Consider the following 903,210-nt stretch of genomic DNA (forward strand, 5'->3'; position numbering starts at 1 on the left):
GCTACATTCCGCTGGAGCCGGAGCTGCCGAAGATCACCGCACCGACCCTGCTGCTCTGGGGCGACCGCGACCGCATCCTGGACGTCTCCAGCATCGACGTCATGAAGCCGCTCCTGCGCCAGCCGAGCGTGGTCATCCTGCGCGACTGTGGCCACGTGCCGATGATCGAGCGCCCCGAAGAAAGCGCCAAGGACTACCTGACGTTCCTCGACCAGGCGCAGGCCGCGCGCCACTGAAACGAAAAAGCCCGCTTCGCAGCGGGCTTTTTCTTGGGGCGGGATCGGGCTTAGACGGCCTTTTCCAGCTCCGGTACCAGTTCGAACAGATCGCCAACCAGGCCGTAGTCGGCAACCTGGAAGATCGGCGCCTCTTCGTCCTTGTTGATGGCCACGATGACTTTGGAGTCCTTCATGCCCGCCAGGTGCTGGATGGCACCGGAGATGCCCACGGCGATGTACAGCTGCGGAGCGACGATCTTGCCGGTCTGGCCGACCTGCATGTCGTTCGGCACGAAGCCGGCGTCGACAGCAGCGCGGGAAGCGCCGACGGCAGCGCCCAGCTTGTCGGCCAGGGCGTAGAGGATCTTGAAGTTGTCGCCATTGCCCATGCCGCGGCCACCGGAGACCACGATCTTGGCAGCGGTCAGTTCCGGACGGTCGGACTTGGCCAGCTCTTCGCCGACGAAGGCGGACTTGCCGGCATCGGCCGGGCCGGAAACGGCTTCAACGGCAGCGGAACCGCCTTCGGCCGCAACGGCGTCGAAACCGGTGGTACGCACGGTGATCACCTTCACGGCGGCCGAGGACTGCACGGTGGCGATGGCGTTGCCGGCATAGATCGGACGCTTGAAGGTATCGGCGCTGACTACGTCGATGATCTCGGAGATCTGGTCGACGTCCAGCAGGGCGGCTACGCGCGGCAGGAAGTTCTTGCCATTGGTGGTAGCCGGGGCCAGCACGTGGCTGTAGCCCTTACCCAGTTCAGCGATCAGCGGAGCGACGTTCTCCGGCAGCTGGTGGGCGTAAGCGGCGTTGTCGGCGACCAGCACCTTGGCAACACCTGCGATCTTGGCAGCGGCTTCGGCCACGCCACCGACGTTCTGGCCGGCGACCAGGACGACGACGTCACCGCCGATCTTCTGTGCGGCAGCGACGGTGTTCAGGGTGGCAGCGCCCAGGACGCCGTTGTTGTGCTCAGCGATTACCAGGATAGCCATCAGATTACTTTCGCCTCGTTCTTCAGTTTCTCGACCAGTTCAGCAACAGACTTGACCTTGATGCCGGCGCTGCGGGCAGCCGGAGCTTCCACTTTCAGGGTCTTGACGGTGGAAGCGGTAGAAACGCCCAGGGCGTCCGGGGTAACAACGTCCAGCGGCTTCTTCTTCGCTTTCATGATGTTCGGCAGCGAGGCGTAGCGCGGCTCGTTCAGGCGCAGGTCGGTGGTGACGATGGCCGGCAGGTTCAGCGCAACGGTCTGCAGACCGCCGTCGATTTCACGGGTGACGTTGACCTTGTCGCCAGCGACTTCGACCTTGGAGGCGAAAGTGCCCTGGGCGTAGCCAGTCAGCGCAGCCAGCATCTGGCCGGTCTGGTTGTTGTCGCTGTCGATGGCCTGCTTGCCGAGGATGACCAGCTGCGGCTGCTCTTTGTCGACAACGGCTTTCAGGGCCTTGGCGATGGCCAGGGAGCTCAGGTCGTCGTTGGATTCGACCAGGATGGCGCGGTCGGCGCCCAGGGCCAGGGCGGTGCGCAGTTGTTCCTGGGCAGCGTTCGGGCCGACGGAGACGGCGATGATTTCAGTGGCGACGCCCTTCTCTTTCAGACGTACGGCCTCTTCCACGGCGATTTCGCAGAAGGGGTTCATGGACATTTTCACGTTGGCGAGATCGACGCCGGAGTTGTCCGCCTTGACGCGGACCTTGACGTTATAGTCAACCACTCGTTTGACAGCTACAAGAACCTTCATGGATTCCTCGTTTTTCTCCGGTGAATAGGAATGTCGCCAGACAGGCCTGGCCGGTAGTGCACGCCATCTGCAACTACATGCAGCAAGACCGCGACCGCAAAACCGTGGCTATCTTGACCGGATCGCCTTGTCGGGTCAATACACCAAAATACCCCTCCATAAGCTCCGGACCCCGATTCTATCAGGGCTCCATGCATTTCAAACAAACGTTTGTATTGCTCAAAATGGGGGGTATAACTATGCTGGGCCCTGTCGCTATAATTGCGCCCCGCTCTGTCCGGGGTAGTGCCCCCGGCCCATACCAACAAATAGCCGTAGAGCCCTGAGTTAGGAGAGATCGAGAAGTGGAACGCGAATACATGGAATTCGACGTCGTCATCGTCGGCGCCGGCCCTGCCGGTCTGTCCGCCGCCTGCCGACTGAAGCAGAAGGCCGCCGAGGCTGGTCAGGAGATCAGCGTCTGCGTGGTCGAGAAGGGTTCCGAGGTAGGCGCCCACATCCTCTCCGGCGCCGTGTTCGAACCGCGCGCGCTGAACGAGCTGTTCCCCAACTGGAAAGAGCTCGAAGCCCCGCTGAACACTCCGGTCAAGCGCGACGACATCTATGTCCTGAAGAACGACACCGCCGCTGCGAAGGTGCCGAACTTCTTCGTGCCCAAGACCATGCACAACGAAGGCAACTACATCATCTCCCTGGGCAACCTGTGCCGCTGGCTGGCCCAGCAGGCCGAAGGCCTGGGCGTGGAGATCTACCCGGGCTTCGCCGCTCAGGAAGCGCTGATCGACGAGAACGGCGTGGTTCGCGGCATCGTCACCGGTGACCTGGGTGTCGACCGTGAAGGCAACCCGAAAGAGGGTTACTACACCCCCGGCATGGAACTGCGCGCCAAGTACACCCTGTTCGCCGAAGGCTGCCGTGGCCACATCGGCAAGCAGCTGATCAAGAAGTACAAGCTCGACAGCGAGTCCGACGCCCAGCACTACGGCATCGGCATCAAGGAAATCTGGGACATCGACCCGGCCAAGCACGAGCAGGGCCTGGTGGTGCACACCGCCGGCTGGCCGCTGAACGACGAGAACCCGGGCGGCTCCTTCCTTTATCACCTGGAGAACAACCAGGTGGTGGTCGGCCTGATCATCGACCTGTCCTACAGCAACCCGCACCTGTCGCCGTTCGACGAGTTCCAGCGCTACAAGCACCACCCGGTGATCAAGCAGTACCTGGAAGGCGGCAAGCGCGTGGCCTACGGTGCCCGCGCCATCTGCAAGGGCGGCCTGAACTCGCTGCCGAAGATGGTCTTCCCCGGCGGCGCGCTGATCGGTTGCGACCTGGGCACCCTGAACTTCGCCAAGATCAAGGGCAGCCACACCGCCATGAAGTCCGGCATGCTGGCTGCCGAAGCCGTTGCCGAAGCCCTGGCCGCCGGCCGCGAAGGCGGCGACCAGCTGACCAACTACGTCGACGCGTTCAAGGCCAGCTGGCTGTACGACGAACTGTTCCGCAGCCGCAACTTCGGCGCCGCGATGCACAAGTTCGGCGCCATCGGTGGCGGTGCGTTCAACTTCATCGACCAGAACATCTTCGGCGGCAAGATTCCGTTCACCCTGCACGATACGACTCCGGACTACGCAACCCTGAAGAAGGCCAGCGAAGCGCCGAAGATCGACTACCCGAAACCCGACGGCAAGATCAGCTTCGACAAGCTGTCCTCGGTGTTCCTCTCCAACACCAACCACGAAGAAGACCAGCCGATCCACCTCAAGCTCACCGACCCGAGCGTACCGGTTGGCAAGAACCTGCCGCTGTACGACGAGCCGGCGCAGCGCTACTGCCCGGCCGGCGTGTACGAAGTGGTCAGCAACGACGACGGCAGCAAGCGCTTCCAGATCAACGCGCAGAACTGCGTGCACTGCAAGACCTGCGACATCAAGGACCCGGCGCAGAACATCACCTGGGTTGCCCCGGAAGGCACCGGCGGTCCGAACTACCCCAACATGTAATTCCCGCTCCAACGAAAAAGGCTCCCCTCGGGGAGCCTTTTTCATTTCCGTACCAGTCGCCGTAGTAAAACTTCGAAAAAACTACCGGCCACCTTTCGACCCACAGGTCATGGCTGCGGGCCGATGGCGAAAAACTCCCCGCAGCTCCATACCCCCAGCCACTCTTCGCCGTCGATCAGCCTCGGCACAGCCAGCTCCACCAGTTGATAGAACACGTTGCGATGGATCAGCGCTTCCAGATTGCTGCGCACCAGTACATAAGGCGCCGGCTCCTGGGTCCGCGGATCGATGAGCACGCGAATGGGATGCTCGGGGCCGGCAACGAACTCGTCCTCGACGTTGCTGGTAAAGCGCAGCAGTTGCTGCTCGCCCTCCCCTTCGACAGCCAGGGTCACAGCGACGAACGGCGCATCGTCGACACGAATGCCGCACTTCTCCACCGGAGTGACCAGGAAATAGTCATCGCCATCGCGGCGGATGATGGTCGAGAACAGCTTGACCATCGGCTTGCGGCCGATCGGCGTGCCCAGGTAGTACCAGGTGCCATCGCGGGCGATGCGCATGTCGATATCGCCGCAGCACGGCGGGTTCCACAGGTGCACCGGCGGCAGGCCCTTGCCCGGAGTCGAGGGAATCTGCGCCAGCAGGTCGCCGGCCTTGCCTGGATCGGTCATTGGAACTCCTCTGTCGCCTTCACCCCCAGCAGGCTGCGGGCATACTCTTCCAGCGGTGCGCCGAGCAGGTCCTCGGGCTTGGCATCATAGAATGTCAGGAATCCGCCGCGGCTGCGGATCGTCGCACTGTCCACCAGATAGCGATTACCGGTTTCGATCAGCATTACCTGAATCACGCTGCGGTCGCGACCGACAGCGTTGTCGGTGTCTTCGTACTCTTCCCAGTTGCCCGCGTTGTCTTCGGCACGAGCGAAGCGCGTGTAGAGGAGATAGTCGGCGCCGGCTGCGCGCGCCTCCTGCATGGCGCCATCCAGGCCGAGCGGCATCTTGGCACGGCGCACCTGAGGGAAGTATTCGACGAAGCCGTTGAAGGCCTCCTCGGCGACCACATTGGGGCGCGCATAGGGGTGGCCGGCAGGGACGAACGGCCCCTGGGCGATATAGATGAAGGAGTCCGACTGGATTCGCCGGTTGGCGATGCGGCGCATCTGGCTGTGGTCCAGGAAGCCGGCGTCACCCATGTAGTAACCGGTGCGGTCGACCATGTCGCTGGGTTTCATACAGCCACTCAGTGCGACAAGGGCCAGGGTCAGAATCAGGTAGCGCATGCAGTTTCTCCACCGCCGGCGACAGAAAGCCGGCGCTGGGCGCACAGATGCAGCTTCCGCGCCATCATAAGCCGCGCTGCCATTCCTGGCGCAGACCGGCCTGCTGCGGACGCTCGATGGCTTCGCGAACCTGGGCCAGCAGGCGCGACTTGTCAGCACCGAGCACGCCTTTGAGCACCAGGTAGTTGGACGCATGGTCGCTGCGGAATACGGTATCGCGCAGTTCGAGCCCCTGCAGCAGACGCTCGACCTCGACGAACAACTGGCCCTGCTCCAGCGGCTGGAAGTCCGGGAAACCTTCGCGATAGCGCTGTTCGCCCGTCGGGAAGCTGACGACCAGCGTGGACAGGAACTCTGGCTGCGCATCGTTCATCAGGCGCGCCGAATTGTCCGCATGCTGCTCGCTCAAGGTCTTACCGCCCAGGCCATTGAGAATCATCACCGAACGCTTGATACCCGCCTGACCGAGCTTGTCCAGCGCGTCCAGCGTCGATGCGTAGGTTTCGCCCTTGTTTACCCGCGCCAGGACCTCGTCGTCACCGGACTCGGCGCCAACATAGGCCATGCGCAATCCGGCGTCGGCCAGCTCCTTGAGCTCGTCGACCGACTTCTTGCGCAGGTTGCGCGGCAGGCAGTAGCTGGATACGCGATCCACCTCAGGCATGTGGTCGCGGATCGCGCGCAGGATGTTCAGTAGTCGTCGAGTCGGCAAGACCAGGGCATCGCCGTCGGCGAGGAACACGCGCTGAACGATCAGCTGTTCGCCGCAGCGGCGAATCTCCTCGAGCACCTCAGCTTCATCGCGGGCGCGGAATTTCTTCTGCGGCTGCGTATACATCTCGCAGAACCCGCACTGGTTCCAGGAACAGCCATTGGTCACCGGCAGGATCAGCGAATGCGCCTCGCTCGGCGGACGGAACACCGGTTCGATGTAGGAAATCGGGAAATCTTGCATGAAGGGAATGATCCGGAATACGCGGTCAGCCGCCGATGATCTTCATCACCGTGACACCGCCGGAGAACGCCAGCTCCTGCTTGTCCGCCAGCGCCTTGACCAGCAACCGCTGCAATGCGGGTAGCGCCTGGTGGCGAGGTTTGTCGAGAAGATCGCCGACGTAGTGACGATTGCTCGACGACAGGCAGCCGTGCAGCCAGCCAGTGGAAGAAAGGCGCAGGCGCGAGCAGGTGCGGCAGAAAGGTACGCTTTCGTTGGCGATGATGCCGAAGTGGCCCTGCCCCGGCACTTCGTAACGCAGTGCAGTGGCATCTACCGGCGCGTCAGCCTGAAGATAGGCATGGTTCTGGCCGATCAATTCCAGCAGTTCGTTCAGGCCAACGAATTGGCTGGCGAAGGCATTGCCGTCGCGGGCCAGGTGGCCCATGCGCATCAGCTCGATGAAACGCAACTCGAAACCGCGCTCCAGGCAGTAATCCAACAACGGCACCACCTGGTCGAGGTTCTTCCCGCGCAGCGGCACCATGTTGATCTTGATTTTCAGACCGGCAGCGTGAGCCTCGTCGAGCCCCTTGAGCACCGTGGCCAGGTCACCGCCGCGGGCGATGGTGCGGAAGGACTCGGCGTCCAGGGTATCGAGCGAAACGTTCAACCGGCGAATGCCACATTCCAGCAGCAGCGGGAGCTTGCGCGAGAGCAACTGGCCGTTGGTGGTGAGGCTGATGTCCTTGAGGTCCAGCTTGCTGACCGCATGCAGGAAGGAGTCGAGCTTGGGACTGACAAGCGGCTCGCCGCCGGTGATGCGCAGACGCTCGATGCCGGCCGCTTCGATCAGGTAGGCCACACCGCGCGCCAGGTTCTCGGCGGAAAGTTCGTCCTGCGCCGCGACCAGCCGCTTGCCGTCCGGCACACAGTAGGTGCAGGCGTAGTTGCAGGCAGCGGTAAGGCTGACGCGCAGGTTACGAAAGCGTCTGCCCTGGCGGTCGACGATCATCCATCGGCTCCGGCGGAGAGTGTCTGTTCAGTATATCCCCGCCCGGGCCGGCGGACTTACCCTGGAACGACCTATCCAGGGGCCGAATGACGACTCAGGCGGAAGGCGAATCACCGTCGCGCTTGCGCTTGTTGCCCATGCGCACGCCGATGTCCATGAGGAATTGGAAGAAGCCTTCCTGATCTTCCAGCACGTCACGCCAGAACGGCGAGTGGTACAGCGCCACGGCGCCATGCACCAACGCCCAGGCCGCGCAGTAGTGGAAGTACGGCGGTACGTCTTCCAGCTTGCCGGCGGCGATGCGCTCCTTGATCAACTGGCTCAGGCGCTCGAAGTTGGATTCGCGGATCTTGTGCAGTTCCTCGACCATCTCCGGCACCTGGCTGTTCTTCACCACCTTCTCTTCCAGGCGGTCGAACAGACGGTAGCGCTGCGGGTCGCGCATGCGGAACTCGAAGTAGGCGCGCGAGAGACGCTCCTTGTCCCGTGCGACGTCCTCGGAGTGGAACAGCGCAGCCAGGTCGCGCTCGTAGTCGAGCATCAGGCGCAGGTAGATCTCCGCCTTCGACTTGAAATGCTTGTAGATGGTGCCTTTGCCGATGCCCACGGCATCGGCGATCATCTCGACCGTGACACTGTCTTCACCCTGTTCGAGGAACAGTTTGAGGGCGGTATCGAGAATCTCCTGTTCGCGACGTCGGAATTCGCGAACCTTGCGCGGCTCTTTCTGCATAAAAAGACTGTCAGGTCAAAAATAGTCAAATTGCGGAGCCGCGTATTATGCCTATTCAGCGCCAAATTGCACGGAACATCCGCCATGAATCTGCTTTCCCATGAGTTTCCCCTGGAACCCGGACTGCGCTACCTGAACCACGCGGCGGTAGCGCCGTGGCCGCGGCGCAGCGCCGACGCGGTAGCGGCCTTCGCTCGCGAGAACATCCACCTGGGCGCGCGCGATTATCCGCGCTGGCTGGAGATCGAAAAGCGCCTGCGCGAACGCCTGGCGCGTCTACTCAATGCCGCTACCACCGGCGATATCGCGCTGGTAAAGAACACTTCCGAAGCACTGTCCTTCGTCGCCTTCGGCCTGGACTGGCGCCCCGGCGACCAGGTGGTGATCAGCAACCAGGAGTTCCCCTCCAATCGCGTGGTCTGGGAAGCACTGAAGCCGCGTGGAGTAGAAGTCATCCAGGTAAGCCTCGACGGCACCGATCCAGAGGCCGATCTGCTCGCCGCCTGCGGACCGCGTACCCGCCTGCTGTCGATCAGCGCCGTGCAGTACGCCAGTGGCCTGCGCATGGACCTTGAGCGCCTCGGCGTCGGCTGTCGCCAGCGCGGCGTGCTGTTCTGCATCGACGCCATCCAGCAGATCGGCGCCCTGCCCTTCGACGTGCAAGCCTATGACTGCGCGTTCGCCATGGCCGACGGGCACAAATGGATGCTCGGCCCCGAAGGCCTTGGTGTTTTCTATTGTCGGGCCGCCGAGCGCGAGCAACTGGCGCTGCAGGAATATGGCTGGCACATGCTGGAGAGCGCCGGCAATTACAACCAGACCGACTGGCAACCGGCTCGTAGCGCAAAACGATTCGAATGCGGCAGTCCGAACATGCTCGGCGCCGTAGCCCTGGAGGCAAGCCTGAGCCTGCTGGAAGAAACCGGCATGGCTGCAGTCGGGGCAGCAGTGGCAGCCCGTGTGCAGCAACTGCAAGACGGCCTGTCACGAATCGCCGGGGCGACCCTCCACAGTCCGCTGCAGGTCGAACGCCGCGCAGGCATCCTGACCTTCAGCCTGGACGGATGGGACAATGCCGCCTTGCACGAGCGCCTCAAAGCCGAACAGGTGGTGTGCATCCAGCGTGGAGCCGGTGTACGCCTGTCTCCACACTTCTACACATCGGAAAGTGTGATAGACGACACATTGGCGATCATCGCCGCGCTGAGTCGGGAATAAGCCGGCGGCATGCTGGGCATGGGTACTTGACGGGCATGGCGGAGGACCTAAAGCCGGGGAGCTATCTGCAGTATTCCAAATCCGTTTAAAAAACCGCCGGGCGGCGGTGGAAGCCCTGCAAAGTTGGCCAATACTTGAAATTACTGGTGTGCGGCATCTCCCCCCAAGTGTCCCACCAGTGAAGGTACCGAGGATCGCGTACCTTATTGTTACACTCCTAATGGTCTTGACCCGGATTCATCCCCCAGAACCCGGGTTTTTTTTATGCGCGCGAAAAAGCCTTGCCGAGCATTACGCTCAAGCGGCCAGCGGGAACAGGCGTTTGAAGTTGGCAGTGGTCTGCTCGGCCAATGTTTCGAAGCTCACACCACGTAACACCGCCAGATACTCGGCAACCTCGCGCACGTACTCCGGAAGGTTCGGCTTGCCGCGATGCGGCACCGGCGCAAGGTAAGGCGAGTCGGTTTCCACCAACAGACGATCAGCCGGCACCTGGCGTGCGACTTCGCGCAACGCTTCGGCATTGCGGAAAGTGACGATGCCCGACAGCGAGATATAGAAGCCGATATCCAGGGCTGCCTTGGCCATCTCCCAGTCTTCAGTGAAGCAGTGCAGCACACCCGCCTGCGGCAGCGCCGCTTCGCGCAGCAGCGCCAACGTATCGGCGCGCGCCTCGCGGGTATGCACGATCACCGGCTTGCCGGTGATCTTGGCGGCCTCGAGATGGAGGCGGAAGGCTTCCTGCTGCAGTTCGGCGGCTTCCGGCTCGTAGTGGTAGTCCAGGCCGGTCTCGCCTATGGCCACCACGCGAGGGTGATTCAGCTCCGCCAACAGCCAGTCCAGCGCCGGCGCGGCCCCCGGCTCCAGGTCGAGCGGATGGACGCCCACCGAGCAGTGCACATCGTCGTAACGCTCGGCCAGATCCTTCACCGCCTTGGCGTTGTCGGCGCTGACGCCGATGCAGAGGAACTGCCCGACGCCCCGGGCGCGGGCGGCATCCAGCGCGGCATCGAGCGAACCGCCGTGGGCGGCCAGGTCCAGACGATCAAGGTGGCAATGGGAATCGACCAGCATGGAAAAGGTACTCCGAAAATGACGAAGCGCCCCTTCGGGCGCTTCCTGCTTGCAGCCAGCAGCAAATTACATGGTGTGGGTCGGCCGGTCCGACTTCAGCGCCCCGGCCAGGTATGTCTCGATCTTGTTGCGCGCGGTGTTGTCGCCGTCGTTGAACTGCACGCCGATACCCGCAGCGCGGTTGCCCTGAGCACCCTTCGGCGTGATCCAGACCACCTTACCGGCGACCGGGATCTTCTCCGGCTCGTCCATCAGGTTGAGCAACATGAAGACTTCGTCGCCCAGCTTGTAGGTCTTGTTGGTCGGGATGAACAGCCCGCCGTTGCGAATGAACGGCATATAGGCGGCATAGAGTACGGACTTGTCCTTGATGGTCAGGGACAGGATACCGTTACGCGGTCCCAGGTTCGGTGGCAAGCTCATGCGGCTGTCCTAGCGATGATCCGATTGCGCCGATTCTAGCCCGGCCCCGGCAGGCTTGCCCACTGTGCCAACAAGGCTTCGAGAAGCAGGGCACGGTTGAGGTTGGCCTTGTTCAGCACTTTCTGCCGATGCTCGAGCAGCCAGTCCTGGATCGCCAGCACCTTGGGCTGAGCTGACTTCTCTGCAAGGTACTGCACCACCTTGCGCATGTCCGCCAACCCGAGCCCGCTTTCGTCACGGGTCAGTTGGTAGCGCAGGATGCCCAGCGCCCAATCGCAGAACCAGTCGAACAGCAGGGGCAAGGGCAGCGCATTCCAGCTTTCCGCCAACTGGCCGGGAGCGATCTGTTGCTTGAGCAATTTCTTCACGCCCTCGACCACCAGGGCGCGCTGTTCGCGCACACCTTGGCCATGCAGGCGCTGCGCCGTCAGCGGCGAACCGCCGGCCAGGACCAGCAACTCATCCAGCGACTCGACCGGCTCCTCCGGGATGGCAGCAGCCAGCCACGCACGGCTCTGCTCGGCGTTCGGCTGCGGACATGCCTGCTGTACGCAGCGGCTCTTGATGGTCGGCAGCAAGCGGCTGGGCTGGTGGCTGATGAGGATCAGCACGGTGTCGCCGGAAGGTTCTTCGAGGCTTTTTAACAGGGCGTTGGCAGAGTTCAGGTTCATGGCCTCCGCCGGCTCGAGCAGCACCACCTTGCGCCCGCCCAGCTGCGCTGTCTGCACCACGAACCCCACCAGCTCACGGACCTGGTCGACACGGATGGGTTTCTCAGGCTCCTCCGGCTCCAGCTGGAAATAATCCGGATGGGTGCCGGCCGCCAGTAGCTGACAGGCTTTGCACTGGCCGCAGGCGTACCCTGCCGTCGGTTGCTGGCAGAGCAGGAAAGCAACCAGGTTGTCGGCCAGCGCGCGCTTGCCGATACCGGCCGGCCCGTGCAGCAGATACGCATGCGCGTGCCGAGCGCGACCGCTCAGTTGCTGCCACAGCACAGACTGCCAGGGGTAGATCTCAGCCATGCAGGCGCTCCAGCAGCATGGGCAGCAGCGAATCCAGATCGGCCTGCACCTGCGCCAGCGATTGCGCGGCGTCCAGCACGTGATAGCGCTGCGGCTCGGCGGATGCGCGGCGCAGATAGGTCTGGCGTACGGCCTCGAAGAACTCGCGCCCCTCCTGCTCGAAGCGATCCAGACGACCGCGCGCCGCCGCACGAGAAAGGCCGACTTCCACCGGAAGATCGAAGACAAGCGTCAGATCCGGACGCAGGTCGCCCTGGACGAAGCGCTCCAGCTCGGCGATGCGTGCCTCTGGCAGCCCGCGACCACCGCCCTGGTAGGCGTAGGTGGCGTCGGTAAAACGATCGCAAAGAACCACCGCGCCACGTGCCAGCGCCGGGCGAATGACCTGGGCGATGTGCTGGGCGCGAGCGGCGAACATCAGCAACAGCTCGGTATCCACCGCCATGGGCTCGTCGCTCGGGGTCAGCAGCAGGTCGCGAATGCGCTCGGCCAGCGGCGTACCGCCCGGCTCGCGAGTAAGTTGCACTTCGATGCCGCGCTCGCGCAGACGCTCGGCGAGGTATTCGCGGTTGGTGCTCTTGCCCGCGCCTTCGGGGCCTTCCAGGGTGACGAACAGGCCGCTCACTCGGCTCTCCTTCTGTCTTACTGCTGCTGTGCCGGGGCCTGCTCGGAGGCCTCCGCCGGTGCGTTCGCCGCAGCCGGCGCGGGGCTGGACCTGTAGTCCGCACGCCGCTTGAGCTGGAACTCCTGCACCGCCTTGTTGTGATCGTCCAAGTTGTCGGAGAACACGTGGCTGCCATCGCCGCGGGCGACAAAGTAAAGGCTTTGCCCGTCAGCGGGATTGAGCGCCGCATGGATGGCGTCGCGCCCGGGCATGGCAATCGGTGTCGGCGGCAGCCCGGCGACTACGTAGGTGTTGTAAGGGGTCGGCTCGCGCAGGTCGGCCCGGCTGATCTTGCCGGTGTAGCGCTCGCCCATGCCGTAGATCACCGTCGGGTCGGTCTGCAGCAGCATGTTCTTTTCCAGGCGCCGCACGAAGACCCCGGCGATCTGCGCACGCTCCTGCGGCACACCGGTTTCCTTCTCGATCAGCGAGGCCATGATCAGAGCCTGGTACGAATTCGCGTAGGGCAAATCCTGCCCTCGGCCGTCCCACTCTTCCTTGAGGATCTTGTCCATGCGCTGGTAGGCCTGCTTGAGCAGGTCGATATCGCGCATACCGCGCACATAGCGGTAGGTGTCCGGGAAGAAATGTCCTTCGGGGGCGATGTCGGCCTTGCCCAGGCGCTTCATCACCTCGGCGTCGCTGAGACCGGCCAGGGTCGCCTCCAGCTTGGGCTGGCGCGCGAGCAGCTCGCGGAATTGATGGAAGGTCCAGCCCTCGACCAGGGTCAGGCTGTATTGCACGACATCGCCTTCGCGCCACAGGGCTAGCAGATCAGCTCCATCCATGCCCGGCTTGAGGCGATACTCGCCACTGTGCAGGGCCTGGCCAGAGAGGTTGAATCGCCAGTAAAGACGCAGCCAGAAGGCACCGTGCAGCACCTCCTCATCCTGCAGGCGGGCCAGCAAGGCGCCCGGCGTGGCACCCGAAGGGACGTCGAGCAGGCGCTCCTCGGTGAGCTGCAGCGGCTGCTGCAGGGCGCGGTGCTGCTCCCAGCCTGCCAGGCCCAGCAATAGCCCGGCCAGCAGCAGGCCGCCTTCCAGCAGCACCAGCAATTTGCGCATCACAGGTCAGGAATCCAGAAGTTCGCGGAAATGGGTTTGCAGTTTACGGGTGATCGGTCCGACCGGCCAGGCATGCGCCTCCAGCTGTCGCACCGGCCAGATGCCGTAAAGGCTGTTGCAAAGAAAGACCTCGTCGGCACGCAGCAGTTCGGCATATTCGACGTCGCGCACGACAGTCGCGATGCCCTGCCCTGCCGCCCACTCGAGCATTTCGGCGCGCATCACGCCGGCCACACCGCAGCGGCTCAGCGCCGGCGTCAGTAGCTGACCGTCGAGGACCAGGAAAAGGTTGCTGAACACGCCCTCGACAACACGGCCACTCTGGTCACGCATCAATCCTTCCGCGCAGGCGGGATCGCTCCACTCGCTGCGAGCAAGCACCTGCTCCAGACGGTTGAGATGTTTGAGGCCGGCCAGCAGGGGCTGTTCCGCAAGGCGGGTGGCGCAGGGGAACAGACTCACACCCTGCTCGAAGTTGGCCACCGGATAAGCCGGCGCTGGGTAGCCAAGGAGAATACGGCGGACCTTGGCATCGGCCGGGGCTGCGTATCCGCGCAGGGCATCGCCACGGGTGAGCATGAGCTTGGCCACGCCCTCGCCCAGTTGAGCGCAAAACGTCAGCAGCTCCTGTTCGACCTGATCGAGCGAAAGCGGCAGATGGAGACGACGCGATCCTTCTTCCAGGCGCGCCAGATGCCGCGCCAAAAGTCGCGGTCGACCGGCTGAAACGGCGATGGTCTCGAACAGACCATCACCGTAGGCCAGTCCGCGATCGCGCACGGACAGGGCCTCGGCGGGCCGACCGTCGACCCAGGCGAGCATCAGTCGCGGAACCGGCGGAACACCAGGGAGCCGTTGGTACCGCCGAAACCGAAGGAGTTCGAAAGCACCACGTCGATGCTGCGCTCTTTGGCTACGTGCGCTACCAGGTCGAGGTCGCAGCCTTCGTCCGGGTTGTCCAGGTTGATGGTCGGCGGAGCGACGTTATCGCGAATGGCCAACACGCTGAAGATGGCCTCGACGGCACCGGCGGCGCCGAGCAGGTGGCCGGTCATCGACTTGGTCGAGCTCATCGACAGTCGATAGGCGTGATCGCCGAAGACCGACTTCACCGCCGATGCTTCGGCAATGTCGCCGGCCGGGGTGGAGGTGCCGTGGGCGTTGATGTAGTCGACCTGATCAGGATTCAGGCCGGCATCACGCAGGGCATTCTTCATGCAGCGAGCAGCACCGGCACCGTCTTCCGGCGGGGAAGTCATGTGGAAGGCGTCGCCGCTCATGCCAAAGCCAACCAGCTCGGCGTAGATACGCGCGCCGCGAGCTTTCGCGTGCTCCAGCTCTTCCAGGACGACAGCACCGGCGCCATCGGACAGCACGAAACCGTCGCGATCCTTGTCCCACGGACGACTGGCCCTGGCCGGATCGTCGTTGCGGGTGGAGAGCGCACGAGCCGCACCGAAGCCGCCCATGCCCAGGCCGCAGGCGGCCATCTCGGAACCGCCGGCAACCATCACGTCAGCTTCGCCATAGGCGATGTTGCGTGCGGCCATGCCGATATTGTGGGTGCCTGTGGTGCAGGCCGTGGTGATGGCGTAGTTGGGTCCCTGTAGACCAAGGTTGATCGACAGGAATCCGGAAACCATGTTGATGACCGAGCCGGGCACGAAGAACGGCGAAATGCGCCGCGGCCCCTGCTCGAACAGCGAGCGGCAGGTGTTCTCGATATTGGTCAGGCCGCCGATGCCGGAGCCGATGGCCACGCCAATGCGCTCGCGGTTGGCGTCGGTGACTTCCAGACCGGAGTCGCGCACCGCCTGGTAGCTGGCAGCCAGGCCGTACTGGATAAACAGGTCGAGTTTGCGGGCTTCCTTGGCGGACATGTATTGCTCGACGTCGAAGCCCTTCACCGAACCACCGAAACGGGTGGTATAGGCGGAAAGGTCCATGTGTTCGATCGGAGCGATACCACTACGCCCGGCGAGAATTCCCTGCCAGGTGCTCGGAACGTCCACGCCCAGCGGCGAGAGCATACCCAGGCCAGTGATGACGACGCGTCTGCGCGACACTGCGACTTCCTCTTGTGTATTTCACGGCATATGCGCCAGACGGCTCGCGTCGGCGGTAAAGAAAAGCCGCACGCCTTTGCAGGCGTGCGGCTTCTTCCGTCGGAAAACGGCTACTTATTGCTGGTGAGCAACGATGTAGTCGATAGCTTCCTGAACGGTGGTGATCTTTTCGGCTTGCTCGTCGGGGATTTCGGTCTCGAATTCCTCTTCCAGAGCCATCACCAGCTCAACGGTGTCAAGGGAGTCGGCGCCCAGGTCTTCGACGAAGGAAGCGCTGTTGGTGACTTCTTCTTCCTTAACGCCGAGTTGCTCAGCAACGATTTTCTTGACGCGTTCTTCGATGGTGCTCATACCTTGTTTTCACTCCTATGGACAATCCGTACAGCTGGGCTGCGGGTAAGTGTATAGAAAGGGTTTTCAGCATTTCAAGCCGAATGCCCACGCCCTTCCGCGGCTACCCAAATGTTCTGTCTATAACCCAGTTGCAGCTTTATAACGGATTTTAGACAGCCCATATGACATATCCGCGAAAGGTTACGTCACATTCAGCTCATATACATTCCGCCGTTGACCGGAATGGTCGCGCCAGTGACATAGGCCGCGCCTTCCGAGGCGAGGAATCCTACCACCTTGGCAATCTCTTCGGCCTGCCCCAGGCGACCCAGGGGAATCTGACCGAGCAGGGCCTCACGCTGCACTTCCGGCAGTTCGCGAGTCATGTCGGTGTCGATGAAACCCGGCGCGACCGCATTGACAGTGATAGCACGAGAACCCACTTCGCGCGCCAGGGCGCGAGTAAAGCCCTCTAGGCCGGCCTTCGCCGCGGCGTAGTTGGTCTGCCCGGCGTTACCCATGGCGCCGACCACCGAGCCGATGTTGATGATGCGACCCCAGCGAGCCTTGGTCATACCGCGCAGTACGGCTTTCGACAGACGGTAGAGGCTGTTGAGGTTGGTGTTGACCACATCGAACCACTCGTCGTCTTTCATCCGCATCAGCAGATTATCGCGGGTGATGCCGGCATTGTTGACCACGATCAGCGGCTGACCGAGGTGCTGCTGGATGTGCTCGAGAGTCGAAGCAACGGACTCGTCGTTGGAGACGTCCAGTACTAGACCGGCACCTTCGACACCGTTGGCCTTCAGGTATTCGGCGATTTTCTCGGCGCCCGAAGCGGTGGTGGCGGTACCGATGACGACAGCACCCAGACGACCCAGCTCCAGCGCGATGGCCTGGCCGATGCCACGGCTAGCGCCGGTGACCAGGGCAACCTTACCTTGCAAACTCATGCTTCTATCTCCTGTTCAAGCCAGAGTCGCACGAGCCGCCGCAAAGGCGTCCGCGGAGTCCAGATTGTGGGTATTCACACCCTTGGCGCAGCGCTTGTTCAGGCCCGCCAGGACTTTGCCGGGGCCGCACTCTACCAGATCAGTGACGCCCTTGGCGGCCAGCAGTTGCACAGTCTCTACCCAGCGAACCGGGCTATAGAGCTGCGCCAACAGGTCGCGCTTGAGGACGGCCAGGTCGGCAGGAACCTGTGCACTGACGTTCTGCACCAGGGCGATCTGCGGCATTTGCCAATCGATGGCCTCGACCGCTCCGGCGAAGCGTTCGGCAGCCGGGCGCATCAGCTCGCAGTGCGACGGCACGCTGACCGGCAGCGCGACGGCGCGCTTGGCACCACGAGCCTTGCAAGCCTCGATGGCGCGCTCGACCGCAGCAGCGGAACCGGCAACAACCACCTGCCCCGGAGCGTTGAAATTGACTGCACTGACCACTTCACCCTGCGCAGCTTCTGCGCAGGCTGCCAGCACATCGGCATCTTCCAGGCCGAGAATTGCAGCCATACCACCGGTACCGGCCGGAACGGCTTCCTGCATCAGCTGACCACGACGCTCCACCAGCTTCACCGCCGAAGCGAACGGCAGGCTTCCGGCAGCGACAAGTGCCGAGTACTCGCCCAGGCTATGGCCGGCAACGTAGGCCGGCAGCACGCCACCTTGACTCTGCCACAGACGCCAGAGGGCGATGGAGGCGGTGAGGATGCCAGGCTGGGTCTTGTCGGTCTGATTCAGACGCTCTTCCGGACCTTCCTGTACCAGCGCCCAGAGGTCGTAACCTAGAGCGTCGGACGCCTCGGCGAAGGTCTCGCGCACCAGCGCGTGCTGCGCGCCCAGTTCGCCGAGCATGCCGAGCGATTGCGAGCCCTGACCGGGGAAAACGAATGCGAGGGATGCGGACATTGCAACGGGTCCCTTGTGTCTGTTTCGTCGAAGAGGAAACGCCAGCAGCAGCCTGGCGCATGGAACTGACAGTTGGATGACGGCCTGTCCGGCGCGGTCACATCCAAATTGCGATTCTTCTTCAGCCCGCCGAGGCCAGCTCCGAACGGGTGGCGAAGCATAACCGCTTTCGCCGCGAAAAATCTCTATTTCCTTTACCGTCAGTCACTTAGAGAAGATCTTCAAGCCGCCCATGGAGCCGCTGCGGCAGGTTCTCGCGAATCTCTATCAGAGCTCGGCGCAAGGCACTCTTGATGCCCTCCTCGCCAGCACTGCCATGACTTTTCACCACTATGCCCTGCAGGCCAAGGAAACTCGCACCATTGTAACGGGAAGGCGTCAGCTCGCTGCGCAGACGGCGCAGCAGCGGCATGGCCACCAGGCCGATGGCCTTGGCCGACAGACTGGACGCGAACAATTCCTCCAGCCGACTGACCACCATGGCCGCCAGCCCTTCGCTGGACTTGAGCAGGATGTTGCCGACGAAACCATCGCAGACCACGACATCGGCGAGACCGCGATACAGGCCGTCGCCCTCTATATAACCGATGTAATTGATGCCGCGAGCCTGCTCCAGAAGCGTGGAGGCCAGTTTGACCTGCTGGTTGCCCTTGATGTCCTCGGTACCGACGTTGAGCAATGCGACCCTCGGCTGCGGCTTACCCAACGCCTCCGCGGCAACTGCGCCCATGACGGCAAATTGGTACAAGTGCTCGGCGCTGCAGTCGACATTCGCCCCAAGATCGAGAAGATGGCAGTACCCGCCTTGCGTCGGCACAGCCGTCACCATCGCCGGCCGATCGATTCCAGGCAGCGTCTTGAGCAGGTAGCGCGAAAGCGCCATCAATGCCCCTGTATTGCCAGCGCTGACGCAGGCGTGCGCCGTACCACCCCGAACCAGTTCGAGAGCTACGCGCATGGAAGCATCAGGTTTGCCGCGCAAGGCCTGGGATGGACGCTCGTCCATGCCAATGACTTCACTGGCGTGCTGGATATGCAGACGAGAACGATCGGACGCTGGCACACGTGCGCAGAGCTGTTCGATCAGGGGAGCCTGGCCGACAAGGACCAGTTGTAGAGCGGGATTCTCGGCCAGGAAGGAAATGCAGGCCGGAACAATGCAGTGGGGACCGTAGTCCCCACCCATTGCGTCAATCGCGATGATTGGCGCGGACAAAGATTACTCGTCGGAACCTTTGTCTACGACCTTACGGCCGCGATAGAAACCGTCCGGGGAGACGTGGTGACGCAGGTGAACTTCACCGGTGCTCTTTTCTACGGACAGGGCGTTCGCTTCGAGAGCATCGTGGGAACGACGCATGTCACGAGCGGAACGGGATTTTTTGTTCTGCTGAACAGCCATGATTGATTAACTCCTAAACGTTTGGGTCACGCTTCAACTGCGCCAGTACGCTGAACGGGTTGGGACGCTCTTCCACGTTCTCGCTCGGTTCGGGCGCTGCTGCAAAACCCGCCGGATGCTGGCATTTCTCAGGGTCATGGGCCGGAACGATGGGCAAGGCGAGCAACAGCTCATCCTCAACCAGAGGTGGCAGGTCGAGGGGTTCCTCCCCCACTTCCAGCGCATCGTACCCCTTCGGCAGCCCCTCGGCAGACTTGCCCTCCCAGAGGATGGCGAAGTCAGACTCACCGACAACCCGGAAGGTCGCCGGCTCAAGGCAACGTTGGCATACCATGCTCACCTGCGCGTCGACTTCGACATGCATGACCGACAGCTTCTGCTCGTCACGGAAGAAGGAAAACTTCGCCCGGACGTTGCCTTCGCTGCTGGTCAGCTGCTCGCATACCCGCGGCATACTGGCGAGTGGAAGCACACCTTCGAGGGTGACTTCGCGCTCTACCAATTTGCGCGGATCGACGTGAGGTGGTATCGGCCCATTCAACATAAGCGCGCCATTATAGGGATGCACCCGCCCCTGTCAAAGGAAATTAGCCATAAACCGCTGTATGGACAGCCCTTTTCGCTAGAATCGGCGCCCTCACCCAGGAGACATCCGATGCGAACACTGGTTCTCGCCTCCAGCTCGCCGTACCGCCGCGAACTGCTGCAACGCCTGCGCCTGCCCTTCGACTGCGCGAGCCCGGATATAGATGAAAGCACCCTGCCCGGCGAAAGCGCCGAACAACTGGTACGCCGACTCGCAGAAGCCAAGGCGCGCGCCCTTGCCGAACGCTTCCCGAACCACCTGATCATCGGTTCGGACCAGGCAGCCGTCCAGGGCCCGGCAATTCTAGGCAAACCCCACACACTCGAGCGCGCCGTCGAGCAACTGAAAGCCTCAAGCGGCGCCAGCGTCACCTTCCTCACAGGACTAGCCCTACTGGACAGCAATAGCGGCCGCTGCCAGGTCGACTGCGTTCCATTCAAGGTGCACTTCCGTGAACTCGACGAAGCCCGCATTCGCCGTTATCTGGAAGCAGAACAACCCTTCGACTGCGCCGGCAGCTTCAAGGCCGAAGGCCTGGGCATCAGCCTTTTCCGCAGCACCGAGGGCAGCGACAACACCAGCCTGATCGGCCTGCCGCTGATCCGCCTGGTCGACATGCTTCTTGCCGAAGGCGTGCAGATCCCCTGAAACGAAAAAGCCCGGCCAAAGCCGGGCTTTTCGCATGGGACTGTCCCGTCCTGAATAAGGTTTACACCTTCGCCCTTATTTCAGGAGAGCCCCCGATGGCAGAAGGTGTTCGTCGCAGCCAGCGTGATTACACGCTGGCTTTTAAACTGGCGGTGGTCGACCAGGTCGAAAAAGGAGAAATGAGCTACAAGGAGGCTCAGGCCCGCTATGGCATCCAGGGCCGCTCGACGGTGCTGGTGTGGTTACGCAAGCATGGCCGGCAGGACTGGAACCAGGGCGCCTCCCTTCGAAAGGCTCGGAGCCCGGATATGAATACCCCGAAATTGCCATTGACCCCGGAACAACGCATCAAGGAACTCGAGCAGCAGCTTGAGGTGATGAGCCAGAAGGCGCAGTTCTTCGAGGCCGTGGTGAATGTGCTGAAGAATGACTACGGCGTTTCGATCGTAAAAAAGCGTCCCGGCAAGTCCTCACGCAAAGGCAAGTCCAAGCGCTGAGTGTTAGCAGGGCTTGCCAGTTCATGGGCATCAGCCGCCAGGCGTACTACCAGCGCAACCGGGCGGCGGATCAGCGCAGCCAGCAGGATCGACAGATCGCCCAGTTCGTGCGGCAGGTACGGATGCGTCAGCCGCGCCTGGGAGCACGCAAGCTGCATTATCTGTTGCAGCAGCAAGCGGAAGCCGCGTTGCGAGTTGGGCGCGATCGCCTGTTCCGGGTGCTGGCCGAGCACCGCCTGCTGGTTCGACCCAAGCGGGCGTACCACAAGACCACCCACAGTTTTCACCGGTTCCATCGCCATCCCAATCTGCTCAAGCCAGGGCCGCAACAGGTCTTGCCCGATGCGCCGGAGCGCGTCTGGGTTGCCGACATCACCTATCTGCCCAGCCAGAGCGGCCCGCTGTACCTGAGCCTGGTCACCGACGCCTATTCGCGCAAGATCGTCGGCCATCACGTCCACGACAGCCTGCACGCCGAGTCGGTGGCCCATGCCTACAGCCAGGCCCTGCGGCGCCGCACGACGCAGGAACCCCTGGTGCATCACTCCGACCGAGGAATTCAGTACTGCTCGGGGCTTTACCAACGCCTGCACGCGCAGCACGGAGCAATCTGCTCGATGACCGACGGCTACGACTGTTACCAGAATGCGCTGGCTGAGCGCGTCAACGGCATCCTGAAGAACGAGTTGCTGGAGCATCCTCCCGCCGACCTCGCGCAGGCGCGCCGCATGGTGCGTGAAGCCGTCGACATCTATAACCGCGAGCGCCCTCACCTGGCCCTGAAATACAAAACGCCCGATGCGGTGCATCGGGCGTTCTGAGGTCTGGAGCATGGCCTGAGAGGTGTAAACCTATTTCAGGACTAGACAGACGGGATCAGCGCAAAGCCGGCCCCTGCCACCCCATCCACATGGCCATGCGCTCGGCGACGCTGGCGCCGATTTTCTTGGCGAAGCGGTCGAACGGCGTGTCCTGGATGGTGTAGTCGACGATGTCTTTTTCCTTGATCACTTCGCGAGCCACGTAGCTACTGCTACCCAGGCCATCGATCAGTCCCAGCTGCAGCGCCTGCTCGCCGGACCAGATGAGCCCGGAGAACAGCTCGGGATGATCCTTGTCCTTCAGACGATCACCACGCCCCTTCTTCACGCTGTCGATGAACTGTTTGTGAGTGGTATCCAGCACACCCTGCCAGAACTGGGTTTCATCCGTCTTCGGCGGCTGGAAGGGATCGAGGAAAGCCTTGTGCTCGCCGGAGGTATAGACACGCCGATCCACACCCAGCTTCTCCATGGTGCCGACGAAACCGAAGGACGCAGCCGTAACGCCGATGGAGCCAACGAGACTGGCCTTGTCCGCATAGATCTGATCAGCCGCGCTGGCGATGTAGTAGGCACCGGAAGCACCCAGATCGCTTATCACCGCATAGACCTTGATATCCGGGTGCTTATCGCGCAGCCGGTGAATCTCGTCATATATATAGCCGGACTGCACCGGACTCCCGCCCGGGCTATTGATGCGCAGGATAATGCCCTTGGTGCCAGCGTCTTCGAAGGCTGCCTTCAGCGCCCCGACGACATTGTCGGCGCTTGCAGGCTCGTCGTCGGCGATCATGCCCTTCACTTCAACCAGCGCCGTGTGGCTACCGCTGCGCGAGGCCGATTTGGACAGACCGCTAATGGGCGTGAACAGCGCCAGCGCAACGAACAGATAAAAGAGCGTCAGCAACTTGAAGAAAATACCCCAGCGCCTGGCCCGACGTTGCTCCTGCACCCCTGCCAGCACCGCCTTCTCGAGCAGCTTCCAGCTCTTGGCATCTACCGAACCGGACTCTTCGGCCTTCCACTCATCCGACATGCTTGCTCACCTCGATCCGTGGGTTCTGCACCCGGCCATCCAGCCAGGCGCGCAATTCGTTGAAATGCCCGATCTCCAGGCGCGGACCATATTGACGCAGCACCGAGATGGGCTGCGCACCGTAAGAGACCGCCACCGAATCCATGCCAGCGCGACGCGCCATCTCGAGATCGAAAGGCGCATCACCAACCATGAGCGCCCCCTGTGCAGGAACCCGGCAGTGCGCGAGGATCTCGTTGAGCATGCGCGGATCTGGCTTGCTGGCCGACTCGTCGGCAGCCCGCGTTATATCGAAGAAGCCTTCCCAACCCCGCCCCTTCAGCACGCGATCGAGACCGCGACGGCTCTTGCCGGTCGCCACCGCCAGGCGATAACCCGCTTGACGAAAATACTCCAAAGCCTCGGCCACGCCCGGGAACAGAGGCGATGGCTCGACCTCCAGCAACAGATAATGCTCGGCGTAGTCACTTCGAAAAATCGCCAGTGCCGCCTCATCGTCAACTTCCGGATAGAGCGTCTGAATCGCCTCAGGCAGCCCCAGCCCAATGATGCCTTTGATTGCCTCGTCACTGCGCCAGGACAACCCCGAACGCTCGGCGGCCACTCGCATGGACTCGACTATGCGATCGACGGAATCGACCAGCGTGCCGTCCCAATCGAAGATGAGCAGCGAGTAATCAGGCATCCAGGCGCTCCAGCGTGGCACGCCAGATGTCGTCGACCTCAGCCACCAACTCCAGGGTAGAGCCATCAGGCATCGGCACGAACAACTGCGCCGAATGCAGGAACAGACGCTTACCACCCAACCCGCGGATCTCGCGGGAAAACTCGTCGTCGCCGTATTTCGGGTCGCCAGCGATGGCATGACCGGCGTGCTTGGCGTGCACACGAATCTGATGGGTACGCCCGGTGATCGGCCGCGCCTCGACCAGAGTGGCGAAGTCACCGAAGCGGCGCAGCACCTTGAACTCGGTGAGCGCATCCTTACCCTCGACATTGACCTCGACCATGCGCTCGCCGGAACGCAAGTTACTCTTGAGCAATGGCGCGCGAACCTGCTTCTTGGCTGCAGGCCAGCTGCCACGGACCAGCGCGTGATAGCGCTTGTCCACCGCATGCTCGTTGCGCAGCGCTTCGTGCAGATGACGCAGCATGCTGCGCTTCTTGGCGATCATCAGCAGCCCGGAAGTATCGCGATCCAGGCGATGCACCAACTCAAGGTCCTTGGCATCAGGGCGCAACTGGCGGAACGCTTCGATCACGCCGTAATTGAGGCCACTGCCGCCATGCACGGCAATACCGGCCGGCTTGTTAATAACGATAAGCGCCTTGTCTTCATAAACGATGGCGGCTTCCAGGCGCTCGAGCAGACCCTGAGCCAGCGGCGCAGGCTCATCGCGCTCAGCGAGGCGCAGCGGCGGAACGCGCACGATGTCGCCAGCCTGCAGCTTGTACTCGGGCTTTATGCGCCCCTTGTTAACCCGCACCTCGCCTTTGCGAAGAATGCGGTAGATCAGGGTCTTGGGTACGCCTTTGAGCTGGGTGCGTAGGAAATTATCGATGCGTTGGCCGGCATATTCCGGCGCGACTTCCAGAAGCTGAACGCCGGAAGTCGGAGAGGGAGGAGTCGTCATGGCGGCAATAATAGCAATTTTTCATTCAATTGAAGCACTTAATCATTGCTGCTATATTCGGGAAGCCGCCAAAAGTGGCCTGGCCTGCGGATGCTGACGAAAGCCTTATCCCCACCGCCTGCAAACACATTGAACGGACATGAGGCAGTCCTGCGAAGCGTTGCCATGAGGGAACCGCGATTTCCTCCACAACGATTCGGAACCCAAGCCTTCGGAAATGACGCACAGCTGCTTCGGTAGCCGTGAAAAAGCCAACCCGCTCCCGGATTCTGCGAGCGGCACCCGCTTCTTAAGGGAAACGTGCAGGGTGGAGATGCACAACTGTCGGATCGCGTAGTGGCTTAGAGCACTGATCCAAAGACGCACGTTCTCGTCCGCCTCCGACTGTTGATTCCTCCTCCTGTTGATTGCTTGTTCGAACATGACAAGCAGGAGACGTAGTCGCGACTCGGCCCGCTTAACGCCGATTGTCGCTGGACACGGGAATGGCTTGCCGTTCCTGAGTACGCGCCTGAGCACCGACCATGAGAGTCGTGGGTGCCGATTGCCGTTTCCGGCAGCCCCGGAAACCATTGGTACTACATGAAAAGAATGCTGATCAACGCAACTCAACCCGAAGAGTTGCGTGTAGCGCTGGTAGACGGCCAGCGCCTGTTCGACCTGGACATCGAGTCCGGCGCGCGCGAACAGAAAAAGGCCAACATCTATAAAGGCCGCATCACCCGCGTCGAACCGAGCCTCGAGGCCGCCTTCGTCGACTTCGGCGCCGAGCGCCACGGCTTCCTGCCGCTCAAGGAAATCTCCCGCGAGTACTTCAAGAAGAACCCCGAAGGGCGCATCAACATCAAGGATGTGCTGAGCGAGGGCCAGGAAGTCATCGTCCAGGTCGAGAAAGAAGAGCGCGGCAACAAGGGCGCGGCCCTGACCACCTTCATCAGCCTGGCCGGCCGCTACCTCGTCCTGATGCCGAACAACCCCCGTGCCGGCGGCATTTCCCGTCGCATCGAGGGCGAAGAGCGCAACGAACTGCGTGAAGCGCTGAACGGCCTGAACGCACCGGGCGACATGGGCCTGATCGTCCGCACCGCGGGCCTGGGCCGCAGCTCCGAAGAGCTGCAATGGGACCTGGACTACCTGCTGCAACTGTGGGGCGCCATCAAGGAAGCCTCCGGCGAGCGCGGCGCGCCTTTCCTGATCTACCAGGAAAGCAACGTCATCATCCGCGCCATCCGCGACTACCTGCGCCAGGACATCGGCGAAGTGCTGATCGACAGCATCGACGCCCAGGAAGAAGCACTGAACTTCATCCGCCAGGTAATGCCGCAGTACGCCAGCAAGGTGAAGCTCTATCAGGACAGCGTTCCGCTGTTCAATCGCTTCCAGATCGAAAGCCAGATCGAAACTGCCTTCCAGCGCGAAGTGAAGCTGCCGTCGGGCGGCTCCATCGTCATCGACCCGACCGAAGCCCTGGTGTCCATCGACATCAACTCGGCGCGCGCCACCAAAGGCGGCGACATCGAAGAAACCGCGCTGCAGACCAACCTGGAAGCGGCCGAAGAGATCGCCCGCCAGCTGCGTCTGCGTGACATCGGCGGCCTGATCGTCATCGACTTCATCGACATGACCCCGGCGAAGAACCAGCGCGCCGTCGAAGAACGCGTTCGCGAAGCCCTCGAGGCCGACCGTGCGCGCGTCCAGGTCGGCCGCATCTCGCGCTTCGGCCTGCTGGAAATGTCCCGTCAGCGCCTGCGTCCGTCCCTCGGCGAGACCAGCGGCATCGTCTGCCCGCGCTGCAACGGCCAAGGCATCATCCGTGACGTCGAGTCCCTGTCGCTGGCCATCCTGCGCCTGATCGAAGAGGAAGCCCTGAAGGACCGCACCGCGGAAGTCCGCGCTCGCGTTCCGTTCCAGGTCGCCGCCTTCCTGCTCAACGAGAAGCGCAACGCCATCACCAAGATCGAGCTGCGCACCCGCGCGCGCATCTTCATCCTCCCGGACGACCATCTGGAAACTCCGCACTTCGAAGTGCAGCGTCTGCGTGACGACAGCCCCGAGCTGGCCGCCGGCCACTCCAGCTACGAAATGGCCCACGTCGAGCACGAGGAAGTCCAACCGGTCAGCTCCACCCGCACCCTGGTTCGTCAGGAAGCCGCGGTGAAGACCGTTGCTCCGCAGACCCCGGTCCCGCAGCAAGTCGAAGCCGCGCAGCCGGTTGCCGAACCCGCCAAGCCGATGCCCGAGCCGAGCCTGTTCCAGGGCCTGGTGAAGTCGCTGGTCAGCCTGTTCGCCGGCAAGCAGGAAGAGCCCAAGGTTGCCGCCACTCCGGAGAAGCCGGCTGCTGAGCGCAGCAACCAGGAAGAACGTCGCAACGGTCGCCAGCAGAACCGTCGTCGCGACGGTGGCCGCCGCGATGAAGAACGCAAACCGCGCGAAGAGCGTGGCGAGCGCCGTCGTGACGAGCGCGGTGAGCGCCCGGGCCGCGAAGAGCGCGCCGAACGTCAACCGCGTGAAGAGCGTCAGCCCCGTGAAGAACGCGCCGAGCGACAACCGCGTGAAGAGCGTCAGCCGCGTGAAGAGCGCGCCGAACGTCAACCGCGCGAAGACCGTCAGCCCCGCGAAGAACGCGCCGAGCGTCAACCGCGTGAAGAGCGTCAGCCCCGCGAAGAGCGCGCCGAACGTCAACCGCGCGAAGACCGCCAGCCCCGCGAAGAGCGTGCCGAGCGTCAACCGCGCGAAGACCGCCAGCCGCGTGAAGAGCGCGCCGAGCGTCAGCCCCGTGAAGAGCGTCAACCCCGCGAAGAGCGTGGCGAGCGTCCGCCACGTGAAGACCGCCAGGCCCGCGATGCCGCCAGCCTGGAGGCCGAAGAGCTGCCGAACGAGGAACTGCTGGACCAGCAGGATGACCAGGAAGGTGGCGATGACGAGCGTCCGCGCCGTCGTTCCCGTGGCCAGCGCCGCCGCAGCAACCGCCGCGAGCGTCAGCGTGAAGCCGGTGCCGATGGCATGGAAGCCGGTGAGCAGCAGGAAGGCGGCGAAGCCCCGTCCGCTCCTGCCCTGACCGCTGCCGGTGTCGCAGCCGTTGCCGTGGTTGCCGAGCAGGTTGTTGAAGCAGCCACCTCGCACGCCACCGAGACCGCCACCAGCGAAGCCACCACTGAAGTCGCGGCCGTCAGCGAAGCTCACGTGGAAAGCACCGTCGAGCAGGTGGCCGAGTCCAGCCAGCCGAGCGAAGCTGCACCGATCAGCGACGAAGTTGCCGTGACCGAGCCGGTCGCCGAAGCAACGGTTGTCGAAGCTCCGGCCGTCGCCGCCGAAGTCGAGGCCCCCGCCACTCCGGAGCCTGCACAAGCCGAAGCCGCTGTTGCCGCCAACGCCACGGGCCGTGCGCTGAACGACCCGCGCGAGCGTCGTCGCCTGCAGCGTGAAGCCGAGCGCCTGGCTCGCGAAGCCGCCGAGGCCGCTGCTGCCGCTCCTGCGGTAGTCGAAGCTCCTGCTGCAACCGAGGAAAGCGCGGTTGCGGTAGAAGCCGCTGCCGAAGAAAGCGTGCTGGAAGTGGTCAGCGAAGCCGTTGAGGCTCCGACTGAAGCCCCGGCCGCCGAAGCGGCACAAGCCAGCGAAGGCGAGCAGGCCGAGCAAGCGCTCGAGCAGCACGCCCATCATGAAGCCGTGGAAAAGCACCACAGCTGATTGGCTGAGCGATGAAAAAGGGGATGCCTAGGCATCCCCTTTTTCATGTCCGGACTTTTTTACCCCCAGACCAACTCCGCTTCGCGAGCAAGCTTGCCCCCAAAGAACTGCGGACAACAAAAAAGGCGCTGCCATTGGCGAGCGCCTTTCCTCGGGATCGAAGCCCTCAGTAGAGATTCGGCTCCATCTCCAGCTCGACACCGAAGCGCTGGCGGATATCCGCGCGGATCCGCTCGGCCAGAGCGTGAATCTCACTACCGGTAGCACCGCCGTAGTTCACCAGCACCAGCGCCTGCTGCGCGTGCACACCAGCTGCGCCTAAGCGGAAGCCTTTCCAGCCAGCCTTGTCGATCAGCCAGCCGGCGGCCAGCTTCACCTGACCATCGGCCTGTGGGTAGGCAACCAGATCGGAATGCTCACTGCGCAGGCGCTCGGCCAAGGCAGCAGGCACCAACGGATTCTTGAAGAAACTGCCGGCATTACCAAGCACGGCCGGATCCGGAAGCTTCTCGCGGCGGATAGCACAGATCACTCGCGCCACGTCCGCCGGAGTCGGCTCAGCTACGCCCTCTTCCGCCAAGCGCTGACGCACCGGGCCGTAATCCAGGTGCAGCGCAGCGTTGTGCGACAGATTGAACCGCACGCGCAGGATCACCCAACGCCCCGGCTCGCGCTTGAACAGGCTGTCGCGGTAGGCGAAGGCACAGTCGGCCAAGCCGAACTCGCGCACCTCACCGTTTTGTCGATCCAGCGCTACCAGGCTATCGAACACGTCCTTCAGCTCGACGCCATAGGCTCCGATGTTCTGCATGGGCGCGGCACCGACGGTGCCCGGGATCAGACTGAGGTTTTCCAGGCCACCGAGCCCCTGAGCCAGGCTCCAGCGCACCAGCTCATCCCAGACCTCCCCCGCTTCGGCCTCGATGCGCACCCGCTCGCCGTCATCGGCGAGAACTCGAATGCCGCGACTGGCCATGCGCAGCACCAGAGCCTCGATGTCGCCAGTCAGCAGCAGGTTGCTACCGCCACCGATCACCAGCAGCGGCAGGCCACGCTCGGCCGACAAGGCGATGCCCTGGCGCACCTCGTCGTCATTGCGCGCCTCGGCGAACAGACGGGCACGCACTTCGACGCCGAAGGTGTTGAAGGGCTTGAGGGAAACTTCGTTTTGCAGAACCAGGCTCACAGACGCCCCTTCACTTCCAGCAGCAAGGCGTCGCAAGCGCGCTCGATCAGGTCCAGCACCTGCTCGAAACCGGCCTCGCCGCCGTAATAGGGATCGGGCACCTCGTCCAGCTCGCCGGCATAGCGGCGCAGGAACAGGTCCAGCTCAGCTGCGCCCGCACCCTGCCCCAGGCGCTTGAGTTCGGCCAGGTTGGCCAGGTCCATCGCCAGGATCAGGTCGAATTCGCCGAAGTCCGCCTTGCACACCTGACGGGCGCGCAGGGCAGAGAGATCGTAGCCCCGACGCAACGCAGCGACGCGGGTACGTGCATCCGGCGCCTTGCCTACGTGCCAGTCACCGGTGCCGGCGGAATCGACGGTAACCAACGATTCCAGCCCGGCCTCGCGCAACTTGTAGCGAAATACGCCCTCGGCGGTAGGCGAGCGGCAGATGTTGCCTAGGCAGACGAACAGGACGCGCATCAGGCCCCCAGGATGCGCCTTACGCGCTCCAGGTCCTCGGCGGTATCCACGCCGGCTTGCGGCGCTTCCAGAGCATCGGCGACATGGATACGCACGCCGTGGTGGAGCGCACGCAGCTGCTCGAGACGCTCGGTGTTTTCCAGCCAGCACGGGCCCCAGGCGACGAAATCGCGGAGGAAGCGCGCACGATAGGCGTAGATGCCGATGTGCCTGCGATAAGGAATGCCTTCCGGCAGGGTTTCGCGGTCGATAGCGAAGGCATCGCGCGCCCAGGGCAGCGGTGCACGACTGAAGGTCAGCGCCAGGCCGTCGAGGTCACTGACAACCTTGACCACGTTGGGATTGAACAGCGAGCCCACCTCATGGATCGGCTCGGCGAGGGTGGCGATCCCCGCCTCCGGGTGCGCCGCGAGATTGGCCGCCACCTGGTCGATGATCGACGGCGGAATAAGGGGTTCATCACCCTGCACGTTGACCACGATGGCGTCGTCCGCCAGCCCCAGGGCATCGGCGACTTCAGCCAGGCGGTCGGTGCCCGATTCGTGGTCGGCGCGGGTGAGCAGCGCCTCGGCGCCGAAAGCCTGGCAGGCTTCGAGGATGCGCGCGTCGTCGGTGGCTACAACTACGCGTGTCGCAGCGCTCTTGCTCGCTTGCTCCCAGACGTGCTGGACCATGGGCTTGCCGGCGATATCCTGCAGCGGCTTGCCGGGCAGGCGGGTGGACGCGAAGCGGGCCGGAATGACGACAGTGAAGGCATGGCTCATCGAATGATCTCGGCTCGCGGTCACTTGTCGAGGCGTTCGTCGACGTTCAGGGTGCGGGCCTCGCCCTCGAGCATCACCGGAATGCCGTCACGCACCGGATAGGCCAGGCCATCGGCCTTGCAGATCAGTTCGGACTTGTCGTCGGTGAGCTTCAGCGGCCCCTTGCACAGCGGGCAGGCGAGGATGTCGAGGAGTTTCGGGTCCATGGCGGGAATCCTTGGGAAAGCAATGGGGGCAGCGCTGCTGCCCATCAGCGCGCGATCAGACGCTCGAGGCGGGCGTCGAACCAGGCGACGAAGGCCGGGGAAGGCTGCGCGTCGACCGCGAGGTACCACCAGTCGGCGGCGGCGAAGGCCCGGCATTTCACCGCGTCCTTCTCGGTCATCAGCAGCGGCAGTGCCGGGCTGAAATTCAGTTGCTCGGCGCTGTAGGCCGCGTGGTCCGGGAAGGCATGCGGAACAGGCCGCAAGTGTAGCGCCTCGAGCGTCGCGAAGAAACGCTGCGGATTGCCGATGCCGGCCAGCGCGTGGACCTGTTGATCCTGAGCAAAATGCTCGAGTCCGACGGCCTCGTTGCTGCGCAGATTGACCAGCGCGCTTGGCTGCAGGACGAACGAGAAGGCACCGGCGGGATCACTGCTGGCGCCGTTGTAGAGCACCGCATCCACCTCATCGAGGCGCTCGGCAGGTTCGCGCAGCGGGCCGGCCGGCAGACAGCGGCGATTACCCAGGCCGCGGGCAGCATCGATGAGCACCAGCTCCAGATCGCGCTGCAGGCGGTAGTGCTGCATGCCGTCATCGCAGAGGATCAGGTCGAGCTCTTCCTCCGCCAGCAGGGCGCGCACTGCTGCCGGGCGATCAGGGTCGATCATCAGCGGTACGCCGCAGCGCTGCACGATCATCAGCGGCTCATCGCCCGCCTCGCTGGCGGACTGCTCGGCGCGCACGCGCCAGGGCAGGCTTGGAGGCTTGGCGCCATAGCCGCGACTGACCACGCCGACCTTCAAGCCGCGGGCACGGCAGTGCTCGATCAACCAGAGGATCATCGGTGTCTTGCCGGTGCCGCCTACGGTGATGTTGCCGACCACTATGACCGGCACAGGCGCACGATAGGACTCGCTGCGCCCTTCGAGATAGGCATCACGCTTGCGCTGCGCGACGCGCCGGTAGAGAGCTTCGAGTGGACGCAGCAGGCCGAGCGCCGGGTGCCCTTGGTACCAGGCCTGCAGCAGGCGATCGGAAAACGCCATCAGGGTTTGGCCGAGCCTTGCGCCTCGACGGTGGTGATGCGCAGGTGGCTGAGGCCCAGCTTGCCGGCGGCGTCCATCGCGGTAACCACCGACTGGTGGGTGGTCTTGCCATCGGCGGTGATCACCAGTGGCAGGTTGACGTCGCCGCCGGCTTCCTTCTGCAGGGCTGCCATCAGCGTTTCGAGATCGTTCTTGACCAGGTTCTGCCCGTTCAAGGCGTAGTGCCCGCTGGCATCGATGGCCAGTTCCAGCTGCTTGGTCTCGGTGGCTTCCGGCGGCGTGCCGCTGACCGCCTCGGGCAGCTCGACCTTTAGCTGGGTCGGCCGGCTGAAGGTGGTGGTGACCACGAAGAACAGCAGCAGGACGAAGATCACGTCGATCAGCGACGCCAGGTTGATGAACACATCGTCGCGGGCGGCGCTGCGGTTTCTACGCCGGAATTTCACGCTTTGCCATCCTCGGACAGATCGACTTCGCGATCACCCTGGACCATCTCCACCAGCTTGATGGCGTCCTGCTCCATGGCCACCACCAATTCGTCGACTCGGCGCAGCAGGTAGCGATGGAAGAACACTGCGGGGATGGCCACGATCAGGCCGGAAGCGGTGGTGACCAGGGCCTTGGAGATACCGCCGGCGAGCACCGGCGCGTTGGCCATGCCCTCGCCCATGAAGGCGCTGAATATCTGGATCATGCCGAACACGGTGCCGAGCAGGCCAAGCAACGGGGCCATGGCGGCGATGGTGCCGAGGGCGTTGAGGTAGCGCTCCAGCTCGTGGATCACCCGCCCGGCGGACTCCTCGATGCACTCCTTCATGATCTCGCGGCCATGCTTGGAGTTGACCAGGCCGGCGGCGAGGACCTCGCCCAGCGGCGAATTGGCCTTGAGTTCCTTCAAGGCCTGGCTGTTCATCTTCTTGTCCTTGATCTGCTTCCACACCTGGCCCAGCAGTTGGGGCGGCGCGACGCGACTGCGGCGCAGGGTCCAGAGTCGTTCGGCGACGATGGCGGTGGCGGCGATGGAACTCAGAATGATCGGCAGCATCATCCAGCCGCCAGCTTGAACCAGTTCCCACACAGTGGCGAATCCCCTGAAAAAAAGTGGCCACACTCTAGCACAGGGGTTGTTGCTCGCCGACCGCCGCCGTTCTCATTTTTCCGTCCAGAAGCGTGCGTTTGCGCGCACTCCGCGCATCGGCTGGCGGGCCCCGAGCAAGATGTGCATGGCACCCTCCTCCGCCGTGTCATGAACGCGTGTGCCGAGACTCGCAAAACGCGCCAGAACCTGCGGATGGGGATGGCCATAGGAGTTGTGCCGAGCCCGGGACACCAGCGCCGAATGCGGTTCGAGCGCACGCAGGAACGCCTCTCCGGACGAAGTGCGGCTGCCATGATGGCCAGCGAGTAGCCAGTCGGCATAAGGGCGCGGCTGAGCCTTTAGCCAAGCAGCCTCCCCGGCTACAGGCAGGTCGCCAGTCAGCAGCAGGCTTTCGCCAAGGGCCTCGACCCGCAGGACACAAGACAGCGCGTTGCTTTCATCGGCGCGCGGCCACTGCCAGGTGGAAAAGCGCACGCCGTCGATCAGCCATTCGTTCTCTTCGCAGGGCACTGCGCGCAAGCGCGCGGGCAAGCGCCCAGGCTCGCCGCTGATCACCTTGGCCACCGAAACACCCTTGCTGACGGCAATAGCGCCGCCGGCATGATCGTTGTCGGCGTGACTGAGCAGCATGACGTCCAGCTTGTCGATGCCCAGTCCCCGCAGGGTCGGCAATACCGCGACCTCCCCGAGGTCGAAATCGCCCCGCCGCGGTCCTGCGTCATAGAGCCAGGCCTGACTCTGCGTGCGGATCAGTACCGAGAGCCCCTGCCCCACGTCGAGCACCCGAACCTCGGCGTACCCGTGCTCTGGCGCCTTCGGCTGAGGCCAGAGCATCGGCAGCAACATTGCCAGCCCCAGCACTCTCGACGGCACCCCAGCTGGCGCCAGACATAACACGGCGCCCGCAGCGGCTATTGCAATGGCCCAGGCCGGCGGAAGCATCGGACTCCAGGCTGGAGACCATAGGGAAAGCTGTTCGAGCACACGCATCAACCCTTCGAGTACGGCACCGGCGCACCACAACAGCCAATCGCCCACCGGCGGCAGCACCAGGAACAGGCTGCCCAGCAAGGCCAGCGGCACCACTAGCAGTTCCACGCAAGGCACCGCCAGAAGGTTGGCCAGGGCGCCGGTGAAACTCAGCGGCAGCGCCAGCGCGATAAGCATCGGCGCCAGTCCCAGGCTCATCAGCCATTGCGCCCGCACCCAGGTCAGCCACCAGCGCCCACGACCCAGGCGGCCGGCGAAGCCGAAGATCAGCCAGGCCACGGCGGCGAACGACAGCCAGAAGCCCGGGGGATCGATCAGCAATACCAGCACCAGCGCCGCCAACACCGGCAGCCATACGCCCTGACGGCGAAAGCGCAGGCGCCAGAGCAACACCAGGCTGAGCATCACGCAGGCGCGCAAGGCCGGGACTTCGAGTCCGGCGACCCAACCATAACCCCAGGCTCCGGCCAAAGCTGCCGCGCAAGCGCACGGCATCCAAGGCAGTCGCGCAGGCCAGAACCCGATTCGCGCCAGGCCAGCGACCAGGCCATAGAGCAAGCCGCCAAGCAGTGAGATATGCGAGCCGGATATCACCATCAGATGCAGGGTTCCGGTGTTCTGCAGGACCTTCCAGTCCGCCGCGCCCAGCCCACTACCATCGCCTAGCACCAAGGCCACCAGGTACGCATTGCGGCCGCAGGCATCGGCCGTCAACAGGCGCGTCCGCCAAGCCTCGCGCCAGGCGTTGGGGCCAGTTGCCGGCTGTAGGCGCTCGCCGGCCTTGATGCTGCCGGTCGCGCCAATCCGATCGACGGTCAGCCAGGCTTCGTAGTCGAAGCCGAACCCGTTGGCCAGGCCATGGGAACGCTTCAGGGTCACGGCGAAGCGCCAGCGCTCGCCCGCCTGCACCGGTTGGCCTTCGTACCAGGAAAGGCGCAGGCGCGAAGGAAGCGGCAAGCGCGCACTGACCTCTTCCAGGTCGAAACGCAGGGTCGAGCCGCGGGTAGCTGGCAAGCCGACCACCCGTCCTTCCAACCACAAGGTGCGACCATCCAGTTCTGGCGCCAGGCGCTGATCCAGTGCCCAGTGCGCGTTGCAGCAGGCCCAGGCGAAGCCCAGCAGTACCAGGGCGATGGGATAACAGCGCGTATATAGAAGTGGCAGGGCGAGCAGCGCCATCAATAACAGCAGCCAGGTCGGCGGCAACTCGGGCAGCAGGCGCAGGAGCAACATGCCGACGGCAAGCGAGAACATCCCTGTACGCATGGACAGACTCCGCAGCAGCGATGACCACACGTAAAATGCGGTTACACGTGGTCATACTTGAGACGCAAAGGCTGTCATCTAGCTGGGCATAATGGGACGTTGTCCGTCTGCCAGAGATTTCCCCATGCCGCGCCGACTTTTCCAGCGCTACATGCCCGCCCCCGAGCTGATCAGGGGACAGAAGTGCCTACGCTTCCTGGGGCCGCTACTGCACTCGCCGAACCTCTGGCACCTGAATCGCCGCTCCGTTTCACGCGCCATGGGCATGGGGCTTTTCGCCGCCTTCGTGCCCATACCGTTGCAGATGGTGCTCGCCGCTACCCTGGCGATCTGGGTACGGGCCAACCTGCCGATCTCGGTGGGGCTGGTCTGGCTGACCAACCCAATCACCATGCCACCGGTGTTCTACTGCACCTACAAGATGGGCGCATGGATGATGGGCATTCCGGCACGCAGCCTGCCCGAGCACATCACCTGGGAATGGATCAGCGGCGAGCTGACGCTGCTGTGGCAGCCCTTCCTGCTCGGCTCGATACTCTGCGGACTGATTGTCGGCGCGCTTGGCTACCTGATCACCGAAGGCTACTGGCGCTGGTGGATCGGCCGCAGCTGGCGCCGCCGCCAGGCGCTGCGCAATCTGCGCGCCGGTCTCTGACCGCATAACGAAAAACCGCCCCGAAGGGCGGTTTTTTCATTCGTAGCGCAGCGCTTCCGCCGGCTGGGTGTTGGCCGCTCGCCAGGCCGGATAGAGCGTGGCGAGGAAGCTCATCAGCAGCGCCGCGCAACACACCAGCACCACGTCCGCCGCCTGCACGTCGGTGGGCAGGTAATTGATGAAGTAGACGTCGGAACTGAAGATGTGGGTCCCTGCCGCCTTCTCCAGCGCCGAGACGATCGCCGTGACGTTGAACGCGGCGATGACGCCAAGGGTGCCGCCGACAACGGTGCCGATCACGCCGATCACCGTGCCCTGCACCATGAAGATGGTCATGATTTCGCGCGGTGTCATGCCGAGCGTGCGCAGGATGGCGATATCGGTGCGCTTGTCGGCGACCACCATGATCAGCGTGGCGATGATGTTGAAGGCGGCCACCGCAACGATTAGCAGCAGCAGCAGGCCGATCATGGTCTTTTCCATCTTCATCGCGCCGAACAGGCTGCCCTGGGTGTGGGTCCAGTCCACGGAGCGATATCCCGAGCCCAGGTCACTCGCGATGCTCGCGCCGACGGCCGGGGCCTTGAACAGGTCCTTCAAGGCGATGCGCACGCTCTGCACCTGACCCGGCTGCCAACGCAGCAGCTGCGCCGCGTCATCGACGTGGATCAGCGCCAGGGTGCCATCCAGCTCGGCACCGACCTTGAACACGCCGACCACATTAAGGCGCTGCATACGCGGGGTGATGCCGCCCGGCGCGGAGCTCGACTCGGGAACGATCAACAGCAGGCTGTCACCGACGTTGACCCGGAAACGCCGCGCGGTGATCTCGCCGATCACCACCCCGGATTCACCGGCCTTGAGCGCTTCCAGGCTGCCTTGGGTCATGTGCGAGCCGATGATCGAGACCTTGGACTCTTGCTGCGGGTCGACGCCATCGATCTCGATCGGCTGCATCTGCCCCTTGAACGAGAGCATGCCGTCCAGCTCGGTATAGGGCACCGCACCTACAACCTCGCGGCGCTTCAGCGCAGCCGCCGCCACCGCCTGCCAGTTCTCCAGCGGCTTGCCGTCGACGTTCTGCAGCACCGCGTGCGGCACCATGCCGAGGATGCGCGAGCGCATTTCCTTCTGGAATCCGTTCATCACCGAGAGCACCACGATCATCGCCAGCACCCCGAGGGTCAGGCCGATCATCGAGGTCAGGGAGATGAAGGAGATGTAGTGATTGCGCTTCTTGGCCCGGGTGTAGCGGGTGCCGATGAAGATCGATAGGGGTCTGAACATGGTGTCAGGCGGCGACCAGGCGGCCGTCCTCGAGGCTCAGCACGCGGTCCATCTGCTGTGCCAGGTTGCGATCGTGGGTCACCACCAGGAAAGCCGTCTGCAGCGACTGCGAGAGTTCGAGCATCAGCTCCTGGATGGAATGCGCGGTGTGCTGGTCGAGGTTACCGGTAGGTTCGTCGAGCAGTACCAGCTGCGGACGGTTGACCAGGGCACGGGCGATGGCTACGCGCTGGCGCTCACCGCCAGAGAGCTCAGCCGGCTTGTGCTGCAGGCGGTGCTTCAGGCCGACGCGCTCGAGCAGTGCAGCAGCACGCTCGCGGGCCTCGGCGATCGGCGTGCGGCCGATCAGCAGCGGCATGCAGACGTTCTCCAGCGCGGTGAACTCCGGCAGCAGGTGGTGGAACTGGTAGACGAAGCCCAGCGCCCGGTTGCGCAGCAGGCCGCGCTGCTTCTCGTTGAGCGCGGACAACTCCTCGCCGGCCAGCCAGACGCTGCCCTGGCTGGGCGTGTCGAGGCCACCGAGCATGTTCAGCAGGGTGCTCTTGCCCGAGCCGGAACTACCGACGATGGCCACGCGCTCGCCGGGCAACAGCTCCAGCTGCACGTCGACCAGCACCTCGACCGACTGCGGGCCCTCGTCGTAGCTCTTGCGCAGGTTGCGGCAGCTCAGGACGGTTCTGTCACTCATAACGCAGGGCCTCCGCGGGCTGGGTGCGCGCGGCACGCCAGGCCGGATACAGGGTGGCGAAGAAACTCAGGATCAGCGCGGCGGTGCACACCAGGATCACGTCCTCGCGCATCAGCTGCGAGGGCAGGTAATCGATGAAGTAAACGTCCGAGCTGAGGAATTTGTGGCCGATCAGGCGCTCCAGCAGGGCGATGGCGTCGCTCACCTTGAGCGCCGCGAGCACGCCCAGCACGCCGCCGACCAGGGTACCGATCACGCCGATCACGCAGCCCTGGACCATGAAGATGCCCAGGATCTGTCCGGGCGTGGCGCCCAGAGTGCGGAGGATGGCGATGTCCGATTTCTTGTCGGTCACCACCATCACCAGGGTGGAAATGATGTTGAACGCGGCCACCGCGACTATCAGCAGCAGCAACAGGCCGATCATGGATTTCTCCATCTGGATCGCCTGGTAGAGGTTGCCGTGGGTGCGTGTCCAGTCGCGGGCGTAGAGGTCGTGGTCGCGGAAGGTCTGCGCGATTTCCCAGGCGGTCTGCGGCGCCTGGAACAGGTCGTCGAGCTTCAGGCGCAGGCCCTGGACCTGGCCTTCCTTGAAGCGCTGCATGCGCGCCGCATCCTCGATGTGCGCCAGGGCGACGTAGCCGTCGAGCTCGCCGGCGCCGACATGGAAGATGCCAGCCACGGTGAAGCGCTTCATGCGCGGGAAGATGCCGGCCGGGGTCACCGAGACCTCAGGCGCGACGAAGGTGACCTTGTCGCCGACCTTGACCCCGAGGTTCTTGGCCGCCTTGTCGCCGATGATGATGCCGAACTCGCCCGGCTGCAGGCTGGTCAGGCTGCCCTGCTGGAAGAACTGGCCGATGATCGAGACCTTGCCTTCCTCGGCCGGGTCGACGGCGTCGATCAGGATCTTCTGCACCACGCCGTTGCTGCTCAGCAGGCCCTGCATCTGGATGAAGGGCGCGACCTGCAGGACGTTCGCGTGTTGCGTCTTGATCTGCCCGGCCATGCCGCGCCAGTCGTCGATCGGCTGGTAGGACTCGACCGTGGCGTGCGGCACCATGCCCAGCACCCGCTCGCGCATCTCGCGGTCGAAGCCGTTCATCACCGACAGCACGACGATCATCACCATGACCCCGAGGGCCAGGCCGATCATGGAAGTGAGGGAGATGAAGGAGACGAAATGGCTGCGGCGTTTGGCGCGGGTGTAGCGCGTCCCGATATAGACGGAAAGTGGTCTGAACATGTGGGGCCGATGGTTGGGGAATTGGGCGTCTGCTCGTTGCAGGTGGTCTTTCCGGTGACCTTTGTGGCGAGGTACGGCGGGCGGCTTTACACTCAGACCATCTCTGCCGCCGTGGGTTCGCCATGTCCACTCCAGACGCGGATAACCGCCGCGAATACTACCGTATCGAAGACCACCTCGCACTGGAATTTCGCCCGCTGCCGAGCGATCCGGCGCAGGCGGAACAGGCGCTGCACGACGATTCCCCGCTGTTCAATCTGCTCGGCGACCTGCACCTGCTGGAGTTCGAAGGACAGCACCTGCTGCGCCAGATCGCCGAGCGCGACCGCGCCCTGGCCGGCTACCTGAAACTGGTCGACAAACGCATCGACCTGATCGCCGACGCCCTCTCCCAAAGCCTGCTCCGCGAGGTCGGGCCGGCGCAGCCGGTGGTGCTCTCCGAGGGCGGCATCGCCTTCCGCACGCCCGAGCCGCTGGAAGTCGGCCAGCTGCTGGCACTGCGCCTGGTGCTGCTGCCCCGCGCCCTCGGCCTGCAACTGCGCGCCAGGGTCCACCACTGCCACGCGCGGGGGCTGGGCGAGTACGAGATAGGTACGCTCTTCGAGGACCTGGAAGAGCCGCAGCGCCAGCTTCTGGCACGTCACATCCTGCAGAAGCAGGCCGCCGAGCGCCGCCTGGCGAAAGCCCGCGACGCCGAATGAACAAGGAACATCATCGCCCCATGCGTACCCTGCTCTTCCTGCTTACCCTGCTTGCGACCCCGCCGCTGCTGGCCGACAACCTGGAAATCCCCGTCGGTGCCCAGGGTGACAGCCACATCAGCCTGCCTACCCGCGGCGAAAGCCGGCGCACGGTGCTGGAGCGCTTCGGCCTGCCCGACGTCGAGCACCCCGCCATCGGCCAGCCGCCTATCACTCGCTGGGATTACCGCGAGTTCAGCGTCTACTTCGAATACGACCACGTGGTGGACGCCGTCCGCGCACACCATCCGCAGAATCCGATCACGCCCTCTTCCAAGGAGCCCCAGTGACTCTCATCTATGGCCATCGCGGCGCCAAAGGCGAAGCGCCGGAAAACACCCTGAACAGCTTCAAGCGCTGCCTCGAACATGGCGTCAAACGTTGCGAACTGGACCTGCATCTCTCGCGCGACGGCGAGCTGATGGTGATCCACGACCCGACCCTCAAGCGCACCACCGGCCGTGGCGGCAAGGTCTCCGAGCAGTTGGCGGAGGACCTGGTGACCTACGACGCGCGCCAGGGCGGCCCCGGCTGGCTGCGGCCCTGCCCGATCCCGCGGCTGGCCGAGCTGTTCGAGCATTGCGAGTTCGAGCACTGGCAGCTGGAGGTGAAAAGCGCCTCGCGTGATCGCGCCGCGCGCACCGTCCAGGCCATCGACCAGTTGGTGGAGCGCTTCGGCCTGCGCGACCGCGTCACCGTGACTTCGAGCTCACGCACTGTGTTGCGCGCGCTGCAGGAGCTTGCCCCGGACCTGTCTCGCGGACTGGTCGCCGAATACGCCTGGCTCGACCCGCTGAAGGTCGCGGCGAACTACGGCTGCGAGTTGCTGGCGCTGAACTGGATGCTGTGCACGCCCGAACGCCTGCTGAAGGCGCAGAAGCAGGGGCTGCATGTGTCGGTGTGGACGGTCAACGAGCCGGCGCTGATGCGCCGACTCGCCGACTTTGGTGTGGATAGCCTGATTACAGACTTTCCCGGTTTGGCCACTGCCACGCTCGGGAATCGCTGAGCGGGTCGCCCCCGGCCGGCTCAGGCCGCCGGTCGGGGTACTTCAGAAAAGCCGGTTCAGGCCGTCGAACGCCGCTACGCGGTAGGCTTCGGCCATGGTCGGATAGTTGAAGGTGGTGTTGACGAAATACTTCAGGGTGTTCAGCTCGCCCGGCTGGTTCATGATCGCCTGGCCGATATGCACGATCTCCGAAGCCTGGTCGCCGAAGCAGTGCACGCCGAGCACTTCCAGCGTCTCGCGATGGAAGAGGATCTTCAGCATCCCCACCGGCTCGTTGGAGATTTGCGCGCGGGCCATGCCCTTGAAGAAGGCCTTGCCCACTTCGTAAGGGATCTTCGCCGCGGTCAGCTCGTGCTCGTTCTTGCCGATAGAGCTGATTTCCGGAATGGTGTAGATGCCGGTCGGCACGTCGTTGACGAAGCGCCAGCTGTCATGCTCGACGATGTTGCCGGCAGCCGAACGGCCCTGGTCGTAGGCGGCGCTGGCCAGGCTCGGCCAGCCGATCACGTCGCCGGCGGCGTAGATGTTCGACACCGAGGTGCGATAGTTCTCGTCCACCTCGATCTGGCCGCGGCTGTTGACCTTGATGCCGATGTTCTCCAGGCCCAGGCGGTCGGTGTTGCCGGTACGGCCGTTGCACCACAGCAGGGCGTCGGCCTTGATCTTCTTGCCCGACTTCAGGTGCAGGATCACGCCGTTGTCCAGACCCTCGACGCGCTCGTATTCCTCGTTGTGGCGCACCAGCACGTTGTTGTTGCGCAGGTGGTAGCTCAGGGCGTCGGAGATTTCGTCGTCGAGGAAGCTCAGCAACTGGTCACGGGTGTCGATCAGGTCGACCAGCACGCCCAGGCCACTGAAGATCGAGGCGTACTCGCAGCCGATCACGCCGGCTCCGTAGATGATCAGGCGACGCGGGGTGTGGCTCAGCGAGAGGATGGTGTCGCTGTCGTAGACGCGCGGGTGATTGAAGTTGATGTCCGAGGGGCGATACGGACGCGAACCGGTGGCGATGACGAACTGGTCGGCGACCAGGCGCTCGACAGCGCCGCTGGGGGTGACCACCTCGACGGTGCGCTCATCGACGAAGCTGGCGGTGCCGTTGAACATGTCGATGCGGTTGCGCGCGTAGTAGCCGGTGCGCGAGGAGACCTGCTTGGAGATCACCTTCTCGGCGCTCTTGAGCACGTCGGGGAAGGAGAACCAGCGCGGCTCGCCGATCAGACGGAACATCGGGTTGGTGTTGAACTCGATGATCTGCTTTACCGAGTGGCGCAGTGCCTTGGACGGGATGGTGCCCAGGTGCGTGCAGTTGCCGCCGACCACGCGACGGCTGTCCACCACCGCCAGCTTGCGCCCGTACTTGGAGGCGTTCATCGCCGCCCCCTCGCCCGCCGGGCCCGTGCCGAGAATCACCACGTCGTAGTTGTAGACAGCCATGCGTACTCCTTCAGAACAGGCCGGGGCGCCCCTGTGGCGCTCCCGGCAAAGCCCCGGCGCGCCTGGCGCCGGGTACTAGCGAATCGTTGTTGGCAGCTTAGCCGCGCGACAAATTGCTGCACATTAGCGCTTGGTCGTGCGGTAGGCGAATTTTGCCATCACTACATTTCGTGCGGCTTTCAGCGCCTCTGCGCGTCCGGGAACAGCTCGGCGAAGCGCGGCGTCACGCGCGTCGAAAAGGCCTGTCCCTCGTGCATGACGAAATAGGCGGCCAACCCTTGCTGCTCGGCGTAGCGGAAGCCCTCGTCGGGACCTAGCACCATGAGCAGGGTCGACAAGCCGTCGGCATGCAGCGTCGAGCGGTCGACTACGGTCACCGCGGCCAGTTTGTGCCGCACGGGCGTGCCGGTGCGGGCATCGAAGGTGTGCGAATAGCGCTGCCCACCTTCCTCGAAATAGTTGCGGTAATCGCCCGAGGTTGAGACGCCGTAGCCGTCCACATCCAGCGAGCGCTCGACGGTACGTTCGCGTTCGCCGCTGGGCACCTCCAGGGCGACCCTCCAGGGCGAACCGTCAGCCTTGTGCCCGACCGCCTTGAGCTCGCCGGTGATCTCCACGAGGTAGTCCTTCAGGCCCAATTCGCCCAGGCGCTGGCTGACGCGGTCCACCGCGTAGCCGGCGACGATACTGTCGAAATCGAGCTGCGCCGCGACGTCCTTGCATACCAGGCTGCCGTCCACCCGCACATGCCGGTAGCCAACGCGCGCACGCTCACGGATCAGGTCCGTCTCGGCCGGCACGCGCTCTTCACGCGACTGCGGGCCGAAGCCCCAGAGGTTCATCAGCGGCTCGACGGTCAGGTCGAAGGCGCCATCGCTGGCGGAGGAAAGCTCATCGCCGTACTGCAGGAGTGCGATCAGGTCGGCCGGCATCGCCTGGCAGGCGCCGGCCGGCAGGTCGTTGAAGCGGGAGACTTCGGAATCGTCGCGGTAGGTGGAGAACTGCCGGTCGAGCTCGCCGAGGATGGTTTCGACTTCGGCCTGCAGGCGCTGCGGAGAGGGGCTTTTCGCGGTGGGCAGGTACTGCACCGAATAACTGCTACCCATGGTCGGCCCGCCGAAACGCTCGACGCGCTCACCGCAGCCGGCCAAAGCCAACAGCGCCATGCACAGCCAGATACCCCGCAACGCACACCTCCGCTCCCCTGCCCCGGTTCGGGCGCCGCACATTCTACCCGAAGCGCGGCGACTTACTGTTGCCCAGGCGGTAAAGGTTCGTTGCTCATTGCACCTCGCTGGCAGCGCTCACCGGCGCCCCGCCGCCCAGTGCCTTGTACAGCGCGACCAGGTCCAGGCGCAGTTGGCTTTCGCTGTCGACCCAATCGCGGCGGGCCTGCAGGTAATTGCGCTGGGCATCCAGCTCGACGAGGAAATCGGTGAGGCCCCCTGCATAGCGCGCCTTGGCCATGTCGTAGGCCTGCCCGGCGCTGCCCAATCGCGCCTGCAGCTGGGCATTGCGCTGGCGTTCGGCGCCGTAGCCGCTGAGGGCGTCGTCGACTTCCTGCCAGGCCTTGAGCACGGTCTGCTGGTAATTCACCGCCGCCTGCTGCTGTTCCAGCTTGCGCAGGGTGACCTGGGAGCGCCGCCGGCCATTGTCGAAGATCGGCAGGCTCAGGCTCGGCCCCACCGCCCACTGGCGACTGCCCCAATCGGAAACCTTGCCGCTCTCGAAGGACGAATAGCCAAAGCTGGCACCCAGGCGAATGCTCGGGTAGAGCTCGGCAACAGCGACGCCAACGCTGGCTGTGGCTGCATGCAGTTGCGCTTCGGCGGCGCGAATGTCCGGGCGCCGCCGCGCTACTTCGGAAGGCAGCCCTGGGCTGAGATCGGGCAAGGCGGAAGGCTTGACCGAAGGCGCCGCCAATTGTGCCGACAACTCGCCCGGCTGCGCGCCGACCAGCACGCCGAGCTGGTTGATCGCCTGGGTCTGCGCCGCCAGCAGCGACGGCAGGCGCGAGCGCAAGTCCTCCAACTGGCTGCGCTGGCGCACCAGGTCGAAGTCATCGACCAACCCGCCATCTGCACGCGCCTGCACCAGTTCCAGCGACTCCTCGGTGGCGCGCAGGTCGTCGCGGGTCACGGCGATCTGCTGTTGCACGCGGCGCAGCTCGAAGTAGCCACGCGCCACTTCGCTGGCGACCAGCAGGCGTGCCTGTTCGAGCAAGGCGCGCTGCTGCTCGACTTGTGCATCGGCGGCCTCGATCGACCGCCGTACACGGCCCCAGAAGTCGATCTCCCAGGAAGCGTCGAAGCCGGCTTCGTAGAGGGTGAAAGGCTCGGCCAGGGTCTTCACCAACTCGTCGCTGTTCACCGGGGCGATGCTGGAGATCATCCGCGCGCTGGCACCGCGCTCGCTCTGCCGCTGGCGCTGGATGTCGCCTTTGGCATCGACGTTCGGCCCGCGCTGGGCGGCGACCATCTGCCGCTGCATGCGCGCCTGGGCGAAGCGCAGGGCGGCACTCTGCAGGTCCGGGCTGGCTTTGCTGGCGCGCTGCTGCAGGGCATCGAGCGTCGGGTCAGCGAACTGCGTCCACCATTGCGCCGGCAGCGCCTGGCCACCCTGGCCCGCCGGCAGCAGCGCGGGGTCGCCGGCATGCGCGGCGCTCCAGCTCGCCGGAACCTGCGGCTGGGGCGCCCGGTAATCCGGGCCCACTGCGCTGCAGGCGCCCAGCGTCAGCAACAGCGGCCAGAACAGGTGGGAAGTACGGGGCGATGACATGGCGGCCTCTCCGTTCAGGCGAGTCGATTGCGAAACAGCCACGCCGACAGCGGCAGCGTCACGACCGCCATTGCCAGCATCGGCCAGAGATCGTGGGCCACGTCGAAGAGGCCGACGCCTTCGAGATAGATGCGCTGGATCAGGTCGATGGCGAAGCGCAGCGGGTTCAGGTAGGTCGCCATCTGCAGCGCCTCGGGCATGTTGCGCACCGGCGTCGAGAGCCCCGAGAGCAGCATGATCGGCATGATCAGCACGAAGGTGTAGAGCATGGCCTGCTGCATGTTCAACGACACCGCCGAGATCGACAGGCCCAGCCCGACGCAGGACACCATGAACACCAGCAGCCCGCCGTAGAGGTCGAGCAGCGAGCCGGCCAGCGGAATGCGGAACCAGAACAGCGCCAGCAGCAGTACCAGCGTTGCCTGCACCAGCCCGATGAGGATCGGCGGCAGGGCCTTGCCGAGCATGATTTCCAGTGGCGCATAGGGCGTCACCAGGAGCTGGTCGAAAGTGCCCTGCTCGCGCTCCCGGGCTACCGAAAGCGCCGACAGCATCAGCGTCTGCAGCATGCTCAGCGAGGCGATCAGCGCCGGGATCAGCGGCCAGCGTGTCTCCAGGTTGGGGTTGTGCCAGGCACGGGTCACCACGCTCAGCGGCGCCGCGACCAGCCCCCGCTCGCGGTTGAAGTCCGCGACCACATTGGCCACCCCGGCGGCCGCGGCACTTGCGGTGGTGGAGTTGCGCCCATCGAGGATCAGTTGCAGCGGCGCCGGTTCGCCGCGGGTCAGGCGGGTCTGGAAGTCGGCGGGGATCTGCACCACCAGCAGTGCCTTCTGCGTGTCGATGACGCCGGAGATATCGCCCGGTGCGCGCAAGGTCGCCACGCGGTGGAAGATGCCGCTGCCGTCGAGGCGCGAGGCCAGTTGCTCGGACATTTCGCTGTGGCTCTGGTCGAGCAATGCGTACGGGGCATCGTTGAGGTCGAACGTCACTGCATAGCCGAACAGCAGCCCCTGCACCAGCACCGGCGAAACCAGCACGATGCGGTTGGCCGGGTCCTTGAGAATCACCAGCAGTTCCTTGCGCCAGAGGTTGGCCAGGCGCCGGAAGAACTCGATCAGCGCAGCCATGGCTCAGCCCAGCCTCTTTTGCGTGGCCAGTCGCGCCAGGCCCAGCAACAGCGCGGCGTAGCCGGCGAGCACGGCGCAATCGCGAAGGATCAGCGGCCAGAAATCGCCGGCGAGGAACAGCGACTTCACCAGTTCCATGAAGTAGGTCGCCGGCAGCAGCTGGCCGACCACACGGATCGCCAGCGGCACGTTGCGCAGGTCGAAGATGAAGCCGGACAGCATCAGTGCCGGCAGGAAGCTGGCGATCAGGGCGATCTGGCTGGCAATGAACTGGTTCTTGGTCGCCGAGGAAATGAGCAGGCCGATACCCAGGGCGACGAACAGGTAGAGCATGCTGCTGAACAGCAGCACCAGCAGCGAGCCGTACATCGGCACATGGAACAGGAAGCGTGCTGCCAGCAGGCACATGGCGAGGCCCAGCAGGCCGACCATGAAGCAGGGGATCATCTTCGCCAGCAGGATCTCCACCGGCCGCACCGGGGTGACGAACAACGCCTCCAGGGTGCCGCGCTCCCATTCGCGTGCCATCACCAGCGCGGTGAGGAAGGCACCGACCAGCGTCATGATCAGCACGATCAGCCCCGGCACCAGGTACCAGGTGCTGGTGTTGGCGGCGTTGAACCACATGCGCTGTTCGATGCGCACGCCGCCCTGGACCTGCCCGGCATTGCGCGCGGCCTGCTTCTCGCCCCATAGCGCCAGGGCCTGGTTGAGGTAGTTGCTCACGCCCGAGGCGCGGGTGGCGTCAGCGCCCTGCACCAACACGAGAATCTGCGCGTCGCCGTCCTGCAGGCGCCGGCTGAAGTCGGACGGCAGGTAGACCAGGGCATCGGCTTCACGGCTGAGCATCAGGCGCCGCCCTTCCTCGAAGGAGCCTACGCGTAGCGGGCGCAGGTATTCGGAGCGGCTGATGCTGGCCAGCAGATCGCGAGCCATGGGCGCCGGATCATCCTGTACGACAGCCACCAGGCTGCGCTTCACGTCCAGCGACAGGCCGTAGCCGAAGATGAGGATCAGCACGATCGGCAAGCCGATGCCGATCAGCAGGTTGCTGCGGTCGCGCAGCATCTGGCGAAATTCCTTGCGCGTGAGCGACACCAGGCGCCGCCAGAAACCCCGTCGCAGCCATACGCCGCTCATGCCTGAACCTCCCGCGCCTGCTCGACGATGGCGATGAATGCCTGCTCCATGTTCAGCGCGCTGCCCTTGCCGCCGGCCTGTTCGCGAACCTGCTGCGGCGTGCCCATGGCGAGGATGCGTCCGGCGTCCTGGATGACGATGCGGTCGCAGTACTCGGCCTCTTCCATGAAATGGGTGGTGATGATGATGGTGGTGCCACCGGCCGCCAGCGCCGTGATGCGCTGCCAAAAGCCGCGCCGGGCCAGAGGATCGGCGCCGCTGGTGGGCTCGTCGAGAAAGAGGATTTCCGGTTCGTGGAGCAGGCCGACCGCCATCGCCAGACGCTGCCGGTAACCGCCGGGCAGTTGGCCGCTGGGCTCGCCCTCGTGGCCGGACAGGTCGAACTGCCGCGACACCTCTTCCATGCGCCGCCCCAACTGTTTGCCGGACAGCCCGTAAGCGCCGCCGAAGAACTGCAGGTTCTCGCGCACCGAGAGGTTGCCGTACAGCGAGAACTTCTGCGACACGTAGCCGATGCGCCGGCGTGCCTGGGCGCGGGCATGGCGCAAGTTGACCCCGGCCACCTGCAGGCTGCCGGAGGACGCCGGCAACAGGCCGCAGAGCATGCGGAAGGTAGTGGTCTTGCCGGCGCCGTTGGGGCCGAGCAGACCGAAGATTTCACCACGGGCCACGCTGAAGCTGGTGCGGTCGACTGCAGTGAAGTCGCCGAACTTGCGCACCAGATCCTTCACCTCGATCACCGCGTCGCCATTACCTGAAGCGCCGACCGGCGCGGCGACCCGGAGCGATTCGGTGTCCACCTTCTCGGCGCCGCTCTTGGCCCGCAGCAGGACCATGAAGCCGTCTTCCAGGCGCGCCTCTACTTCGCGTACCGGTGCACCTTCCAGGAGCGATTCCAGGCGCTGCTCGTCGGCTTCGCGCTGGCGGATGAAACGCACCTCGCCGCCCTGGGGCACGGCATCGATGACGTTGTGCGGCTCATCCAGCAAACGCGCCTGCAGGGTGCGCGCGGGCTGTCCCGCCGGCGGCACGGCAATGCGGCAGAGGCCCTCGGCATGGCGGCGGATTTCCTCGGGCACGCCCTGGGCGAGCAACTGGCCCTGGTGCAGCAGGTAGACCTCGCTGCAGCGTTCGGCTTCGTCCATGTAGGAAGTGGTCAGCAGCACGCTGAGGCGCTCTTCTTCCACTAACTGCTGGACGATCTCCCAGAGCTCGCGGCGCGACAGCGGATCGACACCCACCGTCGGTTCGTCGAGCAGCAGCAGCCGCGGCGAGCGCACCAGGGTGCAGGCCAGGCCGAGCTTCTGCTTCATTCCGCCGGACAGCTTGCCCGCCGGCCTTGCGGTGAAGCGGCCGAGGTCGGTCATCTCCAGCAGGCGAGCGAAACGCCGGCTGCGCTCCTCCGCGCCGACGCCATGCAGGTCGGCGTAGAGGTCGAGGTTCTCCTGCACGCTCAGGTCTTCATACAGGCCGAAGCGCTGCGGCATGTAGCTGATGAGGTCCTGCACCTTCTGCGGCTGCGCGGCGACGTCCACATCAAGCACCCGCAACTGCCCGGCGTCGGCTTTCAGCAGGCCGGCGACCAGGCGCAGGAAGGTGGTCTTGCCGGCGCCATCGGGGCCGACCAACGCGGTGAGCGCACCTTCGCGCACGCGCAGATCGAGGCCATGCAGGGCCCGCACGACCTGCCCGGATTCCTTGATCAGGAATTGCCTTGCGACGCCCTGGGCATCTATCACCAGGCCCTTGTCCATCAGTGCGCCTGCCCGTCCCGGGCGATGCGCACCGTGGCCGGCATGCCCAGGCGCAGGCGATTGCCCTTGTCCTCGACCAGCACGCGCACTTCGTAGACCAGCGCGGTGCGCAGCTCCTCGGTCTGCACCGCCTTGGGCGTGAACTCGGCGACGTCGGAGATGTAGCCGACATGCCCCTCGACAGGCTGCTGCGGGTGACTATCGGTGACTACGCTGGCGTTCTGGCCGGGCTTGATCAGCCCGAGCTGGGTCTCGTTGACGTAGACCCGCACCCATTTCGGATCGGTAATGGCCAGCGCATAGACCGCGCGCTGCGGCGAGGCCATGTCGCCCGGCTCGAGCAGGCGCGAGCGCACCACGGCGTTCTGCGGCGCACGCAATTCGGTTTCATCGAGGTTGTGCTGCAGCAGCGCCAGTTGCGCGCGAGCCACTTGCAGCTGTGCGTCGGCCTGGGCGATGTCTTCCGCGCGTGGGCCGATCTTCGCCAGGCGCAGGGCCTTCTGGCGGTCGTCCAGTTGCGCCTGGTCGACCTTCAGCTGGGCGTTGGCGTTGTCCAGGTCCTGCTGGCTGATCGCCCGGCCACCGGGGCTGTTGGCGCGGATACCCTGCAGACGGCGCAGCTGGATATTCGCCAGGTCGAGCTGGGCCTTGGCCGCGTCCACCTGGGCCTTGGCGCGGTCGATGTCTTCCGGGCGGCTGCCGTTACGCAAGCGCAGCAGCGCCTGTTCCTGCACGCCGATCTGGGCCCTGGCCTGGTCGATCTGCAGCTTCAGCGCGCGGCTGTCGAGGGTCGCCAGGATTTGCCCGGCCTTGACGCTGTCGCCCTCCTCCACGCGCATCTCGGCGATCCGCTCGCTACCGGTGAATGCCAGCGACACCTGGCGAATATCGACGTTGCCATACAGCACCAGGTCGCTGCCCTGGTCCATCGTCGAGCGGTGGTAGTACCAGGCGCCCAGGCCGATCAGGAGCAGCAACGAAGGGATGACGACGAGCTTCTTGGGCATGGTGGTGACTCGCGGATCGGGGCGACATCCGGGAAGCATAGACAACAAATTCAAATTTGAATTTGATCTAGCTCGGTTCTAGGCTGCATTCACTCCATCGAGCAGGATGTCGCCATGCCGGAATCCCCACGCCAAAGCCCGCCGCGCGCGCCGCGCCAGGACGGCGAGGCCACTCGCGGGCGGATTCTCCTGGCGGCCGGCCAGCTGTTCGCCGAGCGCGGTTATGCCGATACCACCAGCAAGGCGATCTGCGAGCAGGCGCAATGCAACATGGCCGCGGTGAACTACCACTTCGGCAGCCGCGAAAACCTCTACCGCGCCCTGCTGCAGGAGATGCACAAGCACCTGATCAGCTACGACCAGCTGGAACAACTCACGCGCAGCGAACAGGACAGCCGCGACAAGCTGGCCCTGCTGATCGACGCCCTGACCCTCAACGTCGCCAGCGGCCAGCGCTGGCAGGCGCGGCTGTGGGCCCGCGAGCTGCTGGCGCCGTCGGCCTTCCTCGCCGAGCTCATCGACCAGGAGGCGATGCCCAAGGTGCGCCTGGTGATGGGATTGCTCAGCGAGGTCACTGGCATCCCGCTGCAGGCCCCAGCGCTGCTGCGCTGCCTGTTCAGCGTGATGGCGCCCTACCTGACGCTGCAGGTGGTCAGCCGCGAGATACCCACGCCGCTGACCGACCTCTTCGAGCAACCCACCGAAGACCTCGCACGCCACCTCAAGCTGTTCGCGCAAGCAGGGCTCGAAGCGGTGGCACGGGATTACCACGCGCAAGCGCTGTAGCGCGGGCTTTTCCTGACTACCGGGCCTGTTTTTCGTAGGAGCGAGCTTGCTCGCGAACCTGCCGCAATGAAGCCCCCCCCCCCCCCCGCCACACGATCAGGCAGCGGCCTGAGTACCGCTCTTGCGCTTGAACAAGTAGCAGACGCCCATCAGCACGACCCACACCGGGATCGCGTAGACCGACACGTCGATGCCCGGGATCTGCAGCATGATGCCGAGGATGAACACCACGAAGGCCAGGCAAAGCCAGTTGCCGAAGGGGTACATCAGCGCGCGGAACGAGGTCTTGGAGCCTTCGCGGTCCTTGGCGCGGCGGAACATCAGGTGCGCCAGGCTGATCATCGCCCAGTTGATCACCAGGGCCGCCACCACCAGGGACATCAGCAGCTCAAGGGCGCGCGCCGGGATCAGGTAGTTGACCGCCACGCAGGCCAGGGTGATGAACGCCGAAACGCCGATGGCCAGCAACGGTACGCCACGGTCGTCGATCTTGGCGAAGGCGCGCGGTGCGTCGCCCTGCTCGGCCAGGCCGAAGAGCATGCGGCTGTTGCAGTACACGCAGCTGTTGTAGACCGACAGAGCCGCGGTCAGTACCACGAAGTTCAGCACGTGGGCAGCGTTACCACTGCCCATCAGCGAGAAGACCTTCACGAACGGGCTGCCGCTGTAGGGGTCGCCGGCGCTGTTGATGCTTTGCACCAAGGCGTCCCACGGGTACAGCGAGAGCAGCACGGCCAGGGCGCCGATGTAGAAGATCAGGATCCGGTAGATGACCTGGTTGATCGCCTTGGGGATCACCTTCTTCGGTTCCGCGGCCTCGGCGGCAGTGATGCCGACCAGCTCCAGGCCACCGAAGGAGAACATGATGATCGCCAGGACCATCACCAGGCCCTTCAGGCCATTGGGGAAGAAGCCGCCGTGGCTCCACAGGTTGCTCACCGCCGCCTGCGGGCCGCCGGTGCCGGTGGCCAGCAGCCAGCAACCAAGGACGATCATGCCGATGATCGCCGCGACCTTGATGATCGCGAACCAGAACTCGGCCTCGCCGAAGGCCTTCACGTTGAACAGGTTGAGCGCGTTGATCAGGACGAAGAACACCGCCGCGGTGACCCAGGTCGGGATGTCCGGCCACCAGAACTGCACGTACTTGCCGACGGCCGTCAGCTCCGACATGCCCACCAGGATGTACAGCACCCAATAGTTCCAGCCCGACATGAAGCCGGCAAAGCCACCCCAGTATTTGTGCGCGAAGTGGCTGAAGGAACCGGCGACCGGCTCCTCGACGATCATCTCGCCGAGCTGGCGCATGATCAGGAATGCGATGAAGCCGCCGATGGCGTAGCCGAGGATCATCGACGGGCCGGCGGATTGCAGGACACCGGCCGAGCCCAGGAACAGTCCGGTACCGATGGCGCCACCCAGGGCGATGAGCTGGATGTGGCGATTCTTCAGGCCGCGCTTGAGCGAGCCTTCATGCAGATGGGGATGTCCATCCATTGCGGGGTTCCTCGGTAGAGGGGTTGGCTTTTTATCGTTATGCGTTGTGCGCAGCGGACGCCTTGTCGGCCCGGGTCAGGGCCTTCGAATGAAAAACGGGAGCCCGAAAGCTCCCGTTTTCCCTTACACCTGGATCAGCGCGGGAAGGCCGGCGGGGTGACCCCAGCCATCTCTTCCATCACGCGAACGACCTGGCAGCTGTAGCCGAACTCGTTGTCGTACCACACGTACAGCACGACACGGTTGTCGTTGCAGATGGTGGCTTCGGCATCGACCACGCCGGCGTGACGGGAGCCGACGAAGTCGGTGGACACCACTTCCTGCGAGGACACGAAGTCGATCTGCTTCTGCAGGTCCGAGTGCATGGCCATCTGGCGCAGGTACTCGTTGATCTCTTCGCGGTTGGTGGCCTTCTCGAGGTTCAGGTTGAGGATGGCCATGGAGACGTTCGGCGTCGGAACGCGGATCGCGTTGCCGGTCAGCTTGCCTTTCAGAACCGGCAGAGCCTTGGCGGCAGCGGTAGCGGCGCCAGTCTCGGTGATCACCATGTTCAGCGGCGCGGCGCGGCCACGACGGCTGCCCTTGTGGAAGTTGTCGATCAGGTTCTGGTCGTTGGTGAACGAGTGAACGGTTTCGACGTGGCCGTTGACGATGCCGTACTGGTCGTTGACAGCCTTCAGCACCGGCACGATGGCGTTGGTGGTGCAGGAAGCGGCGGAAACGATCTTGTCGTCAGCGGTGATGTCGCCATGGTTGATGCCATGCACGATGTTCTTCAGCGCGCCTTTGCCCGGAGCGGTCAGGATCACGCGGTCGACGCCCGGGCACTTCAGGTGCTGGGCGAGGCCGTCGGCGTCACGCCATTTGCCGGTGTTGTCGACCAGCAGGGCGTTCTTGATGCCGTACTGGGTGTAGTCGATCGACGCCGGGTCGTTGGAGTAGATCACCTGGATCAGGTTGCCGTTGGCGGTGATGGTGTTGTTGGCTTCATCGATGGTGATGGTGCCGTTGAACTTGCCATGCACGGAGTCGCGACGCAGCAGGCTGGCGCGCTTGACCAGGTCGTTGTCGGCGCCCTTGCGGACGACGATGGCGCGCAGGCGCAGGCCGTCGCCGCCGCCGGTTTTCTCGATCAGGATGCGCGCCAGCAGGCGGCCGATACGACCGAAGCCGTAGAGGACGACGTCGGTGCCTTCGCGGCTGCCGCCGTTCTGCTTGCCAACCACGTCGGCCAGCTCGTCCTTGACGAACTGCTCGATGGCACGGCCGTTACCTTCGGCCTTGAACTTGGCGACCATCTTGCCGAGGTCGACCGAAGCGGCGCCGAGTTTCAGCTCGCTCATGGTCTTGAGGATGGGGAAGGTGTCGTGGACCGACAGCTCGGCCTCGCCAGCCAGGCGGTGACGGGCGAAACGGTGGGCCTTGAGGATGTCGATCACCGAACGGTTGATCAGGCCACGGCCATAGATAGAAGTCACCACGTTGTTGTTGCGGTAGAGCTGGCCGATCAGCGGAATCATGGCTTCCGCGAGGGCTTCACGATCGATCCACTCACCGAGACACTGGTCGGGCTTCTGAGTCACGGGCAATACCTTCCACATGTAGGAGAAGAAAAAAGGGGCTACATTATGACGGCGCCGGCAGGCGGCGGCAATCTGCAACGCTGCAAAGACTGACAGCCGTCAATCCGGATAGTTACAATCCGGCCGGTCAACTTTCCGACCGGAGCCCGCTACGCCCGTGTCCGTCCTGCGCATACCCACCCTGCCCACGGCAGCCGGCAAACAAACCTGGGGCAGCCTTCCCGGCGCGGCCCTGAGCCTTGCCATCGCCGAAGCCGCCGCCCCGGCGAAACGATTCACCTTGCTGCTGACCGCCGACAGCCAGAGCGCCGAGCGCCTGGAGCAGGAACTGCAGTTCTTCGCTCCCGACCTGCCCGTGCTGCAGCTGCCGGACTGGGAAACCCTGCCCTACGACGTTTTCTCGCCGCACCAGGACATCATTTCCCAGCGCGTCGCCGCCCTCTATCAGCTCCCGGAACTGAAACGCGGCGTGCTGGTGGTGCCGATCATCACCGCCCTGCACCGCATGGCCCCGGCCAAGTTCCTGCTCGGTAGCAGCCTGGTGCTGGACGTCGGCCAGAAGCTCGACGTCGAGCAGATGCGCCTGCGCCTGGAGGCCGCCGGCTACCGCTGCGTGGACACCGTCTACGAACACGGCGAGTTCGCCGTGCGCGGCGCGCTCATCGACCTCTATCCGATGGGCAGCGAGCTGCCCTACCGCATCGACCTGTTCGACGACGAGATCGAGACGCTGCGCACCTTCGACCCGGAGAACCAGCGCTCCATCGACAAGGTGCAGAGCATCCGCCTGTTGCCGGCGCGCGAATTCCCCCTGCGCAAGGAAGCGGTGACCGGCTTCCGCGGCCGCTTCCGCGAGCGCTTCGACGTCGACTACCGGCGCTGCCCGATCTACCAGGACCTGGCCAGCGGCCTGACCCCGGCCGGCATCGAGTACTACCTGCCGCTGTTCTTCGAGGAAGGCGAAACCTCGACCCTCTTCGACTACCTGCCGCAGGACACCCAGGTGTTCTCCCTGCCCGGCATCGAGCAGGCCGCCGAGCAGTTCTGGAACGACGTGCGCAGCCGTTACGAAGACCGCCGCTACGACCCGGAACGCCCGCTGCTGCCGCCGGCCGAGGTATTCCTGCCGGTGGAAGACTGCTTTGCCCGCCTCAAGCAATGGCCCCGCGTAGTGGTCGGCAGCGAGGCAGTGGAGCCCGGTGTCGGCCGCGACAACTTCCCCGCCGAGGCGCTGCCGGAACTGGCCATCGAGGCCAAGGCAAGCGAGCCGCTGGCACGCCTGCGCCGCTTCATAGAGGAATTCCCCGGGCGCATCCTCTTCAGCGCCGAATCCGCCGGCCGCCGCGAGGTGCTGCTGGAACTGCTGGCGCGACTGAAGCTGCGCCCGAGCGAAGTCGACGGCTGGCCGGCCTTCCTCGCGCACCCGGAACGCCTGGCGATCACCATCGCCCCGCTGGACGACGGCCTGCTGCTGCAGGACGGCGCCAAGGGCGTGGCCCTGGTCGCCGAAAGCCCGCTGTTCGGCCAGCGCGTCATGCAGCGCCGGCGCCGCGAGAAGACCCGCGACGGCGGCGACAACGTCATCAAGAACCTCACCGAGCTGCGCGAAGGCGCGCCGGTGGTGCACATCGACCACGGCGTCGGCCGCTACATCGGATTGATCACCCTGGATATCGACGGCCAGACCGCGGAATTCCTCGCCCTTCAGTACGCCGACGAAGCCAAGCTTTACGTGCCGGTGGCCAACCTGCACCTGATTGCCCGCTACACCGGCAGCGACGACGCCCTGGCGCCGCTGCACAAGCTCGGCTCGGAAACCTGGCAGAAGGCCAAGCGCAAGGCGGCAGAGCAGGTCCGCGACGTCGCTGCCGAACTGCTCGACATCTACGCCCGCCGCGCCGCGCGCAAGGGCTACGCATTCAAGGACCCGCAGGCCGACTACGCGACCTTCTCCGCCGGTTTCCCCTTCGAGGAAACCCCGGACCAGCAGGCCGCCATCGACTCGGTGATCGCCGACATGCTCGCGGAAAAGCCGATGGACCGCCTGGTCTGCGGCGACGTCGGCTTCGGCAAGACCGAAGTGGCCATGCGCGCGGCCTTCGTCGCCGTGCACAGCGGCCGTCAGGTGGCGGTGCTCGTGCCCACCACCCTGCTCGCCCAGCAACACTACAACAGCTTCCGCGACCGCTTCGCCGACTGGCCAGTGACCGTCGAGGTAATGAGCCGATTCAAGACCGCCAAGGAAGTCGAAGGCGCTGCGGCGCAACTGGCAGAGGGCAAGGTCGACATCGTCATCGGCACCCACAAGCTGCTGCAGGAAGATGTGCGCTTCAAGAACCTCGGCCTGGTGATCATCGACGAGGAACACCGCTTCGGCGTGCGCCAGAAGGAACAGCTCAAGGCCCTGCGCAGCGAGGTGGACATCCTCACCCTCACCGCCACGCCGATCCCGCGCACCCTGAACATGGCGGTCGCCGGTATGCGCGACCTGTCGATCATCGCCACGCCTCCAGCACGCCGTCTGTCGGTGCGCACCTTCGTCATGGAAGAGCAGAAGTCGGTGATCAAGGAAGCGCTGCTGCGCGAGCTGCTGCGCGGCGGCCAGGTCTACTACCTGCACAACGAGGTGAAGACCATCGAGAAATGCGCCCGCGACCTGGCCGAGCTGGTCCCGGAAGCGCGCATCGGCATTGGCCACGGGCAGATGCACGAACGCGATCTCGAGCGGGTGATGAGCGACTTCTACCACAAGCGCTTCAACGTGCTGGTGGCCTCGACCATCATCGAGACCGGCATCGACGTGCCCAGCGCCAACACCATCCTCATCGAGCGCGCCGACAAGTTCGGCCTGGCCCAGCTGCACCAGCTGCGCGGCCGCGTCGGCCGTAGCCACCACCAGGCCTACGCCTACCTGCTGACGCCGCCGCGCAAGCAGATGACCCCGGACGCCGAGAAGCGGCTGGAGGCCATCGCCAACGCCCAGGACCTCGGCGCCGGCTTCGTCCTGGCGACCCACGACCTGGAAATCCGCGGCGCCGGCGAGCTGCTCGGCGAAGGCCAAAGCGGGCAGATCCAGGCGGTCGGCTTCACCCTCTACATGGAAATGCTCGAGCGCGCGGTCAAGGCCATTCGCAAGGGCGAGCAGCCGAACCTCGAGCAGCCATTGGGCGGCGGCCCGGACATCAACCTGCGCGTGCCGGCGCTGATCCCCGAGGACTACCTGCCCGACGTGCACGGCCGGCTGATCCTCTACAAGCGCATCGCCAACGCCGCCGACGAGGACGGCCTGCGCGAGCTGCAGGTGGAAATGATCGACCGCTTCGGCCTGCTCCCCGAGCCGACCAAGAGCCTCATACGCCTGACGCTGCTGAAACTGCAGGCGGAAAAGCTCGGCATCGTCAAAGTGGATGCCGGCCCGCAGGGAGGACGGGTAGAATTCGCCGCCGATACCTGCGTCGACCCGCTGGTGCTGATCAAGCTGATCCAGAGCCAGCCGAACCGCTACAAGTTCGAAGGCGCGACCCTGTTCAAGTTCCAGGTGCCGATGGAGCGCCCGGAAGAACGCTTCAACACCCTGGAGGCGCTGTTCGAGCGCCTAGCCCCCACAGCCTCCTAAAGGACCGGTATGTTCCGCTACCTGCTGCTCTCGCTTGCCCTGCTCGCCCCCGCGAGCTTCGCCGACGACCTCTACCAGGTCGAACTGATCCTGTTCCAGCAGGAAGGCGACGTCGTCTATTCCAGCCAACCGGCGCCTGACGACTGGGCCAAGGGAGCCCAGCCGCCGGCACCCGACAGCCGCCGTCCAACCGCAATGGACGCCCAGGCCAACAAGCTGGCCCAGGCCCAGGGCTACCACGTGCTGATGCACAAGGCGTGGAAGCAGGCGATCACCGACCAGCCGGTGAAGATCTCGCTGAGCGAAGGCCAGGAGCAGGACGGTCACTTCCCTGTGGAAGGCACCTTGACCCTGCGCCAGCAGCGCTTCGTCGACACCCAGGTGGACTTCTGGATCAACCAGTTCGGCGGCGACGGCCTGCTCGAGCACAGCCAGCACATGGTCCAGGACGTCAGCCTGAAGAACGGCGTACTGGCCTACCTCGACCATCCGAGCCTCGGCATGCTGGTCAAGGTCAGCCCGCTCAACGCCAAGCCGGCCACCCCGCCGCCGGCGGAGATGGAGGAAGACGCCCCGGCCGGCCAACCGCAGCAAGCACCGCAACAGGCGCCGCAAGCGCCGGCCAATGGCGGCTTCGACGCCCCGCCGGCAAGCGAGCCCACGCAGCAGTAACCCCGTACCGAAGGCGGCGCCATGCCCCAGTTCGCAGAACACCTGCAACGCATCCCCTGGCGCCGCCTGTTCCCCGCCATCACCCTGGTCCGTGGCGAAGCCTATGCCCGCGAGGGCCGCATTCAGATCGTTCGCCTCACCGAACGCTCTCTGGAGAGCACTTGCATAGGCTCGGGCAACAATCGCTACCGCCAGCGCATCCGCCTGTCCCAAAGCGGCGACACCCTCGACTGCCAGTGCGATTGCCCGGTCTCCTTCGATTGCAAGCATTGCGCAGCTGCGTTGCTGCACTTGCTGGATGAGCAGGCCGCCCTTACTCCGGCCACCCCGACGCCAGTGCCAGTTGCCCGCCCGGCGCCCGCCCCAAGCAATCGGCTTTCCACCGATCTGCAAAGCTGGCTGAAAAAACTGCCCGCCACGCTCAAGCCTCCGCCGAAGAAAGCAGCGCCATGCACCGAGCTGCTGCATTACCGGCTGACGAAGAACGGCCGGATATTCATCCACAGGGCGGCGCACAGCGACAGCGGCCAACTCCTGGGCTACCCACGCCTGGGATCCATTTCCGTGGCGCTGGGCCAGGGCGTTGCGGAACCGGATCAGCGCATCCTGCTGCGCGCCCTCGGCTGCGAAGGCGTCCAGCCACACCACAACGAGGTGCTTCTACTCGGTCGCGATGGCGCGGAACTGCTGGAACTGATCCTGCGCAGCGGGCAACTGTTCCTGGATGCCCAGGACCTCGCCAGCCAGTTGCAGCCGGGACCGGGGCTGCCTGCCAGACTCGCCTGGCAGGCCCGTCCGGACGGCTGCTACACCGCCGGGTGGCAAGTCGAAAGCAATCCTTGCCCGCAACTGCTGACCCAATTGGCGCCTCCCTGGTATGTCGATCACCAGAGCCTGCGCGCGGGACCATTGCTCCACGACCTGCCCGACGCCCTGGCCAACCACCTGTTGAGCGTCCCTCCGGTGCCCCCGGCAGAGGCCATCCTGTTCAGTCTGCAGCTCAAGGAGCTGGCACCCGAAGCGCCCTTGCCGGTCTCCACCGATGAGCGTCGGCTGGATGATGTGCAGCCGGTGCCGCACCTGCGACTGAGCACCGTGCACGAAAGCTTCCATCGCCAGGACAAGCACCAGGCATGCCTCTCATTCGCCTACGGCAAAGAACAGGTCCACGGCCCCGCGCGCGGCGACCAGCCCATCCGCTGCCTGGAAGACGGCGCCTTTGTCGTCATCGAACGCCAACCCAAGGCCGAGCAGGCCGCGCGCAAGGCTCTGCAACGCCTGGGCCTGCAGAAACTCCACAAGTACTCCACACCCTACGAATTGAGCGAGCGCTACGAATGCTTCCGGCCCGCAGGCGACGAGCACTGGGCCGAAATCGTCCGCCGCCTGCCGGAGCTGCGCGCCAAGGGCTGGGTGGTCGAGATCGACGAGGACTTCCCCTTCGACTTCAGCGAAGTCGAGGACTGGTATGCCCGACTCGACGAGGAACCCGGCAACGCCTGGTTCGACCTGGAGCTGGGCATCGTGGTGGACGGCCAGCAGATCAGCCTGCTGCAGCCGCTGCTGGAACTGCTTAGGCATCGCCCCTCGGCCCTGCGCGACAGCTCCGCCAAAGGCGAACTGCCGATTCGCCTCGACGCGCGGCGCCAGGCGGACGGCAAGCCACTGACCGTGAGCCTCCCTCTGGAGCGTGTGCGGGCCATGCTCCAGTTGCTGGAGGAACTGCTGCTGGCCAGCCCGCAGCACAACGACAACAGCTTGCGCCTGTCGAGCGCAGACGCCGGCCTGCTCGCCCCGCTCGACGACCAGCCCCTGCAATGGCAAGGCGGCGAACGCTTGCTGCAATTCGGTCGAAGCCTGCGCGATCACCGGCAGCAACCCTGCCCGCCCCCCGCGGGCCTGCAGGCCGAGTTACGCCCCTATCAGCTGCAGGGGCTGGCCTGGATGCAGGCACTACGCGAGCTGGAAGTCGGTGGCATCCTCGGCGACGACATGGGCCTGGGCAAGACCCTGCAGGTCCTGGCGCACATCCTTGCCGAGAAGCACGCCGGACGCCTGGAACGCCCAGCCCTGGTGCTGATGCCCACCAGCCTGGTGGCCAACTGGCAGGACGAAGCCGCGCGCTTCGCCCCGGAGCTGCGCGTACTCACCCTGCACGGCGGCGACCGCCACAAAGGCTTCGACGAACTCGGAAAATACGACCTGCTGCTCAGCACCTATGCCCTGCTGCCGCGGGATATCGCAGTGCTCAGCAAGCAGCCGCTGCACCTCGCCATCTTCGACGAAGCGCAGTACCTGAAGAATGCCAGCAGCAAATCGGCCCAGGCTGCAGCGAAGCTCGACGCCCGCCAGCGCCTGTGCCTGAGCGGCACGCCGCTGGAAAACCACCTGGGCGAACTCTGGTCGCTGTTCAACCTGGTGATGCCCGGCTGGCTGGGCGACCTGCGCAGCTTCACCCGCCTGTACCGCAACCCCATCGAAAAGGCCGGCGACAGCAAGCGGCTGGCCCATCTCAATGCGCGGATAAAGCCCTTCCTGCTGCGCCGCCGCAAGGACCAGGTGGCCGGCGAACTGCCGCCCAAGAGCGAGATCACCCACTGGGTGGAGCTCAGCGACGCACAGCGCGACCTCTACGAAACCGTACGCCTGGCCGTGGACCGCAAGGTGCGCGAGGAAATCAGCCAGAAGGGCCTGGCACGCAGCCACATCGTGGTTCTCGACGCGCTGCTGAAGCTCCGCCAGGTCTGCTGCGATCCTCGCCTGCTGGGCAGCGACCTGCCGACTTCGCAGTCGGGCAAGTTGGCCAGCCTGCTGGAAATGCTCGAGGAACTGCTCGCGGAAGGCCGTCGCATCCTGCTCTTCTCGCAGTTCACCTCGATGCTCGACCTGATTCGCGCCGAACTGGACGCCCGCGCCACTCCCTACGCCCTGCTCACCGGCAGCACCCTTGACCGCCGCGGCCCGGTGGAAGACTTCCAGCGCGGACGGGTGCCGCTGTTCCTGATCAGCCTCAAGGCTGGCGGCACCGGCCTGAACCTCACCGCAGCGGACACGGTGATCCACTACGATCCCTGGTGGAACCCGGCAGTGGAGCAGCAGGCGACCGACCGCGCCTATCGCATAGGCCAGGACAAGCCGGTGTTCGTCTACAAACTGATCGCCCGCGGCACGCTGGAAGAGAAGATCCAGCAACTCCAGGCCAGGAAGGCGGCGCTGGCCGCCGGCGTGCTGGAAGAAGGCAAGGATAGCGGCCTGCTATTGCAGCAGAGCGACTTGGACGCCCTCTTCGCTCCGCTGCCCGCTTCGTAGGGCGCATCACCGTTCGCGGTTATGCGCCGCCCCGATCAGCTCACCAGAACGCGCGCCAGCACCGCACGCACCTTGCCGATGCCGTCGTGCAGCGCCTGCTCGATCTCGGCCATGGTGATGATGCCGCTAGACTTGCCGGCGGCCGGATTGACCACCAGCGACAGGCAGGCATAGGGCAGCTCCAGCTCGCGCGCCAGTGCCGCTTCCGGCATGCCAGTCATGCCGACGATGTCGCAGCCGTCGCGCTCCAGCTTGGCAATCTCCGCCACAGTCTCCAGGCGCGGGCCCTGGGTCGCGGCGTAGACGCCGTGACTGCTGTGCGGATGCCCCAGCGCCTGCAGCGCCGCCACCAGTTTCTGGCGCAGCACCTCGTCATACGGATGGCTGAAGTCGATGTGGGTGACGTGGTCGATGTCACCGGCAAAGTAGGTGTGCTCGCGGCCCCAGGTGTAATCGACGATCTGGTGCGGCACGCACAGGTGGCCGCTACCCATGGCCGCGTGAATGCCGCCGACAGCGTTCACTGCCAGCACCGCCTCGGCGCCGGCCTGCTTGAGCGCCCAGAGGTTGGCGCGGTAGTTGACCTGGTGCGGCGGGAAGCGATGCGGATGGCCATGGCGAGCCAGGAACAGCACTTCACGACCGGCAAACTCGCCGCGCTGGATCGGCGCCGAAGGCGCACCGTAAGGCGTATCCAGGCTCAGTGAATCCTTCAGGGTCAGGCCTTCCAGCTGGGTCAGCCCGGTGCCGCCGATGATGGCGTAGACAGTCATTGCGAATCCTCAGTCGATCAGTTGCGCGGCGCGCAGTTCGCCCACGGCCTGCTGCCAGCGCGGCAGCTGCTTGTATTCGATGCCCGGCCAGGCCTTGGCGCGCATCCGCGCCAGGCGCTCGGGCGCCTGCACTTTCAGGCGTTGCAGGGCACCGAGAGCCAGCTCGGCGGAGCCACGGTCGTTGCACACCAGGCCCATGTCGCAGCCGGCGCCGAGCGCGGCCTGGATACGGCTGGCGGCATCGCCTACCACGTGAGCACCGGCCATCGACAGGTCGTCGCTGAAGATCACCCCATCGAAGCCCAGCTCGCCACGCAAGATGTCCTGCAGCCAGCGGCGCGAGAAACCGGCGGGACCGGCATCCACCTTCGGATAGATCACATGCGCGGGCATCACGGCGTCGATCTGTCCGGCCAGGCGCTGGAATGGAATCAGGTCGCTGCGGCGCAGTTCATCCAGGCTGCGCTCGTCTTCGGGGATCGCCACATGGGAGTCGGCCTCCGCCCAGCCGTGGCCGGGGAAGTGCTTGCCGGTCGCCGCCATGCCCGCCGCATGCATGCCGCGAATGAAGGCGCCGGCGAGTTGCGCAGCGCGTTCCGGGTCGCCTTCGAAGGCACGGCTACCGACCACGGCGCTGCGCTGGTGATCGAGGTCCAAAACGGGCGCGAAGCTCAGGTCCAGGCCGACCGCCAGCACTTCGGTCGCCATCAGCCAGCCGCACTGCTCGGCCAGGCGCTCGGCATTCTCGTTATCGGCAATGGCGCGCATAGCCGGCAAGCGCAGGAAGCCCTGGCGCAGGCGCTGCACGCGGCCGCCCTCCTGGTCCACCGCCAGCAGCAGATCGGGACGCACCGCGCGAATGGCTGCGGACAGCTCACGCACCTGGCGCGGGCTTTCGATATTGCGGGCGAAGATGATCAGCCCGCCCACTTCAGGGTGGCGCAGGATCTGGCGGTCCTCGGTGGTCAGCCAGGTGCCGCCGATATCGAGCATCAGGGAGCCTTGCATTGGGAATTCCTTAGCAGAGTTCAGCGGTGCGCCACTGCGGCTGCGGCGCTTCGTCGAGGCGCACGCGGCAGTGCAGGGGCACACGCGGGAAAAGTTGCAGCAAGTCGGCATTGCGCAAGCGCACGCAGCCATGGGACAGCGGAATGCCCATGGGTTCGCAATCCGGCGTGCCGTGCAGATAGATGTAGCGACGGAAGGTGTCGACAGGCCCGAGACGATTGACGCCCGGCTCGCAGCCGCTCAGCCAGAGGATACGGGTGAGGATCCAGTCGCGCCCGGGGAACTGCTCATGCAATTCGGCACTCCAGACCTCGCCCGTCCAGCGCCGCCCGCGCAATACAGCGCCATCGGGAAGACCTTCGCCAATCTTCGCCCGCACCTGGTGCAGGCCACGCGGAGTACAGCCCGAACCCTCCCGCTCGCCAGCGCCGTTGCGCGCGGTGGAAACCGGCAAACGCAACACCAGACGCTCCGCAGCGAAGCCGTAGAGCATCTGGTCGGGAAGGGAAATGTGCAGCAGATCGAGGTCAGGCATTGTCCGCCAGCGACAACCGGAATGGCCCGCTAGCTTAGCCGATCGGCACGGTCAGGCCCAGCGCACTCAGGCCTTGGCCGGTGTGGCCGACTTGCTGCGCGGCTTGAGCTGGGCGCCGGCCAGCGACGGATCGCTGACTCCGCTGTCGGCACGCATGCCGGCAGCCAGGAACGGCACCATCAGGCGCATCACCTGCTCGATCGAGGTGTTCACGCCGAAGTCGGTCTCAGCCATGGCGCGCAGGGCCTTGATGCCGGACATGCTGAAAGCCGCAGCGCCGAGCATGAAATGCACACGCCAGAACAGCTCGATGGGAGGCAGACGCGGCGCAGCTTCGTTGACCAACAACATGAAGCGACGGAACACCTTGCCGTAGACCTCTTCGAGGTACTTGCGCAGGTGCCCCTGGCTCTGGCTGAAGGCCAGCCCGAGCAGACGCATGAAGATCGACAGGTCGTTGCCACTGCGCGGTTTCACCGCCATGGCTTGCACCACCAGCAGCTCCAGCAGTTCCTCGAGGGAAGCGCGCGGCGCGTCGGTCTTGGCCTGGCGGCGGTCGAGTTCCTTTTCCAGGCTGGCGCAGAACGGCCCGAGGAAGCGCGAGAAAACCGCTTGAATGAGCGCCTTCTTCGAACCGAAGTGATAGTTCACCGCAGCCAGGTTCACACCCGCCTTGCTGGTGATCAGACGCAACGAGGTTTCGGCGAAGCCTTTTTCCGCGAACAGCTGCTCCGCAGCATCGAGGATACGTTCGACGGTTTCGGACTGGGCCATGGATCAACTCACCTGACAAACACTTGTTTGAAACTTACGTTTCACCCCGAGACATTGTCAAGCTTGGCGCGGAGGATTGTTGCAGAAAACAACGGATAGCGACGAACGATATCAGCAAGACGCCTCCCGTAGCCGACGAGTAACAGGAACGCAACCTGAAATAATTCGTTGCCAGTCGCCAACCACTGTATATAATCCCAGCAACTGTACAAAAAGACAGAGTAGGGATATGCAGAAGCTGACGCCGCGCCAAGCCGAGATCCTCGCCTTCATCAAGCGCTGCCTGGAGGACAACGGCTACCCGCCGACCCGCGCCGAGATCGCCCAGGAACTGGGCTTCAAGTCGCCCAACGCCGCCGAAGAACACCTCAAGGCACTGGCCCGCAAAGGCGCCATCGAGATGACCCCGGGCGCATCGCGAGGTATCCGCATCCCGGGCTTCGAGCCAAGCGCCGCAGCGAATGAAGACGAACTGCCGATCATCGGCCGCGTCGCCGCTGGCGCCCCGATCCTCGCTGAGCAGAACGTCGAAGACGCCTGCCGTATCAACCCGGCCTTCTTCAATCCGCGCGCCGACTACCTGCTGCGAGTTCGCGGACAGAGCATGAAGGACGTCGGCATCCTCGATGGCGACCTCCTTGCCGTGCATGTCACCCGCGAGGCGCGCAACGGCCAGATCGTCGTCGCCCGCCTGGGCGAGGAAGTCACCGTGAAACGCTTCAAGCGTGAAGGCAGCAAGGTCTGGCTGATCGCCGAGAACCCCGAGTTCGCCCCCATCGAGGTCGATCTCCAGGAACAGGAACTGATCATCGAAGGCTTGAGCGTCGGCGTCATCCGCCGCTAACAGGAGAGGCACCATGCAGTACCCGCAACCGCTGGACCTTCCGCAACTGCCGCTGTTCCAGGAAGCCCTCTGGGCCAACGCCAACGAACCGCTGCTGGTGCAGATGGCAGAGCCTGACGCGCCCGAAGACGGGGCTTTCAGCGAGCTGTCGCTGCGCGGACTACCGGGTAACTGCCTGACCCTCCTCGCCCCCATCCTGCGCGAACTCAGCGAAGAACAGGATGCACGCTGGCTGACGCTGGTTGCCCCGCCGGCCAGCCTGACTCACGACTGGCTGCGCAAGGCCGGGCTCAACCGCGAACGCATTCTGCTGCTCCCAGCGCGAGATCAAGCCTCCGCACAAAGCATCGCCTGCGAAGCCCTGCGCCTGGGCCACAGCCATACCGTCGTGAGCTGGCTACCGGCGCTCGGCACCCAGGCGCGCGCGCAGCTGTCCCGCGCCGCTGTCATCGGACGGGCGCAGAGCCTGAACATTCGTCTGGGTTAATTAAAGCGAGAGCGTCTCAGTGCAGGACGCGCGGGCCGTCCTGTTCGACATCGCCACCTTCGGCGAGGCGACCGGCCATCTGCACACCGATGTTGAACATCGCCTTGGCGACCTCGATGTGCTGGCCTTGCAGGAACCCTTTGGCATCGCTGGAGAACTCCAGCGTCACCAATGCCTCCTCATCATCCGCGCGACGCAACACAATGCGTCCGTCAGGCAGTTCTACGATTTCCAGAAATGAGGTTGGCATGGCTAGGTTCTCTCACAGCAGACCGGCCATTGTACCAGCCATGACCGGGCTACCCTAGCCCATCGGACTTACGGGGCTCGATTCAGCCCCTTAGAGTTCGGTCAGCGCGCCACGGAAACGCAGCACCATTTCCTTGATCGACTTGCGCCAGGCTTCCACATCCGCATTGCTCAAGGGCTGCAGCTCTTCTGCGTCAAGGCTGATGGCCTGAATCAACGGCTGGGTCGGATCGACCTTGGCCTTGCGCGGCTCGCGCGGTGGCTGGAACAGTTCGGCATAGGCCGCCAGCAGTTGAGCCAACCAGGTCTCAGGCTGCAGTGCCAGCTCCACGAGCTCGGCCAGTTCAGGGCTCGGAGCAGCGGCGAGCACCTCGGCATTGAGCAGCATTTCGACGCGAGGGGCGCCCGCCTGGGGCAAACGGTAGTAGCCCGCAATCTCGTGAGCCACACCCAGAACTGCGCCGTACAGATGGAACAGCGCCGATTCGCGCTCCGCTTGAACCAGCGCCTGTGCGTTCATCGGGCGCGCTTCTTCGGCCTTGCGCCAGGCTTCCAGGGCCAGGCCGGCGAAGTACAGTTTCTGGTTGGTGCGGGTGTAGAGTTCCTGAGCCATCGACGCGCCCTCAAACAGTCATTCGGCAGTATATGCGCGCCAACTTGCGCGGGGCGCGCCGCCCATCAGCGCTTGTCTTCGACCTTCCACTTGCCGCCGTCGTAGAAGGCGCGCCAGCCGGTGGGCTTGCCCTCGACCTCGGACTGCACGTACTGCTCCTTGGTCTTGCGGCTGAAGCGGATCACCGCCGGGCGGCCATCCGGGTCCTTCTGCGGCGCGGCGAGCAGGAAGTGGTACTTCGGATCCAGCTCATCCTTGTGCGGCACCAACTCGCTGACCAGAGGGGCACGGGTCTCACGGTTCTTCGGGAACTGGCTGGCGGCCAGGAACAGGCCGGAAGCGCCGTCGCGCAGAACGTAGACGTCGTCCACCTTCTCGCACTTGAGCTCCGGCATGCGGATCGCATCCATCTTCGGCGGCGCAGGCTCACCGTTCTTCAGCAGCTTGCGGGTGTTCTTGCAGGTTGCGTTGGTGCAGCCGAAGAACTTGCCGAAACGGCCGGTCTTGAGCTGCATTTCGCTGCCGCACTTGTCGCATTCCAGGCTCGGACCTTCGTAGCCCTTGATGCGGTACTGACCTTCTTCGATCTCGTAGCCGGCGCAGTCCGGGTTGTTGCCGCAGATATGCAGCTTGCGCTTCTCGTCCAGCAGGTAGGCATCCATCGCCGTGCTGCAGATCGGGCAACGGTGCTTGCTGCGCAGCACGCGGGATTCGGACTCGCCCTCGTCATCCGCGGCGATTTCGTCGCCCGGAATCAGGTTGATGGTCGCCTTGCAGCGCTCTTTCGGCGGCAGGCTGTAGCCCGAGCAGCCGAGGAACACGCCGGTGGAGGCGGTACGAATCATCATCGGACGGCCGCACTCGCGGCAGGCAATATTGGTCAGCGTCGGCTGGTTGGCACGCATGCCGTCATTGGAGGCTTCAGCCAGATCCAGCTTCTTGCGGAAATCACCATAGAACTCGTCGAGCAGGTGCTTCCAGTCGCGCTCGCCCTGGGCCACATCATCGAGGTGCTCTTCCATGCCGGCGGTGAAGCCATAGTCCATCAGGTTGGAGAAGCTCTCGTTGAGACGGTCGGTGACGATGTCACCCATTTTCTCCGCATAGAAGCGGCGATTATGGGTGGCGACGTAGCCGCGCTCCTGGATGGTGGAGATGATCGCCGCGTAGGTCGACGGACGGCCGATGCCGCGCTTCTCCAGCTCCTTGACCAGGCTTGCTTCGGAGAAGCGCGCCGGCGGCTTGGTGAAGTGCTGGCTCGGGTCGAGCTTGAGCAGCTTCATCGCTTCGCCCTGAGCCATGTTCGGCAGCACGTCGTCTTCGCCCGGTTTGCTCTGCTGCGGCAGCACCTTGGTGTAGCCGTCGAACTTGAGGATGCGGCCCTTGGCGCGCAGCTCGAAGTCGCCGGCGGCAACGCTGACGGTGGTCGACAGGTATTCGGCCGGCGGCATCTGGCAGGCGACGAACTGGCGCCAGATCAGGTCGTACAGGCGCTCGGCGTCGCGCTCCATGCCCGACAGCTGGGTCGGACGCAGGTTGACGTCGGACGGACGGATCGCTTCGTGCGCTTCCTGGGCGCCTTCCTTGCTCGAATAGAAGTTCGGCTTGACCGGCAGGTATTTCTGACCGAACTCGCTGTCGATGAAGCCGCGCACCATTTCGATGGCGTCGGCCGACAGGTTGGTGGAGTCGGTACGCATATAAGTGATGTAGCCGGCCTCGTAGAGACGCTGGGCCATCATCATGGTCTTCTTCACGCCGAAGCCCAGGCGGTTGCTCGCGGCCTGCTGCAGGGTCGAGGTGATGAAGGGCGCCGAAGGCTTGCTCGAAGTCGGCTTGTCCTCGCGCTTGGCGACGCTGTAGCTGGAGGCCTTGAGCTTCTCCAGCGCAGCCATGGCCTGGGCCTCGTTGAGCGGCTTGAAGGCTTCGCCTTTCTCGCGCACCACCTCGAAACGGGCCTTCTCGCCGCGCGGGCTGTTCAGGTCGGCGTGGACTTCCCAGTATTCCTCGGGGACGAAGGCACGGATCTCGCGCTCACGCTCGACCACCAGTTTCACCGCCACCGACTGCACGCGGCCGGCGGACAGGCCACGGGCGATCTTCGACCAGAGCAGCGGCGAAACCATGTAGCCGACCACGCGGTCGAGGAAACGGCGCGCCTGCTGGGCATTCACGCGGTTGATATCCAGCTCGCCCGGATGCGAGAACGCTTCCTGGATGGCCTTTTTGGTGATTTCGTTGAACACCACGCGCTTGTAGCGGCTGTCATCGCCACCGATGGCCTCGCGCAGGTGCCAGGCGATAGCCTCCCCTTCGCGGTCCAAGTCGGTTGCGAGATAGATGGTGTCGGCGTCCTTGGCCAGGCGACGCAGTTCGTCGATGACCTTTTCCTTGCCGGGCAGGATTTCGTACTTGGCCTTCCAGCCGTGCTCCGGGTCGACGCCCATGCGCGTGAACAGCTGGCGCTTGGCCTTTTCCTTCGGCGACAGCGCTGGCGCTTCTGCAGCGCTCTTGCGTGTCTTGGCCGCAGCCGGATCCTTCGCACTGGCCGAACCGCTGGTGGGCAGGTCGCGAATGTGGCCGATGCTCGACTTCACCACGTACTGGTTGCCCAGGTACTTGTTGATGGTCTTGGCCTTGGCCGGTGATTCCACGATGACCAGCGATTTACCCATGGATCGGAAGATTCCTGCTTCGAGAAGGTGAATATAAGGAGGGAGGCGCCCGGAACGGCACCGCTATATATAGTGGCGGTCCGCCCAAGGTCAAGCTCAGGATTCGCCCGAGTTGGCCTGGGTCAATTTCAGCGGATCGCTCTCCGGGGTTACCAGAGCAAAGCGTGGAACCCGCTCGCCGTCCACTTCCACCGCTTCGGTGAACATGCTCAGCGGACGCACCCAGAGGCCGAACTCGCCATACAGCGCCTGGTAGATCACCAGCACTTCCTCGGTCTCCGAATGGCGGGCAACACCGAGCACCCGATAGCTCTGCCCCTTGTAGTGGCGATACAGACCGGCCTGCAATTCCATCGTTGCCCTCCTCGGCGAAAAAAGCGGCGATTCTCCGGGGCGCAGTGGCCCAAGGCAATCCCCGCCCCGAAAAAACGAAAGCCGGGGCACGAGGCCCCGGCTTTCACCCTCGTCGAGAGCTTAGACGCGCTCGAAGATGGTGGTGATGCCCTGGCCGAGGCCAACGCACATGGTGGAGACACCCAGGGTGCCGCCGTTCTGCTTCATCACGTTCAGCAGGGTGCCGGAGATACGCGCACCGGAGCAGCCGAACGGGTGCCCCAGGGCGATGGCACCGCCGTGCAGGTTGACCTTCTCGTCCATCTTGTCGAGCACCTTGAGGTCCTTCAGCACCGGCAGGGCCTGGGCGGCGAAGGCTTCGTTGAGCTCGAAGAAGTCGATGTCGTTGATGGTCAGACCAGCGCGCTTGAGCGCCTTGTTGGTCGCCGGAACTGGACCGTAGCCCATGATCGCCGGATCGACACCGGCCACCGCCATGGCGCGAACCACGGCCATCGGCTGGATGCCCAGGTCCTGGGCGCGCTGGGCGCTCATGACGATCATGCAGGATGCGCCGTCGGTGATCTGCGAGGAAGTACCCGCAGTCACGGTGCCGCCTTTGGGGTTGAACGCCGGCTTCAGCGAGGCCAGGCCTTCCAGGGTGGTTTCCGGACGAATGGTCTCGTCGAAGTCGAAGACCTTCAGGAAGCCGTTCTCGTCATACCCTTCCATCGGGATGATTTCGTCCTTGAACTTGCCTTCCTGGGTGGCCTTCCACGCCAGCTGGTGCGAACGCAGGCCGAACTTGTCCTGGGCCTCGCGGGTGATGCCGTGCATCTTGCCCAGCATCTCGGCGGTCAGGCCCATCATGCCGGACGCCTTGGCGGCGTACAGCGACAGGTGCGGGTTCGGATCGACGCCGTGCATCATGCCAACGTGGCCCATGTGCTCCACGCCGCCGACGACGAAGACGTCACCGTTGCCGGTCTGGATCGCCTGCACGGCAGTGTGCAGGGCGCTCATGGACGAACCGCACAGACGGCTGACGGTCTGGCCGGCGCTGGTGTGCGGGATCTGGGTCATCAGCGACGCCATGCGCGCGATGTTCCAGCCTTGCTCCAGGGTCTGGTTGACGCAGCCCCAGATCACGTCCTCGACTTCCGCCGGGTCGAGTTTCGGGTTGCGTGCAAGCACGCCGCTGATCAGGTTCGCGGACAGGGTCTCCGCGCGGGTGTTGCGGTGCATGCCACCCTTGGAACGGCCCATCGGGGTGCGGCCGAAGTCGACAATGACGGCGTCTCTCGGATTCAGGCTCATAAATTCACTCTCGCTCTATTCGTTGCGCACTCAACCGAAGAACTTCTGGCCGTTCTTGGCCATTTCACGCAGCTTCGCGGTCGGGTGGTACAGCGGACCCAGATCGGCGTACTTGTCGGCCAGGGCGACGAATTCGGCTACACCGATGGAATCGATGTAACGCAGGGCACCCCCACGGAAGGGCGGGAAGCCGATGCCGTAGATCAGGCCCATGTCGGCCTCGGCAGCGGTTTCGACGATGCCGTCTTCCAGGCAGCGCACGGTTTCCAGGCACAGCGGGATCATCATGTAGTTGATGATGTCCTCGTCGGTCAGCTCGCGCTGCTCGACGACGATGGCCTTCAGCAGCTCGTAGGCCTGCGGATCGGAAACCTTCTTCGGCTTGCCGCGCTTGTCGGTCTCGTAGGCGTAGAAGCCCTTGCCGTTCTTCTGGCCCAGACGGTTGGCGTCGTACATGACGTCGACAGCGGTCTTGCCTTCAACGGCCATGCGATCCGGGAAGCCTTCGGCCATCACGTCGCGGCCGTGGTGGCCGGTGTCGATGCCGACGACGTCGGAGAGGTAGGCCGGGCCCATGGGCCAGCCGAATTTCTCCATGATCTTGTCGATGCGCACGAAGTCGACGCCGAAGCCCAGCAGCTTGGAGAAGCCGCCGAAGTACGGGAACAGCACGCGGTTGACCAGGAAGCCGGGGCAGTCGTTGACCACGATCGGGTTCTTGCCCATTTTCTTGGCGTAGGCAACGGTGGTGGCCACGGCCACGTCGCTGGACTTCTCGCCACGGATCACTTCCACCAGCGGCATCATGTGCACCGGGTTGAAGAAGTGCATGCCGACGAAGTTTTCCGGACGCTTCAGCGCTTTTGCCAGCAGGTTGATGGAGATGGTCGAAGTGTTCGACGCGAGAACCGCATCTTCCTTCACCACGCCTTCAACTTCGGCCAGCACGATCTGCTTGACCTTCGGGTTCTCGACCACGGCTTCGACGACGATGTCGACGTTGCCGAAGTCGCCGTAGGACATGGTCGGGCGAATGGCGTTCAGCGCCTCGGCCATCTTGGCCGGGGTCATGCGGCCCTTCTCGACGCGCTTGCCGAGCAGCTTGGACGCCTCGTTCAGACCCATCTGGATACCCTCTTCGCGGATATCCTTCATCAGGATCGGAGTGCCCTTGGAGGCGGACTGGTAGGCGATACCGCCGCCCATGATGCCGGCGCCCAGTACGGCGGCCAGTTTCACGTCCTTGGCGATCTCGTCGTACTGCTTGGCCTTCTTCTTCAGGTCCTGGTCGTTCAGGAACAGACCGATCAGGCTCTCGGCGACCGAGGTCTTGGCCAGTTTCACGAAGCCCTGGGCTTCGATTTCCAGCGCCTTGTCACGACCGAAGTTGGCGGCTTTCTGGATCGACTTGATGGCTTCGACCGGAGCCGGGTAGTTCGGGCCGGCCTGGCCTGCGACGAAGCCCTTGGCGGTCTCGAAGGCCATCATCTGCTCGATGGCGTTCAGCTTCAGCTTCTCGAGCTTCGGCTGGCGGCGGGCCTTGTGATCCAGCTCGCCGGAGATGGCGCGCTTGACCAGGTCCAGCGCGGCGGCTTGCAGCTGCTCCGGAGCGACCACGGCGTCGACGGCGCCGACTTTCAGTGCGTCTTCAGCCTTGTTTTCCTTGCCCGAGGCGATCCACTCGACAGCATTGTCGCAGCCGATGATGCGCGGCAGACGAACGGTACCGCCGAAGCCCGGGTAGATGCCCAGCTTGACTTCCGGCAGGCCGATCTTGGCGGTGGCGCTCATGACGCGGAAGTCCGCTGCCAGGCACATTTCCAGACCGCCGCCCAGGGCGATGCCGTTGATCGCGGCAACGGTGGGGACGTTCAGGTCTTCGAAATCGCTGAAGATCTTGTTGGCTTCGAGGTTGCCGGCCAGCAGTTCTTCGTCCGGCAGCTTGAAGTTGTCGACGAATTCGGTGATGTCGGCGCCGACGATGAACACCGCCTTGGCGCTGCTCACGATCACGCCCTTGACGGACGCATCGGCCTTGATGGTGTCGACTGCTTGGCGCAGTTCGTTCAGGGTGAGCCGGTTGAACTTGTTGACGGACTCGCCCTTGAGGTCGAACTTCAGCTCGACGATGCCGCTCTCAAGAGCCTTAACCGTGATGGCTTTACCTTCGTAAATCATCAACTGATCTCCACGCTAGGGAAGCTTGAAATCACACACCGGTCGCCGTGTATCGGGGTTGCTCGGCAGTCGCCGATCATAGTCCCAAAGCCTGCGGCACACCCGCCGGTGCGATAGCCGGGGCCATGTAATCGAAACATCACTTAGGGCAAACGCTCGATTCATACGCCCGTTTGATTCGGGTGCGCCCACCTTCTCGGAAAAGCGCAGAATTGTCAATCGCGCAGTCTTACAGAGAAGTCAGACAAAGCCTCTGGCGCGCAGCATTCGGCCGATTGCTTCCAGAACATTCAGCAAACCCATGACGTGCGCCCGACCAATGGAACGGTGGTACCAGCAGTCGCTGGCCAAAGCCCCGGACGCGGGGTAGAGTCCGCCGAACCGGTCGCGCAACGCGTGCCGGTACAACAAGAAGCCGAACGGCACAAGGAGATGGATTCATGTCGCGCCGACCGCTGACTCTGCTGCTGTCCACCCTGCTATTTATCGCAACGCCCCTTCTCGCCCGCGCCGACGCCCCCAGCGACCTGCTGAACCTGCACCAGATGCGCCTTGCCGCGCAGCGCAGCATCAGCGACTTCTTCCTGCTCACCTCCACCGAAGGCGATGCGCGCTATGCCGGCCTGGTCGACAGTTCGACCGCCGATGCCAGCAATGCCGCCGGCCGCCTGGGCGCCATGCCTGGCGGTGCCTCGACCCAGCTCAAGAGCCAGCTCGACCAGCAATGGCTGGCCTATCGGCAGAACCTGACCCAGCAGATCCAGGCGCAGAAGCAGAACGGCTACAACGACTTCAAGGCGCTCGGCGACCTGGCGGAACAGAATCGCCAGTTGCTGGATACCGCCGAGCAGCTGTACGGCAAGATCCAGGAGGAAAGCGGCGTCCAGGTGCCGCCACTGACCCAGCAGAGCCGCGAGCAGAGCCTGCTGATGCAGGCCATTACCTGGAACTACGTGGCGCGCAACATCTCCGTCGGCGCCAATCCGGTGAAGAGCGAGGACCAGCAGTCGCTGGACGACCTGAGCAACCGCTTCGCCATCAACCTGCTCCGCCTGCAGCAGGCGCCGCAGACATCGCCCGAGATCGGCCGCGAACTACGGGCGATCTCCACCAAGTGGCACTTCATCGAGAAGTCGCTGCAGAGTGCGGCGCAAAGCAACGTGCCCATCCTCATCGACAAGTACTCGGACGGCATCATCGCCGATCTGGAGCAGGTTTCCGGGCTATACGCCGCCGCGCAGCAATGAGCGCGGCTCAGGCGCGACGCGTGAGGAAATCGGCGACCCGTTGCAGGTCGGCGCTGTCGCCCCGCTCGCCCCAGTACAGCGCGATGAACTGGGCCGATGCCTCGACCATGAACACATCTCCCGGCAAGGTCGCCAGTTCGGCGGCCAGCTCGGCATCGGTACAGGGCTCGCGCCAACGGTCCAACCACTGCCCGGGACTGCTTTGCCAATAGCACCAGGCGTCCGCACGGCCTCGGCTGCGGCCCCGGTGGTATTGCGCGCAGCTCTGCGGCGGCTTGGCGCTCCAGCCAGTGCGGCCACTCCTGGCGCGCCATCTGCATGGCCAGGCCCAGGCGCCGCGCCTGCATGCGCATATCCATCTGCCCACGCTGGCCCCGCGACGGGAGTAGCCAGGACAGCGGGCTGAGCACCAGCGCGAGCAGCAATATCAACCACCAGTTGTTCATAACAGGTAGACCCCGGCCCGAAGGGCCATACTTGTATTCAACGAGCCCCCCGGAGGAGACGTTCATGCCCTACCAACACATCCTGGTCGCCGTGGATCTGACCGACGAATGCGATCCGGTGATGAAGCGCGCCGTGGCGCTGGCTGCCAGCACCCAGGCGAAGCTGTCCACCGTGCACGTGGTCGAGCCCATGGCCATGGCCTTCGGCGGTGACGTGCCGATGGACCTGTCGATGCTGCAACAGCAGCAATTCGACCAGGCCAAGGAGCGCATGCACCAATTCACCCTCAGCTATCCGCAGGTTTCCGTCTCGGAAAACCATCTGGTCTACGGCCAGCCACGCCAGGAGATCCACCGCCTGGCCAACGAGCAGGGTTGCGACCTGATCATCGTCGGCAGCCATGGCCGACATGGCCTGGCCCTTCTGCTCGGTTCCACCGCCAACGATGTGCTGCACGGAGCGCCCTGCGACGTGCTGGCGGTACGCCTGCAGAAAACCGAGTGAGGCACGCGGCGCCCGCTCAACGCGGGCGCCGCTCGTTCAACCCAGATCGCCGCCGCTCATCAGCACCGGCCGCACCTTCTGCAGCTGCGCTTCCAGCGAATAGCTCATGCTCGAGGACATCGAGAAGAAGCTGAGGAAAGCCTTCAGGTTGGAATCGCCGACGCAGGTTTCGTGGATGCGCTGCCAGAACGCCTGGTTGACCAGCTGCAACTGCTGGTAGAGCCGCACCAGCCCCTTGAGCTCCCAGTCCGCGTGTCGCCCCTCGCGGTAGTTGAAGTACTGCCGCATGAGGTAGAGCGATACCGCGCGGGTGATGAACTCCTGGTTGCTGGCGAACGGCAGGTGCTGCGTGGCCATCGGCTTGAGCTTGCCCAGCAGCGGGCAGGCGCTGGTCGCCATGATGACCCCAAGCAGCGCGCGCAATCCCTCTTCCAGGCCGACATTCTTGCGGTACTCGCGCTCTGGCGTGCGTACCTGCACTTCCGCCCGCTTGATCGCCGGCAGCCCGCGGAAATCCTCGATCACCCGATGCAGGTCGACCGCCGCCGGGCAATGGCGGAACTGCTCGCGCGACAGCGGGCAGTTGCTGCACTGGTTGTAATCCAGGCGCGTCCACTTCGGCGCGTCATCCGCCGACGCAGCATCGAAGCTGCGATCGGTTTCGATGCGATAACTGAACGCGTGCTCGTCATCCAGATTGATGCGGTACTCGATTGCCATTGGCCGTCCTTAGAAGGGCCGCACTCGTCCACCCGGACGAACGCGGCCCGCGTCATTCTTCAGCGACTCTCACTTACGGCGCCGGGCACGCGACCCGGTCGCTTCACTCTTCCAGCTCGGCCCAGCGCTCGATCAGGCGGTCCAGCTCAGCCTGCAGGCTTTCCATGCGCTCCAGCACCCCGCGGGTTTCTTCCGCCGGGCGCTGATAGAAACTGGGCGACGCGACTTCCGCCTGCATCGCGGCCAGGTCCGACTCCAGGGCTTCGATCTGCCCGGGAATAGCCTCCAGCTCGCGTTGCAGTTTGTAGCTGAGCTTCTTCTTCGCCGCCGGCGCCTCGACCGCAGCAGCTACCGCTGGCGGCACGGCCGGGACCGTTTCCTCTACAGCGGGCTTTCCGGCCTTTTCTTCACCGACACCCAGCAAGCGCGGCGAGCCGCCCTGGCGCAGCCAGTCCTGGTAGCCGCCGACGAATTCGCGCACGCGCCCTTCGCCTTCGAAGACCAGGGTGCTGGTCACCACGTTGTCGAGGAACTCCCGGTCGTGGCTGACCATCAGCACGGTGCCGTCGAAACCGAGCAGCACTTCTTCCAGCAGCTCCAGGGTTTCCACGTCGAGGTCGTTGGTCGGTTCGTCCAGCACCAGCAGGTTCGCCGGCTTGCTGAACAGCTTCGCCAGCAACAGGCGTGCCCGCTCGCCGCCGGACAGCGCCTTGACCGGCGTGCGGGCGCGTTGCGGGGTGAACAGGAAGTCGCCCAGGTAGCTCAACACATGGCGGTTCTGGCCATTGATGGTGATGAACTCGCGGCCTTCGGAAATGTTGTCGATGACGGTCTTTTCCGGCTCCAGCTGGTGACGCAGTTGGTCGAAATAGGCCACTTCCAGGCGCGTGCCTTCCTTGATGCTGCCGGAAGTCGGCTGCAGGTCGCCGAGCAGCAGCTTGAGCAGGGTCGTCTTGCCGGTGCCGTTGGCGCCGAGCAGGCCGATGCGGTCGCCACGCTGCAGCACCAGGGAGAAATCGCGGATCAGGGTCGGGCCTTCGGGATGAGCGAAGCCGACCTTGTCGGCGACTATCACCTGCTTGCCGGACTTCTCCGCCGTCTCCAGTTGGAAGCTGGCCTTGCCGGTACGCTCGCGGCGCTCGGCACGCTCGAAACGCATGGCCTTGAGCGCCCGCACGCGGCCTTCGTTACGGGTACGGCGCGCCTTGATGCCCTGGCGGATCCAGACCTCTTCCTGGGCCAGGCGCTTGTCGAACAGCGCGTTGGCTGCTTCTTCCGCCGCCAGTTCCTGCTCTTTATGCACGAGGAAGCTGGCGTAGTCGCCGTTCCAGTCGATCAGGTTACCGCGGTCCAGTTCGAGGATGCGGTTGGCCACCGCCTGCAGGAAGGCGCGGTCGTGGGTGATGAACAGCACCGCGCCGGGGAAGTCGGCCAGGGCGTTTTCCAGCCAGGCGATGGCCCCGATGTCCAGGTGGTTGGTCGGCTCGTCGAGCAGCAGCAGGTCGGGCTCGGCGACCAGCGCCTGGGCCAGCAGCACGCGACGGCGCCAGCCGCCGGACAGCTCGGCGAGGGTCTTGTCGGCCGGCAGTTGCAGGCGGGTCAGAGTGGTGTCCACCAGCTGCCCCAGGCGCCAGCCGTCACGGGCCTCCAGCTCCTGCTGGACGCGCGCCAGCTTGTTCAGGTCGTCCTCGGTTTCGATGTGCATGCTCAGGTGGTGATAGCGCGCGAGCAGTTCGCCCACCTCGGCCAGGCCTTCGGCGACCACGTCGTAGACGGTCCGGTCGTCGGCGCGCGGCAATTCCTGCGGCAGTTCACCGATCTTCAGCGACGGTGCACGCCAGATGTCGCCGTCATCGGGCTTCTGCTCGCCCTTGACCAGCTTGAGCATGCTCGACTTGCCGGTGCCGTTGCGGCCGATGACGCACACCCGTTCGCCCCGCGCGATCTGCCAGGAAACCTTGTCCAGCAATGGCGTGGTGCCAAAGGCGAGGGACACGTCGGTAAACTTCAGCAGGGTCATGGGCGATCTCCGGAAACAGGGCGCGCAGTGTAAGGGAAAGTCGGCAAAAGTCAGAGCCTTGCGCGCATCCGCCGGCGCCATCGGAAGTCGTCGATAGAGCCCGGCGGTGCTTCCGCCGCGCTCGCGCAACAGGCTAAGCTTGTGCTTATCGGCGCCAGCCAGACTGCGCCACGAATCATCAGCCCGGAAGAGTCATGCGCGGTCGCCTTTCCCTAGTTTTTTCCTGCCTGTTCCTTGCCTTGACCAGCGTCAGCTCGGTACAGGCCGCGTCGCTGACTCAACAGCGGCAGATGTACGACGAAGCCAAGGCCGCCCTCGCGCGCAACGATAACGGCCCCTACCTGCGCTACCGCCAGGCCCTGGCCGATTATCCGCTGGAGCCGTACCTGGGCTACGACGACCTGACCAACCGTCTGAAAAGCGCCAGCGACACCGAGATCGAAGCCTTCCTCACCGAGCATGGCGACCTTCCGCAGATCAACTGGATGAAGCTGCGCTGGCTGCGCCAGCTGGCCGATAGCGGCGACTGGAAGACCTTCCTCGACTACTACGACCCGAAGATGAACTTCACCGAGCTGGACTGCCTCTACGGCCAGTACCAGCTCACCCATGGCCAGAAAGCCGCCGGCAACGAGACCACGCGCAAGCTGTGGCTGGTCGGCAAGTCCCAGCCGGACGCCTGCGACGCGCTGTTCAGCGTCTGGGAAGCCGACGGCCAGCTCACCGAAGACATGATCTGGAAGCGCCTGAAGCTCGCCGCCGAGAAAGGCAACTACGGCCTGGCCAGTACCTTGTCGAAGCGCCTGGCGGGCCTGGGCAGCCTCGGCGAGTTGATGATCAAGGTCGCGCAGAGCCCGGCGCAGCTTAGCCAGACCGCCCGCTTCGACCAGCGCACCCACGCCATGGCCGATGTCGTCGGCCTCGGTCTGCGCCGCCTGGGCAAGCAGGACCCCGAGCGCGCGCTCGACCTGCTCGACCATTACGAGAACAGCCTACCCTTCTCCACCGAGGAGAAGGTCAACATCGCCCGGCAGATCGGCCTGGGCCTGGCGCGCAGCTACGATCCCCGCGCCCTGCCGCTGATGACCAAGTACGACCCGGAGCTGCGCGACAACACCGTCAGCGAATGGCGCCTGCGCCTGCTGATGCGCCTGGGCCGCTGGGAAGACGCCTACCAGCTGACCCGCCAATTGCCCAAGGACCTCGCCGAGACCAACCGCTGGCGCTACTGGCAGGGGGGGACCCTGCAGCTGGCGCAGCCGCAGAACCCGGCAGCGATGAGCCTCTACCAGCCGCTGGCACGCGAGCGTGATTTCTACGGTTTCCTCGCCGCCGACCGGATCAACGCCCCTTATCAGTTGAACAACCGCCCGGCGCCGATCAGCCCGCAGGTGATGCAGCGTGTGCGCAATGCCGCCAGCACCCGGCGCGCCCTGGAGTTCTACGCCCGTGGCGACATCATCAGCGCCCGCCGCGAGTGGTACTACGCAGCCCGCGTATTCAACCGCGACGAACTGCTGGCGCAGGCGAAGATGGCCTACGACATGCAGTGGTACTTCCCGGCGATTCGCGCCATCAGCCAGGCGCAGTACTGGGACGACCTCGACATCCGCTTCCCCATTGCGCACCGCGACAGCCTGCTGCGCGAGGCGCGCAACCGTGGATTGCACTCCAGCTGGGTGTTCGCCATCACCCGCCAGGAGAGTGCGTTCATGTCCGATGCCCGCTCCGGCGTCGGCGCCACCGGCCTGATGCAGCTGATGCCGGCCACCGCCAAGGAAACCGCGCGCAAGTTCGGCATTCCCTTCGGCTCGCCGCAGCAGCTGATCGTCCCCGAGGTCAACATCCAGCTCGGCGCCGCGTATCTCAGCCAGGTCGAGGGACAGTTCAACGGCAACCGCGTACTAGCGACCGCCGCCTACAACGCAGGCCCCGGCCGCGTGCGCCAGTGGCTGAAGAATGCACGCCACCTGTCGTTCGACGTCTGGGTGGAGAGCATTCCCTTCGACGAAACCCGCCAGTACGTGCAGAACGTGCTGTCCTATGCGGTGATCTACGGGCAAAAACTCAACGCCCCGCAGCCACTGGTTGACTGGCACGAGCGCTTCTTCGACGAGCTCTGAATCACGCCCTCGCGCACGCATCTCCCACATTCGCCAGGGCCGCCTATGCTTGCATGGGCGTCCAAGCTTCACGCTCCGGCCAATGATTTCCGCTGCCTCGCGGGAGATGCGCCATGCGCCCAGTCCATCGCTGCTCTGCCCTGATCCTCGCCCTGCTGGCCCTGGCCATCCTGTCGTCTCAATCGGCGCTCGCCGCCAACGAGCCTGCCCCTGCTCCCGCTGCCGCGCCAGCAGCTCCGGCAGACGCTGCCGCAGCGCAGCCAGCCGCAGCCGAACCGCCAGCGGCGGCACCAACGGTGGCGCCTCCGCCTGCCCCGCCGCCGCCCGCCCCGCCAGAGACCGTCTTCACCGCTGAACAGCTGGACCAGATGCTCGCGCCCATCGCGCTGTATCCGGACTCGCTGCTCGCTCAGGTGCTGATGGCGGCGACCTATCCGGGCAACGTCTCCGATGCCGTGGCCTGGTCCAAGGCCCATCCCGATGCCAAGGGTGACGACGCGGTGCGCCAGGTGGCCGAAATGCCCTGGGACCCGAGCGTGCAATCGCTGGTGGCCTTCCCCGACGTGCTGTACCTGATGGGGCAGGACCCGACCTGGGTGCAGCGCGTCGGCGACGCCTTCCTTGCCCAGCCCGACGCCGTGATGCAAAGCGTGCAGAAGCTGCGCCAGCGCGCCCAGGCAGCCGGCACCCTGAAGTCCAACCAGCAGCAGAAGGTCACGGTGAAGGAAGCCCCGCCGAGCAACACGACGGTGGTCGAGTCCGCGCCAGCGCAGACCATCGTCATCGAGCCGGCGGACCCACAGGTGGTCTACGTCCCCAGCTACAACCCGAACGTGGTCTACGGCACCTGGCCCGCACCGTCCTACCCGCCGACCTACTACCCACCACCGCCCTCGTATCCAATCGCCACCGGCCTGGCCACTGGGCTGGCGTTCGGCGTGGGCGTCGCTGCCATCGCCTCGTTGTGGGGCGATTGCGATTGGGACAACGGCGACGTGGATGTCGACGTCAACCGCTACAACAACATCAACGTCAATCGCCAGAAGCTCGACGCCAGCCAGCGGACCTGGCAGCACAACCCGACCTATCGCCAGGGCGTGCCCTACCGTGGCCAGGCCACCCAGCAGCGCTTCGACCGCCGCCTCGCCGGCGCCGATCAGCGCACCGCCCTGCGCGGCCAGGACCCGCGCGCCGCCGATCGCGCCCGGGCGCGGCAGAGCCTGAACCAGCGGGGCATCGCTGCACCGGCGACTACCAATCGCCAGGCGCAGGAACGCGCCCAAAGCGCATCGAGAGAACTGCGCCAGCAAGGCAAGCTCGATCAGAACGGCAGGATCCGCCAGGACGGCCAAGCGGGTCAGGGCGGCAAGCTGAACCAGGACAACAAGTTGCGGCAACGCGAGCAGGCCAGCACGCGGCAACGCGAACGCGCGCCGAGCAATGTGCAGAACCAGCGCCAGGCACGCGAGCGCTTCGCCGGCAGCCAGGGGCCGCGCAACAACGCCTTCGCCGACGCGCGCAATCCACGCCAGGCTCGCGCCAGCAGCGACCGCGGCCAGCTCAGCCGGGCCAGCTCCCGGAACAGCATCGGTGCAGGTCGGGCGCAGGCCGAACGCGCCGGCCGCCCCGTCCAACGCTCCGCCCCGTCGCTGTCGCGCGGCGGTGGCCGTGGCAGACGTTGAGAGGAGACTCGCCATGCCCCTGATCCCACGCATAGCCCTGTTCTCGCTGCTGCCGCTGCTCATTCCTCCGGCCCAGGCGCAGGAGGTATTCAAGAGCCCGGACGAAGCCGCCGCGGCCTTCGTCGCCGCGCTCGGCACCGAACACGCCGACGCCGATCGCCTGGCCAAGTTGCTCGGCGACGACTGGCATAACTACATCCCGGTCAAGAACATCGAGCGCAAGGACGTCGATGCCTTCCTGGACCTGTACAAGCAACATCACGAAATCCGTGACGACGGCAAAGGTCGCGCTCACCTGGTGGCCGGCAATGAAGGTTGGACCCTGCCGATCCTGCTGCGCCAGGGCAAGGACGGCTGGGCCTTCGACGCCAAGGACAGCGTCGACGAGATTCGCGACCGCCGCATCGGCCGTAACGAACTGGCAACCATCCAGGCAGTGAAGGCCTATCACGACGCGCAACTGGACTACGCCACGAAGGATCGCAACGGCGACGGGCTGCTCGAATACGCGCAGAAGTTCGAGAGCGCCGACGGCAAGTTCGACGGTCTCTACTGGGCCGACCAGCCTGGCGTCGAGGAGAGTCCGCTGGGCCCGCTGTTCGGCGATGCCAAGCCCGAAGGCGAATGGCACGGCTACCACTACCGCATCCTCACCGCCCAGGGCCCGTCCGCTCCCGGCGGCGCCTACGACTACCGGATCGGCAAACACATGACCCGCGGCTTCGCCCTGGTCGCCTGGCCTGCTCGCTATGGCGACAGCGGCGTGATGACCTTCATGATCAGCCACGACGGCGAGGTGTTCGAGAAGGACATGGGCCCGGACAGCGCCAAGCTGGCACTGGCGATGAAGAACTTCGACCCGGACAGCAGCTGGACCGAGGTGAAGGACGACGACACTGCCTCGAACTGATACAGGAATTGCCTTGCAAGGGGCGTACGACCGCGAACGCAGGTACGCCCCGTTCGGCCCTACTCGAGGATTTCCACCGGCATGCCGAGGCGCAGTTCGCCGCGCCCTTCGGCGATCAGGTTCTGTCCGAACATCGCCTCGCCGTCGACGTTGCGGTACTGCATCAGCGTGGCCAGCGGCTCGCGTTGCGCGTCGCGCTCGCCGGTGTGCGGGTCGATGGTGGTGAGGATGCAGCGGCTGCAAGGCTTGGCCACGCGGAACTCCACTTCGCCGATGCGGATGCGCTTCCAGCTGTCCTCGGCGAAAGCCGCGGCGCCCTCCACCACCAGGTTCGGGCGGAAGCGCAGCATGTCCAGCGGACGACCGACCCGCGCGGAAAGGTCGTCCAGCGAGCCCTGGCCGATCAGCAGCAGCGGGAAGCCATCGCCGAAGTGCACCTTCTCGCCGGCATTGGCGTAGGCGGTGTCGACCTGGCGCGCGCGCTGTTCGGGAATCATCACCAGGCGGCAGGGCCGGCCCAGGAAGCGGCTGAGCCAGTCCGCGGCGGCGTCACCGGCGTCCGGCACCTGCAGGATGTCGCGCCAGATGGTCACACCGCGCAGCGCGTCGTCGGTTGCGGGCACGACCACCGAGAGATCCTCCATGCCCGGCGCGCGCAGGCGCAGGGCGCCGAAGCCCTCTTCCCAGCGCGCCTCGATGCGGCCCATCTGCGGCAGCAGGCGCTGGGTGAGGAAACGGCCGTTAGCCTCCTCGACGACCATCCAGCGGCGGTCGCCCTCCAGGCCGAGGGCATCCAGGCGGATGTTGTCCAGGGGCTCGACCTGTCCGGACTTGAGCGGATAACGGTAGAGGGCGCTGAGGCTTGGCATGGCGGCGGCTTCCTTGTACGGGCGAAACGCCCTTATACGGCGCCGCCGGGCGCCCCGCAATCGCTGTGTCAGGCGGGGACTTTTTCCAGACGCCGGCGGATCACTTCAACCAGTTTGTCGGGCTGGAACTTGGAGAGGAAATCGTCGCAGCCGACCTTGCGCACCATCGCCTCGTTGAAGCTGCCGGACAGCGAGGTGTGCAGCACCACGTAGAGATCGCTCAGGCGCGGATCGTTACGGATCTCGGTGGTCAGCCGGTAGCCGTCCATCTCAGGCATCTCGGCATCGGTGAAGACCATCAGCAGCTTCTCGTTGACGTCCACGCCGCTGTCGGCCCAGGCCTTGAGCTGGCGCAGCGCGCGCAGCCCGTCGGTGGCCACGTGCATCTTCAGGCCGAGCTGGCTGAAGGTGTCGCGCAACTGGGAGACGGCCACGCTGGAGTCGTCCACCACCAGCACTTCGCGGTCGCTGGTCTGCATCAGCAGCTCGTTGTCCAGGCGCTCGGGGGAAACGCGGGTGTTCATCGGCACGATTTCGGCGAGCACCTTCTCCACGTCGATGATCTCCACCAGGCGATCGTCGATGCGGGTGATCGCGGTCAGGTAGTGCTGGCGCCCCGCGCCACCGGGCGGCGGCTGCACCGCTTCCCAGTTGAGATTGAGGATGCGCTCCACGCCACCAACCAGGAACGCCTGCACCGAGCGGTTGTACTCGGTGACGATGATGGTGCTGCGCTCTTCCGGGCGCAGCGGGCGCATGCCGATGGCGTGCGACAGGTCGATCACCGGCAGCGTCTGGCCGCGCAGGTTGATCACCCCGCAGATCATCGGGTGGCGCTGCGGAATCAGGGTCAGGCGCGGCAGCTGCAGCACTTCCTGGACCTTGAACACGTTGATGGCGAACTGCTGCCGACCAGCCAGGCGGAACACCAGGATTTCCAGGCGGTTCTGGCCCACCAGTTGGGTGCGTTGATCGACGCTGTCGAGAATGCCGGCCATGCCTGCTCCTGATATCGGAATGAATCGCGCGAAAGCTATCGGCCGGAATACTGGCGGCAACATACTGGCGCCGCGCCATCATGCCTCAGTTGGACGAGCAGGCCAATCCCGCACACTGCCGGCCGTCAGCTGGCCGCGTTCGTTCGCAGCAAGGGCGAGTCCGCCGGCAGGTGCAGACGAATGGCCGCGGGACGCACCTCGAAGCGCGCCCGACGGGCCTCCAATGGCTCGCCATCGAGATTGATCGCCAGGCCTTCGCCGGCATCCAGCTCAACCCACGGCAGGCGTGCGCGGACCAGCAGCTCGCGGAGGCCACCACCACTGCCGAGCAGGCTGCCCAGGGTCGTGAGCAGGTCGCCCGGCTTCGGCAGGATGCTCAGGTCGAGCAGACCGTCGTCGGCCAACGCATCGGCGCAAAGCGGGTGCCCGCCCCCCGCCTGGCGGCCGTTGCCGATGCCCAGGGCGAGGAATTCGCCGCGCCACTCGAATCCCGGTCCACGGAAATGCCCCTGCGCCGAATGCACCTCGCTGAAGCGGCTTAGCCCGGTCAGCAGGTAGGCGGCGCCGCCGAGCAACTTCTTGAGGTCCTCGGAGGTGTTGGCGGTGACGGTGGAACCAAACCCGCCGGTCGCCATGTTGAGGAACAGCTGGCCCTCTACCTCGCCCAGGTCGATTGGGCGCGCCGGTTGCTCCAGCAAGGCCAGCGCCGCATCCGGTTCGAGGGGAATGCCGGCGGCACGGGCGAAGTCGTTGGCCGTGCCGAGCGGCAGCAGGGCCAGGCTGGCGTCGGCCTCGGCGCGCGCCAGGGCATCGGCCACGGCGCGCGCGGTGCCATCGCCGCCGCCGGCGATCAGCGTCGGGTAACCGTCTGCAAGAGCCTCATCGACCAGGCGCTCGGCATCGCCCTCCTCCCAGGTCACCCGCACATCCAGTTGCCAGCCCGCCTCGCGACAGGCCAGCACGGCGGCGCGCACGCCCTCGTTGGTGGCCTGCTTGCCGTGCAGTATCAGCAGTGCATGCGGTTTCGTCATGGTCCTTCCCCCTCTGGCGATCCGTACCACTATGGACCATGCCAGGCGCGGGGAAGGTTCACGCCGGGTAGCCGGTGATCTCGCGGATGCTCTGGTACAGCGGCTTGAGCTGCCGGTACATGCGCTGGTAGACCTCGCGGTAGAGCCGCTCGTAGGTGCGCTGCGCCTCCGCGCGCGGCTGGAACACCTGGCCGACGCGGGTCATGGCGGCGATGGCACTAGCGAAGTCCGGGAACAGCCCCAGCCCCACCGCGCAGTCGATGGCCGCGCCCAGGCCGGAGGCTTCATAGACGTGCGGGCGCTCCGCCGGCAGGCCGAAGATGTCCGCAGTCAGCTGCATGGCCGCATCGCTCTGCGAACCGCCGCCGGCCACGCGCAGGCGTTCGATGCGCGTGCCGGAGCGTTTCTCGATGCGCTCCTTGCCTTGGCGCAGTGCGTAGGCGAGGCCTTCGAGAATGGCGCGGTACAAGTGCGCGCGGGTATGCACGTCGCCGAAGCCGATCACCGCGCCCTTGGCCTCCAGGCCCGGCTCGCGGATGCCCGGTGTCCAGTAAGGCTGCAGCATCAGACCCATGGAGCCGGGCGGCACTTGGTTCACCAGTTCGTCGAACAGCGCTTCCGGCTCCACGCCCAGCTCGCTGGCGCGCTGCATCTCGCGCAGGCCGAACTCGCGCTTGAACCAGCTGACCATCCAGAAGCCGCGGTAGATCATCACCTCGGTGTTGAAGTGGTCGGGAATCGCCGCCGGGTACGGCGGGATCAGCGGAATGGTTTCCAGGTAGCGCGAGCGGGTGGTGTTGATGGTCGCCGTGGTGCCATAGGAAAGGCACGCCACACTTGGCTCGATGGCGCCGGCGCCGAGCGCCTCGCAGGCCTTGTCGGCACCCGCGGCGATCAGTGGCAGGCCCTCGGGAATACCCGTGTGACGACTGGCCTCGGCACTGATCGCTCCGAGCTTCTCGCCAGGCTTGAACAGCTCGGGCAACTGCTCGGGGCGGACCTCCACCGCCTGCCATTTCCAGTCGCGCGGCGCGGCCCACTTCAGGCGTTTGTAGTCGAACGGCAGGTAGGCGACGCTGCAGGCCAGCGAGTCGACGAAGCGCCCGCACAGGCGATGGGTCAGGAAGCCCGAAAGCAGCAGCACCTTGTGCGTCGCAGCGTGCAATTCCGGTTGCTGCTGGGCGACCCAGTTGACCTCGGCCTGGCTGCGGAAGTAGTCCACTGCACCCTCGGCGCCAGCGAGCTTGAACAGCCAGCCCCAAGGCCCCTTGATGTGCCCTTCGACCTCCGCGCGGCGCTGGTCCAGCCAGAGGATCGCCGGGCGCAGCGGGCGGCCTTCTGCGTCAACGTGGATCACGGTGCCGCGCTGGGTGGTCAGCGACACGCCACGGATCAGGCTGCGGTCGATGCCCGTCTGCGCCCAGAGCTGCTGGCAGGCCTCGCCGAGCTTGGCCCAGTAGTACTCCGGGTCCTGCTCGGCCCAACCAGGCTGGGTGGAGTAATACGCCTCCAGCTCGACCTTGCCCTTGCCCACCAGATTGCCGGCGAGGTCGAAGAGCAGTACGCGCACGCTCTGGGTGCCGTTGTCGATGGCCAGCAGGTAGCTCTGTTCGCTCAAGGTGTGGTCCTTCTTGTTATCGAACCGACTCGGGCAGGCTGTAGCAACGCCGCCAGAGATCCAGGTAATCGCTTTCTTCACGCTGCCATCGCTGGTCGTCCCAACCCAGGCGCGGCTGGCAGAGCGCACGGATCGCCGGCAACTCAGCCGCGCCACCGTCGGCCAGCAACAGGCCCAGGCGCGTGCGGCGCAGCAGCAGATCGTCCAGGTGCAGCACCAGTTCGCCCTCCGCCGCCCAGGCCAGCTCGGCCCACAGGCAATCGCTGCCGCCGATTCGCTCGCTGCCGATTTCGCCGATCAGCCGCGCCAGCTGTGTCAGGTTGCGGCCGTGGCGACCGGCCAGGCGCCGCTTCTGCTGCGGACCGAGGCCAGGTAGTTCGGTGGCAGGCGGCTCGGCGAAGACGGTGCCCTGCTCTTCCTGAAGTTCTCGGCCGAGCATGGGGGCGCAGGCGCGCAACACCTCCAGCGCCAGAAGGCGGAAGGTGGTGAGCTTGCCGCCAGCCAGGGTCACACAGCCCGGCTCGACCCAGAGCGCGTGCTCGCGTTTCTCGTCCGAAGGTTTCTTCTCCCCGGTGCCCGAGGCGACCACCGGGCGCACACCGGACCAGGTCGAACGCACGTCGGCGCGCTCGATGCGGGCCGAGGGAAACTGCTGGGCGCAGGCGGCCAGCAGGTAGTCCACTTCCTCGTCGCTGATGCGTGCGTCGCGGTCGAGGCTCTCGCGATGGTCGAGGTCGGTGGTGCCAACCACGATCGCACCTTCCCAGGGGAAGACGAACACCGGGCGCTTGTCCGCCGCGTGCATGAAGCTGAAGGCATGCGCGACCGGCAGCCGCCAGGCCGGCAGCAGCAGGTGGCTGCCGCGCAACGGACGGATGTGCTCGCCACCCTGGATGCGCCGCAGCTGGTCCGCCCAAGCACCAGTGGCCAACGCCACGGCACGCGCGCGGAACTGGAACGTGCCAGCGCCTTCACTGTCTTCGGCGAGCAGGCCGGTCACGCGGCCGCCCTGGCGCGTCAGTTCGCGTACGCGCAGCCCATTGAGCGCTTCGCCAGCGTCGGCGCGCGCTTCGTCGAGCACGCGCATGACCAGCCGCGCATCGTCCACCACGGCATCGCTGAACTGGGTGCCGCCAAGCAAACCGTCCTCTTTCAGGCCGGGGGCCAGATAGCGGAGTTGCTGCAGCGGGTAATAAAGATGATTGCGTCGCCCGGCCAGGGCGTCGTACAGCGCCAGCAGGCCGCCGAACACCTTCGGCCCGGGGAAGCCGCCGCGATAGTGCGGCATCACGAAGCTCAGCGGCTCCACCAGACCCGGCGCTTCGCCGAGCAGGCGCTGGCGTTCGCGCACCGAATCGCGAGTCAAGCCGAGCTGGCCCTTGGCGATGTAGCGCAGGCCGCCGTGGACCATCTTCGACGAGCGACTGGAGGTGCCCCAGGCGAAGTCGCGCTGCTCGACCAGCAGGCAACGCCAGCCGCGCCGCGCGGCCTCGCGCAGGATGCCGGCACCGGTGATGCCGCCACCGACCACGATCAGGTCCCAGTCTTGCGCCGCCAGCTCGGCGAGCGCTTCCCGGCGCCAGTCGGCGTTCCAGGCCGGCATGCCGTCAGTCCTGCAACAGGGTGCCGGGGTTGAGGCGCCCGGCCGGGTCGAAATGCGCGGCCAGGGTGCGCAGCGTGGCCATGCCCAGCTCGCCCTTCTCGGTCGGCAGGTAGGGCGCGTGGTCCTTGCCCACGCCGTGCTGGTGGCTGATGGTGCCGCGGTTCTCGACGATCACCCGGCTGGTGCTTTCCTTCAGCCGGCGCCAGCGTTCGTGGGTCTTCGCATAGCTGGATGCCGGGCGGAATACATAGGTGGTGTAGATGCTCGAACCTTCGCCATAGACGTGCGACAGGTGGGTGAACACGTGGACGCGCTCGCCCTCCGCCGCCAGGCCGCCGCGCAGGTTGGACTCGATGCGGTTGAGCAGGTTGTCGACGTTGCTCCAGTCGGTGGCCGTCTCCAGGGTGTCGACCACATAGCCGGCCTGCCAGAGGGTTTCGCGCAGGTACGGCGAGCGGAAGCGGCTGGCTTCCCACTTGCGCCCCAGCAGCGTGCCGGTGAACACCCCGCCGAAGTCCTTGAGCATCCGTCGCGCGGCCTTCAGCGAAGCGGCGTTCTGCGCCCGCGAGCCGGTGACCCCGAAAGTCAGCATGCACTTGTCCTCGCCCGCGCCGCGCCAATTCAGGTAGCGCTCCAGCCAGGCGATCTGCCCGGGGTGCCCGGCCAGGGTCAGCTGGGTGCGGGTTTCCACGGCATTAGACAGGCGCAGCATGGACAGCTGGACGCGCGCCTGCGCCAGGCTGCGCATGGCCGCCAAGCCCCGCTCCCAGGAGGGCAGGAAGACCACGTAGAAACTCTCCTGCTCGGCTAGCCGCGAGATGCGCACCTTGACCGAGGAAATCACCCCGAAGCGCCCTTCCGAACCGAGCACCAGCTCGCGCAGGTCGGGACCGGCGGAGGATGCCGGGAAGGTCGGAATCTCCAGCGATCCGGCGAAGGTTTCCAGGGTGCCGCCGGCGAACAGTTGCTCGATCCGGCCATAACGCAGCGACTGCTGGCCGCTGGACCGGCTGGCGACCCAGCCGCCGAGGGTGGACAGCTCCCAGGACTGCGGGAAGTGCCCGAGCGTGTAGCCGCGGGCGCGCAGTTGACTCTCCACCTGCGGGCCATTGGCGCCGGGGCCGAAGGTGGCGACCAGGCTCTCTTCATCCAGCTCGAGAAGGCGATTCATGTGCGCCAGCGATACGGTCAGCACAGGCTTGTCCGAAGCCGGCGGATTGATGTGGCCGGCCACCGAGGTGCCGCCGCCGTATGGGATGAGCAGGCAGTCCTGGGCTTCGGCGTAGCGCATCAACTCGCGGATCTGCTCGGCGCTCTGCGGATAGGCGACGCCATCGGGGAACAGGCCGAACTCGCCTTCGCGCATCGCCAGCCAGTCGGCCAGGCTCTGGCCGCGGGCGTGCATGAGGCGGTCGTGCGCTTCGCGGATCACCAGCGGATGCTCAGCCAGACGCGACGCGGGCACCTTGGCCAGCACCGCTTCGAGGCTGGCGTCGGCGAGCGCCATGCCCGGCCCGATCGCCTCGGCGAGGAACTCGCGGCCCGCCGCGGGCAGCTCCATGGCCGTCGTTTCCTCACCCCATCCGTTCCAGCGTCGCATGCCTGCCGTGCTCCTATTCCGGTCGCTCGCAATGGCTGCCTATACTAGTCGGCCGCCTGGCCCTGTCACTGTCGGATCGGGACAGCGCCAGTCGCCGATAGAGCCACCAGAACAAGAGCGACGCCATGCACGCCCTCGGCTACACATCCGTACCCGCCCTGCTCAAATACCTGCGCCAGGCCGAACACCTCGGCCTGGACATCGATGCCGCGCTGCAAGCCGCCGGCCTCACCCGCGCGCAACTGGCCGACAACGGCCAACGCCTGCCCAGCGAGGCGCACGAACGCCTGCTCGGGTACTTCTGCGAACATGCCAACGACCCGCTTTTCGGCCTGCATTCGGCGCGTTTCGTCCAGCCCGGGTCCTGGAGCGTGCTGGGCTACATCACCATGAACTGCGCCAACCTCGGCGAGGCGATGAACCGCATCATGCCCTACGAGAAACTCGTCGGAGACATGGGCACCAGCCGCCTCGAACCGGGCGAAGGCCATGTGCGGCTGATCTGGAACTGCCGCCACCAGACCGCGGAAATCCGCCGGCACATGGTGGAAAACGTGCTCGCCTCCTGGCTGCTGTACGCGCGCTGGATCGCCGACTTCGAGGGCTCGCCGCAGGAGGTGTGGTTCGAGCACGAACAGCCGGCGGGCACCGACCTCGCGGAATACGAAAGCCTGTTCGGCGCGCCGGTGCGCTTCGGCCAACCCTGCAGCGCCCTGCTGGTGCCGCTGCAATTGCTCGCCTTCCCCCTGCGCCAGGCCGACGCCAACCTGCTGCGCACCCTGGAAGAACACGCATTGGCGATGATGGCCGAGCTGGACGACGACGAGCCGCTGCCACTTCGGGTGCGGAACGCCCTGCGCCTATTGATGAAGGACGGTCTGCCACGCAAGGAACGCGTCGCCGAACGCTTCGAGATGACAGTGCGCACGCTGCAGCGCCACCTGCAGCAGGCCGGCACCAGCTACCAGCAGATCCTCGACGCCCTGCGCCAGGAACTCGCCGAGCACTACCTGCTGCACAGCGACCTGCCAATCCAGGACATCGCCCAGTACCTGGGCTTCACCGAATCGCGCTCGTTCCACCGCAGCTTCAAGGGCTGGACCGGCGAAACGCCCGGCGAGTACCGCTTGCGGCATCGGCAAGCGGCGGGCTGAAAGGCGATTTTTCGTAGGAACGAGCTTGCTCGCGAACCCGCTCCACAGCGGAGTCTGTTCGCGAGCAAGCTCGCTCCTACAAGAGCATCAGTTCAGCACTTCGCTCAGCGGAATGAAGGGCAGCATCTCGCCCTCTTCCAGCGTCCGCCCTTCGCGCACCTCCACCAGACCGTCTGCCCAAGCCGCGCTGCGCAGCACGCCGGAGCTCTGGTTCGGGTAGAGCAGCGCGCGGCCATTCTCCAGGCGCGCGCGCAGGTACTCGCGGCGGTTTCCAGCGTGTTTCCAGGCGAACCCGGCGGGTACTTCGAAGCGCAACGGCGCTACCTCCTCCACACCCAGACGGCGCAGCAGGTAGGGGCGCGCCAGCAGCGCGAAAGTCACCAGGGTCGAAGCCGGGTTGCCCGGCAGGCCGATCACCGGCACGCCCTGATAGTGGCCGACGGTCAACGGCTTGCCCGGCTTGATCGCCAGCTTCCACAGCGACAGCTCGCCGGCTTCGCGCAGCGCCGCGCCCAGGAAGTCCGCCTCGCCCACCGATACGCCACCGGTCGAAAGAATGAGATCGACGCCAGCCAGCGAGCCCAGCACTTCGCAGGTCTTCGCCAGGTCGTCGGGCAGGATGCCGGCGTCCACCACTTCGCAACCACTGCGCAGCAACCAGGCCTTCAGCAGCGCGCGGTTGCTGTTGTAGATCTGCCCTAGCGCCAGCGGCTTGCCCGGCTCGACCAGTTCGTCGCCGGTGGACAGCAAGGCCACGCGCGGTTTGCGTCGCACCGACAGTTCGGCCTGGCCGAGCGAGGCGGCCAGGCCCAGCTCGATGGCACCCAGGCGCGTACCGGCGGGCAGCACGCATTCGCCCTTGAGGGTTTCCTGGCCTTGCGGGCGCACATGCTGACCGAACTTCAACGGCTGGAGGAAGCGCACGCGGCCATCGGCCAGGACCTCGACGTTCTCCTGCATCTCCACGCAATCGGCGCCTTGCGGCAGCGGAGCGCCAGTGAAAATGCGCGCGCAGGTACCGAGTTGAAGAGCTTCAGGCGCCACACCGGCGAAGATTTTCTGGCTCACGGCCATGGGCTCGCCCTGCCAGTCGGCAAGGCGCAGCGCGTAACCGTCCATGGCGCTGTTGTCCCACGGCGGCAGATCGAGACCGGAAAGCAGCGGCTCGGCCAGCACGCGGCCATCGGCCTCGCCCAGCGACACGCGTTCGACTTCGTTGATCGGCGTCTGCCGCGCCAGGTCGAGCAGACGCTCCAGCGCCTCCTCGACCGGCAGCAGGCCGGGCTTGTCGCAGCCGCTCATCCGCGGCTCTCGCAGGGCGCGGCTTTCTTCAGGTGGATGACGAAATTGCACGGCCGATGACGCGCATCCAGCTGCTCGGCGAGGATGCCGTCCCAGGCGGTGCGGCAGGCGTTGGTCGAACCCGGCAGGCAACACACCAGGGTGCCGTTGGCCAGGCCCGCCAGGGCGCGCGATTGCACGGTAGAGGTGCCGATATCGGCCACCGAAATCTGCCGGAACAGCTCGCCGAAACCGTCCACCACCTTATCCAGCAGGCAGGTCACCGCCTCGGGGGTGCTGTCGCGGCCGGTGAAACCGGTGCCGCCAGTAATCAGCACCACCTGCACGTCATCTTCGGCGATCCACTGCGCGACCTGCGCACGGATGCGGTAAAGGTCGTCCTTCAGCAGCACGCGAGCAGCCAGGTTATGACCCGCAGCAGTGAGGCGGTCGACGAAGAGTTGCCCGGAGGTGTCGGTTTCCAGGGTTCGGGTGTCACTGACGGTGAGAACGGCGATATTGAGCGGCACGAACGCCGGCGCGGCCTGATGGCTCATGGGAGGGGAACCTTGCTTGTGAGACGGGGTGCCCGGTGTTATATCACAGGCCCACCCCGGAGACCGCGCCATGCCCGAAACCCCCTTGCTCCCCTGCTCCGTGCTGCTGCTCGCTGGTGGTCGCGGCCAACGCCTGGGCGGTCGCGACAAGGGGTTGGTGGAGTGGCACGGACGCCCGCTGATCGAGCACCTCCACCAGTTGGTGCGGCCGCTGACAGACGACCTGATCGTCTCCTGCAATCGCAACGCCGATCGCTACGGCGCCTACGCCGATCGCCTGGTACAGGACGACACGCCGGATTACCCCGGCCCCCTAGCCGGCATTCGCGCCGGGTTGGCCGTCGCCCGCCATCCCTGGTTGCTGGTGCTGCCTTGTGATGCGCCCTGCATCGACGGGGCACTGATCGATGATCTGCGCCGTGCGGCGCAAGCCGATCCTGCTCATCCGCATATGCTGCATGACGGCGAGCACTGGGAGCCGCTGTTCTGCATCATTCCCCGCGCGCTTGCCGCGGCGGTGGAGCAAGCCTGGCAACGCGGCGAACGCAGCCCGCGGCATGTGCTGCTGCCGCTGGGAGCCCAGCCCGTGCATTGCGCACCGAACGACCCGCGACTCGCCAACCTGAACACGCCCGACCTGTTGCAGGAAGATTCTCAAGCAGAGAATTTCTCGCCATAGATCGAGCTTTCGCGGGGAACCTTACTGATAGCATCCCGGTCCGAACGCTTGTATCCCTTTGCAAATGGCTTCGTACAGGAGAAACACCAATGATCAAACGGACCCTTCCCGCTTTCCTGCTGGCACTCGGCATGGGTGCACTGGCCGGCTGCTCGAGTCCGAGCGTCATTACCATGAACGACGGTCGCGAAATCCAGTCCGTCGACACTCCGGAATACGACAGCAGCACCGGCTTCTATGAATTCGAGCAACTGGATGGCAAGCGCGTGCAGGTGAACAAGGACCAGGTGCGTAGCGTGAAGGATCTCTGATCCGCTTGCGCCCAACGCGAAAGACGCCCCGCCGGACCCCGAGTCCCGCGGGGCGTCTGCGTTTTCGTGAAGGGGAAAAAATATTTTCAGAAATTTTTCGCTAACCCCTTGTGCGTCAAAAGTTTTTCGGTAGAATGCGCGCCATCAAACGGAGCGTAGCGCAGCTTGGTAGCGCGTCTCGTTCGGGACGAGAAGGTCGCTGGTTCGAATCCAGTCGCTCCGACCAAACCCGAAAAACCCGCCTTAACAGGCGGGTTTTTTATTGCCTGCAGTTTTCCAGGCAACAAGAAAGCCCGCCCCTTCGGCGGGCTTTTTCATGCCCGGTGAATCAGTCCTGCCCCGAGCGCCGCATGGCGACCTGAGCCAGCGCCGCCCAATCGCGCTCACCATCTCCCTGGGCAATCGCCTCGAGCAGGTTGTCGCGCAGCACGCTGGCGAAGGGCAAGGGCACATGGCGGCTCTGCCCCGCCGCGAGCGCCAGGCCGACATCCTTCAGCCCGAGCACCAGGCGGAAGCCCGCCGGCTCGTAGCGCCGCTCGGCAATCTGCGCGCCGTAGTTGCGATACACCGGCGCGTTGAACAGCGTGTTGCCCATGATCTCCAGAAACTGCGCCGGCGCCACGCCATAGCTCTGGGTCAGGGCAGCCGCTTCGCCCATGGCCTCGATGGCACTGGCGATCATGAAATTGCCGGCGATCTTCACCGCAACAGCACTCAGCGGGTCCTCGCCGAGCGGCCAGGTCTTCTGCCCCATCGCATCGAGCAACGGCTGGACCTTGTCGATGGCCTCCAGCGGACCGGCAGCGAGAATGTTCAGCTTGCCGGCCGCCGCGACTTCGACGCGACCGAACACCGGAGCCGCAATGTAGGTAGCGCCACACTCACGGTGCCGCTCGACCAGCTCCGTCACGAAGGCCGCGGACAGGGTCGCCATGCCGAGGTGGATCAGACCGGGCTTGGCCGAAGCCAGTGCGCCGCTGTCGAGCACAACGCTGCGAGTCGCCGCGTCATCGGCGAGCATGGTGACGACCACGTCGGCATCGAAGGCTTGCTGCGGTTCCGCCGCCAGCGTCGCGCCCTGGGCGAGAAGCGGCTCGGCGAGCGCCGGCGAACGGTTCCACACGCACAGTTGATGGCCGGCCTTGAGCAGGTTGGCCGCCATGCCGGCGCCCATGCCACCCAGACCGAGGAATCCGATTTTCATGCTGCTGTCTCCGAGAGGAAGGTAAGACAGCGGAAGACTGACACAGCGCAGCGGGCTTTGTAGGGCGCCCGCGCGCAAAAGTCATTTGCGCAGGAAAGTGGCCACCTGCTCAGCATCGAACGGCCAGTTCAACTCGGCGCCATTGTCGCAGCGGCGCAGCACCGGAATGAGCAGGCCGTAGCGTTCGACCCATTCCTCACGCTCGGCGATGTCCACCAGTTCGACCAGCAGACCGTGCTCGACGAAGGGCATCATCACCTGCTCGGCCACCTCGCAGAGATGGCAGCCTAGGGTTCCCAGCAACTGGCATTCGGGACTCATCCCGCCCTCCTCCGTCATAGTCCTGCGCTCCGCAGCAGGATTTCCGCCGCCTCGCGGGCCTCCAGGGCCTGGTCGGCCGGACCGTGCATGTGCGCCATGACCAACACGCCTTCCATCAAATATTGCAGCTGTCGCGCCAGCTTGCCTGGCTCGGCGAGCCCAAGCCGCTGCAGTTGCTCATGGAAGAAGCGCTCGATGAAGTCCTTGTGCTCGGCGGCCTGCCGGTGGATCGGATGCTCGCGATCATGAAACTCCGCTGCCGCATGGATGAACGCACAACCGCGGAAATCGCTCTGCTGCAGATAGCCATGCAACGAGTCGAACACCGCCAGTATCGCCTCGCGCGGCGGCAGGCGCGCGCCTGCGCGGAAGTATTCGAGGCTGCGCGCATGGCGTGCCTCCAGCGCCGCCAGGATCAGCTCGTCCTTGGACTTGAAGTGCTTGTACAGGGTCATCTTCGCCACCCCGGACTCGGCGAGGATGCGATCGATACCGGTGGCGTGATAGCCCTCCCGGTAGAACAGCACGAGGGCGGTATTGAGCAATTGCTCGCGCTTGCTGGATGACGGGTTGCTGGACGACATGGGCACCTCCTGGCCCGCCATTATGCGCGAGCCTCGCCAAGGCTTGAACCGCCGGACGAGGACCGTTCCCGCACTGCCGGGGAATTTTCGCTTGAAATAGACAGACCTGTCTGTCTAATATCCAACACAAGCGTTCCGATAACAACCCGCAAACAGGGGAACACCGCGATGAAACTCCATGACGTCCCGCTTTCCGGCAATTCGTACAAGGTCCGCCTATTCCTCAATCTGCTCGGCCTGCAAGCCGAACAGATCAACGTCGACCTGCGCAGTGGCGAACAGAAACGCCCGGCCTTCCTCGCCATCAACCCCCGCGGCCAGGTCCCGGCGCTGGAGGACGGCGACTATCGCCTGGGCGACTCCCAGGCCATCCTGGTCTACCTGGCACGCCGCTACGCCCCGTCCTACTGGTACCCGCTGGATGCCGAGACCCAAGGCCGCATCGCCCATTGGCTGAGCTTCGCCGCCAACGAGATCCAGCACGGCGTGGCAAGCGCACGAATCATCCAGGTGTTCAAGGGGCCGGGCGACCTCGCCAGTGCACAGTCCAAGGGGCGCCAGTCACTGGAGTTGCTCGACGGCGTGCTGCGCGAGCAGACCTGGCTGGCGGCTACCAACGAGCCGACCATCGCAGACGTGGCGGTTTATCCCTACGTAGCCCTGGCCGGCGAAGGCGGCGTGGATCCCTCGGCCTATCCCTGGGTTCAGACCTGGCTGGATCGCGTGCGCGCCCTGCCCCGTTACTTGCCGTTGCCTGTGCTCTAGGCCAGCCCCCTGAAATGACGGCGAATCGGGGCGCGAGCCCCTTCGCCTTAACTGCCTGTAAATGGAGATTGAAAGGATGCGCCTGTCTCACCTGCTGCTTGCCCTGTCGCTTGGGCTGTCCAGCCTGCCCGCCCTTGCCGACGGCCTGCGCTTCGCCGTGGTGCGCACGTCCGGGGTCACCACCCTCGATGCCTTGACCGTGGCCGATGGCTCCTGGACCGAGAAGGTCCGGATGAACCACATGGCGGTGCTGATCCAGCATCACGCCGCCACCCTGCTGTTCGATACGGGGCTGGGTAGCCAGGCCGAAGCCCAGTTCCGCCAGGACATGCCCTGGTGGGACAAGCCGTTGTTCCGCTTCGGCCAGGTTTCGCCCGTGCGCGACCAGCTCGCCGGCAGCGGCATTCGCATCGACAGAATCCTGCTGTCCCATGCGCACTGGGACCACGCTTCCGGCCTGTCGGACTTCCCCGACGTACCGGTCTGGGCGCCCTACGCGGAAATCGACTACGCGCACATTGCCACGCCACCGGCGGTCTTCCCCAGCGAGTTCAGCGCCAGCACACGCTGGCACCCTTATGCCTTCTCCCCGACGCCCTTCCTGGCCTTCGACGAAAGCCTCGACCTGTTCGGCGACGGTAGCCTGGTGCTGGTGCCCATGCCCGGCCATACGCCTGGCTCGGTGGGATTGTTCATCACCCTGGAGAACGGTCGCCGCTACTTCTTCAGTGGCGATACCAGTTGGCGCCTCAAGGGTTTCAGCGGCCCGCGACAGAAGTTCTGGGCCAGCAGCCGACTGGTCGACCAGAACCGCGAGCAGACCCTGGCGCAATTGGCGAAGGTCCACGAGATGCTCATCGCCCACCCGGAAATCACCGTGATTCCGGCCCACGACGCCGACGCGCAGGACCGCCTCGGCTACTACCCGCAGTGGGTGCAATAAACCCTGAACTCCTCGCAAACCCACGGAACACGGGATATCCCAGCAAATCAGGAGGATATCCCGGCAATCAGCGACTAAGGTCTAAGGGTCGGAAAAAGCCTGTAATGATTTAGTAGGCAGGCTGTAACAGATCGACGTGCCGGCGTGGTTCCGGCATCACCGAACTGACCAAAGCGCTCGAGGAGACAATAACAATGAGCAAGACTCCGATCGCCCGCGCCGTGGCCATGGCCACGCTGGGTTCCAGCTGCATCATCCCCGCCCTGGCCCACGCCGACTTCATCTCGGACAGCAAGGCCAACATCGAACTGCGCAACTTCTACTTCAACCGCGACTTCCGCACCTCCACCCCGGCCCAGCAGAACAAGGCCGAGGAATGGGCGCAGGGCTTCATCCTGAAATACGAATCGGGCTACACCGAGGGCACCATTGGCGTGGGTGTGGACGCCATCGGCATGCTCGGCCTGAAGCTCGACTCTAGCCCAAGCCGCACCGGAACTGGCCTGCTGCCCAAGCAGGCGGACGGTTCGGCCCCGGACGACTACAGCAAGTTGGGCGCCACCGCCAAACTGCGCTACGAGAAGAACGTGGTGAAGGCCGGCACCCTGATTCCCAAACTGCCGGTGATTGTCGCCAACGACACTCGCCTGCTGCCACAGGTGTTCCTGGGCAGCTCGCTCAACTCCACCCAGCTCGACGGCCTGACCTTCGATGCCGGTCGGCTCAACCAGACCAACCTGCGTGATGGCTCCGACTACCAGGAAATGGGTATCACCAAAGGCGGCAAACGGAATATCACGCCGGGCAGCAAAACGTTTACCAACGAGTTCGACTACGCTGGCGGCACCTACAGCTGGACCAAGAACTTCAGTACCGGCTATCACTACGGCCAGTTGGAAGACTTCTACAAGCAGCACTTCCTGACCGCACTCTGGACCCTGCCGATCACCGACGGCCAGTCACTGAAGACCGACCTGCGCTGGGCCAAGTCGACCGACGATGGCGGCAGCAACGTCGATAACAAGGCGATCAACGCCATGGTGACCTACAGCCTGGGCTACAACGCCTTCGGCCTGGGTTACCAGAAGATGAGTGGCGACACCGGCTTCGCCTACATCAACGGCGCAGACCCCTACCTGGTGAACTACGTCCAGATCAACGACTTCGCCAACAAGGACGAGAAGTCCTGGCAGGCCCGCTATGACTACAACTTCGCCGGCCTCGGCATTCCCGGCCTGACCTTCATGACTCGCTACATCAAGGGTGACAACATCGACACCAACCCGCTGGTTAGCAATGCCGAGGAAGGCAAGGAATGGGAACGCGATACAGACATCGCCTACGTGTTCCAGGACGGCTACCTCAAGGGCTTCGGCGTCAAGTGGCGCAACGCGACCACCCGCAGCAACTTCTCCGACAACACAGCCTCGGCCAACGCTGCGGACGAGAATCGTCTGATCCTGAGCTACACCACGCCCCTGTGGTAATCGGCATCCGGGAGGCCGCCCTGGCGGCCCCCGGTGACTACGCTCCCTTGGTTTCAGCCCCGTTGCGACGGGGCTTTTTTCTGGTTCTTCGCAGACTCTGGGGAAACAGGCTGCGCGCCGGCCCTGCACCGACGCGCCGGCGGCTCAGTCGTGGCTCAGGGCACCGATCTTGTGGATCGACAGGTCGGCGCCGTAGTACTCCTCCTCCTGGCTCAGGCGAATGCCCATGACGCTCTTGATCACGCCATACACCAGGAGTCCACCCGCGAAGGCGATGAGCACACCGAGCAGGGTGCCGAGCGTCTGGCTGGCCAGGCTGACGCCGCCCAACCCGCCTAGCGCCGGCTGCGCAAACACCCCGCAGGCGATGCCGCCCCAGGCGCCGCACAGGCCGTGCAGCGGCCACACGCCCAGTACGTCGTCGAGATGCCAGCGTGTTTGCGCCGCAGTGAACGCCCAGACGAACAAGGCACCAGCGACCAAGCCGGTGGCGAGCGCGCCAATCGGGTGCATCAGGTCGGAACCGGCACACACCGCCACCAGCCCCGCCAGCGGGCCGTTGTGCAGGAAGCCCGGGTCATTGCGACCGACCAGCAGCGCCGCCATGGTGCCGCCGACCATCGCCAGTAGCGAGTTGACCGCCACCAGGCCGCTGGCGTGATCCAGGGTCTGCGCGCTCATCACGTTGAAGCCGAACCAGCCGACGATGAGAATCCACGAGCCCAAAGCCAGGAACGGGATGTTCGAAGGCGCGAAGGCCACCAGCCGCCCCTCGCGATAGCGGCCGTTGCGCGGCCCCAGCAACAGCACGGCGGCCAGCGCCAGCCAACCACCGAAGGCGTGGACCACCACCGAGCCGGCGAAATCATGGAAGGACGCACCGAACTCCAGCTTCAGCCATTCCTGCAAGCCATGGTTGCCGTTCCATACCAGGCCCTCGAAGAAGGGATAGACCAGGCCGACGATCAGCGCCGTGGCGCACAGCTGCGGGACGAACTTGGCGCGCTCGGCGATGCCACCGGAAATGATCGCCGGGATGGCCGCGGCGAAGGTCAGCAGGAAGAAGAACTTGACCAGCGCATAGCCGTTCTCCGCGCTCAGCTCGGCAGCCGGCTTGAAGAAGTCCACGCCATAGGCCACCCAGTAGCCGACGAAGAAGTACGCCAGGGCGGAAATGGCGAAGTCCGAAAGGATCTTCGAGAGCGCATTGACCTGGTTCTTCAGACGCACCGTGCCCACCTCGAGGAAGGCAAACCCGGCGTGCATGGCCAGCACCATCACGGCGCCCATCAGGATGAACAGGGTGTTGGAACCGTGGATCAGGGTTGCCACGGCGCTATTGAGGTTTTCCATGGATATCGGCAGTCCCGGCTTCGACTGAAAAAGCACCAAAAAAGCTCACTGCCCGAACCCAATGCACCAGCTTGCAGCGCCAGCGCACCGAGATGGCTCCACAGGTTGCCCCAGAAGGCGTCATGGGAACTTGTGACAGTGTTTGGTTTTTTTGATTTTTCTCTTGTCTTTCAGCTATTTGATTGGTTTTTTCGCGCCAGCAGGACATCCCTGAACGCCCCTCGATAGGGCACTCCGCCCGACTCGCGCACCACGACACTGCAAGCGGCATACCACGCAACAATGAAAGCGCCCCAGCGCAGACTGGTCTTCACTGAGCAGGCACATGCGTCGCCGCTTTGCCGTACAGTGCGAGGAAACTTCCTACGGTCGCGCCGGCTCGAAACTTCTGACATCTGGCCAATAAACAAGGAGACACCCCATGCCTCGCAAATCCAATGCGAATGCCACCACGGACGCGCTGCTGGCCGAGTTCCAGGCGCTGGTAGCCGACACCGAGAAACTGCTGCAGACCTCCACCGAGCTCGCCGGCGAAGAAGCCGATCGCCTGCGCGACCAGCTGCGCAGCGGCCTCCACCGTGCACGCGAACGCATCGATGCCGCGCAAGAAAGCGTCCGCGAGCACGGCAAGGCCGCCGTCGACGCGACCGAGGACTATGTAGGCGAACACCCCTGGCAGGCCGTTGGCCTGGCAGCCGGCGTCGGCTTCCTGCTCGGTCTGCTGGTGGGACGGCGCTGATCCATGAGCGACGCACCGCACGCCACGGACGCCAACCGCGGCCCTTCCCTGCGGCGCTCCGGCACCGCCTTCCTCGGCCTGCTGCAGGGCCACGTCGAACTCTTCGGCCTGGAGCTGCAAGAGCAGAAAGCCCGCACCCTGGCCCTGCTGCTGTTCGCCGGCCTGGCTCTGGTCTTCGCCCTGCTCTTGCTGATGGGGCTGTCGCTGCTGGTGCTCGTACTGTTCTGGGACGACCACCGGCTGGCCGCCGTGCTCGGGCTTTGCCTGTTCTATTGCGCCGGCGGCGCACTCTGCGCCCTGCGCCTGCGCAGCCTGATGGAAGACGACAGCTCGCCGTTCAGCGCGACCCTGGAAGAACTGGCGCGGGACAAGGAGCATCTGCTGCGATGAGCGAACAACCACGACTCTCCGCGCGCCCTTCGCGCCAGGAGTTGCGCAAGGCCATCGTGCGCCTGCGCCTGGAGGTGCAGCGTCAGGAGCTTCGCCAGGAAATGCACCAGCTGATGCAGCCGCTACAGCACGTGCGCGAGATGGGTGAGGGTCTGCGCCGACAGCTCCCGGCCAGCGCGCCGCTATGGGCAGCCGGTGGCGCCGGGCTCCTCGCGCTGGTGTTGGGGCGCAATCGACGCCTGCGACGAATGCTGCGTCTGGGCCTTCTGTTGATCCCGCTGCTGCTCGAAGCGCGATCGCGAAATCGCTCCGAATCCGGCGACGAAAAAGCCCCTTGAGGCACCCTGGCTACATTCTTGCTTCAAAAGAGGGCTAACGGGAGGTGCGCGCCACCTCCTCCGCCACCTACCACTAAGGATGTGTCCCTTGATCGACGGGCAACCGATCGCCTACTTCCAGCCCTTCATCGACACCGCGACCGGCCTGATCGCCGGCGTCGAGGCCCTCGGCAGGCTGCGCCTGGATGATGGCCGGCTGGTTTCCGTAGGACCGCTGTTCGTCGACCCAAAAGTCTCCCCCGCCGCCCTGCGCCGCCTCGACCGGCAGATCCGCGACGATGCCCTGGCACGACTGCACCAGGCGCCGAAGGACTGGTTCCTCAGCCTGAATATCTCGCCGCGCTGGGTCGGCCGCCTGCGTCCCAACCAGCCGCTGCCAAGCCTGCGTCAACTGCAGCAACACGGTGTCGATCCGCGCCGCGTGGTGTTCGAGATCACCGAACTCAGCGGCGGCTACCTGCGCCTGCCGGAAGTGGTCGCACGTTATCGCCAGGCCGGCGCGCGCGTCGCCATCGACGATTTCGGCGCGGGCTATTCGCAGCTCGACCGCGTGCTCACCCTGCAACCGGACATCCTCAAGCTGGACATGCGCCTGTTCCAGCAGGCTGCACGCGGCGGCCCCAGCGGCGAAGTGGTCAAGGCCCTGGCACAGATGGCGGAAAAGACCGGCTGCTGGATCATCGCCGAGGGCGTCGAAACCGAAGACGAAATGGACTTCGCCCTGGAGTGCGGCGCGCGCTTCGTGCAGGGATTCCTGTTCGCCAAGCCCGCCCTGGAGTTCCCGGCCAGCGATGCCTACCTGGAGACGTTCGGCAAGCTGCGCGACCGCTATGTGCGGCGCAAACTGCAGGAGCGCGCCGGGCTGATCCAGCTGCGCCGCCAACTCGCCGAGCTGATCAGCAACCTGCGCCCCTGGGCCGAAAGTGGCGCGATGCTCAGCAGCCTTCCCGCTCCGGAAGGCTTCCCGCGTCTGCTGCGCATCTACCAGTGCGACCGCCACGGCACGCAGATCTCGCCAAACCTGGAGTGGAACGGCTTGTTCTGGAAAGAGGACCGCCGCTACCTCGGCCACAACTGGTCATGGCGCCCGTACTTCTACCAACTGCTTGCCGAAGGCTGGGAAGAACGCCGCCTGACCCTGTCGAACACCTACCGCGATGCGACCTCGAACCAGTACTGCATGACTGCCGGGCTGTTCATCGAACACAACCGCCTGCTGCTGATCGACATAGACGCCGAAGGCCTCTGACGCAACGATTGAGATTGCCGCGCGCAGGGGGTAGCGTGGCCGCATCCCTCGAGCAACCGGACGAGCGAATGGACTGGCATACCCTGCTTCCCCGCGAGCGCCTCGGCAAATCCGTGCACAGCAGCGCGGAACTTGGCCGCAGCGCCTTCCACAAGGACCACGACCGCATCATCTTCTCCGGCGCCTTCCGGCGCCTGGGACGCAAGACCCAGGTCCACCCCGTATCCAGCAACGATCACATCCATACGCGCCTGACGCATTCCCTGGAGGTAGGCTGCGTCGGCCGCTCGCTCGGCATGCGCGTGGGCGAGATGCTCCGCGACGAGCTCCCGGAATGGTGCGACCCGAGCGACCTAGGGGTGATCGTGCAGTCGGCGTGCCTGGCCCACGACATCGGCAACCCGCCTTTCGGCCACTCCGGCGAAGACGCCATCCGTCACTGGTTCCAGCAAGCCGCCGGGCGCGGCTGGCTGGACGACATGGACAGCGACGAGCGCGCCGACTTCCTGCACTTCGAAGGTAACGCCCAGGGCTTCCGCGTACTCACCCAACTGGAATACCACCAGTTCGACGGCGGCATGCGCCTGACCTACGCGACCCTCGGCTGCTACCTGAAATATCCCTGGACGGCTCGCCACGCAGAATCGCTCGGCTACAAAAAGCACAAATTCGGCTGCTACCAGAGCGAGCTGCCGCTGCTCGAGCAGATCACCGCGAAACTGGGCATGCCGAAGCTGGAGAACGAGCGTTGGGCGCGGCATCCCCTGGTCTACCTGATGGAGGCCGCCGACGACATCTGCTACGGCCTGATCGACCTCGAAGACGGTCTGGAAATGGAGCTGCTCGATTACCCGGAGGTGGAAGCGCTGCTGCTCGACCTGGTCGGCGACGACCTGCCGGAAACCTACCGCCAGCTCGGCCCCAGCGACTCGCGCCGGCGCAAGCTGGCGATCCTTCGCGGCAAAGCCATCGAGCACCTGAGCAACGCCGCCGCGCGGGCCTTCGTCGAGCAGAAGCAACGTTTGCTCGCCGGCAGCCTCGAAGGCGACCTGGTCGAGCACATGAGCAGCCCGGCCAAGCGTTGTGTGCAAAGGGCCAAGGCTTTGGCGCGGGAAAAGATCTTCCAGGACAAGCGCAAGACGCTGCACGAGATAGGCGCGTACACCACCCTGGAAATCCTCCTCAATTCGTTCTGCGGCGCTGCCCTGGAACAACACGGCGGACGCACGCCTTCGTTCAAGAATCAGCGCATCCTCGACCTGCTCGGGCACAACGCACCCGATCCGCAGTGGCCGCTATACAGGTCCTTCCTGCGGGTGATCGATTTCATCGCCGGAATGACCGACAGCTACGCCACTGAAATGGCAAGGGAGATGACCGGGCGTTCAAGCCCGGTCTGACGACGACCTCACTCCTTGGACGCTTCGTCGTCGATGGTGCTCGCGGTACGACCCGTGAACCGCTGGCGATGATCGAGCAGGCGCTCCTGCAGAAGCTCGAGCGCCTGTACCACCCGCTGCACGTTGTGCTTCAGCAGGTCCTGCTCCGCGCAGCCGGAGCAGGACTCCTCCAGCGTGACGCAACACTCCCGCAGGTCATCCGCCTCGACCATCCTCGCCGCGCCCTTGATGCGATGCGCCAACTCGCCCAGCTGCAGGCGATCACCAGCGAGCAACGCGAGTTCCAGCTGCTCCGCATCGGCAGCGTTGCTGGCGATCAGCTCGTCGACCAGCTTGCGAATGAGCACGGGGTCGTCCCCCGACAATTTACTCAGGCACTGGATCTCCGCGGGTTCCCAAGCTGTTGGGGACACTTCATCCACAAGCTGGCTCCGCAGGGCTAGCTGCAACCGCTGCAGATGCTGACGCAGTTGATCGAGACCGATCGGCTTGAACAGGCAGTCGTCCATGCCGGCGGCTTTGCAGCGGGCAACCTCGTCTGGCTGTGCGTTGGCCGTGAAACCCAGGATCGCCATGCGTTCCACACCGGCCTCGTGCTCCAGCTCACGAATTCGCCGGGACAGGTCGTAACCATTGAGCTTCGGCATGTTGCAGTCCGTGACGATCAGGTCGAACCCGCTCGGACGCCAAAGCCGCAGCGCCTCTTCGCCATCGGCCGCCATCGCTACGTGATGGCCGAGATGCTGCAACTGCTGAACCAGCAACATGCGATTGGGCGCATGGTCATCGACGATCAGAACGCGCAGCGGCACTTGCGCAAGACGCTCCGGCGGTGCGAACAGTTCCTTCTGCACCTCAATAGGCTCGAGCACCTGCACCGCCAATCTGACCCACACCTGCGTTCCAACGCCAGGCGTACTGACCAGCCGCAGCGTTCCCCCCATCATCTCGGTCAGCTTGAGACAGATGTTCAGGCCAAGACCGGTTCCGCCGGCGCTCGCCCCGGCGCTTCCAGGCACCTGACTGAACGGCTCGAACAATAGCTTCTGGTCACTACCGGAAATTCCGATGCCGCTGTCTTCCACGCAAAGATTCAAGTCCATCCGACGCCCCGGCAGTTGCTCGCCGGTTACATGAATGCGGACGTAACCACGCTCGGTGAACTTGATCGCATTGCTTACCAGGTTGGAGAGAATCTGCTTGAAGCGCAGCGGATCTAGCAGCACCTCGCAGGCAGCCTCCTCTTCCAGCTCAAGCTTGAGCAGCAGCCCCTTCTGCCGCGCCAGGCCATCGAAGACGCGCACGACCGACTCGATCAGCTCACCTAGTCTGGCCCGCTCAGGCAAAAGACTCAGCCGACCAGACTCGATCTTCGCCACGTCGAGGATGTCGCCGATAAGCAGCAGCAACGATCGGGCCGAATCGTACGCGACGCGGATGGGGTCCTGCTCACCACAGTCGCCACAATTCGAACGGACCAACGCCAGCTCCAGCATGCCGATCACCGCATTCATCGGCGTACGGATCTCATGGCTCATGGTCGCCAGGAACGTACTTTTCGCCCGGCTGGCGGCCTCGGCCTGTTCCTTGGCAATTGCTAACTGCTGGTTGAGCCGTTCGCGATCAGTGACGTCGACCCAGCCACAAACCAGACCCTTTACCTTGCCCGTGCGTAACTTGTACGGCGTGACCCAGTGAAAGATCCGCCGCAATTCGCCATTGATCTGTACCACCCGGTCGCCTGCATGGGGTTGTCCATCCGCCATGACCTGGAGGTATTCCTGATGCAGTTGCTCCGACTGCCCTGCCGGCATCCAGCCGCACTCGGTCAATCGCGTGTTCTGCACTTCTTCGCGCGCAATGCCTATGGCCTGGAGGAACGCCCGGTTGCACGTCAGCAGGCGCCCATCGGCATCTCTAACCGAAACAGGCTGAGGGATCGCATCAATTAGAACGCGTTTGAACTCGAGGCGATCCTCGAGCTCCAGCTTGGCGCGCTCGCGGTAGCGCACCTTGGCCACTAGATAACGGTTCCATAACAGGAACAGCAGCAGCAAGGTCAGCGCTCCCCAGAGCAGCCAGTAGAACTGCTCGCGGTAGCCGCCCCAAATGCTCTCGGGTGCGGCACCAGTCGCCGACCAGCGGCTTATGATCGCCGCCATATCCTCGGGTGAGATCGCCAGGATCGCCTTGTTGAGGATGCTTAGTAGTTCGGGTTGTCCACGTGCTACCGCGAAGGAAAACGAGATGGGCTCCAGGTCCAACGTGGCAGCAAGGCGCAGGTCTCGATAGTAGCGACCGACCTGATAGGTGGCGGTCAGCATGGGTTGCAGCGCCACATCCACCCGACCGTCCTGAAGCATGGGCAGCGTCTCACCGATGCTGTCGAGTGGGACCAGGTGCGCCCGCGGGTATTTGGCCCGCATGTAGGGTGCCACGACACTACCGTTGACGATGGCCACACGCTTGCCATCCAGGTCGTCGGTGGTGTGCAGCCAATCACTGACTTTGTGCGATACCACAACGACCGACGTACTCAGGTATGGGCGAGTGAATTCCATCTGTGCTTCTCGCCCTCGGGAAAGCGGCATCGCCACCAAGGCATCCACCTCTCCTCGATGCAGCTCAGTCTCCAGGTCGCTCAGAGAACGATTGGGTCGCACTTCGAAATGCAGCCCGGTTCGGGCCTCGATCAGCTCAAGCAGGTCGGCCGCAATCCCGCGGAAGTTTCCCTGCTCATCGAGGAACGTCAAGGGCGCCAGGGATGGGTCGACTCCCAGTCGCAGCCGCGGGTTTCTTTCCAGCCAGCGCTGCTCTTGAGGGGTGAGTGCGAGACGATGCTGCGACATCGCGAAGACACCGCCGGCACTCCAGCGTTTCTGCAGCGCCACTTGCTGCTGGGGATTGATGCTGTCCAGAGCCTTGTTGATGATCTCGAGGAGCGGACCCGCTTCATCCCTTGCCGCAAAGCTGAACCCGGCTCTATCGAAGTCCGCGAAGTTGAGCAGCCTGAGGTTTACCAGATAGTTCTGGCTGATCAGGTACTGGGCACTCAAGGCATCGCCGACATAAGCGTCCGCCTGCCCCAGAGCGACGGACTCCAGGGCTCGCCGCGCGGAGTCGAACTGCACGACTTCAGCGTGCGCGTAGTGCTGGTCGAGCTCATCCGGCGACAGGTAATCGGCTGCGACCGCCACGCGCTTGCCGGCCAGTGGGTCATCACCCTGCAGACGCAGTCGCTGCGGCCCGACAATGATCGGCTGATTGCTGAGATAGGGGTTCGACAACAGCAGGCCTGGCGTTTCCATCTCGAAATTACTGGCTCGGCCAAGCAGGTCGATCTCTCGGCTACGCAGTGCCTCGATCGCCAGGGTGCGAGATGCAAACCTGCGAACCTCGACTCTGATGTTCAGCGCATCGCTCAGCATCCCGAGCACGTCTGCCGTCACGCCCTCCAGATCGATACCGCTGCGGGTGATGTCCAACGGCGGATAGTCTGGCGCGATGACACCTACAACCAGCACCCGCTTTTGCCGCAACCATTGCCAATTGGATTCGGGAAGGTCGACCTGGACCCTTTCGGTACCAGCCCGCGCCAAAAGGCTCAACACCTGCGCGGGCCGATCCACTGCCAGATCGTCAGCGTGGCCCGATGCCCAGGGCACACTTGTTAAGGCAATGGCGGCCAGCAGATGCTTGAGCCAAGCGCTCATTCCAGGCATCAGACCAGGGCGTTGCGCTTGGCGAAGTCGATCAGGTCCACCAAGCTGTGCGCATTCAACTTGAGCAAGAGACGTGTCTTGTACGTACTGACGGTCTTGTTGCTGATGAACATCTGCTCCGCGATGTCCTTGTTCGTGAAGCCATTGGCCAGATATTGCAGAACAGACATTTCGCGGTCGGACAGCCGGCGTATGAGTTCAGCGTCATCCACCGCCCCCATGTTCTTCCGCGAGGGACGCACCGCGATGCTCGGGAAGTAGCTATACCCTGCCGCCACCGCATTTACCGCGTTGACCAGTTCACCCAGGCCACCTTGTTTGCAGACGAAGCCGGAGGCTCCGGCCTGCATGCAGCGCATGGCGAAGAGAGAGGCGTTCTGCCCGGTCAGCACGAGAATCTTCATCGACAATCCAAGCGCAGTCAGGCGACTGATGACCTCCAGACCATCAAGTTTGGGAATTCCGATATCCAGAACTACCAGTTCCGGCAACAACTCCCTGGCAACGGACAAGGCATCGACGCCATTGTCGGTCTCGCCGAGGATGGTATGTCCGTCCTTCTCCAGCAGTACGCGCATCGCCATGCGGATAACGGGATGATCATCGACAATCAGCACCTTGCTCATACTTACGTTCCTGCTCCGATTGTGGGGCTGGCGTAAGATATCGCCCTAGGATGGGCTGTCGAGATCAGGAACGGCGCATTTCCGCGCATTAAGTAGTTTCCTACAAATGCACTATCAAATTCCTACGCAACATACAGAATCCACTCTCAGAAGGCCTCTACAGCTCACTCAATGACTTCAATTGGTACCCAGGCTGCCCATTGCAAGCCGCGCTGAAAAGGTACTCATTGATAACGAATCAGCAGACATTCCAATCGGCCACCAGTCTCTCGAGAGATTACGTGCGGAATGTCCTACACCTTATGCATTTCCCCAGTAGAGAAGACTCGGACGATAAGAAGAGTTCCGGGAGGGGACAGTGCTCTTCAGGGCGCGCGGTTCATTGCCTGACAGCAACCCGCGCCAGAGACGCCGGGCCATGGAAAGCGCCCGGCGAGGTAAGATCAGGATGGCGAATGAATGGGCTGATCCGGGTACCAGGCATCCTGCAGCGGACTGACCGAGAATCCGCTCAATTCGGAACTCTTCGCCAGCCACCCCTCTACCGCACCGCGCTGCTCCTCGCTAACCGAGCCACGACGCGCCAGGCAGACAAAACCGAAATCCTCCACACCAGTGAAAGCCAGGCCATTGCCGGTGATCGCCTGTTGGAGGAACTGCCCCAGGAACGCCTGCTTCGCCGGTGCGTCCAACTCGTCGCGATACTGCAGGCTCAGCTCGAATCCAAGCTCCTGGAATTCATCGACACAGAGTTTCTTGCGCAAGCGACGTGAACGATTGCTGGCCATTTGACGGTTCTCCTCGGATCGAATGCTGCCCCGCGCACTCATTTGCGCTGCAGGGAATAAGAAAGGCACTTTAGCAACAACCCAGCGCCGCTCCCATGACATCCAGGAAAGAAAGCCCAGCGCATCCGGAAGCGGCTTACGGCATAATGCGCCAGCGCTTCCCTCGCCTCTTCGCGGAATCGCATTTTCAGCGTTTGTTTTTATCTTCACCCATTCAGTTCAATGCCCAGACCCGGGATTTCACCCTTGATCATGTTCAAATCCGTGCGTGTTCTTGCCCTCGCCGCTCTGCTGCCATTCGCCGTGCCGACCCTGGCCGCTCCGATCAACACCAGCCTGCCGCCGCGAGTCGAAAAAGCCCTCAAGGCCAGCAAGCTCGATAACAATTCCCTGTCCCTGGTGAAGATTCCGCTGGACGGACCGGGCGTTCCCACCTATTTCAATGCCGACGTCTCGGTGAATCCGGCTTCGACCATGAAGCTCTTCACCACCTACGCGGCACTTGAGCTACTCGGCCCGACGTACCAGTGGAAGACCGAGTTTCTCACCGACGGCAAACTCAGCGACGGTGTGCTCAACGGCAACCTCTACCTCAAGGGCGGCGGCGATCCGAAACTGAACCTGGAGAAGCTCTGGCTGATGATGCGCGACCTGCGCGCCAACGGCGTGCTCAAGGTCACCGGCGATCTGATCGTCGACAACAGCTACTTCGTCCAGCCGCAGCTGCCGGTGTTCAACGACGACGGCAACGACGACAACAAGCCGTTCCTGGTCGGCCCCGACGCGGCCATGGTCAACCTGAAGAGCGTGCGCCTGGTGGTCCGTGGCGAAAGCAACCAAGCGACTGTGACGATGGACCCACCGCTGGCCAACGTTCGCATCGAGAACACGATCAAGATCACCGCCCCGGCCAATTGCCCGGCCTGGCCGAAGCTGCGCTTCATCCCGGAAACGCGCCCGGACGGCACCGTACTCGCCGCCGGCGGCGAGATTCCGCGCGGTTGCAGCGCACAGACCTACATGTCGCTGCTCGACCACCCGGCCTTCACCGCCGGCGCCGTGCGAGGCATCTGGCAGGAGCTGGGCGGCAGCATTGCCGGTCGCGACCGCCAGGGCAGCGTGCCGAAGAACGCTACCGTTCTGTCCCGAGCCATGTCGCCGGACACCGTCGAGATCATTCGCGACATCAACAAGTACAGCAACAACACCATGGCGCGGCAGGTCTTCCTGAGCATTGGCGCGCAGAACCGCACCAGCGCCGACGGTGACGATGGCAAGGCAGCGCAACGCGTAATCCGCCAATGGCTGGCGCGTAAAGGCATCACCGCCACTCACCTGGTGATGGAGAACGGCTCCGGCCTGTCGCGTGACGAGCGGGTCAGTGCCCGCGAGATGGCCGCCATGCTGCAGGCGGCCTGGCATAGCCCCTACGCGGCGGAATACATCTCCTCGCTACCGATCGTTGGCGTCGACGGCACCATGCACAAGCGCCTGAAACACACGCCCATGACCGGCGAGGCCCACGTCAAGACCGGCACCCTCAACACGGTGCGCGCCCTGGCTGGCTTCAGCCGCGACGCCAAGGGCAATAACTGGGTGGTGGTGGCGATCCTCAACAGCAACCGTCCCTGGGGCGCTTCGTCGATCCTCGACCAGGTGCTGCTCGACCTCTACGCCTCTACCCGCGACCAATGACGGCCGCGGGTTTCGGGCGCATCAGCGGGCGCTGATGCGCCAGGCGCGGTGGATCTTCTGATTGCGCGCGAAGTCCTGGTCCAGGGTCTGCGCGCTGATGTCCTCGACCTGGTAACGGGCGACCAGCCCGGCATCCAGCTCGAACTTGCGGAAGTTGTTGGAGAAATACAGCACACCGCCCTTGGCCAGGCGAGTCATCGCCAGGTCTATCAGCTCGACATGATCGCGCTGCACGTCGAACACCCCCTCCATGCGTTTGGAGTTGGAGAAGGTCGGCGGGTCGATGAAGATCAGCTCGTACTCGCCCCGATCCTCACGCAGCCACTCCATCACATCGCTCTGCACCAGCTTCTGCTTGTCGGAGAAACCGTTCAGCGACAGATTGCGTCGCGCCCAGTCCAGATAAGTCTTCGACAGGTCGACGCTGGTGGTGCTACGCGCACCGCCCTTGGCCGCATGCACTGTAGCCGTCGCGGTGTAGCAGAACAGGTTGAGGAAACGCTTGCCCGCCGACTCGCGCTGGATGCGCAGGCGCATCGGGCGGTGATCGAGGAACAGGCCGGTATCGAGGTAATCAGTCAGGTTGACCAGCAACTTGACGCCACCCTCTTCCACTTCCATGAAGCGGCCTTCGGCATTCTGCCGCTCGTACTGCTTCTTGCCGGCCTGGCGCTCACGCCGCTTGATGACGATGCGCTCGCTGGGAATCGCCAGCGCCTGTGGCAGCGCCGCCAGCGCGTCGAGCAGGCGGGCCTGAGCCTTGGCCGGGTCTATGGACTTTGGCGCTGCGTATTCCTGCACGTGGGCCCAGTCGCGGTAGAGGTCGACGGCCAGTGCGTACTCGGGCATGTCGGCGTCATACAGGCGATAGCACTCGATCTTCTCGCGCTTGGCCCACTTGCCCAGTTGCTTGAGGTTCTTCTGCAGGCGATTGGCGAACATCTGGCCGCCTTCGCTCAGGCGCGCCTGCTCGATCACTGCGGTGCCCTGGGGCGCCGCCGGCTCGCTGCGTTCGCTCCGGTCGCCGGTCACGAACTGGCGCGGGTCGACGTCCAGCATGATCAGCTTGCAGGGCAAGGCGCCGTTGAAGAACGCGTACTGCTTGTGACTGCGGATGCCCATGCGCTTGCCCAGTTCCGGCGCGCCGGTGAACACCCCGGCACTCCAGCCCATGCAGCTCTGGCGCAGGCGTTCGCCCAGGTGCTGATAGAGATAGAGCAGGCTGGCTTCGTCGCCCAGGCGCTCGCCGTAGGGCGGGTTGCAGATGATCAGGCCCTTCTGGCCCTTGTCCGGGCGCGGCTCGAAGGTAGCCAGTTCGCCCTGGTAGATCTTCACCCACTCGCCCAGTCCGGCGCGCTCGATGTTGTTGCGTGCGGGCTGGATCAGTCGCGGATCGGCCTCGTAGCCGCGAATCCACAGCGGCGTGCGGGCCAGGCCGGCCGCGGCGCGCGCCTCGGCATCGCTCATCAGCTTGCGCCAGATCGCCGGGACATGGCCCAGCCAACGGTCGAAGCCCCAGCGCTCGCGCTTGAGGTTTGGCGCGACGTCCGCCGCCATCAGTCCGGCCTCGATCAGGAAGGTGCCGACACCGCACATAGGGTCGGACAATGCACCGCCTTCTGCAGCGATCTTCGGCCAACCGGCACGGATCAGGACAGCCGCGGCGAGGTTTTCCTTCAGCGGCGCGGCGCCCTGCTGCAGACGGTAACCGCGCTGGTGCAGGCTGTGCCCGGAGAGGTCGAGGGACAGCACCGCCTGGCCGCGATCCAGGTGCAGGTGGACGCGGATGTCCGGGTTGACCTTGTCTACCGTCGGCCGCTTGCCGAACTCGGCGCGCAGGTTGTCGACAATGGCATCTTTCACCTTGAGCGCGCCGAAGTGGGTGTTGTCGATACCCGAGCCCTTGCCGCTGAACTCCACGGCAAGGCTGCCGCCGGCATCCAGATGCTCCTTCCAGTCGACCGCGCGCACGCCGAAGTAGAGGTCCTCGGCATTCGCCACCGGGAAGCGCGAAAGCACCAGCAGCACCCGGTTGGCCAGGCGCGACCAGAGACACAGCCGGTAGGCCGTTTCCAGGTCGCCGCTGCCGCGCACGGCGGACACCTGCGCACGTGCGTCCTGCAGGCCCAGCGCCTGTGCCTCGTCGAGCAGCAGACCGTCGAGCCCCTTGGGACAGGTAAGGAAGAGTTCGTATTGTTCCGCCATAAGATTTCCCGAGCCGAAGCCCTTTTCAGCGGGACCGCCTGCGGCCCCTCGCATCCGTGGTCGCACCACGGACACCCTAAATACCAAAGCCTTCCACAACGCTGCGACCCAAGGCCGCAACACGAGGCCCATTCGTCGGGATGAGAGTTTCTCTCAACTACCGACATATTCATTTACCACTCCGAGCAAACCCGCAGCCTGGCAGGCCTGCCGTCCGGCGAACGGTTTTCAGGCCGGGAAAACTTATGGCCTGAACCCCAGAAGAGTTACGTCCTTATGACAAAACGGTTGTTCACAGTGCCTGACGCCTTGGTTTAGAACTCAGCTTAACCCGTCGCCGCAAAGGTGTCGGGCGGGGTCAGTCACGCCGGCAACAGACCCCATAGGCGGAAACCTTCCGCCTGGCCTCCCTGGGGGGCCAACGGGACATAACAGTCAACAAGTGAGGGCAACACCCTATGAGAAGACTTAAGCGTGATCCGTTGGAAAGAGCCTTTTTACGCGGTTATCAGTACGGCATCAGCGGCAAATCCCGCGACCTCTGTCCGTTTACCCATCCCACCACCCGTCAATCCTGGCTCAATGGCTGGCGAGAAGGGCGCGGTGACAACTGGGATGGCCTCACCGGCACTGCCGGTCTTCAACGTCTGAATCAAATTCAACACGCCGGCAGCTGACCAAGGATCACACCGATTTCCTCAAGGCCGTCCCATCCGGGCGGCAGGGCGAAAGCCCAAGGGCTCCGAAAGGAGCCCTTTTTATTTATTGGCCCGCGCGACGCGCCTCGGCAATGGCGTCCACTGCCTCGCGGATCAGCGCCGGCCCCTTGTAGATGAACCCCGAATAGATCTGCACCAGGCTCGCCCCCGCAGCGATCTTCTCTGCCGCGTGAGCGCCTTCGGTGATACCGCCGGCAGCGATGATCGGCAGGCGCCCGCCCAGCTCACCCGCCAGCACCTTGACCACGTGAGTGCTCTTCTCGCGCACCGGCGCGCCCGAAAGTCCGCCCGCTTCGTTGCCAAACGGCAGCGACTCAACGCCTTCGCGGCCAAGGGTGGTGTTGGTCGCGATAACCGCATCCATGCCCGCCTCCAGCAACGCCGCGGCGACCATCGCGGTTTCCTCGTCGGTCATGTCCGGCGCGATCTTGATTGCCAGCGGCACGCGGCGACCGTGCTGGCCGGTCAGGGCCTCCTGGCGCTGGCGCAGGGCATCGAGCAGCTGCTTCAGCGAATCGCCAAACTGCAGGCTGCGTAGCCCCGGGGTATTGGGCGAGCTGACGTTGACGGTGATGTAGCTGGCATGGGCGTAAACCTTGTCCAGGCAGATCAGGTAGTCGTCCACGGCGCGCTCGACCGGCGTATCGAAGTTCTTGCCGATATTGATGCCCAGAACGCCGCTGTACTTGGCCGCCTTCACCCGCTCGATCAGATGATCGACGCCGTGGTTGTTGAAACCCATGCGGTTGATGATCGCCGTGGCTTGCGGCAGGCGGAACAGACGCGGTTTGGGATTGCCCGGCTGCGGACGTGGCGTGACAGTGCCGATCTCGATGAAACCGAAGCCCAGTTGGCCGAATCCGTCGATGGCGTCGCCGTTCTTGTCCAGGCCGGCGGCCAGCCCGACCGGATTGGGGAAGCGCAGCCCCATGACCTCCACCGGCAAGCTGGCCGGCGCCTTGCACAGCAGGCTATTCAGGCCGAGGCGGCCGCCAGCGCCGATCAGGTCGATGGAAAGCTCGTGAGAGGTTTCCGGGGACAGTTTGAACAGCAGTTCGCGGGCCAGGCTATACATGGTCGGGCATCGGTCGGCAAAATGGGGCCGTAGTATAGCCGGCCAGCCTTGTTCGGCGCGAGGCGCCAGCACGCCACACGGCCGGCCAAGGAGCAGTTCCATCAGGGAGGAAGCAAAATTGTCGCGGTCCGCCAGCGCAACCCTCGCGGGTTTACCTATGCTTAGGGCTGTTTGCCAGGCACCAGGAACTTCAAGCCGCACATGAGCCAGAGCCGCAGTATGAGCCAGCGCCTCGCCGCCATAGCCCAACGTCTGGGGCTGGGCGCCGCCGATGCGCACAAGGTGCCGGAACGCACCAGGGCCCTGGCGCTTTGTTTCGAAGCTCCGCAACGCTCCGCCGGCGGAATCGGCTGGCAATCGGGAGCACCGCTCTATCGCCTGATCGACCTTCCACGCGGCGCACTCTCCGGTCCGGTGCAGGAGGACAAGGCGCGAGTCCATGCGGTCCTGAAGAAACTTGTTGGCCGCCGCAGCGAGAGCCTGCCCAGCCTGGACTTGCGACTGATCGATGGCCTCTGCGTGCGCGGTGTGCTTGCCGACAGCCAATTGCCGGACTTCGAAGCGCTCGCGGCCAGCGATGCCTGCAAGCGCGTACGGATCATCAGCTACAACGACTTCAGCCGGGTGCTCGGCCTGGCGTTGCCGGGCTACGAGCGCAAGAGCGAAACGCTTCGCCTGCGCCAGGCTGACTGGCATGGCGCGAGGCTGTTCTGGGAAGATGACAACCAAGCCTGTGAACTGGCCAGCGCCATCGTCTATGCGCGGCGACGCGGGCTGGAGATCACCCTGCCGGCGAAGATCGAACATTTCAGCCTGCTGCCGGATGCGCTGCGCGACCTCGACGAGCGCTTCCACATGCTCGCCATCCCCACCCAGGCGTGGAGCGACGCCGGCTTCATGGGCCTGCTGCTCGACACCGGTCTCCCCTACGCCCGCTTCGGCCTGTTCAACAGCGAGACTCCGGAAAGCCTGCTGCTACCCAAGGATCACCCGCAAGCCAGGATTTTCGGTGAAGGATTGCGCGAAATAGGCGCACCGGACATGGTCGCCTATCTGCGACAGCACGCTGCGGGTTAGGCCTCGTCTTCTTCGGACGCCTGCCCCTCTTCGTCCAGATGCGCCAGAACGTCGCGATGGCGCTCACGCCATTCCTCCAGGCTTATTTCGCTGTTCTGCAGCAGCTCGGGGTTCTGCTGCACGAGGTAGACGGCCGCGCGCTGTGCCGAATCGGCAATCTTCCAGTCCACCACTGGGGTGTCGAGCGGCCCCTCATAGGCGATCCAGCGGACGAACTGCGGATAGACGCTGCAGATCTTCTGGAAGTCCTCGTCATGCATGCGTTGCAGGCCGAGTTCGATGTTCTCGATGCTTTTCGCCTTCATCCCGACGGCTTCGGCCAGTTCCCGCCGACTCAGCCCCATCAGTTCACGCAGGCCACGCAGCCGCTGAGCGGGGGTAAAGAGGAAGTTTTTCATCATCTGTCATCCATGTCCGGCTAATCGATATCGCCAAAACCCTATGGATTAGGGCGTTTTTGCTAATCAAATCAACGTTTTGACGCGGATCTGAAAGCGGCGGACATGGTGCAGGATGCTACCGGCCGGGGGAAACTTCCTGATTTCCCAAGCTTAAGGAGGAAAAGGACTACATCCGCCTGGATGAGCCGCCCGGCCGTGAGCAGCGATGGATGTGGTAGCGGGCAGATCGGCCGATCAGTCTTCCTGCTCGGCGTTCTTCAGGCTTTCGTACGCAGGCTCGGCCGGAATGCCGATTTCCACGCACAGTTGCATGACCCGCTCCAGGTCGTTGCGGTAGACGAGCACCGCCTGAAGTTCGTCGTCCAGCGGCTCACTGAAGTCCAGCAGGACGTAGCCGCCCTTTTCCGGATAGAGCGCGCTCAGTTGTACCTGGATACGATTGAGCGCCGTCAGCGCATCGGCCTTTTGCAGCTGCTTGGGCTGCAGCACGAAGTTGACGCTCTTGTCGAACGAGGCGCGGATGTTCTCGAACAGTTCCATATAGCTGTCTGCCTGGAACAGCACGATGTCCGGCAGGCTGCCGACCACCACCCATTCGCCCAGCGGGATGGGGAAGCTGTCGTCGTAGTTGATGTCCGGATTGGCTGCCAGGAAAGCCTGCGGATCGGCGTAGGCCTGCGCTGCCTCGTCGGCGATCTGCCCGATTTCCTCCTCGCCCATGCAACCGGAGCTGATGAGGGTGAGAAGTTCGGCGAGTTGCTCTTTCATGGACGCGGTCCTGTTGCAGATGACGAGGGCGCGGAGCATAGCCGGATTCGCGGCGTTTTTCCGCTCAGAAACTTCTGTAGGAAATGACTGTCGGAATCGCTCGAACGATAACGACTATTGACCGGGATGATTTCTCAGGATGCGGCACCGCCTTTAGCCTTTCCACATCCCCGCTCCCACAGCCCCGGGTGAACCCATCATGCGCAAATCCGTTTACAGCCTGTTGCTGGCCGTGCCCGTACTTCTCATGGGATGTGCCGAACGCCCCGCCAGCAGCGAACCGCAGCACGTCTACAGCGAAGCCGAAGTCAAAGCCTTCGCGCTCAAGGCGCTCAGCGCCAGCGACATGAACAGCGACCTCTATGCTCGCTATCGCCGCGCGCTGACCGAGCAACATCACAGCGATGGCGCCGGCAGCTGACGCACGAACCTCGCTTTCCGGCCTGACCACCAGGCCGTCAGACCAGCCCGTCAGGCTTGGTCTTGCGCCGGAGCCGTTGCGTGAGGCCTTAACGCCCCAGCCTCCTCGGTACCGCCAGACTTTTCCCTCTCGTTAAAAAAAGGCCCCGCTACAAGCGGGGCCAGTGGTTCATGCTCGGTTCAGCCTGCAGGCATCAGGAATTACCTGCGCCGTGCTGGCTGCTCTGGGCAAGATCGAGCAGCTCGCGATTGGCGACCGCGTACATGGCGTAGTCGGTACCGGTCGAGGCGCGAAGTTCGACCAGCATGGCGCGCCAGCGCTCGACCAGCGGTCGATGCTGCGCAATCCACAGGTCCACCCGCTCAGCCATGTCCGCCGGGCCGTCCTGCATCTGCAGGACCGACACGGTGATCGCCCGCTGCTGCCAGTCCAGATCGTCGCGGAAAGCCTCGCGGGCCAGCGCCTGCCAGTTGTTCTCCACCGGCAGGTTGCTGATCTGCTGCAGGTACCAGGTCAGCTCCAGCTCGCTGCCGATGGCGAAGTAGGCGCGCGCCACGTCGGCCGGGTCGCGGCCGGTGACGTCCGCCGCCTCGATGATCGGCAGCAGGGTGTAGAGATGGCTGGTGCCAGCGACCATGCGTGCCAGAAGCTCCGGCACGCCGGCATCGACATAGGCCTGATAGCGGGCCTGCCACAGCTCGCGGGTCGGCCCTTCGAGCAACTCGTCGAGCTTGAGCCCCAGGGCAGCGATCCGCGGGCCAAAGTGAGCGACGTCGCGAGCCGCGTCCTGCTCGTTGCGGCGGCTGCGCAGGAACCAGCGGGTGGCGCGGCGGCCCAGGCGCATCAGTTCATCCATCAGGGTCAGCTGGACTTCGGCCGGCACCTGGTAGTCGAGTTGTTCGATCTGGCGGAACCAGTGCGGCAGGTGGAACACGTCGCGGACGATCACATAGGCGCCGGCGACGTTCGCCGGGGTCATGCCGGTGGACTCCTTCAGGCGCTGCACGAAGGTGATGCCCATGTGGTTGATCAGGTCGTTGGCGATCTGGGTGCTGACGATCTCGCGTTTCAGGCGGTGCTTGCGCATGGCCTGGCCGAACTTGTCGACCAGGGTCTGCGGGAAGGCAGTCTCCATGTCGCGGGTGAGGTAATCGTCGTCCGGTACTAGCGAACCCAGCAGCTGTTCCTTCAGGTCGATCTTGCTCCAGGAGATCAGCACGGAAAGCTCCGCACGGGTCAGCCCCTGTCCGGCGGCGATACGCTCGGCCAGGGCCTCGTCGGTAGGCAGGAACTCCAGCGCGCGGTCGAGCTTGCCGCGGCCTTCCAGGTCGTTCATCAGCCGTTTGTACTCGGCGATGCGCTCGCGGGCGCGGCGCTCGGCCAGGGACAGCGCCTGGGTCTGCTTGTAGTTGTTGCCCAGCACAAGGTCGCCGACCTGCTCGGTCATCTCGGCGAGCAGGCTGTTGCGCTGCTTGCCGGTCATGTCGCCGGCGGCCACCACTTCGTTGAGCAGGATCTTGATGTTGACCTCATGGTCGGAGCAGTCCACACCACCGGCGTTGTCGATGAAGTCGGTGTTGCAGGCGCCGCCGTTCAAGCCGAACTCGACACGGCCGAGCTGGGTGATGCCCAGGTTGCCGCCCTCGCCCACTACCTTCACGCGCAGCTCGCGACCGTCCACGCGCAGGGCGTCGTTGGCCTTGTCACCGACATCGGCGTGGCTTTCCTTGCTCGACTTCACGTAGGTGCCGATGCCGCCGTTCCACAGCAGGTCGACTGGCGCCTTGAGCAGTGCGTTGATCAGCTCGGTGGGAGTCAGGCGTTCGGCCTGGATGTCGAAGCGCTCGCGCACTTCCGGGCTCAGCGTGATGCTCTTGGCGCTGCGCGGGAAGATGCCGCCGCCGGCGGAGATCAGCTTGGCGTCATAGTCCGACCAGGCCGAGCGCGGCAGGTTGAACAGGCGCTGGCGCTCGGCGAAGCTGGCTGCCGGGTCCGGGTTCGGGTCGAGGAAGATGTGCAGGTGGTTGAAGGCTGCCACCAGTTGCAGCTTGTCGGACATCAGCAGGCCGTTGCCGAACACGTCGCCGGCCATGTCGCCAATGCCGATGACGGTGATGCTGTCTTTCTGCACGTCGATGCCGCGCTCGCGGAAGTGCCGCTGCACCGATACCCAGCCGCCACGGGCAGTGATGCCCATGCCCTTGTGGTCGTAGCCGGCCGAACCACCGGAGGCGAAGGCGTCGCCCAGCCAGAAGTTGTATTCGGCGGAGATGCCGTTGGCGATGTCGGAGAAGGTCGCGGTGCCCTTGTCCGCCGCCACCACCAGGTAGGGATCGTCCGGATCGTGGCGTACCACGTTGGCCGGCGGGACGATCTGGCCTTCCTTGATGTTGTCGGTGACGTCCAGCAGGCCGGAAATGAAGATGCGGTAGCAGGCGATCGCCTCGTTCTGGATCTCATCGCGACTGCCACCCAGCGGCAGCCGGCGCGGGATGAAGCCGCCCTTGGCGCCCGTGGGCACGATCACTGCGTTCTTCACCTGCTGCGCCTTCACCAGGCCCAGCACTTCGGTGCGGTAGTCTTCCTCGCGGTCGGACCAGCGCAGGCCGCCACGGGCCACGTCGCCGAAGCGCAGGTGCACGCCTTCCACCCGCGGGCAGTAGACGAAGATTTCGAACTTCGGCGTCGGCCGGGGGATTTCCGGAATGGCCTTGGGATTGAACTTGAAGCTGAAGTAGCTCTTGTTCTGCCCGGCTGCATCCGGCTGGTAGAAGTTGGTACGCAGGGTCGCCTTGATCAGGTCCAGGTAGCGCCGCAGGATGCGGTCTTCGTTGAGCACCTGGACGTTGTCCAGCGCCGCGAGGATCGCTTGTTCCAGCTTCTGCTGCTTGTCTTCGAGGTCCTCGGTGGTGAGCTTGCGCGCCAGGTAGAAGCGGGTCTTGAACAGGCGCACCAGTTCGCGGGCGATGTCCACGTGGGCGTTCAGGGCGCTGGCGATGTAGCCGAGGTCGAAGCCCAGGCGGATCTGCTTGAGGTAGCGGGCGTAGGCACGCAGCAGCGCTACGTCGCGCCACGGCAGGCCGGCGGTCAGTACCAGGCGGTTGAACGCATCGTTCTCGGCGTCGCCGTTGACGATGTGGACGAAGGCATCCTGCAGGGTCTCGTTGAGCTCCTGGATGTTCACGTCCAGGCCTTCGGCGTAGGTGAAGGCGAAGTCGTGGATCCAGTACTCGCGGCCATTGGCATGGCGCAGGTGATAGGGGAACTCGCCGAGCACGCGCAGGCCGAGGTTCTCCAGGATCGGCAGGACGTCGGACAGCGCCAGCGGAGCGTCGGCGTGGTAGAGCTTGCAGTGCAGCTGCTGTTCGCTCTGCGCCAGCGGCTGGTAGAAGCTCATCACCAGCGGACGGCTATCCGACAGGCTGAGCAGGTGCTGCAGGTCGACCACCGCGAAATGCGCGGCGAAGCGCTCGCGGTAACCAGCCGGGAAGCCTTTCGGGAAGTCCTCGAGGATGTTGGTGCCCTGGCCTTCGCCGAAGTTCTCCACCACCAGCGCGGCGTAGTCGTCCTGCCAGGAACGGCAGGCCTGGATGGCTTCCTCTTCGAGCCGCTTGGGATCGAGGTCGATGCGGGTCTTCGGGTCGACGCGCAGGATGAACTGCACGCGGGCCAAGGTCGACTCGGAGAAGAAGGTCCAGAACTCCGCGTCGCTGGCCTTCAGGCGGTCGCGCAGGACCTGCTCGATCTTGATCCGCGTCTCGGTGGAATAGATGTCGCGCGGCACGTAAGCCAGGCAGTAGCAGAAGCGGCCGTACGGGTCCTTGCGCAGGAACAGGCGAATCTTGTTGCGTTCCTGGATCTGCACGATGGACATGGCGGTGCTGAACAGTTCATCCACCGGTGTCTGGAACAGGTCGTCGCGCGGCAGCACTTCGAGCACCTGGGCCAGTTCCTTGCCGAGGTGGCCGTTGGCGTCGAAGCCGGAACGACGCTCGACTTCGGCGACCTTGCCACGGATCGACGGGATCTGGCTGACGCTTTCGTTGTACACCGATGAGGTGAACAGGCCCATGAAGCGGAACTCGCGCAGGACCTTGCCCTTGGCGTCGATCTCGCGGATCGACACGTAGTCCGGGTAGGCCGGGCGATGCACGCGACTGGGGTGCGAGGCCTTGGCGAAGGACAGCAGCAGCGGCTCGCGCAGGTAGGCCACCGCGTAGTCCTCGATGTGTAGTTCTTCCTTGCTCAGGCCCGCACGCTGCAGCTTGGTCACGCCGAGTAAGGACTTCTCGTCGTAGACGACGTAGCCGCCGTCCTCGTCTTCCTCGACGGTGAATTCTTCATAGCCGAGGAAGGTGAAATGGTTGTCCAGCAGCCATTCGAGGAAGGCGCGGACTTCGGCGGTTTCTTCGGCGCGCGCCTTGGACTTCGACTTGCCGAGCCAGGCCAGGACTTCCTGGGCCTTGCCGCGCATGGCGGGGAAGTCGGCGACCGCCAGGCGCACTTCGCTGAGCACTTCCAGCAGCGACTTCTCCAGGGTGCGCAGCTCGCCGACGTGGGAGGCACGGTCGATCTCCAGGTACATCAGCGACTCATGGAGCACGTCCTTGCCGGAGGTGCCCTTGGGCAGCAGCTCCTGCAGCTCGCCCTTGGCGTTGCGGCGCACGCTGACCACGGTGGTCTGCAGGTTGTGGATGCTATAGCCGCGGCGGTTCAGTTCCATGCGCACCGAGTCGACCAGGAACGGCTGGTCCGGGTGCAGCACCTGCACGGCGGTGTGGGTGGACTGCCAGCCATGCTTTTCGTAATCGGGGTTGTATACCTGCACTTCCGGCGCGGCGGCGTCGAAGCGCTCCAGCAGGCGCCAGGAAGACAGGGTGCAACCGACCAGGTCGGACAACCGGCGCTGGGTCAATTCGTCGAGGGAGATGAGACCGAAGAACTGTTCAGCGAACAGGGCTACTTGTGGCAGCACCTTGTCGCTGACGTGCTGAGCCAGGGCCGATTGCAGTTGCTGCTGGAAATCGGCTTTGCTGGCCGCGGTGAAGAACGCCATGGTTGTACTCCGCTTGGCTCGTTTTGTTGGCTTTCAGCGTAGATCGCTTATTCGCACTAGGGAGGTCACAGGACAGTTGGGCAGTGTGACGCCAGCAGACGACCGCGACCGGCCGGTCAGCGTGGCCCGTCGAGCTTAACGAGGTCGATGGCGGAAGGGCTTATCGGGGTGCGACATATTCGTTCAACGCCATGCAGGTGAGTGGAACTACCGTGCAAGATGGCCAGGCGCTATCATCACACCTTGTCACCACGGAACGGACTCCATGGACATCGCTCCACCGCTGCGGCGGCCGTTGCTGCCACGCTTGCCCCACCTGCTGGTTACCCTGCTCGGTATCGTCCTGCTGGCGCTCGCCTGGCGCTTCCAGCCCGAACTGCTTGGCTTCCTGGGCGTCGCAGCCTTGCCGGTCTACCTGGGAGTAGCCCTGCCGCACTGGGTGGGTCGTTGCGAACGCCTGCAGCGCATCCGCAAGGCGCGCCAGCAGTCGGTCGATCATTGGGGCTTCTGCGGCCGCGACCGGCCTGGCCCCTGGGTGAACTACATCGACTATCCGCTGACGGTGGAATGCGCCGAGCTTCGCGAGCGCTTCTTCTATAGCGAGTGGCTGGTGATCCACGACGGGCGGATCATCGTCAATCCGGGTCATTCCAGCGTTGCCCCGGAGCGCGGCGAGGTCAGCTATCACTTCGACCGTCCGCGCACCTACGCCTGGGACGGCTGCTCGCCGAAGATTCCCTTCTATTGGCTGGCGATCATCGGCACGCCGGACTGGTGGGAACACCGGGAGAACGTGCAGTTCATCCGCAATGGCCGGGTGGAGTCGAAAGAGGTGTTCTGGCCGGTGGCGCACCACGCGAGCCTGGTGCACGACGCGCTCTACCAGTTCCTGAATGTCGCGCCGGTGCGCAAGGAACTGGCGGACCGCCTGTTCCACCGCATGCTGCTGGAATCGGGCATACCGCGCCCGCTGGCCTGGCTGTATTTCCTCGCCGTGGTGCACGGCGGCGCCAGGGAAACCCGTGGGCTGGATAACCCCGACAGCACGCTGAACTGCCTGACGGCGATCCCTTGCAAGCAGGACGGCGCCCTGAAGGCGCCGCCGCTATTCACTTTGACCTAGAGTTCGACGCGCTCACGCCGTCCGGGCAGACCGAAAATCTCCCCGCCGTCGTTATCCAGCTGCCCCACGTTCAGGTAGACCCGTTCGTGGCTCCCCAGCACGCCACGATTGACCAGGCTCCCTGCACTGAGCCACAGCTCGCCCCAGGCGGTCAGCGTGCCCTGGTTGCTCAGTTCGCCACGTACGTCGATGAGCGTGGTCGAACCGCCGTCGAGGATCGCGCCCTGGTTCAGCGCCAGGGAGCCCGCGCTCAGCTCGAAACGCTCCTGGCTCATCAGCCGGCCGAAGCCGCTGTAGTGCCCATCCAGGCGCAACTCGAAGTTGCCGTCGCTGACGATCTGTCCGTCATTGCGCCAATCGCCGCCGCGCCCCTGCAGGTTGCCTGTGGCGATGAGCTTGCCGGCCTTGCCCTGCTCCAGACGACCGACATCCAGGTACAGATCACGCGCCTGCAACTGGCTGTGGTTGACCCAATGGTCGCGCTTCACCGTCAGGCTGGAGCGAGTGACGAAACGCCCGCCGGCCAGCCCCAGTTGCACCAGGTCGATGCCGAAGGCGCCGGTGCCACCATGGCTGATCGTGCCGCCGGCGTTGAGCAGTTGGCCGCTGCGCAGGTCGAGGTCGCGGGCCGCGCTTTCGATGTAGCCGGAGCTGTTGTCCAGCAGCCCGCCAACATGAATTTCGCTGACGCCCTCGCGGCCACGGACGCGAATCTGCCCGCCGCGGTTGTCCAGGCTTCCGCCTACCCGCATCGACAGGCGACCGTCGCTCTCCAGGCTGCCGCCATTGCGCAGGTCGCTCGCTACGTTCAGCTCCGTATAACCTGCGGCACGCAGGCGGGCCAGCTCCAGGCGGCCGTTGCTGTCGATACGAATGTCGCCGGCACTGGCTGCCAGTTCACCGGCCAGTTTTACCCCGACGCCCTGTTCGGTGCCGACCAGGCGGATGCTGTTGGCGTACATGCCGCCCAGTGCCGAGCTGTCGATGGCCAGCCGAGGCTGCGCGCTGCCATCGGACTCCTTGGCGCGGGTCGACAGGCTGTCGGCATCCACGCGGTTGCGTCCGACCACGACGTCGAGTTGCCGGGCATGCAGTGCGGCATTCAGGGTCGCGCTGCGCGTGATCAGCTCGAACTGCTCGACGCCACGCGCGTCGAGCCCGGCGCCCTCGACGAGGATGTCGCCCGCGTCGACGTCGTACCCCTGCAGGCGCTCGCCATCGAACAGCGGCTTGCCGGTGGTCAAGGTCGCGCGCGGCGTGTTGATGAAGCCACAGCCGTTACAAGTGATGCCGTTGGGGTTGGCCACGATCACCTGGGCGCCCTGCCCGGCCACTTCGGTGTAGCCGCGCAGTTGCGAGCGGCTGCCGCCAGTGACTTCGTTGAGAATCCGCCGCGCAGCCCCGCCAGCGAGGTTGGGATTGCCGCCGATGACGCCGCCGAGCTGGGTTTGCACCGCGCCACCGGCGTTATTGAGGATCAGGCCTTCGCGGCCGACGTTGTACTGGCTGAACCTGTTGTGCGAAAGGCCATTGGCGTCGGGTGTGGCGATGTTGACCACGGGGACGCCGTTCCCCGCCTGGCCAAGCCCGGCGTTGCTGCCGGAATCGAGGCCGAGCGCCGCAGCGTCGGCGGCGGATTGGAGCAGGAACAGCAGGCTGCAGACGACGGCAGGATGAGTGGGACGGAAGCAAGGCATGGGGTTGGCTCCTTGGGTTTGAGGAGCTATCCAAGCTAGTGCCGGGGTTCCTCGGAAGTGCGCCTTCGCCCCATCGGATCGATCTCGTTCCTTCGCCAGGAAACAGCTCACGACGCTGTAGGCGCCTTACTGCCGCATACCCTGCACGGCCGCCCACCGATGCAGTAAAGTATGGGCCCCGAGGCGGCCGGTCCCGCGCCGCCCTTGCCAGTCCAGGAACCCTCCTTCAATGGAACATCGTGAGGCGCTCGCCGCGCTGCGAACTTACCTTTCCAGTCAGATCCTCGGCCAGGAAAAGCTTATCGAGCGCCTGCTCATCGCCCTGCTCGCCGACGGCCACCTGTTGGTGGAGGGCGCACCCGGACTGGCCAAGACCAAGGCCATCAAGGACCTCGCGGAAGGCCTGGAAGCCGAATTCCACCGTATCCAGTTCACCCCCGACCTGCTGCCCGCGGACATCACCGGCACCGAGATCTATCGCCCGGAAAACGGCACCTTCGAGTTCCAGCAGGGGCCGATCTTTCACCACCTGGTGCTGGCCGACGAAATCAACCGCGCGCCGGCGAAAGTGCAGTCGGCGCTGCTCGAGGCCATGGCCGAACGCCAGGTCAGCGTGGGTCGCAGCACCTATGATCTGCCGCCGCTGTTCCTGGTGATGGCGACGCAGAACCCGATCGAGCAGGAAGGCACCTACCCGCTGCCCGAGGCCCAGCTCGACCGCTTCCTGATGCACGTGAAGATCGGCTACCCGGAAGCCTCGGTGGAGCGCCGCATCCTCCAGCAGGCGCGTGGCGAGGCGCTCAACGGCGAGACCAAGCCGGAGCGCCAGGTCACCCAGGAGTCCATCTTCGCCGCCCGCCACGAGATTCTCGGCCTGTACATGGCCGACGCCGTGGAGGAATACCTGGTGCAGCTGATCATGGCCACGCGCCAGGCCGCCAAGTACGACCCCGAGCTGGCCGAGTGGATCGCCTACGGTGCCAGCCCGCGCGGCTCCATCGCCCTCGACCGTTGCGCGCGCGCCCATGCCTGGCTGGCCGGGCGGGATTTCGTCAGCCCCGAAGACATCCAGGCCGTGCTGTTCGACGTGCTGCGCCACCGCCTGATCCTGTCGTTCGAGGCCGAGGCCGCGGGCATTGACCAGGACCGCGTGGTCCAGCGCATTCTCGACGTGGTCGCAGTCGCCTGATGCACACCGACGCTGGCGAACGCAGGACGCCGGAACACGCAGGAGTGGCCATCGATCTGCAGGAGCTGATCGATATCCGCCACCGCCTGCGCGAAGTCCAGCTGTTCTCCACGCCTGCCCGCCGCAGCCCGCTGATCGGCCTGCACCACTCGCGCCTGCGCGGCCGCGGCGTGGACTTCGACCAGGTGCGCGTTTACCAGGCCGGCGACGACGTGCGCACCATCGACTGGCGCGTCACCGCACGCACCCGCGAGCCGCACACCAAGCTGTTCCACGAGGAGCGCGAGCGCCCGGTGTTCGTCCTGGTGGAGCAGAGCCAGCGGCTGTTCTTCGGCTCCGGCCTGTGCCTGAAGTCGGTACTGGCCGCGCGCGCCGCCGCCCTCCTCGGCTGGGCAGCGCTGGCGCACAACGACCGCATCGGCGGCCTGGTGCTGAGCGACCAGGACACCCACGAGATCAAGCCGCGGCGCAGCAAGCAGAGCCAATTGCGTCTGCTCAACCTGATCGTCCGCGCCAATCACGCGCTGCTTTCCGGCAAGCCCTCGGCGAACAGCGGCGACTGTTTCGGCCTGGCCCTGCGCCGCGCCCGCGAGGTGCTGCGGCCGGGCAGCCTGGTGATGATCGTCTGCGACGAGCGCGCCCTCGGCGCGAACCCGCAGGGCGACCTGGCCGAGCAGCAGCTGAGCCTGCTCGCCCGGCATACCGACCTGGTGTTGCTGCCGGTTTCCGACCCCCTCGACCACGCCCTGCCCGCGGCCGGCCTGATGCGCTTCAGCGAAGGCAGGGCAATGCTCGAAGTGGACACCCTCGTCGACGAGCAACGCCTGGCCTACCGAGCCCTCGGCGAAGCGCGCCGCGAACGCTGGCGCCGGCTCAGCCAGCGCCTGGGCGTGCCCTTGCTGCCGCTGAGCACGCAGATCGAGCTGATCGAGCAGTTGCGTGACCAGCTCGAACAACATCAGTCGGGGCGCCGCGCATGAACCCGCTCGCCGACCTGCAACCGCTCATCGATCCGCCGCCAGTTCCCGGCTGGCCGCCGGCGCCGGGCTGGTGGCTGCTCGCCGCGCTACTGCCGTTGCTGGCCTGGGCACTCTGGCACTGGCGGCATCGTTGGCTGCCGCGCCGGCGTGTGGTCGAGCCGCAGGAAACCCAGCTCGACCCGCTGCGCCTCGCGGCCCTGGAGGCCTTGGCGCAACTGCCCCGCCCCTACGACGGCGCTCCCGCAGGCCCCTGGCTGCAGGCGATCAACGCACTGCTCAAGCGCCTTTGCCGGGCGCGCTGGCCGAACGACAACAGCCACACCCTGAGCGGCCGGGCCTGGCTGGCATTCCTCGACAATCGCTGCCCGGCCGCGGGCCTGACACGCTGGATGATCCTCGTCGAGGGTGGCTACCGCTCCGAATGCAAGCTCGACGACAAGGCCATCGAAGGCCTCGCCGCGTCGGTGGAAACCTGGGTGCGCAAGCATGTTTGAGTTCGCCTGGCCGTGGATCTTCCTGCTTGCCCCGCTGCCCTGGCTGCTGCGCCTGGTGCTGCCGGTGGCCGACAGCGGCGAAGCTGCGCTGAAGGTGAGCTTCCTCGCTGAGCTGGAAGGACTGGCCGGTCGCCGTGCCCGCGCCCGCCTGCCGTCCTGGCGGCTGCAGGCGCCCTTCGTGCTGATCTGGATCCTGCTGTTGCTCGCCGCCGCGCGCCCGCAGTGGGTCGGCGAACCGCTGCCGATTCCCGCCAGCGGCCGCGACCTGCTGCTGGCAGTGGACGTCTCGGGTTCCATGGACACCACCGACCTCAAATGGCAGGACGCGGACATCAGCCGCCTCGGCCTGATCCAGAAGCTCTTCGGCAACTTCATCGAGGAGCGCCACGGCGACCGCGTCGGGCTGATCCTGTTCGGCAGCCGCGCCTACCTGCAGGCACCGCTGACCTTCGACCGCCATACCGTGCGGATCTGGCTCGACGAGGCGCGCATCGGCATCGCCGGCAAGGACACCGCCCTGGGCGACGCCATTGGCCTCGCGGTGAAACGCCTGCGCCAGCGTCCGGCGGAAAGCCGCGTGCTGGTGCTGATCACCGACGGCGCCAACACCGCCGGCGAGGTACCGCCGCTGACCGCTGCGCGGCTGGCCGCCGAGGAACACGTGAAGATCTACACCATCGGCATCGGCGCCGACCCGCAACCCGGCGGCGTGCTGGGCATGCTCGGCCTCGCGCCGGGCATGGACCTGGACGAGCCGACACTCAAGTCCATTGCCGCAACGACCGGCGGCGAGTACTTCCGCGCCCGCACCGGCGAGGAGCTGCAGCGCATCTCCACGACCCTCGACAGCCTCGAACCGGTCAGCCAGAAGCCGACCCAGGCGCGTCCGGCCGTGGCGCTTTATCACTGGCCGCTGGCCCTGGCGATGCTGTTCAGCATGCTGCTGGTGGCCGCCGAGCTGTTCCCGCGCGAAGACTGGCGCTGGCCGTGGAGGCGCTCATGAGCCTGTGGCCGCACCTGCTGCACCCCTGGTGGCTGTTGCTGCTGCCGCCGCTCGCCTGGTTGCTGTGGAAGATCCTGCATCGCCAGCGCCGCGCCGGGCGCTGGCAACTGCTGCTGCCGGCCGCCTTCCATCCCTGGCTGCTGGCCGGTGGCAGCGGCCGCGCCGACCGCCGCCCGTGGATCTACCTCGGGCTGGCCTGGCTGCTGGGCGTACTGGCCCTGATCGGCCCGAGCTGGCAGCGCATCGAGCAACCGGCCACGCAGCGCATCGACCCGCTGGTGGTGGTGCTCGAACTGACGCCGCAGATGCTCGCCACCGACCTCACCCCCAGTCGACTCGAACAGGCGCGGCGCAAGATCCTCGACCTGCTGCGCGCACGCAGCGATGCGCAGACCGCCATCGTCGTCTACGCCGGCAGCGCGCACACCCTGGTACCGCTTTCCAACGACATGCTGACCGCACGCAACCTGCTCGACGCCCTCAAGCCGTCGATCATGCCCGAGCCCGGGGAGCGCGCCGACCTCGCCGTGCTGCTCGGCCGGCAACTGCTCGACCATGGCGCCCAGGGCGCAGGGCGCCTGCTGCTGATCACCGATGGCCTGACCACGGAAGAACAGCAAGGCATCCGCAAGGCCCTGCACGGCAAAGGTTCGAGCTTCTCGCTGCTCGCGGTCGGCAGTGCCAGCGGCGCGCCCATCCTGCAGGAGGACGGCACCTACCTGAAGGACGCCCAGGGCAGCATTCTCCTGCCGCGCCTGGACGAAGCCTCGCTGCGCCGCTTCGCCGATAGCCTGGATGGCCGCTACCAACGCATGGGCCACAGCGACCGCGACCTGCGCGCGCTCGGCCTGCTGAACGCCAACCACGGCGTGAACATCACCAATGAAGACGCCATGCTGCGCCTGCAGCGCTGGGCGGACCAGGGCTACTGGCTGCTGCTGCCGCTGTTGCTGCTGGCTGCCTGCGCCGGCCGCCGCGGCTGGTTGTTCTGCCTGCCGCTGCTGATGCTCTGCGCGTCGCCACGGCCGGCCATGGCCTTCGAATTCCGCGACCTCTGGCTGCGCCCCGACCAGCAGGGCCAGCTCCTGCTCGAAGAACAGCGTCCGGCCGAAGCCGCGCAACGCTTCGCCGACTTCCGCTGGCGTGGAGTGGCGCTGTACCAGGCTGGCGAGTACGCCGCCGCTGCCCAGGCCTTCGCCCAGGGCGGCCAGGCCAGCGATCACTACAACCGCGGCAACGCCCTGGCCCAGCTGGGCCAATACGAGGCCGCCATCGACGCTTACGACCAGGCCCTCGAACTGCAAGCGGACCTGAAGCCGGCGCAACACAACAAGGAATTGCTGGAGAACCTGCTGCGCCAGCGCGAAGCCGAGTCCTCGGCCGCCAACAACACCCAGGAGTCTGCGCAAAACAATCCCGCACAGAGCACCAGCGAGAACGCGCAGGCTGCGCCGCAGCACGATGCCGAGCATGATGGGCATGTGGACAGCTCGCGCCCCGGCAATCCCGATTCGACGCTGCAGAACCGCCAGCCGCAGGACCAGCAGCCATCCGACGCGCAAGCGCAATCGACGACGGCGCAGAACGACTCCACGGAACTTGGCGATACGCCCGCGGCCGAAGATGGGCTCAGCGACGAGCGCCGCCAGGCCTTGGAACAATGGCTGCGGCAGATACCCGACGAACCCTCCGAACTGCTGCGCCGCAAGTTCTGGTACCAGCAACAGCAGCGCCAGGAAAACCCTCGATGAAAAGGCTGATCTGCCTGATCCTCCTAAGTCTCGTGGCCCTGCAGGCCGAAGCGAGCTTCACTGCCAGCGTCGACCGCACGCGTCTCTCCGAAGGAGAAAGCGTCGATCTGACCCTCGAGTCCGACGACCCGACCCTGTTCGGAAAACCGGACCTGGCGCCGCTGGACGCCCAGTTCCAGGTGCTCGCCACGCGCCAGGTGAACCACTTGACCACCTTCAATGGCAAGTCGCAGGCCACCACGCGCTGGATCATCACCCTGCAGCCACGGCAGAGCGGCACGGTCAGCATTCCCGCCCTTCATCTGGGCAACGGCGAGACCCAGCCGATCAGCCTGGAAGTGCTCAAGGCCGACGGCGAAGCAGCCGCACAACAGCTCTCGCCGGTGTTCATGGACGCCAGCGTCGACCACGAGCAGGTCTACGTGCAGGCCCAGGCGGTGCTCACCCTGCGCATCTATCACTCGGTCTCGCTGTACGACGACAGCAACCTGAGCCCGCTACAGATCACCGATGCCCGCGTCGAACAACTCGGCCAGCCGCGCACCTACGAGAAGGAAATCAACGGCGTGCGCCACGGCGTGATCGAGGTGCGCTACGCGATCTTCCCGCAGCGCAGCGGCGAGCTGACGATTCCCGGCCAGAGCTTCACCGCTACCCAGGTGGCGCGCGGCGGCAGCGACCCGCAGACCCTCGGCAGCCGCCCGGGCAAGCTGGTCAAGGTGACCTCGCCGGACATCCCGCTGCAGGTCAAGGCCAAGCCCGCCGATTACCCGGCCAACGCGCCCTGGCTGCCGGCGCGCTCGCTCAGCTTGAGCGAAAGCTGGACGCCGCAGCCGGAACAGGCCAAGGCCGGCGAGTCGCTGACACGCAACCTGATGCTGCGCGCCGAGGGCCTTTCCAGCGCGCAGTTGCCGCCCCTGCCGCAAACCCTGCCGGCGGGCCTGCGGCACTATCCCGACCAGGCGCAACTCGCTCAGCAGGCGGATGACCAGGGCGTAGTCGGCAGCCGCGAGGAGCGCGACGCACTGGTGCCGGACCAGGCCGGGCAACTGGTGCTGCCGGCCATCGATGTAGTCTGGTGGAACACCCAGGAAGATCGCCTGGAACACACCAACCTGCCCGGTCGCACCCTGACGGTCGCTGCCAATCCGGAGCTGGACGCGCAGAATGCCGTCGCCCCGGCGGCGGACGGCACCCCGGTCGACGGCTATTCGCTCCTTTGGCCCTGGCAGTTGGCGACCCTGTTGCTGAGCCTGACCACCCTGCTCGGCTTCGGCCTCTGGTGGCGCGCCCGCCAACTACCGGCAGTGGCCCGCGCAGCGAGCACCGGCCCGAGCAGCCGCACCCTGCAGGACGAACTGCGCCGCACCTGCCAGGCCAACGATCCCCACGCCACCCGCCAGGCCCTGGATGCCTGGGCGCGGCAGCAGCCGGAAACCCTTGCCGACATGGCAGCGCGCTTCGTGCCGCTGTCCGACGCACTGGACGGCCTCAACGGCGCGCTCTACAGCGACAGCGAAGGCGGAAACAACTGGCAGGGTGAAGAGCTCTGGCGAGCCATTCGCGCCTTGCCGCCGCTCGAAGGCGCCAGCACCGCACCGCAGGAAGGCGCCAGCCTGCCTCCGCTGTATCCACGCTGAAGCCAGCCAGCGCCGGTTGCTGCACCTGATCGAGGTACGCCTGCGCAAACGCGCCAGAGCCCAAGCGCTCTCGTAGGTGCAGGCCTGCTCGGGAACGGCGCCTGGCAATGGCCGGGCCTCCTCAGGTCATTTCGTCCCCGCTCCCCGATGGGAGACAAAGCCGTTCGGCGCCATCCTGTTGGAACGGATTCATCCGCGAAGCCCCGTGCCGCGCCCACCCTGCAGGAGCGCGCCATGCGCGCGAATCGCGCAAAAGGTCTGCTGCTACGTTGCTTACTGGGTGACTCGCTCCGCTCGACCTTCGGGCCGCGCTAAAGCGCGTTCAGCGCAAGCGCTGTCCCGCGTTCGCGAGGATGACGCGGGAGAGATCGAATCCTGATTCTGTCACTCCCGCGAACGCGGACGCGGCTCCATCGCGAATGGCGCTTGCGCTGGCCCGAAAGGGAATAGTCCAGAAGACAGTCGCTTCTACCTGAAAGCTGGCGGGGTTCGCGATCAAGCTCGCTCCTTCAGGGGGACGGCTGCGCACTACCGATTCCCCATAAAAAACCGCGGGCGGCCCGAGGGCCGCGGTTTCTTCTTGCGGGGAACGCCTTTCGATCAGTGCACCAGGATCGATGCCTTCTTGGTCCGCACCTTCTCCGGATTGATCAGGAAGCGGGCCAGGGCCGGCAGCAGCCAGAGCGCGCCGAACATGTTCCAGAGGAGCATGAAGGTCAGCATCAGCCCCATGTCGGCCTGGAACTTGATCGCCGAGAAGATCCAGGTAGCCACGCCGATGGCCAGGCACAGACCGGTGAACAGTACCGCCTTGCCGGTGGACTTCAGGGTCTCGTAGTAGGCCTCCTGCAGGCTCAGGCCCATGCGCAGGAAGGACTCCAGGCGGGTGTAGATGTAGATCCCGTAGTCCACGCCGATCCCCACGCCGAGGGCGATCACCGGCAGAGTCGCGACCTTCACGCCGATGCCCAGGGTCGCCATCAGCGCGTTGCCCAGCACCGAGGTGAGGATCAGCGGCAGGACGATGCACAGGGTCGCGGCGAAGGAGCGGAAGGTGATCAGGCACATCACCGCCACGCAGATGTACACCAGGATCAGGATGGTCAGCTCGGACTGCTTGATCACCTCGTTGGTGGCCGCCTCGATACCGGCGTTACCCGCAGCGAGCTTGAACTTCAGGTCGTCCTTCTCGTGGTCCTTGGCGAAGTCCTGCACCGCCTTGACCGCGCGGTCGAGGGTCTCGGCCTTGTGGTCGTTGAGGAACACCAGCAGGGGCGCCAGCGAGCAGCTGCTGTTGTACAGGCCGTCGGCACGGCTGATCGAGTTGTTCAGCACGTCCTTGTTGCGGGACAGGGTTTCCCACTTCAGGTTGCCTTCGTTCATGCCCTTGATCACCTGCTTGGAGACGGTGACCAGGGAAATCGCCGACTGCACGCCTTCGGTGTTTTCCAGCTTCCACGACAGGGCGTCGATGGCATTCAGGGTCTGGTACGACGAGCAGCCTTCAGCCGCGGATTCGACCATCACCACCAGCACGTCGGAGCTGGTCGAGTAGTTGCGGATGATGAAGTCGTTGTCCTGGTTGTAGCGCGAGTCCGGACGCAGCTCCGGCGCGCCCTGGTCGAGGTCGCCGATCTTCAGGTGATGGCCTTGCCACATGCCGCCGGCGAACATGGCCAGGGCGATGAGGATGGAGACCGGGGCCACTTTGGAGTTGGCGAAGTTCGACAGCAGGCGCCAGAACGGATGGTCGCGGACCGCGTCGCGCTTGCTGCGGTCGACGGCGCGCTTGCTGATGCCGATGTAGGAGATCGCGACCGGCAGCAGGATCAGGTTGGTGAAGACGATCACCGCCACGCCGATGGACGCGCCGATGGCCAGCTCGCGGATCACGCCGATGTCGATCACCAGCAGGGTGATGAAGCCCACGGCGTCCGCCAGGATGGCGATCATGCCGGGCAGGAACAGCTGGCGGAAGGTGCGGCGCGCGGCCAGCAGCGGGGTTTCCGCGTCACTGGACTGCAGGGCGATACCGTTGATCTTCTGCACCCCGTGGGAGATGCCGATGGCGAAGATCAGGAACGGCACCAGCATCGAGTACGGGTCCAGCCCGAAGCCGATGGTGTGCAGCAGGCCGAGCTGCCAGATCACCGCCACCAGCGTGGTCGAGAGCACCGCGATGGTCGAGCGCATGCACTTGGTGAACCACAGCAGCAGCACCAGGGTGATGACGAAGCAGATGCCGAAGAAGCCCACCACCATCACCAGGCCGTCGATCAGATCGCCGACCTTCTTGGCGAAGCCGGTGATGTGGATCTTCACGTTGGGGTTCTGCACCTGGTACTTGTCGCGGATCTTCTCTTCCAGTTCATGGGAGAACTGGCGGTAGTCCAGCTTGAGCAGCTTGGACTGGTCCTTCGGATCCGGGTAGACCTCCAGCAGCGGCACGTCGACGATGCTCGACTTGAAGTTGTTCGCCACCAGGCGGCCGATCTGCCCGGACTTGAGCACGTTGTCGCGCAGCTTTTCCAGGGCCTTGGCCGAACCGTCATAGGTCTGCGGGATCACCTCGCCACCGGCGAAGCCTTCCTCGGTCACCTCGGTCCAGCGCACGCTCGGGCTCCACAGCGACTTCAGGCCGGAGCGGTCGACGCCAGGAATGTAGAACACCTCGTCGTGGATCTGACGCAGGGTGTCCATGTACTCCTTGGTGAAGATGTCGCCGTTCACCGCCTCGACGGAGATGCGCACGGTGTTGCCGAGGTTCGACAGGTCGTTGATGTGCGCCAGCATGTTCTGGATGAACGGGTGCTTGAGCGGAATCATCTTCTCGAAGCTGGTGGACGGACGCACCTGAGTCGCCTGGAAGGCGAGGAACAGGGTCACCAGCATGCAGAGTGCGATCACGATCGGGCGGTTGTTGAAGATCAGGCGTTCGAGCAGAGTCGCCTTGTCTTGATGATGTGAGTTCACAGCGTTCATTTCCGCTCCCCGGCTTATTGTTGTTCTGTCAGCTCGGCGCCGGTCGCCGAAGCCAGGTGGATACCGCCCTGCCCGCCCAGTACCAGGTTGCCGTTACCGGCAGCGACGACGCCGGACAGCGCCAGTCGGTCAGGACGGTTGAAGATGCTGAAGGTCTGGCCGTCGTCCTTGCTCAGCAGCACGCTGCCGCCATTGCCGACGACGGCGATGCTGCCATCGGGCAGGAGCGATCCTTCGGAAAGACCGAACTCGAGGTTGCCGTCACCGGAGACCGGCAGCGCGACCTGTTGCCAGTGCTCGCCGAAATCGGCGGAGCGGAACAGGTGGCCGCGCAGGCCGTAGACCAGCACGGTGCCAGCCTGGTTGGTGCCCACGGCGCCGAACAGCGAACCCTCGTAGGGGCCCTGGACTTTCTCCCAGGTGGTGCCCCAGTCCTTGGAACGGAAGATCACCCCGGACTCGCCGACTACCAGCAGGCCGGAATCCTTCACCGCGGTGATGCCGTTGAGGTGCAGTTGGTCCTCGTTGCTCACGCGCTCGCTGATGTCTTCCCAGCTCTTGCCGCCGTCGTGGGTTTCCAGCATGGCGCCATAGGCGCCCACGGCCACGCCGTGGCTCGCGTCCTGGAACCAGACATCCAGCAGCGGAGCCTGACGATTGAGGTCTTCGAACTGACGGGTCCAGGTGCTGCCGCCGTCTTCGGTGGCGAGGATCTGCGAGTCGTGGCCGACCGCCCAGCCCTTCTTCTCGTCGATGAAGAACACCGCGGTCAGCATCTGCTGGGTCGGCACCTTGGCCTGGGTCCAGCTCTGACCGTTGTCATCGGAATAGAGGATGTGCCCGCGATCGCCGACGGCAACGAGCCGCTTGCCGGCATGCGCCAGGCTGAGGATCAGCGAGCTGGAGGCTTTGGCCGAAGCGATGGCGTAGCCGTCGGAAGGATTTTCCGTCGCCGCATTGGCATGCAGCGGGGCGTTGGCGATCAGCATCAGGGAGAGAGCGCCGAGCATCGACAAGGTCGTGCGCAGCGACGAGGGAGAACGCTTGGCCGCGCACGCGGACCCTTCGCTCATGGCGTGCCACAGGGGCTCACGCATATGCCTATACCTCTTCTTTTTATTACAGGCGGATATGGAGTGATCGCTATATAGCCAGCCTTTCCCCAGGCTGACAATTAACCGCGCGTTATCTTTTGTTAAGCATGGGCACGCTCATCCCAAAGCATGAGAAATGCCTACAGGCCACGTGCTACGCGGGTTACAACGAATCGCAAAAAGCTACTGACGGTAACACTCGAGGCGTTTTCAATGACCGTTGCGGGGCGGGAAGACACAGAAGAGGTCCGGCCGATTGTTGCCTGCCAGGCAATGGTCGGCGGAAGGATGCACAGCGGCCCCGCGTGTGCGGGACCGCTGGCGGAGGATCAGAAGGAGTACTTGACGCTGACACCGACGTTGTCGCGGTCGCGGGTGGCGTTGTTCTGTCCGGCACCGTAGAAGTCGGTGTACTGGATCTCCCCTTCCAGGCTGTTCAGGTAGGTCGCCTTCAGGCCCAGGGTGTAGGCCTGGCGGCCTTCGATGAAGTTGCCGGTCTGGTAGGAGTTGCCCTGGAAGTCGTCGCGGTAGACCACGTAGGGCGAGACGTTGATGCCGGCGTACACGTCGTTCCAGGTGCCCGACATGAGCAGGGTGTAGCCGTAGGCGTTGCGGTCGACCTGGTCGCCACGGTCGTAGCCGGAAACGTAGGCGGAGTTGGCGCGGCTGGAGTAGTAGCGCACCGAGCCGTCGTAGGCGGTGTACTTCAGGCTGCTGCCGCGCAGCTGCTCGGCGGCGATCTCGGCAACGCCCATCAGCGAGTCGAAGCTCAGCCCCGGGCCGAAGTTGTAGATGGTGCCCAGCGAGCTGTTGAACGCCTCGACCCGCTCGTAGTTGTGGATCTCGCTGTTGAGCGCCACCGGCTTGCCACCGATGTTGACGGTCTTGCCGCTGGCCAGGGCGGCGGCCTGGTTGAGCAGGTCGCCGAGCAGGTCGTTGGTGGTGGCGATGCCGATCGGCAGGTTCGGCCGATAGGCGACTTCACCGAACAGCGAGGCGTTGCCCACCGTGGTGTTGAAGCTCAGGCCGTACATGCGGATGTTTTCCAGGTACTCGCGCTGCGCTTCGACCTGGTTGGCCACGTCGACTGCCGCGGCACCGTTCACGAGCCCCAGCACTTGCTGCGCGCCAGCGTTGCCGCCGTTGGCTGCGGCCATCAGTTGGTCATAGGAACTGAACCCGCCGAGCCCGGCTAACTGGTCGACGTTCAGCCCGGCGTAGGACGGGTTCAGGTGCGCCGAGATGCTTGGCTCCTTGGCGTGGTAGTTGACGAAATAGAAGCCGAATTCGGTGGAGTTGAGTTGCTCGGCCAGGTAGCGGAAGGCAACGCCGAACTGGCCGTCGTCCTTGGCGTTGATGTCCTTGCCGATGCTGGCAACCTTGAAGATGCCGTTGGAGTCCAGGTAGGAGGTACCCTGCAGGCCGCCGACGTGGGCCGCCGAGAGTTGCGGATAGAGGCTCTGGAACAGCGGGTTCGACAGCGCGGAAACCGTGGTGTAAGCGGTGTTGCCGCCGTCGGCGAAGAGGTCGGTCTCGGAGAAGAAGGTGCCGGCCGGGTCGAGCTTGGTTTCCTTCCAGTTCCATTGATAGAAGGTGTCCATCGACAGGTTGTCGGTGAGGCCGAGGTTGAAGCTCACCGCCTCCACTGGCATCAGCACTTCCTTCAGCTCGGAACCGGGCAGGTGGAAGGCCGAGGCGTTCACCGGGTTGGTGGTGTTCACGCCGCCCCGGTAGAACAGGCCCTCGCCCCAGTTGAACACCTGGCGACCCAGGCGCGCGGAGAGCGGCATCTCGCCCAGGTCCCAGCTGCCGGACACATAGGCGTCGAGGATTTCCATGCCGTTGCCGGCGTTGTCGCGGGTATCGCCGGTGAAGCGGTCGTTGTAGGGGTAGCTCTGGCTCGGCTGCGGCGGCTGGTTGTTGTCGAAGTAGTCGTTGCGCTTGTCCATGATCTGCGTGTCGTAGAACGCCAGACCGCGCACGAACAGGCCGTAGTTGTTGTAGTTGGCCTGCAGGTCGGAGGTGATCTTGTACACCTCCGAGACCAGCCCGGTGTCGAAGTTGCGGTTACCGTCGTTGCTGTTGATGTCGTTGTTGTTCTTGTCCTGCCCCTGCACCCGCCATAGCGTGCCGTAGGACAGCGTGGTGTCCAGCGAGCCGCTGACCTGGTTGTCGAGCACTTTGAATTCCATGGCGGAGGCCTGTCCGGCCAGCAGCAGCGGCATCATGCCGGCCAGGGCGAAGCCGGCGCGCACGGCGGCGAAACGCAGCAACGCAGGGCGGGAAGAAACACGCATCGAACACACTCCATGACTGATCATCGTTGGCGGCGGCGTCACGGCGGACGCCTGGCGACCGTTTGCTCCACGGCCTTGTTGTCGTCGATCGGCCGCGCCCTTTTCCCCCGTGCGGCGATCCGGCAGGCGCGTTGCAACCCCGATGCCAGAGCGGCGCGTTCGGGGCTACAGGGGAGTTCTCGAGAGGAGCACGGAGCGTGACTGATCAGCCATTGACCAGTTGCCGGTTTTCTTGCCCGATCGGTGCATCGGCATGGCGCGAGCGGACTTTCCCCCAGGCACGCTCTCGCGCTGGGGTTATTCCATCAGGTGCTGGAAAGAGTGGCCTGTAATTTCCACAGGTAACAAAAAAGGTGTTACCAGCTGGGCTGGTAACACCTTTGGCAAGGCTCGCCGAGGGTCAGGCGAGGCTCTTGCTGACCACCTCGTAGACGTCGCTGGACAGCTCGCCGGACGCCAGGATGCGTTCCAGCTCGCCGCGCATCTGCGCCTGCCGGGCCGGCGCGTACTTGCGCCAGCGGGTCAGCGGGCCGAGCAGGCGCGAGGCGATCTGCGGGTTGAGCGCGTTGAGGGTGATCACCTGGTCGGCCAGGAAGCGGTAGCCCGCCCCGTCGGCACGGTGGAAGTTGACCAGGTTCTGGTTGGCGAAGGCGCCGATCAGTGCACGGATCTTGTTCGGGTTCTTCAGGGTGAAGGCCGGATGCGCCATCAGCGCCTGCACGCGCTCCAGGCCGCCCGGCAGGGTGCAACCGGCCTGCACGCTGAACCACTGGTCCATGACCAGCGGATCGTCCTTGAAGTAGTCGGCGAACATCTCCAGGCCCTTGGCCTTCTCCGACTCGAACTGCGAGTTGACCAGCACCGCCAGGGCGGTAAGACGCTCGGTCATGTTGTCGCAGGATTCGTACTGCTCCAGGCACGCGGCCAGCACTTCCTGCTTGCCGCTGAGCATCAGGTAGGACAGCGCGATGTTCTGCAGGCTGCGGCGGGCGATCTGCTCGGCCTCGGCCACGTACGGGGTCTTGCGCGAGGCTTCGCGGTTGGCCTGGTAACGCTGCCACAGCGGCTCGTGCAGGGTCTCGGCGATGCGCTGGCGGGCGAACTCGCGGGCGGCGTGGATGGCCTCGACGTCGGCCTCCTCGCTCAGCTCGGTGAGGTACGCCTCGCTGGGCAGCGAGAGCATCTCGGCGACCATCGCCTGGTCCAGCGCGTTGTCCTGCAGCAGGGTGCGGAAGGCCGCGATGAGGCGCTCGTCGAGGACCAACTGCTCACCGCGCTGGTGCTGGCCGATCATTTCCTGGAGCACCTGCACCGAGAGCTGCTGGCCGGCTTCCCAACGGTTGAAGCCGTCCTCGTCGTGCTGCATGAGGAACATCAGCTGGTCGCGGTCGTAGGGGAAGCTCAGCTTCACCGGCGCGGAGAAACCACGCAGCAGCGACGGCAGCGGCTTTTCGGCGAGGCCGACGAAGGTGAAGGACTGCTCGGCCTCGGTCACCTGCAGCACACGGTTGCTGCCGTGGGCGTGTTCCTCGCCCTGCAGGCGCAGCGGCAGCGGGTTGCCCAGCTTGTCCAGCAGGCCCATTTCCACCGGGATGACGAAGGGTTGCTTGTCCTTCTGCCCCGGGGTCGGCGGGCAGCTCTGGCGGAAGGTCAGGGTGTAGGTCTGCGCGGCCGCGTCGAAGGCCTCTTCCACCGCCAGGCGCGGGGTGCCGGACTGGCTGTACCAGCGCTTGAACTGGGTCAGGTCGACGCCGTTGGCGTCTTCCATGGCCTTGACGAAGTCGTCGCAGGTCACGGCCTGGCCGTCATGGCGCTCGAAGTACAGGTCGCTGCCCTTGCGGAAGCCTTCGGCGCCCAGCAGGGTGTGGATCATCCGCACCACTTCCGAGCCCTTCTCGTAGACGGTCAGGGTGTAGAAGTTGGAGATCTCGATGAAGGAATCCGGGCGCACCGGGTGCGCCATGGGGCCGGCGTCCTCGGCGAACTGGTTGGTGCGCAGGAAGGCCACGTCCTCGACGCGCTTGACGGTGCGCGAGTTCATGTCGGCGGAGAACTCGGCGTCGCGGTAGACGGTGAAGCCTTCCTTGAGCGACAGCTGGAACCAGTCGCGGCAGGTCACGCGGTTGCCCGACCAGTTGTGGAAGTACTCGTGGGCCACCACGCCTTCGACGCGCTGGTGCGCGGCGTCGGTGGCGGTCTCGGCCTTGGCCAGCACGCAGCTGGAGTTGAAGATGTTGAGCCCCTTGTTCTCCATGGCGCCCATGTTGAAGTCGTTGACCGCGACGATCATGAAGATGTCCAGGTCGTATTCGCGGCCGTAGACCTTCTCGTCCCAGCGCATGGACTTCTTCAGGCTGTCCATGGCGTGCTGGCACTTGTCGATGTTTTCCGGCTCGACGTAGATGCGCAGGGCGACTTCGCGATCGCTCATGGTGGTGAAGCTGTCTTCCACCGCCCAGAGGTCGCCCGCGACCAGGGCGAACAGGTAGGCCGGCTTCTTGAACGGGTCCTGCCAGGTCGCCCAGTGGCGGCCGCCCTCTTCCGATCCGCTGGCCACCGGGTTGCCGTTGGAGAGCAGCACCGGGTACTTGTGCTGTTCGGCCGAGACGGTGGTGGTGAAGCTGCTCATCACGTCCGGGCGGTCGAGGTAGTAGGTGATCTTGCGGAAGCCCTCGGCCTCGCACTGGGTGCAGAACATCTTGCCGGACTTGTACAGGCCTTCCAGCGCGGTGTTGCTTTCCGGATGGATGCGCACGGTGCTGTCGACGGTGAACTGCTTGGCGGTCGGCTGCAGGGTCAGGTGGCTGTCGTCCAGCTGGTAGTCGCCCGGCTGCAGGGCGCGGTCGTCCAGCGCCAGCGACAGCAGCTCCAGCTGCTGGCCATCGAGCACCAGCGGCGGCAGGCCCTCGCCGCGTTCCGGGTTGCGGCGCATGACCAGCTGGGCGTGGACCAGGGTGTGGTCCTCGTACAGCTCGAAGGTCAGGTTGGTCTCGTCGATCAGGTACTCGGGCGCCTGATAATCCTTGAGGTAGATGACTTTCGGTTGCTCGGTACGCATGGCTCGTGGCCCCTTGGCAGGCGGCCGGCGGATCGCGCCGGCCGGGAGAACAAGTTAAGCACTCACGGCGAGCTGGTAGGCCGTGTATTTGCGGATGTTGATGACGCCGGTGTCGAGGATCAGGTACTGGCCCTTGATGCCTTGCAGGGTACCCTCCACCACCGGCGTCTTGTCCAGATCGAGGCTGGCGATCTTCGCCGGATAGGCCTGCACCGGGTAGGCGATCTCGATGGGCTCGATGTCGCTAACCGGCTGGATGGCCTGCAGCCCGAAGCGCTGCTGCAGCGCCATCAGGCCCTCGGCGCACTGGTCGAAGAGCTGCTCGCGGATCGCCACCAGGTCCAGCGCCTCGGCTTCGCCCTTGAGCAGGGCGCGCCAGTTGGTGCGATCGGTCACCTGGCTGCGCAGCACGTCCTCGACGAAGCCGGACTGCTGCCGGGTAGCCACGCGCATGATCGGCAGGGCCTGGCGCGCGCCCTGGTCGATCCAGCGGGTCGGCACCTGGCTGGCGCGGGTGATGCCCACCTTCACGCCCGAGGAGTTGGCCAGGTAGACCACGTGGTCGGTCATGCAGAAGCGTTCGCCCCACTCCGGCTCACGGCAGGTGCCTTCGTCGTAGTGGCACTTCTCCGGGCTCATGATGCAGCTGTCGCACTGCGCCAGCTTGGTGAAGCACGGGTAGCAGTAGCCCTGGCTGAAGCTCTTCTTGGTCTTGCGTCCGCAATGGCAGCAGTTGATCTCGCCGAGGAACTCCAGGCGAATCGTCTTGCCGAGCAGGGGGTTGACCGGAACTTCCGCCTCGCCGAGGCGGAAGGCGTACTGCACGGGGCTTTCAAGGCGCGCCGACATCTTGCTCAGGGCGCCGCGTCCAAGCTCCTGCATCAGTGCAGGGTGTTGGTCGAGAAGAGGATGTTCGGGATCGGCTCGTCGTGCGAGGCGCACTCCTGCGGGCCCATGTAGCCGGTGCGCTGGTCTTCCGGGAGGTTCTTCAGCTCCCAGGCGATCACCGCCTGCAGCGACAGCTCCTTCTGCTCCTGGGTCAGCTTGCGGCCGTCAGGCCACTTGCCGATCTCCACGGCGAGCTTGAGGCTCTCGTAGAGCTCGGGAGTGATGTTCTGGATCATTTCGGCGAAGGACGACATGGGCCGACTCCTGCTGTAGGGCAAAGCCGGCATTCTACCGGGCCGGGCGCTTCGGCGCACGGGCGCAGGTCAGACGGTGCTCTCGGATATTCGTAGAATGGGTTTCGCTTCGCTCAACGCCATCCTACGCCGCCCCGTCACATCCCCTTGCGGCGAGCCAGCAGCCCGCCCAGTGCGCCGGTCGCGCAGCCGACCACCAGTCCGCCCACGTGCGCGCCATTGGCGATGGAGCCGAAGCCGAGCAGGTCGATGACGCCCGACAGGCACACCAGCAGCCAGATCAGCATCATCCCCACCACCCCCTTGGGCAGGCGGTAGGCCGGGGTCGGCGCCAGCAGCTGGAAGATCCAGCAGTGCCCGAGCAGGCCGTAGAGCACGCCGGACAATCCGCCGAACAGGCTCGGCCCGGAGACCATGTACTGCACGACGTTGGACACCAGGCCGACACCCAGGCTCAGGCCCAGCAGCATCAGGCCGCCCTGGCGGTACTCGATGCGCCGGCCCAGCTCCCAGTACCACATGGCGTTCATCGCCAGGTGCAGCCAGCCGAAGTGCAACAGCATCGGCGTCAGCAGGCGCCACCACTGCCCTGCGGCCAGGCCGTCGGCCAGCGGAATGAACATCACGTGGTCGCTGCCGACCAGTTGGAAGTCCTGGAAGGTGAACCAGCGCAGGGTCGTCGGGTTGGCGCCCAGCAGCGTCACTGCGGCGACCACGAAGGTCACCAGCAGCACGGCTGCGGTCATCTTGCTCAGGCGCAGCTGTTCGAGGAAACCGGGGCCGCGCTGCGGCTTCCAGGCCGGCGCCGTCAACTCGGGATCGCCCTGGGGATAGCGCTGGTAGAGGCTGCGCACCTGCTCGGCGAGCTCCTCATTGGGTACCCAGAGCACCTGCTCGCCGGATTCCTCGCTAACTCGGAAGGGCACATTCAAGCGCTGCAGCAGGCCGACGAAACCGGCCAGGTCCTCGCTCAACGGCAGACGCATGGCTACCACTGCGGTCACTGGTCCTCCTCAGGACGTTTCACATCCACCCAGACGAATTTGTCGCGCTGCAGGCGCGTTTCCTGGTCCAGCCGATAGGCCACCAGCTTGCCGTACATGACCGCGCTGTAGTCCAGGCAGGCCAGGTTCGGCCGGATCGGCGCCGGCGTGCCGCGGCGCCAGTAGTGGCCGACGAACAGCAGCGGCTGGTCGGCGCCGTAGCTCAGCAGCGAGGACTTCTGCTCTGCGCTCAGGCGCTCGCTGGCCACTTCGTCGGGCAGCGCGTCGGGCTGGAAGACGATGTCGCCATAGGTTTCGGGCTCGCGATCCTCTTCCCAGAACTTGGTGCGGAAGAAGGCACGGGTGTAGCCGTCGCTGCTGGTCAGCGTAAGACCCTTGGGCAGGCGCATGTCGGTGCCGCGCAGCAGGCGGTTGCAGGCCTGGTAGGCGAAGCTGCCATGCTCGGCGGAGGCCTGCAGGAACGCCTCGTCGATGCGACCGTCGGGGAATTGCTCGCGTAGCGCCTCGATCAACTCGCCATCCCAGCAGGCGTGGACCATGCGGAAGCGCCCGGCGTCGAGGAACAGCGGCAGGTCCTGGAACCAGGCGAGGAAGTCGCGCCAGTCGCCGGGATGCTGCTCGAACTGGTCGAGGGTTTCCTGGATCAGCCGGGCGTGCCGCGGCGTGTGCTCGCGCACGTACTGGCGACCGCTGCCGGGCGCTGCCGGCGTGGCCCAGCCGAGCAGGTTGAACTCGTGGTTGCCCATGATGCACAGGGCTTCGCCGGCGGTGACCATATCGTGCACCCGGTGCAGCGCCTCGCGGATGCGCGGACCGCGGTCGACGAGGTCACCGAGGAACAGTGCCTGGCGTCGCGGATGCCGCCACACGCCGCCCTGCAGGCGGTAGCCCATCTGCTCCAGCAGGCGGTCGAGGGTATGTGCACAGCCGTGGACGTCGCCGATCAGGTCGTAGCCACGGCCCGGGTCGAGTTCGCTCACTCGTTGCTCCCGAGGCGGCTGCCCCAGCCCAGCTTGGTCCGGCAGACCTCGTAGTAGTTGTGGTCGATCGGGTGGATCAGGCGCAGCTTGTGCGGCTTCTTGCTGACCGTGACGATGTCGCCGGGCGCGCAGGTGAAGTGGTTCTGCCCGTCGCAGGACACCTGCGGGTAGATCTGCATGTTCGGCGACACCACGATCTTCAGCTCGCTGTTGCCGTCGACCACGATCGGGCGGCCGGAGAGGGTGTGCGGGTACATGGGGACGATGACGATGGCATCGAGCTTGGGATGCATGATCGGCCCGCCGGCGGACAGCGAATAGGCGGTGGAGCCCGTCGGGGTGGCGACGATCAGGCCGTCGGCCTTCTGGCTGCAGACGAACTGGCCGTCGATGTGCAGCTCGAACTCGATCATCCGCGTCGATTTGCCCGGGTGCAGGACCACATCGTTGAGCGCGTCGCCCTGGCCGATGGACTCGCCGTGGCGGCGCACCTGGGCATCGAGCAGGAAGCGGCTCTCGACGATGTACTGGCCGCCGAGGACCTCGGCTACCTTGGTCTCCAGTTCGTCCGGGCGGATGTCGGTGAGGAAGCCGAGGCTGCCGCGGTTGATGCCCAGCACCGGCACCTTGTGCCGGGCCAGTGCGCGCGCCGCGCCAAGCATGCTACCGTCGCCGCCGACCACGATGACCAGGTCGCAGATCTCGCCCATGATCTTCCGCGAGCAGGTCTGCAGGCCATGGCCGGGAAGCACTTCGGCGATGGTGTCCTCGAGGATCACATGCAGGTGCCGCTCGGTGAGGAAGCGCTTCAGGCGGCGGATGGTTTCCAGCACCTGGGTGCTGCCAAGGCGGCCGATGATGCCGATATTGCGAAAGGGTTCCATGAGACTTCCTGACGGCGGTGCAAGGCGGGAATGCATGGAATTATGGGGGAAACCCCCGAACAGCGGCAAACCCGCGCGGTTGCTGCACCCAGGGGCTAGGCTGCACAGATGACCTCGACCACCGACCTGCTTGACGAATTGCTCGCGGAACTGCGCCACCCGCAGGTTCGCGACCTTGCCTGGACACTCCTCTCCCCGCCCCTGCTGGCCCGGACCGATCGCCCGCAGCGCCATCCGCTGGCGGCCAGTCGCTGGCTGGCCCAGCCGCAACACCTGGCCGACTGGCTGCGCCAGCAGGATCGCGCGCCCGAAGCATTGGTCAACCAGCTGCAGGCCGCTCCGCAACAGCGCCTGGGCCGTTACTACGAGCGGCTCTGGCAATTCGCCCTGGAGCAAGCGCCGGACCTGCGCCTGCTCGGCGCCAACCTGGCGGTGCGTGACGACGGCCACACCCTGGGCGAGCTGGACCTGCTGCTGCAGGACGACGACGGCCTGCACCACCTGGAGCTGGCCATCAAGCTCTACCTCGGACCGGCACGCCAAGGGCCGCACGAATGGCTCGGCCCGGGCGCGGAAGACCGCCTGTCCAACAAGCTGCGGCACCTCTACGAGCACCAGTTGCCGTTGTCTTCCAGCGAGCAGGGACGGGCCGTGGTGCGCACCTTGAGCCCGGAGCCGGTGCAGTCCGCCCTCTGGCTCGGCGGCTACCTTTTCTATCCCTGGCCCGGCGAATGCGACGAGCCGGACGGCGCCAACCCGGAGCACCTGCGCGGCAGCTGGCTGCATCGCCGAAACTGGCCGCTGTATCGCGCCCAGGGCAGCGGCCGCTGGCAACCCCTGCCCCGCACCGAATGGCTGGCGCCGGCGCGCAAGGAAGCGGCGGATTGCTGGTCGGAGTCAGCCTTCGACGCCTGGCTGGAAACGCTCGCGGAGGATGCCTTCCCGCAGCTGCTGGTGCGCCTGGAGGAACGCGCGGGTGTCTGGCACGAGGCGGAACGGTTGTTCCTCGTAGGCGACGAGTGGCCCAGGGTGCACAACGGCTACAACCGCTAACGCTGCCATTGCGTTGTAGGAGCGAGTTTGCTCGCGAAGCGCCGCCGCAGGCACATCGTTCGCGAGCAAGCTCGCTCCTACGAAAGCAGTGGTCGCAGACGTTCTTCCATGGCGCGCCGCCCCTGCAAGCCGCCGCTGTGCACGGCGATCAGGCGACTGCCTCGCGGCACCCGCCCGGCGACAACTTCGTCATGCAGCGCAAGCAGCAGCTTGCCTGTGTAGAGAGGGTCCAGCGGCACGCCGCAGCCTTTCTCGAAGTCAGCCATGAAGCGCGCCAGAGGCGCATCGACCTTGCCGAACCCACCACGACTGGCATCCAGCAACCGGTAGCCGATATCGCCGTGCCCGGACTCCGTCAGCAGCCGCGGCAGCATGGCCTCGACGCCATGCCCAGGCGGCACCGCGAGCGCACCGACGACGGGATGCGCACCCGCCTCGCCCAACACCAGCCCGGCCAAGGTGGTGCCAGTGCCGCACGCTGCCCAAAGCTGGTCGTAATCGGGCCAGCCCAGCTCCGACAGCTGCTCGCGCAGCGCAGTCAGCAGATCGGCACATCCCAGCGCACCGGGCAGCCCGCCCCCGCCTTCGTCTACTGGCAGCAGCTGCGGATAGCGCTCCCGCCAAGGCAGCCAGAAGCCCTCGGCATGACGTTCGCGATAGCCGGCGTAACCGAGCCAGTGCAGTTGGATGCCGAACTCGCGCAGGTCGCGCACGGTCGGGGTGTCCTGCTCGTTACCGCGCAGCAGGCCGACCGTTTCGAAGCCGAATCGCGCACCGGCGGCTGCCAGCGCGTGCAAATGATTGGAATGGGCGCCGCCCAGGCTCATCAATCCGGACAGGCCCTGCTCGGCTGCCTGACGCAGATAGGGCGCGAGCTTGAACCACTTGTTGCCCGAAACCAGCGCATCGACTTGATCCAGACGCAGAAGCGCCAGCTCGACGCCCGCGCCTTCGAGCCAGTCCAGATGAACGGGGTGCAGCGGCGGACGCGGCCGCCAGTCGGGGAACAGCAGGCCAGCCATCTACCGCGAAGTCACTCCGCGCAGACGACCGACATTCTTGTGCCGGCTGCAGCAGTTGCTTTCGCCTTCGACGAAGCGCCCGGGGGTATCCACGCGGTCGATCGGCAATGCACAGCGCTCGCCGTTGGACAGCCGACCGTCGCAGGTCGGTTGCTGGTAGTGGGCCAGCCACTGGCAGTACTGGCTTTCCGAGACGAAGCACTTGGCCGCGGCGTAGGCCATGGGATTTTCCTGGTAGCGGGCGATGTCCTGCAGCGCAATGGTCAGGTGCCCGGCGCCGGGATGGTAGACGACGAAGATCACGCCCAGCTCGGAGAGGCGCGCCAGCGCCGCGTTGTCATCTGCCTTGGCGGCCTGCGCGGCAAGCTCCTGGCGCAGTGACTCGTTATCCCGCTGCAGCTGTTTGTCCAGCTCGTTGCGATAGCTCAGCTCGGCATCGCGAATGGCCAACTGCTCCTTGTAGTGCGCAGTGACCGACGCGACCTTGGCATCGGCTTCGGCCGCGAACTGGGCACGCAGTTCGTCCAGCTCGGCGCGACCTTGTTGCTCGATACTGCGTAGCTGCGCAGTGAGCTCTTCGCGCCCACGCTGGAAGCCGCTGAGGCGCTCGTCGAGCTCCTTGCGCAGCTCCGCATTGATCTCTTCTTCACGCGAAAGTCCCAGGCGCAGCGCCGAAAGCTCGGCCTGCAGGACCTGCAATTGCTCCTCGGCGCTCAGGCGCAGGCGCTGGACCTCGTCCTGGTGCTGCTGGCTGAGGCTGGACAGCCGCGACTCCTGCTGGCTGAGCAACTCGGCGGTCTTCTGCTGGTGTTCCTCGAGCATCGCCTGGGCCAGCTTCTCGGCCTCCTCGCGAGCCGCTTCGGCCGGGGCGTACCACTGGTGCTCGGCGGCCATCTGCAGGCGCTCCGGCGCCACCACGGCCGGCTCCTCCTCGGCCAGGATGCCGAGCTGGTTGCGCTTGATGGCGTCGCGCATCATCACCAGGTGGTTGCTGCCCGCTACCAGGCTCGGGTCCCACAGGTGCATCTGGTGCCAGGACACCGGGCATTGGCTGCGGCAGGCCAGGCGGATCGGCCCTGCGCCCATGTCCGGCCCGCGCCCGGCGCGCTCGGCGAGCTTGCGCAGCGGCAGGTTCCAGCCCCGGTCGGCCTCGCCCTTCTCGTCGAAGTCCAGGTAGAAGAACACGGTGGCCTTGACCAGCAGGCGCGGGTTGATCAACACGTAGGCCAGGCGCATCTGCTGGTCGGCGTATTCGGGGATGTGCACCACGTTGTCCAGCAGAGCCTCGAACTCCGGGTAGAGCATTTGCTTGCAGACCCCGTGATCATTGAAGAAGACCACGGCCTCTACCATTTGCGGCTTCTTCTGAATGCTCATGCATGGACCTCTGGCCAGTACGGAGAACGCAGTGGAGGACGCCTTGCGGCGGCGTCTGACAGGGGGCTGGAGCCCGGCTGGAGGCAAGTCTAGGGGAAATACGGCGGCCGGCAATGTGACTGGGTTGGCACTCGACCCGCCGGCAGTAGGAAGGGGATGTACGACACGACCAAAAGTGTGAAGCGGTCGCCGCTTCGCTCATGCGGCGGCCGCCAACCCCCGGGACGAGGGCCGCAGCCCTCGCCCCTCCGGAATCAGAGCTCGGCCGCCAGGCGCGAGCCCTGGTTGATGGCGCGCTTGGCATCCAGCTCGGCAGCAACGTCGGCGCCACCGATCAGGTGCACGCTCTGCCCGGCGGCGACCAGGCCGTCATGCAGCTCGCGCAGCGGCTCCTGGCCGGCGCAGACGATCACGGTATCCACCGGCAGCACCTGCGCTTCGCCACCGGCGACGCTGATGTGGAGGCCGGCATCGTCGACCTTCAGGTATTCGACGCTGTTGAGCATCTGCACCTGCTTGTTCTTCAGGCCGGTGCGGTGGATCCAGCCGGTGGTCTTGCCCAGGCCGTCGCCGACCTTGGACTTCTTGCGCTGCAGCAGGAATACCTGGCGCGCCGCGGCGTGCGGCTGCGGCTTGATGCCGGCGATGCCGCCGCGGGCTTCCAGGCCCTCGTCGATGCCCCACTCCTTCCAGAAGGCGTGGCGATCCAGGCTGGTGGATTCGCTGCCGTGGGTGATGAACTCGGAGACGTCGAAACCGATGCCGCCGGCGCCGATCACCGCGACCTTCTGCCCGACCGGCTTGCGTTCGAGGATGGCGTCCAGGTAGCTGATCACCTTGGCGTTATCGATGCCGGGGATCGCCGGGGTACGCGGGACGATGCCGGTGGCCAGGATGATCTCGTCGAAGCCGCCCTTGGCCAGGTCGTCCGCCGACACGCGGGTGTTCAGGCGCACGTCGACGCCGGTGGTTTCCAGCTTGCGCTTGAAGTAGCGCAGGGTCTCGTAGAACTCTTCCTTGCCCGGCACACGCTTGGCCACGTTGAACTGCCCGCCGATCTCGCCGGCAGCGTCGAACAGGGTCACGGCATGGCCACGCTCGGCAGCCACGGTGGCAGCGGCCAGGCCGGCCGGGCCGGCGCCGACCACGGCGATCTTCTTCACCTGGGTGGTCGGGATGTAGTTCAGCTCGGTCTCGTGGCAGGCACGCGGGTTCACCAGGCAGCTGGTGAGCTTGCCGCCGAAGGTGTGGTCCAGGCACGCCTGGTTGCAGCCGATGCAGGTGTTGATCTCGTCGGCGCGGCCTTCGGCGGCCTTGTTGACGAAGTCCGGATCGGCGAGGAACGGACGGGCCATGGAAACCATGTCGGCGTCGCCCTCGGCCAGCACCTGCTCGGCCACTTCCGGGGTGTTGATGCGGTTGGTGGTGATCAGCGGGATGCCCACCTCGCCGCGCAACTTGGCGGTGACCTTGGTAAAGGCCGCGCGCGGCACCTTGGTGGCGATGGTCGGGATGCGCGCTTCGTGCCAGCCGATACCGGTGTTGATGAGGGTGGCGCCGGCCTTCTCGATGGCCTTGGCCAGCAGGACGATCTCGTCCCAGGTGCTGCCGCCCTCGACCAGGTCGAGCATCGACAGGCGATAGATGATGATGAAGTTCGGGCCGACGGCCTCACGCACGCGGCGGACAATCGCCACCGGCAGGCGCATGCGGTTCTCGTAACTGCCACCCCAGCGATCGGTGCGCTGGTTGGTGTGGGCGACCAGGAACTGGTTGATGAAGTAGCCTTCCGAACCCATGATCTCGACGCCGTCGTAGCCGGCCTCCTGGGCCAGGGACGAGCAGGTGACGAAGTCCTGGATCTGCTTCTCGATGCCCTCCTCGTCCAGCTCGCGCGGCTTGAAGGGGTTGATCGGCGCCTGGATGGCCGAAGGCGCGACGGATTTCGGGCTGTAGGCATAACGACCGGCGTGGAGGATCTGCATGCAGATCTTGCCGCCCGCTTCATGCACCGCCTGGGTGACGACCTTGTGCTTCTCGGCTTCCTCGCGAGTGGTCAGCTTGGCCGCGCCAGCGTAGACGCCACCTTCCTCGTTCGGACCGATGCCGCCGGTGACCATCAGGCCAACGCCGCCGCGGGCGCGCTCGGCGAAGTACGCCGCCATGCGCTCGAAGCCGTTCGGGCGCTCTTCCAGGCCGGTGTGCATCGAGCCCATCAGGGTGCGGTTGCGCAGGGTGGTGAAACCCAGGTCCAGGGGGGCGAGCAGGTGCGGGTAAAGGGCGGTCATAGATCCTCCACAACAGGCATGGCGATTCACGGATGCCGGAGCCTCGGACGGGCCACGGTCGGTATGCGGCAGACTCTAAGCAGCACCCGAGCCCCACTCAATGATCGAAAATGACAAGTTACTGATCCTAGATGACACCCCGACTTGGCAAGTGCCGGCGTCTCCCCTACCCTGACGGACAGTCCCGGAGCAACGCATGCGCAAGCTGATCTTCCTCGTCCTGATCACCCTCTTCGCCGGTTACGCCGGCTGGGCCGAACGGCGTCCGGTCGGCCACTACCTTTCCGACCTGCGCAGCCAGGTGGTGCTGAACGTCGGCGCACCCTCCGAACGCGGCAACCTGCTGGGCATCCAGCCCGAACTCTTCAACGGCGACTACCAGAGCGCCGCGCGCCTGCGCCTGAAACTCGCCGCCTATCTGCAGAAGGCCCGCGAAGCGAACCTGCTCGGCCCGCGCACCGTGGTGGTGTTTCCCGAGCACATCGGCACCTGGCTGGTCGCCGCCGGCGAGAAGCCCGAGGTCTACAGCGCCACGAACCTGAACGACGCCATGCGCTGGATGGCCATCAGCAACCCGCTGAAGGTGGCGCGCGGCTGGCTCTCCGCCAAGGGCCAGGACCGCCTCGCCGACGCCCTGTTCCGCATGAAGGCGGTGGACATGGCGCACGACTACCAGAGCATCTTCGGCAGCCTCGCCCGGGAATTCGGCGTGACCCTGGTGGCCGGCTCCATCGTCCTGCCCAACCCCTGGGTCGAGGACGGCGTGCTGCGCACCGGCAACGGCCGCCTGTACAACGTCAGCCTGGTGTTCGGCGCCGACGGCCAGCCCCTCGGCGAGCCACAGCGCAAGGTCTACCCTATCGACTCCGAGAAAGGCTTCATCCGCGCCGGCCACAGCGACAACCTGCAAGTACTGGAAACCCCTGCCGGTCGCCTCGGCGTGCTGATCTGCGCCGACAGCTGGTATCCGATCAACTACGCGGTGCTCGCCACTTCCAAGGTAGAGCTGATCGCGGTGCCGGCCTTCCTTTCCGGCAACGATCAGTGGCGCCAGCCGTGGCACGGCTACAACGGCGCGGCGACACCCGCCGACGTGCAGCTCAAGCCCGGCGAGCTCAGCGAAGGCGAGGCCTGGGAGCGTCTGTCCCTGCCCGGCCGCCTCGGCACCAGCGGCGCCCATGCCGGCATCACGGTATTCCTCCGCGGCCAGCTCTGGGACCTGGGCAGCTCCGGCCCCGGCATGGTGGTCGGCGGCAGCTCGCACCAACTGGCCGAAGACGGCCCGGGCGCGCGCCTGATCAACCTGTGGCTGTGAGCATGAAGCCAAGCGGCATGCGCCTCGGCGACCTGTCCGTGGGCTTCGTCCATGGCCTGGCCGACGCCTTGCGCGACTGCGGCCTGCAACCCCAGGCACTGCTCGAACAATACGGCCTTGATGCCGCGCGCTTCGCCGAGCCCGGCGGACGCCTGTCGATTCCACGCTACATGCGCTTGGGCCACGCCGCCATCCAGCTCAGCGGCGACCCCGCGCTAGGGCTGCGCATGGGCCAGTTCAGCCGCATCCAGCAAGTCGGCCTGGCTGGCGTAACCGCCGCCCTGGCGCCCGACCTGCGTGCCGCCAGCCGCGCCCTGATCCACTTCGAGCCGCTCTATGCGCAGAACTATCGCGGCCGCTCCAGCCTGCACGAAGATTCCGGCGGCGCCTGGCTGAGCTTCTACTCGATCAGCCCCTACAACGCCTACAACCGCTTCGTGGTGGATTCGGTGCTAGCCGGCTGGCTCAGCTACCTGAGCCACGTCGCCGGCCAGTCCGTACGTGCGCAGAAGGTGGAAATCGAATACCCAGCGCCCGAGTACGCTGCGCGCTACGAGGAGTTCTTTGGCTGCCCGGTGGAGTTTTCCGCCGGCGCCAACCGGCTACGCCTCGACCAGCCGACGCTGGCACTGGGCAACCGCGAGCATTGCCCGAGCACCTGGCGGCAAATGCTGGAAATCTGCGAGAAGGAGCTCGACCAGCTGACCCGCACACGCACCCTTCGCGAACGCGTGGTGCAACTGCTGGGGCCGCTGCTGAATGGCCGCGAGCCGGACCTGGAGGAAGTCGCCGCGCGACTCAAGCTGCCGACCTGGACATTGCGTCGCAAGTTGGCCGAAGAGGGCACGCAGTTCCGCACCCTGCTCAACGAGACTCGCCGCGACCTGGCGATGATTTACATCCGCGACACCGACCTGGCCTTCGGCGAGATCGCCTACCTGCTTGGCTTCGCTTCGGCCGAGGCTTTCCAGCGCGCCTTCAAGCGCTGGAGCGGACTGCCGCCGGGCGAGTACCGGCGCTCCCAGCGCCAGGGCGCCTGATCACATCTCGGTGGCGTCGTCGGCCGGCTCCGGCGCATCCGCTTCGGCGCGGTGTTCTTCGAGCAGTTCTTCCTGATAGTCGTCCATTTCCGATTCTCCTGACCGTTTGATCCGGTTTTAGCAGAGCATCGGCTAAAAGCCTAGACAGCTTCGGTAACGATCATGTGACAGGAAGACGCACTCTCCCGCAGGCAAGACGAAAGGATTTTTCCGGGGCCAATGAAAAAGCCCCCAGGTATTTCTACCTGAGGGCTTCGAATATGGCGCAGCGGACGGGACTCGAACCCGCGACCCCCGGCGTGACAGGCCGGTATTCTAACCGACTGAACTACCGCTGCGCGTCGGCTGGACATGACGTCCAAAGGGTGTTGCAGCCTTCCAACTTCCTGTTGCCACGGAGCTTTCACTCAACGTTGCTTGAGTTCGGGGCAGTGAACTCCAGGAGGGGGAAGATGGCGCAGCGGACGGGACTCGAACCCGCGACCCCCGGCGTGACAGGCCGGTATTCTAACCGACTGAACTACCGCTGCGCGTAACTTGCGAGATTGGTGGGTGATGACGGGATCGAACCGCCGACCCTCTGCTTGTAAGGCAGATGCTCTCCCAGCTGAGCTAATCACCCTTCGTCTCGAAGTGGGGCGCATTCTACCGACGGCAGATCCTAAGTCAATGCCATGATTGAATTTTTTTTGAAAAAACTGCGATTGGCGATTTTTCCACCAAAGCAAAAGCAGCGCAGCGGAAAAGAAAAAGGGCGACCCTTGGGCCGCCCTCCTTCACCATCACCTCGACCTCAGTCGAGGTAGATCATCTTGCGTGTCATGCCGCCGTCGACGACGAACTCCTGCCCGGTGACGAAGCCGGCGTTCTCGCCCAACAACCAGGACACCAGCGAGGCTACATCCTCCACAGTGCCAACGCGCCCGACCGGATGCTGGTCGTGATCCAGCTCGGTGAGCGGCACAGCTGCGCGCTCGCTCGGGTCGCGTGCGTCGATCCAGCCCGGGCTGACCGCGTTGACGCGAATCTCCGGACCAAGGCTCACGGCCAATGCGTGGGTCAGTGCCAATAGACCACCCTTGCTCGCCGCGTAGGCCTCCGAACTGCGTTCGGACTGGTGCGCACGAGTCGAGGCGATATTGACGATGCTGCCCTGGTGCGCGCGCAGATACGGCGCACAGTGCTTGGCCAGCAACATGGGCCCGCTGAGGTTGACCGCCAGGGTGCGGTTCCACTCGTTCAGCGTGAGGCTTTCCAGCGGCGTTACGCCCGGGCGCGCGATGGCGGCATTGCAGACCACCGCGTCGAGCCGGCCGAACTGGCCGAGCACTTCCGCCACGGCCTGCGCCACCTGGCTTTCCTGGGATACGTCGAGGCCAATGAACCAGGCCTTGTCGCCCAGGGCCTCGGCAACCTTCGAGCCGCGTTCGCGGTCCTGGTCGACCAGCACCACCTGCCAGCCCTCGGCGATCAGCCAGGCGCAGATGCCCAGGCCGATGCCCCGCGCTGCGCCGGTTACCAGCGCGACCTTGCCGTTGCCAATGATGGTTGCGAGATCGCTCACAGTGCCGCCAGGCCTCGTGCCAGGTCCTTCTTGATGTCTTCCAGGTCTTCCAGACCGACCGCGACGCGGATCAGGTTGTCGCGGATGCCGGCGTTCGAACGCTCCTGCGGCGACAGGCGGCCGTGGGAGGTGGTCGCCGGGTGGGCGATGGTGGTCTTGGTGTCACCCAGGTTGGTGGTGATGGAGATCATCCGGGTGGCATCGATGAAGCGCCAGGCTGCGGCCTTGTCGCCCTTCACCTCGAAGCTGACTACCGCGCCGAAGCCCTTCTGCTGCCGCTTGGCCAGCTCGTGCTGCGGGTGGCTGGCGAGGCCCGAGTAGTAGACATGCTCGATGCCCGCCTGCTGCTCCAGCCACTCGGCCACCGCCTGGGCGCTGGCGCAATGCGCCTGCATGCGCACGCGCAGGGTTTCCAAGCCCTTGAGGAATATCCAGGCATTGAACGGGCTGAGGGTCGGGCCGGCCGTGCGGAGGAAGCCGACAACGCCTTCCATCAGCTTGCGGCTGCCAGCAACCACGCCGCCCATGGTGCGCCCCTGGCCGTCGATGTACTTGGTCGCCGAGTGGATCACCACGTCCGCACCGAGCTTCAGCGGCTGCTGCAGCGCCGGGGTGCAGAAGCAGTTGTCCACAGCCAGCAGAGCGCCCTTGGCGTGGGCGATTTCGGCCAGCGCGGCGATGTCCACCAGCTCGGCCAGCGGGTTGGACGGCGACTCGACGAAGAGCAGCTTGGTGTTGGGCTTGATCGCCGCTTCCCAGGCCTTGAGGTCGCTCAGCGGCGGGTAATCGACTTCCACGCCGAAGCGCTTGAAGTACTTCTCGAACAGGCTGATGGTCGAGCCGAACACGCTGCGCGAGACCAGCACGTGGTCGCCGGCGCTGCAATGGGTCATCACCAGCGAGAGGATGGCCGACATGCCGGTGGAAGTGGCGACCGCCTGCTCGGCGCCTTCAAGGGCGGCGATGCGCTCCTCGAAGGTGCGAACGGTCGGGTTGGTGTAGCGCGAGTAGACGTTGCCCGGCACTTCGCCGGCGAAACGCGCGGCGGCGTCGGCGGCGCTGCGGAACACATAGCTGGAGGTAGGGAACAGGGCTTCGCCGTGTTCCCCTTCCGGAGTGCGCTGCTGCCCGGCGCGTACCGCCAGGGTGTCGAAGGCTGCATCGTCCAGGTCGCTATCGAGGCGACCGGCTTCCCATTCCCTTGCCATGCCCTGGCCTCCCTCAGTCGTTGTACAGGTCGATGATGGCGCTGACCGCCTGAGCCTTGACCTTGCTGGCGTCGTTGCGCGCCTGCTCGATCTTGTTCAGGTAGGCCTCGTTGACGTCACCGGTCACGTAGTTGCCGTCGAACACCGCGCAGTCGAAGTGCTCGATCTTGATCTTGCCGCCGCCGACCGCATCGATCAGGTCCGGCAGGTCCTGGTAGCCCAGCCAGTCGGTGCCGAGCAGCTCGGCGACTTCCTCGGTGCTGCGATCATGGGCGATCAGTTCGTGGGCGCTCGGCATGTCGATGCCGTAGACGTTGGGGTAGCGCACCGCCGGGGCGGCGGAGCAGAAGTAGACCTTCTTCGCGCCGGCCTCGCGGGCCATCTGGATGATCTGCTTGCTGGTGGTGCCGCGGACGATGGAGTCGTCGACCAGCATCACGTTCTTGCCGCGGAATTCCAGCTCGATGGCGTTGAGCTTCTGGCGCACGGATTTCTTGCGCGCGGCCTGGCCCGGCATGATGAAGGTCCGGCCGATGTAGCGGTTCTTCACGAAGCCTTCGCGGAACTTCACGCCCAGGCGGTTGGCCAGTTCCAGCGCGGAGGTGCGGCTGGTGTCCGGAATCGGAATGACCACGTCGATGTCGTGGTCCGGACGCTCGCGGAGGATCTTCTCGGCCAGCTTCTCGCCCATGCGCAGGCGCGCCTTGTAGACCGAGATGCCATCCATGATCGAATCCGGACGGGCCAGGTAGACGTGCTCGAAGATGCACGGCGCGTATTTCGGGTTGGCCGCGCACTGGCGGGTGAACAGCTTGCCTTCCTCGGTGATGTACACCGCTTCGCCCGGAGCCAGGTCGCGGATCAGGGTGAAGCCGAGGACGTCCAGGGCCACGCTTTCCGAGGCGATCATGTACTCGACGCCGTTCTCGGTGTGGCGCTGGCCGTAGACGATCGGGCGGATCGCGTTCGGATCGCGGAAACCGACGATGCCGTAACCGGTGATCATCGCCACCACGGCGTAGCCGCCGACGCAGCGGGCGTGCACGCCGGCAACGGCGGCGAAGACGTCTTCCTCGGTGGGCTGCAGCTTGTTACGCACCGCCAGCTCGTGGGCGAAGACGTTCAGCAGCACTTCCGAGTCGGAGTTGGTGTTGACGTGGCGCAGGTCGGACTCGTAGATCTCGCGCGACAGCTGCTCGACGTTGGTCAGGTTGCCGTTGTGCGCCAGGGTGATGCCGTAGGGCGAGTTGACGTAGAACGGCTGGGCCTCGGCCGAGCTGGAGCTGCCAGCGGTCGGGTAGCGCACATGGCCGATGCCGACCTTGCCTACCAGGCGCTGCATGTGACGCTGCTGGAAGACGTCACGGACCAGGCCGTTGTCCTTGCGCAGGTACAGCCGGTCATCCTGACAGGTAACGATGCCGGCAGCGTCCTGGCCGCGATGCTGGAGAACGGTGAGTGCGTCGTACAACGACTGATTGACGTTCGACTTGCCCACGATACCGACGATGCCACACATGCGACGCAACCCCTAGTTGGTGTTTCAGGCTAAACAGACCGACGCAGCGGGCGTGCACGCCGGCAACGGCGGCGAAGACGGCTTTCTCGGTGGGCTGCAGCTTGTTACGCACCGCCAGCTCGTGGGCGAAGACGTTCAGCAGCACTTCCGAGTCGGAGTTGGTGTTGACGTGGCGCAGGTCGGACTCGTAGATCTCGCGCGACAGCTGCTCGACGTTGGTCAGGTTGCCGTTGTGCGCCAGGGTGATGCCGTAGGGCGAGTTGACGTAGAACGGCTGGGCCTCGGCCGAGCTGGAGCTGCCAGCGGTCGGGTAGCGCACATGGCCGATGCCGACCTTGCCTACCAGGCGCTGCATGTGACGCTGCTGGAAGACGTCACGGACCAGGCCGTTGTCCTTGCGCAGGTACAGCCGGTCATCCTGACAGGTAACGATGCCGGCAGCGTCCTGGCCGCGATGCTGGAGAACGGTGAGTGCGTCGTACAACGACTGATTGACGTTCGACTTGCCCACGATACCGACGATGCCACACATGCGACGCAACCCCTAGTTGGTGTTTCAGGCTAAACAGAATTCCGTTGTTGCCGGACCCGCGGGACCGGCTCCGGGCGGCGACCTCGCCGCCCACCCCTGCCATCACTGGCCGGGGATCAAGCTCCCCATGCCGACGGGCGGGGCCAGATGACCACTGGCGAACCATTGCCCGGCGAATTTGAGAACGATGTTCTTCGACCAGTCGGCCACCAGCAGGAAATGCGGCAGCAACACCGACTGCTGCCACCATGGGTCCTGCTGGACAGGCGCGAGGCTCAGCAGACCGACCAGCAGCACCACCAGCAACACGCCACGGGCGCCGCCGAAGGCCATGCCGAGCACCCGATCGGTGCCGGACATGCCGGTGACCCGGACCAGTTCGCTGATGAGGTAATTGACCAGCGCCCCCAGCATCAGAGTGGCGAGGAACAGCAGCGCGCACGCCGCGATCACGCGGCCCGACGGCAGTTGGATGTAGGGAGCCAGGTGTTCGGCGAGCGCACCGCCGAACATCCACGCGACCGCGCCCGCGACAATCCAGGTGAGCAGGGACAGGGCTTCCTTGACGAAGCCTCGGCTCAGACTGATCAGGCTGGAAACGACGATGATGCCGATCATCGTCCAATCGACCCAGGTAAATGCCACGTTGCGGCCCAGAAACGAAAAAGGCCCCGCATTTTAGCAGAGCCCTAGGGTTTAGCGGAGCCCCCGATGCAACGGGAGCCATTTATCGGTGATCAGCCGCGCTCCGGCTGGAAGCGCACCACGAATCCATTGAGTTTCTGCTGCTTGCTCAACTGCTCTTTCAGGCGATCCGCCTCGGCGCGCTCGACCAACGGACCGACGAACACCCGGTTCATGCCGTCGGCGCTGCGCACGTAGGCGTTGTAGCCCTGGCTGCGCAAGGTTTTCTGCAATTCTTCGGCGCGCGCGCGATTGGACAGGCTGGCCAGTTGCACCGACCAGCTCACCGGCAGGTTGTCGCCATCCAGGTGCTGAGCCGGGGCCGGCGCAGCTGCCTGCTGCTGGACCGGCGCCGCCGGGCGCGGTGCCGGAGCGACCTGTTGCGGCGCAGGCGCCTGCGGCAAGGTGGCGATAGGTGCGCTGGGCTGAGCGACGGGCGCGCTGGGCACCGGCAAGGCGGCTTGGGCCGGCGCCTGCTCGGTGGCCGGAGCCTGCGGCTGGGCCGCTTCGGCATCGACGGCCTGGGGTTCGGGAACCGCGGTCGGCTGGACGGCCACCGCCGGCATTTCCGGCGCCTTGGGCATGCTCGGGGCGTCGACCACCACCTGGCGCATCTCGTCCTGGCGGCTGAACAGCATCGGCAGGAAGATCACCGCCAGCGCCAGCAACACCAGCGCACCGACGATCCGCTGCTTGAGCCCCTTATCCAGCATTGCCATTGCCACTCCCCCTTTCTTGACTACTTATCAGGCCTGGTCGTCCAACCAGCCCAGGGCATCCGCCACGCTGTAGAAGGAACCGAATACCAGGATTTCGTCATCCGCCGTTGCCTTGGCGCATTGCACCTCGAGCGCGGCTGCGATGTCGGCATGCACACTGACCTGCGCCCCCCGCGCAGACAATGCCGATTGCAGCTCCTCTGCCGGCCGCGAACGCGGCGTCGGCAAGGGCGCGACCGCCCAATCCTGCACCAAGCCGAGCAAGGGTTCCAGCACTCCGCCCAGATCCTTGTCCGCCAGCAGGCCGAAAACCGCCAGGCGCCGACCGCTGAGCGGCCGCGTGGCCAGTCGGCGCGCGAGGTATTCGGCAGCATGCGGGTTGTGGCCGACATCCAGCAGAAGATGACGCGGCTCACCCTTCCAGTTCGCCACGCGACTATCCAGACGCCCGGTCACGCGAGTACGCAGCAGCGCAGCCAGCAACCGCTCGGGTTGCCACGGCAGTTCAAGCAAGGCGTAGACCTGCAGGGCCAGCGCGGCGTTTTCCATGGGCAGGTCGAGCAGGCTCAGGTGATGCAGGCGTAGCGGCGTGCGATCAGCGCCGCGGCCGTGCCAATGCCAGTCGTGCTCGCCAATCGCCAGGTCGAAATCGCGACCGCGCAGCAGCAGCGGCGCACCCAGGGCGCGAGCCTGATCCAGCAGGGGTTGCGGCGGCTCAAGATCACCGCACACGGCAGGCTTGCCGGCGCGGAAGATGCCCGCCTTCTCGAAGGCCACGCTTTCACGGGTATCGCCCAGCCATTCGGCATGGTCGACGCCAATGCTGGTGACCACCGCGACATCGGCATCGATCAGATTGACTGCATCGAGTCGGCCGCCGAGGCCCACTTCCAGAACCACCGCGTCCAGCGCAGCGCGCTCGAACAGCCAGAAGGCCGCAAGGGTGCCCATCTCGAAGTAGGTCAGGGAGATTTCGCCACGCGCAGCCTCGACGGCCGCGAAGGCTTCACAGAGCGCCTCATCGGAAGCCTCGCGACCCTCGATCTGCACGCGTTCGTTGTAACGCAGCAGGTGCGGCGAGCTGTAGACGCCGACCTTCAAGCCCTGGTCGCCGAGCAGTTCGGCGAGGAAGGCACAGGTAGAACCCTTGCCGTTGGTGCCGGTGACCGTGATCACCCGCGGCGCAGGGCGTCCCAGGCCGAGGCGGACAGCCACCTCGCGGGAGCGCTCCAGCCCCATGTCGATTGCGCTGGGGTGGAGCTGTTCGAGGTAGCCGAGCCAGTCGGCGAGGGAACGCTGACTCATCCTGCGAGGGCGGCGCTGGGGGTGTTGGTGAACTTGGCCAGCAGACTGGCCAGGCGCGAACGCATTTCCGAGCGGTGCACGATCATGTCGATGGCACCGTGGGCCAGCAGGAACTCGCTGCGCTGGAAGCCTTCCGGCAGCTTCTCGCGCACGGTCTGCTCGATCACGCGCGGACCGGCGAAGCCGACCAGCGCCTTGGGCTCGCCGACGATGACGTCACCCAGCATCGCCAGGCTGGCAGAAACACCACCGTAAACCGGGTCGGTCAGCACGGAGATGAAGGGAATGCCTTCCTCGCGCAGACGTGCCAGCGCCGCGGAAGTCTTGGCCATCTGCATCAGCGAGATCAGCGCTTCCTGCATGCGCGCACCGCCCGAGGCGGAGAAGCAGATCATCGGGCAACGCTTTTCCAGGGCGACGTTGGCCGCACGTACGAAGCGCTCGCCAACGATGGAACCCATGGAGCCCCCCATGAAGGAGAACTCGAAGGCGCACGCCACGACAGGCATACCCTGCAGCTTGCCGCTCATGGAGATCAGCGCGTCTTTCTCGCCGGTGTCCTTCTGCGCGGAGACCAGGCGATCCTTGTACTTCTTGGTGTCACGGAACTTCAGGCGATCCACCGGCTCGAGGTCGGCGCCGAGCTCTTCGCGGCCTTCGGCATCGAGGAAGATGTCCAGCCGGGTGCGCGCACCGATACGCATGTGGTGGTCGCACTTGGGGCAGACGTCCAGGGTCTTCTCCAGCTCCGGGCGATACAGCACCGCGTCGCAGGACGGGCACTTGTGCCACAGGCCTTCCGGAACCGAGCTCTTCTTAGCCTCGGAACGCATGATGGAGGGGATCAGCTTGTCTACCAACCAGTTGCTCATGCTCTGTTCTCCAATACGGGGACAGTGCGCTTAGCGGCCTGTTGCCTCGCGCTTGTCCGTGAGCAGAAAAAATCACTTTTGGAACCGCGGCCAGGCCACGGTGCCTCGAAATCTCGGCGCGCCCTGGGCTGCGCCTCGCCAAACCGGCCCTCGGGCCGTCGCTGCCATGCAGCGGCTCGCTAGTGGACGGCGCCCGGCCGCCCGCCGTCACATGTCTCAGCGTTCGCTGTCGGCCAGGCGGCATTGCTGGATGAACGCGCGAATCTTCGCGGCATCCTTGATGCCCTTGCTCGCCTCCACCCCGCCGCTGACATCCACCGCATAGGGACGTACTTGGCGAATGGCGTCGGCAACGTTCTCCGCAGTCAGCCCCCCCGCCAATACCAGCGGTCGCGGCATCTGCTCGGGAATCAGGGACCAGTCGAAAGCCGCGCCGGTTCCACCGGGAACGCCTTCGACATAGGTGTCCAGGAGGATACCGGAGGCACCTGGATACTCGGCCGCCTTCGCCGCGATGTCGTCGCCAGCCTTGACCCGCAACGCCTTCAGGTACGGCTTGTGGTAGCCCGAGCAATCGGCGGCGCTCTCGTCGCCGTGGAACTGCAGCATGTCCAGCGGCACGGCATCGAGGATCTCGCCCAGTTCGCAGCGGCTGGCGTTGACGAACAATCCCACGCTGCTGACGAACGGCGGCAACGCAGCCAGAATCTGCCGCGCCTGCTGCACGCTGACCGCGCGCGGGCTCTTCGGGTAGAACACCAGACCGATGGCGTCGGCACCGGCCTCGGCCGCCGCAAGTGCGTCTTCGACCCGGGTAATGCCACAGATTTTGATGCGAACAGCGGTCAAGATGCAGGATCCTTGCAGAAATCAATCAAACGATGGTAGCAAAAGCCCCCAGCCTCGTCAGCCGAGGGTATCGGGCAAAGATGAAAGGAAATGCGGCCCCAGGTAACGCTCCGGCAAATCGAATTCCTCGGGGTATTCCACGCGCACCAGATAGAGCCCGAACGGGTGCGCGGTGACGCCGCCGGCGCGCCGATCGCGCGCTTCCAACACCTCGCTCACCCATTCCGGCGAGCGCTCACCCGCCCCGACCGTCATCAGCACGCCGGCGAAATTGCGCACCATGTGATGCAGGAAGGCGTTGGCGCGAACATCCAGCACGATGAAGCGACCGTGCTCGAGGACCTGCAGGTGATGGACAGTCTTCACCGGTGACTTGGCCTGGCACTGCACCGCGCGGAAGGAGGTGAAGTCGTGGGTGCCGACCAGCGCCGTTGCAGCCTCGCGCATGCGCTCGATATCCAGCGGGCGGTGATTCCAGGTGACTTCCTCGGCCATGTGCGCCGGGCGGATCGGGTCGTTGTAGATGACGTAGCGATAACGCCGGGCCATGGCAGAGAAGCGCGCGTGGAAATGCGCCGGCATGACCTTCGCCCAGGTGACGCTGATATCGGCCGGCAGGTTGGCGTTGCCGCCCATCACCCAGGCCTTCAGGGGCCGCTCTACACGTGTGTCGAAATGCACGACCTGACCACTGCCATGCACCGAAGCATCGGTACGTCCTGCGCACATCACGCTGACGGGCTCGGCCGCCACCTCGGACAGCGCCTTCTCCAGAGAAGCCTGGACCGAAGGCACGCCGCTCTCCTGGCGCTGCCAGCCACGGTAGCGCGCGCCTTTGTACTCGATGCCCAGGGCGATTCTGCTGACATCCGCGGCAGCTACTTCGCCCACCGCGCTCTCGAATTCGTTCAAGACCACCATCCATCCGCCTTGCGGAAAAATCAGCCGGCTATTTTGCCTGGATTGAAGGCCCGCCGCGATCCTCAGCGCTGGCGCCAGCGCGGCACCGCCATGCGCAGGATCTTCAGGCAGAACGCCAGCGAACCCAGGCCGACCAGCAACGCCAGGCCGCGGCGCTCGACGGCGAGTTGCTCGTCCAGACAAGCCTGTAGCTCGACCAGGCTCAGGCCTAGCAGCGCCAGCACGAACAAGGCACCGGCGACATAGACCTTGATGATCAGCAACAACCAGAACCCACGCAGACGCCGCCTCGGCGCCGCAACCAGAGGTTCGACTCCCACCCCTTCCAACCTGCCCCTCCCTGGGAAACCCCGCTTGCAACAGACAACGCTGCGCACCTCGGATGCGCAGGCGCTCACCCTAGCGACAACTTCGGCGCTGACCAATGCAGGCGTGCCGCGTGGGGACGAACGGCGCCGGCGCCAGAAATGACAATGGCAGCCCTAGGGCTGCCATTGTGCTTGCCGCACGCGCCTCAGACGAGGCTTTCGAGCAGCTGGCGAGCTTCCTGCTGTTGCTGGTCGCTGCCCTCGCTGAGCACCTCGTCGAGGATGTCGCGAGCACCTTCGGTGTCGCCCATGTCGATGTAGGCGCGCGCCAGATCGAGCTTGGTCGCCGCCTCATCGGCGCCGGAGAGGAAGTCGAACTCGTCGTCCGCCTCACCCTCGTCCAGCGACGAAGCCTCGTCGCTCGCCGCTTCGGCGAACAGCGGCGCGGCGGCGCTTTCCGGCTCTTGCAGATTGCCCGCGAGCTTATCCAGCTCGGCGTTCACTTCGTCCAGCTGAGCGGCGAAGCTGTCGCTGGACGGCACGGCGACAGGCGCCTCGTCCGGCAGGGACAGGTCGAAGTCATCCGCCAGCGTTTCCGCAGCGGGCGCAGCGTCTTCGGACAGATCGAAGGAGAAGTCATCAGCCGACGCGGCCGACAGCTCGCTTCCCTTTTCGCTCAGGTCGAGCAGGAAGTCCTCATCCTTGTCGAGCGCGGGCGTTTCTGCAGCCGGCAGGTCGAAGGCGAACTCGTCCAGGCTGCTGACTGCAGGCGCGCTTTCGGCCTTGGCCAGGTCGGCGTCCAGATCCAGGTCGAAGGCGAAATCATCGCTCGCCTTCGCAGGCTGCACAGCTTCGTCCAGCTTCAGGTCGGCATCCAGGTCGAAGTCTTCCAGCGACAGTTCGTCAGCCTTGGCTTCGGCGGCCGCCACCGGAGCAGCAGGAATTTCGTCACCCAGATGCAGATCATCCAGACCGAGGTCGAAGGCTTCATCCAGGTCGGAAGCAGCGGCCGGCGCAGGCTCGGCAGCGGCGACCGGCTCATGGTCGAGACCGATATCGTCGAGGTTGAAGTCGTCCAGCTCGTCCGACATGGCTGCAGCACCGGCAGCCGCCAGGCCCAGGCCACCGGCGACGGCGGCCACGGTCGCCATGCTCGGGTAACGGGACTTCAGCTGCTCGACTTGCGGCTCGGCGCCGCCGATTTCACGCAGCTCTTTCTCTTGGCGAGCAAAGCCGTCGCGATCACCGATTTCGGCATAGACCTCCATCAGTTTCAGGCGCAGGTCGTTGCGCTGCGGCTCGTCGTAGATCGCACCCTGCAGCAGCTCTGCTGCCTGGTTGAAACGACCGTAGGCGATATAGATATCGGCCTCGCCCAGCGGATCGCTGGTCTGCGCAGCCACTTTTTCCGGCGCGGCAGCAGCGGTCGGCGCGGAGACGCTTTCTTCGTCGGCCAGGCTCAGGCTGTCGAATTCGCCAGCAGACACGTCCAGCGGCTGCTCGTCGAACGACGGTTCGGCAGCGAACTGCTCGGCAGCGGCACTCTCCTTCTGTGCCGCGCGGCGGCGCATCAGCAGGAGAACCACCAGCAGCGCCAGGATCAAGCTGCCGCCGACGGCGGCCAGCAGGGTCGGGTTGGCCAGCAGTTGCTCGATCAGGCCCGGTTCGCTTTCGACCGGCGCTGGCTTGACCGCGGGCTTGGGCGCCGCCGGCTTGACCTCGGCAGGCTTGGCTTCGGCGGGCTTCGCAGCTTCAGGCTGAGCAGCAGGAGCCGGCGCGGCGGCAGAAGCCGGTGCAGATGGTTGAGCAGCAGGCGCGGTTGCAGCCGGGGTGCCCGGTGCGGCGGCCGGCGCTTGGCCATTAGCCGGAGTGCCCGGCGGAGCAGCCAGTTCGCCTTGCAGGCGGGCGAGTTGCGCATCCTTCAGCTCGATCAGTTTCTGCAGCTTGTCCAGCTGGCTCTGCAGGTCGGTCATGCGGCCCTGCAGGTCGTCGTTCTCGCGACGGGTGCTGTCCAGGCTCTCCTGGGTCACCGCGAGCTTCTCGGAGAGCGCCTTGCCGTCCTTCGCCCCCTTGTCGCCGCCTTTGCCCTTGCCGGATTGACCGGAAACCAGGCGCAGATTGTCCTTTTCCTCGACCTGCGCCGGCGCAGCGCCAGCATTGGCGCGCTGGGTGGCATCCAGCTGACGGCTGCCGGCAGGCAGGCTGCGCCCTTCACGCCAGGCGGCGCGCTGCTGATGAACCTGGTCGTCGGCTTGCGCCGCAGTACGGCTGCGAACCTGCTCTGCGTCGGGCAGGCGCAGGACCTGGCCGCTCTTCAGGCGATTGATATTGCCGCCAATGAAGGCATCCGGGTTCATATCCTGGATTGCCAGCATGGTCTGGTTCACCGTGACGCTGCCGTCAGGACGCGCGCGGGAGGCGATTTCCCAAAGCGTGTCGCGGGAACCGGTGCGGTACTCGTTGCCTTCCAGGCGACGCTGCGGCGCAGCAACCGGAGCGGCTTCGACGGAGCGGGGCGCGGCGGGCGCTACCGGCTGGCGAGCGATCGGCGCCGGGGTCGCAATCGGCGCGCGCGGTGCGGCGGCTTCAGCCACTTGCGGGGAATACAGCGGCGGATCGAGCAGCACGGTGTACTCGCGAAGCACACGGCCGTTCGGCCAGAGCACTTCGACGAGGAAATTCAGGTAGGGCTCCTGCACCGCCTTGTCGGAGGTCACGTGAATGACGCTCTTGCCGTTGGGCTGGACCACGGCGGTGAACTTGAGTCCGGTGAGGAAGTAACTGCGGTCGACCCCGGACTTGTTGAAGTCCTCCGGCGAAGCCAGCTTGGGAATGATCTCGCCTGCGGACAGGTCGCGAATGTCCGACAGGTCGATATCGGCGTTCAAGGGCTGGTTGAGAGCCGAGTGAAGGTGAATCTCCCCCAACCCGAGCGCATGAGCCATGCCCGTGGTCAACGCCGAAGCGGCCGCGATTGCCTGCACCAGTTTACGAAGCCGGACCATATATTAATCCCTTGTTTTAATAGCTTTTTCTGGATTTTCGCGATCTGAATCAGGTAGCTGCTGCCCGTAATTCCCAGCATCAAAACACTGGGAGTTCCCCCGATCAGCCGCCCATCAAGCCAGTTCTATCAAGCTAGAATACTTCTTCAAATATTCGGTAAGTATCTTTTACAGATAGTGTTTTATCAATAATGCGCCCAGCTTCACAGCATTGAGCCCGAAACCTTTTCGCACATTATCAGAAGCAATCCACAAATTAAGCTCGCAGGGATCGAGGAATCCGCTACGGACACGACCGACCTTGATCTCGTCCTGCCCCAGCGCATCGCCGATCACCGTCGGATAATCGTCCTCGATCAGCTCGATGCCATCAGCCGCATCGAGGGCCTGGCGCACTGCCGCCAGATCGACCGGTTCGGCCGTACGCAGGCTCAGACTCAGCGCATCGCCGAAGAACACCGGCGCCAGCAGGCAGCTCACCTGCAGCTGGCCGGAGAGGCCCGGGAACAGCTCGACCAGCTCGTCATGGATGCGTCGCTCGATGGCGCTATGGCCGCAGGCATCCACGCTGCCGACCTGGCCCAGCATATTGAAGGCATATTGCCGATCGACGAGACGCGGCTCCAGCGGACGCGCGTTCAGCAGCTCGGCGGTCTGCCGCGCCAGCTCCTGCACACCTTCACGCCCCAGTTGGGACGCCGACAGGCAAGCAGTCAGGGAAAGGCTGCGCAGCTCAACACACGACGCCAGCGCGACCAGCACTTCGCCGACCTCAGCCGCCGCAGCAGCGGGAGCGCGCAGCAGAACCGGCAGTTGCGCGAGTTCGGCACTCTCGGCGTTCAACACCGGCAGCACCAGCGAACCTTCACCGCTGCCGCTCAGGTCGATCACGCTGCAACCCGACGCCAGCGCGCGCGGCGCGTATTCGGCGACTACTTCGGCGGTGGTTGCGAAAAACGCCAGCTTGACCTTGGCAAAATCGAAAGCGGCCAGGTCGCGCACCCGAAGGTTGCGGCCGCGGAACGGCATCGACTTGCCGGCGGATTCGCCACTGGCCAGCAGATGAATGTCGGCGGCCGGAAAATCTCCCTCGTCCAGCAATTCGACCAAGGCTTCGCCAACCAGACCGGTGGCCCCTACTACGGCAATGTCGACGGACATCGAAAATCCCATGCGCTAGATGGACAACAAGCGCAGCACTTTAATGCGCCCTTCCCCGTCCAGGCAATCGGACGCGAGACTTAACATCGCCGCGGCCGTGGCTATTGCTGCGTCACTTGCTTGGGATCAGTCGGAACCGCGCTCACGGCGACCGGCTCGGCCTTCGCTGCCGGCGCGCTTGCGGCCTGCCGACTACGCTCGGCCAGGCGCGCCACCAGCTCCGCCATTTGCGCGTCCTTGAGCGTCACCAGCTGGTTCAGCTTGTCCACCTGCCCCTGCATGTCGGCGATACGGCTTTTCAGCTCATCACCCTGGCGACGCGCGCTATCAATTCCCTCCTGGGCCAACGCCAGGTGCTCGGCAGTGGCTGCATCAGGTGCCTTGGACGAAGCCTTTGCCTGACCGGAGACCAGGTGCAGGCTGTCGCCTTTTGCAGCGACGGCGGGTGCGGCGGCGGGAACGCTTTTGCGCGCCGCATTCAATTGCGGCTTCCGCTCGCGGTGAGACGCGGCGCGAGACTGCGCTTTGCCGGCCTGGCGCGACACGGTTGGCTGACGTATCACGGCTGAGGAGGCGCTGCCCTGCGGAACATCGAGAGCCGGGCCACTGCTGACGGCAGTCGATATAGGCATCGTCGGCGCAGCCGACGTCGCGACGTAGCTTGGCGGGGCCAGCAGCAAGGGGTACTCGCGCAGCACCTGCCCCTGCGGCCAAGCCACCTGCACCAGGAAATCCAGATACGGCTCGCGCATCGGCCTGGAGGATTTCACGCGGATCACCCCACGACCATTGCGACCGACCTCGGCACTGAAGCTCAGGCCAGTCGCGACGACGCTACGATCCAGACCAAGCCGATCGAACGCCTGCTGTGGCGCCAATGCCACCTTGATCTCGTCAGCGGACAGGTCGCCCAGGCTGCGCAGTTCGATCTGCGCGTCTAGCGACTGACCGAGCGCGGTGCGCGAAGAAATCTCGCCCAGCTCGAGGGCGCCGGCACTGGCCGGGAAGAAGGCCGCCGCGATGGCGCCGGCCAGAACGAAGTGCGAAAAGCGGAACATCCCCATCCCCTGCTGTCGATGACTCCTTCCGGCGACCCCAGCTCGCCGGCCCAGCCCACCAGGGCCGGGGCTGCGAGGATAGCTACAGGCCCGCATCGGCCAGGCCGCGCTCCGTCACAGAAAGCGCGTGCGGCGACGGCGAGTTCTCCGTTCTGTCGAGTGATCGACCTTTTCGACTTGCACAAAGCAAGACGGCCGGCACAGGGCCGGCGTCTTCGAGGGTGTCGCTATCAGCGCTCCAGGAGGATGCGCAGCATGCGCCGCAGCGGCTCGGCCGCACCCCACAGCAGCTGGTCGCCGACGGTGAAGGCACCGAGGTACTGCGAGCCCATGTTCAGCTTGCGCAGACGGCCGACCGGCACGCTCAGGGTGCCGGTGACGGCAGCCGGGGTCAGTTCGCGCATGCTGATCTCGCGCTGGTTGGGGATCAGCTTGACCCAGGGGTTGTGCTGGCTGATCAGGCCTTCGATGTCGGCCATCGGCACGTCCTTGTTCAGCTTGATGGTCAGCGCCTGGCTGTGGCAGCGCATGGCGCCGATGCGCACGCAGATGCCGTCCACCGGGATCGGGCTCTTGAAGCGACCGAGGATCTTGTTGGTCTCGGCCTGGCCTTTCCACTCTTCGCGGCTCTGGCCGTTGGGCAGTTCCTTGTCGATCCAGGGGATCAGGCTGCCGGCCAGCGGCGCGCCGAAGTGCTCGGTCGGCAGGGCGTCGCTGCGGATGATCTCGGCGACCTTGCGGTCGATGTCGAGGATGGCGCTGGACGGGTTGGCCAGGTCATCGGCGACCGAAGCGTTGATCGCGCCCATCTGCTTGATCAGCTCGCGCATGTTCTGCGCGCCAGCGCCGGAGGCGGCCTGGTAGGTCATCGCGCTCATCCACTCGACGAGGCCGGCTTCGAACAGGCCGCCCAGGGCCATCAACATCAGGCTGACGGTGCAGTTGCCGCCGATGTAGTTCTTGGTGCCGGCATCCAGCGACTGGTCGATGACCTTGCGGTTCACCGGGTCGAGGACGATCACCGCGTCATCCTGCATGCGCAGGCTGGAGGCGGCGTCGATCCAGTAGCCCTGCCAGCCGGCTTCGCGCAGCTTGGGGAAGACTTCATTGGTGTAGTCGCCGCCCTGGCAGGTCAGGATGACGTCGAGGCTCTTCAGCTCTTCGATGCTGTAGGCGTCCTTCAGCGGGGCGATTTCCTTGCCAACGGACGGACCTTCGCCACCGACATTGGAGGTGGTGAAGAACACCGGCTCGATCAGGTCGAAGTCCCGCTCTTCCAGCATCCGCTGCATGAGCACCGAACCCACCATGCCACGCCAACCGATCAGACCTACACGCTTCATCGCAACTACACCTTCGAATAAGTAGTGGAACGCCGCTCCAGCCTGTCACTTGTATGGCCTGGAGCGGGCGAACCGGGGAGATTACAGATTCCGCAGCGCGGCGACTACCGCATCGCCCATTTCGCGGGTACCGACTTTCTTGCAGCCTTCGGACCAGATGTCGCCGGTGCGCAGGCCCTGGTCGAGGACCAGGCTGACCGCCTTCTCGATGGCGTCCGCGGCGGCGGTCTGGTTGAAGCTGTAACGCAGCATCATCGACACCGAGAGGATGGTCGCCAGCGGGTTGGCGATGCCCTGGCCGGCGATGTCCGGCGCCGAACCGTGGCACGGCTCGTACATGCCCTTGTTGTGCGCATCCAGCGAAGCGGACGGCAGCATGCCGATGGAGCCGGTGAGCATGGAAGCTTCATCCGACAGGATGTCGCCGAACATGTTGTCGGTGACCATCACGTCGAACTGCTTGGGCGCGCGGACCAGCTGCATGGCGGCGTTGTCGACGTACATGTGGCTCAGTTCGACGTCCGGGTAATCCTTGGCCACTTCCTCGACGATCTCACGCCACAGCTGGCTGGAAGCCAGGACGTTGGCCTTGTCCACCGAGCACAGCTTCTTGTTGCGCACGCGGGCCATGTCGAAGCCGACACGGGCGATGCGGCGGATTTCACTTTCGCTGTACGGCAGGGTGTCGTAGGACTGGCGCTCGCCGTTTTCCAGCTCGCGGGTGCCGCGCGGGGCACCGAAATAGATGCCGCCGGTCAGCTCGCGGACGATAAGGATGTCCAGGCCGGCGACGATCTCCGGCTTCAGGCTGGAGGCACCGGCCAGTTGCGGATAGAGGATGGCCGGACGCAGGTTGCCGAACAGGCCGAGCTGCGAACGGATTTTCAGCAGGCCGCGTTCCGGACGGATGTCGCGCTCGATCTTGTCCCACTTCGGACCGCCGACCGCGCCCAGCAGCACGGCGTCGGCCTTGCGCGCACGCTCCAGGGTCTCGTCGGCCAGCGGCACGCCGTGCTTGTCGATGGCAGCGCCGCCGATCACGTCGTGGGTCAGCTCGAAGCCGAGCTGGAACTTGTCGTTGGCCAGCTCCAGCACCTTGACCGCTTCGGCCATGATTTCCGGGCCGATGCCGTCGCCGGGGAGAACCAGAATCTGTTTGCTCATCACTTCATTCCTTCGGAAATGGTCAAGGCCGCAGGCGCCTTGGGATCGCCTGCAGCCCTTTGCTTGTAGCGGTTATTTGGTAGCCCAGAGCACCAGCACGTCTGTGCTGAAGGAGCCCTCGGCGTCGATCTCGAAATATTCCCGCACCTCGTCACCTACGGAAAGCTGCAGGGCGCGAATGGCCTGGCGCATCACCTCGGGGGTGCGCATGCGCTCGACCCATGAAGTGAACTCCAGGCGCAGACGCTGGCGGCTGCATCCAGTGACTGCCAGCCCCGCTTCGCCGACCAGGCGCGTCCACTCGGACGGCGAATAGTCGCGCACGTGGCTGGTATCGCGCAGCACTTCCACCGCTTGCAGGTGCGTATCGAGCAGCGGCAAACCGGGCGCCGCCACGTCGATGAAGCAGACCACGCCGCACGGCTTCAGCACCCGGCGCACTTCGCGCAGCGCCTGGCCGACATCACGCCAGTGGTGCGCGGAATAGCGGCTGAAGACGAAATCGAATGCGCCGTCCTCGAAAGGCAGGCTCTCGGCGACGCCCTGTTCGGTGCGGATGTTGTCCAGGCCGCGCTCGGCGGCGGCCGAGGCCACCACGTCGAGCATCTGCTGGGAAAGATCGTATGCGACGACCTCACCGGCCAGCGAGGCGATCTGGAAGCTGACATGCCCCGCCCCACAACCCAGGTCCAGCACGCGCGCACCAGTGGTCGCCGACAGTCGCTCGCGCAGCTGGGCAAATTCCTCGCCCTGGGCATGTACGGCGCTGTTCAGGTAAGCGTTGGCCTGAGCGCCGAACTGGCGCTCGACCACGGCTTCGTGGTGACTCTGGGTCATGGCTTTCTCCGTTTGCGGGATGGCGCGACGCTTATCAGGCGTCGCGGAACAACCAGGGTTGGCGCTGTTTGTGGCCGACTTCGAAGTCGCGGATGGCATCAGCGGCTTGCAGGGTCAGGCCGATGTCGTCCAGGCCGTTGAGCAGGCAGTGCTTGCGGAAGGCGTCGACCTCGAAGCTGTACTGCTTGCCGTCCGGACGGGTCACGGTCTGCGCAGCGAGGTCGACGGTCAGCTGGTAACCCTCGTTGGCCTCGCACTGCTGGAACAGTTCGTCGACTTCCTCGTCTTTCAGGATGATCGGCAGCAGGCCGTTCTTGAAGCTGTTGTTGAAGAAGATGTCGGCGAAGCTCGGCGCGATCACGGTGCGGAAACCGTACTCGTCCAGCGCCCACGGAGCATGCTCGCGGGAAGAACCGCAGCCGAAGTTCTCGCGGGCCAGGAGCACGCTGGCGCCCTGGTAGCGAGGGAAGTTCAGGACGAAATCCTTGTTCACCGGACGCTTGGAGTTGTCCTGGTTCGGCTGGCCGACGTCCAGGTAGCGCCACTCGTCGAACAGGTTCGGACCGAAGCCGGTGCGCTTGATCGACTTGAGGAATTGCTTGGGAATGATCTGGTCGGTGTCGACGTTGGCGCGGTCGAGCGGCGCGACGAGACCGGTGTGCTGGGTAAAGGCTTTCATGTTCGGTCTCCTCAGGCCTGCAGCAATTCACGAACGTCGATGAAGCGACCGGTCACCGCGGCGGCGGCGGCCATCGCCGGGCTCACCAGGTGGGTACGACCACCGGCGCCCTGGCGGCCTTCGAAGTTGCGGTTGGAGGTCGACGCGCAGTGCTCGCCGCTCTCCAGGCGGTCCGGGTTCATCGCCAGGCACATGGAGCAGCCCGGTTCACGCCACTCGAAGCCGGCTTCGATGAAGATCTTGTCCAGGCCTTCCTTCTCGGCCTGCGCCTTGACCAGGCCCGAGCCCGGCACCACCAGCGCCTGCTTGACGGTGGCAGCGACCTTGCGGCCCTTGGCCACGGCGGCGGCGGCGCGCAGGTCTTCGATGCGCGAGTTGGTGCAGGAGCCGATGAATACGCGGTCCAGCTGGATATCGGTGATCGCCTGGTTGGCGTTCAAGCCCATGTACTTGAGCGCGCGGACGATGGAGTCGCGCTTGACCGGGTCGGCTTCGACGGCCGGGTCCGGCACGTTCTGGTCGACAGCCAGGACCATCTCCGGCGAAGTGCCCCAGCTGACCTGCGGCTTGATGTCCTCGGCACGCAGCTCGACGATGGTGTCGAAGTGCGCGTCGGCATCGGAAACCAGGTCCTTCCAGGCTTCGACGGCCTTGTCCCAGTCGCTGCCCTGCGGTGCGAACGGACGGCCCTTCACGTACTCGATGGTCTTCTCGTCGCAAGCCACCATGCCCACGCGCGCACCGGCTTCGATGGACATGTTGCAGATGGTCATGCGGCCTTCCATGGACAGGTCGCGGATGGCGCTGCCGGCGAACTCCAGGGCATGGCCATTGCCGCCAGCGGTGCCGATCTTGCCGATCACCGCGAGGACGATGTCCTTGGCGGTCACGCCGAAGGGCAGCTTGCCCTCCACGCGAACCTGCATGTTCTTCATCTTCTTGGCGACCAGGCACTGAGTGGCGAGCACGTGCTCGACCTCGGAAGTGCCGATGCCGTGGGCCAGCGCGCCGAAGGCACCGTGGGTGGAGGTGTGCGAGTCGCCGCAGACCACGGTCATGCCCGGCAGGGTCGCGCCCTGCTCCGGGCCGACCACGTGAACGATGCCCTGGCGCACGTCGTTCATCTTGAATTCGAGGATGCCGAAGTCATCGCAGTTCTCGTCCAGGGTCTGGACCTGAATGCGCGAGACTTCGTCGGCGATGGCTTCGAGGCCGCCCTTGCGCTCGGCCTGGGTGGTCGGCACGTTGTGGTCCGGGGTGGCGATGTTGGCGTCGATGCGCCACGGCTTGCGGCCGGCCAGGCGCAGGCCTTCGAAGGCTTGCGGCGAGGTCACTTCGTGGAGGATGTGGCGATCGATGTAGATCAGCGACGAACCATCATCGCGGCGCTTCACCTCGTGCAGTTCCCAGAGTTTGTCGTAGAGCGTCTTGCCGGCCATCAGAGAATCCTCATCAGCGTCTTTCTATGCCCCTAGGGCTTGTGGGGGAGATGCTATTAGCCCCCGCCGAATAACTCAAATTCATATTTTTTATTCAAAGGATTCCCACACGGAATACGAGTAGGTTATGGTTCCAGCGCCGCTCATGGCCCTCCCGGAGTCACCGACGACATGGATCTCACGAGCCTCAATACCTTCCTCGCCATCGCCGAGTCCGGCAGCTTCTCCGAAGCCGGTGAACGCCTGCACCTGACCCAGCCGGCGGTGAGCAAGCGCATCGCGGCCCTGGAAAACCAGCTCGGCGTGCGCCTGTTCGACCGCGTTGGCCGCGAGGTGACGCTGACCGAATCCGGCCGCGCCCTGCTGCCGCGCGCCTACCAGATCCTCAATGTACTGGACGACACCCGCCGCGCCCTGACCAACCTCAATGGCGAAGTCAGCGGCCGCCTGGTCCTGGCTACCAGCCACCACATCGGCCTGCATCGCCTGCCGCCGCTGCTGCGCGCCTTCACCAAGGCGCACCCGCAGGTCGCGCTGGATATCCAGTTCTGCGACTCGGAAGTGGCCTATGAAGAGATCCTGCACGGCCGCGCCGAACTGGCGGTGATCACCCTCGCACCGGAAACGGCGGAGCCCGTACGCGCCGTGCCGGTATGGGACGATCCGCTGGACTTCGTTGCCGCGCCAGAGCACCCGCTGGCCATGCAGGGCACGGTGTTCCTCGCCGATGTGGCGCGGCACCCGGCGGTATTCCCAGGTGGCAACACATTCACCCACCACATCGTGCGACGGATGTTCGAGGCCGAGGGGCTGACGCCGAACATCGGCATGAGCACCAACTACATGGAGACCATCAAGATGATGGTTTCCATCGGCCTCGCCTGGAGCGTGCTGCCGCGCACCATGCTCGACGAAACCGTGGTGCGCCTGCCGCTACAGGACATCCAGCTCAGCCGCCAGCTCGGCTACATCCTGCACACCGAGCGCACTTTGTCGAACGCCGCGCGAGCCTTCATGGCTTTGCTCGACGCCCAGGCGGTGAAGCCCATGGCCTGCCTGGTCTGACTAAAACGCGAGCAAAGAAAAAGGCGCCTTGCGGCGCCTTTTTCGTTCACGGGGCTATCAGCCTTCCAGCGCCGGGCGCTGGCCGTTGATGGCGATCCGCTTGGGCTTGGCCTCTTCCGGAATGATGCGCACCAGCTCGATGCTCAGCAGGCCGTTCTTCAGCGACGCGCCGCGGACCTCGATGTGGTCGGCAAGGCGGAACGACAGCTTGAAGGCGCGCTGGGCGATGCCCTGGTGCAGGTAGGTGACATCCTCGGAAGCCCTTTCGCGCTTGCCGCCGGTAACGGTCAACACGTCGCGCTCAACTTGCAGCTCCAGATCCTCTTCCTGCAGGCCAGCCGCAGCGACAACGATGCGGTACTGGTCATCGCCGTGTTTCTCGACGTTGTAGGGCGGGTAGGAACTGCCGTTCTCGCTGCGCAGGGCAGACTCGAACAGGTCGTTGAAGCGGTCGAAACCGATGGACTGGCGGAACAGCGGGGCGAGAGAAAGGACGTTGCTCATGGCGGATCTCCTGAATAATCAGCAAGTTATCTGGATGGAGCCTGTCAGCAGAACTCCGGCGCGGGACCCGTTCGGCCTCCCGCACGGATACAGATAAGGTCGCCAAGGAGCATTTCAAGCCCTTTCTGAAACATGCTTTTCGCAGGTGAAATCCCCTCAGGCGGCTTCTTCGATCTCAACCTGCAGCAACCGGTCGATCAGCTCGCAATCGTGCTCGCGGCGAATCTGCGCGAACAGCTCCACCGCTTCGGGATAACTGCGGGTCAGCATGCCCAGCCACTGTTTCAGGCGCCCCGGCGCATAGCGCGGCGCGAGCTTGCGCCGGGCCTGACGCCAGAAGTCGTCGAGCAGCACGCGCACCTCGTCCCAGGCCATCGGCCGCACTTCACGGCCGTCGCGCCAGGCGGCGATCTGCCGGGCCAGGTCGGGACGGGAAACCAGGCCACGGCCGAGCATGATGTCGTCGACGCCGCTGATGGAGCGGCAGCGCAGGTAATCGTCGAGGGTCCAGACCTCGCCATTGGCGAAAACCGGCACCTTGACCGCATCGGCGACGCGGGCGACCCATTCCCAGTGCGCCGGTGGCTTGTAGCCATCGACCTTGGTTCGCGCGTGCACCACGACATGGGCAGAACCCCCATCGGCCAGCGCTCGCGCGCAATCCAGCGCACCATCGGGCGTCTCGTAGCCCAGGCGCATCTTCGAGGTCACAGGGATGTGCGCCGGCACCGCGCGGCGCACGGCCTCGACGATGGAGAACATCAGCTCCGGCTCCTTGAGCAGAACCGCGCCACCTCGGGACTTGTTCACCGTCTTCGCCGGGCAGCCGAAGTTCAGGTCGATCACCGGAGCACCCAGCTCGCAGGCATAGGCGGCGTTTTCCGCCAGGCATTGCGGGTCGGAGCCTAGGAACTGCACGCGCATCGACGTACCGGCGCGGGTCCGGCTGCCGTGCAGCAGTTCGGGCGCCAGCTTCTCGTAGGTAGCGAGCGGATGCAGGCGATCGGTGACGCGGATGAATTCGGTGACGCACCAGTCGATGCCGCCGACACGGGTCAGTACATCGCGGAGAATTTCGTCGACCAACCCCTCCATCGGGGCCAGGGCAATTTGCACGGGGAACAACCTTTACGGGCGAAGGCCGCGGATTCTAGGGACTCGCGCGGCCCAGGCAAAGCCTCGTCAGACCGGCGCGGCGCCGAGTAGCGCGCGACCGTAGCCCTCGATGAACTCCGCCGGCATGCGCTTGGGCTTGCCGCTGGACAGCTCGATGCAGACGAAAGTGGTGCGAGCGCGCAGCAGGGTGACGCCATCGGCCGGACGCACCAACTGGAATTGCCGGTCCATGCGCAGCTTCTGGTCGGACTCGACGATCCAGGTGCCCATCTGCAGTTCTTCGCCTTCGTAAGCGGCAGCCAGGTAGTCGATCTCGTGGCGCACCACCGCCATGGCACGATCCAGGCGGCGGTACTCAGCCAGGTCCAGCCCCAGGCGCTGCGAGTGGCGCCAGGCGCAGCGCTCGAGCCAGCTGACATAAACGGCGTTGTTGGCGTGACCGAGGCCATCGATGTCCTCGGCGTTGACCGCGATGTCGATGACGAAGGGTTCGGGCAGGTCCCAGGCCATGTGCTTGCTCCAGGCTGAGGCCGGGCCCCTGGGACCCGGCCGCTTGATCGGAGCGCGCAGTTTACAGGCTCGACAGCCTTACGTCTCAGGAGGCCAGTGCCAGCGGCAGCACGCGTGGCGCTTCCTGACCTTCAAGCAGGGCGAGTACCGCATCGCTCAACGCCGCGTCGGCCAGCACGCGCTGATGCCCGCCGCCACTCAGGCGCAGCAGGCGACTGCCAGGCCAGGCAGCGTGGATGGCATCGGCATCGGCCACCGGCACCTGCGGATCGTCTTCGGCATGCACTACCAAGCCAGGGATGGTGAGGTTGTAGCGTTTCACGTCGAGCTGCGCTGCTGGCACACCGGTGTAACGCTCGACCTGGCGGATGAAGCGATGACGCGCCTCGGCCGGCAGGCCGACGAAGCCGGCGAAGCGGCGCAGGACCGAGAGAATTCGGCTCGGCGCAGAGATGGTCACCAACGCCTCGGTCTTCAGGCCCAACTGAGTCGCAAGCAGAGCACTGGCGCCACCCATCGAATGACCAATGACCGCGCGCAACGGCGGCAGTTCGCTGGCGGCTTCAAGCAAGGCCCGGGCGAAGAGCATCGGGTTGGCTTCCCGACCGGGCGAGCGACCATGGGCCGGCCCATCCAGAGCCACTACGGCATAGCCGGCACCGACAAGCTCGCGAATCAGGTGAGCGAACTGCGTAGGCCGCCCTTCCCAACCATGCATCAGCAGCACCGCCGGCCCTTCCCCCCAACGCAGCGCGGAGAGACCAAAGCGCAGGGTGATGCGCTCGGAACTGGCGAGTAACGGCAACTCCCAGTCGCGCGGCGGCAGTGGCCGCGGGGTCATGAAGACTTCACGCATGCGCCCTGCCGCCCATTCCGGCGCCAGGCGCCCGAGGGTAGCGTTAACGCCACGGATCCAGTTCATGCTGTTCATTACCAGTACCTCCGTCGAGGCTCAGTTCACCGCCTTTTTGGCGGCACGCAGGACACGGTCGGACAGATCGCTCGAACCCAGGGTCCGGGCCAACGCCAGTCCACCCACCATCAACGCAAGGTCGGCGAGTACGGTGTCAGCGTCCTCGGGACGCTCGGCCAACTCGGCGACCATCAGTTCGATATGTTCGGCCAGCACTTCGCGGAAGCCTTCCGGCAGGTGCCCGGCCTCGGCCAACGTGCTTGGGATCGGACAACCCAGCTCCTCGTCGCTGTCACGATGCTTGCGCGACAGATAGAAAGCGGCGGCCAGTTGCCGACGCTCGCTGAAAGGCATCTGAGGTTCGAATTGCTTGAGCTTCGCCCGACGCCGCTCCAACAGATGGCGGAAGGCTTCGAGCATCAGCGCGTCTTTGCTCTCGAAGTGCGCGTAGAAACCACCGACGGTCAGCCCGGCCGCGCCCATCACCTCGCTGACGCTGGGCTCGACCGGCCCGCGACGCACCAGCGCATTGGCGGCGGCGCCGAGGATGCGCTCGCGGGTCTGGGCCTTCTTCTCACCAATCCCTTTCGGGCTAGCGGCTGTCTTGCGGCTCATGGCGCTCTCCAAAAATATTATGGAGAGAATATTATTCTCATAATAATTTTCGGCAAGCGCCAAGCGCGACCATTGGTCGGGCGGAGAATTTTCGGGAGCTGGAAAAACAAAAGGGCCACTCGAAAATTGAGTGACCCTATAGGCCCCGCAAACGCGGGAAAATTGGCGTCCCCTAGGGGACTCGAACCCCTGTTACCGCCGTGAAAGGGCGGTGTCCTAGGCCACTAGACGAAGGGGACGCAAAACCTTCGATTTCAGTTCCGTTCGGACCAACGAAACTTACGGACTTAACCTTCGAAGAAATCCGCCTGATGCGGATTCTGGCAATTTGGTGGAGCTAGACGGGATCGAACCGTCGACCTCTTGCATGCCATGCAAGCGCTCTCCCAGCTGAGCTATAGCCCCAGATGACTCTGGCTGACGACGCGAACGCATCGTCGCTGGATAAGTGGCGTCCCCTAGGGGACTCGAACCCCTGTTACCGCCGTGAAAGGGCGGTGTCCTAGGCCACTAGACGAAGGGGACGCAAAACCTTCGATTTCAGTTCCGTTCGGACCAACGAAACTTACTGGTAATTTGGTGGAGCTAGACGGGATCGAACCGTCGACCTCTTGCATGCCATGCAAGCGCTCTCCCAGCTGAGCTATAGCCCCAAAGTACCGCTACATCTACTGTTCCGCTTCGCTCTGTCGTTCAGTTCGTCGCTGGAACGGGGCGCATCTTAGGGGCGAGGCGAACCCCTGTCAACAACAATTTTCCAGTTTTTTAATTTTTTTCTCCCAAAGAACAATCACTTAGGTCGCCACCCCTATTACAGCCCAGGCCTGGCGAGCATGCTCGACCGGCCGTCACGCCCTGTCCGCCTGGCTTTGCCGGCGTCTTGCAGGCATGAAAAAGGCCAGGCACCCATAGGTGGCTGGCCTCTTTCGAAGAAGCGTCCGTCAGCCGGCGATGGCGTCGCGGATCTTCTCCCACTCCTTGGCTTCTTTCTTCGAAGCGCCGCCCAGCAGTTCCAGCGCCTGGCGCAGGCGGAAGCGGGACAGGTCGGCACCCAGGATTTCCATCGCATCGAGCACCGACACCGAGCTGGCATGGCCCGTGATGGCTGGGAACATGAGCGGCATGACGTCGCGCAGCTTCAGCCCCAGATGCTCTGCAACGGCCTGGATGGTCGCGGTGATCTTGTCCTTCTCCCACTGGCGCAGCGCTTCCAGCTTCCACAGCACCAGCTGCAGCACCTGGCGCACCTGGGTGGCGTCGAGCTTCTTGTGCTCGAACAGCTTGGCGTCCAGTTCGACACCGCCGCTGAAGAAGAAACTGGCCAACGGAGCGATCTGGCTGAAGTTCTCCACACGCCCCTGGACGTGCGGGGCGATCTTCATCAGGTACTCAGGATTGAGCGCCCATTTCTGCACTTCCTTGGCGAAGTCCTCGACGGAGAGATCGCGAATCCATTGGCCGTTCAGCCAGGACAGCTTCTCCATGTCGAAGATCGGACCGCCGAGGGACACGCGGGACAGGTCGAAGTGCTCGATCATCTCCTGCAGGCTGAACTTCTCGCGCTCGTCTGGCATCGACCAGCCCATCCGCCCGAGGTAGTTCAGCAGCGCCTGCGGCAGGAAGCCCATGCGCTCGTAGAAGGTGATGGAAGTCGGGTTCTTGCGCTTGGACAGCTTGCTCTTGTCCGGGTTACGCAGCAGCGGCATGTAGCAGAGGATCGGCTGCTCCCAGCCGAAGTACTCGTACAGCTTGATCAGCTTCGGCGCCGACGGCAGCCATTCCTCACCGCGCAGCACGTGGGTGATGCCCATCAGGTGGTCGTCGACCACGTTGGCCAGGAAGTAGGTGGGCAGGCCGTCGGCCTTCATCAGCACCTGCATGTCCATGCGATCCCACGGGATCTCGACGTCGCCACGGAGCATGTCGGGGACCACGCAGACACCCTCGGTCGGCACCTTCATGCGCACGACATGGGACTCGCCCGCCGCGATGCGCTTGGCCGACTCTTCTTTGGAGAGGTGCATGCAGTGGCCGTCGTAGCGCGGGGTTTCCTTGCGCGCCTGCTGTTCGGCACGAATGGCGTCCAGGCGCTCGGCGGAGCAGAAGCAGGGGAAGGCATGGCCTTTCTCTACCAGCTCGTCGCTGTACTGCTTGTAGATGGCGCCACGCTCGCTCTGACGGTACGGGCCGTGCGGACCGCCGACATCCGGGCCTTCATCCCACTCGACACCCAGCCAGCGCAGCGCGTCGAAGATCTGCTGTTCCGACTCACGGGTGGAACGCACCTGGTCGGTGTCCTCGATGCGCAGGATGAACTGGCCGCCGTGCTGACGGGCGAAGCAGAGGTTGAACAGCGCGATGTAGGCGGTGCCGACGTGCGGGTCGCCGGTGGGAGACGGCGCGATACGGGTGCGGACAGTGGTCATGAAAGCTCTCATGTGAAGCGGTGAGGACAGCGCGGGCCGTGGCGCGCGCTCATGGACGCGATGTTATCAGGCGGGCCGCCCCCGGCTCCAGCCGATGGCGCTCATCGATGGGCAGCCGGTGGATGAGGTAGTCGAGGAAGGTCTTCACCTTCATCGCCTGGAATCGCCGTGACGGGTAGACCGCGTAGAGTTCGCCGATAGGCAGTTGCACCTCTGGCAGCAAGCGCTCCAGGCGCCCGCTTTCCAGGGCTTCCTCGACTATCAGCTCCGGCAGCGTGGCTATTCCGGCGCCGGCCAGCGCGGCCTCGCGGGCAAAGGAAATGTTGTTGCATGACAGCACGCGCTGGCAGGGCACGCTTTCGTTGGACAGCGGCCAGTAGCGCTGCGAATCCTGCATCAGGAGCACTGCCCGATGCAGGGCCAGGTCCTCGACTCGCTGCGGCCGGCCGTGCAGGCGCAGGTATTCGGGGCTGGCGCACAGGCAGCGGTTGGTCACCAGCAGGCGCCGGGCGATCAGCGTGGAGTCCTCGGGTTGGCCAACGGTAATGGCGATATCCACACCCTCCTCCAGCGGATCGACCGTGCGCGAGCTGAGCTCGACCTCGGCGGTGATCTGCGGATAGAGGCGCATGAAGTCACCCAGCACGCTGGCCAGGTACATCTGGCCGAACTCGATGGGCGCGGTGATCTTCAGCAGGCCCGACGGCTCCTGCTGCAACTGCATGACCGCCTGCTCGGCCTCGGCGAAGTCGAGCATGATCTGCCGGCAACGGTCGTAGTACGCCTGGCCCACTTCGGTCAGGCGCAATTTGCGCGTCGTGCGATTGAGCAGACGCACGCCGAGGCGCTCCTCGAGCAGCGCGATACGCCGACTTACAGTGGACTTCTGCATGCCCAGGCTGCTGGCGGCCTGGGTGAAACTGTGGAACTCCACGACACGGGTAAAGATCAGCGCATCATCCAGCCCCATTATTGTTCCCTATACACAACAAAGTTTCCGAATTGTAGCGACTGCGCCTCGCGCGGGAACACTGTAAATTGCCGAAAATTCCTACCTAGCAAACGCTCGTTTCTCATGCCCGCACAACTACAAAGACGTCTGAGCGTCTTCCTCGTCATTCTCAGCCTGGTCGCCCTCGCCCTCCTCGCCCGCTGGTATTTCATCGGCCGTTTTGTCGAAAACACCGACAACGCCTATGTACAGGGAGAGATCACGCGCATTTCCAGCCAGCTCTCGGCGCGCATCGACCAAGTGCTGGTAAATGACAACCAGCACGTCGAGAAGGGCCAACTGCTGGTCAAGCTCGAAGACCAGGACTTCCGCCTGGCGCTGGATCGTGCCAAGGCCACCCTCGCTACCCACGAGGCAGAACTGGCGCAGACGCGCAGCAAGCTGAAAGGCCAGGGCAGCATGATCGCCGCCAGCGAAGCCGACCTGAACGCCAGCCAGGCGACCTTCGGCCGCGCGCAGATCGACCTGAACCGCGCACAGACCCTGCGCAAACCTGGCTACGTTTCCGAAGAGCGCGTCACCACCCTGACCGCCGACTCCCACGTCGCTCGCTCCCAAGTGGCCAAGGCCCAGGCCGACTTGCAGGCGCAACGCATCCAGGTCGAAGCCATCAATGCCGACATCAAGCGCCTCCAGGCCTTGATCGATGCGTCCCACGCGGAAATCGCCCAGGCCGAGATCAACCTGGCGCGCACCGAAATCCGCGCGCCCGTCGCCGGTCTCGTCGGCCAGCGCAGCGCCCGTGTCGGCCAGTACGTGCAGACCAATAGCCAGCTGCTGGCGCTGGTGCCGGACGAGGGTATCTGGGTCCAGGCCAACTTCAAGGAAACCCAGGTCGGCCACATGCGCCCCGGGCAGAAGGCGCGCCTGACCCTCGACAGCTTCCCCGACCAGCCCATCGAGGGCCAGGTCGACAGCCTGTTCGCCGCCTCCGGCGCGCAGTTCAGCCTGCTGCCGCCAGACAACGCCACCGGCAACTTCACCAAGGTGGTGCAGCGCATTCCGGTCAAGATCACCTTCGCCGCCGACAACCCGCTCAAGAACCTGATTCGCCCGGGCATGTCGGTCGAGGCCGAGGTGCAGATCGGTGAGCGCTGATCCACTGCTCCGGCCGGTTGGCGAACCGACCCGGCGCGACTGGATCGCCGTGCTCTCGGCGATGCTCGGCGCCTTCATGGCGGTGCTCGACATCCAGATCACCAACTCTTCGCTGAAAGACATCCAGGGCGCGCTGGCCGCGACCCTGGAGGAAGGTTCCTGGATCTCCACCTCCTACCTGGTGGCCGAGATCATCATGATCCCGCTCACCGCCTGGCTGGTGCAGCTGCTCTCGGCGCGGCGCCTGGCGGTGATCATCTCCATCGGTTTCCTGTTTTCCTCCCTGCTCTGCTCGTTCGCCTGGAACCTGGAGAGCATGATCGTGTTCCGCGCCATGCAGGGCTTCACCGGCGGCGCGCTGATCCCCCTGGCCTTCACCCTGAGCCTGATCAAGCTGCCGGACCACCACCGCCCCAAGGGCATGGCGCTGTTCGCCATCACGGCCACCTTCGCCCCCTCCATCGGCCCGACCCTCGGCGGCTGGCTGACCGAGAACTTCGGCTGGGAATACATCTTCTACATCAACGTCCCGCCGGGCCTGCTGATGATCGCCGGCCTGCTCTATGGCCTGGAAAAGAAGCCACCGCACTGGGAGCTGCTCAAGAGCACCGACTACGCCGGCATCGTCACCATGGCCATCGGCCTCGGCTGCCTGCAGGTGTTCCTCGAAGAGGGCCACCGCAAGGACTGGCTGGAGTCGAACATGATCGTGGCGCTGGGTAGCATCGCCCTGGTCAGCCTGATCCTCTTCGTCATCCTGCAGACGTCACGCCCCAACCCGCTGATCAACCTGGGCATCCTGCGCAATCGCAACTTCGGCCTGTCGAGCATTTCCAGCATCGGCCTGGGCATGGGGCTTTACGGCTCGATCTACGTGCTGCCGCTGTACCTGGCGCAGATCCAGGGCTACAACGCCATGCAGATTGGCGAAGTGATCATGTGGATGGGTGTGCCGCAGCTGTTCCTGATCCCGTTGATCCCCAAGCTGATGAAGTTCATCCAGCCGCGCCTGCTGTGCGCCATGGGCTTCGGGCTGTTCGGCCTGGCGAGCTTCTGCTCCGGCGTGCTCAACCCGGACTTCGCCGGCCCGCAGTTCAACCAGATCCAGCTGCTGCGCGCACTCGGTCAGCCGATGGTGATGGTCACCATCTCGCTGATCGCCACCGTCTACCTGCAGCCGCAGGACGCCGGTTCCGCCTCCAGCCTGTTCAACATCCTGCGCAACCTCGGCGGCGCCATCGGCATCGCCCTGCTGGCCACGCTGCTGGATAGCCGCGCCAAGGTCTATTACGACTACCTGCGCGAAGCCGTGGTGCCGGTGAACGCTGCGGTGGACGAGCGCCTTGCGCAACTGGCCGAGCAGCTCGGCAGCCAACAGGCAGCGCTCGGGGAAATCGGCCTGATCGTCCACCGCCAGGCGGCGATCATGGCCTATAACGATGCCTTCCACGCCATAGGCATCGTGCTCGCTATCAGCATGCTGGCGGTGCTGCTGACCCGTCCGCTGCCGGCCGGCTTCGGCGCCCAGGCGGGCGCCGGCGCGCATTGATCGCGCGGGTGGAGGTCAGCCGACCTCCACCAGGCGCTCGCGCAGCTTGTGGATTTCGTCGCGCACCGCCGCGGCGGATTCGAACTCCAGATCGCGAGCCAACTGGTACATCTTCTCCTCCAACTGGCGGATGCGCTTGGTGATCTCGCTCGGCGAGCGCAGTTCGCCCTCGTAGCGACCACTCTCCTCCGCCACCTTGGCCACGCCGCGACGCTTGCCCTTGGCACCTGGGACTGTGGCGCCTTCGAGGATGTCCTTGATGTCCTTCTTCACGCCCTTGGGCACGATGCCGTGCTTCTCGTTGAAGGCGATCTGCTTGTTGCGGCGCCGCTCGGTTTCACCCATGGCGCGTTGCATCGAACCCGTGATGTTGTCGGCGTAGAGGATCGCCTTGCCATTGAGGTTGCGCGCCGCGCGGCCGATGGTCTGGATCAGCGAGCGCTCCGAACGCAGGAACCCTTCCTTGTCCGCGTCGAGGATCGCCACCAGCGACACCTCGGGCATGTCCAGCCCCTCGCGCAGCAGGTTGATGCCGACCAGCACGTCGAAGGCGCCGGTGCGCAGGTCGCGGATGATCTCCATGCGCTCGACGGTGTCGATGTCCGAGTGCAGGTAACGCACGCGCACGTCGTGGTCGCCCAGGTAATCGGTGAGGTCCTCGGCCATGCGCTTGGTCAGGGTGGTGACCAGCACGCGCTCCTCCTGGGCCACGCGCAGGCGGATCTCCGAAAGCAGGTCGTCGACCTGAGTGGACGCGGGGCGCACCTCGATCTGCGGGTCGACCAGACCAGTCGGACGCACCACCTGCTCGATCACCCGCCCGGCATGCTGCTCTTCATAAGGGCCGGGTGTCGCCGAGACGAAGATGGTCTGCGGGCTGATCGCCTCCCACTCCTCGAAACGCAGCGGCCGGTTGTCCAGCGCCGAGGGCAGGCGGAAACCGTACTCGACCAGGGTTTCCTTGCGTGAGCGGTCGCCTTTGTACATGGCGCCGACCTGCGGAACGCTGACGTGGGATTCGTCGATCACCAGCAGCGAGTTGGCCGGCAGGTAATCGTAGAGGGTCGGCGGCGGCTCGCCGGGACCGCGCCCGGAGAGATAGCGCGAGTAGTTCTCGATGCCGTTGCAGTAGCCCAGCTCGAGAATCATCTCCAGGTCGAAGCGGGTGCGCTGCTCCAGGCGCTGCGCTTCGACCAGCTTGTTGTTGTTGCGCAGGTAGTCCAGGCGCACCTTGAGCTCTTCCTTGATCTGCTCCACCGCCTCCATCAGCGTTTCGCGCGGGGTCACGTAGTGGCTCTTGGGATAGAAGGTGAAGCGCGGCAACTTGCGGATCACTTCGCCGGTCAGCGGATCGAAGGCGGAGATGTTCTCCACCTCGTCGTCGAACAGCTCGACGCGGATGGCCTCCAGGTCGGATTCCGCCGGGAAGACGTCGATCACGTCGCCGCGCACGCGGAAACTGGCGCGGGCGAAGTCCATGTCGTTGCGGGTGTACTGCAGGCTGGTCAGGCGGCGCAGCAGCTCACGCTGGTCCATCCGATCGCCGCGATCCAGGTGCAGGACCATCTTCAGGTAGGACGCCGGGTCGCCCAGACCGTAAATGGACGACACGGTGCAAACGATGATCGCGTCCTCGCGCTCCAGCAATGCCTTGGTCGCCGACAGACGCATCTGCTCGATGTGGTCATTGATCGACGAATCCTTCTCGATATAGGTATCGGAGGACGGTACGTAGGCTTCTGGCTGGTAATAGTCGTAGTAAGAAACGAAGTACTCGACCGCATTGTTCGGGAAGAAGGTCTTGAATTCGCCGTAGAGCTGCGCAGCCAGCGTCTTGTTCGGCGCCAGGACCATGGTCGGCCGCTGCACCTGGGCAATGACGTTGGCGATGCTGAAGGTCTTGCCGGAGCCAGTCACCCCCAGCAGGGTCTGGTGCGACAGCCCCGCTTCCAGCCCTTCCACCATCTGTCGGATGGCTTCCGGCTGATCACCGGCGGGCTTGAAGCGCGAATCCAGCTGGAATGACGACATGGGGAACCTCGCTTTGGCGTGTGACGCTTCGGTCGCCAAAGCGTCATACCAGTCGAAAAGCATGCGCGACAACTCGCCGCCTGCCATAGAGGCCTATATAATACCGGCCCGTCGACGCAACCCCCAGCGCCGTGAGCGGGCGGGTTGCAATTGCACTTCACTCCCGCCTTAGAGCTGCTGCCAAAATGAGTCTGTTCTCCGCTGTCGAAATGGCCCCTCGCGACCCCATCCTGGGCCTGAACGAAGCTTTCAACGCCGATACCCGTCCGGGCAAGATCAACCTGGGCGTTGGTGTGTACTACAACGAGGAGGGTCGCCTCCCGTTGCTGCGCGCCGTGCAGGCCGCGGAGAAAGCCCGCATCGAGGCACATGCCCCGCGCGGCTACCTGCCGATCGAAGGCATCGCCGCCTACGACCAGGGCGTGCAGAAGCTGCTGTTCGGTGCTGACTCCGAACTGCTGGCCGAAGGCCGCGTGGTCACCACCCAGGCCGTCGGCGGCACTGGCGCTCTGAAAACCGGTGCCGACTTCCTCAAGCGCCTGCTCCCGAACGCCACCGTCGCCATCAGCGACCCGAGCTGGGAAAACCACCGCGCCCTGTTCGAATCCGCCGGCTTCCCGGTGAAGAACTACCGCTACTACGACGCCGCCACCCACGGCGTGAACCGTGCCGGCCTGCTGGAAGACCTGAACGCCCTGCCGTCGCAGTCGATCGTGGTCCTGCACGCCTGCTGCCATAACCCGACTGGCGTCGACCTGACCATGGACGACTGGAAACAGGTCCTGGACGTGCTCAAGGCCAAAGGCCACGTGCCCTTCCTAGACATCGCCTACCAGGGCTTCGGTGACGGCATCGACGAAGACGCCGCTGCGGTGCGCCTGTTCGCCAAGTCGGGGCTGAACTTCTTCGTGTCCAGCTCCTTCTCCAAGTCGTTCTCGCTGTACGGTGAGCGCGTCGGTGCGCTGTCGGTCGTGACCAACAGCCGCGAGGAGTCCGCGCGCGTCCTGTCCCAGGTCAAGCGCGTGATCCGCACCAACTACTCCAACCCGCCGACTCACGGCGCCAGCGTCGTTGCAGCCGTGCTGAACAGCCCGGAACTGCGTGCCGACTGGGAAGCGGAACTGGGTGAAATGCGCGGCCGCATCCGCGCCATGCGTGAAGCCATGGTCCAGCAGCTGGCCAACCTGGGCGCCAAGCGCGACTTCAGCTTTGTCGCCGAGCAGCGCGGCATGTTCTCCTACTCCGGCTTGACCGCCGAGCAGGTCGAGCGCCTGAAGAACGAGTTCGGCATCTACGCCGTCAGCACCGGTCGCATCTGCGTTGCCGCGCTGAACAACGGCAACCTGGACACCGTCACCCGCGCCATCGCCCAGGTCCTGTAAAAAACTGACGGGAAGTCGCATTCAGAATGTTGACTTCCCCTTTTTAATCAGTAAGATACGCACCGTTGTTCCGCGATAGCTCAGTCGGTAGAGCAAATGACTGTTAATCATTGGGTCCCTGGTTCGAGTCCAGGTCGCGGAGCCAAATTCAAAAGCCCTCGGCACATGCCGGGGGCTTTTTCTTTTAGGGCTCCTGAACTCTCGCCAACCCCAAGGTGATCCCACGCGCCGAGCCCGCCAAAAGCAAAGCCCCCGGCACAGGCCGAGGGCTTTTCGTTTCAGGATGACTCTTCGGGTTATTCGAGACTCAGCATCGCACGGTTACGTTCCATGAGCGCCTTGCCCACGCCCTTCACTTCCAGCAGCTGATCGACCGAAGTGAACGGGCCGTTCTGTTCGCGGTAGGCCACTATCGCCTCGGCCTTCACCTTGCCAATGCCCTTGAGCTCGCGCTGCAGGGTCTCTGCGTTCGCAGTGTTGATATTCACCGCCTTCGCTACTTCGCCAATCGGCTTGACCGTCTCTCCTGTCGGTTTCACCGCAGTCGCCGCAGCAGATTGTGCGGCCTCCGTTTTAGGGGCGCTGACGGCGATACCGGAGATAGAAACAGTGGACAGCAGAACGAACAGCAGTGCTGAAATCTTGCGCATGGTCACTCTCCTAGGAGTCGAAGGGTTGAGCGAGCCTTGATCGGGCTCGCCCCAGCACCTTCGACGCCGGGAGTGCACAGGAAAAGAGTGCGAGGCGGTCCTGGAAGGTATTTAGCCGTTTCCGGTAGCCGGATCGGAAATGCGCCTACAAATCGGCGAGCGTTCCTGCAATGGGCTTACGGCTCCATCCGCCGCTGCTGATGCAGCAGGTCGACGATCTCGCCATCCGGGCTGTAACCGTTAACGGTTTCGCGCAATAGCATGCGTACCTGCGGATAATCGCCACGATCAACCGCGCCTTGCAGAGTTTCCAGAACAATCCTGAAGCTATCCCAGGTCAGCAGCTCTTCGTTGGCTTTCATGATCATCGGATGATCGGTCGCACTGACCTCATCACCGATCAGCAGCTCTTCATAGAGCTTCTCACCAGGGCGCAAGCCGCTGAACTCGATGGCGATGTCGCCATGCGGGGTCGTCTCGGAGCGAACGCTCAGCCCTGACAGGTGGATCATTCGCTGCGCCAGCTCGAGAATTTTCACTGGCTGCCCCATGTCGAGCACGAAGACATCTCCGCCGCGCCCCATGGAACCGGCCTGAATCACCAGTTGCGCCGCCTCGGGGATGGTCATGAAGTAACGGGTAATCGACGGATGCGTGACGGTCACCGGCCCGCCGCGACGGATCTGCTCGCGGAACAACGGAATGACAGAGCCCGACGAGCCCAGGACATTGCCGAAACGCACCATGGTGAATCGAGTCTTGTTGACCTGGTGCACGGCGCTTCGATCACCAAAGAGCACGGGAGCGGACTCCTGACTCAGGGCCTGCAGGATCATTTCCGCCAGGCGCTTAGTGCCGCCCATGACGTTCGTCGGACGCACCGCCTTGTCCGTAGAGATCAGTACGAAGTTCTGCACTCCAGCCTGAATCGACGCCTGGGCAGCATGCAGGGTACCGAAGACATTATTCAGCACACCTTCGGAGATGTTGTGCTCGACGATAGGCACATGCTTGTAGGCCGCCGCGTGATAGACGGTGTTGACCTTCCAACTGCGCATGACGTCGAGCAGGCGATCCGAGTTACGCACGGAGCCGAGGATTGGGACTAGTTGAGTCGCCAGTGACTCGCGCTTGATGCGCAGCTCGAGCTCCTGGTGAATGGCGTAGAGGTTGAATTCGCTGTGCTCGAAGAGGACCAATGCAGTCGGGCTGCAGGACAGGATCTGCCGGCAAAGCTCCGAACCGATCGAGCCCCCCGCACCGGTCACCATCACCGCTTGACCGCGAATGCAGTGCTCCAGCAGCTCCTTGCGCGGCGCGACCGGGTCGCGGCCCAGCAAGTCGGCAATGTCCACCTCCTGGATGTCGTCGACCTTCACACGTCCGTTGGCGAGATCGATGAACCCCGGAACGCTACGCACATGCAATGGATACGGCTCGAGCAGACCGAGAATCTCCCGCCGCCGCGCACGGGAGGCGGAGGGAATGGCGAGGAGAATCTCCTGCGCACCGGTTTCTTCGATCAGTTGCTGGATGTGCTTGGGCTTGTAGACGCGCAAGCCGGCGATTACTCGATTGATGATTTCGTCGTCGTCATCGATGAAGGCAACAGGGCGCATGGCCCGCCCCAGCCGCAGCGCTGCCACCAGCTGGTTGCCAGCCGAGCCGGCACCATAGATCGCAACCTTGGTCAGACCATCATCTTGCTTGCTGAAGAAAGGCACCGCCTGCACGGCGCTGTACCAGTCCCCCATGAAGTACTGACGCATGGCCAGGCGAAGACCGCCGACCATCAGCAGGCTCAACCACCAGTAGTTGAACACCAGCGAGCGCGGCACCATGACGGTCACCGCACGATTCCAGTAAACGACCAGCGAAAGCACCAGAGCCGCGATGGTTACCGCCTTTCCGATGGCGATGAGGGCATCATTCCCCAGATAACGCATGACCGCCCGATACATGCCGAAGCGGATGAATAGCGGAATGGCAATGAGGGGCGCCGCGAAGAAAAGCCAGCTGTGCTCCCTGAAGGCGTAGGTCAGGTCATCGGTGCCCAGACGCACCACGAAGGCGAGCCACAGGGCAGCCCACACCAGGAAGACATCGGTGATGACTTGCAATATCCGCTTCTGACGACGCGGCAACCTGAGCAGGCGCTCTCGCAACATAGTCCTTTCGTCCTTACCCAACTGCGGAATAGGTTTCCGCATCAATTGACCACCATTTCCAATGGAGTTCAGCGCGCAGTGCTGTTTTCCGGCCGACCGGCACCCAGATAGACAGCGAGCAGCACCAGTGGAGCATAGGCAACAATCAGTCCAATCACCCCGTCTACTCGCTCAAGACTGACCAGAATTGCAATCGGCAGAAGCCAGAAGAGATTGATCGCGGCCACCGAAAGACTGACACCACGATGCGCCCCAATCAGCCTGGCTGCCCGCTGATAACCGTGGCTTCGATGGGCCTCGTAGAGGCGCTCGCCACGCAGCAGGCGCTGGAAAAGCGTCCAGGTGGCATCGACCACGAAGACTCCCAGCAGGATCAGCCAGCACCAGAACAGCTGCGGCATCGCCCACGCCGCCTGCAGTGACAGACCGCCCAGCACCAGGCCTAGGAAGCCGCTACCAGCATCGCCCATGAATATTTTCGCCGGCGGGTAGTTCCAAAGTAGGAAACCCAGAGTCGCCATGCTCAGCAGCACCGGCAGCCAACTCGCCGCCACCTGCCCCGCCAGCCAGCTGCAGAGCGCCGCGCCGAAACAGACAGTAATCGCCTCCAGGCTGGCGATCCCATCGATGCCATCCATGAAGTTGTACAGATTGAGCAGCCAGACCAGATAGAACAGCGCCAACAGGTGCCCCAGCAGACCGAGATTCCAGCTAGTGCCGGCAAAGGGCAGCGGAGGCAGGCCATTGAAGGCCCAGAGAAGCGCAGCAGCAGCGGCGAAATGCCCCAGCAAGCGCCAACGCGCCGGAATATGCCGATGGTCATCAACGAAACCGACGACGGCGACCAATCCTCCAGCCACCAGGAACCCTAGCGTCTGCCAGCCCCCAAGCAATCCGAGGCACCATGAAAGAAGCAGTCCGAGCAGGAAGCTCAGCACAATGGCCACACCGCCACCCCGCGGAGTAGGCGCTGTGTGCGAGCTGCGCTCGTTCGGCACATCCATCAGATTTCCGGCCAGCGCATAGCCGCGAACCATGCGGGTCAACACGTAAGACAGGCAGAACACCGCCAACAACAGCAGAAGCGACGAGGGCCGCAACAGAATACTAATATCTTGCATTTTCCATTTTCGCGTATGAGGCGCCTGCTCGACGCAGCCCCTCGTGAATACCCAGCGAAGGGTGCCAACCCAGCATTTGCGCAGCCTTGCGCGTGTCTATCCAAAGATCTTCGCAAAGCTGCTCATACATCTTGCGACGTCCAAGCAGGCTCGCTGCGAGCCTCAACAGCGCTACAGGCACTGGCAATAGACGAGCCTTGAAGCCCATTCCCCGAGCCAGCTCCCTCACCATGTCGCGGGTTGAAATGGACTCTTCGTCCGCAATGACGAAAGACTCGCCCGCCGCAGCGGGATGCTCAACGCAAGCAGCAATGAACTCGGCCAGGCTCTCGACAGCGATCAGACTGCGCTTGTTGTCGACGCGACCGAAAGGCAACGGCACGCGACTCCTGACCAGGCGCAGCAGCAGGGCGAAATTACCCGGCGCATCCGCTGCGTACACCAGCGATGGGCGAATGATCACTAGCTCCATCCCGGTACGAGCGGCCAACTCGCGCAAGCCCTCTTCAGCCTCGAACTTGGAGATCGCATAAGGCGTGACCGGCTCGACTGCCCTCTGCTCATCGAATGCACGAGCACCAGAAAGGTTGCCGCAGACACCAATGGAGCTGATGAAAACGAAGCGCTTTACGCCCCGTCGAGCCGACTCGGCGGCAAGGGCGAGCGTCGCGTCTCGATTGACGCGGCGGAAGGTTTCCAGGACCTGTTCGGGGCTTTCCGATTCGGAAAGTACATGGGCGCGGGCCGCCATGTGCACCACAACCTGCTTGTCGTTCAGCGCAGCAGCCCACTGATCCAATCGTTCGAGCTCGCCAGGCAGCACCTCGACATATCCGGGCAGCGCGCGCGGCATCCTGGCAATGCCTGTGGCGACATGGCCGCGAAGGGCCAGCGCTGGCGCCAGATATCCACCGACAAATCCGCTGGCGCCCGTTACCAGGACATTCACCAAGCACTCTCCATACAACCAGCGATCAACGCGATGGCATCCATTTCAGATCGTTATAAACAATCAACGTAAACCAGCGATGATATCAGCTAAGCAGCGGCGCCTGGATTGGCATTATGCTGTTCCAGGCATGGCATCCAGGGCATTGCCAATGCATTTCCCGGCCAGCGAAACCGCAATTGCCGCAGCGATAGTGCGGCATCGCGCCATATAGCCCCAACAGAAGTGGCCGCGTCCGCGAGAACGACTCGACATCGTCCTTGTCCGCCCCAAGCGCCGCAACGAAATCCATGAGCCCTTGCCACGAGGGCTGCTGCTGCAAGCGAGCCTGCATTCGCTCTCGCCAGCGCATGGAATCGGCATCGTTTTCCGCGAGCATCGCCAACACGGAAGATGGGACTTCCTGCTCGTCTGCCAGCGCTCGCAAGCCCGCCAAAACCTCAGGCGTAGCGAAGCTGTTGTGGCGGCGCAGAATCGGTAGCAACTCACCGGCGAAGCCCTGATGCGCCACTAGCAGCTCCCGCATGGACGAAATTGCAGCGGCAAGATCACCCCGCCAGAGCTCGCAGTCCAGCCGCATCAACAGCGCGCGGACGCAATTCCTGTCAATTCTCAGCGCCTCGCGAAGCAACTCGTGCGTCGCGGACTGTTCACCGAGGCGCGTCTTTTCCTGCGCAAGCTCACAGAAGTAGTTCGCAAGGCCAGTCTTCAGCTGCGGACGCTGCGGTAGCAGCCGAGAAGCAAGCTCAATCGCTCGAGACCAGTTCTTTTCGCGCTCGGCGATACGCCGCAGCTCATCCAAGGCCTCGACAGAAGCGGCAGGCTCATCGCGCTGCAGCAATTCATCCAGCAATTGCTCTGCATGCCCCAGCAGGCCGCCGGCAATGAAGTCGCGAGCCAGCTCCAGACTGATCCGCGCCGCCAGGCCATCACCTTCAGGAACACGGGACAGCAGCTCTTGGTGAATCTGGATAGCCTTCTCGATATCGCCACGGCGACGGAACAGATTGCCGACGTGGACGTGGCTCTCCAGCGTATCGACATTCAATGCCAAACCCTGGGAGAGATGCTCCAGAGCATCGTCGGAGTGTCGGTCCAGGAGACTATGGATCGAGCGCACCCGCTCTTGCAGTGATTGCTCGGCAGGGGCACCAGGCGCGCCTGAACGCAAGGATCTACGGCCCAGCACCCAGCCGATCGCTATGGCCAGTACAAACAGCAGAACCGCGACAACGCTGGACATCCAAGATCACGGTGTCTTCGGCGACTGCTCGCGAAGCGCTTCATTTTCCTTGCGGAAGCGGGTCACTTCGGAGCGCAGGCCGGAAAGGTGCATGCGCGTGCGCGCACGGAAGGGAATGCTCAACAACAGGCCGATGGCACCACCGATGACAAACGCCAAGCTGACGACCAACACCAGCGGCCACTCAGGGGTTTGCCAACCGAGGAAAGTGAGGCGGATGGGCTGCAGGTTCTCCAGGGCGAACACGATGACGATGGCGAACAGCAGAATGGCTGCCAGGAAAACCATGAAGCGCTTAACCCGAAGCATGAAATCTCCTCGACACCTTCATCCAGCGCCCGTTACTCGGGCTCGTTGACCCGATCACGCAGCTCCTTGCCGGGCTTGAAATGCGGCACGAACTTGCCATCCAGGCGTACGGATTCGCCTGTCTTGGGGTTACGGCCAACGCGCGGGGCGCGGTAATGAAGAGAGAAGCTGCCAAACCCACGAATCTCGATGCGATCCCCTGTCGCCAAAGCCTGGGACATCTGCTCGAGCATGGTCTTGATCGCCAGTTCCACATCCTTTGCGGAAAGCTGCCCCTGATGGGTGACGATTCTCTCGATCAACTCCGACTTGGTCATGGTTTTCCCTTCTTTTTCAAGCGGCTAGATCAGCTCTAGGTTCTTTTAGCATGCTGATCATGCTTTGAACAGCCTGAGCAAGGGAAAACAAAAAAGGGCGACCGAAGTCGCCCTTTTTCTTGGAGGAATCAGGACTTAGCCCTGGTTCTCCATTTGCGCGCGGATCAGATCACCAATGGTGGTCGGACCGGTGCTTTCTACGTCTTGCTTGTTACGCAGTTCTTTCATCGCATCTTTCTCTTCGTCGACGTCCTTGGACTTGACGGAGAGGCTGATGACGCGGCTCTTACGGTCGATGCTGATGATCTTGGCTTCGACTTCTTCGCCTTCTTTCAGCACGTTGCGGGCGTCTTCGACGCGGTCGCGGCTGATTTCGGACGCTTTCAGGATGCCTTCGATCTCGCCACCGAGGCTGATGACGGCGCCTTTGGCGTCGACTTCTTTCACGGTGCCACGAACGATGCTGCCTTTCTCGTGCATCGAGGCGTAGTTGGAGAACGGATCGTCTTCCAGCTGCTTGATGCCCAGGGAAATGCGCTCACGCTCCGGATCAACGGAGAGGATGACGGTTTCCAGCTCGTCGCCCTTCTTGAAGCGACGCACGGCTTCTTCGCCGACTTCGTTCCAGGAGATGTCGGACAGGTGAACCAGACCGTCGATGCCACCTTCCAGGCCGATGAAGATACCGAAATCGGTGATCGACTTGATGGTGCCGGATATCTTGTCGCCCTTGTTGAAGCGGCTGGAGAAATCTTCCCACGGGTTGGACTTGCACTGCTTGATGCCCAGGGAGATACGACGACGCTCTTCGTCGATGTCCAGAACCTGAACTTCCACTTCGTCGCCAACCTGAACGACTTTCGACGGGTGGATGTTCTTGTTGGTCCAGTCCATTTCGGAGACGTGTACCAGGCCTTCCACGCCCTCTTCCAGCTCGGCGAAGCAGCCGTAGTCGGTGAGGTTGGTGACGCGGGCCATGACGCGGGTGCCTTCCGGGTAACGAGCCTTGATGGCAACCCATGGGTCTTCGCCCAGTTGCTTCAGGCCCAGGGATACGCGGTTGCGCTCGCGGTCGAACTTCAGAACCTTGACGTCGATCTCGTCGCCAACGTTGACGATCTCCGACGGGTGCTTGATGCGCTTCCAAGCCATGTCGGTGATGTGCAGCAGGCCGTCTACGCCGCCCAGGTCCACGAATGCGCCGTAGTCGGTGAGGTTCTTGACGATACCTTTGACTTGCTGGCCTTCCTGCAGGGATTCCAGCAGGGCTTCGCGCTCGGCGCTGTTCTCGGCTTCCAGGACGCTACGACGGGAAACGACAACGTTGTTGCGCTTCTGGTCCAGCTTGATGACCTTGAACTCGAGCTCTTTGCCTTCCAGGTGAGTGGTATCACGCACCGGACGTACATCGACCAGGGAGCCCGGCAGGAACGCGCGGATGCCGCTGACGTCGACGGTGAAGCCGCCTTTGACCTTGCCGTTGATAACGCCCTTGACCACTTCATCAGCGTTGAAGGCAGCTTCCAGAACCAGCCAGGATTCTGCACGCTTGGCTTTCTCGCGGGACAGCTTGGTTTCACCGAAGCCATCTTCAACCGCGTCCAGCGCAACGTGGACTTCGTCACCCACCTTGATGGTCAGTTCGCCTTGTTCGTTGTAGAACTGCTCGACCGGGATGACGCCCTCGGATTTCAGGCCGGCATGAACGGTAACCCAGTCACCGTCGATGTCGACCACCAGGCCGGTGATGATCGCACCGGGCTGCATGTCGAGGGATTTCAGACTTTCTTCAAAGAGTTCTGCGAAGCTTTCGCTCATGTTTATACCTGTAGTCAAAGGCCTGTAGGCCCGGTTCCGCGCCACCAGCAGACACGGTCAAGTCATGAAAAAGAAGCCAGCAGGATCGAGACTGGTATCCTGCCGGCCCCCGGCCGCGCCCGTTCGAAAACGGACGCTCCACATTTCGGTTTTTACGGAATGACTCGCCAGATTTGGGCAAAGTCCTTCCAATACAAGGTCTGGAATGTTAGCAACCGCCGCCGCATGCGTCAAACGGCAGCACGCACTCACTCCCCTGTCAGATCTCGGCGGGCAGCCTCGGAGAGAATGCTGTCGACCACTGCTTCGATGCTCATGTGCGTTGAGTCGAGCACTATCGCGCCCTCCGCCGGCTTGAGCGGAGCGACGCTGCGCTGGCTGTCCCGCTCGTCGCGAGCCCTGATTTCCTCGGTCAGCGCCACCATGTCGCAGTCCATGCCCTTCGCCTTGAGCTGCAGGTAACGACGACGAGCGCGCTCCTCGGCGGATGCGGTGAGAAACACCTTCAGCGGCGCATCGGGGAACACGACAGTGCCCATGTCCCGACCATCGGCCACCAGGCCCGGCGCCTCGAGGAAGGCACGCTGGCGCTGCAGCAGCGCATCGCGCACCGCCGGCAGAGCGGCGACCTGGGAGGCCCCGGCGCCGACCTGTTCGGTACGGATGGTATCGGTAACGTCTTCGCCTTCGAGGATGATGTGCTGGCCTTCACCACCCTTGGCGTGGGTGAACTGCACGTCGAGATGCGCGGCCAGGACCTTGAGGGCTTCCTCGTTGGTCAGGTCGATGCCGTGGTTGCCAGCAGCAAATGCCAGCAGGCGATAGAGCGCCCCCGAGTCCAGCAGGTTCCAGCCCAGGCGCTTGGCCAGGATGCCGGCCACGGTACCCTTGCCCGAGCCGCTAGGCCCATCGATGGCAAGCACCGGCCAGGCAGTGAGGTTCGAGGCGGACATCAGTTACCCTCCGCAGCCACGCGAATGCCGGCGCCTGCGGCCAGGCCGAGGAAGTCCGGGAAGGAAGTGGCGACGTTGGCGCAGTCATGGATGCGGATCGAGCCCGAAGCGCGCAGCGAAGCCACGCTGAAGGACATGGCGATACGGTGGTCGCCATGGCTCCAGACTTCGCCGCCGCCGTAGGCGCCGCCGTCGATGATGATGCCGTCCGGGGTCGGTTCGCACTTCACGCCCAGGGTCAGCAGGCCGTCGGCCATCACCTGGATGCGGTCGGATTCCTTCACGCGCAGCTCTTCCGCGCCACGCAGGACGGTACGACCTTCGGCGTTGGCAGCGGCGACGAACAGCACCGGGAACTCGTCGATGGCCAGTGGCACCAGGTCTTCGGGGATGTCGATGCCCTTCAGCTTGGCCGAACGCACGCGCAGGTCGGCCACCGGCTCGCCGCCCACTTCACGCTGGTTTTCCAGGGTGATGTCGGCGCCCATCAGTTTGAGGATGTCGATCACGCCGGTACGGGTCGGGTTGATACCGACGTGTTCGAGGACGATGTCCGAACCTTCGGCGATGCTCGCTGCAACCAGGAAGAAGGCGGCGGACGAGATGTCTGCCGGCACTTCGATGTGGGTGGCAGTCAGCTTGTGGCCAGACTCGACCTTGGCAGTGGCGCCCTGCACCTCTACCGGATAGCCGAAGCCGCGCAGCATGCGCTCGGTGTGGTCGCGGGTCGGTGCCGGCTCGGTGGTCGAGGTTTCGCCGGCGGCATAGAGGCCGGCGAGCAACAGGCAGGATTTCACCTGGGCGCTGGCCATCGGCATGTCGTAGTGCATGCCGGTCAGCTTCTGGCCACCCTTGATGGTCAGCGGCGGACGGCCTTCCGGACCGGTCTCGATCACTGCGCCCATCTCGCGAAGCGGCTTGGCCACGCGATTCATCGGGCGCTTGGAGAGCGAGGCGTCGCCCGTCAGCACGCTGTCGAACGGTTGCGCCGCCAGCAGGCCGCTGAGCAGGCGCATGGAGGTGCCGGAGTTACCCAGGTAGATGGGGCCCGGAGCCGGCTTCAGGCCGTGCAGGCCGACACCATGGACGGTCACGCGGCCGTGGTGCGGGCCTTCGATGACCACACCCATGTCGCGGAATGCCTGAATGGTGGCCAGGGCATCTTCGCCCTCGAGGAAGCCTTCCACCTCGGTGGTGCCTTCGGCCAGCGAGCCGAGCATGATCGAGCGGTGGGAGATGGACTTGTCGCCCGGTACGCGTACGCGCCCGGACAGGCGGCCACCCGGCTGGGCCAGGTAAATCAGGTCGTTGTTGTGCATGGCGTCCACATAGGCCCGACGGGCCAGGATTTTGCTGAAATGTTCACGGGCAACGCGGGCGCGGGTAAACACGCCCAGCAGCTGGTGCCCGTCCCTGGAGTCGACGGCGTCGCGCAGGGCGTCGAGGTCGTCGCGGAAGACGTCGAGGATGCGCAGCACCGCCTCGCGGTTGGCGAGGAAGATGTCATGCCACATCACCGGATCGCTGCCGGCGATCCGCGTGAAATCGCGGAAGCCGCCGGCGGCATAACGGAAGATTTCCAGATTTTCGCTGCGCTTGGCCAGCGAGTCGACCAGCGTGAAAGCCAGCAGGTGCGGCAGATGGCTGGTGGCGGCGAGCACTTCATCGTGGTGCTCGACTTCCATGTGCTCGACGTCCGCGCCCAGCTCGCGCCAGAGGCGGTCGACCAGCATCAGGGCCTCGTCGTCGGTGCTGTCGACCGGCGTGAGGATCACCTTGTGACGGCGGAACAGCGTCGGATTGGCCGCCTCCACTCCGCTCTGCTCGGAACCGGCGATCGGATGGCCCGGCACGAAGCGCGCCGGCATGCCTCCGAAAACGGCCTTTGCCGCGCGTACCACGTTGCCTTTGGCGCTGCCGACGTCGGTCAGCACTGCATTGCCCAGGTCGTAGCCCGCCAGCTCGGCAAGCACCTTTTCCATAGCCAGGATCGGCACCGCCAGCTGGATGACGTCGGCGTCGCGGCAGGCGACCTCGAGGGACTCCTCGCAACGGTCGACCACGCCCAGCTCCACGGCCAGGCGACGGGATTGCGGATCACGGTCCACGCCGACCACTTCCTCGAACAGCGCCTTCTCGCGCAGGCCCTTGGCAAAGGACCCGCCGATCAGGCCGAGCCCCACCACCACCAGGCGACGAAGCTTGGCCGAAGGCTGTTGCAGGGAAGTGACATCAACCACGGGCGAGCACCTTGGCCAGCGCCTCGAGGAAGCGGGCGTTCTCCTGCGGCAGGCCGATGGAGATGCGCAGGTGCTGAGGCATGCCGTAGCCGCCTACCGGGCGAACGATCACGCCTTCGGCGAGCAGGGCCTGGTAGATCGGGGCGGCTTCACGCTGCATGTCGACGGCGAGGAAGTTGCCTTTCGACGGGATCCAGTTCAAGTCCAGCGCACGCAGGCCGTCCTGCAGCTGCTGCATGCCGGCGTCGTTGACGCGCTTGCCTTCGGCCAGGTACTCGGCGTCGTCCAGCGCGGCGCAGGCGGCAGCCAGGGCCAGGCTGTTGACGTTGAATGGCTGGCGCACGCGGTTCAGCACCTCGGCGACCTGCGCCGAGGAGATCGCATAGCCGACGCGCAGCGACGCCAGGCCATAGGCCTTGGAGAAGGTGCGCGAAACCAGCAGGTTCGGGTAGCGGGCCAGGTATTTCAGGCCGTCGGGCAGTTCGTCACCCTCGGCGTATTCGATGTAGGCCTCGTCCAGGACGACCAGGACGTTTTCCGGAACGCGAGACAGGAAGCGCTCCAGGGCGTCCGGACCGAACCAGGTGCCGGTCGGGTTGTTCGGGTTGGCGACGAAGACCACGCGGGTATTGGCGTCGATTGCCGCCAGCATGGCTTCCAGGTCATGCCCCCAGTCCTTGGCCGGTACCGCCCTGCCCTCGGCGCCGACGGCCTGGGTGGAGATCGGGTAGACGGCGAAGGCGTACTGGCTGAACACGGCGTTCAGGCCCGGTGCCAGGTAGGCGCGGGCAACCAGGTCGAGGATGTCGTTGGAGCCATTGCCCAGGGTCACTTGAGCAGTGGTGACACCGCAGCGCTCGGCCAGCTTGCTCTTCAGCTCGAAGCCGTTGCCGTCGGGATAGCGGGTCATTTCCACCAGTTCGCCGCGGATCGCTTCGATCACCTTGGCGCTGGGGCCCAACGGGTTCTCATTGCTGGCCAGCTTGACGATCTTCGCCGGGTCCAGGTTCAGCTCGCGGGCCAGTTCGTCCACCGGTTTGCCCGGAACGTAGGGCGAAAGTTTCTGTACGCCCGGCTGGGCCAGGGCGAGGAAGTCACACGACATAGCTACAAGCCTCAAGCTGTATGCCGCAAGCCGGGCGCCGGATCACCGGCAGCCCGAGGCTTGCCGCTTCGACAGACGGTTCAGAGAACCGCTTTCGGGTAGGAGCCCAGCACCTTCAGCGCCACGGCTTCGCTGTTGATCTTTTCCAGCACGTCCTTGATCAGCGGGTCCTTGTGGTGGCCGACGAAGTCGATGAAGAACACGTAGGTCCACTTGCCGCTGCGCGACGGGCGGGTTTCGATGCGGGTCAGGTCGATGCCATTGGTGTGGAACGGCACCAGCAGTTCATGCAGCGCGCCGGGCTTGTTGCGCATGGAGACGATGATCGAGGTCTTGTCGTCGCCGGTCGGCGGCACTTCCTGGTTGCCGATGATGAGGAAGCGCGTGGAGTTGTCCGGGCGGTCCTCGATCTTCTCGTGGAGCTTGTCCAGGCCGTACAGGTTGGCGGCCATGTCGCCGGCGATGGCGGCGCTGTTCCACTCGCTCTTCACGCGCTTGGCGGCGTCGGCGTTGCTCGGCACTGCCACGCGCTCGACGTTCGGGTAGTGCGCGTCCAGCCACTTGCGGCACTGGGCCAGGGACTGGGCGTGGGAATAGATACGGGTGATGTTGTCGGTCTTGGTGTTCTCGCCCACCAGCAGGTGGTGGTGAATGCGCAGCTCGACCTCACCGCAGATCACCATGTCGTGCTCGAGGAAGCTGTCGAGGGTGTGGTTGACCGCGCCCTCGGTGGAGTTTTCCACCGGCACCACGCCGAAGTTCACCGCGCCGGCGACCACTTCGCGGAACACCTCGTCGATCGCCGCCATCGGCGTGCTGATCACCGCGTGGCCGAAGTGCTTGAGCGCCGCGGCCTGGGTGAAGGTGCCTTCCGGACCGAGGTAGGCGACCTTAAGCGGCTGCTCCAGGGCCAGGCAGGAGGACATGATCTCGCGGAACAGACGAGCGACTTCCTCGTTGTCCAGCGGGCCCTTGTTCAACTCCATGATGTGCTTGAGCACCCAGGCCTCGCGCTCGGGCCGGTAGAACACCGGCTTCTCGCCTTCGGCCAGGGATGCCATCTTCACGCGCGCCACGTCGGTGGCGCAGCGGGCGCGCTCGCTGATCAGCTCGAGGATCTTCTCGTCGAGGCTGTCGATGCGTACGCGCAAAGCCTTGAGCTGGTCAGCGTCGCTCATCAGCCGTGCTCCTTCTCGAACTCGGCCATGTAGGCGACCAGCGCCTCGATGGCGTCCAGACCCAGGGCGTTATAGATGGAGGCACGCATGCCGCCCACCGAACGGTGGCCTTTCAGGTTGAGCAGGCCGCGCGCGTCGGCGCCTTCGAGGAAGGCCTTGTCGAGCTTCTCGTCGGCCAGGCGGAACGGCACGTTCATCCAGGAGCGGGCGCTCGGCTGGATCGGGTTGGTGTAGAAGTCGCTGTTGTCGATGAAGCCGTACAGCATGTCCTTCTTGGCGCGGTTGCGCTTCTCCATGGCCTCGACGCCGCCCTGCTCCTTCAGCCACTGGAAGACCAGGCCGGAGAGGTACCAGGAATAGGTAGCCGGGGTGTTGTACATGGAGCCGTTATCGGCAGCGACCTTGTAGTTGAGCATGGTCGGGCAGATGCTGCGGGCGCGGCCCAGCAGGTCTTCGCGAACGATGACGACCACCAGGCCGGACGGACCGATGTTCTTCTGCGCGCCGGCGTAGATCAGGCCGAACTTGGACACGTCGATCGGACGCGAGAGGATGTCCGAGGACATATCCACAACCAGCGGCACGTCGCCGACTTCCGGAATCCAGTCGAACTCCAGGCCGCCGATGGTCTCGTTGGACGCGTAGTGCAGGTAGGCGGCGTTCGGAGTGAGGTTCCACTCGTTCTGCCCCGGAATGGCGAAGTAGTCGTACTTGGACGCGCTGGCGACCACGTTGACGTTGCCGAAGCGGCGAGCCTCTTCGATGGCCTTCTTCGACCAGATGCCGGTTTCCACGTAGTCCGCCACGCCGTCTTCGGGCAGCAGGTTCAGCGGGATCTCGGCGAACTGCTGGCTGGCACCGCCCTGCAGGAACAGCACCTTGTAGTTCGACGGCACGCCCATCAGGTCACGCAGGTCCTGCTCGGCCTTCTCGGCGATGGCCACGTAGTCGTCGCTACGGTGGCTCATCTCCATGACCGACAGGCCCTTGCCTTGCCAGTCGAGCAGTTCGGCGCGGGCGCGCTCCAGCACCTCGGTGGGAAGCGCAGCGGGACCTGCGCAGAAGTTAAAGGCTCGCTTGCTCACATCCACTCTCGCTATCAGTCTTCGCTGGCCTGCGGGGCTTCTTCAGCCGCGACTTCGCCTGCTTCTTGGTTCTCGTCCGCCACTTCGCCCTCGACGATCTCGCCGTCAATGACGTCGTCTTCGACGACGGTCGGTTCCTGCACCCGCTCCAGGCCCACCAGCGTTTCGTCGGCGGCCAGCTTGATGAGGATCACGCCCTGGGTGTTACGGCCTGCGCCACGGACTTCGTCGACGCGGGTACGGACCAGGGTGCCCTGGTCGGAAATCAGCATGATCTCCTCGCCATCCAGCACCTGAACGGCGCCCACCAGGTTGCCGTTGCGCTCGTTGATCACCATGGCGATCACGCCCTGGCCACCACGACCGCGGCGCGGGTAGTCGGCCAGCGGGGTGCGCTTGCCGTAACCGCGTGCGGAAGCCGAGAGGATCTGCGCTTCGCGGCACTCGGGGATCAGCATGGAGATGATGCGCTGGCCTTCCGCCAGGCGCATGCCGCGCACGCCACGGGCGTTACGGCCCATGATGCGCACCTTGCTTTCCTTGAAGCGGATCACCTTGCCGGCGTCTGAGAACATCATCACGTCCTTCGAACCGTCGGTGATGGCGGCGGCGATCAGCGAATCGCCCTCTTCCAGCTTCAGCGCGATCAGGCCGTTGGAGCGCGGCTTGGTGAACTGGATCAGCGGGGTCTTCTTCACGGTGCCTTTCATGGTGGCCATGAAGATGTAGGCGCCGGTCGGCTCGTCCTGGCTGAAGTCGGCGTCGTCGCCTTCTTCGGCCTCTTCAGCTTCCACCACCTCGGCGACCTGCTCGGCAACCACGTCGTCGTCATCGCCCTCGTCACCGGCGAACTGCGCCCGCACGGCTTCCAGGTCGATCTGCAGCATGGCGGTGATGCGCTCGCCTTCGTCCAGCGGCAGCAGGTTCACCAGCGGACGGCCACGCGCAGCGCGCGAGGCTTCCGGAATCTCGAAGGTACGCAGCCAGTAGACCTTGCCCTTGCTGGAGAACAACAGCAGGGTGGCGTGGCTGTTGGCGACCAGCAGGTGCTCGATGTAGTCCTCGTCCTTCACGCCGCTCGCCGACTTGCCCTTGCCGCCGCGGCGCTGGGCCTCGTAGGCCGCCAGCGGTTGCGACTTGGCGTAGCCGCCGTGGGAGATGGTGACGACACGCTCTTCCTCGGTGATCAGGTCGGCGATGGTCAGGTCGACCTGCGACGCGACGATCTCGGTGCGGCGGGCGTCGCCGAACTCGGCCTTGACCTTCTCCAGCTCCTCGCGGATGACTTCCATCAGGCGCTGCGGGTTGGTCAGGATGCGGATCAGCTCGCCGATCAGGGTAAGGATTTCCTGGTATTCGGACAGGAGCTTCTCGTGTTCCAGGCCGGTCAGGCGGTGCAGGCGCAGTTCCAGGATGGCCTGGGCCTGTTCCGGCGACAGGTAGTACTTGCCATCGCGCAGGCCGTATTGCGGGTCCAGGTCTTCAGGACGGCAGGCATCGGCGCCGGCGCGCTCGACCATGGCTTCCACGGCACTGGATTCCCAGGCGGTGGAGACCAGGCGCTCCTTGGCTTCGGCCGGGGTCGGCGAGGCCTTGATCAGCTCGATCACCGGGTCGATGTTCGACAAGGCGACCGCCTGGCCTTCGAGGATGTGGCCGCGCTCGCGAGCCTTGCGCAGCTCGTAGACGGTCCGCCGGGTCACCACTTCGCGGCGGTGGCGGATGAAGACTTCGAGCATGTCCTTCAGGTTCAGCGTGCGCGGCTGGCCGTCGACCAGGGCTACCACGTTGATGCCGAAGACGCTCTGCAGCTGGGTCTGGGCGTAGAGGTTGTTCAGCACGACCTCGCCGACTTCGCCGCGGCGCAGCTCGATGACCACGCGCATGCCGTCCTTGTCGGACTCGTCGCGCAGTTCGGTGATGCCTTCGATCTTCTTCTCTTTCACCAGCTCGGCGATCTTCTCGATCAGGCGAGCCTTGTTCAGCTGGTAGGGCAGCTCGGTGATGATGATCTGCTGGCGGTTGCCGCCCTTCTCCATGTCCTCGATTTCGGCGCGGGCACGGATATAGATGCGGCCACGACCGGTGCGGTAGGCCTCGATGATGCCGGCACGGCCGTTGATGATGCCCGCGGTCGGGAAGTCGGGACCGGGGATGTACTGCATCAGGTCATCGACGGACAGTTCGGGGTTGTCCATCAGCGCCAGGCAACCGTCGACCACTTCGCTCAGGTTGTGCGGCGGGATGTTGGTCGCCATGCCCACGGCGATACCGCTGGAACCGTTGACCAGCAGGTTGGGGATCTTGGTCGGCATGACCGCCGGGATCTGCTCGGTGCCGTCGTAGTTGGGCACCCAGTCGACGGTTTCCTTGTCGAGGTCGGCGAGAAGCTCGTGGGCCAGCTTCGCCATGCGCACTTCGGTGTATCGCATGGCCGCGGCGTTGTCGCCGTCGACCGAACCGAAGTTGCCCTGGCCGTCGACCAGCATGTAGCGCAGCGAGAAGGGCTGGGCCATACGCACGATGGTGTCGTAGACCGCGGTATCACCGTGCGGGTGGTACTTACCGATCACGTCACCGACCACACGGGCGGATTTCTTGTAGGGCTTGTTCCAGTCGTTGCCCAGTTCGCTCATGGCGTACAGGACGCGGCGGTGCACCGGTTTCAGGCCGTCGCGCGCATCGGGCAGGGCACGACCGACGATCACGCTCATCGCGTAATCGAGGTAGGACTGTCGGAGTTCGTCTTCGATGTTGACCGGGAGGATTTCTTTGGCCAGTTCGCCCATGAGAAGCCTGGTTCCTTTTTCAGGTGGACCTCCGCCTCGCCCATCCCGAGCCCGGCGGAGTGCGGCGGCGCTATCAGAACGCCACCGACTCACAACAAATCAACGACTTAGGTCAGTGATCCGCGCTACTGCGAGGGTGCAAAATATGCCCCCCGAAGAACCGTCGGAGCTTACCACAAGCCAGGTCGAACACCTACCGCCTCAGTGCAGCCGCTTGCGGCTCATCAACTCGGCCATGCGCGCGGCATCCGGACGCTCTACCACGCCCCGCTCGGTCACGATGGCGTCGATCAGGTCGGCCGGGGTCACGTCGAAGACCGGATTGAAGGCCTCCACTTCCGCAGCCACGCGCTTGCCACCGATTTCCAGCAGCTCGCGACCGTCACGCTCCTCGATCGGGATGTCGTCGCCGCTTTCCAGGCTCATGTCGATGGTCGAGCTGGGCGCCACCACCATGAAGCGCACGCCGTGGTGCATGGCGTTCACCGCGAGCTGGTAGGTGCCGATCTTGTTGGCCACGTCACCATTGGCGGTGATGCGGTCGGCGCCGACGATGACCCAGGTGATGCTTTCGGTCTTCATCAGGTGCGCGGCGGCGGCATCGGCGTTCAGGGTCACCGGCACGCCTTCGTTGGCCAATTCCCAGGCGGTCAGGCGTGCGCCCTGCAGCCACGGGCGGGTTTCGTCGGCGTAGATGCGTTCGACCAACCCTTCCAGGTGCGCCGCGCGGATCACGCCCAGCGCGGTGCCGAAGCCGCCGGTGGCCAGCGCACCGGTGTTGCAGTGGGTGAGGATCTTCTGCGGACCGCTGTGCTGCTTGCGGATCAGCTCGACACCGAGCTGGGCCATGGTCAGGTTGGCTTCGCGGTCGCTTTCGTGGATGGCGATGGCCTCGGCCTCCAGGACCTGCAGCGGGTCGTCGGTCGGCTTGAGGCGATCGAGGCGCTCGCGCATGCGGTTGAGCGCCCAGAACAGGTTGACTGCGGTGGGCCGCGATTCGGCCAGCACGCGGAAGTCTTCTTCCAGCGCCGCGCGCCAGTCGCCACCGATGTCCAGCCGGGCACGCAGGCCCAGGACCACGCCATAGGCGGCGCTGATGCCGATGGCTGGCGCGCCACGCACCACCATTTCGCGGATCGCATCGGCGACCTCGGCGGCACTGTCGTAGCTCAGCCAGGTTTCCTCCAGCGGCAGCCGGCGCTGGTCGAGCAGGCGGAGGGTGCCCTTGCGCCAATCAATGGCGGTGACCCGCTCGGCCGCCAACAGTCGCTCACGCATGGAACACCTCTTCTTTCATATGCTGTTTCGGACCGCGCCGAAGCGGCGCGCACTCCCCAAATCCGTCCCGGGATCGCCCCGGGAAAACCGGCGAGTATAACGAGCCGGAGCCAGCAGCGCTCGGGTATACTGCCGAGCTCCCGATCCCGCGCCCAGGAAGCGCCCCATGCCCGACGCCAAAGCCCCTCTCGATCTGCTTCTGCTGCCGACCTGGATAGTCCCGGTGGAACCTGCCGGCGTGGTCCTTCGCGACCATGCGCTGGGCATCCGCGACGGCCGTATCGCCCTGCTCGCCCCGCGCGCCGAGGCGCTGCGCCATCCGGCGGCGGAAACCCGCGAACTTCCGGGCATGCTGCTCGCCCCCGGCCTGGTCAACGCCCATGGTCACGCGGCCATGAGCCTGTTCCGTGGCCTGGCCGACGACCTACCGCTGATGACCTGGCTGCAGGAACACATCTGGCCAGCCGAGGCCAAGTGGGTCGACGAAGGCTTCGTTCGCACCGGCACCGAGCTGGCCATCGCCGAACAGCTCAAGGGCGGGATCAGCTGCCTCTCGGACATGTACTTCCACCCCAAGATCGCCTGCGAGGTAGTCCACGAGACCGGCGTGCGCGCGCAGATCTGCGTCCCGGTGCTGGACTTCCCGATCCCCGGCGCCCGCGACGCCGAAGAGGCGATCCGCAAGGGCGTGGCGCTGCATGACGACCTCAAGCATCACCCGCGCATCCGCGTGGCGTTCGGCCCGCACGCGCCCTACACGGTGAGCGACGACAAGCTGGAGAACGTGCTGATGCTCGCCGAAGAGCTCGACGCCGGCATCCAGATGCACGTCCACGAGACCGCCTTCGAGGTCCAGCAGGCGCTGGATAAGACCGGCGAACGCCCCCTGGCCCGCCTGCACCGTCTCGGCCTGCTCGGCCCGCGCTTCCAGGCCGTGCACATGACCCAGGTGAATGACGAGGACCTGGCGCTGCTGGTGGAAACCAACAGCTCGGTGATCCACTGCCCGGAATCCAACCTCAAGCTGGCCAGCGGCTTCTGCCCGGTGGAGCGCCTCTGGCAGGCCGGCGTCAACGTGGCCATCGGCACCGACGGCGCGGCCAGCAACAACGACCTCGACCTGCTCGGAGAAACCCGCACCGCCGCCCTGCTGGCCAAGGCCGTGGCAGGCCAGGCCACCGCGCTGGACGCCCACCGCGCACTGCGAATGGCGACCCTCAACGGCGCCCGCGCCCTGGGCCTGGAGCAGGAAATCGGCTCGCTGGAGCTGGGCAAGTCCGCCGACCTGGTGGCCTTCGACCTCTCCGGCCTGGCCCAGCAGCCGGTCTACGAGCCGGTCTCGCAACTGATCTACGCCACCGGCCGCGACTGCGTGCGCCACCTTTGGGTGGCCGGCAAGCAACTGCTCGACAGTGGCCGCCTGACGCGCCTGGACGAAGGCCGCCTGGCCGCCGCCGCCGGCGACTGGGGGCGACGCATCGCCAAGGGCTGACCGGCCCCGGCCCGGCTGCGACAATCTGTCATGCCGCGCCCAACCCCGGCGGGAAGCTGGCATCATAGTCAGCCTCCGCGCTCCGAATTCCCACGAAAGTTTCTGAACGAAGGTAAGCCATGAGCAACGTCGACCACGCCGAGATCGCCAAATTCGAGGCCCTTGCCCATCGCTGGTGGGACCGCGAAAGCGAGTTCAAGCCGCTGCACGACATCAACCCGCTGCGCGTCAACTGGATCGACGAGCGCGTCGGCCTGGCCGGCAAGAAGGTGCTCGACGTCGGCTGCGGCGGCGGCATCCTCAGCGAAGCCATGGCCCAGCGCGGCGCCACCGTTACCGGCATCGACATGGGCGAGGCGCCGCTGGCGGTCGCCCAGCTGCACCAGCTGGAATCCGGCGTGGCAGTTGAATACCGACGCATCACCGCCGAGCAGCTGGCCGAGGAAATGCCCGAGCAGTTCGACGTGGTGACCTGCCTGGAAATGCTCGAGCACGTGCCCGATCCGTCCTCGGTCATCCGCGCCTGCTACCGCATGGTCAAGCCCGGCGGCCAGGTGTTCTTCTCGACCATCAACCGCAATCCCAAGGCCTACCTGTTCGCCATCGTCGGCGCCGAGTACGTCATGCGCCTGCTGCCGCGCGGCACCCACGACTTCAAGAAGTTCATCCGCCCCTCCGAACTCGGCGCCTGGTCGCGCGACGCCGGCCTCGCGGTCAAGGACATCATCGGCCTGACCTACAACCCGCTGACCAAGCACTACAAGCTGGCCAACGACGTCGACGTCAACTACATGATCCAGACCCTGCGCGAGGAATGAGGCCGATGCCGATCAAAGCGGTTCTCTTCGACATGGACGGCACCCTGCTGGATACCGCGCCGGACTTCATCGCCGTCTGCCAGGCCATGCTCGCCGACCACGGCCTGCCGCCGGTGCCCGACCAGCGCATCGCCGACGTGGTTTCCGGCGGCGCCCGCGCCATGGTCGCCGCGACCTTCGATATGGACCCGGAAGCCGAAGGCTTCGAACCGCTGCGCCTGGAGTTCCTCGATCGCTACCAGGACCACTGCGCAGTGCTCACGCGTCCCTACGACGGCATTCCCGAGCTGCTCGAAAGCATCGAGAGAGCCCGCCTGGTCTGGGGTGTGGTAACCAACAAGCCGGTGCGCTTCGCCGAGCCGGTGATGCAGCAACTGGGCCTGGCCGAGCGCTCGGCAGTGCTGATATGCCCCGACCACGTGACCCGCAGCAAGCCCGATCCGGAAATGCTGCTGCTGGCCTGCGAGCGCATCGGCGTCGACCCGCAGCATGTGCTGTTCATCGGTGACGACCTGCGTGACATCGAGTCCGGCCGCGCCGCCGGGACCAAGACCGCGGCCGTGCGCTACGGCTACATCCACCCCGAGGACAACCCCGCGCACTGGGGCGCCGACGTGATCGTCGACCACCCGCGCGAACTGCTGGCCGTCCTCGAACGGGCAATGTGCGGCTGCTGAGGCGGCCGCCACACCTTCCGGCAACGTCCGCCCTCCCCTCGCTGCGCCAACCGCGCGCAGCGCTCCGAAGGAGCTTCCGATGTTCGAATATTCCGCACGCCCCGACCTGCTCAAGGATCGGGTGATCCTGGTCACCGGCGCCGGTCGCGGCATCGGCGCCGCCGCTGCGCGCAGCTACGCCGCCCATGGCGCCACCGTGCTGCTGCTGGGCAAGAGCGAAGAAAACCTCAATGAGACCTACGACCTCATCGAGGCCGCCGGGCATCCGCAGCCGGTGGTGATCCCGTTCAACCTGGAAACCGCCCTGCCGCACCAGTTCGACGAACTGGCGGCAACCGTGGAGAGCGAGTTCGGCCGCCTCGACGGACTGCTGCACAACGCCTCCATCCTCGGCCCGCGCTCGCCCATCGAGCAGATCTCCGGGGAGAACTTCATGCGCGTCATGCAGGTGAACGTCAACGCGATGTTCATGCTGACCCACGCGATGCTGCCGCTGCTCAAGCTCTCCGACGACGCCTCGGTGATCTTCACCTCCAGCAGCGTCGGCCGTAAGGGCCGGGCCTACTGGGGCGCCTACGCGGTCTCCAAGTTCGCCACCGAGGGCCTGATGCAGGTGATGGCCGACGAGTGCGACGGCACCCACCCGATCCGCGCCAACAGCGTCAACCCCGGCGCCACCCGCACCAGCATGCGTGCCATGGCTTATCCCGGCGAAAACCCGGCCAATAACCCTACGCCCGAGGAGATCATGCCGGTCTACCTCTACCTGATGGGGCCGGACAGCCAGGGAGTCAACGGCCAGGCCTTCGACGCCCAGGGCTGAGAATCCTCCGGGGCGGCGCCATTGCCGCCCCGTCGAAATCCCGGCAATTCGTTGCCGCTGACCTGTTTTACCCCTGCACCTCCCCGCCGCCTCGCCATCATTTTGACATCCCGCCTTCCGTCGCCTGCCACCCACTTTCGGAACAAACCCAGCAACCATGGGTCTTTAGGACCGATCCGACACAACTTTCCGCGGGTTGGCACGAAAGTCGCTAAGCCCATAGTGTCGCCGTTCTCGCGCCAGAGGTTGCCAAGCGTCATGGCCCCACCCAAGCAGTCCAACACCATCGATTTCGATACCGCCAAGATGCAGCGCCTGGCGCTTGGCGAATTGCGCTCGCGCAAGCGCCAGGTCAGCCTGGCCGACGTGCGCCGGCAGCTTGCCCTGCACCTGCAGACCAGCCTGGAAGCAGATCGCGTGCTCGACATCTTCTTCCGCGAGAGCCAGCAACTGCTGCCGCTGGACTACCTGAGCTACCAGCACAGCGGAGCCGATCTACGCCTGGAATTTGGCGACGCCGCCAGCCATGCCGCCAGCTACCGACTGACCCACGCTGGCGAGTACCTGGGCGAGCTCTGCTTCCGCCGCCGCCTGCCGTTCAGCGAGACCGAACTGGGCCAGTTGGAAAGCCTGATCGCCAGCCTGCTCTACCCGCTGCGCAACGCCCTGCTCTACCGCGCCGCGATCCAGACAGCCCTGCGCGATTCGCTGACCGGCACCGGCAATCGCATCGCCATGGACCAGGCGCTGGGCCGCGAAGTCGAACTGGCCCGGCGCAACCTGATGCCGCTGTCGATCCTCATGCTCGACCTGGACCACTTCAAGCGCATCAACGACCAGTACGGCCATAGCCACGGCGACGAAGCCCTGCGCACCGTCACCATGGCGATCAAGGGCAGCCTGCGCAACGTCGACATGGTGTTCCGCTTCGGCGGCGAAGAGTTCCTTGCGCTGCTCTCCAACACCAGCAGCGCCGGCGCTATCCAGGTCGGCGAACGGCTGCGCCATGCCGTCGAAGACCTGCAATTCACCGTCGACGGCCAACCGGTGCCGCTGTCGATCAGCCTGGGCTGCGCCTCGCTAGCCGCCGGCGAAGGTGTCGACGATCTGCTGCGCCGCGCCGATGCGGCGCTCTATGCAGCCAAGCGCGACGGCCGCAATCGCCTGGCCTGCGCCGGCTGACAGCAAAATCCAGGCAATGAAAAAGGGCTCCGAGGAGCCCTTTTTCATTACCGCTACGCCTTAGCGCTTGAAGCCCGGGCGCATGCCATCGCCAGACGGCTGCGGACGACGCTTGTTCAGCGGCTTGCGCACGACCGGCTTGGACGGACGCTCGGCGTGCTCGCCGCTCGGCTTGGCCGGACGCTTGCGGTTCACGTCGCTCGGACGCTCGGCCAGCGGGGCACCCTTGCTGCGATCGTCCTGACGCGGACCACGAGCCGGACGACCACCGTCCTGACGCGGCGCACGGCCTTCGCCCTCGCCACGCGGAGCGCGGGCCGGACGACCACCGGCGGAATCCGGACGCGGCGCGCGCGGGGCGCGACCTTCGCCCTCGCCGCGCGGACCACGGGCCGGACGGCCACTGTCCTGACGCGGCGCACGGCCTTCGCCTTCGCCACGCGGCGCGCGGACCGGACGACCTTCGCCTGCGTCGCGACGCGGAGTGCGGCTTTCACCAGCATCGCCGCGCGGCGCACGACGCGGACGCTCGCCTTCGGCGGCTTCCTTGCGGTTGCGGGAGCCGCGACCGGCATCCGGACGCTCGCTCCGCGACAGCGGCTTGGAAAGCTTGCGCTGCTGGCGATCGAGCTTCTCGCGCTGCTTGACGGTGATTTCCGGCAGGGCGACCGGCGTGAGGCCGACCTCTTCGCTAAGGATGTCCACCTCGCGCTGCTCCATCTCGCGGTAGCGACCCATGGTCAGCTCGGAGGTGAGGAACACCGGGCCGAAGCGCACGCGCTTCAGGCGGCTGACCACCACGCCCTGGGATTCCCACAGGCGACGCACTTCGCGGTTACGGCCTTCCATCACCACCACGTGGTACCAGTGGTTGAAGCCTTCGCCGCCGGGCGCCTGCTGGATGTCGCTGAACTTGGCCGGGCCGTCTTCCAGCATCACGCCGCTCTTCAGGCGTTCGATCATCTCTTCGTCGACTTCGCCACGTACGCGCACGGCGTATTCGCGGTCCATCTCGTAGGACGGGTGCATCAGGCGGTTCGCCAGCTCACCGTCGGTGGTGAACAGCAGCAGGCCGGTGGTGTTGATGTCCAGGCGGCCGATGTTGATCCAGCGGCCACTGCGCAGGCGCGGCAGGCGGTCGAACACGGTCGGACGGCCTTCCGGATCGTCGCGGGTGCAGACTTCGCCTTCGGGCTTGTTGTAGATCAGGACGCGACGGACGTGCTCTTCGAGCTTCTCGCGCTTGAGCAGGCGATCGTCGACGGCGATGGCGTCATGGTCGCCGACGCGCTGGCCGAGGCTGGCTACGGCGCCGTTGACCTTGACCCGGCCTTCCTCGATCCAGGCTTCGACGTCGCGGCGCGAGCCGACGCCCATGCGTGCGAGGACTTTCTGCAGCTTTTCGCCAGCAGGGGCTGGGGTCAGTTCTGGGTTTTCGTGCGTGTCGTTCATCTGGGCACCTCCCGGTGTGGCATGCAACGAAGAAAAAGGTCGCGCATCATACGCGCTTGGACACGGCAGCGCACCGTCCGTGATCGGGAAAGCCTAGCCGTTTTTCCCCGCGCCGCCGCCGATTGCCAGGAGAACCGCACCGTGCACGACGAATCCGCCTTCACCGGCGCCAAGCTGGCGCTATTCCACGCCGGACGCCTGGTGGTCTACCGCCGCGACGACAAGCCCGAAATCCCCTACCCCAACTGCTGGGACTTCCCCGGCGGCGGCCGCGAGGGCGAAGAGACGCCAGTCGAATGCGCGCTGCGCGAGCTGGAAGAAGAATTCGCCGTGCGCCTGGATGCCGACCGCATCGAATGGCAGCGCCGCTATCGCGCTACCCACGGCCCGGCGCCCTGGGCCTGGCTGCTGGTCGCACGGATCGACGAGGCGGAGTTCGCCGCCATCCGCTTCGGCGACGAAGGCCAGTACTGGCAATTGATGGATGTCGACGATTACCTGGCCCACGAAGAAGCAGTGCCTTACCTGCAGGAGCGCCTGCGGCATTACCTCGAAGAAACGAACCTGTAGGAGCGGCCCATGGCCGCGATTCGCGCGCATGGCGCGCTCCTACACGGGCACCATAAAAAAGCCCGGCACCAGGCCGGGCATGTCCAATCAGGGACAGCTCAGTGTGTATCGAGCAACGCCAGCGCCTCGCGGGAGAGGCGCTCGACGGCCTTCCAGTCACCGCTGGACACCGCGGCCTTGGGCAGCATCCAGCTGCCGCCCACGCACATGACGTTTTCCAGGCGGTAGTAGTCGTTCAGGTTGTCCGGGCCGACACCGCCGGTGGGGCAGAAACGCACCTCGGGGAACGGGCCGCCGAACGCCTTGAGCGCTTCCACGCCGCCGCAGACCTTGGCCGGGAACAGCTTGAAGCGGCGCAGGCCATAGCGATAGGCAGCCATGATCTCCGACGCGGTCGCCACGCCCGGCAGCAGCGGCAACGGGCGGCTCACCGCGTACTGCAGCAGTTCGTCGGTGCAACCGGGGGTGACGACGAACTGCGCGCCGGCTTCCTCGGCCTGGCGGAAAGTCTCGCCATCCAGCACGGTGCCGGCACCGATGCACAGCTCCGGGCGCTTTTCGGCCAGGGTGCGGATGGCGGTCAGGCCGAGACTGGTACGCAGGGTCACTTCCAGCACCGTGATACCGCCGGCGGCCAGGGCATCGGCCATCGGCAGGATGTCCTGCTCGCGATCGATGGTGATCACCGGCAGGATGCGCGCGCGCTCGGCGAGGGCGTCGATGCGCTGGATGTGTTGATCAAGGCTCATGTTGCAAGGCTCCGCGCCTCAAGGGCACCAGTGGATCGACAGCGGCGCGCGCAGGAAGGCGCTCACCGGCATGCGTTGTTCATCGTTCTCGGCCAGCGCCGCACGCAGGGTGGCGAGCTTGGCCTGGCCCTGGATCGCCAGCAGTTGCACGCGGGCGCCGGCCAGCACGGCGCGACTGAGGGTCAGGCGCTGATGCGGCACGCTCGGCGCCCAGGCCGGCAGGCAGCGACGCACACCCGCCGGGTCGAGCGCCTCGACCAGACCCGGACTACCCGGGAACAGCGAGGCCGTGTGGCCGTCGTCGCCCATGCCGAGCACCAGCACATCGATCGGCAGCGCCAGCTCGGCGACCTGCCGCTCGGCGTTTTGCGCAGCTTCTTCCAGGCTCGCAGCCGCCTGGTAAAGGCCGCAGAACAGCGCCTTGGCCGCCGCGCCCTTGAGCAGGTGGCGACGCACCAGACCTGCGTTGCTGTCCGGATGTGATTCGGGCACCCAGCGTTCGTCGGCCAGGGTCACGGTGACCTTCGACCAGTCCAGCTGCTCGGCGCTCAGCGCCTCGAGGAAGGCTACCGGGCTGCGCCCGCCAGACACCGCCAGTACAGCGCGGCCGCGCGCGGCAATCGCGCCACGCAGCGCTTCAGCCACCTTGGCAGCCAGGCCGCTCGCCTGCGCCGCGGCGTTTTCCCAGGTCGTCCAGCCCACGTTGGCCGGCAGATTAAGATCAATGGTCGCCATACCAGTCCTTCCCGTCTCTCGCGATCAATGCCACGGCCGCCTGCGGCCCCCAGGTGCCCGCCGGATAAGGCTTGGGCGCTTCGCCCAGGCGCTCCCAGCCGGCGATCAGGTGGTCGCACCACTTCCAGGCGAACTCCACTTCGTCCTTGCGCACGAAGAGGTACTGGTTGCCTTGCATCACTTCCAGCAGCAGTCGCTCGTAGGCGTCCGGCACGCGCGCGGCCTGGAAGGTCTCGGAGAAGCTCAGTTGCAGCGGGCCGGTGCGCAGCTGCATGCCCTTGCCCAGCCCCTGGTCCTTGGTCATCACCTGCAGGGAGATACCCTCGTCCGGCTGCAGGCGGATGATCAGGCGGTTGCTGATCAGCGAACGCTGCTCGGGGGCGAAGATGTAGTGCGGCGGTTCCTTGAAGTGGATGACGATCTGCGACAGCTTCTGCGGCATGCGTTTGCCGGTGCGCAGATAGAAAGGCACGCCGGACCAGCGCCAGTTGCGGATGTCCACGCGCAGCGAGACGAAGGTCTCGGCGCCGCTGCGGCGGTTGGCGTGCTCCTCTTCGAGGTAGCCGGGCACCGCCTTGCCGTCGATGAAGCCGGCGGTGTACTGGCCGCGCACCACGCGGGTGGCCAGTTGCTCCGGCGGGATCGGCTCCAGCGCGCGCAGCACCTTCACCTTCTCGTCGCGGATGCTGTCGGCGGAGAGGTCGCTCGGCGGGTCCATGGCGATCAGGCAGAGCAGCTGCAGCAGGTGGTTCTGCACCATGTCGCGCAGCTGGCCGGCCTGGTCGAAGTAGCCCCAGCGGCCTTCGATGCCGACCTTCTCGGCCACGGTGATCTCCACGTGGGAGATGTGGTTCTGGTTCCACTGGGTTTCGAACAGGCTGTTGGCGAAGCGCAGTGCGATCAGGTTCTGCACCGTCTCCTTGCCCAGGTAGTGGTCGATCCGGTAGATGCGGTTTTCCGGGAAGAAGCGCGCCACGGCGTCGTTGACCTCGCGGGAGGACGCCAGGTCATGGCCGATCGGCTTCTCCAGCACGACGCGGGTGCGCTCGGCCACGCCGATCGCCGCCAGGTTCTCGCAGATGCCGCCGTACACCGAGGCCGGCGTGGCGAAGTAGGCAACCACCGGCAGGCCGCCGGGCAGTGCGTCGCGCAGTGTCGGGTAGGACTGCGGATCGAGGAAATCCATGCTCAGGTAGCCCAGGCGCTCACGGAAGCGCGCCCACACGGCGTCGTCCCATTCGCGCGCCGGTACGGCCAGGCGCAGGCGCTTCTCGATGGCCGGCAGGTGGGCGGCGGTATCGCCCTCCTCACGGGCCAGGCCGAGGATGCGGGTGTCCGCGTGCAGCAGACCCTCGCGGTCGAGTTGGTACAGCGCCGGAATCAGCTTGCGCAGGGCAAGATCGCCCAGCGCGCCGAACAGCGCGAGGGTACAAGGCAGAACACGGACATCGGGCATTTGTTGTTACCAACCAGATATTCAGGTGAAATTGCGCTACCAATGGCGCCATTAAGGCAAAAATGTAGTAATTAAACAACATATTTTTCCCTTGAACGGGGCGCTGTTGGTCGCCTGTCGTGCTGACGTTAGGATAGCGCCGCTGGCCGGAGGCAGAGCCCCGCCAATTGACGCAGCCAAGGAGCTCGGATGAAGAACCTGCTGGAGCAGATCCAGTCCCGCCTGGAAGACCTGAACAAGGCGGAACGCAAAGTCGCCGAAGTGATCCTCGCCAGCCCGCAGCAGGCCACGCGCTTCAGCATCGCCGCGCTGGCCCAGGCCGCCGGCGTAAGCGAGCCGACGGTGAACCGCTTCTGCCGCTCGTTCGACATGAGCGGCTATCCGGAGCTGAAGATCCAGCTGGCACAGAGCCTGGCCAGCGGCGCGGCCTTCGTCGCCCAGGCGGTCACCGAAGACGATGGCCCCGAGGCTTACACGCGGAAGATCTTCAGCAGCACCATCGCCTCGCTGGACAGCGCCTACAAGGCGCTCGACACGAAGGTGATCGACCGCGCCGTCGACCTGCTGATCCAGGCCCGGCAGATCCACTTCTTCGGCCTCGGCGCCTCCAGCTCGGTGGCGCTGGACGCCCAGCACAAGTTCTTCCGCTTCAACCTCGCGGTGTCGGCGCAGAGCGATGTGCTGATGCAGCGGATGATCGCCTCGGTGGCGCACACCGGCGACCTGTTCGTGGTGATTTCCTATACGGGCCGTACCCGCGAACTGGTGGACGTGGCTCGCCTGGCCCGCGACAACGGTGCCTCGGTGCTGGGCCTGACCGCCGCCGACTCGCCGCTGGCGCGCGCCTGTACGCTGAGCCTGGACGTCCCGCTGCCCGAAGACACCGACATCTATATGCCGATGACCTCGCGGATCATCCAGCTGACCGTTCTCGACGTGCTGGCCACGGGCGTGACCCTGCGCCGCGGCGTGGATTTCCAGCCGCATCTGCGCAAGATCAAGGAAAGCCTGCTGCCGACCCGCTACCAGCTGGACGAGGAAGGCTGAGGCGGCGCACAGCCACATACGCATGCGCGTGAGGCGCCATTCGTAGGAGCGAGCTTGCTCGCGAATGGCGCTTCACCGTTGCGACGGCGTGCAGGCTGATTTCGTTCGCGAGCAAGCTCGCTCCTACAGCAACAGCCCCTGCGGGTCAGACCAACCCGGCGTGCAGGCGCAGGCGCATGCGCTCGCCCTGGGCGAGGATCAACCCTCCCGGGCGGTAGCCGGCGGCGCCGACGCAGAGGAAGCGGTCCGCTTCGCCCGGCTCGACCTGCTCCACCGCGCGGCTGCCCGGGTGCCAGATCACACTGCCGGCGGAGGCGTTCTTGTCGATGCGCAGGCGGCGCTGCCAGCCGGCGTCCTCGATGACCAGGGAACCCGTGTTGTACAGCACCTGCTTGACCGCGCCGCGTGGAGTCCAGGTATTGGGCAGCGGCGAAGCCGGGCGCTGGCCGCCCTCAAGCTCCATGCCGTGGACCACGGCGCGGCGCAGCGAGCCAAGGCGCCAGTACGGCTGCAGGGCGAAGCTGAACAGACAGTCGCTGTCGTCTTCGTGGTAGCTGGAAAGCTCCATCTCCAGCTCGCGGCCCAGGCGGGCATCGAGGCGCACGTGCCAATCCTCGATGTCGAGCTGCCAGCTGACCTGCACCAGGTTTTCGTCGGCATGCGCGTCGAGCAGGCGCCATTCGCGCTGGCGCGCCCAACCGTGCGGCGGCCACTCGGGCTCGCTGGGGTGACTGCCGAACCACGGCCAGCAGACCGGGATCCCGCCGCGAATGGGCGCCGTGCTAAGCGCCGGCCACTGGCTGGAACACCACAACATGGAACGCTCGCCCTGCGGGCGGAAGTGCAGCAATTGCGCACCCTGGCGGCTGAAAACCGCCTGGCACAGCGGGTGATCGATCAGCAGCAGGTCGCGGCGCTGGAAGCGCACCCAGTCGAACGGTCGCTTGGCCCGCATGGAATGAAAGAAGCGCTGCAGCGGATGCTCGAGCATTGTCCGGAGGTCCTGACCCAATCCCTTTCCCCCGACACTCCGGGGCATGACGTCTGTGTAGTTTTACTACGTACGGTGCAAAAAAGGCGCAGATTCTACCCTGAAACCTGGAAAGCATAGAGCCCCCGCGAGCGACCCGGACTTTTTCGGCGTTCGCGGCTCTGGGTCCACGCGCTCGCGGGGACCCAGTGGACAGTCCAGGCTCGCGAGCAAGCTCGCTCCTACGAAGGGCCAAAAGAAAGGCCCGCCCCGTGAACCGCGGGCGGGCCAAGTACTTCAGCACCTCAGGAGAGCATCAGAAGGTCGACTGGATCTTCAGGCCGGCGACCAGCGCGTTGTCCACTTCGTCCACGCCGCCCGGATGCTTGATGTACTGCAGGTTCGGACGCACGGTCAGCCAGTTGGTGACATGCACGCCGTAGTAGAGCTCGGCGTCGTACTCGGTGTCCTGCACGGGCTGGAACAGCGGGTTGTCGTAGTCGCTGACGCCGTTGACCGCGTTCAGCTGCTCCTGCCGCTTGGTCACGTCGTCGTTGATGTGGATGCGCGCGAAGCCCAGGCCGATGTCATCTTTCGGACGACCGTCGAACAGGCCTTTGTAGACCAGGCCGACCTGCTGGTAGTCCTGCACGGTGTTGGTCGCTTCGTCATGCACGGTGAAGTTGGCGAACAGGCTCAGGCCGCGCGAGGCGTCGCCGTTGTGCGCAGTGACCTGCTGCTGCGCCACCACCCACCAGCCGTGCTTGCTGTCGTGGGACTTGAAGGGCTCGCCGGTCAGCGCTTGCGGCTGGCCATTCACGTCCTCGTAGACGTCGTCGGCCTTGGCGGTGCTGTAGTAGTAGCCCAGGCGGTATTCGCCCGGCAGCTGCTGCGGACCGACCTTCGGCGACCACACCACTTCCACCGGCAGGATCGCCCCCTGGGTGCCGCTGCCACTGAGCTTGAAGCCGTTGCCGGTCTCCAGGTACGAGGGGTTCTGCTCGTAGGCGCCGACCTGGACGAACCATTCCGGGTTGATGTTGTACTTCACGCGCATCGCCCACTGGCTGACCGGCCAGTTGTACCAGATGCCGCCGACCCAGTTGCCCACTTGCGAGCCGCAGAAGGCCAGGTTCTGGAAGTCGCAGGGGAAGCTGTTGAAGTCCTCGCCTTCGCCGAAGCGGCCGACCTTCACGTCCAGCGCGCCATCGAAGAACTGCTGCTTGTACCACATCTGGGTGAGGCGCCAGGTCTGGCCACGGCCCCAGACTTCCTGCACCGAGCTGAGCTGGCCGGCGCGCGGGTCGCTGATGCGGTCGTTGGACAGGTTGCGGCCGCTACGCTCGGTCACCGTCAGCTGGAACTCGGCGGCCTGCCAGCCGAGGATCTTCTGCAGATCGAGATGGGTGCCCAGCGCCCACTGGTCGCTGTAGCGCGCGGTCTTGTCGTCGTCGTAGCCGCCGTGCAGGTTGCCGGCCGCCTCGCCAACGTAGTCGAGCTTGAAGTCGTAGCCCTTTTCCAGCAGCTCGGTGCGGGTGCCGCCCCAGTCACCCAGCCCCCACTTCGAATCGGCAGAGAAGGCGTCGTCGGCCTGCGCCAGGCCGGTCATGCCCGCCGCGCCCAGGGCGAGCAGGCAGCCCAGTGCCGGGCGAATCTTGTTGTTCTTATGCATTGCAATCGTCCTCGTTGGTGATGTGCCAGTCAGGCGGTTAATGCTTGTGCCGAGCCAACGGCGTGACCTTGGTCTCGCCGGCGGCCGGCGCCTTGCGCAGGCGTTCGCCGCTCTGCGCGTCGAAGAGCAGCACGCGGGCCGGGTCCAGGCGCAGCTGCAGGGTCGCGCCGAGGGCCGGCGCGGCGTCCGGCGCCAGGCGGCAGCAGACCTTGGTGCCGTTGACGGTGACGAAGGCCAGGGTGTCCGGCCCGGTGGGCTCCAGTACTTCGACTTCCGCGCGCAGGTCGGTCGGGCCATTGGTGCCGGGCTCGACCACGCCGATCTGCTCCGGGCGTACGCCGAGGATCAGTTCGCGCCCCTCGCCCACTTCCGCATCCAGCGGCAGTTCGCAGCGGTCCTGGCCACTGTCCAGCAGGCCGACCAATTGCCCGCCCTGGCGCTGCACGCGCAGCGGGATGAAGTTCATCGGCGGCGAACCGATGAAGCTGGCGACGAAGAGATTCGCCGGGTCGTTGTAGATCTGCTGGGGCGTGCCGAACTGCTGGACGATGCCGTCCTTCATCACCGCCACCTTGTCGCCCAGGGTCATGGCCTCGATCTGGTCGTGGGTGACGTAGACCGTGGTGGTCTTCAGGCGCTGGTGCATCAGCTTGATCTCGGTGCGCATCTCCACGCGCAGCTTGGCGTCGAGGTTCGACAGCGGTTCGTCGAACAGGTAGATCTTCGGCCGCCGCGCCAGCGCCCGGCCCATGGCCACGCGCTGCTGCTGGCCGCCGGAGAGCTGCGAGGGCTTGCGCTCGAGCAGGTGCTCGATCTGCAGCAGCTTGGATACCCGCGCCACCTCCTCGTCGATGGCCGCCTGCGGCATCTTGCGGATCTTCAGGCCGAAGGCGATGTTCTCGCGCACGCTCATGGTCGGGTACAGCGCGTAGGACTGGAACACCATGGCGATGTCGCGGTCCTTCGGGCTCATGCCGCTGATGTCCTGGCCATCGACCAGGATGGCGCCGCCGGTGACGCTCTCCAGGCCCGCGATGCAGTTCATCAGGGTGGATTTGCCGCAGCCGGAGGGGCCGACCAGGATCAGGAATTCGCCGGAGTCGATCGACAGGTCGATGGACTTCAGGGTGTCCGCCAGGCCACTGCCGTAGGACTTGTGCAGGTTGCGCAGTTCGAGTGTTGCCATCTTCGATTACCCCTTTACCGCGCCGGCAGTCAGCCCGCGCACGAAGTACTTGCCGGCCAGTACGTAGACCACCAGCGTGGGCAGCGCGGCGATCATCGCCGCGGCCATGTCGACGTTGTATTCCTTGACCCCGGTGCTGATGTTCACCAGGTTGTTCAGCGCCACCGTGATCGGCTGCGCGTCGCCACTGGCGAACACCACGCCGAACAGGAAGTCGTTCCAGATCTGGGTGAATTGCCAGATCAGGCAGACCATCACGATGGGCGTGGACATCGGCATCAGGATGCGCGTGAAGATGGTGAAGAAGCCGGCGCCGTCGAGGCGCGCGGCCTTCACCAGGGCATCCGGGATGGTCACGAAGTAGTTGCGGAAGAACAGCGTGGTGAAGGCCAGGCCGTAGATGCAGTGGACGATCACCAGGCCGGCGGTGGTGTTGGCCAGGCCGAGCTTGCCGAGGGTGAAGGACATCGGCAGGAGGATCACCTGGAACGGCAGGAAGCAGCCGAACAGCAGCGCGCCGAAGAACAGCTGCGAGCCGCGGAAGCGCCACATCGACAGCACGTAGCCGTTCATGGCGCCGATGAAGGTGGAGATCAGCACGCCGGGTACCGTGATCTTCACCGAGTTCCAGAAGAAGTCGCCCACCGCACCCCAGGCCTTGACCCAGCCGATCACGGTGAACACGTCCGGCAGCGCCAGCAGGTTGCTGTTGCGGATGTCCTCGGGGGTCTTGAAGCTGGTCAGCAGCATGACCAGCAGCGGGATCACGTACAGCGCCACCGCGCCCCACAGGGTGGCGTGAACGGCCAGGCGATTGAGGCTGAAGGCAGGCTTGAGGGTCGCTTCACGCATGGCGCTTGCCTCGCAGTTCGGAATACAGGTACGGCACGACGATGGCGAGCACGGCGCCGAGCATGAGCATCGCGCTGGCCGCGCCCAGGCCCATCTGGCCGCGGGTGAAGGTGTGGGCGTACATGAACATCGCCGGTAGGTCCGAGGAGTAGCCGGGGCCGCCGGCGGTCATCGCGGCGACCAGGTCGAAAGCCTTGATGGCGATGTGCGCGAGGATCATCAGCGCGCTGAAGAACACCGGGCGCAGGCTCGGCAGGATGATCCGCAGGTAGATGGTCGGCAGGCTCGCCCCATCCACCTGGGCGGCACGCACGATGGACGGATCGACCCCGCGCAGGCCGGCGAGGAACAACGCCATGACGAAGCCGGAGGCCTGCCACACGGCGGCGATCACCAGGCAGTAGACGACGCGGTCGGGGTTCACCAGCCAGTCGAAGCGAAAGCCGGTCCAGCCCCAGTCGCGCAGCAGCTTGTCCAGCCCGAGGCCGGGGTTGAGCAGCCATTTCCAGGCGGTGCCGGTGACGATCATCGACAGCGCCATCGGGTACAGGTAGACGGTGCGGATGAAGCCTTCGCGGCGGATGCGCTGGTCGAGCAGCACGGCCAGGAACACTCCGATCAGCAGGCAGACGAGGATGAACAGGCCGCCGAACAGCAGCAGGTTCTTGCTCGCCACCCACCAGCGGTCGTTGTCCCACAGGCGCTGGTACTGGCTCAAGCCAGCCCAGGAATAGCTGGGCATGAAGCGCGAGTTGGTGAACGACAGCAGCAGCGTCCAGCCGATGTAGCCGTACACGCAGACCAGCACCACGAGCATGCTCGGGGCCAGCACCAGTTTCGGCAGCCAGCGTTGCAGGCCGTCGAGCAGCGACGCACGTGCCGGCGCCGCGGGGGTATAGGTCGGAGTCTGGGTCGCCATGGGGTTTCTCACGTGCGAGGGAAGCCAGCCGGGCCATGGCGATGGCCCGGAACGGTCGTCGGGGGAATCAGGCGGCGCCGCGCGGAGGGCGCCGCTCGCGGCTTACTGCGCCGCTGCCTCGATTGCCGCGTAGAGCTGCTGGGCAGCCTTCTGCGGGTCCGCGGAGGGGTCGTTGAAGAAGTTGGTCACCACATCGAAGATGGCGCCCTGCACGTAGCTGGAGGCCGCCATGCTGTGGGCCATGCTCGGCACCAGGTTGCCGGCCGCCGAGGCCGCCTTGAAGTCCTTCATCGACTGCTGGGCGCAGGCGTCGAAGGGCGACATGTCGGCGTCGAGGCGAACCGGGATGGAGCCCTTGGCGAGGTTGAAGTCCTTCTGGAACGCCGGGTCGAGCACCGCGCGGGCCAGGTCTTCCTGGGCCTTGCGGTTGTCCGCGTTGCTCAGCTTGAACATCACTAGGGAGTCGATGTTGTAGTCGAAGTCCTTCTGCGTGCCGGGGAACGGCAGGCACTGGTAGTCCTTGCCGGCGACCTTGTTGGCCGCGGTGAACTCGCTCTTGGCCCAGTCGCCCATGATCTGCATGCCGGCCTTGCCGTTGATGACCATGCTGGTGGCGACGTTCCATTCGCGGCCGGCGGCGTCGGCGTCGACATAGCCGCGCAGCTTCTTCAGCGCGGTGAATACCTCGACCATCTGCGGCCCGGTGAGGGTCGCCTTGTCCTGCTCGACGAAGGCCTTGCGGTAGCCTTCCGGGCCCATCTTGCTGAGCACCAGGTTCTCGAACAGGGTGCCGTCCTGCCACGGCTGGCTACCGTGGGCCAGGGCGACGAAGCCGGCGGCCTTGAGCTTGTCGGCGGCGGCGAAGAACTCGTCGAGGGTGGTCGGCGGGGTAGCGCCGGCCTTCTTGAACACTTCCGGGTTGATGTACAGCCAGTTGACGCGGTGCACGTTGACCGGCACGGCGACGTAGTCGCCCTTGTACTTCATGACCTCGGCGACCTGCTTGGGCAGCAGTTGGTCCCACTTGCCCTCGGCGGCGACCTGGTTGAGGTCGGCGAGCAGGCCGAGCTGGCCCCACTCCTGGATGTCCGGCCCCTTGATCTGCGCGGCGGCCGGCGGATTGCCGGAAACGGCGCGGGTCTTCAGCACGGTCATGGCGGCCTCGCCACCGCCACCGGCGACAGCGAAGTCCTTCCACGTGTGGCCCTTGGCCTGGACGAGTTTCTTCAGGGTTTCGGCGGCGCGCGCTTCACCGGGGGAAGTCCACCAGTGCAGGACTTCGACTTCGCCGGCGTGGGCCTGCAGGGAGAGGCAGAACGAGGACAGACAGACAGCAACGGAAAGGCGACGGAGCGCATTCATGGAGGAGGACCTGTTCTTGTTATTCGGGGCAAGTCTTCGCTTGCGGTGTTCCGAGTCTATCCAAGGCATTTCCTTCTCCGGGTAACGAAGCGATCTTCGATTGTCACGAGGTGGTGACATGCACGATCTCCTGCAGACAAGAACGCGCAAGGCTACCAGTACGGGGATATCCCCTGCAGAACCCTAGCACCGCCACAGGCGCTTGATGACGATCGGGACCGCCTGGTTCGCCGCTGCGCCAGGCACGTGGCAACTTGAGCTCGCGTGTAGCGGAATTCCAGATCGTCCGTCCTTGCCTGGCCGAGCACCTGACCGACCGCCAGGAGACGCCGGACCCCAGCGACGAATGAGCACCGTCGCCGTCATCGACTCCTTTGCAGCAATGACCGCAACTGCGCCAGGCTGCGCGTGTTGAGGACGTCGCCACGCTCGAGCCAGCCGCGCCGGGCCTGGCCGACGCCATAGTCGAGCAGGGCGAAGTCGAACACCCGATGCGCGTCCGAGGCGATGCTGACCAGCACGCCCTCCTCCTTGGCGAGCCGGCAGTAGTGCTCATCCAGGTCCAGGCGCTGGGGTTGCGCGTTCAGCTCCAGGAAGCAGCCGCGCTGCCGCGCATGGCGGATCACCGCGCGCATGTCCACGGCAAAGGCGTCGCGCTCCAACAGCAGGCGTCCGGTCGGGTGCGCCAGCACGGTGAACCAGGGCGAGTCCATCGCCCGCAGGATGCGTCGGGTATGCTGCGCAGCGGACAGCCGGAAATAGCCATGCACGGCGCCCACCACGATATCGAGGCGCTCCAGCAGGCTGTCGGGGAGGTCCAGGCTGCCGTCGGCGAGGATGTCCACCTCGCACCCCTTGAGCAGGGTCAGGCCGTCCAGTTCCTCGTTGACCCGGTCGATCTCGTCCAGCTGCCGCGCCAGCCGCTCCGCATCCATACCGTGGGCGATATTCAGATGCTGCGAGTGATCGGTGATGGCCAGGTACTCCCAGCCCAGGCGCTGCGCCGCCAGCGCCATGTCACGGAGGCTGTTGCTGCCGTCGCTGTCGCGTGTGTGGCAATGCAGGTCGCCGCGCAGGTCGCGCAGTTCCACCAGATGCGGCAGCGCACCGCGTTCGGCGGCGTCGATCTCGCCGCTGTCCTCCCGCAGCTCGGGGACGATCCAGGGCAGGCCGAGCGCACGGTAGACGCCCTCCTCGGTTTCCCCGGCGAGCCGCTCGTCGCCGCGAAACAGGCCGTACTCGTTGAGCTTGCAGCCGCGCTCGCGGGCACGTCGGCGCAGGGCTATGCCGTGGGCCTTGCTGCCGGTGAAGTACTGCAGCGCCGCGCCGAAGCTTTGCCGCCCGACGATGCGAAAATCCACCTGCAGGCCGCTGTCCAGGCGCACGCTGCTGCGTGTTTCCCCGGATGCCATGACTTCGCTGATCGGCGGGTAGTCCAGCACCGTCGCCATGACACGCGAGGCATCTTCGGCACACAGGACGATATCCAGGTCGCCGATGGTATCCCGCCGTCGGCGCAGGCTGCCGGCGACCTGGGCATCCGTCACGCCCTCGAGCCCGCGGACGAACCGCAGCAAGGGCTCGGCCTGGGCGCGAGCGTCCGGTTGCAGGTGCCGGCGCTCGCTGGCGCTCCTGGCCTTCAGGGCCGTGGCGAGCTGCGTCAGCAGGCGCGGCCCGAAACCGTGCAGGCGCGCCAGGCGGCCATTGCCCAGGGCAGCCTGGAGGTCCTGCAACGAATCGATGCCCAGCTCCTGATGCAGCAGGCGCACCCGCTTCGGCCCGATGGACGGCAGGTGCAGCAGCTCGGTCTGCCCGGCCGGCACCTCGCCATGCAGGCGCTCGAGCAGCGGGCAGGTGCCGGTGCGGCTGATGACCTGGATCTTCTCGGCCAGGTCTTCGCCGATGCCGGGCAGCTTCGGCAAGGGCTCGCCGGCGAGTACGAGTGCGGCGAGCGACGACTCCGCGCCGCGCACGCTGCGCGCCGCATTTCGATAGGCGCGAATGCGGAACGGGTTGGCCACCTCCAGCTCCAGCAGGTCGGCGATTTCCTCGAACACTCGGGCGATGCGCTCGTTATCCACCGCCGGCAGGCCGGCGCTTGCGCGCGGAGAGCCAGGCATGGCGGCTGGCCTACAGATCGTCCTCGGCGCGCTCGTGTTCCTCGCGCAGGTTCTGGTAGCCGACCAGCCGCGAGAGGTCGCGCAGGTTGTCGGCAAGGACACCCAGCAGGTCGTCGGCCGAGACGATCCCCACCAGCAGTCCCTGGGCGTCAACCACCGGCATGCGGCGGACGCCGAATTCGCGCATGCGGCCGATGACGTCGAAGAGGTCTTCGCTGTCCTTCGCGGTGATCAGGTTGCGCAGCTGGATGTCGCCAACCGGGATGCGTTCCGGCTCGGTCTCGTCGTTGGCGACTATCTCCAGAACGATGTCGCGGTCGGTGACTATGCCCACCGGGCGATAACGGTCGTGCTCGATCTGTTCGGCGAGCACCAGGTCGCCGACGTGGTAGTCCCTCATCAGTTGGGCAGCGGTGAGGATGGATTCGGTGGGTGCCGCGATGACGACGTCGCGGTTGCAGTATTCGCCGATGGCCATGATTCGTCTCCTGTTCAGGAAAGCGGGGATCGCTCGCCTTGCACGATGGGCGCGACGGATGGCAGCCATTTTGATCTTGATCAGCCCGTGCCCCCGATCACCCGGCGGGCCGGAAAAAGCGGACGAACGGAGCGCTCACCCTACTCCACCGCCAGCCGCGGCAGTCGCAGGGTTACCCGCAAACCGCCCTCGCGGCGGTTCTGCAGGCTCACCTCACCGCCGTGGGTGTGCGCGATGTTGCGTGCGATACCCAGGCCCAAGCCATAACCCTGCCCTTTCTGGGACAGGCGCACGCGTGGCTCGAAGACCTGCTCCAGGCGCTGTTCGGGCACGCCCGGGCCGTTGTCGTCGACGTGCAGGACCAGGGCTTCGGCGCTGTCGTCGACATGCACGCAGGCGCGTTCGCCGTACTTCAGCGCGTTGTCCAGCAGGTTGCCTATGCAGCGCTTGAGCGCCAGCGGTTTGCCGGGATAGGACTCGCGCGCCGAGCCGAGCAGTTCGACGCGGCCGTCCGCCAGATACGGACCGGTGATGTGCTGCAGCAGCTGGTTGATGTCCACCGGCTCGATGTTCTCGTGGATGTCGGTGTCCTTCACGCATTGCAGCGCACCCTTGACCAGCAGCTCCAGCTCGTCGAGGTCCTGGCTGAACTTGTCGCGCTGCTGGTCGTCGTCCAGCAGCTCGACGCGCAGGCGCAGGCGCGTGATCGGCGTGCGCAGGTCGTGGGAGATGGCGCTGAACAGCTGGCCACGCTCGCTCAGGTAGCGGTCGATGCTCTCGCGCATGGTGTTGAAGGCGCGACTCACCTCGACCAGTTCCCGCGCGCCGGCCTCTTCCAGCGGCTGCGCCGGACTGCCCAGGGCAAGGTCGCGGGCGGCGCGGGCCAGGCGTTTGAGCGGGCGGCTCTGCTGGTGCACCAGCAGGCCGGCGAACAGCAGCAGCAACAGGCTGGTGATGACGATGGAAAGCAGCTGCTGCGGTTGCAGCGTCTCCGGTTCGAGGCTGACGTAGGGCGCCGGCATCAGGCTGGCGATGTACAGCCACTCCTTCTCGCCAATGCGGATCTGCGTCACCAGCACCGGTGGCTTCACCGGCTCCAGGGTCAGCGCGTAGTGCGCCCAGGAACGCGGCAGCTCATCGAGCTTCAGCTCGCTGTTGAACAGGCGCAGGTCATCCGGGGCGACGAACTCGACCTCCTGCTCCACGTCTTTACCCAGCTTCTGGCGGAACACCTCGCGAACGATGTCGAGCACCGCCTGCTTGTTCGGCGTGTCCGGCAGCGCCTGCATTTGCAGCGGGCGTTCGTTGAGCGAGACGAAGAAGCGCGTGCCGCCCATGCTGCGAAGCTGGTCGAGCACCAGCGGGCGGTAACCCAGCGGCAACGAACGGAAGTAACTGACGCTCGCGGCCATCGAATAAGCCAGGCTGCGCGAGCTGGTGAGCAGGCCGTCGCGCTGGCTGGAGCGCAGGTGGGAAATCCAGAACAGGCTCGACAGCCCCTGGGCGACGAGGATCGCCAGCAGGGTCAGCAGCAGCATGCGCCCGAGCAGCGAGCGCGGGATCGGCGACCAGCGCCGCCGCTCAGCCATGGCTGACGAGGTGCGGGCGAACGTGCGCCGCCAGCAGGTAGCCGCTGCCGCGCACGGTCTGGATCAGCCGCGCCGGCTTGCCGGTGTCGCGCAGGCGCTGGCGCAGGCGGCTGACCGCCATGTCGACGATGCGCTCCAGCGGCATCACCTCGCGGCCACGGGTGGCGTTGGCGATGGTGTCGCGGTCGAGAATCTGCCGCGGGTGGTCGAGGAAAAGCTTGAGCAGGGCGAAGTCGGCGCCGCTGAGGAAGCATTCCTCGCCGTCTTCGTGGAACAGCCGGTGGCTCACCGTGTCCAGGCGCCAGTCATCGAACGCCAGCACCTCGCCGCCGCGCACCTGGGTGAATTGCGCGCGGCGCAGCAGGGCCTTGATCCGCGCCAGCAACTCGCGCGGGCTGAACGGCTTGCCGAGGTAGTCGTCGGCACCCAGTTCCAGGCCGATCACCCGGTCGGCCTCGTCGGAGCTGGCAGTCAGCATCATCACCGGCATGCAGGCCAGGCGCTGGTGAGAGCGAATCCAGCGGCAGAGGCTGAAGCCGTCTTCGTCGGGCAGCATCACATCGAGGATCGCCAGGGCCGATTCCTCGGCCAGCAGCGCGGCGCGGAAGGCAGCGCCGTCGGCGACGGCGCGCACCTGGAAGCCGGCGCGGCTCAGGTAGGCTTCCAGCAGTTCGCGGATTTCCTGGTCGTCGTCCACCAGCAGGATGGACTTGGCGGCTTGGCTCACGTTCGGTCCTTTCTTGTTGTTATTCGCCGTGCGGCATTCAAGCCTCGGCCAGCAACGCCTGCTCCAGGGCTACACCGGCACCGAACAGGCCCGGATGCTTGGCGGTCATCACCCAGACCGGCACCTGGCTCAGGTACGGGCCGCTAGTCTTGCCGCGCGTGCAGAAGGCTTCGGCGAAACCACTGCGCTGGAAACGTTCGAGGAAGCGCGGAACGATGCCGCCGGTGATGTACACGCCGCCCAGGGCGCCGACGGTCATTACGGCGTTGCCGGCGACCCGCGCCAGCCACAGGAAGAAGTGTTCCAGCACAGCATCGCAGTATTCGTCGCCGGCCAGCGCGCGCTCACCGATCTGCGCCGCACTCAGCGCCAGCGGCTCGATGCCGTCGACCTGGCAGCTCAGGCGGTAGAGGTTCTCCAGGCCGCTGCCGGAGAGCACGCGCTCGGCGGAAACGTGGCCGTACTTCTCGCGCAGCAGTTGCCAGATGGCGAAGTCGCGCTCGCCGGTCACCGGCAGGTCGACATGGCCGCCCTCGCAGGGCAGGACTTCCCAGCCGCCGCCGGGCAACGGCATCAGGCTGCCGACACCCAGGCCGGTTCCAGGGCCGATGATCAGCTTGGCGCGGCCTTCGAGGGCAGTGCCCTCACGTACCTGCACCAGCTCTTCGCCGGCGAGCCGCGAAGCGGCCCAGGCCATGGTGCTGAAGTCGTTGACCAGCAGCAGGTGGCTCAGGCCGAGCTCGGCGCGGAAGGCCGCGCGGTCGATCACCCAATGGTTGTTGGTGAAGCGGAAGTCGCCGTCGCCAACCGGCCCGGCGCAGGCCAGGCAGACGTTCTCGACGGCACTGAGCGGCTGGCCGACACGGTGCAGGTATTCGCGCACGGCGTCTTCCGGACGCGGGTAGTCGGCGCAGGCCAGGACTTCGACGGACTCCAGGCGCGCTTCACGCCAGAGGGCGAAGCGGGCGTTGGTCCCGCCGATGTCGCCCGCCCCCCGGACGCTGGTCGGCTCTTGGAGCATGTTGTTGGAATTCATTGCGTGCTCGGGCAGCTGAAAGGTTTGAGCGGTGAACAACAGGCGAATCGTCCGCCAAGCGTCCTGCTACCGCAAGGCATTCAGCTCGGCGGTGAAGGCGCAGGCGCCCTCCTCTGCCGAGCTGAAGGACTGCCGCATGAAGGCGAACAGCTCGCGACCCATGCCACTGCCATCGTCCTGCGGCAGAGGCGCCAGCGGACGCGCCTGCCATTCAGCCTCATCGACCAGCACACGCAGCTCGCCGGTGGTGCCGTCTACCCGCACGACATCGCCATCGCGCAGACGCGCCAGCGGACCGCCGGCACTCGCTTCGGGCGACACGTGGATAGCCGCCGGCACCTTGCCGGAGGCGCCGGACATGCGCCCGTCGGTGACCAGCGCCACCTTGAAGCCGCGGTCCTGGAGCACGCCGAGGAAAGGCGTCAGCTTGTGCAGCTCGGGCATGCCGTTGAAGCGCGGGCCCTGGAAGCGCACCACGGCGACCAGGTCGCGCTCCAGCTCACCGGCCTTGAAGGCGGCGGCCAGGCTGGCCTGGTCGTGGAAGATGCGCACCGGCGCCTCGACCACCTGGTGCTCGCGGGCCACCGCGGAAACTTTCATCACGCCACGCCCGAGGTTGCCTTCCATCAGGCGCAGGCCGCCTTCCTTGGAGAAGGGGCGGTCGATCGGACGCAGCACGTCTTCGTCGAGGCTCTTGGTCGGGCCTTCGCGCCAGACCAGCTTGCCGCCGTCGAGGAAGGGCTCCTGCACATAACGGCGCAGGCCATGGCCGGCAACGGTATGAACGTCTTCGTGGAGCAGTCCGCCGTCGAGCAGCTGGCGGATCAGGAAGGACATGCCGCCCGCCGCCTGGAAGTGGTTGATGTCGGCCTGGCCGTTGGGGTAGATGCGCGCCAGCAGCGGCACTACTTCGGAGAGTTCGGCCATGTCCTGCCAGGTCAGCTGGACGCCGGCGGCCTGGGCGATGGCCAGCAGGTGCAACGTATGGTTGGTCGAGCCGCCGGTGGCCAGCAACGCCACCACCGAGTTGACGATGGCGCGCTCGTCGATGATCTCGGCCATGGGCACGTAGCTGCCGTTCTGCGGCGTCAGGCGACTGGCCTGGCGAGCGGCCTCGCGGGTCAGCTCGTCGCGCAGCGGGGTATTCGGGTTGACGAAGGAGGCACCCGGCAGGTGCAGGCCCATCACCTCGACCAGCAGCTGGTTGGTGTTGGCGGTGCCATAGAAGGTGCAGGTGCCCGGCGCGTGGTAGGAGGCCATCTCCGAGGCCAGCAGCTCCTCGCGGGTGGCCTTGCCCTCGGCGTACAGCTGGCGCACCGCGGCCTTTTCCTTGTTGGAGATGCCGGTGGGCATCGGCCCGGCCGGGACGAACACCACCGGCAGGTGGCCGAAGCGCAGCGCGCCGATCAACAGGCCGGGGACGATCTTGTCGCACACGCCCAGGCAGAGCGCGGCGTCGAACATGTTGTGCGACAGGGCGATGGCGGTGCCCATGGCGATCACGTCGCGGCTGGCCAGGGACAGTTCCATGCCCGGCTCGCCCTGGGTCACGCCGTCGCACATGGCCGGCACGCCGCCGGCGAACTGGCCGACCGAGCCGATCTCGCGCAGGGCCTCCTTGATCAGCGCCGGGAAGACTTCCAGCGGCTGGTGCGCGGAAAGCATGTCGTTGTAGGCGGAGACGATGCCGACGTTGGCCTGGTTCATCAGGCGCAGCGCCTGCTTGTCACTTTCGCCGCAGGCGGCCACGCCGTGGGCGAGGTTGCCGCAAGGCAGCGTGCCGCGGTGCGGGCCCTTGCTGGCAGCGGCCTGGACCATGGCGAAATAGCGCTGGCGGGTGGCGGCGCTGCGTTCCTGGATGCGGCGGGTGACTTCGAGCACACGGGGGTGCATGGCAGCATTCTCCTGGAGACTAACGATTGTTGTTTTTACAACATAATCATCGTTGAAAGGATGTTTACTTTTGAATCGAGAAAAAATTTAATGGTTTTTACCACAAAAACAACAGTGAGACGACCTCATGACCCTCCGCCTGGCGATCAACGGATTCGGCCGCATCGGCCGCAACGTACTCCGTGCCCTGTACACCTCCGACTACCGCCAACACCTCGAAGTGGTGGCGATCAACGACCTCGGCGACGCCGCCATCAACGCCCACCTGCTGCAGTACGACAGCGTCCACGGACGCTTTCCCGGCCAGGTCGAGCACGACGACAACAGCCTCACGGTGAATGGCGACCGCATCGCCGTCAGCGCCCTGCGCGATCCGGCGCAACTGCCCTGGAAAGGCCTCGACGTGGATATCGTCCTCGAATGCAGCGGGCATTTCACCAGCCGCGACAAGGCCGCAGCGCATCTGCAGGCCGGCGCGCGCAAGGTGATCGTCTCGGCGCCCGGCAAGGGTGTCGATGCCACCGTGGTCTACGGGGTCAATCACGAGCTGCTGCGCGCCTCCCACCAGATCATCTCCAACGCTTCCTGCACCACCAACTGCCTGGCGCCGGTGGCCCAGGTGCTGCACCGCGAACTGGGCATCGAACACGGCCTGATGACCACCATCCACGCCTACACCAATGACCAGAACCTCTCCGACGTCTACCACGAGGACATCTACCGCGCGCGCTCGGCGACCCAGTCGATGATCCCCACCCGCACCGGCGCCGCCGAGGCGGTGGGCCTGGTGCTGCCGGAGCTGGCCGGCAAGCTGACCGGCCTTGCCGTGCGCGTGCCGCTGATCAACGTCTCGCTGGTCGACCTCACGGTGCAGGTCGGCCGCGACTGCAGCGTCGAGGAGATCAACCAGCTGTTCAGGATAGCCAGCCAGGGCTCGCCCATCCTCGGCTACAACACCAAACCGCTGGTCTCGGTGGACTTCAACCACGACCCGCGCTCGGCGATCTTCGACGCCAACCACACCCGGGTCGCCGGCCGCCTGGTCAAGGTGATGGCCTGGTATGACAACGAGTGGGGCTTCTCCAACCGCATGCTCGACAACGCCCTGGCACTGTCGCGCGCGCCGGCCTGAGGCGCCTCAGAGGAAGAACTCCACCTCGCCGCCGTTGAGGTGGTAGAGCGAGCCGACCAACTTGATCCGCCCTTCTCGCTCCAGCCCGGCCAGCAGCGGGCTGGACTGGCGGATGTGATCGACGGTGAGCTGCACGTGGGTACGCGCCACCGCATCGACGAACGCAGGGTTCTTTGCAGTGCGCGCGCCCTCGTAGCGGGTCGCGTCCACCGCCGGGCGAATCTTCTCCAGCAACCCGGTCAGGTGGCCCAGTTGCGCTCCGTCAATGGCGCCCTTGATGGCGCCGCAGGCGGTATGCCCCATCACCAGGACCAGCTTGGCCCCGGCCACCGCACAGGCGAATTCGAGGCTGCCCAGCAGATCGTCATTGGCGACATTGCCGGCCACGCGGGCATTGAAGGTGTCGGCGATGCCGACGTCGAAGAGGATTTCCGCCGGCGCCCGTGAATCGATGCAACTGAGGATCGCCGCAGCCGGGTACTGGCCTTCGCGACTCGCGCGCTTCTGCGCCAGGTAGTCGTGCTGCTGCATGCGCCCGCTGCGGAAGCGCTGGTTGCCGGCCTTCAGCCGCTCGATGACCTGCTCGGGCGTCAGTCCATCACGTTCGGCACGGCCCAATGCCGCGGCCTGGACCTGGGCCGGCGCGCCGAGCCAGGTGCCGGCACCGATCAGTCCGAGAGCAGCCAGGCCGGCACCGGCCTTGAGCAGCGAGCGGCGTTGCGGATCGGGTTCGGCGTGCAGCGAACAGCAGGGTTTGGCGTCCAAGAAAACCTCCGGAGGCGGTCGGAAAATGGGGCGCGATGTTTAGCACACGCCCTGCCGCCTGCTGGGGCAACACCAGGATTCAGGATGTTTCCCACGCGGGAATGAGCCCATTCCCACAAGAGAAACCGAAGATCGAAGGAATTGTCGTCAGACGACAACGCGATCAGGAGTCGCGGCGCAGGTCCGGCGGGATCGGCACGTCCGGCATCGGCCCCGGGCGCTTGCCCTTGCCGGCGCGGAACTGCTTGAGCTGGTAGACGTAGGCCAGCACCTGGGCCACCGCCAGGTAGAGGCCGGCGGGGATTTCCTGGTCCAGCTCGGTGGAGTAGTAGACCGCCCGCGCCAGCGCCGGCGACTCCAGCACCGTGACCTTGTGCTCCTGGGCCACCTCGCGGATTTTCAGGGCCAGGAAATCGTTGCCCTTGGCCAGCAGCTTGGGCGCACCACCGGCAGCGGCGTCGTATTTCAGCGCCACGGCGAAGTGCGTCGGGTTGGTGATGACCACGTCGGCCTCGGGCACCGCCTGCATCATCCGTCGCTGCGCCATCTCGCGCTGCAGGCGGCGGACCTTGGCCTTGACCTCCGGCTTGCCCTCGGAGTCCTTGTACTCGTCGCGGATTTCCTGCTTGGTCATCAGCAGCTTCTGGCGGTTGTCCCAGAGCTGGTAAGGCACGTCCACCGCGGCGATCAGCAGCAGGCTGCAGGCCATCCAGAAGGCGCTCCAGCCGACCACCTTGACGCTCTGCACGATGGCCACTTCCAGCGGCTGGTGGAGCAAGGCGAGCAACGCGTCCTTGTCCGACTGCAGCACCAGGACCGCCACCGTCAGCACCACGATGAACTTCACCAGCGCCTTGAACAACTCGAGCACCGACTTGGCGGAGAACATCCGCTTGATCCCTTCCAGCGGGTTCATCCGGCTGAACTTGGGCGCCAGCGCCTCGCCGGAGAACAGCCAGCCGCCGAGGGCGATGGGGCCGATGATCGACGCCAGCAGCAACACGACCAGAATCGGCCAGAGCCCCTCCCCGGCCGTGCGCACGGCCGCACCGACCAGCTGCAGCATGCTGTCGCTGTTCATCACCGTCTCGCGCGGCAGGTCGAAGCTGCCGCGCATGATGCGCATCAGGTCGCCGGCCAGGCCCGCGCCATAGACCATAAGCGCGCCCGCACCGGCGATCAGCACGGCCAGCGTATTGAGCTCCTTGGAGCGCGGCAGCTGGCCTTTCTCTCTGGCCTCTCGTCGACGTTTCTCTGTGGGTTCTTCCGTCTTGTCCTGACCGCTCTCGCTTTCCGCCATCAGCGCACCCCCGCCAATTCACGGAGCAATTGCAGGCCCTCGCGGGCGAGGTCCTGGTATTGTGAGAGGATCTCGGCCGTGCCGATCCAGACGATGACGAAGCCCATCACCAGGGTCAGCGGGAAGCCGATGGAGAAGATGTTCAGTTGCGGCGCGGCGCGGGTCATGGCGCCGAACGCGAGGTTGATCACCAGCAGCGCGGTGACCGCCGGCAGGGCGATCAGCAGGCCGGCGCCGAGCACCCAGCCGAGCTTGCCGGCGACCGTGTACAGGTGGTCGGCGCTCAGCGCCTGGCCCACCGGCAGGGTGACGAAGCTCTCGGCGATCACCTCGAAGACCACCAGGTGGCCGTTCATGGCGAGGAACAGCAGGGTCACCAGCATGCTGAAGAACTGCCCCATCACCGGCACCGAGATGCCGTTGACCGGGTCCATGGTCGAGGCGAAGCCCAGGCCCATCTGCATCGACAGCAGCTGCCCGGCGACCACGAAGGCATGGAACATCAGCTGCAGGACGAAGCCGAGCATCACGCCGATGACGATCTGTTCGGCCACCAGCACCATTGCCTTCAGGCTCAGCGCATCGACCTGCGGCATCGGCGGCAGGTTCGGCGCCAGCACCACGCAGATGGCCAGCGCCAGGTACATGCGGATGCGCGCCGGGACCATGTGCGTGCTGAAGATCGGCATGCTCATCAGCAGCGCGCCGATGCGGAACAGCGGCAGCATGAAGCTGGACACCCAGCTGCCGATCTGCGCGTTGCTCAGCTCGAACATCAGCCGATCAGCGTCGGGATGCTGGTGATCAGGTTCTGGGTGAACTCCATGAGCTGCCGCAGCAGCCAGGGGCCCAGGACGATCAGGGTGAGCAGCGAGACGAGCAGGCGCGGCAGGAAGCTCAGGGTCTGTTCGTTGATCTGCGTGGCGGCCTGGAACATGGCCACCACCAGGCCGACCAGCAGGCTCGGCACCACCAGCACCGCGACCAGCATGGCGGTCAGCCAGAGCGCCTGGCGGAACAGGTCGACGGCAACTTCCGGAGTCATGGCGGCCCTCCTATCGGGTCAAACGGTGCCGAAGCTGCCGGCCAGGGTGCCGATGATCAGCGCCCAGCCGTCCACCAGGACGAACAGCATCAGCTTGAACGGCAGCGAGATGATCAACGGCGAGAGCATCATCATGCCCATCGCCATGAGCACGCTGGACACCACCAGGTCGATGATCAGGAACGGGATGAAGATCATGAAGCCGATCTGGAACGCGGTCTTCAGCTCCGAGGTGACGAAGGCCGGGACCAGGATGGTCAGCGGCGTGGCGTCGGCGCTGGCGATGTCCTTGCGCTTGGACAGGCGGACGAACAGGTCGAGGTCCGATTGCCGGGTCTGCGCCAGCATGAAGGCCTTCAGCGGCACCTCGGCGCGGCTCAGCGCCTCCGGCGCCTGGATCTGCTGGTTCAGGTAGGGCTGCAGCGCGGTGGTGTTGATCTTGTCGAACACCGGCGCCATCACGAACAGGGTGAGGAACAGCGCGAGGCCGATCATCACCTGGTTCGACGGCGTGCTCTGCAGGCCCAGCGCCTGGCGCAGGATGGAGAAGACGATGATGATCCGCGTGAAGCTGGTCATCAGCATGACGAACGCCGGGATGAAGCTCAGCGCGGTCATGATCAGCAGGATCTGCAGGCTGACCGAATACTCCTGCTGGCCCTGGGCGTTGGTGCTCAGGGTGATCGCCGGGACCGACAGCGGGTCCGGCGCGGCGGCGAAAGCCTGCGGCGCGAACAGCGCCAGCAGGCCGAAGAGCAGCGGCAGGCAGCGGCGCAGCACCGCTGCTACGACACGGGGACTCATTGCGGGCGGCCCTTGTCCTTGTTCAGCAGTTCCAGCAGGCGCTGGGCGAACTCCGGCGTGGCCGGCTCGGCGGGCTCGACGCTGCGCACCGGCTCCTTGAGCACGTGCAGCGGGGTGATGCGCCCGGGGGTCAGGCCGAGGAGGATCTGTTCCTCGCCGACCTGCACCAGCAACAGGCGGTCGCGCGGGCTCAGCGCCTGGCTGGCCACCAGCTTGATCGCCTGGTTGCTGCGCGGGCCGAAGTGCTGCATGCGCCGCACCAGCCAGGCGAGCAGGAAGATCAGGCCGACCACCAGCACCAGGCCGACCAGCAGCTGCAGCAGCTGCGCGCCGGCGCTGCCGGTGATCAGGCTCGGCGAGGTGCTCGCATGGACGATGGCCGGCGCCGGGGCGACGGCCGCATCGTCCTCGGCGGCCGACGCCAGGCCAGCGAGGCCGAGCAGCGGCAGGGTGAGGAGAAACGCGTACAGGCGGCCCATGGTCAGCGCAGCTTCTTGATGCGTTCGCTGGGGCTGATCACGTCGGTCAGGCGGATGCCGAACTTCTCGTTGACCACCACCACTTCGCCGTGGGCGATCAGGGTGCCGTTGACCAGCACGTCCAGCGGCTCGCCGGCCAGGCGGTCGAGTTCGATCACCGAGCCCTGGTTCAGCTGCAGCAGGTTGCGGATGGTGATGTCGGTGTGCCCGACCTCCATGGAAATGGTCACCGGGATGTCCAGGATCACGTCCAGGTTCGGCCCTTCCAGGCCGGCGATGGCCGGCGGGCGCGGGGCCATGCCGAACTCTTCCATGGGCGCGCGCGGCGCCGTCGGAACGGCCGGGGTGCCCTGGGCCATCAGCGCGTCGATGTCGTCCTGGTTGGCGTCACCGGCTTCGGACAGGGCCGCGGCCCACTCGTCCGCCAGTGCCTGTTCCTCGGCGCTTACTTTGTCTTCATCTGTCATTGTCGGGTCCTCGGAGGGGATTCGCTCAGCGCGGGCGCTCGAGCGGATCGAGAATCTGGAAGGCCAGGTTGCCCTTGTGCGAACCCAGCTTGACCTTGAACGAAGGCACGCCGTTGGCGCGCATGATCATGTGTTCGGGCAGTTCCACCGGGATCACGTCGCCCGGCTGCATGTGCAGGATGTCGCGCAGGCGCAGCTGGCGGCGCACCACGGTCGCGTCGATCGGCACGTTGACGTCGAGGATGTCCTCGCGCAGGGCGTTGATCCAGCGCTCGTCCTGGTCGTCGACGTCGGACTGGAAGCCGGCGTCGAGCATCTCGCGGATCGGCTCGATCATCGAATACGGCAGGGTCACATGGAGGTCGCCGCCGCCGCCGTCGAGCTCGATGTGGAAGGTCGATACCACCACCACTTCGCTGGGGCTGACGATGTTGGCCATCGCCGGGTTCACTTCCGAGTTGACGTACTCGAAGGTGATCGGCAGCACTGCGCTCCAGGCCTCGGCGAGGTCGACGAAGGCCTGCTCGATGACCATGCGCACTACGCGCAGCTCGGTGGGGGTGAACTCGCGGCCCTCGATCTTGGCGTGACGGCCATCGCCGCCGAAGAAGTTGTCCACCAGCTTGAACACCAGCTTGGCGTCGAGGATGAACAGGCCGGTGCCGCGCAGCGGCTTCATCTTCACCAGGTTGAGGCTGGTCGGCACGTACAGCGAGTGCACGTACTCGCCGAACTTCATCACCTGCACGCCGCCGACGGCGACATCCGCCGAACGGCGCAGCAGGTTGAACATGCTGATGCGGGTATAGCGGGCGAAGCGCTCGTTGATCATCTCCAGGGTCGGCATGCGTCCGCGGACGATGCGGTCCTGGCTGGTGAGGTCATAGGACTTGACCGCCGTCGGGTCCGACTCGGCTTCGGTTTCCACCAGGCCGTCGTCGACACCGTGCAACAGCGCGTCGATTTCGTCCTGGGAAAGCAGATCTTGCACGGCCATCGCGGCTACCTACTGGAGTACGAAATTGGTGAAAAGCACCTGCTCGACGGTCAGTTGACCGGTGGCCTTCTTCGCCACTTCCTGAATGCTGGCGGTGGCCTGCTGGCGCAACATCTCCTTGCCCACCGGAGTGGTCAGGGAATCGAAATTCTGACTGGAAAACAGCATCACCAGCTGGTTACGGACCAGCGGCATCTGTTCCTGCAGGGCATCGAGCTGGGCCTGGTCGCGGCCCATCAGCGCCACCGACACCTGCAGGTAGCGCTGCCGCCCGTTCTGGTTGAAGTTCACCACGAAGGAAGGCGCCAGCACTTCATAGAGCGCCGGTTTCTTGCCACTGCTGGCTTCGGCAGGCGGAGGCTCGGCCGGCTTGGCGCCACGGCTGAGGAAGAACCAGGTGCCGCCCACGGAGGCGCCAACCGCCAGCAGGAAGGCCACGGCGATGATGATGATGAGCTTGAGCCGGCCCTTGCCGGCGCCGCCTTCGGCGGGAGGGGTCTGCTGATCGTTCTTAGCCATGCCAGAAATCCGTCACTTGCGCGTTCCGTTGCCTGTTCCCAAGGACAGGAGCAAGGGCTGTGCCAGGTCGCGATGCCTGGCTGCCGCGGCGGATATTACAGGGTGGCGGTGGCGGGAGCGAGGGGCCGCGCGAGGCTTTCGCGTTGAGCTCCCGTAGGAGCGGATCTCATCCGCGAAGGCTCCACACCGAACCCCGGTAGGCGCGGGCTTTGCCCGCGATTCGCGAACAAGGTTCGCTCCTACAGGGTGCCGCGAACTCCGCCGGGATCAGGCGTAGTAGTCGACCATGCCCAACCCGCCGAGCTGCGGTCGGGCGCGGATCTCGCTGACGCCGCTGAGCATCGGCTCGTCGTCGCCTTCGGTGCTCGCCGTCGACGAACCGCCGCGACCGTTGCCGCCGCCCTGCTGCTGACCCTGCCAGCCGCGCGCCAGCGACTGGTCGGAGACGTTGACGTTCACCTGGGTCATGCCCTGCTGGTTGAACAGGTCGCGCAGGCGGTGCTGCTGGCTGTCCAGCGCCTCGCGCACGCCGGCGTTGGCGCTGGCGAAGGTGACCTGGGTCTGGTCGCTGGTCATGTGGATGCGCACTTCCAGGCGACCGAGGTCGGCCGGCTCCATCTGGATATCCGCCGACTTCAGGTTCTGGCTGGACATCCACATCACCCGGTCGACCACCTGGTCGGTCCAGCCGTTCTGCTGCATGGCCACCGGCTGGCCGGGCACCTGCGGGTTGACCGGTCGGGCGGTCAGCGCCTGCGGCGTGCCGTTGAGCGCCTGGGTCAGGGCTTCGAGCTTGCCGGCGAAGGCGTCCTTGTTCGTCTCGGTCTTGGTTTCGCGGGCGTTCTCCGGCAGTTGCGCGGTCAGCGCCTGCAGGTCACCGTCCGCCACCTTGTTGTCTTCGGTCTTGGCCGCCTGGCCGGTCAGCCCGGCGAGCAGCGACTGCATGTCGAACTTGCCCTTGCCGTCTTCAGCCTTGTCCGTGCCTGCGCCCTTGACGTCGGTATCGACCTTGGCCTGGCCTTGCAACTGCGCCTGCAGGTTCTGGGCGACGCTGGCCGAATCGGTCGCAGCGGTGGCGTCGGCACCCGGCAGCAGGTTGACGCCCTGCGCCTGGTTGAGTTTCTGCAGGTCGCCGTCGCTGTTCGCCGCATTCAGCTGTGCCTGACCGGCCAGCGGAGTCGCGTCGGGCGTCGCCGGAGCTGGCAGCTGAGCTCCCAGGCCTAGCGCCAGCAACGGGTCGAGGCTGGCTTCGTCGGGCTTGTCGTCGCCGCTCGCGGTCTTGTCCTGGGCGTCGGCCGGCAAGGCCTTGCCGTCATCGGCAACCTTCGGCTGATCGCTGCCGCTGTCGGCCGCCTTGGCGCTGTCGTCCGAAGAGGAATCGTCCGCCGCCTTGGCCTTGTCGCGGCTGGGCCTGGCATGCGCAGCCGGGCGCTCCGGCGGCGCCGCGCGGTTCTCCTGGGCGTAGACGTCGGCGAAGCTGGAACCCTTGTCGTTGGTGGTCGCCGTCGAGTCCTGCGCGGCCCTGGACGCGGTGGTCCGGGCGCTGGGCGCGGAAGGTGGCGAGAGCAAAATATCCGGGGCGACAGCCATCGGAAATCTCCGTTCGTGCTGAATGAGTGAAACGGAGATTGCAAGGGACGGGCCAGGTCTCTGGCCGATCCGCGAGGTATCGCTCAGGAGGCCGTAGGGCCAAGCGCTTCGAGCAAGCGGCGGACGCTGGCGAACTCGCTCTCCACCTCGGCGACCAGCGGTACAGCGGCGCTCAGGTTGCCGTGCCGGGCGAGGTCTTCCAGCTGTTTGCACAGGGAGGTGAGGCGCAGCGCCCCCATGTTGCCGCAGCTGCCCTTGAAGCTGTGCGCGGTGTGCCGCAGGGCGTGGGCATCGGCGTGCTGCAGCGCCTCGCGCAGGCCGCGCAGGCGCTCTTCGGAGTCGCCGATGAAAGTCTCCAACAGCAGCGGAAACTCTTCAGCCATCACATCCTGCAATGCGCTGAGCACGGCATCGTCGAGATGCGCTTCGGACATTCGCTCACTCCCTGGCCGGCGGCGCCAGGGCTGGCGCGCGGGAACGCCGGATTATGCCTGAGCGGGCCAGAAAAACTCCACGCAGACCGATTTGCCATCCGCCGACCACTGGCAGCGGTCGGCGAGCTGGCGCACCAGGGTCAGGCCGCGGCCGCTGAAACCGCCGGGTTGGCATTGCGTCTGGGCCTGCAGCACGGCGTTGACGTCGAAGCCCTCGCCACTGTCCTCGACCCGCACCAGCAGGCGCCCGCCCTGGTCCAGCGGCGCCAGGTCCAGGTGAAAGCGCACGTAGCCGCGCTCCAGCGCGGCCAGGCGCCGGCGCCGTTCCTCGTAATAGCCGGCAAAGCCGCGGGCGTCGCACTTGAGGCGCGAGTCAAGGCCCATCACGCCGTGCTCCAGGGCATTGGAGTAGAGCTCGGCGAGCACGGTGTAGAGCGCGCCGCCGCGCGGGCGCAGGTCCTGCACTTCCATCAGCAGCTGCAGCAGGAACGGCAGCGGATTGAAGTGGCGCAGGGTCGGCGCGCGGAATTCGAAGCTGGCGGACCAGTCCTGCGAGCCGTTCAGCCCGCTGTCGGAGAAGGCCAGCGGCGGGCGCTGCAGGCTGGCCCCCGGGACCAGGGCCACCTCGAGCATGCTCAGGTCGTCCTGCGCCTCGCCACGGAAGCGCGACAGGGCCGCCTGCACGCCATCGAACAGCCGCGTGACGTCAGGCTGGGAGGCGAAGACCTCGAGCAGGCGCTGTTCGCCGAACATCTCGCCCTGGGGATTGCGCGCTTCCAGCACGCCGTCGGAGAACAGCAGCACACGGTCGCCGTCCTCCATCGGGAAGACCTCGCAACTCTCGTCGAACGCGGCCACGTCGAGGATACCCAGCGGCAGGGGGCGCGATACCAGCGGCACAAGGCCATTGCCCCGGCGCACCAGGTAGCCGTCGGGCAAGCCGCCGTTCCACACCTCCACCAGGCCGCGCTGGAAGCTCAGGTTGAGCATGGTCGCGCAGCAGAACACCCCGACCGGGAGGATGCGCTTCAGCTTGGCGTTCATCTCGCGAAGGATGTCGGTGATCGGGTAGCCCTTGGCCGTCATGCCATAGAAGACTTCGGCCAGCGGCATGGCGCCGATCGCCGCCGGCAGCCCGTGGCCGGTGAAGTCGCCAAGCAACACGTGCATGCCGCCGGAAGGCTTGAAGGCGGCCAGCAGCAGGTCGCCGTTGAACAGCGCGAAGGGCGATTGCAGGTAGCGGATGTTCGGCGCATTGAGGCAGCCCGAGTGCGCCACCTTGTCGAACACCGCCTTGGCCACGCGCTGCTCGTTGAGCAGGTGCTCGTTGTGCCGGGCGATCAGGTCGCGCTGTTCGAGCACCTCGCGCTGCAGGTGGTGCAGGCGCCCCATGGCGCGGATCTTCGCCTCGAGGATGAAGCGGTTGTAGGGCTTGGAGAGGAAGTCGTCGCCGCCGGCTTCCAGGCTTTGCACCAGCGCTTCAGTCTCGCTCAGCGAAGTGAGGAAGATGATCGGCACCAGCGCCTCGCCGGCCAGCTGGCGAATCCGCTTGGCCGCCTCGAAGCCGTCCATCACCGGCATCAGGGCGTCCATCAGCACCAGCTGCGGCCGCTCCTGGTCGAACAGCGCCAGCGCCTCCAGGCCGTTGGCGGCGGTGAGAACGCGGTGGCCCTGGCGGCTGACGATGGTCGACAGCAGCAGGCGATCGGCGGCGTTGTCGTCGGCGATGAGGATCGTCAGGAAGTTCGACATGGCTGGCACGCCGCGTCGCTCAGCTGATCTGGAACAACTGCTCGAAGTTGGAGATGGAAAGGATCTTGCGCACATCCGGGCTGCACTGGGTCAGGCGGATTTGCGCATGCTCGCCGCCGGCGTGGTCGCGCAGCAGCAGGAGCATGCCCAGGGCGGAGCTGTCCAGGTAGGTTGCGCCCTTGAGATCGATCACATAGCGCTTGGGGGTGATCTCGATGCGCTCGTAGGCATCGCGGAATTCCTGGTGCGCGCCGAAATCGAATCGGCCCTGTACCACGATGGTCAGCTCCTGCCCGTCGGCCGATGGAACGGAAGTGATGGCCATGGTGATCTCCCTGCTGAAATGGCTACGCGTCGTGAGTGGGAACATTTAGCAGCTTGTCCGGGCCCCGGCAACTTACCGGGTGGCCCGCTGCCATTGTGCGCCGGGCCGGTTACAAGCTGGCGTCAGGGTTTAGTCTGCCCTTTCGTGATCCCGCGCCCGCATACCTCCGTCATCCTCGCGAACGCGGGGATCCAATTGATTGGTTTAGCGCGCCGCTTTGGCGCGTTCGGATGTTTCTTGTTTCGCCCCCTCGGGCGACCTACTTTGGCAAACGACCCAAAGTAGGCAAAGGTCTTGCCCCGACATACGGGTCCGGCGGAGCCGGACTTCCCTCGCACATCCCCACGCACCCGGAGGCCCGCCCCGACAGTACGTCCCTGTACTGGTCGGGGCTTTTGCGACATCCATGTCGCGCAACCTCCTCTGCGTGGGCTTTGCTCGGCCTTCTGTAAGGGGCGTTCGGCGCGTGTGGATGTCTCGCTGGAAATCCCAAGAGCGAAGCGCGCTTGCGCTTTTCGTAGGAGCGGATTTATCCGCGAATCGCGGGCATGGCCCGCTCCTACAGGCGACATTGTCGTGGGGATTTTCGCGGATGAATCTCCTACCGCGCGCCTCGCTCGCGGTATTCGCCTGGCGTCACGCCGAACCAGCGGCGAAAGGCGCGGAAGAAGTTGCTGGGTTCGGAGAAGCCGAGCAGGTAGGCGATTTCCAGCAGGGTCATGTGCGGTGTCGCCAGGTATTGCTGGGCGAGTTCGCGGCGGGTGTCGTCGAGCAGTTGCTGGTAGCTGCTGCCCTCCTCCTGAAGGCGCCGCTGCAGGGTGCGTTCGGACAGGTGCAGCGCCTCGGCCACCGCCTCGCGCTTGGGCTCGCCTTGCGGCAGCAGGCGGCACAGCACCTGGCGGGTCTGGTGGCTGAAGCGGCTGCTTTCGAAGCGCGCCAGGTACTCACCGGCGAAACGGTCGTGCAGGCGCGCCAGCTCCGCGTTGGCGGTGGGCAGCGGGGCATCCATGTCGGCGTGGGAGAAGAGCATCGCGCAGTGCGTCTGGCCGAATTTCAGCGGCGCCTCGAACAGCGCCGCATAGGGCGTGACATCCCGCGGCGGCTCGCCGGCCAGCTGCACTTCCAGCGGCCGGATCTGCCGGCCGGTGATCCAGCGCACCAGGCCGATCAGGCTGGCCAGCGAGCATTCGGCACTCTGCCTCGCCGGCTGCAGGCGGTCGCCGTGGACCTGCACGCTGAACAGGCAGCCCTCGGGCTGGCGGCGGAAGCTCAGGTCGGCGCCCTCGGCGATGATCCGCTGGTAGCGTTCCAGGCGCTCGAAGCCCTCGGCGAGGTTGCGGCTGGACATCAGCGCATAGCCCACCACCGGAAACGCCGGGGTATGCACACGGGCGATGTTGAGGGCGATGGCCGGGTTGCCGCTACGCTGCACGGCGAGCTGCCACAGACGCGTCATGTCGTCCTGCGGGAAGCGCGCATCGGGGTCGTCCAGCGCCGCGTAGTCCAGCCCCAGCTCGGCGAACAGGGCGCGCCCGTCCAGGCCTTCCAGCTCGATGGCGAGGACCATGCCGCGCACCCAGCTGGACAGTGTCGTACGCTCAGGCATCTCGATTCTTCTTGTACTCGGCCGCGCCAGGGCGGCCAGGGGAATGGCGGGGTTGGATACTAAACTGGCTGCATGGGTCATCCGCAAGTAGCGGCGCCGTCCCTACACTGGGCCGACCACGACAACAGGAGGTGCGCCATGGCCACCGACACCGCCGAGCGTTTCCGCAGTTTCGCCGAGTTCTACCCCTACTACCTGCAGGAGCACAGCAACGCGACCTGCCGCCGCCTGCACTACGTCGGCAGCCTGCTGGTGCTGACGATCCTCGCCTACGCCGTGATCGGCGGCCACTGGGCCTGGCTGTTCGCCCTGCCCTTCGCCGGCTACGGCTTCGCCTGGGTGGGCCATTTCGTCTTCGAGAAGAACCGCCCCGCCACCTTCCAGTACCCGCTGTGGTCGTTCATGGGCGATTGGGTGATGCTCAAGGATGCCTTTACCGGGCGGATTCGGTTCTGAGGTTGGATGTTGGGTCCCCGCGAGCGCGGGGGCCCAATTAAATCCGGCGGATCAACAGCTCCCGCACCCGCGCCTCTTCTTCTCTCGGCAACTCCACCCAGAGCACCGGCTTGCCGGCGATGAGCGCACCCAGCGCTACACCATCCTTGTAGATCACCCGGTTACCCAGCACCGTCGGCACCTTGCTGCCGGGCAACAGCGTACCAGCCAGGTTCAGCGGATCGACCGCCGAAAGCACCACGTACTCGCCATCCTTCTCGCGCCGGCGCACTTCGCGCAGCAGGCCGACCGCTTCCGGCAGGGCGAACTGCTCGCCGGTCAGCCCGGCGACGAAGCGCCCGCCGCGAATCTCGCCGCGCGCCTCCAGGCGATGGTAGACGCGCAGCAGGTCGCGCCACGGCGGCAGCCAGTCGGCCTCGCGCGCCAGCAGGCGCCAACAGACCACGCCGTAGCGACGCAGTAGCGTCATCGCTACGTGCTCCAGCACTTCGGAGGCCAGGCGCTGCGGCTGGCCTGCAGCCAGCTCCACCGAGGGTTTTCGAAGCAAGGCCCAGCGCCCGGCATCGGCCATGCCGAACAGCGGCGTGCGCGCCCTGCGCTCCTGGCGGCTGCGCTTGGCAGCAGGAAGCAGCAATGCGCGCAAGCCGGCGAAGCTGTCGGCATTCACTCGACCGACCGCCACCAGCTCACCCAAGGCCATCTCCAGTTCACTGCGCAGCAGGTGCGCCTCGCTGGAAAGCTCGTCGAAGAACAGCGCACCGTGCGTCTGCAGCGCCTGCAGCACCTTCTGCGCCTTCGAGGACAGCTCCGCCTCCGGCGCATCGGCGCAGAGCGCGCTCCACAGCGGCAGCTCGCGGCGCGGCAGCAGGACGATGGGCGTGCTACGCAACGGTCCGCCGCCACTGCGACCGCGCAGCGTGGCGCGGCTCGGCAGGCGCGCCCAGACCAAGCGGCCCGCGCGGCACAGGTCGTCCAGCCAATTGATCCCGTAATCGGCCACCCGCGCCGGCAGCAGCTCGCTTTCCCAGGCTCCGGCGGCGGCCTGGAAGCCCTCCAGCTGGCTGAGCACACCGGCCAGCGCCTCGGCGCCGCGCACTTGCGAGCTCTTCGAAACGCGCTGCCAGTCGAACAGGAAGCGCATGAAGTCGGCCCGCTCCACCGGCTCGATCTCGCGGCGCAGGCGGCGCACCGTGTAGCGGTGGATGCGCGCCAGCAGGTGGCGCTCGCACCACTCCTCCTCGCCGGCATCCGGGCTGAAGCGGCCGCGCAGTACGTAGCCCTCGCGCTCCAGTCCCGCCAAGGCAAAGGCAATATCGGCGGCAGGCAAGGCGAGGTCTTCCACCATCTGGCGTTGCGTGCGCGGACCGAAGCCGGTCAATCGCGCACGCAGCAGTTCGAGCAACGCGTCTTCCGCTGACCAGCCTTCCTGCAGCGCCATCGGCAATTGCAGTTCGGGCGTCAGCCGCGCCTGTGGATAGACAGCCAGCACCTGGCAGAGGCGTTCGGCGGCTACCCACAGATCAGCCTCGCCACTGCGCAGGCGCGTCGCCCGGCCGGACTTGGCCAGGCGCCCAAGCAGCAGTTCCCAGCCTTGGTTCTCGCACGCCTCATCGGCACGAATGCAACCCAGGCCGCTCAGCGCCTCGTGCATCTCGTCGGGGTCGCGCGCTTCCGGCCAGGCCTCGGCACGCACCGCCGTTATGGCTTCCGGATCGAGCGCGCCGAGATCGTCGGAGGATTCTGGATCGCTCCAGCGCCGGCTGAGCACCGCCTGGGTGCGGCGCTCTTCCAACGGCGCATCGTCGAGGAAGGCATAGGGGCTGGCACTGAGCACTTCTGCCGCCAGCGGCGAAGGCGCCGGCAGGTCGCGGGCATACAGCGCCACCTCGCCGTGCTCCATGCGCCGCAGCAGGGCCAGCCAGGCCTCCGTGTCCATCGCCTCGTGGAGGCAATCGTCGAGGGTCTGCGCCACCAGCGGATGGTCGGGAATCTGCCGCTCGCCGACGATGTTCTCCAGGCACGCCACCTGGTCGGGGAAAACTGACGCGAGCAAGTCCTCGCTGCGCATGCGCTGCAGTTGCGGCGCCACCTTGCGCCCGCCGCGGTAGCGCGGCAGGGCCAGCGAGGTGGTGGCGTTCCAACGCCAGCGCACGCCGAACAGCGGTGCATCGAGCAGCGCCTGGACCAGCACCTGCTCGGCGGTATTGGCATTCAGGTAGCGCCACACCTCATCCAACGGAAAGCTGTGGCTGGTGGATAGCGAGAGGATGATCGCGTCCTCGGTGGCCGCCGCCTGCAGCTCGAAGTTGAATGTGCGGCAGAAGCGCTTGCGCAGGGCCAGCCCCCACGCGCGGTTGACCCGGCTGCCATAGGGCGAATGGATCACCAGCTGCATGCCGCCGGACTCGTCGAAGAAACGTTCCAGCACCAGCGCCGACTGGCTCGGCAGCACGCCGAGGGCGGCGCGGGCGCGGGCCAGGTATTCCACCAGTTGGCGCGCGGCGGCTTCGTTCAGCCCAAGCTCGTTTTCCAGCCAGGCCATCGCCGGCTGCAACGGCTCGGCGCCGCCCAGCGCTTCCGCCAGCAACCCATCCAGCCGCTCGCGCAGGCGCGACACGCTGGCCGACAGCTCGTCGCTGCGCCCCGGCGCCTCGCCGAGCCAGAACGGGATGTTCGGCGGCTGGCCCTGGGCGTCCTCGACGCGCACCTTGCCCGGCTCGATGCGCAGGATGCGGTAGGACTGGTTGCCGAGCTGGAAGACATCGCCGGCCAGGCTTTCCACGGCGAAGTCCTCGTTCACCGTACCGACGGTCAGGCCTTGCGGCTCCAGCAGCACCTGGTAATCGCCGGTGTCGGGAATGGTGCCGCCGGAGGTCACCGCGGTCAGACGCGCGCCACGCCTTCCGCGCAGCAGCCCATGCACGCCATCGCGATGCAGGTAGGCGCCGCGCTGGCCGTTGCGGCTGGTGTAGCCGTCGACCAGCATCCGCAGCAATGCGTCGAAACGTTCGCGCGACAAATCGGCGTAGGGCTGGGCGCGGGTCAGCAGCTGGAAGAGTTCGTCCTCGCGCCATTCGCGGCAGGCCACTTCCGCGACTATCTGCTGGGCCAGCACGTCGAGCGGTGCGTGCGGAATCGACAATGCATCCAGCTCGCCGCGCCGCACGCTGTCGAGCAGCGCCACGCACTCGATCAGCTCATCCCTTGAAGTTGGGAACAACCGCCCCTTGGGCGTGCCGCCGACGCTGTGCCCGGAGCGCCCGACGCGCTGCAGGAAGGAGGCGATGGAGCGCGGCGAGGCGATCTGGCAGACCAGCTCGACGTCGCCGATGTCGATGCCCAGCTCCAGCGAAGCGGTGGCTACAAGCACCTTGAGGCGACCAGCCTTGAGCCGCTGCTCGGCGCCCAGGCGCTGTTCCTTGGACAGGCTGCCGTGGTGCGCGGCCACTTTTTCGATCCCCAGGCGCTCGCCCAGGTGACGGGTGATGCGTTCGGCCAGCCTCCGGGTATTCACGAACACCAAGGTGGTGCGGTGCTCCTCGGCCAGCGCGGCGAGGCGGTCGTAGACGCTGTCCCAGACCTCGTGGGACATCACCGCCTCCAGTGGCGCCGGCGGCACCTCGATGGCGAGATCGCGCGCGCGGCTGTAGCCGATATCGACGATGCGGCAATCGGCCATGCCGCAGAGGAATTCCGCCACCGCCTCGATGGGCTTCTGCGTGGCCGACAGCCCGATGCGCACCAACGGTTCGGCGCACAGCGCCTGCAGGCGCTCAAGCGACAACGCCAGGTGGCTGCCGCGCTTGCTGCCGGCCAGGGCGTGGATCTCGTCGACTATGACGCTGCGCGCGCCGCCCAGCATCTGCCGCCCGGATTCCGAGCCGAGCAGCACGTAGAGCGACTCCGGCGTGGTCACCAGGATGTGCGGCGGGCGCCGGCGCATGGCCTCGCGTTCGCCCTGGCTGGTGTCGCCGGTGCGCACCGCCGTACGGATATCCACAGCCGGCAGGCCCATGCGTTCAAGCTCCTCGCGGATGCCGGCCAGCGGTTCCTCGAGGTTGATGCGGATGTCGTTGGACAGCGCCTTGAGCGGCGAGACGTAGACCACGCTGGTTCTGTCCGGCAGCTCGCCGCCATTGGCCAGGCCTTCGCGCACCAGCTGGTCGATGGCCGAGAGGAAGGCGGTGAGCGTCTTGCCCGAACCGGTGGGCGCTGCCACCAGGGTCGAGCGCCCGGCGCGGATCGACGGCCAGGCCTGGACCTGGGCGGCGGTCGGCGCGGCGAAATGGCGGATGAACCAGGCCGCGACCGCGGGGTGGAAACCCTGCAGCACCTCGGCGGGTGTGGAAGCGGCGGCGAGTCGAGTCATGCAGGCAAATATGGTGGCGGTGCACAAAGTGCTCAAGGACCGCCGATCACTCCTCGCCGCTGAACAATGCAAGCGCTACCCTGCGCGAATCTTCCTGCGGACCCGCCCGAATGAGCCTGAAAGACCGCGATTGGTACTGGCAGAACGTCAACAACCCCGGCAAGAACGGCGAACCGCCGCCGGGCCGCGAGCGCAACTGGCGCCGCGCGCTCAAGCACGTGCTGCAACTGGCGCTGCTGATCGCCCTGGGCGTGGGCGCCTGGCAGCTCTGGCACGACCCGGCCGGTCGCCAATGGACCGATGCGCGCTGGCATGCCCTGCTCGGCCGCCTCGGCATGGAGCAGCAGGCGGCGGGCAGCCCGGCCCGCCCCGACAAGTACGGCGACAGCCCGCGGACCATGGCCGAGTGCATCAAGCCCGGCAACCTGATCGACGACGAAGTTCGCGCCTGCGTGAAGGGCTACCGGGTGAAGACCTGGTAACCCTCCCCCGCCCTAGAACTTGGCCAGGTTGAGCACGTCGATGATCGCCGTGCCGCCCAGGCCGGTCAGCGACAGCAGCAAGGCGCGCACCAACGGCTCCTCCGTGTAGCGCGAGAAGGCGCCGGTCTTCAGGTTGACGATGCGTTCGCGAATCAGCGGGAGCTTGGCGTAGAGCGGTTCGCTGCCGTTCTGCTTCAGCAACTGCGCGTCTATGTGCTGCAAGGCCAGGGCCCGGGCCTTTTCCGCCGCGCGACGCAAGGACAGCGCAGAGCAGAACAGGATCAGGCCGGTGATGCCGAAGGAAATCACCAGCCCCGGCGGGGTCGGCCAGTTGTCGAACAGGCTGCTGCGCGAAACGATGAGGATCAGCAGCACCAGCGTCGGCGCGTAGATCAACCGGCTCACCGCCGCGGTGCGCTGGGCGATCAGGGTGACGTCGACCCAGTCGTCGATGCAGGCATGCTGGTCGATGCCGAACATGGCGCGGTGTTCGTCGCGCAGTTTCTTCGGCCAGATCCCGTGGTGGCCGATCAGCTGGCGAATGAAGCGGATCAGCAGGAAGTTGGCGTCGACCACCCAGAACACCAGCAGCTGGAACGCGAGTGTCGGCAGCATCCAGATGGCCTTGCCCCATAGCAGATCGCCGCGCACCGGGCTGGCGTCCATGGGCCAGAGGATGTAGAGCACGCCGCTGAGCAGGGCGAAGGTCCAGGTCGCCAGGATCGCGCGCAGCAACCGCGCACCGAAGGCGCCGCCCAGGCAATGCTCCTGCCAGAACGCCGCGATATCGAGCTTCGGACGGCCGTCGCTGCCCGCGTAGGGCACATCGCAACCCGCGTCGGCCATCTTCTCGACGCTGTTTCGCGACAAGGGGAACAGGATCAGCGCGAGGTAATTGCCCAGTTCACGCGCCCAGGAGTTCTCGCCTGCCGACTTGGCAGCACTGCCAGTGGCCGCCTGGTCCTTTTCCGCCGGCGCAAGACCGCGCCAGCGGGGGAAACGGCCCATCAACGTGGCCGGTTTGACCTGCAGGCTGAACTCCCTTTCGATCTGCTGCCGGTTCAGGCGCAGGCAACGCCAGCCCCAGGCCAGCGCCGAGATCGAGATGAGCAGCGCCAGCAGGCGCAGGGCGATGGTCGGCCAGGCGCTGATGCCCTCGAAGAGGAACATCGGTTCGCCCAATCCATACTCGGTGAGCGCGCGCCGCGACTGGTAGCCCCAGAGCAGCGCGAGGACGAAGACCACGGCCGGCAGTACCAGGTAGTAGGCCGAGGAATCGAACAGGCTGGGCGGCAGGGCCGTCTCCTGCTTCGTCTCCGCGCCCTCTTCCTGTTGCCGGCAGCGCTGCAGCTCGCGGTTGCGCCTAATCAACTGGGCCGCCAGCACGCCGAGGACGATCAGCACGAAGGTCCCCCAGATCAGTTGCACGCGCCATAGCAGCGCCGACACCCAGGCGAACAGGCCAGCGACCACGTAGAAGGCCAGCGGCAACCGGCGCACCCACAACGGCAGCTCGCCCTGCTGGGTTGCCGGGGCCTGGCGGTCATCCACCCACCACCAGCCGAGGAACAGCAGCAAGGCCGAGACCAGCACGATCAACCAATCGCCCTGCCACATGGCGAGCACGCCATCGAGCTTGCCGCGCAGCGCCTCGGTGATCTGCGGATAGGGCGGTGGCGGCGGGTCCTGCAGGCAGCTCAGGGTCATGATGTCCTGGGTCATGGCCGGGCGCCCGGCCGCCCAGGAGCGCTGGGTCCTGGGCGTCACGCAGAATTTGCCGCGATCGCCGCGCTGCTCGCTGGCCAGCGGAATGAAACCGCTGATGCCGATCTCGTAGATGCCCGGCGCCAGCAGGCTGTCGCCATCGGGGTCGAACTTCGCCTGCTTGAAGGCGAAATCGCGGGGCGACTGTGCCGCCAGCACGGCGACGAACACGGCGCTCTGCAGGCTGTCGCGGAAAGGCGGCACGTCCTGTTGCAAGGCGCGAGTCAGGGACAGGCCGAAGGGCGAGGCCAGCACCAGGTTGCGAGTGGTCTCCGCCTGCCCGCGCTGCAGCATGCGCGCATCGAGGTCGGTGGAGAAATACAGCTTGTTCGGCAGGCGAGCCTTGAGCGCCTGCAGCACCAGCAGCTTGTCGTAGGCGTCGGTGCCCAGCACGCCGATGGCGGCGATGCCGCTGTCACCGCCCTGCCGGTAGCTGTCGTCCAGCTCGGCGATGCGGTCGGCGAGGCGGCGCAGGTAGTCCAGCTGCGAATCGCCGTCGGAGCGCTCCAGCGGGCTGCGGTCGCTCAGCGGGTCCTTGGCGTCTTTCGGGGCGGCGGACGGGTCGCTCTTCGCCGCCTGATCCGGCAGGCGCCCGTCGACGCCCCGCAGGTAGCTGAAGCGCAGCACCCAGTCGTCGACCATGTCGCGATTCCCCGGCTCCAGGCGCGCCCGCTCGGCGACCTTGGCCTTGAACGATTCGGCCAGGGCGCGCGAGTAGAAGCTGTCCCATTCGGAAATCAGCGCGATGCGCCCATAGCGCGGCCAGACATCGGTGGCGGCGCAGTCATTGCCGACCCGCTGCGCCATGCCGCGCATGCATTGCATGCCCTTGACCGGGTCGACCCGGCGCAGCATCAGCTCGTCCAACAGCATGGAGGCCAGCCAGCCGTCGTCGGCGACGGTGCGCAGGAGTTTCATCGGCTTGAGAGGCGCGGCAGGCTTCTCCCCCGGCACATAACAGTTCGAGCCCGGCGCGGCGGTCCGGTCGCCGGGCATGCCACAGGTCAGCATCTTCTTCTCGGCCGTCGCCATCGGCGAATAGATCTCGACGGTGGACGTGGCATTGCCCGCCTGTTCGTCGCGATACATCTCGCGCAGCAGGGTCGAGCGGGACGGGCCCAGGACTTTCAGGACGAAGGTGTCGTCGGTTTCGCTACGACCGACCATCGGCGCCAGCTGCTTGCGCAGTTCGCTCAAGCGCATCAGCGGGTGGTCCATCAGGTAATCGTCCTTGACCCAGAACAGCAGCGTCCTGGCCTCCGGTTGTGCCTGGTGCTCGGCGTCGCGCGGCGGATCGAGCGGGTTGGCCACCAGCTCTTCGTAAGGCAACTCGGGCTGGTCCTTAGCGGGCGTGCTCAACACCGGGGTCTTGAAGCAGCGCATGTGCTGCTCGTCGTCCGGCACCATGTGACTGTTCTTGAAACCGGCGAGGATGGCGTAACGCGTGCGCCTGCGCAGTTCCACCTCGTCGGCGTAAGGGCCGCCTTCAATCACCGCCAGCATCACGTCGGCCTTGTGCACTGCGCCAGGCTTGTCACCGGCGATCGAGAGAACGTCGAGGCAGGGGTCTTCCTTCGCGGTCTCGGGCGTTTCCTTGAGCTTGCGCCGGTAGCGCTCCAGGGCATCGAAGGGGTCTTGCCAGAGGCGCGCCTCGATGGGCTGTTCGGCGCGGAACTGGCCGCCCAGCGGGCGCGGTTCGAGGAAGGGTGCGCGGGTCAGTGCGAATGTCGAGACGACCAGGCTGAGAATGACCGCTCCGCCGGGTATCCAGAGCGCGAGACTGCTCCCTGAGTCCTTGCTGTCCATGGTCCCTCCCGAGGCGTCGGGTCGACCGTTGACGCTGCCTAGGGGCGCCGGAGGGGAGCGTCGCTGGGTCCGCCGGGCCCGGTCCTTCGCCTCGCCTACGGCGACCGGAGCGCCGCGCGGGGCCGGAGGTTATTTCCTCTCCCTTGCCGGACAAGCGTGCGGGTGAACGACTCGCCGCTGGCCGGCCGACCTGAAGCGCCGGGCTGTGCGTAACCGCCTACGCGGGCCCTTGCGGACCGCAGCCCTGTCCGGTCGATGGAACCTCCAAGGTCAACATAGTCCAGCGCCAGAAAATTGTACAAATTTCAACCAACCCAGGCTTTCGCTACGGCTCGTCGATTCTCTGACGCGCCCTACGCCCGATGATCGACTGGGCGTGGACCGTATGACGCTCCGCGTCATGTCCCGTCCGACTCGCCGCCCTGCCCCAGGCCGTGCTGGCGCAGCTTGTTGGCGATGGTGGTGTGCGACACCCCCAGGCGCTTGCCGAGCAGGCGGCTGCTCGGGTGTTCGCGGTAGAGGCGCTCCAGCACCGCCCGCTCGAAGCGGCCGACGATGGCGTCGAGTCCGCCTTCCAGGGAGAAGTCGCCCAGCGGGTGCGGCGCGCCGTAATCCGGCAGGCGGATGTGCTCGGCCTTGATGGTGCCGCCTTCGCACAGCGAGACCGCCTGGAACAGCACGTTTTCCAGCTGCCGTACGTTGCCCGGCCAGTGGTAGCGACTGAGGCGGTCCATGGCCTGCGGCGCCAGCACCGGTAGCGGGCAGCCGATCTGCCGGCTGGCCGAGTCGAGGAAGTGCTCGACCAGCGGGTTCAGGCCGTCGAGGCATTCGCGCAGCGGCGGGATGTGCAGCGACAACACGTTGAGGCGGTGATAGAGGTCCTGGCGGAATTCGCCCTTGGCGCACAGTTCGGACAGATCGACCTGGGTGGCGCAGATCACCCGCACGTCGAGGTAGACCTCCTCGTCGCTACCGACCCGACGGAAGCAGCCGTCCTGCAGGAAGCGCAGCAGCTTCACCTGCAGGCGCGGGCTCATCTCGCCGACGCCGTCGAGGAACAGGGTGCCGCCGGCGGTGAGTTCGAGCAGGCCGAGCTTGCCTTCCGGGCGCGCGCCCTCGAATGCGCCGGGGCCGTAGCCGAACAGCTCGGTCTCGGCCATGGATTCGGGCAGGCCGGCGCAGTTCAGCGCCATGAATGGCGCCTGGCCGCGCGGGCTGGCCAGGTGGCAGGCGCGGGCCAGCAGTTCCTTGCCGGTGCCGGTCTCGCCCTCGATCAGCAGCGGCGCGTCCAGCGGCGCCATGCGCCGGGCTTCGCGAACTACCGCGGCCATCACCTTCGAGCTCTGGAAGATGCTGTCGAAACCGCGCAGCTCGACCTTGCGCACGTTATAGATGCGCTCGCCAACGCGGTCGGCGCGGTGCAGGGTGATGACCGCGCCGGCCAGCGCCTCGCTGTCGTCGTGTTCGGATTTCAGCGGGGCGATGTCGGCGAGGAACACGTCGCCCTTCACCTTCACCCGCAGGCCGTTGATCCGCGCCTTGTTGGCGCGCACCAGCTCGGGCAGGTCGAGCTCTTCGACGTAACGCGCCAGCGGAATCCCCGGCACCTCGTCGACGCGCACGCCGAGCAGCTGCGCGGCCGCGCGGTTGCCGGCGACGATCTGCCCGGCCATGTCGATGGACAGCACCGGGAAGTCCAGCGCCGCCAGCAGCGCGTTGAGCTCCAGGTGGCGGCGCTCGCTGGGCATCAGGCCGACGCGCTTGACCCCGAAGACGCCGGGGATCGCCTCGAGCTTGGGCTTGAGCGACTGGAACTGCAGGTTGATCAGGTTCGGGCAGAGCAGGTAGATGGCATTGCCCTGCTCGCCGCCGACCTCGCCGCGGTTGACGTTGATGCCGTAGTCGACCAGCAGGTTGAGGATGTCGCGCAGGATGCCGACGCGGTTCTGGCAGTGGACTTTGATACGCATGGAAAGGCCCGCTCTCTTGTACTTGCCGGGGTCCCGAGGCAGGCATTTTTCGCCTGTCGGCCGGAATTTTCCGTCAAGAATATGTGACAGATTCCGAGCGCATCAAGCCGAATTCTCGGCAACTCGCTCATGTCGTAACGTTTTCTTTACGAAAAGCCGCGATCTCAGCCACGTGAAGCGGGAAGCGAGGGGCTGCATCGGCACGCGAACACAGCTATCTGTGGAGCTATCACAACAACAAAGGCCTGACCCGGAGGCCCCATGAAGACAACGCAGTACGTGGCCCGCCAGCCTGACGAGAACGGTTTCATCCACTACCCGGAAACCGAGCACCAGGTGTGGAACACCCTGATCACCCGCCAGCTCAAGGTGATCGAAGGCCGCGCCTGCCAGGAATACCTGGACGGCATCGAGCAGCTCGCCCTGCCCCACGACCGCATCCCGCAACTGGGCGAGATCAACCAGGTGCTCCAGGCCACCACCGGCTGGCGCGTCGCCCGCGTCCCGGCACTGATCCCGTTCCAGACCTTCTTCGAATTGCTGGCCAGCCAGCAATTCCCCGTAGCCACCTTCATCCGCACCCCGGAAGAGCTGGACTACCTGCAGGAGCCGGACATCTTCCACGAGATCTTCGGCCACTGCCCGCTGCTGACCAACCCCTGGTTCGCCGAGTTCACCCACACCTACGGCAAGCTCGGCCTGGCTGCGAGCAAGGAAGAGCGCGTGTACCTGGCGCGGCTGTACTGGATGACCATCGAGTTCGGCCTGCTCGACACCCCGCAAGGCCGGCGCATCTACGGCGGCGGCATCCTCTCCTCGCCGAAGGAAACGGTCTACAGCCTGTCCGAGGTCCCCGAGCACCAGGCCTTCGACCCGATCGAGGCGATGCGCACGCCCTACCGCATCGACATCCTGCAACCGCTGTACTTCGTCCTGCCGGAGCTCAAGCGCCTGTTCGAGCTGGCCCACCAGGACATCATGGCGATGGTCCGCCAGGCCATGCAGCTGGGCCTGCATGCACCCAAGTTCCCGCCGAAGCAGGCTGCCTGACCCCCTCCCCGTATGGGTGAGTTTGCTCGCGAGGCCTTCTGGGTCCCTGCGTTCGCGGGGATGACGCAGAGGGGTCGTTCGCGAGCAACGCCCCGGCGTCCTTCTCGCTCCTACAATCAAATACCTTGCATAACGAAACCAACAAGGAGAACCCCATGAGCACCCTCAGCCAAGCCCAATGCGAAGCCTGCCGCGCCGACGCCCCGCACGTCTCCGACGATGAACTGGCCGCGCTGATCAAGCAGATTCCGGACTGGAACATCGAGGTCCGCGACGGCCACATGGAGCTGGAGCGCGTGTTCCTGTTCAAGAACTTCCGCCATGCCCTGGCCTTCACCAACGCAGTCGGCGGCATCGCCGAGGAAGTCGGCCACCACCCTGACCTGCTGACCCAGTGGGGCAAGGTCACCGTGACCTGGTGGAGCCACGAGATGAACGGCCTGCACCGCAACGACTTCATCATGGCCGCGCGCACCGACGAGCTGGCCAAGGTCGCCGAAGGCCGCAAATGAACCACTTCGCCCCCATTCCGCGCGTGCCGGGCGACCCGATCCTCGGCCTGATCGACGCCTTCCGCGCCGATCCGAACCCGGCCAAGCTCGACCTCGGCGTGGGCGTCTACAAGGATGCCCAGGGCCTGACGCCGATCCCGCGCGCCGTGAAGCTGGCCGAACAGCACCTGGTGGAACACGAGACCACCAAGAGCTACGTCGGCGGCCACGGCGACGCGCTCTTCGCCGCCCGCCTGAGCGAGCTGGTGCTGGGCAGCGACTCGCGCCTGCTGGCCAGCCAGCGCGCCGACGCCACCCAGGCTCCCGGCGGCACCGGCGCCCTGCGCCTGGCCGGCGAGTTCATCGCGCGCTGCCTGCCGGGGCGCAGCATCTGGGTCAGCGACCCGACCTGGCCGATCCACGAGACGCTGTTCGCCGCCGCCGGCCTCAAGGTCAATCACTACCCCTACGTGGGTGCCGACAATCACCTCGACGTCGACGGCATGCTCGCCGCGCTGAACCACGTGCCTCATGGCGACGTGGTGCTGTTGCACGCCTGCTGCCACAACCCGAGCGGCTTCGACCTGGCCTACAACGACTGGCAGAAGGTCCTGGAAGTGGTGCGTCGCCGCGAGCTGCTGCCGCTGATCGACTTCGCCTACCAGGGCTTCGGCGACGGCCTGGAGGAGGACGCCCGCGCCGCGCGGCTGTTCGCCGAAAGCCTGCCGGAAGTGCTGATCACCAGCTCCTGCTCGAAGAACTTCGGCCTCTACCGCGACCGCGTCGGCGCGCTCATCGTCAGCGCCGCCAACGCCGAGCAACTGGGCAACGTACGCAGCCAGCTGGCGAGCATCGCGCGCAACCTCTGGTCCACCCCGCCGGCGCATGGGGCCGAAGTGGTGGCGACCATCCTTGGCGACCGCGACCTCAAGCAGGTCTGGCTGGACGAAGTGACCGCAATGCGCACCCGCATCGCCAGCTTGCGCCTGGGCCTGGTCGAGGCCCTGCGCCCGCACGGGCTGGCCGAGCGCTTCGCGCACATCGCCATCCAGCGCGGCATGTTCTCCTACACCGGCCTGACGCCGGAGCAGGTCCGCCGCCTGCGCGAGGAGCACAGCGTGTACATGGTTGGCAGCGGCCGCGCCAACATCGCCGGCATCGACGCCACGCGCCTGGGCGACCTGGCCCGCGCCATCGCGGCGGTTTGCGAGTAACGGTTCTTCCCTCGATTCGACCGGCCAATGGCCGGTTTTTTTTTGCCTTTGGGAAGCCCGGCAGGAGCGGATCTCATCCGCGAATGGCTATGCACGGCGCCTCCCTGTAGGAGCGGCCCATGGCCGCGATTCGCGCGCATGGCGCGCTCCTACAGGTTGGCATCGGCGCAGGGATTTTCGCGGATGAATCCGCTCCTACAGAGGAGCCAGCGGCGGCCCCGCCTGGCATTTCCAGCGGCCGGGCGTGGTGCCGGTCCAGCGCTGGAAGGCGCGCGAGAAGCTGGCCGCTTCGGCGTAGCCCAGGCACTGGGCGATGCCGTTCAGGTCGAGCCTGGATTCGCGCAATAGGCGCTCGGCCAGGCGTTGGCGGATGCCGTCGCTGAGCGCCTGGAAGCTGTGGCCTTCGGCGGCCAGGCGGCGTTGCAGGGTGCGTTCGGCGAGGCCCAGGCGGCGGGCGACTTCGCGGCTGCCGGGGAGGTTCGCCGACTCGCGGATCAGCAGTTGCTGCACCGCCCGCGCCGTGGGCGTGCCGGCCAGGGTGAGCTGCAGCTCCGCACAGGCTCGTTCGCAGAGCGCCTCGCCGCTGGCGCGGGCGTCGAGGTGGGCCTGCGGCAGGCTGGCCGCGAGGTCGGCATGGGCGAACAGCACGGCATTGCGCGCGGCGCCGAAGCGCACTGGGCCGGGCCAGTCACGGGCGTATGGCATCGGGTCTTCCGGCGCGGCGCTGCGCAATTCCAGCGCCAGTGGCTCGACCGGTCGCTGCAGCAGCTCGCTGGCCAGTTGCACGCAGCCGGCCACACCGCGCTCGACCACGAAGGCGCGGGCGTCGGGCGGCAGCACGCTGTCGTCGAAGATCATCCACACCCCTTGCCCGTCCTGCGCGTGGCTCACTGGGCAGAGGGTCAAGGCCAGGCTCTGGTAGCGGCCGAAGGTCTCGAAGGCCTCGAGCAGGTTGCGGCAGGCGAGCATGGTGAAGCCGAGCAGGCCCAGCGAAGTGAGGTGGTAGCGCCGTCCGGCGCTGAAGCCCAGGCCCGGGCGCCCCAGGTGCTGCAGCAGGTTGCGGATCACCGCCAGCTCTTGCCAGGCCTGGATTTGCGCGTTGCGTCCGGCCAGTTCGCGCGCATCTATGGCGCTACCCACCAGGCAGGCCTCCTCGCCCAGGCCTTCGGCGCGGGCGCAGTCGAGCAGGTAGCGAACTCCAGTGATCTCGCGAAGTTGGCGCCAATCCATGTGGGGCTCCCGGGCAGTGGCGGAAATCATCAATTTCTGGCGCCGATCATCATGGCGCATCCCCTGTCCGCGGACCATGCTGAGTACGCCAACAACACCGACAAGAGGCCCGCCCATGTTCGAGTTCTTCTACGCCCTGCCCAGCCAGAACCGCGCCGCCAGCTACCGGCACTTCCAGATCGTCCCGGCCACCGGGGCCATCGGTGCCGACGTCAGCGAGATCGACCTGAAGACCCTCGGCGAGGAAGGCTACGCCGAGCTGCGCCAGGCCCTGCTGGCGCACAAGGTGCTGTTCATCCGCGGGCAGTCGCTGGGCATCGAGGACCTGGAGGCGGTAACCCTGCGCTTCGGCGAGTTCGGCCGCGAACCCTACGTCGAAGGCCTGCCGGACCATCCCCACGTGGTGCGGGTGGTCAAGGAAGCCAACGAGAAGACCCCGGTGGTGTTCGGCGGCGCCTGGCACAGCGACTGGTCGTTCCAGGAGCGCCCGCCGGCCTTCACCCTGCTCTACGGCCACGACATCCCGCCGTTCGGCGGCGACACCCTCTACGCGAACATGGCACTGGCCTACGAATGGCTGTCGCCGAAGCTGCGCGCCCAGCTGGAGACCCTGGACGCCATCCACAGCCCCGAACGCGCCTATGGTGCCGAGGCCAAGCACAACGACCTGATGGAAAACATGGCGGTGCGCTACGGCAACGCCGACGGCGAAACCCGCTCGCACCCGCTGGTGACCCGCCACCCGGAAACCGGCAAGAAGATCCTCTACATCAACCCGGCCTACACCAGCGGCATCAAGGGCATGCGCCCGGCCGAAGCGCAGCCGCTGCTCGACTACCTCTACGGCATCGCGACCCAGCCGGCCTTCACCTGCCGCATGCGCTGGACGGCGGGCACCCTGGCGATCTGGGACAACCGCAGCACCTGGCATTACCCGGTCTCGGACTACCACGGCATGCGCCGGGAGATGTACCGCACCACGGTGGTGGGGGAAGTGCCGAGTCGCTGAGCAGCCGCCCTGCATAGGGCGGTGATTTTCGCGGATGAGATCCGCTCCTACAGCGGTGTGCGCGGGCTCGATTGCATGGCTTTCGTAGGAGCGGACCTTGTCCGCGAATCGCGGGCATGGCCCGCTCCTACAGGACGAACCGCGCCGCGTGCTCGCGCAGCATGTCCCGCAGCAACTGCGCCGCCGGCGACAGGTAGGCACCGTCGCGCACGGCCAGGCCGATGCTGCGGTCGAGGGTGGTTTCCGCCAGGGGCACCTCGCGCAACTGGTCCACACCGTGACCGCCGCCCAGGGTTTCCCGGGCCATGAAGCTGAGCAGGCGGGTGCGCGCGATCAGCCGCGGCAGCATGGGAATGGCGTTGGTCTCGATCTGCACCTGCGGCGACGGCAGCCCGTGCCCTTGGAAGGTGGCATCGATCCAGCGCCGCGAGGACACCGCCGTCGACGGCAGTACCCAGCGGTAGCGGCACAGGTCGGCGATGCCGATGGGGCTGTCGAACAGCGGGTGCTCGCGGCTGGCGACCACCACCACCTGGTCCTGCAGCAGCGGTTCGCTCAGCAGCTGCGGGTCGTCGAGGATGCGCGAACAGATCGCCATGTCCAGGCGGCCGCCACGCAGGGACTCGCGCAGCAGGTCGTCCTGGCCGAGGACCAGGCTGATGGTCACGTCCGGCGCCCGCGCCAGCAACTCTTCCACCAGGCGCGGCAACAGGTATTCGGCCATGGTCGCGGCGCAGCCCAGGCGGATGTTGCCGACCACGCCGCTGGCGAAGTCGCGCACCTCGCGGCGGGTTTCCTCGACGCTCTGGCGCAGCTGGCGGGCGCGCTGCAGCATCAGCTCGCCCGCCGGGGTCAGGCGGATGCGCCGGCCGTCGCGCTGGAACAGGCTGGCGCCGAGCGATTGCTCCAGGCGCTGGATGCTCTTGGTCAGCGCCGGCTGGCTGCGCCCCAGGCGGTCGGCGGCGCGGCCGAGGTGACCGAGTTCGGCGATGGTTTCGAAGTAGGCGAGATCGCGCAGGTCCATGGCGGCCATCCGATAAATTTCAGGAATGAATCCATGACTATTAGAAAATGGACTTGATGGATTGCGCTATCGATAATTTTCCCCGTCGTCCGTAGTCGGGAGCTTCGCGTGTCCAGCCTTCCAGCCCAGCGTTTCAGCCGTTTGCCCGCCAGCCTGCAGTGGCTCGCTCTGATTCTCGCGGCGGGGCTCGGCGGACAGGCGCTCAGCGAACTGGGTCTGCCGGCCGCGCGCTTCCTCGGCCCGATGCTGGTTGCCATCGCCTTCGGCATCGCCGGCACGACCATCCGCCTGCCGCGCCTGAGCTTCCGCCTCAGCCAGGGTTGCATCGGCCTGCTCGTGGCCCACGCCATCAACGGGTCGGTACTGCAGGCGATGGCCGAATCCTGGCCGCTGATGCTCGTCGGCACCCTGCTGACCCTCGTGCTCAGTGCCCTGGTCAGCTACCTGATGGTGCGCTTCGGCGGCATTCCCGGCAGCACGGCTGCCTGGGGCACCGCGCCGGGTGGCGCTTCGGCCATGGTGGCGATGGCCGAAGCGCATGGCGGCGACCCACGGGTGGTGGCGACCATGCAGTACGTGCGGGTCGTCTGCGTGGTTGGCGCCGGCGCGCTGGTCGGCCGCCTGTTCGGCATCGACGGCAGTGGCGCGGCGGCGCACAGTTCACCCCTCAGCAATCCCGAGGACCTGCCCGCGCTCGTCAACTGCCTGCTGCTGATCTTTGTCGGCGTCAGTATCGGCTCGCGCCTGCCTGCCGGCCGGGCCGCTGCTGGTGCCGCTGGTGGCCGGCGCCGCGCTGCAGCTGGGAGGCCTGCTACAGATCACCCTGCCCTACTGGCTGCTGGCCCTGGCCTACGGGGTGATCGGCTGCTACATCGGCCTGCGCTTCGATCGCGCCAGCCTGGTCTACGTCGGCCGCCACCTGCCGGCCATGCTGCTCAGTGCGCTGCTGCTGATCGCCAGTTGCGCGAGCTTCGCCTGGGGCCTGGCGGCCCTCACCGGCATCGATTTCCTGTCGATGTACCTGGCGACCAGCCCCGGCGGCCTGGACGCCATGGCGATCATCGCCGTGGACACCCACTCCGATGTCGGCCTGGTCCTGGCGATGCAGACCCTGCGGTTGATCGTGGTGCTGCTCAGCGGCGTGTCCATCGCCCGCCTGGTGATCCGCCTGAGCGAAGCTCGCACTCAAGCAGCCGGCGTCGCCCGGAGGTAGTCGTACAGCTCACGCACCGCGGGCTTCTCCAGCGACTGGGCGGCGTAACAGAGGCCAATGCGCCGCACCGGCAGCGGCACCTGCAGCTTGCCCTGGCGCACGCCGGCAACGCCCTCCAGCAGAGACGCCGGCAACAGCGCCGCACCTATGCCGGCGCGAACCAGATGCAACGCCAGCTTCAGCGAGTCCGCCTGGGCCACCACCCGCTCGTTGCCATAGGCGCTCATCAGCCGCTGGTGCGAGGGGTGCGCCGGGCAGGTGATCCACCCCTTGTCGCTGGTCTCGCGCACATCGGCGGGCAACGCGAGCACGTAGGGATCGTCCCACACCGGCAGGAACAGTTCTTCCTCGCAGCAGAACTCCTCCACCGCCAGCCGCGCATCGCCGACGCAGCCTTCCTGCAAGTGCAGCAGCAGGTTGGGCACGCCGGCGTAGGCCATGGCGACGAATCGCTCGATCTGCGCTGAGCTGATATCGCCTTCCACGCCCAGGTGCAGCGGACGCCGGGTTTCGGCATGGCGGAACATGCCGCGCAATGCCTCGGCATCGGCCAGCAATGCGCGCGCTCGCGGATAGAGCGCGCGGGCCGCTTCGCTGACCTCGACGCCGCGCGCCTGGCGGACGAAAAGCGTGGCGCCGAGGGCTTCTTCCAGTTGCCGGATGGTCACCGAAAGCGTTGGCTGGCTGACGAAAAGGCGCTGCGCCGCGGCGGTGATGTTGCGCTCTTCGAAGACGGCGACGAAGGCAGCGAGCTGACGAATATCCATAGACACAACCGATACCAGACAGAGGAATAAGCCATATTTCAGGCTGAATTGCCGCAAATATACTCCTCAACATCCTCAAGGCATCCATATTTTCGATAGCAGGAGAATCCCATGAGCAAGCCCCTGATCATCGTCACCGGCGCCAGTTCCGGTATCGGCGAAGCCACCGCCCGCCTGTTCGCCGCACAGGGCCATCCACTGCTGCTGCTCGCGCGGCGCATCGATCGCCTGGAAGCCCTGAAGTTGCCGAACGCGCTGTGCCGCGCCGTCGACGTCACCGACCGTGCAACTCTGCTGGCCGCAGTAAAGGAAGCCGAGGAACGCTTCGGCCCGGCCGACGCCCTGGTGAACAACGCCGGCGTGATGCTGCTGGGGAACATGGCCGAGCAGGACCCAGCCGAGTGGGAGCGCATGCTCGACGTCAACGTGAAGGGCCTGCTCAACGGCGTGCATGCAGTGCTGCAGGGAATGATCGCGCGGCGCCAGGGCACGGTTATCAACGTCAGCTCGGTGGCCGGGCGCAAGACCTTCCCCAACCACGTCGCCTACGTCGGCACCAAGTTCGCCGTGCACGCGATTTCCGAGAACCTGCGCGAGGAAGTGGCGCCGCACAACGTGCGGGTCGTGACCATCGCCCCCGGCGCGGTGGAGACCGAATTGCTCGGCCACACCACCGACGAAGCCATCAAGGCCGGCTACCAGGCCTGGAAGCAGGACATGGGCGGCCAGGTGCTCAGCGCCGAGGACGTCGCCGGGGCCATCGGCTTCGCCTACAACCAGCCCCAGGGCGTGTGCATCCGCGAGATCGTCCTCGCCGCCACTCGCCAGCAGGCTTAACCGGCCAGCTTGTCCATCCAGCGCCGGTACTGGCGGGTGCGTCGCGCGCTGCGCAGCTGTTCGATGATCAGCGCGCGCAGCGGCGAGGCTTCCGGCTGTGGTTGGCGGCCGGCGCCGAGGCGGCGGATCTGCAGCTTGACCAGGGCCATGTAGGCCAGCGCGGCCAGGGGCTTAGAGCGCCAGCGGATCGCCGGCAGCTCGGCGCTGCGCTCGCGGCCGCCGCGCCAGTGCTCCGGCAGGCGCGGGTCGATGGCCAGGGCGGTGCCCATGCCGACCATCGCCAGGCCGCTGTCCAGCACTTGCTCGGCGACCGCCAGGCGGCGGATGCCGCCGGTGACCATCAGCGGCATGCGCGCGGCGCCGAGCATCTCGCGGGCGAATTCAAGGAAGTAGGCTTCACGCGCCAAGGTGCGGCCATCGCGGGCATCACCCTGCATCGCCGGCGCCTCATAGCTGCCGCCGGAAAGCTCGACCAGATCGACCGCTTCATCGTTCAGCCAGCTGATCACCTGGCGCGCATCGCTGGCGTCGAACCCGCCACGCTGGAAGTCCGCCGAGTTGATCTTGACCGCCACGCTGAAGCCCGGCGACACCTTCGCACGCACCGCGCGAACCACCTCAAGCAGCAGGCGGGCGCGGTTCTCCAGGGAGCCGCCCCAGCGGTCCTGGCGCTTGTTGCTGATCGGCGAGAGGAACTGGCTGAGCAGGTAGCCGTGCGCCGCGTGCACCTGCACGCCGCTGAATCCGGCCTTCTCGGCGAGCACGGCGGTGCGGGCGAAGCGGGAGATGACGTCCGCGATGTCCGCCTCGGTCATCTCCCGCGGTACGGCGAACATCTTCGAGAAGCGGCCCATCTCCAGCGGCACCGCCGAGGGTCCCCAGGCGCCCTGCCCGAGGTTGACCTGCACCTGGCGGCCCGGGTGGTTGATCTGCAACCAGAACTGCGCGCCGCGCGAACGCCCGACCGCGGCCCAGCGACGGAATTTCTCCAGCTGCCGCTCGTCCTCCAGCACCACCCCGCCCGGCCCGGTCATGGCGCGGCGGTCGACCATCACGTTGCCGCTGAGCAGCAGCCCGGCGCCGCCGTCGGCCCAGGCCTGGTAGAGGCGCAGCAGTTCGGCGGAAGGCCCCTGGTCGGCATCGGCGAGGTTCTCCTCCATGGCGGCCTTGGCCAGGCGGTTGGGGATTTCGCTGCCGTTGGGCAGTTGCAGCGGCTGGAACGGGGACATGGCGCGGCTCCGAGGTTGTGGTGCCGGCGAGGTTAAGATTAAAGTTAACTTTAATGTCAATCCCCCCGGAGTCCCTCCATGAAGATCGGCGAACTGGCCAAGCGCAGCGGGCTCGCGGCCTCGCGCATCCGCTTCTACGAAGCTGCCGGCCTGCTCGAAACGGTGCAGCGGCAGGCCAATGGTTATCGCGAATACCCGCCGCAGGCGCTGCGCCAGCTGGACCTCATCCGCAGCGCGCAGCAGGCCGGCTTCAGCCTGGAGGAAATCCGCCAGCTGCAACCGCCGGGCGGCGCCATCGACGGCGACCACACGCGCCTGCTCGAAGGGCTGAAGCGCAAGGTGGCGGAAATCGAGCAGCTTCAGGAGCGCCTGGCGCGCAACCGCGAGCAGTTGCTGACCTTCATCGACGGTATCGAGAACAAGCCCGATGGCATGGGCTGCGAGGCCAACGCCGAGCGGCTGCTGGCCGGCATCCGCGAGCGTGCGGCGCTGGAGTGATACCTCACCCTTCGCCGCTCGCCATTGCGGCGATGCCCCACGCCTTGTAGGAGCGCGCCATGCGCGCGATTCGCGGCCATGGGCCGCTCCTACAAGGGATTTCTACCTTCAGTAATCCACCTTCCCCCGCCCCGCCTTGATCGCCCCGCGCTTGCTCTTGCCCTCCAGGCGGCGGGTCTTGGAGCCCAGGGTCGGGCGGGTCGCCTTGCGCTTCTTCTCGACCTTGGCCACCGAGCGGATCAGCTCGGCCAGGCGATTCAGGGCGTCCTCGCGGTTCTGCTCCTGGGTGCGGTACTGCTGGGCCTTTATCACCACCACGCCATCGCTGCTGATGCGCTGGTCGCTCAGCGCCAGCAAGCGTTCCTTGTAGAACTCCGGCAGCGAAGAGGCGCGGATGTCAAAGCGCAGGTGAACGGCGCTGGACACCTTGTTGACGTTCTGCCCGCCGGCGCCCTGGGCGCGGATGGCGTTCAACTCGATCTCGGCATCGGGGATCTGCACGGTGTTGGAAATCTGCAGCATGGCGTCGCTTCGCTGGAAAAGGCCGACAGCATATCGCACCCATGAAAAAGCCCGGCAGATGCCGGGCTTCTTGCAGGTGCTGGATCAGCGCTCCCGACAGGCTAAGCCGTCGGCCGGCTCGCCGCCCTTCCAGTCCTTGTACAGGGTGGCTTCCTGGCCCTTGGTCCACCACACGTACTGTGCCGCGGCGTACTTGGCGCCGGAGCCGGAGATGACGTTGGCGAAGACCAGGCTGGAGCTGTCGCTCACCGGCACCACTGCCAGGTGGTTATCACCCTTGTTCAGGTAGCGAACGCTGATGGTGCGGCCGTCGTCGCACTTGTAGTCGACGCTGCGCGTGTCCAGCTTGGCGTCGCCGGGCAAGACCAGGGCGTCGGTCGGCGCGACGGGTTTCTCTCCACCGCCACCACAGGCGGCCAGCAACACGGGAACGGCGGCAGCCAGCAGCCAGAATGCTTTTTTCATGAATGTCCCTCTGACGAAAAATGGCTCGGACACTCTAGACAACCCGACCGCTCCCCGGCAACGCCGCGCGCCCCGGCGCAAAGTCGGGGCGCGCTTGCATTCACTCGGCCAGGGCCATGCTCGGGCGAGCAGCCGGCGAACGCTTCAGGCGATAGCAGGCGAACATCACCAGCAGCCAGACCGGAATCGCGTACACCGACACCTGGATGCCCGGGGTGAGCAGCATCACCACCAGGATGAAGGCGACGAAGGCCAGGCACAGCCAGTTGCCGAACGGATACCAGAGGGCGCGGAAGAGGGTCTGCACGCCCCGGCGCTGCATGTGCGCGCGGAACTTCAGGTGCGCCAGGCTGATCATCGCCCAGTTGATCACCAGCGCCGCCACCACCAGGGACATCAGCAGTTCCAGGGCGCGTGCCGGCATCAGGTAGTTCACCAGCACGGCGAGGAAGGTCACCGCCGCCGACACCAGCAGCGCCCGCACCGGCACGCCACGTCCATCGACCCGCGCCAGGCTGCACGGCGCATCGCCCTGCTCGGCCAGGCCGACCAGCATGCGGCCGTTGCAGTAGGTGCCGCTGTTGTAGACCGACAGCGCCGCGGTCAGCACCACGAAGTTGAGGATGTGCGCCGCGGTGCCGCTGCCCAGCAGCGAGAAGATCTGCACGAAGGGGCTGCTGCTGTAGGGATCGCCGGCACTGCTGAGGGTCTGCAGCAGGGTGTCCCACGGGGTCAGCGAGAGCAGCACGCCGAGGGCGCCGACGTAGAAGATCAGGATGCGCCAGATCACCTGGTTGATCGCCTTGGGGATCACCGTCTTCGGCTGGTCGGCCTCGGCAGCGGTGAAGCCGAGCATTTCCAGGCCGCCGAAGGAGAACATGATGATCGCCATGGCCATCACCAGGCCGGAAATGCCGTTGGGGAAGAAGCCGCCGTGGCTCCACAGGTTGCTCACCGTGGCCTGCTCGCCGCCGTGGCCGCTGACCAGCAGCCAGCTGCCGAGGGCGATCATGCCGACGATGGCGACGACCTTGATGATGGCGAACCAGAATTCCGCCTCGCCGAAGGCCTTCACGTTGAACAGGTTGATGGCATTGACCAGCACGAAGAACAGCGCCGCGCTGACCCAGGTGGGCACGTCCGGCCACCAGTAGTGGATGTACTTGCCGACCGCGGTGAGCTCCGACATGCCGACCAGGATGTACAGCACCCAGCAGTTCCAGCCGGAGAGGAAGCCGGCGAAGCCGCCCCAGTACTTGTGCGCGAAGTGGCTGAAGGAGCCGGCCACCGGCTCCTCGACGATCATCTCGCCGAGCTGGCGCATGATCAGGAAGGCGATCAGCCCGGCGATGGCATAGCCGAGCAGCATGGACGGGCCGGCCGACTTGAGCACCCCGGCCGAGCCGAGGAACAGGCCGGTGCCGATGGCGCCGCCGAGCGCGATCAGCTGGATGTGGCGATTCTTCAGGCCGCGCTGTAGCTGGCCTGCGTGCTGGGTATCACGCGACATTGCGTCACCTTTTGTTTTTATCTGTGACGGATCGGACCGCGCGGCTCGTGACCGCTCGGCATGCAAGGCTGGAGCGCTGCGACAGGCGACTGCAGGCGTTCGGGCAGGCGCCATATCAGCCGCTCGCCCGCGCCCGGACAAGCCTGCCCAACCGCGCCCTGCCGGCCTTTGGAGCCGCTCCGGTGGCAGCTTTTCGTTACAGCCACGGCCACGCGCCAGTTCCGCCGGCCATTGCGTAAAACCTTCGTTACAGAGCGGTGCGCGCGCTTTCCACGGCAGATGCATCCAGCCCCGGCCGCCGCTACCATTCGCCGCATCTCCCGACTGCCTCCGGTGATCCATGGCCCGCGCCACCCCGCCCGACCTCAGCGATACCCAGGTACCCCTGCGCGGCCTGGCCCGCAGCTACCCGCGCGGGCTGTACATCGAGCCGCACGAGCACGAGTGGGGGCAGGTGCTCTACGCCATGTCCGGGTTGATGTGGCTGGAAACCCCGCAGGAAGCGCTGCTGCTGCCGCCGCAGCGGGCGGTCTGGCTGCCGCCGGGCGTGCCCCACGGCATCCGCGTGGTCAGCGAGTTGCAGATGCGCAACATCTACCTGCGGCCCAGCCTGTCCGGGGTGCTGGAGGAGCGCGTGCAGGTGTTCGAGGTCGACGCCCTGCTGCGCGAGCTGATCCTGCGTCTGGTGGAGCAGGAAAAGCAGACCGATCCGGAGTATTACCGCGCCCTCTCCGATCTCTGCGTGCTGGAACTGCGCCGCGCCCGCAGCAGCCTGCCGCGCATTGCGCTCCCCGAAGACGACGACCGCCGCCTGCTCGCCCTGTGCCAGGCGGTAATGGCCAACCCCAGCGCGGAAATCCCCTTCGAGCAACACGCCGCCGACGCCGGCGCCAGCGTGCGCACCCTCGCCCGCCTGTTCCAGCGCAGCCTGGGCATGGGCTTCGCCGCCTGGCGCCGCCAGGTGCAGTTGGCCACGGCCGTAGCTGCGCTATCCGCGGGTACGCCGATCAGCCGCATCGCCCACGACCTGGGCTACACCCCGGGCGCCTTCAGCGAGATGTTCCGCCGCGAACTGGGGGTGGCGCCTTCGGAGTATCTGGCGGCTCCGTAGGAGCGGACCTTGTCCGCGAATCGCGCGCATGGCGCGCTCTTGTAGGAGCGGCCCATGGCCGCGATTCGACGTTTCCGGCGCGCCTTTTCGCGGATGAGATCCGCTCCTACGGCATCGCCCTCGGGCCGCGCGTTGCCGCCTGGCCGCGCAATCTGTCCGAAACTCCGAAGTCCTTGGCCGATGCCACTTCGTCGGCAGACCTAGACTCATCGGCATTCCGCCACTTGCCCCGGAGTCGCCATGAACTACCTGATCTCGCTGGCCATCGGCATTGCCGTTGGCCTGCTCTATCACCTGCTCGACTTCCGCTCGCCGGCGCCGCCGCTGGTGGCGCTGGTCGGTCTGCTGGGCATGCAGCTCGGCGAAAACCTGCTGCCGCTGGGCCGCTCGCTGCTGCCCAACTGGTTCCACTGAATCCCTGCTCACGGAGTACGCCATGCAAGCCCTGCAATTCACCAAGACCGGCGACCTCGCCTCCCTGCAACACGTCGAGCTGCCCGACCCGGTCCCTGCCGCCGATGAAGTGCTGGTTGAGGTTCGCGCCGCCGGCCTCAACCCCAGCGACGTGAAGAACGTCCTTGGCCGCTTCCCCTACACCACCCTGCCGCGGGTGCCTGGCCGCGACTTCGCCGGCGTCGTGGTGAAGGGTCCGCAAGCGCTGCTCGGCCAGTCCGTATGGGGCACCGGCAAGGACCTGGGCTTCGACCACAACGGCAGCCACGCCAGCCTCTTGACCCTGCCGGCCCGCGGCGTGGCGCTGATGCCCAAGAGCCTGAGCTTCGCCCAGGCCGCCAGTTGCGGCGTGCCCTACACCACCGCCTGGGATGCGCTGGAACGTAGCGGCGTGAAAGCTGGCACCCGTCTGCTGGTGATCGGCGCCGGTGCGGTCGGCTCCGCCGCGCTGGACCTGGCCAAGGCCCGTGGCGCCGAGGTGCTGGCTGGCGTACGGCGTGCCGAGCAGGCCGCCGAGCTGAGCGCCCATGGCATCCCCAGCCTGCTGCTGGACCAGCAGGAAACCCTGGGCGAACAGGTCAATGCGGTATTCCCCGGCGGCGCCGAGGTGATCTTCGATACCACCGGTTTCTGGCTGCCTGCCGCAGTCGCCGCGTTGGCCACCTTCGGGCGCATCGCGATCATCGCCGCGCCGGTGGATGGCCACGTGCAACTGCCGGCCCTGGCGCTGTATCGCCGCGGCGGTTCGGTGGTCGGGGTGAATTCGCTGCTCTATGGCAGCGAGGCCTGCGCACGCATGCTGGAGCAGTTCGGCCAGTGGTTCGACGACGGCCTGCTGCCGCGCCCCGACGGCCTGCGCGAGTCGCCGCTGAGCGAGGGCCTGCTGCGTTACCGCGAGGTCAACGAGGGCAGCACGGACAAGAACATCCTGCTGCCCTGACCCGCCTCAGCCGACGACCAGCCGCCGCTCCGGCCGGCGGCTGGCGGCAGCGTCTTCCATGGCGAGGCAGCTGTCGAGGAACACCCGCATGTAGCCGTAGCTCTTGCAGATGGCGTCGCGCAGCTGGGTCCAGCGCGCCTGGGTGATCTCCGTACCGATCAGGGTGCAGATGATCTCCAGGGCCTCCCAGGGATGGTCGTCGTCGTAGCGCGCATGCAGGCGCAGCCAGCGCATGGCCGGCTTGCGCAGGTCGGCCGGCAGCGAGTGCTCGTAGGTGTCGCTGGAGCACACTACGCCCGACCAGTCGCCAGTGACGCCTTCCACCGCGTAGTGGGTAGCCGCCATCGATATCGCCAGGTCGTCCGCCGAGCAGGTATGCCAGCACCAGTGGCCGAGGGCGTGCATTTCAGGTGGCACGGCCTGGGCCTGCAGGTCTTCCAGGGTCACGCCGTAGGCGCTGGCCCAGTGCAGCCAGTGGTCGGCGTGATTGAGTTCGACGCGGATGTTGCGCATCAGCCAGCGACGCGCCATGTCTTCCCCGGCCGAGCGGCCGAAGCGCGTCTTCAGCAGGTTGTGCGCCATGTACTGGGGGAACTGCTCGACCACCGGCCAGCCGCCGATGAGGTAGGTCCGCAACGTGCTTGCGGAGAGTTGCGCATCGCGCATGCGCTGGTAGACCTCATGCCCACGCACCGCTTCGCGGGCGCTCGAACAGGCCTGAACCAGGTCCTGGGTCCACTGCGGATAACTTTCCACGTCCTTCAGCGGACCGATGCGTACGAAACTTTCGTTCATGCCTTTTCATCCCTGTGCATAGACGATGACGAGCACAGAGTAGAGGCCTGACCGAAAGATGTCACCGTCCGGAGGTTGTGTCTGACTTTTCCGTGAATTGCGTCAAAAGTGCGGAAGGTTGGCCGACGAAAGGCTGCGGCCTTCCCAGGTGATAGCCCTGGGCGTAGTCGATGCCGATTTCCCGCAGCACCTCGAGGATCTCCGCCGATTCGACGAACTCGGCCACCGTGCGCTTGCCCATGACGTGGCCGATCTGGTTGATGACCTGGACCATGGCGCGGTCGATCGGGTCGGCGAGCATGTCCTTGATGAAGCTGCCGTCGATCTTCAGGTAGTCCACCGGCAGGTGCTTGAGGTAGACGAAGGACGACATCCCGGCGCAGAAGTCGTCCAGCGAGAAGCGGTAGCCCAGGCCCTTGAGGTCGTGGATGAACTGGGTGGCGCTGACCAGGTTGGCGATGGCGCTGGTCTCGGTGACTTCGAAGCAGATGCTCTGCGGATCCAGGCCATAGAGCGGCTGCAGCTCGCGCAGGTACTCGATGAAGCCGGCATCGCCGATGGTCGCGCCGGACAGGTTGATCGCACAGGTGGCGATCGGCTCGCACCCCGCCTCGCGGCGCACAGCCAGGGTCCTGAAGGCCTGGTTGACCACCCAGCGGTCGATCTGCGGCATCAGCCCGTAGCGCTCGGCCGCTGGAATGAAGTTGCTCGGCGCCACCAGCCGGCCGTTCTCGTCGTTCAGGCGCAGCAGCAGCTCGACGTGCTCGCCCTCCTCCCGGCCCGGATCGACCGCCCGGATCGGTTGCGCGTAGAGGCAGAAGCGATCCTCGTCGAGGGCCTGGCGAATGCGCTGCACCCAGGCCATCTCGCCGAAGCGCATGGACAGCTCGGTGTCGTCCGGGCTGAACACCTGGACGCGGTTGCGGCCCTTCTCCTTGGCCAGGTAGCAGGCCATGTCGGCGCAGCGCAGGGCCTCTTCCACCGACACCAGCATGGCCGAGACGTGCACCACTCCGATGCTGACGGTGATGTTGAAGGGGCGCTGGTCCCACACGAAGTACAGGGCTTCGACGGTATTGCGCAGGTTTTCCGCGATCTTTTCCGAGACGTCCGGCGGGCAGTTCTCCAGCAAGACTCCGAATTCGTCACCGCCCAGCCGCGCCAGGGTGTCGCTGTCGCGCAGGCACCCCTCGAGCAAGCTGCAGACCTGGCGCAGAAGTTCGTCGCCGGCGGCATGCCCGCAGGTGTCGTTGACCAGCTTGAACTGGTCGAGGTCGAGGTACATCAGGCTGTGCCGGTCGTCCATGTGCGCGCTGCGCTCCAGCGCCTGCTGCAGGCGGAACTCGAACTCGCGGCGGTTGCTCAGCCCAGTGAGCGCGTCGTGGGTCGCCTGCCAGGACAGGCTTTCCATGTACTGCCGCTCGCGGGTCATGTCGTGCAGCACCAGGGCCGCGCCGACGATGCGGCCGCCGACGCGGATCGGCGTCCCCACCACGGTAACGGCCACGCTGCTGCCATCCAGGCGCTGCAGCACCTTGCTCGACTCGCTGCCGGCTTCGACTTCGCCGCGCAGGATCTGCCCGACCAGCGCGAAGTCTTCCACCTCGGAGCCCTCGTCCAGCATCCGCAGCAGCGATTTCAGCGGCAGGCCGATGGCCATGCCGCTCTCCCAGCCGATCATGCGCTCGGCGGCCGGGTTCATGGAGGCGATGCAGGCGAACTCGTCGATGGTCACCACCGCGTCGCCGATCGCCGCCAGGGTGGTCTGGGCCTGCTCGCGTTCGCGGTCCAGGGCGCTGCGGAACGCACGCTGCTCGGCCAGCAGCTTGCGGGTGCGCCAGACCGCCAGGAGGATCAGGGACAGGCCACTGAGCACGTTGGCCACCAGCAGCAGCTTGGCGACCGAGCGCGACCCCTGCCCCAGTGCGGCGGAGAAGGCGTTGGAGGCCGGCGCGATGGCTTCGCTGATGCGCAGGATGCCCTGGTTCCAGTAGTCGAGGTCGCCTGGGCTGACCTTTCCGCCTTCGATGCGTGCGTGCATGTCGCGGGCGATGGCATCCAGCTCGTCGAGGTAGCGGTCGCCCACCTCCCAGTAGTGCACCGCATCCTTGAAGTAGCTGAAGTCGTGGAAGTAGCGGTACAGCCAGGTGATCGCCTCGACATCGTCCGGGTGGTTGCCGCCGGCGAGAATGCCGCGGCGTGCGAGATCGAGGTCCGGCTGCGGGCGGTCCAGGGCGATGCGTAGCTGGCGGTCGCCCAGCGGCACCGCGATGGATTGCTGGTAGCGCTGGTAGTCGAGCGGGTCGCGGGTTTCGCCGTAGCGCTTCAGGTATTCGATGGCGCGCATCTGGCCCTTGGACCAGAGGCTCTCGCCGCCCACATAGGCGCGCACCCCGGAGAGCAGGTAAAGGCTGCCGACGCCGAGCAGTCCCTGCAGCAGGACGACGACTATGAATGGCCACACCAGTTTCAGCAGTTGCGAGTTCTGGCGACTGCGACTCAGTCCTGATTCACCCATGGATCTTGTTGGATTCCTTTCGTTGCGCTGCAGATTCGGCCGAGCGAGTTCCTTCGACGCCGCGAGACCGATGCCAAAGGGCTTCCGGCTCTCCCTTACTCATAGTCGATGGGGCCGATAGCACAAGTGCCTTGAGCCCTGCTCCCTCCCAACGGTTAGGACGGACTGCCCTGCGCGCGGGGCACATGCGCGAAGGAGGACGAGCGGCCCGATCGGCAGCAGACATCCTGCTTTTCAGTTCCTTGCGACAGTTAAGGCCATGTGCCATATCTCTGCACGGTGGAAAGCCGCCCCGGACGGGAGGTGCACGTGCACGAAAAGGACATCGCCAATCGCTACGAGCGCCTGGTCGGCCTGAGCTACGAATGCGTGCTGGACCAGGATGCCTGGCTGCCGCTGCTGCGCGCCCTGGTCGACGACTGTGGCCGGCAGATGGGCGCGCTGCTGTTCTGGGACCAGCGCGAGAATGGCCCGCGGGCCAGCGAGCTCAACCTCTGCGACCCCGCCGTCATCAGCGGGTACAACCGCGAGTTCCATGCCATCGACCCCTCGCGCGGCTTCATGCTCAACCGCCCGGTCGGTGACTGGTATCACGACGCCCGCGACTACGGGCTGGCGCAGATCGCGCGCGATCCTTACTACCAGGAGTTCCACCGCCCCCACGGCATGCTCAATGTGTCCTGCCTGAAGCTGCACGAGCAGGCCGAGTCGGGCATCTACCTCTCGGTGCTGACCAGCCTCGATGCGCCCTACCCCGGCCAGAACGAGCAGCGCCTGCTGCAGCGCCTGAGCCCGCACCTGCTGCGCGCGGCGCGCATGTTCGAGCAGGTCAACGGCCTGCGCCGCGAACTGGCCACCCGCGACCTGCTGCTCGACCTGCACCCCGCCCCGCTGTGGCTGCTCGACGGCGACGCTCGCGTGCTGTTCTGCAACCAGGCCGCCCAGGCGCTGCTGGCGCAACCCAGGGCACCGCTGCTGGAACGCTTCGGCCGCTTGCTTGGCCGCGCCTGCAACACCGGCCTGCAGGCCCTGATCCGCCAGGCCGCCGGCCAAGACGGCAAGCGCCGCGCCGGCTGGCTGCGCCTGGACGCCGCCGAGGGTGAGCTGCTGGTCGCCCCGGTCGCCGCCGAAGCGGCCTACAACCGAGCATTCCAGCGTCCCCTGGTGTTGTTGACCTTGCCTCGGCAGGCCGCATCGGGCTCCCTGCTGGCGGAGCTGTTCGGCCTGACGCCGGCTGAGCGGCGACTGAGCGAACTGCTCGTCCAGGGGCTGACCGTCGATGAATGCGCGCAGCACCTGCAGGTGTCGATCAACACCATACGCACGCAGCTGCGAGCCCTCTTCCGCAAAACCCACACCCGCCGCCAGAGCGAGCTAGTCAACCTGCTGGCGCGCCTGGGCAAGGCCTGAGGCGCCACTCGTCCGCCACCGTAGCGGCTTCATTCGTTCGAATGATGGCACCGGGCCCTGCGCCGGCTAGGTTCAGACCTGGAATGCCATGGAAACGACAGAGGCTGCACATGGACAAGTCGAGCGAACCCAGCCCTTCGCTGGAAACCCTCATCGGTCATCTGGAACAGCACGCCGGCGAACGGCCAGGCGATGACGCCGAGCTGCTCGAACTGGCTCGCCAGGCATTGACCCGCTATACCCGGCAATCGCGGGTCATCCCCTTCCCCTCGCGCGGCCAAGCAACCCCCGCACCGACGCCGCGCCACGGCAATACCTACCTGCTCGACTACCTGTATGGCATCGGCGATGGGTCGGCCAACCAGCTGGGCAGCGGCAACCGGGGCGAACTGCAGCGCTATGCCCGCGAGGGCCTGGCGCCCAGGGCACTGCGCACGCGGCGCCTGCGCCTGGCACAGGCGATCGACAGCACCTGCGAGCAGCACGAAGGCCGCGCGCGCATTCTCTGCATCGGCGCCGGCCACCTGCGTGAGGCGGAGCTTTCCAGCGCGCTCTGCCACAAGCGTTTCCAGCGTTTCGTCGCCCTCGACAGCAGCCCGGAGCATCTGCAGCAGGTAGAGCGCAATTACGCCTGGCTGGGCGTCGAGACACTTTATGCGTCGGTAGGACAGTTGCTGGCCGGTGTCGCCGAACTGGATGAGTTCGACCTGATCTACAGCGCCGGCCTGGTCGAACAGCTGGACGACTCCAGCGCCGAGCAGCTGATTCGACAGCTGTTCCGCCACCTGGCGGTCGGCGGCCGCCTGCTGCTGGCGAACTTCCAACCCGGCGTGCCGAACATCGCGTATCTGGAGGCCTTGCTGGACTGGCGCCCGCGCTACCGCGACGACCAGGCGCTGCTGAACCTGCTGCTGGGCGTCCCCTACAACAGCATCGCCAGCGCCCGCGTGAGCCACGACAACGGCAAGTGCATCGGTTTTCTCGAGGCGATCCGCTACGGCTGAGCGGCGCTCGGCTCAGCCCTGGCGGCCGCGCTCCAGCCAGCGATCGAGCATTGGCGCCAGCTCTTCCAGCGGCTGGTAGCCGTTGGTCAGCAGCGCCAGCTGGCCGTTACGCTCGGCGAGCAGGGTCGGAAAGCCGGCGATGCCCAGGTCGCGCGCCCAGGAGAAGTCGGCCTGGGTGGCCAGGTGGTTTTCCTGGCTGTCGAACAGCTCGGCGAACTCGCTGCGCGGCAGGTCAACGCTTTCCGCCAGCTGCAGCAGCGCCGGTGCCTCGGTGACATCGAGCCCCTCGACATAGAACGCCTGCTGGATGGCGCCGGCCAGGGCCAGGGCACTGGGTTCGTGCAGGCTGCGGGCGGCGACCACCGCCCGGCAGGCCGGTTCGGTGTCGTAGACGAAACCGTCGGGCAGCGCGCCCTCGAAGCGGAACGCCTGGCCGGTGGCCAGTTGCACCGCCTGCCAGTGTTCGAGGATGTAGCGCCGGGTCGCCGGGTCCAGCGCCGCGCCGTGGCCCGTACGCAGACCGCCAAGCACCAGCGCCGTCGGCACCCCGGCAACCGCCGCCTGCTCGATCAGCGCCTGCGCCACCGGGGCGAAACCCCAGCACCAGGAGCACATCGGGTCCATCACGTAGAGCAGGCGGGCGTTGGCCAAGGATCAGTCCTCCAGGACGGCCTGCCGCGGGTCGCGGCCGATGGGATGGGGCTGGTTGCGCAGCTTGGCCAGCTCGATCTGCTTCTGCCGCTCGCGGGCGCTGGCGCGGGTCTTCTCCGACAGCGAGTTCCAGCAATGCGGGCAACTGATGCCCGGGGCGTAGTGCTCGGACTGCCGATCCTCGGTGGAAATCGGGTTGCGGCAGGCGTGACATTGATCGTAGTCGCCCTCGGAGAGGTCGTGGCGCACGGTCACGCGGTTGTCGAACACGAAGCAGTCGCCGCGCCAGAGGCTGTCGGCCTCGGGCACTTCCTCCAGGTACTTGAGGATGCCGCCCTTGAGGTGGAAGACCTCCTCGAAACCTTCGCCGAGCATGTAGCTGGACGCCTTCTCGCAGCGGATGCCGCCGGTGCAGAACATGGCGACCTTCTTGTGCTTGGCCGGGTCGTAGTGCGCCTTGACGTATTCGGGGAACTCGCGGAACGACTTGGTCTTCGGGTCGACGGCGCCTTCGAAGGTACCGATGGCCACTTCGTAGTCGTTGCGGGTGTCGATCAGCAGCACTTCCGGATCGGAGATCAGCGCGTTCCAGTCCTGCGGTTCGACGTAGGTGCCGACCCGCTGGTTGGGGTCCACGCCGGGCACGCCGAGGGTGACGATCTCTTTCTTCAACTTGACCTTGGTGCGGTAGAACGGCTGCTCGTCGCAGTACGATTCCTTGTGGTCGACATCAGCCAGGCGCGGATCGGTGCGCAGCCAGGCGAGCAGCCCGTCGATGCCCTCGCGGGTGCCGGAGACGGTGCCGTTGATGCCTTCCTCGGCGAGCAGCAGGGTGCCTTTGACGCCATTGTCCAGCAGGGTCTGCAGCAGGGGTTCGCGCAGCGCGACGTAGTCCGGCAGGGAAACGAACTTGTACAGCGCCGCCACGACGATAGAGCGGGTCATGGGGTACATCCTCCAGTGGTCGCCCGCGTAAAGGGCGGACCGGTTCAGAAAAGACAACGCCGGCACTGGGTGCCGGCGTTGGCGCATTCTACCGCAACGATCGGGCAGCGTCAGTGGTCGTGCTTGCTGCCGCCGCGGCAGGTCGGCGAGTCCGGCGCCGCGCCCTGCTCCGCCCACTCCTCGGGGGTGTAGGTGTGCAGGGCCAGGGCGTGGAACTGGCCCATCAGCTCGCCGAGCGTGGCGTAGACCTTCTGATGCCGCTTGACCGCGTTCAGCCCGGCGAACAGCGGGCTGACCACCACGGCCTTGAAGTGCGTCTCCAGCCCACGGCTGTGCATGTGGCTTTCGTCGAGCACTTCCAGGTGCTGCGGCTCGAGGGCGCCCAGGGCGGTCTGGATTCGTTCACGCATGCTCATGTCAAACCGGTCCGGATCAGGGCTTCTTCGCCGGAGCGGCAGGAGCGGCCGGGGCCTTGACGCCCAGTTCCTTGTCCATGTCGGCCAGCAGCTTGTTCACCGGATCGACGGCGGTCTGCAGCTTGCCCTGGGTCAGCTGGGCGGACTCGGCGGTCAGGCGCGGCATCTTCTGCAGGACCTTCTGGCCCAGCGGAGAGGCGTAGAAGTCGTTCAGCTGCTTGAGCTCGGACTCGCTGAAGTTGTCGGTGTAGAGCTTGATCAGGTCCGGCTTGATCTTGTCCCAGCCCACCGCACGGTCCAGCTCGGCATTGGCCTTGGCCTGGTAGCGATCGAGCACCGCCTTCTTGCTGTCCGGCGCGTTGGCGCGCTGGAAGTGCTGGGCGAACATCTGCTGCACCTGGGCGTAGACCGGCACCGTCAGGCGGTCGGCGTGGACCTGCTTGAGGAATTTCTCGGCCTCGGCGGAGGAGTCGGCGAGAGCCATGGAGCTGAAGCCGACGAGAAGCGCGGCAGTGCAAAGGGAGCGAAGGGCGGTCATGGGCGATCCTTGAGTCTGAAGGTGTGTCCCTAGGGACCCGTCATTCTGCGCCTAAGTTCGGAGCCTCCTCAAGCACCAGCCGAGCGGCGCCGCGCGACCATTCGCCGCCTCATTCGGCGCGGAATGTTAACCGGTCACTTGTTCTGCTCCGGGCGACGCGGCATGCTGGCCGGCATTGTCACATGGACGTGTTCGATGACCTCCCAGGCGCACCTGCCCCCCTCCTCGCTCTGCGACCCGTTTGGACGTCTGCGCCCCGAGGCGATCGGCTGGTCGGTGCACCCACAGCTGAACTGCGACCTGCCCGGCCCGCGCGGCCGGCGCAAACGCTGGAATCACTGGTGCCTGATCGCCCCCGGCTGGATGCTCTCGCTGACCGTCGCCGACCTCGACTACCTCGGCTACGGCGCCCTCTACTTTCTCGACCTGGACAGCGGCAACGCCGTCTCGCGCACCCTTATAAGCCCGCTGGGCCAAGGCTGCCGCCTGCCCGACCGGCCGAACCAGAGCCACGCCTTTCGCCACGACCGGCTGAACCTGAGCTTCGACGACCAGGGCGGCCGCCTGCTGATCAGCGCCGACGCCTGCGACCTCGACGGCCAGTCCCTGGCCCTTGCGCTGGAAGTGCAGCGCCCGCCGCACCTGGAGTCGGTCAACCTGGTGGTGCCCATGGGCGGGCGTCATTTCCATGCCTGCAGCCGGCAGATGGGCCTGCCCTTCAGCGGCAGCCTGCAACTGGGCGGCAAAACCTACAGCACGCAACCGGGGCAGAGCTTCGCCGCGCTGGACTTCGGCCGTGGCGTCTGGCCCTTCCGCAGCGCCTGGACGCGCGCCGCGTTCGCCGCGCCGGGCGGCATCGCCGGCAACTTCGGCGCCGGCTGGACCGACCGCAGCGATGAAAAGGAAAACGCCCTGTGGTTCGGCGGCGAGCTGCAGCGCCTGGCCGGAGAAGTGGAAATCCGCCAGACGCCCCACGACCCGCTGGGCCCCTGGCTGCTGGTCAGCCCCGACCAGCGCGTCAACCTGCGTTTCACCCCGCGCAAGCTGCATCGCGCCGCGCCGCGCCTCGGGCCGCTGTACTCGGAGACCAGCCAGTGGTTCGGCCACTACGACGGCTTCCTGCGCACCGCCGACGGCGAACAGGTGCCGGTGCGCCAGGCGCTGGGCTGGATAGGCGCGACCCAGGCACGCTGGTAGGCCCGCCGGCAAGCTATCGCGGCCATTGACGACGCGCGGAACCCCGAACAGCGGGCACGGCCTAAACTCCCTCAGTCCCCTCCGAGAGAAAGCCGTCATGAAACGAACCGAAACCGACAGCCTGGGCCCCATCGAGGTCGATGCCCAGGCGTACTGGGGTGCGCAGACGCAGCGCTCGCTGGAAAACTTCGCCATCGGCGGCCAGCGCATGCCGCTGGCCGTGGTCCACGCCCTGGCGCTGATCAAGAAGGCCGCCGCGCGGGTCAACCTGCGCCTGGGCGAGCTGCCGGCGGACATCGCCGGGCTGATCGAGCAGGCCGCCGACGAGGTGCTCGCCGGCCAGCACGACGACCAGTTCCCGCTGGTGGTCTGGCAGACCGGTAGCGGCACCCAGAGCAACATGAACGTCAACGAAGTGATCGCCGGCCGCGCCAACGAAGTCGCCGGCAAGGGCCGTGGCGGCAAGGCGCCGGTGCACCCCAACGACCACGTCAACCGCGCGCAAAGCTCCAACGACAGCTTCCCCACCGCCATGCACATAGCCGCGGCGCGCGCCGTGCACGACGACCTGCTGCCCGCCATCGCCGAACTCGCCGGCGGCATTGCCGAGCAGTCGGCGCGCCACGCCGACCTGGTGAAGACCGGCCGCACCCACCTGATGGACGCCACGCCCATCACCTTCGGCCAGGAACTGTCGGCCTTCGTCGCGCAACTCGACTACGCCGAACGCGCCATCCGCGCGGCGCTGCCGGCCGTATACGAACTGGCGCAAGGCGGCACTGCCGTGGGCACCGGATTGAACGCGCCCAAGGGCTTCGCCGATGCCATCGCCGCCGAACTGGCCGACCTCAGCGGCCTGCCTTTCGTCTCGGCACCGAACAAGTTCGCCGCCCTCTCCGGCCACGAGCCGCTGGTAACCCTCGCCGGCGCACTCAAGACCCTGGCGGTGGCGCTGATGAAGATCGCCAACGACCTGCGCCTGCTCGGCTCCGGCCCGCGCGCCGGCCTCGCCGAGGTGCGCCTGCCGGCCAACGAGCCGGGCAGCTCGATCATGCCCGGCAAGGTCAACCCGACCCAGTGCGAGGCGCTGTCGATGCTGGCCTGCCAGGTGCTTGGCAACGACGCGGCCATCGCCTTCGCCGCAAGCCAGGGGCACCTGCAGCTCAACGTCTTCAAGCCGGTGATCATCCACAACCTGCTGGAGTCGATCCGCCTGCTCGCCGACGGCTGCCGCAACTTCAACACCCACTGCGTCGAGGGCATGCAGCCGGATGCCGCGCGCATGGCCGAACACCTGGAGCGCGGGCTGATGCTGGTCACCGCGCTGAATACCCATATCGGCTACGACAAGGCCGCCGAGATCGCCAAGAAGGCCTACAAGGAAGGCACTTCGCTGCGCGAGGCGGCGCTTGAGCTGGGCTACCTGACCGACCAGCAGTTCGACGAATGGGTGCGCCCGCAGGACATGCTGGAGGCCGGGCAGAATGGTTGAGGCGGCCAAATCCGGCGCCACGCCCCTGGAGGGCGATGGCAAGCGCATCCTGCTGATCCTCGGTTCACCCAAGGTCGACGGCTTCTGCCACGCCCTGGCCGACGCCTACATCCAGGGCGCGCGCAGCCGCGACCATGTGGTGCGGGTCTTGAAGCTCGGCGAGATGGCCTTCGACCCGGTGCTGCGCGGCGGCTACGAGCGCGGCCAAGACCTGGAAGCCGACCTGCTCGAGGCGCAGCGCCAGGTGCATTGGGCGCAGCACATCGTGCTGGTCTACCCGATCTGGTGGGGCGGCCTGCCGGCGCTGCTGCAGGGCTTCTTCGACCGTGTGTTCCAGCCCGGCTTCGCCTTCCGTTTCCGCACGCCACAGGATCGCGAATGGGAACCCCTGCTGGGCGGCCGCAGCGCCGATCTGCTGGTGACCCACGACCAGACCCACTGGCGCTACCGCCTGCGCCAGGGCGCCCCGGGCCTGCGCCAGATGGTGCGCTGCATCCTCGGCCCGTGCGGCATCCAGACCCGCCACCTGGAAGAGTTCAGCCCCATGCGCGGCTCCACCGAGGAGCAACGCCAGGGCTGGCTGAAGCGCGCGGAGCAGTTGGGCAGCCAGGCCTGATTCGCGCGCAAAGTAAAAAGCCAGTCGGGTTCGACTGGCTTTTTTATGTCAGGACGACAACGCCCGCCTCGCCCGATAACTGCGCAGCAGCGAAGGTGCCAGGGCGGTGAGCGCCGAGCCGGTGACCACCAGGAAGGCGCCGAGGTAGGCCAGGCCGTTGAGGCTTTCCGGGTGGACGTAATCCGGCCAGAGGCTGGCCGCCAGGGCCACCGAGACGAAGGTCACCAGCGGGGTGATCGCCAGGGTCGCGCTGACCCGCGAGGCTTCCCAGTGCGCCAGGGCCTCGGCGAAGGCGCCGTAGGCGACCAGGGTGTTCAGGCAGCAGGCGAACAGCAGCCAGGCTTGCAGCGCAGAGAGGTTCAACGCTTCCAGCGGATGCGCCCAGGGCGTCAGCAGCAGCGCGCAACCGAGGTAGATCACCATCATCACCTGGATCGAGGTCCACTGCGTCAGCAGCTGCTTCTGCGCCAGGCCGTAGGAAGTCCAGACGAAGGCCGCGAGGACGACGATGAGGATGCCCTGGGTGTAGACGCCCAGCGAGCCGAACAGCTCCTCGATGCGCTGGTTGAAGAACAGGCCGAATCCGCTGATCAGCACCAGCAAGCCCAGCCCCTGGCCGATGCTGAAGCTTTCCTTGAAGAAGAACAGGCTGCCGAGCAGCAGCAGGATGGGCGCGATCTGGATCACCAACTGGGTGGTGCCCGGCGTCAGCATCTTCAGGCCGATCAGGTAGAACACGTAGTTGCCGACCAGCCCGAGCACCGCGGCCAGCACCAGCCCGATGCCGCGCTTGCCGAGCGGGCGGAAGGCCGGCAGTTGGCGGCGGGCCGCCAGCCAGACGAGCAGCATGCCGCCGGAGACCACCAGGCGAAACCAGGTGACGGTGACCGGGTCCATGACCTTGAGCACTTCCTTGAGCTTGATCGGCAGGATGCCCCAGAGCACGGCGGTGACCAGGGACAGGAACAAGCCGAGTTGCCAGCGGCCGGTGGAAACGTGCATGGAAACCTCGGTGCGCGTGTGCGGTCCGCCATGCTATGCCATGGCCGCTGGGCCCGACAGGAACAGTTCGCCGCTGCAACTGTACTGGTCGTTTCTCGGCCACGAGCTGTTTTTGTGGGAGCGAGCTTGCTCGCGAATGGCCCGGCGCCAAAGCGGTTCGCGAGCAAGCTCGCTCCTACAGGGCGCTCCGTTGCAACAAGGAATCGGGCAACAGTTGCCCCTGGCAACACCGCACAGCTGTATCTGGTGGCCGCTGCCTGCGCTTTCCTAGACTGCAGGGGCCACTAAACGGAGAGACGCCATGCCCTTTTCCCTGCCCGCCCTGGAACAGGCCGCTGCCATCGTTCACCAAAGCCTGCCGCCTACCCCGCAGATCCGCTGGCCGCTGCTCTGCGAAGCGCTCGGCTGCGAGGCCTGGGTCAAGCACGAGAACCACTCGCCGGTGGGTGCCTTCAAGCTGCGCGGCGGGCTGGTCTATTTCCATCACCTGGCAGCGCAGTCGCCACGGCCGGTCGGGGTGATCAGCGCCACCCGTGGCAATCACGGCCAGTCCATCGCCTTCGCCGCTGCGCGCCTGGGCCTGCCGGCGACCATCGTGGTACCGCACGGCAACAGCCGCGAGAAGAATGCTGCGATGCGTGCCCTCGGTGCCGAACTGATCGAGCATGGCGAGGACTTCCAGGCTGCCCGTGAGTACGCAGGCTTACTGGCTGCGAGCGAGGGCCTGCACATGATTCCGTCGTTCCATCCGTGGCTGGTCGCGGGCGTGGCGAGCTACAGCCTGGAGCTGTTCCGCGCCCTGCCCGACCTCGACGTGGTCTACGTGCCGATCGGCATGGGTTCGGGCCTCTGCGCGATGATCGCGGCGCGCGACGCCCTGGGCCTGAAGACCCGCATCGTCGGCGTGGTGTCGGCCCATGCCCCGGCCTATGCCTTGTCGTTCGCCGCCGGTGAAGCGGTCTACCACGCCACCAGCACGCGGCTGGCCGACGGCATGGCCTGTACCACGCCCGAACCGACCGCGCTGGCGATGATCCGTGCCGGTGCCGACCGGGTGGTGCAGGTCACGGACGAGGAAATCAGCGCGGCGATGCGCCTGCTCTTCACCGCCACCCACAACGTCGCCGAAGGGGCCGGCGCGGCTTCGCTGGCGGCAGCACTGCAGGAGCGCGAGTCCTTGCGCGGCAAGCGGGTCGGGCTGGTGCTCAGCGGCGGCAATGTCGACCGTGAGGTCTATGCGGCGGAGCTGGCGCGGGCCTGATATCCGAAAAAAAGAAGGGCCGGCGAACCGGCCCGAAGTTTCCACATGGCTAAGGAAGGTGGCGCGGACGCCTCAGCGGTTGGGCTGCGGCGTCAGGCGCAGATAGGGTTTGACCGCCCGATAGCCGCGGGGGAAGCGCTGGCGGATCTCCTCCTCGTCCTGCAGCGACGGCACTATCACCACCTCGTCGCCGTCCTGCCAGTTGCCCGGCGTGGCGACCTTGTGGTTGTCGGTCAGCTGCAGCGAGTCGATCACCCGCAGGATTTCGTTGAAGTTGCGGCCGGTGCTCGCCGGGTAGGTGATGATCAGCCGCACCTTCTTCTTCGGATCGATGATGAACAGCGAGCGCACGGTCAGGGTGTCGTTGGCGTTCGGGTGGATCAGGTCGTAGCGCTCGGAAACCTTGCGATCGGCGTCAGCGATAATCGGGAAGCTGACCACGGTGTCCTGGGTCTCGTTGATGTCATCGATCCAGCGCACGTGGGACTCCACCGGGTCGACCGAGAGCGCGATCACCTTGACGCCGCGGCGGGCGAATTCGTCCTTGAGCCGGGAGGTCAGGCCCAGTTCGGTGGTGCACACCGGGGTGAAGTCCGCCGGGTGGGAGAAGAGCACACCCCAGCTGTCGCCGAGCCATTCGTGGAAACGAATGCGGCCTTCGCTGGAATCCTGTTCGAAATCGGGGGCGATATCGCCGAGACGCAGACTCATGGAAACGACTCCTTGTTGGAGATGGCGCCACTATGCCCAAGGTCGAATCCGATTAAAAAAGAATAAATTTCGATTTACTTATAACTGAAAAAGCAAAATATTGATCTTCCGGCGCCGCAGGATGCATTTGGCATGCCGTTCATCGCCTGGCCTGTGTCAGACGCTTCCGAGACTACACTGAAGTTACTAACCCGTTCGTGTGGGAGAAACCGTTATGTTCGGGCAAAGGCACGGCGACAGTACGCCGGGTACTCACTACCGCAGCGACCGCATCAGCTCGGTCAACGGCCAGTACTTCTTCTCGACCCGCGAAGGCACGCTGGAAGGCCCCTTCTTCACCCGCTTCGATGCCGAGCGCGAGGTGATGCAGTACATCAGCCGCATGCAGCAGGCGGCCGGCCTGTTTGCGCGGGTGGCGCGGTAGGCGTGCTTCGTTTGTGTTGAAGAGCCCCGGCGATGGCCGGGGTTTTCTTTTGTCCGGGGGATAACCGCGGGGGTTGTGTGCGGTGGACTCGCGAGTTAGCGGATTCGTGGGCGAGGTTCACTCATACGCCACAGCACCGCATCCCCCTTTCACGTCTTCCCCGCGAACGCGGGGATCCAGAGGCGTCTTGTGCGGTGTGGTGCGCCGCTTCGGCGTGTTCAGGTATTTCTTGTTTCGCCCCCTCGGGCGACCTACTTTGTCAAACGACACAAAGTGGGCAAAAGTCTTGCCCCGACATACGGGTCCGGCAAGCCGGACTTCCCTCGCACATCCCCACGCACCCGGAGGCCCGCCCCGACAGCACGTCCCTGTACTGGTCGGGGCTTTTGCGACATCCATGTCGCGCAACCTCCTCTGCGTGGGCTTAGCTCGGCCTTCTGTAAGGGGCGGCCCGGCGCGTGCGGATGTTTCTCTGGAAGTCCCAAGAGCGAAGCGCGTATGCGCTTTTGTAGGGCGAATAACCCCGAAGGGGTTATCCGCCAGCGTGCCGGGCTGCAAATCCGCTCTCTGGGTGACTCGCTCCGCTCGCCCTTCGGGCCGCGCTAAAGCGCGTTCAGCGCAAGCGCTGTCCCGCGTTCGCGGGGATGACGGGGAATCGTAGGAGCGGATTTATCCGCGAATCGCGCGCATGGCCGGTACCTACAGGAGACATCGATGTGGGGGATTTTCGCGGATGAGATCCGCTCCTACGCAGGGAAGCACCGCATGTGGCCGGTCTCGGATAAGACCTGCTCCCACGCTGGCCCCATGAAAAAGCCCCGGCATCGCTGCCGGGGCTTTTTCGGTCGGCCGGCCATCCTGCGTGGGGATGGCCGGGTGACTCAGCGGACCGCTTCGAACAGGCCGGTGGCGCCCATGCCGCCGCCTACGCACATGGTCACGATGCCGTAGCGCAGGTTGCGGCGCTGCAGTTCGCGGACCAGGTGGCCGACCTGGCGCGAGCCGGTCATGCCGAAGGGGTGGCCGATGGAGATCGAGCCGCCGTTGACGTTGTACTTCTCGTTGTCGATGCCCAGGCGGTCGCGGGCGTAGAGGCACTGCGAGGCGAAGGCTTCGTTGAGTTCCCAGAGGTCGATGTCGGCCACTTGCAGGCCGCGGGCCTTGAGCAGCTTGGGCACCGAGAACACCGGGCCGATGCCCATCTCGTCCGGTTCGCAACCGGCGACGGTGAAGCCACGGAAGAAGGCCTTGGGCTTGAGGCCCAGTTCCAGGGCTTTTTCCAGGCTCATCACCAGGGTCATGGAGGCGCCGTCGGAGAGCTGCGAGGCGTTGCCGGCGGTGACCGAGCCGTCTTCGGCGAAGACCGGCTTGAGCGAGTTCAGGCCTTCCAGGGTGGTGTCCGGGCGGTTGCAGTCGTCGCGGTCGACCACGCCTTCGAGCACTTTCTTCTCGCCGGTGGCCTTGTCTTCCACCAGGTACTTCACGCTCATCGGCACGATTTCGTCGTTGAACAGGCCCTCGGCCTGGGCCCGTGCGGTGCGCTGCTGGCTCTGCAGGGCGTAGAGGTCCTGCTGCTCGCGGGTCACGTTGTAGCGGCGGGCGACGATCTCGGCGGTCTGCCCCATCGGGTAGTAGATGCCGGGGAATTCGGCTTCCAGGCGCGGGTTGACGAAGTTGTCACGGTTCATCTTGCCGGCGGTGAGGGTGATCGACTCGACGCCACCGGCCACCAGGATGTCGCTGCAGCCGGAGGCCACCTGGTTGGCGGCGATGGCGATGGCCTGCAGGCCCGAGGAGCAGTAGCGGTTGAGGGTCATGCCGGCGACATGGATGCCGAGCTTGGACAGCACCGCCGCGTTACGGCCGATGTTGTGGCCCTGGGCGCCTTCGTTGGAGCCGGCCCCGACCACGCAGTCATCGACCAGCAGCGGGTCGAGGCCGTTGCGCGCCAGCAGCGCGTCGATGCAATGGGCGACCATGTCGTCCGGGCGGGTCATGTTGAACTTGCCGCGGAAGGACTTGGCCAGACCGGTGCGGACGCTATCGACGATCACCACTTCGCGCATGGGAAACCTCGCTGATTGTTGTTCGATGAATGAGGATCAAGGTCGCCGAGCATAGAGCCGAACAATCTCGCGCCGCGACGATCATTCATTAGGCGTATGCGCAGCCATCCTTTGACCGATACGCGACCGCCGCCCGGAGGCGGCGGTCTGTACGAGGTGGAGGGAGGATCAGACGGTATCGACCTTGACCGCATGGTCGTGCAGCAGGCCGTTGAGCACGGTCTGGGTGTCGCCGGCGGAGAGGATGCCGTTGCCGGCGTGCCCGGCGTACTTGGCCGCCAGGTCGACGTTGGCCAGGTCGATGGTCTGGGTCGTCGCGCCGCCCGACGCGCCGGTGGGGTTCACCGAGATGCTGGTGGTCGTGGTGGCGGCGTTCACCGAGAAGGTCAGGTAGTGCGATAGCGACGCGGCCGTGGAGGTCTCGCCCTGCAGCAGGTCGGCCAGGTTCAGCGAATCGCCTTCGCCGATGTTGAAGTCCTTGACCACGTCGTGCCCGGTCTCGCCCTTCTGCCAGACGAACTGGTCGGCGCCCGCGCCGCCGGTGAGGGTGTCGTCGCCCATGCCGCCGAAGAGGATGTCGTTGCCGTCGCCGCCCAGCAGGGTGTCGTTGCCGCCCTGGCCGAACAGCAGGTCGTCGCCCTTGCCGCCTTCGAGGATGTCGTTGCCACCACGGGTATCGCCGGCGACGTTCAGGTCCTGGGCGTGCGCGACTATGTAGTTGACCAGTTGGCCCTGGCTCGGCGCGGTGCCGCCGTTGCCCGCCGTCAGGTAATCCACCAGGCCCTGGTAGCCGGCGCCGTTGTGGGTGCCGGCGGCATGACCGGTCCAGCTCAGCGCGTCGGTGTTGATCACGTCGCCGAAGAGGATGTCGTTGCCGTCGCCACCGATCAGGTGGTCGTTGCCTACCCCCTGCGGCGCGCTCTGCTGGAAGCCTTCCTGCAGGGCAGCTTGCAGCTGGTCGGCGGTGTTGATGATCTGCGGCTGGCCGACGTTGTCGGTGATCGTCTGGCCACCCAGCTGCAGGCTGCTGGAGCCGGTCACGCTGGTGTTGTCGAAGAACTGCAGGACGGTGCTGTTGATGCCGGTTCCGATGCCGATGGCGTTCACCGCGACATGGTCGGCGCCGCTGAAGGTTCCGGTGCCGTCGAGCATCGAGGACGCAGACGCCAGGGCGTGTTGCACATCGTTGTAGTTGGTGGTCGAGCCGCTGTTGCCGTTGTCGCCGACATAGGTGGTCGGGTTGCCGTCGGTGAGGAAGAACGCCAGGTTGATGTAGTTGTGCGCGGCATTGGCGCCACCGCTCACTTCGGTGTTGAACCAGTTGCTGGCCGCCTGCAGCGCAGCGTCGTAGTTGGTGGCGCCACTGGCGCTGAGGTGGCTGATGACGTTGATCAGGGTCTGCACGTTGCTGCTGTTCAGGCCGTTCACCTGAGTCAGGGTCGAGCCGTCGCTGAAGGACACCAGTGCCAGGTTGATGGTGCCGTCGTGGGTCTTGATCTGGTTGAGCAGGTTGATCAACGCATTCTTGGCCAGGTCCATGCGGGTCAGCCCGGTGGTGCCCGAAGCGCTGTCCATGCTGCCTGAGGTGTCGACTATCAGGGCGATGTTGTAGTTCTTGCCGGGAACCGCGGTGGTGGTGACGCCTCCGGCATCGCCGACCAGCACGTCGCTGCCGAAGCTGCCGCTGATGGCGCCGTGGTCCGGGCCGAGCGGGCTGGGCACGGTGTGCAGGGGAGTCGAGCCCTCGGTATCGCCGGCATTGCTGCCCAGCACCAGGATCGGCTGGCCGTACTTCAGGCACAGGTTGAGGTTGGCCGAGGCGGTGTCGCCGTCGCCATCGACGATGGTGTAGCGGAAGGTCTCGCTGATCTGCCCGCTTTCCGGGAAGGCGGCGCCGGCCTTGACCGCATAGGTGTAGTCGCCCATGTGGTGCGTGCCGCTGTCCTTCATGTACAGCGTCAGGGTGCCGTTGTCGGTCTGCACGGTCAGCAGGCCGGTGGTCGAGTCGTAGGTGGCGGTGGCCGTCGAGGCGTTCGGGTTGGTGTCGGTGAGGTGCCCGGTGGAGTCCACCGAGAAGGTCTCGCCACCGATCTGCACCTGGGTGATGCGCACGGTACCGTCGGCACTCACCGGCAGGTCGTTGGCCAGCACGTTGCCGCTCACCGAGTCCAGCGCTACCAGGTTGCCGAGGGTGGCCGAGAGGTCGTTCGGGTTGCTGACGATGATCGGCGTGCCGTGGCTGTCGATACCCACCAGGTCGGCGTCGGTGATCGAGGTGCCGACCCCGACCGCGAAGGCTTCGACGTTATTGGTGGTGCCATTGTGCGCGGCGAGGAAGCTTTGCCAGTTGGTCAGGGCGGTGTTGGTGTTGCCCTCGTTCGGCTCGCCATCGGAGATGAAGTACACCCGGTTGATGGCCGAGGGATCGGCGCCCGGCGCGTTGATCACCGAGTTGACGGCGTTCTGCGCCTGGGTCAGCGCCGCCTGGTAGTTGGTCCCGCCGTCGGCCTGCAGGCCGTTGATGGCGTTGACCAGGCTGGTGTAGCCGCTGTCGCTGGCGCTATCGAAGCTGTAGTGGGTGATGCCGCTGGCCGCGGAGGCGAAGTTGATCAGCGAGACCTGGATCAACAGCCCCATGGCCGCGTACTCGTGGAGCATGTTGATCAGCGCGGCCTTGGCCTGGGTCAGCTTGTTGCCTTCCATGCTGCCGGAGGTGTCCAGCACCAAGGTCAGGTTCACCGCCGGCGGCGCTTGCACCAGCAGGCAACCGGGGTTGTCGTCCACCGCGGTCGGGCCGTCGTCGAGGAAGGTCAGCTTGCTGCCCAGGTCGACGCTGGCCGTGGTCTTGTCGCCGTCGCCGTCGGTCGCCGTCAGGGTCAGGCCGATCTTGCCGCTGGCCAGGCTCAGCGGATCGTTCGGGTCGCTGGCATTGGAATGCACCAGGGCGCGTTGCTGGTCGAGGGTGACGTTGCCACTGCCGTCGAGGGACACGGTGAAGGCCACCGCCCCGCCGCTGCCGCCCACCCGGCCGACCACATTGCTGCCTTCCTTGAAGAGGAAGATGCTCTGCCCGGTGGCGGTGTCCTTCAGGCCGCTGTCGGTGTTGTTGGTGGTGGTCAGCTGGTAGGTCAGCGAGTTGCTGCTGGCCGCGCCGTCGGCGCCGAAGTTGACGCTGAACAGGCTGGTGACATTGGCGCTGGCGTCGGTGCCCAGGTGCGTCTCGTCCACGGTCAGCTGCACGTTGCCGCTGCCCTGGCCGATGGTCGGGGCGTCGTCGAGGAAGCTCAGCTTGCCGCCCAGGTCGATGCCGACGCTGGCCTTGTCGCCGTCGCCATCGGTCACGGTGCCGACCAGGCTGATCTTGCCGCTACCGATGCTCAGCGAGTCGTTTGCGTCGTTCGGATCGGAGTGGTACAGCGCGCGCTGCTGGTCGAGGGTCACGACGCCATTGCTGATGGTCACGGCGAAGGCCACGGCGCCATTGACGCCGCCTACCCGCCCTTCCACGCCATTGGCGGTATTGAACAGGAAGATTTCCTGGCCCGTGGCGGTGTCCTTCAGGCCGCTGTCGGTGTTGTTGGTGGTGCTCACCTGATAGCTGACGCCGCCGGCGCCATCGGCCCCGTAGCTGCTGCTGAACAGGCTGGAGACGTTGGTGCTGCTGGCATTGATGCTCAGGTTGGTTTCGTCGACGGTCAGTGCGCCGAAGCTGCCACCGCTGAGGCTGATGCTCGGGCCGTCGTCAAGGAAGGTCAACTTACCGCCCAGGTCGAGGCTGGTCGAGGCGTGGTCGCCGTCCTTGTCGGTGATGGTCGCCACCAGGCTGACCTTGCCGCTGCCGATGCTCAGCGGGTCGTTCGAGTCATTGCCATTCGGATGCACCAAGGCGCGCTGCTGGTCGAGGGTGACCACGCCGTTGCTCACGGTGACGGCAAAGGCCACGGCACCATTGCTGCCGCCTACGCGGCCCTCCACGCCATTGGCGGTGTTGAACAGGAAGACTTCCTGGCCGGTCGCGGTGTCCTTCAGGCCGCTGTCAGTGTTGTCGGTGGTGCTGACGCTGTAGGTCGTGGTCCCCGCGCCGTCGGCACCATAGTTGCCGCTGAACAGGCTGGAGACGTTGGTGCTGTTCGCGTCGATCGTCAGATTGGTTTCGTCCACTGTCAGCCCGGCGAAGCTGCCACCGCTGAGGCTGATGCTCGGGCCGTCGTCGAGGAAGGTCAACTTACCGCCCAGGTCGAGGCTGGTCGAGGCGTGGTCGCCGTCCTTGTCGGTGATGGTCGCCACCAGGCTGACCTTGCCGCTGCCGATGCTCAGCGGGTCGTTCGAGTCATTGCCATTCGGATGCACCAAGGCGCGCTGCTGGTCGAGGGTGACCACGCCGTTGCTCACGGTGACGGCAAAGGCCACGGCACCATTGCTGCCGCCTACGCGGCCCTCCACGCCATTGGCGGTGTTGAACAGGAAGACTTCCTGGCCGGTCGCGGTGTCCTTCAGGCCGCTGTCGGTGTTGTCGGTGGTCGTGACGCTGTAAGCCGTAGTGCCTGCACCATCGGCGCCGTAGTTGCCGCTGAACAGGCTGGAGACGTTGGTGCTGTTCGCGTCGATCGTCAGATTGGTTTCGTCCACTGTCAGCCCGGCGAAGCTGCCACCGCTGAGGCTGATGCTCGGGCCGTCGTCGAGGAAGGTCAGCTTGCCGCCCAAGTCCAGACTGGTCGATGCATGGTCGCCATCCTTGTCGGTGATGGTCGCCACCAGGCCGATCTTGCCAGTGCCGATGCTCAGCGGGTCATTCGGGTCATTGGCATTGCTGTGCACCAGCGCACGTTGCTGGTCGAGGGTCACCACGCCGTTGCTCACGGTGACGGCAAAGGCCACAGCCCCACCGCTTCCGCCTACCCGCCCTTCCACGCCATTGGCAGTGTTGAACAGGAAGATTTCCTGGCCGGTCGCGGTGTCCTTCAGGCCGCTGTCAGTGTTGTCGGTGGTGCTGACGCTGTAGGTCGTGGTCCCCGCGCCGTCGGCACCATAGTTGCCGCTGAACAGGCTGGAGACGTTGGTGCTGTTCGCGTCGATCGTCAGATTGGTTTCGTCCACTGTCAGCCCGGCGAAGCTGCCACCGCTGAGGCTGATGCTCGGGCCGTCGTCAAGGAAGGTCAACTTACCGCCCAGGTCGAGGCTGGTCGAGGCGTGGTCGCCGTCCTTGTCGGTGATGGTCGCCACCAGGCTGACCTTGCCGCTGCCGATGCTCAGCGGGTCGTTCGAGTCATTGCCATTCGGATGCACCAAGGCGCGCTGCTGGTCGAGGGTGACCACGCCGTTGCTCACGGTGACGGCAAAGGCCACAGCCCCACCGCTTCCGCCTACCCGCCCTTCCACGCCATTGGCAGTGTTGAACAGGAAGATTTCCTGGCCGGTCGCGGTGTCCTTCAGGCCGCTGTCGGTGTTGTCGGTGGTCGTGACGCTGTAAGCCGTAGTGCCTGCACCATCGGCGCCGTAGTTGCCGCTGAACAGGCTGGAGACGTTGGCGCTGCTGGCGTCGACGTTGAGGTGGGTTTCATCGACCACCAGGCCAGCGAGGCTGCCGCCACTGAGGCTGATGCTCGGGCCGTCGTCGAGGAAGGTCAGCTTGCCGCCCAAGTCCAGACTGGTCGATGCATGGTCGCCATCCTTGTCGGTGATGGTCGCCACCAGGCCGATCTTGCCAGTGCCGATGCTCAGCGGGTCATTCGGGTCATACCGAGGTCGATGCTGGCGCTGGCCTTGTCGCCGTCGCCATCGACGATGCTGGCGAACAGGCTGATCTTGCCGGCGCCGATGCTCAGCGGATCGTTGGCGTCGGAGCTGTCCGGGTGAACCATCGCGCGTTGCTGGTCGAGGGTCACCACGCCATTGCTGACGGTCACGGAGAAGGCCACTGCCCCATCGCTGCCGCCTACCCGTCCTTCCACGCCATTGGCGGTGTTGAACAGGAATATTTCCTGGCCAGTCGCGGTGTCTTTCAGGCCGCTGTCGGTGTTATCCGCAGTGCTGACGCTATAGGTCGTGCTGCCCGCGCCGTCGGCGCCATAGCTGCCGCTGAACAGACCGGAAACGCTGGCGCTGCTGGCATCGACGTTCAGGTGGGTCTCGTCCACCGTCAGGTTGGCGAAGCTGCCTTCACCCACGCTGATGCTCGGGCCATCGTCGAGGAAGGTCAGCTTGCTGCCCAGGTCGAGGCTGGCGCTGCTGTGATCGCCGTCCTTGTCGGTGATGGTCGCCACCAGGCTGACCTTGCCGCTGCCGATGCTCAGCGGGTCGTTCGAGTCATTGCCATTCGGATGCACCAAGGCGCGCTGCTGGTCGAGGGTGACCACGCCGTTGCTCACGGTGACGGCAAAGGCCACAGCCCCACCGCTTCCGCCTACCCGCCCTTCCACGCCATTGGCAGTGTTGAACAGGAAGATTTCCTGGCCGGTCGCGGTGTCCTTCAGGCCGCTGTCAGTGTTGTCGGTGGTGCTGACGCTGTAGGTCGTGGTCCCCGCGCCGTCGGCACCATAGTTGCCGCTGAACAGGCTGGAGACCTTGGCGGAGCCGATGCTCAGCGGGTCGTTCGGGTCGGTGGTGATCGGATGCGATAGGGCACGTTGCTGATCGAGGGTCACCACGCCATTGCTGACGGTAACGCTGAAGGCCACTGCCCCGCCGCTGCCGCCTACTCGCCCTTCGATACCGTTGGCGGTGTTGAACAGGAAGATTTCCTGGCCGGTCGCGGTGTCTTTCAGGCCGCTGTCGGTGTTGTCGGTGGTGCTGACGCTGTAGGTGGTGCTGCCCGCGCCATCGGCACCATAGCTGCCACTGAACAGCCCGGTGACACTGGCGCTGCTGGCATCCACGCCCAGGTGAGTCTCGTCCACCGTCAGGTTGGCGAAGCTGCCTTCACCCACGCTGATGCTCGGGCCATCGTCGAGGAAGGTCAGCTTGCTGCCCAGGTCGAGGCTGGCGCTGCTGTGATCGCCGTCCTTGTCGGTGATGGTCGCCACCAGGCTGACCTTGCCGCTGCCGATGCTCAGCGGGTCGTTCGAGTCATTGCCATTCGGATGCACCAAGGCGCGCTGCTGGTCGAGGGTGACCACGCCGTTGCTCACGGTGACGGCAAAGGCCACAGCCCCACCGCTTCCGCCTACCCGCCCTTCCACGCCATTGGCAGTGTTGAACAGGAAGATTTCCTGGCCGGTCGCGGTGTCCTTCAGGCCGCTGTCGGTGTTGTCGGTGGTCGTGACGCTGTAAGCCGTAGTGCCTGCACCATCGGCGCCGTAGTTGCCGCTGAACAGGCTGGAGACGTTGGCGCTGCTGGCGTCGACGTTGAGGTGGGTTTCATCGACCACCAGGCCAGCGAGGCTGCCGCCACTGAGGCTGATGCTCGGGCCGTCGTCGAGGAAGGTCAGCTTGCCACCGAGGTCGATGCTGGCGCTGGCCTTGTCGCCGTCGCCATCGACGATGCTGGCGAACAGGCTGATCTTGCCGGCGCCGATGCTCAGCGGATCGTTGGCGTCGGAGCTGTCCGGGTGAACCATCGCGCGTTGCTGGTCGAGGGTCACCACGCCATTGCTGACGGTCACGGAGAAGGCCACTGCCCCATCGCTGCCGCCTACCCGTCCTTCCACGCCATTGGCGGTGTTGAACAGGAATATTTCCTGGCCAGTCGCGGTGTCTTTCAGGCCGCTGTCGGTGTTATCCGCAGTGCTGACGCTATAGGTCGTGCTGCCCGCGCCGTCGGCGCCATAGCTGCCGCTGAACAGACCGGAAACGCTGGCGCTGCTGGCATCGACGTTCAGGTGGGTCTCGTCCACCGTCAGGTTGGCGAAGCTGCCTTCACCCACGCTGATGCTCGGGCCATCGTCGAGGAAGGTGAGCTTGCCGCCCAGGTCGACGCTCGCGCTGCTGTGGTCGCCGTCGCGGTCGGTGATGGTGGCCGTCAGGCTGATCTTGCCGCTGCCAATGCTCAGCGGATCGTTCGGGTCGCTGGTGTCGGAGTGCACCAGAGCGCGCTGCTGGTCGAGGGTGACCACGCCGCCGTTGACTGTGACGCTGAAGGCCACGGCCCCGTTGCTATCCCCTACCCGCCCTTCGACGCCATTGGCGGTGTTGAACAGGTAAATCTTCTGCCCGGTCGCGGTATCGACCAGGCCGCTGTCGGTGTTGTTGCTGGTGCTCAGCGCATAGGTCGTGGACCCCGCGCCATCCGCGCCGTAGTCGCTACTGAACAGGCTGGCGATATTGGCGCTGTGCGCGTCCACGCCAAGCTGGGTTTCGTCGACCTGCAGGGCGATGTTCGCCTCGGTCGCCAGTTGGATGCTCGGGCCGGCGTCGGCGAAGCTCAGGTGGCCGCCCAGGTCTAGGTTCTGGGTGGCGCTGGTCGGGTCGCCATCGCGGTCGGTAACCGTCACTTGCGCCTGCAGTTGCACCAGGCCGGTACCCAGCACCGCATGCTGGCTGTCGAAGGCGCTGGTCGCGCCCGGCAGCGCGTGGTCGATGGCGGCGAACTGGGTCAGGGTGACGCTGCCGGTGTTGCCGTTCACGCTCACCGTGAACACGGTGTTGGCGCTGGAGATTTCGTCGGCGCTATCGGCGGTCGAACCGATTACCTGGCCGTTCACCGTATACAGGTGGATCGCCTGCCCGGCGCTGGTCAGGCTGGAGTCCTCGCCCTGCGCCGCCAGGTTCAGGCTGTAGTGCCAGACCGTGCTGCCGGCGCCGTCGGCACCGTACTGCAGGTTGCCGTGGAAGAGCGACGAAAAGTCCGCGGTGATGCTTTCGTGGCCGCCGTTCAGGGTTCCCGCATCGTGGGTCAGCAGGTCCGGCGCTTCGCCGCCTATGGACATGCTGGCGGTCGGGGTGTCGTCCTTTATGGAGACGTTCAGATTGCCACTGGCCGGCGTGCCGTTACCGTCGGTCACGGTATAGGGAACATTGAGCGTGAGGCTGTCCTCGACGCCGTGCACCGGGTGGTCCAGCGGCTGCTGCAGGACCAGCTGGAAGGCACCAGTGTTCACGTCGGTCAGGGTCAGGGTGAAGACCGGCTGGCCGTTCGCCGAACCGGTCAGGGTGTGCCCGTCGGGGCTGACGCTATAGGTCACCGGCTGACCGCCTGATGTGAGCGTCGGCAAGCCGGCGGTGCCCCAGGTGAAGCTGCCGGGGCCATCGGCGCCGAAGCTGTAGCCGAGGCTGCCAGTGGTGGTGGTGGACTCGCTGGCCCCGCCATCGGGAATGCCGCCCGGCAGTCCGCCTTCGCTTAGCGCTGCACTGTCGCTGGGGGCGCTCGGCGAATTATCCACGGCAACCGGCTGCTGCTGCTCGGGAAGCGGCGCGGCATCGAACTGGCGAGGGAACAGCGGACCGCTGCCTTGAGGGCCTGTGGGGAAGCCGATTTCCGGGTCGATATGGCCGCCGATTTCGGTCAGCAGCACGAAGGAGTGGCCGCCGCCGGCCTTGGCGTTGCCGCCGGCCGAGAAGCTCGGTCCGGCCGCGGTGGCTTCAGCGACCTTGGACGGGTCGACGCCTGCTGCGATGGCCGCCTGCAGCGCCTTGACGTCGGTGACGTCCTGCTGGGTCGGGGTGGTCGGGGCCTGCGCCGGGGTGTTGTCGTACTGGTGGTGCGCCGCAGCCATCAACTGGTCGCTCATCGGCATCGAGCTGTCACGGCCGAGGGTCAGTTCACCGCCACCGGCTATGGCAACCGCCACCGCGCCATTGTGCCCGGTGACCAGTTGCTCGCCGACGAACAGCTTGTCGCCCTGATGCAGGATCCGACGCGAACCATCGGAGGCTACGGCATACACCTCGCCGACCACCTTGCTGACGATACCCAGTTGCTTGGCCATGCTCCCTTCCTCCGCGCACTGCCCGGCAACGGCTCCACCGCTGCCTGAGACTCCGAATTGGCCACGACGCCTACAGCATCCGGATACATGCGAAGAAGGAAGGCAACGAGTACAGGCGTTTAAGTATCAAAATGCCAGTGACAATTTTTTGTCGAATCTGGCAGCGCCTTTTATCGCTCGCCGCTGAAATCCCCGCCCTAGCCGCTCTGAAACGTACATAGCCGAACGTATTAACCCTTTTACCTGCCCATACCCAGGAAAAATCAGGGGTTACGGAATTTACAATGTGCTGGATTTCACATGGCTCATAAGACTTTTTCCGAATAGAGCTTGTGAAAAATTCTTCTGAGGCTCGCTGAAAGTTGTTCTTAGCTCTGATGTTACAAGCGTGAAACGCTTGATATCAGAAAATAGCCAATTAATTGGCGAAATGCAGAGCATCGAAGTAAGCGAACACCAGGAGAGAGCCATGCGTAGCAGTAACGCAGCACTATGGAGCGGTGTATTTCTGGCGGCCACCTGCGCCAATGGCCACGCAATGAGCCTAACGCAAGCCATTCAGAACACCCTGCAATACCACCCCGAGATCAGCCAGAGCATGAACAGCCGGCTGACCGCCGACCAGGAACTGAAGATCGCCCGGGGAGGCTATCTTCCTACCGTCGACCTGCTGCTGGGCTACGGCCGCGAAGGCGTCGACAGTCCGACCACCCGACAGAACGGCAACCACGGCACCGTGACCCTGGACCGCGGCGACGCGGAACTCCGTCTGCAACAGATGCTGTTCGACGGCTTCGCCACTCCCAACGAAGTGGCGCGCAACGAGGCCAACGTCAACTCCAAGGCATTCCGTGTGCTCGGCACTTCGGAGAACGCCGCGCTGCGTACCGTCGAGGTCTACCTCAGCGTGCTGCAGCATCGCGAGCAGGTGGATCTGGCGCGCAACAACCTGCAGGCGCACCAGCGCATCGGCGACCAGATCGCCCTGCGCAGCAAGCAGGGCGTCGGCAGCGCCGCCGACAACGACCAGGCCACTGCCCGTCTCGCCCTGGCGCAGAACAACCTCTATACGGAGGAAGTCGACCTGCGCGATGCCGAGGCCAACTTCTTCAGCGCCGTCGGCAAACTGCCCGACGAGCTGGAAACCCCGAGCACGGTCAAGGCCCTGTTGCCGGCAGACCTGAACGGCGCCCGCCAGGAAGTCATGGCCAACAACCCGCTGCTGAAATCCGCCCAGGCCGACGTCAACGCCGCGGAGAAACAATACGAGGCCGCCAAGGCACCGTATTACCCGCGCTTCGACCTCGAACTGTCGCAGGCGGCGAACAACAACGTGGACGGCGAGGAAGGCCACTTCAACGACTGGGAAGCCCAGGTGGTGATGCGCTACAACCTGTTCAACGGCCTGCGCGACCAGGCCAAGCTGGGCGCCACCTCGCACCAGATCGACGAAGCCAAGGACATCCGCAACAACGCCCTGCGCCTGCTCAACGAGAACCTCTCGCTGGCCTGGGACGCCATGGAGAACGCCACCAAGCAGACCGCCCCGGCCCGCGAGTACGCCGACTACACCCGCAAGGTGCGTGAGGCCTACCAGCAGCAGTTCACCCTCGGCCAGCGCACCCTGCTCGACCTGCTGGACAGCGAGAACGAACTGTTCACCGCCAACCGTCGCTACACCCAGGTGCGCTACACCGAGGAATATTCTCGCTACCGCGTACTGGCCGCGATGGGCGCCCTGCTCCGCTCGCAGAACGTAGTACCGCCCCACGAAGGGGTGGCGCTTTCCGATGTGAAGAACGAGGCACGCCTGCCCACCATGCAATAAAGGGCGCTTTCGTTCGCCGCGCGCGGCGGCCGGGATGGCCGCCGAAGTGCGTTGCGAAGCGCCCCCGAGGGCCCCAGAGAGGCCCGGGAGTAAGGAGCGTGACCATGATCATCCAGGAGCGCGGCGCCACGACGCCGGACGATCCGCGCCTGAGCCACGACGATCCCCTGCTCGATGGCTTGCTCATCCTCTGCCGCCTGCACGGCTGCGCGGTCAGCCGCACCGGCCTGACCGCCGGCCTGCCCCTGCCCCAGCAACGCCTGAGCGCCGAACTGCTGCCCCGCGCGGCGGCCCGCGCCGGCCTGCAAGGGCGCTTGCTGCGCCGCGACCTCAAGGCCATCCCCGCGCTCAACCTGCCGGTGCTGCTGCTGCTCGACGGCGGCCGCAGCGCGGTGTTGCGCCAATGGGGCAACGACGGCAAGGCGCTGATCCTGCCCAGCGAGACCGAGGGCGGCGAACAGTGGGTGAGCATCGAAGAACTGGCCGCGCAATACAGCGGCCACGCACTCTTCGCCCGTCCACGGCATGAACTGGAAGCCGCGCGCCAACCGCTGGTGCCACGGGTAGAGGCCTGGTTCCGCGACACCCTCAAGCTGTCGCGCTGGCTGTACACCGACGCCCTGGTCGCCAGCCTGCTTATTAATGTGCTGAGCATGCTGGTGCCGCTGTTCGTCATGCAGACCTACGACCGCGTGGTGCCCAACCAGGCCACCTCGACCCTCTGGGTGCTGGCCAGCGGGCTGCTGCTGGGCACCCTCTTCGAGCTGCTGCTGCGGGTGCTGCGCTCGCACCTGCTCGACCTCGCCGGCAAGAAGACCGACGTGGTGCTCTCGGCGACCCTCTTCGAGCGCATCACCGGCATGGCCATGAAGTTCCGCCCGGCCACGGTCGGCGGTTTCGCCCAGAGCATCCACGACTTCCAGGGCCTGCGCGAATTCCTCACCGCGCTGACCCTGACCAGCCTGATCGACCTGCCCTTCTCGCTGCTGATGATCCTGGTCATCGGCCTGCTGGGCGGCGTGCTGGTTGCCGTGCCGCTGCTGGCCTTCCCAGTCACCATCCTGTTCGCCTACGTGATCCAGGCGCGCCTGCGCGACACCGTGCAGAAGAGCCTGACCCTCGGCGCCGAACGCCAGGCGCTGCTGATCGAAACCCTCGGCGGCCTGGAGATGCTCAAGGCCTGCGGCGCGGAAAGCGAGCGCCAATACCGCTGGGAAGCCACCCACGGCGCGCTCAGCCGCCTGGACAACCACGCGCGCTTCCTCTCCACCCTGGCCACCAACGGCACCCTGTTCATCCAGCAGTTCGCCGGCATGGCCATGATCATCTGCGGGGTCTACGCGATCCTCGACGGCCAGCTCAGCGTCGGCGCGCTGGTCGCCTGCTACATGCTCAACAGCCGCGTCCTGGCGCCGCTCGGGCAGATCGCCGGGCTGATCACCCGCCACCAGCAGGCGCGCCTGACCATGAAAAGCACCGACGCGCTCATGGCCCTGCCGCAGGAGCGCGAGGCGCGCCAGCGCCCGCTGGAGCGCACCCAGCTGCACGGTGCGCTGGAAATGCGCCAGGTGGAATTCCGCTACCCGGACCAGCCGGTGCCGGCACTCAGCCAGATCAGCCTGCGCCTGGCGCCGGGCGAAAAGGTCGGCCTGATCGGCCGCAGCGGCTCGGGCAAGAGCACCCTGGCGCGCCTGCTGCTGGGCTTCTACCAGCCGGACGAAGGCCAGATCCTCCTCGATGGCCTGGACCTGCGGCAGATAGACGTCGCCGACCTGCGCCAGCAGACCGGCTACGTCGCCCACGACCTGCCGCTGCTGGCCGGCAGCCTGCGCGACAACCTGACCCTGGGCGCGCGCTACGTCAGCGACGCACGCATGCTCGAAGTGGCCGAGCTGACCGGCGTCAGCGAACTGGCCCGGCAGCACCCGCTGGGCTTCGACCGCCCGGTGGGCGAGCGCGGCCAGCTGCTCTCCGGCGGCCAGCGGCAGGCGGTGCTGATGGCCCGCGCGCTGCTGCTCGACCCGCCGCTGCTGGTGCTCGACGAGCCGACCAGCGCCATGGACAACAGCAGCGAGGAAGTCCTGCGCCGCCGCCTGCAGGACTGCAGCCGCGGCAAGACCCTGCTGCTGGTGACCCACCGCACCTCCATGCTCAGCCTGGTCGACCGGCTGATCGTCCTGGACAACGGCCGCATCGTCGCCGACGGGCCCAAGGATGCGGTGATCGATGCATTGCGCAAGGGCCACGTCGGCCCGTCAGCGGGGTAGCGCCATGGCCAGCAGTCAGCCGTCTCCAGGTTATTTCGGTGCCCGCCGCGACATCGAGTTCATGCCCGAGGTGCAGGGCACGGTCGAGGAAGATTCTCCCCTGACCGCACGCATCACCCTCTGGGCGGTGCTCGCCCTGCTGGTGGCGGCGGTCGTCTGGGCGTACTTCGCCAAGCTCGAGGAGGTCACCAAGGGCGAAGGCAAGGCCATCCCTTCGAGCAAGGTGCAGACCATCCAGAACCTGGAAGGCGGCATCGTCTCGGAGATCTTCGTCCACGAAGGCCAGGTGGTGGAAAAGGGCCAGACCCTGCTGCGCCTGGACGACACCCGCTTCGCCTCCAACCGCGACGAGACCGACGCCGACCGCAACTCGCTGGAAGCCCGCGTCGAGCGCCTGAGCGCCGAGGCCGACGGCCGCGCGCCGAACTTCTCCGAGCAGCTGAACAAGGAAGCGCCGCAGGTGGTCGACGACCAGATGCGCCTCTACCACACCCGCCAGGCGCGCCAGGACAGCGAGGTCAACATCCTCCAGGAACAGCTGCGGCAGAAGACCCAGGAGCTCGCCGAGTTCCGCGCCAAGCAGCAGCAATACCGCTCCAGCCTGGGCCTGGTGCAGCAGGAGCTGAACATGTCCGAGCCGCTGGTGAAGAGCGGCGCCATCTCGCCGGTGGAAATGCTGCGCCTGCGCCGCAGCGCGGTGGAGATCAACGGCGAATTGAGCGCCACCACCCTGGCCATTCCCCGTGCCGAGGCGGCGGTGCAGGAAATCGCGCGCAAGGTCGACGAATCGCGCCTGGGCTTTCGCAGCGACGCGCTCAAGGAACTCAACGAAGTGCGCACCGAGCTGAACAAGCTCACCGCCAGCAGCCGCGCCATCGACGACAAGGTCAGCCGCACCACCGTGGTGTCGCCGGTACGCGGCATCGTCAAGCAACTCAAGGTCAACACCATCGGCGGCGTGGTGCAGCCGGGCAGCGACATGGTGGAAATCGTCCCGCTGGAGGACAACCTGCTGGTGGAAGCGAAGATCCGCCCGCAGGACGTCGCCTTCCTGCGCCCCGGCCAGCCGGCCACGGTGAAGTTCACCGCCTACGACTACACCATCTACGGCGGGCTGAAAGCGCAGCTGGAACTGATCAGCGCCGACACCATCACCGACGACAAGGGCAACGCCTTCTACCTGATCCAGGTGCGCACCAGCAAGAACCACCTGGGCACCGACGCCAAGCCGCTGCTGATCATCCCCGGCATGGTGGCGACGGTGGACATCATCACCGGCGAGAAGAGCGTGCTCGACTACATCCTCAAGCCGGTGCTCAAGGCGCGGTGGGAGGCCCTGCGGGAGCGCTAACGCTCGCGCGCCGCTCTTCGTAGGAGCAACTGTCTTCTAGGCTCCCGCGTTCGCGGGAGTGACGGAGTTGAGACTCGTGCTTTTGGGCGTCTTCCCCGCGAACGCGGGGATCTAGGAAACGAATTTCCAGAGAAACATCCGCACGCGCCAGACCGCCCCTTACAGCAGGCCGAGCAAAGCCCACGCAGAGGAGGTTGCGCGACATGGATGTCGCAAAAGCCTCGATCAGTACAGGGACGTACTGTCGGGGCGGGCCTCCGGGTGCGTGGGAATGTGCGAGGGAAGTCCGGCTCCGCCGGACCCGTATGTCGGGGCAAGACCTTTGCTTACTTTGGGCCGGGGTGGCGTCCCACCGCTTGCCAAAGTGAGTCGCCCGAGGGGGCGAAACAAGAAACATCCGAACACGCCGAAGCGGCGCGCTACACCCAGACAAGACGCTGGGTGACTCGCTTCAGGTCGCACTGATGCGCGTTCAGCGCAAGCGCTGCCCCGCATTCGCGAGGAAGACGAGGGAACAGGTGGCGAGCCAAGCCAGGTTCGCGAGCAAGCTCGCTCCTACGCCAGCCGGCTGGCACGTGCCCATGTAGGAGCGGCCCATGGCCGCGATTCGCGCGCATGGCGCGCTCCTACAGGGACACACTGCGCGTCAGGCCGGGCGCTGGTGATTGCGGCGGAAGGTCTCTTCGCCCATCGCGGCTATCTGCCCTTCGATCAGGGCGTCGAACGGGCGCAGCAGTTCGTCGAAGTGCTGCGGCGCATCGAGCGCATTGAGGGCGTGGACCACCGCTTCGATGGTCGACAGAGCACCCTCGGCCGGCGCCTTGCGCAGGCGGTAGCGCGAGCTCAGGCCTTCGGGCAGGACCACCCGCGGCAGTGCCGCCAGTTCCGGGTTCAGGTGCAGCAGCTTGCGCGCCTTGCGCCAGGTGCCGTCGGGGACGATCAGTTGGCACGGCAGATCGGCGCAAGCCTCGCGCACTTCCTCCAGCTCCTTGGCCTGTTCGCCAGGAAACAGCAGCCAGCTCTGGTAGTCCGCGCGCTGCCAGCTCTCCGGGGCGAAGCGCTCGCCCACCCGCAATTCGGCGTTCTGCAAGCCAAGGGCGGCCAGGCGCGCGGTGTTCAGCGCGTGGTCGGTTTCGCTGGGATGTTGCAGCAGGAGCACGCGGGTGCGACTGCCCAGGCTGGGGATAAGTACGCACAGGCAATGCCCTTCCGGCCGCAGGCAGCGCTCGCAGCGGGCGCGGCTCATGGTTTGTCGGGCTGCGTGCGCAGCAGGTCGCGGAAGTTCTGGATCAGCGGCTCGCGGGAACGGCCGCGACGCAGGATCAGCGAGAACGGCGCCTGGTAGCCGAAGGTCGCCGGCAGCAGCGCGCGCAGGCGGCCCTGGTCGACCCAGGGATGGGCGTAGTGCTCGGGCAGGTAGCCGATGTAGCCGCCGGACAGGATCAGGATCAGCTGCGCTTCCATACTTTCCACGGTCGCGGCGCTGTGCTTGAAGCCGTGCCGGGCCAGCTCCGCCTGGCTCCAGTAGCCGCGGCCGACCATGCGCTGCTGGGTGATGAGCTCGGCGGGAATCCGCCGGCCGTCGAACAGCGGGTGGCGGTCGCTGCAGTACAGCCAGTGCTGCTCTCTATACAGGGGCTGGTAGACCAGGCCGTTCATCCGGCTGAAGAAGGAGCCGATGGCCAGGTCCAGGCGGTTGTCCAGCACCGCCAGCTGCAGCTCGTAGGGGCTCTGTACCTGCAGGTGCAGGTGCACCGCCGGGTGCAGGCCGCTGAACGAGCCGATCACCTCGGCCAGCGGCAGCGCCGGGTCGCTCACCGTGGAGTCGAGCACGCCGAGGTTGAGGGTGCCGCGCAGTTCGCCCTTGAGGGTCGACGCATAGCGCTCGAAGCCTTCCAGTTCGCCGAGGATGCGCAGGGTTTCCTGGTGGAACAGCTCGCCCTTGCTGGTCAGGCCGAAGCCGCCACGGCCGCGGTGGCACAGCACGATGCCCAGGTGGTTCTCCAGCTGGCTCATGTAGGTGCTGATCGCCGAGGTCGACAGGTTCAGCTCCTGCTGGGCCGAGGCGAAGCCCTGGTTGCGCACCACGCAGGCGAAAATCCGCAAAAGCTTGATGTCAGGCAACGCGCTGGCGCTCATTTTGACTCCGGACGGCAGGGGTTGAAGGCTCCAGTTCAGCACTCCCTTGACTGGCCGTACGTCGGGGAACTTTTTCGCCGGCGGGCTGCAAGTCAGAGGCCACGGGCCTGGCAAGGCGGGGGCTGCGACAGGGGAGCGCAGTCTAGCGACTGCAGTTAGTTTAGAAAACTCTGAACTGATTTTTTGTAGCCAGCGATTCTTCCGACTACCGCCCCTGACGAGAATCCCGTTTCAGTATCAACAAGCCTGTTCCCTTAAAACAGCGAATCGCGTGAGGCCTTCCCCATGGACAAGAAACTCCACCAGCCCCTGGGCGGAAACGAAATGCCGCGCTTCGGCGGCATCGCCACCATGATGCGCCTGCCGCATATCCAGAGTGAGGAAGAGCTGAACCAGCTCGACGCCGCCTTCGTCGGCGTGCCGCTGGATATCGGCACCTCCCTGCGCTCGGGCACCCGTTTCGGGCCCCGCGAGATCCGCGCCGAATCGGTGATGATCCGCCCGTACAACATGGCTACCGGCGCCGCTCCGTTCGATTCGCTGAACATCGCCGACATCGGCGACGTGGCGATCAACACCTTCAACCTGCTCGAAGCCGTGCGCATCATCGAGGAGGCCTACGACAAGATCCTCGACCACGGAATCCTCCCGCTGACCCTCGGCGGCGACCACACCATCACCCTGCCGATCCTGCGTGCCATCCATAAAAAGCACGGCAAGGTCGGCCTGGTGCACATCGACGCCCACGCCGATGTAAACGACCACATGTTCGGCGAGAAGATCGCCCACGGCACCACCTTCCGCCGTGCCGTGGAAGAAGGCCTGCTGGATTGCGACCGCGTCGTGCAGATCGGCCTGCGTGCCCAGGGCTACACCGCCGAAGACTTCAACTGGAGCCGCAAGCAGGGCTTCCGCGTCGTGCAGGCCGAAGAGTGCTGGCACAAGTCGCTGGCCCCGCTGATGGCCGAAGTGCGCGAGAAGGTCGGCGGCGGCCCGGTCTACCTGTCCTTCGACATCGACGGCATCGACCCGGCCTGGGCGCCCGGCACCGGCACCCCTGAAATCGGCGGCCTGACCACCATCCAGGCGATGGAAATCATCCGTGGCTGCCAGGGCCTGGACATCATCGGCTGCGACGTGGTGGAAGTCTCCCCGCCCTACGACACCACCGGCAACACCTCGTTGCTCGGCGCCAACCTGCTGTACGAAATGCTCTGCATCCTCCCGGGCGTACAGCGCCGCTGAGTAACCACACATGCAAAAAGACACCTGCGTAGCACAGGTGCTCGAGGCTGCCCGCGTTCTCGTGGCAGCCTTCGCGCGCACCGATACCGAGGCCTACTTCGCGGCTTTCAGCGAAGACGCCAGCTTCATCTTCCACACCTGGCCCCAGCCGCTGCTGTCGCGCGCGGCTTACCGCGAGGTGTGGGAAGGCTGGCTGCGTGACGACGGCTTCGAGGTTCTCGAATGCCAGTCGAGCAACACCTTTGTCAGCCTGCAGGGCGAGGACGTGGCGATTTTCACCCACGACGTCGCCACGCGGCTGCGCATCCAGGGAGAGGAAAGCCTGAGCCACGAACGGGAGACCATCGTCTTCCGCCGTGAACCACAACAAGGCCGTTGGCTGGCCGTACACGAGCATCTGTCACCGGCGCCCGCGCCGTAAGACAGGCCATTCCCGGGAGGAAGTCATGGATAACAAGAAAAGCCACGCAATCACGGAAATCGAAACGTTCGGGGTCGAGCAGATCCCGGACAACGAGCGCAACGCCACGCCCACCGACCTGTTCCGCATGATCTTCGGTGGCTCGAACACCTTCGCCACCGCGGTACTGGGCAGCTTCCCGGTGCTCTTCGGGCTGTCGTTCCAGGCTGGCGCCTGGTCGATCATCCTCGGTGTGCTGATCGGTGGCCTGATCCTCGCCCCGATGGGTCTGTTCGGTCCGCTCAACGGCACCAACAACGCGGTTTCCTCGGGCGCGCACTTCGGCGTGCACGGCCGTATCGTCGGTTCCTTCCTCTCGCTGCTGACCGCCATCGCGTTCTTCTCGCTGTCGGTATGGAGCTCCGGTGACGCCCTGATCGGCGGCGCCAAGCGCCTGTTCGACCTGCCGGAAACCGACCTGACCCTGGGCCTGGCCTACGGCCTGTTCGCCGTGCTGGTGCTGGTGGTGTGCATCTATGGCTTCCGCTTCATGCTGCTGGTCAACAAGATCGCCGTATGGGCCGCGAGCCTGCTGTTCCTGCTCGGCGTGTTCGCCTTCGCCGGCCCCTTCGACGCCAATTACGCCGGCACCGTTCAGCACGGCCAGGCGGGCTTCTGGGCCGCCTTCATCGGCGCCACCCTGCTGGCCATGAGCAACCCGGTGTCCTTCGGTGCCTTCCTCGGCGACTGGGCCCGCTACATCCCGCGTGAAACGCCGAAGGGCCGCATCATGGCGGCGGTGATCTTCTCGCAGATCGCCACCCTGATCCCGTTCTTCTTCGGCCTGGTGACCGCCACCATCGTCGCTGTGAAAGCGCCTGACTACATCGCGCAGAACAACTACGTCGGCGGCCTGCTGGCCATCGCCCCGAGCTGGTACTTCCTGCCCGTGTGCCTGATCGCCACCATCGGCGGCATGTCCACCGGCACCACCTCGCTGTACGGCACCGGCCTGGACATGTCGAGCGTCTTCCCGCGTCTGCTGAACCGCGTCCAGGCGACCCTGTTCATCGGCCTGCTGTCGATCGCCTTCATCTTCATCGGTCGCTTCGCCGCCAACCTGGTGCAGAGCGTGTCCACCTTCGCCGTGCTGATCATCACCTGCACCAGCCCCTGGATGGTGATCATGATCCTCGGCCTGGTCACCCGCCGCGGCTTCTACCACGCCGACGACCTGCAAGTGTTCACCCGTGGCCAGGAAGGCGGTGCCTACTGGTTCCACAATGGCTGGAACTGGCGCGGCATGGGCGCCTGGATCCCCAGCGCGCTGGCCGGCCTGTGCTTCGTCAACCTGCCGGGTCAATTCGTCGGCCCCCTGGGCAACCTGGCCGGCGGCATCGACATCAGCCTGCCGGTGACCCTGGGCCTCGCCGCCCTGCTCTACCTGACCCTGCTGCGCACCTTCCCGGAATCGGCGGGTGTGTACGGCCCGCAAGGCCCGCGCTGGGTCGGCAGCCATGATCGTCCGGTGCGCGGCATCAGCGAACCGGCTGCCTGAGTGCCACCGCTTCACTGCCTGAAGCGAATCCCCCCGAGTTACCCGCAAGACCCCATCGGACCGGCCACCGCCGGTCCGATGATCTACCGTCCGCCAACAGCGGACGGCAACAATGACAATCCGTGTGTAAGGAGCCGAAGATGGGCTTGGATATTCTCGTTGTACTGATCTATGCCGCGTGCATGATCGCCCTGGGCTGGTACGGCATGCGCCGCGCCAAGACCCGTGACGACTACCTGGTGGCAGGTCGCAACCTCGGCCCCGGCTTCTATCTGGGAACCATGGCCGCCACCGTGCTCGGCGGCGCGTCCACCATCGGCACCGTGCGCCTGGGCTACGTCCATGGCATTTCCGGCTTCTGGCTGTGCGCCGCGCTCGGCCTGGGCATCGTCGGCATCAGCCTGTTCCTCGCCAAACCGCTGCTGAAACTGAAGATCTACACCGTCACCCAGGTACTCGAACGCCGCTACAACCCCACCGCTCGTACCGCCAGCGCGGCCATCATGCTGGTCTATGCGCTGATGATCGGCGCGACCTCCACCATCGCCATCGGCACCGTCATGCAAGTGCTGTTCGGCCTGCCGTTCTGGGTCTCGATCCTGATCGGCGGCGGCGTCGTGGTGCTCTACTCCACCATCGGCGGCATGTGGTCGCTGACCCTGACCGACATCGTGCAGTTCCTGATCATGACCGTCGGCCTGGTGTTCGTCCTGCTGCCCTCCTCGCTGACCGAAGCCGGTGGCTGGGATGCGCTGGTGGCCAAGCTGCCGGCCAGCTACTTCTCGCTGACCCAGATCGGCTGGGACACGATCATCACCTACTTCATGATCTACTTCTTCGGCATCTTCATCGGCCAGGACATCTGGCAGCGCGTGTTCACCGCGCGCAGCGAGAAGATCGCCCGCGTCGCCGGCTCCGCCGCCGGCATCTACTGCGTCCTCTACGGCCTGGCCTGCGCCGCCATCGGCATGGCCGCCAAGGTGCTGCTGCCCGACCTGGACAACGTCAACAACGCCTTCGCGGCCATCGTCCAGCACAGCCTGCCGGCCGGCGTCCGCGGCCTGGTCGTGGCTGCTGCCCTGGCTGCCCTGATGTCGACCGCCAGCGCCGGCCTGCTGGCCGCCTCCACCACCCTGGTGCAGGACCTTCTGCCGCGCCTGCGCAAGGGCCGTGGTGAAAGCGCCAACGGCGACGTCCACGAGAACCGCATCGCTACGCTGGTCCTCGGCATCGTCGTCCTGGGCATCGCCCTGGTCGTCAGCGACGTCATCAGCGCCCTGACCCTGGCCTACAACCTGCTGGTCGGCGGCATGCTGGTTCCGTTGCTGGGCGCTGTCTACTGGAAGCGCGCCACTACCGCCGCCGCCATCAGCAGCATGGCCCTGGGCAGCATCACCTCGCTGGTGTTCATGGTGATCGATGGCCTCGACGCCAATACTCCGATCTACTACAGCCTGGCCATCGGCCTGGTGAGCTTCGTCGTCGTCAGCCTGCTGTCGCCGCGCCCGGCGGTATCCGCCAGCGCCGCCTGATTTCGACCAGGCGTTAAAAAAGGGGCGCGGCGACTGAGTCACCGCGCCCCGTTTTCATTCACGACCTCACTCATTACAAGGAAGCACCCATGACCACTTGCGGCGAATTCCTCGTCAAGCAGCTCGAAGCCTGGGGCGTCGACACCGTCTTCGGCATCCCCGGCGTGCATACCGTCGAGCTGTACCGCGGCCTGCCGGGCAGCAGCATCCGTCACATCACCCCGCGCCACGAGCAAGGCGCCGGCTTCATGGCCGACGGCTACGCGCGCGTCACCGGCAAGCCGGGCGTGTGCTTCATCATCACCGGCCCGGGCATGACCAACATCCTCACCGCCATGGGCCAGGCCTACGCCGACTCCATCCCCATGCTGGTGATCAGCAGCGTCAACGAGCGCTCGCGCCTGGCCCACAGCAATGGCTACCTGCACGAGCTGCCGAACCAGCGCGCCATGACCGCCGGCGTCACCGCCTTCAGCCACACCCTGATGAGCGTCGAGGAACTGCCGGCCGTGCTGGCCCGCGCCTTCGCCGTGTTCGACAGCGAGCGCCCGCGCCCGGTGCACATCGAGCTGCCGCTGGACATCATCACCGCCCCGGCCGACCACATGCAGGTGCTGCCGCGCGTGCAACTGGCCCGCCCGGCGCCGGCGCGCTCGCCGCTGCACGAAGCCGCGGCCAAGCTGGCCAAGGCGCAGAAACCCCTGCTGCTGCTCGGCGGCGGCTGCGTAGAAGCCCAGGCCGAAGCCCGTGCCCTGGCCACCGCGCTGGACGCCCCGACCGCACTGACCATCAACGCCAAGGGCCTGCTGCAGCCGAGCCACCCGCTGCTGATCGGCAGCAACCAGTCGCTGATCCCGGTGCGTGAGCTGGCGCTGGAAGCCGACGTGGTCCTGGCCATCGGCACCGAGCTGGGCGAGACCGACTACGACGTGGTGTTCGACGGCAACTTCAAGATCGGCGGCGAGCTGATCCGCATCGACATCGACCCGCAGCAGCTGATGCGCAACTTCGCGCCGAGCATCGCCATCCAGGCCGACGCCCGCACCGCCATGCGCGCCCTGCTGGAGCTGCTGCCGGCCCGCGAATCCGACACCCAGAGCCCCGGCGCGCAGCGCGCGGCCAAGGTGCGCGCTCAACTGGCCGAGGACTTCGGCGGCTGGGCGCACTACCGCACCCTGTTCGACAAGATCCTCGAAGTGCTGCCCGAAGCCCGCTTCGTCGGCGACTCGACCCAGACCGTGTACAGCGGCAACCACCTGGTCGAGCTGGACGGCGGCCGGCGCTGGTTCAACGCCTCCACCGGCTACGGCACCCTCGGCTACGGCCTGCCGGCGGCCATCGGCGCCAAGCTCGGCGACCCGAGCCGCCCGGTCATCAGCCTGATGGGCGATGGTGGCCTGCAGTTCACCCTGACCGAACTGGCCAGCGCCGTGGAAGCCAAGGTGGGCATCGTCGTACTGCTGTGGAACAACTACGGCTACGGCGAGATCAAGCGCTACATGGAACGCCGCGACATCACCCCGCTGGGCGTGGACATCTACACCCCGGACTTCCTGGCCATCGCCAAGGGCTTCGGCTGCGCCGCCGAGCGCGCCCGCGACCACGACCACCTGCAGGAGCTGCTGCGCAACGCGCCGAGCGACCGCCCGCTGATCGTGGAAGTGATGGAAGCGGCGCCGTTCGCGCCCTGACACGCACCGCCCCCTGTAGGAGCGAGCTCGCTCGCGAACCATCCCAGCCGCGCAATTGCCGGGAAACACGTTCGCGAGCAAGCTCGCTCCTACGAAAAGCTCCCGGAACAAGGCGCCAATCATGAAAACCGTCACCCGCGACCGCTGGTTCGAAGTCCGCCACTGCTACGACGGCGTCAGCCTGATCCACGAGCCCTACGTACGGCCCTTCTACCGCTGCAACATGTGGCACATCCAGGGCCGCGACCGCGACGTGCTGGTGGACAGCGGCTCCGGCCTGGTCAGCCTGCGCGAACAATTGCCCTGGCTGACCGATCGTCCGCTGCTGGCGGTCGCCAGCCACACCCATTTCGACCACATCGCCGGCCACCACGAGTTCGACGAACGCCTGTGCCACCCGGCCGAGGCCGACATCCTCGCCAGCCCCGACGGCGAGCGCACCCTGGCAACCGCCTTCGTTGGCGACGACATGTTCGAGGCGCACCCGGACTGCCCGCTGTGCTACGCCGAGTACCAGGTGAAGGCCGCCCCGGCGACCCGCACCATCGACGAAGGCGACGTACTCGACCTCGGCGACCGCGCGCTGGAGGTGCTGCACACCCCCGGCCACTCGCCCGGCGGTATCAGCCTCTGGGAAGCGCGCACGCAGACGCTGTTCTCCGGCGACATCATCTATGACGGTCCGCTGATCGAAGACGCCTATCACTCGAACCTCGACGATTACGCGAGGAGCCTGGAACGCCTGCGCCAGCTGCCGGTGCGCACCGTGCACGGCGGGCACTTCGCCAGTTTCTCCGGCGAGCGCCTGCGGCAGATGATCGACGAGTGGCTGGTGGCCCACGGCTGAACGCCGGGCCCGAAATGCAATCTGCCCGCATCAGCGGGCAGAGTCGGTGGGGTGGGAAGGTGCAGCGTTCAGCGCTTTTCGCGGTAGCGTGCTTGCTCGTCGCTGCGGATCGGGATGGGCTGCAGGCGCGGAGGCTCGATGAGGCCAAGCATCACTCCCAGTTTCCATGCCAGGGTTTCCAGCCAGAGTTTCATGAAGTGCCTCCTGTGCGGTGGAGAAGTCGGGCGACCCGATGTTCCGGGTCGCCCTCAGAGTAGAGTAGCTCGGCGTCCCACTCTCCGCCCTCGCTACCTTCTCCTTGATTGCAAGACTACGCGCCTGCCTGGGCCCGGCGTCTGATCTGGATCAAGTTCAAGCGCGCCGCTCATCGCCACGCAACAGCCGGCGCACCCACGCCTCGCTGCTCACCAGGGTGATACCGAGCAGCACCAGCGCCGCGCCTCCGACGAAGTTCCACGCCAGCGGCTCGTGCAGCAACAGCACGCCAAAGGCGATGCCGAACACCGGGGTCATGAAGGAGAACACCGCCAGGTTCGACGCCAGGTAGCGGCGCAGCAGCCAGAACCAGCTGAAGTAGCTGGCGAAGGACACCACCACGCCCTGGAACAGCACGCTGCCCACGCTCATGGCGGTCAGCCGCACGTTGCCGAACTCGCCCAACCACAGCGCCAGCAACGGCAGCAAGAGCGCGGCGGTGAACAGCTGGTAGAACAGCGTCAGGCTGGCCGGCGCTTCCGACAGGCGGGTGCCGCGCACCACCACGGTGGTCGCGCCCCAGGAGGCGCCGGCGAGCACGCCGAAGGCATCGCCCAGCAGCATGCGGCCGTCCATGTGCTGCAGATCGAAGCCACCGCCAAAGCACAGCGCGATACCGCCGAAGCACACCGCGATCCCCAGCCACTGCAACGGCCGCAGGCGTTCGCTGGGCAGCAGGAAATGCAGCCCGAGGGCGGAGAAGATCGGCGCCGTATAGATGAACACCGCCATGTGCGAAGCCGTGGTGTACACCAGCCCCTGGGCGATGAAGAAGAACTCCGCGCAGAACAGCACGCCGGCCAGCGCCCCGCCCGGCAGGGTGCCCTGGCGCAGCCCTTCCCAGCCGCCGCGCCAGCACATCAGCGCGCCGACCAGCAGCGCGGCGATCACGTTGCGCCCGAAGGCCTGCATGATCGGTGCGATGTCGCCGGCGGCCAGCTTGACCATCACCTGCTGGATGCCCCAGATCAGGCACAGCACCAGCATCATCTGCAAGGCGAAGGCGTCGGCGCCCTTGCGTGGCGGCGTCGGTGTCATGCGCGCCCCCGCATTCCGGGCGAGCGGGAGAGGCAAGGGTGCATCGGCAGTTTCATGGCAGGGCTCGGCAGTCGAAAAAGGCGGAGGCCAAAAATGCAAGCGGCGGCCCCCGAAGGGTGCCGCCGATTATCCCAGCTGGGTGCAGCCCGGTGCCAACGGAAATCCGACGCCGCCGGCTACCGGAGCGTCATTCACTGGCCGGTCTTGACCTTGCTCCAGGTGCGGGTGCGGATGCGTTCCAGCTTGGGCGGCAGCATCTCCACCGAATACAGCTTGGCCTGCACCTCGGCCGGCGGGTAGACGTTGGGGTTGTTGCGCAGGTCCGCCGAGATCAGCTTGTCCGCCGCCTGGTTGGGGTTGGCGTAGGACACGTAGTCGGAGATCGGCGCCACCACTTCCGGGCGCAGCAGGTAGTTGAGGTAGGCATGCGCCTGCTCGACGTTCTGCGCGTCCTTGGGAATGGCCAGCACGTCGAACCAGGCCGCGGTGCCTTCCTTGGGAATGCGGTATTCGATCTTGATCCCGTTCTTCGCTTCCTTGGCGCGGCTGGCCGCCTGCATGGCGCCGCCGGACCAGGCGATGGCCACGCAGACATCGCCGTTGGCGAGGTCGGTGACGAACTTCGAGGAGCTGAAGTAGGTGACGTACGGGCGCAGGCTGGTGAGCAGCTGCTCGGCCTTGACGTAGTCGTCCGGGTTCTTGCTGTTCGGCGACAGGCCGAGGTAGCCGAGCACTTCCGGGATCACTTCGGTCGGCGAGTCGAGGAAGGCCACGCCGCACTGCTTGAGCTTGGAGAGGTTTTCCGGCTTGAACACCAGGTCCCAGGAGTCCACCGGCGCGTTCTCGCCGAGGATCGCCTTCACCTTGTCGACGTTGTAGGCGATGCCGTTGGTGCCCCACATGTACGGCATGGCGTACTGGTTGCCCGGGTCCTTCGCCTCCAGCACCTTGAGCAGCGCCGGGTTGAGGTTCTTCCAGTTCGGCAGCTTGCTCTTGTCGAGCTTCTGGAACACGCCCGCCTTGAGGTAATTCGGCAGGAAGCTGTCGCTGGGCACCACCAGGTCATAGCCCGAATGCCCGGAGAGCAGCTTGGCCTCGAGGACCTCGTTGCTGTCGTAGACGTCGTACTTGGGCGTGATACCGGTGTCCTTCTGGAAGCCCTTGAGGGTGTCGGGGCCGATGTAGTCGAACCAGTTGTAGATGCGCACCACCGGTTCGGCGCAGGCGATGCCCGCAGCCGTCAGCAGTGCGGCGCCGAGCAGGCCGCTGAGGATCGTCTTGTTCTTCTTGTTGTGCTTAAGCATGACTCGCTCCTGGAAACGGCGCGCCCTTAGCGGGCGGCGCCTTCGTAACCTTGCAGCACGTTCACGGCGTTGACGCCGATGGCTTCCACCGCATAGCCGCCTTCCATGATGAACAGGGTCGGCAGGCCGAGGGCGGCGATGCGTTCGCCCATGCGCAGGTAGTCCGGGGAGTCCAGCTTGAACTCGGAGATCGGGTCTTCCTTGTAGGTGTCGACGCCCAGGGACACCACCACCGCGTCCGGCGCGTAGGCGGCGATCTTGCGGCAGGCGTCTTCCAGGGCGGCGGACCAGCCGTCCCAGCCGGTGCCGTGGGCCAGCGGGTAGTTGTGGTTGAAGCCTTCGCCAGCACCTTCGCCGCGCTCGTCGGCATGGCCGAGGAAGTACGGGTATTCCACCAGCGGGTCGCCGTGGATGGAGGCGAAGAGCACGTCGCCACGCTTGTAGAACAGCTCCTGGGTGCCGTTGCCGTGGTGGTAGTCGACGTCGAGGATGGCCACGCGCTTGGCGCCCTGGTCGAGGAAGGCCTGGGCGACGACGGAGGCGTTGTTGATGAAGCAGTAGCCGCCCATGAAGTCGCTGCCGGCGTGGTGTCCCGGCGGACGGCAGAGGCCGAAGGCGGTGCGCGCGCCCTGGCGCATGTGGTCCTGGGCGGTCAGCGCGACCTGCGCCGAGCTATAGACGGCTTGCCAGGTGCCGGCGGTGATCGGCGCCTCGGTGTCGAAGCTGTAGTGACCCAGTTCGCCCATCAGCGCGGTGGGGATGGGGCCGTTCTGGCGCAGGCGGCGAGCCGGGAAGGTGGTGGAAACCAGGTCGCCGGTGTGGCCTTCAGCCGCCCAGCGGGCCCAGGCGCCTTTCAGGAAGGCGATGTATTTCGGGTCGTGGATGCGGTGGATCGGATCGAAGCCGAAGTCCTTCGGCGCGATGACCTCGCCCAGGTTCTGCGATTTCACCCGCGCCAGCACGGTGTCCGCGCGGCTGGGCATTTCGAAGCAGGGCTGGAGTTTGCCATCGACCAGTTCGGACTGGCCGAAATGCAGACGGTGATCGTCGCTGTAGACGGTCAACATGGTGAGAACCTCTCGGCTTTGTTGTTCTAGGTGGCAGGGATTCTGCCCATTCGCAGGCCTGGTGCTGAACAGCGGCAGCGGCCAAAAGGGGATTGAAATGGCCAATATTTATGACCCTTTACCCCAGCCCCCTCCCCCTCGCCTTCGGCTCGCTATGCTCATGGGAATCACTGCCGCCGTGGCCCGTCGAATGCCACGAGCCACGCGAAATAAGGAAGGGACCATGCCGGGGGACTGCAAGAAGCTGTTTCGCTGCCTATTGCTGCTGGGCCTGTTCTGGGGCGCGCTATGCATGGCGCAGCCGGGACCGGACAAGGCGCCGGGCGAGCTGCCCGCACTGGCCCTGGACGCCAGTCCGGCGCAGCTGAGCGAACGCCTGGAGCTGATACGCCAGGGGGTGACCGAGCAGGTCGGCGACGACGTCCTGGCGCGCCTGCGCCTGGCGACCCTGGAGGTGCAGAAACTCGCCGGCCAGCGCAACGACGAACTGCAGGAACGCAACGATCGCCTGGCCGACCAGCTCAACGTGCTCGGTCCGCCCGCGCCCGGCGAGACCGCCGCACTGACGCAGCAGCGTGCCGAGCTGGTCCGGCAGAAGACCGCGCTGCAGGCCCAGCTCAACGAAGCCGCGAGCGTCCAGCGCTCGGCCGCCGACCTCTCGGTGCAGATCGTCAACCTGCGCCGCAGCCTGTTCACCTCGCAGATCCTCACCCGTTCGCCGCCGCCCTTCAGCCCGCAGTTCTGGTCGACGCTGACCCGCCCGACGGAGGAGGACCTGGCGCGCTTGAGCGCCTTGCGCCAGGGGCTCGGCGAGCGGCTGGCGACGAACTGGGAGCAAGCGCGCTTGCCGCTGCTGGCCTGCCTGATCGCCGCCGTCCTGCTCCTGCTGCCAGGCCGGCGCCTGCTGGAGCGCCTGGTCAACCACCTGGTGAGCCACATAGTCCCCGAGGGCCGCCTGCGCCGCAGCACCCTGGCGTTGGCGGTCACCCTGGTCGGCGTGGCGACCATCGGCGGCAGTGCGGCGCTGCTGCACCAGGGGCTGGACTGGAACGAGAATCTCGACGGCGGCCTGGGCATCCTGACCGGGCAGTTGGTCACGGTGGCGATCTTCAGCGGCTTCGTCAGCGGCCTGGGGCGCGCCCTGCTGATGGTCGAACGGCCGTCCTGGCGCCTGCTGCCGATCCCCGACGACATGGCCAGGCTCCTGGCGCCCTTCCCCGGCCTGCTCGCCATCCTGGTCCTGCTGCTGGGCATCCAGACACGTATCAACAGCAGCATCGGCGCCAGCCTTGCGCTGACCGTGGCGGTCAACGGCCTGACCGCCCTGCTGCTCGCCATCCTCCTCGGCGTCGCGCTGCTGCGCCTGCGCCGCAGCCGCGTCGAACTCGACGAAGACGAGGAGCGTCCGGCCCTGGCCCGGCTGATCCGTTTCGCCGCCCTGCTGGTGGTGCTGGCCATCGTGCTCGCCCTGATCAGCGGCTACCTGTCCCTGGCCTCCTTCATCGCCAGCAAGCTGCTCTGGGTCACCGCGGTATCGCTCACCGGATACCTGCTCACCGCCTTCTTCGGCGACCTCTGCGACACCCTGCTGTCGCCCCGCCAGAGCGCCGGCAAGACGCTCGCCCGCGCCCTTGGCCTGGCGCACCAGCACCAGGCCCAGGCGGCCACCCTGCTGGCTGGCGTGGGCCGCACGCTGCTGGTGCTGCTCACCCTGATGGTGGTGCTCTCGCCCACCGCCAGCAGCCCCGACGAATTGACGGCCGGCGTCGAGCGCCTGCTGCAGCGCGGCCAGTCCCTGGGCAGCCTGAACATAGTCCCGCAGGACATCCTCCTGGCCCTTGTCACGCTGTTCGGCGGCCTCTACGTCCTGCGCCTGCTCAAGCGCTGGCTGGCGGAGAGCCTGCTGCCGGAAACCAGCATGGACACCGGCATGCGCGCCTCGCTGGTGACCCTGGTCGGCTACCTTGGCTTCGTCCTGCTCGGCCTGCTGGTGCTCTCGGCGCTGCACATCAACCTGACCAGCCTGACCTGGGTGGTCAGCGCCCTCTCGGTGGGGATCGGCTTCGGCCTGCAAGCCATCGTGCAGAACTTCATCAGCGGCCTGATCCTGCTCACCGAACGCCCGGTGAAGGTCGGCGACTGGGTCAGCCTGGGCACGGTGGAAGGCGACATCCAGCGCATCAACGTGCGCGCCACCGAGATCAAGCAAAGCGACAACTCCACGGTGATAGTGCCCAACTCCCAGCTGATCACGCAGAACGTGCGCAACGTGACCATGGGTGGCGCGCTGGGCAGCGTCGGCATCGCCCTGACCCTGCCGCTGGACACCGACGTGCACAAGGTCCGCGAGCTGCTGCTGGCCGCCTACGCCGAACACCCGGCGATCCTGGAAACGCCGAAGCCGTCGGTGAGCTTCACCCAGCTCAACGACCAGGGCCTGACCCTCTCGGTCAGCGGCAACGTCGGCAGCCCCCGCAATGTCTCCAGCACGCGCAGCGAGCTGCTGTTCGCCATCTTCGGCAAGCTGCGCGAGCAAGGCATCAGCCTGGCGACGCCGAGGAGCCTGAGGTTGGTGGCGGAGGACAAGCGGGTGTTGGAAGACGCAGTCAGCCCAGCGCCGGACGCGGATCCAACGTAGGAGCGAGCTTGCTCGCGAACCGCACGGCGCGGTGTTTCCCTGTAGGAGCGGCCCATGGCCGCGAATCGCGCGCATGGCGCGCTCCTACACGTTGGAATGGGCGCGGGGATTTTCGCGGATGAGCCCGCCCCTGCAGGACGACGCCGATATTCATCGCCCACGCCGGACAGCCCCCTCTCGCCCTACCCCCGCCGCGCCAAAAGCGCCGTCGCGCCCTGCACCTTGCGCGTGTACCAGATCACCCGGCTCACCCCACGGGTGATGGCCACGTAGGCCAGGCGCAGGCTTTCGTCCTGCATCGCCTGGTCGTAGCTGTTGCGGAAGAAGCCGCAGTGCGCGTACAGCACGTTGCGCAGCGGGTGGCGTTCGGGAGGGGCGCCGTCGTCGATGATGATTGCCACTTCCGCTTGCAGGCCCTTCGCGCGGTGGATGCTCATGGCCTTTACCGGCAGGTCGGAGCCGAGCTGGGCCTGGATCTGCTGCAGCGGTTCGTTGCGCCGGCTCAGCAGCAGCACCGCCGTGCTTTCGCGGCTGCCCCGCTCGGCGACGTGTTCGCATTGCGCGCGGACTTCCGCCACCAGCTTCGGCAGGTCGCGGGCGAGGTCGAAGCGCGCTTCCACCCGCACGCCGTGGTCGCCCGGCTGGATGGCCTTGAAGGCGCGGCAGGTCTTGGCCTGCTTGAAGTTCACCTCGGCCAGCACCGCCTCGCCGTCGCGGATCACCGGTTCGATGCTGCGGTAGTTGGTTTCCAGCAGCAGCACCGTGCTCTGGCGGTTGCGGCCCTTGCTCGGGAAGTGCTTGTCGAAGTCCATGAACAGCTCCGGCGAACTGCCGCGCCAGCCGTAGATCGACTGCCAGTCGTCGCCGATGGCCATCAGGCTCGGCGCCTGGGCGTGGCGTGCCAGGTGGCGGTGCTGGGCCTGCAGCCAGAGGACGATCTGCGGCGAGATGTCCTGGAATTCGTCGATCAGCAGGTGGGTCATGGGCGTGGCCGCCTCTTCCAGCGCCTTGGCCTCGTTGAGGCGGCGGGTGAGCTGCTGGAAGGCGGCGTTGAAGGTGGTCAGGCCCTGGCGGCGCAGCAGGGTGAGGAAGAAGCTCCAGTAGATCGCCAGGGCTTCGAGGAAGATCTTCTCCCGCGTCGAGCAGTCCAGTTCGGCGACCTTGAGGTCCTGCGGGCGCAGGCCGAGGCTTTCCATGAAGCCGGCCTGGGTGTGGAACACCTCCACCAGCGGCGCCTCGACGAATTCGCCGGGCAGGCGGAACGGCTGCAGCGGCGCCGGGCCCGGCACCTCTTCCGGTTTTTCAAGGCCGAGCAGGCGATGCACCTTGGCGCGGAAGGCGCCGTTGACCGCGTAGCACTCCTCGTAGGCTTCCAGCAGTAGGCGTTGCTGTGCCGGGCGAAGGCGGCCGCCGGTGAGCGGGTTGTCCGGCTCGCCGGGGTTCTTCTCTTCCAGCTGCTCGAACCAGCGCAGGCGGCCGAGCATCTCGCGCGCCTGCACGCCCATGGCCGAGTGGAAGGTGCGCACGCACTGGCGCGCGCGGGCCATGTCGAAGGGGTAGTTCCAGAACGCCAGGACGCGCACCAGCTGTTCGCGCAGCTGCGCGCAGGAGGCGTTGGTGAAGGAGATCACCGTGACCTTGTCGGCATCGATGCCCAGGTGGCAGAGCATGAAAACCAGGCGCAGCACCAGGGTGGTCGACTTGCCGGAGCCGGCGCCAGCAAAGATCCGCGCCAGCGGCTGGCGGCAGAGGATCATCGCCCACTGCTCGTCGGACGGCGGGCTGATCACCCCGGCGCTCACTGCCTGGCGCACGCGCTCGCGCATCGCATCGATCTGCCCCTGCTGCACGGGCAAGGCACGCGCGGCGTAGATGCCTGGGTTAGCCGGCACTTCTGCTTCCCGCGCAGGCTCGGGCTCGGCGGGCTTGGCCTTGCTGCGCGGCGCACGCGGTTTGGCGGCGGCTGCATCCTTCGGTTTGGCCTTGGCGCGGGTCTTCTTCGGCGGCGTGGCCTGCGCGCGGGCGGCTTCTTCCTGCTCGCGCAGATAGGCGCTGGTGCGCGGGAAATAGCGCGCCAGGGATTCGGACAACAGCAGTTTGTAGCGCCGTACGGCAGACAGCATCGGCAGGCTCCGGCCCTGGGGACAAGTCGCGGAATGATAAGGGGTTTCCGTGACCATCCGACAGTTGCCGGAACCTGCCGTTCGACTCAGGCGCCGGTCCAGCGGCGGAACAGCACGCTGGCGTTGACGCCGCCGAAGCCGAAGCCGTTGGACAGCGCGTAGTCGGTATCCAGCGCGCGCGGCGCACCGCGTACCAGGTCGATGCCGACTGCGGTTTCGTCCGGCTCGTGCAGGTTCAGGGTCGCCGGCGCCAGTTGGTCGCGCAGGGCCAGCAGGGTGAAGATCGCTTCCAGCCCGCCGGCGGCGCCCAGCAAGTGGCCGGTGGCCGACTTGGTCGCACTCACGGCCACCGTGCCCTTGTCGCCGAACACCGAGCGGATTGCCGCCAGCTCGCCCTTGTCGCCGACCGGCGTGGAGGTGGCGTGGGCGTTCAGGTGGCCGATCAGCGCCGGGTCGATACCCGCCTGGGCGATGGCCTGTTGCATGGCCCGCCGCGCGCCGTTGCCGTCCTCGGGGCCGGCGGTCAGGTGATAGGCGTCGGCGCTGGTGCCGTAGCCGACCAGTTCGGCCAACGGCTGCGCGCCACGCGCCAAGGCGTGTTCCAGCGATTCGATCACCAGCATCCCTGCGCCCTCGCCCATGACGAAGCCGTCGCGCTTGCGGTCGAACGGCCGCGAGGCTTCCTGCGGCCTGTCGTTGAAGCCGCTGGACAGCGCGCGTGCCGCCGCGAAACCGCCCAGCGCGACGCGGTCGATGGAGGCTTCGGCGCCGCCGCACAGGGCGATGTCCGCCTCGCCGGCACGGATCATCCGCGCCGCGTCGCCAATCGCCTGGACGCTCGCAGCGCAGGCCGTCACCGGCGCGCCGATCGGGCCCTTGAAGCCATGGCGGATGGATACGTGCCCCGCCGCCAGGTTGACCAGGAACGACGGGATGGTGAACGGCGACAGGCGCCGCGGGCCGCGCTCGTCAGTGATGCGCACGGCATCGGCAATGGCGCTGAAGCCGCCGATGCCCGAAGCGATCACCGTGGCCGTGCGGGTCTTCTCGCGCTCGTCCTGCGGCGCCCAGCCGGCCTGGACCAGCGCCTCTTCGGCGGCAGCCAGGGCGAAGAGGATGAAGCGGTGCATCTTCTTCTGTTCCTTGGCCGGTGCCGCGCGCTCGGCATCGAAGCCGGCCTCGGCGTCGTCGGCGATGTCCGGCACCTGGCCGCCGACCGCGCAGGGCAGGTCGCGAACGAATTCGTCGGCCAGCCGGTCGATCCCCGAGCGCCCTTGCAGCAGGCGCTGCCACACCTTCTCGGTGCCACATCCGAGGGGGCTGACCACCCCGGTCCCTGTTACCACTATGCGTTGCGCCGTCATCGGATCGCCTCTTCTGTCGCAGGAGTTCGGCCGCACTTATATGACGACCGAAATATAAGTGAATGATGGGGAGCTGGCCCGCCCGTCGTCAAGCGCCCTCCGACAGGCCGGGGTCGGCCAGCCTTGCTCTGAAGTCCATCCACCGAGGAACGTCGCCATGCGACTCGAAGGCTCCTGCCACTGCGGCGCGATCAGCTTCAGCGTCGAAAGCGCCCATCCCTACCCCTACCAGCGCTGCTATTGCTCGATCTGCCGCAAGACCCAGGGCGGCGGTGGCTACTCCATCAACCTCGGCGGCGCTGCCGCCAGCCTGAAGGTGCGCGGGCGCAAGCACCTGCGCATCTACCACGCGAAGATGCGCGAGCCCGGCAAGCGCACCCGGACCAGCAGCGCCGAACGCTGCTTCTGCGGCGAATGCGGCAGCGCGCTGTGGCTGTACAGCCCGGAATGGCCGGAGCTGATCCACCCCTTCGCATCGGCCATCGACACGCCACTGCCGGTGCCGCCGGAGCACACCCACCTGCTGCTCGACTCCAAGGCGAGCTGGGTGGAAGTGGAAAAGCACCCGCGCGACCAGTACTTCCAGCACTACCCGGAAGAGTCCATCGCCGACTGGCATCGGCGCCTGGACCTGGAGCGCTAGGCCTGCAAGCGGAACACCGCGAACTGCGGCTCGGCGCTGACCCAGTGCTCGCGCACCAGCCAGCCGGCGCGTTCGGCAAGCTCGGCGAAGTCGTCGAGGGCGTACTTGTAGGAGTTCTCGGTGTGCAGGCGCTCGCCGGCGGCGAAGCGGTAGTCGACGCCGGTGATGCGCACGACCTGCTCGCAGCGGCTGACCAGGTGCATCTCGATGCGGCCGAGTTCGGCGTTCCAAAAGGCCAGGTGCTCGAACTGGTCGAGCTGGAAGTCCGCCTGCAGCTCGCGGTTGATGCGTTGCAGCAGGTTGAGGTTGAAGCGCGCGGTGACGCCGCCGGCGTCGTTGTAGGCGGCCTCCAGAACATCCACGTCCTTGCGCAGGTCGACGCCGATCACGAAGGTGCTGTTCGCGCCCAGCAGTCCGTGGGCCGCATGCAGAAAGCCCAGGGCTTCGTCGGGATCGAAATTGCCGATGGTGGAGCCCGGGAAGAAGCCCAGCCGGACCCCGTCGCGCAGGCTCTCGGGCAGGGCCTCCAGGCGGGTGAAGTCAGCGTGCAGCGGTTCGATCTCCAGCGTCGGGTAATCGCGCTGCAGGCGCGCAGCGGCCTTGTCCAGTGCAGCCGGGCTGATGTCGATGGGCACATAACGGCGCAGCTGCGGTGCGGCGTCGAGCAACAGGCAGGTCTTCTCGCTGGCACCGCTGCCGAATTCCACCAGGGTGGTATCGGCGGCGACGTGTGCGGCGATACTCGGAGCGATCCGCGCCAGCAGGGCGGTTTCGCTGCGCGTGGGGTAGTACTCGCGGGTACGGCAGATGGCCTCGAACAGCTCGGAACCCGTCGCGTCGTAGAAGTACTTGGGCGACAGCTGCTTGGGTGTCAGCGAAAAGCCCGCCTCCAGGTCTTCCAGCATCTCGCGGGCCTGGGGTTCGAGGTCGGCCTGTCCGGCCAGGTCGCGCGCCAGGCGCACGCCGGCGAACATCCAGCGCTTGTCCGGGTAGAAGAAGTTGCGATAGCTCGGCCGCGAATGCCCCGGCGGCGTGATGCAGGCGCCGCCGCGCAGGACCATCTGGCTGACCATGAACTTGCCGTTGTACTCGCCCACCGCACCGGCCTTCGGGCGGAAGCCGGGGTAAGGCGCATAGGCGCTCTGCGTCCATTGCCAGGCGGCGTCGTAGAGCTGGCGCAGGCGCCCGTCGAACGCGGCGACCTCCCACTCTGCCTCGGTCGGCAGGCGTGCGCCGGCCCATTCCGCGTAGGCCGAAGCCTCGTAGTAGCTGACGTGCAGCACGGGCGCGTCGAGGTCCAGCGGCTGCAAGCCCTGCAGGCCGAACTCGTGCCAGCCGTCCGCCTGCCGCCGCCAGTACAGCGGCGCCTCCCAGCCCTCCTCGCGCACCTTCGCCCAGCCATCGGACAGCCACAGCTCGGCACGCTGGTAGCCACCATCGTCGATGAAGGCCAGCCACTCGCGGTTGCTCACCAGCGACTCGGCGATCTGGAAGGGCGCGAGGAAGCAGCGGTGCGCAGGCTCCTCGTTGTCGAAGGCGAAGCCCTCGCCGGCATGGCCGATACCCAGCAGCCCGCCCCGGATCACATGGAAACGCGGCGGACCGCAGCGCGAGGGCGCGAACCCTTCGCCATAGGCCGGCGCCAGCGGCGAGCAGCTGAACAGATGGAGGATGTCCATCAACAGCAGCTCCTGGTGCTGCTCTTCATGGGCCAGGCCGAGCAGCACCAGGTCTCGCAGGCTGTCATCGGGCGCCTCGGCGAGCAGTTGCTGCATGTGGCGGTCGACGTGATGCCGGTAGTCGAGCACGCGCTGCAGCGGCGGGCGCGTCAGCACCCCGCGCTGGGGCCTGGGCTGGCGTGGGCCGAGCGCCTCGTAATAGGAATTGAAGAGGTAAGCGAAGCTCGCGTCGAAGGGCTCGTAGCCGGCCAGATTCGGCTGCAGCAGGAAGGTCTCGAAGAACCAGGTGACGTGCCCGACATGCCACTTGGCCGGGCTGGCGTCGGGCATCGACTGCACCTGGGCGTCCTCGGCGCCTAGCGGGGCGAGCAACAGTTCGCTGGCCTCGCGCACCTGGCGGTAGCGTTCGGCGAGCGGGGTGGCCTTGCGAAGCATGGGGCGGTCCCCTCTGGTTCGGCAGGCGCAGGTCGCTTCAGTCTTCCGCGTGGATGCGCACCTGCTCGGGGTAGAAGGCGATGTGTCCGCGAATCATCGCCACCGACGCCTTGGGCGCTTCATAGGTCCAGGCGGCGTTTTCCGAAACCCGGCCCTCGTGCACCAGGTTGTAATAGCTGGCTTCGCCCTTGAACGGGCAGAAGGTGTGGTGCGGGCTGCGCACGAAGTAGCCGGGCCGGGTATCGCGCTCGGGGATGTAGAACACCGGCGGGTAGTTCGCTTCCTGCAACACCAGGGCGTCCTGGGTGCTGGCGATCAGCTCGCCGTCGTAGTGCACGTCGACGCGCCCGGAATGGGTCTTGATCTGGATGGGGTGTTCATGGGCCGGGGTGTTCATCGCCGCTCTCCGCATGCCGGGCCGCCGGAAACCGGCGGCGCGCCGACCCTGTTGAGGGTAGAAGCCTGGCCAGGGCTCGCGGGAAAAACCGATGGGCGTCACCTGCCGCGCGCATTCACCAGCGCAGCAGACGCGGGCCGAGCGCAGCGCCCAGCAGGGTCGGCAGGAGCATGCCCAGCAGATACCAGACGCCCCAGAAGGGAATGCCCATCTCCGGGCAATGCAGGCAATAGGCAAGGGTCGCGGTGGCGCCGGCGAGCAGCCCGCCGACCGCTCCGGCCAGGCGCAGGCGGGTCGGCGCCAACCCTCGCAGGGCCCAGAACACGGCAATAAAGGCCGGCACCGAGAGCAGCGCGATGTTCAGCGGGCAGGTGCGCCAGGTCTTGCCGAAGATCAGCTCGGAGCGCGCCTCCACCGGCACCCCGGCCAGCTCCAGCGCACCGCCCAGCCAGACCAGCAGGACCGGCAGCCCCAGCAGCACCCAGGCCGCTCCGCCGCTCACCCCAGGGCGCGCCAGGCGGCTGCACAGCCACAGCGCCAGCGGCGCGAGGCTCCCCGGCAGCGCGACCTTGGCCCAGAACAGCGGAGTGCGCGCGATTTCGGCGAGGTCGGGACGCACACCGAAGATCGTCGCCATCAACAGCAACGCGCCCAGGCCGCCGCCCAGCAGGGCGATAGCGAAGCGCTTGCCCAGCGCCTGCCGGTCCACTCGCGTATCGCCGGCGGCCAGCAGCTCGATCAGTTCATTGGTCTTCATCGCTTCGCAACCCTCGGATCATGTTCGCCAGGGCCTTAAGCCCGCGGTGGATGCCCACCTTCACGGCGGAACTGGAAAGCCCGGTCAGGCTGGCGGTTTCCTCCACCGACAGCCCCTCCAGCTTCACGTGGACGATCGGCAGGCGCTGCTTGTCGGGCAGCTGCTGCAACAGCTTGCCGAGGTCGCGGCTGGCTTGGGCCGGTTCGTCGTCCTCGACTGCGAACAGCTCGCCGTCGTCGTCTTCCAGCGGTTCGTGCAGCGCCTCGCGACGGGCGAAGGCGCGGAAATGGTCGGCCAGCTTGTAGCGCGCGATGGCTTGCACCCAGGCCGTCAGCGGCTGTTCGGCACGGTAGGTGTGGCGGGCGTTGTGCACCGCCAGCAGGACTTCCTGCAGCAGGTCCTCGACCTCGCCGGGGCGCTGGTTGAGGCGCCGGCGCAGGAAGGCGCGCAGGTGCGTGCCAAGAGCGGCGAGGAATTCGCGATAGGCCGCTCCGTCGCCCTCCATGCCGCGCAGCAGCAAGGCCTGCAACTGCGCCTCGCGCGCGATCAACACTTCCTGGCTGGTAGTTCGTTGCATCGGCCGTCCTGGTTACACCGCGGAAGAATATTTTTCCCCTGTCCGCCCCCAGCCTGCTGGCGGAACCTCGGCCCCTGTAAAAAACAGGCCGCAGTTCAATACGTTAGGGCCGCGTCGAATAAATCTCAAAAAAAATTTCAGGCGGCTGTAACCGGATCGCCGCCCCCGGCGAACTACTCATCGAGCCGCCGGAAAGCACTCCGCGGCCCCTCAACCGAACTGGAGACCGCACCATGAAAACCCTGACCCTCGCCACCGCCGCCCTCGCCCTCGCCGCCATCACCGGTGCCGCCCTGGCCGACGACATGAACACCAAGGCCAGCAATGGCGCGGCCATGGAGAAATGCTACGGCGTGGCCCTGGCCGGCAAGAACGACTGCAAGGCCGGCGCCGGCACCACCTGCGCGGGCAGCGCCAAGAAGGACTACGACGGCATGCACTGGAAGAACGTCCCCACCGGCACCTGCACCTCGATCAAGACGCCCCACGGCATGGGCTCGCTGACCCCGATGAAGTCCTGACCGCAGGCCGCCGACCATGAACGCATCGACTCGACTGGGCGCGGGGCTGGGGCTGAAGGCAGAACACTACGCCGACGCCCTCGCCTGCACCGCCCAAGGGCTCTGGTTCGAAGTCCACCCGGAGAACTACATGGTCGGCGGTCCACGCCTTGCCTGGCTGGAGCGGATCGCCGAACGGCATCCGCTGTCGCTGCACGGGGTTTCGCTGTCCCTGGCAGCCGACGCCCCGCCCGACGAGGCGCACCTGCAACGTCTGCGCACGCTGGTCGAGCGCGTGCAGCCGACACTGGTTTCCGAACACCTGGCCTGGTCCACCTGGCGCGGCCAGTACCTGCCGGACCTGCTGCCCTTCCCGCGCAGTCACACGGCACTGGCGCGCATCGCCGAGAACATCCAGCGCACCCAGGAAGCCCTGGGCCGGCGCATCGCCATCGAGAACCCCAGCCACTACCTGCGCCTCGACGGCCACGACTGGAACGAGATCGAATTCCTCACCGAGCTGGCGAAGCGTACCGGCTGCGGCCTGCTGCTCGACGTCAACAACGTGCACGTCAGCGCACACAACCTGGGCTTTGACGCAATGCGCTACCTGGACCGCTTCCCCGCCGAGGCGATCCTCGAAATCCACCTCGCCGGGCACAGCCACGACGAGGGCGGCGAACTACTGATCGACTCCCACGACGCGCCCATCGCCGAGACGGTCTGGGGGCTCTACGAGCACCTGATCCAGCGCATCGGCCCGCGCCCGACGCTGATCGAGCGCGACGACCACATCCCCGCCTTCGGCGAGCTGCTGGCCGAACGCGGCCTCGCGCAAGCCATCCTCAACCTCGCGGAGATAGCGCCATGAAGACCTCGCTCGGCGCCTTCCAGGACGCCTTCGTCGCAGCGCTCTACCAGCGCCCGGCAGCGGAACTGCAAGCGGTCGTCGAACAGACCGGCTTCGAGGTCTACCGCAACACCGTGCTCAAGGGTTGCGTCGACGCCCTGTGCGACAATTTCCCCAGCGTCGAACGCCTCGTCGGCACGGACTGGCTGCGCGCGGCGGCGGCCATCCACGCCCGCGAGACGCCGCCGAGCGACGCCCGCCTGGTGTTCTACGGCGAGCATTTTCCCGACTTCCTCGACGCCTTCGAGCCGGCCCGCGAACTGCCCTACCTGGGCGACGTGGCGCGTCTCGACCGCCTGTGGATAGAAGCCTTCGCCGCGCCGCAGGACGCCACGCTGGAACTCGCCAGCCTGGCCGGCATGACTGCCTCGGACCTTGCCGCCTGCCGCCTGGAACCGCGTTCCAGCGCGCGTTGGCGCTGGTTCGCCGAGCAGCCGATCTACAGCATCTGGCGCCACAACCGCGAAGAACTGCCGATGCCGGAAGAACTGCCCTGGCAGGGCGAAGGCGCGCTGCTGGTCGGCCATGCCGAGGGCGTCACCTGGCAGGCCCTGGAAATCGGCGGCTGCGCCTTCCTCGACGCCTGCGCCGCCGGCCATGACCTCGACCACGCCTCGGCTCTCGCGCTCGAAGCACAGCCCGACCTCGATTTCACAGCACTGCTCGGCCGCCTCCTCGCCGCCGCCGTGTTCCGCCCCCTGAACCTCGCCTGAGGACGCCGCCATGGACATCACCCACAGCACCACTCCCACCACCGGCCTGCGCCAACGCTGGAACCACCTGGCCGAAGGCCTGCAATGCCTGCTCGGCGACTCCTTCCTGTGCCTGGTGGCGCGCTTCGGCATAGCCTCGATCTTCTTCCTCTCCGGGCGCACCAAGGTCGAGGGCATCCTGACCATCACCCCGAGCACCTACGAGCTGTTCCAGACCGAGTACATGCTGCCGCTGGTGCCGCCGCACATAGCCGCGCACCTGGCGACCTACGCCGAGCACTTCTTCCCGATCCTGCTGGTGCTCGGCCTGTTCACCCGCCTCTCGGCCCTGGCCCTGCTGGGCATGACCACGGTGATCGAAGTGTTCGTCTACCCCGACGCCTGGCCGACGCACCTGTCCTGGGCCGGCCTGCTCCTGCTGCTGATCGGCCGTGGCGCCGGCGCCTGGTCGCTGGACCGCCTGCTGCGCATCCGCTGAGCGAAGTTGCCGTCACGCGCCAGCTGGCCGATAGTCGCCGCCTGGACAAGGAGACGACGATGCTCGGCAGACGACAGTTCACCCACATCCTGATGCTCGCCCCGCTGGCCGGCCTGCTCGCCGGCCCGGCCCGAGCGGCGGACCGCAAGGCCCTGGAAGCGCAACTCGCAAAGCTCGAACGCGGCAGCGGCGGACGCCTCGGCGTGGCGGTGCTGGATACCGGAAGCGGCAAGCGCTTCGGCCACCGCGCGGACGAGCGCTTCCCGATGTGCAGCACCTTCAAGGCGCTGCTCGCCGCCGCCGTGCTGGCGCGAGTGGATGCCGGCAAGGAAGACCTGGCGCGGCGCATCATCTACGGCCGCGAAGCACTGGTGGACTACTCGCCGGTTGCGGAAAAGCACGTCGGCGAACCCGGCCTGAGCGTCGCCGAACTCTGCAAGGCAGCAGTCACCCTCAGCGACAACGGCGCGGCCAACCTGCTCCTCGAAAGCCTTGGCGGCCCGGCCGGGCTGACCGCCTGGCTGCGCACGACGGGCGACACGGTGACGCGCCTGGACCGCAACGAGCCAGACCTCAACGAAGGCACGCCCGGCGACCCGCGCGACACCACCACGCCAACCGCCATGCTGGAAACGCTGCAGCACCTGCTGTTGGGCAACGTGCTCAAAGCCAGCTCGCGCGACCAGTTGAAAGCCTGGCTGCTGGCCAACCAGACCGGCGACGCACGCCTCCGCGCGGGCGTGCCAATGGACTGGAAAGTCGGCGACAAGACCGGCACCGGCCCGAAAGCCACCGGCACCAGCAACGACATCGCCATCCTCTACCCGCCCGGCCGCGCGCCGCTCCTGGTCACCGCCTACCTCACCCGCGCCACCGTCTCGCCGGAGCAAAGGGACAAGGTGCTGGCAGAAGTCGGCCGGCTCGCCGCGATGTTTGCGGCTGCACCGTAGGATGGGTTGAGGCACGAAACCCATACGGTCGTCGCTGGGCTCGCACCCGATACATCGTGGGGCCCTTTCGGTGCTGGACTCTGTGCAGCATGGGTTTCGCTGCGCTCAACGCCATCCTACGAATCGCGCCTTCCCGGCAACCAATGGGACCAGCGTCTGTTGCGCGTTTGCTCGGCCAGCAGCCGCGGCATGTCGCCAAAGCGCATCCACAACTCGCCCTGCCACAGCAGCACGGTCAGCGGCGCAGTCGGTCCTTGTAGGTGCATGCGCCGGGGCTGCTCGGCGCGGCTTTCGGCCTGATCGCGCAAAGTCGGCAGCACTTCGCCAGTCAGCCACTGGCGCAGGTTGCGGTGCTCCGGATGGCGATAGCGGGCGAGCAGATGGAACAGGCCGAAATCGTTGACCAGCCAGACGCACTCCTCGCCGGAGCGGCTGGCCAGCACGGCCTGGCGGCGCAAGTCATCGTCGAGACGGTGGATCACGTAGTGCTCGACCCGCTCGCGGATCAGCACGCCCTGGTCGCGGGCCACCAGCCAGGGCTGGCCATCGATGCAGACGCCGCGCAGGGAACGGTTGAAGCGTTGGAAGACAACGGGAAGGTGAACATCGTCCATGGGGAAGCTCCTAGGTATGAATAGAGCCGCCACCACCTCGTCGCCAAACGAATGGGAGGCGGAACCGCACAGGGTTGGCGAACCGGCTACCTAGCTACCGGCAGACCCGAAGGTCTCCCTATGCGGCCCGCCAGAGAAGAACACTGCACGCATAGCAATACGTCGCAGCGCCCGTAGGCAGTACCGCAGCTAGATATAAAACGAGTCGCCAAACCCGACCCTCGCCGCTTTCGCGAAGGCAGGCGGAGGGTATGAGCGGAGGATTCGGGCGTCAAGGCACCCAGGCAGATATGGAGGCGGAACCGCACGGGGTTGGCGAACCGGCTACTCAGCATCCGGCAGACCCGAAGGTCTCCCCGTACGGCCCCGCCATGGCGGGGCCATCTCTGTTACAAGCGCAACTGGAACATGCGCTCGTCGTAGAGGAAATCGAAGCTGTCCTCGACCCGCACCTGGGCCATGGCGGGGTGACGCGGGTTGAGCAGGATGTTCCATTCCAGCGGCAGCACCGCCGAGGGCACGATCAGGCCGAGCTGTTCGCCAGCCTTCAGCCAGCGGGTGCCGAAGTCCATGCTCGGGCGGTCCGCCGGCAGGCTGTTCCAGCCCTTGGGCAGCTCCTGCGGGTCGGGCCGGAGGTAGAGCTCATCGACTTCCGGCAGCTCGAATGCGGTGATCTTCATCGGGAACAGCGGCCGGCCGCTGGCGTGGACGAAGGTTTCCAGGCAGCAGATGGCCGGCGACAGGCCCAGGTAGACGACCGGCACGTCCTTGTCGTTCCAGCGACCGCCCTGGATCGCGGCGCCCTGGCCGGACAGGTCGGTGGCGCGCGAGGCCTTGGCGACTCGCCAGGCCCGCATCAGGCGACTCCGCCCCACTCCAGCGCATGCAGCACGCGGCGTACCTGGTTTGCGCCTATCTCGGTGTCGCACAGGCTCAGCGGTGTCTGCCCGCCGAGGGCTTCGTTCGGCCGTTCCAGCCATTGGGTAGCGGCATCCTTGTCCTCGAACACCGACTCGGCCAGCAGGGCCACAGCGGCCAGGCGGTCCAGGCGCTCGGAAGTCACGACGTCCAGCGGCTGGTCGGCCTTCTTCTTGCGCTCGTAGGTGGACAGGGAAATGTTGAACAGCGCGACGAAGTCCGATGTGTTGATGCGGAAGGTATCGCGCGCGGATTCGACCCAGGTCCAGCTCAGGCCGTGCCTGATCTGCTGCAGCCGCTCGTTCTCGGTGAGTCGGGCATGGTCGTACGCCAGCGCCCAGAAGCGGGGGAACTGCGCAGCACCGCGATGACCCTCGTTGGTTTTCATGGCCAGCATGCGACCTCTTCAAATGACGCAGACAACACCTTCAAATGAAGGTTACGCCTATCAGCCCTCTTTGCCCAGCCAGGAAAACGACGCGGCCAGGCGATCGAACAAAATATTGCACACCCTCATTGAGCGCCCCATGGAGTTCCATAGTGAGAAACCCAACTGAAACGGCGCATTAACGCCATTTAAACATTCCGACGCCAGGATCGATTTGCCAATTTTCGGCGTCTCAGGCAAGATAGTGTTCATTATGTTGAACAGCAAAGTTAAATCCCTCGCCACTTCTCGTCTGGTTTCTCGCGAGCGCCACTGGACCGGCGACCTCTAGCTCCCTCCCCTTCGGTCATCTTCGTGGGTGACGTTGCGCCCGAGCGTATCGCCGCTTGCGCTGTCACCTCCCGAACCGTCGTTTCGCATCGCCACGCAGCTGTTTCGCGCGGCACACGCTTGCCCATGGGAGGGCTAGACCATGCGTTCCTGGATTTATCTGTTCGCCGCCATCGGCTTCGAAGTCGCTGGCACCACCTCGATGAAATTCACCACCGATCTGGCCCCGCTGTATGGCCACCTGCTGATGTTCGCCATGATCGGTCTGTCGTATTACTGCCTGTCGCTGGCCATCCAGCGCGTACCGGTCGGCGTCGCCTACGCCCTCTGGGAAGGCATCGGCATCGTGCTGATCACCCTGATCAGCGTGGCCTGGCTGGGCGAAGACCTGGCCGTTGAGAAGGCCATCGGCCTGGCCGTAATGATCGCCGGCATCCTGCTGATCAAGTCCGGTACTCAAGCCAAGCGAGAGCCGGCTGCAGAGGAGGCCCTGGCATGCTGAATTTCGACTGGATTCCGTTCGCCTGGCTGGGCCTGGCGATCGTGCTGGAAGTGATCGCCAACCTGCTGCTGAAGTACTCCGATGGCTTCCGCAAGCGCAGCTACGGCATCCTCTCCATCCTCTGCGTGCTGGCCGCCTTCTCGGCGCTGGCACAGGCGGTGAAGGACATCGAACTGTCGGTGGCCTACGCCATCTGGGGCGGCTTCGGCATCCTCGCCACCGTGGCCATGGGCTGGGCCCTGTTCGGCCAGCGCCTGGTGTGGCGCGGGTGGTTGGGGTTGGCTCTGCTGATACTGGGGATGGGGCTGCTGAAGCTGGCTTGATGGATGAAATGAAAACGGGGCCGCCACATGGGCGCCCCGTTTCATTTGCACAACCCTGTAGGAGCGGGCCATGCCCGCGATCGCGCGCATGGCGCGCTCCTACACGGGGGCAGCGGCTTAATGTTTAGCCACGCTCAGACCCGCTGCGCTCTGCTCACTCCGCGCACGCCGACGCGTCACCAGCAGGCCCGAGCAGACGATCAGCACGCTGAGCAGCGCGGTGGCGGTCACTTCGACGCGGTGGTCCGGGCGCAGCAGCATCAGCAACAGCACGCCGGCGATGAAGGCGATCACGCCCCAGGTCAGCCAGGGGAACAGCCACATGCGGTACTCGATGGCCTTGCCCTCGGCGACCATGCGCTTGCGCATGCGCAGCTGCGACACGGCGATCACCAGGTACACCAGCAGGGCGATGGCGCCGGAGCTGGCCATGAGGAAGCCGAACACCTGCGACGGCACCAGGTAGTTGGCGACCACGGTGGCGAACGCCGCGGCGGTGGACAGCAGCACCGCGACCACCGGAGTGCCGGCGCGGCTGGTGATGCGTGCGGCTGCCGGTGCGTCACCACGGCTGCTCAGCGAATAGAGCATGCGCGAGGCGGTGTAGAGCGAGGAGTTCAGGCAGCTGGTCACCGAGGTCAGCACCACCACGTCGATCAGCGCCTTGGCGTGCGGCACGCCGAGCACTTCCAGCACTGTCACGTAGGAGCCGTCGGCGGCCAGGCGCGGGTCGGTCCAGGGCACCAGGGCGACGACGATGAAGATCGACAGGATGTAGAACAGGCTGATCCGCCAGATCACCGAGTTGGTGGCCTTGGATATCTGCTTGCCGGCGGCATCGGATTCGGCGGCGGCGATGGTCACCACTTCCGCGCCGAGGAACGAGAACATGGTGATCAGCATGGCGCTGAGCACCGCGCCGAAGCCGTTGGGCATGAAGCCGCCGTTGTCCCACAGGCGCGACACGCCGCTTACGCCGGTATTCGGCAGCAGGCCGAGGATGGCGCAGGCGCCGAGGATGATGAAGCAAGTGATCGCGATCACCTTGACCAGCGCCAGCCAGAACTCGAACTCGCCGTAGTTCTTCACGCTGAACAGGTTGGTCACGGTGAGCAGCAGGGTGATCGCCAGCGACAGCACCCAGATGTCCAGCTGCGGCACCCAGGTGTTGATGATGGTGGCGGCGATGTTCGCCTCGATCGGGATCACCAGGACCCAGAACCACCAGTACAGCCAGCCGATGGTGTAGCCGGCCCACTTGCCGATGGCCTGGTCGGCGTAGGTGGAGAAGGAGCCGGTGTCGGGCGACGCCACGGCCATCTCGGCCAGCATGCGCATGACGATCACCACCAGCGCGCCGGCCAGCAGGTACGCGAGGATCGCGGCCGGGCCGGCCTCGGCGATGGCGCGGCCGGAGCCGACGAAGAGGCCGGCGCCGATCACCCCGGCGATGGACAGCATGGTCACATGCCGCGATTTCAACCCATGGCTCAGGTTGTTCTTGTTGAGCGGTTTCATGGTTTCACCTTTGTAGAGCAGCATCCTTGCAGCAAAAACGCCCTCGCCCACCCGTGAGCGCTCACGGGCAGGGAGGGATTCAACGTGGGGTCTTGCCGGGTGGAATCGACGGACCGTCAGGCCAGTTCGTCGAAGCACTCGGCGATGATCGACAGGCCGCGCTGCAGGTCGGCGTCGCTGACGGTCAGCGGCACCAGGATGCGCAGCACGTTGTAGTAGGTACCGCAGGACAGCAGGATCAGGCCCTTGTCGCGGGCCTTGGCGACGATCTTGGCGGTCAGCTCGGCGGCCGGGGTCTGGCCGTCGGCTTCGAACAGCTCCACCGCGACCATGGCACCGAGAGTACGCACGTCGCCAACGCAGCTGTGCTTCTCGCCGATCTGGCGCAGGCCGGCGCCCAGCATTTCACCGACAGCCTTGGCGCGATCCAGCAGGTTCTCCTGCTCGAAGGCTTCGATCACGGCGAGCCCGGCGACGCAGGACAGCGGGTTGCCGGCGTAGGTGCCGCCCAGGCCGCCCGGGGCCACAGCGTCCATCAGCTCGGCCTTGCCGGCCACACCGGCCAGCGGGAAGCCGCCGGCGATGGACTTGGCGAAGGTGGTCAGGTCGGCGGCGACGCCCATCTGCTCCATGGCGAAGAAGGTGCCGGTGCGGCCGGCGCCGGTCTGCACTTCGTCGGCGATCAGGACGATGCCGTGCTCGTCGCACAGGGCGCGCAGGCGCTGCATGAAGTCCTTCGGCGCCGGGTTGAAGCCGCCCTCGCCCTGCACCGGCTCGAGGATGATCGCGGCGATGTCGCGCGGCTGCGCATCGTTCTTGAAGATGCGCTCGATGCTGGCGATGGCGTCGTCCACCGACACGCCGTGCAGCGCATTCGGGTACTGGGCGCGGAAGATGCCGCCCGGCATCAGGCCCATGCCCGCGGCGTACGGCACCACCTTGCCGGTCAGGCTCAGGGTGTAGTGGGTGCGGCCGTGGTAGGCGCCGGTGAAGGCGATCACGCCGGTGCGGCCGGTGGCGGCGCGGGCGATCTTGATGGCGTTTTCAACGGCTTCGGCGCCGGTGGTCACCAGCAGGGTCTTCTTCTCGAAGTTGCCCGGGACCAGGCCGTTGATCTTCTCGGCCAGGGCCACGTAGGGCTCGTAGCCGAAGACGTGGAAGCAGGTGTGGGTCAGCTTGGCCATCTGCTCCTGCACGGCGGCCATGATCTTCGGATGCAGGTGGCCGGTGTTCAGCACGGCGATGCCGCCGGCGAAGTCCAGGTACTCGCGGCCCTCGACGTCCCACACGGTGGCGTTCTCGGCGCGTTCGGCATAGATCTGGTGGATCTGGCCGACACCGCGCGGGATGGCGGCCATGCGGCGTTGTTGCAGGCTCTGGTTGGTGTTCATGTTCGCTCCTGATGACGCTTGATGAATGACCGCCGTGGTTACACGCCGATGCACAGGTATTTGATTTCGAGGTAGTCCTCGATGCCGTACTTGGAGCCTTCGCGGCCCAGGCCCGAGGCCTTGATGCCGCCGAAGGGAGCGACCTCGTTGGAGATGATCCCGGTGTTGATGCCGACGATGCCGTACTCCAGCGCCTCGCCGACGCGGAACACGCGGCCCAGGTCGCGGGCGTAGAAGTAGGCGGCCAGGCCGTACTCGGTGTCGTTGGAAAGCTCGATCACTTCGGCCTCGTCCTTGAAGCGGAACACCGGCGCCAGCGGGCCGAAGGTCTCGTCCTTGGAGACCAGGGCGTTCTTCGGCACGTCGACCAGGATGGTCGGCTCGAAGAAGGTGCCGCCCAGGGCGTGCGGCTTGCCGCCGGCGACGACTTTGGCGCCCTTGGCGACGGCGTCCTCGATGTGCTCCTGGACCTTGGCCACGGCCTTGGCGTCGATCAGCGGACCGGTGGTCACGCCTGCTTCCAGGCCGTTGCCCAGGCTCAGGCGCGCCACGGCGGCTTTCAGCTTGTCGACGAAGGCGTCGTACACGCCGTCCTGCACATACAGGCGGTTGGCGCACACGCAGGTCTGGCCGTTGTTGCGGAACTTGGAGATCAGCGCGCCATCGACGGCGGCGTCGAGGTCGGCGTCATCGAAGACGATGAAGGGCGCGTTGCCGCCCAGCTCCAGCGAGACCTTCTTGATGTCCTTGGCGCACTCGACCATCAGCTGGCGGCCGATTTCGGTCGAGCCGGTGAAGGTCAGCTTGCGCACGATGGGGTTGCCGGTCAGCTCGCCGCCGACGGCGCCGGCGCTGCCGGTGACCACGCTGAACACGCCTTTCGGGATGCCCGCGCGCTCGGCCAGCTCGGCCAGGGCCAGGGCGGAATACGGGGTCTGCGAAGCGGGCTTGAGGACCATGGTGCAGCCAGCGGCCAGGGCCGGGCCGGCCTTGCGGGTGATCATCGCCGAGGGGAAGTTCCACGGGGTGATCGCCGCGGTCACGCCGATCGGCTGCTTGATCACCATCAGGCGCTTGTCCGGCTGGTGGCCGGGAATCATGTCGCCGTAGACGCGCTTGGCTTCCTCGCCGAACCACTCGAGGAACGAAGCGGCGTAGGCGATCTCGCCCTTGGCTTCGGCCAGCGGCTTGCCCTGCTCGAGGGTCATCAGGCGGGCCAGGTCGTCCTGGTTCTGCATCATCAGCTCAAACCAGCGGCGCAGCTTGTTGGCGCGCTCCTTGGCGGTCAGCGCGCGCCAGGCCGGCAGGGCTCGGTCGGCGGCTTCGATGGCGCGGCGGGTTTCGGCGGCGCCCATCTTCGGCACGCTGCCGATGTGCTCGCCGGTGGCGGGATTGGTCACCGCGAGGGTCTGGCCGTTGTCGGCATCCACCCAGGCGCCATCGATGTACGCCTGTTGGCGGAACAGGCTGGAGTCTTTGAGTTGCACGCGTTTTTCCTCGTTATAGGTGTCGAGGTTTCAGGTGTCGGGCGGCTCAGCCGGCTGCCCGCAGGTTGTTCGGGGTCACGGCCTTGACGAAGTTGCCGCCCTGGGCGGCGACCTGCTCGCGGACCTTCTCGACGATGTAGGCGCCGATCGGGATGGCCGAGGTGGCCGCGGGCGACGGGGCGTTGCAGACGTTGACGCTGCGCTTGGTGTTCACGAAGAGGAAGTCGTCGATCAGCTTGCCGTCGCGCGAAACGGCCTGGGCACGGACGCCGGCCGGGTAGTCGGTGAGGTCGGCCTTGACGATGCTCGGGCAGTACTTCTGCACTTCCTTCAGGTAGCCGCCCTTGAACAGCGAGTTCTTCATCTCGATCAGGCCGGGGCGCAGGTTCTTCGCCAGCACCTTGAGGATGCCCGGGGTGGTCAGGGTCTCGAACATGTCGGAGAGGCTGATGTCGCGCTTGCGGTAGCCCTCGCGCTTCATCGCCAGCACGGCGTTCGGGCCGACGGTGACGGTGCCGTCGATCATGCGGGTCAGGTGCACGCCGAGGAACGGCATGGACGGATCCGGGATCGGGTAGATCAGGTGGTTGACGATCTGGTTGTGCTGCTTGGGCAGCAGGTAGTACTCGCCGCGGAACGGGCAGATGATGAATTCGGGCTGCAGGCCCAGCATGCGCACGATGCGGTCGGCCATCAGGCCCGAGCAGGTGACCAGGTAGCGGCCGCGGAAGGCGTTGTCAGTGGTGTGCACCACCACTTCATCGGCACGCTCGTCGAGGCCGACGACTTCGGCGTTGTAGCGGATCTCGCCGCCGGCGGCCTGGAACTCGCGGCCCATGGCGGCGGTGACTTCGGCGTAGCTGACGATGCCGCTGGAGGGCACGAAGATACCGCCCATGCCGACGATGTTCGGCTCGCGCTCGCGCAGCTCGCCGGCGCTCAGCCAGTAGCGCTCCAGGCCGTTGGCCGCGGTGCGCTCCCAGAGCGCGCCCATGCGCTGCATTTCCAGTTCGTTGGTGGCCACCAGCAGCTTGCCGCACTCGTCGTAGCGGATGCCGTGCTTGTCGCAGAAGGCCTTGGTGGCCTTGTTGCCGGCCAGGCAGAACTTCGCCTTGAGGCTGCCGGGGGTGTAGTAGACGCCGGCGTGGATCACGCCGCTGTTGTGCCCGGTCTGGTGGCGGGCCGGGCCGGATTCCTTCTCCAGCAGGAGGATCTTCGCGTCCGGGTAGACCTGGGTGAGTTGCATCGCGGTGGACATGCCGACGATGCCGCCGCCGATGATGATGAAATCGTACACAGCCATTACCTCGCGCACTGGCTCAGCTGAAAAAGAACCGCAGGAGCGAGCCACTAGCGAAGACCGTGCGCGGACCTTCGCGAGCCAGCTCGCCCCTACGGCAAGGGTGACGCTGTCGAAATTACTGGCCGCGCTGGTACAGCGGCTTCTGGTAGGCGATGTAGCCGCGCTGGCGCATCAGTTCGCGGCGCAGGCCCTCGTGCGGGGTGAAGCGGTCGCGGCCGTGCAGCCAGAACAGGTTGTTGATCAGCAGGAAGCAGCCCTGCGGCACCGGCACCGAAAGCTTGGCCGGGCTGCCTTCCAGGGACTCGGACAGGGCGTTCAGCCAGATGCCTTCCTCGAAGTCCTTCGGCTGCACGAACTGGTCGATGTAGCGCATGGTCGGGCGACCTTCGGCGTCGGTATCGAACACCGCGTGGAACACGTCCTCGCTGACCTTCTTGCTCGGCGGCGCGGTCCAGCGCATCTCGCGGCGGGCCAGCGGGTGGCGGAAGAACTCTTCGCACTCGGCCCAGTCGTCCAGGTGCAGCAGCAGGGAGTTGCCGCCCTCCATGTTCTTTTCTTCGATCTTCATCATCAGCACGTAGTCGGTGATCTGATTCACGAAGGTGCCGTCGTTGTGCAGCTCCATGACGCGATGCGGCTGGCGCAGGTAGCTGTCGGAGTTGTCGGTGTTGAGCACCACGAAGCGGGCGTAGAACTGGCCGCTCATGGCGTCGTAGTTGGAACGGCCGATCAGGTGCGCGACGGCGGTGGAGAACTTGACCATGTCCTCGGCCTGGGCCGCGTCATCCAGCCCTTCGGGCTTGATCAGCATGCCGCCGGTGCCACGGTCGAGGATGGTGTTCAGCACCACCGGACGCAGGGTGCCTTCGCACAGCTCGTCGAGGATCTGGGCGATGCGGAAGCGCAGGAACGACTTGTACTCCAGGGCCTGTACCGGCCACTGGGCCACGGCCTTGACGAAGGCCTCCACGGTGTCGCGGGCGAAGGTCAGCTCGAGCAGGCGCGGCGACTGCGCCGACGGCGCTACCGAGAAGCCGCGGGTCTCCAGCGGCAGGGGCATGACGAGGTCCTGGATGGAGGTGAAGGCGTTCATGGCGATGTCCTGGCAAAGATGGGTTGGCGCCGTCCGGCAATGACCTGGATCAGGCGGGCAGGATCAAAATATCGCCACAAATCCAAAATGTCTACATTTTTCTAAATCACAGACAAAGCAGTGCCTTGTCTATTGTTTTTCGTCCATACGACATTTGGGTATGATCGCCAGCTAAACCCTTGCAGGAGCTGGATTTGGAAGCCGTCGCCCCCCGTCAGAACTCGGCCTTCAGCGGGTACGAAAAGCTCAAGAAGGACATCATCCGCGGTGTCTTCAAACCGGGCGAAAAGCTGCTGATGAGCACCCTGAAGGAGCGCTACGACCTCGGCGTGGGTCCGCTGCGCGAGGCGCTTTCGCAGCTGGTCGCGGAGCACCTGGTCGTAGCCATCAGCCAGAAGGGCTACCGCGTCGCGCCCATGTCGCTGGAAGAGATGCGAGACATCTATGACGCCCGCGCCAACCTCGAAGCGATGATCGTCAGCCTGGCCATCCAGCGCGGCGACGACGCCTGGGAAGCGCAGGTGCTGGCGCATTCGCACACCCTGGCCAAGGTCGTCGAGGTGAAGACCCGCGAGCAGCGCCTGGATGTCTGGGACGAACGCCACAAGGCCTTCCACACCGCCATCGCCCAGGGCTGCGGCTCCAAGCACCTGCTACAGGCGCGCACCTACCTGTTCGACCAGGCCGAGCGCTACCGCCACCTGTGGCTGACGCAAACGGTGTTTTCCGAGCAGGCCCTGGAGCTCAAGCGCCAGGAGCACGCCGCGCTGGTCGAGGCGATCCTGGCCCGCGACGCGGCGAAAGCCAGCGAGATGATGCGCAGCCACCTGATGACGCCGGTGCCGATCATCGCGCAGATCATGCAGAACGGCGGCCTGAGCTAGGCCGCTCAACCGGCGCGGCGCCCATCCTGTTGCTGCTGCAGGCGGCAGATGCGGCCGTCCTGCACCTCCCCCAGCAATCCCTGCATGGCCTCGGCGGCCAGCGCCAGGCGCTGCGCATCGGCGCCGAGCATCCCCGCCAGTACCGCGTCTTCGACGAACGCCTGCGAAGTACGCATGTTGTACGAGGCCAGTTCCAGGTTGTAGACCAGGCTGCGCAGGGTCTTGCTGAGCTGCTGTTCGGCGTGGTTCATGGCGGCGCTCCGTGGCGGTTGGCTGGTGGAGTTATGGCACAGGGCCAGCCAACGCGGCAGAGCGAATTGGCGTTATACATTTCGACAGCAGTCCGGCCGGACGTCGCGCCACATGCGGCTTTCAGAGCACGGAACTAAACTCAAAGCACGCCCCGCAGAGGGGACACCTGCGCAACGGACCGGTGTGGACGCGTGAATTTCCAGCTGCCGGCACGCGCCCGACTGCCGCTACGCTGGTGCCGATCCGACGGTCCCGTCCACCGCCCCTCCCCGCCGTTCGCGCCGCGCTCCGGCAGCTTCGCAAACCCACCCCAGGCCAGCCCCACGCATGCCCGCCCACGGCTGAACGACTGGCCCCCGCAGAGGAGGAAGCGCCGTGGACGAAGCCAAACTGCAAGACTTCATGGGACGCCTGGTCACCGACATGGGCGGCGCGGCGATGCTCGCCAGCGTCATCCTCGGCGACGAGTTGGGCATCTACAAGGCGATGGCCGACAACCAGCCGGTCACCCCCGAAGCCCTCGCCGAACGCACCGGCTGCCACCCGCGCCTGCTGCGCGAATGGCTCAATGCGCAGGCGGCGGCTGGCTACCTCGAACACGACGGCGGCAAGTTCCGCCTGCCCGAAGAGCAGGCCATGGCCCTGGCCAACGAGGATTCGCCGGTCTACGTGGCCGGCGGCGCCAGCGTGCTGGCCTCGATGTACCAGGACAAGGACAAGCTGATCGCCGCCATGCGCGGTGACGGCGCCCTGGCCTGGGGCGACCACCACCCCTGCCTGTTCCACGGCACCGAGCGGTTCTTCCGCCCCGGCTACCGCGCGCACCTGGTCGATGAATGGCTGCCGGCGCTGGAAGGCGTCACCGCCAAGCTGCAGGCCGGCGCACGCGTCGCCGACGTCGGCTGCGGCCACGGCGCCTCGACCATCGTCATGGCCAAGGCCTATCCGGCCTCGCGCTTCCAGGGCTTCGACTACCACGGCCCGTCGATCGACACCGCGACCCGCCGTGCCGCCGACGCGGGCGTCGCCGAGCGGGTGAGCTTCGCCAAGGCCAGCGCCAAGGACTATCCGGGCGAGTTCGACCTGATCTGCTTCTTCGACTGCCTGCACGACATGGGCGACCCGGTGGGCGCCGCCCGCCACGCCCTGCAGCGCCTGGCCCCGGACGGCACGGTACTGCTGGTCGAGCCCTATGCGCACGACCACCTGGACGACAACAAGACACCTGTCGGGCGCCTGTACTACGCCGCCTCCACCTTCATCTGCACGCCCAACTCGCTGTCCCAGGAAGTCGGCCTCGGCCTCGGCGCGCAAGCCGGCGAGGCGCGCCTGCGCAAGGTCTTCGAGGAAGCCGGGTTCAGCAGTTTCCGCCGCGCGGCGGAAACGCCGTTCAACCTGATCCTGGAGGCAAGGCGGTAAACGCAGCGCGGAGGTGTCAGGCGCGGAAATGGCTCGGCGGCTGGCCGCTCCAGCGCTGGAAGGCATGGCGCAGGCTGGCCGTCTCGCTGAAGCCGAGCTCCTCGGCGATGCGGTAGATCGGCATGTCGCCGCCCTGCAGCAGCTCCTTGGCGCGGGCGAAGCGCAGTTCGTCGAGCAGTTGCTGGTAGCTGGTCTGCTGTTGCTGCAGGTGCCGGCGCAGGCTGCGCGAGGAGCAGTTCAGGCGCCGCGCCAGCTCTTCCAGTCCCGGCGGCGATTGCAGGCGCTCGCCGAGGATGGCGCGCACCTTGTCCAGCCAGGCGCGGCGCGCGGCCAGGTCGACGTTCTGCCGGCGGCACTGTTCGAGCATTTCGCGGTGGGTCACCGGGTCGGCCAGCGGCAGGCGCCGCTCCAGCCAGGAGGCGGGGAAACCGAAGGCACTACGCTTGGCGCCGAAGCGCAACTCGCACCCGAAACCGGCGGCATAGGCTGCCTCGCGCTCGGCGGAGCTGGCGTAGTCGAACTCGGCGTAGAGCAGTTCCAGGGGCTCGCCGAGCAGGTCGCCGCAGGTCACTTTCAGCGACCCCAGGCACAGTTCGGTATTGAACGGCCGCAACGCCTCGTCTTCGCCATAGCGGGTGGCAACCAGCCAGGCCACCTCGTCTTCGACGCTCAACTCCAAGTGGAAGTAGGTGCCCAGCAGCACCGGATAGCTCAGGCCAATGCGCAGCGCCTCGCCGAAGGTCGGCGCGGAGAGCAGCGCATAGCCCAGCAGGCCATAGGCCGAGATGCGCGTCCGCAGCCCCAGCCGCAAGCCCAGCGCCGGCTCGGCGGCCAGGCGCTCGGCGTTGGCGAACACCTGTTGCTCCTGCCAGGGGCTGACCAACCGGCGCAGATCGAGCAGGTCCGCCTGGGTGATACCGCTGCCTTCGAGGATGCTGTCGCGCCCATGCCCTTCGGCTTCCAGCAGGGAGACGGTCAGCGAGGACATGTGCAGGGAGTTGAGCCAGGTATTGCGGGAGAACGTGTTAGCGGTCATGTCTTGCCCATCGGTGCGCTACGACGCGCCCCCGATGTTACCGCCGGGAGCGAGGTCATTGGCAAGGCAAGTTGCGTGCCGGAGCGCGATCGAGAGGTAGGAGCGGATTCATCCGCGAAAATCCCCGCGCCGATGCAATCGTGTAGGAGCGGGCCATGCCCGCGATTCGCGGCCATGGGCCGCTCCTACAGGGGTACACCGTGCCGTGCGGTTCGCAGAAACAAAAGGGCCGGCTTGCTGCCGGCCCTTTTCGCGTCAACCGCGTGAGAGGAAGCGCATGCCCTCTTCCAACCCGCGCAGGGTCAGCGGGAACATCTGGTCCTTCACCAGCTCGCGCACCAGGTTGGTGGAGGCGGTGTAGTTCCAGGTTTCCTTTGGATACGGGTTGATCCAGATGAGCTTCTTGTACTTCTCCATGAAGCGCTGCATCCACACGTAGCCGGCTTCCTCGTTCCAGTGCTCGACGCTGCCGCCGGCTTGGGTGATCTCGTAGGGCGCCATCGCTGCGTCGCCGACGAACACCACCTTGTAGTCCGGCCCGTACTTGTGCAGCAGGTCGAAGGTCGCGGTGCGTTCGTTGGTGCGGCGCAGGTTGTTCTTCCACACCGACTCGTAGATGAAGTTGTGGAAGTAGAAGTACTCCAGGTGCTTGAACTCGGTCTTGCAGGCCGAGAACAGCTCCTCGCAGACCTTCACGTGGGCGTCCATGGAGCCGCCGATGTCGAGCAGCAGCAGGAGCTTCACGGTGTTGCGGCGCTCCGGGCGCATCTGGATGTTGAGCAGCCCGGCGTCCTTGGCCGTGTGGTCGATGGTGCCGTCGATGTCCAGCTCTTCCGCGGCGCCTTCGCGGGCGAACTTGCGCAGGCGGCGCAGGGCGATCTTGATGTTGCGCGTGCCCAGCTCGACCTGGTCGTCGAGGTTCTTGTACTCGCGCTGGTCCCAGACCTTGGCGGCCTTGCCCTGGCGCTTGCCGGCGTCGCCGACGCGGATGCCCTCGGGGTTGAAGCCGCCCGAACCGAACGGGCTGGTGCCGCCGGTACCGATCCACTTGTTGCCGCCGGCGTGGCGTTCCTTCTGCTCCTCGAGGCGCTTCTTGAACTCCTCGATGAGCTTGTCCAGGCCGCCCAGGGACTGGATCTGCGCCTTCTCCTCGTCGGTCAGCATGCGCTCGAACTCCTTGCGCAGCCATTCCTCGGGGATCAGGGCCTTGAGGTGGTCATCGAGCTTTTCCAGGCCCTTGAAGTAGGCGCCGAAGGCCCGGTCGAACTTATCGAAATGGCGCTCGTCCTTCACCATGATGGTGCGGGCGAGGTAGTAGAACTCGTCCATGTCGGCGTACACGACGCGGTGCTTGAGCGCATCGATCAGATCGAGCAGCTCGCGCACCGACACCGGCACCTTGGCCGCGCGCATTTCATTGAACAGGTTGAGCAGCATGGCTGCATGCCTCATGAATTCATTGATTCAGGAGCAATGCTCCTTTTGCACTCGGTGCTAGGGCTCGCGAGCTAGAGCCAGGCAAGGCGGAATCAGACGAGGAAGCGGAGTCTACGATTGTAAATGAGCATTCCGAGTCTGATTCCAACGCAGCATGGCCGACGCGCAGCAGCCCAAATTAACGACTGGCGCGGCGGCTCATGAAGGCCAGGCGCTCGAGCAACTGCACGTCCTGCTCGTTCTTCACCAGGGCGCCAGCCAGCGGCGGGATGGCCTTGGTCGGATCGCGCTCGCGCAGCACGGCTTCGCCGATGTCGTCGGCCATCAGCAGCTTCAGCCAGTCGACCAGCTCGCTGGTGGACGGCTTCTTCTTCAGGCCCGGGACCTTGCGCACGTCGAAGAACACGTCCAGCGCTTCGCTGACCAGCGATTGCTTGATGGCCGGGAAGTGCACGTCGACGATCTTCTGCAGGGTGTCGCGGTCGGGGAAGGCGATGTAGTGGAAGAAGCAGCGGCGCAGGAAGGCGTCCGGCAGTTCCTTCTCGTTGTTCGAGGTGATGATGATGATCGGGCGCTGCTTGGCCTTGATGGTCTCGTTGGTCTCGTAAACGAAGAACTCCATCTTGTCGAGTTCCTGCAACAGGTCGTTGGGGAACTCGATGTCGGCCTTGTCGATCTCGTCGATCAGCAGGATCACGCGCTCTTCGGCCTCGAAGGCCTCCCAGAGCTTGCCCTTCTTGATGTAGTTGCGCACGTCGTGGACCTTGTCCACGCCCAGCTGCGAGTCGCGCAGGCGGCTGACCGCGTCGTACTCGTAGAGGCCCTGGTGGGCCTTGGTGGTGGACTTGATGTGCCAGGTGATCAGCTTGGCGCCGAAGGCCGCGGCGAGCTGCTCGGCGAGCATGGTCTTGCCGGTGCCCGGCTCGCCCTTCACCAGCAGCGGACGCTGCAGGGTGATGGAGGCGTTGACCGCCAGCTTGAGGTCGTCGGTGGCGACGTAGGACTGGGTGCCTTCGAACTTCATCGGGAAATCCTCGAACGGGTGTCGCCGGGCGTAGGCCCGGTCTGAAGGAATTAGGGGAAACAGACTGCGACTATACCGCGCGGGTCCGCCAACTGTGAACGCAGGGCAGGCATTCAGTCATTGAATGCACGACCACTCGTCCCTTCGTCGAACCGCGCCTTTCGGCCTCCACCCTGGCACCGCCTGCGGGGCCCTGGGACCGATCTTTCCGCCGGTTTCGCGGCTTTACGGCCACTGCGCCGCGGAATAGGCTGGTGGGTCAGCATCGCCTCCACAAGGACAACCCAACATGAGTCGCATCTTCGCAGACAACGCGCAGTCCATCGGCAACACGCCGCTGGTGCAGATCAACAGCATCGCGCCGCGCGGCGTCACCATCCTGGCCAAGACCGAGGGCCGCAACCCCGGCTATTCGGTGAAGTGCCGCATCGGCGCCAGCATGATCTGGGATGCCGAATCCAGCGGCCGCCTCAAGCCGGGCATGAAGATCATCGAGCCGACCTCCGGCAACACCGGCATCGGCCTGGCCTTCGTCGCCGCCGCGCGCGGCTACAAGCTGGTGCTGACCATGCCTGCGTCGATGAGCCTGGAACGCCGCCAGGTGCTCAAGGCCCTGGGTGCCGAGCTGATCCTCACCGAGCCGGCCAAGGGCATGAAGGGCGCCATCGCCAAGGCCGAGGAGCTGGTCGCCGAACACCCCGACCAGTACTTCATGCCGCAGCAGTTCGAGAACCCGGCCAACCCGGCGATCCACGAGAAGACCACCGGCCCGGAAATCTGGAACGACACCGACGGCGCGGTCGACGTGCTGGTAGCCGGGGTCGGCACCGGCGGCACCATCAGCGGCATCTCGCGCTTCATCAAGAACACCAAGGGCAAGCCGATCCTCTCGGTGGCGGTGGAGCCGGTCAGCTCGCCGGTCATCAGCCAGACCCTCGCCGGCGAGGAAGTGAAGCCCAGCCCGCACAAGATCCAAGGCATCGGCGCCGGCTTCGTGCCGAAGAACCTCGACCTTGCGATGGTCGACCGCGTCGAGACGGTCACCGACGACGAGGCCCGCAGCATGGCTCGCCGCCTGATGCAGGAAGAAGGCATCCTCTGCGGCATTTCCAGCGGCGCCGCCATGGCGGTGGCCGTGCGCCTGGCCGAGGAACCGGCCATGCAGGGCAAGACCATCGTGGTGATCCTCCCCGACTCGGCCGAACGCTACCTGTCGAGCATGCTCTTCGAAGGCATGTTCGACGAGCAGGAAAGGGTGCAGTAAGCCCCCGCGGCCGCCCCATCACAGGGCGGCGCCCTCTCCTCCCCTGTCTGCGGGTCCGCAGACAACCGCAGCGTCTCCAAATCCGTCGGCAATCCGGTTATTTCTTCGCCAGGCCAAACCGCAACCCGGTCGGGCCCTCTCCGTTCGCCGTCAGGAAACAACAATGAAAACAACCGCACCGCTGCTCAGTGCCCTCGCGCTTTCCGTCTCCATGGTCGCCGCCGCCCAGGCCGCCGACACTGTGAAGATCTACAACTGGTCCGAGTACATCGCTCCGGAGACCGTGCCGAACTTCACCAAGGAAACCGGCATCCAGGCCACCTACGACGTCTACGACAGCAACGAGACCCTCGACGGCAAGCTGATGACCGGCAAGTCCGGCTACGACGTGGTCTTCCCGTCCAACCACTTCATGGCCAAGCAGATCCAGGCCGGCGCCCTGAAGAAGCTGGACAAGAGCCAGCTGCCCAACTGGAAGAACCTCAACCCGGTGCTGATGAAGGCCCTGGAGGTCAACGACCCGGGCAACGAGCACGGCTTCCCCTACCTGTGGGGCACCACCGGCATCGGCTACAACCCGGCCAAGATCAAGGCCGTGCTGGGCGACAACGCGCCGGTCGATTCCTGGGACCTGTTCTTCAAGCCGGAGAACATGGAAAAGCTCGCCAAGTGCGGCGTAGCGGTGCTGGACAACGGCCCCGAGCTGCTGCCGATCACCCTCAACTACCTGGGCCTGCCGCACCACAGCCAGAACCCCGAGGACTACAAGAAGGCCGAGGCGGCGCTGGTCAAGGTGCGTCCGTACATCCGCTACTTCCACTCCTCGAAGTACGTCAGCGACCTGGCCAACGGCGAGATCTGCATGGTGGTCGGCTTCTCCGGCGACGTGCTGCAGGCCGCCGCCCGCGCCAAGGAAGCCAAGAACGGCGTGGAAATCCAGTACTCGACGCCGAAGGAAGGCTCGCCGCTGTGGTTCGACATGGTCGCCATGCCGGCCGACGCGCCCGACGAGAAGGCCGGCTACGCCTTCATGAACTACCTGCTGCGTCCTGACGTGATGGCCGGCATCAGCAACTCGGTGCACTACGCCAACGGCAACCTGGCCGCCGACCCACTGGTGGACGCGGCGATCAAGGCGGACCCGGCGATCTACCCGCCGCAGGAGAAGATGGCCAAGCTGTTCGCCCTGCAGTCGATGCCGCAGAAGATCGACCGCCTGCGCACACGCGTCTGGAACACCATCAAGACCGGCAAGTAAGCCCCTCGCGCTCCCGCCCCGGCGGGAGCGCACTCCACTCGGCGAATTGCCGCCGGACTCGCGCGATTGCCGCGCGACTCTCGCCCGGCTCGCCAGCCTCGGCGGGGCTCGCTATAGTCCCCTCCGACGCATCCACCACGCAGATCCCGGCCATGCTCCTCGCCCTCGCACAGTTCGCAGCTTCCAGCGCCGCCCACGGCGATGCGGGTATTCGTCTGCGCGATGCCGTCGCCCTCCTGTCGCCTCCCCTCGCTGCAGTCGCAGCGCCTCCGCCCCCGTGCGTAGCGGCCTGCCCGCCGCCGGGCGCACGCGCCCACTGACAGCGCCCAAGCGCTTTCCCTGAACGCATTGCCGCCGCGCCTTCGCGCCGCGGTCGTTCCCCATCGCTTGCAAGACAGGTGACACCATGTCCCGAATCAACGCTTCCAGCCTGGTCGGCGTGACCAGCGCCAGCTTTTTCGTGCTGCTCTGGAGCAGCGCCGCCATCGTTTCCAAGTGGGGTCTCGCCCACGCCTCGCCCGTGGCCTTCCTGATCGGCCGCTTCGCCATCGCCCTCGGCGCCCTGCTGATCCTCGGCCCGCTGCTTGGCCTGCGCCTGCCGAAGCAGCCGCGCGAACGCCGCCGCGCCCTGCTCACCGGTCTCGTGCTGCTCGGCTTCTACCCGATCTGCTACGTCTGGGCCCTGCAACTGCAGGTCACGCCGGGGCTGATCGCCACCCTGCTCGGCGTGCAGCCGATCCTCACCGGGCTGCTCACCGAGCGGCGCTTCTCCGCGGCACGTCTGGTCGGCCTGCTGCTCGGCCTTGGCGGCCTGGTGCTGGTGGTCTGGCAAGGCATCGGCATGGCCGGCCTCACCCTCGGCGGGCTCGCCTGCGCTCTGCTGGCGCTGCTCGGCATCACCTTCGGCACCTTGCTGCAGAAGGGCCTGACCGAGAGCCCGCTGGGTAGCCTGCCGCTGCAGTACGTCGCCGGCCTGCTGCTGTGCCTGGCGCTGCTGCCGACCCAGCCGCTGCATTTCGACTGGAGCCCGGAGTTGCTGCTTAGCCTCCTGTGGATGGGCCTGCTGGTGTCGGTGGGAGCGACCCTGCTGCTCTACCGGCTGATCGCGCGCGGCAACCTGGTGCAGGTCACCAGCCTGTTCTACCTGGTGCCGGCGGTGACCGCACTGCTCGACTACCTGGCCTTCGGCAACCGACTCGGCCCGCTCAGCCTGCTCGGCATGGCGCTGATCGTGGTCGGCCTGCTGCTGGTGTTCCGCCAGCCACGCGAGCGCGGCGGCGAAGCGCAAACCGAAGGTAGCTGAGCCGCTCAGGCGCTTTGCGCGTCCCGTGCCACAGGCGCGGGACGCAGCACCAGCCAGAGCGCCAGGGCGATCAGTACGCCGCCCTGCAGATGCGCCCAGGACACCTGTTCGCCCAGGAACAGCACGCCCCAGAACACCCCGAACGGCGGGATCAGGAAGGTCACCGTCATGGTCTTCAGCGGGCCGATGTCGGCGAGCAGGCGGAAGTACACGATGTAAGCGAAGGACGTGCAGAGCAGCCCGAGCCCGGCCAGGGCCAGCCATATCGACGGCTGGGCCAGGGGCGCCAGCGGCATGTCCAGGCTGGTGGCGGCGAACACCGGCAGCAGGCAAAGGGTCGCGCCCAGTTGGTTGGCGAAGGCGGTGACGCGGCTGTCCAGCCCGCCCTGGTCGTTGACCCAGCGCTTGGTCAGGTAGCCGGCGAAACCGTAGCAGGTGGTTGCCACCAGGCAGGCGCCGGCGCCCAGCAGCAGCTTGCTGTCGAAGGGAGCGGGACCGGCGCCGCTGAGCACCGCCACGCCAGCCAGCCCCATGCCGATGCCGAGGGCCTTCGCCGGGGTCAGGCGCTCGCCGAAGAACAGGCTGCCGACCAGCACGCCCATCAGTGGCGTGGTGGCGTTGAAGATCGCCGAGTAGCCCGCCGGCAGGAAGCGCGCAGCAAGGCTGAACATCAGCACCGGAATGCCCGAGCTGATGGTGCCGATCAGCAGCATCGCCTTGAGCTTGCCGCGAAACGCCCAGGGCACGCGCATCGCACCCAGGATGGCGAACAGGCCGATGGCCGAGAGCACCACGCGCAGGAACGCGGTCGGCATCACGCCGATGGCCGGCACCAGCTGGCGCATGAACAGGAAACTGGCACCCCAGATGGCGGCCAGGCTGAAAAGGCGAAGCAGATCGGTTGGGCGCATGACGGCGGTTCGAGGCAGGAAGAAGGTGACGAGCTTAACCGCATGGGTGCGCGCGGCAACACGGAGGTGACTTTCAAACTCCGACCGCCCGGTCGGTCGGCGCGCTTTCGCCCCTCCGGGACTCTGGCTAAGCTCGCTTCACTCCCCTCAAGCGAGCCGCGTCCATGTCCCACGCCCTGATCGCACAGGCCATCCTGCAAGGATTCGACGACTACCGCGAAGGCTTCCGGCAGATCACCGACGGCGCCCCGGCGCGCTTCGAGCAGGCGCAATGGCAGGAAATCCAGCACGCCTCGGCGGCGCGCATCAACCTCTACGAGGAGAAGGTCGGCGAGACGGTGGCGCGCCTGACCCGCGAGTTCGCGGCGGCCGACCTGCAGGACGTCGAGCGCTGGCCGCTGATCAAGAGCGCCTACATCGGCCTGATCGACCCGCGCAACGACGACGAGCTGGCGGAAACCTGGTTCAACTCGATCTTCTGCGGCCTGTTCAGCCACGACAACATCAGCGACGGCACCATGTTCGTGCACACCACGCGGCCGTCGCTGCGCCCCCACGCGCGCGATCCGCACACCCGCATCTATCGTCCGCAAGGCCACCTGCGCAAGACGCTGGAACAAATCCTCGTCGACTACCGCTTCAATGTGCCCTACGAGGATGCCGAAGGCGACCTGGCGCGCCTGGAAACGCTGCTGCACAGCAACCTGCCGGACTGGGTATGCAAGGACCCGGAACTGACCCTGGAGCTGATCGGCTCGGTGTTCTACCGCAACAAGGGCGCCTACCTGGTCGGTCGCCTGTTCACCCCGGACGAGCAGTGGCCGCTGGTGTTCCCGCTGATCCACCGTGAGGGCCAGGGCATCCGTTTCGACACCGTGATCACCGACGAGGCGGAGGTGTCGATCATCTTCTCCTTCACCCGCTCCTACTTCATGGTCGACGTGCCGGTGCCGGCGGAGCTGGTGGCCTTCCTCAAGCGCCTGCTGCCGGGCAAGCACATCGCCGAGCTGTACACCTCGATCGGCTTCTACAAACAGGGCAAGAGCGAGTTCTACCGTGCGCTGATCAACCACCTGGCGACCACCGACGACCGCTTCGTCATGGCCCCCGGCGTGCGCGGGATGGTGATGAGCGTGTTCACCCTCCCCGGCTTCAACACCGTGTTCAAGATCATCAAGGACAACTTCAACCCGGCGAAGACCGTCGACCACGCCACCGTGGTGCAGAAGTACCAGCTGGTGAAGAACCACGACCGCGTCGGCCGCCTGGCCGACACCCAGCAGTTCGCCGACTTCCGCTTCCCGCTGAGCAAGTTCGACCCCGAGTGCCTGGCCGAGCTGCTGGAAGTAGCGCCCTCCACCGTGGTGCTCGAAGGCGACGTGGTGCTGATCCGCCATTGCTGGACCGAGCGCCGCATGACCCCGCTGAACCTCTACCTGGAACACGCCACCGAAACCCAGCAGCAGGAAACCCTCTACGACTACGGCCTGGCCATCAAGCAGCTGGCGGCGGCCAACATCTTCCCCGGCGACATGCTGCTGAAGAACTTCGGCGTCACCCGCCACGGCCGCGTGGTGTTCTACGACTACGACGAAATCCTCTACCTCACCGAAGTGAACTTCCGGCACATCCCGCCGCCGCGCTACGAAGAGGACGAGATGGCCTCCGAGCCCTGGTACTCGGTGGGGCCGAACGACGTCTTCCCCGAGGAGTTCCCGCGCTTCCTGTTCGCCGACCTCAAGCAGCGCCGGCTGTTCGCCAAGCTGCACGGCGACCTCTATGACGCCGACTACTGGAAGGGCCTGCAGGCGCAGATCCGCGCGGGCAAGGTGATCGACGTCTTCCCCTATCGGCGCAACGAATTGCCGGAGAAGGCGCTGGCGGAATAAGAACAGCGTCCTACGTAGGATGGGTTGAGGCACGAAACCCATGCAGCATGGGTTTCGCTGCGCTCAACCGTATCCTACGAGCCCGTGAAACCCAGGGTACGGTCCCCTTGTAGGAGCGGCCCATGGCCGCGAATCGCGCGCATGGCGCGCTCCTACAGGTGTACGCAGTGCTCCCCGGCGCTAACCCCTGAACGCCTGCCGATACGCACTCGGCGACACCCCCAGCGCCGCAGCGAAATGCTGGCGCAACGAGGCGACCGAACCGAAGCCCGACAGGCAGGCGACCTCGGGGATCGGCTGTTCGGTGGACTCCAGCAACCGCTGCGCCAGGGCCAGGCGCTCGCTGCGCAGCCAGTCGCCCAGGGTGCTGCCGGTCAACTGGCGGAAATGCCGGCTGAAGCTGCGCCGGCTCATCAACGCGCGCTCGGCCAGGCTGTCCAGGTCATGGGGCTGGTCGAGGCGCTCGCGCACCCAGTCGAGCAGGCCGGACAGCCGGTTGTCCCGCGCAGTCGCCGGCAAGGGCTGCTCGACGAACTGCGCCTGGCCACCCTGCCGGTGCGGTGCCACCACCATGTAGCGCGCCTGCTGGTTGCTCAGTTGCGCGCCGCAGCGCTCGCGCAGCAGGTGCAGGCAGCAGTCGATGCCCGCCACGGTGCCGGCGGAAGTCAGGATCGGGCCGTCGTCGACGTAGAGCACGTCCGGCGCCACGCGCACCGCCGGAAAACGCTGGGTGAACTGCTCCGCGCACAGCCAGTGGGTGGTCGCCACGCGACCGTCGAGCAGCCCGGTTTCGGCCAGGACGAAGGCCCCCAGGCACAGGCCGACCAGTTGCGCGCCGCGCTCGGCGGCGGCCACCAGGGCGTCGAGCAGCGCTTGCGGCGGGCGTTCCTCGGGATCGCGCCAGCTCGGAACTATCACGGTGTCGGCGCTGGCCAGCGCTTCCAGGCCGTGCTCCGTGACAATGCTGAAGCCGGCGCTGGTGCGCAGCGGCCCGGGTTCGGCGGCGCACACGAGCAGCTCGAAGCGCACCCGCTCGCCGCCCGGATCACCTTCGCCGAAGACCAGGCAAGGGACCGACAGGTGGAAGGGGCTGATCTGGTCGAAGGCGACCACGGCGACACGGTGCAGGTCCATGGCGGGCAATCCGGCGAGCGAAGGAGTTGGCCCAATTCTAGCGAAAGCTGTCATCCGGGCCACTCACGGCGACGCCGATCGTCGCCCCACAATGGCTCCACTTCCCACCCAAAGAGGCCTCGCCATGAGCCAGAAAGCCAAACGCGCCCTGATCGTCATCGACGTGCAGAACGAATACTTCGACGGCAACCTGCGCATCGAATACCCGCCGGTCCGGGAGTCCCTGCCCAACATCCTGCGCGCCATGGACGCCGCCCAGGCTGCCGGCATCCCGGTCGTGCGGGTGCTGCACCTGGCACCGGAGAGCGCGCCGATCTTCGCTGTCGGCAGCCACGGCGCCGCCCTGCACCCCGAAGTGGCGGCGCGGCCCTACCAGCATGAAGTGACCAAGTCCGAAGCCAGCGCCCTGTTCGGCACCGGCCTGGGCGACTGGCTGCGCGAGCGGAATATCGACACCCTGGCCATCGTCGGCTACATGACCCACAACTGCGACGACGCCACCGCGCGGCAGGCGGCCCATGAGGGCTGGGACGTGGAGTTCCTGCACGACGCCAGCGGCTCGCTGCCCTACGCCAACCGCGCTGGCGCGGCCACCGCCGAGGAGATTCACCGGGTGTTCAGCGTGGTGCTGCATTCGTCGTTCGCCGCGGTGCTGAGCACGGACGAGTGGGTAGCAGCCGTGAAGAGTGGCGAAGCGCCGGAGCGCGACAACGTCTATCTGTCGAACCAGCGGGCCATCAACGCCCGCGGATAAGAAAACGGCGGATAACGTCGAACGCTATCCGCCGCACACCTCGGCCCATCCCGGACGTAGTGCGTATAACCGTTCGCGGTTATACGCCGCCCAGCGGAGGGTTCCTTTCTATTCGCGACTCAACCGGCTCTCAATTCCAGTGCCGCCGCGCCGCCGTCTGGCGGTTGTCGCCGAAGCCGGCCAGCGCTCCGATCGACACAATGATCAGCTCGACGATCCACGACAGCAGCAGGCCGCCGCCAATCGCCCAGCCGATGGCTTCCGGCGACAGCAGCACCTGGTAGCTGTAGCCGCTCAGGGTTTCTTCCAACAGTTCGCGGTTGGGCGCACTGAACAGGTGCCAGGCGCGGGTGTACCAGGGGCCTTGAAGAATCTGCCATTCGCGGTCGAACAGCTGGGAACGGCGCAGCACGCGCTCGACGTTGTCGCCGTCGCGCTGGAACACCGGGTCGGGGCTGCCGCGGTAATGCGCCACCAGGGCATTGAGATCGCCGCTGAAGTACTGCCCCGCCGTGCTGCGGAAGCCGTCCAGGGCCTGCGCCGCTTCCGCCCGATGGGCATCCACACGCAGGGCGTAATCCTTGATGAAGCCCGGCACCTGCACCCCGACCAGCAGGCCGATGGCGAACAGCACCAGGCGAATGTAACTGCGCAGCATGGGAGTCCCCCTCTCAGACGCGGCCCTGGTCGAGAATCTCACCGCGCCACCAGAGCATCCATTCGCCACTCTGTTGCAGGGTCCAGCTCTCGTTGTCGGTCAGCGGTTCGGTGGCGACCACCGTCACCACGTCGTCGGGCGTGGTTTCCGCCTGGAAGTCGACGGTCAGGTCGGCATCCTTCAGCCGCGCCGGGCCGAAGGGCGCGCGGCGGGTAATGTACGCCAGCTTGGTCGAACAGAAGGTGAACAACCAATCACCGTCGCTCAGCAGGCAGTTGAACACGCCTTTCTGGCGGTATTCGGCGCACGCCGAGATCAGCGTCGGCAGCAGCACCTCCACCGGCACCGGCTCGGGGAAGGCCCGGCGCACGCGGTTTAGCAGGTCGCAGAAAGCCGCTTCGCTATCGGTGTCGCCCACCGGCCGGTACATCCCCGGCGGCGGGTTGAAGTCGCTCAGCTGGCCGTTGTGCGCGAAGGTCCAGTAGCGCCCGCCGAGTTCGCGCACGAAGGGGTGGGTATTGGACAGGCAGACCTTGCCGACGTTGGCCTGGCGGATGTGGCCAATCACGGTTTCGCTCTTGATCGGGTAGCGCTGCACCAGGCGCGCCACTTCCGAATCGATGCTCGCCTGCGGGTCCTGGAACAGGCGCACGCCGCGCCCTTCGTAGAAAGCGATGCCCCAGCCGTCGCGATGCGGGCCGGTGCCGCCACCGCGCTGCATCAGGCCGGTGAAGCTGAAGACGATATCGGTGGGCACGTTGGCGCTCATGCCGAGCAGTTCGCACATGGCTCAGACCTCCCGTGGCAGGCAGCCCGGCACGGGCAAGCAGGTGGAGTTGTCAGGGGCGCGCATGGAGCGCGCGCTGTACAGAAACGGCATCGGGCAGGTTCCGCAGGGACGATGCCGTCATGCTGAACGCCGATCCGGCGCCGCGCAAGGGCGGCGCCCAGGCAGGATCAGAGGCGCGGCTCGATGCGCATGCGGCGGTCGCCACGCTCGTCGGTGCGGCTGTCGACGTCGGGCATGAGCGAGGGCTGCATCATCTGCCGCATGGTCGGCTCGGCTTCCGCCTCGGCGCGCTCGCGGCGCTTCTTCGCGGCACGTTCGATCGGCCAGCGCACGGCGACGAAGATCAGGTAGACGACGAAGGCCGCCAACAGTACCAGGGCCAGATCGGAGACCGCGCGCCAGGCGTTGTTGCCGACCTTGAACAGGATGTCCAGGGCGGTGATGGCGATGGCCGGGGCGTACTCGTTGTTCGCCGGGTCGACCGGGGTCGGGGTGAACAGCAGGACCAGCACAATCACCCGCAGCGGCTCGCGCAGCCAACGCCACATCCAGTCGGTCATCAGGAACCAGACCAGCAGCAGACCTAAGCCAGCAGCCAGGTAGACGGCCCAGGCGAGTTCATAATCGTGTTGGTTCATGCGCGTGCGTGCGATGGCGGCGGAGGGGGGCTTATGATAGCCCTTTTTTACTTGCGGGTGCGCAGCCGGGCGTCACCCCTGCCCCGCCAAGGAGCCGACATGACCGACCGCCAGCCCCCCATCGCCCGCCGCGAAGCCGCCGCCGACCCTTACGCCTGGCTGGAGAACCGCGATGCCGAGGAGGTGCTCGACTACCTCAAGGCGGAGAACGCCTACCTCGACGAGCAACTGGCCGACCAGCAAGCGCTGCGCGAAAAGCTCTTCCAGGAGATCAAGGGCCGCATCCGCGAGACCGACCTCTCGCTGCCCTCGCCCTGGGGCCCCTGGATGTACTACCAGCGCACCACCGCCGGCGACGAATACCCGCGTCACTACCGCTGCCCGCGCCCGGCCGATGGCTCCCTGGTCGTGGACGAGAACGCCGAGCAGTTGCTGCTCGACCCCAATGAACTGGCCGCCGGTGGCTTCCTCTCCCTCGGCGCTTTCAGCATCAGCCAGGATCATTCGCGCCTGGCCTACAGCCTCGACACCAGCGGCGACGAGATCTACCAGCTCTACGTCAAGGACCTCGACAGCGGCGCGGTGACGGAGCTGCCCTTCGACGACTGCGACGGCAGCATGACCTGGGCCAACGACAGCCGCACGCTGTTCTTCGGCGAGCTGGACGACACCCATCGCCCGCACAAGCTGTACCGCCACACCCTCGGTGAGGAAGGCGCCGAGCTGGTCTTCGAGGAGCCCGACGGGCGCTTCTTCCTGCACTGCTACCGCGCCAGTTCCGAGCGCCAGCTGGTGCTGCTGCTCGGCAGCAAGACCACCAGCGAAGCCTGGGTGCTCGATGCGGAAACCCCGCGCGGTGAGTTCCGCTGCCTGGCGCCGCGCCAGGAAGAGCACGAGTACCACGTCGACCACGGCCTGCTCGACGGCGAGTGGACCTGGTTCGTGCGCAGCAACCAGAGCGGCATCAACTTCGCCCTCTACACCGCCAGCGAAGCGCAGCCGACCCGCGAGCACTGGCGCGAGCTGATCGCCCACCGCGACAGCGTGATGCTCGAAGACATCACCCTGAACCGCGACGCCTTCATCCTCAGCCTGCGCGAAGGCGGCCTGCCGATCATCGAAGTGCGCGCGCAAGGACAGGAGCCGCGCCGCGTCGAGCTGCCGGACGCGGCCTACAACCTGTACGTGCAGGACAGCCTGGAGTTCCACAGCCAGGTGATCCGCCTGCGCTACGAAGCGCTCAACCGCCCCGCGCAGATCCGCCAGCTGGGCCTGCTCGACGGCGAGCAGAAAGTCCTCAAGGAAACCCCGGTGGAAGGCCCGTTCGACGCCGACGCCTACGTGAGCCGCCGGCTCTGGGCAACGAGCGTGGACGGCGTGCAGGTGCCGATCAGCCTGGTAGCGCGCCGCGAGGTGCTCGACGGCATCGCCGCTGGCCGCCCTGCGCCGCTCTACCTCTACGGCTACGGCGCCTACGGCATGAGCCTCGATCCCTGGTTCTCCCACGCCCGCCTGAGCCTGCTGGAGCGCGGCTTCGTCTTCGCCATCGCCCACGTCCGCGGCGGCGGCGAACTGGGCGAGGCCTGGTACCGCGCCGGCAAGCTGGCGCACAAGCAGAACAGCTTCAGCGACTTCATCGCCTGCGCCGAACACCTCTGCGCCGAGGGCTACAGCACCCCGCAACAGACCGCGATCAGCGGCGGCAGCGCCGGCGGCCTGCTGATGGGCGCGGTGCTCAACCAGCGCCCGCAGCAGTTCGCCGCAGCCATTGCCGAAGTGCCTTTCGTGGACGTACTCAACAGCATGCTCAACCCCGACCTGCCGCTGACCGTCACCGAGTACGACGAGTGGGGCAACCCGCAGGAGCCGGAGGTGTACCAGCGCATCCGCGCCTACGCGCCCTACGAGAACGTCTGTGCCCAGGACTACCCGGCGATGCTGGTGGTGGCCGGCTACAACGACAGCCGCGTGCAGTACTGGGAAGCGGCCAAGTGGGTGGCCAAGCTGCGCGTCAGCAAGACCGACGACAAGCTGCTGCTGCTCAAGACAGAACTGGGAGCCGGCCACGGCGGCATGAGCGGCCGCTACCAGGGCCTGAAGGACGTGGCGCTGGAATACGGCTTCCTGCTGAAGGTACTGGGGCTGGAGCAGGCCTGATGCTCTACACCTGCCCCTGCTGCGGCCACTTCAGCTTCGCCGACGCGCCGGGCTCCTACGAAATCTGCCCGATCTGCTTCTGGGAAGACGATCTGCTGCAACTGTGTTTCCCCGACGCGCGCGGCGGGGCCAACGCGGTCAGCCTGATCGAGGCCCAGGTGAACTTCGTGCAATGGGGCGCCTGCGAAAGGCGCTTCCGCGACCAGGTAAGGCCGCCGACCATCGAGGACGAGAAGGACGAACGCTGGTTCGCCCTCTGGCAGCGCCGCGCCGACTACCCGAGCCTGGAGGAAGACCACGGCGGCCCGCTGGTGGCCGGCGAGGAGGCCTGCTACTGGCTGCGCCCGACGCCGGGTGGGCGCTGAGCGTTCGGCATCATCCGGTAGGAGCGGATCTTATCCGCGAAATCCCTGCGCCAACGCCCCCTGTAGGAGCGCGCCATGCGCGCGATTCGCGGCCATGGGCCGCTCCTACAGGGAAATACCGGGCCGTGCAGTTCGCGAGCAAGCTTGCTGCCACGGAAAGTCTCAACCCGCGCGGAAGATCAGGTGCTCTTCCCAGTCATCCTCGGGCACCGAACCCTCGCTGAGCATCCGCCCGGACTGCGAAATGCGCTCGTGGTGCACCGCCTCCGGATCGCCGCAGACCAGGTGGTGCCACAACGGCAGGTCCTTGCCCTCGGATACCAGGCGATAGGCGCAGGTCGGCGGCAGCCAGCGGAACTCGTCGGCTTGCGCCGGGGTGAGCTGGATGCAGTCCGGCACGCTGGCGCGGCGGTTGGCGTAGTCGGTGCAGCGGCAGGTTTTCAGGTCCAGCAGCTTGCAGGCGATGCGCGTGTAGTAGACGGCGCCGTCGTCCTCGTCCTCGAGTTTCTGCAGGCAGCACAGGCCGCAGCCGTCGCACAGCGACTCCCATTCTTCCTGATCGAGTTGGTCGAGGGTTTTGCGTTTCCAGAAGGGTTCGACTTTGGCAGCCATCTTTATTTCTAGCAGGGGTAGATCACGGGGCGCCAAGTCTATGCCCCGCGACGTCCGGGGCCAAGCGCAAGTGACCATCGGGCCCTTGCCAGGGCCAACGCGGCTGGGTAGCTTTCGCCCACCGACAGGCCCGCGACGGGCCGCCCCGCGTTATCCACAGCCTCGCGATGCCCAGCCGTCCACGGCACCATCTCCCTTTCTTCCAGGAGCCTCCATGAGCGCCAATCCCCGCGTTGCCGACTATCCCATCGACCCGCAATTCCTCGAGCGCTGGTCGCCGCGCGCCTTCAGCGGCGAAAGCATTTCCGAGGAAACCCTGCTGGGCTTCCTCGAAGCCGCGCGCTGGGCGCCCTCCTCGTTCAACTCGCAGCCCTGGCGCTTCCTCTACGCGCGCCGCGACACGCCGAACTGGCAGCGCTACCTGAACCTGCTGGGCGAGTTCAACCGCGGCTGGGCGCAGAACGCCGCGGCGCTGGTCGTGGTGCTGTCCAAGACCACCTTCGCGCCGCCCGGCTCCAGCGAAGAGAAGCCAGCGCTCTGGCACACCTTCGACACCGGCGCCGCCTGGGGCTTCCTCGCCCTGCAGACGCACCTGGCCGGTTGGCACAGCCACGGCATGGCCGGCTTCGACCGCGAAGCGACCCGCGTCGAGCTGAAGGTGCCGGACGAGTACGAGATCCACGCCGTGGTGGCGATCGGCAAGCAGGGCGACAAGGCTCAACTGTCGGAAAGCCTGCAGGCGCGCGAAGTGCCGAATGCGCGGCGGCCGCTGCAGGAGCTGGTCGCCGAGGGCGACTTCAGTCTGTAGGAAGAAAACGCCCCGGCAAGCGGGGCGTTTTTTCAGTAACCGCGGGCGAAGTCCACTTCGCCGCGCATCGCCTGCCCGGCCCAGAAGCGCGACAGGTTATCGCGGAACAGCTCGACCATCGGCCCCGGCAGGGTCGGCGCAGCAGTATGGCCGGTGAGCAGCAGGCGCGGCGTCATCCAGAACGGGTGGTGCGCGGGTAATGGCTCCTCGCGGCAAACGTCGATGATTGCGCCGGCCAGGCGGTTGTTTTCCAGCGCGGCGACCAGATCGGCATCGACCACGGCATTGCCGCGCCCGGCGTTGATGAACAACGCCGAAGGCTTCATCCGCTGGAACAGCGCCAAGTCGTAGAGATCGTGGGTGTCCGGGGTGTCGGGTAGCAGGTTGATCACGTAGTCGGCGGTTTCTACCAGGCGCGGCAGCTCGCTCAGCGCGCCCATGCGCTGGAACGGCTGCAACGACCGGGGCGTACGCGCCACGCCGGTCAGCTCGACGCCGAACGCGGCCAGCATGTGCGCCACCGCCTGACCGATCTCGCCGGCACCGACCAACAGCACGTGGCGCCCGCGCAGGCTGCCCGGCGCGCGGTCGTCCCACTGGCTGCCGACCTGGCTGGCCAGGCGGCCGAGGAACTGGCGCTCGTGGGCGAGCATGTAGGTCAGCAGGTACTCACTCATCACCTGGCCGAAAATGCCCACGGCGCGGGTCAGCGCATAGTCGCAGGGCAGATCGGTGGCCAGCAGCGGAGTAATCCCGGCCCAGGTCGATTGCACCCAGACCGGATGCACACCCTTGCGCAGCAGTTGCGCCACCAGGTCGGGCTGGCCCAGCCACACCGGGCATTCGCTGGCGGCGTCCAGAACCTTGTCCGGGCTGTCGCCGGCGACGACGTTCAGATTGGGTTCCGCCGCCATGAGCAGGGCGGCATAGAGCTTATGGTCGCGATCGAGAATGAGCACGCGCATGGTCTAGGTCGCACCGTCCGGTTGGCAGGGCATGGGCATTTGGCTGGTCATGGTCGAAACATCCCTGCCGGTTCGGCGCTGTCGGGGCTGTTGGAACGAAGGCCTTTAAGACAGGCTGGAAGGCCTGTAAGACAGGCTGGAAGGCCAGGCGTTCCGCGCCCTGTAACTACTATTTCCAGCAATAATGCGCCCGATTCCGACACTTGCCCATAGATAGAGCGGCGCGCGCGGGATTACGTCGGTTTTCCGTCACCCGCTGAATTACAGCGGGTCGTTCATCCGCAGCAGTTCTTCGGGCAGGTGCTCGATGTACTCCTCTTCCCCCGGCGGCATCTGCAGGTGGTAGCCCTGCTTCTCGATGTTCTCCAAAACCTTCTCGATATCCTCGCGCGCCAGCTTGCGCTCGGGGGTCAGCACCAGGTCGAAGGCGTGCTGCGGCGCGCCGAATGCGGCCAGCAGCGCCTCGGGCACGCGGCTGAGGGCTTCGCGCTTGTCGACGTAGAGGTACATCTCGTTCTTGCGCGGGCTTTTGTAGATGGAGCAGATGCGTTTCATGGTTTCTCCGCAGGGCTCAGGCAATCCAGCAGGGCCTGGCCCATCAATTCACGGCGCCAGCCCTGCAGGGAGTCGGGCAGGCGATAGGGGCCGTCGGGGTAGCCGGTCTTGAGCAGCGCCTCAAGGATTTTCTTGCGCAGCATGAGCTCGGGCGCCATGCCCTGGCGCTCCGCTTCGCGCTGGCCGACTTCGCGCAGTTGCTTGAGCAGCGGCGTGACTTCGCGCGGCAGCGGCTCGGGCAGCGCCTGCGGCCACTCGGACTCGGGCAGCGCGGCGGCATGGGCCATCAATTGCAGGAGGGTGTCGCCATCCTGGCGCACGGTGCGCGGATGCATGTCTTCGATGCGGGCCAGTGCCACCTTGTCGGTCGGCTGGAAGCGCGCCAGCGGCCACAGCGTCGGCTCGCGCAGCACGCGGTTGCGCGGCTGATTGCGCAGGCGTGCCTGCTCCTCCCGCCAGGCGCAGAGCTCGCGCAGCACGGCGAGTTGCCGCGGCGCCAGTTTCCAGGCCAGCTTGACCTCGCGCCAGGCTTCGCGCGGGTCGCTGACGCGGGTCTGGTTCGCCACAAGGTCCGCGCCGTCGGCCAGCAGCCAGGCCAGCTTGTGCTCGGGCAGGCGCGGCGCCAGCTTCACGTAGACCTCGGCGAGGTGCTGCACGTCCTCGGCGGCGTAGCGCACCTGCATGTCGGTCAACGGGCGCTGCAGCCAGTCCGATCGGGTCTCGTCCTTGGGCAGCTCGATGCCGAGGATTTCCAGCACCAGCTTCGAATAGCCCATGGAATGCGGCATGCCGAGGTAGGCGGCGGCCAGCTGGGTGTCGAACAGCGGTTGCGGCAGGCTGCCGGTCAGGCGCAGGAAGACCTCCAGGTCCTCGCCGCAGGCGTGGAAGACCTTGACCACCGACGGCGCTTCGAGCACGGCAGCAAATGCCGACCAGTCGCGGATCAGCAGCGGATCGATGAGCCAGGCGCAGTCGCCGTCGCCAACCTGGATCAGGCCGGCCTCGGGGTAGAAGGTATCGACGCGCATGAACTCGGTATCGAGTGCCAGGTACGGCCGTTGTTTCCAGTCCTGGCATTGCTGCGCCAGGCTGGCATCGTCGCGGATCCACCGGATATCGAGGGCGCTCACGAACATCTCCTTGCTTTCAGTGGAGCGCATTATATCGGCGCGCCGAGGTCCGGGCATTCGGCTTTTGCGGGCGAAGCTGCAGGGTTCGGACGAAATCCGTAACTTTCCGTCCCCAGGATCCCCAACAAGAAGAAGCCTTCAATGATGAAGAAACTCGCAAGCTTGCTGGTTTTGCTCGTCGCCGCCCTGGCGATCTATCTCGTCGTTACCCCCAGCCCCATCGACCCGGTCGCCTGGACCCCGCCAACGGCGCCGAAACTGACCGGCGTACTGGAACCCAACGACACCCTGATGAAGGCCGAACTGCTCGGCCAGGGCCAGGTGCATGGCCCGGAAGACACCGCCGTGGACAAGGACGGTCGCGTCTACGCTGGCCTGGCCGACGGCCGCGTGGTGCGCCTGGACGGCAACGGCCAGGTACAGACTTTCGCCGACACCGGCGGCCGCCCGCTTGGCATGGACTTCGACGCCCAGGGCAACCTGATCGTCTGCGACGCCTGGAAGGGCTTGCTGAAGATCGACCCGCAGGGCCAGATCACGGTGCTGAGCACCCAGGCCGATGGGCAGCCCTTCGGCTTCACCGACGACCTCGACATCGCCAGCGACGGGCGCATCTATTTCACCGACGCCTCCAGTCGCTTCCACCAGCCCGATTACGTCCTCGACCTGCTGGAGAGCCGTCCACACGGCCGCCTGCTGCGTTACGACCCGGCGAGCGGCAAGACCGAGACGCTGCTCAAGGACCTGTACTTCGCCAATGGCGTGGCGCTGTCCGCCCACGAGGATTTCGTGCTGGTCAACGAGACTTATCGCTACCGGATCACCCGCTACTGGCTGACGGGTCCCAAAGCCGGGCAGAACGAGGTCTTCGTCGATAACCTGCCGGGGCTGCCGGACAACCTGCAGGGCGATCGCGCCGGCACCTTCTGGGTCGCCCTGCCCTCGCCGCGCAAGGCCGATGCCGACTTCATCCTCCCGCATCCCTGGCTCAAGGCGCAGCTGGCCAAGCTGCCGCGCCCGCTGCTGCCCAAGCCGACGCCCTACGGTCTGGTCCTCGCCCTGGACGAGAGCGGCAAGGTACTGCGCAGCCTGCACGACACCAGCGGCCAGCACCTGCGCATGATCACCTCGGCCAAGCCGGTGGGCGACTACCTCTACTTCGGCAGCCTGGAGAACGACCGCATCGGTCGCCTGCAGATTCGCTGACAGCCCTCAGCTGAGCGCCAGCGGCTCTTTCGCAGGCGCTTCAACCTTGGCGGGTGCGGCTGGTTCGAGCAGATTCTGCATGCGCTCGCGCACCTCGCCGATCAGGGCATCCAGCCCCCGCTCATGAAACGCAGCGGCATCGATCGGTTGGCCCACCAGCAGGTCCACCGGCTGGCCCAGGTTGAGGTCGAAGGTGCGCGCCGGCAGCACGCGATGGATACCGCGAATGGCCACCGGGATGATCACCGCGTCGGTGTCCAGGGCCAGGCGGAAGCAGCCCTTCTTGAACGGCAGCAGGCGCCCGTCGGGGGAACGCGTGCCTTCCGGCGCCGCCCACAGGACGATGCCGCTTTCCATCATCGCGCGGGCGCGCTCCAGATCGTCACGGGCACGCTGGCCGTTGTGCCGGTCCACGGACGGGAACTCGGCGGCGCGCATGGCCCGGCCAAGCACCGGGATTCGGTACAGCTCCTTCTTCGCCAGCATGCGGATCGAGCCTGGCAGGGCGGCAAAGCTGGCGGGGATGTCGTAGTGACTGGAGTGGTTGCAGAGGATCATGTAGCGCCGACCGTCACTGAAGGTCGGCACAGTCCCGTGCACGCTCAAGCGCATGCGCACCAGGCGCAGCAAAAGCCCGGACCATTCGCGGGTGTAGCGGTCGACCTGCTCGCGGCCCAGGCGCCCGCAAGCCGCCCGGCCAAGCACCAGCAAGCTGTAATGGAGCGTCACCAGCGTAGTGGCGACGGCGACATAGACAATGCGGAAAAGGGACGCGCCCTGAACCCTCGGCTGCAGGCTGAACATGCACGAAACTCCAATCGATTGAGGAAAGCCGCCGAACCCAGCGCTTTCGCTGCACAAGCCTTATGATGCGCCGAGACATCGCTACGACACAGGAACCCGCACATGTCGCTCGCCCGCCTGCTCACCCCGCAACAACTGGCAGCCCGCCTGGACGATCCCGGCCTGCTGATCCTCGATTGCCGTTTCGCGCTGGATGACCCCGGCTACGGAGCCCGCGTCTTCGCCGAGAACCACATTCCCGGGGCGCAATACGCCGACCTCGAGCGCGACCTGTCTGCGCCGGTAATAAAGGGTGTAACCGGGCGCCATCCGCTCCCCGACGCGCAAGCCCTGCTGCAACGCCTGCGCGACTGGGGCCTGGACAACAGCGACGAAGTGGTGCTGTACGACGACGGCCCCGGCGCCTTTGCCGCCCGCGCGTGGTGGCTGCTGCTGTGGCTGGGCAAGCGTGACGGCGTCTACCTGCTCGACGGCGGCCTGAACGCCTGGCGCGCCGCCAACCTGCCGCTGACCACCGCCAAACCCGCGGTGCAGCCGGGCGCCTTCCAAGGCCGGCCAGACGCCAGCCTGCTGATCGACGCCAACGGCCTCTCGACCCTGCTCGCCGACGCCCAGCCGCCGCTGATCGATGCCCGCGCGGAGCCGCGCTTCCGTGGCGAGGTCGAGCCCATCGACCCGGTTGCCGGGCACATTCCCGGCGCGCAGTGCGCGGCCTTCACCGACAACCTCGGCAGCGACGGCCGCTTCCTCCCGCCCTCGCAGCTGCACCAGCGCTTCGCCCACCTGCTGCGTGGGCGCCCGGCGGAATCCCTGGTCGCCTACTGCGGATCTGGCGTAACCGCCTGCCACAACCTGTTCGCCCTGAGCCTCGCCGGCTACCCGCTGGGCCGACTGTACGCAGGCTCCTGGAGCGAGTGGATCACCGACCCCGCGCGCCCCGTGGCCACCGGCGCCTGAGCGCTCCAACGCAGGCGGCCGCCCGTGCCGCCTGCGCAGTCACTGGCCGCGACTAGCAGCGAGCGGCTAATCACGACGCGGAATATGCCCGCGAAGCAGCAAGTCAAAACAATTTAAAAACAGTCCTTTACAGCCGATTTGTCGCACTACACTTCAAATCGAGCGGCTAAGTTCGCTTACGGCGGGGCCCAGGAGAACATCAGAAGCTGCCAAAGCGCCCAGCCCCGCCGGCTAATGAGGGACAAGACCATGGGAATAGCCGCCAGCGACCTGCGACAGCACGTCATCCGGCCCACATTGCTGTATCTGGATCGACACAGCGATGCGGCCGAGGTGCTGTTGCTGGGAGCGGCGGCATGTCAAACAGCCCTGGGCAGCAATCTCGACTGCCGCCACGGCCACGGACTCTTCCGCATCGACGAGCGAAGGCACCAGCAGGTCTGGGACCGCTACCTGGCCACCGATCCCGATCTGGCCAGCCGCGTCCGAGGCCTGGCCAGCCAACACGCCTTCCTCAGCGCCCCGCACCTCGAATTGACCGTCAACCTGCGGTACAGCGTCGCAATCGCCTGGATGCTGGTCGAAGCGACCCACCTGCCCCTCCCCAATGCCGCCGATCACCTCGCCCTCGCTCGCATCTGGCGCCGCGTCTTTCAGCCCCACGGGCACCTGCACGACTTTCTCGACGCCTGGCAACGGCACATTGGGAACCTGGTGCAAGTGGCCTGAAGTTGAACTGACCAACCGGTCAATTCACATTTGCCTACAACGAAATCAGAAGTGACCTACTGGTCACTTTCCGTTTACCTACAGACACAAATGTAACGGCGCCGATTAGCCCGCCGCCTCGCATCCGGAAGCCCGGAATAGAGCGCCCACAAGGGCTACCCATTGCTGGGGAATCTTGCTAGTTTGCGCGCCGTTGACCACAGGAGTTGCTTTAACAATGAAAACAACATGGCTCAAAACCACTCTCGCACTGACCATCAGCGCCGCCTCTGCCCAGGCCCTGGCCAACGGCATCGCGATTAACGAACAAAGCGCGAGTGGCGCGGGCACCGCCTACGCCGGCCGCGCCTCCTCCGCACTGGACGCCAGCACCGTCTTCGGCAACCCGGCCGGCCTGAGCAAGCTCAAGCGCACCGAAGTGAGCGGCGGTCTGGCGATCGTCGACGCCAAGGACGACATCAGCGACGCCCAGGGCCCGAACAAGGGTTCCAACAAGGGTGATTCCGTACCGCTGGCCGCCGTTCCGTTCGGCTACGTCTCCACGCCGATCAACGACGACTTCACCTTCGGCTTCGGCATGTACGTGCCCTACGGCATCATCAACGACTACGAGAACGGCTTCCAGGGCAGCTACCACGGCTCTTACAGCAAGGTTCAAGTCATCACCCTGCAGCCAACCATCGCCTACAAGATCAACGACAAGGTCTCCGTTGGCTTCGGTCCGACCATCAACCGCATCGACGGCCAGCTGAAGAACGACCTGGCGACCAATGCGCTGAACGGCGGCAAGGGCGACACCCACATCGACATCAAGGGCGACGACACCGCGCTGGGCTACAACATCGGCGTGATGGTCGACCTGACCGACGACACCACCTGGGGTCTGACCTACCACTCCAAGGTCGACTACCACCTGGACGGTCGCACCAAGGTCAAGAACGCGCCTAACGGCCTGGGCCTGAACGGCAGCTACGACGCCAAGCTGGACATCACCCTGCCGGAAAACGTCGATACCTCCTTCACCCACAAGTTCGACGACAAGTGGACCGGCTACATCGGCGCCGTCTGGACCCGTTGGAGCCGCCTGGACAAGATCGAGGTGGAGAACAGCGGCGTTCCGGCCCTCGGCCAGGCCCTGGGCTTCGGCACCATCGGCGAAAACCTGAACTGGAAGGACACCTGGTCCGGCTCCATCGGCGCCTCCTACCAGCTGAACCAGGAGTGGGTGCTGCGTACCGGTTACGCCTACGACCCGTCGCCGACCAGCAACGCCGACCGCAACGTGCGCATCCCGGTAGGCGATCGCCAGATCGTCACCTTCGGTGCAGGCTGGTCGCCGAACGCCGACCTGACCGTCGACGTGGCCTATGCCTACCTCTGGGAAGACACCGCAAGCGTCAACCAGGAAGGCACTGCGCTGCAGCCGGCCTACAGCGCCAAGTACGACAACAGCGCCAACGGCCTGACCGCCCAGGTCACCTATCGCTTCTGATAGGCCGTAGCGCACAAGAAAAAGCCGGGCTTCTGCCCGGCTTTTTCGTTTCCCTTGTCCCGTCCTGAATAAGGTTTACACCTTCGCCCTTATTTCAGGAGAGCCCCCGATGGCAGAAGGTGTTCGTCGCAGCCAGCGTGATTACACGCTGGCTTTTAAACTGGCGGTGGTCGACCAGGTCGAAAAAGGAGAAATGAGCTACAAGGAGGCTCAGGCCCGCTATGGCATCCAGGGCCGCTCGACGGTGCTGGTGTGGTTACGCAAGCATGGCCGGCAGGACTGGAACCAGGGCGCCTCCCTTCGAAAGGCTCGGAGCCCGGATATGAATACCCCGAAATTGCCATTGACCCCGGAACAACGCATCAAGGAACTCGAGCAGCAGCTTGAGGTGATGAGCCAGAAGGCGCAGTTCTTCGAGGCCGTGGTGAATGTGCTGAAGAATGACTACGGCGTTTCGATCGTAAAAAAGCGTCCCGGCAAGTCCTCACGCAAAGGCAAGTCCAAGCGCTGAGTGTTAGCAGGGCTTGCCAGTTCATGGGCATCAGCCGCCAGGCGTACTACCAGCGCAACCGGGCGGCGGATCAGCGCAGCCAGCAGGATCGACAGATCGCCCAGTTCGTGCGGCAGGTACGGATGCGTCAGCCGCGCCTGGGAGCACGCAAGCTGCATTATCTGTTGCAGCAGCAAGCGGAAGCCGCGTTGCGAGTTGGGCGCGATCGCCTGTTCCGGGTGCTGGCCGAGCACCGCCTGCTGGTTCGACCCAAGCGGGCGTACCACAAGACCACCCACAGTTTTCACCGGTTCCATCGCCATCCCAATCTGCTCAAGCCAGGGCCGCAACAGGTCTTGCCCGATGCGCCGGAGCGCGTCTGGGTTGCCGACATCACCTATCTGCCCAGCCAGAGCGGCCCGCTGTACCTGAGCCTGGTCACCGACGCCTATTCGCGCAAGATCGTCGGCCATCACGTCCACGACAGCCTGCACGCCGAGTCGGTGGCCCATGCCTACAGCCAGGCCCTGCGGCGCCGCACGACGCAGGAACCCCTGGTGCATCACTCCGACCGAGGAATTCAGTACTGCTCGGGGCTTTACCAACGCCTGCACGCGCAGCACGGAGCAATCTGCTCGATGACCGACGGCTACGACTGTTACCAGAATGCGCTGGCTGAGCGCGTCAACGGCATCCTGAAGAACGAGTTGCTGGAGCATCCTCCCGCCGACCTCGCGCAGGCGCGCCGCATGGTGCGTGAAGCCGTCGACATCTATAACCGCGAGCGCCCTCACCTGGCCCTGAAATACAAAACGCCCGATGCGGTGCATCGGGCGTTCTGAGGTCTGGAGCATGGCCTGAGAGGTGTAAACCTATTTCAGGACTAGACACCTATTCAGCCCTGCGGCGGCACCGGCGGCTGCTTGTTGCGCTTGAACAGCCGGCTGAGCCAGCCGAACGCAAGCACCGGCAGCAACCACAGCTTCTTCAGCAAGACCAGCATCGAGGCGAGCAGCCCCACCTTGGCAGCCAGCTTGCCGGCCACCAGCGCGCCCAGGCCATAGGCGGCCACCTTGTCCAACTCCGGGTTGAAGTCCATGTAGCGGTTGCCCGGGTTGAACTCGGTCATGGCCAGCACGCTTGCAAGGTTCTTCTCGATCAGCGGCAACTGCTCCATGCCGGCGATGAAATTCAGCACCAGCACGCCTTTGCGCCCAAGCACGCGGATGTTGTAGTTCAGCGTGTGCTCCTTGGCGTCGCCGAACTTCAATTCCTTGGCCCAGTACAGTTTCTTGCCCTCGGCGTCGTAGTGCGGCGGCGTTGCCCAGCCGACAAGTTCGATCGGCTCGAAACCCTGCTTGATCCGTTCCGGATTGGCTTCGCGCATGTCCTGCTGCATGTCCTTGAGCATGCTCGTGTAGTCGATACGCCCGGCGTCCTCGTCGGACACATAGCCATCGGCCTCGTACTGCACGATGACAGCCCAGGCCTGCGGATCGAACGGCGAGACTCTGGCCGGCATCAGCAGGCCCAGCGGCGGCGTGGTGCGCGGCGGGTTGCCCCAGGCCTCGAGCACCGCCTCTGCGTCCTTGCCGTCGAGGAAGACGAAGCTGTCTGGCAGGTCGAAGGTGGCCAGGTTGTCGCCAACCACGATCTTGCCCTTCTGGAATTTCAGGCGGGCGACGAATTCCTCGGTGGTCTGTGGCTTGCTTTCGGCGACACCGGGCACGTCGGCTTGTGCCTGGGTAGTGATCGGCTGTGCGGCGACGGCCACACCGAGGGGAAGCGCCTGGGTGAGGAAGAGGGCCAGGCAGAGGCTCTTACCATCCATGAGAAGGCTCCTGTGAGGAATGATCGATCCTTGATGACAGGTCGCGGCGGCGCGCGACCCTCGACATTATTCCTTACAAATGCGCCCTCCTGCCAGTTGCTCAAGGCTGGCTGGCGATGGCCTTCTCGATGGCCGCCTGCAACGCTGGATCATCCGGCTTGGTGAGGCTGGGGAACTCGCCGACCACCTTGCCCTGGCGGTCCACCACGTACTTGTAGAAGTTCCAGCGCGGCGCCTGGTCGGCCTGGCGCGCCAGTTCCTTGAACAGCGGGATGGCGTCGTCGCCGCGTACCGGCTGCACCTGGGTCATGTTGAAGGTCACGCCGTAGTTGCCGTAGCAGACCTTGGCGGTCACTTCGGTGTCGGCATCTTCCTGCTTGAAGTCATCGGACGGCACGCCAAGCACTTCCAGGCCCTGTCCCTTGTAGCGCTGGTAGATCGCCTCCAGGCCCTTGAACTGAGGAGTGAAGCCGCAGTGACTGGCGGTATTGACCACCAGCAGCGGCTTGCCGGCGTAGAGCTCGCAGAGATCGAGATCGACCTTGGAGCGCAGCTTCTGCAAGTGCCCCTGCTGTGCGAGCAGCGGCGGACAGTCGGCGGCCTGCGCGGCCAGGGGTGCGAAGAAGAACAGGCTGATGAGCAGGTAGCGGGACATGTGCGGATTCCTCGAGTAATCGAGTGACGCTACTCTCCTGCCCCGCCCGCGGCAATCCTCAGAAGCAATGCCCCAGGCCGGCCTGCAGCAGCGCCAGGCCGCCATGCGCCCAGCCCCACCAGGCCAGGCCCAGCAGCAGCGCTGCCAGCAGGCCTAGCCCGAGTTGCAGGACTCGCGGACTCACGCGACCTCCGCGGCAGCCAGGCGCGCCACCGGGCGCTCGCGCACCGGCCAGTTGAGCAGGCCGGCGAGCAGCGAGAGCAGGATGGAAATCTGCCAGACCAGGTCGTAGTTGCCGGTGTGGTCATAAACGTAACCGCCCAGCCAGCCGCCGAGGAAAGCGCCGATCTGGTGGAACAGGAAGGTGATGCCACCAAGCATCGACAGGTTACGTACGCCGAACAGGGTCGCCACCGTGCCGTTGGTGAGCGGCACCGTGGACAGCCACAGCAGGCCCATGGCGATGCCGAAGGCGTAGGCCGTCCATACCGTCAGCGGCGCCCAAAGGAAGGCGAGTATCACCAGACCACGGATCAGGTAGAGCGCAGTCAGCAACTTCGGCTTGCTCCAGCGACCGCCGAGCCAGCCGGCGAGGTAGGTACCGAACACGTTGAACAGCCCGACCAGCGCCAGCACCGTGGTGCCGACCGTGGCCGGCAGGTGACGGTCCACCAGATAGGCCGGCAGGTGCACGCCGATGAACACCACCTGGAAGCCACAGACGAAGAAGCCCAGCGAAAGCAGCCAGAAGCCCGAATGCCCACAGGCCTCGCGCAGCGCCTCGCCCAGGGACTGTTCATGGGCCAGCACCGGCAGCGGCTTGTCGCGCATCAGGCCGGCCAGCGGCACGATCAGCGCCACCAGCAGGCCGAGGGCAAGCAACGCCGTCGACCAACCGAGCCAGCCGATCAGCCCGAGGGTGCCGGGCAGCATGGCGAACTGGCCGAAGGAGCCGGCGGCGGCGGAAATGCCCATCGCCATGCTGCGCTTCTCCAGCGGAACGGCGCGGCCGACCGCGCCGAGAATCACCGAGAAGGAAGTGCCCGAAAGGCCGATGCCGATCAGCAGACCGGCGCTCAGCGACAGGCTGGCAGCCGAGTCGGCATGCCCCATCAGCACCAGGCCCACGGCGTACAGCAGCCCGCCGACCAACACGGCGCGCCCTGCGCCGTAGCGGTCAGCCAGGGCGCCAGTGAACGGCTGGGCGATGCCCCAGATCAGGTTCTGCAGGGCAATGGCAAAGGCGAACACCTCACGCCCCCAGCCGAACTCGGCGCTCATTGGCGCGAGGAACAGGCCGAAGCCGTGGCGAGTGCCCAGCGACAAGGCCAGGATCAGGGCGCCGGACAAGAGGATCCAGAATCCCGTGCGCGACAGCTTGGACATTGTTCTTATCTCCAGTAGGGGTATATACCCGCTTCAATCCGTTCATTCGCCCGAACCCGTCGGTTCAGCCGAGGCTTTCCAATTCACCAAGCAATGCCATCAACTGCGCGCGATTGGCCTCGCCGAGTTGCTCATGCATGCGCTGCTGCGCCGCCTCCCAAGGCGCGGCGCCCTGCTCCAGGCGCTCGCGACCGGCCTCGGTGAGCAGCACCAGGCGGTTGCGCTGGTCGCCAGCGTCGCCCTGCAACTGCACCAGACCTTCGGCCTGCAGCGGCTTGAGGTTGCGCCCGAGGGTGCTGCGGTCCAGGCCCATGGCATCCGCGAGCGCAGAAATGCTCGGCTCGTCGAGGCGTGCCAGATGGCGCAGCAGGGAAAATTGCGCGACCGTCAGCCCGATGCCTTGCAAGGCATCGTCGTAGACACGGGTGACGCCTCGCGCAGCACGGCGCAATTGGGTGCAAAGGCATTGGGTCTTGAGCATTGCGTGTATATACCCGCGATACCTGGGAGCGTCAATCGCGCGGTGACCGATTGTCCTTTCTGCCAGATGGCGGTTGTTGCCGCTGCCAAGGGCAGGCGCGGCGGCCGGCCGTATAACTGCGCCGACAGTCCCACCGAGATCACTGCGATGCCCCTCTACAAAGCCCCGCTGCGCGACACCCGCTTCCTGCTCAACGAGGTCTTCGACTTCCCCGAGCACTATCGCAACCTGATCAACGGAGCCGACGCCACGCCGGACATGGTCGACGCCATCCTAGGCGAGTGCGCGAAGCTCTGCGAGGAAGTCGTCGCCCCGCTCTACCACTCCGGCGACGAGGAAGGCTGCCACCTGGTAAACGGCGAGGTACGCACGCCCAAGGGCTTCAAGGAAGCCTACGACGCCTACGTGGCCGGCGGCTGGCAGGGCCTCTCGCACCCGGTGGAATACGGCGGCCAGGGCCTGCCGATGAGCCTGGGCGCGCTCAAGCAGGAGATGCTCGGCACCGCCAACTGGCCGTTCTCCATGTATCCGGGCCTGTCGCTTGGCGCGATGAACACGGTTATGCAGCACGGCTCCGAGGAACAGAAGCGCACCTACCTGACACCCCTCACCGAGGGCCGCTGGGGCGGCACCATGTGCCTTACCGAACCGCAGTGCGGCACCGACCTTGGCCAGGTGAAGACTCGCGCCGAAGCCAACGCCGACGGCAGCTACGCCATCAGCGGCACCAAGATCTTCATTTCCTCGGGCGACCACGACCTCACCGAGAACATCGTGCACATCGTCCTCGCCCGCCTGCCTGACGCGCCCAAGGGCACTCGCGGCATCTCGCTGTTCATCGTGCCCAAGTTCCTGCCGAACACCGAGGGCGGCGTGGGCGAACGCAACGGCGTGAGCTGCGGCGCGCTGGAGAAGAAGATGGGCATCAAGGCCTCGGCGACCTGCGTGATGAACTTCGACGGCGCCACCGGCTACCTCATCGGCCCACCGAACAAGGGCCTGGAATGCATGTTCACCTTCATGAACAGCGCCCGCATCGGCACCGCCATCCAGGGCGTCGCTACCGCCGAGCTGGCCTACCAGGGCGCGCTAGCCTATGCCCGCGAGCGCCGCTCGATGCGCGCGCTATCCGGGACCAAGGAGCCGGAACAGGTCGCCGACAGCCTCATGCACCACGGCGACGTGCGCCGTATGCTGCTGACCCAGAAGGCCGTGGCCGAGGGCGGCCGCGCGCTGGTCTACCTGGCCACGCAGTACGCCGACAAGATGATCCAGGGCCTGCTGACCGGCGACAACGCCGAGTACGAGCGCTGGGACGACAAGCTCGGCTTCCTTACCCCGATCCTCAAGGGCTGCCTCACCGAACTGGGCCTGGAAAGCGCCAACCTGGGCATGCAGGTGTTCGGCGGCCACGGCTACATCCGCGAGCACGGCATGGAGCAGATCGTCCGCGATGCGCGCATCGCCACGCTTTATGAAGGCACCACCGGCATCCAGGCGCTGGACCTGCTCGGCCGCAAGGTCCTGCTGATGACACACGGCAAGGCCGTACGCGACTTCACCAAGGTGGTCGGCAGGTTTGCTGTCGATCTGCTCAAGCAAGAACCGGCCATGCGCGGCCGCGCCCTCACCCTGCTCAAGCTCTGCGCGCAATGGAACCTGCTGACCCTGCGCATCGCCCTCACCGCCCGCAAGGAACGCGACCTGGTGGGCACCGCCAGCCACGACTACCTGATGTTCTCCGGCTACGTCGCCCTGGCCTACTCCTGGGCGCTGCAGGAAGCCGCGGCACGCAAGCGCCTGCGCCAGGGCGGCGGCGAGTCGAGCGACTTCTACAAGGCGAAGATCGCCACCAGCGACTTCTACTTCGCCCGCCTGCTGCCGCGCGCCAAGGGCCACGCGGCGGCGATGGGCAAGCCGGTGAAGTCGGTGATGGGGCTGAAGGCGGAGCATTTCGCCTTCGAGTAATGCGAGAACCTGGTAGGAGCGGACCTTGTCCGCGAATCGCGCGCATGGCGCGCTCCTACAGTTTTTTCGCGGATGAGATCCTACAGATCAAAAGTGTGCGGCGGATGTCCGGTTCCGGTCACCCGCCCAGGCCGAGGCTTATTCCGCCGCCGGCTTCTTGCGCTTGAGCGGCGCCATGCCGTCGCTGCTGGCCAGCGGTGCCTTCGGTTTGGCTGCCGGCTTGCGCTTGGCGGCGGGCTTGGCGCCGGCCTTCTTGCCAGCGTCGGTCTTTTTCTTCTTGGTCCCGGCAGCCTTGCCCGAGGCCTTGACCTTCTTCGGCCCCTTGTAGCTGGCCTTCAGGCCCGGGATGACGCGTTGCTCGAAGCGCAGCTTGAGGTAGCGCTCGATGCTCGACATCAGGTTCCAGTCGGTGTGCGCGACCAGCGAAATGGCGACACCGGCAGCGCCCGCGCGACCGGTGCGGCCGATACGGTGCACGTACTCGTCGCCCTTGCGCGGCATGTCGTAGTTGATCACCAGGTCCAGGCCGTCGACGTCCAGGCCGCGGGCGGCGACGTCGGTGGCGACCAGGATCTTCACCGCGCCCTGCTTCAGGCGCTCGATCGCCAGCTTGCGGTCCTTCTGGTCCTTCTCGCCGTGCAGGACGAAGACCTTGTGCCCGGCGGCGATCAGCCGGCCGGTCAGGCGGTCGGCCTGGACGCGGGTGTTGGTGAAGACGATGGCCTTCTCGTAGGTCTCGTTCTGCAGCAGCCAGAACAGCACGGCTTCCTTGTGCTCGCCCTCGTCGACCAGCACGACCTGCTGGCTCACCTCTTCGTTGAGCTCGCTGACCTGGTTCAGCAGCAGGTGCTCCGGCTCGCGCAGCACGGTTTCGATCATCTCGCGCAGGCCGCTGCCGGTGGTGGCGGAGAACAGCAGGGTCTGGCGCTGCGCCGGGCATTGCGCGGCGAGCTTGAGCACGTCCTCGGAGAAGCCCATGTCGAGCATGCGGTCGGCTTCATCGAGCACCAGCACCTCGACATCGTTCAGCGGCAGGTTGCCGGCGTTGAACTGCTCGTTCAGCCGGCCAGGGGTGCCAATGATGATTTCCGGGTTCTTGCGCAGGCGCGCGCCCTGCACCTTGAAGTCCTCGCCCCCGGTGATCAGGCAGGCCTTGATGAAGGTGAACTGGGCGAAGCGCTCGACTTCCTTGAGGGTCTGCTGGGCCAGCTCGCGGGTCGGCAGCAGGATCAGCGCGCGGGCGCCGCTCTTGGGCTTTTCCTCGGCGAGCAGGCGATGCAGCAACGGCAGCAGGAAGGCGGCAGTCTTGCCGCTGCCGGTCTGCGCCGTCACGCGCAGGTCGCGGCCCTCCAGCGCCTTCGGGATGGCGGCGGCCTGCACGGCGGTCGGCTCGGTGAAGGACAGGCTGTCGAGCGCCTTGAGCAGGCGTTCATGGAGGGCGAATTGGGCGAACAAGGCAAACCTCGGCGTGACGAAAGATCAAATAGCTGCATAGCCTACCGGTTGCCGCCGGCGAACGCAGGTTTTATTCGCCTGCCGGCGCAAACGGACGGACTTCATCCGGTCGCCTGGCCGCGATGCCAGGGCAGTGCCATGCTCAGGACAGGTGCGCAACGCGCGCCCATTCCGGAGAACGACCGTGCCACCGACCCTCATCTATTACGTGGCCGCCAGCCTGGACGGCTTCATCGCCCGCCCCGACGGCAGCGTCGACTGGCTGCCCGCACTGGCCGGCAGCGACGACGATCACGGCTACGCCGCTTTCTATGCCGGCATCGATGGCCTGCTCATGGGCCGTGCCACCTACCTGCAGTGCCTGGATTTCGGCACCTGGCCCTATCCGGACAAACCGGTCCTGGTGCTGACCCGCGCCAATCACCTGCCCCGGGCGTCTGCGCAGCTGGAACTGCGCCACTGTTCGCCGGCCGAAGCCCTGGAGCATCTGCACGGCCTGGGTTGCGAGCGCATCTGGCTGGTCGGCGGCGGCAGCCTGGCCGGCAACTGCCTGGCGGCCGACTTGCTCGACGAGGTGATCGTCAGCATCATTCCGCACCTGCTCGGCGCCGGCATCCCGCTGTTCGGCATCGGCCTCGAGCGACGCCTGCAGTTGCTCGAGCAGCGCAGTTTTCCCAGCGGCATCGTGCAGATGCGCTACCAGGTGCTGAAGGAACGCCCCGAACCATGACCCAGACCGTACTCGCCATCGCCGCCGCCTGCCTGCTCGACGAAGCCGGCCGCCTATTGCTCGTGCGCAAGCGCGGCACTCGCGCCTTCATGCTGCCCGGCGGCAAGCGCGAACCCGGCGAGAACCCGCTCCAGGCGCTGCAGCGCGAACTGCAAGAAGAGCTCGGCCTGGCGTTGCCGGAAGCGGCCCTGGCGCCGCTCGGCCGTTTCCAGGCCGCAGCAGCCAACGAGCCCGACACCCAGGTCGACGCCCACATCTACCTGGCCGCCCTGCCCCATCCGGTGGCCGCCGCAGCGGAGCTGGAAGAGCTGGCCTGGCTGGAGCGCGATGCCGAACCGATGGCCAATCTGGCGCCCCTGCTACGCGAAAAAGTCCTGCCTGCGCTGAAAAATCACCACGAGTGATGACGAAAAGCAGTCAATAACCTGCACTTCGTCGGGTTTTTACCCGGGTCACCACATCGCGTTATCCCCCTCCGCGCGCCCTTTCCCGGGGCGCGACCCGGCCATTGGCCACCCCGCGAAGAACCCCATTGCATAGGGCTTCCGGCGATAAGGCCGGCCCCCGACCCACGGGTGCTGGCACATGTCATCAGCCGCTCGCGGAGTCACATTGCTCATTTTTCAATCGACGAACGGTAAAAACACTGTCACCTGAAGTCGGTCAGAATGCCGCCACTTTTCCTCACGGACCAAAGGACACCATCGCCCGCCGAAGAGCAACGGCGATCCAGCGGAGTCTGGGTTACATCAACAACCAGTAAGAAGACATGCCGAATGCGCAGTACCCTTTTGACATGCCTTTCCATAGGCTTGGCGACTAGTTTGGCCGCCTTTGTAACCGGGGTGGAAGCCTCTCCGCGGGCTGTACGAACCTACTCGCCCGCTCCACTCGAACTCCGCGTCCCGCTGCAGGGCAAGGACCTGCTGGGCGTGCCCGCGCCGACCAAGCAGGCCCCCAGTGACGCCCACCAGGTGACCCAGCGTGCCTTCAGCATGATCGGCACGCCCTACCGCTGGGGCGGCACCTCGCCCAAGGGCTTCGACTGCAGCGGCCTGGTCAAGTACGTGTACCGCGATGTCGACGACGTCGAACTGCCGCGCACAGCCCGGGCCATCTACCAGAGCAGCAACCCCAAGGTCTCGCGCGGCGACCTGCAGCCCGGCGACCTGGTGTTCTTCCGCATCCGCAGCCGCAGTGTCGACCATGTCGGCATCTATGTCGGCAACGACCGCTTCGTCCACGCACCGCGTCGTGGGCAGAAGGTCAAGGTGGCCAACCTCAACGACAAGTACTGGCAGCGCCATTACCTGGCCGCCAAGCGTGTCCTGCCGGAAACCCTGGCCAAGGCCGACCTGCCCGGACACCGTTACGAGTAAGCCGAGCCGCACAGCAAAAACCCCGGGCATGCTGCCGGGGTTTTTCGTTTTCAGCCATTCATTCCGCGCCGTGCCTGCTTGCGCAACAGGCGCACACTGTCCCAGCCGGTAAGCAGAATCGCCAGCCAGATCGGCCCGTAGGTCCACAGCTGCTCGGCCCTGAAACTCTCACCGAGGAACAGCACGGCCAAGGCGAACAGCAGCATCGGCTCGACGTAGCTGAGGATGCCGAATAGCCCCATCGGCAGCAGCCGGCTGGAGGCCATCATGGCGCCGAAGGCCAGCGCGCTGATCAGCCCGAGCACCGGCAGCAATGCCCACAGGCGCGGCGTATCGACGAACACGTGGCGATCGCCGAAGTGCCAGATGGTCCACACGGCGAAGGGCAGCAACACCAGCATCTCGAAGACGAAGCCGGAAAGCGCGTCCACGCCCATGCGCCGGCGCAGCATGAAATACGGTGGATAACCCAGCGCGGTGATCAGGCTGAACGCGGAAAAGGCACGAGTCAGCCAGAGCTCGTGGAGCACGCCAATCAGGGCGAATGCGACGGCGATGCTCTGCAGCGGCGTCAGGCGTTCGCCATAGAACAGCCGACCGCAGAGCACCATGGTCAGCGGCAACAGGAAGTACCCGAGGGACAGCTCCAGCGTCCGGCCGATCATGGGCGCGTAGATGAACACGCCCCACTGCACCAGCATCATCGCCGCGCTCAGCGGGAAGCACAGCAGCAGCCAGCGCTCGCGCAGCAAGCGTCGGGCGGCGTCGCGCAGCACTGCGGTCTGGCCTGTGAAGTAGACCAGCAGCAGAACCATGGGGATCGACCAGACCACCCGGTGCGCCACCACCTGCACGCTGTCCAGAGGCGCCAGCCAGCGCAGGTAGCCAGGCAGGGTGACGAATAGCACCGAGGCGGCCAGGGACAGCGCCACGCCCCGTCCGGAAATGTTCATGCCGGTACGCTCCGGCGCAGCCCGAGGCGATTGACCCAGAGCGACGCCACTATCACCGCGCCGCCCAGCGCCAGGCGCCCGAGGTCGGCGTGCTGGTTCCAGATCAGCAGGTTGATCAGCAAGCCGACCGGCACGTGCAGGTTGTTCATCACGGCCAGCGTGCCGCCATCGACCAGGGTGCCGCCCTTGTTCCACCAGAACTGGCCGAGCGCAGTCGCGCCGAAGCCCATGAACAGCAGCACCCACCATTGCACCTCGGTGCTCGGCAACTTCTGCGGGTTGCCCCACAGCAGCCAGCCCGGCAGCGCCACCAGCAGCGCGCCGACGAAGAAGTAGCCGAAGCGGCGGAACTGCGGGACATCCGAGGGATAGCGGGCGACCAGGTGCTTATAAAGGACCTGCCCCGCGGCGAAGGTGGCATTGGCCAGTTGCAGCAGCAGGAAGCCTTCGAAGAAGGCGCCGCTGACGCCGTCATAGCGAATGATCGCAGCGCCCAGCACGGCAACGGCAGCGGCCAGCAGCGCCCAGGGGTTGAAGCGGCGGTTCAGCGCATCGTCGATCAGCGCCACGTGCAAAGGCGTGAGCACGGTGAACAGCAGCACTTCCGGCACCGTCAGCACCCGGAAGCTCTGGTAAAGGCAGACATAGGTGATGCCGAACTGCAGCGCGCCGACCAGCATCACCCCGCCGATGAAGCGCGGCGCCACCCCGCGCCAACGGGTCAGCGGCAGGAACACCGCGCCGGCCAGCAGCACGCGGGTGAGCACGGCGAAGTAGCTGTCCACCTGGCCGGCGAGGTATTCGCCGATCAGGCTGAAGGAAAACGCCCAGAGGACGGTGACGAAAAGCAGGTAAGGCATGACCGCAGCACCAGAAAGGGGCGGGGAAAATAGCGGTTTTGGCCCGGCGAAGGAAGCGTAGCGGGTCCGCGGCGAGCGGAGCTGGAAACCTTCCCTGGCCTGGCGATCAATGACTGCGCGTATCCGTTTACTGGATCCCCGCGTTCGCGGGGACGACGGGGGACGCTGGACAGCGTCTTCTCCCCGCGCGGGCTTCAGGTTCCCTCCCCCTATTACCCATCGAGCCTCGGCGCCTTCCCCGCGCACGCGGGGCCCCAGCAGAAAGCTGGTGGTAACCATGCCGCGACCAGAAAAGAAAAAGCCCGGTCGGCATTGGCGGGGAAGCCGTCGACCGGGCATTGCGCCCAGGAGCGTGGGGGCGCGCAAGGAGAGAGTCGGGGGAGAAGGCGGTCAGGCCACCGCGGCCAGTTGCTCGCGAGCCTTGGCCAAACCCTTGTCGGCGAACTCGCCGCCCATGTTCAGGCCCTCGGCATGCACGAAGGTGACGTCATGGATGCCGATGAACGCCATGGCCTGGCGCAGGTAGGGTTCCTGGTGGTCCAGCGGGCCGCCGGCGTAGACGCCGCCACGGGTGGTCAGCACGTAGGCGCGCTTGCCGGTGAGCAGGCCCTGCGGGCCGGTCTCGGTGTACTTGAAGGTGACGCCGGCGCGCAGCACGTGGTCGAGCCAGGACTTCAGGGTGCTAGGGATGGCGAAGTTGTACATGGGGGCGGCCAGGACCAGTACGTCGGCGGCCAGCAGCTCATCGGTCAGCAGGTTGGAGCGTTGCAGCGCGGCGCGTTCGGTCTCGCTCTGCTCCGCGGCCGGCTTCATCCAGCCACCCAGCAGGTCGGCGTCCAGGTGCGGCACTTGCTCGACAGCCAGGTCACGTACCTTGATCTCGTCCGCCGGATGGGCGGCGCGCCAGTTGGCGATGAACTCGGCGGTCAGTTGGCGGGATACGGAACCTTGTTGGCGGGCGCTGCTTTCGATAACCAGGACACGGGACATTTGCTGGACCTCCATCGGTCGTTGCGTCGATGGAGGTCAGCTTATGGAGAGATTTATCGATTAAAAAGCGTAAAATTCTGCTTCAATCTATCGAACAAGTTGATTTAATTCCTGTCCGGTCCTAGGCTGAAGCCAGTGTCGGCCACATCAGGCCGGGTTGCAGGTCACCTTCACGCGCAGCTTGATGATGGAGCGGCCGAAGCTGGCGGTGAGGTTCTTGGTCTTGCCGGCGGGGATCACAGCCTTGCGCACCTTGGGATTCTCCGGGCCGTTCTGGAACGTCGCGGAGCAGGCCACGTCCTGCTTGCCGTAGTTCTGCAACAGTACCGCGCCCATGGTGTCGCCGATGTCCTGGGTCTGGACGTCGATTTCCATGCCGTTCAGGGACTTTTCCACCTCGGTCGGGTAGGCCAGGGCGGTCAGCGGCAAGCACAGCAACAGCGCACAGCAAATACGTTTCATGAGGGGGTCTCGCTGGATTCAGGCAGGCCGCCAGATTAGACAAGAGGAGGCGAGGATGAAAGCGCCCCGCGTTACCCTGGATCAATGGCGGACCCTGCAGGCGGTGGTCGATCACGGCGGCTTCGCCCAGGCCGCAGACGCCCTGCACCGCTCGCAATCGTCGATCAGCTACACGGTCGCGCGCATGCAGGAGCAGCTCGGCGTGCCGCTGCTGCGCATCGACGGCCGCAAGGCGGTGCTCACCGAGGCCGGCGAGGTGCTGCTGCGCCGCTCGCGGCAACTGGTGAAGTCCGCCAGTCAGCTGGAAGACCTCGCCCATCACATGGAGCAAGGCTGGGAGCCCGAGGTGCGCCTGGTGGTGGACGCCGCCTACCCGACCCTGCGGGTGGTCCGCGCCCTCTCCGCCTTCATGCCGCAGAGCCGCGGCTGCCGCGTGCTGCTGCGCGAAGAGGTGCTCTCCGGCGTGGAAGAAGCGCTGATCCAGGGCCACGCCGACCTCGCCATCAGCGGCCTGCACATTGCCGGCCACCTGGGCGCCGAACTGTCCATGGTGGACTTCGTCGCGGTCGCCAACCCGGACCATCCCCTGCACCGCCTGCAGCGCGAGCTGACCCACCAGGACCTGGAAACCCACATGCAGGTGGTGATCCGCGACTCCGGCCGCTTGCAGCCGCGCGACGTCGGCTGGCTCGGCGCCGAGCAGCGCTGGACGCTGGGCAGCCTCGCCACCGCCGCCACCTTCGTCAGCAACGGCCTGGGCTTTGGCTGGCTGCCACGGCACATGATCGAGCGCGAACTGCGCGACGGCCAGCTCAAGGCCTTGCCGCTGGCCCAGGGCGGCACCCGGGAGAGCCGCTTCTACCTCTACCCGAACAAGGAGAAGCCGCTGGGGCCGGCCACGCAGATCCTCGTCGAGCTGCTGAAGACCTTCGCCAGCGTGCCCCTCGACGCCCCCTTCGCCGCACCGGAAGCGCCAGCCGACTCGTCGATCCGTTGAGGAGGAAACCCGCATGCCTTACCTGCACCATGACGGCCAACGCCTGTACTACGAAGTCAGCGGCCAGGGCAGCCCGGTCCTGCTGGTCCACGGGTTGGGCTCGAGCAGCCGCGACTGGGAGTTCCAGGTCCCCGAGCTTGAGGCCCGGCACCGGGTGATCGCCGTCGACGTACGCGGCCACGGCCAGTCCGACAAGCCGCGCGAGCGCTACAGCATCGCCGGCTTCGCCGCCGACGTGGCGGCGATGATCGAGCACCTGCGCCTGGCGCCGGTGCACCTGGTGGGAATCAGCATGGGCGGTATGATCGGTTTCGAACTGGCCACCCGTCATCCGGAGCTGCTGAAGAGCCTGACCATCGTCAACAGCGCCCCGGAGGTGAAGCCACGCACCCCGCGCGAATACCTCGAAGTCGCGCGCCGGCTGTTCCTCGCCCATGTGCTGGGGCTGAACACCGTAGGCAAGGCCCTCGGCAAACTGCTCTTCCCCAAGCCGGAACAGGCCGACCTGCGCCGCAAGATCGAACAGCGCTGGCCGCAGAACGACAAGCGCGCGTACCTCTCCAGCCTGCACGCCATCATCGGCTGGGGTGTGCAGGAACGCCTCGGGCGCATAACCTGTCCAACGCTGGTGATCAGCGCCGACCGCGACTACACCCCGGTGGCACTCAAGCAGGAATACGTGCAACGCCTGCCCGACGCGCGCCTGGTGGTGATCGAGGACTCTCGCCACGCCACGCCGCTGGACCAGCCCCAAGTGTTCAACCGTACCCTGCTCGACTTCCTCGAGCAGGTCGATCACTTCCAACACCCTCAGGAAACTTCCGCAAAATGACCCTGTTCAAACGCTTGCTGCTTGCCGCCTGCTCCCTCGTCCTGGCCACCTCGGCGCTCGCCGCGGACGCGACGAAGCCGCACGTGCTGCTGTCCACCACCCTGGGCGAAATCGAAGTCGAGCTCGACGCAGCCAAGGCGCCGATCAGCGTGAACAACTTCCTCGCCTATGTGGACAAGGGCTTCTACAACGGCACCATCTTCCACCGCGTAATCCCGGGCTTCATGGTCCAGGGCGGCGGCTTCACCGAGAACATGCAGGAGAAGGACACTGCAGCGCCGATCAAGAACGAGGCCGACAACGGCCTGGTCAACGAGCGCGGCACCCTGGCCATGGCCCGCACCAGCGAGGTCGACTCGGCCACCAGCCAGTTCTTCATCAACCTGACCGGCAACGACTTCCTCGACCACGGCCAGCGCGACTTCGGTTACGCCGTATTCGGCAAGGTGGTACGCGGCATGGGCGTGGTCGACCAGATCGCCAAGGTCCCTACCACCAACAAGGGCATGTACCAGAACGTACCCAGCGAGCCGGTGGTCATCCTCTCCGCCAAGCGCCTGTAAGCCTCACCGCTACGCCCGCCTGACGGAGGCTGAACCTGCGGGTCCAGGACGGACCCGCGACACACGAGAGACATCATGCTTTACCGCCGTTTCGAAAAGCTCATCGACCCCTTCCGCAGCGCCCCCGAACACATGCCGCCGGCCGAGGTGGTGCGCTTCTACATCTTCTACCTGCGCCAGGTCTGGCCGATCTTCTCGGTGCTGCTGGTGGTCGGCCTGATAGTCGCGCTGATCGAAGTGGCGCTGTTCAGCTACCTGGGGCGCATCGTCGATCTGGCGCAGAACACCAAGCCCGCCGAGTTCTTCAGCCTGCACGGCAAGGAACTGCTGTGGATGGCCGTGGTGGCGCTGATCCTGCGCCCGCTGTTCAACGCCCTGCACGACATGCTGGTGCACCAGAGCATCAACCCCAGCATGACCAACCTGATCCGCTGGCAGAACCACCGCTACGTGCTCAAGCAAAGCCTGGGCTTCTTCCAGAACGACTTCGCCGGGCGCATCGCCCAGCGCATCATGCAGACCGGCAACTCCCTGCGCGACTCGGCGGTGCAGGTGGTGGACGCGCTCTGGCACGTGGCGATCTACACGATCAGCGCGCTGGTGCTGTTCGCCGAGGCCGACTGGCGGCTGATGATTCCGCTGACGATCTGGGTGATCGGCTACATCGGCGCCCTCGCCTACTTCGTGCCGCAGGTGAAGCGCCGCTCGGTGGCCGCCTCCGACTCGCGCTCGAAGCTCATGGGGCGCATCGTCGACGGCTACACCAACATCACCACCCTCAAGCTGTTCGCCCACACACGCCAGGAAGAGGACTACGCCCGCGAGGCGATCGACGACCAGACCCGCAAGGCCCAGGGCGCCGGCCGCGTGGTGACGTCGATGGACGTCAGCATCACCTTCATGAACGGCCTGCTCATCGCGGGCACCACGGGCCTCGCGCTGTGGCTGTGGAGCCAGGGACTGATCAGCGTCGGCGCCATCGCCCTCGCCACCAGCCTGGTGATCCGCATCAACAACATGTCCGGCTGGATCATGTGGGTGGTCGGCGGCATCTTCGAGAACGTCGGCCAGGTGCAGGACGGCATGCAGACCATCTCCATCCCTCGCCAGGTGGTGGACAAGCCTGGTGCGCAGCCGCTGCAGGTGCCCCACGGCGAAGTGAATTTCGAGCACGTCGACTTCAGCTACGGCAAGGGCAACGGCCTGATCCAGGGCCTCGACCTGGTAGTGCGCCCGGGCGAGAAGATCGGCCTGGTCGGCCCGTCCGGCGCCGGCAAGTCGACCCTGGTCAACCTGCTGCTGCGCCTCTACGACCTCGAAGGCGGCTGCATCCGCATCGACGGCCAGGACATCGCCAGCGTGACCCAGGAAAGCCTGCGCGCGCAGATCGGCATGGTCACCCAGGACACCTCGCTGCTGCACCGCTCGATCCGCGACAACCTGCTCTACGGCCGCCCCGGCGCCAGCGCGGAGGAACTGCAGGAAGCGATCCGCAAGGCCCGCGCCGACGAATTCATCCCGCAGCTGTACGACGCCCAGGGCCGCACCGGCCTCGACGCGCACGTCGGCGAACGCGGCGTGAAACTCTCCGGCGGCCAGCGCCAGCGCATCGCCATCGCCCGCGTGCTGCTCAAGGACGCACCCCTCCTGATCCTCGACGAAGCCACCTCGGCGCTCGACTCGGAAGTGGAAGCGGCAATCCAGGAAAGCCTGGAAACCCTGATGCGTGGCAAGACGGTAATCGCCATCGCCCACCGCCTCTCTACCATCGCCCGCATGGACCGCCTGGTAGTGCTGGAGCACGGCCGCATCGTCGAGAGTGGCAGCCACGCCGAGCTGCTCGAACACGGCGGCCTCTACGCCCGCCTGTGGCGGCACCAGACGGGCGGGTTCGTCGGGGTGGATTGAACAGTAGGCGTCCCTTGTAGGAGCGCGCCATGCGCGCGATCGCGGGCATGGCCCGCTCCTACAGAGATTCGGAGCCATCCCACGGAGGATAACGCTCTCATTTCGGGCGCCACTCGCGATAGTCGGTCCGTCATCTTCGAGGACCGCCGCCATGAACAAGCATCCTCTCGGCCACTCGGCCCTACGTAAGGGTCGAGTATCCGTTGACCACATGGTCTACCTGGTTACGACCACCACACTGCACCGACAGCCCCGCTTCCAGCATTTTCCTTCGGCCTGCACTGCTGCCCGCTGCTTCGAAGACCAGATCCTATTGGGCGATAGCCGCATGCTGGCCTGGGTTCTCATGCCCGATCATGTGCATTGGCTGATTCATCTGGGAGAGGGCCAACAGCTCGCTAGCATCATCAATCGTTTGAAGTCTTCCAGTGCTCGTAAGGTGAACCAACAACTGAACAGCGGGGGCACGTTATGGGCATCCGCCTACCATGATCGGGCACTGCGCCGGGATGATGACCTGCGCTCTGCTGCGCGTTACCTCGTGGCAAATCCCCTTCGTGCAGGGCTCGCCAGACGTATTGGCGAGTACCCCTTCTGGAATGCGGTGTGGTTGTAGGAGCGCGCCATGCGCGCGAATCGCGGGCATGGCCCGCTCCTACAGGTGGAAAGGTGGCCGACCTGCGACAAACCGCCACATCACCCCCGTCGATCTTCATTAGCAAGCACATCAATTTCTGTGGCCGGGCAAAGGATGGTCATATCTGTCCCACGCCCCGCTGAGCCGTGGAAGCCTGACGCATCGCCCCCTGTCCGACCCCGGACCCGACGACAGACATTGATGCCAGCGCTCCAGGCGGGGCTACCCCACTTCGCTATGAGGACATCCAGAATGAAGATTGCATCTGTCGTATCGGCGTTGATTACCAGCCTCGCTCCCATGGCCTTCGCACAGGACGTGGTGAAGGAGCCGGGCCGGGAGATTCCGACCGAGGAGTACCACTACGGCATGCAGCTGGACATCGACAAGGTCCTGCACCGCACCGACAACTCCGAGAAGGTCGGCATGGTGCCCGCCTACCTCGTATACCTGGATCACGATGGCGCGCCGCACCGCGTGCGCTTCCTCGAATGGGGCGGCAAGGCGAGCCACGCCTGAGCCCCGAACGCGCATCGGTCCCTGGCCGTTTGGCCCCCCGCGAGCCAGTTGTAGCGGCCGGGGACCGGTCTTTAATCCCGTCTACGGAACCTGCCGATACGGCAGCGCCGCCCTCGCCTCTTCGGCGTAGGCGCGAATCCCCACCCGCTCTTGGGCGAGGAAGTCACTGACCGCCACGCGCAAGCCCGGGTGGCCGAGGCGGTGCCAGGATCGCGTGATCACCGGCTCGAAGCCGCGGATCAGCTTGTGCTCGCCCTGCGCGCCCGCATCGAAGCGCCGCAATCCGGCAGCCATGGCGTATTCCAGGCCCTGGTAGAAACACGTCTCGAAATGCAGGCGGTCGAAGTCCGCCAGGCAGCCCCAGTAGCGTCCATACAGTGTCTCGCCGTCGACCAGGCTGAATGCCATGGCCACCGGCCGCCCGTTGCGCCGCGCGAACACCACGCGGATCGCTTCGGGCATGCGCTCGGCCAGCAGGCTGAAGAACGTCCGCGTCAGGTAAGGCGCCTGCCCGCGCACTTCGTAGGTGCTGGCGTAGCAGGCGTAGACGAAGTCCCAGTCCGCCTCGCTCAGCTCGGCGCCTTCCATCCAGCGGAAGTCCATGCCCTGCCCCGCGACCTGCTCGCGCTCCTTGCGCAGTTGCTTGCGCTTGCGCGAAGCCAGGGCGTCGAGGAAGTCCTGGAAATCCCGGTAGCCGCGATTGAACCAGTGGTACTGGCAGCCCAGGCGCTCCAGCCAGCCGTCCTGCGCGGCGATCAGGGCATCGGCGCGGGAATCGGTGAAGTTCACGTGGATACCCGACCAGATGCCCTCTTCGACGCCTTCGCCAAGCACGCCGAGCAGCTCTGCCAGCGCACCTTCCTCGCCGAGCAGGCGCGCACCGCCTACCGGCGAGAACGGAATGCCCACCAGCAGTTTCGGGTAGTAGCGGATGCCGGCGCGCTCGCAGGCCTCGGCCCAGCCCCAATCGAATACGTACTCGCCATAGGAATGCGCCTTCACGTAGGCCGGCACCGCTGCGAGCAGGCGACCGTCATCGCCGTGCAGCAGGTGATGCGCCGGGCGCCAGCCGGTGCGCGCGCCGACGCTGCGGCTGTCCTCCAGGCTGGAAAGGAAGGCGTGGCGCAGGAACGGCTGGGCGTCGGGCAGCAGGGCGTCCCACTGGCCGGCGTCGAGATCGCTGAGGCGGGAAAGGCGATGGATAGGCATGCGCGACAGTCTGGCGCGAGCGCTGGCGGAAGGAAAGCGGCGAACCCTTCGTCGCCCTTCCCTTGTGTATGCGACTCGCTGTTCTAAGGTGGTGGGGCGCGAAAGCACAGGCCCCGCCAAACCGCGGGACACTCCTGCCGGAGCGGCGCCAGGTGGTGCGGCTTCGGCTTCGATGCGAGGTCCACCCCATGCAAAGCCTGCAATGCACCCATCGCGACTACACCGTCATCGCCCGCGTCTTCGAGCATCCGGGGCTGCCCACGCCCTGGGCCGGCGGTTGCCAGATCATCGCCCCGGACGGCCGCATCAGCCGCCGCCAGACCCTACCTACGCAGATGGCCTATATGGCCGATCTGGATGCCGCGCAGCACGCGTCCATCGCCCACGGCAAGTGGCTGGTCGACCAGAGCTTGTCCGGAGAACGCGAGCTGTTCGGCTAGTCCGCAAGGACCGAGGCTTCGCCCCCCAGCGGAGCCTCGACCAGCGGCCGCTGCAGGGCCAGGAACTGCTGCGCCGAGTAGCGCCAGGACTGCTCCTGCGCCCAGGCCGCGCAGGCGTGGCGGTCCAGCGTCAGCGCGCGACGGCAGGCTTCGCCCAGGTCCGGGTCCATGGCGCCGGTCAGGCCTTCCACCAGCACGTCCAGCGGCCCAGGCACCGGGAAGGCAGCCACCGGCGTGCCGCAGGCCAGGGCTTCGTACATCACCAGGCCGAGTGTGTCGGTCCGCGAAGGGAACACCAGCACGCTGGCCGCGCGATAGGCTTCGGCGAGTTCTTCGCCATGGCGATAGCCGAGAAACTCGACCTGTGGATAGCGCGCCTGGAGTTCAGCGCGCTGCGGACCGTCGCCGACCACCCGCTTGCGACCCGGCAGGTCCAGGTCGAGGAAGGCTTCCAGGTTCTTCTCCGGCGCCACGCGACCGACGTAGAGGAATACCGCCTCGCCTTCGGGCGCGGCAGCTGGGCTGAACAGGCCGTTGTCCACACCCTTGCGCCACAGCGCCAGGTCGCTCACGCCCCACTGGGCAAAGACACCGCGCATGCGTTCGCTGCTGACCATCACCGCCGAGCTCGGCGCGTGGAAGCGGCGGATCACCGCATAGCCCAGCGCCAGTGGCAGCCAGGGCCAGCGGCCGTGCAGGTATTCGGGGAAACGTGTATGGATCGCCGAGGTGAAGGCCAACCCGCGACGCCGTAACCAGCGCCGCGCGGACCAGCCCAGCGGACCTTCGGTGGCCAGGTGCACGCTGTCCGGGGCGAAGGCTTCGATCTTCGCGCCGACCCGCCAGAGGTCCCAGACCAGGGGGATTTCCGGGTAAGTCGGACAAGGCCGGCTGCGGAATTCCTGTGGCGACAACACGGCCACGGTGTGCCCCATGGCCTCGAGTTCGGCGACCAGCGCACGCAGGCTGGTGACCACGCCATTGACCTGCGGTGCCCAGGCGTCGCTGACGATCAGCAGCCTCATGCTGCCGACTCGGCCACGACCGGCGCTTCGGCAAGCTGGGCCTGTTCCTCGGCCAACCGGTATAGCTGGATGCTGCCATCCCAGTGTTCGATCAGCGCCGAGCAGGACTCTACCCAGTCGCCACAGTTGAGGTACTCGACCTCGCCGATGCGGCGGATCTCGGCATGGTGGATGTGGCCGCAGACCACACCGTTAAGGCCACGCTTGTGCACCTCGTGGGCGATGGCTTCCTCGAAGTCGCTGATGAAGTTCACCGCGCTCTTGACCTTGTGCTTGAGGTACGCCGACAGCGACCAGTAGCCGTAGCCCCAGCGGCTGCGCCAGTGGTTCAGCCAGCGGTTGAGGGTCAGGGTGAACTCGTAGGCGGAGTCGCCGAGGAAGGCCAGCCACTTGTGGTAGCGGGTGATGACGTCGAACTGGTCGCCGTGGATCACCAGCAGGCGGCGGCCGTCGGCGGTGGTGTGCTCGATCTCGTCGACCAGGCGGATGTTGCCCAGCAGCAGCGTCGAGTAGCGGCGCAGGAATTCGTCGTGGTTGCCGGTGACGTAGATCACCTCGGTGCCGCGCTTGCTCATGGTCAGCAGGCGGCGGATCACGTTGGTGTGCGCCTGCGGCCAGTAGATGCCGCCGCGCAGTTTCCAGCCGTCGATGATGTCGCCGACCAGGTAGACGCGCTCGGCGTGGTAACGCTTGAGGAATGCCGCCAGGTGCTCGGCCTGGCAATCGCGCGTGCCCAGGTGGACATCGGAAATCCACAGGGTGCGCACCCGTTGTTTCTTGGTCGGGGTCAGGCGTTGGGCGCTGGTCATCGGCGGGCTCCGGCGGGGTTTCACCGATTGTCGGCCGCTGCGGTGACCCGATCATGACGACGCTGCGACAGTCCCGTGACAGCGCGCTTGGCGCTAAACTGGCCACCTGCCCCCGGAGTCCGCGATGAGCCAGATCCTCTCCCTGCGCCACTACAGCCACGAATACCTCGCCCACAGCCATGACCATGCGCAGCTGGTGCTCGGGCTGTCCGGCGACCTGGAATTCGAGGTCGGCGGCCACGGCAGTCGCGTCACCCGCCAGCGCTTCGCGGTGGTGCCGCGCGGCACGCACCACGCCTGCGCCGCGCCCACCGGCAGCCATTGCCTGGTGTTCGACCTGGAAGACGAAGACCTGCTGCTGCGCGGCCTCGGCGAGCACGCCGACAGCATCCGCCGGCTACTCGAACGCCCGGCCGCGCTGCAACTCGATCCGGCCCAGGGCCAGTTGGTCCACTGGCTCGCCAACAGCCCCCTGCAAGACCCGGTGATCGAGCGCCAGGGCGCCCTGCTGCTGCTCGCCAGCCTGGCCCGCGCCGAAGCCGTCGGCGAATCAGCGACACGCCTGCCGTTGGCCAGCCTGGACAGCTACATCGACCGGCATGCCGGGCATCCGCTGCAGGTGGCGGACCTTGCGCGGCTCGCCGGGCTGTCCGCCGCGCGCTTCCACGCCCGCTTCCTCGCCGAGACCGGGCAAACGCCCATGGACTACGTGCGCCAACGCCGCCTGCAATTGGGCCGCGAACTGCTTTGCAACACGCCGCTGGCCGTGGGCGAGATCGCTGCGCAGGTCGGCTATGCCTCGCAGAGCGCCTTCACCGCCGCGCTGGCCCGCGAGTTCGGCCTTACGCCGCGACAGATCCGCCGCGAGGCGCGCGACAATTCCCGCTAGTCCCTCGACAGACAAGCACCGCGCCAGGCCCTAGACTGCCGCTCCATCGAAAAGGAGAACAACGATGTCGGCAGACACCATCGAGTGGCAGGATTTCGAGCGCGTCGAATTGCGCGTGGGCACCATCGTCCACGCCGAAGCCAATGCGAAGGCGCGCAAGCCGGCGTACGTCCTGCAGGTCGACCTCGGCCCGCTGGGGCTGAAGACCTCCAGCGCGCAGATCACCGCGCACTACGCCATCGAGGCACTGATCGGCCGGCAGGTGCTGTGCGTCTGCAATTTCGCACCCAAGTCGATTGCCGGGGTGCGCTCCGAGGTGCTGGTCACCGGGGTCTACGACAGCGACGACAAGGTGGTGCTGGCCGGCTTCGACAAGCCGCTGCCCAACGGCGCCCGCCTGGCCTGAGGTTGCACGACGAGCAATGCGTGTTCCCCAGCTGACGCCCCGCTCGGCCCTGTTCGGCCTGCACATTGGCGCCCTGATGTTCGGCCTGACCGGCGTCTTCGGCAAACTCATCCTCGCCGGCCCGCTGGTGATCGTCTTCGGCCGCGCACTCTTCGGCGTACTGGCCCTGGGCGCAGCCTTCGCCGGGCACATGGCCGCGCAGCCGCGGCCAAGCGCGCACCAGGCGGCCATGCTCGTCGGCAGCGGCGTGTTGCTGTGCGCGCACTGGCTGACCTTCTTCCTCGCGGTGAAGGTCGGCAACGTCGCCGTGGCGACCCTCGGCTTCGCCAGCTTCCCCGCCTTCACCGTGCTGCTCGAAGGGCTGCTGTTCCGCGAGCGCATCCGCCGCAGCGAGTATCAGGTGGTCGCGCTGGTGTGCCTGGGCCTGGTGCTGGTGACGCCGAACCTGGACTTCAGCCAGGGCGCCACCGCCGGGTTGCTCTGGGGGATCGTCTCGGGTCTGCTGTTCGCCCTGCTGTCGCTGGCCAACCGCGTCAGCGTGCGTGGGCTCGACCCGGTCTTCGCGGCCTTCGCGCAGAACCTGACGATCCTCTTCTGCCTGCTACCGTTCGCCGTCGGCCAACTGCCGCAGGTGCGCGCCCTCGACTGGCTGTGGCTGGTCCTGCTCGGCGTGCTCTGCACGGGGGTGGCGCACAGCCTGTTCGTCGCCAGCCTGCGGCTGATCAAGGCGCGCACGGCGGCAGTGATCTTCGCCCTGGAGCCGGTCTATGGCATCGCCTTCGCCGCCATGCTGTTCGGCGAGCAGCCGAGCCTGCGCATGCTCGCGGGCGGCGCGCTGATCATCTTCGCCACCTTCCTCAGCGCGCGCAGCGCGACCTAGCTCCTCGCAGGAGCAACTGTCTTCTGGGTTATTCCCCTTCGGGCCAGCGCAAGCGCTGTTCGCGATGGAGCCGCGTCCCGCGTTCGCGGGAGTGACGGGATTAAGATTCGTTTTCTCCTGCGTCATCCCCGCGAACGCGGGGACCCAGCAAGCACACAGGAGCGCGCTTGCTCGCTAACGAACTGCGCGCAAAAAAGAAGGCCGCCTCGCAGCGTGCGTAACCCGAATCCTTGCCCTGGGGAGGGATTGCCAAGGACTCACCGCACGACAGCCTGCGAAGCGGCCTGTTCGGTTCCGGCGTGAAGCCGGGAAATCAGTTGACGCTATAACCGCGCCCGTTCAGGCACGCGCCCAGCGCGCGGCGGTATGTATCAGCGACCGCAGGCGGTGGCGCCTGGGTGGATGCCGCCGGATCGAAGCCGCTCTGGCCCACGGCCCAGGTGTGGCACTCGTAGCGATCGCGGCTCTGCTGATCGGGGTTCTGCCCGCGCGCCGGATAGGCGATCACGTCGTAGCTCACCCCTACCGGTGCCTGCTGCACGGCAGGCGGCGGCTGTACCACAACGTACTGACGACGGTCGGCGTTCCACAGGTAGTAGGTGCCGGCGGCAACGAAATACAGGGCGCTGCCGATCCACAGGGACCGCGCATAGTCCGGCAGACCGTGTCCGTGGCCCGGTCCCCAGCCGTGGTAATGCGGCGGCGGACCGTACCCTGGCGGCGGACCCGCCATGGCAGCAGCCGAGACACTCAGGGCCAGCACACAGCAGATCGACTTCAGCGCAGCGCGCGACGGCATCTTCGTTGACTCCTCAAGACACGGGCGCCAGCGCGCCCGCCATTCGTGAGGACAATGATCGCGCGATCGCCCTGCCTTGGTTGTCAGCGCTTGGTAAAGACTTGGTAAAAACCGCAATACAAGGCGTTCAGGCCTCCTCTTGAAGCAGCCAGCGGCAATAGCGATCGACGCCCTCTTCCACGTTCAGCATCGGTCCGCGGAAGCCCGTTTCGCGCAGGAAGGAGATGTCCGCGCAGGTGTAGCACTGGTACTTGCCGCGCAGGCTGTCGGGAAACTCGACGTATTCGAGCAGGCCCTGGCCGATGGCCTGTTCGAGGCTCAGCGGCTGTTGGTCCTGCTGTGCACGCAGGCTGTTGATGACCGCCAGCGCCACGTCGTTGAACGGCTGCGCCCGGCCACTGCCGAGGTTGAAGATGCCACTGTGGTGCGGGTTGTCGAGGAAGTGCAGGTTGACCCGGGCGACATCCTCCACCGACACGAAGTCGCGCAGATGGCCGCCGGCCGGATAGTCGCCGTACTCGCCGAAAAGCTGCACCTTGCCCCGCTCGCGGAACTGCCGGAAGCAGTGATAGGCCACCGAGGCCATGCGCCCCTTGTGCTGCTCGCGCGGGCCGTAGACGTTGAAGTAGCGCAGGCCGACCACCTGGGTGCGCACCTGCGGCAGCACGCGGCGTACGCGCTGGTCGAAGAGGAACTTGGAGTAGCCGTAGACGTTCAGCGGCTTCTCGTGATCGCGCATTTCGCGGAAGTCGCGCCCACCACCATAGACCGCAGCCGATGAGGCATACAGGAACGGGATGCCCAGCGTCAGGCTGGCCTGCAGCAGGTCGCAGCTGTAGCGGTAGTTGTTGTCCATCATGTAGCGCCCGTCGCTCTCCATGGTGCTGGAGCAGGCGCCCTGGTGGAACAGCGCGCGGACCACGCCGAAACCGCCCCTGGCGTAGCGCGTGACGAAGTCGCGCTTGTCCAGGTAATCGGTGATCTCGCAGTCCGCGAGGTTGCGGAATTTGTCGCCCTCGGTCAGGTCATCCACCGCGATGATGTCGGTCTCACCACGCAGGTTGAGCGCCTTGACCAGGTTGCTGCCAATGAAGCCGGCGGCGCCGGTGACGATGATGCTCATGTGGGAACACTCCCTTGTAGAGAATGGAGTGCACACAGGCTATTCCGAGCATCGCCATCAGGCTTTGACGCAAGGCAATAAAAGTTAGCTAGCTAACGTTATTTCCTCATGAGCGGTCGTTATGGCCGAGATCGCGCTGCGGATCGATGCGGTCGCGCACCCGCTGCTTGAGCACCTTGGCCTCGGGGAAACCGCCGTCGGCCTTGCGCTCCCAGATCTGCTCGCCGTCGCAGGTGATGCGGAACACCCCGCCGGTGCCCGGCTCCAGGGATACCCGGCCGAGGTCGTCGGCGAAGGTGCTGAGCAGCTCCTGGGCCAGCCAGGCGGCACGCAGCAGCCACTGGCACTGGGTGCAATAGGTGATGACGACTTCGGCTTTGGGCTGGCTCATGACAAGGACTTCCACTGGGAGGGGGGACCTATGATAGCGGCCCGGGATGATCGACCGGCCCCCGACATGCGCCGCATGCTGTTCGGCTGCCGCCCCAAGCAAGACAGCCAGGCACGCGGTCCGGTTGATGCCGCGGTACCGATCCTGATCGGTCTTGCCAAAGCCGATACGCTGGCAAAAAAAGCCCGGCGCTAGGCCGGGCTGGGGAACATCAAAGGGAATGCGTTCAGGCGATGCGCGCCAACAGCTCGCGCGCTTCTTCGCGTTGGTGAGAGTCGCCGTCCTCGAGCACGCGCTTGAGGATGCGGTAGGCCTGCTCCAGGTCGCCGCGATCGATGCAGGCCCGCGCCTCGTCGAGGCTGGCCAGCAGCTTGTCCTGCTCGCCGCTGACGACCGGGCGTGACGGCAGGCCGAAGGCGCCGGCGTGCTCGCCGTCGAGATCGAACTCGGTGACCTCCGGCAGCTCGCGCAGGTTGCTGCGGAAGTCTTCCAGCACCGGCTCGGCTGCCGCCTTGGCTTTGGTCGATGCGGTTTTCGGCGTCTCGAAGGGGTCCAGGGCACTCCAGTCGAGGTCCATCGGCAGATCGCCGAGGTTCAGCTCGTTGTCGCCGAGCATCGGCTGCTCTTCCTGGACCGGCTCGGCGACGATTTCGTCCAGCTCCAGCCCTTCCCAGTCGCCGAGGCTGTCGCTGATCGCCACGCTCTCCTCGCGCTCCAGCATGGCCGGGTAGCGCGTCTTCAGCTGATCGATCTGCTTCTGATCGCCGCCCATGGCCACCAGGGCCTTCTCCTGCTCATGGAAGGCGCCGACCTCGCCGAGTTCGGCCAGGACCAGCAGCAGCTTCATGCGCAGCTCGCGGCGCTCGGGTTCGGCGACGATGGCCTTGAGCAGCATGTCGCGGGCCTGGCCGAAGCGGCCGTAGGCGATGTAGATGTTCGCGCCTTCCAGGCTGTCGCTGCTGGCCGTCGGCAGCTTGGCCAGCGAAGCGTCGCTGGTGACAGGTGCGACGGGGGCGGCGACCGGAACGCTGACCGGCTTGACCACCGGCGCCGGCCGCACCGGTTGTTGCGGCGGCAGGCTGGCGGCGGCGGCCTGTACCCGCGGCGGCTCGGTGGCTTCCGGCTTGCGCCGGCGACCGTAGAGGACGCCCAGCAGCAATGCGGCGCCGAGAGCGGCTGCCCAGGGCCAGTAGCGAACCAGGCCTTCATCCGGCGCAGCGCTGGGTGCCGGAGCAGCTGCGGCAGGAGCCGGTTTGGCAACGACCGGCGCTGGTGCTGGTGCCGGCTGCGCCGCCGCTGCCGCCGCCTGACGTTGAGCCAGCTGCGCTTCCAGGGATTGCACCTGCTGGTCGCGGCTTTCCAGGGTCTGCTGCAGGGTATTTAGCTGCTTCTGCAAGTCATCCATGCGCTGGTTGAGCTTGTCGCGCTCGGCACTCATGTCGGCCAACTGGCTCTGGGCCTGGTCGACCTGTTGCTGAGTCGCTGCAGCAATGGCCGGCGCTGCAGGGGCACTCGGTGCGACCGGGGCTGCGCTGGCGGCTGGCGGCGTTCCGGCAGCGCCCGCGGTCGTGCTGGCGGGTGTCAAGCCGGCGGGCAGCACCAGTGTCTGGCCGATCCGCAGGCGATGGGGATTGCCACCGACGAAGGCCTGCGGATTCAACTGCTGCAACTGCGCCATGTAGGTGTGACGGGACACGCCTTGCCCCGCCAGGCGGCCGGAGATGCTCCACAGCGAATCGCCGCTGACCGTGGTGTAACGGCCATCGCCGGGAGTGGCCGCGACCGCAGGCTTGCTGGCCTTGCGCGGCGCGGCGTCATGCGAAACCGGGCGGGTGCTGGACGCGTAGCTGTCGGCGCGCTCGGGGCGGGTGTCCGCATAGCTGCTGTAGCTGCGCGTTTCGCTGTAGCCCGGCGGATCGAGCAGCAGCGTGTACTCGCGCATCAGGCTGCCGTTAGGGCGCTCAACCTCGACGAGGAAATTCAGATAGGGCTCGCGCACCGCCTGGGTGGAAACCACATGGATGTAGCTGCGGCCGCCACGGATCACCGGGGTGAAACGCAGGCTCTGCAGGAAGGTCGGGCGGTCGACGCCGAGTCGCTCGAAGGTGGCGGCGTTCGCCAGGTGGGCGACGAGCTCCTCGGAGGTCAGGTCGCCGACCTGAAGCAATGCGATCTCGGCATCCAGGGGCTGGTTCAGCGCGGAACGCAGGGTGATGTCACCCAGTCCCAGCGCCTGCGCCTGTGAAGCCATGACGGCCGAGAGCACGGCCATTGCCAGCGGCAAGCGGTTGATTCGAGCCATAGTCGCCACCCCAGTTCAGTCCAGGTTCCTTGGCTTCCATGCCACTTGCACGCGGTCGGTTGGCGTTCCTTGCATCCATTTGCCGCGACGAATTACCTATTCGCGCGCGGCGCCGATACCGGCCCGTTGCTATCACGATTTAGGTGCTGGTCCGGGTGCGGTCAAGACGACTCGTCGGAAAACCGACAATTAGGTAGGCCGGGCCTGCGCCTAAATGAAAGACGGCCCATAAAGGGCCGTCAGATATTTGGCTAGCTTACTCGAAATACTGTGAATGAGTGCTCAATTCTTTTCCAGGTTGCAGAGGATCTTCGAGAGGATCTTCTGACAGACCGCAATGTCCTCTTCGTCGATCCCAGCCAGCACGTCGTTGCGCACGCTGGCGGCGATGCTTTCGATATCGGCGATAAGCACATCGGCCTTGGGCGTCAGGCAGATGCGCTTTGCCCGGCGATCCTCCGCCACCGCCTGGCGGCGCACCAGGCCCTGGGCTTCGAGGCCATCGAGCAGGCGCGCCAGGGTCGGGCCTTCGACGCCGACCGACTGCGCCAGTTCGCGCTGGGTGGGAATACCGGAGTTGCGGGCCAGGTGCAGCAGCACCAGCCAGCGCGCCTGGGAAAGGCCCAGGTGACTGAGGCGACGGTCGAGCTCGGCGCGCCAGGCACGGGACGCTTGAGCCAACTGGGTACCGAAGTAGTGCTTATCTTTATCGGACATTGTGCAACGCATTTTCGGGCTAATTGATTTGGCTAATTATTAGCCGGCTAATCAAGGCCGTACAATGACATATTGTCGCAGGGACGCTTTGCCTCACCATTTGGCGTACTGGTCCTCGACAAACCCCCATAGATTGTCGATCGGCAGCACAGGCTGTCCGAACGGTCGCAGCTCGCCGCTGAAGCGTCCGAATATCTGCCGGAAATTGCTGGCAAGAATGCCAAGATTCAGGCGCTCACGGTGCAGGCCGTGGGCCTCGAAACGCAAGTCGACCTGGCCGTCGAAGGAGCGGATGGCCCAGGGCGACATGTCGCGGTCACGGTCGAATTCGAAGCGCACGCTATCGACCTTCAGCAGTTCGCCGTCGAGCCAGAAGCAGTTCTCGGTGAAGCTCGTCTCGTTCACCCCGCACGAGAGGTTCAGCCCCACCCGCCTCCCCTGCGCCTCGCCGGACAGGCAGGCCCAGTTCCAGAAGGTCTCGCGGCGCATGTAGCCGGCCGACCAGTCGTGGTGGGCGAATGCGTCGATGGCTCGCAGATCGAAGTCGCCCAGCGCGCTGCGCACCTCGCCGCTGCAGCGCACCCCGGCAACCTTGCGCGCATAGACCCAGCCGTTCACCGCGGTCGGCGTGCACAAGCTCATGGGGTTGAATACCGGGTCCTGCTCGTTGAAGCGCGCGTCTATCCGCGTGCCGTCGTCCAGCTCCACCAGCAGGCGTTTCTCCAGCGGGTTGCCGACATTCTCCAACCGCAACAGATTGCGCCCCTGGCGCAGTTCGCATACGCCTTCGTCCGGCGTCTGCGAGAAGTTCGTCCCCAGCCCCAGCGGACACTTGAACTGGCGCTCGATCATGCGCCCGCTCAGCGGGTGGTAGAGGTAGACGAAACCGATGGCCACCAGGCTCAGCTCGGCGAGCGCGCAGCCGCCGATCAGCGTCGGGCTGATCAGGCCGAAGTACTGGAACTGGTGGAAGTTGCGCCACTTGCTCAGCGCACCGAGCTTGCGGCCCATCGGCGAGCGGTAGTCGAAATCGCGGTAATTGATGTGCTGCGGGGTCTGCTCAAGGATGCCGTAGTGCGGCTGGCCGTTGGCCTGGATCAGTTGCTGCATGCTCGCGCGCTCGCTGCCGGGGTGCGGCGCATGCTAGCACCGGCCCCGCGGCCCACGCAGTCACCGCCGGCGCCAGCTGGAGGGACCGAAGGCGTCAGGCCACCACCTGGTTGCGGCCGAACGCCTTGGCCTCGTAGAGCGCGCGGTCGGCATGCGCGTAGATCGCCTGCAGGCCCACCGAAGTACCGGGCACCAGGCAGGAGATGCCGATGGACAGGGTCACCTCCGCCGCCGTGCTCGAACCCTCGTGGGGAATGCCCAGGCCCTGCACCGCCTGGCGCAGCACCTCGGCGCGCTGCCGCGCCTCGTCGCCGTCGGCACCATAGAGCAGCACGGCGAACTCCTCTCCCCCCAGGCGAACGGCCATGTCCAGCGGCCGCCGGGCGCTGTCCTGCAGGGCCCCGGCGATGCGCTGCAGCGCCTGGTCACCGGCCTGGTGGCCATAGCGGTCGTTGTATGCCTTGAAGTGGTCGACGTCGCACAGCAGCAGCGCCATCGGCGTCTCGTCGCGCTGCGACTGGCGCCACAGGCGTTCAAGCTGGCGATCGAAGCTGCGCCGGTTGCGCAGGCCGGTGAGCGGGTCGTGCTCGGCCATCACCCGCATCAGGCGGCTGACCAGGAAATGCTCGCGGGACTTGTACTCCAGCAGGTAGCAACCCACTGCGCCGACCAGGTTGCCGAGCAGCAGGAACACCAGGTTGTTGAGCAGCTTGGTCGGTGGCAGGCCGGCGTACAGCTCGCAGCCCAGGTAAGCGAGCAGGATCAGCGTGGCCGAGCCCAGCGCCTCGGAGAAGCGCAGCCCGACCAGGAAGTAGGCGGCCATGCTGACCACCAGCAGTCCCTCATAGGGATAGCCGGGGTCGACCCGATGGGCGATGCCGACCACCGCGGCCGCCCCTATCCCCACCGCGAGGATGCAGGCGATGCTCAGCGGCACCATCAGGCGGACGAAACGCCGGTGCAGGATGAGCCCGCCGCAGACGATCAGCAGCACAAGCACCACGCCGCGCACGGCCAGCATGGTCCAGTGTTCGGCACCGGGAATCAGCAGGAAGTCGACGGCGGCCAGCGCCAGCCAGGCGAACATGGCGAACCCCAGTGCGCTGCACTTGAGTTCGAAATTGTCTTCCAGCAAATAGCTGCGGTACTCGCTCTCCAGGGCGGAGGCGAAGCGCAGGCGGCGAAAGCCCCGGGAGAGCTGTTCGGCATAAGGATTGGAGCGAACGTCGTCGAGCCAGGCATGCAGTTGCATGAATACCTCTTCTTCCGGAGGTTCTCGCGCCACCTTAGCGGTTGGCGACACACGTCACAAGTTTGTCGCGAAAGGGCGTCACTTCCTTGGCAGCCATCAAATGGCCAGTAATTTCTTAAGACCTTTCTAGCCGGCACCTTCGCCAGCTTCCGTCAGGCTTCCAGCTCGGCCTGCAGCGCAGCGCGGACGCAGTACAGCACGCCCTGGGGCACACGACCGGCGAAACGCTCGGCGATCGCAGCCACCGGCGGCAGCTCGCCGTCTTCCTCGAGGAAAGCGTCCTGCACGTCGGCCAGCAGCGCCTCAGGCAGGTCGAGGGCTTCCTCCAGGCTCAGCTGCTGGGCGGTGATGGCCTCGGCCAGCAGGCTGTAGACATTTTTCTCGGTGCAATCCAGCTGGCGGGCGATCTGCGCCGGAGTCATGCCGGCGCGGGCCAGGCTGACCAGCTCGTGGCGCAGGTCCGCCGGCGGCGTGGCGGGCGCCGCCGGGGAATCGGTGAGCACGTCGAGGAAGGCCTGGCCGTAGCGCTCCAGCTTGCGCGCGCCGACGCCGCTGACCTGGGCCATGTCCGACAACGAGCGCGGCTGGCTGCGCAGCATTTCCAGCAGGGTGGCATCGGGGAAGATGACGTACGGCGGCACCGCATGCTCCTCGGCGAGCTTGCGTCGCAGGGTGCGCAGGGCCTCCCACATCTGGCGTTCCTCGGCCCGCACGAGCTGGCTGGCCGGGCTGGCGCCGCCGGAGGACGAAGACTTGCTCCGTTGCGGCTTCGGATCGCGGCGCAGGGCCAGCGTCTCCTCGCCGCGCAGCAGCGGGCGGCAAGCCTCGGTCAGGCGCAGGCTGCCGAAGCCTTCCAGGTCCACGTCGGCGAATCCACGGGCGACCAACTGGCGGAACAGGGTCCGCCATTCGTCTTCGGCGCGCGCCTTGCCGATGCCGAACACCGCCAGGTGCTGGTGGCCGAGGCTGCGCACCTTCTCGGTATCCTTGCCGAGCAGGATGTCCACCAGGTGGCCGACGCCGTAGCGCTGGCCGCTGCGGTAGATGGCCGACAGCGCCTGGCGGGCAGGCTCGGTGGCATCCCAGGTCTCGACGCCGTCGACGCAGTTGTCGCAGTGCCCGCAGGGGTTGGCCATCTGCTCGTCGAAATAGGCCAGAAGCGCCTGGCGCCGGCAGCGCGTTTCCTCGCAGAGCGCCAGCATGGCTTCGAGCTTGTGCCGCTCGATACGCTTGTGGCGTTCGTCGCCCTCGGAGTTCTGCATCATCTGCCGCAGCAACAGCACGTCCTGCAGGCCGTAGGCCATCCAGGCATCCGCCGGCAGGCCGTCACGGCCGGCGCGGCCGGTTTCCTGGTAGTACGCCTCCAGGCTCTTGGGCAGGTCGAGATGGGCGACGAAGCGAACGTTCGGCTTGTCGATGCCCATGCCGAAGGCGATGGTCGCCACCATGATCAGCCCCTCTTCGTTGAGGAAGCGTTTCTGGTGGAACGCGCGCAGCTCGTTGGACAGCCCGGCGTGGTACGGCAGCGCCGGGAAGCCCTGGCCGGAGAGGAACTCGGCGACCTCCTCGACCTTCTTGCGCGACAGGCAGTAGACGATGCCGGCGTCGCCACGGCGTTCGCTGAGGAAGCCCAGCAACTGCTTGCGCGGCTGCTCCTTGGGCACGATGCGGTAGAAGATGTTCGGCCGGTCGAAGCTGGAGAGGAACTGTTCGGCGTTCTGCAGGTGCAGGCGCTGGATCATCTCCTCGCGGGTGCGCATGTCCGCCGTGGCGGTCAGGGCGATGCGCGGCACGTCCGGGAACAGCTCGGCGAGCTGGCCCAGTTGCAGGTATTCGGGACGGAAGTCGTGGCCCCACTGCGACACGCAATGCGCTTCGTCGATGGCGAACAGGCCGATGTTAAGGCGCTGCAGGAAGGCCAGCATGCGCGGCTGCACCAGGCGTTCGGGCGCAAGGTACAGCAGCTTGATCTCGCCACGTTCCAGGCGCGCGGCGATGTCGCGCTGCGCCTCGGGGCTGAGCGAGGAGTTCAGCGCCGCCACCGGCACGCCCAGCTCGTCGAGGGTGGCGACCTGGTCTTCCATCAGCGCGATCAGCGGCGAAACCACCACCGTCAGGCCCTCGCGCAGCAGCGCCGGGACCTGGAAGCACAGCGACTTGCCGCCGCCGGTGGGCATCAGCACCAGCGCATCGCCACCGCCGGCCACGCGCTCGATGATGCGCGCCTGGTTGCCGCGGAAGGCGTCGTAGCCGAATACGTCTTTGAGAATGCGCTGTGCCTGGTCGAGCATGGGGGTCTCCGAATCGAGGCGCGCATTATACGCAAGCGGCCAGGCGCTGCCCGGTCAGCCGTCGCGGAGCGTTCGCCGAATGCCGCCACCCCGCGCTGCTGCTGGCCCGCAGGGCGCGGAAGGACTACAATCCCGCTCCTAATTCCCGCCGAGGTAGTAACCGATGTCCTTCGCCGACCAACTGGCCCGCCTGCAAGCCTTTCTCGATGCCGATGACCTGCACGAGGAAGCCTTGGACTACATCGCGGCCCACGGTTACCTGACCGCCTTGGCGATCTGCCCGGAACAGGTCCCGGAGCGCGAGTGGATCGACGCCCTGTTCGCCGAGCCGCCGCACTACCGCAGCGACGCCGAGCGCGAAGAGATCGAGGGCACCCTGCAACAGCTCGAAGCGCACATCACCCGTGTGCTGGCCAGCGACGAAGAGCTGGAGCTGCCCTGCGAACCCTACCTGGGCGACGAGCCGGACGACTCCGATATCCGCGGCTGGTGCATCGGCTTCATGGAAGGCGTGTTCCTGCGTGAAGCGGTGTGGTTCGAGCAGGCCGAGGAAGAAGTCAGCGAACTGCTGCTGCCGATCATGGTCGGTTCGGGCCTGTTCGACGAACAGCCGGAATTCGACGAGATCGCCCGCGACCGCCACCTGGTGGACGACATGGTCGCGCAGATCCCCGAACTGCTGACCAACCTGTTCCTGCTCTGCCAGGCTCCGGAAGAAAAGCCGGCGCTGCTCAAACCCCGCCAGCACTGATCCACCGTCGATGACGCGGCCCATCCGCCGTCATCGCCACGCCTGGGTGCGCTACCTGTTGCTGGCCGTTGGCTGGCTGAGCGTCGCCCTGGGCGTGGCCGGGATCTTCCTCCCTCTGCTCCCGACCACCCCTTTCCTCCTGCTCGCCGCCGCCTGCTTCATGCGCAGCTCGCAGCGTTTCTACGACTGGCTGGTGCTGCACCCGCGGCTCGGTCCGTGGATCGCCGACTACCTCGAAGGCAACGGCATCCCGCTCAAGGGCAAGCTCTATACCCTGGCGCTGATGTGGGCGAGCATCGGGCTTTCCTTCTACCTGCTGCCGCACCTCTGGGCCCGCGTGTTCATGCTGACCAGCGCGGTCCTGGTCAGCCTCTACATCCTCCTGCTCGTGAAGACCCGCCGCCTCGGCTGAGCATCGGCAGAAATGGCCGAGAGCCACTAGACTCTGCGCATCCACCGTGGAGGCGTGGCAGATGGCGCGGTACGCAGGCATCAGTAGATGGCAGAGCACCGCCCGGAGCCTCGTCGTTCTGTGGGTGGGCGCCCTGCTGCTGAGCATCGGCCAGGCCGGCTGGGACTTCGACGCCATCCTCCGCAACGCCGAACAGCAATGGGGCGACCTGGGCCCCGCACGCCAGCGCATCCGCGACTGGGGCGAGCTGCTCGAACGCAGCCAGAACCTCGACGAGTCTGCCAAGCTCAAGGCCGCCAACGACTTCTTCAACGCCAGCCTCGCCTTCCGCGACGACATGAGCGTCTGGCACCAGACCGACTACTGGGCCACGCCGATAGAAGCGCTGTACAAGGGCGCCGGCGATTGCGAGGACTATGCCATCGCCAAGTACGTGACCCTGCGCCAGCTCGGCATCCCCAGCGACAAGCTGCGCATCACCTACGTCAAGGCCCTGCGCCTGAACCAGGCGCACATGGTGCTCACCTACTACGCCACGCCCGGCGGCGAGCCGCTGGTGCTGGACAACCTGATCCCGCAGATCCGCCCCGCTTCCCAGCGCTCGGACCTGCTCCCGGTCTACGCCTTCAATGCCGAAGGCCTCTGGCTGCCGGGCCCCGGCGGCGGCAAGCGCACCGGCAGCAGCAAGCAGCTGTCGCGCTGGCAGGACCTGTTGACCAAGATGCGCGCCGAGGGCCTGATCCTCGACGAGACGCGCTAGGAGGCATGCATGTCGTTACTCAAGCAACTCTTCCTGGCCATCTGCCTGTTCCTCGTGGTGGCCTTCGCCGGTAGCTTCGCCACCAGCCTGGAGAGTTCCCGAGAGCAACTCATCAGCCAGTTGCGCTCCCATGCCCAGGACGCTGCAACCGCGCTGGGGCTGTCGCTGACCCCGCATGTCGACGACCCGGCGATGATCGAGCTGATGGTCAGCTCGATCTTCGACAGCGGCTACTTCGCCAGCATCCGCGTGGTGCGCATCCCCGACAACCAGGTGATCGTCGAGCGCAAGGCCGATCCGGGCACCGGCAGCGTGCCGGGCTGGTTCGCCCACCTGGTCAACCTCAAGGCCGAAGGCGGCGACGCCCTGATCATGCGCGGCTGGGACCAGGCCGCGCGGGTCGAGGTGGTCAGCCATCCGCAGTTCGCCCTGTCGCGGCTGTGGGACAGCGCCCTCGGCAGCCTCGGCTGGCTGCTGGCCTGCGGCGTGGTCAGCGCCCTGCTCGGCGGCTGGCTGCTGCGGGCCCAGCTGCGGCCGCTGGACCAGATGGTGCAGCAGGCACAGGCGATCACCCGCCGCGAGTTCCTCACCCTGCCGCGCGAGCCGCGCACCCCGGAACTGCGCCGGGTGGTGCAGGCGATGAACCAGATGGTCGAGAAGCTCAAGGCGCTGTTCGCCGAGGAAGCCACGCGCAGCGAGAAACTGCGCGAGGAGGCCTACCAGGACAGCCTCTCCGGCCTGGCCAACCGCCGTCTGTTCGACGCTCGCCTGGAAGCTGAGCTGACCCCCAGCGAGCAGCACCCTGGCGGCTACCTTCTGCTGCTGCGGCTCAACGACCTCGCCGGACTCAACCAGCGCCTGGGCGGCCAGCGCACCGACGCCCTGATTCGCGAAGTGGCCGGGCTGCTGCAGCGCGGCCTCGAACAGCACGGCACGCCGGACTGGCTGGCAGCACGCAGCCGCGGCGGCGAATTCACCCTGCTCGCCCCCGGCCTCGACAGCCAGGGCGCCGAGCGCCTCGCGGAAACCCTCAGCGCGCAACTGGAAAGCCTGCAGCGCACCGGCGCCAGCGACTGCAATCCGGTGGCGCACCTGGGCCTCGCGGCCTTCCAGCCGGGCGAAGCACCTGCCTCTATCCTCGGTCACGCCGACCAGGCCCTGGCCCAGGCGCAAAGCAGCGCGGAGCATCCCTGGCACCGACTGGAGCAATCCAGCGGGCAAACCACCCAGGACAGCCACGCCTGGCACCGCTGGATCGACCAGGCCCTGCAGAAGAGCCAGCTGCAGCTGTGGTTCCAGCCGGTACGCGCGTGCGCCGAGGGCGGTGGCGAATTGCACAGCAAGGTGCTGGCGCGCCTGCTCGACGAGCAAGGCCAGGCCGTGGCCGCCGGCCAGTTCCTGCCCTGGGTGGAGCGCTTCGGCTGGGCCGCGCGCTTCGACCTGGCGATGCTCGAACATGCCCTCGCCCACCTGGCCCAGCATGCCCGGCCACTGGCGCTGAGCCTGTCGGCGGCGAGCATTCGCGAACCCCAGGCCCTGCAGCGCCTGCTCGATGTGATCAAGGCCAATCCGCAACAGGCCGGCCTGCTGACCCTGGAGCTGGACGAGCGCCACCTGCCACCACCGGCCGAACTGGAACGCCTCGGCCAAGCCGTGCGCGACACCGGCGCGAACCTCGGCCTGCAGCACTTCGGCGGACGCTTCAGCCTGATCGGCAACCTCACCCGCCTCGGCCTGGCCTACCTGAAGCTGGACGGCAGCTACATCCGCTCCATCGACCAGGACGATTCCAAGCGCGTGTTCATCGAGGCGGTGTTCCGCGCAACCAACAGCATCGACCTGCCGTTGATTGCCGAGATGGTGGAAAGCGAAGGGGAACTGCGCGTGCTGCGCGAGATGGGCATCCACGGCGCCATGGGCCGGCTGATCGGCCCACCGGCGCCGTGGGGAGAGAGCACGCCGAAACCGTAGATACCGTGTCATCTACGTTGAAGCCAACAACGGGGTCAGAACAGCCGCTCGTCATCCTCATCGACCAGCGAACTCAGGCCGCCCAGGCTGGCCCGTGTGCTGGCGCGGGCCTCCAGCTTGCGCCGGGCCACCTCCGGCAGGTCTGTGTAGCGGATCACACCGCGATCGACCAGCACCGTGACCAGGTCCTCCAGCACCCGCACCAGCTCCAGGTCCGAACGCTGCAGCGACTGCAGGCGCGCATCCAGGGCCGCATCGTTGAACCAGGCAAGCACTTCCGGATCGTCGGCCGCCAGGCCCTGCGCACCTTCGAAGGGTTCGCGCTGCACGCGCACCAGGCGCCCGTTCGCATTGCGCTGCACATAGACCATCCTTCGTCCCTCCTCACTTGTCCTTCTTGTACGCCGCCTCCAGCGCATCGTTGATGGTGCGCAGCACCTTCACCCGCGCGAAGCGCTTGTCGTTGGCCTCGATCAGGGTCCAGGGCGCGATCTCGGTGCTGGTGCGGTCGACCATGTCGCCCACGGCATCGACGTACTGATCCCACTTGTCGCGGTTGCGCCAGTCCTCATCGGTGATCTTGTAGCGCTTGAACGGCACTTCCTCGCGCGTCTTGAAGCGGTGGAACTGGGTTTCCTTGTCGATCGCCAGCCAGAACTTGACCACCACGATGCCGAATTCGGTGAGCTGCTCCTCGAAATCGTTGATCTCGCCATAGGCGCGCAGCCAGTCGGCAGGCGGGCAGAAGCCCTCGACCCGCTCGACGAGCACGCGGCCGTACCAGGAGCGGTCGAAGATGGTGAACTGCCGACGCCCCGGCATGTGCCGCCAGAAGCGCCACAGATAAGGTTGCGCGCGCTCCTCCTCGGTGGGCGCGGCGATCGGCACGATGTGGTACTGCCGCGGGTCCAGCGCATCGGTGATGCGGCGGATGGCGCCACCCTTGCCGGCGGCGTCATTACCCTCGAACACAGCGACCAGCGAGTGCTGGCGGAACAGCTTGTCGCGCATAAGCGTGGCCAGGCGCGCCTGCTCCTTGGCCAGTTGGTCCCTGTACTCGTCCTTGTCCAGGGTCTGGCCAAGGTCGAGGCTGTCGATCAACCCGCGATTGTCCAGGCTGGCGACCAGCGGCGCAGTGTGCGGTTGCAGCTGCGGACGCACCTTGTGCTTCAGCGCCGCCTGCAGGCCCTCGAGGATGGTGCGCCCCACAGTGAGGCTGCGATAGCGCTCGTCGGCGCCCTCGACGATGTACCAGGGCGCGTAGTCGCGGCTGGTGCGGCGCAGCACGCGCTCGCCATAGCGCACGAACCTGTCGTAGACCTCGCTCTGCTTCCAGTCGAGCGGGCTCAGTTGCCAGGAGCGCTGCGGGTCGTTCTCCAGCGCCTTCAGGCGTTCCTTGAGCTGCTTCTTGGACAGGTGGAACCAGAACTTGAAGATCAGCGCGCCCTCGTCGCAGAGCATGCGCTCGAAGCGCTCCGCTGCGCTGATGGCGGCGTCCAGGCGAGCGCTCTTGATATCGCCGTTGACCCGCGCATGGAGCATCTGGCTGTACCAGTTGCCGAAGAAGATGGCGATCCGCCCCTTGGGCGGCAGGCGCCGCCAGAAGCGCCACTGCGGCGGCCGCGAGAGCTCTTCGTCCGAGGGCCGCAGGAAGCTCTCGACCTGGATCAGCCGTGGGTCCATCCACTCGTTGAGCAGCTTCACCGTCTCGCCCTTGCCGGCGCCTTCGATGCCGTTGATCAGCACGATCACCGGGAAGCGCGCCTGCTGCTTCAACTCGTATTGCGCCTCGAGCAACGCCTCGCGCAGCTCCGCAACTTCCTTGTCGTAGGTTTCCTTGTCGATGGAATGGCCGATCTCGGCGGACTCGAACATGCATACGCTCCTGACTGCGGGATGCATTGAAAGTAGCGGATGTGACGCAGGCTGTCTGTGCGGGGGATCGGCTAAAATGCGCCCTTCGCTTCACTGCCGGAACCCCCATGCCCGACCTCCACAGCGCCCAGCTCGACTGGGACGACAACGGCCAGCCGCTCTCGCGCGTCTACGGCGACGTGTACTTCTCCCGCGCGTCGGGCCTGGACGAGACACACCACGTGTTCCTCGACGGCAACCAGCTGCCGCGACGCTTCGCCGCGCTCCCCGCCGGCGGTTGCCTGTGCATTGGCGAAACCGGTTTTGGCACCGGGCTCAACTTCCTCTGCGCCTGGCGCCTGTTCGAAGCCCTGGCACCGGCGGATGCCCGCCTGCATTTCGTCAGCGTGGAGAAATTCCCCCTGCGCCGCGACGACCTGGTCCGCGCCCTCGCCCTCTGGGGCGACCTGCAGCCCTGGAGCGAACAGCTGCTGGCGCAGTACCACGCCATCCATCCGGGCTTCCAGCGCCTGGTGTTCGCCGGCGGCCGCGTGGTCGTCACCCTGCTGGTGGGCGACGTGCTGGATTGCCTGCCCGAGCTGGACGCAAGCATCGATGCCTGGTTCCTCGACGGTTTCTCGCCGGCGAAGAACCCGGAGATGTGGACCCAGCCGCTGTTCCAGCAACTCGCGCGGCTGTCCGCCCCCGGCGCGACCCTGGCCACCTTCACCAGCGCCGGTTTCGTCCGCCGCGGCCTGATCGAGGCCGGCTTCGCCATGCAGCGGGTCAAGGGCTTCGGGCAGAAACGCGAGATGCTGGTCGGCACCTTCGAAGGTCCCGCCGAAGGCGCGACCGTACCCTGGTATGCGCGCCCACCGCGCGCAGCAGGCGAGCGCCACGCCCTGGTGATCGGCGGCGGCCTGGCCGGTTGCGCCAGCGCCGCCAGCCTGGCCGGACGCGGCTGGCGAGTCACCCTGATCGAACGTCACGCCGAGCTGGCCATGGAAGCATCCGGCAACCCCCAGGGCGTGCTCTACCTCAAGCTCTCGGCCCACGGCACCGCGCTCTCGCGCCTGATCGTCAGCGGCTTCGGCCACACCCGTCGGCTGCTCGAACGCCTGCAACGCGGCAGCGACTGGGACGCCTGCGGCGTACTGCAACTGGCCTTCGACGAAGCCGAGGGCAAGCGCCAGGCGCAACTGGCCGACGCCTTTCCGGAAAACCTGCTGCAAACCCTGTCGCAGGAGCAGGCCGAAACCATCGCCGGCGTCACCTTGCCCGCCGGAGGGCTGTTCTTCCCCGAAGCCGGCTGGGTACATCCACCGGCCTTGTGCCGGGCGCTGGCGAGCCATCCGAACATCAGCGTGCAGACCTGCCATGAAGTGCGCGTGCAGCGCGAGGACGGGCAGTGGAGCGCCTGGAGCGGCGAGCAACGCCTGGCCATCGCGCCGGTCGCGGTGCTCGCCACCGCCGCCGAAGTGCGCGCCTTCCCCGCTGCGGCGAGCCTGCCGCTCAAGCGCATCCGCGGACAGATCAGCCGCCTGCCGGCCAACGCCGAAAGCGCAGCCCTGCGCACCGTGGTTTGCGCGGAAGGCTACGTCGCCCCGCCGCGCCTGGGTGAACACACCCTCGGCGCCAGCTTCGATTTCCACAACGACGACCTGCAGCCGACCGTCGAAGAGCACCAGGGCAACCTCGAACTTTTGCGAGAAATCTCCCCTGACCTTCTCGCGCGCCTGGGCGCTGGTAAGCTCGACCCGGCCACGCTGGAGGGCCGCGCGGCCTTCCGTTGCACCACGCCGGACTACCTGCCGCTGATCGGCCCGCTGGCCGAACGCGAAGCCTTCGCCGCCGCCTACGCGGTGCTGGGCAAGGATGCCCGCCAGGTGCCGGATGCCGCCTGCCCCTGGCTCGAAGGGCTATACCTGAACAGCGCCCACGGCTCGCGCGGACTGATCACCGCCCCGCTTTCCGGCGAACTGCTCGCGGCCTGGATCGAAGGCGAGCCATTGCCGCTGCCGCGCAAGGTCGCCGAGGCCTGCCTGCCGAACCGTTTCCTGCTGCGTGAGGTAGTGCGCGGCCAGAAGGCCTGACTCCCAACCCGCAACCGGACCATCGGAGCCCCCCACGCGAATGGATGCCCTGCTCGTCGAATCCGCTGCCATCGGCATGATCCTCGGATTGCTGCTCGGCCTCACAGGCGCCGGCGGCTCGCTGGTGGCACTGCCGCTGCTGCTCAGCCTGCACATGCCGCTGCACGACGCCATCGGCGTGAGCCTGGGCGCGGTGGCGCTGTCGGCGCTGATCGGCGCCATTCCCCGTGCGCGTCAGGGCCTGGTGGCCTGGCGCCCCCTGCTGTGGCTGACCCTCACCGGCTGGCCGGGCAACGCCCTGGGCCAGTGGCTGGGCCGGTTCATCCCCGAAGCGCTGCTGATCCTCGGCTTCTGCGCCCTGGTGCTGTGGTCGGCGTGGCGGATGTGGCGTGGTTCGAGTACGCCCAAGGTGGCCGGCACGGCGACGCGCAACGGGCCGTTGCTAGCGCTTGGTCTCGCGGTGGGCCTGCTCTCGGGGCTGATGGGCGTTGGCGGCGGCTTCCTGATAGTGCCGGGGCTGCTGTGGTTCACCCCGCTGTCGATGTTGGCGGCCACCGCGACCTCCATGGCCGGCATCGCCCTGGTCTCGGGCGGCGGCTTCCTGCTCTACCTCAGCCATGCGCAACCGCCGATGCCGCTGCTTGCCGCACTCGCAGCCGGCGGTGCGCTGGGCGTGCTGTTCGGCAACCGCCTGGCATTGCGCCTGGGTGGCGCCACCCTGCAGCGCATCTTCGCTGTAATGCTGGTAGTCGTGAGCCTCTCCCTGGCGGCGCAGAAGCTGCTGGCCTGACGTAGGAGATTCTATGTCAATGACGGCTCCTGCTTTGGAGGCTGGTAGCTGGTCTGGGATTGCATCAGGGCAAAGGCAATTCGGGCCAATTTGCGGGCGAGGATAGTCAGGGCCTCGATCTTCTTCAGGCCGCGCGCCAGGTAGCTTTGGTAAAGGGCCTGCCAGCGCTGCGTGCGCGCTGCCGCCATGGCCGCGTTGTGGAGCAGCCGACGGATTTCAGGATCCCCTTGCTTGGTCAGCTTTCGACGGCCGCTATAGCGGCCGGACTCCTTGAGCCGCACATCCAATCCGATAAAGGCGATGAAGGCATCGCTATTGCGAAAGCGTCCCCGCAGAAATGCCAGGTTCAGGGCCGCTGCCGTCAGCGGTCCGATCCCTTCGATGGCCTGACAGCGCTTGCTTTGCTCCATTAGGCCGGCCTCTCGCAGCGCCTGTTGAATCTCTTTCTCCAGGCGTGACTCCAGTGTGGCCATTTGCTTGAGAACAGGCTTCAGCGCCTTGGCCAGGGAGCGATCCTGGGAAAAGCTCTGGCGCAACGAGATGGCGCTACGGACCAGTGCAGCACGCCGATGCAGCAGTGTCTGCAGGCGGCAGTAGGCCTTGCTCGGCGGCTGCCAAGGCTCCAGTTGCGCTTGTTCGTGGGTCAGGTAACGGGCCAGCAGCAGGGCATCGCTGCGATCATCCTTGTTTCGCCCACCAATCCCCTTGCGGTAGTTGCTCAGGCGAAAGCCATTGATGACGTAGATCCGATGTCCCCGCGCATGCGCCAGGGTCGCAACATCCATGTGATAGGTGCTGGTCGCTTCGATCGCGATGGCGCAGCAGGGCGGAAGGGTTTTCAGCCAGGCCTTGATTGTGCGGACGTCATTGGCCAGTTCGAATACTTCGCCCGAGCGTGTATCGCAGAGGCTCAGCGACTCCTTGGCGACATCGATACCGATAACCGGAACTTGGCTTGTCATGGGGTTCTCCGACAGTGAAGATGGTCCAACCTGTCGGGAGCTCACATTGGCGCAGGCTTGCCGGTATTGTCGGTTTGAGCGGCTACTCAATCCGATGGATTCCTTATCGGCGCTTGTCGTGAGCGGGTGGGTGGGGGAAGTCTCCTACCGTCTGGCTTGCAGAAGCGGATCTTGTCCCTCCACACCCCGACAGGTTCCTACCCTAACGCCATACAAGCGGATCTCATCCGCGAAGGACCTGCGCGCCGATTTCGACCTGTAGGAGCGCGCCATGCGCGCGAATCGCGGACAAGGTCCGCTCCTACATCACTCCTCTTCCTCTTCCGGCAGCTCGAACAACTCGGCCGCACGCAGCAAGCCGGCCAGCACCGCATGGCGCTCCCATTCCGGCAGCTCGGCGAAACGCGCCATCACGTACTCGGGCAACAGCGGCGGTGCCGTGCGCAGCGCGTCGCGGCCGGCATCTTCGAGCAGCAGCCATTGCTTGCGGCGATCCCTTTCATCGCGCCTCCGCGCCAGTAATCCGCGGCTTTCCAGGCGGTCGAGTACCCCGGAGAGGGCCGCCTGCGAGAGGCTCACCTGCTTGGCCAGGCCGCTCGCGGTGATCTCCTGCTCCATCTGCAACACCTGCAGGATCAGCAGTTGCAATGGCGTCAGCCCACCCAGCCGGCTCAAGCGCTTGGCGTGCACTTCGCAGCCCTGCTGGAGCCGCCGCAAGGCCTGGAACATGGACAGCCTGTAGGCGTCATCCTTCGCCGAATCTCTTTCAGCCATAAGCAATCACCCGCACAGAGCCCAGAAAGGATCATTAAAAAACTTCAGAACCACTTCCACCTGAAAGTGTCAGTCAATTACCACCTAACAATTAGGCCCCGGCCTGACCCCATTCATCCCCAACGGAGAACCGGTAAGGACAATGTGCGGAATAGCAGGAGAACTTCGTTTCGATAACCAACCCGCCGACCTCGCAGCGGTCGAGCGCATCACCCACCACCTCTCCCCTCGCGGACCCGACGCCTGGGGTTTCCACAGCCAGGGCCCGATTGCCTTCGGGCACCGCCGGCTGAAGATCATGGACCTCGCCGAGCGCTCCGCTCAGCCCATGGTAGACGCCGATCTGGGCCTGTCCCTGGTGTTCAATGGCGCGCTCTACAACTACCCGGAGTTGCGCCGCGAGCTGGAAGCCCTCGGCTATCGGTTCTTTTCCAGCGGCGACACGGAAGTACTGTTAAAAGGCTATCACGCTTGGGGCAAGGATCTATTGCCGCGCCTCAATGGCATGTTCGCGTTCGCCATCTGGGAGCGTGACGCTCAGCGCCTGTTCATCGCCCGCGACCGCCTGGGCATCAAGCCTCTCTACCTGACCCGCGACGCCAAGCGCCTGCGCTTCGCCTCCAGCCTGCCGGCGCTGTTGCAGGGCGGCGGTATCGACACCCAGCTCGACCCCGAGGCGCTGAACCTCTACCTGAACTTCCATTCGGTGGTGCCGGCCCCGCGCACGCTACTGGCCGGCGTGCGCAAGCTTCCGCCGGCGACCTGGATGAGCATCGACAGCGACGGACGCGTCGAGCAGCACTGCTGGTGGCGCCTCGATTACGGCCCACATGAAGACGAGCGCGAACTGACCCAGGATGACTGGGAAGAACGCGTGCTCGACGGCTTGCGTGACGCGGTACGCCTGCGCCAGCGCGCGGCCCGGGAGGTCGGCGTACTGCTCTCGGGTGGCGTCGACTCCAGCCTGCTCGTCGCGCTGCTGCACGAGGCCGGTGTGGAGGAACTGCCGACCTTCTCCATCGGTTTCGAAGATGCCGGCGGCGAACGCGGCGACGAATTCCACTACTCCGACCTCATCGCCCGCCGCTATGGCACGCGCCACAATCGCCTGCGCATCGCCGAACACGAAGTGATCGACCAGCTGCCTGCGGCCTTCCGCGCCATGAGCGAGCCGATGGTCAGCCACGACTGCATCGCCTTCTACCTGCTCGCGCGCGAAGTCTCGAAGCACTGCAAGGTGGTGCAGAGCGGCCAGGGCGCCGACGAACTCTTCGCCGGCTACCACTGGTACCCGCGCGTCGCCGAAGCCGCCGACCCGCTGGCCGGCTATCGCGCGGCCTTCTTCGACCGCAATCATGCCGAGTACCTGGCGACAGTGCGCCCGGCGTTGCGCGTCGACGATGTGGCCCAGGCCTTCGTCGCCGAGCACTTCGCCGGACCCGGCGCGACCGATCCGGTGGACAAGGCGCTGCGCCTGGACAGCACGGTCATGCTGGTCGACGACCCGGTGAAGCGGGTCGACAACATGACCATGGCCTGGGGCCTGGAGGCCCGCGTGCCGTTCCTCGACTACCGCCTGACCGAACTCTCGGCGCGCATCCCTGCGCGCTTCAAGCTCGGCGACGGCGGCAAGCAGGTGCTCAAGGCCGCCGCGCGGCGGGTGCTGCCAGCCGAGGTGATCGACCGGCCCAAGGGCTATTTCCCGGTGCCCGGTCTCAAGCACCTGCAGGGCAGGACCCGCGCCTGGATCAGCGAGCTGCTGCTCGACCCGAGCCAGGACCGCGGCCTCTTCGAGCCGGCGCAGATCGACCGCCTGCTGGGCAGTCCGGAGGACGACCTCACCCCCTTGCGCGGCTCGAAGCTCTGGCAGCTCGCCGCCCTCAACCTCTGGCTCAACGAGCAGGGACTCTGACGCCACGCAGCCGGCAGGGCCCGGCCCATGAGCCGGCGACCTGCCCAGGGAGTTCAGCATGAAGCACCCCATCCATCCGCCGCGCCCGCACAACCAGCGCCTGCTGCGCGGCCTGGCGCCGACTTACCAGCGCCTGCAGGCGCGTTTTGCCGAAGATCACAATGAGCCTTTCGAGCCGCACATCCTGCACTGCGGCTGGGGCCGCCTGCTGGTCGGGCACACCTTCGCCGAAGCCGAAGCCCTCGCCAGCGAACTGCTCAAGGAGCGCGCCGGCGAACGCGACATCGCCCTCTACGTAGCGGCGCCGCAGCAGGTGCTGGCCCATGCGCCACAGCAGCTGTTCCTCGATCCGTCCGACACCCTGCGCCTGTGGTTCACCGACTACCGCCCGGCGCGCCGCTCGTTCCGCGGCTTCCGTATCCGCCGCGTGCACAGCGAAGCGGACTGGGCCGCGATCAATCGCCTGTACCTGGCGCGCGGCATGCAGCCGGTCGATGCGCAGCGACTCACCCCACACTTCGACGGCGGCCCCACCTACTGGTTGGCTGAGGACAGCGAAACCGGTGCGGCAGTCGGCAGCGTGATGGGTCTGAACCACGCCAAAGCCTTCGCCGACCCGGAGCGCGGCTCCAGCCTCTGGTGCCTGGCAGTCGATCCGCAGTGCGCTCGCCCGGGCGTGGGCGAAGCGCTGGTGCGGCACCTCATCGAGCACTTCATGAGCCGCGAACTGGCCTACCTCGACCTGTCGGTGCTGCACGGCAACCAGCAGGCCAAGGCGCTGTACCGCAAGCTCGGTTTCCGCGAACTGCCGACCTTCGCCATCAAGCGCAAGAACAGCATCAACCAGCCGCTGTACATCGGTCCCGGTCCGGAGCACGCGCTCAACCCCTATGCGCGGATCATCATCGACGAGGCACACAGGCGCGGTATCGAGGTCCGCGTGCTGGACGCCGACGCCGGGCTGTTCAGCCTCACCCAGGGCGGCCGGCGCATCCGCTGCCGCGAGTCGCTCTGCGACCTGACCAGCGCAGTGGCCATGACCCTCTGCCAGGACAAGCAGCTGACCCACCGCGCGCTGTCCCGCGCCGGCCTCAAGCAGCCCAGCCAGCGCCTGGCCGGCAGCGCCGCAGAGAACGCCGCCTTCCTCGCCGAGCATGGCGCGCTGGTAGTCAAGCCGGTGGACGGTGAGCAAGGCCAGGGCGTAGCGGTCAACCTGAACGATGCCGAGGAACTGGAGGCAGCCATCGAGCACGCCCGACGCTTCGACACCCGCGTGCTGCTGGAGAGCTACCACCCCGGCCTCGACCTGCGCGTACTGGTGATCGGCTACGAAGTGGTGGCCGCCGCCGTGCGCCACCCAGCCAGCGTGATCGGCGACGGCCGGCACAGCATCCGCGAGCTGATCGAAGCCCAGAGCCGCCGGCGCCAGGCCGCCACCGACGGCGAGAGCCGCATTCCTCTGGACGACGAAACCGAACGCACCCTGCGCGCCGCGGGCTACGACTACGCCGACGTACTGCCGGAGGGCACCCGCCTTGCCGTGCGCGGCACCGCCAACTTGCATACCGGCGGCACCCTGGAAGACGTCACCGCCCAGCTGCATCCGACCCTGCGCGAGGCCGCCGTGCGCGCCGCGCGGGCGCTGGAAGTGCCGGTCACCGGCCTGGACCTGCTGGTGCCGGCAGTGGACGGCGAGGACTACGTGATCATCGAGGCCAACGAACGGCCCGGGCTGGCCAACCACGAGCCGCAGCCCACCGCCGAACGCTTCATCGACCTGCTCTTCCCGCTCAGCCGCGACCCGCTGGGTCGCCAGGAGTCCGCATGACCGCCCTGCCGCAGCCAGACCTGGCCTATCTGCAACGCGTGCTCCTGGAGATGCTCGCCATCCCCAGCCCCACCGGCTTCACCGACACCATCGTGCGCTACGTCGCCGAGCGCCTCGAAGAGCTCGGCGTGCCCTTCGAGATGACCCGCCGCGGGACCATCCGCGCAACCCTCGCCGGCAAGCGCGACAGTCCGGACCGCGCGGTATCGGCGCACCTGGACACCATTGGCGCCATCGTCCGCGAGATCAAGGCCGACGGCCGCCTGGCCCTGGCGCCGGTAGGCTGCTGGTCGAGCCGCTTCGCCGAGGGCAGCCGCGTCACCGTGTTCTGCGACAACGGCGTACTGCGCGGCAGCGTGCTGCCGTTGCTGGCCTCCGGGCACGCCTTCAACACGGCGGTGGATAACCTGCCGATCAGCTGGGACAACATCGAGTTGCGCCTGGACGCCTACACCGTGAGCCACGCCGACAGCGCCGCGCTGGGGGTATCCATCGGCGACTTCGTCGCCTTCGACCCGCTGCCGGAATTCACCGAGAGCGGCCACATCAGCGCCCGTCACCTGGACGACAAGGCCGGTGTCGCGGCGCTGCTGGCGGCGCTCAAGGCCGTGGTGGAAAGCGGCCAGGTGCCGCCGATCGACTGCCACCCGCTGTTCACCATCACCGAGGAAATCGGCTCGGGCGCGGCCGGCGCGCTGCCCTGGGATGTCAGCGAGTTCGTCGGCATCGACATCGCCCCGGTGGCCGCCGGGCAGAACTCCAGCGAACACGCGGTGAGCGTGGCCCTGCAGGATTCCGGCGGGCCCTACGACTACCACCTGTCGCGGCACCTGCTGCGCCTGGCCGAGCGGCACGAGGTGAACGTGCGCCGCGACCTGTTCCGCTACTACCACAGCGATGCGCAATCGGCGATCGAGGCCGGCCACGACATCCGCACCGCGCTGCTGGCCTTCGGCTGCGACGCGACCCACGGCTACGAACGCACCCACATCGACAGCCTGGCCAACCTCGCCCGCCTGCTCTGCGCCTACCTGCTGAGCCCGCCGGTGTTCGCCAGCGACGCGGAGCCGCGCGAAGGCGCCATCGCGCGCTTCAGCAAGCAGCTGGAACACCCGGTGCATATGGAAAGCACCACCCACGTGCAGCCGGTCGGCGAACTGCTGGACCAGCACCCGGACGACGACAAGGAGCGCCGCTGAAGCACCCCGGACTCGCCGGCGGACCGGCGCGGGACTAGAATCGCCGCCTGTTCCGCCGAGTACCCATGATGCTGATCCCCCACGACCTGCTCGAAGCCGAGACCCTGGACAACCTGCTGGAAGACTTCGTCACCCGCGAAGGCACCGACAACGGCGACGACACCCCGCTCGACGTCCGCGTCGAGCGCGCCCGTCATGCGCTCAAACGCGGCGAGGCGGTGATCGTCTTCGATCCGGAAAGCCAGCAGTGCCAGCTGATGCTCAAAAGCGAAGTGCCGAAGGAATGGCTGCAGGGCTGAGCCGCCCTTGCTTCAGGCGCTTGCTCGCGAACCTCGACGTACGCTGCGCCTATATATCCCCGCTACCCTCGTCATCCCCGCGGACGCGGGGAGCCAGCTGATTTCGGGTTGGGTGTAGCGCGCCGCTTCGGCGTGTTCGGACGCTTCTTGTTTCGCCCCCTTGGGCGACCTACTTTGGCAAACGACCCAAAGTAGGCAAAGGTCTTGCCCCGACATACGGGTCCGGCGGAGCTGGACTTTCCTCGCACATTCCCACGCACCCGGAGGCCCGCCGTCGAGAGCACATCCCTGTACTCACGACGGCTCTCGCGACATCCATGTCGCATGGCCTCCTCTGCATGGGCTTAGCTCGGCCTTCTGTAAGGGGCGGTCCGGAGTGCGCGGACGTTTCTCTGGAAGTCCCAAGAGCGAAGTGGACTTTCCTCGCACATTCCCACGCACCCGGAGGCCCGCCGTCGAGAGCACATCCCTGTACTCACGACGGCTCTCGCGACATCCATGTCGCATGGCCTCCTCTGCATGGGCTTAGCTCGGCCTTCTGTAAGGGGCGGTCCGGAGTGCGCGGACGTTTCTCTGGAAGTCCCAAGAGCGAAGCCCGCTTGCGCTTTTCGTAGGAGCGAGCTTGCTCGCGAACCGCACGGCACGGCACGGCACGAATGCCGACCCTGTAGGGCCAGGTTGTTCCCCCTCAAGCCAGCGCAAGTGCTGTTCGCGGGGATGATGGGGGATTCAAGGCGCCAGCTTCGGCCCCAGCAGCACTACGCTCGCGCCGGCTATGCACAGCGCCGCGCCAAGCCAGTCGCTCCATAGCGGGCGGCTCTTCTCGATGAAGGCCAGCCAGAACAGCGAGGCCGCCACGTAGATCCCGCCGTAGGCCGCGTAGGCACGCCCGGCGTAGGCGGCTTCGACGCGGGTCAGCAGCAGGGCGAAGCAGACCAGGCTGAACAGCCCGGGAATTATCCACAGGGGCGTGCGATCCAGGCGCAGCCAGAGGAAAAAGGTGTAGCAACCGGCGATCTCGCAGAACGCGGCGAGCAGGAACCACAGGTAATTGAGCATGGGCTTTCCTTGAGCTTCAGCCGCGCAGGCCGCCTTCCCTTTCCCAGGCGCAGCGCACGCGCAGGTCGTCCTCGTGGGGGCTGTGGAAACCGCGCTCGGACTCCCAGCGGAAGGTGTGGCTGCCGTTGAGTTCGGTCTCCAGGTGGACCACCGCGCTGGCCCAGTACAGACGGCGCAGCAGGGCCTCGAACTGCTCGACCCAGAGGCTCCACTCGTATTCGATGGTCTGGTAGCTGGCACCGAAGTGGATCACTTGCGACTGGTACAGCCCGGCGCCTTCCTGCTCGCAGCGGCTGAACATGTCGCGGCCGATGAACGGCCAGTTCTCGCCCATCGGCAGGCTGTCCAGCACCTTGCGATTGGCCGCCCGGCGCATGCGCCGCTCCATGGAGTCGCCGGGCCAGTCGCGGATGCAACCATAGACGATGGATTCGGACTGCAAGACGGGACACTCCCTACCACGGAAAAACACCGCAGCCTTCTAGCACAGGCGCAAAGGAACCGAAAGCGAACTGCGGCAAAGATGCGCAACCGCGCAAACACCGGCCGGGGTTACGCAGAAAAGCAAAAGCCCCGCGAACGTGGCGGGGCTTTCACTGGGGTCCAACATACATCGGCAGGCAGGCCGGTGGGGTAAAGCTAGCGCTTTGCACCGGCCTGGGCAAGCCCTGATTGCACGAGCACCAAAGCGGTGCGGAAATCAGGCCGCGTTGCCGCGCTTGGCCTGCATCTTCGCAGCCATTTTCGCCATCTCGTCGTAGATCGCCTGCGGGTTCTGCTGCTTGATCTGCCAGGCCATGCGGCCCTGTTCGTGGGGCAGGATCATGAAGCTGTCGCGGGCCACTTCCTGGTGGATGTAGTCGGCGATGTCGGCGGCGCTGATGGGCGAGCCTTCCAGCAGCTTGCCGACCTGGCTCTTCATCTCCGGGCTCGGGCCACGGAAGGAATCGAGCAGGTTGGTCTGGAAGAACGACGGGCAGACCACGTGGACCTTCACGTCCACCAGGGTCAGCTCGGCCAGCAGGCTTTCCGAGAGCGCCACCACGCCGGCCTTGGCGACGTTGTAGTTGCTCATCGCCGGGCCCTGCATCAGTGCAGCCATGGAGGCGATGTTGATGATCCGCCCCTTGCTGCGTTCGAGCAGCGGCAGGAAGGCCTTGCAGCCCTTGACCACGCCCATCAGGTTGATCGAGATCTGCCAGTCCCAGTCCTCCAGCGACAGCTCGCCGAAGAAACCGCCGGAGGCCACGCCGGCGTTGTTGACGATGACGTCGATGCCGCCGAGCTTCTCATCGCAAGCCTGCGCCAGCGCAGTGAGCTGGCTGTAGTCGCGCACGTCGCAGCGCTGGGTGAAGCCGTCGCCGCCGGCTTCGCGAACGAGTTTGAGGGTTTCCGCCAGGCCCGCTTCGTTGACGTCGGCCAGGGCCAGTTTCCAGCCGTCACGGGCCCAGCGCAGGGCGATTTCACGACCCAGGCCGGAACCGGCGCCGGTGATCATCATGCGATTTTGCATAGGGAGGTTGCCTTGTCTTGTCCGGTGAAGTTGACCGGCAGTTTAGCCAAGGCGCATGGCGGGCTGCGCTTAAATCAGGCTGCTGAATGGCCCTGGCAAACCGCGGCCATAGCCAGGCGTGGCGGGGCCTTCAGAGCGCCGGCAGGAGCAGCCCTGTGGCCTTGCCGAGCACCAGCGCAAGCCCGGCGGAGACCAGCAGGAAGGTCACGCAGTTGGTGCGCTCGCGACGCAGGCCGGCGAAGGAATGGACGCGGTAGCGCAAGAGGAAGGCGCCCATCGCCAGCAGCAAGGCCGGCAGCAGGTAGACGAACTGCCAGTAGAGCTGCGGATTGCTCTCGCGGGCCAGCCAGCTCGCCAGCGGCAGAATCACCACGCCCAGCAGCAACTGGCTCAGCAGCCAGAGGCTCCCCAGCACGACCAGCACCATCCCGAGCATGCGCGCTCCCCTCTCCCGAAAAAGCCGACATGGTAGAGAGTTGCCCGGCTGCGGGCTGTGTGCTGGGTCACTTTGCGCCAGATACAAATACGTACGTCAGCGCAGCTCCGTGGGCAGCGACCCCTTGCGCAGGCGCAGGAACATCAGGGCCACGCTGCGCGCGTCGCCCAGGGCGGTGTGGCGCCCTTCCACCGGGATATCGAGGGTGCGCGCCAGCGTGTCGAAGCGCAGGTCCAGGTGCAGGTCCGGGTAGCGCCGCGCCATCTTGCGCTGATACAGGGCCGAGACCTCGATGCGCGGATTGTCCAGCCGCTCGCCCAGCAGCAGGCGCAGATGGCGGCTGAGGACAGCGGCATCGAAGGACAGGTAGTAGCCGAGCAGCGGTCGCTCGCCGATGAACGCCAGCAGGCGGCGCAGCGCTTCGGCCAGCGGCAATTGCCCTTCGAGGTCGGCGCGGCGCAGCTTGTGGATGCGGATGGAGTCGCCGGTCAGGCTTGCCGGCGGCTCGACCAGCAGGTCCAGGCGCTCGCCGAGGACCAACTTGCCGCCGCGGATCAGCACCGCGCCGATGCTCAGAATGTCTGCCGTGCGTGGGTCGAGGCTGGTGGTTTCGAGATCGATGGAGACGATTTCCTCGGCCTCTTCGGCCGCATGCAGGCACCAGTAAAGGCGGCGGCGCCAGCCAGACCAGGCGTGATCGGGGAGCTTCACCAGCGCGTTCATCGACTCTCCAGATGGAATTGCCAGGCCAGGCTCTGCTTGAACTTCTTCACCGCATGCAAGCCGAAGCGCAGCAGATCGCGTTCGTGGCGGCTCAGGCGCGCCACGTCCAGGCCGTGCTCGCGGCCATCGCGCGCACCGCCAAGCTGTTGCTGCAGACGCAGTTGCAGGAAGAGTTCGAAGGATTCCGCCAGGTTGTCGGCCAAGCCTTCGTCGAGGACGCCGCGCGCCTTGAGAGCTCCCAGGCGGGCCAGGGTGCCGCGCTCCTCCAGACCTTCGCGCAGGGCCAGCACACGGCAGCCGTGGACCAGCGGGAAGATGCCGCCGCGCTTGATGTCCAGATGCTCCTCGCGGGTTTTCAAGTTGCCAAGGATGGTGAGCGGCGTGTCGAACTGCAGAGCAGCGGCTGCCATGTCGGGCAACCAGCGCTCGCCCTCCTGGGCGAAACGCAGCAGTCCCTGGCGCAGCCCTTCGTAGAGCTGCCGATTTCCGGCGACAGGGCTCGCATCGGCCAGGATCGACATGCGCATCAGCTGCTCGGGCTGACCCTCCAGCTGGGTCTGGTTCAGCTCACGCTGCCAGGCCGCCAACGGCTTGCACCACGCTGGCTGGCTGGCCATGACGCCGCCCGGACAAGGTGGATAACCGAAGCTCAGCAGGGCCTCGCTGAAGCGCTGCATCAGCGCCAGCCCCTGCTCGACCGGCAGGTCTTCGGCGAGGATCAAGGCGTTGTCCTGGTCGGTCTTGAGCAACTGTTCGCCGCGGCCTTCGCTGCCCATCACCAGCAGGCAGCAGCGGCTGCGCAGTGCTGGCGGCACGAGCAGTTCGAACAGTCGCTCCAGCAGTTGCTCATTGAGCGCGCTGACCAACTGCATGATGAAGCGCAGGCGAATGCCGTTGCCGCACAACGTGGCAATCAGCGTGTGCAGGGTTTCCGCGGCGCCGCGCAGCTCCTCCTCGCTCTCTGCCCGTGCGATGCGCATCGCCAGCACGTGGGAGTGGGTCGAGAAGAGGCTGAGCACCTGGGTCAGGTGCAGAAGGCCGACGACCTCGCCGTCTTCGCGCACGGCGACCCGCTCGATGCGCTTGCGGGTCATGAGGATCATGGCATCGAAGAGGAAGTCGCCCAGCTCCACGCAGGCCAGCGGACCATGCGCCAAGGGCCCGATGGGCTCGGCCTCGCTGCGGCCGTCGCGAAAGTGCGCGGTCATCAGGTCGGTGCGGGTGACTATGCCCAGCTCGCCGTCCTGGCGAACCAGCAGCGCATCGGCGCCACGGCTCAGCTGCAGGCGCGCGGCATCGCCCAGGGCCAGGCCGGCGGAGACTTCGATCGCCGGCAGCAGGTGCTCGCGGGCGATGCGGGTGAGGATGAACTCGGCGAGGTTCTGCCCGTCGCGGCGCGCCAGCTGGCGCTTGGCCGCGAGGTCGGCCTGGAAGAAGCGGCCGAAGTCCGGATTGGCGCCGCACAGCTGATGGAAGACGCTGGCGGGCAATTCGTAGGTGATGCTCTCCTCCACTGCGCAATAGACGTGCTTGCTGCTGCCGGAGAAAAGCCCGCGGATGTCGAAGATGTCGTCGCTGGTGTACTGCGCGAACAGCTTGCCGTCCTCGCCGCGTTCCTCGATCACGCCCTTGAGCACGACGAACAGGCAAGGTACCGCGGATCCAGCGGCGATGAGGGTTTCGCCGGCGGCGTAGTAGCCAACGCTAAGCGCCTCGCTCAGCCGCTCGCGCTCGGCCGCGCGCAGCAGATCGAACGGCGGCGAGGAAAAGTTGAACTGCTCGGCCATCTCGGCCCCCGTGGCAGGGAAACAAAGACAAAGCCGGAGGCGAACCTCCGGCTTTGCATTCAACAGCCAAAAACCATCAGTGCGCTACGGCACCGCTGGCGCCAAGGCCGGTCTGCGAACGGATGAACTGCGGGAAGAAGCGTGCGCGCTCCTCGTCGGCAGCGGCGGACTTGTCGGTGATCGAGAAGAACCAGATACCGATGAAGGCCACGGCCATGGAGAACAGTGCCGGGTATTCGAACGGATAGATCGGTTTCTCGTGGCCGAGGATCTGCACCCAGATGGTCGGGCCGAGGATCATCAGCACCACCGCAGTGATCAGGCCCAGCCAGCCGCCGATCATGGCGCCGCGGGTGGTCAGCTTCTTCCAGTACATCGAGAGCAGCAGCACCGGGAAGTTGCAGCTGGCGGCGATGGAGAAGGCCAGGCCGACCATGAAGGCGATGTTCTGCTTCTCGAACAGGATGCCGAGGATGATGGCAACCACGCCCAGGGCGACGGTGGTCATCTTCGACACGCGCAGCTCATCTTTCTCGTTGGCCTTGCCGCCCTTGTAGACGCTGGCGTACAGGTCGTGGGACACCGCCGAGGCGCCGGCCAGGGTCAGCCCGGCGACCACCGCGAGGATGGTGGCGAAGGCCACCGCCGAGATGAAGCCGAGGAACAGGCTGCCGCCCACGGCGTTGGCCAGGTGCACGGCGGCCATGTTGTTGCCGCCGATCAGCGCGCCGGTGGCGTCCTTGAAGGCCGGGTTGGTGCTGACCAGCAGGATCGCGCCGAAGCCGATGATGAAGGTCAGGATGTAGAAGTAGCCGATGAAGCCGGTGGCGAAGAACACGCTTTTGCGCGCTTCCTTCGCGTCGCTGACGGTGAAGAAGCGCATCAGGATGTGCGGCAGGCCGGCGGTGCCGAACATCAGCGCGAAGCCCAGGGAGAACGCCGAGATCGGGTCCTTGACCAGGCCGCCGGGGCTCATGATCGCTTCGCCTTTGGGGTGGACCTTGATGGCTTCGGAGAACAGGGTGCTGATGTCGAAGTTGACGTGCTTGAGCACCATGATCGCCATGAAGGTGGCGCCGGAGAGCAGCAGCACGGCCTTGATGATCTGGACCCAGGTGGTGGCGAGCATGCCGCCGAACAGCACGTAGAGCACCATCAGGATGCCGACCATGACCACCGCGACGTGGTAGTTCAGGCCGAACAGCAGCTGGATCAGCTTGCCGGCGCCGACCATCTGCGCGATCAGGTAGAAGGCCACCACCACCAGCGAACCGCAGGCGGACAGGGTGCGGATGTTCTTCTGCTTCAGGCGATAGGACGCGACGTCGGCGAAGGTGTACTTGCCGAGGTTGCGCAGCCGTTCGGCGATCAGGAAGAGGATGATCGGCCAGCCCACCAGGAATCCGATGGAGTAGATCAGGCCGTCATAGCCGGAGGCGAACACCAGGGCGGAAATCCCCAGGAAGGACGCTGCGGACATGTAGTCGCCGGCGATCGCCAGGCCGTTCTGGAAACCGGTGATGCTGCCGCCAGCGGTGTAGAAGTCGGCGGCCGACTTGCTGCGCTTGGAGGCCCAGTAGGTGATGCACAGGGTCAGGCCGACGAAGGCCACGAACATCACGATGGCGGAGACGTTCATGGGTTGGCGCTGGACGTCGCCGGTCAGGGCGTCGGCCCACAGGGCAGGAGCGAAGGCGGCCAGGCCTAGGGCCGCGAGCAGGCGGGCGATCATTGCTGGATCTCCTTGAGGACTTCCTGGTTCAGGCGGTCGAACTCGCCATTCGCGCGGCGCACGTAGATGCCGGTGAGGACGAAGGCCGAAACGATCAGGCCGACGCCCAGGGGAATGCCCCAGGTCACGGACGATTCGGGGCTGACCTTGGTGCCCAGGACCTGCGGTGCGAAGGCGATCAGGAGGATGAAGCCCACGTACAGGCCCAGCATGATCACGGAGAGCAGCCAGGCGAATCGCTCGCGCTTGGCCACCAGTTCTTTGAAGCGCGGATTGCTATCAATCCGCTGGTAGATGCTGTCGTTCATTTTGTTTTTGTCCTCACAGCGGGGGATGACGCGGATGTCGTCGATCCCCACTTTAGGACTCTGGTGCAAGGCCTCCAGACGACTTTAGTCGTAGCGCTCAGCGTGCTGCCCGCCAAGCTGCGGAACAGAGCGCGCGGCATGAAAAAGCCCGCCATGCGGCGGGCTTTTTGCGGAGCTTGAACAGGTCTTACTGGGTCCACTCCTTGACCCGGTCCGGGTGGCTGTCCACCCATTTCTTCGCGGCTTCCTCGGGCTTGGCGCCGTCCTGGATGGCAAGCATGACCTCGCCGATCTCCTGGCCGTCCTTCCACTTCAGTTTCTTCAGCAGGGCCCAGACTTCCGGCGCCTTCTTCTCCAGCGCCGGGTTGGCGACGCTGTCGACGTGTTCCTCGTCGCCGTAGACCTTCTTCGGGTCCTCGAGGAACTTCAGTTTCCACTTGGCGAACATCCAGTGCGGAATCCAGCCGGTCACCGCCACCGCCTTCTTGTCGTTCTCGGCGCGGGTCAGCTCGGCGATCATGCCGCTGCCGGAACTGGCCACCAGCTTGTAGTCCAGGCCGTAGTCCTTGATCGCCTGGTCGGTCTTGAGCATCACCCCGGCGCCGGCGTCGATGCCGATGATCTGGCCGTTGAAGTCAGCCTTCTGCGCCTTGAGGTCCTCGATGCTGTTGGCCTTGACGTACTCCGGCACGATCAGGCCGATCTTCGCCCCCGGGTAGTTCACGCCCAGGTCGACCACCTTGTCCTTCATCTTCTCGAAGTAGGCGCCGTGGGTGACCGGCAGCCAGGCCGAGAGCATGGCGTCGAGTTTGCCGCGGGCCACGCCCTGCCACATGATGCCGGCCGCCACCGGCATCAGTTTCACCGGGTAGCCGAGCTCCTTGCGGATCACCTCGGCCGCCACGTGGGTGGTGGCCACGCTGTCCGACCAGCCATCGACGTAGCCGATGGTGATTTCCGGCTTGGCTGCAGCCGACACCAGGGTCGCCGCCGCCGTCAGTGCCAGCCCCGCGCCCAGGCCCAGCAGACGTCGCATCATTCGCATGTGTTTCTCCCCTTCGAATTAGGTACACCGGAGCCAATGCCCCGAGGCGGTCTTGGCCGCACCTCCATCATCGGCGTGAGAGCCGTGCGGGCTGCTCCGAGAGCGACTCCGAACGATCCCCTCCACGACACGACCTCGCCATTTGCGACTTGCACGAACCGTTTGCGACAGTGCGCCGACGCTCGGGAGAACGCTGACGCGCATGGAGGCGATTGCTAAGATCGCCTGTCCGCACCCAGGCCCTCCTTCATGCCCAATCGCTCGCCCTTCCCGCTGCTGCCCTACTGCTGCGCTCTGCTCCTGGCCCTTCTGGGCCTGCTCGGCGCCTGGTACCTGCAGGGGCGCAGCCTCGACCTGGCGGATGCCGCCGCGCCGGGGCAGCGCCTGCAATGCGCGTCCTACAGCCCGTTCGGCAAGGACCAGTCGCCCTTCGACCAGCCCTTCGTGCTGCGCCCGCAGCAGATGGACGCCGACCTGGCGCTGCTGGCCAAGCACTTCAGCTGCTTACGCACCTATTCCATGACCGGCCTGGAAGGCATTCCCGAGCTGGCCCGCAAGCACCGCCTGAAACTCATCCTCGGTGCCTGGATCAACGCCATCCCGGCAGATAGCGAGCGCGAAGTGCGCAAGCTGATCGACGCCGCCAACGCCTATCCGGACGTGGTGCAGTCGGTGATCGTCGGCAACGAGACCCTGCTGCGCCAGGAGGTCACCAGCAAATACCTGGAGGGTTTGCTGGCCCAGGTGAAGAGCCAGGTCCGGCAGCCGGTGTCGTATGCCGAGGTCTGGGAGTACTGGCTCAAGCACCCGCAACTGGCCGAGCACGTCGACTTCGTCACCCTGCATCTGCTGCCGTACTGGGACAACCAGCCCAGCGGCATCGACGGCGCCCTGCAGCATGTCGCGGAAATCCGCCAGCAGTTCGACCGCGCCTTCCCCGGCAAGAGCATCCTGATCGGCGAGACCGGCTGGCCCAGCGAAGGCCGGCAGCGGCGCACCGCCCTGCCCAGCCGGGTCAACGAAGCGCGCTACATCCTCGGTTTCGTGCGGATGGCCGAGGAGAACGGCTGGCGCTACAACCTGATCGAAGCCTTCGACCAGCCGTGGAAGCGCCGCCTGGAAGGCGCCGTGGGCGGTTACTGGGGGCTGTTCGACGCCGACCGCCAGGAGAAGGACGTGCTCGCCGGCCCGGTTTCCAATCAGCCGGATTGGCCCGCCTGGTTCGCCTTCAGCGCCCTGCTGGGCGCCGCAATGCTGCTGCTCGGCGGGCGTCCGGCCAGCGCCCGCGCAGCCCTCGCGCAACCGCTGGGCATGGCCCTGGGCGCGACCTGCCTGGGCCTCTGGTGCGCCCAGGCCTGGGTGATCTGCACCTTCCTCGACGAATGGCTGTGGGCGGCCTACCTGGCCATCCTCAACCTGCTGGTCATGGCTCACCTGGCACTGGCATTGGGCGCCCACGAAGGCTGGCGCGGTCGGCTATTCCGAGGCCTGGAAGCGCGCGGCGGCTGGTGGTTGCTGGCCAGCAGTTTCGCCGGCGCGGTATGGATGCTGGCGCTGGTATTCGATGCGCGCTACCGCAACTTCCCCAACGCCGCGCTGCTGTTCCCGGCGCTTTTCTACCTCTATCGCCCGGTAGCCACGCCGCGTCGCGAAGCGACTCTGCTCGCCGTGCTGATCGCAGCCGGCATCGTGCCGCAATTGGCCCTGGAGGGGCTGGACAATCTGCAGGCGGTCCTCTGGGCCGGCATCTGCGCGCTATTGGCCGGTGCACTGCTGCGCGGCCTGCGTCAGGAACGCTCCGCCACTGCCGAGACCCGTTCTGCCCGCACCGAGACTCGCCTGGCCTGAGCCCGCCTCAGGCGGGACGCGCCTGGCGCACGAGGCGCAAGGCGGCCAGCACCACGGCGAACACAGCCATGCTGACGCTGTAGAACACCAGTGCCGGCAAACCGATGAACAACGCCACGGCCGCCAGCCACCAGCCGATGCGGCCGGGAATCAGGAACGCCGGGATGGACGCGACCAGCGCCGCCTGGCCAAGCACGCCGAAGTGGATCAGCAGCCCCAGCCCGGAGCGAGCCTGGCAGGCCAGTTGCTGCTCGTTATCGGCGCACACGTCGACCCAGCTGCCGTTCTCCAGCAAGCCGAAGCGCACCCCATAGCACGCCGCCACCCAAAGCGCAGCGAGCAGAAGCAGGAGGATCAGCGAGAGTCGACGGGGCATCGGGCCACTCCATGAGCGAAACGGCGCCCAGCATACCCAGCGCCGGGGGCGATGCAAGGCCAGGCGCCGCTCATTACACTGGGCCGGTCCTGCGCAGGAGTTGTCCATGTCGCGCGCCACCCGCTTCTTCCTTGTCTGCCTGGCCATCAGCTTCTGGTGGCTGCTGCCATTCAAGCAACATCACCTCGCGCAGACCGCCGCCGACGGCAGCCTGCACCTGGACGGCTACCGCGTCCAGCCGCTGCAGGACTTCCAGATCGACGCCCTGGTGTTGAGTCGCGAGGACTACCGGCTCGGCTGCGAGGCACAGATCTCGCCCACCGACCTGGCGCTCGGCTGGGGCCCGCTGGGCGATGCGGCGATCGCCGCGAAGATCCACTTCAGCCAGGGCGGCCGCTGGTACCACTGGCAGGCCGAGCAACCTCCACTGCCGCCTCGCGAGATCGAGACGCACAGCGCCAACATGCACATGATCCCGGCCAGCGACACAGTGGCGCACAGCCTGGCCGCAGTAAGCGCGGGCGAACACATCCACCTGAGCGGGAAGCTGGTACAGGTGAGTGCCGCCGACGGCTGGCGCTGGACCAGCTCGCTGAGCCGCGAGGACACCGGCGCCGGGGCCTGCGAACTGGTCTGGGTCGAGCGGCTCGATATCGACAGCCAATGACGTTGCCAGGGCACGAGCCAGCGCAGCATGCTCGGCCAGCGCGACTGATGCGACGCACGGATTCGTGCGCCAAGGCACTCCAGCGCCTTGCGCTTGTCATAAAGCTCTATTTCACTCCAAGCGTGCTTTTCGCCAAGGGAACCTTCATGACAGTGCTTTCGCGCGCCGCCGTCCTGCTCGGCAGCCTCGTGCTGGGATTCGTCGGCCCCGCCCTGGCCCGCGACGTCAACCCGGCCAGCTACGGTTTTCCGCTGAGCAACCCGTTCGAAGCGACCATCGCCACCACGCCGCCAGAACTGCGCCCGGTGCTGCCGGACGATGGCGACATCCGCCAGAGCGACTACGCAGTGAAGTTGCGCCCGGAGCGCGAGTACGCCCTGCCGGACAACTTCTGGCCCGTGAAGAAGCTGCACTACCGCCTGGCCCGCCAGGATCACCCGGCGCCGCTGGTGTTCATCATCGCCGGCACCGGCGCCAGTTACGACAGCCGCACGCCGGAATACCTCAAGCGCCTGTTCTACGGCGCCGGCTACCACGTGGTGCAGATTTCCTCGCCGACCAGCTGGGACTTCATGGCCGGCGCTTCGATGCACGCCACACCCGGCTACAGCCCCGACGACGCCGACGACCTGTACCGGGTGATGCAGGCCGTACTCGCCGGGAATCCGAGCCTGCCAGTTACCGAGTACTACCTCACCGGCTACAGCCTCGGTGCGCTGCACGCGGCTTTCGTCAGCCAGCTCGACGAGTCCATGCGCACCTTCAACTTCAAGCGCGTGCTGCTGCTCAACCCGCCGGTGAATCTCTACACCTCGGTGAGCAACCTGGAAAAGCTGGTGCAGACCCGGGTCAAAGGCATCACCGACTCCAAGACCTTCTACCAACTGGTGCTGGGCAAGCTCACCCGCTACTTCCAGCAAAAGGGCTACATCGACCTGAACGATGCCTTCCTCTACGACTTCCAGAACTCCAAGCAGCACCTGACCAACGAAGAAATGGCGATGCTGATTGGCGCGACCTTCCGCTTCTCCTCGGCGGACATCGCCTTCACCTCGGACCTGATCAACCGCCGCGGGCTGATCACCCCGCCGGGTTATCCGATCCGCGAGGGCACCAGCCTCGAACCCTTCTTCTCGCGCTCGCTGCAATGCGATTTCGACTGCTACATGGTCGAGCAGCTGATTCCTGCCTGGCGCAAGCATCACAAGGGCAACAGCCTGCCGCAGCTGATCCAGCAGACCAGCCTGTACGCCCTGGAGCAGTACCTGCACGACACCCCGAAGATCGCCGTGATGCACAACGCCGACGACCTCATCCTCGGCCCCGGCGACGTCGGCTTCCTGCGGCGGACCTTTGGCGACCGGCTGACGCTGTACCCGCTGGGAGGCCATTGCGGCAACCTCAACTACCGGGTCAACGCCCAGGACATGCTGGACTTCTTCCACGGCAAGGACGCCGCGCCGCAGAGCGTGGCGCAGCAGGGAGCCACTGAATGACGCTTCGATCCACCTGGCTTCTCACCCTCGCCCTGGGCTGCGGCCTGGCCCACGCGGATGCCGCCAGCGAGGCCGGCCCGCAGCCGATCGTGCCGCCCTCCGCGGCCAAGCCGATAGCCCTGGAGCCCGACGCCGACGGCTTCAAGCACCCGCTCGACGCCCTCAAGTTCAACCCCGGCCTGGACCAGCGCGAATTCGAGCGCGCCACCTTGAGCGCGCTGAACATCTACGACCCCTGGGAGTCGTGGAACCGCCGCGTCTATCACTTCAACTACCGCTTCGATAACTGGGTGTTCCTGCCCGTCGTGCATGGCTACGAATACGTCACCCCGCGCTTCGTGCGCAGCGGTGTGAGCAACTTCTTCAGCAACCTGGGCGATGTGCCGACCCTGCTCAACAGCCTGCTGCAGTTCAAAGGCAAACGCGCCATGAACACCACCGCGCGGCTGCTGTTCAACACCACCTTCGGCGTGCTCGGCCTGTGGGACCCGGCAACCCGCATGGGCCTACCCAAGCAGAGCGAGGACTTCGGCCAGACCCTGGGCTTCTACGGCGTGCCCGCCGGGCCCTACCTGATGCTGCCGATCCTCGGGCCGTCCAACCTGCGCGACACCGGCGGGCTGGTCACCGACTACATCGCCGCCGAGCAGGTCGACTACCTGGGCGTTGCCAGCGCCAGCAGCGACTACTGGGAAATCCCCACGCTGATGGTGATCGACAAGCGCTACACCAACAGCTTCCGCTACGGGCAGATGAACACACCGTTCGAGTACGAGAAGCTGCGCTACTTCTATACCGAGTCGCGCAAGTTGCAGATCAACGAGTAAGCCTGAGCGAGGGAAATATCGACTTAATCGATATTTCCCTCGCAAAACTCGCAACCATCTATCCGTCAATCGGGACTAGGATGGCCTCCATACCTGATCGAGGAGGTCACCATGACCCAGCTGCGCAATCTGTTCGACCTGCACATCGGCCGTCCCGCCTCGGATGGCGCCGGCGTTCGCCTGACCCGCGTGATCGGCGGCCCCGGCCTCGAGCGCTTCGATCCGTTCCTGATGCTCGACCAGTTCGATACGCAGAACCCCGACGACTACATCGCCGGCTTCCCTGACCATCCCCATCGCGGTTTCGAGACAGTGACGTACATGCTCGAAGGGCGGATGCGCCACCGCGATCACCTGGGCAACGAAGGCCTGCTCAAGCCCGGCGGCGTGCAGTGGATGACCGCCGCCCACGGCATCATCCACAGCGAGATGCCGGAACAGGAAGAAGGCGCCATGCGCGGCTTCCAGCTCTGGCTGAACCTGCCGGCCAAGAGCAAGCTCGGCCCGGCCGGCTACCGCGATATAGAACCGGAAGACGTGCCGCGCACGACCACCGCGCAAGGTGTGGGCGTGACGGTCATCGCCGGTCGCTTCGACGATGGCGAAATCGCCCTCGACGGCGCCGTGCAGCGTCCGGACACCGAGCCGCACTACTACGACCTCAGCCTGCCCGCCGGTAGTAGCGTCACCCCGCACCTGCCGCGTGGTCACCAGGCCCTGCTTTATGTCTACGAAGGCAGCCTGCAGGTGGAGGCCGAGCGCGGCGGCGAAATCGGCCACAACCGTCTGGCCCGCCTGGGCGATGGCGATGCCGTGAAGTTGAGCAGTGCTGGTGGTGCGCGCGTCCTGCTGCTGGCCGGCAAGCCGCTCCAGGAGCCGATCGTGCAGTACGGGCCCTTCGTGATGAACAGCCGCGAGGAAATCGAGCAGGCCCTGCGCGACTACCGCGATGGCGTGCTGGCGGTCTGATAAGTCCTGCCTTTCGTAGGAGCGAGCTTGCTCGCGAACGGGTCACGTACCGAAGCCGTTCGCGAGCAAGCTCGCTCCTAAACATATTTGAAGCCGGAGCGGGCGATTACAGGTTGTGCTCTTCCAGCCCGAGGAAGCGCGTCAACTCCGCCCGTTGGTTCATCGCGTCCTTGTAGCCCAGGCGGATGAGCTCGTGGCAATAGCCCCGCTCGAACAGCAGGTAGCTCAGCACGCCCGCCCCGCTCGCCCGGGTAGCGCCAGGGCCACGCAGGAACAGGCGCAGCGCCCAGGGCAGCTCCTTGCGGTGCTTGGCGGCGATCTCGTCCAGCGGCACCGACGGCGACACCAGCAGTACCTCCACCTCACGCAAACCCGCCTCTTGCTGGCGGCGTTCCACGGGCACCAGCTTGCCCAGGTAGTTGATGCGCTGCAGCACCTCGATGTCGCCTTCCAGGCTGTCGATGAAGGTGCCGTTGAGCAGGTGGATGCCCATCTGCGCGAGGCTTGGTGGCCGGCCGCTGCGCGGGGTGTCGGCGCCTTCGTTGGGATCGCTGCGGGTCGGATTGCCGCTGACGCCGATCACCAGCACGCGGTTGGCCCCCAAATGCAGCGCCGGACTGATCGGCGCCTGCTGGCGTACCGCGCCGTCGCCGAAATACTCCTGCTGGATGCACACCGGAGCGAACAGCAGGGGAATCGCCGAACTGGCCAGCAGGTGCTCCAGATTCAGCCGCGTTGGCGTGCCGACCCGCCGATGACGCAGCCAGGGCTCGATGGTGGCGCGTCCTTGGTAGAAGGTCACTGCCTGGCCGGACTCGTAGCCGAACGCGGTAACCGCGACCGCGCGCAGCTTCCGCGCCTGCAAGGCGGCGGAGATGCCCGAGAAGTCCAGCTCGCGGGCCAGCAGATGGCGCAGCGGCGTGCTGTCGAGCAGCGCCACCGGCTGCCTCCGGCCGAGGCCAAGCAGGCTGTGGCTGAGGAAGCGCAACGCCTGGCCGCACACGCCGAGGAAGTCGCCGCGGTAGACCTGGCCGGTCTGGAAACCCTTCCAGACCCGCGTGAGGCTATGGATAGCCTCGCGGAACGAGAGCGCACCGCAAGCCAGCCCCACTGCATTGATGGCGCCGGCCGAGGTGCCGACGATCACAGGGAACGGATTGGCCGCACCTTCCGGCAGCAGCTCGGCGATGGCCGCGAGCACCCCGACCTGGTAGGCCGCGCGGGCGCCGCCGCCGGACAGGATCAGCCCGGTAACGGCGCGGGGAGAATGGGAAGTCGGGTGCTGCTCGGCGGATTCAGTCACGACAGGAGTCCTGGATGCGTCCTGCAATCAAGTATGTCGCTGCGCCGGGTTCGGTAAAGCCGGCGCTCAGCGCTTCGCGTAGAGCTTGGGCTCGCCTTCCGGGCGGCTCTTGAAGCGCCGATGCGCCCACAGGTACTGCTCCGGTTGCTGGCGGATCTCGGCCTCGACCCACTGGTTGACGCGCAGGCAGTCGGCCTCCTCGGTCTCGCCGGGGAAGTCCTGCAGCGGCGGATGGATCACCAGGCGGTAGCCGGAGCCATCGGCCAGGCGCGTCTGGGTGAACGGGCAGACCAGCGCGCGGCCCAGGCGGGCGAACTTGGTGGTAGCGGTGACGGTGGCCGCCTGGATGCCGAACAGCGGCACGAACAGGCTCTGCTTGGCGCCGTAGTCCTGGTCCGGTGCGTACCAGATGGCCCGGCCGGCGCGCAGCACCTTGAGCATGGCGCGCACGTCCTCGCGCTCGATGGCGCTGGCGTCGGCGTTGTGCCGCTCACGGCCACGGCGCTGCACGAAGTCGAACAGCGGGTTGTCGTGCTCGCGGTACATGCCGTCGATGGTCTGCACCTGGCCAAGCAGCGCCGCGCCGATCTCCAGGGTGGTGAAGTGCATGGCCATGAGGATCACGCCCTGCCCCTCGGCCTGGGCCTTGCGCAGGATATCCAGGCCTTCGATATGGGCGAGCTTCGCCAGGCGCGCCTTCGGCCACCACCAGCTCATGGCCATCTCGAAGAAAGCGATGCCTGTTGAAGCGAAGTTCTCTTTAAGCAGCCGCTTGCGCTCGGCGGCGGACTTCTCCGGGAAGCACAGCTCCAGGTTGCGCGCGGCAATCGCCCGGCGGCTGCCGACCACCCGATACATCACCGCACCCAGGGCACGGCCCAGGCACAGCAGCAGCGGATAGGGCAGTTGCACCACCAGCCACAGCACGCCGAGGCCCAGCCATAGCGGCCAGTAGCGCGGATGGAGGAAGGCGGCGCGAAATTGGGGACGATCCATGAAGGGTTCCGGATAGACAGGCAAAGAGCGGCATTCTACCGCGAGCGACGGGCTTTGCACCGCTACCGCGGAAGTGGCGCCGCGCCAGGCTTGCGGGCGCTGGGACGGTCCGCTATAAGTCGAGGCCATTTAGCGATGCAGTCCGACCATGAGCCAAGCCGACCTCCTCGACCAAGATCCCGTATTCCAGCTCAAGGGCAGCATGCTCGCCGTCACCGTGCTGGAACTGGCACACAACGACTTGGCGCGCCTGGACAGACAGCTTGCCGACAAGGTCGCCCAGGCTCCGAATTTCTTCCGCGACACCCCGCTGGTGCTCGCCCTGGACAAACTCCCCGACGGTGAAGGCCAGCTCGACCTGCAAGGCGTGCTGGACATCTGCCGCCGCCACGGCCTGCGCACCCTGGCGATCCGCGCCAACCGCGAGGAAGACCTGCGCCTGGCGACCATGCTGGACATCCCCGTGCTGCCGCAGTCCGGCTCGCGCGAGCGCCCGCTGGAGCCCAAGGACGCGCCGACCGCCGAGCCGGTGATCCGCCGCCCGCGCAGCGAGAAGCTGGCCGGACAGGTGGTCGAGAAAGCCGTCGAAGCGCAACTGGCGGCCAAAGCCGAGGAGAAGGTCGAGGAAAAGGCCGCCGAACCGGTCGAAGAGAAAGCCGAGGAGCCGGTCGAGCCCGCTCTTCCGGTGGTCCGCCCGACCAAGATGATCACCGCCCCGGTACGTGGCGGCATGCAGATATACGCAGCCGGCGGCGACCTCATCGTGCTGGCGCCGGTCAGCCCCGGCGCGGAACTTCTCGCCGACGGAAATATCCACGTTTACGGTCCGATGCGCGGCCGTGCCCTGGCAGGCGTCAAGGGCGACACCAGCGCCCGGATCTTCTGCCAGCAACTGGGCGCCGAACTGGTCTCGATCGCCGGAAATTACAAGGTGGCAGAAGACCTTAGGCGCAGTCCGCAGTGGGGTCAGGCGGTCCACGTCAGCCTGTCGGGTGACGTGTTGAACATCACCCGCCTTTAACGGATACTGCCGCGACTTTCAGGGACCAGAATCCTTCGTTTTTTCTTTGGGGTGAATCACCTTGGCCAAGATCCTCGTAGTCACTTCCGGTAAGGGTGGCGTCGGTAAAACTACCACCAGCGCAGCAATCGGCACCGGCCTGGCCCTGCGTGGCCACAAGACCGTCATCGTCGACTTCGACGTGGGCCTGCGTAACCTCGACCTGATCATGGGCTGCGAACGCCGCGTGGTTTACGACTTCGTCAACGTCATCAACGGCGAAGCCACACTGACCCAGGCCCTGATCAAGGACAAGCGCCTCGAGAACCTGTTCGTCCTGGCCGCCAGCCAGACCCGTGACAAGGACGCCCTGACCCAGGAAGGCGTCGGCAAGGTCATGGAAGAGCTCAAGCAAAACTTCGAATACATCATCTGCGACTCCCCGGCCGGCATCGAGAAAGGTGCCCACCTGGCCATGTACTTCGCCGACGAGGCGATCGTCGTGACCAACCCGGAAGTCTCCTCGGTACGCGACTCCGACCGCATGCTCGGTCTGCTGGCCAGCAAGTCGCAGCGCTCCGAGAAGGGCGAGGAGCCGATCAAGGAGCACCTGCTGCTGACACGCTACAACCCCGAGCGCGTCACCAAGGGCGAGATGCTCGGCGTGGAAGACGTCGAGGAAATCCTGGCGATCCGCCTGCTCGGCGTGATCCCGGAGTCGCAAGCCGTGCTCAAGGCCTCGAACCAGGGCGTACCGGTCATCCTCGACGACCAGAGCGACGCCGGCCAGGCCTACAGCGACGCCGTCGACCGCCTGCTGGGCAAAGAGATGCCGCATCGGTTCCTCGATGTGCAGAAGAAAGGATTCCTGCAACGACTGTTCGGAGGACGTGAATGAGCCTTTTAGACTTCTTTCGCAGCCGAAAGGCGCAATCCAGTGCGTCGATAGCGAAGGAAAGACTCCAGATCATCGTCGCCCACGAGCGCGGCAACCGCTCCCAGCCTGACTACCTGCCGCAGCTGCAGAAAGACCTGCTGGAAGTGATCCGCAAGTACGTGCCGATCGACCAGGAGCAAGTCCAGGTCGAACTGGCCAACCAGGGTAGCTGCTCGATCCTGGAGCTCAACATCACCCTGCCGGAACGCTGAGTTCCGCACGGTACCCTGCGGCGGCCTCGGCCGCCGCAGTCGTTTCTTTTTCTCCGGTCAATTGCCATGCCGCTGTCGAACATCCAGATCGTCCACCAGGACGCCGCCCTGCTGGTGGTGAACAAGCCCACCCTGCTGCTCTCCGTCCCCGGTCGCGCCGACGACAACAAGGACTGCCTGGTAACCCGACTGCAGGAGAACGGCTATCCGGAAGCACGCATCGTTCACCGCCTGGACTGGGAAACCTCCGGCCTGATGGTGCTGGCGCGCGACGCGGACAGCCACCGCGAGCTGTCCCGGCAGTTCCACGACCGTGAGACCGAGAAGGCCTACACCGCGCTATGCTGGGGCGAACCCGAGCTGGACAGCGGTCGCATCGACCTGCCGTTGCGCTACGACCCGGAAAACAAGCCTCGGCACATCGTCTGCCACGAGCACGGCCGTCATGCACTGACCTTCTGGCGAGTGGTCGAGCGCTGCGGAAACTACGCACGCGTCGAGCTGACCCCGATCACCGGCCGCTCGCACCAGCTGCGCGTGCACATGCTCTCCATCGGCCACCCGCTGCTCGGCGACCGCCTCTACGCCCAGGGCGAAGCCCTGACCCTGCGCGACCGCCTGTGCCTGCACGCCAGCCTGCTGTGCCTGACCCATCCGCAGACCGGCGAGCGGATGCGCTTCGAGTCGCCCGCACCGTTCTGACCCCGCGATTCGCGGGCATGGCAGTACAAGCCATCCCGCCCGCTTCCCACAGCCGCGCTGCCACACATTTGCGATAAACTTCCGCCATTCGCTGTCCGGAGTTTCCCATGCGTGCAGATCTCAACCAGGGCCTGATCGATTTCCTCGCGGCCTCGCCGACGCCTTTCCATGCCACCGCAAGCCTCGCCCGGCGCCTCGAAGAGGCCGGCTACCAGCGCCTCGACGAACGCGACGCTTGGCGCACCGAAGCAGGCGGGCGCTACTACGTGACCCGTAACGACTCCTCGCTGATCGCCTTCAAGCTCGGCCGCAACGCACCGCTCGAGCACGGCCTGCGCCTGGTTGGCGCACACACCGACAGCCCCTGCCTGCGGGTCAAGCCGAACCCGGAACTGGCACGCCAGGGCTACTGGCAGCTGGGCGTCGAAGTCTACGGCGGCGCCCTCTTCGCGCCCTGGTTCGACCGCGACCTGTCGCTCGCCGGCCGTGTCACCTTCCGCCTGGCGGGCAAGGTGGAAAGCCGCCTGATCGACTTCCGCGCGCCCATCGCAGTGATTCCCAACCTGGCCATCCACCTCAACCGCGAGGCCAACCAGGGCTGGCCGATCAATGCGCAGAACGAGCTGCCACCGATCCTGGCCCAACTGGCCGCCGGCGAAACCCGCGACTTCCGCGACCTGCTCGGCGAACAGCTGCAGAACGAGCATGGCATCATTGCCGACGCCATCCTCGACTACGAACTGAGCTTCTACGACACCCAACGCGCGGCAGTGGTCGGCCTGGGTGGTGAGTTCATCGCCGGCGCCCGCCTGGACAACCTGCTGTCATGCTACGCCGGCCTGGAAGCGCTACTAACCAGCGGTGACGAACAGAGCGCGGTGCTGGTCTGCACCGACCACGAGGAAGTCGGCTCCTGTTCGGCCTGCGGCGCCGATGGCCCGTTCCTCGAACAGACCCTGCGCCGCCTGCTGCCCGAAGGCGACGCCTTCGTCCGCGTGATCCAGCGCTCGCTGCTGGTCTCCGCCGACAACGCCCACGGCGTGCACCCCAACTACGCCGACAAGCACGACGGCAATCACGGCCCGCAGCTCAACGGCGGCCCGGTGATCAAGGTCAACAGCAACCAGCGCTACGCCACCAGCAGCGAAACCGCCGGTTTCTTCCGCCACCTGTGCCTGGAGAATGAAGTCCCGGTGCAGAGCTTCGTGACCCGCAGCGACATGGGTTGCGGCTCGACCATCGGCCCGCTTACCGCCAGCCAGCTGGGCGTGCGCACCGTCGACATCGGCCTGCCGACCTTCGCCATGCACAGCATCCGCGAGCTGGCCGGCAGCCAGGACCTGCGCTACCTGGCCAAGGTGCTGAGCGCCTTCTACGAAAGCATCGAACTGCCCTGAGGAGAAAAACATGAGCCTGAAAGGTAGCTGCCTGTGCGGTGCAATCGGCTACGAGATCGACTCGCTCGACATGCCGATCAGCCATTGTCACTGCCAGACCTGCCAGAAGGCTCATGCGGCTGCCTTCGCCACGACCGCCGGCGTCCTGCGCGAGCATTTCCGCTGGACCCGCGGCGAGGCGCTGGTGGCGGCCTACGAATCCTCGCCGGGGAAACTGCGGCGCTTCTGCCCGCGCTGCGGCAGCCATCTGATCGCCGAACGCGACGGCCAGCCGCATGTCATCGTGCGGGTGGCCACGCTCGACGACGACCCGGGCACCCGCCCGGCCCGCCACATCTGGACGTCACACGACCGCCCGTGGCTCTCCGGCGAGAACATCCCCGCCTATCCGGAGTGGAATCCAGAGCGCAAGGCCTGACAGGCCGCAGAGACTCGGGTTCGCGAGCAAGCTCGCTCCTATACAAACGTCTTCAATCCGGCACTTCCACGCTCACGTGGATGGCGTCGTGCCGCCAGAATTCCAGGTCGCAGTCGATGATCCGCCCATGCTGGTCGCGGTTGATCCGGGTGATGCGCAGCGCCGGGCTACCCTCAGCCACGCGCAGTGCCGCAGCGGCCTCGCCGTGCAGCGCGGTGGGGACCATGTCGAACCGCACGCGGCCGTAGCGAATGTCGTAGCGGCTGGCGTAGAGATCGGTCAGCGACTGGCGCAGGTCGCAATCGAGGATTCCGGGGAAATAGGCCGGATTGAGGTAATGCTCGACATACAGCACCAGGCGACCATCCACCCGCCGTGCGCGGCGGATCTGGTAAACGCTGGAGAGCGCCGGGAGCTCCAGGTGCGCACAGATCGCCGGACTCGCCGGCACCTGCCGTGCCGAGATCACTTCGGTCGCCGGCACCCGGTTCTGCCCAGCGACCATCTCGTGGAAGTGGCTGCGTACCAGTGGGTTGTAAAGCAGCCGCGGTGGCGAGACGAACCAGCCGCGGCGCTCCTCGCGATAGATCAGCCCCTGCGCTTCGAGTTGGGTCAGCGCCTCGCGCAGGGTGATGCGCGTGGTATCGAACAGCTCGCTGAGGCGGCGTTCTGCCGGCAACTTGCCGGCGGCCGGCAGCAGGCCGCTGTCGATCTGTTCGATCAGGGCTCGGCAGATCGCCGTCACTGTCGGTAGCGCCTCGTCGCGCATGCGGTATCCCTCTTCTGGACTAGTCCAGCCCCATTTCAGGGCAATTCGGTGCCGTTAGCGGCTGCTCCACTCTAGAAAGCAGCGATGAATATCCTGTGACAGCCAGGTGGCAAGCACCTCCCATGCCAGCAATCTGCGCAGCATAGCTCAAGCGGATCAACATCTTACGCATGGTCTAGGCTGTACTGGGCCGGAGCCGCCGCAGAGCCGAGCTGACCCACGGACACGAAACTGTCATGCCCGGCTCGTAGATTGGCCTGGGTCTTGCTGATCTAGACCAGAGTTTTTCCGCTGCCAGAACACTGCGACGCGGACCGCACACCCAAACCCGATGAACGAAGGAGCACCGAATGAAACGCTTGCTTGCTTCACTGCTGGGAACAGCAATCGCCCTCGGCGGCGCCGCGGCAATGGCCGCCGATGCCGACCTGCAGGCGCTGGAACAGGCCGCCCGCAAGGAAGGCCAGATCAACAGCGTCGGCATGCCGGACAGCTGGGCGAATTGGAAAGACACCTGGAAGGACCTGGAGAGCAAGTACGGGCTCAAGCATGTCGACACCGACATGAGCTCCGCCCAGGAACTGGCCAAGTTCAAGGCCGAGGGCGAGAACGCCAGCGCCGACATCGGCGACGTCGGCGCCGCCTTCGGGCCGATCGCCGTGCAGCAGGGCCTGGCCCTGCCGTACAAGCCGAGCACCTGGGACCAGGTTCCGGACTGGGCCAAGGACAAGGACGGGCACTGGGCGCTGGCCTATACCGGCAGCATCGCCTTCATCGTCAACAAGCAACTGGTCAAGGACGTCCCGCACAGCTGGGCCGACCTGCTCAAGGGCAAGTACAAGGTCACCATCGGTGACGTCGGCACCGCCGCCCAGGCGGTCAACGGCGTGCTCGCCGCGGCCATCGCCAACGGCGGCGACGAGAAGAACATCCAGCCGGGCCTGGACTTCTTCGCCCAATTGGCCAAGCAGGGCCGCCTGTCGCTGACCAACCCGGTGATCAACACCCTCGAGAAGGGTGAAGTGGAAGTCGGCGTGGTCTGGGACTTCAACGGCCTGAGCTACCGCGACCAGATCGACCCCAGCCGCTTCGAAGTGCTGATCCCCTCCGACGGTTCGGTGATCTCCGGCTACACCACCATCATCAACAAGTTCGCCAAGCACCCGAATGCCGCGAAGCTCGCCCGCGAGTACATCTTCAGCGACGCCGGGCAGATCAACCTGGCCAAGGGCAACGCCCGGCCGATCCGCGCCGAGCACCTGACGCTGCCGGCCGAGGTCAAGGCCAAGCTGCTGCCCAACGAGCAGTACGCCAAGGTCCAGCCGATCAAGGACGCCAAGGCCTGGGAGGAGACCTCCAAGCGCATCCCGCGCCTCTGGCAGGAAAGCGTGATCATCAACATGCAGTGATGCGTCGCCGGCCCCCGCGCATGCGGGGGCGGTTCCTTCCGAATTCGTCAGCGCAGGCCGTCCCGATGTCCCAACCCGTCGTCCTGGTCATCCTCGATGGCCTCAACTACAGCGTCGCCTACGACTGCATGGGCCACCTGCAGGCGCTCTGCAAGGCCGGGCGCGGCCAGCTCTACCGCCTGGAGTGCGAGCTGCCGTCCCTGTCGCGCCCCCTCTATGAATGCATTCTCACCGGCGTGCCGCCCATCGACAGCGGCATCCTGCACAACGGCGTGTCGCGCCTGTCCACCCAGCGCAGCCTGTTCCACTATGCCCGCGATGCCGGCCTGAAGACCGCTGCCGCGGCCTATCACTGGATCAGCGAGCTGTATAACCGCTCGCCGTTCGACGACAGCCGCGACAGACATACCGAGGACATTTCCCTGCCGATCCAGCACGGCCACTTCTACTGGACCGACCACTATCCGGACTCGCACCTGTTCGCCGACGCCGAGCACCTGCGCCGTCGCCACCAGCCCGACGTGCTGCTGGTGCATCCGATGAACATCGACGACGTCGGCCACAAGCACGGCCTGAACAGCCCGCAGTACCGCAACTGCGCGCGGCACGCCGACATCATCCTTTCCGAATACCTTCACCAGTGGCTGGCTGCGGGCTACCAGGTGATGGTCACCGCCGACCACGGCATGAACGACGACCGCACCCACGGCGGCGTGCTGCCTGAGGAGCGCGAGGTGCCGCTGTTCGTCTTCGGCAACGCGTTCAGCCTCGACGACCAGGTGCGCCCACGCCAGGTCGAGCTCTGCGGCAGCCTCTGCGAAATCCTCGGCGTCGCCCATGACAAACCGGTCTGCGAAGGATTGCTGCGACCATGAGATCGACCCGCGGAAAACTCATCGCGCTGCTCTGCCTGCTGCCGTTCGCCCTGTTCTTCGCCGCCTTCCAACTGGCGCCTCTGGTGTGGATCGCCCTGCACAGCGTGCAGGCCGCCGGCGCCTGGGGCCTGGGCAACTTCCGCGAGATCTTCGCCTCGCCGTTCTACCGCCAGGCGATCGGCAACAGCCTCGACATCTCGCTCTGGTCGAGCCTGATCGGCCTGCTGATAGCGGTGCTCGGCTGCCACTCGCTGCGCCAGGTGAACAGCCGCCTGCGCGACTTCGTCATGGCCTTCGCCAACATGACCAGCAACTTCGCCGGGGTGCCGCTGGCCTTCGCCTTCATCATCATCCTCGGCTTCAACGGCGCCATTACCCTGCTGCTCAAGCAGACCGGACTGATCAGCGACTTCAACCTGTACTCCAAGACCGGCCTGATCATCCTCTACACCTACTTCCAGATTCCCCTGGGCGTGATGCTGCTCTTCCCCGCGTTCGATGCGGTACGCGAGGACTGGCGCGAATCCGCGGCGCTGCTCGGCGCCAGCAACTGGCAGTTCTGGCGGCTGATCGGCGTCCCTGTGCTGACCCCTGCGCTACTCGGCACATTCGTGATCCTGCTAGCCAACGCGCTAGGCGCTTACGCCACCGTCTACTCGCTGACCACCGGCAACTTCAACGTACTGCCAATCCGCATCGCGGGGCTGGTCGCTGGCGACATCTTCCTGGACCCGGACATGGCCAGCGCGCTCGCCATGCTGCTGGTCTTCCTGATGAGCCTGATCACCTTCGTCCACCAGTGGCTGCTGCGCCGGAGCTACCATGCCCAGAAACGCTAGTAACGCCGGGGGCGGGCTCTACCACCGCGTGGTGGTCTACGGCCTGTTCCTGATCCTTCTGCTGCCGCTGGCCGCGACCCTGCTCTACTCCCTGGCCACCCAGTGGTCGGCGAGCATCCTGCCCGACGGCCTGACCATCAAGTGGTACCTGACGCTGTGGAGCGACCCGCGCTTCCTCGCCGCCTTCGGCAAGTCGCTGCTGGTCTGCGCCGGTGCGCTGGTGTTGAGCGTGGTGCTGGTACTGCCGCTGATGTTCGTCGTGCACTACTACTTCCCGCGCCTGGACGCGCTGATGAACGTGCTCATCCTGCTGCCCTTCGCGGTGCCGCCGGTGGTCTCCTCCGTCGGCCTGCTGCAGCTGTATGCCGCCGGCCCGATTCCACTGGTGGGGACGCCCTGGATGCTGATCGGCTGCTACTTCACCATCGCCCTGCCCTTCATGTACCGCGCCATCGGCAACAACCTGCAGGCGATCAACCTGCACGACCTGATGGACGCCGCCCACCTGCTCGGCGCCAGTACCTGGCAAGCGGCGCTGCTGGTGCTGCTGCCGAACCTGCGCAAGGGGCTGATGGCCGCACTCTTCCTTTCCTTCAGCTTCCTCATCGGCGAATTCGTCTTCGCCAACCTACTGGTGGGCACCCGCTACGAAACCCTGCAGGTGTTCCTCAACAACATGCGCAACAGCAGCGGCCACTACACCAGCGCGGTGGTGGTCTCGTATTTCTTCTTCGTCCTGCTGCTCACCTGGGCGGCCAACCGATTGAACAAGGACAAGGAACGCACATGAGCTTCCTCAGTGTCGAACACCTGAACAAGAGCTACGGGAACACCCAGGTGTTCCAGGACATCGACTTCGCCGCCGAGCGCGGCGAGTTCGTCACCCTCCTCGGCCCCAGCGGCTGCGGCAAATCCACCCTGCTGCGCTGCATCGCCGGGCTGACCTCGGTGGACAGCGGGCGCATCCTGGTCGACGGCCAGGACCTGGTGCCGCTGTCGCCGCAGAAGCGTGGCATCGCCATGGTGTTCCAGAGCTACGCGCTGTTCCCCAACATGACCGTGCAGCAGAACGTGGCCTTCGGCCTGCGCATGCAGAAAGTGCCTGCCGCCGAAGCCAGCCAGCGGGTTGCCGAGGTGCTGGACATGGTCGAGCTCGGCAGCTTCGCCGAGCGCTACCCCCACCAGCTTTCCGGCGGCCAGTGCCAGCGCGTTGCCCTCGCCCGTTCGCTGGTCACTCGCCCGCGCCTGCTGCTGCTCGACGAGCCGCTGTCGGCCCTGGACGCGCGCATCCGCAAGCACCTGCGCGAACAGATCCGGCGCATCCAGCAAGAGCTGCAGCTGACGACCGTGTTCGTCACCCACGACCAGGAAGAGGCGCTGACGCTGTCGGACCGCATCGTCCTGATGAACGCAGGGCGCATCGTCCAGAGCGGCGACGCGGAAACCCTCTACACGGCGCCGCGCGACGCCTTCGCTGCAGGCTTCATCGGCAACTACAACTTGCTCGCCGCCGACGAGGCCGGCAAGCTGCTCGGCCGCCGCTTCGCCGGGCAGGTGGCGATCCGCCCGGAATCCCTGCGCCTGAGCCAGGAGCCGGGCGATGGAATTGCCGTGCGCGTGCTCTCCCACAGCCTGCTCGGCAACGTCATCCGCTACCGCGTGGATGCCGACGGCGTTGAACTCACGGTGGACGTGCTCAATCGCAGCGCCGAACGCCTCTACCCCGCCGGCACCGAACTGGGCCTGGCAATCGACCAAGACAGCATCCGGGAGGTGGCCTGATGGCCCTGGTGATCTTCGACCTCGACGAAACCCTTATCGGCGGCGACTGCGCCAGCCTGTGGAGCCGGCGCATGGCCGACCTCGGCTGGGTCGACGGCGTGTCCTTCGTGAAACGCGACGCCGAGCTGATGGCGCGCTACGCAATCGGCGAACTGTCCATGGAGGACTACATGGCATTCAGCCTGGAGCCGATGGCCGGGCGCAGCGTCGATGAAGTCGAGCGGGAAGTCGAAGCCTACGTCGAAGACGTCATCGAACCGCTGATCTACAGCGACGCCTGCTCTACCCTGGCGCGCCACCGCGCCGCCGGCGACCAGCCGCTGGTGATCTCGGCCTCCGGCGTACACCTGGTCCAGCCGATCGCCGAGCGCATCGGCATTAGCGAGGTGCTGGCCATCGACCTGGAAGTCGTCAACGGCCACTACACCGGCCGCACCCAGGGCGTGCTCACCTACCGCGAAGGCAAGATCATCCGCCTGCTGGACTGGCTGGACGGGGAAGACAAGGCACTGGCCGAAGCGCACTTCTATTCCGACTCGCGCAACGACCTGCCGCTGCTGCGTCGCGTCGGCAATCCGCACGTGGTGAACCCGGACACAGCGCTGCGCGCCGAAGCCGAGCGCTCGGGCTGGGAAGTTCTTTCCTGGAAATAGGCTGGCTTGATGCGTCGGGCGCATAACCGTTAGCGGTCATACGCCCTCGATAGCAGGCCCTCAGGCCAGGCTTTCGTCGACCAGCAGCACCACCTTGCCTTGCACCTGGTTGCTCGCCAGGGTCTCGAAGGCCAGTTCGGCCTCCTTGGCGGCGAACTGCCGTTCCAGCTGCGGCTTGAGCTGCCCGCTGGCGAACAGCGGCCAGACCTTCTCGCCCAGCTCGGCGATCAGCTGTGCCTTGAAGTCGGCATCGCGGCTGCGCAGCGTCGAGCCGGTCAGCTGGATGCGCTTGCCCAGCAGCAGCGCCAGGTCCAACTCGGCCTTGCGGCCGCCCATCAGACCGATGACCACCCAGCGGCCATCCTGGCGCAGCAACTGCAGGTTCAGCTCGGCGTAGTTGGCGCCAACCGGGTCGAGGATCAGGTCGAAAGGTGCGAAATCGCGCAGCGATTGCAGATCATCTCCGCGCAGCACGCCGCCCTCGGCGCCCAGAGCCTCGCAGTAGGCCAGGCGGTCGGCCGAGCCGACGCTGACCCAGCACGGGCTGCCAAAGGCCTTGCACAGTTGAATGCCCGCCGAGCCCACGCCGCTGGCGCCGGCATGCAGCAGGACCTTCTCGCCCGGCTTCAAGCCACCGAGCTGGAACAGGTTCAGCCAAGCCGTGGCGTAAACCTCAGGCAACGCAGCCACCTCGGCAAGCGAAAGACCTGCGGGCACCGGCAGCGCATGACGCGCATCCACCACCACTTCCTCGGCCATGCCCCCACCGGCCAGCAGCGCGCAGACGCGGTCGCCAACCTGCCAGGTGACACCGGCACCTGCCTCGCTGACCACCCCGGCGCACTCCAGGCCGAGGATGTCGCTGGCGCCCGGCGGCGGCGGATAGAGCCCTGCTTTCTGCAGCAGATCGGCACGGTTGAGCCCGGCCGCTGCCACACGGATGCGAATCTGCCCCGGAGCACAGGCCGGCGCCGGCCGCTCGCCCCACTCCACCCGCCCTTCGATGCCTTGCAATGCGTTCACGCTACCTCCATAGTGCTTCAACAGGCCCGCGCCCTTCGGTCGGGCCTATTCTTCGCTCGTCGCACCGGACGCCAATCTCGACAAGCTTGGAACCCGGCACCGCCAGATACGGCCTAATATGCGTCATAACTCCGCACCCAGTCGAATAAGCATGAAGCGATTTCTGTCCCGTACCACCCTGATGTTGGTCCTCGGCGCCAGCGCCCTGCCGTCCTTCGCTAGCACCTCCGCAGGCCCTAACTCCTGGGATGGCCTGCAGCCGGATCGTGACCAGGTGATCGCCAGCCTCAACATCGTTGAGTTGCTCAAGCGCCATCACTACAGCAAGCCGCCGCTGAACGACGAGCGCTCGTCGAAGATCTACGACGCCTACCTCAAGGCCCTCGATCCGTCGCGGATGTACTTCACCGCTTCCGACATCGCGCAGTTCACGCCTTGGCGTACCCAGTTCGACGACTTCCTCAAGAGCGGTGAGCTGGACCCCGGCTTCACCATCTACAAGCGTCACCTGGACCGCCTGAAGGAGCGCCTGGACTACGCCCTGGCGATGCTCAACAAGGGCGTCGACAAGATCGACTTCAGCGTCGACGAGAGCCTGACCATCGACCGCGAGAACGCGCCCTGGGCGAAGAACAGCGCCGAGCTCGACGACCTCTGGCGCAAACGCGTCAAGGACGAGATCCTGCGCCTGAAGATCGCCGGCAAGGACAACAAGGCCATCCAGGACCAGTTGACCAAGCGCTACAAGAACCAGCTGATGCGCCTGGAGCAGACCCGCAGCGAAGACATCTTCCAGGCCTACATCAATGCCTTCGCGCAGACCTACGACCCGCACACCCAGTACCTGTCGCCGGATAGCGCGGAAAACTTCGACATCAACATGAGCCTGTCCCTCGAAGGGATCGGCGCCGTGCTGCAAAGCGACAACGACTTCGTCAAGGTGGTCCGTCTCGTACCAGCCGGCCCGGCGGAGAAGAGCAAGCAGATCAAGCCGTCGGACAAGATCATCGGCGTCGCCCAGGGCAAGGGCGAGATGGTCGACGTGGTGGGCTGGCGCCTCGACGAGGTGGTCAAGCTGATCCGCGGTCCGAAAGGCTCGCAAGTGCGTCTGGAAGTGATCCCGTCGACCAACGCGCCGAACGACCAGACCAGCAAGGTAGTAACCATCACCCGCGAAGCGGTGAAGCTCGAAGACCAGGCGGCGAAGAAGTCGGAGATCACCCTCTCCCACGACGGCCGCAACTACAAGGTCGGCGTGATCGACGTGCCGGCCTTCTACCTGGACTTCAAGGCCTACCGCGCCGGCGACCCGAACTACAAGAGCACCACGCGCGACGTGAAGAAGCTCATCGGCGAGCTGCAGCAGGACAAGGTCGACGGCATCGTCATCGACCTGCGCAACAACGGCGGCGGCTCCCTGCAGGAAGCCACCGAGCTGACCGGCCTGTTCATCGACCAGGGTCCGACCGTACTGGTGCGCAACAGCGATGGCCGCGTGGACGTGCTCAACGATGACGAAGGCAAGGCCTTCTACAGCGGCCCGATGACCGTGCTGGTCAACCGCCTCTCGGCCTCGGCGTCGGAGATCTTCGCCGGCGCCATGCAGGACTACCACCGCGCGCTCATCGTCGGCGGCCAGACCTTCGGCAAGGGCACCGTGCAGACCATCCAGCCGCTCAACCATGGCGAGCTGAAGCTGACCCTGGCCAAGTTCTACCGCGTCTCCGGCCAGAGCACCCAGCACCAGGGCGTGATCCCGGACATCAGCTACCCGTCGGTGGTCGACGACAAGGAAATCGGCGAGAGCGCTCTGCCCGACTCCATGCCCTGGGACACCATTCGCCCGGTGCTGCAGGCGCAGAGCGATCCCTTCAAGCCGTTCCTCGATCAGCTCAAGACCCAGCACGATGCGCGCACCGAGCATAACGCGGACTTCGTCTACGCCCGCGAGCGTCTGGCGCTGGCCCAGGAGCTGATGAAAGAGAAGACCCTGAGCCTCAACGAAGCCAAGCGCCGTACCCAGCAGACCAGCATCGAGAACCGCCAACTGGCAATGGAGAACGAGCTGCGCAAGGCCAAGGGCCAGGAGCCGCTGAAGAAGCTCAAGCAGGAAGACGACGACAACCTGCTCGACGACGATAGCAAGACCAAGCCACAGGACGACGCCTACCTCACCGAGTCCGGGCACATCCTGCTTGACTACCTGACGCTCAGCTCAGCGGTGGCCAAGCACTGACGTTCCGAGTGGTCATGAAAGCGTCATGATCTTGCAGTGAAATGCGCGAGGGCCGGGAAACCGGCCCTCTTCTTTTCACTCGCCGAGAACCGTCATGACCGTCACCGAGCAGTTGAGCGCCTTGGGCCAGATCCTCGCTCACGGCGACCTGCATTGCCTGTTCCAGCCCATCCTGTCGCTCTCCGAACGCCGCCTGGTGGGCTACGAAGCCCTCACCCGCGGCCCGTCCAACAGCCCCCTCCACTCGCCTCTCACGCTGTTCAGCACCGCCCGCCACGCCGGCCGCCTGAGCGAGCTGGACGTCCTGTGCCGACGCAAGGCCTGCCAACGCTTTCGCGACCTCAAGCTGGACGGCAAGCTGTTCCTCAACGTGTCGCCCGAGTCGCTGCTCGAGGCCACCCACCAGCCCGGCCGCACCTTGCAGATGCTGCAGGCACTGGGCATCTCACCCAGTGACGTCGTGATCGAGCTGACCGAACAGGCACCCATCGAGGATTTCGGGCTGCTCGATACCGCCCTGCACCACTATCGCGCCATGGGCTTCTGCATCGCCCTCGACGACCTCGGCGCCGGCTATTCCAGCCTGCGCTTGTGGTCGGAGCTGCGCCCGGACTACGTGAAGATCGACCGCCACTTCATCGACGGCATCCACCAGGATGGCGTCAAGCGCGAGTTCGTCGGCTCCATCCTGAAGATGGCCCACGCCTCCCGCGCGCAGGTGATCGCCGAAGGCATCGAACTGCCCGAGGAACTGGCGGTGCTCTCCGAAATGGGCGTCGACCTGGTCCAGGGCTACCTGATCGGCCGCCCGCAGGAAAATCCGCCACGCGAGGCCCGGCACATGCTGCCGGAGCTGGACCGGATCGACAGCCTCTCCAACGAGGAACAGGCCGACCTGCGTCCGCTGCTTCTGGAGCAACCCGCGGTAGCCAGCGATACGCCCATCAGCGCGATCCTCGAGGCGTTCCATTCCCAGGCGAATTTGAATTCGCTGGCAGTGCTCGACGAGCATCAGCGGCCGGTTGGCATCGTCCATCGGCATGCCTTGTCCGACGCCCTGCTAAAGCCTTTTGCCACCGACCTATTCTCACGCAAGCCGATCAGTCGGCTGATGAGCGAGAACTTCCTCGCCGTGGAGCGGAGCCAGTCGCTGCAACAGGTCAGCCGCCTGCTCACCAGTCGCGCACGGCAGCGTATCGAGGAAGACTTCATCATCACCCAGGGAGGCCGCTACCTGGGCCTTGGCCGGGTGATCGACGTGCTCAAGCTGATCACCGAGCTGAAGATCCGCCAGGCGCGCTATGCCAACCCGCTTACCCTGCTGCCGGGCAACGTGCCCATCCAGCAATGCCTCGGCCGCCTGCTGCAGCAGAACCGCGAAGCGGCCATCTGCTACGTCGACATCGACAGTTTCAAGCCCTTCAACGACCTCTATGGCTACGCCCGTGGCGACGAGGTGCTGCTGTGCCTGGCGCAATGCCTGAACGATCGGGTCGACCCAGGCAGCGATTTCGTCGGGCACATCGGCGGGGACGACTTCATGCTCGTGTTCGCCTCCGAAGACTGGCGCGCCCGAATCAACCATCTGCTCGAAGACTTCCAGGGCCAGTGCCGGCGCTTCTACAGCCAGGAACACTTGCAGGCAGGTTGTTTCGTCTCGCACAACAGGCAGGGCGAGCGTCAGGAATTCCCGCTGCTTTCACTATCGGTCGGGGTGGTCCATCTCAAGCCGTCGGCCTGCTCGAAGCTGGATGCCGCCCAACTGGCCAGCGCTGCATCGGAAGCCAAGCGCCATGCCAAGCAGATGCCCGGCTACAGCCTGCACATCCTGACGCTGGATTAGAGGCCGAGCTGCGCGGCGCGCTCGCTGTAGCGCGCCGCCAAGGCCGGATCGGCGTCCAGCCCCGGCGCACCCTGGCGATAGAGATCGGCCAGGCGTCGCGCCGCCAAAGGGTGCCCGGCAGCGGCAGCCTGCTCCCAATAACGGGCTGCGGCCGCACCATCCGGCGCCTTGCGTGCGTCGCCCTGCAGCGCCTGAACCCCTAGCTGGTAGGCCGCCTTAGCATCGCCCGCCGCAGCGGCGAGCGCGAGCAGCCGGAGGCCCTCATCGCGGGCGCCTTGACCCTGGCCGCGGAACAGCAACAGGTGACCATAGAAATTCTGTGCCGGAACATGGCCAAGAGCGGCCATGCGTGCGAACTGCCCCTGCATCCATTGCCAGGCACTTGGCTGACGGACCAGCCATGGCCAGCCCAGCAAGCGCCGCGCCACTCCGTATCCAAGGCGCGCGCGGAGGCGCCAGAAGAGCTCGCGGCTCACGGCTCTTCCGGATAGTCGAACTCGAAGACCCTGACCACCTCGGCGGCATGCCAACCAGCCGCTGCCGGGCCGTCGGGAGCGCCGGAGAAACGCCCGAGTCGCTCGACACATTCGAAGAACCCGGTGCGCGGCAGGCGACTGGCGCCCTGGCTGATCACCAGCGAGCTGCGCAGCGGCCGTCCGGCACGCGCATCCAGCGCCGCCAGATGCTCCAGCGCCGCGGTCAGGGTCGTCATCGCCGGGGTCGGCAACTGCAGGCGCTCGATCAGCGCGCGGTAGGTAAGCAGATGACGCTGGCGCCGGGCATCTTCGAGCTCCACCAGCAAGCCTTGCCAGTGCTTGCGGCTGATGTGCACGGTCAAGATGCCGGCTCCGACTTCACTCCCAACGCGCGGCGCAAACCATGCTGGATCGCGTCGCTGGCCTCGCGCTCGCCGCTTTCGATCATTGCCAGATACGGCGGACTGATGCCCACCTCACGGGCCACGTGCTCCAACGACAGCCCGCGAGCTTCGCGCAACTCTCGCCAGGAGGCATGGGCCGCCACTACCGGGCTAGCGACCTCGGCCACCGCAGGCGCCTTACCTGACGACGCCAACAGCGCCTGGTAGTCCGCCCAGGGCAGCACGGCATATTCCGCTTCGCCGTCACGCATGATCACTTGCACATTCATCTACTGCACTCCTTACAGTCTGCCGTCCTACAGGCGTTGACGGCATTTCGGGCAACCATTCCGGAAACCCTGTCTTCACAAGTATCGCCCATGAAAGGTCGATCAGCCCAGCAGCGCAGCGCTTCGCTCAAAGGCGGCTCAGGACGCGGACGACTCCCCGGGGGCCGGCAGCAAATTCAGCGACTGCCGCACGTCCACGCTCTGGCGGTCACGCCAGGCCTTGAAGGCGTCCAATTCGGACTGCCAGTGACGCACCACCCAAGCCAGCACGGCGAGATCGTCGAGCAGGCCGAAGCCGGGGATCCAGTCGGGAATCACGTCCACCGGCGACAGGAAATACAGCAGCGCCGCAACCACCGCCAGCAGGGCCTTGGGGTTGAGCTCGCGGTACTGCCCGCGCACCGTTGCCAGGGCAAGCTCCTGCAGCAACTTGAGATCGGACTTCACCAACTTCAGCCGTGAGCTCTTGCGCGCTACGGCGAACAACAGGGCTGGGACCCGCCCGCGCGCCAGGAAGCGCTCGGCGAGGTTCAGGTAACGATCGAATCCAGCGGGCTTTTTCATGCTCCACCTCGCCCCGGCGGGCTGTGCCGGGCCTCCTGTGGGTTATCCACCTTTCCTGTGGATAACTCTGTTGAAATTATCTTCCAACCGAGCCGAATGCCCCGCCACCAGCGGCCTGCAGACAGATCGGCGATTTTTTATCCAGGCCTGGAAACCCGTTAAAAATCATGCAGTTGCGGCTATGCGATGAGGGCTATCGCTGTCAAGCACCAGGCAACATTTCAACTGCGTCATAAATGTGCATAAGGGTAACACCCGCGCACTGCAGCATGCCCAATCAGACTCGTCGGTCAGCCCCGGCGTTGCGCTCGTACGACGGAAAAACGAACGCCCCGCCAAAGGGCGGGGCGCTCGATGTGGTACGAAGGTACTCAGTTCTTCGCCGGGGCCTGCGGCTCGTCGCCTGCCTGGTTCGGATTCTTGATTGCCAGCAGTTCCAGGTCGAACACCAGCACCGAGTTGGCCGGAATGGTCGGGCTCGGGCTCTGTGCGCCGTAAGCCAGTTCGCTCGGGATGTAGAGCTTGATCTTCTCGCCAACGTGCATCAGCTGCAGCGCTTCTACCCAACCCGGGATCACGCCGTTGACCGGCAGGTCGATCGGGCTGCCACGCTGGATGGAGCTGTCGAACACGGTGCCGTCGGTCAGCTTGCCCTCGTAGTGCACGGTGACCACGTCGGTAGCTTTGGGCTGCGCGCCGTCGGCCTTCTTCACGACTTCGTACTGCAGGCCGGACTTGGTGGTGACCACGCCTTCGCGCTTGCCGTTGTCCTCGAGGAACTTCTTGCCGGCCTTGAGGGTTTCTTCGCTCAGCTTGACCGCCTGCTCTTCGGAACGCTTCTGCAGGAAGGTGAAGGCTTCGGTCAGCTCTTCATCGGTCAGCTTCTGCTTCTGCTTGCCGATGGCGTCTTCGATGCCCAGGGCAACGGCCTTGGGATCCAGGTCATTCATGCCTTCCTGGGCCAGGCTCTTGCCCATGTTCAGGCCGATGCCATAAGAGGCCTTCTGCGCCGGAGTCTTGAGCTCGACAGTGGCAGCTTTCTGATCGCAGCCGCTGAGAACCAGGCCGACCAGTGCGATCGCCGCCGCCAACCGATGTTGTTTCATGCTGATTCCTTGTCTATTCGCCATGCTGGCATTTCGGTGAAGCCGCGAGCTTAGCAGGGCGTCGCGACCAATGGCTATGGGCAATAGGAACCGTCGCCGGGGGATAAGTTCCCACGGCAAACTTATAGAAAAATTAAGAGGATAGGTGCCCAGGACTGGGCCAGGAAAACATGCCGGACGGCAACGAAAAAGCCCCCAGGTATTTCTACCTGAGGGCTTTGAATATGGCGCAGCGGACGGGACTCGAACCCGCGACCCCCGGCGTGACAGGCCGGTATTCTAACCGACTGAACTACCGCTGCGTCGGACCCGAGATTGGTGGGTGATGACGGGATCGAACCGCCGACCCTCTGCTTGTAAGGCAGATGCTCTCCCAGCTGAGCTAATCACCCTTCACTCTCGAAGTGGGGCGCATTCTACGGACGCATTCGCACCCTGGCAAGCCCCTGATTAAAAAAAATTTTCTGCCGTTCCAAAGGCTTAGCAATGCAAGGCGAAAAGCCATGGGCTTGGCCTGGACCGCCGCTGTGGGAATAATGCAGACCTTTGTGTCCGGGAGTTTGACCCTCATGTGGTTCCGTAACCTGCTCGTCTACCGCCTCACCCAGGATCTGCAGATCGATGCAGATGCCCTCGAGAAAGCCCTGGCCAGCAAGCCGGCGCGCCCCTGCGCCAGCCAGGAACTGACCACCTACGGTTTCACCGCGCCCTTCGGCAAGGGCCCCGACGCGCCGCTGGCGCATGTCAGCCAGGGCTTCTACCTGATCAGCGCGCGTAAAGAGGAGCGCATCCTCCCCGGCAGCGTGGTGCGTGACGCGCTCAAGGAGAAGGTCGACGAAATCGAGACCGCGCAGATGCGCAAGGTCTACAAGAAGGAGCGCGACCAGCTGAAGGACGAGATCGTCCAGACCCTGCTGCCGCGCGCCTTCATCCGCCGCTCCTCGACCTTCGCCGCGATCGCCCCCGAGCTGGGCCTGATCCTGGTCGACTCGGCCAGCCCGAAGAAGGCCGAGGACCTGCTGTCCACCCTGCGCGAAGCCCTAGGCTCGCTGCCGGTGCGCCCGCTCAGCGTGAAAGTCGCGCCTAGCGCCACCCTCACCGACTGGGTGAAGACCCAGGAAGCCGCCGGCGACTTCTTCGTCCTCGACGAGTGCGAGCTGCGTGACACCCACGAGGACGGCGGCGTAGTCCGTTGCAAGCGCCAGGACCTGACCAGCGACGAGATCCAGCTTCACCTGTCCTCCGGCAAGCTGGTCACCCAGCTGTCCCTGGCCTGGTCGGACAAGCTGAGCTTCGTCCTCGACGACAAGCTGGCGATCAAGCGCCTGCGCTTCGAGGAGCTGCTGCAGGAGCAGGCGGAGAAGGACGGTGGCGACGATGCCCTCGGCCAGCTGGACGCCAGCTTCATCCTGATGATGCTGACCTTCGGCGAGTTCCTCCCCGCGCTGTTCGAAGCCCTCGGCGGCGAGGAAATCCCCCAGGGCATCTAAACAGCAGATGTCCGCGACGACCGGCGCCCCAGGGCGCCGGTTTCATTAGAAGAACAATCAGGATTCGCCCATGCGCGCCCTCGCCCTGCTGAGCCGCTTCGTCGGCAACACCTTCGCCCTCTGGGTTCTGCTGTTCGCCGTGCTCGCCTTCTTCGCCCCGCAGTGGTTCCGCCCGCTAGCCCCGGCGATAGTGCCGATGCTCGGCATCGTCATGTTCGGCATGGGGCTGACCCTCAAGCTGGAAGACTTCGCCGAAGTGGCGCGCCACCCGTGGCGTGTGTGCCTGGGCGTGGTAGCGCACTTCGTCATCATGCCCGGCGTCGCCTGGCTGCTTTGCCAGGCGCTGCAGCTGCCGGCGGAAATCGCCGTCGGCGTGATCCTGGTTGGCTGCTGCCCGAGCGGCACAGCCTCGAACGTGATGACCTGGCTGGCCCGTGGCGACCTGGCGCTGTCGGTTTCCATCGCCGCGGTGACTACCCTCCTCGCCCCGCTGCTGACTCCGGCACTGATCTGGCTGCTGGCTTCGGCCTGGCTGCCGGTATCCTTCGGCGCGCTGTTCTGGTCGATCCTGCAGGCCGTGCTGCTGCCCATCGCCCTCGGCCTGGTCGCCCAGCGACTGTTTGGCGCACGGGTACGCGTGGTGGTGGAAGCGCTGCCGTTGGTCTCGGTGATCTGCATCGTGGTGATCATTGCGGCGGTGGTTGCCGCCAGCCAGGCGAAGATCGCCGAGTCCGGCCTGCTGATCATGGCCGTGGTGATCCTGCACAACGGCTTCGGCTTCCTCCTCGGCTACCTCGCCGCGAAACTCTTCGGGCTGCCGCTGGCACAGCGCAAGTCGCTGGCCCTGGAAGTCGGCATGCAGAACTCCGGGCTTGGCGCAGCCCTCGCGAGTGCGCACTTCTCGCCGCTGGCGGCAGTGCCGAGCGCGCTGTTCAGCGTGTGGCACAACGTCTCAGGCGCAACCTTGTCGAGCTGGTTCCGCCGCCTTTCCGACGAGCCTCGCAAGTGAGGTCGATCTCCCGCCGCGGTTGCCGCGGCAGAAGAAAAGTGCAAAATACTGCGCATCGTGAGGACGACCTCACCACCTGAGCGGTGTACCAACGGGGACGGCCCTGCCTTTCAATGCTGCCCCGGAGGTTTCCTTGTCCTGGTTCATCCTGTTCGTCGCCGGCCTGTTCGAAGTGGCCTGGGCGGTCGGTCTCAAATACACCGAAGGCTTTACCCGCCTTTGGCCCAGCCTGTTTACCGCGCTGGCCATGCTGACCAGCATCGGCCTGCTTGGCCTGGCCATGAAGAATCTGCCGCTGGGCACCGCCTACGCCATCTGGACCGGCGTAGGCGCCATCGGCACGGTGATCGTCGGCATCCTGCTCTTTGGCGAGTCCATTGCTCTGCTGCGCCTGCTCAGCATCCTGCTGATCCTTTGCGGCCTGGTCGGCCTCAAGCTCAGCCATTGAAATTTCGCTGCGCGCGTACTGTCGCTTTCCCGGAAAACTCCCGGTATGCTGCGGCCACTGTGCTTGCCAGGGTAGTCACGGCGCCCGCCCCCACACCTTGCAACTCAGAACCGGCGCGGCTCGCCGCGCAGCAATCCACAACGTTCAAGGTGTAATTCCATGTCGACTCGTCAAACCGGCACCGTCAAATGGTTCAACGATGCCAAAGGCTTCGGCTTCATCACCCAGGAAAGCGGCGGCGACCTGTTCGTGCACTTCCGCTCCATCCAGGGCACTGGCTTCAAATCGCTGCAGGAAGGCCAGAAGGTCTCCTTCGTAGTCGTTGAAGGCCAGAAAGGCCTGCAGGCTGACGAAGTTCAGGTCATCTGAACCTCGGCTGCTTGAAAAAAGCCCCGGCATTGCCGGGGCTTTTTCGTTTCAGCGGGCATTGCCCCGCAGGTCCGCCACCAGCGCCTGCAAGCGCTCGCGGCCGGCCACCTCGGGCGCCAGCGGCTGCCCGGCGACCAGGCTGACCCGCGACCAGAAGCGACGGAACAAGCCCTTGCCCGGGTCGCGGCTGAAGAAGCTGCCCCACAACCCCTGCAGCGCCATCGGGATCACCGGCACCGGGGTTTCCTCGATGATCCGCTCCACGCCGCCACGAAACTCGTTCATCTCGCCATCGGCAGTCAGCTTGCCTTCGGGGAAGATACACACCACCTCGCCTTCCTTCAGGTACTCGGCCACCTTGGCGAAGGCCTCCTCGTAGATCCGCTCGTCCTCGTGGCGCGCGGCGATGGGTACGGCGCCGGCGGTGCGGAAAATGAAGTTGAGCACCGGGATCTGGAAGATCTTGTAGTACATGACGAAGCGCACCGGCCGGCGAATCGAACCGGCGATCAGCAGCGCATCGACGAAGGACACGTGGTTGCACACCAGCACCGCCGGGCCCTCGTCGGGGATGGCCTCGAGGTTGCGGTGATCGACGCGGTACATCGAGTGGCTGAGCAGCCAGACCAGGAAGCGCATGGTGAACTCGGGCACGATCTTGAAGATGTACACGTTCACCGCGACGTTCATCAGCGAGAGCACCAGGAACAGCTCCGGGATGCTCAGCCCGGCCACCGACAGCAGCAGGATCGAGACGATGGCCGCGACCACCATGAACAGCGCATTGAGGATGTTGTTTGCAGCGATCACGCGGGCACGCTTGTCTTCCTCGGTGCGCGCCTGGATCAGCGCATAGAGCGGCACGATGTAGAAGCCGCCGAAGATGCCGATGCCGAGGATGTCGAGCAGCACCGCCCAGCTCTGCGGCTGCTCCAGCACGCCCAGCCAGGTATAAGGCGCGTCCGCCGCGGGGAAGCCGCCGCTGTGCCACCACAGGAGGATGCCGAACAGGCTCAGGCCGATGGAGCCGAAGGGCACCAGGCCGATCTCGACCTTCTTCCCGGAGAGCTTCTCGCAAAGCATCGAACCCAGTGCGATGCCCACCGAGAACACCGTGAGGATCAGCGTCACTACGCTCTCGTCGCCGTGCAGCAACTCCTTGGCGTAGGTCGGGATCTGCGTCAGGTAGACCGCGCCGAGGAACCAGAACCAGGAGTTGCCGACCAGCGAGCGCGACACCGCCGGGCGCTGCCCGAGGCCCAGGCGCAGGATGCTCCAGGACTGCTTGAAGATGTTCCAGTCCAACTGCAGGTTCGGCAGCGCCGCCGCGGCACGCGGGATGCCGCGACTGGCCAGGTAGCCGCAGGTGGCGACCAGCACCACGGCGACTGCCACGCCCGGCGCGAAACTGGCGCGCGACATCAGCACGCCGGCACCGATGGTGCCGGCGAGGATGGCGAGGAAGGTGCCCATTTCCACCAGGGCGTTGCCGCCGACCAGTTCGTCCTCGCGCAGGCTCTGCGGCAGGATCGAGTACTTCACCGGGCCAAAGAGCGCCGAATGGGTGCCCATGGCGAAGAGCGCGATGAACAGCAGTGTCAGGCTGCCGAGCAGGAAGCCCGCCGCGCCGACCAGCATGATGACGATCTCGGCCAGCTTCAGCCCGCGCATCAGCGCGTCCTTGTTGAACTTCTCGCCAAACTGCCCGCCCAGGGCGGAGAACAGGAAGAACGGCAGGATGAACAGCAGCGCGCAGAGGTTCACCAGCAGGTTGCGGTCACCGCTGACGCTCAGGTGGTAGAGGATCGCCAGGATCAGCGATTGCTTGAAGATGTTGTCGTTGAAGGCGCCGAGCAGCTGGGTGATGAAGAACGGCAGGAAACGCCGGGTGCCCAGCAAGGCGAATTGCGAATGTTGGCTCATCGTCCGTGTGTACCTGGTCAGGCGACCCTGTAGCGGGCCGGGAGGACGCGAAGCGTCCGTCGCTGATTTGACCGCAACAGCCGGGCCGCAGGCCACATCCCCGCGCGAAAAATTCTACGGCGATCCTACGAAGAGATGATGGAGCGCCCGCACGCCAGCCGGTACTCGCCCGGCGCCACGCCATAGGCCTGCTTGAACTGGCGACTAAGGTGGCTCTGGTCGGCGAAACCCAACTGCGCGGCCACCATTGCCGGCGCGCCGCCCTGCTTGAGCAGCGCCCTCGCCTGCTCCAGGCGACGCTGCTTGATCCAGGCGTGCGGCGGCAAGCCGGTGGCCTGGCGGAATACGCGGGACAGATGGAAGGGCGAAAGATTGACCGCCGCTGCGAGCTCCTCCAGCGACGGCGGATCGAGCAGGCGCGCGGCCAGCAGCTCGCGGGCGCGTGCCACGGCCAGCGGCTCCTGCCCGTACGGACGCGCCTCCGGCACCCGCGCATGACGCTGGAACAGGGCCAGCAATGCCTCGCGCCAGCAGGTCTGGCGCTCCAGGTCGCTGGCCGGCGACTCCAGCAGCCGGTGTACATGGATGAAAGCCCGGCTCAGCTGCGGATCGTGCAGCACGCTGGCGTCGAAGGTCGGCAAGCCGCGACCGCCAAGGCTCAGCTCGTCGAGCACGCTGCCGACCTGGTCGATCTCCGGGTAGAAGCCGCGGTACTGCCAACCCGCATCGTGGGCCTTGGAGCCGGTGTGCACTTCATCGGGGTTGATCAGCACCAGGCTGCCGCTCGGCGCCAGGTGCTCGGCGCCGCGATGGCGGAAGCGCTGGGCGCCCTGCTCGATCAGCACCAGGGAGAAGCCTTCATGTACGTGCGGAGCGAAGCGTTGCCCGATGTAGCGCGCATGCAGCAGCTCCAAGCCGCCCAGTTCCTGGGCGCGCCAGAAGCGCGTACGTTCGCCCTGGGCGTCGTCCTGCAGCGTGCCTGTGTCCATGCCCCGGCTCAGCCGTTGAAACCGGCTTCCAGCGCGGCCTTGACCTGCGGCCACTCCAGGTCGGTGATGCTGTAGATCACGGAGTCGTCGAGGCGTCCGCCGGCCAGTCGGCGATGATTGCGCAGCACGCCTTCGCGGACCGCGCCGAGCTTCTCGATGGCACGCTGCGAGCGCAGGTTGCTGGCGGCGGTCTTCAGTTGCACGCGGACCATTTTCCAGTTGTCGAAGGCCTGGCGCAGCATCAGGTACTTGATGCTGGCATTGAGCCCGCTGCCGTGTTGCGCGGAGTCGAGCCAGGTGCCGCCGATCTCGCAGGCCGGCAACGCCGGAAGGAAGTCCATGAAGCGGGTGGTGCCGACGATCTGGTTGCCCAGGCGCACCACCAGCGGCAGGGCGCGGCCTTCGCGCTGGTCGGCGATGCTCTGGCGGTACCAGTCCGGACGCTGCGGCGCGCTCATGAATTGCAGCGCCTCGCGATTGGCCTCGGCCAGGGCCACCAGTTCGGAGACGTCGGCCTCGACCATAGGCTCCAGGCGCAGCGCGCCGCGTTGCAGGGTTATCGGTGACGGTCTGAACATGGCCCCTCCTCTCGCATCGACTCTCCGCCGGCTCCGCTTCGAGCCCGGCGCCAGGCAATAGTGCCACTAGCGCCGCCAGGGTGCGACGGGCGCCCCCCGGCGCGGAAGGCGCGCAAAGCTACCAGCGAGCATGAAGCGCGGCAAGCGACCGCTGCGACCTTGGTCGCAGGCTTTCTGACAGCCTCCCGCTTTGGTGCGAAACTGCATGCAGCTACAGCGCTCCTGCGGGGGAGCGAGTCAATCCGGAGTTCGCATGTCGTTGTCCAGCGGGCTGATCGCCACGGTCGCCCTTCTCTACATGGCCATCCTCTTCGCCATCGCCTTCTACGGCGACCGCCGCCGCGCGCCGCTGTCGCCGCGCATGCGCGCGTGGGTCTACAGCCTGTCCCTGGCGGTCTACTGCACCAGCTGGACCTTCTTCGGCGCGGTCGGCCAGGCCGCCGGCCAGCTCTGGTCGTTCCTGCCGATCTACATCGGCCCTGTGCTGCTCATGCTCTTCGCGCCCTGGGTGCTGCAGAAGATGATCATGATCAGCAAGCAGGAGAACATCACTTCCATCGCCGACTTCATCGCCGCGCGCTACGGCAAGTCGCAGGCGCTGGCCGTGGTGGTGGCGCTGATCTGCGTGGTCTGCGTGCTGCCCTACATCGCCCTGCAACTGAAGGGCATCGTGCTCGGCGTCAACCTGCTGATCGGCGCCGGCGCCGATGCCGGCGGCAGCCGCGCGCAGGACACGGCGCTGATCGTGTCGCTGGTGCTGGCGCTGTTCACCATCGTCTTCGGCACGCGCAGCCTGGACGTCACCGAACACCACCGCGGCATGGTCCTGGCTATCGCCTTCGAGGCGCTGGTAAAGCTCGCCGCCTTCCTCGCCGTCGGCATCTTCGTCACCTACGGCCTCTACGACGGCTTCGACGACCTGCTTAAAACCGCGCGCGTCGCGCCGCAACTGACCGAGTACTGGCAGGAAACCGTGCATTGGCCGGCCATGCTGCTGCAGACCGGCGTGGCCATGACCGCGATCATGTGCCTGCCCCGGCAGTTCCACGTGCTGGTGGTGGAGAACATTGAGCCGCGCGACCTCGGCCTGGCACGCTGGGTCTTCCCGGCCTACCTGGTGCTCGCCGCGCTCTTCGTGGTGCCGATCGCCCTCGCCGGGCAGATGCCCCTGCCGGCAGGGGTCATCCCCGATTCCTTCGTGATCAGCCTGCCGCTGGCCGAACAGCACCCGGCGCTGGCTTTGCTCGCCTTCATTGGCGGCGCCTCGGCGGCCACCGGCATGGTCATCGTCGCCAGCGTGGCGCTGTCCACCATGGTCTCCAACGACATGCTGCTGCCCTGGCTGCTGCGCCGCCGCGGCGGCAATGCCGAGCAGCCGTTCGAGGTGTTCCGCCACTGGCTGCTCACCGTGCGCCGGGTCAGCATCGCGCTGATCCTGTTGCTCGCTTACGTCAGCTACCGCCTACTCGGCTCCACCGCGAGCCTCGCCACCATCGGCCAGATCGCCTTTGCCGCCATCGCCCAACTCGGCCCGGCAATGATCGGCGCGCTGTATTGGAAACAGGCCAACCGCCGCGGCGTGTTCGCCGGCCTCGCCGCCGGTTCCGCGCTCTGGGCCTACACCCTGGTGCTGCCGGTGATCGCCCGCGGCCTGGGCTGGCCGCTGGAGAATTTCCCCGGCCTGGCCTGGCTCGCCGGCCGCCCCTTCGGCGTGAACATCGAGCCGCTGACCCTCGGCGTGCTGCTTTCGCTAATCGGCAACTTCGCGCTGTTCGGGCTGGTTTCGGTGTTCTCCCGCACCCGCGTCTCCGAGCACTGGCAGGCCAGCCGCTTCATTGGCCAGGAGCTTTCGCAGAAGCCCAGCTCGCGCTCGATGCTCGCTGTACAGCTGGAAGACCTGCTGATGCTTGCCGCGCGCTTCGTCGGCGAAGAGCGCGCCCGGCAAAGCTTCATCCGCTTCGCCTACCGCCAGGGCAAGGGCTTCGTGCCCAGTCAGAACGCGAACGAGGAGTGGATCGCCCACACCGAACGCCTGCTCGCCGGCGTGCTCGGTGCCTCTTCCGCGCGGGCGGTGGTGAAAGCCGCCATCGAAGGCCGCGAGATGCAGGTCGAGGACGTGGTGAAGATCGCCGACGAAGCCTCCGAAGTGCTGCAGTTCAACCGCGCGCTGCTGCAGGGCGCCATCGAGAACATCACCCAGGGCATCAGCGTGGTCGACCAGTCGCTGCGCCTGGTGGCCTGGAACCACCGCTACATTGAGCTGTTCGACTACCCAGAAGGCCTGATCTACGTCGGCCGCCCCATCGCAGACATCATCCGCTACAACGCCGAACGCGGTCTTTGCGGTCCCGGAGACCCGGACCTGCATGTGGCCAAGCGCCTGTACTGGATGCGCCAGGGCACGCCGCACACCTCCGAACGACTGTTCCCCAACGGCCGCGTCATCGAGCTGATCGGCAACCCCATGCCCGGCGGCGGTTTCGTCATGAGCTTCACCGACATCACCGCGTTCCGCGACGCCGAGCACGGACTCAAGGAAGCCAACGAAAGCCTGGAGCAACGCGTACAGGAACGTACTCACGAGCTGTCGCAGCTGAACCAGGCGCTGACCGAGGCCAAGGGCACCGCCGAGGCGGCCAACCAGTCGAAGACGCGCTTCCTCGCCGCCGTCAGCCACGACCTGATGCAGCCGCTGAACGCCGCCCGGCTGTTCTCAGCCGCACTCGGGCACCAGAACGGACTGTCCAGCGAAGCTACTGAACTGGTGCGCCACCTGGATTCCTCGCTGCGCTCCGCCGAGGACCTGATCACCGACCTGCTCGACATCTCGCGCCTGGAAAGCGGCCGGGTCAGCGCCGAACGCACGGCATTCCCGCTGAGCGCGCTGCTCGATCCGCTGGACGCGGAGTTCTGCGCACTGGCGCAGGAACAGGGCATCGACTTCCGCCTGCGCGGCAGCAAGCTGCGCGTGGACAGCGACATCAAGCTTCTGCGACGGGTGCTGCAGAACTTCCTGACCAACGCCTTCCGTTACGCCAAGGGCCGCGTGCTGCTCGGCGTACGCCGCGAGGCCGGGCATGCGCGCCTGGAAGTCTGGGACCGCGGCCCGGGGATTCCAGAGGACAAGCTCAGCGTGATCTTCGAGGAGTTCAAGCGCCTGGACAGCCACCAGACCCGCGCCGAAAAAGGCCTGGGCCTGGGCCTGGCAATCGCCGACCGGCTGTGCAAGGTGCTCGGCCACCGACTGGAAGTACGCTCCTGGCCAGGCAAAGGCAGCGTCTTCAGCGTCAGCGTGCCGCTGGCCCGGCAACCGGCGCCGGCCGAACTCAATGGCCACCGAGTCGAAACGCCGGCCGAGCTCAACGGTGCTCAGGTGCTTTGCGTGGATAACGAAGACAGCATCCTGGTCGGCATGAGCAGCCTGCTCAGCCGCTGGGGCTGCCGCGTGCTCACCGCCCGCAGCAAGGCCGACTGCGAGCAGCTGCTGGCCGGCGACGCGCGCCCCGAGCTGGCCTTGATCGACTACCACTTGGACAACGGCGAGACCGGCGCCGAGCTGATGGCCTGGCTACGTGCGCGGATGGGCGAGCCGGTGCCCGGCGTGGTGATCAGCGCCGACGCCCGCCCCGAACTGGTGGCGCAGGTGCATGCCCAGGGCCTGGAGTTCCTCGCCAAGCCGGTCAAGCCGGCGGCGCTGCGCGCGCTGTTGAGCCGGCACCTGAGCCTGCAATGAGCAGGCGCTGCTCAGGCCAGTCGCCCGCGCCACTGCAGCAGAAGCACGCCGGCGACAATCAGTAGCAGCGCAATCACACCCTCCGCACTGAGCCGGCGCACTGGAAAGCCCAGCCAGCCGTATTGGTCGCACAGCGAGGCGACAAGCACCTGACCGGCGACCACGCAGGCCAGGAAAGTCGCGCCGCCCAGGCGCGGCGCCAGCATGACTGCGACCGTCAGGTAGGCTGCGCCGAACAGCCCGCCGAGCCAGCTCCACCAAGGCGTCGCGGCCAATCCGCCGCTGGCCGGTAGCGGCACGCGCAGCACCAGCAGGGCGAGCACGACCACGCCCAGGCTAACGCTCAGCGAGGCCAGGCTGGCGCTCAGCGGATGCCCCAGTTGACGCCCGAGAAAGGCGTTGCTGCCGGCCTGGAGGGCCACCAGGCCGCCCACCGATACGGCCAGGGCAATGAGCAGAAGTTTGGACATGGGAAGAACTCCGTCACTTGTCGATGGGACTATCCTTTGCTATCCAATCAGCGAATTGAAATGCACATTTGGCACGGCACATATGCATGAGATTCATGACCTGCGACGCATCGACCTCAACCTTCTCGTGATCCTCGATGCCCTCCTCGCCGAACGACACGTATCCCGCGCAGCCGATCGCCTTGCCATGTCGCAGCCGGCGGTGAGTCATGCCCTCGCACGCCTGCGTGAGCTAATGGGCGACCCACTGCTGGTGCGGGTCAGGAACGAGATGCGCCTGACCAGCCTCGCGCTGGAGCTGGCGCCTCGACTCGTCCTGGCACTGGACGGCGTACGAGGGCTGCTAGGCGGACCGGCGTTCGCGGCGGAGTCCAGCCACCGGCACTTTCGCCTGGGCATGTCCGACTACGGCGCCTGGGTGGTTCTGCCACGCCTGCTGCGCGACCTGCGCCAAAGCGCGTCGCATTCGAGCCTTGGCGTCACCCAGGAATCACGCCTGGAAATGGCCCGTCAGGTGGCTGAAGGTGAACTGGATGGCGCCCTGGGCGTTTTTCCGGAGCTGCCTGCTGGCGTGCGCGCCTGGCGGCTGTTCGAGGAACGCTTCGTCTGCGTTTGCCGGCGCGACCTGCTGGACCGGCCCTTGAGTCTGTCGCTGCCCGCCTACCTGGCCGCCGCGCATCTGCGCGTGGCCTTGCAGGATACGCTGGAGGAGGTCGACGGCTGCCTCGGCAAGCTCGGCCTGCAGCGTCGGGTGGCGCTGACCCTGCCTCACTTCACTGTGGCGCCCGCGTTGCTCGAAGGAACAGACCTGGTCCTGACCATCGCCGAGCGCTGCCTGGAACGCCTGGCACTGTCCGACTCGCTGGCGGTGTTCGAACCACCCCTGGCGCTACCGCGCTTCGATTTCGTGCAGATCTGGCGCGAAGACGCCGAACGCGATCCAGCGCGCCTCTGGCTGCGCCAACGCCTGCAGCAGGCCGCGCAGGATTAGCGTGGCTGCTCCAGCTGCCGCAGGATCTCGCCGACGCGCTCGCCGAGCATCTCGTTGGCCGACAGCTTGAGGCCGCGCGCCAGTTCAACCAGCACCACCTGCTCGGCCAGCGGGCGCAAGCGCATGAACACCTCCGCCAGTTGCCCGAGGTCGGCCGCTCCGGGCAGCAGGTCGGCGCCCTTCTTGTCCACCAAATGGGTCACCACCAAGCGCACGATGCCGGCGGCCAGGTGCTCGGTGTCGCTGCGCAGCACCGCCAGATGCTCCAGCAGCGCCGCCAGGGGGATACCCGAGCGGTGCAGCTCGACGCCAGCATTGAACAGGCGCGGGCTGGGCACGTTTATCCGCTCGCCATCGAACTGCAGCAGCCCCTGGGCCAGGGCGCGCTCGATCACTTCGTCATTCAGCTCGTCACCGAAGATCGCCTGCAGCTCGTCGAAACCGATCACCGCCGGCGCTTCCTGGTTCCAGGCACCGAGGATCGCCTCGTCGAGGCCGAGGACATGGTCGAGGTCCTGGCCGCGCTCCCAGCTCTCCAGCAACTCCTTGATGTTCGACAGGCCGTAACCGCGCTCCAACAAGCTGCCGATCAGGCGCAGGCGGCGCAGGTGGCTGGCGAAATAGACGCCGGTACGTCCACGCCTCTCCGGCGGCGGCAGCAGGCCGCGGTCCTGATAGGCGCGGACATTGCGCACGGTGCTGCCGGCTTCGCGGGCCAGTTCGTCGACGCTGAATTCGCGCTCGTCATCCAGCGCCCGCGGGCTGTCGTCGGGACGCTGGAGCAGGCGCTGCAGGAGGCTCAGGGGTGTGCTCATGGGCGCGATCATAGCGACGGCATCGCGAGCGCTACAACCGGAACGGGTTATTCCCAAAGCGCGGATCACAAAACCGTCCAGAGCCCAACCAAAGGCGGGATTTGGCCCCGCCGCCCCAACCCTCTCTTCCGCTCAACCCGCGCGGTTCCTGGCCTGTAGACGAATGACCGGGACGGTAACACCGCCCCCGGGCATGGCGCGCGCGAGGCGGATGGGTCAGCATCGAACCATGACATCGACCAATGTCACGATCACTTCCGCAGACCCATAACAACAACCGGCCTGGAGAGAGTCATGTCCCACGGCGCTTGGCTGCCCACCCCCGAAGACCTGGCGCGCTTCCGCGACGTCCAGCAGCTCGCCTACCGTTGCTGCGAAACCATCGCCGGCGAGTTGCACCCCGGCATCAGCGAGCGCGAAACCGCCGCATTGATGAAGACCTGGCTGCAGGATCACGGCGTGCACGAGTGGTTCCACCAACCCTTCGCCTGGTTCGGCACCCGCACCGCCTTCAAGGGCTTCGACGGCCTGCGCCACCTGGGCGGCTTCAACCTGGCCTTCTACCCCGGACGCACGCGCCTGGAAGAGGGCATGCCGTTCATCCTCGACTGCGCCCCCACCCTCGGCGCCTATACCGCCGACGTCGGTTACTCGGGCGCCCTGGGCAGCAACCTGCTGGTCGACCGGTTGATGGACGACCTGCTGCCGCACCGCGAACTCATCCTCGACCTCATCCGCCAGCGCCAGCCGATGGCCGAGGTCAGCCGCGCGGTAGACCGCCTGTGCCAGCGCCAGGGCACCCTGCCGCGACACAAGGCCTACCCGTTCGAAGTCCTGGCACACCGCGTGGAAAAGCTCGGCGAGCGCAAGAGCGGCCCGTCCATCGCCCGCTTCGGCGTGCGCAACCTCTACACCCTGACGCGCAACGCGCTGCTCACCGGGCGCCGCGAAGGCTGGTCGCCGTTGTGGTCGAGCAACGCCCGCTCTGAACACGCGCCCACACCTGGCTTCTGGGCGGTGGAACCGCACCTCGGCCTGCGTGGCGTCGGCGTGAAATACGAAGAGCTGCTGGTGATCACCGAAGACGATGCCTTCTGGCTGGACGACGACTTGCCTCATGTACGCCGTTGGCGCGAGCGCGGCCTGCTGGCAGTGCGCAAGGAGGCCGCATGAACGCCATGTTGGAACAGCGCCCCGGCCTGCCGCCGGCCGAACGCCTGACGGCGCAGTCCGGCGACGTGCGCCTGGCCGTCTACCGCTGGGGCGACGCGAGCAAACCGATGCTGCTGTTCGTCCACGGCTACCCGGACAACCATGAAGTCTGGCTGCCACTGATCGAACGCCTGGTTGGTCGCTATCAAGTCGTGGCCTACGACGTGCGCGGCGCCGGCGCATCGGACAAGCCGGGCAAGACCCGCGACTACCGCCTGGAACTGCTCAGCCAGGACCTCAAGGCCGTGCTGGATGCGGTAAGCCCCGAACGCCCGGTGCACCTGGTCGCCCACGACTGGGGCTCGATCCAGACCTGGGAAAGCGTCACCGACCCGGCGCTGCGCGAGCGCATCGCTTCCTACACCAGTGTCTCCGGCCCCTGCCTCGACCACGTCGGCTTCTGGATGCGCGACCGCCTGCGGCAGAAGAGCCCGCGCGCACTGCTGCAACTGGTCAGCCAGCTCGTGCACTCCTGGTACATCTACTACTTCCACCTGCCGCTGCTCCCGGCGCTGTCCTGGCGCCTGGGCGTGGCTCGCCTGTGGCCGCAATACCTGCGCAAGGTCGAGGGCGTTCGCAATCCGGCGATAAACCCGCACCAGGCCAGCGACGGCGTGCATGGGGTGAAGCTGTATCGGGCGAACTTCATCACCTCGATCTTCAAGCCGCGCAAGCGCCACACCGAGGTCCCCGTGCAACTGATAGTGCCGACCCGCGACCGCTACGTCGGCCAGCAGCTGTTCCAGCAACTCTCGCTGTGGGCGCCGCGGCTGTGGCGGCGCGATGTGTCCGCCGGGCACTGGACGCTGCTCGCCGAAGCCGATCGCCTGGCCGGCTGGATCGACGAATTCGCCAGCCACATCGAAGGCGGCGAAGCCAGTCAGGCACTGCAACGCGCCGCACTGAAGCCGGGTTCTGGGCCCTTCGCCGGCAAGCTGGTGGTGGTCACCGGCGCCGGCGGTGGCATCGGTCGCTCGACCCTGCTCAGCTTCGCCGAGCGCGGCGCCAGCGTGCTCGCCGCGGACATCGACCCGGCCGCCGCCGAACGCAGTGCCGAACTGGCCCGTGCGATGGGCACGAGCGCCTTCAGCTATTGCGTGGATGTCGGCGACAGCGCCGCCATGGAGCGCTTCGCCCAATGGGTGAAGAGCAGCCTGGGCGTGCCCGACGTGGTGATCAGCAACGCCGGCATCGGCATGGCCGGCGCCATGCTCGACACCACCCCGGCGGACTGGGAGCGTCTGCTGCGGGTCAACCTGTGGAGCGTGATCGACGGCTGCCGCCTGTTCGGCCGGCAGATGGTCGAGGCCGGCAAACCCGGGCACCTGGTCAACGTCGCCTCCGGCGTGGCCTTTGCCCCGTCGCGCAACTACCCGGCCTACGCCACCAGCAAGGCCGCGGTGCTGATGCTCAGCGAATGCCTGCGCGCCGAACTGGCCGGCAAGGGCATCGGCGTCAGCGCCGCCTGCCCCGGCTTCGTCGACACCGGCATCGTCCAGGCCACCCGCTTCGCCGGGCTCTCCGACGAGCAACAGGCCAAGCGCCGCGCCAAGGTGCAGCGCTTCTACCGGCGCCGCCGGCTCAGCCCCGATAGCGTGGGCGAGAAGATCGTCCAGGCCGTGCAACGCAACAAGCCGGTGGTCGCCGCCGGCAGCGAGGTGCACATGGCGCACTGGCAATGGCGCCTGCTGCCCGGCCTGTCGCGTCTGTTCGCCCGTTTCAACCTGACTTCCTGAGGTACGCGCCATGATCGACCATCATCACCGCCTGGTGCAGCGCAAGGTCCAGTTCGACTACAGCGACTCGCCGCTGCACTGGATCCCCGGCGAGGCCGAGGCCTCCCACGTGATCAACGTCATCCATATGATGCTGCCGGCCGGCGAGCTGTGGTTCTGCCGCCTGTACAACAAGGCCCTGCCCTTCGTGAAGGACGCCCGCCTGCGCGACGACGTGCAGGGTTTCATCCGCCAGGAGGCGATGCACTCGCGCGCGCACTCCGGGGCGCTGGAGCGCTACCTGTCGGTGCATAACATCGACTCGTCTAAGTACCTGAAGGTGATGGACTACCTGTTCGAGCAGCTGCTCAGCGACACACCCTTCGGCTACCAGCTGTTCAACCGCCGGCCTTGGCTGCAGCGCTGGTGGATCGGCCAGCGTTGCGCCATCGTCGCCGCCGTCGAGCACTTCACCTGCGTACTCGGGAAATGGATTCTCGAGGCCGATGCGCTGGACCGCGCCAAGGCCGACCCGGTGCTGCTCGACCTGTTCCGCTGGCACGGCGCCGAGGAAGTGGAGCACCGGAACGTCGCCCACGACCTGCACGTGCACCTGGGCGGCAGCTTCGTCAGCCGCCAGCTGTGGATGTTCGTGGTCTGGCCGCTGATCGTCTGGCTGTTCGCCTTCGGCACTCGCACCATCGCCCGCCAGGACCCGAGCCTGACCAAGCCGCGCGGCTTCTTCGCCATCTGGCGCGACAGCGCGAAGCGCGGCCTGCTGCCAAGGATCTCCTCGGTGGCGACCAGCTTCCTGCGCTACTTCAAGCCCTGGTACCACCCGGACCACGAGGCCAACACCCAGGAAGCGCTGGACTACCTCGCCCGCTCGCCGGCCGCCAGCCGCGCCGCGCGCGCCTGAGTCCCCGCGGACCCGCGCCCATGGATGGGCGCGGCTCGCCACCGGCATACTCGGCCCTCCATTGAGTACGACAGGGAACGCCGATGCCGACCGGAACCTATCCGCTGCACCCCGCCCTCGCCAGCGCCGAGCGCCTGCCCGAGGAAGTCGACCTGGTCGTCGCCGGCAGCGGCATCATGGGCTGCGCCAGCGCCTGGGAACTGGCCGGGCGCGGGCTGCGCGTGCTGGTCTGCGACAAGGCCGGCCTCGCCAGCCAGCAGTCCACCCGCGCCTGGGGCTTCGTCCGCCAGCAGGCCCGTGATCCCGCCGAAGTGCCGTTGATGATGGCGGCCATCCCGCTCTGGGAGCGCCTCGAAAGCGAACTGCAAATGCCACTGGAGTGGCGCCAGGGCGGTTGCCTGTACCTGGCCGAAAACGCCGAGCAGCGCACCCGCCATGAGGAGTGGCTGAAGGTCGCCGCACAATTCGGACTCGGCACCCGCGTGATCTCGCCCGCCGAAGTGAAGGCGCTGATGCCGGGCCTTTCCGACACGGGCCTTGGCGCCCTGTACACCGCCAACGACGGGCAGGCCGAACCACGCCGAGTCGCACCTGCATATGCCTTGCGCGCCCGTGAGCGCGGCGCCGTGTTCGTCGAAGGCTGTGGCGTGAGCGGCATCGACCTCGCCGCCGGACGCATTTGCGGCGTGCAGACCGAACGCGGTTACGTGAAGACGAAGCATCTGCTGGTCGCCGCCGGCGCCAGCAGTTGGCGCCTGCTGCAGAGCATCGGCCTGGAACTGCCGCAGCAAGCCGTGCGCTGCACGGTATCGCGCACCAGCCCCGGCCCGCATATCGGTGCGCAAAGCTTCATCGGTCATGGCATCGGCATCCGCCAGCGTGCCGACGGCAGCTTCAACCTGGCCGACGAAACCCAGGCCGATATCGACCTCAGCCTCGACTACCTGCGCGCAGCCAAGTGGTACCTGCCGCACTTGCCGGACAACCGCGCAAGCTTCGCCTTCAAGCTCAATGGCAAGCTGCTCCATGACCTGTGCCAGCGCCTGCCGGGCTCGGAGAGACAGCGCAACGGCCCAGTGATCGGCGAGCGAGATCCGCAAGTCGCTGTGAATCAGCGCCGCGTGCTGGATGCCCAGCGCAACCTGGCCAAGGCCTTCCCGGCCTTGAAAGAGGTGAAGGTAGTGGAAAGCTGGGCCGGGATGATCGACGTGCTGCCCGACGGCATCCCGGTGCTGGACGCCCCGAGCGAAGTGCCGGGCCTGCTGGTGGCCACGGGCTTCTGCGGCCACGGATTCGCCATGGGGCCGATCGTCGGCCAACTGATGCGCCAGTGGCTGCTCGACGGCCAGCCAGGTCTGGACCTGCACGCCTTCCGCCTGCGGCGCTTCGCCGATGGCACCGCCGGAAAGCCGTATTCGCTGTTCTAGCGATCCTGTACCGCGAATGGCGCCGAAAGCTGTAGGAGCGGCCCATGGCCGCGAATCGCGGACAAGGTCCTCCTACCAAGAGCAGGCACCGCGCGTACCGACCGGTATACGCCGGATTACTCGCCTTCAAGCACCTGCGGCTCGTCGCCCAGCGCCCGCTCCAGCCAGTCGCCCGGCAGGCTCTTGCTGGCCCGCGCGCCGAGCAGCTTGACCTGCTCCGCACGGCTGATCAGGTTGCCACGCCCTTCGCAGAGCTTGTTGCGGGCCGAGGCGTAAGCCTTGTCCAGCTGCTGCAGGCGCGAGCCCACTTCATCCAGGTCCTGCACGAAAAGCACGAACTTGTCGTACAGCGCGCCGGCGCGCTCGGCAATCTCGCGGGCGTTCTGCGTCTGCCGCTCCTGGCGCCACAGGCTGTCGATCACCCGCAGCGTGGCTAGCAGGGTGGTCGGGCTGACGATCACGATGTTGCGCTCGAACGCCTCCTGGAACAGGTTCGGTTCGGCTTGCAGGGCGGCGGAAAATGCAGCTTCCACCGGCATGAAGAGCAGCACGAAGTCCAGGCTGTGCAGGCCTTCCAGGCGCCGGTAATCCTTGCCGGAAAGGCCCTTCACATGGTTGCGCAGCGACTGCACGTGCTGCTTCAGCGCTTGCAGGCGGATTTCCTCGTCGTCACTGGCGACGAACTGCTGGTAGGCGGTCAGGCTGACCTTGGCATCCACCACCACCTGCTTGTCGCCAGGCAGGCGGATCAACACGTCAGGCTGGAAGCGCTCGCCGTCGGCGGCACGCAGGCTGACCTGGGTCTCGTACTCGCGACCCTTCTCCAGCCCGGCATGCTCCAGCACCCGCTCCAGCACCAGCTCGCCCCAGTTGCCCTGGGTCTTCTGGCCCTTGAGCGCACGGGTCAGGTTGGTCGCCTCCTCGCCCAGGCGCAGGTTCAGCTGTTGTAGGCGCTCCAGTTCCTTGCCCAGCGAGAAGCGCTCGCGCGCCTCCTGTTGATAGCTTTCCTCGACACGCTTCTCGAAGGCCTGGATGCGCTCCTTCAGCGGATCGAGCAATTGCCCCAGGCGCTGCTGGCTGTTCTCGGCGAAACGCTGCTCGCGCTCCTCGAAGATCTTCCCGGCCAGCTCGGCGAACTGCGCGCGCAACTCATCACGAGCCGACTGCAGATCGCCCAGGCGCTGCTGGTGACCTTCCTGCTGCTCGCGCAACTCGGCCGCGAGGGACGCGCGTTCGGCGGCCAGACGGCGCAGCTCCTCTTCCTTGCTCTCGCGCTCGCCCTGCCAGGCGCGCTCCGCCTGCACCTGGCGCTCGCGTTCGGTACGGCGCAGCTCGACTTCGCGACGCAGCGCCGCCGCCTCCGCCACCAGCTCGCCATTGCGACCATTGAGGTGCTGGACAGCCTCGCGTTCCGCCTCCAGCTGCACGCCGAGGCCGTCCTGGGCCAATTGCGCGGTCGTCAGGCGCTCGCCTAGCAGGGCCAGCTCGCCCTCGCGCTCGGCCAGCCGCTCGCGCAGGCGCCAGGCGAGCCCGGCCAGCGGCAGCATCCCGGCGAGCAATCCGATCAGCAGGTTTGGCAGGTCAATGGGCATTCGCAGGCTCCGGAACAGACGGCGGGGAGGAAAGTTGCGCGCCATGGTAGCAGCGATGAGCGACGAAAAAGTCCCTGGCAACGGCCTGGAAAGGCTTGACAAAGGTGGCCGGAAGCAAGCGCTTGGGACAATCCACAGAAGCTGTGGATAACTTCGTGGATAAGATGATGAAAACGTCTTATACGCCTTGCCCTGCGGGGCCGCGGCTTAGATTGTCGATTTTTTCACCAACAGAAAAACAATAATATTTTCAATAACTTATGAATGTAAAGTGAAAAATCAAAGGCTTGCGGAAGATTTTCTCAAAGGCTTGACAGGGCGCACGCGCGATGTGCACAAGTCTGCGGCACACGGCCGCAGACCGCCTCAATTCAGGGCGGCAAAGCGGCATACCAGGGGCTTTTCCGGGGCGTTTCAGACGTACTGGCGAGAGCCTCGGCGGCGCTCGACGACAGGCGTCGACGGCGGTTTGTGCCAGGGTGGTGCAACATCGCAGAGCGACAGGCGAACGCGCTCGAACATGCGCTGCGCGGCAAGCTTGCTCGAGTACTGGAAGAAGAACTGCTGATTCAGGTAGACGCGCCATTGCTGACGGTCATGGGGATGGGCTTCCAGGCGGACATCCATGGCGGCGCTCCTTGCTGGCCAGCCCTATAAGCTAAACCCTTCAGACTGCTCCTACAGCGGAGGACGACAAACGGTCAGGCCGGGTACGGCAGTCGTCCATCCACCAGGAATGTCTCGCGCGGGAACAACCGCGGCGCATCCGGCACCTGCGCCTGCTTATAGGCCACATAGTCGCCCGTGGTTTCGCACAGCCAGGGCTGCAAGTTGCGCGGGCGCCGATCGACGAAGGCCGACGGCGCGAACAGCGCCGCATTGAGTCCACCCAGCGGACAACGCGCCGAACGATACTCGAACGCCTCGACCCCGGCACCGCGCATCGCACTGCCCAGGCCCTGGGTCAGCCCGTAGTCCTGCCGATCTTCCAGCTTCGCAGCATGTTCGGCGAAGGGCGCCTGTTGCAGGCGCACACCCCGCTGCACCTGGAAACGCGCCTCGAAGGACGCATGTTCGGAAAGAATGCGTCCGCTGGGCGGCGGGCTGCTCATGCCCTCCCACAGCACGAAGCGGTAATAGGCGCCTTCGGCCATCGCGGTTTCCAGGCGCAGGGCGGCGTAGAACAGGCTCGGCTCGTGGCGCCGACCGAAGCGTGAACCCCAGCGCAGCGGCGGATAGCGGAACGGTGTCTTGAGCAGGTAATGCAGATCCGTAGTCGTCTGCGGCAGGCGCGGCTTGCTGGTTTCGATCAGTTCCTCGAGCAGCGCCTGCTCCTCGAGGGTATCCACCAATTGCAGGGTCGCGACCTGCTCCTGGCTTTCCACCAGGCGCACCAGCTTGCCGCGCAGCGGCGTGATCGTCTGCTCGCCCTGGCAACGCCGCCAGAGCTCGGCGCCCGCGTCGGAAGCCATTCAGACTTTGCCCCGAATGGCGTCGAGGTATTCCACCACCTGTACCAGGCCCTGCACCTGTTCCATGAGCTGCAGCGGCACGCCGCCCAGGTGATGGTTGTCGGTGCGCAGGAAGTGGCGCATGTCCTCAAGGTTGCCGCCGAACAAGGCAAACAGCGCGCGATAGATACGCACCAGCAGCAGCGCCAACTCGCCGGTCTTGCTGTTGACCCGCAGGCCAGCGCCCTTCCAGCGGCTCACCGCGCTGCGGTCCACACCGACGATATCGGCCAGCTCCTGCTGGGTCATGCCCAGTTGCTCGCGGGCAGCCAGAACGGCCTTGGCAAGAACGATGTCGGGCGACGGACTGTCCTGGATCAGGGCACTCATGGCGCGCGCCTCCTTGGTGAAATTTCATCATTTATATCACACAAAGTGATATTTCCACAGAACGTGAAATGAGCCGAAGCCTGCGTCTTTACCCGACCTTTACCACTGCTTGGCGTTTCTTGACGGGCCTGCGCAGTCAGAGTTTGCAACCGCGCGGCAATCGCTCGACGCGGACGCGACCCGATGAACGCGCCGGACCGGCGCTCCAGGAGCCCAACATGAAAAAGACTCTCGCCCTGCTCTGTGCCGCCCTTGCCCTGGCCGGCCCGCTGAGCAGCTTCGCCCAACCGGGCCCGGATCGAGGCCCCGACCATCGCCCGCCGGGCTACGGTCAACCGCCGAAGCCGGGCCATGACCACGGCCGCTCCGGCCATGCGGACCCGCGCTACTACCGCGATCCGCATTACCAGCCGCGCCCCGGCATGCCGGTGCCGCATCGGGAGTGGCGCAGGGGGTGGGTGGTGCAGCCGGTCTACCGTAGCGACCGCTACTGGGTCACCGACTGGCACGCGCGCCATCTGTATGCACCGCCGCGCGATCATCGCTGGCTGTACGTCAACGGCGACTACGTGCTGATCGCGATCGCCACCGGCGCGGTGGTCAGCGTACTCGCCGGCTATTGATGCCGGCTCGGCTCAGGCGGTGGCGCTCAGCAGCGAGCCGGCGCCGCCGCCACCTTTCTGAAGCGCCTGGACGAGCGCTGCGGCGGTCGTCTGCAGCGCTGCACTGGTACTGGCGATGCGGCTCTGAATCGCCATCAACGCGGCGGTGCGCTCGGCATCGGACGAATAGTGTCGCGCCTGGGCGGCGGACAGTTCTTGCTGCTCCTGCTGGAGCTGCTTCTGCAGTTCCTTGAGGCGCTTCTGCAGTTGCTGCACGGTAGTGGACGAGCCGCCCGCCGAGGCACTGCCGCTTGCGGCGGAAGAGCGGCCAGTAGGCACGGCCTGGCGCGTCGTAGTCTCGTCCTTGGCGGTGTCAGCCATTCCCGCGCCATTACCTGACGAGGCGTTGGTGGAGACCGAGATCACATAGTTCGAGCTAGATGGAGACACAATCATGTCCGGGTTCCTTTTCCGGGTATGCAGCCTGCTATCGACCGGCACGGGGAAATCTTGAGATGCGGATTCGCCCGCGCCGGCGAAAGCCACTACGATAGGCGCCCTTTCCGCCCCGCTCGCCGCCGCCATGGACAAGAAACGCGTCTACCAGTTGATCCTCGACCGCCTCGAAGCCGACCTGGACATCGCCGTGGGCGCTGCCCGTACTGCCCACGAGGCCGCCACTCACGAGGAAAACGTCGCCGAAAACAAGTACGACACGCTCGGCCTGGAGGCCGCCTACCTGGCCGCCGGGCAATCGCGCCGTGTCGAGGAGATCCGCCAGGCCCTGGCGCGCTTCCAGAACCTGGTACTGCGCGACTTCGACCCGGACCAGGGCGTGCAGACCAGCGCGCTGGTGCAGCTGGCAGATCAGGACGACCGCCTTATGTGGCTGTTCCTCGGCCCGGACGCCGCCGGTCTGAAGGTGGCGCTGGATGGCCAGGAGATCCTCGTCATCAGCCCGCGCTCGCCACTGGGTGGCGCCCTGCTCAATCACCAGCCGGGCGACGAGTTGCAGGTGGGCAAGCAGGTCTACGAAATCCTCGACGCCAGCTGACCTGGCCGGCGCACCCATCGACGCCGGACTACGCTGCATGCTCCGATCCCGAAGAAAGGAGCTGCCGCCATGCTGTTCAACTGGTCCGAATACGTTCCCGCGGTGAAGAAAGCCTTCGGCGCCCTGGGCAAGAAGCATCCAAAAATGATCGCCGCCTACCAGGCGCTGGATGCCGCCGCGGCGGACGGCGATGCGCTGGACGCCAAGACCCGCGAACTCATCTCCCTGGCCGTGGCCATCACCACTCGCTGCGACGGTTGCATCGGGGTGCATGCAGAGGCTGCACGCAAGGCCGGCGCGAGCGAAGCGGAAGTGGCGCAGGCACTTGCCACGGCCATCGCCATGAACGCGGGCGCGGCCTATGTCTACTCGCTGCGCGCCCTGGAGGCGTACGAATCTTCCGCCGGTTGATGCCGTCGGCGGAAATGCGCTATCAGTGGCGGCTTACCCTCTGACGTGAGCCGCCATGTCCACACCTGGATTCAGCACCTGGAAACTGGCCCTCGGCATTGCCGCCGGCATCTGGCTCGGCTTCGCTGCCGTAGCCCTCAGCTGCGCCCTGCTCTATCGCTACCTGCCCCAGGCTCCGGCCGAAGTCGCGAAGCGCGTGCTGCCAGCGCCAGCACCCGCGCGCCCCACCGCCGAAGACGCCAACGCGGCCATGTTCCAGCAATACCTTGAGAGCCAGCGCAAGCTGCAGGCCGAGCAGAATCAGAAGGTCGAGCAGAGCGAACGCGACAAGCGCTTCAACAGTGCGCCCTGCCAATTCTGGCGCCAGCAGTACCAGGCCGATCCCAGCGAGAAGAACCGCGTGAAGATGGACGCTTACTGCGGCTGAGCCTCTGGCTTGCCGAGCACCACCTGGTCGCGCCCCTGGTTCTTCGCCTGGTACAAGGCGCGGTCGGCCTCGTTGAGCCAAGCGCAGGCGTCCACCTGGTAGGGGCTGTAGGAGGCGACGCCGATGCTCAGGCTCACCATCAGCTCCGGATACAGTTCGAAGCGCACCTTGGCGAAGTTCTGCCGCAGGCGCTGCATCACTTCCACCGCCAGGGACTGCGTGGTGCCGGGGAGGATCACGCAGAACTCGTCGCCGCCGTAGCGGCCGGGCGTGTCCGTATCGCGCAGCGTATGGGTCAGGACGCGGCTGAGCTCGGCGATAACCATGTCACCCAGCACGTGCCCGTAGGTGTCGTTGACGTTCTTGAAGCGGTCGATGTCGATGAGTGCGATGCTGGAGCGGGTGTGCTGCTGGCGGCAGCGCTGGAACTCGCTTTCCAGCTGGTCCATCCAGCTGCCGTGGTTGAGCAGCCCGGTCAGGCTGTCGGTGCGACTCACCGCGCGCAAGGCCTTCTTGTGCTCGGAGAGACGCTTGGCCAGGCTGAAACTGCCCCCGCCGACCGCCAGCGGATAGATCACCAGCATTGGCAGGCAGGCGTACACCTGCAGCGGAGTCGCCACGGAGATGAAGGTGAAGCCGAAGAGCGCCACGGCGAGCGACAGGCCGAGCAGTTGCGCCAGGCTGCCGAGCAGGAAGAAGCGCAGTCCGCCGGCAGCGATGTTGTCCATCGCCATCATCGACAGGATGGTCACGCTAGGCAGCGGATTGAGCTGCATGGCGCCGGCCCAGAAGCCGCCGAACAGCGAGTCCAGCAAGAGGTTGCGGCGCTCGGCCTGGTACGGTTGCCGAGAATGGCGCGCCAACTGATAGGCCAGATGCGGCCAGAGAAATCCGTTGAAAACCAGCAGCCCCCAGCCCCACAGGGGCATCCCCAGCGGCTGTAGCGCAGCGGCCACACAGAAGAAGCCGATACCCAGCCCAACGGTGCGCGGCGGGTAGATGCGCCGAGCGAATGACAATCCCTTTCCGACTGCTGATCCCATTTCCGGCCTTGATCTGGAGTTCACACCGGGAACGCTAGCAGATCGCCATTACCACGCCTACCTGCTGGCATTCCCTAGAGACTCCCCCAGAAAAGACAAAACCCCTGAAACGCTAGGCATTTCAGGGGCTCTGGCCATATGTAATGGCGGAGAGATAGGGATTTGAACCCTAGGAGCCATTGCTGACTCAACGGATTTCGAATCCGTCCCGTTCGACCACTCCGGCATCTCTCCGTGCGGCGCGCATGATACCAGCTTGATTGCAGAACGCGAAGCTTTCTTTTGGAAATTTTCGCGTTCTTTCAGTCGCTTGCGCGCTTTGAACAGGTTAGAGCGGAACGCCGAGGCGTTGCGCGACTTCCTCGTAGGCTTCGATCACGTCGCCCAGGCCTTGGCGGAAGCGGTCCTTGTCCATCTTCTTGCGGGTTTCCTTGTCCCACAGGCGGCAGCCGTCCGGACTGAACTCGTCGCCAAGGACGATCTGGCCGTGGAACACGCCGAACTCCAGCTTGAAGTCGACCAGCAGCAGGCCGGCGTCGTCGAAGAGCTTGTTCAGCACTTCGTTGACCTTGAAGGAGTAGGCCTTCATCTGCGCCAGTTGCTCGAGGGTCGCCCAGCCAAAGGCCTGGACGTGGGATTCGTTGATGAAGGGGTCGCCCAGGGCGTCGTTCTTCAGGAACAGCTCGAAGGTCGGCGGCGTCAGCTGCAGGCCCTCTTCCACACCCAGGCGGCGCACCAGGCTGCCGGCGGCGTAGTTGCGCACTACGCACTCGACCGGAATCATCGCCAGCTTCTTCACCAGCACCTCGTTGTCCGACAGCAGTTTGTCGAACTGGGTGGGAATGCCGGCTTCTTCCAGCTTCTGCATGATGAAGGCGTTGAACTTGTTGTTCACCATGCCCTTGCGATCCAGCTGCTCGATGCGCTTGCCGTCGAACGCCGAGGTATCGTTGCGGAACAGCAGGACGAGGCGGTCGGCGTCGTCGGTGGTGTAAACCGATTTGGCCTTGCCGCGATAAAGTTCTTCGCGTTTTTCCATGATGGGCTCCGCTTGCTAGGTTGATGGGGTCAGGCGATCTCGCGCCAGTCGAGCCCCGAATGCTGATCGGCTACCTGCAGCCAGTCCGGGTCGCACCCGAGGGTGTCGACGAAACATTGCCGGGCCAGCTGCGGCGTGTTGTTCTTTTCGCTGAGGTGGGCCAGCACCAGGTGCTGCAGCCCTTCCCAGTCCAGCGCCGCGACCAGGTCGGCGGCCTGCTGGTTGTTCAAGTGTCCCCACTGGCCGCCCACGCGGGCCTTCAGCGGGTAGGGATAGGGACCACGGGCGAGCATCTCGCTGTCGTGGTTGGCCTCGACCACCAGCGCATCCAGGCCACGATAGCACTCCAGCACTTCGGCGGTGACGCTCCCCAGATCGGTCAACTGACCGAATCGCCGCCGACCATCGGAAAGCACGAACTGCAAGGGCTCGCGGGCATCGTGGGCGACGCCGACGGCGGTGATTTCCATGTCCTTGATCTGCAGACGCTGACCGGCCGTCAACAGCCCGGCGGGCTCCAATGGCTTGCGCAGTCCCTGCAGGGTTCCGGCGCTGAGGTAGACGGGTATCCGGTGGTGCCGGGCGAGCAATTCGACGCCATGCACATGATCGGCGTGTTCGTGCGTGACCAGGATCGCGTCCAGCTCGCCGGGTTCGATACCCAGGCGAGCCAGTCGCTTGACGGTTTCACGCAGCGGAAAGCCGCAATCGATCAGGACGCGGGCGTCAGAACTTCTCACCAAGGCCGAATTGCCCCGGCTTCCGCTCCCCAGGACCGCGAAGTGCATCACGCATGCTCTCTTGAATTTTTTCCAGCACGTTCTGCGCAACATCGGTCGGCGCGGAGGTGTTGATGTCCTTGTCGAGGGTTACCTGCACGGTGTTGTTCACACTGGTCAGGCGGACCTGGTAGCGCTGGGCCTTCTTCTCTTCCTCGGCCTTGGCCTTCTCTTCGCTGGCGCCGAACAGGCGGCTGAAGAAGCCGGGCTTCTTCTCTTCGTCGAGCTTCTTCGCACCTTCGGCGACGTTCACGTAGTACACGCCGAGGCTGCGGTTGATGTCGTCTACGCGAACGTCGGCCTTGTCCAGAGCGCGGCCGACGCTGACCCAGGCGCGGTCGAAGTCGGAGTCGATGGTCAGCATCGGGTTGCCGTTGCCGTCCTTGTCCAGAACTACGCTGCCGGGGGTGTCGAAGGTGGAGTGCGCAGCCAGCAGGGAAACCGAACCGCCTTTCTCCGAGGTGGTGGCCATGTTGGCCAGCATTTCGTCGAGCAGAGCGGCATCGAGTGCCGGGACGACCGGCTTGCTCGGCCAGTCCTGGCTGGCATTGCTGCCGGCCGGACGGGTTTCACTGAGCACGTAGACTTCGCTGGTGTTGGTCTGCACGCCCGGTTCGATGCGCACGCGAACGCGCGCCTCGCTGCTCGGGTCGATGCCAGCCACGCGGCTGCTCAGGCGACGGGACAGCGAGGCGGACAGCGAGGTCAGCGGCTGCCAGCGGGTGGTGAACTCGCCGGTCTGCGGTTTTTCCTCGGCGAAGGCGAAGCCGTTGTCCTGGTAGAACTGGTGGGCGACCGGCCAGACTTCCGCCGGCGGGCGCTGGGCGATCAGCCACCGCGAATCGCCGCTCTTCTGCAGGCTGTAATCGCTGGAGCTGGCGCCGGTAGTGGCCAGAGCCACCGGGCGCGGCACCTCGAACTCACCGGCCTTCTCGTGGCTGTCGGCGACGTTCATTGGAATCGGCAGCAGCGGGTCCAGAGGCTTGGTATGCAAGCCTTCCGGCACCTTCATCGGTGCGGTTTCGCGGGAATCCAGGTAATCGGTGCCGCGGTCGCGGAAGTAGCCATCCTTGCCCCACAACCAGCTGCAGCCGGTTGTGTTGCCAATGATCAGGGCGAGCGCGGTCAGTCCTGCCAGTCGCTTCATGCAATCGCTCTCCGTCAGGCCAGAATGCCGGTCTGGCGCATGGCCTGACGCAGCGGTTCCTGGCAACGCGAGCTGAGCCAGGTCAGCGGCAGACGGATGCCCTCGGGGATCAGGCCCATCTCGTGCAGGGCGAATTTCACCGGAATCGGGTTGGATTCGATGAACAGCGCCTTGTGCAGCGGCATCAGACGGTCGTTGATCGCACGGGCGGCAGCGGCGTCGCCACGCATGGCGGCGGCGCACAGGTCGCTCATGGCGCGCGGGGCGACGTTGGCGGTCACCGAGATGTTGCCCTTGCCGCCCATCAGCATCAGCTCGACGGCGGTGGCGTCATCGCCGGAGTAGACCAGGAAATCCTTGCCGACGCGGTCCAGGACTTCCTTGCCGCGCTGCAGGTCGCCGGTGGCTTCCTTGATACCGATGATGTTCGGCACCTTGGACAGGCGCTCGACGGTCTCCGGCAGCATGTCGCAGGCGGTACGGCCCGGCACGTTGTAGAGGATCTGCGGGATGGCCACGGCTTCGGCGATGTGGCGGAAGTGCTGGTACAGGCCTTCCTGGGTCGGCTTGTTGTAGTACGGGGTGACCAGCAGGCAGGCATCGGCGCCGCCGCTCTTGGCCGCCTCGGTCAGCTCGACCGCCTCGCGGGTGGAGTTGGCGCCGGTACCGGCGATCACCGGGATGCGACCATTGACCTGGTCGACGACGCGGCGGATGACCTCGAGGTGTTCGTTCACATCGAGGGTCGCCGATTCACCCGTGGTGCCGACTGCAACTATGGCGTTGGTGCCTTCCTGCAGGTGGAAGTCCACCAGCTTGGCGAGGCTGTCCCAATCCAGTCGACCCTGAGCATCGAAGGGGGTGACCAGCGCCACCATACTGCCCGCAATCATGCAACCGCTCCTGCCGGAAAAAGAAAGCCGTAATGGTACTGGGGCCACCTGCCTTGCACAAGCTGAGCGCGGCGTCCGGCGCATACCGGACATTCCCCTTGCGGCCGCTTTTCGCTACCCTTTCCCCTTTGTCGACGCGGCCCCTTCGGTCGCCCATCCCAGGAAAGCTGCATGTCCGCCTCCCACCCCCGTGAACAATTCCTCCTGATCAGTGCCCTGGGGCCCAACCCCATGGAGCTGACCAGCGTGCTCTGCCGCACCTGCATCGACAACCGCTGCTCGGTCATCAGCAGCCGCCTGACCCGCCACGGCGAGTTCAGCGCGCTTGTTCTGCAGGTCTCCGGCAGCTGGGACGCCCTGGCCCGCCTGGAAGGCGGCCTGCCGGCGCTGGCCAAGCGCCATGGATTCACCCTCAGCGTGACCCGCAGCAACGCCCACGTGACCCGCGCCCAGGCCCTGCCCTACGTGGCCTATGTCAGCGCGGTGTACCGCCCGGACATCCTCAACGAGCTGTGCCAGTTCTTCATCGACCACAACATCGAGCTGGAGAACCTGACCTGCGACACCTACCAGGCGCCGCACACCAACACCAGCATGCTCAACGCCACCATCACCGTGACGTTGCCGGCCGGCACCCAGATCAGCTGGCTGCGCGACCAGTTCCTCGACTTCGCCGATGCACTGAACCTCGACGCGCTGATCGAACCCTGGCGCCCGCAGCACCCGTAAGGAGAAGCACCGCATGGCCGTTGAACTCAACAAACCCGTCGCCGACTTCCAAGCTGCTGCCACCAGTGGCCAGCAGGTGCAACTCTCGGCGCTGAAGGGCCAGCAGGTAGTGCTGTACTTCTATCCCAAGGACAGCACCCCCGGCTGCACCACCGAAGGCCAGGGCTTCCGCGACCAGATCGAGGCCTTCGCCAAGGCCAACACGGTGATCTTCGGCGTCTCCCGCGACGGCCTGAAGTCCCACGAGAACTTCAAGGCCAAGCAGTGCTTCCCCTTCGAACTGATCAGCGACAAGGATGAGGCGCTCTGCCAGCTGTTCGACGTGATCAAGCTGAAGAAGCTCTACGGCAAGGAATACATGGGCGTCGACCGCAGCACCTTCCTGATCGACGCCAAGGGCGTGTTGCGTCACGAGTGGCGCGGGGTCAAGGTGCCCGGCCACGTCGATGCCGTGCTCGCCGCCGCGCAGGAACTGGCCAAGGCCTGATCTTCCGCCGCACCATGAAAAAGGCCGCTTTCCAGCGGCCTTTTCCGTTTACATCAGCGGGCTGACCTGCGGCTGCAGCTCCGGCTGCTTCGGCCAGGCGTCCAGCACCGCCTTCACCAGGGTCGCCAGGGGGATGGCGAAGAACACGCCCCAGAAGCCCCACAAGCCGCCGAACAGCAGCACCGCGCAAATGATCGCCACCGGGTGCAGGTTCACCGCCTCGGAGAACAGCAGCGGCACCAGCACGTTGCCGTCCAGCGCCTGGATCACCGCGTGGGCCACCATCAGGTAGATGAACTGGTCGCCCCAGCCCCACTGGAACAACCCGATCAGCGCCACCGGCACGGTCACCACCAGCGCGCCTATATAAGGCACCACCACCGACAGGCCCACCAGCAGGGCCAGCAGCGCGGCGTAGTTCAGGCCGAGCACGACAAAGGCGACGTAGCTGGCGGCGCCGGTAATGACGATCTCGATGACCTTGCCGCGGATGTAGTTGGCGATCTGCTTGTCCATCTCCACCCAGACCTGCTTCATCAGCCCGCGCTCGCGCGGCAGGTAGCGACGGAACCAGAGCTGGAAGCGCCGGCGGTCCTTGAGGAAGAAGAACACCAGGATCGGCACCAGCACCAGGTAGATCATGGCGTTGACCAGGATCGGCAGGCCCGAGAGGGAGAAGGTCAGCGCCCACTGGCCGAGCTGGCCCAACTCGCTGCGCGCCGTTTCTATCACCTTGAGCACCTGCTCCTCGTTGACCATCTCCGGGTAGCGCTCGGGCAGCATCAGCAGCACCGACTGCCACTCGCCGAGCATGCGCGGCATCTCGTTGACGAGGGTGAACAGCTGCTTCCAGATCAGCGGCACCAGCACCAGCAGGAACAACCCGAGCATTCCCAGGAAGAGCGCGTAGACCAGCCACAGAGCGAACAGCCTGGGCACCCGCAGGCGTTCCAGCTGACCCTGCAGGCCCTTGATCAGGAAGGCCACGACCATGGCCGCGAGCACCGGCGCAAGCATGCTGCCGAAGGCCAGGACGACGGTGAAACCAAGCGCCAGGATGACTGCCAGCACCACCGCTTCCTCGTCGGAAAAGTAGCGCTGCATCCAGCCTTGTAGAACTTTGAGCATCGGGAGTCCTGCGAAATGGAAACGCCCGGGCGCGGGCCCGGGCGGGGTTACTTCTTGCGCAGCCAGTAGCGGTACTGGCCCTGGTCGGCCTCTTCGCGCAGCAGCTGGTGCCCGGCAAGTTCGGCGAAGGCGCGGAAGTCGCGCTGCGAACCGGCGTCGGTGGCGATGACCTTGAGCACCTGACCGCTGGCCAGGCGATTGAGTTCCAGCTTGGCCTTGAGCAGCGGCAGGGGACAATTCAGACCGCTGGCATCCAGCTCGGCGTCACAATGAATATCGGCTGGCATGTCGTGGTCTCCGGGCAAGGCGCCCAAGAATACCGAATCCGTTGGAAAACTGCCCGGCTCGCGCGCACTCGCGTGACCTTAAGCAAACCTTCAGCCCCGAGGCCTAGAAAGGAAGCCGGATCGCTTCCAGCCCCGCCGCGACGCCCCGCCATAACCTAGGCAGTGGCGACAGCCTGCGGCTAAAGTAGTGCCTTTCCCGGAACGAGCCTCATGTACATGAAAGTACTGCGCCCTGCCCTGCTGTCGCTTGCCTGCCTGCTGGCCATGCCCACCGTGGCGGACGACCTGCCGTCCCTGGGCGATTCCAGCTCGTCCATCGTTTCCCAGGAGCAGGAGTTCCAGCTCGGTCGCGCCTGGCTGAGCATGCTGCGCAACCAGGTCGACTCGATCAACGACCCGCAGATCAAGGATTTCGTCGAATCCAGCGTCTATCGCCTGGCCGAAACCAGCGACCTGCAGGACCACCGCCTGGCTTTCATCCTCATCAAGGACCCGCAGATCAACGCCTTCGCCGCACCCGGCGGAGTCATCGGGGTGAACGGCGGCCTGTTCCTCTATGCGCAAACCGAAGGCGAGTACGCCGCGGTACTGGCGCACGAACTGGGTCACCTGATCCAGCGCCACTTCGCCCGCGGCCTGGAAGCGCAGAAACAGATGCAGTTGCCGGTAATGGCAGCGATGCTCGCCGGTATCGTCGCGGCCGCCGCCGGCGCCGGCGATGCCGGCATCGCCACCATCGCCTCGACCCAGGCGGCGGCGATCCAGAACCAGCTGCGCTTCTCCCGGCAGAACGAGCAGGAGGCCGACCGCGTTGGCGTGGTCAACATGGTTCGCGCCGGCTACGATCCGCGCTCCATGCCGACCATGTTCGAGCGCCTGGCGCGGCAGTACCGCTACGACGCCAAGCCGCCGGAATTCCTCCTCACCCACCCGGTCACCGACTCGCGTATCGCCGACACCCGAAATCGTGCCGAGCAATACCCGTCGAGCGGCAAGGAAGACAGCCTGCGCTACCAGTTGATGCGCGCCCGCGTGCAGCTGATCTTCGAGGAAATGCCCGGCATGGCCGGCAAGCGCTTCCGCGCCATGCTCGACGACAATCCCAAGCTCGATGCCGCGCGCTACGGCCTGGCGCTGTCGCAGACCCGCATCGGCCAGCTCAACGAAGCTCGCGCCACCCTGCAACCGCTGCTGGCCAAGGCGCCCAATGAACTGGCCTACAACCTCGCCCAGGTCGACCTGGACATCACCGCGAACAAGCTGAACGACGCCCTCTCCCGCGTGCAGCGCCTGCTGGGCCAGTACCCCGACAGCTACCCGCTGATCCAGGCCCAGACCGACGTGCTGATGAAGCTCAACCGCGCGGCCGACGCCGAGAAGATCCTGATCAAGCTGACCCAGGCCCGCCCGCTCGACCCGGACGTCTGGAGCCGCCTGGCCGACGCCCGCACCATCGACGGCAACGCCATCGGCGTGCACCAGGCGCGCGCCGAGTACCTGGCGCTGACCGGCGACTACCCTTCGGCCATCGAGCAGCTGGACTTCGCCAAGCGCCGCGCCGGCGGCAACTTCACCCTGGCCGCCAAGCTGGATGCTCGCCAGCAGGAATTCCGCGACCAGGAGAAGATCCTCAAGGAAATGATGCGCGGCTAAGCACGGCTCAATGAAAAAGGCGCTGCCGGGCTATCCGGCGGCGCCTTTTTTCATGGTTTCAGCCCAGTGCCGGCAGCGCCCAGTCGATTGGCGCCTTGCCGTGCTGTTCGAGGAACTTGTTGGTGCGGCTGAAATGGCCGTTGCCGAGGAACCCGCGGTAGGCCGAAAGCGGCGACGGATGCGCCGACTTGAGGATCAGGTGCTTCTGCGCGTCGATGAACTTCTGCTTGCCTTGCGCATGCGAGCCCCAGAGCAGGAACACCAGCCCGTCGCACCGTTCGCTGACCACCTGGATCACCCGATCGGTGAATTGCTGCCAGCCGGCATTGGCGTGCGAGCCGGCGCGCGCCTGCTCGACCGTCAGCGAGGTGTTGAGCAGCAGCACGCCCTGCTCGGCCCAGTGCTGCAGGTAGCCGTGCGCGGGGATGGGGATGTTCAGGTCGCGCTGCAGCTCCTTATAGATGTTCTGCAACGACGGCGGCGTCGGCACGCCCGGCTGCACCGAAAAGCACAGCCCGTGGGCCTGGCCCGGTCCGTGGTAAGGGTCCTGGCCGATGATCACCACCTTGATCCGGTCCAGCGGCGTCGAGTTGAGCGCGTTGAAGATCAGCGGCCCCGGCGGGTAGATCACCTTGCCGGCGGCTTTCTCACTGCGTAGGAATTCGCTCAGCTCATGCATATAGGGCTTGTCGAATTCGTCGCGCAGGGCTTCCTTCCAGCTTGCTTCCAGTTTGATACGATCGTCGCTCTCGGTCATGGGACACCTGATGAAACATGGCCGGCGCACCCTAGAAAAGCCCGACCCCCTTGTCAATCCGGCAGGCCGACATGGAAAACGCGGAAAACCCGCCCAAGCCGATGAGCGCCGAAGCCATGCGCTTCGCGCTATACAACCGTTTCCTGAAAGGCGAGGCGAAGATCCCGCAGATGCCCGAGGCCTATCTTCGCGTGCGCCGCCTGCTGGCCGACCCGAAAGCCTCGCTGGAGCAACTGGCGCAGACGATCAAGGCCGACCCGCCGCTGGCCGCCTACCTCATGCAGTTCGCCGACAGCCCGCTGCTGCGCGGCACCCGCCCCGGCGCGCCGCTGCGTGACGTTTTGGCGCGCCTGGGCATCCGCCGCCTGGGCAGCCTCGTAACCGGCTTCGCCATACGCAACCTCTACATCGGCAAGGAGTCGGCCCTGCAGCAGGTGTTCCGCGCCCGCTGGCGAGCCGCCCTCGAACGCGCCGCCTACAGCGCGGCGCTGGCACAGCGCTGCGAGCGCGTGGAGATCGACGAAGCCCTGCTTGGCGGCCTGCTGCAGGACGTCGGCAGCCTGCCGCTGCTCGCCGAACTGGAGCGCTGGCCGCAGCAGTCGCGCGAGCAGGATTCGCTGAATCAGCTGTGCGAGTGGCTGTCCGGCGACATAGGCGTGGTCATCATGACCGTCTGGAAGCTGCCCACCAACCTGATCGAATGCGCCCGCCAGCGCACCTGCTGGAGCCGCGAAACGACCGGTGAGATCGACCTGGCCGACCTGGTGCAGATCGCCCACCACCTGCGCAACCCGCAGCTGGCCGACGACGCCCTGGCGAAATTGCCGGCCTTCGCCCGCCTGCGCAGCCTCTGCCCCGCGCTGCCGACCTCGATGGAGCGCCTGCGCGAAGAGCTGGCCGGCGACTTCCAGGGCTGGCGCCAACTGCTCGGCAACCGCTGATCAGCCCTGGTGCAGCGCCCGGTAGTGACTGGGCGCCATGCCCACCACGCGCTTGAACAACCGCGAAAAGTAGTAGGCATCGGCATAGCCGAGCTGCTCGGCGACCTGGCGCACTTCCAGATGCCCCTGGTCGAGCAGGCGGCAGGCATGGGTCATCTTCAAGCGGATGAAATCCTGGATCGGCGCCTGGCCGGTCAGCGCCCGGTAGGTCTTGGCGAAATGGAAACGCGACAAGTGGAACTGCGCAGCCAGCTCGTCGAGGTTGAGCGTCGAATCCAGGTGCTCGCGCATCAGCGCCTGTACCGCTTCGATATCCAGCACCCCGCCTGACTTCAGTCGCGCCCGCACCGGGCGCAGCGCCAGGGACGTGAGCAGGCTTTGCAACAGATGCGCGGCGTGGATGAAGTGCGGCAGGCTCAAGCCCTGGCGACGCAGCGCCAGCAAGGCGTCGAACTCCCCGCGCAGGCGCGGCTGCACGCCGATGCGCAGGCGCGGCGACTTGCCCAGCGGCCGCAGGAACTCCTCGGCCAGCCCGCCTTCCAGGTGTACCCAGAAGATCGACCAGGGCCGCTCGGCGGAAGCGCCATAGGCGTGCGCCTGGCCCTTCGGCAACACCAGCAGGTCGCCAGCCATGACATCGAATCGTCCATCCCCGATCTCCAGCCAACCCTCCCCCGCGCTGCAGTAGATCAGCAGGTGATCGTCAGGGACCTGGCGCTGCATGAGGTGCCCGGACGCCGCCGGGTAGTAGCCCAGGGCGAGCGGATAGCAGGCCTGACCGAGCGGGTGACGGGCCAACGCGCGGCGCAGGCGCGGCGGCGTGATGAAACGGACGCCCTGCTGCGGCAGGGGCCAGGTGGACAGGAGCGGACTGCCGGACATCGCGATCACGACCTCGATAATGCATTGCTCAACACCAAGATCGTCCATCCCGCGAGCAAGATCGTCAATCCACAGCGCCCCCCGGCTCGCGCTATAACCGCAGCAGGCTGTCCCATTTCACAAGAACAAACCGAGGAAGCGCCCCCATGGATTTCGATCTCAGCGAAGAACAGCGCCTGCTGGTGGAAAGCGCCCGCGCCTTCGCCTCTCGCGAACTCGCCCCGCACGCGGCGGACTGGGACCGCGAGCACCACTTCCCGGTAGAGGTGATTCGCCGCGCCGCCGAGCAGGGCTACCTGGGCCTGTACATCGCCGAGGACGACGGCGGCCTGGGCCTGTCGCGGCTCTCCGCCTCGCTGATCTTCGAGCAACTGGCTGCCGGCTGCGTCGCCACCACCGCCTACATGACCATCCACAACATGGCTACCTGGATGCTCGCCTCCTTCGGTGACGCGGCGCTCAAGGAACAGTGGCTGCCCGGCCTGATCGGCGGCGAGCTGCTCGCTTCTTATTGCCTCACCGAACCGGACGCCGGCTCCGACGCCGCGCACCTACGCACCCGCGCTCGCCGCGACGGCGAGGAGTACGTGCTGGACGGCGCCAAGACCTTCATCTCCGGCGCCGGCTCCACCGACGTGCTGATCGTCATGGCGCGCACCGGCGAGGACGGCGCCAAGGGCATTTCCTGCTTCCTGGTGCCGGCCAATGCCGAAGGCGTCCGCTACGGCCGCAACGAAGACAAGATGGGCTGGAAGGCCCAGCCGACCCGTACCATCACCTTCGAGGGCGTGCGTATCCCGGCGGGCAACCGCATCGGCCCGGAAGGCCATGGCTTCGTCTACGCCATGAAGGGCCTGGACGGCGGCCGCCTGAACATTGCCAGCTGCTCCCTCGGCGCGGCACAAGCGGCGCTGGAGCAATCGCTGCGCTACGTCGAGGAGCGCAAGCAGTTCGGCAAGGCCCTGGCCGAGTTCCAGGCCCTGCAGTTCAAGCTCGCCGACATGCTCACCGATCTCACCGCCAGCCGGCAGATGGTGCGCCTGGCCGCGCACAAGCTGGACCACAAGGACGGCGAGGCCACGCTCTTCTGCGCCATGGCCAAGCGTTTCGCCACCGACCGCTGCTTCGCCCTGTGCAACGAGGCGCTGCAACTGCACGGCGGCTACGGCTACCTCAACGACTACCCGCTGGAGCGCTGGGTGCGCGACAGCCGCGTGCACCAGATCCTCGAAGGCACCAACGAGATCATGCGGGTGATAGTCGCCCGCCGCCTGCTCGACCAGGGCGGGATGCTGGATCGCCTGCTGTAACGCTTCCACAGGAAAAAACGCCCACCGCACGGGCGCCAACTGAACAGATCGGACATGGACGCGCGCAACCGCGCCCGCCTAGAGTCCAACGACATACGCCCGCCGAGCGCGGCCATCGATAAGGAGAACGCCATGAGCACCGCCGTCGAACCCTACAAGCCCGGCCTCTTCGACCTGACCCACAAGCTCACCGTGGAGAAGCACGGCCACACCGCGCTGATCACCATCAACCATCCGCCGGCCAACACCTGGGACCGCGACTCGCTGATCGGCCTGCGCCAGCTGGTCGAACACCTGAATCGCGACGACGACATCTACGCCCTGGTGATCACCGGCCAGGGGCCGAAGTTCTTCTCCGCCGGCGCCGATCTGAACATGTTCGCCGATGGCGACAAGGCCCGCGCCCGCGAGATGGCGCGCCGCTTCGGCGAAGCCTTCGAGGCCCTGCGCGATTTCCGTGGCGTGTCCATCGCCGCGATTAACGGCTACGCCATGGGCGGCGGCCTGGAATGCGCCCTGGCCTGCGACATCCGCATCGCCGAGCGCCACGCGCAGATGGCCCTGCCGGAAGCCGCGGTGGGCCTGCTGCCCTGCGCCGGCGGCACCCAGGCGCTGGCCTGGCTGGTCGGCGAAGGCTGGGCCAAGCGCATGATCCTCTGCGGCGAGCGCATAGACGCCGATACCGCGCAACGCATCGGCTTGGTCGAGCAGGTGGTGGACAGCGGCGAGGCCCGCGGTACCGCCCTGCTGCTGGCGTCCAAGGTGGCGCGGCAGAGCCCGGTGGCCGTGCGCACCATCAAGCCGCTGATCCAGGGCGCCCGCGAGCGTGGGCCGAACACCTGGCTGAGCGAGGAGCGCGAGCGCTTCGTCGACCTGTTCGACGCCGACGACACCCGCGAGGGCGTCAACGCCTTCCTCGAGAAGCGCGAGCCGAACTGGCGCAACAAATAAGGAAAGGGCCATGAACGTACTCTTCGAGGAACGCTCCGGACTGCACGGCTACCGCATCGGCATCGCCACCCTCGACGCGGAAAAGAGCCTCAACGCCCTCAGCCTGCCGATGATCGAGGCCCTGGCCCAGCGCCTGAAGCTGTGGCGCGAGGACCCGCACATCGCCTGCGTGCTGCTTCGCGGCGCGGGCGCCAAGGCGTTCTGTGCCGGCGGCGACGTGCGCAAGCTGGTCGATGCCTGCCGCGAACACCCCGGCGAGGTGCCTGAACTCGCGCGGCGCTTCTTCGCCGACGAATACCGCCTCGACCACCTCATCCACACCTTCGGCAAGCCGCTGATCTGCTGGGCCCACGGCTACGTGATGGGCGGCGGCATGGGCCTGATGCAGGGCGCCGGCATGCGCATCGTCACCCCGTCCAGCCGCCTGGCCATGCCGGAAATCAGCATCGGCCTGTACCCGGACGTCGGCGCCAGCTGGTTCCTCGCCCGCCTGCCGGGTCGCCTGGGCCTGTTCCTCGGCCTGGGCGCGACCCAGCTGAACGCCCGCGACGCCCTGGACCTCGACCTCGCCGACCGCTTCCTCCTCGACAACCAGCAGGACGCCCTGCTCGCCGGACTGGTGCAACTGAACTGGCGCGAGCAGCCGGAAGTGCAACTGCACAGCCTGCTGCGCGCCCTGGAGCACGAAGCCCGGGGCGAACTGCCCGAGGCCCAGCTGCTGCCGCGCCGCGAACGGCTCGACGCGCTGCTCGACGTGGCCGACGCCGCCGACGCCTGGCAGGCCCTGGCCGCCAAGCAGAACGACGCCGACCTGCTGCTGGCGAAGGCCGCCCGGACCATGGCCAGCGGCTGTCCGCTGACTGCCCGGCTGGTCTGGGAACAGATCCGTCGCGCCCGCCATTCGTCGCTCGCCGAGGTGTTCCGCATGGAATACGCGATGAGCCTGAACTGCTGCCGCCATCCGGAGTTCGCCGAAGGCGTGCGCGCGCGCCTGATCGACAAGGACAACGCGCCGCACTGGCACTGGCCGGATATCGCTGCCATACCTGAGGCAGTGGTGGACGCGCATTTCGAGGCGACCTGGGAGGGCGCGCACCCGCTGGCGGATCTCTGATCCCCCCGCCCTTCCCGATCGGCTATCTGCTGGGTCCCCGCCCTCGCGGGGAAGACGGGTATGGGCACCACGCCCGTCCCCGTCACTCCCGCGAACGCGGGAGCCCAGTAGGCGGCATCGACGCGTTCGCCCTGGCAACCAGAGGAGAACGCGGATGAAACAGATAGCCTTCATCGGCCTCGGCCACATGGGCGCGCCCATGGCCGCCAACCTGCTCAAGGCCGGTTACCTGCTGCGGGTCTTCGACCTGGTGCAGAGCGCCATGGACGGCCTGGTGCCACTTGGCGCCAACGCCACGCGCAGCGCCCACGACGCGGTGGACGGCGCCGACGTGGTGATCACCATGCTGCCGGCCAGCCACCATGTCGAAGGGCTCTACCTCGGCGAAGAAGGCCTGCTCCGGCACATCACCCCCGGCACCCTGGTCCTCGAATGCTCGACCATCGCCCCGGCCTCGGCGCGCAAGGTGCACAAGGCCGCTGCCGAACTGCGCATCCCGATGCTCGACGCGCCGGTGTCCGGCGGCGTCGGTGGTGCCATCGCCGGCACCCTGACCTTCATGGTCGGCGGCGATGCCGACGTGCTCGAACAAGCGAAACCGGTGTTCTCCGCCATGGGCCGCAACATCTTCCATGCCGGTTCCGACGGCGCCGGCCAGGTCGCCAAGGTGTGCAACAACCAACTGCTCGCCGTGCTGATGATCGGCACCGCCGAATCTCTCGCGCTGGGTGTCGCCAACGGTCTCGATCCGCGCGTGCTGTCCGAGATCATGCGCCGCAGCTCCGGCGGCAACTGGGCCCTGGAGGTCTACAACCCCTGGCCGGGAGTGATGGAGAATGCCCCGGCCACGCGCGGCTACGAAGGCGGTTTCCTCACCGCGCTTATGGTCAAGGACCTGGGCCTGGCCCAGGAAGCCGCGCTGGTCAGCGGCAACAGCACGCCCATGGGCAGCCTGGCCACCAGCCTGTATCGCCTGCTGCTGCGCCAGGGCTTCGGCGACAAGGACTTCTCGGTGGTGCAGAAGCTCTTCGATCACTGAACACAGACACATCGGAGAGCATGGAGATGCCCGGCTTCCTGCACCGTTTCCGCTTTCGCCTGCTGTTCTTCAGCAGCGTCTTCATGTTGCTGGTGCTCGGCTTCCCGCAACCGCCGCTGGCGCTGGACCAGATCGCGCTGCTGACGCTGGTGCTAAGCGGTATCAACAGCCTGCCGCAACGTCGCGGCTGGATTATCCTGGCGGCGCTGTTCGGTAGCGCGTGCGTCGTTTTCTCGCTGCTCGCCGAGCTCAATGGGCATTCACCGTACTTCGACCGCACGCCGCCGTTGCTGGCCTTCTATGCCGTCCTGCTCGTCACGCTGTTCCGCCGTGTAGCCCGCGAACGCCCGGTGACCGGCGAACTGCTCTACGGATTGAGCGCACTCTACCTGCAGCTGGCCCTGGCCTATGCCCTGCTCTACGCCTTGATCCAGCGCTACCTGCCCGGCGGATTCGGCCCACCGGGCAGCGAACTGCACCTGGACAGCTTCGTTTATTTCAGCCTGATCACCCTCACCACCGTCGGCTACGGCGACATCCAGCCGCTGCTGCCGATCACCCGCCTACTGGCGACCAGCGAAGCCGTCCTGGGTGTGCTGTTCATCTCCGTGGCGGTGGCTCGGGGCCTGTCGCTGATCAATGAGCCAACCGATTGATTGTGAAGCCCAGCTAATGAGTGCATGGCTGTTCCAGTGGTTTTTCCACGCCCCGCACCAGCCGATCATGGGCGCCTTTCCCGCCGCAATCGCGGCCCAGACAAAGGAGATGCCCCATGAAAATCGCCCTGATCGGCGCCACCGGCCACGTCGGCCATTATTTCCTGGAAGAAGCCCTGCGCCGTGGTCATGCGGTGACCGCACTGGTGCGCGACCCGGCGAAGCTGGCCGGCCGCGATGGCGTCAGCGCAGTCCAGGCGGATGTCTACGACGCCGCACAGGTGGCCAAGGCGGTGGCCGGACATGACGTGGTGATCAGCGCCTTCAACGCCGGCTGGGGCAACCCGGACATCCGCAACGCCCACGCCAATGGCAGCCGCGCCATCCTCGAAGGCACCAAGGCGGCCGGGGTGAAGCGACTGCTGGTGCTCGGCGGCGCCGGCAGCCTGGAGATCGCGCCCGGTCAACGCCTGGTGGACAGCCCGGAATTCCCCGAGCAGTGGAAACAGGGCGCCCTCGGCGCCGCCGATGCCCTCGACCAACTGTGCGGCGAGAAAGACCTGGACTGGGCCTTCCTCAGCCCGGCCATGCTCCTCGAAGGCGAAACCCGCACCGGCAGCTTCCGCATCGGCGGCGACCAGGTGCTGTTCGATGCCAAGGGCGAAAGCCGCATCTCGCTGCCCGACCTCGCCGTCGCCATGCTCGACGAGGCGGAGAAACCGGCGCATCACCAGCAGCGGTTCACCGTGGCTTATTGAAACGACAAGGCGCATAACCCCCTCGGGGGTTATGCGCCCTGCGTCCTGCGGCAGCCTGCTCTTGTAGGAGCGAGCTTGCTCGCGAACAAGCCCTGTGCCGCAGCCGTTCGCGAGCAAGCTCGCTCCTACGAAAAGCGCCGTTTCCGTTACCCCTCCCGCTTCGCCGGCGTGGCGATGTCGAACCAGAAGTCGAAGTCGTCCAGCATGCCGAACAGCTTGGGCAGCAGCAGCGGGTTGCCCGAGCTCTTCAGTTTGCCCTCGGCGATCAGCACCACCGGGTTGACCTGCTTGAGCAGCAAGCGGTTGAGGTCGACGCGGTCGATGGTCACCGTCTGCCCGGCCTTGTCGCTCTGCACGCCCTGGATGTTGTTCAGGTGCGAGTTCTTCAGCTCCAGCAGGTATTGCTGCTTGAGATCCGGCAGCACCAGGTTGATGGCGAAATCCTCGCCCTCGGCCTTGCCGGCGTTCAGGCGCACGCCCAGGTAGTCGAACAGCAGGCCGGTATCCATCGCCGCCAGGGCGTCGGAACTGGAGGTCTTAAGCGATGGCAGGTTGCGCGGCACGCCGTGGCGCAGTTCGTCGGCGGCGGCCAGGTAGCTGTTGCGCCAGCCGGCGTTCTCCGACTGGTAGCCGAGCTGCTCCAGGGCGTCGGCCTGCAGGCGGCGGGCGGCCTGGTTGTCCGGCTCGGCGAAGACCAGCTTGTTGACCACCTCCACCACCCAGCGGTACTCGCCCTGGTCGAAGGATTTCTGCGCCATCTGCAGCAGGTGCTCCGCGCCGCCCATGAACTCCACGTATTTCTTCGCCGAATCCTCCGGCGCCAGCGGGTTGAGCGTCGCCGGGTTGCCGTCGTAGTAGCCCAGGTACTTGTTCACCACCGCGCGCACGTTGTGGCTGACCGAGCCGTGGTAGCCGCGGTTGAACCATTCGTTGGCCAGTTCCGGCGGCAACTGGAAGCGCTCGTGGATCTGGTTGATGGTCACGCCCTGGTTGGCCAGGTGCAGGCTCTGGTCGTTGAGGTAGCCGTACAGGTCGCGCTCCTTCTCCAGGGTACGAACGATGTCGTCGTGCCCCCAGCGCGGCCAGTTGTGCACGGCCAGCATCACTTCGGCCTGGTCGCCATAGCGGTGCAGCGCGGCGTTGATGTACTTGCTCCAGCCCAGCGCATCGCGGGTCTCGGCACCGCGCAGGGTGTAGAGGTTGTGCAGGGTCGCGGTGACGTTCTCGGCCATCATCAGGGCCTTCTGCTGCGGCATCCAGATGTTCATCTCCGCCGGCGATTCGGTACCCGGGGTGTTCTGGAAGGCGAAGGTCACGCCGTCGATGTCCAACTGCTCGTCGTCGCGTTCGATCACCCTGGTCGGCGCGATCAGGGACATGGGGCCGTGGGCGACGTTCTTGCCGATGGCCATGTCCACCAGGCCCGTCGGCCCGTGTGGCAATTCCGTGCCGTACTGGTAGGTGGCGCGGCGCAGCATGGCGTTGCCGGCCAGCACGTTTTCCTTGATCGCCGCCTCCATGAAGCCCTTGGGCGCGATGATCTGCACCTCGCCCTTGTCCACCTGTTCCTGGCTGACCAGCCCCTTCACCCCGCCGAAATGGTCGACGTGGGCGTGGCTGTAGATGATCGCCTTGATCGGCTTCTGCCCTAGCTCCTGGCTGACGAGCGCATAGGCGGCCTTCGAGGTGGCCGGGGTGGTCAGGGTGTCGATGACGATCCAGCCGGTCTTGCCTTCGATGAAGGTGGTGTTGGCGAGGTCGAAGCCACGTACCTGGTAGACACCGTCGGTGACCTTGTACAGGCCGTACTTGAGGTTGAGCAGGGCCTGGCGCTGCAGGCTCGGGTTGATGCTGTCGAAGTCCTTGCCGGCATTGAGGAAGTCGAAGCCGCCGAGGGTCCAGGCCACGCTGCCGTCTTCGTTCTTGATCTCCAGCGCCGGCGGGCGCTTGATCAGGCCCTTCTCGACCCGCTCGAAGTCGGCGCGGTCGCTGAACGGGAGCGACTCGCGGACCTTCTGCTGCGCGGCGATGGTGAAGGTGCTCGGCGCCTTGGGCGCATCGGCGGGATCGTCGGCGGCGAGCAGCAGGGGAGACAGGCCGGCCAGGAGGACGGCGGCGGACAGACGCATCATGCGAAGGAACTCCGGTTTTTGTTATGGGAATGCCTGGCACTATGCCGCCGCGAGGATCAATAATTCCAATGCATTCCTTTATCTACTTCAATGCAGTATGCGCATGACCGACCTTCGCCAGCTCCGCCACTTCGTCGCCCTCGCCGAATACGGTCACTTCGCCCGCGCCGCCGAGGCAGTAAACCTTAGTCAACCCGCGCTTTCGCGCAGCATCCAGGCGCTGGAAAGCCAGCTCGACTGCCGTCTGCTCGACCGCAATCCGCGCGGCATCACCCTCACCGCCCATGGCCGACTGGTGCTGGAACATGCCCGCCGCCTGCTCGCCGGCAGCCGCGCACTGGACAACGCGGTGCGCCAGCTGGGCGAAATGGGCGCCGGCGAGCTGCGCCTGGGCTCGGGCCCCTTCCCCGCCGCGCGCCTGATGCCGCAGGTGCTGGCCGCGTTCAGCCGGGCGCACCCGAAGGTCAGCCTGGTGCTGTCGATCGAGAACTGGGGCGAGCTGCACCAGCGGCTGCTCGACGATGAGCTGGAACTCTTCGTCGCCGACTGCCGCGAACTCATGGACGATCCTCGCCTCGACATCCTTCCGCTACGCGAGCACGACAGCCTGCTGTTCTGCCGCCCCGGCCATCCGCTGTTGAGCGAGGCGGAGCCCGGCATCGAGCGCCTGCTCGACTTCCCCCTGGCCGGCCCGCGCCTGCCGCGCGACGCTCATCACCGTCTGGTGCAGACGCTCGGCCGCGAGCAGCCGCTGGACGTGCAATGCGACGACGTACTGATGCTCAAGGAACTGGTGCGCGGCAGCGACATGCTCTGCCTGGCGGTGGCCGACGTGGTCGCCGCCGACATCGCCAGCGGACGCCTGGCTGCGCTGCATTGGCCGCGCCTGGCCGGCGACGCCACGCTGCGCCGCTCTGCCTACGGCCTGGTGCGCCATGCCAGCCGCAGCCTGTCGCCGGCGGCTGGGGGCCTCCTCGAATTGCTGCTGGAGACCGAAGGCCATCCGGTCGAAGACGGCAAGCGAAAAAGCTGACGGCACCCGAAGGTGCCGTCAGTCAGCGCGATCAACGCCGCCAGTCGCGGTCGTAGCGATCGTGGTCATATCGATCGTGATCGTAGTAATGAGCCGGCGGGCCGTAGTAGCGCGGCCCGCGCCAGCCGTGATCGTGTTCGTAGACCACGCAGCCGGACAACGGCAGGAACAACAGCAAGGCAATGAACAAGCGACGCACGGCTAACTCCTGATCTGGGCAAGTCCGCTTCGCGAAAGCGCGTAGCAGCGACTTGATAGATCAGACCGAGCGCCTTGCAGCGAGTGCCACAGCCTCAGGTAAAGCTTTTGTAAATCATCGATTTACGGACGCATGGCGGGCAGATGCAGGACGCCGAAGAGCAGCACCTGCAGGCGCTCCAGCCAGGGCTGCGGGCGCTGTTTCAGGCGTTTGCCGAACAGCAGCACCTCGCCGGCATGCACCACCAGCAGCACGCCGGCCAGCAGCAACAGCGGCCGATGCAGCTCGCCGAACGGGTAGACCAGGTTGACCGCGGCGGCCAGCCAGAACATGGCCAGCGCGCCCTTGGCGAAGGACAGCAGGTGCGACATGGGGACGACTCCGATGGGGATTGGTCGCCGCAGTCTGCCGTGAGGCCAGGGCGCCTCGACACCGACTTTCGACTGGCGCGCACCAGGATGTGGCGACGTGCTGCATGGCGGGGCACGCCGACACCGCGCGCGCGCCGCCGGAAGTGGCGCGGCCGCTCTGCCACGGGAGCGCCGCGTAGTTGGCACGCCTATCGCTTAGGGATCGATGTGCAGGAGTCACCCGCCATGCGGGTTCGCGGCACCACAATTCGAAATGGATGGCTAGGGTTCCGGCTCGCGTTGCGGGCGTCTGGTCCGAGAGCCATCGACCTCCAGCGAGGTTACACGGCGGGACAAAAGCCCGGGAGAAGAGCGCGACGCCACCGCCGCCCGACTCCCGCCTGCCCGACAACCGACCTGGAGGTTCCCATGCGCAAGTCCCGCCTCACCGCCCTGCTGGCCGCCGCCCTGGCCGCCGTCAGCCTCTCCGCCTCCGCCGCGAGCAAGAACAGCTTCAACCTCTGCTGGACCATCTACGCCGGCTGGATGCCCTGGGAATACGCCGCCAGCCACGGCATCGTCGACAAGTGGGCGAAGAAGTACGGCATCGACATCAAGATCACCCAGCTCAACGACTACATCGAGTCGATCAACCAGTACACCGCCGGCCAGTTCGACGGCTGCACCATGACCAACATGGACGCCCTGACCATCCCCGCCGCCGGCGGCGTCGACTCCACCGCGCTGATCGTCAGCGACTTCTCCAACGGCAACGACGGGATCGTCCTCAAGGGCGAAGGCAAGACCCTCGCCGACCTCAAGGGCATGAAGGTCAACCTGGTCGAGCTGTCGGTCTCCCACTACCTGCTCGCCCGCGCCCTGGAGACCGCCAAGCTCGCCGAGAAGGACGTGAAGACCGTCAACACGTCCGACGCCGACATCGCCGCCGCCTTCAACACCGACGAGGTGCAGGCGGTGACCACCTGGAACCCGATGCTCGCCGAAGCCCGCGCCAAGCCCGGCACCACCGAGGTGTTCGACTCCAGCAAGGTGCCCGGCGAGATCATGGACATGATGGTGGTCAACAGCCAGACGCTGAAGGACAACCCCGCCCTGGGCAAGGCGCTGACCGGCGCCTGGTTCGAGACCGTGGCCCTGATGAAGGCCGACAACGCGCAGAGCAAGGAAGCCCTGGAACACATGGCCAAGGCCTCCGGCACCGACCTCGCCGGCTACCAGTCGCAGCTCGCCACCACCAAGCTCTTCGCCACCCCGGCCGAGGCCCTGGCCTTCGCCACCAGCGCCGGCCTGCCGGACACCATGCAGAAGGTGGCGAAATTCTCCTTCGCCCACGGCCTGCTCGGCGAAGGCGCCAAGAGCCCCGACGCGGTCGGCATGAGCTTCGCCAACGGCGTGGCCCTGGGCGACGCCGGCAACCTCAAGCTGCGCTTCGACCCGAGCTACGTGCAGATGGCGGCGGAAGGGAAGCTCTGAGCCGCAGACCGTAGGAGCGGACCTTGTCCGCGATGACCGGCTCCTCCAGCGCGATTCGCGGATGAGATCCGCTCCTACAGCCACCTTCTACGGGTAGACGATATGCGCCTGATCAACCTGCAACCCGACCGCGGCAGCCGCCTGTTCCTGGTGCTGCTGCCCTTCGCCCTGCTGCTGTTCGCCTACTTCACCGGTTCGGCGTCGCGGCTGGCGGAAAACCCCAACGACAAGCTGCTGCCCAGCGCCGCGCAGATGGTCGATGCCGTCGACCGCCTGGCCTTCAGCGAGGACAAGCGCACCGGCGAAGTGCTGTTCTGGGGCGACACCGGCGCCAGCCTGCAACGTCTCGGCCTGGGCCTTGGCATCGCCGCATTGCTCGGCCTCACGCTGGGCATCGCCGCCGGCAGCGTGCCGCTGTTCGGCGCGCCGCTGTCGCCGCTGCTCACCGTGCTGTCGATGGTGCCGCCGCTGGCCTTGCTGCCGATCCTGTTCATCGTCTTCGGCCTCGGCGAGCTGTCCAAGGTGGTGCTGATCGTCATCGGCGTCGCCCCCTGCATCGCCCGCGACATCGAGCAGCGCGCCCGGGAAATCCCCCGCGAGCTGCTGATCAAGGCGCAGACCCTCGGCGCCAATACCTGGACCCTGATCCTGCGCGTGGTGCTGCCGCAGCTGCTGCCGCGCCTACTGATCTCCCTGCGCCTGATGCTCGGCTCGGCCTGGCTGTTCCTCATCGCCGCCGAGGCCATCGCCTCGACCGACGGCCTGGGCTACCGCATCTTCCTCGTGCGCCGCTACCTGGCGATGGACGTGATCGTCCCCTACGTGGTCTGGATCACCCTGCTCGCCTGGCTGATGGACTGGGCCCTGCGCGTGCTGACCCGGCGCGCCTTCCCCTGGTACGAAGGAGGCAAGGCATGAGCTTCATCCAGGTCCGCAACGTCTGGCAGGAATACGCCGGCAACGTGATCCTCGAAAGTCTCAACCTGAGCGTGAACGAGGGCGAGTTCTGCACCCTGGTCGGCGCCTCCGGCTGCGGCAAGTCGACCTTCCTGCGCCTGCTGCTCGGCCAGGAGCGCCCCAGCCGCGGCGAGCTGCTGCTCGACGGCCAGGCGCTGCCCGGCGAGCCCGACCCGAGCCGTGGCGTGGTGTTCCAGCGCTACTCGGTGTTCCCGCACCTGACCGTGCTCGACAACGTGGTGCTCGGCCTCGAACTGCCCCGCGCCAAGCTGCTCGGCCGGCTGTTCGGCGCCGCCCGCCGCGAAGCCCGCGAACAGGCCGCCGAACTGCTGAAGAAAGTCGGCCTCGGCCATGCCCTGGACAAGTACCCCAGCGCCCTCTCCGGCGGCATGCAGCAACGCCTGGCAATCGCCCAGGCGCTGATCATGAAGCCGCGCGTGCTGCTCCTCGACGAGCCCTTCGGCGCCCTCGACCCGGGCATCCGCAAGGACATGCACCTGCTGCTGCTCGACCTCTGGCAGGAAACCCGGCTGACCGTGTTCATGGTTACCCACGACCTCGCCGAAGGCTTCAGCCTGGGCACCCGCCTGCTGGTCTTCGACAAGGTCCGCCACGACCCGCACGCGCCCAACGCCTACGGCGCGCGCATCACCTACGACATCCCGCTCAACGCCGATCGCCGCGCCGCCCGCGCGGCCCTGCCGGCCCCGCTTGCCGCGCGCCTGGAAGCGTCCGGCGAGACCCCCGCCGCGCCCCTGATCACGCCGGCCTATTAAGGAACCCGACATGACCGCATCCCTCGCCCTGCGCTCGACCCTCTACGAAGAAACCGTCCCCGGCGGCGGCCACACCTCTTTCGTACTCAAGCGCGGCCAGCTGCTGCGCATCACCGATATCGAAGGCGGTGGCAACCTCGCCGTGCTGCTGTTCAACGCCGCCGAGAAAAGCGAACGGCTGAACCTGCCGGACAGCCTCAAGTGCCAGCACACCGCCAAGTTTACCGCCGGGCATTGCCTCTACTCCGACATGGGCCGCGTGCTAGCCGCCATCAGCGCCGACACCTGTGGCTGGCACGACAGCTTCGGCGGCGTGCTCAACGCCGCCGAAGTGCTGGAGAAGTACGGCCAGGGCCGCTACCAGGAACTGCGCAACGGTTTCTTCCGCAACGGCGCGGACAACCTGCTGGTGGAAATGGGCAAGTGGGACATGCGCCTGCAGGACCTGCTGATGTGCCTGAACCTGTTCAGCCGCGTGGATGTGGACGCCGACGGCTGCTTCCACTTCGTACCCGGCAATTCCAAAGCCGGCGACTACGTGGAGCTCTACGCGCCGATGGACACGCTCGTCGTGCTCACTGCGCTGCAGCACCCGATGGACCCGAACACGCAATACGCACCCAAGCCCATCGGCCTGTCCTGGCACGAGGTCGCCAGCGACGGCATCAGCGTGCTCTGCCGAACCTCGCGCCCGGAAAACGGCCGCGGTTTCCACAACACCGAACGCCTGTTCATCTGAAGGAACGCGAGCATGCCCATCGTCCCCAGCGACAAACACCCCGAAGCCGCCTTCTCGCGCACCCTGATCCCCGCCGGCGAACCCAGCCTCACCGAACTCAAGGCCGGCCAGACCCTGCGCATACTCGACCTGGAAGGCAACCAGGCGGTGGATACCCTCTTCTACAGCGCCGCCAATCCGCGCGAGCGCTATGACGTACAGCGCACCCTGCGTAAACAGGGGCGCGTCTACCTCTCCGCCGGCAGCGTGTTCTATTCCAACCTCGGCAACCCGATGCTGACCATCGTCGCCGACACCTGCGGCCGCCACGACACCCTCGGCGGCGCCTGCGCCCAGGAAAGCAACACCGTGCGCTACGCCCTGGACAAGCGCTACATGCACAGCTGCCGCGACAACTTCCTGCGCGCCAGCCTGCACGACGGGCGCCTGAGCAAGGCCGACATCAGCCACAACATCAACTTCTTCATGAACGTGCCGGTCACCCCGGAAGGCGGCCTGACCTTCGAGGACGGCATCTCCGCCGCCGGCAAGTACGTCGAGTTGCTCGCGCACATGGACGTGATCGTCCTGATCTCCAACTGCCCGCAGCTGAACAACCCATGCAACGCCTACAACCCGACCCCGGCGGAGCTGCTGGTATGGGACTGAGCCAGCGCCTGCGCGCCCTGCTCTTCCTGCTCTGCCAGAGCCGCTCCGGGCAATGCCTGAAACCGTAGGAGCGGGCCATGCCCGCGAATCGCGCGCATGGCGCGCTCCTACAACCCGACCACGGACGACCGTGGCGCAGACCGAATGACGGCGGGACGGCCCGCCACCCCATGGGGACTTCCTCATGTTCGACAAGCTCCTGATCGCCAACCGCGGCGCCATCGCCTGCCGCATCCTGCGCACCCTGCGTCAGCTCGAAGTGAAGGGCGTGGCGGTCTACGCCGAAGCCGACGCCGCCAGCCTGCACGTACAGCAGGCCGACGAAGCCTTCGAGCTGGGCGCCGGCCCCGCCGCCAGCACCTACCTGGTAGTCGACAAGATCCTCGCCTCCGCCCGTGAAAGCGGCGCCCAGGCCATCCACCCGGGCTACGGCTTCCTCTCTGAAAACGCCGCCTTCGCCGAAGCCTGCGAAGCGGCAGGCATCGCCTTCGTCGGCCCGACGCCGCAGCAGCTGCGCCTGTTCGGCCTCAAGCACACCGCCCGCGCCCTGGCGCGCGAACAGGGCGTGCCGCTGCTCGAAGGCACCGACCTGCTGGAAAACCTCGACGCCGCGCTGGCCGCCGGCGAAACCGTCGGCTACCCGGTGATGCTCAAGAGCACCGCCGGCGGCGGCGGCATCGGCATGCGCGTGTGCCGCTCGGCGCAGGAGCTCTCCGACGCCTTCGACGCGGTGAAGCGCCTGGGGCAGAACAACTTCAGCGACTCCGGCGTGTTCATCGAGAAGTACATCGAACGCGCCCGCCACCTGGAAGTGCAGGTGTTCGGCGACGGCCAGGGCGAAGTCATCGCCCTCGGCGTGCGCGACTGCTCGGTGCAGCGGCGCAACCAGAAGGTGCTGGAGGAAACCCCCGCGCCTAACCTGCCGGCCGGCATGGCCGACGAGCTCTGCGCGGCGGCGATCAAGCTGGCCAAGGCGGCGAACTACCGCAGCGCCGGCACCGTCGAGTTCGTCTACGACAGCCTGGCCGAGCGCTTCTACTTCCTCGAAGTGAACACCCGCCTGCAGGTGGAGCACGGCGTCACCGAGCAGGTCTGGGGCGTCGACCTGGTGCGCTGGATGATCGAACTGGCGGCCGGCGACCCTGCCGGCGCGCTGGCCGAGCTGGCCGCCGCGCTGAAACCGCAAGGCCACGCCATCCAGGCGCGCCTCTATGCCGAGGACCCGGGCCGCGACTTCCAGCCCAGCCCCGGCCTGCTCACCGCCGTCGCCTTCCCGCCAGCGGATGGCAAGGCGCTGCGCATCGACACCTGGGTCGAGGCCGGCTGCGAGATCCCGCCCTACTTCGACCCGATGATCGCCAAGCTGATCGCCTGGGCGCCGGACCGCGAACAAGCCCGCGCCGGCCTCGACCGCGCACTGGCCGACAGCCTGCTGTACGGCGTGGAATGCAACCGCGACTACCTGCGGCAGATCCTCGCCGACGTGCCCTTCGCCAGCGGCTCGCCCTGGACCCGCTGCCTGGAAGGCCTGCGCTACCGCGCGCAGACTTTCGAGGTGTTGAGCGCCGGCACCCAGACCAGCGTGCAGGACTTCCCCGGCCGCCTCGGCTACTGGGCGGTCGGCGTGCCGCCGTCGGGGCCGATGGACGACCGCGCGCTGCGCCTGGGCAACCGCCTGCTGGGCAACCCGGAAGGCGCCGCCGGCCTGGAAATTACCATGAGCGGCCCGACCCTGCGCTTCAACACCGACGCCGTGGTCGCCGTCACTGGCGCGCGCATCGCCCTGAGCCTGGACGGTGTCGAGCAACCGATGGACACCGCGCTCTTCCTGCCCGCCGGCTCGACTCTCGCCCTGGGCAGCATTTCCGGTGCCGGCGCGCGCAGCTACCTGTGCCTGCGCGGCGGCCTGCAACTGCCGGACTACCTGGGCAGCAAGAGCACCTTCACCCTCGGCCAGTTCGGCGGCCACGGCGGCCGCGCCCTGCGCGCCGGCGATGTGCTGCACCTGGCGGAACTGAGTGACGCCAGCCACGGCGCCCGCCTGCCCGCCGAGCAATGCACCGAGCTGCCGGAGCTGCGGCGCATCCGCGTCATCTACGGCCCGCACGGCGCGCCGGAATACTTCACCCCGGCCTACATCGAGACCTTCTTCGCCACTGCCTGGGAAGTCCACTTCAACTCCAGCCGCACCGGCGTGCGCCTGATCGGCCCGAAACCCGAATGGGTGCGCGACAGCGGCGGCGAGGCCGGCCTGCACCCGTCGAACATCCACGACAACCCCTACGCCATCGGCGCGGTGGACTTCACCGGCGACATGCCGGTGATCCTCGGCCCGGACGGCCCGAGCCTGGGCGGCTTCGTCTGCCCGGTGACGGTGATCGAGGCCGACCTCTGGCAGCTCGGCCAGCTCAAGGCCGGGGACAAGGTGCGCTTCGAACCGGTGGATATCGCCACGGCGCGCGAACTGGCCAGGGCCGGCACGGACAGCACCCTCTCCCGCTTGCGGGAGAGGACGGGGGGAGAGGGAAGCCCCGGCACCGCCCTCACCTCCCCCATCGTCCTCGACCTCGGCCAGGACGACACCCGCCTGGTCGCGCGCCTTTCCGGCGACACCCACCTGCTGCTGGAGATCGGCCAGCCCGAGCTCGACCTGGTGCTGCGCTTCCGCGCCCACGCGCTGATGCAGGCCCTGGAAGCCCTGGCGCTGGAAGGCGTGATCGACCTCACCCCGGGCATCCGCTCGCTGCAAGTGCACTACCAGCCCGAAGCCCTGCCGCTTGCGAAGCTGCTGGAAACCGTCGCCGGCCTGTGGGACGGCGTCTGCGCCGCGCGCGACCTCAAGGTGCCCTCGCGCATCGTCCACCTGCCGCTGTCCTGGGACGACCCGGCCTGTCAGCTGGCCATCGAGAAATACATGACCACGGTGCGCAAGGACGCACCCTGGTGCCCGAGCAACCTGGAGTTCATCCGCCGCATCAACGAGCTGCCTGACCTTGAGGCCGTGTACCGCACGGTGTTCGAGGCCAGCTACCTGGTGATGGGCCTGGGCGACGTCTACCTCGGCGCGCCCGTGGCCACGCCGCTGGACCCGCGCCACCGGCTGGTCACCACCAAGTACAACCCGGCACGCACCTGGACCGCGGAGAACTCGGTAGGTATCGGCGGCGCCTACATGTGCGTGTACGGCATGGAAGGCCCCGGCGGCTATCAGTTCGTCGGCCGCACCCTGCAGATGTGGAACCGCTACCGCGCCGTCGAGGCCTTCGGCGGCAAGCCCTGGCTACTGCGCTTCTTCGACCAGATCCGCTTCTACCCGGTGAGCGCCGAGGAGTTGCTGCGCATCCGCCGCGACTTTCCGCTCGGCCGCTATCCGCTGCGCATCGAGGAAAGCGAGCTGTGCCTGGCCGACTACCAGGCCTTCCTGGGCCGCGAGGCCGAGAGCATCGAGGCCTTCCGCACGCACCAGCGCGCCGCCTTCGACGCCGAACGGCAACGCTGGATCGCCTCCGGCCAGGCGCATTTCGAGAGCGAGGAAGTTGCACCGGAGCTGGGCGAGGACGCGCCCCTGGAAGCCGGCCAGCACGCCATCGAGAGCCACGTCGCCGGCAACCTCTGGCAGGTGCAGGTGAGCGAGGGCGCCAGCGTGAAGGCCGGCGACACCCTGGTGATCCTCGAGTCGATGAAGATGGAAATCCCCCTCACCGCCCCGCGCGACGGCGTGGTCCGCGAGGTCCGCGTGCAGCCCGGTTCGCCGGTGCGGGCGGGACAGCGGGTGGTGGTGCTGGAAGAGGCTTGATCCGCGCAACGCCGCGAATCGCCCGGAACCTATTGAGGAAAAACAGATGAGCCAACCCTTCGACCTCCGCCTATCCACCCTGCGCGCCGCCTACCGCGAAGGCCGCAGCACCCCGCGCCAGCTGATCGCCGAGCTGCGCGACAAGGCCGCCGCGCTGAACCCGGACTACCACCTGTTCATCCACCTGCTGACGCTGGCGGAGCTTGAGCCCTACCTCGCGGCGCTCGACGGCAAGTCACCCGAGCAGTTGCCGCTCTACGGCATCCCCTTCGCCATCAAGGACAACATCGACCTGGCCGGCATCCCCACCACCGCCGCCTGCCCGGCTTTCGCCTATACGCCGAGTGAATCGGCCACGCTGGTGCAGCGACTGATCGAGCTGGGCGCGGTGCCGCTGGGCAAGACCAACCTCGACCAGTTCGCCACCGGCCTCAACGGCACCCGTTCGCCCTATGGCGAATGCCCGAACAGCGTGCTGCCGGAGTTCCCGTCCGGCGGTTCCAGCGCCGGCTCCTCGCTGGCCGTGGCCCTCGGCGTGGCCAGCTTCGCGCTGGGCACCGACACCGCCGGCTCCGGCCGCGTGCCGGCGGCGCTGAACAATCTCGTTGGCCTGAAACCGAGCAAGGGCCTGCTGTCCAACCACGGCCTGGTGCCGGCCTGCCGCACGCTCGACTGCATCACCTACTTCACCGCCACGGCCGCCGAGGCCAGCGAGCTGCTGGCCCTGAGCGCGCGCCACGATCCACAAGATGGCTACAGCCGCACCAATCCTTCCTGGAACGACGGCAGCGCCTTCGGTACGCCACGCCCGTTCCGCTTCGGCGTTCCCCGCGCCCAGGACCTCGAATTCTTCGGCTGCAACGAGGGGCCGGCGCTGTTCGCCCAGGCCATCGAACAATTGCGCGGCATCGGCGGCACACCGGTGGAGATCGATTTCGCGCCCTTCCTCGAAGCCGCTCGACTGCTTTACGAAGGCCCCTGGGTGGCCGAGCGCTACAGCGTCGCCGGCGAGCTGATCGAGCGCGATCCGCAGGCCGTGCTGCCGGTGATCCGCGCGGTGCTGGAAAAAGCCCCTGGCGCCAGCGCGGTGGAGCTGTTCCGCGCGCAGTACCGCCTGCAGGAACTCAAGGCGCAATGCGACGCGATCATCGCCGAGCTGGATTGCGTGCTGACCCCGACCATCGGCCGCCCCGTCACCCTCGACGAACTGCACGCCGCACCCGTGCTGCGCAACTCGCAGCTGGGCTACTACACCAACTTCATGAACCTGCTGGACTACGCCGCCCTGGCGCTGCCCAGCGCCTTCATGACCAATGGCCTGCCCTGGGGCCTGACGCTGTTCGGCCGCGCCTTCACCGACCAGTACCTGCTCGGCCTGGGCGACGCGCTGCAACGCCACAACGCGCTACCACTGGTCGGCGGCAATGCGCTGAACAGTCCTGCGCCCGCCGTATCCGCACGCAGCGACCGCGCGCGGCTGGTGGTGTGCGGCGCCCACCTCGACGGCCTGGCGCTGAACTGGCAACTGCGCCAGCGCGGCGCGCGCCTGCTCGAAGCCACTCAAAGCGCGCCGGCCTACAAGCTCTACGCCCTGGCCGGCGGCCCGCCGCTGCGGCCAGGCATGGTCCGGGTGGCGGAAGGCGGCACGGCCATCGAAGTGGAGATCTGGGAACTGCCCAGCGCCGAGCTCGGCTCCTTCCTCACCGGCATCCCGGCGCCGCTGGGGCTGGGCAAGGTGGAGCTGGCCGACGGCCGCTGGGAGACCGGTTTCATCTGCGACGGCTGGGGCCTCGCCGGTGCCGAGGACATCAGCCATTTCGGCGGCTGGAGAGCCTGGCTGGCCAGCCGCGGCTAAGGGTCGCGGTACGCGGACCGGACGCAGTGGAGGGGTGCTGCGGGAGTCGCTAGAGTGAGTGGAAGCCTATCGCCGAGGTTGTGTCATGCCGATGCTCAGCCACCACGACGCCCAGCAGCGGGTCAACGATATCCACGCCTTCAACCGGGAGCTGCGACGCCTGGGCGAGGAAGGCGCGCTGGAGCTGGACGCGGACCAGCGCGCCCGTGTGGAAACCCATCACCTGCGCCTGCTCGACGACTACCGCGCGCAGTTCGACATCGACCGCGACAGCCAGGACAGCCGCCTGTCGCTGGGCATGCGCGTGGCGTCCTTCCTCGGCGCGCTGGCCCTGGCAGCCAGCCTGTTCTTCCTCTTCTACCAGTTCTGGGGACTGTTCGGCGAAGGCGCGCAGGTCGCCATCCTGGTCGGCGCCTCGCTGCTCACGCTGCTGGCCACCTTCTGGCTGCAGCGCCGCGACGCGTCCGGCTACTTCGCCAAGCTGGCGGCCATGCTGGCCTTCGCCGCGCTGGTGCTGAACATCAGCATGATCGGGCAGATCTTCAACCTCACCCCGTCCGACCTCGCACTGCTGCCCTGGGCCGCCTACGCCCTGCTGCTGGCCTACCTGTGCCAGTCGCGGCTGTTGCTGGCCGCCGCGCTCATCTGCCTGATGGGCTTCATCGCCGCGCGCTGCGGCACCTGGAGCGGGGTCTATTGGCTCGACGTCGGCGAGCGCCCGGAGAACTTCTTCCCCGCCGCCGTGCTGATCTTCCTGGTGCCGCTGGTCTTCGAGCAGCACCGCTTCGACGGTTTCGCCGCGATCTACCGGGTGTTCGGCCTGCTCGCACTCTTCCTGCCGATGCTGGTGATGGCCAACTGGGGCGGGTCCAGCTACCTGCCGTTCGCCCCGCACAAGCTGGAAAGCCTCTACCAATTGCTCGGCTTCGTCTGCGCGGCCCTGGCCATCTGGCTGGGCGCGCGGCAGGAGTGGCCGGAGGTGGTGAACACCGGGCTGACCTTCTTCGTCATCTTCCTCTACACCAAGTTCTTCGACTGGTGGTGGGAGGTGCTGCCCAAGTACCTGTTCTTCCTGGTCCTCGGGCTGGGCGCGGTGGCGATCCTGCTGTTCCTGCGCTACCTGCGCAACGTCCACGGCCTGCTGGGAGGGCGCCTGTGATGAACTGGACACGTACCCAGGGCCTGCTCGCCGGGCTCGGCCTGATCGTCCTGGCCAATGCCGCGGCCCTCGGCGCCGCCGCCTGGAACCGCAGCGGCGAGCCGGACAGCCGCCTGGCACTGAGCGAGCGCGAGCTGGTGCGCAACAGCGACTGGCATAACGAGAACAGCGGCATCAGCCTGCGCTTGCTGTGGCGCATCCCCAGCGACGAGCCGAACGTCGCCTGGGCCCCGCGCATCCCGGCAGACAGCATGCGCGCGCTGGGCTTCACGGTGCCCGAGCGCATCGACCGCGAAAGCGCCCTGGCCTACGACCGCCAGCAGGCCCGCGACGCCCTGCTGGTGCTGGAACTGGACGGCCCGCTGTACCAGCGCGAACTCCAGCTTGCCCAGCAGCGCCTGGCGCAGGCCGAACGGGCGCTGGCCGGCGACCCCGGCAACGTCCATCTCAAGAGCGAGCGCGACTTCCAGCGCGACGCCCTGGAGCACGAGGGACAACGCGCCAGCCGCCTGTTCCTCGCCGACGCCGGCAACGATCTGCAGGCCCTGCGCGCACGCTACCCGGACCGCCAGCGCTACGCCATCGTCCACGGCCAGGTGCGGCCCAGCTCGCTATACCGCAACCGCGCCTGGATCATCGGCGGCATGGCCAGCACCGAGGGCGTACGCGCACTGAACGTGCCCAAGCGCTGGCACGAGGAACTCGAAGGTCTCGCCCCCCGCGCCGAACAACGCGCCGCCCAGGAAGCCGCCCAACCCTTCGTCGCCGAGGTGGATTTCGGCCAGCGCCTGGAGCCGTGGATCGAGAAGATCCAGGCGCGCTGACGAACAACGGCGCATGACCGTTCGCGTTCATGCGCCGCCGACACCTCCAGGCATCCGAATCCCCTTGCACCGCACCCTGCCGCGCTGCACCCTGTGCGCCCGGCGAATTCCCGACCCCGCGACATGACCGACATCGACCCCACCCGCTGCCCGCTCTGCGGCCAGCGCAACCGCTGCGCTCAGGCCGATCCGGCCGCGGACGGCACGTCCTGCTGGTGCTTCGAAACGGCCATCGACCCCGTCGCCCTGCAGCGCATTGCCCCGGAATCGGTCGACCGCGCCTGCCTCTGCCCGCGCTGCGCGCAGAACCTGCCGCCCGAAGACGAACCGACCTGATGCGCCTGGACCGCCTGCTCTCCAACCTGCCCCGCTTCAGCCGCCAGGATGCGCGCCTCTTGCTCGTCTCCGGCCGCCTGCGCGTCGACGGCGAAGTGGTGCGCGACGGCCGCTTCGAGGTGCGCGAGTTCAGCCGCGTGGAGCTGGACGACGAGGTGCTGCAGGCCGGCAAGCCGGCGCGCTACTTCATGCTGCACAAGCCCGAAGGCTGCGTCAGCGCGACCCGCGACGCCGAGCACCGCACCGTGCTCGACCTGCTCGACGAGCCGGACAAGCACGAGCTGCACATCGGCGGCCGCCTCGACTACAACAGCACCGGCCTGCTGCTGATCACCAACGACGGCCTCTGGTCGCGGCGCATGACCCTGCCGGGGCGCAAGCTGCCGAAGGTCTACTACGTCGAGACCGAGCAGCCGATCGAAGCGCATTACGCGGAAACCTTCGCCAAAGGCCTGTACTTCCGCTTCGAGGACCTCACCACGCTGCCCGCGCAACTGGAAATCCTCGACACCCGCGCCGCGCGCCTGACCCTGCACGAAGGCCGCTACCACCAGGTCAAGCGGATGTTCGGCCACTTCCAGAACAAGGTCACCCGCCTGCACCGCGAAAGCATGGCGGGCATCAGCCTCGACCCAGCCCTGGCACCGGGCCAGTACCGGGCCCTGAGCGCCGCGGAAGTAGCCGCTTCGGGCTGAGCCGGACCGTCTGGCATCCTCGATTGCAGGGGCACCAACGCCGCGACTAAGCTGCGTTGACGCTCGCTTCTCGAAGGATTCCGATGAAGACTCTGCACGCCGCCCTGCTCGCGATCAGCCTGTTCGCCCTTCCCGCCGTGGCCGCCACGAGCAGCCACGGATCGCCGCTCAATGACCTGCAGGCAGCGCTGAAGAAGCTCAAGCCAGGGCAGTTCCTCTGGTACCCGGAAATTTCACCGCAGGGGCCAGTCACCGTGGTGGTCAGCCTGACCGAGCAACGCGCCTACGTTTACCGCAACGGCATCGCCATCGGCGTCGCCACCGTGAGCACCGGCAAGCGCGGCCGGGAAACCCCGACCGGCGTATTCACCATCCTGCAGAAGAAAGTCGAGTACTACTCCGACCTCTACGACAGCGCGCCCATGCCCTACATGCAGCGCCTGACCTGGGACGGCATCGCCCTGCACGCCGGCAACCTGCCGGGCTACCCGGCCTCGCACGGCTGCATCCGCATGCCGATGGCCTTCGCCAAGAAGCTCTATGAGGTCACCGGCTTCACCAGCACCACGGTGATCATCTCCGACGCCAAGAGCTCGCCGGTGGAGGTCTACCATCCCGGCCTGCTGGCGCCCCAGGTCAGCGACGGCAAGGCCAGCGGACCGGCCAGCCCGGAGGCGGAGCCCTATTTGAACGATCCGGGCGCGGCCGTCGGTCCGATATCGGTGCTGATCAGCCGCGCCGACCGGCGTGCCTACGTCTACCGCGGCGGCACCCAGATCGGCAGCGCCCCGGTGACCATCGACAATCCGGGCGCGCGCACCGGCGTCGCCGCCTTCTCGCTGCTCGAGCGGCCGACGCCGGAACAGCTCGCCAGCGCCACCCCGAACCTGCGCTGGAGCGCGGTGCAGGTGAGCAACCCGCAGGCCGGGCTGACGCCTTCCGAACAGCTCGGCCAGTTCAGCATGGACTCGCATTTCCTGCGCTCGCTGCTGCTGGCGATGGACGTCGGCAGCACCCTGGTGATCACCGACCTGCCCTCCAGCCGCGATACCCGAAGCAGTTCGGACTTCACGGTGATCACCACCAATGATCGACAAGCGGTACCTGCATCGATCAAAAAATAAGCGAAAATCCGGCCCAATTTCGCGCACTTGCGCGCTATACCAAAACTAGACCTTAGGAAAAACACCAAGGGGGGAACGGCGCCATGCCGTCCGTATCGAACGTCTGGGGGAAACTCCGGCCGCTGCTTGCCGTGGGCGCGCTTCTCGCGCTCGGCTGCGGCACCGTCCACGCCGCTGCCCTGCCCAGCGCCGAGGAACTCCACCGCCTGGCCCCGGCCACCAGCCTGCAGGCCTTGCGCCTGGCGCTCAGCGCATACCAGTGCGCCAGCAGCCAACTGGGCGGCAAGGGCGAACTGCTGACCGTCATCGACTACTCCAAGCCTTCGCGCGACAAGCGCCTGTGGGTGTTCGACCTGAGCAAGCGCAAGCTGCTGTTCGAGGAGTGGGTGGCCCACGGCAAGAACAGCGGCGACGACGTCGCCACTTCCTTCTCCAACCGCCCGAACAGCTACCAGTCGTCGCTGGGCCTTTACCAGACCGGCAACACCTACAGCGGCAAGCACGGCCGCTCACTGCGCCTGCTGGGCCTGGAGCCGGGTTTCAACGACAACAGTGAAGAGCGCGCCATCGTGATGCACGCGGCCGCCTACGCCGACCCGAAAGTGGTCCCCGGCCTCGGCCGCCTCGGCCGCAGCCAGGGCTGCCCGGCGGTACGTCCGCAAGTGGCGAAGCGGCTGATCGACACGCTGTCGCAAGGCAGTTACGTGTTCGCCTACTACCCGCAGCAGAACTGGCTGAGCAATTCGCAGTACCTCGCCGGCGCCAGCTGCACCGTGGCCAAGGCGCCCAACCTGGGCCGCGCGACGACGCTGGCCAAGCGCTGAGCCCCACCGGGGCGGTTCGCCGCCCCGCTCCCCCCTCCCCTTGTTCGGCTCTGCAAGAGCGGATTCATCCGCAAACGACCTGGCAGGGTGTCTCCCTGTAGGAGCGGCCCATGGCCGCGAATCGCGGGCATGGCCCGCTCCTACACGGGGTATCGGTACAGATTTTTTCGCGGATGCGTCCGCTCCTACAGGATGACGCCGGCCTCTATCCGCCCATGCCGAACGGCCCCTCTTCCTCAGGGAGTGGGTTACGGACCTCACCTCAGCGCCGGCGCCAGGCCAGACTCCGCTCCCCCTCCCTAACCCTCCCCCGCAAGCGGGAGAGGGGACTGGTCGGCAGAACGAGCGGCTTTGCAGTCAGCCGGCATGCGTGATTCGCGAGCAAAAACCAGGCGTCCCCCTCGCGCCTACGAAGAGCGCTACGCCCTCGCGGGCGCCTCGACGATCGCCAGCATCGCTTTTTCGTCCACCGCGTCGAGCTGGTCCGGGCGGAGGAATTTCTCGCCGTACTCGCGGTATACCCCGGTTTCGACGAACAGGCGGAACAGCTCGCTGTCGACGTGGCGGTCGCGGGCCATGAAGGCGAGGATCTTCAGCGATTCGGAGAGCGTCTTGGGCGCCTTGTACGGGCGGTCGGCGGCGGTCAGGGCCTCGAAGATGTCGGCAATCGCCATCACCCTTTCCGGAATGCTCATGTCCTCGCCCGCCAGGCGTCTTGGATAGCCGGTGCCGTCCATCTTCTCGTGGTGGTTGGCGGCGATGGTCGGCACGCGCTTGAGGTGCTTGGGCAACGGCAGGGCGCTGAGCATCATCAGGGTCTGCACGATGTGCTCGTTGATCTTGAAACGCTCTTCGTCGGTGAGGGTCCCGCGGCGGATGCCGAGGTTGTAGAGCTCGCCGTAGTTGCTCGCGCAGGGCGGCAGGCGCATGTCGAAACCCCAGCGGTTGCGCGGGTCGTCCTTGTCCACCGGCGGCTTGCGCTCGCCCCAGGGCACGCAGTGTTCGGGTTTGTCGGCGAGCAGGCGTTCTTCCGCCGGCAAGGAGGCTGCCGGCACGCCGACCAGCCGCGCGGCTTCGTCGTGGGAAATGCCCAGGCGGTCGTCGAAGTGGCGCAGCCAGCGGCGTTCGCCGATCCGCTGCAGGCGCTCGATGTCCTCGTCCTTCATGAACTCGCCGCCGACGTTGGCCTGGGCGACGAAGGCGAAGTCTTCCTGCAACGCCTGCCGTTCGGCATCGCGGCGCGCGCCCAGTGCTGCGCTGTCGCCACCCTCGGCGAGACCGCGCCAGTAGTCGATCTCGGCGTCGCGCCAGAGCACCTCGAAGCGCATGCGCACTTCGTGCAGGCGGTTGTACAGGGTCTCCAGCTTGGTGGCCTTGTCCACCACGTATTCCGGGCTGGTGATCTTGCCGCAGTCGTGCAGCCAGGCGGCGATCTGGAATTCGTAGCGGTCGGCGTCGCTCATGGCGAAATCGGCATAGCGGTCGCGGTCGTCGATGGCCTTCTGCAGGAGCATGTCGGCCAGTTGCGGCACGCGCTCGCAGTGCCCGCCGGTGTAGGGGCTCTTGGCGTCGATGGCGTCGGCCAGCAGCTTGATGATGGCGTCCAGCAGGCGTTGCTGCGCTTCGATCAACTGGCGCGTCTCGATGGCCACGGCGGCGGCGCCGGAGAGCTCCTCGACGAAGCGCCGGAACGGCCGACGCGGTTTGCGCCGCCGCTCGCCCTCCTCCTGCAGTTGCAGCACCAGCACGCCGAGCAGTTCCTCGCTGCGATTGCGCAGGGCCACTTCCATGTGCCGGCCGCTGCCGCTCAGCGCCTGGTCCAGCAATGAGGCCAACTGCTTTTCGTCGAAGCCCTGGATGGGCAGCGATTGCCGGTAATGCTCGCCATTGACCGCGCAGGCCAGGCCCAGGCGGTTCTCCTCCTCGTGCAGCAGGTAGACCGCGCCACCGAGCACGCCGGTGGCCTCGACCAGGCGCGACAGCACGTCGGCGAGCATGCTGTCCAGCCGCGTCTCGCGGCTGAGGCTCAGAGTGATGCCCTGGAAATTGCGGATGGTCTTCGACATGCCGCCCAGCACCTGGCTGAGCTCGCGCACTTCGGCGATCCGCGAGTTCACCCCCACCGGGCGGGCGAAGTCGAAGGCCGCCAGGGCGCCGAGCTGCTCGGTCAGCTGGTTCAGCGGGCGGGCGATGCGGCGGCCGATGAGCGAGCCGAGTAGCAGCAACACCAACAGCAGCACGCCGCCCCACAGGGCTTGCTGCAGCAGGGTCGCCCGCGCTCCGGCCAGCAGTTCGGCGGCGGGAATGCTGATCAGCACGCGCGCCTGGGTGCTGGCGAAACTCGCCAGCGGCACCCAGATGCCATACCAGTTCTCGCCGTCGACTCGATAGGCCTGCGCCATGCGGGGCTGGCCACCGATCTCGGCCAGCCGACTCAGGCTCGGCACGCCCAGCTCGCCAAGCTTGGCCAGGCGCGCCTTGCGGCCCTCGCGTACGAGCAGACGCGACAGGTCGGGATAGGCGATCACGGTATCGTGCCCGTCGATCACTGCCAGCTCGGTATGCACGGTCTGGCGCAGATCGCCCATTTCCTCGGCCAGGTCGTTGACAGAGGCGTCCATGCCGATCACCGCGGCGCCATCGACGCTGCGCTGCGCCAGGGTCAAGCCGATCTCGCCGGTGGTGAAGAACACGTAGGGCTGGGTAAGAACCGTGGTGCGACTGGCGGATGCCTCCTGGTACCAGCCACGCTGGCGAGCGTCGAAATGGTAGTCGGGCATGTCCAGGCGCTGAAGCAGCTGCAGCTGATCGTCGTAGAAGCGCCACTCGCCCTGCGGCACGTTCTGCGCGTCGAGCGTCTGGCTCTGCACCAGATAGAGCGCCTTCGGCGGCGCCTTGAGCTTCTCCCGCACCGAGGCGGCGTTGAGCGCGCGCACCAGCAGGAACTCGCCATTCGGATAACCGATGTACACCGCGCTCAGCGTGCGGTTGGCGCGCAGGTTCTCGACCAGGACCGGCAGGCGCTCCAGGCGCGCGGAAAGGTTGTCGGCCTGCGAGATACGGTCATAGCTGAGCAGACGCAAGGTGTTCTGCGCCGGGTCCAGCAGGCGCCGGATACGCTCGTTGACCGTAATGCCGAGCTGCGCGGCGGCCTCCCCGGCTGCCGACACCATCGCGGCCTCGACGCCCCGATAGCCCTGGATCAGCAGCGACGCCGCGAGTACCAGCATGCTGAGGATGATGGCGCCGGTTAGCAGGACCTGCAGTGGAATGCCGCGTCTTTTCGCTTTCATGGTCATGGTTGCTTGTCCAGGTCGCCCGCAGGCGCGCGATAACCGTTGTCGAGCAACGATGCCGCGATATCCAGCGGCGCGTTGCGAAGGAGGATTCTGGAGAGGCCACCGTCCAGGCGCAGGTCCTCGAGCAGGCGCAACCACTCGGCGCTCTGCGCGGCGCTGAAGTGACGGCGCGAGAGCACCAGTCCACGCGCCACGCCCGGCGCATTCAGCTCGATCACGCGGTAGCGATGGCGCATGGCCGGATCGCTCAGAACGGTGGAGAGCACCAGCGCGTGCCCGATCAGCCCGTTCACCTCGCCTTTTTGCAGGGCGGCGAAGCTGCCGCGCTCGTCGGGGTACTCCCTCAACTGCCCGTCGGCGGCCATGATCCGCAATATGGCGTCGAGGTAGGTGCCGTGGCGGTAGCCGCTGATCACGCCCAGGCGCACACCGGGCCGCGCGCGGAAATCGTTCAGGTCGTGCAGGTCCATGGACTGTTCGAGCGGCACGATCAGGCGCTCACGCAGGTACAGGTAGGGAATGAAGTACGCCAGTCGCAGGCGGTCGGGGCTCGCCACGCCGCTCATGGTCAGGTCCACCTCGCCGCTCTCGATGTCCTGCCAGATCTGCGCACGGGGCCGGACCGAAACCTCGAAGCGGCAGCCACTGCGACGCGCCAGTTCGGTGGCCACATCGACATCCATGCCCTTGCCGTCCTCGTAGAGGATCGGGTGTGGATAGAACGCCAGGCGCACCGGCGTAGCGCAGCCGTAGCGGTCTTCCGCGGCCGCATACAGGGAGGCGCAATTCATGAGGGCGCACAGCAGCCCGATGCGCAAGACAGGGAACAAGACCATGGAACCGACCCATCCGTTGTGTCGGCCAGGGAGGAGTGCAACTACCTCTTCCGCGGCAGGGCGATGCTGAGGAAACGACTAGTGGGAAAGTGTAATAGGGCGCTGGCCTTTTGCCGGACAAACGCAGTTCGTCGGAATCCGCCGGCCAAGCAGCGAAAAAATGTGACTCGCCGGTTCCGACGGGGTTGCGTGGCTCGGACCGTCCTGCTTAACTCTGCCCCATGCGTGACTCACCGGTCACGCAATACTTCTAAGAAGCTCCATCCGCCCGGCACCTCCCCGCCAGGCCCTTTCGAAATACCTGCCCAGTACCCTCGCACAGCCTCCACAAGGGCTTTGCGCTTCGCTCTATTTGAAACATAAGCTGTTGAAAATAAAGAATTTATGAAGTTTCGCTGGGTGCAATGAAGTTGTCACCTCAAAGCGTTTTCCTCTGCCTGGTAGTCCTCTGCATCCGATAGTCGGGTGCGTCCATTCGAGCTGCGTATGGAGGAAGCGACATGAGGCCGGAAACCGCCGTCGTCGAGATTCTGCAACACCGGGTTTACACGGAGTTCTATGCGAACAGGGAAGCACGCCAGACCATCATCCTGGTCAACGGCTCGCTGTCGACTACCGCCTCCTTTGCGCAAACGGTGAAGTACCTGCAACCGCACTTCAACGTGGTCTGCTACGACCAGCCCTATGCGGGCGGGTCCAAGGCATTCAACGCGCCGGGCGAATTCATCACCAAGGAGTACGAAGCGCAGCTGCTGCTGGGCCTGATCGAGCACTTCCGCGCCGACGTGGTGATGTCCTTCTCGTGGGGCGGCGTGGCTGCCCTGCTGGCCCTGGCACAGCGCCCAAGCCGCATCCGCAAGGCGGTAATCAGTTCGTTCTCGCCAGTCTTCAATGCGGCCATGCTGGACTACCTGCACCGCGGCATGGATTACCTGGCGGCGTGCGACCGGGCGAACGTGGCCAACCTGGTCAACGAGACCATCGGCCGCTACCTGCCGCAGCTGTTCAAGCGCTACAACTTCCGCCACGTCGCCGGTCTCGACGAGCACGAGTACCTGCAGATGCACTACCACATCTGCCAGGTGTTCAAGCTCAGCACCGAGAACTACATGGAAGACTTCGCCGCCATCGACATCCCGCTGCTGTTCCTCAATGGCGAGATGGACCTGTACACCACGCCGGGCGACGCACGGCAGTTCCAGCAACTGATCCGCGACTGCGAGTTCCGCACCATCCGCAATGCAGGGCACTTCATCGACGTCGAGCACAAGCAGGCCTGGCAGGAAACCCAGGACGCCATGCTGGCTTTCCTGCGTCCGCAACGCCAGCCGGTCAGCCTGTCCCTGGGCAACGGCTACCACCCCAACCTGCAGGGTATCCCGGTCGCCGCCCTGGCCAGTTGAGCGGGCTCGTGAAGGCGGGAGACGCCTCCCGCATCACGGCCCGTCGTTGCCGCCAGCGGATACCCAGGCCGCAGGCGCGGTAGGGCCGGCCCGCGTGCCAGCAATCCGCGCTCAGCGAATGATCTGCGCGAAACGCGCGCTTTCGCCGTGCCGCGCAGTGCCGTCCGACTCCTGCACGGAGCCTTCGCGAAGCTGCGGATCGCCGCACAAGGCCTCGTGGAGCGCATCGAGCATCACCTGCACACGCGCATCGGCGATGCTGTAGTAGATCGAGCGCGACTCGCGGCGAGTCTTCACCAACTGGTTCTGGCGCAGTTCGGCCAACTGCTGCGACAAGCCCGGCTGGCGCAGGCCCAGGTCGCGTTCCAGCTCGGCCACCGAACATTCGCCACGGGCGATGTGGCAGAGCAGCAGCAGGCGCGTCGGGTTGGCCAACAGGCGCAGCAGCTCGGCGGCGTCATTGGCGCGCGCCTTGAGCGCCTCCAGCTCGACGGCGGCCAGCGCTGTCACGGGCGTCTCCAGCGGTAGTACCAGGCCTCGTCGTCGGCCGGCTTCAACGCCAGGGCTTCGCGTGCGTCGAGGGCCACCGGCTCGAGCAGCGGTTGCTCCGGCTGCCAGCCTTCCGGGGTGGAAGCGCCGTAGCGATCGCTGGCCTGCAGCGCAGCCACCAGGCGCAACAGCTCATCGACCGAGCGACCGACGTTCATCGGGTACCAGTTCATGGCGCGAATGATGCCTTCCGGGTCGATCACATAGCTGACGCGAGCTGTCGAGCTGTCGCTGGCATCGGCGGCGACCATGCCGTAGCCACGGGCGATGGCCATGGACGGGTCCTCGATGATCGGGAAGTCGATGGCCACGCCGAAGCGCTCGTGGATGTCCCGGATCCACGCCAGGTGCGAATAGAGGCCGTCCACCGACAGCGCGAGCAGCTCGCATCCCAGCGCATCGAAGCGCGGCTTGGCACGGGCGAAGGCGATGAACTCGCTGGTGCACACCGGCGTGAAATCCGCCGGATGGGAGAACAGCAACAGCCAACGCCCACGATAATCACTCAAGGCGACATCGCCACGGGTGGTGCGTGCGCGAAACTCCGGCGCACGGTCGTTCTGCCGCAGGGGCGGCATGGCAGGTGCGGGGCTGACGATGGGTTCCACGGTGCTCGGCATCCTCGAATGAACAGGCCCGCCATGCTAACGCCAGGGCTCGGTAGCGTCGATGACGGTATTTCCGAGATTACAATTGCGTAATTACTTAAATAATGTAAGCATGATTTAAGTCAATGCCGCAGGAGATGTCAGCATGACGTCCGCGAACCCCGATCAGGCCCTGACCCGCGCCATCGCGCTGGTCGAAGCCACCCAGGCCGCCCCGGCCAGGCGCCCGCAGATCACCTCCTTCTTCGACGAAGCCACCTTCACCGCCAGCCATGTGGTGCGCGACCCGTCCAGCCAGGCCTGCGCCATCATCGACAGCGTGCTCGACTTCGACGCTGCCAGCGGCCGCACCAGCAGTACCTCTGCCGACGCCGTAATGGCCTTCGTCCGCGAACACGACCTGCACGTCGAATGGCTGCTGGAGACCCACGCCCACGCCGACCATCTGTCCGCCGCGCCGCTGCTGCAGCAGGAACTGGGCGGACGCCTCGCCATCGGCGAGAAGATCACGGTGGTGCAGCAAGCCTTCGGCAAGATCTTCAACGAGGGCAGCGCCTTCGCCCGCGACGGCAGCCAGTTCGATCATCTTTACGCGGATGGCGAAAGTTTCCGTATCGGCAATCTCGAAGCCATCGCCCTGCACGTACCCGGCCACACCCCCGCATGCATGGCCTACGTGATCGGCGACGCGGTGTTCGTCGGCGACACCCTGTTCATGCCCGACTACGGCACCGCCCGCTGCGACTTCCCCGGCGGCGACAGCGCCACCCTCTACCGCTCGGTGCAACGCCTGCTGGCGCTGCCGGACGCCACTCGCGTGCTGCTCTGCCACGACTACAAGGCGCCCGGCCGCGACCACTACGTCTGGGAATCCAGCATCGGCGAACAGCGCTGCCACAACGTGCACATCCACGAAGGCATTGCCGAAGGCGAATTCGTCGCCATGCGCGATGCGCGCGATGCCACCCTCGCCATGCCGCGCCTGATCCTGCCCTCGGTGCAGGTGAACATGCGCGGCGGCCGCCTGCCGGAGCCGGAAGACAACGGCGTGAGCTACCTGAAGCTGCCACTGAACCTCCTGTGAGCAGCGCGAGCGAGGCGCCGCGGCGGCCGGCGCCTCGCCCACTCCTTGCCTTGCAGCGCCGCCGCACGAGGTAACCCCATGCATCGTCTCGACCTCGACGACGGATTCGCCGTCGCCGCGCAGATTCGCCCGGAAGACATCCCGGAACTGGCCGCCGCCGGTTTCCGCACCCTGATATGCAATCGCCCCGACGGCGAAGCCGCCGATCAACCCGGTAGCGATGCCATCGCACGAGCCGCCCAAGCCCACGGCATCGACTTCGTGCACATTCCGGTCGTCAGCGGCGCCATCGACGAGGCCGCGGTCGCCGCCTTCGCCACCGCCCTGGCCGAACGACCCGGCCCGCTGCTCGCCTACTGCCGCAGCGGCATGCGCTCGGCCTCGCTATGGGCACTGAGCCAGGCCGACCGACGGCCGCTGGAGCAGATCCTCGCCGCCACCACCCGCGCCGGCTTCGATCTCTCCACCCTGCACTGGCGCCTGCATCGCGCGGCCCGCCCGGCCAATCTTCGCGAGCCGCTCTACGACGTGGTCCTGATCGGCGCCGGCGCTGCCGGCCTGGCCACCTGCGCCAGCCTGCTCAAGCGTCGCCAGGACCTGCGCATCTGCGTGGTCGAGCCGGCTTCCGAGCACTTCTACCAGCCAGGCTGGACCATGGTCGGCGCCGGCGTCTTCACCCAGGAGCGCACCGTGCGCCCCATGGCCTCGCTGATCCCCGACTGCGTGGCCTGGGAGCGCTCCGCCGCGGCCGCCTTCGAACCGCAGCACGACCGAGTGATCCTGGCCAATGGCGATAGCCTGCGATACCGCACCCTGGTGGTCGCGCCCGGCATCAAGCTCGACTGGCAATCGATCCCCGGCCTGGCCGAGACGCTCGGGCGCAACGGGGTGACCTCCAACTACCGCTTCGACCTCGCCCCCTACACCTGGCAACTGGTACGCGGCCTGCACAGCGGCCGCGCGCTCTTCACCCAGCCGCCGATGCCGATCAAGTGCGCCGGCGCACCACAGAAGGCCATGTACCTGTCGGCCGACCACTGGCGCCGCAGCGGCCGCCTGGACGGCATCGACATCCAGTTCCACACCGCCGGCGCCGCGCTGTTCGGCGTCGAAGCCTACGTCCCGGCACTGATGGAGTACGTCGAGCGCTACCGCGCGCAGCTCAATTTCGGCTCGACCCTGGTCGCCGTCGATGGCCCCGCGCGCACCGCGACCTTCGCTCGCACCGATGCCAACGGCCAGCGCATCGAGGAAACCCGCGAGTTCGACATGCTCCACGTCTGCCCCCCACAGACCGCGCCGGACTTCATCCGCCGCAGTCCGCTGGCCAGCGAGAGCGGCTGGATCGATGTCGATCACAACACCCTTCGCCACCAGCGCTTCGCCAACGTCTTCGCCCTCGGCGACGTCAGCGCCGCGCCCAACGCCAAGACGGCCGCGGCGGCGCGCAAGCAGGCGCCGGTGGTGGCGGAGAACGTCCTCGCCTGCCTCGACGACCAGCCGCTGCAGGCGGCGTACGACGGCTATGGCTCCTGCCCGCTGACCGTGGAGCGCGGCAAGATCGTGCTCGCCGAGTTCGGTTATGGCGGCAAGCTGCTGCCGACCTTCCCGCGCTGGCTGATCGACGGCCGTCGTCCCTCGAGCCTCGCCTGGCACCTGAAGTCCGAGGCGCTGCCGAGCCTGTACTGGAACGCCATGCTCAAGGGCCGCGAATGGCTCTGCGCACCGGCCCGCCACACCACCGCTGCAAGCGCCTGAGGAGCCGCCATGCCGACCCTGAGCTTGCTGCAGTACCTGCTCGGCGCCGCCGCCGGTTCGCTGGTCGGCTTCACCCTCGGCCTGGTCGGCGGCGGCGGCTCGATCCTCGCCGTGCCGCTGATGGTCTACCTGGTCGGGGTCGACAACCCGCACATCGCCATCGGCACCAGCGCCCTGGCGGTGGCCGCCAACGCCGCGGCGAACCTGCTCAATCACGCCCGCCGTGGCAACGTTAAATGGCCGTGCGCATCGGTCTTCGCGGTGGTCGGGGTGATAGGCGCGTTCTTCGGCTCCAGCCTGGGCAAGGCCTTCGACGGACAGAAGCTGCTGGTGCTGTTCTCGCTGCTGATGCTGGTGGTGGCCGCCCTCATGGTGCGCGGACGCGGCAGCGAGGGCGACGCCAGTGTCGCACTCGGCCCGGGCAACGCCCCTCGCCTGGCGGCCTTCGGAGGACTGGCCGGGGCGCTCTCGGGGTTCTTCGGCATCGGCGGCGGCTTCCTCATCGTCCCCGGACTGATGGTCGCCACGCGCATGCCGATCCTCTTCGCCGTCGGCAGCTCGCTGGTGGCGGTCACCGCCTTCGGCCTGACCACCGCGCTCAACTACGCGCGTTCCGGGCTGGTCGACTGGATGCTGGCGCTGGTGTTCATCGCAGGCGGCATCGGCGGCGGCCTGCTCGGCGCCCTGTTGGCCACGCGCCTGTCGCGCAGCCAGGGGCTGCTCAACCTGGTTTCCGCCACCATGATCGGCGCGACCGCGCTCTACATGCTCTATCGCAGCCTTGGCGCGCTTGGCGTGATCTGAGTCGATCCGGCGCCCCACGCCGGCGAGCGCGCGGCGATCATCCGCGAAGCAGCGAACACAGCGCCCCATCCGGCGGTCCAACCGAGAGTGCGCTGCAGCCAAACGGACTCGCAGCAGTCATAAAACTCGCACTACTATCCAGGTAAGCCCCACCCTTCAGCGGCCGCCCTTGCGGCCCCCGGGGCAGGACACCGCCGCCGCGCGGTTGAAGTACCCAGATGCCCCAGCGGCATCCGAATACATGGAAGCTGTAATGTCCCACAGACCCACCATCAATGCCTCGGTCAGCCCCAAGGGCACCCTCGAAACCCTGTCCCAGCGCGAAGTGGCGCAACTCAGCGAAGCCGGCTCGGGCAACCTCTACCAGCTCTTCCGCCAGTGCGTGCTGGCGATCCTCAACACCGGCGCTCGTATCGACAACGCCAAGACCATCCTCGACGCCTACCGCGACTTCGAGGTCCGCATCCACCAGCAGGACCGTGGCGTGCGCCTGGAACTGCTGAACGCGCCGGCCGACGCCTTCGTCGATGGCGAGATGATCGCCGGCACCCGCGAAATGCTCTTCAGCGCGCTGCGCGACATCGTCTACACCGCCAGCGAGCTGGAGAACCAGCGCGTCGACCTGAACAGCTCGGCGGGCATCACCGACTACGTCTTCCACCTGCTGCGCAACGCCCGCACCCTGCGCGCCGGCGTCGAGCCGAAGATCGTCGTGTGCTGGGGCGGCCACTCCATCAGCACCGAGGAATACAAGTACACCAAGAAGGTCGGCCACGAGCTGGGCCTGCGTAACCTCGACGTCTGCACCGGTTGCGGCCCCGGCGTGATGAAGGGCCCGATGAAGGGCGCCACCATCGGCCACGCCAAGCAGCGCCACCACGGTGGCCGCTACCTGGGCCTGACCGAGCCGGGGATCATCGCCGCCGAGGCGCCGAACCCGATCGTCAATGAACTGGTGATCCTGCCGGACATCGAGAAGCGCCTGGAAGCCTTCGTCCGCGTCGGCCACGGCATCATCATCTTCCCCGGCGGCGTGGGCACGGCCGAGGAGTTCCTCTACCTGCTGGGCATCCTCATGCACCCGGACAACCAGGAGCTGCCCTTCCCGCTGCTGCTCACTGGGCCGAAGAGCGCCGCGCCCTACTTCGAACAGCTGCATGCCTTCGTCGGCGCCACCCTCGGCGAAGCCGCGCAGCGTCGCTACCGCATCCTCATCGACGATCCGGCGGAAGTGGCGCGGGAAATGGCAAAGGGGCTCAAGGAGGTCAAGCAGTTCCGCCGCGAGCGCAACGACGCCTTCCACTTCAACTGGCTGCTGAAGATCGACGAGCGCTTCCAGCGTCCGTTCGACCCGACCCACGAGAACATGGCCGCGCTGCAGCTCACGAAAGACATACCGCCGCACAAGCTGGCCGCCAACCTGCGCCGGGCCTTCTCCGGCATAGTCGCGGGCAACGTGAAGGAGAACGGCGTGCGCCTGATCGAGGAGCACGGCCCCTACGAGATCCACGGCGACCACCAGGTGATGAAGCCGCTGGACGACCTGCTGCAGGCCTTCGTCAAGCAACACCGCATGAAGCTGCCCGGCGGCGCGGCCTACAAGCCGTGCTACCGGGTGGTCGGCAGCGGCGCCTGAAACAGCGGGGCCGGCTCGTCCGGCCCCGCCCTTCCCCTCCCAACGGACGGCCAGCGCTACGCGGCACGCATGCCCGGTGATAGCATGCGCGCCCCATGCGCCTGACCGAACTCGACCAACGCCTCGCCGACCTCGGCGCGCTGCCCAAGCACCGCGCGCGGATGCTGCGTGCCTGGCTGCAGGGCCAGCCGCTGGACCTCGGCACGCGCCGCCAGGCGAGCGAGAACTTCCTGCCGCTGGCGGTGCGCAATGCCGTGCCCGAGCTGAGCGCGGCGCTCGACGGCCTGGCCCGCCTGCATTCCCGCCACCCGGCCGGCGACGGCTCCGAGCGCCTGCTGGTGAGCCTGGCCGACGGCCAGATGGTCGAGAGTGTGCTGCTGCCGCGCGGCGGTCTGTGCGTATCGACCCAGGTCGGCTGTGCGGTCGGTTGCCGTTTCTGCATGACCGGCAAGAGCGGTCTGCTGCGCCAGGTGCACAGCAGCGAGATCGTCGCCCAGTTGGTCTTGGCGCGGCGACTGCGCCCGGTGAAGAAAGTGGTGTTCATGGGCATGGGCGAGCCGGCGCACAACCTCGACAACGTGCTCGAAGCCATCGACATCTTCGGCAGCAGCGCCGGCATCGGCCACAAGAACCTGGTGTTCTCCACCGTCGGCGATCCGCGCGTGTTCGAGCGCCTGCCACAACAACAGGTGAAGCCGGCCCTCGCGCTTTCGCTGCACACCACCAAGGCCGAGCTGCGCGAGCACCTGCTGCCCAAGGCACCGAAGATCACCCCGGACGAACTGGTCGAACTGGGCGAAACCTACGCCCGCGAGGTCAGCTACCCGATCCAGTACCAGTGGACCCTGCTCAAGGGCGTCAACGATGGCCAGGACGAGCTGGACGGCATCCTGCGCCTGCTCAAGGGCAAGTTCGCGGTGCTCAACCTGATCCCCTTCAACGCCCTGGAAGGCGACGCCTACCAGCGCCCGGACGGCGAGCGCATCGTCGAGATCGTCCGCTACCTGCACAGCCGCGGCGTGCTGACCAAGGTGCGCAACAGCGCCGGGCAGGACGTCGATGGCGGCTGCGGGCAACTACGTGCCCGCACGGTAGAACGCCTGGACGTCCGCCAGCTGGACGCCTGAGTCGGGCATCAGCCTTCGTCTTCGAGGTTCTCGCGCACCCGCTCCAGCAACGCCGCGAGTGCCTGCTTCTCTTCGGCGCTGAAGCCCTGCACCGCCACCTCGGACAGGCGCCGGCCCTGGCGCGCGACCACGCCGTATACCGTCTCCCCCGCCTCGCTCAGACTCAGGCAGAGGCTGCGCTTGTCCTGCTCGTCGGCGCTGGCGTCGAGCAACTCGCGCTGGCGCAGGCCCTGGATCAGCCGGGCGATCTGCGCCTTGTCGCGCCCGCTGTGCTGCACCAGGTCACGCTGGGTCGCGCCCGGATGGCGGGCGAAAAAGCCCAGCACCTTGAACTCCATGTGCGTGAGCTCGTGGGGACCGTCGCGCAATTCGCGGTACTGCCGCGAGCGGTACAGGTGCATGACGGCGTGGATGAGTTCGAGCGGATCGTCGGTTTTCACGGCTATATGGTTGACAATATCAACTACTAGTTCTTAGGATTTGTTGACATTATCAACCATAGCCCACGAGGGCAAGCCATGACCCAAGCCACCGTACAACGCCGCGTCCAGCGCATCCGCCACGAACTGCGCATGCGCGAAGTCGAAGTCGTCCGCCGCGAGCGCATCAGCCCGCACTTCATCAGCCTCACCTTTGCCGGCGAAGCCCTGGCGGACTTCGTCTCCGCCGGTTTCGACGACCACATCAAGTTCATGTTCGACGACGCCGACGGCAACACCGTGCGCCGCGACTACACCCCGCGCCGCTTCGACCGACAGGCCCGCGAGCTGACCGTGGAATTTGCCCTGCACGGCGACGGCAAGGTCTGCCAATGGGCCGAGAATGCGCAGGTCGGCGATGCGGCAGTGATCGGCGGGCCGCGCGGCTCGATGATCGTCCCCACCGATTTCGCCTGGCGCCTGCTGATCGCCGACGCCACCGGCCTGCCCGCCGTGCATCGCTGCCTGGAGGAACTGCCGGCCGGCACCCGCGCCATTGTCCTGCTGCAGGTCGAGGCCGCCGATCGTCGCGCGTTCGACAGCGCCGCCGATGTTCAACTGCAATGGTTCGATAGCAGCGAACAACTGCTGGCCGCCGTCGAGGCATTGCAACTGCCCGAAGGCGAAGGCTTCTGCTGGGGCGCCGGCGAGTCCGCCAGCATGGTCCGCGTGCGCAACCTGCTGACCCAGGAGAAGGGCCAGCTGAAGGAAACCATGCGCATCGCCGCCTACTGGCGCCAGGGCGAATCCGATCACCACGAGGAACTCAGCCAGTGAAACGCCCGCCGATCCGCCGCCGCACCCCGGCCGAACTCGACAAGGCGCTGCGGCTGGAGCCGGGCATGCTCTTTACCATCGAACCGATGATCTACGCCGGCCGCACGGAAACCCGCGAGCCGGCCGACGCCTGAATCCGCCGACCGGCCCATTGCCAGCGCGGCCGGCGCCCCAACTTCGCGCACCTTCCGCTGCTCCTTGCCCCGCCGCAGGCTGCACCCATTGCCGGCCGCCAGCGCTACGCGTGGTAACACCACCGGCTGACTCCAAGGGCAACCCCATCGCCAGGCACCTGCACGCCCCGCGAGCTTGGCGGTGCGACGCCACTCGTCGTGAACCGGCACTGTCCTTGCAGTGCCCTCCTTGCAAGGAGAACCACCTCGGAGCCCTCCCGACGAAAGGGTTGCACCTCGTCGCCTCGAAGGCGGTCCAGGCGCTCGGCCGGGCAGCCGGCCAAAACACTCAACAGCCTGCCATCACCGATGGCGAGCCCAGCAAAACCGGCCTCTGACAGGGAGAAACAGACTACCAACCGGACGTTCTGAAACCTGCGAAAGACGCGGTTGCACCTGGTTGCACCCGAGAATGCCGACGTTTATATTCTCGCCACTTTGTCGTGCCCCTTTCCAAGAACAGGTAGAACCATGGCCACCACCACCCTTGGCGTGAAACTTGACGACGCCACCCGTGAACGCCTCAAGCAAGCCGCGCAGACCATCGAGCGCACCCCGCACTGGCTGATCAAGCAGGCCATCTTCAACTACCTGGAACAGATCGAAGGGGGCCTGAACCCCGCCGCCCACGCCGGCCTGGCAGCCGCAGCCGGCGAAGAATCGCTGGAAGCGCTGAGCGAACAGGGCCTGCAGGTGTTCCTCGAGTTCGCCGAGAGCATCCTGCCGCAGTCCGTGCTGCGCGCCGCCATCACCTCGGCCTACCGCCGCCCGGAAACCGAAGCCCTGCCGATGCTGCTGGAGCAGGCGCGCCTGCCGCAGGCCCTGGCTGACGCGGCCAACAAGATGGCCCTGGGCATCGCCGAGAAGCTGCGCAACCAGAAGAGCGCCGGCGGCCGCCAGGGCCTGGTGCAGGGCCTGCTGCAGGAGTTCTCCCTGTCGTCCCAGGAAGGCGTGGCGCTGATGTGCCTGGCCGAGGCGCTGCTGCGCATCCCGGACAAGGCCACCCGCGACGCCCTGATCCGCGACAAGATCGCCAACGGCAATTGGAGCCAGCACCTGGGCCAGAGCCCGTCGATGTTCGTCAACGCCGCCTCCTGGGGCCTGCTGATCACCGGCAAGCTGGTGTCCACCCACACCGAAGCGGGCATGACCTCCTCGCTCAACCGCATCATCGGCAAGAGCGGCGAGCCGCTGATCCGCAAGGGCGTGGACATGGCCATGCGCCTGATGGGCGAGCAGTTCGTCACCGGCGAGACCATCGGTGAAGCCCTGGCCAATGCCACCACCATGGAGAGCAAGGGCTTCCGCTACTCCTACGACATGCTCGGCGAAGCCGCGCTGACCGAGGAAGACGCCAAGCGCTACCTGGCCTCCTACGAGCAGGCCATCCACGCCATCGGCAAGGCCTCCCACGGCCGCGGCATCTACGAAGGCCCGGGCATCTCCATCAAGCTCTCGGCGCTGCACCCGCGCTACAGCCGCGCGCAGTACGACCGGGTGATGGAAGAGCTGTACCCGACCCTGCTGAACCTCACGCAGATGGCCAAGCAGTACGACATCGGCCTGAACATCGACGCCGAGGAAGCCGACCGCCTGGAAATCTCCCTCGACCTGCTCGAGCGCCTGTGCTTCGAGCCGAGCCTGGCCGGCTGGAACGGCATCGGCTTCGTCATCCAGGCCTACCAGAAGCGCTGCCCGTACGTGATCGACTACGTCATCGACCTGGCCAAGCGCAGCCGCCACCGCCTGATGATCCGCCTGGTCAAGGGCGCCTACTGGGACAGCGAGATCAAGGCCGCCCAGGTCAACGGCCTGGAAGGCTACCCGGTCTACACCCGCAAGCCGTACACCGACGTCTCCTACATCGCCTGCGCGCGCAAGCTGCTGGCGGTGCCGGAAGCCATCTACCCGCAGTTCGCCACCCACAACGCCCACTCGCTGGCGGCCATCTACCAGATCGCCGGGCAGAACTACTACCCGGGCCAGTACGAGTTCCAGTGCCTGCACGGCATGGGCGAGCCCCTGTACGAGCAAGTGGTGGGCAAGGTCGCCGACGGCAAGTTCAACCGTCCGTGCCGCATCTACGCCCCGGTCGGCAGCCACGAGACGCTGCTGGCCTACCTGGTCCGCCGCCTGCTGGAAAACGGCGCCAACACCAGCTTCGTCAACCGCATCGCCGACCACAGCATCTCCCTGCAGGACCTGGTCACCGACCCGGTGCAGCAAGTCGAGAAGATGGCCGCCCAGGAAGGCACCCTCGGCCTGCCGCACCCGCGCATCCCGCTGCCGCGTGACCTGTACGGCGACGCCCGGGCCAACTCCGCCGGCCTCGACCTCGCCAACGAACACCGCCTCGGCTCGCTGAGCTCGGCGCTGCTCTCCAGCACCAACCACGCCTACGTCGCCCAGCCGGTGCTCGGCAACGACACCCCGGCGCCGCTGGCGGCCGAAGCCGTGCGCAACCCGGCCGACCACCGCGACCTCGTCGGCCAGGTGCACGAGGCCAGCGAAGCCGACGTCAAGGCCGCGCTGCTCTGCGCCCAGGCCAGCGGTCCGATCTGGCAGTCCACCCTGCCGGCCGAACGCGCCGCCGCGCTGGAGCGCGCCGCCGACCAGATGGAAGGCGAGATGCAGCAGCTGATGGGCCTGCTGGTGCGCGAGTCCGGCAAGACCTTCGCCAACGCCATCGCCGAAGTACGCGAGGCGGTGGACTTCCTGCGCTACTACGCAGCCCAGGCACGCGGCTTCGCCAACGACAGCCACCGTCCGCTGGGCCCGGTGGTGTGCATCAGCCCGTGGAACTTCCCGCTGGCGATCTTCAGCGGCCAGGTGGCCGCCGCCCTGGCCGCCGGCAACACCGTGCTGGCCAAGCCGGCCGAGCAGACCCCGCTGATCGCCGCGCAAGCCGTGCGCATCCTCATCGAAGCCGGCCTTCCGTCCGGCGTGCTGCAACTGCTGCCGGGCCGCGGCGAAACCGTCGGTGCCCGCCTGGTGGGCGACGAGCGCGTGCGCGGCGTGATGTTCACCGGCTCCACCGAGGTGGCCGGCATCCTCCAGCGCAACATCGCCGGCCGCCTGGATGCCCAGGGCCGCGCCATTCCGCTGATCGCCGAGACCGGCGGGATGAACGCCATGATCGTCGACTCCTCGGCCCTGGCCGAGCAGGTGGTGGTGGACGTGATCAACTCCGCCTTCGACAGCGCCGGCCAGCGCTGCTCGGCCCTGCGCGTGCTGTGCGTGCAGGCCGACGTGGCCGACCGCGTGGTGCAGATGCTCAAGGGCGCCATGGCCGAATACGCCATGGGCTCGCCGGAGCGCCTGAACGTCGACATCGGCCCGGTGATCGACGCCGAGGCCAAGGCCAACATCGACAAGCACATCCAGGCCATGCGCGACAAAGGCCGCAAGGTGTTCCAGGCCGCTCGCGTGAACGGCGAGGAGATCATGCGCGGCACCTTCGTCATGCCGACCCTGATCGAACTGGACAGCTTCGACGAGCTCAAGCGCGAGATCTTCGGCCCGGTGCTGCACCTGGTGCGCTACGAGCGCTCCGACCTCGACCAGCTGCTGGCGCAGATCAACGCCTCCGGCTACGGCCTGACCCTCGGCGTGCACACCCGCATCGACGAGACCATCAACCAGGTCGTCGAGGCCGCCCACGTCGGCAACCTCTACGTCAACCGCAACATCGTCGGCGCCGTGGTCGGCGTGCAGCCCTTCGGCGGCGAAGGCCTCTCCGGCACCGGCCCGAAGGCCGGCGGCCCGCTGTACCTGTACCGCCTGCTGTCGACCCGCCCGCGCGATGCGGTGGCCCAGCAACTGGCCGGCGACGCCAAGCAGGCCCTGGAGCGCCCGGCCGAGCAGGCGAAAGCCCTGCAAGCCCTGCGCGACTGGGCTGGCAAGCAGGAGCCGGAACTGGCCAAGCTGGCCGCCGAGTTCGCCGAACTGGCGCAGAGCTACAGCTGCCACGTGCTGACCGGCCCGACCGGCGAGCGCAACACCTACACCCTGCTGCCGCGCGAACGCGTGCTGAACCTTGCCGAAGAGCGCAGCGACCTGCTGGTGCAACTGGCCGCGACCCTCGCGGTGGGCAGCCTGGTCGTATGGCCGGCGTCCCAGCGCGAGCTGCGCGACAGCCTGCCGAAGGACGTGCAGAAGCGCATTGAGCTGGTCAACGACTGGACCGCCGCCGACGCCGCCTTCGACGCCATCCTCCACCACGGCGATTCCGACCAGCTGCGCGCAGTCTGCGAGCAGGCCGCCAAGCGCAAGGGCGCCATCGTCGGCGTGCACGGCCTGGCCAAGGGCGAAACCGACGTGCCGATGGAGCGCCTGCTGGTCGAGCACGCACTCAGCGTCAACACCGCCGCCGCGGGCGGCAACGCCAGCCTGATGACCATCGGCTGATGAAAAAGGCGGCGGCCCTACCCGGGCCGCCGCCGGCTCCACTCGCGCCCTTGGGCGCATACCGCGGTACACCGAAACCGGGGGCTACCCGCCCGGTACTGCGGCCCTTCCCTTCTGGCATCTACATGCCTGCGCCTGCCCACCCGGCAGGCGCCGCGACGGGGCTACCCGCCCCTAGGAGCTAGCTTCCTCGCGAACGGCTCCCTGCCGAATCGGTTCGCGAGCAAGCTCGCTCCTACAGGGTCCATCCCCGCAGCCCCCAGCTAGCGTCTGTCGAGATACTGGTACAGCTCTTCCTCCTGCTCGAAATGCAGCCGCACCAGGGTGTCCAGGCGGACCAGCAGCATCTGCACCTCGTCCAGCGGCACGGCGGCCGGGTCCTGCTGCAGGTCGTCGCGCATCCGTGCCAGCAGCAGGATCAGGCGGAAGATCTCGCGATGGCCGTAGCTGAGCGCCGACAACGGGTCTTCGCCGGCCAGGCGTGCCGACAGCAGCGGATAGAGCTTTCGCTCGTCGTCGCGCTCATGCTCGGCAAGCAGGCGCTGCAGGTCGTCGACCAGCGTGTTGAGCGCCTCCCGGGCCGCGTCCTCCGGCAACCGCGCGAACTCCCCGGCCAGTTGCTGCAGGCGCGCCAGCAGGCGTCCGAGCTGGGCGTGCTCGTCGCTCAACCGGTCGAGTTGCTCACCGCTCAGCAATTCCGCCTGCCCGCGTCGCGTTCCCAGGGCACGCAGGGCGTAGGCGATCACCGCCACGTCGATCAGCTCCTGCACTACCGCGCCAGCCAGCGCCGGCAGGAAGCCGCAAGCCGCCACCAGCATGGCCAGCAGCGACAGCCCCATGCCGGCCAGCACGCCGTGGCGGGCGATGGCGCGGGTATGGCGGGCAATATCCAGCGCCTCGACCAGGCGATCCAGGCGATCGACCAGCAGCACCACCCCGGCCGCTTCGGAGGAGGCGCTGGCGCCGGCGGCGCCCATGGCCACACCGACATCGGCCGCCGCCAGGGCCGGCGCGTCGTTGATCCCGTCGCCGACCATCAGCGTGCGACCGGCTGCCCCTCCTTCCTTCACCGCGCGTACCTTGTCCGCCGGCGACAGCCCGGCGTGCAGCTCGTCGATGCCGGCAGCCAGGGCAATCATCTCGGCGGTCTCCAGGCGGTCGCCGGTGAGCATGACGATCCGCTCGACCCCCACCGCGCGCAGGCGCCGTACCACACGTGGCGTTTCCCGGCGCACGCGGTCGGCGAACAGCAGCGCGCCGGCCAGCTCGCCGTCCACCTCGACGAAGCTGCCGCCACAGGCGGCGTAGTCCATGCGCCGCAGGATGCTCGCCGCCCAGCGCCCGGCCTCCGCCCCGGCACGGGCGAAGGACAGCGTCCCCAGGCGCACGCGATGGCCGTCGACCTGTCCGGCGAGCCCGGCGCCGGGGCTTTCCTCCACCGCCTGCGGCGCTTGCAGCGCCAACCGCTGCTGCTGCGCGGCCTGGACGATGGCCTGGGAGATCGGGTGCACCGAGGCCTGCGCCAGCGAAGCGGCCCAGGTCAGCAACTGGCCCGCGTCGCGGCTGCCGTTGACCTCCACCGACAGCAGGCGCACTTGGCCGCTGGTGAGGGTGCCGGTCTTGTCGAGATACAGCTGGCTCACTTCGGCCAGCGCCTCCAGGGTGGCGCCATCCTTGATCAGGATGCCGCGCCGGGCCGCCCGCGAGATGCCGCCGATGATGGCGATGGGTACCGCAAGAATCAGCGGACAGGGCGTAGCCACTACGAGCACCGCTAAAGCGCGCAAAGGGTCGCCACTGAACAGCCAGGCGAGTCCGGAGAGCAGCAGGGTCGCGGGGATGAACAGCAGCGCGTAACGGTCGGCCAGGCGCACGAAGGGCGCACGCGAGCTGCGTGCCGCCTCGGCCAGGCGCACCACCCCGGCATAGGTGCTTTCGGCCGCGCCCTGGGTGGCCTGCAGCTGGAGCGGCTCGCCAAGGTTGACCACCCCGCTGAGCAACGGGCTGCCCTGGCGGCGCGTCACCGGCAACGACTCGCCGGTCAGCGCCGACTCGTCGAGGCTGGCGCTGGGGCTGAGCAGGCGGCCATCGACCGGCACCACTTCGCCCAGGCGCACCAGCAACACCTGCCCGGGCCGCACCTGCTCGATGGGCACGCGGCGCAGGTCGCCGCCCTCCTCCAGCCAGGCGAAGCGCGGCGCACGGTCGACCAGCGCACGCAGCTCACGCTCGGCGCGCCGCGAGGTGTAGAACTCCAGGGTCCGCCCGCTGGCCAGCATCAGCGCCACCACCGCCGCCACCAGCCATTGCCCGAAGGCCAGGGCCGCACCTATGGCGAGCAAGGCGACCAGGTCCACTCCGGTCTCGCCCCGTAGCAGGCGCTGGACGATCTCGACGGCCAACAGCAGCGCCATCATCACCGCCCCCGAAGTCCAGCAGCCGGCGGCCAGCGACGGTTGGTCCAGGGCGTAGGCCAAGCCGCCGAGCAACAAGCCCAGCGCGGTAAGCAGCAACAGTGCCGGCTCGCGCCAGCGCAGCCAGTGGTCGAGCGATCCCCGATTCACGGAACCCACCTTTCCCGACGATGCTTCATGTCCCGCCCCAGCGATGGGCAGGCGTGCCTCATCAGACTAGGTGCAAGCGCGCATTGGCGCCGCGCCCTGGCGGGCGGTGAAGCACAAGGCGCATTCCCTCTCGCTCGAGCTGGCAACCGGAGGGTGCGGGGAAACGCCACCAGGGTCCGAGCCCGAATCGCGCCCATAAAAAAACCCGCAATGCATGCATTGCGGGTTTTTCGACGGTGCGATCGCTTACGAAACGATCTGAACCTGCTCGGCCTGCGGACCCTTGGCGCCTTGGGTCACGATGAAGCTGACGCGCTGGCCTTCGTCCAGGGTCTTGTAGCCGTTGGTTTCGATCTGACGGAAGTGAACGAATACGTCCGGACCGCTCTCAGGGGTGATGAAGCCGAAGCCTTTCTCGGCGTTGAACCACTTGACGGTACCGTTTTGGCGATTTGCCATGATGTGTTTCTCCAAAGTAGGAATTGCCCAGCCGTATGGACTGTAGATGACTGAATGCAAAGTGAAGGGATACCGTGGAGATGGAATTCGAAATCGAGCATCAAGACGGGCCGCTAAACAGAGCAGGCAGGCGAGCAGGATACAGGGTCGGCGGCGGTTTGTAAGCCTCTGCAGTAAATTGAAGGGCATTCGGATAGGCGGTCGGCGCCTTTCGAGTCGTTACGACGAGCGCCAGCAGGGCCCGAGCACGCCGGCGACGCCGGGACGTCATGGCGCGCTTCCCTGCTCGGGACTCCCCGCTGGCGCGGCCGTCTCGGCGAAGCGCCGGCGCAGTTCGGCGAAGGCCTCCAGGCGCGCCTGCAACGCCCCGTGCACGGTGCCGGCGGGGAAGCGCCCGTCGGCGTCGGCGACCCCGGCCTCCAGCCCGGTGAGCAGCTCCATGGCCTGCTCGGCGTGTTCCACGGCGTAGATGTGGAAGCGCCCCTCGGCCACTGCATCCAGCAAGCTTCGCTGCAGCATCAGGTGACAGACGTTGCCCTGCGGAATGATCACACCCTGGCTGCCGGTCAGGCCACGCGCCGCGCAGAGGTCGAAGAAACCCTCGATCTTCTCGTTGACCCCACCTATCACCTGCAGCCGCCCGTGCTGGTCCACCGAGCCGGTGATCGCGAGGTCCTGGCGCAGCGGCAACTCGCCGAGCGCCGACTGCAGCACGCAGAGCTCGGCGGCCGAGGCGCTGTCGCCGTCCACCCCGCCGTAGGACTGCTCGAACACCAGGGTTGCGGCGAAGGACAGCGGCTGGCGCCCGCCAAAGCGGCTGGCCAGGCAGGCGGAGAGGATCAGCACGCCCTTGGAGTGCAGCGCGCCGCCCAGTTCCACCTCGCGCTCGATGTCGATCAGCTTGCCGTCGCCCAGGCGCGCGGTAGCGGTGATCCGCGCCGGTTGGCCGAAGGTCTGCCCGCCCAGCTGCAGCACCGACAGCCCGTTGATCTGCGCCACCCGCTTGCCGTCGGTCTCGATGTGCCGCAGGTCGCGCAGGGTCGCCTCCAGTTGGCGCTCGCGGATCTGCCCGGCGCGTTGCCGGCGTTCCTGTACGGCGCGCTCGACGTCCTCGCGGCGGATCAGCTCCTGGCGGCCTTCGCCGGCCCAGTAGTCGGCCTCGTGCAGCAGGTCGAGCAGCGCCTGCATGTTCAGGGTCATCTTCTCCCCGTCGTCGGCGGTCCGAGCCGCTTCCTCGATCAGTCGGCCGATGGCGGCGGTCTCCAGCACGCGCAGGCGCTCGCGGCGCTGCAGCGTGGCCAGCAGGCGGGCATAGAGACGCGCGCTGTCGGCGCTGCGCGGCATGTCCTCGGCGAAATCGGCCTGGACCTTGAACAGCAGCGGGAACTCCGGGTCCAGCTGGGTCAGCAGGTGATGCAGCAGGCGATCGCCGATCAGCACCACCTTGACCCGCAGCGGGATCGGGTCCGGTTCCAGTGAGATGGTGCTGGCCAGGCTGAGCAACTGTTCCGGTGACTGGATGCGCAGCTCGCCGGCCTGCAGGGCGCGCTTGAGCGCATCCCAGGCGAAAGGGGTAAGCAGCAGCTTGCGCGCATCGAGCAGCAGGTAGCCGCCGTTGGCACGGTGCAGCGCGCCCCCCTTGATCAGGGTGAAGTCAGTGTGCAGCGTGCCCATCATCGCCTGGTGCTCGATGCGCCCGAAGAGGTTCTGGTAGCTCGGGAAGTCCTCGTAGACCAGCGGGGCATCATCGCTGGCGCCGTTATCCACCAGCACGTTGACGAAGTAACGATTGAACGGCGTCAGCCGCTGGTGATCGAGCATCCGCTCGGCCGGCGCCGAGCCGAACAGCTCCAGGCCCTTCTCGATCATGTCGCGCTTGACCTCGTCGAGGTACAGCGCCACTTGCTCCAGGTGAGCGTACTGGCCGGCCAGGTGGTTGAACTGACGGTCCACGGTGGCACGCGCCACCGCCTGGTTCAGCTGCTCGATCTGCAGGTCGTGGTCGCGGCTGGCCTGGGCGACCTGCTGCACGGTCTGGCGCAGCAGCTGGCTGATCTGCTCGGTGTGCTCGTCGATCTGCCGCCGCTCGCTCTCGGGCAGCTTGCCGAAGGCTTCGGCGTCCATCACCTCGCCGTCCTTGGTCGGCGCCAGGGTGAAGCCCGCCGGGGTGCGCAGCAGCACGATGCCGGCCTCCTTGGCCGCCGCCTCGACATCGCCGAACAGCTGATCCTCGCGGTTCTTGAACTTGTCCTTGATGCCCTGCACGGCGCTGCGGTACTCGGCGCTGTCGAATGCCGCCGGCAGTGCCACGATCAAGCGCCGCACCAGCGCCCGCAGGTCGCCGTCGAGGTTGCACCCGGTGCCTGCCGGCAGGCGCAGCACGCGCGGCTTGTGCGGGGTGCGGAAGTTGTTGACATAGCACCAGTCGTTCGGTGCCTCCAGCAAGGGCGCCTGGCGGCCGAGCAGCTGGCGCACGATGGCATGCTTGCCCAGCCCCGGCGAGCCCATCACATAGAGGTTGTAGCCCTCGTGGCGGATGCCGATGCCGAAGCGCAGGGCGCCGAGCGCGCGCTCCTGGCCAAGACCGCCGTCGAGGTCGGCGAGATCGGCGCTGCTGGCGCAGCCCAGCGCCTCCAGGTCGCAGGCCTGGTAGAGCTGCGGGACGGTCAATTCGGGATGCGGCGGCACGGTGCAACTCCTCGGTGCGGGACCTTCGCGGGGGCGAGCACTCCTAGAGTTAAGTCCAAGCCCTGCGGCCAGCCATGGCCGGCCGGCGCCCTCCGACGAGCCGCATCAGGCCAGGCGTGGGAGCAGGTAGCCGACCAGGTCGTCCAGCCGTTCGAAACGCCAGTAGTCCTCCTCGGGGATGCTGACGCCCAGGCGCTGGTGCAGCAGCGTCAGGAAGCGCAGCCAGTCCATCGAGTCCAGGTCGACTTCCTCGCGCAGGACCCGGTCGCCCCGCAAGGTCGCCGGATCGATCTCCGGCGCGACCGTCTTCAGGGCCTGCAGCACCTCGGCACGGATCGCCGCCTCGTCCATCTCTCACCTCCTCACAGGTCGCCGGGATGCTTCAGCAGGCGGTGTATCCCGGCCAGGAAACGTCCGCCGTAGTGGCCGTCGCTTACCCGGTGGTCCGCCGCCAGGCTCGCGTTGACCTGCGGCCGCACGCACAGCTCGCCGCCATCGACCCAGGGCCTTTCGGCGATGCGGCCGAAGCCAACCAGCGCCACCTGCGGCGGATAGATCACGCCGAACACGCTCTCCGCCCCCTGGTCGCCGAGCAGGGTGACGGTCAGTCCCGCTCCCTCGAGCTCGGAGCTTCGCAACGAGCCGGCGCGAGCCCTTTGAACGAGATCGACGAAATCGTCCATCAGGGTCGGCAGGTCCTTGTCCGCGACCGCATGCAGGGTCGGCGCCACCAGCCCGCCCTGGCGCAACGCGATGGCGACGCCCAGGTGAATGCCGTCGGCCGGGTGGAAGGCGCCGTCGCGCCAGCTGCCGTTGAGCTGCGGGTAGTCGCGCAGCGCCAGCGCCACCGCCTTGAGCAGGGCCACCGCCGGCAACAGGCGGCGTTCCGGGGGCAGCGGCGCGTTGTACGCCTGCAGCCAAGCCAGCAGCGGCCCGAGGTCCAGGCTTTCCATCAGGTAATAGTGCGGAATCTCGCGCTTGGAGCGGCTCATCGCGCTGGCGATGGCCTGGCGCATGGCGGCGTTGCGATCGACCGCCGCGACCGGCCGGGCCGCCTCGACGTCACTAAGAGTCACCGCGCCCTGCGGTCCGGTACCGCGCAAGTTCGCGACGTCGAGGCCCAACTCGGCGGCCCGCAGGCGCGCCGCCGGGGATATCCGCGGACGGGTGCTGGCCGGCGCGCCGGGAATCGCCCCGGGTGACGGCGCCTCCGCCGCCACGGCCGGACCTGCCCGCCGCGCGTGGCGCTGCGCGTTGGCCGCCGTCTCGCCGGCTTCCAGCAGGGTCGCCAGCAGGGTGCCGACCGGCACCTTGTTCCCCGGCTCGACCAGCAACTCGAAGACCTCGCCGGCCTGCCAGCACTCCACGTCCACCGCCGCCTTGGCGGTGTCCACCACGGCCACCACCTGGCCCCGCTCGACCTTGTCGCCGGGGCGCACCTTCCACTCCAGCAAGGTCCCCTCGTCCATGTCGGCGCCCAGCGATGGCAGGTTGAATTCGATCATCCCAGCAACCCCCTGGCCGCCGCGACTATGCCGGGCACCTGCGGCAAGGCCGCGTCTTCGAGGTGCTTGGCGTAGGGGATCGGCACCTCCGCGCTGCAAAGCCGCGCCGGCGGCGCATCCAGCTCATAGAAGCCCTGCTCGGTGAGGCGCGCGAGGATCTCGGCGGACAGCCCGCCACTGCGCCAGGCCTCGTCGACCACCAGCACCCGCCGCGTCTTGCGCAGCGAAGCCAGCAGCGTGGCGTCGTCCAGCGGGCGCAGTACGCGCAGGTCGATGACCTCGGCGGAAATGCCCTCCTGCGCCAGTTGCTCGGCGGCGGCCAGGGCCTTGTGCAGCGTGCCGCCGTAGGCGATGAGGGTCAGGTCGCTGCCCTCGCGGCGAACCTTCGCCGAACGGATGTCCACCGGCGCGTCGGCATCCAGCTCGCCCTCCAGGTTGTAGAGCTGGGCATGCTCGAAGATCAGCACCGGATCGGGGTCCTGCAGCGCCGGCCAGAGCATGCCGCGAGCGTCCTCCAGGGTGGCCGGGGCAAGAATCTTCAGCCCGGGAATATGCGCCAGCCAGCCCTCCAGGCTGTGCGAGTGCTGCGCCGCCAGTTGCCGCCCCGCGCCCGTGGCCATGCGCAGGACCAGGGGCACCGAGAACTGGCCGCCGGACATGTGCCGCAGGGTGGCCGCGGTGTTCACCAGCGGGTCCAGCGCCAGCAGGCTGAAATTCACCGTCATGACTTCGACGATCGGCCGCATGCCGCCCAGCGCCGCGCCTATGCCGGCGCCGACGAAGGTCAGCTCGGAGAGCGGGGTGTCGCGGATGCGCGCTTCGCCGAATTCCTCGAGCAGGCCCTTGGACACCGCATAGCTGCCGCCGTAGCGGCCGACGTCCTCGCCCATCAGGAACACCCGCTCATCGCGCAGCAGGGCTTCGCGAAGCGCCTCGCGCAGGGCCTCGCGGTAGGTGGTGTGGCTCATGGCGCGCCCTCCCCGGTGTAGACATCCCGCGCCAGCGTCTCCACCGGTTCCAGGGTGCCGGCCTCGGCGTAGGCGACGGCCGCCTCCACCTCCCGCTCGACCTCGGCGAGCAGCGCGCCGGCGGCGCCCTCGTCCAGCATGCCTTCGGCGAGCAGTTGCGCGCGGTAGGCCGGAATCGGGTCGCGCAGCTTCCAGCGCTCGACCTCGGCCTTGTCGCGGTAGAGCTCGGGGTCGAACATCGAATGCGCACGGAAGCGGTAGGTCCTGAACTCGAGGAAGTACGGCCCCGCCCCGGAGCGCACCCACTCCACCGCCCGCCGACTGGCCTCGTGCACGGCCAGCACATCCATGCCGTCCACCGCCTGCGCCTGCATTTTGTAGGCGCTGGCCTTGGCGCACAGGTCGGTCTGCGACTGCGAGCGAACCAGCGCGGTGCCCATCGCGTAGAGGTTGTTTTCGCAGCAGAACAGCATCGGCAACTGCCAGAGCGCCGCCAGGTTCATGGTTTCGTGGAAAGCCCCTTCGGCCATCGCCCCCTCGCCGAAGAAGCAGGCGACCAGGCGCTTGCCGCCCTGCAGCCGCTCGGCCAGGGCCAGCCCCGCCGCCAGCGGCAGGCCGCCGCCGACGATGGCGTTGCCGCCGAAGAAGCGCGTGGCCGCGTCGAACAGGTGCATGGACCCGCCGCGCCCGCGGGAGCAGCCCTCCTGGCGACCGAACATCTCCGCCATGATGGCGTCCATCGGCACGCCCTTGAGCAGCGCATGGCCGTGCTCGCGGTAGGTGGCCACCAGCGCATCGTCCGCCGCCAGGGCGCGCAGGGCGCCGACCGCCACCGCCTCCTCGCCGATGTACAGGTGCAGGAAGCCGCGAATCTTCTGCTGCCCGTAGAGTTCCGCGGCGCGCTCCTCCAGGCGGCGGATGCGCAGCATGTCGCGCAGCAGGCCGACGGCGAATGCCGGCGACGGTGGCGATGGCTGTCCGTTCATAGCGGATTCTCCAGGGTCGAGGTGTCGCCTTCCGGCAGGCCCAGCTCGCGCGCCTTGAGCAGGCGGCGCAGGGTCTTGCCGCTGCGGGTGTGCGGCAGGCTGGGGAGGAAGTCCAGCTCCTTGGGCGCCACGGCGGCGCCCAGGCGAAGCCGCGCATGCCCGAGCAGTTCGTCACGCAGCGCATCGCCGGGGGAGAAGCCGGGGTTCAGGGCGACGAACGCCTTGACCCGTTCCCCGAGCAATTCGTCAGGCTTGCCGATCACCGCCGCGTCGGCCACCGCCGGATGCTCCAGCAGCGCGCTCTCGACCTCGAAAGGACCGATCAGGTGGCCGGCGGACTTGATGACGTCGTCGCTGCGGCCGACGAACCAGTAGTAGCCATCGACGTCGCGGCGGGCCAGGTCGCCGCTGAGGTACCAGTCGCCGACGAAGCAGCGCCGGTAGCGCTCCTCCTGGCCGAGGTAGGTGCGGAACATGCCAGGCCAGGGCTGCCCCAGCGCCAGTTCGCCGAGCTGGTCGTCGCCGAGGCGCTCCAGGCTGCCGTCGCCCTTCACCCGCACGATGGCCGCCTCGATGCCCGGCAGCGGCTTGCCCATGGAGCCGGGCTTGATCGGCATGGCCAGGGTGTTGGCGATCATGATCCCGCCGGTTTCCGTCTGCCACCAGTTGTCGTGGATGGGCAGGCCCAGCACGTCCTGGCCCCACCACACCGCCTCCGGGTTCAGCGGCTCGCCCACGCTGGCGACGAAGCGCAGCTGCGGGAAGCGGTGGCGCCGCGCCAGTTCAGGCCCGGCCCGCATCAGCATGCGGATCGCCGTCGGCGCCGTGTACCAGACGCTGACCCGCTCGCGTTCGAGGGTCGCGTACCAGCGCGCCGCATCGAAGTCGCCGGCGTCGACGAGGCTGGTCACGCCGAGCATCAGCGGGGCGAGGATGCCGTAGGAAGTGCCGGTGACCCAGCCCGGATCGGCGGTGCACCAGTAGATGTCGTCCGGGTGCAGGTCCAGCGCGTACTTGCCGGTGATGTAGTGCATCAGCGCCGCGCCGTGCACGTGCAGCGCGCCCTTCGGCGTACCGGTGGTGCCGCTGGTGAAATGCAGCAGCGATGGGGTGTCCTCGTCGCAGGGCACGACCGCGAAGTCCTCCGATGCCTCGTCTAGTAGCGGCTGCAGGTCGAGAGTGCCGTCCTGGGGGGGCGGTTCGCCCTCGCCGCCGTAGACCAGCACTCGTTCGAGCGTCGGCAGGCGCCCGCGCAGCCCCGCCACCTTGCGCCGGTAGAGGCTGCGGCTGGTCACCAGCAGGCGGCACTCGCCCAGGCGCAGGCGGGTTTCCAGGGGCTCGGGGCCGAAGGCGGCGAACAGCGGCGTGACCACGCAGCCGTTCTTCAAGGCACCCAGCACGGCGAGGTACAGCTCGAGGCCCCGCTCGCAGAGAACGAACACCCGGTCGCCCCGCGAAAGCCCGAGGCGCAGCAGCACATTGGCGAAACGGTTGCTCAGGCGACTCAGCTCGGCGTAGCTGACCTCGCGGCGCCCACCGGCGCGGGCCAGGAGGCACAGCGCGACGTGCTCGCGCCACGCGCCCTGGGCGTGGCGGTCGACCGCCTCATGGGCCAGGTTCAGGCCGCCGCCAGGCAGCCGCGCCAACTCGCGCGCGGCGATCTCCCAGGAAAACCCGGCGGCGGCTTCGGCGTCATCCGGCCAGTTGGGTTTCACCGGCATCGCCTCGGGATGCTTGTCGATGGTAGCCGGACGCATCGTTCACCTCCGGGCGCGCTTGGCACAGGAGAGTCCAGGGCCGCTTTCGAGTCAGGCTAGCCCCGTGCCGGAGGGCCGGTTTGATCCCGATCAAGCAATCGCGGTCCCCTTGCGGTTCGACGCCGGCCGGCTTTGCGCTAGCATCCGGACAATTCGCCCGCCTCGCGCGGCGCCTGCCGATTCCCGCCCCGGAGCCCCTGCCATGAGCCCATCCACCCCCGACAGCCACGACCTGTTGCTGGTGATCGACGTCCAGAACGATTTCTGCGCCGGCGGCGCCCTGGCCGTGCCCGACGCGGACGCCGTGGTGCCGGTGATCAACCGCCTCGCCGAGCGCTTCTCGCATGTGGTGCTGACCCAGGACTGGCACCCGGCCGACCACCAGAGCTTCGCCGCCAACCACCCCGGCCGGCAGCCGTTCGACAGCCTGAGCCTGGCCTATGGCGAGCAGACCCTGTGGCCCGTGCACTGCGTGCAGGGCACCGCCGGCGCGGCCTTCCATCCGCAACTGGCGCTGACGAAGGCCGAGCTGGTCCTGCGCAAGGGCTACCGCAGCGCCATCGACTCCTACTCGGCCTTCTACGAGAACGACCGCCGCACCCCCACCGGCCTGGCCGGCTACCTGCGCGAACGCGGCATCCGGCGCCTGTTCCTCGTCGGACTGGCAACCGACTACTGCGTGCTGTATTCAGCCCTGGACGCCCGCCGGGAAGGTTTCGAGGCCGTGCTGCTGCTCGACGCTTGCCGCGGCCTGGACCTGGACGGTTCGCTGGCGAAAGCCGTGCAGGCAATGCGCGAAGCCGGCGTGGAGATTCGCGACAACCTCTGAGCGCGCCGCTCAGGGCCTGCCGACCAGCCGGTCGGCCTCGGCCGCCAGCAGGTGCAGCGCCTCGGACTCGTGCACCGGATAGGCGGCCGGGTCGAGGCTGCAGAGGGCCGCGGGCAGGCTGTCCAGCTGCAATCGGGTATAGGCACGAACCTCCTCCAGCGACGGCGATGGGTGCAGGCGCCGGCCATGGCGCATCACCGGCTTGATCAAGGCCACGCCCGGTGCCGTGTCGCCTTCCAGGGTGAGAACGTCGCCGCAACAGCAGCCATCGTCGTCGTACTGGCGATAAACCTGCTTGCGCCCCGGCCAGGTGGCCTTGCCCTCGGAGCGCTTGCGCCGCGGCAGCCCGGCGTATTCCTGCAGCTTGTAGGCGCAGTCCAGCGCCGGCACGTCGGCCGAGGTGTCCAGCTTGGTGCCCACGCCATAGCCGTCTATGGGAGCACCCTTCGCCTGCAGGTCGCGCAGCAGGTATTCGTCGACGCTGCCGCTGGCGAAGATGGTGACTTCATTCAGGCCGCCGGTATCGAGGATGGCGCGGACCTTGCGCGCATGCTCGCCGAGGTCGCCGCTGTCGATACGCACGCCCTGCACGCGGATGCCGGCCGCCGCCAGGCGCGGCGCCAGGTCCACTACCCGCGCGGCGCCGGCCTCGGTGTCGTAGGTGTCGATCAGCAGCACCACCGAGCCCGGCAGGCTGTTGGCGAAATGCTCGAAGGCCGCGACCTCGTCGACGTGCGCCTGGATGAACGAATGCGCCATGGTCCCGGCGAGCGGAATGCCGAACTGCGCACCGGCCAGCACCGTGGCCGTGGCCGAGAAGCCCGCCAGGTAACAGGCCCGCGAGGCGAGCAGCCCGGCCTCGGCGCCATGCGCCCGGCGCAGGCCGAAATCCACCAGGCGCTTGCCCGGCGCCTGCAGCACCACGCGGGCGGCCTTGCCGGCGATCAGCGACTGGAAGTGCAGCAGGTTGACCAGCCGCGACTCCGCCAGCTGCGCCTCCGGCAGCGGCGCGGTGACCCGCAGGATCGGCTCGTTGGCGAAGAAGGGCGTGCCCTCGGCCATGGCATGCACCTCGCCGGTGAAGCGCAGGCCGGCCAGGTAGTCGATGAACGCCGCCTTGAACATCCGCTGGGCGGACAGCCATTCCAGCTCGGCCTCGGAGAACTGCAGCTGCTCCAGGTAGTCCAGCGCCTGCTCAAGCCCGGCGGCCAGGTAGAAGTTGCGGCACGCCGGCAGCTTGCGGGCGAAGAACTCGAACACCGCGGTGTCGAACATGCCCCGGTCGAAATACGCCTGCAGCATGGTCAGCTGGTAGAGGTCCGTCAGCAGCGCGCCGGGTAAGGCGAGCTGGGGCCGTTGCAGGGTCATGGCGGAGTTCCTCGCTGATACAGGCATCCGGAAGTTCCATCAGACGCCCTCGCACAGGCCCCGGCTCTGATGCAGATCAAGTCGTCGGCGGCGGATCGGCCCAGCATCGGGAAACACCCCAGGCAGGAGGTGCCCCATGTCCGCTTCGTCCCCGCCCTTGCGGCTGTTCCTCGGCGGCGACCTGATGACCGCCCGCGGCATCGACCAGGTCTTGCCGCATCCCGGCGACCCGCAGCTCTACGAAGCCTACGTCAAGGATGCCAACCGCTACGTGGAACTGGCCGAGCGGCGCAACGGCCCCATCGCCCGTCCGGTGGATTTCGCCTACGTCTGGGGCGTGGCGTTGCAGGCCATCGCCCGGCACCGCGCGGACGTCCGCCTGGTCAACCTGGAGACCGCCGTGACCCGGCGCGGCTGGCCGCAGCCCAAGGGCATCAACTACCGGATGCATCCGGACAACCTCCCGGTGCTGCGCAGCGCATGCATCGACTGTTGCAGCCTGGCCAACAACCATGTGCTCGACTGGGGCGAGGAAGGCCTTCTGGACACCCTGTCCGGGCTCGACCAGGCGGGCGTGCGCCACGCCGGCGCCGGCATCGACCGCGGCAGCGCCGAGGCGCCCGCGGTCCTGCCCGTGGCTGGCGGCCGCCTGCTGGTGTTCGCCTTCGCCACCGGCGATTGCGGCGTACCGGCGAGTTGGAGCGCCGGCGAGGGTCGCGCCGGCATCGCCCGCCTGGCCGACCTCTCTTCGTCGACCGTGGCGCGCATCGCCAGTCACATCGACGCGTTCCGCCAACCGGGTGACCGCGTGCTGGTCTCGCTGCACTGGGGCGGCAACTGGGAGTTCCCCGTCGCCCCGGAGCAGACCCGCTTCGCCCACGCGCTGATCGACGAAGCCGGGGCGGACCTGGTCCACGGCCACTCCTCGCACCACGTCAAGGCCCTGGAGGTCTACCGCGAGCGCCTGATCCTGTATGGCTGCGGCGACCTGCTGGACGACTACGAAGGCATCGGCGGGCATGAGCGCTACCGCAGCGACCTCGGCCTGCTGTACTTCCCCGAACTGGACGCCGCGGGCCGCCTGCTGTCGCTGGCGCTCTGCCCCACGCTGCAATGCCGGCTGAGCCTGCAGGCCGCCGTCGAGACGGACCGGGCCTGGCTGCTCGATACCCTCAACCGCCTGTGCCTGCCCTTCGGCTGCTGGTTGCGCGGGGACGACGCCGGCGAACTGCACCTGCACTGGCACTGACCGGCCAGCGCTTCAGCCCTGCAGCGACGGCGGGCCTTCCGGCGGCTCCTTCTCCGGCAGCTCGGTCAGGGTCGCCTCGGTGAGCAGCAGCACGCTGGCGACCGACACGGCGTTCTCCAGGGCGACGCGCACCACCTTGGTCGGGTCGATGATGCCGGCCTCGTACATGTCCACGTACTGGTTGTTCGATGCATCGAAGCCGCGATCGCCCTCCTCGGCGAGCATTCGCGCGACCACCACGCCGGCATCCACCGCGGAGTTCTCGGCGATGGTCCGCGCCGGCGCCTCCAGGGCGCGGCGCAGGATCTGCAGGCCGGTCCGCTCGTCGCCCTGGCAATTCGCTTCCTCCTCGGCGATGGCCTTGACCGCGCGCAGCAGGGCCAGCCCACCGCCGGGCACCAGGCCCTCGGCGATGGCCGCCTTGGTCGCCGCGATGGCATCGTCGAGGGCGTCCTTGCGGGTCTTCATCTCCGCCTCGGTGGGCGCGCCGACACGCACCACCGCGACGCCGCCGGACAGCTTGGCCAGCCGCTCGCGCAGCTTCTCCTGGTCGTATTCGCTGGTGCTGCGCTCCAGTTGCGCGCGGATCTGCTGGAGGCGCGCCTCGATGGCCGGGCGCTCGCCGGCGCCACCGATCAGCGTGGTGCTCTCGCGGTCCACCACCACCCGCTGCACGCGCCCCAGCTGGCTCAGGTCGACCTGCTCCAGGCGGATGCCGAGGTCGCTGGAAATCACCTGGGCGCCGGTGAGCACGGCGATGTCCTGCAGCAGCTCCTTGCGCCGGTCGCCGAACCCCGGCGCCTTCACCGCCACTGCGCGGAGGATGCCGCGGATCTGGTTGACGATCAGCGTCGCCAGCGCCTCGCCCTCGATGTCCTCGGCGATGAACAGCAGCGGCCGGCCGCTCTTGGCGACCTGCTCCAGCAGCGGGATCAGGTCCTTGAGCAGGCCGATCTTCTGGTCGCTCAGCAGCAGGTAGGCGTCCTCGAGGACGGCCTGCATCTTGTCGGTGTCGGTGATGAAGTACGGCGACACGTAGCCCCGGTCGAAGCGCATGCCCTCGACCACTTCCACCACCGTCTCGGTGGTCTTGGACTCTTCCACGCTGATCACGCCCTCGCTGCCGACCTTCTCCAGGGCGTCGGCCACCAGCTCGCCGATGGCGTTGTCGTTGTGCGCCGAGATGCTGGCGATCTGGACCTTTTCCTTGCGGCTGCTCACCGGCCGCGACTGCGCCTTCAGCGACGCCACCGCCCGCTGCAGGCCGCGGTCGAGGCCGCGCTTGATGTCGATGGCGCTGGCCCCGGCGACCACGTTGCGGATGCCGTCGGCGAGGATCGCATGGGCGAGCACCGTCGCCGTGCTGGTGCCGTCGCCCACCGCCTCGCCGGTGCGCTCGGCGGCCTGGCAGAGCATCTGCGCGCCGAGGTTCTCTTCCGGGTCCTCGAGGTCGACCTGCTTGGCAATCGTCACCCCGTCGTTGCACACCACCGGAGTGCCCCAGCCACGGCGGATCAGGACGGACTTGGAGCGCGGCCCCAGGGTGACCCGCACCGCATCGGCCAGCTGCGTCGCGCCGCGCAGCACCTTCTCGCGCGCCTGGCTGCCGAACAGGAGTTTGCTATGTGCCATTTCCCAGCCCTCCGGGTGATCTCTCGCTAACCTCGACCCGGAATGCTGGCGGCGCCTTGATCGGCATCAAACGAAAGCCCCGCGGTCCACGCGGGGCAGCCGCGAGCCGACTAAGGGCTCTTCGGCGGCGCGCCGTTGCCGTACTGCTGCTGCCACATCATGTGGTTCATCATCATCTGCTGCATGTTCAGGTACTGATCCATCATGTACTGGTGCTGATGCATCTGTTCGGGCGTCAGGTGCGAGTAGTAGCCGCGCATGTGCATCCAGCCGCCACCGCCGCCCATCATGCCGGGCCCCATGCCGCCCATGCCCATCCCTCCGGGCCCCATCCCCGCCGGCCCCATGCCCCGGCCCCAGAGCTCATGCATAGCCGACATGGTGCTGTGCATGCTGTTCCAGTGCTCATCGAGCAGCTTCTGCCGCTCCTTCGGGTCCTGGGTGGCCTGGATCCTCTGCATCTGCTCGTGCATCGCATTCATCTGCTGCTGGATCTGCTCCAGCTGCTTGTCGAACGCGGCGGTGTCCGGCGCCTTGGGCGTGCCGGCCTGTGCCGCAGGCTTGTCATCGGCCTTGGGCTGGCTCTCGGCGCCCATCACCGCCACCAACGGGGTACCTACCAACAGGGCCGTCGCCACGGCCATCGCGAGCTTTTTCATGAGGGTTCTCCCGGCACTGATCGGATCGATCACTTCGCTGATCCTGCGCGGTTGGCGCGGAAATACCTTGATCAGGATCAGATCGAAGCGCCGCCGTGGCACAGACCGCCCTGGCGGCCACGGAGTGACCTGCCAGGCAGGGTGTATCGGCGTACAACCGCGGGCGGGCTGGGAGCAGGGCGCCCGGTTCGAACACGACGCGGGCGGGGGGATCGGTCAAACGGCGTACAACCGCGAACGGTTGTACGCCCTACGTCGGCAGCACGCCGCGCTGGTTGGCCAGGGTCAGCGCCAGGTCCTCGATCATGTCTTCCTGGCCGCCGACGGTGCCGCGCCGGCCCAGTTCCACCAGCAGCTCGCGGGCGGAGATGCCGTAGCGGGCCTCGGCGCGTTTGGCGAACAGCAGGAACGAGCTGTAGACCCCCGCGTAACCCAGGGTCAGCGCATCGCGGTCGAGGCGGATCGGCTGGTCCATCATCGGCACCACGCGGTCCTCGGCGACGTCCATGATGCGATACAGGTCCACGCCGCTTTCCACGCCCATGCGCTGCAGTACCGCGACGAACACTTCCAGCGGGGTGTTGCCGGCGCCGGCGCCCAGGCCCGCCACCGAACCGTCGATGCGAGCAGCACCGGCCTCGATGGCGGCCAGGGAGTTGGCGATGGCCATGCCCAGGTTGTGGTGGCCGTGGAAGCCAACCTCGGTGGAACCCTTCAGCTCGGCGCGCAGCAGGCCGATCTTGGCGCTCACCTCGTCGGGCAGCATGTAGCCGGCCGAGTCGGTGCAGTAGATGCAGTTGGCGCCGAAGCTCTCCATCAGCTTCGCCTGCGCCAGCAACTGCTCGGCGCTGACCATGTGCGCCATCATCAGGAAACCGACGGTGTCCAGGCCCATCTCGCGGGAGATGCCGATGTGCTGCTCGGAGACATCGGCCTCGGTGCAGTGGGTGGCCACGCGAATGGTGGAGACACCGCAGCCGTGGGCCATCTTCAGGTGCTCGACGGTGCCGATGCCCGGCAGCAGCAGGGCCGAGACCTTGGCCTGCTTGAGCTTGGGAACCACTGCCTCGAAGTACTCGCGGTCGGTGTGCGCCGGGAAACCGTAGTTCACCGAGGCGCCACCCAGGCCGTCGCCGTGGGTGATCTCGATCAGCGGCACGCCGGCCTCGTCCAGCGCGGTGGCGACGCTGACCATCTGCTCCAGGCTGATCTGGTGGCGCTTGGCGTGCATGCCGTCGCGCAGGCTCATGTCGTGCAGGCGGACTTTCTTACCTTGCAGGTTCATCGGGAATTCCTCAGCGAGCGGGCAGTTGCAGGGCGCCTTCGGCGGCGCGTTCGGCGAACATCTCGGCGGTGCGCAGGCCGGCGGCGGTCATGATGTCGAGGTTGCCGGCGGACTTGGGCAGGTAGTCGCCCAGGCCCTCCACCTCCAGGTACACCGAGACGCGCTTGCCATCGAACACCGGGCCGTTGATCAGCTTGTAGCCCGGCACGTAGCGCTGCACCTCGCGGATCATCGCGTGCACCGACTCGCGGATCGCCGCCTGGTCGGGCTCGCCGGCGGTCAGGCAGTGGATGGTGTCGCGCATCATCAGCGGCGGCTCGGCCGGGTTGATGACGATGATCGCCTTGCCCTCCTTCGCCCCGCCGACCTTCTCGATGGCGCCGGCGGTGGTGCGGGTGAACTCGTCGATGTTCTTGCGCGTGCCCGGACCGACCGAACGCGAGGAAACGGTGGCCACGATCTCGGCGTAGTCCACCGGCTGCACCCGCGACACGGCCGCCACCATCGGAATGGTCGCCTGGCCGCCGCAGGTGACCATGTTGACGTTCATGGCCAGGTTGCCGGCGTGCTCGGCGAGGTTCACCGGCGGCACGCAGAACGGGCCGATGGCGGCCGGGGTGAGGTCGATCATGATCACGCCCAGGGCGTTCAGCTTGCGGCTGTTCTCGGCATGCACATAAGCCGAGGTGGCGTCGAAGGCGATGCGGATGTCGTCGTCCAGCACATGCGGCAGCAGGCCGTCGACGCCCTCGGCGGTGGTCTTCAGGCCAAATTCGCGGGCGCGCTTCAAGCCATCGGATTCGGGGTCGACGCCGACCATCCAGACCGGCTCGATCCAGTCGGAACGGCGCATCTTCATCAGCAGGTCGGTGCCGATGTTGCCCGGCCCGATGATCGCGGCCTTGAGTTTCTTGCTCATGGAAAGCTCCCGTGGCGGAAGGGGAATCAGGGACGGAACGACACCCGGGCGCTGCCCAGGCCGTCGATGTTCAGTTCGAAGCGGTCGCCGGCGCGCGCCGGCTCCAGGGGCACCAGCGAGCCGGAGAGGATGATCTCGCCGGCCTTGAAGGGAATGCCGAAGGCGCCCAGCGTGTTGGCCAGCCAGGCCACCGCGGTGAGCGGGTTGCCCTGCACGGCGGAGCCCCGGCCCTCGCTGATCGGCAGGCCGTTCTTGTAGACGGTCATGCGCAGGTTCGGCAGGTCCAGCCCGCGCGGGTCGACCCGCTCGCGGCCGAGGACGAAGACGCCGCAGGAGGCGTTGTCGGCGACCGTGTCCTGGATGCGGATCTTCCAGTCGTGGATGCGCGAATCGACGATCTCGAAGCAGGCCATCACGCACTCGGTGGCATCCAGCACGTCCTGCTCGGTGACGCCCGGCCCCTGCAGGTCATGCTTGAGCTTAAAGGCGATCTCGCCCTCGGCGCGCGGCTGGATCAGGCGGTGCTCGGCAAGCGAGATATCGGCACCGCAGTCGAAGGACATGTCGCGGGTGATGAAGCCGAAGTCCGGCTGGTGCACGTTCAGCATGCGCTGCACGGCCTCGGAGGTGACGCCGATCTTCTTGCCGACGATGGCGTCACCGGCAGCCACACGGCGCTCGATGCTGTTCAGCGAGATGCGGTAGGCATCCTCGATGGTGATCTGCGGCCAGCGCTCGGTCAGCGGCGCCAAAGTGCGCCCGGCGAGCAGGGCCTGGTAGAGCTCCTCGCCGTACTGGCGATGCAACGCCTCGCTCATTTCGCGCCCTCCGCCAGGAAGGCCAGCACGTCGCGGTTGAACACCTCGCGGTGCTCGACCATCACCCAGTGCCCGCACTCGCTGAGCAGGATGAAACGAATATTGCGGCAGGCCTGCATCAGCGTCTGCGCGCCGCTGGCCGGGCAGAACTTGTCGTTCATGCCCCAGAACCCGAGGATCGGGCAGCTCAGCTCGGAAAGCCGCGCGGCCAGGTTCGGCACCTGCATGCGGGTCAGCACGTAGCGCGGCTGCTCCTTCACCACGGCGACGCGCTCGTTCACCGTCTCGTCGCTGATCTGCGAGGCATCGAAAAGTTGCAGCGAGAGCAGGCGGCGCATGCCCTCGGCATCGTTCAGCTCGCCATTGGCGAAGGCCGCCCCCATGCGCTGGATGCCTTCCATCTGCAGGTAGTACTGCTCCTTCTCCATCAACCCGCCGGGCGCCATCAGCACCAGGCGCGCGATGCGCTGCGGCTGGTCGAGGGCCATCTTGATGGCGATGGCGCCGCCCAGGGAGTTGCCGACGAGGGTGCAGCGCCGGATATCCAGGGCGTCGAGCAGGCCGAACATCGCCTCGACGAAGAAGTCCAGGGTGTAGTCGGTTTCCGGCTTGTCGCTCAGGCCGTAGCCGGGCAGGTCCGGCACCAGCACGCGATGCCCGGCGGCGGCGAAGACCGGGTAGTTCTGCTTGAAGTTGCTATGGCCGCTGGCGCCGGGGCCGCTGCCGTGGATGAACAGCACGGCGTCGCCGCTGCCGCTGTCCAGGTAGTGCAACCGGAGTCCGTCGTTGAGGGTGACGAAGTGCCCTTGCGGCAAGGCGGCCATGGCGCTGCTCCTGGGAGGGAATGTGCCGGGGATTCTTCGGCACGCCGCAGCGGGCGGCATCGTCCGAGAGGACTAGCGCGGCCGTAGGAGCGGATCTCATCCGCGAACCGCACGGCACGGTGTTCCCTGTAGGAGCGGCCCATGGCCGCGAATCGCGCGCATGGCGCGCTCCTACAGGTCGAAATCGGCGCGGGATTTTCGCGGATGAATCCGCTCCTACAGGAAGACGACGAACCGTCCGCCCGCACCGCACAGTCCCTCTCCCTCTTGCGGGAGAGGGTTGGGGAGAGGGCTCTGCCTAGTCCCTTCGGACGTGGGCGCCAGCCCCAGCTCCACCTAGGCTGGAAGCCTTTCCCGAAGAGGACGTGCGATGACACGAACGATGGATTTCAGCGGCCAGGTCGTCCTGGTCACCGGCGGCGCCAAGGGCGTTGGAAGAGGCATCACCCAGCGCTTCCTGGAACAGGGCGCCGAAGTGGTGATCGGTGGCCGGGAGGCGCCCGCGCAGTTGCCGGCGCATGAAGGCCGCGAAGCCTGGTTCGTGCCCTGCGACGTGCGCGACTTCGCGCAGCTGGAACAGCTGATGGCCGCCATCGACGAGCGCTACGGCCGCCTCGATGTGCTCATCAACAATGCCGGCGGGGCGCCTTATGCCAATGCCGCCGAAGCCTCGCCGCGCTTCTCCGAAGCCATCGTGCGCCTCAACCTGCTGGCGCCGCTCAACCTCTGCCAGCTGGCCAACCAGCGCATGCAGAAGCAGCCGCAAGGCGGCGCGATCATCAACATCTGCAGCGTCAGCGCCATCCGCCCCTCGCCGGGCACCGCCGCCTATGGCGCGGCCAAGGCCGGCCTGGTCAACCTGGGCCGTTCGCTGGCCGTGGAATGGGCGCCCAAGGTGCGGATCAACGCGGTGATCGGCGGGCTGATCCGCACCGAGCAGAGCCACCTGCACTATGGCGACGAAGCCGGCGTGGCCCGGGTCGCCGCGAGCATCCCGCTCGGTCGCATGGCCGAGCCGGGCGACATCGGCGACGCCTGCCTGTACCTCGCCTCGCCAATGGCCGCCTACGTCAGCGGCGCCGAGATCACCCTGCATGGCGGCGGCGAACGCCCGGCGTTCCTCGACGCGGCGCAGGGGTAGACCATGCTCAGCGCACGGCACGAGCTCATCCTCGACCTCACCCCGGAAGCCGCCTGGACCCACCTGCGCAACCTGGCCCTGGCGCCGCACTACGTGCCTGGTCTCACCGCCTGCGCCTTCCACCCCGGCCCGAAGGAAGGCCCGGGCGCCAGCCGCCGGGTGTTCATGAAACGCGGCTTCCTCGACGAAAGCGTCCTGCACTGGGAAGAAGGCGAAGGCTTCGTCCTGCGCCTGCACCGCGCCGAACAAGGCCCGCCCTTCCCCTTCCGTGAAGCCAGCTTCTGCTATGCGCTGCAACCGGAAGGCAACGGCCGCACCCGCCTGAGCCTGAGCCTGGATGGCGAGCTGCGCGGCGGCAAACTCGGCGAATGGCTGCTGGCCGGCGCATTGCGCAAGACCGTGGCGAAGATCGCGGTGAACCTGAAGGCGTTCTACGAAACCGGCCAGACGCAGAATGCGGATTTCGCCAAGGGCTGATCGGCACGAAATGGAACCTGTAGGAGCGCGCCATGCGCGCGATTCGCGGCCATGGGCCGCTCCTACAGGGGAACATCGTGCCCTGCCGTTCGCGCCGTAGGAGGGGTTGAGCCTGTGCTCAACCCATCCTACGAACGGGATACCTCGAAATGCCCGCGGAAGACGGTTTCCACGATCAGCCATCGGCCATCCACGCGCCGGTAACGGTCCTGGTAGAAACCACCGAGCTGCCGCGTAGCGCCGGTTTCGCCATCCCGATTCTGGTAATGCAACGCCCAACGCGCGCGGGCGTTTTCGGCATCCTCCAGGTCGATCTCCGGGTTAGCCGCATGGTGCAGGTCGATCACCCGCGGCACGCAGGCCAGTTCCTGGTACAGCGCCAGGAACGGCTCGCGCTCGCGGAACACGCCGAGCGGGCCGTAGTCGATCAGCACCTCGCCTTCGGCGAAGCAGTCGCGGATCGCCGCCACGTCCTTCAGGTCGCAGGCGTTCAGGTAGCGGTGCTTCAGTTGGCGAATGGCCTCCAGGGCCTCCAGCCGGGCGATGCGCTGTTCGAGGTTCATTCCGGTCGGCGCTCCATGTTCAGTTCGCCCCAGTAGGCTTTCATCGTGCGGATGCGGCCGTTGCCGTCGAACTCCATCACGTCGATCACATGCAGGCTGCACGGCTCGCCGTTCCATACCAGGTCGACGCGGAACGGCATGGCGCCGCTGCCGTTGCTCGCCACCCGCACCGGGCCGGTGAGTTGGGCGCTGGCTTCGGCGCGGCCGAGGCCTTCGCGGTAGAAGCGGGCGATGGCCTCGATACCCACGATCGGCGGCGCGCCCACCGGGTCCTCGATCACCGCGTCATCGGCGTAGAGGGAAAGGATGCCGTCGATATCCCCGGCATCCACCAGTTCGACATAGCGCGCCATGCGCCGGCGGATCAGTTGCGCGTCCATCAGGCCACCTCGAAGAGCGCGGCAGCGCCCATGCCACCGCCGATGCACATGGTCACCACCACGTAGCGCACGCCACGGCGGCGGCCTTCGATCAGCGCGTGGCCGACCATGCGCGCACCGGACATGCCGAACGGATGGCCGACCGCGATGGCGCCGCCGTTGACGTTCAGGCGCTCGTCGGGGATGCCCAGCTTGTCCTGGCAGAAGAGCACCTGGCAGGCGAAGGCTTCGTTGAGCTCCCACAGGCCGATGTCATTGACCGTCAGGCCGTGGCGCTTGAGCAGTTTGGGCACGGCGAACACGGGGCCGATGCCCATCTCGTCGGAGTTGCAGCCGGCCACCGCCATGCCGCGATAGATACCCAGCGGTTGCAGGCCACGGCGCGCGGCCTCGCGGGCCTCCATCAGCACCGAGACAGAGGCGCCGTCGGACAGCTGCGAAGCGTTGCCGGCGGTGATGAAACGCCCCGCCCCGCTCCACTGCCCGCCCTGCCACACCGGCTCCAGCGCGGCCAGGCTTTCCAGGCTGGTGTCGGCGCGGTTGCACTCGTCGCGGGTCAGCAGCACGGGTTCGTGGCGGCTCTCGCCGGTGGCCTTGTCCACCACCAGGCGCTGCGCGTTGAACGGCACGATCTCGGCGTCGAACAGCCCGTCGCGCTGGGCGGCGGCGGTGCGCTGCTGGCTGCGCAGGGCGTAGGCGTCCTGGGCTTCGCGGCTGATGCCGTAGCGCGCGGAGACGATCTCGGCGGTCTCGATCATCGGGATATAGGCCGCCGGGTCGCGCTCGATCACGGCGGCGGACTGGTTGCGATAGGCGTTCTTGTGCTTGTTCTGCACCAGCGAGATGGACTCCAGGCCACCGGCCACGGCGATGTCCAGCTCGTTGCAGATGATCCCCTTGGCGGCGATGGCGATGCTCATCAGGCCCGACGAGCACTGCCGCTCCACGGCCATGCCGGCGACGCTGGTCGGCAGCCCGCCGGCGATGGCGCAGAGGCGCCCGAGGTTATAGGCCTGGGTGCCCTGCTGCGCGGCGGCGCCGATGATGACGTCGTCCACCTCGCCCGGCTCGACGCCGGCGCGGCGCACCGCCTCGGCCACCACGTGGCCGCCCATGGCCGGGGCCTCGGTGTCGTTGAAGGCGCCGCGGAAGGCCTTGCCGATGGCGGTGCGGGCGGTGGAGACGATGACGGCTTCTCTCATGATGGGTTCCTTCGCAAATGGGTCGTCCCGGCCTCAGGCCGGGTAATAGCGGCTGATGGTGTCCACCACGCAGCCGGGGCGGTCTTCGCCGTCGATCTCGACGCTGACGCGTACCGTCGCCTGCACCGCGCCCTTCACCGCCTCGGCGGCGACCAGCTCGGCGCGGCCGCGGACCCGCGCGCCGGCCTTCAGCACGTTGGGGAAGCGCACGCGGTCGCAGCCGTAGTTCACGCCCATCGAGATGCCGCGCACCTCGACGATCTGCGGCAGGAACAGGTTGACCAGGGCCAGGCTCAGGTAACCGTGGGCGATGCACGCGCCATAGGGGCCGGCGGCGGCGCGCACGGGGTCGACGTGAATCCACTGGTGATCGCCCGTGGCTTCGGCGAACTGGTCGATGCGCGATTGCTCGACGGTCAGCCACTCGCTCTCGCCGAGGGTTTCGCCGACGCAGGCCAGCAGCTGTTCGGGATGCTCGAAGATGCGCGGCATGTCAGGCCCTCTGGCTGGAGACCGAGAGCACTTCGCCGGTCATGTACGAGCTGTAGTCGCTGGCCAGGAACATCATCACGTTGGCGATTTCCCAGGTCTCCGCCGCGCGGCCGAAGGCCTCGGTGGAGGCCAGTTTCTCCAGCAGTTCCTGGGGCGCGGACTTACGCAGGAAATCGTGCAGGGCGATGCTCGGGCTCACCGCGTTGATGCGGATGCCGTATTCGGCGGCTTCCAATGCAGCGCAACGGGTCAGCGCCATCACCCCGGCCTTGGCCGCGGCGTAGTGGCTCTGCTCCTTCTGCGCGCGCCAGCCGAGTACCGAGGCGTTGTTCACGATGGCACCTGCCTTGCGTTCCATCATGTGCGGGAGCATCGCGCGGGTCATGCGCATGGTGCCGGTGAGGGTCACGTCGAGGACGCGGTTCCACTCCTCGTCGGTCATCTCCACCAGGGTGCGCGAACCGCCAAGGCCGGCGTTGTTGATCAGCACGTCGACACCGCCCAGGCGCTCTTCGGCGGCAGCCACCAGGGCGCGCACCTGCTCCTCGTTGGTGACGTTGCAGACCTGACCGTACACCGCCTGCAGCCCGCAGGCCTGGCGGATACGCTCCACGGCCTCGTTCAGGCGGCCTTCGTGGATGTCGCTGATCATCAGCGCGCGGCAGCCTTCCTCGGCAGCGCGCAGGGCGGCGGAAAAGCCGATGCCGGCGCCCGCCGCGGCGGTGATCAGCACCGACTTGCCGCGCAGCAGGCCACGGCCGGATACGTATTCGGGGTTGAGCATGGGGGCGTTCTCCTAGCGGGGGGCCTTGGGTTCTTTCGGCAGGCCGAGCGCGCGCTCGGCGATGAGGTTGCGCTGGATCTCGTTGCTGCCGCCGTAGATGGTGTCGGAGCGGCTGAACAGGAACAGGCCCTGCAGGCGGTTGAGCTCGTAGGGCGCGCCGTCGAGGATTTCCGCCTCGGGGCCGAGCACATCCATGGCCAGCTTGCCCAGGCGTGCGTGCCAGTCGGCCCAGCACAGCTTGTAGATCAGCGCCTCGCGTTGCAGGCGGCCGTCCTGCGGGCCGGAGAGCATGCGCAGCGAGTTGTAGCGCAGCACCTTCAGCCCGCCCCAGGCCTCGGCGAGGCGCTGGCGCAGCAGCGGGTCGCGGGCGGCGCCGTTGGCGCGGGCGATGCGGATGACTTCGTCGAGTTCGTTCTGGAACTGCATCTGCTGGCCAAGGGTGGACACCCCGCGCTCGAAGCCCAGCAGCGCCATGGCGATCTTCCAGCCTTCGCCCGGCGCGCCGAGCAGGTTCTCGGCGGCGGTCTCGGCGTCGTCGAAGAACACCTCGTTGAATTCGGAGGTGCCGGTGATCTGCTCGATCGGCCGCACCGTGATACCCGGTTGGCGCATCGGCACCAGCAGGAATGCCAGGCCGTGGTGGCCGACGCTGCCCGGCTCGCTGCGGGCGATGACGAAGCACCAGTCGGACTCGTGGGCCAGCGAGGTCCAGACCTTCTGCCCGTTGATCTTCCAGACGTTGCGCTCGGCGTCGAAGCTCGCGCGGGTCTTCACCGCCGCCAGGTCGGAACCGGCGCCCGGCTCGGAATAGCCCTGGCACCAGAATTCGCGGCCGCTGACGATACCCGGCAGCAGGCGGCGCTTCTGCTCTTCAGTGCCGAAGGCGGCGATGGTCGGCCCGGCCAGGCCCTCGCCGATGTGGCCCATGCGGCCGGGGCCGCCGGCGCGGGCGTATTCCTCGTGGAAGATCACCTGCTGGTTGATCGACAGGCCGCGCCCGCCGTGCTCCGGCGCCCAGCCGACGCAGGTCCAGCCACCCTCGGCGAGCTTGCGCTCCCAGGCCTTGCGCTCCTCCGGGAAGCTGTGTTCGTCGCCCGGTCCGCCACGGAAGCGCAGCGGTTCGAACTCGCCGCGCAGGTTGTCCGCCAGCCAGAGTGCCACCTCGGCGCGAAAAGCCTCGTCGGCGGTGCTGAATCCGATCTTCATGGGCGTTCCTCCAGGATGGCCGCGGCGATGCGCTCGCGGTGCCAGGCCGGGGTGCCGAACAGGCCCTCGCCGGCGCGGGCGCGCTTGAAATACAGGTGCGGGTCGTATTCCCAGGTGAAGCCGACGCCGCCGTGCAGCTGGATCGACTCGGCGGCGCAGTGGAAGAAGGCCTCCGAGGCCTGCGACTTGGCCAGTGCGGCGGCCTGGGGCAGCTCGGCGGCGAGCGCGGCGTCACCCTGCCCGTCCAGCGCCTCCTGGGCCACGCAGGCGGCGTAATAGAGCGCCGAACGCGCGCACTCCACCTGCAGCATCATGTCGGCCATGCGGTGCTTGAGCGCCTGGAAGCCACCCACCGGGCGGCCGAACTGGCGGCGCTCCTGGGTGTAGGCGACGGTCAGGTCCAGCGCCTGTTGCGCACCGCCGACCTGCTCGGCAGCGAGGGCCACGGCACCGAGCTGCAGGACTTTTTCCAGCAGCGGCCAGGCTCCGCCCGGCTCGCCCAGCAGGGCATCGGCGGGCAGGTACAGGCCGTTCAATTCGATCTCCGCGAGCGTGCGGGTCTGATCCAGCGTCGGCAGCACGCGGCGCTGCAGGCCGGCGCTTTCGGCGGGCACGGCGAACAGGCTGATGCCTTGCGGCATGCGTGCGGGGATCAACAGAAGATCGGCACTGTGACCATCGATGACCGAGCGCAGGCGACCGTCGAGCACGAAGCCCTGGCCTTCCGCATGCGCCTGTACCTGGACGGCATCGGCGAAGGGCGTACTCAGCGCCAAGGTGGCGCTGAGGCTGCCTTCGGCCAGGCCGGGCAGCCAGCGTGCCTGCTGCCCTTCAGCGCCAAGCACGCGCAAGGCGCACACGGCCAGGGCGCTGGCGAAGAACGGCAGGGGCGAAAGACGGCGGCCCAGCTGCTCCTGGACGATGGCCAGCTCGACGAAGCCCAGGCCCAGGCCGCCATGGGCCTCGGGCACCAGCAGGGCCTGCCAGCCGAGTTCGGCGCAGATGCGCTGCCAAAGCGCCTGGTCGTGCCCGCCGGTGGCCATGGCCGCGCGCACGGCGCTGGAAGGTGAAGCGTCGGCGAGGAAGCTTTCCGCGCTGTCGCGGATCATCTGCTGCTCGTCGGTGAAGGCGAATTCCATGGGATACAGCCCTGTGGTTTCGGATGGACGAAGTCTGGCGGGAGACGCCTGGGGGGGAATCGTCCGAATGGACGTGGGGGAAGGACGCGGATGCTTGGCGGAACGGACGGCGCGGGACAGTTGTTTTTCGTAGGAGCGAGCTTGCTCGCGAACAAACCCCGTGCCGAAGCTGTTCGCGAGCAAGCTCGCTCCTACAGGTAAACCTCGGTGCAAGACCAAGCCGTAGGAGCGGCCCATGGCCGCGATTGAACCCCGTGCAGAGGGACAAGGCCCCGGGGACGCGCACTCCGGCGCGCAGGCGCTGGCAGGCTCGAGCCCGCCACCCGCTCCTGCGTCACGCCCCGCGCGCCTTCAACGTACGCGCCCCCGGGAGACACACTCAGCGCTCGAGCACCTCGCCGCCGACCGGCAGCGCCGGCTTCTCGCGCAAGCGCTGGCCGACGCCGAGCCAGACCGCCAGCGCGGGCAGGAGGAAGATCGCCCCCAGCACGTTGACCAGGAACATGAAGGCCAGCAGCACGCCCATGTCGGCCTGGAACTTGAGCGCGGAGAACGCCCAGGTGCCGACGCCGATGGACATGGTCACGGCCGTAAACACGGCCGCCGTGCCGCGCTGGCGCAGCGCCTCGTAGAAGGCTTCGCGCAGGCTCCTGCCGTCTTCCAGCTCATGCTGCACCCGCTCGAAGAGGTACACGCCGTAGTCCACCCCGACCCCGACGCCGAGGGCGATCACCGGCAGGGTGGCGACCTTCAGGCCGATGCCGAGCAGGGCCATGAGCGCGTTGCAGAGGATGGTCACCAGCATCAGCGGCACTATCACGCAGAGCACCCCGCGCCAGGAGCGGAAGGTGATCCAGCACAGCAGGGTGATGGCGACGAAGATCGATGCCAGCATCTGCGCCTCGGCGTGCTCCACCGCCTCGTTGGTGGCCGCCGCCACCCCAGCGTTGCCACCGGCCAGGCGGAAGCGGATCAGCGGGTTGTGCTCGGCGGCAATGAAGCGCTGCACTTCCTCGGTGACGTGCTTGAGGGTCGAGCCCTGGTGGTCGTCGAGGTAGACCAGGATGTTGAGGGTCTTGCAGCCCTCGGTGTTCAGCCCCAGCTCCGGGTTGGCCGCGCCGCCGCCGATGCGCAGGGCCGCCTCCGAGCGCTGCAGCGCCGCCCAGCGCGGGTTGGCCTCGTTGTTGCCGGCGACGTAGAGCTTCACCCCGCCGGCCACGCTGCGCACCGACTGCACGCCGGAGACGCCGCGCAGGAACAGGTCCAGGCGCTCGACCGCGTTCATCACCTCCCAGTTCAGGCAGGCCTCGCCCTGGCCGCTGGTCTCGGCGTAGACCGAGAGCACGTCCATGCTGATCGAGTAGCTGCCGACGATGGCCGCGTTGTCGCGGTTGTAGCGCGACTCGGCGCGCAGCTCCGGGGCACCGGCGCCGATGTCGCCGATGTGCAGGAAGCGCGAGCCGTAGGTGCCGGCGGCGAGCAGCACGAGCATGGCGGCGAGGCTCAGCAGCGCCGGGCCCGGCTCGGCCAGCGCCGCCAACGCCCACCAGGCGCGCTGGCGTTGCCCCGCTGGCACCCGGCGGGCGGCCCGCTCCAGCTGCAGGTGGGACAGGATGATCGGCAGGAACATCTTGTTGGTGACCACCATCAGGCCGACGCCCAGGCACGCGGTAAGGCCCAGCTCGCGGACGATGGGGATGTCGATGAGCATGATCACCATGAAGCCCAGGGCGTTGGCCAGCAGCGCCACCGTGCCCGGAATCGCCAGCTTGCGGAACGCCGCCTCGGCGGCTTCGCGCGGCGCGGCACCGGCCAGCACGTCCTGCTTCCAGGCGTTGGTCATCTGCACGGCGTGGGACACGCCGATGGAGAAGATCAGGAAGGGCACCAGCACCGACATCGGGTCGATGCCGTAGCCCAGCAGCGGCAGCAGGCCGAGCAGCCAGATCACCGGCAACAGCGCGACGCAGATCGCCAGCAGGGTCAGCTTCAGCGAACGGCAATAGAGCCACAGCAGCACGGCGGTGATGGCGAAGGCGATGGCGAAGAAGCCCAGCACCCCGTTGAGGCCATCCATCACCTCGCCCATGAGCTTGGCGAAGCCGACGATCTGGATGTCGACCTGTTCGCTGGCGAAGCGCGCGCGAATGTCTTCCAGGCGCTTGGCCACCGCCGCGTAGTCGAGCTTGCGGCCGGTCTGCGGGTCGACCTCCAGCAGGTCGGCCTGGACCATGGCCGAGCGCAGGTCGTTGGCCACCAGTTGGCCGATCTCGCCGGACTTGGCGACGTTGGTGCGGATCTGCGCCAGCCCCGTGGCGTCGGCGACGAAGTGCGAAGGCACGACCACGTCGCCGGTGAAGCCGTTCTCGGTGACCTCGATGTAGCGCACGTTGGGCGTGAACAGCGAGCGCACGCGGCTGCGGTTCACGCCGGGGGTGAAGAACACCTCGTCGGTGACCTTGCGCAGCACTTCGAGGAACTGCGGGTTGTAGATGTCCCCCTGGCCCTTCCAGTGCACGCTCAGCAGCACCCGGTTGGCGCCGGAGAAGGTGCTGCCGTGCTCGCGGAAGGCGGCCATGAACGGATGGCTGAGCGGGATCAGCTTGTTGAAGCCCGGGTCCAGGCGGGTGTGCAGCGACGAGGCGCCCAGGCCCAGGGTGATCAGCACGAAGAGCAGGCCGAGGACCTTGCGCCGGGCGATCAGCCCGCGGGCCATGGCGGCGACCAGGCGCTCGGTACGGGTTACAGCGGCAGACATCAGCGAATCTCCTGTGGCGAGGGCGGGACCTGGCCGGAAACCGGCAGCGCCAGGCGACGCAGCCCCGCGTCACTGGCCAGCAGCAGCTGACCGTCGGGCGGTACCAGCAGGTCGGTGAGGTTTTCCTGGCCACCGTCGCGCAGCACCTGGAAGGACAGGCCGCCATCATGGCTGCCCATCACCACGCCGCCCTGCCCGGCCAGCAGCACGGCGCCCTGCGAATCAATCGCGCCGGCATACAGCGAGACCGGCAGCGGCACCCGCACCGGGCGCCAGTGCAGGCCGTCGTCGTTGCTGCGGAACACCTGGCCGCGCATGCCGTAAGCCAGCCAGCTACCCCCGCCCAGGCCGAGCGCGCCATACAGCGAGCCGTTGTAGAAGGGTTCGACGGCCTGCCAGTGCGCGCCGCCGTCGAGGGAGCGCAGCACGCTGCCGGCTTCGCCGACGATCAGCCATTGGCGCCGATCCGGCGAGGCCACGATGGCGTTCAGGTGCCAGTCACCCGGCGCGCCGATGGACTCGCCACGCCAGTGCTGCCCGCCATCGGTCGAACGCAGCACGCGGCCGAAGGCGCCCACCGCGAGCCAGTCGCCCGAAGGCAGCCGCGCGGCGTCCATCAGCGGCTGGCCGTCGTTCTCGACGAAGGCGGCCTCTCGCCAGCTGCGCCCGCCATCGGTGGTGCGCAGGATCCAGCCCTCGTGACCGAGGGCCAGGCCGTTGTGGGAATCGGCGAACACCAGGCGCGTGATCAGCGCCTGGCGTTGCGGTGAAACCTTGGCGGCGATCCAGGTCCGTCCCTGGTCGAGGGACAGGCGGATCTGGCCGAGCTCGCCGGCCAGCACCAGGCCGGCGGCCGTGGCCTTGATGCCGTCGATCTGCATGCGCTCGACGGGAATCTCCGTCGGCCGCAGGGAAGGCGCGCCGCGCGGGGCGAAGGCCAGTGCACCGGCCCCCGCCACCAATACGCAGGCGGCCAGTCCGAGGATCGTCCTCATGAAAGGCCTCCCCCGGCTCAGAAGCTGTACTTGGCGGCGAACGCCAGGTAGTCGCGGTCGGCCAGCGGGCGCTTCTCCAGGTCGGCCGAGCCGAGGAAGCCGTTATAGGTGAGATCGAGTTCCAGGTTGTTCAGGTACTTGCCGGTGATGCCGACGCTCATGCGCTTGTCGCCCTGGCCGACCAGGCCGCCGAAGGCCCCCGCCACAGCGGCGGCGCCCTTGACCTGCTGGGCGAAGGAGACCGGCAGGGTCATGTCCCAGTTCTCGATGACGTTGTTCCAGGACGGGATCACCATCAGTTGGTAGGCCCAGGAGTTGCGGTCATTGGTGAGCTCGTCGTAGCGATCCCCGGCAAAGCCGAAGGCATCCACCGAGTTGACGTGCAGCGAGCTGACCTCGGCGAGGAAGGTGGTCTGCTCGGAGAACCAGCGCGGGCCCAGCAGGTAGATGGCCGAGAGGTTCGCCTGGGTAGCGTCGGCGCGGGTCGCCACCGAGCCCAGCGGCGAGTCGACCAGCACCGGCACGCCTTCCTTGTAGCTGACCTCGCCGGCCAGGTTCACGTCGCCCAGGCGGGTCGAGAAGCTGGCGCCGTAGAGCGAGATGTCGTCGAAGTACACCACGCTGTAGTCCACCGGGACAAAGTCCTGGTAGTGCACTTCCACGTTGGGGTTCTTGTCGTGGTAGCGCAGGTAGAACAGGCTCAGGTCGGTCTCGCTGGTCACCGCGAAGTGCGTGCTCAGGCCCCACTGGCCGCTGTCGCGGGGATGGTGGTCGGGGCCGCGCGGAATGTTGAAGCCCGGCGCTGCGCGAATGAATTCGGCGCCCGGCCCGACCACGTCGGTGTAGGAGAAGTAGGTACCGACCGGGTCCAGCTCGGTGGGCTTGTACTGGTACTGGTAGTACGCCGCGACGCCGAACACCGGGTTCAGCTGCCACTGCGCCGAGAGCTGGCCGACCGGCAGCAGGATGTCCTTCACCTCGGTGCCGGGCACGTTGGCCTTGGTCGCGTCGGCAGGCGACTGGGCGCCGGCGATGTTCGGGAAGAACAGGCTCTCGCCCCACTGCACCACCTGCTGGCCCAGGCGCAGGTTGAGCATCGACTCGTCCCCGGTCTGCTGGCTGGTGTACAGGTAGGCATCGAGCAGGCGCGTGCGGTTTTCCTCGAGCCGGCGCGCCCGCGAGGTGAACTGGTCGTGGTCGCCGTCCTTGTTCACCGTCTCGGGCGAGTCGTTGTCGTTGTAATGCCGGTAGACATCGTCGTAGAAGCTGCTGGCGCGCAGGAACGCCCCGTAGTTGCGGTACTTGATGTCGAAATCGCCGAGCACCGACAGGCGATTGTTGATCAGCGCGCCGCGCTTGAAGTTGCGGTCGCCGTCGTCCGAGTTCACGGTGGTCGGCAGGCCACTGGCCGGGTCGGTCGGCCCGTCGACCAGCGCCGCCGACGGATCGCGCAGACGGTAGGCCGCGGCGTAACTGACGTTGATGATGTAGTCGACATTCACCTCCTCGCCGATGGCGAAGGTCCCGGCATGCGCCGGCATGGCGAAGGGCATCGCCGCCAGTCCGAGCAGCCAGTGCAACTTGCGGCCGCCACGCAGCCCACCCGATCCCCCAGCCACATCGCTTGCAAAACGCATCATCTACAGCCTCCTGTTCGCCCGCGCCGCCGCGGCACCGTCCCCCGGTGTCCGACGAGCGCGCGGCATCACCCCCTGGCGAGGCGCAGGGCGTCGCCGGGGGTGGGGTCATTTGGAATTGTTTTCAGTGGAGAAAGCCGTGTCCGGGCGTGGCGAGCGCCCCGCCCGGTGTACTCACTTGCCGGCCTGGCGCAGCATGTCGGTGGTGAACATGAAGGGCTTCAGCCGGTCGCCATTGACCTGCGGCGCAGCGCCCTCGTTGGTCAGCCGGTCGGCCAGGTAGGAGCCGGCGATCAGGTCGTGGTAGACCGTGACGCCCGCCTGGAAGACCTTCGCGCCGTAGGCGTAGTAGGCGTTGAGGAAGTTGGTCCGCCACAACTCGCCATGGGCGTCGTAGTTGTCCGCCATGATGGCGTTCCAGGTGTCCTCGTCGATGTACAGGACGCGCTTGGCGTACTGGTGGCGATAACCTTCCTTCAGGGTCGCCTCCAGCACCCAGACCCGGTGCAGCTCGTAGCGCATCACGCTGGGGTCGATGCTGCCGGGCTTGAGCAGGTCCGCGTACTTGACCCCTTCGGCCTCGAGTCGATAGCCGTTGTAGGGGATGTACATCTCGCGCTTGCCGAGCAGCTTCCAGCTGTAGCGTTCGGGCGAACCGTTGAAGAGCCGGTCGTCATCGATGGTGCGGAAGCCGCCGACCCCCAGCGGGATGTCGAAGCCATAGCCGGGGGACTGGCGCACACGGCGGGTGCCGGGGTTGTATTGCCAGCTGGTCTGCGGGTTCTTCGCCTCGTTGAAGTAGGTGTAGGTCAGCGACACCTGGCCCTTGTCGCGGTCCGGCTTGAGGGTGGTGACCCGCGACAGGGCGAAGACCCCGTCGGTGGGCTGGCCGGCGTACTGGTCGCCGGTCAGGTCGAGGATCTCGAAGCGCATCCGGCCCCAGGCGATCTTGCCGTCCTGGTAGACCACGGCCTGGTCGTACTCGCCGTCTTCCTCGGCGGCATAGGCCGGCAGGAGAATGTTGCGCAGCACTTCGTCGCCGTTCTTCGGAATCGGGAAAGGCGTGCCGCCGCGCAGTGCGCGCTCACCCATGTTGCCGTCCTCGAGCTCCGCGCTGGCGGCGTTCTTGCGGGCGATTTCGCAGCGATAGTCGTCGTAGCGGAAGTCCCGATGACTGGGGTAGACGGGAATCGCGAAGCTCGCCGGGTACTTGTGCAGCAGCGCCTTCTGCCCGTCGGACAGGCGCGCCTCGTACTGCGCCATGTTCTGCGCGGTGATGGTGAACAGCGGTTTTTCCCCGGCATAGGGATCGGGATGGCGCGCGCCCACCCCGTCGAACTTCAGGCCCGGCGGCGTGCCCAGCCACTTGCCGCTGTAGGGCGGGATGCTGCCGTCGGCGTTGCCGGCCTTTTCCGCGCCCAGGCAGGTGAGTTCGCGGCCGAGCTTTTCCACATCGGCGGGGCTGGCCGCGCCCAGGGCGAGCCCGCTGCCCAGCATCAGCGTCGCCGCGAGCGGCAGCGCGCCAAGAATCGTGTGCTTCATGGTGTCTTCTTCCTCTGCGAAGGTCCGGCCGCGCGGGGCGGGCCGGCCTTGTGGTCGTCCACGGGTACGCGGGATCAGGCGAACAGCTCGCCCTGCACCCGGGTTTCGCTGGCGATGAAGGTCGCGCCGGTTTCCTCGGCGAAGGCGCGCACATAGGCCTCGGCGTCCACGCAGCTTTCCGGCGCCAGCAGGCCCTGGCCACGGATGCGGCCGTCCAGGTAGGCCTCGATGAACAGGCGCGCGCAGGTCGGGGTCGGGTCGGCGGTGCTGTCGTCGGTCTCCTCCACCGGCAATTGCAGGTGTTGCTCGACCACGCTGCACACTTCGGCGCCGTCGCGCAGGCCACGGACCTCAACGCGCATGGCCACCGCCCAGGGCTCGTCGGACAGGTCGACGCTCAGGGCCTTGCGCCCGGCCTCGCTGGACAGGTGCTGGGTGAGGAACTTGAGCGGCGAGATGCCCAGCGCCTCGATCTTCTCCGGGCTGCCCAGGCCGAGGTCGATCATCGATTGCCAGATCTTCGAACCGGCCTCGGGAATGAAGCCGATGCGGTTGGTGACCTGCTGCAGGCCGGGGATGCAATGCGGCAGGGTGACGGTTTCGCCGTGGCCGATGAAGAACCCCGGGTAGTGCTTGAACGGCGCCGAGTAAGGCACCTCCAGGCGACCGCCCCAGCCGGGCATCTTGCGGTACTGGCCGTCGACGAACTGAACCACTTCGCCGCAGGTGATGTGCATCATGTGGTCGACCACCGCCGGCGACAGCAGGTCCGGCACGAAGGGCACGGCGGTGGCCAGGTGGATTTCCGTGGCGCTGTCCAGGCGATCGACCAGCATGCGCGCGATCACGTTGCTCAGGCCGGGCGTCGAGCCGCAACCGACGACCAGGCGAATCCCGGCTTCCAGGGCGCGCTGCTGATAGCTCGGATCGAGGTAGAGAGCCTCGGCGACATCATGGTCGTCGTTGATGTCGATGTAGTCGACGCGGGCGCGCAGGGCCGCCTCGATCACCGGCACCGCGCTGCGATAGAACGGACCGACCGCGTTGAACACCAGGTCGACGCCATCGAGCAGCGCGTCCAGGCACGCCGGGTCGAGCACGTCGGCCCGCGCCGCCTTCACCTGCGAGCCCAGGTCGGCGGCGAGTTTCTCGGCGACCTCGAGGTTCAGGTCCGCCACCACGTATTCCACCGAGGGATGACGCGGCACCAACTGGCGCGCCACGTTGGCCCCGACATTCCCGCACCCCAACAGCAAGATCTTCATGCTTACCTCTCTTTGTGCTTCTTGTTTTCGTGTTAAGCCGTTCTCACCCCGGGCGCGGCCCTCGCGGACCCTCGCCGCTCAGACCAGGTCGAGGCGGTCCGCCAGCCTGGCCGCGGGGATCAGCACGCGGCGGATCTTGGTTTCGAAGCGTCCCGGCAGGCGTACCGCCTGCGGCTGCTCCAGCGGCAGCAGGGCATCGTCCGGACGGTCGGCGGCGAGCGCGCGCGCCAGGTCCATGCCCAGCAGCGGGCCCATGAGGTTGCCCCAGGAGCCGAGGTTCATCAGCGCCAGCACGCCCTCGTCCACCCGGAACAGCTTCGGGTAGGCGGCGTCGTAGGCCGACGACGAGTTGGCGGTCATGCCGGTCCAGTAGGACTCCAGCTCGATGGGCGCATCGCCCACCCCCGGGAAGGTGCGGCGCAGGTAGCGCACGAAGCTGGCGAAGTGGACGTCCGCGCACTGCGCCTGGCGGTGCCGCGGGATGGTCGCGGTGACCAGCCGCCCGCGCCCGTCGACGACCAGCGGATAGAGACCGGCGGGGTACTGCATGAGCGCCACGCGGGCCGGGTTGATCGCATCGAGCACGGCCGCCGGCAGCGGCCGTGTGGCCATGCCGCAGGCGACCAGGGGGAACTGGGTCCGCGCCAGTTCCGGGAAGAAGGCGTTGCCGGTGTGACCGCTGGTGCACAGCACCACGCGCGCCGCGCGCACGCTGCCGGTGGCGGTGCGCACACGCCAGCGGTTGCCGTCGCGCTCGCAGGCCAGCACGCAGGAATTGCCGAACACCGAGGCCCCGGCGCGCACGGCGGCGGCGGCCATGCCCTGGGTGAAGAGGTAGGGGTTGATCCGCCCGCCTTCGCGCCAGTGGATGCCCTGGGTGTAGAGGTCGGTACCGAGCATCTCCCGCAGGCGCGCCTGGCCGACCAGTTCGACGTCGTAGCCGAACCCCTTCCACTGCTGCGTCTGTTTCACCAGCGCGGCGCTCGGTCGGCGCGCCGCTTCGAGCATGCCGCAGGCCGCCGCATCGGCGTCCAGGCCATGCTTGCGGCAGAGCTCGAAGACGATGTTGCGCTGCTCGATGAAGGTTTCGATGAAGCGCCGCCCCTGGTCGCGATGGGCGCGCAGCGGTTCGAAGGAGCTCAGGTAGGGCTGCACGTGCCCGGCGTTGCGCCCGGAGGCGCCGCTGGCCGGCTGGTCGGCTTCCAGCAGCACGCTGCGTACGCCGCGCTCGGCCAGGTGCAGGACCAGGGAAGTCCCGGCCAGGCCGGCGCCGACGACCACCACATCGGCGTCCAGGTCGCCGTCCAGCGCCGCGTACACGGGCGCGGGTTGCGCCGCCGGCCAGCCGCTGAAGCGGATCGGCACCACGCCGGCCTCGTAGGCCTGGGCGATGGGGAACTGCGGAACCCGTCCGCACGCGGCTTGCCGATCGATCGCACTGCTCACTGGCGACTCCTTGGTATGCGCTGCCGGCCTTGTGGCCGGGACAGCTCCAGTGGCATCGATCCTAGAGAGAGGGAGAAACACCGCTCCAGTACCAACTGGTACTGAGAACGCGGGTTCCGGCGTCAGCGCAGCAGGGCGACGCTCCGGCACATCAGGCGCACCAGGTCGGTCTGGCCCTTGATGCCGAGCTTGGCGTAGATGTTCTTCGAATAATTGCGCGCGGCAGTCACGGCGATGTTCATCTGCCCGGCCGCTTCGCTGATCGTCCGCCCGGTGGCCAGCCAGGCCGCCAGGCGCGCCTCCTGGCGGGTCAGGCCGAAGAGCTGGCCGAGCAGCTCGGGCGAGTGGGCGCGCGGGACTTGCGATGCAGCCTCGCACTGGGAAAGCTCGCAGAGGTGGACGATCACGCTGGGCACCTGCTCGCCCTGGTAATAAGGCGCCGGCGGCACCGGCGCGACCAGGATGCCGAGCAAGGTGCCGTCGCGCGCCTGCAGGCGCACCCGCTCGCCGGGACCGTTGCGCGCCTGCAGAACCTTTGCGACAGCCGCCTCCAACGCCTGCTGCGCTCCGCGCTCCTCGACCTGCAAGCGCCCCTGGCGAATCTCGATGCCGACCTGCCGGGCGATGATCGCGCGGGCCGCACGGTTCGCGCAGAGCACCCGCGCATGGCCATCCAGCAGCAGGCAACCGAGCGCCAGGTGGTCGAGGCTGCCCTCGTACACCGCCTTCTCGGCCTCCTCGCGCTTGAGCCGGGCGTACAGGCCCAGCGACCGGGAAAGATGCGGCAGCAATTGCGCCAGCAAGGCGCGCTCCTCCGCAGCGAAGGCCTGCCCGGACAGCCGCAGGCCACGCACCACGTCGATCCAGCAGCGCATGCCGCCGGGCTCTGCGAAGCAACCGCGCAGGCACCGCCCGATGCCCAGCGAAACCATGAAGGCGGCACAGTCCCCCTCCACGTCGCCCGGCCCGAACTCGATCAGCGTGCCCGGCGCCACCGACTCCGGACGCACCAGCTCGATGTGCCAGAAGCGCTCGCGGGAAACCTGCTCGGCGAGGTCCCAGTCAGTGCGATCATCGGCGTCCAGGGCCATCACCTGGACATCCCGGGGCTGGTCCTCGGAATGATGCAGGGTGATGGTCACGTTGAAGGCGCCGAGCAACTGCCGCAGGCGCTCGGCCAGGCCGAACCAGGGCCGCGCCTCGCTGAGCCCCTCGTAGGCCAGGCCGATCAGCTCCGCCAGAGCCTCGGCGACCTGCCAAGGCGGCGAGGAAGCCTGGGCGCCGCACAGCAGCACCCCCAGCCCTTGTTCACGGCCCACGACGGCGCGGACCGCTCCCTGCATCTCGGTGAAGGCGAACTTCATGGCAGGCAGCCCTGTCGAGTCGGATGGAGGCAGTCTGGCCGCAGCGCGGGTGGGGGGAATCGTCCGAATGGACGTGGGGGCTTGCCGGAGCCGGCCTTTCGCAGGAGCGAGCTTGCTCGCGAACCGAGGCAACCGGCCGGCTGCAGAACCCCCCGTTCTGCCGAACAGCCCCCTCTCCCGCTTGCGGGGGAGGGTTAGGGAGGGGGAGCGGAGTCAGGCTTGGCGCCGATGCTGGGGCGAAGTCCGCTACCCTCTCCCCAGCCCTCTCCTACGCGGCCCGCCCTGAAGGGAGAAGGAGCCGTTCGGCATCATCCTGTAGGAACGGATTCATCCGCGATTATCCCTGCACCGAGACAACCCTGTAGGAGCGCGCCATGCGCGCGATTCGCGGCCATGGGCCGCTCCTACAGGGGAACTCCGTATGTTGAGGTTTGCGGGTCTCAGGTGCCGTAGACCTTCTGCGCCGGCACCGCTTGTTCGATCAGGGCATCCACTGCCGCACCGACTTCCGCCGGCTGCCAGCGCGCGCCCTTGTCGAGTTGCGGACCCAGGCGCCAACCGTCGGCGATGGACAGCTTGCCGCCTTCCACCTCGAACAGCTTTCCAGTGACGTGCTGCGAGTCCTCGGACACCAGCCAGGCCACCAGTGGCGCGACGTTTTCCGGGGCGAAGTGGTCGAAGCCTTCTTCCGGCTTTTTCATCGTCGCGGCGAACACCTGTTCGGTCATGCCGGTGCGCGCGGCCGGGGCCAGGGCGTTGGCGGTGATGCCGTAGCGCGCCAGTTCCGCCGCCTGCACCAGGGTCAGGGAGGCGATGCCGCCCTTGGCTGCTGCGTAGTTGGATTGGCCGATGCTGCCTTGCAGCCCGGCGCCGGAGCTGGTGTTGATGATGCGCGCCTGCACCTTGGCGCCCTGCTTCGCCTGCTCGCGCCAGTGCTTCACGGCGTGGCTGGCGATGCAGAAGTGGCCCTTCAGGTGCACGGCCATCACCGCGTCCCAGTCGGCTTCGGTGAGGCTGGCGAACATGCGGTCGCGGCAGATGCCGGCGTTGTTGACCACCGCGTGCAGGTCGCCGAAGGCGGCGATGGCCGAGCCGACGATCTCGCCAGCTTCGACGTAGTCGGTGATGTCGTGGCAGTCGCCGATGGCGCTGCCGCCCTGGTCGCGGATCAGCGCCACCACGCCGGCGACGGCTTCGCGGTTGATGTCGTTGACCACGACTTTCGCGCCCTCGGCCGCCAGGGCCAGGGCATAGGCGCGGCCAAGGCCGCCCCCGGCGCCGGTGATGATGACGACGCGGTCTTTGCAGATTGGCATGGGGTACTCCGGTAATTCAGATTGGCGAGAATCGCGGGCATGGCCCGCTCCTACATGGAGGCCCGCAGGAGAGGGGCGACTCGCTCACAGCCTTTCGATAATCGTCACGTTCGCCTGCCCACCGCCTTCGCACATGGTCTGCAGGCCATAACGCCCGCCCGCGCGTTCCAGCTCGTGGAGCAGCGTGGTCATCAACCGGGCGCCCGTTGCGCCCAACGGATGGCCGAGGGCGATGGCGCCGCCGTTGACGTTGGTGCGTTCGTGGGGGTAGCCGGTTTCCTCCAGCCAGGCCATGACCACCGAGGCGAAGGCTTCGTTGATCTCCACCCGGTCGATGTCTTCCAGGCGCATGCCGGCCTTCTTCAGCGCGTACTCGGTGGCCGGGATGGGCGCGGTGAGCATCCACACCGGGTCGTCGGCGCGCACGCTGAGGTGGTGGATGCGGGCTCGCGGAGTCAGGCCGTAGCGCTTGAGCGCCTGCTCGGAAACGATCAGCAGGGCGCTGGCCGCGTCGCAGGTCTGGCTCGATACGCCGGCGGTGACGCGGTCGCAGCCGAATAGGCTTTCCAGCTCGGCCATCTTCGCCAGGCTGGTCTGCCGGGGCGTCTCGTCGTGCTCGATGCCGGCCAGCGGGGCTATTTCGCGCTTGAAGCGGCCTTCCTCGATGGCGCGCAATGCGCGGCGGTGGGATTCCAGCGAGTAGGCTTCCAGCGCCTCGCGGCTGATGCCCCACTTCTCGGCGATCATCTGCGCCGAGCGGAATTGGCTCGGCGGCGTCGCGCCGTAACGCTTCACCCAGCCTTCGGAGCCGCTGAAGGGGTCGCTGAAGCCCAGCGGCTCGGCGGCGGTCATGGCCGAGGAGATCGGGATCTGCGTCATGGTCTGCACGCCGCCGGCGATCACCACGTCCTGGGTGCCGCTCATCACAGCTTGCGCGGCGAAATGCACGGCCTGCTGCGAGGAGCCGCACTGGCGGTCGACTGTGGTGCCGGGCACGCCCTGGTCGAGGCCGGCAGCCAGCCAGCAGGTGCGGGCGATGTCGCCGGCCAGCGGGCCGATGGTGTCGACGCAACCGAAGATGACGTCGTCGTAGTCCGCGTCCGGAATGCCGTTGCGCTGCACCAGTTCGCGCAGCACGTGGGCACCGAGGTCGGCGGCGTGGATCTGCGCCAGGCCGCCCTTGCGCTTGCCGGTGGGCGTGCGCAGGGCGTCGACTATGTAGGCTTCTGCCATGGTCCTTTCCTCAACTGCCGAAGGTGTGGCCGGCGCCGGCGTTCAGTTCGCCGGCGAACAGCGCCTGGCACAGCCGCGCCTTGTGCAGGCTGCGGTCGCCCCAGACCTTGTCCAGGGCCCAGGCGCGCTTCATGTAGATCTGCAGGTCGACTTCCCAGGTGTAACCCATGGCGCCGTGCACCTGGATCGCGTGCTTGGCGGCGAGCTGCGAAGCCTCGGCGCACGCCAGGCGCGCTTGCGAGACGTGCAGCGCGGCCTGCGAGTGGCCTTCGGCAATCGACTGCGCGGCGCGGTACAGCGGCGCCTTGGCGAACTCGATGAGCACCGCGACGTCGGCCATCAGGTGCTTGACCGCCTGGAAGCTGCCGATCGGCTTGCCGAACTGCTTGCGCTCGAAGCTGTAGTCCACCGCCAGGTCGACCATGCGCCGGGCCAGGCCCAACTGCTGCGCGGCGCAGGCCAGGGCGCCGCGCTCGAAAGCAGCGGCCCACAGCGTGCAAGCTTGCTCACCGCTGGCGACCAGGGTTTGCGCGCTCGGCGTCCACTGCACGCTGAACAGCTGGCGGCCGGGGTCCAGCGCCGGGCTGCGGGTGAGTTCGACGGCAGCTCGCGGTACGGCGTGTACTTCATCGCGGCTGCCGAGGATCAGCAGGTCGGCGACGTGCGCGTCGGCCACCAGCAGGTTGTCCGGGTGGCCCACCGCCAGGCGCGCGCGGCCCTCGGCGATGCGCCCGAGCCAGTCGCTCTTCAGCGCCTCGTGTTCGGCGCCTAGCGCTGCCAGTAGCGGCACGCCGACCAGCAAGGTGTCGAGCAGCGGTTCGGGCAGCGCGGCATAGCCGCACTCCTGCGCCGGCAGGACCCAGTCGGTCTCGTCCAGGCCCAGGCCGCCATAGGCCTCGGGCACATTGAGCACGGTCAAGCCGAGCTCGGCCAGTTGCGCCCAGAGGGCGTCGCAGCGGCCGCTTTCGCTGTCCCACAGCTCGCGCAGGCGCTCGGGGGTCACCTGGTTGGTGAGGAAGGCGCGCACGCTGTCCTGGAAGCTCAGCTGGTCGTCGTTGAAGGTGAAGTCCATGGCCAATCTCCTCAGGCGCGCGGCATGCCGAGCATGCGTTCGGCGATGATGTTGCGCTGGATTTCGTTGGTGCCGGCGTAGATCGGCCCGGCCAGGGAGAACAGGAAACCGTCCAGCCAGCGCCCCACGTCGCCGGCCAGCGGCGCGCCGGGCAGCAGTTCGGCGCGGGCGCCGAGGATGCTCAGCGCGGTGTCGTGCATGCGCTGGTCCAGCTCAGACCAGAAGATCTTGTTGGTCGAGGATTCCGGGCCGATGCGCCCGCCCTGCTGCAGGCGCGAGGCAGTCATGTAGGTGCTCAGGGTGTAGGCCTCGGCGTCGAGCCAGGCGCGCATCACCGCCTCGCCGATGGCCGGGTCGCGGTCCGCCGCCTCGCGGTTCTCCAGGTACAGCTGCAGCAGGCGCCGCGCGGTTTCCTGGAAGCGCGCCGGCGAGCGCAGCATCAGCCCGCGCTCGAAGCCGGCGGTGGACATCGCCACGTGCCAGCCCTGGCCCTCGCCGCCGAGGACGTTCTCCACCGGCACCTTCACGTCGTCGAAGAAGATCTCGGCGAAGCCCGGCAGGCCGTCGAGCTGGGCGATCGGGCGGATGGTGATGCCCGGCGCGTCGAGCGGCACCAGGATGAAGGTCAGGCCGTGGTGGCGGCTGGACTGGGGGTCGGTGCGGAACATGCCGAACAGCCAGTCGGCCCACACGGCGCGGGTCGACCAGGTCTTCTGGCCGTTGATCACGTAGTGGTCGCCGACGCGCTCGGCGCGCGAGCGGATCGCCGCCATGTCGGAACCGGCGCCCGGTTCGGACCAGCCTTGCGCCCACACCTCTTCGCCGCGCGCCATGGACGGCAGGAAGCGGGCCTTCTGCTCCTCGGTGCCGAACTCCATGAGGGTCGGGCCGAGGAGGAAAATGCCGTTCTGGTTGACCCGCGCCGGGGCCCCCGCGCGGTAGTACTCCTCCTCGAAGATCAGCCACTGGATCAGGTCGCAGCCGCGACCGCCGTAGGCCTCGGGCCAGGTCACCATGCCCCAGTGGCCTTCGTGCAGGCGCGCTTCCCAGTCACGGTGCAGGCGGAAGCCCTCCTCGGTGTCGAAGGAGGGCAAGGGGTTCTTGGGCACATTGGCCGCCAGCCAGGCGCGGACTTCCTCGCGGAAGGCGCGTTGTTCGTCGTTGTAGTTCAGGTCCATGGGCGGTTGCCTGCGGTCAGTTGAATTGCGCGTCGCGTTTTTCCACGAAGGAATCGCGCGCTTCCTGCGAATCGATCGAGCGGTAGGCTTCGAGGGTGAAGCCCTGCTCCCAGCGGTATTTGTCCTCGAGGTTGCCGTCCTCGATGCCGGTCAGCGCCTCCTTGGCCAGGGCGATCATGGCCGGGCTCTTGGCGGCGATCTTGCGGGCGATGTCCAGGGCCGCGTCGCGCAGCTTCTCGCGCGGCACCACGCGCTCCACGGCGCCCAGGCGGAAGGCCTCGTAGGCGTCGATGGGCTCGCCGGTGAAGTACATGTGGCGCACCTTCTGCACCGGGAAAAGGCGCTGCAGGTGCGCGCCGCCGCCCATGGCGCCACGGTCCACCTCGGGTACGCCGAAGGTCGCGCACTCGCTGGCGACGACTATGTCCGCCGCGCCGCACAGGCCGATGCCGCCGCCGAGGACGAAGCCGTGTACGGCGGCGATCACCGGCTTGGGATTGCGATGCACCGCCTTGAAGCTGTCGTAGTTGCCCTTGTTCACCGCAACGATCAGGTTGCCGTTGGCGGCCAGTTCCTTGATGTCGACGCCGGCGCAGAAGCCGCGGCCTTCGGCGCGGATGACGATGACCCGCACGCGCGGATCGCGGCCCAGGCTTTCCAGCTCGGCGGCGATGGCCGCCCAGCCGGCGCAGTCGAAGGCGTTCACCGGCGGGCGGTCGAACACCAGCTCGGCGATGTGCTCGTTGATCTCAACGCGAAACGGCTGCATTGCGGCTCTCCTGGGCGTTGTCGGAAGGGGTTTGCGCGGCCACCCGCGCGGCCAGTGCGGCGAGGCGCGTCTCGGCCTGGGCGACCATGTTCTGGATGAGTTCGGCGCAGGACGGCCGGGCGTCGAGCAGCGCGGCGACCTGCCCGGCGGGCAGCACGCCGGCCTCGGGTTCGCCATCGACCATGGCCTTCTGGATCACCATGGGCGCGTTGGCCGCCAGCAGCGCCTGGGCAAGCGTCAGCTCACCGCGATTGCGCAGGGCCTGGAGCATCTGCCCCAGACCGATGCCGGACAGGCGCCGGTAAGCCAGCGCGCAGCCCACGGCCAGGCGCAGGCGGCGCAAGGGGCCGGCGGCTTCGAGTTCGTCGAGCAGTTCGTTGCGGATCATGCGTTGCGGCAGGCCGTCGAGGGCGCGGCTGACGATGACCTTCGCCGGGTCCTTCACACCGAGATAGCGATTCAGCGTGGCGTCCGGCACCGGGCTTTCGCGGCTCATCAGGAAGCGCGTGCCCATGGCCACGCCTTCGGCGCCCAGGGCCAGCGCGGCGACCAGGCCAGCGCCGTCGTGGAAGCCGCCAGCGGCCACCACCGGCACATTCACTGCGTCACGCACCTGCGCCAGCAGCAGCGCGGTCGGCACCGAGCCGGTATGGCCGCCGCCCTCCCCGCCTTGCACCGTGACGATATCGGCCCCCATCTCCACGGCCTTCTGCGCGTGTTTCAGCGCGCCGACGGTGGGCATGCAGATCACCCCGGCGTCTTTCAAGCGGGCGACCATCTGCTTGCCCGGCGAGCGGCTGTAGCTCACCGCCTTCACACCGTGGCGCAGCACCAGCTCGACGATCTCGCCGGCGTTGGGCTGGTACATGTGGAAGTTGACCCCGAACGGCCGGTCGGTCAGCGCCTTGGTCTGGAGAATCGCCGCTTCCATCAGGTGCGGCTCGATGGTGGCCCCGGCGAGAAAGCCGAAGCCGCCTGCATTGCAGGTGGCCGCCACCAGGCGCGGGTCGGCGACCCAGCCCATGGCGGTCTGGATGATCGGGTAACGGCAGCCGAGCAGCTCGGTGACGCGGGTGCTCAGGTCCAGGCTCATCGCCCCTCCTTGGCCGGCTCGCGCTGCGAACTGGCCATGCTGCGGGCGTCGTAGCCGCCCAGGCGGTCGCCGCTGACCAGCTCGTTGTGGGCGTGGGCGAAGTGGTGCAGGCCGAACACCATGTCCATGGTGGCGCGCTTGCCCATCAGGTCCTCGGCGTTGTTCAGCGCCTGCTTGGTCAGCTGCAGGCCCAGGCGCGGCATCTCGGCGATGCGCCGGGCCATGTCGAGGGTCACGTCGAGCAGCACGTCGCGCGGTACCACCTTGTTGACCATGCCCATCTGCCAGGCGCGCTCGGCCGGCATGCGCTCGCCGAGGAAGAGGAATTCCTTGGCGATGCGCGGGTTCAGTTCGTGGGCGTGGGCGAAGTACTCCACGCCCGGAATGCCCATGCGCACCACCGGATCGCGGAAGTACGCATCGTCGCTGGCGACGATCAGGTCGCAGACCCACGCCAGCATCAGGCCGCCGGCGATGCAGGCGCCCTGGACCATGGCGATGGTCGGCTTGGGCATCTCGCGCCAGCGCCGGCACATGCCCAGGTAGACCTCCTGCTCGCGGGCGTAGAGGAACTCGCCGCCGGGCTTGTTCACGTGGTCGTACCAGAGGCTCGCGCGGTCGAAGCTCTTGTCCACGTCGCGGCCCGGCGTGCCGATGTCGTGGCCGGCTGAGAAGTGCTTGCCCTCGCCGCGCAGGACGATCACCTTGACCGCGTCGTCGTCGCAGGCGCGGCGGAAGGCCGCGTCCAGCGCGTAGGTCATCTGCGAGTTCTGCGCGTTGTGGAACTCGGGGCGGTTCATGGTGACCAGGGCCACCGGGCCCTGGACCTCGTAGAGAACGACCTCGTCGCTCATGGCCGCGCCTCCGCGTTGCGGCGGTCGCCCGGCGGGTTGTCCTTGAGCTGGCGGGCGCGCAGGTTCTGCGGGTCGAGGCGGCGGATCAGCTCCAGCTGCTCGGCGGTCGGCGCGGCGGTGGTAGGAATGTCGGCCGGCAGCGCCAGGTCGAAGCCGGTGTTGTCCAGCACCTGCGCCAGCTCCACGCCGGGGTGCAGCGAGCGCACGCGCATCTGCCGCTGCGGGCCCTGGAAGTCGAGCACGCAGAGGTCGGTGACCACCAGGCGGATGTCGATGTCGTCCAGCGACCAGCCACGGGCCAGGCGCGCCGGGTTGTAGCCGACCGAGGCGACCATGTCGACCTCGCCCTCGACGAACACGCGGCGGTTGTGCGCCGGCACGAAGAAGGAGTTGGCGTGGCTGATGGAGTTGCCGGGGAAGCCGCGCACGCCGAGCATCTGCGCCTTGGGCTTGGCGTAGTCGCCGACGCAGGAGATGTTCGCCTGGCCGAAGCGGTCGATCTGGGTCGGGCCCACCAGCGCGTGGCGGCGCCCGCCCCATACGTTGTCGAAGATGCGCGAGAAGCCCATCCAGCTGTCGCACTTCGGCTCGTAGCCGTTGCGTGCGCCCAGGGGCACCGGCTCGGCGACCATGAAGGCCTCGGAGTCGGTCATCAGCAGCTCGCGGTTGCTGCTCAGCATGGCCAGGGAAGCGGCCAGGCGCGGGATCACGCCGATGCCGGTGGCGAGCACTTCGCCGTCATTGCGCCAGCACTCGCTGGCGGCGCAGATCAGCAGTTCGGCGAGGCTGTAGGTTGTGTCGGTCATGGCTTGGCCTCGTCAGAACACCGGCAGGGGCAGTTGGCGCAGGGCGTCGAGCCCGCCGACCTTGTCCAGGTAGGCGGCTTCGCCGTCGCGAATGAATTCGTCGTAGTAGCGCTGCCAGCCGCCCTCTTCCGAGGCCGAGGCGTTGTAGCGCTGGAAGTGCGGCACGTCGAAGCCGTACAGCGGCGCGCAGGAACTCGGGTGCGCCCCGCCGGGGACGTGCACCACGCCGGTGGTGAGGTTGCGTTCCCAGAACACCTGGCGCGCGGCCTGCGGGTTGGCGTGGAAGTGCGCGGAGTCGACCAGCTCGTCGCAGCTGACGAAGCTCTTCTGCGCGGCGCGCACGAAGAGGTCGTCCATGTAGTGGTCCGGCCCCTCGATCTGGCAGACGCCACGGGCGTCGGCGCGGTCGACGTGGATCAGCGCGGCGTCCAGCTTCAGCGCCGGCATGGCGACCCAGTCGCGGCCGTCGGCGTAGGGCGAGCTGACCAGCTTGATGTCCGGGCTGTGGGTCAGTACGTCGGTGCCCAGGCCCACGGCGGTCGGGATGAAGGGCACGTTCATGGCGGCGGCGCGCAGGCCGAGCAGCATCATGCCCTCGTCGATTTCCATCACCTCCAGCTCGCCGGCCTGGCGCGCCTTGCGGAAGTAGGGTTCGAGCGGGATGAAGTCGAGCGAGACGAAGGCGAACACCAGCTTCTTCACCTTGCCGGCGGCGCAGAGCATGCCGACGTCGGCGCCGCCATAGGCGACCAGGGTGAGGTCCTTGAGGTCGGAGCGGAGGATCTCGCGGATCAGCGCCATCGGCTTGGGCGCGGGCCCCAGCCGCCGATGCCGATCGTCATGCCGTCGCGCAGTTGGGCGACCACGTCGGCCGCTGTCATGCATTTGTTCATGGTGCTTTCCTCACTGCCGGCCGACGCTGAAGTCGTGGCCCCAATGGCTGACCACGGTGCTCTCGAAGGGGCAATGGCGCTCCCAGTCCACCTCCAGTCCGCCATGGCCGTACTCGATGTCGAAGCCACCGGGGCTCTGCATGTAGAACGAGACCATGTGGTCGTTGGTGTGCTTGCCGAGGGTCGCCGAGAGCTTCACGCCGTGGGCGTGCATGCGGTCCAGCGCGCGGCCGACGTCGTCGAGGGACGCGGTTTCCAGCATCAGGTGCACGCAGCCGCTGGGGATCGGGCACTCGAAGATCGCCAGCGAGTGGTGGCGGGCGTTGCCGCAGTGCATGAAGTGGATGCGCTTCTCCGGCTCCTGCGGGTCGGGGGTGAAGCGCACCTTCATCAGGTCGGAGAGGCCAAGGCCCAGCACCTGCTCGTAGAAGTCGCGGCAACGATCGAAGCTCGGCGCCGGCAGAACGACGTGGCCCATGCCCATGGCACCGGTGACGAAACCGCTGACGCCGGCCGGGGAAACGAAGGGGCGGAAGTCCTGGCAGGGGCCCCAGAACAGCTCATGGCGGTTGCCGTCCGGGTCATGGAAGAAGGCGACTTCCTGGACCTTGCGCAGCGCGCAGTCGGCGGCGCCGCCGCGAACCACCTCGACATCGGCCTGCCGCAGCTCGGCGATGGCCTGCTCGAAGGCAGCCTGGCCGGCCACTTCCCAACCACTGGCGCCATAGCCGTCGCGCGCATCGCGCAAAACCAGCAGGCGGAAGTGGCGCTCGTCCATCTTCAGGTACAGCGCGCCCTCGGGAGCCGCCGCATCCACCATCAGCCCCAGCACTTCGCTGGCATAGGCACGCCAGCGTTCCAGGTCGCTGGCCAGGACGGTCACGTAGCCCAGTCCACGGATATCCATCGGGGAAACTCCTCATCATCGTCGCCAAGCCGCGAGGGGCTGGCTGGTGATGGGGATTCAAACAGCGCGGGCTGGGCGCAACATCGTCCAATGGGACTAGCGCCAGGGCGGCGGGGAGCGAGGCGTTACGAGGGCGGGTCGGCCCGTTGCCGGGTAGCACCGAGCACAGCTCGCCGAGCCGGATGCCGCCGTCAATGCAACCAGCGGCGCGAAGCTGTTGAGCTAATTGCCGACCAGTACCGCAGCACCTTAGGTGCGGGAGTCCCTCTTCTGCAAGATCAGCGAGGCTTGGTTATAGGCCATCTGGAAGTCGTCGCTTTCCAGCCAGATCATGGCCATGTCCTCGTCTTCTTCGTAGAAGATCGCGCGATAGGTAATCAGCAGGCTCATGATGAAGTCGGCCGCGGCCTCGTCCGATTCCTCGGCCACCACCAGCTGCAACACCGGGTACTGCAGGAACACCAGGCAAAGGGCGAGCAGACTTATGTCCTCGCTGAGGTACATGGCCCGGAACAGATCGCCGAAGTCCGCAGGGTCGAAGCCGTTCTCCTCGATGACCTTGTAGTCGAAGGTGCTCAAATCGAACGCGAAATCGGCGAACGGATCGTTGATCAGCGGGTTGGCCAGGAGCGGATGGACGACATGGGCTTTCGACTTGCCCATGCGGTTTTGCTTGGCTTTGGCTTTCGCCCGCTGGGCGCGCTTCTTCTGTTTGTCTGAGGAGGCCATGAAGGCAAGTTCCTTGTTCGAAGCGGCCATGTTCATGGCCTGGAAAGATAAATGATAAGAGCTCAGTCGTTCTACGAACGTCATGTCTGGCTGGTCATTGCCGGCGCCAACCGGCAGAAACCGGCCAGGAGCTGCCGCTCAGATTTCTACCCGCCCTAAATGAGCTGCGCCTATTTTCAGGACCCTCGACCAAAGAGGCCCCGCCAACAGGGCACTCATGGGATTGACAGCTTAGCAATCACAATCTGAAAGCAGATCCTGCGGACGCATCGTCAGAATGATTTTGCCGACGTTTTCGGCGGACTCCATCCTGCGGTGAGCGTCCGCTGCGCGAGCTAGAGGGAAAGTACTGTCCACGACTGGCTCCAGGCCGTCCCCGCTGTCGAAGCGATCCAGCCAGTGCTCCCGGAAGCGGCGGATCATGGCGTGCTTCTCGGATTGCGAGCGGGACTTCATCACGGTGCCGATGATTTGAAGGTGACGGTACAGGATTTCCTCCAGCTTCACTGCCACGTTGCCTCCACCTCCGAGAATACCGACCTGGATCAGGCGCCCGCCATTGGCAAGGGAGGCAAGGTTACTTGCGAAATAGGGTTCTCCTACGAAGTCGATGATCACATCGACGCCCCGACCACCGGTCTTCTCTGCAATGACGTCAACAAAGTCCCGGCACTTGTAATCGATGGCGAAATCGGCACCCAACTGCTCGACTCGCGACAGCTTGCTGGCGTCGGTCGTGGCATAGATCGTCGCTCCTGTTGCCCGAGCGAGCTGCACTGCTGCTGACCCCACTCCACCTGCGGCGGCATGGATCAGCACCGAGTCCCCCGTTTTCAGCCGGCCCAGGTGCAGCAGAGCCTCGTGGGCGGTGACAAAGACTTCCGGGATGGCCGCGGCCTGCACATAATCCAGCTGCGCTGGAACCGGCATCGCCATCCGATAGTCGATGCGCGCCAGTTCGGCATAAGCGCCGCCCCCGACCACGCCCATCACTCGATCGCCGACGGCATAACCGGTGACATCGCTGCCCACATCGATGACCTCACCAGCAATCTCCAGGCCGATAATCGTCGAATCACCGAAGTTCGGACGCCCATAGCCACCCATGCGATGTGTCAGGTCCGCGCGGTTGACACCGGCGGCGTGGACTCGCACCAGCAGGTCGGCAGGACGCACCTCAGGGCTGGGCGCATCCCCGAGCTGCATGACATCGGCTTCACCGAAGGTTTCGAAAAGGATGGCTTTCATGGCTGCACGGTCTCCGTCGCGGCGAGGGTGGCGTTGGCGATGGCCGAGGCGCTGATGGCCGCAGGCAGGCCTGCATAGAACGCCAGGTGGGTAATCGCGGCGGCCAGCTCCGCGTGAGTTACGCCATTGATCAAGGCGCGCCGCAGGTGTGATGGCAGCTCGTCGTGGTGGCCCCCGGCGATGAGCGCCGCCACAGTGATCAAACTGCGCTCACGCGGCGCGAGGACCGGGTTTCCCCAGATGTGGGGGTAGAGCGTGCTATCGACGAACTCTGCGAGCTCGGGAGTAAAGGCCCGCGCGGCTTCGCGCGGGCTGCTGAAATCGGGGCGCGACATGGTCTGTCTCCTCAGATCTGACTGACGAACTTGTGGGTAAGGTAGTGCTCGATGCCTTCGATCCCGCCTTCGGACCCATGGCCGCTTTCCTTGAAGCCGCCAAAAGGCAGTTCGGTAGCTACGATGCGGTACTGATTGATGCCGATCATCCCGGCCTCCAGGCCGTCGGCGACATCGATGGCAGTGCGCGCGTCGCGGGTGAAGGCATACGCGGAGAGCCCGTAGGGCAGTCGATTCGCCTCGCGCAGGCCGTCGGCCAGTTTGTCGAACGGCATGAGGATGGCAATCGGCCCGAAGGGCTCCTCGTGCATCACTCTCGCGTCCATCGGCACATCGGCCAGCACAGTCGGCGCGAAGAAGAAACCGGGGCCGGGCAAGCTTTCGCCACCGGCCAGCACCTGAGCGCCCTTAGCTACTGCGTCGGCCACCAGCTCCTCCATCTTGGCCAGCTGCCGCGCATTGGCGAGCGGTCCAACCTGGGTGTCCGGCTTCAGGCCGTCGCCGACCCGCAGTGCTTGGGTGGCGGCGACAAACCGCTGGACGAAGCGGTCATACGCGCCCCGCTGGATCAGGAATCGAGTCGAAGAAATGCACACCTGGCCGGTGCCACGGAAGCGGTTGGCGACGCCCTCAACGGCGGCACGCTCGATATCGGCGTCGTCGAATACCAGCACCGGGCCATGGCCGCCCAGCTCCAGGGTGATCGGCTTGACCCCCTCTGCGGCGCGTGCAGACAGCAGGCGCCCAATGGGCACCGAACCGGTGAACGTGACCTTGCGGATGATCGGCGAGGCGATGAGTTGGCTCGAAACCTGGTCCGGCACCCCGAACACTACCTGCAGAACCCCTTTGGGCAGGCCGGCATCGTCCAGGGCACGAGCCAGAGCGAGGGCCGTGGATGGGCTCTCCTCACCGGGCTTGAGGATTACGCTGCAGCCTGCGGCCAGTGCGGCAGACAGCTTGCGTGCAGGGGTAATAGCCGGAAAGTTCCAGGGTGTGAAAGCGGCCACCGGACCGATCGCCTGGCGCTTGACCATTTGTAGGACGCCGGGGCGATTGGCTGGCACCACTCGGCCATCGATGCGTCGAGCGCTTTCGGCGAACCACTCGAAATACTCGGCGGCGCGAGTTACCTCGTCTACGGCCTCAGCGATCGGCTTGCCTTCCTCCAGGGTCATCTGCTCGGCGATGTGAGAGACGCGCTCCAGGATCAGTGCGGAGGCCCGCTTGAGAACCTTCGCCCGCTCAGCGGGAACAGTTGCGCGCCACTGCTCGAAACCACGTTGGGCCACCGCCAGGGCGTGCTCCAGGTCTGCCGACGTCGCGAGCGGAACTTGGCCAATTACGACTTCGGTCGCGGGGTTCAGAACGGGCGCCGTCGCGCGCCCCTGGCTGCTGATCCATTCACCACCGATGAAAAGATAAAGCGGGTCGTAGGAAACATTCATGGTAAGGGCCCTCATGAGGTTCTCGATGGTCACCCTGTGCAGAGCGACACGCTGAGGTCGGCAATGCCGGACCGTGCGATTGAGTCTATGGAGACCTGTGCCGGCGATTTAGCCTCAGTGCCGGGAATGAATCTTGTGCCCAGAGGGAATATCGCTTTTAAATGGCCGCGATTCGCACGCGTGGCGGGCGATAACTACAGGCTCAGGAACCGTGGCGATGGATAAGCTTTCGAACATGTTGGTGTTTGTGAAGGTCGTCGAGATGGGCAGCTTCACCGCGGTGGCCAATCATCTCGACTCCACTGTCGGCAACATTTCTCGGGCGGTTTCCGCGCTCGAGCAAATGCTCGATACGCGCCTGCTGCAGCGCTCCACGCGGCGCCTTTCGGTTACCGATGCTGGGCGGCGTTTTTACGACCGCTGCACGGTTATCCTGGCAGACTTGGAAAATGCGGAGGCCGAGGCCCGAAACGCGTTGCTGGAGCCCCGTGGAACGCTGCGCGTGCATTGCGTGCCGAGCCTAGGGCGGCACCTGGTGACGTCGGCAGTGCTGGAGTATCGCCAGGCCTTTCCAGAGGTGACGGTAGACCTGATGCTTTCCCAGCAAATGCCCAATCTGCTTGAAGACCAGTTGGATGTGTCGATCCTGATCGCTCGCGCGCTACCGGACTCGGCGTACGTGAGCCAGAAGATCGGAGTTAGCCACTGCGTATTGGTGGCCTCGCCGGATTACTTGGCCCGGCATGCACCACCGCAGGAGCCTCAGGATCTGCAAGAACACCAATGCCTGCGTCTAGGCACAGTCGATTACGCACGTGATGAATGGCAGCTGACGCACCAGGACGGCCAAGCCACTTTCATCCACGCAGGGCCGGGCTTCAGCGTCAACGATATGGAGGCGATGGCCGTGGCCGTCCGCAGTGGAGCGGGGATCGGCCTGCTAGCCGGGTTCTCGGCTATTGACGATTTGCACTCGGGAGCTCTCGTCCGCGTATTGCCCGAATACCACACGCAAGAGCGCAACGTATTCGTCGTTTATTCCTCGCGCCAGTTCCTGGACGCGAAGATCACCCGCTTCATCGACACCCTCAAGGCTCGGGTCGGCGACCAACTCGCCGCAACAGCTCAAGCGCTGGTCGGCAATTGATCCGCCGCCGGGTGCCATTGGTGTCTGGCCGGGCGCCGAAACATCCGGTCCCGACCAGATGCTGGGACTTCCTCTGCATCTATATTCGCGGCGTCCGATTCCAACGTTGCAAGACAACAGTCTTTGCCTGCGCCTCGTCTATATCCGCCGCCACCTGCCTCATACGATTTTGGCCACGGAACGATTACAGGCACCGAGCCTGAACGCTCCGTGCATCGATGAATCAATCCCTTTCAGGCAGGAGTTCGGCCCCATGAAAATCTTCAGGATTTTGTTCTCTCTGTTCATCGGCATTGCTGCGATGCAGACCTACGCTGGTGACCGCGGTCCGAACGACTCGAAGGCAGCGCAGGACTATACCTACGGCATAAAGCTGGATATCCGTAAGGTTGTCAGCAAATCGGATGTTCCAGATATATGTGGAGTCGTGCCCATGTGGATGACTTACGACGACTCCCAAGGCCGTCGTCACACTATCCGTTACCAAGTGATGGGAACCTGCCCGAATGGTTGAGCTTGAATGCGCCATTGCTGATTTCAGCTCGCCCCTGGCGTAAAGGGCAAACTCTTCGGCTTTGTCGCCAAGAGCATCCACTAGAGACTGACTGCTTCTGGCCGTTTATGCGTTTCGTCAAAGGCTTCAATGGGTCGATAACAGCCCCTGAGCAATTAGCCCAAAACCAAAACGGCGCATAACCGCCACGCGGTTAAGCGCCCTACCCCCGCCACCACCCCCGAGCGCTGCGCCGCTCCTCGCGCATCAACTGCGGCATCTGCGTCAGCGCTATCCACAGTTGCCCTTGCCAATCCAGCAGCGTTACCGGCTTGCCCTCCCCCTTGGCCAGCAATCGGCGAGGGCTATCGGCCGCCATCAGCGCTTGATCGCGCAGCGCCGGGAGGACTTCGCCGGTGAGCCATTGGCGCAGTTCGCGGAACTCGGGGCAGCGGTAGCGTTGGAGGACGTGGAAGGTGCCGTAGTCGTTTATCACCCAGACCGTTTCTTCGCCGGTGCTGGTGATCAGGCGGACCTGGCGGCGCAGGTCGTCGTCGAGGCGGTGGATGACGTAGTGGTCGACGCGTTGGTGGATCAGGCAGCCCAGGTCGCGGGCGACCAGCCAGGGTTGGTTGTCTATCAGGATGCCGCGCAGGGAGCGGTTGTAGCGCAGGAATACGGTGGGTTCGAAGACTTCTTCCATGGTGAACCTCTGAGCATTGATCCAGAGGCCTGAAGTGGCCTAATGATTCTGGACACCCCGATAGGGCGTTAAGCTTCGCCCACAGCTGAGGTGTTCATGAGCAGAAGATCATTCAGTCCAGATTTCAAACTGGAAGCCGCCCGCTTGGTGGTGGATCAAGGCTATACGGTGCCGGCCGCCTGCAAGGCGATGGGGGTGGGGCCCACGGCGATGCGTCGCTGGGTGGCGCAGTTGCAACTGGAGCGTGGCGGCCAGACGCCTGCGCATAGCAAGGCGCTGACAGAGGATCAGCGGCGCATTCAGGAGTTGGAGGCGCAAGTCCGCCGCTTGGAGCGGGAGAAAGAGATTCTAAAAAAGGCTACCGCTCTCTTGATGTCGGACGCCCTCGACTAGTCAGGCTGGTCGAGGCATTGGGCGAGCAGTATTCGCGTACGGAACTGTGCCGGTTATTCCAGGTAAATCGCAGCAGTGTTTATGCGGCCCGAAAGCGGCAGGCACGCGTCTGCAGTCGACGAGAAGCGTTACGCCAGCGCGTGGTGGAACTGCATGCCCAGAGCCGCAGCGCGGCCGGTGCCCGAACGCTATCGGCCGCCTTGCGCAACGAGGGCTTTCCTGCAGGCCGTTACCTTGCCGCCCGGTTGATGAAAGAGGCCGGGCTCGTCAGTACACAACGCCGTAAACATCGCTACCGGGTTGCCAAGGAACACAGTGCCATCGCGGCCAATGAGCTGGCGCGCCGGTTCAATGTGAGCCGCCCCAACCAGGTTTGGTGCGGGGATGTGACGTACATCTGGGCCGGTGGCCGCTGGATCTACCTGGCCGCCGTGATGGATCTGTATGCACGTCGGATCGTCGGCTGGGCCATGTCCAACCGGCCCGACTCACAACTCACCGGGCGCGCTCTGCGGGTGGCCTACGAAGCCAGGGGCATGCCACAGCAACTGATGTTTCACTCCGACCAGGGCTGTCATTACACCAGCCTCGAATTTCGCCAAATGCTCTGGCGCTACGGCATTCGGCAAAGCATGAGCGGTCGAGGAAACTGCTGGGATAACGCGCCGATGGAGCGATTCTTCAGAAGCCTCAAGTCGGAATGGATACCGCCCTCCGGCTACGTCGATCAGCCCCAGGCGGAAGCCGACGTGCTGCGTTACGTCACCGACTACTACAACCACCAACGGCCACACAGTCACAACGATTACCAGACACCGGCACGGCGTGAAGAGCTGGCTGGATAGACCTAAACCAGTGTCCAGTTTTACTTGACCACTTCAGCCACGCCTTCGTCGCAGGACGGAAGGGTGGCAAGCCGCGCAAGGTTGGCGAACCGGAGCATTGACCGGCAGACCCGAAGGTCTCCCTGCGCGGCCCGCCATAGAAAAACTCTGCGCCGCAAAAAATACGGTGCAGAGTTCAGGCGCAGTCGCGCAATGCTTCAGGTCGCCAAACCCGAACCCCTGTCGCTTTCACAGGGGCGACGCGAGGTTAGGGAGATGCGCGATTAGGGTCAAGCCACGAAATGCCGCACCGGTCGCAGGGCATATAACCGTTCGCGGCGCTGATCCCCGGCGCCGAGGTTAGGCCTGGCGACCTCGACGTGGGGCTTTGGATTTTCATATGAGGCCGGCTAATGGGTGTCCGCCTTTCATTTCTCTTTTTTTAAGTGCCTCAGATGCTTTCCCAAAGAACACGCTCGTGCGAGTCGGCAAATCGCTGTGCCAATTCAGCGTACTGAGCTTCGATAATGTTGCGTTTGACTTTGAGTGTCGGTGTTACCAGCCCTGAATCTGGAGACCAGTCGCGAATCGAAACTACTACCCCGGAGATTTTTTCGTGGTTGAGCAACTGCAGGTTGATCTGCTCAACGAAGGCACCTATTTCACTGCTAAGTTCGCAACGCTTGGCGCGTAGAAAAGGCTGTGACAGCGTAACTATTGCTACCGGCTGGCTGAGCCCGGAACCAATCAGACATATCTGCTCAAACCCCTTGAAGGAGGCCAGTTTGGCCTCAATTGGCGCGGGGGCGACATATTCGCCTTTCTCTGTCTTGAACAGTTCCTTGATCCGTCCAGTGATTCGCAGGTAGCCGTCATCATCGAGTTGACCGAGGTCGCCGGTGCGGTAATAGCCCTCGTCATCGAGGGCTTCACGACTCTTTTCTGGTTCCTTGTAATAGCACTGCATCAACGTGGGGCACTTGAACAATATCTCGCCTTCTTCGCTAAGCTTGGCACCACTTTCCGGCATGGCCCTGCCGACGGTGCCGGGACGATGTTCTCCCGGGCGTCCGATGAAGCCATAGGCGAAGTTCTCAGTCATGCCATAGCCCTCCGCGATATGAAGGCCAATACGGCCATACCACTGCTGCAGTGCGGGTGACAGCGAGGCGGCGCCGGAGACGATGATCCGCGCACAATCAAGCCCAAGCGCCTTGCGCACCTGGCGTGCGACCAGTGTGCCGAGCATCGGCACAGCCAGCATCTTGTCCAGGCGGGATTGCGGCATGCGCTCAAGGATATTGTCCTGGAATTTTTTCCATAACCGAGGCACTGAGAAGAAGAAGGTCGGGCGCACGGCGCAGAGGTCGGCTTGAAATGTCTTCAAGGACTGGGTGAAGTTGATCTGCATACCCGCATACAGGCTGTTGCTAGCCACAAGTAGACGCTCTGCGACATGCGCAAGTGGCAGAAAGGAAAGGGTTCGGTCGCGGGCCGAGAAACCAAATACCGCGAGGGCATGGTGGCCTACATGCCGTGGTGCGCGGTAACAGTGCACCGCGCCCTTTGGGAGGCCTGTTGTGCCGGAGGTGTAGATGATGGTCCAGATGTCGTCGTCATGCGGCACCGGTCGACCCGGCAGCGGTTCATGATTGGTTATCAAGTCCGGTAGCAGGTAGTCCACCTCGCCGCCGCGCTGGAAGTCGCAGTCGGCGCCGTGGAAAGAGAAGCCAATCTTCAAAACCGATTGGGGGATGCTGGATTTCAGGCGTTTCCACACGGGTTCATCCAACTTGCCGACGAAGATCGCCTTCGCCTCCGAGTGCTGCAACACATAGCCAAGCGATTCAGTCGATTGATCGACATACAACGGCACGCTTATCAGACCGGCAAACTGCAGCGCGAGGTCGGTTATCACCCATTCCGCACAGTTCTTCGACAGGATCGCGATCTTGTCGCCGCGCTCCAGCCTCAGCGTTTTCAGTGCATTCGCCATGCGCCGAACATGATCACCAGTCTCGGCCCAACTGTACTCACGCCACTTTCCCATTACAGGTTGACGGAGATAGATGGCATCGGGGCTTTGCTCCTCCCAGTGGTAGAGCATTTCGATAGGGGACTTGTCCTTGGCGAAATCTTTCAGCTGCATTCTGTCGTGCTCTTTCTTATTAGGTATGTGTAAGAGTCATCTTGCGTTGAGGGCGAATCGATAATGGATGACCTTATCGGGCTTACGATTTGGCGCCTTAGGTCCGCGTGCCTTGCAACCTACTCATCAGAGCAGCGAACAAGTTCAAAAGAGCTCCAGCACCCAGGGCGATCTGAGGCACAGAGTCGGCGGGGAACAGATTGAAGAGCAGCGTCATGGTGACCGCGCCAGCAGTTTGCCCGAGCAAGCGAGCGGTGCCCTGCATACCCCCTGCAGCGCCACTCCGGCTTACAGGCGCAGCGAGGAACATATTGCGATTATTGGCGACGTTGAAAAGGCCGAAGCCGAGACCGCAGAGCATGGTGAGCGGCACCAGCATCATGAGGTTTTCCTGCAAAGGCCAAAGCGCGGCCCCGCCCAGCCCTATCGAAAGACAAATGCCACCTACGAAACAAAACCGGGCAGTCGACCATCGGTTTGAAAGACGACCAGCTAGCGGAGCTGCTAACGCGACGGTTAAAGGCCAGGGAATCATGTAGAGGCCTGTCACCAGCACGTCTTGGCCAAGGCTGTGCTGGAGGTAGAAAGGCAGCGCCACCAAGCCTGCGGTCTGACCAGCAAAGCAGAGCACCGAAGCAATAACTGAAATGCGGAATGAGTAGGACCTGAGCAGGTCAAGCGGAATCAGCGGCGCTTTCCTTTGCTTTTCCCGCTTGACCAGCAGCGTCAGTTGAATGGCAGAGATGGCCAGCAGCGCTGCAGCCAGCAATGGGTGCTCAGTGATGATTCCAGCGGCGATGACCAGCGGCGCAAAGGTCCCTGCATTCAATGCAATGCTCAACAGATCCACTTTGCGCGCGGTGCCGGCCACAGCAGGTAACGCAAGGGCGGCCAGCATCGCCCAGAGGCCGAAGGGGAACAGCACAGCAAAGAGCCATGGCCAGTCTGCCACGTTGAGAATCGCTGCCCCCATTGCGGGTCCGGCTGCCGATGACAGTGCAACCGCAAGTGCATTCCAGCCGATCGCGGCGCCCAGTTGTTGGCTCGGCACCACTTGGCGAAGCAGTGCGATTCCGAGCGCCATGACTGCCGCGCCTCCCAGCCCCTGAAGCAATCGCGCGGCGATGAGCCACGGCAGCGTTGGGGCCATTGCGCACAGCACAGTGGCGACCAAGAAGAGCGCCACCCCCCAACTGAATACCCGACGGTAGCCAAGGCTTTCACCCAGCGCCGCACAGGGCAGCAAAGCCATCAGGAGCGCCGCCTGGTTGGCCGTGATTATCCAGATGGACAGCGCAGGCGACACTTGCAGCGACTGAGCGATCGTTGGCAGTGCCATGTTGGCTATCGCCGTGTTGAGCACCACCAGCACCATGGCGGCCAACACTGAGCTGACGGCGGTCAGGCGCCTCAGTTTTGTCCGAACCGATGGCGCATCAACGACAAGCCCCGAAGACGCCGCCCGTTCAGGCTGTACGCCGAGGCGGACGGCGTTTGGGGCAGCGCGGGGCTTCATGACTTCAACCATTCCGGAGCGCACTGGCTCGCGGGAACCCAATCACCGCCCTGCTTCACATATCGTGTGAGCTTGCGCGCCTCTTTGTCCTCCTTCTTCAAATCCCGCTCGGTGAAGCGGAAGAGCAAAGCAGGCCCGGAAATGCAGTGGGTGTCGTGAATATCGCCCGGCAGGTAGACCTGCGTCTGACCGGCGCGAACCCTTGAGGACCCGCGCTTGACGAGTTTCACCTTGCCATCCGGGTCCTGAACCCTGGCATAGGTGCCCATTTCTATTTCACCGTGCTGCACGGCGTAAATGACCCATCCCCGACCGTGATCATGAGGTGGTCGGTAGAGCCCTTCAGGCTCGGTATGCGCCAGCAGGACAAATCCGTTTACCGGGTCTCGGTACATCTCTTGCTGAGCCGATGCTTGCTGGTGCAGGTCGGCCAGCCAAGGCTCGGTGACAGGAGTCTTCAGGAGTACATCCAACTGCTGCTGGCAGCCTGCGACCACTTCAGAACTGAGCGGCCCCCAGATTGATTGGACACGCTCAACAAATCTGTCCAACGAGTTCATACATCATCTCCTCATCCACTTCGGTACGAATGTGCCGATGCAGAGAACTGTATGTAGCGCGCCGACATGGCGGAAGACGCACCGTTCGCACTTTATTCTTGCGTCTGACGCCATATGACAACGAGATGAGCTAGCATCAGGTCATGTCGAATCTGGACCTGAATCTGCTCATTACCCTCGACGCGGTGCTCGCCGAAGGAAGTGTTACGCGTGCGGCCAAGCGCTTGCGGCTCAGTCCCTCGGCGATGAGCCGGGCGCTTGCTCGGCTCAGAGAAACCACGGGAGATCCGCTTTTGGTCAGGGCGGGGCGGGGGCTCGTTCCTACTCCCAGGGCTATCGAACTTCGTGATCGCGTTGGTCAGCTGGTTCGGGATGCGCAGGAGGTTTTGCGCCCAGCCGAGTTTCTGGACCTGTCAAAACTCGACAGGACGTTCGCGATCAGGACCAGCGAGGGATTTGCCGAGAGTTTTGGCCCCGCGCTTATAGCCCGTATTGGGGAGCAGGCCCCTGGAGTACGGCTGTTCTTCATGCAAAAGCCAGACAAAGACAGCAAGCCATTGCGCGATGGCGTCGTCGATCTCGAAACCGGAGTTATAGATCTGACCTCGGCGCCAGAACTGAGGGGTCAGTCTTTGTTCAGGGATAATTACGTCGGCGTCGTACGATCCGGGCATCCATTGAGTCGCGGCCAAATCACGCCGGAAAAGTATGCTGCGGGCACGCATATCTCCGTGTCGCGTGAAGGGATAGAAAAAGGCCCCATAGATGACGCGCTGCTGCCACTTGGTTTGGAGCGAAAAATAGCCACGATCGTCGGTGGCTTCTCGACCGCGCTGGGGCTGGCCCGGGGATCGGACATGATCGCCAGCGTTCCCGAGCGCCATACCGCGAGTTTGCGCGAGGGGATGTATAGCTTTGCGCTTCCTTTTCGGACTCCGGAGTTCACCGTTTCACTGCTTTGGCATCCGCGATTCAGCGCTGATCCGGCTCATCGATGGCTTCGAAGCCTCATTCTCGATGTCTGTGGAAAGAGCGAATAGCCCCGACTCCTTGGGAGGCACTCACGCCCCAAAGCGAGCCCTTCAAATTGATAGGACTCAAGCCTTCCGGGAGCGGGAGTTGCCTGACGCTCGAGATCGATGCCGGGCAGAACCCGCATTGAACGAATGACCGCTTGCAGCCAAGCCAAGCAACATCCCCATCAGTACCGTCATGGTCGCCGTACTCGATAAATCAGCTCAGCCCTTCATCCCACAGCCGCGCGGCCGACGCGTGATCGGCCGCGCGCTGTCGATCAGTTGCCCATGATGGGTGCCAGTGCGGCCTGAATCCTGGACAACTGTGCTGGCGTTGTCATGGACGCAAGCAGCCGGCCAAAGTGTGGATGCTGCACGCCCGAGACAATGTATTGCCAGCGGTAGGCGCTCAGCACGGAGGCTTTGATTTGCGCTGACTCGTCGACACTGAGCGATCGTGAGACGTTTCGAAGAAAGTAGTCGGCATCGGATGCCGATTGTGCCTGCAGGATTCCGTCGACGGCCGCCACCAGCGCGATCAGATCGTTGACTGCCTGGTCGTGCTCGTCGGGCGAGAGTTTCGCGTGCTCTGCCTTCCACTCCAGCTCATCGAGTACGACGTGCCGGCTTTCATCCTTCCAGTGAAACTTGAAAACATCCTTGAACAGCGGGCACAACTCCTCGTGCGGGGCGATGCTTTGCACGTAGTGCGCTTGAACAAACAGCTCTATATGACAAGTCAGCGCCAGCACCGACCAGGTGCTGGCCGCCAGTACCGCGCGCGCTACATCGTTTGGATCGGCAACTTGGCGATATCCCGCAGGCAATTGCGAACCAATCATCGTATCCATGCGCCGGAACAGCTCCTGGTGCTTGATCTCGTCGTTGGAAAAGCGCACCAGCGCTTCAAGGGCGAATTGATCGTCAAATACATGGGCGCGACCTTGATCAAGCATTTTGGCACTGATGAAGCGCTCGACCAGGCCAAAGACATACGCATAGGTTCGGCCCTGAATCTGACTGAGCAAGCGCGCCTCGTCCGCGGCGAGAAAGGTGAGGCGGTCGATCTGCGACAGTCCGTCGGGCAAGAACTTGCGCGAGAAGTCGAAACTCCGGCCCTGCAGCAAATCGCGATCGATCTGCCATTCCGCTTTCTTCGATGACCTGACGATCTGAGCATAACGGGCGGCGTTGCCCGAACCTGAGCGTGGCAAGGTCGCGATGGTGTTCATGTCGATCTCCTGCTTCCCGAATTGAGATGGAGTGGGGCTGCTACGGGTGACGTCGGAACCGATGACCACTGGTGAAGCCGCTGGGGATAGCCCCGATCGCTGGGTCCGCGCTGGTGCTAATCTAGGCTTCGCGGTTCAGGCGCTGAATGACCGGTGCGCCTGATTACCTGCTCCAGACTCCGGAAAGGGGGGCTGGCAATTGTTGGATGCGCTTTCTGATGTCTTGCGAGTGATTCGGCTGTCTGGAGGGGTCTTCCTCGAGGCGGAATTCACTGCGCCCTGGTGCATCAGCGGACGCATCTCCGCGGACGATTGCAAACCGTTCCTGGCGGTACCCCGCCATGTCATCGCATCGCATTTCGTCGCAGCGGGGCGCATGCAATTGCGAATCGGAGAGGGGACCATCATCGAGGTGCAGGCAGGTGAACTCGTTCTGCTTCCCCGCAATGACGCCCATTCCTTCGGCAGCGACCTGGACATTGCGCCCATGCCGGCGAGCGAAGTCATCCAGCCGCCGGAAGTCGGCGATATCTCACGAATCAAGTACGGCGGCGGCGGCGAGGCCACACAGCTACTGTGCGGATTCCTCGCTTCTGAAACCCCCTTCAGTCCATTGCTTTCGTCACTGCCGTCGGTATTGAAACTGGACGTACGCGCGACGGCTTCGGGGGCCTGGATTGAGAGCTCGTTCCGTTTCGCCGTCAGTGAGATTGCGGCGGGACGCGTCGGCTCGACAACGGTCATCGCCAAGCTATCCGAACTGCTGTTTGTCGAAGCCGTCGGCCAGTATGTCGCCAGCCTCCCCGCTGAACGCCGCGGGTGGCTGGCAGCGTTGCGAGATCCGCATATCGGGCGCGCACTGGCGCTGCTCCATGCTCGTCCGACCGAGAGTTGGACTGCAGAGGCCCTGGCTCTGGAAGTGGGCATGTCACGTTCGGTATTCGCGGAGCGATTCACGGCAGTGGTCGGACAGCCACCGATGCAATACCTGACGCTATGGCGTATGCACGTGGCGGCTCAACTCCTGCGCGAAGGCCGTGGCAATGTGGCGCAAATTGGCTTTGCGGTGGGCTACGAATCCGAAGCCGCGTTCAGTCGCGCATTCAAACGCCAATTCGGCACATCACCCGGCACTTGGCGCAGACAATCGGCTTGAGCAGTTCCGGTGCCGATGGACACTCCGATCAAGCCAAGCAGTAACGGTCTTCTCTTGGCGACTTCTGCCGGTTCCGACCGGCAGCTTCGGTTCGATATCAGCCACTACTTCCTTTCCACCACCTCCGCCTGCCCCGCCCTTCCTCCCGCATCAGCTGCGGCATCTGCATCAGCGCCATCCACAGTTGGCCTTGCCAATCCAGCAGCGCTATCGGCTTGCCCTCGCCTTTTGCCAGCAGGCGGCGCGGACTTCCGGTGGTCGTTAGTGCTTGGTCGCGCAGGGTGTCGTCGAGTTGCTGCGCCTCGCGCAAGACCCGTTGGCTGGCCTCCAGCACCAGGCGCCCGGTCGGGGTCAGGGTCATGCCGTCGCTCCGGCGCGCAAACAGTGCAACGCCGCAGCGCTCTTCGAACAGGCGCAGTCGATTGCTCGCCGCCGAGATCGCCACCGGAACCGAGGCCGCCGCCTTGCTCAGGCTGCCGGTGTTGGCGATGGCCGCGATCAACCGCAGGTCGGCGAGGTCGAAGTGCATGGAGCGTTCTCCAAAAACGAAAGCCATCTTCGCGAAAATGAGATTCTAGCGGCCCGGCCTTCTTTCTAGAATAAAGGCCCTCTCCTGCCGCCCCTCCCCGCCGCGATGAACAAACTGACTTCCCTCTACCAGCGCAGCCTGCAGAACGGCGTGCTGTTCGCCGTGCTGTCCGCCACCGGTTTCAGCCTCAAGGCGGTCTTCGTGAAGCTGTGCTATGCCGCCGCCCCGGTGGACGCCGTTACCGTCCTGGCCATCCGCATGGGCCTGGCGCTGCCGCTGTTCCTCTGGCTGGTGTGGCTGAGCAAGGGGCCGCGGCTGTCGGGGGCCGATGGCCTGCGCATCCTGCTGCTCGGGCTGGTCGGCTATTACCTCTCCAGCCTGTTCGACTTCTTTGGCCTGCAGTACATCAGCGCCGGCCTGGAGCGGCTGATCCTCTTCACTTACCCGACGCTGGTCCTGCTGCTGCAGATGGCCCTGACGCGCAAGCGGCCGGGCCTGCGCACCCTGGCTGCCATGGGCCTGTGCTACCTCGGCCTGGGCGTTGCCCTGGTGCACGACATCAAGGTGCAGAGCAGCGACGGGCAGATCCTGCTGGGCGCCCTCTGGGTGTTCGCCAGCGCCGTGACCTACGCGCTGTATTACGTGGGCACGTCGGCGGTGGTGGGGCGCATCGGCTCGATGCGGCTGTCGGGGCTGGCCGGCGCCGCCTCGGCGGTGATGGTGCTGATTCACTACGCCGTGAGCGCCGACGTGCACCAGTTGGCCACGCTGCCGAACGCGGTGTGGATGCACGGCGCGCTGATGGCGCTGTTCTCCACCGTGTTGCCGATCTACTGGATGGCGCTGGCCATCCAGCGCATGGGCGCGACCCACGCAGCTGCGTTCGGCAACCTCGGGCCGGTGCTGACCGTGTTCGCTTCCTGGGCGCTGCTCAACGAGGCGATTTCGCTGTACCAGATCGCGGGGTTGGCGCTGGTGCTGTTCGGTGTGTCGCGGTTGTCTTCGGCCAAGGCCGCGCCGGCGAAGGTCACGCCACAACGGAGCCCCGAGCCCGCCGATTGAGGGAACGGCGCCGCAGGCAAGGGGGCCTCGCCCGCTTTCGGCTGACGCCTCGCAGACGTCCTCTTGGTAGTCGGCGTAAGCCGCCATCGGCTCGGGAGGCCGCTTGACTCAAGCCCCTGCCAATGCGGCGAGGTCGCTGCCGAGCAGCAGCTCCATGAAGGCCACCGACGCCGCGCTGTGATAGTTGTTCCTGCGCCGCAGCACAGCCGCCCCGCGCTTCGGCGCCGCCACTTCCAGTGGAATCTTGCGCAGGGCCCGCTCGCCGGTGGCGATGGCCTCCGGAAGCAGGGTGGCCATGGCGGTGTGCCGGACGACTTCCAGCAGCGTGCTCACCGAGTTCACCTCTATCGCCACCTTGGGCGCGATCCGCGACTCGACGAAGTATTCGTCGATGCGCGCGCGGGTGATGTATTCCGGCGTCAGCAGCGCGAATTCCAGCTGCGCCACCTGCTCGGCGCTCAGGACAGCCTGGCTGTCGTATAGCGGGTGGGCCTTGCCCACCATCAGCCCCAGGGTTTCGGTGAATGCCGGGATCGACTCGATGTCGGCACTCCTCACCCCATCGAAGGCAATCGCCAGGTCCAGCGAATCGTCCGCCAGGCCGGTTTCGATCTCGGACATCGGCAGCTCGAAGAGCTCCAGGTGGATGTTCGGGTAGCGCGCCAGGTAGTGGCGCACCAGCGGCCCGACCAGATACGCCATGAAGGTCGGGGTCATGGCCAGGCGCAGGGTGCCGCGGGACAAGTCCTTCACGTCATGCAGCGCGCGCCTGCCCGCCTCCAGTTCCACCAGCACCCGCCGCGCACATTCGATGTACGCCTGGCCCGCATCGGTCGGCTTGACCGTGCGCGAAGTTCGGTCGAACAGGGTGACGCCGAGGGTCTCTTCCAGCTGCCGGATCTGCTGCGACAGCGTCGGCTGGGAGACGTGCAGCGCTTCGGCGGCGCGGGTAAAGCCGCCGTTGTCGGCAACGGCCAGCAGGTAACGCAGATGTCGCAGCAGCATGGGATCACCATCTATAGGCAGTACTTATGCAACGCATTGTATATCAGTCTTGGACGCTATCGATCATCCGGGAGGAAGATGGCCTCACACCGAAACACACACCCACAGCAACAGGAAAAACACCATGCAACAGTCCCACGCCTACAACGATGCAAGCCTGGCCCTGACCACCCAGATCCTCGATGCCAAAGCGCGCAAGAACCTGTCCTGGCAGGACCTGGCCGACGGCACCGGCCTTGGCCTGGCCTATGTCACCGCCGCCCTGCTCGGCCAGCACCCGCTGCCGCAGAGCGCCGCCGAAGTCATCGGCGACAAGCTCGAGCTGGACGCCGACGCCGTGGCCCGCCTGCAGATCATCCCGCTGCGCGGCAGCCTCTCGGGCGTGCCGACCGACCCGACCATCTACCGCTTCTACGAGATGATCCAGATCTACGGCACCACCCTGAAGGCGCTGGTCCACGAGCAGTTCGGCGACGGCATCATCAGCGCCATCAACTTCAAGCTTGGCCTGCAGAAGGTCGAGGACCCGGAAGGCGGCTCCCGCGCCGTGATCACCCTGGACGGCAAGTTCCTGCCCCTGCGTCCCTTCTGACGACAGCCGGCCCGCACTCGCGTGCGGGCCCTACCCCCCGAAACCGCTGCCCCTCACCAATGCGCCCTGGAGGACGCCCCATGAAAAAAATTCTGTTCGCCGCCGCCTTGTGCGCCGGCATCGCCGCCCAGGCCCAAGCCGCCGATGAAGCCGTGCCCTACCGCTACGGCATGGACCTGGACATCGCCCATCTCGTGAGCGTCACCCCTATCGCCGACGTGTGCGGCGTGGTGCCCGCCCAGATGACCTACCTGGACTCCGAAGGCACCACCCATACCGTGAACTACATGGTCTTCGGCACCGGCTGCGCCGGTTGAACGCCCCTTTTCAGCACCCTGAGGAAAACCCCATGAAAGCGCTCATCGATGGATTCCTGAAGTTCCGCAAGGAAGCCTTCCCGCAACGCACCAAGCTGTTCAAGCACCTGGCCACCACGCAAAACCCGGGCACCCTGTTCATCACCTGCTCCGACAGCCGCGTAGTGCCGGAACTGCTGACCCAGCAGGAGCCTGGCGAGCTGTTCGTGATCCGCAATGCGGGCAACATCGTGCCCTCCTACAGCCCGCATCCGGGTGGCGTCTCGGCCACCGTCGAATACGCCGTCGCCGTGCTGGGCGTGACCGACATCGTGATCTGCGGCCACTCGGACTGCGGCGCCATGACAGCGGTGGCCCAGTGCAAATGCATGAACCACCTGCCCGCCGTGGGCGGCTGGCTGCAGCACGCCGAGTCGGCGAAGGTCATCAACGAATCGCACTCGCATGCCAGCGAGTCGGCGAAAGTCGCCTCGATGGTCCGTGAAAACGTGATCGCACAACTGGCGAACATCCAGACGCATCCGAGCGTGCGCCTGGCCCTGGAGAAAGGCCTGCTGAACCTGCATGGCTGGGTGTACGACATCGAGACCGGCTCGATCGACGCACTCGACACCAGCAGCCGTACCTTCGTCCCGCTGGCAGAGCACCCGAACACTCGCGCGCTCTTCGGCAACACGGTGGCGGCTGCGTGAAACCCAGCGCAGCGAACGGCAAAGGGGACGGATTCAAGCAGGCGCTCTCGTCCTGACGACCAAGGCACCGTCGGCGCCGCAAGATCCGTCCCCCCAGCCCTCCCTTCGGGGCAGCCAAGCCCCTCGCGCAGCCCTGCCGAGGGAACAGCTTCAAGCCCTGCGCCAGCGGCACCGCTCGGGCACGCCTTCCGAACCTGCAGTTCAGCGAGCCAGCGAACGCCGGGTCGTTTGTATCCCACTGTGTCCTCGGCCCGTTTCGACACCTGGGCATTAGAGCGCGCCCCTTCGCGACACCCCGCAGATACCTCGCCGGCATTCAATGAGCCCCATCAGGACATCGACGCACGGCAAGGCCCAGTGCTCTTCGACGGCGTACGACCCTGGTCCGATTGGTTTGCATGAATGCCCACTCCCACGCTCGAGGATCACCGCCATGAACAAGCTGAACACCCTGCTGACCGCCATCGCCTTCTCCCTGGCCGGTGTGGCCGTACACGCCAACGCTGCCCAGACGAACTGCTCGAACGGCAATGCCTGCTTCCAGTCGACGCCTGTGGCCGGCAAGAGCGGAGCTGCGCAGCTGGCCGAAGACGGCTACGGCCGCACCCCGCTGGGCATGCAGCAGAACCCATCCCTGGCCGAGAACGGCTCGGCACGGACTCCGCTGGGCCAGCAACTGCAGGAGCAACAGAAGGTGGCCGAGGACGGCTCCAGCCGCACCCCGCGGGGCCTGCAGCAGAACCAGACGCTGGCAGAGAACGGTTCCGCCCGGACGCCGCTGGGCATGCAGCTGGAAGGGAACCAGGAGCCTGGTGTTGCCTGATCGGCTGGCAACCAGCCAATGCCGAACCGTCGTAGGGCGCATAACCGTTCGCGGTTATGCGCCGCTTCGCCTTGCGCATCGACAACGTCATGGTCGGGGCAGGCGATTTCAAAGCACCTGAGGCTACCGCGAGCAGACCGGCGGCGAAGGTCAAACGGCGCATAACCCGGAGGGTTATGCGCCCTACGTGTGGCTTAAGCGCGATGCCCGAACGACCTGCCTGCCCCGCTTCGGCAGCAGATGAGCGCCAGTGGCCGAGGGCCGAAACGCTCCTAGACTCCTTGAAGCGCCGGTGCTCATCGGCGCAACGGCCACCCGCCCCGACCAAAGGGAGTCCCATCGTGAGCAGATTCAACGGAACGCTCGTCGGCGTCATCTTCAGCAGCCTGCTGCTCGGCGCCTGTACCTCGCAAGTGACGGAGAAGGAACAGTATTCCGGCTTCCTGCCGGACTACTCGAAGCTCCAGGAGGCGACCTCGCCCAGCGGCCACCCGGTGATGCGCTGGATCGACCCGAGCTTCCAGCCGCGTACCTACAGCACTGTCGTGTTCGACTCGCTGCTGTTCTACCCCGCGCCCAAGCCGGACGAGCGGGTCAATCGCAAGACCCTGCAAGACCTGCAGCAATACGCCAGCGACTCCGCGAGGGAAACCATCGCGCTGCGCTACAAGGTGGTGCCCAACCGGCAGTCGATCCCCGCCGGGCAGCGCGCCATGCAAATGCGGGCGGCGATCACCGGCGTCAGCGCCTCCAACGAAGGCATGAAATGGTACGAGGTGGTCCCCATCGCCGCGGTGGTCGGCGCCACCGGGGCGGCCGCCGGGTATCGCGATCAGAACACCGAGCTTTATATCGAAGCCGCCATCAATGACGCCGCGACGGGCAAGCCCTTGGCCTACGTGGTGCGCAAAGTCTTCGGCAAGACCCTGGAAAACAACAAGGAGGAGATCACCGCCGACGACTTCAAGCAGGCGATCAAGGAAGTGAACAGCGACCTGAGCATCATGCTCAACCGGTAGCCGGCGCATGACACTTCGGCGCGCCACCCGCGCGCACAGACCAAGGAAGACCGGGCATGGGTAGCTTGTTCGACGCGCTCATGCTCGGAATCCTGGCGCTGCTGCCGCTGATCAATCCGCCGACGACGGTGGCGCTGTTTCTCGCCCTGTCCAGCGGGCTGAGCCGGGAAGAAAAGGACCGCCAGGCGCGGCTGACCGCCTTCTACGTGTTTCTCATCATGACGCTCACCTACTACATCGGTGAGTTCGTCATGGGCGTGTTCAGCATCTCCATCCCGGGCCTGCGCATCGCCGGCGGCGGCATCCTCTGCATCATCGGCGGGCGCATGCTCTTCCCCCAGCCGCGCCCGACCTCCCGCTCGGCGGAAGACGATGAACAGCGCACCAGCTTCGCCTTCATCCCGCTGGCCATGCCGAGCACCGCAGGCCCCGGCACCATCGCGATGATCATCAGCGCCTCGGCCAGCATCAAACACAACACGAACTTTCCGCCGTGGGTCCTGCTGACCGCGCCGCCGCTGATCTTCCTGCTGACCGCGCTGATCCTCTGGGGCTGCCTGCGCGCCTCGGACCTGATCATGAAGGCCACGGGCCAGTCGGGCATCGATGCCATCTCGCGGCTGATGGGCTTCCTGCTCGTCTGCATGGGCGTGCAGTTCGCCATCAACGGCGGCGTGGAGATCGTCCAGCGGATCATCGACAGCAACCTGCACAGGCTGCCGCAGCCGTAGTTTCGATGTAGCTCCAGGCCGCGCGGCTCGTGGCTTCAAAGAGGTTCGATCGCACCTACGCTTACTGTGTTTCGCTGGCCTCCGGGCATCCTCGACGGAGGAAGAACCGACCCCTCGGCATGACGCCCCACTGGAGGCATTCGATGGCACAGGAAGAACAAGAGAAACGCCGGCCGATACTCGCCCCCGTCGACCGGGTCACCGAAGCGGTCTTCGGCCTGTTGATGGCGATGACCTTCACCGGGACGCTGAGCATTGCCACCGCGGGCCAGGAAGAGGCACGCACCATGCTGATCGCCGCCTTCGGCTGCAACCTGGCGTGGGGCCTGGCCGATGCGTTCATGTACCTGCTGCGCACCTGGACGGACCGCTCGCACAACCGCTCCCTGCTGCTGAGCCTGCACAGCGGCATCGGCGCCGAGCAAGGCCAGGCGCTGATCGCCGACGCCCTGCCGCCACGGCTCGCCGAGGCGGCGCAACCGGCCAGCCTGGAGCAACTGCGCCAGGGCCTGCTGGCCCGTTCCGGCCCGCCCCCGCGGGCGCGGCTGGGGCTGGAGGACCTGCTGGGCGCGCTGGGCACCTTCCTGCTGGTGGTGCTGGCCACCTTCCCGGTGGTGATCCCGTTCCTGCTGACCGACAACGTGCCCCTGGCCGTGCGCAGTTCGAACATGGTCGCGCTGGTGATGTTCTTCCTCTTCGGCTGGATCCTGACCCGCTATGCCGGCGGCCGGCCCTGGCTGGGCGGCCTGGTCTTCGCCCTGCTGGCCACGGCCCTGATACTCGCCATCATCGCCCTGGGCGGCTGAAGCCGGGGCACCCACGCTCCCTGTCGGCGGGGCGCCTGGCGGGCGCAAGCTCGCCTATCGTGAATGAGAACAGTCGAGCGTCAGCGCGGCCTTCGTCCCGCTGCACGAAGGCCGCCATCCCTTTCGCCGGACAGGGCCAACAGGCGGGGCATGTCGCTGCGCCCGCCCTGCCGGATCGATCGCCAGGAGGATCAACCCCATGAGCACGGTTCACCTTCATCCCTCGCTGGACAACGGCATCCGCCCGGAACAGCCCGGCTTCAGTGGCGGCACGCTGCAGTGCCTGTGCGCGACCGACAAAGTGGAAGTCAAGGTCGCGGCCCAGACGCTGCACAACCACGCCTGCGGCTGCACCAAGTGCTGGAAGCCCGCCGGGGCGACCTTCGCGGTGATCGCCGTGGTGCCGCGCGACAAGGTCAGCGTGGTGGCCCACGGCGAGAAGCTGCACATCGTCGACGAGAGCGCCGTCATCCAGCGGCACGCCTGCCGCGCCTGCGGGGCGCACCTGTTCGGGCGCATCGAGAACAAGGACCACGCCTTCTACGGCCTGGATTTCGTCCACACCGAACTCTCGCCGCAACAAGGCTGGGCGGCGCCAGGCTTCGCCGCCTTCGTTTCCTCGGTGATCGAGAGCGGCACGCCGCCGTCGCAGATGGAAGCCATCCGCAAGCGCCTGCGCGAGCTGAGCCTGGAGCCCTACGACTGCCTGTCGCCGCCGCTGATGGATGCGCTGGCGACCCACGCCGCCAAGCAGAAAGGCACCTACCGCGAGGCCTGATTCACCCAGGCGTCATGAAAAAAGGGACAGAGGGCCCATGCCGCCTCTGTCCCTTTTCCGTTTGGGGCCGGCCGTGGTGCTGCTGCATGGCTTCGGCGACACCGGCGACATGTGGGCGCCGCTCGCCGCCGACCTGGCCAAGGACCACACCGTGGTGGTGCCGGGCGCCGGGCACTGGCTGATGGAAGAAGCGCCGGGGCCGACCATCAAGGCGATTCGCGACTTCCTGCCCAAGTGACGGCGGGCCGGCCTCTCTCCAGGCTCAGCCCAGCGTCGCCAGGCACTCGCGCGCGGCCTTGAGATCGGGTGTCGCGAAGCCTTCCTCGAAGCGAGCGTAGACGGATGCCAGCATCTCCCGCGCCGGCGCAACGAGGCCCTGGTCGCGCCAGAGCCGGGCCAGGGTGGTCGCGCAGCGCAGTTCCCAGGCGAGCGCGCCGCTTCGGCGGGCCAGCTCGAGCGCCCGCGACAACTGGGACTCGGCCTCGCCACCCTCGCTGCCTCGCTCGAGCAGCTGGCACGCCTCGATGCGCAGCCACTCCGGGGCACACCAGCCGGTGGCACTGCTGCCGGCCCGCTGCGACGCCAGCTCCTGGCTGCCACCGAGCGTCATGACGATGTCCCTCACCAGCCCGCTGGCCGGCGTCGTTGGCAAGGGCAGGCCCGTGCAACGCATCACCCCGGCATAGTGCTGCGCCCAGTCGGCGAACAGCGGGATGGAATGCCGCGAGGCAGCCTCGAACAACTGCCGCAGCCGGCTGGCGGCCTTTTCGTATTCGCCGTTGTAGTGGGCGATCACGCAGCCGGCGTTTTCCAGCAGCACGAGCAGCAGTGCGAAGGCGCGTCGCCCGAGGCGCAGCGGCCGGCCGTTCTCGACGATGGAGCAGGTCGCGGGATAGACCAGATAAGGGCCGAAACCCAGGGCGGGTTCGGCCGGCATCGATTGTTCTTTTCTCATGGTTCCTGGTTGTTCGTGCACGCGGGCAAGGCGCCGGCTTCAAGGTGGCAGGCTGCCTCGGGTGCAGCTCCGCGGAGCCGCCGATTCCGTTCTAGTGCAAAAAGGATGACGTTGCCGAGTGCAACCGCATAAAAATTAACAACGACTAACACGGCCGCTCGCTCAAGCCCACGCTAGAGCGCAATCCGCGCCGTTGAGCACCCACGATCATCCGCCCAACGGCCGCCCCATCCTCCCGGCACGGCATGACAACCCGCCTTCATGCACCGAAATGAAGCCGTCCGCCTTCGCCGCTGCCGCCGCTTAATGAGCATTAACCGGCATTAACTGGCTGCCTTGCCGACGCCCGCGAAAGATAGCGATACGTCCATTTCAGTGAGAGCAGCCATGCTCAGTCGGAGTATCGAGCGCAGCGCCGGGAGCGCGCCCACGCGCAAGCTCGCTTGCTGGCAGGAAGAACGGGCCCGCAGGCTCATCCTCGCGCACCTGGAAAGCGGCATCAGCGTCACCCTGCTGGCCGAGGCCTGCGCCCTTTCGCGCAGCGACTTCACGCGCAAGTTCAAGGCCAGTATCGGCCATTCGCCCCAGGAGTGGATGCGCCTGCAGCGGGTGGAAAAGGCCAAGCGCCTGCTGGCCGAGGCGACCTTGCCGCTGGCGGAGATCGGGCTGGAATGCGGCTTCTACGACCAGGCGCATTTCTGCCGCGTGTTCAACCGCCTGACCGGCCTGTCCCCCAGCGCCTGGCGCTGAGTGCGAACAGCTGAAAGATCAACGCCCGGGCGCTGCAAGCAGATGGCGGATCTGCACCGCCACCCCCTCTTCCTGGAAGCGCCGCGCGGCGGCCTCGATGGCCTGCTCGGCGCGGGTGACGCGGCCGTGGTGGCGCAGGTGCTCCAGCCAGGATTCGTCGAAGAAGAACTCCAGCCAGCGCGTCGGGTCCTCGCTGTCCTGCACCAGGCCCCAGGAGAACGCCCCGTTGCGCTGGCGCATGCGGCGCACGTCCTGCATGGCGGCGCGGAAGGCATCCTGCTGCTCGGCGGCGATGCGGTATTCCAGGGTCACCATCACCGGGCCACGCTCGCGGTCCAGCGCGGCATCAAGAAGCGGCGCCGGCCAGTGCAGTGAAGGTGCCAGGTCGTCGGCACGGCTGGCCGGCAGCGGGAAGCGCCAGCGCGCCAGCAGGCCGAGCAGCAGCACCAGGCCACCGCCGGAAAACGCCGCGGCCATCGACAGGTGGCTGGCCACCGCGCCCCAGGCCACGCCGCCCGCCGCCGAGCAACCGAAGAACACCAGGATGTACAGCGACAGCGCCCGTGCCCGCACCCAGGCCGGCACCGAGGTCTGTGCCGCCACCTGCAGGCTCGACAGCACGGCGATCCAGGCCGCGCCGCTGAGCAGCATCAGTGGCGCCAGCAGCAGGAATGAACGCAGATACGCCAGGCCGAACAGCACCCCGGCGTAAACCACGCTGGCCAACAGCACCAGGGTGTCGTTGCTACAGCGCGCGCGTAGCTTCGGCAGGCCGACGGCGCCGAGCACCGCCCCCACGCCGACGCAGCCGAGCAGGATGCCGTAGTCCAGCGGCGTGCCGCCCAGCTCGCGACGAACCAGCAGCGGCAGCAGCGCCATGCCGGCCGCCGCACCGAGGAAGAAGGCGGCTGTACGCACCAGCACCGCTTGCAGCGGGTGCGCGCTGCGGGCATAGCGCAGGCCGGCGCGCAGTGCGCCGAACAGCCGCTCGGCGGGCAGCACAGACTCGCTCGGCGTGCGCTTCCAGGCGAACAGCGCGCCTATCACTGCGAGGAAGGAAACGGCATTCAGGGCGAAGGTCAGCCAGGGGCCGCTCAGGCTCACCAGCACCCCGGCCAGCGCCGGGCCGAGCGCCCGCGCCACGTTGACGCCGAGGCTGGACAAGGCCACCGCCGCCGGCAGCTCGTCGCGGCTGACCAGCTCCGGCGCCAGGGCGGTCCAGGCCGGCATCATCAGCGCGGTGCCCAGGCCCATGGCGAAGGTCAGCGCCAGCAGCAGCGGCACGGTCATCCAGCCGGCCAGGGTCAGCAGCGCGAGCACCAGGGCCACCGCCGCCATCCACACCTGCACCGCCAGTAGGTAGCGGCGCTTGTCGACGATGTCGGCGAGCGCCCCCGCCGGCAGCGCCAGCAGGAACACCGGCAGGGCCCCGGCGACCTGCACCAGGGCCACCGACAGCGGGCTGGCCGACAGGCTGGTCATCAGCCAGCCGGCGCCCACTTCATGCATCCAGGTGCCGATGTTCGAGGCGATGCTGGCCAGCCACAGCCAGCGGAACACCTTCGCCTTCAGCGGTTGCCAGGGCGAGCTGGCCGGCGCTTTCGCCTCGTCCATCGCGGCCATGCTCAGAAGGCGAAGCAGGAGCAGCCGAAGGCGCCCCAGAAGCCGGCGAAGTCGCTCACCGGCACGTCCTTCGTGCGCGCCCGTTCATGGGAGTGGCCATGCACCGTGCAGGAGCCGACGCACTGGTGCACCGCCTTCTGCAGCGGCGCCTGCGGGCGCCAGTGCCCCGGCACCTTGACCACCGGCGACCAGTCCGGCACGACCGGCAGCACCGGCGGCGCCAGCTTGTCGAACGGGCCGGCGCCGTGGACCACCTTGCCGCCGACCACGGTCAGCACCGACTCGATGCCCTTGATCGCCTCTTCCTCGACGCTGAAGAAGTCTTCCGAGAGCGCCGCGAGGTCGGCCAGCTGGCCCACCTTGATCTGCCCCTTCTTGCCCTGCTCGCTGGAGAACCAGGCGCTGCCATGGGTGTACAGCTGCAGCGCCAGCTCGCGGGACAGGCCCTCGGGGTACAGGCTCAGGCCGCCCACGGTCTTGCCGCTGACCAGCCAGTACAGCGAGGTCCAGGGGTTGTAGCTGGAGACGCGGGTGGCGTCGCTGCCCGCCCCTACCGGCACGCCCTCGGCGAGCATGCGCTTGATCGGCGGCGTGGCTTCGGCGGCCTTGGCGCCGTAGCGGTCGACGAAGTACTCGCCCTGGAAGGCCATGCGGTCCTGGATCGCGATGCCGCCGCCCAGCGCACGCACGCGTTCGATGTTGTGCGGGGTGATGGTCTCGGCGTGGTCGAAGAACCACGGCAGGCCGTTGAACGGAATGTCGCGGTCGACCTTCTCGAACACGTCGAGCATGCGCGAGATGGATTCGTTGTAGGTGGCGTGCAGGCGGAACGGCCAGCGGTTGGCGACCAGGTGGCGGACCACCGGTTCCAGCTCGTCTTCCATGCTCGCCGGCAGGTCCGGGCGCGGTTCGAGGAAGTCCTCGAAGTCGGCGGCGGAGAACACCAGCATCTCGCCGGCGCCGTTGTGGCGGAAGTAGTCGGTGCCCTGGCCGTAGGTGACGGTGCGGGTCCAGTTCTGGAAGTCGGCGAGCTCTTCCTTGGGCTTCTGGGTGAACAGGTTGTAGGCGATGCGCACGGTCAGCTGGTCGGCGTCGGCCAGCTGCTGGATCACCTGGTAGTCATCGGGGTAGTTCTGGAAGCCGCCGCCGGCGTCGATCACGCTGGTCAGGCCGAGGCGGTTGAGCTCGCGCATGAACTGCCGGGTCGAGTTGACCTGGTACTCCAGCGGCAGCTTCGGCCCCTTGGCAAGGGTGGCGTAGAGGATCATCGCGTTGGGCCGCGCAATCAGCATGCCGGTGGGTTCGCCGTTGCTGTCGCGGACGATCTCGCCGCCGGGCGGGTTCGGCGTGTCCTTGGTGTAGCCGACCACGCGCAGGGCGGCGCGGTTGAGCAAGGCGCGGTCGTACAGGTGCAGGACGAACACCGGGGTGTCCGGCGCCGCCTTGTTCAGCTCCTCCAGGGTCGGCATGCGCCGCTCGGCGAACTGGAATTCGTTCCACCCGCCGACCACCCGCACCCACTGCGGCGTGGGCGTGCGCTGGGCCTGCAGGCGCAGCATGTCGAGGGCGTCGGCCAGCGAGGGCACGCCCTCCCAGCGCAGCTCCAGGTTGTAGTTGAGGCCGCCGCGGATCAGGTGCAGGTGCGAGTCGTTGAGGCCGGGAATCACGCAGCGCCGCTGCAGGTCGATGACCTGGGTGGCGGCGCCGCGCAGCGCCATGGCCTCGGCATCGCTGCCGACGGCGAGGAACTTGCCGTCCTTGATCGCCACGGCGGTGGCGCTGGGGTTCTCGCGATCCACCGTGTGGATGCGTCCGTTGTGCAGGATCAGGTCTGCCTGGTGCATGGCGCGTCTCCCAATCAGCGGGCCAGGAAGGCCAGCAGGTCTTCGTTGAGCTGTTGCGCGTGGGTCACGGCGAAGCCGTGCGGCGCGCCCGCGTATACCTTCAGCTGAGCACCGGGGATCATTTGCGCGGCCAGCTTGCCGGTGGTTTCGAAGGGCACGATCTGGTCGTCGTCGCCATGGATCACCAGGGTCGGCACGTCGATCTTCGCCATGTCGGCGCGGAAGTCGGTGCCGCCGAAGGCGGTCACGCAGTCGATGGTGCCCTTGATCGAAGCCAGCAGCGCGATGTTCAGGGTCTGGGTGAGCACGCCCTGGGACACCTTCTGGCCATGGTTGATGCCGTAGAAGGGGCTGGCGAAGTCGGCGATGAACTGCGCGCGGTCCTGGCGCAGGCCGGCGACGATGCCGTCGAACACAGCCGTGTCGACACCCTGCGGGTAGTCCGCCGCGCGGCCGAAGATCGGCGTCACCGCGCCGAGCAACACCAGGCCGGCCACGCGCGAGCTGCCGTGGCGGGCGATGTAGCGGCTGACGTCGCCGCCGCCCATGGAGAAGCCGACCAGGGTCACCTCGCGCAGGTCCAGGTGCTCGATCAGCTGGGCAATGTCGTCGGCGAAGGTGTCGTAGTCGTAGCCGTTCCACGGCTGGCTGGAACGGCCGAAGCCACGGCGGTCGAAGGCGATGGTGCGGTAGCCGCGGCTGCTCAGGTACTCCATCTGCACCTCCCACATGTCGCCGTCCAGCGGCCAGCCGTGGCTGAACAACACGGGCTTGCCGCTGCCCCAGTCCTTGAAATAGATCTCGCTGCCGTCACGGGTGAGGAATGTGCTCATGGGGAATCTCCGAGAGTGGGGAATGGACGTGAATCGAGTGCCGTGGAGCCTAGACCGGCCTGAGCCAGTCGGCGCACAGGCGGGTAACCCAGGGCATGATCAGGAAGACAACCGGTACGACGATGCACAGGGTGATGAGCAGATTGCTCGGGACCAGGCCACCCAGTGCCGGAAAGCGCTCGAACACCGGCGCCCAGAGCCGGGGGACCAGCATGCTCAGCGGGCTGATCACCAGGAAGGTGAGTACCGCCTGCTTCCACTTCGGCGGCTGGCGGGCGCCGCCGCGTAGCGGGGTGAACCAGAATTCGGGGTCGTCGTGGACCAGCGGATGGTCGCCGCCTTCGAGCATCGGCAAGGCCTCGGCGATCAGTTCGGCGCGCTCGGCGGATTCGATCCAGGCCTGCAGCTGGGCTGCCTCGGCGAAGCGCACCAGGGTGGTGAACAGCGCCTCGTCGCCGCCGGGACGGATCACGTTGACCCCCAGGTGCCCCGGCCAGTGCTGCGCCGCCTTCACCGCCCGGCGCAGCCAGGCCTCGTACTGGGCCAGGGCCTCGCGGCGCACCTTGTGGTAGATCACCAGGGTCACCACGCTGTTCAGGTCAATGGCTGTGCTGCTCATGGGCGTTCCGTCGGCTCGCGTGTCGATGCCGACGACTATGGACGCCGCCAGGAAGCTTGCATTGGACGGATGTGCTGCCCCGCCGTCAGCGAGGCGTGAGCACGGGTCAGGCCACGGGTAGGGCCAGTTGCGGCCAGCCGGCCTCGGCATCGCGGCGCACGTAGGCGCGCACCGTGTTGGGCATCCGGTAGAGCACGCCGCGCTCGCCGTGCTCGGCCAGCAGCAGGGACTTTTCCACCAGTTGCCCGACCACGCCGAAGATGCAGTCGCGACACTGCAGGGCGCCGTCGAGCGCCTCGGCCGCCGCGCTCAGGCTGAAGGCACCGGCGAACTCGGCGAGCTGGCGCAGGCAGCTCTGCTGGCAGGCATCGAGCAGGCAGAAGCTCCAGTCGTAGGTTGCCTGCAGGCTCTGCTGGCGCGCAGGGGCGGTGCGGCGGCCGGGCATCAGCAGGTGCATGCGGCTGCCGAGCAGTTGCTCCAGCGCCTCCAGTCCGACCACGTCCACCTGGCGCGCGGCCATCTCGATGGCCAGGGGAATGCCGTCGAGGCTGCGGCAGATATTCGCCAGCACCGGCAACTGCGCGGGACGCAGGGCGAAGTGCTCGGACGCCTCGCGGGCGCGGGCCAGGAACAGTTCGATGGCCGAGCAACCGAGGATGCGCTGCGGATCGCTGACGCCAGGCTCGGGCACTTCCAGCGGCGACAGGCGCAGCACGTGCTCGCCCGCGGCGCGCAGCGGTTCGCGGCTGGTGGCGAGGATGTGCAGCGCGGGGTGCAGGCGCAGCAGGTGCTCGACCTGCTCGGCGCAATCCCGGGCCAGGTGCTCGCAGTTGTCCAGCAGCAGCAACAGCGGGCCGCCCGCCGGCTCGCCGAGCAGGCGCGCCAGGCCGTGGGACAGCGCCACGCCATCGGGATAGTTCGACAGGTCGGCGAAGCACACGCGCGGGAAGTCTTCGCGCAGGTGTTCGGCGACCTGGATCGCCAGCGACGTCTTGCCCATGCCGCCGGGCCCGACCAGGGTCAGGATGCGCGTGCGCGGCACCCGCTCGACCAGTTGCCGCAGCCACTGCTCGCGGCCGACCAGGCCGACCAGCAGCACCGGCAGGTTGCCCGCCACGCTCGAGGCAGCCGCCGCCGGCGCCTCGCCCAGCGTCTCGACCACGCCGACGAAGCCATAGCCGCGCAGCGGCACGTTGGCGATGTAGCGCTCGCCGGTGCGCCCTTCGCCCAGGGCACGACGCAACGCGGCGATGTGCACGCGCAGGTTGATCTCTTCGACCACGGTGCCGCCCCAGACCTGGGCGATGATGCTTTCCTTGGGGATGATTTCGCCGGGCCGCGCGATCAGCACGCGGAGGATGTCCAGGGCGCGGCTGCCGACCTGCACCGGACGCTCGCCCTGCAGCAATTGCCGGCTGTAGGGGTGGAACTGGAAGCGACCGAACTGCAGGACGGTCGCGGTATCGAATGGCGTCTCGGCGCGCATCTGCAGTTTTCCTCCGGAGCGAGCAATGGCTCTAGGTCAAGGCTTCCAAGCGAAGCCTCGACACTCAGGCAGTACCGCTTAAATCGTTGAAGCAGTCATTCTGGCAGCCCTGGATGACAGCGCAATTCATCCGGGGGGAAGGATTCGGCCAATCAGGGGGCGCAGGACGGTCAAATGCCGCCGAACTGCTCGCGGTACTGGCTGGGTGACATGCCGATGCGCTCGCCGAACAGCGTGCGCATGTGCCGCGGGCTGCCGAAGCCGCTGCGGCAGGCCACCTGCTTGAGCGGCAGGTCGCTGCTTTCCAGCAGCTTGCGCGCGTGGTCGATGCGCGCGTTCTGCACGTACTGCATGGGCGTGACCTTCGTCTCGCGCAGGAAGGCCCGGGAGAAGTTGCGCGGGCTCATGGACACCAGTTCGGCGAGGCGCGCCACGGTCAGCGGCTCGTCGAGGTGATCGATGATGTACGCCTGGGCGCGCGCAATGGCCGTGCCGTCGCGCAATACCGCGGCCAGCAGCGGCGAGTAAGGGTTCTGCCCGCCCGGCCGCTTGATCACCACCAGCAGCACCTTCGCCACCTCCAGCGCCACGTCCCGGCCGTGATCCTCGGCAACCACCGCCAGGGCCATGTCGATGCCGGCGGTCACCCCGCCGGAGGTGATCAGGTCACGGTCCAGCACGTAGATGCGCTCGGCCTCCACCTGCGCCTGTGGATAGCGATCGGCCAGGCGCTTGAGGTAGTTCCAGTGGGTGGTGCAGCGATAGCCGTCGAGCAGGCCGGCCTCGCCGAGGATGAAGGTGCCGGTGCAGATCGCGCCGTAGCGTGGCACGCGTCGCGCCGCCTGCCCCAGCCAGGCGCTCAGGCCCTCGTGGCGGTCGTTGTAGGCGCCCGGCCCGCCGGGTACCAGCAGCAGGTCGACGGCATCGGGCATCTGCTCCAGGCGCAGGTCCGCCTGCACCCGCAAGCCGCAGGACGAACGCATCACTGCGTCGCTCTCGGCCAGGGTCAGCAAGCGGTAGTGATGTTCCGCCGGCAGATAGCGGTTAGCCACGGAGAACACCTCCATGGGGCCCGATACATCGAGCATCAGTACATCCGGGTAGAGCACCACGGCGACGGTCTTCATTACTTGCAACTCCCGCGCTTGTATCCGCCCGCGCCGAAAGCCTCGGCAGCGAGCACAGCAATCCAATAATTATCCGTACGGCCCGCGCGATAGTCATGCCACTTCGCCGACTCATCGAGCGCGCCGGGTGCAGTCCGCCAGGGCCCTTGCAGAACTGCAAGGTGACCCTGCAAAGCTGTCTGTTCCGCGCAGTCCGGTTGTCGGCAAAGATGGCTCCACGGTTCGGCAACACAACGACGAAGCCGAACGAAAGCACATGCAAGACCCAACCCACTCACGCAACGACGAAAGGAAACTCACCATGACCGCAATCGCCAAGGCTGTTCCCGGCAAGACCCTGCTGAACCCGACCGATCACACCCTGATCATGATCGACCACCAGTCGCAGATGTCCTTCGCCACCAAGTCGATCGACGCCGTCACCCTGCGCAACAACGCTGCCCTGGTATCCAAGGCGGCCAAGGAGTTCGGAGTTTCCACCATCCTCACCACCGTTGCCGAGAAGAGCTTCTCCGGCCCGATCTTCACCGAGATCAAATCGGTGTTCCCGGATCACAACGTGATCGACCGCACCAGCATGAACACCTGGGAAGACCCGCGCATCGCGGTGGAAGTGAACAAGTTCGGCAAGCAGAAGATCGTCCTCGCCGGCCTCTGGACTTCCGTGTGCATCGTCGGCCCGGCGCTCTCCGCCATCGACCAGGGCTTCGAGGTCTACGTGATCGCCGACGCCTGTGGCGACGTCTCCACCGAAGCCCACGAGATGGCCCTGCAGCGCATGATCCAGCTCGGCGCCCGCCCCATGACCTCCCTGCAATACCTGCTCGAACTGCAACGCGACTGGGCCCGTGGCGAGACCTACGACCAGACCGTGAAGACCTCCATCGAGCATGGCGGCGCCTACGGCCTGGGCCTGATCTACGCCAAGACCATGTTCAACGCCAGCGAAGGCCACTGAGCCTGAAACCGGGAGCGGCAATGCCGCTCCCTTTTTTCGCCTGCCGGAGATACGCGTGATGAGTTCGGAATCCCCGCTGCCCGCGCGAATCGCCTGGGCCCTGCTGTTCATGCGCGTCTGCGCCGCGATCCTGCTCCTGCAAGTCCACGGCCTGCCCAAGCTGCTGCACTGGCAGAGCGAGCTGCAGCGCATCGAAGACCCGTTCGGCCTCGGCGCGCCCCTGACGCTGGGCCTTGCCGTGTTCGCCGAAGTGCTCTGCCCGCTGCTGCTGATCGCCGGCGTGTTCGCCCGCCTGGCCTGCCTGCCGATCCTCGCCGTGCTGCTGGTGGCGCTGGTCTTCGTGCACCCGCAATGGAGCCTGGAAGAAGGCCAGTTCGCCTGGTGGATGCTCATTCTCTTCGGCGGCCTGGCGCTGGCCGGGCCCGGCGCCTATCGTCTCGACCGGCGGCTCTGGCCGGCGACGACCCCAGCGAAGGAGATCCAGCCATGAAGCCCACTCCACTGACGGCCTGCGCCCTGGCCTGTGTGTCGGCGAGCGCCCTGGCGGCCCCGCACGACGGCCTGCTGGAAGGCGGCGACTGGTCGCTGCTCAGCCGCAACTACTTCCTGCAGACCGACTACCGCACCCAGCCCTCGCCCAGCGGCCAGAGCCTGCGCGAAGAGTGGGCGCAGGGCTTCATCGCCGACATCCGCTCGGGCTTCACCCAGGGCACGCTCGGGCTGGGCTTCGACGCCCACGCCTTCCTCGGCGTGAAGCTCGACGGCGGCCGTGGCCACGCCGGCACCGGCCTGCTGCCGCGCAGCGCCGATGGCTCCAGCGACAGCGACTATTCCGACGCCGGTGGCGCGGTCAAACTCGACCTGTCGAAAACCACGCTGAAGTTCGGCGAAATGACCGTGGAAACCCCGGTATTCGACACCGGCGACAAGCGCCTGCAACCCGAATACGCCACCGGCACCCTGCTGGATTCGAGCGAGATCGACGGCGTGCACTTCCAGGCCGGGCGCTTCACCGCATTCAAGAACCAGGACTCCAGTTCCAGCCGCGGCGACTTCGAGGGCTACGGCGCCACTACCGCCCACAGCGCGGTGAGCTTCGCCGGCGCCGACTTCGCCCCGCCCGGCGACTTCGGCGGCTCGCTCTACGCCGGCCAGCTCGACGACACCTGGCGGCAGGCCTACCTGAACCTGCACTACGAGCACGGCGGCCTGCTGCTCGACGGCAATGTCTATCGCACCCGCGACCAGGGCCAGGCCCGCGCCGGCGAAATCGACACCACCGCCTGGAGCCTGTCCTCGCGCTATCGCATGGGCGCCCACGCACTGACCCTGGCCTACCAGAAGATCGACGGCGACGAGCCCTTCGACTTCGTCGGCGGCGACTCCATCTACCTCGCCAACTCGATCAAGTACGCCGACTTCAACGGCCCTGGCGAGCAGTCCTGGCAACTGCGCTACGACCTCGACCTGGGCGCCTTCGGCGTGCCCGGCCTGAGCTTCATGACCCGCTATGTGCGCGGCAGCGAAATCGACGGCACGCACGCCCCGGCGGACGGCGCCTATGCCGGCCAGTACGGCGCCGACGGGCGCCATTGGGAGCGCGACAGCGACCTGCGCTACGTGGTGCAGTCCGGCCCGGCCAAGGACCTCTCGCTGCACTTCTCGCAAGTCAGCCATCGCGGCAACGCCGACCAGCCGGGCAGCGATATCGACCGCCTCTACATGATCGTCGAGTACCCGCTCAAGGGCGTGTTCTGACGGTTAGGCCTCGGTGCTCATGAACTTCGCGATGCGCTCGCGCAGCCAGCGCTCGGCGGGGTCGCTGTCCTGGGCGGCGCCCCAGACCATCGACAGCTCCGCCGGGCGCACCTCGAAAGGCGCGTCCTCGGCGCGCAGGCTGCCGTCGTCGGCGAGGATGCAGGCGGCGTAGTCCGGCACCGTGGCGATCATCTCGGTATTGCGCAGCAGCGCCCGCAGGCTGCCGAACTGCGGCACCGCGAGCACTACCCGGCGGCGGCGGTCGATACGCTCCAGGTCGAGGTCGATGGCGCCGCTCAGGTCGCCGGAGAAGGACACCATCACGTGCGGCCGCGCGCAGTATTCGTCGAGGCTCAGCGGCCCCGGCCGCGAATCGCCACGCAGCACCTTCACGCCGATGTCGCGCAGCTTGCGGCGCTTGGCGTTGGCCGGCAGGTCGGTGGTGTAGCTGACGCCCACGGTGATCTCGCCGGAAGACAGCAGCGACGGCATCAGCAGGTAGTTCGCCCGGCGCACCACCACGACGATGTTCGGCGCCTCGGCCTGCAAGGCGGCAAGCAGCGCCGGGAACAGGCCGAACTCGGCGTCGTCCGACAGGCCCAGGCGGAACACGTTGCAACTGCTCTGCGGCTCGAAGGCCTTGGCCCGGCTGACCGCCGCGGAGATCACGTCCATCGCCGGACGCAGCTCGTCGAAGATCTGCAAGGCCCGGCTCGTCGGCTCCATGCCGCGCCCGGTGCGCACCAGCAACGGGTCGTCGAAGAGATCACGCAGCCGACCCAGCGCGGCGCTGACGGTGGACTGGGTGACGAAGAGCTTTTCACCGGCCCGGGTGAGATTGCGCTCGATCATCAGCGCCTCGAACATCACCAGCAGGTTCATGTCCAGGCGTCGCAGGTCGCTTCGGTTCATGGTCGGCACTCGCAGGAAAATGCCCGCAGTGCAGCAGCGGCCCGGGATTTCGTCTTGCACGACTGTGCTCCGCTGGCGAGCGGGAGTGCGCTGGGGTAGCCCGCGCCATCAAACCCCTATGTCGCGAAGCGGCGCAAAACACCGTGCAGGAGCGGACCTTGTCCGCGAAATCGCGGGCATGGCCTGCTCCTGCAGGTCCGGGCCACAAGGGCGCATAACCGCGAACGGTTATACGCCCGGCGCAGCCGCCCGCTCGCGCAGCAGCGCCTTGGTGACCTTGCCGGAAGCGTTCAGCGGCAGGCTGTCGACCAGTTCGACGCAGCGCGGCACCTTGTAGTTGGCCATGCGCTCGCGGCTCCAGGCGATCAGCGATTCGGCATCCAGACTGGCGCCGGGACGGGGGATCACGAAGGCCTTGCCGACCTCGCCCTGGCGCTCGTCGGGAATGCCGATCACCGCCGCCTGGGCCACGCCGGGATGCTCCATCAGCAGGCGCTCCACCTCCGCCGGGTAGCAGTTGAAGCCACCGACGATGAACATGTCCTTGAGGCGGTCGGTGATGCGCAGGTAGCCGCGCTCGTCGAGCACGCCGACGTCACCGGTATGCAGCCAGCCCTCGGCATCGATGGCCTCGGCGGTCGCCTCGGCATCGTTGAAGTAGCCACGCATCAGGTTGAAGCCACGGATCAGTACTTCCCCCGCCTGGCCACTGGGCACTGTCCGCCCCTCGGCGTCCACGCAGCGCACCTCGATGCCCTCCAGGGGACGGCCGCAGGTGCTGGCCACGGTCTGCGCGTCGTCGCCCGGGCGGCACAGGGTCGCCAGGCCGCAGGTCTCGGTGAGGCCATAGGCGGTGAGCACGCTGGCGAAGCCCAGTTCGCTGCCCATGCGCTGTACCAGCACCGGCGGCACAGAAGCCGCGCCGGTGACCGCCACGCGCAGCGACGACAGGTCGAAGTCGGCGCGGCGCGGGTGTTCCAGCATGGCCGAGTAGAGCGCCGGCGGACCGGGCAGGAATGTCACGCGGTCGTGCTCGATGCGGCGCAATACGGTTTCGGCTTCGAAGGTGCGTTGCGGCAGGATGGTCGCGCCACGGATCAGCGCCGCCAGCCAGCCGGCCTTGAAGCCGAAGGCATGGAAGAACGGGTTGACGATCAGGTAGCGGTCGTCCGCGCCGAGGCCGACGATCTCGCTCCAGTTGTCGAACAGCCGCAGGTTCTGCCCGTGGGCGCAGAGCACACCCTTGGGATAGCCGGTGGTGCCGGAGGTGAACATCAGGTCGCTGAGGCTGTTCTCGTCCAGCGCATCGATGCGCGCATCGAGCGCGGCGTCGGGTACCGCTTCGGCGCCGGCGAGGAGGTTCTCCCAACTGGCGTCACCGTCACGCGCCTCTTCGATGACGACGGTTTGCGCCAGATCGACCAGGACCTGTCCGTCGAGCAGTTCGGGGTAATAGCTGCCGAGGAACTCGCCGACGCTGAACAGCACCCGCGCGCCGCTGCGACGCAGGATGTCCGCCGCCTCGGCGGCCTTCAGCCGCGTGCTCAGCGGCACCAGCACCGCGCCGGCCATCAGCCCGCCGAGGGCGGCGAGCAGCCAGCGGTGGCCGTTAGGCGCCCAGATGGCGACCCGTTCGCCCGGCTTCAGGCCGAGCGCCAGCAGCGCCCGGCCGACCCGCCGGGACTGGTGCTCCAGCTCGGCATAGCTCAGGCGCAGGTCGCCCTCGTCGACGGCGATGTGCCCGGGGTGCCGGCGCGCGCTGCGCGCCAGGGCGGCGGGGATGCTCCGCGCCCGCTCGCTGACCGGCGTCATGCCTGCACCTCCGCGTCAGCGGCGAACACGGGGTAGTCGGTGAAGCCCCGCTCGCCGGTGGAGTAGAGGGTGGCGCGGTCGAACCCGGCAAGGGGCAGGCCGGCGCGCAACCGCGCCACCAGATCGGGATTGGCAATGTAGTGACGGGCGAACGACACCGCCTCGCCCTGCCCTGTCGCAATGGCCTGCGCAGCGCTAGCGCCGTCGAAGCCGTCGTTGAGGATCAGCCCGCCACGGAAGTGCCGGCGCGCCAGGGCGAAGGCGTCCAGGTCCGGCTGCGGCGAACGGCTGACCTGCAGGTAGGCCAGGTCCAGCGGATCGACGGCATCCAGCAGCGCGCCGTAGGTGGCAACCGGGTCGTCGTCCTGCATGTCGTTGTAGGGATTGCCCGGGCAGATGCGCAGGCCGACGCGCCCGGCGCCTATGGCAGCGGCCATGGCTTCGAGGGTTTCCACCACGAAGCGGATGCGCCGCGTGAGCGAGCCGCCGTAGCCGTCCCTGCGCTGATTGCTGCAGGCCAGCAGGAACTGCATCGGCAGGTAGCCGCTGCTGCAGTGCAGCTCAACGCCGTCGAAGCCAGCCGCACGAGCGTTCAGCGCGGCCTGCCGGTATTCCTCGATCACCCCGGCGATCTCGGCGGTTTCCAGCGCGCGAGGCAGGTCCATCGGCACCATGCCGTGGCTGTCGCTGTACAGGCTGCCGTGCGCAGTGATGGCCGAAGGCGCCACCGTCTCGGCCCCTTCCGGCTTGTTGTGGTGGCTGGCGGCGCGGCCGACGTGCATCAGCTGCAGCACGCGGCTGGCCGCGCCCTGATCGCCGATGGCGGCGTTGACCCGGCCCCAAGCGGCGACCTGCGTCGGCGTGGCGATCCCCGGCGTGCGGCAGTAACCCTTGCCGTTCACGCTCGGGTAGGTGCCTTCGGCAATGATCAACCCGGCGTCGGCGCGCTGGCCGTAGTAGCGCGCGTGCAAGGCGTCGGGGGCGTCGTCGGCGTCGGCGCGGCTGCGCGTCATCGGCGCCATGACGATGCGGTTGGCCAGCTGCAGCTCGCCCAGCTGCAGCGGTTCGAAGAGCGTGTCGAGGGGGCCGGCCATCAGCGCACCCTCACGCGCGGCGCGCTGGAGCCCCGGCGCATCGTGTCGAGGAACTGCCCCAGCGGCGCCGGCTCGGCGACCTGCGGCAGGGCGTCGTCGGGCTTGGCGTTCCAGAACGCCTTCCAGGTCGGCCAGAGGTCGTGCCAGGAGCCGTCGTAGGGCTCGCGGCCCGGCCAGCGCATCTTCTTGTCGCCGATCGGCGGGCGGTTCTGGTCGCTGGCATAGAGGTAGCAGGGCAGGCGCCGGCGGAAGTACCAGCGCCCGTCGATGCGCTGGTAGTCGTCCCAGTAGAGCATCTGCATGGTCACCCACTCCGGGCCGGCCTCGTGCTCGTTCTTCGAATAGACCACGCCGCTAGCGTTGTCGGCGTCGCGGAACTCGATGATGTGCCCGCCGATGTGGTGCGAGGTGGTGCTGAACTGCAGGCGCAGGGTGTCGTCAATCCAGGCCTTGAGGTGGGCGCGGCCGGTCTGGTCCTTGCCCACCTTCACGTCTTCCGGGAACAGCCCGACCCAGGCGTCGAGGTCGCGCATGTCCAGGGCCAGGGCGTACTTGGCCGGGAGCATGCGGATCTGTTCCAGCGACTCCAGGCGATCCAGGCGCGCTTCTACGGTCATTTCATTCATGCAGGTTTTCCCGGCCCGTCTCAGCGTTGCGAGGAGATGTTGCCGCCATCGACGACTATCTCCGCGGCGTTGATGTAGCTGGCCTCGTCGGACAGCAGGAAGCGCACCACGCGGGCGACCTCGTCGGGTTGGCCGAGGCGGCCGAGCAGGATGCGCCGCTCGAAGACGCCAGGGTTGGCCGCCGCGATCGGCGCGACCATCGGGGTGAGGATCTGCCCCGGCGACACCGAGTTGACGCGGATGCCGTCGGCGCCCAGGGCGTCGGCCAGCGAGCGCACCAGCGACAGCAGGCCGCCCTTGGAGGCGCTGTACGCGGGAATCAGGCCGTTGCCCAGGGTGGCGTTGATGGAGGCGATGCCGACCACCGAGGAACCGGGGTTGGCGCGCAGGTCCGGGAGCATCTCCTGCACCAGCAGCGCCATGGCGCGCAGGTTGACGTTGAGCACGCGGTCCCAGCGCTCGGCGGTGAGCTGGTCGATGCCGCTCTGGTCGACCATCCCGGCGGCGTGCACCAGGCCGCCGGGGGCACCGAGGGCCGCGCGGGTGGCGGCCAGGGCCGGCGTGATGGCGGCGGCGTCGCAGAGGTCGACGCCTACGCCCAGGCAGGCCACGCCGTGGGTCTGGGCCAGTTGCGCGGCGACTTCCTCGGCCTTGCCGGCCTGCAGGTCCCAGATGGCCACCGGACGGCCGACGGCGGCGAGCGCCTCGGCGCAGGCCAGGCCGATGCCGGAGGCGCCGCCGGTGACCACGACGGGGCTGGCGGGAGAGTTCAGCTGAATGTTCATAAGGTCATGCCTCCTGGGCAGCTGCGCGGATTTCGGTCGAGGTCGCCGAGGTGTAGTCGGTGGCGCCCACGTTCAGTTCACAGGTCTTGCCGCCGTCCACCACCAAGCTCTGGCCGGTGATGTAGGAGGCTTCGTCGGAGGCCAGGAAGAGGATGGCGTTGGCCACTTCCTCCGGCTCGCCGATGCGCCCCAGCGGCACGGCGCGGGCGGTGCCCTCGGCGATCTGCGGGCTGCGCATGGCCTCGCGGGTGCCTTCGCTCCAGACGATGCCGGGGATCACCACGTTGACGCGGATCTTCTGCGCCGCGCCTTCCAGGGCTACCGCCCTACTGAAATTGAGCACCCCGGCCTTCGCCGCGCCATAGGCGGAGAGGCCCGGGCTGCCGAGCAGGCCGGCCACCGAGCCGAGGTTGACGATGGAGCCGCCGCGGCCCTGCATGGCGCGGAACGCCGCGCGGGTGCCGAAGAAGGCCACGTCGAGGCTGCCGCGCAGGCACTTGTGCCACTCGGAGGTCTCCAGCGCGGAGAGCATGCCCCAGGTGTAGTTCACGGCGTTGTTGATCATCACGTCGAGCTGCCCGAAGCGCTCCACGGTCACCGCCACGGCGTTGTCCACCGAGGCCTCGTCGGTGACATCGGCCTGCACCCAGTCGGCCACGCCGCCCTGCGCGCGGATTTGCGCCACCACCGCCTCCAGCGGTTCGCGACGGCGGCCGCAGACCATCACCCGTGCGCCCTGGGCGGCGAACAGCTGCGCCGCCGCCGCGCCGATGCCGGTCCCGGCGCCGCTGATCAGTGCCACCTTGTCTTGCAGTCGTCCAGTCATCTGCGTTTGCCTCTTCAATGCATCAACATGCCGCCGCTGGCGGCGAGGGTTTGTCCGGTGAAAGCGCTGGAATCGTCGCTGGCGAGGAACAGGCAGGTCTGCGCGATCTCCTCGGGTTCCAGCATGCGTCCCAGGGGAATCGCCCGCTCCAGGGCCTGCGCCCACTCGCGGGAAATGGATTGCATCATCGGCGTGCGGGTCGGCCCCGGGCATACGCTGTTGACGCGGATGCCGCGCGGCCCGAGGTCGCGCGCCAGGCACTTGGTCAGCCCGAGCAGCGCCGCCTTGGAGGCGCAGTAGGCCAGCGGCCCCTCGCCGGTCAGCGCCGACAGGCTGGCGACGTTGACGATGGAGCCACGGCTGCCGCAGGCGATCATCAGGCGCACCGCCGCGCGGCTGCAGTAGAAGGCGCCGTCGAGGTTGATCGCCAGGATGCGCCGCCAGCCGTCGTCGGTGAGGTCGACGATCATGTCGGTGAACACGTCCGGCTGCTGGCCGGCGGCAAGCTGCGCGTTGCGTTCGCCCAGACGCTGCTGGTAGTGCTCGAAGCCGTCGCCGGGCACCTGGCCGAGGCCGGCGTTGTTGACCAGCACATCGAGCCGGCCGTAGCGCTCCTGCACCGCGGCGAATAGACGCTCCACGGAGTCGGCTTCGGCGATGTCGCAAGCCGCCGCCATGCACCCTTCGCTGCCCGGCAGCGCCTGCCGCGCGCTTTCCGCGGCGGCGCCGTCGATGTCCGCCAGCACCACGCTGGCGCCCTGCTCGGCGAACAGGGCGGCGGTGGCGCGCCCCATGCCCGAGCCTGCGCCGGTGACCAGCGCGACTTTGCCCTTGAGCTTCATCTGGCTGCCTCCCCGGCTCAGATCAGGTGCAGCTGACTGCGGGCCTGCTCGGGTACTTCGTCGAGCTGGCGCCAACCGCCGTCGCGGCGCTCGAAGACCTTGAGGGTCGGCGCCGGCAGCTTGGCGACGTCGGTGTAGAACTGCTCGTACCACTCGCGCAGCTGGTACACCGGGCCGTCGCCTTCGCACAGCAGCGGCTTCTCGACGCGGCACTTGCCGTGCCAGATCTCGACGTCCTGGAAGAACGACTTGTGCGCCTGGTTGGCATAGGCCTCGGCGATGGCCTCGTTCTGCTCGTCGCTCAGCCCGGGCTGCTTGCGTACCTTGACCGCATAGCGCAGCTCGAAGCTGTTCTGGTCGATGGGTACGTGGCAGTTGAGCAGCAGGGTGTCGATGTTGCCCTCGGCGGTTTGCGCGCTCATCCGGGTGACGTGGTAGGCCGGGCCGAAGTAGGCGCTGTCGGCGCGCAGGCCGTTGCCCAGCAGCTCGCTCTCCTCGCCCTGGAACATCTGGTAGCCGATGTGGCCGTCGAAGGTGTTGCAGAAGTAGCTGGCCGGCGAGCCGTGCACCGGGCCGAAGTGCGCGAAGTCGGCGAGGTTGTCCACCAGCTCGCGGCAGTTGGTGTTGATTACCATCTTGCGCATGCGCCACTCGGTCCACTCCGGCGAGAAGCAGGCCTCGATGCGCGGGATCCGCACTTCCGGATCCGGCGCGCCGCCCTCGGCGTCATGCCAGACGAACAGCAGGCGGTTCTCTTCCAGGGTCGGCCAGGCCTTGACCCGGGCGCGCGGCGGAATGCGCTGGCAATAGGGAATGGACGTGCACTTGCCGTCGGCGCCCCACTGCCAGTGGTGGAACGGGCAGACCACGTCGTTGCCTTGCACGTGGCCGCCGCTGAGGTCGGCGCCCATGTGCGGGCAGTAGCCGTCGAGGATGCGAATGGCTCCATCCTCGCCGCGGTAGGCGACCAGGCGGGTGCCGAAGATGTCCAGGCGGTGCGGCTTGCCGTCGGCATAGTCGGCGGCAAGCCCCAGGCAGTGCCAGCCGCGGGCGAAGCGCTGCGGGTAGGTCGCGTTCGTGGCGATGATCGGCGATTGCATGCTGTTCTCCAGGGGGTGGATGTCGAGCCGAACTATTGGCCATGGTCCAACCGCCAACATCCCCGCCGGGGACTAGCCCACACGGGTGAGAACAGCTTCGGTTCCCGGCGAGGATGCACGCATCCTCCATTCGAACGATGCCGGCGCTGGCGAGGCGCGCCAGCCTTGGGCGAAAAAACAGCCCACGGCGACGCCCGCGCGGCGGAGGAGCAACATGCACGGCACCGACATCTCCCCGGACGACCTGAGCCGGCTGATCGACCGGATCTACGAGGGCGCCGCCGAGGCCGTCCCCTGGCAGCAGAGCCTGGAATCCCTGCGCAGCGCGCTGCGGGCCAGCTACGCGACCCTGATCCTGCGCCCGGCAAAACCGGGCGATCCGGGCTTCATGGTCAACGCCGGCGCGATCTCGAGCGGCGCCCTGGACGCCTACGAAAGCACCTACTACGCCCTCGATCCCTTCATCGCCCTGCCGGTGGACGAGGTGCACACGGTGGCGGAGATCCTCGGCGAGGCAGGCTGGCGCGAGTCGGCCTTCTACCAGCAGTTCAACGCGCCGCTCGACATCTTCCATATCCTCGGCGCCGACCTCGCCGATGCCGGCGGCGATTGCCGCCTGCGCATCTGCCGGCCGCATGGCGCGCCGGCCTTCGACGCCGCCGACAAGGCTTTCTGCGCGCGGCTGCTGCCGCACTTCAAGCGGGCACTGCGCCTGCACGGCCGGCTGGAACGCAGCGAAGTGGAACGCCGCCTGTACGCCTCGGCGGTCGAACGCATGCGCATCGGCACCCTGATCCTGGACAGCCGCCAGCAGGTCCTCGAAAGCAACCAGGCGGCCTGCGAACTGCTGGCCGCCGGGGATGGCCTGTTCCTGCTCGACGGTTGCCTGCAGGCCAGCGTACGGCGCGACGACCTGGCCCTGCAGCGGCTGATCGCGCAGGCCAGCCGGGAACGCCAGGGCGGCGGCCCGCAGGTCGCCGAGGCAATCACCCTGGCCCGCCCTTCCGGCCGCGCCGCGCTGGGCGTGGTGGTGCAGAGCCTGCCCGGCCGCAATCCGGCCGAAGGCAAGCAGGCCCAGGTAGCGGTCTTCCTGCGCGATCCGGAGCAGACCGCCAGCGTGCCGCAGCAGTCGCTGCGCCAGCTGTTCGGCTTCACCCCGGCCGAAGCGGCGCTGGCGGCGCAACTGGCCAACGGCCTGTCACTGGAGGATGCGAGCCTGCGCCTGAACATCAGCCGCAACACGGCCAAGGCGCACCTGCGCTCGATCTTCGGCAAGGCCGGGGTCAACCGGCAGAGCGAGCTGGCCTGCGTCCTGCACAGCAGCGTGGCCTTCCTTTGTGCGGAGAAGCCTGGCGAGTGACGGGCGGGTCGGGGGCGAGGCGCCCCCAGAGTCAGCCTGCCGGCGGTGTCGAGTCGAACCCCGAGCGGGCCGGCGGCCACGGTCAGGCGGCGGATAACCTGGAAGGTTATTCGCCCTACGCTCGTGCTCTGTCCTTATGCGGGGCTTTGGGCCATTTTGCGTAGGGCATCCTTGGTCACCTTGCCGGCGGCGTTCAGCGGCAGCGCGTCGAGCAGCATGGCCCGACGCGGCGCCTTGTAGTTGGCCATGCGCTCGCGGCACCAGGCGAGGAAGGCGTCGAGGTCGATGCGCTGCCCCGGCGCCGGCAGCAGGAAGGCCATGGCCACCTCGCCCAGGCGCTCGTCGGGGATGCCGATCACCGCCGCCTGGGCCACGCCCGGGTAGCCGAGGATGGCCTGCTCGATCTCCGCCGGGTACACGTTGAAGCCGCCGTTGATGAACATGTCCTTGAGGCGGTCGGTGATGCGCAGGTAGCCGCGCTCGTCGAGTACGCCGACATCCCCGGTGTGCAGCCAGCCCTCGGCGTCGATGGCCTCGGCAGTCGCCTCGGGGTTGTTGAAGTAGCCGCGCATCAGGTTGTAGCCGCGCACCTGCACTTCGCCCGGTTGCCCGGCCGGCACGGCCCTCCCCTGCTCGTCCGCGCAACGCACCTCGATGCCGGGGAAGGCGCGGCCGCTGGTGGTGGCGACGGTTTCCGCGTCGTCGCCGGGACGGCAGATGGTGACGAAGCCGCAGGTCTCGGTGAGGCCGTAGGCGGTGACTATGGTCTGGAAGCCCAGCTCGCTGCGCATCCGCCGGACCATCTCCACCGGCACCGCGGCGGCGCCCGTGACGGCCACGCGCAGCGAGCTCAGGTCATGGGCGTCGCGCTGCGGATGGGCGAGCAGCGATTGGTAGAGCGTGGGCGGACCGGGCAGCACGGTCACCCGCTCGCGGGCGATGCGTTCGAGCAGCACCGGCACGTCGAACACCTGCTGCGGCAGGATGCAGCAGCCGCGCATCAGCGCCGCCAGCCAGCCGGCCTTGTAGCCGAAGCTGTGGAAGAACGGGTTGACGATCAGGTAGCGGTCGCCCTCGCGCAGGCCGACCATTTCGCTCCAGTCGCGCACCAGGCGCAGGTTCTGCCCGTGGGCGGTCATCACGCCCTTGGGCTTGCCGGTGGTGCCGGAGGTGAACAGCAGGTCGCAGAGGTCGTCTTCGCTCAGCGCCGACTCGCGCTCGGCCAGCTCCGACTCGGGCACGCCCTCGGCCAGGGTCAGGAAGGTTTCCCAGCCCAGGCAGCCGTCGCGCTCGCCGCGCAGGATGATGCGCTGGCGCAGGTCCGGCAGGTCCTCGTGGTCGAGCAGCGCCGGGTAATCGGTGCCGAGGAATTCACCGATCACGAACAGCAGGCTGGCGCCGCTCTCGCGCAGCACCAGGCCCGCCTCGGCGCCCTTCATGCGGGTGTTCAGCGGCACCAGCACGGCGCCCACGCTCTGCAGCGCGGTGGCCGCGACTATCCACTCCCAGGCATTCGGCGCCCAGAGCGCGACCCGCTCGCCCTGCTCCAGGCCCAGCGCCAGCAGGGCGCGCGCGGCCTGGCGGCGTGCGGCGTCGAGCTGGCGATAGCTCAGGCGCTGGGCGCCTTCCTCGATGGCCGGCAGGTCGGCGAAGCTCGCCGCCGCGGCGGCCAGCAGGTGAGGGATGGTCGGGGCGGAAAGCGGGCAGGTCATGGCAGGAAGACTCGCGAACGGGAACGACAGGGCCGGCGCGGCGCCGGCCCGGGTGCGGCGGACTCAGGTCGGCGGGGCGAAGCGGCGGCCGGCGGAGAACCCGCCATCCACGGCGATCATCTGCCCGCTGACGAAGGAGGCATCGTCCGAGGCGAGGAAGAGCGCGACCTTGGCGACCTCCTCCGGCTGCCCGGCGCGGCACAGCATGTGCTGCGCGACGAAGAAGGCATGGAACTCCTCGTTGTCGCGGACCATCTGCGACATGGGCGTCTCGATCAGCCCCGGGCAGAGCCCGTTGACCCGCACGTTGGCGTGGCCGTAGTCGATGGCCATGGAGCGGGTCAGCTGGTTGATGGCGCCCTTGGCGACGTTGTAGGCGACGTTGCCGTAGCACCCTTCCAGGCCGAAGATCGAGCCGAAGTTGATGATCGCGCCGCCGCGCTGGGCGACCATCTGCGGCACGGCATGCTTGCTGGTGAGCATGCTGCCGGTGAGGTTGATGTCCAGCACGCGCTGCCACTCGCCGGTCGAGGTCTCGGTGACGCTGCCGTAACTGGCGACCCCCGCGGCGTTGACCAGCACGTCGAGCCGGCCATGGCGCGAGACCACCTCGCCCATCACCTGCTGCACGTTGTTCTCGTCGCGCACATCCAGCGTCATGAACAGGCCGGGGAACTCCGCCGGCGCGGCGCCGACATCCATCCCCACCACCTCGGCACCTTCGGCCGCGAACAAGCGGGCGCAGGCCAGCCCGATACCCGATGCCGCGCCCGTGATCGCCGCGACCTTGCCCTGCAGTCGATTCATTCGCCCACCTCTGTTTGTTGTTGTCGGTTTGCCCTGCGCCGGAGTCTAGCGAGGGCCTGGCGGGGGGAGATCGTCCGTTGGGACTAGCTGAAGAGCAGGCAGTCCGCGGAAAGGTCCCACAGAACGATGCAATTATTCCTGCACTATAAATCTACTAATGCTGTAATAATTACATTACGACTTACCTTGCAAACCCAGTGAATGAAATTATTCTTTCCTCATCAGGTCGTTAAGAACGGAATACTTGCATCATGGCTAGAAAGACCGCGCCCCTGCTCCCCGCCACGAGCCAGTTGCTGGAGCGCCTGGGCGAACGCCTGCGCCTGGCGCGCCTGCGCCGCAAGCTGCAGGCCAAGCAGGTGGCCGAACGCGCCGGCATGTCACAGATGACCCTGCGCGCCCTGGAACGCGGCAGCTCCGGTGTGACCATCGGCGCTTACCTGGCGGTGATGCAGGTACTCGGCCTGGAGCGCGACCTGGAGCTGCTGGCCCAGCAGGACGAAGTCGGGCGCCAACTGCAGGATGCTGCGCTGGGTACGCCCGCCGTCCGACAGACAAGGGCGCGCTATGCAGTCGCGACGCCGGCCGCGAAAAAAGCCCGCGCTCCGGCCCCGCCCACTGCGCCGACCGCCCCAGCCGAGGCTGAAGCGCCCCGGACCATCAGCGCCAGCGAGCTCTCGGCCCTGCTGCGCAAACCCGCGAAGCCCTCCCGATGAACGCGCCTATTGCTGTCTATGCCGATTGGCAGGGCCTGGGCGCGCCCAGGCGCCTGGGTCATCTCCACGCCCGCCGCAGCGCCGGCGGTGAACTGCTGGCCTTCGAATACGACGGCGAGGCACTGCTCGACCCGCAGCTCGGCGCCCTGTCGTTGGACCCGCGCCTGGGACTCTTCGCGGGCCCGCAGTATCCGCTCGCCGGCCAGGGTTTCGGCGTGTTCGCCGACGCCAGCCCCGACCGCTGGGGCCGCATGCTCATGCAACGCCGTCTCGAACGGGACAAGCGGGCCGGCAAGGTGCCGGCCAACACCCGCCTGTATGAATCGGATTACCTGCTCGGCGTACACGACCAGTACCGCGTCGGCGCGCTGCGGTTTCGGGCAGGCGACCGCGGTCCGTTCCTCGACGACCGACACGACCGGGCCGCGCCGCCCATGGTGCGCCTGCGCGAACTGGAAGCGGCCAGCCTGGCCCTGGAGCGCGACGTCGAGAACGACGCCCCGGACGCGGATGCCTGGCTGCGCCTGCTCATCGCCCCCGGCGGCTCGCTGGGCGGTGCGCGGCCCAAGGCGAGCGTCGTGGATGCCGAAGGCCACCTGTGGATCGCCAAGTTCCCCAGCCTGTACGACGACTTCGACGTCGGTGCCTGGGAGCTGCTGGTGAACACCCTGGCGCTCAATTGCGACCTGCGCGTGGCCGAGGGGCGTGCCGCTCGCTATGCCAGCCCGCGCCACTGCTTCATGGTCAAGCGCTTCGACCGCACAGCGGGCGGAGGGCGATTGCATTTCGCCTCGGCCATGACACTGACCGGGCACATCGACGGCGACGACGCGCAAAGCGGTGCCAGCTACCTGGAGTTGGCGCGGGTACTGATCGAACAGGGTGCCGAGCCCAATGCCGACCTGCGCGAGCTGTGGTCACGCATCCTGTTCAACATGCTCGTGAGCAACTGCGACGATCACCTGCGCAATCACGGTTTCCTGTTGCAGCCGGGCCGTGGCTGGCGTCTGTCGCCGGCCTACGACATGAACCCCGTGCCATTCGCCCAGGGCCTCAAACTGAACGTCAGCGAAGCCGACAACCAACTCGACCTCGACCTCGCACGCTCGGTGGCCGGCTACTTCCGCGTGTCGCTCGCGGAAGCGGACGAACGCATCGACGCCTTCCGCCAGGTAGTCGGCCAGTGGCGCATCCTGGCCGATCACCTGGGCGTGTCGACGCGCGAACAGCAAGCCATGGCACCGGCCTTCCGCCTGGCCGGGCGCTGAGACAAAAAAACCCGGCCGAAGCCGGGTACCAAAAGGGGGCGGCACAAGCCCCACACTCGAGAGCAACTCTTTCAATCCGTCTCTTCAGTCGGGGAAACGCACCCGCACCTCGCGGCTGCCGGGGCGGCCCTGGCAGGCCAGGGTCCAGCCTTCGGCCAGTTCGGCGGGGCTGAGCACGTCGTTGCGTGGCAACAGCACTTCACCCTGCTCCACCTTGCACATGCAGGCGCCGCAGAAGCCTTCCTCGCAGGAGGCCGGCGCAGCCAGCCCCGCCTTGCGGAAGCTTTCCAGCAACGTGTCTCCGGCGCTGCAGGGCACTTCGTGCTCGGCGCCGTCCAGGTGGACCCGCAGGCTTTCCACCGTGACTTCCGCAGCCGCACTGCGCGCCTGTTCGTCGGCGGCCGCGAGTTCGTCCGGGTCGGCCGGCGAGACGAAGCGTTCGACGTGGATGCGCGCGGGTTCGACGCCGACGTCCAGCAGCGTGTTCTCCACCGTGTCCATGAACGGACCCGGACCGCAGATGAAGCATTCGGCCTCTTCCCAGCCACGCAGCAGGTGGCGCACTTCGGCGGCGCTGAGGAAGCCCTGCAGGCTGTCCAGCACGTGGATCACCTGCAGGCGCTGGCCGTGTTCGCGCACCAGCTCGCGCAGGGCTTCGCGGAAGATCACCGAGTCGGCGTCGCGGTTGGCGTACACCAGGCGGATGTGGCAATCGCCATCGGCCAGCGCCGCGCGGAGGATGGAGAACACCGGGGTGATCCCCGATCCGCCGCCGAACAGCAGCAGGTCGCGCTTGGCATCACCGAGGTGGAAGTGCCCCGCCGGTGGCAGGACCTCCAGTTCGTCGCCGGGACGCACCCGGTCATTCATCCAGTTCGACACCCGCCCGCCGGCCACCCGCTTGATGGTGACCCGTGGGCGCGCGTCGAGGCCGGGGGTGCTGGACATCGAGTAGCAGCGCGTCAGGCGCTTGCCATCGACCGTCACGCGGAAGCCGAGGAACTGGCCGGCGCGGTACTGGAAGCGCCCGGCGAGTTCCGCCGGGACCTCCAGCACCAGCGAGCGGGCGTCGGCGGTTTCCTCGATCACCTCGGCGACCCGCAGGCGGAAGGCGCCGCCCGCCTCGACCGGCGGCATCGGGATCAGGGTCTGCGCACTGCCCATGTCCATTCCTCGCTCAGACGCCGCCGATCAGCTGCGCGTTGTCCACGCGGATCTCGGCGCCGTTGATGAAGCGCGACTCGTCCGAGGCCAGGAACAGCACCACGTTGGCGATATCGCGCGGGGCGCACATGCGGTTCTTCGGATCGGCATCGAGCACGTCCTGGGGAATCGCCTGGCCGCCGGCCAGGGCCTGGGTCATGGGGGTGTTCACGCCGTCCGGGTGCACGCTGTTGCAGCGGATGCGATAGCCGTGGTTCTTGCAGTGGATGGCGATGGAGCGGGTCAGCGCGGCCACCGCGCCCTTGGACGCCGAGTAGGCGCAGAACTCCGCCATGCCGCCGAGCGCGGCCACCGAGGACATGTTGACGATGGAGCCGCCGCCGCTGTCCTTCATCGCCGCGATGGCGTGCTTGCAGCCGAGGAAGTAGCCGTCGCCGTTGATGGTCTGCACCTTGCGCCACAGCTCCAGGCTGGTGTCCTCGATGTTGGCCATGGCCAGGATGGCGGCGTTGTTGACCAGCACGTCGAGGCGGCCGAAACGCTCCAGGGTGAGCTTGATCACCTGCTTCCAGTCGTCTTCGCTGGCGATGTCGTGGCGGATGAACAGGGCGTTGTCGCCGATTTCCGCTGCGGCGGCGCGTCCGGCCTCTTCGTTGAGGTCGGTGAGCACCACGCGGGCGCCCTCGGCGGCCAGCAGTTTGGCGTCCTCGCGGCCGATGCCGCTGGCGGCGCCGGTGACGATACAGACCTTGCCTTGCATACGGTTCATGCTTGTTTTCCTTCAGGCGGTTTCGGGAGTGGCGGCATGAGCCTGCGTCGCCACATGGGCGGCGGCGCGGCGGCCGGAATACACGCAGTCGGCGATCGACAGACCGGATACGTAGAGGTTGGAAGCGACGCCCACGGCGTTGCGTCCGGCGCTGTACAGCCCCGGTATCGGCTCACCGGAGTCGTCCAGCACGCGGCCGCTGCGCTCGCACACGCGCAGGCCGCCGAGGGTGATCGCCGGGCACGGATAGAGCTGGCTGTCCACCGACAGGTCGAGGGCGTACCAGGGGCCATCGTCGAGGTCGGCGAGCATCGCAGGCGACTTGCCGAAGGCGTCGGTGTGCTCGCCGCGCGCCGCCCGGCTGTATTCCTCCAGGGTGCGGCGCAGGTTGCCGGCGGGGACGCCGATGGCCTCGGCAAGGGCTTCCACGCTGTCGCCGCGGCGGCGGTTGAACAGCAGGTTGAGCAGCACCGGCAGGCGCTGGAACGACCACACCTTGCCCGGCCCGACCTGGCGCAGCGACTCGCGCAACAGGGTGCGGTCGAGGATCAGGATGGCGCGGCCGCCGTTCTCCTCGACCATCGCGTGGCCGAGCTTGGCGCCGTACACCTCTTCGTTGCAGTAGCGCTCGCCGGCGGCGTTGACGACGACCCCGCGGGCCCAGGCCAGCGGCGGGTTGATGAAGCGCCAGGCGCTGACCTTGTCCATGCGCGCCGGCACCGCGCCGACGCCGGCGCCCAGGCGGATGCCGCTGCCATCGCAGCCCGGCGTGCCCAGCGGCAGCGCCGGCAGGTAGCGCGGCGCGTGCTCGCCGAGCATCTCGCGGTTGAAGACGAAGCCGCCGGCGCTGAGCAGCACGCCCTTGCGAGCGCGCAGCAGCAGCGGCCGCGCATGCTCCTCTTCGATGCGCCGCAGGTTCGCGCTCATGCGCTCGGCCAGCGGCGGTGCATAGGGATGGATGGCCGTGGCCCAGCGTGCCAGGCGTGCGTGTCGGCGCGCGGCAGCGCTGCCCGGTGGCAGGCGCCAGGCTTCGACGCCGACCACGGCGCCTTCGCTGTCGAGCACCAGGCGGCGGACCTCGCACTGGCTGTAGAGCAGCACGCCCTTGGCTTTTGCGCTGCTGCGCAACGCGGCGAAAAGCGCGGCGCCGGACATGCCGCGCCCCTTGGTGCGATGCCCGCGCGGCGCCGGCTTGGCCAGGCTGGCGTAGGCCGGCACCGACTCGTTGCCGGAGTAGTACAGGTAGTAGCGGTCGCTGGGGTAGGAGGTCTTGTGCGGCGGCACGCTGGCTTCGAAGCGCGCGCCCTGGCGTTCCAGCCAGGCCAGCTGCTCGACGCTGCGCAGGCAGAAATCGCGCAGGGTCTCGGGCTTCACCGCGTCGCCGACCTCTTCGCGCAGATAGGTGAACATCGTCTCCGGGTCGTCGGCATAGCCGGCCTGCGCCTGGTAGGGCGTGCCGCCGCCGGCATAGACCACGCCGCCGCTGCGCGCCGTGGCGCCGCCGCCGGCGAAGCGGTCCAGGGCCACGACTGCCAGCCCGCGCTCGCGCGCCTCGAGGGCGGCGCAGGCGCCGGCGCCGCCGAAGCCGACCACCAGCAGGTCGGTCTCGGCATCCCAGTTCGGTGTTTCCCCGACGCCCAGGCGCAGAGGCTGCAGCGGTTGCGTGGCGGCCATGGCGTCAGCCCGCCGCCGCCATGCTCGGCGCCTGGGCGGCGACGGCGGTGGTGTAGGTGCCGTTCACGTAGATCAGCGGCGTGATGCTCGGGGTATGGCGGATCTCGCGGATGCGCCCGATGAAGATGGTGTGGGTGCCGTAGGCGAAGCGGCCGTCCTGCTCGCAGATCAGGCTGGCCTGGGCATCGCCCAGGTAGGGCACGCCGCCTTCGGCGGTGCGCCAGTCGCCGCTGGCGAAGCGGCCCTCGCCTTTCACCGGGCCGCTGCACAGGTGCGACAGGTGCTCCTGCTCCTGGCCGAGGATGTTCACGCAGAAGTCGGCGCCGGCCTCCAGCACGCGGTGCAGGGAGGCGGTCTTGTTCACGCAGATCAGCAGCGACGGCGGCTCGGTGGACAGCGAATCGACCGCGGTGGCGGACATGGCGAAGCGTTCCTTGCCGTCGCTGGTGGTGATGATGGTCACCGACTTGGCCAGCCGGCGCATGGCCTGGAGCATGTCGGCTTTCAGATTGTCTTGGCTCATCGCACGGGACCTCGCTGGGGTTCGTTGTTGTGCGATGGATTCTCTGGCGGGCCCGCCTGCGCAACATCGTCCGAGGGGACTAGTCGGCCCGGCGTCCGCGGCGCGCGGGGATATGGTCCGTTTGAAGGATGCCGCCCCGTGCCGGCATTGCTCCAATGCCTCGCGAAGGGACCGACACGGCCCCGAGCGCAGCCCTGCGGGGCTATCACAGGAGAACAACAAGATGCTCGACCAAGACCTGATCCGTCAGCGCCTGCGCCAGCGCGCCCGCGAACTGGTGCCGGTGCTGCGCGAACGCGCCGCCGAGGCTGCGCGCGCGGGCCGGCTGCCGGAAGAGACCATTCGCGATTTCCACGACGCCGGCTTCTTCCGCATCCTCCAGCCGGCGCGCTGGGAAGGCTACGAACTGGAGCCCAAGGACTTCTTCGAGGTGCAGATGACCCTCGCCGAAGGCTGCATGTCCTCGGCCTGGGTGCTCGGCGTCGTAGCCATCCACAACTGGCAGCTGGCGCTGTTCGACGACCGCGCCGCGCAGGACGTCTGGGGCAAGGACTCCAGCGTGCTGATCTCCTCTTCCTATATGCCGGTGGGCAAGGTCACCCGCGTCGAGGGCGGCTTCCGCCTGTCCGGGCGCTGGGGCTTCTCCAGCGGCAGCAAGCACTGCGAGTGGGCCTTCCTCGGCGCCATGGTGCCGCCGAGCGAGCCGGGCGGCGCGCCGGACTACCGGACCTTCCTGGTGCCGCGCAGCGACTACCAGATCCTCGACAACTGGAACGTGATGGGCCTGGAAGCCACCGGCTCCCACGATGTGCTGGTGGAAGACGCCTTCGTCCCCGAGTACCGCACCCACCGCTCCATCGACGGCTTCATGCAGAACAGCCCGGGCAACGCGGTGAACACCGCCCCGCTGTTCCGCCTGCCGTTCGGGCAGATCTTCGTCCGCGCGGTGTCGTCCTCGGCCATTGGCGCGCTGCAGGGCGCCGTCGATGCATTCATCGAGCACAACCGCGCCCGCGTCGGCGTCAACGACGGCCGCAAGATGGGCCAGGACCCGGGTGCCCAGCAGGCGCTGGCCGACGCGATGCTCTGCGTCGACGAATGCCGCACGCTGCTGCTGCGCAACTTCGAGCTGATGGTGCAGCGCGCCCGCGACGAGCAACCGCTGAGCATCCCCGAGCGGGTGAAGATGCGTTACGACTCGGCGGTGGTCGGCGACAAGTGCGCCCGCGCCATTGGCGCGCTGATGTTCAACAGCGGCGCCTCGACCATCTTCCGCGAGCACCCGATCAACCGCGCCTTCCGCGATATCCACACCGGCCGCGCGCACGTCGCCAACAGCCCGGCGAAATACGCCTGGAACCTGGGTGGCGTGAGCATGGGGATGGACTCGACCGACTTCTTCCTCTGACGAATCACCCGGATTCGTAGGATGGGTTGAGCGGAGCGAACCCCATGCTGCATGAAGCCCCCGCGCGGAGGTCGACGCCCACCGCATGGGGTTCGCAGGCTCCCCCCATCCTACGGCTCTCCGATTTCCCCCGGCGTTTCGGCGTAGTCCGTTCGGTCGATTCCGCGACGCCGGCGAACACGGAACATGGCCCACGAGGCAGAGCCCGTCGGCCCGCCATACCTGACAAGGGATGAACCCCATGAAATTCTCTCTGATCTATGAAGCGCAGACGCTGGACAGCAGCCGCGAAGGCGACCGCCGCGTCTTCGACGAAACCGTCGAACAGGCCGTGCTGGCCGACAAGCTGGGCTTCGACACCTTCTGGTGCGTCGAGCACACCGCGCTGACCAACTACTCGCACATGTCCGCCCCGGAGACCATGCTGGCCTTCGTCGCCGGCAAGACCGAGCGCATCGGCATCGGCCACGGCGTGGTCTGCCTGCCGCCGGCGATGAACCACCCGGTGAAGGTTGCCGAGCGCATCGCCACCCTCGACCTGCTGTCCAAGGGCCGCGTGCACTTCGGCGTCGGCAAGGGCGGCACCCAGCAGGAAGCCGGCACCTTCGGCTACGACCTGGCGACCCTGCAGCCGCAGATCGACGAAGCCATGTACCTGATCCCGAAGATGTTCGTGCAGGACGAGATCGAGCATAACGGCGACTTCGTGAAGATCCCCAAGCGGCCGATCCATCCCAAGCCCTACCAGGACCCGCACCCGCCGATGTACCTGGCCTGCACCAACACCGAATCGCTGAAGAACGCCGGCGGCCGCGGCATGGGTGCGCTGGTGCTGGGCTTCGGCGGCCCGGAAGAGATCGCCAAGAAGGTCGCCGTGTACCACGAGGCCTGGGACAACCGCGACGAGAGCAAGCAGGTCGGTTTCCGCCCCAACCGCCACATCGCCGCGCTGTGCCCGGCCATCGTCCTCGATGACAACGAGCAGGCCCGCGCCATCGGCATCCGCGGCCAGCGCTACTTCATGGAATCCCTGGCCTACTGGTACGCCGGCGGCGAGCGCCCGGACCCGGCCAAGTGGCAGGACGACACCTTCGTCGACGGCAACGGCCAGGCGGTGATCCGCTCGCGCTTCGCCTCCGAGGAAGTCACCGTGGACTTCTCCGACCCGACCATGGCGATGATGAACCCCAACCACGCCTACGGCACCGTGAACGACTGCATCGGCTACGTGCAGCGCCTGATCGACGCCGGCGCCGACGAGATCCTGTTCATCTGCCAGATGGGCACGGTTCCGCAGTGGGCGCAGCTGGAAACGCTGAAGAACATCGGCGAGAAGGTCATTCCGTACTTCCGCAACAAGCAGAAGGCCTGAGCCGGCGTCCCGACCCGCTCGTGACGGGTCGGGCAAGGCTTCCACGGGGCGGCGCCGGTTTCGGGCCGCCCCTTTTGCGCTGGACCTCAGCGCATGGCGGCGATGAACCCACGGAACTCCTGTTCCGAGAAGCCGCGCAGGGTTTGCGTGCGGATGTTGCCGAGCGATGCCACCTTGAGCAGCAGCGCGGTGCCCACGTCCTCCGCGCCTTCCACGATCAGCACCATGTCGTAGCTGCCCGTCGTCCAATAGGCGGCCTTGACCGAGATGCCCAGCTGCTCGGCCATTGCCTTGAAGGCGACGAAGCGGTCGGGTGAGTCCTTGACGTTGCGGATGCCCTGGTCGGTGAAGCTCACCAGGGAAATGAAGGTAGCCATGATTCAGCTCCTGTCGTATCGAGAGGCGACGGTCGATGGGGCGGAAGCCACTGCACCGGAAGAAGACCGCCGCCCTTCCCGACATGCATGCGCGCGGCGCCCCGAAACACCGCGAGCCGCGTCGACCATCACGAATCCGACGACCTCCTCAGAACAGGCTTAGCAGCCCCCGCAAGCCCTGCACGACCGCTGATCCGCTGCCGCCCCGGCAGCCCGCCAACGCGCACCTATACTTCACGCCCACGCAGCCCCTTTCCAATGGCCCGGCGACCCGGGCGCCCCCTGGCAACCTCACGGAGAACAGATATGTCCCTGCGAATTGGCGATGAAGCACCCGACTTCACCGTAGACAGCACCGAAGGCCCCCTGCACTTCCACGAATGGATCGGCGACAGCTGGGCGATCCTGTTCTCCCACCCGAAGGACTTCACCCCGGTGTGCACCACCGAGCTGGGCTACGTGGCCCGCCTGAAACCGGAATTCGACAAGCGCAACACCAAGGTGGTGGGCCTGAGCGTGGACCCGGTCAGCGACCACAACAAATGGGTCGGCGACATCGCCGAGACCCAGGGCCACGCGGTGAACTTCCCGCTGATCGGTGACGAGAACCTGGTGGTGGCCAAGCTCTACGACATGATCCACCCCAACGCCAGCAGCGGCCCGCGCACGGCGGTGGACAACGCGACCGTGCGCTCGGTGTTCCTGATCGGCCCGGACAAGAAGATCAAGGCCACGCTGACCTACCCGATGAGCGCCGGGCGCAACTTCGACGAGATCCTGCGCCTGCTCGACGCCATCCAGCTCAACGCCAAGCACACGGTGGCAACGCCGGTGAACTGGAAGCCGGGCGACGACGTGATCATCCCCACCTCGGTGTCCAACGAAGACGCGCAGAAGAAGTACCCGCAGGGCTTCAAGACCCTCAAGCCGTACCTGCGCGTAGTCGCCCAGCCCAAGTGACGCCCCGCCCTTCCTCCCCGCGCGGGGAGGAAGGCGCCCCCGCTCCCGGCTAGTCCACACAGACGATGGCACCCGCCGGCGCCCCCTGCATGGTTGCACCTCTTCACCCAAACGGGTCATGCCGAGAACGAGGAGCTTTGCCATGCAGAAGGTCATTTATCTACTTTGGCGCGACAACCGCAGCAGCGCCGAGGACTTCTTCCACCGGTTGCGCACGGAGCTGGCTGCGCAACTGAACCCGCTCGGCGCGCAGCAACTGCAGCTAAACCTCGCCGACGCCGCCGTGGCGCCGGCAGCCGGCCTGCGCCAGGAGAACAACCGGCCGCTGCCCGACGCCACCCTGTCGTTCTGGCTGCACAGCGCCAACCGCCTGTTCCGCCAGGCCATCGACGAGGCCGTGGCCGCGTTCTGCGCACGCATGGCTGCGTACCTGGTCTGCGAATCGGTGCCGATCCCCAACACGCGCTTCCCCGCGCGGGCCGGCGAACGCACCCACGGCTTCTCGCAGATGGCCTTCCTCACCCGCCCGCCGCGCCTGACCCACGAGGCCTGGCTGGATGTCTGGCAGAACCACCACACCCGCGTGGCCATCGATACCCAGGACAACTTCCTCTACGTGCAGAACCTCGTGGTGCAGGTCCTCACCCACGGCGCCGCGCCGCTCTCGGCGATCGTCGAGGAGTGCTTCCCGCCCGCCGCCATGAGCGATCCACAAGCGTTCTTCGACGCTCCGGGCGACGAGGCGAAGTTCCAGCGCAACCTGGCCGAGATGATGGACAGCTGCCGGCGCTTCATCGACTTCGACCGCATCGACGTGCTGCCCACCAGCCAGTACCCCCTGTGATCCGCCCCCCGGAGGAAGCACGAGCATGAACAGACTTGCAGGCAAGACCGCCCTGGTCACCGGCGGCGGCCAGGGCGTCGGCCAGGGCATCGCCTACGCCCTCGCCGCCGAAGGCGCCCGCGTGGCCGTCGCCGGCCGCACCCTGGAATCCCTGGAACACACCTGCGCCGAGATCCGCCGGCGCGGCGGCGAGGCGCAGGCGGTGGGCTGCGACGTGACCCGCCCAGAGCACATAGAGCGTTGCGTCGCCCAGGTGCTGGAAGGCTTCGGCGGCCTCGACATCCTGGTCAACAACGCTCACATCGTCCCGCTCGGGCGCCTGCTCGAGGTCAGCGAAGACGCCTTCCAGCAAGGCTGGGACTCCGGACCGCTGGCGACCCTGCGGCTGATGCGCGCCTGCCACCCGCACCTCAAGGGGGGCGGCGTGGTGGTGAACCTGGCGTCCTCCACAGCGGTGCGCTGGGATGCCTCGGGCTACGGCGCCTACGCGGCGACCAAGGAGGCGATCCGCTCGCTCAGCCGCGCCGCCGCCTGCGAATGGGGGCCCGACGGCATCCGCGTCAACGTCATCGCGCCCCATGCCCTCTCCCCTGGCCTGGCCGGCTGGATGCAGGCCAACCCGGAGGAAGCGCGGGCCTTCGTCCAGGGAATTCCGCTACGCCGCGTCGGCGACTGCGAAAACGACATCGGCCGCGCCGTGGCCTGGCTGGCCAGCGACGAGGCCGGCTACCTGACCGGCGCCACCCTGCCCCTGGACGGCGGCCAGGCCTATTGGGGCTGATGCGAAAAAACGCAGGAGCGAGCTTGCTCGCGAACAGCCCCGCGCTCCGGTCTCCTCCCTCGTCTTCCCCGCGAACGCGGGACAGCGCTTGCGCTGAACGCGCTTTAGCGCGGCCCGAAGGGCGAGCGGAGCGAGTCATCCAGAAACGTCTTGTGTGGCGTAGCGCGCCGCTTCGGCGTGTTCGGATGTTTCTTGTTTCGCCCCCTCGGGCGACCCACTTTGGCAAACGGTGGGACGCCACCCCGGCCCAAAGTAGGCAAAGGTCTTGCCCCGACATACGGGTCCGGCGGAGCCGGACTTCCCTCGCACATCCCCACGCACCCGGAGGCCCGCCCCGACAGTACGTCCCTGTACTGATCGGGGCTTTTGCGACATCCATGTCGCGCAACCTCCTCTGCGTGGGCTTAGCTCGGCCTCCTGTAAGGGGCGGCTCGGTGTGCGCGGATATTTCTCTGGAAATCCCAAGAGCAGGAACGAAGCGCGCTTGCGCATTGGTAGGGCGAATAACCCCGAAGGGGTTATCCGCCGATTTCGTGCCAGGCGGTGGCACATAACCTCGAACGGTTGGCTGGGTCCCCGCGTTCGCGGGGAAGACGGGACGGTGTAGCAGCGGATTCATCCGCGAAGAGCCCCACGCCGATCCCCCCCCCCCGCAGGGCGTATAACCGTTCGCGGTTATGCGCCACCGCCCAGGCTCAAACCACCCGCGCCGGATGCTGCACCCGCGGCGCGCCCAGTTGCTCGCGCCAGGACGGCGGCTGGCGGCCGCCGGCTTCCTGGATGCCGTAGCGCAGCGCCAGCTCCGCGCTGACCAGGGTCTGCCCGGAGAGCTTCGGCAGCTCCGGGTCCTCCAGCAGCGCCTTGAGGATGCGGCCGTTGAATTGCGGGGTCTCGGCCATGGCCAGGAAAGCCTCGTACTGCTCGGCGCGGGCCTGGCCGGCGATGGCCGTGCGTTCGGTCAGTTGCGGGCCTAGCCACAGCGAGACCGCCGCCACCGCGGTGTCCTCGAAGTCGATCGCCATGTCCGCCGCGAACTTGTCCACGCCGGCCTTCTGCGCGCCATAGGCCGGGCCGTGCATGTAGCAGCCGGCGCCGAACGAGGACACGAACGCCACCAGCGCATTCGGCGCGCGCAGCAGCAATGGCGCGGCGTAGTAGCTGGCGACGTAGGCCGAGCGCAGGCCGACGTCGAGGATGTTCACCAGGTCCAGCGGCTTCTCCCAGAAGGGACCGGGATCGATCAGCTGGTCATGGATGAAGGTGACGTTGTTCACCAGCAGGTCGAGGCGCCCCTGCTCGGCCTCGATGCGTGCGAACAGCGCGCGCACCTGGGCGTCGTCGGAATGGTCGCACTGCACCGAGATGCCCTTGCCGCCGGCGGCGTCTATCGCCGCGGCGGTTTCATGGATGCTGCCGTGCATGACCTGGCCACGCAGCTGCGCGCCACCGGATTGCAGCGAGCGGCCACTGACGTAGACGGTCATGCCGGCCGCGCCGAGGGCCTCGGCGATACCCTTGCCGACGCCACGGCTGGCGCCGGGGACCAGGGCGATACGGGGAGCGTGTTCAGGCATTCTGGGTAACCTCGTGCGGGGCGGGTGCGACGCCAGCGTGTTGCTGGAGATGTTCGGCGGCGAGGAAGCCGAAGGTCATTGCCGGGCCGATGGTGGCACCGGCGCCCGGGTAGGTGGTGCCCATCACTGACGACGAGCTGTTGCCAATGGCGTAGAGCCCGGCGATGGCACTGCCGTCCTCGCGCAGCACCTGGGCGTGCGGGTTGGTGAGCAGGCCGCCCTTGGTGCCGATGTCGCCGGCATCGATGCGCACCGCGTAGAAGGGTGCCTTGAGCAGCGGCGCCAGGCACGGGTTGGGCTGCACGGTAGGGTCGCCGTAGTAGCGGTCGAACAGCGACTCGCCCTTGTGGAAGTCCGGGTCCTGGCCCAGCGCGGCATAGCGGTTGAAGCGCTCCAGCGTGCGAGCCAGGCCGGCGCCGTCGACGCCGATGGTCGCTGCCAGTTCCTGGATGCTGTCGGCTTTCTGGAAATAGTTGCGCAGGTTCTTCGGCAGGCGACTGTCGGGTTGCGCGTAGCCGGGCAGCAGCGCGCCGCAGGGGTATTTGCGACGGAACTCGGCGTCGAAGATCATCCAGCAGGGCACGCTGCGCGCGGTTTCGCTGTCATGGCCGTACATGGCGTAGACGATGTCGGTGTAGGGCGCGGCTTCGTTGACGAAGCGCTGCCCGGCGGAGTCCACCAGGACGCACCCCGGCAGGGTGCGCTCGACGAAGAGCGCGCGCGCCTTTTCCTCGCCCTCCACGTGGGTGGTCGGCGCCCACCAGCTGTGATCCATCAGCGCGGTGGCCGCGCCCAGCGCCTGGCCGGCGCGAATGCCGTCGCCGCTGTTGTAGGGTGGCGTCGCGCTCCACTTCGCCTGCGACGGCTGCCGATGGTACTGGCTGCGCATCTCCTGGTTGCGTTCGAAGCCGCCGGCGGCCAATACCACGCCGCGCCGTGCGCGAACGCGCAGGGCGCGGCCCTTGTGGATCAGCTCGGCGCCGACGACCCGGCCGTTCTCCTCGACCAGCGTCTGCAAGGGTGCCTCCAGCCACAGCGGCACGTTGCGGTCGAGCAGCGACAGGCGCAGCGCGCCGACCAGGGCGTTGCCCAGGGTCAGGAAGCGGTCGCGCGGCGAGCGCAGGCGGCCGCCCAGGTCGCGCCAGTAGCGCCAGAGGATGCGCATCGTTAGGCCGACCCAACCGGGACCACGGCAGAGCAGCACGCGGGCTTCCTTCATGGTCATGCCGATGCGGCCCATCATCAGGGTGCCCGGCGAAGGCGCGCGCATCCGGGCGAACTCTTCGCCCAGCAGGCGGGCATCGAACGGCATCGGGTCCATGGAGCGATAGCCCGGCTTGCCGCCGGGCGTCTCTGGGTAGTAGTCGGCGTATTCGGGCTGCGCCTCGAAGCGCACCCGGCTGTTGCGCTCGAGGTATTCGACCATGCGTCGGCCGTTCTCGACGTAGGCCTCGATGCGGCTGTCGTCCACCACGCCCTGGGTCACGGTGCGGATGTAGCGGATCGCCTCCTGGGGCGAGTCGCTGCCGCCGAGCGCGGCGATGCGATGGTTGCAGGGAATCCATATGCCGCCGCCGGACACCGCCGAGGTGCCGCCGTAACGGTCGCTCTTCTCCACCACCAATACGTCCAGGCCGAGGTCGCGGGCACGCAGCGCGGCGGTCATGCCGCCGGCCCCGCTGCCCACCACCAGGACGTCGCACTCGTGGTCCCACTCGCGGCTCTGCGGGCCGCTCACCCTTGTGTTCATGTGCGCATCTCCAGCACCCGGCGCAGGCCACGCCCACGCATCCGAACCGATTGTTCGCGGCGTGCGGAGCGGCCGGCATCGTCCGAAGGGACTAGCGCGCAAGCCCCGTGGGCCGCCGGTTTGCGCGTAGTCCCTTTGGACGATGTTGGCGCTTGCCCGCGACCACATAGTCAGGCCGCCACACCCCCCGCCAACAAAGATTCCGGGGCGGGCGCGACCTGCCGCCCCGCGCAGAGGATGAGATGACAAGAACAAAAACCCCCGTTCCGAGGATCACCCTCGCCTTGCCGCTGTCCGCCTTGGGCCTGCTCTTCGCTGGCCAGTCCCAGGCGTTGTCGTTCCAGCCGAGCGACGATCTCAAGATCAACTGGGACACCACCCTCACCTACGGCCTGGCCTGGCGCACCGAGAAGCGCGACCACGCGCTGTCCAACGGCGGTAGCAACCCGGCGATCGCCAACGGCGACGACGGCGACAACGCCTTCGACCGCGGCAGCCTGATCAACAACCGCGCCAGTTTCCTCACCGAGGCCGACTTCAAGTTCCGCGACGACTACGGCCTGTTCGTCCGCGCCACCGGCTTCTACGACGACGTCTACCACCGCAGCAACGACAACGACACCGGCACCTCCAACTGCTTCGTCGGTGGCCGCTGCTCCGAGCCCGACCATTTCTCCGACGAAACCAAGGACCAGCTCGGCGACGACCTGCGCCTGCTCGACACCTACGTCTACGGCACCTGGCAGTTGAACGGCAAGCCGCTCAACGCGCGGGTTGGCAACCAGGTGGTGGCCTGGGGCGAGAGCCTGTTCAACGGCTTCGGCATTTCCGGCGCGATGAGCCCGGTGGACGCCACCAAGGCCAACACCCCCGGTATCGAGGTGAAGGAACTGTTCCTGCCGGTCGGCCAGGTCTTCACCCAGTACAGCCTCACCGATGCCCTGGGCATCCAGCTGTACTACCAGTACCAGTGGAAGCGCACCGAGCTGTCGCCGGTGGGCAGCTACTTCTCCACCACCGACTTCATCGACAAGGGCGGCTTCAACGACTCCACCGGCCTGCAGCACCGCGAGGGCGACGACACCCCCGGCAACAGCGGCCAGTACGGCGTGGCGCTGACCTACAGCGTCGAGCAGCTGAACAACACCGAGTTCGGCCTGTACTACCTGCGTTTCAACGAACACAACCCGCAGATCGACTTCCTCACCGACTGGAACCGGGGCGGCTACCGCGCACGCTACTTCGACGACATCCACCTGTACGGCGCCAGCTTCTCGAGCATGATCGGCGACACCAACGTCAGCGGCGAACTGAGCTACCGCGACGGCCAGCCGGTGCTGGTCGATACCGGCCTGACCCCGCAGCCGGTGCGCGCCAAGACCGCCCAGGCGCTGGTGTCCTTCATCCACTCCTTCGGCAACCTGCCGATCGCCGACAACACCACCCTGACCGGCGAGGTCGGCTACAACCGCGTGATGGACAACGACAAGGCGCCGAGCTTCGACGTCTTCGTGCCCACCGGCGCCGGCGGCTTCGCGCAGATCCAGACGGCGAACACCGACAAGCTCTACTTCGACCGTTCCGCCTGGGGTTACACCCTCATGACCACGCTGGACTACAACAACGTGTTCAACGGCTGGGACCTGTCGGTTCCGCTGATCTACAGCCAGGCGGTCAACGGCAGCTCGTCCATGCCCGGCAGCTTCGGCCTGGGCGAAGGCGACGACCGCTTCGCCGTCGGCACCACCTGGCGCTACCTGAACAACTTCACCATCGAAGCCCGCTACAACGTGTTCCTCGGCTCCCCGAGCGAAACCGCGCTGGCGGACCGCGACAACGTTTCGCTCAGCGCGAAATACAGCTTCTGACCCCGCCCGAAGGAGCCCGCACATGAACCGCAAACCCTATCTGTTTCCCCTGTTACTGAGCGCCGGGCTGGCCTGCCTGGCCGGCGCAGCCCAGGCCAAGGTCAGCCCGGAAGAAGCCGCGCGCCTTGGACAGGAGCTCACCCCCATGGGCGCCGAAAAGGCCGGCAACGCCGACGGCAGCATCCCTGCCTGGAGCGGCAAGTGGCGCGGCGCGCCGCCGCAGGTGAAGTACGCCGGTCCAGGCAACGCCTATCCCGACCCCTACGCCGACGAGAAGCCGCTGTTCGTCATCACCGCGCAGAACATGGGTCAGTACGACTCGTTCCTGACCGACGGCGAACGCGCCCTGCTCAAGCGCTACCCGACCACCTTCCGCATGCCGATCTACCCCTCGCACCGCGACTTTCGCATGAGCGAGAAGGCCGAGGCCAACATCAAGGCCAACGCGCTCAACGCCGAACTGGTGGAAGGCGGCAACGCCGTGCGCAACGCATTCGGCGCCTCGCCCTTCCCGATCCCGAAGAACGGCTACGAGCTGATGTGGAACCATGCCCTGCAGGCCCGCCCCAACAGCGAGGAAGCGATCTACGACCAGGCCGTGATCTACTCCAACGGCAACCAGGCGCTGCAGACCGTGCACTACCAGATCCTCGCGCCCTGGTGCGACCCGAAGGGTTCGCTGCAGAGCTACGACGGCGGGGTCATGAGCCACTTCATGATCACCACCCTGAAGCCCGTGCGCGCCAAGGGCGAGATCATCGGCGGCAACGAGTTCTTCGACCCGGTGGCCAGCCCGCGGCAGAGCTGGCAGTACCTGCCCGGCACGCGCCGGGTGCGTCGCGCGCCTACCGTCGGCTATGACACCCCGATCGGCGCCGGCGGCTTCCGCACCATCGACGAGGACCGCCTGTTCAACGGCGCCCCCGACCGCTACGACTGGAAGCTGATCGGCAAGCGCGAGGTCTTCATCCCGTACAACAACTACAAGCTGGACGATCCCAGCCTGAAGTACGCACAGATCCTCACGCCGAACCACGTCAACCCCGACTACATGCGCTACGAGAAACACCGCGTCTGGATCGTCGAGGCGACCCTCAAGCCGGGGGCTCGACACATCTATGGCAAGCGCACCCTGTACATCGACGAAGACAGCTGGTCCGCCGCCCTCGCCGACAACTACGACAACCGTGGCCAACTCTGGCGCACCAACATGCAGACCTCGCTGTACGCCTACGACATCCAGCTCAACCAGGCGCGCATCGCGCTCTTCCATGACCTCATCGCCGGCTCCTACCTGGCCGACCGCATGAGCAACGAGGAGAAGCCGGCGCAGTTGAACACCGCCCAGTACGACGCCGACTACTTCAGCGCCGCCAACATGCGCAAGCTCGGCCAGTAAGGCCCTACCGAAGCCCGCCGCGGGAACACCGCGCGGGCTTTTTCATTTGCCAAAGGAATTTCCCCATGCAAGCACTGCTGCGCGCCGGCATCGTTTTCGCCGGCCTGGGCCTGGCGAGCCAGGCCAGCGCCCTGAACATCCTCCTGACCAACGACGACGGCTGCCGCGCGCCCGGCATCGCCGCCGTCTACCAGGCGCTCACGGCCGCGGGCCACCAGGTCACCCTCATCGCTCCGGACACCGACAACAGCGGCATAGGCGCGGCCAGCGTGGTCGCCCCCGGCCAGGCCCTGGCCGTCACCCGCCTGGCCGACCGCCAGTACTGCGTCGGCGCGCCCGCCGGCTACAAGCTCGCTGCAGGAAAGAACATGGCGATCGGCACGCCGGTGGACGCAGTGAACGTCGGCCTCGACCTGCTGCTCAAGGACAACCCGCCGGACCTGGTGGTCTCCGGCAGCAACTTCGGCGACAACACCGGCCCGCTGATCCAGCTGTCCGGCACGCTCAACGCCGCGCTCTGGGCGATGCGCCGGGGCGTGCCGGCGCTGGCCGTGTCCACCGCCATCGACCTGCCGCTGATGCAGCGCGATCAGAAGGCCGCCATCCAGCTCACCCTCGCCGCACAGGCCGACAGCGCGAAACTAGCGGTGCGCGTTCTGGACCGCGCCCTGATTGCCGGCAAGCAGGCCCATGAGCGCTGCGCCAAAGGCAAGGACAAATCCGCCTGCGAACTCAACCTGCTCGGCCTGCCGGCAGGCCAGGGCCTGAACCTCAACTACCCGGCCCGCAAGCCCGCCGAAGTACGCGGCCTGGTCTACGCGCCGGTGGGCGACTGGTCGCCCATCGTCTTCGCCGTGCGTGGCGAGCAGGAAGGCTCGGCAAGGGTCGAGCTGGCCCAGCCGGCAACACCGGACGAGCGCCAGCGCCACGGCGACGCCTATCTACTGAGCCAGGGCTACGCGGTGCTGAGCGTGGTGGGGACGGATCTGAATGGCGCAGGCGCCGGAGAGCAACGGGCGAAAGCGTTGGTGGAGGGCGTGAAGCCGTAACGCCGCGTAAAATCCCCGCGCCAATTCTCCGGTAGGGCGCATAACCGCGTTCGCGGTTATGCGCCGCCACCCGGCACAAAAACGGCGGATAACCCCTTCGGGGTTATTCGCCCTACAGGTCCGGCATTCGTGCCGTGCGGTTCGCGAGCAAGAACTAGGCGTTCCCCTCGCTCCTACGCAGTCCCGTCTTCCCCGCGAACGCGGGACGCACCTTCATCGCGAACAGCGCTTGCGCTGTCCCGAAGGGGAATAGCCCAAAAAACAGGGGCTCCTACCGCCGCGCCAACCACCGGCAGTCACGCCCCCGCGATATTCAACGCACAGCGAATACCGCCCGGCCGGGCGATGCTGGCAACGCACTGGTTGCAATGGGTGCAGCCGTTCTCGTAGTGCTCGCCCTGCGCCTGAAGGTTGCGCACCAGGTCCGGATCGCGCAAAAGCGCACGCCCCATCGCCACGAAATCAAAGCCTTCCTGCAGGGCCTGCGCCAGGCTGTCGCGGCTGCTCACGCCACCGAGGTACACCAGCGGCATGTCGGTGGCCTGGCGCATGCGCCGGGCCTGCTCGAGGAAGTACAGCTCCTCGTACGGCATGCTGGCGAACATGCTGCCGCCGAACCACTTCATGGCGGTGCGCTGCAGCGGGTTGCGCTCCAGCGGAATCATCTGCGCCAGCGGGCTTTCGCCACGGAACAGGTACATGGGCGCGCGGCTGGTGAAGCCGCCGCTCATCACCAGCGCGTTCAGGCCGCCGGCCGCCAGCAGTTGCGCGGCACGGCAGGATTCTTCGATCTCCAGGCCGCCCTTGAAGCCGTCGCTGAGATTGAGCTTGGCGAGGATCGGGAAGTCGTCACCCACCGCCTCGCGCACCGCCGCGAGCACTTCCAGGGGCAGGCGCATGCGCTTCTCCAGCAAGCCACCATAGGCATCGCTGCGCCTATTGGTGGCCGGCGAGATGAACTGGCTGAGCAGGTAGCCATGGCCCATGTGGATCTCGATGGCGTCGAAGCCCGCGCGTTTCACGAAGGCAGCGGCGGCACGGTATTCGTCGAGGGTCTTGCGGATATCGGCGGCGCCCATGGCGCCGGAGAACGGCACTCCGGAGAACAGCCCGTACTGGTTGATGCAGGCGCTTGGCCCACGCGGACGCGGGATATTCAGCGGCTTGGTGCGGCTGAAGAAACCGCAATGCGCGAGCTGCGCCGACACCGCGCCACCCTCCCGATGCACCGCCGCGGTCAGGTGGCGCAACTGGGCGAAGACGCCCTCGTGCATCCACATCTGGTCGGCGAAGGTCAGGCCGTCCGGCGACACCCCGCAATAGGCCACGGTGGTCAGGCCGACGCCGCCGCGCGCCATGCGCGCGTGGTGCTCGGCCAGGTCGGCGCCGGGCATGCCGCCGGGGCACATGCCCTCGAAGGTGGCGGTCTTGATCACCCGGTTGCGCAGTTGCAGTCCGGCCAGGCGGGCGGGGCCGAAGACCTTGTCCAGGGCAGCACTCGGGGTCATCTCAGGTCTCCAGGGGGGCGGTGAAAGGGACGAATTCGACGACCTCCAGCTCGAAGCCGGATACCGCCTTGTAGGGGCCAGGGAAGCTCATCAGGCGCATTCTACGCACGCCCAGGTCGCGCAGTATCTGCGCGCCGACACCGAGGGTGCGCTGCGGGAAGTGCGGATGCCGCAGGCTCGCGCCCTGGGCCAGTTGGTCGAGGATGGCGGCGGCGCTTTCCTGCTGGGCGAGCAGCACCAGCACGCCTTCTCCTTCGCTGGCGATGCGCGCCAGGGAGCGGTCCAGGTTCCACTGCTGGGGACCGCGCGGCGGCTCGCCGGCGAGCAGGTCGCGCAGGGTTTCCACCGCCTGCACGCGCACCAGCGCCGGACGCGCCGGGTCGATCTCGCCACGGACCAGCGCCAGGTGCAGCACGTCCTTGAAGTCGTCATGGTAGGCGCACACGCGGAACGGGCCGTGGCGGGTGTCGATGCGGTACTCGGCGCTGCGGCTGATGGTGCCCTCGTGGAGGATGCGGTGGTGGATCAGCTCGGCGATGCCGCCCATGCGCAGGTCGTGGCGCGCGGCGAAGGCGCGCAGGGTCTCGCCGCGGGCGTTGTCGCCGTCCTCGTCGAGGATGCCGGCGAGCAGTGCCGCCGGTTGCAGCCCGGCCAGGCGCGCCAGGTCGCAGGCCGCCTCGGCGTGGCCGGCACGGCTCATCACCCCGCCCGGCAGGGCGCGCACGGGGAACACGTGGCCGGGGCTGACCAGGTCGCCCACGCGGCTCGCCGGGTCCACCGCCACCTGCACGGTGCGCGCGCGGTCGGCGGCAGAGATGCCGGTGGTGATGCCGTGGGTGGCCTCGATGGAGACCATGAAGCCCTGCCCTTCGCCACGCGTGGCAGCGGTCATGGGCTCCAGGCCCAGCTCCGCGCAGCGCTCGCTGGTCAGGGCCAGGCAGATCAGCCCGCGGGCTTCGCGGGCGAAGAAGTTGACGGCGGCATCGTCGACGAACTCGGCGGCCTGCAAGAGCATGCCGTCGCCGCCCTCGTCCTCGCCGTCGACCAGCACCACCGGCTGGCCGCGGCGCAAGGCTTCGATCAGGTGCAGCGGACTATCCAGGGTCATGGGCGGTTCTCCTCAGGCCAGCGCGGCGCGCAGCCAGGCGGTGGCTTGGCCAAGGTAGGCGGCGGCACGCGGGACGAAGGGCGCGAAGCTGGCGAAACCATGCAGCATGCCTTCGCCGCGCACCAGGCGCACTTCGGCGCCGGCGGCACGGGCGCGCTCGGCGAAGGCTTCGCCCTCATCGCGCAGCGGGTCGCATTCAGCGCTTAGCAACAGGGTCGGCGGCAGGCGGCCAAGATCGTCGGCGTGCAGCGGCGACGCCAGCACATCCAGCGGCGCCGGCCATTGCCCCAGGTACTGGCGCCAGAACCACTGCATCATCTGCGCCTCGAGGAAATGGCCTTTGGCGAAGTCGCGGTAGGAAGCGCTGTCGCACGCCTGGTCGGTCACCGGATAGAACAGGCAGAGCGCGCTAACCTGCGGGCCACCGCGGCGGGCGAGCAGCCGGCTGGCGGCGATGGCCAGGTTGCCGCCGGCGCTGTCGCCGGCCAGGCCCAGGCGGCTGGCGTCCACGCCCAGTTCGGCGGCACGCGCGACCAGTTCGCAGGTGGCTCGATGGCAATCCTCGGGCGCCGACGGGAAGGGCGCTTCCGGGGCCAACCGGTAGGCCACCGAGACCACCGCCGCGCCGCTGCCCAGGGCCAGGCGCCGGCACAGGTCGTCATGGGTGTCGAGGGTGCCGGCGACGAAACCGCCGCCGTGGAAGAACACCAGCAGAGGCAGCTCGGCCCCGGCAGTCGGGCGATACAGCCGCGCCGGCAGGTCTCCGGCCACGGACAGCTCGCGGACTTCGGCCAGGGCCAACGGCTCGCCCTGGGCCAGGCCCTGATCGGCGAAGCTGCGATAGGTGGGCGCGTCGAGCTGGGCGAAGTCCAGGGCGAAGGCGCCGGCGAACTGGTCGAGAAGGCCTTGCATGTGCGGATCGAGGGCCATGGTCGCTCCTTAGAATTCGGCCAGCTGGAAGACCGGATTGGTCCCGTCGAGGATGCTTTGCGTGCGTGCCTGCAGGGCCGGCTTGAACTGCGGGTGCGGCAGGATCCAGAAGCGCTTCTCGTCGATCGCCTGGAACACCAGGGCGGCCAGCTCTTCGGCCGGCATGCCCTCGCGGATGCTCTGCTCCAGCTGTGCGCCAAGCGCCGCGGCAGCGCCCGCGCCGGCCTGGTCGGAGGCCATGATGCGGCTGGCCACCGGCCCCGGGCAGAGCACCGACACGCTGACCGGCGCACCAAGCGCGGCCAGCTCGTGGTGCAGCACTTCGGAGAGCGCCACCAGCGCCTGCTTGGTCACCGTATAGGCGGCGAGGAAGGGGCTGGCGACCAGCCCGGCCATGGACGCGGTGTTGATCACATGGGCCGGGCGGCCCTGCTCGAGCAGGGTCGGGACGAAGGCGCGCAGGCCGTTGATCACGCCCAGCAGGTTGATGTCGAGCATGCGCCGCCACTGCGACTCGCTGAGCTCCCAGCTGGCGCCGGTCTGCATTACCCCGGCGTTATTGAACAGCAGGTCGACACCGCCGAAGCGCTTCAGGGCCGCATCGCGCAACGCCTCCATTTCGGCCGCGCTGGCCACGTCGGTGGTACGCGCCAGCACCTCGCTGCCCCGGCTACGCAGTTCTCCGGCCAGGGTCGTGAGGCGCTGCGGGTCGCGGTCGGCCAGGACCAGGCGCATGCCCAGCTGCCCCGCGTGTTCCGCCAGGCCGCGGCCAATGCCGCTGGCGGCGCCGGTGATGACCGCCACGCGGCCGGCTTGCTGCTCGCTCATCTGTACTCCGTTTGTCGTTCTTGTCGGTTCGGCTGCGGGCACTTATGGCAGCCAGGCCAGGTGCCGGCATCGTCCACCCGGACTAGCACGCCGGCCTCGTCCATTCAGACGATGCCGCCAGCGCCCCGGCTTGGAGAATCGCTCGCAGGCTCTGCCGCCACCCACCTTCTGCCTGCGGCGAACCGACGGGAGAACAACAATGAGCACGCTGCACCGAATCGAAGTCCGCCCGCTGCAGGATCGCTACGCGCGCGGCTGGCACTGCCTGGGCCTGGCCAGCCAGTACCGCGACGGCAAGGCGCACCGCCTGGATGTCTTCGGCACCCGCCTGGTGGCCTTCCAGGGCGAAGATGGCCAGCTGCGGATTCTCGACGGCTTCTGCCCGCACATGGGCGCCGACCTCAGCGGCGGCTGCGTCGAAGGCAACGGCCTGCGCTGCCCCTTCCACGAATGGCGCTGGGGCGCCGACGGCGTCTGCGACGATATTCCCTACGCCAAGCGCATTCCGCCGAGGGCGAAAATCAAATCCTGGGCGGTCAGCGAACAGAATCACCTGCTGTTCGTCTGGAACGACCCGGAAGGCAATCCGCCGATCGCCGAGCAGGCCATTCCGCGCCTCGACGCCTGCTACGACGGCGAGTGGGCCGAGTGGGAACTGGCCGAGCTGAAGATCGAGACCAACTGCCGCGAGCTGGTGGACAACGTTGCCGACATGGCGCACTTCGACAGCGTCCACGGCGCCCCGCTGGACTTCTTCAGCAACCACTTCGAGGCGCACATGGCGACCCAGGTGATGCGCGGCCGCAGCGCGCGCCTGTCCGGCGACAGCGAGCTGCGAACCGTGGCCACCTACTACGGCCCGGCCTACCAGATCACCGAAATGACCGGCGCCATGAACGGCCAGCCGATCCACTCGATCCTGCTCAACTGCCACGTGCCCATCGACCAGCACAGCTTCACCCTGCGCTACGGCGTGCTGGTGAAGAAGGTGCCGGGGCTTTCCGACGAGCAGAACCGCGCCATCGCCCAGGCCTACGTGCAGCAGGCACGCGAGGCCTTCTACGAGGACGTGGCCATCTGGCACAGCAAGACCCGCGTGGACAACCCGCTGCTGTGCGACGGCGACGGTCCGGTCTACCAGCTGCGCAAGTGGTACGAGCAGTTCTACACCGACGTCGCCGAACTGCCGGCGGGCCTGGCCGAGCGCAAGGACTTCATCGTGCTGGAGTCCCAGGCCGAGCCAGCCTGACCATCCGTCCCCGCCTTGGCGGGGAGGATTGCCATTTTCCGAAAGCGCCGCTTACTCTCCGGGCGCTTTCCACTACAAAAATAAGAAATGGTTTTACCGATGGCACATTCGTTTTCCCTCGACAAGTTCAGCGTGATGCTCGGCAACCTCTACCAGGGCCCCCTCGAGCCCACGCCGTGGCAGTCCTTCCTGAACGAACTCAACCAGTTCTTCGAAGCCAAGTACGTGACCTTCATCCTTCGTCCGCCCAGCGACGAGGACAACGGTCTGATGGTCAACAGCAACGGCAGTTCGGCCGAGGTCGTGGCCTCGTACAACCAGTACTATTTCAACCTCGACCCCTTCGTCGACCTGCCCAACGGCCAGGTGGTGACCCTGGAGGAGTTCGTCTCCCGTGAAGCCTGGCTGAGCTCGGAGTTCTACAAGAACTTCATGGAACCGGTGGGCGTGTTCCACATCCTCGGCGCCGACATCCGCACCAGCGACGGCGCCCTCTGCCGCATCCGCGTCAGCCGCGGCGTCGAGTCGCCCGGCTTCGTCGATGCCGACAAGGCCCTGCTGGCGCACTTCGTGCCGCACCTGGAACGCTCGGTGGCGCTGCACACGCAGATCAACCGCATCGAGACCGAACGCAATCTCTACGCCGGCGCAGTGGACCAGTTCGCCGTCGGCACCATCATCCTCGACGAGGCCGGCAAGATCCTGCAGACCAACCAGGTCGCCGACCAGCTGCTGCGCGAGAAGGACGGCCTGAAGATCAGCGCCGACAGCCTGCAGGTCGGCACCCCGCGCGACTGCCAGGAATTCCGCCGGCTGGTGAAGCAGGCGCTGCAGTCGCAAAAGGGCGGACAGCCCTCGGTGGTCGAGGCGATGCGTGTACAGCGCCCCTCCGGCCGCGCCGACCTGGGCATCATCGTGCGCTCGGTGCCGCTGAGCGAATGGAACGAAGGCAAGGCCTGCCCCTCGGTGGTGATCTTCGTCAGCGACCCGGAACAGGAGTCCCGCGCGCCCCAGGAGATCGTCAAGGCGCTCTTCGACCTGACCCCGGCCGAGGCGCAGCTGGCCATGCTGCTGGCCAACGGACTGACCCTCGACGAAGCCTCGGACGAGCTCGGCATCAGCCGCAACACGGCGCGTGCGCACCTGCGTTCGACCTTCTCCAAGACCGGCGTGACCCGCCAGACCATGCTGGTGCGGCTCATTCTGCGCAGCGTCGCCACCCTGGGTTGAGGGCTAGTCCATGTGGACGATTTACTCTGCCAATGCCGGCGTTAGCGTGAAGACCGAAGCCTGCCTGGCGAGGTCTGCCGTCATGTCGAAATTCGCTCCGTTGCTGATCCTGTTCATCCTCGGCGCCAGCCTGGCCGGGGCCCACCTGACCCTGCTGTTGCACGAGCAGGCCGAACAGCTGGCCATGCTCAACGCGCGCCAGGCCTACGGCGTTCCCTGCGCACCGGGCGGCGGCCCACGCCTGTTGCCTTGACACGAGGCCGCAAGCGGCGGCGATAGCCTTTGCAGGCTGTCTGCCGCCAGGCTCCCCCGATCTGCTTCGCGCCGCCCGGACATGCCCTTCCGGACACCGGGCGGGCTACTCCCATCGGACGATTCGACGCTCCCTCCCGCCGGCTAGCCTGCGCCTCCCCCCTTAGCGAAGAGGTTTGCCGCATGCAACGCTCGCAGAACACCACGGCGGAAGCGGAAATGGCCCTGGCGTCTTCCGCCCAGCCGCCACGCCACGACAGCTCGGCGACGGCCCCCGACCAGCGCCAGGCCTGGCTCCTGGTCCTGGGACTGGCGCTGGTGCTCTGTGTCGCCTTCGGCACCACGCTCAATTCGCTCAGCGTCTTCATGCTGCCGATCACCACGACATTCGGCAGCAGCAATGCACAGGCCGGCTTCCTCGCCACCGCCTTCATCTTCAGCATGACCCTCGCCACTCCGGTGGCCGGCTGGCTGCTCGACCACGTGGCGCCCCGCGCGGTGATGGCCAGCGGCGCCGGCATAACCGCGCTGGCCTACCTGCTCGGCGCACGCAGTGCGGACATTGGCCAACTGACCCTGGCCATGGCCCTGGGCGGCGCCGGCATCGGCGCCTCGACCTACGTACCGGCCATCACCCTGGCCACCCGCTGGATAGCTCCCCAACGCCAGGGCCTGGCCTTCGGCGTGCTGCTGGCGGGCGCCTCGGTGGGGGCGGTGCTGTTCCCCATGCTGCTCACCGAAACCATCGCCGCCCAGGGTTGGCGCGGCGCCATGCAGGCCATCGCGGTTCTGCTGCTGGTCGTCTGCCTGCCGCTGCTGCTCTGGCTGGCGCGAAATCCCGCTGCGCCGGCTGCGGGGCATCATCAAGCGAGAAGCGCCGAACAGGGGCTGGGCATCGCAGAAGCCCTGCGCACACCGCGCTACTGGTGGTGGGTGGCCATGCAGACCCTGCTGATCCTGAGCAGCATCGGGATCTTCATCGGCCTGGTGCCCTACCTGGTGTCCGCCGGCTACTCGGCGACCAGTGCCGCTGCCATCCTCGCCGCCACCAGCGGCGCGGCCATGCTCGGCAACTTCTTCTTCGGCCTGCTCAGCGCACGCTTCGACGCCCGGAACATCCTGCTGCTCGGCACGCTCGTCGGCGCGGCGGGCCTCCTCTGCCTGCTGGGCGCCCCCCTGCCGAAGCTGGGCATCGGTGCCATCGCCCTCTTCGCCCTGCTCTGGGGCGGCACCTTCAACCTGGTCAACCAGCTCGCTCCCCTGCTGCTGGTGGAGGCCATGGGGCAACGCAACTTCGGCAGCCTGCTGGGCATCGGCAACCTGGTCTCCGGCCTGGTCGCGGCGTTTGGCCCGGAAGCGGTCGGCTACCTGGTCGACGTCACCCACTCCTACACCCTGGCGATTCTGGCCTGCGTCGCGCTGATGCTGGCCGCGCTGCCGTCGATCGCCACGCAGCGCTCGACCCCGAGCTAGTGCAACTCGCCGCTCACGAATGGCCGCTGGCAGCCTGCAATGCTTCGGCGGCCTGCGCGCCCAGGATGTAATAGGCGCGCTTGCCCACCACCTGCTTGTCGAGGATCTTCAGCGGCGGCGCCGGCGGGCTCAGGCTCTCCATCACCGCGACATGCGTGGGCGACTGGCGCAGGAAGCTCAGCAGCGCCGACGGATCGTCCAGCGCCGGCAAGCGACTGCGGGTATAAAACACCGCCGCGCCGGCCAGGCGTTCGCTGGGCTGATAAAGCACCACGGACTGCCCTTGCGCCTCGCGTTGCTGGATTTGCGTCACCAGCGGCACGAAGCCTTCCTCGCGATCCTCACGCGGCTGCACCTTCACCGCCACGCCCAGGTAGACGAGCAGCGCCAGGGCGAAGACGCCGACCTGCGCGGCCCTCAGGTAGCGCCGCTCGCGCCAGCGGGCGAGCCACAGGCTGCCGTATTCGGCGGCGATCACCGCCGCGGCCGGGCTCAGCGACATCAGGTAGACCATGCGTTTGCTGGAGGCCAGGGTCAGCAACAGGAACTGCGCCACCAGCCAGACGTAGAAGAACAGCAGCTGACGGTCGCCGCGCACGCGCCGGCGGAAGTGCCAAAGGCCCAGGTAGGTGAGCAGGTTCCACGGCAGGAAGGCCTCGGGCAGCTTGCCCAGGTAGTAGTACCAGGGCTCGAAATGCCCGGCATCGACGAAGGAGCCGTTGAAGCGGCCGACGCTGTTGGCCCAGAGAATTTCGTGCAGCCCCGCCAGGCCCTGTTGGCGATACAGCGCGCCCAGCCAGAACAGCAGCGGCAGCATGCCGAGGAAGGTCCAGCTCAGCGGCCGTAGCCAGTCGCGCGGCTGAATGCGGCCTTGCTGCACGCTCTCGATGAACAGGTAGACGAAGATCACCACGCCGGGCAGCGCCAGGCCCAGCAGGCCCTTGCTCAGGCTGGCGATGGCGATGCCGAGCGAAAACAGCGGCCAGGCCGAAGAGTCGTCACGCTGGTCCAAGTGCGCCCGCAGGAATGACAGCAGCGCAAGGCTCACGCCCAGGCACAGCAGCGCGTCCTCGCCCACCTGCCGCACGTTGCCCCAGAAGCTCGCCATGGTCGCGAGCATCAGTGCGGCCAGCAGCGCCAGTGCGGTCGAACGGCCGAGGTAGCGCAGCATGCCGTAGAAGACCATCACGCAGCCCAGCCCGGCCAGCGCCGAGGCCAGCCGCACCGCCAGCTCGGTGGGGCCGAACAGGTGCATGGCGGTCACGTCCAGCCACAGGCTCAGCGGCGGCTTCTCCAGGAACGGCTGGCCGTTCACCCGCGGCGTCACCCAGTCGTGGTCAAGCTGCATCTCCATGGCGATGCCCGCCACGCGCGGCTCGGTGGAGCCCTGCAGTTGGTGGTTGCCGAGGGCGATCAGGAACAGGGCCGCGCAGAACAGAAGCAGGACCAATCCGGTCCGACGTTGGTGCATGGGGGCGTGCCTCGGGAGCGTGTTCGCAAGAGCCCGAGTCTGTCACCCGCCACATTAATGCCAGATGAACGCCGTGCTCCCTGTGCGCCCTTATCCCTCCGCCTCCTGTGCCCAGTTCAGCGCTTCCAGCGCGGCGGCCACGTGCACAAGGTTGTCGTCCAGCGGACGCGGCAGCAGCTCTTGCGCCCGCACCAGGCGGCGCAGCAGCGTGTTGCGGTGGGTGTGCAGGCGTTGCGCGGCCAGCGTCGCGTTGCTGCCGCAGGCGAGGAAGGTCAGCAGGCTGCGGCGCAGTTGCGGCGAAGCGGTAGCCAGCTGGCCGAGGGTGTGCGCGACGAAGCGCTGGTTGGCCTTGGGATCGCGGGTCATCAGCGAGACCAGGCGGATGTCGTCGAAACTGACCACCCGCGCGCGCGACTGCAGGCGCCCGAGCACACGTTGGGTAGTCAGCGCATCCAGGTGTGCGCGACGGAAGCCCTCGATGCCCTCCCCGCCGCTGCCGATGGCCAGGTGCACCGCGGGCAGCTTGCGGATCGCCGCCTGCAGCATCGCCTGGTCGATGGGCTGCGCCCCGGGAATCCACACCCAGAGCGTGGCCGCGCTGGCGAACACGGTCAGCGAACGCCGAGCCCCGGCGCAGCGGACCAGCGCGGCGGCCGCGCTTTCCAGGGTCGCCAGCTCCGTATCGGCCTCCTCGCTCCAGATCACCGCCGCGTGATGGGCCTGCTCCAGGCCGTAGCCCAGCTGGCGGCCGGCCTGCGGGACGTTGACCGGCCGGCCCTCGATGATCGCCGTGACCAGATCGCGCCGCTCGACATGGGAGTCACGCAGCAGCGCCTCGCGCTCGTTGTTCAGGAACTCCGCGAGCAGTTCGAGGCTGGCGCCGATGAAGTCGCTGATCGAACGCGACGACACCTCCAGTAACCCGCGCAGCTCCGCAGGGTCCGAAGTCAGCTCGAAGGCGACGCCCATCCACTGCTGCCAGGCCGTGGCCTGGGCCGCGCGCGAGGCGTTGAACAGCAGCTCGGTCTGGCCACGCTGCAACAGCTCGCGGGCCACGTTGAACTCGTCGGCGGGAATGTACGGCGGCACCGGCTCGCCGGGCCGCTCGATGTTTGCCCGCGCCCAGTGGATCAAACTGAAGCGCGCCGCTCGCCGCGAAGCGGACATCAGCACCGGGTCGTCGGTGAGGGATTTCATGCTCCTGGGCGACAGGCCGGCCAGGTCGATCTCCTCCAGCCACTCGGCCGGCGCGGTGAGTACATGCTCGGCGCCGCGGCGCAGCAACTCACGCACCCGAGGCGTCTGCGCCGGCCATTGGCCGGATTGTGGGCTGGGAAAAGTCAGCTGCATTCGCAAGACCTCGCTGTAGGAAAGCGCCGGAATCTGATGCAAATAGCACCATAGAGCCTCAATTCTGGTTCGTTTTATACCTTGCTGCACAAGGGGATTGTCAAAAACACTCTCGTGATCCTGAACCCGCTACGGGAGTAGCCCATGACGGTCCAGCAGTCCCCGGCCATCGAACACCTCGATGTGCTGATCATCGGCGCCGGACTCTCCGGCATAGGCGCGGCCTACTACCTGCAGCGCGACCTGCCGGGCAAGCGCTACGCCATCCTCGAAGGGCGCGCCGCCAGCGGCGGCACCTGGGACCTGTTCCGCTACCCCGGCATCCGCTCCGACTCGGACCTGTACACCTTCGGCTACGAATTCAAACCCTGGCGCAGCGACGAGGCCATCGCCGACGCCGCGCAGATCCTAGACTACCTGCGTGAGACTGCCCACGAGAACGGCATCGACCGGCATATCCGCTACCAGCACAAGGTGAAGAGCGCCGACTGGTGCAGCAAGAGCGCACGCTGGACGGTCACCGTCGAGCGCACGGACACCGGCGAAGAGCAGCGCCTCACCTGCACCTGGCTGTTCTCGGCGGCCGGCTACTACCGCTACGACGAAGGCTTCACCCCGCGCTTCGAGGGCATCGAGCAGTTCGCCGGGCAGGTCATCCACCCGCAGCAGTGGCCGGAAGACCTCGACTACAGCGGCAAGCGCGTACTGGTGATCGGCAGCGGCGCCACCGCCGTGACCCTGGTGCCGGCGATGACGCCCAAGGCCGCCCACGTGACCATGCTGCAGCGCACGCCCACCTATGTGATGAACATCCCGCAGAAGGACCCCATCGCCCTCCTCCTGCGCCGCCTGCTGCCGGCCAAACAGGCGCACCAGCTCACCCGCTACAAGAACGTGCTGCTCACCCGCGGCATCTGGCTGCTGTGCCAGAAATACCCGCGCTTCGCCCGCCGGCTGATCCGCTTCCTCAACAAGCGCGAACTGCCCGAAGGCTACCCGGTGGACGAACACTTCAACCCGCCCTACAACCCCTGGGACCAGCGCCTGTGTGCGGTGCCGGACGGCGACCTGTTCAAGTGCATCAGCGAGGGTTCGGCCGATATCGTCACCGACCGCATCCGCACCTTCACCCCGCGCGGCGTGGCGCTGGAGTCCGGCAAGGAGCTCGAAGCGGACATCGTCATCACCGCCACCGGGCTCAACCTGCAGCTGTTCGGCGGCATGCAGATAGCGGTCGACGGCGAGCCGGTGGACTTCGCGAGCAAGGTCGCCTTCAAGGGCATGATGCTCGACGGCCTGCCCAACTTCGCCTTCGCGGTCGGCTACACCAACGCATCCTGGACGCTCAAGGTCGGCCTGCTGTGCGAGCACTTCTGCCGCCTGGTGGGCTACCTCGACGAGCACGGCTACGCCTTCTGCTACCCGCAACTGCCCAGCCCCGACATGCCCACCCGCCCGCTGCTCGACTTCGGCGCCGGCTACGTCCAGCGCGCCCTGCCGATGCTGCCGCGGCAAGGCATGGGCGCGCCCTGGCTGATGTCGATGAACTACCTGGAAGACGCCAAGGTGCTGCGCCGCGGCCCGGTGCTCGACCCCAACCTGCGCTTCGCGGTGGCCGGCACTCCGGTTTTCCCGGCCGACAACGCCAGCTTCCAGCCCGCCCCGGCCTGACCCCGGCGCAACGCACCTCCTTAACGGCCAGGACAACAACAATGAAAAGCTTCGCCAACAAGGTCATCGTCATCACCGGCGCGGGGTCGGGCATGGGTCGCGCCTACGCGCTGGAATTCGCCCGCCACGGCGCGCGCCTCGCCCTCAACGACTACGACCCCGCCGGCCTCGCGGAAACCGTGCAACTGCTGCAAGGTTCCGACGCGGGGACGGTGTTCAGCCAGGCCTGCGACGTGGGCGACCGCGATGCGATGTACGCCTTCGCCGCCGACGTGAAGCAGGCGCTGGGCAACGCCCACGTCATCATCAACAACGCCGGCGTCGGCGGTGGCGGCCAGCCGGTCTGGGCGATGACCGACGCCGACTACGAACGCACCCTGCGCATCAACTTCTTCGGCGTGGTCCACGGCACCCGCGCCTTCCTGCCGCAGCTGCTGGCCAACGGCGAAGGAGCGATCGTCAACATCTCCAGCGTCTTCGGCCTGGTCGGCACGCCCGGCGCCTCGGACTACTGCGCCTCCAAGTTCGCCGTGCGCGGCTTTACCGAATCGCTGATGGTCGAGCTGGAGGAAAGCCCGATCAGCGTGCACCTGGTCCACCCCGGCGGCATCCGCACCAACATCGCCAAGGGCGCGCCCAACGGCGAGGAGTTCACCCGCAAGTTCCTCAAGACCGACCCGGCCTACGTCGCCACCGAAGTGATCCGCTGCATCCGCAGCGGCAAGCAGCGCATCGTCCTGGGCCACCAATCAGGCCAGGTATGGCTGCTGTCCTGGGCGCTGTCGCTGGAAAGGCGCAACCGCCTGCTCTACCGGATGCTCAAGGGCATGCTCGACCCCGGCCAGTACGACCGCGTGCGCCGCCGCGCCTCCTGAAACAGAACACGCCACGTCCAGACCACAAGAACGAGAAGCCCAGATGAACGCCAAGATCAGCGACCCGGACCGCATCACCCCACGCGAGCACATCGACTTCCGCCTGGACGCCAGCATCCCCCGCTACTGGTACGAGAACGACCCGTACAAGACCCGGCTCATGGACGGCATGCAGATGTACTTCCCCGACGGCGAACGCTACTTCATCACCTGCGTGCGCCCCTACCGCGGCATGATCACCGACCCGGTACTGGCCAGGCACGTGAAGGACTTCACCCGCCAGGAAGGCCAGCACGGCATCGCCCACACCCAGTTCAACGAACTGCTGCGCAAGCAGGGCCTGCCGGTGGACCGCATGCTGGAATACCAGGAGGCGCGCAACCAGCACCGCCTCAAGCGCTTCTCCAAGGACTACAACCTGGCGCTGACCGCCGCCTTCGAACACTTCACCGCCCTGCTCGCCGAAGGCTTCTTCACCCGCAAGGAAGTGATGGCCGGGGCGGACAAGCGCGTGAAAGCCCTGTTCGCCTGGCACGCAATCGAAGAGATGGAACACAAGGCGGTGGTCTTCAACGTGATGACCACGGTGGCGAAAGTCGGCTACTTCAAACGCTGCGCGGCGATGCTCCACGCCACCTGGGACATGACCCACGAAACCTACCGCAGCACCGACGCCCTGCTGAAAGCCGACGGCTTCAGCTGGCTGCAAAGAAAGCGCATGTACATCGCCCACCTGCCCTGGATGTACGGCCGCAAGGGCGTGTACAGCACCTTCACCGGCAAGATCATCCAGTACCTGAAACCGGGCTTCCATCCGGACGACATCCCGGTGGTGCACAACTACCCGCAATGGGTCGAGGCGTATGCGCGCAATGGCGATCCGGGGGAGGCTTGCGAGGCGATGGTGGCGGCGGCTTATTGAGGGGCGGCATTTGGGGCGCGGGATTCGCGCGCCCTCTGCGCTCAAGAAGCAAGGCCGGCACGACGGGCGTCGTGCCGGCCTTCTTCATTTCGGGGGGACAGCGGGCGTGGCGGCGACTTATTCAGCGTCCGGGGCGATCTGACCGTTGGCCGGATCGACCTCGCCTTTCCACAGCCACAGCTCGTATTCGGGGAAGGCCTTGAGCAACTCCTCCAGGTCCTCGATCCGGGCTTTGACCTCAAGGTTGGTGGCCACCGTCTGCCACCGCCGACGCTCGATGTTGGTCGCACCAGCCAGCTTCGTAGCGCCAAGGTAGCGAACCAGTGTTCTTAGACGGTGCTCGATCATTGCAGCAGGCACCAGTCGGCCGCTATTCCCCATCGGTCCCCGACTGCGCAGCGTCATGCTCGGGACTGGTCTGGCCGACTTCCGGTGCCGTGTTGCCGCTCGCGAGCCACAACGCGTACTGGGGATAAATCTGCACGAGCACATCGATCTCTTCCGTGCTGACCCGAACGGCGCCCTTGCTGACGCTCTTCCAACGCTCGTAGTCGCCGCCCTGAAGACTGGCCTTCTTCGGGCCAATCATCTTGATCAATAGCCGTGCCCTATCAGCTGCCGTGCTCATATAGAAATTAATTCCAGAGAAATTGTTGCCCCGAAACGACGAATAGGGAAATAATTTCTCCGGGGACATTATTTCCCTAGCCGCCCATGGCTAAGCGTCGAATAGTGAAGGAACGAACCTGCAACGGGAAGGGCAAAGAGCCCTGCGTCCGCAACCCAGTCACGCCCGCCGCACGGGTAAACAGGACCCGGAAAACCACTCAAGGAGGAAACCCATGGCCCACTTCGAACTCCCCAGCGCCATCGCCCTGCTGGGCAAAACCGTAGAAGTCGAACTCACCTGGGAAGAAGACCCGCAACCTCTGGTCTGCCAAACCCGCATCGTCGGTCTGGCCATAAAAGTGGAAGGTATCTACGAAAACCCGCACTTCCTCACCGTGGATATCGACGAGCCGTCGCGCTACCCGGAGGAATTGTTCTGGTCGCAGATTCGGGGGTTGCGGGTAATTTAAGAAATCTTCCTTGAAATAGCTTCGGAGACAAAAGAAATGATTGGCGAGCATCAATGCCCCCGAAAGATCACAACTTATGCAGTCAGGCGCTCGTTCCAGGCATCTGTATATTGGATGTTTCCATCGACAATTAGCCAGGTGATTTTTTCATACTGCAAACTGACGCTTTCAACGTGATTCATCTTGTCATTACCAGCCAGCTTAACATTAGGCACACCGCAGTTTACGCCGGTAATTTTCACATTTTCCATCAAGACGGTGTAATAGCAAACTTCCTGCCCTGCATCGTTAATATGGTAGAACTTTATTTCTGCGCTCTTTAGCGTCTGACCTGTCGCAGCGGCCTTATAGAAATAGGGAGTGGAGCAATCCACTTCCTTTTCGATCATCATGGAGGAATGCTGGCGCGTGCCAGTAATCTTACCGTTGGCGCTGTCCACTGGCAGGTTAACACCGTGACTTAACCCGATGACCTCTATGCTACCTTCTCGGCCATGAACATCCACAGACCCTTTAATGTCTGCACCACCATCATCCTTTAACCACATATACGGAGGGATTGGCATGTCACTTGCTCCTTGCTTTTTCGATAAACCTTATAACCAAAATATAAATTGCAGTCGTAATAGAAAAAACGGCGATCACTGAGATATAAAAATACAGATCATAGAAATTATCCGCCCCTATCTCGCCAGCGCCATAAATCACATGACCTATCCAGACCGCCAAATCATGGTCGAGCCATACTTCTGGACTCCCCAATGTGCGCCCGACAACCAGAGACAGAAGTAGATAGAGTGCAACCTTGGAAACTCTACGGACAAGTGTTGTTATCGCCACTGGCTATCACCTCAACCCATCCACGAGCCATTAGCGATTTCATGCAAGGGACTTGCATCGGTGTCGTTCTCATCAAGGCATTTCTGATGAGTGCATAATCCGAGTTATGCGCAATGGTTATGCACCCTTCGGAGACTCGGCCAGGGTGAAGCCTGAACAGCCCACGCTTCACACCATTAATCCAGGCACTATCATCAATACTCCAATCATCCTTGTACAAGGCAAACCACTCGTCACGCCCGAATTCAGCCCCATGGAAGAGTTTATTGTATAAATCTTGAGATTGAGCTTTAACCCAGGAGCCAATACCACCCGCCCCACGCTCTACGATCCAATACTTACCGGGCGGTAATGGACCATCGTTGGGTATGGCCGCGCATGCACCTTTATTCCGGTAAACCCCATTACCAGAGAACGCCGCAAATACACCAACGCCGTACAGATTAAACGGAGCGTAATCAGCACCACTTAGAACCAGCTTTCCGTGCAGAGCCATTCAACCAACCCAAAGAGTGGACGTACTTATTTTTCTACTCCAAACCACTGGCGATCAATTGGTCCTAATGCCGCACCTAAAGAAATCAAAAAAAGAGGCGCAGATTTAATTAGCCACCGTAATTTTGGTAACTCAGGCAGCTTTGGAGCCAAGAACAAATCTGAACCTCATATAGACGTGCCAGGCTCGATAGGAACGGCCGGCTGACTCAAAAGACATATGCAGGAGTCACGGCGACGGCCTCAGCAAAGCAGCAATATTCCCCCGCGAACGGAAGATCAGCACACACAACGCGCAAGCGCCGATAGCCCGCCAAACGCTGACCGTCTGCTGATAAAGAATGATCTCCAGGCCGCTGATGGCCATGCTTGCGCCCAGCAGGCTGGCCAGCAGGGAAATACCCAGGCGAAACCGTGAGTCGCCGCGGCGGTAGAAGATCATGCGGGTGGCGCCGACAAGGTGCCCGCGCCGCAATCAGGCCACCGAAGCCCCGCGCTTGCGCTGTTGCTTGACCCGGTACATCTCGCGGTCGGCGAGTTTGATCGCCTCGTCTGCATCGATGCCATCCGCCAGCAAAGCCACGACCCCGACACTGGCGCCGCCGTACTGGATGTCCGTGCCGCTGGCCAGTGCATAGCGCCCCACCGTGGCCTTCGCCAGCCGGCCTTGCAACAGCCTGGCAGCCAGCTCCATGTCCTCCGCCAGCGTGCCTTGCCCGGCAAGGTTGCCTAGCGCACAGACGACGAATTCGTCGCCGCCGGTGCGCCCAAGGACGTCGCTACCGCGCAGGCAATCCTTCAGGCGCTCGGCAATCTGGCTGAGGAACTGGTCGCCGGATTGGTGGCCATGGTTGTCGTTGATCTGCTTGAAGCCATCGAGGTCGATGACAGCGACCAGGATGAAGCGCCGCTCTCGCCGGGCCATCGCCAGCAGGCGCGGGATTTCGCCGAGGATCGCGCGGCGGTTGTACAGCCCGGTCAGTGCATCTGTCAGGGCCAATTGGGCGAGCTCGGAGTTGAGCACCTGCAGGCGATCGACCAGGACCTCGCGCTCCAGCGAATAACCCAGCAGCCCGGACAGCAGCGAGAGCATCGGCTCTATCTGCTCATTGCGCGCCACCTTCATCGCGCTCGCAGCGCACACGGTGCCCAGGACGCGACCGTCCTGCGCCCGAATCGGCGCGCTGACATAGGTGCGGATGCCCAGCGCGCGGGCCGCATCCGAATCGCCCCAACACCCGGAAACATCGTCGGTGTAGGCACGCCCCTCGTCGAGCGCACGCTTGCATAGAGTGTCTTCCCACGGCACCTGCAGCCCTTCGGGGATCTCCATGTCGCCGTCATTGCGGGCGAACTCCACGCGCTGCACGCCCTGCTCCAGGTCGATGGTCGTCAGGTAGGTCGACTCCATCCCGGTCACCTGACCCAGCAAGGCCAGCAGCGGCCGGGTCAGCTGCTCCAGGCTCTTGGCTTGCGGAACGGTCGTGGAAAGGAACGAAAGCAGTTGATCCATGAAGAACTCTCTGGGGTGGGCGTGCCTGCCAATCATCATCAACGCGAAGCTTGCGCGCTAGCTTCACCAGCGCTTTGGCTGACGGTCAATCAGGACATTTCCCTAGCAGCGAACTGCTGCCAGCGACCGAATAAAGCAGACATGCCAGACGCGAAGTCGCTCAAGCTCGCGCATTGCACGGGAGCCCCTCGGAAACCACAGCGAGCGAGAATCTTGGCCAGCGTTTGGAAGGCCAGCCTGCACCAACACCTTTCCGCCCCCAGAAAAGCAAAGCCCCCGAAACGCTAGGCATTTCAGGGGCTTGGCAGGGTGTTCTGGAGCGGGCGAAGGGAAATGGAGCCATTTCTCGCTTCCCCCGTAACAACCGCCTATCCCACGACATATGGATGCGGAGGTTATCAGGAGCTGACTAGCTCAGCCACTGCGCCAGGATATCTGATATTCAGATATAGTCTAGCCCCACGACAGGGAAAATTTGCAGCCGGGGCCAAGGAGCAAATGCAGCAATTTCCAACGCGCCTGCGTTGGCGCCATATCCGAACGAAGATTTGCCACCCCATCACTCAGCAGATCGCTAAGGAGGGCTGGTGAGCCATCTGACATTGCAGACATTTCTGAACGGCGATTGGCATGACGCCATGAAAATCACGCTGGACTCACAGCGCGGATTGATGGGCCCGTGCAGCTTTCACTACCTGCCCGAGTACCTCATAGCGTTCGCGAGCGATGCCAGTCACCCTGCCGCAGCTGTCAGCACTAACCTCCCCTTGGACTGGGACGTCCATGTTGAAAGAAGCGCTCCAGCATTCCTTCACGATCTGGTTCCATCTGGAGCGTCGCGCAGAGCGTTGCTCAACCTGTCGCACCAGGTAGCGCAGCAGACACAATCAACAGACGCATTCCTACTGCAGCATTTTGCAGCCCACTCGATAGGCCACCTCCGGGTGAAACCTTCTGAGCCAAACCCAGGGCTGCCACAGCCGACGTATCGGCGTGAAGAGATCATCCAATGGGGTACCCCGTGGCCGTTACCAGAGAGCGTCCTCGCATACGGTCTAGGAGCAAATGGTGAAGCGCCTAAGCTGCTACTGACGGAGGTCTCCGACGATCAATTCAGTACAGATGGGCTGGTTAACGATGCAGAGGCGAAAAACCACTGGCTCATCAAATTTGCTCGCAACCGCAAAACGGCCACGGATCGGGACATTCTTCGAGCGGAGTACTGCTATTACAAAGCCCTGCATCAGCTCGGAATAGAAACGGTTTACACAGACGACATGCGGCTAGAGGAAGGCCCTGAGCCCAGCCTGTGGATGAGGCGCTTCGATCGAAATGCGACAACGGGGCAAGTTCTCAGGCACCCAGTCGAGTCAATCTATTCCGTCATGGGCGTGACGACCCCAGGCACCCGTCTGGATCATGTCGCAGTGCTCGATTCGCTAGCGGAGCTCTGGCTTGCTGCAGGGCAATCGGCGCAAATTCCGGGGCTCGTCGCCGAGTACGTGCGACGCGACCTAATTAACCTGGTTTTGGGGAACAGCGATAACCACGGTCGCAACACGTCGGTGATTCGTGCCCCAACGCTGCGTCTAGCCCCAATTTACGACCTAGCGCCCATGGTCATGGACGAGGAAGGAATTAGTCGAGCGACGCGCTGGCCCCAGACGATAGAGCGAGGCGGAGTTGTCGACTGGCGACAGGTATGCGCGGCGGTGTCGCGCTGGGCATATCCGGATCAGCTATTTGAGAAGTTAAGACGCGAGGCACAGCGTTTGATCGCACTACCTCATCTGCTGAGCGAAATCGGACTCCCAGCCTCCGTAAGCAACCACCCGGCCATTGGTTTAGCGCAAATGAGCCAACGGAGCAATTTGCGAAGTCTGCTGTAGTTATGCAGAAACGACTGCAGTCGGCTCACTCATCGCCCTCGGCCAAAGGTAAGTCAAGATCGACGTTGATACCTCCCACCAAGGACTGAGCGCGAGTTCTTAGCTCGGTGTCTACCGCTTGTAGTCGCTCGGGATGGGTAGTGATATCTACCTCCAGAAAATCCAAGAATTGCTCCAGCACAGGGTCGGCCTCTGGGATACCCACACGAGTCATAGTTTGAATCGCCCCCTAACGAGCTTGTCAGTGACGCTCGTAGAGCGGGCCACTAGCCATACTAGAAATGGTACTTATCGAATCGGCGTTTAAAGGCCTCTGCAGAGCCTTCCATGATGTCCAACACGGCTGTGGCCGTATCACCCCGATCCAATCCACCTGCTGCCAGCTTCACGCCCATTCCCTTGGTTACCTCTAGGGCATACACCAAGTCGGTGTCAGCATTCACGGGCAGGTTGGCGTTGTGTGTGGCCAGGATTAGCTGACGCTGATTCTTCACTTTCCGCAGCAACGGCACCAATTCGCGATAAATGAAATTGGAGTCCAGTTCATCTTCTGGCTGGTCAATAACAATCGGCCCCTCCCCCTTTGCTAGCAGCAAATGCAATACCGCCGTGTTCCGCTGCCCTTCCGACAAAGCCTGACTCTGTACACTACCGACCAGCGTCTTATCCGCTCGGTACAATTCGATATCGACGCGATCATCGACCCGCGTCAAGCGAGCAATTCGCCAAGGCACTGTCTGGCTTTTGACGTAGCTCTTTAGCTCCTCTTTGTACTCCAGCAAGGCCAGTGGCAACTCGCGTCGTTCAGCCATAACCTCACGAATATGCAGCCAAGGCGAGTCGGCTTCCGGCTGTGCCGCCTTCTGGTGCTCTGAGAAGCTTTCAAACAAAATCTTGCCAATGTATTCCCAAGCTCGCCCCAAGCGACTGCGGCCATCGGGAGCCATGAGCCCCCAAGCCCGGAGAAATCCCTCGGCGTCTGCCATTTGCTGAATGACCACACGAATAGAGCCTTGAGCCCTTTCGGTAATCTCAAGGGCAGTGCGCTGCCGAATGGCAAACTGCCGACCCCACAGGACGTTCATTGCCTCCAGGGAGTTATTCAGTTGCTCGCGTTGCGGAGCAAGCACTCCAAGACGACCTTCCTTCTCCTGTAGCGACTGCTGCTTGGACTGACGCGCTTTATCGATCTCCTGCAATCGCGCCACGTCCTGCGGTTGCAGCCCGCGCTCGCGACAAGCCAGAAGAAACGAACTTTTGGTGCCCTCCAACTCCTTCGAGATTCGTTCCCAACCTTCCCCGTAATTAAATAGATTGGACGCATCCTGCCGAAGCTGAGCGGCCAAGCCGGCTACTTGTGCTTGGTACCCCTCCCGTATCTTGGCCGCTTCCAGAGTAAACTCATTGAACCACTCCGACCTCGGCCAGACTTGCACTTGAGCATCATTGAGCACTCCCCGAGAGGACAGGTCTTCGGTTAGATGGGTAAAGCGCTGGATGTCGTCATTGATCTGGGTGCGGACCTGCTCGAAGTAACGCCGAGCTGCTTCTGCATACTGATACTGCTGCGCTTCGTCTTGAACCTCACGCCTGGCTTGCCATTGCCGATTCAGCTCTTGGATCTCCTGCTTGAGAATCTTGATCTCCTCCGTCAGGGCACCAATCTGATCCATGCCCGCAAAGAGCTGTTGGATTTCTGCCCGCAGGGTATCTTCCTGGCCCTTCAGCCCTTGGAGCTCAACGGAACAAGCTTCATCGATCATCGCCAATAGACTGCCACCGCCACCTATATCCGTGAGCTCGCTGAGTTGCTGCTGGCTATAGAACTGCACCGGAAGCTGTCGGAGAAAGATCTCAAGGTCATGCGCCTCCCCTTGGAGTAGCACATGTCCTTCTTGTGGCTTCAGCGAGACAACGTCCACCTGGCCCGGAATGCTCTCCCAGCCCACTTGAACCTCTGCGTCTTCGGTAAAGGTCGCTCTAACCCGTTCGAATTTCGCCCGGGTAGTAGCAGAGAAAGAGTCCCCTTGGTCGCGGCCGAATGCGAATCTCAATAGTTCCAGCGCAGTAGACTTTCCCGTCCCCCGCCCGCCAATCAACGTATTGAGATTAGGAGAAAAATAAATCTCTTGGTCAGCGAGAAACTTGAAACCACGGCATTTCAGGAAAACGATTCTCGGATGTGTTTGCTCGTCCGAGGGGCGTGCCTCTTGCAGACGAAGCCGCGACTTACCGTCGAGAAAAGCCTGGCGAAGCGAGCTAATCGAAGGCTTGGATGACTTGACCCACGTGTGCCGATAGCCCAAAGCATTCTCGAGAGGATGACCTTCAGCGTCTGCTTTCAGCGACTTTGCATCAGAGGACTGCACGTAGGCGGGCTGCCTTCCGACACGCGACCAGTCCTTATTCCTCCCCTCCAAGATCGAGCGATACTTCTCGGGCATTGGATAACTCGTCACCTCAAGAGCCAAAAGCCCTGGCAACTTGTAGTCATCGATATTACGAGCGGCTGAAAGCAGGCCATCGTGCTGGTCAGCGTGTGCGGCAATCACAATACCGCCATGTTCCTTCTGCACTACATCCAGCAAGGTCTTCAAGCTCACCGCCTCGTCCCCACGCCGCAATGCAGTGGGCATACCAGCTCGGAAGCGTTGAGTCTCCGCCAGCCCCAACTTGATCAGGATCATGTTGACGCGCCGTAGGTGACTCACCTTGGTCGCAGGCTCAAACAAGCACAGCACGTGGTAGCCAATATCTACTTCAAAGCCCGGCAGAATGTAGAGAGGCGGACGACCAAGCTCCCTGGCAACAGTCCTATTCTGCTCGATAAGGTGGGTAAGGAACCAATCGCGCGGTTCTATCTTCTCTGAAAAGTTGTGATCGGTGATGCCGATGGCCTCAAGCTCCAACTCGTGGCATCGACGCAAAAAGCGCTGTGCCTTGCTTTGGATATCGAGCTCGCTAGGCTCGCCGTCTTCCATCGGGCGGCGAGGGGTCAGCAGGCGCATGTCCTCGTCAGCCCAGTGTCGGTTGTCCTCCGGGGTCTGGACCTGAAAATCCATTTTGAACCAGCGCATGCCTTGGTACTCGCTCACCCTCGCCTCCTTGCCCTCAACATATTGATAGTCCTGCCCTTCGCCAGTGCTCACTAGACCAGATCGCAGGCATTACCGCGTCCGGAGTATTGTCCATGCGATGTTGCATTGACTCTACCTTTCCTTGGATCGCCCGGGTAGGGTGTTAGCTTGTGTCTGCCTACAGACGATTACAAGACAGCCACTACGGCTAAGTTTCGTTATAAAAGCTTTCAGGTTAGCTTGCAGAACTGAGCAACTATTCGATTCAGCAACGAGGACGGAACCTATGCCCCTTAGCGACTACTGGAATGGTCCAGCAAACCGGCAGCGTGCGGACGATCTGGATATCCAACTTACGGACCTTCAGAAGCGCTATGCGCAGCTGCAAGCGCTCAACAGGAAAATTGGGGCCATGGATATCCTGGAGGTCCAGACGCAGATTGAACAGGAGAAAGAGAAACTCGCTGCTGTTCGCCAGGAGGTTCAGAGCGCTGAACACTCAGTGGCAGAGCTCGCGCAGCGCTCCAGTGATTTAAAAGGGGAGATCCTCGTGTGGGAGGAGACGCTCCTTCTAGAAATCTTTGCGCTCTATAAACCCAAGTTTAAATTGAATGCCAGCCATGAATACAAGTCTCGCCTAGACAGTGTCCGCGAGTACCAGAAGGTGATGATAAAGACTGGCACGGCTGCCACTGGAAACATGGCCTGGACAGTAAATGGTAGTCAGGCTCAAGGGCGAAAACTCGTGACTGACATGATCAAGCTAGTAATCCGGTCGTTCAATAACGAAGCAGATTACTGTGCAGACAACGTCAAATTCGACAACGTCGAACTAGGCGAGAAGAGAATTCTCAAGTCGTTCGAAGCTTGCAACCGTCTAGGAAAGATTATGGACGTGGAGATATCACGTAAATATCTAAGCCTCAAAATTGATGAACTGCACCTCGCCCACGAGTTTCAGATAAAGAAGCAAGAAGAAAAGGAAGAGGCAAAGCGTGCTCGAGAAGAACTTCGGGAACAGCAGAAACTTGAGCAGGAAATTCGTGCAGCTCGGGAAAAAATTGCCAAAGAGCGAAAACACTTCGCAGCCGCTATGCGTGACCTCCAGGCTCGTCTAGAAAAGGCCGAGTCCGACGAAGAGCGCGCCCCTCTTTTAGCAAAGCTGGCTGAGGTTCAAGCAGTCCGGGCCAAATTGGAGACCGAAGAGAAGCTTATCGACTATCGCGAGCAGAATGCCAAGGCCGGCTACGTATATGTAATTTCTAACGTAGGGGCATTCGGGGAGGGAGTTTATAAAATCGGTATGACCCGCCGCCTAGAACCGATGGACCGCGTCGATGAACTAGGTGACGCCTCGGTACCGTTCTGGTTTGACGTACATGCGATGGTCTTCTCTGATAACGCCCCCGCGCTGGAAGCGAAGTTGCACGAACGCTTTGCTGCAGGCCGTCTGAACAAGGTCAACGGACGCAAGGAGTTCTTCCGTGCAAATATCATGGAGATCGAGTCGGTAATTCGAGAGAACTACGACGCTGCCGTCGAGGTCACCCACGAGGCACCGGCCGAACAGTATCGAGAAAGCCTACGCATGGAGTTGCCCAAGGCCACAATCCAGCAGGCAGAGCAAGTCGCGGCACGACGCTAGCATTACTAATTGAATCCTCATGACCCTGGTTCGTCTTAGCAAGTCGAACCATGGTCACCTTTTAGCCGCCAATTCGGCAGGCCTATGCGCTATTGCTGCCTAGTGTATAGCCGGTATATCTGTATTCAACCCGGTATAAGAGGCTGAGGGCAAAAGGCCTAGACGCGACGCGATCCGACGCTGCTACCAACCACAATTTTTGCGAACCTCAGCAAGTGCTTCAGATGCTCCCTTTCCATCAAAAACCGCAGTCACAGGGCTTTCGTTGTAGGGCGTAACGCTTGCAACAAAGCTCTCGCTTTCGATCAACCGCTTAGCCACTCCGATAGCAGATCCTGGATAGAAGGTAGCCTTGCTGTCAGTGGAAAGGGTCCACTCCGAAGTCGTGGCCTTTTCCTGCCCTACTCGCGACGTAACAAAGGCTGACCTCCCCAGGTAGTTATCCCAGCTAATGTACATTTCCGTTGCCTTGGACTTGCAGCGAATGACGAGCATTGGTGCGTCTCGTCGCGAAGGGGAGTCGGAAGGAACCATAGCTGTAGCGATCGTTTCGTCAGTCAGCGGGTCTTTCTTGGATGTCGTTATCCATTTGCCCGCGCCGACAGCAGAGTCAGCAGGAGGTGACATTCCATGCCGAGCGGCAAGAGCGTCGTAGCAAGTTGACCTTTCAACATTACTACTGGTGCTTGCGCAAGCTTCGACTTCCGGACGGGAGATTTGTGCAGAGCCAGATGAGGCTAGAGCAGCGGTGTTATTCGCTGCAGGCAAAGAGGGGGATGCGAGCCCATATTTTGCAATGAGGTACTGCTGCTTCAGCATGGCAACTGTTTGATCTGCAGTTGCTGCAGTAGACGCTTTCAGGGCGCCAACCAGCCCTCCGTAAACCTGGGCTTCAGCATTCGCTGCGGCAGCTTCGGCTTTCGCTGTCTCAAGCTCGGCAGACAAAGTATTTGCAAGATCAGGGTTCGACTTTGAGACTACGGTGACCTCTTTCACCGGTGCACCCGCCTCAATGGCATTGATCCGCTGTTGGACTAGAGCTTTGTTTGTCTGAAGAATCTCGAGACGAGCTTCAATTAGGGCTTTTACGAGGCCCCCAGACAATTTTTGATCTTGTAGCTTGGCTTGAGCTATCGCTCCCTCGGTCTCGCTGAGCTGCCCCCTCAGCTCACTAACTACTGCTTTTTCCTCGGGACTCAGCTCTTTCTTAAAGCACCCAGCAGTCATCACAATGCTTAATGCCACCGTGGCAAATCCTATAGCGCGCATTCTCAACTCCCTTGATATTGTGTCGCCATAATACCCTTGCCCGTTCTGATTGCAGAGTCCGAAATACCAAAGGTTCCGCTACCCAGGCCGATTTTGCCGAGGGTAGAGGCTAACGTGAGTGATGAATCGTCCGTCGCTTTCATAGACGCCACGGAGCGGCCGCTGCTGGCTGTGGACCCAGCCAGTCACCATGACCAAGATTCGTCCTTAGCAACCGAATCCCAATCAACCTGGGACAGTCATCCGAAAAGGTTACTCAGGCTATTGCGAAGCATGGGGCCATGGGCGTCGGCGGCTCAACACCCACCCAACGAGGTGCAGCACGCATTGGCCCAATGGGCTCTATATCATCGGGTCCCAGCGCTGCGACCAGTCCGGATCCTCACGAACCAACTCTCGCAGCAACGCGAACGCCTGCTGCAATGCCACAGAATCGCGTTCGCGGGAGTAGACGAGGTAGGTTGGGTAGCTGAACTCAGGGGCACGCTGCACCCGCCGCAGGACGCCCTTGGCCAGGTAGCTCTGCACCACGCGCGTGCGGAAGTATCCCGAGCCGCCGTTCTCCAGGATGTACTGCAGGGCCAGTGGCCCGAGATTGAAGGAGACAGCGGCCTTGGCCTTGTCGGGCAAGGCGCTGTCGTGCCGCTGGCGGAAGCCCTCGCCCCAGTCGATGTAGACGTAGGGCTCGGCGGTCCTGGCGCGCACTAGGATCAGTTTCTCCTCCAGCAGCTGCTCCACCTGCATGCCGGGCCAGTAGTTCGGCTGGTAGACCAGCGCGGCGTCGAGCACGCCGAGTTCCAGCTGCCGCAGCAGGGTCTCGCCGCTGCCGATCTCGGCCTGCACCGCGTAGTCGACGATGGTCGTGCGGATGCGACTGACCCAGCGCAGCATCAGCGGGTTGCACAGGCTGACCTCGCCGCCGATATGCAGCACGTTGTGCAAGCCGTCGGGCAGCGGCAGGTCGCGCTGCGCCGCTTCCCAGGTCTGCAGCATCTGGTTGGCATAGAGGATGAACGCCTCGCCATCGGCGGTGAGGCGCGCGCCGGCGCGATTGCGCACAAACAGCTTGCAGTTGAGGTGGCCCTCCAGCTTCTGGATGCGCGCGGTAATAGCGGTCTGGGTGACGTGCATGCGCTCGGCCGCGGCGACGAAGCTGCCATGACGGGCGATCTCCAGGAAGGTGCGGGTAAGGTCGATGTCCATAGGTCGGTACGGGCCGGAAAGCGGAGGCGCAATTCTATACCAGCGTTGCGGATCGCCCGCCCGGAGCGAACTCTGGACGAGCGTCCGGCTACGCCGGTTAGCTCACCCGCCGGTAGCCGCCCGGCACGCCGCGCCGCGACATCACCCACTGCCAGAGCTGGATGTCCCGCGCCCGGAAGGCTCCGGCGCAGGACAGCAGGTAGTAGCGCCACATCCTCCGGAAACGCTCGCCCAACTCCTCTGCAAAACGCGGCCAGTGCGCCTCGAAGTTGGCGTACCAAGCCATCAGAGTGCGGTCGTAGTCGGCGCCGAAGTTGTGCAGGTCCTCGACCACCAGCAAGCCATCGAGCGCATCGCCGATCTGACCGATGGAAGGCAGATCGCCGTTGGGGAAGATGTATTTGTCAATCCAGGGGTCCGGCACACTGCGCCGACGGTTCTTGCCAATGGTGTGCAGCAAGCAAAGCCCGTCGTCGTCCAGGCAACGGGCCAGCGTCTGCATGAAGGTGCGGTGGTTCTTGCGCCCGACGTGTTCGAACATGCCGATACTGACGATGCGCTCGAATCGTTCGTCGAGCTCGCGGTAGTCCTGCAGGCGGAACTCCAGCGGCAACCCGGCGTAGCGCTGGCGTGCCCATTCGCATTGCTCGCGGGAAATGGTCACGCCGACGCATTGCACGCCGTAGCGCTTGGCGGCGAACGCCATGAAGCTGCCCCAGCCGCAGCCGATGTCCAGCACGCGCATGCCTGGGCGCAGGTCGAGCTTGCGGCAGACCAGGTCGAGCTTGGCCTCCTGGGCCTCGGCCAGGTTGCTCGCGTCCTTCCAGTAGCCGCAGGTGTAGGTCATGCGTGGGTCGAGCATGTCTGCGTAGAAGTCGTTGCCCAGGTCGTAGTGGCGCTCGCCCACGGCCCAGGCGCGCCGCGCCGTCTGCCGGTTGAGCAGGTGCGCCTGCAGCGCATGGAAGAGCAGCGCCACCGGGCTGACCCGGTCGACCACCCCGGAGCGCAGCAGGCGGGCGAAGAATTCGTCGAGTTGCTCGCAGTCCCATTCGCCGTCCATGTAGGACTCGCCCAGACCGAGGTTGCCCTGGGCCAGTGCGCGTCGGATGGCGTCCGGACTATGCAGACGCATGTCCCAGGGATGTTGTGCGTCGAGGCCCAGACCGGCCTCTTCGAGCAGCGCCCGGGCGAAACGCTGGGCGCGATCGGGAGCAGCCTCGGTCGACGGGCTGGCGTTGGAAAGCTCGGAAGGCATGGTGTTTCCCTTGTCGTTTTCGAGTTCAGCGTGCTCAGACGGCGTCTTCGTCGCGGTGCAGGCGCAGGACCGCCCGCAGCTCCTTGCGTAGCCAGGCCTGGCGGATGTGCGGCAGGCGTTCGACGATCCGCCGGGCGACCCATCGCTGGCCTCGGGCGATGAAGCGCAGGCGTTCATGCAGATCGTCGATGGCCATGGCCCTCGCATGGAAGTCGCCGATCTCGCGGCTGGGCTCGGCGCCCAGTCGCTGCAGGCTGGCGCGCAGGAGCCGGCAGCTTTGCGCCTCACCGCGGTGCAGCTCGTCCAGGTGGCGCAGCAATTGCGGATCGTCGGTCTGCCGCGCGCTGTCGAGCATCAACCGGGCTCCGGCGCGTTCGGCGCACATCAGTTGTTGAAGCCAGTCAATCAGACCGGTCTCGTCCTCGGGAGCACCCTGCAGGCGGACCAGGCAGGCTTCGACCTCCTCCACCAGCTGCGCAACGCGTTGCGCGGCCGCGGGGATGTCGCGCAGCTGCGCGCAGGACTGCCCGGCGTAGATCGGCATGTCTTCCAGGCGGCCCTCGGCGTCACGCAGCGGCGAGTCGGTAGAGAACAGGTAGATGGGCCCGCCGTCCTGCTTGCCGATGACCGGCGTTTCGCGACGTGCGTGCAATTCGGCGTACTCGCCGTGGGTGACGGCGTTGGGCAGCACACGCACCGGCGCCGGCATCGGCCAGTTGCGGAAGAAGGCCTCGGTAAGCAGGGTCTCGTCGGCGGTTGCCTCCACCAGGCGCTGCTTGTGGTAGTCGTGGGCATAGGACTCGCGGGTGGCGAGAAAGGCCGAACCGCAGGCCACGCCCTGGGCGCCGAGGGCCAGCGCCGCCACCATCGCGGCGCCGCTGGCGATGCCGCCGCAGGCCACCACCGGGACTTCGCCGAGCGCTACCAGCTCCGGCACCAGGGCCAAGGTGGAAACCTCGCCCCATACGTGACCGCCGGCCTCGACGCCCTGGGCGATCAGCACGTCGACGCCGGCGCGCAGGGCAGCCTCGGCCTGGCTGCGCCGGCCGACCTGGTGCAAGACCAGCACGCCAGCCTCCTTCAGCCGCCGGACGAGCGCCGGCTGGACATCCCAGAACAGAGCCATGGCTGGAACTTGCAGTGCGAGGCAGGCCTCGACCTGCGCGGCAAGAAGCTCCGGCGGCGTGGCCGCGGGGATCAGGTTCACGGCGAACGGCCTTTCGCTGAGGGCACGGTACGCTTCCACTTCCCGGCGTATCAGCTCGACCGGTTCGCGCACCATGCCCAGGCAACCGAAGCCGCCGGCATTGCCAACCGCAGCGGCCAGCTCGTGGCGTGCCACCCCTCCCATGCCGGCGCAGATGATCGGCAAATCGCAACCAAGCAGGTCAACGAGGGGCGTATGCAGGGCAGGATGAGGCATGGCGGTACTCCGCAAGCCGCTGGGTAGAGCGGCGTCAGGGCAATACTAGCCGTGGCGGATAACTGAAATTAAATGAAATTTAATGGCACATTAGTGCAATAAAATAAATACATCCCCCCTGACTCGCCCCTGCTGCGGTATACCCGGCGCCCGCCGCTGCCGCTGGGCCGCCACCGGCGCTCGGGCGGGATGAAAGGTCTTAATATCAAAAAAAGTTTAGTCATCATTCATTATTATTAGTTTGTTGCATCTTTCGGGGCCCTGCAGACTGCTCGAGCTCCCCGGGCGGCGGCCATGGCCGGTCTTCCGCCACCGCTGCCGCCCCCTTCGGTAGCGGCAGGGGGGCGGCAGCCTTTCGCCGTACACGGAGCCCAGATGGACAGCGTGCATTCCCTCGACCGACAGGGCAGCTACAACTACGAGATCGTCCGCCGTTTCACCCTGACCACCCTGTTCTGGGGCATCCTCGGCATGAGCATGGGCGTGGTCATCGCCGCCCAGCTGGTCTGGCCCGAACTCAACCTGGGCCTACCCTGGACCAGCTTCGGGCGGATCCGCCCAGTGCATACCAACCTGGTGATCTTCGCCTTCGGCGGCAGCGCGCTGTTCGCCACCTCCTTCTACGTGGTCCAGCGCACCTGCCGGGTACGGGTGATCTCCGACGGCCTGGCCAACTTCGTGTTCTGGGGCTGGCAGGCGACCATCATCGCCATGCTGGCGAGCTATCCGCTGGGTATCACCACCTCGAAGGAATATGCCGAGATGGAGTGGCCGATCGCCCTCTGGGTCACCCTCGTATGGATCGTCTATGCCTACCTGTTCTTCGGCACCATCGCGCGCCGCACGGTGAAGCATATCTACGTCGGCAACTGGTTCTACGGCGCCTTCATCGTGGTCACCGGCATGGTCCACGTGGTCAACCACCTGGCGCGCCCGGTCAGCCTGCTGAAGTCGTACCCGATCTACTCCGGCGCCACCGACGCCATGGTGCAGTGGTGGTACGGCCACAGCGTGGTCGGTTTCATCCTCTCGGTGGGCTTCCTCGGGATGATGTACTACTACGTGCCCAAGCAGGCCGAACGGCCGATCTATTCCTATCGCCTGTCCATCGTGCACTTCTGGGCGATCATCACTCTGTACATCTGGGCCGGCCCGCACCACCTGCACTACACTGCCCTGCCCGACTGGGCGCAGTCCCTGGGCATGGTGATGTCGCTGGTGCTGCTGGCGCCCTCTTGGGGCGGCATGATCAACGGCATGATGACCCTCTCCGGCGCCTGGCATAAGCTGCGCACCGATCCGATCCTGCGCTTCCTGGTGGTGTCCCTGGCCTTCTATGGCATGTCCACCTTCGAAGGCCCGATGATGGCGATCAAGACCGTCAACTCGCTGTCGCACTACACGGACTGGACCATTGGCCACGTGCACGCCGGCGCCCTGGGCTGGGTCGCGATGATTTCCATCGGCGCGCTGTACCACATGATTCCCAAGCTTTACGGACGCGAGCAGATGCACAGCGTGGGCCTGATCAACGCGCACTTCTGGCTCGCCACCATCGGCACCGTGCTGTACATCGCCTCGATGTGGGTCAATGGCATCACCCAGGGCCTGATGTGGCGCGCGGTGAACGCCGACGGCACGCTCACCTATTCCTTCGTCGAGGCGCTACAGTCCAGTCATCCAGGCTACGTTGTGCGCCTGATTGGCGGCAGTTTGTTCGCCAGCGGCATGTTCCTGATGGCCGCTAATACCTGGCTCACCGTCCGCGCCGGCCGGCGTATAGACCAACTGCCCATTCCGGGCCGGGCCTGAGGTGATCGACATGCCACTCGCTCTCCTTGTCCTGACCGCCCTCGCGCTGGGACTGTACCTGCACATAGGCCGGAGCAGCGAGCGCGACCTCGAACAGGCCTCACTGCTGCCCTTCGCCGATGATCCCGAAGCCGCCGGGCGCATGAGCGCCGCCACCGGCCTGCAATGCGAACGCCTGGTCAACCCACTGGACGACAGCATCTCCGAACCAAGCCTGCTCGCCTGAGTTTTCCGTATCCAGGGATGGATACTCCCGCGTGCCCTTCGATGGCACTTTCCAGGGCCCTCCTTCATGTTCCGTGGGGAGGGCCCTTTTTTATGTAAGCACGAAGCATCGCCAATCGGCTTCAGAGGAGCCGTGGGCAGACTATCTGGGCTTCGATCGGGAGCTGGCCGCCGAGGCGGGCCATGCTCCCTGGCCATTTCCTTGAGCTATTTGCTCCATCGCAGTCATGCGCATCAACGCGGATTCCTACTGTCTACTTATCACTTGACGCTGCATCCAATCCGATGCTCCAACGCTGTCACCCCGCCCCGAGCGAGTCTCCCGTTTGGCATGTTCCAATCAGGCTGTCTACGCTAAGAACCTACGCCATCCAGCTACACGACAATGAGAACAGCGTTTATCCGTGACTCGGCTTCGGGCAAACCTCTCAAGCGTATTAAGACTCGGATCAGGTAGAGCCTGCCCAGGCTGGTAAAGCAACTGAGACACTGAGGGATTCGTGTCCATGGCTGCAACCATCGCTGCTCGGGATCAGTATCGGGCCCTCGGCCTCTCGACACTGGCATTTACCCTCTGCTTCGCCGTCTGGACGCTGTTCTCGATCCTGGGTCTGCAGATCAAGGACGAGTTCAGCCTGTCCGACACCCAACTCGGCCTGCTGATGGCGACGCCGGTGCTCACCGGCTCCATCTCGCGGCTGTTCCTCGGCTTGTGGACCGACCGCTATGGCGGGCGCTGGGTGTTCGGCATCCTGATGCTCGCCTCGGCCCTGTGCGTCTACTTGCTGACCTTCGCCAACAGCTTCGCCCTGCTGCTGCTCGCAGCGCTCGGCGTGGGGCTGGCGGGAGGGGGATTCATCGTCGGCACCGCCTACACCGCCACCTGGTTCGAGCCCGGCCGCCAGGGCACGGCGCTGGGCATCTTCGGCGCCGGCAACGTCGGTGCCGGCCTGACCAACTTCGCCGCACCCTTCCTGCTGCTGGCGCTTGGCTGGCGTGGTGCGGCGCTGGTGTACGCCTCGGTGCTCGGCGCCATGGGCGTGCTGTTCATCCTGCTGGCGAAGAGCGACCCGCAGAGCGCCACGCGCCAGGCCCGCCCGGTGCCGATGAAGGAGCAGTTGGCGCCGCTGGCGGAGCTGCGTGTATGGCGCTTCTCGCTGTACTACTTCTTCGTCTTCGGCGCCTTCGTGGCCCTGGCACTGTGGCTGCCGCACTACCTGATGCAGGTGTTCGGCCTGAGCCTGGCCGGCGCCGGCATGGTCGCGGCGCTGTACACGGTGCCGGCGTCGCTGTTCCGCATCCTCGGCGGCTGGCTGTCCGACCGCTACGGCGCGCGCAAGGTGATGTACTGGACGCTGTCGATGTCGGTGCTGTGTACCTTCCTGCTGAGCTATCCACCTACTCGCTACATCGTCACCGGAGTGCGCGGCGAGCTGGAATTCACCATGAAGTTCGGTCTGCCGGCCTTCACCCTGGTGATCATGGTCCTGGGCTTCTTCATGTCCCTGGGCAAGGGCGCGGTGTTCAAGCACATCCCCACCTACTACCCGCAGCACGTAGGCGTGGTGGGCGGCCTGGTGGGCATGATCGGCGGCCTCGGCGGTTTCCTCCTGCCGCTGACCTTCGGCATGCTCAACGACGTGATCGGCATCTGGCAGAGCTGCTTCATGCTGCTGTTCCTGATCGCCGCCGGTGCGCTGGTGTGGATGCACTACTCGATCCGCATGGCCGAACGCGTGGAATGGGCCGCGCGGCATGAAGCCCGCGACCTGCCGGAACTGGCCACGCCCAGCGGCTTGGTGCTGCAGGACTGGTATCCGGAAGACCCGGCGTTCTGGGCGGACAAGGGCAAGCGCATCGCCACCCGCAACCTGTGGATCTCTATTCCCAACCTGCTGCTGGCGTTCTCCATCTGGATGGTCTGGTCGGTGGTGGTGGCCAAGTTGCCGCTGGCCGGCTTCAGCTATACGGCCAACCAGCTGTTCTGGCTGGCCGCCCTGCCCGGTCTGTCTGGCGCGACCCTTCGCATCTTCTACAGCTTCATGGTGCCGATCTTCGGCGGCCGGCGCTGGACGGCGCTTTCCACCGCCTCGCTGCTGCTGCCTGCGCTATGGATCGGCTTCGCCGTGCAGAACCCGCAGACGCCCTACCTGGTGATGCTGATCCTGGCCCTGCTGTGCGGCCTGGGTGGCGGCAACTTCTCGTCGAGCATGGCCAATATCTCGTTCTTCTATCCCAAGCAGGCCAAGGGCGGCGCCATGGGCCTGAATGCCGGGCTGGGCAACCTCGGCGTCAGCGTCATGCAGTTCCTCGTGCCGCTGGCGATCACCACCTCGGTGTTCGGCAGCCTGGGCGGCGAACCGCAGAGCACCGCCAGCGGCACGCCGCTGTGGCTACAGAACGCCGGCTTCATCTGGGTGCCGTTCATTGCCATCGCCGCAATCGCCGCCTGGTTCGGGATGAACGATATCGCCAGCGCCAAGTCGTCGTTCCGCGACCAGATGGCGATCTTCAAGCGCAAGCACACCTGGTTGATGAGCCTGCTCTACACCGGCACATTCGGCAGTTTCATCGGTTTCTCCGCAGGCTTCCCGCTGCTTGCCGGGCGTCTGTTCCCGTCGGTGGAAGTGCTCAAGTTCGCCTTTCTCGGGCCGCTGATCGGCGCCCTCAGCCGAGCCTTCTCCGGCGGCCTGGCCGACCGCTTCGGCGGCGCGCGGATCAGCCTCTGCGTGTTCGTGGCGATGGCCGCGTGCGTGTTCGGCGTGCTGTTCTTCATCGGCATCAAGGAGCAGCCAGGCGCCTTCTGGGGCTTCCTCGCCATGTTCCTGCTGCTGTTCTTCTTCTCCGGGGTGGGCAACGCCAGCACCACGCAGATGATCCCGGCGATCTTCCGCATCCAGACCCCGCGCCTGTATCCCGACCTGCCGGCGCCAGAGCAGGCACTGCGCAGCGAGAAAGAGTCGGCCGCCGCCGTCGGCTTCATCTCGGCAGTGGCCGCCTATGGCGGCTTCTTCATCCCGAAATCGTTCGGCAGTTCCTTCGCCCTCACCGGCGGCCCCGAGTGGGCGCTCTACTGCTTCATCGTTTTCTATGCGCTGTGCATCGCGCTCACCTGGTTCTTCTACACCCGCGGTAACGCCGAGGTTCGCTGCTAGCTGTCGGCAGCTCCCTGCCAAGGAGGATGGAAATGAGCTTCTTCATCGACCGCTTGCGCTACCTGGTCAAGCGCCCGGCGGAGTTCGCCGGCGGCCACGGCGAGACCCGCGACGAGAACCGCGCCTGGGAAGACGGCTACCGCCAGCGCTGGCAGTTCGACAAGATCGCCCGCTCCACCCATGGGGTGAACTGCACCGGCTCGTGCAGCTGGAAGATCTACGTGAAGAACGGACTGGTGACCTGGGAAACCCAGCAGACCGACTACCCGCGCACCCGCCCCGACCTGCCCAACCACGAACCGCGCGGCTGTCCGCGCGGAGCCAGCTACTCCTGGTACCTGTACAGCGCCAACCGCCTGAAATACCCGATGGCGCGCAAGGCCCTGGTGCAGCTGTGGCGCGAGGCGCTGGGCCGCCACAGCGACCCGGTGGATGCCTGGGCGAGTATCGTCGAGGACCCGGAGAAAGCCCGCCGGTACAAATCCATCCGCGGGCGCGGCGGCTTCGTGCGCACCGACTGGGACGAGATGCAGACGCTGATCGCCGCCGCCAACGTCTATACCATCAAGCAATATGGTCCGGACCGCGTCGCCGGCTTCTCGCCGATCCCGGCAATGTCGATGGTTTCCTACGCCTCGGGCACCCGCTACCTCTCCCTGCTCGGCGGGGTGTGCCTGAGCTTCTACGACTGGTACTGCGACCTTCCTCCCGCGTCGCCACAAGTGTGGGGCGAGCAGACCGACGTGCCCGAATCGGCCGACTGGTACAACTCCGGCTACCTCATCGCCTGGGGCTCCAACGTCCCGCAGACCCGCACGCCCGATGCGCACTTCTTCACCGAGGTGCGCTACAAGGGCACCAAGACCGTGGCCATCACCCCGGACTACGCGGAGATCTCCAAGCTCTGCGACGAGTGGATGAGCGCCAAGCAGGGCACCGACTCGGCCCTGGCCATCGCCATGGGCCATGTGATCTTCAGGGAATTCCACCTGGAGATACCCAGCGCCTACTTCACCGACTACATCCGCCGCTACACCGACATGCCGATCCTGGTGGAACTGGAACAGCGCGACGACGGCAGCCTGGTGCCGGGCAAGCAACTGCGCGCCAGCGACTTCGACGGCAACCTCGCGCAAGCCAACAACCCCGAGTGGAAGACCGTCGCCTGGGACGAGACCGACGAGCGCCTGGTGATGCCTCGCGGCTCCATCGGCTTCCGCTGGGGCGAGAGCGGCCACTGGAACCTGGAGCAGGTAGATGCCGATGGAAAGGAAATCAGCCTGCGCCTGTCCCAACTCGGTCGCCATGACGAAGTGGCGCGGGTGGCCTTCCCCTACTTCGGCGGCATCGAGCGCAAGCACTTCCCCAACGTGCCGATGCGCGACGTCATCTACCACCACGTGCCGGCCAAGCGCCTGAAACTGGCCGATGGCCGCGAGGTGCTGGCGGTCACCGTGTTCGACCTGACCGCCGCCAACTACGGCATCGACCGGGGGCTCGCCGCCACAGTCGGAGGCTCCGGCGAGGACGACGGCGCGACCGACTACGGCCAGCTGAAACCCTACACGCCGGCATGGCAGGAAGCGATCACCGGGGTCCCGGCGGCGCAGATGATCCGCATCGCCCGCGAGTTCGCCGAAAACGCCGACAAGACCCATGGCCGTTCCATGATCATCGTCGGCGCCGGGATGAACCACTGGTACCACATGGACATGAACTACCGCGGGCTGATCAACATGCTCATCCTCTGCGGTTGCGTGGGCAAGAGCGGCGGCGGCTGGTCGCACTATGTCGGCCAGGAGAAGCTGCGCCCGCAGACTGGCTGGACGCCCCTGGCCTTCGCCCTGGATTGGAACCGCCCGCCGCGGCACATGAACAGCACCTCGTTCTTCTACAACCACTCCAGCCAATGGCGCTACGAGAAGCTGGAGGTCAGCGAGCTGCTCTCGCCGCTGGCCCGTCCACAGGACTTCAGCGGCAGCCTGGTGGACTTCAACGTCCGCGCCGAGCGCATGGGCTGGCTGCCCTCGGCGCCGCAACTGGGCATCAACCCCCTGCGCCTGGCGGCCGCGGCGCAAGCTGCCGGCAAGAGCACCGTCGACTATGCGGTCGAGCAGCTCAAGAGCGGACAGTTGCGCTTCGCCAGCGAGGACCCGGACAACCCGCAGAACCATCCGCGCAACCTCTTCGTCTGGCGTTCCAACCTGCTCGGCAGTTCCGGCAAGGGCCACGAGTACATGCTCAAGTACCTGCTCGGCACCCGTAACGGCCTGCTTGGCAAGGACCTCGGCGAGGCGGGCCGGCAGAAGCCCGAGGAAGTGCAATGGAAGGACGCGCCCATCGAGGGCAAGCTCGACCTGCTGGTGACCCTCGACTTCCGCATGTCCACCACCTGCCTCTACTCCGACGTGGTGCTGCCCACCGCGACCTGGTACGAGAAGGACGACCTCAACACCTCGGACATGCACCCCTTCATCCACCCGCTTACCGCCGCCACCGATCCGGCCTGGGAAGCGCGCAGCGACTGGCAGATCTACGATGGCATCGCCCGCGCCTTCTCCCGCGTCTGCGTCGGCCACCTGGGCGAGGAAACCGACCTGGTGACCCTGCCGCTGCAGCACGACAGCCCCGCCGAACTGGCCCAGCCACAAGTGCGCGACTGGAAGAAGGGCGAATGTGAGCCGATCCCGGGCAAGACCATGCCCTCGCTCATCGAGGTCAAGCGCAACTACCCGGAAACCTACGAACGCTTCAGCTCGGTGGGCCCGCTGCTGGAGAGCATCGGCAACGGCGGCAAGGGCATCGCCTGGCAGACCCAGGAAGAGGTTGAGTTGCTCGGCAAGCTCAACTACCGCAAGCCCGACGGCCCGGCCGCCGGTCGACCGCAGCTGGCCTCGGCGGTGGACGCGGCGGAGATGATCCTCGCCCTGGCCCCGGAAACGAACGGGCAGGTGGCGGTGAAGGCGTGGGCGGCGCTGTCGAAGATCACCGGGCGCGACCACACGCACCTGGCGCGGCCCAAGGAAGACGAGAAGATCCGCTTCCGCGACCTGGTGGCGCAGCCGCGCAAGATCATCTCCAGTCCCACCTGGTCGGGCCTGGAAGACGAGCACGTCAGCTACAACGCCTGCTACACCAACGTCCATGAGCTGATTCCCTGGCGCACCCTCACCGGGCGCCAGCAGTTCTACCAGGACCATCCCTGGATGCGCGCCTTCGGCGAAAGCCTGATGGTCTATCGTCCGCCGATCGACACCAAGGCCGCCGCCAGCGTCGCCGCGCCGCGCACCAACGGCAACCCGGAGATCGCCCTGAACTGGCTGACGCCGCACCAGAAATGGGGCATCCACTCCACCTACAGCGACAACCTGCTGATGCAGACCCTGTCGCGTGGCGGCCCCATCGTCTGGATCTGCGAGGACGACGCCCGCGCCATCGGCGTGAGCGACAACGACTGGATCGAGCTGTACAACGCCAACGGCGCGATCGCCGCGCGGGCGGTGGTCAGCCAGCGGGTCCGCAGGGGCACGGCGATGATGTACCACGCCCAGGAGCGCATCCTGAACGTCCCCGGCTCCGAGCTCACCGGCACCCGCGGCGGCATCCACAACTCGGTCACCCGGGTCTGCCCCAAGCCGACCCACATGATTGGCGGCTACGCCCAGCTATCCTACGGTTTCAACTACTACGGCACCGTGGGATCGAACCGCGACGAGTTCGTGATGGTGCGCAAGATGCGCAACATCGACTGGCTGGACGGCGAAGGCAACGACTACCAGCAGGAGGCCGCGAAATGAAGATCCGTTCCCAGGTCGGCATGGTCCTGAACCTCGACAAATGCATCGGCTGCCACACCTGTTCGGTCACCTGCAAGAACGTCTGGACCAGCCGCGAAGGCATCGAGTACGCCTGGTACAACAACGTCGAGACCAAGCCCGGCATCGGCTACCCGAAGGAGTGGGAAAACCAGAAGAAGTGGAACGGCGGCTGGGTACGCAATTCCGACGGTTCGATCAACCCGCGCATCGGCGGCAAGTGGCGGGTGCTGGCGAACATCTTCGCCAACCCCGACCTGCCGCAGATCGACGACTATTACGAACCCTACACCTTCGACTACCAGCACCTGCACAGCGCCGCCCAGGGCGAACACCAGCCGGTGGCGCGGCCACGCTCGCTGATCAGCGGGCAGCGCATGGACAAGGTGGAATGGGGACCGAACTGGGAGGAACTGCTGGGCACCGAGTTCGCCAAGCGGCGCAAGGACATCAACTTCGAACAGATCCAGGCGGATATCTACGGACAGTTCGAGAACACCTTCATGATGTACCTGCCGCGCCTGTGCGAGCACTGCCTGAACCCGGCATGCGTCGCCTCCTGCCCGAGCGGCGCGATCTACAAGCGCGAGGAAGACGGCATCGTCCTGATCGACCAGGACAAGTGCCGCGGCTGGCGCATGTGCATCAGCGGCTGCCCGTACAAGAAGATCTACTACAATTGGAAAAGCGGAAAATCCGAGAAGTGCATCTTCTGCTTTCCGCGCATCGAGAGCGGCCAGCCGACGGTGTGCTCGGAGACCTGCGTAGGGCGCATCCGCTACCTCGGCGTGCTGCTCTACGACGCCGACCGCATCGAGGAAGTGGCCGCCTCGCCGGACGACCGCGACCTCTACCACCGCCAGTGCGAGATCTTCCTCGACCCCAACGACCCGGCCGTGATCGCCCAGGCGCGCAAGGACGGCGTGCCCGACAACGTGATCGCCGCCGCCCAGGCCTCGCCGGTGTACAAGCTGGCCATCGACTGGAAACTGGCCCTGCCGCTGCACCCGGAATACCGCACCCTGCCGATGGTCTGGTACGTGCCGCCGCTCTCCCCCATCCAGTCCGCCACCGAGGCCGGCCACGTGGAATTCGACGGCGTGCTGCCGAAGATCGAGTCGCTGCGCATTCCGGTTCGCTACCTGGCCAACATGCTCACCGCCGGCGAGGAAGCGCCGGTGATCCTGGCCCTCAAGCGGCTGATGGCGATGCGCGTGTACATGCGCGCCAAGCACGTCGACAAGACGCTGAACACTGAAGTGCTCGACCAGGTGGGCCTGACCCAGCACCAGGTGGAAGAGATGTACCGCTACCTGGCCATCGCTAACTACGAGGACCGCTTCGTCATCCCCACTGGCCACCGCGAGCACATCCCCGAGGCCTACGCCGAACGCAGCGGTTGCGGCTTCACCTTTGGCGACGGCTGCAACGGCGGCAACAGCCAGGTCAGCCTGTTCGGAGGACGCAAGCAGACCGCCACCCTGGTCAAGCCGGTGCAGACCTTCGACCCCGTGGAGGACGGCCGCCATGGGTAACCACGAACCCTGTGAAGGGGCGACGGTGGGCCTGCTCAGCCTGCGCGTGCTGGCGCGGCTGCTCGACTACCCCGTTGCCGAACTGCAGGCCGCCAGCGCCCAGGCCATCGACATCCTCGACGCCGAGGAGCGCCTGCCCGCCGGGTTGCGCACGCAACTGGCCCAGTGGTGCCGCGAACTGGCCGCCACGGATCTGCTCGACCTGCAGGAAGACTACGTCGACCTGTTCGACCGCGGCCGCGCCACCTCGCTGCTGCTGTTCGAGCACGTGCACGGCGAATCGCGCGACCGTGGCCAGGCCATGGTCGACCTCCTCGCCCAGTACGAGGCTGCCGGTTTCCAGCTCGACGCACGCGAGCTGCCGGACTACCTGCCGCTGTTCCTGGAATACCTGTCCACCCGTGAGCACGACGAGATCGGCCAGTGGCTGGGCGACATCCAACACATCCTTGCCCTGCTCGCCGCGCGCCTGGAGGAGCGTGGCAGCGACTACGCGCTGGTGCCACGCGCCCTGCTCGCGCTGATCGGCGCCACCGACGCCATAGACGCGCAGCGCACGGCGGTCGAAGCGGAACAACCGGACAACACGCCCCAGGCCCTGGACGCGGTCTGGGAGGAAGAGGTGGTGCGCTTCAACGCCGAATCCGACCGCGACTGCAGCCTGCAGTCTGCCGAGGGCCGGCGCCTGGCCGAGCGCAAGTACGAGACCCAGCCCCAGGTCATCCAGGTCATGCCGTCCGCCCTGCCGGACCGCCACTGAACGGAGGCTCGCCATGTTCGAGGACTACCTGCTCCACCTGCTCTACGGCTACTACCCCTACCTGGCCGGCACCGTGTTCCTGCTCGGCAGCCTGCTGCGCTACGACTACGGCCAGTACACCTGGAAGACCGGCTCCAGCCAGTTGCTCTCCAACAGGAACATGCGCCTGGCCAGCAACCTATTCCACATCGGCATCCTGGCGATCTTCTTCGGCCACCTGGTCGGCCTGCTGACCCCGCACTGGGTCTACGAACCGTTCCTCTCCGCCGGCCACAAGCAGCTCATGGCCATCGTCTTCGGTGGTATTGCCGGAGTGCTCTGCGTGATCGGCGGCGCCATGCTGCTCTGGCGCCGGCTGTTCAACCCCAGGGTACGCGCGTCCTCCAGCGTGATGGACAACCTGATCATCGCCCTGCTGCTGTTGCAGGCGTGCCTCGGCTTGATCAGCATCTTCTTCTCCCTGCACCACCTCGACGGCGAAATGATGCTGGCCCTGGCCGGATGGGCGCAGTCCATCGTGTTCTTCCACGGCGACGCTGCCAGCTTCTTGATCGGTACCCCGCTGATCTTCAAGGTGCACATCTTCGTCGGCCTCACCATCATCCTGCTGTTCCCCTTCACCCGCCTGGTGCACGTGTGGAGCGTTCCGCTGGGCTACTTCGGACGCAACTACCAGATCGTTCGCCGGCGCGGCTGAGGAGTCCCAGCATGGAAATGATCTCGCTCGAAACCCTGCCGGACACGCCCGCTCCGGTGATCCGCGTTGGCGACACCTTGTTCAGTGAGGCCGACATCGCCCGGGAAACCCCCTTCCACCCGGCGGGCTCCCTGGCCGAGGCGCAGCTCAAGGCGGCTCGCGCCCTGGTCGTGCGCGAACTGCTGGCGCAACGCGCCGCCAGTCTCGGCCTGGCGCCGACCAGCGAGGACGACGACCAGGCGCTGGCGAGCCTGCTGGAGCGCGAACTGAAGGTCCCGGAGCCGGACGATAGCGCCTGCCGGCGCTACTTCGAGGCGCACCGCGAACGCTTCTCCGAGCCCAGCAGGGTCAAGGTCCGCCACATCCTCCTGCCGGCGGCCCCGGACGATGCGCAGGCACGGGACGCCCATTACCATCTCGCCGAGCGCCTGCTGGAAGAACTGCGGCAGCATCCTGAGCGCTTCAGCGAAATGGCTCAGCGCCATTCCGCGTGCCCCTCCCGCGACCAGGGCGGAGAACTCGGTTGGCTGGCCTCGGGGCAGACCGTCACCGAACTCGACCTGGCCCTGCATCGTCTACCGCCAGGTCTTTACGAACGGCCCTTGGCTTCACGCTACGGCTGGCACGTCGTCAGCATCGACGAGCGCCTCGAAAGCACGCCCCTGCCCTTCGCCCAGGTAGCACAAAGGGTCCATCACTATTTGCGCGAAGAGGCCACTCGCCAGGCGTTGCGCCAGTACCTGCTGGCCCTGGAAGCGGAAATTGGCGTCGAAGGCATCCATCTGGAAGACGAACCCGAACACGGCGTATCTCGAACCTGACGGCCTCCCAGGTTTCATGGCCCGTGTACGGACATATTGCCAACAACGCTAACCGGATAAAGGCTCGTTTACTGGCTGCCGCCTAATTGCCCGTTGGTAGCCGCAGCTCGACGAAAGTCACATACGTGGAAAACACCGCTCACCACTAGGCGCCCAGCATCTGCTCACGTTTGCCGCGCCTGCCATGCAGCCGTAGCGTGGCGGCCGGTCACGTTTTCCTCACCATTGCGGAAGCCATTGCTTCATCCTCGGATTGAGGCAGCATCAACCTCGCGCAATGGGCGAATGCGCGCTCGATCCGACGGCCTAGGTGGATTTTTTCAACAGCTCCCGGCGAATGTTGCCGATGGCCCACATGGGATTAAGTCCCTTGGGGCAGACCCATGAGCAGTTGCCGATGCTGCGGCAACGGAACAGGCTAAATGGGTCTTCCAGCTGCTCGAGCCGCTCCACTGTGGCCTGATCACGGCTGTCGATGATGAAGCGCCAGGCCTGTAGCAGCCCGGCGGGACCGACGTACTTCTGCGGATTCCACCACCAGGACGGACATTGCGAGGAACAGCAGGCGCAGAGGATGCACTCATACAGGCCGTCGAGCCTGGAACGCTCCTCGGGGGATTGGAGACGCTCAATGGCTGGCGCTGGCTCTTGGTTGATCAGCCAGGGCTTGATGCTCTGGTATTGCCGAAAGAAAAGGCTCTGGTCGACCACAAGGTCACGGATGACCGGCATGCCGGGCAGAGGCCTGATGATCAGTGTGCTGGTCTTGTCTAGCGCCTCCGCTACCGACGTGATGCAGGACAGCCTGTTCTTGCCATTGATATTCATGCCATCCGAGCCGCAAACACCCTCCCGGCAGGAGCGCCGGTAGACCAGCGTCGGATCTGCTTCGTGTAGGAACTCCAGTGCATCCAGCACCATTCGTGCACGGAACTCCTCGGGCAACGACAATGACTGCATCCAGGGCTGCCGTGCCTGCTCCGGGTGGTAGCGATAGAGTTGGACGTCAATCAAGGCTCGTTGCTCCTCGAACCATTAAGGAGAGAGTGAATAGCGCCGCCAACCGGTAAGCGCAGGGTCACGGAATCCGGTCGATCAGGACAATTCAATGCGAGAAGCATAGCCAAGGGCGAGCCCGCATTCGTCGCAGTCTTGGATAGGGAACCGTGCCCCCCGCTTTGCCGGTCACAATTGCCGAATTTGGGTCGCCCTCTGCCGGCCACGACAGGGTGAGGGAGGCCAAGCGCGCGGAAGGGACAATGTTTCGGCTAGGAAACCACCGCAGAGGCAGAAGCAAATCGGCGATTTGGAGGCAGGTGATAAATCGCCCCAGTGGATCGCCCCCAGAAGACTCTGGCAGTTGTTAACAGCCTCTGGTCGATATCGGCGCGTCCATCTTCGTTGGGTCCAACTCCAAAGCGGTTCTGGTGTAAAACCTTCTGCTGTTTTCACACAACCTGGGGAGGCAGCTGACTCTCGCCAAGGGCAGCAAGCCAAGAGCAGACATTCGCATGCCTTTCGGCCAGTCCCATCGAAACGCAGGTTTGCAGATCACACTGGTTCAAAGACCCTGATAGCGCCGCTCGAAATCACTGGCTAACTGTTCAAGTGTGATGCTTCCCAAGCGGTTTAGAAGCAACGCCTGTGCCGCGTCAAACGCGTCTGTCAGCGCTGCGTTCACCGCTTGTTCGACCAGGCATTGTGGATGGTCGGTCGACAAACCGATGGCGAAGAGCGAAGACGAGCCCAAGGCCTGATGAATATCCAGCAGGGTCATATCCGCCAGCGGTTTCGCCAGCGTCCACCCTCCCCGGTGCCCCTTTTCTGAGCGCACATAACCCTTGTCCTTGAGCAGCGCCATGGTCCGCCGGACCACCACCGGGTTGGTACCGAGCATCTGCGCAATGGTATCGGACGTGGCGGGCTGATCATGGCGAGCCATATGGATCAATACGTGCAGCATGCGGGACAGACGCGTGTCATTTCTCATGTAGGACGGTTTCCTGAATTACTGTCGGGGAGTATCGCTCGACACACCAAAAGTTACGAGACTGTTGACACCCCAATGTAATGTAACTTACGTTGTATCTAGATTTCTTTCGACCGGTCAAACATCCAGAGGAATTGATCCATGGTTCATGATGTGACCATCGTCGGCGGTAGCTATTCCGGAATTTCCGCAGGCTTGCAACTGGCACGGGCGCGCCGAAAAATACTGGTGCTCGACGCAGGTCAGCGCCGCAATCGGTTTGCTAACCACTCATATGGATTTCTTGGTCAGGACGGCCGCGATCCCGGTGCGATAGCCAGTGAGGCACGAGCCCAGTTACTGGCTTACCCAACGGTGGAGTGGCTTTCTCAACCCGCCGTCCAGGCGAAAACGGGCGACGGTGGCTTTGTGGTAACCATCGAGAACGGGCAACAATTCGCGACGCGGCGTTTGATCCTTGCCACAGGGGTGGTGGATGAGCTGCCTGAGGTTCCCGGGCTGTCAGAACGATGGGGGCAGCGAGTGTTTCATTGTCCGTATTGCCACGGATATGAACTTCACGGCGGACAAATTGGTGTATTGGCGGCATCGCCACTGGCGATTCACCATGCACTGATGCTACCGGACTGGGGGCCAACCACATTATTCCTCAACGAGGTATTCGAGCCGGATGCCGATCAGTTGGCCAATCTGACCAGGCGCGGGGTTACGGTAGTGGCAGAGCCAGTCTTGTCGGTCGGCGGAGAACAAGCCGATGTGACCCTCGCCAGCGGTCGAGTGATCAAACTTGCCGGATTGTTCACCCAGCCTCGGACCCGTATGGGCAGCCCATTGGCTGCGCAACTGGGTTGTGAGTTTGAAGCGGGTCCGACGGGCGAATTCATCAAGGTCGATGCGATGCGCGAAACCAACGTGTCCGGAGTGTTTGCCTGCGGGGATGCAGCGATAGGCGCAGGCAATGTCGCAATCGCCGTGGGGGACGGCGCACGCACGGGCTGCGCGGCACACCAGTCGCTGATGTCTCGCTGAATACGGGCGGCGGTAGACTGGCGATTACCCACGAATCAGGGTTTCCGCGTTAGGTCGGTTAAGTCGAATGCAGGTAGCTTACTGACCGGAATCCTTGTCGACGCGGCCATTGTCAAAGGGCTGAAAGCGACCGGATCCTGCCGTCACGGACGGCTGCAATGGGTCGGTAGCAGACCAATACTCCCGCTTAACTCTTCGAAAACTGAGCACATCTGTGCGGGATCCCCGGCCCCCAAGGATCAACGTTCGGTAAACCGACGAGCTCTAGTCATATAGTGTTCATCCGTGAAACCTAGGTATGGATGTGCGATACCCATGGACGATGGTGTAGGCCCCAAGCCAACGAATAGGGTTTGTCTACCGGCAATCTGGCATTCGGAACGAGCGCAAAGTCGAGTCGAGTTCAGAACCAGACCGGTCCCATTCGCCGCGCGAGCGGTACCCTGACGAGAGCTTTCACCATGACCGATGAGACCCAAGGAACCACCCGCCGCGCCCTGATGAGCGCGGGCGTAGCCGCCGCGACCCTGGCGGTTGCCGTCCCCATGCTGGCAAGCCCGGCGAGCGCTGCCCAGGCACCGGCCGCCACGGGCGCACGCTGCAAGGAGCAAGGGTCGGGATATTTCACACTGCGTGACGGCACCCAACTGTTCTACAAGGATTGGGGCAGCGGGCAGCCCATCGTGTTCCACCACGGCTGGCCGCTCTCGGGAGACGACTGGGACAATCAGATGCTGTTCTTCCTCGCCAAGGGGTACCGCGTGATCGCTCATGACCGCCGTGGCCATGGCCGCTCCACGCAGACGGCACAAGGCAATGACATGGATACCTATGCCGCCGACCTGGCGGAACTAGCGGCGCACCTGGACCTGAAGAATGCCGTGCACATCGGCCACTCCACTGGCGGTGGCGAGGTCGCACGCTACGTCGCGCGCCATGGTGCCGGCCGCGTTGCCAAGGCAGTGCTGATCGGCGCTGTACCGCCGATCATGCTGCAATCCGAGAAAAACCCAGGCGGACTGCCGCTGAAGGTCTTCGACGGCTTCCGCGAGGCACTCGCCGCCAGCCGTTCGAACTTCTACCACGACGTGGCGGCAGGCCCCTTCTACGGCTTCAACCGGCCGGGTGCGAAGGTCTCCGAAGCGGTGATCGACAATTGGTGGCGCCAGGGCATGAATGGCGGCGCCAAAGCTCATTACGACTGCATTGCAGCCTTCTCGGAAACCGACTTCACGGAGGATCTGAAGCAGATCGCGGTGCCGACCCTGGTGCTGCACGGGGAGGACGACCAGATCGTCCCCATCGACGACTCCGCGCGGCTCTCGATCAAGCTGCTGAGGCACGGCACCCTGAAGACCTACCCCGGCCTGCCCCACGGCATGTGCACCACCCACGCCGACACCATCAACGCGGACCTGCTGGCCTTCATCAGGAGCTGACGGCGGCATAACGCAAAAGGCCCGGCGCGTTCGCACCGGGCCTTTTGCGGTTCAGAGCTGCGACAAACCGCCATCGACACACAGGTCGACGCCGGTGATGAAACTGCTGTCGTCGGATGCAAGGAACAGCGCCGCGTTCGCCAACTCTTCCGGCCGGCCAAGACGGCCCAGCGGAATCAACCCGGCCAGCTGCTTTTCGAACGCGCCGAACTGCGCCTCGCCGATCCCCATCTTGCCGATGATCGGGGTCAGCACCGGACCGGGGCTCAGGCAGTTGACGCGGATGTCGCGCCCCTTGAGTTCCGCCGCCCAGCTGCGGGCGAAGGAGCGCACCGCCGCCTTGGTCGCCGCATAGACCACGTGGGCTTCCAGTGCCTTCAGGTGGGCGATGGACGACACCAGCACGATGGAGCCGCCGTCGCGCAGCAGCGGCAGCGCTTTCTGGATGGTGTAGAAGACGCCCTTGACGTTGATGTCGAACTGCTCGTCGAACTGCTGTTCGTCAACCTGATCACCCGGAGCCGGGCGAATGATGCCGGCATTGGCGACCAACACGTCGAGGCGACCGAAGCGCTCGCCCACCTCCTGATACAGCGCGTCCAGATCCGCCAGCCGGCTGGCGTCCGCGCAGATCCCAACGGCGCTTTCACCGATGAGGCCGACCGCCTCCTCCAGCGCATCCCGGCGGCGCCCGGTGATGACCACTTCGGCGCCTTCCAGGGCGAATCGCTGTGCGGTGGCCAATCCGATACCGCTGTTGCCGCCCGTGACCAGGGCGACCTTGTTGCTTAGCTTTCCCATCATCTCTCCAACGTGGCTTGTGCATGAGCTCGTTCAAGAGGTCGCAGATCGGGGGCGCGCACCAGGCTCTCGTGCAGGGGCAGATAACGCTCGATCTTCTCCGCCAGGCGCTCGCGGCGCTCGGTTAGTTGCGCCTGGAGTGCATCCAGCGCTACCAGCTTTTCCAGGTGCTGCTGCAGGCAGGCGAGGAAGCCCTCGCTATCTTCCTCTTCCTCCAGATACTGCAGCAGGCCGTGGATCTGCCGGGTGCTGAAGCCGCACTCGAGCAGCTCACGAACCCAGAGCACGCGCTGGACCATGGACGAGGCATAGTCGCGATAACCATTGTCCAGCCGCGACGACTCGATCAACTGCCGCGACTCGTAATGGCGCAGCGCCCGTGTACTGACGCCGGCGCGCAAGGCCAGCTCTCCGATTTGCATGTTGACCTCCGATGGGAGAACTCTGAGGGCTTGACGCTAGTGTCAAGGTCAAGCCCCCCTTTGGCTTTTTCAGGCGTCCTTCTCGGGATGCGCCGGCAGGGTGAACTGCACCACCGCACCACGGGGCTGGTTGGCGCTGGCCCAGAGACGACCGCCATGGCTGTCGATGATCGAGCGGCAGATCGACAGGCCCATGCCCATGCCGGTGGCCTTGGTGGTGTAGAACGGGGCGAAGAGCAGGTCCGCATTGCCCTCGGCGAAGCCCGGTCCGCTGTCGCACACCCTCACCCGCACACCATCTTCGTCGTACTCGGAGCTGACCAGCAGGCGGCGCTCGCTGGCAGGCACACCGCCCATGGCTTCCAGCGCATTGACGATCAGATTGAGCATCACCTGCTGCAACTCGACCCGATCGCCCTCCACTTCCGGCAGGCCGTCGGCAAGTTCGACGCGCACCACGGCGCCGCATTTGGCTGCCTCGCCGCGGGTGAACTCGACCATTTCGCGCAGCGCCGCACTGACGTCCACGGGCTGCCTCTGCGGCGGGGTCTTGCGGATCAGCTGGCGGATGCGTCCCAGCACCTCGGCGGCCCGGTTGGCATCCTTGATGATGCGCCCCAGCACCTGGCTGACCTCGCCCAGCTCCGGCGGCTGCGCACCCAGCCAACGCAAGGCGGCATTGGCATTGGTCACGGTGGCGGCGATTGGCTGGTTCACCTCATGGGCGATGGACGCGGCCAGCTGCCCCATGGTCGCCACCCGATTGGCGTGGGCCAGTTCTGTCTGCACCTCGCGATAGCGGCGTTCGCCCTCGCGCACGCGCTCCTCGGCCCGTTTGCGCTCAGTGAGATCGAGCACGAAGGCCACACCCTCCTGCAGGCTGGCCTCGAAGGCTGCCAGGCCAACGATCACCGGCACGCGGCTGCCATCCTTGCGGATGTATTCCTTCTCGAAGGGCTGCGCATGCCCCGTCCGAATGGCCGTAGCAAGATGCGCCTGACTCAGTGCCAGGGATTCGGGCGGTGTCATGTCGTGCCAGCGCACGCGGCCGGACAGCAGATCGTCGCGCTCGTAGCCGACCATGCGCAGGAAGGCGTCGTTGGCTTCGGCTATCTCGCCGCCTGCACTCCAGACGATGATGCCGATGATGTTGGCGTCCACCAGTCGACGAATCTTCGCCTCGCGCTCCGCCGCATCGCGGTACAGACGCGCGTTCTCCAGTGATATCGCCGCCTGCGAGGCCAGCAGTCGCAGCACGGCGATCCGCGCCGGGCTGAATACACCGGCCGATAAGTTGTTCTCCAGGTACAGCGCACCAGTGAGCTTGGCCTGGTTCATCAGCGGCATGCAGAGGATTGAACGCGCGCCGTGCTGGCGGACATAGGGGTCGGTGGTGAAGGCCGGCTCGGCCATGGCGTCTTCCAGGCACAGGCTCTCGCCGGTGCGCAGCACCTGGTAGAGCACCGTTTCAGCCAGCGCGGCCGCGCTGATCGGTTCGTTGCACAACAGCATCGCCCCATCACCGACAGTTGCCAGCGCCGCGATGCGCGGCTCGCCCGCTTCGGCGAGGACCAGCACGCCGCGTTCGGCGCCGGCCTGCTCAATGGCGGTGCGCATCACCATGTCGATCAGCTTCTCCAGGACGATCTCCCCCGAGGCGGCCTGGGACACCTTGAGCACCGTGGCCAGGTCCAGGTGCTCCACCGGGGTGGCGATGGTCGCGGTCGGGCCAGGCGCGGGCTCCTCGATGCGCAGGTAGCGATAGCGTCCTTCAAGTTGACGTACCTTGCCGTCGGCGCCCCAGCGCAGGTAGCCGTAGCGCGCGTCCTGCAGGTAGACGCGGGCGATCTTGGCCAGTCCGCGACTGCCGTAGAAGCGCCCTGCCAGCTCGTTGGCCAGCGCCTCGATCTGCACGAAGCCGTTGTCCTGGGCTTGGCGGATGGCCTCTTCGTAGAGCAGCTCGGCGTCAACCAGCCGCCCTTCGATGTGCGCGATTTCTGCACCCACTAGTGCAACGCGGCAGGCGAAGGATTCGGTGCACTGCTGCGCCCACACCTGCAACTGCACGTGATGGCCGGTCAGCTCGTGCAAAAGGCCGGGCCGCTCGCCGGCCTCGATGACATCGAAGCTGGCGGCCAGGGTCAGCGCCGCGTGGAAGTGATACTCGGCCTCCTCGGTGAAGGACTCCACCACCCACAGCAGCGCCTTCGCCTGCCTCACACAGTCCATGGCTGCGGTGTAGTCCCCCGCCATGTAGCGCGCCTGGAGCTTGCGCGTCCAGTACTTGGCCGCTGCCAGCGCAAGGTCGGGTGTGCTCTCTAGGTGCGCTTCGAAACGCGCCTCGTCGAAATGCGGATCGTCGAAACATCCGAAGGTCGAGGTCTGCCCGCGAAGCGTACGGATTAGCGCCAGTTGTGTGCTGATGAAATCCACCACCAGGCCGAAGCGCACCTTCTGCGCATAGGCCAAACCCTGCTCGGCCTCTTCGTGCACCTGCGCCAGTGGCTCGCCGAGGAACAGCACATCGGAGTTGTGACCGTTGCCGGCATAGGCGGCGTAAGCCAGGTCGCCGACGCGGTTGGCCGCGACGAAAGCACGGCGCAGCAGTTCCCGGCACTCGCGTACCGGCCGCATCCAGCGCGCCACGAACATCGAGAAGCACAGGTAGGTTCGCGCTTCATGGCGATTCAGGCCGCGCCGATCGACCAGCTCGCAGCCCAGGCGACCAAAGCGATAGCCGGCCTCGTAGTCGCCGAACCGCCGGCCGGCAACTCTTCCCACATTCGCATAGAGCATGCAGGAGGCGTCGCAGTTGCCCCGCTCCAGGCTTAGGCTGACTGCCTTGCAGATGGTCAGACTGGCCAGGTTGGCGTCGCTCTGCAGCGCCGGGGCGAACAGCTTGCCGAGAGCGTCCAGGGTTGCCAGGGAAGCGGCATCCTCCATCAGCGGCAAGTCGATCAGCTGTTCGATACTGCGCTCGCCCAGTTGCGTCCAGATCTGCTGGTATTCCTCACGCACCTGGTCGTCGTCCGGGTGTGCCGACCAGTGGATGCCGACTGCTTCCAAGTAAGCCAGGCACACGGCGACCGCCCTGTCACTGCGATCCTGTAGCAGGCACACGTCCATCTGCAGGCAGGCCACCGCCGCCTGCTCCACCGTGGTGGTGGCGAGTTGCGTCAGCGCGGTGAGGCGCTCGTCTGCCTGCGCCAACTGGCCAGTGAGGAATTCGCACTCGGCGCGATTGAGTTCCAGAGCGAAACACAGGTCGTGGCGGCGTTCCCAGCAATCGCTTTCAAGCAGTTCCGCGCCCGCGCTTAGGTAAGCCAGCGCCGAGCTGTAGGCGCTGGAGGCCTTGGCGCGCTGCCCGGCCAGCAGGTTGTACTCGGCCAGTTGTTCACGCTCGGCGCTGGCTTCGATCAGCCCAGCGCCGCGATTGAGCTGGCCGACGATTTCGAAGATGGCCTCTTCGCGCCGCTGCGCCGGCGTCTGCTCGGCCAGCAGACGACCGATGCGCAGGTGCGCCTCGGCACGGGAGGTTTCGGCGATCAGTGAATACGCTGCCTCGTGAATGCGGTCGTGGGCAAACGCGCAGGCGCCCTCCACGCGCTCCACCAGTTCCTGGCGCACCGCAGACCAGAGTATCGAGTGGACCTTGGCCGACGGCAGGTCGAGCACAGTCGCCAGGGTATCGATCTGCGCCATGTTGCCCAGGCAGGCCAACTGCTGCAGGGCCTCGCGGGTTTCCAGCGGCAGGCGCGCAAGCTTGCCGACCATGAGGTCGACGACATTGTCGGTGAAGCCCTTGGCGTGGATGCGCTCGGGCTCCCAGCGCCAGCGCCGGGCTTCATGGTCATAAGTCAGCAACTCTTCCTCGGCCAGCGCCTGGAGGAACTGGATGACAAAGAACGGGTTGCCGGCGGTCTTGTCCTGCACCAGCCGGGCCAGCGCCACGATGCTCGGCGGCGGACAGCGCAGGGCCTCGGCGATCAACTGTTCGATGTGCGCGCGGGCCAGCGGTGCCAGGCGGATCTCGTCGATGCGCACGCCGGCCTGGCGGATGGCTTGCAGCTTGCGCGTCAGCGGATGACTGGCGTCCACCTCGTTGTCGCGGTAGGCGCCCACCAGCATCAGGTGGCGCAGCTCCGAATGGGTGAGTAGATCTTCCAGCAGGTCGAGGGTCGCCGCATCGAGCCATTGCAGGTCGTCGAGGAACAGCGCCAGCGGGTGATCAGCGCGGGCGAACACCCCGATGAAGCGGCGGAACACCAGCAGGAAGCGACGCTGAGCCTGCTGCGGCTCAAGCTCCGGCACCGGTGGCTGATCGCCGATAATCAGCCGCAGCTCGGGAATCAGATCGGTAATCAACCGGGCGTTGGGCTCCAATGCCTCCAGCAGTGCACTGCGCCAGCCCTCCAGCACGTCACCGCTCTTGCCCAGCAGCGTGCGCACCAGCCCCTGGAAGGCCTGCACCAACGTCGAGTAAGGAATGTCGCGCTTGTACTGGTCGAACTTGCCGGAAGCGAACAACCCGCGAGGCGGCACCAGCACCTTGTGCAGCTCGTTGACCACCGACGACTTGCCGATCCCGGAATAGCCCGATACCAGCACCAGCTCCGGCGTGCTGCTGGCGACGATGCGCGCGAAGGCCTCCACCAGCACCTCGACCTCATGTTCGCGGCCGTAGAGTTTCTCAGGGACCAGTAGGCGATCCGGCGTGCCCTGCTCGTCCAGGCTGAAGGGCTCGATGCGTCCTTCCCGTTGCCAGTCGTCCAGGCAGCGGCGCAGGTCGTGCTCGACGCCGGCAGCACTCTGGTAACGCTCCTCGGCGGTCTTGGCGAGCAGCTTGAGGACGATCTGCGAGAGGATCAGCGGCACGCCGGCAACCCGTTCGCCGGGCGGCAGCGGCTTGCGTGCGATGTGGCAGTGCACCCACTCCATCGGGTCGCTGGCTATGAACGGCAGCGTGCCGGTTAGCATCTGGTAGAGCACCACACCAAAGGCATAGAGGTCGCTGCGCGAGTCGATGGAGCGGTTCATCCGCCCGGTCTGTTCCGGCGCCATGTAGGCCAGCGTGCCGGCAATGGTCTCCGGTGGTTCGGGCGCCTGGCGCTCGCGCGGCAATCGCGAGGCTAGACCGAAGCCGGTCAGGCGTGCCTGGCCATCGGTGCAATTGACCTGGATGTGGTTCGGCTTGAGGTCCTTGTGCACCAAGCCACGCTGGTGCAGGTGACGCAGCGCCACGGCGATGTCCACGGCCAGGCGCAGGCAGGTTCCGGTTTCCAGGGGTTGGCGCAGCAAGCGTGACAGCGGCTCGCCGCCGGGATCATCGAGCAGCAGGCGGGTCTTGCCGCCTTCGCGGTGCAACGCCTGCGGACGCAACGCCCAGGCGCTGTGCAACTCGTCGCGCAGACTGTACTCGTGGGCCAGCCGCTCCAGCGTGGCCGGCAGTGGATGTTCGGCGGCCGGGCGCACCAGCAGTACGCTGACACCGCCATCACCGGATGGGCGGGCGCGGCAGAACACCCGCTCGCCGTCGTCCCATAGGATCTTCTGTTTGCTGGCCATCGGCTCGGCAACCTCTCAGGGGTTTCTGCTGCCCCCGAGTGGCGGTCAGCGACTGTCTTGCAATCGGTTCAGGTCGTCCGCTGCAACGGCTCGACGCCCAGGGCCTCGGCCATACGCACAAGGTCGGCGACCGAGCGCGCAGCCAGCTTCTTCATCACCTGACCACGGTGAACCTTCACGGTGACTTCGCTGAGGTTGAGCTCGGCAGCGATCTGCTTGTTCATCAACCCCGCCACGACGAAGCGCAGCACTTCGCGCTCGCGCAGGGTCAGCGCCTCGAACGCCTGGCGCAGCGCCGCGCCGGCCTGCTCGGCCTGCAGCCGTTCGCCATCGCGGGCCAGGGCGCTGGCCACCGCGTCGAGCATGTCCTGGTCGCGGAACGGCTTGGCCAGGAAGTCCACGGCACCTGCCTTCATGGCCTTGACCGTCATGGCGATATCGCCGTGGCCGGTCATGAACACGATGGGCATACGCACCCCGCTTTTCTCCATCTGTTCCTGGAACGCCAGGCCGCTCTCGCCGCGCAGGCGCACGTCGAGAACCAGGCAACTGGGAACGTTACGCCGGGCAAAGGACAGAAAAGCCTGGGTCGAATCGAAGGTCTGCACCTGCAGCCCGATGGAGCGCAGCAGGCCATCGAGAGCGAGGCGCATGGACTCGTCGTCATCGACCACATAGACCACCGGCTCCTTCGGGCCTTGCGGCGGGTTGGAATGCGACGACGAGATCATCTTGCCTCCTTTTGGGACCGCGACACTCGCGGTGTGCAGGTCAAAAAATCTAGTCCATGATGGGGCCCGCGGCAAAATGCCAGCCCAATGGTCATGGGGGCCGGAGCGGTGCCTGCAGATTCGGCCATGGCGCGCGCCACGCCGCTGCTGCGAGCAAGGCTAGCCTGGCGAAGCGGAGCGCCGCCAGGCCAGAAAACCCTGAATATCGGCCACACCTATGGCCCTTGAAGTACCCGGCCACTGTCTATCTTCCACCCGGCCACCCGAACAGGCAGAACCCCGATGGCAAGCGCCTTTACTCCTCCTTACCCACTCCCCGTGACGACACCGATCACCGTCGCCTTCGTCGCCTACCCACAGATGGGCCTGCTCGACCTGAGCGGTGCCCAGACTGTGTTCTGGGCCGCCAGCAAGGCCCTGACACAGCGCGGCCTGCCGGGCTACCGACTGCTGACGGCAAGCCTGCGCGGTGGGCTGGTGAGCACCGTCGAAGGACTGTCGGTGGATACAAGCGCCCTGGCTGAACTCGGCCTCGCCGAAATCGATACCCTGGTTGTCCCCGGCGCCCCGGACATCTGCGAAACCCTCGACAGCCACGGCGATCTGGCGGCCTGGCTGAACCACGCGGCGCCCAGAGTGCGCCGAGTTGCATCGGTGTGCAGCGGCGCCTTCCTGCTGGCCAAGGCCGGACTGCTCGACGGCTGTCGCGCCGCGACTCACTGGGCCATGTGTGAAACCCTGCAACAGCGTTTCCCGGCCTTGGAAGTGGACGCCGACGCGATCTTCATCCAGCAGGGCGCGGTCTGGACCTCGGCCGGTGTCACCGCCGGCATCGATCTCGCACTGGCGCTGGTGGAAGCCGACTGCGGTCGCGAGGTCAGCATGCAGGCGGCGCGTGAACTGGTGGTGTACCTCAAGCGCCCTGGCGGGCAGGCGCAGTACAGCACCCTGCTGCAATTGCAGACCCAGGACAGCCCGGCCTTCGACGAGCTGCACCTGTGGCTTGCGGAGAATCTGGGCGATGCGGAGCTCACCGTGGAACGCCTGGCCGAGCAGGCGAAGATGAGCCTGCGCAACTTCTCCCGCGTGTACAAGGAACGCACCGGGCGCACGCCGGCCAAAGCCATCGAACTGTTTCGCCTGGAAGCGGCGAAACGCCTGCTGGAAAACTCTTCGCGCAACATCGAGCAGATCGCCCGCGCCTGCGGTTTCGCCGACGAGGAGCGGCTGCGCAGCACCTTCCAGCGCCACCTGTCGATCTCGCCGCGCGACTACCGCAGTCGCTTCACCCGCTGAGCATTTCAGCCGTGCTCAGGCCACGGCCAGCGCCAGCGAACGCTCCGGCTGCAGCTCCAGGTGACGGGCGAAACAGCCGCGCAGCCAGCGCTCGCGTGGGTCGGCATGGCTCGTGCCGCGCCAGGCCATGGACAGGTCCGGGCTCGACAGCGGCAGCGGTGCGTATTCGGCGCGTAGGCCTTCCACCCGCGCCATCGCCTGCGCCACATAGTCGGGCACGATGGCGAGCATGTCGCTGCCGGCCAGCAGTGCCGGCAAGGCGCTGAACTGCGGCACCGCCAGCACTACCCGGCGCTGCCGGTCATGACGGGCCAGCGCGCGGTCGACATCGTCGGTCACCTTGCCCAGCGCGGATACCGCCACATGGGGCCGTCGGCAGAACTCATCGAGGCTCACAGGCCCCGCCGCCGAGTCCGCGCGCAGCAGCATCGGCTGCACCGGGCGCAGGCTGCGACAATGGGCGCTGGCCGGCAGCTCCTGCGCCTGACCGATACCCAGAGAGATGTCCCCTGCGACGAGCAGTTGCGGCAGTTGCCAGGCATCGACCCGGCGCACCACCAGGGTGATGTTCGGCGCCTCGGCGCGCAGTTGCTGCATCAGCCAGGGCAATAACGCGTACTCGACTTCGTCGCAGAGGCCGACATGGAAAGTCTCCTCGCTGGTGCGTGGGTCGAACTCCCGCGCGCAGCTCAAGGCCAGGGCAATGCCTTCCAGGGCCGGCCCCAGGCGCACGTGAATTTCCTCGGCCCGCGCGGTGGGCTCCATCGCTCTCCCGCTACGGATAAACAGCGGGTCGTCGAACATAGTCCGCAACCGGTTCAGCGCACTGCTGACGGTGGTCTGGCAGAGGAACAGGCGTTCGCCCGCCCGTGTCACGTTGCGCTCGCGCATCATGGTTTCGAAGACAACCAGCAAGTTGATGTCAGCATGTCGCAGGTCATTTCTGTTCATGGTTTCGCCCGCCTGGTGAAGTTGCATCCGAACAGCCTTTCGCTGGGCCCGCTCACTTCTCCAGGCTTGCGATGTGATTGCAGATTATTCAGGCGTAGCCTTCGAGTCAGTTGTACATGGGTGCTATGTCGCCACCCATTGGTTATGCGGACTAATACCTGGGTATTGCTCCGGAAAACTTGCCGACATAAATATCATCGAGACTAGACTGCAAGCCGAGATATCCATACCCAGGTGTTGCCCGACTATACCTAGGTATACTTCTCGGACTTGTTCGACGGCGTATCTTGCAAGTACGGCAGGCGCCGCCACGAGCGCCCCAGAGGATGCAAAATACGCAAATGCGCAATAAGGCTGTCATTGCAGTAGTCGACGACGACGAATCCCTGCGCACCGCGCTGGAGGGCCTGCTGCGCGCTACCGGCTACCTGGCGCTCACCTATGGCGGTGCCCGCGAGTTCCTCGACTCCGAAGGCCCGGAACTGGCCGGCTGCCTGATCTCCGACATCCAGATGCCAGGCATGTGCGGCGTCGAACTCTACGAGGTGTTGCGCAGCCGTGGCCTGGAACTCCCAGTGATCTTCATGACCGCCTACCCCGGCGAAAAGCCGCGCATCAACACCGAAATGCCCGGCGTCATCGCCTGCCTACCCAAGCCGTTCGAGGCCGACCAGTTGCTGGACTGCATCGAGACCGCCCTGCTGCCCAAACCCTGAGTTTCAGAATTCCCCGCCAAGTTACTGCGCCCACGCATTCCCGCGCGAAAGAGCACTGCACGCGGCCTCACTCGATACCTTCGTATAGTTCCCTTCCACACATGCGTAATTCCCGCACACCGATGTAGAAGTGCATCCGGAAGTTCTCCTCCCTAGCATGGATTTACAGCGGACGACTGCAGACAGAACAACGCGAACCACAGTTTTCTAAACCCCGTCAGCGTCACGCCGAACTTGAAGAAGTTACTTCAAGGCAAATCATCCATTCGAGTCAGGAGCACATGATGAAACAGCAACTTCTGGTTATTGGCGCGGGCTTCGGTGGACTGTGGAGCGCACTGAGCGCCGCCCGCCTGCTGGACATGCACAGCCGCAACGACGTGGAAATCACCCTACTGGCGCCGCAGGCCGAGCTGCGCATCCGCCCGCGCTTTTACGAACCCGACGTGCACAGCATGTTCGCTCCACTGACCGAACTGTTCGAAGCCGTGGGCGTGCGCTTCGTCAAGGGTACAGCCGAGAGCATCGACGAGCAGTCCCGCAAGGTCGGCTACCGCGACGAAACTGGCCGCGCCGGCGAGCTGAGCTACGACCGCCTGGTACTGGCCAGCGGCAGCCAGCTGTCCCGCCCGCCGGTGCCAGGCCTGAAGGAATATGCCTTCGACGTTGACCAGATCGAATCGGCGGCGCACCTGGAAAGCCACCTGATGTCACTGCGCAACCAGCCGGCCAACCGCGCACGCAACACCGTGGTGATCGCTGGCGGCGGTTTCACAGGCATCGAGACCGCCACCGAAATGCCGGCGCGCTTGCGTGCCGTGCTGGGCGAAGACCAGGACGTACGCGTGATCATCGTCGATCGTGGCGAGCGTATCGGTGCGGTGATGGGCGACGGCATCCGCCCGTCGATCATCGAGGCCTCTGACAGCCTGGGGATCGAATGGATCACCGGCGCCACGGTCTCAGCCGTGGACGCCAACGGCGTCACCCTCGCTGACGGCCGCCACATCGAGAGCCACACGGTGATCTGGACCGTGGGCTTCCGCGCCAGCGCGCTGACCGAGCAGCTGACTGCCCAGCGCGACGGCCAGGGCCGCCTGCACGTGGACGGCAACCTCAAGGTGCGCGGACTGCAGAACGTCTTCGCCGCCGGTGACGTCGCCTACGCCGCCACCGATGACATCGGCAACTTCGCCGCGATGTCCTGCCAGCACGCCATCAGCCTCGGACGTCACGCCGGCAACAACGCCGCCGCCGACCTGCTGGGCGTCGCGCCAACCCAGTACCGCCAGCCCAAGTACGTCACCTGCCTGGACCTGGGCGCCTGGGGCGCCGTGTACACCGAAGGCTGGGACCGCCAGCTGAAGCTAGTCAAGGCCGAGGCCAAGGAACTCAAGACGCAGATCAACACCGTGTGGATCTACCCGCCGGCCGCCGACCGCCGCTCCGCCCTGGCTGCCGCCGACCCGCTGATCCCCGTGGCCTGATCGCTGCTCTGCCCGCACTCCCTCGCCCCCGAGGGAGCGCCATTCGCCTGATGGACTCGACCTACAAGCAACAGGAGAACGACCATGACCATGCACCTGAATACCTTCGCCCAGCCCGATGCCGCCACCCCAGCCCAGGAGCTGGTGCCTTCGCGCTATGCCCTGCGAGTTGGCGAGATCGATGTGCTGGTGGTCAGCGACGGCGTGCTGCCGCTGCCGACCGAAACCATGTCGACCAACGCCACCCCGGAAGAGCGCGCAGCCTGGTTCAAGGAGATGTACCTGGGCCCGGACATGTTCGACTGGGCGCTGAACGTACTGGTAGTGCGCAGCGGCGAGCAGATCATCCTGGTCGACGCCGGCCTGGGCAACCAGTTCCCCGGCTTCCCCCGCGCCGGGCAGTTCCCCAAGCGCCTGAAGGATGCCGGCATCGAGCTGTCATCAATCACCGATATCGTGATCACCCACATGCACATGGACCACATCGGCGGGCTGCTGACCGACACTGTAAAGAACGGTCTGAGCCCTGAGGTGCGCATCCACGTCACGGCCACCGAAGTCGACTTCTGGAAGATCCCGGACTTCAGCCTGACCGAAATGCCGCAGCCAGTCCCGGATGTCCTGCGGCGCACGGCCAACGAATTCATGGCGCATTACGAAAGCCGGCTGCATATCTTCGAAGACGAGTATCAGGTAGCGCCGGGCGTAGTGGCGAAGCTCACCGGCGGCCACACTCCCGGTCATTGCATCGTCTACGTCGATTCCGCCGGCGAGCGCCTGACCTTCGCCGGCGACGCGCTGTTCCCGGTGGCTTTCGACCACCCGGAATGGCACAACGGCTTCGAGCATGATCCGGAGGAGTCAGTTCACGTGCGGGTGCGCCTGCTGCGCGAAGCGGCGGCCAGCGGCGAGCTGTTCGTCGCCACTCACCTGTCTTTCCCTTCGGTTGGCCGCGTAGCCATTGATGGTGATGCCTTCCGGTGGATTGCAGGGTTCTGGGACTACTAAAACTAAAAGTAAAGTGTTGCTACCCTTGTCCCGCCGGGGGCCTTTCAACTACCCAGCGGGACAAGGGTTTTGATTTTCAATGTCAGTGGCTGGTTAGTAGCAGAGGCGCATCTTCAGAAGCAGGCAAGAGTTCAGATGGAAGAGTTTTGGATTTCGCTGGTAACTCCCCCCCAAAAGGCTCCGGTCTGTATCCCGGTGCAAAAAGGGGGAACATCGTCAAACCTCAGTCTGCTCCGCCATCTCCAGAGCGTCATCGACCTCGATACCTAAATACCTCACAGTGCTCTCCAGCTTCGTATGGCCGAGCAGCAACTGCACTGCTCTCAGGTTTTTCGTTCTGCGATAGATCAACGATGCTTTGGTTCGACGAAGCGTATGGGTTCCGTAGCGCGTTGGGTCGAGACCGACTGTGGTTACCCAGGCTTTCACAATGCGGGCGTACTGCCTCGTGGAAATGTGAGCTGAACGTCGAGCACGACTGGGAAAAAGGAAATCGTCGCTGCGACGGCGAGCAACACGGATCCAAGCTTCAACTGATGCTCTCGTCTGAGCTGTGATTTCGAACTGCACCGGCTGCTGGGTCTTCTGCTGCATCACGATCGCGCGGGTCGACACATGTTTACCGTGAGCTATGTCTCTGACGCGCAGCTTCGTCAAATCGCAGGCTCGCAGCTTGCTGTCGATGGCAAGATTGAACAGCGCCAGATCACGATCCTTGTTTGCGATCTCTAGCCGCACTCTGATAGCCCAAATGTCCCCAAGTCGCAGCGGTGCTTTTTGGCCGACCAGTTTGCCCTTGTTCCAAGGTTCGCGAGCTTTCGTTGTGAGTGTGGCCATGATTCGCCCTCCACATGAATGAAGGACTAGGATGCATCGCTCCCGGCCTAAGGGCAGCTTCCGGCCCAGGCTGTGTGAAAACAGCGAAGGGCTTGCGCCAGAATCGCATTTGGAATTGGGCCCCGAAAGTACATGCGACTATCTCGACCACCGGTTGTTAACCGCTGCCAGAGTCTTCTGAGGCGATCTACGGCAGTTTGCGGTGGAGAGACGCAGGAAAATGGCCGGCCTCAGGCGCGCAGTACCTCAATGACACCGCTGACGCCCAAAATGCTCAGCAGCCGTTTGAGGTTGTAGGCAAGCACATGCAAGCTCATTTCCGTGCTGACTCGAGGCAGCGTCTTGGTCAGAAAGTGCGTCGCGCCCATCCAATGTTTGAGCGTGCCAAACGGATGCTCTACGGTCTGTCGACGCACACTCATCATCTCCGGTTGGCGATCCAGCCGCTGCTGCATGGCCTCCAGGATTGCTTCGTGTTTCCAGCGCTTGAGTCGGCGGTAATTGCTGGTGGTGCAGTTGCTACGTATTGAGCAGCCCGGACAGTCAGAGCTCCAGTAAGCATCCAACTCGAGGCCATCTTCCACCGTCGAGAAGCGCTTGATCGCACGATGGCCAGCAGGACATTGGTACTCGTCATCAGCGGCTATGTAGATGAAGTCCTGTTTACCGAAGCGCCCTTCAGCTTTGCTGCTGGAAGTCATCGGCTTGGGCACGAAGGGCGTGATGCCCGCCTGCTCGCACGCGAGGATTTCCACTCCGCTGAAGTAGCCTCGATCGGCAACGACGCTGAGGCTTTCAGAACCGGTGGCTTCGCGAGCCTGCTCGGCCATCGTGGCAAGCGCCGCACGGTCATGGCCGACATTGGTGACTTCGTGCGCAACGATCAGGTGATGCTGGGTATCGACCGCCGTCTGCACGTTGTAGCCGACTACGCCGGTGCCTTTACCGCTGGTGGCCATGGAGCGAGCATCCGGATCGGTGAGCGAGACTTGTCCATCTGGTGCTTCGCGTAGCTGCTGCTCCATCTCCTTGAGCGCCTGCATCTGCTGGCGGAGCTTCTCGATTTTGTCCTGGAGGCGGCTGACCTTGGCTTCGGCGACATCGGATTGCGTCCGGTCGGCGGTATCCATCGCCGCCAGATAGCGCTCGATGCTTTTTTCGATCTGCTCCATGCGGGCGCGCAGCTTGCCGTGAGTGAAGTTGCGATCACGGTTGTTGACCGCTTTGAACTTGCTGCCGTCGATGGCCACCAGCGACTGGGAGAACAAGTCGAGTTGGCGACACAGCACGACGAACTGCCGGCAGACATTGCGAATGGCTTTGCCGTTGTCGCGTCGGAAGTCGGCAATGGTTTTGAAGTCTGGTGCCAGCCGCCCGGTCAGCCACATGAGTTCGAGATTGCGCTGGCATTCGCGCTCCAGGCGACGGCTGGACTGGATGCGGTTGAGGTAACCGTAGATGTAAACCTTCAACAGTACAGCGGGGTGATAGGACGGTCGCCCAGTTACGGCAGGAGTGGCCCCATCGAACTCCAGGGCCACCAGATCGAGTTGCTCGACGAAGGCTTCGACTACGCGGATCGGATTGTCTTCGGCGACGAAGTCATCCAGGCATTCGGGAAGTAAGCTGACCTGTGCCCGGCTCACCTCTTCGATGAATCGCTTCATACGCCGCCCCCGCTGAGGTTGCTCCAGCAACTCTAGGCGAGGACGACGTTTTCACACAGCCTGGGTCGGTAGCGGTCACCCATCAAGGGGCAGCAATCACCCAGTGGCAGACGCTACCAAGCAAAGCAAATGACGGTTCACCGGGTATTAGTCCCGGATTGAGCCTGACTTCTATAAATGTGAATTCCTCCCCTTCTGCACGCGCCCGCATCATGCCGGGCATCACCCACAAAGCGGATACACGGCATGACCGATTTCGATCCCTCGGCATGGCTGGGGCGTACCCAGGAAGTGCACGACCAGCTCAGCCGCAACCTAGTGCAGCGCATCGCGGCTACCTTCAGTGCAACGGCGCCGGCCCACGGCGAAGAGCTGCCGTGGCTCTGGCACTGGTGCTTCTTCAACGATCAGGTGGCCGGCAATCGCCTCGGCCCGGACGGCCACCCAACCCTGGGTACCTTCATGCCGCCGGCCCACGGGCGTAATCGCATGTGGGCCGGCGGCCGGCTGGAGTTTCTCGAACCCTTGCGCGTCGGCGCCGAAGCCTTCCGCAAGACGCGCATCGAGCGCATCGAGGAAAAAGCCGGGCGCACCGGCTCGCTGCTGTTCGTGACCCTCGCCCATGAGTACTGGCAGGGCCAGCAGCTGTGCCTGCGCGAGGAACAGGACATCGTCTACCGCGAGCCCACGCCGCCCAAGCTGAGCGCCGGTGAAGCCGCTCCGCTGGCGGACTGGGAGGAAAGCGTCGCGCCCGATCCGACCCTGTTGTTCCGCTACTCGGCGGTGACCTTCAACGCCCACCGCATCCACTTCGACTGGCCCTACGTCACCGCCAGCGAGGGCTATCCGGGGCTGGTGGTACACGGCCCGCTGACGGCCACCCTGAGCCTGGCCGCGTTCGTGCGCGCCAACCCGCTGGCCCGCGTGCGGCGCCTCAGCTTCCGTGGCCTGCGCCCACTGATCGCGCCCGAACCCTTCCGTGTTGCCGGCCGCCACACCGAGCCCGGCGTGGCCGAGCTGTGGGCCGCCAATTCCAGCGGCGTGAGCCAGCGCGCCGACGTTCTGTTCGACTGACCCAGATATTTCAAGGAACTCCCATGACCCACCGCAACATCGACGAACTCAACGCCATCCGCGAAGGCGTGCGCGCCCTCTGCGCGGAATTCCCCGCCGAATACTGGCGCAGGATCGACGAAGAAAAAGGCTTCCCCGAAGCCTTCGTGAGCGCCATGACCGAAGCCGGCTGGCTCTCCGCGATGATCCCGGAAGAATACGGCGGCTCGGGCCTGGGCCTGGCCGAGGCGTCGGTGATCCTCGAGGAGGTGAACCGCTGCGGTGGCAACTCCGGGACCATCCACGGGCAGATGTACAACATGTTCACCCTGCTGCGGAATGGCAGCGCCGAACAGAAGGCCTACTACCTGCCCAAGCTCGCCAGCGGCGAACTGCGCCTGCAATCCATGGGCGTCACCGAGCCCACCACCGGCACCGACACCACCAAGATCAAGACCACCGCCGTGCGCCAGGGCGACAAGTACGTGATCAACGGGCAGAAGGTGTGGATCTCGCGCGTCCAGCATTCCGACCTGATGATCCTGCTGGCCCGCACCACGCCGCTGGCCGAGGTGAAGAAGAAGTCCGAGGGCATGTCGATCTTCCTCGTCGACCTGCGCGAAGCCATCGGCAACGGCCTGACCGTGCAGCCCATCGCCAACATGGTCAACCACGAGACCAACGAGCTGTTCTTCGACAACCTGGAAATCCCCGCCGGCAACCTCATCGGTGAAGAGGGCAAGGGCTTCAAGTACATCCTCGACGGCCTCAACGCCGAGCGCACGCTGATCGCCGCCGAGTGCATCGGCGATGGCCGCTGGTTCACCGAGAAGTCCGCACAGTACGCCCGCGACCGCGTGGTGTTCGGCCGCCCGATCGGGCAGAACCAGGGTGTGCAGTTCCCCATCGCCGAGGCGCACATCGAGATCGAGGCCGCGGACCTGATGCGCTGGCGCGCCTGCGAGGAATACGACAGCGGCAAGAACGCCGGCGCCGCTGCCAACATGGCGAAATACCTGGCAGCCAAGGCCAGCTGGGAAGCCGCCAACGCCTGCCTGCAGACCCACGGCGGCTTCGGCTTCGCCAACGAATACGACGTCGAGCGCAAGTTCCGCGAGACGCGCCTGTACCAGGTGGCGCCGATCTCCACCAACCTGATCCTGTCCTACGTGGCCGAGCATCTGCTCGAACTGCCGCGTTCTTTCTGAGGAGGACCGTCATGGATAGGCCCCTGGAAAAACTGCGCAGCGCGCTGTTCGTGCCCGGCGACCGCCCGGAGCGTTTCGCCAAGGCCCTGGCCAGCGGCGCCGACGTGGTGATCGTCGACCTGGAGGACGCCGTGCATGCGTCCGCCAAGGCGCAGGCGCGCGAGCACCTGCGCGCCTTCCTCGATGCACACTCCGAGGCCGGCGTCTGGGTACGGGTGAACATGGCCGGGCACCTGGAGCACAACGACGACCTGGAACTCTGCCGCCACCCCGGCGTGCTCGGCATCCTGCTGCCCAAGGCGGAAAGCGTGGAGCAAGTGGTCAACGCCGCCGCCATCGGCAAGCCGCTGCTGCCCATCATCGAAAGCGCGCCAGGGCTGGCAGCATTGGCAGAAATAGCGCGGGTGCCCGGCGTGCAGCGCCTCACCTTTGGCGGATTGGACCTGTGCCTGGACCTGGGCATGAGCGCCGGCAGCGAAGCCGCCGCGCGGCTGCTCGATCAGGTGCGCTACGAGCTGCTGCTGCACACCCGACTCGCCGGTCTCGCCGCGCCGCTGGATACGGTGTTCCCCGACATCGCCGACCTCGACGGCCTCTCGCGCTTTGCCCGCGACGCCCGCGATGCCGGTTTCGCCGGCATGCTCTGCATTCACCCACGCCAGGTCCTGGGCGTGCACCAGGCGCTGGCGCCGACCCGCGAACAACTGGACTGGGCGCAGAAGATCGTCGGCGCGGCGCGTGGCAATGGCGCGTTCCAGCTGGACGGACAGATGGTCGATGCGCCGGTGATTGAACGCGCGCGACGCCTGCTCGCGCTGCACGACTGAGGACAGCAACCTCGCATTCGCCGGCCCTTCATGGCCGGCTTTTTTTCGTCGGTAGTCTGCGGGGCGGTGCGTCCGCCACAAACGCGAACGCCCGGTCCATCGTGGAGACCGGGCGTGCGTTTACCACCTTGGGGTTGCCCCCGGAAAATCCGGTTGCCGCGGCGGATGCTCCACGGGCCGGATGTCGTTACCGGCCGCTGAAGGCCGTCGAACCGGGCGCGCGTCTTCTTGTGGAAGACGAACGCCCGCGACTCACTTGAGCGGCAGCGTGTAGGAGAGGATCAGGCGGTTCTCGTCCAGCTCGCCGGCGCCATCGGAGCGCACCGTGGCGTTGCGCCAACGCACGCCGAAGTTCTTCATCGGGCCGCTCTGCACCACGTAGGTGATGTCCAGGTTGCGTTCCCATTCCTTGCCGGCTTGGCCGCCGATCTCGTAGCCATCGCCACGGATATAGCGGTTGATCATGACCAGGCCGGGCACGCCGAACGCGGCGAAATCGAGGTCGTGGCGCAGCTGCCAGGAAGTCTCGCGGGCGCGGGTGAAATCGAGAATCTGTACCACGTTGGCGCCGTAGGTGTCGGCGTCCTGCAGGTACGGGAAGGGACTGTCGCCGCTGTTGTCCTGGTAGCCGACGCGGAAGGTCTGCGCGCCGTAGTTGGCCGAGAGCATCGCGGTGGTCAGGCCGTTGTCGATGTCGCCGCCACGGGCTGCGCCATTCTCGGAAGAATCGAAGTAGCCCAGATTGGCGCTGAGCACCCAGTCGCCGGCCTTCCGGCTGCCCTGGAAGCCCAGGTAGTTCTGCTGGTAGACATCCTGCAATTCGGCACGCCAGTAAGCGACGTTGACCGTCGGCGAGAAGGCGTAAGTGGCGCCGAAGTAGTCGAAGTGATCGCCGCTGACACCGTAGTTGCCGGCAAGTATCTCGTCGTGGTTACCGCTGGAGTTGCGGAAGTTGACCTTGTCGAAACGCCCCAGGTCCAGGGTCAGGTTGTCGATATCGGTGGAGCTGAGCGTGGCGCCGTTGTAGATCGGCGGCAGCAGGCGCGCGTCGCTGGAGAGCAGGATCGGCGTCTTGGGGGTGAAGCCGCCGACCTTCAGCTCGGTCTTGGCGATCTTCATCTTCGCCACACCGGAGAGGTCGCTGTAGCTGCCCGGGCCGGAGTCGCCGAAGCGGTTGGGCAGCAGGCCGGTACCGGCGCGCGCATCGGAGGAATCCAGCTTCAGACCCAGCGCGCTGTAGAGCTCCAGGCCGACGCCCACGGTGCCTTCGGTGTAGCCGGACTTGGCGCTGAACATGAAGCCCTGGGCCCACTCTTCGCGCTTGGATTGCGGCGCGTTGTCCTGGCGAAAATCGCGGTTGAAATAGATGTTGCGCAGCGTGAGGTTGACGCTGCTGTCCTTGATGAATTCGGCGTGTGCCAGTGCCGGCAGCGCCAGCGCGGGAGGCAGCGCAAGCAGACCGAAGAGCTGCGCCAGGGAGGGATTGTGCATGGAGGTATCCGTGTTGGTTGTTGTTGTTCTGCGAAACGGGAAACGACCCGGAGGGGGAACGCCGGGGTGCGCAGAAGGATGCAAAGGCGAAGACACGGAGAGGTATTGGGTTTTGCTTAAGGAGCCGTTTCAGGAAAACGAAGAGCGCTGCGCAGCCCAGGCGGGCGCGGCGACTTAAGCAATGTCGAAGGCGGGCTTTCGAGATGCGAAATTCCCGTGCCGCGCCACCTTGCCCATGCTGGCCGGCATTCCCCTGCCCCACCCCCAACTCCAGGAACAAGGCCGACCCCATGCACGACGCGCTGATCGTTTCCCCCCTGCGAACCCCCATCGGCAAGTTCGGCGGCGCCCTCGCCGCGCTGAGCGCCGACCAGCTCGCCGCCGGCATCATCCAGGCGCTGCTGCAACGCGTGGATATCCCCCCGGCAACGCTGGACGAGGTGATCGTCGCGCAGTCCTACGCCTCCAGCGAAGCGCCCTGCATGGGCCGCTTCGCCGCCCTCGCCGCCGGCCTGCCGGTGGAGGTGCCCGGCTATACCCTCGACCGGCGCTGCGGTTCCGGCCTGCAGGCGGTGATCGACGCGGCGATGCACGTGCAGACCGGCGCAGCCCAAGCGGTGCTGGTGGTGGGCGTGGAAAGCATGAGCAACATCGAGTACTACAGCACCGACATGCGCTGGGGCGCCCGCGCCGGCAGCGTGAAGTTCCACGACCGCCTGGAGCGCGGCCGCGAACGCTCGCAGCCGCAGGAGCGTTTCGGGCGCATTTCCGGCATGCCGGAGACTGCCGAAAACCTGGCCCGCGACTACGCCATCAGCCGCGAGGAGGCCGACCGTTTCGCCGTGCGCAGCCACCAGAACGCTGCCAGCGCCTGGCGCGAGGGTCGTTTCGCCAGCGAGGTGGTGCCGGTCACCGTGCCGGGCAAGCGCGGCAGTCAGACCGTGGTGTCGATGGACGAAGGTATCCGCGAAGAAGCCAGCCTGGACGGCATGGCCGGTCTGCGCACGCTGCTGCCCGAGGGTGTCTGCACTGCCGGCAACTCCAGCCAGCAGAACGATGCGGCGGCGGCCTGCCTGGTGGTCTCGCGCGAGTACGCCGAACGCTATCGCCTGGAGCCCATCGCCCGCCTGGCGGGCTGGGCAGCGGCCGGCTGCGACCCGGCGCGCATGGGCATCGGCCCGGTGCCGGCAGTGGAGAAGCTACTGCAAAGCACCCGGCGCACGCTGGCGGAGATGGACCTCATCGAAGTCAACGAAGCTTTCGCCGCCCAGGCCCTGGCCGTGCTCAAGGCCTGGGGCCTGGAGAACGACGAGCGGGTCAACGTCAACGGCTCAGGCATCTCCCTCGGCCACCCGATCGGCGCCACCGGCGTGCGCATCATGACCACCCTGCTCCACGAGATGCAGCGCCGCGGCTCGCGCTACGGCCTGGAGACCATGTGCATCGGCGGCGGCCAGGGCCTGGCGGCCCTGTTCGAGCGCGTGTGAGGCCCAGGATGAACTGGATCGAAGTCAATCGAATAGCCCTGCGCTACCAGCTGCTGCCGGCGCGCCGCGCTGACGCCCCGGTGCTGGTGCTGGTGCACGAAATGGGCGGCAGCCTGGAAAGCTGGGACGGGCTGTGTTCCACGCTCTACGGCGAGCTGACGCTGCTGCGCTACGACACCCGCTGCGCCGGCCTGTCGGAGAAGTTCCCCGGCGAACTGGAGATCGACGCCCACGTTGCCGACCTGGCCGCGCTGCTCGATGCGCTGGCCATCGATGTGCCGGTGGCGCTGATGGGCGTCGCCGTGGGTGCCGCCATCGCCATCCGCTTCGCCGCACGGCATCCGCAGCGCTGCCGGCAACTGGTCGCCCTCGCTCCCGCCTGTGGCGTGCCGGCCGCCGCCCGTGATGCCACCCGGCAACGCGCAGCAGCCCTGCGCGAAGAAGGCCTGGGCGAACTGGTCCCGGCGCTGCTGGAGAAAACCTGGCCGGAGCCGCTGCGCACCGATACCGACACCTTCGAGGCCTTCCGCCTGCGCTGGCGCGCCGCCGATCCGCAGGGCTTCGCCGCCACCTTCGGCATGCTCGCCGGGCTGGAACTGGAAGCGGACCTGCCCCGCCTTCCACCACGCACGCTGTTCGTGGCCGGCGAATACGACGCGCTGCGGCCGCCAGCGGAGATCGACCGCCTGGCCGGATTCGCCGCACAGATCGAAGCATTGGCGGTAGCCTCCGGGCATTTCATGCCCTTGCAGAGCCCCCGCCTGGTGGCGGCGCTGGTGCGCGGTTACCTGTGCGACGGACACAGCGGTGCGGCGGTCTACCGGGACTTCATCGCCCAGTCGGAACACCGCGTCGGCGCTGCCGGCCACGCAGCCTGAGGGAACCCGTGCACGGCCGCGCCGTGACAGCCGAACATTCAACCCAAGAACAACAATGAGGAACCTCGCCCCATGATGCAGTCGCGCATGATCGGTGACATCAAGGTCACCCGCATTCTCGAGTACGCCGGCCCGACCCACGACCCGGCTTTCCTGTTTCCGCAGATGGAACAGGGCGTGCTGGCCGAACACCGCGAGCTGATGGCGCCCAACCACTGGATCGAGCACATGAACAGGCTCATCGTCACCATCCAGTTCTGGATCGTGCACGTGGGCAACGAGATCGTGGTGATCGACACCGGCGTCGGCAACTTCAAGCCGCGCCCGGGCATCGCACGGATGAACATGCTCAACGGCCTGGTACGCGAGTGGATGATTGCCGCCGGCGCGCCGCCGGAAAAGGTCACCCAGGTGGTGATCACCCACCTGCACTCCGACCACGTGGGCTGGAACACCACCTGGAAGGATGGCCGCTGGGAACCGACCTTCCCCAACGCCACCTACCATTTCCCCAAGGACGACTTCGACTTCTGCCACCAGGGCAAGAACAGGGAAGGCGGCGTCATCGATGTGTTCGGCGAATCCTTCTTCGACAGCGTGATGCCCATCGTCGATGCGGGCCTGGCGAGGATGATGGTGCCCGGCGAGGAAATCGCCGACTGCCTGCAAGTGCAGGCGGCCCCCGGCCACAGCCCCGGCCAGGTGATCTTCAAGGTGCGTTCCGGCGGTGAGGAAGGCATCTTCTGCGGCGACATCCTGCACAGCCCGGTACAGATCGTCCTTCCGCAGATCAACTCCGGCTACTGCATCTGGGAGGATACCGCCCGTCAGACACGCCTGGCCTTCCTCAACGACGCAGCGGACTCCGGCGCACTGATCCTCCCGGTGCATTTCGGTGAACCGCACTGCGGCTTCATCCGCCGTCAGGGCTCGGGCTTCGCCTTCGAGGCGGCCCACTGGTGAGCCGGTGACCTGCGCCCGCGCACGCATCTGGATGTGCGCGGGCGTGGGCTACCAGAACGGCGCCGGGCCGACGAATGCCGTCTATGCAGGCCATTCGCCAGCCAGTACCGTGGTATACCACTTGGCAAGAAGTACCTGACCATGGCGATGCATTTCGATATCACGGATTTCCGCTTGTTCATCAACATCGCGGAAACCAGCAGCCTCACCCGCGGCGCGGAACGCTCCTTTCTCTCCGTGCCGGCGACCAGCAACCGCATCAAGAACCTCGAGGACAACCTCGGCATGCGTCTGCTGGAGCGCTCGCCCCAGGGCGTCACGCTGACCAACGCCGGCAGGACCTACCTGCAGCACGCACGCATCATTCTCTCGCAGCTGGAGATGCTCACCGGCGACCTGCAGCAGTACGCCGAAGGTCTCAAGGGACAGCTACGTCTGCTGGCCAACACCACCGCGATCACCGAGTACCTGCCGCCGGTGGTGGGTGAGTACCTCAAGACCCACCCCGACGTGCACATCGACATGCGCGAGCGCCTTTCCGACGACATCGTGCGCTGCATCCGCGACGGCAGCGCGGACCTGGGCATCGTCTCCGGCAGCGTGGTCACCGACGGGCTGCAGAGCGTACCGCTGGTGAGCAGCCGGCTGATGGTCATCGCCCCGGAAGGCCATCCGATCCTCGAAGGCGGCGAGGTGCATTTCAAGGAGGCACTGCAATACGCCTTCGTCTCGCTGCTCGAAGGCAGCGCCATCCACGTGTTCCTCAGCCGCGCGGCGGCAGCGCTGCACATCCCGCTGACCATCCGTGTGCAGGTCGCCAGCTCCGACGCGATCTTCCGCATGGTCGAGGCCGGCGCCGGCATCGCCATCGTGCCCCAGGCCGGATTCGAGCGCCTCAAGGGCAGCCAGAAGATCGGTTCCTGCAAGCTGCTCGACCCCTGGGCGGTGCGCACCTTCCAGCTCTGCGCGCAGGATTTCGACGGCCTCTCGGCCTTCGCCCGCGATTTCGCCGACAGCCTGATCGACTGCTACCGGGCGGCTTAATCCCAGGTTAAGCCCGCCTTTCGAAGAGGCCAATTGTCCGCCTCCGACGAGTCTGGGAGCCTTGCAGCACAGGGACGCACGCCACCCCGGACGCCCCGCCACCTATAAGAACAAGGACCATCGACCATGGCCGAACCACGCTGGAAGAAACGCCCCGAAGGCTCGAACTGGGGCGACTTCGGCCCCGACGACCAGAAAGGCCGGTTGAACCTGCTGACGCCACAGAAGGTGCTGCAGGGCATCGCCGAAGTACGCGAAGGCCTGGCCTTCTGCCTCAGCCTGCCGCTGGACTACCCCGGCGGCAATGCGATGAACGTCAACCGCCTGCCGCCGATCCTGCGCCCGCTGCTGCGCAAGGGCGGCGTCAACATGAACTACCAGTACCAGTGGATCCAGGAAGGCCGCCCCGACGTGCTCAGCGACGACCTGGCGATTCTCCACCTGCAGTACTCCACCCAATGGGATGCGCTCTCCCATGTCGGCGCGCTGTTCGATGCCAACGATGACGGCGTGCCCGAGCCGCTGTACTACAACGGCTTCAGCGCCGGCGGCGACGTCGAAGGCCCCAGCGAGCTGGAGGACTGCGGCATCGCCGGGCCGATCAAGCCCCACAGCACTTCCTGCGCCCACGCCCTGGGCATCGAGCGGATGGCCGAGACCTGCGTGCAGGGCCGTGGCGTGATGATCGACCTGCACCACCACTACGGCCTGGGCCGCACCCATGTCGGCTACGACCAGCTGATGCGCGTGCTCGAAGCCGACCGCGTGGAAGTAGAGGCCGGCGACATCGTCTGCCTGCACACCGGCTACGCCGAAGCCCTGCTGGGAATGAACCGCAACCCCGACCCGGCAGAGCTGGAACGCCTGGCCGCCGTGCTCGACGGCAACGACAGCCGCCTGCTGAACTGGATCACCGACAGCAACCTGGTGGCCATCGCCGCCGACAACTACTCGGTGGAAATCTTCCCCGCCGGCCACGCCGGCGACTGCTGCTCGGTGATGCCGCTGCACCATCACTGCCTGTTCAAGCTCGGTGTGCACCTGGGCGAGCTGTGGCACCTCACGCCGCTGGCCCAATGGCTGCGCGCCAACGACCGCAACCGCTTCCTGCTGACCGCCCCGCCGCTGCGCCTGCCCGGCGCCGTCGGCGCGCCGCTCAACCCCATCGCCACCGTCTGACGGAGTTCCCACGTGCCCAAAGAACGCGTACTCATCACTGGAGGCGCCTCCGGTATCGGCGCCGCCATCGCCCAACGCTGCCGCGAGGACGGCTATGAGCCGGTGATCATCGACCGCATCGGCGACGGCCTGATCGCCGACCTCACCGACACCGCCGCCACCGCAGCCGCGCTGCAGCAGGCCCTGGCCGACGGGCCGATCACCCGCCTAGTGAACAACGTCGGCATGGTCTGCCCGAACCCGGCGGACGAGCAGAGTTTCGAGGATCTGGAGCGGGTGTGGGCGCTGAATGTGCGCTGCTCGCTGCAGTGCATGCAGGCGCTGCTGCCGGGCATGAAGGAAGCCGGCTTCGGGCGCATCCTCAACATGTCCTCGCGCGCCGCGCTGGGCAAGGAACTGCGCACCGCCTACGCCGCCACCAAGGCCGGGCTGCTGGGCATGACCCGCGTCTGGGCGCTGGAACTGGGCCGCCACGGCATCACCGCCAACGCCATCGGGCCGGGGCCGATTCGCACCGAGCTGTTCGAGCGCGCCAACCCGCCGGATAGCCCGCGCACCCAGGCAATCATCGACAGTGTGCCGGTCAAGCGCCTCGGCGTGCCGGACGACATCGCCCAGGCCGCCTCGTTCTTCCTCGATCAGCGCGCCGGTTTCGTCACCGGCCAGGTGCTCTATGTCTGCGGCGGCATGACTGTCGGCGTGGCCGCCGTCTGAGCCCTTACCAAAGTGCGCCAGCCCGCACTGCACAAGGCTGGTGCGCCCTCTTAACCGGCGGTTAAACGCCCCTTCCGCAGACTGAAATTGTGGCCCTCCAGACGCACTGGCAAGCTGGTTTCCAGGGGCGATGAGGGCTTTCGAAAGCCGCGTCCGTCCGCGATAAAAACGACAAAGGACCCGCAGTCATGATCGACAAGTTTTGCCCCAGCGCCGCCCAGGCGCTGGCCGAGATTCCCGATGGCGCGACCATCGCCGTGGGCGGCTTCGGCGGCGCCGGGATGCCCGAGGACCTGATCGACGCGCTGATCGCCCAGGGCGCACGCGACCTCACCCTGGTGAGCAACAACGCCGGCCAGGGCGACACCGGCCTGGCCGCCCTGCTCAAGGCCGGTCAGGTGCGTCGGATTCTCTGCTCCTACCCGCGCATGGTCGGCTCCCACGTCTTCGAGGAGTTGTACCGCGCCGGCAGGATCGAGCTGGAAATCGTCCCCCAGGGCAATCTCGCCGAACGCCTGCGCGCTGCCGGCTGCGGCATCGGCGGCTTCTTCACCCCCACCGGCTACGGCACGCTGCTGGCCGAGGGCAAGGAAACCCGCCTCATCGATGGTCGCCACTACGTGCTGGAGTCGCCCATTCATGTCGACTACGCGCTGATCAATGCCGAGCTTGGCGATCGCTGGGGCAACCTCACCTACCGCAAGACCGCGCGCAACTTCAGCCCAGTGATGGCCATGGCCGCGCGCCACACCATCGCCTCGGTGGGTCGCGTCTGCGAACTGGGTGAAATCGACCCGGAACACGTGGTCACCCCCGGCATCTTCGTCAAACACATCGTGCAGCGCAGCGCCGCTGCCGATCAGCGCCAGGCAGGTTGAACATGGACAAACAGACCCGCAACGCCATGGCCGCCCGCGTGGCCCGCGACATCCCCGAAGGCGCCTACGTCAACCTCGGCATCGGCCTGCCCACGCTGGTGGCCAACCACCTGCCGGCGGACAAGGACATCTTCCTGCACAGCGAGAACGGCGTGCTCGGCCGCTGGACCGGGGCCAAGCCCGGCGAGGAAGACTGGGACATGATCAACGCCGGCAAGGAACCGATCAGCCTGGCTCCCGGTGCTGCGTTTTTCCACCATGCCGACTCCTTCGGCATGATGCGCGGCGGCCACCTGGACATCTGCGTGCTCGGCGCCTTCCAGGTCGCGGCCAACGGTGATCTCGCCAACTGGCACACCGGCGCGCCGGATGCGATTCCCGCCGTCGGCGGCGCGATGGACCTGGCCATTGGCGCCAAGCGCATCTTCGTGATGATGGAACACCTGGCCAAGAACGGCGAAAGCAAGCTGATCGAGCGCTGCACTTATCCGCTCACCGGGATCGGCTGCGTCAGCCGCGTCTACACCGACCTCGCCACCCTGGAGATCACCGCCGAAGACGTGCAGGTCCTCGAACTGGTGGGCGAAACCACGGCCGAGACGCTACAGGCGGTCACGCCGATCCGACTGGATTTTTCCACCCTGCCCGACCGCCCCGCGCGCGCCCTGAGCCCGAGTGCCGAACGCGCCCTGGGCAGCTCCGCCTGAGGTCGCCGCCATGGCCAACCATCACTCCAGAGCCTGGGACCAGGGCGACCTGACGGAACTGCTGAGCCTGGAAGACGGCCCGCAGGATACCTTCCGCAGCACGGTCAACGACCGCAACGTCAACGGTCGCATCTATGCCGGGCAACTGCTCGGCCAGGCGCTCTGGGCTGCCGCCCGGACCACGCCGCAACGCGTACCCAGCACCTTGCAGGCGACCTTCCTGCAAGGTGCCCGGCCCACCGATGCGCTCGAATACAAGGTCGAGGCGCTACAGGATGGCCGGCGCTTTTCCACCCGCCACGTCTATGGCGTGCAGGGTACGGCGCTGGTGCTCAGCGCCCATGTGACCTTCCAGACGCCGGGCCAGCCGCAGGAGCCCACTCCACGCCTGGAGCGCCCCGTGCCCGCCCCGGAAAGCCTGCCGGACCTGCGCCAGTTGGCCGAGCGCTACCCCGGCCAGGCCGACGCCTTGCAGGTGCGCTTCACCGGGCAGCCGCTGCTGGACATTCGCCTGGTCGATCCCCAGGCGTATTTCGACGGCGCGGCGCCACCCAGCGAAATCCTCTACTGGGTCCGCCTGCTGCAACCGCTGACCGCCGAACGCTGCCTGCAACATGCGGCCCTGGCTTACCTCTCCGACTGCTGGCTGCACATCGGCCTCGCGCCGCCAGCTCAAGGCGGCGACGCCTGGCAGCACCACTACGTCGCCAACCTCAACCACACGGTGTGGTTCCACACCCCGGAGCCTGCCTGCGACGACTGGCTGCTGTTCGTCAGCAACGCCACCCGAGGCCTTGCCGGGCGCGGCCTTGCCCAGGCGCACATCTACCGCCGCGACGGGCGCCTGGTGGCCAGCCTGGCTCAGGACCTGCTGACTTCGCCGAGGACCGACTGACCGCTTAGCACGATCGAAAGGCAGGCTTTCGCAAAGGCAAATGGGCGCGCGAAGCAATCTGCCGCATGCTCGTTCCACGAACTGACACCCCGCCCGCCTGGCGGTCAGCTCGCAAGACGAGCCTCACCCAAACGCTGCAATCGTGGCCCCGCCACGAACCGACACCCAATAACAATAAGGACGGTAATCACCATGTTCGACTGGTACAAGACTGGCTCGCGCCAGGAGCGCAAGACCTTCTGGGCCTGCTTCTCCGGCTGGGCGCTGGATACCTACGACGCGCAGATGTTCAGCTTCCTGCTGCCGGCGCTGATGGCGGTCTGGCAGATCTCCAAGGGCGAGGCCGGCGTGGTCGGCACCGCCGCGCTGCTCTCGGCATCCCTGGGCGGCTGGATCGCCGGCATCCTCAGCGACCGCTATGGCCGCGTACGCATCCTGATCTTCACCATCTGCTGGTTCACCCTGTTCGGCTTCATCGCCGGCTTCGCCCAGAGCTACGAGCAGATGCTGGTGATCCGCACCCTGCAGGGCCTGGGCTTTGGCGGTGAATGGGCGGTGGGCGCGGCGCTGATGGCCGAGGTCATCCGTCCCGAACACCGTGGCAAGGCGCTGGGCTTCGTGCAGAGCGGCTTCGCCCTCGGCTGGGCAGGCGCCGCGGTGATCATGACCGGCCTGCTCGCTTGGCTGCCGCAGGACCTGGCCTGGCGCGTAGCGTTCTGGGTCGGCGTGATCCCGGCCGGCTTCGTGCTGTTCATCCGCCGTCACGTCAAGGACCCGGAGATCTACCAGCAGGCCACCGCCAAGGTCGAGGAAAAGGCCTCGATGCTGTCGGCCTTCCGTCCCGCGGTGATCCGCCTGACCCTGCTCGCCGCCGTGCTGGTCACTGGCCTGCAAGCCGCCGCCTACACCATCATGGCCTGGCTGCCGACGCTGATGGTCTCCGAACGGGGCCTCAAGCCCGGTCCGGTGATCTTCACCATGCTGATCATGTGCGCGGGCGCCTTCGCCGGCTTCATGGTCACCGCCTGGATCGCCGACCGCTACGGCCGCCGTCCTGCCCTGCTGCTGTTCAGCGTCGGCGCGTGGATCTTCACCGTGGTCTACATGCTGGTGCCGATGAGTACCGAGCTGCTGATGGTTATGGCCTTCCCGGTGGGCGCCTTCGCCACCGGCATCTTCGCGGTGCTCGGCCCGTTCCTCAGCGAACTCTTCCCCACCCACGTACGCACCACCTGCATGGGCTTCTCCTACAACCTGGGCAAATCCCTCGGCGCGCTGTCCATCGCCGGCGTCGGCGTGCTCTCCGAGAAGCTCGGCCTGGCCCAGTCCATCGGCACCTTCTGCCTGGTGGCCTACGCGCTGTCCGTCACTGCCGTGCTGCTGCTCCCGGAAACCCGTGGCGTACGCCTGCAGGACGTCGACGCCAAGGCCCTGAACGACGACGAGCCGCAAGCCTCCGGCAGCGCCCAGCTGTCCCAAAGCAAATCCTGAACCCGAGGAACCACCATGCTGTACTGCGTAAAAATGGACGTGAACATTCCCCGCGACATTCCCAGCGAGGAAGTCGAGGCGATCAAGGCCGCCGAGAAGGCCCGCGCTACCGACATCCAGCGCTCGGGGAAATGGCCGCACCTGTGGCGCGTCGTCGGCCAGTACTCGAACATCAGCGTGTTCGACGTTGAGAGCAATGACGAGCTGCATGCGCTGCTCTCCAGTCTGCCCCTCTTCCCGTTCATGACCATCCAGGTCACCCCGCTGGCGAAGCACCCCTCCTCCATCGCCTGAGCCTTGGCTCAAGCGTTGCGCGGCGGCCCGCCACGGGCCGCCGCAGCCTTTCCTCCCCCGACTATTCAGGATGCGGCCATGAAACTGCTGCAAGCGGATGCGTTCGACCTCAGTGAACTGATCCGTCCCGGCGACACCGTACTCTGGGGCCAGGCCAACGCCGAGCCCCTGCCGCTGACCACGGCACTGATGGCGCAGCGCGCGCGCATCGGCCGCTTCCGGGTAATGCTCGGCATCGCCAACAACGCCACCTGCCGGCCCGAGCACGCCGACCACGTCGACCTGCTCGCATACTGCGGCGCCGGCGCCAACCGCGAGCTGGGCAACGCCGGGGTACTCGACATCCTGCCGTGCCACTATTCGCAGCTGCCGGCGATGATCGAGAGTGGAGCGCTGCGCATCGACGTCCTGCTGCTGCAACTGGCCCCGGCAGACACCAATGGCCGCTATAGCCTGAGCATCGCCCACGAATACCTGCTGCCCGCACTGGACCGCGCGCGGGTGGTGATTGCCGAGGTGAACCAGCAGGCACCGCGCACCTTTGGCGAACGCACGCTGGGCAGCGATGACCTCGACGCTGTCCTCCACACCGACCGCCCACCGCTGGAGAATCCGCCCGCGCGCCTGCGCGAAGCGGACAACCGGATCGCTGCGCAGATCGCCGAGCTGATCGACGACGGTGCCACCCTGCAGATGGGTATCGGTGCCATTCCCGACGCCGTGCTCGGCGCTCTGCTCCAGCACCGCGACCTGGGCGTGCACTCGGGCAGCCTCGGCGATGGCGTCGCGCAGCTGATGCAGGCCGGCGTCATCACCAATGCGCGCAAGAACCGCGACTGCGGCCGCAGCGTCGGCGGCGTGCTGCTGGGTAGCCGGGTGATCCACGAGTTTGCCCACGACAACCCGACGATCCAGTTGCGCTCCACTGCTTACACCCACGACGCCGATGTGCTGGCCAGCCTGAACCAGCTCGTGGCGATCAACTCCGCCGTGGAAGTGGACCTCACCGGCCAGGTCAATTCCGAAGTTGCCGCTGGCAGCTACGTTGGCGCAGTGGGCGGCGCGCTGGACTTCCTGCGCGGCGCGGCGCGCTCGCGCGGCGGTCTGCCGATCATCGCCCTGCCCGCCACGGCCGGCGCCAGCAGCCGTATCGTCACCCGGCTAACTGGCCCGGTGACCATCCCGCGCAGTGATGCCGGGCTGATCGTCACCGAATACGGCGTCGCCGACCTGCGCGGCAAGAACCTGCGCCAGCGTGTGGAATGCCTGCTGAAAATCGCTGCCCCGCAGCATCGATCGGCGCTTGAGGCACAGTTGTAAGCTGATCCTGGTGGGATCTGGAGATGCGCATTTGGAGATCAATTCCAGCTTTCAACGACCAGCACTCGAGTGCGAAGAACTCAATGCTTGGAGGGGGTACTTGTGATTGGTACGTCGCACATGCCGCTCAAGGGCAGCTATCGGCCAAGAGCGGACATCCCACAGCTCCGAAGACTGACAGATCGCATCCGTAATTTAGACCGCCTCAGTTTTATCCCACGGTGGGCGCACAGCTGTGAACTTAGAAAATGTACCCCTCAGGATAAATCTGAATACATTCGTATTGATCAGATGTAGCTTGCAGACATAGGGAAACACCACTACTCAAACGTATGGTCAGTTGGCGCGGCTCTACGCAATAGCTGGCAACCGGAGATTTGAGCAAAATAGAAAACGCAGTTGTCGTCCATCCACACTCCTCACTCCAAGAGGACATCAGCTCATCATCCTTCATTACCACGACAGGGCTCTGGCAACAGATGTATCGTCCAGAGTCAAAGTGGAATTGAACGTCGTACCGGCCAATACCTATCTGGTTGATTTCCGATCCAATGATGTCATCTATGTTGAGTTCTGCGGGTAAGTCGTACATTGGTCGTTTCCATGAAGTGTTGCTCGTATTGTCCATTTGAGAGATTACGACAAGAGAATGCAACCAAGAAAGTCAATGAAGGAAGTCGCGTTTCCCATAAGGTGCATCGTTTTGAGTGTCCGTTCATTGATCTCCTTGCATCCGAATCAGGCTTTAGGGTTACGCGAGAAAAATACGGTGATCGGATTGCCTTCCCTAACGTCTGCTTTGGGTCGGTAGCTGCCGGTGACCATGGTTCGTCTTAACCAGGACGAACCATGGTCCTTTGCCCCAGCCGGTGTTCGAGCGACAAGGCACTGCGTAACTCGCTAGGACGACCTCAACCCGGGGCGCACGGTAATCTCAGCTCCTACGCAGCTCGGATTCGAACTCGGCTATTAGCTCGGGTAGATCGCAGCCCATTACCTTGCACAGATCCCGAATTTGGATGATGTCCAGCCGACGGACACCCCGCTCAACATCGCTCATAAAAGACTGAGGTCGGCCCAAGGCAGTCGAACAAGTCTCCTGCGTAAGGCCCGCCTCTAGGCGGCGTCGCTTCAGGACAGCGAGGAAGACGCCGTACTCCTCCCGGTAAATCGCTTTCGTCATAGGGCCGGCCTTTGAGGGTCAGCCCAGCAACCTATATCTGATTTTCAAATATCTGATTTTCGGATATTTTACGTGGTAGCGCTTTGCCACAAGCACACGCCATGCAGGCGTCCTACCTGCGGCGCTTACGGGAAAGCCGATGTTGCCAATGGCGTTTGGACCCACTCAAACCAGCCGTTTCCAGCTGCATGAGCCCAGCCTTGGTAGGCGAATAAACCTAAAAGGAAGATAACGTGGCCAAATACTTTTATAGCAACTGCGTCATAACGGGCATTGGCAAACCGCAGACCCCATTTCAAACAAATACAGTGACAGCAAGTGCGAAGATCAACGGAAGATCTGCCCCAAAGGTCATGTTCAGTTCAGAGATGTACAACTACTTCCAAGGTGCGGGGAATGGAAAAGAGCATCGCGTCTGGTTTGTAGTAGCGAAGAAGAAAGATCCGATAATGATCATCTCCGTACAGAATGAGGCTGGTGAGATTCACAAACCAAAGTCTCAAGCGAGAGATGGCCTCGGCGTGCTACTCGGCAGCATCCTAAACGCCTCAATTGCATGGGCCGCCACTTACTTTTTCTTGCCTGCGCTGGTCGGACATAGGAACCAAGACTCCGCATCTTTCTGGATTTGGGTAATTACCGCCGTATTCTTTATTTTTCGAGGCGGCAAAGCCCTTGCCAAACTCTCCACCCCCGAAAACTGGCAGCAGGGAAACATAGACAACTTCACACAAGAAGTTGAGCCTCTATTTTCAAGTCCAAAGCGAAATTCGCCCGATAACTGGATGAACAGCTAGAGCCGAGCTTTTACTAAGAAAAATCCAACCCCAGGCAGTTATTGGTTGCAAAAACAAGGATGCAGTAAGTGAGTCTGAAAAGAATTTACGCACTCAAGAGCCTTCTCATCACCGGTGCCGCATCGCTGCTTCTAGCAGGTTGCGCAGGCGCTCCGCTGGGCCTCGATATGGGGCAGAAGCCCATGGCAGGCGTTTGGAAAGGCGATTTCATCTGCCCGCAGCTACAGATGAGCAAGCAGTCGATAACCATAACTCTGCAGGACGGGAATCTGCCGGGCGCCGTGAATGGTGTCGTTGAGAACCATCTGATCTACGCTGGCCAACCGCAGTACCTAAAGTACACCGTGGTTGGCTCGAACATCGGCGGTCACGTGGTACTCAAGCCGAAACAGCTGATCCAGCGCAGCCGAGAAGACTTCATGATGGGTCCTATCGAGGGCAACATGGCCGACGCCAATACGCTCCAGGCAGTGTCCTGCAAACGCCAGAATCAGTTCCCGATCAAGCGGGTCTCCAGTGCCGAGCAGAGCGCTCTGCGCTAATCGAATCTAACTGCTGAAGGGGCCCTCGTGGCCCCTTTGCTTTTTTGGCGGGTGGAGTCGCTGGCGTTGAGTTCCCCCGATGATCAGGAAGCGTTGGATAACGACGCCCCCTAGTCCACTAGCCTCTTTCTTGTGAGCGGCGAGCTAGGGTCTCAGAAATTTCGTAGTCCGTCGCTGAACACCCCGCAAGCGTCGACATGTTCGTTGTAGGCCTTGATCGATTGGCGGTTCTCTTCCAACCACCTCTCATGCTGCTTCTCCTTCAGGGCTTCGATCAGCGCCCGCTCCAATACCTCAGAGAAGTCGATGTCCAAGTCCCTAGCTTTATTAAGCAAGTCGCCATTCACGCTGACGTTGACTGTCCGTTTGGGGGCATGAGGGTCGTAGACGGAGAACATTGCATTCCCTCCCAGGTGTTCGTGCCCACAGTCTCGAACTTCTTCCTGAACATCCATAGAAGCCATGAGAGAACTCTAATTGGTGATATTTTGATTGCACGCTACTTTTCTGCGGACGGACTGTCCAGCGACCGGTTGAATCTACAGCCGATGGCGCCTGTCGCGAAGGGCTGCAATTGGCCGATTGCCACCTATCGTGGCCGGAAATCCTGCGTCGAAAGCAGGCGCGTATGTAATCCGGAAATCCAGAGAGGGGACGCAATTCACCGCCCCCCCCTTTCGGCCGGTCAGTTGGGCTCCTGGCGGATTTGAGATGCGACACCCCCTCCGCTCGCCGGTCGTGCGCCTGTAGGGAAAATCAGTGCGCGTTGTATTACGCCGGATCTTTGGGGCACGAAGAGAGTTTTGTATCCTATTAGTTAGAAACTTGTCGATAACTTCTATCAGCCGCGTTTAGGAGGCGTCAACTTCGCACATGTGAATGCATTCAAGAGACAGGGTGCGTATCGAGTTAACGCAGGTATATCGGCCGGGGATATTCTTTTTCAATGCGCACTTTGCCAGCGCTTCTAAAGCTTCGGCAATTACGGCGTGCGTATCCTCAGCACTTTTCAACGTACGGCCAGCGACTTTCTTTTCATGAGCGATTATGTTTCTATCTGCCTGAGCGCCGTTAATGCGATTTTTTAGGTTGCTGCTGTCTTCCAGTTTGCATATTTTGAAGGCTCGTTCCAGCACACTCCCATACTTACCCTGAGTCGCGGAGCTTGATGCCTTTTCGGAGAGGCTCTTGATTAATCCGTTAAAGTCTCCAGCGTCCAGGATTTCGTTTAGCGAAACCAATCCTTTCTTATCATCTAGCTTAAGGTGGTCGTGCATCAACTTTGGATTTGATATGAACGCATTTCTAAAGAAGTCTTTCGCAGCCACCTCAAACGTAGTGGCCAATGCCATGATTGTTAGCGCTGAAAAATGATCCAGTGATTCAGTGAGCGAGCGCTTGAATTCTTCGTCTATCTTTTTCTTTATGTCAATATCGTAATTTACCTCACCAAATGATATCAAGGTTTGAGAATTGGCGTGCGCATCAATTGCTGATTTGCTTGAGAAAATCTCGTGCAAATCTTTTAGGGCAATATAATCTCTAAGGGCTTTTGAATACCAATGATCAGCATCAAAAAAATAATTGCCTTGCATGTTTGCGTCCTTCCGCTCGGCGCGACAATGATTGCGCTCTTTGATTTAATATTGGATCCTGATAATAATTTGGCCTCGCCACCGCATAAAACATTACCAGACTTATCTACGTGCATCCTTTTTAAGAAGTTATTAAGCTGCGCCATCGCGCATCACCATGATGGAGGTCGTAATTAAGTGCACACCTGAGACGAAGTAATTCTCTAGGTAAAATCTTTCACTTACGGGATCAAAGAAAAGGCCCTTCTTTCCGATGGAGCAGTCTAGAAAGTCGCGACTTAGAAATTGACCGAGAGGACGCATTGCACCGAGCTTTTCCGCTATGGGGCGGCTACCTCTGCTCTCAATAGCCGCGAGGGCTGTGCACGCTTTGTACCCGGTAGATGAGAAATCTACGATGAGCCCTCCGCCAAATTTCGTCTCCATGAGCACAGCTTGCTTGTATAAATCTGTCTTTTTACCTCGCCAGTTCATCTTTGACTGGAAGACTAGACCTTTTCGAAGAATGACGGCACCTAGCTGGTCGGCTATCTCGATCTGAAAGAGTCCATCGGACCCGTACTTCCGCTCGGGAGCCCCTGGCCCTCTACCGCGGATTTTCCGATAGTCAATCTTCACGACATAAGTGCCTTCAGAGCTTGAGAACACTACTGGATCGCGCATTGCAATTGATTGCCCCAGTGCACCCGATACTGAATCTTCGTCTGCTCGGTGCAGGTCAAAAAATGCTTCCGCGTCAGCAACTCCAGCGAGGTAGCGGTCTCTCAGGCTGTCTAAAACGAGTGATGGGAGCAGATCGTGCATGGGTAATGATGACCTAACTATAAATAGGCGACATACATGAGGGATTGTTTCCTGTCACTTGTGTCGCATGAAATTTCGTATTCACACGCAACCCGATTGAGCCAGTTGAGTCAAATTTTGAGCGCGCGACCCGAGCAGTGGAGAAATAGCGACAAGACCTGCCATGAGGTTACGAAGGTGATGGCAGTGTGTCTATGGCTATGGGGCAAAAGCTCGAGCCTGTGAGTGTCCCTGTTAGGTCGATCCCTGCTCGGCCCATGGCAGTCGCCCGCAGGTAAACGAATCCGGCCAGGAGCGGGCGTTATTTGAATCGCCCCGGTTTTCCTAGAGGTATTGAAGTCTCAGAAGGAGGCAAGCCAAATAGATTTTGATTAGACCGCTTCTGGCCGGTCTCTGCCGGTCACGACCGGCGACTCCCGACCATGAACGGTCATCCGGATGCGCAGAGTTTTGGAAGTTCAGGCGACCGTTGTACCTTAGGGGCGGCACGGGCTTCTGGATGATTGCGAGGACAGGTAGCTTGCTGAATTTCGATAAATCGTGGCGCTTCAAATCTCCGGGGCCAATCCCGCAAGGCGTTGTCCGTGGTTTTTACGATCTAATCGAAAAAATTGCGGCTCAGGGGGAAGTATGGGGCGCGGTTGAGCAATGCAAAAAACGCTTCGGCGGGACTGGTCGAAGCAGCAGCCTGGACTGGGCGTGGAGTGATCTATATCGGGTCATGGAGAGCTCTGCTGAGAATGCGCCTGTGTTTGTCGAGGCTTTTTGGAATTGCTGCGTGGATCTCGAACAATCCGGTTTAGGTGTGCCGGACCTCCAGATTGTCAACGCTATCTTGGCAGAACATGATGCGGGCTATGAAATTCAACTGCCTGATTTAATCGCAACGCGCACCTATACGCCGATCACCGTACCGCGTTGGGCGCCCTCGCTGGATGAACAGGCCCGCGCGCTTATCGACGAATGCCTGGCGGAATCTGAACGGCTGCTCGATGCAGGTCAGGGCCGGCGCGCGGTCCAAGAAATTCTTTTCCTTCTGGAGTCGATCACGACAGCCTTTCGGGGCATGGGCGAGGACCCAGTCACGATTCAGGGGAAGTATTTTGGGCCCATCATTAGCGAGATGAAAAAGCGGGAGCGCGGCAAGGCGCAGGAAAATATTCTTACCTGGATGACGACCTTGCACGGCTATCTTTCATCACCAACGGGAGGCGGGGTCCGCCACGGAACCGATCTCAAAGAGGGCATCGCAATCCAGCCGCACGAGGCGCGTCTGTATTGCAATCTTGCGCGCAGCTACCTCACCTTTTTGCTGGAAGAGCACGATCAGCAGACCAATGGCGCGTCCTCTAGGCCGTGGGGCGCATACTAGCCCATCAATGATGGCTTCAAGGCGTCGTTCAAGCGTTTGACCTTGGATTTGGCGGCCCTTTGCATCGACTGTTGTAACAGGCAGCTTTGGGTAGGATGCTGCCCTTCGCTGACGAACTCGTTGGGGCGATCACGGTTCGTTCTAGATGAACGAACCGTGCTCATGTGAGCCAGGCGATGAGCAGGTGGTCGAAAATCCCTCAGTGACCGACATGTGACTTTCCAGTCACACTTCAGGCAAAAGCAGCCAGCGCCCTATGGCATCGCGCGAAGTCCCCAAATCGTCCCTGGAGGCCGCGCCGCAGGCCACTCCAGCCCATTGACCACCTAGAAAACACCGGTTATTTCTCTAGGGGTTCGCCGCGTACACAAAAGTGGTCGCGGCGGTGACGATTCGCCTACCGCTGGATGCCATGAGCGAATCTGAATGCCTACCCTACTGGAGACATAATGCAGTTCACACAAGGACCGACTGGCGACAAAACCCAAATCCGCAATGTCCGTGGGTACTGGTTTGGGCCCGACAGCCTTGCTGGGTTCGGGCTGCGCCTTCCTACTGACCTACGTTCAGTTGGCGATCACGCTGATATCCACTCCGAGGAGTGGGGGATTTGGTACAGCTCGCATCTGCGGCGCTACTACCTCGTACGCTACGAACCCCACAACTATGAGTGGTACGGGATTCGGTTGGCGGCAAGAAGCGCACGCGCAGCTCAGGTGGAGCTCGACGAGATGATGCGTGAAGCGGATGACGCTGTTGCCTACGAGCGGCACCACAGAAGCAACTAAGGAAATTAACCACAGCAATTGGGACCAGGGGCCATCGACCTGCAACGGCCCCTGATCGCTGCATCAACCTACTGCGCCTGCCGGCATGTAAGGGCATCTTGGACAGGAGCCAGGGGATCCTTGGGTCCATATTCAAACCATGTACGTCGGCAGGTTGTTCAGGCTGCCGTAGACGAGGTCTTGGAGATCGTCTACGGCTGTAGCGAAATCGCCCGCCAAGCCGGTGAAGCCAGTACAGCCGGCGAGCACGGAGCACGATTCAACCACCAGCCCTCTTCCGGGACTTTCGCTGTAAGCGATCCACTGGAGCATGGTTGGTGCGCGATGGAGCCCGTTTGACCCGCGAGTGAGCTCTTAAGGCTTCCCTGGTAGTTTTCCAAGCCTCTTCACAGCGCACTAAAATGCGCCAGCGGGCGAGGAAAAGCATTCAATAGCGTACTATAATGCGCCAAAACCAAACATTTACGCCGCCTGAGCGCAGTATAATGCGCTATCCCTACGATTAGGCTATAGTTCAACGCATTATAGTGCGCTGACTCATGGTTTGGTCATGCCCAAAGAACTCACCGTCCAAGTATTCGCCGATGGCACCTGGCAAGACGCCTACAGCCTGAAATTTGAGGATCCCATCGATCCTCGCGAGGGAACCTGCATCAGTGGTTACCTCATCGATTTCTATCTCAAAAACATGGAACACGAGGACTCATACCTCGCGCACTCGGTGAGCGTTGTGCACCGCCTGGACATGAACATCAGCTCCTCGAAAGGATACCCAGCATTCCTGCTGGACATCATCCCGGCAGGCGCGGCGTTCCGTTCGCTGAAAAAACGCTTCGCGGCCATCAAACCGGATGACGTTGCCCTCGAGCTGTTCCTTCTGGAACGGTGCACACCGTCGCCAATCGGGCACATGCGGATCAAGGAGTCGCTTCCCTATCTCGATGAAGGCGAGCCGATGGGGTTCACCCGCCAGGAAGTGGCCGAACGAAACGCCGACTTTCTCGAATATGCCTACGAGCAAGGCGCAGCCATCGGCGGAGCGACGGGGGCCGGCGGTGAAGCCCCTAAGCTGCTACTGGCGGAAAACCACAACGGCCTAATGTTCGCCGAGGCCACGCTGCCGGTCGACCAGACCACGCGACACTGGTTCGTGAAATTCCCCAGAGGCCGAGCTGCGGCTATCGACAAAGACATCCTGAGAGCCGAGTACCAGTACTACCGCGCGATCACCGAGATCGGCATGAACACCATCTCGACTAATGGGCTGGAGCTGATCGATGACGGTGAGCACAGGCCAAGCCTTTGGATGCCCAGATTTGACCGCGAGGTTACCCCGCACGGCATTCTTCGCCATCCGATCGAGTCGATCTACTCGGTGTGTGGCGTCACTGAGAATGGTGCATTCCTGGGGCATGAGTTCGTAATGATCCGCCTCCTCGAGACCTGGTTCGCGGCCGGGCAGGATGATGAAATCCTCGATCTGGCTATCGAGTACATCTCTAGGGATCTACTGAACCGAATCCTGGGCAACTCGGACAACCACGGCCGAAACATCTCGATCATTCGAGACGGCGGCAAGTTGAAGCTTGCGCCTATCTACGATTTAGCCCCCATGGTTCTCGACCCTGACGGAATTTCCAGGGTGCTCAAATGGGAGGGCGAGAAAGCGGGCGCACCGGACTGGTGGGAAGCGTGCCACTCGATTTTCGATACGCAGACGGGTGATGAGGTTTACGAAGGTGTTCGTCAGGCTGCGCAACGCTTTCGGGCATTACCCGATCTGCTAGTGAACCTGCCAGAGAGCGTGCGCAACGCGCAGATCATTCCGCTCAACAACCTGGATACTCGCCTGAAAGAATGGGGGTTGATGTGAAAGAGATGACCCTGGAAGAACGTAAGGCTTTCATTCAGGCTGTGGCCGATGACGTCGCCCAGGGAAAGCTGACGCTCGGCGGCGCCGTTAAACGTCTTCGGGAAAACGTCCTGGGCGTAAACCAGGAGCGCTTCGCTATGGCCTGCAAGATTTCGAAACGGGCGCTGTCTCAGTTGGAGGTCGATAGCGGCAATCCGACTCTCGCGACACTGGAAGCCGTATTCAAAAAGTTCGGACTAAAGATCAGCCTGGCTCACCTTAGCCCAGCCGATCTAAACGCCGCAGCCGCTCAGAAAAGCAAGATTGGCTTTGGCACTCCTACAGTCGCCCCTGCACGGCCTCGCTTCAATTCACCAGGCAAGCCGATTTAGGCTCTCATACGCAGCAACTGGTTTTGCATCGGCACTAACAAGTGCCAGCTCAAAGTTAGATTCTGTTTCGCCGATGGCATTGGTTCCCAGGCAGGATTGCTCAAGGCAAGGGGAGGAGGATAGTCTGTTCAGGGCCAGTGGCAGATGGATATGCGAAAAAAGGTAAGGCGCCAGCTTAGGTTAGGGGTACTCTTCCCGTCCGCCGCTTTGGGTTGAATCTTCGTGACTTCGAGTTGCCGGCCACCGGTTTCTTGATGAACGCGGGCTACTTGAGCTGCGCCCCTCCGTGTCGATGTTCTCCGGAATATCTAACCGAATTTTCAATGATGTCAGGGAGGCGGTCAGCCTATCCCTTGTTGGAATGGGATATTGTGATGAAGGTATGCTTTGTCGTAATGGGGTTTGGCAAGAAAGTTGAGTATGAGACGGGTAGGGTTCTAGATCTCGATGCCACCTACGAGGCTATCATTGAGCCAGCTGTTTCGGGCAACGGTTTGAGGTGCATCAGGGCTGATGAAATCACGCAGTCAGGCATCATCGATGTCAAAATGTATGAGATGCTGCTCAGGGCGGATTTGGTAATTGCCGACATTTCCACAGGGAATGTGAATGCTGTTTATGAGTTGGGTGTACGTCATGCACTCAGACCTAACTCGACCATCATCATGAGTGAAGATCAGGGCAAACTGTACTTTGATCTAAATCACATCAGTACTTTTCGATATCAGCATTTTGGTGATGACATCTTGGCACGGGAGGCTAGAAGGGCGGTCAAGGATCTGGGGACGCTCATCGGATCTGTAATGGCGGCTCAAGCTGTTGACAGTCCGGTCTACACCTACCTGCCCAAACTGCTTTCCCCTCGTATGTCTGATGAGGAATATGAAGAGTTGCTTGGTGAGACCGAGGAGGCGCATCAGCGCTTCTCTCGGCACATGCGCGATGGTGAAACCTTCATGCGTCAAAGCAAGCATGAGCTGGCTTGCCGGGAGTTTTCTGCTGCCCGCGAAATGAGGCCCGGAGAACCTAACATTCTACAGAAGCTGGCGCTTAACACCTATAAGTCCAAGCTGCCAGACGAGCTCACAGCTCTGCGGTCGGCTTTCGAAATCATTGCACAACTGAATCCCGACGAGTCCAATGACCCGGAAACCGTAGGCATTGCAGGGGCCATCACCAAGCGTCTGTGGTTACTTGAGGGTGATCGATCTTCCCTAGATGCTTCGATTCAATATTACCGTCGAGGGTTTGAGGTCAAGCGTGACTATTACAATGGGCAGAATCTGGCGCAGTGCTTCGAGTTTCGCGCACAGGTTCAGTCCGCGCGTTCGGAGAAGTTTTTTGATTTCATGTGTGCCCAGAAGATCCGTCAGATGCTTCTGAAGTCGCTACAACCTGTTTTGAGTTCCGAGAATTTCCTAGAGAGGCCCGACAAACGTTGGATTTATGCAACTTTGGCCAACTGTTATTTTGCGTGCGAACAGCCTGAAAAAGCTGAGCCCTTTGAACAGATGTTTCGGGGCGCCGCCCAAGCCCAATGGGAAATCGATACCTACCAGACCTGGAAGGATGAGCTTTTCAAGATCCGGGCAGACCGGCTGGCGACGCTCACGCCGGATGAAAAGTAAAGTCAAAAATTACGACGAGAATCGCCGTAGTTCGCAAAAGGGATGAAAAATGGGGTTACCTAGAACGTTCGTGGGCTTCAGCAGCATTGATCGACATATGTACGAGCTGATGGGGCATGGAAAAAGAACACGCGCATTGACTTCAATTTTGCAGATTGTCAGCTGAACATGGCGCTGAACTCTGAGAACGAAGATTACATAAAGCGAAAATGCCGAGAACGGATTGACTTGGCGGGCACCTTCGCAGCAGGGCTCGCGTTCTAAACACAAGTATGTGCGCTGGGAGATCAAGGTAGCCATGGAGAAGAGTTGTAAGCTCATCGGCATCAACCTAGACGGTAGCCGTCTTCTCAATGCTGACCTCTGTCCTCCGATCTTGAAGAATGTTGGCGCAGTGTTTGTGCCATTTTCACCAGCGATTATTCAGCATGCCTTGACTCACCCAACCAACAGTGAGCTAGGTGACTATTATTACGCACCCGAAATCTACAAAAATCTGGGCTACAAGGATTAATCAATGCAAAATACAGACTTCCCAGGGTTATACCAGTCGGCTGATACCCTTTCTGGCAACGCCCAGAAACATTTTCTCGGTGCCCTTTTCAGTAATCTCTTGCTACTAGTGCTTGCAGCCCTTGCCTCCGTGATCAACTACCCCCACTGGGTTGCTGCGCTCATCCAATTTATGTTGCTGCTGCTCGCGCTTGCCAGTTCCGTTTTCCTGGCTTGGAAAAGACCTGAAAAGTCATGGTATTCAGGGCGAGCGGTTGCAGAATCCATCAAAACGATGACTTGGCGCTATGTTTCTCGCGCCGAACCCTTCGACAAGAGCGACGAAGAATCAAGGTCGCTGTTAATCAGTAGGCTACGAGACGTCGTGCAGCAAAATCCTGGTGTCTCGAACCAGCTGATCAGCCATGCTTCCGCACCTCAAGTCACAGATACTATGACGCAAATGAGGGCTCAGGCCTTTCCTCAACGGCGCGATACCTATATTGAGCACCGTATTAACGACCAGCTGGAGTGGTACAAACGTAAGGCAAAATTCAACTCCGCTGCCGCCAAATGGTTTTTTACCGGGCTGATCGTAGCTAACTTAATCGCTTTGGTTTGCGCTGGGTCAAAGATTGCTAATCCCGCGTTCCAGTATTTTCCTACGGATATTTTCATCACTGTTGCTGCTGGCATTTTGACGTGGATGCAGGCAAAGCGATTCACAGAGCTATCGACCTCATATGCACTAACAGCCAATGAGATTGCGCTTATCCGTGAGGATGCGTACGGGCTGGCAGAGGATGTGGAGCTATCAAAGTTTGTTGGTGACGCGGAGAATGCATTCTCTCGTGAACATACACAGTGGGAAGCACGAAAAGACAACTGATAAACCACTGCGAATTGTAAAAATTGTGAGGAAAGTTATTTTCGCAGCCGGATCCTCAGATATCATTATGTAACACTTGATTGGGAATGCCGGCAATGCTCTTCATAAAAAGCCAGATTCGCTTGATAGGGGGGGGCAGCCGTCAATGCTGATTGTAATTCCGAGGCCCAATCCGGGCCTCATGTATGGATGGATTTACTTCAGTTCGTTTGCTAGGCCAGACCAAGGTACCATTTTGATTCCTCGTTCAGAAATCCAACTAGGCTTCGCTCCGTTAAAACTATCTCCGGCGTGAGTTGCGATAACTTTTTTCCCTAGCTCCAAACTTTTTTCGACTTCCCATTTCACCCACTTGCTTTGTGCTGTATCGCCTGAAACATAGACGACCGTCACAGAACAGCGGTTGATGCGTTCGGTGATTTTCCGTTTTATATAATCAGCCTGATCACTATCATAAGCCTCCTTTACAGAATGATCGTTGAATTCAAGATCATTATTTTCGTTTTTTGTCTGCGCTCTAAGCAGATTGACTTCATCCATGTCCTCAGTCGCAAAGCTGATGAACACGTTGCGTTTGCCTTCGTTCAGCGCCGCCTTGGCCTTTTGTTCAAGCGACTTGACGTCGCCAAGGCGACTCCATCCTCCAGAGCTGCTCCCCCCCATTACTGTGCTCCCCCAAACTTGAATTCATTGCAGGCGATGCAATCCCCGCAGGGCTCGTCATCACCAAGGTGGCAGGAATAGGTTTGAGATATCCCTTTGGCTTCAGCGAGAGCGACAACGTCCTGCTTTGTGAATGAGGATAACGGCGCAAGCACTTTGATCGATTTCCCCATACATAGAGAGATCATTTGCTCAGCCTGTTGAAGGAATTGAGAAGTCTGATCAGGAAACAGGCTAGTGCTTTCATGCAGCAGGCCTATCGAAATGGCATCAGCATTTTTCTGATATGCATACGCGGCTGCGGTGAGCAGGAATAGCATGTTGCGACCAGGCGTAAAGGCATCGTCAATGATATGAAGACTCGGATCTGTGAGACCTGATCGAATCAGCTTACCGAAGCCCGACAAGGCTGCCACCTCTGGTTCAGGTAGTCCCAGCTTTCTCATTGCCAACTGGCAGGCCGCAAATTCACGATTGCGTGCACGCTGACCGTAATCGACAAAGAGAGGAAAAATTCGCAGACCCTTTTCAAGCGCCAGTTTGGCGACAAGGGTAGAGTCCAGTCCCCCGGAAACAAGGGTCACAATGCTCATAAAAATATAGCCTCCTGCTTGCGGTTTGCGACGCGCATCACAATCCATATCGCCCAGTCCAGAAGACCTACAGGGCAATCCATCTGTTGGGCATGATCACGAAGACGGTTTTCGTATCTGCCGTATTGGTTCAGTCCAGCAATTGATGCCTGCTCGCCTGAGCAGATACCCTGAGCCGACATGTAATTGAGCACGTGTCGATCCAGTATGGCCAAGTCATAGGTAACGCCACAATTACGCAAGAACATGCTCGCCTGCTTGGGGCCCATCCCGGAGGCGTTCGTCACAAGCCAGGCCCTCACGCCATTTACATCCCCGCTGATCAAGGCATTGAGGGATCCCCCAGCTTGGGACACTGCCTGCCATGTCGCTGCCAAGTGGGTCGCTTTTGCCCTCGGAAAACGGTAGAGCCGACGCTTGCCTTCGACATCTAGAGGGGTACTAAGCGCCGCGAACAGCTGATCAGCAAGCTTAAGGTGATCTTGCTCAGCGATGCGCAGATAGCCCAGCGTATCGATCCTGTCCGCGGCGGCCATTGCAAGTGGGTAAGGCACCTGACTGCTGAGGATGCAGCACGACAACTCCCACCATAGGTGTCGTTCATCCAGGACGGGGCCGGTGTCGATACGCTCCCGGATGTCTGGGCAGACTGCCGCGACCGCTCTGCAAAGGGCTTCGGCACTATAGATGGTCATTGAAAAATCTCCGGGAACAGCTTCTTAAGCTCAGGGGCGGTCAGTCCAATGCCTGTTGCGAACAACGTTGCGTCGTTGCTCGCAATCATAGAATGCATCAGTTGCCCAAACTCCTCATAATACTCCAGATTGTACAGTGCCACCTTGCCCGCATATTTGATATTCGGATCGGTGTCGACGATGTCAAGCAGAGGGGTTCTATCCCATAAGTGCTTGAAAAAATCGAAATGCTGGAAATGGTGGAGGCGGCCTCTGGTGGGGTCGATGCTGAACCGGCACCATTCGAGGCCATCAAAGGTGTCCGCGCCGGCAGCCACTAGCACCGAGATGCTCCAAGGATTGCCTGTGCCGAGCAAATGGATGGGCTGGTAAAAAGGAAGATTTTGTAGCTGAGCTCTGACACGTTTCATCGTTCGAGCGCGAAGTGCCAAGCCTGGGCCCAGCTCTCGCTCCGCTATGGCGATGACACCTGGACGGATACGATTGGCCACTTCAAAAACGATGTATGGAAGGCGTTTGAGTCCCTCTTCATCCTGCGACACGTGCACAATCGGATACACCGGCGCTGATGTGTGTAGGCGGTCTCGCTCGAACGCTTGAATGACCTCCTCAACTGCCATTTCCAGGTCACTGCTTGGTTCCAGGTTGTCAAAGCAAAACGCACAATCATGTGGCGTTTCAAGCAGAGCCTGATGAAACTCGGCCGCCGTCCATGTCTCGTCCTCGGTACGATCTGCCTCGTAATTGCCTGAATCGATGAGAACAAATCCTCCTCGCTCACGATAAGCTTTGATCTCCTCAATCATCTGATCCTTGTCCTCCGATCTTCTTAGGTCGTACGCGGACACCAGAATCGACTTCGTGCCATGAGCCTTCAGCACGCTCAATGCTTCTGCTGGCTTGAATTGGGTCTCGTGAGATGATACCGACATGAAAATGCTTGGGATCGGCAGTGTGTTGCTTTCAAGCGAGGATAGTCTCTCGGCGGGCCGCATTGCGGGCACCACTTCTTGGATTTTGACCTGAAGTAGCTTGAATACCTCATGGTCGGGCTCGCCTGACCAATGTTGGAAATTCACGGTGCTGAGGTTCCCAAAAGAATAGGGAGGATCGCTATCGTCAAGTTGCAGCGGGATGATTTTTTTACCGTATTTGGTGGCAAACCTTAGCTCATCTGTCACTGCTGGCTTGCTTGCGGATTCTGAATACAGTGCCACCACGCACGCCGCTTTCTGGAGGTTTTCTTTGATGGCAGCAGCGAAGTCGCCCACAATGCGGTCGTCCATCCACACAGTCCAAGACTTGGAAAGCAGATCGTGCACCTTTACCGCGATGTCCCGGTTCTCTCTGGCATAAATGATGTATACGTCCGCCATGTGTGGACTGAGCCTCAGCTGATTACATTCCATTGCACTACCCTGAGGGTGATGCTTTAAGTGTTTAAGGCATGCCTGGTGACAAAGCTTCGCCTGCCGCCCACGCAGTGAAATACAGAGCTGTTGTAAAGTCCGGTGTTGTCAAAGTATCTGTGGGCCATGTTGTATCCCTTTCTGCTCGCTCTTTGAGAACGATAATAGATGTGCCCCGAGCAGCATGTTCTGCAATGCGACCTACCGATTCTGGAGGGAGAGCATCCTCTATAACGAGTATTGCCTCGTAATTCCCGGTAGGAATTGCGGGCTCAATATTTGGACAAATCGCATTCACGCCTAATTCTCTCAGCGCGAAGCGAGCTTCCTCCAGCGCGTAACGCTGCCCGATCGCGTCGATTCCTGCTTCAATACAAACGGTGGCCCCGCGAGTTGCAAAGACGGGCTGGCGAGCAGCTAGGGCAGCATGCTCGAACTTGAATGTGCGGGTTTCGCAGTAGAGTGAGACAGCGCGGGAAGCGAGGTCTGCAGCCTCATGGGCCGGCATTCTCATCTGTGCCCAGTAGTGAGCAAATACCGCGCTGAACACATCCCCAGTTCCGATCTTGAAGACTCGGGCTGAGCGGTACGCTGGAACGTGAGTACTGCTTTGTGAGCCGTCATAGACCTTGGCGCCGTAGGGGCCTTGTTTGACGACAACGACCTCAGCTTTATGGGTTTGGATGAGATGATCGGCTGCCTGGTCGATGTTTTCTATGCCCGTAGCACTCGATATCTCCAACTCATTCATAACAAGGGCGAGTTCATCTGCCGATGATCCGTTAGCTGAAAATGGCTTCGGATTTCGCCACGTCTGTGGGTCATACACTGCACGGCGCGCCTTGACGACAGCATCACCCTCCAGAAAGCCGAACCGCAAAACCGCATTAGCCGTTACCTGCAGGGAGGGTTGAGTGATCAATTCCTCACGTCGTGGCTCTATATGTGGAGAAGAGAGAGGATGGAAATAGGCGAAAACAATGGGGCTTGGTCTTATCGCGACGTTGGCTGCGATGCCATAGCGCTCAAGTACTGTAATCGCCATGCTTTCGCTAGCAGCAGCATAGGTCGTGAACTCCGTGCCCGGTGAGAGTGCAGCGACAGTCAATGCTGCACGTGCACCGGATCCCATGGTCGCGTCCCACTCAGGTAGATGACACAGCTCACGGTAGAAGCCACCCACGATATGCATTCCTTACCTCGTAGTGAACCGCTCCGGCTTCGCGGAAGAATTTTGTTTGAGTCAGGCAGCAGTGGAGGCCGCTACCTAACTCTGCTCATGTAGTGCCTCAAATTCCGATGGCGGCACATTGCCATACTAGGTGCAGTCGTTGGAACGGGCAACACACAACTCGGCTAGGTTAGATGATGTTACTTCTTTGCGAGCGCTGCTGCCTCGCCAAGCAGTTTAGGTCCGACGTTATCTGGGCAGCTTCAACAAAAAAGTCATCGGCATTTCTAACTGGTGATAGGTCGCATCCTCACACCCAGTCCTTCATGAGAAGCATTTCGCAGAGCTGGAGCCAATCCCGGTAGTGAACCCTTTTGACAAGTTTCCACTGAAGATCGAGCCCGTAAAAATGAGGATGGAGAAGAAGGTATCCAAGCGCGAGTGTTTATTGGACGGAAGCTCTGGGGTCTTACAATTGGAAAACGTCATCGGATGCCAATTCATCGATGAACTACCCTACGAACTCCTGATGGGTTACCGTGTCATCGCCTACCCAGCTCGAAGTACAATCCCGCAAGGATCTTCACTGGAGAAGGGACCATGGGTATCAGCAGCATGTACATGTGCATCTATGGCATGATTCGAGCGGTTCTGTGCAAAATTTCCTGATCATGATCTTGATGAACGGATGGTGCATCGAGGATTGGATGCCCAGTTCAATCCGGTCTGTCATACGGTGGATAGTGTCGATGATGCTGGGCGAGTGGCGGCATCTATTCAATTGCGTCTGATAACACAAATCTAGACAGAGCGAACGTCCCGGAAATAGGCAGTGAGAGACATGAGCCTCAGCGATTACTTGAAAGCTGCATTGAATTCCGAGTCAAGCGACGAGCTTGATGAAATCACCGACTTGTACGTGACGTTACCAGCAGAGGCCTTCAGTTGCGTGACCATTTCCCTCGAAGGGAGTTGGAGGGAAATTGACAGCGTTTGGTCTGCCCGGTTAGACGCAGCAGATCCAAAAAACAATTCAAAATGTCACGTCCATATCTCCAAAACTAAGCATCGATCCTCAAAAGGCAAGCAGGTTTCCTGGAACGATGATGGAAGCCGGCATGATAAAAAAACATTCAACGCTAAGCTTGGGCAGAGCAGAAAGGTCCAGGCGATAGCAAGGAAAATTTTAGGTCTTGGTGAGTCCATAAGCCTTGAGAGCATTGACTCCAAGCAGGTGGTTGAAAGGACGCTTCTCAGCGGCTCTCCATCTTTTTCGAGTAATGGAAAAGAGGCGAAGGTTGAGTTCTACCTGGAAAAATCCACGGCCCACCTTCCTGCATGGTTACGTTGGTAGTCATTGGTGAGGGTGAGGCCCAGTCTTCACGCGCTCGAGTCGAGGCAGAAGCTGTGTAACGGAAATTGAGATCGTCTGATGGGACTTCTACTGGCGGATACGAAAAAGCCCACTTCCGGGGCGGGCTCTCACGTGTCTCCAAAGGGAGGCAATTTGCCAACAAAGTCTCGGAGCCAACCACCGTAGACTACATCCCACTGCCACCTTTGTCAGCAAGGATTAGGTCAGGGCTTTAGTCCCGCCTGCCTAGTTGCGCATCACCTTGTTCCAATCAATTTCGTACCCAGCGTCCTGAAGCTCCCGGCTCAAGGCTTGCTTCCAACCTTCGTCATTCATCGAAGTCCACACCACGCCTGCGAAGTCGCTTGGAATTTCAACCTGGCCACGATTCAGTGCACAGACTCGGTCACGGCCTAGGTAGCCAAGAAAATAGCCAAGCTCCAACAGGACGTTTTGCCTGGCACGTGGTTCCAATTGTCCGCCCTTTACGCAGCCTTCGTCGTCAGGCGTGAGCAGCACCACCGCAAATCCTACGTCTCGGTGTCCTTCAATCTTCTCGATTACGGTGCGACCACGATTTGCCTGTTCATGGAGAATGACTGGCTCAAGACCAAGTTTCTCAAGGAATCGAGCCACCGACTCTCTAGCTCCCTCGTCATGGCCGTGAACCACAAATACTCGATCTGAATGGACAGCTTTATTTTCAGGGGCCGAGGCGGTCTCGACATCCTCCGATGCTGGGAGATCTGCCAAGTCCTCCTTCAAGCTTTTCTGTGCTTGCTCAAGCAAAGCAATAGAGTTCAGCACCCGGCGTTGAATTGGCGAGTGGTAATCGATCCGCTGTCCGCTACTGATCATCATCGGGTAATACGTGAGGTCAGTGGCGGCAGCGTAGGTGCGATAGGCGTTGGTGTCCTCCCCGAAGCATCTGGTCAGACTATCCTTGATGGCAACCTCCAAAGCCTTCAGCTCGGGTGTATTCCCATCCCGGACGGTATTGAGGTCAAAAGCGCGAAGCTCTGCAATTCGTTCAGATAGCCGAGCAAGGCCACGATCGATCTCTTGAGATGTCAGTCTCAGCTTCGGTTGCGGAGGTGTAACAGAGGTGGTTTTTCGTGCCATGGTCTACGCATCCCTTGGTAGCGGTAGGCCATTATTGCTGATTTTGAAATGTCTGTTCACCCTCTGGGCCCACGGTCGCTTTTTCTTCAAGCGAGACTAACTTAATTATTTTTGCGAGGCGCAAACCCTCGTTGGCGGTTTCGCGAGACTGACTTTAATGTCGGCGCTGATTGAAAATTGACCCACCCTGCCGATTGAAAAATGACCCAGGGCGGCTTGCTGATTTTTACCTCAGCAATTGTGGATAAACCTAGCAGTCGCCAGGTGGGTAAACGAAGCTGACCCCAGCCACGGCATGGTGTGGTGAGGTCGCTTCGACTGGCTCAAAAAGGATCGTCTGCCGTAGCAGGCCGTTGGTGTTTTCATTCGTCCCGCGCTGCCAAGGATTCTGTGGGTCACAAAAGTAGACCTGGATATCCGTCGCCAGAGTGAATCGCTTGTGAGCAGCCATCTCCTTGCCTCGATCCCAGGTCAGGGATTGGTAGAGCTCCTGAGGCAATCGCTGAGCATTTTCGATTAGTGCATTCACCACTGTCTCGGTGTCCTTTTCCATCCACTTTCACCAGCATCACATAGCGGCTGTGGCGCTCAACCAGCGTGGCGATCTGACTGTTCTTACTGCCGCACAACAAATCGCCTTCCCAGTGCCCCGGTACTGCACGATCTTCAACGATGGCCGGTCGCTCGCTAATGGAAGTCGTATCGCTGATACGACCATGGTTACCGGTTTTCTGGGTGTGATGACGTGACCGGCGCATAGCACGACTACGGCGCAGGTACTCCAGTAATTCTTTCTTCAATGCGCCACGGGCCTGGATGAAGAGGCTGCGGTAGATGGTCTCGTGCGACACCTGGTAGGCCACGTCCGGGTAAGTACGCTTCAACCACCCAGCGATCTGCTCGGGCGACCACTGGATCTGAAGCTTCTCCGCAACAAGCTGCGCCAACTTTGGGGACTGGACAAGCTTGCAAAGCTTTGGGCGACGAGCCCTGTCCCATGCCGCCTGATCAGCCTGGTTGGCGCGGTAGCTTCGGCAACCACCGTTACGGTTGATCTCGCGGCTGATGGTGGATGGGGCTCGCTCCAGACGCATCGCGATATGCCGAATCGACTGGCCAACGGCAAGTGCTCTCGAAATCTCCTCGCGCTCAACCAGTATTAGCGCCAACCTGGAACGTCGTCGCTCGATTGGGCGGATGCCGCCTGTCTCCGCAAGAATCCCTTGGATCGAGGAATGGTTTCGGTCGAATAGCTGCGCAATCTGCTGGACCGCATCACCTGCCTTCCAACGATCCCAGATCAACGCCTTCTGGCTCTCGGTGTAGTAGATCCGCGGTCTTTGCTTCATCTGCAACACTCCTCCTGCTTACACAGGGTTCAGTGTGTTGTGTTCACCGGTTGAATCCACAGCCAGCTTCTGCCGGTCACAGCCGGCGACTCCCCGCCAATAGCGACCCGTGCGGTGGCCATGACTATGGCTCGTCCTAACTAAACCATGATCATGAAAGCGGACATCCAGCAGCGCATCACGAAGCGTAACCCAGGCGTTGGTTCCCACGACTCCTGACCGCTCCAAATAGTGGCAGAGGAACGCTGGAGGATCAAAATTCGCTAAACATGTGCAAAATTTTCATTTTCTCGCTACTGATCAGATCCATCGTCATCGAATAGATGATTCACCTGATGCATTCTCCTTAACGTTGCCATCGCGTAATTGAAGCAGGGCCTACATAAACGCATGCCCTCAGTCGAGCCATCGCGCCACTGTGCCTGTAGGACTCCGTGCCCTGTTTCTGCCGTAGTGGCGTCGCATACGTCGCAAATCACGACCTTGCTCAGCCGAAGCGCTGATCTGTCGCTAGGGTCTAGCGTTAGCTCTAGGGAATCGCCCTCCTCCCAGCCTTTAGCCCGGAGCAAGCTGTTGGGTAAATCGACAATCACGTCGCCGCTGCCATCAGCAGCATCACGGCAAGTTAATTTCCAGCGCATCGTTTACCCCGTATTTATCCAGAACCTAGTCTGCCGAAGGCTCGTAATGCCTTTTCATCTTGAAGATCATTTCAACGACGGAGATATCACCCCGTCGATATTGATCCGCAAGCTCTAGGAATTTTGCGCTAGGTCTAAGACCGGACAAGCGTGCGGAGGCTAGAGCCCGCTCTATATGCTGATCTCGTTTCGGGACTAGCACCATTTTTCTAAACGAACACTTTGAGCGGCAGATTGAAGCGATTCGATAGAGCACGAATCTGCTGCATATTGAGTGGCCGCTTACCAACTAGAACATCTAACACAACTGACCGGGTGCCGACTTCTGGGAGTTGATGCCGGGTTACTCGGTGCTCCTCCATTAGATAGCGCAGCACCTCATGGGGGGGCACGTCGGCGATTGGGAAGTGCTCGGCGTCATAGATGCTTATCGAATTTCCTATAGCCTGAGCAAGGGTGGACAGAGGATGGATTTCTTCATCTCCTATCAACGCCAGCAATTGGTATAGCATAGCCACGACTTCGTCGTATTGAGATTCAGACTGCGGCGGCGTCAGTAGCGGCTCGACGAAATGCCAATGCTCTACAGCCTGTTGCAGAGTTGCGCTATTCACTTTATTCATCCTTCTCTAATTCCCCCTCACCTCTTTTATCTATAACTCGTCCAAAGGTTCTTAGGATTTCTGCAGGCTCATCAAAGGGTTCCTGAATCGCTCGCTGAAATCGAAGATCTCCAAGCACACGAAAAAAGCATTCTTCACAAAGACGAATGTGATAACGCTCACCCTCATGGATTGCCCCTAATCTCCAAGTGGCTTGAAGGACAGCCAACTGCAGCTCTTGCCCGCCATCAGCGGTTGTCCTGCAGCAAGCGTCACAATAAGCTTTCACAGCCTGTGCGGGCTCTTCTTCATCGCCAACGATCATCTTCAATCTCCCATACAGGGCAAAGACTGAATTGGCTTCAGCCACTAGAACAGCGCAGCAAGATGCTGCCAATCACAAGTAGCCCTTCTACCGTCACCAGACAAAACGTAAACCGTATTTCGCGTCTCAAAGAGGCAGCCGCGTGTGAAACTGACTTCAAACGTACTTCGTACCCAGCCACCCGTTGGGAATCGGCAGGCCTGATCACGAACAATACAGCCTGAATAGAGGACTCTCGGCTTGACCGCTTCCGGTAGCCGCTCTCCCCGAGAAAATGTAACGTCCACCAGAACCCAGTCCCTAACCAGGCAGTAGCGTTTTAGTGGAGATACTTCCTTGGCAAGGGCCACTGCTTCGTCATCGGAAAGCCCGCTTCCTGCCACAGATTCGTACTGGGGCGTGTCGCCAGATACAACCCCCACAAGCGCGGCTACCCGGTCTATGCCACCTACATTTGCTGCATCCGGACGCTCTCTTCCGTTCATTAACTTTCCCTCCGTTGAGGACAGTGAAAATATCTGCGACTGGCTCCCCGCCAATACGCATGAGCAGGGTTCGTTGAGCCAAGACAGCCCCATATCACTCCACAGGCAAGTCGCCGACCTTTAAGGCCATCACCATATACACGCTATAAATCCACCAGGAAGTCAGACCTAAAACCAGTCAACTCGCCGGGATATCCACGCGGATTGCATACAACCCGTGTAGCACCATGAACGTAATCGCAGAACTGGTGTGTGTGCCCATGCACCCACAGGTCAATTCTTGACGCGAACAACTCGCTCCAATCATTTGCAAATGACGCATCTAGGTGAGTTCCACGGTGCGGACTACCATTCAGCGAGGCGAGCAAAGGGGCATGGTGGCTGACCACAACTGTTTTTCCCGGAAACGGCTCACTGAGTTTACTTTCTAGCCAAATCTTAAAATCAACCGCTCGCCGCATCAGATCATGCGGACGTATCTTTCGGTAATTCTCAGCCCGGATCAGTTGAAAATCGCGCATGCGCCACCTTGCCAATTCCTGCGCCTCATACAAATTGGAGGTCGCCTTATAGTCAGTCCACGCCGTCCCACCCAGAAATCTGACGCCGTTTATAATTATCTCTTCGTTATCAAGAGCGTGCACCCTACTCTGCGCCACGCCTTTTACTTTCAAGACCGTTTTATCGAGATGACCATGATAAAATTCGTGATTACCGCAGATATAAATCACAGGGCAACTAAAGTTTTCTGCAGCCCAACGAATGCCCCGCGTCTCGATATCGATATCACCTGCAAGAATTACCACATCCTCACCACAACCAGCATGCCGGTACATATCAAACTCATTATGAAGATCCGACAAGATCAATATTTTCATCGCTCCACCTCGTGCAGCCTCCGTAAATACCCCTCAAATAGCCCGCACTGCTCCTGCCGGTAGGTAGCGATTACGTAGTGATTTCCCGAAAGCGTGTGTGCAACTAAATAGCCAAATTGGCTACTCAGGCTCACGACTGGCGAGGTGCTTATCTGGCGCCCGTCCAGGAATCGGCAATAAATGTCGCCATACACTCGACCGACGAGATAGCCGAAAACCTCGCCAACGTCGGCGAGGTAGGCGGTTGGAGGGTTCTCGTCTAGTGCTGGCCACAGGCGCAATGCTCGGACGATCTCTGGCGGGTATGGCACTGCTGTCATGACGACGAACTCCCCTCTACGCTCCCAAGCTCCCAAGCTCCCAAGCTCCCAAGCTCCCAAGCTGGCAGGCTGGCAGGCTGGCAGGCTGGCAGGCTGGCCTTGAGTCGATTAATGCCAAATACTATAGACATTAAAAGCACTTTTGAACGGAGTATGCAATGGGCCGCGAACGTCCTCACCTGTATCCAATGCTGGAGCGCCTGCTGCTCGGATTCGGCGAGCGCATCCGTCTAGCCCGCCTGCGACGGGACCTATCTATGGTGGCCGTGGCCGAGGAGGCCGGGGTCTCGAGGGAGACCCTCAACAAGATCGAGCGCGGCGATCCGGGGGTTGCGCTGGGCAGCTACGCACGAGTGTTGGAGGTACTGGGACTGGCGGGGGACATCGACCTGTGGGCGCAGAATGACGACCACGGACGTCAATTGCAGGACGATCGGCTACCCAAACGGGCGTCTCGCCGTAAAGCCCCCAATGAGGGAGGTAATGACTGATGAGCCTTAGTGTTCTAGAGGCCTTTCGTGATGCCGATGCAGAATTTAGAGGCGCAATTTTCAACAGAGGACTGAATCGTGCCTGCTACCGGATCGTTGAAATTGAGGGATCGCAATGGAGTTTTCTACTACGAGCTGTAGACGAGCACTCCAGCATATGGCGAACCTACCTAATCCGATCTTTGCCCGATGCGGTAAACCTGGCGACCGACCCGATCTGGAAAGCTCACGAACTCTACGTCCTGTTTTGTTCACACGAGGAGGAAAAACCGAAGCAGGAATGTAAAAAAGTCCTCAACATCTTTGAAGCGACCTTCCCCTCACAGGGCGGTACATCTTTTGTCGTGGAAACTGCTGATGGGGACTTCACTGATGATCCAATTAGAGAAGATGAGACGGCAGTATCTCGAGTAAAAGTCTACTGCCATGAATATATGTGAGATCATCCCACAGCCAGTGTTAAAGCTTTGCATCCCGCCTGGGCGCAGAGTCTTTGTACTGGGTGACATACATGGTGCCTACGATTTAGTTGACGAAGCACTCGACCTTGTTGAATTCAACAAGAGCAAAGACCTCCTCATATCAGTTGGGGACCTCATTGATAGGGGTGAGAACTCCGACAAGGTCTTAGATCTACTTTCCCAACCATTTTTCCTCGCAGTGCGCGGGAATCACGAACATTTATTTCTTCTGGCACACGCGCAAGAATTCGTTGATATGAATCTTCTCGGCCGACTGGTCCGCGACTACGGCGCGTGGTGGTGGCTACTGATAGATGAGGAGCAGCAGGTAAAAATTCTAAATTCTCTTAATCCCCTACCTATATCTATCGAGATTTCCACGCCGCAAATGACGTTGGGGATTGTTCATGCAGAGCTCCCCAAGAGTATTACCTATTGGCAAACATTCCTTAGCCTTCTAGAAAAACGCGACCAGAGAACAATTCAAAGCGCTCTGGAGGGACGATCAAGGTTAACCTCGCAAAACGCCACGCCGATAAGCGGCATCGATTATATATTCTCAGGCCACACCATAGTGCCCGCTATAACAGCACTGGGAAACAGTGTATTCCTCGACACTGGAGCCGTATTCAGTGGCCGAGGCGCGCACCATTTATCAATACTGAACGTCGCGTCCGCGTTTACAGACACGTACGCCTCCCCAACCATCAGGACTTACCGTATACGGGTCTATGGCAACCCTGCAACCGAAATATAACTCAAGCAGCCAAACTGCCAAATTTAAAGCTGTTGCCTTCCTTCTTTCTCTTTGTTAACAATTATTAGACCGGCGAGCAAAGGTTTCGTCAGGACAAAACGCACACACCCGCGTGTGTACATTTGCCCTGGCAAAACGCTCGACGGCCAATCACTGCGTTCTCAGCCGTATAACAAGAATAATAAAACAGGCAAACACATGAGAAATCTCAGAATTGATGTGCGCGTTTCAGAAGAGGAAAAAATCGAACTCGTTCGCCTGGCGACCGAACAAGAGATGAGCCTTTCTGACTACTTACGTAGCGTTTTGCTGGGCAAAGAAATTATCGTCAGAAGAGAAAATCACGCCCCAGCAGCACTTATTAACGAGCTATCACGGATCGGCAATAATCTGAATCAACTAGCTAGACACGCCAATAGCGGGAGCTCAATAACACCCAATGACCTCGCACGAATTTGGCACTCCCTGGAGTTGCTGTGGGCGGCGTTCCAATGATCATCGAAACCTCCAAAGTTTCTGACGCCATCTCTGCACAGAAGCTTGTAAAGTATTTACTCTCCGATAAAGTAGACCCCCTTCTTAATGGTGAGCGCGTATTGCTGGCAGAGGCCAGCTATGCCCTCCCGCCAAATTCCAGTAACTGCACAATTGATTACGCCAAAAGATTTGGCGACTTGGCTGAAAAATGGACGGCACAGCACAGGGCAAATAAGAAGACACCCAAATCGATTGCGCAGAGCGTGACCATTAGTTTTTACCCTGGCTGCGACGCTTTCCCTAAAGACTCCGTCGATCCATCACGAGCTATAGAAATTGCGCAGGAGTTGGTTGGTGATGTTGCGCCAGGTAAACGACTGGCACTCTACGTGGTGCATGGTGACACTCGGCATCTACACGTTCATGTGATGTTCTCCACCGTATGCAGTGAAGGGAGAATCTGGAACCCGCGCCACGACTATCGTCTGTGGGAAGGGGCGGCCGAGAAATTAGAAGTCAAATACAAACTTTACCGTACTCCCAATCGGATATCTCGTGGCGAGAAGGTAGCCGATATCGCACTCGATCATGGCTCCATACAAATGGAAAAGCGGACCGGCGACGACAGCGAGAAACGAAAAGTAAAATTCCAGCTTAGCAAGATCCTGAGTGCGGAAAACATCGAGTTTCGGGAATTCGTTCATATCTGCCGTAAAAGCGGCTTAACAATAATTTTAACACGCGCACAAAACGGGCGAATTTCTGGCATCTCATTTCAAAGGTCGAGCGGCTTCATTTTCAAAGGCAGTCAACTCAACCGCGACTGGTCATGGACCAAATTGAGCAGTAGGTTGAATTTTGACGAAGCGCAACATCGAGACATCGCCTATGAACTAGAGAGGTTAAAACCAAGAGAGTCAAGACTTGAACTCAAACAGACCCATGAAGTTTTCCCAGGCGAAACGGAAAGAAAAATTCACACACTAGGAGCACCCAACAAAACCTGGACCAACGCGCTTCGACGGTTTAGATATGAGAGCTCTAGTGACGGCACCAGAAATTATTACTGGAGCAACCAAAAGCGCTGTACAAGACCAGCATTCTCAGATTGCGGCGACAAAATCGTAACGACCAGTCGGCAGAATCAGACCATCTACCTGGCCATGGCCGAGCTTGCCAAGAATAAAGGCTGGAATAGCGTCGAGATTCACGCGTCCGACAGGCAAGCATTGATCAAGCTGTGGCTGGCGTGCGCGGTGACTGGACTTACGATTACAAACTTCACGCCAACCAACGACGAACTTATTGAAACATTGGCTGAGGCATACAGAGTCGGCGAAAGCGAGTTCAGCCGTAAGCCTCGATCAACGCGAAGCAAAGTTCCACTCGAAGGCTAGCTATCAGGTCGAATCGCCAAGGACGGCGATGACACGCTTTAGAGAAGGAGTTCTTAGTAAAGGAATGGAGCGTGGCGGGAGAGACTAAGGGCCGCGCATCCTGCGCGTGCGGTGTTAGATCAATGAGAGCGATTAACGCCCCTCACTTTTCGTCTGCCTACTTGCCGGCGAAATTCACGATAGTGACACCAGCGCACATGCGTCAGTGCCAATCCGTAGTTCAGATGCAATTCGAGGACTTCTTTTCTCGCAGCTAGCAACGTTTTACCTGCATAGTGGGGCCTCGTGACCTCCAGGCCTGTAGGATCTGCATGCCCCAGCAGATCCGCAATAATCTCAGCCGAAACACCTCGTTGCCGCAACTGCTCAGCAAACGTTCGGCGAAGGCTGCGCGCGCCCCATCCCCCCTCGCTGGTCGCAATCTCACAACTACGATCCAGGTAACCGGCCACACGATCATAGCCCATGAAAAAACGGCTGGCCTGACGAGAGAACAGGTGCATCTCACTAAAGGAAAGCTCCGGAAACAACTGGCTTGATCCTTTCCCTCCGCACTCGCTCCGCCGTTCCTCAACAAACTCTAGAAATCCCATATCGATCAGCAACTGTGAAGCCGGGACTTTCCGGCGCGCATGCGGAGTTTTGACACTCTGATGCTTACCATCATCGTTTACGTGGATGATCCACATCGACTCTTCAAACTGAATGTCCTTGAGTTGCAGTTGACATATTTCATTGAGTCTCAGCCCACACAATACTCCGAGAGGAACGAGCCAAAACTTAAACGGCAGTGGTTCCCATAACGGCTTTCTACCAATATCACCAGTCACCTGATAGACGTAACCATCAAACAGTTTCTGCAGATCCGGCAGACTAAATGGCGGCGTCACATCCACTGGCGGTCGCTCGTAGGAGGACTCAACCACCAAGTCTTCTGAGATGTATCCCTCCGCCTTGGCCGCGCGTACCAGACTATTAAACAACGCGTAATACCGCTCGAGCGTTGAGCCTTGCCCGTCAGAGTAACGCTCCAAATGCAGATGCAATTTCGTGCGCAGCATCGTTATATCGGTTTTTCCCAACGAGCTTACGCTCCTATTGGGATCCACCGCTGTTAGCAACTCAATCAGACTGGTAACTCTACTACGCAATTGAGCCGAATGTTTGACGCTGGGCGAGCTCTCTCGAATGTGAGACTCAATGAAGTCAGCCGCAAACTCGCTCAGGAGTGGGGCCGCCTGCATCCGTTGGAACTGTCGAATAGGTCCCTCCAGAATCCTAATCAACTCGAAAGCATAAGTAGAACCGGCGGGCGTTTTGTAACAAACCTCGACCCCTGGAATCACGCTGAGGCGCAGTTCCTGAAGCTCACTCATAGTCCTCTCCATTCATGGTTAATGCAGGAGAAGGCTAAGAGCAAAGGCGATGCCCGACAAGAGGCGAATTTCGTCGAGAGCCTCACCGTGAGACTTTCGGAAAGTGGCAAAACTCCAACCAAACCCGATCCAGTAGCGGACTTCATACGTCGAAATAGTTCATTCAGTTATTCAAAACTGATAAAAAATATTTATCCTTGTCAAAACAGGCTCAAGCAGGTATGGCCTATCAAGGCACCCCGGTTCAGCATTACGTCAATAAGGCTGGACGAAGCACAGCCCGCGCACATCAGCCCGCACTGCTCGGCTGACGCGCACCTCGACTCCGCAACTGCTCTCCTGCAAAGCGCTACAAGTGCAGGCAGAAAGGCGTGACGCTGCAGCTCTTCTTAACCACTAAGAGGCACTCTGGTGGCAGCCGACACGTTACCGAATGGGACACTACAGGTTTTCTGCGTGAGAACTTTCTGGCGTCGCCTTGGCAAAATTGACAAGCTGTCAAACTATAAGCGGCGGATTTACTCGAAGTGCGATTAAACTAGTGCGCTTATAACTCTCCAAGGGCATGCTGCTCGCCTCCGCCGCTGCACGCGCAATCGTTTTTCCTCTTGCACACCGCCAACCAAGTGTGGTTAGAATTCCCCAGCCAAGGAGGCGAGACCAGATAAATTAATCTTGGAGCTCGGCAAAATGACATACTGGCTTATGGTGGATTACGGGGAGTTCGATGCGCAGGGTATCGGGAAATTTACCGGACCAAGTGCAATGCATTATTCCACTGAGCTCTCCCAATTCCAGTGTATTGGTTGGATATTGGAGTGCCTCGACAAGACCAATGGGTTTTGCATCCGATTCGATATCAGAGTTGATGAGAAAGACTATGAGCGTGAGGGACTTCTGACGGTTGGCAGGCTCAGTGAGGCGGCTGCCAGTGCCTTGTTGGAGACTTATGATTGGGAAGAGCGGTTTGAGATTGTCTGGACGGCCATTGATGCAGAGCAAAAGGATATCGCATTAGGGCTCAACTACGAAGAAGAGCAAAACTTCTGGCCCTGCTTCGAAAAAGTCGCCAAGGCTTCGAAAGCTGAAGATATCCTTACTCTCTATAAGGATGCGCTGAGCGAACCTTAAATCATGAACATGCCGGCGCCAAAACTATACTAAGCCTTGATCGTTCCTGAGGGTGGAGGACTTCCAGGTTAGGCATAGCGAGGCGAACTAACAACTTATCCGAGCACTGCGGCGATGTTCAACTGCAATGTTCGCCAGAAGAACATTCGCTCATAGCTAACTAGTCATTTAAGACTATCCCATCCTTTCTGAGCATGGATGCTCCTCCTCACCATCGCTGCACACCTCGGACAAACCTTACAGTCGCGTGCGCAGTGCGCTTGTAGCTGACGGCGGCATCCAACTAGAAGCAAATAGAAGCGAAATCCAAATAGCTCAGCTGAGCAGGTCGGACAAGCGCTAAGAAGCTCTGTAGCTTGCAGAGGTGATGCTTGGCCTGCTGTTCCTGGCCCAGTTAGTTTCTGCTCGACTAGACGTGTAGGCCTTGGCGCCCCCTTTGGGTAGCCCGCGATACGCTCAAACCTAAAGTGGCCCACAGTTACTCATAGCACTGCCGATTGACGCAGTTCTTTCTCGCAAACAACACCTGCCCCGGATAGGGTGTTGGCGTGTTGCAGCGACTCGTGGAAAGAGAACGCTGCAAGACAGGAAGAAGAGCGCCGCGCTGTTGCCGAGTAGCGTGCGCTCATGACAGAACAGTCTAATCATTCTGCGCAATCAACACATATTACTGCGCCTTAGCCCCGCCCCAGGCAGTTGCTCGCAAAGGAGGGGCAACATCCTATCTATGCAGGCGAATTGCCCTTTAACGAGGTAGGGATAGTGCACAAGGAACAGCAGTGCGGCCGAGGTAGCCACACCGCTAGGCGATCAAACGAGAGGCTACCTTAGCCTTGGAGCCAGGACTCAACTGCGTCGGAGCCGTATTGCGCCTTCCAGGCCTTCAGCGTTTTTTGGTTCCCGCCTTTGGTCTCGACTACCTCGCCGGTGTGCGGGTTTTTATAAACCTTCACCACGCGCAGACGGCGCTTGGTACGCCCCGTACCAGTCGCCCGCGCAACCGCGCCGCGTGCCGATTCCGGATCGAGAATCGCTACAACATCACGCAAAGACTTGCCGTAGGCGCCCATCAGTTCCCGGAGTTTTTCCTCGAACTGAATTTCCTGCTGCAGCGCCGCGTCTTTCTTCAGGGACTCCAAGTGCGCCAACTGTTCAGCAAGTGCTTTTTCAGCCGCGCGGAATTCTGCGATTTTGGACATTTAAGGTTCCCCCCTAGAAGAAGTATTCATCCCCACAACTGTATCGAATGCTCGCTTTCTCTGCCATCAAAATTGGCAGCACGACAAATCAGCTTAGATACCAAAGTGCGGTAAGTAGTCGCAAAAGAAAAGAGGCCCTTTCGGGGCCTCTTAACATCAACGAGCTGCAACACTCAGGGGAATAAACCGCCGCCAGTTGCGTTTCTGTGTTTTCGTCACAGGACGCCGTACCGTAGAAGTAGGGCCGCCTTGAGTCGGCGCCTGGTGCGCCTGCAATGCCAGGTAGTGGCGATAATGAATATGCTCGAGCGACACACCGTGATCCAGGCGATCCAACTCCTCCTGGAGTACCTCCAGCGGATAACCCCGACCGTAATGCCCGGTCACCGAATGATCGGTATGGCCGACGAGCGCTTTGGCGATCTGCATATCGAGTTTCTGTGCACGGAACTGCGCAATGAAACTGTGGCGCAAACCATGGAAGGTCCTGCCCTGCTCTCCTAATCCGCACGCCTGCACGTAGCCGCCATAGTTGGTCCCGTTGCCCAAAAACCACTTGCTCGCGGTGGCGCCGGGCAACTTATTGCGGACAGGGGGCAGTCCGTCGAACAGCATGGCCTGGCGATCGCCGCCCACCGCTTGGCGACGCTGCTCGACGAACTCCAGGAAGCCAGCGGCCAGCACCTGCCGATGAAGCGGCACGTCCCGCTCACTGCTGGAGTTTTTCAGGCGTTTTTCCGCTTGCTCGGTGTTCAACGACAGGTACCAGATTCCTGCCTCCTGTCGTACATCGCCCACGCGCAGTTGGCAGAGCTCGTTGAGGCGTGCGCCTTGATAGGCGCCCAGCAACGGCAACCAAAATTTGTAGTCGTGCAGACGCCAGCGAGGCGGAGCCTCCAGGGTGTACACCGGCCCGCTGAGCAGCAGTCGCAGTTGCTCACGGGTGTAGCTGCGATTGCTGCGCCCGGCCGCCTGAGCTTTGTACTGCACCGACTGCGCGGGGCTCTGCTCCAACAGGCCCTGATCAACAGCAAAATCGAGGGTCCCTTTAAGCATCGCGAAATAGCGTTTCAGCGTGCGGGGATGGATGGGATCGTAGCCGCCCTCGGTCATGATCTGCGCCAAGGGTTTTTGCCGCAGGCCGGGCGTCTTGTTGCGTCCTTTGGGGTACAAGCGCAGCGCATCACGCACGCGGACCACGTCCGCGCGGGTGATCTGCTCGATCGCCACGCCAGGGCCCACGATCTCGACCAGCGCATCGAGGCGCGCCAGGTTCTGGATGCGGGTATCCGCGTTGGTCCACGTCCGACTCACCTCATGGTGCTGCTTGAAACGTTCCACCAGCGCGGCATAGCGCAGACCACCGCTGGCTGGGGGCGCAAAGGCCCCCGACTGCACCAGCGCACGATTCAAGGCGATGGCCTGGGTCTCGGGCAACAGCCCGGATAGGGCCTGCAGCACGGACTGCGTCTGCGCCGGCAACGTAGCTTGTGGTGCGCTCGGCGGCGGCAGCTCCGGCAAGCCGTTGGCCTTGGGGAGCCCTTTGAGGTAGTCCTCGAGGAGCTGATGAATCTGATCGAGCAGCTTCAGCAGCGCCGCCGGATCGATGTCTTCCTGAGCGATGATGGCCGTGAGGAAACTGAGCAAGTCCGGCGCAATAACGGCAAACAGCAGATTGGCGAGGATCCAGTCTGTCGTCTGCAGTTCCAGGTCGAGGACGCCCACGGGCGTCAAGTGTGCGACTCCCATCCTGTGGAAGTCGAGGCGCAGCGAATAGCCCCCGTCGCTGCCCTGGTGAATGCGGAACAGTTCGGACTGCGGCGAAGCCAGGTACTTCAAGCCCGGCAGCGCCTCCAGCTGAGTCAGGCTGGTCGGCAGGCGCTGCTCCAACAGCGACTCTTCGCGCGGCTTGGCGACGAAGCGGACGAACTGTTCCCACGCCAGGGTACGGGTGAGCAGCGGGTGCAGCACGTGCAAGTAGCCGTCGCGCGTCCAGCGCTTCAGCTGCTCCAGCGCATCGAGCAGATACGCCGCCTTCCAGCGCGCCGTAGCCAGATCGGGGGTGCCCAGAGACACGTCGTAGCGCTCAAACGGCAGCATCTCCAGGCGCTCCGCATAGCCCCGATCGAGGAGCACGAAGACGTAGTCACCCTGCGCGTCCGCATACAGCACCGTGGACAGCGCCTCCAGGTCGGCCAGGCGCTCGTAGCCGAGTTCCAGGGCACCTTTCGCCAGTTCGTTGGGGGTGATCAAGCTGCCCAGTGGCAGCCGCATGTCCTGCATCACCCGCTGGTGTTGCAGGTACAGCTGGCCCAGCGACTGCAACAGGTAGTCGGCACCCAGGCGACGCTCCGCGATCAGCTGCAGCAAATCGTCGAAGGCATCGTTGAGTTGGCGCGCGACATCGCGGGCGATTTCATGGTTCTGACCGAGCGGCCAGCGAACTTGTTTGGGCAGGCGATCGTCCGTGAGGAGGGCCTTGGGCAGGCTGCGGACGTAGAGGAAGCCGCGCTCGCGGCTGAAGATCATGTGCGGGGTTCTGATGGTACGCTGTGACATGGGGCAGTCCTCGAAATGGTTGATTTCGTGACCGACCTAATCAGAACCCCCACCATAGTCGCGCTGAAACCCGCATGCTAGAGCGGTTTCAACAGAGGATATGGAGCGGGCGAAGGGAATCGAACCCTCGTCATGAGCTTGGGAAGCTCAGGTAATGCCATTATACGACGCCCGCTTGGGGGTGCCTTTTTACCAGAAGGCTTGGGCTTAGTGAAGCCTTGGCCGCTGCGGCTTCGCATACTGCCTATCCCCTCCCCTTATGGGTCGTGCCAAATACGGCTTGGGCAGGTATCTTCGAGCGCTTTCGATTTTCGGATTCGAGTGAGACAGGTGATGAGCCGTTCTGCCATGCGTGCTGCCGTGCTGGGGTTGGGTCTGCTGTGTTCGGCAGCGGCCTTGGCGCGGGTCGAGGTCAAGCCGGTGCAGAACCCTTCGCTCGGACCGACGCTGGCGGTGCGCATCACCGAAGACATCGCCGTGGGCGACTACGAATTGCTGATGCGTGGGCTGAAGGACAACCCCGGCAAGTTCTCGCGCAAGATCGCCCTGCTCGACTGCATCGGCGGCAACCAGGACGAGGCGATCAAGATCGGCCGGCTGCTGCGCGAGACCGGGTTCGACACCTGGGTCCCTAGCCATGGCGTTTGCCAGGGCACCTGCGTCTATGTGCTCGCTGCCGGGCATTCGCGGCGGGTACGCGGTTACGTCGGCCTGCATCGCCCTTACTTCCCTGGCGGCGATTCCTGGCAGGACGACCGCGCCGGTCGCTACAGCCCGGCGGTTTATCTGCGCGAAATGAATGTCGCGCAAAGCCTCCTGAACGACATGTCGTCCATTACCCCAGGGCAGGTGCGCCTGCTCTCCGCCCAGGACCTGGCGCGTTACCGCCTCGACTGACGCTGCTGGTACGGCGGTACTCCTTGTAACACGCCGTGCCGGCATTCCGCCGGGCGCTCCGTAGCCGCACTGCACCTGATCTGCTCTAGGTCAAGAAATGGTAAAGGCCGATTGCCGACATATGGCGGACGGCTATTATCCGGAATGCTTTTTGCTGTTCCACAGCGCGGCAGTCCAGACACTTCCGCAAGCATTAAAAAAAACGGAGCTACACGCATGTTCAAGACCTTCGGCAAGACCCTGCTCGCTGTTTCTCTGGCGGGCGCTGTGGCTGGTATGGCGCAGGCGGACAACAAAGTGCTGCACGTGTACAACTGGTCGGACTACATCGCCCCGAACACGGTCGATGAGTTCTCCAAGGCCACCGGAATCAAGGTCGTCTACGACGTCTATGACAGCAACGAAGTGCTGGAAGCCAAGCTGCTGGCCGGCAAGTCGGGCTACGACGTGGTGGTTCCGTCGAACAACTTCCTCGCCAAGCAGATCAAGGCCGGCGTCTACATGCCGCTGGACAAGTCCAAGCTGCCGAACTGGAAGAACCTCAACCCGGATCTGATGAAGACCCTGGAAGTCAGCGACCCGGGCAACAAGTATGCGATCCCGTACATGTGGGGCACCATCGGCATCGGCTACAACCCGGACAAGGTCAAGGCCGTGCTGGGCGACAATGCGCCAGTCGACTCCTGGGACCTGGTGTTCAAGCCCGAGAACATCGAGAAGCTGAAGCAGTGCGGCGTGAGCTTCCTCGACTCGCCGACCGAGATGCTGCCGGCGGCCCTGCACTACCTGGGCTACAAGACCGACACCAACGATCCGAAGCAGATCAAGGAAGCTGAGGGTCTGTTCCTGAAGATCCGTCCGTACATCACCTATTTCCACTCCTCGAAGTACATCTCCGACCTCGCCAACGGCAACATCTGCGTCGCCATCGGCTATTCCGGCGACGTCTACCAGGCCAAGGCTCGCGCCGTGGAAGCGAAGAACAACGTGAAAGTGCTGTACAACATTCCGAAGGAAGGCGCTGGCGCCTTCTTCGATACCGTTGCCATTCCGAAGGATGCCGAGAACAAGGAAGGCGCGCTGCAGTGGCTGAACTTCCTGCTTGATCCGAAGGTGATCGCCGAGATCAGCAACGCCATCTCCTACCCCAACGGCAACTCCGCCGCCACTCCGCTGGTGAACGAGGAAATCCGCAATGACCCGGGCATCTACCCGAGCGAAGCGGTGATGAAGAAGCTGTACGCCTTCCCGGGCCTGCCGGCGAACACCCAGCGTCTGATGACCCGTACCTGGACCACCATCAAGACCGGCAAGTAATCCGCTCCACGCAGGACGCAAATCGCACCAGGAAGGTGCAAATCCAAAACGCCCGCCCCCGCTTTCGGCAACAACGAACGGGGCGGGCGTTTCATTTCTGCATTCCCCTTCGCGAACCCTGTTCGATATTCCCGAACACACCGCCCGCTCAAGGACGCGGTTGCCGCCGATTCCGTGAAAATGTTCAGTATAATTTTCATGGACCAGGGTGAGTCGTCAAAAATAATGGACCGATTTTTATCGGCGTTACATTTTTTAACTTAAAAATCAGCACTTTACGACATAACCGCGTGCTCGGTTCGGCCATTATTTTTGACGATCCAAACCGAAATTGTTTGACATATTTTACGGCTCTGGCAGGCTGGTGGACAGGTTTCGACCGTATTCGGGCTTCCTAGGTCCCGTTTGCGGCAGTGCTCGGAACCCCAGGTAGCGTCCCGCCGGTCGCGCCTGCACAGAAACGACAGGCCGCGCCTGTCTCAAGGTGACATATGTCCAACAGCAACATTGGCAATAAGAATCAGAAACTCCGTAAACCCGTCGTCCTGATGTCCATGGGCTACCAGGAACGCAAGGGTCACGACTACCAAGTGATGACCCACAAGTACATCACTCCCCTCGCCGAAATCGCCGGGTGCGTGCCGGTCCTGGTACCGACCTGCTGCGGTACCGAAGATCTCGAGCAATACCTCGACATGGCTGACGGCGTGTACCTCACCGGTGCCGGCAGCAATATCGACCCGACCCTCTACGGTCAGGAAAACGCCACCCCCGAGAAGGGCCAGGACAAGAACCGCGACCTGTTCGACCTGCCCCTGATCAAAGCCGCGATTGCCCGTGGCCTGCCGATCTTCGGCATCTGCCGCGGCATGCAGGAAATCAACGTGGCGCTGGGCGGCGACATGTACCAGAAGCTCTACGCCGAGCCTGGCTTCAACGATCACCGGGAGAACCCGGAAGATCCGGTGGATGTGCAGTACGCGCCGGCGCACAGCGTGCAAGTAGCTGCCAACACCTGGCTGCACAAGCTGCTGCAGAGCGACACCATCCAGGTCAACTCGCTGCACGGCCAGGGCCTGAAGACCCTCGGCAAGGGCATCGAAGCCATCGCCCACGCCGAAGACGGCCTGGTCGAAGCGATCCACGCACCGAGCATTTCGCCCTTCCTCTTCGCGGTGCAATGGCACCCGGAATGGCAGGCGGCGAAGAACCCCGATTCGGTGAAGATCTTCGAGGCCTTTGGCGACGCTTGCCGCCAGCAGGTAAAGAAGAAGCAGGCCCGCTACGGCAACGCTGCCTGAGCGAGAGCCTGAAATGAAAAAGCCCGGCATTGGTCGGGCTTTTTCTTGCCTGTCTTTTGTGTAGCTGCGAGGGGAACGCCTGCGTTGTCTTCTGGGTCCCCGCGTTCGCGGGGATGACGCAGGAGAAGCCACTCCCAGCTGTCACTCCCGCGAATAGGGTTTGCGCTGGTCGGAAGAGGACTGGCCCTAAAGACGGTTGCGACTACTACAGCAGAACCTTACTGGGCGGGTGCGTTGGGGAACACCCGCTGGATGCGCTCGGCCAAGGCCATGGCGCGGTCGCTCTTGGTGAACAGCAGCAGGTAGTCGTGATCGGACTTGGCCGCCGGCGCGATGCGGAACTCCAACGGTCCCTGCACCACCTGCTGGCCGACCGGTACCTTGAAAGTCGCCACGCAGTTGAGCACGCCGCTCTCCCCGTCCTTCTCGGTCACGGCGCCCTCGCTCAGTTCGGCATCCTTGAGCAGTGAAGCACGCCCCTGCAACGGGCCATCGGTGAACACCTTCACCAACTGGTCGCGCATGTCCTTGCTGACGCAAGCCTCAGCATCCTTCTTTGCGCCACAGGCGCTGAGCAGCACCGCGGCGGCGATCAGGGGCAGCAACTTGTAGTTCATCTTTTCCTCGGGACGGTCTTTGGTGCGGTTTGGAGTGCTTGGCGTAGGAAAAATTCCGGTGAATGCGATAGAAAAGTCTCCGCTGCCAGTAGGATTCCGGATAAATGGCCTTCAGCCATCATCCATGCTGCCGTTAACCGTACACGGATTATTGCGCCTGAAGGATCGCACGCACGCGCCCCGCCCTCTCCATCGGAGACGACAATGCAAGACGCCCCAAGCGATAACGACGTCTACAAGACCCTGCTGGAATCCACCCGGGCGATCCCCTGGAAGATCGACTGGAAGACCATGACCTTCGCCTACATCGGCCCGCAGATCGAGCAGTTGCTGGGTTGGAGCCAGTCCAGCTGGGTCGGCGTGAACGACTGGGCGGAGCGCATGCATCCGGAGGACCGCGACGCTGTGGTGGCCTTCTGCGTCTCGCAGTCCCAGGCCGGCACCGACCACGAGGCCGACTATCGCGCGCTCACCGCCGACGGCGACTACGTGTGGATCCGCGACGTGGTGCATGTGCAACGCGATGCCAACGGCGAGGTGCTGGCACTGATCGGCTTCATGTTCGATATCAGCGAACGCAAGCGAACCGAGCAGCAACTGCTTCAGCTACAGAAACAGCTGGAGGAGTTTTCCTTCAAGGACGGCCTCACCGGCATCGCCAACCGGCGCATGTTCGACTCTGTGCTGCAGACCGAATGGGCCAGCGCGCAGCGCAGCGGCCAGCCGTTGTCCCTGGTGCTGCTGGATATCGATTATTTCAAGCAATACAACGACCACTACGGCCACATCCAGGGCGATGAATGCCTGCGTAGCGTCGGCCAGGTCCTGCAGCAGGCGGTCAGCCGGCCGCGCGATTTCGTCGGCCGTTTCGGCGGCGAGGAGTTCGTGCTGATCCTGCCGGAGACCTCCGGGGAGTCGGCCATCCTGGTCGCCGAACACTGCCGGGCCCTGCTGCGCGAACGCTGCATTCCCCACGAGAAGTCCGCCATCGCCTCGCTGCTGACCATCAGCCTCGGCGTCGGCACCATCCAGCCCCGTCATGGCGAACGAGCGCTGGACTTCATCGAACAGGTCGACCGCCTGCTCTACAAGGCGAAGCAGAACGGCCGTAACCGCCTGGAAGCCGCCTGCTGGGGCAACGCCGAGCAACTGGCCGAGCAGGTTTGAGGCGCCCGCCTCAACGCCACGCCCAGCGCACTTTCGGGAGTCCCCAGCCGCGCTGCATCCCGGCCGCCGCCAGCAGGATGGCGGCCACGCCGAGCCACTGCACCAGGCCCAGGCGATGGCCGAACACGACCCAGTCGACCAGGATCGCCGAGACCGGGTAGATGAAGGAGAGCGCGCCGGTCAGCGTGGTCGGCAGCTTCTGGATGGCTCCGTAGAGCAGGATGTACATCAGCCCGGTGTGGATGATGCCCAGTGTCGCCAGGCTGGCCCAGGCCGATGGCTGTTGCGGCAGCGTGCTCAGGTTGGTCCAAGGCGCCAGCAGGAGTACGCCGGTGCACACCTGGATCAGCGCGATCAGGTGCGGCGGCACGCCCTGCAGGCGCTTGATGATCAGGGCCGCCAGCGCATAGAGGAAGGCCGCGCCCAGGGCCAGGAGGATGCCGCCCAGGTAGTCGCTGCCCTGCCCCGCGCCGCCATGGGCGCTGACGATGGCGAGCATGCCAACGAAGGACAGCGCCAGCCAGCCGAGTTTGCGCGCGCTGAGTTTCTCGCCGAGGAACAACGCCGCCAGCAGCACCAGCATGAAGGGCTGGGTGTTGTACACGGCGGTGCCGATGGAAATGGACGCGCGCGAATAGGAAGCGAACAGCAGCACCCAGTTGCCGACGATGGCCACGCCGCTGAGCAGCGCCAGGCCGAAGCTCGCCAGGCTCAGCACGCCCGGGCGCAACAGCCCGAGCAGCGCGCAGGCGGCGAGCAGGGTGACGGCGCCGAACACGCAGCGCCAGAACACTACGTCCAGCACCGGTTGCCCGGAGATCAGCACCAGCCAGCCGATGGTGCCGCAGATCAGCATTGCCGCGGTCATCTCCAGCGTGCCGCGTTGAATCGACTTGTCCATGGGAAGGTCTCCAGCAGGATGTGCCTACAGGATGCCAAGGCGCGCGGCAGCCTTCTATCGCATTACATAGGCGTATCTGCAGACTCGCCTTTACTATCAAGGCAACTCACGCACTTCACCTTACGAGCGCACCATGACCGACGAAATCGACCAACTGCTGATCGCCGCCCTGATGGATGACTCGCGCCTGTCGCTCAAGGCCCTGGCGCAGGTCAGCGGCCTCTCCGCCCCCAGCGTCGGCGAGCGCCTGCGCAAGCTGGAGGAGCGCGGGGTGATCCGCGGGTACACCCTGGAAATCGACCCGAAGGCCTTCGGCTATCTGCTCCAGGCCATCGTCCGCGTGCGCCCGCTGCCGGGCCGGCTGCATGAAGTGGAGCGGCTGATCCAGTCGATCCCCGAGTTCACCGAGTGCGACAAGATCACCGGCGACGACTGCTTCGTCGCCCGTCTCTGCGTGCGCGACATGGAGCAGCTCGACGCCCTGCTCGACCGCCTCAACGGCCAGGCCGAGACCAACACCGCCATCGTCAAGAAAACCCCGGTCAAGCGCCGCCTGCCACCGATGACCTGAAGCGCCGCGACAGGATCGGGCAAGAATCCGGCAGCATCGAGCGCCGTCCTTTTCGGCCGCTGCAACCATACTGGACGACGTTCGCCGCCCCCGGCGGAGCGGCGCCTTCCACTGCCCATCCCGAGGATCGCTCCATGCGCTATAGAAAGTTCGGCAACACCGGCCTGTTCGTCTCGGAACTGTGCCTGGGCACCATGACCTTCGGCGGCGAAGGCCAGCTCTGGAGCCAGATCGGCAAGCTGCAGCAGGCCGAGGCCGAGCAGTTGATCTCTACCGCCCTGGCAGCCGGCATCAACTTCATCGACACCGCCGACGTCTACTCCGAAGGCCGCTCCGAGCAGATCACCGGCCAGGCCCTGAAGAACCTCGGCGTGGCCCGCGAGGACGTGGTGGTCGCCACCAAGGTGTTCGGCGAAACCGGCACCCGCGGCGCCAACTCCCGCGGCCTGTCGCGCTACCACATCGCAGGCGGGGTACAGGCCAGCCTGGAGCGTCTGCAACTCGACCACATCGACCTCTACCAGGTGCACGGCTTCGACCCGGCGACGCCAATCGAGGAAACCCTGCGCGCCCTCGACGACCTGGTGCGCCAGGGCCTGGTGCGCTACGTCGGTGTTTCCAACTGGGCGGCCTGGCAGATCATGAAGGCATTGGGCACTGCCGAGCGCCTGGGCCTGGCTCGCTTCGAATCGCTGCAGGCCTACTACAGCCTCGCCGGGCGCGACCTGGAGCGCGAGCTGGTGCCGCTGCTGCGCAGCGAGAAGGTCGGCCTGATGGTCTGGAGCCCCCTGGCCGGCGGGCTGCTCAGCGGCAAGTACGGACGCGGCCTGGACGCCGGGGCCGACAGCCGGCGCAGCCAGTTCGACTTCCCGCCGGTGAATCGCGAGCGCGCCTATGACTGCATCGACGCCATGCGTGGCATCGCCGAGGCCAAGGGCGTGACGGTGGCGCAAGTCGCTCTCGCCTGGTTGTTGCACCAGGAGGTAGTGACCAGCGTGATCATCGGCGCCAAGCGCCTGGAGCAACTGCAGGACAACCTTGCCGCCACCCAGGTGCAACTGAGCGCCGAGGAGCTGGCCACACTAGATGCAGTCAGCGCGCTGCCGGCCGAATACCCCGGCTGGATGCTCGAACGCCAGGGCGAGTACCGGCGCGGCCAGCTGCGCGGTTGAGCCGAAGCCGGACGCGCCTGCCCCTTACTGGAAGGCCGCGTCGAGCAGCGCCGGCAGGACCACCCCGGCCGGCCCTTCCAGGCTGAACTCGCGCGGCCCGTGCACGCTCACCGGCTGTGGATTGACGTGGGCAACCACGGCGCCGCTTTCGGCAGCCAGTTGCGGGATCATCGCCGCTGGCTGGACCACGCCGGAGGTGCCGATGGACAGCAGGCAATCGCAGTCCTGCGCCGCTGCGAAGGCCGCCTGCAGCGCCGATTCCGGCAGCATTTCACCGAACCAGACCACGCCCGGCCGCACGCGCTCCCCGCAGTGCAGGCAACGCGGCGGCTCCAGGCGGCGACCTTCTTCGGGCTCGCCCGGAGCACTCGACAAAGTGCCGTGGGGCATGCTGCAGGCCACACAGCGCGGCTGGTGCAGGCTGCCATGGAGATGGATGACTTCAGTGCTGCCGGCGCGCTCGTGGAGGTCGTCGACGTTCTGTGTCACCAGCGTCAGGCGCGGCACGCAGGTCTCCAGTTCGGCGATGGCGTGGTGCGCGAGGTTGGGCTGCGCCGCCAGCACCTTCATGCGCCGCCATTCATACCAGCCCCAGACCAGCGTCGGGTCCTCTGCGAAGGCTTCGGGGGTAGCCAGCTGCGCTGGATCGAAGCGCTCCCAGAGCCCGCTCAGGGCGTCGCGGAAGGTGGGGATGCCGCTTTCGGCGGAAACGCCGGCTCCGGTAAACACCACCAGGTGGCGAGTCGTACGCAGGGCATCGAGAAGAACGTGGGGGAAGGTCGCGGACATGCCGGGCACCTTGGCTGAGGAATGAGCCCGGCATTATTCGCGGCGCGCACCGGGTGGGGCAATGCGGCTTGCGCCTACGGAGATGTCAGACCCATCCGGCGAGTCGCAGCAGCCACCAGGCGAGGATCACCAGTTGTGCCAGGAAGCCGGCGAAACGCAGCCAGACGAACAGCGGCGAAGTGCTGATCAGGTGCATCAGCGACTGGAAGATTCGCGCGCCCAACAGCAGCGGCGCCAGCGGATCGGTGATCTGGGTCTGCCCGGTAACCATCGCGTAGAGCAGCGCGGCTGCGAACAGCGGCACATTCTCCACGCAGTTGGCATGGGCGCGCGCCAGGCGCTGGCCAAGGCCAGGCGTATTGCTGCCGTCGGCGGCGAAGGCGTTGACCGCCATGCGCCCGGACATGACCAGCAGGCCGCGCAGGTTGACCAGGAGGAAGACCAGCAGCAGGGTCCAGGCGACCAGGCCGAGCAAGGCGAAGGCGCTTGCGCTGAGAGACATGGAGAAACTCCTTTTGTTGTTGTGATGGAGGAGAAGCCCCGTGACTGTAGAGAATCTAGAGCATTTGCTCTAGCCGTACTTTCGCCGAGCCGTCAGCCCTTTCCCGCCCGCGCCAGGCAGCGCTGGTAACGCTCGTCCACGCGCTGGGCGAACCAGGCGGTGGTCAGGTTGCGGGTGATCTTCGGGCTGTGCAGCGTGATGCCTGGCAGGATCGCCCGAGGCAGCGGCTTGCCTTCGCTCTTCTCGGCCAGGGCGAAGACCTTCGTGTACAGCCGCGACTCGGCGAACTCGGCGCGCTCGCCCTGCTCCAGCGCACGGCGGACTTCGCTGTCGCTCATGTCCAGGCGCTTGCCCAGGCTGCGCACGGCCAGTTCGGTGGCGCCAGCGGCGCTGCTGTCGTAGCGGATCAGGTCGCCATCCAGGGTCAGCGGAATGCCACTGGCGAGGCTCACCGCGCGCTGGAAGGCGGCATTACGGCTGGCGTACCAGCCGGCGTTGTAGTCGGCGAAACGGTACAGCGGCTGCGGGTAGTCCACCGGGTAGCCGAGCAGGTGGGCGGTGCCGAAATAGACCCCGCCGCGCCGGCTGAACACTTCCTGGCGGATGCTGCCCTTCAGCGGATAGGGGTAGCCCGCGGCGTGTTCCTCGGCGAAGGCCACGCTGACCTGCATGGGCCCGGCCGTATGCACCGGGTTGAAGCGGCCGAACAGCTGCTGGCCGAGCGGCACCATGCCGATGAAATCGTCGAAGATCGCGCTCAACTCGCGTTCGCTGCGCGCCTTGTCCAGGCGCTGGCTGTAGCTGCGGCCGTCCGGCGACTTCAGCGCCAGCGCGGCATCGAGCATGAAGTTCGGAACGTGCACAGCCGACGCGCGGCGCTGCATTTCACTTCGGGCGATGCCGCCAAGGTTGGGGACCTGCGGGTCGGCCTGCAGGTTGGACTCCTGCTCGGCCACCGCGATCACCGAGCAGAGGTTCTGCGTGCTCGGCTTGATCTTCTGGGCGGCGAAAGCCACCTGGATATCGGTCGCCCAGCCCTGCCGGTCCTTGACCGTGGCCGGCAGCAGGCGCACGAGGCTGGCGCGGACTTCGGCGGGCGTCGGCTCGGCAGCCTGGCGGGTCGATTGCGAGCTGCAGCCTGCCAGCGCGAGCAGCACGGCGCCCAGGGCCAGGATGCTGCGCAGCAGGCGGTTGGCACCGGGAAGCACAGGCAATACGAGGGCATGGGACATCGAGGGCGGACTCCTTCCAGACGCGGCCCGGGCATCCTAAGCGCTGCGCCTGCGCAGGTCGAATCTCTCCCTGGGGGCGTCTACGCTCTTGCCTGCTGCGCCAGGCGGTCAAGCAGGACTTGCCGATTCGCGAAAAATTACGCAGAGTGTAAAGAGATTACGAAAACAACAGCGCCCGCGACGACGGGTGCGCAGCCTGCGAGCCAAGGTTCATGGACCTCTACACCTACTATCGCTCCACCTCCTCCTACCGGGTGCGCATCGCCCTGGCGCTGAAGGGACTGGACGCCCGGCACCTGCCGGTGAACCTGCTGCAGGGCGAGCACCGCCAGGACGCCTACCGCGCCATCAACCCGCAAGGCCGCGTGCCAGCGCTGCGCACCGACGAAGGCGAGCTGCTGGTGCAGTCCCCGGCGATCATCGAATACCTGGAAGAACGCTTCCCCGAGCCCGCCCTGCTGCCGGCCGACCCGCTGCAGCGCGTGCACCAGCGTGGCGTGGCCGCGTTGATCGGCTGCGACATTCATCCGCTGCACAACGTCGCCGTGCTCAACCGCCTGCGCGGCCTGGGCATCGACGAAGACGGCGTCAACCAGTGGATCGCCCACTGGATCGGCGAGGGCCTCGCTGCCGTGGAAGCCCTGATCGGCGACGACGGTTTCTGCTTCGGCCAACCGGGCCTGGCCGACGTCTACCTGCTGCCGCAGCTGTACGCCGCCCGCCGCTTCAATGTGGACCTCGCGGCATTCCCGCGCATACTTCGGGTAGAGCGTCTGGCGCTGGAGCATCCGGCGTTCCGCCAGGCCCACCCCGACGCCCAGGCCGACAAGCCGGCCTGAGGAGCGCACCATGCAAAGCCTCGGATTCAAAGTCACCATCGGCGACTTCCTCGCCCGCAGCGTACGCGGCGTGCCCTGCTCGCCACCGCGTCAGCCGCGTTGCTGAGACACCCCACGACTTTACGAATCCCGGACGCGCGAGTACGCGTCCACCGCGAGGAACACAACATGGCTGACCTTTTTGAAAACCCCATGGGCCTGATGGGCTTCGAGTTCATCGAATTCGCTTCCCCGACCCCCGGCGTGCTGGAACCCATCTTCGCCAGCCTCGGCTTCAGCAAGGTGGCCACCCACCGCTCGAAGGACGTGCACCTGTATCGCCAGGGCGATATCAACCTGATCCTCAACAACGAGCCCAAGAGCCTGGCCGCGTACTTCGCCGCCGAACACGGCCCCTCGGTGTGCGGCATGGCCTTCCGCGTGAAGAACGCGCACCAGGCCTACGCCCGCGCCCTGGAACTGGGCGCTCAGCCGGTGGACATCCCCACCGGGCCGATGGAGCTGCGCCTGCCGGCGATCAAGGGTATCGGCGGCGCGCCGCTGTACCTGATCGACCGCTTCGGCGAAGGCTCGTCGATCTATGACATCGACTTCGAGTTCATCGAGGGTGTCGACCGTCATCCGAAGGGGGCCGGGCTGAAGATCATCGACCACCTGACCCACAACGTGTACCGCGGGCGCATGGCCTACTGGGCGGACTTCTACGAGAAGCTGTTCAACTTCCGCGAGATCCGCTACTTCGACATCAAGGGCGAGTACACCGGCCTGACCTCCAAGGCCATGACCGCGCCGGACGGCATGATCCGCATCCCGCTGAACGAGGAGTCCTCGAAAGGCGCCGGGCAGATCGAGGAGTTCCTCATGCAGTTCAACGGCGAGGGCATCCAGCACGTAGCCTTCCTCACCGACGACCTGCTCAAGACCTGGGACGCGCTCAAGGGCATGGGCATGCGCTTCATGACCGCGCCGCCGCAGACCTACTACGAGATGCTCGAAGAACGCCTGCCCAACCATGGTGAGCCGGTGGAAGAGCTGCGCAGCCGCGGCATCCTCCTCGACGGCACCTCCGAGGGCGGCAGCCGTCGCCTGCTGCTGCAGATCTTCTCGGAAACCCTGATGGGCCCGGTGTTCTTCGAGTTCATCCAGCGCAAGGGCGACGACGGCTTCGGCGAAGGCAACTTCAAGGCGCTGTTCGAGTCGATCGAGCGCGACCAGATCCGCCGCGGCGTGCTGGAAACCAAGTAACGCCAGACCGGCCTGCCGGCCGGATCGTGGATGAATCCGCCCCTACGGAGGAAACACCCCACCTGTAGGAGCGGACCTTGTCCGCGATTTCGCACGTCTGGCGCGCTCCTGCACATGGCTCCGGTGCCGAGATGTTTCGCGGATGAGATCCGCTCCTACGGAGGAAACACCCCACCCGTAGGAGCGGCCCATGGCCGCGATTCGCGCGCATGGCGCGCTCCTACAAGGCACCGCAGTTTTACGCCGGTCGGGTCCCGGCCATGCGCGCGGTAATGGCTGCAGCAGCCTCCTTGAGCAGTTCCGCCGCGCGGCCCTGGGTCTCGGCGCGGAAGGCGCTGGCCGCGCCCACTACCGTCACCACGCCTGCGAGCTGTTCGCCCACGGCGAATACCGGCGCCGACAGCGCGTTCACGCCCGGCATCAGCAGGCCATGCACATGGTGCAGGCCGGTCGCGCGGATCTCGGTCGTCTGCTTGTGCAGTTCGTCGTCGTCCAGTGCGCCGGGCATGCCTGCCTCCTCCGCACGCAACGGCGCGGTTTCGCCGTCCGGTAGGTAGGCGTTGAACACCAGGCCGGTGGACGAACCCAGCAGCGGCAGCACCGAGCCCACGCGGGTGACGAGGGTCACGGCGCGCAGCGGCTGTTCGACCTGGACCACGGTCGGCCCCTTGTTACCCCACACGGCGAGGAAGCAGGTTTCGTTGAGTTCATCGCGCAGCGCGCTCAGGTGTGGCGTAGCGGCACGCACCACGTCGAGCCGACCGATGGCGGCGAGGCCAACGAACAGCGCCTCCGGGCCGAGCGCGTAGTGGTTGGTGGCCGCGTCCTGCTCGGCGAAGCCGCTGGCGATCAGCGCCTGCAGGTAGCGGTGGACCTTGGCCGCGGGCATGCCGACGTGCTCGGCCAGGCGCGACAGCGAGGTCGCCGGGGCCAGGTCGGCGAGGCCCTTGAGTATGTCCGTGCCGACTTCGGCGGCCTGAACTTTCTGGCGTTTCGGCGCGTCGCCGGTGTCCCTGGAGATGGCCATGCAATCACTCGGTAGGCAATGGAGGCGCTGTTATAGCTTGACCCCTTTCCCGGTTCAAATTACGTTATTCGTAATTCGATTACAAAAACAACGAGGTCGCCATGCCCGTCGAATCCCTCACCTACCTGCCCGGCTTCAACAACCAGTTCAGCAGCGAGGCCATTCCCGGCGCCCTGCCCCACGGGCAGAACTCGCCGCAGCGGGTGCCTTTCGGCCTCTATGCCGAGCAACTCTCCGGCACCGCCTTCACCGTGCCGCGCAGCGAGGCCCGGCGCACCTGGCTGTACCGCATCCGCCCGTCCGCCGCGCACCCGCGCTTCGAGCGCCTGGCGCGGCAGATCCCCGGCCGCGAGATCGGCCCGGTGAACCCCAACCGCCTGCGCTGGAACCCGCATGAAGTGCCGGCCGAGCCCACCGACTTCCTCGACGGCCTGCTGACCCTCGCCGCCACCGCCGATGCCGAGCAGGCCAGCGGCGTCAGCGTGCACCTGTACCGCGCCAACCGTTCGATGGACCGGGTGTTCTTCGACGCCGACGGCGAGCTGCTGATCGTCCCGCAACAAGGCCGCCTGCGCCTGGCCACCGAACTCGGGCTGCTCAACATCGAGCCCCTGGAAATCGCGGTAATCCCGCGCGGCATGAAGTTCCGCGTCAAACTGCTCGACGCCACGGCCAGCGGCTACATCTGCGAGAACCACGGCGCCGCGCTGCGCATCCCCGACCTCGGCCCGATCGGCAGCAACGGCCTGGCCAACCCGCGCGACTTCCTCGCCCCGGTGGCGCACTACGAAGACATCGACGCCCCCGTGCAGCTGGTGCAGAAGTTCCTCGGCGAGCTCTGGGCCTGCGAACTGGACCACTCGCCGCTGGACGTAGTGGCCTGGCACGGCAACCACGTGCCCTACAAGTACGACCTGCGCCTGTTCAACACGATCGGCACGGTCAGCTACGACCACCCGGACCCGTCGATCTTCACCGTGCTGACCTCGCCCAGCGACACCCACGGCATGGCCAACGTCGACTTCGTGATCTTCCCGCCGCGCTGGATGGTTGCCGAGAAGACCTTCCGTCCGCCGTGGTTCCACCGCAACCTGATGAACGAATTCATGGGCCTGCTGCTCGGCGCCTACGACGCCAAGGCCGACGGCTTCGCCCCGGGCGGCGCCTCGCTGCACAACTGCATGAGCGCCCACGGCCCGGACAACGCCAGCACCGTGCAGGCCATCGCCGTCGAGCTCGCGCCGCACAAGATCGAAAACACCATGGCCTTCATGTTCGAGACCGGCCGCGTGCTCCGCCCGAGCCGCTACGCTCTCGAGAGCCCGCAACTGCAGCGCGACTACGACGCCTGCTGGAGCGGCATGGCCAAGACCTTCCAGAGGAACTGATCGACATGACCCAGGCAGACACCCGCAAGAGCTGGATCGCCTCCGCCAACGGCCACCCCGACTTCCCCCTGCAGAACCTGCCGCTGGGCGTGTTCAGCACGGCCGGCGGCACGCCGCGCGGCGGCGTGGCCATCGGCGAGCACATCTTCGACCTCAAGGTGGCAGCCGATGCCGGCTTGTTCACTGGAGAAGCCAAGCACGCCGCCGCAGCCGCCAGCGGCGCCAGCCTCAACGCCTTCTTCGCCCTGGGCGCCGGCCCCCGCCGCGCCTTGCGCGAACAGCTGCAGGCGATGCTCGCCGAAGGCAGCGAGCACCAGGTCGCGCTGGAAGTGATGGGCGACTCGCTGCTGCCGCTGCAGATCGACTGCCAGCTGCAGCTGCCGGCGCAGGTGGGCGACTACACCGACTTCTACGTCGGCATCCACCACGCCAACAACGTCGGCCGGCTGTTCCGCCCGGACAACCCGCTGCTGCCCAACTACAAGCACGTGCCCATCGGCTACCACGGCCGCGCCTCCACCGTGGTCGCCTCCGGCTGCGAAGTGCGCCGTCCCAACGGCCAGACCCTGGCGCCGGGCGCCGAGGCGCCGAGCTTCGGCCCGAGCAAGCGGCTGGACTACGAGCTGGAGCTGGGCATCTGGATCGGCCAGGGCAACGCCATGGGCGACGCCATCGCCATCGGTGCGGCCGAGCAGCACGTGGCCGGCTACTGCCTGCTCAACGACTGGTCGGCGCGCGACGTGCAGGCCTGGGAATACCAGCCGCTCGGCCCCTTCCTGGCGAAGAACTTCGCCACCAGCGTATCGCCCTGGGTGGTCACCGCCGAAGCCCTCGCACCCTTCCGCAAGGCCCAGCCGGCGCGCCCGGAAGGCGACCCCCAGCCGCTGCCCTACCTGATGGACGCCAACGACCAGGCCCACGGCGCCTTCGACATCCAGCTGGAAGTGCTGCTGCTGACCCCGGCCATGCGCAAGCACGGCAGCGCGCCCGTGCGCCTGGCGCTGAGCAACACGCAGAACATGTACTGGACGGTGGCGCAGATGGTCGCGCACCACAGCGTCGGCGGCTGCAAGCTGCAACCGGGCGACCTGTTCGGCTCCGGCACCCTCTCCGGCCCGCAACCGGATGCGTTCGGCAGCCTGCTGGAGAGCACCTTCGGCGGCAAGCAGCCGATCGAGCTGCCCGGCGGCGAACAGCGCACCTTCCTGCAGGACGGCGACGAAGTGATCTTCCGCGCCTGGTGCGAGCGCGAAGGTTATCCGCGCATCGGCTTCGGCGAATGCCGTGGAGTCATCCTGCCGGCGCGTTGAAGCTCTGCCCGGCATTGCTTTTCGTAGGAGCGAGCTTGCTCGCGAACAGCCCCGCTGCGGAGTCGGTTCGCGAGCAAGCTCGCTCCTACAAGAGCATTTCTACCCCGCCGGGGACAGCGTCCCCAAAAGCGAAACCGCCGCCACCGCGGCCACCCCGCACGCCCACTCCAGCAACACGCTGCGCCGCAGCGCCAGCAGGTGGCGTTCACGGAAGGCCAGCGCCACGCGGTTGAGCAGCGCCAGGGCAAGCATGCCCGCCACCAGCAGCAGCTTGAGGGTCAGCACTCGGCCGAAGGTCGAGGTGCGCGGGTCCGGCCATTGCCCGACCAGCGCCCAGACGTTGACCAGCCCGCTCGCCGCTACGCCCGCCACCAGCAGATAACCGACACCGCTGAAGCGTCGCAGTGCCTCGGCATGGGTCGAGTCCGGCGCGCGATACAGCAGTGCCGCGAGCAACAGCAAGCCGCCGAGCCAGGCGCCGGCGCAGAGCAGGTGCAATCCCTGGTTGAACATCAGGCCGATGCCGGCCCAACCATCGAGCATGGCGCCGTGGCCGACCGGGGCAAGGCTCGCCAGCAGCGCGCCGCCAAGCAGCGGACGCAGCGGGTTGTCCGCCGACAGCGGCAGGCACAGCGCGACGAGCAGCGCGGCGTTGGCCGCCAGGTGCCAGGTCCACACCTGGCCGAAGAAGGTTTCCCGCAGCACCAGGCCAAGCGTCGACGGATCGAGCATGGCGGACCAGTCGCCCGCCATGCTCGCTGCCACCAGGCCCAGCCAGGCCAGCCCGCTGAACAGCGCCAGCAAGGCAGCAGGGCGTTGCCAGCCGAGCAGGCGTCCGTCCAGCGCCGCCAGAACGGCGGGCTCCTGGCGACGCAGCACGGCGCGGAACAGCGAGACGCCGAACAGCGTCAGCGCCAAAGTCAGGTGCAGGAAGCGACAGAAGACCAGGGCGTCATCCATGGCGGCTGCGCTCCGCCACGACAGCGAGGATCAAGGTGCGACCTTGAAGCCGTAATGGCCCTCGCTCTTGTGCGTGTCCACCGACACCGCGTGCCACTCCACCGAATAGCCGCCGGCCGGCAGCGGCTGGTCGAAGGTCACCACCAGCACCTTGGCGTTGCCCGCCTCGGTAGCGAGGCCGGCAACCTTGACCGGCTGGCCGTCGGCGCCCTTGACCAAGACCTTGGTGAACTTCGCCTCGACACCTTCGGAGAAGGTCAGGCGCAGCTCCTTGGGCACGCTGGCGGTGCTGTCGGCCGCCGGGACTTCCGTCTTCAGGTGGGCATGGGCGAACACTACCGGAGCATTCAGCACGGCGAGCAGGCTGAGGGTGGCGAGCAGGGAGGATTTGCGCATGACGGGGCCTCGGCAGGAAAAAGTCGGCCGCGAGCTTACCAGCCCAGGTGCGCTCCGGGCATTCGTAGGATGGCGTTGAGCGAAGCGAAACCCATGCGGACCGAAGGTGGGTGCTCTGCAGTTCCCCCCCGTCACAGCATGGGGTTCGCAGGCTCCCCCCATCCTACGTTCCCCTCCGTCATCCCCGCGAACGCGGGGACCCAGCCCTTCAGCCCTGCAGGCGTTGAACGTCACCCGGATCGATGGAAGCGCCGGCGCCCAGCTCCTCGCGCTGCTTCGCCAGGCGCGCGCCTTCCTGGGCGGTCAGGGCGAAGAGTTTCTCCGCGTCGGCCTGGCGCAGCTGCAGCGCCAGCTTCTCCATGCCTTCGGCGACCACGATGTCGTGCTGCCGCGCGGCGAGGCCGGCGAGGATGGTCTGCGCGGCGACCGCCGGGTCGATGCCGTTGTCGATGTTGGTGTCGGAGCGGCCGCGCTGCGAGCCGTTGCCCTCCAGCGAGTTCTGTGCAATGGCGGTGCGCACCGAGCCCGGCAGGATCACGCTGACGCCGATGCCGTAGGCCGCCTCCACTTCCGCGCGCAGCGCCTCGAAGTAGCCAACCACCGCATGCTTGGCGCCGCAGTAGCCGGTGCGCAGCGGCGCGCCGACCTTGCCGGCCACCGAGCTGACCACCGCGAGCTGGCCACCGCCCTGCTCCACCAGGCGCGGCAGCAGCGCCTGGGTCAGGGCCACGGGCGCGAGGTAATCGACTTCCATCAGCTGGCGATAGACCGCGAGATCGGTGTCCAGCGCCAGGCTGCGCTGGCTCACGCCGGCGTTGTTCACCAGCAGGTCGATGCGCCCGCGCCAGGCCCAGGCCTGCTCGACCAGCGCCGGCAGGCGCGCATAGTCGGTGCTCTCGAAGGGCAGCACGAAAGTGCGCTGCGGGGCACGCTCGGCGAGGGCCTGCAGGGCCTCGACGCGACGACCGGAGAGGATCACCTCGGCCCCCTGTTCCAGCAGCGCCAGTGCCAACGCCTCGCCGATACCCGACGAAGCCCCGGTGATCCAGACAACCTTGGCGGCATGACTCATCTTGTTGTTCTCCTAGGCCGGGCGGGCACACGGGCGGCCCGCGGTGTCACGCAGGCTAGGCCGGCATGCCGCGCGAAACTGCCTGAAACCCGACAATTGCGTCGCCCTTGCGCCGCTCGGGCGAGGCGGTCAAAGTGCTGCGATTCCCTGCCCGATCCCGCCCCTCCCATGAGCGATCTCGACCCGCTGCTGCAGCAACTCTGCGCCAATTCCTGGTTCGCCGGCCTGTCCCCGGCCGTGCGCCAGACGCTGGCCAGCGAGGGCCACCGGCAGCGCCTGCACGCCGGCGAATACGTGTTCCGCCAGGGCGACCGCGGCGGGCATTTCCTCACCCTGCTGCGCGGTTCGCTGAAGGCCTCGACCCTGCGCGAGGACGGCAAGGAAGCGATACTCGCCGTGCTCGAACCGGGCCACTGGTTCGGCGAGGCCTCCATGCTCGACGGCCTGCCGCGCAGCCACGACGTGATGGCCACGCGCGACAGCGAGGTGCTCGGCATCGACCAGGCGACCTTCGACCGGCTGATGCTCGACAACGGCTTCGCCCGCGCCATCTGCGTGCTGCAGGCGCAGCACACGCGGCTGGTCTATCGCCTGCTGGAAGACAGCATGCTGCGCTCCACTCGTGCACGCATCGTCAGCCGCCTGGAGCAACTCGCGCGCGGCGACGGCAGCCTCGACGGCGCGCAACGCAACACCGTGCGCATCAGCCAGGACCAACTGGCGATGATGCTCGGCATCAGCCGCCAGACGCTTTCCCTGGAGCTTCGCGAACTGGTCGGCGCCGGCGCCCTGGAGCTGGGCTACCGGCAGCTGCGCATCCTCTCGCTGGAGAAACTGAGGGCGCTGGCGCAGGAGTGATGGCGTTGCCGGTCGCCCCAAGGTTCGCGAGCAAGCTCGCTCCTACGAAGAGCCGGCTTCACCTGTAGGAGCGAGCTTGCTCGCGAACCGCCTCAGTCCAGCTCGCGCAGACGCTGTTCGAGAAAGCGCTGCTCCGGCTCCAGGCGAGTCAGCGCCAAGGCTCGCTCGTACGCCGCGCGCGCCTCGCCGTTGCGCCCCAGCCGGCGGCAGAAGTCGGCGCGGGTGGCGTGGGCCAGGTGGTAGTCGGCCAGCTCGCCGCTGGCGAGGATCGCGTCCACCGCCGCCAGGCCCGCCTCGGGACCGTCGCGCATGGCCAGGGCCACCGAACGATTGAGCGCCACCACCGGCGAGGGCTGCATCCGCAGCAGCGCGTCGTACAACTCGACCATGCTCGCCCAGTCGGTGCTCGGCAGATCGGCAGCCTCGGCGTGCAGCGCAGCCAGCGCCGCCTGTAGCGTGTAGGGGCCGAACCGGCGGCTGGCCATGGCCTGGCCGATCAGCAGGCGACCCTCGGCGATCAGCGCGCGATCCCATAACGAGCGGTCCTGGTGCTCCAGCAGTACCAGTTCGCCCTGCGCATCGGTGCGCGCGGCGCGCCGTGATTCCTGCAGCAGCATCAGCGCCAGCAGCCCCATCACTTCCGGCTCAGGCAGCAGTTCGAGCAGTTGCCGCCCCAGGCGGATGGCTTCGGCCGACAGGTCGCCCCGAGTGAGCGATTCGCCGCTGGAGGCCGCATAGCCCTCGTTGAACACCAGGTACATCACGCGCAATACGCTGGCCAGGCGCTGCGGCAGCTCGGTCGGCTCCGGCACCTGGTAGGGGATGCGCGCGTCGCGGATCTTCTGCTTGGCGCGGACGATGCGCTGGGCGATGGTCGCCGGCTGCGCGAGGAAGGCGCGGGCGATCTCCTCGGTGCGCAGGTCGCAGACCTCGCGCAAGGTCAGCGCCACCTGCGCATCGGCGGCCAGCGCCGGGTGGCAGCAGGTGAACACCAGGCGCAGGCGGTCGTCTTCCAGGCCTTCGTACTCCTCGGTTTCTTCCTCGGCGTCCAGCTCCAGTTGCTGGGCGATCTGCTCCAGCGAGGCGTTGAAGCGGGCCCGCCGACGCAGATGGTCGATGGCCTTGAAGCGCCCGGCGGACACCAGCCAGGCGCGCGGATTTTGCGGCACGCCATCGCGCCGCCACTGCTCCACGGCGGCGGCGAAGGCGTCGTGAAGCGCTTCCTCGGCGCGGTCGAAATCGCCGAGCAGGCGGATCAGCGTGGCCAGCACCCGCCGCGAGTCGCGCCGGTAGATCGCATCCACCTGGTCGCGCAGCGGGCGCGGCTCGTAGTCATGCATGCGAACGACTCACGGCTTGGCGTCGAACAGTGGTTGTCCGCTCTGCATGTCGAAGGGAATGGAGAAATGCTCGTGGACGATCCGCCACTCCCCCGCCGTCCGCCGCAGACCGAAGCTGACACGCACCCAGGACGCCTTCTCCACGCCCTGTTCATCCTTGCCGCCGCAATACGCGAGGTAGTGGCCGAAGGCGATATCGCCGCCCTGCTCGACCGCCAATTGATGGCGCTCGAACACGCCCTGCTGGCAGGCGTTCAGCGAAGCGCGCCATTGCTCCGCGTAGGCCTCGATGCCGACGAACTGCAGCTTCGCCACCGCATCGAAGGCCAGCACGTCGCTGCTGTAGTGGCTGACGATACGCTCGAGATCGGCGGCCTTCACCGCCTCCAGCCAGCCGTCCAGCAGGCGCTGGATGGCCGGGTCGATGGAACTTTGCATGGGGGTTCCCTCCGTGCTCGGTTCAGGACGCGCAGCAACTGTGCGGCGGCTCCTGTTGCCCGTAGCGATCATGGTAGCGGGTCCACTGCAGGCCCAGGCCATCGAGGTCGGCCATGCCGCCCCAGCCCTCGCCGCGCCCCAGCGGCGTGAGGTCGAGCAGGTGGTAGGTGAACATCAGCGACTCCAGCCCGCGACCGTAGGTGGAATAGCTGTGGTAGACCTTGTCGCCGTCGCGCAGGAACACGCTCAGCCCCGGCTGCTCGCCCTGCACGTGATAGGTCTGGCCGAGGCGCTCCAGCTCCGCCTTGTCGCGGTAGTTGTATTCCACCGGGGCGATGCTCTCGTCGTTGCTGACGTGGAAGTCGTAGTTGAAGTCGCTGCCGAACGACGACACCCAGGGGAAGCGCCAGCCCATGCGCGCCTTGAACGCGGCGAACTCCTCCAGCGGTGCGCGCGAGACCATGGCGAAGCTGGTGCCGCGGGCGTGCAGGTGCTCCAGGCGGCCGATGTTGTCGATCAGGAACGAGCAGCCCTCGCAGCCCTCGGCGCGGTCGCGGTGGAACATGAAGTGGTAGATCACCAGCTGCGGCCGGCCCTCGAACAGTTCGAGCAGGCGCAATGGGCCGTTGGCGCCTTCGAAGCGGTAGTCCTTGTCGATCCGCACCAGCGGCAGCTGGCGCCGCTCGGCGGCCAGGGCGTCACGCGCATGGGTGGCCGCGCGCTCCTTTTCCCACAGGCGCTTGCGCGCCAGCAGCCATTCCTCGCGAGAGACCACGGGCGGCAGGCTGAAATTGTCGATTCTCATGCGACTTTCTCCTCTTCGGCGTTGGATGTGCGCGACCGACGGCGCCCGGCAAAGGCGACGAAACCGCCGGCGGACAGGGCGCCGGCTAAAGCCAGGCCCAGGGCGGACAGACACAAGGGGCACATGGCGTGACCTCCCTTTCGAGCGCCCGCGCAGCCGTCGCGGACACCGGTTCGACCATCACCGCGAGCGGCTGGATGGCCCGGAACGCCTTCAGCCCAGGGTGGCGAAGTGCTCTTCCCAATCGCGGATCGGCCGCACCTCGATGGCACCCAGGCGGCCCGGCGGAATCTTCGCGGCGATCTGGATGGCTTCGTTGAGGTCGCGCGCCTCGATCATGTAGAAGCCGCCGAGCTGCTCGCGGGTCTCCGCGAAGGGCCCGTCGGTGATCGAAAGCTGGCCATCGCGATGGCGCAGGGTGGTGGCGCACTCGACCGACTGCAACGCCTCGGCGGCGAGGAACTTGCCGCTCTCGCGCAGCTGCTGCTCGTAGGTCAGGCACTCGTCCACCACCGCGCGATAGTCATGCAGCGGCATGCGGGTGGCGACTTTCTCGTCGACGTAGATCAGGCACAGGTATTTCATCTTCAGGCTCCTTGGCGGCGACTGGGTGGCAGATACCTATAGTCGTCGGCGAGGCAGCGGGATCGACAGCGGGTCGGAAACCGACCCGGTCGGCAGACGAACGGTCGAAACCGTGGGCTTCAGTCCCCCGCTTCCAACAATCCGCTGGCCCGCTGCACCCGGCGCTGGATCGCCGACTCCAGCACCCACTGGCCGCGCCCGGCGCTGGCCAGGCTGAACCAGCTGCGCGCGCGGGTGATGCCGGTGTAGACCAGCTCGCGGGTGAGGATGGGGTTGAGCGCGTCGGGCAGCACCAGGGCGGCGTGGGTGAACTCCGAGCCCTGGGACTTGTGCACGGTCATGGCGAACACGGTTTCCACCGCCTGCAGGCGGCTGGGCAACACCCACTTGATGCCGCCCTTGCCGTCGGCGAAGGCTACCCGCAGCGCCCATTTCAGCTCGCCGTCCTGCTCGCGCGGCAGGGCCAGGGTGATGCCGATGTCGCCGTTCATCAGGCCCAGGCCGTAGTCGTTGCGCGTCACCAGCAGCGGGCGACCGAGGTACCAGGGGCCGCTCGCCTGGATCAGCCCCTCCCCCTGCAGCAGCTCGGCGATGCGCAGGTTCAGCCCTTCCACGCCCCAGGGACCGCGACGCAGGGCGCAGAGCACCTGGAACTGGCCGTGGGCTTCGAGCACGCGCTGGGCCCAGGTGTCGAATGCATCCTGCCCGGCGTGCAGTGGTGGCTGGCCGTCGCGCAGCAGTTGCAGGTAATGCCGATAGCCTTGCGGCGGCGCCACGCCTTCGCGGCCCGCAGCGTTCAGGAAGAAACGTCCGCCGCCGTCCACCACCAGCTCGCGCAGGCTGCGCGCGTCCTTGGCGTCGAGCGCCAGCCGCGCGAGATCGGCGTAGCCGCGTTCCCAGACCGTGCGGCTGGCCTCCACATCACCGGCATTGACCGCCTCGGCGAGCTGGCCAATGCCACTGGCCGAGCTGAAGCGATGGCTGTGGCGGAGCATGGCCACCGCCTGGTCGAGCGCGAGGCCCTGGGCGTCGAGCAGCGCGTCGTCGATGCGCTCGCCGCTGACCTGCTCCAGCCAGTCGCGCGTCGCGCCCTGGTAATGCCCTTCGCGCGCCCGGCTGCACAGCTCGCCGAGCACCGCACCGGCTTCCACCGAGGCCAGCTGGTCCTTGTCGCCGAGCAGGATCAGCCGCGCCTTGGCCGGCAGCGCGCCGAGCAGCGCGGACATCATTTCGAGGTCGACCATCGACGCCTCGTCCACCACCAGCAGGTCCAGCGCCAGCGGGTTGCCGGGGTGGTGGCGGAACTGGCGACTGTCCGGCCGGCTGCCGAGCAGGCGGTGCAGCGTGGTCACTTCCGTGGGAATGTGTTCGCGCAGCCCTTCGCCGCCGGGTAGGCCATCGAGTTCAAGTTTTTGCACTGCCCCGGAGATGGATTCGTTCAGCCGCGCCGCCGCCTTGCCGGTCGGCGCGGCCAGGCGGATGCGCAGCGGGCGCGCCGACGCCAGGCTCTGCAGCAGCGCCAGCAGGCGCACCACCGTGGTGGTCTTGCCGGTGCCCGGGCCGCCCGTGACGATGCCGAAGGCGTTGCCGGCAGCCAGTGCGCAAGCGAGTTTCTGCCAGTCCGCCGGAGCCCCTTCCTCCTTCGGGAAGAGCGCATCGAGCGCCTGGCGCAATGCATCGACCGGCAGGGCCGCGCGCAACTCTTTCGAACGCGCGAGGCGCTGGTCGATACCGGCGCGCACTTCGCGTTCGTATTGCCAGTAGCGCCGCAGGTACAGGCGCGGACCGGCCAGCACCAGCGGCGTGACGCCTGCGCCCTCGCCCACCAGGCGCGGGTCGGCCAGCGCGGCCTGCCAGCCGGCCAGGTCGAGGCCGTCGAGCAGCTCGCCCGGCAACGTGAGCGGTGTGCCTTCCAGCTCGCCATCCGGCGGCAGCGACAAGGCGAAGCGGCTGTCGGCCAAGGTCGCCTCCAGGTCCAGGCACACATGGCCGCGACCGAGTTGGTGGCTGGCCAGGGCCGCGGCGAGAATCAGCCGCGGCTCGGCGTCGGGCGCCTGCTCGACGAGGAAGGCCGCGAAGGCGCGGTCCAACTCGCGCAGCCAGCCGCGTTCGGCCCACTGGCCGAGCAGTGCGAGAAGGGCTTCGAGGCTCATGCCGACACCTCCTCGACGCGACGGCTGAACAGCGCTTCCAGCGCCTCCATCAGCGCCTTCGGCGGCCGTTCATGGAACACGCCGCGCGCACCGCCGCGCAGGAACAGGTAGAGCGCGCCGCCAACGTGGCGGTCGTAGTCGTAGTCCGGCAGCCGCGCCTTGAGCAGGCGATGCAGGGCGAACAGGTAGAGCGCGTACTGCAGGTCGTAGCGATGCTCCAGCACCGCCCCGCGCACGGCTTCGGCGGTGTAGGCACTATCGTCGGGGCCGAGCCAGTTGGATTTGTAGTCGGCCACGTAGTAGCGCCCCTCGTGTTCGAAGACCAGGTCGATGAAGCCCTTGAGCATGCCGTTGAGCTGGGTCGGCTGCAGCGCCGGACGCGGCGCACCAGGCAGGACATGGGCACGCACGGCAGCATCCAGGCGAGTGCTGTCGGCGGCATTCACGGCGAACCAGAACTCCATTTCCTTCTGGTAGGTGGCCAGCCCGGCGAGGCGCACGGGCGATGCTTCCGGCTGCGGGAATTCGAGCTGCAGCCAGGCCGGCAGCCACTGGCTCAGCGGCTCGATCCAGGCTTCCCAGCCGCGCAGCTGGCAGCGCCGGGCGATCAGATCACGCAACGCTTCGGGATCATTGGCGACGGCATCGAAGCCTTCGTCGGCGGCCCACTCCAGCAGGCCGTGGAGGAAGCTGCCGGGGTTCGGTCCACGCGGGAAGGCGTGCAGGCTGCCGGCGGCCGGCGCGCTTTGCGCGAGTTCCGCCGCAGCCGTGTCGGCATCGCCTTCGCGCAGGGTGGCCTCCTCGGCGCTGATCGGCTCGCTCGCGGGCTCGGGTGCGTCGCCTTCCGGGTCGAGGGTGGCCAGCGCCGAATAGCTGGCGATCCACCACTTCTCCGCCACCCGCCGCAGCGGTTCGCGGGCCTGGCCGAGCAGCCCGGCGCGGGTCTCGTCGTAGGCGGTGAGGTCGATTTCCGGCGCCGCCTCGATGCGGATGCCGGCGCAACCGGCCGCCACTGCGGCGAGGCTCGCGTCAAAGTTGTCCAGGGCGATGGCCGCGCCGCCGCCGAGCAGGTAGCCGAAGGCGCCCTTGTGCAGTTCCGGGTTCTTCGCGTTGCCGCTCACCAGCGGCGCCACGCCGAGCCACAGGGCGTGGCGCGCGCGGGTCAGGGCCACGTAGAGCAGGCGCATGTCCTCGCCCAGGCGTTCGTCGTTGGCCAGCTTGTAGGCCGCGTCGGCGAGGTCCTTGCCGCGCGCCAGTTCGATCACCTTGCCCTCTTCTCCCTGGTAGCTCGGCGGCGTCGTGCCCTTGCCGTCCAGTTCCTTCCAGCTGCAGATGAAGGGCAGCAGCACCAGCGGGTATTCCAGGCCCTTGGATTTGTGGATGGTCACCACCTTGATCAGGTCGGCGTCGCTTTCCAGGCGCAGGATTTCCTCGCTCGACGGGCTCGCCAATTGCTCGGCCAGCACCCGCAACAAAGCATGCTCGCCATCCAGCTCGGCGGCCTCGCGCTGCAGCCATTCGGCGAGGTGCAGCAGGTTGGTCAGGCTGCGCTCGCCATCGGGTTGCTGCAGCAGGCGCGCCGGCAATTCGAACTCGGCCAGCAGGCGGCGCAGCATCGGCAGCACGCCCTGCTGTTGCCAGAGCAGGCGGTAGTCGCGGAAGCGCATGAGCATGCCTTCCCAGAACTGTTCGTCCTGGTTCAGCCGCTCCAGGCTCTCCCAGCCCAGGCCGAGGCTGCGGGTAGCCAGGGCGACGCGCAGCAGCGCGTCGTTGCCCGGGTCGGCGCAGGCGCGCAGCCAGTGCAGCAGATCGACAGCCTCGGCGCTGTCGAACACCGAATCGCGGTCGGACAGGTAGACGCTGGCCAACCGCCGCGCGGCCAGTTCGTTTCGCACGGCTTCGGCCTCGCTGCGGCCGCGCACGAGGATGGCGATGTCCGCCGGGCGCAACGCGCGGCCGGTGCCATCAGCCTTGTAGAGCCCGGCGCGGCCTTGCTGGGCCAGGCTCAGCCAGTCGCGGATGGCGCTCGCGGTGCGCGCGGCCATCTGCTCGCGGTAGAACCGGCTGCCGACCACCTGGCCGTCGTTACCCAGGCTCCAGAAGGTCAGCGCGGACACCTCCGCGCCGTCGATCAGCAAACGCTCGCTGCGGCCCTTGGCGGCCACCGATTGGAACGGCACAGGGTTGCCGGCCTCGCTGGCGAAGCGGAAAGCCGCGCGCTCGTGGCCTTCGGCGTAGGCGAAGCAGTGGTTCACTGCCTCGACCACCGCCTCGGTCGAGCGATAGTTGGTGCCCAGGGTGTAGTGCCGGCCTTCGGTTGCTGCGCGGGCGCGCAGGTAGGTGTGGATATCTGCGCCGCGGAAGGCGTAGATCGCCTGCTTGGGGTCGCCGATCATGAATAGGCCCCCCCGCTTTTCTGGAGGACAGTCGCGCGGGTTTTCGGCGATCCGGTAGATGCGCTCGAAGATGCGGTACTGCAGCGGGTCGGTGTCCTGGAACTCGTCGATCAGCGCCACCGGGAACTGCTGGCGGATGCGCTCGGCCAGGTGCTCGCCGCCGGCGCCAGCCAGGGCGCGGTCGAGGCGCACCAGCAGGTCGTCGAAGCCCAGTTCGGCGCGCTTCTGCTTCTCCGCTTCGAGGGCGCGGCCGACTTCGCCGAGGGCGTGCAGCAGCAGTTGCGGAGCGATGTCGGGTTGCTGCTCGCTGGCATCCAGCAGGCTGTCGATGGCCAGCAATGCGGGGTGTTCGGGCACGACCGTCTTGGCCTTCACCTTGATCCGCGTCTGGCCGAAGCGGACCAGGTTTTCCGGGGCGTCGCCGCCTTCGCTCCAGGCCTCCAGGGCCTGCAGCCAGCCGCTGAAGACTTCGTCGTCGTCCTTGTTGCGATAGCTGTTGCCGTTGAGCTGCGGGCGCAGGTCGATCAGCAGTTGGCGCAGTCCGTCCTTGTCAGTGGACCAGGCATTTCGAGCCTGTTGCTCCAGCTCGTCGAGACGCGCGAAAAAGGCGCCGGTTTCCTCCAGCAGCTCACGCAGCGAACCCGGGGCACTGAGCGGCTGGTCGGCATAGCGGAAGTCGGCTTCCTGCTGCGCCAGTAGCGGTTGCAGGAGGCGGCACAGCGCTTCGGGGCCGCCCTTGTAGATGTCGCCGACCACCTTCGCTGCCGGCGCCGGCAGCGGGTAGAAGTTGCGCCGCCAGTAATCGCGCACCACCTCCGCGAGCAACTCGCTCTGGTCGGTGATCAAGTCCTGGGTGAACAGGCTGCCGCTGTCGAAGGCGTGCTCGCGGAGCATGCGGTAGCACCAGCTGTGGATGGTCGAAACGGCCGCCTCGTCCATCCATTCCGCAGCCAGGCGCAGCAAGCGCGCGCAACCGGGCCAGCGGTCCTCGGGGTAGCTACTGCGCAGTTCGACCAGCAGCGGATCGTGCGCCAACGCCGGCTCTGCGAAGCAGTTGGCAGCCTCGCCCAGGCGCGCGCGGATACGTTCGCGCAGCTCTTGAGTCGCGGCGTCGGTGAAGGTCACCACGAGGATTTCCGGCGGGCTCAAAGGCCGCCCGAACGCCAGCTCGCCGCCGTGGTCGAGCACCAGGCGCAGGTACAGCAGGGCAATGGTGAAGGTCTTGCCGGTGCCGGCGCTGGCCTCGATCAGCCGGCTGCCGTGCAGGGGGAATTCCAGGGCGCGCAGTTCGCGGCTCATTGACCTTGCTCCTCGTCGTCGCGGCGTTGCAGCAGCTGGTACAGCGGGCCGTAGAGGGTCTCGGCCCAGGTGGCGAACTCGCCGCTCTCGGCCAGGCTGGCGAAGTCCGGGTAGACCCGCGCCAGGGCGGGCGACGACGCGGCTTCGCCACTCATGCCGAAGCCGCCGTCGTAGCGCTTGGCCGCTTCGCGAGCGGCCTTCTCTTCGTCGTCGCCGCCGCTCAACCAGCCGAAGGCTGCCTTGCCGGCCACCGGCAGTGGTCTGCGGAGACCTTCGAGCCATGCACCGATCAAGGTGTTCAGATGGCCGCGCGCGACTTCGGCGGCCAGCGGCGGCAGTTCCAGGGTGCCGGTCTGGCTGACCAACAGGCTGCGCACGGGCGTACCGCACAGCTGCAGGCCGAGGTGCCGAACCCATGGGCGCACCAGGCTGTGCCACTTGTAGCCACGGCCTTCATGCAACTTGCCGCTGACCAGTTGCACGCTGGCCCACTGGCCGTCGGCGTTGCGGCGCAGGCCGCCGAGCCAGTCTTCCAGCTTCACGCCGGCATGTTCATGGGCGAGCTCGCGCTGGCCTTCCTCGGCTTCGCTCCAGTGCTCCAGCGCGTCGCGGTAGCGGCCCAGCAATTCGCTCAACGGCTTGCTCAGCTCGCGGGCGGAGAAGGCGCCGACCGCCGCCAGCGGCAGGCGCCCTTCGCCGCGCAGGCGGCTGAGTTGCTGGTCGATGCGCGCGGGCAAGGCTTCACCCTCCCATTCGCTTTCGACCCAAGGGCGCAGCCGCTCGCAGAGTTCGAACTGCAGTTGCCAGGTCTGCAGGCCGTCGAGGGCGAAGGCTTCCTCGTCGTGGCCGGTCAGGTCCTCTTCGGCGAAGCGCACCTTGAGGCGCTGCAGGAAGAAGGCGTTGACCGGGTTGGCGAGGAAGTCGCCCAGCACGCGCAGGCCGATGGGCGTGTCCGGCAGGTATTCGGACAAGGGCGCCTCGGCCTGTTCGGCGAGCGCTTCGTCGCGATGCACTTCGCGCCACTCGCGGGCGTAGGTGTAGAGACCGTCGATGCCTGTAGAGCCCGTCGATGCCTCCGCCCGCCTGTTCGAAATAGCGGCGGCTGAAGGGTTGCAGCGGGTGTTCGGTGGTCAGCGCATGCAGCAGCGCCTGGCCGTCGCCGGCTTGCCCGGGCAGCGACCAGCCGGCGGCCAGGTGGTCGCGTAGCTGGCCGATCAGCACCGAGGGCGCGCGCTCGCTGTTGTCGCGGATGCTCTTGCCGACCCAGCTGACGTACAGCTGGTCGCGCGCCGAGAGCACGGCTTCGAGCAGCAGGTAGCGGTCGTCCTCGCGCCGCGAACGGTCGCCGGGGCGGTAGTCGTTGCGCATCAGGTCGAAGTCCAGCGGCGGTTGCTGGCGCGGGTAGTCGCCGTCGTTCATGCCGAGCAGGCAGACCAGGCGGAACGGAATGGCGCGCATCGGCATCAGGGTGCAGAAGCTCACCGCGCCTGCCAGGAAGCGCTGGTTCAGGCCACCGCCGTCGAGGCCGCCGAGCCAGGCTTCGCGCACCACCGAGAGTGGCAGCGGTTCGGCGAAGGCGGCGTGGCCGCAGGTTTCCAGCCAGCGCTCGAGCAGTTGCAGGAGTTGCTGGCGGAGCAGTTCGTCATGCTCGTCGCGGGTCAGGAAGAAGTCGCCCAGCAGCTTCTGCAGGCGCTTCGACCAGTCCTGCGGCGTGGCCGGTTCAGCGAGGCTTTCGCAGGTGTCGGCCAGGCGTTGCAGCAGGTTGGCCAGCGGGCCGAGCACCGCCGCATCGAGGCCGCCGATCTCCGAGTAAGGCTGGATACCCTGGAAGGCCTCGCCCTCGCCCACCGCAAAGCCGAGCAGCATGCGGCGCAGGCCGAAACGCCAGGTGTTGGCTTCGGCGGCCGCGGGCAGGCCGAGGGTTTCCCGCTGCTCGCCATCCAGGCCCCAGCGCACGCCGGCGCCGTCGATCCAGCGGCGCAACAGCGGCAGGTCGACCTCGTGAATGCCGAAGCGCGCACGCAGGGCGCCGACGTCGAGCAGGTCGAGGATCTCGCTCACCGCGAAGCGGCTGTCGGGCAGCTGCAGCAAGTGTTCGAGCGCCACCAGCAAGGGCTCGCGGCCACGCTGGCCCTGGTCGGCCAGGGTGTAGGGAATGAAGCGGCGATCGTCGCGGCCGAGCTGGCCGAACACCGCCTGGATGTGCGGCGCATAGGCATCGACGTCGGGGAGCATGACGATGACGTCGCGCGGGCGCAGCGTCGGGTCGGCATCGAAGCGCGCCAGCAACTGGTCGTGCAGTACCTCCACTTCACGTTGCGCGCTGTGCGCCAGGTGGAAGCGCACGGAGCGGTCCCGAGCTGGATCGACCGCCGGCCAGTGTGCGCGACTCTCAGCCAGAGGACGCAGTTCGAGGATGTCGTCCTGCAGCTGGCCGAGCAGGTGCGCGGGCTGTTCCTCGCTGAACAGGTCGATGCGCCCGCCGCTGACTTCGCCGAAGCGGTTGCGGTAGCTCGCCGGGTCGTCGTACTGGTCGAGCAGGTTGATGTAGTCGCGGCCCTGCTTGCCCCAGGCGGCCAGCAGCGGCTGGGCGTACTGGTGTTGCAGGTCGTCGTCGAGTTGTAGCGGCACGCCGGGGCGGCGCTGCTGGCGGCGGTACTCGTGGCGCAGCAGGTCCTTGTCGGCAACGATGTCGGCCCAGTGGTGGCGGCAGGGGTTGTGCACGCAGAGCAGCACCTGCGCGACTTGCGACAAGGCGGCCAGCGCCTCGACGGTCTGCGCCGGCATGGCGGAGATGCCGAACACCACCACGCGGCGCGGCAACCCCTTGGGCGGCGCGCCTTCGCGCAGGCGTTCGAGGAAGCGCCGATGCACCCCGGCGCGGCTGCCGGCCAGGCCGTCTTCACCGACTTCTTCGAGCAGCGCGCGCCATAGCGCGGCTTGCCAGCGCTCGTCGGCATCCAGATCACGCAGGCCGCCGCTGGCGGTGCGCAGCTGGTCGCGGCCTTCGCTCCAGTCTTCCAGCCAGTCGGCGCGGTAGACCTGGTACTGGTCGAACAGGTCGGCCAGGCGCTCGGCCAGCTGATAGCGCTTGCGCAGGTCGGCGTCGTCGGCGAGGAAGCGGCGCAGGGCGTGGAATTCCTCGCGCTCCAGCAGGGTCGGCAGCAGGCGCATGAGGCGCCAGGTGAGCGGCGCCTTGTCCAGCACCGAAACCTCGGGCACCGCCTCCTTGCCCAGCGCGCCGCGATAGGCCTGCCAGAGGAACTGCGCGGGCAATTGCACGTCGAGCGCGGCGGTGATGCCACAGCCACCGTCGGCAACATCGCGGCCCAGCGCCAGCTTCAGCCACTGGGCGATGCCGTTGCTCTGCACCAGGATGGTCTCGCTTTCCAGCGGCGCCAGCGGGTAACGCGCCATCCAGGCCACCAGCAGGTCGCGCAGCGCCTCCGGGTGGTTGCCATGGATGACCATCAGGCCGGGGCTCAGGGCTTCGCTCATCGTTTCTTCCTATCTCTGGAGCGCGGGTGGGGATTTTCCACTGGGTGGGCATTCTAGCGGGGGCAGCAGTCCTGTAGGAGCGGACCTTGTCCGCGATCGCGGGCATGGCCCGCTCCTACAGGGTGGCATCGGCGCACGGTCTTTCGCGGATGGGATCCGCTACAGCGGTTGGCGCTCGGGGTTCAGGTAGAGGTCCACCTGCTCCGCCAGCCATTCGGCGAACAGCTCGACCTTGGCCTGCACCGCCTCGCGCTGCGGCCAGACCAGCCAGTAGGGATAGGCATAGGGCGCGCGCACTTCGCTCAGTTGCACCAGTTCGCCGCGACTCAGGGCGCCCGCCACCAGGCTGCGGCGTTCGATGGTCACGCCCAGGCCGAGGCGCAGGGCCTCGACCACCAGGTTGGAATCGTTGGCAGTGAATACGCCGTCTCCCTTGGGCAGTGGCACGCCCGCCGCCTGGCACCACGGCAGCCAGGATTCGAAGCCGTGGATCAATGGGCCGGCGAGGATTTCCGCCGGGGTTCGCGGCAGTCGTCCACCGTTGAAGTGCGGCGCGCAGACCGCCACCAGTTCGTCGTCGAACAGGCGCTGCTGGGCCAGCCCCTCCCAGTGCCCCTGGCCGATGCGCACGGCTGCGTCGGCCAGGCCCTGGCGCAGGTCGATGACCTCCAGGCTGGCCAGCAGGCGCAAGCGAAACTGTGGATAACGCTCGCGGAACGACGGCAGGCGCGGCAGCAGCCATTGCTGGCCGAACGACGGCAGCACGGCGATCACCAGCTCGCCCTCGCTGGGCCGGGCGCGAGCCAGGCGGGTCGCCTCGGCGATGTCACGCAGCGCGCGACGCACCTGCAGGGCATACAGCCGGCCCTCCTCGCTCAGGCGCAAGCCACGGCCCTCGCGCTGTAGCAGGGTGATGCCGAGCAGCTCTTCGAGCTGACGCACCTGCTGGCTCACCGCCGAGTGGGTGACATGCAGTTCGGCAGCCGCCAGGGTCACGCTGCCCAGCCGGGCGACGGCCTCGAAACTGCGCAGCGCGGAAAGCGGTGGATAGGCGCTCATGTAAGTTTTTCTAACCAATGCAGTTATTAATCATCGATTTTTCCGCCCCTGAGGAACGGCTAGATTTGGCACTAACAGCGGGTTAGCCGGCCAATCCCCGCAAACGGACCATGTAATCTCCAATAACAGGAAGCCCTCATGCAACTGATCGGAATGCTCGACTCGCCCTACGTTCGCCGCGTGGCCATCAGCCTGCGCCTGCTGGATATCGACTTCAGCCATCGCTCGCTCTCGGTGTTCCGCCACTACGAGGAATTCCGCGCGATCAACCCGGTGGTGAAGGCGCCGACCCTGGTGCTCGACGACGGCCAGGTGCTGATGGATTCCAGCCTGATGATCGAGCTGCTGGAGCACCAGGCCGGGCGCAGCCTGATGCCCGCCGAACCGGCGGAGCGGGTGCGCGCCACGCGCTTGCTGGGCCTGGCCCTGGCGGCTTGCGAGAAGGCCGTGCAGATGTACTACGAACTGCAGCGCGCCGAGGGCCGCCGCGACCCGGACTGGTTCGCCCGCGTCGATCAGCAACTGCGCGCAGCCTGCACCGGCCTGGAGCTGGAACTGCTAACGCAACCGCTGCCGCGCGACGGGCGCATCGACCAGGCGGGCCTGAGCATCGCCGTGGCCTGGCGCTTCATCCAGCTGGTGCACGCCGAGCGCATCGCCGCCGGCGACTATCCGGGGCTGGCCAAGTGGTCGGCGTATGCCGAGACGCTGGAGGCGTTCAAGGCGTTTCCGCCGGTTTGAAATTACGCGCCGTGATGCGTAGCTCGTCGTAGGAGCGAGCTTGCTCGCGAACCTGATTCCGCGCCGATCTTCCAACTCGTCTTCCCCACGAACGCGGGACAGCGCTTGCGCAGAACGCGCTTTAGCGCGGCCCGAAGGGCGAGCGGAGCGAGTCATCCAGAAACGTCTTGTGTGGTGTAGCGCGCCGCTTTGGCGTGTTCGGACGTTTCTTGTTTCGCCCCCTCGGGCGACCCACTTTGGCAAACGGTGGGACGCCACCCCGGCCCAAAGTGGGCAAAGGTCTTGTCCCGACATACGGGTCCGGCGGAGCCGGACTTCCCTCGCACATCCCCACGCACCCGGAGGCCCGCCCCGACAGTACGTCCCTGTACTGGTCGGGGCTTTTGCGACATCCATGTCGCGCAACCTCCTCTGCGCGGGCTTTGCTCGGCCTTCTGTAAGGGGCGCTCCGGTGCGCGCGGATGTTTCGCTGGAAGACCTATAGACGAGAGCCAGAGCCGCGGGACGGCTCTTGTAGGGCCAATAACCCCGAAGGGGTTATCCGCCGCGCATAACCGCGAACGGTTGTGCGCCCTACGGGCCAATCCGCCCTCACAGTGCAAAATTTTTGCACTTAACCAGCAGCAACATTCATTGGATGCAATGCAGGCACCTGCCTAGCATGGGCGCCATCCGCCCTGGCGCGGATGCCGTTCCATCGACTTTCCAGGAAGCGCTCGCCGGATTCCGCCCCTCTGAGGGCGTTGCCAGGTGGCGCCCGAGTGCCATGCAAGCTTTGACTGCCCTGAGTTTCGGCCGCGCCCGTGGTGGCGAGGTGCCGAGTTGATTTCCGCTGCCTTTTCCACCTGGCTTCGGCGCCTGGCGCCTTGTGCCGGGCCATCTTCCAACCGTGAGTGGCTGCGCGCCGTGCTCGGCTGTGGCCTGGCGCTGGGCCTCAGCATGCCTTTCTGCGCCTGGCTGTTCGGCGTCGACTCCGTGCTGCGCGTCGGCCCGCCGCTGGCGGCTTCCGCCCTGCTGGCCATCGCCGTGCCTTCCAGCCCGCTGGCGCAGCCTTGGTCGCTGCTGGGCGGCAACCTGGTGGCGGCGCTGGTCGGCTTGCTGGTCGGCCACTGGCTTGGCCACAGCTGGCCGCAGGCTTCGCTGGCAATGGCCCTTGCCGTGTTCTTCATGCTCGGCCTGCGCTGCCTGCATCCGCCTAGCACCGCCATGGCCTTCAGCCTGTGCCTGGGCGGCCCACTGGTGGATCAGCAGTTGCTGCATCTTCTGCTGCCAGTGGCCGTGGGCTCGCTGACGTTGATCGGCCTGGCGCTGCTCTACAACAACCTCACTCGCGCACCCTACCCTCGCCAGTTGGTGGCGCCAGCGAGCAATCCGCACCACACCCGCGACCCGCTGCCCGGCGAGCGTCTGGGGTTCCGTAGCGATGATCTGGAGCAAGCCCTGGCCAGCGTCGGCGGCTTCGTCGACGTCACCCGCGACGACCTGGAGCGCCTGCTCCACGTGGCCGAGAAGCACGCCAGCGAACGCCTGCTCGGCGGCATCACCGCGAAGGACATCATGTCCCGCGACATTCGCTCGACCAGCCCGGACGCGCGCATCGAGCAGGCCTGGACGCTCCTGGACTCCCACCACCTGAAGGCCCTGCCGGTGCTCGACCGCGGTCGCCTGGTGGGCATCCTCACCCTCAGCGACCTGTTCCGCGGCCAGCGCCGCCTGAGCTCGCCGTTCGGCCAGCGGGTGGGCAACCTGATGACGCACAAGGTGCAGACGCTGCGGGCTGACGCGCCGCTGCCGGAACTGATCGAGCGGCTGTCCGACCAGGGCTGGCATTGCCTGCCGGTGCTCGACGAGAAGGGACAACTGGCCGGTATGCTCAGCCAGAGCGACCTTATCGCCGCCTTCCGCCACCTCTGGCTGCAGCCAGCGGCGGAGCCGCAGCGGATGGCGGTCTAGGTTTCGTAGTCCCAGCGCTGCGACCAGTCGATGTCTTCCGCGACAACTTCGCGCAGCACGGCGAAGGCTCGCTGCAAGGCCGGGGAGTCCTTGTCGCGCGAGTACACGAGGTAGGTCGGGAAGATGAATTCCGGGGCCTGTGGCACACGTTCGAGCACCCCGGCCTGCAGGTAGCTGTGCACCACCCGCGTGCGGAAGTAGCCGCTGCCGCCGCACTGCAGCATGTACTGCAAGGCCAGCGGACCCAGGCTGAAGCTGCTCGCGCCGTGCGCCCGCTCCGGCAGCGCGGCATCGTGCTGGCGGCGGAATTCCGGGCCCCAGTCGATATAGAGATAGGGCTCGGGCTGCTGGGCCGAACGCACCAGGATCAGCTTCTCCTCCAGCACCTGCTCCACCTGCATGCCAGGCCAGTAGTCCGGGCGGTAGACCAGCGCGGCGTCGAGCAGGCCCTGCCCGAGTTGTTTCTGCAATTGCTCGCCGCTGCCGATCTCGACGTGCAGCGCCAGGGTCGGCATCTGCCGGCGCAGGCGCACCGTCCAGCCGAGCATCAGCGGATTGCACAGGCTCAGTTCGCCGCCGATGCTCAGCACCTCGCGGAAGCCATCGGGTAGCGGCAGGTCGCGGCGCGCCGCCTCCCAGGTACGCACCAGCTGGTCGGCGTAGCCGAGGAAGCGCTCGCCCTCGGCGGTCAACCTTGCGCCGGCACGGCTGCGCTGGAACAGCCGGCAGCCGAGCTGCGTCTCCAGGTTGCGCACCCGCGCGGTGACCGTCGTCTGGGTCACGTGCAGGCGCTCGGCGGCAGCAACGAAGCTGCCGTAGCGGGCGATTTCCAGGAAGGTGCGCGCGAGATCGATGTCCATGGGCAGGCCGGGCGCTGCGGGAAACTCCGCAGTCTAGTCGAAGTGCAATTCCTCGTGGTTCTGCTGGGTCCGGCGCAACAGCACCAGGCAGATGACGAACCCGCAGGCGGCGAGTAGCGCCGCCACGAGGAAGATGCTGGCGTAGTCGCTGTGGGCGGCGATAGCCCCCATCAACGGCCCAGCCACACCCAGGGCGAGGTCGAAGAACAAGGCATAGGCGCCCAGCGCCGAACTGCGGCTGGCCGCCGGAATGCGCAGTACCGCTTCAACGCCCAGCGCCGGGTAGACCAGCGACAGCCCGGCGCCAGTCAGCGCCGTGCCGAGCAGAGCGAAGACCGGGCTCGGCGCCTGCCACAGCAGCAGCAAGCCGAGGCTTTCCAGCAGCAGGCAGAGCACCGCGACATTGAAGCCGCCGAAGCGGTTGATGGTCCAGGAGAACAGCAGGCGCGCGCCGACGAAGCTGACGCCGAACAGGCTCAGGCACCAGGCCGGATCGGCCCAGCCGCGGCTGCCGTAATAGAGGGTGATGAAGGTCGCCAGGCTGCCGAAGCCGATCGAACCCAGGGCCACGCACAGGCCATAAGGCAGCACCTTGCCGAGCACCTGCAGGAAGGCCATGCGCTGACCGGCGACGACAGCCACGGCCGGCTTGCCGCGCGCCAGCAACAAGCCGAGGGCAGCAAGCGCAAGGATACCCGCGCCCAGGCTCCAGAGCCCCAGGCGGCCGGCCAGGGTCACGCCCAGCGGCGCGCCCAGGGCGATCCCGCCGTAGCAGACGATGCCGTTCCAAGAGATCACCTTGGCGGTGTTCTGCGCGCCGACCCGGGCGATACCCCAGCTCGCCGTGCCTATGCCCATCAGGCCCTGGGCGAAGCCGATCAGCACGCGGCTCGCGAGCAGCAGGGCGAGGCTGGCCCAGACCAGCGTCGGCAGGCTGGTCGCCAGCAGCACCAGCAAGCCGCCGGCTGCCAGGGCCAGCAAGCCGTAGACCACCGCTCGCTTGGCCCCGAGGGTGTCGGTCAGGCGCCCGGCCAGCGGCCGCGAGGCCAGGGTCGAGAGATACTGGGTGCCGATCACCAGGCCGGCGGTGGTGGCGTCGAAACCGAGGTCGTGATGGACGAAGCCGGGCAGCACCGGCAACAGGAAACCGATGCAGAGGAACAGCAAGAAAGTGAAGCTGACGATGGAGACGATCTGCAGGGTGACGGCGATCGGACGCTGCTCGGGCGAGCTCATGAACGGGCCTGGCGCAAGGGCGGTGAAATGACAGCCGTCATCATTGCCCGGCGCCGGGAAAATTGAAAGCTCCCTATCGATCTGCCGCCGAGCGGGTCGCGACCAGCGCCTATAGTTGATGGACGCCCAACCCGAGGAGGCCCGCCATGGACACCAGCCCGCACAACTTCGCCGCCCTGTTCAAGCAACTCGGCCTGCCCAACAGTCACCAGGAGATCGACGCCTTCCTGGCCGCCCACCGCCTTGCCGATGGCCAGGCGCTGGCCGATGCGCCTTTCTGGAACGCGGCCCAGGCCGAGTTCCTGCGCGAAGCCCTGGAGGAAGACTCCGACTGGGCCGAAGAAGTCGACGAACTGGCCTGCCGCCTGAGCCGCTGAGCGCCTCGCGCTAGTGGCTACTTGAGGTAGGAGCGCAGGACGCCCATCACCTGATCCAGGTCGTCCTCGCGCTCGCGCGGGGTGCGCCCCTCTTCCAGCAGATGCTCGCGCAGGTGCCCTTCGAGCACCTCGGCCATCAGCCCGTTGACCGCGCCACGGATGGCGGCGATCTGCTGCAGCACGGCGGCGCAGTCGCCGTCCTCCTTTTCCAGGGCGCGCTCCAGCGCCTCGCTCTGTCCCTTGATGCGGCGAATGCGGGTCAGCAATTTGCGCTTGTCGCGAACGGTATGGGCCATGAGCTCCCTCCGTGAAAGTATACTGGAGTATAGTATATAAATCGGTTTTCCGGACATTGTCTCATGCACGCCCATAGCCCCGACACGCACCACCACGATTTCCACGAAAGCAACCCGCTCGCCGAGCGCAACACGCTGCGCGCCGTGATTCTCACCGCCGTGATGATGGTCCTGGAGATCGCCGGCGGCTGGTACTACAACTCCATGGCCCTGCTCGCCGACGGCTGGCACATGAGCTCCCATGCGCTGGCCCTGGGCCTGGCCTTCTTCGCCTACGTGGCGGCGCGCCGGCTCAAGGGTGACAAGCGTTTCGCCTTCGGCACCTGGAAGATCGAAGTGCTGGCCAGCTACAGCAGCGCCCTGCTGCTGATCGGCGTGGCGGCACTGATGTTGTTCGAATCGGTGCAACGGCTGATCAGCCCGTCGCCGATCCACTACACCCAGGCCATCGCCATCGCCGTGCTCGGCCTGCTGGTCAACCTGGTCTGCGCCTGGTTGCTCAAGGACGATCACCACCACCATCACGGCCATGGCCACGATCACCATGGCCACGACCACCACGGGCATGACGATCACCACCACGGCCACGACCTGAACCTGCGCGCCGCCTACCTGCATGTGCTGGCCGACGCCGCCACCTCGGTGCTGGCGATTCTCGCCCTGCTCGGCGGCAGCCTCTGGGGTGCCGCCTGGCTCGACCCGCTGATGGGCATCGTCGGTGCGGTGCTGGTGGCGGTCTGGGCGATCGGCCTGCTGCGCCAGAGCAGTCGCGTGCTGCTGGACGCCGAGATGGACGCCCCGGTGATCGTCGAGATACACGAGGCCATCGCCGCCGGCCCCTACCCCGCGCGGATCACCGACCTGCACCTGTGGCGCGTGGGCAAGGGCCAGTACGCCTGCATCCTCAGCCTGAGCACGAGCAGCGAGGCGCGCCCGGCCGACTTCAAGGTGCTGCTCGGCGTGCACGAGGAGTTGGTCCACGTGACCGTCGAGGTCAACCCGGCCTGACCCGCCCGGCGGCCTTTGACGCGGGCGGCCGGCTGCGGCCTAATGCACGCCCCGATAGCCGCCCGCGCCCCATGTCCGAGAAGCCGTTTTCCGCCGCCCAGCACCGCGCCAGCACCCTGCACCTGCCCGCCGGGCCCTGGTCCACGGTGCTCGACTGCCTGTGCGCGCACTTCCCGGCCATCTCCCGCGAGACCTGGCTGCAACGCATGGAACGCGGCCGCGTGCTGGACTCCAACGGCCAGGCGCTGGACGCCACCAGCGCCTACCGCGAAGGCCTGCGCGTGCACTACTTCCGCGAAGTGGTAGCGGAAGCGCCGATCCCCTTCGAGGAGCGCATCCTGCACGTCGACGAGCACCTGGTGGTGGCCGACAAGCCGCACTTCCTGCCGGTGACGCCGTCCGGGCAGTACGTCGAGCAAACCCTGCTGGCGCGCCTGGCGCGGCGCCTGGGCAATCCACTGCTGGTGCCGCTGCACCGCATCGACCGGCCGACCGCCGGGCTGGTGCTGTTCTCCGCCAACCCGGAGAGCCGCGCGGCGTACCAGGCGCTGTTCCGCGAGCGGCGCATGCACAAGCGCTACGAGGCCATCGCCCCGCCGTTGCCGCAGCTGGAATTCCCCCACGTGCGACGCAGCCGGCTGGTGGAGGGCGATCCCTTCATCGTCATGTGCGAGACCGAGGGCGCGATCAATAGCGAGACGCGCATCGAGGTGCTGGAGCGTCGCGAAGACTGGTGGCGCTACGCGCTCTATCCGGTGAGCGGCAAGCGCCACCAGCTGCGCGTGCACATGTCCGCGCTCGGCGCGGCCCTGCGCAACGACCCGCTTTATCCACAGCTGCTGCCGGAAGACCAGCGACGCAGCGACGACTATTCGCGGCCGCTGCAATTGCTCGCCCGCCACCTGGCCTTCGACGACCCGCTCAGCGGCGAGCCGCGGCAGTTCGAGAGCCAGTTGCAGCTGGACTGGTGAAACGGCGCTTCATCGATTCCATCAATAATCAAAAGCAGAAACATCCATTTCCGCCGATCCCCCCCGGCGCGGTTTCATAGCTCCGTCCCCCACTGACGGAACGCAAGGAGCCCGCCATGAGCTATACCGCGAAATCCTTCTCGGCCCTGGTCAACGCCCTGCTCGCCGCCGGCGTCACCCGCCCCGAACAAATGACCCGCCAGCCCTTCCGCAACGCGCAAGGCTACTGGTCGGCGGTGGTGCACGCATGAACACGCAATGGCTGAAACGCTCGACCCTGTTCGACGACAACACCTGGCTGTTCTACGTGCTGGCTGTCGCCTGGCTGCTCTGCTCGGGTATCTGAACCCCGACAGCCGAGCGGCCCTGCAGGCTCGGCATTCGTGCCGTGCGGTTCGCGAGCAAGCTCGCTCCTACGGGGACGAAAAAGCAAAAGGGCAGCCGAGGCTGCCCTTTGTTTACCGCGCTCTCGGCTACTTCTTCAGGCAGTTGCTCATGAACGCCTTGCGCTCGTCGCCCTTCAGGGCCTTTGCGCCAGCGTCCTTGTTGCACTGGGCCATTTTCTCCTGTTGCGGCGTCATCTTATTCGCCGCATCGGCGCCGCCACCCGCCTTCAGGCAGGTGCTCATGAAGGCCTTGCGCTCATCGCCCTTGAGCGACTTGGCCGTGGCGTCGGCGTTGCAGGTCTTCATCTTTTCCTGTTGCGCCGTATTGGCCGCGAAGCCCTGGGCGGAAAACAGCAGTGCGAGCATGAGCAGCGGAACGCGGATCTTGAACATGGAGAGGTCTCCCGGGCTATTGATCACTTTCTGAGCGTAGCCGCTTGTTACATTTGCGCGAGCCACGCCCCAGCATCCCGAACCTTCGTTGGCTACGTCCATGTGCCGCAGGCCAAAACGGGTTCCCCCGCAGCATCTGGCCGCTATAATCGCGCCTCCCCCGCCAGCCGCTACACTGCAATGCACAGCCTGCCGGGCGGCAGGAATCTCCAGAACCAGCAACAGGATCACCCGTGACCAAAGACGAACTGCGCGCGGAACTGCAGCGCCAGGAAGAACGCTACAAGGATGTCTACGGCGGAGAAGTCACCCTCTACGCCGCGCAACCCGACCCCGAGAAAAAGCCCTGGCGCAAGCGCCCCAATGTGCAGGACAAGGCCTTCGACCGCGAGCTGGACAAGATGCGCGTGGAGCGAGAGAAGGCGCAGCAGAAAGAAGCTGACTGAGCGCCGCGCCCGCGGGGCGGCCGCCTCGCGGGGTAGCCCGCCGGTGATTCGGACTGCGACCGGGCGTCGCGACTATTCGAGAATGCATTCAGCTTTTGGGCGATTCGCTATCGCTTCTGGCATAATCGCCGCCCCGTCCCGACCTGTCACATAAACTTCATGTTCGATCTCTTCAGCGGAATCGATTTCTGGGTAGGCGTCAGCCTTGTTCTGGCGCTGGCATTCGTCCTGGCCTTCGAGTTCATCAACGGCTTCCACGACACCGCCAACGCGGTGGCCACGGTTATCTACACCAAGGCCATGTCGCCCTACCGTGCGGTGATCCTCTCCGGCATTTTCAACTTCCTCGGCGTGCTGCTCGGCGGCGTCGGCGTGGCTTACGCCATCGTCCACCTGCTGCCTGTAGAGCTGCTGATCAACGTCAACAGCGGCCACGGCCTGGCCATGGTCTTCTCACTGTTGGCAGCGGCCATCGCCTGGAACCTCGGCACCTGGTACTTCGGCATCCCCTCGTCCAGCTCGCATACCCTGATCGGTTCGATCCTCGGCGTCGGCCTGGCCAACGCATTGATCACCGACGTGCCCATCGGGGCCGGGGTGAACTGGCAGAAGGCGATCGACATCGGCCTGTCGCTGATCTTCTCGCCGCTGGCCGGCTTCCTGGTCGCCGCGCTGCTGCTGATCGGCCTGAAGTGGCTGTATCCGCTGTCGAACATGCACAAGACGCCGGAAACCCGCCGCGAAGTCGACGAGAAGAAGCACCCGCCGTTCTGGAACCGCCTGGTGCTGGTGCTCTCGGCCATGACCGTGAGCTTCGTGCACGGCTCCAACGACGGCCAGAAAGGCATCGGCCTGATCATGCTGGTGCTGATCGGCATCGTCCCGGCCAAGTTCGTCCTCGACCTGAACAGCACCACCTACCAGATCGAGCGCACCCGTGACGCCGCCATCCACCTGGGCCAGTTCTACCAGCGCCACACCGACGTGCTCGGCGAGATGCTCGCCCTGGGTAAGGGCGACGGTAGCGAGATGCCCGACCTGTATCGTTGCGAGCCGAAGCAGACGGACGCGACCCTCAAGGGCCTGCTGAACGACATTCAAGGCATCTCCAGCTACACCGAGCTGTCTTCCGACGCCCGCGTTCAAGTGCGTCGCTACCTGCTTTGCCTGGATGACACTGCGAAGAAGGTTGGCAAACTCAGCAACCTGCCGGACCGCGAGAAGGCCGACCTGGAGAAGCTGCGCAAGGACCTGACCACCACCACCGAATACGCCCCCTTCTGGGTGATCATCGCGGTGGCCCTGGCGCTAGGCATCGGCACCATGGTCGGTTGGAAGCGCGTGGTACTTACCGTCGGCGAGAAGATCGGCAAGCAAGGCATGACCTACGCCCAGGGCATCAGCGCCCAGATCACCGCCACGGCGATGATCGGCATGGCCAACCTCTACAGCCTGCCGGTATCCACCACGCACGTGCTGTCCTCCGGCGTCGCCGGCACCATGGTCGCGAACCGCAGCGGCCTGCAGGGCGGCACCATCCGCAACATCGTGCTGGCCTGGGTGCTCACCCTGCCGGTGTCCATGGCCCTGGCGGCCGGGCTGTTCTGGCTGGCCTCGCGCTTCCTCTGATAGCGCGCTTCGCCTCCCCCACAACGCCTGCCTCGTGCAGGCGTTGTGCTTTTCAGGATGAGGAAAGCAGCGGCAGGCGGATGACGAAGCGCGCACCGCCGGCGAAGTTATCCACCGACAGGTTGCCGCCCATGTTGCGGATCAGGTCGAAGCTCACCGACAGCCCGAGCCCGGTCCCCTTGCCCGCCGGCTTGGTGGTGAAGAACGCCTCGAAGATGCGCTCCTGCAATGCCGGGTCGATGCCGCCGGCGTTGTCGCGCACGTGCAGCTCCAGCCAGCCGGGTTCGGCGCAGGCGACCTGGCTCACGCCGATCCACCGTGCCCCCTCCTCCTCGCGTCCCAGCAACGCATCGCGGGCGTTGGCCAGCAGGTTGATCAGCACCTGTTCGAGCTGGTCGGCGAAACCGTTGACCTGGAAGCGCTGCCCCGGCGGCTGCAGCTCCAGGGTGATGCCCTGCTGCGCCAGGTTCTCGCCCAGCAGCTGCTGGGCTTCCTCGCAGGCGTGGAAGGGATCGAAGGGCGCCATGTCCAGCTCCGAGCGGCGACTGAAGACGCCCATGTGGCTGATCACCCGGTTCAAGCGGTCGATCTGAGCGTCCGCGCGGGTCAGCTTCTCGTTCAGGTACTGCGCGTCGTCCGGGCGCTGCCGCGCATTGAACAGCGCCATGCGCATGACGTGCAGCGGCTGCTTCATCTCATGGGCCATGCCGCTGACCATCTCGCCCAGGCTGGCCATCTTGGCGCCCTGCGCCAGCTGCTGCTGCGCACGCCGCACGGCGGTGTTGTCGCTGGCCACCACCTGCACTTCGCGCACCCGGCCCTGATCGTCGAAGAGCAGGCGGTCGCTCCACACCAGCCAGCGGAACTGCTGGCCGGGCATTTCGAAACGCAGCTCCCAGGACGCCTCGGCGTTCCCCGCCGACGCACCGACCAAGCGCGCGCGCAGGGCGTTGCAATCGTGCTCGGCCAGCCAGTGATCGAGGCGCCGGCCCAGCAACGCCTGCACCGGTTCGCCGAGAAAGTCCGCGAGGGTGCGGTTGACGAAGGTCAGCTCCAGATCCGTGGAGTAACGGCAGATCAGCGCGGGGGAGTCCTCCACCAACACGCGGTAGCGCTCTTCACTGGCGGCGATAAGCTCCGCCGCCTGGTGCCTTTCGGTGACATCCAGCCACAGGCCGACCGCCTCGCGCGGCATGCCCTGGGCGTCGCGCAACAACTTGGCCTCGTCGTACAGCCAGTGCCATTGCCCGGCGCCGTCGCGCATCCGGTATTCGGCCTGCACGCGCCCTTCGCGCAGCAGCTCGCGGCCGCGCTCGAGGAACAGGTCCAGGTCATCGGCATGGACCCGCTCGGCCAACGCCTGCCAGCTCTGCGCCTGCAGGTCGAGGCCCAGCAGGTTGCCGGCGCTCTCGCTGTAGAACTCGGGAATCAGGTGGCCCTCCTCGACGCGCTGCACGTAGATCACCACCGGCGCGCTGTCGATCAGGCTGCGCAGCCGCGCGTGGGCGGCCATGGCTTTCTGTTCCTGCTCCTTGCCTTCGCTGATGTCCAGCAGCACGCCATTGAGCACGGCGTCTTCATCGCGGCCCTGCATCCGCCCTTGCAGGCGCATCCAGCGGCGCACGCCGGCGCCGCTTTCAGGGCGCAGACGCAGCACCTGCTCCAGCACGGCGCCAGGGGCCAGCTTGCGCAGGCGCAGCGCCAGCTCGTCGGCATCCGCCGGATGCAGGCGCTGCAACAGGTCGTCGAGCGCCAGTTGGGTCTGCCCGGCGGGCAGGCCCAGGCTGCCCGCCACCGCCGACGACAGCTCGAACTGCGCGCGGTCCGGGCGAAAGCGCCACCAGCCGCCGCCGACCATGTCCTGCAGCAGGCTCAGCTTGCGGTTGTCGTCGCGCAGCAGGTCGCGGTTCAGGCGTTCGAGGACCTGGTTGGCCAGCTGTTCCGCCAGATGCTGCCAGTCACCCGGCGACGGCCCCGAGAGCCGCGCCTCGTACACCAGCGGCTCACCCAGCAGGCACGCCAGTTGTCCGCCGCGGGTCAACGCCGGCACCGCCAGCACCTGCTCGCTGCAGAGCGCGTCGAGCAGCGCGGAACGGCCATCGGCCACGTTCAGCAGCGTGCTGACGGAGAGACCGCGCAGTTCCCCGTCGGGCAGCTCCAGTCCTTGGCGCAGCAGGCTGTCGGCGCCTGCGCGGACGAAACAGGCGAATACCCTGGCGCGCCCCGTTTCCCCGGACAGCAGCAAAGCCATGGCGCGCATGCCATAGCTCGTGGCGAACGACTCCAGCACCTCGCTCACCGCCTCCGGCAGACGCGCCGGCGTGACGTGGCGCAGGCGCGACAGCAGCAGCTTGCTCAGGTTGAGGCAATGCAGTTTGTGTTCCTGGGTTTCGGTCTGCCAGTTGAGATCGGAAATGTCCGTGCCGACCAGCAGGTAATGGTCGTTGTCCTGGGCGATGCCCTGCACGCGGCAGACCAGCGGGAAGTCGCCGACGCTGCGCAGCAGCAGGTCCACTCGCTCGCCCCGGCGCAGCCCGCCGAACGACTGCTCGTTGCCGGCGCGCCGTTCCAGGTAGTCGCCCAGCGGCCGCGGCCCGCCTTCCGCCGGCCGCTGCAGACGATGCGCCTCGCGCCCGCCGATGCGCAGCACCCGGTCGCCGCCGTCCACTTCGAGGCAGATATCCCAGTGCGCGACCTTCGGTGCCCAGAGTTCTTCACGCGCGTCTATGGGCCGCCAGAGGGGTACGGACGAGTGCGACTCCTGCGCCGACTCGTCGTTCCCCGAAGCGCTACCACCGGCGATGCTGCGGATGAAGTCGAACATGCCGTCGCTCACAGCAGCAGGCTCGCCTGGCCCTGCAGCACCGCAGGCAGGCGCGGCACCGTGCCGATTCCCGGCAGGGTCAGCACCGGCACCACGGGGGAGTTGCCGGAGGGATAGCGGACGCAGACCGTGATCCGCGTGAAGTTGCCTTCGGTGACCGGCGTAGCCATGTAGTTGCCGCCGTTGCAGCCGGTGTACCAGCTGGCCGGCATCCAGCTCAGCCGATCGGCCACCGCCTGGCTCACCGTGCTCTGCAGCGCCGCCTCGTACTGCGCGCTGGTCAGCGAACTGTTCACCGATACCGCCACGCGCGCGCCAACTGCCGCAGCGTCGTTGAACGACTGCAGCATCAGCAGCGGAACGCAGTAGGCGAGCAAACCGTAGAGGATGGCGAAGAAGAGGATGAATACCGCGGCGAACTCGATGGCGATCGCACCGCCCTGCCGCCTGCCCAGACCAGATCCGCCCATTGCATCCACTCCTGTGAAAGACGGAAAAACCTGATTGAACGCTCGAACAGTTTCGAGCGAAAAGCACTTCCCGCATAAAGTCGTGCCAAACTTTCGCGCCTGATGACTAATACTAGTTATGTTGTGGGAGTCGGCATCCCGACAAAAAGTATTAATTCCTTTTGGCTATTCATGAACAACTCTCTTATATACATCCAGCCGATCATCGTTCTCTGGCTGATGCTCGCCGCCTACCAGGACGTGCGCCGGCGCCGGGTCAGCAACCTGCTGACCCTCGGCGGCGGCGCCCTCGCCGCCCTCTGGCTGATCCTCGAACACCGGAGCCTGACCGGCCACAGCGTGCCCGCGGCCCTGCTGGCAGCGGTCCTGGCGCTGCTGCTGACAGTGCCCGGCTACCTGCTCGGCAAGCTCGGCGCAGCCGACGTCAAGCTGCTCCCGGCGCTGGGCCTGGCCACCGGCCCGCAGACGCTGATGAACACCTTCGCCCTGGCCTGCCTGGTCACGGTGCTGCTGATGCTCAGCAGCCGCTCGCTACTGCGCAATGCGAATATTTCCCAACCCATCGCGCGGCATTTAAGAAGCATTAGCGTCGGAAACTCGAAACCCTTCCCCTTCATCTTCGCGCTATTCGTCGGATATCTGCTCGATCTGTTGTTCATCAGTAAATTCCTTTACTGACTTGCCGACTACCTAACTTAGGAACTATATGCTTTGGGCTAATACCGTGAGCAAGCCAAGGCAAAAGTTTCGTCATACCGGTAATTCGCCCCGGCAGTAACCATAAAAAAGAAAATACAAAGGCTAGATGGCAAGGAGCGTGCAGCCATGGACAAGAACGTGCATCGTCGTTTCGCGGTGCTGGTTATCGACGACGAGCCGCAGGTCACCAGCGAACTCTGCGAGTTGCTGGAGAATCAGGGATACCGCTGCATCGGCAGCAACGACCGGGACAGCGCGCTGGAGAAGTTCCGCGCCGACCAGGGCATCGGCCTGGTCATCTGCGACCTTGGCCTGGGCACCGACAACGGCATTCGTGTCGTCGAGGCACTCAAGGAAGCCGCGGGTGCCGGGCGCCTGTTCGAGGTGGTGATCCTCACCGGGCAGAAGGGCAGCCAGGAAGTCATCGACGCCATGCGCGTAGGCGCCGCCGACTACTACCAGAAACCGGTGTCGCCCCAGGAGCTGCTGCAGGGCCTGGAGCGCCTGGAACAGCGCCTGCACGAACGCACCCGCAACCAGCTCAGCCTCAGCCACGTGAACCAGCGCCTGGAATACCTGGCCGAGTCGCTGAACTCCATCTCGCGGGACATCCACAAGATCAAGTACGAAGTGCACGGCAACCAGCCCGGCGCGCTGCGTCCGGAGGCCGACGACCTCGCCGCCAGCCTGCCGCTGGAAAGCGCCGGCGAAATCGCTCCCGAGCCGATCAACAACCCGCTGTTCAGCAAGCTCTCGCCACGCCAGCAAGCGGTGGCGCGCCTGGTCAGCAAGGGCATGACCAACTACCAGATCGCCTACGAGCTGGGCATCACCGAAAACACCGTGAAGCTCTACGTCTCCCAGGTGCTGCGCCTGATGCACATGCACAACCGCACCCAACTGGCCCTGGCGCTCTCCCCCAGCAACAGCCAGAGCAGCCGCGCGGTTCACTGACGCTTTTTCCTCGAAGGCGCGACCATTTTCTTGGTCGCGCCTTTTTCTATTGCTCAGATCAGCAGTTGGGCGCCGGCGGTCTGCACGTCGATCAGGCGCACATCGAGGATGCCGGTCTGGATGCCGAGCAGCTTGAGCAGCGGGTCGATGATTGCATTGCCTAGCGCGGTGATGACGCTTCCCAGCGCATCGGTAAGCAGCGCGCCCAGGTCGGCCACGGAATTGACCACTCCCCCCACCACGCCATTCAGCAACTGCCCCAGCGGACAGAGCAGCCAACCGATCAGCGGCAGTTCGCACTTTTGTCCGTTGGGCGTCAGGGTGACCGAAATCTTCAAGTTGTTGGACAAGCTGGTAAGGCCCGCTCCCAGCGAGCTCCCCAACGGGCTCTGAACCGTCTGCACGGCACTGGGCAGATCGTCCGGCGAGTCGACCAGGAAAGTCAGCGGCTGCTCACCCGGAACGGCGACGGCAACGGTGGCATTGCTGGTATTGACGGTGGCAGTCGCCAGATAGGAGGTGCCGTTGCCGAGCAGGCCCAGCGTGAGGTTGCTGATGGTCAAAGACGCCACTCCGGGCTGCGCCTTGACGTTGACTGTCACCGGCCGCCCCACCCCACCGCACTGGATGCTGTCCAGCGCCGCGTAGCCCTGGGCAACCGTCGCCCCCAGGTTGATGTGCGCTACCACCAGATGCAGGTTCAGCAGATCGATGTCCGCCTTCACATTAAGCGCCACCTGTACCGATGTGGCCTTGGTCCGCCAATTGCCCCCGGCATCCTTGCCCGGATAGCCGATGGCGATCTGCGGCGGGCTGATTACCGTCAGCCCCAGCGTCACCGAACCGATCACCCCACTCAGCCCAGCCAGGCTGGTGACGTCCAGCGTCAGCGCATGGTTCTTGTTCGCCACCAGCGCCGTGGCCATCAGCAGATCCATGAGGTTCACGTCCGCCCCCATCGCCGCGTCGCGGGCGCTGTCCGGCGCCACCACGCTGAGGATCTGGTCCAGTGTCAGGTTGGCGGTAGGAACGCTGATCGAAGCCAGCGAGCTGCGCAGCAGCGCCGTATTCACCCCTGCCACCTGCGAGGCATCGGCCGCATCGACCATGGCGGTCAGCAGCTGCGCGACGCTGACGTTCGCACCGAGCAGGCTGTCCACCGAACCCAGGTCCAGGCTCACCCCGGCAGCCTGCAACTGCTGCCCCAGGGACAACAGACTGATGTTGGCGCCGGCGATGCCCTGGTAGGTCACCACGTCGAGCGACAGGCTCGTCCCCAGCAGGCCGCCGAGTAGCGCGTTGAGCAGCGGCGAGTTGGAGCTGTCCAGGCGCAGCAGCCCGCTTCCGGCGGAAAGCGCACCCAACGCCTCGCGCCGCGCCACTGCCGTGGCGCTCAGGGTGGTGGTCGTCGAGACGTTGGCGCCGAACACCTTGGCCACGTTGAGGATCAGGCTGGAAGCCACTGTGCGGTCGGCCACCACGCGCACCGAGTCGTTCCACTGCCCTCCCGGGCTGAACTGCCGGCGCGTGTTGCTGGCATCGAAGTTCACATCGCCAAGCGTCGCGACCAGCGTGCCGTCAGCGGGAAAGCCGTTCTTCTGCGCACTGGCCTGGGCGAAGGCCTGCACCCCGCCGGCGCTCTGCACGCCGCACAGGCCGCTTTGCGCGGCGGTCTCCATGGCCGACATGTCGGCCACCCGCTGCAGCTTGCGCTTCTCCAGGTAAAGGCGACCGGTATCCACCACCAGCGCCAGGCACACCAGCGACAGCAACAGGGTTGCCGCCGCCATGATGCCGATGGCACCGCGCTGCCGGGTACGGTACATGGGGGACTCCTCGACGTCGGGCCGTCACTTGCTGCCGGTGCTGAAGTCCTGATAGTTGCTTTGCAGGTACTCGGGAATCGGGTGGGTGTAGCCCTTCAGGTAACGCTGGTAGGCACGATCGCGCTCCGCCGGCGTCGCACTCTGCTTGTTGGCCGAGGCCACCTGGCCGCTGCGCTGCAGCTCCATCCAGTGGTCGATCTCCGCCTGGTCGTAGGCGCTGGTCCCCGGCTGCGGCCGTGGCTCGGCCGCCTGCAGGGCCAGCGGGCAGAGCAGCAGCAGGCCGCTCAGGATCATCCCTTTCATCGTCATTCTCCCCGGCCCGCTCGCGGACCTTCTCAGTGCGCCTTGACCAGCAGCCCGGCGTCGCGCGCCTCGGCTTCCGCGTCCTTGACCAATGCGGGCGGCAGTGGCCGCGCCGGTTGCGCCTCGACCTGCACCACGCCTTCGGCGGCGACCGGATGTGTCGGCGCACCGGGGCGCAGGGCGTCGGCGCGGGAATGCGCCTGGCGGACCTGGTCGTCGGACAGGTGCGCCTTGTCGATCAGCGCCGCCGCCTGGCTGTCCTCGCCTTCGAGGAACAACAGGCTGAGCAGGTTGGTCGCCGGCAGCTTGTCCCCCTCGTTGAGCTCGACCGCCGTGAGGAATTCGAAACGCGCCCCCTCGCGGTCGCCCTTGCGCAGCAAGACCACGCCAAGGTCGTTGCGGATCAGGCCATCGGTCGGCTGCAGCCGCGCGGCTTCACGCATCTCGCGTTCGGCCTCGGCCAGGTGGCCATCGCGCAGGGCGATCTGCCCCAGGCCGTGGTGCGCCTCGCCGGCCTTGCAGCTGTCGAGCAGCCCCTGGTACAGCGCCTTGGCCTTGGGACTGCCGATGCGGCGCAGGGCGACAGCCTTGCTCTCGCGCACATCGAGCAGCTGCGGCGGCATGGTTTCCAGGTTGGCCAATGCGGCATGCAGGCGGCCGTCCTTGAGCATGTCGCGGGCCATGTCCAGCTGCAGCTGTTGCGCCTGGCTCAAGTGTTCGTCGCAACTCTGCCCCACCGTCGGCCCCGCGCCCGGCAGGTTGGCGCAGCCCCCCAGGAACAGGACGGACAGTCCCAGCACACTCAGCCTCTTCATTTGATTCCCCCCAGTGCCTTGGTGATCGCCATGAACCCCGGCCCGGCGAGGATGATCAGCAGCGCCGGGAACAGCAGCGCCATCATCACCATGCTCATCTTCGCCGAGAGCTTGCTGATCTTTTCCTGCAGCGAGGTCAGGCGCCGGTCTTCGAACAGTTCCTTGAGCGTCTGCAGCGACGCCCGCGCGCTGCCGCCCTGGCGCAGCATCTGGCGCAGCACGGTGCAGCAATCGGACAGTTCGGCCACCTGCAGGCGCCGGGCGAGCTGGTCGAGCTCTTCGGCCAGGTCCAGGCCGCTGTCGGCATGCTGCAGCACCGTCGCCAGCTCCTCGGTCAGCACCGGGACGATGCTTCGGCCCTCCAGCTGCACCACGCGCAAGGTCTGCTCCACGGTGAGGCCGGCGTCGAACAGGATGCGGATCAGCTGGATGAACAGGATCACTTCCTCCGACAGCTTCTGGCAGCGCTTGGCCGCCAGGTGCGCGAGGACCCGCTTGGGCAGCAGGAAGCCGATGCCGGAGGCGAAGGCGAGCGGCAGCAGCAGCGACTGCGGCGGCCGTGCCTGGATGATCCCGAACAGCGCCACCAGCGCGCAGAACAACAGCGGCAGGCTCACTTGCAGGGTCTGGTAGAGGCTGCGCGGCAGGGTGCCGTTCCAGCCGGCGCGCGCCAGCAGTTCGCGCACTTCCTGGTCGCGCAGGCGCAGGCGGCGGCCCAGGCCGCTGCCGCTGACGCGCTCGAGCAATTCGCTGCCCCAGCGACCGGCCCCCGGCTGCATAGCGCCGCCCAGGCGCTGCTCGATCAGGCGCTGCTCGCGGTTGGCCGCGCGGCTCTGCGACACCGCCAGGGTCAGCGCGGCGAGGAGCAGAAGCACGGCCAGCGCCACGTACCAGGATGCGTCCATGTCCCTCTCCTATACGCTCTTCAACATGCGCCACAGCAGGAAACAGCCGAGCAGCTGCAGCCCCAGCGAGGTCAGCAGCATCCAGCGGCCGACAGGGTCGGTCCACATGGTCATCAGGTAGCCCGGATTCGCCGCCAGGATGTAGCCGCCCAGGCCCACCGGCAGCACCGCCAGGACCACAGCGCTCAGCCGCGTTTCGCCGGTCATGGCATGCAGCTGGCGGGAAATCTTCTCGCGCTCGTGGATGACCTTGATGATGTTGTCCAGCAGCTCGGTGGTGTTGCCGCCGTAGCGGTAGTTCACCGAAACGCCTAGGGCGAGGATGTGCAGTTCGTCGACCGCATAGAGGTCGGCGATCTCCTGCAGCGCCTCGGGCAGGCTGATGCCCAGCTGCACGTGGTTGTTGACCCGCGCAAAGATTTCCCGCAGCGGCACCTCGGCGCCGGCCACTGCCTGCTCCAGCGCGTCGCCCAGGGTGCGGCCGGCGTGCAGGCTGCGCACCACCTGATCGAGAAACCTCGGCATCTGCCGGATCATGCGCTGCAGGCGCCGGCGGTAGAGCAGGTTGAGCAGGCCGCTGAACAGCGTCAGTACCAGCAACAGCGCCAGCAGCGCGCCAATCACATTGCCCAGGCGAAAGGCCACGGCAGCCAGCAATACCGCGACCACTCCGACACCCAGCAGCCACTTGCGCATATCGACGATGCCAGCGCGACGCATGCGCTTGGCCAACCAGTGCTGGCTGCGTTGCCGGACGGCGGTGCTTTCGGCTGTCGCCGGCCCCGACTGCAGGCGCATGACCACCTGTTCGTTGTGCCGCGCGCGCATGCCCAGGCCCGCGAGCAGGAAGGCAAGGCCTACCAGCGCCAGGCTGGCCGTCAGCAGCACCGCAGCGCCGGCGCTCATGCCGACACCTGGCGGAACTTCAACCCGGACGGCCCGCCGGTGCGGACGAACTGGCCGGTGCCGCGGCGATCCAGGCTGAACAGCGAGTTGGTGACATAGATGCCGTCGCGCACTTCCAGCACTTCCAGCACTTCGCTGATGCAGCGCCGGCCGTTGGCCTGGCGGGTGATCTGCACGACTATGTCCAGCGCCGCGCAGATCATCTGCCGCAGAGTGCTTTCCGGCACCTTGTGCCCGGTCAGGCCAACCAGCATTTCCATGCGCAGCAGCGAGTCCATCGCCGAGTTGGCGTGCACCGTGCTCATCGAACCGTCGTGGCCGGTGTTCATCGCCTGCAGTACGTCGAGCACTTCGACGCCGCGGATCTCGCCGAGAATGATGCGGTCCGGGCGCATACGCAGGGCGTTGCGGATCAGGTCGCGGGCAGTCACCTCGCCATAGCCCTCCGCATTCGGCGGCCGGGTCTCCAGGCGCACCACGTGGTCGTGGCCCAGCTGCAGCTCGGCGGTGTCCTCGATGGTGACGATGCGCTCGCGCTCGTCGATGAAACTGCTCAGCACGTTCAGCAGCGTGGTCTTGCCGGTGCCGGTGCCGCCGCTGATGAGGATGTTGCAGCGGTTCTCCACGGCCTGGCGGAGGAAGCCCAGCAGCGCCTCGTCGACGCTCTGGTAGGCCAGCAGGTCGGCGCTCTGCAGCAGCTCCTTGCTGAACTTGCGGATGGAGATGCACGGGCCGTCCAGCGCCACCGGTGGAATGATCGCGTTCACCCGGCTGCCGTCGGGCAGGCGTGCGTCGACCATCGGGCTGGACTCGTCCAGGCGCCGGCCCAGCGGCGCGAGGATGCGCTGGATGACGCGCTGCACATGGTGGTCGTCGATGAAGCGCAGGTCGCTCTGGTACAGCCGGCCCTGGTGCTCGACGAACACCCGGTCCGGGCCGTTGACCAGGATCTCGCTGATGCCCGGGTCGCGCAGGAGGATCTCCAGCGGGCCGAAGCCGGTGAGCTCGTCGACCACCTCCTCGGCGAGGCGGTCCAGCTCGTAGCGGGAGATCGCCAACTGGCGCCGCGCGGCGTATTCGCAGACCTTCTCGGAGACGTACTGGGCCACTGCCGGGCGCGCGCCCTCCAGCAGGTTCATGCCGTCTTCGTCGATCTCGTCGATGATGTAGCGGTGCAGGCGCATCTTCAGCGCCTGCATCTCCTGGTCGTGCTTGCTGGCGAAGCCGCCGGCGCCGGTCGCGTAGCTCATGAGCGCACCGCCCGCGGCCAGCCGAGCCAGGCGAAGCGCTTGCGCCGCTCGCCGTTGGCCACGCCGAGCGCATCGGCCATGTCGCGCAGCTTCACCGCCAGCGGATCGCGCGGAGCGATCTCGAACAGGCTGCGGCCGAGGTTCTTCGCCCGCAGGCGCGCCTCGGCCGAGGCCGGCAGCACGCCAAAGGGCTCCAGGCCGAACATCCGGCACAGCGCCTGCTGGTCCGGCGGTACGGCCGGCAGGTAACGCTCTATCAGCAGCTCGATGCGCGGCAGCACCTGGTTGCGCTCACGCAAACGGCGCAGGCGTTCCATGCCTTTCTTGCACGACGGCACGCTCTGGTCGACCAGCCAGAGCACCCGGCTGGCCTGCTGCAGCAATTGGCTGCTGAGCTCCCCTTCGGCAGCGCCGGTGAGGTTGATCAGCACGTGGCTGAACGCGCTTCGCAGGCTGCCCAGCAGCAGATACAGCTCGGCGGTGCTGACCCGCTCCAGCACACCGGGTTCGTCGGAAAGGCTGAGCACGCGCAGGCCGGACTCGTGGCGGGTGAAGGCGCTGTCGATCAGGGTCTGGTCGAGGCGACGCAAATTGCGCATCGCATCGGAGAAGTTGAAGGCCGACTCCATGCCGAGGATTGCCAGGGCCTCGCCGGCGGGCTGGCCGATATCCACCAGCAGCACCTGGTTTTCCGGCTGCGATTGCAGGGCCAGCGCCAGGTGCAAGGCGACGAAGGCGCCATCGGCATCGGGCCGGGCGCTCACCAGGCTGTACAGCTCGCCCTGGCGTGCGGCACTGACCGGCACGCTCGGCATGCGCCCGCCGAGACGGCGAATCAGCCCGCTCAGCTCGCTGGCGCGGGCGCCGTAGGTGACGAAGTCGCGGGCGCCGGCGCGCATCGCCGCCAGTACCAATTGGTTGTCCAGGCCGTCGCCGACGGCCACCACCGAGAGCATCGGGCGCGCCGACACCAGCCCCTCGACCAGGGCGCTATGCACCACCAGGTTGGCTTTGCTCAGGCTGATGAAGAGCACGCTGGAAGCGGTCACATCGAGCAGCGCGAGCAGCTCCTCCAGGGTACCGCTGCCGGCGGCGATCACCTGGCCGCTGCTGGCCAGGCTGCTCTGCAGCCACTCCAGCTCTCCGGCGTGTTCGGTCAGGGCGACAAAGGTCTGGCTCATGCTGGTGCTCCTGCTCTGCCCCGACGCCGAGCCGGCGGCGGGACGACTTACCGGATCCCCGGCCATCACTCGGACATCCCGCTGCTGCTGCCGCGACCGTCGAACTTGCCGTTCTCGAGGAAGTAGAACTCGCCGAAACCGGGATCGTATTTGCGCAGGCCCTCGCCCGGCAGCTTCGGCAGGCTGGCATTGGCGGCCAGCGGCTGTACCAGGTGCGGGGTGACCACCATCAGCAGTTCGCGGTCGTCCTTGCTCAGCTGCGAGGAGCGGAAGAACGCGCCGATCACCGGCAGGTTGCCCAGGCCGGGGAACTTGTCGACGTTGCTGAGCGTGTTGCTGCTGACCAGGCCGCTGATCACGAAGCTCTCGCCGTCGCCGAGGATCACGTTGGTGTCGGTGCGCCGCACGTTCAGCGCCGGAACCGAGATGCCGGCGGTCTTGATGCCGGCGGTGAAGTCCAGCTCGCTGACTTCCGGCGCCACCTTCAAAGCGATGCGCCCGCTGCCCATCACCGTCGGCGTCAGGGTCAGGCGCACGCCGTATTCCTTGTATTCGATGGTGATGTTGTTGTTATCGCCGTTGGGCACCGGAATCGGGTATTCGCCGCCGGCCAGGAAGGACGCGCTCTGCCCGCTGGTGGCGACCAGGCTCGGGCGCGCCAGGGTGTAGGCGAAGCCGCTGCCTTCGAGCATATTGAGAAAGCCCAGCACCTTGCTGCTGCCGCCGCCCCAGATGATGTTGAAGCCGCTGCCGCTACCACCGAAGTTGCCGCTCACGCTGCCGTCTTGGCCGACGCCGATGCCATCGAGGCTGCCCGGCGAGCCGAACACGAAGAGGTTGGAGCCGCGCCGCACCAGCGAGGTGCTGGCCTGCTTGAGCTTGGTCCGGCTGACCTCGACGAAGCGGATGTCGGTCTGCACCTGGTTGGCCAGGGGTGCGCCGGCCGTGTCCGCCGCCGCGGCGACATCGGCCAAGGCGCGCGGCGCGACACGCACCTGGGCGCGCAATGGGTCGCCAGGGCAACCGCTCCATACCAGCAGGCTGGTATCACCTTGCGCCTTGCCGGTGAGCAGGAAACTGCGTTTGTCGAGCAGTTGCACGTCGGCGACCTGCGGATCGCCGATGGCCAGGCGCTTGATCGGCAGCGGCAGCTGCTGGTCGCGCTGGCCGCCCTGCTCCACGTCCAGAACCAGCTTCTGCAACATCAGACCGGCGCAGGCACTGGGCGCGGCTTGCGCCGAGACCAGCGTGGACAGCGCCAGCATTCCCCCCAGACACACGCCAAGCCGGTCGATACGCCGCTTGGCCTGCACTCCCCGAACCATGGCACTACTCCCTGCAGAGAGACTTCTCAAGGCGCTTCATGCGTCACTTTGCTGCCGCGATACACCACCACGCCGCTCACCGCCGACGGCGCGATCTCACGTCGAGTGGCCTGCGGTTTCGCCGGCGCGCGCCGGCCGAGCAATTGATCGAGGCTGATCGGCTCGCTGCCCGCCGGGTTCAGCGAGGCGTGTAGATAGCGACCTTCCTGATCCTTCTCGTAGAGCTGCTCGTCCTTGCTGCGCACGGCCAGGCGCAGCGAGCCGGCCTGGCTGGCCAGCATCAGCCGCGCGACCGACTCGGCCGGCACCGCCAGCACGGCGGTACGCGGCACCTTGTGTTCTTTCTGCTTGTCGTCCTTGCCGTCGGCGGTCTGGTGCGCCTGGCCGTCATTGGCCACCGCGATCTGCTCGCCATAGGTCAGCACGCGCACGCCAGGCAGCACGACCTGGGCGCTGAGGTCGCGCGTGCCGTTGCTCTGGTCGGCGACGAAGAGCATCACGTCGACGTAGTCGCCCGGCAGCACGAAGCCGCCGCCGCCGATGACCTCATCGACCGCGATGGCCATGGCCCGCTCGTCCGGGCGGATGGTCCGCGCCAGCGGCCCGCCGGGCTCGGTGACTGCGGCGGAAAGGATGCTGCCGGCCGGCACCGCTACCCAGACGCGCTGGCCGACCACCGCGTCGATCTTGGCGAAACTGCCGGCGGGCGCGGTCTGCAGGTACTCCAGGCGCAGGTCTTTCGCGGTAAGCACGGCGAGCGCCGGCAGGTCGTGGGTCACTATCACCACAGGGGTGCGCTGCAGCTTGTCGACTTCGGCGGGAATCACAGCGGCGGGCGTTTCGCTGCTGGCGACCGGTTTGGCCGGCTTGCTCAGGGAAACCCCGACATAGCCGACGACGACAGCCCCGACCAACAACAACCCGGCAAAAACCATCAGCACCTTGCTATTCATGGCTACTTCCTTGCACAGCGTCGGGAATTCAGGAGTTCGAACAAACGCAGCAACCGGTACGCGGTCAGCAAACTTTCGATCGGCGACTTAGCTTTTCATCGACCGCTGCCGCCTCATGTTTAATAACTATTCCCGATAACAGGAAATTCTTTGTTACGCCTCAGAATCTAGCTGGTGGACAATGACCGTCAAACCCTTTGATGGCCATTTGCCTAGAGAATTTGGAACTATATCCAAAGGATTAATCCGTCCGTGCTAATTACATTTGACCGCTTGCATTCGTTCGCGCTGCGCCTAGCCTGACCACGTATTCGGGGCATCCGCCCTGGGTGTGGGACGGGCAAGGAGCTACGGCCATGAACTTTAAAGATTTCTCGTTGAATGTTTATTGCAAAGTCAAAGCACTCGCCAAAGACAAAGAAGGCGCCACCGCCATCGAATACGCAGTCATCGCCGGGCTAATTGTCGTTGCAATCGTCGGCACACTTCAGGTGCTCGGCCCGCAACTTAACGGAATATTCGAACAGATCTCCGCTGCACTTCCGTAAGTCCGGAAAAAATTAGCAGCGCAACTTTCACCAAGTATTTCCCTGCTTTTTCCTGATAACGCAGACCACCCGCGCGGTGGCCTGCGTTGTCGCGCCAGCTTTTTCACGCCATTAAATCGCCATCTGCGCTAAAGCCCGCGCCAGAGCGGCCGATACATCCTGCCCACTCGTTCCATCTGCAGGATGCTTTGCCCATGCTTCGCTCGCTGTCCTTCGCCAAGAAGATCCTTCTGGCGGCCTCCCTCGTGGTCATCTTCGCCTTCGCCTGCTTCATCCTCTTCAACGACTTCCGCCAGCGCGAGGCGATCCACGCCGATACCGAATCGACCCTGAACCAGCTCGGCGCCCTCACCGCCAGCAACATCCAGAGCTGGCTGGAAGGCCGCATCCACCTGGTGGAAATGGAAACCGCGCTGCTCGCGGCAAGCGATGGCAGCGCCGAACAGATCCACCGCGTGCTGGCGCAGGACGTGTTCCAGAAGAACTTCGACGACATGTTCATCGGCGAGGCCGCCACCGGCGTCTTCCGGACCATCCCCGACGAGACCATGCCGCCCGGCTACGATCCGCGCCAGCGCGGCTGGTACAAGGACGCCGTGGCCGCCGGCCAGCTGATCGTCACCGAGCCCTTCCTCGACGCCGGCACCAAGCAGCCGATCCTCGCCATGTCCAAGCCGATCATGCGCAATGGCCAACTGTTCGGCGTGGCCGCCGGCGACATGAAGCTGGGGTCCATCACCGCGATCATCAACTCGCTGAAGTTCGAGGGTCATGGCTATGCCTTCCTGGTCAGCGACGCCGGCAAGATCCTCCTGCACCCGGACAGCGCCCAGGTGTTCAAGAACCTCGCCGAGGTCTACCCGCAGGGAGCGCCCCAGGTTCGCGCCGGCATGCAGGAAGTCGAGTTCAACGGCAAGACCCAGCTGGTCTCCATGACCCGCGTCGAGGGCCTGCCGGGCGTCAACTGGTACGTCGCCCTGGTGCTCGACAAGAACGCCGCCTACGCCATGCTCAGCGACTTCCGCACCTCGGCGATGATCGCCACGGTGATCGCCATCGTCGCCATCATCTTCCTGCTCGGCATGCTGATCCGCGTGCTGATGCAACCGCTGACCGCCATGGGCCGCGCCATGCAGGACATCGCCCAGGGCGAAGGCGACCTGACAAAGCGCCTGAGCGTCGCCAGCAATGACGAGTTCGGCACCCTGGCCAACGCCTTCAACCGCTTTGTCGAGCGCATCCACGAATCCATCCGCGAAGTGGCCAGCACCGCCCGCCAGCTGCATGACGTCTCGCAGTTGGTGGTCAACGCCTCCAACTCCTCCATGGCCAACTCTGACGAGCAGGCGACCCGCACCAACAGCGTCGCCGCCGCGATCAACGAACTGGGCGCCGCCGCCCAGGAGATCGCGCGCAACGCCGCCGATGCCTCGCACCACGCCAGCGACGCCAGCAACCAGGCCGGCGACGGTCGCCAGGTGGTCGAGCAGAGCATCAGCGCGATGAACCTGCTGTCCGAGAAGATCAGCTACGCCAGCGCCCACATCGAAACGCTGAACAGCCGCACGGTGAACATCGGGCAGATCCTCGAAGTCATCAAAGGCATCTCCGAACAGACCAATCTGCTGGCCCTCAACGCCGCCATCGAGGCCGCCCGTGCCGGCGAAGCAGGCCGCGGCTTCGCCGTGGTGGCCGACGAGGTCCGCAACCTGGCGCACCGCGCTCAGGAATCGGCCCAGCAGATCCAGGGCATGATCGAGGAACTGCAGGTCGGCGCCAGCGAGGCGGTGACCACCATGACCGAGAGCCAGCGCTACAGCCAGGAAAGCGTGGAAATCGCCAACCGCGCCGGCCAGCGTCTGGCCAGTGTCACCGGCCGGATCAGCGAGATCGATGCGATGAACCAGTCGGTAGCCACCGCCACCGAAGAGCAGACCGCCGTGGTCGACTCGCTGAACATGGACATCACCGAGATCAACACCCTCAACCAGGAAGGCGTGGAGAACCTCCAGGCCACCCTGCGCGCCTGTGCCGACCTGGAAAACCAGGCCGGCCGCTTGCGCCATCTGGTGGACAGCTTCCGCATCTGATCCGTCGCGTAAACGAAAAAGGCGCCCTAGGGCGCCTTTTTCGTTCGCGAGCAAGCTCGCTCGTAGGAGCGAGCTTGCTCGCGAACCACCGTCTACCGCCGCTTCCCGCCCAGCAACGACCCCATCAGGCCGCGCACCAGTTCGCGGCCGATCTGATTGGCCGCCTGCCGCACCACCGTCTTCATCGCCTGGCTGGCCAGGCTGCCAAGCAGTTCGCCGGCCATGTTGCCCAGGTTGCTGCCGGAATCGGCCGGGGCCTGACTCGGCGCCATCTTGTCGTCGGTGCGCCCGGTCAGGCGCTCGTAGGCCGACTCGCGGTCGATCGGCTTGTCGTAGCGCCCGGCCAGCGGCGAGGAACGGATCAACGCGGCACGCTCGGCCTCGCTGAGCGGCCCGATGCGCGACTGCGGCGGAGCGATCGCCACGCGCTGAACCATCGACGGCGTGCCCTTCTCTTCCAGGGTGCCGACCAGGGCCTCGCCGATGCCCAGCTCGGTGAGCACCTGCAGCGTGTCGAACGCCGGGTTCGGCCGGAAGCCGTCGGCCACCGCGCGCAGCGATTTCTGCTCCTTCGCGGTGAATGCCCGCAGACCGTGCTGGATGCGCAGGCCGAGCTGGGCCAGCACGTCGTCCGGCAGGTCGCCCGGCGACTGTGTGACGAAGTACACGCCCACGCCCTTGGAGCGGATCAGCCGCACCACCTGCTCCAGGCGGTCGTGCAACGCCTTGGGCGTACCGTTGAACAGCAGGTGCGCCTCGTCGAAGAACAGCGCCAGCACCGGCTTGTCGGCGTCGCCGCGCTCGGGCAACTGCTCGAACAACTCGGAAAGCAGCCACAGCAGGAAGGTCGCGTAGACCTTGGGCGCCTCGTGCACCAGCTTGCTGGCGTCGAGCAGATGGATACGCCCGCGGCCGTCCGGCTCCAGGCGCAGGATGTCCTCCAGTTGCAGCGCCGGCTCGCCGAAGAAGGCCTCGGCGCCTTGCTGCTCCAGGGTGGCCAGGCGGCGTAACAGGGCCTGCGATGAGGCGCCAGTGAAGAGCGCCTGATCCTCGCCAAGCACCTCAGGATGGTCCTTTAGGTAGCCCAGCAGCGCCTTGAGGTCCTTCAGGTCGAGCAGCAACAACCCCTGCTGGTCGGCCACCTTGAACGCGGCGAAAAGCGCGGCCTGCTGGCTGTCGGTCAGCTCCAGCAAGTTGCCCAGCAACAGCGGACCCATCTCGCTGAGGGTGGTGCGCAGTGGATGGCCAGTCTGCCCGGCGACATCCCAGAGGCTGACCGGATAGGCCTTGGCCTGGTAGTTCAGCCACGGCATGCCGGCGATGCGCTCGGCCACCTTGCCCTGCGGATTGCCCGCAGCGCCAATGCCGCAAAGGTCACCCTTGATGTCGGCGGCGAACACCGCGACACCGGCATCGCTGAAGCTCTCGGCGAGGTGCTGGAGGGTGACAGTCTTGCCGGTGCCCGTCGCACCGGCAACCAGGCCGTGGCGGTTAGCCAGTTTCCACGGCTGGGTGATGGGCTGGCCGTCGGTGCCGGCACCGATGATGAGTTCGTTGCTTGCTGACATCCTTGCTCCCCTGATCGAAGGTCAAGTCACCCAGCAAGACTGGCGCGTCGCGGCCAAGTGCGCAACGCGAAACGGCAGATTCAGGCCTGCGCCTCATCGACGCGGAACACATGCTTGAGGTAGCGCCCGAAATTCTCGTCGCTGCACTGCATCTTGCCCGGCGTATCGGAGATCTTCGCCACCGGCTGGCCGTTGCAGGCGGTCATCTTCAGCACGATGTTCATCGGCTCGACGCCAGGAATATCGCAGGTGAAATGCGTGCCTATGCCGAAGCTGACGTCGATGCGCCCGCGCAGCGCTCGGTAGATTTCCAGCGCGCGAGGCAAATCCAGGCCGTCGGAGAACACCAGGGTCTTGCTGCGCGGATCGACGCCGAGCTTCTCGTAATGGGTGATCGCCTTCTCCGCCCAGACCAGCGGATCGCCGGAGTCGTGGCGCAGGCCGTCGAAGAGCTTGGCGAAGTAGAGATCGAAGTCGCGCAGAAAGGCATCCATGGTGATGCAATCGGTCAGGGCGATGCCCAACTGGCCGCGGTATTCGCGCACCCAGCAGTCCAGCGCTGCGCTCTGGCTGTCGATCAGCCGCGGACCGAGCTGCTGGTGCGCCATCAGCCATTCGTGGGCCATGGTGCCCAGCGGCTTGAGGTCAAGCTTGCGCGCCAGATGGACGTTGCTGGTGCCGACGAAGTGCCCGGGGAAGCCATGTTTGAGCTCGTCCACCACGCACTCATGCACTGCATAGGAGAAACGCCGGCGCGTGCCGAAGTCGGCCATCTTGAAGCCGGCCAGCTCCTCCACCGAGGCTTCCTTGCGCAGCCAGGCGAATTTTTCTTTAACGCGCTCGCGGACGGCCCTCAAAGTGATCGACGGATAGCGTTGGCGGTTTCGCGCTTCGCTGATGCTCGCCAGCACCGGCACCTCGAAGAGGATCACGTGCAGCCACGGGCCTTTGAGACGCAGGAAGAACTCGCCGTTCTCGATGCCGCTTTCCACGTAGCGCATGTTGAAGCGGAACAGGCCGAGGAAGCGGATGAAGTCCGCCTTGAAGAACGGAATGCGCTCGAGGAAGCCCAGCTCCTCGCGGCTGAGGCTCAGCCCGGCCAGTGCTTCGACGCGCTCGCGAATGGCCGCAAGGTACGGGCGCAGGTCTTCGCCATTACGGCAGCGGAACTCCCACTCCACTTCCGCGTTGGGGTAGTTGTGCAGCACCGCCTGCATCATGCTCAGCTTGTAGAAATCGGTGTCCAGCAGGTTCTGTACGCCAAGCGGGGAAAATGCGCTGTCGCCCATGCTCGCCTCTCATGCCCTAGTTGCAGGCAGTCTAAGGGATCAACGACAAAAAACCCCGCCGAAGCGGGGTTTTCATTGCAGCATCCTGCTCAGCGCGGAGCGCTAGCGCCGCCCTGGGAGAGTCCGAAGAGGAACAGCAGCAAATCATGATCAGGACTCGCCGCCTGCTTGGCTCGCACATTCGGTGGAACGTGGCAGAGCGATTGTTGGCCGACGGTATCGATCACTTCGGGCCCAGGTTCGTGCCAGGCAGCCGCGGCCAAGGTCGCGACCCCCAGGGCACCGACGAGAAGCAAACTTCGCGTGATTTCTAGTTTCATGTCTGCAAGCCTTTGATGGCGCTGCCAAACGCCGCTTCGTAACCATAGACAAAGGCCTGCCATTGCGCGTCGGTCCACGACGAACGGCGCTTAACCTGACGCAAGTCATGGCGGGCGGCCCGCTTGGCGCTGAAACGCTGGCGAGCCTTTTCCAGGTCGATCAGGGCGATATCGATGCGCTCGCCATCGACCTTGACGAAAACGTGCTTGAGGTAAAGGCAACCATGCTGCCAACGGCCTGCATTGAGCTTGGCCAGGGTCGCGCCGTACTGCTGCAGGATGCGCTGGTGCAGCGTCTCGCCCCAGCGCTCGCGGTCGCCGTTGGCATAGCAGTCTTCCAGGCTGCTGTAGCCATCCAGGGACTCGGTGACCAGCAGGGCCTGCCACTCGCCATTGACCTTGCGGCAGCCGGCATAGATCAGAGTCGGTACCTTCACGCCCAGCGCAGCTGCGGCTTTCAGTGCATCGCGCTCACGAATGGCGGTGGGATAACCGAAGGGATGCAGCAAATCGCGGTAAATATGACCGACTTGCTGCTTGCGGTAGAGCAGGCGGCCGTCATCGGTGAGAACCCGCTGCACGCCGCTTTCGCCACCACGCCGCCGATTGGGTTCCTCTACCCATTTGCCGGGAATCTGCAACCAACGCTCGATAGCGTTTTCGCCGGAAATTCGCTGCAGAGTTGCCAAATCAGCGCCCATCATTACTCCTTACGCAATATGTAGACCCGCCACATGTGGACCAGCGGGACGAAATCGATATGGTTCTGCACCACGAATCCGGCTTGGCGGAACTCCTCCTCGATGGTACGAGCGGGGATCACGAAACGGTTCTGGTACTCGTGCTTCTTGCGCGAAGCCTCGGCACGCCGGCGTTTCCAGGCCTTGAAGTTGCCGTCGACCCACAGCGACAGGATCACGCTGTCGCGGGTCACCCGATGGAACTCGCGCAGCATCGTCATGCGATCGCTTGGCTCACCGATGTGGTGCATAAGCCGCATGGAGAAGATGCTATCGACGGCGTTGTCCGGCAGATCGATGGCGAATGCCGAAGTCTGCAAAGGTCTGACCCGTTTGACAACCTCGGCCGGCTGGCCGGCGCAGGCTACCGCGATCATGTCCGCCGAGTTGTCGGCGCCGATGATCACGCGATTGTCCTTCTCCGCCAGCATTGGCCAGAAGCGCCCGGCGCCGCACGGCAGGTCCAGCACCAGATTCGGCTGGCCGGCTAGTTTGAGCGCCTGACGGGCGATCTGGACATCGCGCCAGTGGGAAAGTTTGCGGGACAGGCCGCTGCGGTGCTTACGCAGGTAGCGCTCGGCGTGCGCACGGTCGTACTTCTGGGAAAACTCGAGGTCGACGGGCTTGTCGCTCATGGTTGGATACCTGTTCATTTTTTATACGAAAAACTAAGGCGAACCCTGTAATACAGTGGTCAAGCACCGGTGAAGAAAACGTCATTCCCTCTTCAGTAGCCGCACTTCGAAGCGGCAACCATGCGGCTTCGCCGGCTGCAGGCCGACCTCCCAACCTTCCGAGGCGCAAATCCGCTTCACCAGCGAAAGCCCCAGTCCCAGGCCTTCTCCGCGCTGCGAGCTGCCTCGCACGAAGGGTTGGAAGACGCGCTCGCGCTGCTCTTCCGGAATCCCCTCGCCGCTGTCCTCGACCACGAAACCGGACTCGGACAATTGCAAGCGAATGTGTCCGGCATCCGTGTAGTGCATGGCATTGCGCAGCAAGTTGCTCATCACCGAGCGCAGGAAGGCCGCATTGAACTGCCCTTGCGGCGCGCCGCCAGGCTCGTAGATCAGCTCCAGTCCTTTCTCCTCGATCGGCTCGCGCCATTGCGCCGCCAGGTCATCGGCGATGCTTCGCACCCCCGCCTGCGGCGCGATGGCCAGGCTCTTGGCTCGCGAACGCGCCAGCATCAGGAAGGTTTGCACCAGGTCGCGCATCTCCTCGCTGGCCGAGCTGATCCTGGCCAACTGGGTTCGCGCGCGCGGCCCGAGCCCAGGGTCCTCGGCCAGCAGTTCACAACTGGTAGCGATGACCATCAGGGGCGTACGCAGCTCGTGGCTGACGTCGCTGGTGAACAACTTCTCCCGGTTCAATACGTCATGCAGCTGGCCCATCGCATAGTCGAAGGCCGCCGCCAGTTCTCCCACTTCGTCGTTGGCGTAGTCCGGCGCCAGCGGCGGAGCCAGCTCCAGCAACTGATCGCGATGGCGAACCTGGCGTGCCAGGCGCGCCACCGGCTCCATGACCTTGCGCGACAACAGCCAGCCGAGCAGGCCGGCGAGCGCCAGGCTGAGCACGTAGCCGGTCACAACCGCCGCGTACAGTACCTGCTCACGCGCCTCGAAATCGCTCTGATCTTGCAGCAGGACGTAGCGTCGCCCGTCGCTGTCGTGAACTAGGGCATGGAACGACAGCTCGCCGTCGAAGACCTCGTGGAACCCGTCGTCCAGGTTCTGCAGCGCCGGCGGCATCGCGTAGACACCAACTCCGTCGCTGATAAAGAAGCGCATGCCGGGGTCCAGGCGCGGCCCCTGTCCGTTGCGCAGGTCTTCATTGATGATGCGATCCAACTCGCCACCCAGATCGCGGGAGATGAGGCGCTCCTCGACCACGTGCACCACGCCGACGATGCTCACCGAAAACAGCCCGCCGACGAGGGCGGTCATGAAAACGAAAGCAAAGACAATCCGACGGGAAAGGCTCTGCTTATACTCCATTCGTTTCCTCCGCCAGGCGATAGCCAACACCGTGAACGGTGTGCAGCAACGGCATGGCGAATGGCTTGTCGATCACCTGGCGCAACTGGTGGACATGGCTGCGCAGGCTGTCGCTGTCCGGACAATCGTCGCCCCAAACGGCTTCTTCCAGCACGTCGCGACGCACCACGTGGGGACTTTTCTGCATTAGCACCGCCAGCAGCTTGAGGCCAATGGGATTGAGCTTCAGCGCCTTGCCCGAGCGGTTCACTTCCAGGGTGTCCAGGTTGTAGCTCAGGTCGGCGACTTGCAGTTCGCGGCGACCACCGCCTTGGGTGCGTCGCAGCACGGCCTCGATGCGCGCGGCAAGTTCGGACAGCGCGAAGGGCTTGAGCAGATAATCATCAGCACCGGAACGGAAGCCCTGCAGGCGATCGTCGAGCTGGTCGCGCGCCGTCAGCATGATCACTGGAGTATCGCGGCGCGCGTCTTCGCGCAGGCGCCGGCACAAGGTGAATCCGTCTAGACCGGGCAGCATCACGTCCAGAACGATCAGGTCGTAGTGCGCGGTCGCTGCCAGGTGCAGCCCGGACAATCCGTCCTGGGCGCAGTCCACCGTGTAACCCTTGAGTCCCAGGTAATCCGCCATATTGGCCAGGATGTCCCGATTGTCTTCAACCAACAAAATCCGCATGTTCCTCTCCTTGCCGGGCAGACTAGCCTAGCTCGCTTAACCGGAACTTAAGCGTCTTTCACATTTTTTTCACGTTTGTTTAGGAGGTTGGACACGCTCGGCACCTGGTATCGGGCGACGCGGCGCTCTAGCCCGGGTCTTCCCCAATCATTCCGAACTCGATTGGCGTCTTGACATAAAAGAGACGGACACGCGCGTTGCGCAGGCAGGTGAAGAAGCGCTCAGCCTCTTCCGCGGTGACGACCATGGTCACCTCCTGCGGCTGATCGGCCAGTTCGAAGAAACGGGAGGCATGGATGCGCCCACTGTGGCCGAATCCTTCGCTGGCGGCGAGCAAGGTCGCGCCGCGTATCTTCTGCCGACGCGCCTCTTCGAGCAGCCACTGAGCGAGCGGCAGGCCGTTATGACGATGGTCCTGCTGGGTGAAGAAAGTCAGCTGAAAGCCGTCCATCGCACCCTCCTCGGCTTTATCTCCCCATCAGCCAGTTCATCGAAGCCAGGCCCAGCAGAGTCATCAGCAGGGATCCGGTGATGTGCACGGCGATCGCCCCCATCGCCCACACCAGGCGACCTTCCTGCAGCAGGGTGACCACTTCGACGGAGAAGGTGGAGAAAGTGGTCAGGCCACCGCAGAAGCCGGTGATGATCAGCATTCTCCATTCTGGTGCCAATCCCGGTACTGCGGCGAAGTAGGCGACAGCCGCACCGATGATGTAGCCGCCAACCAGGTTGGCAGTCAGGGTGCCGGGCGGAATCGAGGGAAGAAGGCTATTCAGCTTGAGGCCCAGGAACCAGCGCAGCAGTGCGCCGAGTGCCGAGCCTATGGCGATGGCGAGAATGGGTTTCCACATGATCCTGTCCTTCCGAAGGGCTTTGGACAGGCCGCAGGCAAACGCCTACGCGCCTTTCCAGGTGAATGCGTAGGCATCATCAGCCCCAGGGGCGGTTAAAGGAGGAATGCCATCTCCTGAATCGCGGATCTTGGCATAAAGCCCCAAGCCGCAGAACCCCGGAGTCCATAAAGAAAAAGCCCCGCCGAAGCGGGGCTATTTCACAGCCAGGGACTGGGTGGCTTACATCATGCCGCCCATGCCGCCCATGCCGCCCATGTCCGGCATGGCCGGAGCGGCCTTGTCGTCAGCCACTTCGGCAACCATGGCCTCGGTGGTGATCATCAGGCCGCCGATGGAAGCAGCAGCTTGCAGAGCCGAACGGGTGACCTTGGCCGGGTCCAGGATGCCCATCTCGATCATGTCGCCGTAGACACCGGTAGCGGCGTTGAAGCCGAAGTTGCCGGAGCCTTGCTTGACCTTGTCGACCACTACGCTCGGCTCGTCGCCGGCGTTGGCGACGATCTGGCGCAGCGGAGCTTCGACAGCGCGACGCAGCAGAGCGATACCGACGTTCTGGTCTTCGTTGTCGCCTTTCAGATCAGCGATGGCCTGCAGAGCGCGCACCAGGGCAACGCCACCGCCAGGAACCACGCCCTCTTCCACCGCAGCGCGGGTAGCGTGCAGGGCGTCTTCGACGCGGGCTTTCTTCTCTTTCATCTCGACTTCGGTGGCAGCGCCGACCTTGATCACCGCAACACCGCCAGCCAGCTTGGCCAGACGCTCTTGCAGCTTCTCACGGTCGTAGTCCGAAGAGGTCTCTTCGACCTGCTTGCGGATCTGGGCAACGCGGGCTTCGATGTCAGCCTGGGCGCCAGCGCCGTCGATGATGGTGGTGTTTTCCTTGTTGATGGAAACACGCTTGGCGTTGCCCAGGTGCTCCAGGGTGGCGCTTTCCAGGCTCAGGCCGACTTCTTCGGAGATGACGGTGCCGCCGGTCAGGATGGCGATGTCCTGCAGCATGGCCTTGCGGCGGTCGCCGAAACCCGGCGCCTTGACGGCAGCAACTTTGACGATGCCGCGCATGTTGTTGACCACGAGGGTAGCCAGGGCTTCGCCTTCGACGTCCTCAGCAACGATCAGCAGCGGGCGACCGGCCTTGGCGACAGCTTCCAGCACCGGCAGCATTTCGCGGATGTTGGAGATTTTCTTGTCGACCAGCAGCAGCAGCGGGCCTTCCAGCTCGGCAACCATGGTGTCCGGCTTGTTGATGAAGTAAGGCGACAGGTAGCCACGGTCGAACTGCATGCCTTCTACGACGGACAGTTCGTTTTCCAGGCCCGAGCCTTCTTCAACGGTGATCACGCCTTCTTTACCGACCTTGTCCATGGCTTCGGCAATGATGTTGCCGATGGAGTCGTCGGAGTTGGCGGAGATGGTGCCGACCTGGGCGATCGCCTTGGTGTCGGTGCACGGCTTGGCCAGATCCTTCAGCTGGGCAACGATGGCCACGGTGGCCTTGTCGATGCCGCGCTTCAGGTCCATCGGGTTCATGCCGGCGGCAACGGCCTTCAGGCCTTCGTTGACGATGGCTTGAGCCAGAACGGTAGCGGTGGTGGTGCCGTCACCGGCAGCGTCGTTGGCCTTGGAGGCAACGTCTTTCACCAGCTGGGCGCCCATGTTCTCGAACTTGTCTTTCAGTTCGATTTCCTTGGCAACGGATACGCCATCCTTGGTGATGGTCGGAGCGCCGAAGGACTTGTCCAGTACCACGTTACGGCCTTTCGGGCCGAGGGTGGCTTTAACAGCGTCGGCCAGGACGTTTACGCCGACCAGCATTTTCTTGCGAGCGGAATCGCCGAACTTAACTTCTTTGGCAGCCATGTTCTCTTTCCTCAAAATCGAATTCAGTGGGGGGGGGATTGGACGGACTGATCAGTCTTCCAGGACAGCGAGGATCTCGGACTCGCCCATCACCAGCAGTTCTTCGCCGTCGACCTTGATGGCGTTGCTGCCCGAGTAGGGGCCGAACACCACTTTGTCACCCACTTTCACTGCCAGAGCGCGAACTTCGCCGTTGTCCAGCACGCGGCCACCACCGACGGCGACCACTTCGCCACGGTTCGGCTTCTCGGCGGCGGAACCCGGCAGCACGATGCCGCCTGCGGTCTTGGTTTCTTCCTCGCTGCGACGGATGACGACGCGGTCATGCAGAGGACGAAGCTTCATAGTCGTAACTCTCCCAAACAGTGGTTTCTAACTGCCGGTGCTGTGCCCGGCGAATTTTATTGAGGCCGGCTTGGCCGGTTTGCGGCCCGCCTGGCGAGTCGCGAGAGACAGCCTGTCTGAACGACAGGGACCTTGCGGTGCCTGCTACATAAGGTCGGTGCAGGGCATTTCAAGGCCGTCGCGAAAAAAATTTTCAGCGCAGGCGATCGTTGTCGCGGCGCTCGAACTCGCCCTCGATGACATTCGGACCTTGCGGACCGCGCGCCTGGGCGTTGGGGTCGCCGGCGAATGCACGGCGGCGCTCTTCCTGTTCACGCATGCGTTTCTTCACCCCACCCAGCAGCAGGCGGCGGGTAATCGGCAGCAGGCAGAGCAGGCCGATGACGTCGCTGATGAAGCCCGGCAGCATCAGCAGGCCGCCACCGACAGCGATCAGCAACCCTTCGAGCATTTCCTGCTCGGGCAGCTCGCCGCGGGCCAGGCGCTCGCGGGCGCGCCAGATGGTCGCAAGCCCCGCCACGCGCATCACGGCTGCGCCGAGGAAGGCGCTCGCGATCAGCAGAAGCAGGGTCAGGCCGACACCGATGATGCTGCCCACCTTGATCAGTACAGCCAGTTCGATCAGCGGGAAAAGCAGCAGGAAGAACAGGGAAACTCGCATTATCTGGGTCCTTGGCGGGGCAGCAGCCCGGGTACCGTCCGTAGTTGGCGCCGCCGCCCGCCTATTTCAAGCCTGGATGACCTCGCTACCCGGCCAGGCCTCGGCTCGCGCCAACTGCACCAGCGCCTGGCGAACCGCGCCAGGATCCAGGCAGGGCGCGGGGAAAGGCAGCCAGTGTAGGGTCGCTCCGACGCGCAAGTGGAAACCTTCTGAATCAATTCCCGCCATTTCCGGTTCTTCGCCCGCAGGCAGCCCGGCCAGCGCCAGGTAGTGATGGATGGCATCGGCGTGATCGCGATTCATATGCTCGATCATCCCACCCTCCTGCGCCCCGGCGAAGACGTTGGGCTGCGGCACGCTGTCCGCCGCCAGCCAGTGGATATCGCCAAATCCGCCGATGTAGCGCCACTGCACCGGCTGCAGGACCCAGAAATCGAAGTCGTGGGCCTTGTGATAGTCCCGCGAGGTGGGGAAATAGCGGTAGTAGCGAACGGCAGCGGCCTCGATTTCCTCGATATCGGTCAGTTGCCGCGCCTCGGCCAGCAAGGTCAGTCGACCGGCAGCCTGGATGTCATCTGCATTGCGCTCGCCGATCAGCAGCGAGCATTTGTCGTCCGCCTGCAAGTTGTGCGTGTGCTGGGCAATACGGCTGATCAGGATCAGCGGCCGCCCCAGGGCATCGAGGCAGTATGGAACCACGGAGCCGAAGGGGAAGCCCGGCCATTTCTTCGACTGGGTGGAGAGCACCCCGCGGTATTCCTTGAGCAGCATTTCTCGGGCATGCTTGGCAGCTTTCGCGCTCACCTTATGACTCCTCGCTAAGAATCCGTCGCAAACGGACGGGCACTGAAAATTCGTTCACCGTTGCCGGCGAGGCCATTCACCGATATTGCCGTGGGGTTTGAACCATGCAACTGCAAGACAAGGTCATCATCATCACCGGCGGCGGCCAGGGCCTGGGCCGCGCCATGGGCGAGTTCCTCGCAGCCAAGGGAGCGAAACTGGCGCTGGTCGACCTCAACGCGGAGAAGCTGGACGAGGCGGTCACTGCCTGCAAGGCCGCCGGCGGCGACGCCCGCGCCTACCTGTGCAACGTGGCAAATGAAGAACAGGTTACCCACATGGTGGCTCAGGTCGCCAGCGACTTCGGCGCCATCAACGGCCTGGTCAACAACGCCGGCATCCTGCGCGACGGCCTGACCATCAAGGTCAAGGACGGCGAACTGAGCAAGATGAGCCTGGCCCAGTGGCAGGCGGTAATCGACGTCAACCTGACCGGCGTATTCCTCTGCACCCGCGAAGTAGCGGCGAAGATGATCGAGCTGAACAACCAGGGCGCGATCGTCAACATCTCCTCGATCTCCCGCGCTGGCAACATGGGCCAGGCCAACTACTCCGCGGCCAAGGCCGGCGTCGCTGCCGACACCGTGGTCTGGGCGAAGGAACTGGCACGCTACGGCATCCGCGTGGCCGGCGTGGCTCCGGGCTTCATCGAGACCGACATGGTCGCCAGCATGAAACCCGAAGCGCTGGAGAAGATGACCAGCGGAATTCCGCTCAAGCGCCTGGGTCGTCCGGACGAGATCGCCCACTCGGTGGCCTACATCCTCGAGAACGACTACTACACCGGTCGCGTGCTCGAGCTGGACGGCGGCCTGCGCCTCTAACTCCCTCGCTTCCATGAAAAAGCCCCGCCTTGCAGACTGTGTGAAAACCTAGCGGTCTGAGTGCAAGCCAAAGACAATGCCCGTATTGATCGATACGGGCATTGTCGTTCATGGGCTCTATCCGCGGTGAAGGGCGTGATCAGGGCAGCTTGTTTCCAGAGTCACTGGATGAGTTGGTCCCTGAAGAACATCTGGTCCGCGTGATCGAGGCCTATGTGGCACGACTGGATCTGCAGCGACTTGGCTTCAGCAAGGCGCAGGCAGCAACGCCTGAAGGCCCGGCCGGAGATGATGGCCAAGCGCCAGGCGATCGTCGAACACCCCTTCGGTAACCTGAAACAGTGGGTATTCGGCAACGGCCGCTTCCTGCTTCGACAGTTAGCGGGCGCCAGTACGGAAATGGCCCTGGCAGTACAGGCCTACAACCTCAAACGCGCGATTCAGGTGCTCGGCGCGCGTCGCCTGATCGAGTTGATGGGCTGATCCCTCCGAAAAACAAACGCCCCGAACCAGTCGGGGCGTTTGTTTTGCCTTGCTCACAGCGTGTTTCACACGGCCTGCAGTGCGGGGCTTTTTCTTTTCTTTCAGCGTGAATTACCAGCCCACACCCAGGCCAAGGGTATAGCGGCGCTGATTCACCCCGCCGTCCTCGGCGCTCAGACGATCCCACTCACCCTTCAGACTCAAGGAGGCCCAGGAAGTCAGCTTGTAGCGAATGCCCGCCTCGCTCTCCACTTCGTACTCGACCTTCGAGGTCAGCGGCTTGCTCACCTCACCGTTGGTGAACAGCTCGAACTGCTTGGCCAGCAAGTAGCGGTTGTAGTCCCACTTCACACTCGTCGAATAGAAGTGGTCCTTCTCGTCGTCGCTGAATTCGTAGTCGTTGCGGTTGACCAGTCCGGCCAAAGAGAAGGAGCCCAGTTCGTTGTCCCAGAACTGGTAGCCGGGGCCAGTACCCACGGTGCGCTTCTTCTCCAGGTCCTCGACCCAATCGCGCTTGTACTGCGCCTGACCCTGCCAGAACCAATGCTCATCGAGGAAACGGTCCAGCGCGTACTCGGCCGAGTAGTTGTCGACGCTCACCGAGTCGTCCTTCTTCTCGCGGTTGTATTCGCCCTGCAGGTTATGCCGCCACATGCCGTGGCGAGCGTTGGTCTTGAAGTTGATGTCGTAGTCCTCGACATCGTTCTCCGCCATGGTGTGATCGACGGAGAAGTCCACCTGGCCCTTCCAGACCCAGTCCTCCAGCAACGGCCGCGGCGGCACCATCTGCTCGATGCTGGCGATCGGCACCGTCTGCTCGCTGCCGTTGACCAGCGTGACCTTGCCCGAGTCCGCTGCCTCGAGGCCCTTGGAGTGTTCGCCGGTGGCGTCCTGGTCATGCTTGACCAGCAGGTTGCGATCGGTCTGCAGCGTGGCGATCTTGTCGCCGGTGAGCGTGACCTCCCCGGCATAGTCGGTCGCCAGCACCAGGCGTCCGCCGTCATACAGCTTGATCTTGCCGGTGAGGCGGTCTCCGTTCTTCAACCAGACCGTATCGGCCAGGACGGTGAGCGGGGTTGAGGCAACAGCGAGGCATAGCAGTAATCGCGACAACATGAGCAGCATTCAACTTGCGGGAGTGAGAAAAAAGCCGGGCATTATCCAGGGACCCAGCCCCGTCGCAAACACTGACCGGGCACTCATGCGCTGAGTTCAACTGCATTGACAAAGGGCGTTCTCCCGGGCGTTACCCGCACAGCGGCGTCCGATATGCTGTACGGCAGCCTCGCCAGCCTCGGTATCAGTCCCATGAGCCCGCCCAAACAGCCCTCCACTTCCCAACCGACCGCCGATCTCGGGCTGGAAAGCCTGCAGGTTCGTCGAGAGGCCATTTACCTGACGCTCGCCCAGGTGCCAGAGGGCTTCGTCATCAGCTACGGCGAGCTGGCCCGCCTGGCCGGCCTGGGACGCTCGGCGCGCCTGGTCGGACGCATCCTCAGCCAGTTGCCGGAAGGCTCGCGGTTGCCTTGGCACCGGGTGATCGCTGCTGGCGGCCGCATCAGCCTTCCGCAGGGCACCCCAGGTGGCGAAGAGCAGCGGGCACGATTGCGTGCCGAGGGGGTCCGAATCCATAACGATCGGGTGGACATACGTCGGCATGGCTGGCTTAGCGCCGGGCAGTCCTAGTAAAGTCCGCGATAATTTTTGCGTGCTGGAACCCCCTTCATGAAACAGCATTCCTGGCGAGAGGCGCTGGTTGCCTATAAATCTCTCGCCAGCCTCGCGCTTTTGATGCTCGGCTTCGCCGCCGGACTGCCTACGATGCTGGTTTTCACCACCCTCTCGGTGTGGTTGCGCGAAGCCGGCGTGGCGCGGGAAACCATCGGTTTCGCCAGCTGGCTGGGCCTGGTTTACGCCTTCAAGTGGGTCTGGTCGCCGATGCTCGACCAATGGCGCCTGCCTTGGATCGGCAAGCTCGGCCGGCGTCGTTCCTGGCTGGTGTCCTCGCAGGCGATGATCGCCATCGGCCTGCTCGGCATGGCGCTGTGCAACCCGCAGTACCACCTGGCCTGGCTGATCGGCCTGGCGCTGCTAGTGGCCTTCGCTTCGGCCACCCAGGACATCGCCATCGACGCCTATCGCCTGGAGATCGCCGAGAACACCCGCCAGGCAGCACTCGCTGCGTGCTACATGACCGGCTATCGCGCCGCCGTGCTGCTGGCCAGCGCCGGTGCGCTGTTCCTGGCCGAGTGGTTCGGCTCGAGCAGCCTGCACTACAGCCAGAGCGCCTGGAGCCTGACTTACGGGTTGTTCTCGCTGCTCATCCTGCCCGGGCTGATCAGCAGTCTGCTGATGCGCGAACCACCGTTGAACGTGCAGCCGCAACCTGTGGCCAACTCCGCCTACGCCTTCAACCACCAGCTGTTCTCGGTACTGCAGCTGCTGGTGCTGCTGATCTCGCTGCCCGCCATGCTCACTGCGCTGACCAACCAGGCCTGGCCGCGAGCGGGGCTGTACGCCCTGTTCATCGTGCTGTGCCTGAGCCCGGGCGGCCGCCGACAGATCCGTCCGGTGCGCGAACTGCTCTCGCGAGTGCGTCGTCCGCTGCTCGTCGCTGCGCACGGCAAGGGCATCCCGCAATTCGACTTCGTGCACCAGGCCGTCTCGGTGATCGTGCTGATCATCCTGCTGGTCACCGGTACTGCCATGTTCAATTGCGCGAGCACGGGCAAATGGTGGCTGGCCAGCCTGTATCTACTGATCGCCCTGAGCTGCTTCTCGGCGCCCGGCCGCCTGCTGATGGCGCCGGTGCTGACGCCCATCACCGAGTTCATCCGCCGCTATCGCTGGCAGGCGCTGCTGCTGCTCGGGCTGATCTCCACCTATCGCCTGTCCGATACCGTGATGGGCGTTATGGCCGGGGTCTTCTACATCGACATGGGCTTCTCCAAGGAAGTCATCGCCACCGTCAGCAAGCTGTTCGGCGTGATCATGACCCTGCTGGGCGCAGGCGCGGGCGGCATCCTCATCGCCCGCTTCAACATCCTGCCCATACTGTTCCTGGCCGGCGCCGCCTCGGCGGGCACCAACCTGCTGTTCGCCATGCTCGCGCACATGGGGCCGATCAGCGATCCGCTGATCATCCAGGAGGATGTCTTCACCCTGCTGAAGACCATGGAGCCGCACATCAGCATGTTCGTGCTGACCATCATGCTCGACAACTTCAGCGGCGGCCTGGCGGCCTCGGCCTTCGTCGCCTACCTGTCGAGCCTGACCAACCTGAAGTTCTCCGCCACCCAGTACGCCATGCTCAGCTCCACCATGCTGCTGCTGCCGCGCTTCATCGGCGGCTACTCAGGCAGCATGGTCGAGCACATGGGTTACGAGCGCTTCTTCTTCCTCACCGCACTCCTCGGCATCCCGACCCTGCTGCTGATCGGCTGGCTCTGGCTGCGGCGCAAGAACGGCATGCCCAATGGCGCCCCGCAGGAAGAGTCTCCGGAGCAAGCGCCGAGCAGCGGCCGCACGGAGCATGGATAAGCTCACTGCGCAGAAGAAATGAAAGAGGCCGGCATTGCGCCGGCCTCTTTGCATTGCGCCTTCGGTCAGTCGACCAGGCTGGTTTCCTCGCTGCCACGCAGCACACGCACCACGCGGCTTGGCAGGGCCAGGCCGATATCGCGGTCGAGCAGGCGGCGACGCACTTGCTCGTTTAGCATGAAGGTCACCGCACTGAAATCGCCGTTGGCCGTCCAAACACGCAGCGACAGGGTCACCGAGTTTTCGCCGAGCGCCGCGACTACCACCGCCGGCTGCGGGGTCTTCAGGACGCGCGGGTCCTCCGCCAGCTCCAGGAGGATGGCGCGGGCGCTGTCCAGGTCGGCGTCGAAGGCCAATTTGACGTCGAAGATGACCTGGCGACTGGCCTGCCGCGAGGCGTTGGTGATGATGCCGTTGGATAGCGCGCCATTGGGCAGGATGACCGTCCGGTTGTCCCCGGTGCGCACGATGGTGTGGAAGATCTGGATGCTGTCCACGGTGCCGGACACGCCTTGCGCCTCGATCGAATCGCCGACCTTGAACGGGCGCATCAGCAGGATCAGCACGCCACCGGCGAAGTTCGCCAGGCTGCCTTGCAAGGCCAGGCCGACAGCCAGGCCGGCAGCACCGATGGCGGCGACGAAGCTGGTGGTCTGGATGCCGATCATCGAGGCCACACTGATGACCAGGAGGATCTTCAGGGCAATGTTCACCACGCTGCCAATGAAGCCCTGCAGGGTCACGTCGACGTGACGGCTGGAAAGAAGGCGGCTGATGCGGCGAGTCAGGGTATTGATGACCCACCAGCCGATCAGCAGGGTCAGTAGCGCCAGCAAGGCGTTACCCAGGTAACTCAGCACTATTGGCATCCAGGCTTCCGCACTGCGCACCACTTGGTCGTAATTCATGTCCATGGAATCGGGCCCCCTGGGTTTATCGGTCCTTAAAAAAGCAATCGCCATGGCGGACCATGGCGATCGGAGTTCGCCTGGCGACGCCCTATTGCGACGCCGCCCGGCACGCGAGGTTCCGTAGCGGAACTCAGTCGCGGAAGTTGTTGAACTGCAAGGGCATGCCGAGCGACTCGCCGCGCAGCAGGGCGATGGCTTCCTGCAGGTCGTCGCGCTTCTTGCCGGTGACGCGCACCTGCTCGCCCTGGATAGCGGCCTGGACCTTCATCTTCTTGTCCTTGATCAGGCCGACGATCTTCTTCGCCAGCTCCTTGTCGATACCCTCGCGGAAGTTCACTTCCTGCTTGACCACCTTGCCCGACGGGAAGGCGTCCTTGATCTCCATGCACTGGATATCGATCTTGCGCTTGATCAGGCTGCCGCGGAGGATGTCGAGCATCTGCTCGAGCATGAAGTCGGCTTCGGCAGTCAGGGTCACGGCCTTGTCCTTAGGCTCGAAGCTGCATTTGCCCTTGAGGTCGAAACGGCGGTCCAGCTCCTTGCCGGCGTTGTCCAGGGCGTTGGTCAATTCGTGTTTGTCCAGTTCGGACACCACGTCGAACGAAGGCATGTCATCTCTCCAGATGGACGGCGCGATCAGGTTCACACTCGGGAACGCGCCTGGCTTGACGGTAAAAATGCGCGCTCATTATAACTGAGCTACACGCCAGCGCCCTGCCCAAGAACCGGTCGCCCCTCCCCTCCTGCGAGCCCCCTGCCCAATGCCCAACAACCATCTGAGCATCCTGGTGGTCGACGACGCCAAGTTCTCCAGCGCCATGATCGGCCGCGCCCTGAACCAGGCCGGCTACCTCAACGTGCGTTTCGCCAGCAGCGCCAGCGAAGCCCTGCAATTGCTTGAACAGGAACCGGTCAGCGTGCTCCTCGCCGACTGGCTGATGCCGGAAATGGATGGCCTGGAACTGACCGCCCGGGTACGCCAGCTCGACGAGAGCGGCGACCACTACACCTACATCATCCTGCTCACCGGCAAAGAGGGCGACAACGTGCTGGCCGAGGCCTTCGACCGCGGCGTCGACGACTTCGTCAGCAAGGCTGCGATGAGCGAGCAGCTGGTACCACGCGTGCTGGCGGCCGACCGCCTGTGCAACACCCTGCAGCGCCTGCTGGTGGAGAACCGCCTGCTGACCCAGAACATCACCAGCCTGGAGGAGCGCAACCTGGTCGACAGCGCCACCGGACTGGGCAACCTGCGCTACCTGCGGCAGAAGCTCGCCGACAGCATCCGCCAGGTCGAATCCCGCGGCGGCGCGGTCTGCTACATGCTGATCGGCTTGCCCGAGCTCCATGAGCTCAGCGAGCGTCACGGCCCGGGCTTCCAGCAGGAGCTGCTGCACGGCATCGGCCGGCGCCTGCAGCAACTGGTGCGTCCGCTCGACGTGCTGACGCGCATCGACGAGTGCCACTTCGGCCTGATCACCCTGCTCGAAGACCTCCAGGAGTGCTCGCCGAGCAGCTTCCGCCGCCTGCACGAAGGCCTCAACCTCAAGGCATTCAAGACCCGCGAAGGCTTCATCACCCTCAAGGCCGGCATCGGCCTGGTCGGCCTCGACGCCAAGTCGCTGCCGGTGCAGGTCGACGAGCTCCTGGAGCTGGGGCGCACCCTGCTGCCAGACGCCTTCGCCAGCGGGCGGATCAACGCCAGCCGGCTGTCCGGGGTGCGCTAGACTTCGCGTTGGATTCACAACCTCTGCGAAGTCACTGCCATGATCTGGTACATCCTCGGCGCCGGCAGCCTCGGCAGCCTCTGGGCCACCCGCCTGGCCCGCGCCGGCCAGCCGGTGCAGCTGCTGCTGCGTGACCGGCAACGCCTGGCGGCCTATCGCGAACGCGGCGGCCTCACCCTCTGTGAAGATGGCCGCGAAACGCTCTACCCGATTCCCGCGGAAACCGCCGGCCACGGCGGCACCCCCATCCATCGCCTGCTCCTGGCCAGCAAGGCCTACGACGCCGAAGAAGCGGCCGCCAGCGTAGCCGCGCGCCTGGCCCCGGATGCCGAGATCATCCTTCTGCAGAACGGCCTGGGCAGTCAGCAGGCCGTTGCCGCGCACCTGCCACGGGCACGCTGCCTGTACGCATCGAGCACCGAAGGCGCGTTCCGCGACGGCGACTTCCGCGTGGTATTCGCCGGCCGCGGACAAACCTGGCTCGGTGACGAACGCGGCGGCCCGGCACCGGCCTGGCTGGCCGACCTGGAAAGCGCCGAGATTCCCGTGCAGTGGAGCGGCGACATCCTCGAACGCCTATGGCGCAAGCTTGCGCTCAACTGTGCGATCAACCCGCTGACAGTGCTACACCATTGCCGCAACGGCGAGCTGGCCAACCACGCAGAGGAAGTCGCCGGGCTCTGTGACGAGCTCGGTCATCTGCTGCACGCCTGCGGTTACACCCTGGCCGCGCGGGAACTGCAAGGCGAAGTGGAGCGGGTAATCGACGCCACCGCACGCAACTTCTCGTCCATGTACCAGGACGTCGCCAACGGCCGCCGCACCGAGATCGCCTATCTGCTGGCCCACGCGTGCAACGAAGGACGCCGCCGCAACCTGGCCCAGCCAAGGCTGGAAGCAGTGCATCTGCGTCTGCGCGAACTGTTGCGCCAGCGCGGATTGCCGGAGGCCTGACGGGCGGGCTACCCTGCCCGCCCGCGTCCGGACAGCGAACCTTCATGCCCTCCTTCGTCAACCTGCGCCAGCGCCTGGAAAACCTGCCGGTCGGCAAGAAGATCCTCGCCGCCCTGCTGGTGCTGCTGGCCACCGTCATGCTGGTGGCCAACCTGGCCTTCATCAGCGCCGCCTACTGGATCTCGCAGGACAGCGTGGCGCCACAGGCGCTGCAGACCATCGGCCGCCTGATCGCCAACCCAGCCCTGAGCTATCCGGCGCTGAGCTCGCCGGAACAGGCCAACGCCTTGCTCGAGCAGCTCGACGACTACCAGCCGCTACGCGCCGCCGCGCTATATGATCCTGATGGCCAGCGCATCGCCCAATCACCGCGCGAAGGCGCCGTAGAGCTGCCCAAGCATCTTGAGCACCTCGAACGCTGGCGCGAACACGAATACCGCCTCAACGCCCTCTTCGAACTCCCCCAGCCCGGCGGCCGTAACGGCTACCTGCTGCTGGTGGCCAGCAGCGAGCTGCCCGGTGCCTTCTACACCGGCACCCTCAGCGCCTCGCTGGCGATCCTCGCAGTCAGCGTGCTGCTCTGGATGCTCATCGCCCGGCAGATTCGCCGCCTGATCACCCGGCCGATCCGCAGCCTGGAAGAGCTGTCGCTGCAGGTGACCCACGAGGAGAACTACTCGCTGCGCGCCGAGCCCGGCAACGCCGACGAAATCGGCCGCCTGGCCGACGCCTTCAACACCATGCTGACCCGCATCGAAGCCCGCGAGCAGCAGCTCAAGCGCGCCCGCGACGACGCCCAGGAAGCCGTGGCACAGGCCCAGGGCCTGGCCGAGGAAACCCGTCGCTCGAACCGCAAGCTGGAACTGGAAGTCCAGGTGCGCAGCAAGATCGAGAAGAAGCTCACCGGCTTCCAGAACTACCTCAACAGCATCATCGACTCGATGCCTTCCGCGCTGATCGCGGTGGACGAGCAGCTCTACGTTACCCAGTGGAACGAAGAGGCCAGCCGCCTCTCCGGCACCAGCCTCGACGACGCGGTGAACCAGCCGGTTTTCCTCGCATTCCCCTCGCTCAAGCCCTTCCTCCTGCAGCTCACCCGCGCCGCCGAACAACACAAGGTCGAACGCGTCGAGCGGGTGACCTGGGCGCTGACCGACTCGCCGCGCCACTACGCCCTGACCTTCTATCCGCTGATGGGCGGCACCGGCCGTGGCGCGGTGATCCGCATCGACGACATCACCGAACGCCTGGGCATGGAAGAGCTGATGGTGCAGTCGGAGAAGATGCTCTCGGTAGGCGGTCTCGCCGCCGGCATGGCGCACGAGATCAACAACCCGCTGGGGGCGATCCTGCACAACGTGCAGAACATCCGCCGGCGCCTGTCGAACGACCTGCCGAAGAACCTCGAAGTGGCCGGGGAGATCGGCATCGACCTGGAAGACCTCAATCACTACCTCGAAGCACGCGAGATTCCCAAGCTGATGGATGGCATCCAGTACGCCGGCTCGCGGGCGGCGAAGATCGTCACCCACATGCTCGCCTTCAGCCGCCGCAGCCACCGGCAGATGTCGCCCTGCGAACTGCCGGCGCTCATCGAGCAGGCCGTGGAGATCGCCAGCAACGACTTCGACCTCGCCGGCGGCTTCGACTTCAAGTCGCTGGAAATCGTCCAGGAGTTCGACCCGCGCCTGGGCCCCGTGCCGGCGATCGCCAACGAACTCGAGCAGGTACTGCTCAACCTGCTGAAGAACGCCGCCCAGGCCATCCACCAGCGCGACGACGAAGAGGAAGGCGAGCTGGGCCGCATCACCCTGCGCACCCTGTACAACCCGCCGTGGGCCGAAATCCAGGTCCAGGACAACGGTGTCGGCATGCCGGAAAACGTGCGCAAACGCATCTTCGAGCCGTTCTTCACCACCAAGGAAGTCGGCCAGGGCACCGGCCTGGGCCTGTCGGTCTCGTACTTCATCATCACCAACAACCACAAGGGGCAGATGGAGGTGCAGTCCGAGCTCGGCCAAGGCACCTGCTTCACCCTGCGCCTGCCGCTGGCCGACGAAACACCCACCGCGCCGCTGCTGCCGGCGGTACGCAGCAAGGAGCTCTGAACCATGGGCTATCGCCTGTCGAAGATCTACACCCGTACCGGCGACGCCGGCGAAACCGGCCTGGCCGATGGCCGTCGGGTACCCAAGCATCATCCGCGCATCGAAGCGATCGGCTGCGTGGACGAACTGAACAGTCAATTGGGCCTGTTGCTAGCCGATCTCCAGGAAGCCCGAAGCGCGGCGCTGGACCAGCTGACCAGCGTGCTGGCGCCCATCCAGCATCGCCTGTTCGATCTCGGCGGCGAACTGGCGATGCCCGAATACCGCGCCCTGGGCGATCAGGAAGTGGAAAGACTGGAACAGGCTATCGACGCCTGGAACGAAGAGCTCGAACCGCTGAAGGACTTCATCCTCCCCGGTGGCTCGCGCCTGGTGGCGCAGATCCACGTATGCCGCAGCCTGGCGCGCAAGGCCGAACGCCGCTGTCAGCAACTGAACCTGGAAGAACCGTTGGAAGGCGCAGGCCTGCGCTACCTGAACAGATTGTCAGACCTGCTGTTCGTCGCCGCGCGCATCGCCGCCAAGCGCCAGGGCGTCGCGGAAGTGCTGTGGAAGGCGGCAGACAAACCGACTTGATCCAGACATCCCCGTAGGAGCGAGCTTGCTCGCGAACCAGCCCCACAGCGAGGCCATTCGCGAGCAAGCTCGCTCCTACAAAGGAACGCTACCCCTCGGCCTTGGGCCAGAACGCGCGAATACCCGCCACGCCCTGCGCACCGATCTGCCAGGCACGCTCGACATCCTGCGGACCGAGCCCCCCCAGCAGGAACACCGGCTGGTTGAAGCCCCCGATCAGCGCCTGTGCGGCTTCCCAACCCAACGCGGGCTCGCCCGGATGGCTCTCGGTGGCCTGCACCGGCGACAAGGTGATGAAGTCCACGCCCATCGCACTGGCCAGCGCCAGCTCCTCCGCGTTGTGGCAAGACGCGGCAAGCAGGCGATCGACGGGGAACGGCCGGCCGTTGGGCGCGTACTTGCGCAGTTGCTCGGCAGTCAGGTGCCAGCCGGCGGACGGGAAGTCGCCCAGCCACTCCAGCGGCCCCTTGAGCATCAGCTGCGCCTTGCCGGCACACAAACCGACAGCGTCCACCGCCAGATCGCGGTACTCCGGGGAATACATGTTCGGCGCGCGCAGCTGGATCAGGCGAACACCGCTCGCCACCGCGGCGCGAATGCCCTGCACGATCTCCTGCGGCTCCAGGCCATCGGGCGTGATCAGGTAGCGCTCGGGCAAACGAGCGGCTTGCACGATCGGCCGGTTGGCTGCCGGAAAGTCGTAGTCCGGCAGCTCGCGTGGCGATACCCAGGCCAGCGGCTGGCCTTCGGCGCCATGGGGCTCTCCGTCGAACGCCGAGACCTCCCAGACATCCAGGAGCACCTGCTTGTCCGGATAGTCGTGGGCCACGCGGATCAACGGGCGGGCCTGCTGGACGCGAATCCCCAGCTCCTCTTCCAGTTCACGGGCGAGGGCCGCCTGAACCGGCTCGCCCTCCTCCACCTTGCCGCCCGGGAACTCCCAGAGGCCGCCCTGGTGCTTGTCGTCCGGGCGCCGGGCGATCAGCACCCGACCATCGGCGCCGCGAATCACGGCGGCGGCGACATGTACTCGTTTCACTGCATTGCTCCTCGATTCAGCGGCCGGCGGTCAATGCCGCTCGGCCAGGGCAGCCTTCAGCCAGGGCTGGAAGGCCGCCCATTGGTAGATGGTGTCCACGTACGCCTTGGCCAGCGGCGGCAGCTCCACGGCATAGCTACGGAAGCGCGTGGCCACCGGGGCGTAGAAAGCGTCGGCGATGCTGGCGTGGCCGAACAGGAAGGGGCCGTCCTGGCCGAAGCGCTGGCGACACAGCGTCCAAAGCTCGACGATGCGGGCGATGTCCGCCTCGACCTCGGCCGGCACCTTGGCCAATGGCTGGTGCCGCTGCAGGTCCATGGGCATGTTCGAACGCAGGGCGACGAAGCCGCTGTGCATCTCCGCACAGACCGAACGGGCCAGCGCCCGCGCAGCCTCGCCACGTGGCCACAGGTAGGCCTCGGGATAGCATTCGGCGATGTATTCGGATATCGCCAGCGAATCCCAGATCGGGCCGTCCTCGCACTTGAGCAGCGGAACCTTGCCCGTAGGCGAATGCTCGCGAATTCGCCGGGCGGTGTCGGCTCCGCCAAGCGGAATCAGCACCTCGTCGAACTCCGCGCCGGACAGCTGCATGACCAGCCAGGCACGCAGCGACCAGGAAGAAGTGTTCTTGCTGCCAATCACCAGGGTCAGGGACATCTCCGTCACTCCTCATAGGTCCTTGTCTAATCCAAGGACCATACGAGCGGAGCCGCGCCAAGACAAATTCCCGATTTTCATCCAGGGATGAAAACCGGGAATCCGAGGATCAGGTGCGGTATTCCGCGTTGATCTTCACGTACTCGTGGGACAGGTCGGTGGTCCAGATGGTCTCGCTGGCATCGCCGCGGCCCAGCTCGATGCGGATGGTGATTTCTTCCTGGGCCATCACTCGGGCACCCTGGTCCTCGGTGTAGCTCGCCGCGCGGCAACCGCGGCTGGCAATGCACACTTCGTCGAGGAATACGTCGATCTTGCTGACGTCGAGGTTGGGCACGCCGGCGTAACCAACGGCTGCCAGGATACGGCCCCAGTTCGGATCGGAGGCGAACAGCGCAGTCTTGATCAGCGGCGAATGCGCGACCGCGTAGCCGACGTCCAGGCACTCCTGGTGGTTCGCACCGCCGTTGACCTGCACGGTTACAAACTTGGTTGCGCCTTCGCCGTCACGGACGATGGCCTGGGCCAGCTCCATGGAGACTTCGATCACAGCTTGCTTCAGGGCGCTGAACAGCGCACCGCTGGCCTGGGTGATTTCCGGCAGCGGGGCTTGGCCGGTGGCGACAAGCGTGCAGCTGTCATTGGTCGAAGTATCGCCATCGATGGTGATGCGGTTGAAGGACTTGTTCGCCGCATCGCGCAGCAGGTCCTGCAGCACGCCCTGGGCTACCTTGGCGTCGGTGGCGATGTAACCGAGCATGGTAGCCATGTTCGGCTTGATCATGCCGGCGCCCTTGCTGATACCGGTCACGGTGACGGTCACGCCGTCATGCTGGAACTGGCGGCTGGCGCCCTTGGGCAGGGTGTCGGTGGTCATGATGCCGGCGGCTGCTTCGGCCCAGTTGTCGGCGCCCAGGTTGGCCAGGGCAGCCGGCAGGGCGGCTTCGATCTTGGCGACCGGCAGCGGCTCACCGATCACGCCGGTGGAGTAAGGCAGCACCTGGTTCTGATCGACACCGACCAGCTCGGCGAGCTTGGCGCACACCGCCGAAGCGTTGGCCAGACCCGCCTCACCGGTGCCGGCGTTGGCGTTGCCGGTGTTGGTCACCAGGTAGCGCACCGGGCCGAGGAAGCGCTGCTTGCAGAGGATCACCGGCGCGGCACAGAAGGCGTTCAGAGTGAAGACACCGGCTACGGTTGAGCCTTCGGCACATCGCATCACCACGACGTCCTTGCGGCCTGGGCGCTTGATGCCGGCAGACGCGATGCCGAGTTCGAAGCCGGGGACCGGGTGCAGGGTGGAGATCGGGCCGAGACCGACAGCCATGGAGGTGCTCCTTACAAAAAGGGTGGATCGAATGTGAAAAACGCCGCGAGCGGTAGGACCGGTCGCGGCGTCGTCGTTACGGCAGGAGAATCAGCTCACCTGGCCGTGGCAATGCTTGTATTTCTTCCCGGAGCCGCAGGGGCAAGGCTCGTTGCGGCCGATCTTCGGCTCGTTGCGCACCGGGTCGAGGTTCACGACCTGAGCGCTTTCCTGGCCTTCCGGATGCTCTTCCTCGGCACTGGCGATCGCTTGCTCGATCGAGGGCGCGGCGGCGTGCTGGAACTGCATGCGCTTGGCCATTTCCTCGGCTTCGCGGCGCAGACGTGCTTCTTCCTCGGCAGGGTCTTCGCGGCGAACCTGCACGAAGGACAGGACACGGATGGTGTCGCGCTTGATCGAATCCAGCAGTTCCTGGAACAGGGCGAAGGATTCGCGCTTGTATTCCTGCTTCGGGTTCTTCTGCGCATAACCGCGCAGGTGGATGCCGTGGCGCAGGTGATCCATGGTCGACAGGTGGTCTTTCCACAGATCGTCGAGCACGCGCAGCAGCATCTGCTTCTCGAAGGTGCGCAGCGCCTCGGCACCGGCCATGTCTTCCTTCTCGTTGTAGGCGGCGACCAGCTCGGCGAGGATCTTCTCGCGCAGGGTCTCCTCGTAGAGCTTCTCGTCATCGTCGAGCCATTGCTGGATCGGCAGCTTCAGGCCGAAATCGCTGTACAGCGAGGCTTCCAGACCGGCGATGTCCCACTGCTCGGGCAGCGACTGCGGCGGGATGTGCTGGCTGATGGTGTTGTTCAGCACTTCCTCGCGGAATTCGGTGATGGTCTCGCCGATGTTCTCTGCCGCCAGCAGGCTGTTGCGCATGTGGTAGATCACCTTGCGCTGCTCGTTGGCGACGTCGTCGAACTCGAGCAATTGCTTGCGGATGTCGAAGTTGCGGCCTTCGACCTTGCGCTGGGCCTTCTCGATGGCGTTGCTCACCATGCGGTGCTCGATCGCCTCGCCGGACTGCATGCCCAGGGCCTTCATGAAGTTCTTCACCCGGTCGGAGGCGAAGATGCGCATCAGGTTATCTTCCAGCGACAGGTAGAAGCGGCTGGAACCCGGGTCGCCCTGGCGACCGGCACGGCCACGCAGCTGGTTGTCGATACGGCGGGATTCGTGGCGCTCGGAAGCGATCACATGCAGGCCGCCGGCTTCGATCACCTGCTGGTGGCGCTTCTGCCACTCGGCCTTGATCTGCGCGATCTGCTCGTCGCTGGGGTTCTCCAGGCGGGCGATCTCTGCTTCCCAATTGCCACCCAGGAGGATGTCGGTACCACGGCCGGCCATGTTGGTGGCGATGGTGATCGCACCCGGTGCACCGGCCTGGGCGATGATCTCGGCTTCCTTTTCGTGGTACTTGGCGTTGAGCACCTGGTGCTCGATACCGGCTTTCTGCAGCAGCTGGGAAACGTACTCGGACGTCTCGATGGAGGCAGTACCGACCAGGATCGGACGCCCCAGAGCCTTGCTCTGCTGGATATCGGTGATGATGGCGGCGTACTTCTCTTCCTGGGTCAGGTAGACCAGGTCGTTGAAGTCCTTACGGGCGATGGCGCGGTGAGTCGGGATCACCACCACGTCGAGGCCGTAGATCTGGCGGAACTCGAAGGCCTCGGTATCAGCGGTGCCGGTCATGCCGGACAGCTTGTTGTAGAGGCGGAAGTAGTTCTGGAAGGTGGTCGAGGCCAGGGTCTGGCTCTCGGCCTGGATCGGCAGGCCTTCCTTCGCCTCGATGGCCTGGTGCAGGCCCTCGGAGAGGCGGCGGCCGGGCATGGTACGGCCGGTGTGCTCGTCGATCAGCAGGACCTGGTCGCCCTGGACGATGTACTCGACGTTGCGGTGGAACAGGGTGTGGGCGCGCAGTGCTGCGTAGACGTGGGTCAGCAGGCTGAGGTTGTGCGCCGAGTACAGGCTCTCGCCCTCGCCCAGCAGGCCGATCTCGCCGAGCATTTCCTCGACGTACTGGTGGCCCTGCTCGTTGAGTTCGACCTGGCGGGTCTTCTCGTCGATGCTGTAGTGGCCCTGCTGGGTCACCTGGCCTTCGACTTCCTCGATGTGCTGCTTCAGGCGCGGGATCAGCTTGTTGATCTTGATATACAGCTCGGAGCTGTCTTCGGCCTGGCCAGAGATGATCAGCGGCGTACGCGCTTCGTCGATGAGGATGGAGTCCACCTCGTCGACCACGGCGAAGTTAAGCTCACGCTGGAACTTGTCGTCCAGGCTGAAGGCCATGTTGTCACGCAGGTAGTCGAAACCGAATTCGTTGTTGGTGCCGTAGGTGATGTCGGCGGCGTAGGCGGCACGCTTTTCTTCCGGCGGCTGGAACGGGGTGACGATACCGACGGTGAGGCCGAGGAATTCGTACAGTGGACGCATCCAGTTGGCGTCACGGCGAGCCAGGTAGTCGTTCACGGTGACCACGTGCACACCCTTGCCGGACAGCGCGTTCAGGTAGACCGCCAGGGTACCTACCAGGGTCTTACCCTCACCGGTACGCATCTCGGCGATCTTGCCTTCGTGCAGGGTCATGCCGCCGATCAACTGGACGTCGAAGTGGCGCATGCCCATCACGCGCTTGCCCGCCTCACGGGCCACGGCGAAGGCTTCGGGAAGAAGCTGGTCGAGGGTTTCGCCCTTGGCCAGGCGCTCCTTGAACTCAGCGGTCTTGGCCTTCAGTTGCTCATCGGAAAGCGCCACCATCTGGGGCTCGAGCGCATTGATGGCCTGGACCGCCTTGGCCATGCGCTTCACTTCACGCTCGTTCTTGCTTCCAAAGAGTTTTTTCAACAAAGGCGCAAACATATCGACTGGGTCATCCGAACTTGGGGATTGGAGGGCTGCCCGACTGGCTGGCCGCGGAGTGGAGCGACGGCAAATGGGGCATTCTACTCGGAAACGTGGACGATTGAAGTGCCATGTCAGCACAGGTAACTTCAAGCCATCCGCCGACCGAGCAGTTGCTAGGGAAGGACAGGCAGTCCGCCTGCTTTATATTGTGTCGGACCAGTAAAGTTCAAGGCCGAACTGAGACCCGCGTCACCTCGAAGGCCGAAACGAAAGCGATTCTGCTAAGATCGCACCTCACCGTCCCGGACCAATCGCCATGGCGTTCCGCCCGCTCCCAGCCCAGGCCACCACCAAGCTGCTGCGCGAAGCCAAACCGTTGAAAGGGCTGTTCAACGAAGCCCAGCGCCTCGGACAACTGCAACAGTTGCTCGACAGCCAGTTGCAACCGGCCGCGCGCCCCCACTGCCGGGTAGCCTCATGGCGTGACGGAAGCCTGCTACTCGTCATTAACGACGCCCACTGGGCCACGCGGCTGCGCTACCAACAACGCCGCCTGTTGCGTCAGTTGCAGGCATTCGATGAATTCGCCGGCCTGGCACGCATTCTCTTCAAGGTCCAGCCGCATATCGAGCCGGCCAAACCGCCGCGTACCGTAGAGCTCTCCCCCGCCGCCGCTGAGGCGCTTCACGAGGCTGCCGAAGGCATCAGCAATCCGCGTCTGAAAGCTGCTCTCGAGCGCCTGGCCAGTCGTGGCCAAAAGTCAGACTGAGTAACGTTTCGCTCAAAAAAGACCCATAAAAAAAGGCCACCCGAAGGTGACCTTTTAAAAGTACAGCTGAAAGGAGGGGTTTCCTCACACGGCCGCAGCGGGTCGCATGTAGGAAATCGGCGCAGTGCTCGCGTCCTCGAAGGTGACCACTTCCCAGGCCTCCTTGTCCGCAATCAATGCACGGAGCAGGCGGTTGTTCAGGGCATGGCCGGACTTGAAGCCGCGGAATTCGCCGATGAGGCTATTACCCAGCAGATACAGGTCACCGATGGCGTCCAGGATCTTGTGCTTGACGAACTCGTCCTCGTAGCGGAGGCCGTCTTCGTTGAGCACGCGATACTCGTCGACCACGATGGCGTTCTCCACGCTGCCGCCGAGTGCCAGGTTCTGCGAACGCAGGTACTCGATGTCACGCATGAACCCGAAGGTCCGTGCACGGCTGACTTCCTTGACGAAGGAAGTGCTGGAGAAATCCACCGCGGCTTTCTGGGTACGACCACGGAAGACCGGGTGATCGAAATCGATCTCGAAGCTCACCTTGAAGCCGTCGAAGGGAACGAAAGTGGCGCGCTTGTCGCCCTCTTCCACGGTCACTTCACGCTTGATGCGGATGAACTTCTTGGCTGCGTCCTGCTCTTGCAGGCCGGCAGACTGGATCAGGAATACGAAGGGACCTGCGCTACCATCCATGATCGGTACTTCCGACGCGGACAGCTCGACATAGGCGTTGTCGATCCCGAGGCCTGCCATGGCCGAGAGCAGATGCTCCACCGTGTCCACTTTGACGTCGCCCTTCACCAGGGTGGTCGACATGGTGGTTTCACCAACGTTGGAGGCCCGGGCGGGGATTTCCACCGCAGGGTCCAGATCGGTTCTGACGAACACGATGCCAGAGTCAACCGGAGCCGGCTTCAGGGTGAGGTAAACCTTCTCCCCAGAGTGCAGGCCGACACCGGTAGCCCGGATGATGTTCTTCAAGGTGCGTTGTCTGATCATGGCTTTGGCCGCTTTCGCGCAAGTTGCGAACTGTTTTCAACAATGGGCGGCGATGATAGCAGAACCGCCCTTTGCTGAACACCAATCACGTCCATACTCCTGATTAATCGCTTCAATCGGCCTGACGACGCAGGAATGCCGGGATATCCAGGTAATCCAGATCGTCCTGCGGATTGAGCTTGGCCGCGGTGGCAGCGCCGCCGTGGTTCTGGTTGCGCATCACGGTCGGACGATCCAGGTCGCGGTAGTTCACCGACTGCTGCTCACGCTGAACCGGCGCCTGGGCGCTGACCGACTGCGTCTGCACGGTGTTGTCGACGACCTTGACCGGCTTCTCCAGGCGCGCGCCCAGACCAGTGGCGACGACGGTGACGTGCAGTTCGTCGCGCATGTCCGGATCGATCACGGTGCCGACCTTGACGGTCGCGTGCTCGGAAGCGAACTGCTCGATGATGTTACCTACGTCGGAGTACTCGCCCAGGGAGAGGTCCGGACCTGCGGTGATGTTCACCAGGATGCCGCGGGCGCCCTGCAGGTTGACGTCTTCCAGCAGCGGGTTGCGGATCGCCGCTTCGGTAGCCTCGCGAGCACGATTCGGGCCGCTGGCGGCGCCGGTGCCCATCATGGCCATGCCCATCTCGCTCATCACGGTCTTCACGTCGGCGAAGTCGACGTTGATCATGCCCGGACGCTTGATGATGTCGGAGATGCCGCGCACTGCACCGGCGAGCACATCGTCGGCCTTGGCGAAGGCGGCCAGCAGGCTGGCGTCTTTGCCCAGAATGGTCAGCAGCTTCTCGTTGGGGATGGTGATCAGCGAGTCGACGCTTTCGGCCAGCGAGCGGATGCCTTCATCGGCGATCTGCATGCGCTTGCGACCTTCGAACGGGAACGGACGGGTGACCACGGCAACGGTCAGGATGCCCATCTCTTTCGCCACTTCGGCAATGATCGGCGCGGCGCCAGTACCGGTGCCGCCACCCATGCCGGTGGTGATGAAGACCATGTCGGCGCCTTCCAGCACCTCGGCGATGCGGTCGCGATCCTCGATCGCGGCCTGACGGCCGACTTCAGGGTTGGCGCCAGCGCCCAGACCCTTGGTTACGCCCGGGCCGAGCTGCAGCACGGTACGCGCCGCGATGTTCTTCAGCGCCTGGGCGTCGGTGTTGGCGCAGATGAATTCCACGCCATCGACGTTGTTCTTGGCCATGTGGTTCACGGCGTTGCCACCGCCACCACCGACACCGATGACTTTGATGACTGCTGTTTGCGGGACGTTATCGACGAGTTCGAACATTTTCCCCTCTCCTTCCTTTCTAGTTGTGTCGCCTACATTTACCGCGCCGGTAAATCAGAAGTTGCCCTGGACCCAGCGTTTCAGCCGTTCCAGCACAGGTGTCTTGGGTTCATCGCTATAGCTGCTGCCGGACGTGGACGGCCCGTCGTTCTGCTTTTGCAGCCCGTACATGAGCAGGCCCACGCCCGTCGAATAGATAGGATTGCGCACGACATCAGTCAGTCCTTTGACCCCGTGCGGCACGCCCAGGCGCACCGGCATGTGAAAGATCTCTTCGGCCAGCTCGACGGCGCCTTCCATCTTGGAAGTGCCCCCGGTCAGGACGATCCCTGCTGGGATCAGGTCTTCGTAGCCGCTGCGGCGCAATTCGGCCTGGACCAGAGTGAAGAGCTCGTCGTAACGCGGCTCGACGACTTCGGCCAGGGCCTGACGCGACAACTCCCGCGGTGGCCGGTCCCCGACGCTGGGCACCTTGATGGTTTCTCCAGCACCGGCCAGTTTGGCTAGCGCGCAAGCATATCGAATCTTGATCTCTTCGGCATACTGGGTCGGCGTACGCAGCGCCATGGCGATGTCGTTGGTGACCTGATCGCCGGCAATCGGGATCACTGCCGTATGACGAATGGCGCCTTCGGTGAAGATGGCGATGTCGGTGGTGCCGCCGCCGATGTCCACTAGGCACACGCCCAGTTCTTTCTCGTCCTCTGTGATCACCGAGTAGGCCGAGGCCAGTTGCTCGAGAATGATGTCGTCGACTTCCAGGCCACAACGGCGGACGCATTTCTCGATGTTCTGCGCCGCGTTCACGGCGCAGGTCACCACGTGCACCTTGGCTTCCAGACGCACGCCGGACATACCCAGCGGCTCACGCACGCCTTCCTGGTTGTCGATCACGTAGTCCTGCGCCAGCGTGTGCAGGACGCGCTGGTCGGCCGGAATCGCCACGGCCTGGGCGGCGTCGAGTACGCGGTCGATGTCAGCCGGGCTGACCTCGCGGTCGCGGATCGCCACGATGCCGTGGGAGTTCAGGCTGCGAATGTGGTTGCCGGCGATGCCGACGAATGCCGAGTGGATACGGCAACCGGCCATCTGCTGGGCCTCGTCGATGGCCCGCTGGATCGAAGCCACGGTCGACTCGATGTTGACCACCACGCCCTTCTTCAGGCCGCGCGACGGGTGGGTGCCGATGCCGACGATCTCCAGCTTGCCATCAGCCGCGACCTCGCCCACCAGCGCCACCACCTTGGAGGTGCCGATGTCCAGGCCGACGACCATCTTGCCGCTCTGCACGCTTGCCATGGTTAATGCTGTCTCCTCAAATCACTGCGCGGGCGTGGCCTGGGCCACGTCCGTTTGCGGCAGCGGATCGCGCCACGCCACGGCCAGGCCGTTGGGGTAGCGCATGTCGATGCGCGCTATTTTCGATATCTGGTCTTTCAATGCCTTCTCGTAAATGGTCACGAGACGGCGAATCTGTTCGACCGCATGGTCGCGCCCGAGGACGATCTCCAGGCCCTGCGCGGTGCTCAGTGTCCAGGCCCCACGCGAGCTCATCTCCAGGCTGGCGATGGTGAAGCCCAGCGGACGCAGCATCTGGCTGAGCAGTTGGTACTGCTGCATGACCTTCTGCTGGGCGAACTGCGGGCCGGACAGGCGCGGCAGGTGCTCGTAGTGCGAGACCTCGTGCGGCGCAAAAGCCTGGCCCTGGTTGTTCAGCAGCGCCTCGTCGCCCCAGCGGGCTACGGGCAGCTGCTCTTCGAGGTGGATCACCACCTGGTCCGGCCACACGCGACGCACTTCGGCATGGGCGATCCAGGGCATCTGTTCCAGCTCCTGGCGCATGCCGGCCAGGTCGATGGTGAAGAAGCTCGACGAAACGAACGGCGCAATGCGCTGCTGCACAGCTTGTTGGCTGATGTAGCTGAGGTCGCCTTCGACGTTGATCTTGGCGATCGGCCGGTCAAGGTACGGCAGCGCGTACTGCGCCCCCTGATAGGTGCCAAAACCCAGTACTGCGAGCAGCAGCGGCCACATCAGGTAGCGCACGAAGCTGAAGTTCGGCTTCGGCAGGCGCGCGCTCAAAGGCTCCTTGGCCACCAGGCGGCTGGCACCGCGCGGTACCGGCTTGCGTGCAGGCACGCGGCCGATACCAGGTTGCGAGTGACGGAGCATGGCGCCGTTCATGGTTTACCCCCTTGCCTCGACGCTGTCGGCCAGGATCGCCAGCACCAGCTGCTGGAAGTCCAGACCGGCCGCGCGCGCGGCCATGGGCACCAGGCTGTGATCGGTCATGCCCGGTGCGGTGTTGACTTCGAGGAGCCAGAAACGCCCTTCGGCGTCCTGCATCACGTCGGTACGCGCCCAGCCCTGAATGCCCAGCGCTTCGCAGGCACGCGCGGTCAGTTGCTGCAGCTCACGCTCCTTCTCCGCGCTCAGGCCACAGGGAATGCGGTACTGGGTATCACTGGCCAGGTACTTGGCGTCGTAGTCGTAGAAGCTGTGCGGGGTGCCGAGGCCGATGGCCGGCAGCACCTGGCCGCGCAGAATGGCGACGGTGAACTCCGGACCGCTGATCCACTGTTCGACCAGAACCTGCGAGTCGTATTGCGCGGCGCCGCGCCAGGCGTCGATCAGCGCTTCCACGCTGTCCACCTTGGCCATGCCGATGCTGGAACCTTCATGGGCCGGTTTGACGATGAGCGGGAAGCCCAGTTCCGCAGCCGCGCGACGGCAATCGTCTTCGCTGGCCAGCACCGCATAGGCCGGGGTCGGCAGACCGAGGCTCAGCCACACGCGCTTGGTGCGCAGCTTGTCCATGGCCAGGGCCGAAGCCAGCACACCGCTACCGGTGTAGGGAATGCCAGCGACTTCGAGCAGACCTTGCATGCTGCCGTCTTCGCCGCCACGGCCGTGGAGGATGATGAAGGCGCGATCGATCTTCTCGCTGGTCAGGCGTTGCAGCAGGTCATCGCCTACGTCGATACCGAAGGCATCCACGCCAGCTTCCTGCAGGGCCTTGAGGACCATCGAACCGGATTTCAGCGATACCTCGCGCTCGGCACTCTTGCCGCCGTAGAGCACGGCGACGCGGCCGAAGGCACGCGGATCGAGAGTGGATTTGAGTGCATCGCTCATCACGCCTTCCTCTTGGCGTCGCCGCCGAACATCGGGTTCTTGATCAGTGCCGGAGCCAGCCCGCCGATATCGCCGGCGCCCTGGCAAAGCAGGATGTCGCCGGGACGCAGCAGCGGCTTGAGCAGCGCAGCGAGGTCGCCATCGCGCTCCAGATAGATGGGATCAAGCTGGCCACGCTGACGGATGCTGCGGCACAGCTGGCGGCTGTCGGCGCCAGGGATCGCCTCTTCGCCGGCCGGGTAGACCTCCATCAGCAGCAACACGTTGGCGTCACCGAGCACTTGCACGAAGTCTTCGTAGAGGTCGCGGGTACGGGTGTAACGGTGCGGCTGGTAGACCATCACCAGGCGACGCTCGGGCCAGCCACCGCGCACGGCCTTGATCACCGCCGCGACTTCGCGCGGGTGGTGGCCGTAGTCGTCGACCAGCATCACGCTGCCGCCTTCGACTTGAAGCTCGCCGTAGACCTGGAAGCGTCGGCCGACGCCCTGGAAGCCGGACAGGCCCTGAACGATGGCTTCGTCGGAGATGCCTTCGTCGGTAGCGATCGCAATGGTCGCCAGGGAGTTCAGTACGTTGTGCAGACCGGGCATGTTCACCGAGACGTCCAGCGGCTCGCGCTCCGGGCGCAGCACGGTGAAGAAGGTGCGCATGCCTTCCTGGCGGATGTTGATGGCGCGGACGTCGGCGTCCTCGCTCAGGCCGTAGGTGACAGTCGGACGTGCCACCTGGGGCAGAATTTCGCGGACTACCGGATCATCCACGCACAGCACTGCCAGACCGTAGAACGGCAGGTTGTGCAGGAAGTCGACGAAGGTCTTCTTCAGCTTGTTGAAGTCGCCGCCGTAGGTGTCCATGTGGTCGGCGTCGATGTTGGTGACGACCGCGACCATCGGCTGCAGGTGCAGGAAGCTGGCGTCGCTCTCGTCGGCTTCAGCCACCAGGTAGCGGCTGGTGCCGAGCTGGGCGTTGGTGCCGGCAGCGTTCAGGCGACCGCCGATTACGAAGGTCGGATCCAGGCCACCAGCGGCGAACACCGAGGCAATCAGGCTGGTGGTGGTGGTTTTGCCGTGGGTACCAGCTACAGCGATGCCATGACGGTAACGCATCAGTTCGGCGAGCATCTCCGCGCGCGGAACCACCGGCACTCGGCGCTCAAGGGCAGCAGCAACTTCCGGGTTGGCCTTGTTCACCGCGCTGGAGACGACCAGCACGTCGGCGCCATCGGCGTTCTCGGCGCGATGACCAATGAAGATCTGCGCGCCGAACTTCTCCAGGCGCTCGGTCACTGCGGAGGCCTTGAGGTCGGAGCCGGATACTTCGTAACCGAGGTTCAGCAGTACTTCGGCGATACCGCACATGCCCACGCCGCCGATGCCAACGAAGTGGATCCGACGGATGCGCCGCATGGTGCGGGTGATGCCGTTGGGCTCTTTAACCACGGGCCACCTCCAGGCAGGCGTCGACCACCGTGCGGGTAGCCTCGGGCATGGCCAGGCGCCGGGCGCTGGCGGCCATCTGCTTCAGGGATTGGGGATGCATCAGTACCTCGGACAACTGCGCGGCCAGGTCGGCGGCGCCGGTAGACTTTTGCGGCAGCAGGCGGGCGGCGCCCTCCCGTACCAGGAATTCGGCATTGCGGGTCTGGTGATCGTCGATCGCGTGGGGCAGCGGCACCAGGAAGGACGGCAGGCCCGCCGCGGTCAGTTCGCTGACGGTCAGCGCACCGGCGCGGCAGATCACCAGGTCGGCCCAGGCATAAGCCGCAGCCATGTCGCTGATGAAGGGCGCAACGTCGGCTTCGACACCGGCCTGCGCATAACGCTCCGCGGTGACAGCGTCATGCTGACGACCGGCCTGATGGCGAACAGCCGGACGCTGCTCGGCGGGAACCAGCGCCAGCGCCTCGGGCAGCAGCTTGTTCAGGGGCTCGGCGCCCAGGCTGCCGCCCAGGACAAGCAGGTTCACCTTGCGCCCAGTCGGCTCGGTGCGAGCGGCTTCGTCGAGGAACAGCTCGGCGCGCACCGGGTTGCCCGTGGTCAGGCGCTTGGCACTGGCCGGGAAGGTATCCGGGAAGGCTTCGCAGACACGCCGGGCGAGCGGCGCCAGGCTGCGGTTCGCGGTGCCGGCTACAGCGTTCTGCTCGTGGATCACCAGCGGAGCGCCACTCAGCTTCGCGGCCAAACCGCCAGGACCGGTGACATAGCCACCCAGACCGAGCACACAGACCGGCTTCAGCTGGCGCATCACGCCCAGCGCCTGGAGCAGCGACTTGAGCAGATCGAAGGGCGCGCGTAGCAGAGCCTTGCGGCCTTTGCCACGCAGGCCACTGACATTAATCAGGTGCAGCGGCAACCCCGCTTTCGGCACCAGGTCGTTCTCGATGCCACGCGGCGTTCCCAGCCAGTGCACGGCATAGCCGCGGGCCTGGAACTCACGCGCGCAGGCCAGCGCCGGGAACACGTGTCCGCCGGTACCGCCCGCCATGATCAGGACATTACCTTTCATCGGCAAAGTCCTCCTCGCTGAATTCAAATTCGTCGCTGCCTACGGCAGTACGGCGTTCCCACTCGATACGCAGGAGCATGCCCAGGCAGCCACAGCAGATCACCAGAGAGGAGCCGCCATAGCTGAGGAACGGCAGGGTCAGGCCTTTGGTCGGCAGCAGACCGACGTTCACACCAACGTTGATGAGGAACTGGCCGATCCAGAGGAAAGCCAGACCATAGGCCACATATGCGGAGAAGTACTGCTTGGCTTGCTCGGCCCAGATGCCGATATAGAGCGCGCGCAGACTGACGAAGACGAACAGCCCGACCGTAGCCAGGGCGCCGACGATGCCCAGCTCTTCGGCCAGCACGGCGAAGACGAAGTCGGTGTGCGCTTCGGGCAGGTAGAACTGTTTCTGGATGCTGTTGCCCAGCCCCATGCCCAGCCAGCCGCCGCGGCCAAAGGCGATCAGCGCCTGGCTCAGCTGGTAGCCGGCGCCGAACTGGTCGGCCCAGGGGTCGCTGAAGTTGGTCAGACGTGCCATCCGGTACGGCTGGCTCCAGATCAGCAGCGCAACGGCACCGACTGCCAGAGCCACCATCAGACCGAAGCGGAACAGGCCGACACCGCCGAGGAACAGCATGGCCGCGGCAGCGCCCATCATCACCACGGTGGCGCCGAAGTCCGGCTCGCGCAGCAGCAGGCCGGCGAATGGCAGGAGGACCGCGAAGGGCTTGAAGAAACCGATCCAGCTCTCGCGGACTTCATGTTGGCGGCGGACCAGGTAAGCGGCCATGAACACCACCACGAAGACCTTCGCGATCTCCGATGGCTGGATGTTGAACAGACCGAAGCCGATCCAGCGCATCGAGCCGTTTACCTCTCGGCCGACGCCGGGAGTAATTACCGCGATGAGCAACAAGAAAGCCACGCCGAGCAGCTTCCAGCTCAGGCGCTGCCAGGTTTCCATCGGGGTCATCATGGTCACGCCGCAGGCGACGAAGCCGATGGCCAGGTAGATCAGGTGACGCACCGAGAAGTACAGCGGGTTGCCCGACTGCGCCGACGCGACTTCCGACGATGCCGAAGTCACCATCACCAGCCCCAGGCCGAGCAGCGCCAGGCATCCGGCGAGCAGCGGGAAGTCCAGATCGATGCCGTTGCGGCTGATCAGCGGGGACGGGTATGGGCGCATGAAGGAGAACATCAGGCGAGCTCCTCCACGGCTTTGGCGAACAGACGACCGCGCTCTTCGAAATTCTTGAACATGTCGAGGCTGGCGCAGGCCGGCGAGAGCAGCACGGCGTCGCCTGCCTGAGCGAGCTCAGCAGCCTTGCGGACCGCTTCGTCGAGGGTCTGTACGCGTACTTTGTTCACGTCGTCGCCAAGTGCCGCGCCGACCAGTTCGGCGTCGCGACCGAGCAGCACGACCGCGCGGCAGAACTTGCCGACCGGCTCGCGCAATGCGCTGAAATCAGCGCCCTTGCCGTCGCCGCCGGCCAGCAGCACCAGCTTGCCGTCGATATCGGCACCCAGGCCTTCGATGGCTGCCAGGGCGGCACCGACGTTGGTGGCCTTGGAGTCGTCGTAGTAGTTCACGCCTTCACGTTCGCCGACCCACTGGCAGCGATGCGCCAGGCCAGCGAATTCACGCAGGGTCTGCAGCATCGGCTCGAACGGCAGGCCGACTGCATGACCCAAGGCCAGAGCGGCCAGGGCATTGGAGTGGTTGTGCGCGCCGCGGATCTTCAGCTCGCGCACCGGCAGCAGGGCCTCGAACTGGAAGGCCAGCCACTTTTCACCGCCCTCTTCGATCAGACCAAAGGCCTTGAAGTCGGGCTTGTCGGTGCCAAAGGTCCAGCACGGCACCGAATCGGCGATCAGCGGACGACTCAGGGCGTCGGCACGGTTCACCACGACCTGTTTGGCGCCGCGGAAGATGCGGTGCTTGGCCAGGTGGTAGTCGGCCATGCCGTCGTAGCGATCCATGTGGTCTTCGCTGACGTTCAGGCAGGTAGCGACCGCGGCGTTCAGACGCTCGCAAGTTTCCAACTGGAAGCTCGAGAGCTCGAGCACGTACAGCTCGACGTCATCGGCCAGCAGATCCAGCGCCGGCGTCCCGAGGTTGCCGCCAACCGCAACGCGCTTGCCGGCTGCCGCGGCCATCTCGCCGACCAGGGTGGTAACGGTGCTTTTCGCGTTGGAACCGGTGATCGCGACGATCGGCGCCTTGGCGTGGCGGGCGAACAGATCGACATCGCCGGACATCCGCACACCACGAGCTGCCGCTTCGATCAGAGCGGGCGTACGAAGCGACAGGCCGGGGCTGACGTAAAGCTCTTGCGCACGGCAGAGGAAGTCGGCGTCCAGTTCGCCGCAGCGCACTTCGACTTGCGGGTATTGGCTGCGCAGCGTGACCAGCTCCGGCGGATTCTCGCGAGTATCGGCAACGGCAAAGGGCGTGCCCTGGCGCGCGAGGAAGCGCACCAGAGACATGCCGCTCTTGCCGAGGCCGACAACGATGCGGAATTGGTCGGAAGCGATCAGGCTCATGCTCGATCAGTCCTCAACGCAGTTTCAACGTAGCCAGGCCGATCAGCACGAGAATCACCGTGATGATCCAGAAGCGCACGATGACGCGCGGCTCCGGCCAGCCTTTGAGTTCGAAGTGGTGATGGATGGGCGCCATGCGGAACACCCGTTTCCCGGTCAACTTGAAGGAGGCGACCTGGATGACCACCGACAGGGTTTCCATGACGAACACGCCGCCCATGATGAACAGCACGATCTCCTGGCGAACGATCACCGCCAGGGTGCCCAGGGCCGCGCCAAGGGCCAGGGCGCCTACATCTCCCATGAAAACCTGAGCCGGGTAGGTGTTGAACCACAGGAAGCCCAGCCCGGCGCCGACGATGGCGGCGCAGAAGATGATCAGCTCGCCCGCGCCCGGCACGCTTGGAATCAGCAGGTACTCGGCGAATTTCACGTTGCCCGACAGGTAGCAGAAGATGCCCAGGGCACCGCCGACCATCACGGTCGGCATGATTGCCAGGCCGTCGAGGCCGTCGGTCAGGTTGACCGCGTTGCTCGAGCCGACGATCACGAAATAGGTCAGCACCACGAAGCCGATGCCCAGGGGAATCTCGACGTTCTTCAGCAGCGGCACGATCAGGGTGGTTTCCACCGGGGTTTCGGCGGTCACGTAGAGGAAGATCGCCGCGCCAAGACCGAACACCGACTGCCAGAAATACTTCCAGCGGCTCGGCAGGCCGCGCGAGTTCTTCTCGATCACCTTGCGGTAGTCATCGACCCAGCCAATGGCGCCGAACAGCAGGGTCACCACCAGCACGACCCAGACATAGCGGTTCGACCAGTCGGACCACAGCAGGGTGCTGATGGCGATGGCGGTGAGAATCAGCGCGCCACCCATGGTCGGGGTACCCTTCTTCGACAGGTGCGACTGCGGACCGTCGTTGCGCACGGCTTGGCCGATCTGACGGATCTGCAGGGTGCGAATCATCCAGGGGCCCAGCCACAGCGACAGGGCGAGCGCGGTCAGCACGCTGAGAATGCCGCGCAGGGTCAGGTACTGGAAGACGCCGAAGCCCTTGTAGAACTGTTGCAGGTACTCGGCGAGCAGCAGCAGCATTAATGATTCTCCTCGGAGGAAGCGCACAGGGCCGCGACGACCTTGTCCATAGCCGCGCTGCGCGATCCCTTGATCAAAATGGTGGTGGTAGCGGGTTCGTCGGCCAGGGCGCGAATCAGGCTGGCCTGGTCCGCGAAGTGGCGGGCGCCGTCACCGAACGCCTGGACGGCGTTCAACATCAGCGGGCCTACCGCGTAGAGCGCGCTGACTTTGCCCACGGCGTAGGCGCCCACCTCGCGGTGCGCAGCCTCGGCCCAAGCGCCCAGTTCGCCCATGTCCCCGAGGACCAGAACGGTCCGGCCGGAAAAGCCGGCGAGTATATCAATGGCCGCACAGATTGACGCCGGGTTAGCGTTGTAACTGTCGTCAATTACTCTCATACCGCTCGTCGCGAGCTGAGCTACCGCGCGCCCTTTGACCGGCTGCAGTGCCTGCAGGCCGTTGACGATCCCGACCAGTGGCACGCCAAGGGCATAAGCGGCGGCGACGGCGGCCAAAGCATTGGCCACGTTGTGCTCGCCGAGCAGGTTCAGCTGGATGCGCGCCTCGCCGGCCTGGCCTTGCAGGGTGAAGCCCACGCAACCACGGGCATCTCGCTGCAGATCGCTGGCGCGGAAGTCGGCAGTGCTGTTCTTCAGCGCGAAACTCAGCACGCGGCGCCCCGCAGCACGGACCTTCCAGGTTTCGAAGGCGCGGTCGTCGAGGTTCAGCACGGCGGTGCCGTCAGCCGGCAGACCTTCGAGGATTTCACCCTTGGCCAGGACGATCTTGTCCTGACCGCCGAACTCGCCGACGTGGGCGGTCCCGGCGTTGGTAATGATGGCGACTTGCGGGCGGGTCAGGCCGACGGTGTAGGCGATCTCGCCAATGCGCGAAGCGCCGAGTTCGATCACCGCACTACGATGCTGCGGGCCGATCTGCAGAAGCGTCAGCGGCGCCCCCAGGTCGTTGTTCAGGTTGCCGCGGGTGGCCAGGACTTCGCCCTGGGTGCGGAGGATACTGGCGAGCATCTCCTTGACCGTGGTCTTGCCGCTGGAGCCGGTCATGGCTACGACCTGGCCGGCAAAGGCATCACGGTTCAGCGCACCTAGTTGGCCAAGCGCTACGCGAGTATCGGCGACCAGCAATTGCGGCAGCGGCGAATCGGCCACTTCACGCTGAACCAGGGCAGCCACGGCGCCCTTGGCGGCGACATCCGCCAGGTAGTCATGACCATCGAAGCGCGGGCCACTGAGGGCCACGAACAGTTGGCCGGCCTCGATGGCACGGCTATCGGTGCTAACCGCGTCGAAGGCGACATCGGCACCAATCACGCGAGCTTGCAGGGACGCAGCAACTTCGCTGAGCAGCAACGACTTAAGCATTCTTCACCTCCCAGGCAGCCAGCGCCTTGGCGGCTTCTTCCAGATCGGAGAACGGATGGCGGATGCCATTGATTTCCTGGTAATCCTCATGGCCTTTACCAGCCAGCAGCACCACGTCATCGCCGCCAGCAGAGCCGATGAGCTGGGCAATGGCTTCACCGCGGCCGGGCACGAAACGCACCACGCCGGGATTGGCGAAACCGACGCGGATGTCCTCGATGATGCGAGCGCTATCTTCGGTGCGGGGGTTGTCGTCGGTCACCAGCACGGCGTCGGCATGACGCTCGGCGATCTGCGCCATCAGGGGACGCTTGCCGCGATCACGATCGCCACCGCAACCGAACAGGCACAGCAGTTGGCCATGAACGTGCGGACGCAAAGCCAGCAGCACCTTCTCCAGAGCATCCGGAGTGTGCGCGTAATCCACCACCACCAGCGGCTTCTCGCCGCCGCCTAGGCGCTGCACGCGACCAACAGGGCCTTGCAGCTGCGGAATGATCGGCAGGATTTCGCCAAGCGGATAGTCCAGGGCCATCAGGGCACCGACCACTGCCAGCAGGTTGCTCAGGTTGAAGCGGCCGAGCAGCGGGCTACGCAGTACGCCCTCGCCTTTCGGGGTGACCAACTGCGCTTCGACGCCGGCGTCGCTGAAACGCGCTTCGCGGCAATAGAGGAATGCAGAAGAGTCTTCCAGGCTGTAGCTCAGCAGCCGTGATTCGTGCTGTTCGGCGGCCAGTTGGCGGCCGAATTCGTCATCCAGGTTGATGACTCGGCTATGCAGGCCGGGCCAGGCAAAGAGCTTGGCCTTGGCGGCACCATAGGCCTCCATGGTGCCGTGGTAGTCCAGGTGATCGCGGGACAGGTTGGTGAACACCGCAACATCGAACTCGAGCGCAGCCACGCGCCCCTGCTCGAGACCATGGGAGGATACCTCCATGGCTACTGCGCGAGCGCCCTCCTGCTTCAAGCGGGCCAGAGTCGCCTGCAGTGCCAGGGCGTCAGGCGTGGTGTGCTTGCCGCTTTCCAGCGCGCCGTGGAAACCGCTACCCAGGGTGCCGACGATGCCGCAACGCTGGCCGAGCAGATCCAGCGCTTGCGCCACGAGCTGGCTGACGCTGGTCTTGCCGTTGGTGCCGGTGACTCCGACCAGGTCGATGCCGCGACTTGGCTCGCCGTAGAAACGTCCGGCGATAGCCGACAGCTGGCCGGCCAGCCCCTTGATCGCAACCATCGGCGTGGCGCCGGAGGGCAGCCCGCTGGCGCCTTCAGATTCATAGGCAATGGCAGCGGCACCGCGTGCCAGAGCGTCGGCAATGTGCGCGCGGCCGTCATGCTGAGCGCCAGGGATCGCCAGGAACAGATCGCCCGGCTTGACCGCACGGCTGTCCAGGGTCAGTTCACGAATCAGTACGCTGTCTTCCGCTTGCGGGAGCAGCTGGTTCAGGCTCATCGGCATCAGCCACGCCCTCCTTTATCGGGCGCAGCATTGGCGGTTTGCTGCGGAGTTGCTTGCAGGTTGTCTGGCGGAATGTTCATCAGGCGCAGGGTGCCGGACATGACCTTGCTGAATACCGGGGCCGAAACCAGGCCGCCGAAGTAACCGGCCTTGCTCGGCTCATCGATGACGACCGCCACCACGAAGCGCGGGTTGCTCATGGGGCCGAAGCCGGTGAACAGCGAGCGATAGGCGTTCTCGGTGTATCCCTTGGTGCCGACCTGCGCCTTACGTGCGGTACCGGACTTGCCGGCGACGTGATAACCCGGAACCTGGGCGCGATATACGCCGTTCGGGGCCTCCACCACTTGCTGAAGCATGCCCTGGATGGTCTTGGCGACCTGCTCCGGAATGGCCTGGCTACCCTTGGGCGGGTTGTCGGCGCGAATCATGGTCAGCGGCACGGTCTGGCCGTTGTTGGCCAGCGCGGCGTAGGCGTGGGCGAGTTGCACCGCGGTCACCGACAAGCCGTAGCCGTAAGAAAGGGTCGCGGTTTCAGCCTTGCGCCAGTCGCGGTAGTTGGGCAGGTTGCCGACGCGCTCGCCGGGGAAGCCGAGGCCGGTGTCCTGGCCGAGTCCTACCTTCTGCATCACGCTGTAGATGGCCTGGCCGCCAATATCGAAGGCGACCTTGCTCATGCCGACGTTGGAAGAGCGGATCAGGATGCCGGTCAGGTCCAGCACCGGACCTTCGGTCTTGGATACGTCGCGAATGGTGTAACGGCCGATCTGCAGGGTACCGGGATAGACCTCTACGGTATCGGTAGGCTTCCAGCGTCCGGTCTCCAGCGCCGCGCTCATGGACAGCGGCTTCATGGTCGAACCGGGCTCGAAAACGTCGATCATGGCGCGGTTACGCATCATTTCCGGCAGCATGTCGCGACGGTTGTTCGGGTTGTAGGTCGGCTGGTTGACCATGGCGAGAATCTCGCCGGTGCGCACGTCGAGGATCACCAGACTGCCGGCCTTGGCACCGTTCTCTATGATTGCGTTGCGCAGCTCGCGGTTGGCCAGGTACTGCAGGCGCAGGTCGATGGACAACGTAAGGGTCTTGCCGGCCTTGGCGTTGCGGGTGACCTGCAGGTCGCGGATCAGATGGCCGCGGCGGTCCTTCAGGACCTGGCGCTTTCCAGCCACGCCAGCCAGCCAACCGTCATAAGACAGCTCGACACCTTCGCGACCGTGATCGTCGACATCGGTGAAGCCGACCACGTGCGCGGTCACATCGCCTGCTGGATAGAAACGGCGAAACTCCTCGATGGAGTAGACGCCTGGAATCTTGTTGGCCTTGACCACGGCCATCACGGCCTCGCCCTGTTCCGGAGTCAAGCCGCGGACCAGGTAGATGAACTCCTTGTCCGCCATCTGCTCGAGGCGAGCGCTGAGGGCTTCGCTGGTTTGGCCTAGCGCATGGGCCAGGGTCGGCCACTTCTCGCGCTCAAGCACCAATTCCTTGGGGTTCGCCCAGAGAGTGGCGACCGGCGTACTGACGGCCAGCGGCTCGCCATTGCGATCGGTGATCTGCCCGCGGTGGGCCGGAATCGGGATGTAACGCACACTGCGCGCGTCGCCCTGCTCCTGGAGGAAATCGTGGTCGATCACGTGCAGGTCGACGATCCGCCAGACGATGGCGGCCACCATCAACAGCAACAGGCCGATGGCGACGCGGAAGCGCCAGGGATAGAGAGCGCCCTGAAGGTTCTTCATGGCGCCACCATGATGATTTCTGCCGGATCCGGAACGCGCATCTTCAGCTGTTCGGTGGCCAACATTTCGATGCGGCTGTAAGCGGTCCAGGTGCTCTGCTCGAGAACCAGCCGGCCATACTCAGCCTGCGCCTTGTCGCGCACGTTCAGCTCGCCATAGAGAGTGTTGAGCAGCTGGCGATTCCAATAGGCGCTATAGGCCACCGAGATTGCCGAAAGCAGCACGCCAATGAACATCAGCAGCATGATGAAGCTGCCGGTGGGCAGGCGCTTGGCGAACAGGCGGCTCATCGCAGCTTCTCCGCCACACGCATGACGGCGCTGCGCGAGCGCGGATTGGCCTTGAGCTCGGCCTCCGAAGCGTACTGAGGCTTGCCGAGCAGCTTCAGGCGCGGCTCGAATACCTTGGCGCGAATCGGCAAGTCGCGCGGCAGGTTGTCTGCTTCGCCCTTGGCGTGCTTGCGCATGAACTGCTTGACGATGCGGTCTTCCAGGGAGTGGAAGCTGATCACTACGAGCCGGCCGCCTACGGACAGCGCTTCGAGCGCGGAATCCAGACCTTGCTCGAGATCGCCCAGTTCGTTGTTGACGTGGATGCGCAGCCCCTGGAAGGCGCGGGTTGCCGGGTTCTTGCCTTTCTCCCAGGCGGGGTTGGCCTCGGCGATGACCGCAGCGAGGTCGGCGGTGCGCTCGAAGGGTTTCTCTGCACGGCGCTGCACGATGGCGCGCGCCATGCGCTTTGCGAAGCGCTCTTCGCCGTAATCCTTGAAGACGCGGGCGATTTCCTCTTCGCTGGCGCTGGCGATCCACTCGGCTGCGCTAACACCCCGACCGGGGTTCATGCGCATGTCCAGCGGGCCGTCATTGAGGAAGCTGAAACCGCGCTCGGGATCGTCGAGCTGAGGCGAGGAGACGCCGAGGTCCAGCAGAACGCCATCGACCTTGCCCAGCAGGCCGCGCTCGGACAGCTCTTCGCCCATCTCGGCGAACGACCTTTGTACAACGACGAAGCGGCCGTCTTCGGCCGCCAGTGCTTGCCCCGTTGCTATCGCCTGGGGATCCTTGTCGAACCCGAGCAGCCGCCCGCCCGGGTCCAGCTTGCCGAGCAAGGCTCGGCTGTGCCCTCCCCTGCCGAAGGTGCCATCCACATAGCAACCGCCCGCCCGAGGATTCAGGGCCTCTACGGCCTCCTCGAGCAGAACGGTGATGTGTTGGTAAGTGGCGTTCACAGGCAGGCTCACAATATAAGGTCGCGTAATTCATCCGGCAGACCGCCGGGTCCTTTGATGGCGGCGAGGTCAGCCTCGGCCACCGCATTCCATGCATCTTCGTCCCACAGCTGGAACTTGTTCAGTTGTCCGACGAGCATCGCGCGCTTATCCAACTTGGCGTACTCACGCAGCCTCGGCGGCACCAGGAAACGCCCAGCACCATCCAGCTCCAGATCAACCGCATTGCCGATCAGCAGCCGCTGCAGGCGCCGCGTTTCTTCACGCAGCGAAGGCAACTCGCGCAACTTGGATTCAATGATTTCCCATTCGGGCAGGGGGTAGACGGTGAGGCAAGGGTCGACAGCGTCGATGGTGACGATGAGCTGGCCACCGCAACGCGTAACGAGCTCGTCACGATACCGACTCGGCATCGCGAGGCGCCCTTTGGCGTCGAGACTGATGGCGTTAGCTCCGCGAAACACGTCTGCGTTTCCCCCGTGGTTGGCTTTCCGTGCCAGTTGATCCCACTTTTACCCACTTCGTACCACTTCCGCACACTATAGAAATGCACGCTCCCCACCGTCAAGGCAGGCTCGCGGGGAAAAATCCTTACGGGACGGAGATTTAGCGCAACTTTCGGGGGGATCGAAGGAGTTTTGACGGACCTTAGAACAGCAAAAAGCCCAGTATTTTCAAAATACTGGGCTTTCGTACTTAAAGGACTTTCTTAAGATTGAAACTTCTTCCGTCGCGCGACAAATGGTCATGAGTGGGAAGAAGTGGGAATAGGGAGAGAGTCGATCTGTAAGCCGGGTTCTGTCGAGGACAGCCATTCCTCTGGGATACCCATCACTGAGTACCTCAAGCGACCTACCCGAATCCAGCGCGGGCCACGCCTTGGATTCCTATTTGGTCTTGCTCCGAGTGGGGTTTACCTAGCCACGAACTGTTGCCAGCCGTGCGGTGCGCTCTTACCGCACCTTTTCACCCTTACCGGCGCTGATGCGCTTAGGCGGTTATTTTCTGTGGCACTTTCCGTAGGCTCGCGCCTCCCAGGCGTTACCTGGCACTCTGCCCTATGGAGCCCGGACTTTCCTCCCCCACATGGAAACCATGCAGCAGCGACTGTCCAATCGACTCTCCGCCGACAAGGTTAACGGCAGCAACCGACACCTGCAAGCGTGAACGTTTGGGCCGACACCAAGGTCTTATTCCGCCTTGCGCTCCAGCGCGGCCTGATAAAGCAGGTTCTTACGCAAGCCCGTGATCTCCGCAGCCAGCGCCGCCGCTCGCTTCACCGGCAGCTCAGCAAGCAGCAGATCGAGCACGCGCAGCGACTCGGAATCAACACCTTCCGCTTCTGGCGCCTCCCAACCCGCGAGCAACAGCACGCATTCGCCGCGCTGCTGGTTGGAGTCCGCCGCGACCCAATCCCGCAGCTCGCCGAGCGGAATCCCCTTGATGGTCTCGAAGGTCTTGGTCAGCTCCCGTGCGAGAACCGCCTGGCGCTCTTCGCCAAACACCTCGGCCATGTCCTGAAGACACTCGAGCAGCCGATGCGGGGCCTCGTAGAAGATCAGCGTCCTCGGCTCCTCGCGCAGCGCCTCGAGCCGCGATCGCCGCCCAACTGTCTTGGCAGGCAGAAAGCCCTCGAAGATGAATCGATCGGACGGCAACCCCGCAGCCGACAGCCCCGCGATCAAAGCGCAAGGCCCCGGCACCGGCACTACGGCAATTCCTGCAGCGCGCGCCTGGCGCACCAGGTGGTAGCCCGGATCAGAAATCAGCGGAGTACCGGCATCGGAGACCAAAGCAACGTCGTCGCCCGCCAGCAGGCGCGCCAGGAATCGCCCACCCTGCTCGCGCTCATTGTGTTCATGGCAGGCCGCCAGCGGAGTCTCTATGCCGAAGTGCTGCAATAGACGCAGCGAGTGACGGGTGTCCTCGGCAGCGATCAGCGCCACCTCGCGCAAGGTGCGCTGCGCCCTGACGCTGATGTCGTCGAGGTTGCCGATGGGAGTCGCTACTACATACAAGGTACCGAGGGACACGAACCACTCCTTAATCCCGGGGTCGGAAAGCACGCATTGTATCCCGATTCCAGCGCCTGCCATCGCCTCTACCTGCCGCCTTGGGTACAATTGCCGACTCTTTGAATGCGTCACGAGAAGCCTGATGATGATCGCTCGACTGCGTCCGCTTTCCGCCCTGTGCCTAGCCACCCTGCTCGCCGCCTGCGCCAGCTCGCCCTCCTCCAACCTCGGCGAACTTCCGCGCACTCCGAACGCCAGCATCGAGCAACTGCTGCAACAGGCCGCCAGCGCCAAGCCTGACGAAGCCGCCCTGCTGAAACTCTCGGCCGCCGACCTGGCCTTCCAGCAGAAGGACATCGCCCGCGCCAGCCAGATCCTCGAGCAGGTTCCGATGGACAGCCTGAAGCCTGCGCAGCAGATCTTCGCCAGCACCCTCGACGCGCAGATCTCCCTGGCCCGCAACAAACCGAAGGCCGCGCTCAAGGCGTTCGACCATCCGAGCTTCAGCCACCTGGGCGAACTGCCGGTCGAGCAGCAGGCCCGCAGCGGCCAGGTCAAGGCCCTCGCCCTCGCAGCCGATGGCCAGACGCTGGCCGCCGCCCGCGAGCGGGTCTTCGTCGACCCGCTGCTCAATGCCGACGCCAGCAAGGCCAACCACGAAGCCATCTGGGCACTGGTCTCCAGCCTGCCGCCCGAACAACTGCAAGCCAACGCCAACGAAGGCGACCTGAACGGCTGGCTGGAGCTGGCGCGCGTGGTCAAGAGCGCATCCACACTCAAGGAGCAGCAGGCCAACATCGACGCCTGGCGCCAGCAGAACCCGCAGCACCCCGCCGCCAAGCAGATGCCGGAAGCGCTGGAGAAGCTCAAGTCGCTGGCCGCGCAACCGCTGAACAAGATTGCCCTGCTTCTGCCCCAGCAAGGCCAACTGGCCGGAGTCGCCCGCGCCCTGCAAGACGGCTTCATGGCGGCCTACTACCAAGCCCAGCAAGGCGGCGGACAGCAGCCGGCGATCCAGATGTACGACAGCTCCCAGATCCGCTCGCTGGATGACTTCTATCGCCAAGCCCAAGCCGATGGCGTACAGCTGGTCGTAGGTCCGCTGGAGAAGCCGCTGGTCAAGCAACTGGGTGAGCGTCCGCAACTGCCGATCACCACCCTGGCCCTGAACTACACCGACAGCGCTCAGGCCGGCCCGGCGCAACTCTTCCAGTTCGGCCTGTCGGCCGAGGATGAAGCCCGCGAAGTCTCGCGTCGCGCCTGGAGCGATGGCATGCGTCGTGCCGTGGCGCTGGTTCCGCGCGGCGACTGGGGCGATCGAGTACTGGCAGCCTTCAGCCGCGATTGGCAGGCCGCCGGCGGCACCCTGATCGCCGCCGAGCATGTCGACCAGCCAGTCGAGCTCGCCCAACAGATCGCCGATCTGCTGCAACTGCGCCAGAGCGAAGGTCGCGCCAAGAAACTGCAGGGCGTGCTGGATAGCAGCGTCGACACCCAGCCGTCGCGTCGCCAGGACATCGACTTCATCTTCCTCGCAGCGACTCCGCAGCAGGCCCGCCAGATCAAGCCGACCCTGGCCTTCCAGTACGCCGGCGACCTGCCGGTCTACGCCACTTCCAACCTGTACACCGGCTCGAGCAATCCGGCGCAGGACCAGGACCTCAACGGCATTCGCTTCTGCGAAACGCCGTGGTTGCTGCAGACCAGCAATCCGCTGCGCCAGCAGGTCGTCTCCCAGTGGCCGCAGGCCGCCACCAGCCTCGGCCGCCTGTACGCCATGGGGGCTGACGCCTACCGCCTGGCCCCGCGCCTGCCGGAGCTCAAAGCCCTACCCGGCATCGAAATCGATGGCCTGACGGGCAACCTCATCCTCGAACCCAACCAACGCGTGATGCGCCACCTGTCCTGGGCCGAGTTCCGCAACGGCCAGGTACAGCCGCTGGAGAACAGCACGCCTTGATATTCCGCCGGGGCAATGCCCAGGAGCTCGGCCGCCAGGCCGAGTCCCTGGCTTGCGAGCACTTGCAGGGTCAGGGAATGCGTCTGTTGGCGCGCAACTGGCGCTGCCGCCGCGGCGAGCTCGATCTGGTCATGCTGGACGGCGATACAGTAGTATTCGTCGAAGTTCGCTGCCGCCGGCATGAGGCCTGGGGCGGCGCCCTGGAAAGCGTCGACGCACGCAAGCGACAACGCCTTACCGCCGCCGCCGAACATTTTCTGCAACAGGAAGCCCGCTGGTCCCGGCACCCATGCCGGTTCGACGTCATCGCGGTGCAGCACTCCGCGGGCGACTCGCCCGCTCAACTGAACTGGATCTCCAACGCCTTTGACACCTGATCAGACGCCCGACGAAAGGTCACACCTGATGGACATGCAATCCCGTATCCGCCAGCTCTTCCATGCCAGCATCGAGACCAAGCAGCAGGCCACCGAGGTGCTGATTCCGCATATCGAGCAGGCCAGCATGGTGATGGTCAACGCCCTGCTCAACGAAGGGAAGATCCTCAGCTGCGGCAACGGCGGCTCCGCCGGCGACGCCCAGCACTTCTCCTCCGAACTGCTCAACCGCTTCGAGCGCGAACGCCCTAGCCTGCCGGCTGTAGCACTGACCACCGACAGCTCGACTATCACCTCGATCGCCAACGACTACAGCTACAACGAAGTCTTCTCCAAGCAGATCCGCGCCCTCGGCCAGCCAGGCGATGTACTGCTGGCGATCTCCACTAGCGGCAACTCGGCGAACGTCATCCAGGCCATCCAGGCCGCCCATGACCGCGAGATGCTGGTTGTGGCACTGACCGGCCGCGACGGCGGTGGCATGGCTTCGCTGCTGCTGCCCGAGGACGTCGAGATTCGCGTTCCGGCAAAAGTCACCGCGCGCATCCAGGAAGTGCACCTGCTGGTAATCCACTGCCTGTGCGACCTGATCGACCGTCAACTCTTCGGGAGCGAAGAATGAGCCGTACCCCGCAGATCGTTGCAGCTCTCCTGCTCAGCCTGACGCTGGGCGGCTGCAGCAGCTTCCTGAGCGCCACCCGCGAATCGCCGATCGACGACAACCGCGGCACCCGTACCATCGGTAGCACCATCGACGACTCGCTGATCGAAACCAAGGTCGCGGTCAACGTCTCCAAGGCCGATCCGGACCTGGACCGCAACTCGCACGTGGTCGTAGTCAGCTACAACGGCGTGGTCCTGCTCGCCGGCCAGACCCCGCGCGCGGATCTGAAAACCAAGGCCGAACAGGCCGCTCGCAGCGTGCAGAAGGTCAAGACCGTGCACAATGAGCTGCAGGTGCTGCAGCCCTCCTCGCTGCTGGCCCGCAACAACGACACCTGGCTGACCACCAAGATCAAGACCCAGATGCTCGGCGACGCCAACGTACCCTCCTCGCGCATCAAGGTGGTGACCGAGAACGGTATCGTCTACATGCTGGGCCTGGTTACCAAGCGCGAAGGTGACCTGGCGACTCAGGTCGTGCAAAACGTCGACGGCGTGCAGCGGATCGTCCGCCTGTTCGAGTACATCGACTGACAATCGCATGCATGAAAAAGGCGATCCTCGGATCGCCTTTTTTATTTACTTGACCACTTTCAGGCTGGGGCGCCCACTCGGCCGCGGCGGCTCGTCGCTCGGCCCTTCGTCATCCTGCAGGTCTTCGTCGTCGGTCGGTACCGGCGGCTCGAGATCGAAGACCATGCCCTGGCCGTTCTCCCGCGCATAGATCGCCATCACCGCCTGCGAAGGAATGTACAGGCTCTGCGCCACCCCACCGAAACGCCCCTCGAAACTGACCGCCTCGTTATCCATCTGCAGATGGCGCACCGCGGTCGGCGAGACATTGAGCACGATCTGCCCGTCGCTGGCGTAACCCGGCGGCACACGCACCCCGGGATACTCGGCGTTCACCAGGATATGCGGCGTACAACCGTTGTCGACGATCCACTCATAGAGGGCTCGTACGAGGTAGGGGCGACTGGAGTTCATCATGGTATTCCTTAGCGCATATCACGTTCTACGGAGGACAGACTGGCCTGGAAGGCCTCCCGGGCGAACGACCGCTCCATGTAGTCAAGCAGCGGCTTGGCTGGGCGCGGCAGCTCGATCCCGAGCACTGGGAGCCGCCAGAGTACCGGTAGCAGGCAGCAATCGACCAGACTCATCTCCTCGCTGAGGAAGAAAGGTTTCTCGGCAAACAGCGGGGATACACCGGTAAGACTCTCACGCAACTCCTTGCGCGCCAAGGCGCGATCAGCGTCCTTCTGACGACCGTCGAGAACACGATCGACCAGCGAGCACCAGTCGCGCTGGATGCGATGCATCAGCAGTCGGGTATTGGCCCGGGCGACCGGATAGACCGGCATCAGCGGCGGATGCGGGTAGCGCTCGTCAAGGTACTCCATGATCACCGTCGACTCGTACAGCGCCAGGTCACGATCGACCAGGGTCGGCACGCTACCGTACGGGTTCACCTCGGCCAACTTGGGCGGGCAGCGCCCGGCCTCGATGTCCTGGATATCGACTACCACGTTCTTTTCCGCCAGCACCAGACGGACTCGATGGCAATAGTGATCGGCAGGGTCGGAGTAACAGGTGAGCTTATTGACTGCGGCCATGCCGGGCTTCCTCACACACGCTTTTCAAGGCGGTAAAAAAAACGCGCGCGCCCCATGGGGGCGCGCGCTTGTGACGCTTTCTGCGGCCGTGCTTAGTGCACGTCCTTCCAGTACTCACGTTTGAGCAGGAAGGCAAACACGAAGAAGAAGGCCAGGAACAACAGAACGTAGGTGCCGATGCGGTGCGATTCCAGCTTGTTCGGGTCAGCCGAATAAGCCAGGAAGGTCACCAGGTTCTTCACCTTCTCGTCGAACTGCTCCTCGTTGACCATGCCAGTCTTCGGCAGAACGGTGAGCTGATCGCATGCTTCGTGGGTCAAGGGTGTGCCGGTAAGCGGATCGAATTGCTTCTTGCCATGCTCTTCGACCTGAACCTGCTTGCAACCGATCACCTGGCGACCCTGCACGCTACCCAGCACGTTGGGCATACCGACGTTCGGGAAGACCTTGTTGTTCACGCCCCACGGACGCTTGGGATCTTCGTAGAACGAGCGGAGGTAGGTGTAAAGCCAGTCGGTGCCGCGTACACGAGCCACCAGGGTCAGATCCGGCGGGGCAGCGCCGAACCACACCTTGGCATCCGCCGGACGCATGCCGATTTCCATGTGGTCACCGATCTTCGCACCGGTGAACACCAGCTTGCTCAGCATCAACTCCTCGGGAATCCCCAGGTCCTTGCCGACACGCTCGTAGCGCTGGAACTTGGCGCTGTGGCAGCCCATGCAATAGTTGGCGAAGGTACGGGCGCCATCCTGCATCGCGGCCTTGTCGGTCAGGTCGATGTCGACGTGATCGAGTTCGGGACCAGCTTCGTTGGCGAAAGCGAATACCGGCAGCAGCGCCAGGATCAATGCGGCGAATTGTTTTTTCATCAGCCAGTCACCCTTTCCGGAACCGGTTTGGTCTTTTCCATCCGTGTATAGAACGGCATCAGGACGAAGAAGGCGAAGTACAGGATGGTGCAGATACGCGACAGGGTGGTGCCCAGCGGGGACGGAGCCTGCGCACCGTAGTAGCCGAGGATCACGAAGGACACCGCGAAGATCACCAGCCAGATCTTGCTCAGCCAGCCCTTGTAGCGGATGGAGCGAACCGGGCTACGATCCAGCCACGGCAGCACGAACAGGATGGCGATGGCGGCGCCCATGGCGACCACGCCCATCAGCTTGTCCGGAACGGCGCGCAGGATGGCGTAGAACGGGGTGAAGTACCACACGGGAGCAATGTGCGGCGGGGTCTTGAACTGGTTCGCCATCTCGAAGTTGGGCTTCTCGAGGAAGAATCCGCCCATTTCCGGGAAGAAGAAGATCACGGTGCAGAAGACGAACAGGAAGACCACTACGCCGACGATGTCCTTGACGGTGTAGTACGGGTGGAACGGGATGCCGTCGAGCGGGATGCCGTTCTCGTCCTTCTTCTTCTTGATGTCCACGCCGTCCGGGTTGTTCGAGCCGACTTCGTGCAGCGCCAGGATGTGCAGCACGACCAGGCCGAGCAGGACGATCGGCAGGGCGATCACGTGCAGGGCGAAGAAGCGGTTCAGGGTGATGCCGGAGATCAGGAAGTCACCACGGATCCACTGCGCCAGGTCGTTGCCGATCACCGGGATGGCACCGAACAGCGAAATGATCACCTGGGCCCCCCAGTAGGACATCTGTCCCCAAGGCAGCAGGTAGCCCATGAAGGCCTCGGCCATCAGCGCCAGGTAGATCAGCATGCCGAACAGCCAGACCAGCTCGCGCGGCTTCTGGTAGGAGCCGTAGAGCAGGCCACGGAACATATGCAGGTAGACGACGATGAAGAACGCCGATGCACCGGTGGAGTGCATGTAGCGAATGATCCAGCCGTAGTCCACATCGCGCATGATGTATTCGACGGAGGCGAAAGCCTCTTCCGCCGACGGGGTGAAGCTCATCGTCAGCCAGATACCGGTGAGGATCTGGTTGACCAGCACCAGCAGCGCCAGCGAACCGAAGAAGTACCAGAAGTTGAAGTTCTTCGGGGCGTAATACTTGCTCAGATGGTCTTCCCACATCTTGGTCGCGGGGAAGCGGGCATCGACCCAAGCCATGAACTTGTTCATCAGGCTTTCTCCTGGTCCACACCGATGGTCAGCACATCTCCATCGAGCGCATAAGGCGGAATCGGCAGGTTCAGGGGCGCAGGCTGCCCCTTGTAGACGCGGCCGGCGAGGTCGTAGTGGGAACCGTGGCAGGGGCAGAAGTAGCCACCCTTCCAATCCGGACCGAGGTCAGCCGGCGCCACTTCCGGGCGGAAGGTCGGCGAGCAGCCCAGGTGGGTGCAGATGCCGACGATGACGGCGAGTTCCGGCTTGATGGAGCGAAGCTGGGGATCGACGTAGTGCGGCTGTTCCGAGGACTTTGACTCGGGGTCGGCCAGCTGGCCGTTCAGGGTTGGCAGGGCATCCAGCATTTCCTTGGTCCGGTGAACCAGGAACACCGGCTTGCCGCGCCACTCAGCGATGACCTGCTGCCCTGGCTCGATCTTGCCGACGTTCACCTTCACCGGCGCCCCCGCTGCCTTTGCCTTGGCACTGGGGAACCATGACCCCACGAACGGGACCGCAGCACCAACAGCTCCCGCGGCGCCAACCACCGAAGTGGCCGCGACGAGGAAGCGACGCCGGCCTGCATTCACGCCGTCATTACTCATTCAGTCGTCTCCCATCAGCTTTAGCCCGTTATCTTCTCGGGCCTTTGAGTAAAAGGTGTGCCGCAGAAAAAATTCGCCAAATGGTAAAGAAAAGCCCTGTAGCTGACAAGGTAATTACCGGCAACCAAGAAGCTGCAGCCCTTGCACCACGGGCGCTCCAGCCGTGCGACACCTTGCCGCATAAATTTCCAGCCACCTTTATCCTAGGCATAAAAAAACGCCCAGTCCTCTTGGATCTGGGCGTTTTTTTCGAAGCGTCGAAATTAACGCTTGGAGTACTGCGGACGCTTACGCGCTTTACGCAGACCGACTTTCTTACGCTCGACTTCACGGGCGTCGCGAGTCACGTAGCCAGCCTTACGCAGCGGGCTGCGCAGGGTCTCGTCGTACTCGATCAGAGCGCGGGTGATGCCGTGGCGGATAGCGCCGGCTTGACCGCTAACACCACCGCCAACGACGGTGACGTAGATGTCGAACTTCTCGGTGTTTTCGGTCAGCTCCAGCGGCTGACGTACGACCATGCGAGCAGTTTCGCGACCGAAGAACTGGTCCAGGCTGCGGTTGTTGATGGAGATGTTGCCGGTACCCGGACGCAGGAAGACGCGAGCGGTAGCGGTCTTACGACGGCCGGTGCCGTAGTTTTGATTAGCCGACATGATGAGCTATCCCGTTAAATCTTCAGTTCTTGAGGCTGCTGAGCGGTGTGCGGGTGGTTGGCACCCTTGTACACCTTCAGCTTGCGGTACATGTCGCGGCCCAGCGGGTTCTTCGGCAGCATGCCTTTTACGGCAGTCTCGATGACGCGCTCAGGGGCCTTGGCGATCAGTTTCTCGAAGCTGATCGACTTGATACCGCCCGGGAAGCCCGAGTGATGGTAGTACATCTTGTCGGTGGTCTTGGCACCAGTGACACGAACCTGCTCGGCGTTGATCACGACGATGTAGTCGCCGGTATCAACGTGCGGGGTGTATTCCGGCTTGTGCTTGCCGCGCAGGCGACGAGCAATTTCGGTAGCCAGACGACCCAGGGTCAGGCCGGCAGCGTCGACGACGAACCAGTCGCGCTTAACAGTTTCTGGTTTCGCGGTGAAAGTTTTCATTCGTTATAGCCTCAGGGGCCGCCTGAAAATAAGACGGCGAATCTTACTGGACAGTGGTTGCCTTGACAAGTCAAGGACAGCCGGAAACAGACACGATTTGGGGCTCGGGTCAGTGTGCGTCCGTAACGACTAGATGTATCGATCGGCAGGCTTGGCATCCCCCACCGATGAAAGGCTGCGGAATTATGCAGATTTCGGCAGAATTTACAACTACGTCATGCACTTGTTTTCACAAGGAGAAGTCCATGCAGTACCGCCCGCTTGGCCGCACCGATCTGAAAGTCAGCGCCCTGTGCCTGGGGACCATGACCTGGGGTGAGCAGAACACCGAAGCAGAAGCCTTCGCGCAGATCGAGCGGGCGAAGGCCGCCGGGATCAACTTCATCGACACCGCCGAGATGTATCCGGTGCCGCCGCGCGCCGAAACCTACTCGCGTACCGAGCAGATCATCGGCAACTGGTTCCGCCAGCGCGGCGACCGCGCAGACTGGATCCTCGCCAGCAAGGTGGCCGGCCCGGGCAACGGTATCGCGCATATTCGCGACGGCCAGCTCAAGCACGACCGAAAGAACATCGTTGCCGCCCTGGACGCCAGCCTGAAACGCCTGCAGACCGACTGGATCGACCTGTACCAACTGCACTGGCCGGAGCGCAGCACCAACTTCTTCGGACAGCTTGGCTATCAGCACAAGGAGCAGGACTTCACCCCGCTGGAAGAAACCCTCGAGGTGCTCCACGAGCAGGTGCGCGCCGGCAAGATCCGCCACATCGGCCTGTCCAACGAGACACCCTGGGGCACCATGCGCTTCCTGCAGCTCGCCGAGCAGCGCGGCTGGCCGCGCGCGGCATCGATCCAGAACCCTTACAACCTGCTCAACCGCACCTTCGAGGTGGGCCTGGCGGAAATCGCCATCCGCGAACAATGCGGCCTGCTGGCCTATTCGCCTCTGGCCTTCGGAATGCTGTCCGGCAAGTACGAGAACGGCGCGCGCCCGGCCAACGCGCGCATAACCCTGTTCAGCCGCTTCACCCGCTACACCAATCCGCAGAGCGAACGCGCCTGCGCGCACTACGTGGCCCTCGCCCGCCAGCACGGCCTGGACCCCGCGCAGATGGCCCTGGCCTTCGTCACCCGCCAGCCGTTCGTGACCAGCAACATCATCGGCGCGACTTCGCTGGAGCAGCTGGAAAGCAACCTGGGCAGCTTCGAGCTCAAGCTGTCCGACGAGGTACTGGCCGGCATCGAGGCGATCCACAAGGACCAGCCCAACCCGGCGCCCTGATCCGCCCGCAACGAAAAAACCCGGCCAGTGCCGGGCTTTTTCATGCCTGCACCATTACAGCGAGCGGGCGATGATCTCTTTCATGATCTCGTTGGTGCCGGCGTAGATGCGTTGCACACGAGCATCGGCCCAGGCGCGCGCCACCGGGTATTCCCACATGAAGCCGTAGCCGCCATGCAGTTGCACGCACTCGTCGAGCACCTTGCACTGCAGATCGGTCGTCCAGTACTTGGCCATCGCCGCAGTCGGCACGTCGAGCTTGCCCTGCAGGTGCAGTTCCAGGCAGCGGTCGACGAAGGTGCGGCCGACCTGGATCTCGGTAGCCATCTCGGCCAGTTTGAAGCGAGTGTTCTGGAAGTCCGCCACCGCCTTGCCGAAGGCCTTGCGCTCGCGGGTGTAGTCGAGGGTCCATTTCAGCGCCGCCTCGGCCGAGGCCAGCGCCCCGAGGGCAACCGTCAGGCGCTCCTGCGGCAGCTCCTGCATCAGGTAGATGAAGCCCTGCCCCGGCTGACCGAGGAGCGACTCCTTGGGCACGCGCACGTCCTGGAAGAACAGCTCCGAGGTGTCCTGGGCCTTCATGCCGACCTTCTCCAGGCGCTGCCCCTTGGCGAAGCCCGGGGTTCCTGCCTCGACCAGGAACAGGCTGGTGCCTTTGGCGCCGCCCTTCGGATCGGTCTTCGCGACCACGATCACCAGGTCGGCGAGATAGCCGTTGGTGATGAAGGTCTTGGAGCCGTTGATGACGTACTCGTCGCCGTCGAGCACCGCCGTGGTCTTTACGCCCTGCAGGTCGGAGCCGGCGCCCGGCTCGGTCATGGCGATGGCGCCGACCATCTCGCCGGAGATCAACTTCGGCAGGTAGTGCTGTTTCTGCGCCTCGCTGCCGTAATGCAGGATGTAGGGCGCAACGATGTCCGAATGCAGGGAGAAACCAATGCCGGTCAGACCCAGGCGACCGATCTCTTCGATGACCACGGTGCTGTAGAGAAAGTCCGCAGCCATGCCGCCGTAGGCTTCGGGAATATGCGAGCAAAGCATCCCCGCCTCGCCTGCCTTGTTCCACAGGCCGCGGTCGATATGGCCGTCCTTTTCCCATTGGTGATGGAAGGGCACGGCCTCCTGTTCGAGGAACTTGCGCACGCTGTCGCGGAACAACTCGTGATCGGAACTGAACAGGGTTCTGGGGATCATGGTCACCTCCTGGTGCCGTGCTGATGCCATCGAAGGGCCGAATGTAGGGCGCGCCCCGACATCGCGCACTGGACACATGCGACAAAAAATAAGACGATCCAGCCGCGATTTGACCAGATAAGCGTCAAACGCTGCGATCAACAACAATGACAAGAAAGATGCCTGAACTCTCCGTATCCCCGCTCAACCGGGTCAGTATCCTTGCGACCGATGGCGTCTTCGCCTCCACCCTCATGCAGGCCAGGGACTTCCTCCACATGGCCAGCCTGCGCTTCGGCAGACAGGAAGGCCTGGGCCTGACCCCACTCCTGCAAACCCGCATCGTCAGCCCCGACGGCCAGCCCGTGAAGGCGTTCAGCGGCGACCTGCTCTCCGTGGACGGCGCCCTCGACGATTCCGAACTGGTCATAGTCCCGGCCTTCTGGGGCGACTTCGACCAACTGCTCGAACGTTATCCACAAGTGGTGCCCTGGCTGCGCCAGCGGCATGCCGCCGGCAGCGCGATCAGCAGCGAGGCCACCGGCGTCTACTGGCTGGCCGAAGCCGGGCTGCTCGACGGCAAGGAAGCGACCACCTACTGGCGCTTCTTCGACGCCTTCGCCGCTCGCTATCCGGCCGTGCTGCTCAACCGCGAGAAGCACATCACCGACGCCGACAACCTCTACAGCGCCAGTGGCGTGACCTCCTCGCGCGACCTCTACCTCTACCTGATCGAGCGCTTCTGCGGCTCCAGCGTGGCGCAAGGCGTATCGCGAGACATCCTCTTCGAAGTGCAGCGCAGCTACACCCCGGGCCGCCTCGGCTTCGGCGGGCAGAAGCTGCACCACGACCCGGCGATCCTGCAGGTGCAGCAGTGGCTGGAGGAGCACTACGCCGAGAAATTCCGCTTCGAGGACGTGGCCCGCGATCACGGCATGAGCATCCGCAACTTCATGCGGCGCTTCCAGGCGGCCACAGGCGACAAGCCGCTGCACTACCTGCAGCGGCTGCGCATCGAGACCGCACGCGGCTTGCTGTCGACCACGCGCAAGAGCATCAAGACCATCAGCTATGAGGTCGGCTACGACGACGCGAGCTTCTTCGCCCGGTTGTTCCGCCAGCACACGAAGCTCTCGCCCAACCATTTCCGCAATCAGTACCGGCGGAAGGAAGCCTGAAACACGCCATCCGTAGGATGGGTCCCGTAGCGGGGGCGGCTGCCTATGATCGGAGCCGCCCCTCGCAGAACAAAAACCACGGGATCTCGCCATGCGCCGCCTACTGCTCGTCCTGCTCACCTGCCTGTGCCTGCCCGCCCTGGGCGCGGACAACTGGAAACCCTTCCCCTACGACCAGAGCGCCTTCGACTACTCCGGCGACAAGCTGCGCGCCGCCTGGCCGCGCCTGACCCGAGGTTTCGGCGGCTACCCATTCCCCGACGCCACCTGGGTGACGAAGATGGCCGCCGCTCATCCCGACGCGGTCGCCAAGACCGTGGCCAGTGGCAGCGGCTTCAGCGGCAAACCGGAAGAAGCCCGGACCTACGCCGAGAAGCTGCAGGATGTGTGGCGCAAGGTGTTCCGCGGCGACTTCGCCCAGGCCAAGCAAGACGGCCTAGCCCTCGGCGTCGGCGGCCAGGTGCCCGCCATGTTCGCCCAGGTGCTCTATGCCATGTTCCTCGCCCCGGCTTCGGACAAGCAGCAGCTACTCGAGGAAGTGATCAGCTACACCGACCAGGCCGGCCCGTTGCTCAATGCCGACCCGATCGCCCAGTTCGGTCGCGCCTACGCCAAGGCACGCCTGGCCGAAGAACTGCCGGTACCGGTGGTGCTCAAGCGCGGCTACACCGGCGAGATCCCCAAGGAACTGGATGCCATCCTCGCCGAGCGCCCCAACCAGCCGTTCGCCCTCGCCCTCTACGGCGGTTACCAGGCCGGCGTGATCCGCAAGGTCGGCAAGCTGGTCGGTCGCATGACCTACGGCGTCAGCGCCGACCAGATGGAGCAGTACTTCGCCCGCTCCTTCCGCGCCAGCGACGACCTGCCGATCGGCCACTACGAATACGCCAATGCACTGGGCTACGTGTATGGCGACGACCAGCACGAAAAGGCGCTGGAGCAACTTAGGAAAGCCGTGGCGATCAAGCCGATCAATGCCATGGAAGCGCTGGAAGTCGCGCGCGCCAAGCAGCTGTTGAAGACGGCCGAGGAACAGACCGCGCAGCGCTGAGTCCGCGGCAGGATGCACGAGCGGATCTCGTCCGCGAATCCACCCAGCAAGAACGAAAAAGGGCTGCCATTGGGCAGCCCTTTTTACTTGCAGCACTGCTGCCGTCAGGGACGGTGCGGGCGGCTGAGGAACTCGTGGGACTGCATTTCCAGCAGGCGGCTGAGGGTGCGCTGGAACTCGAACTCCAGGCGGCCGCCAACGTACAGGTCTTTCAGCTCGACCTCGGCGGAGATGATCAGCTTGACGTTGCGATCGTAGAACTCGTCCACCAGGTTGATGAAACGGCGCGCCAGGTCATCCCTGGCCGGGTTCATCTGCTCGACGTTGGAGATCAGCACCGCGTGATAGATCTTCGCCAGCTCGATGTAATCGTTCTGACTGCGCGGACCGTCGCACAGCTCACGGAACTCGAACCAGGCCACGTCGTCGCAGGTCAGGCGTGCGCGGATCGGACGGTTCTCGATGATCAGCACGTCGTCGCGGATCGCCGCGGCGCAGTCCGGGGTGAGCTTGTTGAAGTCACGGGACATGGCCTGCTCGGCCTGCTCGGTCAGCGGCCAGTGGTACAGCTCGGCCTGCTCGAGGGCACGCAGTCGGTAATCCACGCCGCTGTCGACGTTGACCACTTCGGTGTACTGCTTGACCAGTGCGATGGCCGGCAGGAAGCGGGCGCGCTGCAGGCCGTCCTTGTACAGACCGTCCGGCACGATGTTGGAGGTCGCCACCAGGCTGACGCCGTTCTTGAACAGCTCCTCGAGCAGGGTCGCGAGGATCATGGCGTCGGTGATGTCGGAGACGAAGAATTCGTCGAAGCAGATCACCCGGGCCTCTTCGGCGAAGCGCTTGCCGATGATGGTCAGCGGGTTCTTCTCGCCCTTGAGGGTCTTCATTTCCTCGTGGACGCGCTTCATGAAGCGGTGGAAGTGCGTACGCATCTTCTGCTTGAACGGCAGTGCGTCGAAGAAGGTGTCCACCAGATAGGTCTTGCCGCGACCGACGCCACCCCAGAAATACAGGCCCTTGACTGGACCACTGGGCTTCTTGCCGAGCAGCTTGCCGAACAGCCCTGGCTTGGCCTGGTCGGCTGCCAGCAGCTCGTCGTACAGGCGTTGCAGATGCCTTACGGCATTGGCCTGTGCAGCATCGTGGAAGAAATCGGGACGTTTGAGGTCTTCCTGGTAGCGCTGAAGGGGCGTCATGATCGGTAGCAAGGCAACGAAAACGGGGCCGACACTTTAGCGACGGCCCCGCTTCTTGGCAATCAGCCATCCGTCGAGGATGGCCGCCTGCGGTTTACTCCTGCGGCGCCAGCGCCTCGCGTACGCGTTCGATCGCGGCATCGCGCGCCGCGGCATCGGCGAACTCGGGGCTCTGCGCCACGGCCGCGCCGTCCAGCCAGAGCGCGAAAGCGTTGCCTTCAGCGCGCAGGTCCAGGGCTTCGCCACTTTGCAGGCGCTTGCTCACCGCGCCAGCGGACTTGCCGTCAGCGAAGGAGGACGACAACAACAGCTGCTCACCGGCGGCATCCAGCAAGCGGAAACGGAAGCTGCCGTCGTCGTCGCGGAAGCTGACGATGCGTGCGCTCTTGGCCGCTTTCTTCTTGCCTTCGCCGGCCACTTGCGCCTGCTCGCGGAACGAGCGCAGGCCCACCGACTCGCGCAGCTCGCCGAGGAACGGCGTGGCAATGCGACGTGCCTTGGCGGCGCCGGCCAGGAGGATGTCCTCCAGGTCGCCCGGGCGGGCAATCAGCGTGTGGTAGCGCTCGCGGGCTTCGCCCAGCTCGCTTTCCAACAGCTCGTACAGGCGCTGCTTGGCTTCGCCCCAGGCCAGGCCGTCGAGCAGCGCGGCGCGGAAATCCGCGAGCTGAGCGGCAGTGGCGAAGGCCTGATAGAGGGTGAACAGGTGGGCGTTGTCCGGGTCCTTCGGCTCGCCCGGCGCGCGCGAGTCGGTGACGATGCGGGCGATGGCGTCCTTGAGCTGCTTGCTGCTGCCGAACAGCGGGATGGTGTTGTCGTAGCTCTTGGACATCTTGCGACCGTCCAGGCCCGGCAGGGTCGCCACGTCTTCCTCGATCACCGCTTCGGGCAGGGTGAAGAGTTCCTTGCCGTTGCCGAACAGGTGGTTGAAGCGCTGGCCGATGTCGCGGGCCATTTCCACGTGCTGGATCTGGTCGCGGCCGACCGGCACCTTGTGCGCGTTGAACATCAGGATGTCCGCGGCCATCAGCACCGGGTAGCTGTACAGGCCCATGGTGACGCCGGCGTCCGGGTCTTCGCCGGCCTCGACGTTCTTGTCCACCGAGGCCTTGTACGCGTGGGCGCGGTTGAGCAGGCCCTTGGCCGAGACGCAGGTCAGCAGCCAGGTGAGCTCGGGGATTTCGGGAATGTCGGACTGGCGATAGAAAGTCGCCTTATCGGCATCCAGGCCGCAGGCCAGCCAGGTGGCGGCGATCTCCAGGCGCGAACGCTGGATGCGCTGCGGGTCGTCGCACTTGATCAGCGCGTGGTAGTCGGCCAGGAAGTAGAAGGAATCTGCCTGCAGGTCGCGGCTGGCGACGATTGCCGGGCGGATGGCGCCGGCGTAGTTGCCCAGGTGCGGGGTGCCGGTGGTGGTAATGCCGGTGAGGATGCGGGTCGTCATGGGATACCAGAAATCAACGCGGAAAAATGAGCGGTCCGGATGTTAACCCGCGACGCCGGCCGGCGCGAGCCGGGGCTGCAGCAGGTCCTTGAGCTCGATCAGCTTGCCGTGGAAGAAGTGGCTGCATTCGGGCACGCGCAGCAGCTCGTGGGGCAGCGTCAGCGAATCGCTCCAAGCGTAGACGCGCGCCGGCGTCACCACCTCGTCATCTTCGGGCTGTACCACGGTGATCGGGCACTGACGCGGCAGATCGACCTCGAAACGCTCCACAGGCGGCGCCAGCATGAACAGATGGCGCAGGGCGATGCCCTGCCCTTCCAGTCGCGCGGCGGCGTTGCCGGCGACGCAGGAGCCGAAGGAGAAGCCCATCAGGGTCAGTGGCAGGCCGGGATGCTTGTCGCCCAGCCAGCGTGCGATAGCCAGGGCATCGTCGATCTCGCCACGGCCATCGGCGTAGGTCCCCGAGCTCTGGCCCACGCCACGGAAGTTGAAACGCAGGGTCGCGTAGCCGCTGTCACGGGCGATGCGCTGCAGGGTGGCGACCACCTTGTTCTGCATGGTGCCGGCGAAGAGCGGGTGCGGATGGCAGATCAGCGCCACCCCGACAGCATCCGGCGTATCCAGGTGCAAGGCTTCCAGCGGACCGTCGGGCCCATCGATGAACAGGGGAATTTCGCGGGTGGACAAACAACAACTCCGTGACCCCGAAGCGGGTCGTCTCGTCTAGCTCGATACCGCGCCGATGCGGAGGCCTCGCCTCGTGGTGTACAGCGCAGGTGCAAGCCGCTAACGTAAAGCAAAGCCGTCTATAGAGGAAGGATTCGCGTGGAACAGTCCCTCACCACCTGGTTGCTGCCGGTCATCGCCCTGTTCGTCGGAGCCGCCATCGGCTTCCTGATCGCTCGCGTGCTGCCCAATGCCGCCCCCAACAAGATGCAGCGCCAAGTGGACGATCTGCAGGACCGCTTCGACAGCTACCAGCGCGAAGTGGTGACCCATTTCAATACCACCGCCAGCCTGGTGAAGAAGCTCACCCAGAGCTATCAGGACGTACAGGAACACCTCTCCGAAAGCGCCGAGCGCCTGGCTCTCGACGAGCAGACCAAGCAGCGCCTGCTGGCTGCTCTGCACGCCGAAAACGCCTACCCCGAACGCCGCGAGCGCCTGACGCCGCCAGCCGCCGGCGAAGCGCCGAAGGACTACGCGCCGAAGTCCGGCGAAGGCCCGGGCACGCTGGACGAAACCTATGGCCTGAAGCGCAAGCTGTAAGCGCCGCAGTGACCAAAAGCCCCGCCTAGGCGGGGCTTTTTCATGCCTGGAGGAATGTAACCTGCAGGAGCGAGCTTGCCCGCGAACAGCATCGCGCAAGACGGTTCGCGAGCAAGCTCGCTGCTACGAAAAGCCTGTCTAGTCCTGAAATAGGTTTACACCTCTCAGGCCATGCTCCAGACCTCAGAACGCCCGATGCACCGCATCGGGCGTTTTGTATTTCAGGGCCAGGTGAGGGCGCTCGCGGTTATAGATGTCGACGGCTTCACGCACCATGCGGCGCGCCTGCGCGAGGTCGGCGGGAGGATGCTCCAGCAACTCGTTCTTCAGGATGCCGTTGACGCGCTCAGCCAGCGCATTCTGGTAACAGTCGTAGCCGTCGGTCATCGAGCAGATTGCTCCGTGCTGCGCGTGCAGGCGTTGGTAAAGCCCCGAGCAGTACTGAATTCCTCGGTCGGAGTGATGCACCAGGGGTTCCTGCGTCGTGCGGCGCCGCAGGGCCTGGCTGTAGGCATGGGCCACCGACTCGGCGTGCAGGCTGTCGTGGACGTGATGGCCGACGATCTTGCGCGAATAGGCGTCGGTGACCAGGCTCAGGTACAGCGGGCCGCTCTGGCTGGGCAGATAGGTGATGTCGGCAACCCAGACGCGCTCCGGCGCATCGGGCAAGACCTGTTGCGGCCCTGGCTTGAGCAGATTGGGATGGCGATGGAACCGGTGAAAACTGTGGGTGGTCTTGTGGTACGCCCGCTTGGGTCGAACCACCAGGCGGTGCTCGGCCAGCACCCGGAACAGGCGATCGCGCCCAACTCGCAACGCGGCTTCCGCTTGCTGCTGCAACAGATAATGCAGCTTGCGTGCTCCCAGGCGCGGCTGACGCATCCGTACCTGCCGCACGAACTGGGCGATCTGTCGATCCTGCTGGCTGCGCTGATCCGCCGCCCGGTTGCGCTGGTAGTACGCCTGGCGGCTGATGCCCATGAACTGGCAAGCCCTGCTAACACTCAGCGCTTGGACTTGCCTTTGCGTGAGGACTTGCCGGGACGCTTTTTTACGATCGAAACGCCGTAGTCATTCTTCAGCACATTCACCACGGCCTCGAAGAACTGCGCCTTCTGGCTCATCACCTCAAGCTGCTGCTCGAGTTCCTTGATGCGTTGTTCCGGGGTCAATGGCAATTTCGGGGTATTCATATCCGGGCTCCGAGCCTTTCGAAGGGAGGCGCCCTGGTTCCAGTCCTGCCGGCCATGCTTGCGTAACCACACCAGCACCGTCGAGCGGCCCTGGATGCCATAGCGGGCCTGAGCCTCCTTGTAGCTCATTTCCCCTTTTTCGACCTGGTCGACCACCGCCAGTTTAAAAGCCAGCGTGTAATCACGCTGGCTGCGACGAACACCTTCTGCCATCGGGGCTCTCCTGAAATAAGGGCGAAGGTGTAAACCTTATTCAGGACGGGACAGCCCCCAAGAAAAAGCCCCGCCGAAGCGGGGCTTTTTCACGTCAGGCGACGGCGATCAGATCGCACCGCGCTGACGCAGCAGGTCGAGGACCGCCTTGACGCCTTCTTCCACCGACTGGCTCTGGGTGTCGATCACCAGATCGGCGTCCAGCGGCACATCGTAGGGGAAGGACTCACCCGGGATGTTGTCCTGGCCGGCAGCGTACAAGCCCTGCGGATCACGCTCGCGGCAGGCCTGCGGAGAAGCCTGCACGTAGACGGTGACCAGGCGCTCGGCGCCGATCAGCGCCCTGGCTTGCTCGCGACCTTCTGCGCTCGGTGCAACGAAGGCGCACAGGCTGATCAGGCCGGCTTCGTTGAACTGGCGAGCAACGTGCGCTGTGCGCAGCCAATTCTCGTTGCGACCAGCGCGATCCTGCGGCAGGCCCTTGTTCAGGTCGTGACGCAGGTTCTGGCCGTCCAGCACATAGACCGCGCGGCCCATGTCGAACAGCTTGCGCTCCACGGCGTAGGCCAGGGTGCTCTTGCCGGCGCCGGAGAGGCCGCTGAACAGCACGGTGGCGGGCTGCTGGCCGAAGCGCGCGGAACGCTCGTCGCGGCTCACGTGGGCGCCCTGGCCGTGGTGGCTGCCATGGCTCTGCCCGGCCTGCGGCGAGGCGATGATCATGCCCGCGCCGACGGTGCCGTTGGTCAGGCGATCGATGACGATGAAGGCACCGGTGGTGCGGTTCTGCGCGTAGCCGTCGAGGGCGATGGGCGCATCCAGGCTGACCTTCACGCGGGCGATCTCGTTGAGCTTGAGTTCGCTGGCGGCGGTCTCTTCCAGGGTGTTCACGTCCACCTTGTGGGCGATGCTCGGGATCGAGCCCGGCACGTAGCTGGTGGCGCGCTTGATGTCGTATTTCTTGCCCGGGAGCATCGGCTCCTCGGCCATCCACACGAGCATGGCGTCGAAGCCGTCGGTGACCTGCGGACGGTTGTCGGCATGCACCAGCATGTCGCCGCGGGACACGTCGATCTCGTCTTCCAGGGTCAGGGTGACGGCCTGGCCGGGACCGGCCTGCTCCAGTTCGCCCTCGAAGGTGACGATGGACTTGATCTTGCTGCCCTTGCCCGACGGCAGGGCGATGACCTCGTCGCCCTTGCGTACGACGCCGCTGGCCAGGGTGCCGGCGAAGCCGCGGAAGTTCAGGTTCGGACGGTTGACGTACTGCACCGGGAAGCGCATGTCGTCGAGGTTGCGGTCGCCGGCGATCTCGACGGTCTCGAGGATCTCCATCAGCGACTGGCCGGTGTACCACGGCGAGCGCTCGGACTTGTTGACCACGTTGTCGCCCTTCAGCGCTGACATGGGCACGAAGTGCAGCGAGTTGGTCTTCAGGTTGATCTTCTCGGCGAACTGCAGGTAATCGGCCTTGATCTGCTCGAAGACGCCCTGGTCGAACCCCTTCAGGTCCATCTTGTTGATCGCGACGACGATGTGCTTGATGCCCAGCAGCGAGGCGATATAGCTGTGCCGGCGGGTCTGGGTCTGCACGCCGTAGCGGGCGTCGATCAGGATGATGGCCAGGTCGCAGGTGGACGCACCGGTGGCCATGTTGCGGGTGTACTGCTCATGGCCGGGGGTGTCGGCGATGATGAACTTGCGCTTGGAGGTGCTGAAGTAGCGGTACGCCACGTCAATGGTGATGCCCTGCTCGCGCTCGGCCTGCAGACCATCGACCAGCAGCGCCAGGTCGACTTCGTCACCGGTGGTGCCGACTTTCTTGGAGTCCTTGGTGATGGCCTCGAGGTGGTCCTCGTAGATCATCTTGGAGTCGTGCAGCAGGCGCCCGATCAGGGTGCTCTTGCCGTCGTCGACGTTGCCGCAGGTGAGGAAGCGCAGCAGTTCCTTGCGCTCGTGCTGGGCCAGGTAGGCGAGGATGTCCTCGCTGATCAGATCGGATTGATGCGACATGGTGCGAGAACCTTAGAAGTAGCCCTGACGTTTCTTTTCTTCCATAGAGCCTGCGGCATCGTGGTCGATGACCCGGCCCTGGCGTTCGGAAGTACGGGTCAGGAGCATTTCCTGGATGATTTCCGGCAGCGTGGTGGCGGTGGATTCCACCGCACCGGTCAGCGGGTAGCAGCCGAGGGTGCGGAAACGCACCATCTTCTTCTGGATGCTGGCCTTCTGTTCAGGCGTGAGGTGCTCGAGGATGCGCTCGTCGTCGATCATGATCAGCGCGCCGTTCATCTCGATGACTTCGCGCTCTTCGGCGAAGTACAGCGGCACGATCGGGATCTGCTCGAGGTAGATGTATTGCCAGATGTCCAGCTCGGTCCAGTTGGACAGCGGGAAGACGCGGATCGATTCGCCCTTCTTCACCTTGCCGTTGTAGACGTTCCACAGTTCCGGGCGCTGGTTCTTCGGGTCCCAGCGGTGCTTGCTGTCACGGAACGAGTACACGCGCTCCTTGGCGCGGGATTTCTCTTCGTCGCGGCGCGCACCACCGAAGGCGGCATCGAAGCCGTACTTGTCGAGCGCCTGCTTGAGGCCCTCGGTTTTCATCACGTCAGTGTGCTTGGCACTGCCGTAGGTGAAGGGATTCATGTCCTGCGCCACACCATCGGGGTTGATGTGGGTGAGCAGGTCCAGGCCGTATTCGCTGACCATCTTCTCGCGGAAGCGATACATTTCCTGGAACTTCCAGCGGGTATCGACGTGCAGCACCGGGAACGGCAACTTGCCGGGGAAGAACGCCTTGCGGGCGAGGTGCAGCATCACCGCGGAGTCTTTGCCGATGGAGTACAACATCACCGGGTTGTCGAACTCGGCGGCGACCTCGCGGATGATGTGGATGCTTTCCGCTTCCAGCTGTTTCAGATGCGTCAGTTTGTCGACCATGGCTACTCACGGAATTGCTTATGGACGGCCTTCGGGCCGTAGACGAGCGCGCACTCTACCACAGCGCGTAGGCTCTAACCGGGGAGCGGTTTATACCAAAAAAATATACCGATATAGCCATACGCATTCAGTCCCGCAAAGGCGTGCAGGCGACTCCCGGCGCGGGCTCCAGCCCGGAACCAGGAGGCTACAGCGGACAGGTCGACACGTCCTGGCCGGCCATCGGATAGCACATCCCTCGCCTACCGTCCGCGAAGTGCGTCATGTCCGCACTTGCCTGCCCCGCGCGCCGAGCTACCATAGCCCTCCTCCGCCTCACTACCCTGCAGATTTCCCATGCGTCGCATCGCTTCCTTCCTGCCCGCGCTGTGCCTGCTCTCGGCATGCAGCAGCAAGCCCGTTTCACCTCCGCTGCCGCCCGCCCCACAGAGCACCGCCAGCAGTCTTCCGCAGAAGACCTACGTGCCCTGGCAGGGCGCGCAGACGAGCGGCGCGCTGACCGGCGACTTCGCAAATAACCCGAATGCGCAGCGCTTCATCGAGCGCATGGCCAGCGAGCACGGCTTCGACCGCCGGCAGCTGCAGGGGCTGTTTGCGCAGACCGAACGGCTGGACTGGGTGATCCGCCTGATGGACCAGCAGGCTGTGAGCTACCCCGGCAGCTACGGCCCGAACGGTGCCTGGCTGCGCTACCGGAAGAAGTTCATAACCCCGGACAACGTGCAGAACGGCGTCGCCTTCTGGAACCAGTACGCTGCCGACCTGCAGCGCGCCTCGCGCACCTATGGCGTGCCGGAAGAAATCATCGTCGGCATCATCGGCGTGGAGACCCGCTGGGGCCGCGTGATGGGCAAGACCCGCATCATCGACGCGCTCGCCACCCTGGCGTTCGACTATCCGCGCCGCGCCGACTACTTCGCCGACGAGCTGGAGCAGTTCCTCCTGCTCAGCCGCAAGGAAAACGACAACCCGCTCGCCCTGCGCGGGTCCTATGCCGGCGCCATGGGCTACGGCCAGTTCATGCCGTCCTCGTTCGCCAAGTACGCGGTGGACTTCGACGGCGACGGCCACATCGACCTGTGGAACCCGCGCGACGCCATCGGCAGCGTCGCCAACTACTTCAAGCAGCAGGGCTGGCGGACCGGCGACATAGTGGCCGTCCCGGCATACGGCCAGGCGCCCTCGCTGGACGTCGGTTTCGAGACGCAGTATTCGGTCACCGCCTTGAGTGCGGCGGGCCTGCGCCCGCAGGGCTCCCTCGGCAACCATGCCAGCGCTAGCCTGCTGCGCCTCGACATGGGCCGCAACTACCAGTACTGGTACGGCCTGCCGAACTTCTATGTGATCACCCGCTACAACCACAGCACCCACTACGCCATGGCGGTGTGGAAGCTGGGTGAAGCCGTGGACCAGGCGCGCCACGGTTACGCGGCCAAGGGGAACTAGCGCGCGGTCAAGCCGGATTCGGGCAGTCGATGAACTGATGCTCGATGCCGAAGCGCTCGGCCAGGTAACGCCCCAGCGCCTGCACGCCGTAGCGCTCGGTGGCGTGGTGGCCAGCGGCGATGAAGGTGATGCCGTTTTCCCGCGCGCTGTGCACGGTCTGCTCGGACACTTCACCCGTGAGGTAGGCATCGACGCCCGCGGCAATCGCCTGGTCGATGTAGCCCTGGGCACCGCCGGTGCACCAGGCGATGCGCCGGATCGGCCGGTCGCCCTCGACCAGCAGTGGCTCGCGCCCGAGCACAGCACCGACGTGGCGTGCGAAGTCGGCCGGCGCCATGGGCTCCGCTGGCGCGCCAACCAGCACGATGGAGCGCGGGTTGCCCGGCTCCAGCGGCCCCTCGATGGTCAGGCCGAGCTGGCGGCCCAGCTGCACGTTGTTGCCCACTTCCGGATGCAGGTCGAGCGGCAGGTGATAGGCCAGCAGGCTGATGTCGTGGCCGAGCAGGGTCTTCAGCCGGCGCTGCTTCATGCCAACTACACAGGGATTCTCGCCCTTCCAGAAATAGCCATGGTGCACCAGCACCGCATCGGCCTCGGCGGCCACGGCCGCATCGAGCAATGCCTGGCTGGCAGTGACGCCACTGACGATGCGCCGCACCTGCGGACGCCCCTGCACCTGCAGGCCGTTCGGGCAGTAGTCCTGGATGCGCGCGGCATCCAGGAAACGGTCGGCTTCTTCGACCAGAACACTTAGCTCGATCGTCATTGATTTTCCTCCAGACTGCAGTGCGGACGGCTACTTTCTTGGCACGCCGCTCGTATAATGGCGGCCACCCTAACGGCCTTCCCCAGGCCGGACAACCCCAAGGAATTCCCTCCGATGCTGAAGGCCCTGCGTTTTCTCGGCTGGCCCGCGCTTGTTGGCGTCCTGTTGGCGCTACTGATCATCCAGCGTAACCCCGAGTGGGTCGGCCTGCCGCAGCAGGAAGTGCATCTGCAACAAGCGCCGCTGCTCAGCCGCATCCAGCAGGGCCCGGTCAGCTATGCCGACGCCGTCACCCGCGCGGCGCCGGCGGTGGCCAACCTGTACACCACCAAGATGGTCAGCAAGCCGACCAACTCGATGCTCGACGACCCGCTGTTCCGCCGCTTCTTCGGCGACAACCTGCCGCAACAGAAGCGCATGGAGTCCAGCCTGGGTTCGGCGGTGATCATGAGCCCCGAGGGCTACCTGCTGACCAACAACCACGTTACCGCCGGCGCCGATCAGATAGTGGTGGCCCTGCGCGACGGTCGCGAAACCACCGCCAGCCTGGTCGGCAGCGACCCGGAAACCGACCTCGCGGTGCTCAAGATCGATCTCAAGGACCTGCCGGTCATGACCCTCGGCCGTTCCGACGGCATCCGCACCGGCGATGTCTGCCTGGCCATCGGCAACCCCTTCGGCGTCGGCCAGACCGTGACCATGGGCATCATCAGCGCCACCGGGCGCAACCAGCTCGGCCTGAACACCTACGAGGACTTCATCCAGACCGACGCCGCGATCAACCCGGGCAACTCCGGCGGCGCGCTGGTGGATGCCAACGGCAACCTGATCGGCATCAACACCGCGATCTTCTCCAAGTCCGGCGGTTCCCAGGGCATCGGCTTCGCCATCCCGGTGAAGCTGGCAATCGACGTGATGCAGTCGATCATCGAGCACGGCCAGGTGATCCGTGGCTGGCTGGGCGTCGAAGTACAGCCGCTGACACCGGAACTCGCCGAGTCCTTCGGCCTGCAGGACAAGGCCGGCATCGTGGTCGCCGGCGTGTATCGCGACGGCCCGGCCTCGCGGGCCGGCATGCTACCTGGCGACATCATCCTGAGCATCGATGGCGAGCCGGCCAGCGACGGGCGCAAGGCGATGAACCAGGTGGCGCGCACCAAGCCCAACCAGCACATTTCCATCGAGATCCTGCGCAACGGCAAGCACCTCACCCTGCAGGCGGAAGTCGGCCTGCGTCCGCCGCCGGCGCCGAATCCGCAGCAACAACAGCAGTAACGAAAAACGGCGCCCAAGGGCGCCGTTCTTCATTGCCGGGAGCGACTCAGATGCGCGGACGCAGGGCGTCCAGCAGAGCCTGATTCTGCTCCTCGGTACCGATGCTGATGCGCAGGAACTGGGCGATTCGCGCCTGCTTGAAGTGGCGCACGATCACGCCCTCCTCGCGCAGGCCGGCGGCCAGCTCGGCAGCATCATGCCGAGGGTGACGAGCGAAGATGAAGTTCGCCGCCGAAGGCAGCACCTCGAAGCCCATGCCGCGCAGCTCGCCGACCAGCTTCTCGCGGCTGGCGATCACCGCCTGGCAAGTCTGCTGGAAGTAGGCCTCGTCCTCGAACGCCGCAATCGCACCGGCCTGCGCCACGCGATCCAGCGGGTAGGAGTTGAAGCTGTTCTTCACCCGCTCCAGGGCCTCGATCAGGTCCTCGTGCCCCACCGCAAAGCCGACCCGCAGCCCGGCCAGTGAGCGCGACTTGGACAGGGTCTGCGCGACCAGCAGGTTCGGGTAGCGATTCACCAGGCTGATGGCGGTCTCGCCGCCGAAGTCGACGTAGGCTTCATCCACGAGCACCACGCTGTCCGGGTTCGCCTTGAGCAGGCGCTCGATGGCTTCCAGCGGCAACAGGCAGCCGGTGGGTGCGTTGGGGTTGGGGAAGATGATCCCGGCGTTGGGCTTGGTGTAGTCCTCGATGCGGATCTGGAACTGCTCGTCCAGCGGCACCGCCTCGAAGGCCACACGGTAGAGGCCGCAGTAGACCGGATAGAAGCTGTAGGTCACGTCGGGGAACAGCAGCGGCCGGCCTTCGTGCTGGAACAGCGCGTGGAAGGCATGGGCCAGGACCTCGTCGGAACCGTTGCCGACGAACACCTGGCTCGGGCGCACGCCGTGGTAGTCGGCAATGGTTTGCTTCAGGCGGTCGGCATTGGGGTCCGGGTACAGGCGCAGGTTGTCGTTAAGCTCACCCTGCATGGCGGCCAGTGCCTTGGGCGACGGGCCATAGGGGTTCTCGTTGGTGTTCAGCTTGACCAGCTTGGCCAGCTTCGGCTGCTCGCCCGGGATGTAGGGCACCAGCTCATTGACGAAGGGGCTCCAGAACTTGCTCATCGCCCTTCTCTCCTCGAATGCGTTGTAGGGCCGCCCCACACGCGGGGCGGCGAAACGGGGTTCAGTTCTTGATGCGGTATTCGGCACTGCGCGCGTGGGCGGTCAGCGACTCGCCGCGGGCCAGCACCGAAGCAGTGCCACCCAGCACAGAGGCGCCGTCGGCCGAGCAGAAGATGATCGACGAGCGCTTCTGGAAGTCGTACACGCCCAGCGGCGACGAGAAGCGCGCGGTGCCGGAGGTCGGCAGCACGTGGTTCGGGCCGGCGCAGTAGTCGCCCAGGGCCTCGGCGGTATAGCGACCCATGAAGATGGCGCCGGCGTGGCGGATGTTCGGCAGCCAGCTTTCCGGGTCGGCCACCGACAGCTCCAGGT

819 protein-coding genes, 13 tRNA genes, 1 other RNA gene, 7 pseudogenes and 2 riboswitches (2 of these 842 only partly in view) are annotated in these 903,210 nt (G+C 65.5%); of the genes and pseudogenes, 333 read left to right on the top strand and 507 right to left on the bottom strand.

Annotated features, from left to right (window positions below):
• On the top strand, positions 1–236 hold the final stretch of the coding sequence (locus PKB_RS18340; RefSeq protein WP_043253428.1) for an alpha/beta fold hydrolase. 706 nt of this gene lie to the left of the window's left edge; only the last 236 of its 942 coding nucleotides appear in the window; its start codon lies off the left edge, out of view; the stop codon is at positions 234–236.
• A gap of 50 nt (positions 237–286) precedes the next feature.
• Here PKB_RS18340 and PKB_RS18345 read toward each other — a convergent pair whose 3' ends face one another.
• A complete protein-coding gene (locus tag PKB_RS18345) occupies positions 287–1,216 on the bottom strand; it encodes an electron transfer flavoprotein subunit alpha/FixB family protein (RefSeq protein WP_043253429.1) in 930 nt (309 codons plus the stop codon).
• Positions 1,216–1,965, bottom strand: coding sequence for an electron transfer flavoprotein subunit beta/FixA family protein (locus PKB_RS18350; protein WP_043253430.1), 750 nt, complete (start codon positions 1,963–1,965; stop codon positions 1,216–1,218). The genes PKB_RS18345 and PKB_RS18350 overlap by 1 nt, the downstream gene beginning before the upstream one ends.
• Before the next feature lie 344 nt (positions 1,966–2,309).
• Here PKB_RS18350 and PKB_RS18355 point away from each other — a divergent pair, with 344 nt between their 5' ends.
• The gene (locus tag PKB_RS18355) at positions 2,310–3,965 is read left to right on the top strand and encodes an electron transfer flavoprotein-ubiquinone oxidoreductase (RefSeq protein ID WP_043253431.1); all 1,656 of its coding nucleotides are present in this window, start codon (positions 2,310–2,312) and stop codon (positions 3,963–3,965) included.
• 107 nt (positions 3,966–4,072) lie between these two features.
• On the opposite strand, the gene PKB_RS18360 is transcribed toward PKB_RS18355, so the two are convergent.
• The 5 genes from PKB_RS18360 to PKB_RS18380 all read right to left on the bottom strand — a co-directional run bounded on the left by PKB_RS18360 (position 4,073) and on the right by PKB_RS18380 (position 7,929).
• A complete protein-coding gene (locus tag PKB_RS18360) occupies positions 4,073–4,639 on the bottom strand; it encodes a DUF1285 domain-containing protein (protein ID WP_043253432.1) in 567 nt (188 codons plus the stop codon).
• Positions 4,636–5,247, bottom strand: a complete 612-nt coding sequence (locus tag PKB_RS18365; RefSeq protein ID WP_043253433.1) for a DUF4823 domain-containing protein — start codon at positions 5,245–5,247, stop codon at positions 4,636–4,638. Before PKB_RS18365 ends, PKB_RS18360 begins: the two co-directional genes overlap by 4 nt.
• Before the next feature lie 64 nt (positions 5,248–5,311).
• Positions 5,312–6,202, bottom strand: coding sequence for a radical SAM protein (locus PKB_RS18370; protein WP_043253434.1), 891 nt, complete (start codon positions 6,200–6,202; stop codon positions 5,312–5,314).
• A gap of 25 nt (positions 6,203–6,227) precedes the next feature.
• A complete protein-coding gene (locus tag PKB_RS18375; protein ID WP_043253435.1) occupies positions 6,228–7,196 on the bottom strand; it encodes a GTP 3',8-cyclase MoaA in 969 nt (322 codons plus the stop codon).
• A 94-nt stretch (positions 7,197–7,290) separates the two neighbouring features.
• Positions 7,291–7,929 carry a TetR/AcrR family transcriptional regulator gene (locus PKB_RS18380; RefSeq protein WP_043253436.1) on the bottom strand — a complete coding sequence of 213 codons (639 nt, stop codon included), beginning with the start codon at positions 7,927–7,929 and terminating at the stop codon, positions 7,291–7,293.
• A gap of 84 nt (positions 7,930–8,013) precedes the next feature.
• Here PKB_RS18380 and PKB_RS18385 point away from each other — a divergent pair, with 84 nt between their 5' ends.
• A complete protein-coding gene (locus tag PKB_RS18385; protein WP_043253437.1) occupies positions 8,014–9,147 on the top strand; it encodes an aminotransferase class V-fold PLP-dependent enzyme in 1,134 nt (377 codons plus the stop codon).
• Positions 9,148–9,444: 297 nt separating this feature from the next.
• Here the strand turns inward: PKB_RS18385 and PKB_RS18390 are convergent, their stop codons facing one another.
• The 13 genes from PKB_RS18390 to PKB_RS18450 form a co-directional block, all read right to left on the bottom strand.
• A complete protein-coding gene (locus PKB_RS18390; protein WP_043253438.1) occupies positions 9,445–10,221 on the bottom strand; it encodes a TatD family hydrolase in 777 nt (258 codons plus the stop codon).
• A gap of 66 nt (positions 10,222–10,287) precedes the next feature.
• Positions 10,288–10,644: a PilZ domain-containing protein gene (locus PKB_RS18395; protein WP_009621447.1), complete on the bottom strand. Its 357-nt coding sequence runs from the start codon at positions 10,642–10,644 to the stop codon at positions 10,288–10,290.
• A 35-nt stretch (positions 10,645–10,679) separates the two neighbouring features.
• Positions 10,680–11,666 carry a DNA polymerase III subunit delta' gene (locus PKB_RS18400; RefSeq protein WP_043253439.1) on the bottom strand — a complete coding sequence of 329 codons (987 nt, stop codon included), beginning with the start codon at positions 11,664–11,666 and terminating at the stop codon, positions 10,680–10,682.
• Positions 11,659–12,291, bottom strand: a complete 633-nt coding sequence (tmk, locus tag PKB_RS18405; protein WP_043253440.1) for a dTMP kinase — start codon at positions 12,289–12,291, stop codon at positions 11,659–11,661. The genes PKB_RS18400 and tmk overlap by 8 nt, the downstream gene beginning before the upstream one ends.
• Before the next feature lie 17 nt (positions 12,292–12,308).
• Entirely contained in the window at positions 12,309–13,394 is a 1,086-nt protein-coding gene (gene mltG / locus PKB_RS18410) for an endolytic transglycosylase MltG (protein WP_043253441.1), read from the bottom strand.
• A 6-nt stretch (positions 13,395–13,400) separates the two neighbouring features.
• Positions 13,401–14,216, bottom strand: a complete 816-nt coding sequence (gene pabC / locus PKB_RS18415) for an aminodeoxychorismate lyase (RefSeq protein ID WP_043253442.1) — start codon at positions 14,214–14,216, stop codon at positions 13,401–13,403.
• Positions 14,216–15,460 (bottom strand): beta-ketoacyl-ACP synthase II, encoded by a 1,245-nt coding sequence (fabF, locus tag PKB_RS18420; protein WP_043253443.1) that lies wholly within the window; start codon positions 15,458–15,460, stop codon positions 14,216–14,218. The genes pabC and fabF (PKB_RS18420) overlap by 1 nt, the downstream gene beginning before the upstream one ends.
• A 114-nt stretch (positions 15,461–15,574) precedes the next feature.
• Positions 15,575–15,811, bottom strand: a complete 237-nt coding sequence (acpP, locus tag PKB_RS18425; protein WP_007160597.1) for an acyl carrier protein — start codon at positions 15,809–15,811, stop codon at positions 15,575–15,577.
• A gap of 194 nt (positions 15,812–16,005) precedes the next feature.
• A complete protein-coding gene (fabG, locus tag PKB_RS18430; protein ID WP_043253444.1) occupies positions 16,006–16,749 on the bottom strand; it encodes a 3-oxoacyl-ACP reductase FabG in 744 nt (247 codons plus the stop codon).
• A 15-nt stretch (positions 16,750–16,764) separates the two neighbouring features.
• On the bottom strand, positions 16,765–17,703 hold the full coding sequence (fabD, locus tag PKB_RS18435; RefSeq protein WP_043253445.1) for an ACP S-malonyltransferase: 939 nt from the start codon (positions 17,701–17,703) through the stop codon (positions 16,765–16,767).
• A gap of 208 nt (positions 17,704–17,911) precedes the next feature.
• Positions 17,912–18,919: a phosphate acyltransferase PlsX gene (gene plsX / locus PKB_RS18440; RefSeq protein WP_084166672.1), complete on the bottom strand. Its 1,008-nt coding sequence runs from the start codon at positions 18,917–18,919 to the stop codon at positions 17,912–17,914.
• A gap of 3 nt (positions 18,920–18,922) precedes the next feature.
• Positions 18,923–19,105: a 50S ribosomal protein L32 gene (gene rpmF / locus PKB_RS18445; protein WP_037006032.1), complete on the bottom strand. Its 183-nt coding sequence runs from the start codon at positions 19,103–19,105 to the stop codon at positions 18,923–18,925.
• 13 nt (positions 19,106–19,118) lie between these two features.
• A complete protein-coding gene (locus tag PKB_RS18450) occupies positions 19,119–19,649 on the bottom strand; it encodes a YceD family protein (RefSeq protein ID WP_043253446.1) in 531 nt (176 codons plus the stop codon).
• Positions 19,650–19,760: 111 nt separating this feature from the next.
• Here PKB_RS18450 and PKB_RS18455 point away from each other — a divergent pair, with 111 nt between their 5' ends.
• Together PKB_RS18455 and PKB_RS29235 are read left to right on the top strand one after the other, a co-directional pair.
• Positions 19,761–20,339, top strand: a complete 579-nt coding sequence (locus tag PKB_RS18455; protein WP_043253447.1) for a Maf family protein — start codon at positions 19,761–19,763, stop codon at positions 20,337–20,339.
• 95 nt (positions 20,340–20,434) lie between these two features.
• A protein-coding gene (locus PKB_RS29235; protein WP_156958003.1) for an IS3 family transposase occupies positions 20,435–21,657 on the top strand; the annotation gives its coding sequence in 2 pieces (ribosomal slippage) (positions 20,435–20,786 and positions 20,786–21,657; 1,224 coding nt in all).
• A gap of 55 nt (positions 21,658–21,712) precedes the next feature.
• Here the strand turns inward: PKB_RS29235 and sppA are convergent.
• From sppA to rluC, 3 genes are read right to left on the bottom strand one after another with little or no spacing between them, the layout of a single operon-like run.
• A complete protein-coding gene (gene sppA, locus PKB_RS18470) occupies positions 21,713–22,693 on the bottom strand; it encodes a signal peptide peptidase SppA (protein ID WP_043253448.1) in 981 nt (326 codons plus the stop codon).
• Positions 22,683–23,378, bottom strand: a complete 696-nt coding sequence (locus PKB_RS18475) for an HAD-IA family hydrolase (protein WP_043253449.1) — start codon at positions 23,376–23,378, stop codon at positions 22,683–22,685. The genes sppA and PKB_RS18475 overlap by 11 nt, the downstream gene beginning before the upstream one ends.
• A complete protein-coding gene (gene rluC, locus PKB_RS18480; protein WP_043253450.1) occupies positions 23,371–24,327 on the bottom strand; it encodes a 23S rRNA pseudouridine(955/2504/2580) synthase RluC in 957 nt (318 codons plus the stop codon). Before rluC ends, PKB_RS18475 begins: the two co-directional genes overlap by 8 nt.
• Positions 24,328–24,909: 582 nt before the next feature.
• Here rluC and rne point away from each other — a divergent pair.
• Complete coding sequence (gene rne / locus PKB_RS18485; protein WP_052355320.1) at positions 24,910–28,014, top strand: ribonuclease E; 3,105 nt, start codon at positions 24,910–24,912, stop codon at positions 28,012–28,014.
• Between the two features lie 166 nt (positions 28,015–28,180).
• On the opposite strand, the gene murB is transcribed toward rne, so the two are convergent.
• From murB to PKB_RS18525, 8 genes are all read right to left on the bottom strand, one after another.
• The gene (gene murB / locus PKB_RS18490) at positions 28,181–29,200 is read right to left on the bottom strand and encodes a UDP-N-acetylmuramate dehydrogenase (RefSeq protein ID WP_043253452.1); all 1,020 of its coding nucleotides are present in this window, start codon (positions 29,198–29,200) and stop codon (positions 28,181–28,183) included.
• Positions 29,197–29,661, bottom strand: coding sequence for a low molecular weight protein-tyrosine-phosphatase (locus tag PKB_RS18495; RefSeq protein WP_043253453.1), 465 nt, complete (start codon positions 29,659–29,661; stop codon positions 29,197–29,199). The genes murB and PKB_RS18495 overlap by 4 nt, the downstream gene beginning before the upstream one ends.
• Positions 29,661–30,425, bottom strand: coding sequence for a 3-deoxy-manno-octulosonate cytidylyltransferase (kdsB, locus tag PKB_RS18500; protein WP_043253454.1), 765 nt, complete (start codon positions 30,423–30,425; stop codon positions 29,661–29,663). The genes PKB_RS18495 and kdsB overlap by 1 nt, the downstream gene beginning before the upstream one ends.
• 20 nt (positions 30,426–30,445) lie before the next feature.
• Positions 30,446–30,631: a Trm112 family protein gene (locus PKB_RS18505; protein ID WP_009621404.1), complete on the bottom strand. Its 186-nt coding sequence runs from the start codon at positions 30,629–30,631 to the stop codon at positions 30,446–30,448.
• A 44-nt stretch (positions 30,632–30,675) separates the two neighbouring features.
• A complete protein-coding gene (gene lpxK, locus PKB_RS18510; RefSeq protein ID WP_043253455.1) occupies positions 30,676–31,674 on the bottom strand; it encodes a tetraacyldisaccharide 4'-kinase in 999 nt (332 codons plus the stop codon).
• Entirely contained in the window at positions 31,674–32,120 is a 447-nt protein-coding gene (locus PKB_RS18515) for an ExbD/TolR family protein (protein WP_043253456.1), read from the bottom strand. The genes lpxK and PKB_RS18515 overlap by 1 nt, the downstream gene beginning before the upstream one ends.
• Positions 32,117–32,752 (bottom strand): MotA/TolQ/ExbB proton channel family protein, encoded by a 636-nt coding sequence (locus tag PKB_RS18520; RefSeq protein WP_043253457.1) that lies wholly within the window; start codon positions 32,750–32,752, stop codon positions 32,117–32,119. The genes PKB_RS18515 and PKB_RS18520 overlap by 4 nt, the downstream gene beginning before the upstream one ends.
• Before the next feature lie 72 nt (positions 32,753–32,824).
• The gene (locus PKB_RS18525) at positions 32,825–35,029 is read right to left on the bottom strand and encodes a DNA internalization-related competence protein ComEC/Rec2 (RefSeq protein WP_242411179.1); all 2,205 of its coding nucleotides are present in this window, start codon (positions 35,027–35,029) and stop codon (positions 32,825–32,827) included.
• A 124-nt stretch (positions 35,030–35,153) separates the two neighbouring features.
• On the opposite strand from PKB_RS18525, the gene PKB_RS18530 reads away from it, so the two are divergent.
• The gene (locus tag PKB_RS18530; RefSeq protein ID WP_043253459.1) at positions 35,154–35,684 is read left to right on the top strand and encodes a DUF2062 domain-containing protein; all 531 of its coding nucleotides are present in this window, start codon (positions 35,154–35,156) and stop codon (positions 35,682–35,684) included.
• Between the two features lie 36 nt (positions 35,685–35,720).
• Here the strand turns inward: PKB_RS18530 and PKB_RS18535 are convergent, their stop codons facing one another.
• The 3 genes from PKB_RS18535 to PKB_RS18545 are packed head-to-tail and all read right to left on the bottom strand — an operon-like array spanning position 35,721 to position 38,905.
• Entirely contained in the window at positions 35,721–36,971 is a 1,251-nt protein-coding gene (locus tag PKB_RS18535; RefSeq protein WP_043253460.1) for a lipoprotein-releasing ABC transporter permease subunit, read from the bottom strand.
• A 4-nt stretch (positions 36,972–36,975) separates the two neighbouring features.
• Complete coding sequence (lolD, locus tag PKB_RS18540; protein WP_043253461.1) at positions 36,976–37,659, bottom strand: lipoprotein-releasing ABC transporter ATP-binding protein LolD; 684 nt, start codon at positions 37,657–37,659, stop codon at positions 36,976–36,978.
• Positions 37,652–38,905, bottom strand: a complete 1,254-nt coding sequence (locus PKB_RS18545; RefSeq protein ID WP_043253462.1) for a lipoprotein-releasing ABC transporter permease subunit — start codon at positions 38,903–38,905, stop codon at positions 37,652–37,654. The genes lolD and PKB_RS18545 overlap by 8 nt, the downstream gene beginning before the upstream one ends.
• Before the next feature lie 122 nt (positions 38,906–39,027).
• Between PKB_RS18545 and PKB_RS18550 the strand changes: the two genes are divergently transcribed.
• From PKB_RS18550 to PKB_RS18560, 3 genes are read left to right on the top strand one after another with little or no spacing between them, the layout of a single operon-like run.
• Positions 39,028–39,606 carry a PilZ domain-containing protein gene (locus PKB_RS18550; protein WP_043253463.1) on the top strand — a complete coding sequence of 193 codons (579 nt, stop codon included), beginning with the start codon at positions 39,028–39,030 and terminating at the stop codon, positions 39,604–39,606.
• Between the two features lie 20 nt (positions 39,607–39,626).
• Positions 39,627–39,935, top strand: a complete 309-nt coding sequence (locus PKB_RS18555; RefSeq protein ID WP_043253464.1) for a hypothetical protein — start codon at positions 39,627–39,629, stop codon at positions 39,933–39,935.
• Positions 39,932–40,654, top strand: coding sequence for a glycerophosphodiester phosphodiesterase (locus PKB_RS18560; protein WP_043253465.1), 723 nt, complete (start codon positions 39,932–39,934; stop codon positions 40,652–40,654). The genes PKB_RS18555 and PKB_RS18560 overlap by 4 nt, the downstream gene beginning before the upstream one ends.
• Positions 40,655–40,696: 42 nt before the next feature.
• Here PKB_RS18560 and sthA read toward each other — a convergent pair whose 3' ends face one another.
• The 7 genes from sthA to PKB_RS18595 form a co-directional block, all read right to left on the bottom strand.
• Complete coding sequence (sthA, locus tag PKB_RS18565) at positions 40,697–42,091, bottom strand: Si-specific NAD(P)(+) transhydrogenase (RefSeq protein WP_043253466.1); 1,395 nt, start codon at positions 42,089–42,091, stop codon at positions 40,697–40,699.
• A gap of 179 nt (positions 42,092–42,270) precedes the next feature.
• Positions 42,271–43,320: an FAD:protein FMN transferase gene (locus tag PKB_RS18570; protein ID WP_084166673.1), complete on the bottom strand. Its 1,050-nt coding sequence runs from the start codon at positions 43,318–43,320 to the stop codon at positions 42,271–42,273.
• 52 nt (positions 43,321–43,372) lie between these two features.
• Positions 43,373–44,869: an efflux transporter outer membrane subunit gene (locus PKB_RS18575; RefSeq protein WP_043253468.1), complete on the bottom strand. Its 1,497-nt coding sequence runs from the start codon at positions 44,867–44,869 to the stop codon at positions 43,373–43,375.
• Positions 44,870–44,883: 14 nt separating this feature from the next.
• Entirely contained in the window at positions 44,884–45,999 is a 1,116-nt protein-coding gene (locus PKB_RS18580; RefSeq protein WP_043253469.1) for an ABC transporter permease, read from the bottom strand.
• A 3-nt stretch (positions 46,000–46,002) separates the two neighbouring features.
• Positions 46,003–47,139 (bottom strand): ABC transporter permease, encoded by a 1,137-nt coding sequence (locus PKB_RS18585; protein ID WP_043253470.1) that lies wholly within the window; start codon positions 47,137–47,139, stop codon positions 46,003–46,005.
• Positions 47,136–48,893 carry an ATP-binding cassette domain-containing protein gene (locus PKB_RS18590; protein WP_043253471.1) on the bottom strand — a complete coding sequence of 586 codons (1,758 nt, stop codon included), beginning with the start codon at positions 48,891–48,893 and terminating at the stop codon, positions 47,136–47,138. The genes PKB_RS18585 and PKB_RS18590 overlap by 4 nt, the downstream gene beginning before the upstream one ends.
• Positions 48,893–49,900 carry an HlyD family secretion protein gene (locus PKB_RS18595; protein WP_043253472.1) on the bottom strand — a complete coding sequence of 336 codons (1,008 nt, stop codon included), beginning with the start codon at positions 49,898–49,900 and terminating at the stop codon, positions 48,893–48,895. The genes PKB_RS18590 and PKB_RS18595 overlap by 1 nt, the downstream gene beginning before the upstream one ends.
• 114 nt (positions 49,901–50,014) lie before the next feature.
• Between PKB_RS18595 and PKB_RS18600 the strand changes: the two genes are divergently transcribed.
• Positions 50,015–50,686, top strand: coding sequence for a TetR/AcrR family transcriptional regulator (locus PKB_RS18600; protein ID WP_043253473.1), 672 nt, complete (start codon positions 50,015–50,017; stop codon positions 50,684–50,686).
• A 96-nt stretch (positions 50,687–50,782) separates the two neighbouring features.
• Here the strand turns inward: PKB_RS18600 and PKB_RS18605 are convergent, their stop codons facing one another.
• The gene (locus tag PKB_RS18605) at positions 50,783–52,183 is read right to left on the bottom strand and encodes an amino acid permease (protein ID WP_043253474.1); all 1,401 of its coding nucleotides are present in this window, start codon (positions 52,181–52,183) and stop codon (positions 50,783–50,785) included.
• A 134-nt stretch (positions 52,184–52,317) separates the two neighbouring features.
• Positions 52,318–53,784 carry a glyceraldehyde-3-phosphate dehydrogenase gene (locus PKB_RS18610; protein ID WP_043253475.1) on the bottom strand — a complete coding sequence of 489 codons (1,467 nt, stop codon included), beginning with the start codon at positions 53,782–53,784 and terminating at the stop codon, positions 52,318–52,320.
• 139 nt (positions 53,785–53,923) lie between these two features.
• On the opposite strand from PKB_RS18610, the gene mfd reads away from it, so the two are divergent.
• From mfd to PKB_RS18625, 3 genes are read left to right on the top strand one after another with little or no spacing between them, the layout of a single operon-like run.
• Positions 53,924–57,382, top strand: coding sequence for a transcription-repair coupling factor (gene mfd / locus PKB_RS18615; RefSeq protein WP_043253476.1), 3,459 nt, complete (start codon positions 53,924–53,926; stop codon positions 57,380–57,382).
• A gap of 9 nt (positions 57,383–57,391) precedes the next feature.
• Complete coding sequence (locus tag PKB_RS18620; RefSeq protein WP_043253477.1) at positions 57,392–58,054, top strand: CsiV family protein; 663 nt, start codon at positions 57,392–57,394, stop codon at positions 58,052–58,054.
• 21 nt (positions 58,055–58,075) lie between these two features.
• Complete coding sequence (locus tag PKB_RS18625) at positions 58,076–61,363, top strand: DEAD/DEAH box helicase (RefSeq protein WP_084166674.1); 3,288 nt, start codon at positions 58,076–58,078, stop codon at positions 61,361–61,363.
• A gap of 35 nt (positions 61,364–61,398) precedes the next feature.
• Here PKB_RS18625 and PKB_RS18630 read toward each other — a convergent pair whose 3' ends face one another.
• The 4 genes from PKB_RS18630 to PKB_RS18645 all read right to left on the bottom strand — a co-directional run bounded on the left by PKB_RS18630 (position 61,399) and on the right by PKB_RS18645 (position 64,453).
• Positions 61,399–62,136 carry an S-methyl-5'-thioinosine phosphorylase gene (locus PKB_RS18630; RefSeq protein ID WP_043253478.1) on the bottom strand — a complete coding sequence of 246 codons (738 nt, stop codon included), beginning with the start codon at positions 62,134–62,136 and terminating at the stop codon, positions 61,399–61,401.
• A 9-nt stretch (positions 62,137–62,145) separates the two neighbouring features.
• Entirely contained in the window at positions 62,146–63,144 is a 999-nt protein-coding gene (nagZ, locus tag PKB_RS18635) for a beta-N-acetylhexosaminidase (protein WP_043253479.1), read from the bottom strand.
• Between the two features lie 10 nt (positions 63,145–63,154).
• Entirely contained in the window at positions 63,155–63,679 is a 525-nt protein-coding gene (locus PKB_RS18640; RefSeq protein ID WP_043253480.1) for a L,D-transpeptidase, read from the bottom strand.
• 66 nt (positions 63,680–63,745) lie between these two features.
• On the bottom strand, positions 63,746–64,453 hold the full coding sequence (locus PKB_RS18645) for a TetR/AcrR family transcriptional regulator (protein WP_043253481.1): 708 nt from the start codon (positions 64,451–64,453) through the stop codon (positions 63,746–63,748).
• 229 nt (positions 64,454–64,682) lie between these two features.
• Here PKB_RS18645 and lexA point away from each other — a divergent pair, with 229 nt between their 5' ends.
• Both lexA and sulA read left to right on the top strand, forming a co-directional pair.
• Positions 64,683–65,297 carry a transcriptional repressor LexA gene (lexA, locus tag PKB_RS18650; protein WP_043253482.1) on the top strand — a complete coding sequence of 205 codons (615 nt, stop codon included), beginning with the start codon at positions 64,683–64,685 and terminating at the stop codon, positions 65,295–65,297.
• A gap of 13 nt (positions 65,298–65,310) precedes the next feature.
• Complete coding sequence (gene sulA, locus PKB_RS18655) at positions 65,311–65,784, top strand: SOS-induced cell division inhibitor SulA (RefSeq protein WP_043253483.1); 474 nt, start codon at positions 65,311–65,313, stop codon at positions 65,782–65,784.
• Between the two features lie 16 nt (positions 65,785–65,800).
• On the opposite strand, the gene PKB_RS18660 is transcribed toward sulA, so the two are convergent.
• The 6 genes from PKB_RS18660 to fadB form a co-directional block, all read right to left on the bottom strand.
• Positions 65,801–66,034 (bottom strand): hypothetical protein, encoded by a 234-nt coding sequence (locus tag PKB_RS18660; RefSeq protein WP_043253484.1) that lies wholly within the window; start codon positions 66,032–66,034, stop codon positions 65,801–65,803.
• Positions 66,035–66,124: 90 nt separating this feature from the next.
• Entirely contained in the window at positions 66,125–66,646 is a 522-nt protein-coding gene (locus tag PKB_RS18665; protein WP_043253485.1) for a DUF6586 family protein, read from the bottom strand.
• 65 nt (positions 66,647–66,711) lie between these two features.
• Complete coding sequence (topA, locus tag PKB_RS18670; RefSeq protein ID WP_043253486.1) at positions 66,712–69,321, bottom strand: type I DNA topoisomerase; 2,610 nt, start codon at positions 69,319–69,321, stop codon at positions 66,712–66,714.
• A 96-nt stretch (positions 69,322–69,417) separates the two neighbouring features.
• Complete coding sequence (locus PKB_RS18675; RefSeq protein ID WP_043253487.1) at positions 69,418–69,675, bottom strand: DUF1653 domain-containing protein; 258 nt, start codon at positions 69,673–69,675, stop codon at positions 69,418–69,420.
• 120 nt (positions 69,676–69,795) lie between these two features.
• The gene (gene fadA / locus PKB_RS18680; protein WP_043253488.1) at positions 69,796–70,971 is read right to left on the bottom strand and encodes an acetyl-CoA C-acyltransferase FadA; all 1,176 of its coding nucleotides are present in this window, start codon (positions 70,969–70,971) and stop codon (positions 69,796–69,798) included.
• Positions 70,972–71,001: 30 nt separating this feature from the next.
• Positions 71,002–73,149 carry a fatty acid oxidation complex subunit alpha FadB gene (gene fadB, locus PKB_RS18685; protein ID WP_043253489.1) on the bottom strand — a complete coding sequence of 716 codons (2,148 nt, stop codon included), beginning with the start codon at positions 73,147–73,149 and terminating at the stop codon, positions 71,002–71,004.
• A 440-nt stretch (positions 73,150–73,589) separates the two neighbouring features.
• On the opposite strand from fadB, the gene PKB_RS18690 reads away from it, so the two are divergent.
• Complete coding sequence (locus tag PKB_RS18690; RefSeq protein WP_043253490.1) at positions 73,590–74,396, top strand: hypothetical protein; 807 nt, start codon at positions 73,590–73,592, stop codon at positions 74,394–74,396.
• Positions 74,397–74,403: 7 nt separating this feature from the next.
• Here the strand turns inward: PKB_RS18690 and PKB_RS18695 are convergent.
• A pseudogene (locus PKB_RS18695) lies at positions 74,404–74,842 on the bottom strand (hypothetical protein).
• A gap of 64 nt (positions 74,843–74,906) precedes the next feature.
• Here PKB_RS18695 and PKB_RS18700 point away from each other — a divergent pair.
• Positions 74,907–75,347, top strand: a complete 441-nt coding sequence (locus tag PKB_RS18700; RefSeq protein WP_043253491.1) for a universal stress protein — start codon at positions 74,907–74,909, stop codon at positions 75,345–75,347.
• A gap of 36 nt (positions 75,348–75,383) precedes the next feature.
• On the opposite strand, the gene PKB_RS18705 is transcribed toward PKB_RS18700, so the two are convergent.
• Positions 75,384–76,067 carry a DUF6901 family protein gene (locus PKB_RS18705; RefSeq protein ID WP_043253492.1) on the bottom strand — a complete coding sequence of 228 codons (684 nt, stop codon included), beginning with the start codon at positions 76,065–76,067 and terminating at the stop codon, positions 75,384–75,386.
• A 103-nt stretch (positions 76,068–76,170) separates the two neighbouring features.
• The gene (locus tag PKB_RS18710; protein WP_043253493.1) at positions 76,171–78,087 is read right to left on the bottom strand and encodes an ATP-binding cassette domain-containing protein; all 1,917 of its coding nucleotides are present in this window, start codon (positions 78,085–78,087) and stop codon (positions 76,171–76,173) included.
• A gap of 194 nt (positions 78,088–78,281) precedes the next feature.
• Between PKB_RS18710 and PKB_RS18715 the strand changes: the two genes are divergently transcribed.
• The 3 genes from PKB_RS18715 (at position 78,282) to PKB_RS18725 (ending at position 82,802) form a co-directional block, all read left to right on the top strand.
• Positions 78,282–80,210, top strand: a complete 1,929-nt coding sequence (locus tag PKB_RS18715; protein WP_043253494.1) for a transglycosylase SLT domain-containing protein — start codon at positions 78,282–78,284, stop codon at positions 80,208–80,210.
• A 113-nt stretch (positions 80,211–80,323) separates the two neighbouring features.
• Positions 80,324–81,892: a DUF3300 domain-containing protein gene (locus PKB_RS18720; RefSeq protein ID WP_052355322.1), complete on the top strand. Its 1,569-nt coding sequence runs from the start codon at positions 80,324–80,326 to the stop codon at positions 81,890–81,892.
• A 13-nt stretch (positions 81,893–81,905) separates the two neighbouring features.
• The gene (locus PKB_RS18725) at positions 81,906–82,802 is read left to right on the top strand and encodes a DUF2950 domain-containing protein (protein ID WP_043253496.1); all 897 of its coding nucleotides are present in this window, start codon (positions 81,906–81,908) and stop codon (positions 82,800–82,802) included.
• A gap of 59 nt (positions 82,803–82,861) precedes the next feature.
• Here the strand turns inward: PKB_RS18725 and PKB_RS18730 are convergent, their stop codons facing one another.
• From PKB_RS18730 to PKB_RS18755, 6 genes are all read right to left on the bottom strand, one after another.
• Entirely contained in the window at positions 82,862–83,671 is an 810-nt protein-coding gene (locus tag PKB_RS18730; RefSeq protein ID WP_043253497.1) for an MOSC domain-containing protein, read from the bottom strand.
• Positions 83,672–83,739: 68 nt separating this feature from the next.
• The gene (locus tag PKB_RS18735) at positions 83,740–84,669 is read right to left on the bottom strand and encodes a chemotaxis protein CheV (protein ID WP_043253498.1); all 930 of its coding nucleotides are present in this window, start codon (positions 84,667–84,669) and stop codon (positions 83,740–83,742) included.
• A 125-nt stretch (positions 84,670–84,794) separates the two neighbouring features.
• Positions 84,795–85,700 carry a lipid kinase YegS gene (yegS, locus tag PKB_RS18740; RefSeq protein ID WP_043253499.1) on the bottom strand — a complete coding sequence of 302 codons (906 nt, stop codon included), beginning with the start codon at positions 85,698–85,700 and terminating at the stop codon, positions 84,795–84,797.
• Between the two features lie 58 nt (positions 85,701–85,758).
• The gene (locus tag PKB_RS18745) at positions 85,759–87,318 is read right to left on the bottom strand and encodes an FGGY-family carbohydrate kinase (protein WP_043253500.1); all 1,560 of its coding nucleotides are present in this window, start codon (positions 87,316–87,318) and stop codon (positions 85,759–85,761) included.
• Between the two features lie 16 nt (positions 87,319–87,334).
• Positions 87,335–88,921, bottom strand: coding sequence for a glycerol-3-phosphate dehydrogenase/oxidase (locus tag PKB_RS18750; RefSeq protein ID WP_043253501.1), 1,587 nt, complete (start codon positions 88,919–88,921; stop codon positions 87,335–87,337).
• Positions 88,922–88,925: 4 nt separating this feature from the next.
• Positions 88,926–90,521, bottom strand: a complete 1,596-nt coding sequence (locus PKB_RS18755; protein ID WP_043253502.1) for an FAD-binding oxidoreductase — start codon at positions 90,519–90,521, stop codon at positions 88,926–88,928.
• A 125-nt stretch (positions 90,522–90,646) separates the two neighbouring features.
• On the opposite strand from PKB_RS18755, the gene gliR reads away from it, so the two are divergent.
• The gene (gliR, locus tag PKB_RS18760; RefSeq protein ID WP_043253503.1) at positions 90,647–91,675 is read left to right on the top strand and encodes an AraC family transcriptional regulator GliR; all 1,029 of its coding nucleotides are present in this window, start codon (positions 90,647–90,649) and stop codon (positions 91,673–91,675) included.
• A gap of 87 nt (positions 91,676–91,762) precedes the next feature.
• Here gliR and PKB_RS18765 read toward each other — a convergent pair whose 3' ends face one another.
• On the bottom strand, positions 91,763–92,977 hold the full coding sequence (locus PKB_RS18765; protein ID WP_043253504.1) for a molybdopterin molybdotransferase MoeA: 1,215 nt from the start codon (positions 92,975–92,977) through the stop codon (positions 91,763–91,765).
• Positions 92,974–93,513: a molybdenum cofactor biosynthesis protein B gene (moaB, locus tag PKB_RS18770; RefSeq protein WP_043253505.1), complete on the bottom strand. Its 540-nt coding sequence runs from the start codon at positions 93,511–93,513 to the stop codon at positions 92,974–92,976. The genes PKB_RS18765 and moaB overlap by 4 nt, the downstream gene beginning before the upstream one ends.
• Positions 93,514–93,583: 70 nt before the next feature.
• On the opposite strand from moaB, the gene mobA reads away from it, so the two are divergent.
• From mobA to PKB_RS18785, 3 genes are all read left to right on the top strand, one after another.
• Positions 93,584–94,192, top strand: coding sequence for a molybdenum cofactor guanylyltransferase MobA (gene mobA, locus PKB_RS18775; RefSeq protein WP_043253506.1), 609 nt, complete (start codon positions 93,584–93,586; stop codon positions 94,190–94,192).
• Between the two features lie 89 nt (positions 94,193–94,281).
• A complete protein-coding gene (locus tag PKB_RS18780) occupies positions 94,282–94,503 on the top strand; it encodes a YgdI/YgdR family lipoprotein (RefSeq protein WP_043253507.1) in 222 nt (73 codons plus the stop codon).
• Between the two features lie 149 nt (positions 94,504–94,652).
• A tRNA-Pro gene (locus PKB_RS18785) sits at positions 94,653–94,729 on the top strand.
• A 102-nt stretch (positions 94,730–94,831) separates the two neighbouring features.
• Here the strand turns inward: PKB_RS18785 and PKB_RS18790 are convergent.
• The 3 genes from PKB_RS18790 to PKB_RS18800 form a co-directional block, all read right to left on the bottom strand.
• Entirely contained in the window at positions 94,832–95,707 is an 876-nt protein-coding gene (locus tag PKB_RS18790; RefSeq protein ID WP_043253508.1) for an NAD(P)-dependent oxidoreductase, read from the bottom strand.
• 81 nt (positions 95,708–95,788) lie between these two features.
• The gene (locus tag PKB_RS18795; protein ID WP_043253509.1) at positions 95,789–96,028 is read right to left on the bottom strand and encodes a glutaredoxin family protein; all 240 of its coding nucleotides are present in this window, start codon (positions 96,026–96,028) and stop codon (positions 95,789–95,791) included.
• A gap of 14 nt (positions 96,029–96,042) precedes the next feature.
• Positions 96,043–96,612: a TetR/AcrR family transcriptional regulator gene (locus tag PKB_RS18800; protein WP_043253510.1), complete on the bottom strand. Its 570-nt coding sequence runs from the start codon at positions 96,610–96,612 to the stop codon at positions 96,043–96,045.
• A gap of 168 nt (positions 96,613–96,780) precedes the next feature.
• Between PKB_RS18800 and PKB_RS18805 the strand changes: the two genes are divergently transcribed.
• The 3 genes from PKB_RS18805 (at position 96,781) to PKB_RS18815 (ending at position 99,807) form a co-directional block, all read left to right on the top strand.
• Complete coding sequence (locus PKB_RS18805; protein WP_043253511.1) at positions 96,781–97,377, top strand: glutathione S-transferase family protein; 597 nt, start codon at positions 96,781–96,783, stop codon at positions 97,375–97,377.
• 76 nt (positions 97,378–97,453) lie between these two features.
• On the top strand, positions 97,454–98,320 hold the full coding sequence (locus PKB_RS18810) for an MBL fold metallo-hydrolase (protein ID WP_043253512.1): 867 nt from the start codon (positions 97,454–97,456) through the stop codon (positions 98,318–98,320).
• A gap of 194 nt (positions 98,321–98,514) precedes the next feature.
• The gene (locus PKB_RS18815; protein ID WP_043253513.1) at positions 98,515–99,807 is read left to right on the top strand and encodes an OprD family porin; all 1,293 of its coding nucleotides are present in this window, start codon (positions 98,515–98,517) and stop codon (positions 99,805–99,807) included.
• A 144-nt stretch (positions 99,808–99,951) separates the two neighbouring features.
• Here PKB_RS18815 and PKB_RS18820 read toward each other — a convergent pair whose 3' ends face one another.
• Both PKB_RS18820 and PKB_RS29650 read right to left on the bottom strand, forming a co-directional pair.
• Complete coding sequence (locus tag PKB_RS18820) at positions 99,952–101,160, bottom strand: ammonium transporter (protein ID WP_043253514.1); 1,209 nt, start codon at positions 101,158–101,160, stop codon at positions 99,952–99,954.
• Entirely contained in the window at positions 101,144–101,368 is a 225-nt protein-coding gene (locus PKB_RS29650) for a hypothetical protein (RefSeq protein WP_156958046.1), read from the bottom strand. Before PKB_RS29650 ends, PKB_RS18820 begins: the two co-directional genes overlap by 17 nt.
• A gap of 213 nt (positions 101,369–101,581) precedes the next feature.
• On the opposite strand from PKB_RS29650, the gene PKB_RS18825 reads away from it, so the two are divergent.
• The 5 genes from PKB_RS18825 to PKB_RS18845 all read left to right on the top strand — a co-directional run bounded on the left by PKB_RS18825 (position 101,582) and on the right by PKB_RS18845 (position 105,276).
• A complete protein-coding gene (locus PKB_RS18825; RefSeq protein ID WP_043253515.1) occupies positions 101,582–101,899 on the top strand; it encodes an ElaB/YgaM/YqjD family protein in 318 nt (105 codons plus the stop codon).
• Between the two features lie 3 nt (positions 101,900–101,902).
• On the top strand, positions 101,903–102,289 hold the full coding sequence (locus PKB_RS18830; RefSeq protein ID WP_043253516.1) for a phage holin family protein: 387 nt from the start codon (positions 101,903–101,905) through the stop codon (positions 102,287–102,289).
• A complete protein-coding gene (locus PKB_RS18835) occupies positions 102,286–102,627 on the top strand; it encodes a hypothetical protein (RefSeq protein WP_043253517.1) in 342 nt (113 codons plus the stop codon). Before PKB_RS18830 ends, PKB_RS18835 begins: the two co-directional genes overlap by 4 nt.
• An 88-nt stretch (positions 102,628–102,715) precedes the next feature.
• Positions 102,716–103,876 carry an EAL domain-containing protein gene (locus tag PKB_RS18840; protein ID WP_043253518.1) on the top strand — a complete coding sequence of 387 codons (1,161 nt, stop codon included), beginning with the start codon at positions 102,716–102,718 and terminating at the stop codon, positions 103,874–103,876.
• Positions 103,877–103,944: 68 nt separating this feature from the next.
• Complete coding sequence (locus PKB_RS18845; protein WP_043253519.1) at positions 103,945–105,276, top strand: deoxyguanosinetriphosphate triphosphohydrolase; 1,332 nt, start codon at positions 103,945–103,947, stop codon at positions 105,274–105,276.
• Positions 105,277–105,284: 8 nt separating this feature from the next.
• Here the strand turns inward: PKB_RS18845 and PKB_RS18850 are convergent, their stop codons facing one another.
• The 3 genes from PKB_RS18850 to PKB_RS18860 form a co-directional block, all read right to left on the bottom strand.
• Positions 105,285–108,989, bottom strand: coding sequence for a transporter substrate-binding domain-containing protein (locus PKB_RS18850; protein WP_052355323.1), 3,705 nt, complete (start codon positions 108,987–108,989; stop codon positions 105,285–105,287).
• A gap of 8 nt (positions 108,990–108,997) precedes the next feature.
• Positions 108,998–109,624: a response regulator transcription factor gene (locus PKB_RS18855; RefSeq protein ID WP_043253520.1), complete on the bottom strand. Its 627-nt coding sequence runs from the start codon at positions 109,622–109,624 to the stop codon at positions 108,998–109,000.
• A gap of 443 nt (positions 109,625–110,067) precedes the next feature.
• Positions 110,068–110,412, bottom strand: a complete 345-nt coding sequence (locus PKB_RS18860) for a YggL 50S ribosome-binding family protein (RefSeq protein WP_043253521.1) — start codon at positions 110,410–110,412, stop codon at positions 110,068–110,070.
• Positions 110,413–110,664: 252 nt separating this feature from the next.
• Between PKB_RS18860 and dacB the strand changes: the two genes are divergently transcribed.
• The gene (gene dacB, locus PKB_RS18865) at positions 110,665–112,107 is read left to right on the top strand and encodes a D-alanyl-D-alanine carboxypeptidase/D-alanyl-D-alanine endopeptidase (protein ID WP_043257496.1); all 1,443 of its coding nucleotides are present in this window, start codon (positions 110,665–110,667) and stop codon (positions 112,105–112,107) included.
• A gap of 21 nt (positions 112,108–112,128) precedes the next feature.
• Here dacB and rlmKL read toward each other — a convergent pair whose 3' ends face one another.
• Complete coding sequence (gene rlmKL / locus PKB_RS18870) at positions 112,129–114,312, bottom strand: bifunctional 23S rRNA (guanine(2069)-N(7))-methyltransferase RlmK/23S rRNA (guanine(2445)-N(2))-methyltransferase RlmL (RefSeq protein WP_043253522.1); 2,184 nt, start codon at positions 114,310–114,312, stop codon at positions 112,129–112,131.
• A 458-nt stretch (positions 114,313–114,770) separates the two neighbouring features.
• Here rlmKL and rmf point away from each other — a divergent pair, with 458 nt between their 5' ends.
• Positions 114,771–114,989, top strand: coding sequence for a ribosome modulation factor (gene rmf, locus PKB_RS29245; protein WP_084166675.1), 219 nt, complete (start codon positions 114,771–114,773; stop codon positions 114,987–114,989).
• An 85-nt stretch (positions 114,990–115,074) separates the two neighbouring features.
• Here the strand turns inward: rmf and PKB_RS18875 are convergent, their stop codons facing one another.
• A complete protein-coding gene (locus tag PKB_RS18875) occupies positions 115,075–116,106 on the bottom strand; it encodes a quinone-dependent dihydroorotate dehydrogenase (protein ID WP_043253523.1) in 1,032 nt (343 codons plus the stop codon).
• A 219-nt stretch (positions 116,107–116,325) separates the two neighbouring features.
• Here PKB_RS18875 and PKB_RS18880 point away from each other — a divergent pair, with 219 nt between their 5' ends.
• Complete coding sequence (locus tag PKB_RS18880; RefSeq protein ID WP_084166809.1) at positions 116,326–117,183, top strand: DUF6685 family protein; 858 nt, start codon at positions 116,326–116,328, stop codon at positions 117,181–117,183.
• Here PKB_RS18880 and PKB_RS18885 read toward each other — a convergent pair.
• Positions 117,180–117,584: a helix-turn-helix domain-containing protein gene (locus PKB_RS18885; RefSeq protein ID WP_084166676.1), complete on the bottom strand. Its 405-nt coding sequence runs from the start codon at positions 117,582–117,584 to the stop codon at positions 117,180–117,182. The genes PKB_RS18880 and PKB_RS18885 overlap by 4 nt on opposite strands.
• Before the next feature lie 234 nt (positions 117,585–117,818).
• On the bottom strand, positions 117,819–118,352 hold the full coding sequence (locus PKB_RS18890; RefSeq protein WP_043253525.1) for a hypothetical protein: 534 nt from the start codon (positions 118,350–118,352) through the stop codon (positions 117,819–117,821).
• Between the two features lie 199 nt (positions 118,353–118,551).
• Between PKB_RS18890 and PKB_RS18895 the strand changes: the two genes are divergently transcribed.
• Positions 118,552–118,773 carry a hypothetical protein gene (locus tag PKB_RS18895; protein WP_043253526.1) on the top strand — a complete coding sequence of 74 codons (222 nt, stop codon included), beginning with the start codon at positions 118,552–118,554 and terminating at the stop codon, positions 118,771–118,773.
• A 193-nt stretch (positions 118,774–118,966) separates the two neighbouring features.
• Here the strand turns inward: PKB_RS18895 and PKB_RS18900 are convergent, their stop codons facing one another.
• Positions 118,967–123,829 carry an NAD-glutamate dehydrogenase gene (locus PKB_RS18900; RefSeq protein WP_043253527.1) on the bottom strand — a complete coding sequence of 1,621 codons (4,863 nt, stop codon included), beginning with the start codon at positions 123,827–123,829 and terminating at the stop codon, positions 118,967–118,969.
• Between the two features lie 265 nt (positions 123,830–124,094).
• Here PKB_RS18900 and PKB_RS28805 point away from each other — a divergent pair, with 265 nt between their 5' ends.
• On the top strand, positions 124,095–124,952 hold the full coding sequence (locus PKB_RS28805) for a DUF1353 domain-containing protein (RefSeq protein ID WP_052355324.1): 858 nt from the start codon (positions 124,095–124,097) through the stop codon (positions 124,950–124,952).
• Here PKB_RS28805 and PKB_RS28810 read toward each other — a convergent pair.
• A complete protein-coding gene (locus tag PKB_RS28810; RefSeq protein WP_052355325.1) occupies positions 124,949–126,649 on the bottom strand; it encodes a filamentous hemagglutinin N-terminal domain-containing protein in 1,701 nt (566 codons plus the stop codon). The two genes, PKB_RS28805 and PKB_RS28810, sit on opposite strands and share 4 nt — an antisense overlap.
• Positions 126,650–126,878: 229 nt before the next feature.
• Here PKB_RS28810 and PKB_RS18915 point away from each other — a divergent pair, with 229 nt between their 5' ends.
• From PKB_RS18915 to PKB_RS18940, 6 genes are read left to right on the top strand one after another with little or no spacing between them, the layout of a single operon-like run.
• Positions 126,879–127,838 carry an AAA family ATPase gene (locus PKB_RS18915; RefSeq protein WP_043253528.1) on the top strand — a complete coding sequence of 320 codons (960 nt, stop codon included), beginning with the start codon at positions 126,879–126,881 and terminating at the stop codon, positions 127,836–127,838.
• Entirely contained in the window at positions 127,838–128,818 is a 981-nt protein-coding gene (locus PKB_RS18920; RefSeq protein ID WP_052355326.1) for a DUF58 domain-containing protein, read from the top strand. Before PKB_RS18915 ends, PKB_RS18920 begins: the two co-directional genes overlap by 1 nt.
• On the top strand, positions 128,815–129,312 hold the full coding sequence (locus PKB_RS18925; protein ID WP_043253530.1) for a DUF4381 domain-containing protein: 498 nt from the start codon (positions 128,815–128,817) through the stop codon (positions 129,310–129,312). Before PKB_RS18920 ends, PKB_RS18925 begins: the two co-directional genes overlap by 4 nt.
• Positions 129,305–130,315 (top strand): vWA domain-containing protein, encoded by a 1,011-nt coding sequence (locus PKB_RS18930; RefSeq protein ID WP_043253531.1) that lies wholly within the window; start codon positions 129,305–129,307, stop codon positions 130,313–130,315. Before PKB_RS18925 ends, PKB_RS18930 begins: the two co-directional genes overlap by 8 nt.
• Complete coding sequence (locus PKB_RS18935; protein ID WP_043253532.1) at positions 130,312–132,066, top strand: VWA domain-containing protein; 1,755 nt, start codon at positions 130,312–130,314, stop codon at positions 132,064–132,066. Before PKB_RS18930 ends, PKB_RS18935 begins: the two co-directional genes overlap by 4 nt.
• On the top strand, positions 132,063–133,706 hold the full coding sequence (locus tag PKB_RS18940; RefSeq protein WP_043253533.1) for a BatD family protein: 1,644 nt from the start codon (positions 132,063–132,065) through the stop codon (positions 133,704–133,706). The genes PKB_RS18935 and PKB_RS18940 overlap by 4 nt, the downstream gene beginning before the upstream one ends.
• Positions 133,707–134,306: 600 nt before the next feature.
• On the opposite strand, the gene PKB_RS18945 is transcribed toward PKB_RS18940, so the two are convergent.
• The 9 genes from PKB_RS18945 to PKB_RS18985 form a co-directional block, all read right to left on the bottom strand.
• Entirely contained in the window at positions 134,307–136,688 is a 2,382-nt protein-coding gene (locus tag PKB_RS18945; RefSeq protein ID WP_156958047.1) for an efflux RND transporter permease subunit, read from the bottom strand.
• A 14-nt stretch (positions 136,689–136,702) separates the two neighbouring features.
• A complete protein-coding gene (locus PKB_RS18950; protein WP_043253534.1) occupies positions 136,703–137,785 on the bottom strand; it encodes a WD40/YVTN/BNR-like repeat-containing protein in 1,083 nt (360 codons plus the stop codon).
• Between the two features lie 326 nt (positions 137,786–138,111).
• Entirely contained in the window at positions 138,112–140,079 is a 1,968-nt protein-coding gene (locus PKB_RS18955) for a DUF1302 domain-containing protein (RefSeq protein ID WP_043253535.1), read from the bottom strand.
• Positions 140,080–140,479: 400 nt separating this feature from the next.
• The gene (gene pepN / locus PKB_RS18960; protein WP_043253536.1) at positions 140,480–143,137 is read right to left on the bottom strand and encodes an aminopeptidase N; all 2,658 of its coding nucleotides are present in this window, start codon (positions 143,135–143,137) and stop codon (positions 140,480–140,482) included.
• A gap of 54 nt (positions 143,138–143,191) precedes the next feature.
• Positions 143,192–144,019, bottom strand: coding sequence for a DUF2797 domain-containing protein (locus PKB_RS18965; RefSeq protein ID WP_043253537.1), 828 nt, complete (start codon positions 144,017–144,019; stop codon positions 143,192–143,194).
• The gene (locus PKB_RS18970) at positions 144,019–144,279 is read right to left on the bottom strand and encodes a YeaC family protein (RefSeq protein ID WP_043253538.1); all 261 of its coding nucleotides are present in this window, start codon (positions 144,277–144,279) and stop codon (positions 144,019–144,021) included. The genes PKB_RS18965 and PKB_RS18970 overlap by 1 nt, the downstream gene beginning before the upstream one ends.
• 137 nt (positions 144,280–144,416) lie before the next feature.
• On the bottom strand, positions 144,417–145,265 hold the full coding sequence (locus PKB_RS18975) for a rhomboid family intramembrane serine protease (RefSeq protein ID WP_408004246.1): 849 nt from the start codon (positions 145,263–145,265) through the stop codon (positions 144,417–144,419).
• 14 nt (positions 145,266–145,279) lie between these two features.
• Positions 145,280–146,263 (bottom strand): metallophosphoesterase, encoded by a 984-nt coding sequence (locus tag PKB_RS18980; protein WP_043253540.1) that lies wholly within the window; start codon positions 146,261–146,263, stop codon positions 145,280–145,282.
• Positions 146,260–147,147 carry an NAD(+) kinase gene (locus PKB_RS18985; RefSeq protein ID WP_043253541.1) on the bottom strand — a complete coding sequence of 296 codons (888 nt, stop codon included), beginning with the start codon at positions 147,145–147,147 and terminating at the stop codon, positions 146,260–146,262. The genes PKB_RS18980 and PKB_RS18985 overlap by 4 nt, the downstream gene beginning before the upstream one ends.
• 108 nt (positions 147,148–147,255) lie before the next feature.
• Here PKB_RS18985 and PKB_RS18990 point away from each other — a divergent pair, with 108 nt between their 5' ends.
• Positions 147,256–148,200 carry a DUF1853 family protein gene (locus PKB_RS18990; protein WP_043253542.1) on the top strand — a complete coding sequence of 315 codons (945 nt, stop codon included), beginning with the start codon at positions 147,256–147,258 and terminating at the stop codon, positions 148,198–148,200.
• A gap of 77 nt (positions 148,201–148,277) precedes the next feature.
• Here PKB_RS18990 and PKB_RS18995 read toward each other — a convergent pair whose 3' ends face one another.
• The 3 genes from PKB_RS18995 to PKB_RS19005 all read right to left on the bottom strand — a co-directional run bounded on the left by PKB_RS18995 (position 148,278) and on the right by PKB_RS19005 (position 152,887).
• Positions 148,278–149,222 carry a 1-aminocyclopropane-1-carboxylate deaminase/D-cysteine desulfhydrase gene (locus tag PKB_RS18995; protein ID WP_052355327.1) on the bottom strand — a complete coding sequence of 315 codons (945 nt, stop codon included), beginning with the start codon at positions 149,220–149,222 and terminating at the stop codon, positions 148,278–148,280.
• Positions 149,223–150,599, bottom strand: coding sequence for a hypothetical protein (locus tag PKB_RS19000; RefSeq protein ID WP_043253543.1), 1,377 nt, complete (start codon positions 150,597–150,599; stop codon positions 149,223–149,225).
• A gap of 254 nt (positions 150,600–150,853) precedes the next feature.
• The gene (locus tag PKB_RS19005) at positions 150,854–152,887 is read right to left on the bottom strand and encodes an NADPH-dependent 2,4-dienoyl-CoA reductase (RefSeq protein WP_043253544.1); all 2,034 of its coding nucleotides are present in this window, start codon (positions 152,885–152,887) and stop codon (positions 150,854–150,856) included.
• 196 nt (positions 152,888–153,083) lie between these two features.
• Between PKB_RS19005 and PKB_RS19010 the strand changes: the two genes are divergently transcribed.
• Together PKB_RS19010 and PKB_RS19015 are read left to right on the top strand one after the other, a co-directional pair.
• A complete protein-coding gene (locus PKB_RS19010) occupies positions 153,084–154,202 on the top strand; it encodes a carbon-nitrogen hydrolase family protein (protein WP_043253545.1) in 1,119 nt (372 codons plus the stop codon).
• A gap of 2 nt (positions 154,203–154,204) precedes the next feature.
• Positions 154,205–155,242, top strand: a complete 1,038-nt coding sequence (locus tag PKB_RS19015; RefSeq protein WP_043253546.1) for an AraC family transcriptional regulator — start codon at positions 154,205–154,207, stop codon at positions 155,240–155,242.
• Between the two features lie 261 nt (positions 155,243–155,503).
• Here the strand turns inward: PKB_RS19015 and PKB_RS19020 are convergent.
• The 22 genes from PKB_RS19020 to leuC all read right to left on the bottom strand — a co-directional run bounded on the left by PKB_RS19020 (position 155,504) and on the right by leuC (position 176,409).
• Positions 155,504–155,580 (bottom strand) — tRNA-Asp (locus PKB_RS19020).
• Between the two features lie 115 nt (positions 155,581–155,695).
• Positions 155,696–155,772 (bottom strand) — tRNA-Asp (locus PKB_RS19025).
• A 16-nt stretch (positions 155,773–155,788) separates the two neighbouring features.
• Positions 155,789–155,864 (bottom strand) — tRNA-Val (locus PKB_RS19030).
• 171 nt (positions 155,865–156,035) lie between these two features.
• Positions 156,036–156,788: an SDR family oxidoreductase gene (locus tag PKB_RS19035; protein ID WP_197539284.1), complete on the bottom strand. Its 753-nt coding sequence runs from the start codon at positions 156,786–156,788 to the stop codon at positions 156,036–156,038.
• A gap of 14 nt (positions 156,789–156,802) precedes the next feature.
• Positions 156,803–158,014 (bottom strand): O-succinylhomoserine sulfhydrylase, encoded by a 1,212-nt coding sequence (locus tag PKB_RS19040; protein ID WP_043253548.1) that lies wholly within the window; start codon positions 158,012–158,014, stop codon positions 156,803–156,805.
• A gap of 13 nt (positions 158,015–158,027) precedes the next feature.
• Entirely contained in the window at positions 158,028–159,533 is a 1,506-nt protein-coding gene (purF, locus tag PKB_RS19045) for an amidophosphoribosyltransferase (RefSeq protein ID WP_043253549.1), read from the bottom strand.
• A complete protein-coding gene (locus PKB_RS29250) occupies positions 159,415–160,065 on the bottom strand; it encodes an amidophosphoribosyltransferase (RefSeq protein WP_422613515.1) in 651 nt (216 codons plus the stop codon). Before PKB_RS29250 ends, purF begins: the two co-directional genes overlap by 119 nt.
• A gap of 102 nt (positions 160,066–160,167) precedes the next feature.
• Positions 160,168–160,710, bottom strand: a complete 543-nt coding sequence (locus tag PKB_RS19050) for a CvpA family protein (protein WP_156958048.1) — start codon at positions 160,708–160,710, stop codon at positions 160,168–160,170.
• Positions 160,711–160,802: 92 nt separating this feature from the next.
• Positions 160,803–161,468, bottom strand: a complete 666-nt coding sequence (locus PKB_RS19055; protein ID WP_043253551.1) for an SPOR domain-containing protein — start codon at positions 161,466–161,468, stop codon at positions 160,803–160,805.
• 27 nt (positions 161,469–161,495) lie between these two features.
• Positions 161,496–162,773 carry a bifunctional tetrahydrofolate synthase/dihydrofolate synthase gene (gene folC, locus PKB_RS19060; RefSeq protein WP_043253552.1) on the bottom strand — a complete coding sequence of 426 codons (1,278 nt, stop codon included), beginning with the start codon at positions 162,771–162,773 and terminating at the stop codon, positions 161,496–161,498.
• Entirely contained in the window at positions 162,770–163,645 is an 876-nt protein-coding gene (gene accD / locus PKB_RS19065) for an acetyl-CoA carboxylase, carboxyltransferase subunit beta (protein WP_043253553.1), read from the bottom strand. The genes folC and accD overlap by 4 nt, the downstream gene beginning before the upstream one ends.
• 216 nt (positions 163,646–163,861) lie before the next feature.
• Positions 163,862–164,494 (bottom strand): phosphoribosylanthranilate isomerase, encoded by a 633-nt coding sequence (locus tag PKB_RS19070; protein WP_043253554.1) that lies wholly within the window; start codon positions 164,492–164,494, stop codon positions 163,862–163,864.
• 57 nt (positions 164,495–164,551) lie between these two features.
• The gene (gene truA / locus PKB_RS19075; RefSeq protein WP_043257509.1) at positions 164,552–165,406 is read right to left on the bottom strand and encodes a tRNA pseudouridine(38-40) synthase TruA; all 855 of its coding nucleotides are present in this window, start codon (positions 165,404–165,406) and stop codon (positions 164,552–164,554) included.
• 71 nt (positions 165,407–165,477) lie between these two features.
• A complete protein-coding gene (locus tag PKB_RS19080; RefSeq protein WP_156958050.1) occupies positions 165,478–165,735 on the bottom strand; it encodes a hypothetical protein in 258 nt (85 codons plus the stop codon).
• 194 nt (positions 165,736–165,929) lie between these two features.
• Complete coding sequence (locus PKB_RS19085) at positions 165,930–168,728, bottom strand: motility hub landmark protein FimV (RefSeq protein WP_043253556.1); 2,799 nt, start codon at positions 168,726–168,728, stop codon at positions 165,930–165,932.
• Between the two features lie 168 nt (positions 168,729–168,896).
• Positions 168,897–169,889 carry an aspartate-semialdehyde dehydrogenase gene (locus PKB_RS19090; RefSeq protein WP_084166677.1) on the bottom strand — a complete coding sequence of 331 codons (993 nt, stop codon included), beginning with the start codon at positions 169,887–169,889 and terminating at the stop codon, positions 168,897–168,899.
• Positions 169,890–169,990: 101 nt separating this feature from the next.
• Positions 169,991–170,947 (bottom strand): type IV pilus assembly protein FimV, encoded by a 957-nt coding sequence (locus tag PKB_RS19095; protein ID WP_052355328.1) that lies wholly within the window; start codon positions 170,945–170,947, stop codon positions 169,991–169,993.
• Between the two features lie 230 nt (positions 170,948–171,177).
• Complete coding sequence (gene asd, locus PKB_RS19100; protein ID WP_043253558.1) at positions 171,178–172,290, bottom strand: aspartate-semialdehyde dehydrogenase; 1,113 nt, start codon at positions 172,288–172,290, stop codon at positions 171,178–171,180.
• Between the two features lie 81 nt (positions 172,291–172,371).
• Entirely contained in the window at positions 172,372–173,454 is a 1,083-nt protein-coding gene (gene leuB, locus PKB_RS19105; protein WP_043253559.1) for a 3-isopropylmalate dehydrogenase, read from the bottom strand.
• A 72-nt stretch (positions 173,455–173,526) separates the two neighbouring features.
• Positions 173,527–174,291, bottom strand: a complete 765-nt coding sequence (locus PKB_RS19110) for a class I SAM-dependent methyltransferase (RefSeq protein WP_043253560.1) — start codon at positions 174,289–174,291, stop codon at positions 173,527–173,529.
• A 34-nt stretch (positions 174,292–174,325) separates the two neighbouring features.
• Positions 174,326–174,970 (bottom strand): 3-isopropylmalate dehydratase small subunit, encoded by a 645-nt coding sequence (gene leuD / locus PKB_RS19115; RefSeq protein ID WP_043253561.1) that lies wholly within the window; start codon positions 174,968–174,970, stop codon positions 174,326–174,328.
• 11 nt (positions 174,971–174,981) lie between these two features.
• Entirely contained in the window at positions 174,982–176,409 is a 1,428-nt protein-coding gene (gene leuC / locus PKB_RS19120; RefSeq protein WP_043253562.1) for a 3-isopropylmalate dehydratase large subunit, read from the bottom strand.
• 171 nt (positions 176,410–176,580) lie between these two features.
• Between leuC and PKB_RS19125 the strand changes: the two genes are divergently transcribed.
• Positions 176,581–177,474 carry a LysR family transcriptional regulator gene (locus PKB_RS19125; protein ID WP_043253563.1) on the top strand — a complete coding sequence of 298 codons (894 nt, stop codon included), beginning with the start codon at positions 176,581–176,583 and terminating at the stop codon, positions 177,472–177,474.
• A 57-nt stretch (positions 177,475–177,531) separates the two neighbouring features.
• On the opposite strand, the gene PKB_RS19130 is transcribed toward PKB_RS19125, so the two are convergent.
• The 11 genes from PKB_RS19130 to PKB_RS19180 all read right to left on the bottom strand — a co-directional run bounded on the left by PKB_RS19130 (position 177,532) and on the right by PKB_RS19180 (position 184,528).
• Positions 177,532–177,978 (bottom strand): Hsp20 family protein, encoded by a 447-nt coding sequence (locus PKB_RS19130; protein WP_043253564.1) that lies wholly within the window; start codon positions 177,976–177,978, stop codon positions 177,532–177,534.
• A gap of 156 nt (positions 177,979–178,134) precedes the next feature.
• Positions 178,135–179,094: a tRNA dihydrouridine synthase gene (locus tag PKB_RS19135; RefSeq protein WP_043253565.1), complete on the bottom strand. Its 960-nt coding sequence runs from the start codon at positions 179,092–179,094 to the stop codon at positions 178,135–178,137.
• 66 nt (positions 179,095–179,160) lie between these two features.
• Entirely contained in the window at positions 179,161–179,604 is a 444-nt protein-coding gene (locus PKB_RS19140) for an acyl-CoA thioesterase (protein ID WP_043253566.1), read from the bottom strand.
• Positions 179,605–179,689: 85 nt separating this feature from the next.
• Entirely contained in the window at positions 179,690–180,535 is an 846-nt protein-coding gene (locus tag PKB_RS19145; RefSeq protein WP_043253567.1) for an alpha/beta fold hydrolase, read from the bottom strand.
• A gap of 21 nt (positions 180,536–180,556) precedes the next feature.
• Positions 180,557–181,099, bottom strand: coding sequence for a TetR/AcrR family transcriptional regulator (locus PKB_RS19150; RefSeq protein ID WP_043257513.1), 543 nt, complete (start codon positions 181,097–181,099; stop codon positions 180,557–180,559).
• Positions 181,100–181,295: 196 nt separating this feature from the next.
• A tRNA-Glu gene (locus PKB_RS19155) sits at positions 181,296–181,371 on the bottom strand.
• 90 nt (positions 181,372–181,461) lie between these two features.
• A tRNA-Ala gene (locus PKB_RS19160) sits at positions 181,462–181,537 on the bottom strand.
• Between the two features lie 44 nt (positions 181,538–181,581).
• A tRNA-Glu gene (locus PKB_RS19165) sits at positions 181,582–181,657 on the bottom strand.
• Positions 181,658–181,709: 52 nt separating this feature from the next.
• Positions 181,710–181,785: transfer RNA gene (locus PKB_RS19170), tRNA-Ala, on the bottom strand.
• Positions 181,786–182,073: 288 nt separating this feature from the next.
• Positions 182,074–183,558 carry a glutamate--tRNA ligase gene (gltX, locus tag PKB_RS19175; RefSeq protein ID WP_043253568.1) on the bottom strand — a complete coding sequence of 495 codons (1,485 nt, stop codon included), beginning with the start codon at positions 183,556–183,558 and terminating at the stop codon, positions 182,074–182,076.
• A 49-nt stretch (positions 183,559–183,607) separates the two neighbouring features.
• Positions 183,608–184,528: a LysR family transcriptional regulator gene (locus PKB_RS19180; RefSeq protein ID WP_043253569.1), complete on the bottom strand. Its 921-nt coding sequence runs from the start codon at positions 184,526–184,528 to the stop codon at positions 183,608–183,610.
• A 105-nt stretch (positions 184,529–184,633) separates the two neighbouring features.
• On the opposite strand from PKB_RS19180, the gene PKB_RS19185 reads away from it, so the two are divergent.
• Positions 184,634–185,668 carry an HlyD family secretion protein gene (locus PKB_RS19185; RefSeq protein WP_043253570.1) on the top strand — a complete coding sequence of 345 codons (1,035 nt, stop codon included), beginning with the start codon at positions 184,634–184,636 and terminating at the stop codon, positions 185,666–185,668.
• Positions 185,658–187,217 (top strand): MDR family MFS transporter, encoded by a 1,560-nt coding sequence (locus PKB_RS19190; RefSeq protein WP_043253571.1) that lies wholly within the window; start codon positions 185,658–185,660, stop codon positions 187,215–187,217. The genes PKB_RS19185 and PKB_RS19190 overlap by 11 nt, the downstream gene beginning before the upstream one ends.
• Positions 187,218–187,232: 15 nt before the next feature.
• Here PKB_RS19190 and uvrB read toward each other — a convergent pair whose 3' ends face one another.
• Positions 187,233–189,248 (bottom strand): excinuclease ABC subunit UvrB, encoded by a 2,016-nt coding sequence (uvrB, locus tag PKB_RS19195; RefSeq protein ID WP_043253572.1) that lies wholly within the window; start codon positions 189,246–189,248, stop codon positions 187,233–187,235.
• Positions 189,249–189,433: 185 nt separating this feature from the next.
• On the opposite strand from uvrB, the gene PKB_RS19200 reads away from it, so the two are divergent.
• A complete protein-coding gene (locus PKB_RS19200; RefSeq protein ID WP_043253573.1) occupies positions 189,434–190,630 on the top strand; it encodes an amino acid aminotransferase in 1,197 nt (398 codons plus the stop codon).
• A gap of 69 nt (positions 190,631–190,699) precedes the next feature.
• A tRNA-Asn gene (locus PKB_RS19205) sits at positions 190,700–190,775 on the top strand.
• 151 nt (positions 190,776–190,926) lie between these two features.
• On the opposite strand, the gene PKB_RS19210 is transcribed toward PKB_RS19205, so the two are convergent.
• The 15 genes from PKB_RS19210 to mtnA all read right to left on the bottom strand — a co-directional run bounded on the left by PKB_RS19210 (position 190,927) and on the right by mtnA (position 209,833).
• A complete protein-coding gene (locus PKB_RS19210) occupies positions 190,927–191,280 on the bottom strand; it encodes a ComEA family DNA-binding protein (protein WP_043253574.1) in 354 nt (117 codons plus the stop codon).
• A gap of 176 nt (positions 191,281–191,456) precedes the next feature.
• On the bottom strand, positions 191,457–193,448 hold the full coding sequence (locus tag PKB_RS19215) for a polysaccharide biosynthesis protein (RefSeq protein ID WP_043253575.1): 1,992 nt from the start codon (positions 193,446–193,448) through the stop codon (positions 191,457–191,459).
• 68 nt (positions 193,449–193,516) lie between these two features.
• Positions 193,517–194,569 carry an MraY family glycosyltransferase gene (locus PKB_RS19220; protein WP_052355329.1) on the bottom strand — a complete coding sequence of 351 codons (1,053 nt, stop codon included), beginning with the start codon at positions 194,567–194,569 and terminating at the stop codon, positions 193,517–193,519.
• Entirely contained in the window at positions 194,556–195,518 is a 963-nt protein-coding gene (locus tag PKB_RS19225; protein ID WP_043253576.1) for an NAD-dependent epimerase/dehydratase family protein, read from the bottom strand. The genes PKB_RS19220 and PKB_RS19225 overlap by 14 nt, the downstream gene beginning before the upstream one ends.
• An 85-nt stretch (positions 195,519–195,603) precedes the next feature.
• The gene (locus tag PKB_RS19230; RefSeq protein WP_043253577.1) at positions 195,604–196,761 is read right to left on the bottom strand and encodes a tetratricopeptide repeat protein; all 1,158 of its coding nucleotides are present in this window, start codon (positions 196,759–196,761) and stop codon (positions 195,604–195,606) included.
• 6 nt (positions 196,762–196,767) lie between these two features.
• On the bottom strand, positions 196,768–197,070 hold the full coding sequence (locus tag PKB_RS19235; RefSeq protein ID WP_043253578.1) for a LapA family protein: 303 nt from the start codon (positions 197,068–197,070) through the stop codon (positions 196,768–196,770).
• 32 nt (positions 197,071–197,102) lie between these two features.
• Positions 197,103–197,387: an integration host factor subunit beta gene (gene ihfB, locus PKB_RS19240; RefSeq protein WP_003091441.1), complete on the bottom strand. Its 285-nt coding sequence runs from the start codon at positions 197,385–197,387 to the stop codon at positions 197,103–197,105.
• A gap of 135 nt (positions 197,388–197,522) precedes the next feature.
• Complete coding sequence (gene rpsA, locus PKB_RS19245; protein WP_043253579.1) at positions 197,523–199,205, bottom strand: 30S ribosomal protein S1; 1,683 nt, start codon at positions 199,203–199,205, stop codon at positions 197,523–197,525.
• Positions 199,206–199,453: 248 nt separating this feature from the next.
• Complete coding sequence (gene cmk / locus PKB_RS19250; RefSeq protein WP_043253580.1) at positions 199,454–200,158, bottom strand: (d)CMP kinase; 705 nt, start codon at positions 200,156–200,158, stop codon at positions 199,454–199,456.
• Positions 200,158–202,398, bottom strand: coding sequence for a bifunctional prephenate dehydrogenase/3-phosphoshikimate 1-carboxyvinyltransferase (locus PKB_RS19255; protein ID WP_043253581.1), 2,241 nt, complete (start codon positions 202,396–202,398; stop codon positions 200,158–200,160). Before PKB_RS19255 ends, cmk begins: the two co-directional genes overlap by 1 nt.
• Positions 202,391–203,503, bottom strand: a complete 1,113-nt coding sequence (hisC, locus tag PKB_RS19260; RefSeq protein WP_043253582.1) for a histidinol-phosphate transaminase — start codon at positions 203,501–203,503, stop codon at positions 202,391–202,393. Before hisC (PKB_RS19260) ends, PKB_RS19255 begins: the two co-directional genes overlap by 8 nt.
• An 80-nt stretch (positions 203,504–203,583) precedes the next feature.
• The gene (pheA, locus tag PKB_RS19265; RefSeq protein ID WP_043253583.1) at positions 203,584–204,681 is read right to left on the bottom strand and encodes a prephenate dehydratase; all 1,098 of its coding nucleotides are present in this window, start codon (positions 204,679–204,681) and stop codon (positions 203,584–203,586) included.
• Complete coding sequence (gene serC / locus PKB_RS19270; RefSeq protein WP_043253584.1) at positions 204,681–205,766, bottom strand: 3-phosphoserine/phosphohydroxythreonine transaminase; 1,086 nt, start codon at positions 205,764–205,766, stop codon at positions 204,681–204,683. The genes pheA and serC overlap by 1 nt, the downstream gene beginning before the upstream one ends.
• A gap of 14 nt (positions 205,767–205,780) precedes the next feature.
• Positions 205,781–208,555 (bottom strand): DNA gyrase subunit A, encoded by a 2,775-nt coding sequence (gyrA, locus tag PKB_RS19275; RefSeq protein WP_043253585.1) that lies wholly within the window; start codon positions 208,553–208,555, stop codon positions 205,781–205,783.
• Positions 208,556–208,756: 201 nt separating this feature from the next.
• Positions 208,757–209,833, bottom strand: coding sequence for an S-methyl-5-thioribose-1-phosphate isomerase (gene mtnA / locus PKB_RS19280; RefSeq protein WP_043253586.1), 1,077 nt, complete (start codon positions 209,831–209,833; stop codon positions 208,757–208,759).
• A gap of 166 nt (positions 209,834–209,999) precedes the next feature.
• On the opposite strand from mtnA, the gene PKB_RS19285 reads away from it, so the two are divergent.
• The 5 genes from PKB_RS19285 to PKB_RS19305 all read left to right on the top strand — a co-directional run bounded on the left by PKB_RS19285 (position 210,000) and on the right by PKB_RS19305 (position 214,825).
• On the top strand, positions 210,000–211,325 hold the full coding sequence (locus PKB_RS19285) for a TRZ/ATZ family hydrolase (protein WP_043253587.1): 1,326 nt from the start codon (positions 210,000–210,002) through the stop codon (positions 211,323–211,325).
• A 119-nt stretch (positions 211,326–211,444) separates the two neighbouring features.
• Positions 211,445–212,143, top strand: coding sequence for a bifunctional 2-polyprenyl-6-hydroxyphenol methylase/3-demethylubiquinol 3-O-methyltransferase UbiG (gene ubiG, locus PKB_RS19290; RefSeq protein ID WP_043253588.1), 699 nt, complete (start codon positions 211,445–211,447; stop codon positions 212,141–212,143).
• The gene (gene mupP, locus PKB_RS19295) at positions 212,140–212,820 is read left to right on the top strand and encodes an N-acetylmuramic acid 6-phosphate phosphatase MupP (protein ID WP_156958051.1); all 681 of its coding nucleotides are present in this window, start codon (positions 212,140–212,142) and stop codon (positions 212,818–212,820) included. Before ubiG ends, mupP begins: the two co-directional genes overlap by 4 nt.
• Positions 212,821–212,899: 79 nt before the next feature.
• Positions 212,900–213,643 (top strand): YciK family oxidoreductase, encoded by a 744-nt coding sequence (locus PKB_RS19300; protein WP_043253592.1) that lies wholly within the window; start codon positions 212,900–212,902, stop codon positions 213,641–213,643.
• 258 nt (positions 213,644–213,901) lie between these two features.
• Positions 213,902–214,825 (top strand): GGDEF domain-containing protein, encoded by a 924-nt coding sequence (locus tag PKB_RS19305; RefSeq protein WP_043253594.1) that lies wholly within the window; start codon positions 213,902–213,904, stop codon positions 214,823–214,825.
• Between the two features lie 60 nt (positions 214,826–214,885).
• Here PKB_RS19305 and rluB read toward each other — a convergent pair whose 3' ends face one another.
• Positions 214,886–216,277 carry a 23S rRNA pseudouridine(2605) synthase RluB gene (rluB, locus tag PKB_RS19310; protein ID WP_043253596.1) on the bottom strand — a complete coding sequence of 464 codons (1,392 nt, stop codon included), beginning with the start codon at positions 216,275–216,277 and terminating at the stop codon, positions 214,886–214,888.
• Positions 216,278–216,418: 141 nt separating this feature from the next.
• Here rluB and PKB_RS19315 point away from each other — a divergent pair, with 141 nt between their 5' ends.
• Positions 216,419–216,847, top strand: a complete 429-nt coding sequence (locus PKB_RS19315; protein WP_043253598.1) for an NUDIX hydrolase — start codon at positions 216,419–216,421, stop codon at positions 216,845–216,847.
• Between the two features lie 98 nt (positions 216,848–216,945).
• Here PKB_RS19315 and PKB_RS19320 read toward each other — a convergent pair whose 3' ends face one another.
• The 3 genes from PKB_RS19320 to zwf are packed head-to-tail and all read right to left on the bottom strand — an operon-like array spanning position 216,946 to position 219,787.
• Positions 216,946–217,596, bottom strand: coding sequence for a bifunctional 4-hydroxy-2-oxoglutarate aldolase/2-dehydro-3-deoxy-phosphogluconate aldolase (locus PKB_RS19320; protein WP_043253601.1), 651 nt, complete (start codon positions 217,594–217,596; stop codon positions 216,946–216,948).
• 18 nt (positions 217,597–217,614) lie between these two features.
• Complete coding sequence (pgl, locus tag PKB_RS19325) at positions 217,615–218,331, bottom strand: 6-phosphogluconolactonase (protein ID WP_043253603.1); 717 nt, start codon at positions 218,329–218,331, stop codon at positions 217,615–217,617.
• Complete coding sequence (zwf, locus tag PKB_RS19330) at positions 218,318–219,787, bottom strand: glucose-6-phosphate dehydrogenase (RefSeq protein ID WP_043253605.1); 1,470 nt, start codon at positions 219,785–219,787, stop codon at positions 218,318–218,320. Before zwf ends, pgl begins: the two co-directional genes overlap by 14 nt.
• Before the next feature lie 189 nt (positions 219,788–219,976).
• On the opposite strand from zwf, the gene PKB_RS19335 reads away from it, so the two are divergent.
• Positions 219,977–220,834 carry a MurR/RpiR family transcriptional regulator gene (locus tag PKB_RS19335; RefSeq protein WP_043253606.1) on the top strand — a complete coding sequence of 286 codons (858 nt, stop codon included), beginning with the start codon at positions 219,977–219,979 and terminating at the stop codon, positions 220,832–220,834.
• A 145-nt stretch (positions 220,835–220,979) separates the two neighbouring features.
• On the opposite strand, the gene PKB_RS19340 is transcribed toward PKB_RS19335, so the two are convergent.
• The 12 genes from PKB_RS19340 to edd form a co-directional block, all read right to left on the bottom strand.
• On the bottom strand, positions 220,980–221,825 hold the full coding sequence (locus PKB_RS19340; RefSeq protein ID WP_043253608.1) for a D-hexose-6-phosphate mutarotase: 846 nt from the start codon (positions 221,823–221,825) through the stop codon (positions 220,980–220,982).
• A 295-nt stretch (positions 221,826–222,120) separates the two neighbouring features.
• The gene (locus PKB_RS19345; RefSeq protein ID WP_043253611.1) at positions 222,121–223,476 is read right to left on the bottom strand and encodes a carbohydrate porin; all 1,356 of its coding nucleotides are present in this window, start codon (positions 223,474–223,476) and stop codon (positions 222,121–222,123) included.
• Positions 223,477–223,513: 37 nt separating this feature from the next.
• Positions 223,514–224,662, bottom strand: coding sequence for an ABC transporter ATP-binding protein (locus PKB_RS19350; RefSeq protein WP_043253613.1), 1,149 nt, complete (start codon positions 224,660–224,662; stop codon positions 223,514–223,516).
• Positions 224,663–224,668: 6 nt separating this feature from the next.
• Positions 224,669–225,514, bottom strand: a complete 846-nt coding sequence (locus PKB_RS19355) for a carbohydrate ABC transporter permease (protein ID WP_043253615.1) — start codon at positions 225,512–225,514, stop codon at positions 224,669–224,671.
• The gene (locus PKB_RS19360; RefSeq protein ID WP_043253617.1) at positions 225,507–226,433 is read right to left on the bottom strand and encodes a carbohydrate ABC transporter permease; all 927 of its coding nucleotides are present in this window, start codon (positions 226,431–226,433) and stop codon (positions 225,507–225,509) included. Before PKB_RS19360 ends, PKB_RS19355 begins: the two co-directional genes overlap by 8 nt.
• A 102-nt stretch (positions 226,434–226,535) precedes the next feature.
• A complete protein-coding gene (locus tag PKB_RS19365; protein ID WP_043253618.1) occupies positions 226,536–227,795 on the bottom strand; it encodes an ABC transporter substrate-binding protein in 1,260 nt (419 codons plus the stop codon).
• A gap of 362 nt (positions 227,796–228,157) precedes the next feature.
• Positions 228,158–229,915 carry a DNA polymerase/3'-5' exonuclease PolX gene (gene polX / locus PKB_RS19370; RefSeq protein WP_197539231.1) on the bottom strand — a complete coding sequence of 586 codons (1,758 nt, stop codon included), beginning with the start codon at positions 229,913–229,915 and terminating at the stop codon, positions 228,158–228,160.
• Between the two features lie 10 nt (positions 229,916–229,925).
• Positions 229,926–230,393: a CBS domain-containing protein gene (locus PKB_RS19375; RefSeq protein WP_043253619.1), complete on the bottom strand. Its 468-nt coding sequence runs from the start codon at positions 230,391–230,393 to the stop codon at positions 229,926–229,928.
• A gap of 140 nt (positions 230,394–230,533) precedes the next feature.
• Positions 230,534–231,955, bottom strand: coding sequence for an ATP-binding protein (locus tag PKB_RS19380; protein ID WP_156958141.1), 1,422 nt, complete (start codon positions 231,953–231,955; stop codon positions 230,534–230,536).
• A gap of 19 nt (positions 231,956–231,974) precedes the next feature.
• Entirely contained in the window at positions 231,975–232,709 is a 735-nt protein-coding gene (locus tag PKB_RS19385; RefSeq protein ID WP_043253623.1) for a response regulator, read from the bottom strand.
• 37 nt (positions 232,710–232,746) lie between these two features.
• Positions 232,747–233,730, bottom strand: coding sequence for a glucokinase (locus tag PKB_RS19390; protein WP_156958142.1), 984 nt, complete (start codon positions 233,728–233,730; stop codon positions 232,747–232,749).
• An 81-nt stretch (positions 233,731–233,811) separates the two neighbouring features.
• Positions 233,812–235,638, bottom strand: coding sequence for a phosphogluconate dehydratase (gene edd, locus PKB_RS19395; RefSeq protein ID WP_043253627.1), 1,827 nt, complete (start codon positions 235,636–235,638; stop codon positions 233,812–233,814).
• 127 nt (positions 235,639–235,765) lie between these two features.
• On the opposite strand from edd, the gene gap reads away from it, so the two are divergent.
• Complete coding sequence (gap, locus tag PKB_RS19400; RefSeq protein ID WP_043253629.1) at positions 235,766–236,770, top strand: type I glyceraldehyde-3-phosphate dehydrogenase; 1,005 nt, start codon at positions 235,766–235,768, stop codon at positions 236,768–236,770.
• A gap of 6 nt (positions 236,771–236,776) precedes the next feature.
• Here the strand turns inward: gap and PKB_RS19405 are convergent, their stop codons facing one another.
• The 14 genes from PKB_RS19405 to PKB_RS19470 all read right to left on the bottom strand — a co-directional run bounded on the left by PKB_RS19405 (position 236,777) and on the right by PKB_RS19470 (position 248,853).
• Positions 236,777–237,535, bottom strand: coding sequence for a carbonic anhydrase family protein (locus PKB_RS19405; RefSeq protein WP_043253631.1), 759 nt, complete (start codon positions 237,533–237,535; stop codon positions 236,777–236,779).
• A gap of 163 nt (positions 237,536–237,698) precedes the next feature.
• Positions 237,699–238,835: a flagellar biosynthesis protein FlhB gene (flhB, locus tag PKB_RS19410; RefSeq protein WP_043253633.1), complete on the bottom strand. Its 1,137-nt coding sequence runs from the start codon at positions 238,833–238,835 to the stop codon at positions 237,699–237,701.
• Positions 238,835–239,611 (bottom strand): flagellar biosynthetic protein FliR, encoded by a 777-nt coding sequence (fliR, locus tag PKB_RS19415; protein WP_043253635.1) that lies wholly within the window; start codon positions 239,609–239,611, stop codon positions 238,835–238,837. Before fliR ends, flhB begins: the two co-directional genes overlap by 1 nt.
• On the bottom strand, positions 239,611–239,880 hold the full coding sequence (fliQ, locus tag PKB_RS19420; RefSeq protein ID WP_043253637.1) for a flagellar biosynthesis protein FliQ: 270 nt from the start codon (positions 239,878–239,880) through the stop codon (positions 239,611–239,613). Before fliQ ends, fliR begins: the two co-directional genes overlap by 1 nt.
• A gap of 18 nt (positions 239,881–239,898) precedes the next feature.
• Complete coding sequence (gene fliP / locus PKB_RS19425) at positions 239,899–240,684, bottom strand: flagellar type III secretion system pore protein FliP (RefSeq protein ID WP_043253639.1); 786 nt, start codon at positions 240,682–240,684, stop codon at positions 239,899–239,901.
• On the bottom strand, positions 240,681–241,163 hold the full coding sequence (gene fliO, locus PKB_RS19430) for a flagellar biosynthetic protein FliO (protein WP_043253641.1): 483 nt from the start codon (positions 241,161–241,163) through the stop codon (positions 240,681–240,683). The genes fliP and fliO overlap by 4 nt, the downstream gene beginning before the upstream one ends.
• 2 nt (positions 241,164–241,165) lie before the next feature.
• Complete coding sequence (gene fliN / locus PKB_RS19435) at positions 241,166–241,630, bottom strand: flagellar motor switch protein FliN (RefSeq protein WP_043253643.1); 465 nt, start codon at positions 241,628–241,630, stop codon at positions 241,166–241,168.
• A 25-nt stretch (positions 241,631–241,655) separates the two neighbouring features.
• A complete protein-coding gene (gene fliM / locus PKB_RS19440) occupies positions 241,656–242,627 on the bottom strand; it encodes a flagellar motor switch protein FliM (RefSeq protein ID WP_043253644.1) in 972 nt (323 codons plus the stop codon).
• Positions 242,628–242,636: 9 nt separating this feature from the next.
• Positions 242,637–243,146: a flagellar basal body-associated protein FliL gene (gene fliL, locus PKB_RS19445; protein ID WP_043253646.1), complete on the bottom strand. Its 510-nt coding sequence runs from the start codon at positions 243,144–243,146 to the stop codon at positions 242,637–242,639.
• Positions 243,147–243,413: 267 nt separating this feature from the next.
• On the bottom strand, positions 243,414–244,736 hold the full coding sequence (locus tag PKB_RS19450; RefSeq protein WP_043253648.1) for a flagellar hook-length control protein FliK: 1,323 nt from the start codon (positions 244,734–244,736) through the stop codon (positions 243,414–243,416).
• An 83-nt stretch (positions 244,737–244,819) separates the two neighbouring features.
• Complete coding sequence (locus PKB_RS19455) at positions 244,820–245,170, bottom strand: Hpt domain-containing protein (RefSeq protein WP_043253649.1); 351 nt, start codon at positions 245,168–245,170, stop codon at positions 244,820–244,822.
• Positions 245,171–245,221: 51 nt separating this feature from the next.
• A complete protein-coding gene (locus PKB_RS19460) occupies positions 245,222–246,922 on the bottom strand; it encodes an ATP-binding SpoIIE family protein phosphatase (RefSeq protein WP_043253651.1) in 1,701 nt (566 codons plus the stop codon).
• A 19-nt stretch (positions 246,923–246,941) separates the two neighbouring features.
• The gene (locus PKB_RS19465; RefSeq protein WP_043253653.1) at positions 246,942–247,247 is read right to left on the bottom strand and encodes an STAS domain-containing protein; all 306 of its coding nucleotides are present in this window, start codon (positions 247,245–247,247) and stop codon (positions 246,942–246,944) included.
• A 601-nt stretch (positions 247,248–247,848) separates the two neighbouring features.
• Positions 247,849–248,853 (bottom strand): AraC family transcriptional regulator, encoded by a 1,005-nt coding sequence (locus PKB_RS19470; protein ID WP_043253655.1) that lies wholly within the window; start codon positions 248,851–248,853, stop codon positions 247,849–247,851.
• A gap of 138 nt (positions 248,854–248,991) precedes the next feature.
• Between PKB_RS19470 and PKB_RS19475 the strand changes: the two genes are divergently transcribed.
• Positions 248,992–249,309 (top strand): Mpo1-like protein, encoded by a 318-nt coding sequence (locus PKB_RS19475; protein WP_043253657.1) that lies wholly within the window; start codon positions 248,992–248,994, stop codon positions 249,307–249,309.
• A gap of 37 nt (positions 249,310–249,346) precedes the next feature.
• Here PKB_RS19475 and PKB_RS19480 read toward each other — a convergent pair whose 3' ends face one another.
• Positions 249,347–253,678, bottom strand: coding sequence for a DEAD/DEAH box helicase (locus PKB_RS19480; RefSeq protein WP_043253660.1), 4,332 nt, complete (start codon positions 253,676–253,678; stop codon positions 249,347–249,349).
• A gap of 110 nt (positions 253,679–253,788) precedes the next feature.
• Between PKB_RS19480 and PKB_RS19485 the strand changes: the two genes are divergently transcribed.
• A complete protein-coding gene (locus PKB_RS19485) occupies positions 253,789–254,160 on the top strand; it encodes a hypothetical protein (protein WP_043253662.1) in 372 nt (123 codons plus the stop codon).
• Positions 254,161–254,172: 12 nt separating this feature from the next.
• Here the strand turns inward: PKB_RS19485 and PKB_RS19490 are convergent, their stop codons facing one another.
• Both PKB_RS19490 and PKB_RS19495 read right to left on the bottom strand, forming a co-directional pair.
• Complete coding sequence (locus PKB_RS19490) at positions 254,173–257,730, bottom strand: hypothetical protein (protein ID WP_043253663.1); 3,558 nt, start codon at positions 257,728–257,730, stop codon at positions 254,173–254,175.
• A gap of 398 nt (positions 257,731–258,128) precedes the next feature.
• Entirely contained in the window at positions 258,129–259,700 is a 1,572-nt protein-coding gene (locus PKB_RS19495) for a sigma-54-dependent phenylalanine hydroxylase transcriptional regulator PhhR (RefSeq protein WP_043253665.1), read from the bottom strand.
• Between the two features lie 261 nt (positions 259,701–259,961).
• On the opposite strand from PKB_RS19495, the gene phhA reads away from it, so the two are divergent.
• From phhA to PKB_RS19510, 3 genes are all read left to right on the top strand, one after another.
• Positions 259,962–260,750: a phenylalanine 4-monooxygenase gene (gene phhA / locus PKB_RS19500; RefSeq protein ID WP_043253666.1), complete on the top strand. Its 789-nt coding sequence runs from the start codon at positions 259,962–259,964 to the stop codon at positions 260,748–260,750.
• A 155-nt stretch (positions 260,751–260,905) separates the two neighbouring features.
• The gene (locus PKB_RS19505; protein ID WP_043253668.1) at positions 260,906–261,262 is read left to right on the top strand and encodes a 4a-hydroxytetrahydrobiopterin dehydratase; all 357 of its coding nucleotides are present in this window, start codon (positions 260,906–260,908) and stop codon (positions 261,260–261,262) included.
• Entirely contained in the window at positions 261,259–262,455 is a 1,197-nt protein-coding gene (locus tag PKB_RS19510) for an amino acid aminotransferase (RefSeq protein WP_043253670.1), read from the top strand. The genes PKB_RS19505 and PKB_RS19510 overlap by 4 nt, the downstream gene beginning before the upstream one ends.
• A gap of 195 nt (positions 262,456–262,650) precedes the next feature.
• Here PKB_RS19510 and PKB_RS19515 read toward each other — a convergent pair whose 3' ends face one another.
• Positions 262,651–263,685: an AraC family transcriptional regulator gene (locus tag PKB_RS19515; RefSeq protein WP_043253672.1), complete on the bottom strand. Its 1,035-nt coding sequence runs from the start codon at positions 263,683–263,685 to the stop codon at positions 262,651–262,653.
• A gap of 115 nt (positions 263,686–263,800) precedes the next feature.
• Here PKB_RS19515 and PKB_RS19520 point away from each other — a divergent pair, with 115 nt between their 5' ends.
• The gene (locus tag PKB_RS19520; RefSeq protein ID WP_043253674.1) at positions 263,801–264,694 is read left to right on the top strand and encodes a TauD/TfdA dioxygenase family protein; all 894 of its coding nucleotides are present in this window, start codon (positions 263,801–263,803) and stop codon (positions 264,692–264,694) included.
• A gap of 127 nt (positions 264,695–264,821) precedes the next feature.
• Here the strand turns inward: PKB_RS19520 and PKB_RS19525 are convergent, their stop codons facing one another.
• Positions 264,822–265,718, bottom strand: a complete 897-nt coding sequence (locus PKB_RS19525) for a LysR family transcriptional regulator (protein ID WP_043257520.1) — start codon at positions 265,716–265,718, stop codon at positions 264,822–264,824.
• Positions 265,719–265,826: 108 nt separating this feature from the next.
• Here PKB_RS19525 and PKB_RS19530 point away from each other — a divergent pair.
• Positions 265,827–266,931: pseudogene (locus tag PKB_RS19530) on the top strand (AbrB family transcriptional regulator).
• Here the strand turns inward: PKB_RS19530 and PKB_RS19535 are convergent.
• Positions 266,904–267,698: a LysR family transcriptional regulator gene (locus PKB_RS19535; protein WP_043253676.1), complete on the bottom strand. Its 795-nt coding sequence runs from the start codon at positions 267,696–267,698 to the stop codon at positions 266,904–266,906. The pseudogene PKB_RS19530 and the gene PKB_RS19535 sit on opposite strands and share 28 nt — an antisense overlap.
• Positions 267,699–267,809: 111 nt before the next feature.
• Here PKB_RS19535 and PKB_RS19540 point away from each other — a divergent pair, with 111 nt between their 5' ends.
• On the top strand, positions 267,810–268,535 hold the full coding sequence (locus PKB_RS19540) for an SDR family oxidoreductase (protein ID WP_043253677.1): 726 nt from the start codon (positions 267,810–267,812) through the stop codon (positions 268,533–268,535).
• On the opposite strand, the gene PKB_RS19545 is transcribed toward PKB_RS19540, so the two are convergent.
• On the bottom strand, positions 268,532–269,764 hold the full coding sequence (locus PKB_RS19545) for an NADH:flavin oxidoreductase/NADH oxidase family protein (RefSeq protein WP_043253679.1): 1,233 nt from the start codon (positions 269,762–269,764) through the stop codon (positions 268,532–268,534). The genes PKB_RS19540 and PKB_RS19545 overlap by 4 nt on opposite strands.
• Positions 269,765–269,842: 78 nt before the next feature.
• On the opposite strand from PKB_RS19545, the gene PKB_RS19550 reads away from it, so the two are divergent.
• A complete protein-coding gene (locus tag PKB_RS19550) occupies positions 269,843–270,262 on the top strand; it encodes a MerR family transcriptional regulator (protein WP_043253681.1) in 420 nt (139 codons plus the stop codon).
• Positions 270,263–270,370: 108 nt separating this feature from the next.
• On the opposite strand, the gene arfB is transcribed toward PKB_RS19550, so the two are convergent.
• The 3 genes from arfB to PKB_RS19565 form a co-directional block, all read right to left on the bottom strand.
• A complete protein-coding gene (gene arfB, locus PKB_RS19555; protein WP_043253683.1) occupies positions 270,371–270,784 on the bottom strand; it encodes an alternative ribosome rescue aminoacyl-tRNA hydrolase ArfB in 414 nt (137 codons plus the stop codon).
• Between the two features lie 84 nt (positions 270,785–270,868).
• A complete protein-coding gene (locus tag PKB_RS19560; protein ID WP_043253685.1) occupies positions 270,869–271,249 on the bottom strand; it encodes an MliC family protein in 381 nt (126 codons plus the stop codon).
• 100 nt (positions 271,250–271,349) lie between these two features.
• A complete protein-coding gene (locus PKB_RS19565) occupies positions 271,350–272,759 on the bottom strand; it encodes an amino acid permease (RefSeq protein WP_043253687.1) in 1,410 nt (469 codons plus the stop codon).
• A 340-nt stretch (positions 272,760–273,099) separates the two neighbouring features.
• On the opposite strand from PKB_RS19565, the gene PKB_RS19570 reads away from it, so the two are divergent.
• The 3 genes from PKB_RS19570 to PKB_RS19575 all read left to right on the top strand — a co-directional run bounded on the left by PKB_RS19570 (position 273,100) and on the right by PKB_RS19575 (position 275,263).
• Positions 273,100–273,870, top strand: coding sequence for an AraC family transcriptional regulator (locus PKB_RS19570; RefSeq protein ID WP_043253689.1), 771 nt, complete (start codon positions 273,100–273,102; stop codon positions 273,868–273,870).
• A gap of 240 nt (positions 273,871–274,110) precedes the next feature.
• The gene (locus PKB_RS29255) at positions 274,111–274,284 is read left to right on the top strand and encodes a DUF1427 family protein (RefSeq protein WP_084166678.1); all 174 of its coding nucleotides are present in this window, start codon (positions 274,111–274,113) and stop codon (positions 274,282–274,284) included.
• A 22-nt stretch (positions 274,285–274,306) separates the two neighbouring features.
• A complete protein-coding gene (locus PKB_RS19575) occupies positions 274,307–275,263 on the top strand; it encodes a quinone oxidoreductase family protein (RefSeq protein WP_043253690.1) in 957 nt (318 codons plus the stop codon).
• 6 nt (positions 275,264–275,269) lie between these two features.
• On the opposite strand, the gene PKB_RS19580 is transcribed toward PKB_RS19575, so the two are convergent.
• Both PKB_RS19580 and PKB_RS19585 read right to left on the bottom strand, forming a co-directional pair.
• Complete coding sequence (locus PKB_RS19580; protein ID WP_043253693.1) at positions 275,270–276,058, bottom strand: iron-containing redox enzyme family protein; 789 nt, start codon at positions 276,056–276,058, stop codon at positions 275,270–275,272.
• Positions 276,059–276,119: 61 nt separating this feature from the next.
• Positions 276,120–278,576 carry an EAL domain-containing protein gene (locus PKB_RS19585; RefSeq protein WP_043253696.1) on the bottom strand — a complete coding sequence of 819 codons (2,457 nt, stop codon included), beginning with the start codon at positions 278,574–278,576 and terminating at the stop codon, positions 276,120–276,122.
• 309 nt (positions 278,577–278,885) lie between these two features.
• Between PKB_RS19585 and PKB_RS19590 the strand changes: the two genes are divergently transcribed.
• Together PKB_RS19590 and PKB_RS19595 are read left to right on the top strand one after the other, a co-directional pair.
• On the top strand, positions 278,886–279,986 hold the full coding sequence (locus tag PKB_RS19590; RefSeq protein WP_236658311.1) for a helix-turn-helix transcriptional regulator: 1,101 nt from the start codon (positions 278,886–278,888) through the stop codon (positions 279,984–279,986).
• Between the two features lie 110 nt (positions 279,987–280,096).
• A complete protein-coding gene (locus tag PKB_RS19595) occupies positions 280,097–280,990 on the top strand; it encodes a class I SAM-dependent methyltransferase (protein WP_052355330.1) in 894 nt (297 codons plus the stop codon).
• 12 nt (positions 280,991–281,002) lie between these two features.
• On the opposite strand, the gene PKB_RS19600 is transcribed toward PKB_RS19595, so the two are convergent.
• The 4 genes from PKB_RS19600 to PKB_RS19615 form a co-directional block, all read right to left on the bottom strand.
• Entirely contained in the window at positions 281,003–281,605 is a 603-nt protein-coding gene (locus PKB_RS19600; RefSeq protein WP_422613538.1) for a DsbA family protein, read from the bottom strand.
• Positions 281,606–281,644: 39 nt separating this feature from the next.
• Positions 281,645–282,586: an oxygen-dependent tRNA uridine(34) hydroxylase TrhO gene (gene trhO, locus PKB_RS19605; RefSeq protein WP_043253698.1), complete on the bottom strand. Its 942-nt coding sequence runs from the start codon at positions 282,584–282,586 to the stop codon at positions 281,645–281,647.
• A 110-nt stretch (positions 282,587–282,696) separates the two neighbouring features.
• On the bottom strand, positions 282,697–283,002 hold the full coding sequence (locus PKB_RS19610) for a BolA family protein (protein WP_043253700.1): 306 nt from the start codon (positions 283,000–283,002) through the stop codon (positions 282,697–282,699).
• A gap of 16 nt (positions 283,003–283,018) precedes the next feature.
• A complete protein-coding gene (locus PKB_RS19615) occupies positions 283,019–283,540 on the bottom strand; it encodes a DUF2059 domain-containing protein (RefSeq protein WP_043253702.1) in 522 nt (173 codons plus the stop codon).
• A gap of 195 nt (positions 283,541–283,735) precedes the next feature.
• Here PKB_RS19615 and PKB_RS19620 point away from each other — a divergent pair, with 195 nt between their 5' ends.
• From PKB_RS19620 to PKB_RS19630, 3 genes are all read left to right on the top strand, one after another.
• On the top strand, positions 283,736–284,737 hold the full coding sequence (locus PKB_RS19620) for a DUF2804 domain-containing protein (RefSeq protein ID WP_043253704.1): 1,002 nt from the start codon (positions 283,736–283,738) through the stop codon (positions 284,735–284,737).
• Between the two features lie 97 nt (positions 284,738–284,834).
• Positions 284,835–286,229 carry a class II fumarate hydratase gene (locus PKB_RS19625; RefSeq protein ID WP_043253706.1) on the top strand — a complete coding sequence of 465 codons (1,395 nt, stop codon included), beginning with the start codon at positions 284,835–284,837 and terminating at the stop codon, positions 286,227–286,229.
• Positions 286,222–286,845: an NAD(P)H-dependent oxidoreductase gene (locus PKB_RS19630; protein ID WP_043253708.1), complete on the top strand. Its 624-nt coding sequence runs from the start codon at positions 286,222–286,224 to the stop codon at positions 286,843–286,845. Before PKB_RS19625 ends, PKB_RS19630 begins: the two co-directional genes overlap by 8 nt.
• Positions 286,846–286,893: 48 nt before the next feature.
• On the opposite strand, the gene PKB_RS19635 is transcribed toward PKB_RS19630, so the two are convergent.
• Positions 286,894–287,847: a DMT family transporter gene (locus PKB_RS19635; RefSeq protein WP_043253710.1), complete on the bottom strand. Its 954-nt coding sequence runs from the start codon at positions 287,845–287,847 to the stop codon at positions 286,894–286,896.
• 301 nt (positions 287,848–288,148) lie between these two features.
• Between PKB_RS19635 and PKB_RS19640 the strand changes: the two genes are divergently transcribed.
• Complete coding sequence (locus tag PKB_RS19640; RefSeq protein ID WP_043253713.1) at positions 288,149–289,108, top strand: threonine dehydratase; 960 nt, start codon at positions 288,149–288,151, stop codon at positions 289,106–289,108.
• A gap of 72 nt (positions 289,109–289,180) precedes the next feature.
• On the opposite strand, the gene PKB_RS19645 is transcribed toward PKB_RS19640, so the two are convergent.
• Positions 289,181–289,819, bottom strand: coding sequence for a peroxiredoxin (locus PKB_RS19645; protein ID WP_043253714.1), 639 nt, complete (start codon positions 289,817–289,819; stop codon positions 289,181–289,183).
• A gap of 214 nt (positions 289,820–290,033) precedes the next feature.
• On the opposite strand from PKB_RS19645, the gene PKB_RS19650 reads away from it, so the two are divergent.
• Positions 290,034–290,243 (top strand): DUF6316 family protein, encoded by a 210-nt coding sequence (locus PKB_RS19650; RefSeq protein WP_043253717.1) that lies wholly within the window; start codon positions 290,034–290,036, stop codon positions 290,241–290,243.
• A gap of 881 nt (positions 290,244–291,124) precedes the next feature.
• Here the strand turns inward: PKB_RS19650 and PKB_RS19655 are convergent.
• From PKB_RS19655 to PKB_RS19665, 3 genes are all read right to left on the bottom strand, one after another.
• Positions 291,125–292,309 carry a thiolase family protein gene (locus PKB_RS19655; RefSeq protein WP_043253720.1) on the bottom strand — a complete coding sequence of 395 codons (1,185 nt, stop codon included), beginning with the start codon at positions 292,307–292,309 and terminating at the stop codon, positions 291,125–291,127.
• Between the two features lie 168 nt (positions 292,310–292,477).
• Positions 292,478–298,030, bottom strand: a complete 5,553-nt coding sequence (locus tag PKB_RS28815) for a DUF5801 repeats-in-toxin domain-containing protein (protein ID WP_422613539.1) — start codon at positions 298,028–298,030, stop codon at positions 292,478–292,480.
• Positions 298,027–302,172 carry a retention module-containing protein gene (locus PKB_RS19665; RefSeq protein WP_052355332.1) on the bottom strand — a complete coding sequence of 1,382 codons (4,146 nt, stop codon included), beginning with the start codon at positions 302,170–302,172 and terminating at the stop codon, positions 298,027–298,029. The genes PKB_RS28815 and PKB_RS19665 overlap by 4 nt, the downstream gene beginning before the upstream one ends.
• 469 nt (positions 302,173–302,641) lie before the next feature.
• Here PKB_RS19665 and PKB_RS19670 point away from each other — a divergent pair, with 469 nt between their 5' ends.
• From PKB_RS19670 to PKB_RS19680, 3 genes are all read left to right on the top strand, one after another.
• Complete coding sequence (locus PKB_RS19670) at positions 302,642–304,000, top strand: TolC family outer membrane protein (protein WP_043253722.1); 1,359 nt, start codon at positions 302,642–302,644, stop codon at positions 303,998–304,000.
• Between the two features lie 104 nt (positions 304,001–304,104).
• Positions 304,105–306,267, top strand: coding sequence for a type I secretion system permease/ATPase (locus tag PKB_RS19675; protein WP_043253725.1), 2,163 nt, complete (start codon positions 304,105–304,107; stop codon positions 306,265–306,267).
• Positions 306,268–306,271: 4 nt separating this feature from the next.
• Positions 306,272–307,618: an HlyD family type I secretion periplasmic adaptor subunit gene (locus PKB_RS19680; protein ID WP_043253728.1), complete on the top strand. Its 1,347-nt coding sequence runs from the start codon at positions 306,272–306,274 to the stop codon at positions 307,616–307,618.
• 646 nt (positions 307,619–308,264) lie between these two features.
• On the opposite strand, the gene PKB_RS19685 is transcribed toward PKB_RS19680, so the two are convergent.
• Positions 308,265–308,864 carry a tRNA-uridine aminocarboxypropyltransferase gene (locus tag PKB_RS19685; protein ID WP_043253731.1) on the bottom strand — a complete coding sequence of 200 codons (600 nt, stop codon included), beginning with the start codon at positions 308,862–308,864 and terminating at the stop codon, positions 308,265–308,267.
• Entirely contained in the window at positions 308,861–309,757 is an 897-nt protein-coding gene (locus PKB_RS19690; RefSeq protein ID WP_043253734.1) for a LysR family transcriptional regulator, read from the bottom strand. Before PKB_RS19690 ends, PKB_RS19685 begins: the two co-directional genes overlap by 4 nt.
• 285 nt (positions 309,758–310,042) lie before the next feature.
• On the opposite strand from PKB_RS19690, the gene speB reads away from it, so the two are divergent.
• The 6 genes from speB to PKB_RS19720 all read left to right on the top strand — a co-directional run bounded on the left by speB (position 310,043) and on the right by PKB_RS19720 (position 317,030).
• Complete coding sequence (speB, locus tag PKB_RS19695) at positions 310,043–311,002, top strand: agmatinase (protein WP_043253737.1); 960 nt, start codon at positions 310,043–310,045, stop codon at positions 311,000–311,002.
• A gap of 10 nt (positions 311,003–311,012) precedes the next feature.
• Positions 311,013–311,423, top strand: coding sequence for a YybH family protein (locus PKB_RS19700; protein ID WP_043253740.1), 411 nt, complete (start codon positions 311,013–311,015; stop codon positions 311,421–311,423).
• 25 nt (positions 311,424–311,448) lie between these two features.
• Positions 311,449–312,960, top strand: a complete 1,512-nt coding sequence (locus PKB_RS19705; protein ID WP_043253742.1) for a purine-cytosine permease family protein — start codon at positions 311,449–311,451, stop codon at positions 312,958–312,960.
• A gap of 140 nt (positions 312,961–313,100) precedes the next feature.
• Complete coding sequence (locus tag PKB_RS19710) at positions 313,101–314,492, top strand: sodium:solute symporter family protein (RefSeq protein ID WP_043253744.1); 1,392 nt, start codon at positions 313,101–313,103, stop codon at positions 314,490–314,492.
• A gap of 89 nt (positions 314,493–314,581) precedes the next feature.
• Positions 314,582–316,183 carry a 5-guanidino-2-oxopentanoate decarboxylase gene (locus tag PKB_RS19715; protein WP_043253746.1) on the top strand — a complete coding sequence of 534 codons (1,602 nt, stop codon included), beginning with the start codon at positions 314,582–314,584 and terminating at the stop codon, positions 316,181–316,183.
• 121 nt (positions 316,184–316,304) lie between these two features.
• Positions 316,305–317,030, top strand: coding sequence for an MBL fold metallo-hydrolase (locus PKB_RS19720; RefSeq protein WP_043253748.1), 726 nt, complete (start codon positions 316,305–316,307; stop codon positions 317,028–317,030).
• A gap of 68 nt (positions 317,031–317,098) precedes the next feature.
• Here the strand turns inward: PKB_RS19720 and PKB_RS30365 are convergent, their stop codons facing one another.
• The 4 genes from PKB_RS30365 to PKB_RS19735 all read right to left on the bottom strand — a co-directional run bounded on the left by PKB_RS30365 (position 317,099) and on the right by PKB_RS19735 (position 320,694).
• Entirely contained in the window at positions 317,099–317,224 is a 126-nt protein-coding gene (locus PKB_RS30365) for a PA1414 family protein (protein ID WP_269090587.1), read from the bottom strand.
• A gap of 157 nt (positions 317,225–317,381) precedes the next feature.
• On the bottom strand, positions 317,382–318,323 hold the full coding sequence (locus tag PKB_RS19725; RefSeq protein WP_043253750.1) for a DMT family transporter: 942 nt from the start codon (positions 318,321–318,323) through the stop codon (positions 317,382–317,384).
• A gap of 191 nt (positions 318,324–318,514) precedes the next feature.
• Positions 318,515–319,627 (bottom strand): extracellular solute-binding protein, encoded by a 1,113-nt coding sequence (locus PKB_RS19730; protein WP_052355333.1) that lies wholly within the window; start codon positions 319,625–319,627, stop codon positions 318,515–318,517.
• A gap of 26 nt (positions 319,628–319,653) precedes the next feature.
• Complete coding sequence (locus PKB_RS19735; protein ID WP_043253751.1) at positions 319,654–320,694, bottom strand: histone deacetylase family protein; 1,041 nt, start codon at positions 320,692–320,694, stop codon at positions 319,654–319,656.
• Between the two features lie 223 nt (positions 320,695–320,917).
• Here PKB_RS19735 and PKB_RS19740 point away from each other — a divergent pair, with 223 nt between their 5' ends.
• Positions 320,918–323,332 carry a DUF3772 domain-containing protein gene (locus PKB_RS19740; RefSeq protein WP_043253753.1) on the top strand — a complete coding sequence of 805 codons (2,415 nt, stop codon included), beginning with the start codon at positions 320,918–320,920 and terminating at the stop codon, positions 323,330–323,332.
• Between the two features lie 182 nt (positions 323,333–323,514).
• Here the strand turns inward: PKB_RS19740 and PKB_RS19745 are convergent, their stop codons facing one another.
• A complete protein-coding gene (locus PKB_RS19745; protein ID WP_043253755.1) occupies positions 323,515–325,455 on the bottom strand; it encodes a DEAD/DEAH box helicase in 1,941 nt (646 codons plus the stop codon).
• A gap of 86 nt (positions 325,456–325,541) precedes the next feature.
• On the bottom strand, positions 325,542–326,819 hold the full coding sequence (gene fabF / locus PKB_RS19750; protein ID WP_043253756.1) for a beta-ketoacyl-ACP synthase II: 1,278 nt from the start codon (positions 326,817–326,819) through the stop codon (positions 325,542–325,544).
• Between the two features lie 157 nt (positions 326,820–326,976).
• Here fabF (PKB_RS19750) and PKB_RS19755 point away from each other — a divergent pair, with 157 nt between their 5' ends.
• A complete protein-coding gene (locus tag PKB_RS19755; RefSeq protein ID WP_043253757.1) occupies positions 326,977–327,462 on the top strand; it encodes a GFA family protein in 486 nt (161 codons plus the stop codon).
• Here the strand turns inward: PKB_RS19755 and egtB are convergent.
• From egtB to PKB_RS19775, 4 genes are all read right to left on the bottom strand, one after another.
• On the bottom strand, positions 327,459–329,576 hold the full coding sequence (gene egtB, locus PKB_RS19760; protein WP_043253760.1) for an ergothioneine biosynthesis protein EgtB: 2,118 nt from the start codon (positions 329,574–329,576) through the stop codon (positions 327,459–327,461). The two genes, PKB_RS19755 and egtB, sit on opposite strands and share 4 nt — an antisense overlap.
• 37 nt (positions 329,577–329,613) lie before the next feature.
• On the bottom strand, positions 329,614–329,973 hold the full coding sequence (locus tag PKB_RS19765) for a DUF427 domain-containing protein (RefSeq protein ID WP_052355334.1): 360 nt from the start codon (positions 329,971–329,973) through the stop codon (positions 329,614–329,616).
• 115 nt (positions 329,974–330,088) lie between these two features.
• Positions 330,089–330,730: a DUF1109 domain-containing protein gene (locus PKB_RS19770; RefSeq protein WP_043253764.1), complete on the bottom strand. Its 642-nt coding sequence runs from the start codon at positions 330,728–330,730 to the stop codon at positions 330,089–330,091.
• Positions 330,717–331,307 (bottom strand): sigma-70 family RNA polymerase sigma factor, encoded by a 591-nt coding sequence (locus tag PKB_RS19775; protein WP_043253766.1) that lies wholly within the window; start codon positions 331,305–331,307, stop codon positions 330,717–330,719. The genes PKB_RS19770 and PKB_RS19775 overlap by 14 nt, the downstream gene beginning before the upstream one ends.
• 233 nt (positions 331,308–331,540) lie before the next feature.
• Here PKB_RS19775 and PKB_RS19780 point away from each other — a divergent pair, with 233 nt between their 5' ends.
• Genes PKB_RS19780 through bla form a run of 5 tightly spaced genes read left to right on the top strand, consistent with a single transcriptional unit; the run spans position 331,541 to position 334,858 of the window.
• Entirely contained in the window at positions 331,541–331,828 is a 288-nt protein-coding gene (locus PKB_RS19780; RefSeq protein WP_043253768.1) for a BufA1 family periplasmic bufferin-type metallophore, read from the top strand.
• A 16-nt stretch (positions 331,829–331,844) separates the two neighbouring features.
• Positions 331,845–332,678 (top strand): MNIO family bufferin maturase, encoded by an 834-nt coding sequence (bufB, locus tag PKB_RS19785; protein WP_043253771.1) that lies wholly within the window; start codon positions 331,845–331,847, stop codon positions 332,676–332,678.
• Positions 332,675–333,430: an HvfC/BufC N-terminal domain-containing protein gene (locus tag PKB_RS19790; protein WP_043253772.1), complete on the top strand. Its 756-nt coding sequence runs from the start codon at positions 332,675–332,677 to the stop codon at positions 333,428–333,430. Before bufB ends, PKB_RS19790 begins: the two co-directional genes overlap by 4 nt.
• 10 nt (positions 333,431–333,440) lie before the next feature.
• Entirely contained in the window at positions 333,441–333,908 is a 468-nt protein-coding gene (locus tag PKB_RS19795; protein ID WP_043253774.1) for a DoxX family protein, read from the top strand.
• Between the two features lie 59 nt (positions 333,909–333,967).
• Positions 333,968–334,858, top strand: coding sequence for a class A beta-lactamase (gene bla, locus PKB_RS19800; RefSeq protein WP_043253776.1), 891 nt, complete (start codon positions 333,968–333,970; stop codon positions 334,856–334,858).
• Positions 334,859–334,974: 116 nt separating this feature from the next.
• Here the strand turns inward: bla and PKB_RS19805 are convergent, their stop codons facing one another.
• The 3 genes from PKB_RS19805 to parS all read right to left on the bottom strand — a co-directional run bounded on the left by PKB_RS19805 (position 334,975) and on the right by parS (position 336,787).
• Positions 334,975–335,472 carry a BRO-N domain-containing protein gene (locus PKB_RS19805; protein WP_052355335.1) on the bottom strand — a complete coding sequence of 166 codons (498 nt, stop codon included), beginning with the start codon at positions 335,470–335,472 and terminating at the stop codon, positions 334,975–334,977.
• A gap of 389 nt (positions 335,473–335,861) precedes the next feature.
• A complete protein-coding gene (locus PKB_RS19810) occupies positions 335,862–336,329 on the bottom strand; it encodes an RES family NAD+ phosphorylase (protein ID WP_043253778.1) in 468 nt (155 codons plus the stop codon).
• Positions 336,329–336,787 (bottom strand): type II RES/Xre toxin-antitoxin system antitoxin, encoded by a 459-nt coding sequence (gene parS / locus PKB_RS19815; RefSeq protein ID WP_052355336.1) that lies wholly within the window; start codon positions 336,785–336,787, stop codon positions 336,329–336,331. The genes PKB_RS19810 and parS overlap by 1 nt, the downstream gene beginning before the upstream one ends.
• Positions 336,788–337,250: 463 nt before the next feature.
• Here parS and PKB_RS19820 point away from each other — a divergent pair, with 463 nt between their 5' ends.
• Together PKB_RS19820 and mdtI are read left to right on the top strand one after the other, a co-directional pair.
• Positions 337,251–337,610, top strand: a complete 360-nt coding sequence (locus PKB_RS19820; protein ID WP_043253780.1) for a multidrug/spermidine efflux SMR transporter subunit MdtJ — start codon at positions 337,251–337,253, stop codon at positions 337,608–337,610.
• Positions 337,604–337,933 carry a multidrug/spermidine efflux SMR transporter subunit MdtI gene (mdtI, locus tag PKB_RS19825; protein ID WP_043253781.1) on the top strand — a complete coding sequence of 110 codons (330 nt, stop codon included), beginning with the start codon at positions 337,604–337,606 and terminating at the stop codon, positions 337,931–337,933. The genes PKB_RS19820 and mdtI overlap by 7 nt, the downstream gene beginning before the upstream one ends.
• A 117-nt stretch (positions 337,934–338,050) precedes the next feature.
• On the opposite strand, the gene gabP is transcribed toward mdtI, so the two are convergent.
• From gabP to glaH, 5 genes are all read right to left on the bottom strand, one after another.
• The gene (gene gabP, locus PKB_RS19830) at positions 338,051–339,451 is read right to left on the bottom strand and encodes a GABA permease (protein ID WP_043257541.1); all 1,401 of its coding nucleotides are present in this window, start codon (positions 339,449–339,451) and stop codon (positions 338,051–338,053) included.
• 116 nt (positions 339,452–339,567) lie between these two features.
• On the bottom strand, positions 339,568–340,842 hold the full coding sequence (gene gabT, locus PKB_RS19835; protein ID WP_043253783.1) for a 4-aminobutyrate--2-oxoglutarate transaminase: 1,275 nt from the start codon (positions 340,840–340,842) through the stop codon (positions 339,568–339,570).
• 38 nt (positions 340,843–340,880) lie between these two features.
• A complete protein-coding gene (gene gabD, locus PKB_RS19840) occupies positions 340,881–342,329 on the bottom strand; it encodes an NADP-dependent succinate-semialdehyde dehydrogenase (protein ID WP_043253784.1) in 1,449 nt (482 codons plus the stop codon).
• Positions 342,330–342,375: 46 nt separating this feature from the next.
• Positions 342,376–343,626: an L-2-hydroxyglutarate oxidase gene (gene lhgO, locus PKB_RS19845; protein WP_043257543.1), complete on the bottom strand. Its 1,251-nt coding sequence runs from the start codon at positions 343,624–343,626 to the stop codon at positions 342,376–342,378.
• A 121-nt stretch (positions 343,627–343,747) separates the two neighbouring features.
• On the bottom strand, positions 343,748–344,725 hold the full coding sequence (gene glaH / locus PKB_RS19850) for a glutarate dioxygenase GlaH (RefSeq protein ID WP_043253786.1): 978 nt from the start codon (positions 344,723–344,725) through the stop codon (positions 343,748–343,750).
• A 194-nt stretch (positions 344,726–344,919) separates the two neighbouring features.
• Here glaH and csiR point away from each other — a divergent pair, with 194 nt between their 5' ends.
• Positions 344,920–345,609, top strand: coding sequence for a DNA-binding transcriptional regulator CsiR (gene csiR / locus PKB_RS19855; protein ID WP_043253788.1), 690 nt, complete (start codon positions 344,920–344,922; stop codon positions 345,607–345,609).
• A gap of 5 nt (positions 345,610–345,614) precedes the next feature.
• Here csiR and PKB_RS19860 read toward each other — a convergent pair whose 3' ends face one another.
• On the bottom strand, positions 345,615–345,860 hold the full coding sequence (locus PKB_RS19860) for a hypothetical protein (protein ID WP_043253789.1): 246 nt from the start codon (positions 345,858–345,860) through the stop codon (positions 345,615–345,617).
• 376 nt (positions 345,861–346,236) lie between these two features.
• Here PKB_RS19860 and PKB_RS19865 point away from each other — a divergent pair, with 376 nt between their 5' ends.
• On the top strand, positions 346,237–347,280 hold the full coding sequence (locus PKB_RS19865) for a class I SAM-dependent methyltransferase (RefSeq protein ID WP_043253791.1): 1,044 nt from the start codon (positions 346,237–346,239) through the stop codon (positions 347,278–347,280).
• Positions 347,281–347,296: 16 nt separating this feature from the next.
• On the opposite strand, the gene PKB_RS19870 is transcribed toward PKB_RS19865, so the two are convergent.
• The 3 genes from PKB_RS19870 to PKB_RS19880 form a co-directional block, all read right to left on the bottom strand.
• Positions 347,297–348,316: an AraC family transcriptional regulator gene (locus PKB_RS19870; RefSeq protein ID WP_043253792.1), complete on the bottom strand. Its 1,020-nt coding sequence runs from the start codon at positions 348,314–348,316 to the stop codon at positions 347,297–347,299.
• A gap of 255 nt (positions 348,317–348,571) precedes the next feature.
• The gene (locus PKB_RS19875; RefSeq protein ID WP_043253794.1) at positions 348,572–349,753 is read right to left on the bottom strand and encodes a vWA domain-containing protein; all 1,182 of its coding nucleotides are present in this window, start codon (positions 349,751–349,753) and stop codon (positions 348,572–348,574) included.
• Positions 349,754–349,931: 178 nt separating this feature from the next.
• The gene (locus tag PKB_RS19880; RefSeq protein ID WP_043253796.1) at positions 349,932–350,777 is read right to left on the bottom strand and encodes an AAA family ATPase; all 846 of its coding nucleotides are present in this window, start codon (positions 350,775–350,777) and stop codon (positions 349,932–349,934) included.
• A gap of 289 nt (positions 350,778–351,066) precedes the next feature.
• Between PKB_RS19880 and cysK the strand changes: the two genes are divergently transcribed.
• The 3 genes from cysK (at position 351,067) to PKB_RS19895 (ending at position 354,602) form a co-directional block, all read left to right on the top strand.
• Positions 351,067–352,041 carry a cysteine synthase A gene (cysK, locus tag PKB_RS19885; RefSeq protein ID WP_043253797.1) on the top strand — a complete coding sequence of 325 codons (975 nt, stop codon included), beginning with the start codon at positions 351,067–351,069 and terminating at the stop codon, positions 352,039–352,041.
• 211 nt (positions 352,042–352,252) lie between these two features.
• The gene (locus PKB_RS19890) at positions 352,253–353,299 is read left to right on the top strand and encodes a polyamine ABC transporter substrate-binding protein (RefSeq protein ID WP_422613540.1); all 1,047 of its coding nucleotides are present in this window, start codon (positions 352,253–352,255) and stop codon (positions 353,297–353,299) included.
• Between the two features lie 406 nt (positions 353,300–353,705).
• Positions 353,706–354,602, top strand: coding sequence for a DMT family transporter (locus tag PKB_RS19895; RefSeq protein ID WP_043253800.1), 897 nt, complete (start codon positions 353,706–353,708; stop codon positions 354,600–354,602).
• A gap of 5 nt (positions 354,603–354,607) precedes the next feature.
• Here the strand turns inward: PKB_RS19895 and PKB_RS19900 are convergent, their stop codons facing one another.
• Entirely contained in the window at positions 354,608–355,513 is a 906-nt protein-coding gene (locus tag PKB_RS19900) for a DMT family transporter (protein ID WP_043253801.1), read from the bottom strand.
• 164 nt (positions 355,514–355,677) lie between these two features.
• Here PKB_RS19900 and aceK point away from each other — a divergent pair, with 164 nt between their 5' ends.
• On the top strand, positions 355,678–357,402 hold the full coding sequence (aceK, locus tag PKB_RS19905) for a bifunctional isocitrate dehydrogenase kinase/phosphatase (protein WP_043253802.1): 1,725 nt from the start codon (positions 355,678–355,680) through the stop codon (positions 357,400–357,402).
• A 180-nt stretch (positions 357,403–357,582) separates the two neighbouring features.
• Here the strand turns inward: aceK and PKB_RS19910 are convergent, their stop codons facing one another.
• A complete protein-coding gene (locus PKB_RS19910; protein WP_043253803.1) occupies positions 357,583–358,536 on the bottom strand; it encodes a GlxA family transcriptional regulator in 954 nt (317 codons plus the stop codon).
• Positions 358,537–358,660: 124 nt separating this feature from the next.
• On the opposite strand from PKB_RS19910, the gene PKB_RS19915 reads away from it, so the two are divergent.
• The gene (locus PKB_RS19915; RefSeq protein WP_043253804.1) at positions 358,661–359,290 is read left to right on the top strand and encodes a cysteine hydrolase family protein; all 630 of its coding nucleotides are present in this window, start codon (positions 358,661–358,663) and stop codon (positions 359,288–359,290) included.
• Between the two features lie 130 nt (positions 359,291–359,420).
• Here PKB_RS19915 and PKB_RS19920 read toward each other — a convergent pair whose 3' ends face one another.
• The 3 genes from PKB_RS19920 to PKB_RS19930 form a co-directional block, all read right to left on the bottom strand.
• Complete coding sequence (locus tag PKB_RS19920) at positions 359,421–359,948, bottom strand: DUF2937 family protein (RefSeq protein ID WP_043253805.1); 528 nt, start codon at positions 359,946–359,948, stop codon at positions 359,421–359,423.
• A 13-nt stretch (positions 359,949–359,961) separates the two neighbouring features.
• A complete protein-coding gene (locus tag PKB_RS19925; RefSeq protein ID WP_043253807.1) occupies positions 359,962–360,735 on the bottom strand; it encodes a class II glutamine amidotransferase in 774 nt (257 codons plus the stop codon).
• A gap of 170 nt (positions 360,736–360,905) precedes the next feature.
• Positions 360,906–361,376, bottom strand: coding sequence for a hypothetical protein (locus PKB_RS19930; RefSeq protein WP_043253809.1), 471 nt, complete (start codon positions 361,374–361,376; stop codon positions 360,906–360,908).
• 99 nt (positions 361,377–361,475) lie between these two features.
• On the opposite strand from PKB_RS19930, the gene PKB_RS19935 reads away from it, so the two are divergent.
• On the top strand, positions 361,476–363,533 hold the full coding sequence (locus PKB_RS19935; protein WP_043253811.1) for a S9 family peptidase: 2,058 nt from the start codon (positions 361,476–361,478) through the stop codon (positions 363,531–363,533).
• Complete coding sequence (locus tag PKB_RS19940) at positions 363,533–363,898, top strand: CPCC family cysteine-rich protein (protein ID WP_043253814.1); 366 nt, start codon at positions 363,533–363,535, stop codon at positions 363,896–363,898. Before PKB_RS19935 ends, PKB_RS19940 begins: the two co-directional genes overlap by 1 nt.
• A 162-nt stretch (positions 363,899–364,060) precedes the next feature.
• Here the strand turns inward: PKB_RS19940 and PKB_RS19945 are convergent, their stop codons facing one another.
• Positions 364,061–364,510, bottom strand: a complete 450-nt coding sequence (locus PKB_RS19945; protein ID WP_043253816.1) for a YcgN family cysteine cluster protein — start codon at positions 364,508–364,510, stop codon at positions 364,061–364,063.
• Positions 364,511–364,724: 214 nt separating this feature from the next.
• Here PKB_RS19945 and PKB_RS19950 point away from each other — a divergent pair, with 214 nt between their 5' ends.
• Positions 364,725–365,318: a nitroreductase family protein gene (locus PKB_RS19950; RefSeq protein ID WP_043253818.1), complete on the top strand. Its 594-nt coding sequence runs from the start codon at positions 364,725–364,727 to the stop codon at positions 365,316–365,318.
• Between the two features lie 32 nt (positions 365,319–365,350).
• Here PKB_RS19950 and PKB_RS19955 read toward each other — a convergent pair whose 3' ends face one another.
• From PKB_RS19955 to rnd, 3 genes are all read right to left on the bottom strand, one after another.
• Positions 365,351–366,283, bottom strand: coding sequence for a D-2-hydroxyacid dehydrogenase (locus PKB_RS19955; protein ID WP_043253821.1), 933 nt, complete (start codon positions 366,281–366,283; stop codon positions 365,351–365,353).
• Positions 366,284–366,544: 261 nt separating this feature from the next.
• Positions 366,545–366,838, bottom strand: a complete 294-nt coding sequence (locus PKB_RS19960; RefSeq protein ID WP_043253823.1) for a YcgL domain-containing protein — start codon at positions 366,836–366,838, stop codon at positions 366,545–366,547.
• Complete coding sequence (gene rnd / locus PKB_RS19965; RefSeq protein WP_043253826.1) at positions 366,835–367,974, bottom strand: ribonuclease D; 1,140 nt, start codon at positions 367,972–367,974, stop codon at positions 366,835–366,837. Before rnd ends, PKB_RS19960 begins: the two co-directional genes overlap by 4 nt.
• 138 nt (positions 367,975–368,112) lie before the next feature.
• Here rnd and PKB_RS19970 point away from each other — a divergent pair, with 138 nt between their 5' ends.
• Positions 368,113–369,174 (top strand): SMP-30/gluconolactonase/LRE family protein, encoded by a 1,062-nt coding sequence (locus tag PKB_RS19970; RefSeq protein WP_043257545.1) that lies wholly within the window; start codon positions 368,113–368,115, stop codon positions 369,172–369,174.
• Positions 369,175–369,180: 6 nt separating this feature from the next.
• Here PKB_RS19970 and PKB_RS19975 read toward each other — a convergent pair whose 3' ends face one another.
• Positions 369,181–369,978 (bottom strand): lysophospholipid acyltransferase family protein, encoded by a 798-nt coding sequence (locus tag PKB_RS19975; RefSeq protein ID WP_043253828.1) that lies wholly within the window; start codon positions 369,976–369,978, stop codon positions 369,181–369,183.
• A 102-nt stretch (positions 369,979–370,080) separates the two neighbouring features.
• On the opposite strand from PKB_RS19975, the gene PKB_RS19980 reads away from it, so the two are divergent.
• The 4 genes from PKB_RS19980 to PKB_RS29260 all read left to right on the top strand — a co-directional run bounded on the left by PKB_RS19980 (position 370,081) and on the right by PKB_RS29260 (position 374,488).
• The gene (locus PKB_RS19980; RefSeq protein WP_043253831.1) at positions 370,081–370,935 is read left to right on the top strand and encodes a sulfurtransferase; all 855 of its coding nucleotides are present in this window, start codon (positions 370,081–370,083) and stop codon (positions 370,933–370,935) included.
• 249 nt (positions 370,936–371,184) lie between these two features.
• Positions 371,185–371,664 carry a hypothetical protein gene (locus PKB_RS19985; RefSeq protein WP_043257548.1) on the top strand — a complete coding sequence of 160 codons (480 nt, stop codon included), beginning with the start codon at positions 371,185–371,187 and terminating at the stop codon, positions 371,662–371,664.
• Between the two features lie 217 nt (positions 371,665–371,881).
• Entirely contained in the window at positions 371,882–373,156 is a 1,275-nt protein-coding gene (locus PKB_RS19990) for an outer membrane protein transport protein (protein WP_043253832.1), read from the top strand.
• A gap of 109 nt (positions 373,157–373,265) precedes the next feature.
• Positions 373,266–374,488, top strand: a protein-coding gene (locus PKB_RS29260; protein WP_156958003.1) for an IS3 family transposase whose coding sequence is annotated in 2 segments (ribosomal slippage) — positions 373,266–373,617 and positions 373,617–374,488 — 1,224 coding nt in all. Because the reading frame shifts where the segments join, the coding sequence is not laid out codon by codon here.
• A gap of 53 nt (positions 374,489–374,541) precedes the next feature.
• On the opposite strand, the gene PKB_RS20005 is transcribed toward PKB_RS29260, so the two are convergent.
• From PKB_RS20005 to PKB_RS20020, 5 genes are all read right to left on the bottom strand, one after another.
• A complete protein-coding gene (locus tag PKB_RS20005) occupies positions 374,542–375,477 on the bottom strand; it encodes a DUF2167 domain-containing protein (protein WP_043253834.1) in 936 nt (311 codons plus the stop codon).
• A gap of 100 nt (positions 375,478–375,577) precedes the next feature.
• Positions 375,578–376,132 (bottom strand): glutathione peroxidase, encoded by a 555-nt coding sequence (locus tag PKB_RS20010; RefSeq protein ID WP_052355337.1) that lies wholly within the window; start codon positions 376,130–376,132, stop codon positions 375,578–375,580.
• A 58-nt stretch (positions 376,133–376,190) separates the two neighbouring features.
• On the bottom strand, positions 376,191–376,316 hold the full coding sequence (locus tag PKB_RS30370) for a hypothetical protein (RefSeq protein WP_269090588.1): 126 nt from the start codon (positions 376,314–376,316) through the stop codon (positions 376,191–376,193).
• On the bottom strand, positions 376,313–377,509 hold the full coding sequence (locus tag PKB_RS20015; RefSeq protein WP_156958143.1) for an MFS transporter: 1,197 nt from the start codon (positions 377,507–377,509) through the stop codon (positions 376,313–376,315). Before PKB_RS20015 ends, PKB_RS30370 begins: the two co-directional genes overlap by 4 nt.
• A 73-nt stretch (positions 377,510–377,582) precedes the next feature.
• The gene (locus PKB_RS20020; protein ID WP_043253838.1) at positions 377,583–377,999 is read right to left on the bottom strand and encodes a MarR family winged helix-turn-helix transcriptional regulator; all 417 of its coding nucleotides are present in this window, start codon (positions 377,997–377,999) and stop codon (positions 377,583–377,585) included.
• Positions 378,000–378,146: 147 nt separating this feature from the next.
• On the opposite strand from PKB_RS20020, the gene PKB_RS20025 reads away from it, so the two are divergent.
• The gene (locus PKB_RS20025) at positions 378,147–379,967 is read left to right on the top strand and encodes an acyl-CoA dehydrogenase C-terminal domain-containing protein (RefSeq protein WP_043253840.1); all 1,821 of its coding nucleotides are present in this window, start codon (positions 378,147–378,149) and stop codon (positions 379,965–379,967) included.
• 138 nt (positions 379,968–380,105) lie between these two features.
• Here PKB_RS20025 and PKB_RS20030 read toward each other — a convergent pair whose 3' ends face one another.
• A complete protein-coding gene (locus tag PKB_RS20030; RefSeq protein ID WP_043253842.1) occupies positions 380,106–381,422 on the bottom strand; it encodes a DEAD/DEAH box helicase in 1,317 nt (438 codons plus the stop codon).
• Between the two features lie 184 nt (positions 381,423–381,606).
• Here PKB_RS20030 and PKB_RS20035 point away from each other — a divergent pair, with 184 nt between their 5' ends.
• The 3 genes from PKB_RS20035 to PKB_RS20045 all read left to right on the top strand — a co-directional run bounded on the left by PKB_RS20035 (position 381,607) and on the right by PKB_RS20045 (position 383,531).
• Positions 381,607–382,152, top strand: a complete 546-nt coding sequence (locus PKB_RS20035; RefSeq protein ID WP_043253845.1) for a dihydrofolate reductase family protein — start codon at positions 381,607–381,609, stop codon at positions 382,150–382,152.
• Positions 382,149–382,556, top strand: a complete 408-nt coding sequence (locus tag PKB_RS20040) for an NUDIX hydrolase (protein WP_043253847.1) — start codon at positions 382,149–382,151, stop codon at positions 382,554–382,556. Before PKB_RS20035 ends, PKB_RS20040 begins: the two co-directional genes overlap by 4 nt.
• A 372-nt stretch (positions 382,557–382,928) precedes the next feature.
• Entirely contained in the window at positions 382,929–383,531 is a 603-nt protein-coding gene (locus PKB_RS20045) for a C40 family peptidase (RefSeq protein WP_043253850.1), read from the top strand.
• Between the two features lie 50 nt (positions 383,532–383,581).
• Here the strand turns inward: PKB_RS20045 and rarD are convergent, their stop codons facing one another.
• The 4 genes from rarD to PKB_RS20065 form a co-directional block, all read right to left on the bottom strand.
• Positions 383,582–384,484 (bottom strand): EamA family transporter RarD, encoded by a 903-nt coding sequence (gene rarD / locus PKB_RS20050; RefSeq protein ID WP_043253852.1) that lies wholly within the window; start codon positions 384,482–384,484, stop codon positions 383,582–383,584.
• Positions 384,481–385,344 carry a carboxylate/amino acid/amine transporter gene (locus PKB_RS20055; protein WP_043253854.1) on the bottom strand — a complete coding sequence of 288 codons (864 nt, stop codon included), beginning with the start codon at positions 385,342–385,344 and terminating at the stop codon, positions 384,481–384,483. The genes rarD and PKB_RS20055 overlap by 4 nt, the downstream gene beginning before the upstream one ends.
• Positions 385,345–385,734: 390 nt before the next feature.
• Positions 385,735–386,334: an FMN-dependent NADH-azoreductase gene (locus tag PKB_RS20060; RefSeq protein ID WP_043253856.1), complete on the bottom strand. Its 600-nt coding sequence runs from the start codon at positions 386,332–386,334 to the stop codon at positions 385,735–385,737.
• A gap of 147 nt (positions 386,335–386,481) precedes the next feature.
• Positions 386,482–386,796, bottom strand: a complete 315-nt coding sequence (locus tag PKB_RS20065) for a hypothetical protein (RefSeq protein ID WP_043253857.1) — start codon at positions 386,794–386,796, stop codon at positions 386,482–386,484.
• A gap of 55 nt (positions 386,797–386,851) precedes the next feature.
• Between PKB_RS20065 and PKB_RS20070 the strand changes: the two genes are divergently transcribed.
• From PKB_RS20070 to PKB_RS20095, 6 genes are all read left to right on the top strand, one after another.
• Complete coding sequence (locus PKB_RS20070; protein ID WP_043253859.1) at positions 386,852–387,793, top strand: PA3225 family LysR-type transcriptional regulator; 942 nt, start codon at positions 386,852–386,854, stop codon at positions 387,791–387,793.
• 13 nt (positions 387,794–387,806) lie between these two features.
• On the top strand, positions 387,807–388,625 hold the full coding sequence (locus tag PKB_RS20075) for an alpha/beta fold hydrolase (RefSeq protein WP_043253861.1): 819 nt from the start codon (positions 387,807–387,809) through the stop codon (positions 388,623–388,625).
• 2 nt (positions 388,626–388,627) lie between these two features.
• Positions 388,628–389,188, top strand: a complete 561-nt coding sequence (locus PKB_RS20080) for a peptidylprolyl isomerase (RefSeq protein ID WP_156958144.1) — start codon at positions 388,628–388,630, stop codon at positions 389,186–389,188.
• A gap of 75 nt (positions 389,189–389,263) precedes the next feature.
• Positions 389,264–391,096, top strand: a complete 1,833-nt coding sequence (locus tag PKB_RS20085) for an ABC transporter ATP-binding protein (RefSeq protein WP_043253864.1) — start codon at positions 389,264–389,266, stop codon at positions 391,094–391,096.
• 151 nt (positions 391,097–391,247) lie between these two features.
• Positions 391,248–391,712 (top strand): REP-associated tyrosine transposase, encoded by a 465-nt coding sequence (locus PKB_RS20090; protein ID WP_043253866.1) that lies wholly within the window; start codon positions 391,248–391,250, stop codon positions 391,710–391,712.
• A 273-nt stretch (positions 391,713–391,985) separates the two neighbouring features.
• Positions 391,986–392,252, top strand: a complete 267-nt coding sequence (locus PKB_RS20095; RefSeq protein ID WP_043253868.1) for a DUF2790 domain-containing protein — start codon at positions 391,986–391,988, stop codon at positions 392,250–392,252.
• 81 nt (positions 392,253–392,333) lie between these two features.
• On the opposite strand, the gene PKB_RS20100 is transcribed toward PKB_RS20095, so the two are convergent.
• Positions 392,334–393,461, bottom strand: coding sequence for a GNAT family N-acetyltransferase (locus PKB_RS20100; RefSeq protein WP_043253869.1), 1,128 nt, complete (start codon positions 393,459–393,461; stop codon positions 392,334–392,336).
• 188 nt (positions 393,462–393,649) lie between these two features.
• Between PKB_RS20100 and PKB_RS20105 the strand changes: the two genes are divergently transcribed.
• On the top strand, positions 393,650–393,901 hold the full coding sequence (locus PKB_RS20105) for a hypothetical protein (protein WP_043253871.1): 252 nt from the start codon (positions 393,650–393,652) through the stop codon (positions 393,899–393,901).
• On the opposite strand, the gene PKB_RS20110 is transcribed toward PKB_RS20105, so the two are convergent.
• Together PKB_RS20110 and PKB_RS20115 are read right to left on the bottom strand one after the other, a co-directional pair.
• Positions 393,898–394,926, bottom strand: a complete 1,029-nt coding sequence (locus PKB_RS20110; protein ID WP_043253874.1) for a glycosyltransferase family 4 protein — start codon at positions 394,924–394,926, stop codon at positions 393,898–393,900. The two genes, PKB_RS20105 and PKB_RS20110, sit on opposite strands and share 4 nt — an antisense overlap.
• Positions 394,923–395,735, bottom strand: coding sequence for a UDP-2,3-diacylglucosamine diphosphatase (locus PKB_RS20115; RefSeq protein ID WP_043253876.1), 813 nt, complete (start codon positions 395,733–395,735; stop codon positions 394,923–394,925). Before PKB_RS20115 ends, PKB_RS20110 begins: the two co-directional genes overlap by 4 nt.
• Positions 395,736–395,859: 124 nt before the next feature.
• Here PKB_RS20115 and PKB_RS20120 point away from each other — a divergent pair, with 124 nt between their 5' ends.
• The 3 genes from PKB_RS20120 to PKB_RS20130 all read left to right on the top strand — a co-directional run bounded on the left by PKB_RS20120 (position 395,860) and on the right by PKB_RS20130 (position 397,910).
• Positions 395,860–396,624: a helix-turn-helix transcriptional regulator gene (locus PKB_RS20120; RefSeq protein WP_043253878.1), complete on the top strand. Its 765-nt coding sequence runs from the start codon at positions 395,860–395,862 to the stop codon at positions 396,622–396,624.
• Positions 396,625–396,688: 64 nt separating this feature from the next.
• On the top strand, positions 396,689–397,030 hold the full coding sequence (locus PKB_RS20125; RefSeq protein ID WP_043253880.1) for a tRNA-binding protein: 342 nt from the start codon (positions 396,689–396,691) through the stop codon (positions 397,028–397,030).
• Between the two features lie 31 nt (positions 397,031–397,061).
• On the top strand, positions 397,062–397,910 hold the full coding sequence (locus PKB_RS20130; RefSeq protein WP_043257551.1) for a DMT family transporter: 849 nt from the start codon (positions 397,062–397,064) through the stop codon (positions 397,908–397,910).
• A gap of 313 nt (positions 397,911–398,223) precedes the next feature.
• Here PKB_RS20130 and PKB_RS20135 read toward each other — a convergent pair whose 3' ends face one another.
• The 3 genes from PKB_RS20135 to PKB_RS20145 all read right to left on the bottom strand — a co-directional run bounded on the left by PKB_RS20135 (position 398,224) and on the right by PKB_RS20145 (position 400,223).
• The gene (locus tag PKB_RS20135; protein ID WP_043253881.1) at positions 398,224–398,709 is read right to left on the bottom strand and encodes a hypothetical protein; all 486 of its coding nucleotides are present in this window, start codon (positions 398,707–398,709) and stop codon (positions 398,224–398,226) included.
• A gap of 127 nt (positions 398,710–398,836) precedes the next feature.
• Positions 398,837–399,832, bottom strand: coding sequence for an ADP-glyceromanno-heptose 6-epimerase (gene rfaD, locus PKB_RS20140; RefSeq protein ID WP_043253883.1), 996 nt, complete (start codon positions 399,830–399,832; stop codon positions 398,837–398,839).
• Positions 399,833–399,938: 106 nt separating this feature from the next.
• On the bottom strand, positions 399,939–400,223 hold the full coding sequence (locus tag PKB_RS20145) for an Rdx family protein (protein ID WP_043253885.1): 285 nt from the start codon (positions 400,221–400,223) through the stop codon (positions 399,939–399,941).
• A gap of 66 nt (positions 400,224–400,289) precedes the next feature.
• On the opposite strand from PKB_RS20145, the gene PKB_RS30375 reads away from it, so the two are divergent.
• Complete coding sequence (locus PKB_RS30375) at positions 400,290–400,418, top strand: hypothetical protein (RefSeq protein ID WP_277914509.1); 129 nt, start codon at positions 400,290–400,292, stop codon at positions 400,416–400,418.
• A 31-nt stretch (positions 400,419–400,449) separates the two neighbouring features.
• On the opposite strand, the gene PKB_RS20150 is transcribed toward PKB_RS30375, so the two are convergent.
• From PKB_RS20150 to recQ, 5 genes are all read right to left on the bottom strand, one after another.
• A complete protein-coding gene (locus PKB_RS20150) occupies positions 400,450–402,525 on the bottom strand; it encodes a motility hub landmark protein FimV (RefSeq protein WP_052355338.1) in 2,076 nt (691 codons plus the stop codon).
• 282 nt (positions 402,526–402,807) lie between these two features.
• Positions 402,808–403,242 (bottom strand): transcriptional regulator SlyA, encoded by a 435-nt coding sequence (slyA, locus tag PKB_RS20155; RefSeq protein WP_043253887.1) that lies wholly within the window; start codon positions 403,240–403,242, stop codon positions 402,808–402,810.
• Between the two features lie 93 nt (positions 403,243–403,335).
• The gene (locus PKB_RS20160; protein ID WP_043253889.1) at positions 403,336–404,352 is read right to left on the bottom strand and encodes a DUF2804 domain-containing protein; all 1,017 of its coding nucleotides are present in this window, start codon (positions 404,350–404,352) and stop codon (positions 403,336–403,338) included.
• Positions 404,353–404,446: 94 nt separating this feature from the next.
• Positions 404,447–405,604, bottom strand: a complete 1,158-nt coding sequence (locus tag PKB_RS20165) for a GGDEF domain-containing protein (protein WP_043253892.1) — start codon at positions 405,602–405,604, stop codon at positions 404,447–404,449.
• 152 nt (positions 405,605–405,756) lie between these two features.
• Positions 405,757–407,895 carry a DNA helicase RecQ gene (recQ, locus tag PKB_RS20170; RefSeq protein ID WP_043253895.1) on the bottom strand — a complete coding sequence of 713 codons (2,139 nt, stop codon included), beginning with the start codon at positions 407,893–407,895 and terminating at the stop codon, positions 405,757–405,759.
• A 163-nt stretch (positions 407,896–408,058) separates the two neighbouring features.
• Here recQ and PKB_RS20175 point away from each other — a divergent pair, with 163 nt between their 5' ends.
• The 4 genes from PKB_RS20175 (at position 408,059) to lapD (ending at position 411,789) form a co-directional block, all read left to right on the top strand.
• Positions 408,059–408,646 carry a UPF0149 family protein gene (locus PKB_RS20175; RefSeq protein ID WP_043253898.1) on the top strand — a complete coding sequence of 196 codons (588 nt, stop codon included), beginning with the start codon at positions 408,059–408,061 and terminating at the stop codon, positions 408,644–408,646.
• 10 nt (positions 408,647–408,656) lie between these two features.
• Positions 408,657–409,058, top strand: coding sequence for a YbaN family protein (locus PKB_RS20180; protein WP_043253900.1), 402 nt, complete (start codon positions 408,657–408,659; stop codon positions 409,056–409,058).
• A 61-nt stretch (positions 409,059–409,119) separates the two neighbouring features.
• Positions 409,120–409,818 carry a cysteine protease LapG gene (gene lapG / locus PKB_RS20185; RefSeq protein ID WP_043253902.1) on the top strand — a complete coding sequence of 233 codons (699 nt, stop codon included), beginning with the start codon at positions 409,120–409,122 and terminating at the stop codon, positions 409,816–409,818.
• Positions 409,819–409,827: 9 nt separating this feature from the next.
• Complete coding sequence (lapD, locus tag PKB_RS20190; protein WP_043253904.1) at positions 409,828–411,789, top strand: cyclic di-GMP receptor LapD; 1,962 nt, start codon at positions 409,828–409,830, stop codon at positions 411,787–411,789.
• Positions 411,790–411,824: 35 nt separating this feature from the next.
• Here the strand turns inward: lapD and PKB_RS20195 are convergent, their stop codons facing one another.
• Together PKB_RS20195 and pap are read right to left on the bottom strand one after the other, a co-directional pair.
• Positions 411,825–412,160 carry a hypothetical protein gene (locus PKB_RS20195; protein ID WP_043253906.1) on the bottom strand — a complete coding sequence of 112 codons (336 nt, stop codon included), beginning with the start codon at positions 412,158–412,160 and terminating at the stop codon, positions 411,825–411,827.
• Positions 412,161–412,173: 13 nt separating this feature from the next.
• The gene (pap, locus tag PKB_RS20200; protein ID WP_043253907.1) at positions 412,174–413,664 is read right to left on the bottom strand and encodes a polyphosphate:AMP phosphotransferase; all 1,491 of its coding nucleotides are present in this window, start codon (positions 413,662–413,664) and stop codon (positions 412,174–412,176) included.
• Between the two features lie 107 nt (positions 413,665–413,771).
• On the opposite strand from pap, the gene mnmC reads away from it, so the two are divergent.
• Together mnmC and PKB_RS20210 are read left to right on the top strand one after the other, a co-directional pair.
• Positions 413,772–415,736, top strand: a complete 1,965-nt coding sequence (gene mnmC, locus PKB_RS20205; RefSeq protein ID WP_043253910.1) for a bifunctional tRNA (5-methylaminomethyl-2-thiouridine)(34)-methyltransferase MnmC2/FAD-dependent 5-carboxymethylaminomethyl-2-thiouridine(34) oxidoreductase MnmC1 — start codon at positions 413,772–413,774, stop codon at positions 415,734–415,736.
• 40 nt (positions 415,737–415,776) lie between these two features.
• Complete coding sequence (locus tag PKB_RS20210; RefSeq protein ID WP_043253912.1) at positions 415,777–416,526, top strand: sulfite exporter TauE/SafE family protein; 750 nt, start codon at positions 415,777–415,779, stop codon at positions 416,524–416,526.
• Positions 416,527–416,537: 11 nt separating this feature from the next.
• On the opposite strand, the gene PKB_RS20215 is transcribed toward PKB_RS20210, so the two are convergent.
• Together PKB_RS20215 and PKB_RS20220 are read right to left on the bottom strand one after the other, a co-directional pair.
• Positions 416,538–417,488, bottom strand: coding sequence for an IS110 family transposase (locus PKB_RS20215; protein ID WP_043248478.1), 951 nt, complete (start codon positions 417,486–417,488; stop codon positions 416,538–416,540).
• 306 nt (positions 417,489–417,794) lie between these two features.
• Positions 417,795–418,262 carry a MarR family winged helix-turn-helix transcriptional regulator gene (locus tag PKB_RS20220; protein ID WP_043253914.1) on the bottom strand — a complete coding sequence of 156 codons (468 nt, stop codon included), beginning with the start codon at positions 418,260–418,262 and terminating at the stop codon, positions 417,795–417,797.
• Between the two features lie 142 nt (positions 418,263–418,404).
• Between PKB_RS20220 and PKB_RS20225 the strand changes: the two genes are divergently transcribed.
• The 4 genes from PKB_RS20225 (at position 418,405) to PKB_RS20240 (ending at position 423,500) form a co-directional block, all read left to right on the top strand.
• On the top strand, positions 418,405–420,174 hold the full coding sequence (locus tag PKB_RS20225; RefSeq protein WP_043253917.1) for an N-acetylglutaminylglutamine amidotransferase: 1,770 nt from the start codon (positions 418,405–418,407) through the stop codon (positions 420,172–420,174).
• A 58-nt stretch (positions 420,175–420,232) separates the two neighbouring features.
• Positions 420,233–422,002, top strand: coding sequence for an N-acetylglutaminylglutamine synthetase (ngg, locus tag PKB_RS20230; protein ID WP_043253919.1), 1,770 nt, complete (start codon positions 420,233–420,235; stop codon positions 422,000–422,002).
• On the top strand, positions 421,999–423,201 hold the full coding sequence (locus PKB_RS20235) for an osmoprotectant NAGGN system M42 family peptidase (RefSeq protein ID WP_043253921.1): 1,203 nt from the start codon (positions 421,999–422,001) through the stop codon (positions 423,199–423,201). The genes ngg and PKB_RS20235 overlap by 4 nt, the downstream gene beginning before the upstream one ends.
• Positions 423,202–423,269: 68 nt before the next feature.
• Entirely contained in the window at positions 423,270–423,500 is a 231-nt protein-coding gene (locus tag PKB_RS20240) for a YheU family protein (protein ID WP_043257558.1), read from the top strand.
• A 729-nt stretch (positions 423,501–424,229) separates the two neighbouring features.
• On the opposite strand, the gene PKB_RS20245 is transcribed toward PKB_RS20240, so the two are convergent.
• From PKB_RS20245 to PKB_RS20285, 9 genes are all read right to left on the bottom strand, one after another.
• Positions 424,230–424,559 carry a YnfA family protein gene (locus PKB_RS20245; RefSeq protein WP_043253923.1) on the bottom strand — a complete coding sequence of 110 codons (330 nt, stop codon included), beginning with the start codon at positions 424,557–424,559 and terminating at the stop codon, positions 424,230–424,232.
• 16 nt (positions 424,560–424,575) lie between these two features.
• Complete coding sequence (locus PKB_RS20250; protein ID WP_043253926.1) at positions 424,576–425,001, bottom strand: hypothetical protein; 426 nt, start codon at positions 424,999–425,001, stop codon at positions 424,576–424,578.
• Positions 425,002–425,259: 258 nt separating this feature from the next.
• Positions 425,260–426,072 carry an SDR family oxidoreductase gene (locus PKB_RS20255; RefSeq protein WP_043253927.1) on the bottom strand — a complete coding sequence of 271 codons (813 nt, stop codon included), beginning with the start codon at positions 426,070–426,072 and terminating at the stop codon, positions 425,260–425,262.
• 130 nt (positions 426,073–426,202) lie between these two features.
• Complete coding sequence (locus tag PKB_RS20260) at positions 426,203–426,508, bottom strand: hypothetical protein (protein ID WP_043253928.1); 306 nt, start codon at positions 426,506–426,508, stop codon at positions 426,203–426,205.
• A 96-nt stretch (positions 426,509–426,604) separates the two neighbouring features.
• Entirely contained in the window at positions 426,605–427,231 is a 627-nt protein-coding gene (locus PKB_RS20265) for a 3'-5' exonuclease (RefSeq protein WP_043253930.1), read from the bottom strand.
• Complete coding sequence (locus PKB_RS20270; protein ID WP_043253934.1) at positions 427,228–429,018, bottom strand: DUF294 nucleotidyltransferase-like domain-containing protein; 1,791 nt, start codon at positions 429,016–429,018, stop codon at positions 427,228–427,230. The genes PKB_RS20265 and PKB_RS20270 overlap by 4 nt, the downstream gene beginning before the upstream one ends.
• A gap of 76 nt (positions 429,019–429,094) precedes the next feature.
• Positions 429,095–430,750, bottom strand: a complete 1,656-nt coding sequence (locus PKB_RS20275; RefSeq protein ID WP_043253936.1) for a cation acetate symporter — start codon at positions 430,748–430,750, stop codon at positions 429,095–429,097.
• Positions 430,747–431,058, bottom strand: a complete 312-nt coding sequence (locus PKB_RS20280; protein WP_043257561.1) for a DUF485 domain-containing protein — start codon at positions 431,056–431,058, stop codon at positions 430,747–430,749. The genes PKB_RS20275 and PKB_RS20280 overlap by 4 nt, the downstream gene beginning before the upstream one ends.
• Before the next feature lie 187 nt (positions 431,059–431,245).
• The gene (locus PKB_RS20285) at positions 431,246–432,103 is read right to left on the bottom strand and encodes a glycine betaine ABC transporter substrate-binding protein (protein WP_043253939.1); all 858 of its coding nucleotides are present in this window, start codon (positions 432,101–432,103) and stop codon (positions 431,246–431,248) included.
• A gap of 249 nt (positions 432,104–432,352) precedes the next feature.
• On the opposite strand from PKB_RS20285, the gene PKB_RS20290 reads away from it, so the two are divergent.
• Entirely contained in the window at positions 432,353–433,951 is a 1,599-nt protein-coding gene (locus PKB_RS20290) for a glycoside hydrolase family 17 protein (protein ID WP_052355339.1), read from the top strand.
• A gap of 7 nt (positions 433,952–433,958) precedes the next feature.
• On the opposite strand, the gene PKB_RS20295 is transcribed toward PKB_RS20290, so the two are convergent.
• Positions 433,959–434,327 carry a hypothetical protein gene (locus PKB_RS20295; RefSeq protein ID WP_043253941.1) on the bottom strand — a complete coding sequence of 123 codons (369 nt, stop codon included), beginning with the start codon at positions 434,325–434,327 and terminating at the stop codon, positions 433,959–433,961.
• A 106-nt stretch (positions 434,328–434,433) separates the two neighbouring features.
• Between PKB_RS20295 and PKB_RS20300 the strand changes: the two genes are divergently transcribed.
• The 4 genes from PKB_RS20300 (at position 434,434) to PKB_RS20315 (ending at position 438,286) form a co-directional block, all read left to right on the top strand.
• On the top strand, positions 434,434–434,994 hold the full coding sequence (locus tag PKB_RS20300) for a hypothetical protein (protein ID WP_043253944.1): 561 nt from the start codon (positions 434,434–434,436) through the stop codon (positions 434,992–434,994).
• Between the two features lie 146 nt (positions 434,995–435,140).
• Complete coding sequence (locus tag PKB_RS20305) at positions 435,141–436,490, top strand: alpha/beta fold hydrolase family protein (RefSeq protein WP_043253946.1); 1,350 nt, start codon at positions 435,141–435,143, stop codon at positions 436,488–436,490.
• Positions 436,487–437,317 carry an MlaA family lipoprotein gene (locus PKB_RS20310; protein WP_043253948.1) on the top strand — a complete coding sequence of 277 codons (831 nt, stop codon included), beginning with the start codon at positions 436,487–436,489 and terminating at the stop codon, positions 437,315–437,317. Before PKB_RS20305 ends, PKB_RS20310 begins: the two co-directional genes overlap by 4 nt.
• Before the next feature lie 111 nt (positions 437,318–437,428).
• Complete coding sequence (locus PKB_RS20315) at positions 437,429–438,286, top strand: pirin family protein (RefSeq protein WP_043253950.1); 858 nt, start codon at positions 437,429–437,431, stop codon at positions 438,284–438,286.
• 106 nt (positions 438,287–438,392) lie between these two features.
• Here PKB_RS20315 and PKB_RS20320 read toward each other — a convergent pair whose 3' ends face one another.
• Positions 438,393–439,589, bottom strand: coding sequence for a patatin-like phospholipase family protein (locus PKB_RS20320; protein ID WP_043253952.1), 1,197 nt, complete (start codon positions 439,587–439,589; stop codon positions 438,393–438,395).
• 66 nt (positions 439,590–439,655) lie between these two features.
• Positions 439,656–440,585 (bottom strand): lipid A biosynthesis lauroyl acyltransferase, encoded by a 930-nt coding sequence (locus tag PKB_RS20325; RefSeq protein WP_043253954.1) that lies wholly within the window; start codon positions 440,583–440,585, stop codon positions 439,656–439,658.
• A 148-nt stretch (positions 440,586–440,733) separates the two neighbouring features.
• On the opposite strand from PKB_RS20325, the gene minC reads away from it, so the two are divergent.
• The 6 genes from minC (at position 440,734) to PKB_RS20355 (ending at position 445,251) form a co-directional block, all read left to right on the top strand.
• On the top strand, positions 440,734–441,606 hold the full coding sequence (gene minC / locus PKB_RS20330) for a septum site-determining protein MinC (RefSeq protein ID WP_043253955.1): 873 nt from the start codon (positions 440,734–440,736) through the stop codon (positions 441,604–441,606).
• 61 nt (positions 441,607–441,667) lie between these two features.
• Entirely contained in the window at positions 441,668–442,483 is an 816-nt protein-coding gene (minD, locus tag PKB_RS20335; RefSeq protein WP_043253956.1) for a septum site-determining protein MinD, read from the top strand.
• Positions 442,480–442,734 (top strand): cell division topological specificity factor MinE, encoded by a 255-nt coding sequence (gene minE / locus PKB_RS20340; protein WP_043253957.1) that lies wholly within the window; start codon positions 442,480–442,482, stop codon positions 442,732–442,734. Before minD ends, minE begins: the two co-directional genes overlap by 4 nt.
• A gap of 66 nt (positions 442,735–442,800) precedes the next feature.
• Entirely contained in the window at positions 442,801–443,436 is a 636-nt protein-coding gene (locus tag PKB_RS20345) for an RluA family pseudouridine synthase (protein ID WP_043253959.1), read from the top strand.
• A gap of 107 nt (positions 443,437–443,543) precedes the next feature.
• The gene (locus PKB_RS20350) at positions 443,544–444,833 is read left to right on the top strand and encodes a M18 family aminopeptidase (RefSeq protein ID WP_043253961.1); all 1,290 of its coding nucleotides are present in this window, start codon (positions 443,544–443,546) and stop codon (positions 444,831–444,833) included.
• A gap of 10 nt (positions 444,834–444,843) precedes the next feature.
• The gene (locus PKB_RS20355; protein ID WP_043253964.1) at positions 444,844–445,251 is read left to right on the top strand and encodes a GFA family protein; all 408 of its coding nucleotides are present in this window, start codon (positions 444,844–444,846) and stop codon (positions 445,249–445,251) included.
• A 52-nt stretch (positions 445,252–445,303) separates the two neighbouring features.
• Here the strand turns inward: PKB_RS20355 and PKB_RS20360 are convergent, their stop codons facing one another.
• A complete protein-coding gene (locus tag PKB_RS20360; protein ID WP_043253966.1) occupies positions 445,304–446,020 on the bottom strand; it encodes a UTRA domain-containing protein in 717 nt (238 codons plus the stop codon).
• 350 nt (positions 446,021–446,370) lie between these two features.
• On the opposite strand from PKB_RS20360, the gene PKB_RS20365 reads away from it, so the two are divergent.
• The 6 genes from PKB_RS20365 (at position 446,371) to PKB_RS20390 (ending at position 451,578) form a co-directional block, all read left to right on the top strand.
• Positions 446,371–447,429 carry an ABC transporter substrate-binding protein gene (locus PKB_RS20365; protein WP_043253969.1) on the top strand — a complete coding sequence of 353 codons (1,059 nt, stop codon included), beginning with the start codon at positions 446,371–446,373 and terminating at the stop codon, positions 447,427–447,429.
• Positions 447,430–447,494: 65 nt separating this feature from the next.
• Positions 447,495–448,304 (top strand): alkaline phosphatase family protein, encoded by an 810-nt coding sequence (locus PKB_RS20370; protein WP_043253971.1) that lies wholly within the window; start codon positions 447,495–447,497, stop codon positions 448,302–448,304.
• On the top strand, positions 448,301–449,143 hold the full coding sequence (locus PKB_RS20375; RefSeq protein ID WP_043253974.1) for an ABC transporter permease: 843 nt from the start codon (positions 448,301–448,303) through the stop codon (positions 449,141–449,143). Before PKB_RS20370 ends, PKB_RS20375 begins: the two co-directional genes overlap by 4 nt.
• Positions 449,127–449,933, top strand: coding sequence for an ABC transporter permease (locus tag PKB_RS20380; protein ID WP_043253976.1), 807 nt, complete (start codon positions 449,127–449,129; stop codon positions 449,931–449,933). The genes PKB_RS20375 and PKB_RS20380 overlap by 17 nt, the downstream gene beginning before the upstream one ends.
• Positions 449,930–450,925, top strand: a complete 996-nt coding sequence (locus PKB_RS20385) for an ABC transporter ATP-binding protein (protein ID WP_043253978.1) — start codon at positions 449,930–449,932, stop codon at positions 450,923–450,925. Before PKB_RS20380 ends, PKB_RS20385 begins: the two co-directional genes overlap by 4 nt.
• Entirely contained in the window at positions 450,925–451,578 is a 654-nt protein-coding gene (locus tag PKB_RS20390; RefSeq protein WP_043253979.1) for an HAD family hydrolase, read from the top strand. Before PKB_RS20385 ends, PKB_RS20390 begins: the two co-directional genes overlap by 1 nt.
• Positions 451,579–451,638: 60 nt before the next feature.
• Here the strand turns inward: PKB_RS20390 and PKB_RS20395 are convergent, their stop codons facing one another.
• The gene (locus PKB_RS20395; RefSeq protein WP_043253981.1) at positions 451,639–452,601 is read right to left on the bottom strand and encodes an NAD(P)H-quinone oxidoreductase; all 963 of its coding nucleotides are present in this window, start codon (positions 452,599–452,601) and stop codon (positions 451,639–451,641) included.
• 151 nt (positions 452,602–452,752) lie between these two features.
• On the opposite strand from PKB_RS20395, the gene PKB_RS20400 reads away from it, so the two are divergent.
• A complete protein-coding gene (locus PKB_RS20400; protein WP_043253983.1) occupies positions 452,753–454,837 on the top strand; it encodes a carboxy terminal-processing peptidase in 2,085 nt (694 codons plus the stop codon).
• A gap of 94 nt (positions 454,838–454,931) precedes the next feature.
• A complete protein-coding gene (locus PKB_RS20405; RefSeq protein WP_043253984.1) occupies positions 454,932–456,680 on the top strand; it encodes a bifunctional diguanylate cyclase/phosphodiesterase in 1,749 nt (582 codons plus the stop codon).
• Here the strand turns inward: PKB_RS20405 and PKB_RS20410 are convergent.
• The 7 genes from PKB_RS20410 to PKB_RS20440 form a co-directional block, all read right to left on the bottom strand.
• Complete coding sequence (locus PKB_RS20410) at positions 456,677–457,156, bottom strand: hypothetical protein (RefSeq protein ID WP_043253986.1); 480 nt, start codon at positions 457,154–457,156, stop codon at positions 456,677–456,679. The two genes, PKB_RS20405 and PKB_RS20410, sit on opposite strands and share 4 nt — an antisense overlap.
• Positions 457,153–457,518 (bottom strand): hypothetical protein, encoded by a 366-nt coding sequence (locus PKB_RS20415; RefSeq protein ID WP_043253988.1) that lies wholly within the window; start codon positions 457,516–457,518, stop codon positions 457,153–457,155. Before PKB_RS20415 ends, PKB_RS20410 begins: the two co-directional genes overlap by 4 nt.
• Positions 457,515–457,829: a helix-turn-helix domain-containing protein gene (locus PKB_RS20420; RefSeq protein ID WP_043253991.1), complete on the bottom strand. Its 315-nt coding sequence runs from the start codon at positions 457,827–457,829 to the stop codon at positions 457,515–457,517. The genes PKB_RS20415 and PKB_RS20420 overlap by 4 nt, the downstream gene beginning before the upstream one ends.
• A gap of 138 nt (positions 457,830–457,967) precedes the next feature.
• Complete coding sequence (locus tag PKB_RS20425) at positions 457,968–458,393, bottom strand: YkvA family protein (protein ID WP_043253994.1); 426 nt, start codon at positions 458,391–458,393, stop codon at positions 457,968–457,970.
• A 371-nt stretch (positions 458,394–458,764) separates the two neighbouring features.
• Positions 458,765–459,499 carry a BamJ family beta-barrel-assembly machinery protein gene (locus PKB_RS20430; protein ID WP_043253996.1) on the bottom strand — a complete coding sequence of 245 codons (735 nt, stop codon included), beginning with the start codon at positions 459,497–459,499 and terminating at the stop codon, positions 458,765–458,767.
• Between the two features lie 225 nt (positions 459,500–459,724).
• Positions 459,725–459,801, bottom strand: a tRNA-Asp gene (locus tag PKB_RS20435).
• Positions 459,802–459,815: 14 nt separating this feature from the next.
• A tRNA-Val gene (locus PKB_RS20440) sits at positions 459,816–459,891 on the bottom strand.
• Between the two features lie 177 nt (positions 459,892–460,068).
• Between PKB_RS20440 and rdgC the strand changes: the two genes are divergently transcribed.
• The 4 genes from rdgC to PKB_RS20460 all read left to right on the top strand — a co-directional run bounded on the left by rdgC (position 460,069) and on the right by PKB_RS20460 (position 462,815).
• Entirely contained in the window at positions 460,069–460,989 is a 921-nt protein-coding gene (rdgC, locus tag PKB_RS20445; RefSeq protein WP_043253999.1) for a recombination-associated protein RdgC, read from the top strand.
• A gap of 70 nt (positions 460,990–461,059) precedes the next feature.
• Positions 461,060–461,998 (top strand): bile acid:sodium symporter family protein, encoded by a 939-nt coding sequence (locus tag PKB_RS20450; RefSeq protein WP_043254001.1) that lies wholly within the window; start codon positions 461,060–461,062, stop codon positions 461,996–461,998.
• Between the two features lie 133 nt (positions 461,999–462,131).
• Positions 462,132–462,446, top strand: a complete 315-nt coding sequence (gene sugE, locus PKB_RS20455; RefSeq protein ID WP_043254003.1) for a quaternary ammonium compound efflux SMR transporter SugE — start codon at positions 462,132–462,134, stop codon at positions 462,444–462,446.
• Positions 462,447–462,605: 159 nt separating this feature from the next.
• Positions 462,606–462,815 (top strand): cold-shock protein, encoded by a 210-nt coding sequence (locus PKB_RS20460; RefSeq protein WP_043254005.1) that lies wholly within the window; start codon positions 462,606–462,608, stop codon positions 462,813–462,815.
• Between the two features lie 48 nt (positions 462,816–462,863).
• Here PKB_RS20460 and PKB_RS20465 read toward each other — a convergent pair whose 3' ends face one another.
• From PKB_RS20465 to PKB_RS20475, 3 genes are all read right to left on the bottom strand, one after another.
• Positions 462,864–464,738, bottom strand: a complete 1,875-nt coding sequence (locus PKB_RS20465) for an MFS transporter (protein ID WP_043254007.1) — start codon at positions 464,736–464,738, stop codon at positions 462,864–462,866.
• Positions 464,739–464,863: 125 nt separating this feature from the next.
• The gene (locus PKB_RS20470) at positions 464,864–465,727 is read right to left on the bottom strand and encodes an AraC family transcriptional regulator (RefSeq protein ID WP_156958053.1); all 864 of its coding nucleotides are present in this window, start codon (positions 465,725–465,727) and stop codon (positions 464,864–464,866) included.
• Positions 465,728–465,735: 8 nt separating this feature from the next.
• Positions 465,736–466,305 (bottom strand): GNAT family N-acetyltransferase, encoded by a 570-nt coding sequence (locus PKB_RS20475; RefSeq protein ID WP_043254009.1) that lies wholly within the window; start codon positions 466,303–466,305, stop codon positions 465,736–465,738.
• Between the two features lie 253 nt (positions 466,306–466,558).
• Here PKB_RS20475 and PKB_RS20480 point away from each other — a divergent pair, with 253 nt between their 5' ends.
• Positions 466,559–470,038, top strand: coding sequence for a hybrid sensor histidine kinase/response regulator (locus PKB_RS20480; RefSeq protein WP_043254012.1), 3,480 nt, complete (start codon positions 466,559–466,561; stop codon positions 470,036–470,038).
• A gap of 11 nt (positions 470,039–470,049) precedes the next feature.
• Here the strand turns inward: PKB_RS20480 and PKB_RS20485 are convergent, their stop codons facing one another.
• Complete coding sequence (locus tag PKB_RS20485) at positions 470,050–470,508, bottom strand: DMT family transporter (protein WP_043254014.1); 459 nt, start codon at positions 470,506–470,508, stop codon at positions 470,050–470,052.
• A gap of 82 nt (positions 470,509–470,590) precedes the next feature.
• Between PKB_RS20485 and PKB_RS20490 the strand changes: the two genes are divergently transcribed.
• A complete protein-coding gene (locus tag PKB_RS20490) occupies positions 470,591–471,499 on the top strand; it encodes a LysR family transcriptional regulator (protein WP_043254016.1) in 909 nt (302 codons plus the stop codon).
• On the opposite strand, the gene PKB_RS20495 is transcribed toward PKB_RS20490, so the two are convergent.
• Positions 471,496–472,194, bottom strand: a complete 699-nt coding sequence (locus tag PKB_RS20495; protein WP_236658431.1) for a MerR family transcriptional regulator — start codon at positions 472,192–472,194, stop codon at positions 471,496–471,498. The genes PKB_RS20490 and PKB_RS20495 overlap by 4 nt on opposite strands.
• Positions 472,195–472,608: 414 nt before the next feature.
• Between PKB_RS20495 and PKB_RS20500 the strand changes: the two genes are divergently transcribed.
• The 4 genes from PKB_RS20500 (at position 472,609) to PKB_RS20515 (ending at position 477,587) form a co-directional block, all read left to right on the top strand.
• Positions 472,609–473,487 (top strand): M24 family metallopeptidase, encoded by an 879-nt coding sequence (locus PKB_RS20500; RefSeq protein WP_043254021.1) that lies wholly within the window; start codon positions 472,609–472,611, stop codon positions 473,485–473,487.
• Positions 473,484–475,262, top strand: a complete 1,779-nt coding sequence (locus tag PKB_RS20505; protein ID WP_043254024.1) for an SDR family oxidoreductase — start codon at positions 473,484–473,486, stop codon at positions 475,260–475,262. The genes PKB_RS20500 and PKB_RS20505 overlap by 4 nt, the downstream gene beginning before the upstream one ends.
• 10 nt (positions 475,263–475,272) lie before the next feature.
• Positions 475,273–476,160: a metal-dependent hydrolase gene (locus PKB_RS20510; protein ID WP_043254027.1), complete on the top strand. Its 888-nt coding sequence runs from the start codon at positions 475,273–475,275 to the stop codon at positions 476,158–476,160.
• Positions 476,161–476,243: 83 nt separating this feature from the next.
• Positions 476,244–477,587, top strand: coding sequence for an NAD(P)/FAD-dependent oxidoreductase (locus PKB_RS20515; protein ID WP_043254029.1), 1,344 nt, complete (start codon positions 476,244–476,246; stop codon positions 477,585–477,587).
• 116 nt (positions 477,588–477,703) lie between these two features.
• On the opposite strand, the gene PKB_RS20520 is transcribed toward PKB_RS20515, so the two are convergent.
• From PKB_RS20520 to PKB_RS20535, 4 genes are all read right to left on the bottom strand, one after another.
• Positions 477,704–479,065 (bottom strand): DNA recombination protein RmuC, encoded by a 1,362-nt coding sequence (locus PKB_RS20520; RefSeq protein WP_156958146.1) that lies wholly within the window; start codon positions 479,063–479,065, stop codon positions 477,704–477,706.
• Positions 479,066–479,593: 528 nt separating this feature from the next.
• Positions 479,594–479,806: a hypothetical protein gene (locus PKB_RS20525; protein ID WP_043254034.1), complete on the bottom strand. Its 213-nt coding sequence runs from the start codon at positions 479,804–479,806 to the stop codon at positions 479,594–479,596.
• 74 nt (positions 479,807–479,880) lie between these two features.
• Complete coding sequence (locus PKB_RS20530) at positions 479,881–480,651, bottom strand: RES family NAD+ phosphorylase (RefSeq protein WP_043254037.1); 771 nt, start codon at positions 480,649–480,651, stop codon at positions 479,881–479,883.
• On the bottom strand, positions 480,652–481,020 hold the full coding sequence (locus tag PKB_RS20535) for an MbcA/ParS/Xre antitoxin family protein (protein WP_043254039.1): 369 nt from the start codon (positions 481,018–481,020) through the stop codon (positions 480,652–480,654). It abuts the gene before it with no gap.
• A gap of 218 nt (positions 481,021–481,238) precedes the next feature.
• Here PKB_RS20535 and PKB_RS20540 point away from each other — a divergent pair, with 218 nt between their 5' ends.
• Positions 481,239–481,643, top strand: coding sequence for an RcnB family protein (locus PKB_RS20540; protein ID WP_043254042.1), 405 nt, complete (start codon positions 481,239–481,241; stop codon positions 481,641–481,643).
• Positions 481,644–481,655: 12 nt separating this feature from the next.
• On the opposite strand, the gene PKB_RS20545 is transcribed toward PKB_RS20540, so the two are convergent.
• The gene (locus PKB_RS20545; RefSeq protein ID WP_043254045.1) at positions 481,656–482,078 is read right to left on the bottom strand and encodes a hypothetical protein; all 423 of its coding nucleotides are present in this window, start codon (positions 482,076–482,078) and stop codon (positions 481,656–481,658) included.
• Between the two features lie 127 nt (positions 482,079–482,205).
• On the opposite strand from PKB_RS20545, the gene PKB_RS20550 reads away from it, so the two are divergent.
• The 3 genes from PKB_RS20550 (at position 482,206) to PKB_RS20560 (ending at position 483,514) form a co-directional block, all read left to right on the top strand.
• A complete protein-coding gene (locus tag PKB_RS20550; RefSeq protein WP_043254047.1) occupies positions 482,206–482,676 on the top strand; it encodes a GreA/GreB family elongation factor in 471 nt (156 codons plus the stop codon).
• A 69-nt stretch (positions 482,677–482,745) separates the two neighbouring features.
• The gene (locus tag PKB_RS20555; protein WP_043254049.1) at positions 482,746–483,087 is read left to right on the top strand and encodes a carboxymuconolactone decarboxylase family protein; all 342 of its coding nucleotides are present in this window, start codon (positions 482,746–482,748) and stop codon (positions 483,085–483,087) included.
• Between the two features lie 55 nt (positions 483,088–483,142).
• A complete protein-coding gene (locus PKB_RS20560; RefSeq protein WP_043254051.1) occupies positions 483,143–483,514 on the top strand; it encodes a hypothetical protein in 372 nt (123 codons plus the stop codon).
• Here PKB_RS20560 and PKB_RS20565 read toward each other — a convergent pair.
• The 6 genes from PKB_RS20565 to dapA form a co-directional block, all read right to left on the bottom strand.
• Positions 483,502–484,557 carry a diguanylate cyclase gene (locus PKB_RS20565; RefSeq protein ID WP_043254053.1) on the bottom strand — a complete coding sequence of 352 codons (1,056 nt, stop codon included), beginning with the start codon at positions 484,555–484,557 and terminating at the stop codon, positions 483,502–483,504. The genes PKB_RS20560 and PKB_RS20565 overlap by 13 nt on opposite strands.
• A 144-nt stretch (positions 484,558–484,701) precedes the next feature.
• Positions 484,702–484,791 (bottom strand) — tRNA-Ser (locus PKB_RS20570).
• A 94-nt stretch (positions 484,792–484,885) separates the two neighbouring features.
• Positions 484,886–485,596 carry a phosphoribosylaminoimidazolesuccinocarboxamide synthase gene (purC, locus tag PKB_RS20575; protein WP_043254055.1) on the bottom strand — a complete coding sequence of 237 codons (711 nt, stop codon included), beginning with the start codon at positions 485,594–485,596 and terminating at the stop codon, positions 484,886–484,888.
• A gap of 29 nt (positions 485,597–485,625) precedes the next feature.
• Positions 485,626–486,384 (bottom strand): MBL fold metallo-hydrolase, encoded by a 759-nt coding sequence (locus tag PKB_RS20580; protein WP_043254056.1) that lies wholly within the window; start codon positions 486,382–486,384, stop codon positions 485,626–485,628.
• Positions 486,323–487,522 carry an outer membrane protein assembly factor BamC gene (gene bamC / locus PKB_RS20585; protein ID WP_043254058.1) on the bottom strand — a complete coding sequence of 400 codons (1,200 nt, stop codon included), beginning with the start codon at positions 487,520–487,522 and terminating at the stop codon, positions 486,323–486,325. The genes PKB_RS20580 and bamC overlap by 62 nt, the downstream gene beginning before the upstream one ends.
• A 14-nt stretch (positions 487,523–487,536) precedes the next feature.
• Positions 487,537–488,415 (bottom strand): 4-hydroxy-tetrahydrodipicolinate synthase, encoded by an 879-nt coding sequence (dapA, locus tag PKB_RS20590; RefSeq protein WP_043254059.1) that lies wholly within the window; start codon positions 488,413–488,415, stop codon positions 487,537–487,539.
• Positions 488,416–488,586: 171 nt separating this feature from the next.
• Between dapA and PKB_RS20595 the strand changes: the two genes are divergently transcribed.
• On the top strand, positions 488,587–489,144 hold the full coding sequence (locus tag PKB_RS20595) for a glycine cleavage system transcriptional repressor (RefSeq protein ID WP_043254060.1): 558 nt from the start codon (positions 488,587–488,589) through the stop codon (positions 489,142–489,144).
• A 13-nt stretch (positions 489,145–489,157) separates the two neighbouring features.
• Positions 489,158–489,631, top strand: coding sequence for a peroxiredoxin (locus PKB_RS20600; RefSeq protein WP_043254061.1), 474 nt, complete (start codon positions 489,158–489,160; stop codon positions 489,629–489,631).
• 48 nt (positions 489,632–489,679) lie between these two features.
• On the opposite strand, the gene PKB_RS20605 is transcribed toward PKB_RS20600, so the two are convergent.
• Entirely contained in the window at positions 489,680–490,759 is a 1,080-nt protein-coding gene (locus PKB_RS20605) for an AI-2E family transporter (RefSeq protein ID WP_043254062.1), read from the bottom strand.
• Positions 490,760–490,806: 47 nt separating this feature from the next.
• A complete protein-coding gene (locus PKB_RS20610; RefSeq protein ID WP_043254063.1) occupies positions 490,807–491,046 on the bottom strand; it encodes a sulfurtransferase TusA family protein in 240 nt (79 codons plus the stop codon).
• Between the two features lie 216 nt (positions 491,047–491,262).
• On the opposite strand from PKB_RS20610, the gene PKB_RS20615 reads away from it, so the two are divergent.
• Positions 491,263–492,699, top strand: a complete 1,437-nt coding sequence (locus PKB_RS20615) for a M48 family metalloprotease (RefSeq protein WP_043257567.1) — start codon at positions 491,263–491,265, stop codon at positions 492,697–492,699.
• 58 nt (positions 492,700–492,757) lie between these two features.
• On the opposite strand, the gene ung is transcribed toward PKB_RS20615, so the two are convergent.
• A complete protein-coding gene (ung, locus tag PKB_RS20620) occupies positions 492,758–493,456 on the bottom strand; it encodes a uracil-DNA glycosylase (protein ID WP_043254064.1) in 699 nt (232 codons plus the stop codon).
• Positions 493,457–493,527: 71 nt separating this feature from the next.
• Here ung and PKB_RS20625 point away from each other — a divergent pair, with 71 nt between their 5' ends.
• The gene (locus PKB_RS20625; RefSeq protein ID WP_052355341.1) at positions 493,528–494,397 is read left to right on the top strand and encodes an HDOD domain-containing protein; all 870 of its coding nucleotides are present in this window, start codon (positions 493,528–493,530) and stop codon (positions 494,395–494,397) included.
• On the opposite strand, the gene PKB_RS20630 is transcribed toward PKB_RS20625, so the two are convergent.
• On the bottom strand, positions 494,398–495,279 hold the full coding sequence (locus PKB_RS20630) for an AraC family transcriptional regulator (RefSeq protein WP_043257571.1): 882 nt from the start codon (positions 495,277–495,279) through the stop codon (positions 494,398–494,400).
• A gap of 146 nt (positions 495,280–495,425) precedes the next feature.
• Between PKB_RS20630 and PKB_RS20635 the strand changes: the two genes are divergently transcribed.
• The 6 genes from PKB_RS20635 (at position 495,426) to PKB_RS20660 (ending at position 501,107) form a co-directional block, all read left to right on the top strand.
• The gene (locus PKB_RS20635) at positions 495,426–496,589 is read left to right on the top strand and encodes an isobutyryl-CoA dehydrogenase (protein WP_043254065.1); all 1,164 of its coding nucleotides are present in this window, start codon (positions 495,426–495,428) and stop codon (positions 496,587–496,589) included.
• 132 nt (positions 496,590–496,721) lie between these two features.
• The gene (locus tag PKB_RS20640; protein WP_043257573.1) at positions 496,722–497,540 is read left to right on the top strand and encodes an enoyl-CoA hydratase; all 819 of its coding nucleotides are present in this window, start codon (positions 496,722–496,724) and stop codon (positions 497,538–497,540) included.
• A gap of 10 nt (positions 497,541–497,550) precedes the next feature.
• Complete coding sequence (locus PKB_RS20645; RefSeq protein ID WP_043254067.1) at positions 497,551–498,654, top strand: enoyl-CoA hydratase/isomerase family protein; 1,104 nt, start codon at positions 497,551–497,553, stop codon at positions 498,652–498,654.
• A 154-nt stretch (positions 498,655–498,808) separates the two neighbouring features.
• Positions 498,809–499,693, top strand: coding sequence for a 3-hydroxyisobutyrate dehydrogenase (gene mmsB, locus PKB_RS20650; RefSeq protein WP_043254068.1), 885 nt, complete (start codon positions 498,809–498,811; stop codon positions 499,691–499,693).
• Between the two features lie 26 nt (positions 499,694–499,719).
• The gene (locus tag PKB_RS30030) at positions 499,720–500,349 is read left to right on the top strand and encodes a potassium channel family protein (protein WP_043254070.1); all 630 of its coding nucleotides are present in this window, start codon (positions 499,720–499,722) and stop codon (positions 500,347–500,349) included.
• A 116-nt stretch (positions 500,350–500,465) separates the two neighbouring features.
• On the top strand, positions 500,466–501,107 hold the full coding sequence (locus PKB_RS20660) for an NAD(P)-dependent oxidoreductase (RefSeq protein WP_043254072.1): 642 nt from the start codon (positions 500,466–500,468) through the stop codon (positions 501,105–501,107).
• A gap of 146 nt (positions 501,108–501,253) precedes the next feature.
• On the opposite strand, the gene PKB_RS20665 is transcribed toward PKB_RS20660, so the two are convergent.
• Positions 501,254–503,239, bottom strand: a complete 1,986-nt coding sequence (locus tag PKB_RS20665) for an alkyl/aryl-sulfatase (RefSeq protein WP_043254075.1) — start codon at positions 503,237–503,239, stop codon at positions 501,254–501,256.
• A 103-nt stretch (positions 503,240–503,342) separates the two neighbouring features.
• Between PKB_RS20665 and PKB_RS20670 the strand changes: the two genes are divergently transcribed.
• On the top strand, positions 503,343–504,272 hold the full coding sequence (locus PKB_RS20670) for a LysR family transcriptional regulator (protein WP_043254076.1): 930 nt from the start codon (positions 503,343–503,345) through the stop codon (positions 504,270–504,272).
• Positions 504,273–504,303: 31 nt separating this feature from the next.
• Here PKB_RS20670 and PKB_RS29910 read toward each other — a convergent pair whose 3' ends face one another.
• Both PKB_RS29910 and PKB_RS20675 read right to left on the bottom strand, forming a co-directional pair.
• The gene (locus tag PKB_RS29910) at positions 504,304–504,471 is read right to left on the bottom strand and encodes a hypothetical protein (RefSeq protein ID WP_167333373.1); all 168 of its coding nucleotides are present in this window, start codon (positions 504,469–504,471) and stop codon (positions 504,304–504,306) included.
• Between the two features lie 122 nt (positions 504,472–504,593).
• Positions 504,594–504,842: a DUF1145 domain-containing protein gene (locus tag PKB_RS20675; RefSeq protein ID WP_043254078.1), complete on the bottom strand. Its 249-nt coding sequence runs from the start codon at positions 504,840–504,842 to the stop codon at positions 504,594–504,596.
• 250 nt (positions 504,843–505,092) lie between these two features.
• A riboswitch (guanidine-I (ykkC/yxkD leader) is annotated at positions 505,093–505,191 on the top strand.
• A gap of 59 nt (positions 505,192–505,250) precedes the next feature.
• Here PKB_RS20675 and PKB_RS20680 point away from each other — a divergent pair.
• The 13 genes from PKB_RS20680 to PKB_RS20740 all read left to right on the top strand — a co-directional run bounded on the left by PKB_RS20680 (position 505,251) and on the right by PKB_RS20740 (position 520,048).
• Complete coding sequence (locus PKB_RS20680; RefSeq protein WP_043254079.1) at positions 505,251–506,315, top strand: putative urea ABC transporter substrate-binding protein; 1,065 nt, start codon at positions 505,251–505,253, stop codon at positions 506,313–506,315.
• Between the two features lie 102 nt (positions 506,316–506,417).
• Positions 506,418–507,233: an ABC transporter permease gene (locus PKB_RS20685; RefSeq protein ID WP_043254080.1), complete on the top strand. Its 816-nt coding sequence runs from the start codon at positions 506,418–506,420 to the stop codon at positions 507,231–507,233.
• A complete protein-coding gene (locus PKB_RS20690; RefSeq protein WP_043254082.1) occupies positions 507,230–508,048 on the top strand; it encodes an ABC transporter ATP-binding protein in 819 nt (272 codons plus the stop codon). The genes PKB_RS20685 and PKB_RS20690 overlap by 4 nt, the downstream gene beginning before the upstream one ends.
• Positions 508,049–508,058: 10 nt before the next feature.
• Entirely contained in the window at positions 508,059–508,787 is a 729-nt protein-coding gene (locus PKB_RS20695) for an urea amidolyase associated protein UAAP1 (RefSeq protein WP_043254084.1), read from the top strand.
• Positions 508,788–508,799: 12 nt separating this feature from the next.
• Positions 508,800–509,435 (top strand): urea amidolyase associated protein UAAP2, encoded by a 636-nt coding sequence (locus PKB_RS20700; protein ID WP_043254086.1) that lies wholly within the window; start codon positions 508,800–508,802, stop codon positions 509,433–509,435.
• 184 nt (positions 509,436–509,619) lie between these two features.
• A complete protein-coding gene (gene uca, locus PKB_RS20705) occupies positions 509,620–513,231 on the top strand; it encodes an urea carboxylase (protein WP_043254087.1) in 3,612 nt (1,203 codons plus the stop codon).
• Between the two features lie 46 nt (positions 513,232–513,277).
• Complete coding sequence (gene atzF / locus PKB_RS20710) at positions 513,278–515,086, top strand: allophanate hydrolase (RefSeq protein ID WP_043254089.1); 1,809 nt, start codon at positions 513,278–513,280, stop codon at positions 515,084–515,086.
• An 85-nt stretch (positions 515,087–515,171) separates the two neighbouring features.
• Positions 515,172–516,245, top strand: a complete 1,074-nt coding sequence (locus PKB_RS20715; RefSeq protein ID WP_043254091.1) for a DUF2157 domain-containing protein — start codon at positions 515,172–515,174, stop codon at positions 516,243–516,245.
• On the top strand, positions 516,245–517,069 hold the full coding sequence (locus PKB_RS20720; protein ID WP_043254092.1) for a DUF4824 family protein: 825 nt from the start codon (positions 516,245–516,247) through the stop codon (positions 517,067–517,069). Before PKB_RS20715 ends, PKB_RS20720 begins: the two co-directional genes overlap by 1 nt.
• A gap of 123 nt (positions 517,070–517,192) precedes the next feature.
• Positions 517,193–517,405, top strand: coding sequence for a cysteine-rich CWC family protein (locus PKB_RS20725; RefSeq protein ID WP_043254094.1), 213 nt, complete (start codon positions 517,193–517,195; stop codon positions 517,403–517,405).
• Positions 517,405–518,100 carry a pseudouridine synthase gene (locus PKB_RS20730; protein ID WP_043254095.1) on the top strand — a complete coding sequence of 232 codons (696 nt, stop codon included), beginning with the start codon at positions 517,405–517,407 and terminating at the stop codon, positions 518,098–518,100. Before PKB_RS20725 ends, PKB_RS20730 begins: the two co-directional genes overlap by 1 nt.
• Before the next feature lie 83 nt (positions 518,101–518,183).
• Positions 518,184–519,224, top strand: a complete 1,041-nt coding sequence (locus PKB_RS20735; protein WP_043254097.1) for a L,D-transpeptidase — start codon at positions 518,184–518,186, stop codon at positions 519,222–519,224.
• Positions 519,225–519,307: 83 nt separating this feature from the next.
• Positions 519,308–520,048, top strand: coding sequence for a murein L,D-transpeptidase catalytic domain family protein (locus PKB_RS20740; protein ID WP_043254099.1), 741 nt, complete (start codon positions 519,308–519,310; stop codon positions 520,046–520,048).
• 419 nt (positions 520,049–520,467) lie between these two features.
• Here the strand turns inward: PKB_RS20740 and PKB_RS20745 are convergent, their stop codons facing one another.
• Positions 520,468–523,341, bottom strand: coding sequence for an HD domain-containing phosphohydrolase (locus PKB_RS20745; protein ID WP_043257574.1), 2,874 nt, complete (start codon positions 523,339–523,341; stop codon positions 520,468–520,470).
• Positions 523,342–523,343: 2 nt separating this feature from the next.
• Positions 523,344–524,138 carry a substrate-binding periplasmic protein gene (locus PKB_RS20750; RefSeq protein ID WP_236658312.1) on the bottom strand — a complete coding sequence of 265 codons (795 nt, stop codon included), beginning with the start codon at positions 524,136–524,138 and terminating at the stop codon, positions 523,344–523,346.
• A 545-nt stretch (positions 524,139–524,683) separates the two neighbouring features.
• On the opposite strand from PKB_RS20750, the gene PKB_RS20755 reads away from it, so the two are divergent.
• Positions 524,684–525,586: an alpha/beta fold hydrolase gene (locus tag PKB_RS20755; RefSeq protein ID WP_043254102.1), complete on the top strand. Its 903-nt coding sequence runs from the start codon at positions 524,684–524,686 to the stop codon at positions 525,584–525,586.
• A gap of 111 nt (positions 525,587–525,697) precedes the next feature.
• On the opposite strand, the gene PKB_RS20760 is transcribed toward PKB_RS20755, so the two are convergent.
• Both PKB_RS20760 and PKB_RS20765 read right to left on the bottom strand, forming a co-directional pair.
• Positions 525,698–526,096: an ArsR/SmtB family transcription factor gene (locus tag PKB_RS20760; protein ID WP_052355342.1), complete on the bottom strand. Its 399-nt coding sequence runs from the start codon at positions 526,094–526,096 to the stop codon at positions 525,698–525,700.
• Positions 526,093–526,743, bottom strand: a complete 651-nt coding sequence (locus tag PKB_RS20765; protein ID WP_236658313.1) for a peroxiredoxin — start codon at positions 526,741–526,743, stop codon at positions 526,093–526,095. Before PKB_RS20765 ends, PKB_RS20760 begins: the two co-directional genes overlap by 4 nt.
• Positions 526,744–526,888: 145 nt before the next feature.
• Here PKB_RS20765 and PKB_RS20770 point away from each other — a divergent pair, with 145 nt between their 5' ends.
• The 5 genes from PKB_RS20770 to PKB_RS20790 all read left to right on the top strand — a co-directional run bounded on the left by PKB_RS20770 (position 526,889) and on the right by PKB_RS20790 (position 533,152).
• Positions 526,889–527,827 carry an MBL fold metallo-hydrolase gene (locus tag PKB_RS20770; protein WP_043254107.1) on the top strand — a complete coding sequence of 313 codons (939 nt, stop codon included), beginning with the start codon at positions 526,889–526,891 and terminating at the stop codon, positions 527,825–527,827.
• A gap of 78 nt (positions 527,828–527,905) precedes the next feature.
• Positions 527,906–529,585, top strand: a complete 1,680-nt coding sequence (locus tag PKB_RS20775; RefSeq protein WP_043254109.1) for a bifunctional protein tyrosine phosphatase family protein/NAD(P)/FAD-dependent oxidoreductase — start codon at positions 527,906–527,908, stop codon at positions 529,583–529,585.
• 9 nt (positions 529,586–529,594) lie between these two features.
• The gene (locus PKB_RS20780; RefSeq protein WP_043254112.1) at positions 529,595–530,389 is read left to right on the top strand and encodes a sulfite exporter TauE/SafE family protein; all 795 of its coding nucleotides are present in this window, start codon (positions 529,595–529,597) and stop codon (positions 530,387–530,389) included.
• A gap of 253 nt (positions 530,390–530,642) precedes the next feature.
• Positions 530,643–532,025: a nucleotide 5'-monophosphate nucleosidase PpnN gene (gene ppnN / locus PKB_RS20785; RefSeq protein WP_043254114.1), complete on the top strand. Its 1,383-nt coding sequence runs from the start codon at positions 530,643–530,645 to the stop codon at positions 532,023–532,025.
• 95 nt (positions 532,026–532,120) lie between these two features.
• Positions 532,121–533,152: an RNA methyltransferase gene (locus PKB_RS20790; protein ID WP_043254116.1), complete on the top strand. Its 1,032-nt coding sequence runs from the start codon at positions 532,121–532,123 to the stop codon at positions 533,150–533,152.
• A gap of 8 nt (positions 533,153–533,160) precedes the next feature.
• On the opposite strand, the gene PKB_RS20795 is transcribed toward PKB_RS20790, so the two are convergent.
• Positions 533,161–533,592 carry a MarR family winged helix-turn-helix transcriptional regulator gene (locus PKB_RS20795; RefSeq protein WP_052355343.1) on the bottom strand — a complete coding sequence of 144 codons (432 nt, stop codon included), beginning with the start codon at positions 533,590–533,592 and terminating at the stop codon, positions 533,161–533,163.
• A 78-nt stretch (positions 533,593–533,670) separates the two neighbouring features.
• On the opposite strand from PKB_RS20795, the gene PKB_RS20800 reads away from it, so the two are divergent.
• From PKB_RS20800 to putA, 3 genes are all read left to right on the top strand, one after another.
• Complete coding sequence (locus PKB_RS20800; protein ID WP_043254120.1) at positions 533,671–534,408, top strand: siderophore-interacting protein; 738 nt, start codon at positions 533,671–533,673, stop codon at positions 534,406–534,408.
• On the top strand, positions 534,405–534,542 hold the full coding sequence (locus PKB_RS30035; RefSeq protein WP_197539232.1) for a hypothetical protein: 138 nt from the start codon (positions 534,405–534,407) through the stop codon (positions 534,540–534,542). Before PKB_RS20800 ends, PKB_RS30035 begins: the two co-directional genes overlap by 4 nt.
• A 510-nt stretch (positions 534,543–535,052) precedes the next feature.
• Positions 535,053–538,988 (top strand): trifunctional transcriptional regulator/proline dehydrogenase/L-glutamate gamma-semialdehyde dehydrogenase, encoded by a 3,936-nt coding sequence (gene putA / locus PKB_RS20805; RefSeq protein WP_043254123.1) that lies wholly within the window; start codon positions 535,053–535,055, stop codon positions 538,986–538,988.
• A gap of 263 nt (positions 538,989–539,251) precedes the next feature.
• Here the strand turns inward: putA and PKB_RS20810 are convergent, their stop codons facing one another.
• From PKB_RS20810 to acsA, 8 genes are all read right to left on the bottom strand, one after another.
• On the bottom strand, positions 539,252–541,552 hold the full coding sequence (locus PKB_RS20810) for a heavy metal translocating P-type ATPase (protein ID WP_242411181.1): 2,301 nt from the start codon (positions 541,550–541,552) through the stop codon (positions 539,252–539,254).
• A gap of 246 nt (positions 541,553–541,798) precedes the next feature.
• The gene (locus tag PKB_RS20815) at positions 541,799–542,011 is read right to left on the bottom strand and encodes a cold-shock protein (protein WP_043254125.1); all 213 of its coding nucleotides are present in this window, start codon (positions 542,009–542,011) and stop codon (positions 541,799–541,801) included.
• A gap of 267 nt (positions 542,012–542,278) precedes the next feature.
• On the bottom strand, positions 542,279–544,699 hold the full coding sequence (locus PKB_RS20820) for a Lon protease family protein (RefSeq protein WP_043254128.1): 2,421 nt from the start codon (positions 544,697–544,699) through the stop codon (positions 542,279–542,281).
• A gap of 105 nt (positions 544,700–544,804) precedes the next feature.
• Positions 544,805–545,050: an acyl carrier protein gene (locus PKB_RS20825; RefSeq protein ID WP_043254129.1), complete on the bottom strand. Its 246-nt coding sequence runs from the start codon at positions 545,048–545,050 to the stop codon at positions 544,805–544,807.
• 11 nt (positions 545,051–545,061) lie between these two features.
• Positions 545,062–546,204: a dihydrolipoamide acetyltransferase family protein gene (locus PKB_RS20830; RefSeq protein WP_043254131.1), complete on the bottom strand. Its 1,143-nt coding sequence runs from the start codon at positions 546,202–546,204 to the stop codon at positions 545,062–545,064.
• Positions 546,201–547,172, bottom strand: a complete 972-nt coding sequence (locus PKB_RS20835) for an alpha-ketoacid dehydrogenase subunit beta (protein ID WP_043254133.1) — start codon at positions 547,170–547,172, stop codon at positions 546,201–546,203. Before PKB_RS20835 ends, PKB_RS20830 begins: the two co-directional genes overlap by 4 nt.
• Positions 547,169–548,158 (bottom strand): pyruvate dehydrogenase (acetyl-transferring) E1 component subunit alpha, encoded by a 990-nt coding sequence (gene pdhA, locus PKB_RS20840; protein ID WP_043254135.1) that lies wholly within the window; start codon positions 548,156–548,158, stop codon positions 547,169–547,171. The genes PKB_RS20835 and pdhA overlap by 4 nt, the downstream gene beginning before the upstream one ends.
• Positions 548,155–549,915 carry an acetate--CoA ligase gene (gene acsA / locus PKB_RS20845; protein ID WP_043254137.1) on the bottom strand — a complete coding sequence of 587 codons (1,761 nt, stop codon included), beginning with the start codon at positions 549,913–549,915 and terminating at the stop codon, positions 548,155–548,157. Before acsA ends, pdhA begins: the two co-directional genes overlap by 4 nt.
• A gap of 202 nt (positions 549,916–550,117) precedes the next feature.
• Between acsA and pncA the strand changes: the two genes are divergently transcribed.
• Positions 550,118–550,744 (top strand): bifunctional nicotinamidase/pyrazinamidase, encoded by a 627-nt coding sequence (gene pncA, locus PKB_RS20850; protein ID WP_043254138.1) that lies wholly within the window; start codon positions 550,118–550,120, stop codon positions 550,742–550,744.
• Positions 550,745–550,753: 9 nt separating this feature from the next.
• On the opposite strand, the gene PKB_RS20855 is transcribed toward pncA, so the two are convergent.
• A complete protein-coding gene (locus PKB_RS20855) occupies positions 550,754–552,112 on the bottom strand; it encodes a nicotinate phosphoribosyltransferase (protein ID WP_043254140.1) in 1,359 nt (452 codons plus the stop codon).
• A 136-nt stretch (positions 552,113–552,248) separates the two neighbouring features.
• Between PKB_RS20855 and PKB_RS20860 the strand changes: the two genes are divergently transcribed.
• Positions 552,249–553,361, top strand: coding sequence for a CapA family protein (locus PKB_RS20860; RefSeq protein ID WP_043254142.1), 1,113 nt, complete (start codon positions 552,249–552,251; stop codon positions 553,359–553,361).
• Between the two features lie 12 nt (positions 553,362–553,373).
• On the opposite strand, the gene groL (PKB_RS20865) is transcribed toward PKB_RS20860, so the two are convergent.
• The 6 genes from groL (PKB_RS20865) to PKB_RS20890 form a co-directional block, all read right to left on the bottom strand.
• Complete coding sequence (groL, locus tag PKB_RS20865; RefSeq protein WP_043254145.1) at positions 553,374–554,993, bottom strand: chaperonin GroEL; 1,620 nt, start codon at positions 554,991–554,993, stop codon at positions 553,374–553,376.
• Between the two features lie 110 nt (positions 554,994–555,103).
• Complete coding sequence (locus tag PKB_RS20870; RefSeq protein WP_043257582.1) at positions 555,104–555,652, bottom strand: hypothetical protein; 549 nt, start codon at positions 555,650–555,652, stop codon at positions 555,104–555,106.
• Between the two features lie 250 nt (positions 555,653–555,902).
• Positions 555,903–556,937 carry a 4-hydroxy-2-oxovalerate aldolase gene (gene dmpG / locus PKB_RS20875; protein WP_043254148.1) on the bottom strand — a complete coding sequence of 345 codons (1,035 nt, stop codon included), beginning with the start codon at positions 556,935–556,937 and terminating at the stop codon, positions 555,903–555,905.
• A gap of 10 nt (positions 556,938–556,947) precedes the next feature.
• The gene (locus PKB_RS20880) at positions 556,948–557,856 is read right to left on the bottom strand and encodes an acetaldehyde dehydrogenase (acetylating) (protein ID WP_043254150.1); all 909 of its coding nucleotides are present in this window, start codon (positions 557,854–557,856) and stop codon (positions 556,948–556,950) included.
• Positions 557,857–557,882: 26 nt separating this feature from the next.
• Complete coding sequence (locus PKB_RS20885) at positions 557,883–558,674, bottom strand: fumarylacetoacetate hydrolase family protein (RefSeq protein WP_043254152.1); 792 nt, start codon at positions 558,672–558,674, stop codon at positions 557,883–557,885.
• The gene (locus PKB_RS20890) at positions 558,671–559,498 is read right to left on the bottom strand and encodes an alpha/beta fold hydrolase (RefSeq protein WP_043254155.1); all 828 of its coding nucleotides are present in this window, start codon (positions 559,496–559,498) and stop codon (positions 558,671–558,673) included. Before PKB_RS20890 ends, PKB_RS20885 begins: the two co-directional genes overlap by 4 nt.
• A 370-nt stretch (positions 559,499–559,868) precedes the next feature.
• On the opposite strand from PKB_RS20890, the gene PKB_RS20895 reads away from it, so the two are divergent.
• Both PKB_RS20895 and PKB_RS20900 read left to right on the top strand, forming a co-directional pair.
• Complete coding sequence (locus tag PKB_RS20895; RefSeq protein ID WP_043254157.1) at positions 559,869–560,639, top strand: SDR family oxidoreductase; 771 nt, start codon at positions 559,869–559,871, stop codon at positions 560,637–560,639.
• A 3-nt stretch (positions 560,640–560,642) separates the two neighbouring features.
• Complete coding sequence (locus PKB_RS20900) at positions 560,643–561,116, top strand: SRPBCC family protein (RefSeq protein WP_043254159.1); 474 nt, start codon at positions 560,643–560,645, stop codon at positions 561,114–561,116.
• Between the two features lie 128 nt (positions 561,117–561,244).
• Here the strand turns inward: PKB_RS20900 and PKB_RS20905 are convergent, their stop codons facing one another.
• The 28 genes and pseudogenes from PKB_RS20905 to PKB_RS21040 form a co-directional block, all read right to left on the bottom strand.
• The gene (locus PKB_RS20905; RefSeq protein ID WP_043254161.1) at positions 561,245–561,679 is read right to left on the bottom strand and encodes a nuclear transport factor 2 family protein; all 435 of its coding nucleotides are present in this window, start codon (positions 561,677–561,679) and stop codon (positions 561,245–561,247) included.
• On the bottom strand, positions 561,676–562,059 hold the full coding sequence (locus PKB_RS20910; protein WP_242411182.1) for a nuclear transport factor 2 family protein: 384 nt from the start codon (positions 562,057–562,059) through the stop codon (positions 561,676–561,678). Before PKB_RS20910 ends, PKB_RS20905 begins: the two co-directional genes overlap by 4 nt.
• Positions 562,059–563,261 (bottom strand): acetyl-CoA C-acyltransferase, encoded by a 1,203-nt coding sequence (locus tag PKB_RS20915; RefSeq protein WP_043254163.1) that lies wholly within the window; start codon positions 563,259–563,261, stop codon positions 562,059–562,061. Before PKB_RS20915 ends, PKB_RS20910 begins: the two co-directional genes overlap by 1 nt.
• A gap of 33 nt (positions 563,262–563,294) precedes the next feature.
• On the bottom strand, positions 563,295–563,753 hold the full coding sequence (locus PKB_RS20920; protein ID WP_043254165.1) for a MaoC family dehydratase: 459 nt from the start codon (positions 563,751–563,753) through the stop codon (positions 563,295–563,297).
• Between the two features lies 1 nt (position 563,754).
• The gene (locus PKB_RS20925) at positions 563,755–564,537 is read right to left on the bottom strand and encodes an SDR family oxidoreductase (protein ID WP_043254167.1); all 783 of its coding nucleotides are present in this window, start codon (positions 564,535–564,537) and stop codon (positions 563,755–563,757) included.
• Between the two features lie 12 nt (positions 564,538–564,549).
• Positions 564,550–565,743 carry an acyl-CoA dehydrogenase family protein gene (locus PKB_RS20930; RefSeq protein WP_043254169.1) on the bottom strand — a complete coding sequence of 398 codons (1,194 nt, stop codon included), beginning with the start codon at positions 565,741–565,743 and terminating at the stop codon, positions 564,550–564,552.
• Positions 565,740–566,882: an acyl-CoA dehydrogenase family protein gene (locus tag PKB_RS20935; RefSeq protein WP_043254171.1), complete on the bottom strand. Its 1,143-nt coding sequence runs from the start codon at positions 566,880–566,882 to the stop codon at positions 565,740–565,742. The genes PKB_RS20930 and PKB_RS20935 overlap by 4 nt, the downstream gene beginning before the upstream one ends.
• A gap of 379 nt (positions 566,883–567,261) precedes the next feature.
• Positions 567,262–569,640 carry an efflux RND transporter permease subunit gene (locus tag PKB_RS20940; RefSeq protein ID WP_052355344.1) on the bottom strand — a complete coding sequence of 793 codons (2,379 nt, stop codon included), beginning with the start codon at positions 569,638–569,640 and terminating at the stop codon, positions 567,262–567,264.
• Positions 569,640–570,635, bottom strand: coding sequence for a WD40/YVTN/BNR-like repeat-containing protein (locus PKB_RS20945; protein ID WP_043254174.1), 996 nt, complete (start codon positions 570,633–570,635; stop codon positions 569,640–569,642). The genes PKB_RS20940 and PKB_RS20945 overlap by 1 nt, the downstream gene beginning before the upstream one ends.
• Before the next feature lie 17 nt (positions 570,636–570,652).
• The gene (locus PKB_RS20950; RefSeq protein WP_156958054.1) at positions 570,653–572,275 is read right to left on the bottom strand and encodes a DUF1302 domain-containing protein; all 1,623 of its coding nucleotides are present in this window, start codon (positions 572,273–572,275) and stop codon (positions 570,653–570,655) included.
• 171 nt (positions 572,276–572,446) lie between these two features.
• Entirely contained in the window at positions 572,447–573,814 is a 1,368-nt protein-coding gene (locus PKB_RS20955; protein ID WP_043254176.1) for a DUF1329 domain-containing protein, read from the bottom strand.
• Between the two features lie 74 nt (positions 573,815–573,888).
• Positions 573,889–575,079, bottom strand: a complete 1,191-nt coding sequence (locus PKB_RS20960; protein WP_043254179.1) for a saccharopine dehydrogenase family protein — start codon at positions 575,077–575,079, stop codon at positions 573,889–573,891.
• Positions 575,080–575,157: 78 nt separating this feature from the next.
• Positions 575,158–576,525 carry an NAD(P)/FAD-dependent oxidoreductase gene (locus PKB_RS20965; RefSeq protein ID WP_197539233.1) on the bottom strand — a complete coding sequence of 456 codons (1,368 nt, stop codon included), beginning with the start codon at positions 576,523–576,525 and terminating at the stop codon, positions 575,158–575,160.
• Positions 576,526–576,647: 122 nt separating this feature from the next.
• Positions 576,648–577,889, bottom strand: a complete 1,242-nt coding sequence (locus PKB_RS20970; protein WP_052355345.1) for a helix-turn-helix transcriptional regulator — start codon at positions 577,887–577,889, stop codon at positions 576,648–576,650.
• A gap of 440 nt (positions 577,890–578,329) precedes the next feature.
• Positions 578,330–579,205 carry an SDR family oxidoreductase gene (locus PKB_RS20975; protein ID WP_043254180.1) on the bottom strand — a complete coding sequence of 292 codons (876 nt, stop codon included), beginning with the start codon at positions 579,203–579,205 and terminating at the stop codon, positions 578,330–578,332.
• Between the two features lie 84 nt (positions 579,206–579,289).
• Positions 579,290–580,438 carry an acetyl-CoA C-acetyltransferase gene (locus tag PKB_RS20980; RefSeq protein ID WP_043254183.1) on the bottom strand — a complete coding sequence of 383 codons (1,149 nt, stop codon included), beginning with the start codon at positions 580,436–580,438 and terminating at the stop codon, positions 579,290–579,292.
• Positions 580,439–580,448: 10 nt separating this feature from the next.
• Positions 580,449–581,510: an acyl-CoA dehydrogenase family protein gene (locus PKB_RS20985; RefSeq protein WP_043254186.1), complete on the bottom strand. Its 1,062-nt coding sequence runs from the start codon at positions 581,508–581,510 to the stop codon at positions 580,449–580,451.
• A gap of 11 nt (positions 581,511–581,521) precedes the next feature.
• Entirely contained in the window at positions 581,522–582,688 is a 1,167-nt protein-coding gene (locus tag PKB_RS20990) for an acyl-CoA dehydrogenase (protein WP_043254189.1), read from the bottom strand.
• Positions 582,689–582,704: 16 nt separating this feature from the next.
• Positions 582,705–583,457, bottom strand: a complete 753-nt coding sequence (locus tag PKB_RS20995; RefSeq protein ID WP_043254192.1) for an enoyl-CoA hydratase family protein — start codon at positions 583,455–583,457, stop codon at positions 582,705–582,707.
• Entirely contained in the window at positions 583,438–584,550 is a 1,113-nt protein-coding gene (locus PKB_RS21000; RefSeq protein WP_052355346.1) for an NAD(P)H-dependent flavin oxidoreductase, read from the bottom strand. The genes PKB_RS20995 and PKB_RS21000 overlap by 20 nt, the downstream gene beginning before the upstream one ends.
• Positions 584,547–585,404, bottom strand: a complete 858-nt coding sequence (locus PKB_RS21005) for an enoyl-CoA hydratase (RefSeq protein WP_043254194.1) — start codon at positions 585,402–585,404, stop codon at positions 584,547–584,549. Before PKB_RS21005 ends, PKB_RS21000 begins: the two co-directional genes overlap by 4 nt.
• Positions 585,401–586,210 (bottom strand): CoA-transferase subunit beta, encoded by an 810-nt coding sequence (locus PKB_RS21010; RefSeq protein ID WP_043254196.1) that lies wholly within the window; start codon positions 586,208–586,210, stop codon positions 585,401–585,403. The genes PKB_RS21005 and PKB_RS21010 overlap by 4 nt, the downstream gene beginning before the upstream one ends.
• Positions 586,211–586,222: 12 nt before the next feature.
• Positions 586,223–587,103, bottom strand: a pseudogene (locus PKB_RS21015) (CoA transferase subunit A).
• A gap of 10 nt (positions 587,104–587,113) precedes the next feature.
• Positions 587,114–588,010: a VOC family protein gene (locus PKB_RS21020; protein ID WP_043254198.1), complete on the bottom strand. Its 897-nt coding sequence runs from the start codon at positions 588,008–588,010 to the stop codon at positions 587,114–587,116.
• A gap of 249 nt (positions 588,011–588,259) precedes the next feature.
• On the bottom strand, positions 588,260–588,739 hold the full coding sequence (locus PKB_RS21025) for a hypothetical protein (protein WP_043257596.1): 480 nt from the start codon (positions 588,737–588,739) through the stop codon (positions 588,260–588,262).
• A 231-nt stretch (positions 588,740–588,970) separates the two neighbouring features.
• Positions 588,971–589,987, bottom strand: coding sequence for an NAD(P)H-quinone oxidoreductase (locus PKB_RS21030; protein WP_043254201.1), 1,017 nt, complete (start codon positions 589,985–589,987; stop codon positions 588,971–588,973).
• A complete protein-coding gene (locus tag PKB_RS21035; RefSeq protein WP_043254203.1) occupies positions 589,984–590,322 on the bottom strand; it encodes a carboxymuconolactone decarboxylase family protein in 339 nt (112 codons plus the stop codon). The genes PKB_RS21030 and PKB_RS21035 overlap by 4 nt, the downstream gene beginning before the upstream one ends.
• An 11-nt stretch (positions 590,323–590,333) precedes the next feature.
• Positions 590,334–591,770, bottom strand: a complete 1,437-nt coding sequence (locus PKB_RS21040; RefSeq protein WP_043254204.1) for an NAD-dependent succinate-semialdehyde dehydrogenase — start codon at positions 591,768–591,770, stop codon at positions 590,334–590,336.
• 217 nt (positions 591,771–591,987) lie between these two features.
• Here PKB_RS21040 and PKB_RS21045 point away from each other — a divergent pair, with 217 nt between their 5' ends.
• Together PKB_RS21045 and PKB_RS21050 are read left to right on the top strand one after the other, a co-directional pair.
• Positions 591,988–592,917, top strand: a complete 930-nt coding sequence (locus tag PKB_RS21045) for a LysR family transcriptional regulator (RefSeq protein ID WP_043254206.1) — start codon at positions 591,988–591,990, stop codon at positions 592,915–592,917.
• Between the two features lie 253 nt (positions 592,918–593,170).
• Positions 593,171–593,431: a DUF2790 domain-containing protein gene (locus PKB_RS21050; protein ID WP_043254209.1), complete on the top strand. Its 261-nt coding sequence runs from the start codon at positions 593,171–593,173 to the stop codon at positions 593,429–593,431.
• A gap of 202 nt (positions 593,432–593,633) precedes the next feature.
• On the opposite strand, the gene PKB_RS21055 is transcribed toward PKB_RS21050, so the two are convergent.
• On the bottom strand, positions 593,634–594,113 hold the full coding sequence (locus PKB_RS21055) for a BRO-N domain-containing protein (protein WP_043254211.1): 480 nt from the start codon (positions 594,111–594,113) through the stop codon (positions 593,634–593,636).
• A 96-nt stretch (positions 594,114–594,209) separates the two neighbouring features.
• Here PKB_RS21055 and PKB_RS29270 point away from each other — a divergent pair.
• A protein-coding gene (locus PKB_RS29270) for an IS3 family transposase (protein ID WP_371365441.1) occupies positions 594,210–595,351 on the top strand; the annotation gives its coding sequence in 2 pieces (ribosomal slippage) (positions 594,210–594,462 and positions 594,462–595,351; 1,143 coding nt in all).
• A 430-nt stretch (positions 595,352–595,781) separates the two neighbouring features.
• Here PKB_RS29270 and PKB_RS21070 read toward each other — a convergent pair.
• The 3 genes from PKB_RS21070 to PKB_RS21080 form a co-directional block, all read right to left on the bottom strand.
• Entirely contained in the window at positions 595,782–597,479 is a 1,698-nt protein-coding gene (locus PKB_RS21070) for an AMP-binding protein (protein WP_043254213.1), read from the bottom strand.
• 97 nt (positions 597,480–597,576) lie between these two features.
• Positions 597,577–598,995 (bottom strand): MFS transporter, encoded by a 1,419-nt coding sequence (locus PKB_RS21075; protein ID WP_084166681.1) that lies wholly within the window; start codon positions 598,993–598,995, stop codon positions 597,577–597,579.
• Positions 598,992–599,555: a cupin domain-containing protein gene (locus PKB_RS21080; protein ID WP_052355347.1), complete on the bottom strand. Its 564-nt coding sequence runs from the start codon at positions 599,553–599,555 to the stop codon at positions 598,992–598,994. The genes PKB_RS21075 and PKB_RS21080 overlap by 4 nt, the downstream gene beginning before the upstream one ends.
• A gap of 143 nt (positions 599,556–599,698) precedes the next feature.
• Here PKB_RS21080 and PKB_RS21085 point away from each other — a divergent pair, with 143 nt between their 5' ends.
• Positions 599,699–600,595, top strand: coding sequence for a LysR family transcriptional regulator (locus PKB_RS21085; RefSeq protein WP_043254215.1), 897 nt, complete (start codon positions 599,699–599,701; stop codon positions 600,593–600,595).
• 254 nt (positions 600,596–600,849) lie between these two features.
• Here PKB_RS21085 and PKB_RS21090 read toward each other — a convergent pair whose 3' ends face one another.
• The gene (locus PKB_RS21090) at positions 600,850–601,803 is read right to left on the bottom strand and encodes a diiron oxygenase (protein ID WP_043254216.1); all 954 of its coding nucleotides are present in this window, start codon (positions 601,801–601,803) and stop codon (positions 600,850–600,852) included.
• 199 nt (positions 601,804–602,002) lie between these two features.
• Here PKB_RS21090 and PKB_RS21095 point away from each other — a divergent pair, with 199 nt between their 5' ends.
• Positions 602,003–602,959, top strand: coding sequence for an AraC family transcriptional regulator (locus PKB_RS21095; protein WP_043254219.1), 957 nt, complete (start codon positions 602,003–602,005; stop codon positions 602,957–602,959).
• Between the two features lie 97 nt (positions 602,960–603,056).
• Here the strand turns inward: PKB_RS21095 and PKB_RS21100 are convergent, their stop codons facing one another.
• Positions 603,057–603,488, bottom strand: coding sequence for a LysR family transcriptional regulator (locus tag PKB_RS21100; protein ID WP_043254220.1), 432 nt, complete (start codon positions 603,486–603,488; stop codon positions 603,057–603,059).
• Between the two features lie 105 nt (positions 603,489–603,593).
• Here PKB_RS21100 and PKB_RS21105 point away from each other — a divergent pair, with 105 nt between their 5' ends.
• Entirely contained in the window at positions 603,594–604,550 is a 957-nt protein-coding gene (locus tag PKB_RS21105) for a DMT family transporter (RefSeq protein WP_043254221.1), read from the top strand.
• 108 nt (positions 604,551–604,658) lie between these two features.
• On the opposite strand, the gene cynR is transcribed toward PKB_RS21105, so the two are convergent.
• A complete protein-coding gene (gene cynR, locus PKB_RS21110) occupies positions 604,659–605,555 on the bottom strand; it encodes a transcriptional regulator CynR (RefSeq protein WP_043254223.1) in 897 nt (298 codons plus the stop codon).
• Between the two features lie 124 nt (positions 605,556–605,679).
• Between cynR and cynS the strand changes: the two genes are divergently transcribed.
• The 9 genes and pseudogenes from cynS to PKB_RS30420 form a co-directional block, all read left to right on the top strand.
• Positions 605,680–606,147 (top strand): cyanase, encoded by a 468-nt coding sequence (cynS, locus tag PKB_RS21115; protein WP_043254224.1) that lies wholly within the window; start codon positions 605,680–605,682, stop codon positions 606,145–606,147.
• 80 nt (positions 606,148–606,227) lie between these two features.
• Positions 606,228–606,464 carry a DUF2790 domain-containing protein gene (locus tag PKB_RS21120; protein ID WP_043254225.1) on the top strand — a complete coding sequence of 79 codons (237 nt, stop codon included), beginning with the start codon at positions 606,228–606,230 and terminating at the stop codon, positions 606,462–606,464.
• A 32-nt stretch (positions 606,465–606,496) separates the two neighbouring features.
• Complete coding sequence (locus tag PKB_RS21125) at positions 606,497–607,156, top strand: carbonic anhydrase (protein WP_043254228.1); 660 nt, start codon at positions 606,497–606,499, stop codon at positions 607,154–607,156.
• A 433-nt stretch (positions 607,157–607,589) separates the two neighbouring features.
• On the top strand, positions 607,590–607,979 hold the full coding sequence (locus tag PKB_RS21130) for a hypothetical protein (RefSeq protein ID WP_043254230.1): 390 nt from the start codon (positions 607,590–607,592) through the stop codon (positions 607,977–607,979).
• A gap of 341 nt (positions 607,980–608,320) precedes the next feature.
• Complete coding sequence (locus PKB_RS21135; RefSeq protein ID WP_043254232.1) at positions 608,321–608,998, top strand: DUF3313 domain-containing protein; 678 nt, start codon at positions 608,321–608,323, stop codon at positions 608,996–608,998.
• A 56-nt stretch (positions 608,999–609,054) separates the two neighbouring features.
• Positions 609,055–609,729, top strand: a complete 675-nt coding sequence (locus PKB_RS21140; protein ID WP_043254233.1) for a MarC family NAAT transporter — start codon at positions 609,055–609,057, stop codon at positions 609,727–609,729.
• 143 nt (positions 609,730–609,872) lie between these two features.
• Positions 609,873–610,535: a VIT1/CCC1 transporter family protein gene (locus PKB_RS21145; protein WP_043254235.1), complete on the top strand. Its 663-nt coding sequence runs from the start codon at positions 609,873–609,875 to the stop codon at positions 610,533–610,535.
• A gap of 199 nt (positions 610,536–610,734) precedes the next feature.
• Positions 610,735–611,313: an S-(hydroxymethyl)glutathione synthase gene (gene gfa, locus PKB_RS21150; RefSeq protein ID WP_043254236.1), complete on the top strand. Its 579-nt coding sequence runs from the start codon at positions 610,735–610,737 to the stop codon at positions 611,311–611,313.
• A gap of 64 nt (positions 611,314–611,377) precedes the next feature.
• A pseudogene (locus PKB_RS30420) lies at positions 611,378–611,476 on the top strand (alpha/beta fold hydrolase); the annotation flags it as partial.
• Between the two features lie 99 nt (positions 611,477–611,575).
• Here the strand turns inward: PKB_RS30420 and PKB_RS21160 are convergent.
• Entirely contained in the window at positions 611,576–612,268 is a 693-nt protein-coding gene (locus PKB_RS21160; RefSeq protein WP_156958055.1) for a hypothetical protein, read from the bottom strand.
• Positions 612,269–612,655: 387 nt separating this feature from the next.
• Here PKB_RS21160 and PKB_RS21165 point away from each other — a divergent pair, with 387 nt between their 5' ends.
• Positions 612,656–613,018 (top strand): helix-turn-helix domain-containing protein, encoded by a 363-nt coding sequence (locus PKB_RS21165; RefSeq protein WP_043254241.1) that lies wholly within the window; start codon positions 612,656–612,658, stop codon positions 613,016–613,018.
• A gap of 18 nt (positions 613,019–613,036) precedes the next feature.
• Here the strand turns inward: PKB_RS21165 and PKB_RS21170 are convergent, their stop codons facing one another.
• From PKB_RS21170 to PKB_RS21195, 6 genes are all read right to left on the bottom strand, one after another.
• Positions 613,037–614,632: an MFS transporter gene (locus PKB_RS21170; RefSeq protein ID WP_043257602.1), complete on the bottom strand. Its 1,596-nt coding sequence runs from the start codon at positions 614,630–614,632 to the stop codon at positions 613,037–613,039.
• Positions 614,633–614,643: 11 nt separating this feature from the next.
• The gene (locus tag PKB_RS21175; RefSeq protein ID WP_043254243.1) at positions 614,644–616,485 is read right to left on the bottom strand and encodes an amidohydrolase; all 1,842 of its coding nucleotides are present in this window, start codon (positions 616,483–616,485) and stop codon (positions 614,644–614,646) included.
• Between the two features lie 14 nt (positions 616,486–616,499).
• Entirely contained in the window at positions 616,500–617,318 is an 819-nt protein-coding gene (locus PKB_RS21180; protein ID WP_043254245.1) for an alpha/beta fold hydrolase, read from the bottom strand.
• Between the two features lie 49 nt (positions 617,319–617,367).
• Complete coding sequence (locus tag PKB_RS21185; protein ID WP_043254247.1) at positions 617,368–617,937, bottom strand: antibiotic biosynthesis monooxygenase; 570 nt, start codon at positions 617,935–617,937, stop codon at positions 617,368–617,370.
• 106 nt (positions 617,938–618,043) lie between these two features.
• Positions 618,044–619,423 carry an ATP-binding protein gene (locus PKB_RS21190; protein WP_052355348.1) on the bottom strand — a complete coding sequence of 460 codons (1,380 nt, stop codon included), beginning with the start codon at positions 619,421–619,423 and terminating at the stop codon, positions 618,044–618,046.
• Positions 619,424–619,593: 170 nt separating this feature from the next.
• Positions 619,594–620,550, bottom strand: a complete 957-nt coding sequence (locus tag PKB_RS21195) for a GlxA family transcriptional regulator (RefSeq protein ID WP_043254250.1) — start codon at positions 620,548–620,550, stop codon at positions 619,594–619,596.
• A gap of 301 nt (positions 620,551–620,851) precedes the next feature.
• Between PKB_RS21195 and PKB_RS21200 the strand changes: the two genes are divergently transcribed.
• From PKB_RS21200 to PKB_RS21210, 3 genes are read left to right on the top strand one after another with little or no spacing between them, the layout of a single operon-like run.
• Entirely contained in the window at positions 620,852–621,508 is a 657-nt protein-coding gene (locus PKB_RS21200; protein ID WP_043254251.1) for a hydrolase, read from the top strand.
• 58 nt (positions 621,509–621,566) lie between these two features.
• The gene (locus tag PKB_RS21205; protein WP_052355349.1) at positions 621,567–621,998 is read left to right on the top strand and encodes a DoxX family protein; all 432 of its coding nucleotides are present in this window, start codon (positions 621,567–621,569) and stop codon (positions 621,996–621,998) included.
• On the top strand, positions 621,995–623,266 hold the full coding sequence (locus PKB_RS21210) for an OprD family porin (protein ID WP_043254254.1): 1,272 nt from the start codon (positions 621,995–621,997) through the stop codon (positions 623,264–623,266). The genes PKB_RS21205 and PKB_RS21210 overlap by 4 nt, the downstream gene beginning before the upstream one ends.
• 3 nt (positions 623,267–623,269) lie before the next feature.
• Here PKB_RS21210 and PKB_RS21215 read toward each other — a convergent pair whose 3' ends face one another.
• From PKB_RS21215 to PKB_RS21250, 8 genes are all read right to left on the bottom strand, one after another.
• A complete protein-coding gene (locus PKB_RS21215; RefSeq protein ID WP_043257608.1) occupies positions 623,270–624,178 on the bottom strand; it encodes a LysR substrate-binding domain-containing protein in 909 nt (302 codons plus the stop codon).
• Between the two features lie 228 nt (positions 624,179–624,406).
• Positions 624,407–625,990: a FadD3 family acyl-CoA ligase gene (locus PKB_RS21220; protein WP_043254257.1), complete on the bottom strand. Its 1,584-nt coding sequence runs from the start codon at positions 625,988–625,990 to the stop codon at positions 624,407–624,409.
• Positions 625,987–627,084 carry an alkene reductase gene (locus tag PKB_RS21225; protein ID WP_043254259.1) on the bottom strand — a complete coding sequence of 366 codons (1,098 nt, stop codon included), beginning with the start codon at positions 627,082–627,084 and terminating at the stop codon, positions 625,987–625,989. The genes PKB_RS21220 and PKB_RS21225 overlap by 4 nt, the downstream gene beginning before the upstream one ends.
• Complete coding sequence (locus tag PKB_RS21230) at positions 627,084–627,710, bottom strand: nuclear transport factor 2 family protein (protein WP_043254261.1); 627 nt, start codon at positions 627,708–627,710, stop codon at positions 627,084–627,086. The genes PKB_RS21225 and PKB_RS21230 overlap by 1 nt, the downstream gene beginning before the upstream one ends.
• 20 nt (positions 627,711–627,730) lie before the next feature.
• On the bottom strand, positions 627,731–628,495 hold the full coding sequence (locus PKB_RS21235) for an SDR family NAD(P)-dependent oxidoreductase (protein WP_043254264.1): 765 nt from the start codon (positions 628,493–628,495) through the stop codon (positions 627,731–627,733).
• Between the two features lie 4 nt (positions 628,496–628,499).
• Entirely contained in the window at positions 628,500–629,321 is an 822-nt protein-coding gene (locus PKB_RS21240; RefSeq protein WP_043254266.1) for an SDR family NAD(P)-dependent oxidoreductase, read from the bottom strand.
• 14 nt (positions 629,322–629,335) lie between these two features.
• Positions 629,336–630,163, bottom strand: coding sequence for an SDR family NAD(P)-dependent oxidoreductase (locus PKB_RS21245; protein WP_043254268.1), 828 nt, complete (start codon positions 630,161–630,163; stop codon positions 629,336–629,338).
• A gap of 17 nt (positions 630,164–630,180) precedes the next feature.
• The gene (locus PKB_RS21250; RefSeq protein WP_043254270.1) at positions 630,181–631,263 is read right to left on the bottom strand and encodes a 3-ketosteroid-9-alpha-monooxygenase, oxygenase component; all 1,083 of its coding nucleotides are present in this window, start codon (positions 631,261–631,263) and stop codon (positions 630,181–630,183) included.
• Positions 631,264–631,477: 214 nt separating this feature from the next.
• Between PKB_RS21250 and PKB_RS21255 the strand changes: the two genes are divergently transcribed.
• Positions 631,478–632,623: a helix-turn-helix transcriptional regulator gene (locus PKB_RS21255; RefSeq protein WP_043254272.1), complete on the top strand. Its 1,146-nt coding sequence runs from the start codon at positions 631,478–631,480 to the stop codon at positions 632,621–632,623.
• 134 nt (positions 632,624–632,757) lie between these two features.
• Here PKB_RS21255 and PKB_RS21260 read toward each other — a convergent pair whose 3' ends face one another.
• Positions 632,758–634,335, bottom strand: coding sequence for a FadD3 family acyl-CoA ligase (locus PKB_RS21260; protein WP_043254274.1), 1,578 nt, complete (start codon positions 634,333–634,335; stop codon positions 632,758–632,760).
• A gap of 63 nt (positions 634,336–634,398) precedes the next feature.
• Positions 634,399–635,142, bottom strand: coding sequence for an SDR family NAD(P)-dependent oxidoreductase (locus PKB_RS21265; protein ID WP_043254277.1), 744 nt, complete (start codon positions 635,140–635,142; stop codon positions 634,399–634,401).
• A gap of 251 nt (positions 635,143–635,393) precedes the next feature.
• Here PKB_RS21265 and PKB_RS21270 point away from each other — a divergent pair, with 251 nt between their 5' ends.
• Positions 635,394–635,858 carry a helix-turn-helix domain-containing protein gene (locus PKB_RS21270; protein ID WP_043254279.1) on the top strand — a complete coding sequence of 155 codons (465 nt, stop codon included), beginning with the start codon at positions 635,394–635,396 and terminating at the stop codon, positions 635,856–635,858.
• A complete protein-coding gene (locus PKB_RS21275; protein WP_043254281.1) occupies positions 635,855–637,126 on the top strand; it encodes a type II toxin-antitoxin system HipA family toxin in 1,272 nt (423 codons plus the stop codon). Before PKB_RS21270 ends, PKB_RS21275 begins: the two co-directional genes overlap by 4 nt.
• 84 nt (positions 637,127–637,210) lie before the next feature.
• On the opposite strand, the gene PKB_RS21280 is transcribed toward PKB_RS21275, so the two are convergent.
• Genes PKB_RS21280 through PKB_RS21295 form a run of 4 tightly spaced genes read right to left on the bottom strand, consistent with a single transcriptional unit; the run spans position 637,211 to position 641,256 of the window.
• Positions 637,211–638,290: a ferredoxin--NADP reductase gene (locus PKB_RS21280; protein WP_052355350.1), complete on the bottom strand. Its 1,080-nt coding sequence runs from the start codon at positions 638,288–638,290 to the stop codon at positions 637,211–637,213.
• Between the two features lie 13 nt (positions 638,291–638,303).
• Positions 638,304–639,059, bottom strand: a complete 756-nt coding sequence (locus PKB_RS21285; RefSeq protein ID WP_043254283.1) for a glucose 1-dehydrogenase — start codon at positions 639,057–639,059, stop codon at positions 638,304–638,306.
• Positions 639,060–639,071: 12 nt separating this feature from the next.
• Positions 639,072–640,733, bottom strand: a complete 1,662-nt coding sequence (locus PKB_RS21290) for an FAD-binding protein (RefSeq protein WP_043254285.1) — start codon at positions 640,731–640,733, stop codon at positions 639,072–639,074.
• Between the two features lie 4 nt (positions 640,734–640,737).
• Entirely contained in the window at positions 640,738–641,256 is a 519-nt protein-coding gene (locus tag PKB_RS21295; protein ID WP_043254288.1) for a flavin reductase family protein, read from the bottom strand.
• 223 nt (positions 641,257–641,479) lie between these two features.
• Between PKB_RS21295 and PKB_RS21300 the strand changes: the two genes are divergently transcribed.
• The gene (locus tag PKB_RS21300) at positions 641,480–642,664 is read left to right on the top strand and encodes an acyl-CoA dehydrogenase family protein (protein ID WP_043254290.1); all 1,185 of its coding nucleotides are present in this window, start codon (positions 641,480–641,482) and stop codon (positions 642,662–642,664) included.
• A gap of 241 nt (positions 642,665–642,905) precedes the next feature.
• Positions 642,906–644,036, top strand: coding sequence for an LLM class flavin-dependent oxidoreductase (locus PKB_RS21305; RefSeq protein ID WP_043254292.1), 1,131 nt, complete (start codon positions 642,906–642,908; stop codon positions 644,034–644,036).
• Between the two features lie 86 nt (positions 644,037–644,122).
• Here the strand turns inward: PKB_RS21305 and PKB_RS21310 are convergent, their stop codons facing one another.
• Positions 644,123–644,413, bottom strand: a complete 291-nt coding sequence (locus PKB_RS21310) for a GYD domain-containing protein (RefSeq protein WP_043254294.1) — start codon at positions 644,411–644,413, stop codon at positions 644,123–644,125.
• A gap of 306 nt (positions 644,414–644,719) precedes the next feature.
• Here PKB_RS21310 and PKB_RS21315 point away from each other — a divergent pair, with 306 nt between their 5' ends.
• The 3 genes from PKB_RS21315 to PKB_RS21325 all read left to right on the top strand — a co-directional run bounded on the left by PKB_RS21315 (position 644,720) and on the right by PKB_RS21325 (position 646,998).
• Entirely contained in the window at positions 644,720–645,373 is a 654-nt protein-coding gene (locus PKB_RS21315) for a peroxiredoxin (protein WP_043254296.1), read from the top strand.
• Positions 645,374–645,515: 142 nt separating this feature from the next.
• Positions 645,516–646,217, top strand: a complete 702-nt coding sequence (locus PKB_RS21320; protein WP_043254299.1) for an EthD domain-containing protein — start codon at positions 645,516–645,518, stop codon at positions 646,215–646,217.
• A gap of 25 nt (positions 646,218–646,242) precedes the next feature.
• Positions 646,243–646,998 (top strand): SDR family NAD(P)-dependent oxidoreductase, encoded by a 756-nt coding sequence (locus tag PKB_RS21325; protein WP_043254301.1) that lies wholly within the window; start codon positions 646,243–646,245, stop codon positions 646,996–646,998.
• 695 nt (positions 646,999–647,693) lie between these two features.
• Here PKB_RS21325 and PKB_RS21330 read toward each other — a convergent pair.
• Together PKB_RS21330 and PKB_RS21335 are read right to left on the bottom strand one after the other, a co-directional pair.
• Positions 647,694–648,572: an SDR family NAD(P)-dependent oxidoreductase gene (locus PKB_RS21330; protein WP_043254302.1), complete on the bottom strand. Its 879-nt coding sequence runs from the start codon at positions 648,570–648,572 to the stop codon at positions 647,694–647,696.
• Entirely contained in the window at positions 648,565–650,322 is a 1,758-nt protein-coding gene (locus PKB_RS21335; protein ID WP_084166683.1) for an FAD-dependent oxidoreductase, read from the bottom strand. The genes PKB_RS21330 and PKB_RS21335 overlap by 8 nt, the downstream gene beginning before the upstream one ends.
• A gap of 242 nt (positions 650,323–650,564) precedes the next feature.
• Here PKB_RS21335 and PKB_RS21340 point away from each other — a divergent pair, with 242 nt between their 5' ends.
• The 3 genes from PKB_RS21340 (at position 650,565) to surE (ending at position 654,638) form a co-directional block, all read left to right on the top strand.
• Positions 650,565–652,190: a DUF1302 domain-containing protein gene (locus tag PKB_RS21340; protein ID WP_043254304.1), complete on the top strand. Its 1,626-nt coding sequence runs from the start codon at positions 650,565–650,567 to the stop codon at positions 652,188–652,190.
• A gap of 22 nt (positions 652,191–652,212) precedes the next feature.
• Positions 652,213–653,589, top strand: coding sequence for a DUF1329 domain-containing protein (locus tag PKB_RS21345; RefSeq protein WP_043254306.1), 1,377 nt, complete (start codon positions 652,213–652,215; stop codon positions 653,587–653,589).
• 65 nt (positions 653,590–653,654) lie between these two features.
• Positions 653,655–654,638 (top strand): 5'/3'-nucleotidase SurE, encoded by a 984-nt coding sequence (surE, locus tag PKB_RS21350; RefSeq protein WP_043254308.1) that lies wholly within the window; start codon positions 653,655–653,657, stop codon positions 654,636–654,638.
• Positions 654,639–654,934: 296 nt separating this feature from the next.
• Here the strand turns inward: surE and PKB_RS21355 are convergent, their stop codons facing one another.
• The 4 genes from PKB_RS21355 to PKB_RS21370 are packed head-to-tail and all read right to left on the bottom strand — an operon-like array spanning position 654,935 to position 659,012.
• Positions 654,935–656,146, bottom strand: coding sequence for an NADH:flavin oxidoreductase (locus PKB_RS21355; RefSeq protein WP_043254309.1), 1,212 nt, complete (start codon positions 656,144–656,146; stop codon positions 654,935–654,937).
• A 1-nt stretch (position 656,147) separates the two neighbouring features.
• Complete coding sequence (locus tag PKB_RS21360) at positions 656,148–657,254, bottom strand: 3,4-dihydroxy-2-butanone-4-phosphate synthase (protein WP_043254311.1); 1,107 nt, start codon at positions 657,252–657,254, stop codon at positions 656,148–656,150.
• Between the two features lie 12 nt (positions 657,255–657,266).
• Complete coding sequence (locus PKB_RS21365; RefSeq protein WP_043254313.1) at positions 657,267–658,184, bottom strand: alpha/beta hydrolase; 918 nt, start codon at positions 658,182–658,184, stop codon at positions 657,267–657,269.
• Between the two features lie 9 nt (positions 658,185–658,193).
• A complete protein-coding gene (locus tag PKB_RS21370) occupies positions 658,194–659,012 on the bottom strand; it encodes an SDR family NAD(P)-dependent oxidoreductase (RefSeq protein WP_043254315.1) in 819 nt (272 codons plus the stop codon).
• 199 nt (positions 659,013–659,211) lie between these two features.
• Here PKB_RS21370 and PKB_RS21375 point away from each other — a divergent pair, with 199 nt between their 5' ends.
• From PKB_RS21375 to PKB_RS21385, 4 genes are all read left to right on the top strand, one after another.
• Positions 659,212–660,261, top strand: coding sequence for a 3-ketosteroid-9-alpha-monooxygenase, oxygenase component (locus PKB_RS21375; protein ID WP_043254317.1), 1,050 nt, complete (start codon positions 659,212–659,214; stop codon positions 660,259–660,261).
• 99 nt (positions 660,262–660,360) lie between these two features.
• Positions 660,361–661,491 (top strand): helix-turn-helix transcriptional regulator, encoded by a 1,131-nt coding sequence (locus PKB_RS21380; protein ID WP_043254318.1) that lies wholly within the window; start codon positions 660,361–660,363, stop codon positions 661,489–661,491.
• Between the two features lie 82 nt (positions 661,492–661,573).
• A complete protein-coding gene (locus PKB_RS29670) occupies positions 661,574–661,744 on the top strand; it encodes a hypothetical protein (RefSeq protein ID WP_156958056.1) in 171 nt (56 codons plus the stop codon).
• A 182-nt stretch (positions 661,745–661,926) separates the two neighbouring features.
• Entirely contained in the window at positions 661,927–663,216 is a 1,290-nt protein-coding gene (locus PKB_RS21385; RefSeq protein WP_197539234.1) for an MFS transporter, read from the top strand.
• Between the two features lie 13 nt (positions 663,217–663,229).
• On the opposite strand, the gene PKB_RS21390 is transcribed toward PKB_RS21385, so the two are convergent.
• The gene (locus PKB_RS21390) at positions 663,230–664,687 is read right to left on the bottom strand and encodes an ArnT family glycosyltransferase (protein WP_052355351.1); all 1,458 of its coding nucleotides are present in this window, start codon (positions 664,685–664,687) and stop codon (positions 663,230–663,232) included.
• A gap of 90 nt (positions 664,688–664,777) precedes the next feature.
• A complete protein-coding gene (locus PKB_RS21395; RefSeq protein ID WP_156958057.1) occupies positions 664,778–666,037 on the bottom strand; it encodes a PucR family transcriptional regulator in 1,260 nt (419 codons plus the stop codon).
• 144 nt (positions 666,038–666,181) lie between these two features.
• Between PKB_RS21395 and PKB_RS21400 the strand changes: the two genes are divergently transcribed.
• The 3 genes from PKB_RS21400 to PKB_RS21410 are packed head-to-tail and all read left to right on the top strand — an operon-like array spanning position 666,182 to position 669,505.
• Positions 666,182–667,708: a flavin-containing monooxygenase gene (locus PKB_RS21400; RefSeq protein WP_052355352.1), complete on the top strand. Its 1,527-nt coding sequence runs from the start codon at positions 666,182–666,184 to the stop codon at positions 667,706–667,708.
• A 41-nt stretch (positions 667,709–667,749) separates the two neighbouring features.
• On the top strand, positions 667,750–668,583 hold the full coding sequence (locus tag PKB_RS21405) for an SDR family NAD(P)-dependent oxidoreductase (protein WP_043254319.1): 834 nt from the start codon (positions 667,750–667,752) through the stop codon (positions 668,581–668,583).
• Between the two features lie 43 nt (positions 668,584–668,626).
• Positions 668,627–669,505: a metal-dependent hydrolase gene (locus tag PKB_RS21410; RefSeq protein ID WP_043254321.1), complete on the top strand. Its 879-nt coding sequence runs from the start codon at positions 668,627–668,629 to the stop codon at positions 669,503–669,505.
• Between the two features lie 117 nt (positions 669,506–669,622).
• On the opposite strand, the gene PKB_RS21415 is transcribed toward PKB_RS21410, so the two are convergent.
• Together PKB_RS21415 and PKB_RS21420 are read right to left on the bottom strand one after the other, a co-directional pair.
• Positions 669,623–669,853, bottom strand: a complete 231-nt coding sequence (locus PKB_RS21415) for a hypothetical protein (protein ID WP_043254323.1) — start codon at positions 669,851–669,853, stop codon at positions 669,623–669,625.
• A gap of 22 nt (positions 669,854–669,875) precedes the next feature.
• The gene (locus tag PKB_RS21420; RefSeq protein ID WP_339325522.1) at positions 669,876–670,202 is read right to left on the bottom strand and encodes a DNA-binding protein; all 327 of its coding nucleotides are present in this window, start codon (positions 670,200–670,202) and stop codon (positions 669,876–669,878) included.
• Positions 670,203–670,347: 145 nt separating this feature from the next.
• Here PKB_RS21420 and PKB_RS21425 point away from each other — a divergent pair, with 145 nt between their 5' ends.
• Complete coding sequence (locus tag PKB_RS21425) at positions 670,348–670,584, top strand: hypothetical protein (RefSeq protein WP_043254326.1); 237 nt, start codon at positions 670,348–670,350, stop codon at positions 670,582–670,584.
• 74 nt (positions 670,585–670,658) lie between these two features.
• Here the strand turns inward: PKB_RS21425 and PKB_RS21430 are convergent, their stop codons facing one another.
• The 4 genes from PKB_RS21430 to PKB_RS21440 form a co-directional block, all read right to left on the bottom strand.
• Positions 670,659–671,150 (bottom strand): Hcp family type VI secretion system effector, encoded by a 492-nt coding sequence (locus PKB_RS21430; protein WP_043254328.1) that lies wholly within the window; start codon positions 671,148–671,150, stop codon positions 670,659–670,661.
• A gap of 248 nt (positions 671,151–671,398) precedes the next feature.
• A complete protein-coding gene (locus tag PKB_RS29280) occupies positions 671,399–671,920 on the bottom strand; it encodes a DUF2778 domain-containing protein (RefSeq protein WP_084166685.1) in 522 nt (173 codons plus the stop codon).
• A 228-nt stretch (positions 671,921–672,148) separates the two neighbouring features.
• Positions 672,149–672,394 carry a phage holin family protein gene (locus PKB_RS21435; protein ID WP_043254330.1) on the bottom strand — a complete coding sequence of 82 codons (246 nt, stop codon included), beginning with the start codon at positions 672,392–672,394 and terminating at the stop codon, positions 672,149–672,151.
• Complete coding sequence (locus PKB_RS21440; RefSeq protein ID WP_043254332.1) at positions 672,395–673,432, bottom strand: sensor domain-containing diguanylate cyclase; 1,038 nt, start codon at positions 673,430–673,432, stop codon at positions 672,395–672,397.
• A 587-nt stretch (positions 673,433–674,019) separates the two neighbouring features.
• Between PKB_RS21440 and PKB_RS21445 the strand changes: the two genes are divergently transcribed.
• Complete coding sequence (locus tag PKB_RS21445) at positions 674,020–675,321, top strand: type II toxin-antitoxin system HipA family toxin (protein WP_043254334.1); 1,302 nt, start codon at positions 674,020–674,022, stop codon at positions 675,319–675,321.
• 25 nt (positions 675,322–675,346) lie between these two features.
• Here PKB_RS21445 and PKB_RS21450 read toward each other — a convergent pair whose 3' ends face one another.
• On the bottom strand, positions 675,347–675,535 hold the full coding sequence (locus PKB_RS21450) for a type II toxin-antitoxin system PrlF family antitoxin (protein WP_052355354.1): 189 nt from the start codon (positions 675,533–675,535) through the stop codon (positions 675,347–675,349).
• A gap of 61 nt (positions 675,536–675,596) precedes the next feature.
• On the bottom strand, positions 675,597–678,416 hold the full coding sequence (locus PKB_RS21455; protein ID WP_043254336.1) for a TrlF family AAA-like ATPase: 2,820 nt from the start codon (positions 678,414–678,416) through the stop codon (positions 675,597–675,599).
• A gap of 268 nt (positions 678,417–678,684) precedes the next feature.
• Here PKB_RS21455 and PKB_RS21460 point away from each other — a divergent pair, with 268 nt between their 5' ends.
• Complete coding sequence (locus PKB_RS21460) at positions 678,685–680,043, top strand: SNIPE associated domain-containing protein (protein WP_043254338.1); 1,359 nt, start codon at positions 678,685–678,687, stop codon at positions 680,041–680,043.
• A gap of 183 nt (positions 680,044–680,226) precedes the next feature.
• On the opposite strand, the gene PKB_RS29285 is transcribed toward PKB_RS21460, so the two are convergent.
• The 4 genes from PKB_RS29285 to PKB_RS21475 form a co-directional block, all read right to left on the bottom strand.
• Entirely contained in the window at positions 680,227–681,312 is a 1,086-nt protein-coding gene (locus PKB_RS29285; protein WP_084166686.1) for a type VI secretion system-associated protein TagO, read from the bottom strand.
• Positions 681,313–681,654: 342 nt separating this feature from the next.
• Positions 681,655–682,515: a LysR family transcriptional regulator gene (locus PKB_RS21465; RefSeq protein WP_043254340.1), complete on the bottom strand. Its 861-nt coding sequence runs from the start codon at positions 682,513–682,515 to the stop codon at positions 681,655–681,657.
• A 97-nt stretch (positions 682,516–682,612) separates the two neighbouring features.
• Positions 682,613–683,770, bottom strand: coding sequence for a cyclopropane fatty acyl phospholipid synthase (cfa, locus tag PKB_RS21470; protein ID WP_043254342.1), 1,158 nt, complete (start codon positions 683,768–683,770; stop codon positions 682,613–682,615).
• 34 nt (positions 683,771–683,804) lie between these two features.
• Entirely contained in the window at positions 683,805–685,193 is a 1,389-nt protein-coding gene (locus PKB_RS21475; RefSeq protein WP_052355355.1) for a nitronate monooxygenase, read from the bottom strand.
• A gap of 375 nt (positions 685,194–685,568) precedes the next feature.
• Between PKB_RS21475 and ccoN the strand changes: the two genes are divergently transcribed.
• The 8 genes from ccoN (at position 685,569) to PKB_RS21515 (ending at position 698,013) form a co-directional block, all read left to right on the top strand.
• The gene (ccoN, locus tag PKB_RS21480) at positions 685,569–687,005 is read left to right on the top strand and encodes a cytochrome-c oxidase, cbb3-type subunit I (protein WP_043254344.1); all 1,437 of its coding nucleotides are present in this window, start codon (positions 685,569–685,571) and stop codon (positions 687,003–687,005) included.
• Positions 687,006–687,015: 10 nt separating this feature from the next.
• Positions 687,016–687,231, top strand: coding sequence for a hypothetical protein (locus PKB_RS21485; protein ID WP_043254346.1), 216 nt, complete (start codon positions 687,016–687,018; stop codon positions 687,229–687,231).
• Positions 687,232–687,736: 505 nt separating this feature from the next.
• The gene (locus PKB_RS21490; protein ID WP_043254348.1) at positions 687,737–690,385 is read left to right on the top strand and encodes a nitrate/nitrite transporter; all 2,649 of its coding nucleotides are present in this window, start codon (positions 687,737–687,739) and stop codon (positions 690,383–690,385) included.
• Positions 690,386–690,417: 32 nt separating this feature from the next.
• A complete protein-coding gene (locus PKB_RS21495; protein ID WP_043254350.1) occupies positions 690,418–694,182 on the top strand; it encodes a nitrate reductase subunit alpha in 3,765 nt (1,254 codons plus the stop codon).
• Entirely contained in the window at positions 694,179–695,735 is a 1,557-nt protein-coding gene (gene narH / locus PKB_RS21500) for a nitrate reductase subunit beta (protein ID WP_043254352.1), read from the top strand. The genes PKB_RS21495 and narH overlap by 4 nt, the downstream gene beginning before the upstream one ends.
• Positions 695,728–696,495 carry a nitrate reductase molybdenum cofactor assembly chaperone gene (gene narJ / locus PKB_RS21505; RefSeq protein ID WP_043254353.1) on the top strand — a complete coding sequence of 256 codons (768 nt, stop codon included), beginning with the start codon at positions 695,728–695,730 and terminating at the stop codon, positions 696,493–696,495. The genes narH and narJ overlap by 8 nt, the downstream gene beginning before the upstream one ends.
• 13 nt (positions 696,496–696,508) lie before the next feature.
• Entirely contained in the window at positions 696,509–697,192 is a 684-nt protein-coding gene (narI, locus tag PKB_RS21510; RefSeq protein WP_043254355.1) for a respiratory nitrate reductase subunit gamma, read from the top strand.
• Between the two features lie 11 nt (positions 697,193–697,203).
• The gene (locus tag PKB_RS21515; RefSeq protein WP_043254357.1) at positions 697,204–698,013 is read left to right on the top strand and encodes a peptidylprolyl isomerase; all 810 of its coding nucleotides are present in this window, start codon (positions 697,204–697,206) and stop codon (positions 698,011–698,013) included.
• A gap of 306 nt (positions 698,014–698,319) precedes the next feature.
• On the opposite strand, the gene PKB_RS21520 is transcribed toward PKB_RS21515, so the two are convergent.
• Both PKB_RS21520 and PKB_RS21525 read right to left on the bottom strand, forming a co-directional pair.
• Positions 698,320–699,027: a succinate dehydrogenase iron-sulfur subunit gene (locus tag PKB_RS21520; protein ID WP_043254358.1), complete on the bottom strand. Its 708-nt coding sequence runs from the start codon at positions 699,025–699,027 to the stop codon at positions 698,320–698,322.
• A gap of 547 nt (positions 699,028–699,574) precedes the next feature.
• Positions 699,575–700,003, bottom strand: a complete 429-nt coding sequence (locus PKB_RS21525; protein ID WP_043254360.1) for an Rrf2 family transcriptional regulator — start codon at positions 700,001–700,003, stop codon at positions 699,575–699,577.
• A gap of 141 nt (positions 700,004–700,144) precedes the next feature.
• Here PKB_RS21525 and PKB_RS21530 point away from each other — a divergent pair, with 141 nt between their 5' ends.
• Positions 700,145–701,032 carry an NAD(P)/FAD-dependent oxidoreductase gene (locus tag PKB_RS21530; RefSeq protein WP_043254362.1) on the top strand — a complete coding sequence of 296 codons (888 nt, stop codon included), beginning with the start codon at positions 700,145–700,147 and terminating at the stop codon, positions 701,030–701,032.
• Positions 701,033–701,493: 461 nt separating this feature from the next.
• Positions 701,494–702,471 (top strand): alpha/beta fold hydrolase, encoded by a 978-nt coding sequence (locus PKB_RS21535; protein WP_043254363.1) that lies wholly within the window; start codon positions 701,494–701,496, stop codon positions 702,469–702,471.
• A gap of 51 nt (positions 702,472–702,522) precedes the next feature.
• On the opposite strand, the gene PKB_RS21540 is transcribed toward PKB_RS21535, so the two are convergent.
• The 4 genes from PKB_RS21540 to PKB_RS21555 form a co-directional block, all read right to left on the bottom strand.
• Positions 702,523–703,272: an SDR family NAD(P)-dependent oxidoreductase gene (locus tag PKB_RS21540; protein ID WP_043254365.1), complete on the bottom strand. Its 750-nt coding sequence runs from the start codon at positions 703,270–703,272 to the stop codon at positions 702,523–702,525.
• Complete coding sequence (locus PKB_RS21545) at positions 703,272–703,694, bottom strand: MerR family transcriptional regulator (RefSeq protein WP_043254367.1); 423 nt, start codon at positions 703,692–703,694, stop codon at positions 703,272–703,274. Before PKB_RS21545 ends, PKB_RS21540 begins: the two co-directional genes overlap by 1 nt.
• 69 nt (positions 703,695–703,763) lie before the next feature.
• Positions 703,764–709,259: a trifunctional serine/threonine-protein kinase/ATP-binding protein/sensor histidine kinase gene (locus tag PKB_RS21550; RefSeq protein ID WP_043254369.1), complete on the bottom strand. Its 5,496-nt coding sequence runs from the start codon at positions 709,257–709,259 to the stop codon at positions 703,764–703,766.
• A 68-nt stretch (positions 709,260–709,327) separates the two neighbouring features.
• Positions 709,328–709,990, bottom strand: coding sequence for a response regulator transcription factor (locus PKB_RS21555; protein ID WP_043254370.1), 663 nt, complete (start codon positions 709,988–709,990; stop codon positions 709,328–709,330).
• Between the two features lie 360 nt (positions 709,991–710,350).
• Between PKB_RS21555 and PKB_RS21560 the strand changes: the two genes are divergently transcribed.
• A complete protein-coding gene (locus PKB_RS21560) occupies positions 710,351–711,286 on the top strand; it encodes a GlxA family transcriptional regulator (protein ID WP_084166687.1) in 936 nt (311 codons plus the stop codon).
• Between the two features lie 15 nt (positions 711,287–711,301).
• Here PKB_RS21560 and PKB_RS21565 read toward each other — a convergent pair whose 3' ends face one another.
• Entirely contained in the window at positions 711,302–712,237 is a 936-nt protein-coding gene (locus tag PKB_RS21565; protein ID WP_043257626.1) for a LysR family transcriptional regulator, read from the bottom strand.
• Positions 712,238–712,578: 341 nt separating this feature from the next.
• On the opposite strand from PKB_RS21565, the gene PKB_RS21570 reads away from it, so the two are divergent.
• The 3 genes from PKB_RS21570 to PKB_RS21580 all read left to right on the top strand — a co-directional run bounded on the left by PKB_RS21570 (position 712,579) and on the right by PKB_RS21580 (position 715,448).
• The gene (locus PKB_RS21570) at positions 712,579–712,953 is read left to right on the top strand and encodes a response regulator transcription factor (RefSeq protein ID WP_084166688.1); all 375 of its coding nucleotides are present in this window, start codon (positions 712,579–712,581) and stop codon (positions 712,951–712,953) included.
• Positions 712,954–713,237: 284 nt separating this feature from the next.
• Complete coding sequence (locus PKB_RS21575) at positions 713,238–714,440, top strand: NAD(P)/FAD-dependent oxidoreductase (RefSeq protein WP_043254375.1); 1,203 nt, start codon at positions 713,238–713,240, stop codon at positions 714,438–714,440.
• An 84-nt stretch (positions 714,441–714,524) separates the two neighbouring features.
• Positions 714,525–715,448 carry an MBL fold metallo-hydrolase gene (locus PKB_RS21580; protein ID WP_043254377.1) on the top strand — a complete coding sequence of 308 codons (924 nt, stop codon included), beginning with the start codon at positions 714,525–714,527 and terminating at the stop codon, positions 715,446–715,448.
• Positions 715,449–715,664: 216 nt separating this feature from the next.
• On the opposite strand, the gene PKB_RS21585 is transcribed toward PKB_RS21580, so the two are convergent.
• Both PKB_RS21585 and PKB_RS21590 read right to left on the bottom strand, forming a co-directional pair.
• On the bottom strand, positions 715,665–716,285 hold the full coding sequence (locus PKB_RS21585) for a tyrosine-type recombinase/integrase (protein ID WP_043254379.1): 621 nt from the start codon (positions 716,283–716,285) through the stop codon (positions 715,665–715,667).
• A 230-nt stretch (positions 716,286–716,515) separates the two neighbouring features.
• The gene (locus PKB_RS21590) at positions 716,516–717,952 is read right to left on the bottom strand and encodes an IS1182 family transposase (protein WP_043251757.1); all 1,437 of its coding nucleotides are present in this window, start codon (positions 717,950–717,952) and stop codon (positions 716,516–716,518) included.
• 246 nt (positions 717,953–718,198) lie between these two features.
• Here PKB_RS21590 and PKB_RS21595 point away from each other — a divergent pair, with 246 nt between their 5' ends.
• From PKB_RS21595 to PKB_RS21605, 3 genes are read left to right on the top strand one after another with little or no spacing between them, the layout of a single operon-like run.
• Positions 718,199–719,026 (top strand): HTD2 family dehydratase, encoded by an 828-nt coding sequence (locus PKB_RS21595; protein ID WP_043254381.1) that lies wholly within the window; start codon positions 718,199–718,201, stop codon positions 719,024–719,026.
• 23 nt (positions 719,027–719,049) lie between these two features.
• Entirely contained in the window at positions 719,050–720,213 is a 1,164-nt protein-coding gene (locus PKB_RS21600) for an acyl-CoA dehydrogenase family protein (protein WP_043254382.1), read from the top strand.
• A gap of 11 nt (positions 720,214–720,224) precedes the next feature.
• A complete protein-coding gene (locus PKB_RS21605) occupies positions 720,225–721,040 on the top strand; it encodes an HpcH/HpaI aldolase/citrate lyase family protein (protein WP_043254384.1) in 816 nt (271 codons plus the stop codon).
• 252 nt (positions 721,041–721,292) lie between these two features.
• Here PKB_RS21605 and PKB_RS21610 read toward each other — a convergent pair whose 3' ends face one another.
• Complete coding sequence (locus PKB_RS21610; protein ID WP_043254386.1) at positions 721,293–722,531, bottom strand: OprD family porin; 1,239 nt, start codon at positions 722,529–722,531, stop codon at positions 721,293–721,295.
• Between the two features lie 290 nt (positions 722,532–722,821).
• Between PKB_RS21610 and PKB_RS21615 the strand changes: the two genes are divergently transcribed.
• The 12 genes from PKB_RS21615 (at position 722,822) to PKB_RS21670 (ending at position 734,381) form a co-directional block, all read left to right on the top strand.
• On the top strand, positions 722,822–724,018 hold the full coding sequence (locus tag PKB_RS21615; protein ID WP_043254387.1) for an acetyl-CoA C-acetyltransferase: 1,197 nt from the start codon (positions 722,822–722,824) through the stop codon (positions 724,016–724,018).
• Between the two features lie 8 nt (positions 724,019–724,026).
• Complete coding sequence (locus PKB_RS21620; RefSeq protein ID WP_043254389.1) at positions 724,027–724,896, top strand: alpha/beta fold hydrolase; 870 nt, start codon at positions 724,027–724,029, stop codon at positions 724,894–724,896.
• A 72-nt stretch (positions 724,897–724,968) separates the two neighbouring features.
• Positions 724,969–725,859: an MBL fold metallo-hydrolase gene (locus PKB_RS21625; protein WP_043254391.1), complete on the top strand. Its 891-nt coding sequence runs from the start codon at positions 724,969–724,971 to the stop codon at positions 725,857–725,859.
• 174 nt (positions 725,860–726,033) lie between these two features.
• A complete protein-coding gene (locus PKB_RS21630; RefSeq protein ID WP_242411183.1) occupies positions 726,034–726,903 on the top strand; it encodes a LysR substrate-binding domain-containing protein in 870 nt (289 codons plus the stop codon).
• 126 nt (positions 726,904–727,029) lie between these two features.
• Complete coding sequence (locus tag PKB_RS21635) at positions 727,030–728,082, top strand: cyclase family protein (protein ID WP_043254394.1); 1,053 nt, start codon at positions 727,030–727,032, stop codon at positions 728,080–728,082.
• 12 nt (positions 728,083–728,094) lie between these two features.
• Positions 728,095–728,796 carry an SDR family oxidoreductase gene (locus tag PKB_RS21640; protein ID WP_043254396.1) on the top strand — a complete coding sequence of 234 codons (702 nt, stop codon included), beginning with the start codon at positions 728,095–728,097 and terminating at the stop codon, positions 728,794–728,796.
• A gap of 188 nt (positions 728,797–728,984) precedes the next feature.
• A complete protein-coding gene (locus tag PKB_RS21645) occupies positions 728,985–729,674 on the top strand; it encodes a 3-oxoacid CoA-transferase subunit A (RefSeq protein WP_003126463.1) in 690 nt (229 codons plus the stop codon).
• A 2-nt stretch (positions 729,675–729,676) separates the two neighbouring features.
• On the top strand, positions 729,677–730,381 hold the full coding sequence (locus PKB_RS21650; RefSeq protein WP_043254399.1) for a 3-oxoacid CoA-transferase subunit B: 705 nt from the start codon (positions 729,677–729,679) through the stop codon (positions 730,379–730,381).
• A 10-nt stretch (positions 730,382–730,391) separates the two neighbouring features.
• Complete coding sequence (locus PKB_RS21655; protein WP_043254401.1) at positions 730,392–731,276, top strand: acyl-CoA thioesterase; 885 nt, start codon at positions 730,392–730,394, stop codon at positions 731,274–731,276.
• 192 nt (positions 731,277–731,468) lie between these two features.
• Positions 731,469–732,767, top strand: coding sequence for an MFS transporter (locus PKB_RS21660; protein ID WP_017516697.1), 1,299 nt, complete (start codon positions 731,469–731,471; stop codon positions 732,765–732,767).
• 15 nt (positions 732,768–732,782) lie between these two features.
• Positions 732,783–733,061 carry a muconolactone Delta-isomerase gene (gene catC, locus PKB_RS21665; RefSeq protein ID WP_043254404.1) on the top strand — a complete coding sequence of 93 codons (279 nt, stop codon included), beginning with the start codon at positions 732,783–732,785 and terminating at the stop codon, positions 733,059–733,061.
• 78 nt (positions 733,062–733,139) lie between these two features.
• On the top strand, positions 733,140–734,381 hold the full coding sequence (locus PKB_RS21670) for an acetyl-CoA hydrolase/transferase family protein (RefSeq protein WP_043254407.1): 1,242 nt from the start codon (positions 733,140–733,142) through the stop codon (positions 734,379–734,381).
• A gap of 934 nt (positions 734,382–735,315) precedes the next feature.
• Here PKB_RS21670 and PKB_RS21675 read toward each other — a convergent pair.
• On the bottom strand, positions 735,316–735,564 hold the full coding sequence (locus tag PKB_RS21675; protein WP_043254409.1) for a helix-turn-helix domain-containing protein: 249 nt from the start codon (positions 735,562–735,564) through the stop codon (positions 735,316–735,318).
• Positions 735,565–735,797: 233 nt separating this feature from the next.
• Between PKB_RS21675 and PKB_RS29675 the strand changes: the two genes are divergently transcribed.
• Entirely contained in the window at positions 735,798–736,361 is a 564-nt protein-coding gene (locus PKB_RS29675) for a hypothetical protein (protein WP_156958058.1), read from the top strand.
• 68 nt (positions 736,362–736,429) lie between these two features.
• A complete protein-coding gene (locus PKB_RS21680; protein WP_043254411.1) occupies positions 736,430–736,903 on the top strand; it encodes a hypothetical protein in 474 nt (157 codons plus the stop codon).
• A 152-nt stretch (positions 736,904–737,055) separates the two neighbouring features.
• On the opposite strand, the gene PKB_RS21685 is transcribed toward PKB_RS21680, so the two are convergent.
• The 3 genes from PKB_RS21685 to PKB_RS21690 all read right to left on the bottom strand — a co-directional run bounded on the left by PKB_RS21685 (position 737,056) and on the right by PKB_RS21690 (position 739,302).
• Positions 737,056–737,301 carry a type II toxin-antitoxin system CcdA family antitoxin gene (locus tag PKB_RS21685; RefSeq protein WP_043254413.1) on the bottom strand — a complete coding sequence of 82 codons (246 nt, stop codon included), beginning with the start codon at positions 737,299–737,301 and terminating at the stop codon, positions 737,056–737,058.
• Positions 737,302–737,754: 453 nt separating this feature from the next.
• On the bottom strand, positions 737,755–738,498 hold the full coding sequence (locus PKB_RS29680) for a hypothetical protein (protein ID WP_156958059.1): 744 nt from the start codon (positions 738,496–738,498) through the stop codon (positions 737,755–737,757).
• 132 nt (positions 738,499–738,630) lie between these two features.
• On the bottom strand, positions 738,631–739,302 hold the full coding sequence (locus PKB_RS21690) for a hypothetical protein (protein ID WP_043254415.1): 672 nt from the start codon (positions 739,300–739,302) through the stop codon (positions 738,631–738,633).
• 520 nt (positions 739,303–739,822) lie between these two features.
• Between PKB_RS21690 and PKB_RS21695 the strand changes: the two genes are divergently transcribed.
• The 6 genes from PKB_RS21695 (at position 739,823) to PKB_RS21725 (ending at position 746,715) form a co-directional block, all read left to right on the top strand.
• Positions 739,823–740,674: a hypothetical protein gene (locus PKB_RS21695; protein ID WP_043257628.1), complete on the top strand. Its 852-nt coding sequence runs from the start codon at positions 739,823–739,825 to the stop codon at positions 740,672–740,674.
• A 449-nt stretch (positions 740,675–741,123) separates the two neighbouring features.
• Complete coding sequence (locus PKB_RS21700) at positions 741,124–741,462, top strand: hypothetical protein (protein WP_043254417.1); 339 nt, start codon at positions 741,124–741,126, stop codon at positions 741,460–741,462.
• Between the two features lie 550 nt (positions 741,463–742,012).
• Positions 742,013–743,335, top strand: a complete 1,323-nt coding sequence (locus PKB_RS21710; protein WP_043254421.1) for a type II toxin-antitoxin system HipA family toxin — start codon at positions 742,013–742,015, stop codon at positions 743,333–743,335.
• Between the two features lie 5 nt (positions 743,336–743,340).
• On the top strand, positions 743,341–743,706 hold the full coding sequence (locus PKB_RS21715; RefSeq protein ID WP_084166819.1) for a helix-turn-helix domain-containing protein: 366 nt from the start codon (positions 743,341–743,343) through the stop codon (positions 743,704–743,706).
• Between the two features lie 374 nt (positions 743,707–744,080).
• The gene (locus PKB_RS21720) at positions 744,081–745,334 is read left to right on the top strand and encodes a tetratricopeptide repeat-containing protein (protein WP_043257632.1); all 1,254 of its coding nucleotides are present in this window, start codon (positions 744,081–744,083) and stop codon (positions 745,332–745,334) included.
• Between the two features lie 517 nt (positions 745,335–745,851).
• A complete protein-coding gene (locus tag PKB_RS21725) occupies positions 745,852–746,715 on the top strand; it encodes a DUF4231 domain-containing protein (RefSeq protein ID WP_043254423.1) in 864 nt (287 codons plus the stop codon).
• A 195-nt stretch (positions 746,716–746,910) separates the two neighbouring features.
• Here PKB_RS21725 and PKB_RS29295 read toward each other — a convergent pair whose 3' ends face one another.
• Genes PKB_RS29295 through PKB_RS29300 form a run of 5 tightly spaced genes read right to left on the bottom strand, consistent with a single transcriptional unit; the run spans position 746,911 to position 751,267 of the window.
• The gene (locus tag PKB_RS29295; RefSeq protein WP_084166689.1) at positions 746,911–747,378 is read right to left on the bottom strand and encodes a TIR domain-containing protein; all 468 of its coding nucleotides are present in this window, start codon (positions 747,376–747,378) and stop codon (positions 746,911–746,913) included.
• Positions 747,378–747,971 carry a 7-cyano-7-deazaguanine synthase gene (locus PKB_RS21730; RefSeq protein ID WP_043254425.1) on the bottom strand — a complete coding sequence of 198 codons (594 nt, stop codon included), beginning with the start codon at positions 747,969–747,971 and terminating at the stop codon, positions 747,378–747,380. The genes PKB_RS29295 and PKB_RS21730 overlap by 1 nt, the downstream gene beginning before the upstream one ends.
• Entirely contained in the window at positions 747,968–748,666 is a 699-nt protein-coding gene (locus PKB_RS21735) for an 8-oxoguanine DNA glycosylase (RefSeq protein WP_043254427.1), read from the bottom strand. The genes PKB_RS21730 and PKB_RS21735 overlap by 4 nt, the downstream gene beginning before the upstream one ends.
• Positions 748,663–750,075: a toll/interleukin-1 receptor domain-containing protein gene (locus PKB_RS21740; RefSeq protein WP_339325527.1), complete on the bottom strand. Its 1,413-nt coding sequence runs from the start codon at positions 750,073–750,075 to the stop codon at positions 748,663–748,665. Before PKB_RS21740 ends, PKB_RS21735 begins: the two co-directional genes overlap by 4 nt.
• A 31-nt stretch (positions 750,076–750,106) precedes the next feature.
• Positions 750,107–751,267 (bottom strand): carbohydrate kinase family protein, encoded by a 1,161-nt coding sequence (locus PKB_RS29300; RefSeq protein WP_084166690.1) that lies wholly within the window; start codon positions 751,265–751,267, stop codon positions 750,107–750,109.
• A gap of 820 nt (positions 751,268–752,087) precedes the next feature.
• Here PKB_RS29300 and PKB_RS29685 point away from each other — a divergent pair.
• A complete protein-coding gene (locus PKB_RS29685) occupies positions 752,088–752,600 on the top strand; it encodes a DUF6367 family protein (RefSeq protein WP_167333374.1) in 513 nt (170 codons plus the stop codon).
• Positions 752,601–752,846: 246 nt separating this feature from the next.
• On the opposite strand, the gene PKB_RS29305 is transcribed toward PKB_RS29685, so the two are convergent.
• The 7 genes and pseudogenes from PKB_RS29305 to PKB_RS29310 form a co-directional block, all read right to left on the bottom strand.
• Positions 752,847–753,722 (bottom strand): TIR domain-containing protein, encoded by an 876-nt coding sequence (locus tag PKB_RS29305; protein WP_084166691.1) that lies wholly within the window; start codon positions 753,720–753,722, stop codon positions 752,847–752,849.
• 337 nt (positions 753,723–754,059) lie between these two features.
• Positions 754,060–755,071: pseudogene (locus PKB_RS21750) on the bottom strand (IS30 family transposase); the annotation flags it as partial.
• Positions 755,072–755,737: 666 nt separating this feature from the next.
• Positions 755,738–755,917 (bottom strand): antitoxin VbhA family protein, encoded by a 180-nt coding sequence (locus PKB_RS30620; protein ID WP_422613516.1) that lies wholly within the window; start codon positions 755,915–755,917, stop codon positions 755,738–755,740.
• Positions 755,918–755,921: 4 nt separating this feature from the next.
• A complete protein-coding gene (locus PKB_RS21755) occupies positions 755,922–756,335 on the bottom strand; it encodes a transcriptional regulator (protein WP_043254433.1) in 414 nt (137 codons plus the stop codon).
• On the bottom strand, positions 756,328–756,639 hold the full coding sequence (locus tag PKB_RS29690; RefSeq protein WP_156958060.1) for a hypothetical protein: 312 nt from the start codon (positions 756,637–756,639) through the stop codon (positions 756,328–756,330). The genes PKB_RS21755 and PKB_RS29690 overlap by 8 nt, the downstream gene beginning before the upstream one ends.
• 44 nt (positions 756,640–756,683) lie before the next feature.
• Complete coding sequence (locus PKB_RS30625; RefSeq protein ID WP_422613517.1) at positions 756,684–757,217, bottom strand: DUF6957 family protein; 534 nt, start codon at positions 757,215–757,217, stop codon at positions 756,684–756,686.
• A gap of 50 nt (positions 757,218–757,267) precedes the next feature.
• Positions 757,268–758,002 carry a metallophosphoesterase gene (locus PKB_RS29310; RefSeq protein ID WP_084166692.1) on the bottom strand — a complete coding sequence of 245 codons (735 nt, stop codon included), beginning with the start codon at positions 758,000–758,002 and terminating at the stop codon, positions 757,268–757,270.
• A gap of 478 nt (positions 758,003–758,480) precedes the next feature.
• Here PKB_RS29310 and PKB_RS21760 point away from each other — a divergent pair, with 478 nt between their 5' ends.
• The 5 genes from PKB_RS21760 to PKB_RS29325 all read left to right on the top strand — a co-directional run bounded on the left by PKB_RS21760 (position 758,481) and on the right by PKB_RS29325 (position 761,905).
• Positions 758,481–758,813, top strand: coding sequence for a helix-turn-helix domain-containing protein (locus tag PKB_RS21760; protein WP_084166693.1), 333 nt, complete (start codon positions 758,481–758,483; stop codon positions 758,811–758,813).
• On the top strand, positions 758,813–759,253 hold the full coding sequence (locus tag PKB_RS29695) for a hypothetical protein (RefSeq protein WP_156958061.1): 441 nt from the start codon (positions 758,813–758,815) through the stop codon (positions 759,251–759,253). The genes PKB_RS21760 and PKB_RS29695 overlap by 1 nt, the downstream gene beginning before the upstream one ends.
• A complete protein-coding gene (locus PKB_RS29315; protein ID WP_084166694.1) occupies positions 759,240–760,031 on the top strand; it encodes a metallophosphoesterase in 792 nt (263 codons plus the stop codon). The genes PKB_RS29695 and PKB_RS29315 overlap by 14 nt, the downstream gene beginning before the upstream one ends.
• 198 nt (positions 760,032–760,229) lie before the next feature.
• Positions 760,230–760,526, top strand: a complete 297-nt coding sequence (locus PKB_RS29320; protein WP_084166695.1) for a plasmid mobilization protein — start codon at positions 760,230–760,232, stop codon at positions 760,524–760,526.
• Entirely contained in the window at positions 760,523–761,905 is a 1,383-nt protein-coding gene (locus tag PKB_RS29325; RefSeq protein WP_084166696.1) for a relaxase/mobilization nuclease domain-containing protein, read from the top strand. Before PKB_RS29320 ends, PKB_RS29325 begins: the two co-directional genes overlap by 4 nt.
• Positions 761,906–762,024: 119 nt before the next feature.
• On the opposite strand, the gene PKB_RS21770 is transcribed toward PKB_RS29325, so the two are convergent.
• Positions 762,025–763,281: a tyrosine-type recombinase/integrase gene (locus PKB_RS21770; RefSeq protein ID WP_043254436.1), complete on the bottom strand. Its 1,257-nt coding sequence runs from the start codon at positions 763,279–763,281 to the stop codon at positions 762,025–762,027.
• A gap of 690 nt (positions 763,282–763,971) precedes the next feature.
• On the opposite strand from PKB_RS21770, the gene PKB_RS21775 reads away from it, so the two are divergent.
• Positions 763,972–764,412, top strand: coding sequence for a hypothetical protein (locus PKB_RS21775; protein ID WP_043254437.1), 441 nt, complete (start codon positions 763,972–763,974; stop codon positions 764,410–764,412).
• An 827-nt stretch (positions 764,413–765,239) separates the two neighbouring features.
• On the opposite strand, the gene PKB_RS21780 is transcribed toward PKB_RS21775, so the two are convergent.
• The 3 genes from PKB_RS21780 to PKB_RS21790 all read right to left on the bottom strand — a co-directional run bounded on the left by PKB_RS21780 (position 765,240) and on the right by PKB_RS21790 (position 768,345).
• Positions 765,240–765,611: a histone-like nucleoid-structuring protein, MvaT/MvaU family gene (locus PKB_RS21780; RefSeq protein WP_043254440.1), complete on the bottom strand. Its 372-nt coding sequence runs from the start codon at positions 765,609–765,611 to the stop codon at positions 765,240–765,242.
• Between the two features lie 156 nt (positions 765,612–765,767).
• Positions 765,768–768,170 (bottom strand): site-specific integrase, encoded by a 2,403-nt coding sequence (locus tag PKB_RS28825; RefSeq protein WP_084166698.1) that lies wholly within the window; start codon positions 768,168–768,170, stop codon positions 765,768–765,770.
• 101 nt (positions 768,171–768,271) lie between these two features.
• Positions 768,272–768,345: transfer RNA gene (locus tag PKB_RS21790), tRNA-Gly, on the bottom strand.
• 158 nt (positions 768,346–768,503) lie between these two features.
• On the opposite strand from PKB_RS21790, the gene PKB_RS21795 reads away from it, so the two are divergent.
• From PKB_RS21795 to PKB_RS21805, 3 genes are all read left to right on the top strand, one after another.
• Entirely contained in the window at positions 768,504–769,067 is a 564-nt protein-coding gene (locus tag PKB_RS21795) for a COG3904 family protein (protein WP_052355358.1), read from the top strand.
• A 216-nt stretch (positions 769,068–769,283) separates the two neighbouring features.
• The gene (locus PKB_RS21800) at positions 769,284–770,384 is read left to right on the top strand and encodes a polyamine ABC transporter substrate-binding protein (RefSeq protein ID WP_043254441.1); all 1,101 of its coding nucleotides are present in this window, start codon (positions 769,284–769,286) and stop codon (positions 770,382–770,384) included.
• Positions 770,385–770,875: 491 nt separating this feature from the next.
• Positions 770,876–771,685, top strand: a complete 810-nt coding sequence (locus tag PKB_RS21805; RefSeq protein WP_043254442.1) for a gamma-glutamyl-gamma-aminobutyrate hydrolase family protein — start codon at positions 770,876–770,878, stop codon at positions 771,683–771,685.
• A 218-nt stretch (positions 771,686–771,903) separates the two neighbouring features.
• Here PKB_RS21805 and PKB_RS21810 read toward each other — a convergent pair whose 3' ends face one another.
• Positions 771,904–772,302 (bottom strand): hypothetical protein, encoded by a 399-nt coding sequence (locus PKB_RS21810; RefSeq protein ID WP_043254443.1) that lies wholly within the window; start codon positions 772,300–772,302, stop codon positions 771,904–771,906.
• A 204-nt stretch (positions 772,303–772,506) separates the two neighbouring features.
• On the opposite strand from PKB_RS21810, the gene PKB_RS21815 reads away from it, so the two are divergent.
• The gene (locus tag PKB_RS21815; protein WP_043254445.1) at positions 772,507–773,469 is read left to right on the top strand and encodes a sensor domain-containing diguanylate cyclase; all 963 of its coding nucleotides are present in this window, start codon (positions 772,507–772,509) and stop codon (positions 773,467–773,469) included.
• 10 nt (positions 773,470–773,479) lie between these two features.
• On the opposite strand, the gene PKB_RS21820 is transcribed toward PKB_RS21815, so the two are convergent.
• Positions 773,480–774,370: a DMT family transporter gene (locus PKB_RS21820; protein ID WP_043254446.1), complete on the bottom strand. Its 891-nt coding sequence runs from the start codon at positions 774,368–774,370 to the stop codon at positions 773,480–773,482.
• Positions 774,371–774,503: 133 nt separating this feature from the next.
• Between PKB_RS21820 and PKB_RS21825 the strand changes: the two genes are divergently transcribed.
• Positions 774,504–774,941: an Lrp/AsnC family transcriptional regulator gene (locus PKB_RS21825; protein WP_043254447.1), complete on the top strand. Its 438-nt coding sequence runs from the start codon at positions 774,504–774,506 to the stop codon at positions 774,939–774,941.
• 134 nt (positions 774,942–775,075) lie between these two features.
• Positions 775,076–776,113: an aldo/keto reductase gene (locus tag PKB_RS21830; RefSeq protein ID WP_043254453.1), complete on the top strand. Its 1,038-nt coding sequence runs from the start codon at positions 775,076–775,078 to the stop codon at positions 776,111–776,113.
• A 24-nt stretch (positions 776,114–776,137) separates the two neighbouring features.
• Here the strand turns inward: PKB_RS21830 and PKB_RS21835 are convergent, their stop codons facing one another.
• The 3 genes from PKB_RS21835 to PKB_RS21845 all read right to left on the bottom strand — a co-directional run bounded on the left by PKB_RS21835 (position 776,138) and on the right by PKB_RS21845 (position 778,636).
• The gene (locus PKB_RS21835) at positions 776,138–776,902 is read right to left on the bottom strand and encodes an SIR2 family NAD-dependent protein deacylase (protein WP_043254454.1); all 765 of its coding nucleotides are present in this window, start codon (positions 776,900–776,902) and stop codon (positions 776,138–776,140) included.
• Positions 776,903–776,987: 85 nt separating this feature from the next.
• Complete coding sequence (locus tag PKB_RS21840) at positions 776,988–777,404, bottom strand: MAPEG family protein (RefSeq protein WP_043254456.1); 417 nt, start codon at positions 777,402–777,404, stop codon at positions 776,988–776,990.
• 92 nt (positions 777,405–777,496) lie between these two features.
• Positions 777,497–778,636, bottom strand: a complete 1,140-nt coding sequence (locus tag PKB_RS21845; RefSeq protein WP_084166699.1) for a DUF1615 domain-containing protein — start codon at positions 778,634–778,636, stop codon at positions 777,497–777,499.
• A gap of 212 nt (positions 778,637–778,848) precedes the next feature.
• Here PKB_RS21845 and maiA point away from each other — a divergent pair, with 212 nt between their 5' ends.
• Positions 778,849–779,475, top strand: a complete 627-nt coding sequence (gene maiA / locus PKB_RS21850) for a maleylacetoacetate isomerase (RefSeq protein WP_043254458.1) — start codon at positions 778,849–778,851, stop codon at positions 779,473–779,475.
• 168 nt (positions 779,476–779,643) lie between these two features.
• A complete protein-coding gene (gene hppD / locus PKB_RS21855) occupies positions 779,644–780,720 on the top strand; it encodes a 4-hydroxyphenylpyruvate dioxygenase (protein ID WP_043254459.1) in 1,077 nt (358 codons plus the stop codon).
• 238 nt (positions 780,721–780,958) lie between these two features.
• On the opposite strand, the gene PKB_RS21860 is transcribed toward hppD, so the two are convergent.
• Positions 780,959–781,747 carry an IclR family transcriptional regulator gene (locus PKB_RS21860; RefSeq protein WP_043254462.1) on the bottom strand — a complete coding sequence of 263 codons (789 nt, stop codon included), beginning with the start codon at positions 781,745–781,747 and terminating at the stop codon, positions 780,959–780,961.
• 101 nt (positions 781,748–781,848) lie between these two features.
• Between PKB_RS21860 and hmgA the strand changes: the two genes are divergently transcribed.
• A complete protein-coding gene (gene hmgA, locus PKB_RS21865) occupies positions 781,849–783,135 on the top strand; it encodes a homogentisate 1,2-dioxygenase (RefSeq protein ID WP_043254464.1) in 1,287 nt (428 codons plus the stop codon).
• 5 nt (positions 783,136–783,140) lie between these two features.
• Positions 783,141–784,445, top strand: a complete 1,305-nt coding sequence (gene fahA, locus PKB_RS21870; protein ID WP_043254466.1) for a fumarylacetoacetase — start codon at positions 783,141–783,143, stop codon at positions 784,443–784,445.
• Positions 784,446–784,544: 99 nt separating this feature from the next.
• On the opposite strand, the gene copD is transcribed toward fahA, so the two are convergent.
• From copD to PKB_RS21885, 3 genes are all read right to left on the bottom strand, one after another.
• Positions 784,545–785,405 (bottom strand): copper homeostasis membrane protein CopD, encoded by an 861-nt coding sequence (gene copD, locus PKB_RS21875; RefSeq protein ID WP_043254468.1) that lies wholly within the window; start codon positions 785,403–785,405, stop codon positions 784,545–784,547.
• A 30-nt stretch (positions 785,406–785,435) separates the two neighbouring features.
• The gene (copC, locus tag PKB_RS21880; protein ID WP_043254470.1) at positions 785,436–785,801 is read right to left on the bottom strand and encodes a copper homeostasis periplasmic binding protein CopC; all 366 of its coding nucleotides are present in this window, start codon (positions 785,799–785,801) and stop codon (positions 785,436–785,438) included.
• 208 nt (positions 785,802–786,009) lie between these two features.
• The gene (locus tag PKB_RS21885) at positions 786,010–786,873 is read right to left on the bottom strand and encodes an SDR family NAD(P)-dependent oxidoreductase (protein WP_043254472.1); all 864 of its coding nucleotides are present in this window, start codon (positions 786,871–786,873) and stop codon (positions 786,010–786,012) included.
• A 168-nt stretch (positions 786,874–787,041) separates the two neighbouring features.
• Here PKB_RS21885 and PKB_RS21890 point away from each other — a divergent pair, with 168 nt between their 5' ends.
• Positions 787,042–787,731, top strand: a complete 690-nt coding sequence (locus PKB_RS21890) for a Crp/Fnr family transcriptional regulator (RefSeq protein WP_084166700.1) — start codon at positions 787,042–787,044, stop codon at positions 787,729–787,731.
• Between the two features lie 92 nt (positions 787,732–787,823).
• Here PKB_RS21890 and PKB_RS21895 read toward each other — a convergent pair whose 3' ends face one another.
• The 8 genes and pseudogenes from PKB_RS21895 to PKB_RS21930 form a co-directional block, all read right to left on the bottom strand.
• Positions 787,824–789,071 carry an RNA polymerase sigma factor gene (locus PKB_RS21895; protein ID WP_156958062.1) on the bottom strand — a complete coding sequence of 416 codons (1,248 nt, stop codon included), beginning with the start codon at positions 789,069–789,071 and terminating at the stop codon, positions 787,824–787,826.
• 9 nt (positions 789,072–789,080) lie between these two features.
• A complete protein-coding gene (locus PKB_RS21900; RefSeq protein ID WP_043254474.1) occupies positions 789,081–789,509 on the bottom strand; it encodes a YybH family protein in 429 nt (142 codons plus the stop codon).
• A 22-nt stretch (positions 789,510–789,531) separates the two neighbouring features.
• Positions 789,532–790,314, bottom strand: a complete 783-nt coding sequence (locus PKB_RS21905) for a DUF899 domain-containing protein (RefSeq protein WP_197539235.1) — start codon at positions 790,312–790,314, stop codon at positions 789,532–789,534.
• A gap of 213 nt (positions 790,315–790,527) precedes the next feature.
• Complete coding sequence (locus tag PKB_RS21910; protein ID WP_043254476.1) at positions 790,528–790,899, bottom strand: YciI family protein; 372 nt, start codon at positions 790,897–790,899, stop codon at positions 790,528–790,530.
• Positions 790,900–791,018: 119 nt separating this feature from the next.
• Positions 791,019–793,052, bottom strand: a complete 2,034-nt coding sequence (gene recD, locus PKB_RS21915; RefSeq protein ID WP_043254477.1) for an exodeoxyribonuclease V subunit alpha — start codon at positions 793,050–793,052, stop codon at positions 791,019–791,021.
• The gene (gene recB / locus PKB_RS21920) at positions 793,049–796,747 is read right to left on the bottom strand and encodes an exodeoxyribonuclease V subunit beta (RefSeq protein WP_043254479.1); all 3,699 of its coding nucleotides are present in this window, start codon (positions 796,745–796,747) and stop codon (positions 793,049–793,051) included. The genes recD and recB overlap by 4 nt, the downstream gene beginning before the upstream one ends.
• A pseudogene (gene recC / locus PKB_RS21925) lies at positions 796,744–800,245 on the bottom strand (exodeoxyribonuclease V subunit gamma). The gene recB and the pseudogene recC overlap by 4 nt, the downstream one beginning before the upstream one ends.
• Before the next feature lie 159 nt (positions 800,246–800,404).
• On the bottom strand, positions 800,405–801,304 hold the full coding sequence (locus PKB_RS21930) for a LysR substrate-binding domain-containing protein (protein WP_043254480.1): 900 nt from the start codon (positions 801,302–801,304) through the stop codon (positions 800,405–800,407).
• Between the two features lie 138 nt (positions 801,305–801,442).
• Here PKB_RS21930 and PKB_RS21935 point away from each other — a divergent pair, with 138 nt between their 5' ends.
• Together PKB_RS21935 and PKB_RS21940 are read left to right on the top strand one after the other, a co-directional pair.
• The gene (locus tag PKB_RS21935; protein WP_043254482.1) at positions 801,443–802,045 is read left to right on the top strand and encodes a glutathione S-transferase family protein; all 603 of its coding nucleotides are present in this window, start codon (positions 801,443–801,445) and stop codon (positions 802,043–802,045) included.
• Between the two features lie 822 nt (positions 802,046–802,867).
• Positions 802,868–803,998 carry an HPP family protein gene (locus tag PKB_RS21940; RefSeq protein WP_052355359.1) on the top strand — a complete coding sequence of 377 codons (1,131 nt, stop codon included), beginning with the start codon at positions 802,868–802,870 and terminating at the stop codon, positions 803,996–803,998.
• On the opposite strand, the gene PKB_RS21945 is transcribed toward PKB_RS21940, so the two are convergent.
• Both PKB_RS21945 and PKB_RS21950 read right to left on the bottom strand, forming a co-directional pair.
• Entirely contained in the window at positions 803,995–804,858 is an 864-nt protein-coding gene (locus PKB_RS21945; RefSeq protein ID WP_043254483.1) for a LysR family transcriptional regulator, read from the bottom strand. The genes PKB_RS21940 and PKB_RS21945 overlap by 4 nt on opposite strands.
• A gap of 33 nt (positions 804,859–804,891) precedes the next feature.
• Positions 804,892–806,094, bottom strand: a complete 1,203-nt coding sequence (locus tag PKB_RS21950; RefSeq protein ID WP_043254485.1) for an MFS transporter — start codon at positions 806,092–806,094, stop codon at positions 804,892–804,894.
• A 146-nt stretch (positions 806,095–806,240) separates the two neighbouring features.
• Between PKB_RS21950 and PKB_RS21955 the strand changes: the two genes are divergently transcribed.
• Complete coding sequence (locus PKB_RS21955; RefSeq protein WP_043254487.1) at positions 806,241–806,471, top strand: DUF2789 domain-containing protein; 231 nt, start codon at positions 806,241–806,243, stop codon at positions 806,469–806,471.
• Between the two features lie 17 nt (positions 806,472–806,488).
• Here PKB_RS21955 and PKB_RS21960 read toward each other — a convergent pair whose 3' ends face one another.
• Entirely contained in the window at positions 806,489–806,767 is a 279-nt protein-coding gene (locus PKB_RS21960; RefSeq protein ID WP_043254490.1) for a metal/formaldehyde-sensitive transcriptional repressor, read from the bottom strand.
• Positions 806,768–806,830: 63 nt separating this feature from the next.
• On the opposite strand from PKB_RS21960, the gene dmeF reads away from it, so the two are divergent.
• From dmeF to PKB_RS30380, 3 genes are all read left to right on the top strand, one after another.
• Complete coding sequence (dmeF, locus tag PKB_RS21965) at positions 806,831–807,775, top strand: CDF family Co(II)/Ni(II) efflux transporter DmeF (protein WP_043254492.1); 945 nt, start codon at positions 806,831–806,833, stop codon at positions 807,773–807,775.
• Between the two features lie 71 nt (positions 807,776–807,846).
• Positions 807,847–808,746 (top strand): pseudouridine synthase, encoded by a 900-nt coding sequence (locus PKB_RS21970; RefSeq protein ID WP_043254493.1) that lies wholly within the window; start codon positions 807,847–807,849, stop codon positions 808,744–808,746.
• A gap of 116 nt (positions 808,747–808,862) precedes the next feature.
• On the top strand, positions 808,863–808,997 hold the full coding sequence (locus PKB_RS30380) for a hypothetical protein (protein WP_269090590.1): 135 nt from the start codon (positions 808,863–808,865) through the stop codon (positions 808,995–808,997).
• Positions 808,998–809,219: 222 nt separating this feature from the next.
• On the opposite strand, the gene PKB_RS21975 is transcribed toward PKB_RS30380, so the two are convergent.
• Positions 809,220–809,525 carry a PsiF family protein gene (locus PKB_RS21975; protein ID WP_043254495.1) on the bottom strand — a complete coding sequence of 102 codons (306 nt, stop codon included), beginning with the start codon at positions 809,523–809,525 and terminating at the stop codon, positions 809,220–809,222.
• 233 nt (positions 809,526–809,758) lie between these two features.
• On the opposite strand from PKB_RS21975, the gene PKB_RS21980 reads away from it, so the two are divergent.
• Positions 809,759–809,971, top strand: a complete 213-nt coding sequence (locus tag PKB_RS21980) for a hypothetical protein (RefSeq protein WP_043254497.1) — start codon at positions 809,759–809,761, stop codon at positions 809,969–809,971.
• A gap of 159 nt (positions 809,972–810,130) precedes the next feature.
• Complete coding sequence (locus PKB_RS21985; protein ID WP_043254499.1) at positions 810,131–811,600, top strand: inorganic phosphate transporter; 1,470 nt, start codon at positions 810,131–810,133, stop codon at positions 811,598–811,600.
• Positions 811,601–811,652: 52 nt separating this feature from the next.
• Here the strand turns inward: PKB_RS21985 and PKB_RS21990 are convergent, their stop codons facing one another.
• Both PKB_RS21990 and PKB_RS21995 read right to left on the bottom strand, forming a co-directional pair.
• Complete coding sequence (locus PKB_RS21990) at positions 811,653–814,424, bottom strand: PAS domain-containing sensor histidine kinase (RefSeq protein ID WP_084166821.1); 2,772 nt, start codon at positions 814,422–814,424, stop codon at positions 811,653–811,655.
• A gap of 8 nt (positions 814,425–814,432) precedes the next feature.
• Complete coding sequence (locus PKB_RS21995; protein ID WP_043254501.1) at positions 814,433–814,894, bottom strand: TadE/TadG family type IV pilus assembly protein; 462 nt, start codon at positions 814,892–814,894, stop codon at positions 814,433–814,435.
• 171 nt (positions 814,895–815,065) lie between these two features.
• On the opposite strand from PKB_RS21995, the gene PKB_RS22000 reads away from it, so the two are divergent.
• Together PKB_RS22000 and PKB_RS22005 are read left to right on the top strand one after the other, a co-directional pair.
• Positions 815,066–815,572: a prepilin peptidase gene (locus tag PKB_RS22000; RefSeq protein WP_052355360.1), complete on the top strand. Its 507-nt coding sequence runs from the start codon at positions 815,066–815,068 to the stop codon at positions 815,570–815,572.
• A gap of 147 nt (positions 815,573–815,719) precedes the next feature.
• A complete protein-coding gene (locus PKB_RS22005; RefSeq protein WP_043254502.1) occupies positions 815,720–816,547 on the top strand; it encodes a response regulator transcription factor in 828 nt (275 codons plus the stop codon).
• 53 nt (positions 816,548–816,600) lie between these two features.
• Here the strand turns inward: PKB_RS22005 and PKB_RS22010 are convergent, their stop codons facing one another.
• From PKB_RS22010 to cpaB, 9 genes are all read right to left on the bottom strand, one after another.
• The gene (locus PKB_RS22010) at positions 816,601–818,373 is read right to left on the bottom strand and encodes a pilus assembly protein TadG-related protein (protein WP_043254504.1); all 1,773 of its coding nucleotides are present in this window, start codon (positions 818,371–818,373) and stop codon (positions 816,601–816,603) included.
• A gap of 24 nt (positions 818,374–818,397) precedes the next feature.
• Positions 818,398–818,676 carry a DUF3613 domain-containing protein gene (locus PKB_RS22015; RefSeq protein ID WP_043254506.1) on the bottom strand — a complete coding sequence of 93 codons (279 nt, stop codon included), beginning with the start codon at positions 818,674–818,676 and terminating at the stop codon, positions 818,398–818,400.
• 32 nt (positions 818,677–818,708) lie between these two features.
• Positions 818,709–819,491, bottom strand: coding sequence for a tetratricopeptide repeat protein (locus PKB_RS22020; RefSeq protein WP_043254508.1), 783 nt, complete (start codon positions 819,489–819,491; stop codon positions 818,709–818,711).
• Entirely contained in the window at positions 819,488–820,396 is a 909-nt protein-coding gene (locus tag PKB_RS22025; RefSeq protein ID WP_043254509.1) for a type II secretion system F family protein, read from the bottom strand. The genes PKB_RS22020 and PKB_RS22025 overlap by 4 nt, the downstream gene beginning before the upstream one ends.
• Positions 820,397–820,405: 9 nt before the next feature.
• Positions 820,406–821,302: a type II secretion system F family protein gene (locus tag PKB_RS22030; RefSeq protein ID WP_043254511.1), complete on the bottom strand. Its 897-nt coding sequence runs from the start codon at positions 821,300–821,302 to the stop codon at positions 820,406–820,408.
• The gene (tadA, locus tag PKB_RS22035; RefSeq protein WP_043254513.1) at positions 821,299–822,552 is read right to left on the bottom strand and encodes a type 4b pilus Flp biogenesis ATPase TadA; all 1,254 of its coding nucleotides are present in this window, start codon (positions 822,550–822,552) and stop codon (positions 821,299–821,301) included. The genes PKB_RS22030 and tadA overlap by 4 nt, the downstream gene beginning before the upstream one ends.
• Positions 822,549–823,733 carry a type 4b pilus Flp biogenesis protein TadZ gene (gene tadZ / locus PKB_RS22040; protein WP_043254515.1) on the bottom strand — a complete coding sequence of 395 codons (1,185 nt, stop codon included), beginning with the start codon at positions 823,731–823,733 and terminating at the stop codon, positions 822,549–822,551. Before tadZ ends, tadA begins: the two co-directional genes overlap by 4 nt.
• 65 nt (positions 823,734–823,798) lie before the next feature.
• Complete coding sequence (locus PKB_RS22045; RefSeq protein WP_371370543.1) at positions 823,799–824,998, bottom strand: type II and III secretion system protein family protein; 1,200 nt, start codon at positions 824,996–824,998, stop codon at positions 823,799–823,801.
• Positions 824,999–825,084: 86 nt separating this feature from the next.
• Positions 825,085–826,011, bottom strand: a complete 927-nt coding sequence (cpaB, locus tag PKB_RS22050; RefSeq protein ID WP_043254519.1) for a Flp pilus assembly protein CpaB — start codon at positions 826,009–826,011, stop codon at positions 825,085–825,087.
• A 356-nt stretch (positions 826,012–826,367) separates the two neighbouring features.
• Between cpaB and PKB_RS30385 the strand changes: the two genes are divergently transcribed.
• Complete coding sequence (locus PKB_RS30385; RefSeq protein WP_043254521.1) at positions 826,368–826,559, top strand: Flp family type IVb pilin; 192 nt, start codon at positions 826,368–826,370, stop codon at positions 826,557–826,559.
• A 194-nt stretch (positions 826,560–826,753) separates the two neighbouring features.
• Complete coding sequence (locus PKB_RS22060; protein WP_043254523.1) at positions 826,754–828,649, top strand: methyl-accepting chemotaxis protein; 1,896 nt, start codon at positions 826,754–826,756, stop codon at positions 828,647–828,649.
• 92 nt (positions 828,650–828,741) lie between these two features.
• Here PKB_RS22060 and PKB_RS22065 read toward each other — a convergent pair whose 3' ends face one another.
• The 13 genes from PKB_RS22065 to PKB_RS22120 all read right to left on the bottom strand — a co-directional run bounded on the left by PKB_RS22065 (position 828,742) and on the right by PKB_RS22120 (position 839,757).
• On the bottom strand, positions 828,742–830,217 hold the full coding sequence (locus tag PKB_RS22065) for a helicase HerA-like domain-containing protein (protein ID WP_043254525.1): 1,476 nt from the start codon (positions 830,215–830,217) through the stop codon (positions 828,742–828,744).
• Positions 830,218–830,297: 80 nt separating this feature from the next.
• Positions 830,298–831,506 carry a nicotinate phosphoribosyltransferase gene (gene pncB, locus PKB_RS22070; protein WP_043254527.1) on the bottom strand — a complete coding sequence of 403 codons (1,209 nt, stop codon included), beginning with the start codon at positions 831,504–831,506 and terminating at the stop codon, positions 830,298–830,300.
• 89 nt (positions 831,507–831,595) lie between these two features.
• A complete protein-coding gene (locus PKB_RS29330; protein WP_084166701.1) occupies positions 831,596–831,826 on the bottom strand; it encodes a hypothetical protein in 231 nt (76 codons plus the stop codon).
• The gene (locus PKB_RS22075) at positions 831,823–832,527 is read right to left on the bottom strand and encodes a lipopolysaccharide kinase InaA family protein (protein ID WP_043254528.1); all 705 of its coding nucleotides are present in this window, start codon (positions 832,525–832,527) and stop codon (positions 831,823–831,825) included. Before PKB_RS22075 ends, PKB_RS29330 begins: the two co-directional genes overlap by 4 nt.
• A 2-nt stretch (positions 832,528–832,529) precedes the next feature.
• On the bottom strand, positions 832,530–833,201 hold the full coding sequence (locus tag PKB_RS22080; protein WP_043254530.1) for a class I SAM-dependent methyltransferase: 672 nt from the start codon (positions 833,199–833,201) through the stop codon (positions 832,530–832,532).
• Between the two features lie 81 nt (positions 833,202–833,282).
• A complete protein-coding gene (locus tag PKB_RS22085; protein ID WP_043254532.1) occupies positions 833,283–834,560 on the bottom strand; it encodes a sensor histidine kinase in 1,278 nt (425 codons plus the stop codon).
• Positions 834,550–835,233: a response regulator transcription factor gene (locus tag PKB_RS22090; RefSeq protein WP_043254537.1), complete on the bottom strand. Its 684-nt coding sequence runs from the start codon at positions 835,231–835,233 to the stop codon at positions 834,550–834,552. Before PKB_RS22090 ends, PKB_RS22085 begins: the two co-directional genes overlap by 11 nt.
• A 127-nt stretch (positions 835,234–835,360) precedes the next feature.
• Positions 835,361–835,684: a DUF190 domain-containing protein gene (locus PKB_RS22095; protein ID WP_043254540.1), complete on the bottom strand. Its 324-nt coding sequence runs from the start codon at positions 835,682–835,684 to the stop codon at positions 835,361–835,363.
• Positions 835,685–835,700: 16 nt separating this feature from the next.
• Complete coding sequence (gene crcB / locus PKB_RS22100) at positions 835,701–836,084, bottom strand: fluoride efflux transporter CrcB (protein WP_043254542.1); 384 nt, start codon at positions 836,082–836,084, stop codon at positions 835,701–835,703.
• Positions 836,085–836,147: 63 nt separating this feature from the next.
• Positions 836,148–836,210: riboswitch (Fluoride riboswitch) on the bottom strand.
• A 96-nt stretch (positions 836,211–836,306) separates the two neighbouring features.
• Positions 836,307–837,947 carry a chaperonin GroEL gene (groL, locus tag PKB_RS22105; protein WP_043254544.1) on the bottom strand — a complete coding sequence of 547 codons (1,641 nt, stop codon included), beginning with the start codon at positions 837,945–837,947 and terminating at the stop codon, positions 836,307–836,309.
• A 51-nt stretch (positions 837,948–837,998) separates the two neighbouring features.
• The gene (locus PKB_RS22110; RefSeq protein ID WP_043254546.1) at positions 837,999–838,292 is read right to left on the bottom strand and encodes a co-chaperone GroES; all 294 of its coding nucleotides are present in this window, start codon (positions 838,290–838,292) and stop codon (positions 837,999–838,001) included.
• A gap of 193 nt (positions 838,293–838,485) precedes the next feature.
• The gene (locus PKB_RS22115) at positions 838,486–838,953 is read right to left on the bottom strand and encodes an FxsA family protein (protein WP_043254548.1); all 468 of its coding nucleotides are present in this window, start codon (positions 838,951–838,953) and stop codon (positions 838,486–838,488) included.
• A gap of 66 nt (positions 838,954–839,019) precedes the next feature.
• Entirely contained in the window at positions 839,020–839,757 is a 738-nt protein-coding gene (locus tag PKB_RS22120; protein ID WP_043254549.1) for a HugZ family pyridoxamine 5'-phosphate oxidase, read from the bottom strand.
• A gap of 104 nt (positions 839,758–839,861) precedes the next feature.
• On the opposite strand from PKB_RS22120, the gene PKB_RS22125 reads away from it, so the two are divergent.
• Positions 839,862–840,620: an SDR family oxidoreductase gene (locus PKB_RS22125; protein WP_043254551.1), complete on the top strand. Its 759-nt coding sequence runs from the start codon at positions 839,862–839,864 to the stop codon at positions 840,618–840,620.
• 255 nt (positions 840,621–840,875) lie between these two features.
• Positions 840,876–841,103 (top strand): annotated as a pseudogene (locus tag PKB_RS22130) (transposase); the annotation flags it as partial.
• Between the two features lie 111 nt (positions 841,104–841,214).
• Here the strand turns inward: PKB_RS22130 and PKB_RS22135 are convergent.
• Positions 841,215–842,219: a DUF481 domain-containing protein gene (locus PKB_RS22135; protein ID WP_043257653.1), complete on the bottom strand. Its 1,005-nt coding sequence runs from the start codon at positions 842,217–842,219 to the stop codon at positions 841,215–841,217.
• 192 nt (positions 842,220–842,411) lie between these two features.
• Here PKB_RS22135 and PKB_RS22140 point away from each other — a divergent pair, with 192 nt between their 5' ends.
• Both PKB_RS22140 and PKB_RS22145 read left to right on the top strand, forming a co-directional pair.
• Positions 842,412–842,789: an MGMT family protein gene (locus PKB_RS22140; RefSeq protein WP_043257655.1), complete on the top strand. Its 378-nt coding sequence runs from the start codon at positions 842,412–842,414 to the stop codon at positions 842,787–842,789.
• A 39-nt stretch (positions 842,790–842,828) separates the two neighbouring features.
• On the top strand, positions 842,829–844,643 hold the full coding sequence (locus tag PKB_RS22145) for an AmpG family muropeptide MFS transporter (protein ID WP_043254556.1): 1,815 nt from the start codon (positions 842,829–842,831) through the stop codon (positions 844,641–844,643).
• Between the two features lie 65 nt (positions 844,644–844,708).
• Here the strand turns inward: PKB_RS22145 and PKB_RS22150 are convergent, their stop codons facing one another.
• Complete coding sequence (locus PKB_RS22150) at positions 844,709–845,557, bottom strand: mechanosensitive ion channel family protein (protein WP_043254557.1); 849 nt, start codon at positions 845,555–845,557, stop codon at positions 844,709–844,711.
• A gap of 127 nt (positions 845,558–845,684) precedes the next feature.
• Positions 845,685–846,164, bottom strand: a complete 480-nt coding sequence (locus tag PKB_RS22155; protein ID WP_043254559.1) for a YajQ family cyclic di-GMP-binding protein — start codon at positions 846,162–846,164, stop codon at positions 845,685–845,687.
• 151 nt (positions 846,165–846,315) lie between these two features.
• Between PKB_RS22155 and PKB_RS22160 the strand changes: the two genes are divergently transcribed.
• From PKB_RS22160 to PKB_RS22175, 4 genes are read left to right on the top strand one after another with little or no spacing between them, the layout of a single operon-like run.
• A complete protein-coding gene (locus tag PKB_RS22160) occupies positions 846,316–847,281 on the top strand; it encodes a response regulator (RefSeq protein ID WP_043254561.1) in 966 nt (321 codons plus the stop codon).
• 39 nt (positions 847,282–847,320) lie between these two features.
• Complete coding sequence (locus PKB_RS22165; protein WP_043254563.1) at positions 847,321–848,235, top strand: putative 2-dehydropantoate 2-reductase; 915 nt, start codon at positions 847,321–847,323, stop codon at positions 848,233–848,235.
• 44 nt (positions 848,236–848,279) lie between these two features.
• The gene (locus PKB_RS22170; RefSeq protein ID WP_043254564.1) at positions 848,280–850,343 is read left to right on the top strand and encodes a sensor histidine kinase; all 2,064 of its coding nucleotides are present in this window, start codon (positions 848,280–848,282) and stop codon (positions 850,341–850,343) included.
• Positions 850,344–850,346: 3 nt separating this feature from the next.
• On the top strand, positions 850,347–850,919 hold the full coding sequence (locus tag PKB_RS22175; protein WP_043254566.1) for a cob(I)yrinic acid a,c-diamide adenosyltransferase: 573 nt from the start codon (positions 850,347–850,349) through the stop codon (positions 850,917–850,919).
• A gap of 88 nt (positions 850,920–851,007) precedes the next feature.
• On the opposite strand, the gene PKB_RS22180 is transcribed toward PKB_RS22175, so the two are convergent.
• The 4 genes from PKB_RS22180 to secA form a co-directional block, all read right to left on the bottom strand.
• Complete coding sequence (locus tag PKB_RS22180) at positions 851,008–851,958, bottom strand: Nudix family hydrolase (protein WP_043254568.1); 951 nt, start codon at positions 851,956–851,958, stop codon at positions 851,008–851,010.
• A 30-nt stretch (positions 851,959–851,988) separates the two neighbouring features.
• The gene (locus PKB_RS22185) at positions 851,989–852,618 is read right to left on the bottom strand and encodes a glutathione S-transferase family protein (RefSeq protein ID WP_043254570.1); all 630 of its coding nucleotides are present in this window, start codon (positions 852,616–852,618) and stop codon (positions 851,989–851,991) included.
• 109 nt (positions 852,619–852,727) lie between these two features.
• A complete protein-coding gene (argJ, locus tag PKB_RS22190; RefSeq protein WP_043254572.1) occupies positions 852,728–853,945 on the bottom strand; it encodes a bifunctional glutamate N-acetyltransferase/amino-acid acetyltransferase ArgJ in 1,218 nt (405 codons plus the stop codon).
• A gap of 90 nt (positions 853,946–854,035) precedes the next feature.
• Positions 854,036–856,792 carry a preprotein translocase subunit SecA gene (gene secA, locus PKB_RS22195; protein WP_043254573.1) on the bottom strand — a complete coding sequence of 919 codons (2,757 nt, stop codon included), beginning with the start codon at positions 856,790–856,792 and terminating at the stop codon, positions 854,036–854,038.
• 301 nt (positions 856,793–857,093) lie between these two features.
• Between secA and PKB_RS22200 the strand changes: the two genes are divergently transcribed.
• Positions 857,094–857,546: a DciA family protein gene (locus PKB_RS22200; protein WP_043254575.1), complete on the top strand. Its 453-nt coding sequence runs from the start codon at positions 857,094–857,096 to the stop codon at positions 857,544–857,546.
• A gap of 84 nt (positions 857,547–857,630) precedes the next feature.
• Here the strand turns inward: PKB_RS22200 and lpxC are convergent, their stop codons facing one another.
• The 18 genes from lpxC to rsmI form a co-directional block, all read right to left on the bottom strand.
• The gene (lpxC, locus tag PKB_RS22205) at positions 857,631–858,542 is read right to left on the bottom strand and encodes a UDP-3-O-acyl-N-acetylglucosamine deacetylase (RefSeq protein ID WP_043254576.1); all 912 of its coding nucleotides are present in this window, start codon (positions 858,540–858,542) and stop codon (positions 857,631–857,633) included.
• 112 nt (positions 858,543–858,654) lie between these two features.
• Positions 858,655–859,839: a cell division protein FtsZ gene (gene ftsZ / locus PKB_RS22210; RefSeq protein ID WP_043254578.1), complete on the bottom strand. Its 1,185-nt coding sequence runs from the start codon at positions 859,837–859,839 to the stop codon at positions 858,655–858,657.
• A 54-nt stretch (positions 859,840–859,893) separates the two neighbouring features.
• The gene (ftsA, locus tag PKB_RS22215; protein WP_043254580.1) at positions 859,894–861,138 is read right to left on the bottom strand and encodes a cell division protein FtsA; all 1,245 of its coding nucleotides are present in this window, start codon (positions 861,136–861,138) and stop codon (positions 859,894–859,896) included.
• 21 nt (positions 861,139–861,159) lie between these two features.
• Positions 861,160–862,023 carry a cell division protein FtsQ/DivIB gene (locus tag PKB_RS22220; protein ID WP_043254581.1) on the bottom strand — a complete coding sequence of 288 codons (864 nt, stop codon included), beginning with the start codon at positions 862,021–862,023 and terminating at the stop codon, positions 861,160–861,162.
• A 3-nt stretch (positions 862,024–862,026) separates the two neighbouring features.
• Positions 862,027–862,974: a D-alanine--D-alanine ligase gene (locus PKB_RS22225; RefSeq protein ID WP_043254583.1), complete on the bottom strand. Its 948-nt coding sequence runs from the start codon at positions 862,972–862,974 to the stop codon at positions 862,027–862,029.
• A complete protein-coding gene (murC, locus tag PKB_RS22230) occupies positions 862,974–864,416 on the bottom strand; it encodes a UDP-N-acetylmuramate--L-alanine ligase (protein WP_043254585.1) in 1,443 nt (480 codons plus the stop codon). The genes PKB_RS22225 and murC overlap by 1 nt, the downstream gene beginning before the upstream one ends.
• Positions 864,409–865,482, bottom strand: a complete 1,074-nt coding sequence (murG, locus tag PKB_RS22235) for an undecaprenyldiphospho-muramoylpentapeptide beta-N-acetylglucosaminyltransferase (protein ID WP_043254586.1) — start codon at positions 865,480–865,482, stop codon at positions 864,409–864,411. Before murG ends, murC begins: the two co-directional genes overlap by 8 nt.
• Positions 865,472–866,671, bottom strand: a complete 1,200-nt coding sequence (gene ftsW, locus PKB_RS22240) for a putative lipid II flippase FtsW (RefSeq protein WP_043254588.1) — start codon at positions 866,669–866,671, stop codon at positions 865,472–865,474. Before ftsW ends, murG begins: the two co-directional genes overlap by 11 nt.
• Complete coding sequence (gene murD / locus PKB_RS22245) at positions 866,671–868,017, bottom strand: UDP-N-acetylmuramoyl-L-alanine--D-glutamate ligase (protein ID WP_043254589.1); 1,347 nt, start codon at positions 868,015–868,017, stop codon at positions 866,671–866,673. Before murD ends, ftsW begins: the two co-directional genes overlap by 1 nt.
• Before the next feature lie 13 nt (positions 868,018–868,030).
• Complete coding sequence (gene mraY / locus PKB_RS22250) at positions 868,031–869,113, bottom strand: phospho-N-acetylmuramoyl-pentapeptide-transferase (RefSeq protein ID WP_043254591.1); 1,083 nt, start codon at positions 869,111–869,113, stop codon at positions 868,031–868,033.
• Entirely contained in the window at positions 869,113–870,477 is a 1,365-nt protein-coding gene (locus PKB_RS22255; protein ID WP_043254592.1) for a UDP-N-acetylmuramoyl-tripeptide--D-alanyl-D-alanine ligase, read from the bottom strand. The genes mraY and PKB_RS22255 overlap by 1 nt, the downstream gene beginning before the upstream one ends.
• The gene (locus tag PKB_RS22260; RefSeq protein ID WP_043254594.1) at positions 870,470–871,933 is read right to left on the bottom strand and encodes a UDP-N-acetylmuramoyl-L-alanyl-D-glutamate--2,6-diaminopimelate ligase; all 1,464 of its coding nucleotides are present in this window, start codon (positions 871,931–871,933) and stop codon (positions 870,470–870,472) included. Before PKB_RS22260 ends, PKB_RS22255 begins: the two co-directional genes overlap by 8 nt.
• Positions 871,933–873,678: a peptidoglycan D,D-transpeptidase FtsI family protein gene (locus PKB_RS22265; RefSeq protein ID WP_043254595.1), complete on the bottom strand. Its 1,746-nt coding sequence runs from the start codon at positions 873,676–873,678 to the stop codon at positions 871,933–871,935. The genes PKB_RS22260 and PKB_RS22265 overlap by 1 nt, the downstream gene beginning before the upstream one ends.
• Positions 873,675–873,968 (bottom strand): cell division protein FtsL, encoded by a 294-nt coding sequence (ftsL, locus tag PKB_RS22270; RefSeq protein ID WP_043254597.1) that lies wholly within the window; start codon positions 873,966–873,968, stop codon positions 873,675–873,677. The genes PKB_RS22265 and ftsL overlap by 4 nt, the downstream gene beginning before the upstream one ends.
• Positions 873,965–874,906 (bottom strand): 16S rRNA (cytosine(1402)-N(4))-methyltransferase RsmH, encoded by a 942-nt coding sequence (gene rsmH, locus PKB_RS22275; protein ID WP_043257656.1) that lies wholly within the window; start codon positions 874,904–874,906, stop codon positions 873,965–873,967. The genes ftsL and rsmH overlap by 4 nt, the downstream gene beginning before the upstream one ends.
• An 8-nt stretch (positions 874,907–874,914) precedes the next feature.
• Positions 874,915–875,370 (bottom strand): division/cell wall cluster transcriptional repressor MraZ, encoded by a 456-nt coding sequence (gene mraZ / locus PKB_RS22280; protein ID WP_043254598.1) that lies wholly within the window; start codon positions 875,368–875,370, stop codon positions 874,915–874,917.
• Between the two features lie 307 nt (positions 875,371–875,677).
• An RNA gene (gene rnpB, locus PKB_RS28885) (RNase P RNA component class A) lies at positions 875,678–876,029 on the bottom strand.
• A gap of 67 nt (positions 876,030–876,096) precedes the next feature.
• Positions 876,097–876,939: a 16S rRNA (cytidine(1402)-2'-O)-methyltransferase gene (rsmI, locus tag PKB_RS22285; protein WP_156958063.1), complete on the bottom strand. Its 843-nt coding sequence runs from the start codon at positions 876,937–876,939 to the stop codon at positions 876,097–876,099.
• 127 nt (positions 876,940–877,066) lie between these two features.
• Between rsmI and PKB_RS22290 the strand changes: the two genes are divergently transcribed.
• From PKB_RS22290 to PKB_RS22305, 4 genes are read left to right on the top strand one after another with little or no spacing between them, the layout of a single operon-like run.
• Entirely contained in the window at positions 877,067–878,881 is a 1,815-nt protein-coding gene (locus PKB_RS22290) for a penicillin-binding protein activator (protein WP_043257659.1), read from the top strand.
• The gene (locus PKB_RS22295; RefSeq protein ID WP_043257661.1) at positions 878,881–879,258 is read left to right on the top strand and encodes a YraN family protein; all 378 of its coding nucleotides are present in this window, start codon (positions 878,881–878,883) and stop codon (positions 879,256–879,258) included. The genes PKB_RS22290 and PKB_RS22295 overlap by 1 nt, the downstream gene beginning before the upstream one ends.
• Before the next feature lie 28 nt (positions 879,259–879,286).
• Entirely contained in the window at positions 879,287–879,880 is a 594-nt protein-coding gene (locus PKB_RS22300; RefSeq protein WP_043254599.1) for a phosphoheptose isomerase, read from the top strand.
• Entirely contained in the window at positions 879,877–880,455 is a 579-nt protein-coding gene (locus PKB_RS22305; RefSeq protein ID WP_043254601.1) for a BON domain-containing protein, read from the top strand. The genes PKB_RS22300 and PKB_RS22305 overlap by 4 nt, the downstream gene beginning before the upstream one ends.
• A 45-nt stretch (positions 880,456–880,500) precedes the next feature.
• On the opposite strand, the gene PKB_RS22310 is transcribed toward PKB_RS22305, so the two are convergent.
• From PKB_RS22310 to rplM, 7 genes are all read right to left on the bottom strand, one after another.
• Positions 880,501–880,908, bottom strand: a complete 408-nt coding sequence (locus PKB_RS22310; RefSeq protein ID WP_043254602.1) for a ClpXP protease specificity-enhancing factor — start codon at positions 880,906–880,908, stop codon at positions 880,501–880,503.
• Positions 880,909–880,919: 11 nt separating this feature from the next.
• A complete protein-coding gene (locus PKB_RS22315; RefSeq protein WP_043254604.1) occupies positions 880,920–881,537 on the bottom strand; it encodes a glutathione S-transferase N-terminal domain-containing protein in 618 nt (205 codons plus the stop codon).
• Between the two features lie 92 nt (positions 881,538–881,629).
• On the bottom strand, positions 881,630–882,409 hold the full coding sequence (locus PKB_RS22320) for a cytochrome c1 (RefSeq protein WP_043254605.1): 780 nt from the start codon (positions 882,407–882,409) through the stop codon (positions 881,630–881,632).
• Complete coding sequence (locus PKB_RS22325; protein WP_043254607.1) at positions 882,409–883,620, bottom strand: cytochrome b; 1,212 nt, start codon at positions 883,618–883,620, stop codon at positions 882,409–882,411. Before PKB_RS22325 ends, PKB_RS22320 begins: the two co-directional genes overlap by 1 nt.
• A complete protein-coding gene (petA, locus tag PKB_RS22330; protein ID WP_043254609.1) occupies positions 883,620–884,210 on the bottom strand; it encodes a ubiquinol-cytochrome c reductase iron-sulfur subunit in 591 nt (196 codons plus the stop codon). The genes PKB_RS22325 and petA overlap by 1 nt, the downstream gene beginning before the upstream one ends.
• Positions 884,211–884,473: 263 nt before the next feature.
• Positions 884,474–884,866, bottom strand: a complete 393-nt coding sequence (gene rpsI / locus PKB_RS22335; RefSeq protein ID WP_043254611.1) for a 30S ribosomal protein S9 — start codon at positions 884,864–884,866, stop codon at positions 884,474–884,476.
• Between the two features lie 14 nt (positions 884,867–884,880).
• Positions 884,881–885,309, bottom strand: coding sequence for a 50S ribosomal protein L13 (gene rplM, locus PKB_RS22340; RefSeq protein WP_043254612.1), 429 nt, complete (start codon positions 885,307–885,309; stop codon positions 884,881–884,883).
• A 245-nt stretch (positions 885,310–885,554) separates the two neighbouring features.
• Here rplM and PKB_RS22345 point away from each other — a divergent pair, with 245 nt between their 5' ends.
• Positions 885,555–886,592: an NADP(H)-dependent aldo-keto reductase gene (locus PKB_RS22345; RefSeq protein WP_043254614.1), complete on the top strand. Its 1,038-nt coding sequence runs from the start codon at positions 885,555–885,557 to the stop codon at positions 886,590–886,592.
• A 54-nt stretch (positions 886,593–886,646) separates the two neighbouring features.
• Here the strand turns inward: PKB_RS22345 and PKB_RS22350 are convergent, their stop codons facing one another.
• Positions 886,647–887,783 carry an acyl-CoA dehydrogenase family protein gene (locus tag PKB_RS22350; RefSeq protein WP_043254616.1) on the bottom strand — a complete coding sequence of 379 codons (1,137 nt, stop codon included), beginning with the start codon at positions 887,781–887,783 and terminating at the stop codon, positions 886,647–886,649.
• A gap of 257 nt (positions 887,784–888,040) precedes the next feature.
• Here PKB_RS22350 and PKB_RS22355 point away from each other — a divergent pair, with 257 nt between their 5' ends.
• Entirely contained in the window at positions 888,041–888,940 is a 900-nt protein-coding gene (locus PKB_RS22355) for a GlxA family transcriptional regulator (RefSeq protein ID WP_167333395.1), read from the top strand.
• A 91-nt stretch (positions 888,941–889,031) separates the two neighbouring features.
• Positions 889,032–889,991, top strand: coding sequence for a hypothetical protein (locus PKB_RS22360; protein WP_043254620.1), 960 nt, complete (start codon positions 889,032–889,034; stop codon positions 889,989–889,991).
• A 104-nt stretch (positions 889,992–890,095) separates the two neighbouring features.
• On the opposite strand, the gene zapE is transcribed toward PKB_RS22360, so the two are convergent.
• From zapE to PKB_RS22375, 3 genes are all read right to left on the bottom strand, one after another.
• Entirely contained in the window at positions 890,096–891,190 is a 1,095-nt protein-coding gene (gene zapE, locus PKB_RS22365; RefSeq protein ID WP_043254621.1) for a cell division protein ZapE, read from the bottom strand.
• Positions 891,191–891,284: 94 nt separating this feature from the next.
• Entirely contained in the window at positions 891,285–892,631 is a 1,347-nt protein-coding gene (locus PKB_RS22370; RefSeq protein WP_043254623.1) for a tryptophan--tRNA ligase, read from the bottom strand.
• A gap of 42 nt (positions 892,632–892,673) precedes the next feature.
• Positions 892,674–893,318, bottom strand: coding sequence for an alpha/beta hydrolase (locus PKB_RS22375; RefSeq protein WP_043254625.1), 645 nt, complete (start codon positions 893,316–893,318; stop codon positions 892,674–892,676).
• Positions 893,319–893,456: 138 nt separating this feature from the next.
• Here PKB_RS22375 and PKB_RS22380 point away from each other — a divergent pair, with 138 nt between their 5' ends.
• On the top strand, positions 893,457–893,900 hold the full coding sequence (locus tag PKB_RS22380) for a Z-ring associated ZapG family protein (protein ID WP_043254626.1): 444 nt from the start codon (positions 893,457–893,459) through the stop codon (positions 893,898–893,900).
• Positions 893,901–894,083: 183 nt separating this feature from the next.
• Here PKB_RS22380 and PKB_RS29335 read toward each other — a convergent pair.
• From PKB_RS29335 to cysD, 3 genes are all read right to left on the bottom strand, one after another.
• Positions 894,084–895,306, bottom strand: a protein-coding gene (locus PKB_RS29335; RefSeq protein ID WP_156958065.1) for an IS3 family transposase whose coding sequence is annotated in 2 segments (ribosomal slippage) — positions 894,084–894,955 and positions 894,955–895,306 — 1,224 coding nt in all. Because the reading frame shifts where the segments join, the coding sequence is not laid out codon by codon here.
• A 108-nt stretch (positions 895,307–895,414) separates the two neighbouring features.
• The gene (cysN, locus tag PKB_RS22395) at positions 895,415–897,316 is read right to left on the bottom strand and encodes a sulfate adenylyltransferase subunit CysN (RefSeq protein ID WP_043254628.1); all 1,902 of its coding nucleotides are present in this window, start codon (positions 897,314–897,316) and stop codon (positions 895,415–895,417) included.
• Positions 897,317–897,328: 12 nt separating this feature from the next.
• Positions 897,329–898,246 carry a sulfate adenylyltransferase subunit CysD gene (cysD, locus tag PKB_RS22400; protein WP_043254631.1) on the bottom strand — a complete coding sequence of 306 codons (918 nt, stop codon included), beginning with the start codon at positions 898,244–898,246 and terminating at the stop codon, positions 897,329–897,331.
• A gap of 336 nt (positions 898,247–898,582) precedes the next feature.
• On the opposite strand from cysD, the gene mltB reads away from it, so the two are divergent.
• Positions 898,583–899,692, top strand: a complete 1,110-nt coding sequence (gene mltB / locus PKB_RS22405; protein WP_043254633.1) for a lytic murein transglycosylase B — start codon at positions 898,583–898,585, stop codon at positions 899,690–899,692.
• A 7-nt stretch (positions 899,693–899,699) separates the two neighbouring features.
• On the opposite strand, the gene PKB_RS22410 is transcribed toward mltB, so the two are convergent.
• Positions 899,700–900,458, bottom strand: coding sequence for a Nif3-like dinuclear metal center hexameric protein (locus PKB_RS22410; protein ID WP_043254635.1), 759 nt, complete (start codon positions 900,456–900,458; stop codon positions 899,700–899,702).
• Between the two features lie 114 nt (positions 900,459–900,572).
• Between PKB_RS22410 and algW the strand changes: the two genes are divergently transcribed.
• Positions 900,573–901,733, top strand: a complete 1,161-nt coding sequence (gene algW / locus PKB_RS22415) for a Do family serine endopeptidase AlgW (protein ID WP_043254637.1) — start codon at positions 900,573–900,575, stop codon at positions 901,731–901,733.
• A gap of 46 nt (positions 901,734–901,779) precedes the next feature.
• Here the strand turns inward: algW and hisC (PKB_RS22420) are convergent, their stop codons facing one another.
• Both hisC (PKB_RS22420) and hisD read right to left on the bottom strand, forming a co-directional pair.
• Positions 901,780–902,838, bottom strand: coding sequence for a histidinol-phosphate transaminase (gene hisC / locus PKB_RS22420; RefSeq protein ID WP_043254640.1), 1,059 nt, complete (start codon positions 902,836–902,838; stop codon positions 901,780–901,782).
• Positions 902,839–902,899: 61 nt separating this feature from the next.
• Positions 902,900–903,210 carry the end of a histidinol dehydrogenase gene (gene hisD / locus PKB_RS22425; RefSeq protein WP_043254641.1) on the bottom strand. The gene runs 1,000 nt beyond the window's last position, so only the last 311 of its 1,311 coding nucleotides appear in the window; its start codon lies off the right edge, out of view — the gene reads right to left on this strand; it ends in the stop codon at positions 902,900–902,902.

It is taken from the genome of Pseudomonas knackmussii B13 (genome assembly GCF_000689415.1).
GTDB lineage: Bacteria > Pseudomonadota > Gammaproteobacteria > Pseudomonadales > Pseudomonadaceae > Pseudomonas > Pseudomonas knackmussii.

Bases quoted from the DNA above. Each gene is read 5' to 3' on its own strand.
- PKB_RS18345 (WP_043253429.1), bottom strand. From the start codon at position 1,216: ATGGCTATCCTGGTAATCGCTGAGCACAACAACGGCGTCCTGGGCGCT.
- PKB_RS18350 (WP_043253430.1), bottom strand. From the start codon at position 1,965: ATGAAGGTTCTTGTAGCTGTCAAACGAGTGGTTGACTATAACGTCAAG.
- PKB_RS18360 (WP_043253432.1), bottom strand. From the start codon at position 4,639: ATGACCGATCCAGGCAAGGCCGGCGACCTGCTGGCGCAGATTCCCTCG.
- PKB_RS18365 (WP_043253433.1), bottom strand. From the start codon at position 5,247: ATGCGCTACCTGATTCTGACCCTGGCCCTTGTCGCACTGAGTGGCTGT.
- PKB_RS18370 (WP_043253434.1), bottom strand. From the start codon at position 6,202: ATGCAAGATTTCCCGATTTCCTACATCGAACCGGTGTTCCGTCCGCCG.
- PKB_RS18375 (WP_043253435.1), bottom strand. From the start codon at position 7,196: ATGATCGTCGACCGCCAGGGCAGACGCTTTCGTAACCTGCGCGTCAGC.
- PKB_RS18380 (WP_043253436.1), bottom strand. From the start codon at position 7,929: ATGCAGAAAGAGCCGCGCAAGGTTCGCGAATTCCGACGTCGCGAACAG.
- PKB_RS18385 (WP_043253437.1), top strand. From the start codon at position 8,014: ATGAATCTGCTTTCCCATGAGTTTCCCCTGGAACCCGGACTGCGCTAC.
- PKB_RS18390 (WP_043253438.1), bottom strand. From the start codon at position 10,221: ATGCTGGTCGATTCCCATTGCCACCTTGATCGTCTGGACCTGGCCGCC.
- PKB_RS18395 (WP_009621447.1), bottom strand. From the start codon at position 10,644: ATGAGCTTGCCACCGAACCTGGGACCGCGTAACGGTATCCTGTCCCTG.
- PKB_RS18400 (WP_043253439.1), bottom strand. From the start codon at position 11,666: ATGGCTGAGATCTACCCCTGGCAGTCTGTGCTGTGGCAGCAACTGAGC.
- mltG (WP_043253441.1), bottom strand. From the start codon at position 13,394: ATGCGCAAATTGCTGGTGCTGCTGGAAGGCGGCCTGCTGCTGGCCGGG.
- pabC (WP_043253442.1), bottom strand. From the start codon at position 14,216: ATGCTCGCCTGGGTCGACGGTCGGCCCGCCGAGGCCCTGTCCGTGCGC.
- acpP (WP_007160597.1), bottom strand. From the start codon at position 15,811: ATGAGCACCATCGAAGAACGCGTCAAGAAAATCGTTGCTGAGCAACTC.
- fabG (WP_043253444.1), bottom strand. From the start codon at position 16,749: ATGAGTTTGCAAGGTAAGGTTGCCCTGGTCACCGGCGCTAGCCGTGGC.
- fabD (WP_043253445.1), bottom strand. From the start codon at position 17,703: ATGTCCGCATCCCTCGCATTCGTTTTCCCCGGTCAGGGCTCGCAATCG.
- rpmF (WP_037006032.1), bottom strand. From the start codon at position 19,105: ATGGCTGTTCAGCAGAACAAAAAATCCCGTTCCGCTCGTGACATGCGT.
- PKB_RS18450 (WP_043253446.1), bottom strand. From the start codon at position 19,649: ATGTTGAATGGGCCGATACCACCTCACGTCGATCCGCGCAAATTGGTA.
- PKB_RS18455 (WP_043253447.1), top strand. From the start codon at position 19,761: ATGCGAACACTGGTTCTCGCCTCCAGCTCGCCGTACCGCCGCGAACTG.
- sppA (WP_043253448.1), bottom strand. From the start codon at position 22,693: ATGTCGGATGAGTGGAAGGCCGAAGAGTCCGGTTCGGTAGATGCCAAG.
- PKB_RS18475 (WP_043253449.1), bottom strand. From the start codon at position 23,378: ATGCCTGATTACTCGCTGCTCATCTTCGATTGGGACGGCACGCTGGTC.
- rluC (WP_043253450.1), bottom strand. From the start codon at position 24,327: ATGACGACTCCTCCCTCTCCGACTTCCGGCGTTCAGCTTCTGGAAGTC.
- rne (WP_052355320.1), top strand. From the start codon at position 24,910: ATGAAAAGAATGCTGATCAACGCAACTCAACCCGAAGAGTTGCGTGTA.
- PKB_RS18495 (WP_043253453.1), bottom strand. From the start codon at position 29,661: ATGCGCGTCCTGTTCGTCTGCCTAGGCAACATCTGCCGCTCGCCTACC.
- kdsB (WP_043253454.1), bottom strand. From the start codon at position 30,425: ATGAGCCATGCCTTCACTGTCGTCATTCCGGCCCGCTTCGCGTCCACC.
- PKB_RS18505 (WP_009621404.1), bottom strand. From the start codon at position 30,631: ATGGACCCGAAACTCCTCGACATCCTCGCCTGCCCGCTGTGCAAGGGG.
- lpxK (WP_043253455.1), bottom strand. From the start codon at position 31,674: ATGGCGTTTTCCGATCGCCTGCTGCAGGCCTGGTACCAAGGGCACCCG.
- PKB_RS18525 (WP_242411179.1), bottom strand. From the start codon at position 35,029: ATGCGTACAGGGATGTTCTCGCTTGCCGTCGGCATGTTGCTCCTGCGC.
- PKB_RS18530 (WP_043253459.1), top strand. From the start codon at position 35,154: ATGCCGCGCCGACTTTTCCAGCGCTACATGCCCGCCCCCGAGCTGATC.
- PKB_RS18535 (WP_043253460.1), bottom strand. From the start codon at position 36,971: ATGTTCAGACCCCTATCGATCTTCATCGGCACCCGCTACACCCGGGCC.
- lolD (WP_043253461.1), bottom strand. From the start codon at position 37,659: ATGAGTGACAGAACCGTCCTGAGCTGCCGCAACCTGCGCAAGAGCTAC.
- PKB_RS18545 (WP_043253462.1), bottom strand. From the start codon at position 38,905: ATGTTCAGACCACTTTCCGTCTATATCGGGACGCGCTACACCCGCGCC.
- PKB_RS18550 (WP_043253463.1), top strand. From the start codon at position 39,028: ATGTCCACTCCAGACGCGGATAACCGCCGCGAATACTACCGTATCGAA.
- PKB_RS18555 (WP_043253464.1), top strand. From the start codon at position 39,627: ATGCGTACCCTGCTCTTCCTGCTTACCCTGCTTGCGACCCCGCCGCTG.
- sthA (WP_043253466.1), bottom strand. From the start codon at position 42,091: ATGGCTGTCTACAACTACGACGTGGTGATTCTCGGCACGGGCCCGGCG.
- PKB_RS18570 (WP_084166673.1), bottom strand. From the start codon at position 43,320: ATGTGCGGCGCCCGAACCGGGGCAGGGGAGCGGAGGTGTGCGTTGCGG.
- PKB_RS18575 (WP_043253468.1), bottom strand. From the start codon at position 44,869: ATGTCATCGCCCCGTACTTCCCACCTGTTCTGGCCGCTGTTGCTGACG.
- PKB_RS18580 (WP_043253469.1), bottom strand. From the start codon at position 45,999: ATGGCTGCGCTGATCGAGTTCTTCCGGCGCCTGGCCAACCTCTGGCGC.
- PKB_RS18585 (WP_043253470.1), bottom strand. From the start codon at position 47,139: ATGAGCGGCGTATGGCTGCGACGGGGTTTCTGGCGGCGCCTGGTGTCG.
- PKB_RS18590 (WP_043253471.1), bottom strand. From the start codon at position 48,893: ATGGACAAGGGCCTGGTGATAGATGCCCAGGGCGTCGCAAGGCAATTC.
- PKB_RS18595 (WP_043253472.1), bottom strand. From the start codon at position 49,900: ATGCCCAAGAAGCTCGTCGTCATCCCTTCGTTGCTGCTCCTGATCGGC.
- PKB_RS18600 (WP_043253473.1), top strand. From the start codon at position 50,015: ATGCCGGAATCCCCACGCCAAAGCCCGCCGCGCGCGCCGCGCCAGGAC.
- PKB_RS18605 (WP_043253474.1), bottom strand. From the start codon at position 52,183: ATGGATGGACATCCCCATCTGCATGAAGGCTCGCTCAAGCGCGGCCTG.
- PKB_RS18610 (WP_043253475.1), bottom strand. From the start codon at position 53,784: ATGTGGAAGGTATTGCCCGTGACTCAGAAGCCCGACCAGTGTCTCGGT.
- PKB_RS18620 (WP_043253477.1), top strand. From the start codon at position 57,392: ATGTTCCGCTACCTGCTGCTCTCGCTTGCCCTGCTCGCCCCCGCGAGC.
- PKB_RS18625 (WP_084166674.1), top strand. From the start codon at position 58,076: ATGCCCCAGTTCGCAGAACACCTGCAACGCATCCCCTGGCGCCGCCTG.
- PKB_RS18630 (WP_043253478.1), bottom strand. From the start codon at position 62,136: ATGACTGTCTACGCCATCATCGGCGGCACCGGGCTGACCCAGCTGGAA.
- nagZ (WP_043253479.1), bottom strand. From the start codon at position 63,144: ATGCAAGGCTCCCTGATGCTCGATATCGGCGGCACCTGGCTGACCACC.
- PKB_RS18640 (WP_043253480.1), bottom strand. From the start codon at position 63,679: ATGCCTGACCTCGATCTGCTGCACATTTCCCTTCCCGACCAGATGCTC.
- PKB_RS18645 (WP_043253481.1), bottom strand. From the start codon at position 64,453: ATGGCCCAGTCCGAAACCGTCGAACGTATCCTCGATGCTGCGGAGCAG.
- lexA (WP_043253482.1), top strand. From the start codon at position 64,683: ATGCAGAAGCTGACGCCGCGCCAAGCCGAGATCCTCGCCTTCATCAAG.
- sulA (WP_043253483.1), top strand. From the start codon at position 65,311: ATGCAGTACCCGCAACCGCTGGACCTTCCGCAACTGCCGCTGTTCCAG.
- PKB_RS18660 (WP_043253484.1), bottom strand. From the start codon at position 66,034: ATGCCAACCTCATTTCTGGAAATCGTAGAACTGCCTGACGGACGCATT.
- PKB_RS18665 (WP_043253485.1), bottom strand. From the start codon at position 66,646: ATGGCTCAGGAACTCTACACCCGCACCAACCAGAAACTGTACTTCGCC.
- topA (WP_043253486.1), bottom strand. From the start codon at position 69,321: ATGGGTAAATCGCTGGTCATCGTGGAATCACCGGCCAAGGCCAAGACC.
- PKB_RS18675 (WP_043253487.1), bottom strand. From the start codon at position 69,675: ATGGAATTGCAGGCCGGTCTGTATCGCCACTACAAGGGGCAGAGCTAT.
- fadA (WP_043253488.1), bottom strand. From the start codon at position 70,971: ATGAGCCTGAATCCGAGAGACGCCGTCATTGTCGACTTCGGCCGCACC.
- fadB (WP_043253489.1), bottom strand. From the start codon at position 73,149: ATGATTTACGAAGGTAAAGCCATCACGGTTAAGGCTCTTGAGAGCGGC.
- PKB_RS18690 (WP_043253490.1), top strand. From the start codon at position 73,590: ATGTCGCGCCGACCGCTGACTCTGCTGCTGTCCACCCTGCTATTTATC.
- PKB_RS18700 (WP_043253491.1), top strand. From the start codon at position 74,907: ATGCCCTACCAACACATCCTGGTCGCCGTGGATCTGACCGACGAATGC.
- PKB_RS18705 (WP_043253492.1), bottom strand. From the start codon at position 76,067: ATGGCAATCGAGTACCGCATCAATCTGGATGACGAGCACGCGTTCAGT.
- PKB_RS18710 (WP_043253493.1), bottom strand. From the start codon at position 78,087: ATGACCCTGCTGAAGTTTACCGACGTGTCCCTCGCCTTTGGCACCACG.
- PKB_RS18715 (WP_043253494.1), top strand. From the start codon at position 78,282: ATGCGCGGTCGCCTTTCCCTAGTTTTTTCCTGCCTGTTCCTTGCCTTG.
- PKB_RS18720 (WP_052355322.1), top strand. From the start codon at position 80,324: ATGCGCCCAGTCCATCGCTGCTCTGCCCTGATCCTCGCCCTGCTGGCC.
- PKB_RS18725 (WP_043253496.1), top strand. From the start codon at position 81,906: ATGCCCCTGATCCCACGCATAGCCCTGTTCTCGCTGCTGCCGCTGCTC.
- PKB_RS18730 (WP_043253497.1), bottom strand. From the start codon at position 83,671: ATGCCAAGCCTCAGCGCCCTCTACCGTTATCCGCTCAAGTCCGGACAG.
- PKB_RS18735 (WP_043253498.1), bottom strand. From the start codon at position 84,669: ATGGCCGGCATTCTCGACAGCGTCGATCAACGCACCCAACTGGTGGGC.
- yegS (WP_043253499.1), bottom strand. From the start codon at position 85,700: ATGACGAAACCGCATGCACTGCTGATACTGCACGGCAAGCAGGCCACC.
- PKB_RS18750 (WP_043253501.1), bottom strand. From the start codon at position 88,921: ATGCCGGCCTGGAACGCCGACTGGCGCCGGGAAGCGCTCGCCGAGCTG.
- PKB_RS18755 (WP_043253502.1), bottom strand. From the start codon at position 90,521: ATGCGACGCTGGAACGGATGGGGTGAGGAAACGACGGCCATGGAGCTG.
- gliR (WP_043253503.1), top strand. From the start codon at position 90,647: ATGCACGCCCTCGGCTACACATCCGTACCCGCCCTGCTCAAATACCTG.
- PKB_RS18765 (WP_043253504.1), bottom strand. From the start codon at position 92,977: ATGAGCGGCTGCGACAAGCCCGGCCTGCTGCCGGTCGAGGAGGCGCTG.
- moaB (WP_043253505.1), bottom strand. From the start codon at position 93,513: ATGAGCCATCAGGCCGCGCCGGCGTTCGTGCCGCTCAATATCGCCGTT.
- mobA (WP_043253506.1), top strand. From the start codon at position 93,584: ATGCCCGAAACCCCCTTGCTCCCCTGCTCCGTGCTGCTGCTCGCTGGT.
- PKB_RS18780 (WP_043253507.1), top strand. From the start codon at position 94,282: ATGATCAAACGGACCCTTCCCGCTTTCCTGCTGGCACTCGGCATGGGT.
- PKB_RS18790 (WP_043253508.1), bottom strand. From the start codon at position 95,707: ATGAAAATCGGATTCCTCGGTCTGGGTGGCATGGGCGCCGGCATGGCG.
- PKB_RS18795 (WP_043253509.1), bottom strand. From the start codon at position 96,028: ATGAGTCCCGAATGCCAGTTGCTGGGAACCCTAGGCTGCCATCTCTGC.
- PKB_RS18800 (WP_043253510.1), bottom strand. From the start codon at position 96,612: ATGTCGTCCAGCAACCCGTCATCCAGCAAGCGCGAGCAATTGCTCAAT.
- PKB_RS18805 (WP_043253511.1), top strand. From the start codon at position 96,781: ATGAAACTCCATGACGTCCCGCTTTCCGGCAATTCGTACAAGGTCCGC.
- PKB_RS18810 (WP_043253512.1), top strand. From the start codon at position 97,454: ATGCGCCTGTCTCACCTGCTGCTTGCCCTGTCGCTTGGGCTGTCCAGC.
- PKB_RS18815 (WP_043253513.1), top strand. From the start codon at position 98,515: ATGAGCAAGACTCCGATCGCCCGCGCCGTGGCCATGGCCACGCTGGGT.
- PKB_RS18820 (WP_043253514.1), bottom strand. From the start codon at position 101,160: ATGGAAAACCTCAATAGCGCCGTGGCAACCCTGATCCACGGTTCCAAC.
- PKB_RS29650 (WP_156958046.1), bottom strand. From the start codon at position 101,368: ATGTCCTGCTGGCGCGAAAAAACCAATCAAATAGCTGAAAGACAAGAG.
- PKB_RS18825 (WP_043253515.1), top strand. From the start codon at position 101,582: ATGCCTCGCAAATCCAATGCGAATGCCACCACGGACGCGCTGCTGGCC.
- PKB_RS18830 (WP_043253516.1), top strand. From the start codon at position 101,903: ATGAGCGACGCACCGCACGCCACGGACGCCAACCGCGGCCCTTCCCTG.
- PKB_RS18835 (WP_043253517.1), top strand. From the start codon at position 102,286: ATGAGCGAACAACCACGACTCTCCGCGCGCCCTTCGCGCCAGGAGTTG.
- PKB_RS18845 (WP_043253519.1), top strand. From the start codon at position 103,945: ATGGACTGGCATACCCTGCTTCCCCGCGAGCGCCTCGGCAAATCCGTG.
- PKB_RS18850 (WP_052355323.1), bottom strand. From the start codon at position 108,989: ATGAGCGCTTGGCTCAAGCATCTGCTGGCCGCCATTGCCTTAACAAGT.
- PKB_RS18855 (WP_043253520.1), bottom strand. From the start codon at position 109,624: ATGAGCAAGGTGCTGATTGTCGATGATCATCCCGTTATCCGCATGGCG.
- PKB_RS18860 (WP_043253521.1), bottom strand. From the start codon at position 110,412: ATGGCCAGCAATCGTTCACGTCGCTTGCGCAAGAAACTCTGTGTCGAT.
- dacB (WP_043257496.1), top strand. From the start codon at position 110,665: ATGTTCAAATCCGTGCGTGTTCTTGCCCTCGCCGCTCTGCTGCCATTC.
- rlmKL (WP_043253522.1), bottom strand. From the start codon at position 114,312: ATGGCGGAACAATACGAACTCTTCCTTACCTGTCCCAAGGGGCTCGAC.
- rmf (WP_084166675.1), top strand. From the start codon at position 114,771: ATGAGAAGACTTAAGCGTGATCCGTTGGAAAGAGCCTTTTTACGCGGT.
- PKB_RS18875 (WP_043253523.1), bottom strand. From the start codon at position 116,106: ATGTATAGCCTGGCCCGCGAACTGCTGTTCAAACTGTCCCCGGAAACC.
- PKB_RS18880 (WP_084166809.1), top strand. From the start codon at position 116,326: ATGAGCCAGCGCCTCGCCGCCATAGCCCAACGTCTGGGGCTGGGCGCC.
- PKB_RS18885 (WP_084166676.1), bottom strand. From the start codon at position 117,584: ATGATGAAAAACTTCCTCTTTACCCCCGCTCAGCGGCTGCGTGGCCTG.
- PKB_RS18890 (WP_043253525.1), bottom strand. From the start codon at position 118,352: ATGAAAGAGCAACTCGCCGAACTTCTCACCCTCATCAGCTCCGGTTGC.
- PKB_RS18895 (WP_043253526.1), top strand. From the start codon at position 118,552: ATGCGCAAATCCGTTTACAGCCTGTTGCTGGCCGTGCCCGTACTTCTC.
- PKB_RS18900 (WP_043253527.1), bottom strand. From the start codon at position 123,829: ATGGCGTTCTTCACCGCGGCCAGCAAAGCCGATTTCCAGCAGCAACTG.
- PKB_RS28805 (WP_052355324.1), top strand. From the start codon at position 124,095: ATGGACATCGCTCCACCGCTGCGGCGGCCGTTGCTGCCACGCTTGCCC.
- PKB_RS28810 (WP_052355325.1), bottom strand. From the start codon at position 126,649: ATGCCTTGCTTCCGTCCCACTCATCCTGCCGTCGTCTGCAGCCTGCTG.
- PKB_RS18915 (WP_043253528.1), top strand. From the start codon at position 126,879: ATGGAACATCGTGAGGCGCTCGCCGCGCTGCGAACTTACCTTTCCAGT.
- PKB_RS18920 (WP_052355326.1), top strand. From the start codon at position 127,838: ATGCACACCGACGCTGGCGAACGCAGGACGCCGGAACACGCAGGAGTG.
- PKB_RS18925 (WP_043253530.1), top strand. From the start codon at position 128,815: ATGAACCCGCTCGCCGACCTGCAACCGCTCATCGATCCGCCGCCAGTT.
- PKB_RS18930 (WP_043253531.1), top strand. From the start codon at position 129,305: ATGTTTGAGTTCGCCTGGCCGTGGATCTTCCTGCTTGCCCCGCTGCCC.
- PKB_RS18935 (WP_043253532.1), top strand. From the start codon at position 130,312: ATGAGCCTGTGGCCGCACCTGCTGCACCCCTGGTGGCTGTTGCTGCTG.
- PKB_RS18940 (WP_043253533.1), top strand. From the start codon at position 132,063: ATGAAAAGGCTGATCTGCCTGATCCTCCTAAGTCTCGTGGCCCTGCAG.
- PKB_RS18945 (WP_156958047.1), bottom strand. From the start codon at position 136,688: ATGAACGCTGTGAACTCACATCATCAAGACAAGGCGACTCTGCTCGAA.
- PKB_RS18950 (WP_043253534.1), bottom strand. From the start codon at position 137,785: ATGCGTGAGCCCCTGTGGCACGCCATGAGCGAAGGGTCCGCGTGCGCG.
- PKB_RS18955 (WP_043253535.1), bottom strand. From the start codon at position 140,079: ATGCGTGTTTCTTCCCGCCCTGCGTTGCTGCGTTTCGCCGCCGTGCGC.
- pepN (WP_043253536.1), bottom strand. From the start codon at position 143,137: ATGCGTACCGAGCAACCGAAAGTCATCTACCTCAAGGATTATCAGGCG.
- PKB_RS18965 (WP_043253537.1), bottom strand. From the start codon at position 144,019: ATGCAGGAGCTTGGACGCGGCGCCCTGAGCAAGATGTCGGCGCGCCTT.
- PKB_RS18970 (WP_043253538.1), bottom strand. From the start codon at position 144,279: ATGTCGTCCTTCGCCGAAATGATCCAGAACATCACTCCCGAGCTCTAC.
- PKB_RS18975 (WP_408004246.1), bottom strand. From the start codon at position 145,265: ATGCGTCTGCCGTTGAGCGAGGACCTGGCCGGTTTCGTCGGCCTGCTG.
- PKB_RS18985 (WP_043253541.1), bottom strand. From the start codon at position 147,147: ATGGAACCCTTTCGCAATATCGGCATCATCGGCCGCCTTGGCAGCACC.
- PKB_RS18990 (WP_043253542.1), top strand. From the start codon at position 147,256: ATGACCTCGACCACCGACCTGCTTGACGAATTGCTCGCGGAACTGCGC.
- PKB_RS18995 (WP_052355327.1), bottom strand. From the start codon at position 149,222: ATGGCTGGCCTGCTGTTCCCCGACTGGCGGCCGCGTCCGCCGCTGCAC.
- PKB_RS19000 (WP_043253543.1), bottom strand. From the start codon at position 150,599: ATGAGCATTCAGAAGAAGCCGCAAATGGTAGAGGCCGTGGTCTTCTTC.
- PKB_RS19005 (WP_043253544.1), bottom strand. From the start codon at position 152,887: ATGACCGCCCTTTACCCGCACCTGCTCGCCCCCCTGGACCTGGGTTTC.
- PKB_RS19010 (WP_043253545.1), top strand. From the start codon at position 153,084: ATGCGCAAGCTGATCTTCCTCGTCCTGATCACCCTCTTCGCCGGTTAC.
- PKB_RS19015 (WP_043253546.1), top strand. From the start codon at position 154,205: ATGAAGCCAAGCGGCATGCGCCTCGGCGACCTGTCCGTGGGCTTCGTC.
- PKB_RS19040 (WP_043253548.1), bottom strand. From the start codon at position 158,014: ATGGCAAGGGAATGGGAAGCCGGTCGCCTCGATAGCGACCTGGACGAT.
- purF (WP_043253549.1), bottom strand. From the start codon at position 159,533: ATGTGTGGCATCGTCGGTATCGTGGGCAAGTCGAACGTCAATCAGTCG.
- PKB_RS29250 (WP_422613515.1), bottom strand. From the start codon at position 160,065: ATGTGTGGCATCGTCGGTATCGTGGGCAAGTCGAACGTCAATCAGTCG.
- PKB_RS19055 (WP_043253551.1), bottom strand. From the start codon at position 161,468: ATGGCAATGCTGGATAAGGGGCTCAAGCAGCGGATCGTCGGTGCGCTG.
- folC (WP_043253552.1), bottom strand. From the start codon at position 162,773: ATGAGTCAGCGTTCCCTCGCCGACTGGCTCGGCTACCTCGAACAGCTC.
- accD (WP_043253553.1), bottom strand. From the start codon at position 163,645: ATGAGCAACTGGTTGGTAGACAAGCTGATCCCCTCCATCATGCGTTCC.
- PKB_RS19085 (WP_043253556.1), bottom strand. From the start codon at position 168,728: ATGGTCCGGCTTCGTAAACTGGTGCAGGCAATCGCGGCCGCTTCGGCG.
- PKB_RS19090 (WP_084166677.1), bottom strand. From the start codon at position 169,889: ATGTCCGTCGACATTGCCGTAGTAGGGGCCACCGGTCTGGTTGGCGAA.
- PKB_RS19095 (WP_052355328.1), bottom strand. From the start codon at position 170,947: ATGTTCCGCTTTTCGCACTTCGTTCTGGCCGGCGCCATCGCGGCGGCC.
- asd (WP_043253558.1), bottom strand. From the start codon at position 172,290: ATGAAGCGTGTAGGTCTGATCGGTTGGCGTGGCATGGTGGGTTCGGTG.
- leuB (WP_043253559.1), bottom strand. From the start codon at position 173,454: ATGAGCAAACAGATTCTGGTTCTCCCCGGCGACGGCATCGGCCCGGAA.
- PKB_RS19110 (WP_043253560.1), bottom strand. From the start codon at position 174,291: ATGACCCAGAGTCACCACGAAGCCGTGGTCGAGCGCCAGTTCGGCGCT.
- leuD (WP_043253561.1), bottom strand. From the start codon at position 174,970: ATGAAAGCCTTTACCCAGCACACCGGTCTCGTCGCGCCGCTCGACCGC.
- leuC (WP_043253562.1), bottom strand. From the start codon at position 176,409: ATGGCCGGCAAGACGCTCTACGACAAACTCTGGGAACTGCACGAGGTG.
- PKB_RS19125 (WP_043253563.1), top strand. From the start codon at position 176,581: ATGGATCTCACGAGCCTCAATACCTTCCTCGCCATCGCCGAGTCCGGC.
- PKB_RS19130 (WP_043253564.1), bottom strand. From the start codon at position 177,978: ATGAGCAACGTCCTTTCTCTCGCCCCGCTGTTCCGCCAGTCCATCGGT.
- PKB_RS19140 (WP_043253566.1), bottom strand. From the start codon at position 179,604: ATGGCCTGGGACCTGCCCGAACCCTTCGTCATCGACATCGCGGTCAAC.
- PKB_RS19145 (WP_043253567.1), bottom strand. From the start codon at position 180,535: ATGAACAGCATGAACTGGATCCGTGGCGTTAACGCTACCCTCGGGCGC.
- gltX (WP_043253568.1), bottom strand. From the start codon at position 183,558: ATGACCACTGTCCGCACCCGTATCGCGCCGTCTCCCACCGGCGACCCG.
- PKB_RS19180 (WP_043253569.1), bottom strand. From the start codon at position 184,528: ATGGGGCTGGATGATGCGCTGATCTTTACCCGTGTCGTGGAGTTCCAC.
- PKB_RS19185 (WP_043253570.1), top strand. From the start codon at position 184,634: ATGCCCGCACAACTACAAAGACGTCTGAGCGTCTTCCTCGTCATTCTC.
- uvrB (WP_043253572.1), bottom strand. From the start codon at position 189,248: ATGTCGTCATTCCAGCTGGATTCGCGCTTCAAGCCCGCCGGTGATCAG.
- PKB_RS19200 (WP_043253573.1), top strand. From the start codon at position 189,434: ATGAGTCTGTTCTCCGCTGTCGAAATGGCCCCTCGCGACCCCATCCTG.
- PKB_RS19210 (WP_043253574.1), bottom strand. From the start codon at position 191,280: ATGCGCAAGATTTCAGCACTGCTGTTCGTTCTGCTGTCCACTGTTTCT.
- PKB_RS19215 (WP_043253575.1), bottom strand. From the start codon at position 193,448: ATGTTGCGAGAGCGCCTGCTCAGGTTGCCGCGTCGTCAGAAGCGGATA.
- PKB_RS19220 (WP_052355329.1), bottom strand. From the start codon at position 194,569: ATGCAAGATATTAGTATTCTGTTGCGGCCCTCGTCGCTTCTGCTGTTG.
- PKB_RS19230 (WP_043253577.1), bottom strand. From the start codon at position 196,761: ATGTCCAGCGTTGTCGCGGTTCTGCTGTTTGTACTGGCCATAGCGATC.
- PKB_RS19235 (WP_043253578.1), bottom strand. From the start codon at position 197,070: ATGCTTCGGGTTAAGCGCTTCATGGTTTTCCTGGCAGCCATTCTGCTG.
- ihfB (WP_003091441.1), bottom strand. From the start codon at position 197,387: ATGACCAAGTCGGAGTTGATCGAGAGAATCGTCACCCATCAGGGGCAG.
- rpsA (WP_043253579.1), bottom strand. From the start codon at position 199,205: ATGAGCGAAAGCTTCGCAGAACTCTTTGAAGAAAGTCTGAAATCCCTC.
- cmk (WP_043253580.1), bottom strand. From the start codon at position 200,158: ATGTCCGCCTCGAACCTCACTGCCTGGCCGGTGCTTGCCATCGATGGG.
- hisC (WP_043253582.1), bottom strand. From the start codon at position 203,503: ATGTCGTGTGACTTCCTCGCCCTGGCCCAGCCGGGCGTACAGAAACTT.
- pheA (WP_043253583.1), bottom strand. From the start codon at position 204,681: ATGAGCGACGCTGACCAGCTCAAGGCTTTGCGCGTACGCATCGACAGC.
- gyrA (WP_043253585.1), bottom strand. From the start codon at position 208,555: ATGGGCGAACTGGCCAAAGAAATCCTCCCGGTCAACATCGAAGACGAA.
- mtnA (WP_043253586.1), bottom strand. From the start codon at position 209,833: ATGCGTGAGCGACTGTTGGCGGCCGAGCGGGTCACCGCCATTGATTGG.
- PKB_RS19285 (WP_043253587.1), top strand. From the start codon at position 210,000: ATGCCCGACGCCAAAGCCCCTCTCGATCTGCTTCTGCTGCCGACCTGG.
- ubiG (WP_043253588.1), top strand. From the start codon at position 211,445: ATGAGCAACGTCGACCACGCCGAGATCGCCAAATTCGAGGCCCTTGCC.
- mupP (WP_156958051.1), top strand. From the start codon at position 212,140: ATGAGGCCGATGCCGATCAAAGCGGTTCTCTTCGACATGGACGGCACC.
- PKB_RS19300 (WP_043253592.1), top strand. From the start codon at position 212,900: ATGTTCGAATATTCCGCACGCCCCGACCTGCTCAAGGATCGGGTGATC.
- PKB_RS19305 (WP_043253594.1), top strand. From the start codon at position 213,902: ATGGCCCCACCCAAGCAGTCCAACACCATCGATTTCGATACCGCCAAG.
- rluB (WP_043253596.1), bottom strand. From the start codon at position 216,277: ATGAACGACACGCACGAAAACCCAGAACTGACCCCAGCCCCTGCTGGC.
- PKB_RS19320 (WP_043253601.1), bottom strand. From the start codon at position 217,596: ATGAGCCTTGATCAACACATCCAGCGCATCGACGCCCTCGCCGAGCGC.
- pgl (WP_043253603.1), bottom strand. From the start codon at position 218,331: ATGGCGACCATTGATCTTAATCTGCCGGCCAACGTGGGCTGGACGACC.
- zwf (WP_043253605.1), bottom strand. From the start codon at position 219,787: ATGCCCGATGTCCGTGTTCTGCCTTGTACCCTCGCGCTGTTCGGCGCG.
- PKB_RS19335 (WP_043253606.1), top strand. From the start codon at position 219,977: ATGAAGAACCTGCTGGAGCAGATCCAGTCCCGCCTGGAAGACCTGAAC.
- PKB_RS19340 (WP_043253608.1), bottom strand. From the start codon at position 221,825: ATGCTCGAGCATCCGCTGCAGCGCTTCTTTCATTCCATGCGGGCCAAG.
- PKB_RS19345 (WP_043253611.1), bottom strand. From the start codon at position 223,476: ATGCATAAGAACAACAAGATTCGCCCGGCACTGGGCTGCCTGCTCGCC.
- PKB_RS19350 (WP_043253613.1), bottom strand. From the start codon at position 224,662: ATGGCAACACTCGAACTGCGCAACCTGCACAAGTCCTACGGCAGTGGC.
- PKB_RS19355 (WP_043253615.1), bottom strand. From the start codon at position 225,514: ATGCGTGAAGCGACCCTCAAGCCTGCCTTCAGCCTCAATCGCCTGGCC.
- PKB_RS19360 (WP_043253617.1), bottom strand. From the start codon at position 226,433: ATGGCGACCCAGACTCCGACCTATACCCCCGCGGCGCCGGCACGTGCG.
- PKB_RS19365 (WP_043253618.1), bottom strand. From the start codon at position 227,795: ATGAATGCGCTCCGTCGCCTTTCCGTTGCTGTCTGTCTGTCCTCGTTC.
- polX (WP_197539231.1), bottom strand. From the start codon at position 229,915: ATGCCTGGCTCTCCGCGCGCAAGCGCCGGCCTGCCGGCGGTGGATAAC.
- PKB_RS19375 (WP_043253619.1), bottom strand. From the start codon at position 230,393: ATGGCCATCGGCGAATACTGCAACCGCGACGTCGTCATCGCGGCACCC.
- PKB_RS19390 (WP_156958142.1), bottom strand. From the start codon at position 233,730: ATGCTCCAAGAGCCGACCAGCGTCCGGGGGGCGGGCGACATCGGCGGG.
- edd (WP_043253627.1), bottom strand. From the start codon at position 235,638: ATGCACCCCCGTGTGCTCGAAGTCACCCGCCGCATCCAGGAACGCAGC.
- gap (WP_043253629.1), top strand. From the start codon at position 235,766: ATGACCCTCCGCCTGGCGATCAACGGATTCGGCCGCATCGGCCGCAAC.
- flhB (WP_043253633.1), bottom strand. From the start codon at position 238,835: ATGGCGGAAAGCGAGAGCGGTCAGGACAAGACGGAAGAACCCACAGAG.
- fliR (WP_043253635.1), bottom strand. From the start codon at position 239,611: ATGTTCGAGCTGAGCAACGCGCAGATCGGCAGCTGGGTGTCCAGCTTC.
- fliQ (WP_043253637.1), bottom strand. From the start codon at position 239,880: ATGACTCCGGAAGTTGCCGTCGACCTGTTCCGCCAGGCGCTCTGGCTG.
- fliP (WP_043253639.1), bottom strand. From the start codon at position 240,684: ATGAGTCCCCGTGTCGTAGCAGCGGTGCTGCGCCGCTGCCTGCCGCTG.
- fliO (WP_043253641.1), bottom strand. From the start codon at position 241,163: ATGGGCCGCCTGTACGCGTTTCTCCTCACCCTGCCGCTGCTCGGCCTC.
- fliN (WP_043253643.1), bottom strand. From the start codon at position 241,630: ATGACAGATGAAGACAAAGTAAGCGCCGAGGAACAGGCACTGGCGGAC.
- fliM (WP_043253644.1), bottom strand. From the start codon at position 242,627: ATGGCCGTGCAAGATCTGCTTTCCCAGGACGAAATCGACGCGCTGTTG.
- fliL (WP_043253646.1), bottom strand. From the start codon at position 243,146: ATGGCTAAGAACGATCAGCAGACCCCTCCCGCCGAAGGCGGCGCCGGC.
- PKB_RS19450 (WP_043253648.1), bottom strand. From the start codon at position 244,736: ATGGCTGTCGCCCCGGATATTTTGCTCTCGCCACCTTCCGCGCCCAGC.
- PKB_RS19455 (WP_043253649.1), bottom strand. From the start codon at position 245,170: ATGTCCGAAGCGCATCTCGACGATGCCGTGCTCAGCGCATTGCAGGAT.
- PKB_RS19460 (WP_043253651.1), bottom strand. From the start codon at position 246,922: ATGTCGAACTTCCTGACGATCCTCATCGCCGACGACAACGCCGCCGAT.
- PKB_RS19465 (WP_043253653.1), bottom strand. From the start codon at position 247,247: ATGGCCATCACTTCCGTTCCATCGGCCGACGGGCAGGAGCTGACCATC.
- PKB_RS19470 (WP_043253655.1), bottom strand. From the start codon at position 248,853: ATGCCTGAGCGTACGACACTGTCCAGCTGGGTGCGCGGCATGGTCCTC.
- PKB_RS19475 (WP_043253657.1), top strand. From the start codon at position 248,992: ATGGCCACCGACACCGCCGAGCGTTTCCGCAGTTTCGCCGAGTTCTAC.
- PKB_RS19480 (WP_043253660.1), bottom strand. From the start codon at position 253,678: ATGACTCGACTCGCCGCCGCTTCCACACCCGCCGAGGTGCTGCAGGGT.
- PKB_RS19485 (WP_043253662.1), top strand. From the start codon at position 253,789: ATGAGCCTGAAAGACCGCGATTGGTACTGGCAGAACGTCAACAACCCC.
- PKB_RS19490 (WP_043253663.1), bottom strand. From the start codon at position 257,730: ATGGACAGCAAGGACTCAGGGAGCAGTCTCGCGCTCTGGATACCCGGC.
- PKB_RS19495 (WP_043253665.1), bottom strand. From the start codon at position 259,700: ATGCGTATCAAAGTCCACTGCCAGAACCGCGTCGGCATCCTGCGCGAC.
- phhA (WP_043253666.1), top strand. From the start codon at position 259,962: ATGAAGACAACGCAGTACGTGGCCCGCCAGCCTGACGAGAACGGTTTC.
- PKB_RS19505 (WP_043253668.1), top strand. From the start codon at position 260,906: ATGAGCACCCTCAGCCAAGCCCAATGCGAAGCCTGCCGCGCCGACGCC.
- PKB_RS19510 (WP_043253670.1), top strand. From the start codon at position 261,259: ATGAACCACTTCGCCCCCATTCCGCGCGTGCCGGGCGACCCGATCCTC.
- PKB_RS19515 (WP_043253672.1), bottom strand. From the start codon at position 263,685: ATGGATTGGCGCCAACTTCGCGAGATCACTGGAGTTCGCTACCTGCTC.
- PKB_RS19520 (WP_043253674.1), top strand. From the start codon at position 263,801: ATGTTCGAGTTCTTCTACGCCCTGCCCAGCCAGAACCGCGCCGCCAGC.
- PKB_RS19525 (WP_043257520.1), bottom strand. From the start codon at position 265,718: ATGGACCTGCGCGATCTCGCCTACTTCGAAACCATCGCCGAACTCGGT.
- PKB_RS19535 (WP_043253676.1), bottom strand. From the start codon at position 267,698: ATGGATATTCGTCAGCTCGCTGCCTTCGTCGCCGTCTTCGAAGAGCGC.
- PKB_RS19540 (WP_043253677.1), top strand. From the start codon at position 267,810: ATGAGCAAGCCCCTGATCATCGTCACCGGCGCCAGTTCCGGTATCGGC.
- PKB_RS19545 (WP_043253679.1), bottom strand. From the start codon at position 269,764: ATGTCCCCGTTCCAGCCGCTGCAACTGCCCAACGGCAGCGAAATCCCC.
- PKB_RS19550 (WP_043253681.1), top strand. From the start codon at position 269,843: ATGAAGATCGGCGAACTGGCCAAGCGCAGCGGGCTCGCGGCCTCGCGC.
- arfB (WP_043253683.1), bottom strand. From the start codon at position 270,784: ATGCTGCAGATTTCCAACACCGTGCAGATCCCCGATGCCGAGATCGAG.
- PKB_RS19560 (WP_043253685.1), bottom strand. From the start codon at position 271,249: ATGAAAAAAGCATTCTGGCTGCTGGCTGCCGCCGTTCCCGTGTTGCTG.
- PKB_RS19565 (WP_043253687.1), bottom strand. From the start codon at position 272,759: ATGTCGCGTGATACCCAGCACGCAGGCCAGCTACAGCGCGGCCTGAAG.
- PKB_RS19570 (WP_043253689.1), top strand. From the start codon at position 273,100: ATGGCCCGCGCCACCCCGCCCGACCTCAGCGATACCCAGGTACCCCTG.
- PKB_RS29255 (WP_084166678.1), top strand. From the start codon at position 274,111: ATGAACTACCTGATCTCGCTGGCCATCGGCATTGCCGTTGGCCTGCTC.
- PKB_RS19575 (WP_043253690.1), top strand. From the start codon at position 274,307: ATGCAAGCCCTGCAATTCACCAAGACCGGCGACCTCGCCTCCCTGCAA.
- PKB_RS19580 (WP_043253693.1), bottom strand. From the start codon at position 276,058: ATGAACGAAAGTTTCGTACGCATCGGTCCGCTGAAGGACGTGGAAAGT.
- PKB_RS19585 (WP_043253696.1), bottom strand. From the start codon at position 278,576: ATGGGTGAATCAGGACTGAGTCGCAGTCGCCAGAACTCGCAACTGCTG.
- PKB_RS19595 (WP_052355330.1), top strand. From the start codon at position 280,097: ATGGACAAGTCGAGCGAACCCAGCCCTTCGCTGGAAACCCTCATCGGT.
- PKB_RS19600 (WP_422613538.1), bottom strand. From the start codon at position 281,605: ATGTGCTCCTGGTGCTGGGGTTTCGCCCCGGTGGCGCAGGCGCTGATC.
- trhO (WP_043253698.1), bottom strand. From the start codon at position 282,586: ATGACCCGCTCTATCGTCGTGGCGGCGCTGTACAAGTTCGTTTCCCTG.
- PKB_RS19610 (WP_043253700.1), bottom strand. From the start codon at position 283,002: ATGAGCATGCGTGAACGAATCCAGACCGCCCTGGGCGCCCTCGAGCCG.
- PKB_RS19615 (WP_043253702.1), bottom strand. From the start codon at position 283,540: ATGACCGCCCTTCGCTCCCTTTGCACTGCCGCGCTTCTCGTCGGCTTC.
- PKB_RS19620 (WP_043253704.1), top strand. From the start codon at position 283,736: ATGACCTCCCAGGCGCACCTGCCCCCCTCCTCGCTCTGCGACCCGTTT.
- PKB_RS19625 (WP_043253706.1), top strand. From the start codon at position 284,835: ATGAAACGAACCGAAACCGACAGCCTGGGCCCCATCGAGGTCGATGCC.
- PKB_RS19630 (WP_043253708.1), top strand. From the start codon at position 286,222: ATGGTTGAGGCGGCCAAATCCGGCGCCACGCCCCTGGAGGGCGATGGC.
- PKB_RS19635 (WP_043253710.1), bottom strand. From the start codon at position 287,847: ATGCACGTTTCCACCGGCCGCTGGCAACTCGGCTTGTTCCTGTCCCTG.
- PKB_RS19640 (WP_043253713.1), top strand. From the start codon at position 288,149: ATGCCCTTTTCCCTGCCCGCCCTGGAACAGGCCGCTGCCATCGTTCAC.
- PKB_RS19645 (WP_043253714.1), bottom strand. From the start codon at position 289,819: ATGAGTCTGCGTCTCGGCGATATCGCCCCCGATTTCGAACAGGATTCC.
- PKB_RS19650 (WP_043253717.1), top strand. From the start codon at position 290,034: ATGTTCGGGCAAAGGCACGGCGACAGTACGCCGGGTACTCACTACCGC.
- PKB_RS19655 (WP_043253720.1), bottom strand. From the start codon at position 292,309: ATGCGCGAAGTGGTGATCGTCGATAGCGTCCGCACCGGTCTGGCCAAG.
- PKB_RS19665 (WP_052355332.1), bottom strand. From the start codon at position 302,172: ATGGCCAAGCAACTGGGTATCGTCAGCAAGGTGGTCGGCGAGGTGTAT.
- PKB_RS19670 (WP_043253722.1), top strand. From the start codon at position 302,642: ATGCGTAGCAGTAACGCAGCACTATGGAGCGGTGTATTTCTGGCGGCC.
- PKB_RS19675 (WP_043253725.1), top strand. From the start codon at position 304,105: ATGATCATCCAGGAGCGCGGCGCCACGACGCCGGACGATCCGCGCCTG.
- PKB_RS19680 (WP_043253728.1), top strand. From the start codon at position 306,272: ATGGCCAGCAGTCAGCCGTCTCCAGGTTATTTCGGTGCCCGCCGCGAC.
- PKB_RS19685 (WP_043253731.1), bottom strand. From the start codon at position 308,864: ATGAGCCGCGCCCGCTGCGAGCGCTGCCTGCGGCCGGAAGGGCATTGC.
- PKB_RS19690 (WP_043253734.1), bottom strand. From the start codon at position 309,757: ATGAGCGCCAGCGCGTTGCCTGACATCAAGCTTTTGCGGATTTTCGCC.
- speB (WP_043253737.1), top strand. From the start codon at position 310,043: ATGGACAAGAAACTCCACCAGCCCCTGGGCGGAAACGAAATGCCGCGC.
- PKB_RS19700 (WP_043253740.1), top strand. From the start codon at position 311,013: ATGCAAAAAGACACCTGCGTAGCACAGGTGCTCGAGGCTGCCCGCGTT.
- PKB_RS19705 (WP_043253742.1), top strand. From the start codon at position 311,449: ATGGATAACAAGAAAAGCCACGCAATCACGGAAATCGAAACGTTCGGG.
- PKB_RS19710 (WP_043253744.1), top strand. From the start codon at position 313,101: ATGGGCTTGGATATTCTCGTTGTACTGATCTATGCCGCGTGCATGATC.
- PKB_RS19715 (WP_043253746.1), top strand. From the start codon at position 314,582: ATGACCACTTGCGGCGAATTCCTCGTCAAGCAGCTCGAAGCCTGGGGC.
- PKB_RS19720 (WP_043253748.1), top strand. From the start codon at position 316,305: ATGAAAACCGTCACCCGCGACCGCTGGTTCGAAGTCCGCCACTGCTAC.
- PKB_RS30365 (WP_269090587.1), bottom strand. From the start codon at position 317,224: ATGAAACTCTGGCTGGAAACCCTGGCATGGAAACTGGGAGTGATGCTT.
- PKB_RS19725 (WP_043253750.1), bottom strand. From the start codon at position 318,323: ATGACACCGACGCCGCCACGCAAGGGCGCCGACGCCTTCGCCTTGCAG.
- PKB_RS19730 (WP_052355333.1), bottom strand. From the start codon at position 319,627: ATGCTTAAGCACAACAAGAAGAACAAGACGATCCTCAGCGGCCTGCTC.
- PKB_RS19735 (WP_043253751.1), bottom strand. From the start codon at position 320,694: ATGTTGACCGTCTACAGCGACGATCACCGTCTGCATTTCGGCCAGTCC.
- PKB_RS19740 (WP_043253753.1), top strand. From the start codon at position 320,918: ATGCCGGGGGACTGCAAGAAGCTGTTTCGCTGCCTATTGCTGCTGGGC.
- PKB_RS19745 (WP_043253755.1), bottom strand. From the start codon at position 325,455: ATGCTGTCTGCCGTACGGCGCTACAAACTGCTGTTGTCCGAATCCCTG.
- fabF (WP_043253756.1), bottom strand. From the start codon at position 326,819: ATGACGGCGCAACGCATAGTGGTAACAGGGACCGGGGTGGTCAGCCCC.
- PKB_RS19755 (WP_043253757.1), top strand. From the start codon at position 326,977: ATGCGACTCGAAGGCTCCTGCCACTGCGGCGCGATCAGCTTCAGCGTC.
- egtB (WP_043253760.1), bottom strand. From the start codon at position 329,576: ATGCTTCGCAAGGCCACCCCGCTCGCCGAACGCTACCGCCAGGTGCGC.
- PKB_RS19765 (WP_052355334.1), bottom strand. From the start codon at position 329,973: ATGAACACCCCGGCCCATGAACACCCCATCCAGATCAAGACCCATTCC.
- PKB_RS19770 (WP_043253764.1), bottom strand. From the start codon at position 330,730: ATGAAGACCAATGAACTGATCGAGCTGCTGGCCGCCGGCGATACGCGA.
- PKB_RS19775 (WP_043253766.1), bottom strand. From the start codon at position 331,307: ATGCAACGAACTACCAGCCAGGAAGTGTTGATCGCGCGCGAGGCGCAG.
- PKB_RS19780 (WP_043253768.1), top strand. From the start codon at position 331,541: ATGAAAACCCTGACCCTCGCCACCGCCGCCCTCGCCCTCGCCGCCATC.
- bufB (WP_043253771.1), top strand. From the start codon at position 331,845: ATGAACGCATCGACTCGACTGGGCGCGGGGCTGGGGCTGAAGGCAGAA.
- PKB_RS19790 (WP_043253772.1), top strand. From the start codon at position 332,675: ATGAAGACCTCGCTCGGCGCCTTCCAGGACGCCTTCGTCGCAGCGCTC.
- PKB_RS19795 (WP_043253774.1), top strand. From the start codon at position 333,441: ATGGACATCACCCACAGCACCACTCCCACCACCGGCCTGCGCCAACGC.
- bla (WP_043253776.1), top strand. From the start codon at position 333,968: ATGCTCGGCAGACGACAGTTCACCCACATCCTGATGCTCGCCCCGCTG.
- PKB_RS19805 (WP_052355335.1), bottom strand. From the start codon at position 335,472: ATGGACGATGTTCACCTTCCCGTTGTCTTCCAACGCTTCAACCGTTCC.
- PKB_RS19810 (WP_043253778.1), bottom strand. From the start codon at position 336,329: ATGCGGGCCTGGCGAGTCGCCAAGGCCTCGCGCGCCACCGACCTGTCC.
- parS (WP_052355336.1), bottom strand. From the start codon at position 336,787: ATGCTGGCCATGAAAACCAACGAGGGTCATCGCGGTGCTGCGCAGTTC.
- PKB_RS19820 (WP_043253780.1), top strand. From the start codon at position 337,251: ATGCGTTCCTGGATTTATCTGTTCGCCGCCATCGGCTTCGAAGTCGCT.
- mdtI (WP_043253781.1), top strand. From the start codon at position 337,604: ATGCTGAATTTCGACTGGATTCCGTTCGCCTGGCTGGGCCTGGCGATC.
- gabP (WP_043257541.1), bottom strand. From the start codon at position 339,451: ATGAAACCGCTCAACAAGAACAACCTGAGCCATGGGTTGAAATCGCGG.
- gabT (WP_043253783.1), bottom strand. From the start codon at position 340,842: ATGAACACCAACCAGAGCCTGCAACAACGCCGCATGGCCGCCATCCCG.
- glaH (WP_043253786.1), bottom strand. From the start codon at position 344,725: ATGAACGCCTTCACCTCCATCCAGGACCTCGTCATGCCCCTGCCGCTG.
- PKB_RS19860 (WP_043253789.1), bottom strand. From the start codon at position 345,860: ATGAACCACGCCGAACAGCAGCTCAGCAAGACCCTGCGCAGCCTGGTC.
- PKB_RS19870 (WP_043253792.1), bottom strand. From the start codon at position 348,316: ATGACCGCTAACACGTTCTCCCGCAATACCTGGCTCAACTCCCTGCAC.
- PKB_RS19875 (WP_043253794.1), bottom strand. From the start codon at position 349,753: ATGCTGCTCAACCTGTTCAATGAAATGCGCGCGGCCAAGGTGCCGGTG.
- PKB_RS19880 (WP_043253796.1), bottom strand. From the start codon at position 350,777: ATGAAGTTCGAAGGCACCCAGTCCTACGTCGCCACCGACGACCTCAAG.
- cysK (WP_043253797.1), top strand. From the start codon at position 351,067: ATGAGTCGCATCTTCGCAGACAACGCGCAGTCCATCGGCAACACGCCG.
- PKB_RS19890 (WP_422613540.1), top strand. From the start codon at position 352,253: ATGGTCGCCGCCGCCCAGGCCGCCGACACTGTGAAGATCTACAACTGG.
- PKB_RS19895 (WP_043253800.1), top strand. From the start codon at position 353,706: ATGTCCCGAATCAACGCTTCCAGCCTGGTCGGCGTGACCAGCGCCAGC.
- PKB_RS19900 (WP_043253801.1), bottom strand. From the start codon at position 355,513: ATGCGCCCAACCGATCTGCTTCGCCTTTTCAGCCTGGCCGCCATCTGG.
- aceK (WP_043253802.1), top strand. From the start codon at position 355,678: ATGTCCCACGCCCTGATCGCACAGGCCATCCTGCAAGGATTCGACGAC.
- PKB_RS19910 (WP_043253803.1), bottom strand. From the start codon at position 358,536: ATGGACCTGCACCGTGTCGCCGTGGTCGCCTTCGACCAGATCAGCCCC.
- PKB_RS19915 (WP_043253804.1), top strand. From the start codon at position 358,661: ATGAGCCAGAAAGCCAAACGCGCCCTGATCGTCATCGACGTGCAGAAC.
- PKB_RS19920 (WP_043253805.1), bottom strand. From the start codon at position 359,948: ATGCTGCGCAGTTACATTCGCCTGGTGCTGTTCGCCATCGGCCTGCTG.
- PKB_RS19925 (WP_043253807.1), bottom strand. From the start codon at position 360,735: ATGTGCGAACTGCTCGGCATGAGCGCCAACGTGCCCACCGATATCGTC.
- PKB_RS19930 (WP_043253809.1), bottom strand. From the start codon at position 361,376: ATGAACCAACACGATTATGAACTCGCCTGGGCCGTCTACCTGGCTGCT.
- PKB_RS19935 (WP_043253811.1), top strand. From the start codon at position 361,476: ATGACCGACCGCCAGCCCCCCATCGCCCGCCGCGAAGCCGCCGCCGAC.
- PKB_RS19940 (WP_043253814.1), top strand. From the start codon at position 363,533: ATGCTCTACACCTGCCCCTGCTGCGGCCACTTCAGCTTCGCCGACGCG.
- PKB_RS19945 (WP_043253816.1), bottom strand. From the start codon at position 364,510: ATGGCTGCCAAAGTCGAACCCTTCTGGAAACGCAAAACCCTCGACCAA.
- PKB_RS19950 (WP_043253818.1), top strand. From the start codon at position 364,725: ATGAGCGCCAATCCCCGCGTTGCCGACTATCCCATCGACCCGCAATTC.
- PKB_RS19955 (WP_043253821.1), bottom strand. From the start codon at position 366,283: ATGCGCGTGCTCATTCTCGATCGCGACCATAAGCTCTATGCCGCCCTG.
- PKB_RS19960 (WP_043253823.1), bottom strand. From the start codon at position 366,838: ATGAAACGCATCTGCTCCATCTACAAAAGCCCGCGCAAGAACGAGATG.
- rnd (WP_043253826.1), bottom strand. From the start codon at position 367,974: ATGTTCGTGAGCGCCCTCGATATCCGGTGGATCCGCGACGATGCCAGC.
- PKB_RS19970 (WP_043257545.1), top strand. From the start codon at position 368,113: ATGAAGAAACTCGCAAGCTTGCTGGTTTTGCTCGTCGCCGCCCTGGCG.
- PKB_RS19975 (WP_043253828.1), bottom strand. From the start codon at position 369,978: ATGTTCAGCCTGCAGCCGAGGGTTCAGGGCGCGTCCCTTTTCCGCATT.
- PKB_RS19980 (WP_043253831.1), top strand. From the start codon at position 370,081: ATGTCGCTCGCCCGCCTGCTCACCCCGCAACAACTGGCAGCCCGCCTG.
- PKB_RS19985 (WP_043257548.1), top strand. From the start codon at position 371,185: ATGGGAATAGCCGCCAGCGACCTGCGACAGCACGTCATCCGGCCCACA.
- PKB_RS19990 (WP_043253832.1), top strand. From the start codon at position 371,882: ATGAAAACAACATGGCTCAAAACCACTCTCGCACTGACCATCAGCGCC.
- PKB_RS20005 (WP_043253834.1), bottom strand. From the start codon at position 375,477: ATGGATGGTAAGAGCCTCTGCCTGGCCCTCTTCCTCACCCAGGCGCTT.
- PKB_RS20010 (WP_052355337.1), bottom strand. From the start codon at position 376,132: ATGTCCCGCTACCTGCTCATCAGCCTGTTCTTCTTCGCACCCCTGGCC.
- PKB_RS20020 (WP_043253838.1), bottom strand. From the start codon at position 377,999: ATGCTCAAGACCCAATGCCTTTGCACCCAATTGCGCCGTGCTGCGCGA.
- PKB_RS20025 (WP_043253840.1), top strand. From the start codon at position 378,147: ATGCCCCTCTACAAAGCCCCGCTGCGCGACACCCGCTTCCTGCTCAAC.
- PKB_RS20040 (WP_043253847.1), top strand. From the start codon at position 382,149: ATGACCCAGACCGTACTCGCCATCGCCGCCGCCTGCCTGCTCGACGAA.
- PKB_RS20045 (WP_043253850.1), top strand. From the start codon at position 382,929: ATGCGCAGTACCCTTTTGACATGCCTTTCCATAGGCTTGGCGACTAGT.
- rarD (WP_043253852.1), bottom strand. From the start codon at position 384,484: ATGAACATTTCCGGACGGGGCGTGGCGCTGTCCCTGGCCGCCTCGGTG.
- PKB_RS20055 (WP_043253854.1), bottom strand. From the start codon at position 385,344: ATGCCTTACCTGCTTTTCGTCACCGTCCTCTGGGCGTTTTCCTTCAGC.
- PKB_RS20060 (WP_043253856.1), bottom strand. From the start codon at position 386,334: ATGTCCCGTGTCCTGGTTATCGAAAGCAGCGCCCGCCAACAAGGTTCC.
- PKB_RS20065 (WP_043253857.1), bottom strand. From the start codon at position 386,796: ATGAAACGTATTTGCTGTGCGCTGTTGCTGTGCTTGCCGCTGACCGCC.
- PKB_RS20070 (WP_043253859.1), top strand. From the start codon at position 386,852: ATGAAAGCGCCCCGCGTTACCCTGGATCAATGGCGGACCCTGCAGGCG.
- PKB_RS20075 (WP_043253861.1), top strand. From the start codon at position 387,807: ATGCCTTACCTGCACCATGACGGCCAACGCCTGTACTACGAAGTCAGC.
- PKB_RS20085 (WP_043253864.1), top strand. From the start codon at position 389,264: ATGCTTTACCGCCGTTTCGAAAAGCTCATCGACCCCTTCCGCAGCGCC.
- PKB_RS20090 (WP_043253866.1), top strand. From the start codon at position 391,248: ATGAACAAGCATCCTCTCGGCCACTCGGCCCTACGTAAGGGTCGAGTA.
- PKB_RS20095 (WP_043253868.1), top strand. From the start codon at position 391,986: ATGAAGATTGCATCTGTCGTATCGGCGTTGATTACCAGCCTCGCTCCC.
- PKB_RS20100 (WP_043253869.1), bottom strand. From the start codon at position 393,461: ATGCCTATCCATCGCCTTTCCCGCCTCAGCGATCTCGACGCCGGCCAG.
- PKB_RS20105 (WP_043253871.1), top strand. From the start codon at position 393,650: ATGCAAAGCCTGCAATGCACCCATCGCGACTACACCGTCATCGCCCGC.
- PKB_RS20110 (WP_043253874.1), bottom strand. From the start codon at position 394,926: ATGAGGCTGCTGATCGTCAGCGACGCCTGGGCACCGCAGGTCAATGGC.
- PKB_RS20115 (WP_043253876.1), bottom strand. From the start codon at position 395,735: ATGACCAGCGCCCAACGCCTGACCCCGACCAAGAAACAACGGGTGCGC.
- PKB_RS20120 (WP_043253878.1), top strand. From the start codon at position 395,860: ATGAGCCAGATCCTCTCCCTGCGCCACTACAGCCACGAATACCTCGCC.
- PKB_RS20125 (WP_043253880.1), top strand. From the start codon at position 396,689: ATGTCGGCAGACACCATCGAGTGGCAGGATTTCGAGCGCGTCGAATTG.
- PKB_RS20135 (WP_043253881.1), bottom strand. From the start codon at position 398,709: ATGCCGTCGCGCGCTGCGCTGAAGTCGATCTGCTGTGTGCTGGCCCTG.
- rfaD (WP_043253883.1), bottom strand. From the start codon at position 399,832: ATGAGCATCATCGTCACCGGCGCCGCCGGCTTCATTGGCAGCAACCTG.
- PKB_RS20145 (WP_043253885.1), bottom strand. From the start codon at position 400,223: ATGAGCCAGCCCAAAGCCGAAGTCGTCATCACCTATTGCACCCAGTGC.
- PKB_RS30375 (WP_277914509.1), top strand. From the start codon at position 400,290: ATGCGCCGCATGCTGTTCGGCTGCCGCCCCAAGCAAGACAGCCAGGCA.
- PKB_RS20150 (WP_052355338.1), bottom strand. From the start codon at position 402,525: ATGGCTCGAATCAACCGCTTGCCGCTGGCAATGGCCGTGCTCTCGGCC.
- slyA (WP_043253887.1), bottom strand. From the start codon at position 403,242: ATGTCCGATAAAGATAAGCACTACTTCGGTACCCAGTTGGCTCAAGCG.
- PKB_RS20160 (WP_043253889.1), bottom strand. From the start codon at position 404,352: ATGCAGCAACTGATCCAGGCCAACGGCCAGCCGCACTACGGCATCCTT.
- PKB_RS20165 (WP_043253892.1), bottom strand. From the start codon at position 405,604: ATGCAACTGCATGCCTGGCTCGACGACGTTCGCTCCAATCCTTATGCC.
- recQ (WP_043253895.1), bottom strand. From the start codon at position 407,895: ATGCTCGACCAGGCACAGCGCATTCTCAAAGACGTATTCGGCTACGAC.
- PKB_RS20175 (WP_043253898.1), top strand. From the start codon at position 408,059: ATGTCCTTCGCCGACCAACTGGCCCGCCTGCAAGCCTTTCTCGATGCC.
- PKB_RS20180 (WP_043253900.1), top strand. From the start codon at position 408,657: ATGACGCGGCCCATCCGCCGTCATCGCCACGCCTGGGTGCGCTACCTG.
- lapG (WP_043253902.1), top strand. From the start codon at position 409,120: ATGGCGCGGTACGCAGGCATCAGTAGATGGCAGAGCACCGCCCGGAGC.
- lapD (WP_043253904.1), top strand. From the start codon at position 409,828: ATGTCGTTACTCAAGCAACTCTTCCTGGCCATCTGCCTGTTCCTCGTG.
- PKB_RS20195 (WP_043253906.1), bottom strand. From the start codon at position 412,160: ATGGTCTATGTGCAGCGCAATGCGAACGGGCGCCTGGTGCGCGTGCAG.
- pap (WP_043253907.1), bottom strand. From the start codon at position 413,664: ATGTTCGAGTCCGCCGAGATCGGCCATTCCATCGACAAGGAAACCTAC.
- mnmC (WP_043253910.1), top strand. From the start codon at position 413,772: ATGCCCGACCTCCACAGCGCCCAGCTCGACTGGGACGACAACGGCCAG.
- PKB_RS20210 (WP_043253912.1), top strand. From the start codon at position 415,777: ATGGATGCCCTGCTCGTCGAATCCGCTGCCATCGGCATGATCCTCGGA.
- PKB_RS20215 (WP_043248478.1), bottom strand. From the start codon at position 417,488: ATGACAAGCCAAGTTCCGGTTATCGGTATCGATGTCGCCAAGGAGTCG.
- PKB_RS20220 (WP_043253914.1), bottom strand. From the start codon at position 418,262: ATGGCTGAAAGAGATTCGGCGAAGGATGACGCCTACAGGCTGTCCATG.
- PKB_RS20225 (WP_043253917.1), top strand. From the start codon at position 418,405: ATGTGCGGAATAGCAGGAGAACTTCGTTTCGATAACCAACCCGCCGAC.
- ngg (WP_043253919.1), top strand. From the start codon at position 420,233: ATGAAGCACCCCATCCATCCGCCGCGCCCGCACAACCAGCGCCTGCTG.
- PKB_RS20235 (WP_043253921.1), top strand. From the start codon at position 421,999: ATGACCGCCCTGCCGCAGCCAGACCTGGCCTATCTGCAACGCGTGCTC.
- PKB_RS20240 (WP_043257558.1), top strand. From the start codon at position 423,270: ATGCTGATCCCCCACGACCTGCTCGAAGCCGAGACCCTGGACAACCTG.
- PKB_RS20245 (WP_043253923.1), bottom strand. From the start codon at position 424,559: ATGCTCAATTACCTGTGGTTCCTGCTCGCCGCGTTCTGCGAGATCGCC.
- PKB_RS20255 (WP_043253927.1), bottom strand. From the start codon at position 426,072: ATGCAAAATCGCATGATGATCACCGGCGCCGGTTCCGGCCTGGGTCGT.
- PKB_RS20260 (WP_043253928.1), bottom strand. From the start codon at position 426,508: ATGCTCGGGATGGTGCTGGTCGTGCTGGGGAGCCTCTGGCTGCTGAGC.
- PKB_RS20265 (WP_043253930.1), bottom strand. From the start codon at position 427,231: ATGAACGCGCTGGTGAAGCTCCCCGATCACGCCTGGTCTGGCTGGCGC.
- PKB_RS20270 (WP_043253934.1), bottom strand. From the start codon at position 429,018: ATGGCCGAGCAGTTCAACTTTTCCTCGCCGCCGTTCGATCTGCTGCGC.
- PKB_RS20275 (WP_043253936.1), bottom strand. From the start codon at position 430,750: ATGATCGCCCGCCTGCTCGCGGCCCTAGGCCTGGCCGCCTTCGCTCCT.
- PKB_RS20280 (WP_043257561.1), bottom strand. From the start codon at position 431,058: ATGAACGACAGCATCTACCAGCGGATTGATAGCAATCCGCGCTTCAAA.
- PKB_RS20285 (WP_043253939.1), bottom strand. From the start codon at position 432,103: ATGCGAATGATGCGACGTCTGCTGGGCCTGGGCGCGGGGCTGGCACTG.
- PKB_RS20290 (WP_052355339.1), top strand. From the start codon at position 432,353: ATGCCCAATCGCTCGCCCTTCCCGCTGCTGCCCTACTGCTGCGCTCTG.
- PKB_RS20295 (WP_043253941.1), bottom strand. From the start codon at position 434,327: ATGCCCCGTCGACTCTCGCTGATCCTCCTGCTTCTGCTCGCTGCGCTT.
- PKB_RS20300 (WP_043253944.1), top strand. From the start codon at position 434,434: ATGTCGCGCGCCACCCGCTTCTTCCTTGTCTGCCTGGCCATCAGCTTC.
- PKB_RS20305 (WP_043253946.1), top strand. From the start codon at position 435,141: ATGACAGTGCTTTCGCGCGCCGCCGTCCTGCTCGGCAGCCTCGTGCTG.
- PKB_RS20310 (WP_043253948.1), top strand. From the start codon at position 436,487: ATGACGCTTCGATCCACCTGGCTTCTCACCCTCGCCCTGGGCTGCGGC.
- PKB_RS20315 (WP_043253950.1), top strand. From the start codon at position 437,429: ATGACCCAGCTGCGCAATCTGTTCGACCTGCACATCGGCCGTCCCGCC.
- PKB_RS20325 (WP_043253954.1), bottom strand. From the start codon at position 440,585: ATGGATCGTCCCCAATTTCGCGCCGCCTTCCTCCATCCGCGCTACTGG.
- minC (WP_043253955.1), top strand. From the start codon at position 440,734: ATGAGCCAAGCCGACCTCCTCGACCAAGATCCCGTATTCCAGCTCAAG.
- minE (WP_043253957.1), top strand. From the start codon at position 442,480: ATGAGCCTTTTAGACTTCTTTCGCAGCCGAAAGGCGCAATCCAGTGCG.
- PKB_RS20345 (WP_043253959.1), top strand. From the start codon at position 442,801: ATGCCGCTGTCGAACATCCAGATCGTCCACCAGGACGCCGCCCTGCTG.
- PKB_RS20350 (WP_043253961.1), top strand. From the start codon at position 443,544: ATGCGTGCAGATCTCAACCAGGGCCTGATCGATTTCCTCGCGGCCTCG.
- PKB_RS20355 (WP_043253964.1), top strand. From the start codon at position 444,844: ATGAGCCTGAAAGGTAGCTGCCTGTGCGGTGCAATCGGCTACGAGATC.
- PKB_RS20360 (WP_043253966.1), bottom strand. From the start codon at position 446,020: ATGCGCGACGAGGCGCTACCGACAGTGACGGCGATCTGCCGAGCCCTG.
- PKB_RS20365 (WP_043253969.1), top strand. From the start codon at position 446,371: ATGAAACGCTTGCTTGCTTCACTGCTGGGAACAGCAATCGCCCTCGGC.
- PKB_RS20370 (WP_043253971.1), top strand. From the start codon at position 447,495: ATGTCCCAACCCGTCGTCCTGGTCATCCTCGATGGCCTCAACTACAGC.
- PKB_RS20375 (WP_043253974.1), top strand. From the start codon at position 448,301: ATGAGATCGACCCGCGGAAAACTCATCGCGCTGCTCTGCCTGCTGCCG.
- PKB_RS20380 (WP_043253976.1), top strand. From the start codon at position 449,127: ATGCCCAGAAACGCTAGTAACGCCGGGGGCGGGCTCTACCACCGCGTG.
- PKB_RS20385 (WP_043253978.1), top strand. From the start codon at position 449,930: ATGAGCTTCCTCAGTGTCGAACACCTGAACAAGAGCTACGGGAACACC.
- PKB_RS20390 (WP_043253979.1), top strand. From the start codon at position 450,925: ATGGCCCTGGTGATCTTCGACCTCGACGAAACCCTTATCGGCGGCGAC.
- PKB_RS20400 (WP_043253983.1), top strand. From the start codon at position 452,753: ATGAAGCGATTTCTGTCCCGTACCACCCTGATGTTGGTCCTCGGCGCC.
- PKB_RS20405 (WP_043253984.1), top strand. From the start codon at position 454,932: ATGACCGTCACCGAGCAGTTGAGCGCCTTGGGCCAGATCCTCGCTCAC.
- PKB_RS20420 (WP_043253991.1), bottom strand. From the start codon at position 457,829: ATGAATGTGCAAGTGATCATGCGTGACGGCGAAGCGGAATATGCCGTG.
- PKB_RS20425 (WP_043253994.1), bottom strand. From the start codon at position 458,393: ATGAAAAAGCCCGCTGGATTCGATCGTTACCTGAACCTCGCCGAGCGC.
- PKB_RS20430 (WP_043253996.1), bottom strand. From the start codon at position 459,499: ATGAAACAACATCGGTTGGCGGCGGCGATCGCACTGGTCGGCCTGGTT.
- rdgC (WP_043253999.1), top strand. From the start codon at position 460,069: ATGTGGTTCCGTAACCTGCTCGTCTACCGCCTCACCCAGGATCTGCAG.
- PKB_RS20450 (WP_043254001.1), top strand. From the start codon at position 461,060: ATGCGCGCCCTCGCCCTGCTGAGCCGCTTCGTCGGCAACACCTTCGCC.
- PKB_RS20460 (WP_043254005.1), top strand. From the start codon at position 462,606: ATGTCGACTCGTCAAACCGGCACCGTCAAATGGTTCAACGATGCCAAA.
- PKB_RS20465 (WP_043254007.1), bottom strand. From the start codon at position 464,738: ATGAGCCAACATTCGCAATTCGCCTTGCTGGGCACCCGGCGTTTCCTG.
- PKB_RS20470 (WP_156958053.1), bottom strand. From the start codon at position 465,727: ATGGACACAGGCACGCTGCAGGACGACGCCCAGGGCGAACGTACGCGC.
- PKB_RS20475 (WP_043254009.1), bottom strand. From the start codon at position 466,305: ATGTTCAGACCGTCACCGATAACCCTGCAACGCGGCGCGCTGCGCCTG.
- PKB_RS20480 (WP_043254012.1), top strand. From the start codon at position 466,559: ATGTCGTTGTCCAGCGGGCTGATCGCCACGGTCGCCCTTCTCTACATG.
- PKB_RS20485 (WP_043254014.1), bottom strand. From the start codon at position 470,508: ATGTCCAAACTTCTGCTCATTGCCCTGGCCGTATCGGTGGGCGGCCTG.
- PKB_RS20490 (WP_043254016.1), top strand. From the start codon at position 470,591: ATGCATGAGATTCATGACCTGCGACGCATCGACCTCAACCTTCTCGTG.
- PKB_RS20500 (WP_043254021.1), top strand. From the start codon at position 472,609: ATGTCCCACGGCGCTTGGCTGCCCACCCCCGAAGACCTGGCGCGCTTC.
- PKB_RS20505 (WP_043254024.1), top strand. From the start codon at position 473,484: ATGAACGCCATGTTGGAACAGCGCCCCGGCCTGCCGCCGGCCGAACGC.
- PKB_RS20510 (WP_043254027.1), top strand. From the start codon at position 475,273: ATGATCGACCATCATCACCGCCTGGTGCAGCGCAAGGTCCAGTTCGAC.
- PKB_RS20515 (WP_043254029.1), top strand. From the start codon at position 476,244: ATGCCGACCGGAACCTATCCGCTGCACCCCGCCCTCGCCAGCGCCGAG.
- PKB_RS20525 (WP_043254034.1), bottom strand. From the start codon at position 479,806: ATGGATGTCCGCCTGGAAGCCCATCCCCATGACCGTCAGCAATGGCGC.
- PKB_RS20530 (WP_043254037.1), bottom strand. From the start codon at position 480,651: ATGGCTTCCGACGCGGGCGCCGAGCTCTGGCGGCGTTGCCAGGGCGAG.
- PKB_RS20535 (WP_043254039.1), bottom strand. From the start codon at position 481,020: ATGAGTGCCCTGATCCAGGACAGTCCGTCGCCCGACATCGTTCTTGCC.
- PKB_RS20540 (WP_043254042.1), top strand. From the start codon at position 481,239: ATGAAAAAGACTCTCGCCCTGCTCTGTGCCGCCCTTGCCCTGGCCGGC.
- PKB_RS20545 (WP_043254045.1), bottom strand. From the start codon at position 482,078: ATGATTGTGTCTCCATCTAGCTCGAACTATGTGATCTCGGTCTCCACC.
- PKB_RS20550 (WP_043254047.1), top strand. From the start codon at position 482,206: ATGGACAAGAAACGCGTCTACCAGTTGATCCTCGACCGCCTCGAAGCC.
- PKB_RS20555 (WP_043254049.1), top strand. From the start codon at position 482,746: ATGCTGTTCAACTGGTCCGAATACGTTCCCGCGGTGAAGAAAGCCTTC.
- PKB_RS20560 (WP_043254051.1), top strand. From the start codon at position 483,143: ATGTCCACACCTGGATTCAGCACCTGGAAACTGGCCCTCGGCATTGCC.
- PKB_RS20565 (WP_043254053.1), bottom strand. From the start codon at position 484,557: ATGGGATCAGCAGTCGGAAAGGGATTGTCATTCGCTCGGCGCATCTAC.
- purC (WP_043254055.1), bottom strand. From the start codon at position 485,596: ATGGAAAAACGCGAAGAACTTTATCGCGGCAAGGCCAAATCGGTTTAC.
- PKB_RS20580 (WP_043254056.1), bottom strand. From the start codon at position 486,384: ATGCACTTCGCGGTCCTGGGGAGCGGAAGCCGGGGCAATTCGGCCTTG.
- bamC (WP_043254058.1), bottom strand. From the start codon at position 487,522: ATGAAGCGACTGGCAGGACTGACCGCGCTCGCCCTGATCATTGGCAAC.
- dapA (WP_043254059.1), bottom strand. From the start codon at position 488,415: ATGATTGCGGGCAGTATGGTGGCGCTGGTCACCCCCTTCGATGCTCAG.
- PKB_RS20595 (WP_043254060.1), top strand. From the start codon at position 488,587: ATGTCCGCCTCCCACCCCCGTGAACAATTCCTCCTGATCAGTGCCCTG.
- PKB_RS20600 (WP_043254061.1), top strand. From the start codon at position 489,158: ATGGCCGTTGAACTCAACAAACCCGTCGCCGACTTCCAAGCTGCTGCC.
- PKB_RS20605 (WP_043254062.1), bottom strand. From the start codon at position 490,759: ATGCTCAAAGTTCTACAAGGCTGGATGCAGCGCTACTTTTCCGACGAG.
- PKB_RS20610 (WP_043254063.1), bottom strand. From the start codon at position 491,046: ATGCCAGCCGATATTCATTGTGACGCCGAGCTGGATGCCAGCGGTCTG.
- PKB_RS20615 (WP_043257567.1), top strand. From the start codon at position 491,263: ATGAAAGTACTGCGCCCTGCCCTGCTGTCGCTTGCCTGCCTGCTGGCC.
- ung (WP_043254064.1), bottom strand. From the start codon at position 493,456: ATGACCGAGAGCGACGATCGTATCAAACTGGAAGCAAGCTGGAAGGAA.
- PKB_RS20625 (WP_052355341.1), top strand. From the start codon at position 493,528: ATGGAAAACGCGGAAAACCCGCCCAAGCCGATGAGCGCCGAAGCCATG.
- PKB_RS20630 (WP_043257571.1), bottom strand. From the start codon at position 495,279: ATGTCCGGCAGTCCGCTCCTGTCCACCTGGCCCCTGCCGCAGCAGGGC.
- PKB_RS20635 (WP_043254065.1), top strand. From the start codon at position 495,426: ATGGATTTCGATCTCAGCGAAGAACAGCGCCTGCTGGTGGAAAGCGCC.
- PKB_RS20640 (WP_043257573.1), top strand. From the start codon at position 496,722: ATGAGCACCGCCGTCGAACCCTACAAGCCCGGCCTCTTCGACCTGACC.
- PKB_RS20645 (WP_043254067.1), top strand. From the start codon at position 497,551: ATGAACGTACTCTTCGAGGAACGCTCCGGACTGCACGGCTACCGCATC.
- mmsB (WP_043254068.1), top strand. From the start codon at position 498,809: ATGAAACAGATAGCCTTCATCGGCCTCGGCCACATGGGCGCGCCCATG.
- PKB_RS30030 (WP_043254070.1), top strand. From the start codon at position 499,720: ATGCCCGGCTTCCTGCACCGTTTCCGCTTTCGCCTGCTGTTCTTCAGC.
- PKB_RS20660 (WP_043254072.1), top strand. From the start codon at position 500,466: ATGAAAATCGCCCTGATCGGCGCCACCGGCCACGTCGGCCATTATTTC.
- PKB_RS20665 (WP_043254075.1), bottom strand. From the start codon at position 503,239: ATGATGCGTCTGTCCGCCGCCGTCCTCCTGGCCGGCCTGTCTCCCCTG.
- PKB_RS20670 (WP_043254076.1), top strand. From the start codon at position 503,343: ATGACCGACCTTCGCCAGCTCCGCCACTTCGTCGCCCTCGCCGAATAC.
- PKB_RS20675 (WP_043254078.1), bottom strand. From the start codon at position 504,842: ATGTCGCACCTGCTGTCCTTCGCCAAGGGCGCGCTGGCCATGTTCTGG.
- PKB_RS20680 (WP_043254079.1), top strand. From the start codon at position 505,251: ATGCGCAAGTCCCGCCTCACCGCCCTGCTGGCCGCCGCCCTGGCCGCC.
- PKB_RS20685 (WP_043254080.1), top strand. From the start codon at position 506,418: ATGCGCCTGATCAACCTGCAACCCGACCGCGGCAGCCGCCTGTTCCTG.
- PKB_RS20690 (WP_043254082.1), top strand. From the start codon at position 507,230: ATGAGCTTCATCCAGGTCCGCAACGTCTGGCAGGAATACGCCGGCAAC.
- PKB_RS20695 (WP_043254084.1), top strand. From the start codon at position 508,059: ATGACCGCATCCCTCGCCCTGCGCTCGACCCTCTACGAAGAAACCGTC.
- PKB_RS20700 (WP_043254086.1), top strand. From the start codon at position 508,800: ATGCCCATCGTCCCCAGCGACAAACACCCCGAAGCCGCCTTCTCGCGC.
- uca (WP_043254087.1), top strand. From the start codon at position 509,620: ATGTTCGACAAGCTCCTGATCGCCAACCGCGGCGCCATCGCCTGCCGC.
- atzF (WP_043254089.1), top strand. From the start codon at position 513,278: ATGAGCCAACCCTTCGACCTCCGCCTATCCACCCTGCGCGCCGCCTAC.
- PKB_RS20715 (WP_043254091.1), top strand. From the start codon at position 515,172: ATGCCGATGCTCAGCCACCACGACGCCCAGCAGCGGGTCAACGATATC.
- PKB_RS20720 (WP_043254092.1), top strand. From the start codon at position 516,245: ATGAACTGGACACGTACCCAGGGCCTGCTCGCCGGGCTCGGCCTGATC.
- PKB_RS20725 (WP_043254094.1), top strand. From the start codon at position 517,193: ATGACCGACATCGACCCCACCCGCTGCCCGCTCTGCGGCCAGCGCAAC.
- PKB_RS20730 (WP_043254095.1), top strand. From the start codon at position 517,405: ATGCGCCTGGACCGCCTGCTCTCCAACCTGCCCCGCTTCAGCCGCCAG.
- PKB_RS20735 (WP_043254097.1), top strand. From the start codon at position 518,184: ATGAAGACTCTGCACGCCGCCCTGCTCGCGATCAGCCTGTTCGCCCTT.
- PKB_RS20740 (WP_043254099.1), top strand. From the start codon at position 519,308: ATGCCGTCCGTATCGAACGTCTGGGGGAAACTCCGGCCGCTGCTTGCC.
- PKB_RS20745 (WP_043257574.1), bottom strand. From the start codon at position 523,341: ATGAAAGCGAAAAGACGCGGCATTCCACTGCAGGTCCTGCTAACCGGC.
- PKB_RS20750 (WP_236658312.1), bottom strand. From the start codon at position 524,138: ATGAATTGCGCCTCCCTGTATGCGGCCGCGGAAGACCGCTACGGCTGC.
- PKB_RS20755 (WP_043254102.1), top strand. From the start codon at position 524,684: ATGAGGCCGGAAACCGCCGTCGTCGAGATTCTGCAACACCGGGTTTAC.
- PKB_RS20770 (WP_043254107.1), top strand. From the start codon at position 526,889: ATGACGTCCGCGAACCCCGATCAGGCCCTGACCCGCGCCATCGCGCTG.
- PKB_RS20775 (WP_043254109.1), top strand. From the start codon at position 527,906: ATGCATCGTCTCGACCTCGACGACGGATTCGCCGTCGCCGCGCAGATT.
- PKB_RS20780 (WP_043254112.1), top strand. From the start codon at position 529,595: ATGCCGACCCTGAGCTTGCTGCAGTACCTGCTCGGCGCCGCCGCCGGT.
- ppnN (WP_043254114.1), top strand. From the start codon at position 530,643: ATGTCCCACAGACCCACCATCAATGCCTCGGTCAGCCCCAAGGGCACC.
- PKB_RS20790 (WP_043254116.1), top strand. From the start codon at position 532,121: ATGCGCCTGACCGAACTCGACCAACGCCTCGCCGACCTCGGCGCGCTG.
- PKB_RS20800 (WP_043254120.1), top strand. From the start codon at position 533,671: ATGACCCAAGCCACCGTACAACGCCGCGTCCAGCGCATCCGCCACGAA.
- putA (WP_043254123.1), top strand. From the start codon at position 535,053: ATGGCCACCACCACCCTTGGCGTGAAACTTGACGACGCCACCCGTGAA.
- PKB_RS20815 (WP_043254125.1), bottom strand. From the start codon at position 542,011: ATGGCAAATCGCCAAAACGGTACCGTCAAGTGGTTCAACGCCGAGAAA.
- PKB_RS20825 (WP_043254129.1), bottom strand. From the start codon at position 545,050: ATGGACGAGGCGGCGATCCGTGCCGAGGTGCTGCAGGCCCTGAAGACG.
- PKB_RS20830 (WP_043254131.1), bottom strand. From the start codon at position 546,204: ATGATCGAATTCAACCTGCCATCGCTGGGCGCCGACATGGACGAGGGG.
- PKB_RS20835 (WP_043254133.1), bottom strand. From the start codon at position 547,172: ATGAGCCACACCACCTACCGCGAGGCCCTGCGCGAGGCGCTTCGCGAA.
- pdhA (WP_043254135.1), bottom strand. From the start codon at position 548,158: ATGAACGGACAGCCATCGCCACCGTCGCCGGCATTCGCCGTCGGCCTG.
- acsA (WP_043254137.1), bottom strand. From the start codon at position 549,915: ATGCGTCCGGCTACCATCGACAAGCATCCCGAGGCGATGCCGGTGAAA.
- pncA (WP_043254138.1), top strand. From the start codon at position 550,118: ATGAGCCCATCCACCCCCGACAGCCACGACCTGTTGCTGGTGATCGAC.
- PKB_RS20855 (WP_043254140.1), bottom strand. From the start codon at position 552,112: ATGACCCTGCAACGGCCCCAGCTCGCCTTACCCGGCGCGCTGCTGACG.
- PKB_RS20860 (WP_043254142.1), top strand. From the start codon at position 552,249: ATGTCCGCTTCGTCCCCGCCCTTGCGGCTGTTCCTCGGCGGCGACCTG.
- groL (WP_043254145.1), bottom strand. From the start codon at position 554,993: ATGGCACATAGCAAACTCCTGTTCGGCAGCCAGGCGCGCGAGAAGGTG.
- PKB_RS20870 (WP_043257582.1), bottom strand. From the start codon at position 555,652: ATGAAAAAGCTCGCGATGGCCGTGGCGACGGCCCTGTTGGTAGGTACC.
- dmpG (WP_043254148.1), bottom strand. From the start codon at position 556,937: ATGAACCTGCAAGGTAAGAAAGTCCGCCTGCACGACATGAGCCTGCGC.
- PKB_RS20880 (WP_043254150.1), bottom strand. From the start codon at position 557,856: ATGAGCAAGAAACTCAAGGCCGCGATCATCGGGCCGGGCAACATCGGC.
- PKB_RS20885 (WP_043254152.1), bottom strand. From the start codon at position 558,674: ATGAGCGAGGCGTTGCATCGCCAGTACGGCGAGGAGCTCTACCAGGCC.
- PKB_RS20890 (WP_043254155.1), bottom strand. From the start codon at position 559,498: ATGGCCGCCTTGCCGCAAGGGCACTTCGTCACCCTCAACGACGGACTC.
- PKB_RS20895 (WP_043254157.1), top strand. From the start codon at position 559,869: ATGACACGAACGATGGATTTCAGCGGCCAGGTCGTCCTGGTCACCGGC.
- PKB_RS20900 (WP_043254159.1), top strand. From the start codon at position 560,643: ATGCTCAGCGCACGGCACGAGCTCATCCTCGACCTCACCCCGGAAGCC.
- PKB_RS20905 (WP_043254161.1), bottom strand. From the start codon at position 561,679: ATGAACCTCGAACAGCGCATCGCCCGGCTGGAGGCCCTGGAGGCCATT.
- PKB_RS20910 (WP_242411182.1), bottom strand. From the start codon at position 562,059: ATGGACGCGCAACTGATCCGCCGGCGCATGGCGCGCTATGTCGAACTG.
- PKB_RS20915 (WP_043254163.1), bottom strand. From the start codon at position 563,261: ATGAGAGAAGCCGTCATCGTCTCCACCGCCCGCACCGCCATCGGCAAG.
- PKB_RS20920 (WP_043254165.1), bottom strand. From the start codon at position 563,753: ATGCCGCGCATCTTCGAGCATCCCGAACAGCTGCTGGCCTGCGTCGGC.
- PKB_RS20925 (WP_043254167.1), bottom strand. From the start codon at position 564,537: ATGCTCAACCCCGAATACGTATCCGGCCGTGGCCTGCTGCGCGGCAAG.
- PKB_RS20930 (WP_043254169.1), bottom strand. From the start codon at position 565,743: ATGAAGATCGGATTCAGCACCGCCGACGAGGCTTTTCGCGCCGAGGTG.
- PKB_RS20935 (WP_043254171.1), bottom strand. From the start codon at position 566,882: ATGGAATTCGCCTTCACCGACGAGCAGCAGATGATCCGCGACAGCGCG.
- PKB_RS20940 (WP_052355344.1), bottom strand. From the start codon at position 569,640: ATGTCTGCCGCTGTAACCCGTACCGAGCGCCTGGTCGCCGCCATGGCC.
- PKB_RS20945 (WP_043254174.1), bottom strand. From the start codon at position 570,635: ATGAGGACGATCCTCGGACTGGCCGCCTGCGTATTGGTGGCGGGGGCC.
- PKB_RS20950 (WP_156958054.1), bottom strand. From the start codon at position 572,275: ATGATGCGTTTTGCAAGCGATGTGGCTGGGGGATCGGGTGGGCTGCGT.
- PKB_RS20955 (WP_043254176.1), bottom strand. From the start codon at position 573,814: ATGAAGCACACGATTCTTGGCGCGCTGCCGCTCGCGGCGACGCTGATG.
- PKB_RS20960 (WP_043254179.1), bottom strand. From the start codon at position 575,079: ATGAAGATCTTGCTGTTGGGGTGCGGGAATGTCGGGGCCAACGTGGCG.
- PKB_RS20970 (WP_052355345.1), bottom strand. From the start codon at position 577,889: ATGAAGTTCGCCTTCACCGAGATGCAGGGAGCGGTCCGCGCCGTCGTG.
- PKB_RS20975 (WP_043254180.1), bottom strand. From the start codon at position 579,205: ATGCCAATCTGCAAAGACCGCGTCGTCATCATCACCGGCGCCGGGGGC.
- PKB_RS20980 (WP_043254183.1), bottom strand. From the start codon at position 580,438: ATGGCAGAAGCCTACATAGTCGACGCCCTGCGCACGCCCACCGGCAAG.
- PKB_RS20985 (WP_043254186.1), bottom strand. From the start codon at position 581,510: ATGGACTTCACCTTCAACGACGACCAGCTGAGCTTCCAGGACAGCGTG.
- PKB_RS20990 (WP_043254189.1), bottom strand. From the start codon at position 582,688: ATGGACCTGAACTACAACGACGAACAACGCGCCTTCCGCGAGGAAGTC.
- PKB_RS20995 (WP_043254192.1), bottom strand. From the start codon at position 583,457: ATGCAGCCGTTTCGCGTTGAGATCAACGAGCACATCGCCGAGCTGGTG.
- PKB_RS21000 (WP_052355346.1), bottom strand. From the start codon at position 584,550: ATGAGCCTGGACCTGAGCACCCGCGTCACCGAGCTGCTCGGCTGCCGT.
- PKB_RS21005 (WP_043254194.1), bottom strand. From the start codon at position 585,404: ATGAGCGACGAGGTCGTTCTCTACGAGGTCCAGGGCCCGGTGGCCCTG.
- PKB_RS21010 (WP_043254196.1), bottom strand. From the start codon at position 586,210: ATGACCGACACAACCTACAGCCTCGCCGAACTGCTGATCTGCGCCGCC.
- PKB_RS21020 (WP_043254198.1), bottom strand. From the start codon at position 588,010: ATGGATATCCGTGGACTGGGCTACGTGACCGTCCTGGCCAGCGACCTG.
- PKB_RS21025 (WP_043257596.1), bottom strand. From the start codon at position 588,739: ATGGCCTCCTCAGACAAACAGAAGAAGCGCGCCCAGCGGGCGAAAGCC.
- PKB_RS21030 (WP_043254201.1), bottom strand. From the start codon at position 589,987: ATGAAAGCCATCCTTTTCGAAACCTTCGGTGAAGCCGATGTCATGCAG.
- PKB_RS21035 (WP_043254203.1), bottom strand. From the start codon at position 590,322: ATGTCGCGCCCCGATTTCAGCAGCCCGCGCGAAGCCGCGCGGGCCTTT.
- PKB_RS21040 (WP_043254204.1), bottom strand. From the start codon at position 591,770: ATGAATGTTTCCTACGACCCGCTTTATCTTTTCATCGGTGGTGAATGG.
- PKB_RS21045 (WP_043254206.1), top strand. From the start codon at position 591,988: ATGGATAAGCTTTCGAACATGTTGGTGTTTGTGAAGGTCGTCGAGATG.
- PKB_RS21050 (WP_043254209.1), top strand. From the start codon at position 593,171: ATGAAAATCTTCAGGATTTTGTTCTCTCTGTTCATCGGCATTGCTGCG.
- PKB_RS21055 (WP_043254211.1), bottom strand. From the start codon at position 594,113: ATGGAAGAAGTCTTCGAACCCACCGTATTCCTGCGCTACAACCGCTCC.
- PKB_RS21070 (WP_043254213.1), bottom strand. From the start codon at position 597,479: ATGCAGCTGAAAGATTTCGCCAAGGACAAGTCCCCTATCGAAATGCTC.
- PKB_RS21075 (WP_084166681.1), bottom strand. From the start codon at position 598,995: ATGAAGCCCCGCGCTGCCCCAAACGCCGTCCGCCTCGGCGTACAGCCT.
- PKB_RS21080 (WP_052355347.1), bottom strand. From the start codon at position 599,555: ATGAACTCGTTGGACAGATTTGTTGAGCGTGTCCAATCAATCTGGGGG.
- PKB_RS21085 (WP_043254215.1), top strand. From the start codon at position 599,699: ATGTCGAATCTGGACCTGAATCTGCTCATTACCCTCGACGCGGTGCTC.
- PKB_RS21090 (WP_043254216.1), bottom strand. From the start codon at position 601,803: ATGAACACCATCGCGACCTTGCCACGCTCAGGTTCGGGCAACGCCGCC.
- PKB_RS21100 (WP_043254220.1), bottom strand. From the start codon at position 603,488: ATGCACTTCGACCTCGCCGACCTGCGGTTGATCGCGGCCATCGCCAAC.
- PKB_RS21105 (WP_043254221.1), top strand. From the start codon at position 603,594: ATGAACAAACTGACTTCCCTCTACCAGCGCAGCCTGCAGAACGGCGTG.
- cynR (WP_043254223.1), bottom strand. From the start codon at position 605,555: ATGCTGCTGCGACATCTGCGTTACCTGCTGGCCGTTGCCGACAACGGC.
- cynS (WP_043254224.1), top strand. From the start codon at position 605,680: ATGCAACAGTCCCACGCCTACAACGATGCAAGCCTGGCCCTGACCACC.
- PKB_RS21120 (WP_043254225.1), top strand. From the start codon at position 606,228: ATGAAAAAAATTCTGTTCGCCGCCGCCTTGTGCGCCGGCATCGCCGCC.
- PKB_RS21125 (WP_043254228.1), top strand. From the start codon at position 606,497: ATGAAAGCGCTCATCGATGGATTCCTGAAGTTCCGCAAGGAAGCCTTC.
- PKB_RS21130 (WP_043254230.1), top strand. From the start codon at position 607,590: ATGAACAAGCTGAACACCCTGCTGACCGCCATCGCCTTCTCCCTGGCC.
- PKB_RS21140 (WP_043254233.1), top strand. From the start codon at position 609,055: ATGGGTAGCTTGTTCGACGCGCTCATGCTCGGAATCCTGGCGCTGCTG.
- PKB_RS21145 (WP_043254235.1), top strand. From the start codon at position 609,873: ATGGCACAGGAAGAACAAGAGAAACGCCGGCCGATACTCGCCCCCGTC.
- gfa (WP_043254236.1), top strand. From the start codon at position 610,735: ATGAGCACGGTTCACCTTCATCCCTCGCTGGACAACGGCATCCGCCCG.
- PKB_RS21160 (WP_156958055.1), bottom strand. From the start codon at position 612,268: ATGAGAAAAGAACAATCGATGCCGGCCGAACCCGCCCTGGGTTTCGGC.
- PKB_RS21165 (WP_043254241.1), top strand. From the start codon at position 612,656: ATGCTCAGTCGGAGTATCGAGCGCAGCGCCGGGAGCGCGCCCACGCGC.
- PKB_RS21170 (WP_043257602.1), bottom strand. From the start codon at position 614,632: ATGGACGAGGCGAAAGCGCCGGCCAGCTCGCCCTGGCAACCGCTGAAG.
- PKB_RS21175 (WP_043254243.1), bottom strand. From the start codon at position 616,485: ATGCACCAGGCAGACCTGATCCTGCACAACGGACGCATCCACACGGTG.
- PKB_RS21180 (WP_043254245.1), bottom strand. From the start codon at position 617,318: ATGAGCACATTCCTCACCCGTGACGGCAGCGAGATCTATTTCAAGGAC.
- PKB_RS21185 (WP_043254247.1), bottom strand. From the start codon at position 617,937: ATGAGCAGCACAGCCATTGACCTGAACAGCGTGGTGACCCTGGTGATC.
- PKB_RS21190 (WP_052355348.1), bottom strand. From the start codon at position 619,423: ATGCGCGCCGAGACGCCATTCGATACCGCGACCGTCCTGCAGTTCGGT.
- PKB_RS21195 (WP_043254250.1), bottom strand. From the start codon at position 620,550: ATGAAGACCGTCGCCGTGGTGCTCTACCCGGATGTACTGATGCTCGAT.
- PKB_RS21200 (WP_043254251.1), top strand. From the start codon at position 620,852: ATGACCGCAATCGCCAAGGCTGTTCCCGGCAAGACCCTGCTGAACCCG.
- PKB_RS21205 (WP_052355349.1), top strand. From the start codon at position 621,567: ATGAGTTCGGAATCCCCGCTGCCCGCGCGAATCGCCTGGGCCCTGCTG.
- PKB_RS21210 (WP_043254254.1), top strand. From the start codon at position 621,995: ATGAAGCCCACTCCACTGACGGCCTGCGCCCTGGCCTGTGTGTCGGCG.
- PKB_RS21215 (WP_043257608.1), bottom strand. From the start codon at position 624,178: ATGAACCGAAGCGACCTGCGACGCCTGGACATGAACCTGCTGGTGATG.
- PKB_RS21220 (WP_043254257.1), bottom strand. From the start codon at position 625,990: ATGACGCCGGTCAGCGAGCGGGCGCGGAGCATCCCCGCCGCCCTGGCG.
- PKB_RS21225 (WP_043254259.1), bottom strand. From the start codon at position 627,084: ATGGCCGGCCCCCTCGACACGCTCTTCGAACCGCTGCAGCTGGGCGAG.
- PKB_RS21230 (WP_043254261.1), bottom strand. From the start codon at position 627,710: ATGAATGAAATGACCGTAGAAGCGCGCCTGGATCGCCTGGAGTCGCTG.
- PKB_RS21235 (WP_043254264.1), bottom strand. From the start codon at position 628,495: ATGAACATTCAGCTGAACTCTCCCGCCAGCCCCGTCGTGGTCACCGGC.
- PKB_RS21240 (WP_043254266.1), bottom strand. From the start codon at position 629,321: ATGACTGGACGACTGCAAGACAAGGTGGCACTGATCAGCGGCGCCGGG.
- PKB_RS21245 (WP_043254268.1), bottom strand. From the start codon at position 630,163: ATGAAGCTCAAGGGCAAAGTCGCGCTGGTCACCGGCGCAGGCTCGGGC.
- PKB_RS21250 (WP_043254270.1), bottom strand. From the start codon at position 631,263: ATGCAATCGCCGATCATCGCCACGAACGCGACCTACCCGCAGCGCTTC.
- PKB_RS21255 (WP_043254272.1), top strand. From the start codon at position 631,478: ATGCACGGCACCGACATCTCCCCGGACGACCTGAGCCGGCTGATCGAC.
- PKB_RS21260 (WP_043254274.1), bottom strand. From the start codon at position 634,335: ATGACCTGCCCGCTTTCCGCCCCGACCATCCCTCACCTGCTGGCCGCC.
- PKB_RS21265 (WP_043254277.1), bottom strand. From the start codon at position 635,142: ATGAATCGACTGCAGGGCAAGGTCGCGGCGATCACGGGCGCGGCATCG.
- PKB_RS21270 (WP_043254279.1), top strand. From the start codon at position 635,394: ATGGCTAGAAAGACCGCGCCCCTGCTCCCCGCCACGAGCCAGTTGCTG.
- PKB_RS21275 (WP_043254281.1), top strand. From the start codon at position 635,855: ATGAACGCGCCTATTGCTGTCTATGCCGATTGGCAGGGCCTGGGCGCG.
- PKB_RS21280 (WP_052355350.1), bottom strand. From the start codon at position 638,290: ATGGGCAGTGCGCAGACCCTGATCCCGATGCCGCCGGTCGAGGCGGGC.
- PKB_RS21285 (WP_043254283.1), bottom strand. From the start codon at position 639,059: ATGAACCGTATGCAAGGCAAGGTCTGTATCGTCACCGGCGCCGCCAGC.
- PKB_RS21290 (WP_043254285.1), bottom strand. From the start codon at position 640,733: ATGGCCGCCACGCAACCGCTGCAGCCTCTGCGCCTGGGCGTCGGGGAA.
- PKB_RS21295 (WP_043254288.1), bottom strand. From the start codon at position 641,256: ATGAGCCAAGACAATCTGAAAGCCGACATGCTCCAGGCCATGCGCCGG.
- PKB_RS21300 (WP_043254290.1), top strand. From the start codon at position 641,480: ATGCTCGACCAAGACCTGATCCGTCAGCGCCTGCGCCAGCGCGCCCGC.
- PKB_RS21305 (WP_043254292.1), top strand. From the start codon at position 642,906: ATGAAATTCTCTCTGATCTATGAAGCGCAGACGCTGGACAGCAGCCGC.
- PKB_RS21310 (WP_043254294.1), bottom strand. From the start codon at position 644,413: ATGGCTACCTTCATTTCCCTGGTGAGCTTCACCGACCAGGGCATCCGC.
- PKB_RS21315 (WP_043254296.1), top strand. From the start codon at position 644,720: ATGTCCCTGCGAATTGGCGATGAAGCACCCGACTTCACCGTAGACAGC.
- PKB_RS21320 (WP_043254299.1), top strand. From the start codon at position 645,516: ATGCAGAAGGTCATTTATCTACTTTGGCGCGACAACCGCAGCAGCGCC.
- PKB_RS21325 (WP_043254301.1), top strand. From the start codon at position 646,243: ATGAACAGACTTGCAGGCAAGACCGCCCTGGTCACCGGCGGCGGCCAG.
- PKB_RS21330 (WP_043254302.1), bottom strand. From the start codon at position 648,572: ATGCCTGAACACGCTCCCCGTATCGCCCTGGTCCCCGGCGCCAGCCGT.
- PKB_RS21335 (WP_084166683.1), bottom strand. From the start codon at position 650,322: ATGAACACAAGGGTGAGCGGCCCGCAGAGCCGCGAGTGGGACCACGAG.
- PKB_RS21340 (WP_043254304.1), top strand. From the start codon at position 650,565: ATGACAAGAACAAAAACCCCCGTTCCGAGGATCACCCTCGCCTTGCCG.
- PKB_RS21345 (WP_043254306.1), top strand. From the start codon at position 652,213: ATGAACCGCAAACCCTATCTGTTTCCCCTGTTACTGAGCGCCGGGCTG.
- surE (WP_043254308.1), top strand. From the start codon at position 653,655: ATGCAAGCACTGCTGCGCGCCGGCATCGTTTTCGCCGGCCTGGGCCTG.
- PKB_RS21355 (WP_043254309.1), bottom strand. From the start codon at position 656,146: ATGACCCCGAGTGCTGCCCTGGACAAGGTCTTCGGCCCCGCCCGCCTG.
- PKB_RS21360 (WP_043254311.1), bottom strand. From the start codon at position 657,254: ATGACCCTGGATAGTCCGCTGCACCTGATCGAAGCCTTGCGCCGCGGC.
- PKB_RS21365 (WP_043254313.1), bottom strand. From the start codon at position 658,184: ATGGCCCTCGATCCGCACATGCAAGGCCTTCTCGACCAGTTCGCCGGC.
- PKB_RS21370 (WP_043254315.1), bottom strand. From the start codon at position 659,012: ATGAGCGAGCAGCAAGCCGGCCGCGTGGCGGTCATCACCGGCGCCGCC.
- PKB_RS21375 (WP_043254317.1), top strand. From the start codon at position 659,212: ATGAGCACGCTGCACCGAATCGAAGTCCGCCCGCTGCAGGATCGCTAC.
- PKB_RS21380 (WP_043254318.1), top strand. From the start codon at position 660,361: ATGGCACATTCGTTTTCCCTCGACAAGTTCAGCGTGATGCTCGGCAAC.
- PKB_RS29670 (WP_156958056.1), top strand. From the start codon at position 661,574: ATGTCGAAATTCGCTCCGTTGCTGATCCTGTTCATCCTCGGCGCCAGC.
- PKB_RS21385 (WP_197539234.1), top strand. From the start codon at position 661,927: ATGCAACGCTCGCAGAACACCACGGCGGAAGCGGAAATGGCCCTGGCG.
- PKB_RS21390 (WP_052355351.1), bottom strand. From the start codon at position 664,687: ATGCACCAACGTCGGACCGGATTGGTCCTGCTTCTGTTCTGCGCGGCC.
- PKB_RS21395 (WP_156958057.1), bottom strand. From the start codon at position 666,037: ATGCAGCTGACTTTTCCCAGCCCACAATCCGGCCAATGGCCGGCGCAG.
- PKB_RS21400 (WP_052355352.1), top strand. From the start codon at position 666,182: ATGACGGTCCAGCAGTCCCCGGCCATCGAACACCTCGATGTGCTGATC.
- PKB_RS21405 (WP_043254319.1), top strand. From the start codon at position 667,750: ATGAAAAGCTTCGCCAACAAGGTCATCGTCATCACCGGCGCGGGGTCG.
- PKB_RS21410 (WP_043254321.1), top strand. From the start codon at position 668,627: ATGAACGCCAAGATCAGCGACCCGGACCGCATCACCCCACGCGAGCAC.
- PKB_RS21415 (WP_043254323.1), bottom strand. From the start codon at position 669,853: ATGATCGAGCACCGTCTAAGAACACTGGTTCGCTACCTTGGCGCTACG.
- PKB_RS21420 (WP_339325522.1), bottom strand. From the start codon at position 670,202: ATGTCCCCGGAGAAATTATTTCCCTATTCGTCGTTTCGGGGCAACAAT.
- PKB_RS21425 (WP_043254326.1), top strand. From the start codon at position 670,348: ATGGCCCACTTCGAACTCCCCAGCGCCATCGCCCTGCTGGGCAAAACC.
- PKB_RS21430 (WP_043254328.1), bottom strand. From the start codon at position 671,150: ATGCCAATCCCTCCGTATATGTGGTTAAAGGATGATGGTGGTGCAGAC.
- PKB_RS29280 (WP_084166685.1), bottom strand. From the start codon at position 671,920: ATGGCTCTGCACGGAAAGCTGGTTCTAAGTGGTGCTGATTACGCTCCG.
- PKB_RS21440 (WP_043254332.1), bottom strand. From the start codon at position 673,432: ATGGATCAACTGCTTTCGTTCCTTTCCACGACCGTTCCGCAAGCCAAG.
- PKB_RS21450 (WP_052355354.1), bottom strand. From the start codon at position 675,535: ATGACTCGTGTGGGTATCCCAGAGGCCGACCCTGTGCTGGAGCAATTC.
- PKB_RS21460 (WP_043254338.1), top strand. From the start codon at position 678,685: ATGCCCCTTAGCGACTACTGGAATGGTCCAGCAAACCGGCAGCGTGCG.
- PKB_RS29285 (WP_084166686.1), bottom strand. From the start codon at position 681,312: ATGCGCGCTATAGGATTTGCCACGGTGGCATTAAGCATTGTGATGACT.
- PKB_RS21465 (WP_043254340.1), bottom strand. From the start codon at position 682,515: ATGGACATCGACCTTACCCGCACCTTCCTGGAGATCGCCCGTCATGGC.
- cfa (WP_043254342.1), bottom strand. From the start codon at position 683,770: ATGCCTTCCGAGCTTTCCAACGCCAGCCCGTCGACCGAGGCTGCTCCC.
- PKB_RS21475 (WP_052355355.1), bottom strand. From the start codon at position 685,193: ATGCCTCATCCTGCCCTGCATACGCCCCTCGTTGACCTGCTTGGTTGC.
- ccoN (WP_043254344.1), top strand. From the start codon at position 685,569: ATGGACAGCGTGCATTCCCTCGACCGACAGGGCAGCTACAACTACGAG.
- PKB_RS21485 (WP_043254346.1), top strand. From the start codon at position 687,016: ATGCCACTCGCTCTCCTTGTCCTGACCGCCCTCGCGCTGGGACTGTAC.
- PKB_RS21490 (WP_043254348.1), top strand. From the start codon at position 687,737: ATGGCTGCAACCATCGCTGCTCGGGATCAGTATCGGGCCCTCGGCCTC.
- PKB_RS21495 (WP_043254350.1), top strand. From the start codon at position 690,418: ATGAGCTTCTTCATCGACCGCTTGCGCTACCTGGTCAAGCGCCCGGCG.
- narH (WP_043254352.1), top strand. From the start codon at position 694,179: ATGAAGATCCGTTCCCAGGTCGGCATGGTCCTGAACCTCGACAAATGC.
- narJ (WP_043254353.1), top strand. From the start codon at position 695,728: ATGGGTAACCACGAACCCTGTGAAGGGGCGACGGTGGGCCTGCTCAGC.
- narI (WP_043254355.1), top strand. From the start codon at position 696,509: ATGTTCGAGGACTACCTGCTCCACCTGCTCTACGGCTACTACCCCTAC.
- PKB_RS21515 (WP_043254357.1), top strand. From the start codon at position 697,204: ATGGAAATGATCTCGCTCGAAACCCTGCCGGACACGCCCGCTCCGGTG.
- PKB_RS21525 (WP_043254360.1), bottom strand. From the start codon at position 700,003: ATGAGAAATGACACGCGTCTGTCCCGCATGCTGCACGTATTGATCCAT.
- PKB_RS21530 (WP_043254362.1), top strand. From the start codon at position 700,145: ATGGTTCATGATGTGACCATCGTCGGCGGTAGCTATTCCGGAATTTCC.
- PKB_RS21535 (WP_043254363.1), top strand. From the start codon at position 701,494: ATGACCGATGAGACCCAAGGAACCACCCGCCGCGCCCTGATGAGCGCG.
- PKB_RS21540 (WP_043254365.1), bottom strand. From the start codon at position 703,272: ATGGGAAAGCTAAGCAACAAGGTCGCCCTGGTCACGGGCGGCAACAGC.
- PKB_RS21545 (WP_043254367.1), bottom strand. From the start codon at position 703,694: ATGCAAATCGGAGAGCTGGCCTTGCGCGCCGGCGTCAGTACACGGGCG.
- PKB_RS21550 (WP_043254369.1), bottom strand. From the start codon at position 709,259: ATGGCCAGCAAACAGAAGATCCTATGGGACGACGGCGAGCGGGTGTTC.
- PKB_RS21555 (WP_043254370.1), bottom strand. From the start codon at position 709,990: ATGATCTCGTCGTCGCATTCCAACCCGCCGCAAGGCCCGAAGGAGCCG.
- PKB_RS21560 (WP_084166687.1), top strand. From the start codon at position 710,351: ATGGGCCTGCTCGACCTGAGCGGTGCCCAGACTGTGTTCTGGGCCGCC.
- PKB_RS21565 (WP_043257626.1), bottom strand. From the start codon at position 712,237: ATGAACAGAAATGACCTGCGACATGCTGACATCAACTTGCTGGTTGTC.
- PKB_RS21570 (WP_084166688.1), top strand. From the start codon at position 712,579: ATGCGCAATAAGGCTGTCATTGCAGTAGTCGACGACGACGAATCCCTG.
- PKB_RS21575 (WP_043254375.1), top strand. From the start codon at position 713,238: ATGAAACAGCAACTTCTGGTTATTGGCGCGGGCTTCGGTGGACTGTGG.
- PKB_RS21580 (WP_043254377.1), top strand. From the start codon at position 714,525: ATGACCATGCACCTGAATACCTTCGCCCAGCCCGATGCCGCCACCCCA.
- PKB_RS21585 (WP_043254379.1), bottom strand. From the start codon at position 716,285: ATGGCCACACTCACAACGAAAGCTCGCGAACCTTGGAACAAGGGCAAA.
- PKB_RS21590 (WP_043251757.1), bottom strand. From the start codon at position 717,952: ATGAAGCGATTCATCGAAGAGGTGAGCCGGGCACAGGTCAGCTTACTT.
- PKB_RS21595 (WP_043254381.1), top strand. From the start codon at position 718,199: ATGACCGATTTCGATCCCTCGGCATGGCTGGGGCGTACCCAGGAAGTG.
- PKB_RS21600 (WP_043254382.1), top strand. From the start codon at position 719,050: ATGACCCACCGCAACATCGACGAACTCAACGCCATCCGCGAAGGCGTG.
- PKB_RS21605 (WP_043254384.1), top strand. From the start codon at position 720,225: ATGGATAGGCCCCTGGAAAAACTGCGCAGCGCGCTGTTCGTGCCCGGC.
- PKB_RS21610 (WP_043254386.1), bottom strand. From the start codon at position 722,531: ATGCACAATCCCTCCCTGGCGCAGCTCTTCGGTCTGCTTGCGCTGCCT.
- PKB_RS21615 (WP_043254387.1), top strand. From the start codon at position 722,822: ATGCACGACGCGCTGATCGTTTCCCCCCTGCGAACCCCCATCGGCAAG.
- PKB_RS21620 (WP_043254389.1), top strand. From the start codon at position 724,027: ATGAACTGGATCGAAGTCAATCGAATAGCCCTGCGCTACCAGCTGCTG.
- PKB_RS21625 (WP_043254391.1), top strand. From the start codon at position 724,969: ATGATGCAGTCGCGCATGATCGGTGACATCAAGGTCACCCGCATTCTC.
- PKB_RS21635 (WP_043254394.1), top strand. From the start codon at position 727,030: ATGGCCGAACCACGCTGGAAGAAACGCCCCGAAGGCTCGAACTGGGGC.
- PKB_RS21645 (WP_003126463.1), top strand. From the start codon at position 728,985: ATGATCGACAAGTTTTGCCCCAGCGCCGCCCAGGCGCTGGCCGAGATT.
- PKB_RS21650 (WP_043254399.1), top strand. From the start codon at position 729,677: ATGGACAAACAGACCCGCAACGCCATGGCCGCCCGCGTGGCCCGCGAC.
- PKB_RS21655 (WP_043254401.1), top strand. From the start codon at position 730,392: ATGGCCAACCATCACTCCAGAGCCTGGGACCAGGGCGACCTGACGGAA.
- PKB_RS21660 (WP_017516697.1), top strand. From the start codon at position 731,469: ATGTTCGACTGGTACAAGACTGGCTCGCGCCAGGAGCGCAAGACCTTC.
- catC (WP_043254404.1), top strand. From the start codon at position 732,783: ATGCTGTACTGCGTAAAAATGGACGTGAACATTCCCCGCGACATTCCC.
- PKB_RS21670 (WP_043254407.1), top strand. From the start codon at position 733,140: ATGAAACTGCTGCAAGCGGATGCGTTCGACCTCAGTGAACTGATCCGT.
- PKB_RS21675 (WP_043254409.1), bottom strand. From the start codon at position 735,564: ATGACGAAAGCGATTTACCGGGAGGAGTACGGCGTCTTCCTCGCTGTC.
- PKB_RS21685 (WP_043254413.1), bottom strand. From the start codon at position 737,301: ATGTTCTCCGTCTACGACCCTCATGCCCCCAAACGGACAGTCAACGTC.
- PKB_RS29680 (WP_156958059.1), bottom strand. From the start codon at position 738,498: ATGCAAGGCAATTATTTTTTTGATGCTGATCATTGGTATTCAAAAGCC.
- PKB_RS21690 (WP_043254415.1), bottom strand. From the start codon at position 739,302: ATGCACGATCTGCTCCCATCACTCGTTTTAGACAGCCTGAGAGACCGC.
- PKB_RS21700 (WP_043254417.1), top strand. From the start codon at position 741,124: ATGCAGTTCACACAAGGACCGACTGGCGACAAAACCCAAATCCGCAAT.
- PKB_RS21710 (WP_043254421.1), top strand. From the start codon at position 742,013: ATGCCCAAAGAACTCACCGTCCAAGTATTCGCCGATGGCACCTGGCAA.
- PKB_RS21715 (WP_084166819.1), top strand. From the start codon at position 743,341: ATGACCCTGGAAGAACGTAAGGCTTTCATTCAGGCTGTGGCCGATGAC.
- PKB_RS21720 (WP_043257632.1), top strand. From the start codon at position 744,081: ATGAAGGTATGCTTTGTCGTAATGGGGTTTGGCAAGAAAGTTGAGTAT.
- PKB_RS21725 (WP_043254423.1), top strand. From the start codon at position 745,852: ATGCAAAATACAGACTTCCCAGGGTTATACCAGTCGGCTGATACCCTT.
- PKB_RS29295 (WP_084166689.1), bottom strand. From the start codon at position 747,378: ATGGGGGGGAGCAGCTCTGGAGGATGGAGTCGCCTTGGCGACGTCAAG.
- PKB_RS21730 (WP_043254425.1), bottom strand. From the start codon at position 747,971: ATGAGCATTGTGACCCTTGTTTCCGGGGGACTGGACTCTACCCTTGTC.
- PKB_RS21735 (WP_043254427.1), bottom strand. From the start codon at position 748,666: ATGACCATCTATAGTGCCGAAGCCCTTTGCAGAGCGGTCGCGGCAGTC.
- PKB_RS21740 (WP_339325527.1), bottom strand. From the start codon at position 750,075: ATGGAATGTAATCAGCTGAGGCTCAGTCCACACATGGCGGACGTATAC.
- PKB_RS29300 (WP_084166690.1), bottom strand. From the start codon at position 751,267: ATGCATATCGTGGGTGGCTTCTACCGTGAGCTGTGTCATCTACCTGAG.
- PKB_RS29685 (WP_167333374.1), top strand. From the start codon at position 752,088: ATGAGCCTCAGCGATTACTTGAAAGCTGCATTGAATTCCGAGTCAAGC.
- PKB_RS29305 (WP_084166691.1), bottom strand. From the start codon at position 753,722: ATGGCACGAAAAACCACCTCTGTTACACCTCCGCAACCGAAGCTGAGA.
- PKB_RS30620 (WP_422613516.1), bottom strand. From the start codon at position 755,917: ATGGTGCTAGTCCCGAAACGAGATCAGCATATAGAGCGGGCTCTAGCC.
- PKB_RS21755 (WP_043254433.1), bottom strand. From the start codon at position 756,335: ATGAATAAAGTGAATAGCGCAACTCTGCAACAGGCTGTAGAGCATTGG.
- PKB_RS29690 (WP_156958060.1), bottom strand. From the start codon at position 756,639: ATGATCGTTGGCGATGAAGAAGAGCCCGCACAGGCTGTGAAAGCTTAT.
- PKB_RS30625 (WP_422613517.1), bottom strand. From the start codon at position 757,217: ATGGGGCTGTCTTGGCTCAACGAACCCTGCTCATGCGTATTGGCGGGG.
- PKB_RS29310 (WP_084166692.1), bottom strand. From the start codon at position 758,002: ATGAAAATATTGATCTTGTCGGATCTTCATAATGAGTTTGATATGTAC.
- PKB_RS21760 (WP_084166693.1), top strand. From the start codon at position 758,481: ATGGGCCGCGAACGTCCTCACCTGTATCCAATGCTGGAGCGCCTGCTG.
- PKB_RS29695 (WP_156958061.1), top strand. From the start codon at position 758,813: ATGAGCCTTAGTGTTCTAGAGGCCTTTCGTGATGCCGATGCAGAATTT.
- PKB_RS29315 (WP_084166694.1), top strand. From the start codon at position 759,240: ATGAATATATGTGAGATCATCCCACAGCCAGTGTTAAAGCTTTGCATC.
- PKB_RS29320 (WP_084166695.1), top strand. From the start codon at position 760,230: ATGAGAAATCTCAGAATTGATGTGCGCGTTTCAGAAGAGGAAAAAATC.
- PKB_RS29325 (WP_084166696.1), top strand. From the start codon at position 760,523: ATGATCATCGAAACCTCCAAAGTTTCTGACGCCATCTCTGCACAGAAG.
- PKB_RS21770 (WP_043254436.1), bottom strand. From the start codon at position 763,281: ATGAGTGAGCTTCAGGAACTGCGCCTCAGCGTGATTCCAGGGGTCGAG.
- PKB_RS21775 (WP_043254437.1), top strand. From the start codon at position 763,972: ATGACATACTGGCTTATGGTGGATTACGGGGAGTTCGATGCGCAGGGT.
- PKB_RS21780 (WP_043254440.1), bottom strand. From the start codon at position 765,611: ATGTCCAAAATCGCAGAATTCCGCGCGGCTGAAAAAGCACTTGCTGAA.
- PKB_RS28825 (WP_084166698.1), bottom strand. From the start codon at position 768,170: ATGTCACAGCGTACCATCAGAACCCCGCACATGATCTTCAGCCGCGAG.
- PKB_RS21795 (WP_052355358.1), top strand. From the start codon at position 768,504: ATGAGCCGTTCTGCCATGCGTGCTGCCGTGCTGGGGTTGGGTCTGCTG.
- PKB_RS21800 (WP_043254441.1), top strand. From the start codon at position 769,284: ATGTTCAAGACCTTCGGCAAGACCCTGCTCGCTGTTTCTCTGGCGGGC.
- PKB_RS21805 (WP_043254442.1), top strand. From the start codon at position 770,876: ATGTCCAACAGCAACATTGGCAATAAGAATCAGAAACTCCGTAAACCC.
- PKB_RS21810 (WP_043254443.1), bottom strand. From the start codon at position 772,302: ATGAACTACAAGTTGCTGCCCCTGATCGCCGCCGCGGTGCTGCTCAGC.
- PKB_RS21815 (WP_043254445.1), top strand. From the start codon at position 772,507: ATGCAAGACGCCCCAAGCGATAACGACGTCTACAAGACCCTGCTGGAA.
- PKB_RS21820 (WP_043254446.1), bottom strand. From the start codon at position 774,370: ATGGACAAGTCGATTCAACGCGGCACGCTGGAGATGACCGCGGCAATG.
- PKB_RS21825 (WP_043254447.1), top strand. From the start codon at position 774,504: ATGACCGACGAAATCGACCAACTGCTGATCGCCGCCCTGATGGATGAC.
- PKB_RS21830 (WP_043254453.1), top strand. From the start codon at position 775,076: ATGCGCTATAGAAAGTTCGGCAACACCGGCCTGTTCGTCTCGGAACTG.
- PKB_RS21835 (WP_043254454.1), bottom strand. From the start codon at position 776,902: ATGTCCGCGACCTTCCCCCACGTTCTTCTCGATGCCCTGCGTACGACT.
- PKB_RS21840 (WP_043254456.1), bottom strand. From the start codon at position 777,404: ATGTCTCTCAGCGCAAGCGCCTTCGCCTTGCTCGGCCTGGTCGCCTGG.
- PKB_RS21845 (WP_084166699.1), bottom strand. From the start codon at position 778,636: ATGTCCCATGCCCTCGTATTGCCTGTGCTTCCCGGTGCCAACCGCCTG.
- maiA (WP_043254458.1), top strand. From the start codon at position 778,849: ATGGACCTCTACACCTACTATCGCTCCACCTCCTCCTACCGGGTGCGC.
- hppD (WP_043254459.1), top strand. From the start codon at position 779,644: ATGGCTGACCTTTTTGAAAACCCCATGGGCCTGATGGGCTTCGAGTTC.
- PKB_RS21860 (WP_043254462.1), bottom strand. From the start codon at position 781,747: ATGGCCATCTCCAGGGACACCGGCGACGCGCCGAAACGCCAGAAAGTT.
- hmgA (WP_043254464.1), top strand. From the start codon at position 781,849: ATGCCCGTCGAATCCCTCACCTACCTGCCCGGCTTCAACAACCAGTTC.
- fahA (WP_043254466.1), top strand. From the start codon at position 783,141: ATGACCCAGGCAGACACCCGCAAGAGCTGGATCGCCTCCGCCAACGGC.
- copD (WP_043254468.1), bottom strand. From the start codon at position 785,405: ATGGATGACGCCCTGGTCTTCTGTCGCTTCCTGCACCTGACTTTGGCG.
- copC (WP_043254470.1), bottom strand. From the start codon at position 785,801: ATGCGCAAATCCTCCCTGCTCGCCACCCTCAGCCTGCTCGCCGTGCTG.
- PKB_RS21885 (WP_043254472.1), bottom strand. From the start codon at position 786,873: ATGAGTCATGCCGCCAAGGTTGTCTGGATCACCGGGGCTTCGTCGGGT.
- PKB_RS21890 (WP_084166700.1), top strand. From the start codon at position 787,042: ATGAGCGATCTCGACCCGCTGCTGCAGCAACTCTGCGCCAATTCCTGG.
- PKB_RS21895 (WP_156958062.1), bottom strand. From the start codon at position 789,071: ATGCATGACTACGAGCCGCGCCCGCTGCGCGACCAGGTGGATGCGATC.
- PKB_RS21900 (WP_043254474.1), bottom strand. From the start codon at position 789,509: ATGCAAAGTTCCATCGACCCGGCCATCCAGCGCCTGCTGGACGGCTGG.
- PKB_RS21905 (WP_197539235.1), bottom strand. From the start codon at position 790,314: ATGAGAATCGACAATTTCAGCCTGCCGCCCGTGGTCTCTCGCGAGGAA.
- PKB_RS21910 (WP_043254476.1), bottom strand. From the start codon at position 790,899: ATGAAATACCTGTGCCTGATCTACGTCGACGAGAAAGTCGCCACCCGC.
- recD (WP_043254477.1), bottom strand. From the start codon at position 793,052: ATGAGCCTCGAAGCCCTTCTCGCACTGCTCGGCCAGTGGGCCGAACGC.
- recB (WP_043254479.1), bottom strand. From the start codon at position 796,747: ATGAGCCGCGAACTGCGCGCCCTGGAATTCCCCCTGCACGGCAGCCGG.
- PKB_RS21930 (WP_043254480.1), bottom strand. From the start codon at position 801,304: ATGAGCGCCTATCCACCGCTTTCCGCGCTGCGCAGTTTCGAGGCCGTC.
- PKB_RS21935 (WP_043254482.1), top strand. From the start codon at position 801,443: ATGCAACTGATCGGAATGCTCGACTCGCCCTACGTTCGCCGCGTGGCC.
- PKB_RS21945 (WP_043254483.1), bottom strand. From the start codon at position 804,858: ATGGACATCGATCTCGCGCGCACCTTCCTGGAAATCGCCCGCTACGGC.
- PKB_RS21950 (WP_043254485.1), bottom strand. From the start codon at position 806,094: ATGAGCTCGCCCGAGCAGCGTCCGATCGCCGTCACCCTGCAGATCGTC.
- PKB_RS21955 (WP_043254487.1), top strand. From the start codon at position 806,241: ATGGACACCAGCCCGCACAACTTCGCCGCCCTGTTCAAGCAACTCGGC.
- PKB_RS21960 (WP_043254490.1), bottom strand. From the start codon at position 806,767: ATGGCCCATACCGTTCGCGACAAGCGCAAATTGCTGACCCGCATTCGC.
- dmeF (WP_043254492.1), top strand. From the start codon at position 806,831: ATGCACGCCCATAGCCCCGACACGCACCACCACGATTTCCACGAAAGC.
- PKB_RS21970 (WP_043254493.1), top strand. From the start codon at position 807,847: ATGTCCGAGAAGCCGTTTTCCGCCGCCCAGCACCGCGCCAGCACCCTG.
- PKB_RS30380 (WP_269090590.1), top strand. From the start codon at position 808,863: ATGAGCTATACCGCGAAATCCTTCTCGGCCCTGGTCAACGCCCTGCTC.
- PKB_RS21975 (WP_043254495.1), bottom strand. From the start codon at position 809,525: ATGTTCAAGATCCGCGTTCCGCTGCTCATGCTCGCACTGCTGTTTTCC.
- PKB_RS21985 (WP_043254499.1), top strand. From the start codon at position 810,131: ATGTTCGATCTCTTCAGCGGAATCGATTTCTGGGTAGGCGTCAGCCTT.
- PKB_RS21990 (WP_084166821.1), bottom strand. From the start codon at position 814,424: ATGTTCGACTTCATCCGCAGCATCGCCGGTGGTAGCGCTTCGGGGAAC.
- PKB_RS21995 (WP_043254501.1), bottom strand. From the start codon at position 814,894: ATGGGCGGATCTGGTCTGGGCAGGCGGCAGGGCGGTGCGATCGCCATC.
- PKB_RS22000 (WP_052355360.1), top strand. From the start codon at position 815,066: ATGAACAACTCTCTTATATACATCCAGCCGATCATCGTTCTCTGGCTG.
- PKB_RS22005 (WP_043254502.1), top strand. From the start codon at position 815,720: ATGGACAAGAACGTGCATCGTCGTTTCGCGGTGCTGGTTATCGACGAC.
- PKB_RS22010 (WP_043254504.1), bottom strand. From the start codon at position 818,373: ATGTACCGTACCCGGCAGCGCGGTGCCATCGGCATCATGGCGGCGGCA.
- PKB_RS22015 (WP_043254506.1), bottom strand. From the start codon at position 818,676: ATGAAAGGGATGATCCTGAGCGGCCTGCTGCTGCTCTGCCCGCTGGCC.
- PKB_RS22020 (WP_043254508.1), bottom strand. From the start codon at position 819,491: ATGAAGAGGCTGAGTGTGCTGGGACTGTCCGTCCTGTTCCTGGGGGGC.
- PKB_RS22025 (WP_043254509.1), bottom strand. From the start codon at position 820,396: ATGGACGCATCCTGGTACGTGGCGCTGGCCGTGCTTCTGCTCCTCGCC.
- PKB_RS22030 (WP_043254511.1), bottom strand. From the start codon at position 821,302: ATGAGCGCCGGCGCTGCGGTGCTGCTGACGGCCAGCCTGGCGCTGGTA.
- tadA (WP_043254513.1), bottom strand. From the start codon at position 822,552: ATGAGCTACGCGACCGGCGCCGGCGGCTTCGCCAGCAAGCACGACCAG.
- tadZ (WP_043254515.1), bottom strand. From the start codon at position 823,733: ATGAGCCAGACCTTTGTCGCCCTGACCGAACACGCCGGAGAGCTGGAG.
- PKB_RS22045 (WP_371370543.1), bottom strand. From the start codon at position 824,998: ATGCTGGCGCTGTCCACGCTGGTCTCGGCGCAAGCCGCGCCCAGTGCC.
- cpaB (WP_043254519.1), bottom strand. From the start codon at position 826,011: ATGAATAGCAAGGTGCTGATGGTTTTTGCCGGGTTGTTGTTGGTCGGG.
- PKB_RS30385 (WP_043254521.1), top strand. From the start codon at position 826,368: ATGAACTTTAAAGATTTCTCGTTGAATGTTTATTGCAAAGTCAAAGCA.
- PKB_RS22060 (WP_043254523.1), top strand. From the start codon at position 826,754: ATGCTTCGCTCGCTGTCCTTCGCCAAGAAGATCCTTCTGGCGGCCTCC.
- PKB_RS22065 (WP_043254525.1), bottom strand. From the start codon at position 830,217: ATGTCAGCAAGCAACGAACTCATCATCGGTGCCGGCACCGACGGCCAG.
- pncB (WP_043254527.1), bottom strand. From the start codon at position 831,506: ATGGGCGACAGCGCATTTTCCCCGCTTGGCGTACAGAACCTGCTGGAC.
- PKB_RS29330 (WP_084166701.1), bottom strand. From the start codon at position 831,826: ATGAAACTAGAAATCACGCGAAGTTTGCTTCTCGTCGGTGCCCTGGGG.
- PKB_RS22075 (WP_043254528.1), bottom strand. From the start codon at position 832,527: ATGGGCGCTGATTTGGCAACTCTGCAGCGAATTTCCGGCGAAAACGCT.
- PKB_RS22080 (WP_043254530.1), bottom strand. From the start codon at position 833,201: ATGAGCGACAAGCCCGTCGACCTCGAGTTTTCCCAGAAGTACGACCGT.
- PKB_RS22085 (WP_043254532.1), bottom strand. From the start codon at position 834,560: ATGGAGTATAAGCAGAGCCTTTCCCGTCGGATTGTCTTTGCTTTCGTT.
- PKB_RS22090 (WP_043254537.1), bottom strand. From the start codon at position 835,233: ATGCGGATTTTGTTGGTTGAAGACAATCGGGACATCCTGGCCAATATG.
- PKB_RS22095 (WP_043254540.1), bottom strand. From the start codon at position 835,684: ATGGACGGCTTTCAGCTGACTTTCTTCACCCAGCAGGACCATCGTCAT.
- crcB (WP_043254542.1), bottom strand. From the start codon at position 836,084: ATGTGGAAACCCATTCTCGCCATCGCCATAGGCTCGGCACTCGGCGCA.
- groL (WP_043254544.1), bottom strand. From the start codon at position 837,947: ATGGCTGCCAAAGAAGTTAAGTTCGGCGATTCCGCTCGCAAGAAAATG.
- PKB_RS22110 (WP_043254546.1), bottom strand. From the start codon at position 838,292: ATGAAGCTTCGTCCTCTGCATGACCGCGTCGTCATCCGTCGCAGCGAG.
- PKB_RS22115 (WP_043254548.1), bottom strand. From the start codon at position 838,953: ATGCGAGTTTCCCTGTTCTTCCTGCTGCTTTTCCCGCTGATCGAACTG.
- PKB_RS22125 (WP_043254551.1), top strand. From the start codon at position 839,862: ATGCAACTGCAAGACAAGGTCATCATCATCACCGGCGGCGGCCAGGGC.
- PKB_RS22135 (WP_043257653.1), bottom strand. From the start codon at position 842,219: ATGTTGTCGCGATTACTGCTATGCCTCGCTGTTGCCTCAACCCCGCTC.
- PKB_RS22140 (WP_043257655.1), top strand. From the start codon at position 842,412: ATGAGCCCGCCCAAACAGCCCTCCACTTCCCAACCGACCGCCGATCTC.
- PKB_RS22145 (WP_043254556.1), top strand. From the start codon at position 842,829: ATGAAACAGCATTCCTGGCGAGAGGCGCTGGTTGCCTATAAATCTCTC.
- PKB_RS22150 (WP_043254557.1), bottom strand. From the start codon at position 845,557: ATGGACATGAATTACGACCAAGTGGTGCGCAGTGCGGAAGCCTGGATG.
- PKB_RS22155 (WP_043254559.1), bottom strand. From the start codon at position 846,164: ATGCCTTCGTTCGACGTGGTGTCCGAACTGGACAAACACGAATTGACC.
- PKB_RS22160 (WP_043254561.1), top strand. From the start codon at position 846,316: ATGCCCAACAACCATCTGAGCATCCTGGTGGTCGACGACGCCAAGTTC.
- PKB_RS22165 (WP_043254563.1), top strand. From the start codon at position 847,321: ATGATCTGGTACATCCTCGGCGCCGGCAGCCTCGGCAGCCTCTGGGCC.
- PKB_RS22170 (WP_043254564.1), top strand. From the start codon at position 848,280: ATGCCCTCCTTCGTCAACCTGCGCCAGCGCCTGGAAAACCTGCCGGTC.
- PKB_RS22175 (WP_043254566.1), top strand. From the start codon at position 850,347: ATGGGCTATCGCCTGTCGAAGATCTACACCCGTACCGGCGACGCCGGC.
- PKB_RS22185 (WP_043254570.1), bottom strand. From the start codon at position 852,618: ATGTCCCTGACCCTGGTGATTGGCAGCAAGAACACTTCTTCCTGGTCG.
- argJ (WP_043254572.1), bottom strand. From the start codon at position 853,945: ATGGCTGTCGGTCTCGGCCCGATCTCCACCCTGCACCCGGTCCCCGGC.
- secA (WP_043254573.1), bottom strand. From the start codon at position 856,792: ATGTTTGCGCCTTTGTTGAAAAAACTCTTTGGAAGCAAGAACGAGCGT.
- PKB_RS22200 (WP_043254575.1), top strand. From the start codon at position 857,094: ATGGCGTTCCGCCCGCTCCCAGCCCAGGCCACCACCAAGCTGCTGCGC.
- lpxC (WP_043254576.1), bottom strand. From the start codon at position 858,542: ATGATCAGACAACGCACCTTGAAGAACATCATCCGGGCTACCGGTGTC.
- ftsZ (WP_043254578.1), bottom strand. From the start codon at position 859,839: ATGTTCGAACTCGTCGATAACGTCCCGCAAACAGCAGTCATCAAAGTC.
- ftsA (WP_043254580.1), bottom strand. From the start codon at position 861,138: ATGGCAAGCGTGCAGAGCGGCAAGATGGTCGTCGGCCTGGACATCGGC.
- PKB_RS22220 (WP_043254581.1), bottom strand. From the start codon at position 862,023: ATGAACGGCGCCATGCTCCGTCACTCGCAACCTGGTATCGGCCGCGTG.
- PKB_RS22225 (WP_043254583.1), bottom strand. From the start codon at position 862,974: ATGAGCGATGCACTCAAATCCACTCTCGATCCGCGTGCCTTCGGCCGC.
- murG (WP_043254586.1), bottom strand. From the start codon at position 865,482: ATGAAAGGTAATGTCCTGATCATGGCGGGCGGTACCGGCGGACACGTG.
- ftsW (WP_043254588.1), bottom strand. From the start codon at position 866,671: ATGTTCTCCTTCATGCGCCCATACCCGTCCCCGCTGATCAGCCGCAAC.
- murD (WP_043254589.1), bottom strand. From the start codon at position 868,017: ATGAGCCTGATCGCTTCCGACCAATTCCGCATCGTTGTCGGCCTCGGC.
- mraY (WP_043254591.1), bottom strand. From the start codon at position 869,113: ATGCTGCTGCTGCTCGCCGAGTACCTGCAACAGTTCTACAAGGGCTTC.
- PKB_RS22255 (WP_043254592.1), bottom strand. From the start codon at position 870,477: ATGCTTAAGTCGTTGCTGCTCAGCGAAGTTGCTGCGTCCCTGCAAGCT.
- PKB_RS22260 (WP_043254594.1), bottom strand. From the start codon at position 871,933: ATGCCGATGAGCCTGAACCAGCTGCTCCCGCAAGCGGAAGACAGCGTA.
- PKB_RS22265 (WP_043254595.1), bottom strand. From the start codon at position 873,678: ATGAAGAACCTTCAGGGCGCTCTCTATCCCTGGCGCTTCCGCGTCGCC.
- ftsL (WP_043254597.1), bottom strand. From the start codon at position 873,968: ATGAGCCGCCTGTTCGCCAAGCGCCTGCCCACCGGCAGCTTCATCATG.
- PKB_RS22290 (WP_043257659.1), top strand. From the start codon at position 877,067: ATGATCGCTCGACTGCGTCCGCTTTCCGCCCTGTGCCTAGCCACCCTG.
- PKB_RS22300 (WP_043254599.1), top strand. From the start codon at position 879,287: ATGGACATGCAATCCCGTATCCGCCAGCTCTTCCATGCCAGCATCGAG.
- PKB_RS22305 (WP_043254601.1), top strand. From the start codon at position 879,877: ATGAGCCGTACCCCGCAGATCGTTGCAGCTCTCCTGCTCAGCCTGACG.
- PKB_RS22310 (WP_043254602.1), bottom strand. From the start codon at position 880,908: ATGAACTCCAGTCGCCCCTACCTCGTACGAGCCCTCTATGAGTGGATC.
- PKB_RS22315 (WP_043254604.1), bottom strand. From the start codon at position 881,537: ATGGCCGCAGTCAATAAGCTCACCTGTTACTCCGACCCTGCCGATCAC.
- PKB_RS22320 (WP_043254605.1), bottom strand. From the start codon at position 882,409: ATGAAAAAACAATTCGCCGCATTGATCCTGGCGCTGCTGCCGGTATTC.
- PKB_RS22325 (WP_043254607.1), bottom strand. From the start codon at position 883,620: ATGAACAAGTTCATGGCTTGGGTCGATGCCCGCTTCCCCGCGACCAAG.
- petA (WP_043254609.1), bottom strand. From the start codon at position 884,210: ATGAGTAATGACGGCGTGAATGCAGGCCGGCGTCGCTTCCTCGTCGCG.
- rpsI (WP_043254611.1), bottom strand. From the start codon at position 884,866: ATGTCGGCTAATCAAAACTACGGCACCGGCCGTCGTAAGACCGCTACC.
- rplM (WP_043254612.1), bottom strand. From the start codon at position 885,309: ATGAAAACTTTCACCGCGAAACCAGAAACTGTTAAGCGCGACTGGTTC.
- PKB_RS22345 (WP_043254614.1), top strand. From the start codon at position 885,555: ATGCAGTACCGCCCGCTTGGCCGCACCGATCTGAAAGTCAGCGCCCTG.
- PKB_RS22350 (WP_043254616.1), bottom strand. From the start codon at position 887,783: ATGATCCCCAGAACCCTGTTCAGTTCCGATCACGAGTTGTTCCGCGAC.
- PKB_RS22355 (WP_167333395.1), top strand. From the start codon at position 888,041: ATGGCCAGCCTGCGCTTCGGCAGACAGGAAGGCCTGGGCCTGACCCCA.
- PKB_RS22360 (WP_043254620.1), top strand. From the start codon at position 889,032: ATGCGCCGCCTACTGCTCGTCCTGCTCACCTGCCTGTGCCTGCCCGCC.
- zapE (WP_043254621.1), bottom strand. From the start codon at position 891,190: ATGACGCCCCTTCAGCGCTACCAGGAAGACCTCAAACGTCCCGATTTC.
- PKB_RS22370 (WP_043254623.1), bottom strand. From the start codon at position 892,631: ATGACGACCCGCATCCTCACCGGCATTACCACCACCGGCACCCCGCAC.
- cysN (WP_043254628.1), bottom strand. From the start codon at position 897,316: ATGTCGCATCAATCCGATCTGATCAGCGAGGACATCCTCGCCTACCTG.
- cysD (WP_043254631.1), bottom strand. From the start codon at position 898,246: ATGGTCGACAAACTGACGCATCTGAAACAGCTGGAAGCGGAAAGCATC.
- mltB (WP_043254633.1), top strand. From the start codon at position 898,583: ATGCGTCGCATCGCTTCCTTCCTGCCCGCGCTGTGCCTGCTCTCGGCA.
- PKB_RS22410 (WP_043254635.1), bottom strand. From the start codon at position 900,458: ATGACGATCGAGCTAAGTGTTCTGGTCGAAGAAGCCGACCGTTTCCTG.
- algW (WP_043254637.1), top strand. From the start codon at position 900,573: ATGCTGAAGGCCCTGCGTTTTCTCGGCTGGCCCGCGCTTGTTGGCGTC.
- hisC (WP_043254640.1), bottom strand. From the start codon at position 902,838: ATGAGCAAGTTCTGGAGCCCCTTCGTCAATGAGCTGGTGCCCTACATC.